At 64.2% G+C, this 920795-nt stretch carries 782 protein-coding genes, 4 tRNA genes, 26 pseudogenes and 4 riboswitches (2 of these 816 cut by a window edge); of the genes and pseudogenes, 442 read left to right on the plus strand and 370 right to left on the minus strand.

Annotated features, from left to right (window positions below; all coding sequences use genetic code 11):
• On the minus strand, positions 1-1285 hold the 5' portion of the coding sequence (locus tag AC5QPF_RS16525) for an L-serine ammonia-lyase (protein WP_494958920.1). Its footprint begins 89 nt before the window's first position; only the first 1285 of its 1374 coding nucleotides appear in the window; its start codon is at positions 1283-1285; the stop codon falls past the left edge of the window.
• Between the two features lie 146 nt (positions 1286-1431).
• Here AC5QPF_RS16525 and AC5QPF_RS16530 point away from each other — a divergent pair, with 146 nt between their 5' ends.
• The 8 genes from AC5QPF_RS16530 (at position 1432) to dmpG (ending at position 8858) form a co-directional block, all read left to right on the plus strand.
• Entirely contained in the window at positions 1432-2349 is a 918-nt protein-coding gene (locus AC5QPF_RS16530) for a LysR substrate-binding domain-containing protein (RefSeq protein ID WP_494958921.1), read from the plus strand.
• Between the two features lie 200 nt (positions 2350-2549).
• Entirely contained in the window at positions 2550-3158 is a 609-nt protein-coding gene (locus AC5QPF_RS16535; protein WP_494958922.1) for a biliverdin-producing heme oxygenase, read from the plus strand.
• A gap of 55 nt (positions 3159-3213) precedes the next feature.
• Positions 3214-3636, plus strand: a complete 423-nt coding sequence (locus AC5QPF_RS16540) for a DUF454 family protein (RefSeq protein ID WP_494958923.1) — start codon at positions 3214-3216, stop codon at positions 3634-3636.
• A gap of 55 nt (positions 3637-3691) precedes the next feature.
• Positions 3692-5050, plus strand: coding sequence for a CoA transferase (locus tag AC5QPF_RS16545; protein ID WP_494958924.1), 1359 nt, complete (start codon positions 3692-3694; stop codon positions 5048-5050).
• 170 nt (positions 5051-5220) lie between these two features.
• Positions 5221-5994, plus strand: coding sequence for a glucose 1-dehydrogenase (locus AC5QPF_RS16550; protein ID WP_494958925.1), 774 nt, complete (start codon positions 5221-5223; stop codon positions 5992-5994).
• Positions 5995-6075: 81 nt separating this feature from the next.
• Positions 6076-6867: a fumarylacetoacetate hydrolase family protein gene (locus AC5QPF_RS16555; RefSeq protein WP_494958926.1), complete on the plus strand. Its 792-nt coding sequence runs from the start codon at positions 6076-6078 to the stop codon at positions 6865-6867.
• A 28-nt stretch (positions 6868-6895) separates the two neighbouring features.
• Positions 6896-7825, plus strand: a complete 930-nt coding sequence (locus AC5QPF_RS16560; RefSeq protein WP_494958927.1) for an acetaldehyde dehydrogenase (acetylating) — start codon at positions 6896-6898, stop codon at positions 7823-7825.
• Positions 7826-7835: 10 nt separating this feature from the next.
• The gene (gene dmpG, locus AC5QPF_RS16565) at positions 7836-8858 is read left to right on the plus strand and encodes a 4-hydroxy-2-oxovalerate aldolase (protein WP_494958928.1); all 1023 of its coding nucleotides are present in this window, start codon (positions 7836-7838) and stop codon (positions 8856-8858) included.
• A 103-nt stretch (positions 8859-8961) separates the two neighbouring features.
• On the opposite strand, the gene AC5QPF_RS16570 is transcribed toward dmpG, so the two are convergent.
• From AC5QPF_RS16570 to pedF, 8 genes are all read right to left on the minus strand, one after another.
• Entirely contained in the window at positions 8962-15888 is a 6927-nt protein-coding gene (locus AC5QPF_RS16570; RefSeq protein WP_494958929.1) for an RHS repeat-associated core domain-containing protein, read from the minus strand.
• A 178-nt stretch (positions 15889-16066) separates the two neighbouring features.
• Positions 16067-16906 carry an SDR family NAD(P)-dependent oxidoreductase gene (locus tag AC5QPF_RS16575; protein WP_494958930.1) on the minus strand — a complete coding sequence of 280 codons (840 nt, stop codon included), beginning with the start codon at positions 16904-16906 and terminating at the stop codon, positions 16067-16069.
• Positions 16907-16916: 10 nt separating this feature from the next.
• Positions 16917-17684: an SDR family oxidoreductase gene (locus tag AC5QPF_RS16580; RefSeq protein ID WP_494958931.1), complete on the minus strand. Its 768-nt coding sequence runs from the start codon at positions 17682-17684 to the stop codon at positions 16917-16919.
• A gap of 112 nt (positions 17685-17796) precedes the next feature.
• Positions 17797-19032, minus strand: a complete 1236-nt coding sequence (locus AC5QPF_RS16585) for a LuxR C-terminal-related transcriptional regulator (protein ID WP_494958932.1) — start codon at positions 19030-19032, stop codon at positions 17797-17799.
• Positions 19033-19179: 147 nt separating this feature from the next.
• Entirely contained in the window at positions 19180-21603 is a 2424-nt protein-coding gene (locus tag AC5QPF_RS16590) for an efflux RND transporter permease subunit (protein WP_494958933.1), read from the minus strand.
• Positions 21604-21784: 181 nt separating this feature from the next.
• Entirely contained in the window at positions 21785-22711 is a 927-nt protein-coding gene (locus AC5QPF_RS16595; protein ID WP_494958934.1) for a quinoprotein relay system zinc metallohydrolase 1, read from the minus strand.
• Between the two features lie 8 nt (positions 22712-22719).
• The gene (locus AC5QPF_RS16600) at positions 22720-23451 is read right to left on the minus strand and encodes a quinoprotein dehydrogenase-associated SoxYZ-like carrier (protein ID WP_494964188.1); all 732 of its coding nucleotides are present in this window, start codon (positions 23449-23451) and stop codon (positions 22720-22722) included.
• Positions 23452-23479: 28 nt separating this feature from the next.
• Positions 23480-23917 (minus strand): cytochrome c-550 PedF, encoded by a 438-nt coding sequence (pedF, locus tag AC5QPF_RS16605; protein ID WP_494958935.1) that lies wholly within the window; start codon positions 23915-23917, stop codon positions 23480-23482.
• 354 nt (positions 23918-24271) lie between these two features.
• On the opposite strand from pedF, the gene exaA reads away from it, so the two are divergent.
• Together exaA and AC5QPF_RS16615 are read left to right on the plus strand one after the other, a co-directional pair.
• Complete coding sequence (gene exaA / locus AC5QPF_RS16610; protein WP_494964189.1) at positions 24272-26059, plus strand: quinoprotein ethanol dehydrogenase; 1788 nt, start codon at positions 24272-24274, stop codon at positions 26057-26059.
• A gap of 178 nt (positions 26060-26237) precedes the next feature.
• The gene (locus tag AC5QPF_RS16615) at positions 26238-26894 is read left to right on the plus strand and encodes a pentapeptide repeat-containing protein (RefSeq protein ID WP_494958936.1); all 657 of its coding nucleotides are present in this window, start codon (positions 26238-26240) and stop codon (positions 26892-26894) included.
• Between the two features lie 186 nt (positions 26895-27080).
• On the opposite strand, the gene AC5QPF_RS16620 is transcribed toward AC5QPF_RS16615, so the two are convergent.
• Complete coding sequence (locus AC5QPF_RS16620; RefSeq protein ID WP_494958937.1) at positions 27081-27698, minus strand: response regulator; 618 nt, start codon at positions 27696-27698, stop codon at positions 27081-27083.
• A 158-nt stretch (positions 27699-27856) separates the two neighbouring features.
• On the opposite strand from AC5QPF_RS16620, the gene AC5QPF_RS16625 reads away from it, so the two are divergent.
• The 12 genes from AC5QPF_RS16625 (at position 27857) to AC5QPF_RS16680 (ending at position 41345) form a co-directional block, all read left to right on the plus strand.
• Complete coding sequence (locus tag AC5QPF_RS16625; protein ID WP_494958938.1) at positions 27857-28399, plus strand: rhodanese-like domain-containing protein; 543 nt, start codon at positions 27857-27859, stop codon at positions 28397-28399.
• A gap of 48 nt (positions 28400-28447) precedes the next feature.
• Positions 28448-29113 (plus strand): response regulator, encoded by a 666-nt coding sequence (locus tag AC5QPF_RS16630; protein ID WP_494958939.1) that lies wholly within the window; start codon positions 28448-28450, stop codon positions 29111-29113.
• Between the two features lie 532 nt (positions 29114-29645).
• The gene (locus AC5QPF_RS16635; RefSeq protein WP_494958940.1) at positions 29646-30713 is read left to right on the plus strand and encodes a 3-deoxy-7-phosphoheptulonate synthase; all 1068 of its coding nucleotides are present in this window, start codon (positions 29646-29648) and stop codon (positions 30711-30713) included.
• A gap of 120 nt (positions 30714-30833) precedes the next feature.
• Complete coding sequence (locus AC5QPF_RS16640; RefSeq protein ID WP_064304619.1) at positions 30834-31115, plus strand: peptidylprolyl isomerase; 282 nt, start codon at positions 30834-30836, stop codon at positions 31113-31115.
• Positions 31116-31190: 75 nt separating this feature from the next.
• The gene (locus AC5QPF_RS16645) at positions 31191-33011 is read left to right on the plus strand and encodes an ABC transporter substrate-binding protein (protein WP_494958941.1); all 1821 of its coding nucleotides are present in this window, start codon (positions 31191-31193) and stop codon (positions 33009-33011) included.
• On the plus strand, positions 33008-34060 hold the full coding sequence (locus AC5QPF_RS16650; protein ID WP_494958942.1) for a microcin C ABC transporter permease YejB: 1053 nt from the start codon (positions 33008-33010) through the stop codon (positions 34058-34060). The genes AC5QPF_RS16645 and AC5QPF_RS16650 overlap by 4 nt, the downstream gene beginning before the upstream one ends.
• Positions 34061-35083 (plus strand): microcin C ABC transporter permease, encoded by a 1023-nt coding sequence (locus AC5QPF_RS16655; RefSeq protein WP_494958943.1) that lies wholly within the window; start codon positions 34061-34063, stop codon positions 35081-35083.
• Positions 35084-35095: 12 nt separating this feature from the next.
• Positions 35096-36487 (plus strand): sigma 54-interacting transcriptional regulator, encoded by a 1392-nt coding sequence (locus tag AC5QPF_RS16660; RefSeq protein ID WP_494958944.1) that lies wholly within the window; start codon positions 35096-35098, stop codon positions 36485-36487.
• A 268-nt stretch (positions 36488-36755) separates the two neighbouring features.
• On the plus strand, positions 36756-38147 hold the full coding sequence (locus AC5QPF_RS16665; RefSeq protein ID WP_494958945.1) for a GntP family permease: 1392 nt from the start codon (positions 36756-36758) through the stop codon (positions 38145-38147).
• Between the two features lie 12 nt (positions 38148-38159).
• Entirely contained in the window at positions 38160-38930 is a 771-nt protein-coding gene (gene hbdH, locus AC5QPF_RS16670; RefSeq protein ID WP_494958946.1) for a 3-hydroxybutyrate dehydrogenase, read from the plus strand.
• 139 nt (positions 38931-39069) lie between these two features.
• Positions 39070-41031: an acetoacetate--CoA ligase gene (locus AC5QPF_RS16675; RefSeq protein WP_494958947.1), complete on the plus strand. Its 1962-nt coding sequence runs from the start codon at positions 39070-39072 to the stop codon at positions 41029-41031.
• A gap of 38 nt (positions 41032-41069) precedes the next feature.
• Positions 41070-41345 carry a peptidylprolyl isomerase gene (locus tag AC5QPF_RS16680; RefSeq protein ID WP_316922615.1) on the plus strand — a complete coding sequence of 92 codons (276 nt, stop codon included), beginning with the start codon at positions 41070-41072 and terminating at the stop codon, positions 41343-41345.
• Here AC5QPF_RS16680 and AC5QPF_RS16685 read toward each other — a convergent pair.
• Positions 41342-41635, minus strand: a complete 294-nt coding sequence (locus AC5QPF_RS16685) for a DUF1652 domain-containing protein (protein ID WP_494958948.1) — start codon at positions 41633-41635, stop codon at positions 41342-41344. The genes AC5QPF_RS16680 and AC5QPF_RS16685 overlap by 4 nt on opposite strands.
• A gap of 146 nt (positions 41636-41781) precedes the next feature.
• Between AC5QPF_RS16685 and AC5QPF_RS16690 the strand changes: the two genes are divergently transcribed.
• From AC5QPF_RS16690 to AC5QPF_RS16700, 3 genes are read left to right on the plus strand one after another with little or no spacing between them, the layout of a single operon-like run.
• Positions 41782-42888 (plus strand): hypothetical protein, encoded by a 1107-nt coding sequence (locus tag AC5QPF_RS16690; RefSeq protein WP_494958949.1) that lies wholly within the window; start codon positions 41782-41784, stop codon positions 42886-42888.
• 3 nt (positions 42889-42891) lie between these two features.
• The gene (locus AC5QPF_RS16695; RefSeq protein ID WP_494958950.1) at positions 42892-43461 is read left to right on the plus strand and encodes a LemA family protein; all 570 of its coding nucleotides are present in this window, start codon (positions 42892-42894) and stop codon (positions 43459-43461) included.
• A gap of 24 nt (positions 43462-43485) precedes the next feature.
• Positions 43486-44268: an ATP-grasp domain-containing protein gene (locus AC5QPF_RS16700; protein WP_494958951.1), complete on the plus strand. Its 783-nt coding sequence runs from the start codon at positions 43486-43488 to the stop codon at positions 44266-44268.
• Here the strand turns inward: AC5QPF_RS16700 and AC5QPF_RS16705 are convergent.
• Positions 44265-44528, minus strand: a pseudogene (locus AC5QPF_RS16705) (LysE family translocator); the annotation flags it as partial. The gene AC5QPF_RS16700 and the pseudogene AC5QPF_RS16705 sit on opposite strands and share 4 nt — an antisense overlap.
• A gap of 235 nt (positions 44529-44763) precedes the next feature.
• On the opposite strand from AC5QPF_RS16705, the gene AC5QPF_RS16710 reads away from it, so the two are divergent.
• Positions 44764-45279 carry a GNAT family N-acetyltransferase gene (locus AC5QPF_RS16710; RefSeq protein ID WP_494958952.1) on the plus strand — a complete coding sequence of 172 codons (516 nt, stop codon included), beginning with the start codon at positions 44764-44766 and terminating at the stop codon, positions 45277-45279.
• 154 nt (positions 45280-45433) lie between these two features.
• Positions 45434-46339: a hypothetical protein gene (locus tag AC5QPF_RS16715; protein WP_494958953.1), complete on the plus strand. Its 906-nt coding sequence runs from the start codon at positions 45434-45436 to the stop codon at positions 46337-46339.
• Between the two features lie 24 nt (positions 46340-46363).
• On the opposite strand, the gene AC5QPF_RS16720 is transcribed toward AC5QPF_RS16715, so the two are convergent.
• Both AC5QPF_RS16720 and AC5QPF_RS16725 read right to left on the minus strand, forming a co-directional pair.
• On the minus strand, positions 46364-46435 hold the full coding sequence (locus AC5QPF_RS16720) for a DUF4113 domain-containing protein (RefSeq protein WP_494964190.1): 72 nt from the start codon (positions 46433-46435) through the stop codon (positions 46364-46366).
• A pseudogene (locus tag AC5QPF_RS16725) lies at positions 46435-46770 on the minus strand (Y-family DNA polymerase); the annotation flags it as partial. The pseudogene AC5QPF_RS16725 and the gene AC5QPF_RS16720, both read right to left, overlap by 1 nt.
• A gap of 2 nt (positions 46771-46772) precedes the next feature.
• Here AC5QPF_RS16725 and AC5QPF_RS16730 point away from each other — a divergent pair.
• Both AC5QPF_RS16730 and AC5QPF_RS16735 read left to right on the plus strand, forming a co-directional pair.
• Positions 46773-47180: pseudogene (locus AC5QPF_RS16730) on the plus strand (SOS response-associated peptidase family protein); the annotation flags it as partial.
• Positions 47181-47268: 88 nt separating this feature from the next.
• Positions 47269-48024: a restriction endonuclease gene (locus tag AC5QPF_RS16735; RefSeq protein ID WP_494958954.1), complete on the plus strand. Its 756-nt coding sequence runs from the start codon at positions 47269-47271 to the stop codon at positions 48022-48024.
• A 64-nt stretch (positions 48025-48088) separates the two neighbouring features.
• Here AC5QPF_RS16735 and AC5QPF_RS16740 read toward each other — a convergent pair whose 3' ends face one another.
• Positions 48089-48604, minus strand: coding sequence for a lysis system spanin subunit (locus AC5QPF_RS16740; protein WP_494958955.1), 516 nt, complete (start codon positions 48602-48604; stop codon positions 48089-48091).
• A pseudogene (locus AC5QPF_RS16745) lies at positions 48601-48693 on the minus strand (glycoside hydrolase family 19 protein); the annotation flags it as partial. The pseudogene AC5QPF_RS16745 and the gene AC5QPF_RS16740, both read right to left, overlap by 4 nt.
• Before the next feature lie 85 nt (positions 48694-48778).
• On the opposite strand from AC5QPF_RS16745, the gene tnpB reads away from it, so the two are divergent.
• The 4 genes and pseudogenes from tnpB to AC5QPF_RS16765 form a co-directional block, all read left to right on the plus strand.
• Complete coding sequence (gene tnpB, locus AC5QPF_RS16750) at positions 48779-49138, plus strand: IS66 family insertion sequence element accessory protein TnpB (RefSeq protein WP_494958956.1); 360 nt, start codon at positions 48779-48781, stop codon at positions 49136-49138.
• A gap of 114 nt (positions 49139-49252) precedes the next feature.
• Positions 49253-50349, plus strand: a pseudogene (gene tnpC, locus AC5QPF_RS16755) (IS66 family transposase); the annotation flags it as partial.
• Positions 50350-50440: 91 nt separating this feature from the next.
• Positions 50441-51297, plus strand: a protein-coding gene (locus AC5QPF_RS16760; protein ID WP_494958957.1) for an IS5 family transposase whose coding sequence is annotated in 2 segments (ribosomal slippage) — positions 50441-50785 and positions 50788-51297 — 855 coding nt in all. Because the reading frame shifts where the segments join, the coding sequence is not laid out codon by codon here.
• Positions 51284-51634, plus strand: a pseudogene (locus AC5QPF_RS16765) (IS66 family transposase); the annotation flags it as partial. The gene AC5QPF_RS16760 and the pseudogene AC5QPF_RS16765, both read left to right, overlap by 14 nt.
• Before the next feature lie 49 nt (positions 51635-51683).
• On the opposite strand, the pseudogene AC5QPF_RS16770 reads toward AC5QPF_RS16765, so the two are convergent.
• Positions 51684-52112 (minus strand): annotated as a pseudogene (locus AC5QPF_RS16770) (IS5 family transposase); the annotation flags it as partial.
• Positions 52113-52260: 148 nt separating this feature from the next.
• Here AC5QPF_RS16770 and AC5QPF_RS16775 point away from each other — a divergent pair.
• A protein-coding gene (locus tag AC5QPF_RS16775; protein WP_494958790.1) for an IS3 family transposase occupies positions 52261-53429 on the plus strand; the annotation gives its coding sequence in 2 pieces (ribosomal slippage) (positions 52261-52522 and positions 52522-53429; 1170 coding nt in all).
• Positions 53430-53452: 23 nt separating this feature from the next.
• On the opposite strand, the gene AC5QPF_RS16780 is transcribed toward AC5QPF_RS16775, so the two are convergent.
• The 4 genes from AC5QPF_RS16780 to AC5QPF_RS16795 all read right to left on the minus strand — a co-directional run bounded on the left by AC5QPF_RS16780 (position 53453) and on the right by AC5QPF_RS16795 (position 58055).
• Positions 53453-54025, minus strand: a complete 573-nt coding sequence (locus AC5QPF_RS16780; RefSeq protein WP_494958958.1) for a hypothetical protein — start codon at positions 54023-54025, stop codon at positions 53453-53455.
• A 142-nt stretch (positions 54026-54167) separates the two neighbouring features.
• Positions 54168-54794 (minus strand): LysE family transporter, encoded by a 627-nt coding sequence (locus AC5QPF_RS16785; protein ID WP_494958959.1) that lies wholly within the window; start codon positions 54792-54794, stop codon positions 54168-54170.
• A gap of 192 nt (positions 54795-54986) precedes the next feature.
• The gene (locus AC5QPF_RS16790; protein WP_494958960.1) at positions 54987-56672 is read right to left on the minus strand and encodes a sulfatase-like hydrolase/transferase; all 1686 of its coding nucleotides are present in this window, start codon (positions 56670-56672) and stop codon (positions 54987-54989) included.
• Positions 56673-56732: 60 nt separating this feature from the next.
• Positions 56733-58055: an alginate export family protein gene (locus AC5QPF_RS16795; protein ID WP_494958961.1), complete on the minus strand. Its 1323-nt coding sequence runs from the start codon at positions 58053-58055 to the stop codon at positions 56733-56735.
• Between the two features lie 198 nt (positions 58056-58253).
• On the opposite strand from AC5QPF_RS16795, the gene AC5QPF_RS16800 reads away from it, so the two are divergent.
• Complete coding sequence (locus tag AC5QPF_RS16800; RefSeq protein ID WP_494958962.1) at positions 58254-59261, plus strand: aldo/keto reductase; 1008 nt, start codon at positions 58254-58256, stop codon at positions 59259-59261.
• Here AC5QPF_RS16800 and nahK read toward each other — a convergent pair.
• The 4 genes from nahK to AC5QPF_RS16820 all read right to left on the minus strand — a co-directional run bounded on the left by nahK (position 59239) and on the right by AC5QPF_RS16820 (position 64964).
• Entirely contained in the window at positions 59239-61878 is a 2640-nt protein-coding gene (nahK, locus tag AC5QPF_RS16805; protein ID WP_494958963.1) for a hybrid sensor histidine kinase/response regulator NahK/ErcS', read from the minus strand. The two genes, AC5QPF_RS16800 and nahK, sit on opposite strands and share 23 nt — an antisense overlap.
• Positions 61808-62971, minus strand: a complete 1164-nt coding sequence (gene nosP, locus AC5QPF_RS16810) for a nitric oxide-sensing protein NosP (protein WP_494958964.1) — start codon at positions 62969-62971, stop codon at positions 61808-61810. Before nosP ends, nahK begins: the two co-directional genes overlap by 71 nt.
• A gap of 788 nt (positions 62972-63759) precedes the next feature.
• Positions 63760-64134, minus strand: a complete 375-nt coding sequence (locus AC5QPF_RS16815) for a DUF1294 domain-containing protein (RefSeq protein ID WP_494958965.1) — start codon at positions 64132-64134, stop codon at positions 63760-63762.
• Entirely contained in the window at positions 64134-64964 is an 831-nt protein-coding gene (locus tag AC5QPF_RS16820; RefSeq protein ID WP_494958966.1) for an undecaprenyl-diphosphate phosphatase, read from the minus strand. The genes AC5QPF_RS16815 and AC5QPF_RS16820 overlap by 1 nt, the downstream gene beginning before the upstream one ends.
• A 277-nt stretch (positions 64965-65241) precedes the next feature.
• Between AC5QPF_RS16820 and AC5QPF_RS16825 the strand changes: the two genes are divergently transcribed.
• A complete protein-coding gene (locus AC5QPF_RS16825; protein ID WP_494958967.1) occupies positions 65242-66876 on the plus strand; it encodes a methyl-accepting chemotaxis protein in 1635 nt (544 codons plus the stop codon).
• A 64-nt stretch (positions 66877-66940) separates the two neighbouring features.
• Here AC5QPF_RS16825 and AC5QPF_RS16830 read toward each other — a convergent pair whose 3' ends face one another.
• The 3 genes from AC5QPF_RS16830 to AC5QPF_RS16840 all read right to left on the minus strand — a co-directional run bounded on the left by AC5QPF_RS16830 (position 66941) and on the right by AC5QPF_RS16840 (position 72023).
• The gene (locus AC5QPF_RS16830) at positions 66941-68701 is read right to left on the minus strand and encodes a DUF2599 domain-containing protein (RefSeq protein WP_494958968.1); all 1761 of its coding nucleotides are present in this window, start codon (positions 68699-68701) and stop codon (positions 66941-66943) included.
• A gap of 250 nt (positions 68702-68951) precedes the next feature.
• Complete coding sequence (locus tag AC5QPF_RS16835; RefSeq protein WP_494958969.1) at positions 68952-70640, minus strand: DUF2599 domain-containing protein; 1689 nt, start codon at positions 70638-70640, stop codon at positions 68952-68954.
• Between the two features lie 90 nt (positions 70641-70730).
• On the minus strand, positions 70731-72023 hold the full coding sequence (locus AC5QPF_RS16840; RefSeq protein WP_494958970.1) for a DUF2599 domain-containing protein: 1293 nt from the start codon (positions 72021-72023) through the stop codon (positions 70731-70733).
• Between the two features lie 218 nt (positions 72024-72241).
• On the opposite strand from AC5QPF_RS16840, the gene pnuC reads away from it, so the two are divergent.
• From pnuC to fapF, 8 genes are all read left to right on the plus strand, one after another.
• Positions 72242-72808 carry a nicotinamide riboside transporter PnuC gene (gene pnuC / locus AC5QPF_RS16845; protein ID WP_494958971.1) on the plus strand — a complete coding sequence of 189 codons (567 nt, stop codon included), beginning with the start codon at positions 72242-72244 and terminating at the stop codon, positions 72806-72808.
• Positions 72805-73356 (plus strand): AAA family ATPase, encoded by a 552-nt coding sequence (locus AC5QPF_RS16850; RefSeq protein WP_494958972.1) that lies wholly within the window; start codon positions 72805-72807, stop codon positions 73354-73356. Before pnuC ends, AC5QPF_RS16850 begins: the two co-directional genes overlap by 4 nt.
• Positions 73357-73687: 331 nt before the next feature.
• Positions 73688-74119 (plus strand): functional amyloid chaperone FapA, encoded by a 432-nt coding sequence (fapA, locus tag AC5QPF_RS16855; RefSeq protein ID WP_494964191.1) that lies wholly within the window; start codon positions 73688-73690, stop codon positions 74117-74119.
• Position 74120: 1 nt separating this feature from the next.
• The gene (fapB, locus tag AC5QPF_RS16860; protein ID WP_494958973.1) at positions 74121-74693 is read left to right on the plus strand and encodes a fibril amyloid subunit FapB; all 573 of its coding nucleotides are present in this window, start codon (positions 74121-74123) and stop codon (positions 74691-74693) included.
• Between the two features lie 53 nt (positions 74694-74746).
• A complete protein-coding gene (gene fapC / locus AC5QPF_RS16865; protein ID WP_494958974.1) occupies positions 74747-75754 on the plus strand; it encodes an amyloid-like fimbrin subunit FapC in 1008 nt (335 codons plus the stop codon).
• Positions 75755-75814: 60 nt separating this feature from the next.
• Complete coding sequence (gene fapD, locus AC5QPF_RS16870) at positions 75815-76504, plus strand: fibril amyloid maturation endopeptidase FapD (protein WP_494958975.1); 690 nt, start codon at positions 75815-75817, stop codon at positions 76502-76504.
• Between the two features lie 40 nt (positions 76505-76544).
• Entirely contained in the window at positions 76545-77285 is a 741-nt protein-coding gene (gene fapE, locus AC5QPF_RS16875) for a fibril amyloid subunit FapE (protein WP_494958976.1), read from the plus strand.
• 49 nt (positions 77286-77334) lie between these two features.
• Positions 77335-78642 carry a fibril amyloid transporter FapF gene (gene fapF / locus AC5QPF_RS16880; protein ID WP_494958977.1) on the plus strand — a complete coding sequence of 436 codons (1308 nt, stop codon included), beginning with the start codon at positions 77335-77337 and terminating at the stop codon, positions 78640-78642.
• 114 nt (positions 78643-78756) lie between these two features.
• On the opposite strand, the gene AC5QPF_RS16885 is transcribed toward fapF, so the two are convergent.
• On the minus strand, positions 78757-80082 hold the full coding sequence (locus tag AC5QPF_RS16885; RefSeq protein WP_494958978.1) for a sigma 54-interacting transcriptional regulator: 1326 nt from the start codon (positions 80080-80082) through the stop codon (positions 78757-78759).
• Between the two features lie 324 nt (positions 80083-80406).
• On the opposite strand from AC5QPF_RS16885, the gene AC5QPF_RS16890 reads away from it, so the two are divergent.
• On the plus strand, positions 80407-80673 hold the full coding sequence (locus AC5QPF_RS16890; protein WP_494958979.1) for a hypothetical protein: 267 nt from the start codon (positions 80407-80409) through the stop codon (positions 80671-80673).
• A 90-nt stretch (positions 80674-80763) separates the two neighbouring features.
• Here the strand turns inward: AC5QPF_RS16890 and AC5QPF_RS16895 are convergent, their stop codons facing one another.
• The 4 genes from AC5QPF_RS16895 to cobW are packed head-to-tail and all read right to left on the minus strand — an operon-like array spanning position 80764 to position 87274.
• Positions 80764-81507 carry a VWA domain-containing protein gene (locus AC5QPF_RS16895; RefSeq protein WP_494958980.1) on the minus strand — a complete coding sequence of 248 codons (744 nt, stop codon included), beginning with the start codon at positions 81505-81507 and terminating at the stop codon, positions 80764-80766.
• On the minus strand, positions 81432-82439 hold the full coding sequence (locus AC5QPF_RS16900) for an AAA family ATPase (RefSeq protein WP_494958981.1): 1008 nt from the start codon (positions 82437-82439) through the stop codon (positions 81432-81434). Before AC5QPF_RS16900 ends, AC5QPF_RS16895 begins: the two co-directional genes overlap by 76 nt.
• A gap of 1 nt (position 82440) precedes the next feature.
• Complete coding sequence (gene cobN, locus AC5QPF_RS16905) at positions 82441-86202, minus strand: cobaltochelatase subunit CobN (RefSeq protein ID WP_494958982.1); 3762 nt, start codon at positions 86200-86202, stop codon at positions 82441-82443.
• Position 86203: 1 nt separating this feature from the next.
• On the minus strand, positions 86204-87274 hold the full coding sequence (gene cobW, locus AC5QPF_RS16910; protein ID WP_494958983.1) for a cobalamin biosynthesis protein CobW: 1071 nt from the start codon (positions 87272-87274) through the stop codon (positions 86204-86206).
• A 97-nt stretch (positions 87275-87371) separates the two neighbouring features.
• Positions 87372-87579, minus strand: a riboswitch (cobalamin riboswitch).
• Between the two features lie 55 nt (positions 87580-87634).
• A riboswitch (cobalamin riboswitch) is annotated at positions 87635-87850 on the plus strand.
• 101 nt (positions 87851-87951) lie between these two features.
• On the opposite strand from cobW, the gene AC5QPF_RS16915 reads away from it, so the two are divergent.
• The 5 genes from AC5QPF_RS16915 to AC5QPF_RS16935 all read left to right on the plus strand — a co-directional run bounded on the left by AC5QPF_RS16915 (position 87952) and on the right by AC5QPF_RS16935 (position 90360).
• On the plus strand, positions 87952-88140 hold the full coding sequence (locus AC5QPF_RS16915; RefSeq protein WP_494958984.1) for a CbtB domain-containing protein: 189 nt from the start codon (positions 87952-87954) through the stop codon (positions 88138-88140).
• An 11-nt stretch (positions 88141-88151) separates the two neighbouring features.
• On the plus strand, positions 88152-88844 hold the full coding sequence (locus tag AC5QPF_RS16920) for a CbtA family protein (protein WP_494958985.1): 693 nt from the start codon (positions 88152-88154) through the stop codon (positions 88842-88844).
• Positions 88844-89269, plus strand: coding sequence for a cobalamin biosynthesis protein (locus tag AC5QPF_RS16925; RefSeq protein ID WP_494958986.1), 426 nt, complete (start codon positions 88844-88846; stop codon positions 89267-89269). Before AC5QPF_RS16920 ends, AC5QPF_RS16925 begins: the two co-directional genes overlap by 1 nt.
• 29 nt (positions 89270-89298) lie before the next feature.
• Complete coding sequence (gene cobM / locus AC5QPF_RS16930) at positions 89299-90045, plus strand: precorrin-4 C(11)-methyltransferase (RefSeq protein WP_494958987.1); 747 nt, start codon at positions 89299-89301, stop codon at positions 90043-90045.
• A 69-nt stretch (positions 90046-90114) separates the two neighbouring features.
• On the plus strand, positions 90115-90360 hold the full coding sequence (locus AC5QPF_RS16935) for a DUF1272 domain-containing protein (RefSeq protein WP_494958988.1): 246 nt from the start codon (positions 90115-90117) through the stop codon (positions 90358-90360).
• A 115-nt stretch (positions 90361-90475) separates the two neighbouring features.
• On the opposite strand, the gene AC5QPF_RS16940 is transcribed toward AC5QPF_RS16935, so the two are convergent.
• Together AC5QPF_RS16940 and hpaR are read right to left on the minus strand one after the other, a co-directional pair.
• Entirely contained in the window at positions 90476-90775 is a 300-nt protein-coding gene (locus AC5QPF_RS16940) for a hypothetical protein (protein ID WP_494958989.1), read from the minus strand.
• 170 nt (positions 90776-90945) lie between these two features.
• Positions 90946-91368, minus strand: coding sequence for a homoprotocatechuate degradation operon regulator HpaR (gene hpaR / locus AC5QPF_RS16945; RefSeq protein WP_458976766.1), 423 nt, complete (start codon positions 91366-91368; stop codon positions 90946-90948).
• A 364-nt stretch (positions 91369-91732) separates the two neighbouring features.
• On the opposite strand from hpaR, the gene AC5QPF_RS16950 reads away from it, so the two are divergent.
• Positions 91733-92545 carry a gamma-glutamyl-gamma-aminobutyrate hydrolase family protein gene (locus AC5QPF_RS16950; RefSeq protein WP_494958990.1) on the plus strand — a complete coding sequence of 271 codons (813 nt, stop codon included), beginning with the start codon at positions 91733-91735 and terminating at the stop codon, positions 92543-92545.
• Between the two features lie 176 nt (positions 92546-92721).
• On the opposite strand, the gene AC5QPF_RS16955 is transcribed toward AC5QPF_RS16950, so the two are convergent.
• Both AC5QPF_RS16955 and thpR read right to left on the minus strand, forming a co-directional pair.
• Positions 92722-93744: a hypothetical protein gene (locus AC5QPF_RS16955; RefSeq protein ID WP_494958991.1), complete on the minus strand. Its 1023-nt coding sequence runs from the start codon at positions 93742-93744 to the stop codon at positions 92722-92724.
• 73 nt (positions 93745-93817) lie between these two features.
• The gene (gene thpR, locus AC5QPF_RS16960; protein WP_494958992.1) at positions 93818-94372 is read right to left on the minus strand and encodes an RNA 2',3'-cyclic phosphodiesterase; all 555 of its coding nucleotides are present in this window, start codon (positions 94370-94372) and stop codon (positions 93818-93820) included.
• Positions 94373-94488: 116 nt separating this feature from the next.
• On the opposite strand from thpR, the gene AC5QPF_RS16965 reads away from it, so the two are divergent.
• Positions 94489-94932: a GNAT family N-acetyltransferase gene (locus AC5QPF_RS16965; protein WP_494958993.1), complete on the plus strand. Its 444-nt coding sequence runs from the start codon at positions 94489-94491 to the stop codon at positions 94930-94932.
• A gap of 368 nt (positions 94933-95300) precedes the next feature.
• Here AC5QPF_RS16965 and AC5QPF_RS16970 read toward each other — a convergent pair whose 3' ends face one another.
• Positions 95301-96164: a methyl-accepting chemotaxis protein gene (locus AC5QPF_RS16970; protein WP_494964192.1), complete on the minus strand. Its 864-nt coding sequence runs from the start codon at positions 96162-96164 to the stop codon at positions 95301-95303.
• Between the two features lie 42 nt (positions 96165-96206).
• Positions 96207-96860 (minus strand): annotated as a pseudogene (locus AC5QPF_RS16975) (hypothetical protein); the annotation flags it as partial.
• A 358-nt stretch (positions 96861-97218) separates the two neighbouring features.
• Here AC5QPF_RS16975 and AC5QPF_RS16980 point away from each other — a divergent pair.
• Positions 97219-97986 (plus strand): hypothetical protein, encoded by a 768-nt coding sequence (locus AC5QPF_RS16980; RefSeq protein ID WP_494958994.1) that lies wholly within the window; start codon positions 97219-97221, stop codon positions 97984-97986.
• A gap of 108 nt (positions 97987-98094) precedes the next feature.
• Here the strand turns inward: AC5QPF_RS16980 and AC5QPF_RS16985 are convergent, their stop codons facing one another.
• On the minus strand, positions 98095-99993 hold the full coding sequence (locus AC5QPF_RS16985; protein WP_494958995.1) for a M14 family zinc carboxypeptidase: 1899 nt from the start codon (positions 99991-99993) through the stop codon (positions 98095-98097).
• Positions 99994-100066: 73 nt separating this feature from the next.
• Between AC5QPF_RS16985 and AC5QPF_RS16990 the strand changes: the two genes are divergently transcribed.
• On the plus strand, positions 100067-100393 hold the full coding sequence (locus AC5QPF_RS16990; RefSeq protein WP_494958996.1) for a cupin domain-containing protein: 327 nt from the start codon (positions 100067-100069) through the stop codon (positions 100391-100393).
• Positions 100394-100487: 94 nt separating this feature from the next.
• On the opposite strand, the gene ureG is transcribed toward AC5QPF_RS16990, so the two are convergent.
• From ureG to AC5QPF_RS17065, 15 genes are all read right to left on the minus strand, one after another.
• Positions 100488-101108: an urease accessory protein UreG gene (ureG, locus tag AC5QPF_RS16995; RefSeq protein WP_042128532.1), complete on the minus strand. Its 621-nt coding sequence runs from the start codon at positions 101106-101108 to the stop codon at positions 100488-100490.
• A 10-nt stretch (positions 101109-101118) separates the two neighbouring features.
• A complete protein-coding gene (locus AC5QPF_RS17000) occupies positions 101119-101793 on the minus strand; it encodes an urease accessory UreF family protein (RefSeq protein WP_494958997.1) in 675 nt (224 codons plus the stop codon).
• A complete protein-coding gene (locus tag AC5QPF_RS17005; RefSeq protein ID WP_494958998.1) occupies positions 101793-102338 on the minus strand; it encodes a HupE/UreJ family protein in 546 nt (181 codons plus the stop codon). Before AC5QPF_RS17005 ends, AC5QPF_RS17000 begins: the two co-directional genes overlap by 1 nt.
• A 20-nt stretch (positions 102339-102358) precedes the next feature.
• Positions 102359-102844 carry an urease accessory protein UreE gene (gene ureE / locus AC5QPF_RS17010; RefSeq protein ID WP_494958999.1) on the minus strand — a complete coding sequence of 162 codons (486 nt, stop codon included), beginning with the start codon at positions 102842-102844 and terminating at the stop codon, positions 102359-102361.
• A 14-nt stretch (positions 102845-102858) separates the two neighbouring features.
• A complete protein-coding gene (gene ureC, locus AC5QPF_RS17015) occupies positions 102859-104562 on the minus strand; it encodes an urease subunit alpha (protein WP_494959000.1) in 1704 nt (567 codons plus the stop codon).
• Positions 104559-104879: an urease subunit beta gene (locus AC5QPF_RS17020; protein WP_494959001.1), complete on the minus strand. Its 321-nt coding sequence runs from the start codon at positions 104877-104879 to the stop codon at positions 104559-104561. Before AC5QPF_RS17020 ends, ureC begins: the two co-directional genes overlap by 4 nt.
• 24 nt (positions 104880-104903) lie before the next feature.
• Positions 104904-105206, minus strand: a complete 303-nt coding sequence (locus tag AC5QPF_RS17025; RefSeq protein WP_494959002.1) for an urease subunit gamma — start codon at positions 105204-105206, stop codon at positions 104904-104906.
• An 11-nt stretch (positions 105207-105217) separates the two neighbouring features.
• Positions 105218-106051: an urease accessory protein UreD gene (locus AC5QPF_RS17030; protein ID WP_494959003.1), complete on the minus strand. Its 834-nt coding sequence runs from the start codon at positions 106049-106051 to the stop codon at positions 105218-105220.
• Positions 106052-106336: 285 nt separating this feature from the next.
• On the minus strand, positions 106337-108127 hold the full coding sequence (locus tag AC5QPF_RS17035) for a dipeptide ABC transporter ATP-binding protein (protein WP_494959004.1): 1791 nt from the start codon (positions 108125-108127) through the stop codon (positions 106337-106339).
• Positions 108124-108942: an ABC transporter permease subunit gene (locus AC5QPF_RS17040; protein ID WP_494959005.1), complete on the minus strand. Its 819-nt coding sequence runs from the start codon at positions 108940-108942 to the stop codon at positions 108124-108126. The genes AC5QPF_RS17035 and AC5QPF_RS17040 overlap by 4 nt, the downstream gene beginning before the upstream one ends.
• Positions 108943-108955: 13 nt before the next feature.
• The gene (locus AC5QPF_RS17045) at positions 108956-110014 is read right to left on the minus strand and encodes an ABC transporter permease subunit (RefSeq protein ID WP_494959006.1); all 1059 of its coding nucleotides are present in this window, start codon (positions 110012-110014) and stop codon (positions 108956-108958) included.
• On the minus strand, positions 110007-111575 hold the full coding sequence (locus tag AC5QPF_RS17050) for an ABC transporter substrate-binding protein (RefSeq protein ID WP_494959007.1): 1569 nt from the start codon (positions 111573-111575) through the stop codon (positions 110007-110009). Before AC5QPF_RS17050 ends, AC5QPF_RS17045 begins: the two co-directional genes overlap by 8 nt.
• A gap of 10 nt (positions 111576-111585) precedes the next feature.
• Positions 111586-112761: an LLM class flavin-dependent oxidoreductase gene (locus AC5QPF_RS17055; protein WP_494959008.1), complete on the minus strand. Its 1176-nt coding sequence runs from the start codon at positions 112759-112761 to the stop codon at positions 111586-111588.
• 12 nt (positions 112762-112773) lie between these two features.
• Positions 112774-113508 (minus strand): class II aldolase/adducin family protein, encoded by a 735-nt coding sequence (locus AC5QPF_RS17060; protein ID WP_494959009.1) that lies wholly within the window; start codon positions 113506-113508, stop codon positions 112774-112776.
• A gap of 1 nt (position 113509) precedes the next feature.
• On the minus strand, positions 113510-114574 hold the full coding sequence (locus tag AC5QPF_RS17065; protein ID WP_494959010.1) for an ABC transporter substrate-binding protein: 1065 nt from the start codon (positions 114572-114574) through the stop codon (positions 113510-113512).
• Between the two features lie 307 nt (positions 114575-114881).
• Here AC5QPF_RS17065 and AC5QPF_RS17070 point away from each other — a divergent pair, with 307 nt between their 5' ends.
• The 5 genes from AC5QPF_RS17070 (at position 114882) to AC5QPF_RS17090 (ending at position 122218) form a co-directional block, all read left to right on the plus strand.
• A complete protein-coding gene (locus tag AC5QPF_RS17070) occupies positions 114882-116099 on the plus strand; it encodes an acyl-CoA dehydrogenase family protein (protein WP_494959011.1) in 1218 nt (405 codons plus the stop codon).
• Positions 116100-116151: 52 nt separating this feature from the next.
• Complete coding sequence (locus tag AC5QPF_RS17075) at positions 116152-117918, plus strand: ABC transporter transmembrane domain-containing protein (RefSeq protein ID WP_494959012.1); 1767 nt, start codon at positions 116152-116154, stop codon at positions 117916-117918.
• Entirely contained in the window at positions 117911-119743 is a 1833-nt protein-coding gene (locus AC5QPF_RS17080; RefSeq protein WP_494959013.1) for an ABC transporter transmembrane domain-containing protein, read from the plus strand. The genes AC5QPF_RS17075 and AC5QPF_RS17080 overlap by 8 nt, the downstream gene beginning before the upstream one ends.
• A gap of 207 nt (positions 119744-119950) precedes the next feature.
• Complete coding sequence (locus AC5QPF_RS17085) at positions 119951-121099, plus strand: LLM class flavin-dependent oxidoreductase (RefSeq protein WP_494959014.1); 1149 nt, start codon at positions 119951-119953, stop codon at positions 121097-121099.
• Between the two features lie 60 nt (positions 121100-121159).
• Positions 121160-122218 (plus strand): ABC transporter substrate-binding protein, encoded by a 1059-nt coding sequence (locus tag AC5QPF_RS17090; RefSeq protein ID WP_494959015.1) that lies wholly within the window; start codon positions 121160-121162, stop codon positions 122216-122218.
• Between the two features lie 148 nt (positions 122219-122366).
• Here the strand turns inward: AC5QPF_RS17090 and AC5QPF_RS17095 are convergent, their stop codons facing one another.
• On the minus strand, positions 122367-125639 hold the full coding sequence (locus AC5QPF_RS17095; protein WP_494959016.1) for a hypothetical protein: 3273 nt from the start codon (positions 125637-125639) through the stop codon (positions 122367-122369).
• Between the two features lie 636 nt (positions 125640-126275).
• On the opposite strand from AC5QPF_RS17095, the gene AC5QPF_RS17100 reads away from it, so the two are divergent.
• On the plus strand, positions 126276-126653 hold the full coding sequence (locus tag AC5QPF_RS17100; protein WP_494959017.1) for a c-type cytochrome: 378 nt from the start codon (positions 126276-126278) through the stop codon (positions 126651-126653).
• A gap of 126 nt (positions 126654-126779) precedes the next feature.
• On the plus strand, positions 126780-127118 hold the full coding sequence (locus AC5QPF_RS17105) for a DUF1232 domain-containing protein (RefSeq protein ID WP_494959018.1): 339 nt from the start codon (positions 126780-126782) through the stop codon (positions 127116-127118).
• Between the two features lie 167 nt (positions 127119-127285).
• Here the strand turns inward: AC5QPF_RS17105 and AC5QPF_RS17110 are convergent, their stop codons facing one another.
• Positions 127286-127390 carry an alpha/beta hydrolase fold domain-containing protein gene (locus AC5QPF_RS17110; protein WP_494964193.1) on the minus strand — a complete coding sequence of 35 codons (105 nt, stop codon included), beginning with the start codon at positions 127388-127390 and terminating at the stop codon, positions 127286-127288.
• A gap of 73 nt (positions 127391-127463) precedes the next feature.
• Here AC5QPF_RS17110 and fliP point away from each other — a divergent pair, with 73 nt between their 5' ends.
• The 4 genes from fliP (at position 127464) to AC5QPF_RS17130 (ending at position 130705) form a co-directional block, all read left to right on the plus strand.
• Positions 127464-128060, plus strand: a complete 597-nt coding sequence (gene fliP, locus AC5QPF_RS17115; protein ID WP_494959019.1) for a flagellar type III secretion system pore protein FliP — start codon at positions 127464-127466, stop codon at positions 128058-128060.
• A 7-nt stretch (positions 128061-128067) separates the two neighbouring features.
• On the plus strand, positions 128068-128790 hold the full coding sequence (locus AC5QPF_RS17120; protein WP_494959020.1) for a sigma-70 family RNA polymerase sigma factor: 723 nt from the start codon (positions 128068-128070) through the stop codon (positions 128788-128790).
• Positions 128791-129153: 363 nt separating this feature from the next.
• Positions 129154-129465: a hypothetical protein gene (locus AC5QPF_RS17125; protein ID WP_494959021.1), complete on the plus strand. Its 312-nt coding sequence runs from the start codon at positions 129154-129156 to the stop codon at positions 129463-129465.
• Between the two features lie 256 nt (positions 129466-129721).
• Positions 129722-130705, plus strand: a complete 984-nt coding sequence (locus AC5QPF_RS17130) for an IS5 family transposase (RefSeq protein WP_494959022.1) — start codon at positions 129722-129724, stop codon at positions 130703-130705.
• Positions 130706-130874: 169 nt separating this feature from the next.
• Here AC5QPF_RS17130 and AC5QPF_RS17135 read toward each other — a convergent pair whose 3' ends face one another.
• Positions 130875-131318 (minus strand): hypothetical protein, encoded by a 444-nt coding sequence (locus AC5QPF_RS17135; RefSeq protein WP_494959023.1) that lies wholly within the window; start codon positions 131316-131318, stop codon positions 130875-130877.
• 330 nt (positions 131319-131648) lie between these two features.
• Between AC5QPF_RS17135 and AC5QPF_RS17140 the strand changes: the two genes are divergently transcribed.
• Positions 131649-132505 (plus strand): IS5 family transposase gene (locus tag AC5QPF_RS17140; RefSeq protein ID WP_494959024.1). Its coding sequence is split into 2 segments (ribosomal slippage): positions 131649-131993 and positions 131996-132505, totalling 855 coding nucleotides; the frame shifts between segments, so codons are not numbered across the junction.
• Positions 132481-132870: pseudogene (locus AC5QPF_RS17145) on the plus strand (integrase core domain-containing protein); the annotation flags it as partial. The gene AC5QPF_RS17140 and the pseudogene AC5QPF_RS17145, both read left to right, overlap by 25 nt.
• 98 nt (positions 132871-132968) lie before the next feature.
• Here the strand turns inward: AC5QPF_RS17145 and AC5QPF_RS17150 are convergent.
• The gene (locus tag AC5QPF_RS17150; RefSeq protein WP_494959025.1) at positions 132969-133400 is read right to left on the minus strand and encodes a hypothetical protein; all 432 of its coding nucleotides are present in this window, start codon (positions 133398-133400) and stop codon (positions 132969-132971) included.
• Between the two features lie 3 nt (positions 133401-133403).
• Positions 133404-133628: a hypothetical protein gene (locus AC5QPF_RS17155; protein ID WP_494959026.1), complete on the minus strand. Its 225-nt coding sequence runs from the start codon at positions 133626-133628 to the stop codon at positions 133404-133406.
• A 121-nt stretch (positions 133629-133749) separates the two neighbouring features.
• Between AC5QPF_RS17155 and AC5QPF_RS17160 the strand changes: the two genes are divergently transcribed.
• Entirely contained in the window at positions 133750-134127 is a 378-nt protein-coding gene (locus AC5QPF_RS17160; protein WP_494964194.1) for a c-type cytochrome, read from the plus strand.
• Here AC5QPF_RS17160 and AC5QPF_RS17165 read toward each other — a convergent pair.
• The 10 genes from AC5QPF_RS17165 to AC5QPF_RS17210 all read right to left on the minus strand — a co-directional run bounded on the left by AC5QPF_RS17165 (position 134094) and on the right by AC5QPF_RS17210 (position 143780).
• Positions 134094-135050 (minus strand): alpha/beta hydrolase fold domain-containing protein, encoded by a 957-nt coding sequence (locus AC5QPF_RS17165; RefSeq protein WP_494959027.1) that lies wholly within the window; start codon positions 135048-135050, stop codon positions 134094-134096. The two genes, AC5QPF_RS17160 and AC5QPF_RS17165, sit on opposite strands and share 34 nt — an antisense overlap.
• Before the next feature lie 174 nt (positions 135051-135224).
• Positions 135225-136505 carry an OprD family outer membrane porin gene (locus AC5QPF_RS17170; protein WP_494959028.1) on the minus strand — a complete coding sequence of 427 codons (1281 nt, stop codon included), beginning with the start codon at positions 136503-136505 and terminating at the stop codon, positions 135225-135227.
• A 30-nt stretch (positions 136506-136535) separates the two neighbouring features.
• A complete protein-coding gene (locus tag AC5QPF_RS17175) occupies positions 136536-137402 on the minus strand; it encodes an aldose epimerase family protein (RefSeq protein WP_494959029.1) in 867 nt (288 codons plus the stop codon).
• A 16-nt stretch (positions 137403-137418) separates the two neighbouring features.
• Positions 137419-138510, minus strand: coding sequence for an enolase C-terminal domain-like protein (locus tag AC5QPF_RS17180; protein WP_494959030.1), 1092 nt, complete (start codon positions 138508-138510; stop codon positions 137419-137421).
• Positions 138507-139316 (minus strand): NAD-dependent epimerase/dehydratase family protein, encoded by an 810-nt coding sequence (locus tag AC5QPF_RS17185; RefSeq protein WP_494959031.1) that lies wholly within the window; start codon positions 139314-139316, stop codon positions 138507-138509. Before AC5QPF_RS17185 ends, AC5QPF_RS17180 begins: the two co-directional genes overlap by 4 nt.
• 103 nt (positions 139317-139419) lie before the next feature.
• A complete protein-coding gene (locus AC5QPF_RS17190; RefSeq protein WP_494959032.1) occupies positions 139420-140709 on the minus strand; it encodes an MFS transporter in 1290 nt (429 codons plus the stop codon).
• A gap of 85 nt (positions 140710-140794) precedes the next feature.
• Positions 140795-141088, minus strand: coding sequence for a Dabb family protein (locus AC5QPF_RS17195; protein ID WP_494959033.1), 294 nt, complete (start codon positions 141086-141088; stop codon positions 140795-140797).
• 15 nt (positions 141089-141103) lie between these two features.
• Positions 141104-142510, minus strand: coding sequence for an aldehyde dehydrogenase family protein (locus AC5QPF_RS17200; RefSeq protein ID WP_494959034.1), 1407 nt, complete (start codon positions 142508-142510; stop codon positions 141104-141106).
• Between the two features lie 10 nt (positions 142511-142520).
• Positions 142521-142967 (minus strand): nuclear transport factor 2 family protein, encoded by a 447-nt coding sequence (locus tag AC5QPF_RS17205; protein WP_494959035.1) that lies wholly within the window; start codon positions 142965-142967, stop codon positions 142521-142523.
• A 3-nt stretch (positions 142968-142970) separates the two neighbouring features.
• Positions 142971-143780, minus strand: coding sequence for an RraA family protein (locus tag AC5QPF_RS17210; RefSeq protein WP_494959036.1), 810 nt, complete (start codon positions 143778-143780; stop codon positions 142971-142973).
• A gap of 174 nt (positions 143781-143954) precedes the next feature.
• Here AC5QPF_RS17210 and AC5QPF_RS17215 point away from each other — a divergent pair, with 174 nt between their 5' ends.
• The 3 genes from AC5QPF_RS17215 to AC5QPF_RS17225 all read left to right on the plus strand — a co-directional run bounded on the left by AC5QPF_RS17215 (position 143955) and on the right by AC5QPF_RS17225 (position 146483).
• A complete protein-coding gene (locus AC5QPF_RS17215) occupies positions 143955-145577 on the plus strand; it encodes an IclR family transcriptional regulator domain-containing protein (RefSeq protein WP_494959037.1) in 1623 nt (540 codons plus the stop codon).
• Between the two features lie 101 nt (positions 145578-145678).
• Positions 145679-145846, plus strand: a complete 168-nt coding sequence (locus tag AC5QPF_RS17220) for a hypothetical protein (protein ID WP_494959038.1) — start codon at positions 145679-145681, stop codon at positions 145844-145846.
• Positions 145847-145853: 7 nt separating this feature from the next.
• Positions 145854-146483 carry a helix-turn-helix domain-containing protein gene (locus AC5QPF_RS17225; RefSeq protein ID WP_494959039.1) on the plus strand — a complete coding sequence of 210 codons (630 nt, stop codon included), beginning with the start codon at positions 145854-145856 and terminating at the stop codon, positions 146481-146483.
• A gap of 12 nt (positions 146484-146495) precedes the next feature.
• Here AC5QPF_RS17225 and AC5QPF_RS17230 read toward each other — a convergent pair whose 3' ends face one another.
• Positions 146496-146987: a hypothetical protein gene (locus tag AC5QPF_RS17230; protein WP_494959040.1), complete on the minus strand. Its 492-nt coding sequence runs from the start codon at positions 146985-146987 to the stop codon at positions 146496-146498.
• A gap of 365 nt (positions 146988-147352) precedes the next feature.
• Between AC5QPF_RS17230 and AC5QPF_RS17235 the strand changes: the two genes are divergently transcribed.
• Positions 147353-148132, plus strand: coding sequence for a helix-turn-helix domain-containing protein (locus AC5QPF_RS17235; RefSeq protein WP_494959041.1), 780 nt, complete (start codon positions 147353-147355; stop codon positions 148130-148132).
• 141 nt (positions 148133-148273) lie between these two features.
• Here the strand turns inward: AC5QPF_RS17235 and AC5QPF_RS17240 are convergent, their stop codons facing one another.
• From AC5QPF_RS17240 to AC5QPF_RS17250, 3 genes are all read right to left on the minus strand, one after another.
• The gene (locus AC5QPF_RS17240) at positions 148274-148729 is read right to left on the minus strand and encodes an REP-associated tyrosine transposase (protein WP_494959042.1); all 456 of its coding nucleotides are present in this window, start codon (positions 148727-148729) and stop codon (positions 148274-148276) included.
• A gap of 83 nt (positions 148730-148812) precedes the next feature.
• Positions 148813-150294, minus strand: coding sequence for an AMP-binding protein (locus AC5QPF_RS17245; RefSeq protein ID WP_494959043.1), 1482 nt, complete (start codon positions 150292-150294; stop codon positions 148813-148815).
• A gap of 2 nt (positions 150295-150296) precedes the next feature.
• On the minus strand, positions 150297-151319 hold the full coding sequence (locus AC5QPF_RS17250) for an alcohol dehydrogenase catalytic domain-containing protein (protein WP_494959044.1): 1023 nt from the start codon (positions 151317-151319) through the stop codon (positions 150297-150299).
• 147 nt (positions 151320-151466) lie between these two features.
• On the opposite strand from AC5QPF_RS17250, the gene AC5QPF_RS17255 reads away from it, so the two are divergent.
• The 5 genes from AC5QPF_RS17255 to AC5QPF_RS17275 all read left to right on the plus strand — a co-directional run bounded on the left by AC5QPF_RS17255 (position 151467) and on the right by AC5QPF_RS17275 (position 158684).
• Positions 151467-152168 (plus strand): enoyl-CoA hydratase-related protein, encoded by a 702-nt coding sequence (locus AC5QPF_RS17255; RefSeq protein ID WP_494959045.1) that lies wholly within the window; start codon positions 151467-151469, stop codon positions 152166-152168.
• Between the two features lie 94 nt (positions 152169-152262).
• Positions 152263-154770, plus strand: coding sequence for a TonB-dependent receptor domain-containing protein (locus AC5QPF_RS17260; RefSeq protein WP_494959046.1), 2508 nt, complete (start codon positions 152263-152265; stop codon positions 154768-154770).
• A 3-nt stretch (positions 154771-154773) separates the two neighbouring features.
• On the plus strand, positions 154774-156114 hold the full coding sequence (locus AC5QPF_RS17265; protein ID WP_494959047.1) for an MFS transporter: 1341 nt from the start codon (positions 154774-154776) through the stop codon (positions 156112-156114).
• Between the two features lie 21 nt (positions 156115-156135).
• A complete protein-coding gene (locus AC5QPF_RS17270; RefSeq protein WP_494959048.1) occupies positions 156136-157320 on the plus strand; it encodes an acyl-CoA dehydrogenase family protein in 1185 nt (394 codons plus the stop codon).
• Positions 157321-157334: 14 nt separating this feature from the next.
• Positions 157335-158684, plus strand: coding sequence for an amidohydrolase (locus tag AC5QPF_RS17275; protein ID WP_494959049.1), 1350 nt, complete (start codon positions 157335-157337; stop codon positions 158682-158684).
• 81 nt (positions 158685-158765) lie between these two features.
• On the opposite strand, the gene AC5QPF_RS17280 is transcribed toward AC5QPF_RS17275, so the two are convergent.
• Positions 158766-159536 (minus strand): MFS transporter, encoded by a 771-nt coding sequence (locus AC5QPF_RS17280; protein WP_494959050.1) that lies wholly within the window; start codon positions 159534-159536, stop codon positions 158766-158768.
• An 11-nt stretch (positions 159537-159547) separates the two neighbouring features.
• On the opposite strand from AC5QPF_RS17280, the gene AC5QPF_RS17285 reads away from it, so the two are divergent.
• Positions 159548-159871 (plus strand): heme-binding protein, encoded by a 324-nt coding sequence (locus tag AC5QPF_RS17285; protein ID WP_494964195.1) that lies wholly within the window; start codon positions 159548-159550, stop codon positions 159869-159871.
• A 33-nt stretch (positions 159872-159904) separates the two neighbouring features.
• Here the strand turns inward: AC5QPF_RS17285 and AC5QPF_RS17290 are convergent, their stop codons facing one another.
• The 3 genes from AC5QPF_RS17290 to AC5QPF_RS17300 all read right to left on the minus strand — a co-directional run bounded on the left by AC5QPF_RS17290 (position 159905) and on the right by AC5QPF_RS17300 (position 164122).
• Complete coding sequence (locus AC5QPF_RS17290) at positions 159905-161074, minus strand: N-acetylmuramoyl-L-alanine amidase (protein ID WP_494959051.1); 1170 nt, start codon at positions 161072-161074, stop codon at positions 159905-159907.
• A gap of 111 nt (positions 161075-161185) precedes the next feature.
• Positions 161186-163231 (minus strand): PAS domain-containing protein, encoded by a 2046-nt coding sequence (locus tag AC5QPF_RS17295; RefSeq protein WP_494959052.1) that lies wholly within the window; start codon positions 163229-163231, stop codon positions 161186-161188.
• Positions 163232-163339: 108 nt separating this feature from the next.
• A complete protein-coding gene (locus tag AC5QPF_RS17300; RefSeq protein ID WP_494959053.1) occupies positions 163340-164122 on the minus strand; it encodes an NAD(P)H-dependent oxidoreductase in 783 nt (260 codons plus the stop codon).
• An 89-nt stretch (positions 164123-164211) separates the two neighbouring features.
• On the opposite strand from AC5QPF_RS17300, the gene AC5QPF_RS17305 reads away from it, so the two are divergent.
• Together AC5QPF_RS17305 and AC5QPF_RS17310 are read left to right on the plus strand one after the other, a co-directional pair.
• Positions 164212-165141, plus strand: coding sequence for a LysR substrate-binding domain-containing protein (locus AC5QPF_RS17305; RefSeq protein ID WP_494959054.1), 930 nt, complete (start codon positions 164212-164214; stop codon positions 165139-165141).
• A gap of 48 nt (positions 165142-165189) precedes the next feature.
• The gene (locus tag AC5QPF_RS17310; RefSeq protein WP_494959055.1) at positions 165190-167457 is read left to right on the plus strand and encodes a tetratricopeptide repeat protein; all 2268 of its coding nucleotides are present in this window, start codon (positions 165190-165192) and stop codon (positions 167455-167457) included.
• Between the two features lie 73 nt (positions 167458-167530).
• Here AC5QPF_RS17310 and AC5QPF_RS17315 read toward each other — a convergent pair whose 3' ends face one another.
• Both AC5QPF_RS17315 and AC5QPF_RS17320 read right to left on the minus strand, forming a co-directional pair.
• Positions 167531-175069: a glycosyl hydrolase family 18 protein gene (locus tag AC5QPF_RS17315; RefSeq protein WP_494959056.1), complete on the minus strand. Its 7539-nt coding sequence runs from the start codon at positions 175067-175069 to the stop codon at positions 167531-167533.
• Between the two features lie 200 nt (positions 175070-175269).
• Positions 175270-175656: a hypothetical protein gene (locus AC5QPF_RS17320; protein WP_494959057.1), complete on the minus strand. Its 387-nt coding sequence runs from the start codon at positions 175654-175656 to the stop codon at positions 175270-175272.
• Positions 175657-176134: 478 nt separating this feature from the next.
• Here AC5QPF_RS17320 and AC5QPF_RS17325 point away from each other — a divergent pair, with 478 nt between their 5' ends.
• The 6 genes from AC5QPF_RS17325 (at position 176135) to AC5QPF_RS17350 (ending at position 181602) form a co-directional block, all read left to right on the plus strand.
• Complete coding sequence (locus AC5QPF_RS17325) at positions 176135-177397, plus strand: serine hydrolase (RefSeq protein ID WP_494959058.1); 1263 nt, start codon at positions 176135-176137, stop codon at positions 177395-177397.
• Positions 177398-177576: 179 nt separating this feature from the next.
• Complete coding sequence (locus tag AC5QPF_RS17330; protein WP_494959059.1) at positions 177577-178179, plus strand: hypothetical protein; 603 nt, start codon at positions 177577-177579, stop codon at positions 178177-178179.
• 55 nt (positions 178180-178234) lie between these two features.
• A complete protein-coding gene (locus AC5QPF_RS17335; protein ID WP_494959060.1) occupies positions 178235-178600 on the plus strand; it encodes an avidin-fold protein in 366 nt (121 codons plus the stop codon).
• Positions 178601-178689: 89 nt separating this feature from the next.
• A protein-coding gene (locus AC5QPF_RS17340) for an IS5 family transposase (RefSeq protein WP_494959061.1) occupies positions 178690-179546 on the plus strand; the annotation gives its coding sequence in 2 pieces (ribosomal slippage) (positions 178690-179034 and positions 179037-179546; 855 coding nt in all).
• Positions 179547-179812: 266 nt separating this feature from the next.
• Positions 179813-180664, plus strand: a complete 852-nt coding sequence (locus tag AC5QPF_RS17345) for a hypothetical protein (protein WP_494959062.1) — start codon at positions 179813-179815, stop codon at positions 180662-180664.
• Positions 180661-181602, plus strand: a complete 942-nt coding sequence (locus AC5QPF_RS17350; RefSeq protein ID WP_494959063.1) for a DUF1848 family protein — start codon at positions 180661-180663, stop codon at positions 181600-181602. The genes AC5QPF_RS17345 and AC5QPF_RS17350 overlap by 4 nt, the downstream gene beginning before the upstream one ends.
• Before the next feature lie 87 nt (positions 181603-181689).
• Here the strand turns inward: AC5QPF_RS17350 and AC5QPF_RS17355 are convergent, their stop codons facing one another.
• The 6 genes from AC5QPF_RS17355 to AC5QPF_RS17380 form a co-directional block, all read right to left on the minus strand.
• Positions 181690-183300: a gamma-glutamyltransferase gene (locus AC5QPF_RS17355; RefSeq protein ID WP_494959064.1), complete on the minus strand. Its 1611-nt coding sequence runs from the start codon at positions 183298-183300 to the stop codon at positions 181690-181692.
• 25 nt (positions 183301-183325) lie between these two features.
• The gene (locus tag AC5QPF_RS17360; RefSeq protein WP_494959065.1) at positions 183326-184414 is read right to left on the minus strand and encodes an extracellular solute-binding protein; all 1089 of its coding nucleotides are present in this window, start codon (positions 184412-184414) and stop codon (positions 183326-183328) included.
• Positions 184415-184433: 19 nt separating this feature from the next.
• Positions 184434-185213, minus strand: coding sequence for an ATP-binding cassette domain-containing protein (locus AC5QPF_RS17365; protein WP_494959066.1), 780 nt, complete (start codon positions 185211-185213; stop codon positions 184434-184436).
• 1 nt (position 185214) lies between these two features.
• Positions 185215-185991: an ABC transporter permease subunit gene (locus AC5QPF_RS17370; RefSeq protein ID WP_494959067.1), complete on the minus strand. Its 777-nt coding sequence runs from the start codon at positions 185989-185991 to the stop codon at positions 185215-185217.
• 12 nt (positions 185992-186003) lie between these two features.
• A complete protein-coding gene (locus AC5QPF_RS17375; RefSeq protein ID WP_494959068.1) occupies positions 186004-186810 on the minus strand; it encodes a transporter substrate-binding domain-containing protein in 807 nt (268 codons plus the stop codon).
• A gap of 71 nt (positions 186811-186881) precedes the next feature.
• Positions 186882-187550, minus strand: coding sequence for an FCD domain-containing protein (locus AC5QPF_RS17380; RefSeq protein WP_494959069.1), 669 nt, complete (start codon positions 187548-187550; stop codon positions 186882-186884).
• 372 nt (positions 187551-187922) lie between these two features.
• Here AC5QPF_RS17380 and AC5QPF_RS17385 point away from each other — a divergent pair, with 372 nt between their 5' ends.
• The 5 genes from AC5QPF_RS17385 to AC5QPF_RS17405 all read left to right on the plus strand — a co-directional run bounded on the left by AC5QPF_RS17385 (position 187923) and on the right by AC5QPF_RS17405 (position 194802).
• Positions 187923-190340 (plus strand): membrane-bound PQQ-dependent dehydrogenase, glucose/quinate/shikimate family, encoded by a 2418-nt coding sequence (locus AC5QPF_RS17385; protein ID WP_494959070.1) that lies wholly within the window; start codon positions 187923-187925, stop codon positions 190338-190340.
• A 56-nt stretch (positions 190341-190396) separates the two neighbouring features.
• Complete coding sequence (locus tag AC5QPF_RS17390; protein ID WP_494959071.1) at positions 190397-191665, plus strand: carbohydrate porin; 1269 nt, start codon at positions 190397-190399, stop codon at positions 191663-191665.
• A 172-nt stretch (positions 191666-191837) separates the two neighbouring features.
• Positions 191838-192764, plus strand: a complete 927-nt coding sequence (locus tag AC5QPF_RS17395; protein ID WP_494959072.1) for a helix-turn-helix domain-containing protein — start codon at positions 191838-191840, stop codon at positions 192762-192764.
• A gap of 110 nt (positions 192765-192874) precedes the next feature.
• Positions 192875-193759: an arginase family protein gene (locus AC5QPF_RS17400; RefSeq protein WP_494959073.1), complete on the plus strand. Its 885-nt coding sequence runs from the start codon at positions 192875-192877 to the stop codon at positions 193757-193759.
• Between the two features lie 71 nt (positions 193760-193830).
• Positions 193831-194802, plus strand: a complete 972-nt coding sequence (locus AC5QPF_RS17405; protein ID WP_494959074.1) for a zinc-binding dehydrogenase — start codon at positions 193831-193833, stop codon at positions 194800-194802.
• Between the two features lie 3 nt (positions 194803-194805).
• Here the strand turns inward: AC5QPF_RS17405 and AC5QPF_RS17410 are convergent, their stop codons facing one another.
• From AC5QPF_RS17410 to AC5QPF_RS17430, 5 genes are all read right to left on the minus strand, one after another.
• The gene (locus AC5QPF_RS17410; RefSeq protein ID WP_494959075.1) at positions 194806-195144 is read right to left on the minus strand and encodes an EthD domain-containing protein; all 339 of its coding nucleotides are present in this window, start codon (positions 195142-195144) and stop codon (positions 194806-194808) included.
• 67 nt (positions 195145-195211) lie between these two features.
• Positions 195212-196078: a transporter gene (locus AC5QPF_RS17415; protein ID WP_494959076.1), complete on the minus strand. Its 867-nt coding sequence runs from the start codon at positions 196076-196078 to the stop codon at positions 195212-195214.
• Positions 196079-196183: 105 nt separating this feature from the next.
• Entirely contained in the window at positions 196184-197530 is a 1347-nt protein-coding gene (locus AC5QPF_RS17420) for an MFS transporter (RefSeq protein WP_494959077.1), read from the minus strand.
• A gap of 109 nt (positions 197531-197639) precedes the next feature.
• Positions 197640-199259, minus strand: coding sequence for a GMC family oxidoreductase N-terminal domain-containing protein (locus tag AC5QPF_RS17425; protein WP_494959078.1), 1620 nt, complete (start codon positions 199257-199259; stop codon positions 197640-197642).
• Between the two features lie 119 nt (positions 199260-199378).
• Positions 199379-200308 carry an AraC-like ligand-binding domain-containing protein gene (locus AC5QPF_RS17430; RefSeq protein WP_494959079.1) on the minus strand — a complete coding sequence of 310 codons (930 nt, stop codon included), beginning with the start codon at positions 200306-200308 and terminating at the stop codon, positions 199379-199381.
• 198 nt (positions 200309-200506) lie between these two features.
• On the opposite strand from AC5QPF_RS17430, the gene AC5QPF_RS17435 reads away from it, so the two are divergent.
• From AC5QPF_RS17435 to AC5QPF_RS17455, 5 genes are read left to right on the plus strand one after another with little or no spacing between them, the layout of a single operon-like run.
• Positions 200507-202171 (plus strand): GMC family oxidoreductase N-terminal domain-containing protein, encoded by a 1665-nt coding sequence (locus AC5QPF_RS17435; RefSeq protein ID WP_494959080.1) that lies wholly within the window; start codon positions 200507-200509, stop codon positions 202169-202171.
• Between the two features lie 3 nt (positions 202172-202174).
• On the plus strand, positions 202175-203221 hold the full coding sequence (locus AC5QPF_RS17440) for an oxidoreductase (protein WP_494959081.1): 1047 nt from the start codon (positions 202175-202177) through the stop codon (positions 203219-203221).
• A gap of 14 nt (positions 203222-203235) precedes the next feature.
• On the plus strand, positions 203236-203670 hold the full coding sequence (locus tag AC5QPF_RS17445; protein ID WP_494959082.1) for a nuclear transport factor 2 family protein: 435 nt from the start codon (positions 203236-203238) through the stop codon (positions 203668-203670).
• A gap of 34 nt (positions 203671-203704) precedes the next feature.
• Positions 203705-204145 carry a nuclear transport factor 2 family protein gene (locus tag AC5QPF_RS17450; RefSeq protein ID WP_494959083.1) on the plus strand — a complete coding sequence of 147 codons (441 nt, stop codon included), beginning with the start codon at positions 203705-203707 and terminating at the stop codon, positions 204143-204145.
• A gap of 9 nt (positions 204146-204154) precedes the next feature.
• Entirely contained in the window at positions 204155-205249 is a 1095-nt protein-coding gene (locus AC5QPF_RS17455; protein ID WP_494959084.1) for an oxidoreductase, read from the plus strand.
• A 160-nt stretch (positions 205250-205409) separates the two neighbouring features.
• Here the strand turns inward: AC5QPF_RS17455 and AC5QPF_RS17460 are convergent, their stop codons facing one another.
• Positions 205410-206588, minus strand: a complete 1179-nt coding sequence (locus tag AC5QPF_RS17460) for an FAD-dependent monooxygenase (protein WP_494959085.1) — start codon at positions 206586-206588, stop codon at positions 205410-205412.
• A gap of 139 nt (positions 206589-206727) precedes the next feature.
• On the opposite strand from AC5QPF_RS17460, the gene AC5QPF_RS17465 reads away from it, so the two are divergent.
• From AC5QPF_RS17465 to AC5QPF_RS17480, 4 genes are all read left to right on the plus strand, one after another.
• Positions 206728-207627, plus strand: coding sequence for a helix-turn-helix domain-containing protein (locus AC5QPF_RS17465; RefSeq protein ID WP_494959086.1), 900 nt, complete (start codon positions 206728-206730; stop codon positions 207625-207627).
• 118 nt (positions 207628-207745) lie between these two features.
• Positions 207746-209749, plus strand: coding sequence for a TonB-dependent receptor domain-containing protein (locus tag AC5QPF_RS17470; RefSeq protein WP_494959087.1), 2004 nt, complete (start codon positions 207746-207748; stop codon positions 209747-209749).
• Between the two features lies 1 nt (position 209750).
• Positions 209751-210929, plus strand: coding sequence for an MFS transporter (locus tag AC5QPF_RS17475; RefSeq protein WP_494959088.1), 1179 nt, complete (start codon positions 209751-209753; stop codon positions 210927-210929).
• 175 nt (positions 210930-211104) lie between these two features.
• The gene (locus AC5QPF_RS17480; protein ID WP_494959089.1) at positions 211105-213216 is read left to right on the plus strand and encodes a TonB-dependent siderophore receptor; all 2112 of its coding nucleotides are present in this window, start codon (positions 211105-211107) and stop codon (positions 213214-213216) included.
• A 287-nt stretch (positions 213217-213503) separates the two neighbouring features.
• Here AC5QPF_RS17480 and AC5QPF_RS17485 read toward each other — a convergent pair whose 3' ends face one another.
• A complete protein-coding gene (locus tag AC5QPF_RS17485; protein WP_494959090.1) occupies positions 213504-214127 on the minus strand; it encodes a LuxR C-terminal-related transcriptional regulator in 624 nt (207 codons plus the stop codon).
• Between the two features lie 169 nt (positions 214128-214296).
• On the opposite strand from AC5QPF_RS17485, the gene AC5QPF_RS17490 reads away from it, so the two are divergent.
• The 11 genes and pseudogenes from AC5QPF_RS17490 (at position 214297) to AC5QPF_RS17540 (ending at position 225319) form a co-directional block, all read left to right on the plus strand.
• Positions 214297-214773, plus strand: a complete 477-nt coding sequence (locus AC5QPF_RS17490) for a dimethylamine monooxygenase subunit DmmA family protein (RefSeq protein ID WP_494959091.1) — start codon at positions 214297-214299, stop codon at positions 214771-214773.
• Positions 214770-215690: a 2Fe-2S iron-sulfur cluster-binding protein gene (locus AC5QPF_RS17495; protein WP_494959092.1), complete on the plus strand. Its 921-nt coding sequence runs from the start codon at positions 214770-214772 to the stop codon at positions 215688-215690. The genes AC5QPF_RS17490 and AC5QPF_RS17495 overlap by 4 nt, the downstream gene beginning before the upstream one ends.
• A gap of 14 nt (positions 215691-215704) precedes the next feature.
• The gene (locus AC5QPF_RS17500) at positions 215705-216721 is read left to right on the plus strand and encodes a heme-dependent oxidative N-demethylase subunit alpha family protein (RefSeq protein ID WP_494959093.1); all 1017 of its coding nucleotides are present in this window, start codon (positions 215705-215707) and stop codon (positions 216719-216721) included.
• 34 nt (positions 216722-216755) lie between these two features.
• On the plus strand, positions 216756-217886 hold the full coding sequence (locus AC5QPF_RS17505; RefSeq protein ID WP_494959094.1) for a glycine cleavage T C-terminal barrel domain-containing protein: 1131 nt from the start codon (positions 216756-216758) through the stop codon (positions 217884-217886).
• 35 nt (positions 217887-217921) lie between these two features.
• Positions 217922-218776 (plus strand): formyltetrahydrofolate deformylase, encoded by an 855-nt coding sequence (gene purU, locus AC5QPF_RS17510; RefSeq protein ID WP_494959095.1) that lies wholly within the window; start codon positions 217922-217924, stop codon positions 218774-218776.
• Positions 218777-218862: 86 nt separating this feature from the next.
• Entirely contained in the window at positions 218863-220233 is a 1371-nt protein-coding gene (locus AC5QPF_RS17515) for a trimethylamine monooxygenase (protein WP_494959096.1), read from the plus strand.
• A 10-nt stretch (positions 220234-220243) separates the two neighbouring features.
• Positions 220244-222586 (plus strand): trimethylamine N-oxide demethylase, encoded by a 2343-nt coding sequence (locus tag AC5QPF_RS17520; protein ID WP_494959097.1) that lies wholly within the window; start codon positions 220244-220246, stop codon positions 222584-222586.
• Between the two features lie 458 nt (positions 222587-223044).
• Positions 223045-223329 (plus strand): annotated as a pseudogene (locus AC5QPF_RS17525) (PAS domain-containing protein); the annotation flags it as partial.
• A 126-nt stretch (positions 223330-223455) separates the two neighbouring features.
• Positions 223456-223623 (plus strand): annotated as a pseudogene (locus AC5QPF_RS17530) (methyl-accepting chemotaxis protein); the annotation flags it as partial.
• Between the two features lie 146 nt (positions 223624-223769).
• Positions 223770-225128: an ammonium transporter gene (locus AC5QPF_RS17535; protein ID WP_494959098.1), complete on the plus strand. Its 1359-nt coding sequence runs from the start codon at positions 223770-223772 to the stop codon at positions 225126-225128.
• An 11-nt stretch (positions 225129-225139) separates the two neighbouring features.
• On the plus strand, positions 225140-225319 hold the full coding sequence (locus AC5QPF_RS17540; RefSeq protein WP_494959099.1) for a hypothetical protein: 180 nt from the start codon (positions 225140-225142) through the stop codon (positions 225317-225319).
• Between the two features lie 162 nt (positions 225320-225481).
• Here AC5QPF_RS17540 and AC5QPF_RS17545 read toward each other — a convergent pair whose 3' ends face one another.
• Positions 225482-225823 (minus strand): SMR family transporter, encoded by a 342-nt coding sequence (locus tag AC5QPF_RS17545; RefSeq protein WP_494959100.1) that lies wholly within the window; start codon positions 225821-225823, stop codon positions 225482-225484.
• Between the two features lie 64 nt (positions 225824-225887).
• Entirely contained in the window at positions 225888-227207 is a 1320-nt protein-coding gene (locus tag AC5QPF_RS17550) for an ammonium transporter (protein WP_494959101.1), read from the minus strand.
• A 447-nt stretch (positions 227208-227654) separates the two neighbouring features.
• Between AC5QPF_RS17550 and AC5QPF_RS17555 the strand changes: the two genes are divergently transcribed.
• Positions 227655-229226 (plus strand): ABC transporter substrate-binding protein, encoded by a 1572-nt coding sequence (locus AC5QPF_RS17555; RefSeq protein ID WP_494959102.1) that lies wholly within the window; start codon positions 227655-227657, stop codon positions 229224-229226.
• 128 nt (positions 229227-229354) lie between these two features.
• Here AC5QPF_RS17555 and AC5QPF_RS17560 read toward each other — a convergent pair whose 3' ends face one another.
• The 7 genes from AC5QPF_RS17560 to AC5QPF_RS17590 form a co-directional block, all read right to left on the minus strand.
• Positions 229355-231598 (minus strand): TonB-dependent receptor domain-containing protein, encoded by a 2244-nt coding sequence (locus AC5QPF_RS17560; protein ID WP_494959103.1) that lies wholly within the window; start codon positions 231596-231598, stop codon positions 229355-229357.
• Between the two features lie 172 nt (positions 231599-231770).
• A complete protein-coding gene (locus AC5QPF_RS17565; RefSeq protein ID WP_494959104.1) occupies positions 231771-232517 on the minus strand; it encodes an outer membrane beta-barrel protein in 747 nt (248 codons plus the stop codon).
• 302 nt (positions 232518-232819) lie between these two features.
• Positions 232820-233986, minus strand: coding sequence for an aromatic amino acid transaminase (locus tag AC5QPF_RS17570; protein WP_494959105.1), 1167 nt, complete (start codon positions 233984-233986; stop codon positions 232820-232822).
• 10 nt (positions 233987-233996) lie between these two features.
• Positions 233997-235643, minus strand: a complete 1647-nt coding sequence (locus AC5QPF_RS17575) for a thiamine pyrophosphate-dependent enzyme (RefSeq protein ID WP_494959106.1) — start codon at positions 235641-235643, stop codon at positions 233997-233999.
• Positions 235644-235662: 19 nt separating this feature from the next.
• Entirely contained in the window at positions 235663-237066 is a 1404-nt protein-coding gene (locus AC5QPF_RS17580) for an amino acid permease (RefSeq protein WP_494959107.1), read from the minus strand.
• Between the two features lie 189 nt (positions 237067-237255).
• Complete coding sequence (locus tag AC5QPF_RS17585) at positions 237256-238185, minus strand: LysR substrate-binding domain-containing protein (RefSeq protein ID WP_494959108.1); 930 nt, start codon at positions 238183-238185, stop codon at positions 237256-237258.
• Between the two features lie 9 nt (positions 238186-238194).
• Entirely contained in the window at positions 238195-238914 is a 720-nt protein-coding gene (locus tag AC5QPF_RS17590) for a phenylalanine--tRNA ligase beta subunit-related protein (RefSeq protein WP_494959109.1), read from the minus strand.
• A 234-nt stretch (positions 238915-239148) separates the two neighbouring features.
• Between AC5QPF_RS17590 and AC5QPF_RS17595 the strand changes: the two genes are divergently transcribed.
• Together AC5QPF_RS17595 and AC5QPF_RS17600 are read left to right on the plus strand one after the other, a co-directional pair.
• Positions 239149-239430, plus strand: a complete 282-nt coding sequence (locus AC5QPF_RS17595) for a phosphopantetheine-binding protein (protein WP_494959110.1) — start codon at positions 239149-239151, stop codon at positions 239428-239430.
• Between the two features lie 13 nt (positions 239431-239443).
• Positions 239444-239668: a phosphopantetheine-binding protein gene (locus tag AC5QPF_RS17600; protein WP_494959111.1), complete on the plus strand. Its 225-nt coding sequence runs from the start codon at positions 239444-239446 to the stop codon at positions 239666-239668.
• Positions 239669-239710: 42 nt separating this feature from the next.
• Here the strand turns inward: AC5QPF_RS17600 and AC5QPF_RS17605 are convergent, their stop codons facing one another.
• Positions 239711-240625, minus strand: a complete 915-nt coding sequence (locus AC5QPF_RS17605) for a site-specific integrase (protein ID WP_500862556.1) — start codon at positions 240623-240625, stop codon at positions 239711-239713.
• Between the two features lie 189 nt (positions 240626-240814).
• On the opposite strand from AC5QPF_RS17605, the gene AC5QPF_RS17610 reads away from it, so the two are divergent.
• Positions 240815-241462 (plus strand): DUF1345 domain-containing protein, encoded by a 648-nt coding sequence (locus AC5QPF_RS17610; protein WP_494959112.1) that lies wholly within the window; start codon positions 240815-240817, stop codon positions 241460-241462.
• 302 nt (positions 241463-241764) lie between these two features.
• Positions 241765-242025, plus strand: a complete 261-nt coding sequence (locus tag AC5QPF_RS17615; RefSeq protein WP_330078133.1) for a DUF1652 domain-containing protein — start codon at positions 241765-241767, stop codon at positions 242023-242025.
• A 3-nt stretch (positions 242026-242028) separates the two neighbouring features.
• On the opposite strand, the gene AC5QPF_RS17620 is transcribed toward AC5QPF_RS17615, so the two are convergent.
• The 9 genes from AC5QPF_RS17620 to AC5QPF_RS17660 form a co-directional block, all read right to left on the minus strand.
• A complete protein-coding gene (locus tag AC5QPF_RS17620) occupies positions 242029-244113 on the minus strand; it encodes an EAL domain-containing protein (RefSeq protein ID WP_494959113.1) in 2085 nt (694 codons plus the stop codon).
• A gap of 332 nt (positions 244114-244445) precedes the next feature.
• Positions 244446-245930, minus strand: a complete 1485-nt coding sequence (locus AC5QPF_RS17625; protein WP_494959114.1) for an efflux transporter outer membrane subunit — start codon at positions 245928-245930, stop codon at positions 244446-244448.
• On the minus strand, positions 245927-249040 hold the full coding sequence (locus AC5QPF_RS17630; RefSeq protein WP_494959115.1) for an efflux RND transporter permease subunit: 3114 nt from the start codon (positions 249038-249040) through the stop codon (positions 245927-245929). Before AC5QPF_RS17630 ends, AC5QPF_RS17625 begins: the two co-directional genes overlap by 4 nt.
• Before the next feature lie 31 nt (positions 249041-249071).
• Entirely contained in the window at positions 249072-252173 is a 3102-nt protein-coding gene (locus AC5QPF_RS17635) for an MdtB/MuxB family multidrug efflux RND transporter permease subunit (RefSeq protein ID WP_494959116.1), read from the minus strand.
• A complete protein-coding gene (locus tag AC5QPF_RS17640; protein WP_494959117.1) occupies positions 252170-253480 on the minus strand; it encodes an MdtA/MuxA family multidrug efflux RND transporter periplasmic adaptor subunit in 1311 nt (436 codons plus the stop codon). Before AC5QPF_RS17640 ends, AC5QPF_RS17635 begins: the two co-directional genes overlap by 4 nt.
• Before the next feature lie 303 nt (positions 253481-253783).
• Complete coding sequence (tpx, locus tag AC5QPF_RS17645; protein ID WP_494959118.1) at positions 253784-254284, minus strand: thiol peroxidase; 501 nt, start codon at positions 254282-254284, stop codon at positions 253784-253786.
• A gap of 196 nt (positions 254285-254480) precedes the next feature.
• The gene (locus AC5QPF_RS17650; protein WP_494959119.1) at positions 254481-255761 is read right to left on the minus strand and encodes a serine/threonine transporter; all 1281 of its coding nucleotides are present in this window, start codon (positions 255759-255761) and stop codon (positions 254481-254483) included.
• A gap of 286 nt (positions 255762-256047) precedes the next feature.
• A complete protein-coding gene (locus AC5QPF_RS17655) occupies positions 256048-257241 on the minus strand; it encodes an aromatic amino acid transaminase (protein WP_494959120.1) in 1194 nt (397 codons plus the stop codon).
• Between the two features lie 156 nt (positions 257242-257397).
• Positions 257398-258408 carry an Ldh family oxidoreductase gene (locus AC5QPF_RS17660; protein ID WP_494959121.1) on the minus strand — a complete coding sequence of 337 codons (1011 nt, stop codon included), beginning with the start codon at positions 258406-258408 and terminating at the stop codon, positions 257398-257400.
• 148 nt (positions 258409-258556) lie between these two features.
• Here AC5QPF_RS17660 and AC5QPF_RS17665 point away from each other — a divergent pair, with 148 nt between their 5' ends.
• The 5 genes from AC5QPF_RS17665 (at position 258557) to AC5QPF_RS17685 (ending at position 263052) form a co-directional block, all read left to right on the plus strand.
• Complete coding sequence (locus AC5QPF_RS17665; protein ID WP_494959122.1) at positions 258557-259420, plus strand: MurR/RpiR family transcriptional regulator; 864 nt, start codon at positions 258557-258559, stop codon at positions 259418-259420.
• 29 nt (positions 259421-259449) lie between these two features.
• On the plus strand, positions 259450-260208 hold the full coding sequence (locus tag AC5QPF_RS17670; protein ID WP_494959123.1) for a transporter substrate-binding domain-containing protein: 759 nt from the start codon (positions 259450-259452) through the stop codon (positions 260206-260208).
• A 149-nt stretch (positions 260209-260357) separates the two neighbouring features.
• On the plus strand, positions 260358-261077 hold the full coding sequence (locus AC5QPF_RS17675; protein ID WP_494959124.1) for an ABC transporter permease subunit: 720 nt from the start codon (positions 260358-260360) through the stop codon (positions 261075-261077).
• The gene (locus AC5QPF_RS17680; protein WP_494959125.1) at positions 261074-261784 is read left to right on the plus strand and encodes an ABC transporter permease subunit; all 711 of its coding nucleotides are present in this window, start codon (positions 261074-261076) and stop codon (positions 261782-261784) included. Before AC5QPF_RS17675 ends, AC5QPF_RS17680 begins: the two co-directional genes overlap by 4 nt.
• Before the next feature lie 26 nt (positions 261785-261810).
• Entirely contained in the window at positions 261811-263052 is a 1242-nt protein-coding gene (locus tag AC5QPF_RS17685; RefSeq protein ID WP_494959126.1) for an FAD-dependent oxidoreductase, read from the plus strand.
• Between the two features lie 49 nt (positions 263053-263101).
• Here the strand turns inward: AC5QPF_RS17685 and AC5QPF_RS17690 are convergent, their stop codons facing one another.
• Together AC5QPF_RS17690 and AC5QPF_RS17695 are read right to left on the minus strand one after the other, a co-directional pair.
• Complete coding sequence (locus tag AC5QPF_RS17690) at positions 263102-263662, minus strand: DUF4174 domain-containing protein (protein WP_494959127.1); 561 nt, start codon at positions 263660-263662, stop codon at positions 263102-263104.
• A gap of 276 nt (positions 263663-263938) precedes the next feature.
• Positions 263939-266299, minus strand: coding sequence for a DNA polymerase II (locus tag AC5QPF_RS17695; protein ID WP_494959128.1), 2361 nt, complete (start codon positions 266297-266299; stop codon positions 263939-263941).
• 265 nt (positions 266300-266564) lie between these two features.
• Between AC5QPF_RS17695 and AC5QPF_RS17700 the strand changes: the two genes are divergently transcribed.
• From AC5QPF_RS17700 to AC5QPF_RS17735, 8 genes are all read left to right on the plus strand, one after another.
• Positions 266565-267206, plus strand: coding sequence for an SEL1-like repeat protein (locus tag AC5QPF_RS17700; RefSeq protein WP_494964197.1), 642 nt, complete (start codon positions 266565-266567; stop codon positions 267204-267206).
• A 125-nt stretch (positions 267207-267331) separates the two neighbouring features.
• Positions 267332-268024, plus strand: a complete 693-nt coding sequence (locus AC5QPF_RS17705) for an AzlC family ABC transporter permease (protein ID WP_494959129.1) — start codon at positions 267332-267334, stop codon at positions 268022-268024.
• The gene (locus AC5QPF_RS17710) at positions 268021-268347 is read left to right on the plus strand and encodes an AzlD domain-containing protein (RefSeq protein ID WP_494964198.1); all 327 of its coding nucleotides are present in this window, start codon (positions 268021-268023) and stop codon (positions 268345-268347) included. The genes AC5QPF_RS17705 and AC5QPF_RS17710 overlap by 4 nt, the downstream gene beginning before the upstream one ends.
• Entirely contained in the window at positions 268344-269198 is an 855-nt protein-coding gene (locus AC5QPF_RS17715) for a helix-turn-helix domain-containing protein (protein WP_494959130.1), read from the plus strand. The genes AC5QPF_RS17710 and AC5QPF_RS17715 overlap by 4 nt, the downstream gene beginning before the upstream one ends.
• Positions 269199-269311: 113 nt before the next feature.
• Entirely contained in the window at positions 269312-270934 is a 1623-nt protein-coding gene (locus AC5QPF_RS17720) for a methyl-accepting chemotaxis protein (RefSeq protein ID WP_494959131.1), read from the plus strand.
• A gap of 111 nt (positions 270935-271045) precedes the next feature.
• The gene (locus AC5QPF_RS17725) at positions 271046-271753 is read left to right on the plus strand and encodes a GNAT family N-acetyltransferase (RefSeq protein ID WP_494959132.1); all 708 of its coding nucleotides are present in this window, start codon (positions 271046-271048) and stop codon (positions 271751-271753) included.
• A 161-nt stretch (positions 271754-271914) separates the two neighbouring features.
• Positions 271915-272526 (plus strand): cell wall hydrolase, encoded by a 612-nt coding sequence (locus AC5QPF_RS17730; RefSeq protein ID WP_494959133.1) that lies wholly within the window; start codon positions 271915-271917, stop codon positions 272524-272526.
• Between the two features lie 198 nt (positions 272527-272724).
• Positions 272725-273576 carry a CAP domain-containing protein gene (locus AC5QPF_RS17735; protein WP_494959134.1) on the plus strand — a complete coding sequence of 284 codons (852 nt, stop codon included), beginning with the start codon at positions 272725-272727 and terminating at the stop codon, positions 273574-273576.
• Positions 273577-273578: 2 nt separating this feature from the next.
• On the opposite strand, the gene AC5QPF_RS17740 is transcribed toward AC5QPF_RS17735, so the two are convergent.
• Positions 273579-274463 (minus strand): hypothetical protein, encoded by an 885-nt coding sequence (locus AC5QPF_RS17740; protein WP_494959135.1) that lies wholly within the window; start codon positions 274461-274463, stop codon positions 273579-273581.
• Between the two features lie 226 nt (positions 274464-274689).
• Between AC5QPF_RS17740 and AC5QPF_RS17745 the strand changes: the two genes are divergently transcribed.
• Together AC5QPF_RS17745 and AC5QPF_RS17750 are read left to right on the plus strand one after the other, a co-directional pair.
• Positions 274690-279006, plus strand: a complete 4317-nt coding sequence (locus AC5QPF_RS17745) for a SpvB/TcaC N-terminal domain-containing protein (RefSeq protein ID WP_494959136.1) — start codon at positions 274690-274692, stop codon at positions 279004-279006.
• Positions 278993-281806, plus strand: coding sequence for an RHS repeat-associated core domain-containing protein (locus AC5QPF_RS17750; protein ID WP_494959137.1), 2814 nt, complete (start codon positions 278993-278995; stop codon positions 281804-281806). The genes AC5QPF_RS17745 and AC5QPF_RS17750 overlap by 14 nt, the downstream gene beginning before the upstream one ends.
• Positions 281807-281856: 50 nt before the next feature.
• Here AC5QPF_RS17750 and AC5QPF_RS17755 read toward each other — a convergent pair whose 3' ends face one another.
• Positions 281857-285927: a Tc toxin subunit A-related protein gene (locus AC5QPF_RS17755; protein WP_494959138.1), complete on the minus strand. Its 4071-nt coding sequence runs from the start codon at positions 285925-285927 to the stop codon at positions 281857-281859.
• Entirely contained in the window at positions 285924-291557 is a 5634-nt protein-coding gene (locus tag AC5QPF_RS17760; protein WP_494959139.1) for a Tc toxin subunit A, read from the minus strand. Before AC5QPF_RS17760 ends, AC5QPF_RS17755 begins: the two co-directional genes overlap by 4 nt.
• Positions 291558-291740: 183 nt before the next feature.
• Here AC5QPF_RS17760 and AC5QPF_RS17765 point away from each other — a divergent pair, with 183 nt between their 5' ends.
• Positions 291741-292277: an isochorismatase family protein gene (locus tag AC5QPF_RS17765; protein WP_494959140.1), complete on the plus strand. Its 537-nt coding sequence runs from the start codon at positions 291741-291743 to the stop codon at positions 292275-292277.
• A gap of 58 nt (positions 292278-292335) precedes the next feature.
• On the opposite strand, the gene AC5QPF_RS17770 is transcribed toward AC5QPF_RS17765, so the two are convergent.
• Entirely contained in the window at positions 292336-293886 is a 1551-nt protein-coding gene (locus tag AC5QPF_RS17770; RefSeq protein ID WP_494959141.1) for a diguanylate cyclase, read from the minus strand.
• Between the two features lie 361 nt (positions 293887-294247).
• Between AC5QPF_RS17770 and AC5QPF_RS17775 the strand changes: the two genes are divergently transcribed.
• Both AC5QPF_RS17775 and lpxO read left to right on the plus strand, forming a co-directional pair.
• Complete coding sequence (locus AC5QPF_RS17775) at positions 294248-294763, plus strand: AidA/PixA family protein (protein WP_494959142.1); 516 nt, start codon at positions 294248-294250, stop codon at positions 294761-294763.
• Positions 294764-294922: 159 nt separating this feature from the next.
• Positions 294923-295822, plus strand: coding sequence for a lipid A hydroxylase LpxO (lpxO, locus tag AC5QPF_RS17780; protein ID WP_494959143.1), 900 nt, complete (start codon positions 294923-294925; stop codon positions 295820-295822).
• Positions 295823-295931: 109 nt separating this feature from the next.
• Here the strand turns inward: lpxO and AC5QPF_RS17785 are convergent, their stop codons facing one another.
• The gene (locus tag AC5QPF_RS17785; protein ID WP_494959144.1) at positions 295932-296486 is read right to left on the minus strand and encodes a cupin domain-containing protein; all 555 of its coding nucleotides are present in this window, start codon (positions 296484-296486) and stop codon (positions 295932-295934) included.
• A gap of 72 nt (positions 296487-296558) precedes the next feature.
• Here AC5QPF_RS17785 and AC5QPF_RS17790 point away from each other — a divergent pair, with 72 nt between their 5' ends.
• The 6 genes from AC5QPF_RS17790 (at position 296559) to AC5QPF_RS17815 (ending at position 303303) form a co-directional block, all read left to right on the plus strand.
• Positions 296559-297956, plus strand: coding sequence for an L-lactate permease (locus AC5QPF_RS17790; protein ID WP_494959145.1), 1398 nt, complete (start codon positions 296559-296561; stop codon positions 297954-297956).
• A gap of 96 nt (positions 297957-298052) precedes the next feature.
• Complete coding sequence (locus AC5QPF_RS17795) at positions 298053-298394, plus strand: carboxymuconolactone decarboxylase family protein (protein ID WP_494959146.1); 342 nt, start codon at positions 298053-298055, stop codon at positions 298392-298394.
• A 184-nt stretch (positions 298395-298578) separates the two neighbouring features.
• Positions 298579-299136, plus strand: coding sequence for a GNAT family N-acetyltransferase (locus tag AC5QPF_RS17800; RefSeq protein ID WP_494959147.1), 558 nt, complete (start codon positions 298579-298581; stop codon positions 299134-299136).
• Positions 299137-299281: 145 nt separating this feature from the next.
• Entirely contained in the window at positions 299282-299740 is a 459-nt protein-coding gene (locus tag AC5QPF_RS17805) for a 2Fe-2S iron-sulfur cluster-binding protein (protein WP_494959148.1), read from the plus strand.
• On the plus strand, positions 299740-301971 hold the full coding sequence (locus tag AC5QPF_RS17810; protein WP_494959149.1) for a molybdopterin cofactor-binding domain-containing protein: 2232 nt from the start codon (positions 299740-299742) through the stop codon (positions 301969-301971). Before AC5QPF_RS17805 ends, AC5QPF_RS17810 begins: the two co-directional genes overlap by 1 nt.
• Before the next feature lie 12 nt (positions 301972-301983).
• Positions 301984-303303 (plus strand): c-type cytochrome, encoded by a 1320-nt coding sequence (locus AC5QPF_RS17815; protein WP_494959150.1) that lies wholly within the window; start codon positions 301984-301986, stop codon positions 303301-303303.
• A 151-nt stretch (positions 303304-303454) separates the two neighbouring features.
• Here the strand turns inward: AC5QPF_RS17815 and AC5QPF_RS17820 are convergent, their stop codons facing one another.
• Positions 303455-305128 carry a fatty acid CoA ligase family protein gene (locus AC5QPF_RS17820; protein WP_494959151.1) on the minus strand — a complete coding sequence of 558 codons (1674 nt, stop codon included), beginning with the start codon at positions 305126-305128 and terminating at the stop codon, positions 303455-303457.
• Positions 305129-305308: 180 nt separating this feature from the next.
• On the opposite strand from AC5QPF_RS17820, the gene AC5QPF_RS17825 reads away from it, so the two are divergent.
• From AC5QPF_RS17825 to AC5QPF_RS17840, 4 genes are read left to right on the plus strand one after another with little or no spacing between them, the layout of a single operon-like run.
• A complete protein-coding gene (locus AC5QPF_RS17825) occupies positions 305309-306472 on the plus strand; it encodes an acyl-CoA dehydrogenase family protein (RefSeq protein WP_494959152.1) in 1164 nt (387 codons plus the stop codon).
• 10 nt (positions 306473-306482) lie between these two features.
• Positions 306483-308087, plus strand: coding sequence for a carboxyl transferase domain-containing protein (locus tag AC5QPF_RS17830; protein WP_494959153.1), 1605 nt, complete (start codon positions 306483-306485; stop codon positions 308085-308087).
• Between the two features lie 4 nt (positions 308088-308091).
• Complete coding sequence (locus tag AC5QPF_RS17835; protein ID WP_494959154.1) at positions 308092-308910, plus strand: gamma-carboxygeranoyl-CoA hydratase; 819 nt, start codon at positions 308092-308094, stop codon at positions 308908-308910.
• Positions 308907-310868 (plus strand): acetyl-CoA carboxylase biotin carboxylase subunit, encoded by a 1962-nt coding sequence (locus AC5QPF_RS17840; RefSeq protein ID WP_494959155.1) that lies wholly within the window; start codon positions 308907-308909, stop codon positions 310866-310868. Before AC5QPF_RS17835 ends, AC5QPF_RS17840 begins: the two co-directional genes overlap by 4 nt.
• A gap of 81 nt (positions 310869-310949) precedes the next feature.
• Here the strand turns inward: AC5QPF_RS17840 and AC5QPF_RS17845 are convergent, their stop codons facing one another.
• Positions 310950-311528, minus strand: a complete 579-nt coding sequence (locus tag AC5QPF_RS17845; RefSeq protein ID WP_494959156.1) for a S24 family peptidase — start codon at positions 311526-311528, stop codon at positions 310950-310952.
• 161 nt (positions 311529-311689) lie between these two features.
• Here AC5QPF_RS17845 and AC5QPF_RS17850 point away from each other — a divergent pair, with 161 nt between their 5' ends.
• The 3 genes from AC5QPF_RS17850 (at position 311690) to AC5QPF_RS17860 (ending at position 314177) form a co-directional block, all read left to right on the plus strand.
• Positions 311690-312022, plus strand: a complete 333-nt coding sequence (locus AC5QPF_RS17850) for a DUF6124 family protein (protein WP_494959157.1) — start codon at positions 311690-311692, stop codon at positions 312020-312022.
• A 453-nt stretch (positions 312023-312475) separates the two neighbouring features.
• Complete coding sequence (locus AC5QPF_RS17855; protein ID WP_494959158.1) at positions 312476-312985, plus strand: DUF4880 domain-containing protein; 510 nt, start codon at positions 312476-312478, stop codon at positions 312983-312985.
• 55 nt (positions 312986-313040) lie between these two features.
• The gene (locus AC5QPF_RS17860) at positions 313041-314177 is read left to right on the plus strand and encodes a M14-type cytosolic carboxypeptidase (protein WP_494959159.1); all 1137 of its coding nucleotides are present in this window, start codon (positions 313041-313043) and stop codon (positions 314175-314177) included.
• A gap of 36 nt (positions 314178-314213) precedes the next feature.
• Here AC5QPF_RS17860 and AC5QPF_RS17865 read toward each other — a convergent pair whose 3' ends face one another.
• The 7 genes from AC5QPF_RS17865 to AC5QPF_RS17895 all read right to left on the minus strand — a co-directional run bounded on the left by AC5QPF_RS17865 (position 314214) and on the right by AC5QPF_RS17895 (position 320579).
• Positions 314214-315185, minus strand: coding sequence for a spore coat protein U domain-containing protein (locus AC5QPF_RS17865; RefSeq protein ID WP_494959160.1), 972 nt, complete (start codon positions 315183-315185; stop codon positions 314214-314216).
• Positions 315182-317485 (minus strand): fimbria/pilus outer membrane usher protein, encoded by a 2304-nt coding sequence (locus AC5QPF_RS17870; RefSeq protein WP_494964199.1) that lies wholly within the window; start codon positions 317483-317485, stop codon positions 315182-315184. The genes AC5QPF_RS17865 and AC5QPF_RS17870 overlap by 4 nt, the downstream gene beginning before the upstream one ends.
• A gap of 110 nt (positions 317486-317595) precedes the next feature.
• Positions 317596-318384, minus strand: coding sequence for a fimbria/pilus periplasmic chaperone (locus AC5QPF_RS17875; RefSeq protein ID WP_494959161.1), 789 nt, complete (start codon positions 318382-318384; stop codon positions 317596-317598).
• Between the two features lie 43 nt (positions 318385-318427).
• Positions 318428-318928: a spore coat protein U domain-containing protein gene (locus tag AC5QPF_RS17880; RefSeq protein WP_494959162.1), complete on the minus strand. Its 501-nt coding sequence runs from the start codon at positions 318926-318928 to the stop codon at positions 318428-318430.
• A gap of 3 nt (positions 318929-318931) precedes the next feature.
• Complete coding sequence (locus AC5QPF_RS17885) at positions 318932-319465, minus strand: spore coat protein U domain-containing protein (protein ID WP_494959163.1); 534 nt, start codon at positions 319463-319465, stop codon at positions 318932-318934.
• Between the two features lie 18 nt (positions 319466-319483).
• Positions 319484-320017, minus strand: coding sequence for a spore coat protein U domain-containing protein (locus AC5QPF_RS17890; protein ID WP_494959164.1), 534 nt, complete (start codon positions 320015-320017; stop codon positions 319484-319486).
• A 34-nt stretch (positions 320018-320051) separates the two neighbouring features.
• Positions 320052-320579 (minus strand): spore coat protein U domain-containing protein, encoded by a 528-nt coding sequence (locus AC5QPF_RS17895; protein ID WP_494959165.1) that lies wholly within the window; start codon positions 320577-320579, stop codon positions 320052-320054.
• Positions 320580-320838: 259 nt separating this feature from the next.
• On the opposite strand from AC5QPF_RS17895, the gene zapE reads away from it, so the two are divergent.
• From zapE to AC5QPF_RS17930, 7 genes are all read left to right on the plus strand, one after another.
• Positions 320839-321933: a cell division protein ZapE gene (gene zapE, locus AC5QPF_RS17900; RefSeq protein ID WP_494959166.1), complete on the plus strand. Its 1095-nt coding sequence runs from the start codon at positions 320839-320841 to the stop codon at positions 321931-321933.
• A gap of 200 nt (positions 321934-322133) precedes the next feature.
• Positions 322134-323468, plus strand: coding sequence for an NtaA/DmoA family FMN-dependent monooxygenase (locus AC5QPF_RS17905; protein WP_494959167.1), 1335 nt, complete (start codon positions 322134-322136; stop codon positions 323466-323468).
• A gap of 42 nt (positions 323469-323510) precedes the next feature.
• Entirely contained in the window at positions 323511-324614 is a 1104-nt protein-coding gene (locus tag AC5QPF_RS17910; protein WP_494959168.1) for an LLM class flavin-dependent oxidoreductase, read from the plus strand.
• A 477-nt stretch (positions 324615-325091) separates the two neighbouring features.
• Positions 325092-326336, plus strand: a complete 1245-nt coding sequence (gene mexE, locus AC5QPF_RS17915; protein WP_494959169.1) for a multidrug efflux RND transporter periplasmic adaptor subunit MexE — start codon at positions 325092-325094, stop codon at positions 326334-326336.
• Between the two features lie 15 nt (positions 326337-326351).
• Positions 326352-329531 (plus strand): multidrug efflux RND transporter permease subunit, encoded by a 3180-nt coding sequence (locus AC5QPF_RS17920; RefSeq protein ID WP_494959170.1) that lies wholly within the window; start codon positions 326352-326354, stop codon positions 329529-329531.
• Positions 329528-330952, plus strand: coding sequence for an efflux transporter outer membrane subunit (locus tag AC5QPF_RS17925; protein ID WP_494959171.1), 1425 nt, complete (start codon positions 329528-329530; stop codon positions 330950-330952). Before AC5QPF_RS17920 ends, AC5QPF_RS17925 begins: the two co-directional genes overlap by 4 nt.
• A gap of 705 nt (positions 330953-331657) precedes the next feature.
• Positions 331658-332440: a hypothetical protein gene (locus tag AC5QPF_RS17930; protein WP_494959172.1), complete on the plus strand. Its 783-nt coding sequence runs from the start codon at positions 331658-331660 to the stop codon at positions 332438-332440.
• 64 nt (positions 332441-332504) lie between these two features.
• Here the strand turns inward: AC5QPF_RS17930 and AC5QPF_RS17935 are convergent, their stop codons facing one another.
• Positions 332505-332951 (minus strand): nuclear transport factor 2 family protein, encoded by a 447-nt coding sequence (locus AC5QPF_RS17935; RefSeq protein WP_494959173.1) that lies wholly within the window; start codon positions 332949-332951, stop codon positions 332505-332507.
• Positions 332952-333078: 127 nt separating this feature from the next.
• Between AC5QPF_RS17935 and AC5QPF_RS17940 the strand changes: the two genes are divergently transcribed.
• The 3 genes from AC5QPF_RS17940 to AC5QPF_RS17950 all read left to right on the plus strand — a co-directional run bounded on the left by AC5QPF_RS17940 (position 333079) and on the right by AC5QPF_RS17950 (position 334217).
• Positions 333079-333216 carry a hypothetical protein gene (locus AC5QPF_RS17940; RefSeq protein ID WP_494959174.1) on the plus strand — a complete coding sequence of 46 codons (138 nt, stop codon included), beginning with the start codon at positions 333079-333081 and terminating at the stop codon, positions 333214-333216.
• Complete coding sequence (locus AC5QPF_RS17945) at positions 333206-333532, plus strand: hypothetical protein (protein ID WP_494959175.1); 327 nt, start codon at positions 333206-333208, stop codon at positions 333530-333532. The genes AC5QPF_RS17940 and AC5QPF_RS17945 overlap by 11 nt, the downstream gene beginning before the upstream one ends.
• A gap of 484 nt (positions 333533-334016) precedes the next feature.
• Positions 334017-334217 carry a hypothetical protein gene (locus tag AC5QPF_RS17950; protein WP_494959176.1) on the plus strand — a complete coding sequence of 67 codons (201 nt, stop codon included), beginning with the start codon at positions 334017-334019 and terminating at the stop codon, positions 334215-334217.
• 85 nt (positions 334218-334302) lie between these two features.
• On the opposite strand, the gene AC5QPF_RS17955 is transcribed toward AC5QPF_RS17950, so the two are convergent.
• The 5 genes from AC5QPF_RS17955 to AC5QPF_RS17975 all read right to left on the minus strand — a co-directional run bounded on the left by AC5QPF_RS17955 (position 334303) and on the right by AC5QPF_RS17975 (position 340330).
• Positions 334303-334896 (minus strand): hypothetical protein, encoded by a 594-nt coding sequence (locus AC5QPF_RS17955; protein ID WP_494959177.1) that lies wholly within the window; start codon positions 334894-334896, stop codon positions 334303-334305.
• A gap of 120 nt (positions 334897-335016) precedes the next feature.
• Positions 335017-336000, minus strand: coding sequence for an IS5 family transposase (locus AC5QPF_RS17960; protein WP_494959178.1), 984 nt, complete (start codon positions 335998-336000; stop codon positions 335017-335019).
• Between the two features lie 169 nt (positions 336001-336169).
• The gene (locus AC5QPF_RS17965; protein WP_494959179.1) at positions 336170-336526 is read right to left on the minus strand and encodes a hypothetical protein; all 357 of its coding nucleotides are present in this window, start codon (positions 336524-336526) and stop codon (positions 336170-336172) included.
• Between the two features lie 178 nt (positions 336527-336704).
• Positions 336705-337265 (minus strand): DUF6990 domain-containing protein, encoded by a 561-nt coding sequence (locus AC5QPF_RS17970; RefSeq protein ID WP_494959180.1) that lies wholly within the window; start codon positions 337263-337265, stop codon positions 336705-336707.
• Positions 337265-340330, minus strand: a complete 3066-nt coding sequence (locus AC5QPF_RS17975; protein WP_494959181.1) for a polymorphic toxin-type HINT domain-containing protein — start codon at positions 340328-340330, stop codon at positions 337265-337267. Before AC5QPF_RS17975 ends, AC5QPF_RS17970 begins: the two co-directional genes overlap by 1 nt.
• Between AC5QPF_RS17975 and AC5QPF_RS17980 the strand changes: the two are divergent.
• Positions 340298-340505: pseudogene (locus tag AC5QPF_RS17980) on the plus strand (PIN domain-containing protein); the annotation flags it as partial. The gene AC5QPF_RS17975 and the pseudogene AC5QPF_RS17980 overlap by 33 nt on opposite strands.
• Here the strand turns inward: AC5QPF_RS17980 and AC5QPF_RS17985 are convergent.
• The gene (locus AC5QPF_RS17985; RefSeq protein WP_494959182.1) at positions 340495-340902 is read right to left on the minus strand and encodes a hypothetical protein; all 408 of its coding nucleotides are present in this window, start codon (positions 340900-340902) and stop codon (positions 340495-340497) included. The pseudogene AC5QPF_RS17980 and the gene AC5QPF_RS17985 overlap by 11 nt on opposite strands.
• A gap of 163 nt (positions 340903-341065) precedes the next feature.
• Between AC5QPF_RS17985 and AC5QPF_RS17990 the strand changes: the two genes are divergently transcribed.
• The 5 genes from AC5QPF_RS17990 (at position 341066) to AC5QPF_RS18010 (ending at position 346815) form a co-directional block, all read left to right on the plus strand.
• Positions 341066-342121 carry a tetratricopeptide repeat protein gene (locus AC5QPF_RS17990; protein ID WP_494959183.1) on the plus strand — a complete coding sequence of 352 codons (1056 nt, stop codon included), beginning with the start codon at positions 341066-341068 and terminating at the stop codon, positions 342119-342121.
• Positions 342122-342240: 119 nt separating this feature from the next.
• Entirely contained in the window at positions 342241-343872 is a 1632-nt protein-coding gene (locus tag AC5QPF_RS17995; RefSeq protein ID WP_494959184.1) for an ATP-binding protein, read from the plus strand.
• Positions 343869-344639: an endonuclease/exonuclease/phosphatase family protein gene (locus AC5QPF_RS18000; RefSeq protein WP_494959185.1), complete on the plus strand. Its 771-nt coding sequence runs from the start codon at positions 343869-343871 to the stop codon at positions 344637-344639. Before AC5QPF_RS17995 ends, AC5QPF_RS18000 begins: the two co-directional genes overlap by 4 nt.
• Positions 344636-345850, plus strand: a complete 1215-nt coding sequence (gene clsB / locus AC5QPF_RS18005; RefSeq protein WP_494959186.1) for a cardiolipin synthase ClsB — start codon at positions 344636-344638, stop codon at positions 345848-345850. The genes AC5QPF_RS18000 and clsB overlap by 4 nt, the downstream gene beginning before the upstream one ends.
• Positions 345847-346815 (plus strand): lysylphosphatidylglycerol synthase domain-containing protein, encoded by a 969-nt coding sequence (locus AC5QPF_RS18010; protein WP_494959187.1) that lies wholly within the window; start codon positions 345847-345849, stop codon positions 346813-346815. The genes clsB and AC5QPF_RS18010 overlap by 4 nt, the downstream gene beginning before the upstream one ends.
• Here AC5QPF_RS18010 and AC5QPF_RS18015 read toward each other — a convergent pair.
• Together AC5QPF_RS18015 and AC5QPF_RS18020 are read right to left on the minus strand one after the other, a co-directional pair.
• Complete coding sequence (locus AC5QPF_RS18015; protein ID WP_494959188.1) at positions 346764-348833, minus strand: ATP-binding protein; 2070 nt, start codon at positions 348831-348833, stop codon at positions 346764-346766. The two genes, AC5QPF_RS18010 and AC5QPF_RS18015, sit on opposite strands and share 52 nt — an antisense overlap.
• Before the next feature lie 21 nt (positions 348834-348854).
• Positions 348855-349322 carry a deaminase gene (locus tag AC5QPF_RS18020; protein WP_494959189.1) on the minus strand — a complete coding sequence of 156 codons (468 nt, stop codon included), beginning with the start codon at positions 349320-349322 and terminating at the stop codon, positions 348855-348857.
• 132 nt (positions 349323-349454) lie between these two features.
• On the opposite strand from AC5QPF_RS18020, the gene AC5QPF_RS18025 reads away from it, so the two are divergent.
• Positions 349455-350162 (plus strand): DJ-1/PfpI family protein, encoded by a 708-nt coding sequence (locus tag AC5QPF_RS18025; RefSeq protein WP_494959190.1) that lies wholly within the window; start codon positions 349455-349457, stop codon positions 350160-350162.
• A 126-nt stretch (positions 350163-350288) separates the two neighbouring features.
• Positions 350289-351089, plus strand: a complete 801-nt coding sequence (locus AC5QPF_RS18030) for a CSS-motif domain-containing protein (protein ID WP_494959191.1) — start codon at positions 350289-350291, stop codon at positions 351087-351089.
• A gap of 53 nt (positions 351090-351142) precedes the next feature.
• On the opposite strand, the gene hppD is transcribed toward AC5QPF_RS18030, so the two are convergent.
• Positions 351143-352219, minus strand: a complete 1077-nt coding sequence (gene hppD / locus AC5QPF_RS18035; RefSeq protein ID WP_494959192.1) for a 4-hydroxyphenylpyruvate dioxygenase — start codon at positions 352217-352219, stop codon at positions 351143-351145.
• Positions 352220-352554: 335 nt separating this feature from the next.
• Between hppD and AC5QPF_RS18040 the strand changes: the two genes are divergently transcribed.
• Together AC5QPF_RS18040 and rarD are read left to right on the plus strand one after the other, a co-directional pair.
• Positions 352555-354135, plus strand: a complete 1581-nt coding sequence (locus AC5QPF_RS18040) for an EAL domain-containing protein (protein WP_494959193.1) — start codon at positions 352555-352557, stop codon at positions 354133-354135.
• 42 nt (positions 354136-354177) lie between these two features.
• Positions 354178-355065 (plus strand): EamA family transporter RarD, encoded by an 888-nt coding sequence (rarD, locus tag AC5QPF_RS18045; RefSeq protein WP_494959194.1) that lies wholly within the window; start codon positions 354178-354180, stop codon positions 355063-355065.
• On the opposite strand, the gene AC5QPF_RS18050 is transcribed toward rarD, so the two are convergent.
• The 11 genes and pseudogenes from AC5QPF_RS18050 to AC5QPF_RS18100 all read right to left on the minus strand — a co-directional run bounded on the left by AC5QPF_RS18050 (position 355028) and on the right by AC5QPF_RS18100 (position 373719).
• Complete coding sequence (locus AC5QPF_RS18050; RefSeq protein ID WP_494959195.1) at positions 355028-356599, minus strand: TerC family protein; 1572 nt, start codon at positions 356597-356599, stop codon at positions 355028-355030. The genes rarD and AC5QPF_RS18050 overlap by 38 nt on opposite strands.
• Before the next feature lie 285 nt (positions 356600-356884).
• On the minus strand, positions 356885-358360 hold the full coding sequence (locus tag AC5QPF_RS18055) for a TolC family protein (RefSeq protein ID WP_494959196.1): 1476 nt from the start codon (positions 358358-358360) through the stop codon (positions 356885-356887).
• A gap of 50 nt (positions 358361-358410) precedes the next feature.
• Positions 358411-367530, minus strand: a complete 9120-nt coding sequence (locus tag AC5QPF_RS18060; protein WP_494959197.1) for a DUF4347 domain-containing protein — start codon at positions 367528-367530, stop codon at positions 358411-358413.
• 90 nt (positions 367531-367620) lie between these two features.
• Positions 367621-368166, minus strand: a complete 546-nt coding sequence (locus AC5QPF_RS18065) for a tail fiber protein (protein ID WP_494959198.1) — start codon at positions 368164-368166, stop codon at positions 367621-367623.
• A 55-nt stretch (positions 368167-368221) separates the two neighbouring features.
• Positions 368222-368545 (minus strand): DUF6916 family protein, encoded by a 324-nt coding sequence (locus tag AC5QPF_RS18070; protein ID WP_494959199.1) that lies wholly within the window; start codon positions 368543-368545, stop codon positions 368222-368224.
• On the minus strand, positions 368542-369039 hold the full coding sequence (locus AC5QPF_RS18075) for a GNAT family N-acetyltransferase (RefSeq protein ID WP_494959200.1): 498 nt from the start codon (positions 369037-369039) through the stop codon (positions 368542-368544). The genes AC5QPF_RS18070 and AC5QPF_RS18075 overlap by 4 nt, the downstream gene beginning before the upstream one ends.
• 118 nt (positions 369040-369157) lie before the next feature.
• Positions 369158-371257 (minus strand): site-2 protease family protein, encoded by a 2100-nt coding sequence (locus AC5QPF_RS18080; RefSeq protein WP_494959201.1) that lies wholly within the window; start codon positions 371255-371257, stop codon positions 369158-369160.
• Positions 371254-372258: pseudogene (locus AC5QPF_RS18085) on the minus strand (efflux RND transporter periplasmic adaptor subunit); the annotation flags it as partial. The pseudogene AC5QPF_RS18085 and the gene AC5QPF_RS18080, both read right to left, overlap by 4 nt.
• An 83-nt stretch (positions 372259-372341) precedes the next feature.
• A pseudogene (locus AC5QPF_RS18090) lies at positions 372342-372573 on the minus strand (HlyD family secretion protein); the annotation flags it as partial.
• Positions 372570-373331 carry an efflux RND transporter periplasmic adaptor subunit gene (locus AC5QPF_RS18095; protein ID WP_494959202.1) on the minus strand — a complete coding sequence of 254 codons (762 nt, stop codon included), beginning with the start codon at positions 373329-373331 and terminating at the stop codon, positions 372570-372572. The pseudogene AC5QPF_RS18090 and the gene AC5QPF_RS18095, both read right to left, overlap by 4 nt.
• Before the next feature lie 79 nt (positions 373332-373410).
• On the minus strand, positions 373411-373719 hold the full coding sequence (locus tag AC5QPF_RS18100) for a YdcA family protein (protein ID WP_494964200.1): 309 nt from the start codon (positions 373717-373719) through the stop codon (positions 373411-373413).
• Between the two features lie 182 nt (positions 373720-373901).
• Between AC5QPF_RS18100 and AC5QPF_RS18105 the strand changes: the two genes are divergently transcribed.
• Both AC5QPF_RS18105 and AC5QPF_RS18110 read left to right on the plus strand, forming a co-directional pair.
• Positions 373902-374618 carry a DUF899 family protein gene (locus AC5QPF_RS18105; RefSeq protein WP_494959203.1) on the plus strand — a complete coding sequence of 239 codons (717 nt, stop codon included), beginning with the start codon at positions 373902-373904 and terminating at the stop codon, positions 374616-374618.
• 88 nt (positions 374619-374706) lie between these two features.
• Positions 374707-375930 carry a glycosyltransferase gene (locus AC5QPF_RS18110; protein ID WP_494959204.1) on the plus strand — a complete coding sequence of 408 codons (1224 nt, stop codon included), beginning with the start codon at positions 374707-374709 and terminating at the stop codon, positions 375928-375930.
• Positions 375931-375954: 24 nt separating this feature from the next.
• On the opposite strand, the gene cobF is transcribed toward AC5QPF_RS18110, so the two are convergent.
• A complete protein-coding gene (cobF, locus tag AC5QPF_RS18115; RefSeq protein WP_494959205.1) occupies positions 375955-376695 on the minus strand; it encodes a precorrin-6A synthase (deacetylating) in 741 nt (246 codons plus the stop codon).
• 50 nt (positions 376696-376745) lie between these two features.
• Positions 376746-378035 carry an OprD family outer membrane porin gene (locus AC5QPF_RS18120; RefSeq protein WP_494959206.1) on the minus strand — a complete coding sequence of 430 codons (1290 nt, stop codon included), beginning with the start codon at positions 378033-378035 and terminating at the stop codon, positions 376746-376748.
• Between the two features lie 357 nt (positions 378036-378392).
• Here AC5QPF_RS18120 and AC5QPF_RS18125 point away from each other — a divergent pair, with 357 nt between their 5' ends.
• Together AC5QPF_RS18125 and gloA are read left to right on the plus strand one after the other, a co-directional pair.
• A complete protein-coding gene (locus AC5QPF_RS18125; RefSeq protein ID WP_494959207.1) occupies positions 378393-378752 on the plus strand; it encodes a histone-like nucleoid-structuring protein, MvaT/MvaU family in 360 nt (119 codons plus the stop codon).
• A 192-nt stretch (positions 378753-378944) separates the two neighbouring features.
• Positions 378945-379466 (plus strand): lactoylglutathione lyase, encoded by a 522-nt coding sequence (gene gloA / locus AC5QPF_RS18130; RefSeq protein ID WP_494959208.1) that lies wholly within the window; start codon positions 378945-378947, stop codon positions 379464-379466.
• Between the two features lie 96 nt (positions 379467-379562).
• Here the strand turns inward: gloA and AC5QPF_RS18135 are convergent, their stop codons facing one another.
• The gene (locus AC5QPF_RS18135) at positions 379563-380963 is read right to left on the minus strand and encodes a cytosine permease (protein ID WP_494959209.1); all 1401 of its coding nucleotides are present in this window, start codon (positions 380961-380963) and stop codon (positions 379563-379565) included.
• A gap of 329 nt (positions 380964-381292) precedes the next feature.
• On the opposite strand from AC5QPF_RS18135, the gene AC5QPF_RS18140 reads away from it, so the two are divergent.
• The 10 genes from AC5QPF_RS18140 to AC5QPF_RS18185 all read left to right on the plus strand — a co-directional run bounded on the left by AC5QPF_RS18140 (position 381293) and on the right by AC5QPF_RS18185 (position 388870).
• Complete coding sequence (locus AC5QPF_RS18140; RefSeq protein ID WP_458976417.1) at positions 381293-381778, plus strand: flavin reductase family protein; 486 nt, start codon at positions 381293-381295, stop codon at positions 381776-381778.
• A 93-nt stretch (positions 381779-381871) separates the two neighbouring features.
• Positions 381872-382915 carry an LLM class flavin-dependent oxidoreductase gene (locus tag AC5QPF_RS18145; RefSeq protein ID WP_494959210.1) on the plus strand — a complete coding sequence of 348 codons (1044 nt, stop codon included), beginning with the start codon at positions 381872-381874 and terminating at the stop codon, positions 382913-382915.
• Between the two features lie 88 nt (positions 382916-383003).
• Entirely contained in the window at positions 383004-383240 is a 237-nt protein-coding gene (locus AC5QPF_RS18150; RefSeq protein ID WP_494959211.1) for a hypothetical protein, read from the plus strand.
• Between the two features lie 191 nt (positions 383241-383431).
• Positions 383432-384022 carry an amino acid synthesis family protein gene (locus AC5QPF_RS18155; RefSeq protein WP_064304107.1) on the plus strand — a complete coding sequence of 197 codons (591 nt, stop codon included), beginning with the start codon at positions 383432-383434 and terminating at the stop codon, positions 384020-384022.
• Positions 384023-384085: 63 nt separating this feature from the next.
• Positions 384086-384919, plus strand: coding sequence for an alpha/beta fold hydrolase (locus tag AC5QPF_RS18160; protein WP_494959212.1), 834 nt, complete (start codon positions 384086-384088; stop codon positions 384917-384919).
• Entirely contained in the window at positions 384916-386397 is a 1482-nt protein-coding gene (locus AC5QPF_RS18165) for an aldehyde dehydrogenase family protein (protein ID WP_494959213.1), read from the plus strand. The genes AC5QPF_RS18160 and AC5QPF_RS18165 overlap by 4 nt, the downstream gene beginning before the upstream one ends.
• Positions 386398-386410: 13 nt before the next feature.
• On the plus strand, positions 386411-386896 hold the full coding sequence (locus tag AC5QPF_RS18170) for a flavin reductase (RefSeq protein ID WP_494959214.1): 486 nt from the start codon (positions 386411-386413) through the stop codon (positions 386894-386896).
• A gap of 178 nt (positions 386897-387074) precedes the next feature.
• Positions 387075-387464 carry a carboxymuconolactone decarboxylase family protein gene (locus AC5QPF_RS18175; RefSeq protein WP_075804592.1) on the plus strand — a complete coding sequence of 130 codons (390 nt, stop codon included), beginning with the start codon at positions 387075-387077 and terminating at the stop codon, positions 387462-387464.
• 87 nt (positions 387465-387551) lie between these two features.
• Positions 387552-388304 carry an FCD domain-containing protein gene (locus AC5QPF_RS18180; protein WP_494959215.1) on the plus strand — a complete coding sequence of 251 codons (753 nt, stop codon included), beginning with the start codon at positions 387552-387554 and terminating at the stop codon, positions 388302-388304.
• A gap of 2 nt (positions 388305-388306) precedes the next feature.
• Positions 388307-388870, plus strand: coding sequence for an NUDIX domain-containing protein (locus AC5QPF_RS18185; RefSeq protein WP_494959216.1), 564 nt, complete (start codon positions 388307-388309; stop codon positions 388868-388870).
• Here the strand turns inward: AC5QPF_RS18185 and AC5QPF_RS18190 are convergent.
• Positions 388860-389741, minus strand: a complete 882-nt coding sequence (locus AC5QPF_RS18190; protein WP_494959217.1) for a LysR substrate-binding domain-containing protein — start codon at positions 389739-389741, stop codon at positions 388860-388862. The genes AC5QPF_RS18185 and AC5QPF_RS18190 overlap by 11 nt on opposite strands.
• Before the next feature lie 160 nt (positions 389742-389901).
• Here AC5QPF_RS18190 and AC5QPF_RS18195 point away from each other — a divergent pair, with 160 nt between their 5' ends.
• Positions 389902-390921 (plus strand): alpha/beta hydrolase fold domain-containing protein, encoded by a 1020-nt coding sequence (locus AC5QPF_RS18195; RefSeq protein ID WP_494959218.1) that lies wholly within the window; start codon positions 389902-389904, stop codon positions 390919-390921.
• A gap of 197 nt (positions 390922-391118) precedes the next feature.
• On the opposite strand, the gene AC5QPF_RS18200 is transcribed toward AC5QPF_RS18195, so the two are convergent.
• Together AC5QPF_RS18200 and AC5QPF_RS18205 are read right to left on the minus strand one after the other, a co-directional pair.
• Entirely contained in the window at positions 391119-392012 is an 894-nt protein-coding gene (locus AC5QPF_RS18200; protein WP_494959219.1) for a universal stress protein, read from the minus strand.
• Positions 392013-392116: 104 nt separating this feature from the next.
• The gene (locus tag AC5QPF_RS18205) at positions 392117-392464 is read right to left on the minus strand and encodes a hypothetical protein (RefSeq protein ID WP_494959220.1); all 348 of its coding nucleotides are present in this window, start codon (positions 392462-392464) and stop codon (positions 392117-392119) included.
• A 303-nt stretch (positions 392465-392767) separates the two neighbouring features.
• On the opposite strand from AC5QPF_RS18205, the gene fdnG reads away from it, so the two are divergent.
• Genes fdnG through fdhE form a run of 4 tightly spaced genes read left to right on the plus strand, consistent with a single transcriptional unit; the run spans position 392768 to position 398244 of the window.
• The gene (gene fdnG / locus AC5QPF_RS18210; RefSeq protein ID WP_494959221.1) at positions 392768-395818 is read left to right on the plus strand and encodes a formate dehydrogenase-N subunit alpha; all 3051 of its coding nucleotides are present in this window, start codon (positions 392768-392770) and stop codon (positions 395816-395818) included.
• A 10-nt stretch (positions 395819-395828) separates the two neighbouring features.
• Positions 395829-396722, plus strand: coding sequence for a formate dehydrogenase subunit beta (fdxH, locus tag AC5QPF_RS18215; protein WP_494959222.1), 894 nt, complete (start codon positions 395829-395831; stop codon positions 396720-396722).
• Positions 396719-397360, plus strand: a complete 642-nt coding sequence (locus tag AC5QPF_RS18220) for a formate dehydrogenase subunit gamma (protein ID WP_494959223.1) — start codon at positions 396719-396721, stop codon at positions 397358-397360. Before fdxH ends, AC5QPF_RS18220 begins: the two co-directional genes overlap by 4 nt.
• Positions 397357-398244: a formate dehydrogenase accessory protein FdhE gene (gene fdhE, locus AC5QPF_RS18225; protein WP_494959224.1), complete on the plus strand. Its 888-nt coding sequence runs from the start codon at positions 397357-397359 to the stop codon at positions 398242-398244. Before AC5QPF_RS18220 ends, fdhE begins: the two co-directional genes overlap by 4 nt.
• Before the next feature lie 236 nt (positions 398245-398480).
• Here fdhE and AC5QPF_RS18230 read toward each other — a convergent pair whose 3' ends face one another.
• Positions 398481-399386: a LysR substrate-binding domain-containing protein gene (locus tag AC5QPF_RS18230; protein ID WP_494959225.1), complete on the minus strand. Its 906-nt coding sequence runs from the start codon at positions 399384-399386 to the stop codon at positions 398481-398483.
• 88 nt (positions 399387-399474) lie between these two features.
• On the opposite strand from AC5QPF_RS18230, the gene AC5QPF_RS18235 reads away from it, so the two are divergent.
• Positions 399475-399996, plus strand: a complete 522-nt coding sequence (locus AC5QPF_RS18235) for an SRPBCC family protein (protein ID WP_196135671.1) — start codon at positions 399475-399477, stop codon at positions 399994-399996.
• A 24-nt stretch (positions 399997-400020) separates the two neighbouring features.
• Here AC5QPF_RS18235 and AC5QPF_RS18240 read toward each other — a convergent pair whose 3' ends face one another.
• Positions 400021-400932 carry a LysR substrate-binding domain-containing protein gene (locus tag AC5QPF_RS18240; RefSeq protein ID WP_494959226.1) on the minus strand — a complete coding sequence of 304 codons (912 nt, stop codon included), beginning with the start codon at positions 400930-400932 and terminating at the stop codon, positions 400021-400023.
• Between the two features lie 208 nt (positions 400933-401140).
• Here AC5QPF_RS18240 and AC5QPF_RS18245 point away from each other — a divergent pair, with 208 nt between their 5' ends.
• Positions 401141-402205 (plus strand): tartrate dehydrogenase, encoded by a 1065-nt coding sequence (locus AC5QPF_RS18245; protein WP_196135673.1) that lies wholly within the window; start codon positions 401141-401143, stop codon positions 402203-402205.
• A 116-nt stretch (positions 402206-402321) separates the two neighbouring features.
• On the opposite strand, the gene AC5QPF_RS18250 is transcribed toward AC5QPF_RS18245, so the two are convergent.
• The 4 genes from AC5QPF_RS18250 to AC5QPF_RS18265 form a co-directional block, all read right to left on the minus strand.
• Positions 402322-403410, minus strand: coding sequence for a PAS domain-containing protein (locus tag AC5QPF_RS18250; RefSeq protein WP_494959227.1), 1089 nt, complete (start codon positions 403408-403410; stop codon positions 402322-402324).
• Positions 403411-403556: 146 nt separating this feature from the next.
• Entirely contained in the window at positions 403557-404516 is a 960-nt protein-coding gene (locus tag AC5QPF_RS18255) for a 2Fe-2S iron-sulfur cluster-binding protein (protein WP_494959228.1), read from the minus strand.
• Between the two features lie 120 nt (positions 404517-404636).
• A complete protein-coding gene (locus tag AC5QPF_RS18260) occupies positions 404637-405755 on the minus strand; it encodes an aromatic ring-hydroxylating oxygenase subunit alpha (protein WP_196135676.1) in 1119 nt (372 codons plus the stop codon).
• A gap of 127 nt (positions 405756-405882) precedes the next feature.
• Entirely contained in the window at positions 405883-407502 is a 1620-nt protein-coding gene (locus tag AC5QPF_RS18265) for a BCCT family transporter (RefSeq protein ID WP_494959229.1), read from the minus strand.
• Between the two features lie 651 nt (positions 407503-408153).
• Here AC5QPF_RS18265 and AC5QPF_RS18270 point away from each other — a divergent pair.
• The 11 genes and pseudogenes from AC5QPF_RS18270 (at position 408154) to AC5QPF_RS18320 (ending at position 416919) form a co-directional block, all read left to right on the plus strand.
• Entirely contained in the window at positions 408154-409143 is a 990-nt protein-coding gene (locus AC5QPF_RS18270) for an aldo/keto reductase (RefSeq protein WP_494959230.1), read from the plus strand.
• Complete coding sequence (locus AC5QPF_RS18275; protein WP_494959231.1) at positions 409140-409748, plus strand: flavodoxin; 609 nt, start codon at positions 409140-409142, stop codon at positions 409746-409748. Before AC5QPF_RS18270 ends, AC5QPF_RS18275 begins: the two co-directional genes overlap by 4 nt.
• A 4-nt stretch (positions 409749-409752) precedes the next feature.
• Positions 409753-409929: pseudogene (locus tag AC5QPF_RS18280) on the plus strand ((R)-mandelonitrile lyase); the annotation flags it as partial.
• A 233-nt stretch (positions 409930-410162) separates the two neighbouring features.
• Positions 410163-410936, plus strand: coding sequence for a carboxymuconolactone decarboxylase family protein (locus tag AC5QPF_RS18285; protein ID WP_494959232.1), 774 nt, complete (start codon positions 410163-410165; stop codon positions 410934-410936).
• 59 nt (positions 410937-410995) lie between these two features.
• Positions 410996-411181 (plus strand): annotated as a pseudogene (locus tag AC5QPF_RS18290) (alpha/beta hydrolase); the annotation flags it as partial.
• A 49-nt stretch (positions 411182-411230) separates the two neighbouring features.
• Positions 411231-412283, plus strand: a complete 1053-nt coding sequence (locus tag AC5QPF_RS18295; protein ID WP_494959233.1) for a CocE/NonD family hydrolase — start codon at positions 411231-411233, stop codon at positions 412281-412283.
• 82 nt (positions 412284-412365) lie between these two features.
• The gene (locus tag AC5QPF_RS18300; protein ID WP_494959234.1) at positions 412366-413259 is read left to right on the plus strand and encodes a LysR substrate-binding domain-containing protein; all 894 of its coding nucleotides are present in this window, start codon (positions 412366-412368) and stop codon (positions 413257-413259) included.
• 155 nt (positions 413260-413414) lie between these two features.
• A complete protein-coding gene (locus tag AC5QPF_RS18305) occupies positions 413415-414014 on the plus strand; it encodes a DsbA family protein (protein ID WP_494959235.1) in 600 nt (199 codons plus the stop codon).
• 2 nt (positions 414015-414016) lie between these two features.
• Complete coding sequence (locus AC5QPF_RS18310) at positions 414017-414721, plus strand: SDR family NAD(P)-dependent oxidoreductase (protein ID WP_494959236.1); 705 nt, start codon at positions 414017-414019, stop codon at positions 414719-414721.
• A gap of 66 nt (positions 414722-414787) precedes the next feature.
• Positions 414788-415351, plus strand: coding sequence for a TetR family transcriptional regulator (locus tag AC5QPF_RS18315; protein ID WP_494959237.1), 564 nt, complete (start codon positions 414788-414790; stop codon positions 415349-415351).
• 44 nt (positions 415352-415395) lie between these two features.
• On the plus strand, positions 415396-416919 hold the full coding sequence (locus AC5QPF_RS18320; RefSeq protein ID WP_494959238.1) for an FAD-dependent monooxygenase: 1524 nt from the start codon (positions 415396-415398) through the stop codon (positions 416917-416919).
• Here AC5QPF_RS18320 and AC5QPF_RS18325 read toward each other — a convergent pair.
• Positions 416886-418088 carry a sugar transporter gene (locus AC5QPF_RS18325; RefSeq protein WP_494959239.1) on the minus strand — a complete coding sequence of 401 codons (1203 nt, stop codon included), beginning with the start codon at positions 418086-418088 and terminating at the stop codon, positions 416886-416888. The two genes, AC5QPF_RS18320 and AC5QPF_RS18325, sit on opposite strands and share 34 nt — an antisense overlap.
• A 375-nt stretch (positions 418089-418463) precedes the next feature.
• On the opposite strand from AC5QPF_RS18325, the gene AC5QPF_RS18330 reads away from it, so the two are divergent.
• From AC5QPF_RS18330 to dsdC, 3 genes are all read left to right on the plus strand, one after another.
• On the plus strand, positions 418464-419156 hold the full coding sequence (locus tag AC5QPF_RS18330; protein ID WP_494959240.1) for an N-acetyltransferase: 693 nt from the start codon (positions 418464-418466) through the stop codon (positions 419154-419156).
• Between the two features lie 186 nt (positions 419157-419342).
• Entirely contained in the window at positions 419343-420680 is a 1338-nt protein-coding gene (dsdA, locus tag AC5QPF_RS18335) for a D-serine ammonia-lyase (RefSeq protein WP_494959241.1), read from the plus strand.
• Positions 420680-421612, plus strand: a complete 933-nt coding sequence (gene dsdC / locus AC5QPF_RS18340) for a DNA-binding transcriptional regulator DsdC (protein WP_494959242.1) — start codon at positions 420680-420682, stop codon at positions 421610-421612. The genes dsdA and dsdC overlap by 1 nt, the downstream gene beginning before the upstream one ends.
• Before the next feature lie 58 nt (positions 421613-421670).
• Here dsdC and AC5QPF_RS18345 read toward each other — a convergent pair whose 3' ends face one another.
• Positions 421671-422708: an NADP(H)-dependent aldo-keto reductase gene (locus AC5QPF_RS18345; protein WP_494959243.1), complete on the minus strand. Its 1038-nt coding sequence runs from the start codon at positions 422706-422708 to the stop codon at positions 421671-421673.
• A gap of 335 nt (positions 422709-423043) precedes the next feature.
• On the opposite strand from AC5QPF_RS18345, the gene AC5QPF_RS18350 reads away from it, so the two are divergent.
• From AC5QPF_RS18350 to AC5QPF_RS18370, 5 genes are all read left to right on the plus strand, one after another.
• Positions 423044-424897 carry a Hint domain-containing protein gene (locus AC5QPF_RS18350; RefSeq protein WP_494959244.1) on the plus strand — a complete coding sequence of 618 codons (1854 nt, stop codon included), beginning with the start codon at positions 423044-423046 and terminating at the stop codon, positions 424895-424897.
• 231 nt (positions 424898-425128) lie between these two features.
• Positions 425129-428341 (plus strand): fibronectin type III domain-containing protein, encoded by a 3213-nt coding sequence (locus tag AC5QPF_RS18355; RefSeq protein ID WP_494959245.1) that lies wholly within the window; start codon positions 425129-425131, stop codon positions 428339-428341.
• Between the two features lie 30 nt (positions 428342-428371).
• Positions 428372-432034: a hemagglutinin protein gene (locus tag AC5QPF_RS18360; RefSeq protein WP_494959246.1), complete on the plus strand. Its 3663-nt coding sequence runs from the start codon at positions 428372-428374 to the stop codon at positions 432032-432034.
• Positions 432035-432056: 22 nt separating this feature from the next.
• Positions 432057-433574 (plus strand): ComEC/Rec2 family competence protein, encoded by a 1518-nt coding sequence (locus tag AC5QPF_RS18365; protein WP_494959247.1) that lies wholly within the window; start codon positions 432057-432059, stop codon positions 433572-433574.
• Positions 433575-445403 carry a hypothetical protein gene (locus tag AC5QPF_RS18370; protein ID WP_494959248.1) on the plus strand — a complete coding sequence of 3943 codons (11829 nt, stop codon included), beginning with the start codon at positions 433575-433577 and terminating at the stop codon, positions 445401-445403.
• A 425-nt stretch (positions 445404-445828) separates the two neighbouring features.
• Here AC5QPF_RS18370 and AC5QPF_RS18375 read toward each other — a convergent pair whose 3' ends face one another.
• Together AC5QPF_RS18375 and AC5QPF_RS18380 are read right to left on the minus strand one after the other, a co-directional pair.
• The gene (locus tag AC5QPF_RS18375; protein WP_494964201.1) at positions 445829-446782 is read right to left on the minus strand and encodes an aliphatic sulfonate ABC transporter substrate-binding protein; all 954 of its coding nucleotides are present in this window, start codon (positions 446780-446782) and stop codon (positions 445829-445831) included.
• 18 nt (positions 446783-446800) lie between these two features.
• Positions 446801-447766 (minus strand): aliphatic sulfonate ABC transporter substrate-binding protein, encoded by a 966-nt coding sequence (locus AC5QPF_RS18380; RefSeq protein WP_494959249.1) that lies wholly within the window; start codon positions 447764-447766, stop codon positions 446801-446803.
• Between the two features lie 299 nt (positions 447767-448065).
• Here AC5QPF_RS18380 and AC5QPF_RS18385 point away from each other — a divergent pair, with 299 nt between their 5' ends.
• The 4 genes from AC5QPF_RS18385 (at position 448066) to AC5QPF_RS18400 (ending at position 453326) form a co-directional block, all read left to right on the plus strand.
• Positions 448066-449256: an acyl-CoA dehydrogenase family protein gene (locus AC5QPF_RS18385; protein ID WP_494959250.1), complete on the plus strand. Its 1191-nt coding sequence runs from the start codon at positions 448066-448068 to the stop codon at positions 449254-449256.
• Positions 449253-450197: an NAD(P)-dependent oxidoreductase gene (locus AC5QPF_RS18390; RefSeq protein WP_494959251.1), complete on the plus strand. Its 945-nt coding sequence runs from the start codon at positions 449253-449255 to the stop codon at positions 450195-450197. The genes AC5QPF_RS18385 and AC5QPF_RS18390 overlap by 4 nt, the downstream gene beginning before the upstream one ends.
• A 29-nt stretch (positions 450198-450226) precedes the next feature.
• A complete protein-coding gene (locus AC5QPF_RS18395) occupies positions 450227-451027 on the plus strand; it encodes a class II aldolase/adducin family protein (protein WP_330076534.1) in 801 nt (266 codons plus the stop codon).
• A 160-nt stretch (positions 451028-451187) separates the two neighbouring features.
• On the plus strand, positions 451188-453326 hold the full coding sequence (locus AC5QPF_RS18400; RefSeq protein WP_494959252.1) for a TonB-dependent receptor domain-containing protein: 2139 nt from the start codon (positions 451188-451190) through the stop codon (positions 453324-453326).
• A gap of 36 nt (positions 453327-453362) precedes the next feature.
• Here AC5QPF_RS18400 and AC5QPF_RS18405 read toward each other — a convergent pair whose 3' ends face one another.
• The 5 genes from AC5QPF_RS18405 to AC5QPF_RS18425 all read right to left on the minus strand — a co-directional run bounded on the left by AC5QPF_RS18405 (position 453363) and on the right by AC5QPF_RS18425 (position 457886).
• A complete protein-coding gene (locus tag AC5QPF_RS18405) occupies positions 453363-453554 on the minus strand; it encodes a co-regulatory protein PtrA N-terminal domain-containing protein (protein WP_494959253.1) in 192 nt (63 codons plus the stop codon).
• 135 nt (positions 453555-453689) lie between these two features.
• Positions 453690-454808: an agmatine deiminase family protein gene (locus AC5QPF_RS18410; protein WP_494959254.1), complete on the minus strand. Its 1119-nt coding sequence runs from the start codon at positions 454806-454808 to the stop codon at positions 453690-453692.
• A 15-nt stretch (positions 454809-454823) separates the two neighbouring features.
• A complete protein-coding gene (locus AC5QPF_RS18415) occupies positions 454824-455918 on the minus strand; it encodes an extracellular solute-binding protein (RefSeq protein ID WP_494959255.1) in 1095 nt (364 codons plus the stop codon).
• A gap of 1 nt (position 455919) precedes the next feature.
• Complete coding sequence (gene aguB, locus AC5QPF_RS18420) at positions 455920-456828, minus strand: N-carbamoylputrescine amidase (protein ID WP_494959256.1); 909 nt, start codon at positions 456826-456828, stop codon at positions 455920-455922.
• Positions 456829-456833: 5 nt separating this feature from the next.
• Entirely contained in the window at positions 456834-457886 is a 1053-nt protein-coding gene (locus AC5QPF_RS18425) for an agmatine deiminase family protein (RefSeq protein ID WP_494959257.1), read from the minus strand.
• 135 nt (positions 457887-458021) lie between these two features.
• On the opposite strand from AC5QPF_RS18425, the gene AC5QPF_RS18430 reads away from it, so the two are divergent.
• Positions 458022-458882: a LysR substrate-binding domain-containing protein gene (locus tag AC5QPF_RS18430; protein WP_494959258.1), complete on the plus strand. Its 861-nt coding sequence runs from the start codon at positions 458022-458024 to the stop codon at positions 458880-458882.
• On the opposite strand, the gene AC5QPF_RS18435 is transcribed toward AC5QPF_RS18430, so the two are convergent.
• The 5 genes from AC5QPF_RS18435 to AC5QPF_RS18455 form a co-directional block, all read right to left on the minus strand.
• Entirely contained in the window at positions 458876-459598 is a 723-nt protein-coding gene (locus AC5QPF_RS18435) for a CPBP family glutamic-type intramembrane protease (protein ID WP_494959259.1), read from the minus strand. The two genes, AC5QPF_RS18430 and AC5QPF_RS18435, sit on opposite strands and share 7 nt — an antisense overlap.
• 170 nt (positions 459599-459768) lie before the next feature.
• Entirely contained in the window at positions 459769-461430 is a 1662-nt protein-coding gene (locus AC5QPF_RS18440; protein ID WP_494959260.1) for an FAD-dependent oxidoreductase, read from the minus strand.
• The gene (locus AC5QPF_RS18445; RefSeq protein WP_494959261.1) at positions 461427-461747 is read right to left on the minus strand and encodes an NIPSNAP family protein; all 321 of its coding nucleotides are present in this window, start codon (positions 461745-461747) and stop codon (positions 461427-461429) included. The genes AC5QPF_RS18440 and AC5QPF_RS18445 overlap by 4 nt, the downstream gene beginning before the upstream one ends.
• 2 nt (positions 461748-461749) lie before the next feature.
• A complete protein-coding gene (locus AC5QPF_RS18450; RefSeq protein ID WP_494959262.1) occupies positions 461750-463459 on the minus strand; it encodes an FAD-dependent oxidoreductase in 1710 nt (569 codons plus the stop codon).
• Between the two features lie 9 nt (positions 463460-463468).
• The gene (locus tag AC5QPF_RS18455) at positions 463469-464278 is read right to left on the minus strand and encodes a shikimate dehydrogenase family protein (RefSeq protein ID WP_494959263.1); all 810 of its coding nucleotides are present in this window, start codon (positions 464276-464278) and stop codon (positions 463469-463471) included.
• A gap of 147 nt (positions 464279-464425) precedes the next feature.
• On the opposite strand from AC5QPF_RS18455, the gene AC5QPF_RS18460 reads away from it, so the two are divergent.
• Positions 464426-465199 (plus strand): IclR family transcriptional regulator domain-containing protein, encoded by a 774-nt coding sequence (locus tag AC5QPF_RS18460; protein ID WP_494959264.1) that lies wholly within the window; start codon positions 464426-464428, stop codon positions 465197-465199.
• Between the two features lie 114 nt (positions 465200-465313).
• Here the strand turns inward: AC5QPF_RS18460 and AC5QPF_RS18465 are convergent, their stop codons facing one another.
• Positions 465314-466231: a LysR substrate-binding domain-containing protein gene (locus AC5QPF_RS18465; RefSeq protein ID WP_494959265.1), complete on the minus strand. Its 918-nt coding sequence runs from the start codon at positions 466229-466231 to the stop codon at positions 465314-465316.
• A gap of 118 nt (positions 466232-466349) precedes the next feature.
• Here AC5QPF_RS18465 and AC5QPF_RS18470 point away from each other — a divergent pair, with 118 nt between their 5' ends.
• The 4 genes from AC5QPF_RS18470 to AC5QPF_RS18485 all read left to right on the plus strand — a co-directional run bounded on the left by AC5QPF_RS18470 (position 466350) and on the right by AC5QPF_RS18485 (position 469733).
• On the plus strand, positions 466350-467243 hold the full coding sequence (locus AC5QPF_RS18470) for a TIM barrel protein (protein WP_494959266.1): 894 nt from the start codon (positions 466350-466352) through the stop codon (positions 467241-467243).
• Positions 467240-468016 carry an SDR family oxidoreductase gene (locus AC5QPF_RS18475; RefSeq protein WP_494959267.1) on the plus strand — a complete coding sequence of 259 codons (777 nt, stop codon included), beginning with the start codon at positions 467240-467242 and terminating at the stop codon, positions 468014-468016. Before AC5QPF_RS18470 ends, AC5QPF_RS18475 begins: the two co-directional genes overlap by 4 nt.
• A 42-nt stretch (positions 468017-468058) precedes the next feature.
• A complete protein-coding gene (locus AC5QPF_RS18480; RefSeq protein WP_494959268.1) occupies positions 468059-469354 on the plus strand; it encodes an MFS transporter in 1296 nt (431 codons plus the stop codon).
• A gap of 124 nt (positions 469355-469478) precedes the next feature.
• The gene (locus AC5QPF_RS18485) at positions 469479-469733 is read left to right on the plus strand and encodes a type B 50S ribosomal protein L31 (protein ID WP_494959269.1); all 255 of its coding nucleotides are present in this window, start codon (positions 469479-469481) and stop codon (positions 469731-469733) included.
• 57 nt (positions 469734-469790) lie between these two features.
• On the opposite strand, the gene AC5QPF_RS18490 is transcribed toward AC5QPF_RS18485, so the two are convergent.
• The 8 genes from AC5QPF_RS18490 to AC5QPF_RS18525 form a co-directional block, all read right to left on the minus strand.
• On the minus strand, positions 469791-471434 hold the full coding sequence (locus tag AC5QPF_RS18490) for an acetolactate synthase large subunit (protein WP_494959270.1): 1644 nt from the start codon (positions 471432-471434) through the stop codon (positions 469791-469793).
• 48 nt (positions 471435-471482) lie between these two features.
• On the minus strand, positions 471483-472208 hold the full coding sequence (locus AC5QPF_RS18495; protein ID WP_494959271.1) for a transporter substrate-binding domain-containing protein: 726 nt from the start codon (positions 472206-472208) through the stop codon (positions 471483-471485).
• A 124-nt stretch (positions 472209-472332) separates the two neighbouring features.
• Complete coding sequence (locus tag AC5QPF_RS18500) at positions 472333-473574, minus strand: OprD family outer membrane porin (RefSeq protein WP_494959272.1); 1242 nt, start codon at positions 473572-473574, stop codon at positions 472333-472335.
• A gap of 110 nt (positions 473575-473684) precedes the next feature.
• Positions 473685-475001 (minus strand): MFS transporter, encoded by a 1317-nt coding sequence (locus AC5QPF_RS18505; protein WP_494959273.1) that lies wholly within the window; start codon positions 474999-475001, stop codon positions 473685-473687.
• Between the two features lie 73 nt (positions 475002-475074).
• The gene (locus tag AC5QPF_RS18510; protein ID WP_494959274.1) at positions 475075-476127 is read right to left on the minus strand and encodes a beta-propeller fold lactonase family protein; all 1053 of its coding nucleotides are present in this window, start codon (positions 476125-476127) and stop codon (positions 475075-475077) included.
• Positions 476128-476247: 120 nt separating this feature from the next.
• On the minus strand, positions 476248-478926 hold the full coding sequence (gene acnA, locus AC5QPF_RS18515) for an aconitate hydratase AcnA (RefSeq protein WP_494959275.1): 2679 nt from the start codon (positions 478924-478926) through the stop codon (positions 476248-476250).
• A 144-nt stretch (positions 478927-479070) separates the two neighbouring features.
• Entirely contained in the window at positions 479071-479955 is an 885-nt protein-coding gene (locus AC5QPF_RS18520) for a LysR substrate-binding domain-containing protein (protein WP_494959276.1), read from the minus strand.
• Between the two features lie 11 nt (positions 479956-479966).
• Entirely contained in the window at positions 479967-480518 is a 552-nt protein-coding gene (locus tag AC5QPF_RS18525) for a TetR family transcriptional regulator (RefSeq protein WP_494959277.1), read from the minus strand.
• 144 nt (positions 480519-480662) lie between these two features.
• On the opposite strand from AC5QPF_RS18525, the gene AC5QPF_RS18530 reads away from it, so the two are divergent.
• The gene (locus tag AC5QPF_RS18530; RefSeq protein ID WP_494959278.1) at positions 480663-481460 is read left to right on the plus strand and encodes a crotonase/enoyl-CoA hydratase family protein; all 798 of its coding nucleotides are present in this window, start codon (positions 480663-480665) and stop codon (positions 481458-481460) included.
• 33 nt (positions 481461-481493) lie between these two features.
• Positions 481494-482345, plus strand: a complete 852-nt coding sequence (locus AC5QPF_RS18535) for an alpha/beta fold hydrolase (RefSeq protein WP_494959279.1) — start codon at positions 481494-481496, stop codon at positions 482343-482345.
• A 7-nt stretch (positions 482346-482352) separates the two neighbouring features.
• On the opposite strand, the gene AC5QPF_RS18540 is transcribed toward AC5QPF_RS18535, so the two are convergent.
• The gene (locus AC5QPF_RS18540) at positions 482353-483057 is read right to left on the minus strand and encodes an FCD domain-containing protein (protein WP_494959280.1); all 705 of its coding nucleotides are present in this window, start codon (positions 483055-483057) and stop codon (positions 482353-482355) included.
• Positions 483058-483338: 281 nt separating this feature from the next.
• On the opposite strand from AC5QPF_RS18540, the gene AC5QPF_RS18545 reads away from it, so the two are divergent.
• The 6 genes from AC5QPF_RS18545 to AC5QPF_RS18570 all read left to right on the plus strand — a co-directional run bounded on the left by AC5QPF_RS18545 (position 483339) and on the right by AC5QPF_RS18570 (position 487011).
• The gene (locus AC5QPF_RS18545) at positions 483339-484118 is read left to right on the plus strand and encodes a transporter substrate-binding domain-containing protein (protein ID WP_494959281.1); all 780 of its coding nucleotides are present in this window, start codon (positions 483339-483341) and stop codon (positions 484116-484118) included.
• 10 nt (positions 484119-484128) lie between these two features.
• On the plus strand, positions 484129-484794 hold the full coding sequence (locus tag AC5QPF_RS18550) for an ABC transporter permease subunit (protein ID WP_494959282.1): 666 nt from the start codon (positions 484129-484131) through the stop codon (positions 484792-484794).
• Positions 484791-485441: an ABC transporter permease subunit gene (locus AC5QPF_RS18555; protein WP_494964202.1), complete on the plus strand. Its 651-nt coding sequence runs from the start codon at positions 484791-484793 to the stop codon at positions 485439-485441. The genes AC5QPF_RS18550 and AC5QPF_RS18555 overlap by 4 nt, the downstream gene beginning before the upstream one ends.
• Positions 485428-486156 carry an ATP-binding cassette domain-containing protein gene (locus AC5QPF_RS18560; RefSeq protein ID WP_494959283.1) on the plus strand — a complete coding sequence of 243 codons (729 nt, stop codon included), beginning with the start codon at positions 485428-485430 and terminating at the stop codon, positions 486154-486156. Before AC5QPF_RS18555 ends, AC5QPF_RS18560 begins: the two co-directional genes overlap by 14 nt.
• Positions 486157-486238: 82 nt before the next feature.
• Positions 486239-486556, plus strand: coding sequence for a type II toxin-antitoxin system PrlF family antitoxin (locus AC5QPF_RS18565; RefSeq protein WP_494959284.1), 318 nt, complete (start codon positions 486239-486241; stop codon positions 486554-486556).
• Positions 486556-487011 carry a type II toxin-antitoxin system YhaV family toxin gene (locus AC5QPF_RS18570; protein WP_494959285.1) on the plus strand — a complete coding sequence of 152 codons (456 nt, stop codon included), beginning with the start codon at positions 486556-486558 and terminating at the stop codon, positions 487009-487011. The genes AC5QPF_RS18565 and AC5QPF_RS18570 overlap by 1 nt, the downstream gene beginning before the upstream one ends.
• Before the next feature lie 98 nt (positions 487012-487109).
• Here the strand turns inward: AC5QPF_RS18570 and map are convergent, their stop codons facing one another.
• Entirely contained in the window at positions 487110-487877 is a 768-nt protein-coding gene (gene map, locus AC5QPF_RS18575) for a type I methionyl aminopeptidase (protein ID WP_494959286.1), read from the minus strand.
• The gene (locus tag AC5QPF_RS18580) at positions 487874-488128 is read right to left on the minus strand and encodes a TA system antitoxin ParD family protein (protein WP_494959287.1); all 255 of its coding nucleotides are present in this window, start codon (positions 488126-488128) and stop codon (positions 487874-487876) included. Before AC5QPF_RS18580 ends, map begins: the two co-directional genes overlap by 4 nt.
• 163 nt (positions 488129-488291) lie before the next feature.
• On the opposite strand from AC5QPF_RS18580, the gene AC5QPF_RS18585 reads away from it, so the two are divergent.
• The 8 genes from AC5QPF_RS18585 (at position 488292) to AC5QPF_RS18620 (ending at position 496675) form a co-directional block, all read left to right on the plus strand.
• Positions 488292-488894 carry a CDP-alcohol phosphatidyltransferase family protein gene (locus AC5QPF_RS18585; RefSeq protein WP_494959288.1) on the plus strand — a complete coding sequence of 201 codons (603 nt, stop codon included), beginning with the start codon at positions 488292-488294 and terminating at the stop codon, positions 488892-488894.
• A 27-nt stretch (positions 488895-488921) separates the two neighbouring features.
• A complete protein-coding gene (locus AC5QPF_RS18590; RefSeq protein WP_494959289.1) occupies positions 488922-490676 on the plus strand; it encodes an alpha/beta fold hydrolase in 1755 nt (584 codons plus the stop codon).
• Positions 490676-491995 (plus strand): phosphatase PAP2/dual specificity phosphatase family protein, encoded by a 1320-nt coding sequence (locus AC5QPF_RS18595; protein ID WP_494959290.1) that lies wholly within the window; start codon positions 490676-490678, stop codon positions 491993-491995. Before AC5QPF_RS18590 ends, AC5QPF_RS18595 begins: the two co-directional genes overlap by 1 nt.
• Positions 491992-492447: a hypothetical protein gene (locus AC5QPF_RS18600; RefSeq protein ID WP_494959291.1), complete on the plus strand. Its 456-nt coding sequence runs from the start codon at positions 491992-491994 to the stop codon at positions 492445-492447. The genes AC5QPF_RS18595 and AC5QPF_RS18600 overlap by 4 nt, the downstream gene beginning before the upstream one ends.
• Positions 492448-492456: 9 nt before the next feature.
• Positions 492457-493080, plus strand: coding sequence for a 1-acyl-sn-glycerol-3-phosphate acyltransferase (locus tag AC5QPF_RS18605; RefSeq protein WP_494959292.1), 624 nt, complete (start codon positions 492457-492459; stop codon positions 493078-493080).
• Position 493081: 1 nt separating this feature from the next.
• Entirely contained in the window at positions 493082-494014 is a 933-nt protein-coding gene (locus tag AC5QPF_RS18610) for a phosphatidate cytidylyltransferase (protein ID WP_494959293.1), read from the plus strand.
• A 217-nt stretch (positions 494015-494231) separates the two neighbouring features.
• On the plus strand, positions 494232-495152 hold the full coding sequence (hpaD, locus tag AC5QPF_RS18615) for a 3,4-dihydroxyphenylacetate 2,3-dioxygenase (protein ID WP_330077220.1): 921 nt from the start codon (positions 494232-494234) through the stop codon (positions 495150-495152).
• Positions 495153-495376: 224 nt separating this feature from the next.
• Positions 495377-496675 (plus strand): FAD-dependent oxidoreductase, encoded by a 1299-nt coding sequence (locus AC5QPF_RS18620; RefSeq protein WP_494959294.1) that lies wholly within the window; start codon positions 495377-495379, stop codon positions 496673-496675.
• 93 nt (positions 496676-496768) lie between these two features.
• Here the strand turns inward: AC5QPF_RS18620 and AC5QPF_RS18625 are convergent, their stop codons facing one another.
• The 5 genes and pseudogenes from AC5QPF_RS18625 to AC5QPF_RS18645 form a co-directional block, all read right to left on the minus strand.
• Positions 496769-497179, minus strand: a complete 411-nt coding sequence (locus AC5QPF_RS18625; RefSeq protein WP_375547409.1) for a methyl-accepting chemotaxis protein — start codon at positions 497177-497179, stop codon at positions 496769-496771.
• A 183-nt stretch (positions 497180-497362) separates the two neighbouring features.
• Positions 497363-498091 (minus strand): annotated as a pseudogene (locus AC5QPF_RS18630) (PAS domain-containing protein); the annotation flags it as partial.
• 54 nt (positions 498092-498145) lie between these two features.
• Entirely contained in the window at positions 498146-500671 is a 2526-nt protein-coding gene (locus AC5QPF_RS18635; RefSeq protein WP_494959295.1) for an EAL domain-containing protein, read from the minus strand.
• 406 nt (positions 500672-501077) lie between these two features.
• Positions 501078-501389, minus strand: a pseudogene (locus AC5QPF_RS18640) (methyl-accepting chemotaxis protein); the annotation flags it as partial.
• Positions 501390-501407: 18 nt separating this feature from the next.
• Positions 501408-502112 (minus strand): annotated as a pseudogene (locus AC5QPF_RS18645) (PAS domain-containing protein); the annotation flags it as partial.
• 160 nt (positions 502113-502272) lie between these two features.
• Here AC5QPF_RS18645 and AC5QPF_RS18650 point away from each other — a divergent pair.
• The 4 genes from AC5QPF_RS18650 to AC5QPF_RS18665 all read left to right on the plus strand — a co-directional run bounded on the left by AC5QPF_RS18650 (position 502273) and on the right by AC5QPF_RS18665 (position 505129).
• Positions 502273-503523 (plus strand): MFS transporter, encoded by a 1251-nt coding sequence (locus AC5QPF_RS18650; protein WP_494959296.1) that lies wholly within the window; start codon positions 502273-502275, stop codon positions 503521-503523.
• Positions 503520-503963, plus strand: coding sequence for a heme-binding protein (locus AC5QPF_RS18655; RefSeq protein WP_494959297.1), 444 nt, complete (start codon positions 503520-503522; stop codon positions 503961-503963). Before AC5QPF_RS18650 ends, AC5QPF_RS18655 begins: the two co-directional genes overlap by 4 nt.
• Complete coding sequence (locus tag AC5QPF_RS18660; RefSeq protein WP_494959298.1) at positions 503960-504616, plus strand: LuxR C-terminal-related transcriptional regulator; 657 nt, start codon at positions 503960-503962, stop codon at positions 504614-504616. The genes AC5QPF_RS18655 and AC5QPF_RS18660 overlap by 4 nt, the downstream gene beginning before the upstream one ends.
• 138 nt (positions 504617-504754) lie before the next feature.
• Entirely contained in the window at positions 504755-505129 is a 375-nt protein-coding gene (locus AC5QPF_RS18665) for a GFA family protein (protein ID WP_494959299.1), read from the plus strand.
• On the opposite strand, the gene AC5QPF_RS18670 is transcribed toward AC5QPF_RS18665, so the two are convergent.
• Together AC5QPF_RS18670 and AC5QPF_RS18675 are read right to left on the minus strand one after the other, a co-directional pair.
• On the minus strand, positions 505130-505984 hold the full coding sequence (locus tag AC5QPF_RS18670) for a phosphate/phosphite/phosphonate ABC transporter substrate-binding protein (protein WP_494959300.1): 855 nt from the start codon (positions 505982-505984) through the stop codon (positions 505130-505132). It lies immediately after the preceding gene.
• Positions 505972-508299 (minus strand): EAL domain-containing protein, encoded by a 2328-nt coding sequence (locus tag AC5QPF_RS18675; protein ID WP_494964203.1) that lies wholly within the window; start codon positions 508297-508299, stop codon positions 505972-505974. The genes AC5QPF_RS18670 and AC5QPF_RS18675 overlap by 13 nt, the downstream gene beginning before the upstream one ends.
• Before the next feature lie 160 nt (positions 508300-508459).
• Here AC5QPF_RS18675 and AC5QPF_RS18680 point away from each other — a divergent pair, with 160 nt between their 5' ends.
• The 4 genes from AC5QPF_RS18680 (at position 508460) to AC5QPF_RS18695 (ending at position 512289) form a co-directional block, all read left to right on the plus strand.
• Positions 508460-509278: a MoaF C-terminal domain-containing protein gene (locus tag AC5QPF_RS18680; protein ID WP_494959301.1), complete on the plus strand. Its 819-nt coding sequence runs from the start codon at positions 508460-508462 to the stop codon at positions 509276-509278.
• Positions 509275-510066 (plus strand): SDR family oxidoreductase, encoded by a 792-nt coding sequence (locus tag AC5QPF_RS18685; protein WP_494959302.1) that lies wholly within the window; start codon positions 509275-509277, stop codon positions 510064-510066. The genes AC5QPF_RS18680 and AC5QPF_RS18685 overlap by 4 nt, the downstream gene beginning before the upstream one ends.
• Complete coding sequence (locus tag AC5QPF_RS18690; RefSeq protein WP_494959303.1) at positions 510063-510842, plus strand: SDR family oxidoreductase; 780 nt, start codon at positions 510063-510065, stop codon at positions 510840-510842. The genes AC5QPF_RS18685 and AC5QPF_RS18690 overlap by 4 nt, the downstream gene beginning before the upstream one ends.
• A gap of 118 nt (positions 510843-510960) precedes the next feature.
• Positions 510961-512289, plus strand: a complete 1329-nt coding sequence (locus tag AC5QPF_RS18695) for an alginate export family protein (protein ID WP_494959304.1) — start codon at positions 510961-510963, stop codon at positions 512287-512289.
• Between the two features lie 58 nt (positions 512290-512347).
• Here AC5QPF_RS18695 and AC5QPF_RS18700 read toward each other — a convergent pair whose 3' ends face one another.
• The 3 genes from AC5QPF_RS18700 to ptrR form a co-directional block, all read right to left on the minus strand.
• Positions 512348-512509 carry a hypothetical protein gene (locus AC5QPF_RS18700; RefSeq protein ID WP_494959305.1) on the minus strand — a complete coding sequence of 54 codons (162 nt, stop codon included), beginning with the start codon at positions 512507-512509 and terminating at the stop codon, positions 512348-512350.
• A gap of 28 nt (positions 512510-512537) precedes the next feature.
• Positions 512538-513260, minus strand: coding sequence for an alpha/beta fold hydrolase (locus tag AC5QPF_RS18705; protein ID WP_494959306.1), 723 nt, complete (start codon positions 513258-513260; stop codon positions 512538-512540).
• Between the two features lie 65 nt (positions 513261-513325).
• Complete coding sequence (gene ptrR / locus AC5QPF_RS18710; RefSeq protein ID WP_494959307.1) at positions 513326-514207, minus strand: putrescine utilization regulator PtrR; 882 nt, start codon at positions 514205-514207, stop codon at positions 513326-513328.
• A 109-nt stretch (positions 514208-514316) separates the two neighbouring features.
• Between ptrR and AC5QPF_RS18715 the strand changes: the two genes are divergently transcribed.
• On the plus strand, positions 514317-515708 hold the full coding sequence (locus AC5QPF_RS18715) for an aldehyde dehydrogenase family protein (RefSeq protein WP_494959308.1): 1392 nt from the start codon (positions 514317-514319) through the stop codon (positions 515706-515708).
• Positions 515709-515849: 141 nt separating this feature from the next.
• Here AC5QPF_RS18715 and AC5QPF_RS18720 read toward each other — a convergent pair whose 3' ends face one another.
• The 3 genes from AC5QPF_RS18720 to AC5QPF_RS18730 form a co-directional block, all read right to left on the minus strand.
• On the minus strand, positions 515850-517280 hold the full coding sequence (locus AC5QPF_RS18720) for an aldehyde dehydrogenase family protein (protein ID WP_494964204.1): 1431 nt from the start codon (positions 517278-517280) through the stop codon (positions 515850-515852).
• 6 nt (positions 517281-517286) lie between these two features.
• Positions 517287-518786 carry a cytosine permease gene (locus tag AC5QPF_RS18725; RefSeq protein WP_494959309.1) on the minus strand — a complete coding sequence of 500 codons (1500 nt, stop codon included), beginning with the start codon at positions 518784-518786 and terminating at the stop codon, positions 517287-517289.
• Positions 518787-518856: 70 nt separating this feature from the next.
• Positions 518857-519273: a nuclear transport factor 2 family protein gene (locus AC5QPF_RS18730; protein ID WP_494959310.1), complete on the minus strand. Its 417-nt coding sequence runs from the start codon at positions 519271-519273 to the stop codon at positions 518857-518859.
• Positions 519274-519483: 210 nt separating this feature from the next.
• On the opposite strand from AC5QPF_RS18730, the gene AC5QPF_RS18735 reads away from it, so the two are divergent.
• Positions 519484-519732, plus strand: a complete 249-nt coding sequence (locus AC5QPF_RS18735) for a type II toxin-antitoxin system Phd/YefM family antitoxin (protein WP_494959311.1) — start codon at positions 519484-519486, stop codon at positions 519730-519732.
• Positions 519733-519822: 90 nt separating this feature from the next.
• On the opposite strand, the gene atzF is transcribed toward AC5QPF_RS18735, so the two are convergent.
• From atzF to AC5QPF_RS18780, 9 genes are all read right to left on the minus strand, one after another.
• Entirely contained in the window at positions 519823-521583 is a 1761-nt protein-coding gene (atzF, locus tag AC5QPF_RS18740) for an allophanate hydrolase (protein WP_494959312.1), read from the minus strand.
• Complete coding sequence (gene uca, locus AC5QPF_RS18745) at positions 521580-525164, minus strand: urea carboxylase (protein WP_494959313.1); 3585 nt, start codon at positions 525162-525164, stop codon at positions 521580-521582. The genes atzF and uca overlap by 4 nt, the downstream gene beginning before the upstream one ends.
• Positions 525165-525323: 159 nt before the next feature.
• Complete coding sequence (locus AC5QPF_RS18750; protein WP_494959314.1) at positions 525324-525953, minus strand: urea amidolyase associated protein UAAP2; 630 nt, start codon at positions 525951-525953, stop codon at positions 525324-525326.
• A gap of 10 nt (positions 525954-525963) precedes the next feature.
• The gene (locus AC5QPF_RS18755; protein WP_494959315.1) at positions 525964-526677 is read right to left on the minus strand and encodes an urea amidolyase associated protein UAAP1; all 714 of its coding nucleotides are present in this window, start codon (positions 526675-526677) and stop codon (positions 525964-525966) included.
• Positions 526674-527456: an ATP-binding cassette domain-containing protein gene (locus AC5QPF_RS18760; protein ID WP_494959316.1), complete on the minus strand. Its 783-nt coding sequence runs from the start codon at positions 527454-527456 to the stop codon at positions 526674-526676. The genes AC5QPF_RS18755 and AC5QPF_RS18760 overlap by 4 nt, the downstream gene beginning before the upstream one ends.
• The gene (locus AC5QPF_RS18765; protein ID WP_494959317.1) at positions 527453-528268 is read right to left on the minus strand and encodes an ABC transporter permease subunit; all 816 of its coding nucleotides are present in this window, start codon (positions 528266-528268) and stop codon (positions 527453-527455) included. The genes AC5QPF_RS18760 and AC5QPF_RS18765 overlap by 4 nt, the downstream gene beginning before the upstream one ends.
• Before the next feature lie 14 nt (positions 528269-528282).
• Positions 528283-529350, minus strand: a complete 1068-nt coding sequence (locus AC5QPF_RS18770; protein ID WP_494959318.1) for a putative urea ABC transporter substrate-binding protein — start codon at positions 529348-529350, stop codon at positions 528283-528285.
• A 66-nt stretch (positions 529351-529416) separates the two neighbouring features.
• Positions 529417-529517, minus strand: a riboswitch (guanidine-I (ykkC/yxkD leader).
• A gap of 157 nt (positions 529518-529674) precedes the next feature.
• A complete protein-coding gene (locus tag AC5QPF_RS18775; RefSeq protein ID WP_494959319.1) occupies positions 529675-530031 on the minus strand; it encodes a type II toxin-antitoxin system RelE/ParE family toxin in 357 nt (118 codons plus the stop codon).
• A complete protein-coding gene (locus AC5QPF_RS18780) occupies positions 530028-530264 on the minus strand; it encodes a type II toxin-antitoxin system ParD family antitoxin (protein WP_494959320.1) in 237 nt (78 codons plus the stop codon). Before AC5QPF_RS18780 ends, AC5QPF_RS18775 begins: the two co-directional genes overlap by 4 nt.
• An 884-nt stretch (positions 530265-531148) precedes the next feature.
• On the opposite strand from AC5QPF_RS18780, the gene AC5QPF_RS18785 reads away from it, so the two are divergent.
• On the plus strand, positions 531149-532027 hold the full coding sequence (locus AC5QPF_RS18785) for an Abi-alpha family protein (protein ID WP_494959321.1): 879 nt from the start codon (positions 531149-531151) through the stop codon (positions 532025-532027).
• Here AC5QPF_RS18785 and AC5QPF_RS18790 read toward each other — a convergent pair.
• Positions 531951-533000: a phage portal protein gene (locus AC5QPF_RS18790; RefSeq protein ID WP_494959322.1), complete on the minus strand. Its 1050-nt coding sequence runs from the start codon at positions 532998-533000 to the stop codon at positions 531951-531953. The two genes, AC5QPF_RS18785 and AC5QPF_RS18790, sit on opposite strands and share 77 nt — an antisense overlap.
• A complete protein-coding gene (locus tag AC5QPF_RS18795; RefSeq protein ID WP_494959323.1) occupies positions 533001-534752 on the minus strand; it encodes a terminase large subunit domain-containing protein in 1752 nt (583 codons plus the stop codon).
• 152 nt (positions 534753-534904) lie between these two features.
• On the opposite strand from AC5QPF_RS18795, the gene AC5QPF_RS18800 reads away from it, so the two are divergent.
• The 24 genes and pseudogenes from AC5QPF_RS18800 to AC5QPF_RS18915 all read left to right on the plus strand — a co-directional run.
• On the plus strand, positions 534905-535756 hold the full coding sequence (locus AC5QPF_RS18800; protein ID WP_494959324.1) for a GPO family capsid scaffolding protein: 852 nt from the start codon (positions 534905-534907) through the stop codon (positions 535754-535756).
• A gap of 39 nt (positions 535757-535795) precedes the next feature.
• A complete protein-coding gene (locus tag AC5QPF_RS18805) occupies positions 535796-536806 on the plus strand; it encodes a phage major capsid protein, P2 family (protein WP_494959325.1) in 1011 nt (336 codons plus the stop codon).
• A gap of 4 nt (positions 536807-536810) precedes the next feature.
• Entirely contained in the window at positions 536811-537512 is a 702-nt protein-coding gene (gene gpM, locus AC5QPF_RS18810) for a phage terminase small subunit (protein ID WP_494959326.1), read from the plus strand.
• Positions 537513-537612: 100 nt separating this feature from the next.
• A complete protein-coding gene (locus AC5QPF_RS18815) occupies positions 537613-538089 on the plus strand; it encodes a head completion/stabilization protein (protein WP_494959327.1) in 477 nt (158 codons plus the stop codon).
• On the plus strand, positions 538089-538301 hold the full coding sequence (locus AC5QPF_RS18820) for a tail protein X (RefSeq protein ID WP_494959328.1): 213 nt from the start codon (positions 538089-538091) through the stop codon (positions 538299-538301). The genes AC5QPF_RS18815 and AC5QPF_RS18820 overlap by 1 nt, the downstream gene beginning before the upstream one ends.
• Before the next feature lie 33 nt (positions 538302-538334).
• Positions 538335-538649 (plus strand): phage holin, lambda family, encoded by a 315-nt coding sequence (locus AC5QPF_RS18825; RefSeq protein WP_494959329.1) that lies wholly within the window; start codon positions 538335-538337, stop codon positions 538647-538649.
• The gene (locus tag AC5QPF_RS18830; RefSeq protein ID WP_494959330.1) at positions 538646-539482 is read left to right on the plus strand and encodes an N-acetylmuramidase domain-containing protein; all 837 of its coding nucleotides are present in this window, start codon (positions 538646-538648) and stop codon (positions 539480-539482) included. The genes AC5QPF_RS18825 and AC5QPF_RS18830 overlap by 4 nt, the downstream gene beginning before the upstream one ends.
• Positions 539479-539847: pseudogene (locus tag AC5QPF_RS18835) on the plus strand (Rz-like lysis system protein LysB); the annotation flags it as partial. The gene AC5QPF_RS18830 and the pseudogene AC5QPF_RS18835, both read left to right, overlap by 4 nt.
• Positions 539771-540040: an Rz1-like lysis system protein LysC gene (gene lysC / locus AC5QPF_RS18840; protein ID WP_494959331.1), complete on the plus strand. Its 270-nt coding sequence runs from the start codon at positions 539771-539773 to the stop codon at positions 540038-540040. The pseudogene AC5QPF_RS18835 and the gene lysC, both read left to right, overlap by 77 nt.
• Positions 540024-540557, plus strand: a complete 534-nt coding sequence (locus AC5QPF_RS18845; RefSeq protein ID WP_494959332.1) for a phage tail protein — start codon at positions 540024-540026, stop codon at positions 540555-540557. Before lysC ends, AC5QPF_RS18845 begins: the two co-directional genes overlap by 17 nt.
• Entirely contained in the window at positions 540550-541005 is a 456-nt protein-coding gene (locus tag AC5QPF_RS18850) for a phage virion morphogenesis protein (protein ID WP_494959333.1), read from the plus strand. The genes AC5QPF_RS18845 and AC5QPF_RS18850 overlap by 8 nt, the downstream gene beginning before the upstream one ends.
• Positions 541006-541066: 61 nt before the next feature.
• Positions 541067-541642 (plus strand): phage baseplate assembly protein V, encoded by a 576-nt coding sequence (locus AC5QPF_RS18855; protein ID WP_494964205.1) that lies wholly within the window; start codon positions 541067-541069, stop codon positions 541640-541642.
• On the plus strand, positions 541639-541983 hold the full coding sequence (locus AC5QPF_RS18860) for a GPW/gp25 family protein (RefSeq protein ID WP_494959334.1): 345 nt from the start codon (positions 541639-541641) through the stop codon (positions 541981-541983). Before AC5QPF_RS18855 ends, AC5QPF_RS18860 begins: the two co-directional genes overlap by 4 nt.
• Positions 541980-542894 carry a baseplate J/gp47 family protein gene (locus tag AC5QPF_RS18865; protein ID WP_494959335.1) on the plus strand — a complete coding sequence of 305 codons (915 nt, stop codon included), beginning with the start codon at positions 541980-541982 and terminating at the stop codon, positions 542892-542894. Before AC5QPF_RS18860 ends, AC5QPF_RS18865 begins: the two co-directional genes overlap by 4 nt.
• Positions 542888-543502, plus strand: a complete 615-nt coding sequence (locus tag AC5QPF_RS18870) for a phage tail protein I (protein WP_494964206.1) — start codon at positions 542888-542890, stop codon at positions 543500-543502. The genes AC5QPF_RS18865 and AC5QPF_RS18870 overlap by 7 nt, the downstream gene beginning before the upstream one ends.
• The gene (locus AC5QPF_RS18875) at positions 543499-545289 is read left to right on the plus strand and encodes a phage tail-collar fiber domain-containing protein (RefSeq protein ID WP_494959336.1); all 1791 of its coding nucleotides are present in this window, start codon (positions 543499-543501) and stop codon (positions 545287-545289) included. The genes AC5QPF_RS18870 and AC5QPF_RS18875 overlap by 4 nt, the downstream gene beginning before the upstream one ends.
• A 9-nt stretch (positions 545290-545298) precedes the next feature.
• Positions 545299-545733 carry a phage tail assembly chaperone gene (locus AC5QPF_RS18880; RefSeq protein ID WP_494959337.1) on the plus strand — a complete coding sequence of 145 codons (435 nt, stop codon included), beginning with the start codon at positions 545299-545301 and terminating at the stop codon, positions 545731-545733.
• Positions 545734-545822: 89 nt separating this feature from the next.
• The gene (locus AC5QPF_RS18885) at positions 545823-546995 is read left to right on the plus strand and encodes a phage tail sheath subtilisin-like domain-containing protein (RefSeq protein ID WP_494959338.1); all 1173 of its coding nucleotides are present in this window, start codon (positions 545823-545825) and stop codon (positions 546993-546995) included.
• A 15-nt stretch (positions 546996-547010) separates the two neighbouring features.
• Positions 547011-547526, plus strand: coding sequence for a phage major tail tube protein (locus AC5QPF_RS18890; protein WP_494959339.1), 516 nt, complete (start codon positions 547011-547013; stop codon positions 547524-547526).
• 12 nt (positions 547527-547538) lie between these two features.
• Positions 547539-547862: a phage tail assembly protein gene (locus AC5QPF_RS18895; RefSeq protein WP_494959340.1), complete on the plus strand. Its 324-nt coding sequence runs from the start codon at positions 547539-547541 to the stop codon at positions 547860-547862.
• A gap of 8 nt (positions 547863-547870) precedes the next feature.
• On the plus strand, positions 547871-547990 hold the full coding sequence (locus AC5QPF_RS18900) for a GpE family phage tail protein (protein WP_494959341.1): 120 nt from the start codon (positions 547871-547873) through the stop codon (positions 547988-547990).
• Positions 547980-550706 (plus strand): phage tail tape measure protein, encoded by a 2727-nt coding sequence (locus AC5QPF_RS18905; protein WP_494959342.1) that lies wholly within the window; start codon positions 547980-547982, stop codon positions 550704-550706. The genes AC5QPF_RS18900 and AC5QPF_RS18905 overlap by 11 nt, the downstream gene beginning before the upstream one ends.
• Before the next feature lie 6 nt (positions 550707-550712).
• Positions 550713-551156 carry a phage tail protein gene (locus AC5QPF_RS18910; RefSeq protein WP_494959343.1) on the plus strand — a complete coding sequence of 148 codons (444 nt, stop codon included), beginning with the start codon at positions 550713-550715 and terminating at the stop codon, positions 551154-551156.
• Positions 551153-552205: pseudogene (locus AC5QPF_RS18915) on the plus strand (phage late control D family protein); the annotation flags it as partial. The gene AC5QPF_RS18910 and the pseudogene AC5QPF_RS18915, both read left to right, overlap by 4 nt.
• 41 nt (positions 552206-552246) lie before the next feature.
• On the opposite strand, the gene AC5QPF_RS18920 reads toward AC5QPF_RS18915, so the two are convergent.
• The 6 genes from AC5QPF_RS18920 to AC5QPF_RS18945 all read right to left on the minus strand — a co-directional run bounded on the left by AC5QPF_RS18920 (position 552247) and on the right by AC5QPF_RS18945 (position 556004).
• Positions 552247-553104 (minus strand): hypothetical protein, encoded by an 858-nt coding sequence (locus AC5QPF_RS18920; RefSeq protein WP_494959344.1) that lies wholly within the window; start codon positions 553102-553104, stop codon positions 552247-552249.
• Between the two features lie 136 nt (positions 553105-553240).
• A complete protein-coding gene (locus AC5QPF_RS18925; protein WP_494959345.1) occupies positions 553241-553621 on the minus strand; it encodes a hypothetical protein in 381 nt (126 codons plus the stop codon).
• Complete coding sequence (locus AC5QPF_RS18930; protein ID WP_494959346.1) at positions 553608-553853, minus strand: hypothetical protein; 246 nt, start codon at positions 553851-553853, stop codon at positions 553608-553610. Before AC5QPF_RS18930 ends, AC5QPF_RS18925 begins: the two co-directional genes overlap by 14 nt.
• Positions 553854-553871: 18 nt before the next feature.
• Positions 553872-554783, minus strand: coding sequence for an LAPAL motif-containing putative phage structural protein (locus AC5QPF_RS18935; RefSeq protein WP_494959347.1), 912 nt, complete (start codon positions 554781-554783; stop codon positions 553872-553874).
• A gap of 389 nt (positions 554784-555172) precedes the next feature.
• Positions 555173-555643 carry a hypothetical protein gene (locus AC5QPF_RS18940; protein WP_494959348.1) on the minus strand — a complete coding sequence of 157 codons (471 nt, stop codon included), beginning with the start codon at positions 555641-555643 and terminating at the stop codon, positions 555173-555175.
• 37 nt (positions 555644-555680) lie between these two features.
• Positions 555681-556004 carry a helix-turn-helix domain-containing protein gene (locus AC5QPF_RS18945; RefSeq protein WP_494959349.1) on the minus strand — a complete coding sequence of 108 codons (324 nt, stop codon included), beginning with the start codon at positions 556002-556004 and terminating at the stop codon, positions 555681-555683.
• Between the two features lie 85 nt (positions 556005-556089).
• On the opposite strand from AC5QPF_RS18945, the gene AC5QPF_RS18950 reads away from it, so the two are divergent.
• The gene (locus AC5QPF_RS18950; RefSeq protein WP_494959350.1) at positions 556090-556302 is read left to right on the plus strand and encodes a DNA-binding protein; all 213 of its coding nucleotides are present in this window, start codon (positions 556090-556092) and stop codon (positions 556300-556302) included.
• Between the two features lie 29 nt (positions 556303-556331).
• On the plus strand, positions 556332-556805 hold the full coding sequence (locus AC5QPF_RS18955) for a YmfL family putative regulatory protein (protein WP_494959351.1): 474 nt from the start codon (positions 556332-556334) through the stop codon (positions 556803-556805).
• Positions 556806-556821: 16 nt separating this feature from the next.
• On the opposite strand, the gene AC5QPF_RS18960 is transcribed toward AC5QPF_RS18955, so the two are convergent.
• Positions 556822-557043 (minus strand): hypothetical protein, encoded by a 222-nt coding sequence (locus AC5QPF_RS18960; protein WP_484578737.1) that lies wholly within the window; start codon positions 557041-557043, stop codon positions 556822-556824.
• On the opposite strand from AC5QPF_RS18960, the gene AC5QPF_RS18965 reads away from it, so the two are divergent.
• From AC5QPF_RS18965 to AC5QPF_RS19010, 10 genes are all read left to right on the plus strand, one after another.
• Positions 557042-557233 (plus strand): hypothetical protein, encoded by a 192-nt coding sequence (locus AC5QPF_RS18965; protein ID WP_494959352.1) that lies wholly within the window; start codon positions 557042-557044, stop codon positions 557231-557233. The genes AC5QPF_RS18960 and AC5QPF_RS18965 overlap by 2 nt on opposite strands.
• A gap of 2 nt (positions 557234-557235) precedes the next feature.
• A complete protein-coding gene (locus AC5QPF_RS18970; RefSeq protein WP_494959353.1) occupies positions 557236-557529 on the plus strand; it encodes an ogr/Delta-like zinc finger family protein in 294 nt (97 codons plus the stop codon).
• Positions 557526-557897 (plus strand): hypothetical protein, encoded by a 372-nt coding sequence (locus AC5QPF_RS18975; protein ID WP_494959354.1) that lies wholly within the window; start codon positions 557526-557528, stop codon positions 557895-557897. The genes AC5QPF_RS18970 and AC5QPF_RS18975 overlap by 4 nt, the downstream gene beginning before the upstream one ends.
• 71 nt (positions 557898-557968) lie before the next feature.
• Positions 557969-558214: a hypothetical protein gene (locus AC5QPF_RS18980; protein WP_494959355.1), complete on the plus strand. Its 246-nt coding sequence runs from the start codon at positions 557969-557971 to the stop codon at positions 558212-558214.
• An 11-nt stretch (positions 558215-558225) separates the two neighbouring features.
• Positions 558226-561024, plus strand: coding sequence for a toprim domain-containing protein (locus AC5QPF_RS18985; RefSeq protein WP_494959356.1), 2799 nt, complete (start codon positions 558226-558228; stop codon positions 561022-561024).
• Between the two features lie 13 nt (positions 561025-561037).
• Positions 561038-561331: a hypothetical protein gene (locus AC5QPF_RS18990; RefSeq protein ID WP_494959357.1), complete on the plus strand. Its 294-nt coding sequence runs from the start codon at positions 561038-561040 to the stop codon at positions 561329-561331.
• Positions 561332-561674: 343 nt separating this feature from the next.
• Positions 561675-562646 carry a hypothetical protein gene (locus tag AC5QPF_RS18995; RefSeq protein WP_494959358.1) on the plus strand — a complete coding sequence of 324 codons (972 nt, stop codon included), beginning with the start codon at positions 561675-561677 and terminating at the stop codon, positions 562644-562646.
• A 57-nt stretch (positions 562647-562703) separates the two neighbouring features.
• Positions 562704-563453, plus strand: coding sequence for an HNH endonuclease (locus tag AC5QPF_RS19000; RefSeq protein ID WP_494959359.1), 750 nt, complete (start codon positions 562704-562706; stop codon positions 563451-563453).
• Positions 563443-563688 (plus strand): hypothetical protein, encoded by a 246-nt coding sequence (locus tag AC5QPF_RS19005; RefSeq protein WP_494959360.1) that lies wholly within the window; start codon positions 563443-563445, stop codon positions 563686-563688. The genes AC5QPF_RS19000 and AC5QPF_RS19005 overlap by 11 nt, the downstream gene beginning before the upstream one ends.
• Before the next feature lie 151 nt (positions 563689-563839).
• Positions 563840-565009, plus strand: a complete 1170-nt coding sequence (locus AC5QPF_RS19010; RefSeq protein ID WP_494959361.1) for an Arm DNA-binding domain-containing protein — start codon at positions 563840-563842, stop codon at positions 565007-565009.
• A 120-nt stretch (positions 565010-565129) separates the two neighbouring features.
• Here the strand turns inward: AC5QPF_RS19010 and AC5QPF_RS19015 are convergent.
• A tRNA-Ser gene (locus tag AC5QPF_RS19015) sits at positions 565130-565217 on the minus strand.
• A gap of 125 nt (positions 565218-565342) precedes the next feature.
• On the opposite strand from AC5QPF_RS19015, the gene AC5QPF_RS19020 reads away from it, so the two are divergent.
• The 3 genes and pseudogenes from AC5QPF_RS19020 to AC5QPF_RS19030 form a co-directional block, all read left to right on the plus strand.
• Positions 565343-566014 carry a Bax inhibitor-1 family protein gene (locus AC5QPF_RS19020; protein ID WP_494959362.1) on the plus strand — a complete coding sequence of 224 codons (672 nt, stop codon included), beginning with the start codon at positions 565343-565345 and terminating at the stop codon, positions 566012-566014.
• Between the two features lie 148 nt (positions 566015-566162).
• A complete protein-coding gene (locus tag AC5QPF_RS19025; RefSeq protein WP_494959363.1) occupies positions 566163-566291 on the plus strand; it encodes a hypothetical protein in 129 nt (42 codons plus the stop codon).
• A gap of 114 nt (positions 566292-566405) precedes the next feature.
• A pseudogene (locus tag AC5QPF_RS19030) lies at positions 566406-566852 on the plus strand (SOS response-associated peptidase family protein); the annotation flags it as partial.
• Here the strand turns inward: AC5QPF_RS19030 and AC5QPF_RS19035 are convergent.
• From AC5QPF_RS19035 to AC5QPF_RS19065, 7 genes are all read right to left on the minus strand, one after another.
• Complete coding sequence (locus tag AC5QPF_RS19035) at positions 566849-567598, minus strand: hypothetical protein (protein ID WP_494959364.1); 750 nt, start codon at positions 567596-567598, stop codon at positions 566849-566851. The pseudogene AC5QPF_RS19030 and the gene AC5QPF_RS19035 overlap by 4 nt on opposite strands.
• Positions 567599-567606: 8 nt before the next feature.
• Positions 567607-568569, minus strand: coding sequence for an MBL fold metallo-hydrolase (locus AC5QPF_RS19040; RefSeq protein WP_494959365.1), 963 nt, complete (start codon positions 568567-568569; stop codon positions 567607-567609).
• 32 nt (positions 568570-568601) lie between these two features.
• Positions 568602-569561: a zinc-binding dehydrogenase gene (locus AC5QPF_RS19045; protein WP_494959366.1), complete on the minus strand. Its 960-nt coding sequence runs from the start codon at positions 569559-569561 to the stop codon at positions 568602-568604.
• Positions 569562-569589: 28 nt separating this feature from the next.
• Positions 569590-570363: an ATP-binding cassette domain-containing protein gene (locus AC5QPF_RS19050; protein WP_494959367.1), complete on the minus strand. Its 774-nt coding sequence runs from the start codon at positions 570361-570363 to the stop codon at positions 569590-569592.
• 169 nt (positions 570364-570532) lie between these two features.
• Complete coding sequence (locus AC5QPF_RS19055; RefSeq protein WP_494959368.1) at positions 570533-571918, minus strand: efflux transporter outer membrane subunit; 1386 nt, start codon at positions 571916-571918, stop codon at positions 570533-570535.
• Between the two features lie 9 nt (positions 571919-571927).
• Entirely contained in the window at positions 571928-575017 is a 3090-nt protein-coding gene (locus AC5QPF_RS19060) for a MexW/MexI family multidrug efflux RND transporter permease subunit (RefSeq protein WP_494959369.1), read from the minus strand.
• Positions 575014-576102: an efflux RND transporter periplasmic adaptor subunit gene (locus tag AC5QPF_RS19065; RefSeq protein WP_494959370.1), complete on the minus strand. Its 1089-nt coding sequence runs from the start codon at positions 576100-576102 to the stop codon at positions 575014-575016. Before AC5QPF_RS19065 ends, AC5QPF_RS19060 begins: the two co-directional genes overlap by 4 nt.
• 133 nt (positions 576103-576235) lie before the next feature.
• Here AC5QPF_RS19065 and soxR point away from each other — a divergent pair, with 133 nt between their 5' ends.
• Complete coding sequence (gene soxR / locus AC5QPF_RS19070) at positions 576236-576661, plus strand: redox-sensitive transcriptional activator SoxR (protein ID WP_494964207.1); 426 nt, start codon at positions 576236-576238, stop codon at positions 576659-576661.
• Between the two features lie 683 nt (positions 576662-577344).
• The gene (gene glsB / locus AC5QPF_RS19075) at positions 577345-578265 is read left to right on the plus strand and encodes a glutaminase B (RefSeq protein ID WP_494959371.1); all 921 of its coding nucleotides are present in this window, start codon (positions 577345-577347) and stop codon (positions 578263-578265) included.
• A gap of 49 nt (positions 578266-578314) precedes the next feature.
• Here the strand turns inward: glsB and AC5QPF_RS19080 are convergent, their stop codons facing one another.
• A complete protein-coding gene (locus AC5QPF_RS19080; protein ID WP_494959372.1) occupies positions 578315-578932 on the minus strand; it encodes a LysE family transporter in 618 nt (205 codons plus the stop codon).
• Positions 578933-579113: 181 nt separating this feature from the next.
• Between AC5QPF_RS19080 and AC5QPF_RS19085 the strand changes: the two genes are divergently transcribed.
• From AC5QPF_RS19085 to AC5QPF_RS19110, 6 genes are read left to right on the plus strand one after another with little or no spacing between them, the layout of a single operon-like run.
• Positions 579114-579536: a nuclear transport factor 2 family protein gene (locus AC5QPF_RS19085; protein ID WP_494959373.1), complete on the plus strand. Its 423-nt coding sequence runs from the start codon at positions 579114-579116 to the stop codon at positions 579534-579536.
• Entirely contained in the window at positions 579533-580285 is a 753-nt protein-coding gene (locus AC5QPF_RS19090) for an SDR family NAD(P)-dependent oxidoreductase (protein ID WP_494959374.1), read from the plus strand. The genes AC5QPF_RS19085 and AC5QPF_RS19090 overlap by 4 nt, the downstream gene beginning before the upstream one ends.
• 6 nt (positions 580286-580291) lie before the next feature.
• Positions 580292-581539 carry an FAD-dependent oxidoreductase gene (locus AC5QPF_RS19095; RefSeq protein ID WP_494959375.1) on the plus strand — a complete coding sequence of 416 codons (1248 nt, stop codon included), beginning with the start codon at positions 580292-580294 and terminating at the stop codon, positions 581537-581539.
• Complete coding sequence (locus AC5QPF_RS19100; protein ID WP_494959376.1) at positions 581536-582351, plus strand: DUF1365 family protein; 816 nt, start codon at positions 581536-581538, stop codon at positions 582349-582351. Before AC5QPF_RS19095 ends, AC5QPF_RS19100 begins: the two co-directional genes overlap by 4 nt.
• Complete coding sequence (locus AC5QPF_RS19105) at positions 582326-583579, plus strand: class I SAM-dependent methyltransferase (RefSeq protein ID WP_494959377.1); 1254 nt, start codon at positions 582326-582328, stop codon at positions 583577-583579. The genes AC5QPF_RS19100 and AC5QPF_RS19105 overlap by 26 nt, the downstream gene beginning before the upstream one ends.
• On the plus strand, positions 583576-584067 hold the full coding sequence (locus AC5QPF_RS19110; protein WP_494959378.1) for a DUF2878 family protein: 492 nt from the start codon (positions 583576-583578) through the stop codon (positions 584065-584067). The genes AC5QPF_RS19105 and AC5QPF_RS19110 overlap by 4 nt, the downstream gene beginning before the upstream one ends.
• Positions 584068-584111: 44 nt before the next feature.
• On the opposite strand, the gene AC5QPF_RS19115 is transcribed toward AC5QPF_RS19110, so the two are convergent.
• From AC5QPF_RS19115 to AC5QPF_RS19125, 3 genes are read right to left on the minus strand one after another with little or no spacing between them, the layout of a single operon-like run.
• A complete protein-coding gene (locus tag AC5QPF_RS19115; RefSeq protein ID WP_494959379.1) occupies positions 584112-585650 on the minus strand; it encodes a cryptochrome/photolyase family protein in 1539 nt (512 codons plus the stop codon).
• Entirely contained in the window at positions 585647-586183 is a 537-nt protein-coding gene (locus AC5QPF_RS19120) for a DUF3833 family protein (protein WP_494959380.1), read from the minus strand. Before AC5QPF_RS19120 ends, AC5QPF_RS19115 begins: the two co-directional genes overlap by 4 nt.
• A gap of 15 nt (positions 586184-586198) precedes the next feature.
• Positions 586199-586717: a chalcone isomerase family protein gene (locus tag AC5QPF_RS19125; protein ID WP_494959381.1), complete on the minus strand. Its 519-nt coding sequence runs from the start codon at positions 586715-586717 to the stop codon at positions 586199-586201.
• Between the two features lie 138 nt (positions 586718-586855).
• Between AC5QPF_RS19125 and AC5QPF_RS19130 the strand changes: the two genes are divergently transcribed.
• From AC5QPF_RS19130 to AC5QPF_RS19145, 4 genes are all read left to right on the plus strand, one after another.
• Positions 586856-587410 carry a lipocalin family protein gene (locus AC5QPF_RS19130; protein WP_494959382.1) on the plus strand — a complete coding sequence of 185 codons (555 nt, stop codon included), beginning with the start codon at positions 586856-586858 and terminating at the stop codon, positions 587408-587410.
• An 81-nt stretch (positions 587411-587491) separates the two neighbouring features.
• Positions 587492-587866, plus strand: coding sequence for a GFA family protein (locus AC5QPF_RS19135; RefSeq protein ID WP_494959383.1), 375 nt, complete (start codon positions 587492-587494; stop codon positions 587864-587866).
• 67 nt (positions 587867-587933) lie between these two features.
• Positions 587934-588629 (plus strand): tRNA (adenine(22)-N(1))-methyltransferase TrmK, encoded by a 696-nt coding sequence (locus AC5QPF_RS19140; RefSeq protein ID WP_494959384.1) that lies wholly within the window; start codon positions 587934-587936, stop codon positions 588627-588629.
• A 329-nt stretch (positions 588630-588958) separates the two neighbouring features.
• Complete coding sequence (locus AC5QPF_RS19145) at positions 588959-589822, plus strand: diguanylate cyclase domain-containing protein (RefSeq protein WP_494959385.1); 864 nt, start codon at positions 588959-588961, stop codon at positions 589820-589822.
• A 54-nt stretch (positions 589823-589876) separates the two neighbouring features.
• Here AC5QPF_RS19145 and AC5QPF_RS19150 read toward each other — a convergent pair whose 3' ends face one another.
• The 3 genes from AC5QPF_RS19150 to AC5QPF_RS19160 all read right to left on the minus strand — a co-directional run bounded on the left by AC5QPF_RS19150 (position 589877) and on the right by AC5QPF_RS19160 (position 592913).
• Positions 589877-590764: a hypothetical protein gene (locus AC5QPF_RS19150; protein ID WP_494959386.1), complete on the minus strand. Its 888-nt coding sequence runs from the start codon at positions 590762-590764 to the stop codon at positions 589877-589879.
• Positions 590761-592038 (minus strand): AAA family ATPase, encoded by a 1278-nt coding sequence (locus AC5QPF_RS19155; RefSeq protein WP_494959387.1) that lies wholly within the window; start codon positions 592036-592038, stop codon positions 590761-590763. The genes AC5QPF_RS19150 and AC5QPF_RS19155 overlap by 4 nt, the downstream gene beginning before the upstream one ends.
• A 92-nt stretch (positions 592039-592130) precedes the next feature.
• Positions 592131-592913, minus strand: coding sequence for an SDR family oxidoreductase (locus AC5QPF_RS19160; protein ID WP_494959388.1), 783 nt, complete (start codon positions 592911-592913; stop codon positions 592131-592133).
• 11 nt (positions 592914-592924) lie between these two features.
• Between AC5QPF_RS19160 and AC5QPF_RS19165 the strand changes: the two genes are divergently transcribed.
• Positions 592925-593815 (plus strand): alpha/beta fold hydrolase, encoded by an 891-nt coding sequence (locus AC5QPF_RS19165; protein WP_494959389.1) that lies wholly within the window; start codon positions 592925-592927, stop codon positions 593813-593815.
• 13 nt (positions 593816-593828) lie between these two features.
• On the opposite strand, the gene lgt is transcribed toward AC5QPF_RS19165, so the two are convergent.
• Entirely contained in the window at positions 593829-594626 is a 798-nt protein-coding gene (gene lgt, locus AC5QPF_RS19170; RefSeq protein WP_494959390.1) for a prolipoprotein diacylglyceryl transferase, read from the minus strand.
• A gap of 267 nt (positions 594627-594893) precedes the next feature.
• Between lgt and AC5QPF_RS19175 the strand changes: the two genes are divergently transcribed.
• A complete protein-coding gene (locus AC5QPF_RS19175; RefSeq protein WP_494959391.1) occupies positions 594894-595034 on the plus strand; it encodes a hypothetical protein in 141 nt (46 codons plus the stop codon).
• Positions 595035-595087: 53 nt separating this feature from the next.
• On the opposite strand, the gene AC5QPF_RS19180 is transcribed toward AC5QPF_RS19175, so the two are convergent.
• Entirely contained in the window at positions 595088-596398 is a 1311-nt protein-coding gene (locus AC5QPF_RS19180) for an SIR2 family protein (RefSeq protein WP_494959392.1), read from the minus strand.
• Positions 596399-596609: 211 nt separating this feature from the next.
• On the opposite strand from AC5QPF_RS19180, the gene AC5QPF_RS19185 reads away from it, so the two are divergent.
• From AC5QPF_RS19185 to AC5QPF_RS19205, 5 genes are all read left to right on the plus strand, one after another.
• Entirely contained in the window at positions 596610-597122 is a 513-nt protein-coding gene (locus tag AC5QPF_RS19185) for a sigma-70 family RNA polymerase sigma factor (protein WP_494959393.1), read from the plus strand.
• Between the two features lie 3 nt (positions 597123-597125).
• Positions 597126-598079, plus strand: a complete 954-nt coding sequence (locus tag AC5QPF_RS19190) for a FecR domain-containing protein (RefSeq protein WP_494959394.1) — start codon at positions 597126-597128, stop codon at positions 598077-598079.
• Between the two features lie 98 nt (positions 598080-598177).
• Positions 598178-598543 carry an STN domain-containing protein gene (locus AC5QPF_RS19195; RefSeq protein WP_494959395.1) on the plus strand — a complete coding sequence of 122 codons (366 nt, stop codon included), beginning with the start codon at positions 598178-598180 and terminating at the stop codon, positions 598541-598543.
• Positions 598479-600233 carry a TonB-dependent siderophore receptor gene (locus AC5QPF_RS19200; RefSeq protein WP_494959396.1) on the plus strand — a complete coding sequence of 585 codons (1755 nt, stop codon included), beginning with the start codon at positions 598479-598481 and terminating at the stop codon, positions 600231-600233. Before AC5QPF_RS19195 ends, AC5QPF_RS19200 begins: the two co-directional genes overlap by 65 nt.
• A 68-nt stretch (positions 600234-600301) precedes the next feature.
• Entirely contained in the window at positions 600302-600463 is a 162-nt protein-coding gene (locus AC5QPF_RS19205; protein WP_494959397.1) for a DUF2986 domain-containing protein, read from the plus strand.
• A gap of 129 nt (positions 600464-600592) precedes the next feature.
• On the opposite strand, the gene AC5QPF_RS19210 is transcribed toward AC5QPF_RS19205, so the two are convergent.
• On the minus strand, positions 600593-601474 hold the full coding sequence (locus AC5QPF_RS19210) for an AraC family transcriptional regulator N-terminal domain-containing protein (protein WP_494959398.1): 882 nt from the start codon (positions 601472-601474) through the stop codon (positions 600593-600595).
• A 174-nt stretch (positions 601475-601648) separates the two neighbouring features.
• Between AC5QPF_RS19210 and AC5QPF_RS19215 the strand changes: the two genes are divergently transcribed.
• Complete coding sequence (locus AC5QPF_RS19215) at positions 601649-602701, plus strand: alcohol dehydrogenase catalytic domain-containing protein (RefSeq protein WP_494959399.1); 1053 nt, start codon at positions 601649-601651, stop codon at positions 602699-602701.
• 48 nt (positions 602702-602749) lie between these two features.
• Here the strand turns inward: AC5QPF_RS19215 and AC5QPF_RS19220 are convergent.
• Positions 602750-603205: pseudogene (locus tag AC5QPF_RS19220) on the minus strand (DJ-1/PfpI family protein); the annotation flags it as partial.
• Between the two features lie 227 nt (positions 603206-603432).
• Here AC5QPF_RS19220 and AC5QPF_RS19225 point away from each other — a divergent pair.
• Positions 603433-604776: an MFS transporter gene (locus AC5QPF_RS19225; protein ID WP_494959400.1), complete on the plus strand. Its 1344-nt coding sequence runs from the start codon at positions 603433-603435 to the stop codon at positions 604774-604776.
• 66 nt (positions 604777-604842) lie between these two features.
• Here AC5QPF_RS19225 and AC5QPF_RS19230 read toward each other — a convergent pair whose 3' ends face one another.
• The 5 genes from AC5QPF_RS19230 to AC5QPF_RS19250 all read right to left on the minus strand — a co-directional run bounded on the left by AC5QPF_RS19230 (position 604843) and on the right by AC5QPF_RS19250 (position 610479).
• Complete coding sequence (locus AC5QPF_RS19230) at positions 604843-607248, minus strand: TonB-dependent siderophore receptor (protein ID WP_494959401.1); 2406 nt, start codon at positions 607246-607248, stop codon at positions 604843-604845.
• Between the two features lie 138 nt (positions 607249-607386).
• Positions 607387-608340, minus strand: a complete 954-nt coding sequence (locus AC5QPF_RS19235) for a FecR domain-containing protein (protein ID WP_494959402.1) — start codon at positions 608338-608340, stop codon at positions 607387-607389.
• Entirely contained in the window at positions 608337-608864 is a 528-nt protein-coding gene (locus tag AC5QPF_RS19240; RefSeq protein ID WP_494959403.1) for a sigma-70 family RNA polymerase sigma factor, read from the minus strand. The genes AC5QPF_RS19235 and AC5QPF_RS19240 overlap by 4 nt, the downstream gene beginning before the upstream one ends.
• A 91-nt stretch (positions 608865-608955) precedes the next feature.
• Positions 608956-609396 carry a hypothetical protein gene (locus AC5QPF_RS19245; protein ID WP_494959404.1) on the minus strand — a complete coding sequence of 147 codons (441 nt, stop codon included), beginning with the start codon at positions 609394-609396 and terminating at the stop codon, positions 608956-608958.
• A gap of 93 nt (positions 609397-609489) precedes the next feature.
• Positions 609490-610479, minus strand: coding sequence for a zinc-binding dehydrogenase (locus tag AC5QPF_RS19250; protein WP_494959405.1), 990 nt, complete (start codon positions 610477-610479; stop codon positions 609490-609492).
• A gap of 105 nt (positions 610480-610584) precedes the next feature.
• Here AC5QPF_RS19250 and AC5QPF_RS19255 point away from each other — a divergent pair, with 105 nt between their 5' ends.
• Positions 610585-611481, plus strand: a complete 897-nt coding sequence (locus AC5QPF_RS19255) for a LysR substrate-binding domain-containing protein (RefSeq protein ID WP_494959406.1) — start codon at positions 610585-610587, stop codon at positions 611479-611481.
• 51 nt (positions 611482-611532) lie between these two features.
• A riboswitch (cobalamin riboswitch) is annotated at positions 611533-611730 on the plus strand.
• A gap of 126 nt (positions 611731-611856) precedes the next feature.
• Positions 611857-612780: a LysR substrate-binding domain-containing protein gene (locus AC5QPF_RS19260; RefSeq protein ID WP_494959407.1), complete on the plus strand. Its 924-nt coding sequence runs from the start codon at positions 611857-611859 to the stop codon at positions 612778-612780.
• 23 nt (positions 612781-612803) lie between these two features.
• On the opposite strand, the pseudogene AC5QPF_RS19265 reads toward AC5QPF_RS19260, so the two are convergent.
• Positions 612804-613220, minus strand: a pseudogene (locus AC5QPF_RS19265) (MAPEG family protein); the annotation flags it as partial.
• Positions 613217-613528, minus strand: coding sequence for a DUF2834 domain-containing protein (locus tag AC5QPF_RS19270; RefSeq protein ID WP_494959408.1), 312 nt, complete (start codon positions 613526-613528; stop codon positions 613217-613219). The pseudogene AC5QPF_RS19265 and the gene AC5QPF_RS19270, both read right to left, overlap by 4 nt.
• Positions 613529-613638: 110 nt before the next feature.
• On the opposite strand from AC5QPF_RS19270, the gene AC5QPF_RS19275 reads away from it, so the two are divergent.
• The 4 genes from AC5QPF_RS19275 (at position 613639) to AC5QPF_RS19290 (ending at position 620389) form a co-directional block, all read left to right on the plus strand.
• A complete protein-coding gene (locus AC5QPF_RS19275) occupies positions 613639-614463 on the plus strand; it encodes an MmyB family transcriptional regulator (protein WP_494959409.1) in 825 nt (274 codons plus the stop codon).
• A 290-nt stretch (positions 614464-614753) separates the two neighbouring features.
• The gene (locus tag AC5QPF_RS19280) at positions 614754-616670 is read left to right on the plus strand and encodes an ATP-binding protein (RefSeq protein ID WP_494959410.1); all 1917 of its coding nucleotides are present in this window, start codon (positions 614754-614756) and stop codon (positions 616668-616670) included.
• 45 nt (positions 616671-616715) lie between these two features.
• Entirely contained in the window at positions 616716-617699 is a 984-nt protein-coding gene (locus AC5QPF_RS19285; RefSeq protein ID WP_494959411.1) for an NAD(P)-dependent oxidoreductase, read from the plus strand.
• Positions 617700-617809: 110 nt separating this feature from the next.
• On the plus strand, positions 617810-620389 hold the full coding sequence (locus AC5QPF_RS19290; RefSeq protein WP_494959412.1) for a PAS domain-containing protein: 2580 nt from the start codon (positions 617810-617812) through the stop codon (positions 620387-620389).
• Between the two features lie 238 nt (positions 620390-620627).
• Here AC5QPF_RS19290 and AC5QPF_RS19295 read toward each other — a convergent pair whose 3' ends face one another.
• The 10 genes from AC5QPF_RS19295 to AC5QPF_RS19340 form a co-directional block, all read right to left on the minus strand.
• A complete protein-coding gene (locus AC5QPF_RS19295; protein WP_494959413.1) occupies positions 620628-622373 on the minus strand; it encodes a sulfate permease in 1746 nt (581 codons plus the stop codon).
• Positions 622374-622451: 78 nt separating this feature from the next.
• Entirely contained in the window at positions 622452-622634 is a 183-nt protein-coding gene (locus AC5QPF_RS19300; RefSeq protein ID WP_494959414.1) for a DUF1289 domain-containing protein, read from the minus strand.
• 3 nt (positions 622635-622637) lie between these two features.
• Positions 622638-622943 (minus strand): hypothetical protein, encoded by a 306-nt coding sequence (locus tag AC5QPF_RS19305; RefSeq protein WP_494959415.1) that lies wholly within the window; start codon positions 622941-622943, stop codon positions 622638-622640.
• Positions 622944-623018: 75 nt separating this feature from the next.
• Positions 623019-623651 carry a glutathione transferase gene (gene yfcF, locus AC5QPF_RS19310; RefSeq protein ID WP_494959416.1) on the minus strand — a complete coding sequence of 211 codons (633 nt, stop codon included), beginning with the start codon at positions 623649-623651 and terminating at the stop codon, positions 623019-623021.
• A gap of 391 nt (positions 623652-624042) precedes the next feature.
• Positions 624043-627027: an autotransporter domain-containing protein gene (locus tag AC5QPF_RS19315; RefSeq protein WP_494959417.1), complete on the minus strand. Its 2985-nt coding sequence runs from the start codon at positions 627025-627027 to the stop codon at positions 624043-624045.
• 148 nt (positions 627028-627175) lie between these two features.
• Positions 627176-628792: a GMC family oxidoreductase N-terminal domain-containing protein gene (locus AC5QPF_RS19320; protein ID WP_494959418.1), complete on the minus strand. Its 1617-nt coding sequence runs from the start codon at positions 628790-628792 to the stop codon at positions 627176-627178.
• Positions 628793-628851: 59 nt separating this feature from the next.
• Positions 628852-630069: an enolase C-terminal domain-like protein gene (locus tag AC5QPF_RS19325; protein WP_494959419.1), complete on the minus strand. Its 1218-nt coding sequence runs from the start codon at positions 630067-630069 to the stop codon at positions 628852-628854.
• Position 630070: 1 nt separating this feature from the next.
• Complete coding sequence (locus AC5QPF_RS19330; RefSeq protein ID WP_494959420.1) at positions 630071-631381, minus strand: MFS transporter; 1311 nt, start codon at positions 631379-631381, stop codon at positions 630071-630073.
• A 108-nt stretch (positions 631382-631489) separates the two neighbouring features.
• Complete coding sequence (aldA, locus tag AC5QPF_RS19335) at positions 631490-632914, minus strand: aldehyde dehydrogenase (protein ID WP_494959421.1); 1425 nt, start codon at positions 632912-632914, stop codon at positions 631490-631492.
• A gap of 139 nt (positions 632915-633053) precedes the next feature.
• Positions 633054-633986: a LysR substrate-binding domain-containing protein gene (locus tag AC5QPF_RS19340; protein ID WP_494959422.1), complete on the minus strand. Its 933-nt coding sequence runs from the start codon at positions 633984-633986 to the stop codon at positions 633054-633056.
• A gap of 194 nt (positions 633987-634180) precedes the next feature.
• Here AC5QPF_RS19340 and AC5QPF_RS19345 point away from each other — a divergent pair, with 194 nt between their 5' ends.
• Together AC5QPF_RS19345 and AC5QPF_RS19350 are read left to right on the plus strand one after the other, a co-directional pair.
• Positions 634181-635359: a hypothetical protein gene (locus tag AC5QPF_RS19345; RefSeq protein WP_494959423.1), complete on the plus strand. Its 1179-nt coding sequence runs from the start codon at positions 634181-634183 to the stop codon at positions 635357-635359.
• A gap of 27 nt (positions 635360-635386) precedes the next feature.
• Complete coding sequence (locus AC5QPF_RS19350) at positions 635387-636259, plus strand: LysR substrate-binding domain-containing protein (protein WP_494959424.1); 873 nt, start codon at positions 635387-635389, stop codon at positions 636257-636259.
• 70 nt (positions 636260-636329) lie between these two features.
• Here the strand turns inward: AC5QPF_RS19350 and AC5QPF_RS19355 are convergent, their stop codons facing one another.
• From AC5QPF_RS19355 to fae, 4 genes are all read right to left on the minus strand, one after another.
• Positions 636330-637685 carry an MFS transporter gene (locus AC5QPF_RS19355; RefSeq protein WP_494959425.1) on the minus strand — a complete coding sequence of 452 codons (1356 nt, stop codon included), beginning with the start codon at positions 637683-637685 and terminating at the stop codon, positions 636330-636332.
• 81 nt (positions 637686-637766) lie between these two features.
• The gene (locus AC5QPF_RS19360; protein ID WP_494959426.1) at positions 637767-639200 is read right to left on the minus strand and encodes a succinate-semialdehyde dehydrogenase; all 1434 of its coding nucleotides are present in this window, start codon (positions 639198-639200) and stop codon (positions 637767-637769) included.
• Positions 639197-640231: an aldo/keto reductase gene (locus tag AC5QPF_RS19365; protein ID WP_494959427.1), complete on the minus strand. Its 1035-nt coding sequence runs from the start codon at positions 640229-640231 to the stop codon at positions 639197-639199. The genes AC5QPF_RS19360 and AC5QPF_RS19365 overlap by 4 nt, the downstream gene beginning before the upstream one ends.
• Before the next feature lie 10 nt (positions 640232-640241).
• Positions 640242-640754, minus strand: a complete 513-nt coding sequence (gene fae / locus AC5QPF_RS19370; protein WP_075805396.1) for a formaldehyde-activating enzyme — start codon at positions 640752-640754, stop codon at positions 640242-640244.
• A gap of 202 nt (positions 640755-640956) precedes the next feature.
• Between fae and AC5QPF_RS19375 the strand changes: the two genes are divergently transcribed.
• From AC5QPF_RS19375 to AC5QPF_RS19385, 3 genes are read left to right on the plus strand one after another with little or no spacing between them, the layout of a single operon-like run.
• A complete protein-coding gene (locus tag AC5QPF_RS19375) occupies positions 640957-641682 on the plus strand; it encodes a 2OG-Fe(II) oxygenase (protein ID WP_494959428.1) in 726 nt (241 codons plus the stop codon).
• Positions 641669-642274: a 2OG-Fe(II) oxygenase gene (locus tag AC5QPF_RS19380; RefSeq protein WP_494959429.1), complete on the plus strand. Its 606-nt coding sequence runs from the start codon at positions 641669-641671 to the stop codon at positions 642272-642274. Before AC5QPF_RS19375 ends, AC5QPF_RS19380 begins: the two co-directional genes overlap by 14 nt.
• 35 nt (positions 642275-642309) lie before the next feature.
• Positions 642310-643194 (plus strand): LysR substrate-binding domain-containing protein, encoded by an 885-nt coding sequence (locus AC5QPF_RS19385; protein WP_494959430.1) that lies wholly within the window; start codon positions 642310-642312, stop codon positions 643192-643194.
• Here the strand turns inward: AC5QPF_RS19385 and AC5QPF_RS19390 are convergent.
• Complete coding sequence (locus AC5QPF_RS19390) at positions 643191-644096, minus strand: MBL fold metallo-hydrolase (RefSeq protein WP_494959431.1); 906 nt, start codon at positions 644094-644096, stop codon at positions 643191-643193. The two genes, AC5QPF_RS19385 and AC5QPF_RS19390, sit on opposite strands and share 4 nt — an antisense overlap.
• 188 nt (positions 644097-644284) lie before the next feature.
• Here AC5QPF_RS19390 and AC5QPF_RS19395 point away from each other — a divergent pair, with 188 nt between their 5' ends.
• Together AC5QPF_RS19395 and AC5QPF_RS19400 are read left to right on the plus strand one after the other, a co-directional pair.
• Complete coding sequence (locus AC5QPF_RS19395; protein WP_494959432.1) at positions 644285-644800, plus strand: P-loop NTPase family protein; 516 nt, start codon at positions 644285-644287, stop codon at positions 644798-644800.
• 150 nt (positions 644801-644950) lie between these two features.
• Entirely contained in the window at positions 644951-646174 is a 1224-nt protein-coding gene (locus AC5QPF_RS19400; RefSeq protein WP_494959433.1) for a DUF1444 domain-containing protein, read from the plus strand.
• A 111-nt stretch (positions 646175-646285) separates the two neighbouring features.
• Here AC5QPF_RS19400 and AC5QPF_RS19405 read toward each other — a convergent pair whose 3' ends face one another.
• The 3 genes from AC5QPF_RS19405 to AC5QPF_RS19415 form a co-directional block, all read right to left on the minus strand.
• On the minus strand, positions 646286-647692 hold the full coding sequence (locus AC5QPF_RS19405) for an amino acid permease (protein ID WP_494959434.1): 1407 nt from the start codon (positions 647690-647692) through the stop codon (positions 646286-646288).
• Between the two features lie 81 nt (positions 647693-647773).
• A complete protein-coding gene (locus AC5QPF_RS19410) occupies positions 647774-648769 on the minus strand; it encodes a gamma-aminobutyric acid-binding protein (protein ID WP_494964208.1) in 996 nt (331 codons plus the stop codon).
• Positions 648770-649235: 466 nt separating this feature from the next.
• Positions 649236-650615 (minus strand): aspartate aminotransferase family protein, encoded by a 1380-nt coding sequence (locus AC5QPF_RS19415; RefSeq protein ID WP_494959435.1) that lies wholly within the window; start codon positions 650613-650615, stop codon positions 649236-649238.
• A 358-nt stretch (positions 650616-650973) separates the two neighbouring features.
• Here AC5QPF_RS19415 and AC5QPF_RS19420 point away from each other — a divergent pair, with 358 nt between their 5' ends.
• Together AC5QPF_RS19420 and AC5QPF_RS19425 are read left to right on the plus strand one after the other, a co-directional pair.
• Positions 650974-651204 carry a hypothetical protein gene (locus AC5QPF_RS19420; RefSeq protein WP_494959436.1) on the plus strand — a complete coding sequence of 77 codons (231 nt, stop codon included), beginning with the start codon at positions 650974-650976 and terminating at the stop codon, positions 651202-651204.
• Between the two features lie 73 nt (positions 651205-651277).
• Positions 651278-652609, plus strand: a complete 1332-nt coding sequence (locus AC5QPF_RS19425; RefSeq protein WP_494964209.1) for an MFS transporter — start codon at positions 651278-651280, stop codon at positions 652607-652609.
• A 6-nt stretch (positions 652610-652615) separates the two neighbouring features.
• Here the strand turns inward: AC5QPF_RS19425 and AC5QPF_RS19430 are convergent, their stop codons facing one another.
• Entirely contained in the window at positions 652616-653290 is a 675-nt protein-coding gene (locus tag AC5QPF_RS19430; RefSeq protein ID WP_494964210.1) for a heavy metal response regulator transcription factor, read from the minus strand.
• Between the two features lie 217 nt (positions 653291-653507).
• Complete coding sequence (locus AC5QPF_RS19435) at positions 653508-654839, minus strand: OprD family outer membrane porin (protein ID WP_494959437.1); 1332 nt, start codon at positions 654837-654839, stop codon at positions 653508-653510.
• Between the two features lie 316 nt (positions 654840-655155).
• On the opposite strand from AC5QPF_RS19435, the gene AC5QPF_RS19440 reads away from it, so the two are divergent.
• The 5 genes from AC5QPF_RS19440 (at position 655156) to AC5QPF_RS19460 (ending at position 662566) form a co-directional block, all read left to right on the plus strand.
• Positions 655156-656403: a TolC family protein gene (locus tag AC5QPF_RS19440; RefSeq protein WP_494959438.1), complete on the plus strand. Its 1248-nt coding sequence runs from the start codon at positions 655156-655158 to the stop codon at positions 656401-656403.
• 29 nt (positions 656404-656432) lie between these two features.
• Positions 656433-657671, plus strand: coding sequence for an efflux RND transporter periplasmic adaptor subunit (locus AC5QPF_RS19445; RefSeq protein WP_494959439.1), 1239 nt, complete (start codon positions 656433-656435; stop codon positions 657669-657671).
• Between the two features lie 24 nt (positions 657672-657695).
• On the plus strand, positions 657696-660848 hold the full coding sequence (locus AC5QPF_RS19450) for a CusA/CzcA family heavy metal efflux RND transporter (RefSeq protein ID WP_494959440.1): 3153 nt from the start codon (positions 657696-657698) through the stop codon (positions 660846-660848).
• A gap of 865 nt (positions 660849-661713) precedes the next feature.
• Positions 661714-662034, plus strand: a complete 321-nt coding sequence (locus AC5QPF_RS19455) for a DUF2790 domain-containing protein (protein WP_494959441.1) — start codon at positions 661714-661716, stop codon at positions 662032-662034.
• Entirely contained in the window at positions 662009-662566 is a 558-nt protein-coding gene (locus AC5QPF_RS19460) for a hypothetical protein (protein ID WP_494959442.1), read from the plus strand. Before AC5QPF_RS19455 ends, AC5QPF_RS19460 begins: the two co-directional genes overlap by 26 nt.
• Here the strand turns inward: AC5QPF_RS19460 and AC5QPF_RS19465 are convergent.
• The 6 genes from AC5QPF_RS19465 to AC5QPF_RS19490 all read right to left on the minus strand — a co-directional run bounded on the left by AC5QPF_RS19465 (position 662552) and on the right by AC5QPF_RS19490 (position 668732).
• Positions 662552-662929 carry a hypothetical protein gene (locus AC5QPF_RS19465; RefSeq protein ID WP_494959443.1) on the minus strand — a complete coding sequence of 126 codons (378 nt, stop codon included), beginning with the start codon at positions 662927-662929 and terminating at the stop codon, positions 662552-662554. The genes AC5QPF_RS19460 and AC5QPF_RS19465 overlap by 15 nt on opposite strands.
• 120 nt (positions 662930-663049) lie before the next feature.
• Positions 663050-663883, minus strand: a complete 834-nt coding sequence (locus AC5QPF_RS19470; RefSeq protein ID WP_494959444.1) for an alpha/beta hydrolase-fold protein — start codon at positions 663881-663883, stop codon at positions 663050-663052.
• Between the two features lie 14 nt (positions 663884-663897).
• The gene (locus AC5QPF_RS19475) at positions 663898-666249 is read right to left on the minus strand and encodes a TonB-dependent siderophore receptor (RefSeq protein WP_494959445.1); all 2352 of its coding nucleotides are present in this window, start codon (positions 666247-666249) and stop codon (positions 663898-663900) included.
• A gap of 75 nt (positions 666250-666324) precedes the next feature.
• Entirely contained in the window at positions 666325-667236 is a 912-nt protein-coding gene (locus AC5QPF_RS19480; RefSeq protein WP_494959446.1) for a DUF4880 domain-containing protein, read from the minus strand.
• Positions 667233-667751: a sigma-70 family RNA polymerase sigma factor gene (locus AC5QPF_RS19485; protein WP_494959447.1), complete on the minus strand. Its 519-nt coding sequence runs from the start codon at positions 667749-667751 to the stop codon at positions 667233-667235. Before AC5QPF_RS19485 ends, AC5QPF_RS19480 begins: the two co-directional genes overlap by 4 nt.
• Before the next feature lie 207 nt (positions 667752-667958).
• Positions 667959-668732, minus strand: a complete 774-nt coding sequence (locus AC5QPF_RS19490; RefSeq protein ID WP_494959448.1) for an IclR family transcriptional regulator domain-containing protein — start codon at positions 668730-668732, stop codon at positions 667959-667961.
• A gap of 318 nt (positions 668733-669050) precedes the next feature.
• On the opposite strand from AC5QPF_RS19490, the gene AC5QPF_RS19495 reads away from it, so the two are divergent.
• The 8 genes from AC5QPF_RS19495 to AC5QPF_RS19530 all read left to right on the plus strand — a co-directional run bounded on the left by AC5QPF_RS19495 (position 669051) and on the right by AC5QPF_RS19530 (position 678834).
• Positions 669051-670421, plus strand: coding sequence for an aminotransferase (locus AC5QPF_RS19495; protein WP_494959449.1), 1371 nt, complete (start codon positions 669051-669053; stop codon positions 670419-670421).
• Positions 670418-671572 (plus strand): polyamine ABC transporter ATP-binding protein, encoded by a 1155-nt coding sequence (locus AC5QPF_RS19500; RefSeq protein ID WP_494959450.1) that lies wholly within the window; start codon positions 670418-670420, stop codon positions 671570-671572. Before AC5QPF_RS19495 ends, AC5QPF_RS19500 begins: the two co-directional genes overlap by 4 nt.
• Positions 671573-671659: 87 nt before the next feature.
• Entirely contained in the window at positions 671660-672709 is a 1050-nt protein-coding gene (locus tag AC5QPF_RS19505) for an extracellular solute-binding protein (protein ID WP_494959451.1), read from the plus strand.
• Positions 672710-672728: 19 nt separating this feature from the next.
• A complete protein-coding gene (locus AC5QPF_RS19510; RefSeq protein WP_494959452.1) occupies positions 672729-673949 on the plus strand; it encodes an ABC transporter permease subunit in 1221 nt (406 codons plus the stop codon).
• Positions 673946-674746, plus strand: coding sequence for an ABC transporter permease subunit (locus AC5QPF_RS19515; RefSeq protein ID WP_494959453.1), 801 nt, complete (start codon positions 673946-673948; stop codon positions 674744-674746). The genes AC5QPF_RS19510 and AC5QPF_RS19515 overlap by 4 nt, the downstream gene beginning before the upstream one ends.
• A gap of 278 nt (positions 674747-675024) precedes the next feature.
• A complete protein-coding gene (locus AC5QPF_RS19520) occupies positions 675025-676353 on the plus strand; it encodes an MFS transporter (RefSeq protein WP_494959454.1) in 1329 nt (442 codons plus the stop codon).
• A 32-nt stretch (positions 676354-676385) separates the two neighbouring features.
• Complete coding sequence (locus AC5QPF_RS19525) at positions 676386-677510, plus strand: class II histone deacetylase (RefSeq protein ID WP_494959455.1); 1125 nt, start codon at positions 676386-676388, stop codon at positions 677508-677510.
• 100 nt (positions 677511-677610) lie between these two features.
• Positions 677611-678834, plus strand: coding sequence for an OprD family outer membrane porin (locus AC5QPF_RS19530; protein WP_494959456.1), 1224 nt, complete (start codon positions 677611-677613; stop codon positions 678832-678834).
• Positions 678835-678930: 96 nt separating this feature from the next.
• Here AC5QPF_RS19530 and AC5QPF_RS19535 read toward each other — a convergent pair whose 3' ends face one another.
• On the minus strand, positions 678931-679881 hold the full coding sequence (locus AC5QPF_RS19535; protein WP_494959457.1) for a helix-turn-helix domain-containing protein: 951 nt from the start codon (positions 679879-679881) through the stop codon (positions 678931-678933).
• A 207-nt stretch (positions 679882-680088) separates the two neighbouring features.
• Between AC5QPF_RS19535 and AC5QPF_RS19540 the strand changes: the two genes are divergently transcribed.
• The gene (locus tag AC5QPF_RS19540) at positions 680089-680811 is read left to right on the plus strand and encodes a pirin family protein (RefSeq protein ID WP_494959458.1); all 723 of its coding nucleotides are present in this window, start codon (positions 680089-680091) and stop codon (positions 680809-680811) included.
• A gap of 30 nt (positions 680812-680841) precedes the next feature.
• Here the strand turns inward: AC5QPF_RS19540 and AC5QPF_RS19545 are convergent, their stop codons facing one another.
• On the minus strand, positions 680842-681135 hold the full coding sequence (locus AC5QPF_RS19545; protein ID WP_494959459.1) for a DUF1330 domain-containing protein: 294 nt from the start codon (positions 681133-681135) through the stop codon (positions 680842-680844).
• Positions 681136-681212: 77 nt separating this feature from the next.
• Here AC5QPF_RS19545 and ribBA point away from each other — a divergent pair, with 77 nt between their 5' ends.
• The 6 genes from ribBA to AC5QPF_RS19575 all read left to right on the plus strand — a co-directional run bounded on the left by ribBA (position 681213) and on the right by AC5QPF_RS19575 (position 698726).
• Complete coding sequence (gene ribBA / locus AC5QPF_RS19550; RefSeq protein ID WP_494959460.1) at positions 681213-682346, plus strand: bifunctional 3,4-dihydroxy-2-butanone-4-phosphate synthase/GTP cyclohydrolase II; 1134 nt, start codon at positions 681213-681215, stop codon at positions 682344-682346.
• A gap of 184 nt (positions 682347-682530) precedes the next feature.
• On the plus strand, positions 682531-694542 hold the full coding sequence (locus AC5QPF_RS19555; protein WP_494959461.1) for an RHS repeat-associated core domain-containing protein: 12012 nt from the start codon (positions 682531-682533) through the stop codon (positions 694540-694542).
• A 260-nt stretch (positions 694543-694802) separates the two neighbouring features.
• Positions 694803-695828 (plus strand): extracellular solute-binding protein, encoded by a 1026-nt coding sequence (locus AC5QPF_RS19560; RefSeq protein WP_494959462.1) that lies wholly within the window; start codon positions 694803-694805, stop codon positions 695826-695828.
• A complete protein-coding gene (locus AC5QPF_RS19565; protein ID WP_494959463.1) occupies positions 695825-696742 on the plus strand; it encodes an ABC transporter permease subunit in 918 nt (305 codons plus the stop codon). Before AC5QPF_RS19560 ends, AC5QPF_RS19565 begins: the two co-directional genes overlap by 4 nt.
• A 6-nt stretch (positions 696743-696748) precedes the next feature.
• Positions 696749-697558, plus strand: a complete 810-nt coding sequence (locus tag AC5QPF_RS19570) for an ABC transporter permease subunit (protein ID WP_494959464.1) — start codon at positions 696749-696751, stop codon at positions 697556-697558.
• Positions 697559-697577: 19 nt separating this feature from the next.
• On the plus strand, positions 697578-698726 hold the full coding sequence (locus tag AC5QPF_RS19575) for an ATP-binding cassette domain-containing protein (RefSeq protein WP_494959465.1): 1149 nt from the start codon (positions 697578-697580) through the stop codon (positions 698724-698726).
• Between the two features lie 164 nt (positions 698727-698890).
• Here the strand turns inward: AC5QPF_RS19575 and ahpF are convergent, their stop codons facing one another.
• The 7 genes from ahpF to AC5QPF_RS19610 all read right to left on the minus strand — a co-directional run bounded on the left by ahpF (position 698891) and on the right by AC5QPF_RS19610 (position 705957).
• Complete coding sequence (gene ahpF / locus AC5QPF_RS19580) at positions 698891-700453, minus strand: alkyl hydroperoxide reductase subunit F (protein WP_494959466.1); 1563 nt, start codon at positions 700451-700453, stop codon at positions 698891-698893.
• Between the two features lie 124 nt (positions 700454-700577).
• Positions 700578-701141 (minus strand): alkyl hydroperoxide reductase subunit C, encoded by a 564-nt coding sequence (gene ahpC, locus AC5QPF_RS19585; RefSeq protein WP_116551789.1) that lies wholly within the window; start codon positions 701139-701141, stop codon positions 700578-700580.
• 201 nt (positions 701142-701342) lie between these two features.
• Positions 701343-702698, minus strand: a complete 1356-nt coding sequence (gene gorA, locus AC5QPF_RS19590) for a glutathione-disulfide reductase (protein WP_494959467.1) — start codon at positions 702696-702698, stop codon at positions 701343-701345.
• Between the two features lie 102 nt (positions 702699-702800).
• The gene (gene galU / locus AC5QPF_RS19595; RefSeq protein ID WP_494959468.1) at positions 702801-703640 is read right to left on the minus strand and encodes a UTP--glucose-1-phosphate uridylyltransferase GalU; all 840 of its coding nucleotides are present in this window, start codon (positions 703638-703640) and stop codon (positions 702801-702803) included.
• A 244-nt stretch (positions 703641-703884) separates the two neighbouring features.
• The gene (locus AC5QPF_RS19600; protein ID WP_494959469.1) at positions 703885-704799 is read right to left on the minus strand and encodes a c-type cytochrome; all 915 of its coding nucleotides are present in this window, start codon (positions 704797-704799) and stop codon (positions 703885-703887) included.
• Positions 704796-705440: a c-type cytochrome gene (locus tag AC5QPF_RS19605; RefSeq protein ID WP_494959470.1), complete on the minus strand. Its 645-nt coding sequence runs from the start codon at positions 705438-705440 to the stop codon at positions 704796-704798. Before AC5QPF_RS19605 ends, AC5QPF_RS19600 begins: the two co-directional genes overlap by 4 nt.
• Positions 705441-705606: 166 nt before the next feature.
• Positions 705607-705957 (minus strand): hypothetical protein, encoded by a 351-nt coding sequence (locus AC5QPF_RS19610; protein ID WP_494959471.1) that lies wholly within the window; start codon positions 705955-705957, stop codon positions 705607-705609.
• 162 nt (positions 705958-706119) lie between these two features.
• On the opposite strand from AC5QPF_RS19610, the gene AC5QPF_RS19615 reads away from it, so the two are divergent.
• The 7 genes from AC5QPF_RS19615 (at position 706120) to csrA (ending at position 710886) form a co-directional block, all read left to right on the plus strand.
• Positions 706120-706422, plus strand: coding sequence for a DUF1883 domain-containing protein (locus AC5QPF_RS19615; RefSeq protein ID WP_494959472.1), 303 nt, complete (start codon positions 706120-706122; stop codon positions 706420-706422).
• 5 nt (positions 706423-706427) lie between these two features.
• Positions 706428-706598, plus strand: coding sequence for a hypothetical protein (locus AC5QPF_RS19620; protein WP_494959473.1), 171 nt, complete (start codon positions 706428-706430; stop codon positions 706596-706598).
• A 31-nt stretch (positions 706599-706629) separates the two neighbouring features.
• A complete protein-coding gene (locus AC5QPF_RS19625) occupies positions 706630-707703 on the plus strand; it encodes a nitronate monooxygenase (protein WP_494959474.1) in 1074 nt (357 codons plus the stop codon).
• A gap of 88 nt (positions 707704-707791) precedes the next feature.
• The gene (modA, locus tag AC5QPF_RS19630) at positions 707792-708544 is read left to right on the plus strand and encodes a molybdate ABC transporter substrate-binding protein (RefSeq protein WP_494964211.1); all 753 of its coding nucleotides are present in this window, start codon (positions 707792-707794) and stop codon (positions 708542-708544) included.
• Positions 708544-709221 (plus strand): molybdate ABC transporter permease subunit, encoded by a 678-nt coding sequence (modB, locus tag AC5QPF_RS19635; protein WP_494959475.1) that lies wholly within the window; start codon positions 708544-708546, stop codon positions 709219-709221. Before modA ends, modB begins: the two co-directional genes overlap by 1 nt.
• Positions 709222-709223: 2 nt before the next feature.
• Positions 709224-710321, plus strand: coding sequence for a molybdenum ABC transporter ATP-binding protein (gene modC / locus AC5QPF_RS19640; RefSeq protein WP_494959476.1), 1098 nt, complete (start codon positions 709224-709226; stop codon positions 710319-710321).
• Between the two features lie 367 nt (positions 710322-710688).
• Positions 710689-710886: a carbon storage regulator CsrA gene (gene csrA / locus AC5QPF_RS19645; protein WP_330074515.1), complete on the plus strand. Its 198-nt coding sequence runs from the start codon at positions 710689-710691 to the stop codon at positions 710884-710886.
• 87 nt (positions 710887-710973) lie between these two features.
• Here the strand turns inward: csrA and AC5QPF_RS19650 are convergent, their stop codons facing one another.
• Genes AC5QPF_RS19650 through AC5QPF_RS19660 form a run of 3 tightly spaced genes read right to left on the minus strand, consistent with a single transcriptional unit; the run spans position 710974 to position 713958 of the window.
• Positions 710974-711342 (minus strand): response regulator, encoded by a 369-nt coding sequence (locus AC5QPF_RS19650; RefSeq protein WP_494959477.1) that lies wholly within the window; start codon positions 711340-711342, stop codon positions 710974-710976.
• 19 nt (positions 711343-711361) lie between these two features.
• Positions 711362-712804, minus strand: a complete 1443-nt coding sequence (locus AC5QPF_RS19655) for an ATPase domain-containing protein (protein WP_494959478.1) — start codon at positions 712802-712804, stop codon at positions 711362-711364.
• Positions 712783-713958, minus strand: a complete 1176-nt coding sequence (locus tag AC5QPF_RS19660) for an ATP-binding protein (protein ID WP_494959479.1) — start codon at positions 713956-713958, stop codon at positions 712783-712785. Before AC5QPF_RS19660 ends, AC5QPF_RS19655 begins: the two co-directional genes overlap by 22 nt.
• Before the next feature lie 275 nt (positions 713959-714233).
• Here AC5QPF_RS19660 and AC5QPF_RS19665 point away from each other — a divergent pair, with 275 nt between their 5' ends.
• The 5 genes from AC5QPF_RS19665 to AC5QPF_RS19685 all read left to right on the plus strand — a co-directional run bounded on the left by AC5QPF_RS19665 (position 714234) and on the right by AC5QPF_RS19685 (position 716119).
• Positions 714234-714431, plus strand: a complete 198-nt coding sequence (locus AC5QPF_RS19665; protein WP_494959480.1) for a hypothetical protein — start codon at positions 714234-714236, stop codon at positions 714429-714431.
• Between the two features lie 9 nt (positions 714432-714440).
• A complete protein-coding gene (locus tag AC5QPF_RS19670) occupies positions 714441-715145 on the plus strand; it encodes a DUF1275 family protein (RefSeq protein WP_494959481.1) in 705 nt (234 codons plus the stop codon).
• Positions 715146-715232: 87 nt separating this feature from the next.
• Positions 715233-715317: transfer RNA gene (locus AC5QPF_RS19675), tRNA-Leu, on the plus strand.
• A 131-nt stretch (positions 715318-715448) separates the two neighbouring features.
• A complete protein-coding gene (locus AC5QPF_RS19680; protein WP_494959482.1) occupies positions 715449-715658 on the plus strand; it encodes a hypothetical protein in 210 nt (69 codons plus the stop codon).
• A 56-nt stretch (positions 715659-715714) separates the two neighbouring features.
• A complete protein-coding gene (locus AC5QPF_RS19685; RefSeq protein ID WP_494959483.1) occupies positions 715715-716119 on the plus strand; it encodes a bacteriocin in 405 nt (134 codons plus the stop codon).
• Between the two features lie 94 nt (positions 716120-716213).
• On the opposite strand, the gene AC5QPF_RS19690 is transcribed toward AC5QPF_RS19685, so the two are convergent.
• Positions 716214-716828: a hypothetical protein gene (locus tag AC5QPF_RS19690; RefSeq protein WP_494959484.1), complete on the minus strand. Its 615-nt coding sequence runs from the start codon at positions 716826-716828 to the stop codon at positions 716214-716216.
• A gap of 46 nt (positions 716829-716874) precedes the next feature.
• On the opposite strand from AC5QPF_RS19690, the gene AC5QPF_RS19695 reads away from it, so the two are divergent.
• Positions 716875-717264, plus strand: a complete 390-nt coding sequence (locus AC5QPF_RS19695; protein ID WP_494959485.1) for a hypothetical protein — start codon at positions 716875-716877, stop codon at positions 717262-717264.
• A gap of 261 nt (positions 717265-717525) precedes the next feature.
• Positions 717526-717732 (plus strand): DUF6434 domain-containing protein, encoded by a 207-nt coding sequence (locus tag AC5QPF_RS19700; RefSeq protein WP_494959486.1) that lies wholly within the window; start codon positions 717526-717528, stop codon positions 717730-717732.
• 676 nt (positions 717733-718408) lie between these two features.
• Here AC5QPF_RS19700 and AC5QPF_RS19705 read toward each other — a convergent pair.
• From AC5QPF_RS19705 to AC5QPF_RS19720, 4 genes are all read right to left on the minus strand, one after another.
• Positions 718409-718696, minus strand: coding sequence for a hypothetical protein (locus AC5QPF_RS19705; RefSeq protein WP_494959487.1), 288 nt, complete (start codon positions 718694-718696; stop codon positions 718409-718411).
• A gap of 293 nt (positions 718697-718989) precedes the next feature.
• Positions 718990-719063: transfer RNA gene (locus AC5QPF_RS19710), tRNA-Cys, on the minus strand.
• Between the two features lie 192 nt (positions 719064-719255).
• Complete coding sequence (locus tag AC5QPF_RS19715; protein WP_494959488.1) at positions 719256-721436, minus strand: methyl-accepting chemotaxis protein; 2181 nt, start codon at positions 721434-721436, stop codon at positions 719256-719258.
• A 195-nt stretch (positions 721437-721631) separates the two neighbouring features.
• Complete coding sequence (locus AC5QPF_RS19720) at positions 721632-722396, minus strand: autoinducer binding domain-containing protein (protein WP_494959489.1); 765 nt, start codon at positions 722394-722396, stop codon at positions 721632-721634.
• 331 nt (positions 722397-722727) lie between these two features.
• Here AC5QPF_RS19720 and AC5QPF_RS19725 point away from each other — a divergent pair, with 331 nt between their 5' ends.
• Entirely contained in the window at positions 722728-724164 is a 1437-nt protein-coding gene (locus AC5QPF_RS19725) for a PucR family transcriptional regulator ligand-binding domain-containing protein (protein WP_494959490.1), read from the plus strand.
• A gap of 81 nt (positions 724165-724245) precedes the next feature.
• On the opposite strand, the gene AC5QPF_RS19730 is transcribed toward AC5QPF_RS19725, so the two are convergent.
• The 4 genes from AC5QPF_RS19730 to AC5QPF_RS19745 are packed head-to-tail and all read right to left on the minus strand — an operon-like array spanning position 724246 to position 728969.
• Positions 724246-725757 carry a CoA-acylating methylmalonate-semialdehyde dehydrogenase gene (locus AC5QPF_RS19730; protein ID WP_494959491.1) on the minus strand — a complete coding sequence of 504 codons (1512 nt, stop codon included), beginning with the start codon at positions 725755-725757 and terminating at the stop codon, positions 724246-724248.
• Between the two features lie 20 nt (positions 725758-725777).
• Entirely contained in the window at positions 725778-726128 is a 351-nt protein-coding gene (locus AC5QPF_RS19735) for a cupin domain-containing protein (protein ID WP_494959492.1), read from the minus strand.
• A 12-nt stretch (positions 726129-726140) separates the two neighbouring features.
• Positions 726141-727523 carry an FAD-dependent oxidoreductase gene (locus AC5QPF_RS19740; protein WP_494959493.1) on the minus strand — a complete coding sequence of 461 codons (1383 nt, stop codon included), beginning with the start codon at positions 727521-727523 and terminating at the stop codon, positions 726141-726143.
• 45 nt (positions 727524-727568) lie between these two features.
• Entirely contained in the window at positions 727569-728969 is a 1401-nt protein-coding gene (locus tag AC5QPF_RS19745; protein WP_494959494.1) for an amino acid permease, read from the minus strand.
• 539 nt (positions 728970-729508) lie between these two features.
• On the opposite strand from AC5QPF_RS19745, the gene AC5QPF_RS19750 reads away from it, so the two are divergent.
• Together AC5QPF_RS19750 and AC5QPF_RS19755 are read left to right on the plus strand one after the other, a co-directional pair.
• Entirely contained in the window at positions 729509-729955 is a 447-nt protein-coding gene (locus AC5QPF_RS19750) for a hypothetical protein (protein WP_494959495.1), read from the plus strand.
• 170 nt (positions 729956-730125) lie between these two features.
• Positions 730126-730830 (plus strand): ATP-binding cassette domain-containing protein, encoded by a 705-nt coding sequence (locus AC5QPF_RS19755; RefSeq protein WP_494959496.1) that lies wholly within the window; start codon positions 730126-730128, stop codon positions 730828-730830.
• A 66-nt stretch (positions 730831-730896) separates the two neighbouring features.
• Here the strand turns inward: AC5QPF_RS19755 and AC5QPF_RS19760 are convergent, their stop codons facing one another.
• From AC5QPF_RS19760 to AC5QPF_RS19785, 6 genes are all read right to left on the minus strand, one after another.
• Entirely contained in the window at positions 730897-733134 is a 2238-nt protein-coding gene (locus tag AC5QPF_RS19760; protein ID WP_494959497.1) for an ATP-binding protein, read from the minus strand.
• Entirely contained in the window at positions 733131-733745 is a 615-nt protein-coding gene (locus AC5QPF_RS19765) for a biliverdin-producing heme oxygenase (RefSeq protein WP_494959498.1), read from the minus strand. Before AC5QPF_RS19765 ends, AC5QPF_RS19760 begins: the two co-directional genes overlap by 4 nt.
• A 913-nt stretch (positions 733746-734658) precedes the next feature.
• The gene (locus tag AC5QPF_RS19770) at positions 734659-743421 is read right to left on the minus strand and encodes a two-partner secretion domain-containing protein (RefSeq protein ID WP_494959499.1); all 8763 of its coding nucleotides are present in this window, start codon (positions 743419-743421) and stop codon (positions 734659-734661) included.
• Between the two features lie 39 nt (positions 743422-743460).
• The gene (locus AC5QPF_RS19775; protein WP_494959500.1) at positions 743461-745056 is read right to left on the minus strand and encodes a ShlB/FhaC/HecB family hemolysin secretion/activation protein; all 1596 of its coding nucleotides are present in this window, start codon (positions 745054-745056) and stop codon (positions 743461-743463) included.
• Between the two features lie 1421 nt (positions 745057-746477).
• Entirely contained in the window at positions 746478-747764 is a 1287-nt protein-coding gene (locus AC5QPF_RS19780; protein WP_494959501.1) for an ATP-binding protein, read from the minus strand.
• Entirely contained in the window at positions 747761-748504 is a 744-nt protein-coding gene (locus AC5QPF_RS19785; protein WP_494959502.1) for a response regulator, read from the minus strand. Before AC5QPF_RS19785 ends, AC5QPF_RS19780 begins: the two co-directional genes overlap by 4 nt.
• Positions 748505-748697: 193 nt before the next feature.
• Here AC5QPF_RS19785 and AC5QPF_RS19790 point away from each other — a divergent pair, with 193 nt between their 5' ends.
• Complete coding sequence (locus AC5QPF_RS19790; protein WP_494964212.1) at positions 748698-749906, plus strand: redoxin family protein; 1209 nt, start codon at positions 748698-748700, stop codon at positions 749904-749906.
• A 29-nt stretch (positions 749907-749935) separates the two neighbouring features.
• A complete protein-coding gene (locus tag AC5QPF_RS19795; protein ID WP_494959503.1) occupies positions 749936-750952 on the plus strand; it encodes an alpha/beta fold hydrolase in 1017 nt (338 codons plus the stop codon).
• Positions 750953-751044: 92 nt separating this feature from the next.
• Here AC5QPF_RS19795 and AC5QPF_RS19800 read toward each other — a convergent pair whose 3' ends face one another.
• Positions 751045-751944, minus strand: coding sequence for a LysR substrate-binding domain-containing protein (locus tag AC5QPF_RS19800; RefSeq protein ID WP_494959504.1), 900 nt, complete (start codon positions 751942-751944; stop codon positions 751045-751047).
• Positions 751926-752069, minus strand: coding sequence for a hypothetical protein (locus AC5QPF_RS19805; RefSeq protein ID WP_494964291.1), 144 nt, complete (start codon positions 752067-752069; stop codon positions 751926-751928). The genes AC5QPF_RS19800 and AC5QPF_RS19805 overlap by 19 nt, the downstream gene beginning before the upstream one ends.
• Between AC5QPF_RS19805 and AC5QPF_RS19810 the strand changes: the two genes are divergently transcribed.
• The 8 genes from AC5QPF_RS19810 to AC5QPF_RS19845 all read left to right on the plus strand — a co-directional run bounded on the left by AC5QPF_RS19810 (position 752063) and on the right by AC5QPF_RS19845 (position 760074).
• The gene (locus tag AC5QPF_RS19810; protein WP_494964213.1) at positions 752063-753136 is read left to right on the plus strand and encodes an AbrB family transcriptional regulator; all 1074 of its coding nucleotides are present in this window, start codon (positions 752063-752065) and stop codon (positions 753134-753136) included. The two genes, AC5QPF_RS19805 and AC5QPF_RS19810, sit on opposite strands and share 7 nt — an antisense overlap.
• Before the next feature lie 68 nt (positions 753137-753204).
• Positions 753205-754101: a LysR family transcriptional regulator gene (locus AC5QPF_RS19815; RefSeq protein WP_494959505.1), complete on the plus strand. Its 897-nt coding sequence runs from the start codon at positions 753205-753207 to the stop codon at positions 754099-754101.
• A 217-nt stretch (positions 754102-754318) separates the two neighbouring features.
• Positions 754319-755245 (plus strand): hydroxymethylglutaryl-CoA lyase, encoded by a 927-nt coding sequence (locus tag AC5QPF_RS19820; protein WP_494959506.1) that lies wholly within the window; start codon positions 754319-754321, stop codon positions 755243-755245.
• Positions 755246-755247: 2 nt separating this feature from the next.
• Complete coding sequence (locus AC5QPF_RS19825; RefSeq protein WP_494959507.1) at positions 755248-756432, plus strand: CoA transferase; 1185 nt, start codon at positions 755248-755250, stop codon at positions 756430-756432.
• Positions 756433-756450: 18 nt separating this feature from the next.
• Positions 756451-756975, plus strand: coding sequence for a gamma carbonic anhydrase family protein (locus AC5QPF_RS19830; protein ID WP_494959508.1), 525 nt, complete (start codon positions 756451-756453; stop codon positions 756973-756975).
• Between the two features lie 62 nt (positions 756976-757037).
• Positions 757038-758360, plus strand: a complete 1323-nt coding sequence (locus AC5QPF_RS19835) for an MFS transporter (protein WP_494959509.1) — start codon at positions 757038-757040, stop codon at positions 758358-758360.
• 23 nt (positions 758361-758383) lie between these two features.
• The gene (locus tag AC5QPF_RS19840) at positions 758384-759673 is read left to right on the plus strand and encodes an OprD family outer membrane porin (RefSeq protein ID WP_494959510.1); all 1290 of its coding nucleotides are present in this window, start codon (positions 758384-758386) and stop codon (positions 759671-759673) included.
• Positions 759674-759762: 89 nt separating this feature from the next.
• Positions 759763-760074 (plus strand): hypothetical protein, encoded by a 312-nt coding sequence (locus tag AC5QPF_RS19845; RefSeq protein WP_494959511.1) that lies wholly within the window; start codon positions 759763-759765, stop codon positions 760072-760074.
• 53 nt (positions 760075-760127) lie between these two features.
• On the opposite strand, the gene glcC is transcribed toward AC5QPF_RS19845, so the two are convergent.
• Positions 760128-760889 (minus strand): transcriptional regulator GlcC, encoded by a 762-nt coding sequence (gene glcC, locus AC5QPF_RS19850; RefSeq protein ID WP_494959512.1) that lies wholly within the window; start codon positions 760887-760889, stop codon positions 760128-760130.
• Positions 760890-761102: 213 nt separating this feature from the next.
• On the opposite strand from glcC, the gene glcD reads away from it, so the two are divergent.
• The 5 genes from glcD to AC5QPF_RS19875 are packed head-to-tail and all read left to right on the plus strand — an operon-like array spanning position 761103 to position 767504.
• Entirely contained in the window at positions 761103-762602 is a 1500-nt protein-coding gene (glcD, locus tag AC5QPF_RS19855; RefSeq protein WP_494959513.1) for a glycolate oxidase subunit GlcD, read from the plus strand.
• Entirely contained in the window at positions 762602-763654 is a 1053-nt protein-coding gene (gene glcE / locus AC5QPF_RS19860) for a glycolate oxidase subunit GlcE (protein WP_494959514.1), read from the plus strand. The genes glcD and glcE overlap by 1 nt, the downstream gene beginning before the upstream one ends.
• 6 nt (positions 763655-763660) lie before the next feature.
• Positions 763661-764899 carry a glycolate oxidase subunit GlcF gene (gene glcF / locus AC5QPF_RS19865; protein WP_494959515.1) on the plus strand — a complete coding sequence of 413 codons (1239 nt, stop codon included), beginning with the start codon at positions 763661-763663 and terminating at the stop codon, positions 764897-764899.
• Positions 764889-765287, plus strand: coding sequence for a heme-binding protein (locus AC5QPF_RS19870; RefSeq protein WP_494959516.1), 399 nt, complete (start codon positions 764889-764891; stop codon positions 765285-765287). The genes glcF and AC5QPF_RS19870 overlap by 11 nt, the downstream gene beginning before the upstream one ends.
• Positions 765288-765314: 27 nt before the next feature.
• Positions 765315-767504 (plus strand): malate synthase G, encoded by a 2190-nt coding sequence (locus AC5QPF_RS19875; RefSeq protein WP_494959517.1) that lies wholly within the window; start codon positions 765315-765317, stop codon positions 767502-767504.
• Between the two features lie 110 nt (positions 767505-767614).
• On the opposite strand, the gene AC5QPF_RS19880 is transcribed toward AC5QPF_RS19875, so the two are convergent.
• The 10 genes from AC5QPF_RS19880 to treS all read right to left on the minus strand — a co-directional run bounded on the left by AC5QPF_RS19880 (position 767615) and on the right by treS (position 778661).
• Positions 767615-768427: an aspartate dehydrogenase gene (locus tag AC5QPF_RS19880; RefSeq protein ID WP_494959518.1), complete on the minus strand. Its 813-nt coding sequence runs from the start codon at positions 768425-768427 to the stop codon at positions 767615-767617.
• Positions 768424-769203, minus strand: a complete 780-nt coding sequence (locus AC5QPF_RS19885) for an alpha/beta fold hydrolase (RefSeq protein ID WP_494959519.1) — start codon at positions 769201-769203, stop codon at positions 768424-768426. The genes AC5QPF_RS19880 and AC5QPF_RS19885 overlap by 4 nt, the downstream gene beginning before the upstream one ends.
• Entirely contained in the window at positions 769204-769725 is a 522-nt protein-coding gene (locus tag AC5QPF_RS19890) for a cupin domain-containing protein (protein WP_494959520.1), read from the minus strand.
• Positions 769726-769799: 74 nt separating this feature from the next.
• Positions 769800-770528, minus strand: a complete 729-nt coding sequence (locus AC5QPF_RS19895) for a dienelactone hydrolase family protein (protein WP_494959521.1) — start codon at positions 770526-770528, stop codon at positions 769800-769802.
• 281 nt (positions 770529-770809) lie between these two features.
• A complete protein-coding gene (locus tag AC5QPF_RS19900) occupies positions 770810-771844 on the minus strand; it encodes a proline racemase family protein (RefSeq protein WP_494959522.1) in 1035 nt (344 codons plus the stop codon).
• 43 nt (positions 771845-771887) lie between these two features.
• Positions 771888-773375: an aldehyde dehydrogenase family protein gene (locus AC5QPF_RS19905; RefSeq protein WP_494959523.1), complete on the minus strand. Its 1488-nt coding sequence runs from the start codon at positions 773373-773375 to the stop codon at positions 771888-771890.
• Between the two features lie 58 nt (positions 773376-773433).
• Positions 773434-773997: an NIPSNAP family protein gene (locus AC5QPF_RS19910; RefSeq protein ID WP_494959524.1), complete on the minus strand. Its 564-nt coding sequence runs from the start codon at positions 773995-773997 to the stop codon at positions 773434-773436.
• 10 nt (positions 773998-774007) lie between these two features.
• Positions 774008-774760, minus strand: a complete 753-nt coding sequence (locus AC5QPF_RS19915; RefSeq protein ID WP_494959525.1) for an SDR family oxidoreductase — start codon at positions 774758-774760, stop codon at positions 774008-774010.
• A 21-nt stretch (positions 774761-774781) separates the two neighbouring features.
• Entirely contained in the window at positions 774782-776440 is a 1659-nt protein-coding gene (locus tag AC5QPF_RS19920; RefSeq protein WP_494959526.1) for a choline dehydrogenase, read from the minus strand.
• 154 nt (positions 776441-776594) lie between these two features.
• A complete protein-coding gene (gene treS, locus AC5QPF_RS19925; protein WP_494959527.1) occupies positions 776595-778661 on the minus strand; it encodes a maltose alpha-D-glucosyltransferase in 2067 nt (688 codons plus the stop codon).
• 173 nt (positions 778662-778834) lie between these two features.
• Here treS and AC5QPF_RS19930 point away from each other — a divergent pair, with 173 nt between their 5' ends.
• The gene (locus AC5QPF_RS19930; protein ID WP_494959528.1) at positions 778835-779866 is read left to right on the plus strand and encodes a substrate-binding domain-containing protein; all 1032 of its coding nucleotides are present in this window, start codon (positions 778835-778837) and stop codon (positions 779864-779866) included.
• On the opposite strand, the gene AC5QPF_RS19935 is transcribed toward AC5QPF_RS19930, so the two are convergent.
• The 7 genes from AC5QPF_RS19935 to AC5QPF_RS19965 all read right to left on the minus strand — a co-directional run bounded on the left by AC5QPF_RS19935 (position 779832) and on the right by AC5QPF_RS19965 (position 785692).
• A complete protein-coding gene (locus AC5QPF_RS19935) occupies positions 779832-781043 on the minus strand; it encodes an MFS transporter (protein ID WP_494959529.1) in 1212 nt (403 codons plus the stop codon). The genes AC5QPF_RS19930 and AC5QPF_RS19935 overlap by 35 nt on opposite strands.
• Before the next feature lie 101 nt (positions 781044-781144).
• A complete protein-coding gene (locus AC5QPF_RS19940) occupies positions 781145-781852 on the minus strand; it encodes an LrgB family protein (RefSeq protein ID WP_494959530.1) in 708 nt (235 codons plus the stop codon).
• Complete coding sequence (locus AC5QPF_RS19945; protein ID WP_494959531.1) at positions 781849-782208, minus strand: CidA/LrgA family protein; 360 nt, start codon at positions 782206-782208, stop codon at positions 781849-781851. The genes AC5QPF_RS19940 and AC5QPF_RS19945 overlap by 4 nt, the downstream gene beginning before the upstream one ends.
• A gap of 5 nt (positions 782209-782213) precedes the next feature.
• Positions 782214-783098 (minus strand): EamA family transporter, encoded by an 885-nt coding sequence (locus tag AC5QPF_RS19950; RefSeq protein WP_494959532.1) that lies wholly within the window; start codon positions 783096-783098, stop codon positions 782214-782216.
• 225 nt (positions 783099-783323) lie between these two features.
• Positions 783324-784505, minus strand: coding sequence for an MFS transporter (locus AC5QPF_RS19955; protein ID WP_494959533.1), 1182 nt, complete (start codon positions 784503-784505; stop codon positions 783324-783326).
• A gap of 434 nt (positions 784506-784939) precedes the next feature.
• Positions 784940-785227 (minus strand): DUF2218 domain-containing protein, encoded by a 288-nt coding sequence (locus AC5QPF_RS19960; RefSeq protein ID WP_494959534.1) that lies wholly within the window; start codon positions 785225-785227, stop codon positions 784940-784942.
• A gap of 162 nt (positions 785228-785389) precedes the next feature.
• On the minus strand, positions 785390-785692 hold the full coding sequence (locus tag AC5QPF_RS19965) for a YciI family protein (RefSeq protein ID WP_494959535.1): 303 nt from the start codon (positions 785690-785692) through the stop codon (positions 785390-785392).
• A gap of 418 nt (positions 785693-786110) precedes the next feature.
• Here AC5QPF_RS19965 and AC5QPF_RS19970 point away from each other — a divergent pair, with 418 nt between their 5' ends.
• The 3 genes from AC5QPF_RS19970 to AC5QPF_RS19980 all read left to right on the plus strand — a co-directional run bounded on the left by AC5QPF_RS19970 (position 786111) and on the right by AC5QPF_RS19980 (position 787355).
• Complete coding sequence (locus AC5QPF_RS19970; RefSeq protein ID WP_494964214.1) at positions 786111-786506, plus strand: ACT domain-containing protein; 396 nt, start codon at positions 786111-786113, stop codon at positions 786504-786506.
• Between the two features lie 148 nt (positions 786507-786654).
• Entirely contained in the window at positions 786655-786951 is a 297-nt protein-coding gene (locus AC5QPF_RS19975) for a type II toxin-antitoxin system MqsR family toxin (protein ID WP_494964215.1), read from the plus strand.
• A gap of 2 nt (positions 786952-786953) precedes the next feature.
• Positions 786954-787355 (plus strand): type II TA system antitoxin MqsA family protein, encoded by a 402-nt coding sequence (locus AC5QPF_RS19980; RefSeq protein ID WP_494959536.1) that lies wholly within the window; start codon positions 786954-786956, stop codon positions 787353-787355.
• Between the two features lie 111 nt (positions 787356-787466).
• Here AC5QPF_RS19980 and AC5QPF_RS19985 read toward each other — a convergent pair whose 3' ends face one another.
• Positions 787467-787895, minus strand: a complete 429-nt coding sequence (locus AC5QPF_RS19985) for an SRPBCC family protein (protein ID WP_494959537.1) — start codon at positions 787893-787895, stop codon at positions 787467-787469.
• 178 nt (positions 787896-788073) lie between these two features.
• Here AC5QPF_RS19985 and AC5QPF_RS19990 point away from each other — a divergent pair, with 178 nt between their 5' ends.
• The 5 genes from AC5QPF_RS19990 (at position 788074) to AC5QPF_RS20010 (ending at position 794000) form a co-directional block, all read left to right on the plus strand.
• Positions 788074-790182 (plus strand): c-type cytochrome, encoded by a 2109-nt coding sequence (locus AC5QPF_RS19990; protein ID WP_494959538.1) that lies wholly within the window; start codon positions 788074-788076, stop codon positions 790180-790182.
• 127 nt (positions 790183-790309) lie between these two features.
• Positions 790310-790675, plus strand: coding sequence for a hypothetical protein (locus tag AC5QPF_RS19995; protein WP_494959539.1), 366 nt, complete (start codon positions 790310-790312; stop codon positions 790673-790675).
• A 132-nt stretch (positions 790676-790807) separates the two neighbouring features.
• Entirely contained in the window at positions 790808-791287 is a 480-nt protein-coding gene (locus AC5QPF_RS20000; RefSeq protein WP_494959540.1) for a hypothetical protein, read from the plus strand.
• A complete protein-coding gene (locus AC5QPF_RS20005; RefSeq protein WP_494959541.1) occupies positions 791284-792915 on the plus strand; it encodes a GMC oxidoreductase in 1632 nt (543 codons plus the stop codon). Before AC5QPF_RS20000 ends, AC5QPF_RS20005 begins: the two co-directional genes overlap by 4 nt.
• 20 nt (positions 792916-792935) lie before the next feature.
• Entirely contained in the window at positions 792936-794000 is a 1065-nt protein-coding gene (locus AC5QPF_RS20010) for a ferritin-like domain-containing protein (RefSeq protein ID WP_494959542.1), read from the plus strand.
• A gap of 30 nt (positions 794001-794030) precedes the next feature.
• On the opposite strand, the gene AC5QPF_RS20015 is transcribed toward AC5QPF_RS20010, so the two are convergent.
• From AC5QPF_RS20015 to AC5QPF_RS20050, 8 genes are all read right to left on the minus strand, one after another.
• Positions 794031-795449, minus strand: a complete 1419-nt coding sequence (locus tag AC5QPF_RS20015; RefSeq protein ID WP_494959543.1) for an aldehyde dehydrogenase family protein — start codon at positions 795447-795449, stop codon at positions 794031-794033.
• Between the two features lie 10 nt (positions 795450-795459).
• Positions 795460-796500 carry a homoserine dehydrogenase gene (locus AC5QPF_RS20020; protein ID WP_494959544.1) on the minus strand — a complete coding sequence of 347 codons (1041 nt, stop codon included), beginning with the start codon at positions 796498-796500 and terminating at the stop codon, positions 795460-795462.
• 232 nt (positions 796501-796732) lie between these two features.
• A complete protein-coding gene (locus AC5QPF_RS20025; protein WP_494959545.1) occupies positions 796733-797170 on the minus strand; it encodes an Lrp/AsnC ligand binding domain-containing protein in 438 nt (145 codons plus the stop codon).
• Entirely contained in the window at positions 797167-798546 is a 1380-nt protein-coding gene (gene thrC, locus AC5QPF_RS20030) for a threonine synthase (RefSeq protein WP_494959546.1), read from the minus strand. Before thrC ends, AC5QPF_RS20025 begins: the two co-directional genes overlap by 4 nt.
• Positions 798547-798565: 19 nt before the next feature.
• Entirely contained in the window at positions 798566-799456 is an 891-nt protein-coding gene (locus AC5QPF_RS20035) for a LysR substrate-binding domain-containing protein (protein WP_494959547.1), read from the minus strand.
• 49 nt (positions 799457-799505) lie between these two features.
• Positions 799506-800927, minus strand: a complete 1422-nt coding sequence (locus tag AC5QPF_RS20040; RefSeq protein WP_494959548.1) for an amino acid permease — start codon at positions 800925-800927, stop codon at positions 799506-799508.
• A gap of 109 nt (positions 800928-801036) precedes the next feature.
• Positions 801037-802272 carry a cystathionine gamma-synthase family protein gene (locus tag AC5QPF_RS20045; protein ID WP_494959549.1) on the minus strand — a complete coding sequence of 412 codons (1236 nt, stop codon included), beginning with the start codon at positions 802270-802272 and terminating at the stop codon, positions 801037-801039.
• A 125-nt stretch (positions 802273-802397) separates the two neighbouring features.
• The gene (locus AC5QPF_RS20050; protein WP_494959550.1) at positions 802398-803099 is read right to left on the minus strand and encodes a GntR family transcriptional regulator; all 702 of its coding nucleotides are present in this window, start codon (positions 803097-803099) and stop codon (positions 802398-802400) included.
• A gap of 100 nt (positions 803100-803199) precedes the next feature.
• On the opposite strand from AC5QPF_RS20050, the gene AC5QPF_RS20055 reads away from it, so the two are divergent.
• Positions 803200-803943, plus strand: a complete 744-nt coding sequence (locus AC5QPF_RS20055) for an FCD domain-containing protein (protein WP_494959551.1) — start codon at positions 803200-803202, stop codon at positions 803941-803943.
• Between the two features lie 6 nt (positions 803944-803949).
• Here the strand turns inward: AC5QPF_RS20055 and AC5QPF_RS20060 are convergent, their stop codons facing one another.
• From AC5QPF_RS20060 to AC5QPF_RS20100, 9 genes are all read right to left on the minus strand, one after another.
• On the minus strand, positions 803950-805719 hold the full coding sequence (locus tag AC5QPF_RS20060; protein WP_494959552.1) for a glycosyl hydrolase family 28 protein: 1770 nt from the start codon (positions 805717-805719) through the stop codon (positions 803950-803952).
• Positions 805720-805867: 148 nt separating this feature from the next.
• Positions 805868-806233: a 5-carboxymethyl-2-hydroxymuconate Delta-isomerase gene (locus AC5QPF_RS20065; protein WP_494959553.1), complete on the minus strand. Its 366-nt coding sequence runs from the start codon at positions 806231-806233 to the stop codon at positions 805868-805870.
• Positions 806234-806245: 12 nt separating this feature from the next.
• A complete protein-coding gene (locus tag AC5QPF_RS20070) occupies positions 806246-807022 on the minus strand; it encodes an ATP-binding cassette domain-containing protein (RefSeq protein WP_494959554.1) in 777 nt (258 codons plus the stop codon).
• Positions 807023-807032: 10 nt separating this feature from the next.
• Complete coding sequence (locus AC5QPF_RS20075) at positions 807033-807872, minus strand: ATP-binding cassette domain-containing protein (RefSeq protein WP_494959555.1); 840 nt, start codon at positions 807870-807872, stop codon at positions 807033-807035.
• A gap of 11 nt (positions 807873-807883) precedes the next feature.
• Positions 807884-808801: an ABC transporter permease subunit gene (locus tag AC5QPF_RS20080; protein ID WP_494959556.1), complete on the minus strand. Its 918-nt coding sequence runs from the start codon at positions 808799-808801 to the stop codon at positions 807884-807886.
• A gap of 60 nt (positions 808802-808861) precedes the next feature.
• The gene (locus AC5QPF_RS20085; RefSeq protein ID WP_494959557.1) at positions 808862-810472 is read right to left on the minus strand and encodes an ABC transporter substrate-binding protein; all 1611 of its coding nucleotides are present in this window, start codon (positions 810470-810472) and stop codon (positions 808862-808864) included.
• 50 nt (positions 810473-810522) lie between these two features.
• The gene (locus AC5QPF_RS20090) at positions 810523-811560 is read right to left on the minus strand and encodes an ABC transporter permease subunit (protein ID WP_494959558.1); all 1038 of its coding nucleotides are present in this window, start codon (positions 811558-811560) and stop codon (positions 810523-810525) included.
• 65 nt (positions 811561-811625) lie between these two features.
• Positions 811626-813236 (minus strand): ABC transporter substrate-binding protein, encoded by a 1611-nt coding sequence (locus AC5QPF_RS20095; RefSeq protein ID WP_494959559.1) that lies wholly within the window; start codon positions 813234-813236, stop codon positions 811626-811628.
• Between the two features lie 70 nt (positions 813237-813306).
• Positions 813307-814461, minus strand: coding sequence for an enolase C-terminal domain-like protein (locus AC5QPF_RS20100; RefSeq protein WP_494959560.1), 1155 nt, complete (start codon positions 814459-814461; stop codon positions 813307-813309).
• A gap of 350 nt (positions 814462-814811) precedes the next feature.
• Between AC5QPF_RS20100 and AC5QPF_RS20105 the strand changes: the two genes are divergently transcribed.
• Positions 814812-815537, plus strand: coding sequence for an oligogalacturonate-specific porin KdgM family protein (locus AC5QPF_RS20105; protein ID WP_458977917.1), 726 nt, complete (start codon positions 814812-814814; stop codon positions 815535-815537).
• 57 nt (positions 815538-815594) lie between these two features.
• Complete coding sequence (locus AC5QPF_RS20110) at positions 815595-816413, plus strand: NAD-dependent epimerase/dehydratase family protein (protein ID WP_494959561.1); 819 nt, start codon at positions 815595-815597, stop codon at positions 816411-816413.
• A 64-nt stretch (positions 816414-816477) separates the two neighbouring features.
• Here the strand turns inward: AC5QPF_RS20110 and AC5QPF_RS20115 are convergent, their stop codons facing one another.
• Positions 816478-817413 (minus strand): AEC family transporter, encoded by a 936-nt coding sequence (locus tag AC5QPF_RS20115; protein ID WP_494959562.1) that lies wholly within the window; start codon positions 817411-817413, stop codon positions 816478-816480.
• Positions 817414-817510: 97 nt separating this feature from the next.
• Here AC5QPF_RS20115 and AC5QPF_RS20120 point away from each other — a divergent pair, with 97 nt between their 5' ends.
• The 11 genes from AC5QPF_RS20120 (at position 817511) to madM (ending at position 827865) form a co-directional block, all read left to right on the plus strand.
• Positions 817511-818401: a LysR substrate-binding domain-containing protein gene (locus AC5QPF_RS20120; protein ID WP_494959563.1), complete on the plus strand. Its 891-nt coding sequence runs from the start codon at positions 817511-817513 to the stop codon at positions 818399-818401.
• 117 nt (positions 818402-818518) lie between these two features.
• Positions 818519-820501: a cytochrome o ubiquinol oxidase subunit I gene (gene cyoB / locus AC5QPF_RS20125; RefSeq protein ID WP_494959564.1), complete on the plus strand. Its 1983-nt coding sequence runs from the start codon at positions 818519-818521 to the stop codon at positions 820499-820501.
• Between the two features lie 94 nt (positions 820502-820595).
• Positions 820596-822257: a malonate decarboxylase subunit alpha gene (gene mdcA / locus AC5QPF_RS20130; RefSeq protein WP_494959565.1), complete on the plus strand. Its 1662-nt coding sequence runs from the start codon at positions 820596-820598 to the stop codon at positions 822255-822257.
• Positions 822257-823111 (plus strand): triphosphoribosyl-dephospho-CoA synthase, encoded by an 855-nt coding sequence (locus tag AC5QPF_RS20135; RefSeq protein ID WP_494959566.1) that lies wholly within the window; start codon positions 822257-822259, stop codon positions 823109-823111. The genes mdcA and AC5QPF_RS20135 overlap by 1 nt, the downstream gene beginning before the upstream one ends.
• Before the next feature lie 2 nt (positions 823112-823113).
• Complete coding sequence (locus AC5QPF_RS20140) at positions 823114-823413, plus strand: malonate decarboxylase subunit delta (RefSeq protein ID WP_494959567.1); 300 nt, start codon at positions 823114-823116, stop codon at positions 823411-823413.
• Positions 823406-824260: a biotin-independent malonate decarboxylase subunit beta gene (locus tag AC5QPF_RS20145; RefSeq protein ID WP_494959568.1), complete on the plus strand. Its 855-nt coding sequence runs from the start codon at positions 823406-823408 to the stop codon at positions 824258-824260. Before AC5QPF_RS20140 ends, AC5QPF_RS20145 begins: the two co-directional genes overlap by 8 nt.
• Positions 824257-825039, plus strand: coding sequence for a biotin-independent malonate decarboxylase subunit gamma (mdcE, locus tag AC5QPF_RS20150; RefSeq protein WP_494959569.1), 783 nt, complete (start codon positions 824257-824259; stop codon positions 825037-825039). The genes AC5QPF_RS20145 and mdcE overlap by 4 nt, the downstream gene beginning before the upstream one ends.
• A gap of 39 nt (positions 825040-825078) precedes the next feature.
• Entirely contained in the window at positions 825079-825696 is a 618-nt protein-coding gene (locus tag AC5QPF_RS20155; protein WP_494959570.1) for a malonate decarboxylase holo-ACP synthase, read from the plus strand.
• On the plus strand, positions 825693-826619 hold the full coding sequence (mdcH, locus tag AC5QPF_RS20160) for a malonate decarboxylase subunit epsilon (RefSeq protein ID WP_494959571.1): 927 nt from the start codon (positions 825693-825695) through the stop codon (positions 826617-826619). Before AC5QPF_RS20155 ends, mdcH begins: the two co-directional genes overlap by 4 nt.
• A gap of 63 nt (positions 826620-826682) precedes the next feature.
• Entirely contained in the window at positions 826683-827102 is a 420-nt protein-coding gene (madL, locus tag AC5QPF_RS20165) for a malonate transporter subunit MadL (RefSeq protein WP_458977947.1), read from the plus strand.
• A gap of 1 nt (position 827103) precedes the next feature.
• Complete coding sequence (madM, locus tag AC5QPF_RS20170) at positions 827104-827865, plus strand: malonate transporter subunit MadM (RefSeq protein WP_494959572.1); 762 nt, start codon at positions 827104-827106, stop codon at positions 827863-827865.
• A 54-nt stretch (positions 827866-827919) separates the two neighbouring features.
• Here madM and AC5QPF_RS20175 read toward each other — a convergent pair whose 3' ends face one another.
• The 3 genes from AC5QPF_RS20175 to AC5QPF_RS20185 form a co-directional block, all read right to left on the minus strand.
• A complete protein-coding gene (locus AC5QPF_RS20175) occupies positions 827920-828837 on the minus strand; it encodes a LysR substrate-binding domain-containing protein (RefSeq protein WP_494959573.1) in 918 nt (305 codons plus the stop codon).
• Positions 828838-828925: 88 nt separating this feature from the next.
• Positions 828926-829216: a muconolactone Delta-isomerase gene (gene catC / locus AC5QPF_RS20180; RefSeq protein WP_494959574.1), complete on the minus strand. Its 291-nt coding sequence runs from the start codon at positions 829214-829216 to the stop codon at positions 828926-828928.
• A 16-nt stretch (positions 829217-829232) separates the two neighbouring features.
• Positions 829233-830354, minus strand: a complete 1122-nt coding sequence (locus tag AC5QPF_RS20185) for a muconate/chloromuconate family cycloisomerase (protein ID WP_494959575.1) — start codon at positions 830352-830354, stop codon at positions 829233-829235.
• Between the two features lie 127 nt (positions 830355-830481).
• Here AC5QPF_RS20185 and AC5QPF_RS20190 point away from each other — a divergent pair, with 127 nt between their 5' ends.
• A complete protein-coding gene (locus AC5QPF_RS20190; protein ID WP_494959576.1) occupies positions 830482-831360 on the plus strand; it encodes a LysR substrate-binding domain-containing protein in 879 nt (292 codons plus the stop codon).
• Positions 831361-831563: 203 nt separating this feature from the next.
• A complete protein-coding gene (locus tag AC5QPF_RS20195) occupies positions 831564-832589 on the plus strand; it encodes an AraC-like ligand-binding domain-containing protein (RefSeq protein ID WP_494959577.1) in 1026 nt (341 codons plus the stop codon).
• Positions 832590-832694: 105 nt separating this feature from the next.
• Here the strand turns inward: AC5QPF_RS20195 and AC5QPF_RS20200 are convergent, their stop codons facing one another.
• Positions 832695-833666, minus strand: coding sequence for an AraC-like ligand-binding domain-containing protein (locus AC5QPF_RS20200; protein ID WP_494959578.1), 972 nt, complete (start codon positions 833664-833666; stop codon positions 832695-832697).
• 208 nt (positions 833667-833874) lie between these two features.
• Here AC5QPF_RS20200 and antA point away from each other — a divergent pair, with 208 nt between their 5' ends.
• The 4 genes from antA to catA are packed head-to-tail and all read left to right on the plus strand — an operon-like array spanning position 833875 to position 837743.
• On the plus strand, positions 833875-835263 hold the full coding sequence (antA, locus tag AC5QPF_RS20205; protein ID WP_494959579.1) for an anthranilate 1,2-dioxygenase large subunit: 1389 nt from the start codon (positions 833875-833877) through the stop codon (positions 835261-835263).
• Positions 835260-835751 (plus strand): anthranilate 1,2-dioxygenase small subunit, encoded by a 492-nt coding sequence (gene antB, locus AC5QPF_RS20210; protein WP_494959580.1) that lies wholly within the window; start codon positions 835260-835262, stop codon positions 835749-835751. Before antA ends, antB begins: the two co-directional genes overlap by 4 nt.
• A gap of 11 nt (positions 835752-835762) precedes the next feature.
• Positions 835763-836797: an anthranilate 1,2-dioxygenase electron transfer component AntC gene (antC, locus tag AC5QPF_RS20215; RefSeq protein ID WP_494959581.1), complete on the plus strand. Its 1035-nt coding sequence runs from the start codon at positions 835763-835765 to the stop codon at positions 836795-836797.
• Between the two features lie 31 nt (positions 836798-836828).
• Positions 836829-837743: a catechol 1,2-dioxygenase gene (catA, locus tag AC5QPF_RS20220; protein ID WP_494959582.1), complete on the plus strand. Its 915-nt coding sequence runs from the start codon at positions 836829-836831 to the stop codon at positions 837741-837743.
• 84 nt (positions 837744-837827) lie between these two features.
• Here the strand turns inward: catA and AC5QPF_RS20225 are convergent, their stop codons facing one another.
• The 6 genes from AC5QPF_RS20225 to AC5QPF_RS20250 form a co-directional block, all read right to left on the minus strand.
• Positions 837828-839249, minus strand: a complete 1422-nt coding sequence (locus tag AC5QPF_RS20225) for a methyl-accepting chemotaxis protein (protein ID WP_494959583.1) — start codon at positions 839247-839249, stop codon at positions 837828-837830.
• 74 nt (positions 839250-839323) lie between these two features.
• Positions 839324-840256: a transporter gene (locus AC5QPF_RS20230; protein WP_494959584.1), complete on the minus strand. Its 933-nt coding sequence runs from the start codon at positions 840254-840256 to the stop codon at positions 839324-839326.
• Between the two features lie 40 nt (positions 840257-840296).
• Positions 840297-840830 (minus strand): flavin reductase, encoded by a 534-nt coding sequence (locus tag AC5QPF_RS20235; protein ID WP_494959585.1) that lies wholly within the window; start codon positions 840828-840830, stop codon positions 840297-840299.
• Between the two features lie 12 nt (positions 840831-840842).
• On the minus strand, positions 840843-842081 hold the full coding sequence (locus AC5QPF_RS20240) for a styrene monooxygenase/indole monooxygenase family protein (RefSeq protein WP_494959586.1): 1239 nt from the start codon (positions 842079-842081) through the stop codon (positions 840843-840845).
• A 43-nt stretch (positions 842082-842124) separates the two neighbouring features.
• On the minus strand, positions 842125-842910 hold the full coding sequence (locus AC5QPF_RS20245; RefSeq protein ID WP_494959587.1) for an SDR family oxidoreductase: 786 nt from the start codon (positions 842908-842910) through the stop codon (positions 842125-842127).
• A 3-nt stretch (positions 842911-842913) separates the two neighbouring features.
• The gene (locus tag AC5QPF_RS20250; RefSeq protein ID WP_494959588.1) at positions 842914-844164 is read right to left on the minus strand and encodes a dienelactone hydrolase family protein; all 1251 of its coding nucleotides are present in this window, start codon (positions 844162-844164) and stop codon (positions 842914-842916) included.
• A gap of 450 nt (positions 844165-844614) precedes the next feature.
• Between AC5QPF_RS20250 and AC5QPF_RS20255 the strand changes: the two genes are divergently transcribed.
• Together AC5QPF_RS20255 and AC5QPF_RS20260 are read left to right on the plus strand one after the other, a co-directional pair.
• The gene (locus AC5QPF_RS20255; RefSeq protein ID WP_494959589.1) at positions 844615-846246 is read left to right on the plus strand and encodes a hypothetical protein; all 1632 of its coding nucleotides are present in this window, start codon (positions 844615-844617) and stop codon (positions 846244-846246) included.
• 16 nt (positions 846247-846262) lie between these two features.
• Positions 846263-848107: a putative Ig domain-containing protein gene (locus AC5QPF_RS20260; protein ID WP_494959590.1), complete on the plus strand. Its 1845-nt coding sequence runs from the start codon at positions 846263-846265 to the stop codon at positions 848105-848107.
• On the opposite strand, the gene AC5QPF_RS20265 is transcribed toward AC5QPF_RS20260, so the two are convergent.
• The 3 genes from AC5QPF_RS20265 to AC5QPF_RS20275 form a co-directional block, all read right to left on the minus strand.
• On the minus strand, positions 848091-848567 hold the full coding sequence (locus tag AC5QPF_RS20265; protein ID WP_494959591.1) for an Ig-like domain-containing protein: 477 nt from the start codon (positions 848565-848567) through the stop codon (positions 848091-848093). The genes AC5QPF_RS20260 and AC5QPF_RS20265 overlap by 17 nt on opposite strands.
• The gene (locus AC5QPF_RS20270) at positions 848564-848923 is read right to left on the minus strand and encodes a hypothetical protein (protein ID WP_494959592.1); all 360 of its coding nucleotides are present in this window, start codon (positions 848921-848923) and stop codon (positions 848564-848566) included. Before AC5QPF_RS20270 ends, AC5QPF_RS20265 begins: the two co-directional genes overlap by 4 nt.
• A 165-nt stretch (positions 848924-849088) precedes the next feature.
• A complete protein-coding gene (locus AC5QPF_RS20275) occupies positions 849089-849967 on the minus strand; it encodes a LysR substrate-binding domain-containing protein (RefSeq protein WP_494959593.1) in 879 nt (292 codons plus the stop codon).
• Between the two features lie 131 nt (positions 849968-850098).
• Between AC5QPF_RS20275 and AC5QPF_RS20280 the strand changes: the two genes are divergently transcribed.
• The 16 genes from AC5QPF_RS20280 (at position 850099) to AC5QPF_RS20355 (ending at position 868388) form a co-directional block, all read left to right on the plus strand.
• Entirely contained in the window at positions 850099-851280 is a 1182-nt protein-coding gene (locus AC5QPF_RS20280; protein WP_494959594.1) for a serine hydrolase, read from the plus strand.
• A gap of 178 nt (positions 851281-851458) precedes the next feature.
• A complete protein-coding gene (locus tag AC5QPF_RS20285; protein WP_494959595.1) occupies positions 851459-852607 on the plus strand; it encodes an acyltransferase family protein in 1149 nt (382 codons plus the stop codon).
• A gap of 26 nt (positions 852608-852633) precedes the next feature.
• A complete protein-coding gene (locus AC5QPF_RS20290; RefSeq protein WP_494959596.1) occupies positions 852634-853800 on the plus strand; it encodes an efflux RND transporter periplasmic adaptor subunit in 1167 nt (388 codons plus the stop codon).
• The gene (locus AC5QPF_RS20295; RefSeq protein ID WP_494964216.1) at positions 853800-856973 is read left to right on the plus strand and encodes a multidrug efflux RND transporter permease subunit; all 3174 of its coding nucleotides are present in this window, start codon (positions 853800-853802) and stop codon (positions 856971-856973) included. Before AC5QPF_RS20290 ends, AC5QPF_RS20295 begins: the two co-directional genes overlap by 1 nt.
• Before the next feature lie 79 nt (positions 856974-857052).
• The gene (locus AC5QPF_RS20300) at positions 857053-858054 is read left to right on the plus strand and encodes a zinc-binding dehydrogenase (protein ID WP_494959597.1); all 1002 of its coding nucleotides are present in this window, start codon (positions 857053-857055) and stop codon (positions 858052-858054) included.
• Complete coding sequence (locus tag AC5QPF_RS20305) at positions 858051-859241, plus strand: MFS transporter (protein ID WP_494959598.1); 1191 nt, start codon at positions 858051-858053, stop codon at positions 859239-859241. The genes AC5QPF_RS20300 and AC5QPF_RS20305 overlap by 4 nt, the downstream gene beginning before the upstream one ends.
• 89 nt (positions 859242-859330) lie before the next feature.
• Complete coding sequence (locus AC5QPF_RS20310; protein WP_494959599.1) at positions 859331-860251, plus strand: LysR substrate-binding domain-containing protein; 921 nt, start codon at positions 859331-859333, stop codon at positions 860249-860251.
• A 317-nt stretch (positions 860252-860568) separates the two neighbouring features.
• Positions 860569-861594 (plus strand): hydroxymethylglutaryl-CoA lyase-like TIM-barrel protein, encoded by a 1026-nt coding sequence (locus AC5QPF_RS20315; protein WP_494959600.1) that lies wholly within the window; start codon positions 860569-860571, stop codon positions 861592-861594.
• On the plus strand, positions 861591-862769 hold the full coding sequence (locus AC5QPF_RS20320; RefSeq protein ID WP_494959601.1) for an isocitrate/isopropylmalate family dehydrogenase: 1179 nt from the start codon (positions 861591-861593) through the stop codon (positions 862767-862769). Before AC5QPF_RS20315 ends, AC5QPF_RS20320 begins: the two co-directional genes overlap by 4 nt.
• Positions 862766-863467: an RraA family protein gene (locus AC5QPF_RS20325; RefSeq protein ID WP_494959602.1), complete on the plus strand. Its 702-nt coding sequence runs from the start codon at positions 862766-862768 to the stop codon at positions 863465-863467. The genes AC5QPF_RS20320 and AC5QPF_RS20325 overlap by 4 nt, the downstream gene beginning before the upstream one ends.
• Before the next feature lie 41 nt (positions 863468-863508).
• Positions 863509-864678 carry an LLM class flavin-dependent oxidoreductase gene (locus tag AC5QPF_RS20330; protein ID WP_494959603.1) on the plus strand — a complete coding sequence of 390 codons (1170 nt, stop codon included), beginning with the start codon at positions 863509-863511 and terminating at the stop codon, positions 864676-864678.
• On the plus strand, positions 864675-865187 hold the full coding sequence (locus tag AC5QPF_RS20335) for a flavin reductase (RefSeq protein ID WP_494959604.1): 513 nt from the start codon (positions 864675-864677) through the stop codon (positions 865185-865187). The genes AC5QPF_RS20330 and AC5QPF_RS20335 overlap by 4 nt, the downstream gene beginning before the upstream one ends.
• 29 nt (positions 865188-865216) lie before the next feature.
• Positions 865217-865582, plus strand: a complete 366-nt coding sequence (locus tag AC5QPF_RS20340; RefSeq protein WP_494959605.1) for an antibiotic biosynthesis monooxygenase — start codon at positions 865217-865219, stop codon at positions 865580-865582.
• A 173-nt stretch (positions 865583-865755) separates the two neighbouring features.
• A complete protein-coding gene (locus AC5QPF_RS20345) occupies positions 865756-866745 on the plus strand; it encodes a nitronate monooxygenase (protein WP_494959606.1) in 990 nt (329 codons plus the stop codon).
• Between the two features lie 33 nt (positions 866746-866778).
• Complete coding sequence (locus AC5QPF_RS20350) at positions 866779-867540, plus strand: alpha/beta hydrolase family protein (protein ID WP_494959607.1); 762 nt, start codon at positions 866779-866781, stop codon at positions 867538-867540.
• Positions 867537-868388: a DUF6282 family protein gene (locus tag AC5QPF_RS20355; protein ID WP_494959608.1), complete on the plus strand. Its 852-nt coding sequence runs from the start codon at positions 867537-867539 to the stop codon at positions 868386-868388. Before AC5QPF_RS20350 ends, AC5QPF_RS20355 begins: the two co-directional genes overlap by 4 nt.
• Before the next feature lie 118 nt (positions 868389-868506).
• Here the strand turns inward: AC5QPF_RS20355 and AC5QPF_RS20360 are convergent, their stop codons facing one another.
• Complete coding sequence (locus AC5QPF_RS20360; RefSeq protein WP_494959609.1) at positions 868507-870372, minus strand: sigma 54-interacting transcriptional regulator; 1866 nt, start codon at positions 870370-870372, stop codon at positions 868507-868509.
• Between the two features lie 364 nt (positions 870373-870736).
• Here AC5QPF_RS20360 and AC5QPF_RS20365 point away from each other — a divergent pair, with 364 nt between their 5' ends.
• From AC5QPF_RS20365 to AC5QPF_RS20385, 5 genes are read left to right on the plus strand one after another with little or no spacing between them, the layout of a single operon-like run.
• A complete protein-coding gene (locus AC5QPF_RS20365) occupies positions 870737-871810 on the plus strand; it encodes an NAD(+)/NADH kinase (RefSeq protein WP_494959610.1) in 1074 nt (357 codons plus the stop codon).
• Positions 871791-872765 carry a thiamine pyrophosphate-dependent enzyme gene (locus tag AC5QPF_RS20370; RefSeq protein WP_494959611.1) on the plus strand — a complete coding sequence of 325 codons (975 nt, stop codon included), beginning with the start codon at positions 871791-871793 and terminating at the stop codon, positions 872763-872765. The genes AC5QPF_RS20365 and AC5QPF_RS20370 overlap by 20 nt, the downstream gene beginning before the upstream one ends.
• A gap of 26 nt (positions 872766-872791) precedes the next feature.
• Positions 872792-873811, plus strand: a complete 1020-nt coding sequence (locus AC5QPF_RS20375) for a pyruvate dehydrogenase complex E1 component subunit beta (protein ID WP_494959612.1) — start codon at positions 872792-872794, stop codon at positions 873809-873811.
• A complete protein-coding gene (locus AC5QPF_RS20380) occupies positions 873808-874914 on the plus strand; it encodes an acetoin dehydrogenase dihydrolipoyllysine-residue acetyltransferase subunit (protein ID WP_494959613.1) in 1107 nt (368 codons plus the stop codon). The genes AC5QPF_RS20375 and AC5QPF_RS20380 overlap by 4 nt, the downstream gene beginning before the upstream one ends.
• A gap of 34 nt (positions 874915-874948) precedes the next feature.
• Positions 874949-876013 (plus strand): zinc-binding dehydrogenase, encoded by a 1065-nt coding sequence (locus AC5QPF_RS20385; protein WP_494964217.1) that lies wholly within the window; start codon positions 874949-874951, stop codon positions 876011-876013.
• A gap of 75 nt (positions 876014-876088) precedes the next feature.
• On the opposite strand, the gene AC5QPF_RS20390 is transcribed toward AC5QPF_RS20385, so the two are convergent.
• Complete coding sequence (locus tag AC5QPF_RS20390) at positions 876089-876862, minus strand: hypothetical protein (RefSeq protein ID WP_494959614.1); 774 nt, start codon at positions 876860-876862, stop codon at positions 876089-876091.
• Between the two features lie 226 nt (positions 876863-877088).
• On the opposite strand from AC5QPF_RS20390, the gene AC5QPF_RS20395 reads away from it, so the two are divergent.
• Genes AC5QPF_RS20395 through AC5QPF_RS20405 form a run of 3 tightly spaced genes read left to right on the plus strand, consistent with a single transcriptional unit; the run spans position 877089 to position 879549 of the window.
• On the plus strand, positions 877089-878258 hold the full coding sequence (locus AC5QPF_RS20395) for a hypothetical protein (RefSeq protein WP_494959615.1): 1170 nt from the start codon (positions 877089-877091) through the stop codon (positions 878256-878258).
• Complete coding sequence (locus AC5QPF_RS20400; RefSeq protein ID WP_494959616.1) at positions 878255-878803, plus strand: adenylyl-sulfate kinase; 549 nt, start codon at positions 878255-878257, stop codon at positions 878801-878803. Before AC5QPF_RS20395 ends, AC5QPF_RS20400 begins: the two co-directional genes overlap by 4 nt.
• On the plus strand, positions 878800-879549 hold the full coding sequence (locus AC5QPF_RS20405; RefSeq protein ID WP_494959617.1) for a methyltransferase domain-containing protein: 750 nt from the start codon (positions 878800-878802) through the stop codon (positions 879547-879549). Before AC5QPF_RS20400 ends, AC5QPF_RS20405 begins: the two co-directional genes overlap by 4 nt.
• Positions 879550-880029: 480 nt before the next feature.
• Here AC5QPF_RS20405 and AC5QPF_RS20410 read toward each other — a convergent pair whose 3' ends face one another.
• The 13 genes from AC5QPF_RS20410 to AC5QPF_RS20470 all read right to left on the minus strand — a co-directional run bounded on the left by AC5QPF_RS20410 (position 880030) and on the right by AC5QPF_RS20470 (position 897408).
• A complete protein-coding gene (locus AC5QPF_RS20410; protein WP_494959618.1) occupies positions 880030-881637 on the minus strand; it encodes an amino acid permease in 1608 nt (535 codons plus the stop codon).
• A 349-nt stretch (positions 881638-881986) separates the two neighbouring features.
• A complete protein-coding gene (locus AC5QPF_RS20415) occupies positions 881987-882484 on the minus strand; it encodes a lecithin retinol acyltransferase family protein (RefSeq protein ID WP_494959619.1) in 498 nt (165 codons plus the stop codon).
• A 226-nt stretch (positions 882485-882710) separates the two neighbouring features.
• Positions 882711-884060 carry an MFS transporter gene (locus tag AC5QPF_RS20420; protein WP_494959620.1) on the minus strand — a complete coding sequence of 450 codons (1350 nt, stop codon included), beginning with the start codon at positions 884058-884060 and terminating at the stop codon, positions 882711-882713.
• A 139-nt stretch (positions 884061-884199) separates the two neighbouring features.
• Positions 884200-885360 carry an extracellular solute-binding protein gene (locus AC5QPF_RS20425; protein ID WP_494959621.1) on the minus strand — a complete coding sequence of 387 codons (1161 nt, stop codon included), beginning with the start codon at positions 885358-885360 and terminating at the stop codon, positions 884200-884202.
• Between the two features lie 294 nt (positions 885361-885654).
• Positions 885655-886623: a lipoyl synthase gene (gene lipA / locus AC5QPF_RS20430; RefSeq protein ID WP_019098938.1), complete on the minus strand. Its 969-nt coding sequence runs from the start codon at positions 886621-886623 to the stop codon at positions 885655-885657.
• A 10-nt stretch (positions 886624-886633) separates the two neighbouring features.
• Positions 886634-887743 (minus strand): glycine cleavage system aminomethyltransferase GcvT, encoded by a 1110-nt coding sequence (gcvT, locus tag AC5QPF_RS20435; RefSeq protein ID WP_494959622.1) that lies wholly within the window; start codon positions 887741-887743, stop codon positions 886634-886636.
• Positions 887744-887760: 17 nt separating this feature from the next.
• Complete coding sequence (glyA, locus tag AC5QPF_RS20440; RefSeq protein WP_494959623.1) at positions 887761-889014, minus strand: serine hydroxymethyltransferase; 1254 nt, start codon at positions 889012-889014, stop codon at positions 887761-887763.
• 66 nt (positions 889015-889080) lie between these two features.
• A complete protein-coding gene (gene gcvP, locus AC5QPF_RS20445; protein WP_494959624.1) occupies positions 889081-891945 on the minus strand; it encodes an aminomethyl-transferring glycine dehydrogenase in 2865 nt (954 codons plus the stop codon).
• A gap of 8 nt (positions 891946-891953) precedes the next feature.
• The gene (gene gcvH / locus AC5QPF_RS20450) at positions 891954-892328 is read right to left on the minus strand and encodes a glycine cleavage system protein GcvH (RefSeq protein WP_494959625.1); all 375 of its coding nucleotides are present in this window, start codon (positions 892326-892328) and stop codon (positions 891954-891956) included.
• 43 nt (positions 892329-892371) lie between these two features.
• A complete protein-coding gene (gene ribB, locus AC5QPF_RS20455; RefSeq protein ID WP_494959626.1) occupies positions 892372-893058 on the minus strand; it encodes a 3,4-dihydroxy-2-butanone-4-phosphate synthase in 687 nt (228 codons plus the stop codon).
• Between the two features lie 38 nt (positions 893059-893096).
• Entirely contained in the window at positions 893097-894035 is a 939-nt protein-coding gene (locus AC5QPF_RS20460) for a D-2-hydroxyacid dehydrogenase (protein ID WP_019098943.1), read from the minus strand.
• A 148-nt stretch (positions 894036-894183) separates the two neighbouring features.
• Complete coding sequence (locus AC5QPF_RS20465) at positions 894184-896217, minus strand: sigma 54-interacting transcriptional regulator (RefSeq protein WP_494959627.1); 2034 nt, start codon at positions 896215-896217, stop codon at positions 894184-894186.
• Between the two features lie 267 nt (positions 896218-896484).
• On the minus strand, positions 896485-897408 hold the full coding sequence (locus AC5QPF_RS20470; protein ID WP_494959628.1) for a LysR substrate-binding domain-containing protein: 924 nt from the start codon (positions 897406-897408) through the stop codon (positions 896485-896487).
• Between the two features lie 123 nt (positions 897409-897531).
• On the opposite strand from AC5QPF_RS20470, the gene AC5QPF_RS20475 reads away from it, so the two are divergent.
• From AC5QPF_RS20475 to AC5QPF_RS20550, 16 genes and pseudogenes are all read left to right on the plus strand, one after another.
• Positions 897532-899031 (plus strand): CoA-acylating methylmalonate-semialdehyde dehydrogenase, encoded by a 1500-nt coding sequence (locus tag AC5QPF_RS20475; RefSeq protein WP_494959629.1) that lies wholly within the window; start codon positions 897532-897534, stop codon positions 899029-899031.
• A gap of 13 nt (positions 899032-899044) precedes the next feature.
• Positions 899045-900472 carry an FAD-dependent oxidoreductase gene (locus AC5QPF_RS20480; protein WP_494959630.1) on the plus strand — a complete coding sequence of 476 codons (1428 nt, stop codon included), beginning with the start codon at positions 899045-899047 and terminating at the stop codon, positions 900470-900472.
• Between the two features lie 30 nt (positions 900473-900502).
• Entirely contained in the window at positions 900503-900853 is a 351-nt protein-coding gene (locus tag AC5QPF_RS20485; RefSeq protein WP_494959631.1) for a Rid family hydrolase, read from the plus strand.
• Between the two features lie 343 nt (positions 900854-901196).
• Positions 901197-902303: an LLM class flavin-dependent oxidoreductase gene (locus AC5QPF_RS20490; protein WP_019098949.1), complete on the plus strand. Its 1107-nt coding sequence runs from the start codon at positions 901197-901199 to the stop codon at positions 902301-902303.
• 182 nt (positions 902304-902485) lie between these two features.
• The gene (locus AC5QPF_RS20495) at positions 902486-903382 is read left to right on the plus strand and encodes an ABC transporter permease subunit (RefSeq protein ID WP_494959632.1); all 897 of its coding nucleotides are present in this window, start codon (positions 902486-902488) and stop codon (positions 903380-903382) included.
• On the plus strand, positions 903376-904242 hold the full coding sequence (locus tag AC5QPF_RS20500; RefSeq protein WP_019098951.1) for an ABC transporter permease: 867 nt from the start codon (positions 903376-903378) through the stop codon (positions 904240-904242). The genes AC5QPF_RS20495 and AC5QPF_RS20500 overlap by 7 nt, the downstream gene beginning before the upstream one ends.
• Positions 904175-905257, plus strand: coding sequence for an ATP-binding cassette domain-containing protein (locus AC5QPF_RS20505; protein ID WP_494959633.1), 1083 nt, complete (start codon positions 904175-904177; stop codon positions 905255-905257). The genes AC5QPF_RS20500 and AC5QPF_RS20505 overlap by 68 nt, the downstream gene beginning before the upstream one ends.
• Before the next feature lie 39 nt (positions 905258-905296).
• Positions 905297-906943, plus strand: coding sequence for a GMC family oxidoreductase N-terminal domain-containing protein (locus AC5QPF_RS20510; RefSeq protein ID WP_494959634.1), 1647 nt, complete (start codon positions 905297-905299; stop codon positions 906941-906943).
• A 61-nt stretch (positions 906944-907004) separates the two neighbouring features.
• A complete protein-coding gene (locus tag AC5QPF_RS20515; RefSeq protein WP_494959635.1) occupies positions 907005-908153 on the plus strand; it encodes an MFS transporter in 1149 nt (382 codons plus the stop codon).
• Between the two features lie 150 nt (positions 908154-908303).
• Complete coding sequence (locus AC5QPF_RS20520; RefSeq protein ID WP_494959636.1) at positions 908304-909740, plus strand: aldehyde dehydrogenase family protein; 1437 nt, start codon at positions 908304-908306, stop codon at positions 909738-909740.
• A 49-nt stretch (positions 909741-909789) separates the two neighbouring features.
• Positions 909790-910284 carry a flavin reductase family protein gene (locus tag AC5QPF_RS20525; RefSeq protein ID WP_019098956.1) on the plus strand — a complete coding sequence of 165 codons (495 nt, stop codon included), beginning with the start codon at positions 909790-909792 and terminating at the stop codon, positions 910282-910284.
• A 19-nt stretch (positions 910285-910303) separates the two neighbouring features.
• The gene (locus AC5QPF_RS20530) at positions 910304-911524 is read left to right on the plus strand and encodes a hypothetical protein (protein ID WP_494959637.1); all 1221 of its coding nucleotides are present in this window, start codon (positions 910304-910306) and stop codon (positions 911522-911524) included.
• Between the two features lie 49 nt (positions 911525-911573).
• A complete protein-coding gene (locus AC5QPF_RS20535) occupies positions 911574-912737 on the plus strand; it encodes an enolase C-terminal domain-like protein (RefSeq protein ID WP_494959638.1) in 1164 nt (387 codons plus the stop codon).
• Between the two features lie 440 nt (positions 912738-913177).
• Positions 913178-914038: pseudogene (locus AC5QPF_RS20540) on the plus strand (cache domain-containing protein); the annotation flags it as partial.
• Between the two features lie 396 nt (positions 914039-914434).
• Positions 914435-914944, plus strand: a pseudogene (locus tag AC5QPF_RS20545) (methyl-accepting chemotaxis protein); the annotation flags it as partial.
• A 244-nt stretch (positions 914945-915188) separates the two neighbouring features.
• Positions 915189-916565, plus strand: coding sequence for an L-serine ammonia-lyase (locus AC5QPF_RS20550; RefSeq protein ID WP_494964218.1), 1377 nt, complete (start codon positions 915189-915191; stop codon positions 916563-916565).
• A 317-nt stretch (positions 916566-916882) separates the two neighbouring features.
• On the opposite strand, the gene AC5QPF_RS20555 is transcribed toward AC5QPF_RS20550, so the two are convergent.
• From AC5QPF_RS20555 to AC5QPF_RS20580, 6 genes are all read right to left on the minus strand, one after another.
• Positions 916883-916958 (minus strand) — tRNA-Gly (locus tag AC5QPF_RS20555).
• 65 nt (positions 916959-917023) lie between these two features.
• Complete coding sequence (gene pgsA, locus AC5QPF_RS20560) at positions 917024-917584, minus strand: CDP-diacylglycerol--glycerol-3-phosphate 3-phosphatidyltransferase (RefSeq protein ID WP_494959639.1); 561 nt, start codon at positions 917582-917584, stop codon at positions 917024-917026.
• Positions 917585-917616: 32 nt separating this feature from the next.
• Entirely contained in the window at positions 917617-919440 is a 1824-nt protein-coding gene (gene uvrC, locus AC5QPF_RS20565) for an excinuclease ABC subunit UvrC (RefSeq protein ID WP_494959640.1), read from the minus strand.
• A 2-nt stretch (positions 919441-919442) separates the two neighbouring features.
• Complete coding sequence (gene gacA / locus AC5QPF_RS20570; protein WP_042125913.1) at positions 919443-920084, minus strand: response regulator transcription factor GacA; 642 nt, start codon at positions 920082-920084, stop codon at positions 919443-919445.
• Positions 920085-920218: 134 nt separating this feature from the next.
• The gene (locus AC5QPF_RS20575) at positions 920219-920572 is read right to left on the minus strand and encodes a helix-turn-helix domain-containing protein (RefSeq protein WP_494959641.1); all 354 of its coding nucleotides are present in this window, start codon (positions 920570-920572) and stop codon (positions 920219-920221) included.
• A 135-nt stretch (positions 920573-920707) separates the two neighbouring features.
• Positions 920708-920795, minus strand: partial view of a GNAT family N-acetyltransferase gene (locus AC5QPF_RS20580; protein ID WP_494959642.1) — the 3' portion only. The gene runs 344 nt beyond the window's last position; the window shows 88 of its 432 coding nt (coding positions 345-432); its start codon lies beyond the right edge, outside the window — the gene reads right to left on this strand; it ends in the stop codon at positions 920708-920710.

A 920795-nucleotide genomic window follows, 5' to 3' on the forward strand; every position in this document is an offset into this window, starting at 1 on the left:
GGATCACCCGGTCCAGGGAAATGAAATGCTCGCCGTCGCCGCGCAAGGCCATCTGCACGGCATTGATCGCCTTCACGGCGGCGATCGCGTTGCGCTCGATGCAGGGCACCTGGACCAGGCCGCCGACCGGGTCGCAGGTCAGGCCGAGGTTGTGTTCCAGGGCGATTTCCGCCGCGTTCTCCAGCTGTGGCGGGGTCGCACCGAGCACATCGGCCAGGCCTGCCGCCGCCATGGCGCAGGCCGAACCCACCTCGCCCTGGCAGCCGACCTCGGCGCCGGAGATCGAGGCGTTCTTCTTGCACAGGATGCCCACCGAGGCGGCGGCAAGCAGGAAGTCGACCACGTCGTCGTCACGGGCTTCGGGGTTGAACTTCATGTAGTAATGCAGCACCGCCGGAATGATGCCGGCGGCGCCATTGGTCGGCGCGGTGACCATGCGCCCGCCGGCGGCGTTTTCCTCGTTGACCGCCAGAGCAAACAGGTTGACCCACTCCATGGCGCTCAGGGTCGAGCCGATCACGTTGGGCTTGCCCAGCTCCTGCAGGCTGCGGTGCAGCTTGGCCGCACGACGCTTGACCTTGAGTCCGCCGGGCAGGATGCCTTCGTTGCTCAGGCCGTTGGCCACGCATTCGCGCATCACCGCCCAGAGTTGCAGCAGGCCGCTGCGTACCTCGGACTCCTCGCGCCAGGCCAGCTCGTTGGCCATCATCAACTGGCTGACCCGCAGGTTGTGGCGCTTGCACAGGGCCAGCAGTTCCTCGGCGCTGGAGAACTCGTAGGGCAGTTGCACCTGCGCGACCGCAGCCCCGCCACCGATTTCCGCCGCCTCGACGATAAAGCCGCCACCCACCGAGTAGTAGGTCTGCTGCAACAGCAGACCATCGGTGCCGTTGGCTTCCAGGGTCATGGCGTTGGGGTGGTACGGCAGACTTTCGTCGAGCAGCAGCAGGTCGCGCTTGCAGTCGAAGGCAATCGTCTGGCTGCCGCCCAGGACCAGCACGCCGGTGTTCTCCAGTTGCTCGATCCGCGGGCCGATGCAGTGCGGATCGATACGGTCCGGCCACTCGCCCATCAGGCCCAGCAGGCAGGCGCGATCGGTGGCATGGCCGACGCCGGTGGCCGACAGCGAACCGTACAGGCGTACCTCGACACGGCTCACCGCATCCAGCAGATCCTGCCGACGCAAAGCCTCGACGAAGGTCGCGGCGGCGCGCATCGGACCGACGGTATGGGAACTGGACGGGCCGATGCCAATCTTGAACAGGTCGAAAACACTGATAGCCATGCTAATGCCTCGGTAACCGGCGGACGCAGGCCATTCCGGTGCACGGTGAAAAAATTGAGAATTGACGCTAGGTTGAGAGATACTGCCGCAGGATTTTTCCTACGACCAACGAAACGTTCTAAGCAAGGCTTTAGCAGGACTAAACGATGAGGCGACCCATGAACGGCCAGATGTATGTCTGGTTGCACGTGTTTTCCTGTGCGGCGCGACACCTGTCGTTCACCCGCTGCGCCGAGGAACTGCACATCACCCCGGGGGCGGTGAGCCAGCAGATCCGCCAACTGGAGGAACGCCTGGGCTTTCGCCTGTTCCTGCGCCGTGCCCGGGGCGTGGAACTGAGTGCCGAAGGCCAGCGCCTGGCCCTGACCGTGCACGAGGCCTACGGCAGCATCGATGCCGAACTGCGGCGCCTGGATGCCGGGGAGATTCGCGGCACCTTGCGCCTGCGCTCGATCCCGTCGTTCCTCGCCAAATGGCTGACGCCACGCTTGCCACGCCTGCAGCAGCGTTATCCGGACATCCAGTTGCGCCTGGTGGCCGAGGACAGCAACCAGGCCCTGCACGAAGGGGATTTCGACCTGGCCATCGACCTCAACGACGGCAGCTACCCCGGCATGCATTCGACGCCGCTGCTGGACGAGGAAATCTTCCCGGTCTGCTCCCCCGCCCTGCTCCGCGGCCGCCCGCCGCTGCACGGGCCGAGCGACCTGGTGCATTACCCGCTGCTGCATGACATCACGGCGTGGCGTGGCAGTTCCGAATACGCGGAATGGGAGTTCTACCTCAAGGCGATTGGCGCCGAAGGACTGGATGTGCGGCGCGGGCACACCTTCAACCGCAACCACCTGACCATCGAGGCGGCGATCGCCGGGATCGGCGTGGCCATTGCCCGGCGCACCCTGCTCAACGACGAGCTGGAGCGCGGGACGCTGATCGTGCCGTTCGGGGCACCGGTGTCGAATCACAAGCGCTATGTGTTGCTGTACAGCGCCGGGACCCTGGCGCACCCGAGTGCGCGGGCAGTGCATGACTGGTTGGTGGAAGAGGCCCAGGCCTTCGGGTGAAAGTTCCGGCCTCATCGCAGGCTTCGCCAGCTCCCACAGGGTTAGCGGTGCATGCGGTCCTTGTGCGAGCGGGCGTTGCCCGCGATGAGGCCGGAACAGGCGAAAAATGTTTATCTGATACCCATGTGAGGTTTTTTTACTGTCGCCCGTCATCTTGCTCGTCTAGTTACAAGGCCCGTCCCAAACGCAAGGAATTCCCAATGACAGCCAACACCGAACGCGCCAGCCTGCGCTCGCAGCGCCTGAATCAGATCACCCACGCGCCGCACAGCGAGCTGGACGCGCTGGTCAAGTCCCACGCGCCTTTCGAAACCCGTGAGAACTTCGCCCGCTTCGTCGTCGCCCAGTACCTGTTCCAGAACGAACTCAAGGCGCTGTACACCGATCCGCGCCTGATCGCCATCGTCCCCGACCTGGCCGAACGCTGCCGCGCCGAACAGGCCCGCCTGGACCTGGCCGACCTCGACACCGAAGTCCCCGCCGACTTCCCGGGTGCCCTGCAGAACCCGAGCCTGGGCGAGGCCTTGGCCTGGCTCTTCGTCTCCGAAGGCTCCAAGCTCGGCGCCGCCTTCCTGATCAAGCGCGCCGTGGCCCTGGACCTGAACGAGAACTTCGGCGCCCGCCACCTGGGCGAACCGGCCGGCGGCCGTGCCGAAGGCTGGAAGCAGTTCACCCGCATCCTCGATGGCCTGGAACTCTCTGCCGAAGAAGAAGCCGCCGCCGACAAAGGTGCAGTCGCTGCCTTCGAGCGCTTCACCGCGCTGCTCAAGCACGCCTACGCCACTGCGCCTAAAGCCGAACTGGCCTGATCGCGCTCCGGCCGTCATGATGACGGCCGGACTTCCCCGTGCAGTCGACTTGCCCATGACCCGACCCTCTTCCTCGAAGCTTTCCCGCGTGCTCTACGGCCTGCTGGCCTACGTGAGCCTGGGCATCGGCCTGGTGGCGATCGTCGTGCCCGGCCTGCCCACCACCGAATTCATCCTGCTCGCCGCCTGGGCCGCGACCCGCAGCTCGCCGCGCCTCAGTGCCTGGCTGGAGAACCACCGGCTGTTCGGCCCGATCCTGCACAACTGGCGCAACGGCAAGGTGATCCAGCGCCGGGCCAAGGTCAGCGCCACGGTCAGCATGCTGCTCTGCGCAACGCTCATGCTGGTTTTCCTCGAACACCGCTGGCCGGTGTGGCTGGCCATCGGCGGCATGACCCTGGGCAACCTGTGGATCTGGTCACGCCCCGAATCCGTCGCGCAAGCCGCCGCGAGACGTATCGACCCCTCCGGGATTTGACCTTCGCGCGCTGACTGGCTTCACTTGTTTCCTTCGATATCCCCGGAGGACAACGATGCTGAAACTGCTCGGCGCCATCGCCCATGACCTCGACCTCCCACCACCTGCCGACGGCGCGGTGCGCTTTGCAACGCCGGGCAGCCTGCCGTCCGCTTTCGACGTCACGGCACTTGCCGCGACCAGCATCGCGGCCGCCGGCCTCGCCGTCGCCGCACTGGTCGAGCAACAGGCCGGCGAATGCCACCGCGTGCTGGTGGACCGCCGCCTGGCCGCGCTCTGGTTCGCCTCCAGCCTGCGGCCCCAGGGTTGGCAACCGCCACCACCGTGGGACCCGATCGCCGGCGACTATCAGACCCGCGACGGCTGGATCCGCCTGCACACCAATGCTGCGCATCACCGCGCTGTTGCCGAGCAGGTCCTTGGCCCCGCCGCCGACCGCGACAGCATGGCCCGCCGGGTGCTGTCCTGGACGGCCGGAGAACTGGAGCAGGCCATCGTCGAGAACGGCGGCTGCGCGGCGCAGATGCGCAGTTGGCAACAATGGTCGGAGCACCCGCAGGGACTGGCAGTGAATGCCGAACCCTTGATCCGTCGCCAGGTCTTCGACGCCGAGGGTTCGCGGATCTGGCCCGGGCATGCGGAGCGGCCGCTGGCGGGCGTGCGGGTGCTGGACCTGACCCGGATTCTCGCCGGGCCGATCGCCACTCGCCTGCTGGCCGGTTTCGGCGCCGAGGTCCTGCGCATCGACCCACCGGGCTGGGAAGAACCGGCGCTGGTGGCGGAAGTCACCCTCGGCAAGCGCTGCGCCCGTCTGGACCTGCGCGATGCCGACGACCGCAAGGTCTTCGAACGCTTGCTCGCCCAGGCCGACATTCTGGTGCATGGCTACCGTGCCGATGCCCTGGAGCGCCTGGGCTATGGTGATGCCCAGCGCCGGGTGCTGAACCCGGCGCTGGTGGATGTCAGCCTGAATGCCTATGGCTGGACCGGGCCGTGGCGCCTGCGCCGGGGTTTCGACAGCCTGGTGCAGATGAGCAGCGGTATCGCTCATGCCGGCATGCGCTGGCAACAGGCCAGCCGCCCGGTCCCCTTGCCAGTGCAGGCGCTGGACCATGCGACCGGCTACCTGATGGCGGCCGCAGCGATCCGCGGGCTGGCCGAACGCCTGGCCACGGGCTGCGGGAGCCTGGCCAGGCTGTCCCTGGCGCGCACGGCGAAGTGGCTGGAGGAACAGGGCACGGTGGCAGAAGACCTGCCCCTGGCCGCAGAAACCCGGGCCGACCTGGGGTTGTGGCGCGAACATACACCGTGGGGACCGGCGCAGCGGCTGAAGCCGCCGATGCAGGTGACGGGCGCGGTGCTTCACTGGGAGCGCGGGGCTTGTGAGTTGGGCTCGGCTGAAGCCTGTTGGTGATCATCCTCCTGCCGCGCTGACGCTGTAAACGCGTAGCGAATAACAGAGGGGATCAACGACAGCGGGCATTTCAGCCATCTCCGCTAGTCCGTTGAGACGATGCCCCGCCCCCGTCCCGCCCGCCATAGTCCGTTCCATACCTCCTGGCAACCGGAACAAGGACACCCCGCATGAGCATCCTCGAACGCTTCCACCTCGACGGCAGCGTCGCCCTGGTTACCGGCAGCGGCCGTGGCATCGGTCGCGCCATCGCCCTCGCCTACGCCGAGGCCGGCGCCGACGTGGTCTGCTCGGCCCGTTCACTGGCCGAGGTCGAGGCCGTCGCCGAGGAAGTCCGCGCCCGTGGTCGCCGCGCCCTGGCCATCGCCTGTGACGTCACCGACAGCCAGCAACGCCAGGCCCTGGTGGAACAGACCCGCGAACACATGGGCCGTCTCACTCACCTGGTCAACAACGTCGGCGGCGGCGGCCCCAACGATCCGCTGAGCATGACCCCGGAGCAGTTCGACGAGATCCTGCGCTTCAACGTCTCCACCGCTTACGCCTTCTGCCAGCTCTGCGTGCCACTGATGCGCGAGGCCGGCGGTGGCAACATCGTCAATGTCAGCTCGGTGGCAGCCCGCTACTCGCAGCGCCACTTCAGCGCCTACGGCAGCGCCAAGGCCGCCCTCAGCCACCTGACCCGCCTGCTGGCCCAGGATTTCGCCCCGCAGATCCGGGTCAACGCCGTCGCCCCCGGGCCGACCCTGACCGACGCTCTGGCCGGGGTCATGCCTGCCGCCATGCGCCAGAGCATGGAAGCCAACACCCCGCTGAAATGCCTGGGCACCCCGGAAGACATCGCCGCCGCCGCACTGTACCTGGCCAGCCCGGCCTCGGCCTGGGTCACCGGCAAGATCATCGACGTCGACGGCGGTGCCGACTCCACCGTGTGGGTCGGCTGACACCTGCTTCTCACTTTGGCCGGCACCTGGCGAAACCCGTTGGCACCGGCCTTTTTTATTCCCAGCAAGAGCCCGCACCCCATGGATGCCACCCTGATCGATGCCCTCGGCGCCGAGCTGTTCCACGCCCTGCGCAGCCGCAAGACCCTCGCCCCGCTTAGCGAGCGCTATCCGCAGATCACCCTCGACGATGCCTACCGCATCTCCCTGCGCTTCCTGCAACGCCGCGAAACCCTGGGCGAGCGTGTGGTGGGCAAGAAAATCGGCGTCACCAGCCGCGCCGTGCAGGACATGCTCAATGTCCATCAACCTGACTTCGGCTTCCTCACCGACGCCATGCAGGTGGCCGACGCCAGTGAAGTCAGCCTGGCGCGCTTCAACCTGATCCAGCCCCGCGCCGAAGGCGAGATCGCCTTTATCCTTGGGGAAGACCTGCACGGCCCGGGCATCACCGCCAGCGACGTGCTGGCCGCCACCGAAGCCGTGGCGCCCTGCTTCGAAATCGTCGATTCACGCATCGATGCCTGGAAGATCCGCATCCAGGACACCGTGGCCGACAACGCCTCTTGCGGCGTCTTCGCCCTCGGCGCGCAGCGCATCGACCCGCGCGAGCTGGACCTGGCCCGAGTCGAGATGCACCTGCTGAAGAACGGCCAGCCCGCCGGCAGCGGCCTCGGCTCCGCCGTCCAGGGCCATCCCTGCACCGCCGTGGCCTGGCTGGCCAACACCCTCGGCGAGCTGGGCATTCCCTTCCGTCGCGGCGAAATCATCCTTTCCGGCGCCCTCGCCCCCCTGGTACCGGTGGGCCCGGGCGACCGCATCAGCCTTTCCATGAGCGGACTGGGCCAGTCCAGCCTGCGTTTCGTGCCCTGAGCACACCACCTTTACGGAGTCATCGAGCATGAACAAGAAGATCCGCTGTGCGCTGATCGGGCCCGGCAACATCGGCACCGACCTGCTCTACAAGCTCAAGCGCAGCGAGGTGTTGGAGCCGGTGTGGATGGTCGGTATCGACGCCACCTCCGAAGGCCTGGCCCGGGCCCGCGAGCTGGGCCTGAAGACCACCGCCGACGGCGTCGACGGCCTGCTGCCCCATGTGCTGGAAGACGGCATCCAGATCGCCTTCGACGCCACCTCCGCCTACGTCCACGCCGAGAACAGCCGCAAGCTCAACGAGCTGGGTGTGCTGATGATCGACCTGACTCCGGCGGCCATCGGCCCCTACTGCGTCCCGCCGGTGAACCTGGCGGCCAACCTCGGTCTGGGCGCGATGAACGTCAACATGGTCACCTGCGGCGGCCAGGCCACCATTCCGCTGGTGGCCGCCGTGGCCAGCGTGCAGGCGGTGGACTACGCCGAGATCATCGCCACCGCCGCGTCCAGATCCGTCGGCCCCGGCACCCGCAAGAACATCGACGAGTTCACCCGCACCACCGCCAGCGCCATCGAACAGGTCGGCGGCGCCAGGAAAGGCAAGGCGATCATCGTCATCAACCCCGCCGAACCGCCGCTGATCATGCGCGACACCGTGCACTGCCTGACCGCCGACGAACCGGACCAGGACGCCATCAGCCGCGCCCTCGAGGCGATGATCGCCGAGGTGCAGCGCTACGTGCCCGGCTACAAGCTTGTCAACGGCCCGGTGTTCGACGGCAACCGGGTATCGATCTTCATGGAGGTGGAAGGCCTTGGCGACTACCTGCCCAAGTACGCCGGCAACCTCGACATCATGACCGCTGCTGCCGCGCGCACCGCCGAAATGTACGCCGAGGCCATCCTCAAGGGCGAACTGCAGCCGCGCCCGGTCACCGCACAACCCGCCCACGTTTAAGGAGCCCACCATGGACCTTCGCGGCAAACGCATCACCGTGCATGACATGTGCCTGCGCGACGGCATGCACCCCAAGCGCCACCAGATCACCCTGCAACAGATGAAGGACATCGCCTGCGGCCTCGACGCCGCCGGCGTGCCGCTGATCGAGGTCACCCATGGCGATGGTCTCGGTGGCAGTTCGGTGAACTACGGCTTCCCTGCGCACACGGACGAGGAATACCTGTCGGCGGTGATTCCGCTGATGCAGCGGGCGAAAGTCTCGGCCTTGCTGCTGCCCGGCATCGGCACCGTCGACCACCTGAAAATGGCCCATGAACTGGGCGTTTCCACGATCCGCGTGGCCACCCACTGCACCGAAGCCGATGTCAGCGAACAGCACATCAGCCACGCCCGGACGTTGGGCCTGGATACGGTCGGTTTCCTGATGATGGCCCACCTGAACAGCCCGGACGGCCTGGCGAAACAAGGCAAGCTGATGGAAAGCTACGGCGCCAACTGCATTTACCTGACCGACTCCGCCGGCTACCTGCTACCGGAAGACGTCGCGACCCGGGTCGCCGCCCTGCGCGCGGTGCTGAAGCCGGAGACCGAGATTGGTTTCCATGGTCATCACAACCTGTCCATGGGCGTGGCCAACTCCATCGCCGCTATCGCCGCCGGGGCCACGCGTATCGATGCCGCCTGCGCCGGCCTGGGCGCCGGTGCCGGTAACACACCGATGGAGGTGCTGGTAGCGGTGTGCGAGCGCATGGGCATCGAAACGGGGGTCAACCTGTTCCAGATCCAGGACGTGGCCGAGGACCGCGTGGTGCCGATCATGGACTTCCCCATCCGCAGCGACCGCGATGCCCTGACCATGGGCTTTGCCGGGGTCTATGGGTCGTTCCTGCTGTTTGCCAAGCGGGCGGAGAAGAAATACGGCGTGTCGGCGCGGGAGATTCTCGTGGAGATGGGCCGGCGCGGGATGGTCGGGGGTCAGGAGGACATGATCGAGGATACAGCGATGACGCTGGCGCGAGGGCGAGGCTGATTCTGGGGCTGCTCTGCAGCCCTTCGCGAACAGGGTTGGCCCGTACCTTGTGGGAGCGAGCTTGCTCGCGAAGGGCCGCAAAGCGGCCCTATTCACACTGTAACTACGGGAACAACTTCTCCCGCCCCGGGAACGGCCCGCCGACGATGGACACGATACTGGTCGCGCTGGGTGAGGGTGGCAGGAACTTCGAAACCAAGGTGTTCGGCCCGGAGTTCATGTCCAGCATGAAGCCCAGGAAGTCGAACGAATCGTCGACCTGGCGGATGATCCCGGTGTACAGGTTCTTCGTCGAGCTGCTGAGCCGTGCGCCCAGGCTCACGCCGGAAGCACCCGCCACGCGGGCACCGCCGACGAGCGACGGTTCGGGCAGGAAGTACTTGGCGTTGAACGCCTTGAAAGTACCTGCCACCTTGGCCTCTTCCGCGCCGCGAATCAGGCCGTTCAGCCACTGGGTCCTACCTAGTTTGTCCAGACGCAGTTCCGCCGGGGTCTTGATCCAGTTCACCGGGGTCGGATGGGATGGCCCGCCACGCACCTTGAAGATATTGCGTGGAAAACCCTTCCAGCCGTGAACCATCGTCGCAATGCCCGCCGCCGCCCCCGCGATGGCGAAAGCCTGTCCCCAGGTTTCCAGAGTTCTGGCCAGCTCCGGATCGCTTTCGGCGAGGATGATCGAGGCCACGTCAAACGAGAAGGATATGACCGCCAGCGCCGTAGTGGCCACCACCAGCAACGTCGACATCCCTGCCGTGAACGGCGCGAGCACGATACCCAGGGCTCCGGCGACGATACGGAAAGCGGTGGTCTCGATCGCTGGCGCGTATTGCCAGCGTTCGTACTCGGCGACGATCTGGTGGCCGCTGGGGTCTTGCTTGTTGACCGGGTCGCCGTCACAGAACATATAAGAAGCGGCCCCCCCAACCCCGAACGGGCTCAAGCTGTCAGGCGTCAGAAAACGCCCCCAGGCGGGATCGTAGGCACGGTAGCCATTCCCCAGATAGTAAAGTCCCGTGCGGCTCAGTGGCTCCCCCTTGAAGCCCAGCCACGTGGTCGATTTATCCCCGCTGCTCCGCTTCCCATAAGGTGTATAACGGAACAACGTAATGCTCTTCGACTTGAGGTCGATACTGGCGAATACCGTGCCGGACGCATCGCGCAGTTCGAACGAGCGCGTTATCTTGCTGTCATCGCCATCCATGAGCGCATCCTGCATCAGGCAAGCGCGACTGTCGTTGCGCAGCACGAGCGTGCGCTTCGAGTAACCGTCGCTCTTGCCGCTGTCGCTTTGCACTAGCGCATAGACACAGTCGCCACGGTAATGGTAGGTGTCGGTCTTGGTGCCGATCGTGCCACCGCGCACGCGGCCCTCGGTATCGTAGCTGAACGTGTACTTGGTTTTGTCGCCATCAGTGGAATAGGTATTGATCTGACCATTGGCGTGATAGCTCACCCTGCGGTCAAACGCTGCGGTCAAGCGACCTGCAGCATCATAGGTAGGCGTGCTTACTGAAGATGAGGTGTCGTCGAATTCATCGTCATCAAGATCACCAATCCTTCTGATGACTCCCTCCTTCTTGAAGAGGTAATAGAACCGATGCCCCAATCCTTTGGTTATGTTGCCTACACTGTCATAAAAGAACACATCATCCCCCGAGCCTTGCCATTGCTCCAGCCGCAGTGAGCTGTTGTATTTAAAAAGGTCAAAATGCGCCTGGCGATCCGCCTGCTTGCAGTAAACCGCATTCAATCGCCCATCCTTCAACAGGTCGCGATTGAGGGCAAGTTTGTCCACTCCTTCACATGAAAAGGTTCGATCCGTTTCCTGTCCCAGCTCATCGTAGAGGTAACTCACCTTCATGGTCATGCCTGCTTTTACCGCCTTGGTGCTCTCACTGACGAGCAAGCCATTGTCACCATAAACGAACGTAGACTCACAGTGTTCGTTGCTTGAGCGGACCACGCGATTGAAGAAGTCATATTCATAGGTGGTTATCACTCCAGTCAGGTCGGTGAACGACAAGACACGGCCTCCCGTGCTGAACACGAGTTTCGACGTCTGGTCGACGTTACTCTGCTTGAACGTTTGGGTTTGGGTTCTAGATACCTGGTCCAGAGAACTTGAATAACCCTCTACAACCTCTGGTTTCATGGGGGCCGTCTTCAGCGATGAGATCATGGAGCCGCCGACATAGCTGAACTCGGTTTCCCCATCTCTAAGCGACTGGCTGGTGACCCGACCGAGCTCGTCGACGTCCTGTGCACCCAGAGGAATCAAAAAAGGATCAGGGAGGCTCGCACCTGGCACCTCGACATAGCTAATTTCGGATACGGGCGCAAGGGTGGAAGTAGCGTACGAGTTGGTCAAAATCACACCGTCCCTAGCGGTCGTGAGCAGCCGACCTGCACAATCGTATTCGTAGGCAGACGCAGCCCCAAGCGTCGGCTTGGCCTTACTCAACTGCCCGTACTTGTCATGCTCGAACGTGATCTTGTCGTGTTCGGCCTCCTTCTTGTCCTTGTCGACCTTGAGGTAGCGCACCGAATTCATCAGCCCGTCGGCGCTCATGCTGCGCTCGATCTTGCAGCTTGTGCCACCACTGGTGGCATAGTGCTCGGTGAGGGTGTTGGTCGCCGGATTGAAAGCCCGGTCGATGCTGAAAGTGCCCTGAGTAAAGCACTCGCCCTTGACGGCTGGCACCACCGTTTGGGTGATCGTCTTGATTACCTTGCCATCGGCGCCCTTGAGCATGTTGTCAATAGTGACCTTGCCGCTGGTGGCGTCGTAGGTCCAGTTGATCTGACGCTCCGAGATCTTCTTGTTGTCCACGCCATAGTCAGTCTCGACGCTGGTGATGGTGCGGCCACAGGAGTCGTAGACCCAGCGCCAGGTTTCCAGGAAGTCGTCGGCCCCCTGCGGTTTCACCCACATTTTCACCCTGCGCCCCAACACGTCTTTCTCCAGGCGACTAGTGGTATCACCTTCGACCTGCTCGTACTGCCGGCCCAGGTTGCGCACCAGGGTCACCGTGGTTTTGCGCAGAGTGGCCTTGCCCTTGGTCGTCGTCTCGCTGGTCAGGTTGCCTTGACCATCGTAGGTGTAGACGGTCTTGACGCCCTGGCTGTCGACGCTTGCATACAAGCGCCCGGTATGGCGCGAGCGGGTCTGGCTGGAAACGACGTCCGTCATACCCTTGCCTGACACCGTGATTTTGATCACCACCCGGGTGGTGTCGGCGGCATCCTCCGAATAGTCCATCTTGGTGATTCGTCTTGAGGCCTCCACTGCCTTGCCATCCTTGTCCAGCAGCACCCTGTCGATGGACTTCATCGTGCCGTAGCCCGCCTTGGTTTTGTCGGTGTGGTAGTCGTAGGTTTCCACCGACATCGAAGCGCTTTTCCAGTCGCCGAGTTTGTAGCCTTTGGTGTTGACTTCACTCTGTGCCTTCAGGCTCTTTTCCAGTGAATCGAGAGTACTCTTCAACGTCTGCTTGTTATCTGCGTCGGCATAGCCCATCTCTTCCTTCAGATTGTCGATGAGTGGCTGTGCGGCGGCCGTCGCGACCTTGAGTTGCTGCGCGGTAACGTTGACTTCCGTGTAGTTCGGCTGCAGTACGGTGAGCTTTTTCACCATCATGATCCGGCCGTTGACCGACTCGTAGCCGAAGTAGGTCAGGCTGTGCGCCACTTCCTTGTCGCCAACCTTGCGGGTCACCAGTTCGGACTCCACGTCACTAGAGAAAGGCTTGCTACTGCCGCAGTGAACGATATCCACAGGCAAGGAAAAGGCATCCTTGGCGTAGTTGTTCTGCGCCGGTCTCATAAAGACCTTGGCTTTGAGGTAGGTCCCCCAGGTCAAGCCGGCACGTCCTCCGATCAGGCATGCCCATCCAGTAGGCAAAGCGTAGTCAGCCGGCTTCAATAGGTAACCAAAGAGACTGGTGTTATGGACCCTCTCTTCACTCTTGATGACTCCATACTGCTGATAGTTGTTGTAATAGGTGAAACGGGTAATCCGATCGTTCTCTCCACGGATCAAAGGATTGCCGAGGGCGTCGACCGTCAGGGTTTGCTCATCGACCTGTACATCGCCTTCACAAACCTTGGTCGAGGTCACCACGCACTGGTTGGTCTTATCGAGGGTAACGACTTGCTTGCGGTTGACGGGCAGCGTCGTGCCGCCATACTTTTCTTCGCTGCTTTGTTCACTGGAGAAGCTGTGGGTACGGGTGAAGACGGTTTTCGGAATTGCAGCCTTGAAGTAGCCGGTGAGAACGGTGCCCGTTTCGGAGTAGGTGTATTCATGCACCAGATCGTCCATACCGCTGCCAGGGCAGATATCGTGATGTTTGACTTTGCCGTCATCATCGTACTCAAGCGTTTCCTTGTAAACAGCCGTATCGGTCTTGGTGGTCTTGTCCACAGTGAAGGAATATTGCTGCTCCATCTCCACACTTATGAGTCGTTCAGAGCTATCAGTGGTAATTCGATAAATCACCTTACCATCTCCCTCCGGACCGCTGACCTCGATATTGACCTTCAATTTGCTTGGTTGAGTAATTTTCCAGGAAACCTTCTCAGCCGCATTATTTGGATACACAACAATACTATCGAGCACATAGCAAATCCAGCTATCTATGTTAGTTACTTTAGCCTCCAGCAACGCCTCACTACTTCTTGTTATTTTCAGCTCACGCGAGGAGCTATCTATAATGGGGTCGAGCTGAAGTCCGTTCGTAGTAGGGGTAATCTTAAGCTCACTCCCTGATGCAATAGAATACCGACTTAGTGGCAAATATGCCTCCCCATTAACGGACCCTAAATTTACGAACTCATCGACACTTCCATCCTTATAAGTTACCGTGAACCCTACATACTGAAACTCACCGATAGCAACAATAGTTTTTGCCGATACAGTAAAATCCCCTCCATTAACAGGGTCACTCATTGCTGAGTCCACCGTGACTCTGCGGCCATCACGTAAGCGTAAAATGAATTTTCCTTTCCGGGTGGACTTATCTAGAGTTATAGGAAGATATCGGGGAGTTCCACCAAAGCTGAGGAAAACACCACTGTCGAAGGACAGACTGACTTTCAATGGCTCTCTGAAACTGTCATCCGCATAAAAATCCGCCACTGGAATCCGCAACACCGGAATCCCCGTCTGCGCATCCACTGATATCAACCGCTTCGACTCGGCGTATTGCTCAAACAACTGCCTGTCTTCACTGGTCATCCCCGCCTCTTCCACATGGAGACCTATCTCCCCCTCTTCCTCGATAGGCTCCTCAACCGGCACAAAGCCCGACAAAATCTCCGCCTCAACCTCAAACCCCGCCCCCACCGGCGTCCAGAAGCAGTTCCCGTCCTTGCTACCCGACGCCTCGATCACGAACGTCTTCGCATTGGCCTCCCCCGCCCGCAGGAACGTGCACTGCCCATTCACCTGCTCGCACAGATCCTGCATCCATGCCTTCAGCCCCAGGCGCTCCGCCTTGGGCCAGAACACCAGGCTTTCCAGAATCCGCCCGGTCTTGCTGCCTTTGACCCGGATCACCATCTGCTGATCGGCCACGAAGTCCTTCGCACCCAGCGCCGGCCCCTTGACCCAGTTGTCCGGGCTCATGAGCGTGGTAAACGCCCGCTTGCCAGGCGGGCAAGGCCACAGCACCTTGCACGGTTCGCTGCCGACCAGCTTCTGCGCCTCGTCCTTCTTGTCCCCGGCAACGAGCGTCTGGACGGAACTGCTGGACGACACCACCGCCATGGCCACCTGCAGTTCGAGGGAGGGCCACACGGGCAACCAGAACACACTGCCCTTGGCCGCCTCCCTGGCCACGCAGGACTGGCTCGCCTCGTCCTCGACCCACGCCTTGACGTAGCGACTCTGCGCGTTGATATGCAATGCCAGGTCGTGGTGCCATTGGCCGGCCTTGAGCCGGTTGGGGACGGGAGTGAAGGTCAGGGTCTCGCACTCCCGGCCCTGGTCGCGGGTGCTGATGGTGACCTTCACCCGGTCCTTGGCCTTGAGGTCCAGGCTGGGGATCAGGTCGGTCTCTTCCAGCACTTCCTCGCTGGCGTCGTCCAGCACGAAAGCCTTGCCGCGCTCGTCGGCGACGAGGTCACGCTGCACCCTGATGCAGCCGGCGTCCTTCACGTTCGGCAACCTGCCGGCGAGGCACAGTTCGCCCGCATTCACCCCGGCCTGCTGGTACTGCGACACGGCGTTGATCCGCTGGGCCAGCTCCCCCGGCCACTTCGCCTGGCCCAGGAGCGCGCCGGCCACCAGGGGTGGGCTTGCGACCAGGCGGTCGGCGTTGTAGTCGAAGACGAACAGGGGCTGCTTGGCGCCCTCGCCTTCAGCACGTTCGTCCTCGTCCTGGTTTTCGTCGTTCACGCTGACGGCTTCGGGGAACCAGGACACCTTGAAGTCGCCGTTGTACGGCAGCCAGATCCAGTTCTCCGTCGCGCCGGCCTCGGGCCGGATGCTTTCGCCGTTGGCACGGCCGGCGCGCACGAAACGGCTGACGGCGTTGATCCGCTCCGCCAGGTCTTTCGGCCAGTAGTGCATGCCGAACCAGTCGAGGTCGTAGGTGAAGGTCTCCAGCAGAAGGCCATTGGCGGAGCGCACGTTCAGCCGCATGCGCGTGCCGATGGGCTGACTGTGCGTCGCGTGCAGCGGTATGCAGCGCTCGCTGCTCCAGTTCCAGACACCGGGCACGGTGCTGGTCACCAGCAGATCCCGGGAGGACAGGTTCCAGTAGTGGTTGCGGTAACCACTGCTGAGTATCTCCCAATCACCACTGGCGTTTTCCACGCCGGCATGGACCAGGGCCGAGTGCGCGTTGAGGTACTGGCAGAAGTCCTGCACCCAGACGTAACGTGCACGCCGGTCGACACTGGCACGGAAGCTGATCTGCTCCAGCAGGGTGCCCAGCGCCTTGTCGAACACGTTCAGGGTGACCACTTCGCCGACGGCGAGGTCACGCCCCGACCAGACTTCACCGAGGTCTTTCCAGTTGCGTTTCATGCGCGCACGCCTCCGGCCCGGCACCGGAGGCCACGCCATGCGGGCATCGCCAATCGATGCACAGACACAATGATGGGAAACAGCGGATACGCAGATAACGCTAGTGAGCCGCGCCAGCCTTCACAACTGATAAAAATGTCAGGTGGCTGGATATACAGCGCGCTGGCGCGGGCTCGTTTCAGGCCTGTGGCGGGGTGCTCCAGAGGGACATTTCGCGGGCGAACGGCTGGGCAGCAATGGTGCGTTTCTGATACGCCGGCGCCCGCGGGTCGGTGGCCAGCCAGAGCATCACCGCCGCCGGTACTTCGGGCGGCGCGCTGCCGGCGCGCAGGGCGATGACGCCCTGGTCGCCGATAGTGGCTTTCAAGGCGTCGGTGGTCACCACGCCAGGGTTGAGGGTGTAGGCCTGGATGCCCTGCTCACCCAGCTCCGTGGCGACGATCCCGGACAAACGCGACACCGCCGCCTTGCCCGCACCGTAGGCGTAGCCCCAGCCGCCCTTCTCCGCCGCCACCGGCGGGTCGCTCTCACCGGCGCCGGAGGTGACATTGATCACCACGCCGCCGCCCTGCTCCAGCATCGCCTCGGTCACCGCACGGGTGAGCAGGAATGGGGTGAGGATATAGCCATGGAACATGCGCTCCAGGGTTTCGGGCGTCAGCTTCAGGAAACCGGCGTTGAGGTCGCTGCCCTGGTAGATGGCGTTGTTGACCAGCACATCGATACGGCCGAATTCGGCCAGTACCGCCTTGCAGGCCGCCAGGACCGAGCTGCTGTCGAGCAGGTCCATGGGTACCACCAGGGCCTTGCGGCCCAGTGCGCGGATGGCCGCGGCGGTGGCGTTGAGGCTGCCGGCCAGCGGGGCGCCATCGGCATCGCGCAACGAATGGGGATGCACTTGGCCCTCGTCAACCGTACGCGCACTGATCGCCACATCGAAACCGGCACGGGCGAAGGCCAGTGCGGCCTCGCGACCGATGCCGCGGCTGGCGCCGGTGATGAATGCAACCTTGTTCATGCCGGGCTCCTCAGATCTGGCCAGGGCGGACCATGGCGTCCATGCCGCCATCGATGTACATCACGCTGCCGTGGATGAACCCGGCCTGTTCCGACTGCAGGAAAGCGATCAGCGTGGCGATTTCCTCGGGATGGCCGTTGCGTCCCAGCGGCGCGACGAAATCACGGACGGCCTGGCCGAAACGCGGGTCGTTGCGCGAGGCGTCGTGCAGCGGCGTTTCCACGGCACCAGGGGCAACCACGTTGAGGCGGATGCCCTTGGGGCCCCAGGCCGAGGCCAGGCGGCGGGCGTGGTGGGTGATGGCGTATTTCGAGCACGCGTAGGCGACCTGGGGTTCGGCCAGGCTGTCGGCAAGATCGCGGGCGCGACCTTCGTCATTGGCCAGCATGGCCTGGGTCATGGCTTCGCTTTCCGCGCCGGGGCGGATCGCGGCGACCGAGCCGATCACCAGGGCCGCGGGATTGCAGCCCTTGCTCAGGGCATCTTCGAAGCCGGCGAGCAGGTGGCTGACGCCGAAGTGGTTGATGGCGACGATCAGGCCACAGGACGGCGCAGTAACGCCGACGCCTGCGCAGCAGACCAGGCCGTCGAGGACGCCATCGCTGAGCTGGAGGGCTTGGGTAACGGCGGCTTCGCGGCCTTGCGGGGTGGAGAGGTCGGCGTTGACCTCAGCGTTGGCACGATCGATGCCGATGATGCGCTGGCCGGCGGCGCGCAGGGCGCTGGCGACAGCGGCGCCGATGCCGGAAGCGGAGCCGGTGATGACGGTGGTGGGCATTTTCTTGTATTCCGTGATGGATTCGGGGACCGCCTTGCCCGCGAGGGGCTGCGCAGCAGCCCCATCATCGAAGGCTCAATGGATCAAAACATCGTCCAGCCAGACTAAGAATCTATGCTCGCCTGGCGATCGGCACCGCCAACTGCGGCGGCGGCACCTTGACCTTTCCCGGTGCTTTCAAGGGCATCTTCGGCTTGCCCAGGGCCACCACGCTGTTCAGCAGGATGCGCACCAGTTCGGTCTGCCGGCGCACCCCGGTCTTGGAGAAGATCGAACGCAGGTGCGCCCGCGCCGTGTTGCGACGGATATTCAGCTCTTCCGCCGCCTCTTCCAGCGACAGCCCATTGGCCAGCTCCATGGCCAATGCGGTCTCGGCCTTGGTCAGGTTGAACAGTTGCTTGGTCACCAGCTCACTGGCCAGCGACTTGCTCGCGGCATCGCGGATATACACCAGCGCCGCCGGCTTGCCCTTCTCTTCCGCCCAGTCCAGCGACGGGATCGGCTCCACCACCAGGCCGAGGTTGACCTGCCCCGATGGCCGGGTCACCGACATGGCCTCGGCGCTCTTCGGCGCATCCGGGGAGAACGCGGCGCGGATGAGCCGTTGCAACTCGCGGTTGTCGCTCGGGTAGGTGGCTTCCAGGCGCCCGCCCACCAGTTTCAGACCGTCGGCCTGCGCCAGCAAGTCCTGGGCCACCGGGTTGACCCGCAGCACGCTGCCGCTTTCGTCGAGGATCAGGGTCGCCACCGAGAGCCTGCTGATGGCCTGGGAATACAGCTCGCTGAGGGATTCGCTGCGGTCCAGCAGGTTGTGCATCTGCATGCCGCGCCGCAGGTGCGGAAGGAACATCGCGCACAGCGCCCGGTCATGCCGGCTGAACGCCGGGGCGCGCTTGGGCCGGGTGATACGCAGGCGCAGCTTGCCGCCGTCGGGTGTGGAGATGTCGGCGCCCATCACGTGGTACACGTCCTGCGGGCCGCAGAACATCTTGAAGTAGGCCGAATGCTCCCACTGCTCCGCGCTGAGCACGTCGTCGACAGTGAACACATAGTCCTGGGGCAGATTGGTGAAGGGGGTCTGGGTCTGCGGATAGGTCATGTAGCTGACTTCGCCAGCGCCCTCGATATCGCCGACGATGATCATCAGGCCCATGTCCGGCTGGTCCGGCACGCGCAGGATCAGGGTCACGTAGTTAGCGCCGTAAAGGTCGCGGAAGCTGGTGAGGGCCTTGGCCATGTGCCGTGGATCGATGGCGCCGTCGTAGACCTCGCTGACCAGGCGATCGTAGTGGGCCAGGTCGAGACCCAGCGCCTCCAGCCCTTCCTGGGTGAGTACAGGATTCTCCACAGTCTTCTCCTCGCTCGGGTAAGGCCGTGGCCTCCCCTTGTTGTTTTTATGAGTTCGGCTGCTGCACGTGTTGCAAGGCGCGGCTCCGGGGGAGCCGCGCCACAGTCTCGCTGTCTCGCGGAGCGCCCACAATAGGGCGCTCCCTGATTATTCGACGATGGGCGCGGCCGGCTGTCGCTTCGGCCGGAACTCGCCCCGCAGTACTTCGATGGAATGGGCCTCGCGCGCCACCAGCGGCCGACCACGGTTGAACCACGCGGCCAACGCCGGCAGCAGGAAGATCGCGCCGAGCACGTTGACCAGGAACATGAACGACAACAGCACGCCCATGTCGGCCTGGAACTTCAGCGGCGCGAAGGCCCAGGTGCAGACGCCGATGGACATGGTCAGTGCGGTGAACACCGCCGCCGTGCCCCGTTGGCACATCGCCTGGTAGAAGGCCTCGCGCAGGTCGGCGCCGGCGGCCATCTCGTGCTGGATGCGCTCGTAGAGGTAGATGCCGTAGTCCACGCCAACCCCGACGCCCAGCGCCATCACCGGCAGGGTCGCGACCTTGAGGCCGATGCCGAGCAGGGCCATCAGCGCATTGCACAGGATCGCCACGATGGCCAGCGGCACCAGGATGCACAGCACGGCGCGCATGGACAGGAAGGTCAGCCAGCAGAACAGCGCGACCGAGCCGAACAGTGCGGCGAGCATGATCACCTCGGCACGCTTCACTGCTTCGTTGGAAGCCGCCATGACCCCGACGTTGCCGCCGGCGAGGAGGAACTCGACGTGGGGCGTGGAGACTTCGGCAATGATCCGCTTGGCCTCGTTGATCGCATGGCTGATGGTCGCGCCTTCATGGTCGGCCAGGAACACCAGGATCTGCATCTGCTGGCAGCCGTCAGTGACCAGGCCGTCGTCCGGCATGTAGGCGCGGGCGCCCTGGCTCAGGCCGCGGGACGAGCCGGGAATCGCCGCCCAGCGCGGATTGCCCTCGTTGTTGCCGGCGATCACCCGCTTGCCCATGCCGGCCACGCTCTGCACCGACTGCACGCCCTGCACGGCGCGCATGCGGAAATCGAAGCCTTCCACGGCGCGCATGACTTCCGGGTTCAGGCAGCCCTCTTCCACACCGTGGGCCTGGACGAACACCGCCAGCACATCGAGACCGATGGAATAGCTGCCGATGATCCGTGCATTGTCCTGGTTGTAACGCGAGTCGGCGCGCAGCTCGGGGGCTCCGGCGCCGATATCGCCCACCGCCAGGTCGCGGGCCTTCCAGGCGCCGGCAGCCAGCAGCAACAGACTCAAGCCGAACACCGCCAGGGCCGGCCTGGGTTCGGCCAGCGCCGACAGGCGCCACCACAGGGCGTGGCGGCTGTTGGCGTCGGCCTGTTCCTTGCGCAGCAGGCCCTTTTCCAGCGGCAGCCAGGAAATGATGATGGGCAGCATCAGTTTGTTGGTGACGATCATCAGCATCACCCCGATGCAGGCGGTCACCCCCAGTTCGTGGACGATGGGGATGTCGATGAGCATGATCACGGCGAAGCCCAGGGCGTTCATCAGCAGGGCCAGGGAGCCGGGAATGAAGATCTTGCAGAACGCCGTGCGTGCCGCCTGCAGCGAGGTGGCGCCGGCCACCACGTCCTGTTTCCAGGCGTTGGTCATCTGCACCGCGTGGGATACGCCAATGGAGAAGATCAGGAACGGTACCAGGATCGACATCGGGTCGATGCCCAGGCCCAGCAGCGGCAGCAGGCCAAGCAGCCACACCACCGGCAGCAGCGCCACCAGCAGCGCGACCACGGTCAGGCGCAGCGAGCGCGAGTACAGCCACAGCAGCAGGCCGGTGATGACGAAGGCGATGGCGAAGAAGCCGATCACCGTGGTCAGGCCTTCCACCACGTCGCCGACCAGCTTGGCGAAGCCGACGATATTGACCTCGATCTTGTCGCTGGAATACTTCTGCCGCACCTCTTCCAGGCGCTGGGCAATCTGCGTGTAGTCCACCGGTTTGCCGGTGCGTGGGTCGAGGTCCTGCAGGTCGGCACGAACCATGGCGGATTTCAGGTCGTTGGCGATAAGGCGGCCGACCTGGCCGGACGCGGCGGCGTTGCTGCGCACCTGGGCCAGGTCCTCGGGGGTGCCGCTGAAGCGTGGCGGCACTACCACGTCGCCGAAGAAGCCTTCCTCGGTGATCTCGATGTAGCGCACGTTGGCGGTAAACAGCGAGGTCACGCTGGGACGGCTGACCCCGGAGATGAAGAAGACGTCATCGGTGACCTTGCGCAGGGTGTCGAGGAATTCCGGGTTGTAGATATCGCCCTCGCCCTTCCAGTGCACGCTGACCAGGAAGCGGTTGGCGCCGGTGAAGTACTGGCTGAACTTGAGGAAGTTGACCATCCAGGCATGGCGCACCGGGATCTGCTTGTTGAAGCCGGGGTCCAGTTGCGTGTTGAGGGCGCTGTAGCCTAGCCCCAGGCTGAGCAGCACGAACAGCGCCAGCAACCCCTTGCGCCAGGCCATCAGCCAGTCCGCGACGACCTCGACGCTGTGCGTCACCCATTGTTTGACCTGATTCATCCACCCGTCTCTCGTTGGCCTTTGACCGGATAGTCGGGCGGGAGGGGGTTGGGGGCATCGTCCAAACGGGTTAGGTGAACCTTAGGGCCCTATCGCGGGCAACGCCCGCTCCCACCGGGTTTTGTGTCGCCTCGAACATTGTGGGAGCGGGCGTTGTCCGCGATGAGGCGCTCGAGCCGGGCTACTGTTCAACCCGCGCCATCGCCGCCTGCTCATAGCGCGGATACAGGTGGGTGACACTGCGGATCAACTCATACTGGCTCAGCCTCACCGCCGCGAACCGCTCAGGAATCGGCGTGGCGATCACCTCGTTCATGTCCAGCCCGTTGGCCGCACTGTCACGCAGCAGGTCGTCCAGCCAGCCCAGGTAATCGACCATCTGGTCGAACGGCCCGCGGTCGGTGCTCACCGGCCCGTGCCCCGGCACCAGCACCTTCCAGGGTAAACCCTGCAACTGCTGCAGATCATCCACCCACTGCGCCAGCCCGGGACTGTGCGGCGTGGTCAACGCCCGCTGGTAGAACAGCAGGTCCCCGGCGAACAGCACGCCGGTCTTCTCGTCCAGCACCGCCAGGTCCGCACCGCTATGCCCGCTGAAGGCCAGCAGACGCAGCGGATGGCTTCCAAAAGTCTTCACCCCTGGCTCCAGTACCTGCTCCGGCAGCCGCACCTCGGTGCCGCGCATCCAGTCGCCAACCATGCGGTACATGTTCTCCGCCAGGGCATCGCCCTCCTTCGCCAGTTGCTCCCGGGTCCCCGCCAGGGCACCGATCGGCACACCGGCGAAGGCCTGGTTGCCCAAGGCGTGATCCGGGTGATGGTGGGTGATCAGCACCTGAACCACCGGCTTGTCGGTGACCTTGCCGATCGCTTCGCGCAGGGCCTGGCCGTAGCGCAGCGAAGGGCCGCTGTCGATCACCACGACCCCGGCCTCGCTGACGATGAACCCGGTATTGACGATATTGCCGCCATTGTCCCGGGAGAAATTCTCGGTGCTGCCCTCCAGCACCCAGGTGTCCGCCGCCACCTGGCGCGGCTGCAGATGGTAATCCAGCGCCGCCAGGCTCGGCAGGCTGACAAGGCTCAACAGGCACAGCAAAGCACGCATCCGGGACCTCATTCGATGGCGGCGTCGAAGGCATTGCCGTTGTTGTCGCGCAGGCTCAAGCGTACGGGACCGGGGCGGCGCAGGTCGAACGACAGGCTGGGGTTCTCGCTCACGGCCGGGAACAGTTCGAGGGTCGCCAGGGACTGGCCTGCGGCGTCGAACAGTTCGGCGTGCTCGATGAAGAATTCCGGGATCCCGGCCATCAGGCCGTTGTCCATGGGGTGCGACACCGACAGGCGCAAGCGGCTGTAGTCCTCGCGCGGGTAGCGCCCGCCCAGCACCTGGCCGAGGCGCTCTTCCCAACCGGGCTGGCTGCGCACCACGCTGGGTGCGGTACAGCCACCGCCAGCGGCATCGATCAGCGTCGAGCCGACATGCCAGATTCCATCCTCGGTCTGCACGGCGGCACGCAGCGCGGTGGCCTGCTCGATGCGGATGCGCACCGCCAGCCATGGCAGCACCTGCGGCCCCGGGGCGAAGTCGACGATCCTGGGGATCGGGTTGAGCTCGGCCCAGACCAGCATGCGCCTGACGGTTCCCGGCAGTTCGCGGGCATCCACCTGCAGCGGCACTTGCCGGGCGTCCTCGGCGAACGGCGGCGCGATGACCTTGACCCGCTGGTCGAAGCGGTACTGTTCATCGCCAATCCATTGTTTACGGTAGAACTCCCACATCACCGAGGGCACCGGGTCGGGGCCCGGATCCAGGGCGTATGCCGGGGCGCCCAGATACAGCGCCATCAGCAACAACGGCACCCGGCCCATGACATCACTCCTCGACGCGGACGCTGTCCAGGTAGGTACGGATGGCCCAGAGCGCTTCCTGGCTCAGGTAGTCGGCCATTTTCGGCATGTATACGCGGCCGTCGCGCACCGAACCGTGGCGCACCCGCTCGACGAACCATTCGTCACCGCTGGCGCCTTCGTCGAGCATCCGCAGGTCCGGGGCGATGCCGCCGGACTTGGCTTCCAGGCCGTGGCAGGCGGCGCAGTTCATGTTGTAGGCCGAGGCGCCGATACTCAGAGCTTCGTCGTGGTCCTTGCCGGTGCGATAGGGGTTTTCGGTCCGCCATTCCTCACCCAGCTTCTCCAGGTTGCCGGTGTTCACCGCACTCGGCGTCACGTTGCCGTGGGCCAGGACCGCTCCGGTGCTGATCAGGCCGGCCATGAACACGGCGCCCAGCAAGGCGTTCTTTACTGTTGTCATTGTTTTGCCCTCGACTACTTCAGGTTGCACGATTTGCACGCGAAAACCTCTCTGGCGAAAGGTTCTGGCGGCCATCTTAGGAAGCACCCGGGAACGCCCCCATGCTGCTTTGGTGGTCGCGTCCTAGTCCGTTGGTAGTAGGGCTTGTGGGGCAGTGCCAAATCATGCCCGACCTGGGAAGTTTTCCCGGCAAGGGCGGGATTTTTTCCGTATCTCGGGAGGGGCTGGCGTTCCAGTCTATGCAGGCCAAAACCTCCATTGGGAAACACCAACATGACAATAAGATCGTTACCCGCCGCTCTCTCCCCTTTGTCCCTGGCCGTGCAGGCCGTGCTGCTGGTCGGTACCCTGGCAATGGCCCCTGCCCATGCCAAGCCGGTGACCTGGGAAGACATCGCCGACGACCACAAGACCACCAACAACGTACTGCAGTACGGCATGGGCACCAACGCCCAGCGCTGGAGCACGCTGACCGCGGTCAACGACAAGAACGTGTTCAAGCTGACCCCGGCCTGGTCGTACTCCTTCGGCGACGAGAAGCAGCGTGGACAGGAGTCGCAAGCGATCGTCAGCGACGGCGTGGTCTACGTCACCGGTTCCTACTCGCGGGTGTTCGCCCTCGACGCCAAGACCGGCAAGCGCCTGTGGACCTACAACCACCGCCTGCCGGACAACATTCGCCCTTGCTGTGACGTGGTCAACCGCGGCGCGGCGATCTTCGGCGACAAGATCTACTTCGGCACCCTCGACGCCCAGGTCGTCGCCCTGAACAAGGACACCGGCAAGGTCGTCTGGAAGAAGAAGTTCGGCGACCACTCCGCCGGCTACACCATGACCGGCGCCCCGACCCTGATCAAGGACGGCAAGACCGGCAAGGTCCTGCTGATCCACGGCAGCTCCGGTGACGAATTCGGCGTGGTCGGCCAGTTGTATGCCCGCGACCCGGAAACCGGTGAAGAAGTCTGGATGCGTCCGTTCGTGGAAGGCCACATGGGCCGCCTGAACGGCAAGGACAGCACCCCGACCGGCGATGTGAAAGCACCGTCCTGGCCGAACGATCCGACCACCGAGACCGGCAAGGTCGAAGCCTGGAGCCACGGCGGCGGTGCCCCTTGGCAGAGTGCGAGCTTCGACGCCGAGACCAACACCATCATCGTCGGCGCCGGTAACCCGGGCCCGTGGAACACCTGGGCACGAACTTCGAAGGACGGCAACCCGCACGACTACGACAGCCTCTACACCTCCGGCCAGGTCGGCGTCGACCCGAGCACCGGCGAGGTCAAGTGGTTCTACCAGCACACGCCGAACGATGCCTGGGACTTCTCCGGCAACAACGAGCTGGTGCTGTTCGACTACAAGGACAAGGACGGCAAGCAGTACAAGGCCACCGCCCACGCCGACCGCAATGGCTTCTTCTATGTGGTCGACCGTACCAACGGCAAGCTGAAGAACGCCTTCCCGTTCGCCGACAACATCACCTGGGCCAGCCATATCGACCTGAAGACCGGTCGTCCGGTGGAAAACGAAGGCCAGCGTCCGCCAAAGCCCGAGCCAGGCCAGACCAAGGGCAAGCCAGTGGAAGTCTCGCCACCGTTCCTCGGCGGCAAGAACTGGAACCCGATGGCCTACAGCCAGGACACCGGCCTGTTCTACGTGCCGTCGAACCAGTGGAAAGAGGAATACTGGACCGAGGAAGTCAACTACAAGAAAGGCTCGGCCTACCTGGGCATGGGCTTCCGCATCAAGCGCATGTATGAGGACCACGTTGGTTCCTTGCGCGCCATGGACCCGACCACCGGCAAGATGGTCTGGGAACACAAGGAGCGCCTGCCGCTCTGGGCTGGTGTACTGGCGACCAAGGGCAACCTGGTGTTCACCGGGACCGGTGATGGCTACTTCAAGGCCTTCAACGCCAAGACCGGCGAAGAGTTGTGGAAATTCCAGACGGGCAGCGGCATCGTCTCCCCGCCCATCACCTGGGAACAGGACGGCGAGCAGTACATCGGCGTGACCGTCGGCTACGGCGGCGCGGTACCGCTGTGGGGCGGCGACATGGCCGAGCTGACCAAGCCAGTGGCACAGGGTGGTTCGTTCTGGGTGTTCAAGATCCCGAGCTGGGATACCAAGACCGCGCAGCGCTGATCCGAGTCAGGCAAGGGGGTGCTGAGCCCCCTTGCCTCTTCTGCAACGCGGTCCTTGTGGGAGCTGGCTTGCCAGCGATGAGGCCCTGCCTGACACCCTTGTGTCGGACCTGATGGCCCGATCGCTGGCAAGCCAGTTCCCACAGGGATAGCGGCGTCCATGAATGAAGGAGCTATCCATGAAATACCTCCCGCTACTCCTCACCCTCGCCATCACCCCCGCCTTTGCCGTCATTGCCGACGATGGCGCCGACGACCAGCCGCTGATCGTCAACGGCTGCGTGATCCAGCCGGAAAGCCAGTGCCCGGGCGCCAACCTCGAAGGCGCGGACCTGAACAACCAGGACATGCACAAGATGAACCTGGCCGGTGCCAACCTGAAGAACGCCGACCTGCGCCATGCCAACCTCGACATGGCCAATCTGGAGAAAGCCCGGTTGCAGGGCGCCAACCTCAACCGCGCCAGTCTGCAGCAGACCAACCTGCGCATCGCCGACCTCACCGGCGCCAGCCTGATCGCCACCCAGGCCTGGGGCATGTTCGCCCAGGGGGCGAAATTCAATGATGCCAACCTCAGCGGCGCCTACCTGGAATTCGCTCGCCTGTCCGGAGCCAAGCTGCACAACAGCAACCTGCAGGCTGCCGACCTGGAGATGACCTGGCTCAGTCGCGCCGACCTGCTAGGGGCCAACCTGGCGGACGCCAACCTGCAGGAAGCCAAGTTCGGTGAAAGCAACCTGGAAAAGGCTGACCTGCGCGGGACCCGCAAGCATTACGCGAATTTCCAGGATGCCAATATGGAGGGGTGCAAGGGGTGTCCCAAGACCTGGGACTGACCACGCCAGCCATGCGGGCTGCGCTGTCGCGCAGAGAATAAGGGTCGAATGCTCTACGCGAACCTTGTGGGAGCGGGTTTACCCGCGATTGCGGTAGTGAACTCACCATTGCAATCGCGGGTAAACCCGCTCCCACAAGGTCCCTGCTAAATCAATGAGTTATGTGTTGTTCTATGAGAGTTCGCGTCATGCGGCGATGCGCAGCAATCCGGTCTCGATCGCCAGATGCACCAGCTCCGCATGGGAGCTCACCTGCAACTTGCTCTTCAACACCGTGAGATAGTTGGACACGGTCTTCCCGCTCAAACACAGATGCTCGGCAATCATCCGCATCGACGTGCCCTTGGCCAGCATCAGGAAGATCTCGGTCTCGCGCTGGGTCAACCCGGTCAATCGCGCGTGCTGCGGCTGAGTCGCCAGTTGCGTGGCCAGGGCCTGCTCGATATAGGCATGCCCGGCCAACACCCGACGCACGGCTTCCAACAACGTCGCCGAGGCTACGGCCTTGGACAGGAAACCACAGGCCCCGGCATCCAGCGCCTGGCGCACCAGACCCAGCTCGGTATGTTCGCTGAAGAACAGCACGCGCAATTGCGGCAGACGCTGGCGTAACCTGCGGGTGGTCTCCAGGCCGCTGATCCCGGGCAGATCGAAGTCCATCAACACCAGCCCCGGCACCTGCTCCTGCACCCGCAACAAGGCTTCCTCGCCGGATGCGGCTTCACGCACGGGCAGCTCGGCGCTGAGGACCGCAGCCAGGCCGAGGCGCATCATGGGGTGGTCGTCGACCAGCAGGATATCCATCGGCGTCATTCCTTGTTGTTATCGCCATGCCCCATGCTAGAGCGCTCGTCGGCCCCATCGCCTACTACTTTGGTAGCGCTTTTGCTGTCGATGGTCGCATTCACAAAGCCGTGCGACTGACCTGTAATGACGGCATAACAAAAATGAGACTGCCGATCATGCTGCCTCGCGTCCTGCCTACCCTCCTCGGCCTGGCTCTGTCCGGCCTGCTCGCCAACGCTGTCCTGGCCGATACCCCACTGTTCTCCGCCGACGGCTACCGCACCGGCCTGTACCGCAGCCCGACTCCGGCCAGCGCCGACGTCGCGCAGACCGTCGACACCGCCCAGGTGCAAGCGCTGTCCAAGGAAAATGCCCTGCTGATCGACGTGTACAAGCGTCCCTGGCTCAACGGCCAGTTCATCGAAAGCGAAGCCCACGCCAACCTGCCCGACAGCCACTGGCTTCCCAACACCGGCGATGGCCAACTGGACGCCCAGTGGGCCAACTACTTCAGCCGCCACCTCGACCGTCTCAGCGCCGGCGACCGCGCCCGGCCCATCATCTTCTACTGCCGCTCCGACTGCTGGCTGAGCTGGAACGCCGTGCGCCGCGCCACCGCGCTGGGCTACTCGCGCCTGTACTGGTACCGTGATGGCCTGGATGCCTGGGAGGCCGCCGGCCTGCCGGTGGTCGCCGCCACGCCCGAGGTGTTTCCCTGACCAACGCTGTTCCTGCGGTCTTCGCCAAAAACAATAAGGTGCAAAGCCATGTACAAGATTCTGATCGCCGACGACCATCCGCTGTTTCGCGAAGCCATCCATAACGTCATCAGCGACGGCTTCCCCGGTAGCGAAGTGATGGAAACCGCTGACCTGGACAGCGCCCTGGCGCTGACCGGCGAACACGACGATCTCGACCTGATCCTGCTCGACCTGAACATGCCCGGCATGCACGGCCTGGGCGGCCTGATCAACCTGCGCAACGAGGCGCCGACCATCCCGGTGGTGATCGTCTCCGCCGAACAGGACAAGCAGATCGTCCTGCAAGCCATCACCTACGGCGCGGTGGGCTTCATCACCAAGTCCTCGCCGCGCTCGCAGATGACCGAGGCCATCGAGCAGATCCTCAACGGCAACGTCTACCTGCCGCCGGACATCATCCGCACCCAGAAGAGCGGCACCCGCCGCAGCCAGAACGAACCCCAGGGCTTCGCCCCGGAACTGCTGCAGGCCCTGACCCGCAAGCAGTTGCTGGTGCTGGAACGCATGACCAAGGGCGAGTCCAACAAGCAGATCGCCTACAACCTGGACATCGCCGAGACCACGGTCAAGGCCCACGTCTCGGCGATACTGCGCAAGCTCAACGTGCACAACCGCGTGCAGGCGATCCTCAGTGCCGGGGATATCGACTTCACCGCGTACCTGCGTCGTTAGGAATAATTAATCGTTTCGATCGAAATTAATCGTTGAAACACGTAGTTACGCTGAAGTAAGCTCGAACGCATTCAACAGGAGCACGCCATGCACCACGCCACCCACATCCACGCACAACGCACTGCTCGCCTCGCGCGTGCTGAAGCGTCCGTGGCTGTTCGCGGCGCAAGCGCTCCGTATTACTTCGGGTATTGGTTTAGCCACAGGCGCCGCTGATACCCACACCGGCGCCCACTAACAGGGCCGCCGCGCACGAGAACTCTCGAACCCCCGGACGGCCCAGCCCTCCGGGGGTTTTGTTTTTGGGTCCGTTTACACCGACATCACTGAGGAATCGAACATGAACTACGCCACTTCCTACCGTTACCAAAGCTCTGCCTGGCGATTTAGCCACTGCCGTTCGGGCCAGCCTGCCGCCTCCGACCGGACCACAACAGGTGGCGAACATGCACTCACACGAATCTGTCGAACACAGCGATAGGGCCGAAGACGCGGGACAGAACACCCGCCTTCCGCCCAAGGAATCCCGAACATGCAAGCGAACACCCAGGCACTGCCACTGAACACCCCTGCCGCAGCCAACACCGCCGTCAGCCTGCGTCTGCCCAGCCCCGTGCAACTCAAGCAGCAGTTGCCCCTTTCCCCGGCCCTCGCGGCCCAGGTCACGCAACACCGCCAGGCGGTGAAGAACATTCTCGACGGTCATGACCCGCGCCTGCTGGTGGTGGTCGGCCCCTGCTCCCTGCACGATCCCCGTTCCGCCCTGGAATACGCCGAGCGCCTTGCCGAGCTGTCCCGACAGGTGGACGACCAGCTGTTGCTGGTGATGCGCGCCTACGTGGAAAAACCCCGTACCACGGTCGGCTGGAAAGGCCTGGCCTACGACCCGCACCTGGACGGCAGCGACGACATGCACGGCGGCCTGCGCCTGTCCCGGCAACTGATGCTGGACATGCTGCGCCTCGGCCTGCCGGTGGCCACTGAACTGCTGCAGCCGATGGCGGCTGGCTACTTCGACGACGTGCTGAGCTGGGCGGCGATCGGTGCACGCACCACCGAGTCGCAGATCCACCGCGAGATGGTCAGCGGCCTGGGCCTGCCGGTGGGCTTCAAGAACGGCACCGATGGCGGCGTCGGCATCGCTTGTGATGCGATCCGCAGTGCGGCCCATCCGCATCGGCATTTCGGTATCGATGCCCAAGGGCATCCGGCGATCGTCGAGACTCTGGGCAATCCGGATACGCACCTGGTATTGCGTGGCGGCCACAAGGGCCCGAACTACGACGCGGTGAGCGTCGAGCAGGCGCGCCAAGGGCTGGCCAAGGGTGGGATCGCGGCGCGGATCATGGTGGATTGCAGCCATGCCAACAGTGGCAAGGATCCGCTGAAGCAGCCGGCGGTGTTCGCCGAGGTGATGGAACAGCGCCTGGCAGGTGACCGGTCGCTGGTGGGGGTGATGATCGAGAGTCATCTGTTCGATGGGTGCCAGGCGCTGGGCAAGGGGGCACTGAAATACGGCGTGTCGATTACCGATGGCTGCCTGGGCTGGGAGGGGACCGAAGCCATGTTGCGCAAGGCGGCAGGCCAGTTGCGCGGCTGAATGAGCGCCTCGGACCCGCTCCGACAAGGTCCGTGTCGCTCGCATGTCCTACAAGGTTTCAGGAGAAATCACCCACCAATTGCGGTAGGCTCTGGCTTTTCATCTATCAGGAGTTTCCCCATGGCCCGAGCCACTGCCCGCCACATCCTCGTCAGCAGCGAAGACAAGTGCAACGAACTGAAAGCACAGATCGAAGCCGGCGCGGACTTCGCCGAAGTCGCCAAAGCCAACTCCACCTGCCCGTCCAGCCGCCAGGGCGGTGACCTGGGTTCGTTCGGTCCGGGCCAGATGGTCAAGGAATTCGACACCGTGGTGTTCAGCGCACCGATCAACGTCGTGCAGGGTCCGGTGAAGACCCAGTTCGGGTATCACCTGCTGGAAGTGACCAGCCGTCAGGACTGATCGGTCTTGATTCGTTCCATCGCCAGGGGCTGCGTTGCAGCCCTTCGCGAGCAAGCTCGCTCCCACAAGGGAACAGTGTTGCTCCTTGCCTCGTTTTTCTGCCATTCGATCCAAGCCGCACCGACCCACGCCCTCACCGTCTACGGTGAAGCGCCGCGTTACCCCGCCGGCTTCCAGCATTTCCAGTACACCAACCCTGACGCCCCAAAGGGCGGCAGCCTGCGCCGCTCGGCCATCGAGATCGGCCAGTTCGACCATATCCTTCCTTATATCGACAAGGGCATCGGCGTCAGCGAGATCGACGGCTGGCTGTATTCGCCCCTGGCCGTGCGCTCGCTGGACGAGCCGTACACCGTCTATGGCCTGGTAGCCCGACGCATGGAACGGGCCGACGATGGCCTGTGGCTGCGCTTCTATCTCGACCCCAAGGCACGCTTCGCCGACGGCCAGCCGATCCGCGCCGAGGACGTGCGCTTCACCTACGACCTGCTGCTGCGCGACGGCAATCTGAAATACCGCACCCAGTTCGCCGATGTCGCCGGCGTGGTGGTGGAGTCGCCGACCCAGGTGCGCTTCGACTTCAAGACCAACCAGAACCGCACCCTGGCCCTCGACCTGGCCTCCCTGCCCGTGCTGCCGGAACACTGGTGGAAAGGTCGCGACTTCGCCAACGGCGGCGGTTTCGAGGCGCCGCTGGGCAGCGGGCCGTACAAGGTCGGCCGAATCGACAACGGCCGCAGCATCACCTTCGAGCGCGACCGCGACTGGTGGGGCAAGGACCTGCCGGTCAACCGCGGCCGCTACAACTTCGACCAGATGCGCATCGAGTACTTCGGCGATACCGACGTGGCCCGCCAGGTCCTGCGTGGCGGCGGCTACGACTACAACCGCGAGTTCTCCGCCACCGGCTACACCATCGGCTACGCCGGCCCGGCCCTGGAGGACGGCCGCCTGCAACGCGCACACCTGGCGAAAGAAGCGCCGCAGAACGCCCAGGGCTATGTGTTCAACCTGCAGCGCCCGGTGTTCCAGGACCGCCGCGTGCGCCAGGCCATCGCCCTGCTCTGGGACTTCGAGTGGAGCAACCGGCGGATGATGCGCGACATGTACATCCGCCAGCAGAGCTACTTCGCCAACAGTCCGCTGGCCGCCCGTGAGCTGCCCGACGCCGAGGAACTGAAACTGCTGGAGCCGCTGCGCGGGCAGATCCCCGACGAGGTCTTCAGCCAAGTGTTCCACGCGCCAGTAACCGACGGCTCCGGGATCATCCGCGACAAGCAACTGCAAGCCCTGGCCCTGTTGCAGGACGCCGGCTGGCGCCCGGACGGCGATCGCCTGGTCAATGCCCAGGGCGAGCCGCTGAGCTTCACCTTCCTCAACGGCCAGAACGGCATGGAGCGCCTGCTGCTGCCATGGAAGCGCACCCTGGCGCAGATCGGCATCGACATGCAGATCCGCCGGGTCGATTCGGCGCAGTACGTCAACCGCCTGATGGCCCGGGACTACGACATGATCGTCACCGGCTACCCGGTCACCACCTCGCCTGGGCTGGAGCTGTACAGCTACTTCGGCTCGGCGTCGGCCAACGATCCGGGCTCGAACAACTTCATGGCCCTGAAGAACCCGGCCGTGGACAGCCTGATCGACGGGCTGGTGCGGGCCAGCACCCAGGCCGACATGCAGCGCCATGCTCACGCCCTCGACCGGGTGCTGCAATGGAACTACTACTGGATTCCCAACTATTACCCGCCAGGCACGTCCAGCGTGTGGTGGAACCGCTTCGGCCTGCCCAAGGTCCCGGCCGCCAATGATCCGGCGCTGGACACCTGGTGGGAAGTCAGCCCCACCGCCCTGACCAACGAACAGATGGCAGAACGTACGAAGGGCAAGCCATGACCGCCTATATCCTGCGGCGCCTGCTGCTGATCATCCCGACCCTGCTGGTGATCCTGCTGGTCAACTTCGTCATCGTCCAGGCGGCCCCGGGCGGCCCGGTGGAACAGGCCATGGCGCGGCTGCAAGGCATTGGCGGCGGCGCGCCGGGCGCAGGCTCGGTACAGTTGGACTCGCGGGCCAGCCGCGGCCTCGACCCGGCCCTGCTGGAAACCATCAAGAAACAGTACGGCTTCGACAAGTCGGCACCGGAACGCCTGTGGCTGATGCTCGGCAACTACGCCCGCCTGGATTTCGGCGACAGCTTCTTCCGCGGCGCCAAGGTCACCGACCTGATCCTAGACAAGATGCCGGTAACTCTGTCCCTGGGCTTCTGGGCCACCCTGATCACCTACCTGGTGTCGATCCCCCTCGGCATCCGCAAGGCGGTGCGCCACGGCAGCGTGTTCGATGCCTGGAGCAGCAGCCTGATCGTCATCGGTTATGCCCTGCCCTCGTTCCTCTTTGCCCTGTTGTTGATCGTGCTGTTCGCCGGCGGCACCTCGCTGAACTGGTTCCCGGTGCGCGGGCTGGTCTCGGAGAACTTTGCCGAGCTGAGCCTGATCGGCAAGGTCGCCGACTACTTCTGGCACCTGGTGCTGCCGGTGGGCGCGCTGGTAATCGGCGGCTTCGCCACCCTGACCCTGCTGACCAAGAACGCCTTCCTCAACGAGATCACCCGCCAGTACGTAATCACCGCCAAGGCCAAGGGCCTTACCGAGCGCCGTGTGCTCTACGGCCATGTGTTCCGCAACGCCATCCTGCTCGTGGTGGCCGGCCTGCCCCAGGCGCTGATCACGGTATTCTTCGCCGGCTCCCTGATGATCGAGGTGATCTTCTCTCTCGATGGCCTCGGGCGCATGAGCTACGACGCCGCGGTCAGCCGCGACTACCCGGTGGTGTTCGGCTCGCTGTTCATCTTCACCCTGTTCGGCCTGCTGATCCGCCTGGTCGGGGACATCTGCTACACCTTCGTCGATCCGCGCATCGACTTTGCCGCGAGGGCGCACTAGATGCTGCGTCTTTCGCCGGTCAGCCAGCGCCGCTGGCAACGTTTTCGCAGTAACCGCCGGGGCTGGTTCTCGCTGTGGGCCTTTGCCGCGCTGCTGACCCTGAGCCTGGGGGCCGAGCTGATCGCCAACGACAAGCCGCTGCTGCTGGGCTACCAGGGCAGCCTGTATTTCCCGGCGTTCAAGCGCTACACCGAGCAGGAGTTCGGCGGCCAGTTGCCGTTCCAGCCGGACTACCGCAGCCAGTACGTGCGCGAACTGATCGAGGGCAAGGGCGGCTGGATGCTGTTCCCGCCGGTGCCGTTCAGTGCCGATACGCCCAACTACGATTTGCAGGTGCCGGCGCCGAGCCCGCCCACCGCGAGCAACTGGCTGGGCACCGACGACCAGGCCCGCGACGTGCTGGCGCGGGTGCTGTACGGCACCCGGGTGTCGATCCTGTTCGCCCTGGCGCTGACCGTCATCAGCACGGTGATCGGCGTCGCCGCCGGCGCCCTGCAGGGCTACCACGGCGGCTGGGTCGACCTGCTCGGCCAGCGTCTGCTGGAGGTTTGGTCGGGGTTGCCGGTGCTGTACCTGCTGATCATCCTCAGCGGTTTCGTCGAACCGAATTTCTGGTGGCTGCTGGGGATCATGGCGCTGTTTTCCTGGCTGGCCCTGGTGGACGTGGTGCGCGCCGAGTTCCTGCGTGGGCGCAACCTGGAATACGTGCAGGCGGCGCGGGCCCTGGGCCTGCCGGACCGCCTGGTGATCCTGCGGCATATCCTGCCCAACGCCATGAACGCCACCCTCACCTACCTGCCGTTCATCCTCACCGGGGCGATCTCGACCCTCACCGCCCTGGACTTTCTTGGCTTCGGCATGCCTGCCGGCAGCGCCTCCCTGGGCGAGTTGGTCAACCAGGGCAAGCAGAACCTGCAAGCCCCATGGCTGGGCTTCACCGCCTTCTTCGCCTTGGCGCTGATCCTCACCCTGCTGGTATTCATCGGCGATGCCCTGCGCGAAGCCTTCGACCCCCGCGCCTGACAAGGACGCCCCATGCACGACAGCGACAACCTCAAGGACTACCAGCGGGTCCGGCGCCTGGCGATCAAGTCGCTGTTCGAGATCATCGAGCAGTCCAGCGAAGGCACGGTGATCGTCGACCGCGATGCACGCATCGTCTGGATGAACGAGCGCTATGCCCGACGCTTCGGTCTGAGCGATGCCAGCGCCGCCATCGGCCAGCCCTGCGAGCAGGTGATCCCCGGCAGCCTGATGCGTGACGTGGTCACCCAGGGCCGCCCGGCCCTGCTGGACATGCTCGACACGCCGAAGGAGCCGCTGGTGGTGATGCGCCTGCCGATCCATGACGCCGGTGGCGAGGTGATCGGCGCCATCGGCTTCGCCCTGTTCGACGAACTGCGCAGCCTGTCGCCACTGCTCAAGCGCTACTCCAGCATGCAGCAGGAACTGGCTTCGACCCGTTCGCTGCTGAGGGCGCGGCAGGCCAAGTACAGCTTTAACCAGTTCATCGGCACCAGCGCGGCCAGCCTGGAAGTGAAACGCCGGGCCCGGCGCGGAGCGAGCAGCGACTCGCCGGTGCTGCTGCTCGGCGAGACCGGCACCGGCAAGGAACTCCTGGCCCACGCCATCCACGCCGCCTCGCCGCGGGCGCACAAGGCCTTCGTCAGCGTCAACAGCGCGGCGATTCCCGAGACCTTGCTGGAAGCCGAGTTCTTCGGCACCGCCCCGGGCGCCTTTACCGGCGCCGAGCGCAAGGGCCGCGCCGGCAAGCTGCAACTGGCCGAAGGCGGCACGCTGTTCCTCGACGAGATCGGCGACATGCCGCTGCCGTTGCAGAGCAAGCTGCTGCGGGTGTTGCAAGAGAAGGAGTACGAGCCGGTAGGCTCGAACCAGATGCTGCACAGCGATGTGCGGGTGATTGCCGCCACCTCGCGGGACTTGCAGGCGGCCATGGCACGGGGCGAGTTTCGGGCCGACCTGTATTACCGTCTGAACGTGCTGCCCATCGAGGTCCCTGCGTTGCGCGAGCGGATCGAGGATTTGCCGGCGTTGACCGAGGCGATCCTCGAAGACCTGGGCAGTCGGCATGAGCTGGAGGATGAGGCCCTGGCCCTGCTCGGGCGGCATGCCTGGCCGGGGAATATCCGTGAGTTGAGGAATGTGCTGGAGCGGGCGACCCTGCTGGCGGACCGAGCGTTGCTGGGGGGGGCGGAGATCGAGTCGGCGTTGGGGAAACTGATGCCGCGAGGGGTGGAGGAGCCGGTGCAGGGGTATCGCGAAGCATGCGAGGCGTTCGAGCGGGAGTTGCTGCAGAAGGCACTGGCGCGGTGTGCCGGAAATGTGCCGGAGGCCGCGAAGCAGCTGGGGTTGGGGCGCTCGACCCTGTACAAGAAGCTGGTGGCTTTGGGCATCCAGTCTCAATAAGGAGAATTCAATCTCATTTCAGAGACCAGGGGCGGACCCTGTGGGGTTCACCCACGATTGCGATGGTGAATTCAATGCCGTCATCGCGGGTAAACCCGCTCCCACAGGGTTCGCGGCGCATCTCGATGTCTCCGCTCAGAGACAAGATCGATCAGCCGAATCAAAGAGTGACCAGTTTTCCCAGGTAAATCAGCCACTTAACCAATTGGCACAGTCCCTGCTATCTCCTTGCCACCAACAAAAACAAGATCCACCAAGGAGACACCCGATGAGCGTAATCATCGCCCTCGCAGCCCTGGCGCTGCTGATGCTGGCGGCCTATCGCGGCTACAGCGTCATTCTCTTCGCCCCCATTGCCGCACTCGGCGCAGTCCTGCTCACCGAGCCGTCCGCCGTGGCACCTGCCTTCACCGGGGTGTTCATGGAAAAGATGGTCGGTTTCATCAAGCTCTACTTCCCGGTGTTCCTGCTCGGCGCGGTGTTCGGCAAGCTGATCGAGCTGTCCGGTTTCTCCCGCTCCATCGTCGCCGCCGCCATCCGCCTGCTCGGCACGCGCCAGGCCATGCTGGTGATCGTGCTGGTCTGCGCCCTGCTCACCTACGGCGGCGTGTCGCTGTTCGTCGTGGTGTTCGCGGTCTATCCGTTCGCCGCCGAGATGTTCCGCCAGAGCAACATCCCCAAGCGCCTGATCCCGGCGACCATCGCCCTTGGCGCGTTTTCCTTCACCATGGACGCCCTGCCCGGCACCCCGCAGATCCAGAACATCATCCCCAGTACCTTCTTCAACACCACCGCCTGGGCGGCGCCGTGGCTGGGCCTGATCGGCACCCTGTTCGTGTTCTGCACCGGCATGCTCTACCTGCAACGCCAGCGCAACAAGGCCCTGCGCGCCGGCGAAGGCTACGGCACCGAGCTGCGCAACGAACCGGAAACCGCCGATGACCTGGAACTGCCCAACCCGTTGCTGGCCCTGTCGCCGCTGCTGCTGGTGGGCATCATGAACCTGCTGTTCACCCACTGGATTCCCGAGTGGTACGGCAAGAGCCACAGCCTGCAACTGCCGGGCATGGCCGCGCCGGTCCAGACCGATATCGCCAAGCTCACCGCCATCTGGGCCGTGGAAGCGGCGTTGCTGCTGGGCATCCTGTTGGTGCTGGTCGCCGGGTTCAAGGCGATCAAGAGCCGCCTCGCCGAGGGCACCAAGAGCGCGGTCGGCGGCGCCCTCCTGGCGGCGATGAACACTGCCTCGGAATACGGCTTCGGCGCGGTGATCGCCTCGCTGCCGGGCTTCCTGGTACTGGCTGATGCACTGCGGGCGATTCCCAATCCGCTGGTCAACGAAGCCATTACCGTCACGCTGCTGGCCGGTATCACCGGCTCGGCCTCCGGTGGCATGAGCATCGCTCTGGCGGCGATGTCCGACAGCTTCATCGCCGCCGCCCACGCCGCCAATATCCCGCTTGAAGTGCTGCACCGCGTCGCCGCCATGGCCAGCGGCGGCATGGACACCCTGCCCCACAACGGCGCGGTGATCACCTTGCTGGCGGTCACCGGGCTGACCCATCGCGAGGCCTACAAGGACATTTTCGGCATTACCCTGATCAAGACCCTGGCGGTGTTCGTCGTGATCGCCACCTTCTACGCCACCGGCATCGTTTGAGGACCTGACTGCATGAAACTTTCCGGAAAAACCGCACTGGTCACCGGCTCCACCAGCGGCATCGGCCTGGGCATCGCCCGGGTCCTGGCCGAGGCCGGCGCCGACATCCTGCTCAATGGTTTTGGCGACCCGGCCATGGCGCTGGCCGAGGTCGGCCAGTTCGGCACCAAGGTCCGGCATCATCCTGCCGATCTGGGCGATGTCGCCCAACTGGAAGCGCTGTTTGCCTTTGCCCAGCGGGAGTTCGGTGGGGTAGATATCCTCGTCAACAACGCCGGGATCCAGCATGTGGCGCCAGTGGACGAGTTCCCGGTGGAGCGCTGGGACGCGATCATCGCGGTGAATCTGTCTGCGGTGTTCCACTGCACGCGCCTGGCCCTGCCGGGGATGCGCGAGCGTGGATGGGGGCGGATCATCAACGTCGCCTCGGTGCATGGCCAGGTGGGCTCGGTGGGCAAGGCGGCGTATGTGGCGGCCAAGCATGGAGTGATCGGGCTGACCAAGGTGGTCGGCCTGGAGACCGCCACGACCGCGATTACCTGCAACGCCATCTGCCCGGGCTGGGTGCTGACGCCACTGGTGCAGAAGCAGATCGACGATCGGGCGGCCAGTGGGGTCGATCCACGGCAGGCGCAGCATGACCTGCTGGCGGAGAAGCAGCCGTCGCTGGCGTTCGTCACGCCGGAACATCTGGGGGAATTGACGCTGTTCCTGTGCAGTGAGGCGGGTAGCCAGGTGCGGGGCGCAGCGTGGAATGTCGATGGTGGCTGGCTGGCCCAATAAGCCCTGGCACCACGACCCTTGTGGGAGCGGGTTCACCCGCTCCCACAGGGTCCGCGCATGATCAATCGATTCTATGGTTCGCCCTCGGAAACGATGGGGCTAGACTCAAGGCATTGACAGACCACCAGGAAAACTCGGCATGAACCCAGTGCTCTGGCGCCCGGACGCGGCGCGTATTCAGGCCAGCCGGATGGATCGCTTCCGGCGCGCAATCAATCAACGCCACGGCCTCGCCCTGGCCGACTACGCCGACCTGCACCGCTGGAGCATCGACCAGCGCCCGGCCTTCTGGCAGGCCCTGGTCGAAGAATTCGCCGTGCACTGGCAACAACCACCCCACAGCGTGCTCGAAGAAGGCCCCCACATGCCTGACGCGCGCTGGTTCCCCGGCGCCACCCTGAACTTCGCCGAACACCTGCTGCGCCGCCGCGACAACGCCACCGCACTGGTCTCCATCCGCGAAGACGGCCAGCGCACCACCCTCACCTTCGCCGAACTGGCCGCTCAGGTCGCCGGCCTGCAACAGGCATTCAAGGCCGCCGGCATCGGCGCCGGCGATCGCGTCGCCGCCTGCATGCCCAACACCTGGCACACCGTGGTCGCCATGCTCGCCGCCACCAGCCTCGGGGCCATCTGGTCCAGTTCCTCGCCAGAATTCGGCACCCAGGGCATCGTCGAGCGCTTCGGCCAGATCGAACCGAAACTGCTGCTGGTCTGCGCCGGCTACCAGTACGCGGGCAAGTCGCTGTCCCAGGTGAACAAGCTCAACGAAGTGCTGGCCGCCCTGCCCGGCCTGGAGCAGTTGCTGGTAGTGCCCTACACCCAGCCGGACATCCGCCTGGACGCCTTCCATACCCCCGCACGGGCCAGCCTGTGGGACGACTTCTTCAGCCCGGACGGCGATCCCGGGTTCGTCGCCCTGCCCTTCGATCATCCGCTGTACATCCTCTATTCCAGCGGCACCACCGGCGTGCCCAAGTGCATCGTCCACCGTGCCGGCGGCGTGCTGCTGCAACACCTCAAGGAACACGGCCTGCACAACGACCTCGGTGAGCAGGACTGTCTGTTCTACTACACCACCTGCGGCTGGATGATGTGGAACTGGCTGGTCAGCGGCCTGGCCCTGGGCGCGACTCTGGTGTTGTACGACGGCTCGCCGTTCCACCCCGGTCCCGAGCGCCTGCTGGACCTGATCGATGCCGAGGGCATCAGCGTGTTCGGCACCAGTGCCAAGTACCTCGCGTCCCTGGAGCAGGCTGGCCTGCAGCCGCGTACCAGCCATCGCCTGGAGCGCCTGCGCCTGCTGCTGTCCACCGGTTCGCCGTTGTCCCCCCACAGCTACGACTACGTCTACCGCGAGGTAAAGCCCGATATCTGCCTGACTTCGATGTCCGGCGGTACCGATATCGTCTCCTGCTTCGTGCTAGGCAACCCGACTCTGCCGGTGCGCCGCGGCGAAATCCCGTGCAAGGGCCTGGGCATGGCTGTCGAGGTGTGGAATGAACAGGGCCAGGCGGTGCGGGAGGAAAAAGGCGAGCTGGTCTGCACCCGGCATTTCCCGGCGATGCCCCTGGGCTTCTGGCATGACCCGGACGGCGAGCGCTTCAAGGCCGCCTATTTCAACCAGTTCCCCGGCGTCTGGTGCCAGGGCGACTACGCCGAGGAATTCCGCGACGGCGGCCTGGCCATCCATGGTCGTTCGGATGCCGTGCTCAATCCCGGCGGCGTACGCATCGGCACGGCGGAGATCTACCGGCAGGTGGAGAAGGTCGAGCAGGTGCTGGACAGCGTCGCCATCGGCCAACAGTGGCGGCACGACGTGCGCGTGGTGCTGTTCGTCCGCCTGGCCGACGGCGTACAACTGGATGACGCCCTGCAAGCACGGATCCGCCAGGTCATCCGCGCCAACACCAGCGCCCGCCATGTACCGGCGGTGATCGTGCAGGTGGCGGACATCCCGCGGACCATCAGCGGCAAGATCGTCGAGCTGGCGGTGCGCAACGTGGTGCACGGGCTGCCGGTGAAAAACACCGACGCCCTGGCCAACCCGCAAGCACTGGAGCATTTTCGTGACCGCATCGAGCTGCGCGATCAGGCATAATCGCCGGCTTTTACTTGCAACCCCGAGGCACCCGCATCATGAAAGCACAGGCCCGTCACATCCTGGTCAAGACCGCCGAAGAGGCCGAGCAGCTCAAGCAACGCATCGCCAAGGGCGAGGCTTTCGACGTGCTGGCGAAGAAGCACTCGATCTGCCCGTCGGGCAAGCGCGGTGGCGACCTGGGCGAGATCCGCCCGGGGCAGATGGTGGGGGCGATCGACCAGGTGATCTTCAAGAAACCGCTGCGCACGGTGCATGGGCCGATCAAGAGCAAGTTCGGCTATCACCTGGTGCAGACGTTCTATCGGGACTAGCTGGCATCGCGCAAAGGCACGACTACCTGCTTGTCCAGCAGGTCGCAGCGCATGCGGCTCACCAGGCTGGCAATTGCCCGGCTGCTGTCCAGTTGCTCGGGGCGGATGCCGGTGACCTGCAGGTCGAAATGCTGAGAACCGCGGTTGAACAGCTGCACGGTCAAGGAATGATCGGCCGCCTGGGTGCAGCGGCAACGGACGGGCAAGAAACTCTTCTCGATGATATCGCGCAGTTCCAGCGTAGATAGCATTTCCATGTCTCCCGGGCAGTTGAGGGGCCGCAGCTCCATGCTTGCAGCGCGTTCTCAATCCTAGGCCAGCGGATTGGATCCGGTCAGATTATTTCCCGATAAGGCGCGGGGTTTACTGCGGTGATGGTTTATCATCCGCCGCAGATTGGCCTTTGGCCATGTTTCAGGGAACGAAGAGAGCCGTCATGGGTAACGCGACACACAATGCGCGACTGAAGGCATTGATCCAGAGCGTCGAGGGCGCCATCAGTCCTGAAAGCAACAAGGACGAACTGCTGGCTGCGGTGCAGCAGGTCCGCGACTTCAAGGAAGCGCTGCAGTTCGACAACTCCACGCCCAAGACCCTCGGCCTGGGCAGCCTCGCTGTCATCGTCGCGGCCATTGCCTTCGGCCAGTGGGCGCCGCTCGAGGCCAAGGCCTGGCTCACCCGGTTGTTCGGCATGCAGTACGGGGAATCGCTGAGCCTGGTCGGCGCGGTCGCGCTGGTGGTGATGATCGCCAGCTTCATCTTCATGCGCGTGCGCTCGAACCGCTTGCACAAGGTCTCCGAGGACATCGCCCGCTACTCGTCATGGGACACCATCGGTCTCTACAGCATCGATACGCCACGAGAGGTCCTGCTGCAGCGTCTGCTCCAGGACTTCGGCGACTACAATCGCGGCAACTACAGCCGCGAAATCACCTCTGCCGCAAACGCCGTGTATCCAGGCGCAGTCCATGAGCTGCCCTACGCCTATTACCAGTTGCACTACGTCAACAAGCGCATCGTCACCACCACCGAATCCGACGGCAAGGGCGGCACCCGCACCGTGACCAAGACCGTCTACGACCATTACGACCGCTACAGCCTGGTGATCGACTTCCCGTGGGTAGAGGGTGTCACCGCGCAGACCACGGGCGGCAGCGCACTGAACTTCGAGCACCGTCACGACACCGCGTCCAGCGAGTTCAACAAGGCCTTCACCCTGAGCGGCGGCACGCGCATGGCCTGCGCGAAGTTCGCCAAGCCGGTCACCGTCCTGCACCTGCTGGCCATGCACAAGCACTTTCGCGGCATGAACCTGGAGTTTTCCTGGCACGGCCAGTTGTGCATGAGCTTCGAAGACAGCAACACCCTCGACTTCGACATGCGGTGCGACCTGTCCACCCCGGACGAATTCCACGCCTGGATCGATGAGGGCGTGCGCCTGCCCCACCTGGAAAATGCCCTGGCCATGGTCCACACCCTGGCCGAGCAGCACGACGACAACTTCAACCTGCCGAACACGGCTGCCCATCAAAAGGAATATTGAGTCATGAGTTCGACCCTGGTCACCCTGCTGGTCATCGCCGCGGTTGTCGCGATCGTGGTGATTTCCCTCTACAACTCCATCATCGGCGGCGCCAACCGCGCCCAGCGCGCCTGGTCCGACGTACTCACCTACGAACGGCAGAAGACCCGCGTGCTTGACGCCCTGCAGCAACAGGTGGGCAGCTACAAGGAATACGAGCAGAAGATCCTCACCGACATCACCCGCTTGCGCAGCGCCATTCATGGCCTGCCGGACCAGGCCAACGGCCAGTCGCTGGTCGGCTCGCAGCAGGCCACCCGGGAACTGCTCAACGACCTGCGCGTGGTCTTCGAGGCCTACCCGGACCTGAAGGCCGCCGAGGTGGTCAACAACCTGATGCGCGAAATCGCCGAGCAGCAGGAGAACGTCGGCGCGGCGGTGGTGATCTTCAACGGCGAGGTGGAGCGGTTCAACAATACGATCCAGATGTTCCCGGGGTCGCTGGTGAACGGGATGCTGAACAAGAAGAGCGCGATCGTGCCGTTTTCCGATTCGGAGGCTTCGCGGAGTTTCGAGTACAAACCCAATTTCTGATTGTCGTCATGGAGCGAAGACAGCATGCGCCTTCTGTACCCGAGTGATCCGTTCGATAAAAGGCGTCCTGACGAGCAGTACGCCGAAGAACATGACGCGATGGTGGCAGCCGGATTGTTGGCGTCGTTGTTTTCCTTCGAAGATTTCGAAGCCGGCACTTTCCGTCCCTCCCCAGCCCTGGAATCGGGCGAACCGGTGCTCTATCGGGGCTGGATGCTTACTCTCGATGCCTATGCCCAGCTGGTCGAGCAGTTGCTGGAAAAAGGTGGCGTGATGATCACCAGCCCCACGCAGTACCGCCATTGCCATTACCTGCCGGAGTGGTACCCGACGCTGGCCGTCCATACCAGCGAAACCCGCGTCCTTGCGAGCGATGCCGACTTCGTCCAGGCGCTGCAAGGGCTAGACTGGCCGGGCTATTTCATCAAGGACTATGTGAAATCCTTGAATACCGGCAGCGGTAGCCTGGTAGACACCACGGAACAGATCGCCCCGCTGGTCGATCGGATGCGCCAGTATCGCGGCCAGGTCGAGGGCGGGATCTGCGTCAGGTGCCGGGAGGAGTATCTGGAGGAAACCGAGCGGCGCTATTTCGTATTGCACGGAACGGCACATGGCGTCGAGGGTGAGGTACCGGAGCTGGTGAACGACTGCGCCCGCGTGATCGACAGTCCGTTCTTTTCCGTGGATGTCGTACTCAGGTCGGATGGCGTGTTGCGGCTGGTCGAGCTGGGAGACGGACAGGTATCGGATCGCAAGGAGTGGTCGGCGGAGCGCTTCGCGTGGTTGTTGAGCAGCGCGAATTAGCGCCTGGCGGCGAGCAGACCTAACCCGGCGCAACTCAGTAGCGCGGCACTGACCCGGTTGAACAGGCGCCGCGGCCCCGGCTGGTTGAACCATCGCTGCAGATACGCCCCCAGCCAGGCATAGATGGCGATGGCAAACCACTCCAGCAGCAGGAACATCACGCCCAGCCACAGGAACTGTTCGCTCACGGGCACCTCGCTGTTCATCACCACGAACTGCGGCAGGAAGGCGGTGAAGATCAGGATCGCCTTGGGATTGCCCAGTGATGATCAATATAAATCACCTACCGCAGCTACGCCACAGGCGGCCCAGCGCGTGCGCTAACTGGATTTGAATCCTTTCAAGCTACCAGATAGCCTTAGCAAAGCGGGCCAACCCGACCAGCAGTCAATTCAGGAATTCGGGCACGTGTCACGATGCGACGTGAGCTATCACCTAGTACCTATTGTGCACCTGGCCTAGTAACCATTAAACACAGACCCAAGGAATCAACATATGGATATGGCAGATCCGCATATTGGAATGGTTTCATTCCAGGAAGCCCTTCTCAATAACGCACTCCAAATAGGCCCTGTTAAAGGCCATAACGACCTCTATAGCCATATCGACCAGCCGGAGCCGGGCACTGTTCGCCTTACCTATGCAAGACTAAGCAAAGACATGAAAGAGGTACAGTCTTTTGTTTGTTGCATTATAAATGGATCTGTGAACGGTTACCCCTGCGTGGCTGTTGGATACGCAGTTCCTGAAGCTTTACGCAACAAAGGGTACGCCAAGAGAATATTAGAAGATGTGGTCCATGACCAGGTATACCAAGCTGGACTAAATGGCTTCAAAGAGCTGTACATCGAAGCGGTCATCGACATCGCAAACATCCCATCACAAAAAGTCGCCGAATCGATTCTATTCGGCTCACAAGACCATATAAATGATAAAGCGTCGGGGCGCCCCGCAGTACGTTATACCGCTCATTTCGACACTAAAACCGGTGACCGAATTACGATCGGGTAGAAAAACTCTACGCGCCTAGGCGACGTCTCTCGTCGCTCAGGCCGTCCATTTTCACCTTTCAGTGGTGCGGCAACAAACTCTAATCCATTGAAATTATTTTTATACTTGGGACTCACAACGCAACGTTTATCTGGGCTCTTGCAGAGGATTGACTATGAGAGATATTTGGGAGCCAGTTTCTGGAGTTTTTTTGAAGTCTCAGCCCCTGCTACCAATACCCAACTGGTCAATTGAACTCTGGCCTCTTTTCACAACTATTATCGGCGCCCTAGCTGGTGCCTGGCTGGGTGCTTGGGCTGCACAAAAAATCGCCAAAAATGAAAAAAATCGCGATGAGACCGCTAAAGAGTTTAGAAGCATCAACTCCGCAATGATTATGTCCTACAATATCGCCAACACTTCCATGGTCTTAAAGAAGCAACATCTACGAGACCTCAAAAAAAGTTATGACGACGACATCGAAAAGTACGAGACACTAAAAAAACTTCCTCCCCCACGCCGCTTGGATATATCCCCAAGGTTAATGACTCTAGGAACAATAACCACACCAATCTCTACTTTACAGCAAGTTATTCTAGAAAAAATATCTTCTAACAGCTCCGCCACCAATACAGTTTCGGCCCTAGAAACCGCCATCAACAACTTTAACGGCAGCATCAATCGACACAATGGACTCATAACACAATTTCAAAAGGCAGAATATCCTCAGGGCTATACTTTCGAGCACTTATACTTGGGCATACCAGCAAACGGAAATGTTAACAATATGTATGGCGACACACTACAAGCCTTGTACACATACAATGACGACATTATATTTTTCGCTTTAAAGCTACACGACGACCTTCGCAAGCTTGGATTAAAAGTGCTCCCTACCTACAGGAAAATCACCAAACAGTACGATAGCGATATTCCCGACATCGACCTTACAGAGCCAATTTTGCAAAAACTGATCCCACATCTGGAAGATTATGAGCCGTGGCTTTCCGGCTTTAAAATAAAGCAAACGTCCACGCCTAAATCTAGGTGGTGGTCTAGGCGTCGATGCAGAGATACTTGAGGAATACCTCTTATCGCGTGCTTATCACCAAGAGAATCCCCTCCACAACTGATCGATTCGGGTCGTGTACGACTGGCTCATCATTTCTCGACGCATACCCCAACCAGGATGCTCGTGCACTGCAACACCCGGGCACGAACGTCATGGCCGAACTGGGTGCGGTCGTCCGGGATCCCGGTGAGATCCGCGAAGCATTCGTCGATCGAGTAGACCTCGGACGCTGGCACAATCGACTCGATCAAGGTCATCACCCGCTCGCTCATGTCGCCGTACAGCGCGTAGTTCGACGAGAAGGCGACGATGCCGTGCCGCCTCAACTTCTCCTTGGCCTGGAAGTAAGGCTCACCCATCTTGACGAAGGGCTTTGCGTCATACGATCGAGCAATGACACAGCCGTAATTGTTGCTCAGCACCACGATAGCGGTCTTCGCCGCCGACAGGCCGAGCCTTGGCGCCGGCGAACGGATGGTTCGAGTGGATACGCGACCCGGCCGATGCAAAGCGCAAGCAGCCCTACTACATCTCTGCTGGCGATGATCAGCCGCTTTTCTTTGCAGCGCTTGCAGAAGTCCACCCAGGACTGGAGGTCGACGAGCGCGATGGGTTTGTGATCATCACCGCCGCCACCGACGAAGGGCTCGCCGACATCCATGACCGTAAGCCATTGGTGTTGACACCCAGGGATGCTCTGGAGTGGCTCAACTCAGGTACCTCCGCCGAGCGGGCAGGCGAACTCATTCGTGAAGGATGTCGCCCATCTGATGGCTTCAAGTGGTACCCCGTCTCCAAACAGGTGGGAAATGTCCGAAACCAGAATAAATCATTGATTGATGCTATTTGAATAGACATCAGCTGAAAAAAACCATTATGTTTAGACTCAAGCCAAAACCAGTGACTGCAACCATTTTTTAAACACGCGAGCGAAGAGCATGTGGAAATTCGGCGGAAACATAAGTTATACATGCAACGAATGCAACGAACCGGATGAAGTAACAATCAACGAAGATACCTTCTTCATTGATTGCATCGGAGGCTCCGAGCGTGGAATGGGAGACGAGTACATCCACGAAGTATCCACCGACATTTTGTGCAAAAATTGCGATAACGAGATCCACATTGAATTTGAAATCTCAGAGTACCCTGTCGAATTCTTTAACTTCGCAATCAACAACAGCACTGGCGCTGAAACGCATGACGAACCCACGATGATATATCTAGACGAGATTTATCACGCGGACGATATAGCACCAATACAGGATGCGGCAAGGGAATTAATAGCCAGAATAAAAAATTACCCGCAACATATAAGAAATATCACGCCACGCGAATTTGAAGAAGTAATAGCAGCCATATTTAAAAAACGGGGATTTACCGTCGAGCTTACACAGCGCACTCGCGATGGAGGGAAGGACATCATAGCAATCTCCCAAGACAAACTTGGAATTAAAACCAAATACTTCATAGAGTGCAAGCATTACAGCGAGAACAACAAAGTCGGCGTAGACGTCGTAAGAGCCCTCCACGGGGTCAAAAACCAAAAGGAAGGTCCAAATAAAACCATTATCGCCACGACATCGTCATTTACAAGCGATGCAGAAAAATTTGTCAGCGAGACAATATCCAGCAGTTGGGACATGGAGCTCGCTGACTACAACAGAGTTATGGAATGGATAAATGATTTTTAGCCTAAAATAGCTTTATAATTTTTCGTCATTAAAGTCAAAAGAACCTATCACCCGGCTTAGATATTTAGTTGGTGATCTGGTCCACGTAGACCTGGCAAGCCTTGAGCGCGATCAGTCCTCGATCACCATCGTCGGTGATTCCGATAATTCGTTGAGCATGCGCTGGGTCAAGTCGGGCTCGACTGGCTCCATGAACCACGCCGCCGGCGCCGGTGGTGGTTGACACCCCACCGCAACCGGCCGAGGTGGAAGCGTCGAGGAGGACTGACAGCCGCAGATCAGAAGTAGCAAGGCGGTCGCGAAGGCGAACCTGGGCTTGTTGGGCATCGGTAAGTTCCTGGTGATGGATCATGTCAGGGGCCTGCAGGCGGGCCTCCAAAGCAGTGCGCCTGGCCTGCTCTGCATTGTTCCAGTCGATAACGGCGAGCCCCGCCGCCAGGCGCTCTTGCTGGAACAGGCCAGCTTGCACCGCGAGCTGTCGCTGATACCCGTTCGCCCGCCACTTCCAGGCAGCACCGCCGCCCAGGCCGAGCCCGACCAGCAACGCGACAGCGAGCAGACGCCAGTCCAGCAGGCTCACTGAAGCACCGCCAGCGCCCGTTCGTAGAGCTTCTGCCGATCCTCCAGACCATTGGTCCCGCCGTTGATCTTCTTGGTGATCTGGAGGAACGTAACCGCTCCATAAACCCCACATTCAAAGCCCCTGCCTGAACCCGGATGCTGTGCTCCCGATTTCTTTCTGGAGCCTGCCGCCATGATGCGACCCGACGCCAAAGTCGAAAAAGTCTACCTCTACCCCAAGCCCGTCGACTTTCGAAAATCCATCGATGGCTTGGCCGCCCTGGTCGAACTCGATATCAAGGTGGCGGTATTCGACCCGGTGCTTTTCGTCTTCCTCAACAAGCCGCATAACCGAGTGAAAATCCTGTACTGGGAGCGCAACGGCTTCTGTCTTTGGCTTAAGCGCCTGGACTCGGAGCGATTTAAAACATCGCCCGACCCCACCGACCTGGCCATCGTCCTGACCGTGCAGGAACTCAACTGGCTGCTCGACGGTTTCGACCTTTGGCGCAATCGTCCGCATCAGGTTTTGACGCCTCGATACGTCGCCTGATTCGGTATAATCCGCGGCATGATTTCCATGCCCGAAAACCTCCCCGACGACCCTGTTTTGCTCAAGCAACTGCTTGAGCAGATGATCAACTAGCGCGCGTCCGACAAAGGCAAGATCGTTCATCTCGAAGAGGAAGTTGCGCTGTTGCGCCAGCGCCTGTTCGGACGCAAGTCCGAGCAGACAAACGACTCGGCGACGTCACAGCTGCCGCTGTTCAACGAAGTGGAAAGTCTGGTCGAACCCGTCGATGAGTCCTCGGACGAAGACGCCGTTGCACCCACCAAGCGCCGCGGAAAACGCAAACCGCTGCCAGCTGATTTGCCGCGCATCGAGTTGTCCACGATCTACCCGAACATGAACTGACCTGTGCATGTGGTTGCCGCCGACACGCGATTGGCGAAGAGGTCAGCGAGCAGCTCGAAATCGTCCCGATGCAGATCCGCGTCATCAAGCATATTCGCAAGGTATATGGCTGCCGCGATTGCGAGTCGGCGCCGGTAACAGCAGACAAGCCAGCCCAGTTGATCAAAAAAAGCATGGCCAGCCCCAGTGTGCTGGCCATGCTGCTGACCACGAAGTATGTGGACGGCTTGCCACTTCATCGTTTCGAGAAAGTTCTGGGCCGTCATGGCATCGATATCCCGCGCCAAACCTTGGCACGCTGGGTGATTCAGTGCGCAGAGCACTTGCAGCCACTGTCGAATTTGATGCGCGAAAACCTGTTGGGTAGTCGCATCATTCACTGCGATGAAACCCAGGTGCAGGTGTTGAAAGAGCCAGGTCGAGAACCGAGCAGCCAATCTTGGATGTGGGTACAAACCGGTGGACCGCCTGATCGGCCAGTGATCCTTTTCGATTATGCCACCAGCCGAGCGCAGGAGGTGCTGACGCGCCTGCTGGAAGGTTATCGCGGCTACGTCATGACCGACGATTACTCCGGCTATAACGAATTGGCCGCGCAGGAGGGTGTCGAGCGTTTGGGCTGCTGGGCGCATGCACGACGTAAGTTCGTTGACGCACAGAAAGTACAACCCAAAGGCAAGGTCGGCCGGGCAGATATCGCGCTGAACTTGATCAACAAGCTCTATCGCATCGAGCGTGATCTGAAGGACAAGAGCGATGATGACCGCAAACTGGGCCGCCTGGAGCAAAGCCTGCCAGTGTTGACTCAGTTGAAGATCTGGATGGAGAAGACACAGCCCCAAGTCACTAGGCTCTGTATGAAAACCTTTGAAATTCCGCCAACGCCCCAGCCCGCCTGAGTTTCCGTAGAGTTCTGCCTTTTCAGCGCGGAGCTCTGCCATGCCCAAACAGCGATACGAAATCTCCGACGCCGACTGGGAGCTGGTCGCAGACCTCTTCAATACGCCCCGCCGCACGGGGCGCCCGCGTACCGATGACCGATTGATGCTTAACGGCGTGTTCTGGGTGCTTTGCTCCGGCGCAACCTGGCGAGACATGCCTGAGCGATATGGCCCCTGGTCCACGGTTTACCAGCGATTTCGGGATTGGCGAAATCAGGGCACGTTCAACAAGATGCTCAAGCGAATGCACGTCAGACTCAATGCACAAGGGCTGATCGATCTGGATACCTGGTGCATTGACTCAACGGCAGTCAAAGCGACCCGGGCCTCATCTGGAGCAGGCCAAAAAGGGGGGCGGAAGAACCAGCGGACCACGCGCTTGGGCGAAGTCGCGCAGGGTTAACAACGAAAATTCACATGGTCTGCGACGCCCGAGGTGTGCCTTTGCACTTCACTCTATCTGGTGGACAAGCCAGCGACATCTCCCATGCCCAACCGCTACTTGATGGTGTCCAGGTGTCTACCGGCTGGGGAAGACCTCGCAAGCGGTGCCGCAAACTCGTAGCTGACAAGGGTTACGACGCTGAATCGCTCAGGAAGTATTGCGATCGCTATCGCATGCAGCCTGTCATCCCTTACCGAATCATGAAGCGCAAGCCGAAGCCCGGTCTACCGCGGTTATTCGATAAGCCAAAGTACCGAGAGCGCAACGTCATCGAGCGCCTATTTGGCTGGTTGAAAGAGCACCGCCGACTGGCCACGCGCTACTGCAAGCTCGCAACAAGTTATGCGGCCATGGTCACATTGGCCTGCTGCCGGCGGTGTTTACGACATCTCTTTTCGTACAGTGCCTAGCCAGAACGCGTTGGGTAAAACCATCGGCTACCTGGCCAACAACTGGAGCAAGCTGGAACGCTACGTCGAGCATGGCTACTTGCCGATCGACAATAACGCTGCAGAACGTGCAATCCGCCCGTTTGTGATCGGTAGAAAGAATTGGTTGTTCAGCAGCACGCCCAAAGGCGCAACGGCCAGTGCTCACCTCTACAGCTTGGTCGAGACGACCAAAGCCAACGGCAAAGAGCCTTATACGTGGCTGCGCCACGCACTGGAACGCCTGCCCCAAGCGTCCTCAGTGGAAGACTTCGAGGCGCTCCTGCCATGGAACTGCACGCCGCGATCGCATAGCTGATCGCACTGCGATCTTTGGTCTGGTGTGGTTTATGGAGCGCTTACGCTTATACACCTCGGGCGTCGCAAACCATATGAATTTTCGTAGTTAACCCTGCCCGACTTCTCCCAAGTGCGTGGTCCTCTTCCGCCCCCCTTTTTTGCCTGCTCCAGATAAGGCCCGGGTCGTTTTGACTGCTGTTGAGTCAATGCACCAGTATCCAGATCGATCAGCCCTTGTACGTTGAGTCTGACGTGCATCCGCTTGAGCATCTTGTTGAACGTGCCCTGATTTCGCCAGTCTCGAAATCGCCGATATACCGTGGACCATATCGCTCAGACATGTCTCGCCAGGTTGTGCGGAAGCAAAGCACCCAGAACACGCCGTAAAGCATCAATCGGTCATCGGCACGCGGGCGTCCCGTGCGACGCGGCGTGTTGAAAAGGTCCGCGACCAGCTCCCAGTCGGCGTCGGAAATTTCGTATCGCTGTTTGGGCATGGCGAAGTCCTGCGCTGAAAGGCTCAGAACTCTACGGAAACCAGGCGGGCTGGGGCGTTAGCGGAATTTTAAAGGTTTTCGTGCTGTAGTGGTCTAATTGTTCCGGACACTCACTTAGGCGAGAATGCTCGCCCCAGAGAGGTGTTCGATGAACAGACAACGACGTACTTTCACCCCCGAGTTCAAGCGCGAAGCTGCCTGCCTTGTGCTCGACCAAGGCTACGGTCATGCCGAGGCCGCGAGGTCGCTTGATATAGGGGAGTCGGCGCTGCGTCGCTGGGTCAACCAGCTTCAGGCCGAGCGAAACGGTGTGACCCCGTCCAGCAAAGCGATGACGCCGGAGCAGCAGGAAATCCAGGCGCTCAAGGCCCGCATCAACCGCCTGGAGCTTGAGAAGAAAATCTTAAAGGAGGCCACTGCGCTCTTGATGGCCGAGGAACACGGGCGCAGACGTTGAAGTCGATTCGGCAGTTGGCAAAGCACTACCCTGTTCAACTGTTGTGCTCAGTGTTCGAAATACCTCGATCCTGTTATTACGCGCACTTGGCCCGACGCCGCCGTATCGATGTTCGTCGTATGGGCCTGCGCAGCCGTATCAACGAGCTGTTCAGCCAGAGCCGCAGCTCTGCGGGCAGCCGCAGTATCGTCGCCATGCTCCGGGATGAGGGTGTTGAAGTGGGACGTTTCAAGGTACGAAGCCTGATGAAGGAACAGGGTTTGATCAGCAAGCAGCCCGGTTCTCATGCGTACAAGCGGGCCACGGTTGAGCGTCTCGATATTCCCAATGTTCTTGATCGGCAGTTTACGGTGGCAGCGCCAAACAAGGTCTGGTGCGGCGACATCACCTACATCTGGGCGCAGGGTCGATGGCATTACCTGGCGGTGGTCCTGGACTTGTATAGCCGCCGGGTGGTGGGCTGGGCGATGTCTGCCAAGCCGGATGCCGAGTTGGTCATCAAGGCGCTGGACAAGGCGTACGAGATGCGTGGCAGGCCCCAAGGCGTGCTATTTCATAGTGACCAAGGCAGCCAATATGCCAGCCGTAGTTTCCGCCAGCGGCTGTGGCGCTATCGGATAACTCAAAGCATGAGCCGACGTGGAAACTGCTACGACAACGCGCCCATGGAGCGACTGTTTCGCAGCTTGAAGACGGAATGGGTACCGACGGTGGGTTACATGACGGTAGCGCTGGCCGAGCAGGATATCGGGCGCTACCTCATGCAGCGGTACAACTGGACAAGGCCGCATCAGCACAACGGCTTCGTACCGCCGGCTGTGGCAGAAGAAAAACTCAATTCTGTGTCCGGGAATTGTTGACCACTACATGCTGAGCCTAATAGCTACAGCTTAGAAAGAAGTGCCGTAGGGCATGTCCAGCTTTCAGATTTCTCATCAGAGCCCAGTGAAACCACCTTCAAACAACCTTCGACAGGGGGATTTTTCCCTTGGCTGGTTTCCAGATAGGTTACCGGTATTGGTCCAGTGTCAATTTGGCCCTGGCAGTCATTAGCCGCTTCAACATAAGCAGTCAAGGCTTCCTCCGGGGTTTCAGTTGGTATGCTGCCTGCCACCACAGACCAATATTCTTGAGCCTTGTAGCCTGCCGCCCGACAGTGAGAAAGCGGTGAGAACATATCGCCCAACGTGTCGCCTTCAGATCGCAGAGCCAGCATCTTTTTATGCTGCGCGGACAGTTCTTGTCCGACAGGAAGGGATTTCATCTCCCTAATCTCGCCGACGTACACGGTTGTTTTCAGCAAATATTCGATTGCATTTGCTCGATTTGCTGAGTACAGCTCTATGTCCTTTTTGTTATCACCCGTTATTTTATAACCAGGGTCGTTACAACCCGACAAGCTTGACGCAGCGATCAAAGCCAGTGCGATTACTATTGTCCGTTTAGTTTTTCTCATATTCCCTACTTTCGTCTTTCGGATCGTCCAAAAAGTGTCCCAGCTCCGAGCTGAGCGACGCCATCCTACAAGATGTACTGAAAAATGGGGTTCGATTTATTTCAACATCACTACTCTATGACTTGCGCTGATTTTTATCGCTTCACGCACGCCGTGCCGCCAGCAACCCCAACCCGGCACAACCCAACAGCCCCGCACTCACCCGATTGAACAACCGCCGCGGCCCCGGCTGGTTGAACCAGCGTTGCAGGTAAGCGCCGAGCCACGCATAGATGGCGATGGCGAACCACTCCAGCAACAGGAACATCACCCCCAGCCAGAGGAACTGTTCACTCACGGGCACCTCGCTGTTCATCACCACGAACTGCGGCAGGAAGGCGGTGAAGATCAGGATCGCCTTGGGATTTCCAGCCGCGACAAAGAACTCCTGCCGCGCCAGCCGCAGCACCCCGCCCTTGCGCTCGACCACCACCCCACCCTGCCCGACCGGCGCCCGCCACAGTTGCCAGGCGATATAGAACAGGTAGAACGCCCCCAGCACCTTGATCGCCAGGAACAGGTATTCACTGGTGTGCAGCACCACGGCCAGGCCGAGGGCGGCAAGGACGATCATGCCGGCGAAGGCGAACAAGCGGCCGATGCCGGCGACGCAGGCGGTGCGCAGGCCGTAGCGGCTGGCGTTGTTCAGCGACAGCAGGTTGTTCGGCCCGGGGGCCATGTTGAGGGCGAAGCAGGCGGGAATGAACAGTGCGAGGGTGGAGAGGTCCATGGCGGGCTCCTTGGGTGGGGAGCCAGCTTCGGGGGTGTTGTAGGGTGGCGTCAAGCGGTGCTGCGCTGTCGCGCAGAGAACACAAGTCGAGAGCTTGACGCGAGCCCTGTGCGGGTTCACCCGCGATAGCGATGGTGGATTCACTACCGTCATCGCGGGTAAACCTGCTCCCACAAGGCACACGTCGTACGCTTAGTAACCGCTCACCTGATCTGGCAAGATCACGCCATTGGCCTTGGCATAGTCATCCCAGACCTTCTTCAACTCCGCCACTTTCTGCGGTTCCCGGGCACTCAGGTCATGCCGCTCGGCCATGTCGTGCCCCAGGTTGAACAGCTGCCATTCGCCATTGCCCCACGGCTTGGGCATATGCACCAGCTTCCAGTCGCCCTTGCGCACGAAACGCTTGCCGAACAGCTCGCCGCCCGTGGTGCGCTCCGCCGCCTTCGCCCCCTTGAGCAATGGCAGGATCGAGGTACCAGTCATCGGCACCACCTCGCGCCCCTTGTACTCCTCGCCCGGATGCTTGACCCCGGCCAGTTCCAGCAGGGTCGGCGCAAAATCCTTGACGCTGACCAACTGGTCCAGCTGCTTGCCCTGGGCATCCACCCCCGGCACGCGAATGATCCCTGCCGTCCGGGTCCCGCCTTCGGTGGGGAAGCCCTTGAACAGGCTCAGGGTCGGCGCCGCCACCCGCGACCAGTTCGGCCCCAGGAAGGTGTAGGAACCCGGCTTGCCCATGTGCTCGTAGCTGAAGTCGTTGGTCTCGTCGATCACCTTGCGGATCTTCGGGAACAGGTCCGCCGGCCAGGTCTCGTCGAGATCGTGGCCTTCGGCACCGTTGTCGGAGATGAAGATGACGATGGTGTTGTCGTACAGCCCGTTCTTGCGCAGGTAATCGAAGACCCGGCCGGTGTTGACGTCCATCTGGTCGACCATGGCCGCGTAGATTTCCATGGCCCGCGCTTCACGCTGGCGCTCTTCCGGGGTCAGGCTGTCCCACGGTTTGCCCTTCGGCGAACGGGCTGCCGCCTCGGCATCGGCCGGGATGATGCCCAGCGCCTTCTGTTTTGCCAGGCGGGCATCGAGCAGCTTGTCGAAGCCGGCGTCGTAGCGCCCGCGGTATTTCTCGATCGCCGCGTCCGGCGCCTGCAGCGGCCAGTGTGGCGCGGTGAAGGCAAGCATGCCGAAGAACGGCCGGCCGCTGTCCTTGTCGGCGGCGATGTAGCGAATCATCCGGTCGGCGTAGTACTGCGAGGAATAGGCAAAGTCCGTCGGCAGCTTGTCCAGGCGCTTGCCGTCCTCGGCATAGGGCGCCTTGGCGTCCGGGGTCGGCGCGTAGGCCGGCTTCATGTCCGGATAATGACTGGCGCCACCGCTGAGCAGGCTGAAGGAATGCTCGAAACCGCGCTGGTCCGGGCCGGTCTGGGCGGTGCTGCCCAGGTGCCATTTGCCCGCCAGGTAGGTGTCGTAGCCGGCATCGCGCAGCAGCGAGGCGACGGTCACCGCGCGGTCGTTGAGGTAGCCCTCGTAGCCCTTCTTGCCTTCCTGGTTGGGTGCGGTTTCCTCGGCCATGTTGCCCAGGCCGACCTGATGCGGATCGGCACCGGTGAGCAATGCTGCGCGGGTTGGCGAACAGGCTGGCATGGCCTGGAAGTTGGTCAGTTGCACGCCGGAGGCAGCCAGGGCGTCGAGGTTCGGCGTGTCGATCTCGCTGCCGAAGCTGCCGAGGTCGCCGTAGCCCATGTCGTCGGCCACCACCACCAGGATGTTCGGTTTGGCCGGATCGACGGAAGCCGCCTGGACCGGAGTCAGGCCCAGGGCGGTCGCCAGGCCGATGGCGCTGGCCAGGGTCGCCGGCAGGAAGGGAATACGCATCAGGTATGTCCTTGTTGTCATTGGAATAAGTCTGGGAAGCCGCAGGCGCGGCAAAAGTCATCAGAAGGCGAAGGAAACCACCAGCTGGCTATACAGGTTCAGGTCGTCGCTGCCCTGCTGCGAACCGCCCTGCTCCGCGCTTTTCTCCGGCTTGTACAGGCCGACCAGCGGGCTGATGGTGAACTGACCGACGGTCCAGTCCACGTATAGGTCCAGCTCTTTCGCCGCCAGGTCGCCCTGGCGGTGGTCGAGGCTAGAGAAGTCGAAGTACAGCAGGCCCATAGCCACGTCCGGGTGCGGGGTCAGGCCGAGGCTGGCCATATGGATGGCCGCGTTGCGCTGGAAGGGCCCGGCATAGTTGGCCGCCACCTCGCCCTGGAACCAGGTGCCATAGCCGCGGCTGAAGCCGCTGAACAACGGATCATAGTCCTCGGAATAGCGGCTGTAGCGATAGCCGATGCGGGGTTGCCAGGCGACATCGGAGAAGGTCCAGCCGGCCTCGGCATACCAGGCATGCTCGTCGCCCAGGCGCTTGCTCTCGTGGGCGTATTCGAAGGACAGGAACAGGTCCTTGACCCCGGCATTGCCCTGGGCCCGCAGGCTGGTGATGTGCAGGCCGTCGCGCTGGGCGCTGAACGGGTTGGCCAGTTTCTCGTCGACGCCCAGGCCCTTGACGTAGGTAAGGCCGACGGTGCCTTCCGGGGCGACATGCTCCAGCACGCCGACGCCCAGTTCAGGCTTGGCCTTGAGTTCGTTATCGGATTTCACCCAGATCAGGTCGCCGCGCCAGCCCTGCTGGCCGCCGAGCTTGAGCCAGGCGGTCTGGTCGAAGGCGTTGCGCGCGGTGAGATAGTAGGCGCCGCCACGGTCGACGCTGCCGTCGGCGATGTTGTTGCCGACGCTGAGGCCGTCGCCGTTGATGATGAAGCCATCGCCGACCTTGACCTTCTGACTGCCGGCGGAGATGTCCACGCCGTCCTTGCCCAGGGCCGGGAACAGGTCGCCGGAGCGCCAGCCGGCGTAGGCACGGTCTACCGCAGTGCGACGCTCGCTGCCATCGGTGTAGCCGGCGGCATCGCCATCGCCCCAGGTGCCGTTGCTGACCAGGTTGAATTCGCCGTAGACCGAACTGTTGCCGACAGCGGGAAAGGCCGTGCTGCCGCTCAGGCCATAGCGCAGGAAGGCTTCCTGCCACGCCACCGAACCCGGCGCGATGGGCCCGCCCTGGTTGTAGCTTTCATCGCTGTGGAAGAAGCCCAGGGCGCCCTGTACGTTCAGCTTCAGCGTGGTGTCCGCGGTGGAGTACAGCTCGTAGGCCGACGCGCCGGAAGAAACGGCGCCGAGGGCCGCGGCCAGTAATGAGCCATGGCGAAACCTTTTCACATCATTCCCCTTTGTTCTTATGGTTTGGGTCGGACGAATCCTTTTGGATCGTCGAGGGGAATTAACTCATCCGGTTGGACAGGTTTCTTGTCCCTGGCTGCCGGGGGATTTGGCGGAGGGTGCCAGGGTGCAACTTGCAAGCAAGCCTTTCATCGCTGTACAAAAGTCCCCTCACCTACCGCGAAGGGACTTCCGCTCATGATCTACCGTCCTCTGGGCCGCAGTGGCCTGCAAGTGTCCGCCCTGACCCTGGGCAGCATGATGTTCGGCGAGCAGACCAGCAGCGATGATTCGCTGCGCATCATCGACAAGGCCTGGGACCAGGGCATCAACTTCATCGACACGGCGGACGTGTACAACGCCGGGCGCTCGGAAGAGCTGGTCGGCGAAGGCATCGCCCGCAACCGGCACGACTGGGTCCTCGCGACCAAGGTCGGCTACGGCCCGGTGGACGGCGTGCCGAACCGCAGCGGCCTGTCGCGCAAGCACATCTTCAACGCCGTCGAGGCCAGCCTGACCCGCCTCGGCACTGACTACATCGATATCTACTACCTGCACCGCGAAGACCATGCCACGCCGCTGGACATCACCGTCACGGCCATCGGCGAGCTGCTGCGCCAGGGCAAGATCCGCCATTGGGGCGTGTCCAACTTCCGCGGCTGGCGCATCGCCGAGATCTGCAACCTGGCCGAACGCCTCGGCGTGCCCAAGCCGGTGGTCAGCCAGCCGCTGTACAACATCGTCAACCGTCAGGTGGAAACCGAACAACTGACTGCCGCCGCGTATCACGGTCTCGGCGTGGTGCCGTTCAGCCCGCTGGCCCGGGGCGTGCTCAGCGGCAAGTACGCGCCCAACGCCGAACCGGAAGCCGGCAGCCGTGCAGCACGCCAGGACAAGCGCATCCTCGAAGTGGAATGGCGCGCCGAATCCCTGGCCATCGCCCAGAAGATCCACGCCTACACCGAGGCCAAGGGGGTCGGCATGGTGGAGTTCGCCATCGCCTGGGTGCTGAACAACCAGGCGGTCAGCTCGGCCATCGTCGGCCCGCGCACCGAGGCGCAGTGGGATACCTACGGCGGCGCGCTGGAAGTGAAGATCAGCGCCGAGGACGAGGCCTTCATCGACTCGCTGGTGACCCCGGGCCACGCCTCGACCCACGGCTTCAACGATGTCGCGCACTTCGTCAGTGGACGTTCGCCACGCTGACTTCAGTGCCGAGCAGGTGGCTGATGGCAGCCTTGAGCTTCATCGGCCGCACCGGCTTGTGCATCAGGGTGTGGCCCAGTTCACGTACCTGCTGTTTCAACTCATTGCTGTAGTTGGCGGTGATCATCAAGGCCGGCAGCGGTAAAACCCGCCGTGCGTTGATTGCCGCTACCGCCTCCAGGCCATTGCGGTCGTGGTCCAGGTGGTAATCGACAATCAACAGCCCCGGCTCGTCCGCCGCCAGTTGCCCGGCCAGATCCTCTTCGTTCAATGCGGTACTGACGTGGCAGCCCCATTGCTCCAGCAAGGTGCGCATCCCCGCACAAATTGCCGCGTCGTTGTCCAGCACCCAGATCCGCGCGCCTTCCAACCGTTCCAGCAAAGGCAACGGCTCTGGCAGTGCCGCCTGTGGCCGGGGCGCCTGGTGGCTCAGCGGCACCTCGATGGCGAATACCGAGCCCTTGCCCGGAGTCGAGCGCAACTGGATGCGGTGGCCGAGGATCCCGGCGATCTTCTCGACGATGGCCAGGCCCAGGCCCAGCCCGCGGTCCTGGTCGGGACGCTGGGAGTCGCCGCGCTTGAACTCCTGGAAAATTTCCTCGCGCTTGTCGGCGGCAATGCCAATGCCGGTGTCCCAGACCTCGATCCACACCCTCCCCCCGCGCCGCCGGCAGCCCAACAGCAGGCGGCCTTGTGGCGTGTAGCGGATGGCATTGCTCAGCAGGTTGCGCAGGATCCGCGCCAGCAACTGGATGTCACTGCGCACCCGCAGGCTGCTGGGCACATAGTGCAGGCGCAGGCCTTCGCTGGCCGCGGTGGCGGCGTATTCGGCGGCGAGGTTGTCCAGCAGGTCGCTGACGGCAAAGGGGGCGACATCGGCCTTGATCACCCCGGCATCCAGCTTGGAAATATCGACCAGGGTACCCAGCAGGCTTTCCACATCGTCGAGGGCATTGCTGACATTGCGCACCAGCGCCGGGCTGCCGCTCTGCTCCTGCAGCGCGCTGGTGAACAGCCGCGCGGCGTTCAGCGGTTGCAAAAGGTCATGACTGACCGCAGCGAGGAACTTGGTCTTCGACAGGTTGGCCTGTTCCGCCTCCAGTTTGGCATCGCGCAGGCGCGATTCGGCCCGGCGCCGCTCGTCGATCTCGCGCAGCAACTGCTGGTTGAGCTGGGTCAGCTCGGTGGTGCGCTCGCGCACCCGCAATTCCAGGTGCTGGTAGGCCTGGTGCAGCGCCTCGGCGGTGCGGCGGCGCTCGGTGATGTCGCGGATCAGCACGAAGATGCCCACCACCTCGCCGTTGGGCAGGCGATTGGGCACGTAAGAGCGCAGCATGTAGCGCTCCTGTCCGTGGGCATTGGTCTCGGCGAACTCGAAGGTCACGTTCTCCCCGGCCAGGGCCTGGGCGATATAGGTTTCCAGACGCCGGTAATGCTCGGCGCTGTGCACGTCGCGCAGGCGCTGGCCGAGCATCGCCCCGTGGGGCCAGCAGTACCACTGCTCGTAGACCTTGTTGGTGAATTCGTAGACCAGGTCGGCATTCAGGTAGGCGATCAGCGCCGGCACCTGGTCGGTGATCAGGCGAATCCAGCGCTCACTTTCACTGAGGGCCTCGGCGTGCTGGTAGCGCTCGGTGATGTCGGTGAAGGTGTTGACGAAGCCGCCGGTGGGCAGCGGATGGGTACGGATCTCCAGCATGCGCCCGTCGTACAGGCGCTGTTCCAGTTCCTGCAGGGGACGGCCATTGCCGTCACGGCTGGCGGGGGTCAGCAAGGCCAGTTCACTGTCACCGATGACATCGGCGAACTGCCGGTGTGCGGCAATCGGCGCCAGGCCGCTGAGTTCGAGGAAGCGCCGGTTCCACAGCTCCAATACGCCATCGGCGTTGACCATGGCCACGCCCTGGGACAGGTTGTCGACGGCCCGCTGCAACAAATGGGATTTCTGCGCCACCGCCTGCTCGCGGCGCTGGGTTTCACTGTGCTTGACCTCGGTGATGTCGGTCAGCAACACCACGCGCCCGCCACCCTGGGTCGGGCGTTCGCTGACCTGCAACCAGCGCCCGTCGCGCAAGCGGTAGAGCAGGTTTTCCTCGCTGGTATTGCGCGGCTCCTCGGTGAACAGCCCGGTGCGCAACATCAGTCGGCGCACTTCCGACAGGTGCATGCCGCTGATGATGCGGATGCGGCTGTTGGCCCACAGCGCCTTGAAGCGCTGGTTGAACAAGACGATGCGCAGGTCCGGGTCGAACAGGACGAAGGCGTCGGAAATGCTCTCGATGGCATCCACCAGGTACTGGTGAGCGGTTTCCGCACGCTGACGGGCGTCGCTGAGCAAGTGGTTGCTGGCCTTGAGCTCGGCCATGGCCTGGTTCAGCGCGTCGGTACGCTCGCGCACCTGCTCGGCCAGGGTCACCGAATGCTGGAAGGCCGCGTAGGAGTCATCGGGGCGTGCCGCGCCGGACTCCAGGCGTTCGATCAGCGCCGCGTTGATCCGGCTCAGTTTGTGGTTTTCATGGCGCAGGCGCTCGATCAGCGCCTGGGCTTCAGTCGAATCGGCGGGCACGGGAGCGGCCGATGGCAACGCCGGTGAAGGTCTGGTTGATGTGCATGCCATTGAACTGTTCTCCGTAGGAGTTGAAACCCACCACCGCGTGCTGACGCAGGATCGCCTCGACCTGGCCCTTCTGCGGCCGGTCCTCCAGTTCCAGGCGACGCAGGAAGCAGTCGCAGCCGATGGTCAGGACCAGTTGGCCGAGGCGTTGGCAAAGGCCGTCGAACAGCGCTTCGAGGTTCGGCACCAGCGGCCCCGGGTGCATGGCGGTGAGGACGATGCCGTTCTCCACCGCGCAGTAGAAGCTCAGGCTGAGGTCGTCGTGGACCTGCTGGATCGCCCGCACGTAGTAGCGCTCGTTGATGCGCACCGCCAGCGGGTGGGCGGCGAAGGTGCGCTGGTCGATCTCGGCCACCGGCACGCCGATCAGGTGGGCGTACTCCAGGGCGGCGGGCTCGGCGTTGAGTTCGTAGACCCGGCGCAGGGTGCGGTCGGCGCGGGTCACCACCAGTTTTTCCTGGCGTGGCTGGATGTGGTGGGTGGTGAACACCTCGAAATCCAGCCAGGTATTGACCAGCAGCACCACCGCGGCGCTGCTGTGGAAGGCGCCGTCGTAGTAGACGTGGGTGTGGTGCAGGTAGTTGTCATCGCCAGCCGATCCGCCGAAATGCGGGATGTCGCCCAAGGCAGCGTTGAGCGCAGCAAGGAGCATTTCTTCGCGGCTGGACAGGCCGTCGAGCAGGGTCAGGGCGAAGCTGTGGCCCTTGATCGGCGCCAGGGTATTGCCACGACAGTCGTTGATCAGGCGTTCGACGCAGCGCTGGGCGTCGATCAGGCTGAAATCGTGGATCGGCGCGATCAGTTCGCCGGCGATGGAAAATTGCCGGTGGTCGAAGCCCAAGGCGGTGATGCAGCCGCGGCCGTAGCCTTCCGGGGTGATTTCCCCGGCGCTGGTGCAGCCGGCCAGGCGGATGCCGCCGAAGCTTTGTTGCAGGGCCTCGGCCAGGGCCGGCAGGTCGTATTCGGCGGAACAGAAGAACAGCACGAAGCCCAGGTGCGGGTGCATCAGTTGCCGGGCGAGGTCCTGGGCGGCCTCCTCGGCGATGATGGCTCGGGATACGGCACTGCGGACGCCTTCGGCGTTGGACTGCGGCATTGCAGCCTCCAGCGTGTGATGGGGATGGATGGCGGCAGTTTAGGGGGCGTCGGGAGGGGGCCGAATGCTACTTGGGTAGTGGGTGGGGGTGGTATTGGTTGTAGATGGAGACTCTGTGGTGAAGCTGATGGCCTCATCGTTGCATGGCTATCTACACATCTCTAATGCCTTTGCCTCGGTAGCCAGTCGATAGCTTCATTTGCAAACGCGACGAGTTCCTGAGGACTGTACTGCTCCTGTGTGTCTGCCATGGCTAACAGGATGTATGGCCCCGACAGCAGCGCTGAAGCAGTCACCGGTTGGGAGCGTTTCATCTGGCGGCCAGACAGCCGGACCAGGGATGTCTTGGTTTGCTCGGCAAACTCACCCTCGGCACGCATCAATCGCCAAGCCACTGCACAGGCCTGGCTTGCGACAAGCAGTCGCTTGAACACGGCCAGCTTTCGAACTGTTGTCCGCCTTCCTTGAGCAGTTTGAAGTAGGACTCGATTCGCCACCGCCAGTAGTACCAAAGCGCAATCTGCTCAGCGCTTGATTAGTCTCTGTACGAAATGCATCCGAGCTCGCCCATGCTGCGTTGAAAACGGGCTCGGAATGCTCATTTACTCCAGTAAACTCCGCTTCCTCACCCGTTTTCGCCTTGCCTGGCCTTCGCTCGAATACATTTCGTACAGAGCCTGGTCGAGCATCGAGCCCGGTCATTTCGAATCCATACGGTTCTTTTATAGACCAAGAGGGGAGTTGTGTAGATACCTATGCAGCGATGAGGCCCCCAAGAGCAACACAAATCAGAAGATATGCCGCCATTGCCCCAGGAACAGCCAGTCCACCCACACCACCTGGTGTACCAGCACGATCAGCCAGAACACCAGTTGGTAGGACAGCTTGCGTGTCTTGTGCCGCCACACCTGCTGCGCCACCAGCGCACCCGGCCAGCCACCGAGCAACTCGGTGGCATGTAGCAGCTTCTCCGGCGTACGCCGCCCCTGTCCCAAGGCCTGGTGCTTGTCGTGCCAGTACAACCCGGCACACACCAGGCTCAGCACGCCATAGGCCAGCGCAGGCAGCCAGAACTGCCCGACAAAGCCCACCTTCAGCGCCCCGCCCAACGGCAGCAGGCACAGCGCCAGGAACGCCAGCAGCTTGAGACGCGGATACCTCATCAGCCTTGGGCCACCGACCAGTCGACCCAGCCGAACAGCCAGGTGGCGATGATCAGCAGGCCAAAGCCGATGCGGTACCAGGCGAACACGGCATAGCTGTGACTGGCGATGAACTTGAGCAGGCCACGTACGGCAATCATGGCGAAGATGAACGAGACCACGAAGCCGATGGCGAAGACCATGAAGTCGTCCGGCTGGAACAGGTGCCGGTACTTGTAGCCCGAGTACACGGCGGCCCCGACCATGGTCGGCATGGCCAGGAAGAACGAGAACTCGGTGGCGGCCTTGCGCGACAGGCCGAACAACAGGCCACCGATGATGGTCGAGCCAGAGCGCGAAGTCCCCGGAATCATGGCCAGGCACTGGGCGCAACCGATCTTCAGGGCATCGGTCCAGCGCATCTCGTCCACTTCCTCGACGCGGATCACGTGCTGGCGACGTTCGGCCCAGAGCATGATCACCCCGCCCACCACCAGGGCAACGGCCACGGTGATCGGGTTGAACAGGTATTCATGGATCAGGTCGGCGAAGGCCACCCCCAGCACAACGGCCGGGAAGAAGGCGATCATCAGGTTGACGGTAAAACGCTGTGCCTGGCGCTGGCGTGGCAGCCCTACCACCACGTCGATGATCTTGCGGCGGAATTCCCACACCACCGCCAGGATCGCACCGAGCTGGATGATGATGTTGAAGGCCATGGCCCGCTCACCGCCGAAATTGATCAGGTCGGCCACGACGATCTGGTGACCGGTACTGGAAATCGGCAAAAACTCTGTCAGACCCTCGACGATGCCGAGAATCACTGCCTGCATGGCGGTCCAAAAATCCATCATTCCCCCGTGAAGCGATGCTCGCGGCATGCTCCGTTGTCGTTTTGATTACGTGGTTCAAAGCCCAGGCACACTGCGCGTGGCGATCGCAAAAAAGCCGGCGTGCCCTTCAGGTTGGCGCAAGAAGGCCGAAATCCTATCAGAGCCGTTGGCCAAACGCTGCCGTGGAGATGTAATGGAACCGCCGAATCAACCACTTAGGCTTTGGTCGAGTAGGTTGGCGCAGCAAAGCGTGCTTGGATGCTCGTGACAATAACAAGAACTCGAGGCCACCTTCATGAAGACTTTACGAAGTATGTCCATCAGCCGGCGCCTGTGGCTCATCCTGGTCCTGGCCGTGGCGATGCTGCTGACCCTCGGGTTGCTCATGCTCAACCAGATCCACGGCGACCTGTACAAGGCCAAGGCCCAGAAGACCCGCCACGTGGTGGAAACCGCCGCCGGCGTGCTGGCCTATTACCAAGGGCTCGAAGCCAGTGGCAGCCTGACCCGCGAAGCCGCGCAACAGCAGGCCATCGCTGCCGTTCGCGGACTGCGCTACGCCAGCAACGATTACTTCTGGATCAACGACCTGGGGCCGAAGATGGTCATGCACCCGGCCAATCCCAAGCTCGAAGGCCAGGACCTCAGCGCCATCCGCGATCCTGACGGTTTTGCCCTGTTCAATGAAATGGTCACGCTGGCCAAGGCCAAGGGCGCGGGCCACATCGACTACCGCTGGCCCAAGCCGGGCGCCAGCGAACCCGTGGCGAAAACCTCCTATATCCAGCTGTTCCAGCCTTGGGGCTGGATCATCGGCTCAGGCGTGTACATCGACGACATGCAGGTCGAGTTCTACCGGCAACTGCGCGACGCCTCGCTGCTCGGTGCCGGCATCGCGGTAATCCTTGCCCTGCTGGTGATCATGATCGGGCGCAGCATCGTCCTGCCACTGCGCGAAGCCGAGGATGCCATGGCCACCATCGCCAGCGGCGAAGCCGACCTGACCCGGCGCCTGGACACTCACGGCAACGACGAGATCACCCGCCTCGGCCAGCATTTCAACCGCTTCACCGGGCAATTGCAGCAGGTGGTCCTGCGCCTGCGCGATGCTGCCCATGAACTGCATGGCTCCGCCGGTTCCGTCGGTAGCAGTGCCGAGCAGGCGCAACAGCGTAGCGAACAGCAGTCGCAACAGATGGAACAGGTGGCCACAGCGATCAACGAGGTGACCTACGCCGTGCAGGACGTGGCCAAGAACGCCGAACACGCCTCCAGCGAGATGAGCCAGGCCCAGGACTGCGCCCTGCAGGGCCAGCAGAGCATCCATGGCAGCCTGCGCAAGATCGACGAGCTGTCCTCGACCATCGATGAAGCGGTCGCGGTGATCCAGGCCCTGGCCAGCCAGAGCACGCGGATCGGCAGCGTGCTGGAGGTGATCCGGGCGATCGCCGAGCAGACCAACCTCCTTGCCCTCAACGCCGCCATCGAGGCGGCCCGGGCCGGGGAACAGGGCCGCGGCTTCGCCGTGGTCGCCGACGAGGTGCGGCTGCTGGCCCAGCGTACCCAGCAGTCCACGGCCGAAATCCAGGCGATGATCGAACACCTGCAGGGCCAGTCGGAGGCCGCGGTCAAGGCCATCGACGCCAGCAGCCAGGCCTCGCGGGAGACTGTCGAGCAGGCCAGCGAAGCCGGGGCCAGCCTGGATGCCATCAGCCAGGCACTGCACAACCTGACCACCCTCAACGCCTCGATCGCCAGCGCCACCTCGCAGCAGGCCGATGCAGTGGAAGCGATCAACCGCAATGTGGTGGAAACCGCCGACCTGTCGCGGCAGACCGCCGCCGCGGCGCAGCAGTCGAGCAGTTCCGGGCAGGCGCTCGGTCGCTTGAGTGCATCGCTGGAGCAGGTGCTGGGGCAATTCCGGGTGTAAAAAACACTGCCGATATCCGTGGGATATCGGCAGTTCCAGGTGCAGCGCAGGTAAACGGACTACCTCAACGGAAGTTGCACTGGGCTCTCTCGGCGTCCTGCTGGCTGACACCGTTCGGGCGGATCGACTCGATGTTCCACTCAGGCTTGTCGCGGTACAGCTTCATCAGGCAGATGGTCTGGCGCCGCATCGAGTCGTCTTTCACGCCCCAGTACTCGGCACCGCGCGGGTCCGCGGCCAGCGCCTTCTGCTTGATCTCGGCCATCATCTTCTCGGTCTGTTCAGGACCGATCTTGCGACCGCAATCGGTCGGGACCACCTCAAGCGACATGATGCTCTTGTCGCCATATTCAGCGAACTTGCGTGGCACCCAGCGGACCGAACTGACGTACTCCGAGCATTGTGCCGAGCCGTTCGGGCCCCAGCCGCCGGACATCTTCTCGTCGGTCAGGGCCGTGTTGCACTTGTCCTGGAGCGATTGCTCATGGGACACGTACTTGCGGATCGGCTCAAGGTTGAATTGCTCCTTGTACTTGACGGCGATCTTGTTGCCCTTGCCATCGTCGTCCACCAGGGTCAGGTGACAGACGTACTGGCGTCGCAGCGTATCAGTGCGATCGCCCCATTTGCCCACACCACCCGGCAACGACTTGGCCTTGGCTTCCAGTTCGGCGAAGGCGGCAGCGGTCTGGTCCGGGCCAATTTCGCGACCGCAGGCCGTCGGGGTTGCCGACAGCGAGTCGACATGACGCTTCAGGTAGTCGTCCCAGCGGTTGATCCAGGTAACGTTTTCAAAGTAGCGCGAGCACTGTTTCGGATCTGACCCGGTGCCCCAGCCGCCAGCGATCAGTTGCGTGGCGGCGGTGCCGGCAGCAGGTTCTGTGACCGGCGCCGGAGTGGGTGCTGTATCGCAGGAGAATTTCGCTACGTCGTTCTTGTTGGCCGGGTAAGTGACCTTGATGACGGGCACATCGATGCCGGTTTCTGCCGCGTACTCGGCCCGGTTTTTCTCCGCGTCTACGCGATTGGATTCATCAGAATAGTAGAACGCCAGGATGGGTGGGATCTTGCCCTCGCTGGGGTTGGTAAAGCGCACCTCGGTGTAGGAGTTGAAGGCCGTGTCCTGGTTGGGAACGTCCTGCATCGCCCGCCGCGCCTCAAGGAAGCCCTTGAAGGCCGCGGTGCTCTTGGCGGCGTCCATGGTGCGCATGTCGAAGGTACAGCTTTTGCCGCCGATCAGTTCGGTTTGCGTGTACATGTGGGGCAGGAAGTAGCGATCGACCCAGTTCGCACCGGTTATGCCCGCGTCTGCACAGTTGGTTTCCACCTCGGGCGTCTTGCGGTTATCGCCACAGCCCTGGTCATTGCGCTCGTCGGCCCATATGTCGACCGGGGCGGCGCAGGCCACGTAGGAGACGGGCTGCCCTGGCGGTACCAGGTCGACCGGCATCACGAAGAAGCCGTTGCCGTATTTGCGCCAATCGTCCTTGAAGACGACGGGATCCTTGTAAGGGATGTCCTTGCGCAGGTAGGTCGCCGAGGAGTTGCCGGAAATCTCCGACTTGGGCGCCGTGTGGTACACACGTTCGGAACCTTCCGGCAACCCCTTGCGCTCCGGTCGTTCGGTGCCACGGGCAATCAACCCGGAGCAGTTGGAGGCGGGTAACGCCTGGCCATCGGCCCCCGTACACTCGTCCACGGTGTTGTTGTACAAGGATTCGACCACCTGCAAGGTGTCCTCGCAGGTCGCCGCGTTCGCCTGCATCGCCTGGGTCAACAACGGTAGTGCCAACAGCAGCGCCAGCTTATCGATGGGCTTGTTCATCATCTGTCTCCCGCAATCGTCGAGATAGTTCGCAATTCGACGTGACAACGACTGGTCAGCCACAACGCGATGCCGCAAAAACAATCTGCCGTGAAAGTCGAACCGCTGAAACTGGCAAAAATGTCAGGTGGTGCCGAATCCCGACTGAAAGCAGCCGGGTTCATCCGCAACCGAGGCCGGTGACACGGGCGCAACACGCCCACCCAGCCCGTGGCTGTGGTGGGTGTGTCGAAACAGCGAGTGGGCGATCTCAGGAGAACGGCGGATTGCACATCGATGGCAGGCGCATCGAGGCCTCGTGATCGACGTAGCGCCGTCTCGGCTCCAGGTTCCACACCTGTTTTTCCCGAGCCTGGACCAGGTGACAGGTCATTTGCCGGCGCATCGATCCATAGTTCTTGGCGTACTGGCCCCATTGCCAGTCCTGGCTGAACTTGCCGTACAACTCTGCATACATGGCGTCACTCTGATCCGGTCCGATCTTGCGCCCGCATTCGGTCGGGGTGATCGACAACGACCACACCGCCCCCACGCCGGATTCCTGGCGCTGTATCCACCGGGCACTGGCGATGTACTGGCTACAGTTCCCCGCAGCCGCCTGCGCCGCAGTGGCCGCCGCCGCAGCCTGGGCCGCCTGGGCCCCGGCCACCAGTGCGACCTGAGCCGCCTGCACGGCCTGGGAGGCCTGGCCGGACTGGCCTGCGGCTTGCGCCGCCTGGGCAGCCTGCGCAGCACTCTGGGCCGCGGTCTGGGCCATCTGCGCGGCCTGGGCGGCTTGCACCGCTTGTGCAGCCTGAGACGCCAGGTCGTAGCCGGAGCCCGAGGGCGCCGGCTGACCGTTGTACTGGGCCGCCTGGGTTGCCTGGACCATCTGCGCAACCTGGGCCGAAGCCTGCGCGGCCTGGGCGGCCTGGGCGGCGGCCTGGGCGGCTTGCGTGGCCTGTGTGGTGGCCTGCGCCGCCGTGGGGATCGGGGTGGTGGTGGTGCTGAAACCAGTGCTCGATGTCTTGCCGGCGGAACAGAAGCCCGGTGTGGAACCGCTCACCGGCGGCGGCATCTGGGTCGGCTCGCAGGCAAAGCTGGCGACATCGCCCGGATAGCGGGGAAAGGTCATGTTGATGACCGGGCGATACAGCCCGGTCTTCATGTAGTAGTCGCGCTGGTTGGCCAGGGCCTCGGCCTTGCCCAGCGCGTTGTAACTGAAAAAGGCCAGCACCGGCGTGATTCCTGGTGCGGGATCGGACAGGCGCACTTCGTTCTGCATCATGAATTCCCGGTTGCCGACCAGACGCCGCGCATCCATGAACGTCTTGAACGCCGTGGCACGCCCCGCCTTGCCCCGAGTCCTGGCCAGGTCGAACCCGCACTGGCGCTGGTAGGTCACGCCGGTACTCGCACCGTTGGGGTTCAGGTTGGCATTGAACTGCGTGAGCCACGCCGCGCCTGTGGTGACCCCGGAATCCTGGCAGAACCGCTCGACTTGCGGCGTCAGGGTGTTGTCGCCACAGCCACGATCGGCCCGCGTGTCGGTCCAGCCATCGCCAACGAACGCGCATTGCAAATGCACCGGGGTCTGGTTGGCGCACAGGTGCGCCTTGGGCGTGACGAAAAAACCATTGTTGTAGCCCAGCGGCGGATCATCGAAGTTGATGTCCTTGCGTATGTAGGATGCTGCGAAGCTGCCCTGCTTTTTTGCGTTGGGGCTGAGTTCCCAGACGTTATAGCTCTGGCCCTGGGCCGGATTGGCGCGGCGCGTGCCGCGCAGGAGCACACCGGCACAATCGGCAGCCAGCTCGCCGTCGGGGCAGACATCCACGGTCTTGTTGTACAACTGCTGGACCAATTGCAGGGTCGCTTCGCAGGTCTCCGCGCTGGCCATCGACCATGGCAGCAGGGGCGCGAGCATGAGGATCAGGATTCGTTCGGTCGGCGCACGCATCGCAGGCGTCTCCTGGATGTAGGATTCGAGGCCGAGGGCGCTGCGGCAACGACCGAGCGCACCTCGATCCTCGAAGGGGCTCAACCCCGGTTACCAAGGGTTGTTGCACTTCTGTTTGAGGGACTCCTCATGGCTCACGTCGGAGCGCTCGGGTTCAAGGTTGAACTCGGCCTTGTTGCGCACCACGTTCTTGCCGTCTACCAGGGTGAGATGGCAAACCAGCTGGCGCCGCATGGACTTGCTGTTGCCCCAGTGCTTCTCGCCATCGGGCTGTGCCTTGGCCTTGCGTTCCAGCTCCGCGTACATCTTGTCGGTCTGGTCTTCGCCAATCTGCCGGCCGCAGTCGGTTGGCACTACTTGCGCGGTCATCATGTCCCTTTTGAAGCCGGGATCGTAGCGCTTGATCCAGGTCACCGACTTGATGTATTGGCTGCACTGCCTGGAACCACCCGGACCGTAGCCGCCGGCCGAGACAGCGTTGTCGGACGCGGCATTACAGGCGAATGTCGCCTTGCCCCCCGGACGAGCCGGGAAACTGATCTCGATCACCGGGCGATGCTTGCCGGTATCGCTGAGGTATTCGGCCTGGTTCTTCAGGGCGTCGTTACAGCTGTCCGGTTTGTGCTTCGCGTTGCAGAAGAACGCCAGCACCGGTTGTACCTCGGGTTTCTTGGGATGGTAGAAACGGAACTCCGTCTGGGTCTGGAACGCCGTATCGCTGCCTTCGATGGAGCGCCGGGCAGTGACGAAATCCTTGAAAGCCTGGGTGCGGCCGTCACCCCGCATGTTGAACATGCACTGCGACTCGTTGCGCAGGCGGCCCTGTGTCGCGCTATTGGTCGGGAAGGGATCGAACTGGGTGGCTTTCCAGTTGCTGCCGTTGACACCCTCTTCCTGACAGGACCTCTCGGTCTTCTTGGTGTTGCTGTCGTCGCCACAGCCGCGGTCCGAGCGGAAGTCGGTCCAGGCGTCCAGCGCGGCCATGCAGGCAATGTGGGATTTGGGCTCGCCCGCCGGCGTGAGGTCGACCGGATACAGGATGTAGCCATCCTTGGTGCGCACGCCGGGAGATGCGTAGTTGATATCTTCACGCATGTACGACGCAGCAGTTGTTCCCAGCTTCTGCGCCGTCGGGCTCGGTTCCCATACGCGGAAGTCACCGGCTTTTCCCGGAGGGTCGTTGCGCTCAGGGCGAGTGGTGCCGCGCAGCCAGATACCCGAGCAATCGGAGCCCGGATCGCCTCCTGCACATTCCATGGTCGTGTTGTGGTAGAGCTGCCGGACCACCGCCAGGGTAGCAGCGCAATCTTCGGCCTGCGCCAACGCCACCGGCATCATCAAGGGCAACAGCAATAAAGGAACGAACGTATGTCGCCGTGTCATCGTCGTGTCTCCTGAGGCTGTGGGAGGTGCACCCAGCGGTGCTTCGACGCAACAACGGCTTGCCAGTCACTGCTCAACGTCGCTCCGACAATCTGCCACTGCGTGGCAGAAGGCGAAACTGACAAAAATATCAGGTCGGGCCGATACGCCTGCTGCCAGCGAATGTGCCAACGGGTACAATCTCGCCCCCTTCTCATCCCGGTAACAAAGGAACGTCGATGTCCGGCCTCGAATGGCTCGCCGTGCTTCTCAGCGCCCTCTCCGTCTGGCTCACCGTCAAGCAGAACCTCTGGTGCTGGCCGGTCGGCCTGGTCGGCGTGGTGCTGCTCGGCTGGCTGTTCCGTGACACCCACCTGTATTCGCAGATGGCCCTGCAAGGCGTCTACGCCGTGCTGCAGGTCTATGGCTGGTGGCAATGGACGCGCCCGGACGATACGCGCGAGGCGCGCCGGGTCAGCCTGCTGGCCCCGGCCCAGGTCAGCGCCGCGCTGCTGGCTGGCCTGCTGATCAGCGTCGCCCTGGGTGCGGCGATGAGCACCTGGACCGACGGCGAACAGCCCTGGCTGGATGCGGCGATCACCGGCTTCAGCCTTGTAGCGCAGTGGTGGATGGCGCAGAAGCGCGTGCAATGCTGGATCCTGTGGATCGTCATCGACGTGGTCTGCGTCGGCCTGTTCCTCTGGCAGGGCCTGTACCTGACCGCTGGCCTGTACGCCCTGTTCACTCTGCTGGCGATCCAGGGCCTGCGCGAATGGCGGCGTGACCCGGCACTGGTCGACGCATGAAAGTCCTGGTACTGGCAGGCCCGGAATCGAGCGGCAAGAGCTGGCTAAGCGCGGAGATCCAGGCGCACTTCGGCGGCGAGTTGGTAGGCGAATATGTGCGCGACTTCATCGACGAACAGCAGCGCGACACCTGCTACGCCGATATCCCGACCATCGCCCGCGGCCAACTGGCCCGTGAAGACGCCGCACGCCTGCGCCGTCCGCCGCTGCTGATCCTCGACACTCACCTGCTGAGCAACATCCTCTGGAGCCGGACCCTGTTCGACGATTGCCCGGACTGGCTGGAACCAGCGCTGCTGGCGCGACGCTACGACCTGCACCTGCTGCTCAGTCCGCAAGGTGTGCCCTGGATCGGTGACGGCCAGCGCTGCCAGCCGGATCTGGCGCAGCGCCAGGTGTTCTTCGACGCCAGCCATGACTGGTTGCAGCGCCATGGCCAGCCCGTGCAGATCATCAGCGGCGACTGGGTAGCCCGCCGTGCCGCGGTGCTGGCGGCGGTACAGCGGTTGCTGGATGGCAAACCGGCGGATTGCGCCACAGAGTGTTAATCGGCTGAAACACTCCGAACCGCCTGAGCCCCCGATACAGAGCCTCCCTCACGCTACCCGCCGCGACTGTTACACCGCTGAAACAACAGGCGCGCCATCCCTGCTGGCAGGCTTTGCGCCGCTGTTTCCGGCCTTCCTCACGCCGGGCTGTATCAGCCCGTTTACAGTCAACGCGACGAATTTCCGTCACATTCGCGCAAGCCTTTGAATTCACGCAATAAATAAAAAGCGGCACAGCTTCTGCTCTCTCTCTCGCAACGCTGAACAGGCCCAGCGATCAGAAGAAGGAAGCGCCGCCGTGCTGACTCACAACAAACGCCTGCTTCACCTCATGCTCGCCGGATGCGCCCTTGGCGCCTCCTTCCTCGCCGTCCAGGCCCAGGCTGCGGGCAATGGCGTGATTGTCCTGGACCGCGATGTCAGGACCCGCCCAGCCATCCGTGCCGATCGTCCTGACCCCGATCCGACCACTGTCAACACCAACGCCTCGGCACGCATCGATGCCCAGACCAGCAACGAACTGAGCGACGGCGACTTCGCCCGCATCGCCAGCGGTGCCACCATCGTCAACCGGGTAATGGCGCCAGACGCCAACGGTGTGCGCGGGATGAACAACGTACCGGGCACCCTCCCCGGGATGAACAACCTCGGTGGATCGAGCGGTGCCGGTGCAGGTGCAGGTGCCGGCATCTCCAATCGGGTCGGATCGGCCATCAGCAACGGCCTGGCCCCCCTGCAGATGCTGACCGGGGGCGCGAAATAAGATGAAAACCAGCCTGCTCTGCCTCGCCCTGTTCTGCAGTAACGCCGCCCTCGCCGCCTCACCGGTCCAGGACAACGCCAATATTGACAGCAGCGTCGCCGGCTACAAGGGCAACGTGTCGATCAACCAGGCTGCCGGCGACCAGCAACAACAGGCCAACGTGCGAGCCATCGCCATCGGCCACGATGCCCAGGCGACCACCAGCATCCAGCAGAGCATCGATACCGCGTCCAGCAGGGCCCGGGACTCCAGCGCCAGCATCTCTGGCAACGCATTCAGCAACGGCAGCGGGGTACTGGGCATCAACCAGTCCGCCGGGGCCGGCACGCAGCAAGGCAACGCGGTGCGCATCACCATCAGCGCGGTACCGCAAAGCATCGATGACAGCGTCCTGTTCCAGCAGAACGTGGCGCTGTCCAACAGCTCCGATCCAACGAACCACGCTCCCGGCAGTCGCCAGGTCAACACGAGTGACCAGGCATTCACCGGCAGCCGCGGCGTGGTCCAGTTGAATCAGAGTGCCGGGGTGGGCAACCGAATGGCCAACACCCTGAGCATACGGGTCGCTGACTGACCCGAAACGGCAACACAACACTTAACCTAAAAAAGATAATGCGGAGAAACACCATGAAACCAACAATGGCACTCAAGCCTCTGGTATTCGCACTCGCAGCGGTCATGGCAGTTGCTGCACACGCGGGCGGTCGCGACGACAACCATGGCGGTCATAACGGCGGCCACAACGGTGGTCAAAACAACACCGATTCGCTCCTTCTCCAACTGCTGGTCACCGCCGGCTCCGCCGCCACGGTGATGGACATGCAGTCCAACAGCGGCAACGTGGTGAAAAACGAAGGTACCCGTAACACCGCCAAGATGGACAGCTCGGCCAATGGCTCGCAGGGCAACCTGGGCGCCAACACCGCGGCCGGTGACGGTAACCAACAAGACAACGTGGCCTCCATCGCTACCGCCGATGAAAACTTCATCTTCGGCACCGCAGTGGCCGCAGCGTCCTCGACCCAGAGCAACGTGAACAATACCGTTCACAACTACTCGACCCAAAACAACGCAACCCTCAACAACTCCGGCAATGGCAGCTCGGGCAACATCGGCATCAACGTCACCGCCGGCGACTTCAACCAACAGAAAAACAACCTCGCCATCGCCGTGTCCGGCGGTCGCGTTGCTGGCGCCAACTCCGCGGCCAACCAAGGGGTTACTGGCCTGAAAGTCACCAACAGCGCCGATGCTACCTATGACACCAAAACCCTGTACTCCGGTTTCGCTGCCTGGGGCTCTTACGAGGGTGATGGCACTGGCTACGTGGAAAGCAAATCCAACAGTGGCGGTCATGGCGGCTATGGCAACGATGATCGTGGCGGTCACGGCCAAACCCAGAAAGATCCTCTGAAGTTCCACGAGGAAGGCGACTTCGCGCTGTACGGCATCGCCTCGTATCAAGTACTGGTGAAAACCGGTTGGGTGAACCCAGTGGTCAACAACGCTTCGCTGACCAACTCGCTGAACGGCGTTTCGGGCAACATCGGCGCCAACGTGTCGGCCGGCAACGGCAACCAGCAAAACAACTCGCTGTCCATCGCTTCGGGCTGCCGTGCCTGCAGCGGTATGTAACAGCCTCGATCGGGGCCCTTCGGGGCCCCTTTCCTTTGAATTCACAGGAGGGGGAAGAAGATGCGCGCGATCCTGCTCTCGCTGCTGGTGGTCGTCGGCGCACAGACCGGCGAAGCCGCCGCCGCACAGATGGCGGTCGCCGCCCTGCCGGGCGGCACGGTGATCTACAAGCCGGTCCAGAGCATCCGCGAACGCCGCTTCGCCAACCTGGTGCAACAGAAGACCGACTTCAGCTGCGGCGCCGCCGCCCTCGGCACCATCCTCAAGCAAGCCTACTGGCTGGACGTTGACGAGTCGCACATCATCGAAGGCATGCTCGCCAACGCCGACGAACAGACCGTCCGGGTCCAGGGCTTCTCCATGCTCGACATGAAACGCTACGTGGAAAGCCTGGGCATGCGTGCCCGTGGCTACAAGATTCCCCCGGAGAGCCTGTCCAGCGTGAGCATCCCGGTCGTGGTGCTGATGGACATCCGTGGCTACAAGCACTTCGTCGTGCTGCAACGCACGGACAAGGACTGGGTCTACATCGGCGACCCGGTGCTGGGTAACAAACGCTACAAGTTCGACGATTTCGTCAAAGGCTGGAACGGCATCATCTTTGCCGTCATCGGCCCCGGCTACGACAAGGGCAATGCCCTGCTCGCACCGCCGGAACCGCTGACCGCCAAGCACCAGCTCAACAGTTTCAAACCCATCGACGATGCCCAGTTGATGGAGTTCGGTTTCATCCAGAGCGACTTCTTCTAATTTCAAGAAAACGTGAGCAGGAAGCTCCAGGGAGCATGCGATGAAGACTTCAAGCTGGGTGGTAGCGCTCTGCGTCGCTGCCAGCCTTCCCGCCCACGCACAGTTCAAACCGATCGAAGTCCAGGACCAGGAACTGGCGCAGCTACGCGGACGCTACGTGATGCCGGGACGCATCATCAGCTTCGGCGTGGTCATGAGCAGTACCTGGCTGAACGCCAATGGCGACCGGATCGGTGCAACCGCCTCTTTGCAAGTGCAACAATCGACCTTCAAGCCGCAGTTCTATGTCACCACCACGACCCAGAGCGGTACAGGCACTTCCAACCTGCAAGGCTCCGGCATCGTGACCGGAGGCGCGGGCCTCGGCAGCGGCCAGGGCGTGACCCAGGTCACCCGCGCCGCCGGCGATAACAACAGTTCCTACAACAATGTGCAGATCAACGTGTCAGAGGCCGACCAAGCGCCACAAATGACTGCACCACAAGGCCAGGCCCTGGCCAGCGGCAGCGTGATAAACGCCAGCAACGGTGCTGGATCGATCAGCATCGCTTCCACCGCCACCGGCATCCAGATGGGCATCCAGGCCGCAGGTGGCCAGGGTGCCAGCCTGCAACGCCTGGCCGATGGTGGCGTGTTGCAAAACACCACCCTCCTCGGCGGCAACAACGCCGTCAACAACCTCACCCAACTCAATGTCGTACTGCGCAACAACATGCCGACCGCAGGTGCCCTGAATTGCAGCCTGGATCAATTAAAAGGACTTCGCGTTTCTGGATATTGATCTACGCTCTGTTGCAACTTATTGCGCAGTTGGAAGGGACGGCTAACCTATGCATCGCTCGTTGTCATTCAATGCAGTTGTTTGTCTGAGCACTTTAGTACCTTCGTCGCTGCTCTACGCGGCGCAGGATCCCCAGGTAGAGGCTCTGAAACAGGAGTTGCAGGCCCTCAAGCAACGTTACGATCAGCAACAGCAAGCGCTGATGGTGCTGGAGCAGCGGGTTCGCCAGGTCGAAGAACAGCCTGCCGCCGCACAGCCCAAGCGTCTTGTCAGATCGCCAGCCAGCAAACCCACCCAGCCCCAGGGCAGCGGTCAGGCCGTGGCAGCGGCGGGCAGCGGCAGTTCCTACGGCCAGTCGCTGCAGGACGATTCGCAACCCGCGCAAAGCGTCTCCAACCTCTACGACGAGGCCAGCGGCTTCTTCGGTGGCGGCAAGTTCAGTTTCGAGACCGGCATCACCTATGCCCGCTACGATACCAAGCAGTTGCTGCTCAATGGTTTCCTCGCGCTGGACTCGATCTTCCTCGGCGACATCAACCTCGACCGTATCCGTTCCGATACCTGGACCCTGGACCTCACCGGTCGCTACAACCTGAACAACCGTTGGCAGTTCGATATCAACGTGCCTGTGGTCTATCGCGAGTCGAAATTCCAGTCCGGCGGAGCCAGCGGCACACCGAATCAACCCGGCGGTTCGGCCAGTGCATTGTCGGAAGAAAGCGTGACCCGCGACCCGGCCATCGGCGACGTCAACGCCGGGATTGCCTACAAGTTCATGGACGAATCGGAATACGCCCCGGACGCGGTGGTCAGCCTGCGAGTCAAGGCACCGACCGGCAAGGACCCCTATGGCATCAAGTTCCGCACCTCGCCCACCAACAGCAGCCTGAGCTACCCGGAAGCCCTGCCCACCGGCAACGGTGTCTGGTCGATCACCCCAGGCATCTCGCTGGTCAAGACTTTCGATCCGGCGGTGCTGTTCGGCAGTCTGTCCTACACCTACAACCTGGAAGAATCGTTCAGCGACATCAGCACTACGCCGAACCAGAAGGTCGGAGGCAAGGTCAAGCTGGGTGACAGCTGGCAGATCGGCGCGGGTGTCGCCTTCGCCCTTAACGAGAAGATGAGTATGTCGTTCTCGGTATCCGACCTGATCCAGCGGCGCTCGAAGATCAAGCAGGACGGCGATTCTTCCTACACCTCGGTGATCAACAGCGATGCCAACGCGGCCTACTTCAACGTTGGCATGACGTTGGCGGCCACCCCCAACTTCACCATCGTGCCGAACCTGTCCATCGGTCTGACCGACGATGCGCCGGACTTCACCTTCAGCCTGAAATTCCCGTACTACTTCTGAGGCAAGGCAAGCCAAGGGGACCGTTCAAGGTCCCCTTTTCTTTTCGACCTGAAGCGCACACCGTACCGGTGGGAGCCGGCTTGCCAGCGATGAGGCCTCTGAGAGCAAAAGAGATCAGCGAATCTGGTGTTTGTGCAGCAACCGGTAGAACGTCGGCCGCGACACCCCCAGCACCTTCGCCGCGATACTCAGGTTGTCGCTGTGCCGGTTGAGCACATCGCACAGCGCCTGACGCTCGGCCTGATGCTTGTAGTCTTCCAGGGTGCCCATGGGCGCCACCACGTTGTGCTGTTCATGCAGCCCCAGATCCTGCGGCTCGATCTGCCGCCCTTCTGCCAGCACCAGGCCGCGACGCACCCGGTTGGCCAGCTCGCGCACATTGCCCGGCCAGTCATGCCGACCCATGGCGCTCAGCGCACCTTCGCTGAAGGTCCGCGGCCGACGCCCGGTTTCCTGGCTGTAGAAGCGGGAAAAATGACTGGCAAGCATCGACAGGTCACCATGCCGGTCACGTAGCGGCGCCGTCACCACCTGCAGCACGTTCAAGCGGTAATAGAGGTCCTCGCGAAAACGCCCGGTCAGAATGGCGCTTTCCAGATCGACGTGGGTCGCTGCCAGCACCCGCACGTCCACGGCGATCGGCTGGCTGCCGCCGACCCGCTCGATATGCTTTTCCTGGAGGAAACGCAGGAGATTGGCTTGCAATTCCAAAGGAAGATCGCCGATCTCGTCGAGAAACAGCGTGCCACCATTGGCTGCCTCGATCCGCCCTACCTTGCGCTGGTGCGCGCCGGTGAACGCCCCTTTCTCGTGGCCGAACAATTCCGACTGGATCAGGTGTTCGGGGATCGCCCCGCAGTTGATTGCCACGAACGGCTTGTCGTGACGCAACGACTGACGATGCAGGGTCCGCGCCACCAGTTCCTTGCCGGTGCCGCTCTCGCCACGGATCAACACCGGCGACTCGGTGGGCGCCAGCTTGCTCAGCAGTTTGCGCAGCTCGCGGATCGGCCGGCTGTCGCCGAGCAACTCGTGCTCCGGTTCCTCGGCCTGGGCCGCGCCCTTGCCACGCAGGCGCGCCATGCCGAAGGCACGGCCGAGAATCACCTCCACCCGCGACACATCGAATGGCAAGGTATGGAAATCGAAAAACCACTCGCAGACAAAGTCACCAACTTTCTGTGCCCGCAGTTCCTCGGGGCTCAGTACAGCGATCCATTCTGCACCGCTGCGACTGATGAGGTCCTTGACGGCCTCCGGCCGTTGCAGGTGCGCTGCCTGCAGCCGCAACAGGCCGACATCGCACGGATGCTCCAGGGCGCCCGCCAGGGTACAGCTGTGCACGTCCCAGCCGACGCTGCGCAAACCGGGGAGGAGACGGTGGCAGTCGTCGCAAGGATCGACGACCAGCAAGCGGCGTTGCGGAGCGGGCTCGTGCATGATCTTTCCTTGACGTCAATTATTGGAAAATCGAGTGGAAACAGCATGTTGGCAGACCTGACTGTAACGGTAGCAACGAACGCCAGTAGCCCCACTACCGTCTGTCCGCCGAAAAATTCAATTACATTTACTTCATGGAATTTTCCTTCCAATTCAACGTCACAAGCGCCAGGAAAAAAATCAATGTCCGACCGGTGAATAAAAAATTTCCCGAACGGTGTGACTTCCCCGGTTACTTCGGACATCAGTACAAATAACCTGCCGCCGTGCATGACGCACCGGCAACTTACATTCGCTGTCTGGGACCATAGAGAGACCGAACCCATGAACGCTCCGCTGCGTGTCAACGAAGCCCTGCTGATTGCCGACCACGCCTTCGAACCTTTCCAGTGCGTTGCCTGGGATGCCCCGAACGGCTCCGGTGAACTAAGCCTGGCGGTGATCGACCGGACCAGCACCCGCATTGGCAGCAAGCAAGTATCGAGCAGCACTTACTCCGACCCGGCGCAATGGGCACATCTGATCGAAGAAGTCCGCGCCGAACTGCGCCAGAAGGGTTATGACCTGCAACCCTGGAGCATGCCGAAGTAACTTTCGCAGCCCGTACTTGAATGTAAAGTGCACCCGAGGGTGCACTTTTCAGTTAGTCGCAAAGTTGTACCTTATTGTCGCTGCGACACTTCACCGCACACTTTCCCCGTGCAGTTCATCGATATGCCGATAGTCGGATTGCAACTCATCGGCAAGCTGGCGAGCCCGCCCCAGACGAATCGGCGCACGTTCCATATCGATCAGTAATGTGTCGCAGGGCAATGCCTGCACCCTCTTCTCCGTGCGCAGCCGCCCGTCAGTCAGCACCAGGCAACGCTGGCGTTCGCCAGGAAACTGCCGCTGGCGGCGCAGCAACCATTGACGCCCCTCCTCCAGCGCCGCCAGCAATGGCGTACCCCCGCCCGCCCCCAGACTGGCCAGCCATGGCTGCAAGGCCGCCGAAGCCTTGAGGCCGTGACGCTGCCAGCGTGGCGCATTGCCGCTGGCGGTCAGCAGTGCCAGACGCGCACGCGCGCGGTAGGCCTGGTCGAAGAAGGTCGCCAGTACGCCCTTGGCCCGGCTCAGGGCCTGATGCCGGCGGGTCGAGGCCGAGGCATCGACGATCACCAGCCACAGTTCAGGAGACTCGGCACTGCGCTGTTGCCAGCGCAGATCGCCAGGCTGGCGTGGACGTCCCTTGCCCAAGGTCGTCGGCCAGTCCAGCCGGCCTTGGCCGGCCGCGCGCCCACGACCGCGCCGGCCCTCGGCGAGCCGACCAGCCTTGGGCCTGGCATCCGCGCTGGCGCGGGCACGGATGCTCAGGGCTTTTTTGCCCAGGTCGGCACCTCGCGCCGTGCCCCCACCGCCACGGGTTGGGCCGGCATCTGGCCCCACTCCCCGCCTTGCGCCTGTTGGGGCTCGGCCCGGCCACCGCCTTGCGCAGGCGTTGCCGGCGGCTGCGCACTGGAATCATCACGCACCTGACGGCGATGACGCAGGGCAAACTCCGCAACCACCTCGATATCCGTCTCCTCGATGGCTGCCGCACCACGCCAGGCGGCATGAGCCCTGGCGCCGCGCCACCAGACCAGATCGGCGCGCAACCCGTCGACGCCGGCTTGGAAGCAACGCGCGGTGATCACCTCAAGGGAACGATCATCCAGCTCTATCGCTGCCAGGCGCTGCCGTGCGTCCTGGCAGCGTTGACGCAATTCGGCCTGAGCCGGCGCCCATTCGGCGCAGAACGCCACGGGATCGCTATCGAAAGCCAATCGCCGGCGCAGGATCTGCCCGCGCGCTTGAGGAAGCGGCTGGCCATGCAAGACGACATTGAAGCCAAAGCGGTCCAGCAACTGCGGACGCAACTCGCCTTCTTCCGGGTTCATCGTGCCGATCAGCACGAAACGCGCGCTGTGCCGGTGGGAGAGGCCATCACGTTCGATCCGGTTGGTGCCGCTGGCCGCGACGTCCAGTAGCAGGTCCACCAGATGATCGGGCAACAGATTGACTTCATCGACGTACAGCACGCCGCCATCGGCCTTGGCCAGCACGCCAGGGGAAAACTGCACGCGGCCCTCCCCCAGCGCGGCCTCCAGGTCGAGGGTGCCCACCAGGCGCTCCTCGGTGGCGCCGAGCGGCAGGGTCACGAACGGGCCTTCGCCGAGCAGGTCGGCCAGGCCGCGGGCCAGGGTGCTCTTGGCCATGCCCCGCGGGCCCTCGATGAGCACGCCGCCGATCTTCGGGTCGATGGCGGTCAGGCACAGCGCCAGCTTCAGTTCGTCGGCACCGACCACGGCGGCCAGGGGAAAATGCACGGGTTCAGTCATGTCAGGTCTCTTCCTCGCCATCCAGCAACTGCTCCTCCAGCGCCTGACGGTAATCGCCGGGCTCCTGCCAGAGGCCGCGCTGCTGGGCCTCGATCAGACGCTCGGTGATGTCTCGCAACGCCTCGGGATTGTGCTGGCGGATGAATTCGCGGGTCGCGGCGTCGAGCACGTAGGCATCGGCCAGCGACTGGTAGTGATGGTCGTCGATCAGGTGGGTGGTGGCATCGAAGGCGAACAGGTTGTCCACCGTCGCCGCCAGCTCGAAGGCGCCCTTGTAGCCGTGGCGCTTGATCCCGTCGATCCACTTGGGATTGAGCGCGCGGGCGCGAATCACCCGGTTCAGCTCTTCCTTCAGGGTGCGGATACGCGGGCGTTCCGGCTGGCTGTGATCGCCGTGATAGCTGGCCACCGTGCGCGAACCGAGACTTTCCACGGCGGCGAGCATACCGCCCTGGAACTGGTAGTAGTCGTTGGAATCGAGCAGGTCGTGCTCGTGATTGTCCTGGTTCTGCAGGACCGCCTGGACCTGGCTCAGCCGTTTGGCGAAATGGCCGCGGGCCTCGGTGCCGTCGTCGGCGCCGCCATAGGCATAGCCGCCGTGGTTCAGGTAGACCTCGGCCAGGTCTTCGCGGCTGTGCCACAAGCGCCCGTCGATAGCGTTCTGCACTCCAGCGCCGTAGGCCCCCGGCTTGGCACCGAACACCCGCCAGCCAGCCTGGCGCCGCGCCTGCTCTTCGTCGAGGCCGCTGGCCAGCAGTTCGACGCGCTCGCTGCGTACCCGTGCTGCCAGCGGGTTGAGGTCGTCCGGCTCGTCCAGCGCTGCCACCGCCTGCACGGCGGCATCGAACAGCTTGATCAGGTTGCCGAAGGCATCGCGGAAGAACCCGGAGACGCGCAGGGTCACGTCGACCCGCGGCCGGTCCAGCAGGCTCAAGGGCAGGATCTCGAAGTCATCGACCCGGTGGCTGCCAGCCGCCCATACCGGGCGCACGCCCATCAGGGCCATGGCTTGGGCGATATCGTCGCCGCCGGTGCGCATGGTCGCCGTACCCCACACCGACAGGCCAAGCTGGCGCAGATGGTCACCGTGATCCTGCAGGTGGCGTTCAAGGATCAGGCTGGCCGAGGCGAAGCCCAGGCGCCAGGCCGTGGCCGTAGGCAGGTTACGCACGTCGACGGTGTAGAAGTTGCGTCCGGTGGGTAGCACGTCCAGCCGTCCGCGACTCGGCGCACCGCTGGGGCCGGCCGGGACGAAACGGCCCTCCAGTGCGGCCAGCACGCCGTCCATCTCGGCAGCGCCGCAACTGTCCAGTTGTGGCGCGACCTGCTCGCGCAGCGCGTCAAGCACGGCACGGACGTCCTGCCATTGCTCGTCATGCGGCAAGTCCAGCGTACCGCCCAGGGCTTGTTCGATCAGTTGCGTCGAAAGGATTTCCAGGCGCTCGCGGGTATCGCCAGCCGTCCGCCATGGACTGTCATCCAGCACCGCCAGCATCGACGGCCGCGGTCCCTGCCAGGCCTCGCCCAGCCCGCAGTCCAGCGGATCGAAGCCCAGCGCCAGGGCTCGGGCCAGGGCGCGGGGCAAGCTGGCGTTGGCACCACGACCATCGCCACGGGCAACCCGCAGCAAGGCGGCCAGGGTATCGACACGCAGGCGCCCGGTTGGCGACTCGCCGAACACATGCAGGCCATCGCGGATCTGCGATTCCTTGAGGTCGCACAGGTAAGTATCCAGCCGCGGCAGCCAGACATTGGCGTCATCCAGCACGCCATCCAGTTGCAGTTCGCGGTCGATATGGTTGTCGCGCACCAGTTGCAGGATTTCCTTCTGCAGCTCCACGGCGCGGCGTGGATCCAGCAGTTGCGCTTCGTAGTACTCGTCGGCCAGGCGCTCCAGGTTGCGCAGCGGGCCGTAGGTCTCGGCGCGGGTCAGCGGCGGCATCAGGTGATCGATGATCACCGCCTGGGTACGGCGCTTGGCCTGAGCACCCTCGCCCGGGTCGTTGACGATAAACGGGTAGATGTTCGGCAACGGGCCGATCAGCGCGTCCGGCCAGCACTGTGCGGACAGGCCGACGCCCTTGCCCGGCAGCCATTCCAGGTTACCGTGCTTGCCGACATGGATCAGCGCGTCGGCGGCGAAGCCATGGCGCAGCCAGAAATAGAAGGCCAGGTAGCCGTGGGGTGGGACCAGGTCGGGATCGTGGTACACCGCGCTCTGGTCGAGCTGGTAACCCCGCGCCGGCTGGATGCCGACGAAGGTCAGCCCCAGGCGCAGGCCGGCAACCATCATCCGCCCGCTGCGGAACATCGGATCCTGCTGCGGCGCGCCCCAGCGCTCGCGCACCGCCTGCTGGTTGGCTTCGGGAAGCAAGGCAAAGGCCGCCAGGTAGTCATCCAGGGCCATGCTCTGGGCACAAGGACGCAGGTCGAGGCTGTCGAGGTCGTTGCTGACACCGCCGAGCAGGTCGTGGATCAGTTGCGTGCCGCTGTCCGGCAGCTCGGCCACCGGGTAGCCCTGCTCGCGCAGGGCGCGGAGGATATTCAGCGCCGCCGCCGGCGTGTCCAGGCCGACGCCATTGCCGATGCGACCATCACGGGTCGGGTAGTTGGCCAGCACCAGGGCCACGCGCTTCTGCCCGCTGGGCAGGCGTGCCAGTTCGCACCAGCGCCGCGCCAGTTCGGCGACGAAGTCCATACGCTCCGGCTGGGGCCGGTAGCAGACCACGTCAGACTGGCTGCGCTCGCTGCGCCAGGCCAGGTCCTTGAAGCTGATCGGTCGGGTGATGATGCGCCCGTCCAGTTCCGGCAGGGCGATATGCATGGCCAGGTCGCGGGCGCCGAGGCCCTGCTCGCTGGCCTGCCAGCCGGGTTCGTTGTCTTGGGCGCAGATCGCCTGCAATACCGGGATATCGCGGCGGAACGGGCGCAGGTGGGGTTGCTCGGGGCTGGACTGGGCGAAGCCGGTGGTATTGATGATCAGCGCGGCGCCGGTTTCATCCAGCCAGTCCTCGACCTGGGCCAGGCAGCCGGCCTCCTTGAGGCTGGCCACGGCGATCGGCAGCGGATTCAGGCCGGCACCTTCGAGGCGTTCGCAGAACACATCGATAAAGCCGGTGTTCGCCGCCTGCAGGTGCGAGCGGTAGAACAGCACCGACACCACGGGCTGGCCAGGTTGCCAGTCGGCGCGCCAGTGGGCCAGTTCGGCCTCGGCATGGCGCGGGTGATACAGGCTGGTACGAGACAGTTGCTTCGGCTCGTCCCAGGGGTAATCGCGCCCCAGCCAGAGACTGGCGAGGCAGTTGAACAGGTTCAGCGCGTTGGCCTTGCCGCCCTGGCGCAGGAAATGCCAGAGGCGCTCGGCCGGCGCGCCGGTGATGCTGCCCAGGCTGCTCAGTTCCGGGTCCGGGCGATCGTCGCCCGGGACCAGGATCAGTTGTACGCCACGGGCAGCCAATTCCACCAGTTGCTCGACGCCATAGCGCCAATAGCCGATGCCGCCGTGCAGCGACACCAGGATCACCTTGGCATGGCGCAGCACTTCATCGACATACAGGTCCACCGATGCGTGGTTCTGCACCTGCATGGGGTTGGCCAGGCGCAGGCTGGGGTAATCGTCCGGCAGATCCCTGGCGGTTTCCGCCAGCAGCGCCAGGTGCGAGTCACCGCTGCAGAGGATCACCAGTTCGGCGGGGGTCTGGCCGAGGTCGGCGATGCTGTCGTCCGGCACGAAGCCGCCGGGCTGGGTCCGCAGCAGGTGCATATCAGGCGCTCAGGGCGGCGCGCAGGCGGGCTTCGAGGGCCGCGGCGTCGAGGTCCTGGCCGATGAGCACCAGGCGGGTGATGCGCGGCTCGTCGCTGCGCCAGGCACGGTCGAAATGCTTGTCGAAACGGGTGCCCACGCCCTGGATCAGCAGGCGCATCGGCTTGCCGGGGATGGCCGCGAAGCCCTTGACCCGCAGGATGCCGGTCTCGGTGACCAGTTGGGTCAGCGCATCCAGCAGCAGGCTTTCGTCGGCCTCCGGCAGGTCGAGGGAGATGGAATCGAAGGCGTCGTGGTCGTGATCGTCGTGGTCATCGTCGCCGTCGTGGTGGGAATCATGGTGGGTGCGACGGCCATCGATATGCGCCTCGGACTCGGCGCCCAGGCCCAGCAACACTTCCAGCGGCAGCACGCCCTTGCTGGCTTCGACCACCTTGACCGCTGGCGGCAGCTCTTCCTCGACCTCGGCGCGCACGGCAGCCAAGGCTTCAGGGGCGATCTGGTCGCACTTGTTAAGGATCACCAGGTCGGCGCTGGCCAACTGGTCGGCGAACAGTTCGTGCAGCGGCGATTCGTGGTCCAGGTTCGGGTCCAGCTTGCGCTGGGCATCGACCTGCTCGGGGAAGGCGGCAAAGGTGCCGGCGGCCACGGCCGGGCTGTCGACAACGGTAATCACCGCGTCGACGGTGCAGGCGTTGCGGATTTCCGGCCACTGGAAAGCTTGCACCAAGGGCTTGGGCAGGGCCAGGCCGCTGGTTTCGATCAGGATCTGGTCGAGGTCGCCGCGGCGCGCCACCAGCTCGCGCATCACCGGGAAGAACTCTTCCTGCACGGTGCAGCACAGGCAGCCGTTGGCCAGCTCGTAGACGCGGCCGTTGGCCTCTTCCTCGGTGCAGCCGATGCTGCACTGCTTGAGGATTTCGCCGTCGATGCCCAGCTCGCCGAATTCGTTGACGATCACAGCGATGCGGCGGCCGTTGGCGTTGTCCAGCATATGGCGCAGCAACGTGGTCTTGCCCGAGCCGAGGAAGCCGGTAACGATCGTGACGGGGAGTTTGGCCAGTGTTTTCATGTCGGATGCCCTTGGCAGCGGATTGGCGGGCATCGGAGACGGGAGCCGGATGCCAGGCAGCCGGGCGCGTTCGCCACCGGATCACCCCGCCCGGTTGAAGTGGAAACTGTTCGAGGCAGGTCTCCTGGCTTGTGCTGTGCCCCGGGGCAGCATCGACGCCTTCCCGCCGTTTTCGGCAGTGGCTGTGGTCGATGGTTCAGCACTTACAGTTGCGGGGGCAGCCGCGGAATGACTGTGATCAGCGCACCGCGTTCCCGTCTTAGCTCCGGCCACGACGCCGGAGAACCTCGAACCGGCAAGGCTACGCAGTGCCCGGAGGTCGGTCAACCGCTGTATTGACGGATGTCAATGCGCGTGATTTCCTAGCGCGATCGTTTGGGTGCCTTTTTTATTACAAGGTGAAACGGGAAACCGGTGCGCAATGACCGTTCAAGGTCATGCCAGTCCGGTGCTGCCCCCGCAACGGTAAGCGAGGAAAGCGTCAGATCCACTGTGCCCGCAGTCCGGCATGGGAAGGAGACGCCACGGCTCAATGCCCTCGCAAGCCCGGAGACCGGCCCGACGCAGAATTGACCAAACCCGCGGTGGGCGGGCGACGTTGCACCTCCCGGACGCTCCGTGCCCGGAGGTTCTTCGCGCTTGCCTGTCGCCGAGACGACACTCACGAGGAAAGCGCCATGTCCGTTACCAGCACCGCCAGCCACGCCAGCAGCACCTCCACCACCCTCAGCCAGCGCATCGTCGCTGCCGTCGGCGCGTCCGTGCTGGGCCTGTGCCTGGTCTACTTCGCCGGTTTCTCGCATATCGAAGCGGTGCACAACGCCGCCCACGACACCCGTCACAGCGCCGCCTTCCCTTGCCACTGAGGCCTGACCGCATGTTCACTCGCATCGCACGCACCGCGGGCTTCACCGGCCTGCTGGCCGCCCTGCTGCTGACCCTGCTGCAAAGCTTCTGGGTGTCGCCGCTGATCCTCCAGGCGGAAACCTACGAGAACTCGGCACCGGCTGCGGCCCATGAACACGAGCACGCCGATGGCGCTGCAGCGGGTCATGAGCACAGCGAAGAAGCCTGGTCACCGGAAGATGGCTGGCAGCGCGTGCTGTCCACCACAGGTGGCAATCTGGTGGTCGCGGTGGGCTTCGCCCTGCTGCTGGCTGCCATGTACACCCTGCGCGCCCCGGGCAGCATCGGTGCTGGCGCACTGTGGGGCCTGGGCGGTTTCGCCGTGTTCTGCCTGGCACCAAACCTCGGCTTGCCGCCGGAACTGCCGGGCACCGCCGCCGCCGACCTGGCCCAACGCCAGTTGTGGTGGATCGGTACCGCTGCCGCAACCGCGGTAGGCCTGGCACTGATCGCCTTCGCCGGCAACTGGGTGTTGAAGGCCGCCGGCCTGGCGCTGCTGGTGATCCCCCACGTGATCGGCGCGCCGCAACCGGAAGTTCATGAAAGCCTGGCCCCGGAAGCGCTGGAGTCGCAATTCATCGTCGCCTCGCTGCTGACCAACGCCGGTTTCTGGCTGGCCCTGGGCCTGATCAGCGCCTGGCTGTACCGGCGCAAGGCGGCCTGATGCCCGTCCCACCCGGCGTTGCCCCGCTGTACGCCGGGCTGGGCTGCCGTCGCGGCACGCCGGCGAGTGACCTGGCCGGCGTGCTGCGCCAGGTCCTGCAACACCACGACCTGCCCTTCTGCGCCCTGGCCGGACTCGCCAGCATCGACCTCAAGCGCGACGAACCCGGCCTGCTGCAACTGGCCGAAGACCTCGCCTTGCCCCTGCATTTCTACAGTGCCGTCCAGCTTGCTCCGTTCACCCCGCGCCTGAGCCATCGCTCGGCCACGGCCTTTCGCCATACGGGTTGCTACGGCGTCGCGGAAAGCTGCGCCCTGGCCCTGGCCGAACAACTGGGCGGTGCCACGGCACAACTGCGTGTCGAACGCCTCGTGCAGGATGACATGACCCTGGCATTGGCCTGGGTCCCCGTTTCTGGCGGATAATCCGCCGCCTTCCGTTCAGAGACCCCAGCATGACCGTCTATTTCATCGGCGCCGGCCCCGGCGATCCGGAGCTGATCACCGTCAAGGGCCAGCGCCTGATTCGCCAGTGTCCGGTGATCATCTACGCCGGTTCCCTGGTGCCCACCGCAGTTCTCGACGGACACACGGCCGAGACCGTGATCAATAGTGCCGAACTGCATCTGGAGCAGATCATCGAGAGGATTCGCATCGCGCACGAGAAAGGCCAGGACGTTGCCCGGGTGCACAGTGGCGACCCGAGCCTGTATGGCGCCATCGGCGAGCAGATCCGCCACCTGCGTGAGCTGAACATTCCCTACGAGATTATCCCCGGTGTCACCGCCACAGCAGCCAGCGCGGCCCTGCTGGGCTGCGAGCTGACCCTGCCGGATATCGCCCAGAGCGTGATCCTCACCCGCTTCGCCGATTCTTCGCCGATGCCCGAGGGCGAAGCCCTGGCCAGCCTGGCAGCCCACAAGACCACGATGGCGATCCACCTTGGCGTGCGTCATCTGGCGCGGATCGTCGAGGAACTGCGCCCGCATTACGGCGGCGATTGCCCGATCGCCGTGGTCCATCGCGCCACCTGGCCGGACCAGGACTGGGTGCTCGGCACCCTGGACGATATCGTCGCGCTGACCGGGGCCAAGGGGTTCCGGCGCACGGCGCTGATCCTCGTGGGAAGGGTGCTGGCCAGCGACAGCTTCAGCGAGTCGGCGCTGTACCGCGCGGGGCATGCGCACCTCTATCGGCCTTGAGGTGTATTGCATTGCCATCAGGGCGGCTGCACATTACCGCGACGACCACCTTTGGAAAGGAACGCCCCGATGCTGGAACTTCGCCCTTGCTGTGAATGTTGTGCCACGCCACTGCCCGGCGACAGCCGCGAGGCGATGATCTGCTCGTTCGAATGCACCTATTGCCGTAGCTGTGCCGAAGACACGCTCAAGGGCAAGTGCCCGAACTGCGGGGGTGAATTACAACCGCGGCCGGCACGGGTCGGGGAAAAACTGGCGAAGAATCCGGCGACTACGGTGCGGACAGTGAAGGCGCAGGGCTGTCCCGCTCATTGAGGAGGGGGGGCTGATGGCCTATCGCGGGCAACGCCCGCTCCCACAGGGTCCAGATGCGACGCGGACCTTGTGGGAGCGGGCGTTGCCCGCGATAAGGCCAGAACAGACGACCTCGCTAATGCGGCTGCATCTTGCTCTTGACGAACCCCACCACCCAGGTCAGCACCGCGCCACCGGCACCACCGCCGATCACGCTACTGATGATGGCAGGAAGATCCAGGCTGCCTTCGGCCCCCGCCTGGCTCAGGGACTGATCGCCGGTCACCGCGGCAAGCACCTGCCCCAGCACCACGCCACCAACCCCGCCGAGCACGGAGTTGAGCACCGGGCCCATGCCCTGCTTGCTCAGGGTCCCCGCCGCATTGCCGCCTACCGCACCACTGATGATCTGAACAGCCAAGCCAATGAAGTCCATCGCAATTGCCCTCTGTAGCGCCTGAAATGACGACTCGCGTGCGGGCTACTGCGGATACGGCACTACCACCGGGCATAGAGACGTCGTGGTCCGACCAACGACGGCAGACTGTTGCGGATACCCGACAGTATATGTAGGACTTTTCAGTTGCGCGAATGACGTGCCACGGATCAGGGCTTTACGTTCTTGAGTTCGTTCAGCAATCCCAGCAGTGACTGCAGCTTTTCGTCGCCGAACTGTTCGAGGATGCGCTGGTAGTTGCGCTCCATGTCCTCGCTCATATCGATGAAGCACTGTTGGCCCTGCTCGGTGAGGCCGACGAAAACCCGGCGCTGGTCCTGGGTGGATTTCTTGCGTCGCACCAGGCCGTCACGCTCCAGGCGGCTGAGCACGCCGGTCATGCTCGGCTTGAGGATGCAGGCCTGCTCGGCCAGTTGATGGCTTTCCAGCTCGCCCTGCTGGCGCAGGATGCGGATCACCCGCCACTGCTGCTCGGTGAGCCCGTGTTCGTTGAGGGAGGGACGGAAGAAGGCCATGGCAGCCTCGCGGGCCTGCAACAGAGTGAGGGTCAGGGAAGGTCTTGGAATGGGCATGATCAGGCTGTTATCGACGGAGATTCCGCAGCTTAAGAGGCGGACCGGCGGGCCGCAAGTTTCGACAGCGGCACGCTGGATCACTCGTCAAAAATATTGAACTGGTCTGTGAGGTAAACCTGACATTTCTGCTTGCCTGATCAGGTAGTTAAACGATAAATCCAAGGCTTTACGTTAAAAAATACGCACACAAAAACCGGATTCCGCTTGATATATTTAACGGCTCTGGCAAGCTATGGGGCAGGTTTCGACCGGGAATCGACGTTCGCGTGCACCCGGCAGTGCTCGAAACCTCAGGCAGCATCAGGTCCGCACCGGTGCGCCTGCACAACAATGACAGGCTGCGCCTGTCCCAAGGTGACATATGCCCAACAGCAACATTGGCAATAAGAATCAGAAATCCCGCAAACCCGTGGTCCTGATGACCATGGGCACTCAAGAGCGCAAGGGTCACGACTACCAGGTAATGACCCACAAGTACATCGTCCCGCTGGTGGAACATGCCGACTGCGTCCCGGTCCTGGTTCCGACCTGCTGCGGCGTCGAAGACCTCGAGCAATACCTGGACATGGCCGACGGCGTGTACCTCACCGGTGCCGGCAGCAACATCGACCCTGCCCTCTACGGCCAGGAAAACGAGACTCCGGGCAAGGCCCAGGACCGCGACCGCGACCTGTTCGACCTGCCCCTGGTGCAACTGGCGATCGCCCGTGGCCTGCCGATCTTCGGCATCTGCCGTGGCATGCAGGAAATCAACGTGGCACTGGGTGGTGACATCTACCAGAAGGTCTACGCCGAGCCAGGTTTCAACGACCACCGGGAAAACCCGGACGATCCGGTGGACGTGCAATATGCCCCGTCCCATAGCGTGCGCCTCAAGCCTGGCAGTTGGCTGCAGGAACTGCTGGAAAGCGACGAAATCCGCGTCAACTCGCTGCACGGTCAGGGCCTGAAGACCCTGGGCGAAGGCGTCGAGCCGCTGGCTCACGCCGAGGACGGCCTGGTCGAGGCCATCCACGCACCGAGCCTTTCGCCCTTCCTGTTCGCAGTGCAATGGCACCCGGAATGGCAGGCCGCGAAGAACCCGGATTCGGTGCGCATGTTCGAAGCGTTCGGTGAAGCATGCCGTGCTCAGGTAAGCAAGAAGCAACAAAGCAAGACTCAAAGCATCGCTTGAAGAAAGCATCGTAAACTACTGATTTAAAACGACTAATGGCCGTATCGAAATTTTCTTCGATACGGCCTTTTTCATGCTTCGAATCCAATAAAAAACATCATGAAACTGAATTAACCTATTGTTTTAAATATATTTTTAATAAATCTAGAATTCACTTTAACTCCCCATCCTCCTTTCTACGGCAACGCATCCATCCGCGGCGTCATCTGCGCCGGGACCGACAGATTTCCCTCGACCTGCCCCGACAACGACCAGACCCCGGCCATGACCCCCGTGGCATGATTCTCCATCAGGTTTTGCCACTCCTCGTTCAGCGCCACGTTAAGGATCACCCGCAGTTGCTCGACCATTTCCGGCCGGTCGCTCTCATGCATCATCGCGCCGATCCCCGCCGAGGCTACGGATATCGCCATCCCGGCCGCTTTGCCCACCGCCGCCGCCACGGCGCTCAGGGCACCACGGGGAGCCAGTGTCGCTTCCAGGCGGGAGCTGGCCTTGCTCGCCACCGATGACAGGCCCTTGTCGGACGCCGAGGCGTTCACCGCAGCGCCTTTGCGAATCTGCTCGTCCAGAGCCCGCCAGGCCGGCAACTTGATGAACGGCTGTGCCGCCAACAGTTGCTGCAGGCTGGCATCACGCGCCGCGGGAGGACCGAGGGCGATGGCAGGAATGCGATTCAGGTGCAGGGCGAACTGGTCGGGCGCTGGTCGATAACGCTGCTGGATACCCGCCACCTCCCGACCCAGCAACTGCACGTACAGTTCGGTGGCGCGTTCGCGGATCAGATCAGGGTTGATCTGCTCGGCGACCGGCTCCAGCACCCGCTCGCGATAAGCCTCCTGCAGGTACAGCGCCAGGCGGTTATCACTATCGGGGTGATCGCGGTCCTTGCTCATCTTGTACCAGGCGACTTTGAGGGTCAGCCATTGCTGGGTCCAGTAGCCGGTGAACCAGGGAATGAAATTCGACTCGGTATGCTTCTGCACTTCCTCGCGCCATACCTGCATCGAGCGCCGAGCGTAATCCCCGGCCGAGCCAGCGGCACCGCGGGAAGCCATGACGATCTCGCGATCCACTTGCTGCCAGGCAGCGGGCGACAGCACCACCGGCGGCGTTTCTGGCACGCGCTGGCGTGAACCGCAGCCCGCGAGGACCAGCAGCGCCAACAGCAACGCGAGACTCAAGGGATGCCGGTTCAAGACCTTACCCCGCCACGCACGAGGACCTGTTTGGAGTATAGGAACGGTGCCGCACCGGTGACCTGACTTTTGATCAGCCGACCTGAGTCAACAGCGGCCACTGCGCCAGGGCTTGATAGCGCCCCTTGTACGACTCGTACAGGACAAACTCCCGCGCGCTCCAGCGAAACTCGGGCGCCGACATCGCCTCAGGCACTTCGTTGTGGAAATCGCGCATCAGGGTCAGATGCGGACGAAACTCCCGGGGATCGACCATGAAGCCCAGCGGAGCCATTGCCTCCTGCAATTGGTACACCCAACGCAGCAAGGCCGCAGGGGGGTGCTCCGCCGTGAGGACCAGGGCCTGGCTGCGACGCCAGACTTCCAAACGATCGAGTACCAGCGGCGTCAGACGTTCCAACGGCGGCACCCGCGCGGCCGCTTCGAGAATCGAAGGCAACTGACTCACCCCTGCAGTACCGAGAAACATCAGTGTCAAATGAAAGTTCTCCGCCGCTACCGGCCGGCCGCTGCGCAGGCGCAGGTCGGCGCGCCAGCGCGAGAGCGCCTTGCCTTGCGCCGGAGCACAGGGCAAGGCGAAGAACAGGCGCTTGAAGGGTTCGTTGGGGCCTGGTTCGTTGCTGTTCATGGACACTCCCCTGTGCGGTGATTCGCCAGCGTGCATGTCCTTGTGACCTGAAACAAGACGTGACGATCCCTGACGGGTATCCTGCGTCGCGCAATCGTTTGCAGAATGGAGTCCGCATGAACCTTGAATTGCGCATCGCCACCGCGGCGGATGTCGAAACCCTGTTCGACATCCGCACCAGCGTTACCCAGAACCACCTGTCCCGCGAGCAGATGGCCGGTCTGGGCATCACCCCCGAGGCGTTGTCCTCGATTCTTGAGCAGGAACCCTGTGCCTGGATCGCCCACCGCAACGGCGAGGCCGCCGGCTTCGCCATGGTCGATGGCGAGATCGGCGAGGTGTTCGCCCTGTTCATCCGACCGGGTTTCGAGAGCTTGGGAATTGGCCGGGCCTTGATGGCGCGGGCCGAGGAATATCTGTTCGAGCGCCATGCGCTGATCTGGCTGGTCACCGACGGCAACCCGGGGATCCGGGCCAATGGCTTCTACCAGCGACTGGGCTGGCAACGAGTCGGTCGGGTAGATGCGCGGGATGTGCGCTACGAGAAGCACCGCGGATAGGCAACTGGCCTTATCGCGGGCAACGCCCGCTCCCACAATGACCGCAGCGACGTCGAACCCTGTGGGAGCGGGCGTTGCCCGCGATGAGGCCCTCAGCAAAAACCCGGCACTTGAGTCAAACCGGCGAAATCGTCCCCAATGCCCCGATCACGATCGCCAACGCCAGAAACCCGAAAAGAAAAATCGCCATCTTGCCCATTACTGCCTCCGCTTGATCACCGCGGCGACCACCTCGGGGTGATCAGCCGGTCAGACGACCCGGACCAGGAGCGCCCGCTCCGTCCTGGGGCCGTCTGCATGGGGCTTATTGTCCTCAAGCGACTGTTTGCATAACAGATTCAGAAAGCACGGAAAAATACGGATCAGATTCAGAACCTGAAGTGCCCGACCATCCCGTGCAACTGCTGGCTAAGATGGCTCAGTTCGGTACTGGCCGCGGAAATCTCCGCACTGGCGGTGGCCGACTCCTCGGCAGTCTCGCGCACTCGGGTGACGCTCTGGTTGATTTCCTCGGTCACCGCCGCCTGCTCTTCCGCAGCCGTGGCGATCAGCTCGCTCATCTGCTGGATGTTCGAGACCTGCCGTGTGATGTGCTCCAGGGCCATGCCAGTGTCGCGCACACCACTGACCGAAGCGTTGGTCTGGGCCAGATTGGTCTGCATCATCCCGCTGCTTTCGTTGGCGATCTGCTGCAGCGTAATGATCAGTTGCTCGATCTCGCTGGACGACGCCTGGGTACGCTGCGCCAGATTGCGCACCTCATCGGCGACCACGGCAAAGCCACGCCCCGCCTCGCCGGCCCGAGCGGCCTCGATGGCGGCGTTGAGCGCCAGCAGATTGGTCTGTTCAGCCACTGCCTTGATCACGTCGAGGATGGCGCCGATACGTCCACATTCCTGTTGCAGACGGCCGAGGGATTCGGCGGAAATGCCGACACCGCTGGCCATCGTCTCGATCTGCCGGATCGCCTGCTGCGACAGGGCCAGCACGCTGGTCACTTCATGGTCGGCGCCCTTGGCCGCGCTGGCGGCTTGCTCGGAGTTGCGCGCCACTTCCTGCACGGTGGCGGCAATCTCGTTCATCGCCGTGGCGACCATGTCGGTTTCGTTACGCTGGCTGTCGATACCTTCGCGGGTGGTGCTGGTGATCGACGCCAGTTGCGAGGCCGAGGCCGCCAGTTGCTGCGAGCCGCTGCCGATCTGCGAGATCACTTCGCGCAGGCTGGCGTTCATGCTGTCCAGCGCGCGCAACAGCACGCCCAGTTCGTCATCCCGGACAGAGTGGGTGTCACTGGTCAGGTCGCCGCCGGCAATGCGCTGCGCGGTCTTCACCGCCTCGCGCAGCGGGTAGACGATCTGCCGGCTGATCAGCAAGGCGACGATGATGCCGCAGACAATCGCCACCAGGGTGATGACCGCCAGCAACAGATGGGTGTTGCTCACCTGAGCGGACGCACGGGCTTCCTCGGCGTAGTACAGCGCGTTAGCGCCATCCTGGAGTTGCGAAAGCAACTGGTTGGCGGCGGTCAGCTCGGCCACCGAACGGGCCTTGTCGCGGGCCTCGCCGTAGACCTGCAAGTCCGCCTGGAGCTTCTGTGCGGCGCCTAGGTCCTGCGCCGGCCAGCGCCCCTCGCGGGCATCGCGCACCAGTTGGTCGAAGCCTTGCTTGAGCTTGTCGTGATGTTCCTGGTGCTCGGCCTGATGTTGGGCATCATTGCTCAGGGCCAGGTTGTAGTTGGCCTCGCGGGCGAAGACGATCTCGTCGAACAGGCCGCTGATGAAACTGATGCGCGACAAAGAGGCACTGCTGTTCTGCAGCCCGAAGCCACCCAGCAGCGACAACAGCAGGGCAAAGGCCAGCAGCAGGCCAAAGCCAAGGCCCAGTTTGCGGGTAACGCTGAGGTTCTTCAGCGTGAATGCCTGTGACATAACGTTCTCCAACCTGTGAATTCACCCGAACATCTGGAAGTTCCTTGTAGGCGCAAGCAAGCTCGCTCCCACAGTCATTTGGGAGCCAGGAGTGTTCCGAAGGGAATTCACGCGCTGGGCATCCATGCGGTTCCCCCAAGGGCGGGAAACCTCTTTTGCCCGGGCTTCCGGTGCCCGGCATTACCCTACTTATAGTAAGGGAATGGTAACATTCGCAAACGATTGATCTCAATATGACACCATTGTCTGTTCACGACTACGCAGACCTCCCCATCAGTGCCCTGCGTGCTACGCTGCCCCCCCGCCGGAACGCCTGCGTTGTCTGCGGCCACAAGGATTGAAGACCCAGGGAAAGGACATGAGCGAAGCCCGAAAAAACCTTATCGATCAGGGCAGTATCGAAACCCGCAACCTCGCCGAATGCCTCGCGGTGGACCAGCGCGCACTGGTCGCAAGCCTGGCCTCCACCATCGACCCGGCCCTCGCCGAGGCTCTTCGCGACGCTGCAGAAGCCAGCCATTCGCAAGGTATCTCGAAAAAAGTTGCAACAATTGGCCTGGCACTCGGCCAATGGCTGGAAACCGCCGGCGAGCGACAACGTGACCAGCAGCCACTGCTGTTCGCCCACCCCTCAGACACCGTGCGCGGCTGGGCCGCCTTCGCCAATGCCTGGGCGCTGCGCAACGCCAGCGCGCAACAGGCACTGGCGAGTCAACTGCGCTTTGCCGTCGACCCGCATTTCGGCGTCCGCGAGTGGGCCTGGCTGGCGCTGCGCCCGCAACTGGCGAGCGACCTGGAGGGCAGCCTCGCCCTGCTCTCTCATCACACCGGACACGCCGATCCCCTGGTGCGCCGTTTCTGCGTCGAGGTTCTGCGTCCACGTGGCGTCTGGTGCGAACACATCGCCCGTCTCAAGAAAGAGCCGGAGATCGCCGAGGCCTTGTTGATCCCCCTGCTGGCCGAAGCCGACAAGTACCCGCAGGACTCGGTAGCCAACTGGCTCAACGACGCAAGCAAGACCCGGCCCGACTGGGTACTGGAATTGTTCGAGCGCTACCCGCCGGAGTGCAAGGCCTCGATGCGGATCTTCAACCGGGCGACACGCAGCTTGCCGGCTACGGCCTGACCCGCACACTCAAATGGCAGCCTGCGCCAGCAACCAGTCCTGCACCACTGCAAGGGTCGTCGGCGTGTCCAGGCGCTCCACCAAGACAAATGGGGCCCCTTGCGCCCGTCAGTACACCGTTCCAACCGGGTAGACGAAAGCATTCACGTCATAGAACGGCGTGCGCTGATAAAACCAGTTCAGCCGCGCCGTCGGATCGCCCGCAAATGCCTTGTCGTTCCTCAGTTTCTGTTCAAACTCGGCCTTCAGCGCCGCATCCTGCTCCAGCATCCTCCTCGCCATTGGCTCCATCACATACTCCTCCGGCTCCTCCGCCGCGATCAGGGTCGAGTTGAAGAAGCCCCAGGACCAGAACGAATCCGGGCTTTCCGGGTGCAGCAGGTTCACCGCCAGCACGCCCAGCGGCTGGTCGACATCGATCAGCACCGAGCCTGCCGGGAAGGTCTGCAGGCGCTGGAACGGCTTGCCGGTACCGCTAACCAGCAGGTGCCCTTCATAGCCGGGAATCTGGTTGACCGCAGCGCGATCCGGCTCGAAGCCGCCGGCCACTTTCACGTCGTCCATGCGGTACAGGGTCACCGCCACTGCAGTGGGTTTGTCCAGGGTGCGCATGGCGATGCCATGGGCCTTGAGCCGGGCGATCACATCGCGCCACTGCGCGGGGACGATGTATTGCTTCGGCCGCTTGACCACCAGGTCCGGCTCGGTGTTGCCGGTGACAGGGACGTCGAGGGTCTTCGGCTGGTTGCTCCAGACGATGGTCTTCGCACCGGTGATCGGCGAGTCCTCATAGCGGTATTCACCCACCGTGAAAGGCACGGTTTGCGCCTTGCCGGGCTTCCAGGTCAGGATCACGTCCTTCTGCGCGGCGAGACGCTTGCGGTCCTGTTCGATGGCGGCGCGCAGCGAATCGGCCTGCTGGCCGATCACCTCGAACATCGCCTTGAGCATCACATAGTTGCCCAGCACCTGGGTGCGGTATGGGTGCAACGCATGCTGCTCGATCAGGATCGAAGGCACGTTGCGGATATCACCGTACTGATTGGAGAAACGCGCCAGATCCGTGCGGTACGGGTAGTAGCCCTGGGTCGGGTCCTGGTTGTCGTTGAAGCTGATGCATTCGTGGACCACATGGCCCTGGTCCTGCAGCGCCTTGTACACCGGGCCGCGCATCGTGCTGTCCATCCAGGCGCTGCTGGCCGGCGACCAGCCGTTGCCGTTGTGACAGTACGAGCTGTCGTAGGGGTACATGGCGCCGTCGGTGGAATGGGTGTCGGCGAAGAAGCTCAGCTCGTAGGTGTTGAACACCCAGGCGACGTTGCGGATTTCTGCACTGTCGAGCTTGGTGAAGTCGCGGTTGAGGTTGTAGTTGAGACCGTTGACCCGCCAGCCGGTGATGTCCGGGCCGTTCTGGTTGATCCGCCCGTAGGCGCTGCGGCGCACGTCGCCGTCAATGTTGACCGTGGGAATGAACAGGATGTTGACCCGCTCCAGCAATGCGGCCAGGGGCTTGTCGCCGGTGGTCATGTCACGCAGCAGCATGAACATGGCGTCCTTGCCGTTGGATTCGCCAGGGTGGATCTCGGCCTCGACAAAGATCGTCGGCTTGCCGGTCTTCTTCAGGCCGGAGGGGGACTTGTCGCTGGACAGGGACACCACGGCAAGGACCATGGGGTAGCCCTCTGCGCTCTTTTCCGGCAACTCGCTCAAGGCCACCTTGCCGCCCGACGCCGCGGCCAGCTTGCGCAGCCAGGCGCGGCTTTCCTCGTAGGTGCTGGTCTGCTTGAAGTCGCTGGATTCGGCGACCGTCACCAATGGATTGTCGGGCTTGGCGATATAGCGGGTGCTGGTGAGCTGCTGTTCGAACATCGCTGGGAGGATGCGCTGCTTGGCCGCCTCGGGGTAACCGCTGTCGTTGATATAGGCCGGCGCCGAGGGCAGCGCGGCCAGGGCGGACTGGCTGGTGCCGAGCAGCAGCGCGGTGAAAAGCAGGTGCGGATGCTTCATGGGGAGTTCCTTCTCACACGGGAAATGGCAACCTTAGAGCACATTGCCAATCGATACGAGGGACGTTTCAGCCATGTTGAGCAACCTGTTTAGCGGAGTGAGCGAATCGTCCGTGGACGAGCGCTTCGATGATCTGCTGGCCCGACCCGGGGTGCGCATCGAGCGGATCGTGTCCAATGGGCAGAGCAGTGCGCCGGACTTCTGGTACGACCAGGATGAGGGGGAATGGGTGATGGTGCTGAGCGGCTCGGCGTCGGTACGCCTGGAGCATGAGGTGGAGGCGCGGGTGTTGGGGCCGGGGGATTTCCTGGATATTCCGGCGCACTGTCGGCATCGGGTGGAATGGACGGATGCCGGGCAACCAACCGTGTGGCTGGCTGTGTTCTATGCAATGGACTGAGGGCCCCATCGTGGGCAACGCCCGCTCCCACAAGGTCCGCGTGCGCCGCGACACCGGTGGGAGCGGGCGTTGCCCACGATGAGGCCAGCGGGCTTTACACCGCCCGCAACATTCCCCGATCCACGATGAAGTCGATCAAGGTCTGCAACCCATGCCCGGTCTTCAGGTTGGTGAACGCCCAGGGCCGCTCCGGCCGCATGCGCCTGGTATCACTCTCCATCACCTCCAGCGAAGCCCCGACATAAGGCGCCAGGTCGATCTTGTTGATCACCAGGAAGTCCGACTTGGTGATCCCCGGCCCGCCCTTGCGCGGGATCTTCTCGCCCTCGGCGACATCAATCACGTATACGGTCAGGTCGGCCAGCTCCGGGCTGAAGGTGGCACTGAGGTTGTCACCACCACTCTCGACGAAGATCACCTCCAGATTGCCGAACTTGCGCGCCAGCTCTTCCACTGCCGCCAGGTTCATCGAGGCGTCCTCGCGGATCGCGGTATGCGGGCAGCCACCCGTCTCCACACCGACGATGCGCTCCGGTGCCAGGGCCCCGGCCTCGGTGAGGATGCGCTGGTCTTCCTTGGTGTAGATATCGTTGGTCACCACGGCGATTTCATAGTGGTCGCGCATGGCCTTGCACAGCGCTTCCAGCAGCGCGGTCTTGCCGGACCCGACCGGGCCACCGACGCCGACACGCAGGGGTTGCTTGTAGCTTTGCATAACGAATTCCTCAGGATCGGAACAATCGGGTGTATTGGGTTTCGTGGCGCGACGAGGCGATCGCCAGCAATGGCAGGCCGCCGCCCAGTTCTTCATCGGGCACTGCCAGTGCACGCTCCAGCACTGCCGGCAAGGCTTCGGACAGATCACGCAGCAGGCTCTGCGCCGCCTGCTGGCCGAATGGCACCAGCTTGACCCCGGCCATCACTGCGCCTTCCAGCCAACTGAAGCCATGACCCAAGGCGAGATCGCGCAAGGGAATACCCCAGTGCACCGCCAGCCAGGCCATGCCGCCCAGTTGGCTCAGTTCCAGACTGGCTCGCCACTGCGCCGCCTGGCCCAGTTGCCAGCCATCCAGCAGGCGGGCCAGGGCCGCGCCGCGCTGGCGTTCTTCAGTGCGCAGCTCGGCGGTCTCGCGGTTGGCCAGCAGGAAGCGCGTCCAATGGGCGAAGGCCTCGGCATCGTCGCGCTCGCAGGCGTGGTACAGACGCGCCAGCAGCGGCCAGTCGAGATAGCCGAGGGTGTCGTCGACCTGCTGCAGTTGCCAGGCCCGAAAGCCCTCGGCGCCCTGCACCCAGCCCGCCTCCACCGCCCACTCCAGCCCCTGCGAGTAGGTGAAACCACCCACCGGCAGGCCGGGACTGGACAGTTGCAACAGGCGCAACAGCTTCAGCGCGCTGTCCATCAGCCCGCCATCAGCATCGCCGCGCCAGCCAGCAGGCCGCCGCCGAAGGCCTGTTGCAGGCGGGTGTGGCGACGCAGCAGGCAGCCGACGCCGAAGCCGGCGACCAGCAGCAGGCCGCTGACGGTGACGAAACCGGCGCTGAACATCCAGAACGCGCCCGGGCTGGACTCAACGCCATGGGCCCAGCCATGGAACAGGGCGAACACCGGCATCACCAGCGACAGCAGCAACTGGCGACGCGGCAGGAGCATGGCGGCGCCGGCCACCAGCAACGAGCCGAGGATCATCTCTTCCATACCGATCACACCACCGAACAGATGACCCAGCACCGCGCCGCTGAACATGGCGAACAGGGTCAGCGCCGGCAGCACCAGGCGACTGCGGGTCAGCGCCGCGAGAATGCCGGTGCCGAGCAGCATCAACAGGTGGTCGAGGCCGGTCAGCGGGTGCAGCAGGCCGTCCTGCAGCGGATTGGTGTCATGGCCCGGGTGGGCCAAGGCCGGAACGGCGACCAGTAGCAGGGTCAGGGCGAGCAGTTTCTTCATGGGTTTCTCCTTGTTGGAATTCACAACGCGGCCTGGGCCGGCAGGCGGACGAACAGGTGATCGCTATGGGCATGGCTGTGCGGCGCACTCTGGTAGGCGCCCGCCTCCGGTTCGAACGGTGCCTGCTCGACCACGACGTCAAGGCCGAAGCCACGGACCATGTCGTCCAGCACATGGTCATGCTGGTAGCGCAGGAAACCGGCCTCGACCTGCAGCGGCACATGACGGTTGCCCAGGTGATAGGCGGCGCGGGCCAGAGCCAGAGGATCGGCGCAGTACACGCTGGAGACTTCCTCGTCGGCGGCGATCACCCGCACCACCTCCCCGCCCGTCTCGTCCGCCAGCAACTCGCCACCGCGGATCAATTGGCCGCGTTCCAGCAGCAGCCCGGCATCACGGCCGTCGTCGAGGGTGATGCGCACCCGGCTCTTGATCCGGGTGTCCAGGCTCAGCGTGGCGCTGGCGGTCGCAACGCCCTCTTCCACCCTGCGGGTCAACAGAATCATCAGGTTCTCCTTGCTCAGAACAGAAAGTAACGCTGGGCCATCGGTAGCACCGTGGCCGGCTCGCACACCAGCAACTCGCCGTCGGCGCGCACCTGGTAGGTCTGCGAATCCACCTCGATATTCGGCATCAGGCCGTTATGCACCATGTCGCCCTTGCGCACCGTGCGGCAGCCATGGGCCAGTCCGATCAGGCTGCGCAGGCCGAGTTGCTGGTGCACGCCACGGTCCAGGGCCTCGCGGGAGAGGAAAGTCATCCGTGTGGCATGCCGCGCCGCGCCAAGGGCACCGAACATCGGCCGATAGTGCACCGGCTGCGGGGTCGGGATCGAGCCATTGATATCGCCCATCGGCGCCGTGGCGATCATCCCGCCCTTGATCACCAGGGCCGGCTTGACCCCGAAGAACGCCGGCGACCAGAGCACGATATCGGCCAGCTTGCCGGCCTCCAGCGAGCCCACCTCATGGGCGATGCCGTGGGTCAGCGCCGGGTTGATGGTGTACTTGGCGATGTAGCGCTTGACCCGGGCGTTGTCGCTGTACGACGAATCCCCGGCCAGCGGCCCGCGGCGCAGCTTCATCTGGTGCGCCACCTGCCAGGTGCGCAGTACCACCTCGCCGACCCGGCCCATGGCCTGGGAGTCCGACGAGGTCATGGAGAAGGCACCGAGGTCGTGAAGGATGTCCTCGGCGGCGATGGTCTCGCGGCGGATGCGCGACTCGGCGAAAGCCACGTCCTCGGCGATGCTGGTGTCCAGGTGGTGACAGACCATCAGCATGTCGAGGTGCTCGTCCACGGTGTTGACCGTGTACGGCAGGGTCGGGTTGGTCGAGGACGGCAGCACATTGGCGAAGCTGGCCGCGCGGATGATGTCCGGCGCGTGCCCGCCGCCCGCGCCTTCGGTATGGAAGGTGTGGATGGTGCGGTCGCCGATGGCCGCCAGGGTGTCCTCGATGCAGCCGGATTCGTTGAGGGTGTCAGTGTGAATCGCCACCTGCACGTCCATTTCCTCGGCCACGCCCAGGCAGCAGTCGATGGCCGCCGGGGTCGAGCCCCAGTCCTCGTGCAGCTTGAGGCCCACGGCACCGGCGGCGATCTGCTCGCGCAGGGCTTCGGGACGGGAAGCGTTACCCTTGCCCAGCAGGCCGATGTTGATCGGCAGTTCATCCGCCGCCTGGAGCATGCGCGCCAGGTACCAGGGCCCGGAGGTGCAGGTGGTGGCGTTGGTGCCGGTAGCCGGCCCGGTACCGCCGCCGATGAAGGTGGTGATGCCCGAGGTCAGCGCTTCTTCCACCTGCTGCGGGCAGATGAAGTGGATATGGGAGTCGATGCCGCCGGCAGTGACGATCTTGCCTTCGGCGGCGATCACCTCGGTGCCCGGCCCCACCGGCAGGGTCACGCCAGGTTGCACATCAGGGTTGCCGGCCTTGCCGATGCCGAAGATGCGCCCGTCCTTGACCCCGATATCGGCCTTGACGATGCCCCAGTGGTCGATGACCAAGGCGTTGGTCAGCACCAGGTCCATGGCTTCGGCGGCGAGCATCTGGCCCTGGCCCATGCCGTCGCGGATCACCTTGCCGCCGCCGAACTTGACCTCTTCGCCATAGAGGGTGAAGTCCTTCTCCACCTCGACCCACAGCTCGGTGTCGGCCAGGCGCACGCGGTCGCCGACGGTGGGGCCGAACATGTCGGCGTAGGCCCTGCGGGAAATGCGGCTCATGCGTCGGCCTCCAGCTTGCCCATGACCTTGCCCTGGAAGCCGTAGACCTCGCGCTTGCCCACGTAGGGCACCAGGGTCACGCTGCGCGCCTGCCCCGGTTCGAAGCGCACCGCGGTGCCGGCCGGGATGTCCAGGCGATAGCCGCGAGTGGCCTCGCGCTCGAACACCAGAGTGTCGTTGACTTCGAAGAAGTGATAGTGCGAGCCGACCTGCACCGGCCGGTCACCATGGTTGGCCACGCTGACACTGATCGTCGCGCGGCCGGCATTGAGTTCGATATCGCCGCTGTCGGCGACCTGGATTTCTCCGGGAATCATCCTGCTCTCCTCTTTAATGCCGACTCAGACGATCGGGTCATGGACGGTGACCAGCTTGGTCCCGTCGGGGAACGTCGCTTCGACCTGGACGTCGTGGATCATCTCCGCCACGCCCTCCATCACCTGGTCGCGGCCCAGCACCTCGCGGCCCAGGTTCATCAGTTCGGCGACAGTGCGGCCGTCACGCGCGCCCTCCATCACCGCCGCGCTGATCAGTGCCACCGCTTCCGGGTAGTTGAGCTTGAGGCCACGGCCCAGGCGGCGCTCGGCGAGCAACGCAGCGGTGAACAACAGCAGTTTGTCTTTCTCTCTCGGGGTCAGCTCCATGGTCGCTCTCTTCAGGTGGCCCAGATCCGTGGCGGGCATGGCGCAAGGCCGACAATGGCCGGACGCAGTGCCTGCCACAGGCGCAGCAAGGTGGATTGAAGGCGTTGGTTGTCGTGGTCCAGCAGGCGGACAACCAGCAATTGGCCAAGCAGGGTCGCGCCAGCGGGGACGGCGAGATGCTCGATAAGGGTGCGCGCCTGCTCCAGCAACTCAGGGGTGGCCGGGGCGGCGCAGAAAGTGGCTTGCAGCGGGTAGCCGGCGAGCTTGTGCAGGCTGTCGCCGTCGATGCGCAGGCGTTCGTGCAGGCCGGGATCGTCCGGCAGGTCGATCTGCAGAAGGCTGTCCAGCGCGCCGTGGCTGAAGGTTTCGTTCATCACCGGCCGGCCCAGGCAGAGGATTTCCCAAGCCAGCAGGCGGGCGCCGGGGGCCAGGCTGAAGCGGTTCTCAAGGCGGGCCCGGGCACCGGGAAAGCAGATGTTGCCGTGGGGTAGCCACTCCAGGGTGGCGCCTTCGGCCAGATGAAAATGCTGCTTGAGCACCGAAACGGGGCCGGCGCTGCGGTAGAACTTGGTGGCACCGGGCATGGTCAGCAGCGCGTGGCTGCCGGGTTCCAGGTGCACGTCGAGGGTCAGCCGGTCACCGCCGACCACGCCGCCTGGGGGGTGCAGCACATAGACGTGGCATGGGGCGCCCTCCGGGTAGAAGGGTCGCTGCACCAAAAGAGGTCCGAAATGACGCCGCGCACCAATACAGGTCCTCCCGTTGCGCTGGACAAAGCGCAATTTCAGCTCGGCGCTCCAGCCGGCGGTGTCATCCGCCGGTGCGAGCAGTTCGGGTAGGGACATTGTGACGCTTCCGATAAACGCCGCGTTTACTGGGAAAATTCTGTAATCCCGAGACTACGCGGCTGATTAAGACTGTCTGCGCAAGCCTTGTAGTTGGCGGGTTTGCGCGGACCTGATCGATCGATCAGTAATCGATGGAAGCTGTAAAAGCATATTGCGGGCCAGAATGGCGCATGCAGGGGATTTCTTGCGGGGGTGTGCACTGGGATGGGGATGGCGCGCTCTGGGAATTGCTTTGCCCGCCAGGGCCTCATCGCTGGCAAGCCAGCGATGAGGCCCTGAAGCTCACCGCTGGAACTTCGCCTGTGCCACCAACCCCTTCACATACTCCGTCTCCGGCCGATCCAGCACCTCGGCACTGCCGCCCTCCTCGACGATCCTGCCCTCCTTGACCACGAGCACCCGATCGGCAATCGCCCTGACCACCCCCAGGTCATGAGTGACGAACACCAGCGTCATGCCCTCCTCCTGCAACTCGCGCAACAAAGCCAGGATCGCCGCCTGCACCGATACATCCAGCGCCGAGGTCACCTCGTCACAGATCAGCACCTCGGGCTCGCACACCAGCGCCCGGGCGATTGCCACCCGCTGGCGCTCGCCGCCGGACAACTGGTGCGGGTACTTGCCCGCCGTCTCCACCGGCAACGCCACCCGCGTCAACGCCGCCTCGATCCGCGCCCGGCATTCAGCCCCCTTGAGGCCGAAAAAATGCTCCAGCGGCGCCTGCAGGCACTGGTACACCGATTGCCGCGGATTCAACGCGCGATAGGGATTCTGGAAGATGTACTGGATCCGGTGCCGGGTCGCCGCGTCACGCTTGCGCGCCACCAGGCTCAGCGGCTGGCCGTCGAAACGCAACTGGCCGATCCCGCCATCCCCCAGACCGGCCAGGGTCCGCGCCAGGCTGGTCTTGCCCGAGCCCGACTCGCCCACCACCGCCAGGCACTCGCCACGGTGCACCTGCAGCGACAGGTCGAAGAGCACCTGCCGGTCGTAGCTCAGGTTCAGCTCGCGCAGCTCCAGCAACGGCTCCCGCGCTTCCGACAACACCCGCACCGGCACCGCCTCTTCCGCAGGCAACACGGTCAGTTGCGGATGCCGGCAAGCCACCTCCTGCGTGCCGTCCAGTAGCTGCAATGGCGGCTCGATCACCGAGCACGCCGCACTGCGCCGCGAGCAACGCGGGGCGAAGGCGCAGCCGACAGGCCGCTGCCCCGGCGCGGGCGCATGCCCGGCAATTGCTCGCAGCACCCGCTGGCGCCCCACCTCCGGAATCGCCGCCAGCAAGCCCAGGGTGTAGGGATGTCCCGGCCGCTCGAACAACCGCTCGCGGCTCGCCACTTCTACGATGCGCCCGGCGTACATCACCATCACCCGGTCCACCAGGTCCTTGATCACCCCCAGGTCATGGGACACGTACACCGCCGCCACACCCTGCTCCTTGCACAGCCGGCGCACGGTTTGCAGGATGTGCGCGCGGGTGCCGACATCGAGGGCGGTGGTCGGCTCGTCGAGGACGATCAGCTTCGGCCGCAGGACAAAGGCCAGGGCCAGCATCACCCGTTGCTGCTGCCCGCCAGAGAGTTGATGGGCGAAACGCCGGAGAAACTCGTCATCCCCGGGCAGGCCGACTTCCACCAGGGTCTGCTGCAGGCGCAGTTCCCGCGCCTGGCGATCCAGCCCCGGTTCATGGGCCTGCAAGGTTTCCAGCAACAGCTTGCCGATGCGGATCGCCGGATTCAGCGCCAGCGCCGGGTCCTGGGCGACATAGCCGATCAGCCCGCCACGGGCACGGCGCAGGGCCTCGCCCTGCAGAGCCAGCAGATCGGTCCCGGCCACCCGCACCTGCCCGCCGCTGATCCGCGCACCGCGTCGCGCATGGGCGAGCAACGCCGTAGCCAGGGTGGTCTTGCCCGAGCCGGACTCGCCCACCAGGCCGAGGATCTCCCCCGGCGCCAGGCTGAAGTCGATGTGCTCGATGACATCGGCACCGTTGTCCAATTCGACCCGCAGCCGTTCCACCTGCAACGCCGCGATACCCGATTCCACGGGCGTGGAAAGAACGAATGCATTCATGTGCGCGCTCCCGCGCTGTACCGGGCGATGCCTTCGGCCAGCAGGTTGGTGCCATAGGCGAACACCGCGATCAGCAGCGCCGGGGCCAGCACGGCCCAGGGCTGGATCAGCAGGCCGGCCTGGTTTTCATTGATCATCAGGCCCCAGTCGGCGGCGGGCGGGGCCACGCCGTAGCCGAGAAAACTCAGGCCAGAGAGCATGCCGATACCCCAGGTGAGCATGTTGCCGAAGTGCACCAGCAGCGGCGTCAGCACATTGGGCAGGATCTCCCGCAGCAGGATTCGCGTGCGGGAAAAGCCCATCATCTGAGCCGCCTCGACGAACTCCTGGCTGGCCACCGATACCGCGCTACCACGGGCCAGGCGGATCACCCCAGGGGTGAAGGCGATGGCCACGGTGAGCACGATCAGCCATGGCTGGCGGCCGAGCATGGACACGATCAATAGCACCAGGATCAAGTCCGGAAAGGCCAGCCATACATCCGCCAGCCAGGTGATGGCCTGGTCCAGGCGCTGCCGCGACAGCCCCGCCAGCATGCCCAGCACGCTACCCACCAGCAGGGCCAGGCCGGCGGCGGCCACCGACATCCACAAGATCGACAGCCCGCCGGCCAGCAGCCGCGACAACACATCGTGGCCGAGGAAGTCATGCCCCAGCGGCGCACCGGCCTCAGGCGGGCCATACACGCCGCCGAGCATGTCGGTCGGCGCATGGGGCGCCAGCCACGGGCCGAGCAGCGCCAGCAGCACCACCGCCAGGGTCACCAGGGCACCCCGGCGAATCGAAGGCTCACGCCAGAATCGTGCATCGAACATGAATCACTCCTTGTCAGGGGGCCTTGGCCGCGGGACGCCGCCACCAGCTCTGGATGCCGCGACGGCTGCGCTGGATCAGTCCGGCGCGCCGCGCGGTACGCAATTTCGGGGTCAGCAGTACGGTCAGCAGGTCGGCCAGCAGGTTGATCGCCACCACGCCGAGGGTGATGACCAGCACCGCGCCCTGGATCAGTGGCAGGTCGCGCATCTGGATCGCGCTGTTGAGCAAGGTGCCGATGCCGGGATAGCTGAACACCACCTCTGCCAGCAGCGCGCCACCGATCAGCACCCGCAGGGTCAGGGCCACACCCTGGATCGCCGGCACCAGCGCGTTGGGCAAGGTGTGGCACCAGACCAGGCGGCGCTCCGACAGCCCGCGCAGGCGCGCGGCGCCGACATAGTCCGAATCCAGCGTCTCGATCATCGACGCCCGCACCAGCCGCGCCAGGTACGGCAGCGCCGACAGGCTCAGGGCCAGGACCGGCAGCGCCAGGTAGTCGAGCTGGCGCCACAGCGGGCGGTCCGGGTCGATCAGCGACACGGCCGGCAGCAGGTCGAAATGCGGCATGGAGAACAGCAGCACCAGGCCGATGGCGACCAGGTAACCCGGAGTGGCCTTGAGCACGATCAGGGTCGCCAGGCCCCAGCGGTCCAGACGCGAGTCACGGCGCAGGGCCAGGCCGACACCGATCACCAGGGCCAGCGGCACCACCAGCAGCAAGACCCCGAGCAGCAATGCCAGGGTATTGCCGAAGCGGATGAACAGCAGTTCCGCCACCGGCTGCGCGGAATCCAGCGAGATACCGAGGTCGCCACGGAGGATCTGCGCCAGCCAGCCGAGGTACTGGATCAGGATCGGCCGGTCCAGGCCAAGCTGCTGGCGCAGGGTGAGGATGCTCTCCAGCGGCGCCTCGGGACCGAGGATCACCCGTGCCGGATCCGAGGGCAGCGCCTGAGTGGCGATGAACACCACCAGGCTGATGACCCAGGCTGTGAGCAGGCCGTAGCCGAGGCGGCCGAGGAACCACGGCAGCCAGGCCGGCAAACGAGGCGTTGCGATACGTTCAGGCATGGTTCAACCACAGGCTGTCGAAGCGCCAGGAGGCGAAGGTGGTCTGTTCGCCGTGCAGGCCGCCGACCTTGTTCGAGGCGGCGTCGAGCACGTCGGTGAAGCCCCAGATCAGCAGGCCGCCGCGCTGGTGCTGGATGGTCTGGGCCTCGTGGACCAGCGCGCGACGCTTGTCCAGGTCGGGCTGGCCGAGGGCCTGGGTGAACAGTTGCGAGAAACGCTCGTCACGGAAGTTGCTGCGGTTGTAGATGGCCAGCGGCGCGTCGTTGTGCAGGCCGGTGGCGAGGAAACCGCGGGCCGGGGTCGAGCACGGCGACATCAGCCACTGCTCCTTCTGCGGGCCGTTGAATACCGAGCCATCCACCGGCGTCACCTTGATTTCCACACCGGCCTTCTTCGCCTGCTGGGCGAACACCAGCGCAGCGTTGACCTCGTTGGCGGTGGTGGTCAGTTCCAGGCGCAGGTCGGTGGCACCCGCCTGGCGCAGCAGCGAACGGGCCTGGTCCAGGTCGTAGGGGCGCTGTTCGATGGCGTGGTTGTAGGTCGGGTCCTGGGGCGAATAGAGGTCGTTGGCGATGCGGCCGAAACCGTTGAGTCCACGACCTACCAGCTCCTGCCGGTCGGCCAGCAGGCGGAAGGCCTGGCGCACCCGTTCGTCCTGGAACGGCGCCTTGGCGGTGTTGAGGTTGAAGCCGCTGAACGACGTGGTCGGCGAGGCTACCAGTTGCAGGCGCGGGTCAGCCTTGACCAGTGCGCTGTGCTCGGCCTGCACCGCGCTGGCCAGGTCGATCTGCCCGGCGCGCAGGGCCGCGAGGCGCGAGACCTGGTCCTTGAATTCGATGATTTCAAGCTCGTCGGCATAGGGCTGGTTGGGCTTGAAGTAGTTCTCGAAGCGGGTGAACAACGCCCGCTGCCCCGGCACGAAGCGCTTGAGGCGGTACGGCCCCGCGCCCACCGGATTGTTCGGATCGTAGTCGGTGGGCACGATACCGCCGAAGGCGATCAGGGTTTCATCCAGCGGGAAGAAGCTGCGGCCTTCCTTGAAGCGGATCTCGATGGTCCTGTCGTCGAGCTTGCGCAGGGCCTGGCGATCGATGGCGCCGACCAGCCCGGCATAGGGCGAGGCCAGCTTCGGATCGGTCAGGCGCAGGATCGAGAACAGCATGTCGTCCGAGGTGATGGTCTTGCCGTGGTGGAACTCCAGGCCTGGCCGGATGCGGATGGTCCAGGCGCTGGCGTCGGCGTTGGGCTCGGCGAACTCGGCCAGGCCCAGGCGCGTACTGACGTCGTCGTTCCATTCCCAGAATTTGCTGTACAGCGCCCAGCCGCGAATGATCCCGCCGCCGGACGGCTTGTGCGCGTCGAGGTTGCCGGCCTGGTCGCCATCGATGATGCCGACCCGCAGGCGCCCGCCGCGCACCGGGGTACCGGGAACGGCGCTGGACACCACGGCGGCGGGATCGCCGCCACCGCAGCCGCTGAGCAGGCTGGAACCGAGGATCAGGCCGCCACCGACGGCGAGGCTGTTGCCGAGAAACACCCGGCGGGAAAATTCGTTGGGCATGGGTCTTTCCTTAGGCCGGTTCGGCCGTCGTGCGGGCCTTGAGGCGCGGAACCTCGAAGCCGTGGTCCAGGTCGAGCAAGGGGAACAGCAGGTCGGCGACCCGGTGTGCTTCATCGATCAGCGGGAAGCCGGAGAGGATGAAGGCGCTGGTGCCCTGGGCCTCGTACTCGCGAATGCGCCCGGCCACCTGCTCGGCGCTGCCCACCAGGTAGGTGCCGGCGGCCGGCCCCAGCAGGTTGAAGCCGAACAGGCTCGGGCCGGTCCATACGTTCGGGTAGATTTCCAGGTCGCGGGCCTTGGGCAAGCGGCCTTCGCGGATCGCCTGGACATTGGCCTGGATGCGCGGGTCGTCGCTGTGGAAGCTGTCCAGGGTCTGCCCCGGCGGCAACTGCCGTTCGATGGCGGCGCGGGCGGTGGCCAGCGAGGTGTTGTCCAGCAGTTTCTGGGCGTGGGCCCAGGCTTCTTCCTCGGTTTCGCGGACGATGATCTGCAGGCGCGTGCCGTAGGTCAGCTCACGACCGATCTTCGCCGCCTCGGCGGCCACCTTGCGGAACTTGGCACCAAGCTTGGGGGGCGTGTCGGCGAAGCTCAGGTAGACATCGAGCAACTGCACCGAGTGGGCAACGCCCGGATCGGAAGTGCCAGCGCCCCACAGCGGCACCGACAGGCGCTTCGGCGGATGCCAGCCACCCAGCGGATGGCGTGCGGCAGCGGCCGGACGCGGCGCCAGCTTGACGAACCGGCCATCGTAGCCCTCGGTGCTGCCGGCGTAGATGGACTGGAACGCACGCCAGTATTCGAGGCTGAACTGGTAACGCTCGTCGTGCGGGTAATGCACGCCCAGGGTCGCCAGGCCGGCATCGCTGCCATTGACCACGTTGAACAGCAGGCGGCCGTTGGAGAACTCGTCGAAGGTCAGCGCCCACTTGGCCAGCACCGCCGGCGAGACCTCGCCCGGGTGCTGCGCCACCAGGAAGCGCAGGCGCTCGGTGGCGTCGATCAGGGACGCGGCCACGGTCAGGCTTTCGTTGGGGCTGGTGCCCAGCAGGGAGCCGTAGTAGCCGAGGCGATCGGCGCTCACGGCAAGCTGCTTGAGGTGGTTGAAGTCGGTCAGCCAGCGGCCCTGTTCTTCCCACGGATAGGGACCATCGGGACTGGTGAGGTACCAGAGAATCTTCACTGCCATGATCGGATGTCCTTATGCGCGAGGGCTGTCGTTGGCTGGCACCAGGCCGAGTTCGCGGGCCTGGTCGAGCAGCTTGCTCATGGTCCATTGCTGGGTCAGCACGCCCGGGCCATAAGGGCGCGAACCACCGAGGGATTCGGCCAGCAGTTGCAGTTGCGCGCCCTCCTCCAGCAGCAGGATGAACTCGGCCGTGTGGCGCAGGCCCTGGGTGCCCCACACGGTGGCGCCGCCGTTGGCTTCGAGGATGGCCGGGGTGAAGGGGTTTTCCGCCAGGCTGTCGAGGATGAAGTCCACCTCGTCCTGGCGGCGGTCGATGTACACCGGCAACTCGCGGGCCAGCTGGAAGCGCTGCACCGGCACGTAGTGGAACGGCAGGGTGCGCTGGGTCTGGGCCCAGGCGCCGAGGTACGGGCTGTGCACATGGGACACGGTGGTGATCTGCGGCTGCTGCTGGAACAGCCGGGTGTAGCGGTTGAGGCCGCCCTTGCCCTGGCCCAGCAGCAGGTTGCCGGCGAAGTCGGTGACGCTGGCCTTCAGCGGTTTGTGATGGTTCCACGGGCCCGGGTAGTTCACCGACACCAGCAGGTCGCGGCCCGGCACGCGCTCGATGAAGCCGACGGTGCCGTTGGCGGTGATGGTGTTGGTCTCGCGGTAGACGCGGAAGGCCTCGCCGGCTTCATGGGTGACGGCCTCGACGAAGTCCTTCAGTTCGGCGTCGATCAGGTTTTCGGTGGTCAGTACGGTCATCTCAGAGGTCCTTGTCCTGGGTGCGTTGGGCGAGCAGTTCGCGGGCGGCTTGCAGCGGGCGATGATCGACCCACTCGGCGAGGTCGAAATCGGCTTCGAGGAAGCCATGCAGGTTGAGGAAGGTCTTCTGGATATCGAGGAAGGCCAGGCGCTGCTCGGAGAGGTCCGGAGCCAGGGTGGTGTGGAAGTCGCCGCGGTAGGCTTCGTCCACGCCCTGGGCACCGGCACGGGTCTCGTCCTGGAGGATGCGCAGCACGCCTTCGCGGTTGTCACGGGCCCACTCGGCGGCACGCAAGGTCTGGGCGAGGAAGCGCACCACCAGGTCGAAATGCTCGTCGAGCAGGCTCTGGTGGACGGTGATCGGCCGTGGCGTGCCGTTGTTGATGCGGTAGCGCGGGTCTTCGATCTGGTCCAGGTCGATGCCCACTTCCAGGCCCAGGCGGCGCGCGGCGTCGGCGGCGGAAGCGCCCTTGACGTAGACCGCGTCGACTTCTCCACGGACCAGATAGTCGAGGCCCGACCACAGGCGTTGCAGGCCTTCGTTGGGGTTCGGCGCCTGTTCCTGGTCGTGCAGCGGCACTTGCACCAGGGTCACGTCGTCGAAGCCCAGGCCTGCCAGGCTCAACGCGCCCTTGTAGCCGTGCAGGCTCATGGCCCGGGCGATGCTGCCGGGACGGTTCGGCCCCCAGGCCGGCAGGGCCAGGCGCTTGCCCTTGAGGTCGGCGGCGCTACGGATGCCGGAGCCGGGACGCACGAGGATGGTCTGCCATTCCTCGATCCAGGTCAGGCCGATCAGGCGGCTTGGCGAACCGGCAGCGCGGGCGGCCAGGGCCGGGACGTTGCCGCCCTCGCGAAACAGTCCGGGCAACTGGTGATCGTAGTGGTGATGGCCGAGCTGCCGGGCTTCCTGCAGGGTCAGCACCGGCAGGCCATCGGCGGCGAACTCTTCGCCAAGCCAGCCAAGGGTGTAGGCGATGCCGGACGCGGTGGGAACCGGGCAGCGGGTGAACCAGAGTTGCTCCAGGGGCGCCGCGCTGGGCAGCGGCAAGGTAGCAGCGAGTGACATGGGTGGACTCCATCAGGGGATCGAAGGGGCCAGGTGGCCTTTGCCAGGGCTATTGCAGCGCCCGTGCCAAGTCGTCAAACCACTGATTTCATTGAGTTTTATACCTATCACCGGATGCAGACTGCTGATCTGCCAGCACCCGCCCAGCGTCATTGCTGCTGCCTGAGCAACAACCGGCCGCGGACTGCTGCTGGAGCAGCAACCAGCCTCTTGAAAATCGCTGAAAGCCACGTATCTCAAGGCCTCCAGGCCACTGGCACAGAACCTGCTCCGAGCCGCGCACCTGTTCATTCAAGGAAGCGTTATCGTGACTACCCTGCCCCGCCGCCTGGAAAGCGAAGCCCAGGCCATTACCGTCGCCCATGAAGTGGCCGGCGAGATCGCCGCCCTCGCCGCCGATCCGCAAAACAACCGCACCCTGCCCCGGCGCCAGGCCGAACTGCTGTCCAGCAGCGGCCTGACCGCCATCGGCGTGCCCCGCGCCGATGGCGGCCTCGGCGCCTCGGTGGAAACCATCGTCGAGACGGTACGGATCATTTCCCGTGCCGATGGCGGCGTCGGCCAGTTGCTGCAGATCCACAACGTGATGCTGCGCGGCGTGCTCAACGGTTATCCGGACGAGGTGCGCCAGCGTCTGGTCGGCGACCTGCTGGCCGGCAAGCGCCTGGGCAATGCCCTGGCGGAAGTGGGCGGCAAGAACAAGTTCGCCCTCAAGACCCGGGTCGAGCGCCGCGAGGACGGCGTGCTGGTGCTCAACGGCAGCAAGTTCTACTCCACCGGCTCCTACCTGGCCGAGTGGATTTCCCTGACCGCCGCCAGCGACGACGGCGGCGCCGGCGTGCTGCTGCACCGTGACACCCCGGGCCTGACCCTGGTGGACGACTGGGACGCCTTCGGCCAGCACAACTCGGTGAGCGGCACCGTGCGCTTCGACAATATCGAACTGGACGAGCGCTACGTCCTGCGCCGCCAGGGCCCGATGAAGCGCACCGGGCTGACCTTCCCGCAGATCCTCCATGCCGCCATCGACACCGGCATCGCCGCCGGCGCCCTGCAGGCCGGTATCGACTACCTCAACCAGCATGCGCGGCCGTGGGTGGAGAGCGAGGTGGAACGGGCCAGCGACGAGCCGCATATCATCCGCCAGATCGGCGAATACGCCGTGGCCCTGCGCGCCGCCGAGTCACTGCTGCGCGATGCCGCGCGGACCTTCGACGCCCACGAGCGCGACCCGGAGAACAAGACGCTGCAGGACGAACTGATCCTCGCGGTGGCCACCGCCCGCGCCCACTCCGACGGCGCCTCGCTGAAGATTTCCAGTGACATCTTCTCCCTGCTCGGCGCCAGCGCGTCCCTGAGCAAGTGGAACCTCGATCGTTTCTGGCGCAACGCCCGGGTCCACACCACTCACGACCCGATCCGCTGGCGCCTGCACCATGTCGGCAACTACTACCTCAACGGCGTCGATCCGGGCGAGTACACCGCGATCCTCACCGCCAAACAGAAGGCCGGTGCCAGCCGCTGAATCCATCGCGCGGGTCCACCCGCGCGTTTCTACGTCCCGTTTCGAGTCCTTCATGAACCATCGACATCCGCTGCTGCGCAGCCTGGCGATCTACCGCGAAATGCCCTGGCGTTTCGCCCTGGTCGCCGGGCTGTTCGTGCTTATCAACCTGGGGCTGGTCTGGCAGCAATGGCTGATCGGCCATGCCCTCAACGACGTTACTGCCGGGGTCGCGGTGCGCCGCCTCGACGACGGCGCGCTGGACGGCCAGGTGGCCTGGCACTGGTTCTGGGCCATCCTCGCCGTTGCGCTTGGCCGCGCTGTGCTGCAGTACTTCGCCGGCCTGGGCTCGCTGATCCTCGGCCAGGAGCTGCTGACCCGGCTGCGCGAGCGCATCCTCGAACAGGTGCTACGCCTGCACCTGGGCTACCACTGGCAGCACGGCATGGGCGAGATCGTCACTCGCACCACCCGCGATGCCGACAAGGTCCGCGATGCCCTGGTGAGCTTCTGGCGCCAGTTGGTGGAAACCCCGCTGGTGGTGCTGGCCACCGTCGGCCTGCTTGGCTGGTATCACCCGCTGCTGGCCCTCGGTCCGCTGTTGCTGACCTTGCTGGGCCTGTACATCTTCGTGCTGCAGACCGAACGCCTGGTGGAGCTGGACCGGGCGGTGGGCGCCGCCTATGACCGGGTCAACCAGGACCTGGCCGAAGGTATCGGCGCGGTGCGGGTGATCAAGTCGTTCGGCTTGCAACAGCAACGCATCGACGGCTTCGCCGCGCAGGTCGGCGAGTTTACCGGGCTCGCGCGCCAGGCCCTGAAATGGGCCAGTTCGCGCATCCCGCTGCCGCAGGCGGTGGTGGCCCTGGGGCATGTGTGGATCCTGGTGATCGGCGCGCAACTGGTGGCTGCCGGGCGCATCGGCATCGGTGAGCTGGTGACCTCGCTGCTGATCGCCACCACCTTGGTGTTTCGTATCGAGGGCATTGGCCGGGTGATGCAGACCTTCGCCGATGCCCGCGCCTCGGCCGGAAGGATCTGGCAACTGCTGGATGCGCCGTCGCAGATCGAGAGCGGCCCGCGGCACCTGCCGGCGGGTTCGTTGGGCCTGAAGCTGGATGAAGTCAGCGTCACCGCGCCCGGCAGCGAGCGCGACATCCTGCGCCAATGCTCGCTGAGCCTGGCACCCGGTGAGGTCGTCGCCCTGGTCGGCGCCACCGGCACCGGCAAGAGCCTGCTGGCCAGCCTGCTGCCGCGCCTGACCGACGCCGACAGCGGCCAGGTGCTGGTGGGCAATGCCCGGGGCGGCTGGCAGGACGTGCGCGGCGTCGACCTCGCCGAACTGCGCCGCCGCGTGCACGTGCTGCCCCAGGAGAGCTTCCTGTTCGCCGACACCCTGGCCGCCAACCTGCGCCTCGCCGCGCCCCAGGCCAGCGACGCCGAACTGCTCGACGCCCTGCACCGGGCCAGTGCCGACGACATCCTCGAACGCCTGCCCCACGGCCTCGACAGCCCGCTGGGGGATCGCGGCGTCACCCTCTCCGGCGGCCAGCGCCAACGCCTGTGCCTGGCCCGCGCCCTGCTCGCCGCGCCCGACCTGCTGTGCCTGGACGACGCCACCAGCGCCCTCGACGCCATCAGCGAGCGCCACGTGCTGGACAACCTGCGTCGCCCCGGTGGCCCGACCCTGCTGCTGATCGCCAGCAAGGCCTCCACCGTCGAGCGCGCCGACCGCGTGCTGCTGCTGGACCAGGGTCGCATCGTCGACAGCGGCCCCCATGAGCAACTGCGCCGGCGCAACCCGGCCTACCGTGACCTGCTGGGGATCGAGCATGAGTAAGAACGCCGGCAACACTGCCATGAGCGATATCGAGATCGAGGAGCGGCTGGCAAAGAAGGCCCTGGACCGCAGCATGCTGCGCCGCCTGCTGCCGCTGTTGAAGCCGGTGCGCCGCCAGGTCGCCTGGGTCATCGGCCTGGAGCTGGTGCTGGTGTTCACCGTGTTCCTGCGTCCGTGGTTCGTCCGCGAGCTACTGGACCGCGGCCTGCTCCACGACGGCAACGCCTGGCTGCTCGACCTGCCGCTGGTGCTGTGGCTCGGTGCCGGGCTGGCCGCCAGCTGGCTCGGGCGCTTCCTGCTGGCCGGGGTGTCGCAATACCTCGCCGGCAGTGCGGCCATCGAGGTGCTGAACCAGTTGCGGGTGCGGGTGTTCGCCCATGTCCAGGCGCTGAGCATCGGCTACTTCGACCGTACCCGCGCCGGGCGCATCCTGTCCCGCGCCGACCGCGACGTCGACGCCCTCGAACCGCTGCTGATCCAGGGCCCTCCGGAACTGCTCGGCGCCCTGCTGCGCTGCAGCCTGGCGGCGCTGATGCTGTGGCTGATCGAACCGCTGTTCTTCGCCGCGCTGATCGGCAGCGTGCCGTTGCTGTTCCTCGCCACCTGGGCATTCAAGCGCGTGGCCCAGCGCAACTGGGCCAAGGTCGCGGAGCAGCGCAGCCGCTTCACCGCGCACCTTGTCGAGAGCGTCAGCGGTGTGCGCCTGTTGCAGCAGAGCGGGCGCCAGGACGACAACCAGCGGCGCTACCGGCAACTGCTCGACGAGTTCAACGACGCGCTGATCACCGGCAGCCTGCGCTCCGGCTGGTTCGCGCCGTTCACCGCCCTGCTCGCCGCCGCGGGCATGGCGGTGCTGGTACTGGTGGGCGGCTACTCGCTGGCCCAGGGCACGGTCACCGTCGGGCAGATCGGCGAGAGCCTGTTCTACGTGATGCTGTTCCTCGGGCCGCTGCAGGAACTGACCGACCTGTTCGAGCGCTACGCCACCGGCTCGGCCTCGGCGCAGCGGATCTTCCTGCTGCTGGACACCGCACCGGAAATCCTCGACCCACCCCGCCCGCTGCCGCTGCCCCGGGTGCAGGGCGAGGTGCATTTCGACCGGGTGCGCTTCGCCTACCAGCGCGATGCCGAGCGGCCAGTGATCGACGGCCTCGACCTGCGCATCCGCGCCGGCGAGGTGCTGGCCATCGTCGGGCCGTCCGGACATGGCAAGAGCACGCTGGTGCAGTTGCTGACCCGCTTCTACGAGGTGAACGACGGCGCCGTGAAGCTGGATGGCGTGGATATCCGCCAGCTCAGCCAGCAGCAGTTGCGCCGGCATGTGGGCGTGGTGCTGCAGGACAACGTGCTGTTCGCCGGCAGCATCCTCGACAACCTGCGCCTCGCCGCGCCGGGGGCGGACGATGCCAGCCTGATCGCTGCGGCGCGGGAGCTGGGGGCGGATGAGGTGCTGGAGCGTTTGCCGCACCAGTACGCGACCCAGGTGGGGACGCTGGGCAGTCACCTCAGTCATGGACAGCGGCAACTGGTGTGCCTGGTGAGGGCGTATCTGGCCAATCCGGCGGTACTGGTGCTGGACGAGGCGACGTCGGCGGTGGACGTGCATACCGAGCGGCGCATCCAGCGGGCGCTAAGGCGGCTGTGCGAGGGGCGGACGGCGATCATCATCGCCCATCGGCTGGCGACGATCCGGGATGCGGATCGGATCGTGGTGATTCGCCAGGGGCGGGTGCAGGAGCAAGGGAGTCATGCGCAGTTGCTGGCGGCGGATGGCGCCTACTCGGCGCTGTACCGCAGCTATGAAGCGCTGGCCGTGCATGACTGAACGGCAACAGTGGTTGCTTGCGGGGTGCTGCCCAGGCAGCAGCCTGGGGTGATTTCACTGGCCTCATCGCGGGCAACGCCCGCTCCCACAGAGACCGGTGGCCACCGCGAACCTTGTGGGAGCGGGCGTTGCCCGCGATGAGGCCCTCACTGACACACCGTGGCATGCCGGTTGCAAAACTGCTTTCACACTCACAGAGGACCACCCATGAGCACCGAATTCTTCTGGCGCCTGCCCCTGGGCACCGACGGCCCGCAGCTCACCACCGACAAGCACAACCGCGGCAGCTTCGCCGCGCGCCACGGCCATATCGCTCCGGGCCTGCTGGCCGATGGCAGCCCGGACGGCTTCACCTACATCGACTACATCGCCCAGGTGGCCAAGGCCGCCGAGCTGGCCGGCTTCGAAGGCGCCCTGCTGCCCACCGGCCCCGAGCCGTGGATAGTCGCAGCGGCCCTGGCCCGGGAAACCAGGCGCCTGCGTTTCCTTATCGCCTTCCAGGCCACCTGGACCCTGCCCGCCTACGCCGCGCAACAGGCCGCGATCCTCCAGCACCTGAGCCATGGCCGCCTGGACTGGAACATCATCACCGGCGGCAACCCCGCCAGCCAGCGTGCCCAGGGCGACTTCCTCGACCACGACCAGCGCTACCAGCGCACCGGCGAGTTCCTCGACATCATCGATGGCCTGTGGAACAACGAGCGCTTCAGCTACGAAGGCGACATCTACCGCCTGGAGAACGGCGCCCTGCCACCAGGCCTGGGCAACGAACGCAAGCCGGGCGTGTACTTTTCCGGCTTCTCCGACCCCGCCCTGGACGTCGCCGCCCGCCACGCCGATGTCTACCTGAACTGGGCCGAGCCGGTGGACAAGCTCAAGCCGCATATCGACCGGGTCCGCGAACTGGCCGACAAGCAAGGCCGCAGCGTGCGTTTCGGCCTGCGCGTCGACCTCTTCGCCCGCGAGACCGAGGAAGCCGCCTGGGCCGACCTGCGCCGCCAGTTCGAGCGCCTGGAGGGCAAGCCCAGCGCGGTTTCCAGCGCCTTCACCCGCGCCAGCGACTCGGTCGGCGCAGCGCGGCAGACCGCCTACCACCAGAACATCCAGGGCTTCGACGACCTGATCCTCGGCCCCAACCTCTGGGCCGGTTTCGCCAAGGCCAAGCCCGGCCCCACCGTAGGCCTGGTGGGCAGCCACCAGAACATCGCCGAGCGCCTGGCCGAGTACCGCGACGCCGGTTTCTCCACCTTCATCCTCGCCGGCAACCCGCACCTGGAAGAAGCCCTGCGCATCGGCCAGGAAGTCCTGCCGCTGCTGCGCGAGCGCCCTGCCCCGGCGCTGAAGGCCAGCGCCTGACATGGACCGTTCCTCCCACTGGCCGGACAACCGGCCATCCTTCAAGGACCCGATCACCCCATGAGCACACCCCTCGACACCCTCTGGTACACCCACAGCCCGGTGCCCACCGGCCTCGGCATCGCCGTGCAGAGCGGGCGCCTGGCCGAAGCCTTCGCGCCGCTGGGCACCTCGATCCAGTCGCTGCGCGAATCCAGCGAACGGGAAGTCCGCGAGGCTCACTACGACCACCACCTGCCCAATTCGGTCCGTCATGGCGGCAATATCCCGGCGATCTGGGCCTATTCAGCCGGGGTGCAGACCCGTGTGCTGGGCTTGAGCTGGGCAGATGAAGTGCAGTTGATCCTGACCACCGCCGAAAGCGGCGTGAAAACCGTCCGCGATTTGAAGAACCGCCGTTTCGGCCTGCCGAAATGGGCCAACGTGCAAATCGACTTCACCCGAGCCCAGGCTCTGCGCGGGCTGGAAAATGCGCTGCGGCTGGAAGGCCTGGCCGTGTCCGATGTCGAGCTGGTGGACTACCCCTACGGTGGCACCCACAGCGACGAGCAGATCACCCAGGTGCATGGCTCCGGGGTGTACCTCGGCGGCACGCGCATCAGTCGGCGCAACAACGAGTTGATTGGTCTGTTGCGTGGCGATATCGACGCCATCTTCCTCAAGGGCGCCACGGCGCTGCAACTGGCCTATGAGCTGGGGCTGCACGTGGTGATCGACACCGGCTCGCACCCGGATCCGTTGGTACGCGCCAACAACGGCACGCCGCGGACCCTGACCGTGGACACCCACCTGCTGGAACATCACTTCGGCGCCTGCAAGCGCATCGTCGATGTGTTGCTGCGGACGGAGCAATGGGCCTGGGCCAATCCGGACGAGACCCGGCGGTATCTGGCGCGGGAGTTGAATACCAGTGAGTACTGGGTGGCGGCGGCCTATGGCGAGGATGCCCATCGGCGACTGCGGACAACGCTGGACAGCCGGTCGATCGGGGCGTTGCAGGATTTCACTGATTTTCTGTATCGCTGGCAGTTCATACCGCGGCATTTCGATGTGCGGGAATGGATTGATTTCAGGGTGCTGGAGGGGGTGATCGGGTCGACTTCGCGGGTAGCGACCTGAGGCAGGATTTGCTGCTGGTAGTACCGGCCTCATCGCGGGCAACGTCCGCTCCCACAGGGTTCAATGTCGGCACCGACCTTGTGAGAGCGGGCGTTGCTCGCGATGAGGTCCCGTAACCCTGTTCAAGGGCTACGGGCTGTAACGGCCGTTATGCCTCGTTCCTCTTCAGCGGCTCGGCCTTGGGTTGCAGCGAGCCGGCAAAGCCGAGGGTGATCGACTGCACCTGGCTCCAGTCGATCCAGTCGTTGAGATCCGAGTTGAAGTCCAGTACCCAGTACGCGAAGGGACTGACGCCGTTGTAGTCGGCGCCGCTGGCAAAGGATCCCGTGAACTGGGCCGCTCCGGTGCTGACGTTGTACTGGTATTCGGTCGTCACCGGTGCATGGCTGAAGCTCATCCAGGTGTCGGCAGTCACGTTGTAGCGGCTGTCCGGACCGAGCTGGCCGATACCGATATTGACCGTCGAACCGGCATTGGCGGCGGTCAGCCCATCCAGGTTCACGCTGACGGAGGTGAGGGTCGTCGATCCACCGCCATTGAACAGCAGCTCATTGGCACTGCTCGGCACGCTGAATACAAGCCGTTTCGACACCGCCAGCTGGCTGCTCGCCGCCGAGCCGGCAGCAAGGGGTATCGAATAGGTCACGTCGGTGAACGTGGTGAACGAACTGGCCTGCTTGTTGATCACACTCCCCAGCAGCGTGCGAAGCGCGGTCTGTTTCGCGCTCAGGGTGGCAATGTCGATCGCGTCGATCTGCAGCGCCGAGGGCGCAACCGTCTGGTATTGCAGGGCCTGGTTCATTTCCCACATCACGTCGACGATGCCGTTGGCGGCATAGTTGTAGCTGTTGGCCAGGAACTGCACATATTCCGGCTCGACCGGCACGACCGACGCGGCAGTCATCGCCTGCACGTATTCGAGGTAGTTTTCGAGCTCGGCCTTCTCGGCATTCAGTTTAAGGATGGTCGTGACCTGGATGGTCAGCGTGGTGCGAGCGATGTTGCGATGCTGGCCGAGAACGACCAGCACCTGCATGTCGGCCAGCAGTTGGGCGGTGAAGCTGTAGCCACTGAAGGTCTGGTTTACCAGGGTGTCGAAGGCGTCGCCGTCAATCGCGATGGCACCTGCCGAAGCATTGTCGCCGAGGTCGTTCTCCAGGGCTGCCCAGGCCGCCTGCAAGGAAGCGACGTTCGCCTCCGCCGTCTGCAGGTTGGCAATGGCATCCTTGTTGGCGTCGAAGATGTCCTGCAAGCCTTTGCCGATGCTGGTCGCAGCCCCGACGATGTCTTCCTCGGCCTTGGCGACACCGGAAACCACGGAATAGATGCCCTTGAGGACCTCGAAGAGGTCGGAGAGCGAGCATCCCGAACCGATGCTTTCCAGATAGGCCTGAGCGTCTGCGTCGATCTCGTTGGTGATCTTGCTGACCTGGGCATCGATCTGGCTGCTCATCTGCTCGATCGACGCGCTGAGCGTGGTGACACTGCCTTGCAGGCTGGCGACCTGGCTGTCGATCGCGCTCACCTGCGCGTTGACGGTAGCGCTGGAGTTGTTGACTGCGTTGATCTGTGCCTGGTTGTCCTTCTGAGCCGTCAGCGCGTTTGCGTACTGGGTCGACAGGATATCGCCGTACTGCAACAGGTCGTTGATCTCGTCGTCCCAGGCGGTGGCACTCATGGCAGGCGTCCAGGTCAGCGGTGTTCCGTAGTAGCTCAAGCCGGCGACCAGCCGGGACAAGGCTGTCGTTGCCGCGTCGTTGATACCCTGGAGAGTGGCCAGGGCTTGCGGCGAACGGTTGCCGGGATTTCCCGTCAGGTACGGCGCGGTCACGGCGTCGAGCCACTGATAGAGCGGAATCACCGCGTTGTAATTGGCCAGGGTCTGCACGTCATCGCCCGGTACGTCGGCCGAAATGAAGGCCAGTTTCGCGCCCTGCTCCTCCAGCAGCAGCTGGCCGACCGAGAGTTGCCCGGCAAACGCGCTGTAATCCAAGGGAGGGGGCGTCTCCTGGTACGAATAGGCGCTGCCATTGAGCGTGATCGCTCCGGCCTTTCCGTTCTGGCCTGGCGTCCCGGCCGAGCCAGGCACCCCGTTGCCGTTGCTGCCATCGCCACCGTTGCCCGGCAAGGCCGTCAGTTCACCGAAGCCGGCAGCGGCGATGGCCAGCAGGAAGCTCGTCGGCAGGCTGCCCGCGTAGACATTGATCACGCCACCATCACCGCCATTGCCACTGCTGCCGCCGTCGCCACCGTTCTCCCCCGGTGCGCCCAGACCACCGTCCTGGCCGCGCCCACCTACTCCACCGTTGGCCATGGTCAGCAAGGTTCCGCCGACTGCGCGTGCGGCAGAGTAGGCAGCGGAAAACGCATTGCCCAGGACTGGCAGGAGGTTCTGGAATGCCGGGGCGATGATGTTCGTCAGCCTGGTGCCTATCGGGCCCGTGAAAAACGGGCCAAGGGAAAACGGCCTGCCACCGTAGAGCCTTTCACAGCGCAGGACCAGATTGACGTCCTGAATGCTCGGGCCGGTCAGGCTGCTCAGACTGAGGGTAATGCCGTCACTGCCAAGGGTGAACTTGAGCGAGATGCCAAGCACGAAGGTGCAAGCGATGGTTGCGTCCACCGCGTTGCCGTCCAGCGTGACGACCATGTCTTGTGAAGCCAGTTGGACCGGACCGAACTCCAGGTCGATGGTAATGCTATTGTCGGAGGGGTCGATCGAGCGGGTGATGCTGCTGCAATTCTGCACCCCGGACAGGGTGTTCCCAGTGAATTCGATCCCCAGCGCGAAATAGAGGTCGTAGGTTTTGCCCCAGAAGGTGAAGGAGAAGTCATAGGTGGGGAAGACATAACTCAAGTCTTCGATCGGAATATTTTCGAACTTCGCGAGGAGCGTGCTTTCTGCCCAGATGCCCGCGAACAACGACTCCACGAGCTGCCCGGTATTGGACAGGCGGGCAAGATCGGACTGGGAAGCGGGTGCTGGGGTCAATGCACTGAATTGCTGCGCGGCCAGCGTCAGCGTGCCAGCATTGCAACCGTTCCCGCCATTGGCGCCATTCTGCGACGGGTTGGGCGCGCCATCGAAGATGGTGTAGTTGTTGATCATGGGGTTGGCGACCCAGGTGTCGGCAGCCGATACGTTGATGATGACACCGGGGTTGACGATGATCTCGCGGGCGAAGATGGAGATGTCCTGGCCGATATTGACCAGGTCGCTGTGCACGGTGACCGTATCGGCAAAGATCGTGATCGCAACGGCACCGGCAGGGGCATCGCCATTTGCCGCAGACGTGTACGGCCAGTTGACATTGCCGCTGGTTCCGGACGGATCGAGATGAACATCGAAGCCGACAACGACGATGTTGTTGGCAGTAGCTTGCACGCTGATGGGCAGATCGACGTTGATGGTCGCGCTCATGAAAAGCCTCCGTGGCTTGTAAAGAAGAGGACTGCGTTGGCGCTCAGCAAGAACCGTTCCCCAACGGCAACCGAGCGAGCCACACTCTCATCTTTCAGTGACAGGAAAATTGATCGGCAGCAACTAACGAAGGCGCTTCATCGAGTCTTCATTCATCAGGGAAAACGCTAGAATCCCCACCTTTTCGCCGCCCGCTATACCCCAATTCCACCTCCAGTCGCCACACCTGCCCGGCACCAGAACGAACCCGCCCCACCAGCGGAAACACTGCGGCAGACCGGTGCAGGATCGCCTTGCCTTCGGCATTCTTCCCCCCACCCGCACGTCATACGCTGGCTGGCGCGTGCACAGCAACGACAGCAGCTCGGCCCCCTCATCCTGAGCACGCAGTTTGGCCTCGATATCCTCGGTCACGAAGCGGCGGAAGTCCCGGCCCTGCCCCGCCATTCGAGCATGTGGGCCTGGTCGAAGCCGGAGAGTTCGACAGGTGTTCTTTTGTCGTGGTCAGCAGCTCGCGTTGCATGGACAACCCTTGTATTGCGCGAAAAACTGCGATTATCGATCAGGCATCCCTTGAAGCAGAAGCCCTGTTCCGCTACAACGCGCACCCGACGTATCGAACAAGGACGTAAAACAATGAAAACAGCACTCGTCGCCGTGCTTGGCATCCTCTCACTGGCCCAGGCAACTCCCGCCCCGGCAGACAACCTCAACGGCAAGAACATCTACCAGCAACGCTGCGCCATGTGCCACGGGCCGGATATCAAGGGCACAGGACCGCTGGCCAACAAGAGCAAGCCGCCGACTCCCGACCTGACTACCACCGCGTTCAAGAAGCGGCTGCAAGACTACCCGGGCGTCATCGTGTCGTCGGTGATCCTTCGCCCCAACGGCAACCTGATCCCGAAAACGCTGCGTGAGAACGGGGTGAAAGTGCCGCCGTTCGAGTGGAAGGTTCAGGACTTTCGCGATTTGAATGACTACATGGTCGGGGTGATCGGGAAAAACCGGTGACATGGCCAACACCTGCTGGAGGACTTCAGTCCCAGCCGGAATACCTTGAACTGATGGGTAGCCACGAGCCATCATTCATCCAACGCTCGAATGAATAGCCCACAACAAGACAAAAGGAAGTGACCCATGTCCGACGGCGCCTATGAGAAAGACTATTCCGACGATTCTTTCTGGGAAAAGGTCAAGAAATACGCCAAGTCCGCCGGCGAAGCCGCGCTGGAGCCGGCCCTGAAGATGTATTACGCCGCCACCGACAACGATACCCCTACCTGGGCCAAGACCACGATATACAGCGCCTTGGGTTACTTCATCTCGCCCATCGACGTGATTCCGGACATCACCCCGTTGGTGGGCTACAGCGACGATATCGGCGTGCTTTGCGCTGCGCTGGCGGCGACGGCCAGCCATATCAAGAACGAACATGTGGTCAAGGCGAAGGAAACGCTGAAGCAGTGGTTCTCCTGAGTTGATGCGAGGTGAGCGGGACGAGATCAGGAGCAGCTTGCCATCGTCCTCGCTGCCAAAAGGTCCCACAGCCGCTCGACGCTTTCTACACCGAACGCCCGTAATCCCGAGTACACCAAGCCTGCGACCACCTGAACCTGTGCCTCGATACCCGCACCGCGTAACGCCTACCCATAAGCCACTCCGTGATCGCGCAGCGGGTCGATTTCAGCAACGGCGATAAAGGCAGGCGCCAGTCCGCTGAAGTCCTGCGAAAAAGGGGACAGATTTATTTTTTACTTGGGACAGCAGAGAGAAATAAATCTGTCCCCGTTTCCACTGGGCTCGCCGGTCAGCGTGTTCTCTATGCTCACGCTGCTGTCGCTGCTGCCCTTCGGCATGATCGCCCTGACCACCTTCACCCGGAACATCGTGGTGCTGTCCCTGGTGCGCCATGCCCTGGGCCTGCAAACCACCCCGCCGAACATCGTGCTGATCGTCCTGGCCCTGTTCCTCACCCTGTTCGTCATGGCGCCGACGCTGGAGAGCACCTACCAGGCCGGGGTCAAGCCGTTCCTCGAACAGCAGGCGACCCTCGAACAGGCGGCGCAGCGAGGCTGGGTGCCGGTGCGTGACTTCATGGTCCGGCAGACCCACGAATCCGACCTGCGCCTGATCCACGAACTGGCCAAGGCGCCGCTGCCGGCCACGGTGGACGACCTCACCCCGGTGCACCTGGTGCCAGCGTTCATGCTCAGCGAACTGAAGATCGCCTTCCAGATCGGCTTCATGATCTTCCTGCCGTTCCTGATCATCGACCTGATCGTCTCGTCGATCCTCATGTCCCTGGGCATGATCATGGTGCCGCCGATCACCCTCTCGCTGCCGCTGAAGATCATGTTGTTCCTGCTGATCGATGGCTGGGGGCTGATCACCCAGACCCTCGTGCGCAGCGTGGCCTGAGCCGGACATGGAAGACCTGCTGCTGCACGGTGCAGCTGTCAGCGACGAAGAACGCCAGCTCTGGCAACAGTGGCTGGCCCTGCGCGACGCCGACACCCGCACGCGCCTGTTCTTCCACCACAGTGCCTGGTCGCGCACCGTGGCCGGCTACTACTACAACCGCTACCCGCACCCCCTGGCGGAATGGCACGACTACCTCAGCCTGACCTCCCAGGGCCTGTTGCAAGCCATCGACGGCTTCGACCCGCTGCGCCAGGTGCGCTTTCGCACCTATGCCGAACCGTTTCTCAAGGGTGCGGTGCTGCAGGGACTTTCCGCCTACATCAAGGATCAGCGCCCGATTGCCCGCGAGCGCCTGGAAGGTATTGGCAGTGAACAGCAGTTCCGGGCCACCGACAGCGACTTCGAACTGGTGGTCAACAGCGCCGTCGACCTCGCCTTCGGCTACTTCCTCGAACTGGGCGTGATCGATGAAACCCCGCCGGACAACAACCCACTCAATGCATATGTGCAACAGGACAAGGACCACAGCCTGGACCTGCTGGTACAGCGCCTGCCGGAGCGGGAGCGGCAGATCATCGTCGGGCATTACTACCAGCAGATGAGCTTCACGGAACTGGCGGGGCTGCTCGGGGTGGGCAAGGCGCGGGTGTCGCAACTGCATGGGCAGGCGTTGCGGCGGATTCGCGGGCTGTATGAGGAAGTGGGGGGAATGGAGTGGGAGTGGTGAGGTTTCTGGTGAGGGTGGGATAGAAAGCGCACGGCTGGTGCTGTATTGGCCTACAAAACTGCTACTACTTCCGACTTTCATGTAGGCAATTTCCCAAGCATACTTTTCCGCCCTTTCGATCGTTGCGCTCCTGAAAATGGTTGCCTAGCCTTCTCCAGTCGTTGTCCAGCAACGACCGGCTTTGACAGGCCTGAAGACCGTTGTTCGAGGAGACGCCAGTCGTTATGGCGGCTGTGCGTGTGGGCGTCTTCGGGCGCGCCAGGTCGTTCTCCTCATGGTCCCTGGTCTGTCAACCCACGCACAGTTGCCACCCTCCTGGTTTGACAGCCGGTTCGTGGCAGCACCTGTTGACCAGAGGAGCACATGATGAAGAAGCTTGTCCCGGATCCACCCCCACCCGTTCAACGCCGCACAACCACGCTGACCCATTTCGGCTCGTGCAATGGCGCGCATTCGCCGCTGTTCGCTGTACATGCGGATGCCGATGTCGAAGATGCGCTGATGCACCTGCATGCGGCGATCACTTCAGCGTTCGAGAGTAATGCCCAGCTTTGCGAGACGCTCTCGCGGCCACTGGCGGATAACGCCTGGGCGACCTGGCAATCGTTGGAGATTTGTCAGGCGCTGGTGGAGGCGTTACGAGGAGGGCCGCGCTGTCCACAGGGTTTAGGGTAAGAAGATGAAGGGTCAAAGGCCGCTTTGGCGGCCTTTGTCTTTTTTGGGGTGACCGATTGGATCGGTTTTTTCTTTTTTGCGACCTTTCAAAGGGTTAATGAGCAAGTAAGTGCCATTCAAGTCTGTCACCTTCACCGCTTTTCCCATTCAAGTACGCCACCTCTCCCTAAGGATTCTCCGATCAAGTCAGCACAGGCCATCTGACCTGTGCTGAAATAGCCTTCCGTCCAACTGCCCTCTACAAGCCCTCCATCCCATGAGTCAGATGAGCTTTTCCGATTTCGAGTACGCCGGTAAGCGCAAGCAAACCCGTCGCGAGCGTTTCCTGGCCGAGATGGAGCAGGTGGTTCCGTGGAGTGGGTTAGTGGCGTTGATCGAGCCTCACTACCCAAAGGCTGGCGGTGGCCGCAAGCCGTATCCACTGGAAACCATGCTGCGCATTCACCTGCTGCAGAACTGGTTCTCGCTGAGCGACCCAGCCATGGAAGAGGCGCTGTACGAGATTACTTCGATGCGCCAGTTTGCTCGTCTGACACTCAGCGCTCCGATCCCCGAAGACACGACGATCATGAATTTCCGGCACCTGCTGGAGAAGCATCAGTTGGCGGCGGGAATTTTGGAAACCATCAACAATTACCTGCGAGACAAGGGCCTGTCGTTGCGCCAGGGTACCATCGTCGACGCCACCATCATCCACGCACCCAGTTCGACCAAGAACAAGGAAAGCAAACGCGATCCTGAAATGCATCAGACGAAGAACGGTAATCAGTATTTCTTCGGCATGAAGGCGCATATCGGTGCCGATGCTGAGTCGGGTCTGGTGCACCACGTCCACGGCACAGCGGCAAATGTGGCTGATGTCACGGAGGTCGCTCACCTGTTGCATGGCGAAGAAAATGTTATCTGTGCCGACGCGGGTTATCCCGGCGTGGAGAAGCGGTCGGAGCATGAAGGAAAGCCGGTGATCTGGCAGATTGCGGCTCGTCGTAGCAGCTACAAGCACCTGAGCAAACGCAGCGTGCTCTACAAAGCCAGACGCAAGATCGAGAAGGTCAAAGCGCAGGCACGAGCGAAGGTCGAACATCCATTCCGTGTGATCAAGCGCCAATTCGGCTATGTGAAAAACCGCTTCCGTGGCTTGGCCAAGAACACGGCGCAACTGACCACGCTGTTTGCTCTGTCGAATCTGTGGATGGTGCGCCGGCAATTATTGCCTGCTGCGGGAGAGGTGCGCCCTTGAAGGCAGAAAACCAAGGCTGTGCCTTGGTTATCCAATAATCAGCGGCTGAAAATCGGGCTTTTCGGCATGCCCAAGTCGTCCATTTCCGGCAGATGGGCAACTTGTTGGGAGAATCCCTATGGGCGTCCCCTTTTCCGCTGCTTTTCTCTGAATCTGTCTCATGTTCCGCTTAAACACATGAAACCACACGATTATCTAAATAATACAACCCATCGAGGACCCCTGATATCTCTGCCAGACCAAGCAGTGGCTCTGAGGTAAACTTTAAAGGCAATGCCTCGCTCACAGACTTTGCCTTTCCTGAATACCCGTTCCATGACGGCTTACGTATCCCCGACCAAAAAGAAACGGCTGAGCCATCTTCAAGTAAAACTACCGGCTTCAGAAACTTCACTTCGGGAAAGCCACTCCAGTACAAATAACCAATGTACTGCTCCCCATTCACACCCTCAAACTTAGTTCTAACAATCAGCTGAAAATCAGCGCAACCATCAGCGTCATCAAGAGGGCGCACTGTTGCTTCGTCCTTCACGGATTCATCCATCGGAAAATACCACACCCCCCAACAATAAATATCATTCACCGTCAAATCGTAAATTTGTTTATCCAGCATATCCGCAGACCTATTTAATTAAATATTCGACTTAATCAAACAATTCAGGACGCCCCATTTCATGATAAGCATCTCTCAGACCACTGCTTATTTCTTCGCGAGTATACATCACCTTCTTACCATCGTACATAGGTGGAAGATAACTATCTATAATCTTATGCATCGAATTAGGATTAACTCTCCCAGTATGCGAAAACTGAGTTATCAACGTTGCCGGATGATTAAGCATCTGAGACCTAGGCTCTGTATGAAATCCTTTGAAATTCCGCCAACGCCCCAGCCCGCATGAGTTTCCGTAGAGTTCTGGCCTTTTCAGCGCGGAACTCTGCCATGCCCAAACAGCGATACGAAATTTCCGACGCCGACTGGGAGCTGGTCGCGGACCTCTTCAACACGCCGCGTCGCACAGGACGCCCGCGTGCCAATGACCGATTGATGCTTAACGGTGTTTTCTGGGTGCTTTGCTCTGGTGCAACCTGGCGAGACATGCCTGAGCGATATGGTCCCTGGTCCACGGTTTATCAGCGATTTCGAGACTGGCGAAATCAAGGCACGTTCAACAAGATGCTCAAGCGGATGCACGTCAAACTCAACGCACAAGGACTGATCGATCTGGATACCTGGTGCATTGACTCAACGGCAGTCAAAGCGACCCGGGCCTCATCTGGAGCAGGCCAAAAAGGGGGGCGGAAGAACCAGCGGACCACGCGCTTGGGCGAAGTCGGGCAGGGTTAACGACGAAAATTCATATGGTCTGCGACGCTCGAGGTGTGCCTCTGCACTTCACTCTGTCTGGTGGACAAGCCAGTGACATCTCCCATGCTCAACCGCTACTTGATGGTGTCCAGGTGTCTACCGGCTGGGGCAGACCTCGCAAGCGTTGCCGCAAACTCGTAGCTGACAAGGGTTACGACGCTGAATCGCTCAGGAAGTACTGCGATCGCTATCGCATGCAGCCTGTCATTCCTTACCGAGTCATGAAGCGCAAGCCCAAGCCCGGGCTACCGCGGCTATTCGACAAGCCCAAGTACCGAGAGCGCAACGTCATCGAACGTCTATTTGGCTGGCTGAAAGAGCACCGGCGGCTGGCCACACGTTACTGCAAGCTCGCAACAAGTTATGCGGCCATGGTCACATTGGCCTGCTGCCGGCGGTGTTTACGACATCTCTTTTCGTACAGTGCCTAGAACAAGCCCTTCACGCCCGTCGGCCTGAGCCTCATCGACTGGTTCACCACAGCGACAGAGGCTCGCAATATCTGTCGATTCGTTACAGCGAACGGCTGGGAGAAGCGGGTATTGAGCCGTCAGTTGGCAATACCGGTGACAGCTACGACAACGCAATGGCAGAGACCATCAATGGCCTTTACAAGACCGAGCTGATTCACAAACGAGGGCCATGGAAAAGTGTTGAAAGCTTGGAATGGGAAACGCTGAAATGGGTGGCTTGGTTCAACCATCAGCACCTGCTGGAGCCGATTGGAAATAGGCCGCCGGCTGAGTTTGAGGCACTATACGAACAGAGTCAGACAACAAGCCCAATTGCAGCCTGACTCAAATAAAACAGCCTCCGCGATACCCGGGGCGGTTCACTACCGCCCAATTGAAAAAACTCTAATGGGCTTCCTGCTCCCTCCTTAGCTATTATTACTTACTTCCACTTAAAATCCTTCATATCTGCAGAGAATCCATCCCAATCGCCAGAGCTGAACGCGTGTATTGCCTTTTGGGAGTTACCATCATCATGAAACCCCGTTACTGCCAAACCTAACTTTAACGAAACCACAAACCCAAAAACCTCCTTCAAGTCATCATCCTCTATTGAAAGCCAGTCCAAAAAACCATTCAACCACTCAACATCAAACCCATTTATTTTCACAGCGCAGCCAGGAAGAATTGTGCACTCTCGAAAAACTTTCGAGCTAGAATCAAACCTTAATATGAAGCCATCAAAATGAATTTCGGCTTCCCCTTCTAAATTCAGGGACGTATCACAAGGTAGCCCAAACGAAGAAACCACAACATCTTGCTTGCTACCGAATAAAAAATTATTTACGCCGCGATAGGATTCAATATTTATCATTTTTTACGCCTTGACTTTGGAGGAAACCTGGCGCGTGCACTGCAGCGACAACAGCTCGGACCCCGCATCCTGGGCACACAGCTTGACCTCGATATCCTCCGCCACAAACTGACGGAAATCCCGACCATTGCCCAGCCACTCAAGCATATGGACCTGCTCGTCGGCCTGGTCGAAGCCGGAGAGTTCGACAGGTGTTCCTTTTACCGTGGTCACTAACTCGCGCTGCATGGAAATCCCTTGGATGCGTAATCGACTGCACAAAGCGGCGATTATCGAGCAGGCATCCCTTGAAGCAGAAGCACTGTTTCGGTACAACGCGCCCCGACGCAGCGAACAAGGACGTAAAACAATGAAAACCACACTCGTCGCCATGCTTGGCGTTCTGTCACTGGCCCAGGCAATGCCCTCTCCGGCAGAGAATCTCAACGGCAAGAATATCTACCAGCAGCGCTGCGCCATGTGTCATGGGCCAGACATCAAAGGCACGGGACCGCTGGCCAACAAGAGCAAGCCCCCGACACCCGATCTGACTACCACCGCTTTCAAGAAGCGCCTGAGCGACTACCCGGGCGTCATCGTGTCGTCGGTGATCCTTCGCCCCAACGGCAACCTGATCCCGAAAACGCTGCGTGAGAACGGGGTGAAAGTGCCGCCGTTCGAGTGGAAGGTTCAGGACTTTCGTGATCTGAATGACTACATGACCGGAGTAATCGGCAAAAGTCGTTGATCGGTTGTGTAGCGCACGGCCATTTCTCCGAGCCTGTCCCACAGCCGCTCGACCCTGTCCACGCCAAACGCGCGCAGGCCCGAGTGGACCAGCCCTTCCACCACCTCCACCTCGGCGTCGACACCATCACGCTGTAGTGCCTGTCCGTAGGCCACGCCGTGATCACGCAGCGGATCGACGCCGGCCACGGCGATGAAGGCTGGCGCCAGACCGCTGAAATCCTGCGCCTCCAGCGGCATGGCGCATGGGTCCAGGCGGTCGCTCGCCTGCGGAACGAACCCCGCCAGGGAACGCCGTAGCCCCGATACCGTCATCAACGGTGCCTCGGCATGCTCGTGCATCGACGGCAGGTGTTCACGCGCGGTCAGTACGGGGTAGATCAGCAACTGGCCCAATGGCTGCGCCTGTCCGTCCCGGCGCAAGGCCATGCACAGACCGGCAGCCAGCGTCCCGCCGGCACTGTCGCCCCCAACGATCAAGCGCTCACGACTCAATGCCGGGTCGATCCGCCCCAGGCGCAAGCCCTGCCATGCCGCCAGGCAATCCTCCAGCGGCGCCGGGTAGCTGTATTCCGGGGCGAGTCGGTAGGCCACCGCAACGATCGCCATCGGCACCCGTCGCGCCAGGGCGTAGGCGAACCAATCGTGGGTGTCGAGGTCGCCCTGGTTCCAGCCGCCGCCATGGAGGTAGAGCAAGGTAGGCCAGCCGCCTTCGGGGGCTTGGCCTGCGGGTTTGTAGCGGCGCAGGCGCAGGTCGTCGAGGACGATGTCGTCGATGGTCCAGCCTGGTGGGGGCTCGGGGGTGCAGGCGCGGCAGGCCTGGAGGAAGGCTTCGCGGCGGGCGGTGATGCTGTCGTCGGTGGGGGTGAAGCGTTGGCAGGCGTCGATATAGGCCTGGATTTCGGGGTCGAGGTTGTAGCTCATGACAAAACCCTCATTAGCGCGCTCGCTTTCATGGAACAACACATGAATCACTGATTTGGCAGGGACCTGTGGGAGCGGGTTTACCCGCGATTACAAAGGTGAATTCACCGACGCCATCGCGGGTGAACCCGCTCCCACAGGGTCCGCGTCGTGCTTTGGAACAGCCTCCCGGCCTCAGAACAACGGCAAGGTATACGCCAGGATCACCCGGTTCTCATCCCGCCGCCCGGTGGCATCGCCCTGCAACTGCACATTGCGCCAGCGCAGCGCAAGGTTCTTCAGCGGCCCGCTCTGCACCACGTAGGTGATGTCGATATTGCGCTCCCACTCACTGCCATCCTCGCCAGCGACCTTGAAGTTGTCGCCTTTGACATAGCGAGCGAACGCACTCAGCCCCGGCACGCCCAACGGCGCGAAATCCAGGTCGTAGCGTGCCTGCCAGGAGCGCTCCTGCGCCCGGTCGAAGCGCAGCACCTGCACGGCGTTGGCCGCCGCCGGCAGGTCGGTGTCGTGAATGAACGGCAACGCACTGTCGCCCGCGTTGTACTGGTAACCCAGGCGGAACGTCTGCGGCCCCAGGTTGGCACTGACCATCCCGGAGGTCATGCGGCTGTCCAGCTTGCCGGCCTTCTCCGCGCCAGACTCACCGGTGTCCAGATAATTGAGGGTACCGGACAGGTTCCAGTCACCCAGCTTCCGCGTATGGGTCACGGTCGCGAGGTTCTGCTGGTAGACATCCTCCAGCCGCCCGCCCCACAGCCCCGCCGACCATTGCGGCGTAATGCGCCAGGTACCGCCGAGGTAATTGAAGCGATCACTGAACACGCTGTAGTAGTTGCCCACCTGGATATCCCGCGCCCCGGCGAACTCACGCTGGTTGACCTGGCGCATCTGGCCGACGCTGAGGTCGAGGTTGTCGATCTCCTTCACATCGAGCATTGCGCCCTCGAAGAACTGCGGCAGCAGCCGCGCATCGCCCGAGCTGACCAGCGGGATCTTCGGGAACAGCCCGCCCACCTTCAGCTCGCTTTTCGAATAGCGCAGCTTCAACGCAGCGGTAGCCTCGGAGAACTCGTCCACCGAACGCGGATCGGCATTGCGCGGCCCGCCAGCACGGTTGTACGCCCCCGGCAGCAGCGCGGTGCCGCTACGCGATGGCGAGGAATCCAGCTTCAGCCCCAGGCCGGCGTAGAAGTCCACGCCAACCCCGATGGTGCCCTCGGTATAGCCGGACTCACCCTTGAGAATGAAGCCCTGCGCCCACTCCTCCAGCTTCGACTGTGCGGGCTTGGTGGAGTCGCGCAGGTCGTGGTTGTAGTAGAAGTTGCGCAGGGTGACATTGGCCTTGGCGTCATCGAAAAACGCCGCATGAGCGCCCAGCGGCGCCAGGCCCAGCAGCAGTGCGACAGGTTTTGCCGAGCGAGCGAAGCCCGCCCCGTACGAGGATGATTTCATTGTTTTTGTTCTCTTGTTATGGAGGGTGGATCAGCGTTGCCAGGTGAAGCTCAAGGTGGCCTCCAGGCTTTGCCCGGGGGCCAGTTCATGGGTGCCGCTTTCGGCCCAGTCCACACGTTGGCCGTTGAAGGCGTCGGCGACATGGGACACCGGTTCCAGGCACAGGTAGGCCGAACCCGGCGGGGCAAAGGCGACGAAGTGATTGAGCAGCGGTGAGGCCCGCAGCGAGAGCCGGCCCTCGGGATAGCTCAGGTGCAGTTCGCCGTCCCAGCGCGACTGGTAATGGGCTACCGGCGCGGCGTTGTCGGCCACCAGATGCACCGTCTTCACGGCATCTTCGTAGTCGCCGGTCACAAGGTATTCCTCGTCGATGGCCCACTCACGACCCACCCGATACTCGGCACGCATCCCAGGATGCCGCTGGAAATACGGATGCAGGCCAAGTCCCGCAGGCATCGGCGTGTCGCCAAGGTTGGTCACGCGCAAGGTGATTTCCAACCGATCGCCGTCCAGGGCGAACGCCTGCTCGGCACGAAACGCCCAGGGCCAGTGCTCACCGTCATAATCGCAACGGATCAGCGCCTGCCCGGCATCGGCACTCACCACTTCCCACGGACGGGTATGGGTCACGCCATGCAAGGTGTGTGGCCGCGCTGCCGGGTGCGCCGGCAAGCGATGCTCGACGCCGTTGAAGACCAACCGCGCATCCCGCAGACGATTGGAATACGGCATCAGCGGATAGGCCCCGGCCCGCGGCCAGTCGAGCGGATCGAACGCATCACCGGTGATCGGCAACAACAGATCCAGCCCGCCAGCCCGCAGCGCGGCGATACGCCCGCCCCATTGCGGTAACAGGTGCAGTTGCCAGGTCGAATTGCCCAGTTCAATGGATTTCATGACACCTCCGCCCCCTTCAGCTACGCCGGAAGCGCTCGATCACCTGCAGGTCGATATCCAGGCCAAGACCCGGCCCTTGCGGCACCTGCAGCAGGTTGCCACTGCGCAGCGCCTCCACCGGATACAGCCAGTCCGCCGGCTCGACGAACAGGTACTCCACCTGCGGCACCGTCGGCTGTACCGCCGCCAGGTGCAGGGTGGCGATCAGGCCGGGGCCGAAGTACGGGCAGTGCGGCAGCACCACGGCGTCATGCTGGCGCGCCAGCTCGGCGATGCGCAGGCATTCGGAGATGCCGCCGACCTTGGTCACGCTGGGCTGGATCGAGTCTACCGCCTTGCTGACCAACGCCTGCTCGAACTGCATCGCGGTGCACCAGTTCTCCCCCGCCGACAGCGGCACGCCCTGCCCGCGCAGGCTGGCCAGGGTGGCGAAGTCTTCGGGCGGGAAGATCGGTTCTTCCAGCCAGGCCAGCTTCAGGTCGCGCAGGGCCGGCAGCCACTCGCGGGTGTCGCTGACCTTCCAGCCGCAGTTGACGTCGGTGGCCAGCGGCACGTCGTCGCCAATGGCCCGGCGGCAGGCGGCGATCTCGGCGACCGTCACCTCATGCAGCTTGATATCGCTGAAGCCCATGGCCAATGCCTTCTCGCAGATGGCCGGGGCCACCTCGTCGTCGGCATAGCGCACCAGGCTGGCATAGGCCGGCACCTGCTCGCGGGTCGCCTCGCCCAGCAGGCGGTGCAGCGGCAGGTTGCGGCGGCGCGCGGCCAGGTCCCAGAGGGCGATGTCCACGCCGGAGATGGCGAACAGGGTCACGCCATAGCGGCCGAACAGGTGCAGGCGCAGCTGCAGTTCCTGGTTGAAGGCGGCGATGTCGGTGATTTCCCGGTTCAGCAGCAGTGGCGCGATCAGGCGGTCGACCAGGGCCTTGGTGGCGTCGGCGACGAAGTAGCCGAAAGCCTCGCCCCAGCCGACATTGCCCTGCTCGTCTTCCAGGCGGATCAGCACGTTTTCCAGGGTGTGCCAGGTGGTCGGGGTGATGCCCAGGCCCTTGCCGCCGTCGTGGAAGGGGATTTCCACGACCTGGGTGTCGATACGGACGATCTTCATACGCGCTCCAGCACACTGGCCAAGGGAACGCCGGCGTAGGCACCGCCGACATGGTCACGGCCCGAGCCTTCGGCGGCCATGGCTTCGTAAGGCAGGTAATCCGCGGCGAGGTGGTCGCCTGCGTTGTCCTGCGGCGCATAGCCCAGTTCGCGGGCACGGCGGTTGTGGAACAGCGGATCGGGGCTTTCCGAGACGCCATAGACGATCTCGTTGCGCACCGCCGGGTGCTCCAGGCCGATCAGCAGCAACTGGGCCAGGTCGCGGGCGCTGGTCCACATCCGCAGGCGCCGGGCATCGGAGACCTTGGGATCGGCGTTACCGATACGGACGATGAAGGTCGCCAGCTCGCCCCGCAGGGAGAAGGTGGCGCAGGCAGCCTCGCCGAACACCTTGCTCATCGCGTAGTAGCTGTCCGGGGCCACGGGCATGTCGTCGAAGAACTCGGCGTGGTCGCTGCGGTACTGGCCCAGCACATGGTGGCTGCTGGCGAAGACGAAGCGCTTGACGCCAAAACGCTGCGCGGCTTCCAGCAGGTACAGGGTGGCGTGGTAGTTGGCTTCGACAGTGGCCTGGAACTGGATGTTGGTGCCATGGGCACAGGCCAGGTGAAGGATGCCATCGACGCCCTCCACCGCCTGGCGCACGCAGTCCGGGTCGGTGAGGTCGCCGACCAGCGCGCTTTCGCCGTCGACCAGCCCTTGCACGGGCTTGCGGTCGAGCAGGCGCAGGTCGAAGCGCTGGCGCAGGAAGGGCCGCAGTGCGGTCCCGACGATACCGGCGGCGCCGGTGACAAGAAGCGTAGGCATGACGAATTCCTGAAAAGCTTGGGGTTTGGCCAGCCCTGGTTGGGGCTGGCCTGGCACGGCGGACCGCGCCACGGTTACCGGCCCGCAGGCCGGTGGTCGAGTATCAGGCCGCGGCAACCGCCGCGCCCTGCTTCGCCGGCTTCTGGCCGACAAAGAACGCCACGATCAGCGCACCCAGCACACCCAGCCCGCCGGCCAGGGCAAAGCCGCTGCCGTAGGTGCCGGTGGCCTGGATGATGAAGCCGGTGACGGTCGGCGCGACGATCCCGGACAGGTTGGCCAGGCCGTGCATGAAGCCGCCGGCGGTGCCCACCTGGTGATCCGGCACCGCATCCTGGATCAGTGACCAGTAGGCCGGCGCGGTCAGCATCAGGAAGCCGATGGCGACGGTCATCACCGCCACGGTACTGGTGACCGACTCCACTCGCCCGGTCATTGCGATGCACACCGCCGCCACCAGCAGGCAGCTGACCAGCACCACCTTGCGCGAGAACATCTGCTTGCCAGTACGCTTGAACACCCAGTCGATCAGCAGGCCGCCGCAGATGAAACCGACGGTACCCACCAGCCACGGCAGCGCGGTGACGATGCTCATGGACTTGAGGTCGATGCCCTTGGCGTCGATCAGGTAGCTGGGGAACCAGGTCATGAAGAAATACAGGATGTAGTTGTAACAGAACAGCGAGACACCGGTGACCAGCACCGAACGTTGCAGGATGATCTGCAGCACCGGCGTGCGTGGCGCCTGCTCGGCGGTCATCACCGGGGCTTCACGGCCTTCGTTGATCTCGGCCAGTTCTTCGGCACTCACCTTCGAGTGCTCCTGCGGCGTCGAGGTGGCCAGGCGGTACCAGGCGATGGCCCAGAGCACGCCAACCACGGCGATCACCACAAAGGCCACGCGCCAGCCCAGCCACAGGGCGAGGAAGCCGACGATGGGGCCGGCCAGGGCGCCGCCCAGTGGGCCGCCGGCCTGGTTGATGCCGATGGCGCGGGCGCGTTCCTTGATCGGGAACCAGCTGTTGACGGTCTTGTTGGCGGTAGTCGACACCGGGCCTTCACCCACGCCGAACAGCGCACGGACAATCAGCAGCGACCAGAAGTTGAAGGCCAGCGCGGTGGAACCGCAGAGCACCGACCAGAAGCTCATGGACCAGGTCAGCACCTTCTTCGGCCCGAAGCGGTCGGCCAGGTAGCCGCCGACGAAGCAGAACAGCGCGTAGCCGAAGAAGAAGCTGCTGAAGATCATGCCCTTCTCGGCAGGGGTCAGGTGGTACTCCTGGGTAATGAACGGCATGGCGATGGACAGCGCAGCCCGGTCGACATAGTTGATGATCATGGCGATGAACAGCATCGTCAGGATCGTCCAGCGGTAATTCTTTTTCTTGTTCATGTACGTCTCCGTCCGGCGCCAGTGGCAGACCGGATCTTGTTGTTATAGCGCCGAACCCCAGGCAGGGTTCGGCTGCCTGTCGGGTCTAGACGCTGTAATCCACTGCCACCCACTCGAAGTACTGCTTGAGGTCCTCGACCAGGGCCTGGTGCGCGGGATGGGGCAGGTAACGCTCGACCGCAGCCGCATCGTCGAAGCCCGAGTCGAGGATGTAGTCCCAGCAGATGGGGCGATCCAGCTCGTTGGCGGCGACGGTCCAGTCACGGATGAAATCGATCTCCTGATCGAGGCCACGCATGCGCGCGACCAGGCGTTGCTCCAGTTCCGGCTGCCGCTCGACATCAGCCAGGCGGCGGAACATCACGACATGACGCATCATCGCGGCGCCCTCCCCTCAGCCCAGGACCCAGGCCGGCGCATCCTGCAGCGCAACGGGGCGCAGGAAGCGCTCCAGCGCGGCATAGCCGACCGAGGTGGTGTGCGGGGTGGTCGACGACGGCCAGGGACCGCCATGCTGCTGGGCATGGCACACGGCGACACCGGTGGGCACGCCGGCGAACAGCACGCGGCCGGAGATCTTTTCCGCCGCGCGGACCAGTTGGCGATTCTCGTCGCTGGCGGCTTGCGCGCCCCACAAGGTGGTGGTCAGGCTGCCGCCCACCGCTTCCAGCACTTCGATGACCTGTTCGACCGAGGCGGCACGTACCACCAGCGCGGCCGGGCCGAACATCTCTTCACGCAGGTGCGGGTTGGCGATGAACTCGCTCGCCCCGGTGACGAACAGCCGCGGAGCGGGACCCGCGCCATCGGCGGCCGGTTCGAAGACCTTCGCCGCATGGCTGGCGACGGTGGCAGCGGCCGCCTCGAAGCCCTGGCGCATGCCCGGCGTGAGCATACGGTGCGTGGCGAGCGGCGCAATGGCCTCGGCCAGCTGGGCGACGAAGCGCTCGCTGTGGGGCGAGTCCAGCAGCACGATCAGGCCGGGGCTGGTGCAGAACTGGCCGCAACCCAGGGTGATCGAGCCGGCCAGGGTCTTCGCCAGGCCTTCGCTGTCATTCTCCAGCGCGGCAGGCAACGCCACCAGCGGATTGATCGAACCCAGCTCACCGTAGAACGGCACCGGACGCGGGCGGTCATTGGCCGCCTGCCACAGGGCCTTGCCGCCCTGGTAGGAACCGGTGAAGGCTACCGCGGCGATATCCGGGTGCTGGACCAGATAGGTGCCACCGACGCGGGACGCTGCTTCGACCAGGGTCAGCACACCTTCCGGCAGGCCCTGCTGACGGACCACGCCAGCGACCAGCTCGAATACCGCGCGGGACAGTTCCGGGTGACCGGAATGGGGCTTCACCACCACCGGGCAGCCAGCGGCCAGGGCCGAGGCGGTATCGCCGCCCAGCACCGAGAAGGCGAACGGGAAGTTGCTGGCAGAGAACATCGCCACCGGGCCAAGAGCACGTTGCACCCGCACCAGTGCCGGACGCCCGGCAGGTGGCGCGCCGGCCACGGCTTCGCTGACGACCTGGCGGTACGGCACGCCGGCCTGCACTTCGCTGGCGAAACCGCGCAGCTGGAAGGCGGTGCGAGCCACTTCGCCATTGAGGCGGGCTTCACCCAGGCCGCTTTCGCGGTCGGCGATAGCCACCAGTTCCGCCTGCTGGCCTTCCAGCGCATCGGCCAGGCCATTCAGCAAGGCGGCACGTACAGCGGCTGGGGATTGCGCCCAGAAATCGGCGGCAGCGGCAGCCTTGGCGACGACCTGGTCGATGGCCGCCAGGGACGGATCTTTTTGCTCGGTCATTAGGGATTCCTTAGCGGGCTTTGGGTTCGAGGTGGTAGCCGCGGCCGGTGTAGTCGAAGTCCACCAACTCGTTGATCGCCACGTCCTTGTCCGCCGGCGAGGCGTAGTAGGCGCGGATCTCGCGGATCAGGCCGGTCTCTTCGTCGAACACGTACCACTCGTCACCGCGCAGGGCGGTGCCCAGCTTGCTTTTCCAGTGGGTCCACTCGATCACCGCTTCATTGCTGTCGTGGCTGACCAGGATCTTCTCGATGGTCCACTGCGAACCCAGGTTCTCCACGCACCACACCCACTTGCGGGCGATGGTGTCGGCGGTGCGCCACGGCACTTCCGGCAGGCCGGCGGGGAAGTAATGCACGGCGTCGGGGGTGAAGCAGGACACCAGCTTGTCGTAGTCGCCCTCGTTGCAGGCGTCGAAGTAGCGGCGGATCAGTTGCGCGTGCTTGTGCTCGGCCATGGATCAGCCCTCTTTCTTGTCGATGATCGACGGGATGGCCGGACGGCCGTTGGCGACCCAGGCGTGGTAGTCGGAGACCGACGCCGGGCTTGGCGGGTATACGCCCCACAGCGCTTCGCCTGCGGCAATGCGCATGGCCAGGTAGTTCTCGATGTCGTCCTGTACGGTGCACACCTCGGCCAGTTCCTCGGCCAGGTGGGCCGGGACCACGGTCAGGCCATCGGCGTCGCCGACGATGATGTCGCCGGGGTACACGGCGACACCGGCGCAGCCGATCGGCACCTGCAGGTCGGCGACGTGGTGGTAGGAAATACGGGTGGTGGCGGTGATCTCGCGGGCATAGGCCGGCAGGTTCATCGCGGCGATCTCGCTGCCGTCGCGCAGGGCACCGTCGGTGACGATGGCCTTGGCGCCACGGGCCAGCAGGCGGGTCACCAGGATATTGCCGGCGGAGGCCGCGGCGGGATCGTTGCGGCTGTCGATCACCAGCACGTCGCCAGCCTGCACCTGCTCCACGCCGATCCATTGCAGGTTGTCGTCGTTGGGCTTGGTGGTCATGGTCTGGTAGGTGTCGATGTCTTCACGGGCGGGGATGAAGCGCATGGTGAAGGCACGGCCGGCGAACGGCTTGGTGTCGCGGGTCATGGCACGCAGGCCCACCAGCGCCGGCTGGCGGAAGCCGCGCTTGAACAGCTGGGTGGTCAACGAACCGCTGCTGCACGCGGCCAGTTTGGCCAGGGTGGCGTCACTGACTTCGACGCGCTTGCCCGAGGCGCTTTCGTGGGCATCGGCGTAGGTGTGGATGACGGACATTCTTGTAGGTTCTCCAGGCGGGGTTCATCCGATGGGTGGCGGGCGCTGATTCCCAACATATGGAACAAATGTCCCTTGCCACCCCCGTTGACCTCGATTCTATGGGGGAAAAACCCGCCAGGAAGGGGCAGAATCGATGCCCTGGCCATACCGTTCCAACTGATGGGAAAAACCATGAAAACAGGTGAAGGCACCGCCGCCCTCGAAAAAGCCCTCGATGTCCTCCAGGCCGTGGGCGCCGAACCCCGTGGCATCAGCCAGGCGCAACTGGCCGAACAGGTACCACTGCCGCGCACCACCCTGTACCGCATCCTCGCCACCCTGGTAGAGCGCGGGATGATCCGCCGCGACCCGACGCGCAAGGTCTATCGCCTGGGCTTCAACTACCTGGAGATGGTGCGCAACGCTTACCTGGAGCCGGACCTTGTGGCCGCTGCCAGCGCCGAGCTGCGGGCCTTGCGCGATCTCACCGGGGAAACCTCGTACCTGGCCGTGCTGGACGGCAACCAGGTGCTGTCGCTGGAGCGCTGCGACGGCGCCCACACCCTGCGTTCGGCGGCCAGCCTCGGCCAGGGCAAGCCGGTGTATTGCACGGGCCAGGGCAAGGCGATCCTGTCGGCGCTGTCGGCGGTGGCGCGGGATGAAATCCTCAAGGGCCTGGTGCTGGAACCGCTGACCCCGCTGACCATCACCGACCGCCGTCGCCTGCTGGCCGAGCTGCAGATCACCCGCACCCGCGGCTACGCCCTGGATGACGAGGAAATCCGCCTGGGCGTGCGCTGCGTGGCGGCGCCGATCATCGACAAGCAGGGCCTGGTGCGCGGCGCGCTCAGCGTGGCCGGGCCAGCTTATCGCCTGACACTGGAGCGCCTGACCCTGCTGGGACCGGAACTGGCCGACGCAGCGCGGCGGGTGGGCGAGCAATTGCGTCCGGAAGCGGCACAGCGGCCATCCGGGGCGTTGCAGGTGTTGCCGGCGCCCTGGTCGTTTCACGGGGCCTTTCCGCGTTGGCATGCGGCGAGCGGCACGCTGTACTGGGCGGACACGCTGGCGCCGGCGATCCACGCCTGGGACGGCAAGACCAGTCGCCTGCTGACCCGCCTGGACCTGCCGGTGCGGGCCATGGAACTGCACCGCGACGGTCTGCTGGTGGCCCAGGCTGGCGGGTGGTCGCTGGTGGACTGGGAGGGTCGCGAGCATCCGATGCAGGATGTGCTCGGCAGTCGCCTGCTGGCGCTGGCCGGTCATCCTTCGGGCAGCCTGTGGGCCTGTGCGCGGACGGCCGGTGGCTGCCTGATCGGCGAGATGAGCAGCGAGGGCGAGTTGCGCCATGGCTGGGCGCTGAGCGAGCAGATCAGCGGCTTTCGCTGGGATGCCAGTGGCAGCGCGGTATATGCGATCGCGCCGGAGACCGGGGATATCCTGCGTTTGCAGCCGGGGAGCACGGTGGTGCGGCGGTTGGCGTCCTTGCCACGGGGCGGTGGCAGCCTCAGCGGGCTGGCGCTGGATGCGCAAGGTGGCGTCTGGACCACCCAGCGAGATGGCTGGAGTCTGGCGCGCTTCGATGCCGAGGGGAATCTGGAGCGGATGATCGGACTGCCGGTGCCCTGCCCCACGGACCTGTGTTTTGGCGGGCCGGACTTGCGGACCTTGTTCATTACCAGCGCCAGGCAGGAGCTGAAGCTGGAGGTGCTGGGCAGCGCGCCGGATTCCGGGTGTGTGTTGCAGGTGGAGAGCGAGGTGGCTGGTCAGGTGGCAGGGGGTTCCGTGAGCTCCTACCGGATGCACGACCTTTAAATTCCACAAAGGCATTAATAAATGAAAATTAATTATTTCTGGTTCTATAGGTAAGTCCGTAGTCTCAGCCCATGCCCAAGGCCTCAGACAAGGAACATCCCATGAGCCAAGCCGCCGCTACCGTCATCGACTTCACCCTCCACCGCAAACGCAAGCAGGCCCAGCAACAAGGCCGCCTGCTCTGGGCGATGTACGCGCAACAGGCCGGCTTCGCCACGCAACCCGCGAGTGTCGCCGCCACCGCGGCAAAAGCCCCGCGCCACGCGTGAGGCCATCATGAACCTGCCCACCGGTTTCCTCGTCACCTCCGACGAGCCGCCGCTAAGCCTGCCGCAAGCCGGTCTCGAAGACGACGGCATCGGCCAGCGCGTCGCCAGCAACCTGCAACGCCTGCGCGGCAAACGCCAGTTGTCCCTGGACGCCCTGGCCCGGGCCAGCGGCGTCAGCCGGGCGATGCTGGCGCAGATCGAATCGGGGCGCAGCGTGCCGTCGATCCGCGTGCTGTGCAAGATCGCCCGCGGCCTGAAGGTCTCGGTGGCAGCCTTTCTCGATGACGATGGCTGCGCCGGCGTGACCGTCCTGCCCGCCCGCCAGAGCAAACGCCTGGTCAGTGGCAGCGGCAGCTTCGTCAGCCGTGCGCTGTATCCGGTGGATGCACCGCAGCGAGCGGAGTTCTATGAGTTGCGGGTCAGCCCGCTGGGGGAGGAGCACTCCGCAGGACATGGGCCCGGGGTGCGGGAAAACCTGGTGGTGGCCCAGGGCGCGCTGGAGATCAGCGTGAACGAGGAGAGATTCTTGCTGGCGACCGGCGATTCGATCGTGTTCTACGCCGACCAGCCCCACTGCTACCGGAACCCGGTGGACAGCGAGGCGGTGGCGTACCTGGTGGTCACCCACCCGGAATGAAGCCGCGCTGAATCAGCAGGTGCAGCACATCATCGGCATGCCGTTGCAGCTCATCATCATCGGCATGCTGCAGTCGTTCATCATCTTCATCATCAGCATGCAGCAGTTGTTCATCATCTCCATGCTCATGCCCGCCATCGGCATCATCTTGCAGGTCATGCAATCGGCCATCAGGGTGCATTCCATCATGCACTTCATCATCGGCATCATCATGCCGTTCATGGGCATGGCCATCATCGGCATGCTCATGGTGTTCATGCCCATCATCATCAGGTTGCCGCACTGCATCATCATCGGCATGCCGCAGTTCATCATCATCTGCATCATCTGCGCGCTGTTGCGGAACATGGACATGTCCATGCCTGCAGCCGGTTTCATGGTGCAGAGCATGCCGCCCTCGACCATTTCGCAGGTCATGGTGGCCATCATCATCGGCATGCCGGCCATTGGCATCATCGGCATGGCGGCGGTCATGTTCATCGGCATCTGCATTGCGTTCATCATGGTGAAATCCTTGTTCGAAGTGACGAGGGGGATGAGTTCGATGGGGGCGATTCTAGGGCCGGGCCGGATGGCGGCAAGATGGCGGAACAGCAGCGGGCGGGACTGTCGTGGCAGCCTATGGACGCAGATGACAAGCCTTCCGGCTGCAATGACGACGAAAGCGAAGCAATCACGATCATCAGTGACGACCTGACGTCGAAAACGACAGCATGGATATCGCTGAAAAGCCCAAGCTCATAACCTGGATGCATATTCGATCTAAGCGACCGGAAAATAATCGCCGACAGCGGCTCTTCACCCGGTGATGGATCGCGGCTAACCTTGGCGACCGACCGTTACTCCCTGTTCTGGAACTCCCTGTCACGATGGACATCCCTTCCCCGCAACCCGCGACCAACGGCAAGGACACCGCCGGCGGCCGCGTCCAGGTCATCGACCGCTCGATCGTCCTGCTGCGCACCCTGGCCACCCTCAAGCATGGCGCCAGCGCCCTCGACCTGGCGCGACACACCGGTATCGAGCGCTCCACCATCCACCGCCTGCTCAAGACCCTGACCCATTGGGGGCTGATCGAGTCACGCGGGGCGATCTACCACATCGGGCCGGAGAGCCTGATCTACTCCGCCGCCTACCTGAACCGCCTGAACCTGCGCCGCATCGCCCTGCCCTATGCCATCGAGCTGCAACGGGTGATCGGCGAGCGGCCGGCGATCGTCTCGCTGTCGGTGCCGGTGGGCGACCAGGTGGTACTGATCGAGCGCATGTGGACGCCGAGCACGCCGCTCAATGTCATCGTCGACCTGGCCGACCAGTTCCCCATCGAAGGCAGCCCTAGCGGGCGTGCGGTGCTGGCGACCTACAGTGCGGCGATGGCGTTGGCGGTGCTCGGTGAAGAGCGTTATGCCAAGGCGCTGCCGGCGCTGGAGCTGATCCGCAGCGAGCGGGATTTTGCCTTTGGGCATGGGGAGTTCAAACCGGGGTTGTCGTCGGTGGCGTTTCCGATCCGGGTCGAGAGTGGCCAGGCCCTGGGCGCGTTGGTGGTGGCGGGATTGGGGATGGAGGAAGAAACCCATCCCGGCTCGTCGCTGGCGGCGCATGTGCGGCGGGCTTGTGAGGGGATTGCGGGGCAGTTGGGCAACCCCTGAGCTCGAGGTTGCCTTGACTGACGCCATCGCGGGCAATGCCCGCTCCCACAAGGATCGCCGCCAGCCACAAGATCCGGGCCCGACGCTAAACCTGTGGGAGCGGGCGTTGCCCGCGATGAGGCCCTCAGCTACGCCGCCATCTCAAAGCCACACCGCATCCCAATGCGGATAATCCCCAACCCGTGATACCAGCCCGGCCCTCAAGGGGTTGGCAACGATGTACCGAGCCACAGCCACCACATCGTCATCCCGGCGCAACGCCCGGTCATGAAACCCTGCCTGCCACAAGGGCCCGCTTCGACCCTGGCGCTTGTTGACCAGGCAAGTGCTCCGACATTTCACCCGCCGCATCAACGTCGCCAGTGATACCACCTTCAATTCGACCAGCCAGTGCACATGATCCGGCATCACCACCCAAGCCAGGGACCTGGCCAGCCCACGATCTTCGGCATACCGCAACTGCTCGACCATCAACCTGGCCAAGGAAAAATCCGCGAATACCGGGACGCGTCCCGCCACGGTGCTGGTCAACAAATACAACTGGTCAGGTATCGAAACCCGCCCCCGGCGCAGCCGGTGGGAAGCTGGACAGTCCATGTCATGCTCCTTGCGAATGAACCCTCAAGGTAGAAAGCCCAACCCGCCTGTGCCGCATGGGATTGAAACCGGACATTTCCCGGCTACAGCCCCAACCCCTCCAACAACCGCCCCCGCTGCACCTTCCCATAATGCGAGCGCGGCAGTTCCTCGACGAAGAACACCCGCCGCGGCACCTTGTAGCGCGACAACTGCCCGCGACAATGCTCGATCAGCGCCTCGGCCGAGGGCATCCGCCCGGCTTCGACGACCACCGCCGCGCACACCTGCTCGCCCCATTCCACATCGCTGACGCCGAACACATGGGCCTCGCGCACCGCAGGATGGGCCAGCAGGCTCTGCTCTACCTCCCCCGGTTGCACCGACTTGCCGCCGCTGCGGATGATGTCCTTGCACCGGCCCAGTACTTCCAGGCGGCCATCCGGACGGATCCGGCCAAGATCGCCGCTGCGCAGCCAGCCGTCCTCCAGCACCTCGGCGCTGCGTTCGGGCTGCTGCCAGTAGCCGCTCATCAACTGCGGCCCGCCTAACAAGATCTCACCCACGCCGTCGGTGCCCGCCCGGTCGATGCGCACCGCCGCCGAGAACAGCGGCCGCCCTACCACCCCTTCGCCACTCTCCCCACCCTCCCGCAGCAACGCCATCTGCCCAGCAGCGAGGTAGCAGCTCCACGGTGCCTCGGTCATGCCGTAGAGCACGGCAATACGCCCGGCGAAAAGACTGAAGGAGCCATCCAGCACATCGCCAGTCAGGGCCGCCGCACCAATATCGAGGGTCTTGAACGACGGCAAGGACGCTGCCTGGGCACCCGTCTCGCGCAACAGACGCAACAGCTGGGTCGGCACCAGCGAGCTGAAGGCCACCCGATGCTCCACCAGTTGCCCGATGAACGTCTTGCTGTCGAAGCGCCCGCCCAGCACCACCTGGCCACCGGCAAGCAGATGGGCCAGCACCGCCACCGCCGCGATGGGCCATAGTGGCCGCACATTGAGCAGCACGTCCCCCGGTACCGCGCCACGGGCCATGGCGATGTTCTGCAACACCGCGCAGAGGCTGGCGTGGCGATGCATCACCGCCTTGGGTACACCGGTGGTGCCGCCGGTGTAGTTCAACGAGGCCAGGGATCGCGGGGACTGTGCCGCGCGGGGCAGCAGGTCGGCGGAGAACTCGGGGACGAAGGACTCGAGCGCACGACAGACAATACCGGCCTCGCGCAGCACCTGCGCCATGTCCGTGTAGGCCGTCGAATACAACAGCAACACCGCGCCGGCATCGCGCAACTGCGCCAGCAGTTCCTCCCGCGACAGGCTCGAATCCAGCGGCACCCGCACCCGCCCGTTGGCCATGCAACCGTAGTCGGCGATCAGGTAGTCGATACTGGCATCGGCCAGCAAGGCCACACGCTCGCCCGGAGCGACCGCGAGGTCTTCGAGCACCTGCCCGAACGCGCTGAGCGCCCGGTCCAGCTGGGCAAAACTCAGGCGTCGCTGCCGCGCAGGTTCGAACAGCGCCGGCGCATCCGGCCACTTACAGGCCGCCTGGCCCAGCAGGGTACTGATATCCATGCTCACCACCCGCTCAGGACGATACGCCCGCTGACCTGCCGCGACTCCAGCAACACATGGGCCTCGGCCGCCTGCGGGAACGGCAGCACCCGGTCGATCAAGGGCCTGACCTGTCCACCGTGGATCAGCGCCAGCGCCGTGCGCAATTGCTCCAGCGTCGCGCTGCCCGAGCCTTGCAGCTTCAGGCGCCGGCCAATCAGCAGCCCCGGATTCACCGGCACCGCGCCCGGCTCGACATTGCCCAGCACCACCACCCGGCCGCCCAGGGTCATGCTGCGCAGAGAGTCTTCAAGGGTGTGCCCAAGGTTCTCCATCGCCACGTCGACGCCACGCTTGCCGGTAAGCTTCCACACCTCGGCGCTGTATCCACCGGCAGCCACCACCACCTCATGGGCGCCCAGTTCATGCAGGAAATCCCGCTTCGACGCACTGCCGGTGACAGCAATCACTCGCGCCCCCAGCGCCCGTGCCAACTGGATCTGGTGCGCCCCCAGCCCGCCGCTGGCGCCATTGACCAGCACCGTCTCCCCCGGCTGCAAGCCGGCTTCGCCATACAGCGCGCGCACGCTGGTGGCGATCGGGCAGGACGCCAGCGCCGCCAGGGCGTAGTCCAATCCTTCAGGCAACTCGACGGCGGAAATCGCCGGAATCCGCAGGTACTCGGCGTAGGCCCCCTCGGTATCCACCGACGGCAGCCCCAGCGCCCGGCACAGGTCCTGGCGCCCGCGCAGGCAGTCACGGCACTGGCCGCAGAAGCGCCGCTGGTAGACCACCACCCGCGCCCCGACCTTCAACTGCAACACGCCAGCGCCGACCTCGACCACTTCCCCGGCCACCTCATGCCCCAGCACCACACCGGTATGGGCCCCCGGCAACTGCCCGGCACGGTGCAGCAGATCGTGATGGCAAACCCCGGCCGCATGCACGCGCACCAGCACTTCACCCGGCCCGGCCTGCGGCGTGGGCACCTCTTCCAGCTGCAATTGCTCCGGTCCGCCGAAGGCCTTCAGTACTATCGCTTTCATTTTTTATAACCATTTATGAGGAACACAAAACATGTTCGTATAACAAACATGTTGTCTGCATTATGAACATACATTAAGTTTTCCCCACTTCGACGCCACGCCGCAAGAGGCAAAGCGTCTTTCTTTCACACGCAGCGAAAACCAGTCATGACCGTCGACTATCAATCCCTTGGCGAGGGCGTGGTGCAGATCACCCTGAACCGCCCCGAGCGCCTGAATGCCCTGGATGGCCAGGCCAAGCGCGAGCTGGCCGAAGCCTGGGCCCGTGCTGCCGAGGACCGGCAAGCCCGTGCCATCGTCCTGCGCGGCGCCGGTGACAAGGCCTTCTGCGCCGGCTCCGACCTCAAGGAGATCCAGGCCACCGGCGAAGCCGTGACCAGCGCCCTGCTCGCCCGTGCCTTGCCGGATGTCGGCCTGGACCTGGACAAGCCGGTGGTCGCCGCCTTGCACGGCCACACCCTGGGCCTGGGCATCAGCCTGGCGATCCACTGCGATTTCCGCATCGCCCGTCCGGATACCCGCTTCAGCTTTCCAGAAGTGCGCCACGGCATGCTCTCCGGCTTCAGCGCAATCACCCTGCCCAGCCTGATCGGCGAAGCGGCGGCGCTGGACATCATGCTCAGCGCCCGCAGCTTCGATGCCGAAGAGGCCCTGGCCCTGGGGCTGATCAACCGCATCGCGCAGGACCCGCACGCCGCCGCCATCGAACTGGCGGCGCAACTGGCCGGCTACTCGGCCAAGGCCATGGCCTGGAGCAAGACCCTGCTGCTGGCCACGCGCAAGCAGCGTCTCAAGGAGCACATGGCGCTGGTCGACCAGGCCCGACAGGACGTCATGCTGTACCGATAACCAGAACGACAAGCCCAACACCCAGCCTCGCCAGTACTGTCAGGAACACCCACCACCAGGAATGGATAGCGGCCCCCGATTCCGGAGCCTCACCATGTCTCGCCCCACGATTTTCCAGCCCAGGCTCAACCTGCTCACCGCAGGCATCCTCGGGCTCTGCGTTACCCCGCTGGTCAGCGCCGCCGACACCAGCAGCACCGACACCGCCCTGCAGACCGTGGTGGTCACCGGCGCCCGCGACAGCGGCCGCACCGTGGCCAAGAGCCTGGCGCCGATCGACGTCATCAGCGGTGAAGACCTGGCGCGCTCGGGCAAGCAGAACCTGCGCGACGCCCTCGCCGCCAGCGTGCCGTCCTACACCAATGCCGCCGGCTTTACCGGCGGCACCGGGCTGTCGGTGAAGTCCGCAACCCTGCGTGGTCTGGGCGGCAACCATGTATTGGTGCTGGTCAACGGCAAGCGCCGGCACAACACCTCGCTGATCTTCGTGCAGACCGCCGCCACGTCCAGTGGCCAGTCGCCGGCCGACCTCGACCTGATCCCGGTCAGCGCCGTGGACCATATCGAGGTCCTGCGTGACGGCGCGGCGGCGCAGTACGGCTCCGACGCCATCGCCGGGGTGATCAACATCATCCTCAAGAACAACAGCTCCGGCGGCAGCGCCAGCGCGCTGTACGGCCAGTACGAGAACCGCATCGGCGGCAAAGGCAACTTCGGTGCCCGTGGCCAGGGCCAGATCAACCAGGGCTTCGAACTGCCCAACGACGGCTTCTTCAGCCTCAGCGCCGATATCGGCATCCAGGAAAGCTCCAACGTCGCGGGCGCGGTGCCCGATCGCACACGCATCTACTTCCCGGTCAATGGCGCCGCCGACCCGCGTGAAACCAGCGAGAGCCGCTACCGCCAGCAACTTGGCCAACCCCGCTCGCAGACCTACAACTTCGGCTACAACGCCGAACTGCCGCTGAACGAGCAGGTCAGCCTGTATTCCTTCTCTACCCTCAGCCATCGCAACTCCACCAGTTGGGGCACTTACCGCACCGCCAACTCGCCGCAAAACATCGTTTCGGTGTACCCGGACGGTTTCTCGCCGCGCTTCGTGGTCGAGGAAGACGACTTCCAGGCCGTGGTCGGCCTGCGCAACGAAGATGTGCTGGGCTGGAAGCTGGACCTGAGCAGCAGCTACGGGCGCAACGACGCCAACACCCGCAACGAGAAATCGCTGAACCCATCCCTCGGCCCGGACAGCCCGCGCGACATGGACGGCGGCCATCTGATCGCCAGTCAGTGGACCAACAACCTCGACCTGACCAGGGCCTTCGACACCGGCCTGTTCGCCAAGCCGCTGAACGTTTCCACCGGCCTGGAATTCCGTCGTGACGGTTTCGAGATCGAGGCCGGCGAGTACGCCTCCTATGCCGACGGCGGTTATGTTTTCCCGACCGGCCATCCCCTTGCCGGCCAGCGCCCTAACCCTGGCGCACCGGGCCTGGTGGGCTTCACCCCGACAGACGCGCACAACTATTCGCGGACCAATACCGCCGGCTACATCGACCTCAGCCAGAGCCTCACCGAGCAGTGGGACGTCAGCCTGGCCGGGCGCTTCGAGCACTACAGCGACTTCGGCGACACCGGCAGCGGCAAGTTCTCCACCCGCTATGCCTTCACCCCGCAGTTCGCCGTGCGCGGCACCATCAGCAACGGCTTCCGCGCGCCGTCGCTGCAGCAGCAGTACTACTCGTCGTCGCTCACCGCCTGGCGCACCAGCCCGCTGACCGGCGTGCTGGAGCAGGCCACCACCCGCTACGTGACCGTGGACGATGCCGCCGGCCGCGCCCTGGGCGCCAAGGACCTGAAGCCGGAAAAATCCATGAATTACAGCCTCGGTTTCGTCGCCACGCCGACCGAGAACCTGGACATCACCGTCGACCTGTACCAGATCGACATCAAGGACCGCATCCTGCAGACCAGCAACCTGCAAGGCACTGCCGTATCGAACGTTCTCGCCGCCAACGGCCTGGACCCGAACCAGATCGTCTCCTACTTCGGCAACCTGGCCGACACCCGCACCCGCGGTATCGACCTGGTTGCCGACTATCGCTACGACCTCGGCGCATACGGCAAGACCAAGTGGACCCTGCTGAGCAACCAGAGCCTGCAGACCATCGAGAAGATCAAGGAACCCGACGCCCTCGCCGGCACCGGCGTCAGCGCCGTCGGCCGCGATCGCCAGGGCAACCTGACCACGGCCTATCCGAAGAATGTCACCTCGCTCACCGCCGCCTGGCAACTGGGCGACTTCGACCTGACCCTGAAAGGCACGCGCTACTCCAAGGTCACCGGACGCAACCAGATCGCCGCCAGCCGCGACGAGGAAATCCGCCCGGCGTTCATCACCGACCTGAGCCTGGGCTACTGGCTCAGCGATGCGGTGAAAGTGACCGTCGGCGGCGAAAACATCTTCGACCGCCGGCCGCAGCAGCTCAACGCCGAAGCCAAGCGCTACTACTTCTTCCCCACCGATAACCCGACCTACAGCTGGTACTCGCCGTACGGCCTGGAAGGCGCGTACTTCTTCGGCAAGGTCGAGGTGAGCTGGTAAGCCATGACAACGACCCTGTCCTCCACTGCCTCCACCGCGCCTGCGGTGGACGCCGACGCCTTCGACCCGCGCCTGTACCGCAAGCTGGCCTGGCGGATCATGCCGTTCCTGTTCCTGTGCTTCGTGCTGAACTGGCTGGACCGGGTCAACATCAGCTTCGCCCACCTGCAGTTCAAGGCCGACCTGAACATCAGCGATGCCACCTTCGGCATCATCGTCGGCGTGTTCTCCATCGGCTACCTGCTGTTCGAGATCCCCAGCAACCTGCTGCTGGAGAAGTTCGGCGCGAAGAAGACCATGACCCGCATCATGATCCTCTGGGGCCTGGTGACCATCGCCACCGCGTTCGCCCAGACGCCCGCGCAGTTCTACGTGCTGCGGGTGCTGCTGGGCGCCGCCGAGGCCGGTTTCTTCCCCGGGGTGATCCTGTACCTGACCTACTGGTTCCCGGCCCGCTACCGGGCGCGGATCACCTCGCGCTTCATCATGGCCATTGCGGTCTGCGGCATCGTCGGCGGGCCCTTGTCGACCTGGATCATGGGCCACTTCGCCGGTCTTGGCGGCTTCAGCGGCTGGCAATGGCTATTCGTGGTCACCGGGATTCCGCCGGTGCTGGCCGGGCTGTTCGCCTGGTACTGGCTGGATGACAAGCCGGTCAACGCGCGCTGGCTGACGGACGGGGAAAAGCGAGCGATCGACACGGCCCTGGCCGAGGAACGCCGCAAGCGCAAGCCCGGCGGGCACCAGCGCTTCATCGAGGCGCTGGGCGACCGCAAGGTGTGGTTCATCACCCTGGCCTACTGCCTGACCATCATGTGCACCGGCAACGTCACCAATATCTGGGCGCCGTCGATCATTCGCGACGCCGGGGTGAGCAACCTCGGCCAGCTCGGCCTCCTCTCGGCCCTGCCCTATGTGGTCGGGGTCGGGGTGATGCTGTGGGCCTGCCGTCATTCCGACCTGCACCAGGAGCGCCGTTGGCATTTCGCCCTGGGCGGGCTGACGGCGGCGCTGGCCATGATCCTGCTGCCGAAGCTGATCGCCGGGCCCTGGTCGGCCATCGCCCTGCTGACCCTGATGACCAGCGGCTACCTGGTGGCCACCGCGGTGTTCTGGACCATTCCCACCTACTACCTGTCCGACCGCGCCCGGGCCGCCGGCCTGGCGCTGGTCAACTGCTGCGGACAGATCAGCAGCCTGCTGACGCCGATCATGATCGGCAGCATCAAGACCAACACGGGCGATATCAGCCTGGCCCTGTACATCGTCGCCGGCCTCGTCGCCAGCGGCACCCTGATCCTTCTGCTCGGCGTTCCGCGCCAGGCCTTGCGCGATGAACCCTGATCCCTTTTTCGAGACATGCCCATGACCGATTACCTGGCACTGGCCAATGAACTGGCCACCCACATCCAACCCGGCGCCGCCGAACGCGATGCCCGGCGCATCCTGCCCCATGAGCAACTGGACCTGATCCGCGAATCCGGCCTGGGCGCCGCCCGGGTGCCCGTCGAACTGGGCGGCGGCGACGTCAGCCAGCTCGACGTGGCACGGATCTTCATCACCTTGGCCAAGGCCGACCCCAGCGTGGCCCAGGCGTTGTTTCCCCACTTCGCCACGGTGGAACACCTGCGCCTGATCGCCAACGAAGAACAGCAGCGCCGCTATCTTGGCGCCTTTGCCGAACGCCAGCTCTCCTCCGGCGCGATTGCCGAGCGCAGCGGCAAGTTCCGTGGCGAGATCCATACCCGCCTGGAACGCGACGGCGACCGCCTGGTGCTCAACGGCAGCAAGTTCTACAGCACCGGCTGCCTGTTCGCCGACCTGCTGAAGATCCAGGCGGTGGACGAGGCCGGCAACGCGGTGTACGTCATGCTCCCCGCCGCTACCCCCGGCATCACCCTGCTGGACGACTGGGACGGCATGGGCCAGCGGGTCACGGCCAGCGGCACCACCTTGCTGGAGAACGTGCCGGTGCTGCCCGAGCAGGTAATTCCCCTCGCCCAGTGGTACCAGCGACGCAACTACATCGGTGCCAGCGCGCAGTTGATCCACTGCGCTATCGACATCGGCATCGGCCTGGCGGCGCTGGACGACGCAGTGCAGTGGTCGCGCACCGGGGCCCGGCCGGTACGGGAAAGCGGCGTCGACCAGGCGCGCAACGATCCGTACATCCTGCATACCGTGGGCGACCTGTCGGCGGCGATCCATGGGGCCGAGGCGCTGGTGGAAAAGGCCGCGCTGAGCGTCGACCTGGCCGCACGCACGCAATTGCAGGGCAGCCTCGACGGTGAAGCGCTGGACGCCTTGCTCGCCCGCACCTCCATTGTCGTGGCCGAGGCCAAGATCGCCTCGACCCGGGCCGCCCTGCATGTCTGCGAGCGCCTGTACGAAGTCGGCGGCGCAGCCACCACCCAGTCGCGCTACAACTTCGACCGCCACTGGCGCAACGCCCGCACCCACACCACCCACGATGCCGTGGCCTACAAGTACAAGGCCATCGGCGACTACCTGGTGAACGGCAACTATCCGCCGATCGCCTTCACCTATTGAGCCTGGAGATTCCTATGTGGCCATCGCGCGGGCTGGGTGCCGCCCTGCTGCTGTTGTCCGGCATGGTTCATGCCGATGAATGGGGCGAGCTGGATGCACGGATCGCCAGGGCATTGCCCGGAGTGATCGAGTTGCGCCACGCCATCCACCAGCACCCAGAGCTGGGCAACCGCGAGCAGCAGACCGCCGCGCGCATCGCCCAGCGCCTGCGCGAGCTGGGGCTGGAGGTGCAGACCGGCATCGCCCATACCGGAGTGGTCGGTATTCTGCGCGGCGGCAAGCCCGGGCCGGTGGTGGCGATCCGCGCCGAACTGGACGCCCTGCCGCTCACCGAGCAAACCGGTCTGCCCTATGCCTCGACGGTGCGCGCACGGGACGAAGGCGGCGACTTCCGTACCCGCGGCAAGGACGTCGGGGTCATGCATGCCTGCGGTCACGACGCCCATATGGCCATGGCCCTGGGCGTCGCCGAGGTGCTGGCGGCGCGGCGTGCCGAGCTGCCGGGCACGCTCAAGCTGATCTTTCAGCCCGCCGAGGAAGGTCCGCCCCTGGGCGAGGCTGGCGGCGCGAAGCTGATGATCGAGCAAGGCGTGCTGGAGAATCCGGCGCCAGCGGTGATCTTCGGCCTGCATGTCACAGCCGGGACGTCCGGTACCTTCACCCTCAGCCGTACCCGCACCACGGCGGCGGCCGATACCTTCGTCGCCCGGATCAAGGGCCGGCAGACCCACGCCGCGTTTCCCTGGACCGGCATCGACCCGGTGCCGGTGGCGGCGCAGACGATCCTGGCCTGGCAGACCATTCCCAGTCGCCAGTCCAACCTGAGCGTGCTGCCGGCGCCGGTGATTTCCGTGGGGCGTATCGAGGCCGGCGACCGGCACAACATCATCCCCGCCGAGGTGCGCCTGGAAGGCTCGATCAGGACGGTCAGCGACGAGCAGCGCGAGGATGTGCTGCAACGCATGCGTCGGACTGCGGAGAAGATCGCCGAGGCCTCGGGTGCCAGTGCCGAGATGGAGTACCTGCCGGGCAACTACCGGGCCGGGCATAACGACACGGCGCTGGTGGACAGCCTGCTGCCGGTGCTGGAGCAGGTGTCGACCACGCCGGTGAAAATCGACGCCGGCACCTATGGGGCGGACGACTTCGCCGAGTATGCGCGGCAGATTCCCGGGGTGTTCATGCGTATGGGCGTGACCCCGCCGGCGCTGGCCGACAAGCCGCTATGGCCGACCCATTCGCCGGGGTTCCAGGTGGATGACCAGGCCCTGGCGGTGGGGATTCGGGCGCTAAGCCGGATGACCTTGAGCTACATGCACGGTAATCAGACACTCTCCGCCGCCAACACCCGCTCCGGCAGATGACCCCGCGGGAGCGCCTTGGCGATGCGTTTCTGTCAGCCTGGCCTGGTATCGTCCAGCGAAGGCCATGGAAATCAGCGGAAATCAACCCCGGCGAGCCACGGCCGTCACACTCAGCAGGACAACGACCAGCAGTCCCCCACTCAGCAGCAAGGCGGTGCTCAACGACCAAAGGTGTGCCACGAAGCCGATGACCGCCGGCCCCATGAGGATGCCCAGGTAGCCGATGGCATTCACCGTGGACAAGGCCAGCGCCACCGGCATCGCCCCCTGTCGGCCGGCCGCCGAACAGTAGACCGGGACCAGGTTGGCAATGCCGGCCCCCACCAGGATGAAGCCCGCAAGCGTCGCCAGGGTGCTGTCGACCAGCACCGACAGCAGCATGCCGCCCATGGCCAGCACACTTCCGCCCCTCAACACCCGGCGCTCGCCAAGACGTGGCACCAGCCAGTCACCGGACAGCCTGCCGATAGCCATCGTCACCGAGAACAACGCGTAGCCGAGGCCGGCCTGACTGATGTCCACGCCACGCACGGTGGTCATGAACACCGCGCTCCAGTCGAGCATCGCGCCTTCGACGAGAAAGGCAATCAGGCACAGCACTCCTAGCAGCAAGACGAAGCGGCTTGGCCGGGTGAACATCGGCGAGCCCGCGCCCTCGCCATAGCGCAGCATCCAGCGGCCCAGGGTCGACAACAGCAACAGCGCAACGACGGCCAGTACCGCGACGGCGGCAAACGGTGACAGGCCAACACCGAGCAAGCCCGACACCAGCAAGGCACTGACGATGTTGCCGACGCAGAACAGGCCGTGGAACCCCGACATCAAGGTACGTCGCAGACCCCGCTCGACCATCGAGCCGCCCGCTGTTCCAGGCCGCCCGGCCAGGGACCAGCGCCGACAACCATGAGTGGGTGCGACGCAAGCACAACACCGTGCGGCGCTTCCTGTGCAGCTCGTACCGGGTCGCCCATCAGTTCAGGCCGGAGGGCAGTCGCGATGACGTCCCCACGGCAGACTACGCCTGTGTCGGCGGAAGCTTCCCGCTCATCGTGCGCGGCGCTGGGGTGATCGGCAGCGTGACGGTTTCCGGGTTGCCGGATCGGCAGGACCATCAGGTCATCGTCGATGGCCTGTGTACCGTCCTGGAGCAGTGTGCCGCGACGCTTTCCCTTCCCCCCGAGCCTTGAGCAGGCGCGGAAGTTCGGTGCCAACCTGCAACTTCACGCTTGGCTTTCTTCTGTCAGCGCCATAAGCAGACTGCCCGCAGGTGGCTGCTGCCGGAAGTATCCGTCGATACCGGCGAAGATTGCCTCGGCGACCTTGCGCTGGTGACGCGCGTCATGCAGGCGCCGACAGTCTCCCGCGTTGGAGATGAAGCCGGTTTCCACCAGGATCGACGGCACGGCGGCGGACTTGAGTACCGCGAACCCGGCCTGCTCCACTCTGGATTGATGCAGGCCGGACACCCCGCCCAGTTGCGAAAGCACCTGGTGCCCAAGATTCAGGCTGGTGGAGATGGTCGCATTCATCGACATATCGAGCAGGACCCCGGCCACCATAGGATCGTCCCGTCGCAGCTTGACTGAAAGTCCGCCGCCTACCGCGTCGGCACCGTTTTCCCGCTCCGCCATCCAGCGCGCCATCGAGGAACTGGCGCCGCCCTGGGACAGTGCGAACACCGATGCGCCCGAGGCAGTCAACCGGGGGGCCGCATCGGCGTGCACGGAGATAAACAGATCGGCGTTCAGGCGCTGGGCCAGTTCGGCGCGTTTGCGCAAGGGGATGAAGATATCGCCGGAGCGGGTCAGCCGGGCCTTGTAGCCCTTCTGCGCATCGATGTGTTTGGCCAGCAGTGCGGCGATCTGCAGGGCCACGAGCTTTTCCTGCTCGCCCTTGGCACCCACGGCGCCCGGATCCTTGCCGCCATGGCCGGCGTCGATCACCACCAGCAGGTCGCGGCCGCTTTTTACCGAAGGACGCTGGGCGATCTTGCCCGCAGCGCCCAGCAGCACCAGTTCCAACCGGCGATCCTTGGCGCCCATGGGGCGGAGTTCGCCACGCACATCGGCCTGGCGCAGATCCAGGACCAGACGCAGGTCACCCGCTGGCGTCGTGCCGCTGCGGATCGCCTGCACCGGCGTGCCGTCCAGGGCCAGGTTGCCCAGCGGGGCTTCGAGCACCGCCTGGTGCAGATCCAGCACCAAGCGTGGCGGGGAGTCCAGGGAAAAGCTGTTGGCAACCACCGGTCCGTTGACCTCAAGGACCAGGCGGGTCGCCTCGCCCGCCCTGACCACACTTATTCGCCGCACCACTTGAGACGCCTGGGCCACCAGCGGAATCGGCAATGCCAGGCCGGCGAGGAGAAATTTCAACAAGCTACGTCTGTCCATACCTTCGTACACCTTGGTTCCAAGGAACATGACCGTCAGTTGCGGATTCGTCGCCTTGAGAGGATGCAAAAAGATACATTATAACGTCTAGAATGTATTGAAAATGAAGCGTCAGCCCCTGCTGGTTTTCTTCAACAACCCATCCACTGTGCCGAGCAGGGCATCCAGGGCAAACGGCTTGGTCAAGACCATTCCGGGCGGGTCCAGCGGGGAATGGTCGAGAACCTCCGGATGCGCGTAGCCGGTCATGAACAACACCGGCAGATGCGGACGCGCCGCACGACTCTCCAGGACCATGCGATGGCCATCCATCCCGCCGGGCAAGCCAATGTCGGTCACCAGGGCGTCGATCGGGATGTCCGAGCGCAGCAGGCGCAGGCCGGCCTTGCTGTCGGCCGCCTCGATGACCGCATAACCATGGCTCGCCAGGGTTTCGCTGACGAAGGCGCGCACCGATGCCTCGTCTTCCACCACCAGGATCGTGGCGCCGGGGTTGCCGGTCGGCGTCAGGGGGCTGCTCGCGACCTCTCCGAGCGCTGGTATCGGCAGGTCCCGCAGCGGCAGGAGCAGGAACACCCGCGAGCCCTCGTCCACGCTGGACTCTATCCTGACCTGCCCACCTGACTGCCTGGCAAAGCCATAGATCATCGACAGCCCGAGCCCGGAACCGGCGCCCACGGGCTTGGTGGTGAAGAACGGCTCAAAGGCCCTGGCCAGCACCTCCGGACTCATCCCGGTACCATCGTCTTCGACGCACACCGTCAGGTACTCCCCTGGCGCAAGGTCCTGGCCCCCCGACAGTTGCTGCTCAAAGGTGCGAATACGCAGATGGCCACCTCCCCTCAACGCATCCCTGGCGTTGATGCACAGGTTCAGCAACGCATTTTCCACCTGCGCGGGGTCCACCAGGCAGGTGGAGCGGTTCGCCTCCAGGGCCACCGCAACCTCGATGGTCGGTCCCACGGTGCGCTGGATCAGCTCTTCCATGCCGCTGACCAGGGCGTTGATATCGGTCGGCACCGGCAACAGCGTCTGTTGCCGGGAAAACGCCAGCAACCGATGGGTCAGAGCGGCGGCCCGTTGTGCAGCGCCGTGGGCCACCGCCACGTAGCGCTCCAGGTCGGCCGTGCGGCCCTGGCTCAGGCGCAGCTTGATCAGGTCCAGGCTGCCGGTGATACCGGCCAGCAGATTGTTGAAGTCATGGGCGATGCCTCCGGTCAGTTGCCCCACCGCTTCCATCTTCTGGGCCTGGCGCAGGGCCGCGTGGGCTGCCTCGCTTTCGGCGACGGCTTCACCGATGCGCGCCTCCAGTGTCCGGTTGAGGTCTAGCAGGGCCTGCTCGGCGGCCTTCTTGGCAGTGACATCGATGGACGAGCCGATCAACCCGATGACGTTGCCCGCGTCGTCCAGCAGCGGCGCCTTGACCGACAGCCAGAAGGTCGCTGTGCCGTCGGACATGTCGACCCGCTCCTCGATCTGCTCGGCCTTGCCGCCGTGCATGATGCGCCGGTCGGTGGCCATGACCTGACGTGCCTGATCCTTGTCCTCCAGGAACTCAAGGTCGGTCTTGCCGAGGTAGAACGAAGGCGGCTTGCCGATGAGCTGGGTGGTTCCGTGGTTGGCCACCAGCATGCGACCGTCGAGGTCCTTGGCATAGACCACGCCGGGAACCGCTTCGGCGAAGGTGCGCAGCAAGGCGGAAATACGGTCCCGCTCCGCCTCTGCGGCACGGCGCGATTCGATATCCACCAATACGCCGGGGAAACGCACCGCCTTTCCTTCGGCATTCAACTCGGCATGGCCGCTGGCTTCGACCCAGCGATAGCAGCCGTCGGCCTGGCGTACCCGGTATTCGCAGCGAAACGCCCCACCCGTCACCAAGGTCCGCTGGATATCGGCAGCAACCCGTTCGAGATCTTCCGGGTGAATCGAGGTGAAGGCTTCCTCGATGGGGATGCCGGTCTGGCAGCGCTCCAGCGGCAGGCCGAACGCCCTGGAAAAACGCTGGTCGGCGGTGACGCTGTTGTTGGGGATATCCCAGACCCAGGTGCCGCTGATGGCCCCGGAATCCAGCGCCAGTTGCAAGCGCTCCAGGACTCCGTCGGGATCGGATGGCCTGGCGTGATCGCTGGCGGGCGCAGGGGGCTCTGGGTTCATGGCGGACCTCGGGGGACGGACTGGGGTGGTGAGGAAAACGATACCCGACGAAACGGATGCAGAAAGAGACTGCTGCCACCTTGAGAAATTCCGTCCCCTTTGACCACCTCAATCCCGTTGCAAGTGCATCGCCAGACCCTCCTCTCCCGGCGCCAGATCAGGTCGCAGGGTCAGTTGCGGGATCACGTAGTCACCGCCGTTCTGCCGCCGATACGGGATCGGCACATCGCTCCACAAGCCATCCAGGCGCTGCTCCAGTTCTGTGCAGGCGGCCGCGAAAGCCGCCTCGTCGATACGCCCGGTGCGATGCAGCACGAACGGCGGCAGCACCTCGAACCCCGGGTAGAACAGGATGCCGTGCTGGATCGGGAACAGGATCGCGTCCATCGGACCGTTGATGCCCCGGGGTTCGTAGTGCGAGGCCCAGCCACCGGTGGTGACCATCAGCATCGCGCGTTTGCCACTCATGTTGCCCTCACCATAGCGGTCGCCCCAGTGCTGGTCGGAGTGTTCGCCAACACCGTAGGCGAAGCCATAAGCGTAGACCCGCTCGACCCAGCCCTTGAGGATCGCCGGCAGGCCGAACCACCACAGCGGGAACTGCAGGATCACGGCGTCGGCCCAACGCAGCTTGTCCTGCTCCAGGGCGATGTCGGCACTCTGGGTGCCATCGGCGTAAGCCTGGCGCGAATCCTCGGAAACGCGGAAGCGCACATCCGGCTGGCCCTGCATGTTGTCAGCGGGTGTGACCAGCGGATTGAAGCCCATCGCATACAGGTCCGAGACCTGCACGGCATGGCCCTGGCGCTGCAGGTGGGCGACCGCATGGTCCTTGAGCGAGCCATTGAGGGAACGGGGTTCGGGATGGGCGTAGACGATCAACACATTCATGGTGGTGCTCCGTGGTTCGGGATATGCCACGCATGATGGGCGTCGCCTAGGTATAGTTGAAATGAATATCAAATATCCCAGGTATTGCCATGCATGATTCCTTGCGGCGTCTCGACCTCAATCTGCTGGTCACCCTCGACGCCCTGCTCACCGAGCTCAACGTGACTCGCGCGGCACAGCGCCTGCACCTGGCGCAGCCGACGGTCAGCGTGCAACTGGCGCGGCTGCGCGACCTGCTGGACGACCCGCTACTGCTTCCCGGCCCGCGGGGCATGCGGCCCACGGCACGGGCCGAAGCGTTACGGGCACCCTTGCGTCAGGCGCTCGCAGCCTTGCACTTGGCGATCGCTCCAGCCCAGGCCTTTGACCCGGCGGTTGCCAGCCAGACCTGGCGCGTGGCGGCCACCGATTACGGGGCCTCGACCATTCTCCTGCCGGCGCTGGCCAGGATTCGCGCTGCGGCGCCGGCAACGCGGCTGGCGGTGCTCGAGCTGCAACCCTCGGCACTGGTGCGCCAGGCCGAGCTGGGCGAGATCGACATGGCCTTCCACATTGCCGAGCAAGCACCGGCAGAACTGCGCCAGCGTTCATTGTTCGTCGAGCGTTATGTGCTGGTGGGTCGGGTGGATCATCCCGGTCTGCGGCGCAAGCCTACGCTGAAGCAGTTCTGTGCCCTGGAGCAGGTGATCGTCTCGCCGGATGGCGGCGGTTTCCACGGGCCGACCGATACCGCCCTGGCAGAACGCGGGTTGAGCCGGCAGGTGGTGCTGTCGGTGCCGCATTTCATGCTGCTCGCCTCGGTGCTGGCCCACTCCGACCTGGTGGCGATGGTGCCGGAGCGGCTGCTGGTTGGGGATACGCGGCTGAAGGTGGTGGAGGCGCCGCTGGCAGTGCGGGCGTTCGAGATGCTGATGCTATGGCCGGAGCGGGTGCATCGGGATCCGGGGCATCGGTGGTTGCGGGCGGTGATTGGTGAGGGCGCAGTGAATCCGTATCATCACGGTCCCCGCGGCGGATGAAACCGGACCGCCGCAGCGCCCTACAAAAAGAAAGACACAGACAGTCCGATGCCGAAATCCCGTGATGCCGTACCCGCCCTGCACCGCCGAAGCCTTGTCCGTCAAGTGTTGGCAAGCTTGGTGTTGCTGGTCAACCTGGGCACCTGCCTCGCTATCGACCAGGCCCCGCTCCCTCCCGCTGCCCAATGGGTGGATGAAGCCCCATGCCAGGCCTGCCACCGCCAGCAGGTCGAACACTGGCAAGGCTCGCACCACCAACTGGCAATGCAGGACGCGAACGAGACCAGCGTGCTCGGCGACTTCAACGACGCCCGCTTCAGCAGCGACCGCGAGACCACCCGTTTCTTCCGCCGTGACGGCGGTTTCTGGGTCAATACCCCCGGCATCGACGGCCAGGCCCGCGACTTCCCGGTGCGCTACGCCTTCGGCATCGAGCCGTTGCAGCAGTACCTGATCGACACCGGCGACGGCCATCTGCAAGCCCTCGGCGTAGCCTGGGATACCCAGGAAAAACGCTGGTTCCACCTGTACCCCGGCCAGGGCGTGGACTTCAAGAACCCGCTGCACTGGAGCAAGCCGCCGCAGAACGCCAACTTCATGTGCGTCGAGTGCCATACCACGGGTTTCAAGCGCAATTTCAGCGCCGCCGACAACCGCTTCGATAGCCGTTGGCAAAGCCTCGGCGTCGGTTGCCAGGCCTGCCATGGCCCGGCCTCGGGGCATCTGGCCTGGACCGCCGGGAAAACCCGGCAGGACCACGCGGGTTTCCAGCAGAGCCTGCGCGGCGGCGACAATCTCAAGGAAGTCGAGACCTGCGCCCGCTGCCACGCCCGCCGCGCCCCCTTGGACGATGGCTTCGAGCATACCCGACGCCTGCTGGACGACTTCCTGCCCAGCCGCCTGACCCGCGAACTCTATGAACTGGATGGCAAGATCAAGGACGAGGTCTTCGAATACGGCGCCTTCAGCCAGAGCAAAATGTTCGCCAAGGGCGTGCGCTGCAGCAATTGCCATGAACCGCACAGCACCACGCTGCGGGCCGAAGGCAACGGTGTCTGTCTGCAATGCCATAATCCCGCAGGCAAGACCAGCGTCGCCGGGGTCGACGGCAACGGTCTCAAGGCCCGCGACTACCAGTCGCCGGAACACCACAAGCATGTGGTCGGCCAGCCCGGGTCGCACTGCGTCGACTGCCATATGCCGGGCAAGTTCTACATGGTCAACGACTGGCGGCATGACCACGGTTTCACTATTCCGGCACCAGCCCAGGCGCTACAACTGGGGACGCGGGACGCCTGCCTGAGCTGCCATGCGGCCACCCCGGGACAGAAGGTCGCCGAACAGTTCCGCCTCTGGTACGGCGAGCACGACAGCCCGACCCAGCAATATGCGCGAAGCCTGGACGCGCTGCGTAGCGGCAAGCCCGGCGCGGCCGAAGGGCTGTTCGAGCAACTGCGCCACAGTGACCTGCCTGCCGTGCGTCGCGCCACCCTGCTCGCCGAATTACCCAACTACCCAAGCCGTCGCGCCCTCGATCTGACTACCGGCGAATTGCGCAACAGCGCACCGGAAGTGCGGATCGCCGCGATCGAAGCCCTGTCCGCCCTGCTCCCTGCCGGACAGCGGATACAGCCTCTGACACCGCTGCTCGACGACCCGGTACGCGGCGTACGCATCAGCGCCGCCTATGCCCTGTTGCCGGCCCGTGGTGGCGGGCTTGGTGCAGCGTTCGACAAGGCACTCGACGAATACGAGCAGGTCCAGTCCAGCCAGCTCGACCGCGCCGAAGCCAACGTCAACCTGGCCATGCTGTACCGCGCCACCGCACGCCCGGACAAGGTTGAGCCGGCACTGCGGATCGCCCTGCAGCGGGACGGCGACTTCATCCCGGCGCGGGTGGCACTGGTGCAGTGGCTCGACGCGCAGGGTCGTGCGGATGAAGCCCGGGCTGTGCTGGAGGATGGTTTGCGGGCGCATCCCGATTCCGGCTTGCTGTACCACACCAAGGGCCTGGCGCTGGTCCGCGCCGGGCAACCGGAGGCCGCGCTGCAGGCACTGCGGGAAGCCGTAAGACTGGAGCCGGACAACATCGGTTTTGGCTATGTGCTGGCGGTGGCGCTGCATGGCCAGCAGCAACCGGGCGCAGCGCTGGAGCAGTTGGCGCAAAGCCTGGAACAGCACCCGTACGCCCGTGATGTGCGCCTGGCACTGGTGCAGTATCTGCGCCAGGCCGGCGAGAGGGACAAGGCCGCAACGCTGATCGAGGCGCTGCGGGCGATCAATCCGGAGGATCCGTTGTTGCAGCCGCAGCCGTAAGGCCACGGCCCGAAGCATGACGCGGAGCGTGGGAACGGGCTCACCCGCTCCCACGCTCCGCGTCGCCGGTCGATCAGGCTGACAGGGCCTCAGCCTGCTTGACCCATAGCCCTTCCAGCCACACATCCCCAGCCTCTTGCGAAGCACTGAAGCCCAGGCTCGCCAGTTGCTCCTTCCCGGTCGCCCCGGCCAGTTCAAGCTGCACGATCCCGCCAGCATCAAGATCAACCGGCCGCACCGTCGCGTTCCCTGCCCCGTCAGTCCAGGTCAGGTCGAAGCGACCACTGCCCGCCAGGGTCAGCCGGCAACCCTGGCGCAACACGATACTGGCAGTCATCTCGACACTGAAGCCGTCATGCAGGCACTCGGCGGTCAGATGCAACAAGCCCTCCTCCTCGCCGCCCCCCTTGGCCCGCAGCAATGCTGTCAGGTCGTCGCCGGCCAGTTCGCTACGCAAGTCCCGGGCCTGTTGATCCAACAGGTCCAGTTGCGCCAGCAGCGAGTCGCGCAGGCTGGGCAGTTCTTCGTCGTGGGACGGGTTGGCAGCCAGTGACGACAGGATGACCGCAACCCGCTCATCAGCCTGCTGCGCCAACTGGCCGGTATAGCCGGCAAGCAGCGCGAACGGCGGTGAGGCCTGGTCATTGCCCAGCGCCGTCAGGCCAGCCTGGGCCGAGAGATAAGCTGCCACCCCGTGACTGTTCCAGCACAGCCCCAGCACCTGCTCGATCTGCTGCGCACTGGCCCCTGCCAGGCCAAGAAATAGCGCCAACTGCGAAACCGCGCTATCCAACGCTTTCAGTTCGGCCGCGCAATCCAGCGGGATACGCCGGTTGTAAGCGGCGATCCACTGCTGCTGGACCTGCCGGCAGTCCTCGCTGAGGCTCACGAACAGGCCGTTGTCGCGTTGCAACGAGGTTACAGACAGCACCCGCTCGTCCTGCACGCTCATCGACACGAGAGGCACCTCGTCACCGCCGTAGCGCATGACCAGCATACGCGTCGTGTCCCCCCCCGACAGGCGCAGCTCACAGACATTCAAGGCATGGCCCAAGGCCAGCGCACGGCAGAGTTTCTGCAGACGCCAGTTGCCCGCAGGCGCATCGAACCAAGCCTGCAAGGTAGCGATGTCCTGGTCGCGACGTTGCGGCTGATCGGTCTCCAGCGTGTCCAGCGCGAGCTCGGTCAAGGCCAGGCGCGGGAAACGGTCGAACATCAGTGGCAGCAAGGCCACCGTATCGGTGAGTTGCAGAGACGGCAGGCGCAGGGTCTGGCCGAACTCACGCACCGTCACCTCGCGGCTGGCGTGCAGCAAGGCCAGCGCAGCGTCGAGGTAGTGGTCGATCAGGCAGGAGAAGAACGCCTTGTCCTGTTGCAAACCAACCAGGAACTGCCGCGCGCTGGCCACCGGTGTGTCCACCAGTTCCGCCACCGACACCAGCACGCTCAGCGGATTGTCCAGCCAGCCCGCGTACAAGCCCTGCAGATAGAGGAAACGACGAGTCAGAGGGAAGGCCACTGCCGTCGAGTTCCACACCTTGCTGGAGCGGTCCTGGTGGTCGGTGTCCTGGGCGGCGTAGTAGAAGGCGAAGCACTCGGCGAAATGGTCGGTAGCCATGACCCGGGCCGCGTTCATCACTTCACCGTTGTCGAAGCTGGAGAAACACAGGTCGGCCAGCGGCCGGGTGACACCGCCGGCCAGCAGCTTGTTGCGGATACCGCTTTCCAGGCGGTCACGCATGTCCCGCAGGCGCGCTGGGTCGTCCTGCAGGGCCACCAGTGTCGGGGCCTTGACACGCTCTCGCTCAGCGTTGGCGATAGTGACGTCGATCTCATCCAGATCGGCCAACAACTGCGTGCTCATCAACGCATTCAGACCTTGCAGGTCGGCCTTGAAGCCGAGGTTGGCCAGGTCCATGCGGTTGACCAGGTCGTCGTGGCTCCAGACGATGCTGGCCAGCACCTGCTGGGTGGACTCGCGGATTTCCCGGCGTGTCATGCGCATACCACTGGCCAGCGCCGCGTCGAGATGCTCGAGTTGGCGGTTCAGGGACGCGGCCATGTCTTCCAACTGACGCTGCATGCCATCGAAGCGCGCATCGACCTGATGGCTGAACACAGTCATCTGCCACGACATGCTCTGCAACTGGTCCATGACTTGGTCGAAACGCTGGTTCATCACCTCGTACACCTGGGTGATCTGTTCGGAAATGGCCTTGGCCGCTTCCAGATACGGGTCCGGCTGCGGATTGAACAGACCGACCAGCGTCATGGTCAGGTTCACCACCGATGTGATCACACCAAATACGCCCATCGCGCCGCCCGTGGACAGGGCGCTGGAGATCGACTTGACGGTATCGACGACCACAATGGCGATATTGACGCTCAGCTCGACGTAGTCCAGCACCTTGTTGACGGTCTCGTTGTCGCCGAACAGCTTGCTGTTCAGCAGGCGCGTGAACTTGCTCAGTGCCTGTACGCCCTGGAGTACTTCACGGGTGTTGTCCAGGGCGCCATTGAGCTTCTTCAGCGAGGCCTTGCGCTTGGCCAGGGCTTGCATGCGCGGGTCGGCGTTGACGTCGGCGGTACGCTGTTCCTGCATGCGCTTGACGTCCTTGCGGCGTCGATCGATAGCCTTGTCGTTTGCGTCAATGCTATCGGTCGTTTCTTTCGTCCATTGCGCTACATAACTCCGCTTCTGCGCCTCAGACAGGTTCGGATCAGGTACCGCCCCCTGGTTCTTCGCCACGTACTCGTACCTGGCCTGGTCCGAACGGAGCTCGTCAAACGCTTCCATCTCACCCTTCATGATGGTGAGCTGGCGGCTGTTGCCGTCGATCTCGAGCTTCGCGTAACGGATCCTGTCGTTCAGCGGATGTCCGGACTCGATCTTGGCCCGGGTCGCCTCCATGTACTCGGCGAAGGAGTCCTTGCCGGCCTTGGACTTGTCCGCCATCGCCGCGCTGCTGGCCCTGATCTTGGCGATGTAGCTGCGCTTGTCGTCCAGACTCGGCGCCTTCGCGCCCGGTGTGGTCTGTTGTGCGGCTCGGGTACTGGCCGTTTGCACTGGCATTTGCCTGGCCTCACCACCGCTGCCTGTTTCGGCAGGCTGTCCGGAGAGGTCGGTAAACACGCGGCTCGCGGGCGGATCGAAGGCCCAGTTGACCCACGCCAGCGGCTGCCCCAGAGGGTCCCGCCGTGGTGCCCAAGGGGCGTCTGCGTAGCGCGCCAGGAAGTTGGCCGCCTGCGTCTGCGTCATGACCGGACGCACGGTAGCCACCAACAATTGCCGTATGGCTCGATGGGCGCTGTCGGCAGCTTCGTCGGGAATATCGGTGTCCGCCTGCCGGGACGTTCCGGCCGTACAAGCGCTGACCAGGTCCGCCAGCGCCGGGCTCCACAGCCTCAATTGCGCAGCCATCGGGGCAACGGCGCGAGGGTAGATGGTCAGGAAGTCGGTGGTGGCGGCGGGCAGGTCTGCATGGACCAGATCGGCTTTGAGGAGCAGCAGGTCGTCAGGCTGCGGTGCCGCCAGCTCGGCGAACTGCTCCAACAGTTGCTTGCGCTGCAGTGCCAGCAAGGGCTGTTGCAGCGCCTGGTCGAGGATCCCTTGCAGCACCTCGACCCCCTTCTCGAACACGGCCTGGCCATAGTGTCCTTCTCCATCCAGGTCCGACCTGACGCGTCGGCTGGCGATACGCACTGCATCCAGCGCGGCGGGGTCTGTCTCGCCCAGTGAGCCGAAGGCCTGGCACAGGCTGGCGTCGTCAACGAAGCTGCGCCCTTGCAGGGGCTCCATCGCCACCAGTGCTCGCGGACATTCCTGGCGCAGCTCGGCCAGGCAGTCATCGTCGATTTCGAAGTGCGACAGCAGGTTCTGCAACTGCCTGGCCAGATCCGGCACCAACAGGTACACCCCTATCGCCATGCGCCCGGTCAGCATCGGGTAACCCAGCAGCAGGTCGTGCCAGTCACCCGGCAGTTGCGTCAGATCGAAGCCCGGCTTGAGTCGGGCGATACGGTTTTCCGCCGGCAACGCGGCGATCAACGAAGCCGGCAGCAGCTCGGCGAACAGCTCGGCATCGAACAATTGTCCGTGACTGACGGCGTGCTCGCTCTGCCACAGCGGCGCACCAGCGCTCAGTAGCATTGCCGTGGCCTCGGGCCGCTTGGCGCGCATGGCCTCGGCCAGCACGGTCTTGTCGCTGCCGGGTTGCCACAGGTCGACCGGTGCACCGCTGGCGAGCATCTGTTCCAGACTGGCCACATGGGTGCCCTTGGCCAGCCAGTGCAGCGCCGTCAGACCGTCCTTGTCGGTGACCTCCCAGGGCGTGGAGCGCGCCGCCTGCACCCGCGGCCAGCCTGGGAACTCCAAGCGTTGCAGGCGCTGTCCCTGGGCCACCAGCAGGCTGCCGTCGTTGAGCAGTCCCAGGGCTGTGGCTTGTGGCAGGGGCAACTGCTGGATCACCTCATAGCTGTGGGTGGCCGGGTTGGCCTGCCACAGCATCAGCCGCTCGCGATCGAGAGAGGCAAAGCCGCCGCTGGGCAGGACCTTCATGTCCAGCCACTCGCGGGAACCACCGCTCCAGGACAGAGCTGTCGCTTCCAGCCGCTGCAACTGCCCGTCCTCGCGCAGCACCTGCCAGAGTTGCAGCAAGCCGCTTTGCAGCCAGGCCAGCAGGCGCCCGTCCGGCAACAGCTGGAGCTGGCGCGGTAGCGCAAGGGGCGCAGCCAGCTTCAAGGGACGCAAGGTGGCGCTGCCCTCCTGCCAAAGGAACGCCTCGCCATCGTTGCTGACCAGCAGCAACTGGCCGCCGGCCAGCGGTGCCAGCGCGAGCAGTTGCGCGGGATGCTCGATCCGCCGGATCTGCTCGAAGCCGGCGGCGTCGAAACGCCAGACCAGCAGACGCTGGCCCTGCAGCGCCGCCACCCGGTTCGGGCCGGCACCGACCACGGACTGGATGCCGCTGGCCAGCTCCGCCTCCACCTGGCACTGGCCCTCCTGCTGATGCACGACCAGCAGACTCTCGTCGCCACGGCGCACCAGCAGGCGGCCGTCGCTCAACGCCAGCGCCATGCAGCGCCCTCCTGGTGCCTCGGCGAAGGCCAGGGTGCGCTGAGTGACGAAACCCTCGTCCTGCACGGCCAGCAGGTTCAGGCCGGTGGCACCGATGGCCGCGATGCTGCCGCCCGGCAGGGTGGCCAGGGCCAGGATCCGCTGACCACCCAGGTCCTTCGCCTGGTTGACGGGTGACGCCGCGTACTCCACCACCTGGCTGGCGAGGACCGGCGCCAGCAACGGCTCGTCCGCGCGCGCGGCAACCAGCCACGGGGCCTGCTCGTCCTCGCGCAACTGCGCGACGGCCGGATGGCACTGGCGCAGTTCGTCAGATATTGCAGCAATCAACGAATCCTTGTGCGTCGCTGGCAAGTCACCGGACAGGTCCCAGATCATCACACCGCCCAGGTTGCCCTCCAGCATGCGACGGACCTTCTCGCGCAGCGAGCGCGGATCGTCGTAGGTCAGCGATACACCACTGAGGCTACTGTAGGCATAGGGCGCGCGAGCGATCGGGTCCAAGCCGCTGGCGAACTTCATGCCGGGCCAGCCGATAGCGGGCTTGTCGCCCTCGGCGGGGCGGTAGCCGCCCGCCTCGCGTATCGCGACGATCTCGTGATACAGCGGCTCGCCCTGCTCGGCCCGGCCCACGATGGGGCAGCGCAAGCCCTGGTTGATGTCATCGATACCGTGGACGTTCACCGCACGGCCATAACCGGCCAGGCCCAGGGTCAGCTGGCGCCGGGTCAGGCAGTTGCGCGCCACCAGGTCCAGGAATATCCGCAGCGTCTCGTTGACGCAGAAGGTCTTTTCGATCCTTGCCTCGACCTCATGCCCCGCTGCCGAATCCGGCGTGTCCAGCGGCGCGTTGAACCAGGACACCTTGTTCGTGTCCCACCCGCCGTGGTAGTCGTAGCTCATCACATTGACGTGATCGACCAGTTCGCCAAGCTTGCGCCACTGGTCCTCGTTCAGCTGGCTGATGTTGCCCGATCCACCGGGCGCGGCGACAGCCAGTTGCTTGTCACCGAGGGCTTTGCGCAGGTCCGTCAGCAGGTCGATGTAGCCATTGGCATCCTCGACCTTCGGGTATTCCCAGTCCACTTCGAAGCCGTCGAAACCCAAGGTAGCGATCGCGGTGGCAGCCGATCGCGCCAAGCGTTCGCGCTGCGCGCAATCACGCGAGATCTGCCGGAAGCGGTTGGCGAACGGGGCAATGTCGCGCTTGGCATCGAAGGCCTTGCCCAGCAGCGACATCAGCTCCATGTCGGTATCCAGCGTGTCCGGACTGCTGGTGTTCACGGAGAGGTCGATGATCCGGCCCTGCAAGGACGCACCATGGTTGCGCAACCAGGTAAAGAGGCCGCGAACGGGGTCGTCCTTGTCGAGTACACCGTGCGGGTCGCGTCCGAGATAGCGGTAGATGTAGGGCTGTGGCTCTTGCTCTAGCAGCAACGTCTTGATCGTGCCGTAGCCGGGTGAGCCGGCGGGCGGGTTGTAATGGACCTCCCACTTGTACTCCTGCAGCAACTGCACGATCTTGAAACTGCCCTCCCAGAGCGATGGCACGGTGGGGAACCGGGTGGCGGTATCGAACAGCACCGGCGGGCTCTTCGGCCAGCCGCCAACGATCAGCGACACCTGCAGGCTGGGGTTGAGCTGCTTGAGGAACTGCAGCGCGGCCATCTGGAAGTTGTCCGACCATTCATCGCTGCTGCACAGACTGCCGTCGTCCTGCACGCTCATCATGCCGTAGGAGATGCAGTTGACATGGTCGACGGGGATGTCGCTGACAAAATAGTCGCGCTGGTACATGAAGTAGTTGGCGTAGTAGCCGACAAAGCGCCGGGTCAGGTCTGCCGAGCGGGCCTTGCCCGCCGTGCTGCGGTCCAGCACCTTCATCTCGCCGTTGCCCTTGTTCAGGATCAGTTGTTCCAGGTCGAGTTCGCGCAGGGGCGGCGGGTAGTTCCTGGCCATGGCCAGGCTAAGGCCCTTCAAGCCGGTGGTGTCGAGGTCCGCTTGCACGAAGACCCTGGGCAGGCACTGCACGCCGGCGATCGGCGAGCTCAGGGGCAACCCGAAGAAGGAGTTGGCATAGGACAGTTCGACCTGCTCGTAGGGGCCGATCTCCAGCACGTCGTCGTAGAACCAGGTGAGCAGGTAATGGTCGTCATTGTCATCGCGCTTGCTGCGCCCTTGGCTCAGGCGGCCCCAGGCGCAGAAATAGTCGTTGTAGAGCGTGTAGACGTCCGACGGATTCTCCCAGGCAGCGGCACAGGAAGTGGAGCCGCCCTTGATCCGGCCGCGGAGGAATTCGACCTTGTTGTCGTTGCTGACGTCCTTGGGGAGGATCGAAGCCTTGTCGTCCAGGAACCACTGGCGCGTGTCCTCGGTCAGGTTGCGCGGCGTGCCCATGCCGACGAAAACGTTGGTCCGTACCTGCAGCTGCTTGAGCTTGAACGGCGACTTGCTGTTGTTATAGAGATACAGGTTGTCGACACCTCTGTTCTTTTCGAACAGGAATTGCAATCCATCGCTGTTTTTTTCTTGCATGTCGTGCTCCTGCGGCCACGCTTGGGGGTCATTAAGGTCCAGGCAGGACAGTAGCAAAATGATTGCGCGCACACAAAATGTTAGCGCGCAAGGTATTGATGAGGATCATTGTCATCCGTCCAGCGGATGACTACCGTCAGGAAATACGGAGGTAGACCAGGCCGTGCAATAGTTGTAGGCCCAAGGATTTCAGCGGGTTGTCACTGCGTTAAATACGCCTGACGCGCGGCCGCCTTGATTTCTCCGTAGACCTTCTTCGATAGCAGCCGCTTGGCCTGGCGCACGAAGGCAGCCTGCAAGGAAAGGCGCATGTCGATCTCCTGCTGATGCCGGGCATCCTTCAGGCGGCGCTGCTCGCTGACCCGCTCGACCCGCAGCCCGGCGAGTTCCTTGCGACGCGCGATCATCGCGAAATGGATCCGGTGCATCCAGTCGGGATCCACCCGCTCGCGCTGCACATGGGCGTGATATCGCGCGGCCTTGATCTGTTGGCGCATGGAGGTGATCTCGGCCACCAGCACGGCTTCGCGTTCGAGCAGTTCACTCAAGGTGCGTGGACGGGTTTGTTCATCGATGGGGTTCATCACGGGCAACGCTCCCTGTTGGCTTTATTGCATTCCGACTGGTCGTTGCCCTGGGCATCCTTGCCCCGGAACGGGCGATCAGCCAATTCATGGGGGATCGCGAATGGCATGACCATTGCGCGCCGGGAGTTTATATAGCAGGTGATGGGACAATGTGCATGCCAATGAGCGCCTGCCTTTCACTGACCTTGGAGCTGGCTTCGAGTGTTGCATTGGCTCGCGGCCAAATCTAATCCGAATGGCTGTATTTCAGGATGATGCCAGGCCGTACCATGCCCAACCTGTAGGAGCTGGCTTGCCTGCGAAGGACCGCGCTAGCGGTCCCAGATGCCAGTGAGGTCCGGGACCGCTGTGCGGTCCTTCGCGGGCAAGCCTCGCACCTACGACAGCCATGCAAAGTCAGTTGAATGGGAGTTGGGTCATGAAACAGAACCGGATACACCGTGTCGTTACCGTTTCCCTCGTCTGCACCGGATTGACCATGTCCGCCAGCGCCTTCAGCAACCAGACATACCCCAACGCACAAGACAGCGACCCGGCGAAGATGGCCTGGATGGTCGGCTCACCCCCGCCACCCGACCGCCAGATCCGCTTCGACGACGGCAGCTACTTCCGCTTCCCGCAGATGCGCTGGAGCGTCGCCAACTTCCGCCAGCTGATGCCCACCATCAACGTTTCCCGCGGCCTGGGCGCCCCGTCACCGCTGGAGTCCGCGACGGATGCCGGGATCGACAAGGTCAGTTTCACGCCACTCGGTGGCACCACGCCGATGACCTGGCAAGACGCGCTGCAGGCCAACTACACCGACGGCATCGTCGTGTTGCACAAGGGCCGGGTGGTGTACGAGCGCTACTTCGGCGTGCTCACGCCGCAGGGCCAGCATGCCGGTATGTCGATCACCAAGACCTTCACCGGCACCCTCGCCGCCGCCCTGGTGGCCGAAGGAAAACTGGACCCCGAGCGCAGGGTGGTCGAGTACGTACCTGAGCTGGGCAAATCGGCCTTCGGCAGCGCCACGGTGCGGCAGTTGATGGACATGACCACCGGCATCCGCTTCAGCGAGAACTACGCCGATCCCAAGGCCGAGGTCTGGGCCCACGCCGCTGCCGGCAATCCGTTGCCCAAGCCCAAGGACTACACCGGCCCGCGTTCCTACTACGAATTCCTGCAGACTGTGCAGGCCGAAGGCGTTCACGGCGAAGCCTTCCATTACCGCACCGCCAACGCCGACGCCCTTGGCTGGGTGATTGCGCGGGCCAGCGGCAAGAATGTCGCGCAACTGCTCAGCGAACGGATCTGGAGCAAGCTCGGCGCCGAGCAGGACGCCTACATGACCGTGGATTCCACCGGCACGCCGTTCGCCGGCGGCGGTTTGAATGCCGGCCTGCGCGACCTGGCCCGCTTCGGCGAGATGATCCGCGACGACGGTCGCTACAACGGCCAGCAGGTTTTGCCCAAGGCGGCCATCGACGATATCCGCCGGGGCGGCAGCCGGGAGGCGTTCGTCAATGCGGGGTATCCGCTGCTGAAGGGCTGGAGCTATCGGGATATGTGGTGGCACAGCCATAACGAGCACGGGGCGTTCATGGCGCGGGGGGTGTTCGGGCAGTCGTTGTATATCGATCCGAAGGCGGAAATGGTGATTGCGCGGTTTGCCAGTCATCCGGTGGCGGCGAATGCGGCGAACGATGTCACGTCGTTGCCGGCCTACGCGGCGGTGGCGGAGTACCTGATGACGCGTTGAAACAGGCTAGACACGAAATCCAAAAGGCTGCGTCGGGCTATTGATGGAGGGCTGCGTCCCAACGCTTGATACCTGGCGCCCCCGTCTGGCAAATCGCCAAAGCGCTGCCAACCTCTCTTGCGCCTGACCAATGGCAATATGACAGCAAGCAGGCGATCCACTCGCGAGGGAGGCGGGAAATGAACGAGCAGGAAGCGACAGACCTCTTCAACAATCGCGTACTACCAGCATTCACGCGGGAATATCCCAACATCGACGTCCCGTATTTCTTTGTCGACAACAGCGCAGACATCGACGGTACTGGCGGCGTCGGTATCGTCGGCCTGACCCAGGGTGCCTGCCAGCAATCCGACTACTTCGTCAGGTTCGCCATCGCCCACGAGACGGCCCACGGCGTCGTCTACCGGGAGCACGAGAAACAGGGCACCCACTGCCCGCAAGCCGAAGGCATCTCGCGCAAGAAACATGAAGCCTGGGCTGACCTCATCGCGACCAAGGTGCTGATCGACTGGCTTCCTGAACTGTGGGCATCGGTGCATGCCAACATCGACCTGATGCCGAACATCCTCGGGCCAGCGGTGGAGACCCACCCTTCGGGAGCAACCCGGGTCAGGTTGATGAAGGAGTTCGTCACAGCCTACAGCCAGGCGGGAATCCCGGCCTCTCCCGGCTTCTTCAGCATGCTGTTCTGCTGTTTCGGCAAGAGACCGGTGGGCACAGCGCAGGCGAAGCGAGACGCCTTCGAAGCCGCCTTCAGGAAAATCGAGACGGCAAACCTATGACGCACTGCGTAGCGTAGTATCGGCGGCCCAGTCCGGGCCACCAAGGAATGTCCCCATGAACGTTGACGCCACCCCGCTCCACCAGCGCCTGCACAACCGCCGCTTCGCCGTCGCCGCCAATGCCAGCGGCCTCTCCGGCACGGGCACAGTGTTCCATTACCTGGTCGATGGGGACGGGATTTCCAGCGCCTACCAGGGCGGGCGGATCCGCATCGGCAACCAGGTGGGCCGGGTAACGGGGCCGGATACGATCGAGCTGCTGTTCCAGTGCCTGACCATGGAAGGCGAAATGCTTGCCGGTTGGTCGCGTGGCACGGTGGGGAGCGATGAAGCCGGGCGTACGACGTTGAGCTTTGTCTGGGGCTGGTTGTCGGGCGCCACGGGCGGTGGCGAGTCGAGTTATGTGGAGATCGAAGCCTAGGCTCTGTATGAAAACCTTTGAAATTCCGCCAACGCCCCAGTCCGCCTGAGTTTCCGTAGAGTTCTGCCTTTTCAGCGCGGAGCTCTGCCATGCCCAAACAGCGATACGAAATCTCCGACGCCGACTGGGAGCTGGTCGCAGACCTCTTCAATACGCCCCGCCGCACGGGGCGCCCGCGTACCGATGACCGATTGATGCTTAACGGCGTGTTCTGGGTGCTTTGCTCCGGCGCAACCTGGCGAGACATGCCTGAGCGATATGGCCCCTGGTCCACGGTTTACCAGCGATTTCGGGATTGGCGAAATCAGGGCACGTTCAACAAGATGCTCAAGCGAATGCACGTCAGACTCAATGCACAAGGGCTGATCGATCTGGATACCTGGTGCATTGACTCAACGGCAGTCAAAGCGACCCGGGCCTCATCTGGAGCAGGCCAAAAAGGGGGGCGGAAGAACCAGCGGACTACCCGCTTGGGCGAAGTCGCGCAGGGTTAACAACGAAAATTCACATGGTCTGCGACGCCCGAGGTGTGCCTTTGCACTTCACTCTATCTGGTGGACAAGCCAGCGACATCTCCCATGCCCAACCGCTACTTGATGGTGTCCAGGTGTCTACCGGCTGGGGCAGACCTCGCAAGCGGTGCCGCAAACTCGTAGCTGACAAGGGTTACGACGCTGAATCGCTCAGGAAGTATTGCGATCGCTATCGCATGCAGCCTGTCATCCCTTACCGAATCATGAAGCGCAAGCCGAAGCCCGGTCTACCGCGGTTATTCGATAAGCCAAAGTACCGAGAGCGCAACGTCATCGAGCGCCTATTTGGCTGGTTGAAAGAGCACCGCCGACTGGCCACGCGTTACTGCAAGCTCGCAACAAGTTATGCGGCCATGGTCACATTGGCCTGCTGCCGGCGGTGTTTACGACATCTCTTTTCGTACAGTGCCTAGGAGTCGATGGACCGTAAAATGGCACCTCACTGTGCTAAGAGCCAGCCTAAAAACAAACATTACAGAATTGAGTAACAAAGACTGGAGCTTTCTCATATAGGCAATTAGGAGAATATCCCTAATCCACCTGCATGTGAGACACGGGAACACAACCAAGGCTTAAACCTATCGATAATCGTTAGCAAATACAAAGATTTACGATAGTGGCTTTCTGTCATCTATTGATGTATTTTGCATTCTCCGTATACACAAGGAGAAGTGAAATCATGAACTATGATGGGAATTTTGTAGTCAGCCTACTTGACAGCTTCCACGTCTCATTTGAAGAAAACAGAAGCACATGGTGTGAAATTTCAGGGACAAGCCCTGAAGGACACAACTACAAAAGATGGTCTTACCAGAAACTTTACACTCTTAGATACTTCCCGGCTTACTATCTTGAGTACTGCGTACTGGCCGAAGAACTAAATGACCGCCTAAAAAACCATCAACAGAAAATTACTGTTGCGTCTTTTGGCTGCGGCATCTGCGCAGATTATTTTGCACTTCAAGACAACTTAGAAGGCATAGCCTTTGACTATGTAGGTTACGACATCTTTAAATGGACGCAGAAAAAACTAATCCCTCGAACCACGGGATCTAACTTCTCCTTCAATCACTTCACGACAGACAGCTTCAAGAATGGAGACTTAGATGATATCGATGTATTCTTCTTCCCCAAATCAATTGGGGACATTCAAGCCGGTGGCGGCCTAGAACACCTCGCAAACGTAATTTCTTCCACAACCAAGAAACGGATATTCTTTTTAAATTCTTACGTCTCCAATGGGAGCGAGACAAAGTCAGAAAACGCAGGGTACTTTCAATTAGTTCATGACAAACTAACCAGCGCCGGATTTAAAACTAGCGATGATGTAGGCGGCTCACGCTGGCTTGGTGATGAGTTCGGTGACGGTCTGAAAAAAGTTTGTTCAGACTTCAATTACCCTGAAGAGTATTTCATTAGCTGTTCTCAACAGGGGAAATTTCCGAGATGCTCTAGTTGTGGTGTTGTAAAGCGCCCCGTCATGACCAACCGATTCATGGATTTTAATCTTTTGGAGTACTCTCGGCCATGATTATCAGCGCGAGCCGTCGCACTGACATACCGGCATTTTATTCTGACTGGTTTAGAAACCGTATTGAGCAAGGTTTTTTATTGACTCGCAACCCCTTTAACTACCATCAAATCTCCCAGATTTCTTTAGAACCGCAAGATGTAGAAGCTATAGTTTTCTGGACAAGAAACCCCAAAAACTTCACAGAGACGCTTGATGCGTTAGATAAAAAAGGGTTTCGCTATTATTTTCAATATACAATAACGGGGTATCCACGCTCAATCGAGCGATCAGTACCCAGACCTATTGATGCCATCAAAACGTTTATTGACTTGAGTGAGCGGATTGGTTTTGGCAGGGTAATATGGCGATATGATCCTATTCTATTGTCAAACCTTGTAGATATCGATGAGCACATGCGCCTTTTCAGCAAAATCGCCGGAATGCTGGCTGGCCGTACAGATTGCGTGGTAATCAGCTTTGCTGACTTCTACAAGAAGACAAGCATAAATCTTGCGAAAGTCCCTAATTTGATTTGCTCCGACTTGTTAGAGCAGCAAAACCAGCTGTTCACTCTGGCAGACTTCATGTGTAAAACGGCACAAAATTATGGCATGCAGATTCAAAGCTGCGCCGAAGACATAGATCTAACTACGATTGGCATTCCCCATGGGAAGTGCATCGACGACCAGCGTCTAAAGACTCTATTTAACATCAACGCAAAAGCAGCAAAGGACTCCGGGCAGCGCCCTGCGTGCGGGTGCATTAAAAGTGTGGACATCGGCATTTATAACACTTGCCTACATGGGTGCTCTTATTGCTATGCCACGTTCGATCACGAAAAAACCATAACTCAACGCCAACGACATGACCCGCAAAGCCCATTCTTGATAGGTGGTACAGAGGGAGTTCCGGAAGAACTACTATCCAAAAAACCTTCTCAGACAAGTCTTTTTTGAGGTTCTACTTCAAACTTAGGTGCGTAGTATGCATATCGGATTACCTGAAAAAAAGAGCAGATCTAAGCGGTCTGCTCTCTGTCTACCTCACCACCCCCCAACACAAGAATCCGCCCTCGGCTCCACCCCCCCACACAAAACCCCACTCCCCCCATCCCGCAAAATAATCTGCCCCCGCCCATACTCCGTAAGATCACTAACCACAACCACCTCATGCCCCCGCCTTACCAACGCATTCACCAAATCCCGCGAAGCCCCCTGCTCCACCCCCACCTTCATCCCCCCAAGCCACTGCCACCGTGGCGCATCCAGGGCCGCCTGCGGGTTCAACCCGAAATCCACCATATTCATCACCATCTGCACATGCCCCTGCGGCTGCATATACCCCCCCATCACCCCAAACGGCCCCAGCGCTTCCCCGTCCTTGGTCAGGAACCCGGGAATGATTGTGTGAAAGGTCTTCTTCCCTGGCACCAGGCAATTCACATGCGCCGAATCCAGGCTGAATTCCTGCCCCCGATTCTGCAAAGCGATCCCACTGTTGGGCAGCACCGTCCCCGACCCGAACCCGTGATAGTTGCTCTGGATAAACGAAACCATGTTCCCCTCCCCATCCGCCGTGGCCAGGTACACCGTGCCACTTGCATGAGGATCCCCGGGCTTCGGCGCCTGCGCCTGCTCGCCGATCTGCGCTCGCCGCCGCCGCGCATAGTCATCGCTGAGCAGCGCCTCCACCGCCACCCGCATATGCGCCGGATCGGTGATGTAGTGCAGCCCATCGCTATACGCCAGCTTCATCGCCTCCAGTTGCCGGTGCCAGGTCTGCTGGCTATCCCGATGATCGAACTGGAACCCTTCGAGGATCTTCAGCGCCATCAACGCCACCAGACCCTGCCCGCTCGGCGGGATTTGCCAGACATCCACCCCGCGATAGTTGATATGGATCGGATCCACCCATTGCGCGCGGTAGTCCTGCAAATCACTGGCCCGCAGGTAACCGCCAGTAGCACGCGAGTGGGCATCGAGCCGTTCAGCGATCGCCCCGCGATAGAAACTCTCACACCGGGTCGCTGCCAATTCCTCAAGGGTCTCGGCCTGCGTAGGATTGCGGAACATCTCCCCAGGCTGCGGCACCCGCCCATCAATCAGGAAGGTCTCGAACCACGCTTCCAGCACCCCATCCCGATGCGGCGAAAACTCGTTGAACGCCACCTGCCACTGATGCGCAACCACCGGCGACACCGGAAACCCTTCCCGCGCCAGCCGAATCGCCGGCTGCAGCAACTCGGCGAACGGCAACTTGCCAAACCGCGCGGACAACTCGGCCCAGGCCGACGGGCACCCCGGCACCGTCACCGGCGTCCAGCCGTACAACGGCATCTCCCCATGCCCAGCCGCCTTGACCGCTTCGATACTCAAGGCCGCTGGCGCTTGTCCATTGCCAGCGAGGCCGTGCAGCTTGTTCTGGGTCCAGACCAGGGCAAAGGCGTCACCACCAATGCCACAACCGGTCGGCTCCACCACCGTCGCCGCCGCGGCCGTGGCGATGGCGGCGTCGATGGCGTTGCCCCCCTTCTGCATGATCTCGATTCCCGCCTGGGCCGACAGCGGCTGCGAGGTGGCGACCATGCCGCGCCGGGCATAGACCACCTGGCGCTGGGAAGGATAGGGATATTCGTGAGCGGAAAATTTCAACATGACTGGCTCTCTTCTACTCAGGGATTCATTGGCCCGACTTGACCCGGTTCCATTCCCGGGTCATCAGGCGCTGGATGTTTTCCGGCAGGTCGGCGGAGACGAAGGTGTGGGCGATGACGTCATCACCGGGGTAGATGCCCGGGTTGCCGCTGACCTTGGGGTCCATCAGCGCCGTGGCGTCCTTGTTGGCGTTGGCGTAGCCGACGTAGTCGCTGACCGGGGCGATCACGTCGGGGCGCAGCAGGTAGTCGATCAGGGCATGGGCGTTGCCGACATTGCCGGCGTCCTTGGGGATGGCGAGCATGTCGAACCAGAGGTTCACGCCTTCCTTGGGCATCAGGTAGCGGATGTCGATGGCCTTGCCGCTTTCTCGCGCGCGGGTCTGGGCCTGCATGACGTCGCCGGAGTAGCCGATGGCGACGCAGATATCGCCGTTGGCGAGGTCGGCGGTGTACTTCGAGGAGTTGAAGTAGGTCACCGAGGGGCGCAGTTGCATCAGCCGTTTCGAGGCTTGCTTGTAGTCCTCGGGGCGGGTGCTGTTGGGGTCCAGGCCGAGGTAGAGCATGACCTGGGGAATGATCTTCACCGGCGCGTCGAGGAAGGCGACGCCGCAGCCCTTGAGCTTTTCCAGGTTGCCGGGCTCGAAGACCATGGCCCAGGAATCCAGCACCGCGTCCTTGCCGAGCACGGCGCGGACCTTGGCTTCGTTGTAGCCGACGCCCACGGTGCCCCACATGTAGGGCACGGCGTAGCGGTTGCCGGGGTCGGCGGCTTCCAGGCGTTGCATCAGCCGTGGGTCGAGGTGGTTCCAGTGTGGCAGCAGTTCGCGTTGCAGCGGCTGGTAAGCGCCGGCGCGGATCTGCTTGGAAAGGAACTGGCTGGACGGCACCACCACGTCGTAGCCGGAATGCCCGGAGAGCAGCTTGGCTTCGAGCATTTCGTTGGTGTCGAAGACGTCGTAGCGGACCTTGATGGCGCTGTCCTTCTCGAACTGCGCCAGGGTGTCCGGGCCGATGTAGTCGGACCAGTTGTACACCTTCACTTCCCCGGCGGCCTGCACCGCGGGCATGACAATGGCGCAGCACAGCGCCGTGAACAGACTCGTTGAACGCATGACGGATTCCTTCGAAGGATCAAAGCACGCGGCTGAGAAACGCCCGGGTACGCGGATGGCTGGGGTGGTTGAAGATCTGTTCCGGCGGGCCCTGCTCGATCAGCTCGCCCTGGTCGAGGACGACGACGCGGTCGGCGACCTCCTTGGCGAAGCCCATTTCGTGGGTGACCACGACCATGGTCATGCCCTCCTCGGCCAGCTCCTTCATCACCTGCAGCACCTCGCCGACGATCTCCGGGTCGAGGGCGCTGGTGGGTTCGTCGAAGAGCATGGCCTGGGGCTTCATCGCCAGGGCGCGGGCGATGGCCACGCGCTGTTGCTGGCCGCCAGAGAGCATCGACGGGTAGTGGTCGCCCTTGTCCGCCAGGCCGACCCGCGCCAGCAGGCGCCGGGCCTGCTCCAGCGCTTCGGCGCGGGAGACGCCTAGGACCTGGGTCGGCGCTTCGATGATGTTTTCCAGGGCGGTCATGTGCGGGAACAGGTTGAAGCGCTGGAAGACCATGCCGATGTCGCGGCGCTGGCGGGCGATATTGCGTTCGGAGTCGCGCACCAGGCTGCCGTCGGCACGCTCGCGGTAGCCCATGGCGTGGCCGTTGACGCGGATGCGCCCGCCCTGGATGTCTTCCAGCAGGTTGATGCAGCGGATGAAGGTGGTCTTGCCCGAGCCGGAAGCGCCGATCAGCACCACCACTTCGCCACGGCGCACCTGCAGCGATACGCCCTTGAGTATCTGCAAGGCGCCGAAGGACTTGTGGATGCCCAGTGCCTCGATGACCAGTTCTTCGCTTTTCTGTGCCATCTCAGCGTCCTCTCAGCAGTTTCAGGGTGCCACGGCCGAACATGCGGCTGGCCGCCGGTGGTGGCGCGGAAGGCCGGTCGGACTGGCCGAAGCGGTTTTCCAGCCAGCGCTGGAAGAAGCCCCACAGGGTGGTGAGCAGCAGGAAGTAGATGGCGACCACCAGGTACAGCTCGAACACGCGGAAGGTCGCCGAGGTGACCATCTGGGTGCTGAGCAGCAGCTCCTGCACGCCGATCACGCTGACCAGGGTGGTGTTCTTCAGCATCACGTTGAACTCGTTGCCGATCGGCGGAACGATCACGCGGAAGGCCTGGGGCAGCACAATGCGCCGCATCAGCTTGCCGAAGGTCATGCCCAGGGAACGCCCGGCCTCGTACTGGCCCTTGTCCACCGCGCCGATGCCGGCACGGATGATCTCGGACATGTAGGCGCCTTCATTGAGGCCCAGGGCAATGATCGCCGCCTGGATATTGCCCGGCACCACCAGGCCGAACAGCTGGATGTCCTCGAAACGGAAGATCCCGCCCGCCGCCAGGGCGGTGTAGAGAAAGACGATCTGCACCAGCAGCGGTGTGCCGCGCATCAGCCATACGTAGAAGCGCACCGGCCATTGCAGCAGCGGATTGGTCGACAGCCGCAGCAGCGCCGCCGCCAGCCCCAGCACGCAGCCCAAGGCCATGGCCAGCACGCTGATCAGGCAGGTCAGCCACAGTCCGGTGAGGTACACGCCGCTGGGTTGCAGCAGGTATTGCCAGAACACGTCCCAGTTGAAGTTCATCGGTCATATCCCTCAATCCAGGGTGTCGCTGCTGACGTGCCAGGTACTCAACAGCCGGGCGTAGCTGCCGTCGGCGCGCATGGCGTCGATGATCTGCTGCACGGCGGCGGTCAGTTGCGGGTCGTCCTTGCGCATGCCCAGGCCAGTGAGGATGCGGCTGAAGGCCGGCACGCCTTCCTCGAACAGGTCCGGGGCCATGGCGGCGTAGTAGCCGGCGGTTTCCACGGTGGTGCCGTAGGCGTCCACCTGGTTGATGCGCAGGGCCTGGAAGGCGTCGGTGTCGGTGTTGTAGACCACCACCTTCATCGGTGGCTTGCCGGCCTTGGCCAGGGATTCGTTGTGGGCGTCGAGCAGGGTCTTGATGGTGGAGCCGTTGAGCACCGCCACCCTGTGTCCGGAGAGGTCGTCGAGGGTCTTGAGGGACTTGGGATTGCCCTTGGGCACCACCACCGCCTGGCTGGAATACATGTAGTTGACGATATCGATGACCTGGCGCCGCTCGGGCTTGTCGAACAGTTGGTCGACGATCATGTCGCACTGCCCGGCCAGCAGCGCCGGGACCAGGCCGGAGAACGGGATCACCCGCCATTGCACCTGTTTGTTGTCCAGGCGCCTGGCGATTTCCAGGCCGAGGTCGACGGTCAGGCCGCGGGGCTTCTGGGCTTCGTCGAAGGAAACCAGGGGCGGCGAGTCCATCCCCGAGCAGTAGGTGAGTTTCTCGGCTGTCTTCAGGCGATCCGGCACCGTGGGCGCGGCGGCGGCCCATTGGGTGCAGCAGGCGAGGGAAACAGCGACCAGCAAGGCGCGACGTAAATGCATGACCAGACACTCCACTTCGTTAGGTAACGGCAGGATTCAAAGTCAACACTTGGGCGGGTTCGGACCCGCCTCTATTTTTCCGATTGCAGAAACTGGATCAGCGCAGGAACGGTCCCCTCGATATGCTCGCGCACCACGGCTTCGGCCTGCGCCGCATCACCGGAGCGGATCGCATCGAGGATCACCGCATGTTCCTCACGGGCGCTGAGGGGTTTGTCACCGTGCTGCAACCACAGGCGCATCGGCGCCTCGACCAGCGAGTACAGCGCGGAAATCTGTTTCATCAGCCGCGGCCGGCCGCTGAGGCTGCACAGGTATTCGTGGAAGGCGCGGTGGCGGCGGACCCACTGCGCCGACTCGTCGCGGTAGTCGTCCATCTCGTCGAGCATGCGTTCCAGTGCGGCCAGCTGACGCTCGCCAATGCGCGGCACGGCCACCCGCACCGCCAGCCCTTCGAGCGCACTGCGCATCTCGAACACTTCATGCAGTTCCTCGATATCCAGGCCACTGACCACCGCACCGCGGTTGGGCCGCAGCGTCACCAGCCCTTGGGCATCGAGACGGCGGAACGCCTCGCGTACCGGCATGCGGCTCATGCCGATCTCGCTGGCGATGTCCTCGGCGATCAGGCGGTCACCCTTGCGGTAGCGGCCGCAGCAGATGGCTTCGAGAAGAAAGTTGTAGGCCTCTTCCTCGGCGGTCTGCGGCTGGCGTTCGACGTAAACGGGGGCGAATTGCATGAAGAATCACCTTTTGTATTTTTGTATCCAATTATCCATGGATACGAAAAAGCAGGATGTGTGCCAGTTCATTCGAATGACAGGCAAGCGATTGATACGGATGGAAAAGGCCAGAAAAGCCGGTGCAGGACGCACAGGCGGCGCACAACCCGGTGCTACCGAATCGCCCACTACGCGCCCTGAAAGCGTGCATCGCGGTATCCCGGTAACAGCCCCCGTTCACAAGGAGCTCGCGGCATTCACGAGCTACGCTCAATCCAGAAAATCCCGACAATCCCCGTCGGCTTTTTCACATTCGACCTTTGAACTATCTGGTTAATTAGCTAGCTAAGCGTATAATCGCTTCCGCATTCACACAGCGAGATACCTGGCATGACCCCTCAACCTCAGGCCTCTGGCCTAAGCAAATTCATCCTGATCGGGCTGGGCGTGATCGTCGCCCTGCTCGGCCTGCTCCTGGCCGCAGGCGGCATCCGCCTGACCACCCTGGGCGGCAGTTGGTACTTCCTGATCGGCGGCGCCGCCATGGCCATCGCCGGCATCCTGATCGCCCTGCGCAAGCCGGCCGGTGCCTGGCTGTACGCGGCCTTCCTGGTCGGCACCGCCGTCTGGGCCCTGGCCGACACCGACCGCAGCTTCTGGCCGATGTTCTCGCGCCTGTTCATGTTCAGCGTGATCGGTGTGGTGGTGGCCCTGGTCTACCCGACGCTCAAGCGCGCCGCAGGCGCCAGCGCCGGTCGCGGTGCCTACGGCATCGCCGGGGTGCTGGCGATCGCCGTGGTCGTGGCGGTGGTCAACATGTTCCTCCCCCACCCGAGCGTGCCGGCCACCGGCAAGGGCCCTGGCCTGACCAAGGTCGATCCGGCCAACGCGCAGAAGGACTGGGCCCACTACGGCAACACCGAGGGCGGCAGCCGCTTCGCCGCGCTGGACCAGATCAACCGCGACACCGTAGGCAAGCTGCAAGTGGCCTGGACCTACCACACCGGTGACGTCGCCCTCAGCGACGGCAACGGCGCGGAAGACCAGCTGACCCCGCTGCAGATCGGCAACAAGGTGTTCATCTGCACCCCGCACAACAACCTGATCGCCCTCGACGCCGACAGCGGCAAGCAGCTTTGGAAGAACGAGATCAACGCCCAGTCCAAGGTCTGGCAGCGTTGCCGTGGCATGGCCTATTTCGACGCCACCCAGCCGGTGGTGCAGCCAAGCCAGCCGAACAGCTCGGCGGTGATCGCCGCCGTCGTACCGGCCGGCGCCAACTGCCAGCGTCGCCTGCTGACCAACACCATCGACGCTCGCCTGATCGCGGTAGACGCCGATACCGGCGAGTTCTGCCAGGGCTTCGGCAACAACGGCCAGGTCGACCTGAAAGCCGGCCTCGGTGACGTACCGGATTCCTACTACCAGCTGTCCTCGGCTCCGCTGATGGCCGGCACCACCGTGGTGGTCGGCGGGCGTGTCGCCGACAACGTACAGACCGACATGCCCGGCGGCGTGATCCGCGGCTTCGACGTCATCACCGGCGCCATGCGCTGGGCCTTCGATCCGGGCAACCCGCAAGACAAGCAGTTGCCGGCCGACGGCAGCACCTACGTGCGCAGCACGCCCAACAGTTGGGCGCCGATGTCCTACGACGCGGCGATGAACACCGTGTTCCTGCCGATGGGCAGCTCGTCCACCGACATCTACGGTGCCGAGCGCACCGCGCTGAACCACAAGTACGGCGCCTCGGTGCTGGCCGTCGACGCCAGCACCGGCGCCGAGAAGTGGGTCTACCAGACCGTGCACAACGACCTCTGGGACTTCGACCTGCCGATGCAGCCAAGCCTGATCGATTTCACCAAGGACGACGGCAACACCGTGCCCGCCCTGGTGATCGGTACCAAGGCCGGGCAGATCTTCGTGCTCGACCGCGCCACCGGCCAGCCGCTGACCAAGGTCGAGGAAGTCCCGGTCAAGGCCGCGGGTATCCCCAACGAGCAGTACTCGCCAACCCAGCCCAAATCCGTGGGCATGCCGCAGATCGGCGCACAGACCCTGACCGAGTCGGACATGTGGGGCGCCACCCCGTATGACCAACTGCTGTGCCGCATCGACTTCAAGAAGATGCGCTACGACGGCCTGTACACCGCGCCGGGCACCGACCTGTCGCTGAGCTTCCCGGGCTCCCTGGGCGGCATGAACTGGGGCAGCCTGTCCACCGATCCGGTGCATGGCTTCATCTTCGTCAACGACATGCGCCTGGGCCTGTGGATCCAGATGATCCCGTCGGCGAACAAGGGCCAGGCCGCCGGTGGTGGCGAGGCGCTGAACACCGGCATGGGCGCGGTACCGCTGAAAGGCACGCCGTATGCGGTGAACAAGAACCGCTTCCTGTCGGTGGCCGGCATTCCGTGCCAGGCGCCGCCGTACGGCACCCTGACCGCCATCGATATGAAAACCCGCCAGGTCGCCTGGCAGGTGCCGGTGGGTACCGTGGAAGACACCGGTCCCCTGGGCATCCGCATGCACCTGCCACTGCCGATCGGCCTGCCGACCCTCGGTGGCACCCTGTCGACCCAGGGTGGCCTGGTGTTCATCGCCGGTACCCAGGACTTCTACCTGCGCGCCTTCGACAGTGGCAACGGCAAGGAAATCTGGAAAGCCCGCCTGCCAGTCGGCAGCCAGGGCGGCCCGATGACCTACGTGTCGCCGAAGACCGGCAAGCAGTACGTGGTCATCACCGCCGGTGGTGCCCGCCAGTCCACCGATCGCGGTGACTACGTGATCGCCTACGCCCTGCCTTGATCCCCTCCAGCGCCCGCCTTCGCGGCGGGCGCTCGCTTTATCCCGGAAATACCGACATGCCTGTTTACCCGCGTTACCTTCCCCTGGCGCTGCTGGGCGCTTGCCTGACACCTGCCCTCGCCTGCGCCGCCTCCTTCGACGACTCGACCCTGACCGGTGACTGGGGCGGCCTGCGCCACCAGCTCGATGCCGACGGCATCCGCTTCACCGGCGACTACAGCGGCGAGACCGTGTACAACGCCGACGGCGGCCTCAAGCGCTCGGCGCGTTACTCGCAGAACCTCAAGCTTGGCGTGCGTTTCGACCTGGAGAAACTGCTGCAGAGCGAGAATGCCGGCGTGGTCCAGCTGACCGTCAACGACCGTCGTGGCAACGACGGCTCCGGCGACCTGGTGGGCAACCGCCTGCCGTTGCAGGAAAACTACGGCGGCCTGTACACCCGCCTTACCGAACTCAGCTACGAGCGCACGCTGTTCACCCCCGCGCTGGACGTCAAGCTCGGCTACATGGCCATGGGCAACGATCTGGGCGGCCTCGACAGCGGCATCCTGTGCAACTTCATGAACGCCGGTTTCTGCGGGCATCCGCTGAACATGTCCGGCGGCAGCGGCTGGACCAACTACCCCAATGCGCGGCTTGGCGTGCGGCTGAAGTACAGCTTCGACCCGGCCTGGCAGCTGCGCGTGGCGGCCTTTGCCGTGGACCCGGAAAGCAACGGCAACTCCAGTCGCGCCTGGCATGTCACGCCCAAGCACAAGACCGGGACCGTGGTGCCGGTGGAGTTGATCTACAAGAAGCTCGACGGGCTACCGGGCGAGTACAAGGTCGGCTGGTACTACGACAGCTCCGACGCCAAGCGCATCGGCAGCGACGACGAGGTCGCCGGCCGTGGCGGTCACTACCTGCTGCTGGACCAGGCCGTGTGGCAGGCCGGCGACCTGCCGGGGCAGCAACTGCATGTGTTCGGCCAGGCCTCGGCGGCCAGTTCGGCGGCGTCGCCGTTCAGCAAGTGGTACAGCGTTGGGGTGGTGCTCAAGCAGCCGTTCGCCAGCCGTCCGGCTGATACCGTGGCGCTTGGTTTCGGCCGCGCCGTGCCCAACCCGCGCAGCCGCGAGGTCCAGGAAAACGCCGCGCTGGCCAATGGCGAGGAGTTCCCGAGCCTGGGCAATGCCGAGCGCCTGGTGGAGCTGAGCTATGGCTACCAGGCCACGCCGTGGCTGGTGCTGCGGCCGGATGTGCAGTACATCATGGAGCCGGGGGCGTTCTCCGGGACTGATATCGACAATGCGCTGGTGGTGGGGTTGCAGGTGAAGGCTACGCTGTAACCTGCTTTGCCGTTGATGGCACAACACATCACTCATTGATTTAGCAGGGACGGTGTGGGGATTCACCGGGACGCCGGACCGCCGCGATTGGGAGCGAAGCGGCCACAAGTACCCCAACCCCACCCGTACCTGATATCGTGCCCACCGAGCCCTCTCTCTCGCGTATCCCGCCATGACCCTCCTCTTCCCCACCCCTGATCTCGGCGCCAGGGAACGCTTCGACTACTGGCAGGACGTCATTGCCGCCCAATTCGTCCCCTCCATCAACCGGCAACTGAGCGACGACTGTTTCGACGGTTCGCTGACCTCGGTGACCAAAGGCGGCGTGACCTTCTCGCGGATCCGCTCGCTGCCCGTCGAGTACGCCCGCCAGCGGCGCGATGACGCCATCGACTCGTTCTTCGTCTCCCTGAGTTTCTGCAGCGAAGCCCATGTGCAGCAGGGCGACCGGCTGTCCAGGCAAGGGCCGGGGGATATCGTCCTGTACGACAGTGCCCGCCCCTTCACCGCATCCTTTCCCAAGGGCGACGACCAGATCGTGCTGGGCGTACCACGGGCGTTGATGCTGCAGCACATCCCCGATGTCGAGCGGTACCTCAACCGCACCCTGGAAAGCCACACGCCCCTGGCCGGCCTCGCCCGCACACTGGTGGAGACCTGCAACAGCCAGGAAACCTCGCCGGCCATCAGCGAACGACTCAACGGCGCATTGCTCGACGTCCTCTCGGGCGCCTACGAGGCCGCGTTCGGCACCCAAGGGTCGGCGACCGAACGACGCCATGAACAGCAGGTAGAACGGGTCAAGCACTTCCTCCTGGCCAACCTGGCCCGCACCGACCTGAGCGTGGACAGCATCGCCGCAGCGAACCACCTGTCGTCGCGTAGCCTGAGCCGGATCTTCGCGGCAGAGGATTCCACCGTCATGCGCTGGCTCTGGCAACAGCGCCTGGCAGCGAGCCACGCCGGGCTGGTCAGCGGGCGTTTCCAGCAGGTCAGCGTGGCGGCGCTGAGCTGCGGCTTCAGCAACCTCTCGCACTTCAGCAAAGCCTTCAAACAGGCCTACGGCATCACCCCGCAACAGCTGCTGAACGGCGCCTGAGCGCCAACTGGCGACGCCAGCACAACCATTGGCCGGCACGACAAAGCGGCCACCCGCCCCATCGCGCAGCATGAACGCCCAGCTTTCAACCGCTACCCGATGGTGACCTGATGAGCACTCCCCAGGACAAGACCCTGCGCCTGCTGTTTCCCCAATGGCAAGGCGGCAACAACCCGCCCTACTTCTTCGGCGCGCAATTGCTCGCCTGGCTGGCGCCCGCCGCCGACGGCCCGGTCGAGCACGTGCCGGTGATCGAGCCCGACCAGCAGCCATTGCCCCTGGAAGACGGCATCGTCGGCCGCTCGGCGCTGCTACGGCAGTTACACGATGCCCGCCGACTGATCGACCGGCACCAGCCCGACCGCCTGGTGGTGCTCGGTGGCGACTGCCTGGTGGACCTGGCGCCCTTCGCCTACCTGAACGAGCGCTATGACGGTGATCTCGCCGTGCTCTGGGTGGACGCCCACCCGGATGTGATGACCCCCGCCGACTTCCGTCACGCCCACGCCATGGTCCTCGGCAACCTGCTGGGCGAAGGCGACGGCGCGTTCACCGAGGCGGTGCAGCGGCCGCTGAAGCCTGCCAACGTCATGTACGCCGGATTGCAGCAGACCCTGCCGGTGGAAACCGCGACCTTGCAACGCCTGGGCCTGCGCAGTGCCGGCCCGGCGGACCTGGCCCACAGCAGCGAGCCGGTGCTGCAATGGCTGCGCGAGACCGGCGCCCGGTACCTGGCAATCCACCTCGACCTCGATGTACTGGACCCGACCCTGTTCCGCTCCCTGCTCTTCGCCGAGCCGAACATCGCAACTGACACCTATGACGGCGTGGCCCAGGGAAAGATGACCATGGAACAGGTCATCCGCCTGCTCGCCGATGTCGCCGCCGCCGTCGATGTGGTGGGTATCGGTATCGCCGAGCACCTGCCATGGGATGCGCTGGCGATGAAGAACATGCTGGCGCGCTTGCCATTGCTGGGTAATCCGCAGCGCTGAATCCGCACAGACCTCCCTCCTCAAGGCGCTCCCAGGAGCGCCTTGCCGTTTCTCCCCCTCAGGAAACCACGATGAAAGCACTCGTAGCGACTCGCTTCGGCGCTCCCGCCGAAATGACTCTCGAAGACCGTCCCATGCCAACCCTCAAGTCCGGCCATAGCCTGGTGAAAATCCATGCCGCCACGGTCAACCCACTGTCCAGCCTGGTGCGCTCGGGCATCGTTGCGGCTGCCATGGCCCCCGTGGTGCTGAGCAACGACGGTGCCGGCGTTATAGAGGACAGCGCCCGCTTCCCGCGCGGCACGCCGGTGGCGATCTACGGCGGCGCACAGTTGGGCATCCGCGAGGATGGCCTGCAGCAGCAATGGGCTGTGATCGAGGACAAGCGCCTCTTCGAACTGCCGGACAACATCGACCTCGACGAAGGCGCGGCCCTGCCCATCAACTACGTCACGGCCTACCAGGCACTGACCCGCGCCGGCCAGGTGAAGCCGGGCCAGCGGGTGCTGGTGTCGGGCGCCTCCGGTGCGCTTGGTCATGCGCTGGTGCAGACCGCCCGGGCTCTTGGAGCGGTACCCGTCGGCATTGTTTCCAGCACGCGGAAGGTGCCATATGCCCTGCGCTCCGGCGCGGCCAGGGTGATCGACCTGTCCAGCGAATCGTTGAAGGAAGGAGTCCTGGCGGCCACCGATGGCCAAGGTGCCGACCTGGCCTTCGACCCGGTCGGCGGTGAGTTGCTGGGTCAATTGGTGCGCGCGCTGCGGCCCCGTGGCGCCCTGGTCTCGATCGGCTTCGTCGGCGGCATGTCCGCAAGCATCGACGTAGCCGACCTGGTGATCGAGGAAAAGCGCATCCTCGGCTACGACGCCTGGCTGGAAACCGACGAGGACGTAGCGGCGGCCTTCACCGCGATCCACGGCTTCGTCGCCAAGGGCCTGCTGCGGCCGCTGATCGACAGCCGCTACGCCCTTGAAGACCACGCGGCGGCCTATGCGCGCCTGGCATCGCGGGAAGCCACGGGCAGCATCCTGCTCAAGCCCTGAGCCTCAGCCCGGGTACACCGTCCGGGGCGTCACGGCCAGGGTGATCATGCTGTCGAAATCGATGAAGCGCTCGCTGTCGGCCGCCACCGCGGCCAGCCGCGTGGTGTGCGCGGCATCCTCCTCGCTGAGGTAGGTGTAGATCGACAGCGCGTCATACACCGTGGGGCCGGCATTGCAGGCGATACCGCCGATCTGCGCCACGGCGCTGGCCGGGCATTGCACATAGCTGACCAGGCCACGGGCCTCACGGATCATGACTTCGCGATGGGCTTCGTAGAGGGTATCGAAGGCCTCGCGATCGAGGCCGGGCTTGCGGCGAAAGAGAAATGCGATGGTAAACATCCCGACCCGCTCCTTTGCGGTGGTTCAAAGAGAAATGCCCCCGCCAGGCGGGGGCACGTTGTGTTGCTCAGAACGCGTGAACGAAGCGCACCCGGGCACCGCGGGTCTCGAAGGCGTTGTCGACCTTGATGTCCTGGATGTACTCGACCTGCACGTTGTCCTGCCGGGTCAGTTGCTTGGCCAGGCCGAAGGCCACGGTCTGCACCTTCGAGCGGTCGTCCTGGTCGACGCCGCCCAACTCCGTCTCGCCGCCGCTGGCCCAGGTGTACTTGGCCGAGGCCCATAGCGTCGGGGTCAGGTTGTAGGCATAGATGGCCTGGGCACTCCAGACCTTGTCCTTCTTCTGGGTCTGTCCGAGGTAGTCGTCGTTGCGCCCGAAGAAGTCCACGGCGGCGATCAGGTCCACCGTGGTGTTCTCGCCAAAGCCCTTGGTCATGCCGAACTCGGCGGTGTAGCTCCAGCGATTGCTGCCCAGGCTGGTGCCCGGACGCTCGTCGTTGTAGTTGCCGGTGGGCACGGTGACGTAGGGGGTGAAGGCGATCCAGGTCTTGCTGGCCGGGTCGTTCACGAACCAGAACGAACTGAGCAGGATCATGTCGCCCATGCTGCTGCGCCGGTCATCCAGCGCGCCGGGCAGGTTCACGTTGAGCTGGCCCATGGGCAGGATGATCTGCGGGTCGATGATCATCCCGCCGACTTCCATGAAGTGCACGTAGCGAGCAATCAGCAGGTCGGAAGAAAAGTCCGCGCCGATGTCCTTGCCATTCGCCACGTAGGTGTTGGCCTGTTTGTGGGTGTAGTAGCCCACGGCAAGGTCCACGCCTGCCGGGGCGGCGATGTAGTCCCGGGCCATGGCGTCGCCAGCGGCCTGTGCAGGGATGGAAAGGGACAACAGGAGAGCGACGCCGGAAACCTTGAGGAGTGTGTTGTTCATTGGGCACTTTTATTGTTTTTGTGGGACAGGCCGTCGCCGTGGCTGGCACCAGGGTGCCAACCCGTTCGACGACAGGTTGATGAAGCCGAGGAAATGCGCGGGCCGTCAGCTCTCGACGACGAAACTGCGAGGAGCATTGGCGCGGCGTTTGCGGCGGTGGTCGTAGAGCCAGGCACCGGCAAAGAACACCACGACGATCAGCGGCAGGAACGACGCGCTGTGGAAGATCGATCCGGCCGCGTCGACCATGACCTGGTCATGTGCAGGCGAGCCCTCCTTGAGCGCCTCGAACGCGGCGCTGCCGCCGGCACTGGCGATCTTCGCCTGGTCGAACAAGGTGCCGAACGCCGGCATCAGCACGTAGGTGGAGAGCATGCCGGCGGACGCGGTGATGCCGATCGCCAGCGAGCCGCCCTGGGGAAAGCGCTCCGAGGTGCTGGCCAGCATGGTCGGCCACAGCACGCTGGTGCCCATGCCGAACAGCAGCGCGGCGAACAGCCCCGTGCCCGGGCTCGTCGCCTGGCTCAACAGGGACAGGCCGGCAAACGCGAAGGCGCAACCGAAGAACAGGATCCCGCTGGAGCCGATATGCCGATACATCACCCCGGTGAACAGGCGCACGACGATCTGCACCGTGTAAATGAACGCCACCAGCCAGAAGCCCTGGATGCCGACGATCCGGGTCAGGGTCAGGTCGATCCAGCTACTGGGCACCAGCTCCGTGGCGGAGGTGAGGAACATGGCGCAGAGGAACAGGTAGAACGCCGGCCGGGTCAGGGTATGGCGGAACATGCCGGTGAACGACACACCCTGGGCCACCCGTTCGCTGGGCGGGTACTTGACCCGGGAAATCAGCACGAGGGCGAGCAGTGCCGGGATGGCCACCAGCGCCAGCTGGACTTTCCAGCCCAGGGCGAAGGTCTCCACCATCACACACGCCGGCGCCGCGACCAGCATCCCCAGGGCGAAGGCGGCATGGAACAGGTTGAGCTTGAGCACCTTGCGGGTGGGATAGAGGGTCACCACCAGCGGATTCAAGGCCGCTTCGAGTGAGCCCCAGGCCAGTCCCTGGAGCAGCGAACCGCCCCAGAGCAACTGCCAGGCCCAGGCCGACTCCGGAGAGGCCGACACCAGCGTGGCGGTGCCGGCCAGATACAGCAGCACACTGAGCACATGGGTACGGCGCAGGCCGATGGCATCCACCAGCGGCGCCATGCAGAAGTTGGCGATGGCGAAGCCGAGGAACAGCACCCCGAGCACCTCGCCGATCATGGCGCCGGAGGTCAGCGGGTTGGTGGCGTCGAAGAAATCATGCTTGATCGGGCTGGCGGCATTGAGCCGCAACAGCACCTCGAAGCCCATGCAGAACTGGGTGATGAAGGCGGCGATAAAGATCCGCGTGACGGGAATGCCTTGCAGATGGCCGGGAAGCCCCGGTGGGTTGTTGTGCATGATGCAGTGCTCCTTCAGCGGATCGGGCCGCTGAATGCAGGATGTTGTTCTTGTTGGTCTGGGTCGAAGCGTGGGGCAAGGCGTGATCGTGGGTGATGGGTGTCCTCGGTCAGTGGATGGGTTGGCGAATGAATGCCGCCGCCCGCTCGGCGATCATCACCGTGGGCGCCGTGGTGTTGCCGCGCACGATGACCGGCATCACCGAGGCATCGGCGACGCGCAGGCCCTGGATGCCGCGGACCCTGAGCTGAGGATCGACCACCGCATCGGCGCCGCTGCCCATGGCGCAGGTGCCGACGGGGTGGAAGGCGTTCTGCGCATGGGCCCGGACATAGGCCTCCAGCGCGGTGTCATCGTCGTCCACCGCCCTGCCCGGCATCAGCTCGCCATCGACGAACCGTGCCAGTGCCGGTGCGCGCAGGAAGCGCCGGGCGACCCGCACCCCGTTCATCAGGTTGCGCACATCGCGCGGGTCGCTGAGGAAATTCGCATCGATCAGCGGTGGGTCCTGCGGGTTGCTGCTGCGCAGGCGAATGCGACCACGTGAGTGGCTGGTGAGGCAGCACGGCGCCACGGAGTAGCCATGCGCGGGCTCACCAGCGGCCAGCTTGCCCCAGGCGGTGGAGGCCATGGCCAGGGTATGGATCTGGATTTCCGGGCGGCCATCGCCATCCAGGTCCATGAAGCCGCCGGCCTCGACCAGGCAGGAACTGAGGATGCCAGTGCGGAACAGGCTCCATTCCAGGCCGTGGCGCAGGGCGTTGAGGCCCTTGTCCTGGCCCAGCAGGCTGATGGGTTCCTTGAGCTTGCCGTCCACCGGCGCCACCAGGTGATCCTGGAAGTTCTCGCCGACGCCGGGCAGGTCCACCAGTGGTTCGATCCCCTGCTCACGCAGGTGCTCCGCCGGCCCGATGCCGGAGAGCATGAGCAGCTTGGGCGTGACCAGGGTGCCGGCGCAGAGGATCACCTCGCGACGGGCGCGGATAACCTGTTCCTCGCCATTACGGCTGACGACGACCCCGGCCGCGCGCAGGTCTTCGATCAGCACGCGGGAGACCGCGGTGCCGGTCTGCACGGTCAGGTTGGGTCTCGCTTGCGCTGCCTTGAGGTACGTCCGCGCAGAACTGCCGCGCTCGCCGCGCTGACTGGTGATCTGGTAGTAGCCGAAGCCGTGCTGGCGCTCGCCGTTGAAGTCGTCGTTGTAGGTGAATGGCTGGCCGTCATCGTCCAGGGTCTGCTGCGCGGCCTTGACGAAGGCCTCGCTGAGCGGATCGCGATGGGGGTTGTCGGATACCACCAGCGGGCCGTCGTTGCCATGCAGCTCGCCGGCGAAGCGACGATTGCCCTCGGCCTTGCGGAAGAACGGCAGCACCTCGTCGAACGACCAGCCCTCGCAGCCGGCCGCCGCCCAGCCGTCGTAGTCCTCGCGCTGGCCGCGGATATACAGCATGGCGTTGATCGAATGCCCGCCACCAAGGGTGCGGGCCTGCATGATCTGGATCGGACGCCCGGCCACATGCCGGGACGGTTCGGCATGGTAGGTACGGGTGCGCTCGGTGCCCATCATCCTGAAGTAGCCGCCGTTCATGCGGATGAACAGGTTCTGGTCGTCAGGTCCTTCCTCGATGAGCAGCACCTGGTTGCGCGGATCTTCGCTGAGGCGGGCGGCCACTACGCAGCCACCTGCCCCGCCACCCACGACTATGTAGTCGTAAGCCTGGGTATTCATGTCATCACCGTATCGCTGTTGTCGTTATTGGAAGCGGTCGATGACATGCTAGGTTTTGCGGCGGGGCCCTGGCTTGGATGGCTGCGCCAGGGTTTGGACTGCTTGCGCCAGGGTTTCGCCTACTGGCGCAACAACTGGTTGGGCGTCACCCCATAGGTCTTCTTGAACGTCCTGCTGAAATGCGACAGGTCATTGAAGCCACAGCTCAACGCCGCCTCGCTCACCTGCCTGACGCTCTTCCCGGTCAGCGCCTGGTAGCTGGCCTCCAGTCGCTGCTGCCAGAGCCAGCGATTGGCACTGACCCCTTCGGCAGCGAAAAGCCGGTTAAGGGTACGCAGCGACACGTTGTGCTTGCTGGCAACCTCCGCAAGCTGCAGCTCCGGATCTTCCAGATGCGCATGCATATAGCGCTTGATCTGTTCCAGCGGCGACTTGCGCGCAACACTGGCGCTCACCCCCGCCCCGCTCTCGAAGGCAAAGCACATCAGATCGAGCATGCCATTGGGCAGCCGCACCTCATCGCTGCCCTCCTTCTCCAGGCTCCAGGCCAGCGACTCGCGCATCAGGCTGCCGAGCATCGCGCCGAACGGCGAAGCGGCCTTCAATGACAGCGCCAGCGCCTGCTCGCGACAACTGATGCGGCTGAGCACACTGGCCCGTGGAATCTTCACTGCGATGGTCCGTGAACCGTCCGGATAAGCGATGGAAGACGGCGCAGTAGCCGTGTACAGCGCCACATCGCCCGGCAGCAATACCGCCTGGCGGTCATGCTGCTGCAAACGGCCGACACCACTGACCTGCAGGACCAGCTGGAAGTGCTCTTCATGGTGCGACTTGAGCTGCGAAATCTCCCGCCGGTACTCCATCGCCGGCGAAACCACATCGATCAGATCCAGCTCCCCCAGGTGCCCGCCTTTCATCTCGCCGTGAAAGGCATCACCGGCCTGCTGCCGGCAATCCACCGCGAGGAAGGTCTCGCAGATGGCTTCGGTCCAGTAGGCAAGACGCTGGCGCTGGTCGATGGCGGCGGTATTGAAGGCATTGAACATGGCAGGCGACCTCGCGATCAGTGTGCATTCTTATTTTGTTAACAAATTAACTTTCACCTTTTCGATCCGTCAACGACCCGCCGGCTTCCATCCGTCGACTGGCGCGCCCGGTCCAAAGATTGGCACCCGCAACCAAGCGTGGTGCCCCGTGCATTCGTAGCCTTGAAGCCAGCACAAAAACAACAAGGCGTTCTCGATATGCACATTTCCAATGGTCGTGCCGACCTGGACGGATTCGACTACATCGTGGTCGGTGGCGGCGCCGCCGGTTGCGTGGTCGCCGCCCGGCTCAGCGAAGACCCGGCCAACCAGGTCCTGCTGCTGGAGGCCGGACCCCATGCCCGACATCCGCTGATCAAGATGGCCGGCGGCTTCTTCAAGATCCACGGTACCGCACGCACCTTCCTCTTCAAAAGCGAGGCGACGCCCGGCGCCAACGGCCGGCAGATGCCCCTGCTGCAAGGCCGCACCCTCGGCGGCGGTACCGCCATCAACGCCATGTGCTACAGCCGTGGCCAGAAGGAGGACTACGACGCCTGGGCCGCCGCAGGCTGTGATGGCTGGAGCTACGACGAGGTGCTGCCGTTCTTCAAGCGCGCGGAGCACAACAGCCGGCTCGCCGGTAAATACCACGGCACCGACGGGCCCTTGCGGGTCTCCGACGGCGTGCACCGCCATGTCCTCAGCGATGCCTTTATCGTCGCTGCCCAGCAGGCCAGCGGCGCGCCGGGGCTGCCTGCGGTGTTCAACCACGACTTCAACGGCGACAAGCAGGCCGGCGTGGGCTTCTACCAGACCATGAGCTACCGCGGCGAACGCAGCAGCAGCTACGTTGCCTACATCGAAAAGGCCGAGAAGCGCGCCAACCTCACGGTGTGGACCGATGCGGCGGTGCACAAGGTGCTGCTCGACGGCACCCGGGCCACGGGCGTGCGTCTGCGCCACGACGGACAGGTGCGGGACATCAAGGCCAGGCGCGAAGTGATCGTCTCGGCGGGCGCCTTCATGTCGCCCAAGCTGCTGATGCTCTCCGGCATCGGCCCCGCCGCACACCTGCGCGAGCATGGCATCGAGCCGGTCGTCGACCTGCCGGGGGTCGGGGAAAACTACCAGGACCACGTGCTGGTGCCGGTGGACGCCGACCTCAAGCAGCCCATCAGCCTGATGGGCCAGGACCGCGGCTGGCGTGCAGTCTCCAACGGCCTGCAGTGGATGCTGTTTCGCAGCGGCGTGCTGACCTCGAACATCGTCGAGTGCGGCGCCTTCTTCGATACCGACGGCGATGGCCGCTCGGAAATCCAGCTCAACGCCCTGGCGGCATCGTCCTGTGGCTGGGGTGATCCGATCCCGCAGGTCCACCGTTTCTCCCTCGCGCCGCTGTGCAACACCTGCCACTCGCGGGGCCAGGTGCGCCTGCGCAGCGCCGATCCCGAGGACATGCCGCGGGTGCAGGGCAACTACCTGGGCGCCCGCGAGGACGTCGACAACCTGGTCAAGGGCATCCGCCTGGCCCGCAAGATCCTCGCGGCGCCGGCCCTGGCGACGCTGCTCAAGGGCGAGTCCCTGCCCGGACCGCAGGTCGGCGACAGCGATGCCGAGCTGGAAGCCTATGTCCGCGCCAGGGCTGGCACCGCACTGCATCCCACCGGTACCTGCGCGATGGGCAACGGCCCGGAGGCCGTGGTCGACAGCCAACTGCGCGTGCATGGCATCGAGGGCCTGCGGGTGGCGGACGCCTCGATCATGCCGAGCATCGTGCGCGGCAACACTGCGGCGCCGACGATCATGATCGCCGAGCGTGCCGCCGATTTCATTCGCCAGCATGGCGCCGGCGCGACACAACGGGCTTCGGCCCGGAGGTAGAACATGAGCAGGATTTTCCAACCCCTGACCCTGCGCGGGGTCACCTTGAAAAACCGCATCGTCATGGCGCCGATGCTGATGTACAGCGGCCAGGACGACGGCAAGGTCAACGACCTGCACCTGGCCCACTACGCGGCCCGGGCCCTGGGCGGGGTCGGCCTGATCACCACGGAAGTGGTGGCGGTACTCCCGCAAGGGCGCATCAGCCATACCGACCTGGGGCTGTGGGACGACGGCCAGATCGCCGGGCTGGCGCGCCTGGCCGAGATGATCCACGCCTGCGGGGCCAAGGGCACCCTGCAACTGGCCCATGCCGGGCGCAAGTCGATGGTGGACGGCGCCATCGTCGCCCCATCGGCAATCCCGCACAGCGAGCAGCAACGTCCCCCCCACGCCCTGAGCGTCACACAGATCGAAGCCATCGTGCAGGCCTTCGTCGACGCCGCGCAGCGCGCCATCGACACCGGCTTCGACTGCCTGGAAATCCACGCGGCGCACGGCTACCTGATCCACGAATTCCTTTCGCCGCTCAGTAACCGACGCGAAGACCAGTACGGCGGCAGCGAAGAAAACCGCAACCGCCTGCTGCTGGAGATCGTCGCCGGCGTGCGCCAGGCCTGGCCGCAGGACCGCCCGCTGATCGTGCGCCTGTCCGCCGAAGACAAGGCCGGCCCGGGCGGCAATCACCTGCAGGTCACCGAACGCCTGGCATCTCGCCTCAAGGCGCTGGGCGTCGACCTGCTGAGCATTTCTGCCGGAGGCCTGACGCCCATCTTCGACGGAGAGATCGTGCCGGGCTACCAGGTGCCCTACGCCGCCCGGATCCGCGAGCAGGTGGACATCCCGGTGGGCTGCAATGGCTCGATCACCTCCAGCGAGCTGGTGGAATCCATCCTCTTCTCTGGTGCCGCCGACCTCGTCTACATCGGCCGTGAACTGCTGCGCAATCCGTTCTGGCTGCTGGAGGTCGCCCGCCATGCCGGCGTCGAGCCGCCCCTGGCCATCCCCACCTATGCCCGGGCCACCGGGCCCTATGTTCGCGGACACTGACAGCGGAGCCTCCCATGTTCAACGACCAGCAACGCCAGGCCGCCCAGCGCGAGATCCTGCAACGCCTCCACCAGTACTGCTGGGGCTACGACAGCAACGACATGACCCTGCTCGGCAGCGTCTTCAGCGAGCAGGCCAGCAGCGGCGGCATCGTCGGCGGCAGCGACCTGGCCTGGGGTCCGTGGCAGGGTCGCGGCGCCATCGTCGAGGCCCTGGCGGACATCCGCGCCTCCCAGCCGGATCGCCGCCGCCACGTGATCGACGCCTGCGTCTTCGATCAGCTCGAAGCGGACCGTGTCAGCGCCCGGGTCTACGTCAACATCTTCTCCTATGCCAACGGCCTGCCGCCGCACCTGGTGACCGTCGGCGAGTACCGCCTGGACGCCCGCCATGGCCGCGATGGCTGGCTGATCGAGCGCCTCGACGAAGTGCTGGACAGCGCCTTCTGAGCCGTACCCTCCTGCGAACCAAGGAATCCACACGATGAGCGACACACGCGAACACTTCGACTGGAGCCAGGCGCAAGCCGTGCTCGACACCCTGCACCGTTACGGCTGGGGCTACGACAGTTTCGACATGGAACTGATGGGCTCGGCTTTCTCCGAGGACGCCACCAGCGGTGGCGTGGTCAGTGGCTCCAGCAGCGGCTGGGGACCGTGGACCGGTCGCGCAGCGATCGTCGCCGGGCTCAAGGCCGTCCATGAAAGCCAGCCCGATCGGCGCCGCCATGTAATCAGTACGCCGATGTTCCTGCGCCTGGACAGCGAACAGGCGGAACTGAAGGCCTTGCTGACCTGCTACTCGATCCTGCCGGGGCAGCAACCGGTGCTGGCCACTACCGGCGAATACCTGGCCCGGCTGTCGCGCAACGACGGCACCTGGACCATCGACCGCCTGGATGCCGTCCTCGACGGCGAGTTCTGAGAGAAGACCATGACCGCACTGCTTGAAACCTATCGCCTGGGCGACCTGGAACTGCCCAACCGCCTGGTGATGTCGCCGCTGACCCGGGCCCGTGCCGGCGTCAACGGCGTACCCACCGAATTGATGGCCGAATACTACGCGCAACGGGCGTCCGCCGGCCTGCTGGTGTCAGAGGCCACCAACGTCAGCCCGATGTCCTGCCCGTTCGAACGTGCCCCCGGCCTCTATACCGGCGCCCAGGTCGAAGGCTGGAAAACCGTCACGAATCGGGTTCACGATGCCGGCGGGCGGATCTTTGCCCAACTCTGGCACGGCGGTCGTATCGGTGCCATCGGGACGCTGGGCTGGGCACAGCCGCTGTCGCCTTCCGGCGTCAACGACGATGTCGACCACCTGCATGTCTGGGCCCTGCTCGACAACCAGAACTACGTACGCATCAGCGCCACGCCGTCCCGGGCCATGACCCTGGAAGAGATCCGGGCGACCATCGGCGAATACCGCGAGGCCGCGCGCAACGCGGTTGCGGCGGGGTTCGACGGTGTGGAGGTCCATGCTGCCAACGGCTACCTGCCGCACCAGTTCCTCTCGGCACGGGTCAACCAGCGCGACGATGCCTACGGTGGCTCCATCGCCAACCGCGCGCGCTTTCTCGAAGAGATCGTCGATGCCATCGCCGAGGTGATGCCCCTTGGCCGCGTGGGGGTGCGCCTTTCGCCGTTCACCACCTACAACAGCACCCAGGACGACTTTACCGCCGACACCTATGCCTGGGTCGGGCGTCTGTTGCAGGACAAGGGCGTGGGCTACCTCCATATCGCCGACGTCAACGGCTGGTACGGGGCGCCGGACCTGGAGCGGATCCTGGAGATCCTGCAAGGCAATTTCCACGGCGCGCTGATCGCCAACGGCGGGCTGGATATTCCGCGGGCCAAGGCGCTGGTGGATGAAGGACGGGTGCCGCTGGTGGGGTTTGGTCGTTACTTCATGGCCAACCCTGACCTGGTGGAGCGGGTCCGCGACAACGCCCCGCTCAATGAACTGGCGGAGCGTGGTCACTATGCGGGGGGTGAAGAGGGTTACACCGACTATCCGCGGTATCGCTGAGTCACGACGCGGACCTTGTGGGAACTGGCGTTGCCAGCGATGAGGCCGGCACTGACGATGAGGTTTTCCGGGCGAACGCCATCGCGGGCAATGCCGGCTGCGCCGCCGATCGCGGATGAATCCGCTTCTGCACAAGGCCCCCTGCAAGGGGCCATCAGCCCTACCCCAGATCCCCGCGCACCGCCTCGCTCAACGCCCCTCGATCCACCCGGGTAAAGGTCCGCCGCAGCATCCACCCGGTCAGCCAGTCCGGCGTCCAGCGCATGAACAGGTTGCGCAGGTGCCAGCTACGCCGTGTCAGCGGCACGTACCACCCCGCCATCCTCGGTGCCAGCGCCTGCAGCACCTCGATATCCGGCCGCAGCCGCGCTTCATAGCGCTGCAACGCCGCCACGTCGCAACTGCGCGCCAGCTCCTCGGCCAGCAGCCAGGCCCCGGTCAACGCCATGCTCGCCCCGCGCCCCGACGCCAGGGTCAGGCAGTGCGCCGCATCCCCCAGCAACACCAGCCTCCCCTGGTGCCAGCCCGGCAAATGCACCTGCATCAGGTGATCCAGGTAGAACCCCTCCGGCTGCGCCGCCAGGGCCTGCTGGATATCGCCATGGGCGTGGGCGAACACCTCGCGCAACCGCGCCGCCCGCGCCGCCCGCGGCACCCGCAGCCCTTCGCGGTCCTGCCAGACGAACAACGCCGCCAGCAGGTCCTCGCGCATGCCATACAGCTCGACGGTGTAGCCCGGCTCGGAAAACGACACGTGCCGCTCTCCGCCCTGCGCCTGTGCACCTTCCAGGGTGAAGGCCGCCGCGCTGTAGCCCAGGGATCGCAAGCACGCCTCGTCACTGGCGATGTAGCGCTGGCGCAAGCTGGAGAAACAGCCATCCGCCGCCACCACGAAGGCGAAACGCTCGGTCGTGCCATCGTCGAACCGCACCTCGACACCCTGCCCATCCTGCTCCAACGCCTCGACCTGGGTGCCGAAACGAATCGGCACCTCGCCGTTCAACGCCCGATGCAAGGCATTGACCAGATCGTCCCGGCACACCGGCAACAGGTTGGTAGAGCGCAGATGCTTGCGGTGGTCGATCAGCAACACGTCGCGCCCCTGGCTGTCGCGAAACTGCGTGCGCCCCAGTTCCACGCCCTTGGCCATCAAGCCTTCGAGAATCCCCATGCGCCCGGCGACCTCATGGCCGCTCCCCCCCAGGCTGAGCACGAAGCCATCGCAGCGCAGGTCCGGCGCGCGCTCCACCAGCACCGGCGAAAAGCCGCGCCGCTTGAGCCACCAGGCCGCAGCGAGGCCGGCGATACCGGCGCCTTGAATCAGAATCTTCGCAGTCACTCTGTGTCCCCTCATCAACGGTGCCGCCAGCTTGCCGGGACAGGCTCGCCACTGCGCGCGCGATCAGGAGGGGACGCGCGCGATCGGTCGCTAATGATAAGTGTTATCATCCGTCATCGTTCACCCTGCGGACCTCGCCATGTCGATCAATCATTACGTCGCCGACCAGCCGCTCTCCCCCACCTTCGCCAACCTCGCCGACGAGGAACTGGATATCCGCGTGCTCGACCTGCTGCCCAGCGTCGACTGCCGGATCCAGGCCGACAGCGCGCCCTCGCTGTCCATCGCCTATTACGCCGAAGGCGGCGGCTGGCGGCAGTTCGCCGATACCCCGTTCATGCTGCTGAGCCCCGACACCTGCTGCCTCTACCACGGCACCGTGGCGATCCACGGCGAAGGCCTGCTGGCGGCCAACACCCGGGTGCGCGGGGTCAATATCAGCTTCGCTCCACAGGTGCTCAGCCGCATCGGCCTGGACCAGCAACTGCTCGATCAGGCCGGCCTGTGGGAACGGCGCATCTCCACCGACGGCCAGGCGCGCCTGGTGCAGTTTCCGGCGCCTTCGGTACTGCGCAAGGTCGGCCTGGCCATGCTCGATTGCCCATTGCAGGGCGTGGCGCGGGAAATCTTCCTGCGGGGCAAGGCCTTCGAAATGCTCGGCGAGATGGTCGGCTACCTGCAAAGCGGCGCCGCCCAGGCCAACGTTGGCGCGCGCGATCGGGCACGGATCGAGGAGGCCTGCACCCTGCTCAAGGCCCGTCCTGCCGAACCCTGGACCCTGGAAACACTGGCCGATGCGGTCGGCCTCAATGTGCGCAAGCTCAAGCAGGGCTTCCGCCAGGTGTACGGCAAGGGCGCGTATGCCCTGCTCCAGGACGTGCGCATGGAACTGGCCGCCGAGCGCCTGCAACGGGGCGAACGGGTGGTGGATGCAGCGCTGGAAGTGGGTTACTCCAACGCCAGCCACTTCGCCAAGGTGTTCCGCCGCCATCACGGCGTCGCCCCCAGCGATTACCGCAATCGAGGTGAAAACGCCTAGATGATAATCACTATCAACAAATGACCCGATCGCGCGCACTGCAACCCTGATCGCGCGCGCAGGCCGGACGGCGGAACGCGAGCATCTGGCCATCATCCTTCACCTGGTTGTTTCTTCCATGCAGCGTTCCCTTCTCAGCCTCGCGGTGCTGTTCGCCATCAGTCCCTGGGCCCTGGCCGATTCCGTCCTGACCCTGCCCGAACTGCAGGTCACCGCCAACAAGCGCGAACAAACCCAGAACCAGACCGACCTGGCCCTGTCCGTCGCCACCCCGGCAGACCTCGAACAGGCCAACGTCTATCGCAGCGGCGAACTGGAGCGGGTGTTCCCCGAACTGCTGGCGCGCAACACCGGCGCCGAGCTGTTCCCCAGCCTGAGCCTGCGCGGCATCTCGTCCTCGGACGCCTACAACGCGCCGGTGGGGATCTATGTCGATGGCGTGCCGCAGTACCTCGGCACCTTCAACCAGCAGTTGCTCGACATCGAGCAGATCGAGCTGCTCAAGGGCCCGCAAGGCACGCTGTACGGCCGCAACGCCCATGCCGGCGCGCTGAACATCACCACCCGCCAGCCCGATGAAAGCGCCACGGCAACCCTGCAAAGCCGCTTCAGCAACCTGCACCGGCAGGTGGCGGCCAGCGGCTCGGCACCGCTGGTGAGCGAGCGCCTGTATGTCCAGGGCGCCGTCTACCACGACGACACCGATGGCGAGCTGACCCGCAGCGAACACCATGGCGACAGCGACAACGGCGGCGCCCGCGCCGGCCTGCTGTTCAAGGCCACCGAGGACCTCAGCCTGCGCCTGGCCTATGCCCGCGACAAACTTCGCTCCTATGACGAGCAGTACCTGGCCGATGCCACCTACGGCCAGCGCCGGGCCAGCGTGCCGCTGATGGAATCGGTCTACGTACGCCGCGTCGAGAGCAGCAGCGCCACGATCGACTGGAGCCTCAACGACAGCTGGCGCCTGACCTCCATCAGCGCCTTGCAGAACTACCGTCACGAACGCCTGTTCGGCGACCTCGGCTTCCTCTGGCCGGAAACCCAGCGCACCCTCAGCCAGGAACTGCGCCTGGCCACCCAGGGCGCGGACCGGCCCTGGGACCTGGTCGGCGGCCTGTACTGGCAGAACGGCAAGAGCCACTCGCGCCGCGTGCCCGACAGCGCCGCGCCGCTTTCCGGCCTCTATGGCCAGGCCGACAGCCATATCGAGAGCACCGAGAAGGCCGTGTTCGGCGAATTCACCTGGCACCTGGCGCCGCGCTGGGACCTGACCCTCGGCGCCCGCCACAGCCAGGAAAAGGCCGAGACCCGCTACACCCAGCAGAACGCCATGTTCACCCCGGGCTTCGACTTCAGCGGCGACGACACCTTCACCAGCACCACGCCGAAGATCGCCCTGGGCTTCCAGGCCAACCCCGACACCCGCCTGTACGCTTCGGTCAGCAAGGGCTTCAAGGCCGGCGGCTACAACCGCATCGGCGCCATCACCCCGGACGCGGTGGCCTATTCGCCGGAGAAGTCGCTGAACATGGAAGTCGGGATCAAGGCCAGCCTGCTGGACAAACGGGTGTGGCTCAACGGTGCGCTGTACCGTATCGATATCGACGACGTGCAGCAGTTCATCGGCGATGCCGGCACCGGCAACCAGTCCCTGGCCAATATCGGCAAGGCCCGCAGCGAGGGTGCGGAACTGTCGCTGGACTGGCAGGCCACCGAGGCCACCCGGGTGCGCGTGGCCGGCACGCTGAACCGCAACCGTATGCTCGACTCCGTGCGCCAGGGCAATCACCTGACCTACACGCCCTCGCGCACCCTGCGGGTGTCGGCCGAGCACAGCCTGTTCTTCGACGGGCTGCTGGGCGAGATCCGTCCGGCGGTGGGCCTGAGCTATGTCGGCAAGCACTATTTCGACGTCGACAACCAGGTCGCGCAGAGCGGCTACAGCCTGCTGGATGCGCGCTTGGCCTGGCTGCCGCAACCGGACCTGGAACTGGCGCTGTACGGCAACAACCTGGGCGACAAGCTGTATCGCACCTATGCCTACCAGTCCGCCGGCCAGCAGTTTTCCCAGCCGGGCGCCGGGCGCGAGCTGGGCCTGAGCGTCAAGGCTTCGTTCTGAGATGGGCCGCTACCTGCCGTACTGGGCGTACTACCTGCACCAGGGCATGCTCACCGCCCTGATGCTGCAAGGCGTGACCGGTTACTTCCGCCACCAGGGCCTGGACCTGGCCAGCCTCAGCCTGCTGTCGCTGACCTTCCTGCCCTGGATCGGCAAATGTTTCTGGGCGCCGTGGTGCGAGCGGCATTGCCTGGCCCTGCGCGGCAATCGCTACCTGGGCAGCCTGGTTGCGCTGCAACTGGGCATGGCCCTGGTCCTGCTGGGCATCGCCCTGCTGCGGCCGGACCAGGCGGTGACGCCGATCCTCCTGGCGTTGATGCTGCTGGCGGTGCTTTCGGCCAGCCATGACGTCTATGCCGACGCGATCACCATCACCACCACCGACGTGCGCGAACGACCACTGGCCAATGCGGCGCAGGTCGGCGGCAGCTACCTGGGGGTGGTGTTCGGCAGCCTGGCCTTCCTGTCCCTCGCCGAGCGCTGGGGCTGGCGGGCCGGGTTCCTGGGCATGGCGCTGGTATCCCTGACGCTGCTGTTGCCGCTGGCGCGCTTGCCGGCGAGCCGCGAACAGGTCGCGCAAGCAGCGCCACGACTGGACCGCGACACCCTGCGCGTGCTGTGGCCGGCGCTGTGCCTGGCGGCGATCTACTACCTGGCCATGCGCGGCCTGATGGCGGTGCAGACGGTCCTGTTGCTCGACAAAGGGCTGGCGTTCGGCCGGCTGGGTCTGGTGATCACCCTCTACGGCACGGTCGCCAGCGGCCTGGGCATTCTCCTCGGCAGCGGGATGGCACGGCGCCTCGGTGCGGCGCGCTGCCTGCTGCCGTGCATGCTGGTGCACGCCACCCTGGCGCTGGTGGCCGCCTGTGGCGCGGGGCTTTTCGACCTGAGCGCATGGCTGGGACTGTTCGCGCTGGTCAATGTCGCCGCGGCAATCGGCTTCGTCACCTTGTACAACCTGCTGATGGGCCAGGTACGGGCGCACCAGCCGGCGTCGGACTACGCGCTGTTCCAGTCGGTGGACGCGGCCGTGGCGATGCTGGGATCGATGGCGGCGCTGCAGGTGGCGCACGTCGCCGGATACGCGCCGTTGCTGGCCGGCCTGGCAGTGATCGCCTGGATAAGCCTGTGGCCAGCACGGCGATTGTGCGCGCGGTTGCAGCGGGAGGGGGCAGCCTGACTGCCCTCGCCTCACTTCTCGGATCCTCCTATTTCACTGATTTTCCTGACAAAACAGCCAACTTTTCTGGCATGCCATAAGACCAAAAAGCATTTGCAAATGCGAATCGCACGCAGATATGATCCGCGCGAATTTTCCGTTGTCCTACAACCTCCCCGCCAAGGTCCTATCGCCGATGCGTCGCACGATCGTCTCGCTGTGCCTGCTCCATGCCGTCCCCTCTCTGGCCTGGGCAGCCGAACCTGCCACCAGCCTCCAGCTCGAAGCCGTGAACATCAACGCCGACGCCGCCGACTACGAACGCGCCGATGGCCCGGTACAGGGCTACAAGGCCAACCGCTCGGCCAGCGCAACCCGCACCGATACCGCGCTGCATGAAACCCCGCAGTCGGTCAGCGTGGTGCCGAAGGATGTGCTGCAGGACACCGGTGCGACCCGCCTGCAGGATGCCCTGGACTACGCCGGTGGCGTTGGCCGGGCCAACAACTTCGGCGGCCAGGGCCTGACCACCGTCACCGTGCGCGGCTTCACCACTGGCGAGTACTACCGCAACGGCTTCCCGATGAACCGTGGCTACCCCAACGCCCCGGATGCCGCCAGCATCGAGCGCATCGAAGTGCTGCGTGGCCCGGCCAGCAGCCTGTACGGCCGTGGCGATCCCGGCGGCACCTTCAACGCAGTGACCAAGCAGCCCCTGAGCGAATCGAAGGTCACCCTGGGCAGCCAGATCGATGACCAGGGCATGCACCGCGGCACCCTCGACGCCAGCGGCCCGCTGAACCAGGACGGCAGCCTGGCCTATCGCCTCAACGTGCTTGGCGAAGGCGGCGACAGCTTCCGCGACGACGTCGAGAGCGAGCGCTATGAAGTGGCGCCAGTGCTGAGCTGGCAGGTCAACGACACCACCAAACTGGTGTTCGAAGGCGACTTCCTGCGCAACAACCACCCGCTGGACCGCGGCCTGACCCGCTACGCTACCCAGCGCGGCAGCGCTTCCCGCGACACCAACGTGTGGGAGAAAGGCACCGACAACAAGCTGCACAACGACAACGACATGGTCCAGTTGCGCTTCGAGCACCTGCTCAACGACAACTGGACCCTGGCCGGTGGTTTCCAGTACCTCGACGGCTCGCTGGACGGCAATGCCGTGGAAGCCAACGGCGCCCCTGTCGATGGCCGCACCCTGCAGCGCAACTTCAACTGGCGCCGCCTGGAATGGACCGACCGCGACTTCCAGCTCAACCTCACCGGCCACTTCGACACCGGCGCCTTCGCCCATACCCTGCTGACCGGCGTGGAGTACGAGGACTACGACTACAACTCGATCATCCTGCGCTCCTCGGCGGCCTACGCCGTCGATATCTACAACCCGATCCTCGGCCAACCACGCCCGGCGCTGACCCGCGTCACTACCCACGATAAGGAAAACCTCAAGACCTGGGCGTACTTCCTGCAGGACCAAGTGGCCCTGACCGAGCGCCTGAAGGCCCTGGCCGGTGTGCGTCTGGAACGCTTCGAGCACCACTACGACAACTACCTGCCCGGCGCCAAGGGCTGGGAAGCCGCGGACAACGCGGTGACCCCGCGCTTCGGTCTGATCTATGACCTGACCGACACGGTGGCAATCTATGCCAACACCGCCCGCTCGTTCAAACCCAACACCGGTGCCAGCCGCCAGGGTGACGGCTTCAAGCCGGAGAAAGGCAAGTCGTACGAACTGGGGGTGAAGTGGGAAGCGCTGGAGCGCCAACTGAGCGTCGACGCGGCCATCTATCACATCGAAAAGGAAAACGTGCTGACCCGCGACCCGGTGGATGCCAACTACAGCATCGCCGCCGGCCAGGTCCGCAGCCGTGGCCTGGACATCAACGTGGCCGGCAACCTCACCCCGGAATGGCGGGTGATCGGCGGCTACGCCTATGTCGATGCCGAAGTGACCAAGGACAACCGCCTGCCCACCGGCACGCGCCTGGCCAACATCCCGCGCAACAGCTTCAGCCTGCTCAACACCTACGAGTTCCAGGACGGCTTCGCCAAGGGACTGGGGCTGGGTGTCGGGGTCAAGTACGTGGACGACCGCAACGGCCAGACCGAGGCGGTGACCTACACCATGGAGCGCTACAGCGTGGTCGACCTGCTGAGCTTCTACAAGGTCAACGAGCACGTGCGGCTGAACCTGGATGTGAAGAACGTCTTCAACAAGGGCTATGACGAAAGCGCGTTCAATACCTACGCCTATCCGGGCTCACCGCGCACGGTGCAGGCGGGAGTGGCCTATACCTTCTGATTCATGATCGACGCGGACCCGGGCCTTGTGGGAGTCCCCCCAGCCCGGCGGGCTGCGCTGTCGCGCCTAGAACTAGCTCGCAAGTGCGCCGCAGTCGGCGTAGGAGCGGATTCATCCGCGATCGGCGGCGCAGCCGTCGTAAAACCTGAGTCCCGAGTTATCCTGACACACCCGGGATACCGGTTTTATGGCCGCTTCGCGGCCAATCGCGGATGAATCCGCTCCCACGCCGTCCCCGTTAAATCAATGAGTTATGTGTTGTTCCATGAGAGAGCCCTGACTCCCCCTCACACCAACCGCTCGAATATCGCTCCCTCGATCCCCAGCACCTCCCCCGCTCCGGAATAGACCCCCACCCCGGTCTCCCAGACATCCTTGACCTGTCCCTCGGCGCAGCGGATCCGGTAGCGGAGCTGATACGGCTCATGCTTGAGCAGCGCACACTGCACGCAATACCAGATGTACTCGGCGTACTCATCGAGGATCAGCGAACCGAAGCTGCGGGCAGGATCGCGGGTGAGGTATTCCGGCGGGTAGCCCGTCAACGGCAGGCAGCCGGCACTGACGTATTCCATGGACCAGCTACGGTCGTTACGCCCGCGATAGATCAGCCCGGGCAACTCGTTCAACAGGCCCAGGGCGAACGGAATCGGTGCAGACGCGGTGCCTTGCGCACACTCAGCGGGCAGCAATGCACTGCCGCGCGGCACCCGGGTCGCCAGTTCCAGCCGTGAGCCAAGGCGATACTTGCGCAGCAGATTGCGCACGTAGATCTTCACGGTGCCATCGCTGATCCCCAGCTCACGGGCGATCTGCTTGTTGCTCAGGCCCGCGCCGATCAGCGCCAGGGTCTGACCCTCGCGCTCGGTCAACGCGTCCCGGACGGGCACCGACAGCATGGCATTGTCCATCCCTCTCCTCCTGCAACCCTGGGGAATTACCTTCCAGGGCAGCAACTTCCATGCCCTTCGACGCCAACTACTCCTTTTGGCATACCCCCTCTAGCGGATTGAGCAGAATTTCTTCAGGGGAAATTATTTCCCTCACGAAGAAACACGAAACCCGCCGCCGAGGTGCCCCATGAGCCACAGCGCCACCCTCCACCCCTTCAGCGTTCCGCGCTACGCGCCACAGGGTGAACCCGCCGACCTGCTGGTCACCCAGTACCGGGACGCAGGCCCTGCCGAACAACTGGCACTGGACGACTTTGCCGACATCCAGGCCCTGCACCGTGCCGTGCTCGCCCGCCTGGAACTGGCCCGCTGCGGCCTGCGCCTCGAACTGCGCGGCGACGAAGCCTTCATCTGGCCCCTGCAGGCCCTTGCCCGGGCCGCCGGGCTGGACGCCGAGGAAATCGTCCTCAGCCACGTGCCGGGCCAACGCCAGGTGTTCTGCGTGCACTGCGCCCGTTGCCAGCCGGCCAGCAACGCGCCAGCCATGACCTGCGCCCACTGCGGCGTGCAACTGGAAGTCCGCCGGCATTTCTCGCAGCGCCTCGGCGCCTACCTCGGCGTATGCGCCGATGCCGACCAGCCGTATGGGGAGGTGCGGCCATGATCGAGGTCCGCGTCGCCGCCATCCGTGAACTCACCCCGGTGATCCGCGAGTATTGCCTGCAGGCCGTGACCGGCGAGCTGCCCGCGTTCTCCGCCGGCAGCCATGTCCAGGTGCACCTGCCCAATGGCTTGCGCAACGCCTATTCGCTGCTCGGCGATCCGGCCGACACCCGCCACTACCGCATCGCCGTGCGCCATCAGGACAACTCCCGCGGCGGCTCGCGCTTTCTCCATCAGCAGCTGCACAGCGGCGACACCCTGCGCATCGGTGCGCCGGCCAACCTGTTCCCGCTGTACAGCAAGGCCCGCCAGCACTTGCTGGTGGCCGCCGGGATCGGCATCACGCCGTTCCTCGCCCATGCCCGCGAGCTGCTGCGCCGTGGCGAAGACTTCGAACTGCACTACGCCTACCGCCGTGGCAGCAGCGATGCCTACCTGGACGAACTGGGCGCCCTGCTCGGCCCGCGCCTGCACGAATACCCCAGCGGCAGCCGGCGCTTCGACGCCCGTGCCCTGCTCAAGGACCGCCCGCTCGGCACCCACGTCTACAGCTGCGGCCCGCAATCGCTGCTGCTGGCCGTGGCGGAACAGGCCGCCGCCCAGGGCTGGAGCCCGCGCCGTCTGCACAGCGAGGCCTTCGCCGCGGCCGAACCCGGCCAGCCGTTCAGCGTCGAGTTGCAGCGCAGCGGCCGCCAGCTCCAGGTCGGCGCCGGGCAAAGCCTGCTGGAAGCCCTGGAAGCCGCCGGGGTGGAGATTCCCAACCTGTGCCGCGGCGGCGTCTGCGGCCAGTGCCAGACCCCATACCTCAAGGGCGACGTCGAGCACCGCGACCACGTCCTCGACGCCACCGAACGCGCCAGCCAGCTGATGCCCTGCGTATCCCGCGGCTGCGGCAGCCCGATCCTGCTGGACCTCTGACCCGGAGCCCGACCATGACCCTGACCTTCAAGCCACTGGAAACCTACCGGGACGACTTCAGCTTCCGCAACAGCGCCGAAGCCATCGCCCGCTTCCCCTTCCCGTTTCCCGAAGACCACTACATGTACTCGGTGAACCTCGAACCGGCGGTGTCCCGCGACCCCGGCTCGGTGTTCGAGCACACCTTCGACATCGACGAGCACTACGTCGCCGAGATGGCCGAACGTGCCCGGGTGCTGGAACTGGACCCGCAACGCTGCCTGGTGATGCCGCACATGGCCCAGGCCGCCTGGGACACCCTGGCGGTGCTGATGGAGCACCTGTCCCGCGACTATCCGCAGCACTTTCGGCTGGACCGCGAGGACGACGCCTGGCACTGGCGCAACCTGGCCCTGGGCATCGACCAGCGCTTCACCTTCGGCGACCCGGCCAGCCTGCCGTGCGAACCGCTGGAGTACATCACCCGGCAGATGCAGGGCGACTTCGCCCTGCTCGACCAACGTGACGACGACCTGTTCATGGACGCCGGAATGGTCACCTGCCCGGCCGACTGGTCGCTGCGCTTCGACGCCGGCATGAGCTTTCGCCAATGGCATTCGCCAGTGCCCCTGGCCCCGCAGGCGGGGATCTTCGAGCGCGCGCTGAAATACCTGCTGAACATTCAGGTCGGCCAGCCGGTGCGCCGGCTCAACTGGACCCTGACCATCAACCCGCGCCTGGACACCTCGCCGGAGACCTTCCACGAATGGGGCAACGACCGCGGCAAGGTCACCCCGGACAACGTCGGCCGCCTGGTGCACCTGCGCGTCGAGCTGCAACTGATGCTGCGCCTGCCGCGCTCCAACGCCCTGTTGTTCGGCATCCGCACCTACCTCATCAGCCTCGACGAACTGGTCACCGATCCGGCCTGGGCGTGCCGCCTGCACCGGGTGATCCGCGACCTGCCCGAGCCCATCGCCGACTACAAGGGCATGACCCGCTACCGCCAGACCCTGGTGGACTGGCTGCGCGCCTTCGACGCCGACGCCTGACCCCCTGACCACTCACCACAAGAGGACCTTTCCCATGGCCAACTCATGGCGCATCAGTGCGCTCCGCGATCGCCACCTGGCGCTCGGCTCGCAGCTCGAAGACTGGAACGGAATGGGCACCGCCTGGACCTACGCCAGCGACCTTGCCGACCATCACGAAGCCATCCGCACCCGCGCCGGACTGATGGACGTCTCCGGACTGAAGAAAGTGCACTACGTCGGCCCCCACGCCGAAAGCCTGCTGCAATACGCAACCACCCGCGATATCGGCAAGCTCTACCCCGGCAAGTCGGTGTACGCCTGCCTGCTCGACGAGGACGGCACCTTCGCCGACGACTGCATCGTCTACCGCACCGGCCCCAACGCCTTCATGGTGGTGCACGGCGCCGGCAGCGGCCACGAGATGCTGATCCGCTCGGCCCAGGGCCGTCAGGTCGCGGTGCTGTTCGACGACGACCTCCACGACCTGTCCCTGCAAGGTCCGAGAGCCGTGGACTTCCTCGCCGAGCACGTTCCCGGCATTCGTGACCTGCCTTATTTCCACCACCTGCAGACGCGCCTGTTCGAGCGCCCGGTGATGATCTCCCGCACCGGCTACACCGGCGAGCGCGGCTACGAGATCTTCTGCAAGGCCGCCGACGCACCCTTCATCTGGGACAGCATCCTGGCCCAGGGCGGCGACCACGGCATCATCCCCTGCGCCTTCACCGCCCTGGACTGGCTGCGGGTCGAGAGCTACCTGCTGTTCTATCCCTACGACAATTCGCAGATGTACCCCTTCGCCGACCAGAAGGCCGGCGACACCCTGTGGGAGCTCGGCCTGGACTTCACCGTCTCGCCCGGCAAGCAGGACTTCCGTGGCGCCGGCGAGCACTACCGGCGCCAGGGCCAGGAGCGTTTCAAGATCCACGGCGTGCTGCTCGACGGCCACGTCGCAGCGCAGAACGGCGACACCCTGTGGCACGACGGCCGCCAGGTCGGGGTGATCACCTGCGCCATGTACTCGCGCCTGACCGAGCGCTCCATGGCCATCGCACGGGTCGAGCCGCACATCGCCCGCCAGGGGCTGCCCCTGGAAGTGCGCGGCAGCCTGGTTGCCAGGGCCATCGCCCACGACCTGCCGTTCGACGACCCCGAGAAGAAGAAGCGCACCGCCAAAGGCTGAGCGCCCCCGACCTTGCCTGCACAGAGAACCACAGCATGAACCACTACATTCTCAAGATCGGCTGCCCGGCCACGTCCGGCATCGTGGCCGCAGTGACCACCTACCTGGCCGGGCGCCAGTGCTACATCAGCGAACTGGCGCAGTTCGACGACGAACCGGCCGGCCGCTTCTTCATGCGCGCGGTGTTCCGCTTCAACGACGGCGTCAAGCCCGACCTCGACGCTCTGCGCCAGGGCTTCGTCGATGTCGCGGTGCCCTTCGCCATGGACTGGACCCTGGTGGAAGGGAGCCGGCCGATGCCGGTGCTGCTGATGGTCAGCAAGTACGACCACTGCCTTGCCGACCTGCTCTACCGCCACCAGAAAGGCGAGCTGGACATGCGCATCACCGCCATCGTCTCCAACCACCTCGACCTGCGGCCGATGGCCGAGCGCGAGGGCATCCGCTTCGTCTACCTGCCGGTGAGCAAGGACAGCAAGGCCCAGCAGGAAGCCGCACTGCTGCAACTGGTGGAAGAGACCGGCACCGAGCTGGTGGTGCTCGCCCGCTACATGCAGATCCTCTCCGACGACCTGTGCCGCCAGCTGTCCGGGCGGGCGATCAACATCCATCACTCGTTCCTGCCGGGCTTCAAGGGCGCCAAACCCTATCACCAGGCCTGGGCCCGCGGCGTGAAGCTGATCGGCGCCACCGCCCACTACGTGACCTCGGACCTCGACGAGGGACCGATCATCGAGCAGGAGGTACAGCGGGTCGATCACACCTGGCTACCCGACGACCTGGTGCGCATCGGCCGCGACACCGAGACCGTGGCCCTGTCCCGGGCGGTGAAGCTGCACCTGGAGCACCGGGTGTTCCTCAATGGCGAGCGCACGGTGATCTTCCGCTAGCGGCCCGCCCCGTCTTTCCAAAGCACAACACGGACCCGCTCCCGCAAGGCCCGCGTTGCCAACCGTTCCACTGCGGAGTACCCACCATGAAACAACGCGTTGCCATCATCGGTGCCGGCCCCTGCGGCCTGGCCCAGTTGCGTGCCTTCCAGTCGGCCCGAGCCAAGGGCGCCGAGATTCCCGAACTGGTCTGCTTCGAGAAGCAGGCCGACTGGGGCGGCATGTGGAACTACACCTGGCGCACGGGCCTGGACCAGCATGGCGAGCCCGTCCACGGCAGCATGTACCGCTACCTGTGGTCCAACGGACCGAAGGAGTGCCTTGAGTTCGCCGACTACAGCTTCGACGAGCATTTCGGCCGGCCCATGGGTTCCTACCCACCCCGGGAAGTGCTCTGGGACTACATCAAGGGCCGCGTGGAAAAAGCCGGGGTGCGCCCCTGGATCCGCTTCCGCACGGCAGTGCGCGACGTGCGCTTCGATGCCGACAGCCAGACCTTCGAGGTCACCGCGCACAACTACGCCGAAGACCGCACCTACAGCGAGACCTTCGACTACGTGGTGGTCGCCAGCGGCCACTTCTCCACTCCCAACGTCCCCAGTTTCCCTGGCTTCGAGCGCTTCGCCGGGCGCATCCTGCACGCCCACGACTTCCGCGACGCCCTGGAATTCAAGGACAAGGACGTGCTGATCGTCGGCGGCAGCTACTCTGCCGAAGACATCGGTTCGCAATGCTTCAAGTACGGCGCACGAACCATCACCAGTTGCTACCGCAGCGCGCCGATGGGCTACCAGTGGCCGCGCAACTGGGAAGAAAAGCCGTTGCTCAGCCATGTCCAGGGCAGCACCGCGTTCTTCGTCGACGGCAGCAGCCGGCATGTCGACGCGGTGATCCTGTGCACCGGCTACAAGCACCACTTCCCCTTCCTCGCCGAGCCCCTGCGCCTGAAGACCGACAACCGGCTGTGGCCGCTGGAGCTGTACAAGGGCGTGTTCTGGGAAGCCAACCCGAAGCTGGTCTACCTCGGCATGCAGGACCAGTGGTACAGCTTCAACATGTTCGACGCCCAGGCCTGGTATGCCCGCGACGTGATCCTCGGGCGCATCGCCCTGCCCCCGGAAGACCTGCGCCGCGCCGAAGACCAGGCCTGGCGCGAGGAAGAGCTGACCCTCGACAGCGCCCAGCAGATGTTCGAGTTCCAGGGCGAATACATCCGCCAGCTGATCGCCGCCACCGACTACCCCAGCTTCGACATCGCCGAGGTCAACCGCACCTTCCTGCAATGGAAGCAGGACAAGTACGAAAGCATCATGGGCTACCGCGACAAATGCCACCGCTCGCTGATTACCGGCACCCTGGCCACGCCCCACCACACGCCCTGGCTGCAAGCGCTGGACGACTCCCTGGCGGCCTACCTGGCCGACGCGCCTGCCGCTACCCCGCTGACCGCGTCCTGAGGAATCCGGCATGCAAGCACCCGTGATATCCCGTCCGCTGGAGCCGGCGCTGTTCGCCCGTCATCCCCTCGTCGAGCGCCACCGCGTCGCTCCCGGTGGGCTGACGGTGGTGAGCCTGGAGCCGGACGACCGCCTGGAAGTGATCGACGTCGAGGGCGACCAGGGCGCCGAGTTGCTGGCATTCGCCGGCAACCGCGCCGCGCTCGGCGCCCTCGGCCTGCGCCCCAGTGCCGGCGCCGCCTGCATCGGCCACCTGCTGCGCGACGGCAGTCGCGAGGCGGCCCATGTCAGCGCCGGCCTGGCCCGGCGCGGCATCGATTGCCGTCACCTGCCGGACGCCGCACGGCTATGGCCGGCCGCGACCCCCGCCGGCCATAGCCGCGTATTCCACTGCAGCAAGGCGCTGCTGGTACTGGTGGCCGCCCCCGGCGGACCGACGCCGGTGGACAGCCAGGTGCGGGCCAGCGAGCTGCGCCTGCTGGTGCGCAGGGCCAGGCCCCGCGCCCGGCTGGCGCCGCCACTGCCTGCGCCACTGGGCGAACTGGTGGACGAGTTCACCCTCAACCCCGGCACCGCCCGCGACTACCTCGTGGGTGCCGGCCAGTACATCCAGGTGCTCGACGTCGCCGGGCGGCAGTGTTCGGACTTCATCGCCTTCGACCGGCGCGGCCTCGACAGCGGCGCGCAGATCGACCTCGACCCGACGGTGACCCGGACCCTCAACGGCAACGCCTGGCCGGTGCCGGGCCTGTTCAGCCGCTACTACGACCGCAACCTGCAACCCATGCTCGAAGTGGTACGCGACACCGTCGGCCGCCACGACACCTTCGCCCTCGCCTGCACCGCGCGCTACTACGAGGTCCAGGGCTACTTCGGCCACGACAACTGCAGCGACAACCTCAGCCGCGCCCTCGCCCGCCACGGCGTGACGGCCCGGGCCGGCTGGCCGGCGATCAACTTCTTCTTCAACACCGCGGTGGATGCCCACCAGCAGCTGACCGTCGACGAACCCTGGTCGCGCCCCGGCGACTACGTGCTGCTGCGGGCCCTGACCGACCTGGTCTGCGCCAGCAGTTCGTGCCCGGACGATATCGACCCGGCCAACGGCTGGCAGCCCACCGATATCCATATCCGCGTCTATTCCGCACAGGAGCGTTTCAGTATCGCCATGGCCACGCGCAAATCCCCCGATGCAGAGCCGGTACTGACCCGGGAAAGCGGGTTCCATCCCGGTACCAGCGCCCTCACCCGGCAGTTCACCGAATACCGCGGCTTCCGCACGCCGCTGTCCTACGACGGCTACGGCACCCTGGCCGAGTACCATGGCTGCCGCGAGCGGGTTGCGGTCATGGACCTGTCGGCGCTGCGCAAGTTCGAGGTACTGGGGCCGGACGCCGAGGCGTTGCTCGATTACTGCCTGACCCGCGACGTACGCAAGCTCGCGGTGGGCCAGGTGGTCTACGGCGCCCTGTGCTACGAGCACGGTGGCATGCTCGACGACGGCACCCTGCTGCGCCTGGGCAGCGATGCCTTCCGCTGGATCGGCGGCGAGGACCACGCTGGCGACTGGCTGCGCGAGCAGGCGGCGCGGCTGGGCATGAAGGTCTGGATCAAGAGCGCCTCGGAGCAGATCCACAATATTGCCGTGCAGGGCCCCCTGGCCCGGGACCTGCTCAAGCAGATGATCTGGACCCCCGGTACCCAGCCGGCGCTGGCGGACCTGGGCTGGTTCCGCTTCCTCACCGGGCGCCTCGACGACTACAACGGCGTGCCGCTGATGGTCTCGCGTACCGGCTACACCGGCGAGCTGGGCTACGAGATCTGGTGCCATCCGCGCGACGCCATGGCGATCTGGACCCGTCTCTGGCAACTGGGCGACCCGCTGGGCCTGGTGCCGGTGGGCCTGCAGGCCCTGGACATGCTGCGCATCGAAGCCGGGTTGATCTTTGCCGGCTACGAGTTCAGCGACCAGACCGACCCGTTCGAAGCCGGCATCGGTTTCTGCGTGCCATTGAAGAGCAAGCAGGCCGACTTCATCGGCCGGGCTGCCCTGGCACGGCGCAGCGCCGAGCCGCAACAGCGCCTGGTGGGCCTGGAACTGGAGGGCAACGAGGCGGCCGCCCATGGCGATTGCGTGCGCATCGGCCGCGCCCAGGTCGGGGTGATCACCAGCGCCACCCGCTCGCCGGTACTGGGCAAGAACATCGCCCTGTGCCGCCTCGACATCGCGCACTGCGCGGCGGGGACGCGGGTCGAGGTGGGCCGGCTGGATGGCCAGCAGAAGCGCATCGTCGCCACCGTCAGCGCCTCGACCGTGGCCTACGACCCGGAGAAGAGCCGGGTGCGCGGCTGAACTGGAGGAAAAATTGCAAGGCAATGGCAAGGGACTGCCCCTCCAGCACGGAGAATCGACCGATGTGGTTCAGCAACGCTTCCAGCGACCTGGCCGAGGCCCTCAGCCAATGGCTCGAACAACTCTCCCGCGATGGCGCTGCCACGGCCCTCGCACCGCCCCTGCAACGCCAGCCACGCCTGCTCGGCACGCTGCAGCACCTGCAACGCGACTGGGGCGAACTGCAGCGCATCCGCCAGCAGGCCGAACGCCAGCCGCCACCGCCATGCACCGTCGAAGAGCTGGATGCGCTGCAACGGCGCCTGGTCGAGGCAGAGGCAGAGGTGGCACGCCTGACCCAGGCCCGTGACAGCGTCGCGCAGCAACTGGCGGCCCTGGAATCAGAACGCGCGCGCTGGGACGAGGAGCGCCAGGTCTGGGAGCTGACCAAGCGCACCCTCACCGAGGGCTGCTGGGCGATGAACGTGGTCGACGGCGACCCGGACCATGGGCAGAACGTGATTCGCTGGTCCGAGCAGTTCCGCGCGCTGATCGGCTATGGCCGCGACGAATTTCCCGATGGCTGGGACAGCTACTTCGCGGTGGTCAACGCCGACGACCTGAAACAGGTCATGAAGGCCTTCAACGCCGCCATGGCCGACCGCGAGGGCGATGGCCTGTATGCCGTGGAATACCGCATGCGCCACAAGACCCGTGGCGAAGTCTGGTTCCGCGAGCGCGGCCGCTGTCTGCGCGACGACAAGGGGCGGCTGACCTGGGTGACCGGGGCGGTGCGCGAGATCAGCGACGAAAAGACCGCTGCGACCCTGCATGACCGCGAGCAGGCCAGCATCCAGGCCACCTACGGGCAGATCGCCCAGGTCGCCGGGGTGATCCGCGGCATCGCCGAGCAGACCAACCTGCTGGCACTGAACGCGGCGATCGAGGCGGCCCGGGCTGGCGAAGGCGGCCGCGGCTTCGCGGTGGTGGCCGACGAAGTGCGCAACCTGGCGCGGCGTACCCAGGAATCCGTGCAGCAGATCCAGACCATGCTGAAGTAGGCGCTGACTTGCCTGCGAAGGACCGCGGCGCAGCCCCCCGCAAGGTTCGCAAGACACACAACAACAAAAGCCTCAACGGCTAGCGGTCCACTTCCTTCTGCCCACCACAACATTCCACAGCAATGTGCATCGAGGATCGAGTGATGGAAGAACAGAAAGCCCCCACCGTCGAGGAACTCAAAGCCCTCATCGACATGACCAACACCCTCAACATGGAGATCTTCTACTGGTGGTGCATCGCCCTGATGATCCTGATCCATGCCGGCTTTCTCTCGTATGAGATCGGCGCTTCGCGGCTGAAGAACGCCCTCGCCGCCGGGGTCAAGAACATCCTCGCCTTCGGCTTCATCGTGCCGACCTTCTTCCTGTTCGGCTGGGCCATCTACAACGCCTTCCCCGACGGCCTGGTACCGCGCATGGACGCGCTTTCCGCGGCCATGCCATGGAGCCAGGCCATGGGCCCGAACATCAAGGACAACGCCACCGGGATCTTCTGGGCAGCCTTCGCCCTGTTCGCCGCCACCACCGGATCGATCCTGTCCGGGGCGATCATCGAGCGGGCGCGCATGAGTGCCTTCATCATCATGACCGTCCTGCTCGGCTCGGTACTGTGGCTGTTCGGCGCCGCCTGGGGCTGGCACCCGCAAGGCTGGCTGACCGTGCAGTGGGGCTACCATGACGTTGGCGCGGCAGGCGTGGTGCACATGATCGCCGGCTTCTTCGCCCTCGCCGTGGTGATCAACCTCGGCGCGCGCATCGGCCGCTTCAACCCGGACGGCAGCGCCAACGCCATCGTCGGCCACAGCATGCCGATGAGCGTGGTCGGCCTGATGCTGATCATCGTCGGCTTCTTCGGCTTCCTCGGCGGCTGCATCATCTACAGCTCGGGTGCGCAGTGGATCAACATCTACGGCCAGCCCACCACCCTCTCCGCCTTCGCCTTCAACACCCTGATGGGCTTCGCTGGCGGGCTGATCGGCGCCTACCTGACCACCCGCGAGCCGTACTGGATGATGTCCGGCGGCCTGGTCGGGATCATCTCCGTCGCCCCTGGGCTGGACCTCTACCACCCCGGCCTGGCCTACCTGATCGGCATGGGCGTGGCCGCAGTGGCGCCACTGGTCAACAACCTGCTGCTGAAACTGCGTCTGGACGACGCCGTCGGTGCCTTCGCCGTACATGGCTTCGGTGGCTTCGCCGGGCTGGTGATCAGCGGCGTGTTCCTCGCGGGTTACCCGAACATGAACGGCATGGCCGAGATCAGCTTCTTCGGTCAACTGGGCGGTGCGCTGGTGATGGCGGCCCTGGGCTTCATCCCCGGCTACCTGGTCTCCTGGGCACTGAAGAAGGCCGGCGTGCTGCGCGTCCCGGCACATGCCGAGGAACGCGGCCTGGACCTGACCGAGGTACCGGCCCAAGCCTATCCGGAGTGGAGCGGCCTCTACGGCGAGCCGGTCAAGCCGCAGACCCGTTTGATCACCGAAAGCAAAGCCACCGTCTGAGGAGTCACAGCATGAGCATCAGCACCTACGAAGGCGCCAGCGCCGTCTTCACCTTCGCCGACAAGCCCGCCGTGCTCGGGGTGATCGTCCTGGTCGTGATCGCCGCGACCCTGTATGCCCTGGTCACCACCTTCGTGCATGAAAAGCACAGCTATGCGATGCCGGACGAGGAGTTGCCGAAGCTGAAGTAAAGCTGACAGGCAACGCGGTCACTGCGGGAGCTGGCTTGCCAGCTCCCACAAGGTTTGGCAGAGGACTCCGGCCCATAGTTGCACGCCTTCGCCGCTGCGCCCACAACTGGCATTTTTATCAAGAGGTCTGCGGTTGCTTTCACTGCCCTCAGAAACACCACATCAAGCCACCTGCCCTTCCCCCACCAGCTTCAACCCCACGATCCCGCCAACGATCATCAACAGGCACAGCCCCTTCAACACCCCCAGCGACTCCCCGAGAAACAGGCTCCCATACACCACCGTCCCCAGCGTCCCGATCCCCACCCACACCGCATAGGCCAGGCCCAGCGGCAGTTCCCTGACCGAAAGGCTCAGCAGGTAGATGCTCAGGGCCAGGAACACCCCGCAATACAGGCTCGGCCACAACCGCGTGAAGCCATCGGTGCGGGGAATGATCGAGGCATACAGCACCTCGCAGGCCCCTGCGGCAACCAGGTACGTCCATCCATTCAACCAGCCCATGGGCTTCTCCCTTCTCCAATGCAAACGCCGACGCAAGGCGTCGGCGCTGGACAATCACGATGATTCAGCTGGAATACTTGTAACCCACCTCGCCATGGGCCGAGAGGTCGAGGCCGTCGACCTCGCTCTCTTCATCCACCCGCAACCCACCGCACAACGCCGCCGCCACCTTGAAGGCGACCCAGCTGCTGACGGCCGAGAACAGGATGCTGAACAGGATCGCCCCGCCGTTGACCGCCAGTTGCTCCATCAACCCGCGACCTTCGGCGAAGCCCTGGCCGCCGATCGCCGTCAGGGCGAACACCGGGGTCAGCAGACCGCCGAGAATCCCGGCCACACCGTGCACGCCAAAGACATCGAAGGCGTCGTCCAGGCCGATCATCGGCTTGAGCTTGTCCACCGACCAGACACACACAGGACCGGCGATGAAGCCCAGCAGGATCGCCCCCATGGGCCCGACGAAACCGCAGGCCGGGGTGATCGCCACCAGCCCGGCGATAGCCCCGGAGATCGCCCCGAACAGGCTCGGCCGGCCACGGTACTGCCACTCGACAATCAACCAGCCCAGGGCACCTGCACAACTGGCGAGCATGGTGTTGACCATCACCAGCATGGCGAAGCCGCTGGCCGCCAGGGCGCAGCCGCCGCAGAAGCCGAGCCAGCCGACCCAGAGCATGCAGCCGCCGGTGTAGGTCATGGTCATGTTGTGCGGGGCCAGGGCCTGGGTACCGAAACCACGACGGCGTCCCAGCATCCAGGCGCCCACCAGAGCGGCGATGCCGACATTGAGGTGCACCACGTTGCCGCCGGCGAAGTCCTGCACGCCGAGGTTGAACACCCAACCGCCACCCCAGCCCATATGGGCCATCGGCAGGTAATTGAGGGTCAGCCAGAACGCCATGAACACCATCACCGCCGAGAACTTCATGCGCTCGGCAAAGGCACCGACGATGATTGCCGGGGTGATCGCCGCGAACAGCAGCATGAACAGGAAATACAGGTATTCGGGGATGGTGCCGGTGATCGAGTCCTTGTCCACGCCGCGCAGGAACAGCTTGTCCAGGCCACCGATGAACGACTGCAGCGAGCCGCCGTCGGTGAAGGTCAGGCTGTAGCCGTACAGGGCGAACAGCACCGCCGCCAGCGACGCAGTGCAGAACACTTGCATGAGGATCGACAGCACGTTCTTGCTCCGCGCCATGCCGCCATAGAACAGCGCCAGGCCCGGCAACATCATCAACAGCACCACCAGCGAACACAGGGCGACGAACGCCGTGTCGCCGCTGTCGATGGCCGGGGTGGCGTCCTCGGCGAATGCCGACGCCGCGCCCAGCATCAGGGAAAGGCCCAAGGTACCGCGGACCACAGGTGAAAACCGGATCATTGCCCACTGCCTCCAATCGATGGGAATGCCGGTTTCCACGCAAGCGGGAATCACCGGCACAGGGTGCCCAGCGGAGCCTCGCTCCGGAGCGGTGTGATTGCCTGGGCTGCAACGCAAGAGGTCTGCCAAGTCGCGAGATTGCGCAAAAAATTCCGCAATCGATTGAAAACAAATGGGTTTTATTCAGCTACCGAATCTGGAGCAATCGCCCCCGGAAATTCCTGAAAGGAAATTATTTTTCTTTTGGTGCAATTAATTTACGCCTCTCACCAGTTTGGTGCTGCTGGTAATCGGACGTGGCATTGCTGATGAGCTGCTGCCCCAGCAGCACCCGATTGCGCACCTGCTCGCCGGTTTTCCCGCTAACCCCAGCAAAACCGGGCCCCTGCCGCGGATGGCGTGAAACCTGCTCTGACCCGCAGCAACGCATCCCTCAGAGGCTCCCGCATGATCGAACGCCCTCCCTTCACCCGCCGTCGCTTCCTCGGCAACAGCCTCGCCCTCGGGGGCCTGGCCCTGGGCGGCAGCCTGCTCGCCGGTTGCGGCGATGACTCCGCGCCCTTGAGCAACGACGTCTCCCCCCGCTACGGCGGGCGCCTGCGCCTGGGCATTCTCGACGGCAACCAGGCCGGCAACCTCGACGCCCACAAGCCGGTGGGCAGCGGCATCGTTCGCGGCTTCGCCCTGTACAGCAAGCTCTGGGAATGGGACGAGAACATGCTGCCGCGCCTGGCCCTGGCCGAAGAGGCCGAGGTCAGCCCGGACGGCAAGGTGTGGACCCTGCGCCTGCACAAGGACCTGGAATTCCACCACGGCAAGACCATCGATGCCGACGACCTGGCGTTCTCCATCCGCCGCCTCACCGACCCGCAACTGGCCTCGCCCTACGCCGCGCTGCTGCACTGGATCGATCGCGACAACCTGGAAAAACTGGACAACCGCACCCTGCGCGTACGCTTCAAGGACGGCGCGGGCTTCGTGCCGCTACCGGAAACCTGGGTGAATTTCGGCGGCATCGTGCCGGTGGACTATCACCCGGTAACCAATCCCGTGGGGGCCGGCCCCTACCGGTTCAAGAGCTTCAGCGCCGGCCAGCGCTCGCTGTTCACCCGGTTCGAGAACTACTACAAGTCTGGCCGCCCCTACGCCGACGAACTGGAGATCATCGGCTTCAAGGACCAGACTTCGCGCCTCGCCGCGCTCAAGGCCGGCCAGCTGGACATGGCCAACGCCCTGGCCGCCGAGCACCTGCGCCTGATCGAGAACGACCCGCGCCTGCAGGTGCTGACCTCGGTCACCGGCAACTGGCTGAGCCTGGACATGAACACGCAGAAGGCGCCGTTCGACGACCTGCGGGTACGCCAGGCGTTTCGCCTGCTGGCCGATCGCGAGGAACTGGTGGCGCGGGTGCTCAATGGCCAGGGGCGGCCGGCCAACGACCTGTATGCGCCGAATGACCCGACCTTCGACCACACCATCCCGCCACGGCGCCAGGATCTGGAAAAGGCGAAATCATTGCTGCGCGAGGCCGGCCAGGAAAACCTCAAGCTGGAACTGGTTGCCGAACAGGAAGGCGTGGCGCTGTCCTCGGCCCTGGTGTTCGCCGAGCAGGCCCGCCGCGCGGGCGTGGACATCACCGTGCGCCAGGTGGATGGGGCGACCTTCAATGGCCCGCAGCACACCGAATGGACCTTCAGCACCGGCGGCAGCATCGGCGCGCCGTTCCTGACCTGTGCACTGCATGCCGATGCACCGGTGTCGGTGGCGAACAAGACCCACTTCGACGATCCGCGTTTTTCCGAACTGTTCCTGCAGGCGCTGGCCGAGCCGGACGTGGAAAAGCGCAAGCCGCTGGTGCACGAGGCGCAGCGCATCCAGTACGAACGTGGCGGGATGCTGGTGTGGGGGTATGCCAACCTGGTGGATGGATTCGCCCGCAGGGTGGGCGGTGCGGTGGCGGAGAAGACGCTGTTTCCGACCTGGCGGTTCGATCAGCTGTGGCTGCGGGATAAAGCCTGAGAGAAGTGTCGTGGCTGCTGGCCTCATCGCGGGCAACGCCCGCTCCCACAATGTCTGCAGCGCTGCTGAACCCTGTGGAAGCGGACGTTGCCCGCGATGAAGCCGGCAAGCCCGCAGCAGGTCACAGATCAGAAATGGGTTGTCAGGGACAACCCATAGGTCCGCCGATCCCCCCGTGCATCCCAGGCCACATCGAACGGCAACGGCACGCTGTCGGTCTTGTAGCGCTTGTCGGTGAGGTTGTTCACATAGGCACTGACATCCAGGTCCTGGCGCCCGCCAAAGTGGTAGGTCAGGCTGGCATTGCCCAGGGTGTAGCCGCCTTGAGACACGCTGTGGTCCTCCTGCGCGGTGGGCAGGAAGAAGATCCGGCTCTGGTAGCGCCAGCTGTTGTCCAGGGTCACGGCATCACCCCCTTCCAGCGGAATGCGGTAGCTAGCTCCCACCGACAGCGTTCGCGATGGTGAGCGGGCAATGCGATTGCCCGAATAATCCGGCCCGCCTGGCGACGAGAAGTCCTTCAGCTCCGTATGCAGCAAGCCCAGCGAGCCCCGCAGTTGCAAGTTCTGCAGCGGCAGCGCCTGGACCTCGAACTCCGCGCCGCGAATCACCCCGGCACCGCTGTTGGTCAGCAGCGAAATCACTTGGCCGTTGCTCACCGAAACATTGTTCACCTGGATATCGGCGTAGTCGTAGTAGAAGACATTGGCATTGGCTACCAGGCGCTCGTCGAACCACTCGCTCTTGATCCCCAGTTCATAGGCATCGACGTTCTCCGGCGCCACCACCGAGGTCTCCGCCTGCACCGTCGCCCCGCCATTGAAGCCGCCGGAACGGAAGCCCTTGGCATAGCGGAAATACACTCGCGCGTTGTCGTTGAGCTGGTACTCGGGGGTGAAGTCATAGGTCAGCTTGTTCCAGGTGCGTTTCTCGTCCTGGGTGGCGACGGTGGCCAGGGCGCCGGTGTAGTTCTTCCACCAACCCTCGACACTGCCAAAGGACACGTCTGCGGCATCCGTGGCGGCGACCCGGTGCAGGTCGATGTCCTTGGTCTCGCGGGTCCAGCGCAGGCCCAGAGTCAGGCTCAGGTCGTCGGTAGCCTGCCAGGTGGTGCTGCCGAACAGCGCGTAGCTGGTAGTGGTCTGTTCGAGGTCGGTACGGCCATAGCTGGCAACGCCGAACGGCGCGTTGTAGGCCGTGGGGAGGATGGCGCTGCTGTTGGCGCTGTCGAGATTCTCATGGAACAGGTGGGTGCCGACGATCCAGCTGATCGGCTGGTTCTTCGCTGAAGACAGGCGCAGTTCCTGGGACACCTGGCGCCAGTGGTCGTCGCCATAGGAACGGCCGAACTCGTAGATGCCCATGTTCGGGCCCTGGGCCTTTTCCTGGATATCGTCAAAGGCGGTGATCGAGTCCAGGGTCAGCTCACCCAGGGCCCAGCTCAGGTTGAGCTGCACGCCGTTGTGCTGGATGCGGTCCTCGGCCTTGCCGGTGAACGCCGCTTCATCGTCGTCCAGCACCGGTGCCGGGCCAAACAGCGTGGTCCCGCCGGGCCCGGCGCCCCAGGCGCGGGTGGCGATGCCCTGCCCCTTGTAGTCGCGGGAACGCAGCTGCAGGGTGGCGTCGAGGTCGTCGCTCAGGCGGGCGAGCAATTGCGCGCGTACCGATTGGTCATGGACATCGCCGGCGGTGTGGCCATCGACGATGTTCTTCAACTGGCCGTCCTTGCTCTGGTCGACGAAGGCCACCCGCGCGGCCAGGCGGTCGTCCACCAGGGTACCGCCATAGGCGCCCTCGTACTGACGGGCGTTGTAGTTGCCGGCATCGACCTTGAAATAGCCGTTGCCGTCCTCGAAGCGCGGCTTGCGCGAGACGAAGTTGATCGCCCCGCCGGTGGTGTTCTTGCCCCACAGGGTGCCTTGCGGGCCACGCAGGATTTCCACCCGGTCCAGGTCATAGAGCGGACCGCCGGTGGCGATGTGTGGGCTGATGTAGGTGTCGTCGAAGTAGATGCCTACCGGATAGACCGTGGTCGACGCCATGTCTCCCGAGCCCATGCCGCGGATGTACCAACGCGGGCGCTGGTTGCCGGCGAACTCCGGGGCGATGGCGTTGGGCACGTCCTGCAGGGCCTTGCCGGCGGTGAAGCCGCCGCCCGTGTCGAGGATGGATTTGCCGGACACGGCGGAGACGGCAGCGGCGACGTCCTGCAGCGATTCCTCGCGCTTTTGCGCGGTGACGGTCACGGTGGGCAAGGCGTCTGGCTTTTTCTCCGGGGTGTCGTCAGGTTCGGCGGCCAGCAAGGGCTGGGTGGGCAGCAAGGCGGCAGTGATCAGAAGCGCCAGGCGATGGCGGCGAAACGGGAGGGTCATGGGCAGCTCTCTCTTTACGGATGAGAGCAGCATGGCAATGCCCGTGCCAGGGGCTGGAGGCCTTGTATATCAAGGGCTCCAGCTTTTCCTGAAATTTGATTGCTGCTTAAGGCGCAGTGCTTCAGCAGTCAGCTGCTGCACCTGGCACAACCCAATCCAGAGGGTGGATTGCTTAGAACGCCAGACCCACCTTCACCCCGAACTCGTCACGCTTGAGCTTGGTGTTGTCCGCCACTGCCGAGTCCTGGTCCAGCTTGTACTCGGTACGGGTGTAATAGGCGCCCACCTGGATCGGCATGCCGCCCTGCTGGTTCATCAACAGGCTGACTTCGGCGTACGGATTCGTGCGGTCCTTGAGGTCGACGGTGTCGCTGCCGAAATCGTCTACCTTCAGGCGCGCACGGCCATCGATGGTATGGCGGGCACCGACTTCGACGCGCAGGGTCGAGGCATCGAATTGGTGGTTGTAGCCCAGCGCCGCCTTGGCGAACGGCGACTTGACCGTGAGCTTGGTGTCCAGGTCGTTGATCTGCGGCTCGTAGCGCGACCAGCTGTAGCCGCCACCGACGATCACGTCGACGAAGTTGCGCGCATCCAGCGCGGCACGCCAGCCGAGGTCCAGGTCGGCCTGGGCTTCCTTGAGCTTGTTGTCGTTCTTCTTGCCGTACTTGGCCTCGGCACCGGCCTGGTAGATGAAGCCGGACTCGGCGGTGAGCTTGTTGCCGAAGGTGGCGAACACACCGCCCTGGCCCATGTGATGGTCGTCCGACTCGCTGCCGCCCTCGAACTTGAACTTGTCGTAGCTGCCGCTCAGGCCCAGGGTGAACAGCGGGTCGGTGCTCGGTGCAGCGACGGCTGCCAGCGGTGCGCCCAACAGGGCCAGAATGCAGGTTGGCGCGAGCAGGTTACGGGTGCGCATTGGGTGGTGCCTCCATGACGGTAATGTATTAACGAATGCGTCACTTCGAGGCGGGGTGAGTCGGGAAAGTTCTATAAATGTGAAGAAAATGTGAATTATTTCTCGTTGGCGAGGGCTCTGGGTCAGGGATTTGCGGTGGATATACCGGCCTCATCGCCGGCAACGCCGGCACCCACAAGGTCTTCGGCCAATCGCCGGATCAAGGCCCGCCGCGAACCCTGTGGGAGCCGGCGTTGCCGGCGATGAGGCCGGCGGGGTTGCAAAAAAAAGCGCCCCGAAGGGCGCCAGAGGCAAATGTCCTCTCAGTGGTCCGAAAGCGCCCTGGCCACCTGGTCCAGGTTGGATTCGTTAAGCCCGGCGACGCACATCCGCCCGCTGCGGATCAGGTACACGCCATGCCGCTCGCGAATACGATCGACCGCCGCCGCGCTCAGGCCGGTGTAGCTGAACATGCCCTTCTGCCGCAGCAGGTAGTCCAGTTCCAGCGGCTTCACTCGCTGGTACAGCGCCCGGCGCATCGCCAGCATGCGCTCGCGCATGGCATCCAGTTCCTCACGCCAAAGCGCATTCAGTTCGGGATGGGCGAAGATCGTCGCCACCAGCTCCGCACCATGGCGCGGCGGGTTGGAATAGTTGGTCCGCACTGTCCCCTTCAACTGCCCCGCCACCCGCCCGGCAATCTCGACGCTGTCACAGACCACCGACAACGAGCCGACCCGCTCGCCATACAGCGAGAACACCTTGGAAAACGAATTGCTCACCAACCCGGTGATCCCGGCCCGCGCCAGTGCGCGAATGGCATAGGCATCTTCATCCAGGCCCTCCCCAAGCCCCAGGTAGGCGGCATCGAGGAACGGGATCAGCGAGCGCTCACGGCACACCGCGTACAACGCATCCCACTGTTCCGGCGCCAGGTCCACCCCGGTAGGGTTGTGGCAGCAGGCATGCAGCAACACGATGCTGTTAGCCGGCAGCGTGGCGAACACCTGCAGCATCCGCTGGAAATCCACCTCCCGGCCGCTGGCGTCCAGGTAGGGGTAGCGATTCACCACGAAGCCCGCGCCCTGGAAGATCGCCAGGTGGTTGTCCCAGGTCGGATCGCTGACCCACACCTGCGAATCCGGATACCAGCGCTTGAGGAAATCCGCACCGACGCGCAACGCCCCGGAGCCACCGACGCTTTGCAGGGTAACGATGCGCGGGTTGTCACTGTCGGCGAACAGGTAGCGCTGCACCGCCTCGCGGAAGCCACCATGGCCGTCCATGGGCAGGTACAGGTTGGCCGTCTCCACCCGCGTATCCAGCAACTGGCGCGCCTGGCGCACCGAGGACAGCACCGGTACCTGGCCGTCGCCGTCGTAGTAGAAACCGATGCTCAGGTTGACCTTGTCCGCCCGTGGATCGCGCTGGTAGTCGTCCATCAGCGAAAGGATCGGGTCACCGGGATAGGTCTCGACATGTTCGAACATCTTGGTCTCCTCAGTGGGCAAAGGTCGGGTGAAGGAACTGCCACGGGCTGGCATCGCTGCCCCGCGGCACGCTGACCTCGATCAGTACCGGACGGTCCGCAGCGAAGGCCTGTTCCAGCACCGGCCGCAGTTGCGCCGGCGAGGCCACGCGCAAGGCCTGCACGCCGAAGGATTCGGCGAAGCGAACGAAGTCCGGGTTCACCAGTTCCGAACCGAGCAGGCGACCGCCGAAGCTTTCGTGCTGGTCGCGGTAGACGTTGCCGAACGCATTGTTGTTGAACACGATGGTCACCAGGTTCAGTCCATACTGCACCGCCGTGGCCAGCTCCTGGGCGGCGAACATGAAGCCGCCGTCGCCGCAGACCGACACCACCGCCTTCTTCGGATGCGCCGCCTTGACCCCGAGCGCCGTGGGGAAGCCGAAGCCGAGGGTGCCCTGGTGCCCCGAGGTGACCAGGGTGCGGGGCCGATACACCGGGAAACCGAAGATCGAGGTGAAGCCCACCTGGGAGATTTCCTCGACGAAGAAACCGTCCCGAGGCAACACGTCGCGGATCACCCGCAGGTAATCCAGTTGCGGCTGCACGCACTGGATGGCCTGCTCCGCCGCGGCCTTGGCCTCGGAGATTTCCGCGTCGCGACGGCGTGGCGGGCCGACACGCAGCACCGCCTCGGCCAAAGCGCTGGCACCCTCGGCGGCGTCCGCCAGCAGGTTGACCTCGGCGGGCATGCGCCGCACCTCGGCGGGATCGATATCGATGCGGATCAGCTTCAGTCCCGCAGGACGGTGGCGCCAGCGAATATCCAGCAGTTCGAAGCGCGAGCCGATCACCACCGCCACATCGGTCTGCGGCCACAGGCGCGCACCGGCGGCCACGGTGAAGCCCAGCGGATGATCGTCGGCGACCACGCCGCGGCCGCCCCGGAAACTCACCACCGGCGCCCCCAGTACCTCCGCCAGTTGGCCGACCTCGGCGCTGGCTTCCAGGGCACCGGAGCCGACGAAGATCATTGGCGCCTTGGCCGCGCTCAACAGCTTCGCCGCTCGTTCAACGGCGTCGGTATCCACAGGTGGCTTCGCCTGCAGGGTCAGCGGTGCCTGCAGACGCACGGCAGCGCTGCGGGTGAAGAAGTCCCACGACGCCTGCAGCGACACCACCCCCGGGCGCCCGGACTGCATGGCCTGGAACGCCTGGGCCACCTGCCAGGGCGCATCCGCCGGCTGCTCGACATGGGCGGCGTGCTTGCCGATGCCCTGGAGGATTTCCAGCTGCCGTGGCAGCTCGTGCAACTGGCCGCGACCGCGATCCTTGAAACCGCTCATGACATCGCCGGTCAGCGCCAGCACCGGCGCATTGCAACCGTGAGCGGTGAGCATCGCGGCGCTGGCATTGAGGATGCCGGGGCCGGGCACCACGCTGAACACGCCGGGGCGGCCAGTGGAACGGGCGTAGCCGAAGGCCATGTAGGCGCTGGTCTGCTCGTGGCGGGCGCCGAGGGTGCGGATGCTGTCGGCACTGCGCGCCAGGGCATCGGTCAGGCCGTAGATCTGCGCACCGGGCAAGGCAAACACGGTATCGACACCATGCAGCTTGAGACTTTCGACCAGGGCTTCGCCGCCCGTGAGCTGTTGAACAGCAGGGAGTTGGTTTTTCATCGTTATGACCTGTTGCGGATTATTCGAAGTGCAGTGCGCCGGACTTGCTCGCGTGATATTTGCGGTAAGTGCCATAGATCAACATCAACCAGAGCGGAATCAGCCAGACGGAAAGTTGCATGGAAGGAATAAAGGCCATGATCGCCATGATTCCGCCAATAAAGGCAATGCACAGATAGTTACTCAGGGGAAACAGCGGAGACTGGTAAGTTGTACTTTCCCCTTTCGCCTGCTTGGCCCGACGAAACTTCAGGTGGGTATAACTGGTGAGCATCCAGTTCATGATGGTGGTGGCAACCACCAGGGCCATCAGCAACTCCAGGGTGCCGTTGGGCGAAACCCAGTTCAGCAGCACCGCCAGCGCAGTCACCGCCGCCGTGACGAACAGCGCATTCACCGGAATCCCGTTGCGGTTGAGCTTGAGCAGGCGTTGCGGCGCATGGCCCTGCCCGGCCATGGCGTGCAACTGGCGCACGGTGCAGTAGACCACGCCGTTGTACACCGACAGCGCCGCAGTCAGCACCACCAGGTTGAGCACGTGGGCGGCGGCGCCGATGCCCAGCAGGTCGAGGATCTTCACGAACGGGCTGGCGCTGTACGGATCGCCACCAGCCGACAGCGAGGCCACCAGGTCGTCCCACGGGGTCAGGGCCAGCAGCACCGCCAGGGCGCCGATATAGAACAGGCCGATACGGTGCAGGACCTTGTTGATCGCGCTGGGAATGGTGCGCTGCGGATCCCGGGCCTCGCCGGCGGTGAAACCAATGAACTCCAGGCCACCGAAGGCGAACATGATCAGCGGCATGGCCAGCAACAGACCACCGATGCCGTTGGGCACGAAGCCGCCTTGGCTCCACAGGTTGCTCACCGTGGCCCCCGCCGGCGGCGTCGGGCCGAACAGCAGCCAGGCGCCGAGGCCGATCATCATCAGCACCGCGGTCACCTTGATCACCGCGAACCAGAACTCGGCCTCGCCGTAGATCTTCACCGCCAGCAGGTTGAGGCCGTTGACCAGCACGAAGAAGAACGCGGCGCAGGCCCAGGTGGGCACTTCCGGCCACCAGAACTGTACGTACTTGCCCACTGCGGTGAGCTCGGCCATGCCCACCAGGATATAGCCGGCGGTGTAGTTCCAGCCCGCCAGGTAGCCGAGGAAGCCCGAGCAGTATTTGTTGGAGAAGTGGCTGAGGGAGCCGGATACCGGCTCGTCCACCAGCATCTCGCCGAGCTGGCGCATGATCAGGAAGGCGATCAGGCCGGCGAAGGCGTAGCCCAGCAGCAGCGAGGGCCCGGCCAGTTTCATCACCCCGGCGCTGCCGAGGAACAGGCCGGTGCCGATGGCACCGCCGAGACCGATCATCTGGATATGGCGATTGGACAGACCCCGCGCCAGGGCGGGGTCGGAAGTTGTGGCTCTGCTCATCGTCTTGTTGTCCGTATTGTTTTTCGGGCGCGACCGAAACCGCAGCCCGACGATAGTTGGCAGGTTGAATAACAGGTGTTTATTGGCTGCGAAGTTGTCTTGGTACTTCGTCGAAGTTCAAGTTAACAGCAACTAGCGCGATGAGCAGCCGGCAAGACTGAATGGCAACTATGCGGGGAATGGATAGTTTCAGGCGCCGGGACTGAGGAACTGCGAACCGCGGCAATGTTCATAGATAAACTTGCGAAACCACTGCTGCTCCGCAGAGCCATGAGTACGGCTGTGCCAGACCACCCAGTAGCGGAACGGGTGCTGGACGAACGCCAGCGGTCGATAGCAGACCCCGCCCTGCTCGGCCCACTTGCGGGCAATGTGCTCCGGCAGCATCAGCAGCATGTCGCTGCTGCGCAGCACCGCCAGCGCCGCCGAGTAGTACGGCACGGTCAGTTTCAGGTCGCGGTGCAGGTTGTGCTTGCGCAGCCAGGCGTCGACGAAACTGTCCTTGTCGCCGCCGGTGCTGATCTTCAGGTGCGGCCAGGCGAGGAACTGCTCGACGCCCAAGGTCTCCATCGCCGCCAGCGGATGATCCTGACGCATGCAGCACACCGCCATGTCCTCGCCGATCACCCGGCCGTGAAACTCCGCCGGGGTGTCCTCGATCATGCTGGTGGCCAGGTCGATCTTGCCGCTGGCCAGCCAGTCGAAGCGGTTGGCCTCCCAGGGGCGGAAGTCGATGCTGACCCGTGGCGCCACCTCGGCCAGGTCGCGCAACAGTTCGGGGAGGATGTACTGGGCGACATGATCGGAGCCGGCCAGGGCGAAACGCCGCTCGCAAGTGGCCGGGGAAAACTGCGACGGCGTGCCCAGTTCTTCAAGCTGGCCGAGCACGGCCTTGATCGGCTCCAGCAACTCCAGGCCACGCTCGCTGAGGATGTACTGGCGGCCCTGGCGCACCAGCAACGGATCGCCGAAAGCCTCGCGGAACTGCGCCAGATGCCGGCTCAGTGCCGACTGGCTGGTGCCCAGGCGCGTTGCCGCGTGGCTGAGGTTGCGCACGTCCAGCAGGGTCAGCAGCACCCGCAACTGGCCGATGCTCAGGTTGTTGAAGGCCGGGCCCATGGCGGGTACTCAGGCGAGATCGAGGGTCAGGGTCGGCTGCCCGGCGTGCAGCACGCCATGACCCAGGCACTCGCCGCCACAGAAGCGCGCCACCAGCTCCACCAGGTCGGCCATGGCCGCCTGCACATCGGCGGCGCTGGTGGGCGGCAGGCCGTCGATATCGAAGAACACGCAATCGGTATCGGCCAGGGTGCGGGTATCGGCGGCCTGACGCCAGGTCCAGCGCCGGGTCAGGACCCGCGAGCCGGCGGCGAGGACGATCTCGCCGCTGGCGATGCTTTCCGGCTCCACGCCTTGCTCGATCAGGAAGCGGTCGTCGTCACGGGCCTTGCGCAACTCGATTGCCCGCGACTGCAGACCGATAGGATGTACGCCTGCAGGCAGCAGGTAACGCAGGGACAACAGGTTGCCGATATCCACCAGCGGATTGATATCCGGCAGGCTGTCGGGCTTGAGCACACGGCGGCTCAGGGCCTCGATGGCGCTGCGGTGCTCCGACGGCTTGGCGCCGAAACGCCGATAGGCGTCACGCCAGGCGGCGATCTGCGGGAAGTCGGCGGGGTTGCCGGTGATGCGCTGGCGCACGCTGTGTTCACCGGCGCGCAACTGCGCGGTGAGTTCGGCGTCGGGACGGCGGTTGTCGAGGTTGCGGAACACCACCACGCCGCGGCGGTAATCGGGGTGGTCGTGGAAAATCTCGGGGCTGACCGAATAGGTGAAGGTGCTCACAGGCGCTCCTTGTGCGAGGCGGGAATCAGGCAGCTTGGCCAAGCCGGGTGGCGCGACTATAGCACCCGTCCCGGCGTCGCGAGGTCACCGCTTCGTGCATGGCAGCTATGCGCGAAACGGATACTCGGCTGGCTGAGGTACCTGATATTTCTGTCAGTTTCACGCGAGCGGCGGCTCTGTTGAAATAGCCCTGTCACCCAGTAGTGGTCACGGTCCTGCCGGAGTACCGCCGCCATGAGCGCACAGGAAGATACCGAAACCCTCGTCTACTCCATCGTCGCCCACAAGAAACACCTCGCGCGGGTCAACCGCGACCAGCACTTTCGCGATGACCTTGGCATCAGCTCAATGGATGCACTGGAGATCCTGATCCTGGTTGAAGACCAGTTCCATATCGAGATCCCCGACGAGGACAGCGAGCGCCTGGAGACAGTGGGGGATTTAATCGATGACGTCAGTACGCGGCTGAGGCGGGCTGTCGGAGGCGATGGGTGTTTTGATGGAACTCATGGATAACGGAGAAGCGAAGATGAGCGTTGAAACAATTGTACTTTTGATCGAAGACTACATGAATTGCGGAAAACCAATCGGCCCCAAGAGCAAACTGGAGGAATTGGATGTGGACTCGCTCAACCTGGCGGAGATCACCGGAATGTTGAAGGAACATTTTGGTATTCACCTGGAACATGGCGATATCACGGCGGCGTCAAGTATTGCCGATATCGCGGCGCTGGTGAAAAAACGCCAGGGCTGATATGCAGTGAAGGACTTCGGAGCAACAGCGTCCGGAGAATCATCAATAGTCATACCGATCCACCGCCCGCCGCCGCTCGTTGTCATCGCGCATGTCGTAGTTGGCCGTCGTCTGGATATTGCTGTGGTGCGCCAGCTTCTGCGCGATCGACAGGTCATGCTCCTCGATCACCCGGGTGATGAACGAGCGGCGGAAATCGTGGGGCATGATCTTCACCCCGACCTGCTGGCCGCGCTGGCGGGCGATGTAGTAGATGGCGTGCTTGGTGATGCGTTCGCGGGTGATATGACTGCCGCGGCGGATACGGTTGAACAGGAAGCTGTCGTCCGCCTGCCCCGCCGGCAGCTGCTCGCGACGGAATTTCAGCCAGGCTTCGAGCTTCTCGAAGGCCCATACCGGCGCGTACTTGATCAGTTGCTTGTTGCCCTTGCCCAGCACCTGCAGGCTGCGCTCGGCGAAGTCGACATCGGCCAGGTCGATATCCACCGACTCGGACTTGCGCATGCCGGTGCCATACAACAGGGCGATCACCGCTGCATCGCGCAGGCCCTGGGGTCGCGGGTCGGCGGCGCAGGCGTCCATCAGCTCGCGAATCAGCGTGCGCTTGAGATTGCGCCCTACCGGCAGGCGACTGCCCTGCACGCCTTTGACCTCGCGGATGCGCAACAGGCGCTCTTGGTCGATCAGGCCCAGGCGCCAGGCTTCGTTCATCACTCCGCGAATGGCGTTGACGTATAGCGAGGTGCTGTTCGGCGCGTAGCCATCCGTGCGCAACGCCGCCACCAGGTCGGTGACATGAGTGGGGTCGAGTTGGTGCCAGGGCACCTCGACGATATCGATGTCGTCGAAACCGAGGCGGTCGGCGGCGTCCTGGAGGACGTACTTCATGGTCAACTGGCTGGAAGGTGCCAGTCGGGCGAGGTATTGCAGCAGCGGGTTGGGCAGTGACTCGGGCAAACCTTGGGGTTCCTCGACAGCAGGGGTAACCGGAGCGGCGCAGGATGACCGAGGCAGGAAACGGGGGCAAGTGCTTTCAGACCGCTGTCAGCAGGTCCGGCCCGCGATTAGGCCATCAACAGCGACGCGGAACACCCAGACCCGCCACAGCGTCTACAGTTGCCAGGTCAACAAGCGCAACGAGGTCCCATGGCATTCCACCAACTTCCCCGCACCCACCCCCGCCTGAGCCTCGCCGCCTTGCTCGGCATCGTCGGCGGCCTGCTGATCCCGGCCGGCGACAAGGTCCAGCATATCCTCGCCGGCTGGAACATCGCGGTCTGGCTGTACCTGGCGCTGGTCCTGCGACTAACCTGCAAGGGTGGTGCCGACAAGGTGCGGCACGTCGCGGAGGAAGAAGACGAAAACGCCGTGCTGGTGCTGTTCGTGGTCAGCATCGCAGCGATCGCCAGCCTCGCCGCAGTGACCCTGCAACTGGTGGGCAGCAAGGACCTGCAAGGCCAGGCGCTGCTCCTGCACTACGCCTGGACCGGCCTGACCGTGGCCGGCTCATGGCTGCTGATCGGTACCATCTTCAGCCTGCACTACGCCCGCCTGTTCTACACCAGCGATGGCCAGGAACCGCCACTGCGCTTCGCCGACGGCGAGCGCCATCCCGACTTCTGGGACTTCCACTACTTTTCCTTCACCATCAGCGTCGCCGTGCAGACCTCCGACGTCGGCATCGGCGGCCGCACCATGCGCCGGGTCGTGCTGTTCCATTCCTTGATCGGCTTCCTGTTCAACACGGCAATCCTCGGATTCACCGTGAATATCGCCGCCGGTCTGCTGAGCTGATCACCTGCACGCGGATGAAAGGCATTTGCAATCACGCCGTTGGTCGGAAACCTTGGATCCCAAAACGTCCTGCGACCGTCGGTATTCCGTCGTTTCGCCTTGCCCCTGCGGGCAAAACCAGCGGAGAAAACGTTTGCGCAAAATCGCGGTCATGATGGGAATGTGACAACCGTCATGGAACGGTAAAAAGCAGCGGGGATTATTCCTTTTCCTACAAAGTAATACTGCTATGGTTAGCCTCTGGCCGGAAAAGGCCTACAGATTCATTCGGGGTCATCGTCGCGTTGTACAAGGAGGCCTGCATGAACAAACTCACCTTCCCGGGCGCCTGCCAGATGATGCGCTGGCATTTCCATCCGCTGGGCTTCGAAGCGAGCATGGATGCACCGCGCAGCATGGTCGCCCGTCTGTTCGACCGGGCCACCGGCGAAACCCTGCTGGCGATTGCCGGCATCCCCTGCTCCACCGTCATGGCCGCCCACGATGTGGAGCGGATCATCGAGGCGGTGGAAGACGAGCTGGAAGCCTTCCGGCCGTCCTGTGCCCTGCAGCGCTCGGCCTGATAATCAAACCCGAGCCTGAGCCGCCTTTACCCGCTCGATATCCTTGAGAAACCGCTCGGCCGGCACCGGCTGGCCGAGCAGATAGCCCTGCAGCGAATCGCATCCCAGTCGGGTCAGGAAATCCTGCTGGCGATCGGTTTCCACGCCTTCGGCAACGATGCGCAGGCCCAGTGCCTGGCCCAGTGCGACGATCGCTGAGACGATCGCTGCGTCGTCGCTGTCCTGCTCCAGATCGCGCACGAAGCCGCGGTCGATCTTCAGCTCGTTGGCCGGGAGGCGCTTGAGGTACATCAGGCTGGAATAGCCCGTGCCAAAGTCGTCGATCGACAGGTCCACGCCCATGTCCGAAAGCCGTTGCAGCACGCACAGGCTGGCGTCGGCATCGCGCATGGCGGTGGTTTCGGTGATTTCCAGGGTCAGGCTGTTGGGCGAAAGGTTGTTGCGCTGCAACGCTGCGGCAACGCTATCCACCAACCCGGCATGGCAGAACTGGATGGCCGAGAGGTTCACCGCGATGCGCCAGTCGCTGTAGCCCTGGTCGACCCACTCGCGCATCTGCCGGCAGGCCTCCTCCAGCACCCATTCGCCGATGGGAATGATCAGCCCGGTCTTCTCCGCGAGGACAATGAAGCGATCCGGCAGGAGCAAGCCCATGCTCGGGTGATCCCAGCGCAACAAGGCTTCTGCACCGATCGGATGACGGCCGATGGCGTCGTACTTTGGCTGGTAGAACAGACGGAACTGCTTTTCTTCCACCGCAGTGCGCAGGTCCTGCAGCAGTTGCAGTTGCAGGCGCGCGTTGCTGTTCATCGACACGTCGAAGAAGCTGTAGGCGTTCTTGCCGCTGCTCTTGGCGTGGTACATGGCAGCGTCGGCGTTGCGCAGCAGCTCGTGCTGATCGGTGCCATTGCCGGGATAAAGGACGATGCCGATGCTCGCCGAGATCTGCAGGTTCTGCTCGGCGACGCGGAAGGCACGGGACACCAGGTTGACCTGTTTGGCGGCGACGTTGACCGCGTCGTCCGGGTCTTCCAGTTCCACCAGCAGGACGAACTCGTCGCCGCCGATGCGCGCCAGGGTGTCCTGGCTGTGCAGGTGGCCGCGCAGGCGCACCGCCACTTCCTTGAGCAACTGGTCGCCGGTGTGGTGGCCAAAGGCGTCGTTGACCGGCTTGAAGCCGTCCAGGTCGATGAACATCAGCGCGAACTGGCCGCCATGCTCGGCCACCTTGTTCATCGCCTGGTCGATGCGGTCAGCCAGCAGGGTACGGTTGGGCAGCCCGGTCAGGGTGTCGTGCAGGGCCAGTTGAGTCAATTCCTGGTTGGCCAGGGTCAGCGAGCGCGCCAGCTCCGCAGTGCGGGCTTCCAGGCGGGCGTCGAGGACCGACGTCAGCAGCGCCACCGCAAGCACCGCCAGGGTGGTGATCAGCACCAGGTAGTCGAGGCCGTCACCGTTGAAACCGCCTTCGAAGGCACCGCAGTAGCTGCCTTCGGGGAAGTTCGCCGCAGCCATGCCGGTGTAGTGCATACCGACGATGGCGATCCCCATGATCACCGCCGCACCACCGCGCACCTGGCGCACGTAGGGGGTGTTGCGGCGCAGGCGGAAGGCGATCCACAGCGCCGCCATGGAGGCACCGACGGCGATCAGCAGGGACAGGCCGAACAGCAGCGGGTCGTACTGGATGCCCGGCTGCATGCGCATCGCCGCCATGCCGGTGTAGTGCATGCAGGCGATGCCCGCGCCCATGATGCCGGCGCCGAGCAGAAGCATGCGCAACGGCAGGCTGCGCTGGCTGACCAGCCACAAGGCAAAGCCCGAGGACAGCACGGCAATGATCAGCGACAGCAGGGTCAAGGTGACGTCGTAGCCCAACTGGATTGGCAGGCTGAAGGCGAGCATGCCGATGAAGTGCATCGACCACACGCCCATGCCCATGGCCATCGCGCCACCGGCCATCCACAGGTACACCGAACGGCCCTTGGCCGTGGCCAGGCGGCCGGTGAGATCGAGGGCGGTATAGGACGCAAGGATCGCCACGCACAGGGAGATCACGACCAGGGAGGGGGAATAACTGCCGATCAGCATGAAGGGATCCACGGATGGTACGGCGACGGCAATGTGCCAGCGCAAAATCCGATGATTGTACTCAAGCTTTCAGGAAACGCACGGAGTTTCCGTGGTGGGCGGATGAACTGATGGTCGGGGATGGGCTGCCCGGTACCTTGTGGCAGCGAGCGTGCTCGCGAACGGGCGCGAAGCGGCCGTAAACCTGAGTCCCGAATGCATCTGGCACACCGTGCAGACAGGATTTGGGGCCGCTATGCGGCCCTTCGCGACGGTTCGGCGCTCCGACAAGCTCGCTGCCACAGGAATTCAGCGGTGCCAGCAAGAACCGTGGATGAGGCCCGAAAGCCTTGTTACTCCTCGGCCGACACCATATTCCCGTCCCAGCCGCCACCCAGCGCTGCGATCAGTTGCACACTGGCCACCAGCCGCCCCTGCAGCAGGGTCAGCACGCTGCGCTCGTTGCTCAGCGCCGTGGTCTGCACGTTGACCACGTCCAGGTAGCCAATCAACCCGGCCTTGTACTGGTTCTCGGTCAGGCGCAGCGATTCCCGCGCCGACTCCAGCGCCTCCTGGCGCACCTGGGACTCGTCGGCATACACCTTGAGCTGCACCAGGTAGTTCTCCACCTCGCGGAAACCATCCAGCACCGTCTGCCGGTACTGCGCCACGGTCTGGTCGTACACCGCCTCGGTGCGGTCAACCTCGGCCGAGCGCTTGCCGGCATCGAACAGGGTCATGGCCAGGCTCGGCCCCACCGACCAGAAGCGGTTCGGCAGGCTGATCCAGTTGCTGAAGCTGCTACTGCTGTAGCCGCCGCTCATGCTCAGGCTCAGATCGGGGAAGTACGCGGCACGGGCCACGCCGATATTGGCATTGGCCGCCATCACCTTGCGCTCCGCCGAAGCGATGTCGGGACGGCGCTCCAGCAACTGCGACGGCAAGGACAACGGGATCTGCGGCAACGCCGGAATGTCGTCGCTGGCCGCCAGGGAGAACTCCGCCGGCAGCTTGCCCAGCAGCACGGCAATGGCGTTCTCGTACTGGGCGCGCTGCCAGACCAGATCCACCAGGTCCGCCTCGGTGCTCTTGAGCTGGGTCTGCGCCTGGGCCACCGCGTCCTTGCCGGAAACCCCGGCCTGGTACTGGTTCCGGGTCATCTTCAGCGAGCGCTGGTAGGCCGCCAGGGTCTTCTCCAGCAAGCGCTTCTGCTCGTCGATCACCCGCAGTTGCAAGTAGTTCTGCACCAGCTCCGATTGCTGGCTCAGGCGGATCGAGGCCATGTCGGCAAAGCTCGCCTCGGCGCTGGCTTCGTTGGCATTCAGGCCTTCGCGCAGCTTGCCCCAGAGGTCGATTTCCCAGCTCACCCCGAGCTGGGTGCTGTAGGTGTCGCGGATACCGCTGCTGTTGTTGCTCAGGCTGGAACTGCTGCTGCCGGTGCCCTGGCTCGAACGGTTCTTGCTCGCGCTAAGGTCCAGACTGGGGAACAGTGACGCCCGCGAACTACGCACCAAGGCTTGCGCTTGACGGTACTGGGCCTCGTATTGGCGTACGGTCTGGTTACCGGCATTGAGCTGTTCGACCAGCGAATTCAAGCGGGCATCGCCATACAGCTCCCACCAGGCACCACGGGCCAGAGCGTCGGACGGGGTGGCCTGGGTCCAGCCCTCGGCGTGCTTGAACGGCACCTCGGCGTGCATGTCGGGCCGCTGGTAATCCGGGCTCAAGGTACAGGCGCTGAGCATGGCCGTGCACAGGCTGGCGGCCAGCAGGCGCGAACCACGCGCCCCCAGCAGGCGCATCAGCGACGGATCGGAAAGAAGCAGACGTTGGCTCATAGCGGGGTTTCCAGGGCAGCATCGGTACGCACGCCGCGCCAGCGGTTGAAGCGATGGCGCAGGCGGTCGAGATAGAGGTAGACCACCGGGGTGGTGTAGAGCGTGAGCACCTGGCTGAAGACCAGGCCACCAATGATGGTCAAGCCCAGCGGCCGGCGCATTTCCGAGCCTTCGGCGCTGCTCAGCAGTAACGGCAAGGCGCCGAGGATGGCCGCCAGGGTGGTCATCAGGATTGGCCGCAGGCGCAGCAGGCAGGCGCGGCGAATCGACTCTTCCGGGTCCAGGCCTTCATGGCGCTCCAGTTGCAAGGCCAGATCGATCATCAGAATGGCGTTCTTCTTCACCACGCCGATCAGCAGGAACAGGCCCAGCAGCGAGATCAGGCTGAACTCGCCGCCGGTGGCGTACAGGGTCAGCAAGGCCCCTACCCCGGCCGACGGCAGCGTCGACAGGATGGTCAGCGGGTGGATGTAGCTTTCATAGAGGATGCCCAGCACCAGGTACACCAGGACCAGGGCGCCGAGGATCATCAGCGGCTGCCCTTGCTGGGTCTTGACGAAGGCGTTGGCGGTGCCGCCGAGCTTGGCGATCACTTCTTCCGGCAGACCGACCGCGGCCACTGCCTTCTCCACCGCCGCCAGGGCCTGGTCCGGGCTATGGCCCTCGGCGATATCGAAGGAGATATCGTCGGCAGCGAACTGGCCTTCGTGACTGACCCGGTCGTCGGCCAGGGTGTTCTCGTAGTGGGCGATGGTCGCCAGCGGCACCCGCGCGCCATCGGCGGTGATCACCTGCACCTGCTCCAGAGTGCTCGGGTCCTGGGCGTATTTCGGGTTGATCTCCATCACCACCTGGTACTGGTTGAGGCTGTCGTAGATGGTCGAGATCTGCCGCTGGCTGTAGGCGTTGTTGAGCACCGCGGTGATCATGCTCATGTCGATGCCCAGACGCTTGGCCTGGTCGCGATCGACCACCAGGGTCACCTGCTGGGTGCCGCCGCCGTCGCGGGCGTCGATGGCGGTCAGCTCCGGCAGCGCGCGCAAGGCTGCGACCACCTTCGGGTACCAGGTGCGCAAGGCGTTGAGGTCGCCGCTCTGCAGGGTATAGAGATACTGCGAGGTAGTCTGGTCGCGGCCACCGCCGCCCAGTTGCAAGTCCTGGTCGGCCTGGAGGAACAGGCGCCCACCCGGGACCAGCGGCATGTTCTTGCGCAGGCGCTCGATCACCGCCTGGGCGTCGAGCTTGCGCTCCTTGATCGGCTTCAGGCGCACCAGGACCATGGCGTTGTTGGTGCCGCTGTTGCCGCCGATGAAACCGGCCACGCTCTGCACCGCCGGGTCGGCGAGCAAGGCTCGACGGTAGATCTCCATCTTCGGTTGCATGACGGTGAACGACAGACCGTCGTCGCCGCGCACGAAGCCCATCAACTGGCCGGTGTCCTGCTGCGGCATCAGGGTCTTGGGCACTACCACGTACAGGGCGATGTTGACGCCGACGGCGACGAACAGGCTGAGCAGGGTCAGGCGCCGATGACGCAGAGCCCAGCCGAGGCTGCGGTCGTAGCCGGCGACCATGCGCTGATGGACCTTGTCGCTCCAGCGTTGCAGGCGGGTCTGTCCGGCGTCTGCGGAATGGGGCTTGAGCCAGCGCGAGCAGAGCATCGGGGTCAGGGTCAGGGACACCAGCAGGGAGACGATGATCGCCGCCGCCAGGGTGATGGAGAACTCGCGGAACAGCGCGTTGACGATACCGCCCATGAACAGGATGGAAACGAACACCGCCACCAGCGAGACGTTCATCGACAACAGGGTGAAACCCACTTCCTTGGCCCCGAGGTAGGCCGCACGCATTGGCGGCTGGCCGTCTTCGATATGCCGGGAGATGTTCTCCAGGACCACGATGGCGTCGTCCACCACCAGGCCGGTGGCGAGGATCAGTGCCATCAGCGACAGGTTGTTGAGGGAGAAGCCGCACAGGTACATCACGGCGAAGGTCCCCACCAGCGACACCGGAACCGCCAGGGTCGGGATCAGCGAAGCGCGCAGGTTGCCGAGGAACAGGTAGACCACCAGCACCACCAGCACCACGGCGATCAGCAGGGTGTGCTCGGCCTCCTTGAGGGTCGCCTTGATCACCGGCGAACGGTCCATGGCGATATTCAGCGTGACGCTGGACGGTAGCAAGGATTGCAGGGCCGGCAGCTCGGCCTTGATCTGCTCGACGGTCTCGATGATGTTGGCCCCGGTCTGCCGGTTGATCACCAGCAGCACCGCCTCCTGGTCGTTGAAGAAGCCACTGTTGTAGCGGTTCTCCACGCCGTCGGTGACCTTGGCCACATCGCTCAGACGCAGCACCGAGCCGTCCTGGTAGCGGATCACCAGCGGTTCGTAGTCCTTGGCCTTTTCCAGCTGGTCGTTGGCCCGCACCTGCCAGTTGCGCGCGTCATCCTCGACGAAGCCCATGGGCCGGCGCTGGTTGGCCGCGGCCACGCTGGCACGCACGTCGTCCAGGGCCAGGCCGTACTGGGCAAGCATCTTCGGTTGCAGCTCGATGCGCACCGCCGGCAGCGAACTGCCGCCGATCTGCACCTCACCGACACCATTCACCTGGGACAGGCTCTGGGACAGGATGGTCGAGGCCAGGTCATAGAGCTGCCCCTTCTGCAACACCTCGGAGGTCAGCGACAGGACCATGATCGGCGCCTGCGACGGGTTGATCTTCTTGTAGGTCGGCATGCTCTTCATGCCGCTGGGCAGCAGGTTGCGCGCAGCGTTGATGGCCGCCTGCACTTCCCGCGCGGCGCCGTCGATGTCGCGATCGAGGTCAAAGCCGAGGATCACCCGCGTCGAGCCCTGGCTGGAGCTGCTGGTCAGCGTGGTGACACCGGCGATGGTACCCAGCTTGCGCTCCAAGGGCGTTGCCACCGTGGCCGCCATCACCTCGGGGCTGGCCCCGGGCAGGCTGGCCGAGACCACGATTACCGGGAAGTCCATCTTCGGCAGCGGCGCCACCGGCAACAGGCCGAAGCTCACCCCTCCAAGCAGCATGATCGCCAGGCTCAGGAGCATGGTCGCCACCGGGCGACGGATAAAGGGAGCGGAAAGGTTCACGACGCACTCCCCGTCAGCAGGCGGACGTCGCTCATGCGTGCTCTCCGGCGGCATCCGGCGGCGCCTTCTTGAAGCGCTGCGCGAGCCGGTCGAAGTACAGATAGATCACCGGCGTGGTGAACAGCGTCAGCACCTGGCTGACCAGCAACCCGCCAACCATCACCAGGCCCAGCGGCTGGCGCAGCTCGGCGCCGGAGCCACTGGCGAGCATCAGCGGCACGGCGCCAAACAGCGCGGCCAGGGTGGTCATCAGGATCGGCCGGAAACGCAGGAGCGCGGCCTGGTAGATCGCGGTCTGCGGGTCCAGGCCCTGGTGCCGCTCGGCCTCCAGGGCAAAGTCGATCATCATGATCGCGTTCTTCTTGACGATGCCGATCAGCAGGATGATGCCGATGATGGCGATCATGCCCAGGTCGTTGCCGCTGAGGATCAGCGCGAGCAAGGCGCCCACCGCCGCCGACGGCAGGGTCGAAAGGATGGTCACCGGGTGGATGTAGCTCTCATAGAGCACGCCCAGCACGATATACATGGTCACCACCGCGGCGAGGATCAGCAGCAGCGTACTGGACAGCGAGGCCTGGAAGGCTTCGGCCGCGCCCTGGAAGCGGGTCTGCACGCCGATCGGCATGCCGATGTCCTTCTGCACCTGCTCGATCAGTTGCACGCCCTCGCCCAGGGACACGCCCTCGGCCAGGTTGAACGACATCATCACCGCCGGGAACTGGCCGATATGGGCAATGGCCAGTTGTGCCTGGCGCTCCTCGACCTTGGCCAGGGCCGACAGGCGTACCTGGCTGCCGGCGGTGGTCTTGACGTAGATGCCATCCAGCGCCTTGGGCCCGAGGGTCGACGCGGCTTCCGCCTGCAGCACCACGCGGTACTGGCTGGCCTGGGTATAGATGGTGGAGATCTGCCGCTGGCCGAAGGCGTCGTACAGGGCGTTGGTGATTTCCGTGACTGTCACGCCAAGGCGGCTGGCGGCGTCGCGGTCGATCACCAGGTAGACCTGCAGGCCCTTGTCCTGCAGGTCGCTGGCGACGTCGGTGAGCTGCGGGTACTGGTGCAGGGTCTGCACCAGCTTGTCGCTCCAGGTGGCGAGCATCTCGGCATCCGGCGACGACAGGCTGAACTGGTACTGGGTGCGGCTGACGCGGTCCTCGATGCTCAGGTCCTGTACCGGCTGCATGAACAGGCGGATGCCGCTGAGGCGGTCAACCTTCGGTTGCAGACGGGCGATCACCTGGGCGGCGGTCAGGTCACGCTCGCCATGGGGCTTGAGGTTGATCAGCAGGCGGCCGCTGTTGAGCGTGGCGTTGTCGCCGTCGACGCCGATGTAAGAGGACAGGCTCTCCACCGCCGGGTCTTCGAGGATCAGCGCCGCCAGTTCCTGCTGGCGCTGGCTCATGGCGGTAAAGGAAATCGACTGGGGCGCCTCGGAAATGCCCTGGATCACCCCGGTGTCCTGCACCGGGAAGAAGCCCTTGGGCACGGCGATATACAGCAGCACGGTCAGGCCGAGGGTGGCCACCGCCACCAGCAGGGTCAGCGGCTGGTGACGCAGCACCCATTGCAGGCTGCGGCCATAGTGTTCGATCAGCCAGTCGATCCAGGCGCCGCTGGCACGGTAGAAGCGACCCTGCTCTTCCGGTTTCGGCTCACGCTTGAGCAAACGCGCGCACATCATCGGCGTGAGGGTCAGGGAGACCACCAGGGAAATCAGGATCGCCACCGCCAGGGTGATGGCGAATTCGCGGAACAACCGCCCTACCACGTCGGCCATGAACAGCAGCGGAATCAGCACGGCGATCAGCGAGAAGGTCAGCGAGACCAGGGTGAAGCCGATCTGCCGCGCGCCCTTGAGCGCTGCCTGGAATGGCGTCTCGCCCTCCTCGATATGACGGGCGATGTTCTCCAGCATGACGATGGCGTCGTCCACCACGAAGCCGGTGGCGATGGTCAGCGCCATGAGAGTCAGGTTGTTGATGGAGAAGCCGGCCAGGTACATGACGCCGAAGGTGCCGATCAGCGACAGCGGCACGGCGATGGACGGGATCAAGGTGGCGCTGATCCGACGCAGGAACAGGAAGGTGACCATGACCACGAGAGCGATGGCGAACAGCAGCTCGTGCTGCACGTCGCGCACCGAAGCGCGGATGGTCTGGGTGCGGTCGGTGAGCACCACCACGTCGAGGCCGGCTGGCAGGTTGTCGGTGATCTCCGGGAGCATGCTCTTGATCCGGTCGACCACCTCGATGACGTTGGCCCCCGGCTGGCGCTGGATATTCAGCAGCACCGCCTGGTTCTGGTTGGCCCAGGCCGCCAGGCGCTCGTTCTCGGCACCGTCGACGATCTCGGCGACATCCTTCAGGCGCAGCGGCGCGCCATTGTTGTAGGCGAGGATAAGATTGGCGTATTCCTCGGGGGAACGCAGCTGGTCGTTGGCGTCGAGCATCGACACCCGCGTCGGGCCGTCGAAGTTACCCTTGGGCTGGTTGACATTGGACGCACCGATCAGGGTACGCACGTCGGCCAGATTGAGACCGTTGGCCGCCAGTGCCTCGGGATTGACCTTGATCCGCACGGCCTGGCGCTGGCCGCCGGCGATACTGACCATGCCCACGCCGCTGATCTGGGCGATCTTCTGCGCCATGCGCGTATCGACCAGGTCGTTGAGCTTGGGCAGCGGCATGGTCTTCGAAGAAATCGCCAGGGTCAGCACCGGGGTGTCCGCCGGGTTGACCTTGTTGTACACCGGCGGCGCCGGCAGGTCGCTGGGCAGCAGGTTGCTGGCGGCGTTGATCGCCGCCTGCACCTGTTGCTCGGCAACGTCCATGTTCATTTCCAGGCTGAAGCGCAGGGTCAGCACCGAGGCGCCGCCGGAGCTGGTGGAAGCCATCTGCTCAAGGCCCGGCATCTGCCCGAACTGGCGTTCCAGCGGCGCGGTCACGGCGCTGGTCATCACCTGCGGGCTGGCGCCGGGGTACAGGGTCATGACCCGGATGGTCGGGTAGTCGACCTGCGGCAGGGCCGCCACCGGCAGCAGCTTGTAAGCGATCAGGCCGGCCAGGACGATGGCCAGCATGGTCAGGGTGGTGGTGACCGGGCGGAGAATGAACAGGCGCGAGAGGTTCATGCGCCAGCCTTGCGTTCAGCGGCCGGGGCTTCGGAGACGGCGGGTTTGTCCTGACCCTGCAAATGCTGGCCGGGGGTGGCCGGGACCTTGGCCGGATCGTCCACCACCTCGACCGTGGTGCCATCGCGCAGGCGGTCGGTGCCTTCCAGCACCACGCGCTCGCCCTTGGCCAGGCCTTCCTTGATCACGGTGTTGTCACCATCACTGGCGCCAACCTTGAGGGTGCGGATATGCACCTTGTTCTCGGCGTCAACCACATAGACGAAGGTGCCGTTGGTGCCGAACTGGATCGCTGCCGCCGGGGCAAGGACCACATTTTTCTGCGTGTCAGCGAGCAGGCGAACGTTGACGAACTGGTTGGGGAACAGGGCTTCGTCCTTGTTCTCGAAGCGCGCCTTGAACTTCAGGGTGCCGGTGGTGGTGTCGATCTGGTTATCGATGCTGCCCAGCACGCCGCTGGCCTGCTGGCGGGTGTCGCCGCGATCCCAGGCTTCCACCGGCAGCGGCGTGCCGCTGCGGTAGCGGGCGAGCACGGTGTCGAGGTCGCTTTCCGGCAGGGTGAAAGCCACGGTGATCGGCTGGGTCTGGGTGATTACCACCAGCGCGGTGGTGTCGTTGGCCGCCACCAGGTTGCCGAGGTCGAGCTGGCGCAGGCCTAGGCGGCCGCTGATCGGCGCGCGGATCCTGGTGAAGTCAAGATTGAGCTTCGCGTCGCCCACCGCCGCCTGGTTGGTCTTGATCGTGCCTTCGTACTGGGCCACCAGCGCCGCCTGGGTGTCGAGGGTCTGTTTGGCGATGCTGTCCTCGGCATACAGGCCTTTATAGCGGGCCAGGTCGATCTGCGCGTTCTTCAGTTGCGCGAGGTTCTGCGCCAGGGTGCCTTCGGCCTGCTGAAGGGCGATCTGGTAGCTGCGCGGGTCGATCTCGGCGAGCAGGTCGCCGGCCTTGACCTGCTGGCCTTCCTTGAAGTGGATCTTGACCAGTTCCCCCGCCACCCGGCTACGCACATTGACCGTGTTGGTCGCGGTCACGGTACCGAGAGCCTTGTAGTACAGCGGGAAGTCACCCACCGTCGCCGCCGCCACGCGTACAGGCACACTGGCGGTGGATGTACCGAAGCCCGGACGCCCCGTCCCGCTCATCGCACCACGGCGGCCACCGCCATTGTGCGGCTTGGCGTCGCCCTGGGCGGCCGGGGTGGTGTGGGTCGAAGCGCTGGGCCACAGCCACCAGCACAGGCCGGCGATAACCAGCAAAATCAACAGGCTGAAGAGCCAGCGGCGGGACGAACGGGAGGAAGATTGCATCGGGTTCTCGGCCATGAGTACGCAGGAAACTTTGAAGGAGGCTGAACGATAAGTTGTTGAGAAGAATTAGCAAAGCGCCTTTACCGGCTATTTACTGATCGCTGACGTTTGCAAGCGCCTGAACTTTAATGGAAAGACATGGCAGTTGGGGCCGCTTTGCGGCCCTTCGCGAGCAAGCTCGCTCCTACAAAGGTCCTGCGCAATCCTGTAGGGCTGCGAAGCAGCCCCAAAAGGCTGAATGAAAAACGGCCTGGACTAAGCCAGGCCGTTTCAAGGTGTTGCAATCGCCGTGGGCGATTCGCCTTACTTCAGTACTGCCAGGGCAGCGTCGTAGTTCGGCTCTTCGGCAATTTCACCAACCAGTTCGCTGTGCAGGACCTTGTCGTTCTCGTCCAGCACCACGACCGCGCGGGCGGCCAGATTCTTCAGCGGACCGTCGGCGATGGCAACGCCATAGTTCTGCAGGAACTCGCCGCCACGCAGGGTCGACAGGTTCTTCACGTTGGTCAGGCCTTCTGCGCCGCAGAAGCGGGCCTGGGCGAACGGCAGGTCGGCGGAGATGCACAGCACCACGGTGTTGGCGATGTCATTGGCCTGGGCGTTGAACTTGCGCACGGAGGTGGCGCAGGTCGGAGTGTCGACGCTCGGGAAGATGTTCAGCACCTTGCGCTTGCCGGCGAAGTCTTTCAGCGACACGTCAGCCAGGCCTTCGCCGACCAGGGAGAACGCTGGAGCCTGGGCGCCGGCCTTTGGCAGTTCGCCGTTGACCTGAACCGGATTGCCTTTGAGAGTCACTTGAGCCATGAGCGGAGTCCTTATGCGGGGATTGAAAGGACCCAGAGTTAAGCACGAAAGTGCGCAGGCACCTACGGGGGAATGCAAATTGTTGAATTGCCAGACAATTATTGTGGACAATCCGCAACTTTAAAGCCGAACAATTTGCTGGCGACTGTCGCGGACCCTGTGGGAGCGGGTTCACCCGCTCCCACAGGGTTTCGCGTCAAGGCAGCAAGGAGTAGACCACCGACGAAAGCGCCACCAGGCCTACCACCGTGACGAACACGTTCGACAGCTTGCCACTGTACTTGCGCATCGCCGGCACACGGCGGATCGCGTACATCGGCATCAGGAACAGGATCGCCGCGATCACTGGCCCGCCCAGGGCTTCGATCATGCCGAGGATGCTCGGGTTGAGGGTGGCGACGATCCAGCACACCACCAGCATCAGCGCTGCGGTCACCCGGTCCAGGGTCTTGGCCTCAGGACGCTTGCCGGTCTTGAGGATGATGCCTTTCAAGCCCTCGCTGGCACCGATGTAGTGGCCGAGGAACGACTTGGCGATGGCGACGAAGGCGATCAGCGGCGCGGCGAAGGCGATGGTCGGGTTGCTGAAGTGGTTGGCCAGGTAGGACAGGATCGACAGGTTCTGCGCCTTGGCCTCGGCCAGTTGCGCAGGCGACAGGGTCAACACGCAACTGAAGACGAAGAACATCACCATAGCCACCATCAGCAGGTGCGCGCGGGCGAGGATCTGGCCGCTGCGCTGGTCGGCGTTGTCACCGTAGCGGCGCTTCTGGTCGACGGCGAAGGCCGAGATGATCGGCGAATGGTTGAAGGAGAACACCATCACCGGGATCGCCAGCCACAGGGTATGCAGGAAGGCGCCGCCGCCAGGCAGGTCGCCGGCGGTGGCGAGGATGCCGCCGTTCCAGTGCGGAACCAGGAACACCGCAAGGAAGGCCAGGGCGACGATGAACGGATAGACCAGCAGGCTCATGGCCTTGACGGTGGCCTGCTCGCCGCAGCGGACCACGCCCAGCAGGCCGAGGATCAATACGAAGGACAGCAGCGCGCGAGGCGGCGGCTGGATGTGCAACTGGTGCTCCATGAAGCTGCCGACGGTGTTGGTCAGGGCTACCGAGTAGATCAGCAGGATCGGGAAGATCGCAAGGAAGTACAGGACAGTGATCATCGCCCCGGCGCTGAGGCCGAAATGCTCTTCGACCACGTCGGTGATATCGCCATCGCCACGCCCGGAAAGAACGAAGCGGGTCAGGCCACGGTGCGCGTAGTAGGTCATCGGGAAGGCCAGCAACGCCAGGATCAGCAGCGGCCAGAAACCGCCGAGGCCGGCGTTGATCGGCAGGAACAGGGTCCCGGCGCCGATAGCGGTGCCGAACAGGCCGAGCATCCAGGTGGTGTCATGACGGTCCCAACGCGAAAGGCTCGCGGCAGGGGCGGATTCGAAGCGTTGTTCAACGCTCGGGGACTGCTCGTTCATTCCGGGTGCAACTCCACTCGCAAGACTGCAACAGCACCGGAAGTGGCTGAATAGACGCTTCAACGCACCCCGGCTATCAAAGAGGGGCGCGATTGTGCGCTGAAAGGTTGCACTTGCAAAGCCCTGTCCGAGGAATGGTTGCACCTTTGCGGTGCACCTTCAGGGTCTGAATGGAGACTTCAAAATCTGACGCGGGCCCTGTGGGAGCGGGTTCACCCGCGATTGCAACAGTGAGTCCACTGCCGTAATCGCGGGTGAACCCGCTCCCACAGGTATCGCGCTGGCCTTACTGGACGGCGGCGAACGCCTCGGCCACCTGCTGCAGGTTGTCCGGACGCAGGCCCGACATGCACACCCGACCGCTGTCGATCAGGTACACGCCAAACTCGTCACGCAGGCGACGCACCTGGGCGACACTGAACCCGGTGTAGCTGAACATGCCACGCTGGCTGAGGAAGAACGAGAAGTCCTGGCCCGGCAGCAGCACCGCCAGTGCATCCACCAGCCCCTGGCGCATGTCCAGGATACGCAGACGCATCTGCTCCACTTCCTCGGCCCACTGGGCATTCAGGCCGGCATCATTGAGCACGGTGGCCACCAGTTGCGCGCCGAACGCGGGCGGGCTGGAGTAGTTGCGGCGCACAGTGGCCTTGAGCTGGCCGAGCACGCTGGCCTGGGTCTCGGCGTCGTCGCAGACCACCGACAGGCCCCCGACCCGCTCGCCGTACAGCGAGAAGATCTTCGAGAACGAGTTGCTGACCAGGCACGGCACGCCGGCACGGGCCGCTTCGCGGATGGCGAAGGCGTCGTCCACCAGGCCGCCGCCGAAGCCTTGGTAGGCGATATCGAGGAACGGAATCAGGTTGCGTGCCTTGACCACCTCGATCACCTGCTCCCATTGGGCGTGAGTCAGGTCGACGCCGGTCGGGTTGTGGCAGCACGGGTGCAGCAGGACGATGCTGTTGGCCGCCAGGACATTCAGGCTGGCGAGCATGCCGTCGAAGTCGACGCCGCGGGTGGCCGGGTCGAAGTACGGGTAGGTGTGCACCTTGAAGCCCGCGCCTTCGAAGATTGCGCGGTGGTTGTCCCAGGTCGGATTGCTGACCCAGACCTCGGATTCAGGGAAGTAGCGCTTGAGGAAGTCGGCACCGACCTTCAGCGCGCCGGAACCACCGACGGTCTGCACGGTGGCGACGCGGCCGCCGGTCACTGCCGGGTGATCGGCGCCGAACAGCAGGTTCTGGATCGCCTGGCGGTAGCCGGCCAGGCCTTCCATCGGCAGGTACAGCGAGGCTTCGTGAGGCTTGTCGGCCAGGCGCTTTTCCGCCTCGCCCACGGCGGCCAACTGCGGTACCACGCCGGCGGCGTCGTAATACAGGCCGATGCTCAGGTTGACCTTGTTGGTACGCGGATCGGTCTTGAACGTCTCCATCAGGGACAGGATCGGGTCACCAGCATAGGCATCGACATGTTTGAACACAGCGCACAACTCCTTGGGAGAGGATCAATCGAACAAAGTGTGTCGAGGATACCCGGAGTGAAGCGCAAGGAACATGCCCCACGCGCAACCGATGTATGCGCGGGTGCACGAACTCTGACTTGCTCGCTCCCACAGGTTATCTGTCCTTCCTCCGTGTCAGGCCAGGGATTGCAACTGTTCCCACTCTTGCGCCGTCACGCTCACACCCTCCGCGTCCGACTTCGCCCGCTCCCTGAACCGCCGCTCCCCCGGCATTCGCGTCACCCCCACCGCCTCCATCTGCCGCACCAGTTCGCGGCTGCGCTCGGCAAAGCGCTCGCCCTGGGCCAGATGCGGGTCGATGACGATCAGCAATTGCCCGGTCCACGGCGTCTTCGCTCCCGGATGCTTCGACCAGTCGAACTCGAAGGAGAAATTGCCGCCGGTCAGCGCCGCCGCCAGCAGCTCTACCATCATCGACAGTGCCGAGCCCTTGTGCCCGCCAAACGGCAACAGCGCGCCGCCGTCGAGGATCGCTGCCGGATCGCAGGTCGGCTTGCCCTCACGGTCGACGCCCATGCCTTCTGGCAGCAACTGCCCCTTGCGCGCAGCGATCTGCACGTCGCCATGGGCAATCGCACTGGTGGCCATGTCGAAGACGATCGGCGCTGCGCCCGCGCACGGCGCGGCAAAGGCGATGGGGTTGGTGCCGAACAACGGCCTCTGCGCGCCCTCGGGCACCACGCAGGTCATGCTGTTGACCACGCTCAGGGCCACCAGCCCTTCATCGGCGAACGGCTCGACATCCGGCCACAACGCCGCAAAGTGATGCGAATTGTGGATCGCCAGCACCGCGATCCCGGCACTTCGCGCCTTGCTGACCAGCAGTCCGCGCGCCGCCGCCAGGGCCGGCTGGGCGAAACCGCCAGCGGCATCGACGCTGATATAGCCACTGGCCACATCGCGCACCACAGGATCGGCCCGGCCATTCACCCAGCCGCTAGCCAGGGTCGAGACATATCCCGGAATACGAAATACCCCATGGCTGTGGGCGCCATCACGCTGGGCGCTGGCGCAGTTGTGGGCCAGCACGGCGGCCACCGCCTCGCTGCAGCCATGGCGGAAGAAAATACGCTGCAGCAGGTTCGCCAGTTCGGCGAACGGAATCTGTCTGGCAGGTGCGGACATCTGGAGCTCCCTTGATTGGAATTGAAATGGGAACAGCGACAGCAATGAACGTGACTTTCCCTTTATGACAGCAAACTGTCAAATATTGACTTGATGACAGAAAACATTCATTTTCTGCTTCAAGCACCATTGCCAACGAGACCCGCCCGTGAGCCAACCGATCAAGCAACGCCTGGAAAACAGCCTGCACGACGCCTCGGCCTCAGGTCGCAAGATCGCCAGCCATATGCTCGCCCATCTCACCGACCTGCCCTTCGAGACCTCCGCAAGCCTGGCGCAGAAGATCGGCGTCAGCGAGTCCAGCGTCGGTCGTTTCTGCAGGTCCCTCGGCTACGAGCACCTGAAGGCGCTTAAGCAGGACCTCAAGGACGACCTCGGTGACGGTCCGTGGCTGGTGGGCGATCGGCTGCAAGAATTCCGCCAACAGCCCGGCGACGACGGCGAAGGCCGCAGCCTGGAACTGGAGATCGCCGCACTGGTGCGAGTTCACGAATACCGCCGTACCGCCGAATGGGATCGCGTGGCCCAGCGCCTGGCCGAGCGCCCGCGGGTGTTCGTCGCCGGATTCCAGACCGAACGCGGCATCGCCTTGGGCATGACCCACCTGCTGCAATACCTGCGCGACGGCGTGCAGACCGTGGACGGCAGCGCCGGACACTTCGGCGAGGTGCTGCTGGGCGACCCCGAGCGCTGCGCGCTGGTGGTCTTCGAAGCGCGCCGCTACTCGCGCCACGCCCTGCTCCTGTGTCGCAAGGCACGGGAAGCGGGCATCCCGGTAACACTGGTTACCGATACCTTCTGTGACTGGGCCGATGCCAATGCCGACGAGGTGTTCCGTATCCCCACCCAGTTCAACCTGTTCTGGGAGTCCACCGCGACGATGCTGTCGTGGGTACACCTGATGGTCAACGAGGTCTGCAAGAAACTCGGACCTGATGTTGAAAAACGCTTGGACGCAACTGCCGCTCTACACAACGAGTTCGTTGGCTACACGTCAACGGCAAAACAATAGACAGAGAGTGCATTTCACAGAGGTGTCAGATGAAACCAGTCATTCGTTTCGCGGGGGCTTGCGCGTTGCTGCTGGCCGGCATCACGGCGGCCCAGGCCGAAACCCTGAAGATCGCCACCGAGGGAGCCTACCCGCCGTTCAACTACGTGGACTCGGACAACGCCCTGCACGGCTTCGACGTGGATATCGCCAAGGCCCTGTGCGCGCAGATGAAGGTCGAATGCACGGTGGTGGCCCAGGACTGGGAAGGCATCATCCCGGCACTGATCGCGCGCAAGTACGACGCGGTGGTGGCGTCGATGATCGATACCGAGGAACGGCGCAAAAAGATCGCTTTCACCAACCATTACTACCGCACCCCGCTGTCGGTGGCGGTACCCAAGGACAGCGAGATCACTGACGCGCAGACCACCTTCAAGGGCTACACGGTGGGCGCACAATCGTCCTCGACCCAGGCCATCTATGCCGAGGACGTGTACGGCAAGGCCGGCGCCGACGTGAAGCTCTACCCGACCCTCGACGAAGCCAACGCCGACCTCGCTGCCGGGCGACTGGACGGGGTGATCGCCGACAAGTTCCCGTTGCTGGAATGGCTGAAGAAGAGCGGCAACGAGTGTTGCAAGGCGCTGGGTGATGTCGAGGGCACGAGGGCGGATGCGGCGATCGCGGTGCGCAAGGACGACGAGGCGCTGCGCGAGCGCTTGAACAAGGCGCTGGATGCCATCGTGGCGGACGGGACTTACCAGAAGATCGCCGGCAAGTACTTCGACTTCGACATCTATAACTGATCGCGGCGTCGCCTTCACAGGCCTCATCGCAGGCAACGCCCGATCCCACAAGAACGGTGTGCATCGCGAATCCTGTGGGAGCGGGCGTTGCCCGCGATGAGGCCTGTGAAGGCACCAGAACAACAACAGCCAGCCCGGAGACTCCAGGCATGCTCGACCACCTCTCCCTGCTCTCCTTCGCCAGCGGCGGCTGGGGCCAGGCGCTGCTCGCCGGGGCCCTGGTGACCCTGGCGCTGGCCCTGGCCTGCCTGCCCATCGGCCTGCCCCTGGGCCTGGTCGTGGCCCTCGCTGCACGCTCGAACAAACGCCTGCCACGGGCCTGGTCCACGCTGTTCTCCACGGTGTTCCGCGGCCTGCCCGAACTGCTCACCCTGCTGATCATCTACTACGGCTGCCAGATCGCCGCGCAGAAGATCCTCGCGGCCCTCGGTTACCCGGGCGAAGTCCTGATCAACACTTTCCTCGCCGCCATGGTCGCCTTCAGCCTGGTGTTCGCCGCCTTCTCCAGCGAAATCTGGCTGGCCGCCTTCAAGACTGTGCCCAAGGGCCAGTACGAAGCCTGCGCCGCCCTCGGCCTGCGCCCGCGCACGGCCTTCGCCACGGTGATCTTCCCGCAATTGCTGCGCATCGCCCTGCCCGGCCTGTCCAACAACTGGCTGTCACTGCTCAAGGACACCTCGCTGGTCTCGACCATCTCTCTGGTCGACCTGATGCGCCAGACCAACCTGGCGGTCAGCGTGACCAAGGAGCCGATGCTGTTCTACGGCGTCGCCTGTCTCTGCTACCTGCTGTTCTCGGCGCTCTCGGGACGGGTGTTCCAGGCCATCGAGCGGCACTACAGCCGTCACCTGCGGAGCGCGCGGACATGACCTTCGACGACCTGATCGGCCTGGTGTTGAACCCCGAACTGCTGGAGCGCTATGGCCCACGCTTCCTCGACGGCCTGCTGGTCACGGCGAAGCTGGTGGCGATCTCCTTCACCCTTGGCGCCGTGCTCGGTCTGCTCCTGGCCCTGGCGCGGATGTCTCGCAGCCGCATCCTGCAGCGCCTGAGCGCCAGCTACATCTATTTCTTCCGCGGCTCGCCGCTGCTGGCGCAACTGTTCCTGCTGTATTACGGCCTCGGCTCGCTCAAGGCCTTCTGGCAGGACGTCGGCCTGTGGTGGTTCTTCCGCGACGCTTGGTACTGCACCCTGCTCGCCTTCACCCTGAACACTGCGGCCTACCAGGCGGAGATCTTCCGAGGCAGCCTGCTGGCAGTGGCACCGGGTCAATACGAGGCGGCCGATGCCCTGGGCCTGAAACGCTCGACCACCTTCTTCAAGGTGATCCTGCCGCAGTCGCTGGTGGTGGCCATCGGTCCGCTGGGCAACGAACTGATCCTGATGATCAAGGCCAGCGCCATCGCCTCGCTGGTAACCATCTACGATCTGATGGGGGTGACCAAGCTGGCCTTCTCCCGCAGCTTCGACTTCCAGATCTATCTCTGGGCCGCCGTGCTTTACCTGCTGATCGTGGAAAGCGTGCGCCGTGCCCTGAAACGCATCGAGGCCCGCCTGGGCCGCCACCTGCGCTGAACCCTTGCCGTAGAGGAACCATTTACATGCATTGCGACACCCTCATTCTCGGCGCCGGCATCGTCGGCGTCAGCAGCGCGCTGCACCTGCAGGCGCGCGGCCGCAAGGTCATCCTGATCGATCGCGACGAGCCCGGCAGCGGCACCAGCCACGGCAATGCCGGGCTGATCGAGCGCTCCAGCGTGATCCCCTACGCTTTCCCCCGCGAACTGAAGAAGCTCGCCCGCTACAGCCTCAACCGCCAGTCCGACGTGCGTTTCAGTTGGCGCTACCTGCCCAGGATCGCGCCCTGGCTGCTGAGCTACTGGAGCAACTCCGCGCCGGTGCCGCTGGCCGAGGCGACCAGCGCCATGCTGCCGCTGGTGCAGCGCTGCGTGGAAGAGCATGACGTACTGGTCGAGGCCGCCGGTGCCCAGGCGCTGATCAAGTCCAATGGCTGGATCGAGGTGTACCGCGACGATGTGGCCTTCGCCGCAGCCAAGGCCGACGCCGACGCCGTGCGCCGCTACGGGCTGGCCTTCGACATCCTCGACCGCCAGCAACTGCACGCCCGCGAAGGCGACCTCGGGCAGAGCGTGGTCGGCGGCATCCACTGGCTCGATCCGAAGACCGTGAGCAACCCCGGCGCCTTGGTGCGTGCCTACGCGGCCCTGTTCGTCCAGCGCGGCGGACAGTTCATCCATGGTGACGCGCGCAGCCTGCGCCAGATCGCCGGTGAGTGGCAGGTGGACAGTCGTCGCGGCCCCATCACTGCCAAGGAAGCGGTGATCGCCCTCGGTCCGCAGGCTGCGGAGCTGTTCAAGCCGCTGGGCTACCGCATTGCGCTGGAGATCAAGCGCGGCTACCACATGCACTTCCAGGCCCGTCCCGGGACGCAGTTGCAGCATTCGCTGTGCGACGTCCAGGCCGGCTTCGTGCTGGCGCCGATGGACCAGGGCATCCGCCTGACCACCGGCATCGAGTTCGCCGCCAGCGGCGACCCGGCCAACGAGATCCAGTTGCAACGCTGCGAAGCCGTGGCGCGCACGCTGTTCCCCCTCGGTGAACGCATCGACAAGGCGCCCTGGCTGGGCCGCCGGCCGTGCCTGCCGGACATGCGGCCGGTGATCGGGCCGGCCAGTCGGCATCCGGGGCTGTGGTTCAACTTCGGGCACGCCCACCATGGCCTGACCCTGGGGCCGGTGAGCGGGCGGCTGTTGGCGGAGATGATGACGGGCGAGGCCACCTTTACCGATCCTGCCCCCTACAGCGCCGAGCGCTTTCGCTGAAACAATGAAGAAGGGCCGACGCTGTTGAGGCGTCGGCCCTATTCATTTTTCAGTCATCCAATGGCTTGGGTGGCGGCAGCGGCTTCGCCGGCTTGGCCGGTTTTGCTGCTTCGCCCGGCTTGCCAGCCTTGCCCGGCTTGGCCTCGGCCACTGGCGCGGGCTCCGGAGCCGGGGTGGTGATCGCCTTCTCTTCGGGGGGCAACTGGTCTACCGCAGCAAAGATCTGCGCCATGTCCAGCTTGCCATCGTTGGCGATCGGGTGCTGGCTGCCATCCTTGCCCACCAGGGTCACCTGGGTACCGTTCTGCGCGCCGCGGCTGACCTGGCGGATCAGGGCCATGGTGGTCTGCTGTTCGAGCGCCTTGTCCTCGCGTTTGCCGACCATGCCGGCGATGCTGTAGAGCACCAGGTTGCGCTCCTTGAACCCCGCCTGGTTCGCCGGATCCTTGAGCGCCTCGTTGATCCCGCGCAACACCGGGTCGGCGGTGGTAGGCGCAATGATCACCAGCGGACGGGCCCTGCCCAGCTCCGGATCCAGGGGTTTGTCATCGGCGAACAACGGACCAGCGATGGCCAGCAGGACGGCAAGGGTCAGGGACCGGGCGAGCATGTGTTTCTCCTTTTTCAATCCTCGTAACAATGACTACAGACCTCCGGGAAAGATCCGAAGGGCAGAGCCTAAACGACTGCAAGTGCCTGATGCCCGAGAACAAAGGTAACTTTCGGTGTCAGGCCAAGGAAAATTCCTACTGTTAAACAGGAGGATAGCTGATGGTTCAGAGGGTGCCGGGTTTGATCCGGCCTCATCGCGGGCAACGCCCGCTCCCACAAGGACTGCGTGCACCGCAAAACCTGTGGGAGCGGGCGTTGCCCGCGATGAGGCCCTCTAGAACAACCCCATCTGCCGATCCACCAACCCGCCGAAGTCATCCCCCACGAACGGCAGGATCGCATCCGCCACCGGCCGCAACTGCTTGTCCAGGTAATGCTGGTAATCGATGGGATTGCGCCGGTTCTCCAGCGGCTCCGGCCCGCCGGTGGTAATCACGTAGCTGATCCAGCCACCGCGGTGATACTGCCGCGGCCGTCCCAGGCTGTCGTTGTACTCATCGGCCAGGCGCGCCGCGCGGACATGCGGAGGAACGTTACGCTGATACTCGTCCAGCGGCCGGCGCAGGCGCTTGCGGTACACCAGCAGCTCGTCCAGAGCCCCCGCCAGGGTGCGCTGCACGTAGTCACGAACGAACTCGCGATAAGGCTCGCGCTGGAAGATCCGCTGGTACAGCGCTTGCTGGAACTCCCGGGCCAGCGGCGACCAGTCGGTACGCACGCTTTCCAGGCCCTTGTAGACCATCTCCTCGCTGCCATCGGCGCGCCGCACCAGGCCGGCGTAGCGTTTCTTGCTGCCCTCCTCGGCGCCGCGGATGGTCGGCATCAGGAAACGCCGGTAGTGGGTCTCGTACTGCAGTTCCAGGGCACTTTCCAGTCCGTACTCCTCGCGCAGGTGCTCGCGCCACCACTGATTGACCCCGGCCACCAGCTCACGGCCGATGCGGTCGGCCTCATCCGTCTCATGGGCGCTTTTGAGCCAGACGAAGGTGGAATCGGTGTCGCCGTAGATCACCGTATAACCCCGGGCCTCGATCAACCGACGGGTGCGCTGCATGATCTCGTGCCCGCGCAGGGTGATGGACGAAGCCAGACGCGGATCGAAGAAACGGCAGCCGCTGGAGCCGAGCACGCCGTAGAAGGCGTTCATGATGATCTTCAGCGCCTGGGACAACGGCGCGTTGCCGTCGCGCTTGGCCGCCTCGCGGTTCTGCCAGACCCGCTCGACGATGGCCGGCAGGCAGTGCCGGGTCCGCGAGAACCGCGCCTCGCGAAAGCCCGGTACCGAGTGCACGTCGTCCGGCTCGCGCAGGCCTTCGACCAGGCCTACCGGGTCGATCAGGAAGGAACGGATGATCGACGGGTACAGGCTCTTGTAGTCCAGCACCAGCACCGACTCGTACAGCCCCGGCCGAGAATCCATGACGAAGCCGCCAGGACTGGCCTCGCCTTCACGGCCACCAAGGTTCGGTGCGACGAAGCCCAGGCGGTGCATCGCCGGAATATATAAATGACAGAAAGCCGCCACCGACCCGCCGCTGCGGTCCGCCGGCAAGCCGGTGACCGTGGCCCGTTCCAGAAGGAAGTCCATCAGCCGGGTCTGGGCGAAGATCCGTGTCACCAGCTCGCAGTCCTTGAGGTTGTAGCGGGCCAGCGCCGGGCGGTCCTCGGCGAACATGCGGTTGATCTCGTCCATGCGTTGGTACGGCGTGTCGATCGCCTTGCCCTCGCCGAGCAGAGTCTGGGCCACGTACTCCAGGCTGAAGGAAGGAAAACTCCAGGTTGCCGAGCGCAGCGCCTCGATACCGTCGATGATCAGGCGCCCGGCGGCAGCGGCGAAGAAATGCGTGCGGCTGCCATGCTCGCGCCATTCCATGGGCTGGGTGTCGCGCCCCAGCAGCAGCGGTACATTCAGACGCTGGCTGTGTTCGTGGAGGACGCGCAGGTCGAACTGCACCAGATTCCAGCCGATGATCGCATCCGGGTCGTGCTCGGCCAGCCAGGCGTTGAGGCGCTGCAGCAACTCGGCGCGGCTGGCGCACCACGCCAGGTCGAAGTCGATGCCAGTGCTGTCGCCGTTGGCCGGGCCGAGCATGAACACCTGACGCTGGCCGCAGCCTTCCAGGGCGATGGAATACAGCTCGCCGCGCTCGCTGGTCTCGATATCCAGCGAGACCAGCTTCAGCCGCGGGCGATAGTCGTTGGCCGGTTTCAGCTGGGCTTCGACGCACACCCCGTCCGCGTCCGTCTGCCCGTCAAAAGCCACCGGCGCGGTGATGAAGCGCTCCATCAGGTAGCGTTCCGGCGGACGGATATCGGCCTCCAGCACCTCGATGCCGGCGCCGCGCAGGCGCTTGTCCAGCTGGATCAGCTGTCGCTGCTGTCGGCAATACAGGCCGAATACCGGCTCATGCTGAAAATCCTGCAGCGCCAGAGGACGCAGCTCGACATAACGCTCGCCACGCAGCAGGTCGCGGACCCGCGCCTCGAAGCGCGCCGGAATGAAGGCCACCGAGGTCTGGGCCGGCAGGCGCACCCGACGCGGGCCGGCATCGCTGGCCAGCCAGAACTCCACCTCGGTGCCCTGGGGCGTATCCCGCCAGTGACGGGTCAGGACGAAGCCCTGCTGTAGCTGCACCGCGCGTTCCTCGTCGTGGCCGGCAAAAGGGTACGGATTCTACCCGAGCGCCCCGGCCGGCGCGCGGCTTTAGGCGCGACGGGTTTCGGCGCGGCGGGCATCCGGCTAGAATGCGTCCCCATGGAGATCCTTCACTCACTATGGACAGTGCCCGAGACCATGAATTGCGCTTCAGCCCTATCCCGTCCACCCGCCGACGGGCACAAGGATCTACACCGTGCGTTCTGATCGTTCCCTGCTCTGCCTGTTGTGGTTGCTGCCACTGATGGCGACAGCCGCCGACCCCGTGGTCATCGATCCCCATGCCGACCTTCTCTACCGCCAGGCCCTGCCCCTGCTGGAAAAGGCCGAGGCCCAGGGCAACGCCCTGCCCGTCAACGCGGCCCCCAACGACCAGGATCTGATCCGCAAGGTCCAGGCCCTCGACCAGACCCTGCAACCGGCGGTGGCCCTGCTGCAACGCGCGGCGCTGCTGCACCACCCGGTGGCCGAATACCGCCTGGCCCTGCACTACATCACCGACCTGCCGACCGACCAGATCGCCGTCGAGGCCTGTCCGCTGCTGCACTCCAGCCTGGCCCAGGGATTCGCCCCGGCGGCGCTTGAGGTGGGCAACTGGTGCCCGGACCTGCGCGACAATGCCGAGTACCGCCAGGCCCTGGAACAGGTGTCGACGCGCAACTCCCTGTATGCCAGCTACTACCCGCAACCGGCGGTACGCCTGCTTTGCCTGCGCGAACGCCCACAAGGCCTGGCCTTGCAGTGGGGCCGCCAGCGCGACTTCCAGGCCGAAGTCTATCGTCTGCTGGCCGGGCTGGATCCGGTGCAGCGCAGCACGTACCTGAAGAAGGCGGTGGAGATCAACGACTGCCAGGTGGTGCAGCGGCAGGTGGTCAGCCACCCGTAAAGATTCGCAGGGCTTGTGAGCCGGCTTGCCTGCTCCTGCGCATGCACTCATAGAGCAAGATTGTTCAAGGCACTCTTCCAACGCTCTGGCATGCTGGGTAACCGTCCCTCACCACGCTGTCACCCATGTCCGCATCACTCTCCCGAACTGCTTATCTCCAGGGCTCCATCGCCTGCATCCCGCTGTCCCTGGCCGTCGCGCCCTGGGGCTTGCTGGCCGGTTCGATGGCCATCGAAGCCAACCTCACACCCCTCGAAGGCCAGGGCCTGTCGGCGATCGTCTTCGCCGGCGCCGCGCAACTGGTAGCCATCGGCATGCTCAAAGGCGGCGCCAACCTGTTCTCGATCCTGCTCACCACCCTGCTGCTGACCTCCCAGCACCTGCTCTACGGCCTGTCGATGCGCCCCGTGCTGTCTGAACTGCCGGCCCGCTGGCGCCTGACCCTGGGCTTTCTGATGACCGACGAATTCTTCGCTCTGGTCAGCCAGTACGATCGCAGCCAGTTCAACCGTTGGTACGCCTTCGGCGTCGGCTTTACCTTCTACCTGGCGTGGAACCTGTTCACCCTGGCCGGCATCGTCCTCGGCCAGAATATCCCGCACCTGGACAAACTGGGCCTGGATTTCTCCATCGCCGCCACCTTCGTCGCCCTGATCGCACCCACCGTGCGCAACCTGCCGACCGTGGTCTGCGTGGCCGTGGCACTGTTCTGCTCGGTGCTGTTCAGCTACTGGAAATGGGAAACCGCGCTGGTTGCCGCCGGCCTGCTGGGCATGGGCGCCGGCTTCATCTGCCAGAAACTCTGGGGGGCCCGCTGATGGTCTTCGTGCTGATCTTCGCCATGGGCCTGCTGGTCTTCCTCAACCGCTACGCCTTCCTCGAGCCGCGCCTGCCGCTGCGCCTGAGCTCCAATGCCCGGCAGTTCCTCGGCTTCGCCGTGCCGGGCATGCTCACCGCGATCTGCGGGCCGATCGTGTTCCTCCCCGAGCACCAGTTGAACCTGAGCCCGGCCAACCCCTACCTGCTGGGTTCGCTGTTGGCCGTGGTGCTGGTACTCTGGACGCGCAATGTCCTGCTCAGCATGCTGCTGAGCATGGGCTTCTTCTTCGCCTATCGCTGGTGGCTGAACGGTTCGCCATGACACACGCTCCCCGGGAACAGACCCACTTCTGGCAGGCGCCGGCGCTGGACAACCTCGAACTGCTCCAGGCCCGCTACTTCCAGCAGCGCTTCGCGCCCCATGTGCACGAGGGCTACTCCATCGTCGCCATCGAGACCGGCGCGCAGTGTTTCTGGCACCGCGGTGCCGATCACCTGGCGCCGGTGGGCAGCGTGGTGCTGATCAACCCGGAAGAACTGCACACCGGCTCGCGCGCTCATGAAAGCGGCTGGAGCTACCGCGGCTGCTACCCGGACGTGGCGCACATGACCGACGTGCTCGACGAACTGGAACTCAACCCCGGTGGTACCCCGGGCTTCGCCAGCAGCGTGCTGCAGGACCCGGTGGTGTTCCGCGCCCTGCTCGGCCTGCACCACAGTGCGCAACAGGGAGCCAGCGCCCTGGAACAGCAATCGGCCTGGCGCGAGGCGGCCTTGCTGCTGATGCAGCGCCATGCACGGATCCGCGACCCACGCGAGCCGGGCAACGAACCCCAGGCCGTGGCCCGCGCCCGCGAACTGCTGGATGCGCGCCTGGACTGCCCGCCGTCTCTGGAAGAGCTGGCCGCGGCGGTGCACCTGTCGCCGTTCTACTTCGCCCGGGTGTTCCGCCAGGCCACCGGCCTGCCGCCTCATGCCTGGCTCAAACAACGCCGGCTGGCCCGGGCGCGGACCCTGCTGCGCCACGGCTACCTGCCGTTCAACGTGGCGGTGGACCTCGGCTTCGCCGACCAGAGCCACCTCAATCGCCAGTTCAAACAGGCCTTCGGCGTCACCCCTGGCGAGTACCGCCGCGCCTGCGCTGAAACCTCCACGGCAATCTCCGTTCGATAATCGAACACAACCCCATTTCCAACCCTCAAGCGGTCACAGTCCGCCTCCGATAGCAGTGCCAACCCGCCCGATCCGAAAAGTGGCGGGACTGACAATCGAGGAGTTCTGCCCGCATGCTTGCCGACCTGAAAATCCGCACCGGAATGTTCTGGGTGCTGTGCCTGTTCAGCCTGACCCTGCTGTTCTCCACCGTCAGCGCCTGGCGCAGCGCCGTGGGCAGCGACCAACAGATCGGCGAACTGGACCGCACCGCGCACCAGTCCGACCGGCTGAACAACGCCCTGCTGATGGCCATCCGCTCCAGCGCCAACGTGTCCTCGGGGTTCATCGAACAGCAAGGCGGTCACCTGGACAGCGCCAAGGGCCGCCTGACCCGCTCGGAAGAACTGATCGAGGCCAGCCGCGTCCTGGTCGACGAATTCGTTGCCGCAGCGGACCCGGCGATCAAGACCACGGCCCAGGACCTGCAACGCACATTCCAGGGTTATGCCGTGGCCATTGCCAGCCAGCGCCAGGCGACCCGGGACAACTCGCTGGATCACTACTTCGTGGCCAACGTGGATGCAGGCAATGCCATGGCGCGCCTGCAGGCACTGCGCCAGGACCTGGTCAAGATTCTCAGCGAGCGTGGCCAGCAGATCATGGCCGAGTCGTCGCGACGCCTGAACACTGCGCAATGGCTCAGCCTGGCCCTGCTCGTCACGACCTTGCTGCTGGCAGCACTGTGCTGGGGGTTCATTCAGCAACGCGTACTACGCCCGTTGCGTGAGGCCGGGAGGCATTTCCAGCGAATCGCCGGGGGCGACCTGAGCGAGCCGGTGCAGGTACCAGGAGGTAACGAGATCGGCCAGCTGTTCGCCGAACTGCAGCGCATGCAGCACAGCCAGCGCGACACCTTGGGCCAGATCAACGCCTGTGCCGGGCACCTGGCCGAGGCTGCCGGGCTGCTCAACAACGTGACCGAACAGAGCGCGGACAGCCTGCGCCGCCAGGACGAAGAACTGGAACAGGCAGCCACCGCCGTCACCGAGATGACCACCGCCGTGGAAGAAGTGGCGCGCAACGCAGTCTCCACCTCACAGGCCGCCGGTGAATCCAATCGTCTGGCCGAGCAGAGCCGGCGCCAGGTCAGCGACACTCTCGACGGCACCCAGGCCATGGCCGGCGAGGTCCAGGCCGGCAGCGAGCGCCTGCAACTGCTGGCGGGTGAAATCCGCGATATCGGCAAGGTGCTGGAAGTGATCCGCACCGTGTCGGAGCAGACCAACCTGCTAGCGCTCAACGCTGCCATCGAAGCAGCCCGTGCCGGCGAGGCCGGGCGTGGTTTCGCCGTGGTTGCCGACGAGGTGCGTACCCTGGCCTACCGCACCCAGCAATCGACCCAGGACATCGAGCAGATGATCGGCAGTGTGCAGCACGGCACCGAGGCGGCAGTCAGTTCCATGCACGCCAGTGCCGAACGGGCGCGGGCGGCACTGGACAGCACCCAGGCCTCGGAGCAGGTGCTGCAAGGCATCTATGCCGCCATCGGGCAGATCAACGAACGCAACCTGGTGATCGCCAGCGCCGCCGAGGAACAGGCCCAGGTGGCGCGGGAGGTGGATCGCAACCTGCTGAATATCCGTGCGCTTTCGGCAGGATCGGCGCAGGGGGCGGAGCAGACGCGGGCGCAGAGCCGGGCGTTGTCGGGATTGGCGGCGGAGTTGACGGAGCTGGTGGGGCGCTTCCGCGTCTGAGCGCGGAGCCGTACGAGGAGCTGGCTTGCCTGCTCCTAAGGCGCCCGCCGGCATGGACAATCCTCCTTAAAACCCGGAAGCTTTCCGCTTTTCCCCCGAGCCCCACCGCGAATGCCCGTCGTCACCCAGCACCACACCGCCCCCGAAGAACCCCTGCACAGCCAGCTCATGCAACTGGTGGTCGACAACTTCAGCGACCTCAGCGCCACCGCCCTGCCGCCGAGCAATCCGCTGTACAACCTCTACCAGTACGGCCTTGGCTTCGAAGTGCACCTGTACCTCCAGGCACTGGGCGGCACGCGCTTGCCGGTGGGCCTGGTGCTGGCCTGCGAGGACGAGGATCCGCAGCGCCTGGCCGGGTTCGCCTTGTACCTGCCGATCGAGGACGAACCCCAGTCCTGCGCACTGGCCTATATGGCGGTGCGCCAGGAACTGCGCCGACGCGGCATCGGCCGGGCCTTGCTCGACGACATTCACCAGCGCCATCCACGAATCGAACTGGCCTGCGGCCGGAACCGCGTGCCCTGCTTCGAAACGCTGGGCCTCAAGGTGGTCGGTGCCCGTGGCCCGCAGGTGCTGATGGCCACCGATGCCCCTGCCGGTGAGGCCGAACTGGCCGTACTGGACGTGGCGCCGATCTTCCGCACCGTGGAGATCCAGCAGATCCACAGCTACCTGCTCAAGCAGCATGGGCGCAAGGCGATGGTCGAAGCAGAGAAGAAACGCGACCGCCACCTGGATGAACTGACCCGGCATGCAGCGGCATTTGCCCGGGAGCGGGTCGGGGAGTGGCGGGTGCGGGGTGTGCATACCGTGTAGGAGCAGGCAAGCCACGCTCAATGCCCATGCCGGTATTTCTTAGCTTCAAGCGAAACGCTACCGTCCAGCGGCAACCCCGGAATTATTGAACTTCCCCCCTGGTCAATCGATCAGGTAGCCCGGCAATCCGTGCCGGGCCTCTTCGCCGGATGGGTCCGACCATGGCCAGCCTGTGGCAAGCGCTCTGCCTGAGCATCACCCTCGTATTCGTGCCCCACACCTATGCCACCGACAACCCGGTTGCCGCCAAGGCCGAGGACAAGGCCGCCGCCCTGGAACACGCGGTCGCCACTCAGAGCGCCCCGCCCCCCGCCGAAAAACTCACCCCCACCGAAGCCAAGGCCGTCGACCCCGAGGGCGCCGCCGCTCTCGACGACACCCTGACCTGCCTGTCCCGCACCATCTACTGGGAAGCCAAAGGCGCCAGCGCCGAGGACATGCAGGCGGTGGCCAACGTGGTGCTCAACCGCCTCGGCCACGACGGCTTCCCCGACACCGTCTGCGCCGTGGTCAAGCAAGGTTCGGAACGCAAGGCCTGCCAGTTCTCCTGGTGGTGCGATGGCCGCGCCGACCAGATCAAGGAGGACGAGCCCTACCTCGCCGCCAAGGAGATCGCGCGCAAGACCCTCAACCGCCAGCTCCCCGACAACACTCGCGGCGCGCTCTACTTCCACGATCGCCAGGTCACTCCCGCCTGGTCGAAAACCTTCGTGAAAACCGCGCAGACCCACAAATTTGTCTTCTACAAACCGCAAAATGGCGCCGCACGCTGACACGTCGACGGGAACCCTGACGGCGTAATGCCAGACAAAGACGACAGGCGCGGGCCAATCTGGCTACCATGCACGCTGTAATCACCCCCAATCCACCGGGGACACCGGCCGGGCCATGAGCGCGGACCCGCCGGTTTCATCGCAAGACCACGCCAGGCCATTCATTCGCCCCGTGGTGCCAGATCCAGGGAGAGTCAAATGCGCGTCCGTTCCTCCATGCTGTCGCTTGCCCTCATCTGCCTGGGCTCGCTGCTCGCCAGCCAGGCCCAGGCCAGCGAAGAAACCCAGCTGATCGACTCGATCAACGCCTACCGCAACCAGTCCCAGGCCTGCGCCAACCAGGCCTCGCTGGAACTGCCACCGCTGGCCAGCGACCCGCGCCTGGTGCTGTCGGCCACCAGCATGGGCGACCTGCAGCAGCAACTGGCCCGGGTCGCCTACCCCATGGTCAATGTCCAGGCCATCAGCCTGTCCGGCCCGCGGGATGCCGCAGCGGCCATGCAGGCGATTCGCGAGAGCTTCTGCCAGGTGGTCCTCGATCCGCAGTTCGTCGATATCGGTGTCAGTCGTGAAGGCCGCGAATGGCGCATCGTCGTGGCCCGCCCTCTGCTCAGCGCGCGCCTCGGTGACTGGCAAAACGAAGGCCGCAACCTGCTCGAAGCGATCAACGCCGCCCGTGCCCAGCCACGCCAGTGCGGCACCCAGTCAATGAACGCCACCACTCCGTTGAGCTGGAACGACACCCTCGCTGGCGCCGCCCAGAGCCACAGCCGGGCCATGGCCAACCAGAATTTCTTCGACCATGTCGACCGCGAAGGCCGCACCCCTGGCGACCGCGCCGAACTGTCCGGCTACAGCGGCACGCGCATCGCCGAGAACATCGCCGCCGGCCTCGACAGCCCGCGCAAGGTGATCGATGGCTGGCTGGCCAGTCCCGGCCACTGCGTCAACCTGATGAACCCGCAACTGCGTGAACTGGGCGCGGCCTATGCGACGGACCCGAAGAGCGACGCTGGCATCTACTGGACCGCGTTGTTCGGTACGCCGTGACTTCAGTCCGGCGTGCCCACTGCTGGAAAGGGGAAGTCGATATCGCCGATGAGCATGCGGTCGAGGCTTGACGGGAAGCTCAGGCGCACCTGCAGGCTATCGGGGCTTGTAGCCGGTAACCAGCCGCTGCTGACCGGCACCACGTCCGCTACATGACCCCGCAGGAACGGCACCCTGACCCCATCGACGAGCTGCAGATAACCGCGCCATGGGCCAAGGTCGCTGAACGCCTGGGCATCGCGGCGGAACAGTTCGACCTCGACCCTGACCCGCTCCTGCACCTGCGAATAGCCCACCAACCGGGCCTGGACGAACTCGTAGACCCTCAGGTTGACACTGGCATGAATGCCCCGCAGCCCCACCACCAAGGCATGGCTTTGCCCTGCCTGCGCCGTCCGGGTGTCGGCGCTGACGCGGATGTCACCATTGCCATCGCTAGGCCCCTCGCAGCGGTACACCACGCCGCCGACTCTGCTCTCACGCGGCACCAGCGGCAGGCCGACAACAGCGCCATGGCCATCACGTACCGTCAATGTGAAGCGATACACGCCGCCGCGGTCGGCGCACCAGCCATTACCCTCCTGGATCAGCCCGTCGACGGCCTCGGCGCGGACGCAGACCTGCGGCTCGCCGAAGATCCGTAGGGGCGGCCAGGCAAGCCAAGGCCCCGACCGCGGATGAGGGTGCCGTTCGCAGGCATCGTCGTCGGTGGTCCACAGGGCCTCGTTGCAGCCTGCCTCGGCGCCGCGCTGGTGCCGCTGGAAGCCGCGTCGGAGAAAGTCGCGCAACGCGTCGAAACTGACGTGCAAGATCGCGTCCGGGGTTGCCGGGGACAGGGCGTCGCACGCCCAGGGAAGAGTAGAAATCGCTGCCTTGCGCCGGACCATGAAAGGTTCTCCGTCCTGTGAAGCGACGCCTGCGCACCGCCGGTTGCGCTGAAACTAACCACCACTGCCGGTTCCCGCTACTGACAAATTTATCAGGTCCCCCCGCTCACGCCGCTCGCATCGGGCAAGCGCCACTGCCGACGCGGGTACCTGATATTTTTGTCAGTTAACGAAAAACCCTGCACAAGGCACTCTTGCTTCATGAACCGTGTCATGGAGCACAGACATGCAGGATCAGAGCGCGGGAGTCGCACTCCCCGAACTACCCAAGGGCGGCGGCGCCATCCAGAGCATTGGCGGTGGCGGCTGGGGGGCCATCGGGACGTCGGGGGCAGCGTCCCTTGAAATTCCCCTGCCGGTCTCCCCCGGGCGCGGCTATGCCCCGCCGCTGTCGCTGAACTACCGCAGCACGGTAAGCAACGGCCTGTTCGGCATGGGCTGGAGCCTGTCCGTGGGCTGTGTCGCCCGGCGTACCAGCAAGGGCGTGCCGCGCTATGACGACGACGATGTGATCCTCGGCCCAGACGGTACGGTCTGGCTGGCCGAGCGCGATACCGCAGGCGCACCACAGTTCACCTGGGTCGACGACTACCGCGGTCTGGCCCTGGACCGGCGCTACCAGGTGATCCGTCATTTCCCGCGGGTCGAGGGCGCCTTCGAGCGCATCGAACACTGGCGCGCCGATGGCGACGATCCCGGTTTCTGGCTGGTTCACGGCAGTGACGGCAGCTTGCATGTCTATGGACGCAACCCGTCCTCGCGCAGCACCGACCCGGACGATTCGCGGCGGGTCGGCGAATGGCTGCTGGAAGAGAGCATGAACGCCCATGGCGAGCACATCCTCTACCAGTACAAGGGCGAGGATCTGGTCGGCCTCGATCCTGACGAGCCTCGCGACTTCCGCGCCCAGTGCTACCTGAACCGGGTCTGCTACGGCAATGTCACCGCCCATCCCTGGCTATACCTCTGGCAGCCGGAGCAGGTCGACGCGCTGCAATGGCACTTCGAGCTGTTGTTCGACTTCGGCGAACGCAACAACAGCCTGGAGGAACGTCCGACCTACGCCGAAGTCCAGCCCTGGCCGGTGCGCAGCGACCCGCACAGCACCTTCGCCTACGGTTTCGAGCTGGGCAACCTGCGCCTGTGCCAGCAGGTACTGATGTTCCATCGCTTTGCTGAAGACCTGGGCGAGGCGCCAGTGCTGGTGCGCCGGCTGTTGCTGGAGTATCAGGCCAGCGAACTGTCCTACAACTTGCTGGTTGGCGCACACAGCCAGGGCTGGGCCGCCGATGGCCGGCTCAGCAGCCTGCCGCCGCTGAACTTCGCCTATGCGCCGTTCTATAGCGAAGCACCTTGCCAGTTCAGTGAGTTTCCCGCCTTTCCCGGCCTCGACGACGGCGTTCAATATCAACTGGTCGACCTCTACGGCGAAGGTCTGCCAGGCGTACTGCACCGCCACGACAAGGCCTGGTACTACCGCGAACCGCTGCGCGACTCCACCTCTGGCCGTGACGAAACACCCAACGACAAGGTCGGCTATGGCGACTGGAGCCTGCTGCCGCGCATCCCCCTGGCCGACAGCAGCCGCCCGGTGAGCCAGTCGCTGCAGGACCTGACCGGCGACGGGCGGCTGGACTGGTGCATCCGCGCCCCGGGGCTCAACGGTTTCTTCACCCTCGACAGCAACCGTGAATGGTCAAGCTTCGTGCCCTTTGCCGCCGTCGCCACCGAGGCGCTGCACCCACTGGCGCAACTGGCCGACCTCAGCGGCGCCGGCCTGCTTGACCTGGCCCTGATCGGTCCACGCAGCGTGCGCCTGTATGCCAACCGGCGCACCCTGGGCCATGCCGCCCCGGTGGACGTGGCGCACCCCAGCGACAACCTGCCGGTGATCGGTGACGGCCGCGCCGAACTGGTGGCCTTCAGCGATATCCTCGGCAGCGGCCAGCAACACCTGGTGCGCATCCGGCATGACGAAGTGCGCTGCTGGCCGAACCTGGGCCACGGACGCTTCGGCAAAGGCTATCGCTTCTCCACCCTGCCCTTCACCCATGAGCAGTTCGATGCCTCCCGGGTGCGCCTGGCCGATCTCGACGGCTCCGGCGCAGCCGACCTGCTGTACCTGGAGAGCGACGGCGTGCGGGTGTTCATGAACCGCTGCGGTTTCGGCCTGCAAGCGCCGGTGTTGCACCCCTGGCCGCCAGGGGTGCGCTACGACCGCCTGTGCCAGGTCAGCGCCGCCGACCTGCAAGGACTGGGCTGCGCCAGCCTGGTGCTGACCGTGCCACACATGGCCCCGCGCCACTGGCGCCTCGACTTCACCCCGCACAAGCCCTACCTGCTCAACCGCAGCGACAACAACATGGGTAGCGTCGGCACCGTGGAGTACCGCAGCTCCGGCCAGGAATGGCTGGACGAGAAACAGGAGCTGCGCGAGGCCGGCAAGGTCGCGGTCAGCCACCTGCCGCTGACCCTGCACCTGGTATCCCGGCAGACCCAGCTCGACGAGATCACCGGCAACCGCCTGGTCCAGGTGCTGCGCTACCGTCGCGGCCACTATGACCGCCAGGAACGCGAGCTGCGCGGCTTCGGCCTGCTGTTGCAGACCGACAGCGAAAGCGCCCGCGGCGATGAAGACGCGCATTTCACCGCGCCACTGCTGAGCAAGACCTGGTTCCACACCGGCCAGTACCCGGCACCGCCGCGGGACGATTTCTTCCATGATCCGGAAGCCGCCGAACCCGGCCCCGACCTGCTGGCGCTGTTCGACGGCGAGACCGACCAGATCGTCGACAGCCCGGACGAGCCGCGTCTGCGAGCCATGGCCCATGCCCTGAGCGGCGCACCGATCCGCAGCGAACGCTACGGTCTCGACGACAGCCCGCAGCAGGGTGTGCCCTTTGCCGTGGAACAGCATCGCTACCTGTTGCGCGAACTGGCCCCGGCCGACGTCCACCAGCCCTACGCGAGGATGCTGCCGCTGACACTGGAGCACATGGCCCTGAACTACGAGCGCCAGGCCGACGACCCGCGGTGCGATCACAGCCTCAACCTTGCCCATGACCGCTACGGCCAGCTGACCCATGGGGTAGTGGTGCACTGCGCACGGCGCCGGCAGGTCAGCGACCCGCCACCGTTCGACAGCGAACACGAACAGACCTGGTGGCGCGATGCCCATGACGAAGCGCAGTACAACCACTACCTCGACGAAACCCGCGCCCAGGTCATCCACCTCGACGATGCCCAGGGCTGGCGCCTCGGCCTGCCCTGGCGCCAGCGCAGTAACGCGCTGATGCTGGCGCGTGCCGAACTGCCGGTGCGGCAGATCAGCTACGAGCACCTGAGCGGCCCGGAAACGCCCCTGCACGCACAGGCCGAGCGCGCCCTGACCGGCCAGACCGTGCAACGCTACCAGGCGCCTGGCAATGCCTCACGCAAGGATCTGGAGGATGGCCAGGCCACCTTCGAGGCCCTGCCCGGCTACCTGGAGAGCGCCGAACTCAACGAGCAGGCACTGCAAGCCTATGATCGGGTCATGAGCCGCGACGAACTGCACGAGAAGCTGCTCGAACTGAACTACGAACCCATGGCCGCGTTTTTGCCGGAACAACCGGAACTGGAACTGTGGGCGATTCGCCAGGGCTTCACCCTCTACGGCCCGGCCAGCTATTTCTATCGACCCCTGAGCGTGCAGCAAACCCGCAGCCACGGTCCGACCCGGATCGCCTACGACCGTTATCGCTGCCAGCTCACCCACGTCGTCCTGCCGGACGGCTGCAAGACCCTGGCCGAATACGATTACCACTGCCAACTCCCGCGGCGTATCACCGACCCCAACGACAACGTTCAGGAAGCCCTCTATGACGGCCTGGGCCGCCTGCTGGCAAGCAGCTTCCATGGTACCGAGAACGACGAGCCGGCAGGCTTCGCGCCACTGAGCGAGTACCAGCGCGATAGCGAGGACCTGGCCAGCGCCATCGCCGCCCCTTTTGCTGCCGTGCAGAACGCCGCCAGCGCCTGCTACTACGACGCCTTCAGCTGGATGCAGCCCGTGGAGAGCCGCCAGCCGGTGCACAGCGCAGTGTTCCTGGCCGACCGTTACCCCGGCGATCCCGACCTGCAGATCCGCATCGCCCTGAGCAGCAGCGACGGCTTTGGTCGCGCCCTGCAAAGCAAGCAGAGGGTCGAGCCGGGGCTGGCCTATGCGGTCGACGAGAACGGCGAACTGCGCCTGGAAGACGGCAAGCCGGTGCAGGTGGAAACGGACGAACGCTGGCGCGTCAGCGAGCGCGTCGAATACAACAACAAGGGCCTGCCGGTACGGGTCTACCGGCCCTACTTCGCCGAGCGCTGGCGCTACATCAACGATGCTTCGTTGCGCCTGTTCGGCTACAACGACCAGCAGTTCTACGACCCGCTCGGGCGCGAAGTACGGGTGATCACCGCCAAAGGCTACCTGCGCCGCCAGCGCTACCTGGCGTGGTACAGCATCAGCGAGGACGAGAACGACACCTGGGAGGAAGTCGAAAGTGGCCGAGGCTAGCGCGCTGCACCGGCACACCCCGGTGCTCGCGGCGCATGACGCCCGCGGCCTGCCACTGCGCCAGGTCGCCTATTGCCGGAGCACGGCACAGCAGATGGCGGTGCGGCGGATCACTCTGACACGGCAGGATGTCACCGCCCAGGCGCGCCGGCAGTGGGATCCGCGCTTGTTCGAGGGACTGGAGCAGGACGGCGCCGTGCAGCCCAGCCAGCGCTCCCTGACCTCGCTGTCCGGCAGGCCGCTGCTCGGTGAAAGCACCGACGCCGGCTGGCAACTGATGGTGCCGGGCGACGCCGGCCAGACGGCGGAAAGCTGGGACACCCGAGGCAGTCACTGGCACACCCTGTTCGACGAGCGCCTGCGGCCAACACAGGTCAGGGAAAGCGCCGAGGACCAGCCGACGCGGATCGGCATCCGCTTCACCTACGCCACCGAGGCCGGCTCGAATTGTCGCGGTCGCCTGGTCCGCCAGGACGACGACGCCGGCAGCCGCCTGGTCAGCGGCTACAGCCTGGGCGGATTGGAGCGCGGCGAGATCCGTCACTTCCTTGCCTCCCTCGACCTGCCGGACTGGCCGCAGGCGCTGGCAGAGCGTGATGCCTTGCTCGAACCCGGCGAAGGAGCGCCGACCCGCTTCAGCTACGACCCGCTGGGGCAACGGCTGGAACAAACCGACGTCCTCGGCAATCGCCAGGTCTTTCGCTTCAACCTGGCGGGCGAACAGGCCGGATCAAGGCTGGTCACTGAAGAGGGCGAGGAGTACCCACTGCTGACCGACGCCCGCTACAACGCCTTCGGCCAGATCGAATCCCAGACCGCTGGCAACGGCGTGGTCAGCCGCTGCGAATACGAGCACTCCACCGGGCGGCTGTCGCGTCTAGTCGCTAGCCGTCCCGGACGCTCCGTGCTGCAGGACCTGGTGTACGACTACGACCCGGTGGGCAACGTGCTGAAGATCGAGGACCGCAGCCAGCCGGTCAGCCATTTCGCCAACCAGCGGGTCGAGCCCGTCAGCACCTTCGTGTACGACTCGCTGTATCAACTGATCGAAGCCACCGGCCGTGAAGCCGCCGGCGCCGTGCTCGGTCCCGGCCTGCCGGAGCTTGCTCCGGATCCCGGCGATACCAGCCGCCTGCTCAACTACCGGCAGCACTACGACTACGACGCCAGCGGCAATCTGCTGGAGTTGCGGCATATCGGCCAGCAGTCCTATACCCGGGAAATGGCCGTGGCCACAGACAGCAACCGTGCCGTGCCCGCCCCCGGCGACCCGCTCAAGGCCTTCGACAGCAACGGCAACCTGCTGCAACTCGGCGCTGGCCAGCCCTTGCAGTGGAATGCGCGCAATCAGTTGCACGGTACCCGCCAGGTGAGCCGGAACAATGGCGAGGACGACGAGGAACACTACCGCTACGGCGGCGATGGCTTGCGCCTGCGCAAGGTGACCCGGCGCCTGGTTGCCGGTCGCATGCAGGCCTGCCAGACCCGCTACCTCCCTGGCCTGGAACTGCACGCCCGGGCTGGCGAATCGTTCGTCGTGATCGCCACTCAGGCCGGACGCTGCGCGGTGCGCTGCCTGCACTGGCAGGAAGGCCAGCCCGACGGGATCGCCAGCCCGCAACTGCGCTTTAGCCTCGACGATCATCTGGGCAGCAGCGGCCTCGAGGTGGACGGCGAGGCCCGGATTATCAGTCACGAGGGCTATTACCCCTTTGGTGGCACGGCCTGGTGGGCGGCCCGGTCGGCTATCGAGGCGGGTTACAAGATTCGCCGATACTCAAGCAAGGAGCGCGACAGCAGCGGACTCTACGACTATGGCCTGCGCTACTACGCGCCCTGGCTGATGCGCTGGATCAATCCGGATCCGGCAGGAGACGTGGACGGGCTCAACCGCTATCGGTTCGTGCGCAACAATCCGGCGACGCGGGTCGATCCGGTGGGCCTGAATGCCGAAGACACCCTTTACACCATCAAACCGTTCAGCCGATACGCAATGGCACCCGGCTCTGAGAACTTCCTCGCCCTGCCAGGCTCGCCCGGACTCCAGCTGAACGTCAGTGGACAGGTTGCTGAATTCGCCTATGACACGCTCTGGAGCGTCAGGAGCCATCTGAATCGAGGAGCGTCCAACCAGATCGGCGACGTCCTGAGGAGCAAGTACACCTCATTCATCTATGGCAACCAGATGCGTGCTCAGTTGGGCCCGACGCCGACCACACAGGACCGCGCCGAGCATGCGTTGGCGATCCAGAGCGGACTTTGCGATGAATTCGTGGCGGTAGCCTTGCTCCTGATGGGGTCCTCGGCTCGCAGGCCTGACACTCCCATTTTCTGGGCAATGAAACCAGGACACACCTTTGCCCTGATCAACGATCCGAGACAGACCGATGCGCTGGTGATTGACCCGTGGCCCATCTTCCCTGCCATCCATCATCTCTCGCAAAGCCTGGATGCTCCCACGCAGTGGACGGATTTCACCCCGCGCATGCCGACGGAGCCCAGCTACAAGCTCAGTCGCATAACGGTGAACGCACTCTGGGAGATACATTATGCGGGCCCGGTGGATCTCTCCCCCGAACTGCGTGCAGAGCAGCTCTTGCAGTCAATCACGGGCGGATTCATGTTTTCGCAGTTGTCCGCGATGAAGGACCCGCAAAGCGTCACCTACATGGCAAATGGCGTCGAGCTCAATGCGGCGAGCATTCCCCAGCCGTTCTGGGGTCCAACGTTGGAGTCCTATGACTATGACCAGAGGAACAACCTCCCCGCAGGCGCGCGCCATCGGCTACGGCGGTTGTAGGAGCACACTCGCTCACAGGTGTGAGCTACGCCGCGCCGCGTGCTCCGCCGTCAATCCCCCAGCAAGGTCTCCACGTGGGCAGCGAAGTCCGCCCCCCCGGACAGCGCGGTGTAGCGCACCTGCACGATGATGTCCGTCAGTCCTTGCAACAACTGCTGCTGACGCGGCGACTGGTGCCGGGGGAAGCGCAGTTGCCAGTTGGACAAAGCCCCCGTGCCCTCGAACGGCAGGTAGCGCTCGTCGTTGAAGTCCAGCTGGAACACCCCGTGGTCGTCGAGCCCGCGCGACAGGCAGATGCTCTGGCTCGCCCGCGGGTTGTAGAGGATGTTGCGGGTGTCGGCCTCGGGCTTCTGGTACAGCGCGTTCATCGCCCGGATATCGGCCGCGAGCACGGTGCGGCTGGACACCTGGGTCAATTCCGCCTGCACGTCCTGGTAAGGCCCCACCAGCGCCGGCAACGACACCGAGACGCTGACCAGCTGGCGCAGGTAGTGCCCCGGGTAATCGGCGTCGAACAACCATGGCGTCAGTTCGAAGTTGACCTTGCCCTCGGCCAGCAGGGCTTGCACCGCGGCCTCCCAGTCCATGTCACCGCCCTGGCGGCTGTCGAACAGCTGTTTCAGCGACACCGTGCGCACCAGCTCCTGGCGCCGCTCGAAGCGCTTCAACCAGGCCGACTCCATGCGCAGCAGTTGCAGGCGCAGGGCGTCACCGGCCGTCAGGCCGTAGTAGTTGTCGAACCAGACGTTGGGCTGGACGAAGCGGGTCTGGTAGTCGCCCATCTCGTATTGCCAGCACGCCTCACCATTCAGGAACAGGCCGACCACCGCGTCATAGGCCTGGAAGTAGAAGGTCGACAACTGGCTGAGCAGCCATTGGTAGAGGTCGGCGTTGGTACTGCGGGTCTTGAGGAAGCGGTAATAGTCCTGGGATTGCTGCTCGGCCTTGCCGGCCTGAGCCACTTGCACCTTGACCATCTCGATTGCCGCGCGCTGGGCGACGATCTGCTCGTCGATGGCAAGCAGTTCGGCAGCCGCCTGGTCCCGTTGCAGCAGCCATTCCTCCTGGCGGCGGCGATACTGCTCGGTGAGGGCCAGCCGATCGCCAGCGAGGCGGTCCATGCTGGCCATCAAATGGGTAACCCGGGCGGTGGCTTCCAGGGCATCGCCCAAACGATTGTGCCCGCCACCGAACGCCGTCACGATGATCGAGCCCAGTTGCAACGCCCCTGCGGCGGACTCTATGGCATGCGCGGCAGTGCTGGTCAGCGACGACTGCTGGTAAAGCTCCATGGACGTTCTCTCGGCGGGCGAGAGGTTTTCCCCGGCAAGCCGCTCGTAATGCCCCCGCCGCTGATCGATCACCCGACGACTCGCCTCCAGCGCCGACAGTCCGGCATCGGCCTGCTCCAGGGCGACCGCCTGCAACTGGATGGCGAACTGCGACAGCTCCAGGACATGGGCCTGTTGCAGTTCTTCCTGCAGGGCACGGTCCTTCAACTCGCGGTACATCCGCACCTGCTCGCCGAAACGGCTGAGGGTTTCCACCGCACCCTGCAGGCGCGGCAACAGCGCCCGGAAACGGAACGGCGGGATCGGTGCCAGGCTGCCGACACTGCGCTGCACCAGGCCGCTGCCGCTGTTCTGTGCCCGCAGCAGCTCCTTGGGATCCACCGGGGGCGCGTACAGCGGCAGCAGCAACGGCTTGCCGTCGAGGGTCAGGTTGTTGCGCAGGTTGCTGACCCGGCTATGCAGCGTGTCCCAGAGGTCGAGCAACTGGCTGTTCACCGGCAGGCGGAAGCGCGGCGAGTCCAGCAGCTCCAGCCAGGGCGTGCCGCTGCACACCTGCTGCAGCGGCAGATTGGCCGGCAACTGCGCCTCGATCCCGGCGAACAACGTGCTGTCCGGAGTGGCGGCCTCTTCCAGGCTCACCGGCTCCCAGCGTCCGATCATGCGGTTGTCCGGCTTGGGCCCCAGCAGGCTGAGGGCGCGCACGTACATGAGCTGGGCTTCGGCCAGCGCATCCCGGGTCAGGCGCCGGTACAGCAGGTCGCCGTAAGCCAGCAGGTTGCGCACGTAGAACATGAAGATCGCCTTGCGGTAGTGCACCGGCCTGGAATAGCAGATGGCGTCCGGATCGGCGATACCCTCGATCTCGTATTCGCCCCTGCCCGGCTCTTCCAGCGGGCGCACCGACCAGTAGAACGGGCTGGGTGGCGAGGTCGGTTTGATCCGCGCCTGGGGGTTGAAGAGTCGATGCAGCCAGCGTTCGGCAGCCAGGTAGTCGAACTCGTGGTGCAGGCGCCAGGCCACGGCATGCGGGATATGGAAGAACAGTTCCCAGAAATAGCGTCCGTTGGCGCCATGGAAGTCCATCAGCGGCTTGACCGTGGTACCGGGCAGCGGCGCTTCCTCGATGTGTTGGGTGTCCCAACTGATCAGCGCATCCACCGAGACCATGGCCCGGGCCACCAGCTCGCGGGCGAACAGGGTGTTCAGGCGCACGTAGCGCAGGCCTTGCAGGCCGAGGGGTTCGAGGTCCAGGTACTGACCACCGGCGTGATCGACCAGCACGGGAGGCTTGGGCAAGGACGACGATGTGGTGAGCTCATACTGATTGAAAGAGGCAAATTCAGGCAGTCCCAAGGCAACCACGAAGGGCTCATCGCTAACATCCTGGACGATCAACTCGGTATTCATTGCGCCATTCATCGGCAAGCGCTTCTTCCACGTCCAGACGGGAGCGTCGGAGGGGTCGAGATAGCCACGCATCTCCAGTTCCGAGACGTAGGCACTCTGATAACCCAAGGGCAGCCATGAATGTCCCTTGATATACAGGCAGGCTCCCTTCTCTCCGAATCCCGCCTCATAACTCAGCCTCAGCGTGTTGTTGTAAGGCCCGGATTCGGCATGCTCGCCAGCGACATTGATGCGCAGCTTCACGGTCAGGGGTTTATCGGTCGCCATCGGGTGTTGCAGGGCACGTGGAAGCGAGAGGAAGTACCAGATCCCCTTCAGGATTCGGTCGATCAGGTCGGCCCCGTCGCCTTGTTCCGGCACCGGCCTTTGGGCCAGTAGCTTGAAACGGTCATTCAGCAACAAACCTTCGACTACCGTGGCAGCACCACTGGAGAAACCGATGATGATTTTCTTGTCTTCCGGATCGGCGTGATTGACGAACGCCACGAAGCGCACTTCTCCTGGTTCTTCCTCTATCGACAGGTCATAGCGCATCGGCACCGACCAGCTACCCTCGAGCGAGCGATACGCCAGGTTCACGGTGTAATGCGCCACGTCTTCGTACAACCCAGGTACCTCGGCACGTGCCGCTGGCAGTGGCTTCTGCTCTCGGTTGTATTCGACCCAGGCCACGTACAGCCGCCCCTCGATCAGCAGCGGCCGGATCTGCAAGACCTCATGGCCCTTGGGAATCTCCACCGGCATCCATTCGCTCCAGGCCGTGGGGCTGAGGTAATCGTCGCCTTCGGCCCGTGTTTCCTGTGCCTCACCGAAGCGCACCGTCGCCTTGCGCCAGTACCAGGCATGGGGCTCGACGTTCTGCCTGCCGATCAGGTAGTAGTCGGCATTGCGAAAGTCCAGGCCATCGACATAGCCGCTGACCACCCGCAGGTTGCTGATCCGCTCGAACGTGTCCAGGTAATGTTGCAAGGCCCGCTGCACCGAGTCCTCGGAAATCCGGCTCTGATCGGTGTCGTTGATAAACGTACGGAAGGCCTGGGTCTGCTTCAGGCGCAGGCCCGGTTCCAGGTAGTTCTCCGGGTAGTCGCGCAGCATCTGGTTGCCGGCCCACACCGCGTATTCGCTCTTGGCCACGCGCCATTCATCCTGCTCGCGGCCGTCGAACATGCCCAGGTAGCCCGGTTCCATGCCGTTGAAGATGGCGTGGATGTACTGCTGCAGGCTGGCCATGGCCATGGCGATGCGGCTGGTTTCGACCTGGGCGCTGACCTGGTTGTCGATCAGGAGGAATTCATAGAGGTCCTGCTCGGTCACCAGGCCGCGACCGGCCGGCACGGGATGCTGCGGGACGATCTGGCCGAGGTAGTAGGCGACCAGGGCGTCGCGGTGGTCTTCGGCGAGTTCGGCAAAGAGCGTGTTCATGAGGCGTCTCCGGCGGGCAGGTCATCGGTGATCGGGAACTCGGTCTCGCCGAGCAGGTGACGGTGAGTGCCGGTGGGGGACGTCAAGACGATCCGCAGAGTGCCCGGTAGCGGGGTCTGCAACCAGGTTGACTGGAGAGTGATGCCCTGCGGATGGGAGTCCTTGGAAAACGTGTTGAGCGCGCCGCCCACCGCCTGGAAATAGCCGCGCCAGGCGATGTCGGAGAAACTGCGCCCACTGCGGCGGCTACAGGTCACCTGGGCCTTTACCTTCTTGTCGACGTTCAACTGCAATGTCACATCCATGACGACCAGTTCACGAACGGTCAGAATCAGCGCTCGACTCAGATGACCAAGATCGATCGCTAGCGACAGCTCTTCGCCAGACGCGACCTTGCGGGTATCCGCCTCTATCGTGACCTTGCCATCGGCGTCGGTAGGACCACTGGTGCTCCACCCTCCCCCTTTCTCCTGGTAGTCCTCAGGCAGCAGCGGTATGCCCGCGATCGGCCCCTGCCCGTCACGCAAGGTCACGGTAAAGCGTTGCACGTTGCTCGTCCCCTGATCGACAACAAAGCTGCGTACATTGCTCGCCCCCGGATCGACCATAAGACCGGTGCCATGCTCGATCAGATCCGGGTCGGCGGTCACGCTCACCCCCAGGACGCCATCGGTGATGAACGATTTCACCTCATAGACGTGCGAGCCGGCGAACTGCACCCGCTTGCCCATGTCGCCTAAAGCCCCGAAGGTAAATCTGGAGCCCATTACACCCTCTTCGGGGTTGTAGAAAGCTGGCGCGTGTATCCACATGGCGCCTGCGCCATAGGTCAGAAACTCAGTGTCAAACGGACCCACGGTGCCCTCCAGGCTGATTCGCAGGAGCCGCCCACCTTCGCGCAGGTTCAAAGGCGCCTCGCCATTGCGCCGACGCAGACGCCCGCTCAGGGTCACGTACTCGCCGAGCTGCCCCATTCCACGGAAGGCATGCAGTTCGCTCTTGGCCAGATCGAGCAACTCGCGCAAGCGCAGCCGCAGCTCCAGGCTGACCCCCAGGTTGGACATCACCTGCACGACGATCTCGTTGTTGTACGGATCACTGTTGGGCAGGAACGCCGCCTTGGTGCAATCGATACGCAGGGTGACCTTGCCGTCCACGTCGCTGCTGACCGTCTCGCCCAAAGCCGGCACGAAGGTCACACCAAGACTGGCCGGGTCCGCACCCGCGCCAAGGGTGAAGGTCAGGCGGCATTCGTCGTCCCCGGAGCCGTCGCTGCGCAAGGCCTTGATCACCAGGTTCGAGGCCAGGCCGGGCTCGACGGCGAATTTCCCCTCGGCAGGAATGATCGGCACCATGCCGGGACTGTCCGGCCCCTTCTCCGGCAGCAGTTCGGTGTGCGGCGTGACCACCTTCACCTTGAAGTCGAAATGATCGTCGTCGCGGATGGAACGCACGGTGACAACCTGGTCGCCCAGTTGCCCCAGGCTGAAATGCCGCTGATAGGTCGCCGAACCGTCGGCACTGGTGTAGGTGGTCGCGAGCAACTTGTCGCCTTCCCACCAGGTCAGCGGATACCCCGCCGCCGCAGGTTCCAGGCGCACGCGGAACACCGCCGGCCGTGCCTGGTGAATGACGAAGTACTGTTCGGCCGGCTCCATTTCCACCAGCGCAGGCAGTTCGTGGACCGTGGTCCGTTGCGTCGACAACGGCTGCAGGTCCTTGTTGTCGTACCGGGCATTGATGGTCAGGGTGACCGCGCCTGGCTCATCGGCGAGGTAGGTGATGACCGCGATGCCGTCGGCGTCGCTGATGCTCTTGGCCGGGTCCTCGACAAAGCCACCGAAGTCCGCCGACCAGAGCACGGTGACGTTGCGTTGCGGGCTGCCATCGAGATTGACCACCCGGCAGGTGGCGGTGGCTGCCTGCCCCGCCGCCAGCGGTCCATTGAACCGTACGTACTGGAAGTATTGCTGCTCGAGGAAAGTGACCGGTTCGAAGACATGCTGCTCACCATTGACCGGCACATCGGCCACCACCACCGCCTGCCCGGAAGAACGGCTGCGCAGCCGCGCGACGGCAAAGCCGTCGGCATCGGTGCGGGTTTGCGGACGTTCGAAGGTGCCCAGGTCGGTACTCCATTGCAGCACCCGGTCACGCCCCGGGTTGCCGAAGGTATCGATCAACTGCAGACGGTATTCGACCCTCTGCAGGTTGCCGGCCAGTGCTTCCGGCGGCGCGAATACCGGGTCCCTGATGGTCAGCGAGGTGTCATCGCAGTCGATCAGCACCAGCGGGGCGAAGATCTGCCGGTCGAGACCGAAACGGGCGATCACCTGGGCGCTACCCATCTCGTCGCCCGCCCGCAGGTCGACCCAGACCTGGCCATTGACGTCGGTGCTGTCCGACGACGGTGAGTCCAGCCCGGACAGGCTGGTTTCCCAGCGCACTTCGATATCTGCCATGGGCTCGCCAAGGAAGTTCTTGACCGTCAGCAGGCAACGGGCTCGCGCTTCGGTCCTGGCCACCAGACGCTGGGTATCCACCACGATCCACGAGGTTTCGCTCTGCCCCAGTTCGCCCGGGCTGGGCACGACCTGCCCCTCGAGCTGGGCGGTCAGGCTGCTCAAGGCACCTTCGGCGGCGGAGCGATAGTCCTCGCGAGAACTGTTGTTGCGCAGGTGACTCAGCTCGATGGCGGCGCTGGTACCCAGTTGCAAGGCCTGGCAGGCCTGACGCAGGCGAATCAGGTGATCCAGCTGGCGTACCGTGACGATCAGCCCATTGGGGCTGATTTCCTGGCCGGTCTCGAGGATGTCGCGAATGCTGAAGCCGGTGAACCCGGCGATCTTGCCGGCGGCATCCTCACGGATCAGTTGCAGGTTGTTGTCGCTCAGGTCCGGCGGCAGGTTGTTGACCAGCTTGAGGTAGTCCAGCACCGCCTGCTCGTCCTGGTCGGCGAACTCCAGCAAATGGCGGTACTGCACCAGTACATGCAACTGGGCGAAGGTGATGTCGGCGGTGATATCCACCGCCGCAGAGCCGCCTTCGAACCAATCGCGATGCCGGCACCAGGTACGCAGGGCCAGCGGACTGAGTCCCAACTGGGTAACGATGCCCGCACGCAGGGTCAGCCGCGCCAGCAGCGCGAGCACTTCGTCACCCACGGGAATTGGCATTGGCTGGTCACCGCCTTCAAACAGCTCCAGCACCTTCCTGAGCAACTGGTCGCTGCTGCCACCGGCCCAGGCCAGCAGTTCCTGGCTCAGTTCGGCGCTGCCACCGAGCAGGTTGGCCAGCGACTCCCAGACCAGGCTGCGCTGCGCCGAGCGGGCGTCCATCACCAACTGGAAGACCCGCACCAGCACATGCGGGCCGTCCGCCAGTTCGAGGTAGTCGACAACGGTTTCCAGGCGGGCGTGCAAGGCCGCTTCATAGGTTTCGTTGTCCGGGTATTGGGCCAGCTCATGGATCAGGCCCTCCTCCGACACGAACAGCTCCAGCTGTTTCAACCAGTCGATGGGCACAGGCAGGTCGACCCCGGAAACCATCGGCACGCCAGCATCGCGAAAGCTCGCCTCGCTGAGAATCGCCGGCGGCATGCCACTGGCAATCTGCCGGAGCAGGTCCAGTTCGCGGTCACTGGCCGTTGCCACTGGCGCCAGCGGCATCAGGTGCTGATACAACCAGCCGACGTCGAGCTCGTTGGCGCGCAGCCACTGCACCGTGTCGGCCAGGGATTGGACCACGCTGAGGGTGTCGCCGAGGTCGCTGTGCTGATAGACCGCCAGAGTCGGTCTGACCAGCCGCGACACGTACTGGTGCCCGCGCTCGCCGATCAGTTGCAGCAGGGCCAATGCCTCGATGCTGCTCAGGCCGAGCAACGCAGGCAACCGCGTCAGACGGTAGAACGCCGACACCACGGCGTGAGACCAATAAAGGCGTGTCCGGTCCTCGTCGTCGAGGCTGTGCGAGTCGTCGGCCTGGACGATATAGCGGGCCAGGTACAGGTAGGTCTCGTAATTGATGCCCAAGGCGCTGCACAGGTGGTGGATCTTGCGGTACTGCGCCTCGCTGCCGGGGATGATGTCGAAGGGACTGTCATCCAGCAGCAGCACCTCGCTGAACAGGGTCGGGTCGTTGAATACCCGGTCGAACTGGGTCCGCTCGCTGCCGCGGGCATACAAGGACAGCCCCCTGAGCAGCGCGGCGAAGTCCTCGGCACTGACGTTGAAATCACGCTGCAAGCGCCGGAACAACCCCAACGCACGCAGGGTATTTTCGGTGATTTCGCGGCCACGCCCCGCTTCGCCATGCTCGGCCTGCACGGCTGCGTCCACCAGCAGGTCGGTGTCGCCGAACGGCAGCCCCAGCCAACGCGCCAGGCGGACCATTCGCTGCATACGGTCGAAGTGATCGTTGCTCCAGTCGCTCAGGTGGTGCTCGCCGTCCACGCTGCTGACACCCATGGCCGGCTCCATGGCAGCGTTGATGTATACCGAACCGAAGCGCACCGGGGTCGCGGCCGCCAGACCCGGCACGTTGGGCGATGCCACCGGGGCATGACGTTCGATCGACAGCAGCGATTCCACGCCGTCCTGGTCCAGTCCGGTCCGCAGACAGAACGCACTCAGCGGCAACAAGGCGTCGGCGGACGCTACACCGTAGTGACGCGGGTAGAACGCGCTCTGCAGATCGTGCAGCGACTCGCGCAACAGGCTGCGCGGGTTGATACGGGTCTGCACCGAACGGCTGCCGACCCGGCGCGCGCCACGCGGGAAATAGGCAGCTTCCAGCAGCAAGGCGCGCTGCTCCGGGCCCATGGCCATGTCCATCTGCAAGGCTTCGTCGGAGCGCAGCGAATGCAGGCCGCCGCGACAGAAGTACGGGAAGTCCGGATCGAGCTGGCGAATCAGGTCGCCCAGGCCGTAGTCCTTGCGCCGCAAGATGGCGTTGATCTGCGACATATAGCGCTCGAACGGCAAGCCGAAGGGATAGCGCGCCGCCAGCAATGCATCGTCTACCGAGCGCTGTTTCTCGTTATGGTCATCCAGATGCTTGCGCGCCGCGCCTTCGAGGATTTCGTTGACGATACCGACGGTCGGCTCGACCCGTTCCAGACTCTGGTTGTCCAGCACCAGGCTGGCCAGGTCGGGACGCCGCGTGGCAAGGAAGATCGGCGCGCCCTCCTCGGTATCGGCCTGCGGCTCGATCACCGTGGTCACCCATTGGAACAGCGCGGTCAGGTAGGCTGCCGGCGAGGTGGTGGCCTCGATCGCGCCGGGAGTGCAGTTGTCGCTCCAGCTCGGGCTGAATTGACTGTCGAAGGTGGGCCCCTCCACCAGCGCGCGCATCCCGGTTTGCCAAGGCTGGCCGCTGCTGCCCGGACCGATCAGGCGCTGCTCGCGATAATGCCGGGCCGCGAGTACCGCCAGGGCGCTGGCGCGCTGGTGCAGGCGGCGCGCTTCATCGCCATCGAGGCCGGGGGTCCGTTGCATCAACCTGTCAACGCTGCCGCGGGCGATCGCGAAGGCCGAGTCCAGGCCGGCCTGCAGCAACTGCTCCACCTGACCAGGGCGGGTGGCTACACGTGCCAGGGAATCGATCACGGGTGTGGTCTTGCGCCGCGCCATGGGCAGGTCTCCCTCGAAGACGGCGACGTCGGGCCGCCGGTTCGATGAAGCTAACCAGCCGTGGATTTTCGCGCTACTGACAGAAATATCAGGTACCCCGGCCAGCCCGCACCGCCACGGGCTTCAAAGCACGACGCCAGCACGCTACCCTGCCGGTCTCATTCACCTCACCGAGGAGCGGTCATGGCAAGCGCCCTGCTGGTCATCGATGTACAGGCGTCGCTTTGCGTCGGCGAGTTCGCCGCATTCGACATCGAACGGGTCCTGGCGACCATCAACGGCAGCATCGACCGGGCACGTGCTGCCGGCCTGCCGGTGCTGTTCGTGCAACATGAGCAGGACAGCGACCCGTTGTTCCGTTTCGGCAGTCCGGGCTGGCAACTGGCTGCCGGCCTGAATGCCGGGCCCGAGGACGAGCGGGTGCGCAAGACCACCCCGGATGCCTTCAACGGCACACCACTGCACGCGCTGCTGCAGGCCCGCGACATCCAGCGCCTGCTGGTCTGCGGTCTGCAAAGCGAGTTCTGCGTGGATACCAGCGTGAGGCGCGCCCTGAGCCTGGGCTACACGGTGGAACTGCTGGCCGATGCCCATTCCACCCTGGATAACGGCGTGCTGACGGCGGCGCAGATCAGCGCGCATCACAACGAGACCTTCGCCAACATGACCAGCTTCGGGCCGCGGATACATGTGCGGATGGCGGATGAGGTGGTGTTCTAGCGAATACACGACGCGGACCCTGTGGGAGCGGGTCCGCGTCGAGTCAATCAAGCATGTGTCATTGCACCACCACCCGATTGCGCCCCGCCTGCTTCGCCGCATACATCAGCTCATCGGCCCGCTTCAGCACCTGGGCTGAATCACCACCACCCGGTCCATGGGCGACCCCCAGCGACACGGTGACGTGCCCCACCGGCTCGATCCGCGTCGCTTCTACCCGAACACGCAGGCGTTCGGCCATCTCCCCGGCTGCGGCGAGCGACGTCTGCGGCAACACCAACAGGAACTCTTCACCACCAAGGCGAAACGCCAGGTCGCCTTCGCGCGAACACTCGCGCAACACACCCGCCAGTCGTGCCAGCACTTCATCGCCGACATCGTGGCCATGGGTGTCGTTGATCGACTTGAAATGGTCGATATCCAGGGCGATGACGGCAAACGCCTGGTCCCGCCCGCCCATTACCTCAAACGCCTCGTCCAGCGCCCGGCGATTGAACAGGCCGGTCAGCGGGTCGGTCTGCGCCTGCAGGTTGAGCCGCCCCATGCGCTCCTGCATCGCACTGATCCCCCTTAACAGTGCGCGCTTGATGTGATCGGCCTCGAAGTACCAGGCACGCACGCTGCGGATGCGCTCCGGCGAGCTGGTGGGGTTCATGGCGTTGGCATTGTCCGCCAGCTGGCGCAGCGGCCGGGTGATCAGCAGGGTCATCCACCAGATGCCCACCAGCCCGAGCAGGCCTACCGGCGCGGTGCCCCAGAGCATCTTCCACATCAGGCTGTCCAGCGGCGCCACGGTATCGCGATAGGGCTTCTGCGAGACCACGCCCCAGTGGGTCAGGGGAATGCTGGCGTAGCCGGCGAGCATTTCCACACCCTGGGAATTGGTCACCGGCATGGCGCCACTCTCCCCGGCCAGCAGGTCATCCACCGCCAGGTTGGCCCCGACCACGCTGCCGACCCGGTCGAACTGCGGGTGATAGAGCAGTCGCCGGTTATTGTCGACCACGTAGCTCAGCGTGCCGTCGCGGTAGAAATGGTTGCTGATCAGCGTGTGCAGGATGCCCTTTTCGCGCAGGTACACGGCACCGCCGACAAAGCCCAGGTAACGTTGCTGGTCGTCGAACACCGGGTGGGAAACGAACACCACCAGGTTGCCGGTACTGGAGGTATAAGCGTCGCTGATCAGCGGCACCCGGCTGTTCAGTGCATGTTCGGCACCGCTGGAGGTCAGCGCCTGACCGTCGTGCAGCAGCGACGGTGGCCAGGCGGCGAGGACATGCCCCGTGGCGTCGACCACGGTAATGGCATTGAAACCCTGGTCCTGCTCCTGAATGCGCCGCGCCTCGGCATGGAGCAGGCGCGGGTTGTCGAACTCATGGCGCATCTGCCCGGCGCTGAAGGCCAGTTGCTGCTGCGCCGAGAGCAGGAAGGCTTCGATGCTCGACGCGACCTTTGCCGCATAGGCGTGGTTGGCTTCCAGGGCATTGTCCACCAGCACCTGATGTTGCACCTGGCGCGCCGCGTAGAAACTGTTGGCCAGGGTCACCCCGGCAGTGACCAGGGCAAACAGCAGGATGATCTTGCGCAGGTCGATGTGCTTGAAGGTCATTGGGCCCTTTCCCAATCCGGAAGTCCTCAGAACGATAGAACAATTGTTGTCGGCGTTTTCCGCGAGACGGGCTACGACAGCGGAAATTGCAAGGAGTTGCCGTCAGGTGCTGTAAGTCATTACCCATCGTACTGAGAGGAAAGTCGCCCGCACCTGATGACGACTTCAGCGCAAGGTCAGACAATTCAACAAGATGAGCACGGTTTCAGGCGCCGCTGTCATTGTCCTGTCAGCCGCCGCGACATTGAAATCAGATAGCCATCAACCATCCTAGATTCCGCGACCGCACCCAAGGACCGGGAGCCAGGATGCGCCTTCGGGGCGTGGTCGCCTTGCCAACCCATGATCCAAGGAGAGTTTCATGTCCGGAACGACCAACACCATCGACGTGTTGCTGCTTGTCGACGCCGACAACCTCATCAGCACCCGAGACGTCGAAGGCTCGGTGTCCCTGGTGGTGCAGCACAGCCTGGTGGACCCGAACGCGACGAACAACGAGCAGGATGGTGGCAGCGAGTTGTGGTTCGACGTCAAGCGCGGTGACATCGTGCGCTGGCGTGCCACCAGCCTGTCGCGCAACTTCGACACCACCGCGCTGATCAGTGACATCGTCCTCGGCGACAACAGCAGCGGCCACTACGGCGGGGTGCTCTCGACACCAAACTACCTGACCTTCACCGACGTACCGGTGGCCTATCTGCAGGGCACCAATCCGCTGAAGGTCGGCTCCACCGCCACCACCGTCACGCTGTGGCAAGCCACCGCAGAGTCGCCGGGCAAACTCTTCTACAAGATCCAGTTCTACCTGCTCGACCAGGAAACCAATATCGTCGGCGGCCCTTACATCTGGGACCCGTACATCACCATCAACAACTGATCCTGCTGAAACGGCTCACCTCACGGCACACGCCGGCGGTGAGCCGTTGGACCAAGGTCGTCCCCCCTTGCTGCAACATTTTGTTCAAACGTGCGGGCCAATTGATTATGCTGGCGGGCTCATGCCATGGCGCATCGCCACATCGACAAGTACCCGCCCATGAAAGTATTCATCGTCCTGCTGTTCGTCGCCTCCATCGCCTACGTGCATTTCCGTGGCCGCGTGCGGCACAAGATCACCCGCCAGCTAGGGGACCACTCCAGCTTCCTGGCCCCGGTCAACGCCTTCCTTTATCTGTTCTCCAAATTGCCGGCCAAGCCGTACCTGCCGACCGAGGCCTTCCCGGAACTCAAGCCGTTGCAGGACAACTGGCAGGAAATCCGCGAGGAAGCCCTGCAACTGCTGCATGTTGGCGAGATCAAGAGTTCGCAGAACTACGACGACGTCGGCTTCAATTCGTTCTTCAAGAGTGGCTGGAAGCGCTTCTACCTGAAATGGTACGGCGAGAGCCACCCATCGGCGATGAAGCTGTGCCCGCGCACCACCGAACTGCTGCAGAGCATCGGCACGGTCAAGGCGGCGATGTTCGCCACCCTGCCGCCGGGGTCGAAACTGGTGCGTCACCGCGACCCTTACGCCGGTTCGTACCGCTACCACCTGGGCCTGGACACGCCGAACGACGAGGCGTGCTTCATCTGCGTGGATGGCGAGAACTATCACTGGCGCGATGGCGAAGCGGTAATGTTCGACGAGACCTACATCCACTACGCGGCCAACCAGACCGAGCACAACCGGGTGATCCTGTTCTGCGACGTCGAGCGACCGTTGAAGTACCGCTGGGCGACAGCGTTCAACCGCTGGTTCAGTACCAACGTGATGGCCGCTGCGGCAGCGCCGAACGATGCTGGGGACAAGACCGGCGGGATCAACCGGCTGTTCACCCGCATCTACAAGATCCGCGAGCGCGGCAAAGCGCTGAAGAAGCGCAATCGCGCGCGCTACTACGCCGAGAAATGGGCGGTGGTGGCGTTGATTGCGTTGGTGTTCATCTATATCTGATTTTCCCGGTGTTGCTGATGGCCTCATCGCGGGCAACGCCCGCTCCCACAGGGTTCGGTGTCGCCGCGAGCATTGTGGGAGCGGGCGTTGCCCGCGATAGGGTCACCGCTTATTTGAAGATGGTCAGCAAGATCCGCACATCCTCCTCCCCCACATTGCGGAACCAGTGCTCGCAATCCCCCTTCACCGTCGCCGTATCCCCTTCATTCAGCACCACCACCTGATCCCCGGCATGCACCTCCAGTGTCCCGCTGATGATGTGGAAGATCTCCCGCGACCCGCTCTTGTGCGGTGAAAACCTCGCCGATGAGGCCCCCGGCGGCACGGTATAGGACAACAACTCCAGATCCGGCCCCGGCCGCGCCAGGGCCAGCCTGACGATTCCGGTCTCCTCGTCGACGAAGCGCAGATTCTCCCCCGCCCGGGTCACTTCGGTGGGTGCCTGCTCGATCAGCTCCGACAATTCGCAACCCAACCCACGGGCAATCGCCAGGGCATTGCGCAGGCTCGGACTCAACATCCCCCGCTCAAGGCGCGACAACGCCGCCGCCGACACACCGCTGCTTTCCGCCAACTGATCCAGGGTCACCCCTAGTTGCAGACGCCGCTGGCGCACCGCGACGCCGAACAGGTCCTGTTCCGTTTGCTCGTCTTTGTCTTTCATTCTGTCCCTTGCATCTTGTTATTTGCTTATCCGCAAATATAATTGCGAAAAAGCAAACGTCGAGTCTGTGAAATGAATGCCTTCCTTGCAGCGTCCCCGGTGTTTTCCGCGATCCTGGCCCTGGGCCTGGGTATCCGTTCCTTGCACGCCGCATTACTCGGGGTACTGGCTGCCGTGATGGCGGCCATTATTGCCTTTCCGCTGGGTTCAGCGGAAATCGGTGTGGCGCTGATCAAATGGCTACCACTGGTGCTGGAGGTGGTGCTGATCGTCGGCGGTGGCCTGCTGATGTCGGAAGTCCTGCGCCACGCCGGTGCCCAGGCGGCCCTGGCCAACTGGATCAAGGGACGTACCGGTACGGGTGTCGCCGCCGTACTGCTCGTGGTACATGGCATCACACCTTTCGCCGAATCGGTGACCGGCTTCGGCATCGGCGTCACCATCGGCATTCCGTTACTGGTGTTCATGGGGCTGGCACCGCGTCACGCCGCACTGATCGGCCTGCTTGGCCTGTGCGCCGTCCCTTGGGGTTCGATGGGGCCTGGCACCATGATTGCCGCCAGCCTGGCCGGGTTGCGTTTCGATGAGCTGGGGGTAGCTTCGGCGGTGCTTAGCCTGCTGCCTTTCGCCATCAATGGCGGGGTTGCGGCCTGGTTGGTCAGTACACCTGAGGAACGCCCACGAGCACTCCTGCTCGCACTCGGCTCCGCGTTACTGCTGAGCACTGCCGTGGCTCTGTCGAACCTGGCATTTGGCACGGCACCAGCGGGCGCCTTGGGCAGTGTGGCGATCATCTGCCTGCACCTGCTGCGCGGGACCGGGCGCGGCGAGTCGCTGCTGCCGATCGGGCGTCGCGCATTGAAAGCCTACGGTGTGTTGCTGGGCGGCGTATTGCTGGCTGGCAGCGTGATGCGCTTCGGCGGACTGTCCGAAACCTGGCATTACCTCGCCTCGCCCGCGCTGTGGCTGTTCGTGGCCGCGCTGTGGTTCTGCGCCGGACGTCCACCGGCCGAGCCGATGGCACGAGCCTGGAAATCCTGGTTGCAGGTGGCGCCGGTAACCGCGCTGTTCATCGTCATGGGCATCGTGATGGCGGTCAGCGGTACCGCGGCCTTCCTCGCGCGACTCCTCGCGGAAATGGGCAGCGGCTACCTGGCGATCGCTCCGTTCGTGGGCGCCCTGGGCGGCTTCGTCACCGGTTCAAGCAGTGGCTCCAACGCCATGTTTGCCGCGACCCAGGCCGAAATCGCCCGCACCCTGGGCACCAACCTGCTGCTGTTCATGGCTACCCACAACGTTGCTGCGGCGATTTCCATCCTCGCCTCGCCGGGCAAGATCGAGATGGCCTTGCAACTGGCGGGCGACACGGGTCCGCAGCGGCGCTGGGTACAGCGTTTGGCCATCATCGTGGTAGTGTGCAGCGCCAGCTTGATGGCGCTGGTCAATGTGCTGGCGGGCCAATGGTTCTAAAGCACTAGCGGCTCAGGTCCAACGACCATTGGCGAGGTGCCGGCCAAGCGACTAGCTTCACTGTTCGATTTATCGCAAACCAACAAGGTGAACACGATGAGCATGATGGACTGGGATGGTTACCGTAAGCAGCTGATGGCCGGGATCGGCGACCTCAAGCACCTCTCTCCCGACACCGTCGCCGGCTACGCGACCGCCAGCGGCGCGGGAGCCAAGACCAATCATCTGGACGCCAAGACCCGCGAGCTGATTTCCCTGGCGGTGGCGGTCACCACCCGTTGCGACGGTTGCATTGCCGTGCACTCGAAGGAAGCGGTGAAGCATGGCGCGACCCGCGAGGAAATCGCCGAGGCGCTGGGCGTGGCGGTGGCGATGAATGCCGGGGCGGCGCTGGTGTACTCGGCCCGGGCGCTGGATGCGGTGGGCAAGGCCGAGTAAGAAGTCAGGACCACCTCGGACCCTGTGGGAGCGGGTTCACCCGCGATAGCGGTAGTGAATTCACCGGCGCAATCGCGGGTGAACCCGCTCCCACAGGGCTTACCGGTGTTCTTTAGAGCCGGTGGTGCCAGCACCTGGCCAATCTCCTAGAATGCACCTCTCCCCTTCTTCACCAAGGCTCCCCATGCTGCAGATCCGCCCGATGACCGCCGCCGATTTCGACCGTTTCTGGCCCACCTTCCAGGCCATCATCGCGGCCCGGGAAACCTACGCCTACGACCCGGCCATGTCCCTGGAACAGGCACGCCATCTGTGGCTCGACATCCCGGTGCACACGATGGTCGCCGAGGCTAACGGCGAACTGCTCGGCGCCTACTACCTCAAGGCCAACGCCGCCGGCCCCGGCAGCCATGTCGGCAACTGCGGCTACATGGTCGGCGAAGCCGCCCGCGGTCGTGGTATCGCCCGTACCATGTGCGAACACTCCCAGCAACTGGCCCGCGCCTCGGGCTTCCTGGCCCTGCAGTTCAACTCGGTAGTAGCCACCAACGAAATCGCCGTGGCCCTGTGGCACAAGCTCGGCTTCGAAACCGTCGGCCGCCTGCCCAAGGCCTACCGCCATGGCCGCCTCGGCCTGGTCGACTGCCTGGTGATGTACAAGTGGCTGGGCGAGCCGGAGCAGCCCAGGCTGATCGGCCGCAAGAACATCGAAGCCGTGGTTTCCCGTCGTCGCGGGCGCTGAGCCGCCCGTTCCAGACCATCGGGCACATCAGCCCGGTCATCCGTCCCCCTTGTGCTAGCGTTTCCTGACGGGCCGCGCGCCATGTCGCGCGACAACCATTCAAGAAACGCCCGACCACAACCGACCGATGACCTTGGTGAGCCCCATGGACCTGCGAATCAATCAACAGACCTACGCGGTCGACGCCGACCCGGACACGCCCCTGCTCTGGGTGATCCGCGACGACCTCGGCATGACCGGAACCAAATACGGCTGCGGCCTGGCCCAGTGCGGCGCCTGTTCGGTGCTGGTGGAGGGCAATGTCATACGCTCCTGCGTCACGCCGGTATCAGCCGTGGCCGGGCGCGAGATCACCACCATCGAGGCGGTCGAGGCTGATGCCGTGGGCAAGCGCGTGGTCGAGGCGTGGGTCAAGCATCAGGTCGCCCAGTGCGGCTACTGCCAATCCGGCCAGGTGATGGCGGCCACCGCCCTGCTCAAGCACAACGCCCATCCGAACGACAGCGAGATCGAGGCTGCCATGGTCAACCTGTGCCGCTGCGGTACCTACAACGCGATCCGCGCCGCCGTGCACGAGGTCGCCACTACCGAGGGGGCTGCGTGATGAACCAGGACAGCCTGCCCCTAGGGGCCCCCGTCAACCTCTCCCGCCGAGGCTTCCTGCTGGCCAGTGCCGGCGCCGCCGTCGGCGCGCTGGTGCTCGGCTGCGGCATTGCGCTGGGTATCAGCAGGGTCGAAGCCGCCAGCACCGCTGCTGCTGGCTCGATCCAGGTCCCGGCGATGCTGGAAATTCGCCCGGATGGCAGCGTGCGCCTGCTCTGCTCGTTCATGGAAGGCGGCCAGGGCGTGTTCACCGCCATGGCGCAGATCGTCGGGGAGGAGCTGGATGTCGATCCCGCAACCTTCCTCGTCGAAGCCGCCCCGCCCGGCCCGCCCTTCGTGGTGATGGACAATGGCATGCGCATCACCGGCGGCAGCATGTCGGTACGCACCAGCTACCCGACCATGCGCAAGCTCGGCGCCCTGGCCCGGGCCATGCTGCTGCAGGCGGCCAGCGAGCAACTGAAGGTACCGGTGAGCGAACTGGGCACCGAACCTGGTCGAGTGATCCATGCCTCGTCGGGTCGCTCTATCGGCTACGGCGAGCTGGCCCGGCGCGCCCTGGACCTGCCGGTACCGGATGCCGACAGCATCACGCTGCGCGATCCGGGCCAGTTCCGCTGGATCGGCAAGCCGGTCAAGCGTGTCGATGCCTACGACAAGTCCACCGGCAAGGCCGTCTACAGCATCGACATCAAGGTCGACGGCATGCTCCACGCCGCCGTGCAGCACGCGCCGCGCCTGGGCATGACGGTGGGCAGCGTGCGCAATGAGGAGCAGGTCAAGGCCATGAAGGGCGTGCACTCGGTGCACCGCTTGCCCGGCGCGATGGCGGTGGTCGCCGAGCGCTGGTGGCATGCAAAACGCGCGGCGGAAGCCTTGCAGGTCGACTGGCAGGAACCCGCAGCCGACACCAAGGTGCGCCCGATGCCGGCGGACTTCTCCAGCGACGGCTTCCGCGAGCGCCTGGCCAACGAGCCGGGCCCGGGTCGCGATGCGGAAAAAGAAGGCGATTTCGCCAGTGCCTGGAGCAGCGCGACGACCAAGGTCGAAGCCACCTACCACAACCAGTTCCTCAACCACGCCCAGCTCGAACCGCCCTCGGCCACCGCCCGCTTCAATCCGGACGGCAGCCTGGACGTCTGGTTGCCGAACCAGGCACCGGACATGTTCCGCGCCGATATCGCCCGGCGCACCGGCCTGGACGTGGAAAAGATCACCCTGCATTCGCCGCTGCTCGGCGGCTTCTTTGGCCGTCACTTCCTCTACGACAGCGCCAACCCCTACCCGCAAGCCGTCGAGCTGGCCAAGGCCACCGGGCGCCCGATCAAACTGATCTGGAGCCGCGAGGAGGAATTCCTGCGCGACGCCATGCGTCCCATGGCCGTGGTCAAGTTCCGCGCCGCCCTCGACCAGGACGGCCTGCCCATCGCACTGGAAGCGGTCAGCGCCACCGAAGGCCCGACCGAGGCGATTGCCGGCAAGCAGGGTGACAAGCTCGACCCGACGGCGACCGAGGGCCTGGCCGGCAAGTCCTACGCCATCGCCAACCGGCGCGTCGCGCAGATTTACGTCAAGGGCCCGGCGATGCTGGGCTATTGGCGTTCGGTGGGCAATTCGATGAACGACTTCTTCTACGAAGCCTTCCTCGACGAACTGGCCGACCAGGGCAAGCACGATCCCTTCGAGCTGCGCCTGAAACTGCTGCGCGACAACCCGCGCCTGACCACTCTGTTGCAGGCGGTGGGCGAGCTGTCCGGCGGCTGGAAGCGCGGGCCCTTCGTCGCTGAAGACGGCAGCCGGCGCGCCCGCGGCGTAGCCATGGCTTCGCCGTTCGGTTCGGAGGCGGCGGTGATCGCCGAGGTTTCCATCGAGCACGGCCAGGTGCGTGTGCACGATATCTGGCAGGCCATCGACCCCGGCAGCATCGTCAATCCGGCGATCATCGAGGCACAGGTCAATGGCGCAGTGTCCCTCGGACTGTCCCAGGCCCTGCTGGAGGAAGCGGTGTATATCGACGGCAAGCCGCGGGCGCGCAACTACGACCTCTACCCGATCCTGCCGGCGTCACGCATGGCCCGGGTGCATGTGAAGATCGTCGAGAGCGGCGCCAAGATGGGCGGCATCGGCGAACCGCCGCTACCGGCCACCGCGCCGGCGGTGGCCAATGCCGTGGCCCACCTGACCGGCCAGCGTATCCGCAGCATGCCCCTGTCGCGCTACAGCTTCAGCTAAGGAAGGTCTCCGATGACTGCAAGACGACTGGGCACGCTGGCCGTGCTCTGCCTGCTGTTCGCCGCCGTCCTGGCCTGGTACGTAACCCGCACGCCAGCCTCGCCGTTCGCCCAGGACTCGATCGAAACCGATGCGCAACTGGTGCAACGCGGCGAATATGTCGCCCGCCTCGCCGACTGCGTGGCCTGCCACAGCCTGCCGGACGGCCCGCCGTTCGCCGGCGGGTTGAAGATGGACACACCGCTGGGCGGGATCTTCGCCACCAATATCACCCCGGATCGCGAGCATGGCATCGGCAACTACAGCCTCGCCGACTTTGACCGTGCCGTGCGCCATGGCGTACGCGCGGATGGTGCCCGGCTGTATCCGGCCATGCCCTACCCGTCCTATGCCAAGCTCAGCGACGACGATATCCGGGCGTTGTATGCCTTCTTCAGCAAGGGCGTGAAGCCCTCGGCGCAAGCGAACGTGCCGGGAGAGATTCCGTGGCCGTTGAACATGCGCTGGCCGATCGCGCTGTGGAATGGGCTGTTCACCGAGCCGGGCGTGCATGCCGACAAACCCGGCCAGGATCCGCTGTGGAACCGGGGTGCCTACATCGTCGAAGGGCCGGGACACTGTGGCAGTTGCCACACGCCACGCGGGCTGGCATTCAACGAGAAGGCCCTGGACGGCAGCAAGCCCGCCTACCTGGCCGGCGCGCTACTGGATGGCTGGTACGCGCCGAGCCTGCGCGCCGATCCGAATACCGGGCTGGGACGCTGGAGCGAGGGCGAGATCGCCCAGTTCCTGAAGACCGGGCGTAACGTGCATGCGGTGGTATTCGGCTCGATGACCGAGGCGTTCAACAACTCCACGCAGTTCATGAGCGACGACGACCTGGCGGCGATTGCCCGTTACCTGAAATCGTTGCCGGGGGATCCGCAGCGAGACGGGCCGCCGTGGCAGTACCAGGACGCCAAGGCCGATGCGCCCGGGGCACATACCTATGCAGTGCGCTGTGCGTCCTGCCATGGGGTTGACGGCCGCGGGCAGCGCGAGTGGATGCCACCGCTGGCGGGGGCGTCGTCGTCCATGGCGCGGGAGAATGCCTCCAGCATCAATATCACCCTCAATGGTTCGCAGCGGGTGGTTGCCGCCGGAGTGCCCGATGCGTACCGGATGCCGGCATTTCGCGAACAGTTGACCGACCGGGAGATTGCCGAGGTATTGAGTTTCGTGCGGACCGCGTGGGGTAATCGCGGGGGTGCGGTGGCAGTCGAAGCGGTGAAGGAATTGCGCGAGAAGACGGATCCGGCAAATCCGAGTCCGATTGTGCTGCGCATGCGCTGAGCAGAGAAATCGAGGGCGCTGCTGAGCATCTCAAGCTCCCACAAGGTCACTGCACTTCTTGAGTCATGCGCAGTGCCTGTGGGATTTGCCTGGTACAACGCGGTCCTTGTGCGAACCGAGGCCCACAAGGTTTTGCAGCGCTTGATGACAATCAGCCGTGCTTCAGTTCCTCGATACTGATCTCGCGCATCCTGAACTTCTGGATCTTCCCGGTCACCGTCATCGGGAATTCCTCGACGAAGCGGAAATGACGCGGGGTCTTGAAGTGGGCGATTCGGTTCTTGCACCACGCTTGCAGCTCCTGCGCAGTCGCACTGTGCCCCGGGTGAAACTTGATCCAGGCGACGATCTCCTCGCCATAGCGATCGCAGGGAATGCCGATCACCTGCACGTCGGCCACCGCCGGGTGGGTGAAGAAGAATTCCTCCAGTTCCCGCGGATAAATGTTTTCGCCACCGCGGATGATCATGTCCTTGTTGCGCCCGGCGATGCACACGTAGCCCTGCTCGTCCATGCTCGCCAGGTCGCCGGTGTGCATCCAGCCCGCCTGGTCGATGGCCTCGGCTGTCGCCGCCGGGTTGCCCCAGTAGCCGAGCATCACGCTGTAGCCACGGGTGCACAACTCGCCGATCTGCCCGCGCGGAACCACCCGGCCGTGCTCGTCGATGATCTTGCTTTCCAGTTGCGGCTGGGTGCGTCCGACGCTGGTCACGCGCAGTTCCAGTTCGTCGTCGGCGCTGGTCTGCATCGACACCGGGCTGGTCTCGGTCATGCCGTAGGCGATCTGCACTTCGCTCATGTGCAGTTCATTGATGACCCGGCGCATCACCTCGATCGGGCAGGTGGCGCCAGCCATGATCCCGGTGCGCAGGCTGGACAGGTCGTAGTCGGCGCGCTGCGGCTGGTCGAGCACGGCGATGAACATGGTCGGCACGCCATACAGCGCGGTGGCGCGCTCCTCGACTACTGCCTGCAGGGTCAGCGCCGGGTCGAAGGCATCGTTGGGGTAGATCATGGTGCTGCCGTGGGTCATGCAACCCAGGTTGCCCATCACCATACCGAAACAGTGATACAGCGGCACCGGGATCACCAGGCGGTCGCGCTCGGTCAGGCCGAGGCTTTCGCCGACCATGTAGCCGTTGTTGAGGATGTTGTAGTGACTGAGGGTGGCACCCTTGGGGAAGCCGGTGGTGCCAGAGGTGTACTGGATGTTCACTGCCTGGTCGAACTGCAGGCTGTGCTGGCGGGCGTCGAACTCCGCCACGCTGACCCTCTGTGCATGCTCCGCCAGGCCATCCCAGGGGAGGAAGCCGGTCGGCGGCTCGGCGGCCAGGCTGATGACCCCGCGCAGGTCCGGCAGACGCTCGCAGTTGAACTGCCCCGGGGCCTGATGGGCGAGCTCCGGCAACAACTCGCCGATCATGCCGTGGTAGTCCGAACTCTTGAACGCCCCGGCGCAGACCAGCCACTGGCAACCAGATTGTTTCAGGGCATATTCCAGTTCGCTGGTGCGGTAGGCCGGGTTGATGTTGACCAGGATGATCCCCGCCTTGGCGCTGGCGAACTGGGCAATGCACCACTGCGCGCAGTTGGGTGCCCAGATGCCGAGGCGGTCGCCGGTCTTCAGGCCCAGGGCCATGAAGGCGCGGGCATGCAGGTCGACGGCCGCGGCCAGTTCGGCCCAGGTGTAGCGCAGCTGCTGATGGCGGACCACCAGCGCCTCGCGCTCGGCGAAACGCGCCACCGTGCGGTCGAATGCCTGACCGATGGTCATGGCCAGCAAGGGCTTGTCTTGGCGGCCCTGGGTGTAGCTCGGTTGATTCATGGCGATCCCTGTTTGTGTTTGTTCTTGGGAGCTGATCGGGGCGGACTTACTCTGGCTTAAATTTACGTTAACGTAAAGGTCATGGTGATGATTGACAGTGCAGAAACTCAGGTTTACGTTAACGTAAAGGTTATATCCAAGCCCCCACCCCTCCAAGAACTGACAATAGAAGGTGCCCGCATGCTGTATCCCTCCCTGAACTTCGCCCTGGGCGAAACCATCGACATGCTCCGCGACCAGGTGCAGACCTTCGTCGCCGCCGAGCTGGCACCGCGCGCCGCCCAGATCGACCACGACAACCTGTTCCCCGCCGACATGTGGCGCAAGTTCGGCGACATGGGCCTGCTCGGCGTGACCGTCAGCGAGGAATACGGTGGCGCCGGCCTGGGCTACCTGGCCCATGTGGTAGCGATGGAGGAAATCAGCCGCGGCTCGGCTTCAGTGGCCCTGTCCTACGGCGCCCACTCCAACCTCTGCGTCAACCAGATCAACCGCAACGGCACCCACGAACAGAAACTCAAGTACCTGCCCAAGCTGATCAGCGGCGAGCACATCGGCGCCCTGGCCATGAGCGAACCGAATGCCGGCTCCGACGTGGTGTCGATGAAGCTGCGTGCCGAACAGCGCGGCGACCATTTCGTGCTCAACGGCAGCAAGACCTGGATCACCAACGGCCCTGACGCCAACACCTACGTGATCTACGCCAAGACCGATCTGGAAAAGGGCCCCCACGGCATCACCGCATTCATCGTCGAGCGTGACTGGAAAGGCTTCAGCCGCAGCAACAAGTTCGACAAGCTGGGCATGCGCGGCTCCAACACCTGCGAGCTGTTCTTCGACAACGTCGAGGTGCCGCAAGAGAACATCCTCGGCAAGCTCAACGGTGGCGTGAAGGTGCTGATGAGCGGCCTGGACTACGAGCGCGTGGTCCTCGCCGGCGGCCCGACCGGCATCATGCAATCGTGCATGGACCTGGTGGTGCCTTATATCCACGACCGCAAGCAGTTCGGCCAGAGCATCGGCGAGTTCCAGTTGATCCAGGGCAAGATCGCCGACATGTACACCCAGCTCAACGCCAGCCGCGCCTACCTGTACGCCGTGGCACAGGCCTGCGACCGTGCTGAAACCACGCGCAAGGATGCGGCCGGGGTGATTCTCTACACCGCCGAACGCGCCACCCAGATGGCCCTGGAAGCGATCCAGATCCTTGGCGGCAACGGCTACATCAACGAATTCCCGGCCGGCCGCCTGCTGCGCGACGCCAAGCTCTACGAGATCGGCGCCGGCACCAGCGAGATCCGCCGCATGCTGATCGGTCGCGAGCTGTTCAACGAAACGCGCTAAGGGGCCCGAGATGATCCTGAAATCCCAGTTGAACACCCGCGCCCCGGACTTCGCGCAGAACAGCGCGGCCATGCTGGAGCAGGTCAATGCCCTGCGCACCCTGCTCGCCCGGGTGCACCAGGGCGGCGGGCCGAAGGCCCAGGAACGCCACACCTCGCGCGGCAAGCTGCTGCCCCGCGAGCGCATCGACCGCCTGCTCGATCCGGGCTCGCCTTTCCTGGAGATCGGCCAGCTGGCCGCCCATGAGGTCTACGGCGAGGACGTACCTGCCGCCGGCGTGATCGCCGGCATCGGCCGGGTGGAAGGCGTCGAGTGCATGATCGTGGCCAACGACGCCACGGTGAAAGGCGGCTCCTACTACCCGCTGACGGTGAAGAAGCACCTGCGCGCCCAGGCCATCGCCCAGCAGAACCGCCTGCCCTGCCTGTACCTGGTGGACTCCGGCGGCGCCAACCTGCCGCGCCAGGACGAGGTGTTCCCGGACCGCGAGCACTTCGGGCGGATCTTCTTCAACCAGGCCAACATGAGTGCCCAAGGCATCCCGCAGATCGCCGTGGTCATGGGCTCGTGCACCGCTGGCGGGGCCTATGTGCCGGCGATGTCCGACGAAACCATCATGGTCCGCCAGCAGGCCACCATCTTCCTCGCCGGACCGCCGCTGGTGAAGGCCGCCACCGGCGAGGTGGTCAGCGCCGAGGAGCTCGGTGGCGCCGACGTGCACTGCAAGACCAGCGGTGTCGCCGACCACTATGCCGACAACGACGAACACGCCCTGGCCATCGCCCGCCGCTGCGTGGCCAACCTCAATTGGCACAAGCAGGGCGAATTGCAGGTGCGCACGCCGATCGCCCCGTTGTACAGCGCCGACGAGCTGTACGGCGTGGTCCCGACCGACGCCAAGCAGCCCTTCGACGTGCGCGAGATCATCGCCCGCCTGGTGGACGGCTCGGTCTTCGATGAGTTCAAGGCCTTGTTCGGCACCACCCTGGTGTGCGGCTTCGCCCACCTGCACGGCTACCCCATCGCCATCCTTGCCAACAACGGCATCCTCTTCGCCGAGGCCGCGCAGAAAGGCGCGCACTTCATCGAACTGGCCTGCCAGCGCGGCATCCCGCTGCTGTTCCTGCAGAACATCACCGGCTTCATGGTCGGGCAGAAATACGAAGCCGGCGGCATCGCCAAGCACGGTGCCAAGCTGGTCACCGCAGTCGCCTGCGCCAAGGTGCCGAAGTTCACGGTGATCATCGGTGGCAGCTTCGGTGCCGGCAACTACGGCATGTGCGGCCGCGCCTACGACCCACGCTTCCTGTGGATGTGGCCGAACGCACGGATCGGCGTGATGGGTGCCGAGCAGGCCGCCGGCGTGCTGGCCCAGGTCAAGCGCGAACAGAGCGAGCGCAGCGGCCAGCCGTTCAGCGCCGAGGACGAGGCAAAGCTGAAACAGCCGATCCTCGACCAATACGAACACCAGGGTCATCCCTACTACTCCAGTGCCCGCCTGTGGGACGACGGCGTCATCGACCCGGCGCAGACCCGCGACGTCCTCGGGCTGGCCCTGTCCGCCGCCCTCAACGCGCCGATCGAAGCGACCCGCTTCGGCATTTTCCGGATGTGATCGAATGACCGACTTCAGCACCCTCGAACTGATCAAGGATCCCCGCGGCTTTGCCACCCTGTGGCTGAGCCGCGCGGACAAGAACAACGCGTTCAATGCCCTGATGATTCGCGAGCTGGTCGTTGCCATCGACCGGCTGGCCAGCGACCCGGCCCTGCGCTTCGTCATCCTGCGTGGCCGTGGCCGGCACTTCAGTGCCGGTGCCGACCTGGCCTGGATGCAGCAGAGCGCGGCGCTGGACTTCCAGAGCAACCTCGACGACGCTCGCGAACTGGCGGAACTGATGTACAACCTGGCGCGCCTGAAGGTGCCGACCCTGGCCGTGGTCCAGGGCGCGGCCTTCGGTGGCGCCCTCGGCCTGATCGCCTGTTGCGACATGGCCATCGGTGCCGACGATGCGCAGCTGTGCCTGTCGGAGGTGCGCATCGGCCTGGCCCCGGCGGTGATCAGCCCGTTCGTGGTGCAAGCGATGGGCGAACGCGCCGCGCGACGCTATGCCCTGACCGCCGAGCGCTTCAGCGGCAGCCGTGCCCGTGAACTGGGCCTGCTCGCCGAAAGCTACCCGGTAGCGGAACTGGAAGAGCGCCTCGAAGACTGGATCGCCACCCTGCTGCAGAACAGCCCCCAGGCCATGCGCGCCAGCAAGGAACTGCTGCGCGAGGTCGGTCCCGGTGAGCTGACCCCTGCCCTGCGCCGCTACTGCGAGAATGCCATCGCCCGCATCCGCGTCAGTCCGGAAGGCCAGGAGGGGCTGCGCGCCTTCCTGGAAAAACGCCAACCGGCCTGGCAGGCCGAACCATCCGCCAAGGAGCCCCGCCCATGAGCCGTCCCGAGCTGACCACCCTGCTGGTCGCCAACCGCGGCGAGATCGCCTGCCGGGTGATGCGCACCGCCAAGTCCCTTGGACTGACGACAGTCGCCGTGCACAGCGCGGTGGACCGTGAAGCGCGGCACAGCCGCGAAGCCGATATCCGCGTCGACCTCGGCGGTGCCAAGCCGGCGCAGAGCTATCTGGTCATCGACAAACTGATCGCCGCGGCCAGGGCCAGTGGCGCCCAGGCCATCCACCCCGGCTACGGTTTCCTCTCCGAAAACGCCGGCTTTGCCCGCGCCATCGAAGAAGCCGGGTTGATCTTCCTCGGCCCACCGGCCAGCGCCATCGAGGCCATGGGCAGCAAGTCGGCCGCCAAGGCCCTGATGGAGACCGCCGGGGTGCCACTGGTGCCCGGCTATCACGGCGAAGCCCAGGATCTGGAAACCTTCCGCGCCGCCGCCGAAAAGATCGGCTATCCGGTGCTGCTCAAGGCCACCGCCGGTGGCGGTGGCAAGGGCATGAAGGTAGTGGAGCAGGAAAGCCAGCTGGCCGAGGCCCTGGCCTCCGCCCAGCGTGAGGCGCAATCCTCCTTCGGCGACTCGCGGATGCTGGTGGAAAAATACGTGCTCAAGCCGCGCCACGTGGAGATCCAGGTGTTCGCCGACCAGCACGGCAACTGCCTCTACCTCAACGAGCGCGATTGCTCGATCCAGCGCCGGCACCAGAAGGTCGTGGAAGAAGCGCCAGCGCCGGGTCTCAGCGTCGAACTGCGCAAGGCCATGGGTGAAGCGGCGGTGCGCGCGGCACAGGCCATCGGCTATGTCGGCGCGGGTACTGTGGAATTCCTCCTGGATGCCCGTGGCGAATTCTTCTTCATGGAGATGAACACCCGCCTGCAGGTGGAGCATCCGGTCACCGAGGCCATCACCGGCCTCGACCTGGTGGCCTGGCAGATTCGCGTCGCCCGCGGCGAAGCGCTGCCGATCACCCAGGAGCAGGTGCCGTTGAACGGCCATGCCATCGAGGTGCGGCTGTATGCGGAAGATCCGGCCAATGACTTCCTGCCGGCCACCGGCAGGCTGGCGCTGTACCGCGAAAGCGCGCCCGGTGCCGGGCGGCGGGTCGACAGCGGGGTCGCCGAGGGCGACCAGGTATCGCCCTTCTACGACCCGATGCTGGGCAAGCTGATCGCCTGGGGCGAAGACCGCGAACAGGCGCGCCTGCGCCTGCTGGCGATGCTCGACGAATTCGCCATCGGCGGGGTGAAGACCAACATCACTTTCCTGCGGCGCATCCTCGCCCACCCGGCCTTCGCGGCGGCGGAGCTGGATACCGGTTTCATCCCGCGCTACCACGACGACCTGCTGCCCGCCCCGGCCGCCCTGCCCGCCGGTTTCTGGCAGGCGGCGGCGGAAGCCTGGGTACAAGGTCTGCCGGCGACGGTGCGTCAGGACGACGTGCATTCGCCGTGGGTCTCGCGCCAGGGATTCCGGGCGGGTGTGCCGGCACATGTGAGCCTGCACCTGAGCTGCAATGGCGAGCAGCAGGCCCTCAGTCTGGACCAGGTCGCAGCGTCGACCTTCCTCCTCGACGGCGAGCAACTGCAGGTGGATGACAGCGGCCTGCGGCGTCAGCACCTGGCGATCCGTCGGGGCGACACCCTGTACCTGCGCTGGGATGGCGAACTGCACGCGGTCACCGCCTACGACCCGATCGCCGAGGCGGAAGCCGGGCACGGCCATCAGGGCGGGCTGACCGCACCCATGAACGGCAGCATCGTGCGGGTGCTGGTGGAGCCGGGGCAGGTGGTCGAGGCCGGTACTCAACTGGTGGTGCTGGAAGCGATGAAGATGGAACACAGCATCCGCGCCCCCCATGCCGGGACGGTGGCGGCGCTGTATTGCCAGGAGGGTGAAATGGTCAGCGAAGGAAGCGTGCTGGTGGCGCTGGAGGACGCTGCGGGCTGAATGCCCCCACTGACTGCGATCCGGCAGTGCTTCCATAAATGAAAACGGCGCCCAAGGGCGCCGTTCTTCGTTGCAAGGAGATCAGAACCGGATGCCGGCCTGAATGGCCACACCCAGCAATTCACAGTCATCACCGCACAAAGTGATCGGATAAGTCGGATTGAGCGGCTTGAGGAAGCGCTGGCCGCCCTCCACCACCAACTGGCGCAACACACCCAAGGTATTGCCCTGCACCCGGGCGATCACCAGGCGCCCGACCTGCGGCTCGACCCCGGTATCGACCAGCACCAGCATCCCAGCGCAAATGCTCAGGCCGGTCGGCGCGGTCATCGCGTCCCCCTCGACCCGTAACCAGAACGCCGTACCGAGGGCCTTGTAATCGGTGATCTGGTCAGCACCCGGTGTATTGGCATCGACCCTGGCCAGGCACTCCCAGTCTGACAACGGGTAGCGGAAGGTGGTCGGCAGGCCGTAATTGGCCGGTTCCTCCGCCGTGTTCAGCGTGGGGCGCATTTCCATCGGCAGCTCCAGGGCCACCAGCACCTCGTTCATGCGCTTCAGGGACAGCTCGCGCTCGCCACGCAGCCACAGACCGACACATCCCTGGGTCACGCCCACGCGCTCGGCCAGCTTCTCTTGGGTGAGCTTGAGCTCACTCATCCGTTTCTTGGTTAGTGCGATCCAGTTTTCCATCGCAGGCACGATACGGACTACCCAAAGACGCTCAATACACAAATTGTAGTATTTAAAATCCTGAAAAGAATACGACGGGTATTATATTTCCCTGGCACTTTTTCCAGACCTTCAAGGAAGACCGATTCATGACTAACTCATCGTTTTGCCAACTGGACAGCGACGCTGCCCGTCGCGCCATGGACTACTACTTCAACCCCGCTCCAGAGCGCTCGCCGGCGGGCGAAGACATGCAACTGGTGGTGGCGCGCCATGACCTCACCGCAGAAACCGCCGCGGCACAGGCCGATTGGCTGCTGCGCTGCGCATCATCCAGCGCCTGGGAGGCAGCCCAACGCATGCGCGACAAAGGCCAGGACCAGATGCTGATGGTCATGCACCTGCTCAACCTCGGCCGCGCGATGCTCGATCACAGCCAGCAGCTCGCCGCCAAACGCGATCAGGAACCGGTTCAGGAGTAGTGTCGAGGGGGGGAATAAAACAATCGAAAAAGCCCGGAACAGCTGGGCTTCAGGCATGGGGCAGAGAATTTTCCGCAGGATTACAGAAAATTCATTTGACTTGAAAATGAGAACGATTATTATTGATCGCAACTGGTCGCGAGACTGGTTGGATAACCTGGAGCCCTTAGGTCGGACTCTCAGATTATCTCCTCATCAGGCTAATCACGGTTTTTGACCCGGCTTTTTGCCGGGTCTTTTTTTTGGCTCTTCAGGCTAATGAAGGCGGTGTGTTACTTAATGTGGCAATGATATCAAAGGACTATCGCCGCTGTAACCCTTGTAACGGGGCTTTGCTGAAATTTGCTGAAATCAGCACTTGAGAACCAATCTCGTTAAGATTAAGCTCTCAACCGCGTCAAGGAAGATGCCCCCTACCCGCCTCCTCCGTTTCCTCAGCAAGGAGCTTGAACCATGACCCGCCTGCTGCTGCCTCTGGATCACCACGCCGATTGCACCGACGCCGCCGAGGCGGACCTGCTGCAACGCCTGAAAAAGCTTCCACGCCGGGTCCAGCAGGTGTTCTTGCTGAACCGCCTCGACCAACTCTCCTATGCCGCCATCGCCGAGCGCCTTGATCTGCGCGACAGCAATGTCGAGCACCATATGAACCAGGTCCTGCAATGCACCTTGTCCGTGCCGGAGGCGATCGCCCGTGTCGCCGGCCAGTGGTACGTGCGCTTGCAGAGCCCGCAGGTTACTGCCAGCGAACGCATCGACTTCCGTCGCTGGCTCGATGCAGCGCCAGAACACCTGGCCGCCTTCCATGCCACCGAACTGCGCTGGCGCAGCCTGCTCGCCCCCGCCCGCCAACTGGGTGAGAACAACTGGTACCGGCAGGGCCGCGCCGCCTTCTCCCTGGGTGGCTGCACCGTGGCCATGGGCCTGGGCCTGGCCGCATTGCTGGCATTGGGTTTCTGGTAAGCCGCCAGGTTGTGTAGAGTGACCGGCTACAACAACTCTACACAGGAACCTGGCAATGACCGCACTGAGCATCGACTGCGATTTCGACTCCGGCAATATCCTGGTTCGGGACGCCAGCCATCCCGCACAGATCCGCCTGGCGATCCGTAACGACACCTGCAGCGCGCATTTCCAGTGGTTCCACTTCAAGGCCAGCGGCCTGACCCCGGGACAGACCCACAACTTCATCCTCGAAAACGCCGGTGAGTCTTCCTACAACAAGGCCTGGGACGGCTACCACGCCGTCGCTTCGTACGATCAGCAGAACTGGTTCCGCGTGCCCTCCCGCTTCGATGGCAAGGCCCTGCACTTCAGCCTCGAAGCCCGTGAGCCGCAGGCCTGGTTCGCCTACTTCGAACCTTACTCCCGCGCCCGTCACAACCAGTTGATCGAACGTGCCCGTCAGTTGCCCGGCGTCAGTCTGCTGGCCACCGGGCGCAGTGTCGAAGGCCGCGACATCCCGCTGCTGCGGGTCGGTGATGGCGCCCAAGGCAAGCGCAAGGTGTGGATCATCGCCCAGCAGCATCCAGGCGAGCACATGGCCGAATGGTTCATGGAAGGCGTGATCGACCGCGTCGAGCAGAACGACGCCGTCTTGCAAGGCCTGCTGGCGACCGCCGACCTGTACCTGATTCCCAACATGAATCCCGATGGTGCCGTGCGCGGCCATCTGCGCACCAACGCCCGCGGCCATGACCTCAACCGTGCCTGGCAGAGCGCCAGCGCCGACCAGACCCCGGAAGTGCTGTTCGCCCAGCAGCAGATGAAGCTGCATGGCGTCGACCTGTTCCTCGATATCCATGGCGACGAGGAAATCCCCCATGTATTCACGGCCGCCTGCGAGGGAAACCCCGGCTATACGCCGCGCATCGCCCAGCTGGAAGAACGTTTCCGCAAGACCCTGTGCAGCCTGACCCGCGATTTCCAGGACGTGCATGGCTACCCGCGCAGCGCGCCGGGCGAGGCCAACATGACCCTGGCCTGCAATGCGGTGGGCCAGGCTCATGACTGCCTGTCGCTGACCCTGGAGATGCCGTTCAAGGATCATGACGACGCACCGGATGCGCTCACTGGATGGTCGGGCAAGCGCTCGAAGGCGCTGGCTTCGTCGGTGCTGGATGCGATCGGGCAGATGGTCGGGGAACTGCGCTGATTCTTGTGTTGCCCACGATGAGGCCGGCACTGCCCCTCAGAACGCCACGTCCAGGATCACACTGTCCTGATAAGCCCCAGCCGGCGGCGTGGCCTGGTCGGTGTAGACCTTGGCGTTGTAGTTGAACACCTGGCTCCCCGTCCCCGTGCCATTGCCCGGATTGATATCCGCATCGCTGCTGGCCCGCCGGGCGGTAGTCAGGGAACCCCAGCGCACCGCGCCAGCACTCTTGAAGATGTCGTAGGCGAGGTAATTGGTACTCGTCGTCGACTTCATGCGCCGCCGCCCCCCGGACACATACAAGCCATCATTGAGCCCCACGGTATAGGCACTGCCCTTGGTGCACGACAGGCTGACGCTCTGGCTCACCGTGGAAAAACCGCTGACCACCGGCGCCGTGCCAAAGTTGATGGTCGGCGTAGTGATCTGGCAATCGGCGGTCACGGTCAGGCTCACGGTCATGCTGGTGGTTCCACTGCTGGTCTGCCGGCCAAGGCACAGCCCGCCGACGCCGATTCCCCAGCAATAGTCCCAGTTCCAGAAGACGGTGAAGGTTTCCGTGTAGGTCCCGGCGGCGACATTGCTCCCGGTCAGGGTCCGGACGTAGAGCGGCACCGTGGACGGCACAGTGTTGCCAAGAATGCCCAGCGCTTCGAGGATGCCGTACCGGGCGAAATCGAAAGGCTGCCCGCGGGTAATGGGATAGGACGTGGTGTTGTCGCCATAGATCGTGTAGTTGATCACGTCCCCGGTGGGCCCCACCATGCCCGTGGTGCCGCCCACTGACGTCAGCGTCAGCTTGAAGAAATCATCCGAGCGCAGCAGGGTCAGCAGCGAGCCGCTGCAACGCAGCCCGGCATTGGTGGTAGAGCTGGATTGCACCGTGGTGTTGACCAGGGTCGAGGCGACGCTGCCAAAGGCGATGTTGGTCGGCTGTACCACTGAACATTGCGCCCGCGCCTGCGCTGCCAGCAGGCAGAGCAGCAGCACCGCCAGCCAGCGCTTCATTTGCACACCAGCGGGCCGATCAGCGGCACATCGTCCTGCGCGCCGTCGAGGCTGAACTGCGCCTGGCAGCTACCACCGCTCGCCAATTGCACGAGCAAGGTGTTCTGCTCCGTCAGGTTCTCCAGATAGACCAACCCGTCCCAACCCACCACCGCCAGCGTGCCGCTCTGCTGATGGGTGACCTGGCTGCCCAGCGGCAGGTCTTGATGATTGGCGTCCACCAGCTCGACGCTGGCCGCCAGCACCCGATCCAGCGGGAAGTTCAACAGATAGCCCGCGCCACGGCGTACCGCCACGCGCTGCTCGACGTTGCCGGCGCGAATGTTGGCCGGCAGCTCCAGCGGATCGATCTCGTACTTGCCGCGGTAGTAGGCACTGCTCCACGGCACCAGCAACTGACCCTTGCCGTTGGTACGGCCCACGGGCTGGTTTTCGTAACGCACCGGCACGTCGGCGAAGCCATTGGTACTGACCACGACGAAGGCATCGTCGATGCGGTTGGCGGCGAACAGGCCGTTGTCCATCCACACTACCGAGCCACTGGCATCGGCCCAGCGGGTCATGGCATCGCTGGTGCCATAGGCGCCGGCCTGCAGTTGCACCGACTGCAGGCGCCAGGTCAGGTCAGCCTGGCGGTAGGCCTGCTGGTCGCCACCGGCATAGCCGAGGTTGAAGCCGACCCCGCCCTGGCTCGGCACGGCGTGGCTGTAGTTGACCCGCTGCAGGCTTTCGCCGTTCTGGTTGCGTTCGGCGCTGAGACTGATGGTGCCGTGCAAGTCGAAGGGAATCACCAGTTGCGCCTGGGTCGCCCACTGCCCGCCGCCGCTGACTTCGCGGTTGGCCGAGAGGTACAGGCTGGTACTGCCCCACAATGAGCGGCTCCAGCTCAGATTGACCAGGCGCGTGCGCGAATTGTCGGCGGCGCGCACGTCGAAATAGCCGGCACCGAGGCTGCCGTAGCGGTTAATGTTGAGGCTGACCGTGACCTGCTCGCTGCGCTGGCTGAGACGGGTGTAAGGGCTGTCCAGCAAGGTCGCGTCGGCATAGTCGCCACGACGTTCCAGGCGCTGGTAGCTGAAGCCGATACGCTGGCTGTTGTACTGATAGCCGAAGCTCAGTTGCTGGCCGCTGCGGCTTTCGAAAGTGCTATGGCTCACAGCGGCATTGATCACGCCCAGATTGCCCACCAGCAGGTTCCCGCCGATGCCCCCGAGGGTCAGGGACTCGCCGGCCTCTGCATGGCTCTCCAGGGTGAAGTTGTCGCTGACGCCATAGCGCAGGCTGCCCGTGGTCAGGGTCGATCCATAGGAAAAATCACTGATCCCGTAATTGCGGCGCAACTTGCCGGCCGCCACCGAGAAATCCATCAGGCCCTTCTGCAACAGGGTGCTGGTGACATAGAACGGCAAGGTGGTGGAGACCTGGCGACCCAGGGCATCGGTGGTCACCACCACCGCCTCCCCGGCGCCGTTGATGTACGGCACGTTGGTCAGGGTGTAGGGCCCGGGCTGCAACTGGGCGCTGGTGCTCTTGTAGCCGTTGATGAACAGATCCAGCGACGATGGTACCGCCGCCTCGCCGGCGAAGGCCGGCAGCGGATAGGTGACCAGGTCCGGCCGCACCGAGAAGTCCCGCGACAGTTGCACGCCGCCCATGCGCACCGAACTGCTCCAGGGCAGCGAGCCGCTGACCACGTCGCCACCTTCGAAAGTCAGCAGGCGTTCTTCGTCGGTGTAACGGAAGGTGGTGTCGTAGCGCAGGAAACCGCGCTGGCTTGAATCGAAGCTTTGCCCGCTGATCTGCTCGCGCCACTGCCCGGTGGTAGAGAAGGTGCCCCAACCATCGAACACGCGAAACTCGTTCCAGGCCGACAGGCTGGTGCCACTGTCATCGGTGTCGTTCAGGTACAGGTCATAGTTGAGCAACGCGCCGAAGCTGCTGCGAGCCTCGCTCGGCGGGTACAGCGAGCGGCTGCCGATACGCTGGTTCGGCAGCCAGTTCAGCGGCACCTGCAGCAGCAGGCGCTGGGCCTGGCTGTCGTAGTCACTGTGCAGGCCGGCGATACTGTCCAGCGCCACTTGCTCGGGCACCGGCACGGGAAACTCGATCCCTGCCGCACGCAGGTCACTGGCGGCCACGTACAGGTGGCCGGAGCGTTGCTGCACGGGCACCACGCTACCGCTGCTCATCTGGTTGACCACCAGTTCCAGATACAACTGCGCATCGCTGACTGCCTCCTGACCGCTGGGCGGCGGCGGTAGTTCGCCAGCCAGCAACGGCGTCACCGCGAATACCGTCATGCCACTCGCCAGCGCCAGACGTCGGGTACTGGCCAGAAATCCCTTCACGCACTGTTCCCACCCTTGACGAGGCTGCTCCAGCCCCTGGTCCCTGGATCTATCCGCTCACTTCACTGTCCCTGGCCGATGGTCTGGGCGGACTCGCCGCCATTCACCCGGCCCTGCAGCACGGTCGCCGCTGACGCCTGCAAGGGCGCCGGCCAGCGCATGCTGGCCCCGGGCAACACGTAACCGAGCAAGCCTTCCACCACCGGACGGTTCTGCCCACCCTGCTGCATGACGACATCAGTCAATCGCGCATGCACCGGGCTCGTGTTGCGAATCTCGACGAACGGCCGGCCCTGCACCGAGACCTGGCGCCAGCTCAGCTGTGGCTTGCCAACGCCCTTGGCATCGCGCTGCCCCTCAGGGTCCGGCTTGCCCCACAGGCCGTCGCCGTAGACGAACAGCGGCACCGAGTAGCGCATCTGGAAACGGATCGCCGCCTGCGGCTTCTCGGTACCGGTGTTCGCCGGCAAAGGTGGCGGAATCTCATCGATGATGATGCGGTAAGCCTGCTCCTGGCCCACCGGTGACTTGCCGGTGCGGGTCAGGCGCACCAACTGCTTCTGCCCGGGCTCGATCTTGGCCAGCGGCGGACTGCCAATGATGTCGCGCTGGTTCTGGTACTGGTCGTCGAATTCGCCCTGGCGCCAGGCGAAAATGCGGATCTGCAGGTTGGCCACCTCGCTGCCACGGTTTTCCAGCCACAGCGCGCCGGCCTTTTGCTCGGCCTCGATCACCGGATCGATCGGCCAGATCAATACCGAGGTCGCTGCCTGCGCCATTCCCCCCCACAGCGCCAGGAGCAGCGCCGACAGCATCCTCCCCGCGCCCAGACGCCGAGCGTCCCTTCCCATGCCAACCCTCCTTCGTTTTCTTGTCAGCCCGGCGCGTTCTCGCTTACCAGGTCAGTGTCACTTGCAGCACATCGGTATAGGTGCCCGCCGGTAGCACCCCGGTCAGTTGGGCACGGGCGTAGATCGGCAACTGGATGGCCGTCGGGTCGCTGTAGCTGACCGCCACCGTCTGGTTGATGCCCAGCGCCTGGCTGAACGCGGCATCGCGAAACAGCTGATAGACCTGCAGGTTGCTGCCGGTACTGCGCTTTAGGTTGCGGCTGCCGTTGTTGTTCTGCCCGCCGTCGACGGCCATGTTCAGAGTCACCCCCGGCGTGCACTGCAGGGTCACCGTGGTACCGCTGAGCGCTGTGGTGGCAACGGCCGTGGACAGCGCCGAAAAACTGCCAAAATTCAGGTTGCCGTAGTTGGTCACCCCGCCCACCACCAGGCAGCCCGCCTGGATCGTCGCGTTAACCAAAAAGGTGCTGGTCGTGGCGGCATCCAGCGGCACTGGTGCAACCGCCGCGACCAGCGCCAGCCCCAGCGCCAGACGCCCGTGCATGGCTCAGAAACTCAGCTCGACCGCCACGGTGTCGGTGTAGGTGCCCGGCGGCAATCCGGCCTTGCCCACCGCCTTGCCGTAGAGGTTCACGGTCTGCGCCACACCGGTACTGGTGGGCAGGGTGATGGTTCCGTTGATCGGCAGTAGCGTGCCGAACCCGGAGTCAGTATAGAAATCGTAGGGAACGTAGCTCCCGGAGCCATTGGCGAGGGCCCGGGTACCCCCGGTGGACTGGCCGTCATTGGCCCCCACGCCGACCTTGATCACCGGAATCGCACCGTTCGAGCAGAGGATGCTCATGGCACCGCCACCGCCAGCAAGCACCTGAGCCCCTGCCTGGGTGAACAGAGCGGTCTGGGTACCGAAGTTGAGGGCACCGAAGTTGACCCCGGTGGTGGCCGTGGAGCCGTTCACCTGACAACTGGAAATCAGTACCAGCGAGGCATTGATGTTCCCGGTGACCGTGGCCGCCTGGGCCTGAGATGCGAGGGCCAAGGCGACGCCGGCGAAGAGGAAACGGGAAAGTGTGGGTTTCATGATTCACTCCTTTGACTGTCACCAGTCCAGCGTCACCGTCAGGGTGTCGCGATAAACGCCCGCGGGCAGGGCTTTGGGGTTGGCTACGACAACGCCGTAGATGGGAATCGGAATCTGTGCCGCGCTGCTCACCGAAAAGTTGAGTTGCTGGCCAATGCCGTAATTCGTGCGCCCGGCGGGATCGGTGGACAACTGGTAAGGAATGAGTACGCCGCCATTGCTCAGGCGGCGGGTGGTGCCTTCAGGATTGGCGCCACCATTGATGGTCACGGTAAAGGCACGCACCTGCGGATTGCAGCTGACCTGCAGGTTGCCGGTGCCGGCGGTATCGTCGAGGGCGGCGCGGATCGGGTTGGTCCACATCGGCCCCTGGGCGCCGAAGTCGAGTACGCCACCGCCTGCGGCCGGCGCTTGCGGCGACGACTCACTGCTGATCTGGCAGGCGGAGGTAATCACCAGGCGCGCCTGGATATGCCCGCTCATTGCGCCGTCGACGCTGGTGCTGAGCAGGAGCGGCCCCAGGCTCAGCAGAAGAATGCGTGATGTCTGCATGCTGCTCACTCCCTAAGCAGTGCCACCTCGACCGTCACCAGGTGACAGTCACCTTCAACATGTCCGAATAGCGCCCCGTCCTTGGAAGCTCGGTTTGTGTGTCGATACGCGCATACAAGGGAAGTTCCACCGAGCCGCTGTCCGGTACCCGGCCATGCTGGGCGATGTTCACCGACAGCGGCACCCGCCAGGCGGGATCCTGGAACAGGCGGTAAGGGATGGGCCTGGCGCGGGGATCGGCGGAGACCAGGTAGCGCACGTCACCGGTGCCTCCATGCAGGCCGCCATCGACCTGGATCTGGTAGGCCGTGTCCGGATTGCATTCCAGGCGCGGTGGTCGTTGCACCAGCAACTGGCTGCTCAACGGCCCGGTGGCGTCGTCCAGCCGCGGGCTGTGGCCGAAATCCAGCACGCCCAAGGCCTGAGCACCGGCGTCACGGGTATCGTGGATCAACAGGCAGCCGCGCTGCACGTCGATACGTACTTCGACGAGAAAATCCGTGGCTGCGGCGCCCTGGGCAGTCCACAGCCCGACCAGCGCCAGCAGTGATCGTCCCTTCACCTTCCCTCCCTTTCCTTGCAGGAGTGATCTGGAATTGAGGTTAGCAGCCGAAGAAAATGCTGCCAGCCGATCAAGAAATGTACAGGTGTTGTACAGGAAATATCCGACGAGCTTGGGTAATCTGGCTGGTGGCGTTATTCACTATCTGGTTAATATTGCCGCCCTACCCGATGCTACGCGGTCGGTGTGCGGATTCATCCGCGATTGGGCGCGACCGCGTCGTACCCAAGATCGTCGTCCTGCCTTCGAGGAACTTGATTTGCCCGCCTGGATCCGCTCGCCCCTGCGTGCCCTGCGTCAACGCCTGAATACCAGCGCTCCAGCGGAGGCTGCCATCGACGGCGCCATCCAGCGATTCTTCGCCGACCAGGCCCAGCAACAGGGCTACACCCTGAGCGACGGCCAGCAGCAGGTCATCAGCGCAATGGCGCAACAGGCGGCGCGCCTGCCTTTCGGTCAGGCCCGCAGCCTGTACCTGCATGGCCAGGTCGGCCGGGGCAAGAGCTGGCTGCTGGACGGTTTCTACAAGGCCCTCGGCGACCAGCCCAAACGCCGCCTGCATTTCCACGATTTCTTCGCCCGCCTGCACCAGGGCATGTTCGAACACCGCCGCGAAGATGACGCCCTGGGCGTGACCCTCGACCACCTGCTCGGTGACTGCCGGGTGCTGTGCTTCGATGAGTTCCATGTCCACGACATCGGCGATGCCATGCTGCTCACCCGGTTGTACAAGGCGCTGTTCGCCCGCGACATCTTCCTTCTGGTGACGTCCAACTACCCACCCCGTGGCTTGCTGCCCAATCCGCTCTATCACCAGCGTTTCGAGCCGGTGATCCGGCTGATCGAGGAACGCATGCTGGTGCTGGAAGTGGGCGGCGACCAGGACTATCGCGCCCTCCCCGACGCCGGCCGTCTGCAGCGCTTCACCCAGGGCCACTACGTCTGGCCGGGGACGCCCGGGCAGTTGCGCCAGTTGGGCTTCGCCGAGCCTGCACCCGAAGTGGTGCTGGAAGTAAACCAACGCCAGTTGCGCGCGCGGGTACGCGATGAATGCAGTGTGGTCTTCGATTTCGCCAGCATCTGCGAGCAGGCGACGGCAGTCATCGATTACCTGGAACTGATCCGGCGTTTCGAGCACTGGACCATCGAAGGACTGCCGGACCTGGAGGACTGCACCATCGCCGCGCAACAGCGCTTCATCAACCTGGTGGACGTGCTGTATGACCGCGACAAGCCATTGCTGCTGACCGGCGAGCGGCCCTTGGCGCAAAGCCTCGGCGGCAGCGTGGCGGACCTGGCCCGAACCCGTAGCCGGCTGGGACAGTTGCAGCAGATCGGCCCAGAGCCCGATTAAATTCACTTTCCTGATATTAGAAATAATATTTGATGCTTTATTTACATAATTAGCATAGAAGAAAAAGGTCCTTCACAGATACCCCACTCCCGCATAAGGTCTGCTCCAAGACCGACCCCTTTCCCGGCGGAGGCCCGTTATCGAGCGATGCAGCCGGGGTTCTCCGTGCTTCGTCGCCTTCCTTTTTGCAGGAGCGAAGCATGAGCAAGCGACAGATCAAACTCGGCGCAATGATCCACGGTGTCGGCCACGGCTGGGGCGAATGGCGCCATCCACAGGCCCTGGCCGATGCCAGCGTCAATTTCGGCTACTACAAGCAGCAGGCGCAACTGGCAGAAGCCGGCAAGTTCGACTTCGCCTTCATCGCCGACAGCCTGCATATCCACGCCAAATCCAGCCCCCATTACCTCAACCGCTTCGAGCCGCTGACCATCCTGTCCGCCCTGGCCGCAGTCACCGAGCATATCGGCCTGGTGGCAACCATCACCGTCAGCTACACCGAACCCTTCCAGGTTGCCCGCCAACTGGCCTCGCTGGACCATATCAGCGGCGGCCGCGCCGGCTGGAACGTGGTCACCTCGTGGCTTTCCGGCACCGCCGACAACTTCGGCAAGGCCGAACACCCGCCCCATGCCGAGCGCTACCGCATCGCCAAGGAACACGTGCAGGTGGTACAGGGCCTTTGGGACTCCTGGGAAGACGACGCCTTCACCCGCGACAAGCAGAGCGGCGAATTCTTCGATCCGGACAAGCTCCACGCCCTGAATCACCAGGGCGAGTTCTTCAAGGTCAAAGGTCCACTGAACATCGCCCGCTCGCGCCAGGGCCAGCCGCTGATCTTCCAGGCTGGCACCTCCGAGGATGGGCGCAACTTCGCCGCGCGCCAGGCCGATGCGATCTTCGTCAGTCCCGAAGGCTTCAGCGATGCCCGCGCCTATTACCTGGACCTCAAGCAACGAGCGAAAGGCTTCGGCCGCAATCCGGACGAACTGTTCATCCTGCCGGGCATCCGCCCCATCGTCGGCGTCGATGCCGAGGACGCCGAGCGTCGCTACCAGCAGGCGGTGGACCTGGTGAGCATCGAAGACGCGATCGTTGCCCTGGGCCGGCCATTCAACGACTACGACTTCAGCGGGCACGACCTCGACGCGCCCTTCCCCGACCTCGGCGACCTCGGCAGCCAGAGCCACAAGGGCTCGTCCGACCAGCTCAAGCGCATCGCCCGCGAGGAAGGCCTGACCCTGCGCCAGGTGGCGCTGCGTTTCTCCGCGCCGAAGCGCGACTTCGTCGGCACTGCCGAAGACGTGGCCAACGCCGTGCAGGACTGGTTCGAACACGAGGCGGCAGACGGCTTCATCATCAACTCGCTGCTACCGGACGGCCTGCAGCGCTTCACCGAACTGGTGGTGCCGGTGCTGCAGCAACGCGGCCTGCTGCGCCGTGAATACGAAGGCCAGACCCTGCGCGACAACTTCGGTCTGGCCGTGCCGGACAACCGCTACACCTTGCGTCGCACCCAAGAAGCGGTCGCCTGAACCGCACTGAACCCACCTATCGACGGACAAGGAATTTACCCCATGAGTCTTGAGTTCATCGGCCTGATCGGGCCCCAGGAAGCCAGTGAATCCCAGGCCCCGCGTGGCCCGGCGGTCGACCTGGAATTTATCCGCGCCTTCGCCCAGGCCCAGGAATACGGCGGCTTCGACAAGGCCCTGCTGGCCGTCAATACCAGCGCCGCCGACTCGCTGATCATCGCCAGCCACGTCGCCGCCTACACCGAGAAGCTCGGCCTGCTGGTGGCCCACCGCCCGGGCTTCCAGGCGCCGACCTTCGCCGCCCGCCAGTTCGCCACCCTCGACCACCTGAGCCGCGGGCGCGCCTCGATCAACGTGATTACCGGCGGCGACAGCGGCGACCTGCAGCGTGACGGCGACTTCCTCGACAAGGACGCCCGCTATGCCCGCACCAGCGAGTACCTCGACGTGGTCAAGCAGACCTGGACTGCGACCACACCATTCAACCATGAAGGCCCGCACTACCGGGTCGAGGACAACCTGACCCTGATCAAGCCGCTGCACAAGCCCCATGTACCGATCTACTTCTCCGGGGCATCCGATGCCGCGGTGGAAGTCGCGGCCAAGCATGCCGATGTCTACATGATGTGGGGCGAGCCGCTGGAGCAGGTACGCGAGCGCATCGCCAAGGTGCGCCGCGCAGCGGCGAAATACGGGCGGGAGAAGCACATTCGCTTCAGCCTGTCGCTGCGACCGATCCTCGGGGCTACCGAGGACGAAGCCTGGGCGCGGGCCGAGCGCATCCTGGCGGACGCCAAGGTGCTGCACGAACAGCGCGCAGGCAAACGTCGCGAGCTGAACGTAGGCAAGAACAACATCGGCTCGGCGCGGCTGGTGGAACTGGCCAGCCAGAAGGTGGTGCACGACACCCGCCTGTGGACGGCGATCGCGGCGCTGACCGGCGCGGCGGGCAACTCGACCTCACTGGTGGGCACGCCGGACCAGGTAGCGGAGGCGGCGCTGGAGTATTACAACCTCGGCGTGACCACCTTCCTGTTCCGTGGTTTCGACCAGTTGCGCGATGCGGTGGAGTACGGGCAGGAGCTGTTGCCAAGGATCAGGGCGCTGGTAGCGCAGCAGGCGCAAGGGAAACGGGCCAACGGCTGAGGCCCCAATCGCTGGTTTGCCAGCGCTGAGGCCCTGAAGAACAGCACAAGATCCCGACGAAAAAAAACCGCCAGTGACCTCACTGGCGGTTCAAACGTAGCGCAGATATGAAGATATTGCCGTCGCACCCAGAGGGACCTACCAAAGGGGCAGCATCAGTATCCCAATCCCGCCCGCGCACTGCTTGCTCCTCCCTGCCAGCCCCTTGCACCTCGATGCCAGATGCAAAGCCCAGAGCCACCACGGCCCCTGTGGGAGCGGGTTCACCCGCGATTGCGATGGTGAATTCATTAAAGCCATCGCGGGTGAACCCGCTCCCACAAGGTCCGTGGTGGACCTGCTTCAACTATCAACGCCACACGATAGAACCCGACTTCCATCATTCCCCGTGATAGTCACCTTCGCTTCGTTCGATTCGTCGCCGTCCCTGGCAAAACGCAGAATCCGCCCACTATCAATACATTGGCGGAGTTTTCCATGGAGCAGTCACTCAAACCCTTGCGCTATCCCCTCGCCGCTTTAGCCCTTCTGGTAATGAGTGCCTGCGGTCGCACCCCGGAAGCGGTCCAGGCGCCAATGGCGCCGAAAGTCAGCGTGGCCAAGGTGCTGGAACAACCGATCAACGAGTGGGACGAGTTCACCGGCCGCCTCGAAGCCCCGGAAACCGTCGAAGTCCGTCCTCGCGTCTCCGGGCAGATCGACCAGGTGGCCTTCACCGAAGGCGCCCAGGTGCAGAAAGGCGACCTGCTGTTCCAGATCGACCCACGCCCGTTCCAGGCCGAAGTCCGCCGCCTCGAAGCCCAACTGCAACAAGCCCGCGCCACCGCCATCCGCTCGGAAAACGAAGCCCAGCGCGGTGAACGCCTGCGCAACAGCAACGCCATCTCCGCCGAGCTTGCCGAGTCGCGCACCAGCGCCGCCGCCGAAGCCCGCGCCGGTGTCGCGGCGATCCAGGCGCAACTGGACCTGGCCAAGCTGAACCTGAGCTTTACCCGCGTCACCGCACCGATCAGCGGCCGGGTCAGCCGTGCCGAATTCACCGCCGGCAACATCGTCACCGCCGACGTCACCCCGCTCACCAGCGTGGTCTCCACCGACCGCGTCTACGCCTACTTCGATGCCGACGAGCGCGTCTACCTCAAGTACACCCAGCTGGCCCGCGAAGGCCAGCGCGGCCAGAGCACCCCGGTGTACCTGGGCCTGTCCAACGAAACCGGCAACCCGCACCTGGGCCAGATGAACTTCGTCGACAACCAGGTCAACCCCAAGACCGGCACCATCCGCGGTCGCGCCGTGTTCGACAACCGCGACGGCCAGTTCACCCCGGGCCTCTACGCCCGCCTGAAGCTGGTGGGCAGCGCCACCTACGATGCCGTGCTGATCAACGACGAAGCCGTCGGTACCGACCTTGGCAAGAAGTTCGTGCTGGTCATGGACAAGGACAACAACGCCGCCTACCGCCCGGTGGAACTCGGTCCGAAACTCGAAGGCCTGCGCATCGTGCGTTCCGGCCTGAGCAAGGAAGACCGCATCGTGGTCAAGGGCCTGCAGCGTGTCCGTCCCGGCTCACCGGTCACCCCTGAAGAAACGCCGATGGCCAGCGAGTCCACCCTCGCCGCCCTCGCCCAACAGCGCCAGGCCCTGGAAGCCGCCAACCGTCAACCTGCCGATACCGGCAAGGCCACGGTCAAGCTCGCCAGCGCCGCGACCCCACGCGGTTAAGGGACAACGACTCCAATGAATTTCTCCAAGTTCTTCATCACCCGGCCGATCTTCGCCGCCGTGCTGTCGCTGCTGATCCTGATCGCCGGTGCGATCTCGCTGTTCCAGTTGCCGATCAGCGAATACCCGGAAGTGGTCCCGCCCACCGTAGTGGTACGTGCCAACTTCCCCGGCGCCAACCCCAAGGTGATCGGCGAAACCGTCGCCGCGCCCCTTGAACAGGCCATCACCGGTGTCGAGAACATGCTCTACATGTCCTCGCAGTCCACCGCCGACGGCAAGCTGACCCTGACCATCACCTTCGCCCTGGGCACCAACCTGGACAACGCCCAGGTCCAGGTGCAGAACCGGGTGACACGGACCCAGCCCAAGCTGCCGGAAGAAGTGACGCGCATCGGCATCACCGTCGACAAGGCCTCGCCCGACCTGACCATGGTCGTGCACCTGACTTCGCCGGATAACCGCTACGACATGCTCTACCTGTCCAACTACGCCATCCTCAACATCAAGGACGAGCTGGCGCGCCTGGGCGGCGTGGGTGATGTGCAACTGTTCGGCATGGGCGACTACTCGCTGCGGGTCTGGCTCGACCCGAACAAGACCGCCTCGCGCAACCTCACCGCCAGCGACGTAGTCACGGCGATCCGCGAACAGAACCGCCAGGTCGCCGCCGGCCAGCTCGGTGCGCCACCCGCGCCGAACGCCACCAGCTTCCAGCTCTCGGTCAACACCCAGGGCCGTCTGGTCAGCGAGGAAGAGTTCGAGAACATCATCATCCGCTCGGGTGCCGACGGCGAGATTACCCGCCTGAAGGACATCGCCCGGGTCGAGCTGGGCTCCAGCCAGTACGCCCTGCGTTCACTGCTGAACAACCAGCCGGCCGTGGCCATCCCGATCTTCCAGCGCCCGGGTTCCAACGCCATCGAGATCTCCGACGAAGTGCGGGCGAAGATGGCCGAGCTGAAGAAGAGCTTCCCCGAAGGCATGGACTACAGCATCGTCTACGACCCGACCGTGTTCGTCCGCGGCTCCATCGAGGCGGTGGTGCACACCCTGTTCGAAGCGCTGATCCTCGTGGTGCTGGTGGTGATCCTGTTCCTGCAGACCTGGCGCGCCTCGATCATCCCGCTGGTGGCCGTGCCGGTGTCGCTGATCGGTACCTTCGCCGTGATGCACCTGTTCGGTTTCTCGCTCAACGCCCTGTCGCTGTTCGGCCTGGTACTGGCCATCGGTATCGTGGTGGACGATGCCATCGTCGTGGTGGAAAACGTCGAGCGGAACATCGAGCTGGGCCTGCAGCCGCTGGAAGCAACGAAGAAAGCCATGGGCGAAGTGACCGGCCCGATTATCGCCACCGCCCTGGTGCTCTGCGCGGTGTTCGTCCCGGCGGCCTTCATCTCCGGGCTTACCGGGCAGTTCTACAAGCAGTTCGCCCTGACCATCGCCATCTCCACGGTGATCTCGGCCTTCAACTCGCTGACCCTGTCGCCGGCCCTGGCCGCCGTGCTGCTCAAAGGTCACCACGAGCCGAAGGACCGCTTCTCGCTGCTGCTGGAGCGTCTTTTGGGCGGCTGGTTGTTCCGTCCGTTCAACCGCTTCTTCGAGCGTGCCAGCCATAGCTATGTCGGCACCGTCGGCCGGGTCATCCGTCGCAGTGGCGTAGCGCTGTTCGTCTACGCCGGCCTGATGGGCCTGACCTGGCTGGGCTTCTCGTCCACGCCGACCGGCTTCGTCCCGGCGCAGGACAAGCAGTACCTGGTGGCCTTCGCCCAGTTGCCGGACGCGGCGAGCCTGGACCGCACCGAAGCAGTGATCAAGAAGATGAGCGAGATCGCCCTGAAACAGCCGGGCGTGGCCGACTCGGTGGCCTTCCCGGGCCTGTCGATCAATGGCTTCACCAACAGCCCGAACAGCGGCATCGTCTTCACCCCGCTCAAGCCGTTCGACGAGCGCAAGGACCCGAGCCAGTCGGCCGGTGCCATCGCCGCCGCGCTGAACGCGCAGTTCGCCGATATCCAGGACGCCTACATCGCGATCTTCCCGCCGCCGCCGGTACAGGGGCTGGGCACCATTGGCGGTTTCCGCCTGCAGATCGAGGACCGCGGCAACCTGGGTTATGAAGCGCTGTACAAGGAAGTGCAGAACGTCATCGCCAAGAGCCACAACGTGCCGGAACTGGCCGGCCTGTTCACCAGCTACCAGGTGAACGTGCCCCAGGTCGATGCCGCCATCGACCGCGAGAAAGCCAAGACCCACGGCGTGGCCATCAACGACATCTTCGACACCCTGCAGATCTACCTGGGTTCGCTGTACGCCAACGACTTCAACCGCTTTGGCCGCACCTACCAGGTCAACGTCCAGGCCGAACAGCAGTTCCGCCTCGACGCCGAGCAGATCGGCCAGCTGAAGGTGCGCAACAACCAGGGCGAGATGATCCCGTTGGCGACCTTCATCAAGGTCAGCGACACCTCGGGCCCGGACCGCGTGATGCACTACAACGGCTTCATCACCGCCGAGATCAACGGTGCCGCAGCCCCCGGCTACAGCTCCGGCCAGGCGGAAAAAGCCATGGAGAAACTGCTGAAGGAGGAACTGCCCAACGGCATGACCTTCGAGTGGACCGAGCTGACCTACCAGCAGATCCTCGCCGGCAATACCGCGTTGTTCGTCTTCCCGCTCTGCGTGCTGCTGGCCTTCCTGGTGCTGGCTGCTCAGTACGAAAGCTGGAGCCTGCCACTGGCGGTGATCCTGATCGTGCCGATGACCCTGCTGTCGGCGATTACCGGGGTGATCCTGTCCGGTAGCGACAACAACATCTTCACCCAGATCGGCTTGATCGTACTGGTGGGGCTGGCGTGCAAGAACGCGATTCTTATCGTCGAGTTCGCCAAGGACAAGCAGGCCGAGGGTCTCGACCCGCTGGCCGCGGTACTGGAAGCCTGCCGCCTGCGTCTGCGGCCGATCCTGATGACCTCGTTCGCCTTCATCATGGGTGTGGTACCGCTGGTGTTCTCTTCCGGTGCCGGTGCCGAGATGCGCCATGCCATGGGTGTGGCGGTGTTCTCCGGGATGATCGGCGTGACGATCTTCGGCCTGCTGCTGACCCCGGTGTTCTTTGTCCTGATCCGTCGTTACGTCGAACGCAGCCAGGCGCGCAAGGCCGCGCGGCTGCCGGCGCTGGAGAACCATGCATGAACGCTGCAACCCTGAACAAACTGTGGCTGCCGAGCCTGCTGGTACTGGCCCTGAGCGCCTGCGCCATGGGCCCGGACTACAAGACCCCGGACACCGCTGCCGCGCACCTGGCCGCCGTCGACGGCCAGGCCGGCCTGGACCGCAGTCGCTTCGAAAGCGCCTGGTGGCACCAGTTCGAAGACCCGGTGCTGGACCAGTTGGTGACCCAGTCGCTGAACGGCAACCGTGACCTGCGCGTCGCCTTCGCCCGCCTCAAGTCAGCGCGGGCGATCCGCGACGACGTCGACAACGACGCCCTGCCGACCGTGACCAGCCGTGCCAGCAGCAACCTCGGCAAGGGCCAGATTCCGGGCCAGACCGAGGACCGGGTCAACAGCGAGCGCTACGACCTGGGCCTGGATATGGCCTGGGAGCTCGACCTGTTCGGCCGCATCCAGCGCCAACTGGAAGCCAGTGAAGCCCAGGAAGCCGCGGCCCAGGCCGACCTGCAACAACTGCAGGTCAGCCTGATCGCCGAACTGGTGGATGCCTACGGGCAACTGCGCGGGGCGCAGCTGCGCGAGAAGATCGCCATGGCCAACCTCAAGACCCAGCAGGATTCCCGGGGCATCACCGAGACCCTGCGCGATGCCGGGGTCGGCAACGAACTGGACGTGGTGCGTGCCGACGCACGGCTGGCGGCAGTCGAAGCCAGCGTGCCGCAGTTGCAGGCGGAGCAGGTCCGGGCGCGCAATCGCATAGCCACCCTGCTCGGCCAGCGGCCGGATGCGCTCACGGTCGACCTGTCGCCGGCGCAGTTGCCGGCGATCGCCAAGGCCTTGCCGGTGGGCGATCCGGGTGAGCTGCTGCAGCGCCGTCCTGATATCCGTCGGGCTGAACGGCAACTGGCGGCAGCGACCGCCAATGTCGGTGTGGCGACGGCGGACCTGTTCCCGCGGGTCAGCCTCAGTGGCTTCCTCGGTTTCACTGCCGGGCGCGGCTCGCAGATCGGCTCGTCGGCCGCCTCGGCCTGGGCCCTGGGTCCGAGCATCACCTGGGCGGCGTTCGACCTGGGCAGCGTGCGTGCCCGCTTGCGCGGGGCCAATGCCGAGGCTGAGGGCGCGCTGGCGACCTATGAGCAGCAGGTATTGCTGGCATTGGAAGAATCGGAAAACGCCTTCAGCGACTACGGCAAGCGCCAGCAGCGGTTGCTGTCGCTGTTGAAGCAGAGCGAGGCGAGCCGCAAGGCGGCGGACCTGGCGTCGATTCGCTATCGCGAAGGTACGGTGGATTACCTGGTGCTGCTGGATGCCGAGCGAGAAAAGCTCGCCGCAGAAGATGCCCAGGCCCAAGGCGAGGTAGAGCTGTATCGCGGGATTGTCGCGATCTACAAGGCGCTGGGTGGTGGCTGGCAGGCCGAGGCGGTGGCTTCGGTGAAGTGAATTTGTAAGGCTCCTTTGGTTGGTTCAAACCGACCTTTTTGCCCCGCAGGTTTCGACCTGGCGGGGCTTTTTTTGGGTTCTTCACGGGGTACCGGGAAGCTTTGGGGTGAGTGTCGGTGTCGGTGTCGGTGTCGGTGTCGGTGTCGGTGTCGGTGTCGGTGTCGGTGTCGGTGTCGGTGTCGGTGTCGGTGTCGCGAGATTATCCATGGCGAGCGGTGACGCCACCGGCCCCTTCCGCCTTTACGGCGGGTCCATTTTGTTGCGGCAAAATGGACGAAAACCGCTCGCTCCCACAGCCGGCCCTACGCTGCGCTTCGGGTCCCCTCCTTCCGGTGCCTTGCGGGGGCCCGCGGCCTACGACTTGCTCCGCAAGTCTTCACCTCGCGCTTCGGCTTCGCCGAAGGGTGCTACGCACCTGCCCCCGCAAGACACCTCCACTCGGCCGGCTGAGGTCGCAATTGGCGGCGCCTGAAAGTATGCGCACGAAGAGCAAGAGCAAGAGCCAAGAGCAACCGATGCCGATGCCGATGCCGATGTTGTCAAAGCATTCTTCCATCACTCGCCTGAAGTAGAAAAACAGCCAAATCTGTCTGTTTTTTACGCAGTGTTCAACTGTCAGATTTGTCAGGTTTCAAACGTCGCGGCTACGCATAGACTGCAAATCCCTCCTCCCGTCGTGATTGATGAATCACCGGAGTCAACAGCATGAACGCGACCTCCATTTCTCGTGCGGAACAGATCAAGAATGGCGACTTTTCCAACGGCGGCCAGGACTGGCAGCACTTCGGAGATGTCAATTTCGACAACGAGCGCTGCAACCTTGGTCCGGGCGCCGTCATTACGCAGAACCTCCCAGCCGTGGCGGCGGGACGCTATCGTCTCTCGTGCCGCGCTGCCGTCATGACCGATGGTGGCTCGCCCAACGCACAACTGCGCGTGAGTTTCGACAACGTCGACTGGATCCGGGAAATCACCAGCACCGTTCCGGACACCTATGAAGGTTTCTACGAGGTCCCTGCCGGCGTTACCGGCATGACGGTTTACCTCGAGGCCAACACCGACTCGGTGTGGTTCGACGACATCTCGCTGGATATCGCGCCCGAGAACGACGAGTTGATCCAGAACGGCGACTTCGCCGAAGGCAATGCACACTGGGACATGACCGGCGCGGTGTTCGACAGCCAGACCTGCGCGCTGCGCATGGACGATGTCTCGCAAACCGTTGCCGTGCCGACCCTCGGCTACTACCAGCTCAAGGCCCGCGCCAAGGTCGGCGCCGGCTCCATGGGCCGCCTGCAGGTCAAGTTGCTGCCGAACGGTGCGACCCAATACGTGCCGGTCAGCGCCAACGAGTGGACCGACTACGCGATCGACATCAGCGCGGTTCAGGGAGAAAGCGCCTTCAAGGTATCGCTGATCCGCATCACCGGAGACGATGTGGCGTTCGACGACGTCTCGCTGCGCCTGACCGCCGGCTTGAACCGCTGACAGGCAAATCGCAACGCCAAAAAGGGGATAACGCAAAGGAGAGCGGTCCCCTTTATGTGAGCCCTCAGCAGGGCACCGCAGCGCGCAGGTGAAACCTCATCTCCCCCACCGCCTCCTGCTGGGTATAGTCCCTGTACGAAAACCGCCAGACCCCGCCCACCCGTTCGAACTCATCGTGATACCGCCCCGCCGTGATCGCCTGCAACGGCAGCCCCTCGGTCGCCTGGAACACGATGTAGTACGAGCGTACCGTGGCACGACCTCCCACCTCGTCGATCTCGATGATCGGATTGCTGGTGACATGCCGGGTCCGCGGCGTACCGCAGGGGTAGAGAATCACCAACTCGCGTAACAGGTGCAGCATGCCGGCTGAATCGATCAGCGGGGCGTCCTTCCCTACTTTGATGCGGGCATGCCTGAACAGCCCGGCGGCCCCCTCGAAGTCGCCACGGTCAAGACACTCGGCATACCGGTACAGCAGGTTGCAGATAGCTACGGCGCTGTCGCTCATACGGACCTCACACAAGGGTTTTGCGCACAGTATCCGCAGACCTCAGGCAAGCCACATCGTCCATTTGGCAGAGCCGGGCAGCCTGGGATAGCCTTGCCCGTCATCGCCCTGGAAAAAGGACTCGACGATGGACAAGTACGAACGGGAAGAAACCAGCCACTTCATCATCTACGTCCTGCGCAACAAGCCGCAGGCGATGGGTGTCCAGTCGGATCGCCGGACCCTCACTCATCCATCAGGGAGCTGTTTCCGTCATGACCACTGACACTCACGATATCAACGACCTCGCATTGCGCCATATCGCCGTAAAGCTCGCACTCATCCATATCGAGCGGCTCTCCAAGGAACAGTCGGCACTGGCAAGGGATGAGTTCCGACTCACGCTCGAGCCGCTGATGAGAAAAGGCTTCAGCGGCAAGGTTCGCATCGGCAGCACGGTTGCCTTGGTCCCGCAAGCCTTCGAGGTGATCTTCCATGACGATGCACCGGAGGTGCTGTGGTTGATCCACAGGCATGAAAACGAGTCGATCCCGGTTTCGCGACAGAAAGTCCTGGAGCGGTACGCGCAGGTATTTCCCTGATTGCCAGCGTTTTTTGTCTGCATTGTGAAATGGCGGTTGTGCGTGGGAGACCTCAGGGTCTGCCGGGTTCCTTTTGCCTCGGTCCGCGAACCCGCGTACAACTGCCTCCCCTTCGTTTGCCCTTGGGTGATGCATAGCGCTACAAAACTTCCTGCACTTCCGACTTTTATGTAGGCAATTTCCCAAGCATACTTTTTCGCCTTTTCTATCGTTGCGCCCTTGGAAATCGGTGCCTACGCTTCGCCGGTCGTTGCGAAATCAGCGACCGGGTTTAGCAGCCTGCTCCAATTCCAAGGTGCATCAAGCGCCCTGTACGCGCGCAGCCAATCATTTCGCATTGGCTGTCCTGTCATGGCGGTTGTGCGCGGGGCGCCCTCGGGCGCGCCGGGTTCCTTGGTCCCTGGTCTGCTAACCCACGCACAACTGCCACCCTTTCGTTTAGCAGCGATGCTTGGCAGTCCCACTGATCCAAGGAGTTGCACTGATGAAGAAAATTGTTCCTGATCCACCTACTTACACTCTCCGCCGTACCACTGCCCACGCTCATTTCGGCACTTGCCGGGGTTCACACCCGCCGCTGTTCACCGTGTGCGAACACGCTGATATCGAAGATGCGCTGGTTCATCTCTCGGCAGCGCTCGACCCAAAAGGGGACCGACCAAAAAGGGGACAGATTTATTTTTGACGCACCATCCTGAAAATAAATCTGCCCCCTTTTTTGCCCCCTTTCCTCCTTTCCTCCGCTTTTCCCCATTAGAAATACCTTAGAGCTACAAAAACCTGATTTTCCAATGGTCACCACCTTGAATCCAATATCTCTGTGCATCAGGAATCAAAAAGGAAAAATCTGAGCAACTCGAATACCAATCCGAGTACACAAGATCCTCATGAGACCTACCAAAGTCCATGTGCATGTAAATCTTCCTGTCAAAGTTAGCATAAAACATTGGCAACCTTGAAGCAAGATTACCAACAAGAAGAATATCTTGCTCCGACAACCCCTCTCCACTCAAATAATATTTCTCAGCTCTCGCCAACAACCCTTTGAAATCGCCCTCGCCGTAAGTGAAGATCCTCTCAATGCCTTTGAAATCAAGCGCTCCCTCTCCAACATACTCGATATATTTCAAAAAATTTTCAGCGGTCAACTTAAGAATCCCGCCCCTGAACGACTTGCAGGAAGCATCATACTGCTCCCTGGTGATGCGGCCTTTCTCCAGATAACCACGGTAGTCCGGCTCCGCGTCTAACGAAAAATTATACTTATAGTCCAGAACCCAATAACAGCACTCCTTGTGAACAAAGAAGCAAATCCCTTTCTCTCCTTCCCATAATTCTTCAAGCGTTACCTCAACGTTTTTCACTTAGGGAAACTCCGAACAAGTTGCTCATCAGCCGGAAATGGGCGGCTTGGGCACGCCGAAAAGCCCGATTTTCAGCCGCTGATTATTGGATAACCAAGGCAACGCCTTGATTATCTGCCCTCATGGGCGCACCTCTCCCGCAGCAGGCAATAATTGCCGGCGTACCATCCACAGATTCGACAGGGCAAACAGCGTGGTCAGTTGTGCCGTGTTTTTGGCCAAGCCACGGAAGCGGGTTTTCACATAGCCAAATTGGCGCTTGATCACACGGAATGGATGTTCGACCTTCGCTCGTGCCTGCGCTTTGACCTTCTCGATCTTGCGCCTGACTTTGTAGAGCACGCTGCGTTTGCTCAAGCGCTTGTAGGTGCTGCGACGGGCCGCAATCTGCCAGATCACCGGCCGCCCTTCATGCTCCGGCCGTTTCTCCACGCCGGTATAACCTGCATCGGCACAGATAACATTCTCATCGCCATGCAACAGGTGAGCGACCTCCGTTACATCAGCCACATTCGCCGCTGTGCCGTGGACGTGGTGCACCAGGCCCGACTCAGCATCGGCACCGATATGCGCCTTCATGCCGAAGAAAAACTGATTACCTTTCTTCGTCTGATGCATTTCAGGATCGCGTTTGCCTTCCTTGTTCTTGGTCGAACTGGGTGCGTGGATGATGGTGGCGTCGACGATAGTGCCCTGGCGCAACGACAGGCCCTTGTCTCGCAGGTAATTGTTGATGGTTTCCAAAATTCCCGCCGCCAACTGATGCTTCTCCAGCAGGTGCCGGAAATTCATGATCGTCGTGTCTTCGGGGATCGGAGCGCTGAGTGTCAGACGAGCAAACTGGCGCATCGAAGTAATCTCGTACAGCGCCTCTTCCATGGCTGGGTCGCTCAGCGAGAACCAGTTCTGCAGCAGGTGAATGCGCAGCATGGTTTCCAGTGGATACAGCTTGCGGCCACCGCCAGCCTTTGGGTAGTGAGGCTCGATCAACGCCACTAACCCACTCCACGGAACCACCTGCTCCATCTCGGCCAGGAAACGCTCGCGACGGGTTTGCTTGCGCTTACCGGCGTACTCGAAATCGGAAAAGCTCATCTGACTCATGGGATGGAGGGCTTGTAGAGGGCAGTTGGACGGAAGGCTATTTCAGCACAGGTCAGATGGCCTGTGCTGACTTGATCGGAGAATCCCTAACACGTCATCCATTTCAAACATGAACTCCTGGAATTTCTCAACATCAAGTGCAAAATCAACACCACTCATTACAAAGCTCCTATTTCATAAGAGATCCAATTCGGTATTGAATACCTGCATCTTTCAATGCATTCAGCAGAGGCTGCGATGCTCCCTGCTCAAGAACCCACTCTACCTTATATCCCTGCCCAACCAAATAGGCATCTTTCTTGATAGCCATTTCATTCGAACTATTACCCAACTTTGAGCCCACTGTCGCCAAAGACTCTCTCCCTATTTTAAGTTGCACAAGCAACTTTTCATCAGCCACGAACGCGTCCACCTGCCGGCGACCATAAGGAGTTTTAATTACAACATTCTCCCCACCCAATGCCAGCCTATATTCTGCCTCTCTCTGAAGCGGCCCGTTTGAGTTCTGCATACTCACATCATTCATCCGAAAGTTCGTAGCGCTTAGCCATCACAGGATTCCTTTCCATAGATGGCTGAAAACCTTACAAAAATCTCAGCGTTCGCGGCACTGAAGTTCGGTTTCTCTCAATTTCAGACAGAACCTAAGCAGCCAAGTACGTTTTATTCAGTTATGGCCCTTTATCCTCGCTACCGCCATGCACTTATGCATGAGTGCTTTTCTCTTGAGCCAAGGAAAATGCTCGTTCAATCATATCGAAAGTAATATAAGGCACAAATCCAAGCCTCTCTCCCTGCTCAAAACTTTTCTTGTACCCTGCTAAACGTTCAGCATCACCAGATACGGCCAGTGCGGCTAGGTGTCGGATAGGCATTTGGCCCTTAGCATCGGTGGGCAGACCTCTATAAGCCTTCAATCCGGCATCAACGTCTTGGGAACGAGCCCAAGATCTGGCCTGTTCAGATAGCCTGATCACATCTTCGCTGGAAAAACTCGCCAATTTCTCCGGAGCATCTCTACTAACTAAAATTGGAGTATTGCCCCGCTCCTGACCGCGAATATAAGAAACAGCATCTGAGAAGGCCTTTGTCGATAAAGAAGGCATAAGCGACACTCTAAAATGGTCCGAACGCCTCCCCACAGATGGAATAACTTGAACTTGAACATCTCCAACTTCGGAAACACAGAAGTAATCACCTACCTCATCCTTGCCGCACACCCAACCATTTTCTCTCAGAATAGAAACAACTTCTTTTTCTTCCATCACTTAGCACCCGGAAAATTCATGACTTCAATAGGAATACCGTTAGGGTACCCCTGCTCTTTCAAAGGCACCCCTGGTTCAAGGCCAAACTCCGCAGCCACTTTCCCTCTCGGAATTGAATTCCCATCTCTGATCTGAGGGAAAATTTCGGACTGACGAATACTCAGGTCTGCCCCACCAGTCTTAATTTCAATAATCCTCAGGGTTCCGTCGGGCGCCTCAGCCACAATGTCCGGCCTGCAACGACCAGTGCCACACGAGCTACCAAATGATATCTCCTTTTTGCTGACTCTGAACCCTTGGGACAACAGCTGATCCTTAATGTCATCCACCATGTTCATGTGATGCTCATAATGATCTCTGATAGTGATTTTAGGGGGCTCGCTCCCCTTGGCAGCATCACAAGGTCCTTCATTGTGCACCCACGTCTTCAGTTCCCCAACATAGAACGTATGCCCAATATTCACCGTCAGGTTGTACGTCTGCCCCACCGGCTTGAACAACTCCACCCCGGCCACTCGGCTAGACGTATTTTCCGTAGCACCATCCGCCAGCGACTGGAGCAGGTCACCCGTCTTGAGCTCGATCATCGGCACAAAGTCACGCCGAGCCGGCACATAGAACGGGTGACTTGGCGTAACGAACAAGATCTCCTGTTTCACGTCGCCGCTTGTACGAGTGCTTTCCAGGGTCAGCTTGTAGATCGGTTGATCGTTTCGCTGGAAGGTCTTTACTACCGTTGAGGCAAACGGCTCGCCCCCATGCTCAGGCTTGGTCCAGACGATATCGCCGATCTTGAGCGTTTCGATCGCCCTGTCGCCAGCCGGAGTGGCCACCATGGTGCCCGCCGCGAAGCAGCAAGGCCCCTTATCCTTCTTGGGTTCTTCGGGATGGTTCTGTGGGTTCGTCTCAGGTTTTTTATCCGGCAGGTCAGTCCCTTTCGAATTCTGGGCAACCTGCTCCGAAGAAGCTTTTGGAACATCGGTAGAAGGGCTTCCACCTACTACCTTCGTCTCACCAGACGGTAAACCTGTCTCAGGCCCTTTTGCCCCTGCCCCCTTCCCGTCAGTGACAACATCCAGGCTTTTCGTCGTCCTGGTTTCCAGCGCAGCAACACGCACACCCAGCTCTTCACTGTCCTTGGCAACCATTTTACCCAAGGCTTTGCTCGATACCTCAACCCCCGTCTTTGCCAGACTCAGCCCCGCTTTGGCTGCCCCTCCTACAGCGGTCAAGACGCCTCCGACCGTGTATATCAACGCACCCAGATCACGCCCCAACTGGACGGCATGATCATCTCCGCCGACCTCAAGTGCCAGCTTCATCCGGTCAATACTGCCCAACAGGCTCGCCGTTACTTCCTCGCCAAGTTGAGCGCGTACCTCCGAACTACTGACTACCGAGGCAATCCCCTGCAATCCGGTGAGCGGATCAGAAAGGAACTCTGCCAGGCCTCGGATATCTTGCAGACCACTCTCTGCGATGCCCAGGCCAATACCGCCAGCCGTCAGGGCATCCTGTTTTACCGAGGTACCCGACCACTTGGCGATCACCTTCAGATGATCTAGCGGGTTCTGGGCTTCTTCCAACTCCTTTTGGTACTGCACATGCTGCTGCGTCGACAGCCAGTTGTTATCGATGTTCGCCGTAGCCGCATTGTTTGCGGTCGCTGCACCGTTCGGATCACTCACGGCTGCAATGCCCGTGACCAGGCTGGTGATGAGGTTGCGTTTGGCTTCTCGCTCTACAGCGGTTTCGTTTGCATCAGCCTCTGCAAACAGACCTGCCAGCACGCTGGAGGCAGCACCGCCCAAGGCTCCGCTCGAGCAGCCCTGATTGCTGGCCGCTGCGCCGGCGCAGCCGACAATGGCATGCAGCGCCGCGTGTTCCGGGCTACCTTCCTTCAGACCCTTCTTCACCAGCTCGCCGATGTACGCCGAACCTTGTTGCTGGACGTAGTTGACCACCATGTTCTGGGCAAACTGCCCGCCACTTCCGGCCACGTTGCCGCTGACGCCTGCGACGAGGGCCGTTGCAATTTGCCGGTAAGTACCGCCCGCCCCCCAGTTTTCATCGAGATCCCTGATCTCCTGCTTCAGCGCCTGATAATTGCTGTGGTGCTTGAGTTGATCGGCCTCGGACATTCCAGGCGCGTTCATCAGCGCCCTTTCTTTCTCGGCTTGCTCCTTTTTCTGATCGATTTCTTGCGCCCGGCTCGCGATGTACTGCGAAACGTTCTGCACAAACTTGCCGACAATCTCGAAGTTCACGCTGATTTCCTGCGCGTCGAAAATCGGCTTGAGTTTGTTGCTGCCGTCGCGATCACTGGAGACATCGGTATTGATGCCCGCCACCGTCTGCTCAACCGTCTGACCGGTCAGCTCCATCTGCCCGGCTGCATTGGTAATAGTGACGGCGGCGCCACTGATTCCACTGGCGGTGGTGCTGCTGGAGCTGTCTCCGGCATAGAGCACGACCGGTGTGTTGACACTCAGCCCGCCCTTGCTCGGCGCGGTGGGTCCGTTGGCGTTGGCCGTTGCGTTGGCATTGCCTTTGCCATCCACGCCTATTTCACCGCCGTAACCACCACTCAGGTTGATACTGCTGGCGTCGTATTCCGCCTTGTTCTTGATAGAGGATGTGGTAAGCGTCCCGGTTTCGAGGGTGTTTTTGCCATCCGCCACCGCTTTGTCGGTACTGGCAATGATGGCGCCCTTGAGGTCCGTGTTACCCGCCACTTCGACCTGGAATCCACCATTGCCCGCCTTGATGCCCGACTGTTCGTTGACACTGGCGTAGTCGCTTTGCATATGCTGCGCGGCGACACCGCCACTGACACTGCTCATGCCGACACAGAACGGTGGAACACAGATGTTGACGCCGACGCTGGCGCTCATTTGCCTGGAGGTGTAGGTGCTGGTGTCCTGAAGGCTTTCGATGTTCAGGTCGCCGCCCACCTTGACCTTGACCTGCTCGGCGGAAACGACACCGCCCTTAATTCGGGCTGCATCGTGGGTGGATGGAAAGACTCGATGCTCGATTACGACGCAGAAGCTGCCGCTCATACCGGTCTGCTTCGGGCTGAACTGGCACGGCTCGGCCCCCCCCATTGGCCCGTACGACCAGATGATTGCCGGGCATGCCCGCGCCAACGGGCTGATTGTCGTCACCAACAACCGTCGCGAGTTCGAGCGCATACCCGGCCTCAGAATCGAGGATTGGGTATCTCCTATGAAATAGCCTCTGAGTGACGTTGGTCGATCAACACCGCTACCCCCGCCAACACGATCGCCAGCGTATACGCCACCAGTCCCAGGTTGAGCCCGAAGATCATCTTCTCCGACCCATCCGTGAGCACCATCGACCCGCCGTAGCCATCCCGCAGCCAATAGGCCATGAGGAAGCCGCCAGTGACGAAGGTGGTCAGCAGGCTGGCAAGCCGCAGGTCGTTCCGCCCCCACACCAGCCAGACACTGAAGGCGCCCAGCGCGGTGTTGGTAAACAACTGCCAGGTCTCATGAAGCCGGGCATGGGGCGCCCAGGCCTGGTTGAACACATGGGTATCGTTGATCTCAAGAATCGGTACCACCACGGCGTAGAAGATGATCCCCACCGTTACCAGCAATCGCGCAAGCATCCGTAACCTCCCTGTTCGTGGTGTGCCGCCCCTGCACGTTAGCGCAGGGGCGATGACTGTCCAGAGCCATCCCCCGCAACGGCCAATATCCCCCACGGATTGACTCAACCCTCCCCCTGACCCAAGCTTGACCCCTTTTCCGCACGTCCTGCCCGGATCACGCATGCCCAAACCGCGTATCTACCTGTTCGTCGGCCTCGTCCTGCTGCTGTTGCTCGGACTGGGCACCTATTTGTCCCGCGACAACAGCCCGCCGCCCAACCCGGCCCTCAAACACGCCTATGGCAAAGCCTTGTCCCAGGCCCACAACGGCCTGCCGGGCGCTGCGCGGGTGCTCTACCAGCAACTGGGTCGCGACGACCTGTCGGCAATCCGCCGCGCCAGCCTGTACGCCGAACTGCCCAACTACCCGTCGCCCCTGGCCCTGAAACTGGCGAGCAAGGATCTGCAGCACGACGATCCGCTGGTACGCCGCGCCGCCCTCGGTGCCATCGCTGCCATGGTCCCCGCCAGCCAGCGCAGCCTGCTGCTGGGGCCGATGCTGGACGACGAGGACGACAGCGTGCGCTTCGCCGCGGTAGATGCGCTGGTGGGCCTGACTCCGGATGAAATCGGCCTGTATTTCGGCCCCCTGCAGACGGTTCTCGACCAATACCAACTGGCCCTGCAGGCGCGTGGCGACACGGTGGCGGACCAGGTGCACCTGGCCCGGTTGTACATGCAGGAACGAGACTTCCCCGCTGCCACCAGCACCCTCGACCGTGCCCTCGCCCTGGAACCGGAAAACCTCGATGCCCTCGCTGCCCGGGTGCGCCTGCTCGACAGCCAGGGCCAGACCGACGGCTCACGCGAAGTCCTGGCCCAGGCCCTGCAACGGCATCCGGACTCGGCCTTCCTGCAGTTCGAACTGGGCCAGTGGCTGCTGCGCCACAAGCAGGAGGAATATGCCCTGCTCGCCTTCTCCCGGGCGGTGGAACTGGAGCCGGACAACGGCGACTACCGCTACACCCTGGCTATCAGCCTGCACCGCCTCGACCAGCAGGACGTGGCACAGAAGCAGCTGGAAACCCTGCTCTCGCGCCAACCCGCGAACCGCAAGGCGCGAGTGCTGCTGATCGAGTATTGGAAGGAGAGCGGGCAGTTGCAGAACGTGCAGATCCTGCTCGCCCAACTGGAGCAGCAAAACCCTGATGATCCACTGGTCCAGCAAGGACTCTGAAGCGGTTCCTGCCACCTGGAAAACCCGGTTGAACCCCGCCTTTGACGGCGTGGTCCAGAGAGAGTGCACCCCGCCTGGGCCATTGCCCGCGAACGTTGCACTGTCAAAGGAGATCGACCGTGAACCATTCGTCAGTCAATAGCGAGCGCGCACTGATCCTGGCCCCTGCGCCGATCAGTGGCGCGACCCTGAGCCTGCTGGACCAGGCCGGGGTCAGCGCCTTCGCCACCCAGAGTCTGGCGGAACTGGCCGACGCGCTGGACCACGGTGCCGGCCTGGCTATCATCGCCCACACCTGCCTTGGCGGCTTCGAGGATTCTCTGCTGAAGAACTACCTCGGCAGCCAACCCCCCTGGTCAGACTTGCCGGTGGTGATCCTCGGTGATGGCGAGCAATCCATCAGCAGCAGCCCGGACCTGTGCCTGGCCTTGGGTAATCTGTTCATCCTGCCCTGCCCCTTTCCAGAACAAGACCTGCTCCACCTGGCCCATTCCTCCCTGCGCGCCCGCCGCCGCCAGTACTACAGCTGCCAGCAAGGCCTGGAACTGGCCAGCCTGCAACAGCAGACCGAAGAACGGGTGCGTCACCTGCGCGAAGACGAACAACGCCTGCGTCATGACGAAAAGATGGAAGCCATCGGTCAACTCGCCGGCGGCGTCGCGCACGACTTCAACAACCTGCTCACCGGTATCGGCGGCAGCCTGGAACTGATCCGCCATCGCGCCGGCCAGCAACGCTACGAGGAAATCCCGCGCCTGGTGGACATGGGCCTCAACGCGGTGCAGCGCGCCGCCAGCATCACCCATCGGCTGCTGGCCTTCTCCAGCCGCCAGTCGCTGGACGACCGCCCCGTACAACTGGCGGCCCTGCTGGAGCGCAAGCGTCTCGGCGACCTGCTCGGTCCCGGCATCCGCCTTCAGATGCGCATCGACGAGCAGTTGTGGCCGGCCAGGGCTGATGCCCGGCAATTGCAGGAAGCCCTCGACAACCTGCTGGTGAACGCCCGTGACGCCTTGCCCGACGGCGGTGAGGTACGCATCGAGGCGAGCAACCGACACCTCCCCCGGCCCCTGCCCGAGGCCCATCCGCTGAGCGGCACCGACTTCGTGTGCATCATCATCCGCGACAATGGCTGCGGCATGGCGCAGAACATCGTCGACCGCGCCTTCGACCCCTTCTTCACTACCAAGCCTCTCGGCCAGGGCACAGGTCTGGGCCTGTCGATGGTGTATGGCTTCAGCCGCCAGTCCCATGGCCATGTCAGCCTGCACAGCCGGGTCGGCCAGGGCACCGAGGTGGAACTGCTGCTGCCCCGGCATCCGCCAGAGGACCCGCGCAGCCCGGTGGCCGCCGGCAGCCCGGCGCGGGATACCCATGCCAGCAGCATCCTCATCGTCGAATCCAACAGTACGGTGCGCCAGTTGGTACGGGACAACCTCATGGAACAGGGTTACCCGTGCCAGGATGTCGCCGATGCCAATACGGCCCTGGCGTTGCTGCGCTCTGAGCGCCCCTACGACCTGCTGATCTGTAACGTCGGCCTGCCGGGCATGAGCGGCCGCCAGGTGGCGGAGATCGCGCGCAAGCGGCGCAGCGGCCTGCGGGTTCTGTTCATCACCGGCTACGCCGAACAGGCATCCGCGCAACTGGGCCGCCTCGACCCCGGCATGCAGGTGCTGAACAAGCCGTTCAGCTTCGAGCAGTTGAAGGAGCGCGTAGCGGGCATGCTGGCTGGCGAGGGCCCGGCATGAGCCAGATCGAGTTGAGCGAAGTGGCAATCGTCACGTCACTGCGGGTTCTGACGGTCAACGTACACAAGGGCTTCAGCCCGTTGAACCGGCGCTACGTGCTGCCGGAACTGCGTGAGGCCGTGCGCAGCCATCACGCCGACCTGGTGTTTCTCCAGGAGGTGCTGGGCAGCCATAGCCGCCACGCCGAACGCTATCCCGGCTGGTCGCCACTGCCGCAGTACGAGTTCCTCGCCGACAGCCTGTGGCCGGTGTTCGCCTATGGACGCAACGCGGTGTATCCGGAGGGCGAGCACGGCAATGCACTGTTGTCGAAGTTTCCCATCCTCGAGCACCGCAACCTCGATGTCAGCGTCCATGGCAGCGAACAGCGCGGCTTGCTGCATGCGGTGCTGGCGCTGCCCGGTGACCGCCAGGTGCACACCGTGTGCGTGCACCTGGGCCTGGACGAACGCCAGCGCCGCCAGCAACTGACTCTGCTCTGCCACCTGCTCGACGAGCTGCCGGCCGACGCGCCGGTGGTGATCGCGGGCGACTTCAACGACTGGCGCCAGCGCGCCGACGCCCTCCTCGCCAGCCGCGGCCTGTTCGAGGTGTTCAGCCAGACCCATGGCGCACCGGCACGCAGTTTCCCGGCGCGCTGGCCGCTGCTACGCCTGGACCGTATCTACCTGCGTAACGCCCGGGCCCGCGAGCCCCGGGTGATGGCGCGCAAACCCTGGTCGCATCTGTCCGATCACCTGCCACTCTGTGTCGAGGTCCTGCTATGAACACCGAATGGCGCGCGGAAAACGAAGTGCAACTGCTGATCAACGGCGAGGGCTACTACCCGCCGGCGTTCGAGGCCATCCGCCAGGCCCGGGAAGAAGTGCTGCTGGAAACCTTCATCATCTATGAGGACAAGGTCGGCCTGGCGCTGCAGAAGGCCCTGATCGAGGCGGCCCGACGCGGTGTGCGCGTGCAGGTCTTGGTGGACGGTTACGGCACTGCCGAGCTCAGTCACGAGTACCTGCAGGCCCTGTTCGAGGCCGGCGTGCAGTTGCAGGCTTTCGACCCCAGCCCGATGCGCATGGGCATGCGTACCAACCTGTTCCGTCGCCTGCACCGCAAGATCCTGGTGATCGATGGTGTCATCGGTTTCATTGGCGGGATCAACTATTCTGCCGACCACCTTGGCGACTTCGGTCCGCAGGCCAAACAGGACTACGCCGTGCAAGTGCGGGGGCCGATCGTCGACGACCTGCGCCGGGCCACCCTGACGCTGCTCGACAGCCATGCCCGGGTCGCCCCGCGCAGCCGCGCCTGGTGGCGCCGCGCGCCGGTGCTCGAGCCTGACAGCGAGCAGGCGGCGATGCGCCTGTTCATCCGCGACAACAACGACCATCCCACGGATATCGAGCAGCAGTACCTGCGAGCGATCGTCAGCGCTCACGAACGCATCATCATCGCCAATGCCTATTTCTTCCCCGGTTACCGCCTGCTGCGTGCCCTGCGCAATGCCGCGCGGCGCGGCGTCGAGGTGACCCTGATCCTGCAGGGCATGCCAGACATGCCGTGGGTGCGCCTGTGCTCACGGCTGCTCTACAACTACCTGCTGCGTGACGGCGTGAACATTCATGAGTACTGCGAACGGCCCCTGCACGGCAAGGTGGCGCTGGTAGACCGCGAATGGACCACCGTGGGCTCCAGCAATCTCGACCCATTGAGCCTGTCGCTGAACCTGGAGGCGAACCTGGTGATCCGCGACGCGGCCTTCAACCAGCGCCTCCACGAACACCTGGAAGAGTTGTGCCGCAAACGCTGCAAGCGGGTGACCCTGCAACGCATCCTGCGCGGCTACTGGTGGCGGGCGCCGCTGATCTTCCTGACCTTTCACTTCACCCGCTATTTCCCCCGCCTGTTTGGCACCCTGCCGGCACACAAGCCGCGCCTGAAACCTTTGTATCGTGGCGAGGAAGTGGTACCGGAGCGCCCGTCATGAACCGCCCGCTATGGAAGCGTGTACGCCAGGCGCTGACCATCCTGTTCTTCATCCTGGTTCCGACACTGCTGTTCATGCTGTTGCGCAACCAGGACTGGGGCGAGGTCTGGCATGCCCTGCACGCCTATCGACCGAGCCTGCTGCTCACCGCGCTGACGCTGGCGGCCTGCAGCTTCGCCCTGTTCAGTAGCTACGACCTGCTCGGTCGGCGCTATACCGGGCATCACCTGCCGGCCAAACGGGTCCTGCCGCTGGCATTCGTCTGCTATGCGTTCAACCTCAACCTGAGCGCCTGGGTCGGCGGGGTCGCGCTGCGTTATCGCCTATATTCACGGCTGGGACTGGAGACGGCGACCATCACACGGATTCTCGGCCTCGGCTTGGTGACCAACTGGCTGGGTTACCTGCTGGTGGCCGGCAGCCTGTTCGCCCTGGGCTTTCCAAAGCTGCCGTCGGGACTGGAGATCGGCACAACGGGATTGCGGCTGATCGGCGGCGGCATGCTCGCCGCGGCTATCGCCTACCTGTTGGCCTGCTGCTTCGCCAGCCGCCGCCAATGGCAGGTGCGCGGCCAGGTCATCACCCTGCCAGACTGGCGCCTGGCGACCTTGCAGGCGCTGATGGGCGCTGGAAACTGGTGCCTGATGGGCCTGGTGGTGTTCACCCTGCTGCCGGACAAAGTGGGCTATCCGACGATACTGGCGATCTTGCTGGTGAGCAGCATCGCCGGGGTCATCACCCATATCCCGGCGGGGCTCGGCGTGCTGGAAAGCGTCTTCATCACCCTGCTGCAAGGCCAATACAGCCAAGGCACGCTGCTGGCGGCGCTGATTGGCTACCGTGCAGTGTACTTTCTCCTGCCGTTGCTGGTTGCCTGCGTGGTCTACCTGCTGCTGGAACGCGTGGCCGCTGGTCAGCGCGGACGTGCGTCCCGCTCGGCAGCCTGCGGCAAACCCCGTGGTTGAAGCATCGCGGTGACCTTGTGCACCAGTACATCGAGGCCGAACGGCTTGATGATGATTTCCTCGTCCGGTTCGAGGGCGCCGCTGGCGCTGATCGACTCCTCGGTAAAACCGGTAATGAACAGGATGCGTTGTTCCGGGGCACGGCTGCGCAGGGTCCTGGCCACCTCGACGCCGCTGATGCCGCCGGGCAGGCCGATATCGGATATCACCAGGTCGATGGGACCTGCGCTGTCGTACAACGCCACGCCGCTAGGCGCATCGATCGCCTCCAGGACTTCCAGGCCCAGATCCTGAAGAGCCTCGCGCATCAGCATGCGCAGCACCGGTTCGTCGTCGATCAACAACACCCGCTCATTGCGCAGCTCTACCGGCGCCGTGACAAGCGCCTCGGGTGGCTGCGGCTGAGGTAACGCCGGACCAATGAAACGCGGCAACAGGATCTCGACGCAGGTGCCCCGGCCCTCCTCGGACACCAGGCGAACGCTACCGCGGGACTGACGCACGAAGCCATAGACCATGGACAGACCCAGGCCGCTGCCTTCCTGCGGGGCCTTGGTGGTGAAGAACGGATCGAAGGCGCGTTCGATCACCGACCGCGACATGCCCTCGCCATTGTCTTCGACCCGCAGGCAGCAGTAATCACCAGGCGGCAGGTCGATGCCAGGCAACTCGCTGTAGTGGCGCTCGTTGCAGGTGCTGATCTTCAGGCGTCCGCGGCGGTTCATGGCGTCACGGGCATTGGCGCAGAGGCTGATCAGGGCGCTTTCCATCTGGCTGATGTCCACCTCGACCAGCCAGGGCTGCGGATCGATCTGCAGTTGCAGGTCGATGTCCGGCCCGATGGCCTGGTGGATCAGCGGCTCGATACCCGTCAGCAGTTCGTTCAGGTCGGCCGGGCGCGGCGACAACGGTTGCCGACGGGCAAAGGCAAGCATGCGCTGGGTCAGGTCGGCGGCGCGCCCGGTGGCCTGGCGCGCCGCCAGCAGGTATTTGTCGAGCTGCTCGATGCGCCCTTGCGCCAGACGGCGCTCGAGCATTTCCAGGCTGGCGCCGATTTCCGCGAGGAGGTTGTTGAAGTCGTGAGCGATGCCGCCGGTCAACTGACCCACGGCATCCATCTTGTGGCCATGGCGCAAGAGTTCTTCAGCCTGACGCAGGGCCTCCGTGCGCTCGTGGTCCTGGGTGATGTCATGGCCCAACAGGGTGACGAAATCAGTGCCGGGCATGGCGCTCAGGGTGAAGCGCCGGTAATGCCCGTCGACATGGCGCAAGCGCCCCTCACCCGTCGCCAGGCTACCGTCGAGAATACGCCGGACCTCGACGCCATCGTCCGGGTGCAGCACCCCGAGCAGCGACTGGCCGCGGAGGTCGTCGTGCCAACCGAGCAACTGCCGGCTGGCCGGGTTGAAGGTGCGCAGTTTGAGATCATCCTGAACCACCACCATCAGGTCGCTGGACTGCTCCCACAGGTGATGGTGGTCGGCCGTGCGTTCCTGCACCTGGCGTTCGAACGAGCAGGCCAGCTCACGCCATTGCCGCTCGGATTCAACGTTGCTGGTGGTTTCCAGCACGGTCGCGAGGAAACCGGCGACCTTGCCGCTTTCGTCGCGCACAGGGCTGAAGGAGAAAGTGAAATAGACCTGTTCGAGCATGCCGTTGCGGCTGGTCACCAGCGGGAAGTTTTCGAGAAATACCGCCTCACCGTCCATGACCCGGAACACCAGCGCGCCCAGTTCAGCCCAGACATCGCTCCACACGTCGTGGAACGGCCGCCCCAACGGTGCCGGCTTGGTACCGAGGATCGGCACGAAGGCATCGTTGTACAGCATCAGCATGTCGCTGCCCCAGACCAGGCAGCCCGGGAAACGCGAGGCCAGCACCAGGTCCACCGCGATGCGCAGGGAATTGGGCCAGCGGTGCAAAGGCCCGAGCGACGTCTTGCCCCAATCGTGCTGGCGGACCGCTTCGCTCATCCCGCCCAGTTGGACTGGCCGGGGTGGAACATGAATGATGTGCATCGCGCGCTTCCTTGACTGCCGTCAGCAGTCGGACTCCTGTCCTATGTCTTCGTTCCAGAGGGCGGGTCGCTCGCGGATAAATCGGCTCATCAAATCGATGCACTGCGCATCCTGCAACACCGTGACGCGCACTCCGCGTTCACGCAACAGGGCTTCCTCGCCCATGAATGTCTGGTTTTCTCCGACCACCACCTCCCGGATGCCATACAGCAGGATCGCCCCACTGCACATGGCACAAGGCGACAGGGTGGTGTACAGGGTGGCTTCGGCATAGACCCGGGCGTCCTGACGACCGGCACGCTCGAAGGCGTCCATCTCGCCGTGCAGGACCACGCTGCCCTGCTGCACCCGACGGTTGTGGCCACGGCCGATGATGCGCCCGTCATGCACGATCACCGAGCCGATGGGAATGCCCCCTTCTTCCAGGCCCTGGCGGGCCTCGTCGATGGCGGCCTGCATGAACTGCGACTGCTGCGTTGCATCGACCATGTCGATCTCCTTGAAGACAGGAATCATTACAGAACGCTAGCACATAGCCATAGGCCGTGCGGCCTTTTCCCGTGGGTCTATGCTGTACAGGTTGAAAAACCCTCCGTGCACCTCTTCCAGAGGATCACCGCAATGAGCAAGCAAGTTCTCGTGGTGCTGACCAACACGGCCAAATACCCGCCCCTCAAACGCGCCACGGGGCTGTGGCTGGGGGAAGCGGTGCATTTTGCCGACGTACTGCAGCAGGCCGGTTATCGCGTCGACTACCTCAGCCCCGCCGGCGGCTACGTGCCCATCGACCCGCACAGCCTGAGCATGGCGCAGGACATCGACTGGCAGTGGTACAACGACAAGGCCTTCATGAATCGCCTCGGCACCACCCTGGCCCCGGGCCAGGTCCGCGCCCGAGACTACCAGGCGATCTACTACGCGGGTGGGCATGGGGTGCTCTGGGATTTCCCGGACAACCATGACCTGCAGGATATCGCCAGGCAGATCTGGGAAAACGGCGGCGTGGTGGCTTCGGTTTGTCACGGCGCGGTCGGCCTTCTGAACATCAAGCTCAGTGACAACTCGCTACTGCTTCGCGACCGCGAAGTGACCGGGTTTTCCAATATCGAGGAACAGCTGGCAGAACTGGACAAGGTCGTTCCCTTCCTGACCGAAACCGAGCTGGCCGCCCGTGGCGGTCTGTATCGCAAGGCCGAGGACCCGTGGGAAGCCTTCGCCCTGGCTGACCAGAAAGAAGGTCGTCTGGTCACCGGGCAGAATCCGGCCTCTGGCGCGGCGGTGGGCCGCCTGGTGGTGGCAGCGCTGAATGGCCGTGGGCCGGCGGCATGACGAAACGAAGAATCCGACACACCATGTCAGCCGCTCGTACAGGAAGCGGGTATTGCCCTCACTTATGCTGACCGGCTTCGGTCCGGCCTTCTTCGGCCGGGCCCTGCCTCCCCTCATAGGTGAAACATGCCCCCTCGTACTTCTCATTCCGGCCACGCAGTGCTCACCCTGTTGACCTTCTTGCTGATCGGCGTGGCACCCGTCGCCTTCGGCCTGCTGGTGATGACCTGGCAGGTGAACAAGCAGCTCGACGAATCCTCCATGGTGGCACTGCGCGAAGCCCGCCAGGGCGTCGACGATGTGATCGATGCGCTGCACCGTGCCAGCAACAAGGTGCTCAACCTCGCCGAATACGACTGTGACAAGGCCCTGCCCGCGCTGTACAGCGAGGTGGTGGCCAATCCAGAGCTGCGCTCCCTGACACTGGTGCGCGAGAATCGCGCCTATTGCAGCACGCTGCGCGGCGAATCCGACCTGCTGGTGATGCCCGGTGACTACTTCAACCACCGCCTGCGCCTGGAACCGGGCAATGACAACACCCCGGACTCGGCCATTCTCTATTACCGTCTGCAGGAGTATCCCTATGGCGTGCTGGCGGTCGCGGACGGCAAGATCCTGCAGCGGGTTCTGCAAGGCACCCGCACCCCGGACAATGTGCGCCTGCAGTTCGGGCCGACACTGATCGGCGCCAGTGGCGAGGTGCAGGACAGCGCGGTGCTGCTCGATGCCCACACCTACCTGAGTCAGGTCTCGCCCGTGTATGGCTATACCCTGCATGTCACCTATCCTCCGGGATACGCCGCTGCGCAACTGTTCGACAACAGCCTGGTGATCGCCCCATCGCTGCTGCTGGTGGGCATCATGACCGCGGCCGGCAGCTATTGGGCGATGTACCGGCGGCGGCGAGCCATCGGACGACCGGTCTGAAACGAAAAAAGCCAGCATTCGCTGGCTTTTTTCGTGCTGGGTGCAGCAACCGATCACTCGGTGGCCAATACGCCCCGGCGGACCTGGTCACGCTCGATCGACTCGAACAGGGCCTTGAAGTTGCCCTCGCCGAAGCCATCGTCGCCCTTGCGCTGGATGAACTCGAAGAACACCGGGCCCATCAGGGTTTCCGAGAAGATCTGCAGCAGCAGGCGCTTGTCGTCCGGGTTGGACGAGCCGTCCAGGAGGATGCCGCGGGACTGCAACTCGGCGGTCGGCTCGCCGTGGTTCGGCAGGCGACCTTCGAGCATCTCGTAGTAGGTTTCCGGCGGTGCGGTCATGAAACGCATGCCCATGTTTTTCAGCGCGTCCCAGCTCTTGAGCAGGTCGTCGGTGAGGAAGGCTACGTGCTGGATGCCCTCGCCGTTGAACTGCATCAGGAACTCTTCGATCTGTCCGGCGCCCTTGGACGATTCCTCGTTCAGCGGGATGCGGATCATGCCGTCCGGAGCGGTCATGGCCTTGGAGGTCAGGCCGGTGTACTCGCCCTTGATGTCGAAGTAGCGAATCTCGCGGAAGTTGAACAGCTTCTCGTAGAAGCCGGCCCAGTAGGCCATACGCCCGCGATAGACGTTGTGGGTCAGGTGGTCGATGATCTTCAGGCCGGCACCGGCGGGGTTGCGGTCGACGCCTTCGATCCAGTTGAAGTCGATGTCATAGATCGAGCTGCCTTCCTCGAAACGGTCGATCAGGTATAGCGGCGCACCGCCGATGCCCTTGATCGCCGGCAGGCGCAGCTCCATCGGACCGGTCTCGATTTCCACCGGCTGCGCGCCCAGTTCCAAGGCACGGGCATAAGCTTCGTGGGCGTTGCGTACGCGGAAGGCCATGCCACAGACGGACGGGCCGTGCTCGGCGGCGAAGTAGGAGGCGACGCTTTTCGGCTCGTTGTTCAGGATCAGGTTGATCCCGCCCTGGCGATACAGGTGGACGTCCTTGGAACGGTGGGTCGCGACCTTGGTGAAACCCATGATCTGGAAGATCGGTTCCAGGGTACCGGGGGTTGGCGAAGCGAACTCGATGAATTCAAAGCCCATCAGGCCCATCGGGTTGTCGAAGAGATCTGCCATGTTCGTATTCCTCATCATCAAAACGGTGCAATAACGGTCGGTTACCAGGCGGTCGATGCGAGTGAACGAGGGGGTGCGCAGGAAATGCCCCGGGTACTGCGGGCAAGATAGTCACCAAGAATCAGTTTGAATCCATGACACTTCATAGAGGACCCATTTCTGGCGGGCTTGATTCCCCACGGGTTGGGAAACCTTATTGTTGTATGCGTAACGCGATTCTACAGAGCGTAAATCGATTTGTCGCCTGTCACATCAATTTGTAGGAGTGTGATTGTCCTGCATTGCCGGACGCCCAGCCGCTATGCTGTGCGGAAACGCTTCCGGACGGACCCGCCATGCCCCTGCACAAAACCCGAAACCGCCGCCGCGCCCTGCGTCGCCTGCTGCCCTGGCTGGTGGGTGCCCTGCCGGTTCTGGGCGGCCTGGCGATCATGCACTGGCAGGCCCAGCGCGAACTCGATGCCCGCGCCCTCAACAGCGCCCGACAGACCGTCGCGCACCTCGATCAGGTGCTGGACAATATCGCCGGCGCCGCCAAGGCCCTCCTCCCCCTGGCCGACAAACCCTGCGCCGAGGTCACCCTGGCCCTGCGCGAGCAGGTGACCCGCCGTCCCTTCGTGCGCTCCACCAACCTGACCCACGGCAACCACCTGTACTGTAGTTCGTTGTTCGGCGATTTCAGCGAAGCGGTCGATCCCGCCGATTACACCGACGGCAGCCTGTGGCTGATGGACGGCAACTCGGTCACCCCCGGCCATCCGCTGCTGGTCTACCGTGCCAGCGACGGCGACAAGGGTGCCATCGCCACCGTCGACGGCACCCACCTGGTCAGTGCCCTGCGCCTGATCGCCCCGGACATCGACCTGCGCCTGCAAGTCGGACCGCATTGGCTCGACCCGCAAGGCAAGGTCAACGATGCGCCGGTGCCCGGCTATGCCGTCGCCAATCAGGTACTGCCGTCGAGCCACTACGCCTTCTCCGTGCACGCCGGCTTCGCCGCCGGCCAGGTCTGGCGTCTGATGCGCGGCGAATATCCGGCATTTTTCGGCCTCCTGCTGTTCCTCGGTGCCGCCGCCGGCGCCGCCTGCTACTGGCAACTGCGCCGCGCCTCGTCGCCACGCACCGAGCTACAGCGGGCACTGGACGCTGACGAGTTCGTGCCCTATTTCCAGCCGGTGGTGCGCCATGGCGACTACCGCTGGTCCGGGGCCGAGGTGCTGATGCGTTGGCATCATCCCCGGGAAGGCCTGGTGCGCCCCGACCTGTTCATTCCGTTCGCCGAGCACAGCGGGCAGATCGTGCCGATGACCCGGCGCCTGATGGAAAAGCTGGCGAGCGACCTGGCCCCCTACGCCGAGATGTTCGAGGATGGCTTCCACCTGGGCGTCAACATCACCGCCGCACACTGCCAGGACCTGAGCCTGTGCGACGACTGCCAGGCCCTGCTCGCCGCCTTCCCGCCGGGACGCCTCAAGCTGACCCTGGAACTCACCGAGCGCACCCCGATCGTCCCCAGCGCCACTACCGACACCCTGTTCGAACGCCTGCACGGGATGGGCGTGCTGCTGGCCATCGACGATTTTGGCACCGGCCAGTCGAGTCTGAGCTACCTGCGCCAGTTCAAGGTGGACTACCTGAAGATCGACCAGAGCTTCGTCGCCATGATCGGCGTCGATGCCCTGTCGCTGCACATCCTCGACAGCATTATCGAACTGTCGGCCAAGCTCGGCCTGGGCATGGTCGCGGAAGGGGTGGAGACCGAGGAGCAACGCGACTACCTGGCCCGCTTCGGTGTCGACTACCAGCAAGGCTACCTGTTCGGCCGTCCCATGCCCCTGAGCGACTTCGTCAAGGCCCTGGCCGAACAACCGAGGGCCGTCGAGGTTGCCCAACCGACGGTGCCCCTGAGATCATGAGCGGGCAAACCTTCCCCCGCTTTACTGTTGTTCGAGGCCCCCTTGTCCAGAGGCATTGCTTTATCGGTGATGGCATCCTGCCTTTTCGCCGTGATGTACTACTACACCTCCCTCCTCGCCCCACTCAATGGCGAGGAAATCTTCGGCTGGCGCATGCTCCTGACCTTGCCGTGCGCCACGCTGTTCATGATCGTCACCCGAGACTGGTCCCTGGTGACCGGCCTGCTGCAGCGGGTGCGGCAAACGCCTGCGCTGTTCCTCGGCCTGTGCGCGACATCTGCCTTGGTGGGCGTGCAGTTGTGGCTGTTTCTCTGGGCACCGCTGCAAGGACGCAGCCTGGAAGTGTCGCTGGGCTATTTCCTGCTCCCGCTGACCATGGTCCTGACCGGTCGTCTGGTCTACGGCGAACGCCTGTCACGCCTGCAGAAGGTCGCGGTTGCCCTGGCTGCCACCGGTGTCGGCCACGAGTTGTACCAGCACGGCAGCTTCGCCTGGGAGGTGCTGGTGGTAGCGGGTGGCTATCCGGTGTATTTCGTCTTGCGCAAACGCCTGCGCACCGACCACCTGGGCGGCCTGTGGACCGACATGCTGCTGATGTCACCGGCAGCCCTGTATTTCGTGGTCAGCGGACCGCTCAACGCCAATGACCTGGCCACCCATCCACAGCTCTACGGGCTGATTCCGCTGCTGGGGGCGATCAGTGCATTGGCGTTGATCAGTTACCTGCTGGCGAGCCGGCTACTGGCGTTCAGCTTGTTCGGGCTGCTCAGTTATGTGGAGCCGGTACTGCTGGTGATGGTGGCACTGGTCCTGGGCGAAAGCATCGCCCGGGACCAGTGGCTGACCTACCTGCCGATCTGGCTGGCGGTCCTGGTACTGGTCATCGAAGGCATCACGCACTTGCTGCGTCAGCGTCGACCGGCTGTCTGAGCCGGACTTGCCGCACGCGGCGCTCCTCAACCGCGACCACGGTCATCGACCAGCCTTCCCAACTGAGCTGGTCGCCGACCATCGGCAGGCGGTCCAGCAAGCTCATCACCAGCCCGGCGAGGGTCTGGTAATCGTCGGTAGGCTTGGCGGCAAAGCCCGTCTGCGCCTGGATCTGGCGCAGGTTCAGGGCACCGCTGACCAGGTAGCCATCCTGCTCGACGACGATACCAGGGCCTTCCACTTCGCTGGCGTCAGGCAGCTCGCCGGCGATCGATTCGAGGATGTCGGTCATGGTCAGCACACCGGTGAAGTCACCGAACTCGTTGACCACGAAGGCAATGTGCGTCGACTCGGCACGCATCTGCTCCAGGGCGTTGAGAATGCTGAAGCTCTCCAGCAGGTTCAACGGCGCCCGCATCAGTTGCTCCAGGTCCGGTTCGGCGCCGGCCAGCAGCTCCTTGAGCAATTCCTTCTTGTGCACATAGCCCAGCGGTTCCTCGATACGGCCATCGCGGATCAGCGGCAGGCGTGAATACGAGGAGTTGACCAGCGCCTCGCGGATCGCCTCCGGTGACTGCGCCAGGTCGATGGCATCGATTTCGGCACGCACCGTCATCACCGTCCTGATCGGCCGTTCGGCCAGGTTCAGCACACCGCTGATCATCACCCGCTCGCGGCGGTCGAACAGCACTTGCTCGCTGCCCTCGCCCACCAGATCGGCGATTTCCTCGCCCACCTCGTCGGCTTCCACCCGGCGCCCGCCCAACAGGCGCAGCACGGCGTGGGCGGTGCGCTCGCGCAGCGGCCGGTGTTGCTGCAGGCTGCGCTTGCGGCGGTGGCGGGCCAGTTGGTTGAAGACCTCGATCAGCAGCGAGAAACCGATCGCCGCGTACAGGTAGCCCTTCGGAATATGGAAGCCCAGGCCCTCGGCGGTGAGGCTGAATCCGATCATCATCAGGAAGCCCAGGCACAGCATGATCACCGTCGGGTGGGCGTTGACGAAGCGGGTCAGCGGCTTGCTGGCGACGATCATGATGCCGATGGAGAAGATCACCGCGATCATCATGATCGACAACTCTTCCACCATGCCCACGGCGGTGATTACCGCGTCGAGGGAGAACACCGCGTCGAGCACGACGATCTGCATGACGATGGGCCAGAACGCCGAATGGCGCACCGGGCCTCCGGCCTGCACCGCATGGCCTTCGAGGCGCTCGTGCAGTTCCATGGTGGCCTTGAACAGCAGGAACACACCACCGAACAGCATGATCAGGTCGCGTCCCGAGAACGACTTGCCGAACACCTCGAACAGCGGCGCGGTGAGGGTCACCATCCACGAGATCGAGGCCAGCAGGCCCAGGCGCATGATCAACGCCAGCGACAGGCCGATCACCCGCGCGCGGTCACGCTGGTGGGGCGGCAGCTTGTCGGCAAGGATGGCGATGAAGACGAGGTTGTCGATGCCCAGGACCAGTTCCAGGACAATCAGCGTGGCCAGTCCCAGCCACGCGGTGGGATCGGCTAGCCATTCCATGGATGGGCACTCATGCAGGAAACGTCACGGGGACGGGAAAGGAAGACAGGCCATGAAGGCCTGGTACTGGGGGGCTCCGAGGAGAAGGAAGTCATATCAACCTGAGATCAAAAAGGGACGTTGATCCTACAGTTGTAGCGACGTTTTACTACACAGGGAAAGTATTTCAATGTGTAAGACCACGCTTCTTCATGATCAGTGATGGCCTCATCGCTGGCAAGCCAGCTCCCACAGGGTTGTGGGAGCTGGCTTGCCAGCGATGAGGCCATCAGCTACGAAGCAGAATCAACGATTCCAGTTGTCCTCGCTGGCCTGCAAGGCATTGGCAATGGTCTGCACCTTGTCGTCCGCCAGTTGTTGCGGCAGCGGATCGGCACCGGTGCTGACGAACACCTGGGAGTAGGCATTGCGCATTTCGGCGTAGGACAGGTCGCGCTTGAGCTGGGTTTGCAGGTTGTTCAGCTCGCCCTGGATCAGCTCCAGCTCACCGATGTTGTTGGTCTTGAAGCGATTGCGCAGCTGATCGGCGATCTGGCCGTCGAGGCTGGCCATTTCTTCGCTGGTCTTGAACTGGCGGCTGGCTTCCTCGAAGTTGGCCCGGGCCACGTACAGCTGGGCCATGACCGCCACGGACATCGCCTGGCGACGTGCATCGGCAACGCTTTCTCCGGCCTTGGCGACCTTGATCGCGGTCGGCGCGGAGATCACGTTGAACAGGTTCCAGGTGACCTTCAGGCCGTAGTCAGCCCAGCTCTGGTTGGTCAGGAAGGAGTTGCTGTCGTAGTGACCGCCGGCGGAGAACTCCAGGCCCGGGAGCATGCGCAGCATGGCCTTGCGGGTTTCGGTAGCGCTGATGCGCGACTGGTAGTCCTGCTCGCGCAGTTCCGGGCGGCTGGCCAGGGCCTGCTGCTCCAGCTTGGCGAAGTCGACGTGCAACTCCGGCACCGCGTAGTTGTTGTCCAGCGCCAGGGTATACGGCTTGTCCATCGGCTGGTTGATCAGCGCGGCCAGTTCGGTCTTGGCCAGGGTCAGCGCACGGCGCTGTTCTTCCAACTGGCGGGTGGCTTCGATCAGGGCGCGCTGGTAGCTAAGGGCCTGGACCGGGTTGCCGATGCGCTGGGCGCTCATGAGCTGGCTGTTGATGCGGGCCTGGTTGATGCGCCCCATCAGGGTGTCGATCTGGCTCAGCAGACGCTCCGCCGCCACCGCACGCCAGTAGGCCGAACGCACGTCCTGGGTGATGGTGTGGATGACCTTGCGCTTGCGCTCCTGGAGGATGTAGCGCTGGTCGGACTGCTGCTTGGCGCCCAGGTAGCTGACACCGAAGTCCAGCACGTTCCAGACCATGGTCAGGTCGGCCACTTCGCGATCACGGTCCTGGGAGGTCGAAGGTTCGAGGGACTGGGTACCGGTACGGATGCTTTGGCTGCTGGAGGCGCTGACGTTATTGCGACCGGCATAGCCTGCGGAAAGCGCCATGCGCGGCAGCATGTCGAACTGGGCCAGGTCCAGCTGGCGCTGGCCCAAGGCCTCTTCCATCACCTTCAGGCGGGCTTCGAGGTTATATTTGACCGCGCGAGCCATGGCCTGGTGCAAGGTCAGGGGCCCGGTGAGAGGTTCCTGGTCCTTGTAGATCTGCGCCATGTCGGCACGGGCACGCTCCTCGCTGGCACTGCGCTCGATCGGGTCGGTCTTGACGGCACAGCCGCCGATGGCCAATGCCAACAGACTGGCGGCAAACAGTTTGTGTTTTTTATTCATCCTTGGGCCGCCCCCTGGTACGGCTCGATTCTCGAAAGTTGTGCTGTTTTTCATGCCCGTTGTCCGATCTCTGCCGGTTTTGCCAGGGCCTTGGCCAACTCGCGCACATGGCGCTGGTCGGCTTCGTTGATTTGTTGGAGTTGCTGGCCAAAGGTCGGTACACCGAACACCCCACGCAGCCCCTGGTTGAGGTCGCTCTGTTTCCACTGGCTGCCACTGAACACGTTCATCTCGGTGACGCCCGGTACCTCGCGACCAAAGATGGTGGCGAAGGTGCTGCCGCCGAAGATCCCACCGTTGCCGCCGCCGAAGCCGAGGAAGCCCTGGCCGTCACCGCCACCCAGGCCGGTGTCGCTGCTGCCGAAGACCTGGGCGATGAAGCTCGGCGCACTGCCGGCCTGGCCGAGGAAGATGGTACCCAGCGGCTTCAGGTCGCCGCCCACGGTACGCACTTCGAACAGCGAGCCCGGGGCCAGCGGCGAGATGCTTTGGTTAATGACGGGCCCCGGCACCTGCGGCTGGATCACCGAAGATTGCGGAGCATTCGAGGTATCCGGTGGGTTGATGCGGTATTCCAGATCGCCGACGTCCTGGGTTCGCTGGGTCTGGGCAACACTGGCCAGGGACTGCACCATCAGGTTGCCGGCGCCATCCCGGATGCCGCTGCCCAGCGCGTTGAGTCTCAGGGACAAGGTGCCCTGCCCGCGCAGGTCGCCGACCACGATGCGGTAGGTCTGCGCATCGATACGCTGCACCGACTGCACCACGCCGCTGGCGCTGGAAGTGCCCAACACGCTGAAGTCAGTGGCATCGACACCACTGACCGCTTCGTCGAAGGTCAGGGTGAAACTCAGGCTGCGGTCGGTCGGCAGGACCGGGCCGTCCACCACGATGCTGCTTGGCTGCGGTGCGCGGGCATCGACGAGGATGCCATTGGTGCCGCCGACGTTGTTCAGGCTGGTCTGCGCATCGTTGCCATTGGCATCACGGATCGAACCGCCATTGAGGTCGATGGTCGAGCCGACGCTGAAGGTGGTGTTACCGGACATGCCGCTGACGACATTGAGACGGAAGGTCAGCGCGGTACCGGCCGTGTTGCTGGACAGGTAGTCGGCATAGAACACACGACCGTTGTCCAGGGTGATGGCCAGGCGCGGGTTACCGTTGCCGCTATCCACCAGCACCGCTTCGTCGGTGTTGACGGTGAAGTCCAGGGTGCTGCCGGCGGTATAGGTGCCGCTGGCCGGCACGGTCACGCTGGTCACCGTCGGCGCGATGCGGTCGATGGTGTAGGCGTCGCCTTCCAGGCCGCCGGTGATCGGGTTGCCCGCCGCATCGGCGATACCCGTGTTGCTGGCGTTCAGGTCCAGGCGCACGTTACCGGCGCCGGACAGGTTGTCCACCAGCACCTGGTAGGTGCGTCCGTCGATACGGGTCACCGAGGCGATGCGACCACTGGCGCTACCGGTGAAGGCCAGGACGAAGTCGGCGCTGTCCACGCCGGTCACCGACTCATCGAAGGTCACGGTGTAGCGCAGGCTGGTGGCGTTGGTCGGGGTGACGTCGACACGGACGATATCGCGGATCTGCGGCGCCGCGGTGTCCACCACCACGCCGCTGGCAGTGCCCGGGGCGTTGAGCTGCAGGTTCATGTTGTTGCCGGCGGCGTCGCGCACGGTCGCACCGTTCAGGTCGATGCTGCCCGGCAGGCCGATCCCGGCGGCGTTGTTGCCGGCCTCGATGGTGTACTGGAACACCAGCGCCGAAGTGCCGCTGCCCGAGACGTAGGTGGCGTAGCGGGTCAGGCCACCGATGTTCAGGGCCAGGCGCGGCGTACCGTTGACGTTGACCACCTCGCTGGCATTGACCGTGAAGGTCAGCACGTCGCCCGCGTTATAGGCACCGTTTGCCGGCAGGGTGAGCTGGGAAACCACCGGAGCCACGGCGTCGACATTGATACCCGAGGTATCGCCGACGTTGTTCAGGGCCAGGTTGGCATCGTTGCCGATCGCATCGCGCAGGGTCGCGCCGTTGAGCTGGATGGCGCTGCCCAGCTGAATACCGTCGCTATCCAGTTGCCCGGTGACCACGGTCAGGCGGAACACCAGGGCGTTGCCACCAGCGCCGGACAGGTAAGTGGCGTAGGCCTTCTCGCCATTGGCCAGGGTCACTTCGAGGCGCGGCGAACCAGCACTGGTATCCAGTTGCACCGATTCGTCGAGATGCACGGTGAAGTCGAGGTTCTGCCCGGCCACATAGGTGCCGTTGTTCGGCACATCGACACCGGTCACGCTCGGCGCGACGCGGTCGATGTTGTAGCTCGAACCGGTCAGGCCGCCGCTCAGGGCGTTGCCGGCGGCATCGGCAATGCCGGTGCCGCTGGCATTGAGGTTGAGCTGCACGGTGCCGACGCCAGTCAGGTTGTTGACCAGCACGGTGTAGGTGCGGCCATCGACGCGGGTGACGCTGGCAATGCTGCCACCGGCCGAGCCGCCGAGGGCCAGGGCGAAGTCATTGACGTCGACCCCGCTCACGTCCTCGCTGAAGGTCACGGTGAAGCTGGCCGAGCTGCTGTTGGTCGGGCTGGCGCCGACACGCACGATATTGCTCGCGGTCGGGGCACTGGTGTCGACCAGCACACCCGGCAGGTTGCCGTTGCCCAGGGTCGGATCGATATCGTTGCCGGCCAGGTCGGTCAGCTGTTCGCCACGCAGGTCCAGGCTGCTGACGGCAATGCCGTTGGCATCGTTGTCGCCGGCCTGTACCACGTACTGGAACACCAGGGTGTCGCTGCCACTGCCGGACAGGTAGGTGGCGTAGCGAGTGACGCCACCGACATCCAGCGCCAGGCGCGGCGCCAGGCTGCCGATCTGCACGGCCTCGCTGGCATTGACGGTGAAGGTCAGCACGTCGCCGGCCTTGTAGCTGCCGTCAACCGGTGGAGTCACGCTGACCACGCTTGGCGCGATGCCGTCGACATTGACGCCCGTCGTGCTGGCCACGCTGTTCAGGGTGGTCACGGTAGCGTTGCCGGCCAGGTCGGTGATCGCCCCGCCGTTGGTATCGATGCTGCTGCCCAGGGTGATGCCGTTGCTGTCCAGCTGGCCACTGGCGACCACCATGCGGAACACCAGGGCGCTACTGCCGCTGCCGGAAACGTACTCGGCATACACGGTGCCGCCGGTGTCCAGGGTCACGGCGATGCGTGGCACGCCGGTGGTGGTGTCGACCGTCATCGCTTCGCTGAAGTTGACGGTGAAGTCCAGGCCCTGGCCGGTGATGTAGGTGCCATCGACCGGAGCGGAGACACTGCCCACCACCGGCACTACGCCGTCGACCACGATATTGCTGCGCCCGCCGAGCGAGTCGGAACCGCCCACGGTCGGCAGGGTCAGGACCGCCAGGTCGCTGGTGTTGTTGCTGATCACCGCGCCGTTCAACTGCAGCGCCGCCGTGCTCTGGAAGTCCAGGTCGGCGCTGATATCGCCGGCCTGCACGGTGTACTTGAACACCAGGGTGTTGGTACCGGTGCCGCTGACATACACCGCGTTGCGGTCCACCAGGCCGGTTTCCAGCAGCAAGGTCGGGCTGCCACTGCTCAGGTCGACGTTGACCACCTGGTCCCAGGTCATGCTGATCAGCACTTCGTCGCCGATCTTCACGGTGCGGTCCAGGCCTTGGGCCGAGACGTTGGTGACCTTCGGGTTCACCGGAATGACGTTGATCGAGATGGTGTCGACGTCGGATTTGGCACCACCGGTACCGGAGTTGCCGTTGTCGTTGGTCTCGATGGTGATGCTGGCCGCGCCGAGGTAGTTGGTCGTCGGCCTGAAGGTCAGGCTCTGCAACGCCGCGTTGAGATTGGTGCGGTTGCCCTCGAAGATCATGACGATATTGTTCAGGCCGGTGCCGCTGACCATATTGATGCCGCTGAGGTTGCCCAGGGTGAGCGTGCCGTTGACGGCAGTCAGAGTCACGGTAATCAGGCCGTTGCCAGCGTCCACGTCGCTGATCGAGATGGCGTTGCCGTTGCCGGTGTTGAACGCCAGCGGGATGTTCTGCGACGCCGTCTGCGAACCCGGCACGTTGTTGACCGGTGCATCGTTAACCGCCGTTACGTTGAGGGTCACGGTCTTGGTGTCGGTCTGCTCGCCACCGCTGCCGCTGAATCCGCCGTCGCTGATGCTCACCGTCAGGGTCACGCTGGCGGTGGCGTCCTGGGCGGTCTTGAAGGTCAGGCCGTTGGCGGCGATGAAGAAGTTGATATCAGCCATGCTGCCGGTCAGGGTCAACAGGCCGGTACCGGAGCCGCCGACGGTAACGCCCATGCCAGTAGTCGCGCTCAGGGTGCCGCTTGGCACCGAGAAGGTCGCGGTCACACTGTTGATGCCAGCATCGACGTCGGTGAAGCTGATACCGGTGATCACGCTGGACACGTCTTCGGTCACGGTGATGGACGGCGGCACGGTGGCCACCGGCGCATCGTTCACCGCCTGGACCTGCAGGGTCATGGTAGTGGTGGCATCGGACACGCTGGTGGTGTTGACGTTGATGGTCAGGGTCACATCACCGCTTGCGTTGGCCGCCGAGGTGTAGACCAGACGGTTGTTGGCGATGAACTGGTTGATGTTGGCCAGGGTGCCGCTCAGGGTCAGCGCCGTCGCGGTGCCGCCCACGGTCACGCCGCCGGCACCCGTGGCGCTAAGGGTGCCAGTGCCGACCGAGAAGGTCACGATGCCCAGGGTCGAGTCGACGTCGCTGAAGCTGATCGAACCGAGCGCCGTCGGGACGTCCTCGTCGATCGACTGCGAGACCGGAGCGCTGATGGTCGGCGAATCGTTGACCGCGACGATGGTGACGTCGCGAGTGACCGCGATGGAGGCCAGGCCGCCACCATCGGTGACCTGGAACTGTATGGTACGGCTCGTGGTGTTCGGGGTGTCCGAGGAGTTGCCGTAGGTCACGGCGCGCATTGCGGCCTGGAACTCCGCGGCGGTCGCCAGATTGCCGGCAGACGTCAAGGTCAGGATGCCGGTGCCGGCACTCCAGGTGCCGACGATATTGCCCATGCTCAGGCCGTCGTTGACGAAGGCCAGGCTGTCCTGGGAGCTGTAGTAGGTCAGCAGGCGCACGGTGGCGCTGAGCGGGTTCGGGCCGTCCGGGTCGGACACGGTCACCCCGGAATCCACCACGATGCGGTCGGACGGGGCGTTGTTGGCTTCGGTCCAGACAGCCGCAGTGCCGGTCAGCGTCACTACCGGACGATCGTTGACTGCAGTGACTACCACGGTGGCCGTGTCGGTCTGGGTGGAATAGGCCGAGGAACCACCGGAGGTGGTGGTATCGGTCTTGGTGCCCTGCAAGCCGAAGGTGGCGTTGGTCTGGTCCCAGGCCTTGTAGGTGATGGTCGCGGTTTCACCGTGGATGCCGTCCGGCACGAAACGCACCATGTTCTGCGCGGTGAGGATCAGCGCGGTCGTGACGGAAACGCTACCGATGTCGCTCCAGGTGCTGCCGGCGTTGGTGCTGTACTGCCATTTGCCGTAGGTCGAAGTCAGGCCGGTGATCGCCATGCCCTTCAGTGCGCCGGTGTCAACGTCGGTCGCGCCGCCCAGCAGGTCACTGACCAGGGTGCCGGCGCTAGTGGTGGAGGTGTCGGTGAGTCCGGGCAGGGTCGGAGCCACGCCGGTCATCACCGGCGCATCGTTCACCGAAGTGACCACCTGGTTGACGGTGCCGGTGCCAATGGAGAACGCGGTGGTGCCGCCGTTGCTGGTGGTGTCGGCCAGGCCGCGGATGCCGTTGAAGGAGGCGGTGCCGGTGGTCTGGTCCCAGCCACGGAAGCTCAGGGTGGCGGTCTCGCCGTTAGCACCATCCGGGACGTAGCGGATATAGGTGGTCGAGGCGAGCAACAGCGAGCTGGTACTGGAAACGGCACCGAAGTCGGTCCAGTTGCTGTTGTCGGTGGAGTACTGCCAGGTGCCGCTGCCGGTCTTGGCGATGATCGCGACACCGCGCAGGGCGCCGACATCGGGGTCGATCATGGTGTGGTTGGCCAGTACGGTCGAGATCCGTACGCCAGTGGCCGTGGTGTCTTCGTTGATGGTCGCGAAGTTGTAGGGCCCGCCGGCGAGGACCGGCGCATCGTTGATGCCGACCACGGTCACGGTGCTGAAAATACCCACGGCGGCGGTAGGCTGGCCACCATCGGTGGTCCCGCCATTGTCGCTCACCGTGCTCAGGGTCACGACCCGGTTGACCGTGGTCGGGCTCTCGCTGTCGTTGCGGTAGGACATGCTGTTGAGCACGGTCTGCGCCGTCGCCGTGGACAGGCCAGCAGCTTTGTCCAGGGTAACGGTGGCCGTGCCGGCGACCACCGACACACTGACGCTGATGCCATTGTTCGAGGTCGTCACCGAAGTGCCCTGGACAAGGGTCACGTCGGTGCCGTCGATGACCAGCTTCTCCGCCGCGCCGTTGGCGATGCCACTGACAGTGAAGATCATCTGCTTCACCAACTGCCCGGCCTCGACGGTATTGATGGTCGCGCCGCTGAACAACTGCACCGCCGAGGTGTTCTCGGTGTAGGTCGGGTTGGTCGCGGTGATGTTGACCACCGGCGCATCGTTGACCGGACGGATCTCGATGCCGATCGTGGAAACGCTGCTGGTACCGCCGGTACCATCATCCATGCTCACCGACACGGTCCGCGGCGTGGCCGAAGGTTCGGTGGAGTTGGAGTTGCGGTAGGCCAGGTTCTGTACCAGGGCCGAGACGGTGGTCGGGTTGGCATTGCCGTTGAAAGTGATCACCAAGGGGTTGCCGTTGCTGCCGCCGGTGAAAGTGCCGATCTCCAGGCTGTTGAACATGATCGAGGCGCCGGACACGGTAATCAGGTTGGCCCCGGCCCCCTGGTCGCGGATGAACAACACGTCTTCACCGCTGGCCAGGCCCGTGGTGATCTGCACGGTCATCTTGCCGCCGCTGAAGTTGGCCGAGTCGGCATCGGTAACGGTGGCGTTGCTGCCGTTATCGAGCAGCACATAGGTGGCGTCTTCGACGTAGGTGACGGCGTCTCCATTGAGGTTGCCGATCACCGGCGAGGCGATGGTGGAGGTGACGAAGTTCAGCGTGGTGTTGTTCTGGATACCACGGTAGATCACGCCGTCGGCGTCGACGAAGGTCTTGGTGTCGATGCGAATGGCGTAGGCCACGCCCTGGGCCAGGTCGGCGGGCGGGTCGATGGTCCAGGTGGTGCCAGAGCCGGTCACGGCGCTGCTGTTGACACTGATGGTCTGAACGACCTGGTTATCCGAGGTGCGCACGATGTAAATGTTGCCGGCGCCCTTGCTCACGCTTTCGCTGAAGGTCAGCACGATGTTGGCCGTGGGCGAAACGTTGTTGCTGTTGTCGGCAGGCGTGGCGCTGACCAGCTTGGGTGGCGCGCCGCTCATCAGGTAGGTACTGCCCACGCCAGTGGCCACCGCACCGAACACGTCGTAGTCGCCGTCGCCATCGAAGTCGCCAAGGCGATAGTTCTGCCGGGAATAGTTGAGCATGGTCAGGCCGGCGAACGGCGAATCGCTCTGGGCCAGCTCGACGAAAGTGCCGTTGTCGTTGCGGAAATACCGCCATGCCGTGCCATCGGCGCCGTTCTGGAAGAACATGTCGGCATCGCCATCGCCATCGAAATCGCCCAGCAGCAGCTTCTGCGAGTTGGGCAGCGCCGGCAGGTTGGTCAACGAGGCGGTCTGGTCGCTGAAGGTCCCGCCATCGTTACGGTAGAACTTGCCGGTGGAGGCGTTCAGGCCTGCGTAGATGTCGAGGTCGCCGTCACCGTCGAAGTCCACCACCCGGTAGCCGAACACGTTGTTCTCGAGGAGGGAGAGGCCGGCGAACGGCGACGCGCTCTGGTCCATCTCGGTGAAACTGCCGCTGCCATTGTTCAGCGCGTACTTCCAGGCCGAGCCGGTGCTGCCGACCTGGAACAGGATGTCGGTGGCGCCATCGCCGTTGAAGTCACCCACGATCAGTCGCTGGCCGTTGGTGCTACCGGTAAATCCGGTCAGTCCCTGGGACAAGGCCGTGAACGTGCCGTCGTTGTTGTTGCGGTAAAAGGTGTGGGTAGCGCTGGACGGCGCAGCGTAGAGCACGTCGTCGTCGCCATCGCCATCGAAGTCGCCAACGTAATACAGGTTGCCGGAGGTGGCATTGTCGGCCAACGTCAAGCCGGCGAAAGGCGATGAGCCCTGGGCATAGATAGTGAAAGTGCCGTTGACGTTGCCAGCGGCGAAGCGCCAAAGATTGTCGCTGGACTGGTACAGGATGTCGTCGCGACCGTCATTGTTGAAATCGCCGACCACCAGGCGGTTGATATAGGTCAGCGATCCCGGCGACGGCGAGCTCGCATCGGTGCCGCCGGTGAAGGCCGCGACCATCAGGCCCTGGTAGCCGCTCAGTTGCGCCCCGAGGGATGCGGTCTCGATACTGCCGCTGGTGCGTTCCAGGACCCAGTTGCCGCCCTGGGCAGTGCCGCCGGTGTCGTCGCTGGACGCAGCCACGTCGGCGCCGGTGATGCTGGCCAGTTCATCGATGAAAGACTGGCCCTTGTCGCCCTCGCCTACGCGGCAACCGTAAAGCATCAGGTCGCCGTCGGCCTTGAGTGCAGCGCCGATGCTTTCCAGGGCGGCGCGGTGCTCGGCAAGATTGGCCTCGCTCAGCCAGACGGTACCGGCCTGCACGGTACCGTCGGCACCGTGGGACAGCAGTTGAATGGCGTCCAGGCCTTCGCGGCCCTTCAGGTAGTCAGCCATCTGCTGCAAGCCGTCCTTGGACGGGTCCAGCACCACGACTTCGGCATTGGCCGAGAGCCCGGAAAGCAGGTCCTGGACATTGTTCAACTGACCATCGACGAACACCACTTCATGGCGTTGCTGGGTCGTAGCCTGGGACGTGTCGGCCGTGGCTGGCGCCTGGCTGGCCTGGTCCTGGGTGGAGGTGCTGTCCTTGGCCGGCTCGGCAGTGGCCTGAGCGGCTTCCTGGGCGACCACGCCCACGGACGCATCGAACATGATTCGTGGCTCGAGTGCCATCAGCATCGGCGCGGCGCCGGGATCGGCGGGGGCCGTTTGCGGAGCCGGTTTACGCGAGAATCGTTCGATGAATTTCATGCTGCACCTCCTGGTGGCACCGCCCTGACCGCTTCGGTCAGGACGGCGAAAAAAGTAGCGGTGTCACCAGGACACCGCCGGTTGCTGCTGTTAGTTGCGGGTCGGGTATTCGCCGACCAGTGCGATGATGAAGCTCACCGCGACGAACGGGTTGCGAATGCCCACTGGCAAGGAGCCACCGCTAGCGGCCGACATTTGCGGCGCCAGATTGACGCCAGCGCCCTTGCTGGTGCTATAGATGTTCACCGCAGCGCTACCGGAATCGGCAGCGACGCCGATGAAGCTGTTGGCGAGCGGCGCATCGGAGCTGGCCGCCTCGGTGGAGACAGCGAGCGACACGGCATGGGCGTGCACCGGCATCTGCGTGCTGAGCAGGGTGACCGATTCGGTGCCAGCCATTTCGCCCAAAATGATGGTGGACAGGCCAGCACCCGTACCCCAATGAACCGGCGAGCGGCCCTGGAAGTTGGGCAAGCCGAAGGTGGACACGCCATTGCCACCGTAGGTGGTGCCGACCAGCGCGAACAGCGCGGCGTTCTGCTGAATCCCCACGATCTGGCCGTTGCACATGGAGTAACCACGCGGCGCAAAGTTACTGGCGAACATCTTGATTTCGCCGATAAATGGATCGCTCATCGAACACTTCCTTAGTTGAGTTGCGTTTGTTGAAAACTCTGAAGCCCTGCCGTCATCAACCGGCTATCTCACGGTGAATCACGGCTTCAAGGAGATGGCGACCATCGGCGCCCGGCATTACCGGCGTCATCAGCAACAACCATTTCTGGCCTTCCGGGCCGAACAGGCGATAGACCTCCGACGGCAGGGAAACCCCTTCGGGCAACGCCAGCAACAGCGAATAGCACTCGAAGCGCCCGTTCATCGCCACTTCGCCGAATGTCCCCGCCAGACTGACGCGGATCCCCTGCTCTGGGGCGATCTGAAGGACGAAGCCGTGCGCATCGGCCTGCTCAAGCTCTGCCCGACTTGGCATTGCCTGGTATTCATCGTGACTCATGAGGCTTTCCTGGAAGCGTCCCGGGGCTGGCGATGCATGCGCACGTAAACCCCGGACTCGTTGATGGCTTGGAAACCGAGGCGACCGTAAAGGCGCTGGGCCGGGTTGTAGGTTTCAACGAACAGTTCGACGAGCAGGCCCTGTCGATCCGCGCGCTGCAGCAGGGATTCGATCAGTGCGGTGCCGATGCCCTGGCCTTGATACTCGGGCAACAGGGCGATATCGATGAGCTTGGCGACGCTCGGTCCCCAGAACTGATACAGCCGACCGATCGCCCTTCCCTCATGCTCGATGATGAGGAACTCGGCGTCGCTGTAGTGAGTCTGGTAATACGCGTGTTGGGCCTGGAACTGCTGACTGAGGAAGCTGGCGACCTGCTCGGCGGGCCAACCGCTATGGGACATTTCGACCGCGCGCGAGGTGGCATAGAGCTTCTCGATGAAAGCCATATCATCTGGACGCAAGGCACGGAGTGTCGCAGCGTACTTCGACATCAAAGCAAACTTCCCTGTAATCGATACTTTGCGGGCTAATTATTTAAGTGACGAGCGTCACACTTAGTATTGTGGCTAATTGACAGCAGATTACCCCAACTGTCTTACAATCGCACTACTAAAATCCACTTTCTCGCACACCAATTGCAGCCATACGTCGCCATGCAGCGGACAACAGCGATTCGCCCTCTCCGTCAAGCACGACGAGGCCTCGCAGGGGATGACCGATGGCCTCCGACGCCCCGTTTTCGAGCACGAATTGCGCGCCATACTGTGCTTGCAAGGGCTGCGCTCTTTTCTCTTCGTCACGCCTTATTGCAATAGGTCCCTTGTGATCGGAAACAAGGGCTTCCTGGTCGATATAGGAAACGCCATTGGCATCAACTTCCTTAAGACTTACCGGTAATGAATCACGCAAGACATCGTCGGCAACAAAGTGTCCTTCCGTTCCCGGCTTCACTCGCCACAAGTCCGCCTCGGCGAGATAGCCGCGCAACCGCACGCCCTCCTGCGCCACCTGCGCCACTGGCAACTCGGCGCTGATCCAGCGGCCCGGCGTCAGGTTGTCGGCGAGGTCACGCACAATGCCGGCATGGGGCGCACGCAGGTTGAGACGCTCGCGCTGGGCGGACAACCCACGGTACTCGGCCACGGCCTCGGCCAGGCGCTGTTCGAGGATGCCGCTGTCGGCGGCGGTGGTGCTGCGGCTCGACTGGCGGCGCAACTGCAATTGCAGGATCTCGATCTCGCGGCGGGTGATGCTCATGCGCGACTCCAGATCCGGGGATTCCAGCTCCACCAGCACCTGGTTCTCGGCAACCTGCTGGCCATCCTTCACCAGCACCTGGCGGATGCGTGCCGCCGTTGGCGCGTGCAGGGCACTGACCCGCGACGCTTCGAGCATCGCCGGCACCTCCACGCCGCTGCGCCACGGCACCAGCAACAGCGCCAGCACGGCCAGCAGGCCACCACCGAGGAACAGCACCTTGCGCGGATGCGCCTTTTCGCGGTGCTCCCACCAGTGTCCCATTTCCTTGTAGATCGGCAGGAAGATGAACCACACCAGCTCGACGAGCATGAGGAAGATGCCAAGCACCTTGAAGAACATGTGGTAGACCGCCAGGGCGATACCAAAGAACAACGCCGCACGCCAGATCCACGAAGCGTAGCTCCAGCACAGCAGGCGGCGGCGCAACGCTGGCGACCAGCGCTCGGGCATCGGCTCGCCGTAACCGAAGAGTTTTTCCCGCAGGTGCCAGCGCCCGAGGGCGAAACCGCGCCCTTGCAGGTTGTCGACCCCCCACAGGTCGCTGAGCAGGAAATAGCCATCGAAACGCATCAATGGGTTGACGTTGATCGCCAAGGTGGTGATCCAGGTGGCGCTGGCCAGCATGAACGCCGCGGTGCGCCCCGCCCCGTCCGGCAGCAATGACCAGGCGAGCAAGGCGACGCAGGCCAGGATCAGTTCCGCCAGGACCCCACCGGCGCCGATCAGCAAGCGCGTGCGCCGGTCCTGCACGCGCCAGGCGTCGCTGACATCGGTGTAGAGCATCGGCAACAGGACCATGAACGCCACGCCCATGCTCGGCACCCGACAGCCTGCGCGCTTGGCCATATAGGCATGGCCGAATTCATGGCACAGCTTGGCGAAGCCCAGGGCGATGGCGAACGCCGCCGCACCGCCAAGGCTGAGCAATTGCGGGAAGGTGGCGAGGAAACGCTCCCAGTCGCGCATCACCAGGAACGCTCCGAGCAACAGCACCAGTGGCAGGCCGATGCGCAAGAGGTTGGGACCGAAGCGTTCGAGCCAGGGCCAGGTGCGATTGAGGAAGGCATCCGGGCGCCACAGCGGAATACGGAAGAACAGGTATTTATGCAGGATCTGCGTCCAGATGCCCTGACGCCGGCTGGCCGCCTTGGCCGCGTAGCTGGCGCTCTGCTCGGGGTCGCCACCGCTGATCAGGTCATGCCCACGGAGAAACTTGATCAGCTCTTCCAGCGCTTGCGGCGTGACCGGCGCGCCAGGCTCGGCGTTGGCGGCCTTGAGCACCTGCAAGGCATCGCCCAGGCCCCAGTGGCGCAGCAGACGCATGGCCGGCGCGCCGAGCTTGAAATACTTGCCGCGCAGCGGATCGGCCAGAGTCCATTGTGGCGAGCCGTCCAGCCCCGGTGTGGCCACCGAGAGCTGCAGATCCGGGCGCAGCGCCGGGAGGATCACAGACCCACCGCCTGACGCAGGGCCGCCAGCGGCCGGCGCAGCAGGTACAGGGCCAGCGGCGCGCGCTCGCCGAACAGCTTGGCAGTACCGCGCAGGCCGATGCGCGGCGGCACGTCGGCAAAGGCGGCGTCGAGGCGGTAAGCCAACTGGCCGGCAGCGGTACTCTGCGCCTGGTAGGCCGCGCGCTCCAGCGTGGCGCTGTGGCGATGCAGCGGGTCGCTGTCGAGGAACAACGCCACCTCGGCGCCGTTTTCCAGGCCGATAGCATCGGCCACCGGCAGTTCGATACGCAACTCGGCCTGGGCCGGGTCGGCGATTTCCATCAAGCGCTCGCCGGTGCGCATCGGCTTGCCGAGGTAGCGCTGGGCGTCGGCGAACACAGCGATGCCATCGCGCTCGGCACGTACTTCGCTGCGCGCCAGGAGATCGCGGGCATAGTCACGTTCGGCACGTTTCTGCTCGACCCGCGCCGCCAGCAGGTCCAGGCGAGCGCTGGAATCGGCATCGGAGAAGGCGCGCTGGGTATTGGCCTTGAATTCCGCCTCGGCCACACCCAAGGTACGTTCGGCGACATCGGCCTGGGCCTTGAGGCTGGTGGCATCGAAACGCACCAGCACCTGCCCGGCCTGCACCGGCTGGTTGGGCTTGACCAGGAATTCGGCGACCACGCCGTCCAGCGGCGCAGCGACCACCTGGCCGTTGCGTGGCACCACTTCCGCCGGAGCCAGCACCGATTGCCGCACGGGCACCAGTAGCACCAGCAGCAGGGCCGCAGCCAGCGCCCAGCGCGTTTTCGCCGGCCAGCGCAGGCGCCACGGTTTGCCCGGTTGCAGGGCGAGCCAGGCGTGGCTGTAGCAATCGCCCAATTGTGCGAGCAGGACCTGCTCGGCGTCATTCCAAGGATTGTCGCGAGCCAGCCAGAGGCCACCGAAGACTTCCCCCTGGCGGTCCTTCAAAGGCAACCAGAAGACATGGGGCGCCGACAACGCCTGCCAGTCATCTCGACTGGCCTGGTCGACGGTTTCCGGCGCTACCACGCCCGGCAAGGCCAAGCGCTCACCCGCAGCGAGACGCGCGGCCATGCGCTCGGTGAACACCACAAACGGCGCATTGGGCTCGACCACGCTGATGCCGCTCAGGGCACGCACTTTGCCGGTAATCAGCAACGCACCGTGGCGATAGCCAAACAGTGGCTGACTGTCGTTGACCATGCTGAACGCCAGTACCTCGGTGGACGCCGCGCTACGCGCCTGGCGCTCCAGCTTGAGGTAATGCGCCAGCAGTTGTTCGAGGGCGCCGGGAACGGGAGCGTTCATTGCGGCTCCGCGAAGTGCGCAGTGCCGCTCATCCCGGCCAGCAGGCCTTGGGTACTGGCCGGTACGCTGGCGATCAGCAGCAGGGTCTGGCTACCTTCGTCGATGCGCGCGCCAAGGCGCTTGACCACCGCGCTGATCGGTGTGCCGGTTTCATCGGGAACGAAGCTGAAGGTCTGCTCGGGCTTGAGCTTGCCGAGCCAGCGTGACGGCACCAGCAGATGGATTTCCAGAGAGCGGTTGTCGACGATCTCCAGCAGCGGCGCACCGGCGGATACGCTTTCATGGGCCTGGACCCGGCGAGCGACCACCTGGCCATCGAATGGCGCCTTGACCTGGCAGCGCTGTACCTGAACCTGATAGACCTGGGATTCGGCCTGGGCCTGGGCCTGGCGGGCTTCGGCCAGGGACACTTCGAAGCGCCCCACCGAGTTGAGCGCTGCCAGTTGCTGCTTGTTGTGCAGTTCTTCACGGGCGGCACGTACGGCGGCGGCCGAAGCATTGGCCTGAGCCTGGTAGGCACTGCAATCGAAGCGCACCAACACATCACCCTTGCTAAACGACTGGCCTTCGGCATACGGCATTTCAACCACCCGGCCAGGCACTTCACTGGCCAGCACGGCCTGGTAGCGCGCGCGAAGGACTCCGCGCACCTCGCTGGCGGTAGAGGTAGCGCCAGCGAGCAAGGGATCGCTCTCGGTCGCGGCCTGGGCCACACCACTGATCAAGGCCAACGCCGCCCACAACACTACCTGCTTCATCTCGCTACATCCCTGTAAAGGTCTGGATTGTTTCAAATTGAATATCGGCCGGATTGCCGAGAACGTGAATCACCGTTTGTCAGTGCCGGCGATAGCTCTTCTGTCCATTTGGGGTCAGGCAGTAGACGCCACCACGGGGGCCAGTGCAGTAGGTGCCGGAACCGCAGGCACACTCACTGCTGGCACCTTGCAATGACTGCGCCAGCGGACGAGGATTGCGATTACCAAAATAGGCACTACAGCTTTTCTTCGAGGCACTGATGGAGCCGTCGTTGCACAGGAAGGCATCGCCATCGCAGCCGGCAATCCCGCCCTTGCGCCCGGAACACGGCGTATTTGCGGCCAACGCGGCATTCGCGACAAGGGAAAGGACCAGGCTCATGCCCATCAGAAGAGAGAACTGCGTCACAAAAATGACCCCAAAAAAGGTGGCCGGATGCTATCAGTGTTTTTCATAGGCAGGAAGCGGTCCGCTCGTCGGTTTCATGAAGATTGTGTGACGCGTGTGTCGAACGGTGACACCTCCAAACGACCAGAGGAACAGACAATCCCAGCCACGGAGTCACTCGAATGAACAACAATCGCAAGCATCCGGTGGTTACCCACAGGGAATGGCTTGGCGCCCGCCGCCAGCTGCTCCTGCACGAGAAGGCTTTCACCCATCAGCGCGACGAACTCAGCGCCGCCCGTCGCGCCCTGCCCTGGGTCAAGGTGGAGCAGGACTATCGCTTCGAGGGCGCCGGCGAGCTGGGCCTGGCCGAGCTGTTCGACGGGCGCAGCCAGTTGCTGATCTACCACTTCATGTTTGCCGACGGCTGGCAGGAAGGCTGCCCGGGGTGCTCGTTCCTCGCAGATCACTTCGATGGCGCCAACCTGCACCTGGCGCATCATGACGTGTCCTTGGTGGCGGTGTCGCGGGCGCCGTATACGCAGTTCCAGGCATTTCGCCAGCGCATGGGCTGGAAGTTTCCCTGGGTGTCGTCCCATGGCAGCAGCTTCAACCGCGATTTCGGGGTGACACCGGGGGGAGAAGGCGCCGAGTACAACTACGAGCCGTACTCAGGCAGCGAGACCGAGCTGCCGGGGCTCAGCGTGTTCTACCGCGACGACAACGGCGACATCTTCCACACCTACTCCAGCTATGCCCGGGGTCTGGATATTCTCGTCGGCACCTACAACTTCCTCGACCTGATGCCCAAGGGCCGGAACGAAGAAGGGACGATGGATTGGGTGCGGCATCATGATCGGTATGAGGGTGTGGAGGGGAAAAAGCACTGCTGCCATTGACCGTGGGCTCAAGGAGCTGGCTTGCCTGCTCCTGCAGGGGGATGGGGATCTGTTTTAATACGCCCTTTTGCCCCAAGGCCCCTCGCCCATGTCCGCATCCCCCCTGCACATCCTGGTCATCGGCCAAACCTGGCCCGCAGCGGCCGCCCCGGCAGCCGGCGGCCATCTGCTGCAGATCCTCGAATCCTTTCTCGCCCGCCACTGGCGCATGACGTTCAGCAGCCCCGCGCCTCCCGGTGAACAGCGTGCCAACCTGCCCGCACTCGGTATCACAGAGCATGCCATCGACGACAGCAACTTCGACCACTTCATCAGCGAACTGGCCCCGGACGTGGTGCTGTTCGATCGTTTCCTGATGGAGGAACAGTTCGCCAGCCGCATCGAGCAGCACTGCCCGCAGGCCTTGCGCATGCTGGAAACCTCCCGCCTGCAGAGCCTGCACGAAGCCCGCCATGCCCTGCTGCGCCGGCGCCTGGTCACAGGCCTCGACCCCAACGATTTCCGCGAACTGTTCAGCACTTCCGGCTCCGACCTGTACCGGCAGATGGCACCCTCCGGGCTGGCCCAGCGCGAGCTGGCGGCGATCTTCCGCAGCGACCTGAGCCTGGTGACGTCCGACGTGGAGATGGACCTGCTGATCAATGGCTTCGGCGTGCCACAGGAGTTGCTGCACTGGTGTCCGCTGATGCTGGAGATGCCCCAGGCGCCGACGAAGATCTTTGCCGAACGCGAGCACTTCGTCTGCATCGGCGACTTCCGCCACGGCCCGGATGCGGACGCGCTGCTGTGGCTTAAGCACAACATCTGGCCAATGATCCGCCGCCGCCTGCCTGAGGCGCAGTTGCACCTTCACGCTACCCACGCATCACCGAAATTCGCCGCGCTACATGATCCCGACGGTGGCTTCCTGATCTTCGACCACGACGAGGCCGCGCTGGGCAATGCCCGGGTCTGCCTGGCGCCGCTGCGCTTCGGCGCCGGGCTCAAGGACGCCCTGGCCGATGCCCTGCTGGCCGGCACGCCAAGTGTGACCACGCCGATAGGCTCCGAGGGAATGCATGGCGCCCTGCCCTGGCCCGGCCTGGTCTCCATGACCGCCGAGGGCCTGGCCCAGGCGGCCGCCAGCCTGTACAGCGATGAGGCGCGCTGGAGCCAGGCCCAGCGTGAGGCCCGTCAGTTGCTCGGTACACGTTATGACGGGCGCCGGCACGGCATTGCGCTGGCGGAGCGCATTGGTCAGACCCTGATGGCGCTGGACGACCAGCGTTTGTACAACTTCACCGGGGCGATGCTGCGCCAGCGCAGCCACTGAATTTGGGCCGCTTTGCGGCCCCGGTTACGGACGCCGCCGCAGCAGATAGGTATCCATGATCCAGCCCTTGCTCGCCCGCGCCTGTTCGCGGGTGGCGAGGATCCTCTCCTTCACCTCCAGCAGCGGCCCGCTGATGAGGATCTCGTCCGCCGTGCTCAGATAGGCACCCCAATAGATATGCAGCTCGGGATCGTCCAGCTCGGCGAAGGCACACTTGCCGTCAAGCATCACCACCACGTTGTCGATCTGCTCCACCTCGGCCAGGCGCCGCCCGGGAAGGATCTGCAGCGGTTCGCCAATGCGGTTGAGCGGCACCCGGTGGCGCGCGGCCAGGGCCTGCACGCTGCTTATGCCGGGAATCACTTCGAGACTGAAGGACTGGCCTTCGACCAGTTCAAGGATGCGCAGGGTGCTGTCGTACAACCCCGGTTCGCCCCAGAGCAGGAAAGCGCCGCATTCGCCGTCCTGCAACGCGTCAGCGATCAGTTGCCCGTACAGCGCCGCGCGCTGCTGGTGCCAGTCGCGCACCGCACCGACGTAGTCGGCGGCCTGGCCGTCGCGCTGGGGATCGTCCACCTGGACCAGGCGGTAGGGACGCTGCACCAGTTGCTCAAGCAACTCCTTGCGCAGGCGCAGCATGTCGTCGTTGCTCTGGTGCTTGTCGAGAACGAAAAAGACATCGGCGCGGTTCAGCGCGTCGACGGCTTCGAGGGTGATCTGGCGCGGATTGCCCGGGCCGATGCCGATCAACAGCAGGTGTTTCATCTGGGGACTCCCGAATTACATCCGCGCATTGTCGGCGTAGCGGCCCCCTATTACCAGACCGAGAAGTTGTAGCTGACGATCACCCGGGTCTCGTCCATGTCGCGGGCGAACCTCTCGTAGTTGCTGCGATAGGTGGAATTGCGCAGGCGCAGGCTGAGGTCCTTGAAGGTGCCGCCCTGCACCTGGTACTTCAGTTCGCTATCGCGCTCCCACTCCTTGCCCTCGGCGAGGCTGCCGGGCACCTGGATATGGTCGCCGTTGATATAGCGGGTGAAGAAGCTCAGGCCATTCACGCCCAGGGCCTTGAAGTCGTAGTCGTAGCGCACCTGCCAAGAGCGCTCCTGCGCGGCGGCGAAGTCGTTGACCTGGGCATAGTTGACCAGATACGGGTTGCTGCCATCCAGGTACGGCATGGCGCTGTCGCCAAACATGCGCTGCCAGCCGGCACTGACCTTGTGCCCGCCCAGGCTGTAGCCGAGCATGCCGCTGAAGGCGCGGTGGTCGATCTCGCCGGCACGGGCACGGCCGATATCGTCGCTCTTGATCAGGCGCAGGTCGGCGGACAGGCTGCCGACGGCCAGCGGCTGGCTGGCAACCAGGCCGAGGAAGTGCTGACGATAGATGTTTTCCAGCTTCGCCACCTGGTACTGGGCGCTAAACCGCTCGTTGAAGCGGTAGTCGACCCCGGCCATATCGAAGTGATCGGCAGTAGTGTCGCAGGCATAGCGCTTGTTCTTGCAGTGCACGCGGATGTCCTGGGCATCGGTGGAATCGCGGGCGGTGTATTTGTCCAGGCGGGTCAGGTTGAAGCGCAGGTCGCGCACTTCCTCGGACGTCAGCGAGGCGCCATGGAACATTGTCGGCAGCAGGCGACCGTCGTTGTACTTGAGCAGCGGCATGTCCGGCAGCATCGCGCCGTACTTCAAAACCGTACGCGAATAACGCACCTTACCGGTCAAACCCAACTTCGCGTATTGATCCACGGAGTGGCGGGGGTCGTGCCCGCTGGCAGGCAACAGCCCGCTGTTACTGTCGGCCGGACTCGAGTCGAGTTTCAATCCATACATGCCCAGTGCATCGACACCGAATCCCAATGCGCCATCGGTATAGCCGGACTGAATATTCAGAATGAATCCCTGCGCCGTTTCTTCACGTTTCGACGCGCCTGGCGCGGAACTGCTATGGCCGTCGCGGAAATCACGATTGAAGTAAACAGTGCGGGCTTCGAGGCGCGCACTGCTGTCCTCGATAAAACCGCCGGCCTGTGCCGAAACAGCGACGAAAAGCCCCGCCAGGCCACATACAGAGCGCCCGGAAGAGCAGGAAAGAGGGACACGCATGAGCAAAACAAATCCGAAATAAGAGGCGAACGTGCAGCCCCGTTTCTCATGGGCAGGGGCAATGATCGCCGTGCACTTGCGCACGGCGCCCGGAAATTATCCGCAAGCGCTCTGCCCCGGCCCATTGGACCATGGTCGCAGGTCCCATGAAAACGAAGGTGTTAATACCGTCAGGGCGAGAACATAAACAAGTTTGAAAGTTCCGGCGGACGCACACTAAAAGTTTACTGTTAGTCCCATGAGCAGTTGGCTACACTGTTGAGCATGCTGTTATTACAGCCCCCTGTGGTCGTTGTGTTACTCGCGCCAATCGTCTTGCGCAACCTGTGCGCCCACCGCCGATAAAGGAGTGATTCCGTGTCCAGACTTGCAGAGTTTCGTGCCGCCGAAAAAGCCCTTCAGGAACAGATGGCACAACTGGAGGCAATGAAGAAGGATGCCGGCCTTAAACGTGAAATCGAATTCGAACAGAAACTTGTCACCCTCATGAAAACCTATGACAAGGGCCTGCGCGACATCATCGCCATCCTTGATCCGGCCTCGGTCGGCAAGTCCGTGACCCGCACGCCGAAACAACGGCGGGCGCGGGTAGTGAAGGTCTATGAAAACCCGCACACCGGCGAGCTGATCGAAACCAAGGGCGGCAACCACCGTGGCCTGAAAGCGTGGAAAGAGCAGTACGGCGGACCAACGGTCGACAGCTGGCTGCGTAAATGAAAATCTCTTCACGAATTTTTCACAACCGCTGGATCAGGATGAAGACTGCTAACGGACTAGCGCCCCATACGCCCGCTTCGGCGGGCTTCTAATTCAGACGCCCCGCGAACCTTGTTCGCGGGGCGTCGTCGTTTGCGCAATGGTTTCAGTTCCGTATGATGGCTGCCTGATTTGACCTGATGCGGAGTGCTCATGAGCCTGCAAGAACTGCAAACCTTCCCCGGCGTCACCGCGCAACCCGATGCCGCCACCGCCAACTTCGTCTTCAACCACACCATGCTGCGGGTCAAGGACATCACCAAGTCCCTGGACTTCTACACCCGCGTGCTGGGCTTCAGCCTGGTGGAGAAGCGTGATTTCCCGGAAGCCGAGTTCAGCCTGTACTTCCTCGCCCTGGTCGACAAGGCGCAGATCCCGACCGATGCGGCCAAGCGTACCGAGTGGATGAAGTCGATCCCGGGCATTCTCGAACTGACCCATAACCACGGCACCGAGAACGATCCCGCGTTCGCCTACCACAATGGCAATACCGATCCGCGTGGCTTCGGCCATATCTGCATCTCGGTACCGGATATCCGTGCCGCCTGCGAGCGTTTCGAAGCACTGGGCGTGACGTTCCAGAAGCGCCTGAGCGATGGCAGGATGAAACACCTGGCATTCGTCAAGGACCCGGACGAATACTGGGTCGAGATCATCCAGCCGACCGAGTTCTGATAAACGAAAAATGCCGCGATCATCGCGGCATTTTCGTATGTGTTCTCAAGAACGACTCAGCCCCTGTGGGAGCGGTTGCGCGTCAACCTTCAAGCATCATTGTGTCCGCCAGGCCGCCACCAACGCCTCACTCCTCCCCCGCGTCGCCAGGCAGTAATACAGCGGCAATGTCACCACCAACCCAACCAACCACGACAGGTCCGCCCCCTCCACCAGGTTGGCATAGGGCCCGACATACAACGACGTGTTGGCAAACGGCAACTGCACCAGGATCCCGCAGGCATAGGCAATGATCGCGTGCGGATTGAAGCGCCCGTAGATCCCGCCATCGGCGGCGAAGATCGAGGCGATGTCGTAGTGGCCGCGCTTGATCAGGTAGAAGTCGATCAGGTTGATCGACGCCCAAGGTACCAGCACCAGCAGCAGCGCCAGGATCAGGCCGATGAAGTGGCCGATGAAGTCCGAGGTCGCGCTCAGCGCGGTCAGGCAGCAGCCCAGCAGGATCACGCCGGCCAGGATCACGCGCACCTTGATGCTTGGCGTCCAGGTGCTGGCGAAGGTCTGGATCGAGGTGACGATGGACAGCACCGCACCGTACAGGTTGAGGGCGTTGTGGCTGATGATGTTGAGCAGGAACAGCACCATCAGGATCGGCCCCAGCCAGCCGGTAGCCTGTTTCACCGCGTCCATCGCCTCGGTGCCTTCCGGCACGCACAACACGGCGATGGCACCGAAGCTGAAGCACAGGATGGTGCCCAGGGTCGCACCGAAATAGGTGGCCCAGAATGGCTTGGCGATTCCCACTTCACGGGGCAGGTAGCGCGAGTAGTCCGAGGTGTACGGCGAGAAGCTGATCTGCCAGATCACCCCCAGCGATACCGTGGCGATCCAGCCGGACAGGTTGAAGCCACCGCGGCTGAAGAAGTCCGCCGGCAGGTCCTGGGCGAACATCATGATGAAGCCGGCCAGCAGCGCCGAGCCCATCACCCAGGTACCGATGCGGTTCAGGGTATGGATGAAGCGATAACCGATGACGCCAATGGCCGTGGCACTCAGGGCACCAAGGATGATCGCCGCCGGCATCGGCACGCTCGGGGCGATGCCATGGATCGACTTGCCCGCCAGGACGATGTTGGAAATGAAGAAGCCGACATAGATGAGCGCGGTGAAGAACACGATCAGCAGCGCGCCATAGCGGCCGAACTGACCCCGACTCTGCACCATCTGCGGAATGCCGAGTTGCGGCCCCTGGGCCGAAGCCAGGGCGATGACCACGCCGCCGAGCAGGTGCCCGAGGACGATGGCCAACAGGCCCCATACCAGATTGAGGTGGAAGACCTGGACCACCATGGCCCCGGTCACGATTGGCAGTGGCGCGATATTGGTGCTGAACCACAGCGTGAAGAGATCCCGCGCCTTCCCATGGCGCTCTGCTGGCGGTACGTAATCGACCGTATGGTTCTCGATCAACTGGTGTTGCGAAGACGGCTGGGACATGGGCAAAAAGCTCGAAAGGGTTCTGTTTTTATCTTTGTAGGAAACCGCTTGCAGGACGCAGCAAGCGACGTCGAAGCTGAAGACCATATTATGGTATTCCAAACTTTTGACAACACTGATTCGCTGATTTGCCGACCAACTGATCTGCTTTTTCCCGTCCCTTTTCCCGCGCTATATAGCCGCAAGACCCCGTATTCATTGGACATTGACCTGAATCAACGCGTTCGTCAGGGCCGGAAAATTCCCCTTGCAAATTAGGTATTACGGTATACCATCAGACACATCAACGATAAAAACGCGGACCACCGCTGCTTCCCGAGGACCACGCCATGATCGACGCAACCGTCTACAAGAACGTTCTGGGCTCCTTCCCGTCCGGCGTTACTGTCATCACCACCCTGGACGACGACGGCCAGATCGTCGGTCTGACCGCCAGCGCCTTCAGCTCCCTGTCGATGGAGCCGCCGCTGGTGCTGTTCTGCCCCAACTACAGCTCCGACTCCTACCCTGTCCTGATCAAGAACAAGCGCTTCGCCATCCATCTGCTCTCCGGCCAGCAACAGGCCGAGGCCTATGCCTTCGCGAAAAAGGGCAAGGACAAGGCCCAGGGCATCGAGTGGACCCTGAGTGCGCTGGGCAATCCGCTGCTGGCCAACGCCACGGCGATCATCGAGTGCGAGCTGTGGCGCGAATATGAAGGTGGTGACCACGCGATCATGGTCGGCGCGGTTAAGAACCTTATCGTCCCGGCCGAGGCCCCGAGCCCGCTGGTCTACTGCCGCGGCAAGATGGCCAGCCTGCCGGCCTTCGCCTGAGCCCCTATTCTTGAGACAGGCACAGCCTGTCCGTCCAGTCAGCTGTCGCCCGATCCGACGGGCGACCGAAAACAAGAGCCGAGGAAACGCCCCATGAAATTTTCGTTGTTCGTGCACATGGAACGCTGGGATGAACAGGTCAGCCACCGACAGCTGTTCGAGGACCTGACCGAGCTGACCCTGATGGCCGAGAAAGGCGGCTTCAGCACCGTGTGGATCGGCGAGCACCACGCCATGGAATACACCATCTCGCCAAGCCCGATGCCGCTGCTGGCCTACCTCGCCGCGCGCACCGAAACCATCCACCTCGGCGCCGGCACCATCATCGCGCCGTTCTGGCACCCGATCCGCGTCGCCGGCGAATGCGCCCTGCTCGACGTGATCAGCAACGGCCGGATGGAAGTGGGCCTGGCCCGCGGCGCCTACCAGTTCGAGTTCGATCGCATGGCCAACGGCATGCCGGCCTCCGAAGGCGGCGCCGCGCTGCGCGAGATGGTCCCGGCGGTGCGCGCCCTGTGGCAGGGCGACTACGCCCACGACGGCGCGATCTGGAAATTCCCCACTTCCACCTCGGTGCCAAAGCCGGTACAAAAGCCGATGCCGCCGATGTGGATCGCCGCTCGCGACCCGGACTCGCATAACTTTGCGGTCGCCAACGGCTGCAACGTCATGGTCACCCCACTGATGAAGGGCGACGAGGAGGTGGTCGACCTGAAGAACAAGTTCGAGACTGCCCTGGCCAACAACCCGGGCGTGCCGCGTCCACAACTGATGGTGCTGCGCCATACCCACGTGCACGCCGAGAACGATCCGGAAGGCTGGAAGATCGGCGCCCAGGCGATCAACCGCTTCTACCGCACTTTCGACGCCTGGTTCGGCAACAAGCAGACCCCGGAAAACGGTTTCCTGCCACCGAGCCCGGAAGCGAAGTTCGCCGAGCGTCCGGAGTTCGAACTGGAAAGCCTGCACAAGACCGCCATGATCGGCACGCCGAAAGATGTCATCGAGCGCATCCGCTACTACCAGGAACTGGGCGTCGACGAGTTCAGTTTCTGGTGCGACAACAGCCTGCCGCACGAAGAGAAACGCAAGTCGCTGGAGCTGTTCATCAACGAAGTGGTGCCGGCCTTCCGCTAAGGGCGCGTTCGTCGGGCCGGGGAACCCCGGTCCGACGCTGTGGTATATCGATAGGAGACTTCCGATTTTCCGCAGCGAGGTCAGGACGATGAAAACCCTTAGTTGTGAACACCACGGCTACATCATCACCGCCAGCGTCGAAGCCCATCCCGGCATTCCCACCCCTTATGCTGGCGGCTGTCTTATCACCGATCCCCAGGGCCATACCGGCACGCGCAGGCCGTTGCCGCTGAGCATGGCCTGGATGTCCGACCTGGAAAATGCCCAGCATGCGTCGTTGGCCCATGGTCGATGGCTGGTGGATCAACAGCTCGCCAAGCACTGATATCTCCTTTGCCCTTCAGGGCCTCATCGCTGGCAAGCCAGCGATGAGGCCCTCAAGCCCTGCCCCCCCCCCTCCTCCTGGCAACCACTTATCCCCTCCCCCACAGAAATTTCTCGATACCTATTGCACATCAAATATTATGGTATACCATCAGACAACAACACCCTGAATACCATCTGCAGGAGCCGCGCATGAGTTTCGAAATCCGCAAGATCGTCACCTATTCCGAAGAGACCCGCATCGAAGGCGGCAAGGCCACCGACAAGCCGGTGACCATGGTCGGCCTGGCCGTGGTGATCAAGAACCCATGGGCCGGTCGTGGTTTCGTCGAAGACCTGAAGCCGGAAATCCGTGCCAACTGCTCCGACCTCGGTGCCCTGATGGTCGAGCGCCTCACCGCTGCCATCGGCGGCGCAGACAAGATCGAGGCCTACGGTAAAGCGGCAGTGGTCGGTGCCGACGGCGAGATCGAGCACGCTTCGGCGGTGATCCACACCCTGCGTTTCGGCAACCACTACCGTGAAGCGGTCCAGGCCAAGAGCTACCTGAGCTTCACCAACAAACGCGGCGGCCCGGGCACCTCGATCCAGATCCCGATGATGCAGAAGGACGACGAAGGCCTGCGCTCGCACTACATCACCCTGGAAATGCAGATCGAAGACGCGCCGCGTGCCGACGAGATCGTCGTGGTCCTCGGCGCCTCCGACGGCGGTCGCCTGCACCCGCGCATCGGCAACCGCTACATCGACCTGGAAGAGCTGGCAGCGGAAAAAAACCAATAACAACAATTCCACCGGGCCGGGGCGTGGGTCGCACCACGCCCGACTCTGAAGGAGCGCCCCACCATGATTCAGCCTGTCGCTGAACGTACACCCGCCGGCACCAGCTATATCGCCACCGGCCAGGGCCACCCCGTCGTACTGATCCACGGCGTCGGCCTCAACAAGGAAATGTGGGGCGGACAATTCGTCGGCCTCGCCAGCGATTACCAGGTCATCGCCTACGACATGCTCGGCCACGGCCAGAGCCCGCGTCCCGAGGCCGGTACCGACCTGCAAGGCTACGCCGCGCAACTGGTTGAACTGCTCGACCACCTGAAGATCCCGCAAGCGACGGTGATCGGCTTCTCCATGGGCGGCCTGGTCGCCCGCGCTTTCGCCCTGCACCATCCTCAGCGCCTGTCCGCGCTGGTGGTGCTCAACAGCGTGTTCAACCGCAGCCCCGAGCAGAGCGCCGGCGTCATCGCCCGTGCCGCCCAGGCCGCAGAACACGGCCCCGACGCCAATGCCGAAGCGGCCCTGGCGCGCTGGTTCAGCCGCGAATACCAGGCGGCCAACCCGGCCCAGGTCGCGGCCATCCGCCAGACCCTGGCCGGCAACGACCCGCAGGGCTACCTGACCACCTACGAACTGTTCGCCACCCAGGACATGTACCGCGCCGACGACCTCGGCAGCATCCAGGTACCGACCCTGATCGCCACCGGCGAGCACGACCTCGGCTCGACCCCGACCATGACCCGCGAGCTCGCCGCGCGGATTCCCGGCGCGCAGAGCGTGGTCCTCGCCGAACAGCGGCATATGATGCCGGTGGAGTCGCCGCGCCTGGTCAACCAGATGCTGCTGGACTTCCTCGGGCACGCCCGAACCCTCTCCGACTCAGCCAAGGGGATCGTTGCATGACGCTCACTCGCTTCCAGATGTGCATCGACGGCCAATGGCTCGATGCCCACAACGGCAAGACCTTCGACAGCCTCGACCCGGCCACCGCGCAGGTCTGGGCGCAATTGCCCGACGCTGACGAAACCGACGTCGAAATCGCCGTCCAGGCCGCCCAGAAAGCCTTCGACAGCAAGGAATGGCGCGGCCTCACGGCCACCGCCCGGGGCAAGCTGCTGCGTCGCCTCGGCGACCTCATCGCCGAGAACAAGGAGCGCCTGGCCCAACTGGAAAGCCGCGACAACGGCAAGCTGATCCGCGAAACCCGCGGCCAGGTCGGCTACCTGCCGGAGTTCTTCCACTACACCGCGGGCCTGGCCGACAAGCTCGAAGGCGGTACCCTGCCCCTCGACAAGCCGGACCTGTTCGCCTACACCGTGCATGAGCCGATCGGCGTGGTGGCCGCGATCATTCCCTGGAACAGCCCGCTGTACCTGACCGCGATCAAGCTGGCCCCGGCCTTGGCCGCCGGCAACACCATCGTTATCAAGCCGTCCGAGCACGCTTCGGCGACTATCCTCGAACTGGCGCGCCTGGCCCTCGAAGCCGGCTTCCCGGCGGGCGTGGTCAACGTCGTCACCGGCTACGGCCCGAGCACCGGCGCAGCCCTGACCCGTCATCCACTGGTGCGCAAGATCGCCTTCACCGGCGGCGCCGCCACCGCCCGCCACGTGGTGCGCAGCAGCGCGGAGAACTTCGCCAAACTGTCCCTGGAACTGGGTGGCAAGTCGCCGAATATCATCTTCGCCGACGCCGATCTGGACAGCGCGATCAATGGCGCCGTGGCCGGCATCTATGCCGCCTCCGGGCAAAGCTGCGTAGCCGGCTCGCGCCTGCTGGTGCAGGACGAGATCTTCGACGAGTTCGTCGAACGCCTGATCGAACGCGCCAAGCGCATCCGCATCGGCAACCCGCAGGACGAGACCAGCGAGATGGGCCCGATGGCCACCGCCCAGCAACTGGCCGTGGTCGAAGGCCTGGTGGCCGCGGCCAATGCCGAAGGTGCACGCCTGCGCATGGGCGGCAAGCGCGCCGCGGTCGAGGGTGACGGCTGGTTCTACGAGCCGACCCTGTTCGAGTGCGACAGCAACTCGATGAAGATCATGCAGGAAGAAGTGTTCGGCCCGGTCGCCGCGGTAATCCGCTTCAAGACCGAGGAAGAAGCCTTGACCATCGCCAACGACTCGCAGTTCGGCCTTGCCGCCGGCATCTGGACCCGCGATCTGGGCCGTGCCCACCGACTGGCCCGTGACGTGCGCTCGGGGATCATCTGGGTCAACACCTACCGCGCGGTGTCGGCCATGGCGCCGATCGGCGGCTTCAAGAACAGTGGTTATGGCCGCGAAAGCGGTATCGACTCGGTGCTGGCCTACACGGAACTGAAAACGGTGTGGATCAACCTCTCCACCGCCCCCATGCCCGACCCCTTCGTGATGCGTTGACAGGTGAACTGACATGATCGAACCCGGCATCTACAAAGACGTGATGGGCTCCTTCCCGTCCGGCGTGACCATCGTCACCACGCTGGATGCCGAGGGCGGCATCGTCGGTATCACTGCCAGCGCCTTCAGCGCGCTGTCGATCGAACCGGCGCTGGTGCTGTTCTGCCCCAACTACGCCTCCGACACCTACCCGATCCTGCGCGACAGCAAGCGCTTCGCCATCCACTTGCTGGCCGCCGGCCAGACCGCCGAGGCCTATGCCTTCGCCGGGAAAGGCAAGGAAAAGGCCAAGGGTATCGACTGGCATATGAGCGAACTGGGCAACCCGGTGCTGGCCAATGCCACGGCGGTGATCGAGTGCGAGCTGTGGCGTGAATACGACGGCGGCGACCACGCGATCATCGTCGGCGAGGTGAAGAACCTGATTCTTCCCGAGCAGCCGGTGACGCCGATGATCTACCACAAGGGAAAACTGGGGGCTCTGCCGCCCCTGGGTTGACCTCCGGGGCCCTATCGCGGGTAAACCCGCTCCCACAAGTTACGCGGTCACTGTGGGAGCGGGTTTACCCGCGATGAGGCCCTGAAGGCCAGCAACAAAGTTTCAGGGGCGCCGCCTGCAATCGCTCACCTTCGGTTGCGGCGCCCCGTTTTCATACCCGATGCAGGAACCCACCGGCATGAGCAACGAAAAGTACGAGAAAGGCCTCGCCATCCGCACCCAGGTGCTCGGCGAAGACTACGTCAACCGTTCCATCCAGAACGCCGACGACTTCACCAAACCGCTGCAGGAACTGGTCACCGAATACTGCTGGGGCCACGTCTGGGGCCGAGACGGTTTGTCGCTCAAAGAACGCAGCATGATAAACTTGGCAATGATTTCCGCGTTGAACCGGCCACACGAACTCAAGCTGCACATCCGCGGCGCCTTGCGCAACGGACTGAGTCGTGAACAAATACGCGAGATCCTCCTCCAGGTCGGTATCTATTGCGGTGTTCCCGCGGCCGTGGACAGCTTCCGTCTGGCCCGCGAAGCCTTCGCCGAAGCCGACTCGGAGTCAACCAGTTAAATACTGGCTGTTCGAAACCACCGCAGGGAGCACCCGGTATCGCGTGCTCCGATGTCGCTGGCAACAGCCAATTTCAGAGCGCAGACGATGAAACGCCAGCCACTCGACGACAGCTTCAAGGTCAACCGCAATCCCGTTACCCTGCGCGAAATCGTGCTCGACAAGCTGCGCAGCGCGATCATGAACTTCCATCTGCTGCCGGGCGATCGCCTGGTCGAACGCGACCTTTGCGACCGCCTCGGCGTCAGCCGCACCTCCGTCCGCGAAGCCCTGCGCCACCTGGAGTCCGAAGGCCTGGTGGAATTCGCCGACGCCAAGGGCCCGCGCGTGGCCATCATCACCCTCGAAGACGCCCGCGACATCTACGAGCTGCGCTGCGTGCTCGAAGGCCTGATCGTCCAGCTGTTCACCCTCAATGCCAAGGCCAAGGACATCCGCGCCCTGGAAAAGGCCCTGGAAGAAAACCGCAACGCCCTCACCGATGGCGAGCTGCAACAGGTGCTGGATTCGGTGCAAGGCTTCTACGACGTGCTCCTGGAAGGCTCCGGCAACCATATCGCTGCCACCCAGTTGCGCCAGTTGCAGGCGCGCATCAGCTACCTGCGCGCCACCTCGGTGTCCCAGGAAAACCGCCGCGGCGCCAGCAACCGGGAAATGGAAAAGATCGTCGAGGCGATCAAGAGCGGCGACCCGCTGGCCGCGCACCAGGCCTCGGTGGACCACGTCCGCGCTGCGGCCAAAGTGGCCCTGGACTACCTGCGCTCCAAGCAGGAGGACGCCGGCAAGATCCGTGAAATCGCGACCCCCATCGCCATCAAAGAACCCCGCATAGGCCGCTGATCATGCCCGCCGCCCCGCGTTTCTGCCCGCAATGCTCCGCCGCGCTGCACCAGGGACGGCCGGACGGCGACACCCACGACCGCCTGATGTGCGGCGGTTGTGGCTATATCCATTACGTCAATCCGAAGATCATCGCCGGCTGCATCATCGAGCGCGACGGCAAGTACCTGCTGTGCCAGCGCGCCATCCCGCCGCGGCCTGGCACCTGGACCCTGCCGGCGGGCTTCATGGAGGCTGGGGAAACCACCGAACAAGCAGCCCTGCGCGAAGTCTGGGAAGAAACCGGGGTGCGCGCCGATATCGTCTCGCCTTACTCGATCTTCAGCGTGCCGAAGATCAGCGAGGTGTACATCATCTTCCGCGCCGTGGCCGTGGAAATCACCGGCCAGTATGGCCCGGAGACCATGGACTGCCGCTTCTTCGCCCCCGATGAAGTGCCCTGGGACGCCATCTACTACCCGGCGATCCGGCAGATCCTCGAACGCTACATCGAGGAACGCCAGGCCGGGGTCTATGGCATCTACATGGGCAACGACGACAGCGGCAAGGTGCACTTCATGCGCTGAGGCGCTCGCGCATGAACTCGATCAGCGCCTGCACCGGCCTTGCGCTCTGCCGGTGTTGCGGATACACCGCCGAGAGCTGCAACGGCTCGGTGACGAAGTCCTGCAGGACCGGCACCAACTGCCCCGACGCCAGTGCTTCGCCGACGATGAAGGTCGGCAGGTAGGTAATCCCCATCCCTTTGATCGCCGCATCGCGCAGCAACTCGCCGTTGTTGGCGCGCATGCGTCCGCACACGGTCACTACCCGCAGCTTGCCCTGTTCGAGGAAGCGCCATTGCACCTGCCGGCCATGACCATAAGGCAGGCAATCGTGATCGGTGAGTTCGTCCGGACGTGATGGCGTGCCCTTGCGCGCCAGGTAGTCGGGGCTCGCGCAATAGACCCGGTCGATGGCGGCCAGCCGCCGGGCGATCAGGGTCGAGTCCTCCAGCACGCCAATGCGCAGCGCCAGGTCGTAACCCTCGCCGAGCAGATCCACCGAGCGGTCGCTCAGGTCCACTTCGACACTGACCTGCGGATAACGCTCAAGGAACTCCGGCAACAGGCAGCCCAGGTGCGCCACGGCGAACGACAGTGGCGCGCTGACCCGCACCGTGCCGCGGGGCTCGCTGGTTTGCCCGGCGATGCCCTGCTCCACCTGCTCGACCTCGTTGAGCAGGCGCAGGGAGGATTCGTAGTAGCTCTGGCCCAGGGGCGTGGGGTCGAGGCGGCGCGTCGAGCGGTTGAGCAGGCGCACCCCCAGACGCTCTTCGAGGGCCATCAGCCGGCGGCTGACGAACTGCTTGGACAGGCCCAGCTTGTCGGCGGCAGCGGTGAAGCTGCCGGACTCCATGACCTGGGAAAAGATACGCATGTCTTCGAACGGGTTCATTGTCACTCTCTAGTAGACAGTTAAACGCTTTATAACGGCTTTTTCACTTTTCCGCATCCCAATAATCTAGCCACACCTTACAGCGCAGCCCAAACGAAACGCCGCGCTGAAGATCACAACCTTGCTGCCCACACTCATTGCGAAGAAAAGGAATCTGCACATGAACATCCTCAACAAAACCCTCGGCGCCACCCTCCTCGCCCTCTCCGTCGGCAACGCCTTCGCGGCCGGCAGCCCGGGAGTCGAACACACCACCCAGGCGTTTCTGGAAGCGCTGGGCAAAGGCGGCGGCAAACCGCTGGAACAGCTTTCGCCCAAAGACGCCCGTGCGGTGCTCACCGGTGCCCAGGCCTCGGTTCAGGTTGACCTGTCCGGCATTGAAGTGAGCGAGAAGATCATCAGCGTTGGCCAGGACAAGGTCACCCTGAAGATCGTGCGGCCGGCCAAGGTCGCCGGTGAGCTGCCGGTGTTCATGTTCTTCCACGGTGGCGGCTGGGTGCTCGGCGACTTCCCGACCCACCAGCGCCTGATCCGCGACCTGGTGGTCGGCTCTGGTGCGGTCGCAGTCTACGTCGACTACACGCCATCCCCGGAAGCCCACTACCCGACCGCGATCAACCAGGCCTATGCCGCCACCCAATGGGTCGCCGAGCATGGCAAGGAGATCGGTGTCGACAGCAAGCGCCTGGCGGTGGCCGGCAACAGCGTCGGCGGCAACATGGCGGCAGTAGTCGCGCTGATGGCCAAGGAAAAGAAAACCCCGGCCCTGCGCTTCCAGTTATTGCTCTGGCCGGTGACCGACGCCAGCTTCGAGACCGCTTCGTACAAGCAGTTCGCCGAAGGGCACTTCCTCACCACCGGGATGATGAAATGGTTCTGGGACAGCTACACCACCGACCAGAGCCAGCGTGCCCAGATCCACGCCTCGCCGCTGCGTGCCAGCGCCGAACAGCTCCAGGGCCTGCCACCGGCACTGGTGCAGACCGCCGAATTCGACGTGCTGCGTGACGAAGGCGAAGCCTATGCCCGTCACCTCGACGCGGCGGGCGTGACCGTGACTGCAGTGCGCTACAACGGCATGATCCACGACTACGGCCTGCTCAACCCGCTGGCCAAGGTACCGGCAGTGCAGGCGGCAATGCGCCAGGCGGCTGTGGAGCTGAAAGCACATCTGCAATGATGTCCACGGGGCTGCCATGCAGCCCTTCTCGAAGGCTCGGCGCTCCGACAAGCTCGCCCCCCACAGGAGCCACGCAGGTTCTCGGTCAGCCTTGGGTATGCCTCACCCTCTCCCTGGCACACCGCAGAGACCAAGGCTGACTGCCGAGCCTGTGTGTGAGGGGGGGGCCAGCCTCCAGCCGCTTTGTCAGATCCGGATCACTGCCCCCGCACCGCCAGCACATTGCACGGCAGATGCTGCAGCACATGCTCCGTCGTACTCCCCAGCAACCCCATCGCCCCCTTGCGCTGGCTGCTACCCATCACGATCACATCCGCCCGGTGGTGCGCCGCATACTCGGCAATCGCATGACTGGCCGGCCCGGTGACGAAATGCCGATGCGCCTCCGGCACCCCGTGACTCTCCGCCAGATGCTCGAACGCCAGTTGCGCCGACCGCCGCACCTCACTGTTGAACCCGGGCATGGTCACCGCTCCCGCGCCAAAATCAGCGACCCGAGTCTGCGCCACATCCCAGGCATGCAACACATGAACATCGGCATCGCACTGCAGCGCCATGGCATTCGCTTCACGAATCACCCGCTCGTTGATTCGCGTGTGCTGGCTGTCCGGGTGCAGAGTGTCCACTGCGGCGATGATCACCCGCGGCAGCGGGCAGCGCACGTCGCTGACCAGGTGCAGCGGCACCGCGCAATCGCGCAGCAACTGCCAGTCCGGCGGGGTCAGGAATACCCGGCGCAAGGCCGACTCGTGATGGACGTCCTTGATCACCAGATCCGGCTCCATCTCCTCGACATGCTCGAGCATGTCCTTCATCACCTGGCGGCTGACCTGCACCTCGCAGCTCACTTCCAGGCCGTCATGGCGCAGTTGCGCGGCTTCGTCGCGCAGCCAGGTCCAGGCCTCCTCTTCCATCGATTGACGCCGGGCCGTGCCCGAGGCCATGCGCCCGAGCAGGTCGCCTTCCTCGATGAACACAGCAAGGTGCAGGGCGGCATCGGTGGCCCTGGCGATCGCCACGGCCCGCTCCAGTGCCGGGGTATGGTGCAGGCTGGGCGAGGCGATCATGAAAAGTCGTTGATATTGGCGCATCGGACACCTCCAACGCCCCTCCCTGGGAGATCAACGCGCCCGGCCTTGGGGCGGCAGCGCCAGCGCCTGATGCGCCGGCGGCGTCTTCAAGTATAAGCCGACGTTTACAGACAGGTAGCCAAGGCAGCCATACGGCGTTGGGCCAGCGGGCCCTTGGTCTTGGCGTAGTACTTGACCACGGTGCCCTCGCCGCCGGCGGCGATATCAGCAAAGAACTCGGCACCCCGGGTGGAAACCACGATCAGCTCCTTCTCCCGCTCCAGGTAACCACTGGCATCCACGCCAAACACCGCCTCGTCCTGCCAGCTGAACTGCACGCACTCGGCGACCTTCAGTGCTTCTTTGGTCGAATTGAAAATCCTGTCCGGTTGGCCAGATCGCGCTTCGTTGATCACCGACGAGGCACAGCCCGCCAGCAGCATCGCGGCGATTAACGCCAGTCCTGTACGCATGTTCCACCTCGTCGAGCGCAAAAAAGGAGGCGACTGTAGCACCGCCGGGCCCGTCGCCGAAAACCCTGTTTTTTGTGCGCCAATAGAGGGCATCGATCACCCCATCAAGAAGGTCGATTAGTCACACAAAAAACAGGGGCATACACTGCGCGCGAATACGCCTGCAGGCCGCCGCCAGAGCGGGCCACCGCGTATTCCCTGCATGCTTTGGCCTGAAGACCACTGACCGATCCTGACGCTTTTACCGGCGGGCGCCCCCGTGCGCGCCGCTCGCACAGGCTCGGCCGCAACAAGGAGATGATCATGGGACTGGGTAGACGACAGTTCTTCAAACTGTGCACCGTGGGCGCCGCCACCGCGACCTGTGCCACCCTGGGCTTCGCCCCGGGCATGGCCCAGGCGACCCAGTCGCGCCAGTACAAGCTGCTGCGGGCCAAAGAGACCCGCAACAACTGCACCTACTGCTCGGTGGGCTGCGGCCTGCTGATGTACAGCCTCGGCGACGGCGCGAAGAACGCCAAGGCACGGATCTTCCATATCGAAGGCGACCCGGACCATCCGGTCAGCCGCGGTTCGCTGTGCCCGAAAGGCGCCGGCCTGGTCGACTACATCCACAGCGAACAGCGCCTGCTCTTCCCCGAATACCGCGCGCCGGGCTCGGACAAATGGCAGCGGGTCAGCTGGGACTACGCCATCGAACGCATCGCCCGCCTGATGAAGGACGACCGCGACGCCAACTTCATCGAGAAGAACGCCAAGGGCACTACGGTCAACCGCTGGCTCAGCACCGGCATGCTCTGCTCTTCCGCAGCCAGCAGCGAAACCGGCTCGCTGGACCAGCGCTTCACCCGCGCCCTGGGCATCCTCGGCACCGACAGCCAGGCCCGGGTCTGCCACGCCCCCACCGTCTCGGCCCTGGCGCCGACCTTCGGCCGCGGCGCGATGACCAACAACTGGGTCGACATCAAGAACGCCAACGTGGTCCTGATCATGGGCGGCAACCCCGCCGAGGCGCACCCGGTGGGCTTCAAGTGGGTGATCGAGGCGAAGATCCGCAACGGCGCGAAAGTCATCGTGGTCGACCCGCGCTTCAACCGCAGCGCCGCCGTGGCGGACATCTACGCACCGATCCGCGCCGGCTCCGACGTGACCTTCCTGATGGGCATGGTCAACTGGCTGATTGCGAACGACAAGATCCAGCACGAGTACGTGCGCGCCTACACCAACGCCAGCCTGATCGTGCGCGAGGACTACCACTTCGACGAAGGCCTGTTCAGCGGCTACGACGCCAGCAAGCGCAGCTACGACCGCAGTTCGTGGAACTACGAGCTGGACGAGAACGGCCACGCCAAACGCGATATGAGCCTGAGCCACCCGCGCTGCGTGTGGAACCTGCTCAAGGCCCACGTCTCGCGCTACACCCCGGAGATGGTCAGCAACGTCTGCGGCACCTCGCAGGAAGACTTCCTGCAGATCTGCGCGATCCTCGGCGAGACCAGCGCCCCGGACAAGACCGCCACCTTCCTCTACGCCCTCGGCTGGACCCACCACACCAACGGCGCGCAGATGATCCGCGGCTCGGGGATGATCCAGCTGCTGCTGGGCAACATCGGCATGGCCGGCGGCGGCGTCAACGCCCTGCGCGGCCACTCCAACATCCAGGGCTACACCGACCTCGGCCTGCTCTCCTTGCGCCTGCCGGGCTACATGAACCTGCCCTCCGACGCCCAGGTCGACCTGGCCACCTACCTCAAGCAGACCACCCCCGCCGCGCTGCTGCCGGAGCAGGTCAACTACTACAAGAACACGCCGAAATTCTTCGTCAGCCTGATGAAGAGCTTCTGGGGCGACAAAGCCACCAAGGATAACGACTGGGGCTTCGACTGGCTGCCGAAGTGGGATGACAGCTACGACGTCATCAACTTCACCAACCGCATGTACGAAGGCAAGGTCAACGGCTACATCGCCCAGGGCTTCAACCCGGTGGCCGCCTTCCCGGACAAGAACAAGGCCCAGCAAGCCCTGGCCAGGCTCAAGTTCCTGGTGATCATCGACCCGCTGGCCACCGAGACTTCCAGCTTCTGGAAGAACCACGGCGAGCAGCACGACGTCGACACCGCGGCGATCCAGACCGAAGTCTTCCGCCTGCCCTCCTCCTGCTTCGCCGAGGAAGACGGCTCCATCGTCAACTCCTCGCGCTGGCTGCAATGGCACTGGGCCGGCGCCGCGCCGCCCGGCGAGGCCTGGCACGACGGCAAGATCCTCGGCCACCTGTTCATGAAGCTGCGCGAGCTCTACGAGAAGGAAGGCGGCGCCAACCCCGCGCCGATCCTCAACATGGCCTGGGACTACGCCGACCCGCTGGACCCCAAGCCCGAGGAAGTGGCCAAGGAATCCAACGGCCGCGCCCTCGCCGACCTGCACGACGACCAGGGCAACCTGATCCTGCGCAAGGGCCAGTTGCTCAACGACTTCGGCCAGCTGCGCGATGACGGCAGCACCGTGTGCTTCAACTGGATATTCGCCGGCTCCTGGACCGAGCAAGGCAACCAGATGGCCCGCCGCGACAACAGCGACGTCGGCCTGGGCAACACCCCGGGCTGGGCCTGGGCCTGGCCGCAGAACCGCCGCGTCCTCTACAACCGCGCCTCCGCCGACCCGGCCGGCAAACCCTGGGACCCGAAACGCCAGCTGATCGCCTGGGACGGCGCGCGCTGGAGCGGCGTCGACGTCCCCGACTTCGCCCCGACCATCGCCCCCGGCACGGCCACCTGCCCGTTCATCATGCTGCCGGAAGGCGTCGGCCGCCTGTTCTCCGGCGGCGCGATGAACGACGGCCCCTTCCCCGAGCACTACGAACCCACCGAAAGCCCGCTGGCCAGCAACCCGCTGCACCCGGCCGTGACCTACAGCCCCACTGCCCGGATCTACGAGCATGACCGCTCGCGGATGGGCAAGCGCGACGAGTTCCCCTACGTCGCCACCACCTACTCCATCACCGAGCTGTTCCGCCACTGGACCAAGCACTCGCGGCTCAACGCGATCATCCAGCCGGAACAGTTCATCGAGATCGGCGAAAAGCTCGCCGCGGACAAGGGCATCGTTCACGGCGACAGCGTCAAGGTCAGCACCAAGCGCGGCTATATCAAGGCCAAGGCCGTGGTGACCAAGCGCATCCAGCGCCTGACCATCGACGGCCAGCAGGTCGACACCATCGGCATCCCCTGCCACTGGGGCTACGAAGGCAGCACGCGCAAGGGCTTCCTGGCCAACACCCTGACCCCAGGGGTCGGCGACTCCAATACCCACACGCCGGAATACAAGGCGTTTCTCGTCAACGTGGAAAAGGTCTGAGGGCGCAGCTATGTCATACCAGTCCCAGGACATCATCAAACGCTCCGCCACCAGCAGCCTGACCCCGCCGCCCCAGGCGCGCAGTCACCAGGCCGAAGTGGCCAAGCTGATCGACGTGAGCATCTGCATCGGGTGCAAGGCCTGCCAGGTCGCGTGCAACGAATGGAACGACTTGCGCGACGAGGTCGGCCACAACGTCGGTGTCTACGACAACCCCGCCGACCTCTCGGCGGAAACCTGGACGCTGATGCGCTTCGACGAAGTGGAAAACGAAAGCGGCCGCCTCGAATGGCTGATCCGCAAGGACGGCTGCATGCACTGCGCCGACCCGGGCTGCCTCAAGGCCTGCCCGCAGCCGGGAGCGATCATCCAGTACGCCAATGGCATCGTCGATTTCCAGTCCGAGCACTGCATCGGCTGCGGCTACTGCATCGCCGGTTGCCCGTTCGACGTGCCGCGGATCAGCCAGAAAGACAACAAAGCGTACAAATGTACTCTTTGCGTGGATCGGGTATCGGTCGGCCAGGAACCGGCCTGCGTGAAGACCTGCCCCACCGGCGCGATCAACTTCGGCGGCAAGGCCGATATGCAGCAGGTGGCGGCCGAGCGCGTGCGCGAACTGCACGGCCGCGGCTTCGCCGGTGCCGGCCTGTATGACCCGCAGGGCGTGGGCGGCACCCATGTGATGTACGTGCTGCAGCATGCCGACAAGCCGCACCTCTACCACAAGCTGCCCACCGACCCGCGCATCAGCAGTGCGGTGCAGGGCTGGAAAGGCTGGCTCAAGCCGGCGGCGGCGGTGGCCTTCTTCGCCACCCTGGCGGGCACGGTGTTCCACTACGTCGGCGTCGGGCCGAATGAAGTGGACGAGGATGAGAAACACGACGAGGAGACCCACGCATGAACAAGGACAAGATGATCCTGCGCACGCGCTTCATCGAGCGGGCGAGCCACTGGCTGATGGTGATCTGTTTCTTCACGGTGGCGCTGTCCGGGCTGTCGTGGTTCTTCCCGGCGCTGAACGGGCTTAACGCCGTGTTCGGTACGCCGCAGATGGCGCGGATTCTTCACCCGTTCTTTGGCGTGGTGGTGTTCCTGTTGCTGGTGTTCCTGTTCATCCGCTTCGTGCGCTACAACCTGCCCGAGCCCGAAGATCGGTTGTGGTTCAGGAACGTGCCCCAGGTGCTCGCCGGCAAGCATGAGCCGGCGCTGCAGATCGGCAAGTACAACCCCGGGCAGAAGCTGCTGTTCTGGGGAATCATGGGGCTGATCAGCTTGCTGCTGGTGAGTGGCGTGGTGATCTGGCGGCCCTGGTTTGCGCCGTTGTTTTCCATTCCGGTGATTCGCATCGGGTTGCTGGTGCATGCGCTGGCCGGGATCGGGCTGATCCTGCTGGTGATCGGGCATGCGTACCTGGCGTTCTGGGTCAAAGGCTCGATTCGCGGGATGGTCACCGGGTATGTGTCCCATCGCTGGGCGAAGACGCACCATGACCGGTGGTATCGGCAGATCAGCGCCAAGCAGGGCGGGAAAGGGAAATGAACAGTATCCGGATGACGCCGCTGGAGGGTGGGCAGGCTGCTGTTGGGGAGATTGTTCCGGTGTTGTTGCCGTTTCGTGGGGGGGATTACCTGAGGCGGGCGGCGCGGTTGCGGGTGCTGGCGGTGGGGCATCCGATGGCGGGGTATCTGGATTTTGTGGCTGGGTTGGTGGAGAGCCAGCAGTACCTGTTGGAGCGGATGCCGTTGCCGCCTGCTTTATTGGCGGGTTTGCCGGCACTGCTCGATGGTGAAGGCGCGCCGCTGGATTGTCAGCGGCATGTGCGGCATCCGCATTGGCGCGCGTTATTGCGGGGGCTTGGGGAGACTATCGAGCATGCGGTGCTGGAGGATCTGCTGGCTGAGGAAGACTGGCGGCTGGAGGCATATGCCGACTCGCTGTTGCGGGGGGATTATCACCAGGTGAACAGTGGGGAGGCGCTGTTTGTGTGGGCGGCGTTGTCGTTGTACTTCCGGCAGTTGGCGGCGCATCTGCCGGCGGCGGGCAAGGCGCATGGCGAGGGGCGGCAGCATTGTCCGGTGTGTGCGGGGGTGCCAGTGGCCAGCAGTATCCAGACCGGGGCGCAGGCGGGGTTGCGGTATCTGCACTGTGGGTTGTGCGAGAGTCGCTGGCATATGGTGCGGGTGAAGTGCAGTAACTGTGAGGGGACGGGGGCGCTGGATTACTGGTCGCTGGATTCGGAGCGGGCGGTGGTGAAGGCGGAGAGTTGTGGGGAGTGTGAGAGTTATTTGAAGGTGTTTTATCCGGAGCATGATCGGGAGCTGGAGGTGCTGGCGGATGATCTGGCGACGTTGGGGTTGGATGCGGAGGTGGAGCGGGAGGGGTTTGGGCGGAGTGGTGTGAGTCCGTTTTTGTTTCCGGGGTAGGCGGTGTGGCGATTGATGTGTTCATGGTTAACTGAGGGGTCTGCGTCTGCCTTGGGTCGAAAGCAGCCGACCGTGATTGACCGCTTTCGACCCAAAGCGGACGGTCGTGAAAGACGCCTTGTCGTCACAGCACTCCTTTCGGTAAATGCCCGGAAACTTATGAAAGTTCGATTTCCGCGTCGTCAACTGGGTTGCGGGATGTCGTACAAAGTCTTAGCCCCTGATCGACTGGGCCGCTATGCGTGTTTGGAGGCCTCAATCAGCATGGAGCGAATCCAACGATAGCCAGGATCACGATGCGTTCTCTCATGCCAGGCCAGCAGTTTGCCAAAACCTGGGATCTCAACCGGCGGCTCGACAGTAGCGACACCAAGGTTACGCGTGACAAGCCGTCGAGGGACTACAGCTATCAGGTCGCTGACCATCAGGATTTCAGGCAGCACCATGAAGCTCGTAACCGACACGGTTACGCGCCGGGACCTTCCGATCTTGCGCAACGCTTCATCGGTGACCCCTTGGAACCCTCCGCCTGATGGGGATACCAGGACATGGTCCAACGCGCAAAAGCGCTCCAGCGAAATAGGGTTAACTGCAGCGTCTGGGTGATCAGCGCGCATGACACAGACATAGCTCTCATCAAAAAGCGGTGTGGTGTGCAAATCAGGTGCAGCTATGTCACCGGTCATAAGTGCCAGATCGACATCGCCGCGCTCCAACTGCGCAGGAAGCTTTTGATCATCGATAGGCAGGACTGACACCCGTATGTTCGGGGCTTGCTGACGAAGCGCACCGAGAAAAGGAACTACGACAGCCCGTAATGCGTAGTCGGTCGACGCTATTTTGATGGTCAACTTCGCAGTTAGCGGATTAAATGCCTGGGGTTGCAGCATCCCCTCGACGTCCGCGAGCAACTGCTTGATCGGCGATGCCAATTGCTCTGCACGGGGCGTTGGAATGATGCCGCGTTGGGACCGGACGAAAAGAGGGTCATCGAAGCTTTCCCGCAGCCGATTTAGCATGCCGGTCACAGCGGGCTGAGTCAGTGCCAGGCGATCAGCCGCGCGGGTAACGCTGCGCTCATCGAGCAAAGCATCCAGGGTCCTGAGGAGATTAAGGTCTAGCTTTCTGATATCAGCCGACATGATGCATGGGATAATTTTTTGCGATTGGAGTTATTTCAAGCTAGCACCCATCCTGAAGCGAATCCATTCCATCAGGTGCTAACTCCCTATGAACGAGATCATCTGGCCAGAAGGCTATCTGCCCGGCCTCACCGAAAACTTCGCTTCGAATGAGATGATTGTCGCCAGTCTCTCAGCTGCAGACATCTGGCCACTGCTGAGCCAGCCGGCCGCATGGCCCACCTACTACAGCAATTCGGCAAATGTCATCTTTCATGGACATGCCGAACCGGACCTTCAAGACGGCGTGCGCTTCTATTTTGAGACGTTTGGCTTCCCGGTCGAAGCGCAGTGCAACGAATACGTTCCCCCCACTGGAAACACGCCAGGCCGAATTGCCTGGCACGGTTGGGCCGGTGAAGGTGAAACACGCCTGGACGTGCACCATGCATGGCTCATCGAAGATCTATCGCACGGCCGAGTGCGCATCCTCACTCAAGAAACCCAGAGGGGTAAGCCTGCTGAAGAACTGGCCAGCGCCAAACCCAATCCAATGATCAACGGCCACCAAGACTGGCTGGAAGGTTTAGTGAAAGCGGCGCGCCAGGCCAAGCAGGCATTCGGGCACTGATTCACGTTGCATCGAGGCCGTTGACTAGCGCTTGCCAGGGTCAGCAACCGCCAGATGGGACGCGAGAAATTCGACGCAGGTGCGGACTTTTGCCGAACGGCTGAGGCGATTTGGGTAGACGGCCCAGACGTTCGCTTCTTGCTCCCATTGCGGCAACACCTGCACCAGGGCACCCGAAGCCAGCTGAGGCCCTACATCCCACAGTGATCGAAGGAGTATTCCGCGCCCGTCGACACACCACTCGACCGCCACTTCGCCGTGGTTGGTCGAGAGTGGACCCGTGACCTTCACGCTTGCGGTGTTTGCGCCGTTCCTCAATCGCCATACACCGAAGGGGTGATCTCGCTCCTTGATGACCAGACAGTCGTGACGAGCGAGTTCGTCCAGCGATTTTGGCGTCCCTTTGCGGTCGAGGTAAGACGGCGCGGCGCAGAGGATACGCCTGTTTGATGCGAGCTTTTTGGCAATCAGGTGTGGTGCAATGTCATCGCCTATGCGCACATCGAGATCGAAACCTTCAGATGCAATGTCGACGATACGGTCAAACATTTCGAAGCGCACGCTAAGGCCCGGATGGGCTGCAGTCATTTGGGAAATCAGTGGCGCGACTACCTTGTGGCCGAAGCCGAAGCTGCTGCAGATCCGCAACAGACCACGGGGCTCTCCTTGAACAGTTGATACCTCCTGGATCAACTGGTCGAGATCGTCCAATACACGCAATGCCCAGTGAAAGACCCGCTCTCCTTCCTCGGTGATCGACACCCGGCGTGTACTTCGATGCAGCAGCTTGGTGCCGAGCGAATCCTCCAAAATCCGAATGCGCTTGCTGACATAGCCAGCTGACACACCAAACTCTTCTGCCACTGCGTTGAAACTGGTTTTCCGGGCTACTGCAACGAAGACGCGAAGGTCCTCGTTCAAAGGCAGATTGTTCATGAACTGTAAATACTCATTCCTCAGAGGCTCAATTGATCTCTTACAGGAAACTTTTAAGCTGAGTCAAACAGTGTCGTAGGCATCTCATCGGGGTCATTAACACCCTGCACACCAGCCTGTCGTGCCCCAGCATTCAAGGAGCGCCGGCCGGCGTCTGAGCTGTCTCGTCCAATCCAGCAAGTTACTACAGCTTGGGAGTACCAGAAGCATGAGCAAAACCCTGAAGATCGCGGCTATCGCTGGTGATGGGATCGGTAGAGAGGTAATGCCAGAGGGGCTCAGGGTGCTGGAAGCCGCGGCCCAACGTTTCGACTTCGGCCTGGAGTACCACATCTTCGAATGGGCGAGCTGCGACTACTACATCGAGCACGGCAAGATGATGCCCGATGACTGGAAGGAGCAGCTCTCGGGTATGGACGCAATCTTCTTCGGCGCGGTCGGCTGGCCCGACACTGTGCCAGACCACATTTCTCTGTGGGGGTCGCTGCTCAAGTTTCGACGTGAGTTCGATCAGTACATCAACCTTCGGCCGGTACGACTCTTCGACGGTGTGCCCTGCCCTCTGGCTAATCGCAAGCCAGGTGACATCGACTACTACGTGGTCCGCGAAAACACCGAAGGGGAATACACTTCTCTGGGTGGGATCATGTACGAGAACACGGAGCGAGAGATCGTCATACAGGAATCGGTCTATTCGCGCCAAGGCGCCAATCGCCTTCTGAAGTACGCGTTCGACCTGGCGCAAAGCCGTCCACGTAAGCATGTAACGCTGGCAACCAAAAGCAACGGCGTCGCGATCAGCATGCCCTGGTGGGATGCACGCGCCGATGACGTTGCCAAGGGCTATCCCGAGGTCACTTTGGACAAGCAGCACATCGACATCCTGGCCGCACGCTTTGTGTTGCAGCCTGGTCGTTTCGACGTGGTTGCCGCAACCAACTTGTTTGGTGACATCCTGTCCGATCTGGGGCCTGCTACAACCGGCACTATTGGTATTGCCCCCTCCGCCAACCTCAATCCTGAGCGCAACTTCCCCAGCCTGTTCGAGCCGGTGCACGGCTCCGCGCCGGACATCTACGGGCAAAACATTGCAAACCCCATCGCCATGATCTGGTCGGGCGCACTGATGCTGGATTTCCTGGGGCAGCGAGAGGCGCACGATGCCATTCTTCAGGCTATTGAGCATGTGCTGAAGACGGGCCCTCGAACTCGAGATCTTGGCGGAACCGCATCGACCACGGAAATCGGTGAGGCGATCGCCTGTCTTGTTTGAGCAAGTGAAAAGCCGCGCAACACAGGGCAGCTCTTCTTCAAATGTGAGTGCCGAGGTTGCGCCGTTATCGGCGCAGCCCCATGCGCGCGGCTACTCCCCAGAAGTGGGCAGTACCTTCAAGAGATCGAGCTACCCACCAGCTTCGCTTCCAGGTCCTTGATCCGTCCCTGCATCTCTTGCAGCTCGACTTTGGCCTCGTTGATATCCTCGAAAACGCTGATGAGGTATTCCGGCGAGCCGTCGAGCGTCCTCTGAATGGAGGTCCTAACCCTTACCCACCTGTAACTGCCATCGCTGCAGAGAATGCGTTTATCGACAACGTAACGGTTGATCGAGCCCGCCAACAGCTGATTGAGCATGCTCAGGTTGCGCGCCAAATCATCGGGGTGGGTGATCTCTTGAAAGCTCAAGGCACCCAGCTCTTGCGGGGTGTAACCTAGTAGCTCACATAGGCTGTCGTTGACACGCTGCCACCGTCCATCCAGCTGGATGAATGCGAGAGCGCCTCCTGTCAGTTCGAAGATCGAGCGGAACCGCTCCTCACTATTTCGCAGCTCTTCCTCCACCAGCTTTCTGGCGGTGTTATCCATGCTTATGCCGACGACTTTGATTGGTCGGCCCGCAGAGTCGTGCACAACCGTCGAGCGGGACGAGATCCACCGCACGCTCATATCCGGCTGGTACATCCGGTAGTCATAGTCGCAGTTCTCCCCGGAAGCGATGATCCGGTCGTACATCGCCTGCATCGCCGCAACGTCCTGCTCGGGGAGGTGGCGCCAAAAGTCTTCGTTTGAGCTGATGGTCCAGCCGTAGACATCCTGCACGTTTGACGAATAGGTAACCTCGTCGCTGATCAGGTTCCACTCCCAGGTAACGATACGCGCCGCTTCCTGGGCAAGCTTCATTCGCGCTTCGCTTTCCATGATCTCAGCAGCGTAGCGCCGGCGTAGATCTGTCATTGGCAACTCAACGGGCTCGGCATTCTGAACGCTGTTCAGCGCTTCCTGGCCGTAGCGGAGCCAGATCCAATTAACGCGAAGAAAGTCGGCAAGTTTTCGCAGATTGTCGTAGTCAATCTCGCCGCCTTTGGTCCATTTATGGACGGCGGTGCGGGAAATGCCGAGTGCGGTACCGACCGCCTGAAGGGTCAGCTTATTGTGCTCAAGCAACTCCTTGAGACGGAAGGCGAAGCTGTTTTCCTGCATGAGGTAACGGTCCGAGAAGGGCTTGGCTGCCAGTATACACATCTGTTAACCCATGGGTTACAGACTGAGGTAGGCAAGCTCTTAGCTAGGACCTGAAGCGCAGCGGCGCTGCCCATTCAGGCGTCGCCGCACGCTGGGGCGGGAGCTTAGAGATCAATGACCAATCGGGAACCACGTGCCCGGGAGACGCAAATCATCATGGTTTTCTGGGATGCTTTCTCTTCGTCCGAGAGGTATTGATCGAAGTGCTCAGCTTCGCCTTCGAGGATGCGTGTTTCGCACGTACCGCAAACACCCTCACGGCACAGGCATTCGACCTGAGCGGCTTTGACGTTTTCGATCGCCTGAATAATGGACATGCCTTCTTCAACCTGCAGCTCTCGCCCGGACTTTCCGAGCACAAGCGTAAATGCACCGCCCGCAGCCGGAGTGGCAGCGAACTGCTCGAAGTGTACCCGAGCATCTGCAATGCCTGCGGCCTTGGCTCCCTCAATAACTGCGTCGATCAGAGGCTTAGGGCCACACACATATACGTGGGCATCTTCGGCCAGGCCTGCGAACAGAGCGACTAGGTCCAGACGACGTCCCTGGCTATCGACGTACAGGCTGACGCTTTGCGCATGCGGGCCGTCCACCAGTTGACCTTGGAATGCGCCGTGGTCGGGGCTACGAAACGCATAATGAAGCTCGTACGGAGTGCTTCCCCCTTCCAGTTCGTGAAGCTGTGACATGAAAGGTGTAATCCCGATACCACCGGCGATCATCACGTGCTTGCCCGCGGAAGAGTCGAGACCGAACAGGTTGTTCGGTCTCGAGATTGTCAGCTGGGTACCGACCTCAACCTTTTCATGCATGAAGGCGGAACCACCCTTGGATTGCTCCTCCAACCGCACCCCGATCTGGTAGTGGGAAAGATCTCGGGGATCGCTCATTAAGGAGTAAGCATTGCTGAGGCCTTCCGCCATCTTCACGATCACGTGGCTACCACCAGTGAAGGCCGGCATTGGCTGGCCATCGGCTCGCGCAAGCGTGAAACGCTTGATCTGCGGAGTCGCTTGTTCAACCTCAATCACTTGCACACTGAACATCTCGTAAGAACTGGCCATCTTGCACCTCAACTCCGCACAGGGCGACGGCCTCGCCACCCTGGCATTACTTCTTCGGATCGTAGGTCCGGATTGAACGATAGGTATGGACTGCCCCGCCCTTACGGCGGGGGCACTTTATTAGTCCAGGTGAGCAACCGCGATGAGGTTGTGGAAGTGAGCGATGCCGTGTTCGCTGATACCGGAACGCTCTTTGTCGACCATGATGCGGCCTTGGCCACGGTAGCCTCGCGACTTGAGGCCCTTCTGCACGCTTTCAACCAGTCGCAGGTCTTCTGGACGGAAGACTTCGCGGTACCAGTCGATCAGCACCTGCTGCTCTGGCGTGATTTCCTTGTTGAGGAAGTAAATGTCGTAGTGCTGCAGAGTGGTCTCTGCATCGACAGGGAACTCATAGATGACAGTCATGAAGTTCGCTCCTGGCGGCACGTTGAACATCGTGCACGGCCAGGCCCAATAGCCGGCGAAAGAAGGGTCCTTCACCGACTCGTCTACCTTGAACGATTGTTCGGAGGATTTGGCGACGCCGTACTGCAGAGTCCAGTTGCCATGGAGCGTATGACCGTACTGACCAACGTCTACCGAGTCGGCAAAGCTTGGGTGCGCCGGGCCGCAGTGGTAGCACTCCAGATAGTTATCAACAATCGACTTCCAGTTTGCCGGCGTGTTGCTCACGAAGCGGGCAGCCAACTGCAGGTCGTCGATAACTGTACAAGCATCGCGCATGCTCTTTTGCAGGCCTGGCAACTGGTCTTCCACAGACCCTGCATCATTGTCCATGTTGATCCAGATGAAGCCTGCATACTCCTCGACGCGCAGTTGGACGAGGCTGTAATCGCCTTTGTCGAAGGCTTCGACCTGATCGCAGTTGCGAACGTGAGTCAGGTCACCATCCAGCTTGAAGGTCCAGGCGTGGTACGGACATGCGATCACGTTCTTGGCTTTTCCGCTGCCTTGAAGCAACTGATGCCCACGATGCGGACACACGTTGTAGAAGGCGCGCAGCACGCTGTCGCGCCCGCGAAGCACGATGATGCTTTCACCAATCACCTCGCGAGTGATGTAGTCATTGTTCTCTGCCACCTCACTTCGATGGCCGACACAGATCCAGCTATGAGCAAAGATCTGCTCCTTCTCGTGCTCGAACACTTCCTGGTTGGTGTAGAACGTGGCCGGGATGGTGAAGGCCTTTTCATGATTGCTGCAAAAATCAGCCGGCAGGCGTTGGAATTTGGTCATCTCTTTCTCCAGGCTGCGCAGTGCGCGTTTTGTAAGTCTTGGTTAACTGGCACCTGCCAGTTAACACGTCGGGCAAAAAAAACCTGCAGCGGCATTAACCGAGGGGTAGGCAATACCGCGCAGGAAATCATTGAGCCAACTCGGCTTGCGCTACGAGGGGCTTGGCTACCTGGCTTTCGGTTACTGGTTGCTCTTCTCGCGCCATGGCAGCCGCTTCTTCTTCAATACGGTGGGCAGGTACAGAGCCATAATCGGCCAGCATCCACTTGAAGAAGCCATAGACCTTGATAAGTAGGATCACGGTGAACGGAATCGCGGTCAGCACTACTGCTGTCTTCATGGTCGACAGCGATGCTTTGGCGAACAGCATCGCCAGTGGGACCAGTGTCAGGGTTACGCACCAGAACAGGCGGTGAGTAGGCGACGGATCTTCACCTTCTTGCAGATTACGAGTACTGGTCGCCGCTACGGCATAAGCGGCAGCGTCCATGTGAGATGCACAGAAGACCGCCATGATGAACAGATATACAGCCAGGAATGCCTTGCCCCAAGGCAGACTCATGAGCACGGCTTCAACCGCACTTTCACCACCGTGTTCCGTCAGAATCTTCGGCACGTCGATCGCGCCAGTGATGAACTGGTGCATGCTGTAGCTTTCCAGAGCGCCGAAGAAGAACCAGCAACCGACGCTGCCACCCAGGATCAGAGCGAGAACAACTTCTTTGATCTGGCGGCCGCGGGACACGCGGGTTACGAACATCGCCACACCCGGTGCGTATGAAACCCACCAGAGCCAGTAGAACACGGTCCAATTACGCGTAAATTCACCTTCACCGGCAGGGTCGGTGAACAGGCTCATGTGCACGTAGTTCTGGATCATCAGGCCAATGCCGTTGGCCGTATTGTTGATAGTGAATTGGGTAGGGCCGACCAGCAGCACCACGGCGGCAAAGACGAGCGCGCCGTAGCAGACGATCTTGCTGAGCTTCTGCAACCCTCCGTCAATGCCGATGTACGAGCTCAGCGAGAACAGGATCGCGATTACGCCAATCAGCATGACCTGGACGGTGAAGGTATCAGGCGTACCAACTAAGCCCGACAAGCCACGGGTCAGCGTCGAAGCGGTAAGGGCCAGCGATACCGTTAATGCGCCCATCATGGTGAGCAGGAAGATCAGGTCCACGATACGGCCGACAGGCCCGGTAGCCTTGAGCCCAGTAACGGCCTCAACAATCGAGGCGAGGTTCAGGCCACTCTTCTTACGGACATGGAAGTGGTAAGCCATGGCCAGCGACGCCAAGGCGTAGATAGACCAGGCGCTGATCCCCCAATGGAAGAACGAATAGCCGACGCTGTACTCGAGTGCTTCACGCGTTTGCGGGGCAATGTTCAAACCAGGGGTCTGGTAGTAGTAGGCCCACTCCATGACGCCCCAGTACAGGGTCGAAGAACCCATGCCCGCGCAGATGAACATGAATACCCAGGTGGTGGTCGCGTACTCGGGCTTACCGGATCCGAGGCGGATGTTCCCGTACTTGCTGAACGCGATGAATAGCACCGCAATGGTGCTGCCGAAGATGATCATCTGCACGGCAGTGCCGAACGAACGTGTGGACCATTCAAAGAGTTGGTTGGCAGCTACGCCGGCTTGCTCAGGGAAGACGGCTAGGCCGAGTACGGTCAGCAGGACGGCGATCAGGCTCATGGTGATGAGGAACACATCAACCTTTTTGTTGAGGTAGGACATCAGGTGACTCCCAGGACGTTTTTGTTTTTTTGTCACATCCAAACGCAGGCTCGGGATGACGACGTACTCTTGCGCGTCGTAACCAGTGGTTAACTGCAATCCCGTGGTTAACAGTCTGCGATCAATTTTTGGGTTTCGCAAGAACCTTTCGTCCTTGGTATACCGCTGCAAGGGAAGGCAGAAGCCAGAGATGAGAGAACTTGAAAGGATAAAGCAGGAATTTTGCAGGCAAATTCGACGAACAGGAAATAAGCCAGAAATTCTGGTCAAGCTGTTCAGTGGCAAAAAACGGTAAGCGCGTCGTCCAGCACCCGGTCGCATCGTTCCTTGGGTGCAGCTGGTCTTTGTAGGCGTTTAGCACTCAATGGCAGCAATGGGTCGAAAGCGGCCAGTGGAGACCGGCTGTTTCCGACCCATTGCAGCCCTTCGGCGGTCGGCAAGGATCGGCCAGAAACGGCCGCTCGATTTCTTCCTATCAAACGCGAACGTAAGGTTTGTTTCTTAGCTCTTGCTCAGGGCACGGATAAAGTCCTACCGCCCACCTTATGTGATTGATGAACAGACCTCATGAACCCTTGCCAACTTACCCGTCTAGTCCCCACTCGATAGCTCGCTTACTGTTCTCCCAACACCAGATATCGGGAGATCCAGATGCACAAGCGCGTACTCGGCAACAGTTCACTCGAAGTGTCCGCCCTGGGCTTGGGTTGCATGGGCTTGAGCCATGGCTACGGCCCGGCGACTGACACACAACAGGCCATTGCGCTGATCCGATCGGCGTTTGACCGGGGCGTCACGTTCTTCGACACCGCCGAGGTTTACGGCCCCTACCTGAACGAACAGGTGGTGGGCGAAGCCCTGGCACCGGTGCGCGATCAAGTGGTCATCGCCACCAAGTTCGGCTTCACCTTCGGCGACGACAATAAGCAGCAGATTCTCAACAGCCGCCCCGAGCACATCCGGGTCGCGGTCGAGGGCTCTTTGCGTCGGCTGAGGACCGATTACATCGATCTGCTTTACCAGCACCGTGTCGATCCGGACGTGCCGATCGAGGACGTCGCCGGCGTGGTGAAGGACTTGATCGGCGAAGGCAAGGTCAAGCACTTCGGCCTGTCGGAGGCCGGTGCGCAGACCATTCGCCGTGCACACGCGGTGCAGCCGGTCGCAGCGCTGCAAAGCGAATACTCATTGTGGTGGCGCGAGCCTGAGCGGGAAATCCTGCCGACGCTTTGGGAACTGGGCATCGGCCTGGTGCCATTCAGCCCACTGGGCAAAGGCTTTCTCACCGGCACGGTGTCAGCGCAAACCACTTACGGCAGCGACGATTTCCGCAGCATCGTCCCGCGTTTCAGCCAGGCGGCCCTGCAAGCCAATCAGGACCTGGTGGTGTTGATCCGTCAGATCGCCGCGCAGAAACAGGCCACACCCGCGCAGATCGCCCTGGCATGGCTGCTCGCGCAGGCACCGTGGATCGTGCCGATTCCGGGGACGACCAAACTGCCTCGCCTGGAAGAAAACCTCGGCGGCGCGGATATCACGCTCGACGCCGCCGAACTCAAGGTGATCGATGCCGCACTGGCGCAGATCCGCATTGAAGGCGAGCGCTATCCCGAGGCCCTCAAGGCGCGAGTCGGCAGATGAACGACGATCATGATCCGCTGCGCCGCACGGTGATCGCCGCGCTGGCCAGCGCCCCGCTGCTGTCGCTCGCCGACACGCGAGGCGCCAGTGAAATACCGCGCTCAGGCTCGCGGATTCTGGTCGCGTACTTCTCGCGCTCGGGCAATACCCGCGTCGTTGCAGGGCTGATCCAGCGTGGCCTGGGTGCCGATCTCTTCGAGATTCGCCCGGCCCACGCCTACCCCGAGGACTATCTGCAAACCGTGGCGCAGGCGCGCCAGGAACGTGACAGCGGCTTCGAACCCGAGCTGCAAGACAAGGTTCACGCCCTCGAAGACTACGACACGATCTATCTCGGCTTTCCGATCTGGGGTGAAACCGCCCCGCCCATCGTGCGCGCCTTTCTCAGCGCCCACGACCTGACCGGCAAGACCCTCATCCCCTTCAATACCCACGGCGGATATGGCTTGGGCAACAGCCGCAGCGTGCTGGTCGGGCACGCACCGAAGGCCAGGGTTCTGGAAGGCTTCGTGATGGAGAGCGAGCAGGAGCGCAAGACCATGGAACGCGTGAACGGCTGGCTGAGCGATCACCCCCTCACGCCACTCACATCTGACCGGAGTTGACCCGATGAACCGATTGATCGCGCCACTCGTGGCTTTGTCATTCATGGCGGCAGAATCCCAGGCCGCCAGCGAAATCCGCGTGACGCCGAACGGCTCGCAGCCCTCGGTCAAGGGCGCGGCGCAAAACTTTACCGGCACGGTGCGGGTTGATGGCCTGTTCAAGGGCGAGCCGCCGGCGCGCGGTCAATGAAGTTACGGAATATGTCGAAGCTGGTGGTCCGGCACCTTGGTCGCAAACCGTCATACGCCGCCCAGGCCCCGCATCAGCGGGGTCGCTCCCGAATTGCAGCGGTTCTGGTCATGTCGATTCATGAATTCTGCTCAGAGGTCCATGCGCAATTCCGGGGTTAATCGACACAACCATCCTCCGTACGATCCAGCGACACCGCAGTGACCCGCATGGAGCCTTTCACGATGACCACTGACGCACGCAACAGCACTGCCCTCCCCGCACTCATGGCGCTTTGTCTGGGCCTCGGGGCGATGTTCAGCGTTACCACTCAAGCAGCCGAGGCATCGCAGACCATGACCACCACGCCCGCCAGCGCAGCCACCTTGTCGCGCCAGCAACAAACGATTCCCCTGATCGCCGCGTTCATGGCGACCAGCGACATGCCCAACCTCAACACCGCGCTCAATCAAGGGCTCGATGCCGGCCTGACCATCAGCGAAACCCGGGAAATCCTGGTGCAGCTGTACGCCTACGTGGGCTTCCCGCGCAGCCTCAACGCCTTGAACGAGCTGATGACGGTGGTGCAGGCACGCAAACAGCGCGGTATCGAAGACGCGCCAGGTCGTGAGCCGAGCCGGACGATTCCGGTCGGGGATGAGCTGCTGGCCGCCGGCACCGCGAATCAAACCAGGATCTCCGGCGCCCCGGTCAAAGGCCCGGTGTTCGAGTTCGCTCCGGTGATCAACCGGTTCCTGCAAACCCACCTGTTCGGCGATATCTTCGAGCGCGACAACCTCGACTGGCAGAGCCGCGAACTGGCGACCGTCGGGGCGCTGGCGGCAACGCCAGGAGTCGAGCCGCAATTGCGCTCGCACATGGCGGCGAGCCTGCGCGTCGGTCTGAGCACAGCACAGTTGCACGAGGTCGCGGAACTGCTGAAAAAACATGGCGATGCACAGACGGCTGAACGCGCCAACAACGCGTTGACCCAAGCCCTCGCGGCTTCGGGGCAATGACATGAAATCTGCAAAGTACCTGCTGGGCATCACGCTGTTGAGCCTGTTGGCGGCCTGCGCGAGCCACCTTGAAAATGGCCCGGCTCTGGCGTGACGCAGTCAATCGCCACGGCGGTGATGTGCGACTGATCCACCTGCCGGAGATCGGCATTCACGGCAATACCCACTTCCCCATGTCGGATCTGAACAACGTGCAGATCGCTGACCTGGTGGCGCAATTCCTCAAGGAAAACCAGCTGGACTGACCCAGACACTTTTGCAACTGCCGCCCTTTTGATTGCTCAGGAGCTTCACGTGAAAAACACTCTCAAAGCCACGTTCATGTCGGCATTGGTCGGCCTTTCGGCGGGCGAAGCCTTGGCCGCCGATTACAAGAAGAACCCGTTCACCCTCGCCTACGACGGCGCGATCAGCAAGAACGAACCGGGCAAGGTCAACATCCATCCGGTCAGCTACAAGCTCAACGGCCTGGATATCGCCGCCAACGTATACACCCCGGCCAACTATGACGCGAAGAAGACCTACCCGACCGTGGTCGTTGCACATCCCAATGGCGGTGTGAAAGAACAGGTCGCCGGCCTGTATGCCCAACGCCTGGCCGAACAGGGCTACATCACCATCACGGCCGATGCGGCGTATCAGGGGGGCAGCGGTGGTCAGCCTCGCAGCATCGATAAACCGGCGTATCGCATCGAAGACATTCACGGCATGGCCGACTTCATCAGCCAGTTTGCCGGCGTCGATGACAAGCGCCTGGGCCTGCTCGGCATCTGTGGTGGCGGTGGTTATGCGTTGGCGGCAGCGCAAACCGACAAACGCTTCAAATCGCTGGCAACGGTGAGCATGTTCAACTCAGGAAGGGTACGTCGCAACGGCTACAACGACTCGCAAATGGACAGCATTCAGCAACGCCTGCAACAGGCGTCAGCCGCTCGGGCGCAAGAAGCGGCCGGCGGCGCGGTGCTGTATTCGGGCGATGCCAACCTCACCGACGAGCAGATTGCCAAACTGCCCTTCGAGCTGTATCGCCAAGGCTATGAGTACTACTGGAAGACCCACGCGCACCCGAACTCGACCTTCAAGTACACCACCAGCAGCCTGGTCGACTTGATGCGTTTCGACGCCACTGACCATATCGAGCTGATCAACCAACCGTTGCTGATGATCGCCGGCAGCAAAGCCGACAGCCTGTACATGACGCAGGACGCCTTCCCCAAAGCCACCGGCACCACCGACAAGGAAGTGTTTATCCTCGACGGCGCGACGCACATCGAAACCTATTGGGTGCCGCGTTATGTCGATGCCGCAATTGGCAAGCTGGCCGCGTTTTACGGCCGCACCTTGTAGTCGACTCTCCTGGGTGTCGCGCATCCGTGTGCAACCTGCTTTCATGGATTAATCCCGCGCCCATCATGAGAGGTTCTCATCAATGTCCCGCGCCAATCTCAACGACCTGCAAGCCTTCGTGGTCATCACCCGCGAAGGCAGCTTCACCCGCGCGGCCGCCCAGCTTGGCGTCTCGCAGTCGGCGCTGAGCCACACCATGCGTGCCCTGGAAAGCCGACTGGGCGTGCGCCTGCTGACGCGTACCACACGCAGCGTTTCGCCTACCGAGGCGGGTCAGCGGCTGTATCAGTCGATGGCGCCGCGGTTCGATGAGATCGAGCTCGAACTGGCCGCAGTCAGCGAGTTTCGTGACACTCCGGCAGGCAATGTGCGGATTCAGGCATCCGAACATGCCGCCAACAATATCCTGTGGCCCAAGCTGTTGAAGGTGCTTCCCGACTATCCGGACATCAAGGTCGAAATCACCGTCGACTACGCCCTCTCCGACATCGTCGCGCAACGCTATGACGCCGGTGTACGCCTGGGAGACCAGGTGGCCAAGGACATGATCGCCGTTCCTATAGGACCACCCTTGCGCATCGCGGTCGTGGGCTCACCCGAGTATTTCAGACAGCGGCCGGTGCCGAAGGAGCCCGGTGATCTGGCCGGGCAAAATTGCATCAATCTGCGCCTTCCCACCCATGGCAACCTGATGCAATGGGATTTTGAAAAGGATGGTCACGAACTGAAGGCCCGTGTCGAAGGGCAATGGACGTTCAACAGCAGCCTGCCGATCCTGCGCGCGGCCGTAGCGGGATGTGGCCTGGGTTTCCTGCCGGAAGACATGGTGGAGAACGCGCTGGCCGACGGCAGCCTTGTGCGGGTGTTGGAAGATTGGTGCCAACCCTTTGCCGGCTACCATCTCTACTACCCCAATCGCCGTGAACATTCATCGGCGTTTGGCGTTGTGGTTGACGCGTTACGCTACAGGCGCTGAGTCGTCGACCGTCAAGACGATCGCGGGTGAACCCGCACACAAGGATACGCATTGGCCGGAAGTTCGGTGGCTCGACCATGAGGATGATGATTGACATCCAATTTGGATGACGAATAACATCCACCCCATCGCCCACCCACACAGGACCGCGATCCATGCACCTCCAATCCGTCTTCGACTACCTCAGCCCCTACGCCTACCTCGCCAACACCCGCCTCCCCGGCCTGGACCACCCCGTCGACTACCTGCCCATCGACATCCTCGCGGTGATGAAGCAAGTCGGTAACCAGCCCTCCCCAGCCTGTCCGCCCAAGCTCAAGTACTCCGGCATCGACGCCACCCGCTGGGCCGCGCTGTACCAGGTGCCGTTCGCCCCCAATAGCGCGCTGTTCCAGGCAATTCGCGCAGGCCATCTCGACAGCGCCCTGCTGATCCGCGCCGCCATCGCCGCGCAGCAAACCGGCGTCTTCGAAACCTTCCACCCCGCCCTGTTCGCCGCCGTCTGGGCCAGCACCACCGATCTCACCAACAGCGAAGCCCGCCAAGACTTCCTGCAAACCCTGAACATCGACACCGACCTCTGGCACCTCGCCGATACCCCGGCCATCCACGCCCAACTGGCCGCCAACAACGCCCAGGCCGTCGAAAAGGGCGTGTTCGGCGTCCCCACCTTCTTCTGCAACGACGAAATGTTCTTCGGCAACGACCGCCTCGACTTCGTCCGTGCCGCCCTCACCCAAGCAAAAGGAGTTTGACCATGACCACCAAGAAACTGGCCATCGTGACCGGCGTAGGCCCCGGCACCGGCGCTTCCATCGTTCGCCGCCTGGTCGCCGACGGCTACCGCGTGGCGATGCTCGCGCGCAACGCCGAGCGCCTGGCAGAACTGGCCAGCGAGCTGCCGGACACCCACGCCTTCCCGGTGGACGTCACCAACAGCGAACGCCTGGAACAGACCCTCGACGATATCCAGGCCCAACTCGGCCACGCCGACGTCCTGGTGCACAACGCCGTCGGCGCCACCTTCGGCAACTTCCAGGAAATCGACCCGCAGGCCCTGGAAACCAACTTCCACACCAATGTCATGGCCCTGCTCCACCTGGCCCGCAAGCTCTCGCCGGCCATGGTCGACAAGGGCCAGGGCGCGATCATCGTCACCGGCAATACCTCGGCCCTGCGCGGCAAGGGTCATTTCGCCGGCTTCGCGCCGACCAAGGCGGCGCAGCGCATCCTCAGCGAATCCATCGCCCGCGATCTGGGACCGAAAGGCGTGCACGTGGCCTACCTGGTGATCGACGCAGTGATCGACATGGAATGGACGCGCAAGCTGCACCCGACCAAGCCGGACGAGTTCTTCATCCAGCCAGTGGACATCGCCGCCGAGGTCGCGCACCTGATCCAGCAACCGCGCAGCGCCTGGACCTTCCTCACCGAAGTACGCCCCTACGGCGAGACCTGGTGAGCTGAACCGCGTCCGGGGGCCGGGTGCTATCATCCGCCCCCGGACCACGCCACGAGGACAGCAACCATGGGCCATTCCCAAGCCAGCAAGCAGAACACCCACGAGCGCATCGTCAATCTGGCGGCGGAGCGCTTCTGCGAGCTGGGCCTCGACGGCCTGAGCATTGCCAACCTGATGAAGGAAGCCGGCCTGACCCACGGCGGCTTCTACAAGCATTTCGACTCCCGCGACCAACTGGTGGCCGAGGCGCTGGACGCGGCGTTCAAGCGTTCGGAAAACCCGGAGAAACTGGCCCGACACAGCTTCCAGGCCATGGTCGGCGACTACCTCAGCCCCGAGCACCGCGACGGCGTCGGCACCGGCTGCGCGGTGGGTGCGCTGGTCAGCGATATCGGCCGGGTCGAGGGCGAGGCCCGCGAGCTGTACACGCGCAAGCTGCGCGGCAACTTCAAGGGCATCGCCGCGCTGCTCGGCGGTAGCGAGGGCGAGAAGCGCAAGGAGGCCATCGTTGCCTTCAGCGCCATGGTCGGTGCCCTCGGCCTGGCGCGGGCCACCGGCGATGACGCGCTGTCCCGGGAAATCCTCGCCACCGTGCAGCAGTTCCTGCTGGACAGCTTCGGCGAAGACTGACGCCCGCCTCTACACTCTCCTGACAAGCAGCGGGAGAGCGTGGCATGAATGACACCGAAGTCCTGATCATCGGCGCCGGCCCCACCGGCCTGGTCCTCGCACTGTGGTTGAGCAAGCTGGGCGTGCGCCTGCGCATCGTCGACAAGGCCGCGGGACCCGGCACCACCTCCCGGGCGTTGGCGGTGCAGGCCCGGACGCTGGAGCTGTATCGCCAGCTGGACCTCGCCGACACCCTGGTCGAACGCGGCCACCAGGTGCCGGCGGCCAATCTCTGGGTCAGGGGCCAGCCAGCGGCCAAGCTGAACCTGCAGAACATCGGCGCCGGCCTGACGCCCTATCCCTTCCTGGAAATCTTCCCGCAGGACGAGCACGAGAAGCTGCTGATCGAGCGGCTGCAGGGCCTTGGTGTGCAGGTGGAATGGAACACCGAACTGCTCGAACTCCATCAGGACTCCCAGCAAACCCACGCCTACCTGCGCCGGGCCGATGGCAGCGAGGAAAACTGCGCCAGCGCCTATCTGGCCGGCTGCGACGGCGCCCGCTCGGCAGTGCGCAAGGCGCTGGAGATCGGCTTTCCCGGCGGTACCTATCAGCAGGTTTTCTATGTCGCCGATGTGCAGGCCTCGGGCCCGGCGCTGGATGGCGAGCTGCACGTGGACCTCGACGAAGCGGACTTCCTCGCCGTCTTCCCGCTGGCTGGTACGGGCCGCGCGCGGTTGATCGGCACGGTGCGCGACGAGCGCGCGGAACACCCGGAGAACCTGCGCTTCGAGGATGTCAGCAGCCGCGCCATCGAGCACATGAAGGTGCAGGTGGAGCAGGTCAACTGGTTCTCCACCTACCGGGTGCATCACCGCGTGGCCGAGCATTTCCGCCGCCATCGCGCCTTCCTGCTCGGCGACGCCGCCCATGTCCACAGCCCGGCCGGTGGCCAGGGCATGAACACCGGCATCGGCGATGCGATCAATCTGGCCTGGAAACTCGCCAGCGTGCTGCATGGCAAGGCTACCGATGAATTGCTGGTCAGCTACGAGATCGAGCGCAAGGCCTTTGCCGAGCGGCTGGTGGCGACCACCGACCAGGTCTTCAATTTCGTCAGCGCCAATGGCCGTATCGCCAACCTGCTGCGCACAAGACTGGCGCCGGTGCTGCTGTCACGGCTGGTGGCGCTGGGTTCGGTGCGTTCGTTCATGTTCCGCACGATTTCGCAGATCGGCCTCAACTACCGGCTGATGCCGTTGAGCTTCGGCACGGCGGGCCACGTCCACGGCGGCGACCGCCTGCCCTGGGCCCATGATGAAGCGGGGGACAATTTCGCCGAGCTGGCCAACCCCTGCTGGCAGGTGCATGTGTACGGCCTGGCCGGCAAGGACCTCACCGGCTGGTGCGCCGCGCGCAAGATCCCGCTGCAGGAGTTTCCCTGGAGCCCGGCCCATGAAGCTGCAGGGCTGGCGCGCAACGCCTTCTACCTGATCCGCCCGGACGGCTACGTGGCGCTGGCCGAGCCCTCTTCCTCCACGGCGGCGCTGGAGCGTTACTTCACCGAACGCTCGCTGGTGCCCTGCTGAGCCCCGAAGAAACGCCAGGTCGCATACAGGCACAGCAGCAGGCCGGCCACCGCCAGCAAACCGCCGACGCCACCGATGTACGCCAGGCCCACCTGGCTGACCACGATGCTGCCCAGCAGCGCGCCGCCGCCGATGCCGACGTTGTACAGCCCGGAGAACATGGCCATGGCCACGTCGGTGGCGTCGGAGGCCAGTTGCAGCACCTTGGACTGCAGGGCCAGGCTGAAGCACATGATCGCCATGCCCCACAGCGCGCTCAGCGCGCAGAGCAGCCACGGCACGCCGGCCAACGGCAGGAGCAGGGTCAGGCTGACCGCCAGGGCGGCGATGGCGCCGATCAGGAAGCCGCGAGGGAAACGCTCGCTGAAGTGGCTGAACAGGAAGGATCCGAAGATCCCCGCCCCGCCGAACACCAGCAGCAGGATGGTGGTCATTTCGCTGCTCATCGCCGCCACTTCCCGGGCGAACGGCTCGATATAGCTGTAGCCGGTAAACTGCGCGGTGATCACCAGCACCACCAGGGCGTACACCGACATCAGCGCCGGACGCTTGAGCAGGATCGGCAGGCTGCGCAGCGAGCCGGAATTCTGGCTGGGCAGCAGCGGCAGCGAGCGCAGCAGCCAGAGCAGGGTCGCCACCGAGACCACGGCGATACCGAGGAAGGTGGTGCGCCAGCCCAGCGCCTCACCCACCACCCGCCCCAGCGGAATGCCCAACACCATCGCCAGCGTAGTGCCAGTCGCCAACAGGCCGAGGGCCTTGGCCTGCTTGCCCGGCGGCGCCACGCGCACCGCAAGCGAGGCGGTGATCGACCAGAACACCGCATGCGCCAGGGCGATGCCCACCCGGCTGACCAGCAACATGCCGAAACTGCTGGCCACGCTCGACAGCACATGGCTGGCGCTGAACAGCACAAAGAGGAAGCCCAGCAGGCGACGGCGCTCGATATTGCGGGTCAGCAGCATCATCGGCAGCGAGGTCAGCGACACCACCCAGGCATACACCGTGAGCATCAGGCCGACCTGGGAACTGGGCATGTCAAAGCTGCGCCCGATATCGCTGAGCAGCGCCACCGGGACGAACTCGGTGGTGTTGAAGATGAAGGCGCCCAGCGCCAGGGCAAAAACACTGAGCCAGCTTCCATTGCGGGGTTCGACGGGGCTATTCATGCGGCGGACAAGGCTCCTGGAAACGGACAAATCGCGGACGTGACAAAGGCATCCATGAACCTTGGGTTCGGATGTGCCATGCGGTTGTTGTAGGAATGGGTGCGGCCGAGTCTACGTGAGCCGATCCCGCGTCGCAAACGCTTGCCACCCGCATTCTGGTCACCACGGGAAATCAGGCGCCAGAAATTCGCCAAAATTTCGACTTTCCTTTCCGATCATCTGCATCTCGGCGGATAACCGCGTGATAGAGCGGTGTTTTTGCCTATAAAACATCTTGAAACAACTAATGCGATGGCTTTTTGACGGAGTGGCAAATTGCTGCGCTATACATGAAAAAAAGTTCATTTTCTTGACACCCAGCACCCCGGAGGCCTTATGCAAGCACTGACCACTACCCTCGCCCGCATTCGCCGCAAGGGACTGCGCCGCACCTTCGCCACCCTGTGGCAGCGCCATGTGTTCTTCCATTGGGAGTTGCTGTGGATGGAGCGCGACCTGACCGCGCCGGTAGGCCCGCACAGCCTCAAGGAGCATCCGCCGGTGCGCCTGGTGACCATCACCGAAGCCAACGCCATCGCCTTCACCCGGCATTTTGGTGATCGTGTCGAGACCATGCGCGAACTGGCCCGCGAGGGGCATGTCGGGCATATGTACCTGGACGAGGCCGGTGATGCAGTGGCGTTCATCTGGGCCAGTACCCGGGATTATCACGACCGGCATTACTACGGCTGCACCTTCCCGGTGGCGGCTGGGGATTTCTTCGAGTTCGGCGGGGAGATGATCCCGGCCTACTTCGGCAGCCGGTTGTCGGTGGATGCCCAGGTCAACCTGTGGAAGACCATGACCGACTATGGCTGCACCCGGGTGGTGGATGTGGTGGAGACGCATAACGTCCCGGCGCTGAAGCTGCACCTGCGCATGGGTTATCACGAGCAGGGGCGCGTGGTGCATGTGTATGGGTTGTTCGGGCGCTGGAAGCTGTTTCGCGAGAGTCGCTATGAAGGGTCGCGGTTGTTGCCGCTGTGCCAGCCGAGGATGGCTCAGGTGGCAAAGGTCGAAATGGCTTGATGGATGAGATGAGATCATCTGTGGCAGGTGGATGATCGCTTGCCAAGGGCTTCAAGGTTGGCTTTGATGGCCTCACCGCAGGCTTCGCCAGCTCCCACAAGGTCCGCGGTGCATGCGGTCCCTGTGGGAGCTGGCGAAGCCTGCGATGAGGCCCTTGAATCCAGTACATTCCCTCCGGAGCCCCCAATGATCGCGGGAAAAACCATCCAGACCTGGTGCAACGCCCACCCCCTCATCGCCGACCTGGTCGCCCTGAACGAAACCACCTGGTTCAACCCCAACACCGCCCCGGTCGCCGAAGCCCTGCACGACGTCCCCCTGACCCGCGTCGACATGGATGACGCCAGCGCACGCCTGCAGCGCTTCGCCGCCTTCATCCAGTCGGCCTTCCCGCAGACCCGCGACAGCGGCGGCATCATCGAATCCCCGCTACATCCCCTGCCCGCCCTGCAAGCCCGGCTCGGCGTCGGCCCCGGCCAACTGTGGCTGAAAGCGGACAACGCCCTGCCCATCTCCGGCTCGATCAAGGCCCGCGGTGGCATCTACGAGGTCCTCGCCCACGCCGAGCGCCTGGCCCTGGAAGCCGGCCTGCTGCAACCCGGCGACAACTACGCCAAACTCGACAGCGACACCGCCCGCACCTTCTTCAGCCAGTACCGCATCGCCGTCGGCTCCACCGGCAATCTTGGCCTGTCCATCGGCATCATCAGCGCGCGCCTGGGCTTCCAGGCCACCGTGCATATGTCCGCCGACGCCCGCCAGTGGAAGAAGGACAAGCTGCGTGCCCACGGCGTGACCGTGGTCGAGTACCCCACCGACTACAGCGTCGCCGTCGCCGAGGGCCGACGCCAGGCCGAGGGCGATCCGTACTGCCACTTCGTCGATGACGAGAATTCCCGCCAGTTGTTCCTCGGCTACGCCGTCGCCGCCCTGCGCCTGCAAGGCCAGTTGCAACAGGCGGGCATCCAGGTGGACGCCGAGCACCCGTTGTTCGTCTACCTGCCCTGCGGCGTCGGCGGTGGTCCCGGCGGCGTGGCATTCGGCCTCAAGCAAGTGTTCGGCGACGCCGTGCACTGCCTCTTCGCCGAACCGACCCACTCGCCGTGCATGCTGCTCGGCGTGTACACCGGCCTGCACGAAGAAGTGTCGGTCTACGACTTCGGCATCGACAACGCCACCGCCGCCGACGGCCTCGCCGTGGGTCGGCCTTCGGGCTTCGTCGGGCGGACCATGCAGCGCCTGATCGATGGCTACTACACCGTCAGCGACGACAACCTCTATCGCCTGCTCGCCCGGATGGAAGCCAGCGAAGGCCTGCGCCTGGAGCCCTCGGCCCTGGCCGGCGTGCCGGGCATGCAGCGGGTGCTGGAAGAAACCCAGGGCTATCGCCAGCGACTCGGCCTCAGCGAACAGCATATGGCCAATGCCACCCACCTGGTCTGGGCCACTGGCGGCAGCATGGTGCCGACCGAGGAAATGGACGCCTACCTGGCTACCGGCCGCGCGCTGCTGGACGCACACTGATGCTCAATCTCCCACCGCTGCTGGCTTCGCGCCTGGGCAGCAGCCAGTTCGCCAACCTTCACACTTTCCTGGTCGCGGCGCGGCACCTGAGCTTCGCCCTCGCCGCCGAGGAACTGTGCCTGACGCCCAGCGCGGTCAGCCACCGCATCGCGCGGCTGGAACAGGCGCTGTCGCTGCGCCTGTTCGAACGCCTGACGCGGCGCATCCGCCTGACCGCTGAGGGCGAACGGATCTACGGGATCCTGCGCGACACCGTCGCGGCCCTCGACGATGCCCTGCGACCGCAAGGGGCTGGTGTCGCCGGCGCGGTGGTGCTGTATGCCCACCCGTCCATCGCCAGCGACTGGCTGGTGCCGCGGCTGGCGGATTTCCACCAGCGCTACCCGGAGATCGCCCTGGACCTGCGGGTGGGCAACGAGCGCCTGGATTTTCGCAGTAGCAGCATCGACCTGGCGCTGGTGTACGCCCGTGACGAGTACCCGGGGCTGGTCAATGAGCGGCTGATGGATGAAGCGGTGACGCCGGTGTGCAGTCCAGGCTATGCCGAGCAATTCGCGCTGTTCGAGGATCCGCACAACCTTCGCCATTGCACGCTGCTGCATGATGCCCTGGCCTGGGAGCATGCGGCGTTCGATGCGGAGTGGAGGGAATGGGCGCGAACGCATGGATTGGAGAACGAGTTGCCCACGCGCCGAATGACCTTCGATCGCTCGGACCTGTGTGCCAAAGCAGCGCTGGATGATGTCGGCGTGGCGATGGGGCGGCGACGCCTGGTGGCGCGCTACTTGAAGGCGGGGGCGCTGTTGGCGCCGTTTGGGGATTTCAGTGAAGCCGCAGATTGTGCCTATTGGCTGGTCTACCCGCCGGGGCGGGCTTTGTCAGTACAGGCCAGCGCCTTGCAGGAATGGCTGCGGGTGCAGAGTCGCCCTTGAGGGCCCCATCGCCGGCGTTGCCGGCGATGGGCCGCAAGGCGGCCCCGGGGTTACCGGATCAAGGCGCAGGATTCGGCTGCTGCACATGGATCGCCTCGATCCCCTGCAGCAGTTCCTCGGTCAGCTTCACCTCGACGCTACCCAGGTTGCTCTGCAACTGCTCAAGGGTGGTGGCACCAATGATGTTGCTGGTCAGGAACGGCCGGCTGGTGACATAGGCCAGCGCCAGTTGCGCGGGATCGACACCGTGCTCTTGCGCCAAGGCGACATAGGCTGCGGTCGCCCGCTCCACCTGCGGGTTGTTGTAGCGCTGGAAACGGTCGAACAGCGCCAGCCGCGACTTCGCCGGGCGAGCTCCATCGAGGTACTTGCCCGACAGCACGCCAAAGGCCAGCGGCGAATACGCCAGCAAGCCCACGTTCTCGCGAATGGAAATCTCCGCCAGGCCTACCTCGTAGCTGCGGTTCAGCAGGCTGTAGGGGTTCTGGATCGACACCGCGCGCGGCCAGCCGCGAGTCTCGGCCAGGTGCAGGAAGCGCGACACGCCCCACGGGGTTTCGTTGGACAGGCCGATATGACGGATCTTGCCGGCCTTGACCAGGTCGTCCAGCACTTGGAGGGTGTCCTCGATGGCAATGGCTTCATCGGCGGCGTCATGCACGTAACCCAACTGGCCGAAGAAATTGGTCTGGCGGTCCGGCCAGTGCAACTGGTACAGGTCGAGGTAATCGGTCTGCAGGCGCTTGAGGCTGTCCTCCAGCGCCGCGGTGATATTGGCCCGGTCCAGCCGCGCATTGCCGCCACGGATATGGTCGATGCGGTGCGGGCCGGCCACCTTGCTCGCCAGTACCCAGTCCTGGCGGCCTCCATGGCGGGCGAAGTAGTTGCCGATGATGCGCTCGGTCTCGCCATAGGTCTTCGCGATCGGCGGCACCGGGTACATCTCGGCGGTGTCGATGAAGTTGACCCCGGCCTCACGGGCCACCTGGATCTGTTCGAAGGCCTCGGACTCGCTGTTCTGCTCACCCCAGGTCATGGTGCCGAGGGCGATGGCGCTGACGGCGATGCCGCTGTTGCCCAGTTGACGCTTTTCCATGAATCACTCCTTGGTCGAAACGGCTGCTGTCCGGCGCGGATATTGGCCCGGACAGGCTGCACATCATAACTGCGTTGGCCACCCGCCTGCTTGTCCTGGTTCGCCACCTTCGGCGGGGAAAGGAGGTAACCTGACCACTCAGTCACGAATTCCCGCTCCATCCAGCATCCACAAGGCTTTGCTAAGTACGCAAAGCTATTTTCCGGACGAAAAACAGCGAATTATTCATTTGCGGATTCATAACGCCACTACTAAGGTTCGAGCACCCGGCGCTCACAAGGAAGTGGCACCACAGTGTCAGTGACGCGCTTGACACCACCTCAGGGAAGACACCCATGGCGACTCAAGATTTCGTTCGAGCGGTGCGTCACGCTGTTCTCACTCTGGCCGTGCTCGCCCCCTTCGCGAGCCCTCCGGTCCAGGCCGTTCCCAAGGCGCTCAGCGTCGAGTACCAGGCCGACCTCAAGGCCCTGGACGCCGAAGTCCCGCCCGGCGTGCCCTACCGTCTCGACCTGGCCAACCCGCTGCACTACCGCTACGTCACCGAAACCTTCAAGCGCGCCGGGAAAACCCCGGACAACTCGCCGCAACTGTTCCGTACCCTGGAAATCGGCCGTGATACCGGTCTCGAAGCCCTCAAGAAGTCCGGCAAGCAAGCGTCCCGGGCGATAGCAGCCAGCAGCGAGACCAGCGACGGCATCGAGAACCTCAACTTCATCGCCACCTTCTCACAGGACAACGGCGTCGCCTCGGCCCAACTCAAGGCCAGCGCCCAGCCGGGCTACCAGGCCAAGGCGCAGGCCCAGGCCAACAGCCAGCCCGGCTACCAGGCCACGGGGATTTCCTCGGTCAACGGCGGCACCACCACCACCTCCATCGTCATGGAGCTGTATGAAGTGGAGACCGGCAAGGTCTACGCCACCCAGTCCCAGACCCAGTACGGCCAGGGCACCGATTTCCGCGTGCAGGTCGCCGGCCTGGTGCCCAGCGCCGACGGCAACCCGACCACCCAGGCCAAGGGCCTGTTCTACTACTACCCGGCCAACGCCAGCCCGATCGACCCGCCGGTGGTCTACGTGCAGACCTTCCAGGACACCCTGAACCCGACCAGCGCCTGCCTCAACCAGCCCAACTACTGCGTGCGCAGCAACGGCAACTGTACCGGCAGCTACGAAACCAGCTGCACCAACACCAAGGCCAACACCACCGCGATCAAGCTGTGCTGGTATCGCGGCAGCCAGCAGGAGTGCGATTACTGGAACTCCACCGCGCACCCGACCAACTTCGTCTTCCCGCTGTCGGGCTCGGCGACCTTCCCCAACACCGTGGTCTCGCCACCGGCCGGGGTCACCTCGATCTACCTGCAGAACCCCGGCGGCGGTGGCTGCAAAGTGTACTTCCAGCAGGGCACCGTGCTCGAACAGCAATACTGGACGGCCAACGGCAGCACCATCTCGTGGAACTACCCGGCCTCGGCCTTCCCCAACACGGGTAACTGCATCAACTATTACGACGGCACCACCGCCTACCTGTGGGTCACCGCCTATGTCGCGCTGAACGGCAGCCAGGGCCAGGAGCCGCCGTTCGGCACCCTGAACTTCACCAGCGACCGTACCTACCTCGGCACCCCCGGGGTGAACATCATCCCGCCGCTGTACATCATGCAGGGCTGCCTGGCCGAAGGTACCGAGATCACCCTCGCCGACGGCAGCCGCCGCGCGGTCGAAGCCTTCACCGGCAAGGGCGGCGAATCGGTGAAGAGCGCCGACGGCAAGGCCAGTGAAGTGCACGGCACCACTGCGGGCACCGAGCCGCATCCGATGATCCGGATCAAGACCGACGGCGGGCAGAACGTGCTGGTTACCCGCACCCACCCGATGATCCTCGCCAACGGCCTGCCGGTGCAGGCGCGCTACCTGCAGGTCGGCGACGTGCTCTCGACCCTCGACGGCAGCGCTGCCATCACCTCTCTGGAGCAGGAAGACTACAAGGGCAAGGTGCACAACCTGCTGGTCCAGCCCTACCCCACCGCCGGAACCTACTACGCCGGCGGCCTGCTCACCGGCGACGCCAACATGCAACAGGCGCTGGCCTCGGTCAGCAACCGCCAGCCCAAGCGCAGCGACGCGGAGATCCGCTCCAGCCTGCCGAAGGAATGGCTGCGCGACTTCGACAACGACCACAAGTAAGGCCAAGGGTGCGGGTAGCGGATTACACGAACCTTGTGGGAGCAAGCTTGCTCGCGAATGGCTGCGAAGCAGCCACCGGACCTGAGCCCGCGGTGTGCCCGACAAAACCGGGACTCAGGTTCTACGACGGCTGCGCCGCCGTTCGCGACGGTTCGGCGCTCCCACCAGGTCCCGGGCCCGCCCTGAGTTGCCCTTCTCTCTTCTTCCTGCCCTTTCTCCCCGGAGGCTCCCATGGCCGTCCAAGCACAAGCGCAAGGCAACAACAACGACCCGAGCATCACTTCCGCCATCTATGACGGCAGCAGCGTGCGCGCCACCTGGACCCCGTCGGCGGATACCGGGGTCACCGGCTACGTCATCCAGCTGTTCTGGCTGGGCGGCGGCGACCCAGTGCTGGCGTACCAGAGCCAGGTCTTCGAGGGCCGCATCACCACGGTAGGCAACCTGCCACTGACCCAGCCGCTGAACACCGACGTCGCCTACCAGGTGGTGGTCCAGGCGCAGTGGGGCAGCACCGCAGGGCAGTTCAGCCCGCCGGTGGTCCTGCCCACCGCACGCCCGACCCTGATCAGCGCGTGCTACGACGGCAAGGCCCTGCAGGTGCAATGGCAGCCGTCCTGGCAAGCTGCCGGCGGCTACCAGATAGTGGTCCTGTCGAAGAGTATCGGCACCCTCTACACCATCGCTGTCAGCGGTGCGCAGACCACCTCGGCAATAGTCGCCAATGCCGACCTCGGCGGCGGTCTGGGCGACAACGCCGAGTGGGTGGTGAGCGTCGCTGCGGTGGGCGAGAACAGCGCCAGCGCACGCTCCGACCAGGCGCAGTTCCCGGTCGCCTCGATGGTCCGCCCGGTGCTGGCCAAGACCAACCTGTACCGCAACGGCGACCAGATCGTCGCGCGCTGGACCGGCTCCGGCGCCAGCGAGATCGTCGGCTACACCCTCAGCGCCAGCGCCGTCGCCAGCGGCACCCGCTACAGCATCGATGTGGCCGGCGGCAACGCCAGCAGCGCCACCCTGCCGCTGCCGGCGGCGCTCGCCACCAGCGAGAACTACCAGCTCTCGGTGACCGCCTGGACCGCCAGTGGCGCCGGCCTGGTCAGCCCACTGGTGCCGATCGTCTCGACCCGTCCGCTGCTGGTCGCGGCCGACTACAACGGCAGCAGCCTGACCCTCGGCTGGACGATCCCGTACAACCCGGCGGTGACCGGCTACACCGTCCAGGCCCTGTCCCTGAGCAGCGGCCAGAGCCTGTCGGCGACGGTCAGCGATCCTGCCGCCAGCAGCGGCAGCATCACCTTGAGTACACCGCTGGACACCGCGCAGAGCTGGGTCGCCCAGGTGATCGCCAATGCCGGCGACGGCGTCGGTGCCGAAGGCGAACTGCTGCCACTGGTCACCGGCAGCGCCACCTTCAGCAGCCTGGTGGTGGGTGCCGACAGCATCGATATCAGCTGGCAGCCACCGGCATCGCTGGTCGCCGCAGACAGCACCACGGTCAGCCTGCTGCTGGACGGTACTGTCGCCCGCAGCATCAGCGTCAATGGCAACAGCGCGCGCCTGAGCCTGCCGGTCAGTACCGGCAGCACCAGCCCGGCCCTCAGCGTCAGCCTGGTCCCGGCCCGGGGCGTGGCGCGCAACAGCAGCACCGCAGCCCTCGCCGCACCCACGGCGATCCCGCAGATCAGCGGCTGGGATACCGACGCGGTCAGTGCCAGCGGCACCCTGGGCTGGGCCGCGCTGGCCGGCGCCCCCGGCTACCGCCTGGGCCTGCCCGGCGGCCAGCACCTGGACCTGACCACCACCAGCACCACCCTCACCCCCGCGCAACTGGGCGGTGCCGGCGTTCCGGCGCTGGTCACCCTGCGCAGCGCCGGGGTGGTCAATGGCTGTACCCTGATCGGCCCGGCCTCGGCGCCCTTCCCCCTGGCCAGCAGCCAGGTGCCCGGCCTCGTGGTCAGCTACGACGGCGCCACCCTCAGCGCGCGCTGGAGCGCCGTAGCCGAGGGTCAGAGCTATCGCATCTCGGTGCTCAAAAGCGTCGCCGGCAGCACCAGCGTCGACCAGGCCTTCACCTCCAGCGCCGGCGTGCTCGCGCAGAGCTGGGCCTACACCCCGAGCAATGCCGACGCCACCCTGAGCGTGGTGGTGCAGGCCAACCAGCCAGTCAACGGGGTCGCCAACATCGGCCCGTCCAGCCTCGCCCAGGCGCTGTACGCCAGTGCCTTCATCCCTTCGGCGCAGGCCGCGTCCACCAGCTTCCCGCACCTGATCCCGGCCCAGGCCCTGGCCACCGCCCTGAGTGGCAACGCGCCGACCCAGGCGCTGACCCTGTACCTGCCGCAGATCAGCAAGACCGGCAGCCTCAGCGGCCTGCCCATCAGCCAGGGCCCGTTCACCCTGGCCGCCGCCACGGGCAGCAACTGGAGCTACAGCCTGAGCATCGCCTCCAGCGGCGCCGACTCGCCCTGGGCCTTCGATAGCCAACCGCTGCGCCCGGCCCTGCAGGCCGCCTACGTGGCTTTCCTCCAGGCCCTGGAAACCGCCGGTGCCGCAGCCTGGGGAATCATCGCCGTGCAAGACGCCCTGGCCCGGGTGATGCCACAGACATTCGAGGAATCGCTGTACTATGCCTTCGGCCTGACCTTCCCCTCCTCGACCAACACCCTCAGCTCGGTGGACCTGCGCCCGGGAATGGTCCTGCGGGTCGCCGCCAGCCCATACCAGGCCATCTCGCAGTCCTCGTCGCTACCCTGGAGCAACGGCTACGTGGCTGCGGCGACGGTGGACTACGAGGTCGGCCAGTTCGTCGACAGCTCGGGCAACATCAGCACCGGCTGGGATGCGTTCTTCGGCCAACTGGTGAGCGGTGGCGCGCTGTCGGTCAGCCCGCCCCAGTACCACGCGACCACCGACCAGATGGCCGGCGTTGCCGATGCCGCCGACCTGTATTTCCCGGCCTTCATCACCCCGTTCTACCGCCTGTTCGTACCGTCCAGCCTGGCCAGCCCGAGCAATCCGGCACCGACTGACACGCCAAGCAACTTCACCCTGGCTGCGGCCGCCAGCTTCACCACCCTGAGCGGTGCCAGCCCCAATCCCGGCGGCACCGTGCCGGTGGCCTTCTTCCGAGGCCGCGCGGTACCCCGGGCCTGCCTGCGGGTGACCCTCGACGGCACGCCGCTGGTGGTCCCGGTGGGCACCACCGTGGCCAACCTGCTGGCCCAGGCCGGACGCATGCCAATGGCCGCCTCGCTGCCGGTGCAGGGCGTGCGCGTAATGCGCGGCCTCGGCGCGGCGGTGCTCGAGCCAACGGCGGCGCCAGGCACCACGGCCTGGCCGCTGCGCCTGGACTGGAGCGGGCTGGGCAGCTATGCACCGGGCTGGACGCCGCTGTCGCTGCCGCTGCTGCCAGGTGACAGCGTCAGCACCCGCCAACCCTGATCCTTCACCGTCTCGCTACGGGGAGTCGCCATGAGCGTACCGGTGTTCGAACAAGTCACAGCGGGCCTGTACCGCCTTTCCACCCTCGCCGAGAGCGGCCTGGAAGCGTACTGGGCCGGCTACCTGGCCAGCCCCGGCAGCGACCTCGGTGCCAGTGCCAGCCTGGCCCAGACCTGGGCCGACCAGGGCGGCGCCTATCTGTTCCTGGCCAGCGCCCCGGCCGATCCGGCGGCCTTCGTCGCCGACCTGCGCGCGCTGTGGTCGCGCCTGTCGCCCAAGGGCTGGCTGCGCCTGCTGTGGCTGTCCAACCCGGCGGCCCCGGCCAGCCTCTGGCAGATCCAGGGCATCGATGCCCTACCCGCCAGCAGCGGCGATCCGGCCGGACCCTGGCGGGTGGTACGCGAGGCACGCTTCAGCCTCGGCCAGTACGCCGTGGTGGTGGGCGGCGCGGCCACCTTCAGCGCCGGCAGCGACCGCCTGCTGTTCGACGCCGCACAACTGGCCTTCGCCGCCCCGGGCGGAACCTACGCTGCGGCACTCAGCCCCTGTCCGCTGCCGCTGGCCGGCACGCAACTGGGCTGCCTGACCTTCGCCATCGTCGCTGGCAACGGCGGCAACGGCGAGGAGGACGACATGCAGCGCCTCGGCGTGATGCTGCGCTACAGCGAGGCCAACGCCGACAGCCCGGTGGGCGAGGTCGATATCATCGACATGCCGCTGTTCCGCCAACTGGACACCACGCCGTTCAACCTGGCGCTGGCCTTCGATCCGCTCAACCCGGAGCTGCCGCAACGCAGCGCGCTCGCGTTCGATACCACGACGGGCGTGCCGACCCTGGAGTTCGCCCAACGCAGCAACACCGGACATGTCACCCAGGCCACGCCGCGCGCCGCCAGCGGCAACCTGCCCGGCGGACGCCTGAGCTTCGGCCGCACGCCCTTGTACGACGCCCTCGACCCGGCCAGCGCCAGCCTGGTCTGGCACCTGGCCCCGGACGGCCTGTTCGACCTCGCTACACCGCAGGAGTCGCAGGGCAGCGATGGCACCAGCCGGATGATCCTCGGCGTGGCCGGGACCGAGACGGTGGTCATGCCCCAGGGCAGCAGCTCGCTGCTGTTGTTCCAGGCCAATGGCGCGGCCTACCTGCCGCCCGCCGTCGAAGGGGAAAACCAACGCACCCTGACCGATCTCGGCACAACCGCCTGGGCCACCGTGCTCTCCGATGGCGGCAGCGGGCGCAGCTACGAAGCGCAACCGCCACGTTCACCCCTGTTCAACGCGGCCAGGGTGCCAGTGGCGGGTTTCCTCGCCTACCTGAACATGAACGCCGCCACCCTGCCGACCCTCCAGGCCAGCCAGCAGGACGCTCCGGTGGCCTGGCCGATGGGCGTGTACGGGCGTATCCCCAGCACCGCCATCGACATCGCCGCGAATATCGAGGACGCCGCCCTCGCCCCGACCCGCCGCCAACTGATCGGCCTGCCGCCGCTGGACGCGCAGCGCAGCCCACCGACCGGACGCCTGCGTCTTGGCGCCCAGGCCAATGTCGCAGCGGGCGACCTACCGCCGCTGGGGGTCACGCCGAGCGGCCTGATCGCCGTGCTCAACCCGGCCCAGACGGCCTGGGCCGGGGTGCTGTTCGCCAACATGCCGCAGTCGGATACCCGGCAACTGATCCTCACCGAGGTCAAGCCACCGTTCCAGGCGGCGCTGCAGTCCAACCAGCTGTTCATGGTGGTGGCCGACGTCGACACCTTCATGGACGACGGCAGCTCGGTGGCCTACCAGCTGACCGCCGACAATGCCATGTCGCGCCTGCTCGCTGCCGGGGTCCCGGCCACCCAGTCCCAGGCCATCAACCGCGCGCTGGCGGCGCTTAACCCGCCTTATCCGGAGTTCCCCAACGAAGCCGCGTTCGATACCGCGGTGGCGTCCAGCGCCGGCGACTACCTGGCCCAGGCGCAGTCGGCGGCGGGCCTGCTGCGCGCCGATATCGAGGGCTGGACCTTCCAGCTGTCGCCGCGCTCCTGGCGCCGCGACGCCCTGACCCCGACCCTGATGCTGTTCAAGTTCTGCGGCCGGTCCATCACCGAACTCGCGGCGGACACCAGTGCCTGGTCGTGGCCGGAGGTGGCGGCAGGCCCGGACGGCAGCCTGGCCCCGACCCGCCTGGCCCTCGACGCGGTGATCGCCAAGGCGCGCCTGGCCGCGCTGGACCCGGACATCGACGCCGCCGACCCGCTGGTGCTGTTTTACCACGAGGTGCTGGACAACCCGCGCTGGAACGGCGTGCTGTTCCTCAACGCACCGATCGACTTCCAGGACATGCCCTCGGCACTGCGTTTCATGGCCGCCGGGGTCGACCGCTCGCGCTTCTACGCCCACCATGTGGGCTTCTCTGTAACCCCCTACACGCCCCACGACGGCATCATCGACCTGGGCCAGACCGCCGCCTTCGGCCTGATCGACTACAACGACCCGGACGACCTGGTCGCCTCCACCACCATCCCCTTCGGCTACAAGACCCTGTCCATGCGCGTGCGCTTCGACAACGCCCGGGTGGTGGACTTCTCCGCCGAGGCCGAGCTGATGGTCAACCGCCTGTTCGCCTCGTGGCTGGCCAAGGTCGACCGCTCCCGCGGCAACAACCTGATCCTGTCCGGCAGCTACCAGCGCATCGGCGGCCAGCCGAGCTATTCCTTCAGCCTGCTGGGTGACAACGTCTACCAGAGCAACGGCGCGGCCCTGGCCTCCATCGATATCCGCGACTGCCGCATGGAAACCGCCGCCGCCCCGGTGGACGGCCTGCTCACCGCCAACTTCGTGCTGTCGGGGCGCCTGGCCTTCGTCGAGTTGCCGGAGTTCGACCTGTTCGGCTACGGCCCCGGCGAGGTGGTCAACGGCTACCTGAGCTTCCAGGGCCTGGTAGTGGCCATGTCGTTTCCCATGCAGAGCCCGGAACAGCAGCGCTTCACCTCCGGCGAGGCCGGGGTCAGCTTCGATACCGGTCCCGGCGCGTCCCTGGCACGGCCGGCGTCGCTGGTGGAGAACTTTCCACTGCGCCTCGACGGCCTGGTCGCCGCCCCCGACCTCGCCCCCGCCGGCCAGCCACCGCAAGGCGCGACCCCGGAAAGCCTCGGCTTCACCTCGATCGGCGCGCCGCTGGACCAGCAGCCCCTGGCGGCGCCCTGGTTCGGCCTGAGCCTGGCCCTGGACATGGGCACCCTCGGCGCCCTCAGCGGCGCCATCGGCCTGAAGATCACCCTGCTCGCCGCCTGGGGCCCGGAGCCGGTGGCCGGCGATCCGCCGGTCTATCTCGGGATCAAGCTGGGCATGTCCAATGCCCTCAACGGCAGCCTGCCGTTGCAGGGCGTGCTCAAGCTGGGCTTTCGCAACTTCCTCTTCGAGACCTGGCGCGACAGCGACAACCGCCTCAACTACCTGCTGCGCATGCGCCGCTTCGCCCTCTCGGTGCTGGCCTGGAGCTTTCCGCCAGGCAACGCCGACCTGATGCTGTTCGGCGCCCCGGGCAGCCCGAAGACCTCGCTGGGCTGGTACGCCGCCTACCTCAAGGACGACGACAAGAAGAAGCAGGCGCTGCTCGCCGGCCCGGCGCCGCGCCAGGTGGCCAGGCGCACGCCGGACCACAAGCGCCTCGCACGTTCCGGCCGGCGCACGCCGCCGGTCATCTGAACAGGACTCAAGGACGATCCCGATGAGCAGTCATTTCCGCCTCTATTCCCTGGACGTCGGGCAAGGCATGTCGACGCTGTTCGCCGTGTACGACGCCGCCGGCAACATCACCGCACTGGCCCTGTTTGACCTGGGCTCATTGGGCAAACGCGACGTCGCCGGTCCGTCCACCCTCGAGTTCCTGAAGAAGATGGCGCTGCTGCGGCAGCCGCCGAACGGGCGGATCGATGCGGTGTTCATCTCCCACAAGGATGGCGACCACATCAACCTGTTCTTCGGCAGCGAGAGCGGCAAGGACCCGCTGGAGGGCCTGCTGCGCCTGCTCCCGGACATGACCATCGGCGTCTGCCGCTATGGCGGCCGCTACAGCTGGTACGCCGACACCGCCACGGTCGACAAGAAAGCGCAGAACCTGCTCACCTTGATCAAGGAGAGGACCGCCGACCCCGACAATGACGTGAAGGGTTTCCCGGTGGGTGCGAGCAGCGTCCTGGTAAAGGGCGGCGTGGGGCCGCTGTGGGGCGGTGACGACTACGTGGTGTTTCTGGTAGCCGCCAACGCCCCCTACAACGGCGAGGCCATAGGCACACCGGAAGACAAGATCTCCGACAAGCCCAACGGCGACCAGGCCAACTCCAAAAGCCTGGTGCTGGTGGTGGGGGTGCAAGCCGGTGGGATCATGTACAAGGCCATCATCGGCGGCGATGCAACCTTTCCCACCTTCCAGTACATCAACTACCTCGTCGAAGGCACGGGAAAGGACGTCTACATGACGCTGCTGCCACACCATGGCAGCCGCAAGACCACCTTCGGCCTGCCGTCGAAAAGCAAGCCGATCAGCGACGAAGCCCGTGGCGTGGTGGAGACCTACGCCCGGCTGATGTCCGGCAAGACCGTGGTCGCCAGCGCCGATACCGGCAGCAACTACGGGCACCCGTCGATGGAAACCAGCCAGTTGTTCCTCCAGTACGCCGACACCAGCAAGACCTGGTGGACCGATCCATTGGTCGGCAATGACCGGCACTTCACCACGGCCTACATCGACTACGCGCTGAAGCCCGGCACCTATAACGACACCGGTATGAAAACCGTGCTGACGACCCAGAACCTCTACTCGACGCGCTACTACGACGGTAGGGTGCTGTCGTCGCCCATGATCGCCTACTCCCCGTTCGTCGCGTTCGACACCCTGCCCTACAACAGCAATTTCGCCTTCGCGCCGGGCATGAACTGGATCTACACCCTGCTGCCCCAGGCCATGGGCTTCCTTATCGATTTTCGCGGCGTATCCAGCAACCGCCTGCCCAAGGACCAGTCGCTGGAAGTGCTCACCCCCGACCAGTTGCTGGAGTCGTTCAGCTTCGTGCATCGCGAAGGGCTGCCAGCGGTCGAGCCGCCAGTGCAGGCCGTCGCGCCACTGCCCTCTCCCCGTGTGCAGCCACAGCCGGCCATCCCCGGTAAAGCCCGCGCGCCCGCCCAGCCCCAGCGGCTGGCGCCGCGGCTCGGTACCCCGGGAGCATCGCGCGGAGGTCGCCGCTAAATGTCTCTGTCCTCGACCTACGCGATTCTCAAGGCCGCCATCACCCCGGCGCAAACCATCGATCTCTGGACGGTATCGACCAACCCCGGGCTGCCGGGGCTGCGCGGCGTGCTGGAACTGTTCGGCGTATCCGCCAGCTACGTGGTCAGCGCCGCCACCATCAGCCAGGGGCTGGACCGCGTGACGCTCAACGGCAACAGCCGCTACGGCCAGCCCGGCGATCCGCAAGGCATGCGTTTCGCCACCTGGCTCACCTTGCTGTACACCGAGCAGGACGACGCGGAAGGCATCTTCCAGGTTTCCATGGCGCTGACCGAACCGAACTGGACCTTCGAACGCTTCTTCAACCCGGCCTGCCTGCCGGACAGCGAACGGGTGCAGGAAGAAGACAGCGCGGTGCTGTGGGGCCCCTCCTTCCTGCTGGCACTGGGGCTGAACGCTCCGGTCTTTCGTGCCGACAGCCGGGCCGATGCCAGCCTGACCCTGTCGGGCGCCCTGCCCGACTCGCCCGTATTCGACAACTTCGCCCACCTGCTGGCACCCTGGCCGCTGGCATTGAGTGGCAGCCTGACGATGCCCCCCAGCTGGACCGGGATACCGGTCATGACCCTGCATGCCGTGACCGCGAGTGCGAGCAACATTCCCATCGCCGCCAATGGCGGCACGCTGGGCGGGCCGGGCGGCCTGAGCCTGGGCCAACTGGGCCTGGAGCTGCTGGTGCGCGACGACCTCGATGAAACGGTCTGGGATCGCACCAGCTTCTCGGTCGCCAACCTGACCGGGACCGTCACCCTCGGCAGCGGAGCCGATACCCTGGTGGCCACGCTCACCACCCAGGTCCTCACCTCGGGTCCGCAGTGGCACATGACCGCTACCTTCGACCCGCAGCATGCCTCGGTAGTGCGGGGCATGGCCCAGTTGACGACGATCTTCGGCCTGCCGGCGCTGCCGCTGCCAGACAACTTCCCGTTGCTGGAAACCTTCAGGTTCCGCTCGGTCGAGCTGTATTTCACCGCGCCGTCGAAAAGCGCGCTGCCAATCCTGAATTTCCTCGTGGTATCCATCGGTTCGGATCAGCAGTGGACCCCACCGGTACCTTTCGTCACCCTGCACAATGTCGGCACCCGCTGGACCTGGGGCTGGAGCAAGGACAGCTCGGGCAAGAGCGTCAGCAGCGTGTCCGGCGCGGTCAGCGGCTCGCTGCGCTTCGGCGGCGAAGACCCGCAGGAGAAAGTCGACGTCGACATTGCCGTGTCGCTGCCCGACCTGTTCATCCAGGGCAACATGCGCGCAGGCGACTACATTCCGATCGGCCAGGCCTTCACCTACTACTTCGGCGCTCCCGGCCCCAGCGCCGGAGGCCTGAGCAGTGCGGTGATATCGGCACTGGGGTTCTTCGCCGATCCCCTGGGGCAGACCTACAACGCCAACACCACCGTGGTGTTCGTCGATCCTTCCACCGGGCTGCCAGCCCTGGACCAGGGCTGGAGCGTGGACCTGATCGTGATCGACCTGGTCCTGAACCAGGTCGACTTCTGGATCGCCGTGCAGAATGGCCAGGTCGGCGGCGGCCTGTCGGGCGTCTTCTCGTTCTATCCGGACGCCGCCGCGGACGACTACGAAAGCCCGCGCCTGATGCTCGCCGCCAGCTACCCGATACAGGACCCCGCGACGCCCCGCGGCTGGGTATTCGAAGGCCATCTCTACCAGGGCACCAGCATCAACCTCACCGACCTGGTCGCGCAGTTCCTCGGCCTGGGCAAGGCGCCAGCCGCGGTGCCGGTGCTGATGGTCGACCGCCTCGACGTCAGCTTCGCCACCGGCGACAAGTCCTACGAGCTGGGCGGCACCATTTCCATGCGCTGGACCCCGACCCTGTTCGGCACCGAACTGAAAGTGTCCGCCGCCGCCAGCATCGATATCGCCCGCGCCGGCAATACCCCGGCGGACAAACCGGCGTCCGGGCGCCTGAGCGGAGAATTCTCGATCAACCGCATCGGCGTCGAGGTGGGCATGGACGTCGGCGTCGACGAGCCGACCTACCTGCTCAAGGTGTTCATCGACAGCATCTGGGTCCAGGCCATCACCGCCTGGCGCGGCGACAAGGACAGCACCAGCAACCCGCGCCACCAGGTGGTCTCGGTGCAGCTGGGCGGCACCACCCTGGGCGACATGCTCGAATACCTGGTCAACCTCGCAGCACCGACTCTCGGCTTCAGCCTCGACGCGCCGTGGGACGTGCTCAAGCGCATCGAGCTGTCGAGCTTCATGTTCACCCTCGACCCGACCAACAACCTCGTCGAGTTCGTGTACAAGGCCAAGGTCGACCTCGGCTTCGGCAGCCTCTCGGCGATCGGCGTGCGCTACACCCGCGCCGGGGCCGGCAAGGTCGAGCTGATCCTCGAAGGCAGCCTGCTGGGCAAGTCCTACACCGGCGACGACGCCCTGGCCTGGGACGTGGTCAACGACCCGCCACCGGCGGTACCGGGCACCGGTTCAGCGTTGGTGGAACTACGCTACCTCGGCATCGGCCAGCGCATCCGCCTGCAGAACCCGGTGGACACCGTGGCCGGCAACCTGGCCCTGCTCAAGCAGTTCATGCAGCCGGTGGAGAACCCCAACAACCTGCCGGGCACCACCGGGACCATCGCCTTCTCCGCGGACAGCCAGTGGCTGATCGGCCTGGATATCGGCCTGATGGCCAATACCGTGGACCTCGGTTTCCTGTTCAACGACCCGATCCTCTATGGCCTGTCGGTGGGACTCAATGGCGAGAAGGCCGGCAGCCTCGCCGGGCTGCGCTTCGAGATCCTGTACAAGAAGATTTCCGACGACGTCGGCATGTTCCGCGTCGAACTGCGCCTGCCCGATGCCTTCCGCACGTTCCAGCTCGGCGTCGCGTCGCTGACCCTCGGCACGGTGGTGATCGAGGTCTATACCAACGGCAATTTCAAGGTCGACCTGGGTTTCCCCTACAACCAGGACTTCAGTCGCTCGTTCTCGGTGCAGGCCTATGTCTTCATCGGCCGCGGCGGCATCTACTTCGGCCTGCTCGACGGCGTCACCTCCAGCCAGGTGCCGCGCATCAGCAACGGCACCTTCTCGCCGGTGCTGGAGCTGGGCATCGGCCTGGCCGTGGGCGTGGGCCGGGAGATCCGCGCCGGCATCCTTGGCGGCGGCGCCTATGTCGAGGTGCAGGTGATCTTCCAGGGCGTGCTCGGCTGGTTCAACCCGTCCAGCGCCGGGCTGCCTTCGGCCCAGTACTTCCGCGCCCAGGGCATCGCCGCTCTGCACGGCAAGGTGTACGGCTACGTCGATTTCAAGGTGATCAAGGTCTCGGTGAGCCTGGAGGCCTATGCCCAGGTCAGCGCGCTGTTCGAGTGCTACCGGCCGACCCAGTTCACCCTCAAGGTCTCGGTGCGCGCCGAGGCCAAGGTGAAGATCCTGTTCATCAAGATCTCCTTCAGTTTCCACGTGTCGCTGGAGCTGGCCTTCACCCTCGGCTCGGTGCAGCAGACGCCGTGGATCGTCGCCCCCGGTGGCGATCCCAAGGGTTTCCAGAGCGCGCGCCTGCTCGCCGCGCCGGGCCGCGCCGGCACCCTGGCCCTGGGCTCCGGGCCGCGGGCACGACGCAATGCCGCACAGCGGGTGCAGGTGCTCAGCACCCAGCACCTGCACCGGGTGCTGCAGCGCAAGCGCGCGAGCAACGCCCTCGCGCTGGTCGATGACAGCGACTGGAACTGGGACCCGAGCCGCAGCCAGTGGCCTGACGGCCAGCCGCGTCAGGCCCTGCTGCACCTGCTGCCGAGCATTTCCATCGGCGCCTTGCCGGTGTCCTGGAACGGCCCGGCGCAGGCCGACGCCAACCCGAACTACCGGGTCGCGTTCATTCTCTGCGCCAACTCCGGGGTCGATCCGCAGGCCCGTACCGCCCGCGCCGAAGCGCGGCGCTCGGCGCAGCACCACGCCCTGGCGGCCGATGCCGAGGACACCGCCAGCCTGACCCCCGACCTGTGGGTGCGCACCGTGCTGCTCTATGCGCTGTACGCCATCCCCGACGGCCCGCAGGCCGACAGCGATCCGCTCACCGCCGGCCAACTGGCCCTGCTCGCCGCCGCCCTCGACGATCCGCAAAGCGCCGACGCGGCCTTCGCCTGGGCCAACCTCGACACCCTGTTCGCCACCAACCTGCACCTGCTGCTGGGTGCCGATCCAGGTGACGCCAGCGAAGTCGGAGGCATGGTCGCGCCGCTGCCGCCGGGCCTGACCCGCAGCGGCACGCCGGGCGGCACCCTGGACTTCAGCACGGTGAACAAGGTCGGCCCCTGGTACGAGTGGCAACTGGCGCAGTACATGGGCCAGTACCTGCCGGTGGGCGGCGCCAGCGGCCCGAGGCCGGAACACGACGACCCGGCGACCTACGAGTCGTTCCCCACCTTCATCTTCCGCGACTACTGCCTGATGCTGGCCAAGGCTGCGGTGCAGGAAGCCCAGGACCTGCTGGCCAGCACCACGCTGAGCGTGGCCGACGCCGGCAGCGGCCAGGGCCAGTCCTTGGCGCAACTGGCCGGCGAGTTCGCCAGCGCCACCATCGACTACCCGGTCCGCGCCGGCGACACCGTGGAAAGCGTGGCCCAGGCCCTCGGTGCCAGCAGCGCCGAGCTGCTGTTCCTCAATCCGCAGTTGGAGAGCCAGCTGGCCAGCGCGCCGGTGGGCAGCCGCCTGCCGGTGAAGCTCGGTATCGCCCCGGAAGTCATCGCCGAAGACAACGCCGGCCTGGCCTTCGCGGTAAGCAGCGTGGAACTGGGCACCCTGGCCCACCAAGTGGCAAGCGGCGAAACCCTCGACGCCATCGCCAGCCTGTTCAACCTTGCCAGCGCCAGCGCGCTGTTCGAGGCCGATGGCAGCGGCCTCGGCGAGTCCAGCGAACTGCTCGACCCGACGGCGCCCTTCGATATGCCGGCGCGCACCTGGAACAACGGTCCGTCCAGCCTGCTGCTGGCCGCCGCCAGCGCCTACGTGCGCTACCGCCGTCCGCAACTGATCCCGGCGAACTGGTATGCCCAGGCAGTGTTCGACGGCAACGCCGCGCTGATCTCGCAACTGACCCGCGACGACCTCGACGTCAACAGCCAGGAGCTGCCTCCGGGCCAGACCCTGAACGTGCCGCAAGGCTTCAACACGGTGACGCCGACCGAAGCCTATGTCACCCAGCCCGGCGACACCCTCGAGCATATCGCCGCGACCCTGGCCCTGGTCCAGGTCTACCCCGTGGACGCGCCACCACAGGCCGCGGACTGGCAGGCCTTCCTCGCCGGAGTCAGCAGCGCGGGCACGACCAGCTACACCCTGCCGGCGACAACCGGCCTGTTCGCCGCGCCGGGGCAAAGCCTCGACGCCCTGGCCCGGCGCCTGCTGCTGGATGTCAGCTGGAGTGCCGGCAGCGATCCGGCCGTGGGCACCTGGACCTACACCTGGAGAGCCATCCTCGCCTGGGCCGGCCCGGCCAGCTTCCTCGCCCCGCTGGCGGTGGTGCCGGTGCCGAACGCCGTCGCCAAGGCCGCCGAGGGCGAAAGCCTGAGCTTCACCGCTCTGGCCAACACCTATGGCCTGAGCATTGGCGACGCCGCCGCGCGCCTGGAAAACCTCGCCGGGCTGTACGCCATCGGCAGCGAACTGACGGTCACCCAGGTGCCGGTGACCACGGTCGAGCGCCTGCTCGCCGATCTCCTCGGTGGCGAGGCCCTGCCACGCATCGTCAACCAGGGGTCGCGCTCGCTGATGGCCGGCCTGCGCGCGCCGCAACCGGTGAGCGAGGACGGTCACACCGTCGCCGACCCGCTACAGGCCGCGCCGCTCTACGACCTGACCGGCCAGCAGTTCGACCTGGCGGTGGACAGTGCGCCGGACAAGGGCGACGAGCTCGCCCTGGAGATGACCCTGACCGCCCAGAGCAACTGGATCAGCCTGGTGGACAGCGAAGTCGCCAGCGCCAACGCCACGCCCGACAGCCGCTTCCTCGCCCGCGCCGCCGCGCCCGCCGGCATGGCCGTGCCGACCGCAGTGGTGGACAGCCTCGACTACCGCTACAGCAACGCGCAGATCATCGCCATGGGCCCGGCCACCAGCCTCAGCCTGGCGGTGGTCAAGGCCCCGACGGCCATGGCCCTGGCCGGACGCTCGCCGAAAGCCTACGGCCTGACCCAGCGCATCGAACTGCAGACCCCGGTAGCCCTGCCGATTCCCGGCATGAACACGCCACCGGTGGGCGCCCAGCCAACCCTCTGGCCACTGCCGGCAGACCTGCGGGCCAAGGCCCTGGCCGGTTCGACGGTGGCCTACGACCTGCTCACCACCCAGGAAGGCGCCAGTGCCGGCCGCGATGCGGTGGCGGTAAACGACGCCACCTGGGGCTGCCGCATCCCCATCGCGATCAAGCAGATCGACGACGCCCTGACCCTGTTCGCCCTGCAAGGCGTGGACGAGGCCGAGCGCCCGACCCTGCTGGCCTTGCGCGCCTGGCTGGCGGCCGGCCAGGGCGAGGGCACGGTGGTCAAGGTACTGGCCCTGCCCGCGCCGAATGCCGGCAACGCCGCCGGGGTCAGCGTGCTCGACGGCACCCCGGAACAGACCTGGCTGATCCAGGCCAACCTGTCCACCGAAAGCGTACCGCGCTCGCCGGATGTCAGCCTGGGCCGGGTACGCAGCCTGGCCCGCGACGGCGACCCGCTGCCGGCGGCTTCGCTGGATAACCTGGAGCGCTTCGTCACCCTGCTCTGGGAAGGCAGCGTGGTCGGTGGCACCGGTTACACCCTCGGCCTGGAAAAGGGCCTGCCGGCCAGCACGCTGGATACCAACGGCGTCGCCACCATCGACCTGCTGGTGATCGCCGGCAGCCAGCAGGCTGCGGCCGCGCAAGGGCGCACGCTGTTGCCGTTCAACACCTGCGCGCTGGTGGCGCCGGGGCTGGACGCGACCATCGGTACCCTCTACGCCGAGGACCACAACGAAGACGACACGATTCTCCAGGCCCTGGTGCCGGCGGGCAGCGTCGGCTTCAACCTGACACTGGAAGCGCCGCCGGAAGACGCCGCCAGTACAGCCGAACTGCAGGCGCGGCGCCTGTTCAGCCTGCTCGGTGCGCAGATCCCGGCTAGCAGCACTTCGCCGTTCACCATGGCCCCCTCGGGCATGCCGGCACCGCCGACGCCGGTGGAAGACAACGCACCACCGGCCTGGAAGCGCGAGCGCCTGCTGCGTCGCGGCCTGCTGCGGGACAAGCGCGAGGCAGAGGACGCCGATCCGTACTGGCTGTACGAGCAGGTACTGCCGCTGTACCGCTTCGCCACGCCGTCGGCGCTGCCCCGGGTGCCCGGACTGCCGACCCCGGACGACGATCCCTACCGCGGTTTCGGCTGGGCCCAGAGCCTGCCGGCAGCGCAGGTAGTGCTGAACTTCCAGGACATCCTCGGCAACCAGACCGGCGCCAACCCCGCCGGCCAGGGCCAGGTCAGCCTGCCCAGCGGCTATACCGACCCGTTGCTGGGGGTCGGCGACTGGCCGGCGCTGGTCAGCGCCTACGCAGTCAGCGCCAACGCCGGCCAGGTCACCCTGGGCATCAGCCTCGAAGCGCGCCCGGCCACGGTCATGCCGTCGCCGAGCCAGCCCGGCGATGCCGCCGCCGAAACCGCCCGGCGCCAGGCCGAAGCCTATGCCAAGGCCTATTACCAGCTTGGCCAGCCGCTGAGCGCGGCGGTGGAAACCAGCCTCGACACCAGCGCGCCCCATCCCGTCGCGCAGCAACCGCTGTGGCGCTTCGCCGCCGCCGCGCAAGCCTTCAGCGCCAGTGCCGGGCGCCTGGGTGCCGCCCGTGCTCCGGCCGGTGCGACCCTGGCATCGCTTTCCCGCCGGTACAGCCTGCGCTACGCGGAAATGGCTCTGGCCAACGCGCAAACGCCGATACAGGCGCTGTTCGGCGTAGGCGCCCGGCTGAAAGTGCCGGCCTACGCGATCTTCGCCGAGAACGACACGGCCACCCTGATCGCCGCCACACGCCGCCCGGCGGGCTGGCCCAGCGTCAGCGCCCAGGCCCTGCTCGCCGCCGAACAGAACGGCGACCTGCCGCTGCGCAGCGGCGCGGTGCTCAAGGTCGCCCCGGCGCTGACCCTGTCCACCGGCGACGGCGGCGCCAGCCTCGGCGAACTGGCCAACCGCCTCGGCACCCTGCCGGGGCTGCTGGCCGGCGACAACGCCAGCCTGGGCATCCTCACCCTGGGCATCACCTTCTCGGTGGCGGTATCGGAGGCCGAGCTGGTGTCGGTCACGGTTAACGAGGACATGCGCTCGCTGGACCAGGTCTGCGCCGCCTTTGCCGGCCTCGGGGTGAATATCAGCGTCAGCGACCTCGGCCAGAGCCATGCCGCCCTGCCGGCGATCTTCCAGGCCAATGAACTGATCGCCAGCAACGCCTGGGTCGCCGCCAGCGACGATAGCCTGGCGCACAACGGCAGCGGCCTCGACCAGGCCGCCCTGGCCGCGCTCAACACTGATACCGCCAACCTGTTCGAGATGGGCGCCCTGCTCTGGCTCGGCGAGTTCAACGACGGTGCCGAGATCAGCGCCGACGGCGCGCAAACCCTGCACCAGTTCGCCGATGCCCATGCCTGCCCGGCGGAACTGCTGCTTGGGCACAACCCCAACCTTGCCGTGCCCGGCGACGGCGCCTTCGCCCTGCCGGGCCGGGTGGCCTGGCCTGACAGCGGCGACCTGCTGCGGGTGCCCTACAGCCTGCAGGCCGGCGACACCCTCGACGCCATCGCCCCGCGCTTCGACTGGGCGGGTGCCGAGGCCAGCCTGGCCCTGGCCACGGCCAACCTGGAGATGCCGGAGGTGGTCGCCGGCGGCGTTACCCTGAACATCCGCGTGGGCGGCCAGTCCTACAGCATCACGACTGCAACGGCGGGCCAGAGCCTGGCCGCGACCCTGGCCCAGGTCCGGCAGCAGGTTGCGGCGGCGACCCTGGCCGACCTGCTGGCCAGTATCGGCAACGACAGCCAGGCCCTGAACCCCGGCGCCCTGCTGATCTGCGGCCCGGCGATCCTGGTGGCGGCCACCGCGCCGGCAGCCATCGCCGGCCTGTTCGGCGTCAGCGCCGGGGCCTTCGCCCTGGCCAACGTCGGCACGCCGAACCTGATCGCCCGTGATCTCACCCTCAGCGCACCGCAGGGCGAAACCACCATCGAGACCCGCCCCGATGACTGCCTGAACAGCCTGATCGTGCGCTTTGCCGAGGCCGGCGTGCAGGTCAGCGCGCAGCAGATCGTGGAAACCCCGGCCAACGCCGGGCTGCCCCTGTTCGCCGCCAACGCCCAGGCCCTGCTGCCGCCAGCCGGGACACGGATCGAGGTGAGCATCGGCGCCGAGGGCCCGTACCCGGGCCCGGCCTTCCCACTCAACGTGACCCTGACCCTGGAGCGGCCGGCTGCGCTGATCAACCCGGACTTCGCCGCCGACAACGACGGCGGCGTGACCCGCAGCAGCAGCCTGATCCCGGCACCGCAGGTGCCGGTGGCCGAGGACCAGGGCGGCGGCCTGGCGTTCAATGCCTTTATCGCCGCCATGCGTGTCGCCCTGCCCAACCTGCGCATCGCCACCGGCCGTGCCCTGGAAGACAGCCGCGACCTGTGGGCGGTGGACTTCGGCGCGGCGGGCATCAGTGCCCTGACCATCGCCGGCACCACCACGGTGCCCGGTGCTGCCGGGCCGCAACCACGCTTCTTCGCCCTGACCCCGCTGTACAAGAGCCTGGTCAGCCGCCAGGGCGTCGACCTGCATGCCTTGCTGCCAGATGGCACGCTGGCCTCCGCGAGCGTCCAGCACGACTTCCAGGGCATCGACGTGGAACCCTGGGCCGGGCGCTTCCTCTCGGACGTGGACCGCATCCTCGGTGCTACAAACGTTGCCGCGCTGTATCGCACCCCGGACACCCGCCAAACCCTCAACGACCTGGTGGCGGTCAAGCGCCAGCTGGCCGGGGCGATTCCCGAGGGCCTGGCGCCGGTGCTGGAAATCAGCGATGCCGACGCAGTCGCCGGCCAGGCCGCAGCGGCCACCACCCTGGAGCAGCAACTGGGGGTCAGCCTGTCACGGGCCTGGAGTGCCTCGACCCTGGTGCAACTGAATCGGCAGGTCATTTCGGCCTGGCAAAGCCCGGACAGCACCTTGCTGCCGGCGGACATGTATGGCGGCATCAGCGTCACCAGTAGCAGCGAGGAACGCTCGTGGAGCATGAGTGCGGGCAAGTGCTGGCTCACCGACTTCTCGCCGTTCATCACCCTTCTGCTCACCGAGTCCGACCCGGCCAGCCACCGCGCGGTGACCGCCGAGATGGCCTTCGGCATCACTGACCTTGAGCGCAATATCACCAGCGCCGGCCTGCCGGACGGCTATGCCGCCTCGCAATGGCTGAGCTTCGTGCCGCCGCTGGGTGGCGACAACCTGCCGACGGCGCTGCACTGCGACCTTGGCGAGGTGTCGGTGCCGATCCCGCTGCGCGACTTCCCTGCCTTGCCGGTGATCGTCGAGCAGCGCGCCAGCCCCAGCGCGCTCGACGCCGAGCTGCGCCAGGCCCTGCGCAGCCGCCGCGCCCTGAGCACCCAGCGCCTGGACAGCACGGTGACCCTGGCCAACATGGCGCTGTGGGATCACCGCTTCACCTACTCCCATGAACATGCCGAGCAGGACGATGTCAGCCTGACCCTGAGCTACAACCTGCGGCCAGACCAGCAACTGCGCCTGGCCGCCGGCGAGGATGACCTGTTCATGCAATTGGCGCGCTATATCGCGGTGGCCGACGGGCTCTGGGAAATCCTCGGCGAGTTGCCGGAAGCCGGAGAGCTGGACACCCGGCAGGCCAACGCCGCCAACACCCTGTACGACCTGGCCAGCGCGGTGGCCGATAGCTGGAACGTGCGCAGCGTCGACAGCGCGCCGAACGCACGGCTGTCGTCCCCGGCCACCGACCAGTTTACCTTCCAGGCGCGAGTCACCGACCGCGATGGTCCGGCGGGCAGTCGCGAAGTCGCCAGTCTCAGCCTCACTGCCGCGACTGCCGGAGTCGGCCCCGACGGCCAGTGGCCGCAGGTCTGGGCGCTGACCGCGGAAGGCCTGAGCGTGGCCCTGACCCGGGAAAGCGTATCGGCCAGCGAGTCGCGCTACGGGGTACCGGAGCTGGCCCATGTGCCGGCGTCGTGGCCCACTTTCAGCCTGGTCATGAGCAACCTCAATGTGGCGAGCTGGCAGAACGCGACGGGCTCGATCCTGGTCCAGCGCAACCAGAAACTGCTCGGTGCCGACGGCCCGGCGACCAACCCGGCGTTCGTCTTCCAGACCGATCGGGTCGAAGCCGCCAGCGTGGCGACGCCGCTCAACAGCTGGGATGAACGGGTGGCGCTGGGCAGCACGCCGACCACGGTCAGCGCGGCATTGCAGGCGGCGTTCGATACCTTGTTCGGCGCGCAGGCGCGCGATGGTGGCCTGAACATCACGGCCGGGGTCGCCTATGCCTACGAACTGGCCACCGACCCGCAGGACCCGAGCCATGGGCTGGTCGGGGAAACGCCGGTGTACCTGTATCCCAACCAGGTCCTCGACGGCAGTACGGCGGGGAACCTGCAGAGTGCCGTCGATACCTGGCGGGGGCAGGCCAATCCGCAGCGCGAGGGAGGTGAGTGGGTGTTCTCGCTGACCTTGTATTCGTCGCTGGAGGAAGATCGACGGCCGTTGCTGGTGATCGGGAATATGTATCTGGGGCTGGGGTTGGAGGTGTGATGGCTTACGAGCCCCGTAGGCGTTCACCCAGCCCTAGTCTCTGTACGAAATGCATGCGAGCTCGCCCATGCTGCGTTGAAAACGGGCTCGGAATGCTCATTTACTCCAGTAAACTCCGCTTCCTCGCCCGTTTTCGCCTTGCCTGGCCTTCGCTCGAATACATTTCGTACAGAGCCTGACGGGCTGCGCTGTCGCGCAGAAAACCAACAGCAGCAAGCGCACCGCGGTCAGTGTGAGCGGATTTATCCGCTATCGGCGGCGCAGCCGTCGTAAAACCTGAGTCCCAAGTTTTCCTGACACACTCGGGATAAAGGTTTTATGGCCGCTTCGCGCCCAATCGCGGATGAATCCGCTCCCCCACTGTCCTGCCTGAATCAATGAGTCATGTGCTGCTCTATGAGAGCTGACTTGCCGTGGCTATCGTTTCAGCGCACGGCTGGCTCGAACACCTCCACCGCGCCCGCATCGATCTTGCGCGGCAGCAGCCCCTGGGCAAAGAACACATCTGCAATCTGCTGCTGCTCAGCGAGGTTGTCACGTCCCACCGGCTGCACGTCATAACTGCGGCGGCCGTTGGCCTGCTCCACCGTCGCCACATCGAGGTTGCCCCACAGCGGCCCGAGCACCTTCGCCGCATCGCCCGGATGCGCCTTGATCCACTTGCCCGCCCCGCTCAGCGCGGTGAAAAGGGTGTTCAGCACCTCCGGGTGGGCCTTGGCGTAGTCGCTGGACGCCAGGTAATAGCGCTGGTAGTTGGACAGGCCCTGGCCATCGCTCAACACTTTCGCATGCTGCTGGCGCTGGGCACTGGCCACGAACGGGTCCCAGGTCACCCAGGCATCCACCTTGCGGTTCTCGAAGGCGGCGCGGCCATCCGCCGGAATCAGGTAGGCCGGCTGGATGTCGCTGAAGTTCAATCCGGCCTTGGCCAGTGCCTGGATCAGCAGGTAGTGGCTGCCGGCGGCCTTGGTCACTGCGACCTTCTTGCCCTTGAGGTCGGCGAGGTTCTTCAGCGGCGAGTCGGCCGGCACCAGGATGGCCTGCGCCAGAGGCGAGGGCGTCTCGCGGGCAAAGTAGGTCAGCTTCGCCCCGGCCGCCTGGGCGAACACCGGCACGGTATCGGCGACATCGGCGGACACATCGACATTGCCCAGGTTCAGGGCTTCGAGCAGCGGCAGGCCACTGGCGAACTCATGCCAGGTGACGTCGATGCCCTTGGCCTTAAGGTCTTTCTCCAGGTTGCCCTGGGCCTTGAGCAGGGTCAGCAGGGTCGAGGATTTCTGGTAGCCGATGCGCAGGGTTTCGGCGCTGGCGGTACCGACCAGACTGGCGCCGATCAGCACGGCGACGGCGAGTTTTTGCAAATGCTTGAAAGACATCATGGAAATCGCTCCGGGTCAGGGGGTCTTGGTCAGTTGCGCGGCATCCGGGAGGACGAAACCGCTGGCGAAGGTCGGTGCCACGTCGAGGCGCCCGGCGATCAGGCCGTGGGCCTGGTAGAAATCAGCGGTCTCCTGCTGCTCGGCTATGGTTTGCGCATCCACTGCCTGCCAGCGCAGTTGCCGGCGCTCGAACTGCAGGCGTGCCGCTTCCACCGGGAAGCCGATGATCTGCGCCAGGGTCTTCGAGTAACTGTCGAGGTTGCGGTTGGCCCAGTCCTGGGCCTTGGCCAGGCGGCTCAGGTAATCCTGCAACGCCGCGCGCCGGGCCGGATCGGCCAGGGCCTTGTCGGTGGCAGCAAGGAAACCGTTGCCGCTGGACAACCCGCGGCCATTGACCAGCACCCGCCCCTGCCCACTCAGCTCGGCCAGCGCGGTGTAGGGCTCCCAGGTGGCCCAGGCATCCACCGACCCATTGGCCAGGGCGACCTTGGCATCCACCGGGCCGAGGAAGCGGAATTCCACGTCCTTCTCGCTGAGGCCGGCACTGACCAGAGCCTTGAGCGCCACATAGTGGCCGATGGAGCCGCGCCCGGTGGCGATACGCTTGCCCTTCAGGTCCGCCACATTCTTCAGCGACGACGACGGCTGCACCAGCACGGCGGTGCCGTAGGCGTCGGACTTGTCCACGGCAATGGCCTTGACCTGCGCCCCCGAGGCCAGGGCGAACAGCAGCGGCGCATCGCCGATGATCCCGGCATCGATGGCACCGGCATTCAACGCCTCGGCCAGTGGTGCGGCGGCGGGAAACTCGGCCCAGCGGATGTCATAAGGCAGGTCGCGCAGGGCATCGGCCGCTTCCAGCTGGGCGCGCATATTGCCTTTCTGGTCGCCGAGGCGCAGTTCGACACGCTCGGCAGCAAAGGCCGGGCTCGCCAGCAACAGGGCGGCACCGAGGGCCAGGATTCGGGTGAAGGGGATCATTCGCGACGCTCCTCAAGGCTGGAGGCCAGCCTGTTGTCAGGTTCCGGGGTCCATCCGCGGCGTGGCGAATGTGGGATGGACTGTAACGACTCGTCAATAATCAGTGAAATGCATTTTGGTCATAACCTAATATGCGAACAATTTTTCATTCCAGCCATTAGCTTAGAACCACAAAGAATTTTACAGCGCCGATTACCACGCATACGGTCATAAGCCCCGCCGGCAAGGATTCGCTAGCCAGGGCGGGCGAACGGCGTCCGCCAGCGGGCGTCCCCAGCGTCTTATGCGATGAGTGCCCGATGAGCCAGTCTTCCGCCGCTGTCCCCCTGCACCGGCCGCCCGTGCCGGACAGCCCCTCTGCCGATCTGGATTCGGTTCTTGCCGGGATCACCCGTGAGCTGGCGGCCAGCGCTGCCAGCTTCGACCGCAGCGGGGCCTTTCCCGCCGCCAACTTCGAACTGCTGCAGCGCCACGGCCTGCAGGCCCTGACCGTACCGAAAGCCCTGGGTGGCGGCGGCGCCGACCTGCCCACCGCACGCAAGGTGATCAGCGCGGTCGCCAAGGGCGAGCCGTCCACGGCGCTGATCCTGGTGATGCAATACCTGCAGCATTTCCGCCTGCAGGACGACCAGCGCTGGCCGGCGCACCTGCGCGAACGCCTGGCCCGCGAGGCCGTGGAGCACGGCGCGCTGATCAACGCCTTCCGCGTCGAACCGGAACTCGGCACCCCGGCCCGTGGCGGCCTGCCTGCTACCCTCGCGCGGCGTACTGCCGAGGGCTGGCGCCTGTCCGGAACCAAGCTCTACTCCACCGGCAGCCATGGCCTGGAGTGGTACCTGGTGTGGGGCCGCAGCGACGATGCCGACCCACTGGTGGGCGGCTTCCTGGTGCACAAGGACAGCCCGGGCATCCGCATCGTCGATGAATGGGACCACCTGGGGATGCGCGCCACCTGCAGCCACCGGGTCGAGTTCGACAACGTCCTGCTGCCGCTGGACCATGCCGTGGCGGTCAGCCCGGCCAGCGCACCGCGTCCGGAACTGGATGGCGAAAGCCTGGTGTGGATGGCGGTGCTGCTGTCGAGCATCTACGACGCCGTGGCCCAGGCCGCCCGCGACTGGCTGGTGAGCTTCCTGCGCGAACGGGTGCCGTCCAACCTCGGCCAGCCGCTGGCCAGCCTGCCGCGTTTCCAGGAGCGGGTCGGGCGCATCGACACCCTGCTCTTCGCCAACCGCAACCTGCTGGACTCCGCCGCCGTCGGCCTGGTGCCGGCGAGCAACGCCGGGCAGCTCAAGCAGCTTGTCACGCAGAACGCCATCCACGCCGTCGAGCTGGCCATCGAGGCCACCGGCAATCCCGGCCTGTCGCGGCACAACCCGCTGGAGCGGCATTACCGCGACGTGCTCTGCAGCCGCATCCATACCCCGCAGGACGACGTGGTGTTCCACGGCACCGGTCGTGCCGCCCTCGATACAGGAGTCGCCCAATGAGCAGCATCAGCGTGATCGCCAGCCAGCTCGATCCCGAGGTCAACGAACTGCTGCGCCAGCGCCTCGGCGGGCACCGAGTGATCGACCTTTCCCCTGACCAGTTCAATGCCGAGCGCGCCGACGTGCTGATCGTGCGTCCGGTCAACGTACGCGGGCGCCGGGTCGACGAGGCGCCGCGCGGCTGGCCATGGTCGCTGCGCTGGGTGCAACTGGTGTCGTCGGGCATCGATTTCTATCCGGACTGGCTGTTTCAGGGGCCGCCGGTCACCAGCGGCAAGGGCAGCAATGCCGAGCAGGTCGCCGAGTTCGCCCTGGCGGCGATCTTCTGCGCGGCCAAGCGCCTGCCGGAGATCTTCGTCAAGGACGACGACTGGAGCTTCAGCACCCTGCAACCGGTGCGCGGCAAGACCCTCGGCATCCTCGGCCTGGGCAGCATCGGCAAGAGCCTGGCGGCCAAGGCCACGGCGCTGGGCCTGCGGGTGATCGCCCTCGGTCGTCCCGGCCAGCCACTGGAGGCCGGGGTGCCGGTGCAAGCCGTGGCGGATATCCATCAGCTGTTCGCCGAGTCCGATCACCTGGTGCTGGCCGCGCCCCTCACCGCACAAACCCGTGGCCTGATCGGCCGCGAAGTGCTGGCCAGCGCCAAGCCGGGCCTGCACCTGATCAACATCGCCCGTGGCGGCCTGCTCGACCAGCAGGCGCTGCTGGAGGCCCTCGACGCCGGCCTGATCGGCCGCGCCACCCTGGATGTCACCGAACCGGAGCCGCTGCCCGCCGGGCATCCGCTGTACAGCGACCCGCGGGTGTTCATCTCGCCGCACACCTGCGCCCTTTCCACCGAGGGGTTGCGCGGCTTCGCCGAGGACTTTCTCGACAACTTCCAGCGCTATCGCCAGGAGCAGCCACTGCGCAACCTGGTGGACCACCAGCGCGGCTACTGACTTTTCACCGAATACCGAGGAGTACCGCAATGACTGCCGTATCCGTTCTGTCCGTGACCTCCGATCTTTCCAGCGTGCGCCAGCGGGTCAGCGCCGAAGAGTGGGAGGTGCGGGTCAAGCTCGCCGCCGCCTACCGCCTGGCAGCGCTGTTCCGTTGGACCGACCATATCTACACGCACTTCTCGGCGCGAGTGCCAGGGCCGGAGGAGCATTTCCTGATCAATGCCTTCGGTTTGCTGTTCGATGAAATCACCGCGTCCAACCTGGTCAAGGTGGATGTCGACGGGACCATCATCGACGACCCGCTGGGACTGGGCATCAACCAGGCCGGCTACGTGATCCACAGCGCCATCCACCGCGCCCGTCCCGATCTCAAGGCGGTGCTGCACACCCATACCCGCGATGGCGCGGCGGTGTCGGCGCAGCGCGACGGGCTGCTGCCGTTGTCGCAGCATGCGCTGGCCTACTACAGCCGGGTGGCGTACCACACCTATGAAGGGGTGGCGCTGGACCTGGATGAACAGCAGCGGCTGGTGGCGCATCTGGGCGACAGCAATATCCTGATCCTGCGCAACCATGGGCTGCTGACCGGGGGCAGCAGTGTCGAGCATGCCTTCCGAGAGCTGCACGGGCTGGAACGCGCCTGCAATATCCAGATCGCGGCGCAGGCCGGGGGCAATGCCGACCTGCTGTTCGCACCGGAGGCGGCGATCGAGAAGGTCAAGCAGCAGACGGCGGCGTTCATCTCGGGTGACAGCCCGGGCATCCAGCGGCATTGGGATGCGTTGATCCGGCAACTGGACCGTGAAGGAGATGATTACAAGCATTGATTCGCCGCAGGCCCCTGTGGGAGCGGGTTCACCCGCGATGACGTCGGTGAATTCACCACCGCAATCGCGGGTGAACCCGCTCCCACAGGTCCGCGTCATCCCCAAGATTACCGACCCCGGCAAAGGGAGGAACCCAATACCTGAAAGCAGGAAGCCCACCATGCCCAAACCCGCCTTGCGCCACACCGTTCCCCTGTTGCTGCTGCCCCTGACCGCCCTCGCCGCCGAACCCGCCAAGGAAGAGCGTCTGCCCAGCGTCACCGTCACCGCAGAACACCGCCAGGAAGACCTGCAAAAGGCCCCTCTAGCCATCAGCGCCTTCGACGAGAACACCCTGCGCGACCAGCAGATCAACAACATCCGCGACCTCTCCGGCCGGGTGCCCAACCTCACCCTCGGTCGCCAGTCGATCTCCTACAGCGCGCAGACCTACGGCATCCGCGGGATCGGGGAGACCGACCCGATCCAGGAGGCCGCCGTCGCCGTGTATGCCGACGACCTGTACATCCCGCGGGCCATTTCCTCGATGCTCGACTTCAACGACGTCGAGCGCGTCGAAGTCCTGCGCGGCCCGCAAGGCACCCTGTACGGGCGCAACAGCGCCGCCGGGGCGATCCGCGTGATCACCCGCGACCCGGACCAGAAGACCCGCGCCTTCGTCGAACTCGGCGCCGGCAACTACGACGCCCGCAGCGGCCGCCTGCTGGTCAGCGGGCCGCTGGTGGACGACACCCTGTTCGGCAGTTTCTCAGCCTTGCGCCTGAGCCGCGATGGCACGGTGTACAACCGCACCCGGCACAAGGACGTCAACAACGTCGATATCCAGTCCTATCGCGGCAAGCTGCGCCTGGCACCGGTAGATTCGCCCTGGGACACGCAACTGACCCTGGCCGGCACCTTCGACCGCGGCGACACCACCAGCTACAGCCCCTTCGATCCGGCCAACGGCCATTTCGACAAGTTCAAGACCTACAGCAGCCTCGACCCGAAGAACCGCCTCGACCAAGGCAGCGCCGTGCTGCGCTCGATCTACCACTTCGACGACCAGCTCAGCTTCAAGTCGGTCACCGCCTGGTCGACGTTCGACCAGCCGGTGGACTACGACAACTCCGGCGAAGCCAATGTCGGCAACGCCGCACCGACGCAGAACAACCTGATCCATTACAAGCAGCGCTACGCCACCCAGGAGTTCCAGCTCAACGGCGACTACGAGCGCTTCAACTTCACCCTCGGCGCCTATTTGTACAAGGAGCGCTTCCGTGCCGAGCGCGACAGCCTCACCTATTCGGTGGCGGCGGACCGGGTCAACGCCAGCGGCCAGTACAGCACCACCGATACCGAGAGCTATGCACTGTATGGCCAGGGCACCTACAAGCTGACCTCGCGCCTGTCCCTCACCGCCGGCCTGCGCTACACCGCCGAGCACAAGAACTTCGACTACCAGAACTTCCGCATCACCACGGCGCGGGACATCACCGGCCTCAACTTCAGCGCCGAAACCAGCGAAAGCTGGGCCTCGTTCAGTCCCAAGCTGGGCCTGGAATATGCCTGGAGCGACACACTGACCCAGTACGGCTACGTGGCCAAGGGCTTCAAGGCCGGCGGCTTCGACAACCGCGCCCCGACCCGGCTCGCGGCCTTGCAGGGCTTCGATCCGGAAAACGTGATCACCTATGAAACCGGGCTCAAGGGCGACTACCTGGACGGACGCCTGCGCAGCAACATCGCGGTGTTCTACAACGACTACAAGGACCTGCAGACCAACGCCTGGGACCCGGCGATCAGCGCCAACCTGCGCACCAACGTCGGCAGTGCCCATAGCTACGGGGTGGAACTGGAGAACACCGCGCTGTTGAGTCGCGACCTGACCCTGAGCGCCAACCTCGGCTACCTCGAAGCGCAATACGACGACTTCAAGAACGCGGCCGGACCGGGAGTGGATGCCGATGGCAACCGCATGGTGTTCGCCCCGCGCTGGAACCTGGCGCTGGGCCTGAACTGGACGGTACCGGTGGATGTGCCGGGGGCACTGGTGGCGGGGACCGACTGGCAGTTCCAGACCAGGTCCTATGCCAATGCGGTGAACGGGGATATCTACGAGGTGCCGCAGCAGAGCTTCTGGAACGCCAACACCAGCTACAGCAGCGGCGACGGACACTGGACCACGACCCTGGCGGTGAAGAACCTGCTGAATCGGGCGTATCCGCAAAGCATCGCGTACTCGGCGGCGAGCAGTACGGCGTATTACTCGGTGAACGATCCACGGACCATTACCTTGAGCGTGCGTTACGAGCTGTAAATGAAGCGGGGCCTGCAATGCAGGCCCCTTCGGGAATCAGGAGTCGCGCTTGTCGGTGCCCTGCTGCGGCTCGGCTTTCTTGTCGGCTACCGCCTGTTGCGGTGCCTCTTTTTGTGCCTGCTGGAATTGTGCGTGCCATTCGGTGACGCGGTCGCTGCCGCCTTCGGCGTGGGCCAGGACTGGCAGGGCGAAGAGGACGGACAGGGTTGCTGCTTTGAGAACGGACATTTGGAAAAACCTTTGCGTGGATAACGATAATCAGTTGCCCGCACATTGTCCGAAGCCTCGATTAACCGGGAGTTAAGTCCTGGATCTTCATCGATCTTGCGGGCCCTATCGCTGGCAAGGGCACTGCAAGTCCTTCTAGACCCACGGCATCTGATGCGTCACACAGTGAATCCCGCCCCCACCCGCCGCGATCGCATCGATATCCAGCGCAACAATCTCTCGCCCCGGATACAGCGTCTCCAACAACTCCTGCGCCTTGCGATCCGCCGCCGCATCCCCGAACTGCGGCATGATCACCGCCCCATTGATCACGAAGTAATTGATATACCCCGCGGCAAAATCCGGGTTGTCCCGATTGAACCGGCTCTTGCGCGGTTTCAGCGGCGGCGACAGCACATGCACCTTCAACCTGCGCCCATCAGCATCGGTAGCGTTCTGCAAAATCTCCAGATGCTTGCGCGTCACCGCATGGTCATAGGAATCCGGATCGGTATCCAGGTTCGCCACCACCACCCCGGGACTGACGAAGCGCGCATAGAAATCCACATGGGCATCGGTGATGTCCTTGCCGCGGATCCCCGGCAACCAGATGATCTTGCGAAGCCCCAGGCAGGCCTTCAGCTCTTCCTCCACCTCGGCCCGGGTCCAGCCCGGATTGCGGTTGGCATTGACCCAGCAGCTCTCGGTCATGATTCCGGTGCCATGCCCGTCCACCTCGATGCCACCGCCCTCGCCCACCAGCTCGCTGCGCAGGTAGCGCGCCCCGGTGTCGCGGGACATCAGTGCAGCGACACGGGCATCCTTGCTGTGCCGCTGCTTGCCGCCCCAGCCGTTGAAGTTGAAGTCCAGCGCGGTCAGGCCGCCGTCCTCGGTGGTGAGGAAGTTGGCGCCGATATCGCGCATCCAGATATCGTCCAGCTCGGTTTCCAGGTAGCGCACGTTGGCCGTGCCGCACAGCTCTTGCGCCAGCTCGCGCTCGTCACTGCGACAGAGCACGGTCACCGGCTGGAACCGCGCGATGGCCCGGGCAATGCGGCCCTGGGCTTCCTGCACGTCGCCAGTGAAGTCCTCCCAGATCGCCTCCTGGGCGCCAAAGGCGATCCAGGCGTGGCGCTGGCGTTCACCTTCGTCGGGCATGAACCAGTCCTCTTCGCCGGCGGCGAAGGCATGCAAGGGATTCAGCCCGGCACTGGCGATCAAGCCCAGGCTACTGGCGATGGAAAGCTGCCGGATGAACTGGCGGCGGGTCGGCATGATGGTTTCACTCTTTCAACTGGCGGTCTTGAATTTGGTCCATGCACGCATCCGCGCGCGCATGGCCGATTGCGGGATGTCCTTGCCCGGAATCAGGCGCTGAAAGGCGCTTTCATCAGGGTAGATATCCGGGTTGTCACGCATGCTCGGATCGACCTGCGGTCGCGCTTTGGCGCTGGACGTCGGGTAGCCGGTGAAGTTGCTGATGGCGGCCATGTTGTCCGGGCGCATGACAAAATTGATGAAGGCGTAGGCGTACTCGGGGTGCTTGGCATCCACGGGGATCGCCATGTTGTCCATCCACACCGTGGTGCCCTCGCGGGGAATGCGGTACTGGAACTTCACCGGCTTACCGGCGGAGTCTGCGGCGCGCTGGGCCTGGGTCATGTCGCCGCTGTAGCCGAGGGACAGGCACAGGTTGCCATTGACCAGGTCGGTGACCGGCTGCGACTGGAACTTGCGGATATACGGGCGCACTTTCATCAGCAGTTCGCTGGCCGCAGCCAGGTCTTCGGGCTTGGCGCTGCGCGGTTCACGACCCAGGTAATTGAGTACCACTGCCAGCACCTCGTCAGGCGAGTCGATCACCGAGATCCCGCAGTCGGCGAACCTGGCCGCCAGTTCCGGCTTGAACAGCAGGTCGAGGCTGTTGACCGGTGCATCCGGTACTCGCTTGCGGATCTGCTCGTCGTTGTAGGTCAGGCCGATGGTGCCCCAGGTGTAAGGCACCGTGGCCGCCGCCGAATGCGGGTAGTGTTCGCGCAACTGGCGCAGGCCCGGCTCGATGTCCGCCAGACTGCTGAGCTTCGCCGGGTCGAGCTTCTGCAGGCTGCCGGCGCGCATCAGCCGCTCGGCCACGGTGTCGCCGGGGAAGATCAGGTCGTAGCCGCTGCCGGAGGTCATCAGCTTGGCCTCCAGCACCTCGCTGCCGTCCATCACGTCGTAGATCACCTTGATCCCGGTTTGCGCGGTGAAACGCGCCAGCGTGTCCTCGGCGAAATAGTCGGACCAGTTGTACAGGCGCAGGGTCTTGTCCTGGTCGTCGGCGTGACTTGCGCCCTGGCTCAGGCACAACGCCAGGGCCAGGACCGTCAGGGAACGTCGTTTCATCTCACACCTCCCGCGCCGGACGCCAGATACTGGTGGAACCGCCGTCGAGGCTCAGCAGCGCGCCATACATTTCCGGCCGGCGGTCGCGGAAGATGCCCCAGGTCAGGCGCTCGGCGCGCATCGCCGCAAGATCAAGGGTGCGCATCAGCACGCCGGGGGTCTGGCGGTCGGCTTCGGCGAGCAGCTTGCCCTTGTGGTCGCTGATGAACGACGAGCCGTAGAAGTCCATGTGCAGCTCGGGATCGCCGGTCGCCACTTCGCGACCGATACGGTTGGCGGCCACCACCGGTAGCAGGTTGGCCGCGGCGTGGCCGCGCATGGTCATTTGCCAGTGGTCGCGGGAGTCGAAGTCGCTGGCGCCCGGCTCGGAACCGATCGCTGTGGGGAACAGCAGCACCTCAGCGCCCATCAGCGCCAGGCAGCGCGCGGTTTCCGGGAACCACTGGTCCCAGCAAATACCGATACCGAGGCGGCCGAGGGCGGTGTCCCAGACCCGGAAGCCGGTATCGCCGGGGCTGAAGTATTCCTTCTCCTGGTAGCCGATGGCGTTGGGGATGTGCGTCTTGCGGTAGACGCCGAGCAGGCGGCCATCGGCATCGGCGACGCTCAGGGAGTTGAAATACGCATTGCCGGCCTTCTCGTACCAGCTCAGCGGCAGCACCACGCCCAGCTCACGGGCCAGCGCGGCGAAGCGCTGGAGCACGCGGCTGTGTGCGTATTCCTCGGCCAGGGCGAGATGCTTGTGGTCCTGTTCGATGCAGAAATACGGGGTGGCGAACAGCTCCTGCAACAGGATTACCTGGGCACCCTGGGCGGCGGCATCGCGCACCAGTTGCTCGGCGCGGTCGAGGTTGTCATCGAGGTTCCAGGTGCAGCGCATCTGGGTGGTGGCGACGGTCAGGAAGGTCATGGCGATTACTCCTGTACCGGCCAGGCCGGCTGTTGCTGGGTGATGCAGTGCACGCCACCGCCGCCATGAGCCAGGTGGTTGATCTGCACCGGGACCACTTCTCGGCCAGGGAAGGCTGCGGCCAGCACGCGGGCGGCTTCTTCGTCCGCCTCGATACCGTAGGCCGGCATGATGATCGCGCCGTTGGCGATGTAGAAGTTGGTGTACGAGGCGCAGAACACCTCGGCTTCCGGGTCCACCGCGGCGCTGGCTTCGTACAGCTCGATCAGTTCGAAGGCGCGGCCGTGGGCATCGCGGGCCAGCTCCAGGGCGCGGCGGTTCTCGCGCACCACTTCAGCGTAGACCGAGTCCTGGTCGCGGGTCGCATCTACCAGCAGCACGCCGGGACGGGCGAAGGCGCAGACGCCATCGACATGGCCGTCGGTCATGTCGCCGGTGACGTACTGCGGATCGCCAGGCAGCCAGATGGTCTTGGTCACGCCGAGCAGGCGAGCGAAGATCTCTTGCGCCTCGGCCTTGTCCAGCCCCGGGTTGCGGTTGGGGTTGAGCAGCACCGATTCGGTGGTGATCAGGGTGCCTTCGCCATCGACGTGAATCGCCCCGCCTTCGTTGGCCAGCCAGGAGCCGAAGCAGTCCGCGCCAAGGCGATTGAGCACGCGTCGGGCCAGACCCTCGTCGAGACCATGGGCCGACTTGCCGCCCCAGGCATTGAAGCGCCAACTGACCCCGGCCAGGCCATGTTGCGGGTGGCAGATGAAGCTCGGACCGGAGTCGCGGCACCAGCTGTCGTCCACCGGCAACTCGATCAGTTCGACATTGGCCCCGCACAGCTCGGCAGCGGCGGACCGGGCGCCCGGGTGGACCACCAGTTTCACAGGCTCGAAGCGGGCGATGGCGTTGACCACCCGGGCAAAGTCGGCCTGCACGTCCTCCAGGCGCACCGTCCAGGTGCTTTCCCAGAGCGCGCGGTTATGCGGCCAGACCATCCAGGTCGCCGCGTGCGGCGCCCACTCCGCGGGCATCATCCAACCCCTGCTCCGATCACCGTTGCACTGCATGTTCGATCCACCTTCAGTTAAGTAATTTTTATGCCTGAAATCCGCAACTGCGGAATGGATGTCATGCTATGACTCGGATTCAAGCGCGACAAACGATGGATTTAGCCGACAACTGATTAGCGAGCCTTATCGATCATGCTGAAACACTGGCCCCCGCTCAACGCCCTGCGCGGCTTCGAAGCCGCCGCCCGCCTGGGCAGCTTCCACAAGGCCGCCGAGGAACTGCACCTGACCCAATCGGCGATCAGCCAACAGATCCGCAGCCTGGAAACCTTTCTCGAACAGCCGCTGTTCCATCGCAGCGGGCGCAGCGTCAGCCTCACCGATGCCGGGCACGACCTGCACGCCACCACCCAGGCCATGCTGCAGCAGCTATCGGTGGGCATCCGCCGCCTGGACCAGTACCGCAAGCCGAACCAGCTGGTGGTCAACACCACCCCGGCGTTCGCCCGCCACTGGCTGCTGCCGCGTCTGGGTGATTTCCATCGCCAGCACCCGGAGGTGGACCTGTGGCTGTTCACCACCTACGAGGTGCCGGACATGGCCACCCAGACCGTCGACCTGAGCCTGCGTGATGATCTCGAACCCCAGGCGGAGTGCAGTTACCAGGTGCTGTTCGAGGACCGGCTTTACCCCGCCTGCCATCCCGATGTGCTGGCGTTGCCGGTCGCGCAGCGCACCACCCTGCATGGCGAGCGGGAGATGGACTGGAGTCGCTGGTCAGTGCTGGGTGGGGAGGATGTCGGGCAGCGGACCCACGGTCTGAATTTCTCCGATCCGGGGTTGCTGCTGGATGCGGCGTGCGAGGGGCATGGGGTGGCCATGGTCAGCCAGTTGCTGGCGGCGCGGGGGCGGGACAAGGGCCTGCTGACGCCGTTGAGCGAGCGACGGGTGGCGGGACCGCAATGGGGGTGCCTGGTGCATCAGGACAGCGAGAAAAGTCCGTTGACGCGCTCGTTCATGGGCTGGGTGCGCGAAGCGCTGGCGGTTCAGTAGGGAACGGCGAGCAGCACGATCGCCGTGCCATGGGTGGCGATGGCCGGGATCACGCCGTAGCGCAGGCGGATCAGGGCACAGGCAAGGCCTTCGATCAGGGTGAAGGCCAGCACCGGCCAGCTGGCCTGGGTGACGGTGGTGGCGAGGAAGATGTGGCAGGCGGCGAAGGCCAGGGCGCTGTTCAAGGCAGCGCGCAGCGGTGTGGCGTGTTGTTCCAGGTAGCCTTGCAGGAGGCCGCGGAACAGGACTTCTTCCAGGGCGTTGCCGCCGTAGGCGAGCAGGATCAGGCCGCCCAGCCAGAGATTGAAACCGCCGAATTCGCTGCCCTGGTACAGCCGCAGCGGGATGCCGATAGCGCAGCCGGCGAGCAGGCCGAGGGCCAGGCCCGTGGGCAGGTGGCCCTTGCGCCAGGCGATCAGCGACCAGAGGGCCGGAGCCAGGCGCCGTAACAGGGCGATGAGCATCAGGGACATCAGCCCCAGCGCGGCGAGCACCAGCGGGTTGTCGATGAAGCCGATACGCACCTGGCCGTCCAGGGACCACAGGCCGGTGGGGGTCATGGCGTCGCGGACCAGGATGAAGGCCAGCAGCAGGATGAGGATGCGCAGGCCGGTGCGGCTGTTCGGCGTCAGCCAGAACCACAGGGCGCAGAGGGTCAGGCCGGGGGTGATGTGGAGCAGGTAGGTGGCGAGGTGGGTGAGTCCGTCCTGGAGCATTGCGCGGGGTCCTCGGGCGACAGGTTGGCCAGTATACATTTGCGCCGCACCTGACGGCCTCATCGCGGGCAACGCCCGCTCCCACGAGTATCACGTCGACCCCGGATCTCATGACCGACAGAGGTCCTTGTGGGAGCGGGCGTTGCCCGCGATGAAGGCACCACGGTCTTTCATTTCCCCGCCAGAGCCAGCCCCGCCAGATACCCGAAAGTCATCCCCGGTCCCAGGGTAATCCCGCCACTGGGGTAGTACCCACCCATGATGCTGTTCATGTCATTGCCCACCGCATGCAACCCGGCAATCACCTGCCCTTGCCGATCCAGCACCCGCGCCGCCGCATCGGTCTTCAACCCGGCAAAAGTGCCCAGGCTCCCGGCCACCAGCCGCACCGCATACAACCTCCCCTGCAATGCCCGCAACGACGGATTCGGCCCATTCGCAGGATCCCCCAGCGCCCGGTTGTACGCCGACTGCCCACGCCCGAACTCCGGATCATGCCCGACCCGCGCATGCTGGTTGAAACGCTCGATGGTCGCGGCCAACTGCTGCGGATCGAGCCCGCAGCGCTGCGCCAGTTCCCGCGCATCCCGCCCCTCCACCAGGTACCCGCAACGCCGGTAATGCCGGATCGAAAACGGCCACGGCTTGGCCCAGCCAATCCCGAAGCGCCGCTGCGCCTGGCGATCGCAGATCATCCATGCGCAAGGTTCCTGCCCCTCAGGCGTGCGAGCGAACAGATCATTCATGAAGTCATGGTAACAATCCGCCTCGTTGGTGAACCGCCGTCCTTCACCATCCACCGCGATAAACCCGGGCTTTCCCCGGTCGACCAGATGGGGAAACCGCCCCGGCGGGCCATTGCGTCTGGGCACCAGCGAGACCGGCGCCCAGGCGGCGGCGTGAGCGAGGTCCTCGGCCAGCAAGCCGCCCACCGCCTCCCCCAGCCGCAAGCCATCGCCACTGTTGTCCAGCGGCGCCGCACAGTGGTGCCGGTGACCAAGCCGCTGGGCCAGACGCTGCGGATCATGGGCAAATCCACCACAGGCCAGGACCACACCACGTCGGGCGATAACCCGTTGCTCACCTGCCAGCACCGCCCCGCTCACCCGTTCGCCCTCGTGCAGCAGGCGCACGGCAGGACTTTCGGTCAGCAACTGCACCCCTAGATCCAGCGCACTGCGCAACAGCCGGGCCACCAGGGCATTGCCATTGACCAGGTGCATGCCGCGCCCATGGCGAAGCAGATCCCAGCCATGTCGCAACAGGCGTCGAGCCACATGCCAGGCCGCCTTTGGCGAACGCCGGGCATTGAAGAACGCGGCCATGTCCGCTCCACCGGCGATCCCCATGCCGAACAGGCTGACGATATCCAGCGGTGGCCGCAGCCGCTCGATCCACTCGCCCAGCTGGTGGCCGTCGAACGGCTGGGCGCACAGCGATCGTCCGCCCTTCGCAGAGCCTTCGCCATCGCGCATGTCCGGCATCGTCGTGCCGGAGTAGAAGCGTACGGCAGTGTTGCCCTGGAAGAACTCGACCATCTCCGGCCCACGTTGCAGATACGTCCTTTGTGCCTCGCTCAACTGCTCTCCATGGACCTGGCCCAATAGATAGCGCTCCGGCGCGTCCTGCACCTCGACCGCCCCTTCGGCCACCGCCAGCGGATTGCGCGGCACCCACAGCCAACCACCGGACCAGGCGCTGGTGCCGCCAAGCCAGTGGCTCTTCTCGACGACAATGACCTTGAGCCCGTGACTGGCCGCAGTCACCGCCGCCGCCAGCCCCGAGGCGCCCGAGCCGATCACCAGCACGTCGCACTCCATCACCTGGCTCATTTGAGCGGCGAGAAACCGGTGGGCCGCATCAGCCGCGACTCCAGCTTGAGCACAGCCCCCAGCTCCTTGTTCTTGCGTCCGAACTCGGCCCAGCGCGGATCGGCGGCCATGCTCGCGCGACGGGCAGCGCGGTCGTCGAGGCTTTCATAAGCCCAGATATGCACCACCTGGTTGGCCTCGCCGAACTCGGTGGTGAAGAAGCCCACCAACTGGCCCAGATGCTCGGTCTGCACCGCCAGGGCATCGCTCTGGTACAGCGCCAGCCAGTCGGCCATGCGGGTCGGGCTCAGGGTGTAGGTGCGCAGTTCGTAGTACATGGTCATTTCTCCAGGATCATCGAGGGTGTGTGTGCCAGCCGCTCGGCGGCATGGCAGGCGGCGAGCCAGCCGAAGGTCAGGCCCGGGCCGAGGGTGATGCCGGGGCCGGGATAGGTGCCGGCCATCAACGAGTTCATGTCGTTGCCGGCGGCGTAAAGGCCAGGGATCGGCACGCCGCTGGCGTCCAGCACCCGTGCCTGGGCGTCGGTGGCCAGGCCACGTGCCGAGCCGAGATCGCCGCTGTGCAGGCGGATCGCGTACCACGGCGCCTTGAGCAGCGGCGCGTTGCACGGGTCGGGCTGGTGTTCGGGGTCACCCATGTAGCGGTTATAGCTGTTGCCGCCCTTGCCGAAGGCGCGGTCCACGCCCTCGCGGGCATCGCGGTTGTAGCTTTCCAGGGTGCGCCGCAGGCCCCGGGGATCGACACCGATCTGCGCTGCCAGTTGCTCGGCGCTGGCGGCACGGAACAGGTAGCCGGCCTCGATCAGCGCGTCGTTGTTGACCGGTTTGGGCCGAGCCAGACCGAGGCCGTATTTGTTCAGGGCCTCGGCATCGCAGACCAGCCAGCACGGTGTGCTGCCGGTGGCGTACATGCGCTGGACGAAATGGTGGTAGGAGTCGGATTCGTTGACGAAACGCTCGCCGGCCCGGTTGACCGCGATCACGCCGGGCTTGGCGCGATCGGTGACCAGATGGGGGAAGCGCTCGCGCTGGCCGTTCTTGTGCAGCACCTCGGAAACCGGTGCCCAGAAGAAGTTGGCGGCCAGTCCTTCCCCCAGCACCGCACCCGCCGCCTGGCCCAGGCGCAAGCCATCACCGGTGTTGGTGTGCGGCGACATGCTCAGGTGCGCGCTGCCGGTGTCCGGGCGTTGTGCCGCCGCTTCCGGCGCGGCGGCGAAACCACCGGTAGCGCAGATCACACCACCACGGGAGCGCACCCGCAGCAGGCGACCACCACGCGCGATGGTCGCCCCCACCACCGCCCCCTGCTCGATGATCAGCGCTTCGGTACGGCTGTCCAGCCATAACGTCAAACCATGAGCGAAGGCCGTGGTGGCGAGCCGGGCGACCAGTGCATTGCCCGTAGTCAGGCGGGTGCCACGCGGATGGCTGATGCGGTCGATGGCATAGCGGCCCATCAGTTTCAGGCAATGCAACAGCGACCGTGGCGAACGGCGGAAGCTGAGGAAATGCTGGATATCCACGCGGTTGACCATCATCCCACCGAAGAGCAGCATGCCCGCCGGCGGCATCTTCAGGTCCTTGAAGTGCGCGCCGAGACGACGGCCGTCGTACTCCAGCATCTCCAGGGCACGGCCGCGGTCGGTGGCGCCCTCCTGGTCCGGGTAGTAATCCGGGGACAGCGGGCGCAGGGCGTACTTCAGTTCGGTATGGCTTTCCAGCCAGCGCAGTGCCTGCTGGCCTTGCTCGATATAGGCGTCCACCAGTTCAGCGTTGTAGCCGGGACCGATGGTCTTGTGCAGGTAGCGGCGCATGGCCTCGGGGCTGTCCTCGATGCCGGCGGCGCGGGCCTGGTCGGTGCCATGGACCCACACCGCACCGCCGGAAATCGCCGAGGTGCCGCCGAACTGCGCGGCCTTTTCCACCAGCAGTACTTTCAGTCCCTTGCGGGTAGCCGTCGCTGCTGCGGCAAAGCCCGCAGCACCACTGCCGAGAACGATCAGGTCGAAGACCTCTTCAGGCGCGCTCATCACCCGCCCTCACAACTGCAAGGGCGTGACGCCCATGAAGTGGCCGAGGTTGCCGAGCTGGGCGAAGGCCATCTGCGGGCCGGTCTGGATCGCGCAGCCGCGTTCGCGGGCGGCGGCGAGCAAGGGCGTGATTTCCGGCGAGGTGACCACGTCAGCGACCAGCGTGGCGGCGTCCAGACTGTCCAGTTGCGCAGCGTCCAGCGGCAACTCGCCGGTGCCGCCCATGCCTGCCGGGGTAGCATTCACCAGCAGGTCGAAGCCTTGCAGCGAGTCGTAGCCGATAACGATGCGCACCCCGGCGAACGCCTTGCCCAGCAGCTCGGCCAATGCCTCGCAGCGCGTCGCGCTGGCATCGCTGAGCACCAGCGAGGCGACCCCGGCCTGGCACAGCGACCAGGCGATCGCACTGCCAACACCGCCCGCACCGATCACCAGCGCACGCTTGCCCTCGGCGCGCAAGCCATTGAGGCAGGCAGCGTTGAGAAAGCCCTCGCCATCGACGTTGTCGCCCAGCAGGCGGCCATCGGCCTGGCGGCGGATCACGTTCACCGAACCCAGGGCGGCAGCACGCTCGCTGACTTCGTCCAGACGCCCGGCCAGCACCTGCTTGTACGGCACGGTGACCACCACGCCGCGCAGGTTCTGCCAGCCGCGCAGAGTGTCGATGAAGGCGTCGAGGGCGTCCTCGCGGATATCGATGGGCAGCATCGCCAGGTCGTGGCGGTTGGCCTGGAACCAGCGATTGAAGTTTTCCGGGGATTTGACCTGGGTGATGGGCGACCCGACGATCGCCACCAGTTCGGTGGATCCGTGCAGCATGCGAGACCTCCAAGAGGGCCGTTGTTGTTGTGCGCCAAGGGTGCGGTCTGGCGCCCTGGCGGCCAACGCTGGAGATCGAGGTTTTAGTTGTTATTCGCAACATGACTGCGATAATCGCAGTCTTTGTCGAAATCAGTGGAGCGTCCCATGGCTCAGCCCGAGATTCACCCGCGCGACCTTATCGTCGGTCTGCAGAAGGGCCTGGCGCTCATGCAACTGTTCAGCGTCGACCGACCGAAGCTCAGCGTGCCCGAGGCGGCGCGCCTGTCCGGGCTGACGCCGAGCGCGGCTCGGCGCTTTCTCCTGACGTTGGTGCACGAAGCCTTTCTGCAGACCGATGGCCGCCAGTACTGGCTGACGCCCAAGGCCCTGCGCATCGGCCAGGCCTATGTGGACTCGGCGCAGTTGCCGCGGATGCTGCGACCGGTGGTGGAACAGGTGGCGCGGACCACCCAGGAACATGTCTCGGTGGGTACGCGGGATGGCGACGAGATCGTGCATATCGTCCGCAGCCGGTACAGCCATGTGGCCTCGCTGTCGATCCGGCCGGGGTCGCGGGTACCGATGTATTGCACCGCCAGCGGGCGGTTGTGGCTGGCATCGCTGGACGAGGCGGAACTGGCGGCGTACTTCGCCCGGGTCGACCTGCGCGGCTTGACGCCCCATACCTGCGTGGAGGAAGGGCCGTTGCGCGAGGAATTGCAGCGGATCGCGCGGCAGGGGTATGCCGAGGTGGACCAGGAATTCGAGGTGGGAATGCGGGTGCTGGGGGTGCCGTTGCTGGACCGGCATGGCGTGTTGCGCTCGACGTTGGCGGTGACCAGCCATGCGTCGCGGATCAGCCTGGAGGAGATGCGGCGGCGGTTCCTGATGCCGCTTTATGAAGCGCAGGCGTTGTTGCGGCCGGTGATGGAGGCCTGAGGGCCTTGTGGTGTCTGATCCGGCCTCATCGCGGGCAACGCCCGCTCCCACAGGGTTTTGTGTGCACCGCAGTCCTTGTGGGAGCGGGCGTTGCCCGCGATGGGGCCCTGAAAATTACCCCTGAAGCGGGCGGTTGCACCACTCCCGCAACAACCCCGCGAACACCTGCGCCGCCTCCGACAACGGCCGGTCCGTCGGCGTGGTCAGCCCGATCGGCGCCCGCAGCAAGGTACTGCTGAACGGCAGCGCCTTGACGATCCCCAGGCGCAGATCCAGGTCCACCACCCCACGCTGGACGAACCACACCCCGTCGTAGTCCTGCACATACACCCGCGAGAAGGTCTCGCTCAGCGACTCCTGGATCGCGAACCCCTCCCCTGCGCCGCTGGACAGCAGGAAGTTGTCGACACTGATACGCACCAGCGTCCCCTGCGGCGAAACCAGCAGCACATACGGCCGCAAATCCTCCAGCACCAGCCGTTCGCGGGCCGCCAGCGGATGGTCGCGGCGTACCACCAGCAGCAGGTCTTCCTCGTACAGCGCCTCGAACACCACGCCGAGCATGTCGCGACCAATCAGGCGACCAACGATCAGGTCCAGCTCATGGGTACGCAGCTTGCCAACAAGAAAGTCGTACACCCCGGCCAGCACCTGTACCTGAATCTGCGGATAGCGCTGGCGCATCTGCGCGATCACCGGCGCCAGCATGTAGCCCGCCGCCGTCGGCAAGGCGCCAACCCGCAACACCTGGGGCGCCTGGGGACGCACCTGGCCCTCGTCCAGGGCCATGCGGAAACTGGCCATGGCCTGCGCCGCATGCTTGTGAAAAGCCTCGCCGGCCGCGGTCAACTGCACGCCCTTGCGCCCGCGTACCAGCAACTGCGAGCCCAGTTCCTGCTCCAGTTCCTTGATGCTCTTGGACACCGCCGACAGGGTGATATGCAGCAAACGCGAGGCCGTGGCCAGGCTGCCGGAGCTGACCACGGCGAGGAAAACGCGGAAGTGACGCAGGTTGATGGTGGAGAGATTCACCGGCAGGTCCCTTGAGTTAATCAACCTGCAAGTTAACCAATGCACGATTTTATATCAATTTAATCAACCTCTAACTTCATCTAGCATCCTTTCCATCGCTTCCACGGACACCATTGCCATGACTCAAGCCCGCCCCCGCCTGGGCGTTTCCAGTGCCTCGCTGCCCAGCCTCGCCCCCGAAGCGCTGGTGGACGAGCTTGCCCGCCTGGGTTACCAGGGCGTCGAATGGCGCGTCGCCGCCATCGACGGCCTGGACGCCAGCCGCGCCTGGGATGCGCGCAGCAACAACCGCTGCACCCTGCCACCGTGCGAACAGGCCATCACCCGTATCCAGCAGCGCTGCCAGGCCAACGGCTTGCAGATCTTCGGCCTCAGCCCGTACCTGACAGTGGGCGACCTCGACCCGGCCCTGCGCCTGATCGACCTCGCTGCCCTGGCCGGCAATGCCCGCCTGCGCCTGTGGGCACCGGCCTACGACCGCGAAGGCTATGCCGCCACCAGCAGCCGCATGCGCCACTTTCTCGACCAGTTGCTACCCCGCGCCGAAGCCGCCGGCGTGCGCCTGGCCCTGGAAGTGCACCAGCGCACCATCTGCTCCAGCCCATCCCTGGCCATGCGCATCGCCGAGCATTACCCGGCGCAACACCTGGGCATCATCTACGACCTCGGCAACCTGGCCATCGAAGGCCGCGAGGACGTGGGCCTGTCCCTCGACCTGATGGGCGAGCACCTGGCCCATGTGCAGGTGAAGAATGTGGCCTGGGTGGCCCAGGCCGATCACCAGTGCTGGCGCTGGGAATGGTGCCCGCCAGACCAGGGCGTGCTGCCCCTGCGCGAAATGCTGCAGACCCTGGCCGAACGCGGCTTCGTCGACTGGCTGTCGGTGGAGGACTTCGACAGCACCTGGCCCGATGCCCACAAGCTGCTGCGCAACCGCGAGCTGATGCAGCGCTATCTCGACCTGGACGCCCCGGTCGCCCCTGTTTCCACCCCCGAGGTATTCTGCCCATGAACCTGCCCCACACCCCGCGCCGCGTCGCCCTGGTCACCGGCGCCGCCGGCGAGCTGGGCCGCGCCATCTGCCAGCGCCTGTGCCAGGACGGCCTGCATGTCATCGCCGCAGACATCGATCTGGACGCCGCCCAGACCCTGGTCGACAACCTGCCGCTGGCCGAAGAACAACGCGCCCTCGCCGTTCACGCCGACCTGGGCGATGCCGCGTCGATCGCTGCCCTGGTGGCGCTGGGCGGCAGCACCTTCGGTCGCCTCGATGTAGTGGTGAACAACGCCGCGGTCAATCATCGCGGCTCGATCTACGATTTCGATCCGGTGAAATGGGACCACATGATGGCCGTCAACCTGCGCGGTCCCGCCCTGCTCTGCCAGCAGGTCGCGCCGTACTGGAAAGCCCGGGGCAGCGGCCGGGTGATCAATATCGTCTCGCGCTGCTGGGTCGCCGGCGGACCGCCCGCCTACGTCGCCTGCAAGGCCGGGCTGGTGGGGCTGACCCGCTCCATGGCCCGGGAATTGGCGCCGCACAATGTCACCGTCAATGCCATCGCCCCGGGCCTGCTGCCTTCGGCCTTCACCCTCGACGGACGCGATGCCGAGAGCTTCGAACACATGGCCGCCGGCTCCATCGCCAATACACCGCTCAAACGCCTGGCGACCCCGGAAGACATCGCCGGGACCACGGCCTTCCTGGCCTCGCCGGATGCCGCCTTCATCACTGCCGAAGTCGTCCATGTCTGCGGCGGCAGCCAGTTGGCGCCCTTCGGCAACTGAACACGCCTTACCCGACCATCACAACTACAAGAAAGGTTGCATATGAACACTCCCCATCCCGATAACCGGCGCATGGCGCGCCGGGCTGCGTTCGGCAGCTTCCTCGGCAGCGTCGTCGAGTACTACGACTTCTTCATCTACGGATCGGCTGCGGCGCTGGTGTTCAGTACGCTGTTCTTCCCCTCCAGCGACCACATGGCCGGCACCCTGGCGGCGCTGGCCACCTTTGGCGTCGGCTATATCGCCCGGCCCATCGGTGCGCTGGTCTGCGGCCATCTCGGCGACCGTATCGGGCGCAAGCAGGTGCTGATGATGACCCTGCTGCTGATGGGCCTGGCCACCTTCACCATCGGCCTGCTGCCCACCTACGCCAGCATCGGCGCCTGGGCCCCGGCGCTGCTGGTGTTCTGCCGCCTGCTGCAAGGATTTTCCGCCGGTGGCGAACAGGTCGGCGCCAGCCTGCTGACCATGGAACACGCCCCCGGCAAGAGCAAGACGTTCTATACCAGTTGGCTGATCAACGGCGCCTCCATGGGCTCGATCCTCGCCACCTCGGTGTTTATCCCTCTGTCCATGCTCAGCCAGGAACAGTTGCTGGCCTGGGGCTGGCGGATTCCCTTCCTGCTCAGCGCGGTGATGGTGGTGATTACCTGGCTGATCCGCCGTGGCGTCGAAGAAAGCCCGGAGTTCAAGGACAGCAAGCCGACGCCGCAACGCCTGCCGGTGGCCGAGCTGTTCAGCAAGGAGCACCGCGCGTTTTTCACGGTGTTCAGTTGTGCACTGATCTGCGCGGTGTCGTCGCTGGTGATGATCTTCGGCCTGTCCTGGGCCACCAATAACCAGCAGGTGGACCGGCCGTCGATGCTCAGCGCCATCGCCGCCAGCCAGGTCGTCGCGCTGATCTGCCAGCCGCTGTTCGGCCTGCTGGCCGACCGCATCGGCCGCAAGCGCATCTTCGCCATCGGTTCTCTGGCCTGCTGCGCCGGGGTGTTTCTGTTCCTCTGGTCGATCAGCACCGCCAATCTCGGCCTGATCCTGTTCAGCACCGTGTTGCTCAAGGGTGTGCTGTACAGCGCGCCGAACGCCTTGTGGCCCTCGTTCTACGCCGAGATGTTCAGCATTCGCGTGCGCTACACCGGGGTCGGCCTGGCCACCCAGTTGAGCTTCATCATCTCCGGTTTCTCGCCGAGCCTGTGCTATGCGCTGATGAGCGATGGCAACGACTGGGTGCCGGTGGCGTGCTTTATCGGCGGGCTGTCGTTGCTTGCGGCGATCGCGGCCTTGCTGTCGCGGCCGGCAGGGGTCGAGGAACCGGTATTGCAGGCGCGACACGTTTGATTCCCTCTTGGCCCTGCTGCAGTTCAATCCGGCCTGACGGCACAACCCAGCTCCTACGGGTTGAAATGAGATTCGATATCAACTAGAGTTTTGTTACTTTATATCGTATCAACTGGAGACCCCGATGAAACCCGGCATCCACCCCGCCTACCGCCCCGTCCTGTTCCACGACACCAGCGCCAACGCCTTCTGGCTGATCGGCTCCACCGTCGACACCGACAAGACCTACGTCCACAGCGACGGCAACACCTACCCCTACGTCACCCTCGACGTGTCCAGCGCCTCCCACCCGGTCTACACCGGCCAGGAGCGCAAGGCCAAGAGCGAAGGCCGTGTGGCCGGCTTCAACAAACGCTTCGCCGGTTTCGCCACCAAATGAAAAACGCCGCTTTCCGGTCTCCCGGAAAGCGGCGTTTCTCTTCAAGCTCGACGCAGCTTAAACGGCCAGGGCACGCTCACGCAGTTCGATATTGAGGATGCGATCGTTCTCGCTGTAGTCCACCGGCACGTCGATCACGTGTACGCCCGGGGTCTTGATGCAGTGCTCCAGCAGCGGCAGCAGGCCTTCGGCACTTTCCACGCGGTGGCCGTTGGCACCATAGGCTTCGGCGTATTTGACGAAGTCCGGGTTGCCGTAGTCCAGGCCGAAATCAGTGAAGCCCATGTTCGCCTGCTTCCAGCGGATCATGCCGTAGCCATCGTCACGCAGGATCACCACGGTGACATGCATGTTCAGACGGACTGCGGTTTCCAGCTCCTGGCTGTTCATCATGAAGCCGCCATCGCCGCACACGGCAATCACCGGACGGTCCGGGTACACCAGGTGCGAAGCCATGGCCGACGGCAGGCCAGCGCCCATGGTCGCCAAGGCGTTGTCCAGCAGTACGGTGTTGGGCTTGTGCGCCTTGTAGTTGCGCGCGAACCAGATCTTGTAGATACCGTTGTCCAGGGCAACGATGCCCTCGGATGGCAGGGCACGGCGGATATCGGCGACCAGGCGTTGCGGGTACACCGGGAAGCGGTTGTCGTCCTTGCCCTCGGCGATCTGCGCTTCGTTGGCCTCGCGAATGGCCATCAGGCGGGTGAAGTCCCAGTGCGACACGTCGCCCAGGCCTTCGCCGATCTGCCACACGGCGTTGGCGATGTCGCCGATCACTTCGATCTGCGGGAAGTACACGGCATCGACTTCGGCAGAGCGGAAGTTGATGTGGATGACCTCGGTGCCGCCACGGACCATGAAGAACGGCGGCTTCTCGATCACGTCGTGACCGATGTTGATGATCAGGTCGGCAGCCTCGACCGCACGGTGGACGAAGTCACCGGAGGACAGCGCGGCGTTGCCGAGGAAGCGCGGGTTGCGCTCGTCGACCACGCCCTTGCCCAGCTGGGTGGTGACGAACGGGATGCCGGTCTTCTCGATCAGTTGTTCGAGGACCTTGGCGGTCATCTTGCGGTTGGCGCCAGCGCCGATCACCAGGATCGGGCTGCGGGCGGTGCGCAGCTTGTCGATGGCGGCGTCGATCGCCACGTGCTCGGCCAACGGACGACGGTGCAGGCTTGGCGGGATCGGCAGGACATCGGTCTGCTCGGCAGCGATGTCTTCCGGCAGCTCCAGGTGCACGGCGCCCGGCTTCTCTTCCTCGGCGAGACGGAAGGCCTCACGCATGCGCGACGGGATGTTGTCGGCGGAAGCGAACTGGTGGGTGTACTTGGTGATGGGGTCCATCATTGCGCACACGTCGATGATCTGGAAGCGACCCTGCTTGGACTTCTTGATCGGCTTCTGGCCGGTGATCATCAGCATCGGCATGCCGCCGAGGTAGGCGTAGGCGCCGGCGGTGACCAGGTTGGTCGCGCCCGGGCCGAGGGTCGACAGGCTGACGCCGGTCTTGCCGGTGAGGCGGCCATAGGTGGCGGCCATGAAGCCGGCGGACTGTTCGTGGCGGGTCAGTACCAGCTTGATCTTCGACTTGCGCAGGGATTCCAGCAGGTCGAGGTTTTCCTCGCCGGGAATGCCGAACACATACTCGACACCTTCGTTTTCCAGGCATTGCACAACGACATCGGCGGCCTTGGCCATCTTGCTTGCTACCTCAAATGGGATTGCACGGGTTTGAGTGTCGACCGCTCAGCGCTTGGCACTGACATCGGTCTGCCCGGTCGCCAGCAAAGCGGCCCGGACGAAGTCTTGACGCAAGCAACGTTCGATAAAGTCACTTACAAAGACGGCGGCATTGTTACATCTTTTTGGCACTGCCATGGCTTGACGTATTGAAGTAAATGCACCTTCCAGCACCCGATAGCGACAATCGGCCGCAGCGATCTTCTCCAGCGGCTGGCGCACGCCGGCCGCGGCGTCGAGGTTTTCGGCGATGAACAGGTCCACGGCGCCCGCCGAGGTGCCGGCACGCTCCAGCGTGGCGTGCTGCAGGGTGCGGCTGAGGAACAGGTCATAGGCGGCGCCCTCGCCCACGGCCAGGCGCAGGCCGGGCTGGTCGAGCTGTTCCACCTGCTGGAACGGGGCGTCCTGGCGCACCAGGTAGGTGCCTTCGATCAGCACGTAGGGGGCGCTGAAGTGGATCTGTGCTTCGCGCACCGGTTCGATGGCGAGGAAGGCGACGGTCCAGGCGTTGTCTTCAAGGGCGGCGAAGACCTTGCCGGCGGCGTCGTAGGTGCGCATTTCCAGGGGGACGCCCAATTCTTCCGCCAGGGCCTTGGCCAAGGCCACGGAGACGCCCTGGGGCTCGCCGTCGGCGCCACGCTGGGCGAGGACCGGGTTGCCGAGATTGATGGCGACGCGCAGGACGCCGTCGGGGGCGAGGTCCTGGAGGATGGCGGGGGTTACCAGGGTCATGTTGGGCTCCAGCAATGTGGGTGATCTCTCGGGCCTCATCGCGGGCAACGCCCGCTCCCACAATGTCCGCGGCGACACAGATCCCTGTGGGAGCGGGCATTGCCCGCGATAGGGCCCTGAAGGCTTACCAGATCGGCAAGGTATAGGAAACGATCAGGCGATTCTCGTCGGCACCCCGGGCAAAGCTCGACCGATAGGCCGCATTGCGCCACTTGATTCCGACATTCTTCAGCACCCCGTCCTGGAACACATACCCCACATCGGTATTGCGCTCCCATTCCCGGCCGGTGCTGGCCGAGGTGGCCGCGTCGGCGTGGTCGCCCTTGACGTAGCGGCTCATGAAGGTCAGGCCCGGCACGCCCACGGCGCTGAAATCATAGTCATAACGCACCTGCCAGGAGCGCTCCCCCGGCTCGGCGAAGTCGTTGATCTGGATGTAGTTGGCCAGGTACGGGTCGGTGCCGTTGACGAACGGCATCGAGGTGTCACCGGTCATCTTCTGCAAGCCGACGCCGAAAGCATGCCCGCCCAGGCTGTAGGTGAACATCCCGCTCAGCGCACCGCTGTCGATCCGTCCACCACGGGCCGCGCCGCTGTCGTCGCTGAGCATGTAGCGCAGGTCGCTCTTCAGCTTGCCGGGGCCGACGGCCAGGGTGTGCGTCAGGCCGAGGAAGTGCTGGCTGTAGATCTCTTCCAGCTCGGCATACTGGTAGCTGAGCACCATCTGCTTGCCAAGGGCGTAGTCGGCACCGCCGATCAGCAGCGCATCGCCATCGGCGGCGGCGCGGAAGCGGCGGTTCTTGTTGTTCAGGGTCAGGCCGATGGCGTCTGTGGAGTCGCGGTCGGTCATGCGCTCGAAGCGGGCGCCGGTGAGGGTCAGGCCGGTGATGTCCTTGACCGTCAGCAGACCGCCGTCGAAGGTCTGCGGGAGGATCCGCCCGGTGTTGGCCTGCAGGGTCGGCAGCTTGGGGATCAGGGTGCCGTATTTCAGCTCACTGTCACCGACTCGCACCCTGGCGGTGAGGCCGACCCGGCCGAACTCGTCGGCGGCGCGACCGTCGCCATGGGTCGGCAGCAGGCCGCTGCCGGTGCGGTCCGGGCTGGAGTCCAGCTTGAGGCCCAGCATGCCCATGGCGTCCAGGCCGAAACCGACGGTTCCGGCGGTGTAGCCGGAGCGCAAGTCGAGGATGAAGCCCTGGGCCCATTCCTCGCGCTTGTTCTGCCCGGCGCCGTCGCGGAAATCGCGGTTGAAGTAGTAGTTCGAGGTCTGCAGGCTGGCCTTGCTGTCCTCGATGAAGCCAGCGGCGCTGGCCAGGCAGGGGGTCAGGGTGACGAGGGTGGTGATGATCTTCTTGTTGTTGTGCATCGGGGTGGTCCGTTTTTTATAGGTATGGGGGCGCCATGGCCCTCAGGATCGGGGGCCAGGCAGGAAGACTCGATTGAATGGTTTGGGGCCTGCTTTGCGGTCCCCTGCGATCAATGGGCCGAAACGGCAGCCGGCTGACCCGGTTCGTTGTTGCTCACCCGCATCAGTGCCGTCATCAGGAACGCCACCGCCAGCAACCCGCTGAGGAACAGCAACCCGGTCGCCGCGCTCTGGCTGTTGCCCTTGACCACGCCGATCATCGACGGCCCGACAAAGCCACCCAGGTTGCCGATGGAGTTGATCACGGCGATGGACACCGCCGCCGTGGTGCGGTCGAGGAACAGGGTCGGCAGCGCCCAGAACGGCGACTTGAAGCTGTACAACCCGGACAGCGCGATGCAGATCATCGCCATCGACAGCACCGGGCTGCCCAGCATCCCCGCCCCCACCAGGCCCAATGCGGCCACCAGCAGCGGCACCGCCGAGTGCAGCTTGCGCTCGTTGCGCCGGTCGGAACTGCGCGACCAGATCACCATGGCCACGGTGGCGACGATGTAGGGCAGCATGGCGATCAGGCCGATCTCGGTGTGGCTCAGGCTGCTGGAGAAGCCCTTGATGATCTGCGGCATCCAGTAGCCGACACCAAGGCTGCCGCATTGGTAGACAAAGTAGATAAATGCCAGGTACAGCACCTTGGGGTTGGTCATGGTCTTGAACACGCCCAGGCTCTTGACGTTCTTGCGGCCCTGGCGATCGCGCTCCAGTTCGGCGAGCAGCCATTCCTTCTCTTCCGGCTTCAGCCACCTGGCCTGCTCCGGCTTGTCGGTGAGGAAGAAGTAGCAGGCGATGCCCAGCAGCACGGCGGGAATGCCTTCGAGGAACAGCATCCAGCGCCAGCCGCTCCAGTCGAACCACTTGACGTTGTCCATGATCCAGGTGGAAAGCGGCGCGCCGATGATGTAGCTGACCGGGATCGCCGCGGTGAATAGCGCCACGGTGGTCGCCAGCTCTTTGGAACGGAACCAGTAGGTCAGGTAGACGATGATCCCCGGGAAGAACCCGGCCTCGGCCACGCCCAGCAGGAAGCGCAGCACATAGAGCTGGTTGGCGGTCTGGGCGAAGGCGGTGCCGGCGGCAATCAGCCCCCAGGTCACCAGGATCCGGGCGATCCACACCCGCGCGCCGTACTTGTTGAGCATCACGTTGCTCGGCACTTCGAAGAGGAAGTAGCCGATGAAGAAGATCCCGGAGATAAAGCCGAAGGCCTCGCTGCTCAGGGCCAGTTCCTTGTTCATCTCCAGCGCGGCGTAGCCGATGTTGGCGCGGTCCAGGTAGGACACGATGTAGAGCAGGAAAACGAAGGGAATGATCCGCCAGGTGATCTTGCGGACTATCGCGTGTTCATCGAGCGTATTGTTCTTGTTCATGGCGACCTCGTAGGCAGCAAGCTTGCGCCTGTGCCGTGGATTTTTATAGTGACCGGGCCGAGACCCGGGTGTATCAGGCGGAAAAGACCATGCACACCGGACTGCCGGTGCCCACGGAGAAACCGGTATCGCTCAGGCCGCCGGAGGCAGGGTCCACGGCCAGGGCGACGATGGAATCGCTGTCCTCGTTGAGGACGAAAAGGAAACGCTGGTTGGGCGTCAGGGCGAAGAAGCGCGGGGTACGCCCGCCGCTCGGGGCGAACTGCACCGGACTGAGCAGGCCGGTCCCGGTGTCGATGGCGAACACCGCGATGCTGTCGCTGCCACGGTTGGAGGCGTAGAGGAAACGCCCGTCGGCGCTGACCTCCAGTTGCGCCGCGCGGCTGTTGCCGGTGTAGACCGACGGCAGCGAGGGCAGGACACGCAGTGGTTCCAGCGCGCCACTCGCCGCATCGAAGCGATAGCTGGTGACGCTGGAATCCAGTTCGTTGAGGGCGAAGACCAGCGGCGCTCGCGGATGCACGGCTACCTGCCGGGGACCTGCGCCTTCGCGGCTGGGCACGAAGGCTTGCTCGGTCGGGACCAGGCGGCCGTTATCGAAGCGGAACACGAAGATCCGGTCCAGGCCCTTGTCCGGCACCAGGACGAACTGGCCGCTGGCGTTGAACAGGTTGTAGTGCGGTTTGGCGAATGGCTGCTCGACCCGGTGCGGACCGGTCGGGCCATGCAGGGCCACCAGTTGTACCAGCGCACTCAGGGCGCCGTTGCTGTCGACTTCGAGCACCGCCAGGGTGCCGCTGATGTGGTTGGACACCACCAGGAAGCGCTCGCTGGGGTCGAGGGCCAGGTGCACCGGGTTCTTGCCCTCGCAGCTCTGGCGGTTGAGGAAGCTCAGGCGGCCAGTGCCCTGGTCGACGCAAAAGGCACTGACTTCGCTACGATCGCCGTGCACCGCATAGAGGCGGTCGCCGCGGCGGTTGAGGACGAGGAACGACGGGTTGACCAGGTCCTCGACCAGTTGCACCAGGCTCAGGCGGCCGTGGTCCTGGTCGACGGCGAAGACGCTGATGCCATCGCCGCGGGCGTTGCGTTCACGGGTGGTGCGGGAGCCGACGTAGGCGTACATGGGGTGTCTCCGAAATCGTTGTTGTTCTTCAGGGCCTCATCGCGGGCAACGCCCGCTCCCACAAAGGCCGCGGTGCATACAGGTCCTGTGGGAGCGGGCGTTGCCCGCGACAGGGGCGACTCAGGACTTGGTCCTGGCCACCACCTTGCGGATCACATAGGGCAAAACCCCGCCATTGCGCAGGTAGCGGATCTCCTGCAAGGAATCGATCCTCACCCCCAGTCCGACCTCCTGGCGTTCCCCAGAAGCCCGGCGAATCACGAGGGTCACCGGGTTGTCGCCGACCTGCAGGTCATCCAGCCCGAGGAAATCCACTTGCTCGCTACCGTCCAGCCGCAGGTCATCCACGCCCTGCCCCTCGCGGAACTGCAACGGAATCACCCCCATGCCGATCAGGTTGCTGCGGTGAATCCGCTCGATGCTGCGCGCCACCACCGCCCTGACCCCGAGCAGCGCCTGGGCCTTGGCCGCCCAGTCGCGACTGGAACCGGCGCCATAGTTGATCCCGGCGAACACCACCAGCGGCGTGCCTGCGGCGGCGTAGCTTTTCGCCGCCTCGTACAGCGGCAGGCACTGCTGCCGGTCAGCGGTCCAGGCCCAGGCGCCCTGCCCCGGCTGCTCGTCGCCCAGCAGGCGGTTCTTCACCGACTTGTTGGTGAAGGCGCCGCGCAACATGACCTCGTGGTTGCTGCGCCGGGTCGAATACTGGTTGAGGTCCTGCGGGTCTTCGCCGCGCTCCAGCAGCCACTGCCCGGCCAGGCTCGACGCGGGAATGGCCCCGGCCGGCGAGATATGGTCAGTAGTGACGTTATCGCCCAGCACCATCAGCGCCCGCGCACCAGCAATGGCCAGGCTGGCCTTGGCTTCGGCCTGGATATCAGCGAGGTATTGCGGCCGACGCAGGTAGGTCGATTGCGGGCTCCAGGGGAACTGCACGCTGCCCTCGGCGGACAGCGCCTGCCAGTGATGGGTGCCGTCCCAGACGGTGGCCAGGCGCTGCTGGAAGAACTCCGGGCGCACCACCTCGGCCACCTGCGCGGCGACCACCTCGTCGTCCGGCATAAGGTCGTGCAGGTACACCGCCTTGCCACTGGCGTCCACGCCCAGCGGGTCGCGGGTCAGATCGATATCGATGCGCCCGGCGATGGCATAGGCCACGCACAGCGCTGGCGAGGCCAGGTAGCCGGCCGGCACCTTCGGATTGACCCGGCCTTCGAAGTTACGGTTGCCGGACAGCACCACCACGCCCTTGAGGCCCTGGTCGGCGAAGTCCTCGACATGCGCTTCGAGCTTGCCGGAGTTGCCGATGCAGGTCATGCAGCCAAAGCCGGCGAGGTCGAAGCCCAGGGCGGCGAAATCCTCCAACAGCCCGGCCTCGGCCAGGTAGTCGGCGACTACCCGCGAGCCGGGAGACAGCGACGTCTTCACCCAAGGCTTGCGTTGCAGGCCCAGTTGGCGGGCGCGGCGGGCCAGCAGGCCGGCCTGGATCATCAGCGACGGGTTGGCGGTGTTGGTGCAGCTGGTGATCGCCGACATCACCACCGCGCCATGGCCGATGGCCTCGCCGAACGACGGCTCGAAGAAGGTCGGCCCAGCAGGGCCGGCGATCAGTCCCTCGCCGCCCAGCACTTCGTCGCGGAACGAGGCGCTGGCAGCAGACAGCGGCTGGCGCTGGTGCGGCTGGTGCGGGCCGGCGACGCTGGGTTCGAGGCTGGCCAGGTCCAGTTCGATCAGTTCGTCGAACTGCGGCTCAGGCAGGTGGTTACGGCGCCATAGGGGCTGGGCCGTCATATAGGCACTGACCTGGCGGCGCAGTTCGGCGGGACGACCGCTGAGTTCCAGGTAGCTCAGGGTTTCATCGTCGAACGGGAAGAACACCACGGTGGCGCCGTACTCCGGCGCCATGTTTGACACTGTCCCCCGCGCTGCCCAGCCCAGGGTCGACAGACCGGGCCCGGTGAACTCGACGAACTTGCCGACCACCGAACGCCGGCGCAGGATCTGGGCCACATGCAGGGCCAGGTCGGTGGCGGTGACGCCCGGGCGCAAGGCATTGCTCAGGCGGATGCCGATGACCTCGGGGAAGCTGATCGGCACCGGCTCGCCAACCATCGCCGCCTGCCCTTCAAGGCCGCCGACGCCCCAGCCGAGCACGCCGATGGCGTTGATCATCGGGGTGTGGCTGTCCGTGGCGACCATGTCGTCCGGGTGCAACAGGCGCTGACCGTCGCTGGTGCGGCTTTCCCAGACCACCCTGGCCAGGGCTTCCATGTTCATCTGATGAATGATCCCGGTACCCGGCGGGATCACGCCGAAGTTGTCCAGGCTCTTCTGCGCCCACTTGATGAAGCGGTAGCGCTCGCTGTTGCGGCGAAAATCGATGTCCAGGTTGGCCTCGACCGCGTCGGCCTCGGCATAGCGCTCGACGATCACCGAGTGGTCGATGGTCAGCACCGCCGGGATCAGCGGGTTCATCGCCTGCGGATCGCCGCCCAGCTCGGCGACCACGTCGCGCATGCCGGCGAAGTCGGCCAGGGCCGGCAGGCAGGTGGTGTCATGGAACATCAGGCGGTTGGGCTGGAACGGCACCTCGCAGGCCGGGCCCTCGCCGATGGCCCGCAGCAGCACCGATGGCAGCGCCTGCGGCGAGCAGCGCGCGACGTTCTCCAGGAGGATGCGGATCGAGTACGGCAGGCGTGCCAGAGCCTCGGCGCCCAGCAGCTTGTGCAGGTCGACGTAGGCAAAGGTCTGCTGGTCGATCACCAGGGAGGAAAGAAGGTCGCGGGCTGTCTCGGTCATCTCGTCGCTCGGCTTTTCTAGTTGTTGGCGGGACCGGGCAGAGGCCGGGCACCGTCGATGGGGCCGATACTAGGAGCTGGGCGCAGGGATGAAAATTGATCAATCGCCACGGGAGCGTTCTCCAAACGAGAACGCTGGAGAGGGTCAGGCGCTGGTGAGGTGGTCGATGAAAGTCCGCAGGGTTGGCGAGGCCGCATCGTATTTGCGGAACGCCAGCAGCAGGGACCGCTTGGCCCACGGCTCGGCCAGGCTTACCGCCTTCAGGCCATGGCTGCGCTGGTACTGGTTGACCACGCTGCGCGGCAGCACCGCCACGCCGAGGCCATTGGAGACCAGGCGGCACATGCAGTCGAAACTGCTGATACGGATACGCAAGCGCAAGGGTACGCCGAGCGCCTCCGCCTCGCGGGTGAGCAGGTTGTACACCGAGCTTTCCAGGTGCGGGCCGACGAATTCGTGGTCCAGGGCATCGCGAAACGGTATCGACCTGCGCTGCGCCAGGGCATGCCCGGCGGGCACCACCAACACCAGTTCATCGTCACGGTAAGGCAGGGTCTCCAGGCCCTGGGCGGCCGTCTGTGCGGCGATGATGCCAAGGTCGGCACGACCATCGGCCACCGCCCGCACCACCGCCGAACCGACCCGTTCCTCGATGTCGAAGCGGATCTGCGGATAGCGCTCGGCAAATGCCGCCACGTCCTGGGGCAGGAACTGCGACAGCGCCGAAGTGATGGCGTGGATGCGCACATGCCCTTTCACGCCGCTGGCGTAGTCGGCCAGCTCGGTGTCGAGTTGGGCCAGGGTCTGCTTGAGCTGACGAGCGTAGAACAGCAGGGACTGTCCCGCCGGGGTCAGCTCGACGCCACGGGCGTTGCGGATCAGCAACGGCGAGCCAATCTGCGCTTCCAGCTCGCTGATCCGCTTGCTGATCGCCGACACCGCCAGGTGCTTGATCCGCGCCGCGCGGGTGAGGTTGCGCTCCTGGGCGACGGTGATGAACAGGTCGAGGCTGGTGAGGTCGTAGCGCATCGATGGGCTCCTCAAGCGGCCAGCAGTTTCAGGGCCCGGCGGGTCACCCGCTCGATATAGGCCGGATCGCCATGGATACGCGCCAGGAGGATCGCCCCCTCGTAGTCGGCCACCAGTTGCTGGCCCAGCTCTTCAGCTTCCTCCAGCGTCGCGAACAGCCGCGTGCAGGCCGCCGCCCAGTCGGCGAAGAAAGACCGGATCGGCGCCATCAGTTCCGGCTTGCCGTAGCTGGCGTCCACCGCCACCACGCCCATCAGGCAGCCGATGGCATCGTCCTGGAACAGGCGCAGGGCCTTGCGCCCCATCTTCGCCAGGCGCTCGGCCGGCTCCAGACGCTCGTCCGCGGCGATGCTGAACAGATGCCGGGCAAGGCCCTGGTGGGTCCAGTCCAGGACATCGCGCAGCAGCGATTCCTTGTTCGGATAGTGGTGATAGAACGACGCCTTGGTCAGGCCGCAGGCGCTCGCCAGGGTGTCCATGGTGGTGCCGTGGTAACCCAGGCGCTTGAAGGTGATGGCGCACTGGTTGAGCAAATCGTCGCGGGAAATCTTCGGCGGGCGCATGGCTGAACCGGTCTCTCGATCAAGGCCGGTGATTCTAGGGTATAAGCGTGCCCCGCTCAATTTGACGGTTACCAACCGTTTGTTTAGTTTCAATGCGCAAACCAAACAAACGGTAAGTAACTCATCACTGCAGGAGAGCAAGGAATGACACAAGCCAACAGTGGCGCAGGACGGGTCACCCGCGAACAACGTGGCCAGTTACTGCTGATCGGCCTGGACCGGGCCGGCAAGCGCAATGCCTTCGACAGCGCACTGCTCGCAGACCTGTCGCTGGCCCTCGGCGAGTACGAAGGCAATGACCAACTGCGTTGCGCAGTGCTGTTCGCCCACGGTGCGCATTTCACGGCGGGCCTGGACCTGATGGAACTGGCGCCGAAACTGGCCGGAGGAAGCTTCGCCTACCCGGCCGCCGGCATCGACCCATGGGGCGTCAGCGGCAAGCGCCGGACCAAGCCGGTGGTGGTCGCGGTCAACGGCACCTGCTGGACTGCCGGCATCGAGTTGATGCTCAACGCCGATATCGTCGTCGCCGAAAGCGATGCGCGCTTCGCTCACCTGGAGGTGCTGCGCGGCATCGCCCCTCTGGGCGGCTCCAGCGTGCGCTTCCCCCGCGCGGCAGGCTGGAACGCGGCGATGCGCTACCTGCTTACCGGCGACGAGTTCGATGCAACCCAGGCATTGCACATGCGTCTGGTGACCGAGGTGGTCGAGCCGGGACAGGGGCTGGAGCGGGCCATCGCGCTCGCCGACAAGGTTGCCCGTGCCGCGCCGCTGGGCGTGCAGGCGACCCTGGAGTCGGCCTTCGCCGCGCAAGACCAGGGCGATAGTGCGGCCCTGGCGTTGCTCGACGAACAGATGCTCAGGCTGATCCGCAGCCAGGATGCGCGGGAGGGGGTAATGGCGATGATGCAGAAGCGCGAGGCAGTGTTCAACGGGCGCTGAACGCCCCAGACAAGACTCGAACATCCACTACGAATGGAATGGAAAACAGTGCAGATCCCCCTGACCACCTGCGACGGCTATCCCCTCGTTGCCACCCGCTACGACGCCTGCGGCACGCCGCGCGGCAATCTGCTGGTGGCTGGCGCCACCGGCGTCCAGCAGCGCTTCTACCGGCGCTTCGCCGAGCATGCCGCACGCCAGGGCCTGAACGTGCTGACCCTCGACTATCGCGGTGTCGGCCAGTCGCGCCCGGCCTCACTGAAGGGCTTCGAGATGTCCTACCTGGACTGGGCCCGCCAGGACCTCGCCGCCGCCGTCGACCTGCTGGCCACGGACCACCTGCCTCTGTACTGGGTCGGTCACTCCTTCGGTGGCCACGCCATCGGCCTGCTTCCCGAGCCCTCGGCCATCACCGCCTGCTACAGCTTCGGCAGCGGTGCCGGCTGGGCCGGCTGGATGCCGCCGGGCGAAGCGCTCAAGGTACGCCTGCTATGGAGCTGCGTCCTGCCAGCGATCGTCGCCGCCAAGGGCTACATGGCCTGGAGCGTGCTGGGGATGGGCGACGACCTGCCGCTGGGGGTGTATCGCGACTGGAAGCGTTGGTGCCGCTACCCGCACTACTACTTCGATGACCCGGACATGCAGCACCTGCATGAGGCCTACGCCAGGGTGCGCATGCCCTGCGTCTTCGCCACGGCGCTGGACGATCCCTGGGCCCCGCCCCGTTCGCGGGATGCCTTCGTCAAGGCCTACCGCAATGCCCCGCTGATCCTGCGTGACCTGCGTCCGGCGACAGGACGCGGGCTGGGGCACATGGGCTATTTCCGCGAAGGCGCCGAGCCGCTGTGGGACGACGCGCTGGGCTGGCTGCTGGGCCAGGGCTAGCGACGGTTCACCCGGCGAACACGATCCCCGAGCGCGCCGCCGCATTGCGGATATGTTCCTGCATGGCCTTCTGCGCCGCCGCGGGCGAATGCCGGCCCAGGGCGCGGAGGATCTTGCGGTGTTCCTGCCAGGTTTCCATCGCCCGCTCGGGGCGAATGAACGGCAGTTTCTGGCTTTCGATGAAGATCGCCTCGCTGGCCGTCACCACGTGCAGCATCGCCCGGTTGCCAGCGGCTTCGAGCAGGCGCCGGTGGAAGGCGAAGTCCAGCCGCGCCGCCGCCTCGAAGTTGCCCGCGCGCAACTCCACCCGCATGGCCTCGACATTCGCCGCAAGATCGTCGAGATCGTCGGCGGTCAGCGCACTGGCGGCCTGGCCGGCGGCGAAGCCTTCCAGCACGTAGCGCAACTGGAAAGTATCCGCCGCACCGATCTGCGCGGCGAACGGCCAGCTGAACCACGACGACTCCCCTGCTGCCTCTACCTTGGCGGACTGGACGAACACGCCCTTGCCCGGCTGCACGGTGATCACCCCCAGCGCACTGAGCGAGGACAACGCCTCGCGCAACGAAGCGCGGCTGACACCGAGGCGCTCGGCCAGGTCGCGCTGCGATGGCAAGGCATCGCCCGCCTGGTAGCCGCCCTCGCGGATCAGTCGCTGGATGGCCTGCTGGGCCTGTTCGGGGACGGCACTTCGGGTAGGGGCGTCGAGCATGTGTTCAGACCGGTCGGAACGAAGGATTCGCTGTTTTACGTCCTTTTCCGTACCTCGCGCAAGTGCGGCCCCAAACTGGCGCAAGCCCCGCAAACACTGCCTTTTTTCGGCGCAGACGCGGCAATCGTGACGGATATGAGCACGCCAACTGTTCAGACCAGTAATACCGCTCAAACACGGGGATAGCCCTCGTTTTTCAGGATATTTCCGCTTGTGGCACGCCCGCTGCAATGGCCCTTGGCATCCGCTTCAGCCCATCGATCCGCCATGAGGTCACCACCATGCGTAAACTGCGTACCCTTCTGCTGGCCGCCCTCCTCTGCGGCAGCACCCTCACCGCCCAGGCCGACGTGCTCGGCGACATCAGCCAGCGTGGCGTGCTCAAGGTCGCCGTACCCCAGGACTTCCCGCCCTTCGGTTCGGTCGGCCCGGACCTCAAGCCCCGCGGCCTGGACATCGACACCGCGCAACTGCTCGCCGACAAGCTCGGCGTCAAGCTGGCCCTGACTCCGGTCAACAGCACCAACCGCATCCCCTTCCTCACCACCGGCAAGGTCGACCTGGTCATCTCCAGCCTCGGCAAGAACCCCGAGCGCGAGCAGGTGGTGGACTTCTCCCTGCCCTACGCACCGTTCTACCTGGCGGTATTCGGCCCCGAGGCCAGCCCGGTCGACAATGTCCAGGCCCTGGCCGGCAAGACCATCAGCGTCACCCGTGGCGCCATCGAGGACATGGCCTTGACCGCCGTGGCGCCCGAGGGCACCACGATCAAGCGCTTCGAGGACAACAACTCGACCATCGCCGCCTACCTGTCCGGCCAGGTCGACCTGATCGCCAGCGGCAGCGTGGTCATGGCAGCGATTGCCGAGAAGAACCCGAAGAAAGTCCCGGTACTCAAGGTCAAGCTCAAGGATTCGCCGGTCTACGTCGGCATGGCCAAGGAACAGCCGGCGCTGCGCGAGAAGGTCAACGCCATCCTCGCCGAGGCCCGCAACGACGGCAGCCTCAACCGCAACGCCGAGAAATGGCTGAAGCAGCCGCTGCCCGCCGATTTCCAGTGAGCTCGCGCGCATGGCCTATCAATTCGATTTCGCCGCAGTCCTGAGCCAGAGTGACCTGCTGCTCAAGGGCGCGCTGTTCACCCTGGAACTGACCCTGATCGGCACCCTGGTCGGGGTGGCCGTGGGCATCCTCGGCGCGGTGGCCCGTGCCTGGCAGTTGCGGCCGTTCAACTGGTTCTTCGCGACCTACGTGGAGCTGATCCGCAACACGCCGTTCATCGTCCAGCTGTTCTTCATCTTCTTCGGCCTGCCGGCCCTGGGCCTGCGCATGAGCGAATGGCAGGCGGCGGTACTGGCCATGGTGATCAACCTCGGCGCCTACTCCACCGAGATCATCCGCGCCGGCATCCAGGCCATCCCCCGGGGGCAGCTGGAGGCCGCCGCGGCGCTGGCGCTGAGTCGCGCCGAGACCTTCCGCCACGTGATCCTGCGCCCGGCACTGGCGCGGGTGTGGCCGGCGCTGTCGAGCCAGATCGTGATCGTCATGCTCGGCTCGGCGGTGTGTTCGCAGATCGCCACCGAGGAGCTGTCATTCGCCGCCAACTTCATCCAGTCGCGCAACTTCCGTGCCTTCGAGACCTACCTGCTGACCACCCTGGTCTACCTGGCGATGGCAATCACTGTGCGCCAGCTCCTGAACCTGCTGGGTCGCCACCTGATCCTGAGGAGAGGCTGATGGACTTCACCTTGTGGGACATCGTCCGCAACCTGCTCACCGGCCTGCAATGGACGCTGCTGCTGTCATTGGTGGCCTTTGTCTGCGGCGGTCTTGGCGGGTTGCTGGTACTGATTGCGCGGATTTCCGAAAACGCCACCCTGCGCGGCCTGGCCCGCTGCTTCATCGAGCTGTTCCAGGGCACGCCACTGCTGATGCAGCTGTTCATGGTGTTCTTCGGCATCGCCCTGTTCGGCATCGACGTCTCGGCCTGGATGGCCGCCGCACTGGCCCTGACCCTCTTCACCAGCGCCTTTCTCGCCGAGATCTGGCGCGGCTGCGTGGAGTCGATCCCGCGCGGCCAGTGGGAGGCCGGGTCGAGCCTGGCACTGAACCGCTACGAGCAACTGCGCCACGTGATCCTGCCCCAGGCCCTGCGCATCGCCGTGGCGCCGACCGTGGGCTTCTCGGTGCAGGTGGTCAAGGGCACCGCGGTGACCTCGATCATCGGCTTCACCGAGCTGACCAAGACCGGCGGAATGCTGGCCAACGCCACCTTCGAACCCTTCCTGATCTACGGCCTGGTCGCCCTGGGCTACTTCATTCTGTGTTTTCCACTGTCGCTGGGTGCCCGTTACCTGGAGAGGAGGCTGCATGCCGCTGGTTAGAGTGTCCGCGTTGCACAAGTACTACGGAAACAACCATGTCCTGAAGGGCGTCGACCTGAGCATCGAGCAAGGCGAGGTGGTGGCGATCATCGGCCGCAGCGGCTCGGGCAAGAGCACCTTGCTGCGCACCCTCAACGGCCTGGAGTCGATCAATGATGGGGTCATCGAGGTGGACGGCGAATACCTCGACGCCGCCCGCGCCGACCTGCGCTCGCTACGGCAGAAGGTCGGGATGATCTTCCAGCAGTTCAACCTGTTCCCGCACCTGAGCATCGGCGAGAACGTCATGCTCGCCCCGCAACTGGTGAAGAAGACGCCCAAGGCCGAGGCCCGCGAGCTGGCGCAGCGGATGTTGGCGCGGGTCGGCCTTGGCGAGCGTTTCGACGCCTGGCCCGACCAGCTCTCCGGTGGCCAGCAGCAACGGGTGGCCATCGCTCGCGCCCTGGCGATGTCGCCGAAGGTGCTGCTGTGCGACGAGATCACCTCGGCGCTGGACCCCGAGCTGGTCAACGAGGTACTGGCGGTGGTCCGCGAGCTGGCCCGGGAAGGCATGACCCTGGTGATGGTCACCCACGAGATGCGCTTCGCCCGCGAGGTCGGCGACAAGCTGGTGTTCATGCATCAGGGCAAGGTGCATGAGATGGGCGATCCGAAGGTGCTGTTCGATGCACCGCAGACGCCGGAGCTGGCGAATTTCATTGGTAGCGTGGCCTAGGCTGAGACCAGACTGCCTGGGGAGTTGCCATGGTAAGGAACTTTCCTTACCATAATCACAATCACTTCGGGAATCCCCTCTCATGCCAAGCCTCCACGAAATTGCCACCCTGACGTCCAAGGGCCAGGTCACCGTCCCGAAATCCGTGCGCCAACTGCTCGGCCTGGACACCGGCGGCAAGATCGCATTCGACGTACGCGCTGGCGAGGTGGTGGTCAGCCGCGCAGACGCAGTCCACGAAGATCCTGCCATCGGTGCATTCCTCAGCCTGCTGGAAGCCGATATTCGCGCCGGCCGCAACCTCCAGACGCTACCGCAAGAGCTCGCTGAAACCCTGCTGGCGAACGCTGGCCACGACATCGAGCTCGACGAGGACATCGAAGGCGAGGTCTCTCTCTGATGCAGCGACATGGCTGGACACTGCTATTCCATCAGGGCGTGGTCGCGCAACTGGGCAAACTGCAAGCGGCCGCAGCCCGGGCCGAGCAGAATGACTCGCAAGGCGATGAAAGCAATGCCAACGTGAAGCTGCTGCGAGCTCTGAGTCAGCTGATTCTGGAGGTCATTCCCACCGACCCGGCACGGGACGAATATCGACAGGGCAATACGCTGGGCACGGCCTATCGTCATTGGCGACGGGCCAAGATCGGCAGGCGCTTTCGGCTGTTCTTCCGCTATGACTCAAGATCCAGGGTGATCGTTTTCGCGTGGGTCAACGATGAACAGACATTGAGATCGGCGGGCAGCCGGTCCGATCCCTACGCCGTGTTCGAGAAGATGCTGGGCCAGGGCAATCCGCCAGATGACTGGAACGCATTGATCGCAACGGCCCAGGGAGACTGGAAGGAAAAATAACCAAAATAGGCCGAGCTGGCTCGTAGAGACTAACCTGCAAGACAACAGCCACCTCAATAATCATCAGAGGTCATCTCTGGTGGGCCCCTAAACAGGCTTCAACGATCCTCCGGCCAGGTCGTCAGCACCTCGAACCCGTCCTCGGTCACCACCACCATGTGCTCCCACTGCGCCGACAGCGAGCTGTCGCGGGTCACCACGGTCCAGCGGTCGGCCAGGGTCTGGGTCTGGCGCTTGCCGGCGTTGAGCATGGGTTCGATGGTGAAGATCATCCCCGGTTTGAGCTTCATGCCGTAGCCGGGCTGGCCGAAATGCAGGATCTGGGGCTCGTCGTGGTAGATGCGGCCGATGCCATGGCCGCAGTACTCGCGCACCACGCTGAAGCCGGCGCCCTCGCCCACCGCCTGGATGGAGTGGCCGATATCACCCAGGGTCGCGCCCGGCTTCACTGCGCGGATGCCTGCCCACATGGCCTCGAAGGTCACGTCCACCAGGCGCTGCGCCTCGGCGCTGACCTGGCCGACGCAGTACATGCGGCTGGTGTCGCCGAACCAGCCGTCCTTGATCACCGCCGTATCGATATTGACGATATCGCCGTCCTTGAGCACCCGTCCCGAGGGTATGCCGTGGCACACCACTTCGTTGACCGACACGCAAAGGGTCTTGGGAAAGCCGTGGTAGCCGACATTGGCCGGCGTGGCTTTCTGCACATTGACGATGTAGTCGTGGCAGAGGCGGTCCAGCTCATCGGTGCTGACGCCAGGTTGCACGTGAGGAGCGATCATCGCCAGCACGTCGGCGGCAAGTTCGGCGGCAACGCGGGCCTGGGCGATCTGTTCTTTGGAGTGAAGGGTCACGCCTTTCAATGCTGGGCCTCCATGGCAAGGTTGATCGGCGTGCCTTCGAGTGCGCAGACGCGCTTGAGGTCGAGGCCGCCCTGTTGCTCGGCCTGGATCAGCAGGCGGCAGATTTCATTGTGGTTCAGGTCGGGGTGCAGCTCGGCGAGCATGCCGATGCGCATCCAGTGTTCGGCCTGGGCGTTGATCGAGCGGCTCAGCGCATTGCTGGCGACGCGAAGGCTCTCATGCATCGATTCCGAGATCTTTACGATACCCATAGAAAGTTCCTATACGAAACGCAGACGATTCGTATATTAGCCGAAAACTTGCACTGGGTAACATTTCCCGCTTGATCCGCTGTACGGCGACTCACTGGAAAAGCACAGTTTCACGCTTACGCTTTGTCAAAGCCGACGCGAAAACATCAGGGAAGTCAGACACGTGCCATCGATCTACCAGCTCAAACCGTGTTTCCAGGCGCTGTTGCGGCCCGGCGTCACCCGCCTGTACGAGCGCGGCGTCACCGCCAATCAGGTGACCCTGGTCGCCGCCCTCGTCTCCGTCGTGCTCGGCCTGCTCCTGGCCTGGGGCGCCAGCCATGCCTGGCTGTTCGCCCTGCTGCCGTTGTGGATGCTGCTGCGCATGGCACTGAATGCCGTCGACGGCATGCTCGCCCGCGAGTTCGGCCAGCAATCGCGCCTGGGCGCCTACCTCAACGAACTCTGCGATGTGACCGCCGACACCGCGCTGTATCTGCCCTTCGCGCTCTTGCCTGACGTCTCGCCGCTGCTGGTGGTGCTGGTGGCAGTTGCCGCGCTGGTCAGCGAGTACGCCGGGGTCATGGGCCCGCTGGCGGGTGCCTCGCGACGCTACGACGGGCCCATGGGCAAGAGCGACCGCGCCTTCGTCTTCGGTGCACTCGGCCTTGGAGTCGCCTTCGCCTTGCCCGCCGCCTGGATCAATGGCGCCTTGCTGGTCGTCCTCCTGCTTTGCCTCTATACCCTCTACAACCGGGTGCGCCGCGGTCTGGCCGAAACCCGCTGACTGTCCCGCCGGATAAGGAATCGTCCCATGCGCCAGGCGCACTCCCTGCATTTCACCACCCATGACGGCGTAGAGCTGTTCTACCGCCACTGGCCCGCGCAACGCGAACCGGGCCAGGAAAAACGTGCGGTGGTGCTATTCCACCGCGGCCACGAGCACGGCGGGCGCATGGCCCACCTGGTGGACGAGCTGAACCTGCCCGACCACGATTTCTTTGCCTGGGACGCCCGCGGCCACGGCCAGTCCCCCGGCACCCGCGGCGACAGCCCGGGCTTCGCCCACAGCGTGCGCGACGTACAGACGTTCATCGACCATATCGGCGAACAGCACGGCATTCCCGAGCAGGAGATCGCCGTGGTGGCGCAGAGCGTCGGCGCGGTGCTGGTGGCGACTTGGGCCCACGACTACGCGCCCAAGGTGCGCTGCCTGGTACTCGCCTCCCCGGCGTTCGACATCAAGCTCTACGTGCCTTTCGCCCGCCCCGGCCTGAAGCTGCTGCGGGCCTGGCGCGGCAATTTCTTCGTCAACAGCTACGTCAAGCCGCAACTGCTCACCCACGATGCGGAACGGGTGCTGTCCTACCGCAGCGACCCGCTGATCACCCGACCAATCTCAGTGAACATGCTGCTCGGTCTGTACGACGCCGCTGACCGCGTGGTGGCCGATGCCCAGGCCATCCAGATCCCCACCCAGGTGCTGATCTCCGGGTCCGACTTCGTGGTCAGGCGCAAGCCCCAGGAGCAGTTCTTCGAGCGCCTTGGCACCCTGCACAAGGAAAAGCACGTGCTGCCCGGCTTCTTCCACGACACACTCGGCGAACGGGACCGCGGCCATGCCCTGGCGCGGATCCGCCGCTTCATCGGCGAATGCTTCGCCCGGGCGCCGGAGCGCCCGTCCCTGCTCGACGCCGACCGCCACGGCGCCAGTTGCGCCGAGGCCGAGACCCTGGCCGCGCCCCTGCCCAAATACTCGCCGGCCAACCTCTACTGGCAGGCCACCCGCGCCTCGCTGCGCCTGGGCCGGCAGTTCTCCGAAGGGATCAGGCTGGGCTTCGACACCGGTTTCGATTCCGGCAGCACCCTGGACTATATCTACCGCAACCAGGCCACCGGCAAGGGTGGCTTCGGCAAGGCGGTGGACCGCAACTACCTGAATGCCATCGGCTGGCGCGGCATCCGCCAGCGCAAGCTGCACGCCGAGGAACTGCTGCGCCTGGCCATCGAACGCCTGCGCGGGCAAGGCCGGCCAGTGCATATCGTCGATATCGCCGCCGGCCATGGCCGCTACATCCTCGAAGCCTTGCAGGGCCTGGAGCAACGTCCCGACTCGATCCTGCTGCGCGACTACAGCGAGCTGAACGTCGACCAGGGCAGTGCCCTGATCGCGGAAAAGGGCCTGGCCGACATCGCCCGCTTCGTCCGTGGCGATGCCTTCGACCGCGTCTCTCTCGCCGCCCTCGACCCGCGCCCAACCCTGGCGGTGGTCTCCGGTCTGTATGAACTGTTCCCCGACAACGACCTGGTCCGCGCGTCCCTGGGTGGCCTGGCCGATGCCGTGGAGGATGGCGGCTACCTGGTCTACACCAGCCAGCCATGGCACCCGCAGCTGGAGATGATCGCCCGCGCCTTGACCAGCCACCGTGGCGGCCAGGCCTGGGTCATGCGCCGCCGTAGCCAGGCGGAAATGGATCAACTGGTGGAGGCCGCCGGCTTCCGCAAGCTGGAACAGCGCATCGACGAATGGGGCATCTTCAGCGTCAGCCTCGCCCAGCGGGTGCGCTGATGCATACCCCACGGGAAGCCGGGCTGATCCGCCGGGGCGTGCTCTGGCTGCTCCTGCTCGGCCCGCTGTTCTTCCTGAGCTATGGCCTGAGCAACAACTTCACCGCCCGCCGCAACGATATCGGCAGCCTGGTGTTCGCCTGGGAAAGCGCCATTCCCCTGTGGCCCTGGAGCATCGTGCCGTACTGGTCGATCGACCTGCTCTACGGCCTGTCCTTCCTCTTGCCGCGCACCCGCCGGGAAATGGACCTGCATGCCCTGCGCCTGCTCAGCGCGCAACTGATCTGCGTAGCCTGCTTCCTGCTCTGGCCACTGCGTTTCACCTTCGAACGGCCTGAACTGAGCGGCGTGTTCGGCTGGTTGTTCGATGTGCTGATGGGCTTCGACAAGCCCTACAACCAGGCGCCCTCGCTGCATATCGCACTGCTGGTGATCGTCTGGGCGATGTTCGCCCGGCATACCCCAGGGCGCGGGCTGCGCCTGCTGATGCACGGCTGGATGGCGCTGATCGGCCTGTCGATCCTGACCACCTGGCAGCATCACTTCATCGACCTGCCCACCGGCGCCCTGGCCGGTTTCCTGTGCCTGTGGCTGTGGCCGCGGGAAGGGCTTTCGCCGTTGCGCCTGGCGCGTCCACCGGCTTCGGCGCGACGCTACCACCTCGCCGCACGCTATGCCGCCGGCGCCGGAATCCTTGCCGCAGTCGCCTTCACCCTGCAAGGCGTCTGGCTCTGGCTACTGTGGCCTGGGGTGGCGCTGCTGCTGGTGGCCCTGAACTACGGGCTGTTCGGTGCCGACGGCTTCCAGAAGCGCGCTGATGGCAGCCAGTCCTGCGCCGTGCGCTGGCTCTTGGCACCCTACCTCGCCGCGGCCTGGGTCAACTCTCGGCTGTGGACCCTCCGACACCCCCAGGCCGATGAAGTCTGCGATGGTGTCTTTCTCGGGCGCCTGCCAGCACGCGGCGAGGCAACCCAATTCGCCAGCATCATCGACCTGTGCGCGGAGCTACCGGTGCATCCCGCCCCCGGCCAGCATTACCGGAGCCTGCCGTGCCTGGACCTGGTAGTGGCGGATAGCGAACGCTGCCGTGAAGCAGCCAGCGCCATCCAAGCCCTGCGCGAGCACGGTCCGCTGCTGGTCTGCTGCGCCCTCGGCTACTCGCGCAGCGCCAGCGTGGTGGCGGCCTGGCTGGTGCTGAGCGGACGCTGCGCCAACGTCGATGCCGCCGAAGCCCTGATCCGCCGCGCCCGCCCCGGCGTGGTGCTGTATCCGGCCCACCGCCGCCTGCTGGAACAACTGCCCCCGGGACCCTGTCCATGAGCGAAGAACCGCAACTGGCCCTGACCGCGCGCCTGCTGCGACGTGGCCGGCAGATCGAGCGCCTGTCCGACGGCATCAGCCTGGTCGCCCTGGTGATGGGCATGACGCCACTGTTCGTCGCCGCCCGCCATCCCGTGCTGACCGGCGTACTCTGCGCGCTGCTGCTGATCCTTGGCCTGGCCCAGAAGTACCACGCCATGAGGGTGGCGCTGGACGCCGAGCTGATCGGCGCCCTGGCTGCCGATGCCGGGCGCCTCAGCAGTCGCACCCGCGCCCTCGACCAGTCGCTCTACGAACTGGGCCTGACCCCCCCTGGCCGCGAGCGCGACTGGCTCTCGCGCTGCCGCGGCGCCCTGCGTCTGCTACGCGGGCAGGCTATCTGCCTCGCCCTTCAGGTCGCCCTCGCCCTGTTCGGGCTGCTGCTTCTACCCTGGTTTCCACTGGCTGCATAAGGACCCATCATGCTCGCCACCTTCACTGCCTTCCTCATCACCTCCTTCGCCCGCCTGGTCACCGGCGCCCGCGCCCTGTGGCTGGGCTGCAGCCCGCTGCCGATCCAGCGCCTGTACTACGCCAACCACAGCAGCCACGGCGACTTCGTGCTGATCTGGGCTTCGCTGCCAGATACGTTGCGCCGGCGCACCCGCCCGGTGGCCGGGGCCGATTACTGGCTCAAGCCAGGCATCCGCAGCTTCCTGATCCAGAAGGTATTCAACGGCGTGCTGCTGGACCGCCAGCGCAGCGAGCCGCAGGCAGACCCACTGCAACCGGTGAAGGAGGCCTTGGCCGCCGGCGATTCGCTGATCTTCTTCCCCGAAGGCACCCGCAACCTCGGTGACGAGCCGCTGCTGCCGTTCAAGAGCGGCCTGTTCCACCTCGCCGCCTCGCGTCCGCAGATCGAGGTGGTGCCGGTATGGATCGCCAACCTCAACCGGGTCATGCCCAAGGGCCGCACCCTGCCCCTGCCACTGCTGTGCACCCTGAGCTTCGGCGAGCCGCTGCACCTGCAGGCCGACGAGAGCAAGCAGTCCTTCATCGACCGTGCGACCCAGGCCCTGCTGGCCTTGGCCCCGAAGGAGTCCTGAGATGGAACAGAGCACCTGGCCACTGTTCGCCGGCATCGGCGCCCTGCTGCTGCTCGCCAGCCTCGTCGGACGCGTGCTGAAATGGCGTACAGGCGAAGGCCCCCACGCGGTAATCGACAACCTCAACGCACGCATCGATGCCTGGTGGGTGATGGTCCTGGTCATCGGCCTGGCCTTCATCTTCGGCAAGACCGGGGTGATCGTGTTGTTCTATCTGGTGTCGTTCTACGCACTGCGCGAGTTCATCACCCTCACCCCGACCCGGCGCGGCGATTACCCGGCACTGGTCCTGGCGTTCTACGTGGCGCTGCCGGTGCAGTACCTGCTGATCGGTTTCGACTGGTACGGGCTGTTCAGCATCTTCATCCCGGTGTATCTGTTCCTGCTTCTGCCGATCCTCGCCAGTTTCGGCGGTGACACCACTCGCTTCCTCGAACGGGCGTCGAAGGTGCAATGGGGGCTGATGATCGCGGTGTACTGCCTGTCCTCAGTGCCAGCACTGATGACCCTCGACATCCCCGGCTACGAGGGGCGCAACCTGCTGCTGATCGCCTGGCTGATTCTCGTGGTGCAGATCAGCGACGTGCTGCAGTACGTCTGCGGCAAGCTGTTCGGCAAGCGCAAGGTGGCGCCGTCGCTGTCGCCGTCCAAGACCCTCGAAGGCCTGGTGGGCGGCGTGGCCCTGGCCACCCTGGTCGGTGCGGCACTGTACTGGATCACCCCGTTCAGCCCGTGGCAGGCGGCACTGATGGCGCTGGTGGTGAACGTGATGGGCTTCTTCGGCGGCCTGGTGATGTCGGCGATCAAGCGCGACCGCGGGGTGAAGGACTGGGGCCACATGATCGAAGGCCATGGCGGCATGCTCGATCGCATGGACTCAGTGTGCTTCGCGGCGCCGATCTTCTTTCACTTCGTCCGCTACTGGTGGGCGTGAGCCGGCAGCCCGTGGCAAGCTGAATCAAGTGGGTGGCAGAGGAAGGCAAGCAGCGCTCTCGGCAAGCGTGTCCAATGGGCAGCCAGCATTTCCCGGGTCGGGAGGTGCCAGGCCTGACCCACAAGAGCCGACAATGGCCGGTATCGCCTGCGTGCCAACACCCCCATAATCGCCGCGCCCCGACCGTCGAGGGCGTCCGCCACCAGGAGTTACCGTCATGGGCAAACTTGCTCTGGCTGCCAAGATCACCCACGTTCCCTCCATGTACCTGTCCGAACTGCCCGGCCCGCGCCAGGGCTATCGCCAGGCCGCGATCGACGGCCACAAGGAAATTTCCCGGCGCTGTCGCGAGCTGGGCGTCGACACCCTGGTGGTGTTCGACACCCACTGGCTGGTCAACGCCAACTACCACATCAACTGCAACCCGCACTTCAAGGGCACCTACACCAGCAACGAGCTGCCGCATTTCATCGCCAACATGGACTACGAAGTGCCGGGCAACGCCGAGCTGGGCAAGCTGATGGCCGCCGAAGCCAACCGCTACGGGGTCGAGACCATGGCCCACGACGCCACCAGCCTCGGCCCTGAGTACGGCACCCTGGTGCCAATGCGCTACATGAACGAAGACCAGCATTTCAAGGTGGTCTCGGTTTCTGCACTGTGCACCTCGCACTTCCTCAACGACAGCGCGCGCCTGGGCTGGGCCCTGCGCAAGGCGGTGGAAGACCACTACGACGGCACCGTGGCCTTCCTCGCCAGCGGCTCGCTGTCCCACCGTTTCGCCCAGAATGGCCAGGCCCCGCAGTTCGCCGACAAGGTCTGGAGCCCGTTCCTGGAAACCCTGGACCACCGCGTGGTGCAGATGTGGGAGAACGGCGAGTGGGACGATTTCTGCACCATGCTCCCGGAGTACGCGGTGAAGGGGCATGGCGAAGGCTTCATGCATGACACCGCGATGCTGCTGGGCGCGCTGGGCTGGTCGAAGTACGACGGCAAGGCCGAGGTGGTGACGCCGTACTTCGGTTCGTCGGCGACGGGGCAGATCAATGCGATCTTCCCGGTGACGCCGCAGGATGGATCGGCGATTCCCGAGGCGCAGGCCTCGGCGGGGCAATTGGCGGCGGTCGGCCGGCTGTAAGCTCATTCTCCCGGCCAGCCCACCTTCTCGCGGCTGGCCACCCGCTCCCACAGGGTCGGTGTAAACCGCTCCTTCTTCCCCCCTCCCCCCTGGCAGCCCCGATCAAATCCGACAGCAGGCTGAGTCAAGAACCTACCGCTCGTTAGGCATTTAATGCAAAGTGTAACAAATGCTCCCGGTCGCCCTTGTCGCCTCAGCCAACTCCAATTATTCAGGCCGCCACCATGATCAACGTCGAAACGCCCACCTACTACTCCGCAACCAAGAAGTACAACCTCGCCTTCCCCACCCTGGAAAACGATATCGAAGCCGATGTCGTGGTGATCGGCGGCGGCTTCTCGGGGATCAACACCGCCCTGGAACTGGCCGAAAAAGGCATCACCAACATCGTGGTGCTGGAAGCGCGTTACCTGGGCTTCGGCGGCACCGGGCGCAATGGCGGGCAGATCATGGCCGGTATCGGCCACGACCTGGAGAAGATCAAGAGCAGCGTCGGCGAACAGGGCCTGCAGCAGATCTTCGAAATCGCCGAAATGGGCGCCGGGATCATCAAGGAGCGCATCGCCAAGTACGCCATCGACGCCGATTTCTGCCATGGCTACGGCTACATGGGCTTCAACGCCCGCCAGGACAAGACCTTGCGCACCTGGGAAAAGGAATTCAAGAAGGTCAACACCAAGGACGAAATCCGCTTCCTCGGCGGCTCCGAGGTCAAGCAGATCATCGGCTCCGACGCCTACAGCAGCGCCCTGCTGCACATGGGCGGCGGCCACGTGCATTCACTGAACCTGCTGCTCGGCGAAGCCCAGGCGCTGGTTGGCCACGGCGCGCGCATCTTCGAGCACAGCGCCGCCCTGGAGGTGAGCTATGGCGACACCATCACCGTGCGCACCGGCCGTGGCTCGGTGAAGGCCCGCAAGCTGCTGTGGGCCTGCGACAGCTTCCTCAACAAGCTGGAACCGGAGCTGCACAGCCGCACCATCAACACCTTCGCCTTCCAGTTGATGACCGAACCGCTGTCCGACGAACTGATCCAGCGTATCAGCCCGATCCGCGGCGCCTACAGCGATATCCGCCCGGTCATCGACTATTACCGCGTGACCAACGAGAACCGCCTGCTGTTCGGCGCCGCCACGCCCTTCGTCGAGCACATTCCCAACGACCTCAAGGCGTGGAACCGGGCGCTGATGCTGAAGATCTTCCCCTACCTGAAGGACGTGAAGATCGACCTGGCCTGGGGCGGCCCGATGGCCACCAGTGCCAACCTGTTCCCGCAGATCGGCACCCTGAGCGGGCGACGCAATGCGTTCTACGTGCAGGGCTACTCGGGCTTCGGGGTGACCCCGAGCCATATCATCTGCAAGATCCTCGCCGAGGGCATGGCCGAAGGCTCCAGCCGCTACGACCTGATCAGCTCGGTGAAGCACGCGAAGATCATCGGCAAGGACAACTTCCGCCCGGCGATCCTCACGGCGGCCAAGACCCTGCACCAGCTTTCGGGCTTCTTCAACGGCCGCCGCTGAAGAGTTGCCATACCGCTATCCGGGACCACTGCGAGGTCCTTCGCAGTGGTTGGTCACACGACAAGCCAGCTACAGGGTCGTGGCAAGGCAGGCTTAGCTTGAAAGCTGATTGGTGAACTGCCCCACCGCATTCACCACCTTCTTCGCCCCGTCCTGGATCTCCACGATCACGCTGCCCGCCTGCGCCGACAGCTCAAGCCCCTGCTCGGCATGCTGCTTGCCCTGCTCGATGATGCGCACGGCTTCTTCGGCGAGCTTCTGGTTCTGGGTCACCACGTCGACGATTTCCTCGGTGGCCTTGGTGGTGCGCGACGCCAGCAGGCGCACCTCGTCGGCGACCACGGCAAAACCCCGTCCCTGCTCGCCGGCCCGCGCCGCCTCGATCGCCGCATTGAGCGCCAGCAGGTTGGTCTGGTCAGCGATACCGCCGATGCTCTTGACGATGCTGCCCACCAGCTGCGACTGCTTGTCCAGCGCCGCAATCCCCTCTACCGCCGCCGCCATCTGCACCGCCAGGCCCTGGATCACGTCCACGGTTTCCTGGATGACCACGCTGCCACGGCGAGCGCTGTCATCGGTGTGCTGCGAAGTGGTGAAGGCGATCTCGGCCGCGTGGGACACGGCGATCTCACGGTTGACCTGGTCGGTGATCACCGTGGCGAACTTGACGATCTTGTACAGCCGCCCATGGGCGTCGGAGATCGGGTTGTAGGTGGCCTCCAGCCAGACCACGCGGCCATGGCTGTCGATGCGTTTGAAGCGATCGGCGATGAATTCGCCACGGCGCAGCTTGTCCCAGAAGCGCTCGTACTGCGCCGAAGTGTGCTCCGCTGTCTCGCAGAACATTCGGTGATGCTTGCCCTTCAGGTCCGCGAGGCTGTAGCCCATGGCCTGGAGGAAGCGCTCGTTGGCATTGAGCACATTGCCTTGCAGGTCGAACTCGACCACTGCGGTGGAGCGCTGCAGGGCTTCGATCAGGTTTTCCCGCTCACGCGAGGTTTCGATGGTGCGGGTCAGGTCGTTGGCGTACAGCGACACATAGGTGACCTGGCCATGCTTGTCGCGGATCGGCTGCACGATGGCCCGCAACCAGGCCTCCTGGCCGTTGCCGCGCTTGAGCTGCAAGGCCCCGGCCCAGTGCTCGCCGCTCTGGATCGCGCGCTTCATCAGTTTGAAGTGGTTGGTGTCCTGGGCATACTCCGGCACCATGCCGAAGAGCAGCTTGCGCTCGACGGCCCCTGCGCAGTACTGCATTTCTGCGAGGAAGTTGCCGTTGGCCGAGGTGATCTCGCCCTGGGACGTCAGCTTCAGCACCAGCATTTCGTCATCCAGGCTCTGCTTTACCTGCTCGAGCGATGACAGCCGGTCCTCTGCCTCTTCAAGCGCCTTCTTGAGCCGCCGGTATGCGGGGAACATGGGGGAATCCTCCAGGAATAGGAAAAGCGACAGGCAGCGTGCCCGAATAATGGGTCAATACTTCATCATCCAGGCTTCCAGCTCCTGCGGCGCCAACGGCTTGGACAGGAGATAGCCCTGGGCCACGTGATAGCCCTGGTCCTTCAGAATGCGGAACTGGCCTTGCTCCTCGACACCTTCGGCCACCACCTTGAGGCGCAGACTGTCGCCAATGCGCATCACGGCATCGCTCAAGGCGCGGCTGGTTTCGTCCGCTTCCAGGTCAAGAATGAAACTGCGGTCCAGCTTCAATTCCTGTATCGGCAACTTGCGCAGATAACTCAAGCTGGAATAACCGGTGCCGAAGTCGTCCATGGCCAGCTTGATGCCCTGGGAATTGAGATCGTGCAGAACCTTGATGGTGCCAGGGTTGGTGTCCAGCAGCAGGTTTTCGGTCAGTTCGATGGTCAGGTCGCGGGCCTCGAGGCCGTGCTGGTCGAGCACGTCGCTGATCATCCCGGCCAGGTCGAGGTTGTGGAAATTGCTCGGCGACAGGTTCACCGACACCGACGGGATGCTCAGGCCCTTGCGCCGCCAGTCCGCCAGTTGCCGACAGGCCTCGCGTACCGCCCAGTGGCCCAGTTCGGTGATCAGTCCGCACTCTTCGGCCAGGGGAATGAAGCGCGCCGGCGAGACCACGCCGAAGTCCGGGTGGGTCCAGCGCGCCAGTGCTTCGACGCCATAGACCTGGCCATCGTCGATGTTCACCTGGGGCTGGTAGTGCAGTTGCAGCTTGCCCTGTTCGATGGCCTCGCGCAGAGCGCTTTCCAGGGCCTGGCGCTCCTGGGCCAGTTCGTTCAGTTCGTGGCTGAAGAAGCTGAAGCGGCCGCGCCCAGAGTGCTTGGCCTGGTACATGGCCATGTCGGCGCGGTGGATCAGCGTGCTCATGTCGTGGCCGTCCCGCGGGTAGAGGCTGACGCCGATGCTGGCCGACGGCGAGAAGCATGAGCCGGCGATCTGGCACGGCTGGGAAATCGCCTGGCGGATCTCCTCGATGGCATCGTTGACCCGCTGGCTGTCACAGTCCGGCAAGACCACGACAAACTCGTCACCCGACAGGCGCCCGACGATATCGGCGTTGTCGCTGAGGCGCTGGGCGATCAGCTTGAGCAGTTCGTCACCCGCCGGATGACCAAGGGAATCGTTGATCTGCTTGAAGCGGTCGAGATCGATGAACAGCACCGCCAGCGCAGACCGGGTGCGCCGCGCCTCGATCAGCGCATGATCGGCCTTGGCGTGCAGCAGGCTGCGATTGGGCAGGCGCGTCAGGCTGTCGTAGAAAGCCAGTTGACGGATGCTCTCGCGGTTGACCTCGCGCTCCATGGCCAGTGCGCACAAGGGGGTGATGACTTCGACGATCTGCTGCTGCAAGGTCGATGGCGTGCGGTGCTCGTCGTAGTAGAAGGACAGCACCCCGATGGGCAGGCCCTTGGAATCCTTGATCGGGATAGCCCAGACGCTGCGGATGCCCAGCTCCAGGCCCTCTTCGCGAATGCTGGTCCAGTGTGGATCGCTGCCGATGTCGCTGGCGTAGACCATCTCGCCGCGGCACGCCGCCACGCTGGACGCCCCGACGCAATCGCGAATCTGCCGCCCTTCGAGCATCTCGCCATAGCGCTCGGAAAACCCCGGCGCCGCCAGCGGGTGCAACGTACCGTCCGTGCCGATCTGGATCACCGCCGCGCGCAGTTCCGGAGACATGCGCTCGATTTCCTTGCACAGCAGGTCCATCACCGACTCCAGCGGCATTTCCCGGACCATGGCGTCGAGGATGCAGTGTTGCAGAACCTGGTGGATCTTCGAGGCAGTGATGTCGGTGAGCACCGTCACCGTCTGCGCCAGCTCGCCATTGGCGCCGAATACCGGGTTGATCGCCACGTTGCACCAGATCCGCTCACCGCCCTTGACCTGCAGCAGCTCTTCGAGGCGGAACGAGCGTCCGCCGTTCAGACCGCGGCGCAGCTCGGCCATGCGCGCCAGCGGCAGATGCGGCACCAGCAGCTCGGCCGGCAGGCAAAGCTCGATCTCGTCGAGGCGGTAGCCGAACAGGTTCTCGAAACCCTTGTTGACATAGACCACCTTGCCGGCACCGTCGGTGATGAAGATGGCGTTGTCGGTCTGGTCGGCGACCAGCGCCAGCAGCTTGGCGCGCTTGCGCTCGCGACGCTGTTCGGTGACATCCTTGAGGAAGGCGGTGTAGAGGATCTGCCCGTCGGTTTCCACCCGCGATATCGACATCGAGCCCCAGCGCTGGGTCCCGTCCTTTTTGTGGATCGGCACATCGCGGGTAGTGCCGACGATCTTGTTGACGCCGGTGCGTCGATTCGAATCGACATAACCGTCATGCCGGCCACGAATGCTTTCCGGCACCAGCATGCTGACATTCCGGCCCAGCACTTCCTCACGATCGAAGCCCCACAACTTTTCCGCGGCGGCATTGAACAGCACCACGTGATTACGGCTGTCGATGACAACCACACTATCGATGGCTTGTTCCAGGGTTTGAACAAAAAGATCAGACAGGTTCTGGGTAATGGGCATCAACTCGATCCGGAAAAAGCGCAGGTTGACAGTGGCGAACGCAAGCCACGCCGCTGCAATGGGTGATTGCGGCAGAGGCTTGGTTTCAGTGCTCGGGAGGCGCCCGGTGAGCGCGGACGCTAGCTTACGCTCAATAATGGCGCGTCGCCATTATTCACGGGTGATTCTTTCGCTATTCATTCAAGTAATTGAAAAAAAGGAGAAATTATTGGAATTCAGGGAAAAGCATGACGTATATCAATAAATAGACTTTTGCCTGTGCTAGGAAAATGCAGATAGTTATTTTTTAAAAATTACATAGCGCACTAATAATAAATGAACCTGTATTAAGCGCCCTTGAAAACGACGCGGACCCTGTGGGCTGGCTTGCCAGTCCACAGGGCCCGTGTCGCCCGCTCGATTACTGCTCCTGCAACATCGACTGGATCTGCTGCGTCGCCTGCCGGGTACTGTCGGCCAGCTTCTTCACCTCCTCGGCCACCACCGAGAACCCGCGCCCCACCTCCCCGGCCCGCGCCGCCTCGATGGCGGCATTCAGCGCCAGCAGGTTGGTCTGCTCGGCGATGCTCTTGATCACCCCCACCACCGTGGCGATCTGCGCGTAGGTGGTCTGGTTCTGCGAGAGCATCTGCTCGTGACTGGCCTGGGCACTGCGTTCATCGCTGATATCGCGCACGGCGCCAATCACCCGGGTCAGTACGCCACGTTCGTCACGCACCGCACAACCGCGCTCACGGCACCAGATATAGCCACGAGTCTTGTGGCGCATGCGGTACTCGAAGACGTATTCGCCACTGGCCCCGGGCTTGAGGATCTCGCGGTCGAAGATCGCCATGATCTGCGGCAGGTCGTCGGGGTGGGTGATGCTGACCTGGGCGTCCCAGCCATCCGGCAGCTCGCTGGAGCCGTAACCCATCACCGCGCGGAACTGGTTGGAAATGCGCATGTGGCTGTCGGGGTGCTGCAGGTCGCCGTTGACCACCTTGATGTCCCAGGTCCCCTCGGTAATGGTTGATTCCAGCTGGGCCCAGATCGCCGCCTGCTGACGGTGGCCTTCCAGTTGCTGCTGCAACTCACCGAGCATCGACTGCAGATCCTCGCAGCGCCGCAGCAGGCTACTGGCTTCTGTCCGGGCCGCCTCGCCCTGGTGTCGTGCCTGCTCGATCTGCACGCTGAGGTCGCCCGCATGGGCCTGGGCTTCGTCGAGCCGGCGCCGGTCGGCCTGGCGATCCACCGCCAGGCCGCGCAAGGCGGCGAGCAACGCCGGGTGGCGCTGCAGGTGCGGCGTCTCGACGTCGTCCCACAGCTGACCCTGACTGATCCGCGTCAACAGCGGCTCGAGTTCCTGCACCCAATGATCTTTCCTGAAAAACATCAGCGCACACCGTTCGGCAGTGAAAAACAACGAGTTGAACGGAAAAGCGCCGGCTACGTCTTGCATCCGGGTGCCGGCCACTTGACCGTCGCTGCCAGCGCCTGGCACGCAGATCCATGTCGGCGACAGGCAAAGGCAAGACGTTCCCTGTGCAAGCCGGTAGAGTCAGGCACGGGGTTCGCTGGCGGCGGCCTCGCTCCTTTTCCGGCACATGGCGTTCCCGATCGTGAAAGCTGCACAACCGAACCGCTGGCCCCCGGTCCTGCGGGCCCTGCACCACCGCAATTTCCGGCTGTATTTCATCGGCCATGCGATTTCCACCCTGGGCACCTGGGTGCAGACCGTGGCCCTGTCCTGGCTGGTCTATCGCCTGACCGGCTCCGCCGCACTGCTCGGCCTCACTACCTGCGCCACGCTCCTGCCGCAACTGCTGGTGGGGCCGATCGCCGGAGCCTGGATCGACCGCCACGACAAGCGCCGCCTGCTGATCAAGGTGGAAAGCCTGCTTGGCGTACAGGCCCTGGTGCTGGCCGTGCTGACCTGGCTGGAGCTGATCAATCCGACCCTGATCGTCTTGCTCGCCGCTACCCTCGGCATCCTCAACGCAGTGGACACGCCGCTGCGCCAGTCGCTGCTCAGCCGCCTGGTGGATGACCGCGAGGACCTGGCCAACGCCCTCGCCCTCAACGCCATGTTGTTCACCTGCTCGCGCTTCATCGGCCCGCCACTGGCCGGCTTGCTCCTGGCGGTGACAGGCGAGGCGCTGTGCTTCGCCCTCAATGCGCTGTCCTATGGCGGCCTGATCCTCGGCCTGATGGCGGTGCGCCTGGCGCCTGGGGAAAAGGCCAGTGGCAACATGCGCCACCTGTTCCGCGAGGGCCTCGATCACGTCTGGCATTCGCCGTCGCTGCGCGGGCTGATCCTCGGCGTGCTGGTGGTCAACCTCACCGCCTCGACCTACGCCGTGCTGCTACCGGTGTTCGCCCATGACATCTTCGCCGGCGACGCGCGCACCCTCGGCTGGCTGTGGGGCGCGGCCGGGCTGGGCTCGCTGCTGTCCACAGTGCTGCTGGCCGGCCAACAAGGTGCCGACAGGCTGCGTGGCCTGATCCTGTTTTCCGCCAGCGCCAGCGCCCTTGGCCTGCTGCTGTTCGCCGGCAGCCGCAGCCTGCCGCTGTCGCTGCTGGCCATGCTGATCCTCGGCTTTGGCGTCACCATCAACAACGTAGGCACCAACATCCTCCTGCAAAGCCAGGCGCCGGAAGCGCTGCGCGGGCGAGTGGTGTCGATCTACACCTCGACCCGCTTCGGCTTCGACGCCATTGGCGGCCTGCTCGCCGGGCTTCTGGCGGCCCGTCTTGGCGGCCCCTGGGCCATGTCCGTTGCCGCTGCCCTGCTCGCCGCCTACTGCCTGTGGCAGGTGGCGCTGCGGGTACGCGGCATCCCTGAAACTGCCGTGGAGGAATCCGCCCGATGACTGCCCTGCTGCGTCAGCAACCGACCATCACCCTGCGCCTGGCCATGCAGGCCCTCGGCGCCGCTGTCGATTTCGCCGAACAGGCTGGCCTGCGGGTCAGCCTGGCGATCCTCGATGCCAGCGGCCAGATGATCCACAGCGCACACATGGACGGCGCGCCACGGCCGTCCCAGGCCATCGCCTTGAACAAGGCCCTGACCGCCGCCGGTTTCGGCGTGTCGACCTCGGTCTGGGAAGAGCGCTTGCAGAAAGCCTCGGCAGCCGTGCGTGACGGTTTGCCCCTGCAGCCGAGCCTTGCCTTGTTCGGCGGTGGCGAGCCGTTCCTGCATGACGGCCAGGTGATCGGCGCCATCGGCGTGTCCGGCGCCTCGGAAGCGATGGACGCCGAATGCGCCCGCGCCGCCGTGGCCAGGGTCGGCGCACTGCTGGGCGCGCCATGAACAGCGCGCAAGAGCTGGGAAGCTACTGCCTGCACGCCTTCAGCCAGCAGGTGCCAGCGAGCCTGGCGGCGTTTTACCGGATCGACGAGCAGTTGCAGGCCTGCGATTTCCAGTTGCTGGGCATGCAGGCGCCCATGCACCACCGCTACCTGGAGCATTACCGCCACCTCGACCCGCTCAAGCCGGACAACTGCAAGGCCATCGGCTTGCCGGTGGTGTCGCTGCGCCAGGGCCTGGCGCACCACGATGCGGCCCATGGGCGGGAGTACCTGGGATTTCTCGATCAGCACCGGGTAGTGGATGTGGTGGAGATCATGGCCTGGGTGGACGGGCGCCTGGCGGCGGGGGTTTCGCTGCTGCGCGAAGGCTCGCTGGGTGCGTTCAGTGCGGCGGAGCTGGAACGGTTGCTGCCGTTGCACGGGTTGATGCAGATGGCGGCGCGGCAATTGCCGGCGCCCGCAGCGGACCGGCTGGCCGGGTTGACACCGCGGGAGCGGGAGATTGCCCTCTTGCTGCAAGGCGGAGCCTGCAACAAGACCCTGGCGCGAGAATTGGGACTGGGGTTGCCAACGGTGAAGACCCACCTGATCAATCTGTTCAGGAAGGTGGGGGTGAGGAACCGGACGGAGTTGGTGGGGGCCTTGTTTCTGTAGCGTCGCTACTGGCCTCATCGCGGGCAACGCCCGCTCCCACAAGGACCGCGTGCGCCGCGAAACCTGTGGGAGCGGGCGTTGTCCGCGATGAGGCCCTGTGGTCTAAGCTACGCCCAACCAGACACCACGGACGACAAGATGAACCCACTCCCCTACCCAGGCGGCTGCCTCTGCGGCTGGATCCGCTTCACCGCCCACGGCCCCGCCGGCAACCCGCACACCTGCTCCTGTCGCTACTGCCAGCAACACACCGGCGCCCTCACTGCGCTCTGGATCGAATTCCCCCGGGACAAGGTGGAATGGACCGGCGAAGGCGGCGAGCCTGCCCTGTACCGCTCCTCGGACTATTCCTGCCGCGCCTTCTGCCCACGCTGCGGCAGTTCCCTCGGCGCCCTCGACGACGAGCCGACCATCGCCCTGCTGGCAGGTACCCTGGACGACCCGCACCGCGACGAACTCAAGCCCGTGTCCCACGCCTTCACAGACGGCCAGCCCGTCTGGTCGCGAAGCTGATCAACGGCCCTCCATCATCTGCACCAGCGGTGCATATTCGGCTTTGCTCACCGGGGCGATGGCGCTGGCATCCTGGGACGCCAGGAACTGCGCCAGCCCCTCCTGGTTCTCCAGCATCGCAGCGCGGATTTTCTCCTTGTACCCAGCGCACAGGTTGCCGCGGAACACATAGGGGTCGTAGTAGATCCGCTCCGAGCGCCACAACACGTTGAAGGTGTCCCGCTCGATCGTACCGCTGTTCAGGTAGGCATCGGCCCGCACGCTGGCGACGAAGGCCGCGTCCACCCGTCCTTCAAGCAGGGCGTCCAGCGACTTGTCATGGGAGCCGCTGTAAGCCACCGAGCCGAAGAACCGCGCCAGCGGCTGCCCGACCCGGGCGGCGAATTCTACATTGGGCACCACGCTGCCCGAGGTACTGGCCGGATCGCTCAGAGCCACGCGCTTGCCCCGCAGCGATTCCAGGTCCTGCGCCACCCCGCGTCGCGCCAGGAGCAAGGCCTGGTAGTGATGGCCCGCCGGGGTGAAGTAGCCTTTCTTGATCGCCAGCACGGCGAACGGCTCGATGCTCGGATCACGCTGCTGTGCCAGGACATAGGCCGCCGGCCCCAGCCAGGCGATATCCACACCGCCAGAAACCACGGCATCCACCACGCTCTCATAGGACGATGCCGGGACGATCGACACCGGAACGCCCAAGGCCTTGTGCAGGCGCTCCAGCAACGGCTGGTAGTCCTGCATCAGCACCTCCATGCTTTTTTTCGGAATCACCGCGATACGCAACGCCGGTTGCCGGCATTCGGCAATCGCCGGCAAGCCGACCAGCATCAGGCAGAACAGGCAGATCAGTGCTCGCATGCAGTTTCCGTCGCGTCGATGAAGGGAGGGTATTCCTCGAGCTGGGCCACGGTCAGCGGACGGCTGAAGTGGTAGCCCTGGGCGAAGTCGCAACCGGCCAGGCGCAGGTAGACCACCTGCTCGCGGGTTTCCACGCCCTCGGCCACTACCTCCAGACCCAGGCGCTTGGCGAGGATGATGGTGGACACCACGATGGGGCTGTCGTCGTGGCTGTTGGAGAGCTGGGCGATCAGGGTGCGGTCGATCTTCAGGCGGTTGATCGGCAGCGCCTGCAGATGGGAAAACCCGGAATAGCCCTGACCGAAATCGTCAAGGCTGATGCTCAAGCCAGCATCGCGCAGGGCCTGCAGGTGCTTGATACCCTGGCCTTCATCATCGAGCACCGTGGTCTCGGTGATTTCCAGTTCCAGGTAGGGGGGTTCAACGCCATGCTGGCGCAACTCCTCCAGCAAGCGGGTGCTGAAGTCCGGCTGGCGCAACTGCAGGGGCGAAACGTTGATCGCCAGCCCTGACTGAATCCCCCGCGCCTGCCAGCCCACCAACGCCTCGCAGGCCAGGCGCAGCACTTCCCAACCCAGAGCGACGATGAAGCCGCTGCGCTCGGCGAGGGAGATGAAGCGATCCGGGTACAGCAGGCCGAACTGCGGATGCTGCCAGCGCACCAAGGCCTCGTAGCCCTCCACGCGCATGGAGTCGAAACGCACCTTGGGCTGGAAGTGCAGGACGAACTGACGCTCCTTCAGCGCCAAACCGAACGCCTGCTCCAGGGCAAACTCGCCGACGTCGACGACGTTCAGCGACGGGTCGAAGAACCGGTACTGGCCACGCCCAGCCTGCTTGGCCGAGTACATGGCGGCGTCGGCATGGCGGATCAGCTCGTCCACCGACACGCCGTCCCGCGGACAGATGCTCACACCGATACTGGGACTGCTGTTCAGCTCGTGCTTGTCCAACGAGTAGATCGCCGACAGCTTGTTCAGCAACATACGGACCCACAGGTCGATCTGTTCTTCAGTACGGGCCCCGGCCAGCAGCACCACGAATTCGTCGCCACCAAAACGCGCAGCCTCGTCCCCCGGCTCCAGGGCGCGGCTTATGCGCCCGGCCACCGCCTGTAGCAACAGGTCGCCGACCTTGTGGCCGAGGGAGTCATTGATGGACTTGAAGCGATCCATGTCGATGAACAGGATCGCCATCAAGCGCCGCTTGCTGCGCTGCTCGGCGAGCACCCGGGCCGCGGTTTCCATGAACTGGCGGCGGTTGTGCAGGCCGCTGAGGTGGTCGGTGGCCGCCGCGTGGCTGCTGCGCCGGTGCTCTTCTTCCAGGCGCTGGATCAGTTGCTGGTTGATCCGCTGCGCCTGCTCCAGGGCGCCAAAGGCTTCCTCACGCTTGCCCAGCACGCGCCAGCCCCAGAACACGCCGCCGAGGATCAGCAGGGTCAGGCTCAGGTTGACCCACAGTTGGCGCTCGTAGAGCAACCGCGACGGTGCCAGGATCTCGTCCTCGCGCTGGCTCACGACAATGCTGAAGCCGCGCGGTGATACCTTGCGGTACAGGCTCTGGTAACGGCCATCGCCGCTGAACTGGCTGATCCGCCCCGAGGCCTCGAGGTTGTCCGGCAGGCTCGGCATCAACGCCTCCCCCGCCACCACCACGCCGCTGTTGCCAATGCGCAGGCGCTCGTGCCCGGTGTTGTCGAGCAGGCGCATCAGGCCGCTGGTGCCCAGGTCGATATGCTGGAACAGCACCGCCAGATAGCCGATGTCCAGTTGCACCAGGAGAATGCTTTCCGGCTGGCCGCGGGACGGTTCGGTCAGGGGCAGGAGGAACGGCAGGCGCCAGTTGATCTCGGCGGTTTCCCGGGCCGAGGCGTCCAGCGGCGGCAGGAAGGGTTTGAAACCGTAGCGGCCGATATGCTCGCGCAGGGCCGAAAGCCAGGCCTCGGGCAGTTGCTGCGGTTCGTCGCTGTGGCTGGCGGACAGCAGGTCGCCATCGAAGCGGTACAGGCTCATGCGCTTGAGCACCGGGTCCTCGGCGAGCATGCGCACCAGGCTCCAGCGGCCGGGCCCGCTGTCGCGCATGTCCGCCTGGGCGGCGCGGCCAATGGTCTGCGCGCGGTCAACCAGCTGGCTGAGGTTCTCCGCGGCCATGGTGGCCAGATTGAGGTGCTCCGAAGCCTTGGCCGCCAGGGCTTCCTGCTCCGAAGTGGCACGCTGCTGGAAATACGAGACCCAGACGAAGAGCAGGATCGCCACCGCCGAGGACAGCAGGAGAAACTGCAGAACGTTGAAGGAAGACAAGGACCGGCGGATCACCACGATTCATTCCTGCCGCTGAGTGATGGCACATTACTACCAGTTCATGACAGACAGATGACTGGTATGCCAACCCCGCCTCAACCATCCGGTTGATACCGCCCTGCCGCGCCTCGCGGCACCATCGTGGCTCCCAACAACAAGTACCGGAGCCACTTCCATGACCACCCAATCCGACTGGATCACCGTAGGCGCCCTCGCCGAGGGCTTTGCCCCACAGGCCTTCATCCTGCCGCAACTGGCCGAGCTGGCCGGTCAGCAACTGACGCTGAACTTCGCCAACGGCTGGGTCATCGAGCACCGCTTCGACGCCGAGCAACTGCACTGGCACGCCGCCGACGGCCACTCCAGCGGTAGCGCACCGTACCGTGCCACCTCGGTGCGCCCGGGCATCTATCTGGTGGACTTCCTGAAGACCGAGCACGGCCAGACCTGGTCCATCTCCCTGGTACTGGACACCCTGAGCCAGTCCTTCACCGCGGTGATCGGCAACATGCCGTCCGAGCAGGAGACCCAGCAAGGCATCTACCAACGCGCCTTGTCCGGCAAGAACCTGACCAGCGTCGAAGCGCAGTTCTTCCACGGCAGCCTCGACAAGCCCTGGCAAGACGGCGCCTGCCCCCACGCCCCGACCGCCGAGCTGGTGGGCATCCGCAACCGCTATCGCTACAGCCCGACCGAGGAATACGAGCACATCTACCTCAACGAGAACTACTACACCTGGCAGTGCCTGAAGGGCGTCGAGCAAGGCCTGTGCGACACCGACCGCTGCCACTACTACAAGATCGCCGACGAGCTGTACCTGTTCGTCTGGCGCGAGAAGATCATCCCGACCCTGGGTCTGGTGATGATCGACCTGCGCGAGCACCGCAGCGACGGCAAGATCTTCGGCTATGCCGAGGGCAGCTTCGATGCCTTCAGCAACTTCCCGGTGTCCTCGTACTGCAACCTGATCAACCAGACGGTCCACGAAGCATGAAGCGCACCGTGCTGATCACCGGTGCCGGCAGCGGCATCGGCGCGGCCTGCGCCAAGCGCCTGGCCGCCTTGGGTGACAACCTGGTGCTGGTCGGCCGGCGGCGCGAAGCGCTGGAGCAGGTGGCGGTCGGCACCGATGCCCTGGTGCTGGCCGGTGATGCGGCCGACAGCGCCACCTGGACCGGTTTCGTCGAGCAGATCCGCGCCCGCTTCGGCGGACTCGATGCACTGGTCTGCTGCGCCGGCGGCCATGGCCTGGGCAACGCCCTGGACACCAGCGACGACGCTTGGGAAGCCGCCATGCGCGGCAACCTGCACAGCGCCTTTCACAGCGCCCGGGCCTGCCTGCCACTGCTGGTGGAGCGACGCGGCGGCATCGTCCTGCTCGGTTCCATCGCCTCCCTGGCGGCGGGCCCCGAGGTGTGCGGCTACACCACGGCCAAGCATGCGCTGGTTGGCCTGAACCGCTCGCTGGCCCGGGATTTCGGGCCGCAGGGGGTACGGGTCAACTGCGTGTGTCCGGGCTGGGTGCGCACGCCGATGGCTGATGAGGAAATGCAGCCGCTAATGCAGCACTACGGCGAAGACCTCGACGCCGCCTACCGCCGGGTCACTGCCGACGTGCCACTGCGCCGCCCCGCTACGGCGGACGAGATTGCTGCGCTGTGTCAGTTCCTGATCAGCGCCGAAGCGTCGATCGTCACGGGTGCGGTGATCGCCGCCGATGGTGGCTCGACCATCGTCGACGTGCCGACCCTGGCCTATACCCACCTGGAGAATCAGCCATGAATGCACGCTTCGATTTCAGCGGCCAGCAGGTGCTGGTCACTGGTGGCGCCCAGGGCATCGGCCAGGCCATCGTCGAGGGCTTCGCCCGCGCCGGGGCCCAGGTACTGATCGCCGACCTCAACCTGGAGGGCGCGCGAGCCCTGGCAGAAAGGCTCAATGACGAAGGCCATCAGGTGACTGCCAGCGGCATCGACCTCGCCGACCGCGAGGCCGTCGCCGCGCTGCTGGCCGGGCTGCCGCGCCTTGACGTGCTGGTGCACAACGCCGCGTACTTCCCGCTGACGCCCTTCGAACAGATCGACGAGCCGCTGCTGCGACGTACCCTGGACGTCAACCTGTCGGCGCTGTTCTGGCTGACCCAGGGCGCGCTGCCGCTGTTCCGGCGCCAGGGTGGCGGCAACGTACTGGTCACCTCTTCGGTCACCGGACCACGGGTCGCCTACCCCGGACTCAGCCACTACGCCGCGTCCAAGGCCGGAGTCAACGGCTTCATCCGCAGCGCCGCCCTGGAGTTGGCAGGCCATGGCGTACGGGTCAACGGCGTCGAGCCGGGGATGATCCGCACCCCGGCCATGGACAACCTCGGCGACGCCAACCTCAACGCACGGATCGCCGGCAGCGTGCCCTTGGGCCGTCTCGGCGAGCCGCAGGACATCGCCGCCGCCATGCTCTTCCTGGCCTCGGACAACGCTGCCTACATCACCGGCCAGACCCTGATCGTCGACGGCGGCGCCACCCTGCCGGAAACCCTCGCCACCCTGGAGCGTAACGGCTGACTACTGGCCATTGCGATCAAGAACGCTGGCAGCCACGAACAAGACTTGCTCCGGCTGCCAGCGCCCTAATAAGCCCTCGCTACAGCACAACTGCCAACAAGAAAATGGGGGAACACCAATGGACAAGCAACATCGCCTGTTACCGCTGGCCCGGGCCGTCGGCCTGAGCCTGGTCACACTGGCAGCGGCCCAGCCGGCGCTGGCCTACGAGCTGTACGCGGACGACGACACCCACCTCAACGCCGACATGCTCGCCGTGTGGGGCATGTTCAACAGCCGCAAGAACTACGACGGCACCACGGGAGGCTCCACCTGGCGCGAAGGCTTCATCAAGTATGGCGTCAGCGGCGACCAGGGCCTGGGCGGCGCCGGCACCTTGTACGGCACCTTCAACCTGGTCAGTTCGGCAACCTGGGGTGACGGCGACGCCGCCGGCAATACCGACGGTTCCGAACGCACCACCAAGATCGAGGACGCCTTCCTCGGCTGGCGCTCGGGCGATCTGTTCCCGGCCCTGGGCAAGGATGGCGTGGACTTCTCCGCGGGGCGCCAGGTGGTCAAGATCGGCAGCGGCTTCCTGATCAACGACGACGGTCCCAACCTCGGCAAGGGCCCGGCGGACGGCGCGCTGAACCGCGGTGGCGCCTACTACCTGGCGGCCCGTCACGCCTTCGACCGTACCGCAGTGCTCAAGCTCGGTGGCCAGGATGGCCTGCACGGCAGCGTGCTGTGGCTGAAATCCGACAACCGCGCCCAGGCCGAAACCGAACTGGCCGCCGGGACCCTGGACTACACCACCGAGGCCGGCACCCTGGGCCTGACCTGGGTGCACGGCCTCGACGTCACCGACCAGTGGGCCAGCGACTTCCAGAAAGAGCGCGAGAACATGGACGTCTACAGCCTGCGTGGCGAAGGTAATGCCGGCATCGAGAACGCCAGTTTCGCCTTCGAATACGCCTGGCAGGACAAGGACGCCGGGCCGGAAAAAGCCTGGTACGCCGAAGCCGGCTACACCTTTGCCGATGTCGCCTGGTCGCCCAAGGTCACCTACCGCTACACCCGCTATTCGCAGGGTTGGGATTCGCTGTTCACCGGCCTGAGCACGGGCTATGGCACCTGGTTCCAGGGTGAGGTGGCGGCCAACTACTCCGGGCCGTTCAACAGCAATACCGGGATCCACCACGTGGGCCTGAAGGCCACGCCGCTGGAGAACCTGACGGTAGGCGCGCTGTACTTCGACTTCAACACCCTGCGTACCCGCGACACCCTGAACCTGGATGCGCGGGAGCTGGACTTCTACGTGGAATGGGCGGTGAACGAGCACCTGATCATCAGCCCGCTGGTGGGGCTGTATCAGCCGAAGAAGGATGAGAGCAACGACGGCAATCAGGTCGGTGGCAATGGCACCAACGTGTACAGCCAGTTGACGGTGGCTGTGCCGTTCTGACGGTAAACCTTGAGCTCGACCCGGTCCCTGTGGAGCGGGTTCAGCTACAACAGCAGGATCAGCAGTCCCACCAGAACCGCCCCGGCCCCGCTACCTGCTGCAACCAGCCGCCGAGCAACAGCGTGGCGAACAGCGCTTCGTACAGCCCCAAGGCCATGCCGATGCCGATCACCACCCGGGCCGACGACGAAGATCCCAGAAAAGCAGCAGGCGCTTTCAAGGGCATTTCCGAAACAGGCAGCGGAAAATCAGGCGTCAAAGGCACCGTCGAGCCAGCGGCCAAGCAGTTCGCTGGTGCGCTCGGGGTGCTCCAGCGGCGGCAGATGACCGCATTCGTCGATCACTTCCAGGTGCGCGCCGGCGATCCCGGCCTGCATCAGGCGGGCTTCGGCCAGCGGCGTGATCTCGTCCTGCTCGCCGAACAGGATCAGGGTCGGTACGCGGATGCTGTCCAGCACGGGCTGGTAGTCGGCGCGGCCGATGATCGCCTGCTGCTGGCGGATAAAACCTTCGCGACCGATGGCGTCGGCCATCGCCATGACCACCTCGGGTACCGTGGTGTCGAGGCTGCGGGCGTGCATCAGGCGTGGCAGCAGTTGCGGGGTGACGCCCTTGAACTTGCCCAGCCCGGCCAGTTCCAGCAGGCCACGGCGGACCCGGGCGCGGGCCGGATCGTCGGGACGGGCCATGGTGTCGAGCAAGGCCAGACGCTCGACCCGCTCGGGGGCGCGGCGCAGGATCTCGAAGGCCACGTAGCCGCCCATGGACAGCGCAGCCAGGGCAAAACGTGGCGGAGCCTGGTCCAGTACCCGTTCGGCCATGGCGACGATGGCCGTGTCCTGGCTGAGGTCGGGAATCAGGACCTGGCGCCCGGGTTCGAAGGTGGCTTGCTGGTGGGCCCACAGGCGATGGTCGTTGAGCAGGCCGGGCAGCATCACCAAGGGAAGGTCGTCACGGGACAAGCGGAGCACTCCTGAAAAGCGGGGAAGCGGGATTCTATGCCTGAAGGCAAATTATTGCTGTGTCCTTGCCGGCCTCATGCCTCGACCTCCAATACCTCCCCCCGCTCCCTGAGCAATTCAACAAAGGTGCTCAGGCAGCGCGACATCATCCCCCGCCGCCACACCAGCCAGGTGCGCAGGTAGCGGAATTTCTCCGACAACGGCCAGACGCTGACCGTGCTGCAGCCCGGCATGCTGTCGAGCATGCTGCGCGGCATCAGCGCCAGCCCGGCCCCCGCACTGACACAGGCGAGCATGCCGTGGTAGGACTCCATCTCGAGGATCTTGCCCGGCACCGCGCCGTCCTGGGAGAACCACTTCTCGAAGTGATGACGGTATGAGCAGTTGGCGCGGAAGGCGTAGATGGTCGAGCCGTTGACCTCGACCGCACGGCTGATCGGCCCATGGTTCAGCGGCGCGATCAGCACCATTTCCTCGGTGAACACCGGCACCCCTTCCAGCGCCGGGTGCAGCACCGGCCCGTCGACGAAGGCCGCGCTCAGGCGCCCGGCCAGCACGCCATCGATCATCGCCCCGGACGGGCCAGTACTGAGGTCCAGCTCGACCTTGGCGTAACTCTGGTTGTACGCCGCCAGCAACGCGGGAATACGCACCGCCGCAGTACTTTCCAGCGAGCCGAGGGCGAACGGCCCCTGGGGTTCGTCGCCGGAAACGGTCTGCCGCGCCTCGGCCACCAGGTCGAGGATGCGCCGTGCGTAGTCGAGGAAATTCCACCCGGCCGGAGACAGACGCAGGCGGCTTTTCTCGCGGATGAACAGGTCGGCGCCCAGTTCTTCTTCCAGTTGTCGGATTCTGGTGGTCAGGTTCGAGGGCACCCGGTGAATATGCTGGGCCGCCGCACTGATGCTGCCCTGCTCTGCCACGGCCTTGAACATCTCCAGCTGGACCAGATCCATATCATCATTCTCTCTGCGTGAAAGTTTCGCTCAGTATTATTCAGTTTCAGGGAAACATACAACGCAGTAGGCTCCGGTCCGTACTCCTTACAAGAATCAGGACGCCGAGATGACCGTGATCAGCCACCAGACCCATGCCCTGTCGATCAATCCCGCCACCGGCGAGCAGATCGGCGCCTATCCCTACGAAAGCGCCGCCGTGCTCGACGCCGCCCTGACCCGTGCCGCCGCCGGCTACGCGGTGTGGCGCCGCACGCCGCTGGCCGGCCGCGTGGCCAAGCTGGGTGATCTGGCCGTCGCCCTGCGCGACAACGTCGAGGCCATGGCCCTGATGATCACCGACGAGATGGGCAAGCCGGTTGCCCAGGCCCGTGGCGAAATCGAGAAATGCGCCCAGCTGTGCGAGTGGTACGCCGAGAATGGCCCGGCCATGCTGGCCCCGGAAGCCGCGCCGGTACCGGTGGGCAAGGCGCGCATCGAATACCGTCCGCTGGGCCCGCTGCTGGCGGTGATGCCGTGGAATTTCCCGATCTGGCAGGTACTGCGTGGCGCCGTACCGGCGCTGCTGGCCGGCAACACCTACGTGCTCAAACACGCGCCAAACGTGATGGGCAGCGCCTACCTGCTGCTGGACGCCTTCAAGCGCGCCGGTTTCCCCGAGGGCGTGTTCGAGGTGATCAACGTCACCCCTGATGGCGTGTCCAAGGCCATCGCCGACCCGCGCATCGCCGCCGTGACCCTGACCGGCAGCGTCCGTGCTGGCATGGCCATCGGTGCCCAGGCGGGTGCCGCGCTGAAGAAATGCGTGCTGGAGCTGGGCGGTTCCGACCCGTTCATCGTGCTCAACGACGCCAACCTCGACGAAGCGGTGAAGGCTGCCGTGATCGGTCGCTACCAGAACACCGGCCAGGTCTGCGCCGCGGCCAAGCGCCTGATCGTCGAGGAAGGCATCGTCGAAGCCTTCACCGAGAAGTTCGTCGCCCTGACCCGCGAGTTGGTGATCGGTGATCCGCGCAACACCGACACCTATATCGGCCCGATGGCCCGCTTCGACCTGCGCGACGAGCTGGACGGCCAGGTCCAGGCGACCCTGGCCGAAGGCGCGACCTTGCTGCTGGGTGGCGGCAAGGCGGACGGTGAAGGCAACTACTACCAGCCGACGGTGCTGGCGAACGTTACCGACCAGATGACCTCGTTCAAGGAAGAGCTGTTCGGCCCGGTGGCCTCGATCATCACCGCCCGCGATGCACGGCATGCGCTTGAACTGGCCAACGACAGCGAGTTCGGCCTGGCGTCGACCATCTACACCGCCAATGTGGAATTGGCCGAGCAACTGGTGGAAGAAATGGATACCGGTGGCATCTTCATCAACGGCTACTGCGCCAGCGATCCGCGGGTGACCTTCGGTGGCGTGAAGAAGAGCGGTTTCGGGCGCGAGCTGTCGCACTTCGGCGTGCGTGAGTTCTGCAATGCACAGACGGTGTGGCTGGATCGCAACTGATCGCCTGAGCAATACAAAACCCTGCGAGAGCTGACTTGCCAGCGATGAGGCCCGATCTGACACCCTCTTTGTCAGTACCGGCCAATCGCTGGCAAGCCAGCTCCCACAGGGTCGGAGTTGCAACCACTATTCAGGTACGGCTCACCCCAGACAACGGGTCACATGCTTCACCGACTGATACGCCGACAACCCCCAGGGTCCCAGCTCGCGGCCGATGCCGCTGCCCTTGGTACCGCCCCATGACGTCTCGACGAACACCGCCTGGATCGAGTTGATCCACACATGCCCCACTTCCAGGGCATCGGCGACTCGCTCGGCTCGCTCCAGATCCTTGCTGACCACGGTGGCAACCAGGCCGAAACGGCTGTCGTTGGCCAAGGCGATCGCCTCTTCCTCGGTACGGAAACGCTGGCTGCACAGCACCGGCCCGAAGATCTCCTCGACCCACAGACGGCTGTCCACCGGCACATCGGCGTACAGCGTCGGGCTGACGAACCAGCCGGAGCGGTCCAGCGGCTGGCCGCCGGTCAGACACTTCAGGCCTTCTTCCTTGGCGATGGCGAAATACGCCGCCACCTTGAGCCACTGGCCCTGGCTGGTCATCGGGCCCATGTCCACTTCTTCACTCAACGGGTTGCCGACCCGCAGCTTCTCCAGTGCTACCGCCAGACGCTCCAGCAAGGCATCGGCGATACCTTCCTGGATCAGCAGGCGCGAGGTGGCCGAGCACATCTGCCCGGCGTTCCAGCAGATACCAGCGACAATCCACTCCACCGCCTGGTCCAGGTCGCAGTCGTCGAACACCACGATGGCCGACTTGCCGCCCAGCTCCAGGGTCACCGGCCGGCACTGCGCCGAAGCGCTGCGCATCACCTGGCTGCCCACGTTGTTGCTGCCAGTGAAGGACAGCTTGTCCAGGCCGTTGTGGTTGCTCAGGGCAATACCGGTCTCGGCCTTGCCTACCACGATGTTCAGTACGCCCGCCGGCAGGCCGAGGGTCTCGGCGATCCGGCCATAGGCCTGCTCCACCAGCGGAGTGATCTCCGACGGCTTGAGCACCACGGTGCAGCCGGCGGCGAGGGCCGGGGCGAGTTTCCAGGCGCTGGTCACCAGCGGGAAGTTCCACGGCACGATCAGGCCGACCACGCCCACCGGCTCCAGGCGGGTACGGGCGCTGAAGCCTGGCGCGGCCAGGGCCACGTTGAAGTCCTTGCCGGACTGCTGCTCGACCAGGTCGGCGTAGTAGCCGAAGGTGGCGACGGCGTCGTCCAGGTCGATTTCCGCTTCATGGCGCGGCTTGCCGTTGTTGCGCATCTGCAGGGCGATCAGTTCCTCGCGGCGCAGGCCCAGTTGCTCGGCAAAGCCGCGCAGGTAGCCGGCGCGGGTTGCCACGTCGAGGGTTTTCCACGCTGGCAGGGCCTTGCCTGCGGCGGCGACCGCCTGATCGACCTGGGCAGCGCTGGCGGCCAGCAGTTCGGCGAAGGGCTCGCCCAGGGACGGGTCGAACACCTTGATGCAATCGGCGGTGGCGCCATCCACCCAGCGGCCATCGATGTAATGAGTCATGTACAGCTCCAGTCAGGCCGTTTCGGCAGTCGTCAGCGACGCGCACGCCGCCGGTTTGCGAATAACCCAGCGCGGGCCCTTGGGGCCATACACCGCGGCGGGTTCGGGGAAAAGATTGATCAGGGCCAGGTACAACACGGCGGCCAGGCCCAGGGTGATCGGCAGGCTGATGTCGATGCCGCCGGCCAGTTCGCCGAGGCTGCCGACGAACTGCCCCGGCAGGTTGACGAAGCACAGGCCGGTGATCGCGCTGGGGATCCAGGCGCCCATGCCGCGCCAGTTCCAGCCATGGTTGAACCAGTAGCGGCCACCGCGCTCGCCACGGGTGAACACCTGCAGGTCGTCGGCGTGGTAGAAACCGCGGCGGGTGATCAGGCCGAGGATCATGATCACCATCCACGGGCTGGTGCAGGTGATGATCAGCACGGCGAAGGTGGACACGCTCTGCACCAGGTTGAAGGCGAAGCGGCCGATGAAGATAAAGGCGATGGCGAGCACGCCGATCAGCAGGGTCGCGGCGGCGCGGCTGAGCAGGCGCGGGAACACGCTGGACATGTCCAGGCCGGTGCCGTACAGCGCCGTGGTGCCGGTGGACATGCCGCCGATCACCGCGATCAGGCATACCGGCAGGAAGAACCAGGTCGGCGAGATGGCCAGCAGGCCGCCGACATAGTTGTTGGCCTCGATGTACTGCGGCGCGTTGCTCGCCACCAGGGTCGCGGTGCACAGGCCGAACAGGAACGGAATCAGGGTGCCGACCTGCGAGGCGATCACCGCCAGCATGATCCGCGACTTCGGCGTCTCCCGCGGGATGTAGCGCGACCAGTCGCCGAGGAAGGCACCGAACGACACCGGGTTGCTCATGGCCAGCAGCGCCGAACCGATGAACGCCGCCCAGAAGCCCGGCTGGCCGAGGTTGACGCTACCGGCGAAGCTGGCATCGAACGGCCCGGCGAAGGCGAAGATGCCCAGCAGGAACAGCAGGCTCGACGCCCACACCGCGATCTTGTTGACCCAGAGCATGAAGCGGAAGCCGAAGATGCACACGATCAGCACCAGCACCGCGAACAGGCCGTAGGTCAGGCCCAGGGTCAGGTCGGTTTCCGGCAGTCCGGCCAGGCGCTTGGCCCCGCCGACCAGGGCATCGCCGGAGCTCCACACCGACAGCGAGAAGAACGCCACGGCGGTGAGCAGCGACAGGAACGAACCAACGATCCGCCCGTGCACGCCGAAATGGGCGCCGGACGACACCGCGTTGTTAGTGCCGTTGAGCGCGCCGAACAGGCCCATGGGCGAGAGGATCAGCGCACCGACGCCGACGCCCAGCAGGATCGCCCAGACCCCGGCCTGGAACGACAGGCCAAACAGCACGGGGAAGCTGCCGAGCACGGCGGTGGCGAAGGTATTGGCGCCACCGAAGATCAGGCGGAACAGGTCCAGGGGGGTGGCGTCGCGTTGGTTGTCGGGGATCTGTTCGACCCCGTTGGTTTCGATTCCGGAGGAATGGCTCATGGTGGTGCTCCAGCGCCTGTCTGATTGTTGTTGAGTGCGTTGGCAGTGGCGGCAAGGCCGCCGGAAAGGATCAGCTTTCGCTCAGGGCCGACAGGTGCTCGTGGCAGGCCAGCCAGTGATCGCCGTGCAGGCGGAAGACGATGGTTTCCCGCTCCTCCAGGTGCAGTTCTTCGCCGCCGACCCGCAGGTGGGTGGCGACGTCGTGCAGGAAGATCGCCACGTCGCCCTGCAGGCTGACCTGGGCATTGCTCGACCGGCAGCCGAGCACGGCAAAGCCTTCGGCCTGCCATTGCGCCCAGAGTTGCTCGTAGGCAAGGCGCGACATCAGCGGTTGCGGGACGGTGTGGAAGAGGAAGGTGGCGTCTTCGCTGAAGCAGGCGAAGTAGCGGGTGGTGTCGTTGCTGGCGAAGGCATCGACCAGGGCAGCGGCGGCGCGCAGGACCTGGGATTCACGCGAAGGGATCGGGTTCACGAGTGGGGCACTCACGGTTTTTGTAGTTGTCTGCGGGGAATTCTGGCGGCGGGATGCGGGGGGAAGAATCGCTGGGGGCAAATAATCAGTTCAGGAATTTCTGAACCATCGGGTGCCGTTGGTCTCTGGAAGGCGAGAGGAAGACCTTATTCAGAGCGAATTTTTGCTAGCCTCACACCCCATTGGTGCGACATTGAGCCCTGCTATTCCCAGAGGACCCAACTCATGAGAGTTGAAACCATCAGTTATTTGAAGAAGCACGCGGCGGACCTGCCGCTCGACGAGCCATTGGTCGTCACGCAGAACGGCGTACCGGCCTACGTCGTTGAATCCTACGCCGAGCGCAAGCGTCGGGACGAGGCCATAGCACTGGTGAAGCTTCTGGCAATGGGATCACGGGAGTATGCGCAGGGCGAACACTGCTCGGCCGAAGAGTTGAAAGACCGCCTGAAGAAAAGGTTCAGCCCCGCGTAGGAGCAGGCTTGTCGTGTGACGAACCACTGCGAAGGACCGCGTAGCGGTCCTTCGCAGTGGTTCGTCACACGACAAGCCTGCTCCTACCAGTCAGTGCGACGCCAACCAAGCCCTCCACCCGCCCCACTCACTGATATCCCGCGCCCCTTCCAGCCCATAGCCCTCGCAGATGAACCCGGTCTCCCAGCGCCCATCACCCAGCTCCACCTTACCCAGCCCCAACGGTGCCGGGATCTCGCTGAGGAAGGCACCCAGGGCTGCACTGGGCACTTGCCACACTTCCACGGCAATGGCCACGCCACCGCTGCCGACCCGGACCATCCCCGGTCGCTGCACCGGCCCGCCCGCCAGGGCGTACAGGCGATAGCTCGGCGAGCTGGAAGTCGCTTCCAGCAACCTCGCTCCCCGCTGCTTCAACTGCCAGTTGAGCGCCAGCCCGTCCAGGTGGGCACCGCACACCACCAGGCGAACCTGGTCATGACGCGCCTCGCGGGCCGGCACCGTCTCGCCCTGGAACGCCGCCGCCAGACTGAGCAGGTACTGGTCAGTGAACGCCCGGCCAAACAGGGTGACACCCCACGGCAGCCCATTGACCATGCACCCGGCGGGCACGGCAACCGCCGCATAGTCCAGCAGGTTCATGAAGTTGGTGTAGTAACCCAGCTCGGCATTGCGCAGCACCGGTTCCTCGGCCAGTTCGGCCAGGGTCACCGGACGGCCGATGGTGGGCGTCAATACGCACTCCAAGCCAGCCAGTTGCCGGTCGCACTCCGCCTTCAACTGCTGCAGGCGATACTGCGCACGGAAGGTATCCACGCCGCTGACTTCCGGCGCCTTGGCCAGCACCGCATGGATCACCGGCAACACCGCCTCGGGCTGCCGCCGCGCCAGCTCGCCGACTACGCTATAGCGCTCGACCACCCAGGGCCCGTCGTACAGCAGGCGCGCGGCTTCGAGGAACGGCGACAGGTCGATCTCTACCGCCTCGCCCCCCAGCGCCCGCAGGCGCTCGACCGCTGCGTCGAACAGCACCGGGCCTTCCTCACAGCCAAAGAATTCCAGGTCCGTCGGCCTCGGCACCCCGAAACGGAAGCTGCCGACCCGGCCGAAGGCACTGCCCAGGTTCCAGCCGGCATTGGCCCGGCTGTATTCGTCCCGCGGGTCCTGCACCGCCAGCAGTTGCAGCAACTGGCTGGCCTCCCCCGCCGTGGCGGTGAAGGTGGTCACGCAGTCCAGGGTGCGGCACGCCGGCACCACGCCGGCCGTGGACACCAGACCCTTGCTGGCCTTGAGCCCGACCAGCCCGTTGAGCGCCGCCGGCACCCGGCCCGAGCCGGCGGTATCGGTGCCCAGGGCGAAGCTGGCCACACCCAGGGCCACCGCCAGCGGCGAGCCGGCGCTGGAGCCGCCAGACGGGTAGTCGTCAAGCACGCTGTTGATGCAGGCGCCATAAGACGAGCGCGTGCCGTTGAGGCCGGTGGCGAACTGGTCGAGGTTGGTCTTGCCCAGCGGTACCGCGCCCAGCCGGATCAACTGCTCGACCACCGTCGCCGAGCGCTCGGGCGTATAGGCGAATGCCGGACACGCCGCCGTGGTGGGAATGCCCGCGAGGTCGATATTGTCCTTGATCGCGAACGGCACGCCGTACAGCGGCAGGCTGTCCGGCGACACGCCCTCCAGTGCCGCCAGGTAAGGCTCCAGTTCCTCCACGCTGAGCAGGTGGATGAACAGCTTGTAACGCGGATTCAGTTGCTCCGCCCGTTCGCGCAACGCCAGGATCAGCTCCCGTGGCGATTGATCGCCGGCAACGTAGCTCGTACGCAGCGCGTCCAGTTGCAGATTCACCTTCATGCCTCACCTCCTTCCAGCACCACCACCCGTTGCCCCGCGCGCACCGCCGAACCCGGCTCGACCCGCACCTCCCGCACCACACCCGCGCAGGGCGCCAGCAGCGGGATCTCCATCTTCATCGACTCCAGCACCACCAGCGCGTCCCCAGCCTCGACACGCTGGCCAACGCTGACCTGGACCTGCCAGAGATTGCCGGCGATGGCGCTTTCCACGCCGATCTGCCCGGCCGGCAACGGCGCGTCCTCGGTGGCCTCGGCCACGGCTTCGGTGGACTCGAAATGAGCCTGGCCCGTCTCGATCCAGCGTTGCCGCTCGGCCGCGAAGGCAGCCTGCTGGCGCGTGCGGAAGGCCTGGATACCGTCGGCCTCTTCGGCAAGAAATGCCTGGTAGTCCGCCAGCCGCAACTGACTGGGCTCGATCGTCAGTTCAAAGCGACCCAGCGGGAAATCACGACGGATGCGCTCCAGCTCCCCGGCACTGACCGGGTAGAAGCGGATCTGGTCGAAGAAACGCAACAACCACGGCTTGCCATCGAACGCTGCGACCTCGCGGTAGCGGTTCCACATCTGCAGGGTGCGGCCGACGAACTGATAGCCGCCGGGCCCTTCCATGCCATACACGCACATATAGGCGCCACCGATGCCAACGGAGTTTTCCGCCGTCCAGGTGCGCGCCGGGTTGTACTTGGTGGTGACCAGACGGTGGCGCGGGTCCAGCGGCGTGGCCACCGGGGCGCCGAGGTAGACATCGCCCAGGCCCATCACCAGGTAGCTGGCGTCGAACACGGTGCGCTGTACTTCGTCGAGGTCCGGCAGGTCGTTGATGCGGCGGATGAACTCCAGGTTGCTCGGGCACCAGGGCGCATCCTTGCGCACGGTGGTCATGTACTTCTCGATGGCCAGTTGGCAGGCCGGGTCATCCCAGGACAGCGGCAGGTGGACAATGCGCGACGGCACCTGCAGGTCGTCGCTGCTGCACACTTGCTGCCACTCGCCAGCAACGGTCTCCAGCAGGTGGCCCAGGGGCAGGCGCTCCGGCTGGTAATGGACCTGCAGCGAGCGGATCCCCGGAGTCAGGTCGATCACCCCGGGCAGCGCTCGCGCCTCCAGCGCCTGCATCAGGGCATGGCCGCGGAAACGCAGGACCAGGTCCAGTTCGGCGGCGCCGATCTCCAGCAGCACATGGGTATCACCTGCCAGCCGGGCGACCAGACGTCGGTCATCCGTGCCGATGTCCAGCACCACCGGCGACCGCAGTTCGGCCTCGGCCCGTACCGGCACCGGCTCGTCCAGCAACGCCGCGCAAGCCCGTTGCCGGGCCGTTTCCAGCGAAACTGGCAGGAAGCGCACCTTGTCCCCGGCCTTGAGTTGGCCCAGTTGCCAGAGGTCGGCCTCGATCACCGTCACCGGGCAGACGAAGCCGCCCAGGCTCGGGCCGTCGGGGCCGAGGATCACCGGCATGTCGCCGGTGAAGTCCACCGCCCCGATGGCATAGGGGTTGTCGTGGATGTTCGACGGGTGCAGCCCCGCCTCGCCGCCATCGGCGCGGACCCACTCGGGTTTCGGGCCGATCAGGCGTACGCCGGTGCGGCTGGAGTTGAAGTGCACCTCCCAGTCGGTGGCGAAGAAGGTACGCATGTAGTCCTCGGTGAAATATTCCGGCGCACCGTGGGGCCCGTAGATCACCCGGATCAGGCGTGTCGCGGCCAGGGCCGGCTGCTCAGGCAGCACGTCACCGGCCTGCCCGTCGGTCAGCGGCGCCAGGTGCAGCACATCCCCCGCCCGCAGCGCGCGACCACCATGCCCGCCGAACTGGCCGAGCATGAAGGTGCTCTGGCTGCCCAGGTATTCCGGCACCTGGATGCCGCCGCGCACGCACAGGTAGGCCCGGGCGCCCGCGCCGGCGATACTGCCCAGGGCGACAAGGCTGCCAGCCTTGACCCGTACGCTGGTGTTCATGGCGATGGCCTCGCCGTCCAGGCTCACCGGCAGCGTCGCGCCGGTCACGGCGATCACTGCGTCGGTGTTGAAGCGCAGGGTCGGCCCGTTCATGGTCACTTCCAGCCCCGCAGCCCCTTGCCGGTTGCCCAGCAGCAAGTTGCCCAGGCGCAAGGCGCGACTGTCCATCGGACCGGACGGCGGCACGCCCACCGCCCAGTAGCCGAGACGGCCGGGGTAGTCCTGGACGCTGGTCTGGGTGCCGCCGGCGAGTACTTCGAAGGTCTCGGCACGATAGGCCAGGCCCTCCAGGCACCGGGTCCAGGGCTGGCCGCTGGCGAAGGGGGTAGCGTCGAGAATCTGCCGCAGGTAGTCGCGGTTGGTCTCCACGCCGTAGACCTGGCTGTCGCCCAGGGCACGGTGCAGGCCCTGGCGCGCCTGCTCGCGGTCGTCGGCCCGGACGATCACCTTGGCGATCATCGGGTCGAAGTACGGCGGGATCTCGCAGCCAGCACTGACCCAGGTATCAATGCGCAGCGCCTGGCCATCGGCCTCGGGGAAGTGCACGGCAGTGAGCAGGCCGGGGCTGGGCTGGAAGTCCTTGCCCGGATCTTCCGCATAGAGCCGCGCCTGCACCGCATGCCCGGAGGGCTGCAGGCCGGCGGCCAGATCGCTGAGCGGCGGCAGGTCGCCGGCCGCCAGCTCGATCATCCAGCGCACCAGGTCCACGCCCCACACCTGCTCGGTAACGCCGTGCTCGACCTGCAGACGGGTATTCACTTCGAGGAAATAGAAGCGCCCGGCGTCGCTGTCATAGACGAACTCCACGGTGCCGGCGCTGCGATAGGACACGGCCCGGGCCAGGCGGATCGCCGCTTCGCAGAGCGCCTCGGCCATGCCCTCGGGCAGGTTCGGCGCCGGGGTTTCCTCCAGCACCTTCTGGTTGCGCCGCTGCACCGAGCAATCGCGCACGCCCAAGGCCAGGACCTCGCCCGCGCCATCGCCGAACACCTGCACCTCAAGGTGACGGGCGCGCTCGATGTACTTCTCGATGAACACGCCGGCATCGCTGAAGTTGTTCTGCCCGAGGCGCTTCACGGCCTCGAAGGCGTCTTCCAGTTCCGCCGCCGAGCGGCACACGCGCATGCCGATACCGCCACCGCCTGCGGTGCTTTTCAGCATCACCGGATAGCCGACGGCGGTAGCGGCGCCCAGGGCGTCGTCGAGGCTGTCCAGCAGGTCGGTGCCTTCCAGCAGCGGCAGGCCCTGTTGCCGCGCCAGATCACGGGCGGTGTGCTTGAGGCCGAACAGGCGCAGTTGCTCCGGCGTCGGCCCGACGAACACCAGCCCGGCGGCTTCGCAGGCTTCGGCGAAGGCGGCGTTCTCGGACAGGAAGCCGTAGCCCGGATGGATGGCCTGGGCGCCGCTGTCGCGGGCCGCGGCGAGGATCTTGTCGACCGCCAGGTAGGTGCCGGCGGCGGCGCCCTCCCCCAGGCTGATGGCCTGGTCGGCTTCGACGATATGGCGACTGGCGAGGTCGGCCTCGGAATACACCGCGACACCCTCGACCTTCAGCGCGCGCAGGGTGCGCAGGATGCGGCAGGCAATGGCGCCACGGTTGGCGATCAGCAGTTTCTCGAACATGACAACATCCCCGAAGGGGTTGCGGGCCGTCCCGCAGTTGTAAGGAGGTCCTGGGGTCGTCCCCGGACGGCAATCAGGCGTGCTTGTCGGTTTTCAGTTGCCCGAAACGGGCCTGGCAGGCGTTGAACAGGCATTGGCGGACGGAGCGCCACAGGGTCTTCAGTTCCATACCAGCAGTTCCGCAGGGGTGGGGTTGTAGCCATTGCAGGGGTTGTTCAGTTGCGGGCAGTTGGAGATCAGCACGATCACGTCCATATGTGCCTTCAACTGCACGTACTTGCCGGCTGCAGAAATGCCGTCCTCGAAGGTCAGCCCGCCTTCCGGGGTCACCGGGACGTTCATGAAGAAGTTGATGTTGGGGCTGATGTCGCGCTTGCCCAGGCGACCGTCGTGGCAGCAGGCCCGCAGGTAGTTGTCGCGGCAGCTGTGCATGTGGCGCTTGTCCAGGGCGTAGCGCACCGTGTTGCTTTCCTGGGCGCAGGCGCCGCCGAGGGTGTCGTGGCGGCCGCAGTTGTCCTCGACGATGGTCAGCATCGGCCGGCCGAGGTTGGAATACAGCACGCTGCCGACGCCCAGGTAGACATTGCCCTGGCGTCGCAGGGTGCGTTGCACGTCATAGCGCTCGCGGGGGTTGCCGGCACTATAGAACAGCGTATCGATGGCCTGGTTGCCTTGCAGGTCGAGGATGCGCAGGGTCTGCCCGGCCTTGACCTCGGTGAGCCAGGGCTCGCCGGCAGGAATGGTGGCGCGGTACACCGCGTTGTCTGCTTGCAGATGGGAGGTGGTCATCGCTGGGTCCTCAGGCGAACAGCCGCTGGGTGTTGAGGAAGCCGCGCTCGTTTTCCGGGCGCGAGGTACGGCAGGCCTCGGCGACGCTGGCATCGGCCTCGGCGAAGGTCAGTTGCAGCGGCTTCGGTGCGTAGCCAGGGGCAGGGTCCATCGGGTGCTGCAGCGCCGTGACGATGAACAGGGTGTCCATCGGCGCGTACAGGTCGATGCTGTCGCCTGCCCGGGAATTGCCCTCGACAAAGCGCAGCGCGCCGTCGGCGGCGACATCGACACGGCTGAACAGGTTGAGCGGCATGCTCAGGTCGGACAGCCCCAGGCCCCACTTGCCCATCTCCACCAGCAGGTTGTCGTGGCCGTTGCGATGGAAGCCGTTGCGCAGCTCCTGGTAGCGGCCGATGCCGTATTTTTCCGCGACTTCGGCGGCGTCGAGCACGCCGCCAATGCTGTCGCTCCAGCCACAGCTGTCATGGGTGATGGCGGCCAGCACCCGGCCCATGTCCGAGTACAGGCAGTGGCCGGCGGTGAGCTTGGCGGTGTGCTGGCACTTGAGGCTGTCCGGCAGGTTGAGGCGCTCGCTCTTTTCATGGGCGTTGAACAGCATCAGGCTGACGTTGGCGCCGCCTTCCACGTCGGTGAAGCGCACCAGTTGCCCGCGCTTGAGGACGAAGGACAGGTGGCCGCCGCCGGGCAGCAGTTCCTCGGCGAAAGGATGGGTGTGGGTCATGGTCGACCTCCGGAGTGCGATTGAAGAAGCGCGGGCGCAGGCGCCCGGGCCGTGAGTCGTTTGCCGTTGAGCGGCAGGTCGTAGGTGACGCGGGAGCCGAACGCGGTGGGCGCGTGGGGGTCGTGGCGAACCTTGTCGAAGACCAGCAGGCGGGTGCCGAGGCTGAAGCCCTCGCTGAGGTCGTGGGTGACCATGAACACGGTCACCCCGGTTTCCCGCCACAGTTCCAGGAGCAAGGCGTGCATGTCCTTGCGGATACCCGGGTCGAGGGCACCGAAGGGCTCGTCGAGCAGCAGCACCCTGGGCTTCATGATCAGCGCCTGGGCGATGGCCAGGCGCTGCTGCATGCCGCCGGAGAGCTGACTGGGGTACTTGTTGACGGCATGGGCCAGGCCGACCTTGGCCAGCAGCGCCGCAGCCTGCTCGCGAGCCTCGCGCTTGTCGCGGCCGAACAGGCGCCCCAACAACGGCGCACGGGGCAGTTCCAGGCCCAAGGCGACGTTGTCCAGCACGCTCAGGTGCGGGAACACCGAATAGCGCTGGAACACCACGCCCCGGTCCGCATCGGGCTCGCCGGACAGCGGCTCGCCGCCCAGCAGGATCTGCCCGCGGCTCGGCCGCTCCTGGCCCAGCAGCAGGCGCAGGAAAGTCGACTTGCCGCAGCCCGAGGCGCCGACCATGGTGCAGAACTCGCCTTCGGCGATGCTCAGGTCGAGGCCTTCGAGCACCACGTGCCCGTCGTATTCCTGCCAGACATTCGTGACTTCGATAAAGCTCATGCCCGTGCCCCCTCGTACCAGGGGAAGACGCGTCGAGCCAGGGTCTTCAGCAGCCAGTCGGTGAGCCAGGCGAGCAACGTGATCCACACCACGTAGGGCAGGATCACGTCCATCGCCAGGTAGCGGCGCACCAGGAAGATCCGGTAGCCGAGGCCATCTTCCGAGGCGATGGCCTCCGCCGCGATCAGGAACAGCCACGCCGAGCCCAGCACCAGGCGCAGGGCGATCAGCAGGCGCGGCAGCAACTGCGGCAGGATCACCCGCAGGATCAGGGTCCAGGTACTGGCGCCGAGGGTCTGCGCCTTGATCAGCAGCTCGGCGGGGATTTCCCGGGCGCGCTGCTCAAGGTCACGGGCCAGCACCGGGGTGATGCCGATGACGATCAGCATCACCTTGGACAGTTCACCCAGGCCGAAGACGATGAACAGGATCGGCAGGATCGCCAGCGGCGGGATCATCGACAGCACCACCAGCAGCGGCGACAGCGGCGCCCCGAGCAACGGCACGGTGCCGGCGGCGATGCCCAGGCACAGGCCCAGACCAGCACTGATCGCCAGCCCGGCGCCGAGGCGCTGCAGGCTGGAGGCGGTGTCCTGCCACAGCAGGTAGTTGCCGCTGCGCTTGTCCTCCACCAAGGCCATGCGCTGCACCGCCGCGCCCATCTGCGCGGCACCGGGCAGGAGCTTGTCGTTGGGGTTGTCGGCCAGCCGCTGTGCCGAGCCGAGGAAGTAGGCACAAAGCACCAGGGCGAACGGCAGGATCATCAGCAACAGCCGCGAAGGCCGGTCGGGATGACGGTTGATCAGGCGCATGGTGTATCCCTCGCTCACAGCGAACCGTCGACGGCCATCTGCAGGTAGGTCGGATCGAAACGCAGCTTGAGGTTGGCGCGGTCGCCGACGATCACCTGGTTGGCGAAGCTCATGCCCACCGCCTGACTGTCCTTGGCGCCCTCACCCAGCAGGCCGTGGTCGAAGGAAAAGGCGGCGACCTTGTCCATGGTCTTCGGCAGCTCGGCGCTGTTGACGAAGGTCAGCGCGGCTTGCGGCGTGTCGAACAGGTAGGTGGTGGAAAGCTGGCCCTCGAAGCCGTCGAGATCGGTGCCCGAGGCCTTGGCCATGTGTTCAACAGCGGCCTGACGCTGCGGCGAACTGCCGGCCAGCAGCGCCATCACTTCGTACCAGGCGCCGGTCAAGGCTTTGCCCAGAGCCGGGTTGTCCTTGAGGGTCTGGGTGTTGACCACCATCAGGTCGAGGATCTCGCCGGGGATGCGGCTGGAGTCGAACACCTGGGTCACGCCCGGCTTGTTCTTCACCTCTTCCAGCATCGGGTTCCAGGTGGTCACCGCCTGCACGTCGGCGGTGTCGAAGGCCGCGGCGATATCGGCATCGGAGGTGTTGACCACCTTCAGGTCCTTCTCCCGCAGGCCGGCGGAATCCAGGGCGCGGGCCAGCAGGTAATGAGACACCGAGAGCTCGACCAGGTTGACGTTCATGCCCTTCAGGTCCTTGACCGTCTTGCCGTTGCCCTTGAGCACCACGCCATCATTGCCGTTGGAAAAGTCGCCGACGATCAGCGCCGTACTGTCGACGCCGCCGGCGGCCGGGATGGTCAGGGCGTCCATGTTGGTCATGGCGCAGCCGTCGAACTGGCCGGCGGTGTACTGGTTGATCGACTCGACGTAGTCGTTGACCTGGGTGAGCTTGATATGGATGCCGTACTTGCTCGCCCATTTATCGACGATGCCCTCGGCTGCGGCGTATTCCCACGGCATCCAGCCGGCGTAGATGGTCCAGCAGACATCGAAATCGGTCTTGGCCGCGGCTTTCGAAGGGGGGCTGGCCAGCAGGACCAGGCCTGCGGCGAAGAAGGCGGAAAGCAGGGACTTTCGCATGGAGTGACTCCAGTAGACGGTGGGCGGACCAGGAGCAGCACGACGCTCATTGCTAGTGAGCGGTCTGTCTCCCGGGCTTTTATCCCGCCGTGTAACCTCGACTGGAGGTCGTCGGCTCTCGGTCCAGACGCCCGCGGATGCGGACCGGAACCCTAGCCGACCATTTTTGGGTTGTGGTGCAATTCAGCTTGCGCTGCTCCCGCACGGGGGAGGTAATGCTAGAGGTGTGCCAAGTTGTGACGGAGGAGGAAACGCCCCGTTTTCCGGGGCGTTCAGGTGGGGAGTGAGGAGGCTTTGGGGGACGCGGTGCGCGGTCATGGAGCATTACGCACCGCGACAGGGCGCGACTCCAGTATCCCGACAACTAATGGGATGCGCTTCTGGAATGTCCCTCATGGCATGCAGGACGCGCCAGACGTCGATATGGTCATCACGTTCGACGTAGAACACCAGGTAGGGGTAGCGCTTCAACGGCCAGCAGGGCAGTCCTGGCAAGTCCAGTTCATGGGCATACCGGAACATGCCCGAGGTGGGATGGCGGCTGATATGGGAATAGGTACTTTCCAGGGCATCGACAAACCCGAGTGCAGCCTGCTCGGCCTGCTCATCAAGGTAATAGCCGACGGCGTCCTCGACATCCTGGTTGGCAAGACTCCGGGGGATGACGGGTTTGGACTTCATTCCCGAGCCTTGCGCACCTTGGCACGAAGGGACTCGAAATAGTCACTCGTTACAGGAGCAGTTGGCGCCGACTGGGCTCCGGCCAACAGCAAACCACGCAGATGCTGGCGATCCTGGTCCTTGCGAATCAGTTCCCGCACATACTCGCTGCTGGTGCTGTAGCCGCGCTGGCTGACCTGATCGTCGACGAAAGACTTGAGGGCGTCCGGCAGAGAGATGTTCATGGTGCTCATGGTTTTGCCCGAAATTGACAAAATTTGGCAAAGGATACACCCCTGAGGTTACATGGCGAGCACTGGGCTGAGGCTCAATACTGCCGTTCAGCCCTGCGTCATCACAAGCACCTTCAGCCGCCCCCAAAAACGCAAAAAGCCCTGAATAATCAGGGCTTTTTTCGAAAATTAGTGGCGGAAGCGTAGAGATTCGAACTCAACGAAATGGCGCCGGCCGGGCTGGAGGCCTTGATTTCCGTGGGGGGCACAGGGAATTTGCGAGCGTTTTTGTTCCCAGAGTGTTCCCAGGGTGGACGTGCGTGTCACCCTCATATGTGCCTCCCGAGGGTGGATTTCCCGTTTGATGTTGACCCACGGGAAAAGGGTTAGGTCGGTTAGCTTTTTCTGAACTCGCCTGCATCCCCCGTAGAAACTGACGATGCTGGTTTTCTCCAAGGTTATTTTTTGGTTAAGAATTGGTAATTTCCTAACCTTAAGTAAAGGTCATTTTCATAAAAATAAATCCTTTAAAATCAGCAACTTAAAAATTAATAACCTTTTACCTAACCTAATCTAACCCTGCAAAGTTAGGCGTTTGGCCCAACAAAATCGGGCCTTCCCCCCTCCTAAACCATCTCGCAGAAAAAACTTACCTTTTTCCCGAGCCCCCTCTCAGAATCCGACGCAGCCACATCCCTGGTGCGCCCCCGAAACAACGCCTGCGCAGGGATTCGCAGGGTTGCTGACGCCCGTATTCCCCAAGGCGGCCCGCAGCCTGTGTGGTCAGCACAGGGGCGCAGGGGCGCGGAAATCCCCACACGTTTAGCCCGCAGGCGTGGCGGGGGGACGATTGCGCGCGCCACGGCTAGAATGCCTGCGCTGACCACAACGAAGGAGCGGTACGCATGTCCGAGGACAAAAGCAGCTTTGAGATTCAAGATGCGGCAACGGCTAGCACGGCACTTGGCGAACTGGTTCGCGCCGCGGGTGACAGCAAGGAGGCAAAAGAGGCTGGTACGGAAATCGGAAAGTCTGCGGTGACACTGGCGAAGGCGCTGAATAATTGCCTCATGCCTTTGGCTGCCATGAACTATGCATTCGACAGAGCCAGAACGTATTTCCAAACAAAATTTCAAGATGATTTATCTGAAGCGACGGTTCGAATTCCAGCTGACAAATTCGTCGAGCCTAAGCTCTCACTAGCCGGCCCTGCTCTGCAAGGGATAGCGTTCACTCACGAAGAGCCACCACTCAAGAAAATGTATCTAGAGCTCATCGCTAGCGCGATGGACAAGCGGCATGCAGACGATGCACACCCGGCGTTCGTGGAGATCATTCGCCAACTCACTGCCTTGGAAGCCGGCGAGCTGAAAAAGATTTTTCAGGCCGATGTCCAGCCGATCATTCAGCTTCGGGAGAGATACGAGGGAGGCGGGGCTCGTATTCTCTTTACCCATTTGCTGAACTGGAAGGATGATGAAGGCAAACCACTCAAGGATCCGAGGGTTCCTTCGATGGTTGTGAACTGGATCAGACTCGGCCTGGTGGAGGTTGCCTATGATCGTCGGATTGCTGCTGAAAAAGCCTACGAATGGGTGGAGAGCTGCCCAGAACTCCTGGAGCTTCGGGAAGGTAACACCAAGGACGGCATTTCTGTACAACCCGAACAGGGTGTAATGAGCGTTACTCCATTCGGAAAGCAATTTGCTATCGCGACTGGCCTTGTTGAACCTGTAGCTCATAGGCCTGAAACCGAATCACCTCCTCCCCCAGCCACTCGTTGATCTGCCGCAGCCTAGCCTGTTCGGGTTCCAGTTCGTTGGTAGCCCAAACCAACGCAGCTTCTCGCACGGACCCGAACCCGCCTGCGTTCTGCGGCACTACCCCCATCAACTGAGGCGGGATCCTGAGCATGGCCAACTGGTCATCGCGGCTGATGTTCTTGATCGCGCCGAAGTCGTCCTTCGCCGCGACCTCGCTGATCGGGATGAGCTGGATCCCGTCCTTCTTGCCGTTCGGCGCGTACATGAACAGGTTGCGGAAGTTGCCCGGGCCTTTGCTGTTCTTCATCGCCTTGCGAAGGTCGTCGACGAAATCCTCGTTCTGGGCGGCGTCCGTCATGTACAGGATGAAGCCAGCATGGCTCCCGTTCTGGTAGTACTTGCGACGGAACAACGTGGCCGACTCATTGAGCAGCGCGGCCTGTAGGGCCGGCAGCCACTCCGGCAACCCGTAGACTTCCTGATTGATGTCCGCCACCCGCAGGTGACAGATGCTGCCCGGGCGAAACTCATGCTCATCCCGCCAGCCGCGCACCTGATAGTAGGACTCCAGGTCAGCGCCGCGGCGCATGTACTTCGCCAGACAAGGCTTGAGGCCCAGGGCCTGCCGGAGCATGTTGTCGCGCTTCTCTAGGTACAGATTGCCGGACCAGCCGAGATCCATGACGATCTGCTCGAAGGCGTCGCGACTGAGCAGCCGGTGAGGAATGAACGTCCTGGCCAGGGCGTTGCGCTTGAAAATCAGACCGGACTGTAGGTAGACGCTGGCCTTTGACGACCTGGCCAAGCCATCCAGCGAAACCGGTGGCTCGTACCACCGCCCGTTGCTGAAGCACTCCAGGTAATCCAGGATCTCACGCCCGTCCAGGACCGGCACCGGATCCCCGAAGGTAAAGGCCTCCGCCCGGCTGGCCGAGTTGGTAAGCTCCTGCCCATTGCTCGCCGGCACTGCGCCGGCCTGCTCGATCGTGCCCATTCAATAGATCTCCATGATGCCGGTGTTGACCACGGTCTGGCCCTCCAGCGGCTCGTTGTGCAATGCGTGAAATAGTGCCCAGGCCAGGTCGGCGTGGCCGGTTTCTTCGTTTCGGCCGGCGGTGTAAGTGAACTGTCGACCGCTTGGGGTAATGGTCTTGCGGATCGCCATCAGCGACTGCGCGACATCCGTCCAGCCGGCGTCGAACTCCAGGCGACCCTTGCTGATGACATCCCACGCCTTCATCACCAGGCGGGTCTTGACCTCGGGGCTGTATGAGAACGTGCGCAGCGCCGGGAAGAACTGGCGCACCAGGTGGGCAACGCCGCTGCCCATGCCCGTGGTATCGATGCCGATGTATGTCACGTTGTAGCGCCGGGTGACCTGCCGGATCGTCTCGGCCTGGGCGTTGAAGTCCATCCCACGGAACTGGTGCCGCTCCAGAAGGAAGAACTTGCCACCCGGTACCAGCGGCGGGGCCAGCACCACCAATGCCGCCGAGTCGCCGGTTTCCGCTGGGTCATAGCCGACCCAAACGGGACGCTCGCCAAATGGCCGAGCCGCAAAGGGGCTGTACCCCTCCCAGTCCCAGCTTTCGACCATGCAGGGTTGCAACATCGAGAGGGGGAAGATGCTCGCACCGTCGTCGACGAACTGGCACATCATCAGGTTCTGGAACGAGGCCGCGTCGTACTCGATCTTCAGTTCTTCAACGTCGAAGAGGTCGCACCCTCTGGATTCGGCGTCCATGAGCGTGACGATCTGGCGCCAGATCCTGTCCTCGCACAAGCGCCCCTGCTGTAGGGCGTCGTGGCTCACATCCAGATGAATATGCTGGGCCGTAGGCTTGCCCTTGTTTAGCCGCTCGCCAGTCCACCAGGTGTAGGCCTGGTGAGCCATGCTGCTTGGTGTCGAAAAGTAGGTCCTACGGTAGCGCTTCTGCGAGGCCATGCCCGAGGCGACCTTGTTGATCTCCTTGAACCCATACACCCAGAAAAACTCGTCGAAGTAGAAGTTGCCGGTCCGGCCCTGGGCGGTACGGAAGTTCGTGCCCAGGAAGTGCAGCTCAGCATTGTTCCAGAGCACGATCGGGTCGCCGGTCAGCTTGATGCCAAGTACCTCGTTCATGAACGACTGCATGTAGGTCTTGAACTGGTGGGCCTGCGCCTTGCTGGCTGACAAGAAAAGCTGGTTACGGCCGGTGGTGATAGCGTCGATCAGGGCCTCACGGGCGAAGTAGTAGGTCGCACCGATCTGCCGGCTCTTGAGGATCATCCGCGTTCGCTGGTTGCTGGCGCGGTACCAGTCCATCTGGTAGTCGTAGCAGCCATCGCGGAAGGCCTCGACGAGCAGCTCGATCTGCTCCTCGCTCAGCTCGTTCCGGACTGCCTGCTTTTTCGGTCCTTCGTTCCGCTTGCAAATCTTCGGGTTGAGGTCGGTGTCGGTCCCGCCGCCCTGGTACCGCTGGATCCGCGCCTGGCGCTCCAACTGGCGGTGTAGCAGGTCAATCTCCTTGAAGTCGCCGCCGGTCTTGCCCTCCTTGAGGATCAACTGCACCAGGCGCGCCTCCAGTGCGCCGCCGATTCGCTCGACGTTATCAGCCCGATCCCACTCGTCGCGGGTCTTCCAGCTGTGGACGGTTTTCTCTTTCTCGCCCAGGTAATCGGCGATATCGGTGATACGCCAGCCGGTCCAGTAAAGGAATTTGGCTTGGCGGCGGGAGTCGGTGGTGGGCTGGGCGAGAGTATTCATGGCGCCGATGCTGCCGCTCACGCGCGCGTTGCCCCACTGGCGCCCCCTGTAGCGTGGCGTCCTACAACTCCACCGCGTTGCCCTCTAAAGCCCCGCTGCCGACCATGAGCCCCATCGCAAGGCACAACGCCACCGCATTGAGGACAGCCCGCATGGCCGCAAGCACCGCCCCGACCAAGAAACTCCGCTCCAAGTTCTTCCGCGTAGCCCTGGAAGGTTCGACTACTGACGGCCGCGTCATCGAGCGTGACTGGATCACGCAGATCGTGGACTCCTACGACCGTAACCTGTTCGGTGCGCGTATCAACTGCGAGCACATCAAAAGCCTGCTGCCGGATTCGCCTTTCGGCGCCTACGGAGACGTGATCGCGGTCAAGGCCGAGGACTTCACGATTGGCGGCAAGACCAAGCTCGCGCTGCTTGCCCAGATCGAGCCCAACGAGGCCCTGATCGAGCTGAACAAGAAGAAACAGAAGATCTACTCGTCGATCGAGGTCGACCCGGAGTTTGCCGACACCGGCGGTGCCTACCTGAGAGGCCTGGCCATCACCGACAACCCGGCCAGCCTTGGCACCGAAGCGTTGGAGTTCAGCGCCAAGCACGGGACCTTCGCCAACCGGAAAAGCAGTGAGAACACCCTGTTCACTGCTGCCGAGGAGGTCGTACTGGAATTCGAAGAGGTTGCTGACAGCGCCGGCATGTTCGCTGGACTACGCGAAAGAGTTAGCGGCCTCCTCAACAAGAGCAAGGAGAAGGAAGGCAAGGATGCCGCCAGCTTCAACGCCCTGGGCGAGCTGATCGAGCAGATCGCTACCCACGGTGCTGAACAGGCTGAAGCGTTCGCCGCCGAGCGAAAAGCCCGCGAGGACCTGCAGGCCAAGCACGACAAGCTGTCCACCGACTTCAACGAGCTGGTCGAGCGCCTGGGCAAAACCGCAGACCACACCCAACAACAGCGCCCGCCCATGGCTGGCGGTGACGGCAAGGTCGTCGCCGAATTCTGATCCCCAGCCTCAACCACGCACCCAGTTCGGAGAAACACCATGCAGAAAGCCACCCGGATCGCCTTCAACGGCTACCTGGCCCAGCAAGCCAAGATCAACGACGTCGCCTCGGCGACCGAGACGTTCACCGTCGCGCCGACCCCCGTACAAAAGCTCGAAAAGGCTATTCAGGAGTCCAGCGGGTTCCTGAAGAAGATCAACATCATTCCGGTGGACGAGGCCGAGGGCGAAGCCATCCTGCTCGGCGCTAACGGTCCAACGGCTAGCCGCACTGCGACCGGCCCGGGCAAACGCCGGCAGCCGCGTGATGTGAGCGCCATGAGCAAGGACACCTACGCCTGCAAGAAAACCAACTTCGACACCGCGCTCTCCTACCAGAAGCTCGACACCTGGGCGAAGTTCCCCGAGTTCCAGACCATCCTGTCCGGCTCGATCGCCGAGCGCCAAGGTCTCGATCGGATCATGATCGGCTTCAACGGTACCAACGCGGCCGCTGATACCGACCTTGCCGCCAATCCCATGCTCGAGGACGTGAACATCGGGTGGCTGCAAAAAATGCGCGACAAAGCGCCGGATCGTGTGATCGACGAAGGCGCAGCCGGTGGTAACGTCAAGCTGGGCGCTACTGGCGACTACAAGACCCTCGACGCTCTGGTGTTCGATGCCATCCAATTGCTCGACCCGTGGCATCGCAAACGCCCCGACCTGGTCGTAATCGTGGACCCGGCATTGCTGCACGCAAAGCAACTGAAAGCCCTGGAGAATGGTGCAGCATCAAACCAGGAAGCCAACGCGGCGGATGAGATCATCACCAAGACCCGCGTCGGCGGTCTCCCGATCGAGAACGACGCACCATTCTTCATCGAAGGCGGCGTCTGGGTTGGCCCACTGAAGGTCCTGTCCATCTACTACCAAGCCGACAAGCGTCGCCGCCACATCCGCGACGAACCCGACGCAGACCAGGTCGCCGACTACCAGTCCTCCAACGAAGCCTACGTCATCGAAGACTTCGGCGCCTGCGCCCTGGTCGAGAACATCGAGAAGGTGTGAAGCCATGAACCTGACTCTCGCCCAGCGTACCCAGCTGCGTAAGCGCGCTGCCCAGGAATCGGCGCGCACCGCCCCTGCGGCCCTGATGGATGGGCTCACCCAGTACGAACTGATGCTTGCCAAGCTCCAGCAGGACGGGCTGCGTTTAAAACAGGTGCAGTCCCTGCAGCACAAAGCCCTGGTGAAAGCCGAACTGATTGGCGAGTACAAACCCTACGTCGAGGGCGTGCTCGCGCAGGGCCGTGGCGCCCAGGATGACGTGCTCATGACCGTCATGGTCTGGCGCCTGGATGCCGGTGCCTACTCCGACGCCCTGGATATCGCCAAGTACGCGCTGGAACACGGCCTCAAAATGACCGACAAATTCACCCGCACCACGGGCTGCGCCGTCGCAGAGGTCGTCGCGGACGCGGCTCTTAAGGAGTTCAAGGCAGGCGAATCGTTCCCGATTGAAGTGCTTGCCCGCACAGCGGCACTCACCGACAACCAGGACATGCCGGACGAGGTTCGGGCGAAGCTGAAGCTGGCCCTGGGCAAGGCGAAACTCCGTGGCCTGGACCCCAGCAATCCTGGGCAGCCTGGCCAGATTCAGGAAGGTATCGACTTCCTGAAAAGCGCTATTGGTCTGAACAGCCACTGCGGTGGCAAGAAGGATCTGGAGGCCGCCGAGCGCCTCCTCAAGAAAATCGTCGGCACCGCCGGCTAACCGAGCGTCCCACGCACCCGGCGGCTCGGGACGGACCAGTGGCCATCAGGCCTATCTGTGAAGTCCCGACCACCGCCGATTTATTTCAGAGCACGCGACCATGAGCGGATTCATTGCCGGCGGACTGCCGGCCAGCGCCCCTGCACCTGGTGCGCACATCAATACCGATGCGTTCTGGCCGTCGATCGACCTCGACAAGCTGCGTGAGTCGCTACGGATCGACTCCAGCGTCACTCCGGCACGGCTTGAGACCGCCGTCATCGCTGCGGCGATCAGCGTCAACGACGAGCTGGACGAATGGCGCCTTGCGAGGCTCGCTGAGGGCGTGGCGGCCTTGGCCGACTTCCCGAGCATGCCCGTCAAGCACACCACCAAACATCTCTATCTGTACGGCCGTGCTGTCGAAGCCGCGACCGGCGCAGAAGTCTGCGAGCGGTACCGCGGCTACGACACCACCGCCAGCGGCAGCAAGAAAGCCGACGACACCGCCCCAACGATCGAGGACTACCGCCGAGACCAGCGCTGGGCGATCCGCGACTTCCTGGGCAAGTCCCGCACCACCATTGAGCTGCTGTGATGCCCGCCCAACTGCGGACCATCCAGAACGACACCGTCGACGCCCTGTGCTGGCGGCACTACGGCCGCACCGCCGGCGTCGTCGAGGCCGTACTCCAGGCCAACCCCAGGCTGGCCGACCACGGGCCAGTGCTGCCATCCGGCCTGCTCGTCACGCTCCCTGACCTACAAACCCCAGCCCCGGCACGGGCAATGGTTCAACTATGGGACTGACCGCCCGTGCCCGCCCCACAAGGAAGAACGCAAATGCCTGACCGTCCCGAAACCTGGGCCTTCCTGGCCGCATGGTTCGAACACAACTGGCCCGGGCTGTATGCCGGCCTGCTCGCTGCCCTCATTGCGGCCCTTCGGGTGGTTTACGGCGGCGGGAAGCTCCGTCAGTTGGTCATCGAAGCCCCGCTGTGCGGTTTCGTCGCCCTCTCGGCGAGCCACGGGCTGTCGCTGATCGGAATCCCGCTCACTGCTGCACCGTTCTTCGGCGGGCTGATCGGCCTGCTCGGCATCGAGTTTGTGCGAGCCGCCGCCAAGAAAACCTTCACCCGCAAGGAGAGCACGCTATGACCCTTCGACACGGTGACCGCTCCCAGGCCGTCCGCGACCTGCAATGGAGACTCAATGCCCAGGGCGCCAAGCTCGTCGACGACGGCTACTTCGGTGACGAAACCGAAAAGGCTGTCGCCGCTTACCAGCGCCGCGTCGGCCTGGTTGACGACGGCGTCGCGGGTCCCAAGACGATGGCCAGCCTGACCGGTGCCAACTGCCAACTGCTGCTGAAGGGCGCGGATCTGGCCAAAGCAGCCCAGCGCCTCGGCGTGCCCATCGCAGCGGTCTACGCTCTGAACGAAGTCGAGTCCAAGGGCCGTGGCTTCTTGGACAACGGCAAGCCGGTAATCCTCTTCGAACGGCACATCATGTACCGGCAGATGCAAGTCGCCCGTACCTCCGATGCCGACCAACAGCAGTTGAAAGAGCGCGCCAACCGGTTTGCCGAAGAATTCCCCGCCGTGGTCAACCCCAAGCCCGGTGGCTACTCCGGCGGTACCGCCGAGCACCAGCGCCTGTCCAGTGCCCGTTGGATCGACGACACGGCAGCACTGGAGTCCGCATCGTGGGGGGCCTTCCAGATCATGGGGTTCTGGTGGCAGCGCCTCGGCTACGCAAGCGTGCAGGACTTTGTTGCAGCAATGTCCCGCAGCGAAGCGGACCACCTGGAGGCGTTCGTCCGCTTCATCGAAACCGAGCCGGCGCTGCACAAGGCACTCAAGGCCCTAAAGTGGGCGACCGTGGCCAGCCTCTACAACGGTCCGGACTACAAGCGAAACCTATACGACGTGAAGCTGCAGCGTGCTTTCGAGCGCTATCAGGACTGCGGCTGCGGGCAGGTAGCAGCATGATCGACATCCGCACCGGCGCCCTGGCCGGCGCGCTGATCATCGCCGCCGGCGCCGGACTCTGGTCGTTCGCGCAGCACCAGCTCCTCAACGCCGCAGAAGAGACCAAGCTGCTCCTCGAGGAGCAGGTGGAAATCGCCCAGGGCGAAGCCCGCCAAAACCTGGCCACCGCCACCGAACTGAAACAGACCCTGAACCGCGAGCGCGAAACCCAGTCCCAGCAGCTCCAGCTCCTCGGCGAGCTGCGCCTGGGCCTGGCTGATCGCCGCCGCCAGATCGAGGACTTGAAGCGTGAAAACGAAGACCTTCGCCAGTGGGCCGACCAGCCTCTGCCTGACACTGCTCGCCGGCTGCGGGACCGTCCAGCCCTCACCGGTGCCGACGCTTATCGTGACTGGCTGTCCGGCAGTCGTGCCGTGCGTCCTGCCAGCGACGGCGCCGGCCAACAACGGAACCCTGCTCAATGACCAGGACCTGGTCGAACAGGCCTGGGCCGAATGCGCTGCCCAGGTCGACCGCGTCTACCAGCATCAGGTGAAAGCCCATGAACAAGCCCGATAGCCTGCGCACCCACTTGCTCGAAGTCGTGCCCGGGCTCGCACACAACCCCGATCGACTGATGGTCTTCATCGACAAGGGTAAGGTCCGCTGCACCGCGGCGCAGACCCTGTCCTTCGAGTACGAGTACAGCCTGCAGCTGATCCTGACCGATTTCGCTGGCCACCCTGACACTGTGATGATCCCCATCCTCGGTTGGATCCGGATGAACCAGCCCGAGCTGCTGGCCAACCTGGAGAAGTCCAAGGAGGGGCTCCAGTTCGAGGTCGACATCCTGGACAACAGCAAGGTCGACATGGGCATTACCCTGCCGCTCACCGAGCGTGTGCTCGTCAAACTCAATGCCCAGGGCAAATACGACGTCAGCCACCTGGCCGACCGCAGCTACGAGATCTACGAGCCCCACGGCCCGATCGAGATATACGCCAACGGCGAACACCAGGGGACATACCAGCCGCCGGCCCCACCTGACGGCATGGCCCTGGCCAGTCCACACCCGAAGCGCCCAACCCATGGCTGACCTCGAATCGCTCGACGGCTGGATGAGCCCGCTGCTGCAACGGATCGCTCCTGCAGAGCGGGCCAAGCTCAGCCGCTCGATCGCCACGCAACTGCGCCGCTCACAGCAGAAGCGCATCGACGCCCAGCGCAACCCGGATGGGTCGCCCTACGCCCCGCGCAAGCCCGGGAAGCTCCGCGACAAGCGGGATCGCATCAAGCGCAAGGCCAAGATGTTCAAAAAGCTGCGGACCGCCACCTACATGAAGGCCCGAGGTGACAAGAGCCTGGCCACCGTCGGGTTCGCCGGCCGCATCGCCCGGATTGCCAGAGTTCACCAGGAAGGCCGGCGCGACCGCGTCGAGCCTCGGGGCCCGACAGCGCTGTACGAGCGCCGCGAGATACTCGGCCTTACCGACGCCGACCACGACATGATCCGCGCCGCGCTGATCGATCACCTGTCCCTGTAACATCCACTCCTACAAGCCCCCCGTGCTGCGCGCACGCGAGCATGGCGCCACCATCGGCGCCATGAACGATATCGCCACCCTCTCCCGACTGCTCGAAAACATGGTCCGCTTCGGAACGATTGCCGCAGTGCAGCATGTCCCGCCCCGCGTATCCGTGAAGACGGGCGACCTGGTCACGACCATGCTGCCCTGGCTAACACTGCGCGCCGGCGACGACGTCGAGTGGGATCCGCCGACCGTAGGCGAACAGATCCTGCTGATCTCGCCCAGCGGCCAGCTCGCCAACGCGGTCGTGCTCACCGGCATCTATAGCGACGCGATCCCGGCCAACGGCGACCGCGCCGGCCTGCACCGCCGTACCTACCGGGACGGCGCCGTGATCGAGTACGACAGCATCGCTCATCATCTCAACGTCACCCTTCCGTCCGGCGGAACCACGAACCTGGTCAGCACCGGCGGCATCACGATCGAAGGCCCGATCACCCACAAAGGCGACTACATCCAGACCGGAAACCAGAACGTCACCGGCAAAATCACAGTCACCCAGGACGTGGTCGCCGCCGGCATCAGCCTTGTGAAGCACCCGCACGCCGGCGTGAAGCAAGGCACCGACCAGAGCGGAGCGCCCGTGCAATGAACCGGACCACAGGTGGCGCGCTCACCGAGCTGGAGCACATCAAGCAGTCGGTGGAAGACATCCTGACGACCCGCATCGGCACCCGGCTTGCCCGGCGCGACTACGGCAGCCTGCTGCCCGAGATGGTCGACCAGCCGCAGAACGCAACCACCACCATCCGCCTGATCGCCGCCATCGCCATGGCCCTGATGAACTGGGAGCCCCGAATCAGCCTGTCACGTGTGCAGTTCTACCTCTCTGACCTGTCCGGCCGGGCCGAGCTGGAGATCGACGGGATCCTGGTGGACAGCAACGAGCCATTCAACATCAGCAGTACCCTGCAACTGGGGGCCAGCGCATGAACACCTTCACCCCGATCGATTTCAGCCTCTTGCCAGCACCGGCTGTAGTCGAGCAGATCGACTACGAGGCGATCCTGCAGGAGCGCAAGACCTACATGATCAGCTTGTGGCCGGCTGACGAGCAGGCCGCGATCGCCGGGCGGCTTGAGCTGGAGTCCGAGCCGTTGACCAAGCTGCTGCAGGAGAATGCCTACCGCGAGACCGTCTGGCGCCAGCGTTGCAACGAGGCGGCACTGGCGACGATGCTCAGCACCGCCAAGGGCGCGGACCTTGACCAGCTCGCGGCGAACTACAACGTGAAGCGCCTGGTGATCCGCGCCGCCGCGCCGAAGGCGATCCCGCCAATCCCTGAAGAGCTGGAGAGCGACGACAGCCTGCGCGAGCGTGCGCAGATGGCGTTCGAAGGGTTGAGCGTGGCGGGTCCACGCAATGCCTACATCTTTCACGCCCGGGGCGCCGATGGCCAGGTTGCCGACGCCTCGGCCGAAAGCCCGTCTCCGGCGGTTGCAGTGGTGACCGTCCAGGCAATGGCGGGAGACGGCGCGGCACGCCAGGCGCTGCTGAACACCGTGTTCGCCTACCTCAACGACGAGGACCGCCGGCCGTTGGCCGATCGACTGACCGTCCAGGGCGCTGAAATCGTGCGCTACCAAGTCAAGGCCAAACTCTTTCTCAGCACACCAGGTCCCGAGTCCGAGCCGATCATCGCGGCTGCCCGCGCGAAGCTGAACACATATGTCCACCAGCGGCGCCGGCTGGGGCTTCAGGTATCGCAGTCGGCAGTCCACGCCGCACTCCATGTCGAAGGCGTCCGCAAGGTCGAGCTGGAGAACTGGCAGGACATCAACGCAACACCGGCCCAGGCGCCGTATTGCTACGAGGTTCTCCTCACCGCCGAGACCGCATCGTGACGTCCCTGCTACCCGGCAACGCCACGAAGTTGGAGCGCCTGGCCGCCGAAGCGCTGGCCGAGATCCAGCGGGTCCACATCCCGCTGCGTGACCTTGTGAACCCCGACAAGTGCCCACTACTCCTGCTGCCGTACCTGGCCTGGGCATTTTCGGTCGATCGCTGGGACAGCAACTGGCCCGAGGCCGCCAAGCGTCGTGCGATTCGGTCAGCGTTCCTGATCCACACCCGCAAAGGCACTATCGGCGCCCTGCGCCGGGTCGTCGAGCCCTTGGGCTACCTGATCGAAGTCGTTGAATGGTTCAACACCGTCCCGCTCGGCGTGCCTGGGACCTTCGCGCTCAAGATCGGCGTCCTGGACACCGGCATCACCGACGAAATGTACGACGAGCTGACCTGGCTCATCGACGATGCCAAGCCCCTCACCCGCCACCTCACCGGCCTGGCCATCACCCTATCCACCACCGGCTACCTGCGCCTCGCTGCAGCGCTGACCGATGGCGAAGAAATTGACGTGTACCCGCCAGTCGCGCGGGACATCGTCGTCAACGGCACGTTCGGCCATGCCGGCCGGGCTCACACCATCGAAACCCTGGACGTTTACCCATGACTGACCAGAACAGCCAGTTCTTCGCGATCCTGACCGCGATCGGCGAGGCCAAGCAGGCCAATGCTGATGCCCTGGGCATTCCGTGGACCTTTGCCCAGATGGGCGTCGGCGACGCCAACGGCGCCGATCCGGTCCCGGATCGCCTGCAAACCCGACTTATAAACGAACGCCGACGTGCGCCACTGAACCAGGTGAAAGTCGACCCCACCAACGCAAGCATCATCATCGCCGAGCAAGTGATCCCACCAGATGTCGGTGGCTGGTGGATCCGTGAGATCGGCCTCTACGATGCGGCCGGCGATCTTGTCGCTGTCGCCAACTGCGCCCCAAGCTTCAAGCCCTTGTTGAGCCAGGGCACCGGCAAGACCCAAGTGGTCCGGATCAATCTCATCGTGACCAGTAGCGCGAACGTCCAGCTCAAGGTTGACCCGGCGGTTGTGCTCGCGACCCGGGACTATGTCGACTCGTCGATCTTGAGCGTTCTGCCCGCGAACAAGCCGGCGGGCACATACACGAAAGTCCAGTTCAACGAGCGAGGCATTTTCGTCGCCGGCTCTAACCCGACGACGCTTGCCGGTCATGGCATTGTCGACGCGCTACAAGTCGGAGTCGTAAGCACTCAGCGCCCGGTCCTTGCAGCAGCAACGGCAGGCGACACGCTCGAAGATGCAGCCCTGATCATTCGAGAGGCAAAGGGCGGGATTACTGTCCAGCACAACGAGACGTACGCGCCGTCCGTGGCGTTTTACTGGTATGGAAAGGCCGCCGGGAAACTCATGATGACGTCGGTGGGCGATCTGACGTGGCGCGGACAAAAGGTGATCACCACGCTTGAGCAAGACCTGATGACGCTTGAAATTCAGAAAAAGGCGCCGTTGGATAGCCCCGATCTGAAAGGCACCCCCGCTGCACCGACCGCGCCGCCGGGGAGCAGAAACAAGCAGATCGCGAATACCGAGTTCGTCCGCGCTGAGTTCGATGCGCTCATCGCTGCGGCGCCCGGTGCGCTCGACACGCTGGCCGAGCTTGCTGCCGCGCTCGGCAATGACCCGAATTTCGCAACAACGATTACGAGTGAGCTGGCGAAGAAAGCGCCCAAGGCGACAACCCTGGCGGGCTACGGCATCGTCGATGCCTTAAAAGTCGGTTCGGTGAGCCGGCAGCAACCGTTCTTAGCCGCACCTACGGCCGGAGAGACCTTGTCTGATACTGCATTGCTGCTCCGCGAAGCACAGGAGGTAGCGGCGACGAAAGACACGGATGCCTATGCGCCTTCCCTCGGTTTTCATTGGAGCGGGCGGACTGCCGGCCGGCTGATCATGGACGCCCTGGGCGTTCTGAAATGGCGCGGCAAGCCTCTGCTAACCGGCAAATATGCAACGTTCGACGAGTTGAACGAGGGCGCGAGCGACGAGTCGGTGGTATCTCCGTTCAAGCTGCGCTGGGGCTTTTCCTTCCTTGTCGGCGGCACTGGCTACATTCAGTTCCCGCCTTGGTTGGGGGGCTTCATGATGCAGTGGGGGATCGCTTCAGGAGTACCCAAGGCGGGTACCGCAGTGGGCGCGGCGGGCCCCACGCGCGACGTTATCTTGCCAGTGGCGTTCACGGCCGACGTGTTCCGTGTGTTCGCAACAATGAACTTTACAACCATGGCGGCCACGGCCGCCGGCGCGGCCAGTTCGGCAGGGACGCCGGGGGCGATGGCGATATCGAAGTCGGTCATCCGGATACAGAACAACTACAGCGGTTCAGACGGCGAAATTTCGTGGTTTGCGATTGGGCGATGAGGTACTGACATGACTTTGCTTTTCAGTTTCGCGGAGCGCGGTTTCTTTGACTCGGAGATTCACCGTGTCATTCCTGCTGACGCGGTCGAAGTGACACCCGAGAAACGGGTTGAGATTCTTGAGGGGGTTGCCCGGGGTCAGCGTGTTGAGCGCGTTGATGGTGAGTTTGTATTGATGGACCCGTTGGCCGACCCGGCGGCGCTGGAGGCCCTTGAGCGACAGGCTGAGCGAGATTGGCGCGACGCCGAGTTTGCCCGTGTGCAGTGGATCAGGGATCGGCATCGCGACGAACAAGAGCAGCGACTGGCTACAACACTGAGCTACATCCAGTACGCTGAGCTGCTCGGCTATCTGCAACTGCTGCGCGACTGGCCGCAGTCAGTCGACTTCCCCGACAGCGCCAGGCGTCCCATTGCGCCGGCCTGGATCCAGGTCGGACTGTAGACACCACATCTACAAGCCCACGCGCTCGCCGCATACTCGCACGCGCGGCAGCCTGTGCAGTGTCATCCCCACTGCACAGGCACCCAACCATGGCCGGCGAATATCACCACGGCGTGCGCGTCCTCGAGATCAACGAGGGCACCCGCCCGATCCGCACCGTTTCCACTGCCGTCGTCGGCCTGGTCTGCACTGCAGACGACGCTGACGCCACGGCTTTCCCTCTCAATACCCCCGTTCTGCTGACCAACGTGCAGGCCGCGATCGGCAAGGCTGGTACAACCGGCACGCTGGCCGCGAGCCTGCAGGCGATCGCAGACCAGACCAAACCCGTGACCGTGGTCGTGCGCGTCGCCACCGGCGCCGACGATGCCGAGACCACAAGCAACCTGATCGGCACCACCACCGCCGAGGGCAAGTACACCGGAATGAAGGCCCTGCTGGCCTCGAAGACCAGGCTCAAGGTGACACCGCGCATCCTGGGCGTGCCCGGCCTGGACAGTCTGCCGGTGGCCACCGCACTGGTCGCGATCGCCCAGCAGCTGCGCGCTTTCGCGTATGTCCGCGCTGACAAGTGCAAGACGAAAGAAGAGGCGGTGGCCTACCGCGAGAACTTCGGTGCCCGGGAAGTGATGGTCATCTGGCCGGACTTCGAAGCCTGGAGCACCACCACCGACAGCACCGTCACCGCCCCGGCCGTGGCCGTCGCCCTGGGCCTGCGCGCAAAGCTCGATCAGGAGGTTGGCTGGCACAAGACCCTGTCCAACATCCCGGTCAACGGCGTAACCGGCATCAGCGCAGACGTGTTCTGGGACTTGCAGAACCCCGCCACCGATGCCGGCTATCTCAACGAGAACGAAGTCACCACCCTCATCAACCAGGGCGGCTTCCGCTTCTGGGGCAGCCGCACCTGCACCGATGACCCTCTGTTTGCGTTCGAGAACTACACCCGCACCGCGCACGTCCTGGCCGACACCATGGCCGAGGCGCACATGTGGGCGATGGACAAGCCAATGCACGCGTCGCTCATCCGCGACATCCTGGAAGGCATCAACGCCAAGTTCCGCGAGCTGACCGCCGATGGCTATCTGATCGGGGGCAGCGCCTGGTACGACGAGACCGCTAACGACGAGACCACGCTCAAGGCCGGCAAGCTGTACATCGACTACGACTACACCCCCGTCCCGCCACTGGAGGACCTCACCCTGCGCCAGCGCATCACCAATCGCTACCTCGCAGACTTCGCTACCCGCATCAACGCATAACCGGAGAACGCGCACATGGCCATGCCCCGCAAACTCAAGAACCTCAACCTGTTCAACGACGCGAACAGCTACCTCGGCGTCTCCAAGTCCGTCACCCCGCCAGTGCTCGCTCGCAAGATGGAGGCATACCGCGGTGGCGGCATGAACGGGCCGGTGAAAGCCGACCTGGGCTTCTCCGACGACGGCCTGCAACTGGAGTGGACACTCGGGGGGCTCGATCTGGTTGCCCTGCGTCAGTTCGGCGCCATCAGCGCCTCCGGCGTGATGCTGCGCTTCGGGGGCTCGTTCCAGCAGGACGACACCGGCGACTACACCGACGTCGAGATCGTCGTTCGCGGCCGTCACGAAACGATCGACATGGGCGAAGCCACCCCTGGCGAAGACACCGAGCACAAGATCACCACGACATGCAGCTACTACAAGCTGACAGTGAACGGCAACACGATCATCGAGATCGACCTCCTCAACTTCATCGAAATCATCGATGGCGTCGACATGCTCGCCAAGCAGCGTCGCGCCCTTGGCATCTAATCCGGAGCACCCATGAAAGACACCGAAGCCCAACCGATCACCCAGGACGACAACACCGTGCTCCTGGACACCCCAGTCAAGCGCGGCAACACCGAGATCGACGAGGTCACCCTGCGCAAACCCACCTCCGGCGAACTGCGCGGCCTGAACCTGTCCGATCTGCTCCAACTCGACGTCGGCAGCCTGATCAAGCTTGTCCCTCGCATCACATCGCCTTCGCTGAACGAGTACGAGGCCAGCAAGCTGGACCCGGCCGACCTGGTCGCCATCGGTACCAAGGTCGTCGGTTTTTTGCTGCAGAAGCGGACGAAGACGGACGCATCGCTCGCTGCGTAGAAGACGCCATGGCCGATGTGGCCGTGGTTTTCCACTGGGCGCCGGCCGATATGGACCGGTTCCCGCTGAAAGAACTGATGGACTGGCGCGAGCGCGCTCGCGCCCGGAGTAGCAGCAATGGCCAATGACCTGCGCCTGAGGGTCGTGCTCGATGCGATCAACCGCGCCACCGGCCCACTGCGGCAGATCAACCAGGGCAGTACGGAAACTGCCCAGGCCCTCAAGACCGCGCGCGAACGGCTGAAGGAGCTGAACGGCCAGCAGCGCGACGTCACCGGCTGGCGGCAGCAGCACGCCCAGGCGCGCGAAACCGCCAAGGCCTTGGAGGAAGCCAGGGCGAAGGTCCGGCAGATGGGCCAGCAGATGTCGGCCACATCCAACCCCACCAAGCAGATGAACGCGGAGTTTCAGGCCGCGATCCGGGCCACCAACGACCTCAAGCGCAAGCACCAGGAAGAGCAGGACGCACTTCGGGGCTTGCAGCGCCGGCTCAGCGAGGCCGGCATCAACACCCGCCAGCTCAACCAGCACGCTGGCAACCTTCGCCAGGAGCTGGCCCGCACGAACCAGACCATCGCCCAGCAAGAGGAGCGGCTCAAGCGCCTGGCCGCGACTCAGCGCAAGGCCGCCGAAGCAAAGGCCAAGCTGGAGAAAGCCCAGGCCCGATCCAGCAACATGGCCACCACCGGCGCTGCTGGCGTGGCCACCGCTGCCGGCATGGCCATGACCGGCGCCAGTCTTGTCGCACCGCAGGTCGAGGTCGCGCATCAGGGCTCGATGATCGCAGCCCAGAACGGCGAATCCGGGGACCGTGCGGAGCAGTACAACGCGCTGATCCGCGGCATGCGCACCGATGGCGTGAGCACCGATATCGGCGAGATCTCCACAGCGATCGGCGCGGCCAAGAGTACGCTGTCGGCGCTCGGCCCCGTGGCCGACAAGGAGCTGGACTCCGCCGCCCGCAAGGCCCTGGACTTGTCGAAGGTCATGGGCATCGACGTCGCCGAGGCCATGCAGACCGTCGGCATCATGATGCAGAACGGCTTGGCAAAGGACAGCACCGAGGCCTTCGACCTGCTGACCGCCGGGCTGCAGAAGATCCCACAGCAGATGCGCGGCGAGATCCCCGAGATCCTGCACGAATACTCGACCCACTTCAGGGGCATGGGCTTCAGCGGCGCCGAGGCGATGAACCTGCTGGTTGAGCAGTCGAAACAGGGCAAGTTCGCCCTGGACAAGACCGGCGACGCGATCAAGGAATTCTCCATCCGCGGCTCCGACCTGTCGAAGGCGAGCCGGGAGGCCTACGCCTCGATCGGCCTGGACGCAGAGAAAATGTCGTCGGCCATCGCGAAGGGTGGGCCCGGTGCGCGTGAGGCAATCCTCAAGACAGCCACGGCGCTCCAGAAAATCAAGGATCCGGCCGAGCGTGCCAACGCGGCGATCGCGCTGTTCGGCACCCCGGTGGAGGACCTGTCGATCGACCAGATCCCGGCGTTCCTGGAGAAGCTCAACGGTGGCACCAAAGCCCTGGGCGAGTTCGGCGGCGCTGCCGGCAAGATGGGCAGCGCACTGCGGGACAACCTGTCGGGCGACCTGGACAAGCTGACCGGCGTCTGGGCCGGGTTGATCGGTTCCCTGATGGATGGGGAGAACGGCGCTCTGCGTGACCTGGTGCAGCAGGTGACCGCCGTGCTGGGTTCAGTACGTGGATGGATCGCAGCCAACCCGGCGCTGGCCTCGCAGATTGCCAAGGGCGCTGCGGCCGTCGCGGTCCTGGTCGGCGTTATGGGCGCGCTGACCGTTGCGCTGGCCAGCGTTCTCGGCCCGTTTGCGATGGCCCGGTACGGTATGGCGATGTTCGGTGTGAAGACCGCCGGCATGGCGCCCGTCCTGGGCAAGCTGGCCGGCGTGATGAAAGGCGGGCTGCTGACTGCAATCAGGGTCGTCAGCATCGCCCTATGGGGCCTTACCACAAATCCGGTGGCGCTGGCCATCGCCGCAGTGGTCGTCGCTCTCGCCGGCGCTGCATACCTGATCTACAAGAACTGGGACACTGTGAAGGCCTACTTCTCTTCGGCCTGGGCCGAGATCAAAGCAGGCTTCAGCGGTGGTATCGGCGGAATTCTCACCATCCTGGCCAACTTCAGCCCGGTTGGCCTGATCTACCAGGCCTTCGCCGGCGTGCTGAACTACCTCGGCCTCGATCTGCCTACACGCTTCACCGAGTTCGGCAACATGATCGTCAACGGCCTAGTCAACGGCCTGACGGCTGGACTGGGCCAGGTGAAGGACGCAGTTGCCGCCCTGGGCGACGGGGCGATAGGGTGGTTCAAGGAAAAGCTGGGCATCCACAGCCCATCGCGCGTGTTCGCCGAGCTGGGCGGATTCACCACCGAGGGCCTGGCCCAGGGCCTCGATGCCGGCGCCAAGTTGCCGCTGGACGCGATGAACCGCATCAGCGAGCAGCTGACGGCCACCGGCATCGATATCAAGCCGCCGGTACCGACCCTCGCCCAGGACTCGCCGGTCCGTGCTGCCGCCGATCTGGTCACCACGCAGCGGCAAAGCGATCGCCCCGGCTTGGGCAAACAACTGGGCGCTGCAGCAACGGCTGCCAGCCTCGCAGTGACTGCTGCACCGGCGGTCGCGATCGACGCCCGTCCGCCCATCGCGTCGGCGCCGCCGGCGAGCTACGACAGCCACGACACCTACACCATCAACATCCACCCAACCCCGGGCATGGACCCGCAGGCGATCGCCCGCGCCGTCTGCGCCGAGCTGGACCGCCGCGATCGCGAGAAGTCCGCCCGCCAGCGCAGCCGTCTTTCCGATTCGGAGTAACCCGTCATGATGCTCGCCCTGGGCATGTTCGTTTTCAGCCTCAACACGCTCGCGTACCAGGAGCTGCAACGCCAGACCAACTGGCGCCACGCTTCGAGCAACCGCGTCAACGCGCAGCCGGCGATCCAATTCACCGGCCGCGGAGACGAGACGATCACGCTACCGGGGATCCTGATGCCGGAGCTCGCCGGCCAGGTCATCTGTCTTGACGAGTTGCGAGCGATGGGTAACACAGGCAAGAGCTGGTCGCTCCTGGATGGCACGGGCCGGCTGTACGGCGTGTTCGTGATCGAGAGTCTCAGCGAGACCCAGACCCTTTTCTTCGAAGACGGAACGACGCGCCGGATCGAATTCAATTTGGCCCTCAAGCGCGTCGACGACGGCCGGGCGGACCTTGTCGGCGCCAGGGACCGAAGCAACTCGGACATACTCAGGACGCTCATCCGATGACCAGTGAACAAGACCAGAACGCGGCCTATCTGCGGGATGTGCGTGAAAACCTCCGCCGCGACACCGACCATCCGGTACCAGGCTTTCGCCTGACGGTCGACGGCAAGGACATCGCGAGAATGGTCGCTCCGCGGCTGATCAGCCTGCAGCTCACCGACAACCGCGGGATCGAAGCCGACCAGCTCAGCCTCACCTTGAGCGACCACGACGGGCTGCTGGCCATCCCGCCCAAGGGCGCTACGATCCGGCTCTGGCTGGGCTGGAGCGACACCGGGCTGGTCGACAAGGGCACGTACACCGTGGACGAGACGGAGCACAGTGGCGCGCCGGACGTGCTCAGCATCCGCGCCCGCTCCGCAGATCTGCGCGGCGGTCTCAAGACCAAGCGCGAGCGCAGCTGGAGCGAAACGACCCTGGGCCGGGTCCTGAGCGATGTCGCCGCCGGCAACGGGCTGAAGACCAGCATTTCGGCTGCGTTGCAGGACCAGGCGATCAAGCACCTGGACCAGGCAAACGAGTCGGACGCGAACCTGATCACGCGCCTGGGCAAGACCTACGATGCGGTGATCAGCGTGAAGTCGGGCTGCCTGGTCTGCCTGCCTGCCGGCGGTGGCAAGACCGCCACCGGACGAGCACTGCCCCACATCACGCTCACCCGCCAGGACGGCGATGGCCATCGCTTCCTGCAAGCGGACAGGGACAGCTTCACGGGGGCGAAGGCCTACTACTACGACGTGGGCAGCACCAAGAAACAGGAGGCGATCGCCGGCGGAGGGGAGAAGTTGAAGGATCTGCGACACACGTACAGCGACCGGGAGTCAGCGCTGCGGGCGGCCCGATCGGAGTTGAACCGGCTGGAGCGTGGGAGTGCGACGCTCAGCTACAACTTGGCCAAGGGCCGGCCTGAGCTGATCCCCGAACTGACGTACACGTTGCGGGGGATCAAGGCGGAAATCGAAGCGATCACATGGTACGGAGGAAATGTAGTGCACAGTCTGACGGCGGATGCGGGATATACCATGAGCTTGGAACTGGAGAGCAAACGGCCCTAGGTGCATGCCGAAGGCAATGACGCAAGCGTAACTGCAAGCTAACCTTCCTTTTCCAAGGCAACAATCCCCTTGATAAAATACTCCATATGGGCGTCAGACAGAGGATCTTGCGGTAGGTCTAATAATTTATCTAACCTCACGCTGATTTGATGGAAGTACCAACCAGCACAAATCAGGTACTTATTAAACTTGGTGGCACTAACTAAAACACTAGCCCCTTTCGCCAACTTTAGCTTCGGGCAGTGCTTGATGATCCGAGAGTCTGCACGTCCACTTTTATGAATAAGCACATTACGAATCTGATTTAGCTCAAGCAAAGCTTCCGAAACCTCTGTCGGAACCTTACCTCCAAGCCCTACAACAGAGAGCAATCCCTCAAACTTACCAGAACCAATTTTTGGTGTCCCCTCGATGACCTGCTTAAGCGTCTCAGCCAAGAATTCCCGTTGTTCAGTAGGTGTAAACGAAATGAATTCAACTAACGGACCTTTTAGCTTTAGCAGGGTTTTTTGATCACAGAAACGAGCCGGATTGGACATGCACTCAACGACTACCTCATCTACAAGCGCCTCTAGTAGAGCCCAGAGATTAATCGCACAAATACCATATAAGAAAGCTCCGCCAACCTCTTTCTGACGGTTGGCAAATTTAACTATCTTCGCCTCGCGCCGTTTTTTAAGCTGCCACTTTTCCTCACTAACGGGACCGCCTTCTCGAAAACCACCTTGTAGTCTTCTTATCCAGTCTTCAGTGTTATCAACTTTCGCCGCTTGCATTAACGCATCATAGCAAATATCAGATAAAAGGCTGAGATCCTCGAGATCTCCCTTTTTTGAATGAAAAATAGCATCGAACCGTTTCCTTATATCGATGCTGCTGGAGTCTTGAGAAGCCAAAGTCCACCTACCTAGTTTAGTTGAGAATGTAATTCATTAATTTTTTTGGCTACCCTGCCTCAATGATCTCGAATGAAAGCGCACTCGGCTCGATGAAAAGCTAGAGCGCCACAATGAAGACCTAAGAGTTCTTAATCTAATCTTCCAGAACCAACCCACCGCTTGTATAGCTTTGATTGGCGGTAAGTAACTTTAGCGTGGTTTCATGATATTTCTTGCGAACATCATCCTTAAGCTCTTCTGAGGCATGAGCATCTTCCAGAACCTGCTTCTGATTTTTCAGGTCTCTTTTAAGTCTTGCCTTGTACTGTGTTAGCTCGCCCGGCTCATCAAAAGTTGCAATCCATTTGGCCGAAAAGTACGCAATCACTGGAACAATCAAGTTCGCAATAACCACGCAGAACTGCGCATGATCAGCAGGTATGAATTTCAAGCACGCGGCCGTTGCAAGAGTTCCCAATCCCGCTGTAATTGTTGCTTGCCAACCTTGAGGTGATTTGCTTTTATCCTCTGACATCAAGCGCCTCCCTGCATGCTTTCAGCTGATCGACCACATAGCCAGTGGTTTTTATTTTCTCAACTCGAACCACTGCACCGCTGTGCTTGTATGTCACAGTGATCTCTGCATCTCTAACGTATCGATTGAGGACGTACTTAGTCAGAATCCTTGATACCTTAAAAATCACAGGAGCCATTATTATCAATGACAGATAAAAGAGCGCCTCAATAAACGCAGCATTCACTTCCATGAGAACACCTCAGACAAGTCAAACAAGCCTGCGACCCTTATCAGCGAAGTGCCTAGTCACCTCAAGGATCGTATAGTTATAGGTTGATCTAGTCTGCCTGTAGATAGCTTTAGTCTCAATAACTATCTCAAATAAATCTTCCTTGGAGAAACTTTGCTTACTCTGATTAACTTTATCCATGAAAATTTCGTCCGCCAGAGTTACAGCGTGCTCCGTGCCATCAGCTAGCTTCACGCGCCAACCATTATTTGATTCGAAATTCACCTGAACAAAATATGCAGTTGTCTTGTCAGTGGTTACTTTTTCCTGCTCCAATGACTTGCTTGGCAGAGGCGAGTAGTCATTAGCTTCTTCTTCGTCGATTTCAACAACGGGATTATCCTTCTCATCTAGGACTTTAAATATAGCCCCTTCGCGCCCAGCAATTGGAGCCTGTACAACACTATGGACTGCGCTACGAACCTTCCTGTCAACGGCGAGTTGTGCCACAAATTTGTTGCACTCAATAACCTCACCATCAACTTCTATTTTCGCCACATCAGATTCGCCTTCTATCACAATATTTGCAATGCGGCGATTTTTCAGCTTTTTCACAACTTCAAGAAGCGCGCCGCCCGCGATAGCAGAGCTTGCAGCAGTGAGCCCAAGATATTTCAAGACTGCCAAAGCCTGCGGAGTGCTAGCGAGTAGAATATAATCAATTATCACCGAGCCCTCTTTAGCAGGCGCAGTAACTTTTAGCTTGACTTCAGCACCTTTGTTCATGAGCGCATTGGCCTCAGCCACCATGTCGTACACACCCTGTATGGAACGACTGAGGATTTGCGCATCTATCTCATGATTGTGGTAGTCACCAGACTCAGCATCATAAGAGATAGAAAATTTTTCCTTGACCGCCTCGACCATAAATTCCTCGTAAGTCTCGATCACTTGCAGCTTTTATAAAGCTCCAGCCCAAAGACTGGAGCCGATGATTTTATTACTTGCACTGAAGGCTACAGCCTTCCCGAATACTTAGATAATCCTTGTGCTTCTGGAAACTCAACTAGGTGCAGATTAAAGCAGTTCGCGTTTATCTTTTTCCTCATAGGCTTTAAGAATCAAAAGAACCCCATTCCGTTGTTCTTCGCTCCGCCTGCAGAAAAGCCAAATCACATAAGCTAGTTCCTTGAGCCTAATAAATATTCTTCCTAACATCGGTCACTCCATTTTCCGAGCGCTCGACGCCTACATGGCTGCCGGACTAAACACTCGGGGGAGTCACCTATTTTCTGCACAGAAGAAACTGTTACCAGAGCAAAAATGCATAAACTACAAAACTACAGGTTTCTCACAAAATTTCTTACGAAGTCCGCACGTAATTCTTTCGTGTCGAAACGCTGAATGAACTCTTCGTGCCAAGTATTCAAGTCGCCGTTCATAGCAGCAAAGTCGAGACCGTAATATTTCTGGATGTCGGCCCGAGAGATATCCAGTACCTGGACAATACCGTCATTGGGGATTTTCAGCGTTAACCGCTTCAGGCTGGGGACGTCACGGAACAGGCGGGCGGATTCGATGGCGAAGACTTTGTTGGTCTTGTCAGCCGATACGAAGTAGTCCGGCATGCGCTCTGGGATCTTGAAAGAGATCTTTCCGTTCGCCCCTGACTCGCTCACCGACTCGATGATCGAAGGGGAAAAGATCCGCTCGGCCTTGTCCTGGAATTCAGATGCCCAGGCACCGCCCGCAGCCATGATAAGCACGGCCGAGGCGATGAGTTTTCCTACAAATTTTCCGATGAAATGCATGGTGTTACTCCCTGTAATGGCGGCCGAATTACCGCTGTTATCCTTTGAATGTGGCCAGCGCCTCGCTGACGCTGTTCAACGTAGCCTTTCCCTCTTCAGCCATCTGCCTGAAACGGGTGACCAACAAAATCTCGTCTGCCTGGAACGAGTCGGCTGGCACAGCTTCCCGTCGGCCAGTGATGACGTACAACACGTCAACCCCTTTATCAGCTACCGCCGCAAGGTAGGCAGCATCGGGGGAGCGCTCACCTTTTTCGTAATTGAATTGCGATGTCTTTGCCACGCCGCCGATGGCAGCCAGATCAGCCTGGTTGAGCCCCAAGCGGACGCGCTCCTCTCTCAGCCTTTCGCCGATATTCAACAAAACGGAACTCCAATACTTGACGATTCAACAATCGTTGAATAATCTGACCCTGCAATCACGCGAAGTCACACGAATTTGAACTATGCACGGCACCTACGCACCCGAGCAAGCCTGCCTTGCCGCCAAGCAGCGCCTGGAACTACAAGGAAAAACCGTTCGCAGCTTTGCGCATGAGCATGGCCTGCATCCTTCAACGGTCTATGCCGTTCTCAACGGTCAGAAGAAGTGCCTCCGCGGCGAGGCTCACCGCGCGGCAGTGCTGCTCGGCATCAAGCAAACCGAAGCGGCAAGCTAAGCCGACTGGCTCAAGGAGGAAACCAGAACATGAAACGTCCCGTTCTAGAGACCCTGCGTCAGGTTGTGAGCGCCGTCGTATGCGCCTATCCAGGTGGCCGCGAGTGCGCCGCTCCCCGGCTGGGCTACGAGCTGAAGCAGTTCGACAACCGCGTCTACGAAAATGCCGGTAGCCGGCCACTGGCCTACGACCAGATCCACCTGCTGGAAAGCGACGCCGGCACAAGCTACCTGCCTGAGTTCATCGCCAAGATGTACGGCGGCATGTTCGTGCCGCTGGTGAAGCCCGAGGACCTGGACAACGTCGAGCTGTACCGCCGATCGGTAAAGACCGACGCAAAGCGCGGAATGGTCGACCAGATCATCGCCAAATCCCTTGAGGATGGGGTGATCGAGGAGGCCGAGGCCCAGATCATCATGGAAGCGCACACCCGTTATATGGCAGCACGCTCCGCGGAAGTGATAGCGACGATTCAGCTCCACACCAGAGCTGACCGGGGATGAACGGTGTCAGCAGGCCTCAGCCCTTGCCCAGCCGGGATTTGATCTCCCTGAGCCCCGTCGCTACGTCGTCGACGGCGTATCTGATGTCCTCAGAACGCACAACGACTCCAGGAACAGTTCCGGTGGCGGTTGTGTGCGTCGTTTCACGGACACCCTCCATGACCTTTATCAGCGTCTCGTACCGCTCAGCCAAGCGTCGAGCCATCCTTTCAACTTCAGCTTTTGAGTGAATAGCCATGAATGATCTCCTTGAAAACAAACGTGAGGTTTTGCTCGAAATGCTGGCGAAAGCCCAGCAGCGCCTGGACACCCTAAAGGAAACAGTCACCACGGCCAACGACAGCATGGCCGGGTCGGATATCCGCATGGGAATCGACGATGTCATCACGCCATTGAACGTCGCTTTCGAAGTGGCCGAGCTGATCTGAGCATGAGCACTTACAAACTCGTCTGCCCGCACTGCAACAGCAAGATGCGCATCCGCACCAGTGAGGGGCGCCACATCTTCCTGCGTACCGCGTACTTGCAGTGCGTGAACGAGGCCTGCGGCTGGGCCGTTCGTGCCTTGTTCGAAATGACCCATGAAATGAGCCCCAGCGGCATGCCGAACCCCACGGTCAAGCTGCCGGTGGCGCCGATCGCGATGAAGCGCCAAGCGATGAAGAGCGCCGACGATCAACCGGATCTGCTTGATCAACTCGATATGGAGGTCGCAACCGCATGAACGTAGCACTCACCGAAAACCCTGCCACTGACTACCGCGCCGCAATGCAGCAGGCCGCTGTTGCGTTCCTGTTCCGCCATCGCGGCGAACACCTGACCGGTGACCACCAGGTGCTGGAGAACTGCAAGCGCTACCTGGCCCAATCGCTGGAAGTCCAGCCTCACCTGGTGCAGCGCATCGCAGAGCTGGCCGTGAGCGAGTTCGAAGGCATGACCTGCAAGCGTCTGGCGCTGATCGGCGTGCATCCAGCCAGCGGCGCGTTCCGGCCGGCGCTGTGGATCCTGGACACACAGACCCAGCAGCGCTACCGGGTGCCTGCACGCTTCCTGCCAGCGCGCCTGATGCCTCCTCGCAACACCTCGAAGTAACCCGAACACACCCCTTCCCGATGCCCCGATCCGCGTGGGTAAGGGGAAACTGCATTCAACTGGTGGCAGATATGAGCGACATCACCATTCAAATCACGCTGAACGAGCAACAGGCACAACAGTACCTGCAGTGGCTCGACAGCCAATACACCCTTGCCATGTCCGAGGTCTGGTACTCGGACCGCTATCGCAACGTCCCGGTCGGGGAGCGCGGTAAGCAGGTGCTGGCGGACCTGCCTCACCTGCGCGGTATCTGCCGCACGCAGAAAGCGCTGGCCCTCCAGTTGCCTTCGGCTGCTACGGAGCGTTCGCAGTGATCCGTCAGCCAATGGACCAGGCGATCCGCGCAGACGTCCTGCAACGGCTGGAGAACGAGTACGGCCTGCAGCACATGAGCGGCACCAACTACATGCGCAAGGGGACCTGCCCCCAGTGCAACCAACGCCGCCTTTACTCGCGACACGATGAACCCTGGTTCATCAAGTGCGGCCGCGAGCAGAGCTGTCGCTACCTGGCCCCGACCAAGGAGCTGTTCCCGGATCTGTTCGATGACTGGAGCAAGCGCGCCCCGGCCACTGAGAAAGAGCCCGCAGCCAGCGCGATCGCCTACCTGACCTTCGCCCGAGGCTTCCGGATGGACCTCATCAAGGGCTGGTACACACAGGACTCCTACCATGATCGGGACCTGGGCATCGGCAGCGCGACTGTACGCTTCCCCCTGGAGCATGGTGGGTACTGGGAGCGCCTGATCGACCAACCACACCGGTTCGGCAAGAAGAAGGCGCGCTTCCAGCCCGGGCAAAGCTACAAGGGATATTGGTGGTGCCCGCCTTGCGTGGATCTGCTGGCCGTCGACGAGCTCTGGATCGTGGAGGGCATCTTCGACGCCATCGCCTTGCTGCACAACGGCATTGCCGCTGTGGCTGCCCTGTCCTCAAACGCATACCCGGAAGAGTCGCTCAAGGCCCTGATCGGCGCTCGTAACGGTCAGACACCCCGCCTGGTATGGGCGCTCGACAACGAGCCGGGCGCGCACCACTACACCAGGATCTGGGTCAAGCAAGCCCGCGACCTGGGATTCACCTGTACTGCAGCACAGATCCCGCAGCCGGACTCCCGCAAGGTCGACTGGAACGACCTGCATCAGCGGTGGGCGTTCATCGATGACGAGGGTGAGCGCGCTACCCGCCTGAAGCGAGACCTGGACGACGCCGAGCACTACGGCGCCCTGTTGATCGCCGAGAGCGCGGCCGACAAAGCGCTGCTCATGTACCAGTGGCGGGAGCGCGAGGAGTTCCACTTCGGATTCGACTCCCGCCTGTACTGGTGGAAGCTGGATATCTCCAAATTCAACAGCGCCATGCAGGCGCTCGACTCCAGCGAAACGCAGGAAGACCAGCAGCTCAACGACCGGGCCAGGCGCGAGAAAGCCTTGCGGATGTCTGGCTGCGTGGTCGAGATCGCGAACTGCTACCCCAAGGCCCTGTACTACCAGCGAAACGAGATCACGGACGAGTCCTGGTACTTCTTCCGCGTCGATTTCCCGCATGACGGCCCACCCGTGAAGAACACCTTCACCGGGAGCCAGGTGGCCACCTCCAGCGAATTCAAAAAAAGACTTCTCGGCATGGGTGCCGGAGCCGTGTTCACCGGCAGTGGACAGCAATTGGACAAGATCATGAAAGACCAGCTTTTCGGTATCAAAACCGTCCAGACCATCGACTACATCGGTTACAGCCGGGAATACGGCTGCTACGTGTTCAACGAGCTGGCGGTGCGGGATGGCCAGGTGGTGACCATCAACGAGGAGGAGTTCTTCGAGATGGGCAAGCTCAAGCTCAAGAGCTTGCAGAAGGGGGTGAGGATGGCCCTGCAGAAGGACGACAAGCGCTACAACGAGGAGTGGCTGGATCTGCTGTGGACCTGCTTTAAGGAGCAGGGAATCGTAGCGCTGACCTTCTGGTTCGGCTCACTGTTCGCGGAGCAGATCCGTTTCCGGTACCAGTCGTATCCGTTCTTGGAAGCAACGGGCGAGGCCGGCGCCGGCAAGACGACCCTGCTCACGCTGCTGTGGAAGCTGTTCGGTCGCGAAGGCTATGAGGGGTTCGACCCGGCCAAGTCGACAAAGGCCGGCCGCAGCCGCTTGATGGGCCAGGTGTCGGGGATGCCAGTGGTGCTTCTGGAGTCCGATCGGAGCGGTGACGACAAGAGCCACGCCAAGACCTTCGAGTGGGACGAACTGAAGGACTACTTCGGCGGCGGCACGCTGGCGACCAAAGGTGTGAAGACATCCGGCAACGAGACCTACGAGCCTCCTTTCCGTGGAACGATCGCCATCAGCCAGAACGCACCGGTTGTTGCCTCAGAAGCGATCATGACCAGGATCGTGAAGCTGCACTTCGTCCGCCCCCAGGTGACGGTTGAAAGCCGCGCGGCCGCGGACCGCATGAACGGTCTGGACGGGGCATTGCTGAGCAACTTCTTGATCAGGGCGGTGCGCAAAGAAGCGGAAGTCCTGGATCTGTTCGCCCAGCGGCTTCCTGGCTACGAGGCGAAATTGCGTGCACTGCACTCCCATTGTTTCGCCTGTGAAACGCAGCTTGTCGATGGCGACAGCGGATGCCGGCACTGCGGCAACAAGCTCAGCGGCTACATCCGTGTCGAGCGGATCATCTACAACCACGCGCAAATGCTGGCTCTGCTGGACTGCTTGCGCCTGGTGATCGGCCTGGAAGAACACCAGGTGAGCCACACCCGCATCCAGATCGTGAAGATGGCCCTGGAGCGCCAGGCCTCGATCAGCTCCGACCACCCGGTGGTGGCCGAATTCTGGGAAGTCTACGACTACCTGCAGGGACTGGACGCCGACGGCCCTGTGGTCAACCACAGCAAAAAAGACCACCTCATCGCCATCAACCTCAACGACTTCGTGAAATGCGCCGCCGATCACCGCCAGAAGCTGGCCGACGTGAACGAGCTGCGCGATCGCCTGAAGGATTCCCGCTCGCGGAAGCTGATCGAGGTGAACAAGGCCACCGACAGCGCCGTGCGGGCGTACCAGGCGAAGAGCGGCCATTTCACCATCACCAAGCAACCCATCGTGAAGTGCTGGGTTTTCCAGGCTTGAGGCAGGAGGCGATATGCATATCCAAGTGTTGATCGGCAACGCGGACACCAGCGGTCGTAGCCAGTTGCAGCAGGTACAGGATCGCCTGGTCGAGGCTGGCCAGAACTTTCCGGTGATTCAGGCTGGGGCCTACGCGGAGGATGGGCTGCTGGCGATTCTGGAGGTCCGGGTGAATGCCGGACAGAGGGAGATCCTGATCGACGACTGCACCAGGGCGCAGATCCTTCATGTGATCGCCTGGCAGACCTGCCTGGAAGACAACCCACGATTCGCAGAGCTGACGGTTCATCTGGCCCGTCGAGCCTAAGAAGAAAGCGGCGCCAAGGAGTTGCACCTCCTTGGCACCAGCTAAACCCAAGGAGAAGTGACATGCGCCTAAAACCCACTCACCCCCTCAAGCCCAGCGCCAGGCTGAAGCCCGGTGGCCGGAAGGCTATCACAACCGCTTTCCGTACCGGAGACAAGGTCCAGCAGTTGGTACGAGCTAAGCGGACCCGCTGTAAGAAGCGCCATCACAGGGTTGCCACCGTCCTGTACTCGTTCGGCCAATGCGTGATCGTGCGCTACAAAAACCGTCCCAAGGAGCTGTACCCAGCATGGGTACTGGCACTTGCGCCCTGTCGCCCCCTCTCCAGGCGAGGTGCCCAAGCATGAGCGACATGCATTACTTGCAAGCGCGCCATCGCTGGCCACTGCTGGGCATGGTCGCCCTTCTGGCAGGCGTAACAGCCATGTCGGTGGCCTTGGCCATCGGTGCTTTGATCGAGAACACCTTGCTGGCCGTCCTGTTCGCGTCGGCCGCGGTAGTCCTGGACCTGTTCAAGTACATCGCGTGGCCGTTGGCGCTCGGCCTCCTCGCGGCCCGCCGAACCGTCTGCGCGTTATTGATGATGGCCTCTGCGTTGTCGCTGGGCGGGGTTTCTGGCTGGGCGACATACGACCGGCTGATGACTTCGATAGTCACCAGCCAGACCGAGCATTCAGCACGCCAGCAGCAACGACAGCACGACCTGGTGGAGCAACGTGATTCAGACGCCACCCGTATCGCACAGCTCGACATCGATGCCGGCGCTGTTCGCCAGCAGGCCGACGCCCTGCGCGAACGGGGCATGGTGAGCCGCGCCCTGGAGCTGGAGACGGCTGCATTGGCGCGCATCGATAGCGAACGCAAGGACGCACAGGCCCGCCGGGACATTGCCTCGCAGGAGCTGACCAATCTGCTTGCCCGACCGGCCAAAGCAGCCGGTGTTCCCGTGGGTATGGCAACGCTGCTCTGCATCGGCTTCGCCGCTGCATTGGAGGTGGTGCCGGCGCTGATCCTATCTGCGCTACGAGCAGGTCCCGCACTGGGAACAGCGCTGGTAGCTGCAAGCGCGAAACAGGAACAGCCCGAGGAACGCCCTCAGGAACACGCAGAAACCGAGCCGGGAACCGCAGGAGAAACAGGTCTTCCGCCGCAACTACAGCAGCTCCTCGCTGCGACAGAGCGGGGTACCAAAGTGGCCGTCAGGCAGGTAGCGAAGGAACTACGGATAGGCAGCAGCAAGGCCACCAGATTGTTGCAGCAGGCCGCAGAGATGGGCGCGTTGCACAAGACCGCCAGCGGATATGTCGCGGCATAAAGAAGGACCGGGAGGACGGCAACCCTTCGAGGCCAGACCACCCCATGGAGAAAACACATGCCATCTAAAGCCGCACAAGCTTCACCAACGATCAAGCTGAACCATATTGCGCAACAGGCATTGGCGAGAGCACGCCGTATGCTCATATCCATACGCCCTCAGAAAAGCAACCGTCTGGCTTGGTCTCAGGAAGACGAAGAACAGCTGGTGAAGCTGTATCCAGATACGCCAATGGCCGACCTTACAAAAGCGCTTGGCCGACCTGACCACGCAATCTACAGGAAGGCTGCCCAGCTCAAGCTCAGGCGAAGTGATGCATACATGGCCAGCGAGCATGCTTGTCGACTGCGTAAAGAAGACAACCCGGGGCAGGAGTACAGGTTTAAAAAGGGGCACACGCCTTGGAACCATGGCATGAAGGGCCTGCCATCCAATGGCCGGGCTGCCTCGACCCAATTTAAGCCGGGATCAAAACCGGGCAACTGGTTGCCGATCGGCAGCGTTCGGACAAGCCAAGATGGGTATCAACAACGGAAAGTCTCTGATACCGGATACCCCCCGCGCGATTGGATTGGCATCCACATTTTGGTTTGGGAGGAGTTAAACGGGCCTATCCCTCCAGGTCATTGTGTCTGCTTTATCGATGGCAACAAATGCAACCTCGACCCTACGAACCTGGAACTTCTAACAAGGGCGGAGCGTATGAGGCGAAACACAATTCACCGCTATCCAGCAGAACTCAAGAGCACCATTCGCCAGCTCAGTCAGCTAAAGCGTGCCATCAAGGAAGCATCCCATGAAGAATAAAATGACCGATCTGCGCAACCATCTGTTCGCCACACTCGAAGCGCTTCAAGACCAGGACAACCCGATGGATATCGATCGTGCCAAGGCGATCGCAGAGGTTGGCAAAGTATTGGTCGACTCCGCCAAGGTCGAAGTCATGTTCATCAATGCAACGGATGGGGATTCCAAGGGCACAGGCTTCATCGAATCAGAGCGAGAATCCCTTCCGCACCGGGTTGAAAGGCTTCCACGGTAGTGATCCAAGAAGCGAACCATGACGCACACCCGGCATTAGCCAGCAAGGAACGCGTAGTAGTGCGCCCGGCATCTTCTAGATGACCAAGCAGGTAATTACCTTTTCACGGCCCATACACTGGGCCGTTTCTTCGTTCGTGAGTACATAATCAATGGCAGATGGAGTCGAAGTACGCGGCAACCACGTCCGTGTGTATTTCCGTTACCAGGGCGAGCTATGCCGGGAATCCATCCCCGGCGACGCGTCGCCCGCCAACGTGGCCAACGCAGAGCGCATGGTCGGGATCATCAATTACGAGATCGAGGCCGGGACGTTCAGCTATGCCCGGCACTTCCCCGACTCGCCACGGGTCAAGACCAACACCCTGGGCCACTACATCGACCTGTGGCTGGAGATCAAACAGAACCAGATGGCGGCCAGCGGCTTCGCCATGTATCGCAGCCGCACCGAAAAGCACATCCGGCCGCGCTGGGGAACCATGCAGGCGGACCGCATCGATCACCTGGACATCCAACACTGGGTGCAATCGGTGTTGATGCCTGTCCTGCACAACAAGACGGTCCGCGAGATCGTCAGTCATCTGCGGCAGATCTTCCGCCTGCACCGAACTCGGAACCGACTCGCATTCGACCCAACCGACGGGATCACGATCTCGCTACCGGATGCGGAGGACCCGGATCCGTTCACCCGGGAAGAGATCGACGCCATCCTCGGCCAGCCGACCGATCGGCAACAGGAAATCCATTTGACGGAGTACATGATCTGGTCGGGGCCACGGATCAGCGAGGCGATCGCGCTGGCCTGGGAGGACGTCGACCTGGTCGCCGGCACCGTGGAGATCCGCCGAGGGAGGGTAGCGGGGCAGTACAAGGTGACCAAAACACGGCGATCGACGCGGAAGGTCAAGCTGCTGGCACCGGCGTTGCGTGCGCTGAAAGCCCAGGCGAGGTTTACCAGGGACTTGCCGGCGGAAGTGATCCAGGTCGTAGAGCGTGACAACCGGACGATCCGTGAACAGCGGGTGCGATTCGTCTTCCACAACACAGCCACGTCGGAGCCGTACCGTTCTTCGGACGTGCTGCGCCACGGCTGGTGGATCAACCACCTCGCCAGCGCCGGCGTTCGTCAGCGCGGGCCGAATACCTGCCGGCACACGTTCGCCAGTCAGATGCTGACCAGTGGGATCGCCACACCGGAGTGGATCGCGGATCAGATGGGGCACACATCCACGGCGATGATCTTCAAGCACTACGCAAAGTGGATCAGCGAGGACGGGCCGGATGTGGTGGGGTTGTTAAACCAGGCGCTCAGGTTGAGCTGAGGGAATAAAAAAGGGGCCGTAAAGGCCCCTTCTTTTTGCCTGCCATTCCCAGAGTGTTCCCAAAACGTTCCCTTTTGAGGGGAAGCCTAAGGTGAACGCCAATGAAATCAGGCACTTATGTGGCGGAAGCGTAGAGATTCGAACTCTAGGATAGTTGCCCATCGACGGTTTTCAAGACCGTTGCCTTAAACCACTCGGCCACGCTTCCACTATGTCATGCGGGCGCCATCATACCGAAATGAAACAAGCTGTCAAACTCTCTAAGTGGCTGCTTTCCAAGCCTCTGTTATGATCTTTGCAACTCAACGTTTCAAACCCCACAGGAGTGTCGCCATGCGCGAACAGGATTATGCCGTCCACCACGGCCTCCAGGCCGATCAGCAGGAAGTCAGCAAGGTCCTGCGCAACACCTATGGCCTGCTGGCCCTGACCCTGGTCTTCAGTGCCGTCATGGCCTACGTCGCACAACAGATGCGCGTCGGCTACCCCAACATCTTCGTCGTACTGATCGGTTTCTACGGTCTGTTCTTCCTCACCGCCAAGCTGCGTGACTCGGCCTGGGGCCTGGTTTCCACCTTCGCCCTGACCGGCTTCATGGGCTTCCTGCTCGGCCCGATCCTCAACCGCTACCTGGGCATGGCCGGTGGCGCCGAAGTGGTCAGCTCGGCCTTCGCCATGACCGCCCTGGTGTTCGGCGGCCTGTCGGCCTACGTGCTGATCACCCGCAAGGACATGAGCTTCCTCAGCGGCTTCATCACCGCCGGCTTCTTCGTCCTGCTGGGCGCCGTGGTCGCGAGCTTCTTCTTCCAGATCAGCGGCCTGCAACTGGCGATCAGCGCCGGCTTCGTGCTGTTCTCGTCGGTCTGCATCCTCTTCCAGACCAGCCAGATCATCCACGGCGGCGAGCGCAACTACATCATGGCTACCATCAGCCTGTATGTATCGATCTACAACCTGTTCGTCAGCCTGCTGCAACTGTTCGGCATCATGGGTTCGGACGACTGATTCACCCGCTGCAACGAAAAGCCCGCTTCGGCGGGCTTTTTTTCGCCTCCATGAAGACAGACGAGTGGCGTCGGGCCGGCCTGAACCTCCTTTCTGGCCGGAGTCCAACGTAAGCAGGCAACCGCTTTGCCTGCCTGGAGACATTCGAATGAAACGTAAAGCCGCGTGGGTCGTGATTCTGTCTGGCGTCTTGCTGCTCAGTGGTTGCTGGCCGTATTGGCATGATGGCTGGCATCACCGTCACTACTACGATGGAGGTCACTACCACCGCTACTGATACCAGGACGCCCACCCAACGACCCGCATGACGCTCCTCGCCAGTCCTTCACGGGAGGAGTGTCATGTGCCCCGCCAACGAACGACATTCTCATGTGCGGATGCTTTCCCAGTACCGCGGTATCCACGACTTCGTCGCCACCCTGGCCATGCCCGGGTAGAGAAGGTCGCCAACGGTGCGTTTTTCCGTGCCATTTGGCCATACCGAGCAATCACTCCGGTGGACGGCTGGTACGAATGGGTGGACGAAGGTGGTGCGAAGAAGCAGCCGTCCTATCTGCGCCGTCGCGACGGCCAGCCAGCACTGTGCGTGAGCATCGGTCAGTTCGCCGGGCGCGAGGACGATGGCGTGGTCATCCTCACCGCCGATTCCCTTGGCGGCCTGCTGGATGTACATGATCGTCGTCCCGTAGTGTTCTGTGCCGAACACGCCAGAACCTGGCTGGCGCCCACTACCCGTCCGGAACAGGCCGAACAGATGGTGCTGAACCTCGCCGAGGGTGCGGATGCTTTCGAGTGGTACCGGGTCGGCCTTGCCCCGGACCTGAATGCGCCAATCTAGTCCCAGGGCCCCAACGTTCCAGCCAGCCGGGCATTGATCAGGGCAACCAGTCGATCACTGGCGCTACCCACCAGGAACCCGTCCTGCATTCCCCACTGAACCAGCACAGACTGGAACAGCACGACCAGTTCCGGTCGCGCACCAGTACCTGCATTGAACCAGGCCAGCGCCGGCCCGCCGCTCATGCCTTTGGGATTGAGATCATCGAAGGTGAACGATCCATCGGTGGTCTCCCAGCGTTGTGCGTCGAAGGCATAGATCCTCGGGTCGAGGATCTCTGAATGAAGCGTGACCCCTCGCGTCTCCAACCATGTGGAAATCGGCAAGGCCGGGACTTTCATTCCCGGCAGGAAATGAATGGGGTAACCAATGACCACTACCCCCTGGGCACTGTGGGCGAAATCGCCGAGATGACATGCGATATCAATCCTGCGCACACCTGCGATTTCCTCCGCCAGTGCGTCATCCACCGGGAAAAAACCGATGTCGTCGTCCTGGCTGCAATAGAACGTCCGCTCTTCAAAGCTGAAAGGCTTGTCGCTGAGGATCAGCCCACAATGGGCTTTTCCGATATTCAGCACGGTATGCGCAGCGGTGACCAGGTAATCCCTGCCTTCGAAACATGCGAAGAAACCTGTGCCCACTACCCGATGATCCTCGGACGAGAGGTCCTTGATCGGCACGAGTGCCTTGCCGTATTCACTTCCGATACGGTCGATGGCCGCGCGCAGTCCAACATCCAGCATGCTTGTCCTCACCCTCTGAATTGAAGAAGCGTACCCGCTGCCGGGTACTTGACATACTCGTCGTACGCTTTGAGCAAATGGTCCAGCTCCATCGTTCGCTCCGGAAAATGAAACCGCGGTGGCGCCTCGACACAGGCATCCAGCACCCGCCGGAATACCTGGGCATGCGGATGCCGCCGCCCATTGGCGGGTACCACGTAGTCGCGGCAGGAGAACCGCGCCAACAAGCCAGCATCTGTATTGGCCTCGCTGCCATGGTGCGACAGCTTCACGACTTCATAAACCTGCTTCGTCCCGCCGTACAACTGGTCCAGGGATGCCGAAACCGTGGATGGCCACGCATCGCCGAGAAAAAGCCAGGCCCGCTGCTGGAAGCGAACCTCGAAGGCCAGGCTCAAGGCATTGGAGGACGATGAGTCTTCGCTGAAGCGGTCCTCCTCTTGCCTCAATTCGTCGTAGGGACGGAATGGCTGGTCCGGCGAGATCTGCTGTGGCCTGCGCCAGTCGGTGACCTTGCCATACCGTTCGACGAGCTCGGGTGTCGGCGACAGGAAAACCAGTTCGACCTGATCGTCGAAGCACGACAAGCGCTGGCCTGCCGTCACTACCTGATGATGGCTCGGACGCTTGTGCTCGCCGATCAAGTACCCCTGGCGCGGCGAGCACTGCTGTGCATTGCCCTCTGCCAGGAAGGTCCGCACCAGTCCAGGCGCGTTGAAAATCAGTTGGTCGATCCGCAGCCGGCTGTCATCGCCGAACAGGTGCATGAAGCCACCGATATGGTCATCGTCGTGGTGGGTGATGATCGCGATATCGATCACACCGTCCGGCAGCAAGTGCTCGAGATGACCGATAAGCCGTTGCGCTTTTTCATACGGACGACTCGGCCCGGCATCCACCAATATGTTGAACGCCCCACCGTCGAACTGCAGCAAGGTGCAATCACCGATCCCGGCCGGCAGGAAGGACATCAATACCGTGCCAGGCGCATTTTCCCCGCCGCTCAAATGACGAACACCACGCGCTCAGCGCTGTTCGCACTCCAGGTTGCCTCGACCTCCGCCAGCGGCACCGCCCTGGCATACACGCTGAACCCGGCGCTGCCGATGGCCTTGAGCAACTGCCCCACTACCTGTGCCAACCCCGCATTGGACAGACTGCCCAGGCCGCTCCCGCTCATCTCCAGCCCGGAACCGCGCAACACCCCAGGATTCATCGCAATGCTCGCCCCCGCAATCGAGCCGATATTGACGAAACGCACCCGCGGCGCTGCCTCGCCATTGCCTGGCCCGCCCAGCGCATCGAGGATGCACGCGGCCGGCTGGCCCCACAGGTAATCGAGGACAACGTCGATACCCCGTCCTTTGATTTCCTCACGGAAGGCGGCAGTCAACTGCTCCACCGGCTGGTCCAGACAGATGAAGTCATCCGCACCCAAGGCCCGCAATTCGGCTTCCACTGCGGCATTGCGCGCTGTCGCGACCACATGGGAAGCGCCGAGATGTTTCGCCACCTGGATCGCCAGCCGCCCGGAAGCTCCCGCCGCGCCATTGACCAGCACCCGCTCGCCAGTCTTGAACCCGGCCCGCTCCTGCAGCGCAGCCCAAGAGGACATCCCCGGATTGGCGATCGCCGCAGCCGTCAGGTCATCGACTTCAACCGGCACCGGCACGCAGTTGCGCGCATCCACAGCCACGATCTCTGCCATGGCCCCGATCGGTGCACGGGGAAAGCAGAAGTACACGCGGGTGCCGTCTTCCAGCAGGCCGATGCCATCGGCGCCGGGCACCAGCGGCAGTTGCTTGCCGCTGCTGTAGTGCTTGCCACTGGCCTGGGCGCGCACCAGCTGGCTCAGGGCCGCAGCACGCACCCGCACCAGTACTTCGCCAGGGCCTGCGGTCGGGGCGTCGATGTCGCCGTAGTGCGGCGGCTGGTCGAAGGCGTGGACGATTGCAGCTTTCATCGATAAGTACTCCAGAAATTCGCGGGAATCAGCCGTGCCAGCAACGGTACCAACCGTCCTGCTCGGTCAGGCGCAGATCAGTCTGATACAGCGCGGACAGACGCTCGCTGGTCAGCACCTCGGCCTTGGGGCCATCGGCGACGATGCGGCCCTTGTCGAGCAGGACAACCCGCTCGATCTCGGGAATGATCTCGTCGATATGGTGGGTGGTGATGATCATCGCGTGCTCGGCGCCGCAGAAGCGGCGCATCAGCTTGAGCATGCCCAGGCTGGCACCCATGTCGAGGCCGTTGGCCGGTTCGTCGAGGATCAGCGCGCCAGGCTTGTGAACCAGGGCCCGGGCCAGCAGCAGGCGGCGGCGCTGGCCGGTGGAAAGGCGCTGGAACATGGTCTGGGCGTGGTCGGACATTTCCACCACGGCCAGCAGCTCGCGGGCCTGCTCCAGTTGCTCGGCGCTCGGTTGCAGGTGGCCATGGGCACCAATGGAGCCGAAGAAACCGGAAACCACCACGTCCAGGGCCTGGGTGTAGGGGGTGTAGTCGTCCTGCAGGTCCTGGGAGACGAAACCGATGCGGCTGCGCAAGGCCCAGAGGTTGACGGTATCGCTGCCGAACAGGCGCAGGTGGCTGCCCTCGCGCTCCACCGGGTACAACTCGCGGGTGATCAGCTTGAGCAGGGTACTCTTGCCGGCGCCGTTGGGGCCGAGGATGGCGACCTTCTCGCCTTCACCGATATGCAGGGAGAAGCCGTCCAGCACACGGGTCTGCTGCTGGAAGGCGGTGACGTTGTGGATATCGATCATGGAGGGGCTCGTGGCGGCTAGGACTGGGGGGAGTTTGCCATTTGTTACAAATGGTGGAAATGAAGGGTTTGCATTGCTGCTGATGGCCCCATCGCGGGCAACGCCCGCTCCCACAGGTTCCATGTACACCGCCGAACACTGTCGGAGCGGGGAGGCCCTCAAGCCCCACTCAGATATCCCGCCAGGCCAACGCCTTGTACAGCGCCACCGCATTGCGATAAGACGCCGTCTCCGCCCGCGCGATCTCCTGGCGCATCTGCAGCAATTCCCGCTGGCTCTCCAGCACCGCCTGGTAACTCCCACCCCCGGCGTCATACCGCCGGCTGGCAATATCGAACGCCTTCTCGCCATGCCGCGCGGAGCGCACCAGAGTCTGTAGATGGCGCTGATGCTCAGTCAACTGCACCACGGCGCCCTCCACTTCCTCGATCGCCAGCAACACCACCTGCTCGAAGTGCGCGCCTGCGCCCGCCGATCGTGCCTGCGCCGCACGCAAGCGGGCGCGCACGCTGCCCAGGTCCAGTGCCGGCCAGCTCAGCCCGGGCGTCAGCTCAAAGGCTCGCGACGCACTGCCGAGGTCACCGTCGCGCAAGGCGAAGAACCCGACGAAGCCACCCAGATTGAAACGTGGATACAGGTCCGCTGTCGCCGCCCCGATATCCTCGACCCGCGCGGCCAGCAGCCGCTCGGCCTGCAACACATCCGGACGATTGCGGATCAGGCGCTCGACATCCCCCAACGGCAGTTGTCGCGCCAACGGCATCGGCGGCACGCTGCCCAGCTCCACCGCCATGCCGCCCGGGCGCTCGCCACAGAGCACGTCCAGGCGATACAGGCTGCGCTGCAACTGGCTCTGCAACGACGGAATCGACGCCTCGGCACGCAGCAGATTGCCCTGGGCACTTTCGCGATCTTCCGGCAAGCCGCTGCCGGCCGCCAGTTGCGCCTCGACCATACGCACGGTTTCCCCCCAACTGCGCACTTCGTCCTGGGCCAGGGCCAGTTGATGCCTTTGCCCTTGGGCATCGAAATACGCCTGTGCCACCTCGGCGGCGATGCTCAGGCGCACCTGCTCCAGATCCGCCTGGGACGCCTCGACACGCGCCTGCGCCGCGCGGCTCAGGTGATCGAGACGACCGAACAGGTCCAGCTCCCATTGCAGGTCCAGCCCCGCCCGCCATGACTCGGACAGGCTGCGTGCCGATGGCGCTCCGCTGACTGCCTGCTGTTCGAGGCTGCGCTGATAGCGCGCCTCGCTGGTTACCACGGGAAAGCGCTTGAGGTCCTGTTCGTCGAACCCGGCACGGGCCAGCAACAGGTTGGCGTGGGCCTTGCGCACGTCGTAGTTGTGGGCCAAGGCATCGGCAATCAAGCGTGCCAGTTGCGGGTCCTCGAAGAAGGTCCACCAGGCCGCCGCTCGTGTATCCCCCGAAGCAAACGCCCCGGCCTGCGGACTGACCAGCGCAATCGACGCCACATCGGGCTTCTGGTACTCGGGCCCGACACTGCAAGCCGCCAGAACGAAAAACGACCCCAACAGAATGAAAGACTTCATGACCACTCCTCAGGTCGCACTGATGCCAAGGCTGCGTTCGGCATCGGCCAACTGCTGCTGGCGCGCGCCGTGCACGCGGTGATCCCGGGCCAGCCAGGAATAGAGCGTGGGCAGGACGAACAGAGTGAACAGCGTCCCCACCAGCATGCCGCAGACGATCACCACCCCCAGGCCGAAGCGGCTGTTGGCACCGGCGCCGCTGGCGAACAGCAACGGGACCACGCCGAAGGTCATCGCCGCAGTGGTCATCAATACCGGTCGCAGACGCACCTGCGCGGCACGCACGATCGCCTCGGCACGGCCGAGGTTGTCGCGCACCTGGATCTCGTTGGCGAACTCCACCATAAGGATGCCGTGCTTGCTGATCAGGCCGATCAAGGTCACCAGGCCGATCTGCGTGTAGATGTTCAGGGTCGCCCAGCCCAGCGCCAGCGGCAGCAGCGCGCCGCAGATGGACAGCGGCACGGTGACGAGGATGATCAGCGGGTCCACCAGGCTCTCGTACTGGGCCGCCAGTACCAGGTAGATCACCACCAGCGCGGCAAGGAAGGCCCACACCAGCGCCAGGCCCTCCTGTACGTACTGGCGTGATTCCGACTGCCAGTCATGACTGAAGCCCGGCGGCAGCTCGCTGACCAGTTGCTCCAGGAACGCCACTGCCTGCCCCTGGGACACCCCCGGCGCGGGAATCGCCTGCAAGGTGCTGGCGTTCTGCTGGTCGAACTGCAGCAGACGGTTCGGTGCCACGCTCATGTCCAGGCGCACTACGGTGGACAGCGGCACCAGGCCGCCGTGGTCAGCGCGTACGTACTGGCGAGCCAGGGCCTGCGGGGTCAGGCGCTGGTCCTGGATGCTCTGCGGGATCACGTCATAGGAGCGGCCGAACAGAGCAAAACGGTTGATGTACTGCTCGCCCACCAGCACCGCCAGGGAGTCACCGATATCCTGCATGGCGATGCCGAGGCTGGCGGCCTTGGCCCGATCGATGCTGACCTTGACCACCGGGTTGTTGTAGTCGAGGTCGCTGTCCACCACCACGAACAGGCCGCTCTCGCGGGCGCGCTGCTTGAGGGTTTCCATGGTCTGGTACAGCACCGGGTAGTCCTGGGCGCTGCGCAGCACCATCTGCACCGGCAGACCGCCGCTGGAGCCAGGCAGCGAGGCGACCTGGAAGGCGAAGATGCTGCTGCCCTCGACCTCGCCCACCGCCTGCTGCAGGTCGGCCTGCACCTGCGCTGCCGAACGCTGGCGCGCGTCCCAGGCGCTGAGGTTGATGCCGCCGAAGCTCGACGCCGGGCCGTCGGTGCCGTTGATGATCCAGGTGTCGGTGGTTTCCGGGATCGACTTCATCACCCGGTCCAGCTTGGCCGCGAAGCGCTCGACATAGTCCAGGTTGGCGTACTGCGGCGACTTGATCGCGGTGAGTACCGCCGCCTGGTCCTCCGGCGGCGCCAGTTCGCGCTGCGCCTGCAGGTACAGCCAGGGCAGGCTCAGGCACACCATCAGGGCCACGCCACCACTGACCCAGCGTCGCGCCAGCGACTGCCCCAGCAGCCGGCCATAGCTCGCCGCCAGGCCGCCGAAGACCTTTTCCGCCAGCTTCGCCATGGGCCCTTCCTGTTGCCCCGGCTTGAGCAGCAGCGAGCTCATCACCGGCGACAGGGTCAGGGCGACGATACCGGACACGATCACCGCCCCCGCCAATGTCAGGGCGAACTCGCGGAACAGGGTGCCGGTGAGTCCCCCGATCAGGCCGATCGGCGCGTAGACGGCGGCCAGGGTCAGGGTCATGGCCACCACCGGACCGGCGATTTCCCGGGCTCCGGCCAAAGCAGCGGTGATCGGTGTCTGGCCTTCCTCGATATGCCGGTGGACGTTCTCCACCACGACAATGGCATCGTCCACCACCAGGCCGATGGCCAGGACCATCGCCAGTAGGGTCAGCAGGTTGAGGCTGAAGCCGAACATCAGCATCAGCGCCGCCGCGCCGAGCATCGACAGCGGGATCGCCAGCACCGGGATCGCCACGCTGCGCAGCGAGCCCAGGCACAGCCAGATCACCGCCACCACGATCAGCATGGCTTCCAGCAGTGTATGCATGACTTCGTTGATCGAGGCGTCGATGAAGCGTGCGGTCTCATAGGCCAGGGCCACCTTCACTCCCGGCGGCAGGGTCTGCTGGATCTGCGGCAGCAGCTTGCGGATGCCGTCGACGATCACCAGCGGATTGCCCGATGGTGTGGGAAACAAGCCCAGGTGCACGGCCGGCTTGCCGTCCATGCTGGCGCTAGTCTGGGTCATGGCGGCGCTAAGCTCGACCGTGCCGACGTCGCGCAGGCGGACCAGGTCGCGGCCATCGTTGCGCACGATCAGGTCGCGGAAAGCCTCGACGCTGGTCAGGTCGGTGTCGACGCGGATATCGGCGAGCACGTACTGGCCGCGCACCTGGCCCGGGGTCGCCTGGTAGTTGTTGGCGCGCACCGCCTGGGCCACGTCGGCGGCGGTGACACCGCGCCCGGCCATGCGCTCGCTGTCCAGCCACAGGCGCATCGCCAGGTTCTGCCCGCCGAAGGTCTGCACCTTGACCACCCCGTCGATCCCGGAGAACTGCGGCTCGACCACCCGCGACAGGTAGTCGCTGAGTTCGGGAATCGGCAGGGTCTCGCTGGAGAAGCCGACGTAGGCAACAGCAGTGGAGTCCCCCGCCGACAATTCCACCACCGGGTCGTAGGCCTTTTCCGGCAAGCGATAGCGCACCTGGTTGACCTTGGCCATGGCCTGGGTGAGGGCCTGGGTCGAGTCACGGTTGAGTACCATGCGCAGGGTGATGGTGCTGCGGCCCTGGATCGACGACGAGGACAGGTAGTCGATGCCCTCCACCGAGGCCACCGCCTGAGTGATCGGCTGGGTGACGAAGCCCTGCATCAGTTCGGCGGAAGCGCCGGGGTACTCGGTCGTGATGGTGATGGTCGAGCTTTCCAGCAACGGGTATTGGCGGATCGGCAACTTGCCCAGCGCGAACAGGCCCATCAGCACGATCAGCGCGCTGACCACCAGCGCCAGCACCGGACGACGGACGAACAGGTCGGTGAACTTCACGACTGGCCTCCGTCTTTCAGGCTGTCCGCGGCCACCTGTTCGACGGGCATACCATCACTGAGCTTGAGCTGGCCGGACACCACCACCTGGTCGCCCTCGCGCAGGCCGGAGGTGATCTCCACCCGGCCTTGCCAGCGCTCGCCAGTGGTCACGCCGACGCGGCTGACACTGAGACCGCCCTTGCCGTCGCGGTTGGCGACGAACACGGTCTGGCCGTAGGCGGTGTAGGTGATCGCGGTTTCCGGCAGTGACAGTACCCGCGGCGGCTCCAGTGCATCGAGCCGCACACTGGCGTACATGCCGGGCTGCAACTGGCCGTCCGGGTTGCCCAAGGTGGCCTGCACCTGGACCAGGCGTGAGGGGCTGATCAGCGGGTCGATGGCGCTGACACGGGCGTCGAACACTCTTTGTGCCAGGGCATCCACGGTCAATTGCAGCGGTTGCCCGCCACGCAGCTCGGCGACCGCCTGCTCGTTGAGGGAGAAATTCACCCGCAGGCTGGACGGGTCGACCAGGCTGGCAATGGCGTCGCCAGCATTCAGGTACTGGCCTTGGTGCACATGGCGGATGCCGAGCTTGCCGGCAAACGGCGCGACAATGGCCTTCTGCGCGATCCGCGCTTCCACTTGCTGCAGCTCGCCGCGGGCCATGTCCATGGCGGCGGTGGCGTTGTCCAGTTGCTCCTGGGTGGTGACGTTCGAGGCGCGCAGCTTGCGCGTGCGTTCCAGCAGTGACTCGGCGTTGCGCAACTGGGCGCGCAGGCGAACACGGTCGGCTTGCTCAGGCGCATCGTTGAGCTGCACCAGCAACTGCCCGGCCTTGACCGCCTGCCCCGATTCGAAGGCGATGCGCACCACGCGCCCGGCGCTTTCCGCCGCCAGTTGCACCTGGTTGAGCGCCTCCAGCTCGCCCACGGCGAACTGCTGGCGCGGCGCCGGAATCGACGTAACCGGCGCCAGCGCCACCTTGGTCGCCGGCCAGGCCGCAGTGGCCTGGGCCGGAGGCGTGCGCTGCGCCAGAACGCCAACTACGGCCAGCGCACCCAGCGCCGCCGCCCCTCCTCCCCACAGCATTTTCCTGCTCATGCCCCGATCCTCGATGGTGAACCTCCTGCTGGCTCAAAGCGCTTGCAGGAAACGACGGGGCAGGACTATAAAACCTCAACTTTACTTGAGGTCAACACAGGTGCCAGAGAAAAAGAAGGCCGACGGCGTGCGCATGCTCAGTGTCGGCGAGGTGGCGAAACGAGCCGGGGTGGCGGTCTCGACCCTGCATTTCTACGAGTCGAAGGGACTGATCGAAAGTACGCGCAATGCCGGTAACCAGCGGCGGTACCCGGCGCTAGTGCTGCGAACCATCGCGATCATCAAGGTGGCGCAGCGCACCGGGATACCGCTGGAGGAAATCAAGAATGCGTTCGGGCGCTATCCGCCGAACAGCAAGCTGACGGCGGCGCAGTGGGGGGAGATGTCGACGGCCTGGCGGGAGGATCTGAATGTACGGATCCGCGCGCTGGAGGCGCTGCGCGACAGCCTGGATAACTGCATTGGCTGCGGGTGTCTGTCGCTGGAGGACTGTCCGCTGCGCAACCCGGAGGACCGGCTGGGGCTGGAAGGGCCGGGGCCACGGGTGCTGGTGTCGTAGGATCTTTGGGCTGGTGCTGGGTATCGTGTGTTGATCCATTTGCGATGGCGACGCTGAGTCACCTTTTCGCCCCCCCCCGGCGACCCACTTTTGAAAAGCGCAAAAGTGGGCAAAACGCTTTCGCTCCTGCATCCGGCCCTTCGCTTCGCTACGGGTTCCCTCCTGATGTCGCAGGTAGATCAAGATCAAAAGCACAATTCGCTGCGCTCTTGCCTGGCGAGGGTGCTCTCAGGAGGGTGGTGGCTGCACTCTGGTTTTTGCTCTTGTCTTTGCTTTTGCTTTGCTTTTGATCTGGCTCTTGATCTGCCCGCGACATCAGGAGGCTGAGTGGAGCGCTGATGGAGGGGGTGGAGGGCCATGGATGGCCCGGAAAGCGCCATAGGGCAGGAGCCCGTATGGCGCGGCCCCCGGAGTCAGTGCGGAAGGAAGGAACCCGGAGCGAAGCGGAGGGCCGGATGCAGGAGCAAGAGCGTTTTGCCCCCTTTTGCGCTTTTCAAAAGGGGGTCGCCGGGGGGCGAAAAGGTGACTCAGCGTCGCCATCGCAAATGGATCAACACACGATACCCAGCACCAAACCCACTCGCCTTTAATCCTCCTGATAAAAAAGAAGACACAAGCTGGCATCCGTGCCTTGCAGCGAGGGCCGGGCGTCTGTCTGGAGATCGCGTTAACGAGTAGCAACCATGCAAGACATGCTGCAAGCCATCCTCGACCAGGTCCGCCCCCTGCTCAGCCAGGGCCAGGTCGCTCAATACATCCCGGCCCTGGCCCAGGTCGATCCGCACCAGCTGGGCATCGCCGTGCACAGCCTCGACGGCCAGTTGCACTACGCCGGCGACGCCCACACGCCGTTCTCGATCCAGAGCATTTCCAAGGTGTTCAGCCTGGTCCAGGCCATCAGCCACAGCGGCGAGGACATCTGGTCGCGACTGGGCTACGAGCCGTCCGGCCAGGCCTTCAACTCGCTGGTGCAACTGGAAGTGGAAAAGGGCCGCCCGCGCAACCCGTTCATCAACGCCGGGGCCCTGGTGATCTGCGATATCAACCAGTCGCGCTACGCCACTCCGGCCCTGTCGATGCGCGACTTCGTCCGTCACCTGTCCGGCAACCCGCGCATCGTCAGCGATGCGGTGGTGGCCGAGTCGGAATACCAGCACCGTGCGCGCAACGCAGCCATGGCCTATCTGATGCAGGCCTTCGGCAATTTCCACAATGACGTGGATGCGGTGCTGCGCAGCTATTTCCATCACTGCGCACTGTCGATGAACTGCATCGATGTCGCCCGCGGTTTTGCCTTCCTTGCCAACAGCGGGTACTGCCCGCAGTTCGGCGAGCAGATCCTGACGCCGCGCCAGGCGCAGCAGGTGAATGCGATCATGGCCACCAGCGGTCTGTACGACGAGGCCGGCAACTTCGCCTACCGGGTCGGGCTTCCGGGCAAGAGTGGCGTGGGCGGCGGGATCGTCGCGGTGGTGCCGGGGCGTTACAGCATTTGCGTGTGGTCGCCGGCGTTGAATGCCTCGGGTAATTCGCTGGCGGGGATGCGGGCGCTGGAACTGCTTAGCGAGCGGATTACCGGGTCGGTGTTCTCAGCGGTACCTTAAATCAACGCGGCCCCGCTCCCACAGGGTCCGCGTTGTGCTTTGGAAAGGCTCAGCGCATCGCCGCCAGCTTGATGCCGAAGCCTACCAGGCAGGCGCCGGCCAAGCGCTCGAACAGGTTGGATATACGCGGATTGGCACGCATGCGTTCGGCGAGTCGATGGGTGAGCACTACAGCAATCAATCCGTAGAGGAAGGTCACCACCGCCACCGTGGCCGCCAGGAAGCCGAACGTCACCAGCCCCTGGTGCTTCACCGGATCCACGAACAGCGGGAAGAACGCCATGTAGAACATGATCGCCTTGGGGTTGAGCAAGGTGATCATCATGGTTTGGCGCAGGTAATGGCCGTTGTCCATGCGGCTCTTGCGCGGCGCCCCGCCCGGCTTGCTCAGCAGCATGCGCACGCCGAGGTAGGCGAGGTACGCCGCCCCCGCCCACTGGACCACATGGAAGGCCGCCGGGTACGCCGCCAGCAATGTGGCCACCCCGGCCACCGCCAGCCACAGCAGCACCTGGTCGCCAAGGATTACTCCGCAGGTGGCCGCCAGCCCGGCCTTGATCCCGCCCTTGCCGGTCGCGGTGATCAGGGCGAAGTTGCCGGGGCCGGGAATGGCCAGGACGATAATGAAGGCAATGACAAAGGCGCCATAGTCGGTCACGCCAAGCATGGGCAGTGCTCCTGAGCGGTGTGGGAAACTTCTTTGAGTCGCCTAGACTAACCGCTGCCTTCACGCCTGAATATCCTGATAAATCTGTACAGACCTATTTGACTTGTACAACTTTCCGCCTAGCATTGGGTCATACCTGTACAAGATCACTCACTTGTACAAGATTACCCCGGAGCCGCGGATGTCCATCTACCTGGAACGTTTTGCCGAACGCTTTGCCTCGCTGGATGCCGGCAGCCTCGGCGAGCTGGAAAAGTTGTACAGCGCGGATGTCGTGTTCCGCGACCCGCTGCATGAAGTCCACGGCCTGCCCGCCCTGCGCGACTATTTCGCCCAGCTCTACGCCAATGTCCGCGAGCTGCGCTACGAGTTCCACGACGCCGCCGAAACCCGTCCCGGGCAAGGCTACCTGCGCTGGACCCTGCACTTTCGCCACCCGCGCCTGGCCGGCGGGCAACTGATCAGCCTCGACGGCTGCAGCCACCTGCAGTGGGGCGAGCATGTCCATCTGCACCAGGACTACTTCGATGCCGGCGCCCTGCTCTACGAACATGTGCCCGTGCTGGGTGGCGTGATCAGCTGGCTCAAGGGGCGCCTGGCATGAGCCGCTGCTGGGTGACAGGTGCCAGCAGCGGGCTCGGCGCGGCGCTGGCGCAGCAACTGCTGGAACAGGGCCATCAGGTCGCGCTCGGCGGACGCAATGCCGAGGCCCTCGAGCCGCTGGTCGTGCGCTATCCCGGTCAGGTACTGCTGACCGTCGGCGATGTCGCCGAGGCCGGACAGGTCCATTTCATGGTGCAGGTCATCGAACAGCAATGGGGCGGCCTCGACCTGGCGATCCTCAATGCCGGCACCTGCGAATACCTGGAACCGGGGCACTTCGACGCGGCCCTGGTCGAGCGGGTGATGCGCACCAATCTGCTGGGCCTCAGCCATTGCCTGGAGGCGATCCTGCCCCTGCTGCGCCAGGGCCGCCAGCCGCACCTGGTGGTCACCGGCAGCTCGGTGGACTGGCTCGCCCTGCCCCGCGCCGCGGCCTATGGTGCGTCAAAAGCGGCGGTGCGCTACCTGGTGGAATCGCTGCGCATCGACCTGATCAGCGAAGGCATCGACGTCACCCTGGTCAGCCCCGGTTTCGTCGACACCCCACTGACCCGGCGCAACGACTTCCCCATGCCGCAACGCTGGAGCGCCGAGCGCGCCGCGCGATACATCGCCAGGCGCCTGCCCAGGCGGCCCCTGGAGATCAGCTTCCCCTTCCCCTTCATACCGATCCTGCGCCTGCTCGGCGCCTTGCCCGGGCGCTGGCGCCTGAAGCTGGGCCAGCATCTGGCCCGGGGCGAAACGGACTGACTGCCCATGCGTATCGCCATCATCGGCAGCGGCATCGCCGGCCTGACCTGTGCCCACCTGCTTTCGCGCCGTCACGAGGTGACAGTGTTCGAGGCCGCCAACTGGATCGGCGGCCACACCCATACCGTCGATGTGCACTGGCAAGGCCGCGACTACGCTGTGGACACCGGCTTCATCGTGTTCAACGACTGGACCTACCCGAACTTCATCCGCCTGCTCGATCGCCTCGGCGTCGCCTCGCGCCCGACCGAGATGAGTTTCTCCGTACACGACCCGGCCAGCGGCCTGGAGTACAACGGACACAACCTCGACAGCCTCTTCGCCCAGCGCCGCAACCTGCTATCGCCAGGATTCTGGGGCATGCTGCGGGATATCCTGCGCTTCAACCGCCGGGCCATCGCCGACCTCGATGGCGGGCGGATCGCGGCCACCACGACCCTGGGCGACTACCTGCACACCCACGGCTACGGCCAGCGCTTCATCGACCACTACGTGGTGCCCATGGGTTCAGCGATCTGGTCGATGTCGCGGGCCGACATGCTGGGTTTCCCACTGCAGTTCTTCGTGCGTTTCTGTCGTAACCACGGCCTGCTCTCGGTCAACCAGCGGCCGCAATGGCGGGTGATCGAGGGTGGCTCGCGCAGCTATGTCGAACCGCTGTGCCGCAGCTTCGTCGGGCGTATTCGCCTGGAGTGCCCGGTGTCGCGGATCACCCGGGACGACAACGGGGTCACGGTGCTCAGTGCCGACGGTGAGGAACGCTTCGACAAGGTGGTGTTCGCCTGTCACAGCGACCAGGCCCTGGCGCTGCTCGACGCGCCCTCGGCCAACGAACAGGAAATCCTCGGTGCGATCCGCTACGCCAGCAACGACGTGGTCCTGCACACCGACACCCGCCTGCTGCCACAGCGGCGCAAGGCCTGGGCCAGCTGGAACTACCGGCTTGGTGACGAGCAACAGATCCCCGCCGCGCTGACCTACGACATGAATATCCTGCAAGGCATCGACGCACCGGTGACCTTCTGCGTCAGCCTCAACCAGACCGACCTGATCGCCCCCGAAAAGATCATCGCTCGCTTCGACTACGCCCACCCGCAATACAGCCTCGCCGCTGTCGCCGCCCAGGCTCGCCATGCCGAGCTGCTGGGCCCGCGCCACAGCTATTTCTGCGGCGCCTACTGGGCCAACGGGTTCCACGAAGATGGCGTGCTGAGTGCGCTGCGGGTGGCCGAGCAATTCGGAGAACAGTTATGAACAGCACCCTGTGCCATGGTTGGGTCAGCCATCGGCGCCTGGGCCCGCGGGTCCACGCATTCCGCTACCGGATCGGCATGTTTCATGTCGACCTCGACGAGCAAGCGCGCCTGCTCGCATTGTCGCCATGGCTCGGGGCATCGCGCTGGGCACCGTTGGGCTGGCGCGAGCGGGACTATCTGCCGGCCCTGACCCGCAGCGGCATGTCGCTCGCCGACGCCGCACGCCAACTGGTCTTCCAGGCCTGCGGCCGGCGTGTCACGGGCAGCGTGCGACTGCTGACCCAGCCACGCTGCTGGGGCCTGTCGTTCAACCCGGTGAGTTTCTATTTCTGCCATGACGACGACGGCCAGTTGGCGGCGATCCTGCTGGAGGTACGCAACACACCCTGGCGCGAGCGCTTCCACTACGTGCTGCCAGTGGAAGCCGGCAAGGCCCACGACTTCGCCGTGGCCAAGGCCTTCCACGTCTCGCCGTTCATGCCACCGGACATGGACTATCACTTGAGCTTCCGACTCGACGGCCCGCGTATCCGCATCCACATGGAGAACTGGCGCCAGGGCGAAAAGGCCTTCGAAGCCGACCTGGCCCTGCAACGCGAGCCCCTCGACCGCACGGCCGTTCACCGCTACCTCCTGAGTTTTCCGTGGATGAGCCTGCGCACTGTCGCCGCCATCTACTGGCAGGCCCTGCGCCTGCTGCTAAAACGCACGCCGATCCACGATCACCACCCAAGCCAGGGCGATCTGCGCCTTGGCCAACCCCATTCTGCCGAGGAGCCCGAGCATGTCCCAGCCCACCCTGAGCGTTAGCAAGTCGACGGGGCTGCTGCCCGCCCTCGGCGGCCTGGCTCGCCGCGCGGTCACCGCGCAACTGCGACGCCTGCGTCACGGCCATCTGCGTCTGATCCAGGGGCCGCGTGAATGGAGCTTTGGCGACCCGGCCAGCGCCCTGCAGGCGGAAGTGGAAATCCTCCACGAGGAAGCCTGGAACCTGGTCGCGACCAATGGTTCGATCGGTTCCGGCGAGGCGTATATCCACGGCTACTGGCGCAGTCCCGACGTGGCGGCCGTGACTCGCCTGTTCGTCGCCAACCTCGATGTGCTCGACGCCATGGAGGGCGGCCTGGCACGCCTCGGGCGCCCGGCGCTGCGCCTGCTGCACTGGCTCAACCGCAATGACCGCAATGGTTCGCGGCGCAATATCCTCGCCCACTACGACCTCGGCAACGCGCTGTTCGAGCGCCTGCTCGACCCCACCATGATGTACTCGGCGGCGCGCTTCACCCATGCCGAGGAGAGCCTGGAACAGGCGCAGTTGAACAAGCTGGAAGACATCTGCCGCAAGCTCGAACTGCAGCCCGACGAGCACTTGCTGGAGATCGGCACGGGCTGGGGCAGCCTGGCGATCCATGCGGCGAGCCGCTTCGGCTGCCGGGTGACCACCACTACGCTGTCCGAAGCGCAGTACGCCCATACCTTGCAACGGGTGCTCGCACTAGGCCTTGAAAGCCGCATTACCGTGTTGCGCGAGGACTACCGCGACCTGCGCGGACGCTTCGACAAGCTGGTGTCGATCGAGATGATCGAGGCGGTGGGGCATCGCTACCTGCCCGCCTATTTCCGCCAGTGTGCCGCCCTGCTGAAGGACGACGGCCTGATGCTGCTGCAGGCGATCACCATCCGTGACCAGCGCTATTCCCAGGCGCGGCGTTCGGTGGACTTCATCCAGCGCTACATCTTCCCCGGCGGCGCCCTGCCCTCGCTGAGCGTGCTGCTCGACACCGCCAGTCGGCAGACGGCGTTGAACCTGGTGCACATGGAGGACTTCGGCCAGGACTATGCGCGCACCTTGCGGCACTGGCGGGACAACCTGCGCCAGTCGCGGGTGGTGCTGGGCGAGTTGGGGTATGACGAGAGTTTCCAGCGGTTGTGGGAGTTCTACCTGTGCTATTGCCAGGGCGGGTTCGAAGAGCGGGCCATCGGCGTGGCGCAACTGGTCTGGGCCGGACCGCAGGCCCGGCGGGCAACGCTGGGGTGAGACGGACCTGGCTGGTCGGCAATGCGCTGTGGTTGCAGGCGGGCTGGTGGAGCTGCGTGCTGGGGGCGCGGTATCCGGGGTTGCTGGTTGCCGTGCTGGGCGGGTTGCTGGTGCATCTGTGGCTTTGCCGGCAGGCGGTGACCGAGGCCTGGGTCCTGCTGCGGGTCGGATTGGCCGGATGCGCACTGGATGCGGTGTTGGGGGTGCTCGGCGTTTTCGACTTCAGCGCATGGCCGCTGCCAGCTTGGCTGGCGTTGCTGTGGCTGGTGCTGGCCAGCGGGATGCGGCATAGCCTGGCGTGGCTGGGGCGGTCGGTGTGGCTGGCGGGAGTTTGCGGATTGATTGGCGGGCCCTTGGCGTATCTGGCCGGGGCGCGGCTGACGGGGGTCGGGTTGCCGTTGGGCACGCTGCCCACGGCGCTAGTGCTCGCAGTGATCTGGGCAGTGTGGTTCCCGCTCTGCCTGCGCCTGGCCATAAAAGCCGACTGAGGCCACAGGGGGCTTGCATTCAGCCCGAGGCGTTCGGTTGTTGCTCACAACCTGTCCCCGGCATCCAGCCGCGCCAGCAGCACCTCTCCACGCTGCCACAACGCCTCACGCCGCGCCGCCTTCATCCGGTCAAGATTGCCGTAGAGCAACGCCATCCGCTGGTTCCCGGCAAACACCTCGCGATGCCGCATCAGGAAATGCCAGTACAGCACGTTGAACGGACACCCATCCTCCTCAACCGCATGATCCACCCGGTACACGCAGTTCGCACAATGGTCGGACATCCGCTGGATGTACTTGCCACTGGCGCAATACGGCTTGGACCCCAGGTACCCACCGTCCGCATGCATCACCATCCCCAGGGTATTGGGCAGCTCCACCCAGTCATAGGCATCCATGTACACCGCCAGGTACCAGCCGCAGATCTGCGGCGGCGCGATCCCGGCCAGCAGGGCGAAATTGCCGGTGACCATCAGCCGCTGGATATGGTGCGCATACCCCAGTTCCAGGGTCTGGCCGATCACCTGGGCCATGCAGCGCATATCGGTCTGGCCATCCCAGTAGAACTCCGGCAATGGTCGCCGGTTACCGAGAAAATTCAGCTGCGCGTACTCCGGCATACGCAACCAGTAGATACCACGCACATACTCGCGCCAGCCGATCAGTTGGCGGATAAAACCCTCTGCCGCATTCAACGGTACTTCTTTCAGCCGCCACGCCCGCTCGACGTCTTCGCACAATTGCCGCACATCCAGCAAACCGATGTTCAGCGCCGCGCTGATCCGCGCATGGAACAGGTACGGCTCGCCCTCGGCCATGGCGTCCTGGTAATCACCGAACGCTGTCAGTCCATGATCGAGAAAATGCCGCCACAAGGCCTCGGCATCCGCATGGGTCACCGGATAGTCGAAGCCCTCCACATTGCCGTAGTGGTCCTTGAAGCGCTCCCGCACCAGATCGATGACCTCGCGGGTGATCGCATCCGGCTTGAAGCTTGCGGTGAAAGGCCCGCGTACCTTGCGCGGCAGCGGCTTGCGGTTGTCGTGGTCGTAGTTCCAGGCACCGCCCGCCGGGCCGCCGTCCGGTTCCAGCAGCAGGCGGTTGCGCTTGCGCATGCCGTGGTAGAAGTTCTCCATGCGCAGGTGGGTGCGGCCCTCGGCCCAGCGGGCGAAGGCCTCGCGGGAACAGAGGAAACGCCGGTCGCGATGCCACACCAGGGGCAGGTCGCACTCGCGCATGCTTTGCTCCAGGCGCCACTCGCCGCATTCGGTGACATGCACTGCCTCGGCCTTCAGCTTCCTGTGCCAGCGCCGCAGCTCACCGACGATGCTGCCGCTGTTGCCCCGCGCATCCAGCTTCACATACTCGACCCGCCAGCCCCGCTCCCGCAGGGCCTCGGCGAAATGGCGCATGGCGCTGAGCACCAGGATGATCTTGCGCGGATGGTGCGGCACATAGCGGGTCTCGTCCTTGACCTCGGCCATCAGCAGCACGTCGCGGGCCGGGTCGAGGGCGTTCAGCAGGTCGAGATCGAAGGACAGCTGGTCCCCCAGCAACAGGCCCAGGCGCGGAGGCTGATTCACCGGCCGCCCTCCGGCAGGCGCCGGAAGAACAGGGTGATCTGGCCTACCTCCACCCCCAGCTTGCTCATGCGGGTGCGGTTGATGAGGGTGTCTTCGTCCATCAGGTACATCCAGTCGTCCATGTCCATCACCCAGTTGCGCCCGTCCACCGGCAGGTCGAGGCGATAGCGCCAGTGCAGGGCATTGCCGGCGACCTGGCCGGTGGCATCGCCGACCACATCGCCGGCCCGCCCGATCCAGCGGCCTTCGCCTTGCGGGGTGAGGGTCCAGGTGCGTTGCTGGGTGGTGCCGTCGTTGTAGACGAAATGCTCGTCGAGGATCAGCCGCTCGCCATCGCGGCGGCTATTGACGGTCACATGGAAGCGCTTGACCACCTCCCCGGAGCGTTTCTGGAACATGCCCCAGGCCTCGACCGGACGCGAGAAGTACGCCGCCAGGTCGAAGCGCGGCTGCTGGCCGGCGTAGGTGTCCACCTCGACATTGCCGCAACTGCCCAGCAGCAGGCAGCTCAACAGAACCAGGATTGCACGCATGTCGATTCTCCTCGCTCAGAGCCCGACCAGACGCTGACGCAGTTGTGAGTCACGGGCCCGAGGATCGAGCCAGATAGCAAAGAAGGCCCGGGCAAAGGCGGGGTCGTCGACCTGGCGACGCAACTGGCCGTCGACGTAGAAGCGACAGCCCTGCCCCGGCAGGTACAAGCCAGTGATGCGCATGCCCGGGCGCACATCGACGAAGGCTTGCTGCATCACCTGCGACCAGCGCGCCAAGGTGGCTTCGTCCAGCCCGAGGCCGCCAAGCCGGCGCATCTCATCAACGCTGGCGTCGACCAGGGTGTCGCGGGACAAGTTGCGGCGGTAGGTCAGCTCCAGGGCGAAGGGTCGGCTCCAGTCCAGTGGCGCCACCGGGCTCCAGGTCCGCGCGTTGTACACGCGCAGGCCGAACCAGGTGAATTCGCCCTGACCCACGACATGCGCTTCGGGCAGGTCATCGCGCCATTGGGCACGGGCTGAAAGGCTCAAGGCCAGCAACAAGCACAGCATCAGCCATCGTTTCGTACCTGCCATGTGTTCATCCCGTTGTCGCGACAAGTTGTACAAGTATATTTTCTTTGTACAATTTTTCCTCGCAAAAGTTTGCACAACTTTCCCGGCGGTCATGCCTCAAAGATCAGGAGAGCGTTGATTACACCCCTGGAGGTCGATATGGCGATCCGTAATCCCCTGCTGCTGTCCTGCCTGGTGCTGGCCCTGGTCGCCTGCTCCAGCACCGATCGCTCTACGGCGCCGCCGCAGACCATGCAGGTCGATCTGAAGCGCTACCAGGGCACCTGGTATGAGCAGGCACGGCTACCGATGTTCTTCCAGCGAAATTGCGTGGAATCCGAGGCGAATTATGATGTGCGCGACGACGGCAACATCGACGTGACCAACCGCTGCAAGGAAAAGAACGGGGAATGGAACGAAGCCCACGGCATCGCCGAGCCCCAGGTGCCGGGGCGCACCGACAAGCTGTGGGTGCGCTTCGACAACTGGTTCAGCCGTCTCGCGCCGGGGCTGACCAAGGGTGAGTACTGGGTGCTGTACCACGATGCGCAGTACAAGGTGGCGCTGGTCGGGCACCCGGAGCGCAAGTACCTGTGGCTGCTGTCGCGGGAGCGAGAGATCGATAGCGCTGGACGCGAAGCCCTGCTGAAGATTGCTCACGAGCGTGGGTATGACACGCGTGACCTGGTCTGGCGCGGCACGCCGCAGCCCTGAGGGTCCGCGGCGCCCAGACACTCGACGTCCGCGGGGGCACTGGTTACGCTGGCCGCTTTTCGGCATGAGGCACGCAAGGTTATGGCGATCTACCGGGGCAGTTGCCTGTGCGGAACTGTGCGCTACGAGGTGCACGGCGAACCGAAGGCAGTCAGCCATTGCCACTGCGGGCAGTGCCGCAAGAGCCATGGGGCGGTGTTTGCTACCTACGGCAGCGTGCCCCGCACGGCGCTGCGGATAGTCGAGGGCGACGCGCAGTTGAAGGGATTCGCGTCTTCGGCGACGGTGCTCCGGCAGTTTTGCGCCAAGTGCGGGTCGAATCTGTTCTGGTCGCGCTCTGCGGGAGAGTTTTGCGACTGGGTGTCGATCGCGCTGGCGACGCTGGACACGTCCTTCGTGCCGAGCAAGGCCCGACAGGTGCATGAGGAATCTCGCCTGTCCTGGCCGGGGATTTGAAATCCTGCTGTTTGCCCGCCAGAATCGCGGCCCGATCTGCCGACTGTTGCCCTCACGAGGTTTCCCGTTGAACGAACACACCCTCTCCCGCCGCCTGGAGCGCGTGGCCGCCCATGTGCCGGCCGGCGCGCGCCTGGCCGATATCGGCTCGGACCACGCCTACCTGCCGGTGGCGTTGATGCGGCGCGGGGTGATTGCCTCGGCCGTGGCTGGCGAGGTGGCGCTGACGCCCTACAACGCGGCGTTGCGCAGCGTGCGCGAGAACGGGCTGGAAGGTTCGATCGTGGTACGGCATGCCAGCGGCTTGCGGGCGATCGAGGCGCACGACGGGATTACCGCGATCACACTGTGCGGCATGGGTGGGGAAACGATTCGCGACATTCTCCAGGCGGACAGTGATCGCCTCAGCGGCCGCGAACTGTTGGTGCTGCAGCCCAACGGCGGCGGTCAGCCAATGCGGCGCTGGTTGATGGAGAACAGGTATCGGATCGTGGCGGAAGAGGTGTTGCGGGAAAATCGGTTCGATTATGAAATTGTCGTGGCCGAGCGTAGCGGACCGGTGAGGTATACCGAGGTAGAGCTCTACTTCGGGCCGTTGCTGATGCACGACCGGAGTCCGGCCTTCATGGACAAGTGGGATCGCTTGGCGCGCTTGAAACGCAAAACGCTGGAAGGGCTCAAGCGAGCCAGCAACGAAGCAGCGCAAGAGAAAGTCAGCGAGTTGACGCGGCAGATTAACTGGATCGCCCAGTTGCAACGCTGATCGAGAATCATCTGGCGGGTTAGAAAGGGCCGCATGTGCGGCCCTCGATCCGAGCTGACCGACGGATGCCTGCGCAATCAGTTGTATCACCGCTGTAACAAGGAATTCACCCAGCCAACCGGCCAACTGCCAGCTATATTTCTCAAAGTCCAATAACCCCTGTTTTTATCCCCTTTTTCTACCTGCGTTTTTCTGCTTATGTACGCTCGATGTGGCGCAGCAAACATGCTCCCCTGCTGCCCAAGCCGACAGGAAGTCTGCCAGATGGCTCGCCGTTGCCTGATGGGTCCCGGCCAGGCCGAAGCTTTACCAACCGGACTACCTGACTTATGCCCGTTGACCTGCAAGCGCTCTACCCCAAGCTGATCCACCTGATGCTGGATACGGTGTTCGTGGTCGACCGGGACGACCTGATCGTTTTCGTCAGTGATGCCTGCCAGGCCCTGCTGGGCTACCGTGCCGACGAACTGGTCGGCACCTCCATCACCCAGTACATGCACCCCGAAGACCTCGCCGCCACCCGTGCGTCCATCGTCCGGGTGATGAACGGCCAGCCCCACTTCGACTTCCGCAATCGCTACGTGCGCAAGGATGGCGGCGTGGTCTACATCCTCTGGGCGGCGTTCTGGTCCGACGAAGTGGGCGCACGCATCGGCGTCGCGCGCAATGTCACCGCCCTGGCCAAGGCCGAGGAAGAACTGCGTTTCCTCGCCCACCACGACCCGCTCACCAAGCTCACCAACCGCTCGCTGTTCACCGACCGCCTGCACACCGCCCTGCACACCGCGCACCGTCACCATGGCCAGTTCGCCCTGCTGTTCCTCGACGTCAACGACTTCAAGGGCATCAACGACGAGCACGGGCATACCATGGGTGACCGCGTGCTGTGCGTGATCGCCCGGCGCCTGGAAGGCTGCGTGCGCGAAACCGATACCGTGGCGCGAATGGGTGGGGACGAGTTCATCGTGTTGCTGACGGAGATCCAGTCGGAGAACGCGGTGTCGGAGAAGGTGGCGCAGATCCTGGCGGTTATGGCCGAGCCGCTGGGCGCTGAGTTCGGGGGGGTGAGGATGCCGTCATGCAGTATCGGGGTGGCGTGCTATCCGGGGGATGGGGAGGATGCGGACACGTTGTTGAGTCATGCGGATGGGGATATGTACCGGATCAAGCGGCGGCGGTCGGAGGTGGGTTGAAGTCAATCCAGCGCGCCGCCCCCATGTTGCGCAAATACTGCGCAGACCTCCGACTTACCACTCGGGATGCGGTGTTCCGGTATCACTGAGCATATAGACGCGACATTCCTCGAAAATCCGTTGAGCCAGCCCTGCATCGGTGGTCCACAACCGCTTGTATGCCCTCAAACAACCTGCATGCGGAAGATTGGGCTGTGACATCCTCTTGATCAACGCCAGATCGGAGTCGCTAGCGGTGCCCTGTTGCCGAGCAACAAGCGCAGGCCCGAACAGGGCGATCATTCGTGCACGCTCCCTGTGCAGTTGTTCGCGATCGTTGAGCCCGAAAAAATCGATGATGATCTGCCCACGTACTTTCCCCAGCCCTGTGGGCTGGGCAGGCACAGCGACGGTGGCGATGAACGTTACAAGCTCTTCCGGGTCTTCCGCGTTGGCGCCAAGCGGATAACAGAGAAAGGGCTGCTCGCTTCCCAGGTTGGCAACGGAGTCAGGCACCCGACCACGCGCCGCGCCCACCGGAAAATAGTTGTGCTTGAACGTGGTGTTGCACACCTTGCACGAAGCCGCATAGTTCAAAGGATCGTATGCCAGCCAGTAGTACCCGCTCTCGCTGGCTTCACCGGTGGCGACCGTGTAGTTCAAGCGTGGATGACGCTGCGGATCCGGCCAGCTCAATACCGAGGACTTGGGTCGAAAATGCTCAAGGTCGAATTCGATCGTGCCGTACTCGGGGTTTTCGAACTGCCGCTCGCAGAACATGCACTTATTGAGCTGCAGCTTCATGAAGACTGGCTTGACCTTGCTCCATATCGAGGTCTTTTCCTTGAACCGGCCCAAGGCAACCAGCTTCGCTTCACGCCTGCGGGCATTGACAGCCCAGCCGGGCTCCAAGGCCATGATTTCCTGATTTAGCACCCCTGGTGGGATCGAATACTTGATCATTCCTTGTGAGCCCTGACTGCCTTGGTTTCTTTCTTGCCGGGCAGCGGTGCCGCCTGTGTCAGTCGTTCGAGAAAATCCAGAGCTGCCATCGCGTCGCCATCAGCAGCCTTGCGCAGCAGAACCTCGCTTTCACGCTGGAAAGACGCAGGTCGTGTGGTCTGCAGGCCGAAATAGGACGACAAAAGCAACTGCTCCATGCTCCTGCCATAAATGTTTTCCTGAAGCTGCTGCACCGTCGCCGTGCCGTCTTCCGCGCTGTCGGTAATGAACACGTTCTCTCGCTTGACCGTGCTGGCTACCAACGGGCTATGCGAGGTGAAGACGAACTGCAATTTGGGAAATGCAACAGCCAGAGAAGGCACGACACTGCGCTGCCATTCCGGATGCAGGTGCAGATCGATTTCATCGACCAGGACCATGCCCGGAACGTCATCGATGCGTTTTTCTTCAGGCGTGACATCGCAGAGATGACCCAGCAGATCGCTGACCCAACCGATGAAAGCCTTGTAGCCATCGGACAGTGAAGTCAATGGCGTGCTGATGCCGTCGAACTGAAACAGGTACTGGTCATCGTCCTCGTCACGCTCGCCACTGAAACGGACGTTGTCTGGCAAGACACTATTGAGCAACTGGATAACCTGGTCGAAGCGTTCCGGATTGCGTGACTGCAGGCGGGGCAACCAAATCTGCAACGGGCGCAGTGTCATCTGATCCTCGAACAGCCCGGCAATGCGCAGATAACGCAGGCCGCGACTACGCCGCGCGCTGCTGGCGGAGTAATCACCCGTCTCGACCCTGCGTGTCGCGCCATAGCCGACGACAAAGAACGCGGGGGAGTAATCATCTTCAAGCAATTTGGAAATTGGCGAGTCCGGTGTACTTTCCAGGTGCAAGCGATCCTGGCTGCTGCGCGGACCACGTGGTTCCAACCGGGCCAACAGCTCCAGCTTCTTTCGGGTGGTGGCAGGAAAGTACTCATCAGCGGTGGTGACGGCCTCGATCTTGATGAGGCTTTCCTTGACCGGGGCCTCGTCAGGCGGCCCGCGACGCACCAGGCGGTAAGGCACAAAACCCGACTCAAGCAGCGCGGGTGCCAACGCGGCGATGGCCAATGCGCGCAGGATCGACGACTTGCCACCACCGTTGTCGCCAAGGATCAGGTTGACGTTCTTGATGTCCGACACACCTTTGCCCGAACGCCCTGGATACTGCAGGCGCAGGACTGCCTTGCCGTAGCATTTGAAGTCGTAGATATGCAGGGATTTGGCGTACAAGTGCGGACCTCGCGAACATCGGTATGGGCTTGGCGGAATCGATCCGGGGGATGATAGCAGTGCACGGGGATTGTCGCTGTTTCAGCAAATCCTCAACGACCTGGGCTAACCGCCGCTCCTGCAAGCAACCCGCCATCAATATTCAACTCTGCCCCGGTCATGTAGGCAGCCTCGTCCGACGCCAGCAACAGCGCGACCGCCGCCACCTCCTCCACCGTGCCGAAGCGCTTGAGCGGGGTATCTGCCACAAGCGCCGCAGCCCGGGCATCACGATCAGGCCCGTCACCCAGCATGGCCTCCCACATGGGCGTCAGGATGGCGCCCGGATGAATCGAGTTGCAGCGGATCTGCCAGCCCTGTTGCGCGCAGTACAAGGCCACGCTCTTCGTGTGGTTGCGGATGGCAGCCTTGGACGAGGCATAGGCCGCTGCGCCCGGAATGCCGACCAGCCCGGAGCGGGAGGAAATGTTGATGATCGAACCACTGCCCCTGGCTTTCATCGCGGCGATGGCATAGCGGCAGCCGAGGAAGGTGCCGTCCAGGTTGACCCGATGCACGGCGCGCCAGTCTTCGAGGCTGGCGTGCTCGGGGTCGTGGGCAACCACGCCGGTTTCGAAACCGGTGATGCCGGCGTTGTTCACCAGCACGTCGATAGCCGGGACCAGGTCGGACAGTTGGGCCCAGTCGGCTTCCTGGCTGACATCCAGGCGAATGAACCGCGCACCGAACTCCAGGGCCGTGGCGGTCCCGCCGGCTTCGTCGATATCGGTCACGATGACATCGGCGCCCTCCTCGCGAAAACGGCTGGCGATGGCGCGGCCGATGCCGCGGGCGGCGCCGGTGATGAGGCAGGTCTTGCCTTGGAGTCTGGGCATGGGAATCGTCCTTGGCTGCTCTGGATTCAGGTTCGGACCGCATGATCGGATCATGGTTGCCTGAGCACAACCAGCATTTGCATGAGTGCAATGGCCAACATCGCTGTGCAACCGGCAAGATCAGCGCTTCTCCCCATCTCCAGGGACTGCCCATGCGCCAACCATCACCCGTGGTGTTCATCAACGGCCTTATCGGCTCCCTTGACTATCCGGCCCTTCACGCCCTCCTGACCCCTCGCCCGGTGCTGGTACCGGCCCTGCCCGGTTACGGGGGGCTGAATGGTGTGTCGCCTGACACGATCGATATCCCGGCCCAGATCAGCTATCTGCATGGATTTATCGGAGAGCACGCACCAGGCGAGCCGGTTCACCTGGTTGGCCATTCGGTCGGCGGTGTGATCGCCCTGCTCTACGCCTGCCGCTATCCGGATTCGGTCGCCAGCGTCATCAGCGTCGAGGGCAATTTCTCGTTGAAGGATGCCTTCTGGTCGTCGAACGTTGCGCGCATGACCACGACGGAAGTGGAGACCTTGATGGCCGGCTTTCGCGCAGACCCCGCAGGCTGGCTGACGCGAGCGGGTATCACACCGACCCCGCAGCAGTTGGAAACTGCGGCAGCCTGGTTGAATTACCAGCCTGCAAGCACGTTGCAGGCCATGGCCCGTTCAGTGGTGGCGGTCACCGGAGAGAGCAGTTACGCCGAAGCGCTTCAGGCACTGCTTGCCCGAACGCCGGTGCACCTGCTGGCAGGCGAACATTCTCGCGAAGGCTGGGATGTGCCCGAGTGGGCCTTGGAGCAAGCCGCCAGTTTGACGGTGATGCCTGGAACAGGTCATCTGATGATGCTGGAACAGCCAGAGCAGTTCGCACTGGCTATCCGGCAGATAATCGATGGTCATTGAAAATGAGATGCGGTCAAGGGCAGGCCCGTGCCCTGCCCCGGCTCGCCAGCACCATCAGCACCACACCCAACACGATCGCCGGCACGCTCAACAGCTGCCCTACATCCAGCGGCAACGACGCCTCGTAGCTCGCCTGCTGCATCTTGGTGAACTCCAGCAGGAACCGCACGACGAATACCGACACCAGGAACAGGCCACTGAGGAAACCGGCATTCAACCGGCTGCCACGCTTCAGGTAGAGCAGGAACAGCCCCGCAAACAACGCCAGGTACGCCGCCGCTTCATAGAGCTGGGTCGGATGCCGGGGCAGCAGGTCGATCCGCGTGAAGACGATCGCCCAGGGCAGGTCGGTGGGAATCCCGGCGATCTCGGAATTGAAGAAGTTGCCAATCCGCACCAGCGCGCCGCCCAGCAGCGCGACGATGGCGATGCGGTCGAGCAGCCAGAGATAGCCGAAATCCCGATGCCGCCGGCAGAACAGGTAGACGCCCAGGCCCAGGCCGATCGCCCCGCCATGGCTGGCCAGCCCGCCTTTCCAGATGGCGAGGATTTCCAACGGGTGGCTGAAGTAGAAACCGGGGTCGTAGAACACGACGTGGGCGAGCCTGGCGCCGATCAGGGTGCCCAGGCCGACGTACATCAGCAGCGCATCGAGTGGTGCGACAGGTTTGCCTTCGCGTTTGAAGATGAACGTCATCAGGCTCATGCCGAGGCCGAACGCCGCGGCGAAGAGGACGCCGTACCAGTGGATAGCGAAGCCGCCGATCTGTAGCAGGACAGGGTCGACGCTCCATGTGAAGTGTTGCTGCATCGAAGGGTTCTCCGGGGTGAATCAGGAGGGATGGCGCGCCCATTGTCACAACTTGTCGATTAAAGGGCCATTAACCGCATGTCTGGCATGAAATTCTCATGAAGGAATGAAGTCCACCAAAATAGGTAGTCAACTACCCACTTTCCCCACCCAACAACAACGTCAGGGGGTCCCATGAGCTGTCTGATCTGCGCAGGAAGCGCCGAATCCATCGAATGTTCCCCTGGGTGGGAAGAGCGCCGCTGCCCGCGATGCGGGTGTTACCGGATGTCTCAATCCCTGGTGTTGTTGATGATGGATGAAGGCCAGATCTTCGATTCGGTGAAAATGCGCGAGTGGCTGCAGGTACGCCGCGGCGTGGTGCCGGTGCCGTCGATCGAGTTCAACCAGGCGATCATGGTGCGGTAGCAGCAAGACTGCGTCAGGCGCGGCGCGCGCCCTGGCACCGTGCCCCCTCCCGATCAGTTCAGCGAGTCGACGATCAACTGGGCATCGCTGCCGACCTTGCGGGTGGTGATGTATTCACGGATCAGCAAGCGGTTCGCCGCACTGATGGACGCCCAGTTGCTCTGCCACAGCTTGTAGGCCTGCCAGGAGTATCCCATGCGCTTTTCCTTGCTCATGGTCGCCATCGAACGTCCCACCGCGTTCAGGTACACATCCCTGATCGAGGTATTGCCGACTTCGAACAACGCGCCGAGGTGGATCAACCAGTTGGCAAGGTGGTCGTACTGTTCCCAGGCACCGGGCACAAGCGTAAACGTGCGTTTGCGTTCGAGAAAATCACCGATCACTGCCACCACCTTCGGGTTCTTCAGGCTGAACCCCTTGGCCGAGAGCGAGGCGATGACCTGGAAGAACGAGTCCTCCAGTTTGATGAAGGCCTCGACGAAGCGGTAACCCTTGTTAATGACATTCTCGATCGACTCCAGCGACGCCTCCACGACCGTTTCCACACGACCGATCTGCCAGTTGAGCTTGGCAAAGAACTGGCCGACCTCCAGGCCGTCGATGACCCGGATGCCGAAGCTATGGAAGTAGAAATCCTTGATGACCTGATCGACTGGCTTGCGCGACACGAAGAACAGGTTGGAACCGATCACATGATTGTTGGCGAAGGTCTTGTAGTCATTGATGATGCGTTTGAGGTTGGTGTCCGCCAGCGAGTAACCGAGGATGACCACGGTGTTCTCATGCAGAATCGTGCTCAATTTCCTGGAGAAGTAGGAATCGCTGTTCATGAAGCGGAAGTAGTCGTCGGAGGTGACCACCAGATTCTCCGGCGAGTCCACCGAGCCGTGCACGTGATACACCTTTACCGCCGCCGACGAGCGTGGAATGGGCATGCCGGGCGCGATGCTCTGCACCCTGCCCGGCCCTGCCAGTTGCTCCGACAGCTTGTCGTAGTTGGTCGTGATGACCCGAAATGAATGGTTGGCGTAGAACTTCCTGACCTCCGCCACATCCCCCTTGACCTCGAGCGACTGGATGATCTGCGTGATGCGGTCGTTGATGTTCACGTCGACACGGGTCAACCGCAAGGCGATCACCTGTGCCGCCTCCTCCAGGCTCAGCGGTGGCGTGCCCATTTTGGGAAACAGCGACGCTTGCAGGTCACTCCCGTGCGGCAAGCAATCACAGATCTGTTCCAGCAGGTTCTGCCAGCCCGGCGCGTCACCCTCCGAAACGGCTTTGGAGAATCCCGTCCCCGTGAACAGACACAACCGCTGCGTAGCAGCTGCATAAGCGATTTCGAACAAGCTGCTGCTCACATCCAACTCCTGTAACGTTCCCGACCTGACAAGGGTGATGCCATCGATAGCACGAGGCCATCACGAGCAGCAGAGCATGCCAGCCCCCGTCAAGAACGTGCAACCGGGGCCTGCCTGTCACGCAACATCAAATTTGCGAACGATTCTCAATCGTCATATTCTTCGCCCTTTCCCCCGCTTCCTGCGGGCTTATGGACACGTGAGGTTCGCCTTGGCCGACGATCTCGATCGCCTGTTTCGTCTCTACCACCGCGACTTGCAGAACATTGCCTACCGCCGCTTAGGCGATCGCGAATTGGCGGCAGATCTCACCCAGGACACCTTCGTACGCTATGCCGGCCTAGGCCAGCAGCAGCGCACCGAGAACATCCTCAATCCACGCTTCTTCCTGATGCGGGTGCTCGGCAACCTGATCATCGACCTGGCTCGCGGGCGCAAGCGCCAGGGCACCCACAGCGCGCTGGAGGACGTGCAAGACGAACTGCTGGATACCCGGCCCGGCCCCGAGCGCCTCCACGAGTTGCGCCAGCAACTGCAACGCCTGCACCTGGCCCTCGGCGAACTGCCGGAGAACTGCCGTGACGCGCTGCTGCTCAACCGCCTCGACGGGCTCAGCCACCAGGCCATCGCCGAGCGCGTGGACGTTTCGCCGAGCATGGTCAGCAAGTACATCATGCGTGCCCTGCGCCACTGCGCCCGACGCCTCGATCTGGTGAAGGACTGAGCCATGACGAGCGTTCCCGCAGAAGACCTCGACCAGCCCCTCCCCGGCCTGATCGACGAAGCCTTGCAATGGCTGGTGGACCTGCACAGCGGCAGCGCCGGCGAGGATGACTGGGAGCAGTACCAGCAGTGGTGCGAACGCTCCGCCGAACACCAGTGCGCCGCCTTGGCCGCCGAGCGCCTGTGGGAACGCCTGGGCAGCGCCCTGCAACGCCCGGTGCCGCGTCGGCGTGCAGGTCCGCTGCTCGGGCTGGTACTGGCGATCGGGCTGGCGGGCGGCGGTGCCTGGCAGGCCCGCGAGGACGGCTGGCTGGCCGACCAGCGCACCGGTTCCGGCGAGCGCCGGGAGCTGCGCCTGGACGATGGCTCGCAGTTGGTCCTGGCTCCGCAGACACGGGTCGACATCCACCTGGAAGGCGACCGCCGCACGATCCGGCTGTACGCCGGCGAGCTGTTCGTCCAGGTCGCTCCGGATCCGTCGCGGCCTTTCGAGGTGCAGGCGGCGAGCGGTACGTTGCGCGCCCTGGGCACCGCCTTCGACGTACGTCGCGATGGCCCGCGGGTGCGCCTTGTGGTGACCGAGCACAGTGTCCGCGTCACTCGCAAGGACGCAGACAATCCGGCAGTGGTCCGCGAAGGACAGACCCTCGACTTCGACGCCGACGGCATTTCACCGCCCCGCGAGGTCGACAGCGCCAGCCTAACCGCCTGGCGCCGCGACCGCCTGATCTTCGATCGCCAGCCCCTGGGCGAGGTGTTAGACGAACTGTCGCGCTACCACCGCGGCCTGCTCTGGGTCCGCGACCCGGCGCTGCGCCAGTTGCCGGTCACCGGCCTGTTCGACACCCGCGACCTCGATGCGCAACTGGCCTTGTTGCAACAGTCGCTGCCGATCCGCATCCGCAAGCTGCCCTGGCTGACGGTGGTGGAGCGGGACGAACAGCGCGGCGGAAAATAATCCGAAAATATTTCACTCGCCGCTGTCAGGTTTTCGAAGGCCAGCGTCTTTCCCGTTTGAGAGTGATTTTTAATCAGCTGATTTCAGCGGGGAGAACCATGCAGCATTCCTTCAAGCGCGCCGCGCTCGGCCTGGCGATGAGCGCCGCCTGTGGCCTGGCGTTCACCATGAGCACCCAGGTCCTGGCGGCCCAGGTCAGCCACAGCGCAACCCAGGCGTTCACCATCGCGGCCGGCCCGGTCGGCACGGCCCTGACCCGCTTCAGCGACCAGAGTGGCCTGCGCCTGATCGTCAACAGCGAGCTGCTGGCCGGCCGCCGCAGCCCTGGCCTGAACGGCCACTACACCGTGGTCGAGGGCGTGCAGCGCCTGCTCGCTGGGCAGCTACATCACCGAGAACATGGCGATCTACGACCGCATGGAAGTCATCCGCGGTGCCGCCGCCCTGCTGCAAGGCGCCAATAACCCTGGCGGCGCGATCAACATGGTGCGCAAGCGCCCGCAGGCAGAGCCCAGCGTGACCCTGACCACCAAGGCCGGCAGTTGGGACCGCTACGGCCAGCAGATCGACGCCGGCAATGCGCTGAACGAATCCGGTACCCTTCGCGGCCGCGTGGTGGTCGACTACCAGAAGGGCAACTCCTTCACCGACTCGCTGTGGAACTGGGAGCAGACCGTCTACGGCGCGCTGGACTTCGACCTCGACGACGACACCACCCTGGGCGTCGGCGTGAGCAACAAGAAGACCCACTACCAGCCCTACATGATCGGCCTGCCGCGCAACAGCGACGGCAGTCGCCTGGACGTCGGCCGCTCGACCTATGTCGGGGCCAGCTGGAACCGCGCCAGCAGCGACCAGACCAGTGTCTACCTCGACCTCGAACACCGCTTCAACGAGGCCTGGCGGATCAAAGCCTCGGCCCTGGGCATGCGCGAGTCCAACGAGGCGGTGTACCAGTTCATCACCGGAGCCATCGGTACCGGCAGGGCGCCGATCTACGCCGACTACGGCACCGACTTCAGCAACCACAACCTCGGCCTGGACCTGTACCTGGACGGCCAGTTCGAGGGCCTGGGCTTCAAGCAGAGCCTGGTGCTGGGTGCCAACTACGCCAGGTACACCACCGACGACGGCTACGCCCGCGCCTTCACCCCGGGCGTGGACATCACCAACGTCAACCACGATCGCCCCTACCAGACCTACGACAGCATCGCCGACAGCGCCAACCTCACCGAAAGCCAGTACGAAGTACGCCAGAAAGGCATCTATGGCAGCTACCGGATCAACCTGCTGGATCCGCTGACCCTGGTGCTCGGCAGCCGGGTGAGCTGGTACCAGATGAGCTACGACGCGGACAACTACTTCCAGCGCGAAAACGATGGCGAGCCGGTGCGTACGTCGACGCAGAGCACCGGCAAGGTCACGCCCTTCGTCGGCCTGGTGTATGCGCTGACCGAGCAGTGGTCGGCCTATGCCAGCTACGCCGACGTGTTCATCCCGCAGAGCGAGCGTGGCTTCAACCAGGCGCCGCTCAAGCCCATCACCGGGAGCAACTACGAAATCGGTCTCAAGGGCGAACTGCTCGACGGCCGCGTCAACACCTCGCTGGCGGTGTTCCGCTACCTGCACGAGAACCGCGCGGTGTCGGACCTGGCCAGAGGCTTCGCCTGCGATGGCTGGTATTGCTCGGTAGCCAGCGGCAAGGTGCGCAGCCAGGGCATCGAACTGGAGCTGAACGGCGAAGTGCTGCCGGGCCTGCAACTGTCCAGCGGCTACACCTACAACACCACGCGTTTCATGGACGACCCGGAACTCAAGGGCAAGGTGTTCAGCACCTTCACGCCCAGGCACATGCTACGGGTCTGGGCCAACTACCAGTTGCCGGGCGAGCTGCAGCGGGTCAGCGTCGGCGGCGGCGTCAACAGCCAGAGCAGCACCCTGGGCTTCGACCGCGCCTATGAAACCAGCGGCTTCTCGATCTGGAGCGCGCGGGTGGCCTACAAGGTCAGCGATGAAGTCAGCGTCGCGGCCAACCTCAACAACCTGTTCGACAAGGACTACGTAATCCCGTCGTATGGCACGCTGACTGGCAACAACTACTTCGGCGATCCGCGCAACGTGATGTTCACGCTGACCTGGAAGCCTGCCCTCTGAGGCCATGGACACGACGCCGGTGCCTGCGTAAGGTGGCCGGCGTCGTTCAACCCATCGAGCCCCGTACCATGAACCGCCGCAAGAAGATCAACCAGTTGCTCAAGGCCCACGCCAAGAAGGCCAGCGCCAAGCTGGCGCCCAAGAGCAAGCCCAGGTACATCAGCAAGGCCGATAGGGCGAAGCTGGAGGCGGAAGCACAGGCGATCGGCACGGAGCCGGAAAACCTTTAGCAACTGATAGCCTCATCGCGGGCAACGCCCGCTCCCACAAGGACTGCTGCCAGCCACTGGACAGGGGCTCGCCGCGCCTCCTGTGGGAGCGGGCGTTGCCCGCGATGACGTCAGGGCCGGCCACCACCACTACCGCGACAACACCACCACCTCCTCCCCCGGACTGCGCGCAAACTGCCGTTTGTATTCGCGACTGAACTGCGAACTGCTCTGGTACCCCACCCGGTGCGCCACCTGCGCTACACCCAGTCCCTCACCAATCAGCATCTGCTGCGCCTTCAACAACCTGAGCCGCTTCAGGTACTGGATCGGCGACAGCAACGTAGTGCGCTTGAAATGCTCGTGGAAGGCCGAGGCACTCATGTTCGCCTGCCCCGCCAACTGCTCGATGCTCAGCGGCTGGTCGTAGTGGTCGCGCAGGTACGCCAGCGAAGCACCGATCCGGGCGAAGGCGCCCTGCTGCTCCACCAAGGCCCGCAACGCCCCCGCCTGCGGTCCCTTCAGCGCGGCGTAATACACCTCGCGCATCCGCGCCGCCCCCATCACCCGGGCTTCCTCGTCATCCTGCAGGCACTGCAGCAGACGCACCACGGCCTCGCGCATGGCCTCGTCCAGCGGCGCGGAACTCATGGACTCCGGGGTCTGCGCCCGCAGCATGCCCGCTGGCAGCGGGACCATATCCTGGGTCATTTCACTCAGCACCAGCGGATCCAGGCCTATGGCAATGCCATACAGCGGCTTCGCCTCACTGGCAAAGGTCTCGCACATGAAGGGTACCGACAGCGCCTGCAACAGGTACTGCCCGGCGCCGTAGTCCAGGGTGCGCTCGCCAAGCCGCGCCAGCTTGCTGCCCTGCGCGAGGACCATGATGCTCGGTTCGTAGATCTGCGGACTGCTCGCCACGTAGTGCGACCAGGACAGCACCTCAACGCCCGGCAGCCGTGTACCGACGAACCCGGGACGAGTCGCCAGGGGCCGGATCAGGTGGCAGAGGGTTTCGAGGTCGGACATGGTGCGGATCGCTGCTGGACAGGGCGGCGCATGATCCCAGATTTCAAGGCCGACGCAGTAGCCCGAAGGGCACGGGCGGAGGAATAGGCATGACAAACGGAGGAATGCCCATCGGCATCCCGCCGCCTCGCCCGTAAAGTGCGCCGCCTTCGCACACCGTAGTGAGACACCCCGATGTACAAAGCCATTGGCTACGCCGCCCAGTCGGCCACCTCTCCCCTCGCCCCGATGCAGTTCGACCGCCGTGCCCCGCGCGCCGATGACGTGGTCATCGACATCCTCTACTGCGGCGTCTGCCACTCGGACATCCACCAGGCCCGCAACGAATGGGGCATCGCCGTATTCCCGTTGATGCCGGGCCACGAGATCATCGGCCGGGTCAGCGCGGTCGGCAGCAACGCCGGCAAATACCAGCCGGGCGACCTGGTCGGCGTCGGCTGCATGGTCGATTCGTGCCGCAGTTGCGAGGCTTGCCGCGCCAACCTGGAACAGTACTGCCTGGAAGGCCCGACCATGACCTACACCACCCCGGACCGCATCGATGGCAGCTACACCATGGGCGGCTACTCGGACCGCATCGTGGTCAGCGAGGACTTCGTCATGCGCATTCCCGACGGCATGGACCTGCCCAGCGCCGCCCCGATCCTCTGCGCCGGCATCACCACCTACTCGCCGCTGCGCCACCACGGTGTCGGCCCGGGGCACAAGGTCGGCATCCTCGGCATGGGTGGCCTGGGCCACATGGGCATCAAGCTGGCCAAGGCGCTGGGTGTCGAAGTCACGCTGTTCACCCGCTCGGCGAGCAAGGCCGCCGAAGCCCGGGCGCAAGGCGCGGACCATGTGATCGTCTCCACCGATCCGCAACAGATGGCCGCCGCCGCCGACCGCTTCGACTTCCTGCTGGACACCATCCCGGTGCAGCACGACCTCAACCCCTACCTGCGTACCCTGAAGTTCAACGGCGTGCATATCCTCGTCGGGCTGATCGAACCCATCGACCCGCCGCTGGACGCGACCCAACTGGTGCTCAAGCGCCGGGTGGTGGCCGGCTCGCTGATCGGCGGCATCGCCGAGACTCAGGAGGTCCTGGATTTCTGCGCCCAGCACGACATCCGCTGCGATATCGAGATGCTCGATATCCGCAACATCAACCAGGCGTACGAGCGGATGATCGCGGGGGATGTGAAGTACCGTTTCGTGATCGACATGGCGACCCTGCAGCGCTAGACGCTTGCAGATGTGGCGTGGTGGCGGCGCGGGCGAGCCTGGTAGTGTTCAGGCCCTGGGCGATTGCCCGTGCTCCGCTGCCAGCATCGACCTGAATTGAGCGACGCGCTCTGTGGGTATCCCTGCGCTTTCGAACACCGCGCAGGCAAAGCTGACCGGCGCCGTGCCCGGGGCCGTGATGATGCGGTCCGCCATCACGGCTGCCGGACTCTCGCGATAAAGCGCCTGCCCGACATAGCCCGGGGCGTTTTCCTGCAGGAAATCGGCGCTGTTCGAGGTGTGCGCAACCCTGTCGAGGACACTGGCCCTGGCCAGCGCCAGAGTGCCGCCGCAGATGCCGGCGAGGGTCGAACCGGCGGAACGGCTGGCCTGGAGGAAGTCGCGCAGGTCCGGCGCATCGTCGCGCTCCCAGGCCATGCCGCCAATCACCACGACAACCTCCGGCGCCCACTCCAGGCACTCCTGCAGGCTACTGTCGACCATGACCGCCAGTCCGCCCTGTGCGATCGTTGCCAAGTGGGAGCGAGCTTGCTCGCGAAGGGCCGCAGAGCGGCCCCCAGCAGATGGCGACCGCGCTCAATACGACCCCCACCATCCTGAACGAGACATGCACCTTGCCGACCGGCAGGCGTGCATTCCATCGTGCGCGAAACCTACAAGACAGCAGCACTCACAGCCCTTCGTCCACTGCCCATCCTTTGTCAGAAGAACAATCCAGGAGCGCACCGGAAATGAACGAAACGATCAGCGTGTCGCCCGCGACTCTGCGCAAGGTGACCGCAGCGGCGGCCGTGGGCAACTTCGTCGAATGGTTCGACTTCGCCGTCTACGGTTTTCTCGCCACCATCATCGCCAAACAGTTCTTTGCCAGCGACGACCCCAACGCGGCCCTGCTTCAGACGTTCGCCGTGTTCGCCGTGGCCTTCGCCCTGCGTCCGCTGGGCGGGATCGTGTTCGGGGCGATGGGGGACAGGCTGGGACGCAAGCGCGTACTGTCGATCACCGTGTTGATGATGGCCGGCGCCACCACCGTGATCGGCCTGTTGCCGACCTACGCCAGCATCGGCCTGCTGGCTCCGGTGCTGCTGACCCTGACGCGCTGCGTCCAGGGCTTTTCTGCCGGCGGCGAGTACGCCGGGGCCTGCGCCTACGTGATGGAGCATGCGCCGAATCATCGCCGGGGCTGGTACGGCAGCTTCCTGCCGGTGTCGACCTTCTCGGCCTTCGCCAGCGCCGCCGTCATTGCCTACCTGCTCGACGCCAGCCTGTCGCCCGAAGCCATGGCCCAGTGGGGTTGGCGCGTGCCGTTCCTGGTGGCCGCGCCACTCGGTGTGATCGGCCTGTACCTGCGCTGGCGGATGGAAGAGACGCCGGCCTTCCGCCAGGCCATGGCCGAACAGAAGGAAAGCGAGCATTCGCCGTTGCGTGAAACCCTGGCCCAGCAGAAAGGCGTGATGCTGCGCCTGGGCGCGTTCATCTCGCTGACGGCGCTGTCGTTCTACATGTTCACCACCTACTTCGCGACCTACCTGCAGGTGGTCGGCCACCTGAGCCGGGCACAGGCGCTGATGGTCTCGACCATCGCCCTGCTGTTCGCCGCCGGTGCCTGCCCGGCGGCCGGGGCGTTCACCGACCGCTTCGGCCGCCGGCGGACCATCGGCGTGACCTGCCTGTGGGTGATCCTCATGGTGTTCCCGGCGTACTGGCTGGCCAGTTCCGGCAGCGTGCCGGCGGCGGTGTGCGGGGTGATCCTGCTGGCGGTGGGCGCGGTGATGTCCGGGGTGGTCACCGCCGCCTTGCTCTCGGAGGTGTTCCCGACCCGAACCCGCTATACCGCCTCGGCGATGACCTACAACGTCGCCTACACCCTGTTCGGCGGCACCGCGCCACTGATGGCGACCTGGTTGATCGGACTCAGCGGCAGCAGCCTGGCGCCGGCGTTCTACCTGGTGGTGATCGCGCTGGTGGCATTGGTGGGAGGACTGGCATTGCCGGAGACGTCGCGGATTTCGTTGCATGACGAACCGGGCGGCGCCAGCGCCGACCTGCTGCGGGGTACCGGCGATACGGCCTGAGCGACGCCTGAGAGCGCCCCAAGGTCATGACAAGGCTGCTCGGCACCCGGGACAGCCTTGTCCGCGTCACCAGTCGTAAGTCAGGTTGGCAGTAACGGTCCGCCCCTGACCGTAAGTGCACTCCCACACGCCAGAACAGCGGCTGACATAACGCTTGTCGCCGATGTTCTCCACATTGGCCTGTAGCCGTACGCCCCGGATCGCCAGCGGCGACCGCTCCAGGTCATAGGAAACCATGCCGTCGTAGACGCTGTAGGACGGCACATCGAACGCGCGATACGACGTGCTGGTCCCCGGGCTGCTGCGCACGTAGCGGACACCCGCACCGAAACCGAGACCGCGCAGCATGCTGTCGTCCGGCAACTGGTAGTCCAGCCAGGTGGAGGCAGTCAGCGGCGAGATGCCGATCGGGTGCCGGCCTTCCATCCCGTCGTTGTCCTTGGTGTATTCAGCGTCGACGCGGGAGACCGAGGCAATCAGGTTGAGATTGCTGGCCAGTGCGAACTTGCCCTCAAGCTCGACACCGGTAGAACGCAACTCGCCGGACTGGGTGCTGAACCCAGGATTGGCCAGGTCGCTGGTCAAGACGTTCTTGCGATCGACCTGATACACCGACAGTTGCACGAAACTGTCCGAACCGGGTGGCTGGTACTTGATGCCGACCTCGTATTGCTTCCCGGTCGATGCGTCGAAGGTATTGCCGGAAACATCGGTCCCTGTGTTGGGCTGGAACGACTCGGAATAGCTGAAGTAAGGCGTCACGCCGCTGTCGAACAGATACCCGAAGCCCAGCCGGCCTGAGAATTTCTTGTCCTTGATACTGTTGTCGACCTTGTACAGCGGCTGGTTGTTCTCGGTGACCGCCCAGTCGTAGCGGCCGCCCAGGGTAAGGAACCAGCGCTCCCAGCGCATCTGGTCCTGCAGGTAGACACCGGTTTGGCGGATGGTGTTATCCCAGGTATTGACGCTGGCCAGGCTGAAATCGATGGGTGCGCCATAGACCGGGTTGTACAGGTCGATTCCCGGCGGAGCGTATTGGTAGCGACCCAGGAACTCGGAGTTGAAGTGATAGTAATCGACGCCCAGCAGGACGGTATGGTCCAGGTCGCCGGTCTTGAACACAGCCTGGGCGGTATTGTCGATGCCGTAGACCTTGTTGGTCTGTGACCAGTCGATGGCATAGCGGCCGATGGCGCTCTGGTCGTTCAGCCCCGTGGTCGGACTGGTAATGAACTCGTAGCCGTGCAGCACCGATACGAAGCGATCGTCGACATAGGCGTAGCGGGCATTCTGCCTGAGCGTCCAGACATCGTTCAGTTCGTGGGCGATCTCGTAGCCAACGGCGAACTGGTCGCGGTCGTAGGAGGCGTAGTTCGGCTCGCCGATGAAACGGCTGCGCGAGACATCGCCGTTGGGATTGGCCAGCACCGTGCCCCAAACCGGCAGCCCCTGTGGTTCCGGGGTGTCGTTGTCTTTCTGGAAGTGCCCGTACAGCCTCAGCGTAGTGCGATCATCGATGTTCCAGGTCAGGCTGGGGGCAATGGTCATGCGCTTCTGGTCGGCGTAGTCGACTTCGGAATCGACGTCGTTGACCACCCCGGCAAGGCGATACAGGAACGCCCCCTGCTCGTCGAGCGGCCCCCCCAGGTCGAACGCGCCGTACTTGCGGTCGTGGCTCCCACTGCCAACGGTGACTGAGTGCAAGGCTTCACTGGTCGGGCGCTTGGAGACCAGGTTGACGATTCCACCAGGCTGGTTCTGTCCATACAGGACCGAGGCCGGGCCCTTGAGGACCTCCACACGCTCCAGCAGATAGGGATCGATCTGCAGGGCGCCGCCGGTGCTACCCCCACCATAGGGCAGGTGCAGGCCGTCAAGGTACACAGGCGTGGCATTGAAGCCGCGGGAGGTGGGTTCGTCGAACGCCTTCACCCGCGCAGTGAAGCCATCGACCTGGATACCGGGGGTGTAGCGCAGGGCGTCGCTGACCGACATCGAGCCACGAGCCTTGATTTCGTCCTGAGTCACGATGTTGATGGTCTGCGGCGTCTCCAGAACCGAGGTGTCGGTCTTGGTCGCCGTCGCGGTACGCCTGGCGACGTAACCCTGGACTGGACCATAGGCGGACTCGCCCCGGGCATTGATGGTGCTCGGTGCCAACTCCGTGACCCCGTCGCCTTGGGGGAGCGGCGCCAGGCTGTAACGGCCATCGCCTTCCTGGGCGGCGCGCAGGCCGCTGCCGCTGAGCAACAGCAGCAAGGCCTCGTCGACCCCATAATGCCCCGCCAGCCCGGCGGACTGCCGGCCACGGGTCAGGTTGGTGTCGAAGGACAGCACGATGCCCGACTCCGCGGCGAAGCGGGTCAACACCTCGCCAAGGTCGCCGCGCGCCAGCCGGTAGTCCTGTTCCTGTGCCGCGACAGCGGTCCCCGCGCCACCTGCCAGGCACGCCAGCAAAACATACCCGCGCATCCGCGCAGCGCCTGCAGACCGCTTGTCAAAACCCCACGTCATACTCATCGCTCTCTTCAGGATTGGCCAGCCATCGCTGGGTTCACCTGTGAGTCGGATGAGCGATCGCGATGTGTTCAGCGCGGCTGAAAAATATTCTCAGGCTGCGCTGACCGTGACCCAGTAGCGGGTGACGCGCTCGACCCGTACCGGCAGCGAGGTTGCCAAGGCGCGGAGGATCTGCTCGCTGTCGTCGAGGCGGAAGGTGCCGCTGATGCGCAACCCGGCCACTGCAGGTGCGCAGCGCAGCACACCGGGGCGATAGCGGGACAGCTCGTCGAGGAACAGGTCCAGGCGCTGGTCGTTGGCAATCATCAGGCCCTGGGTCCAGGCCCCCGCGCCGGTGGGCAACCGGTCCAGTGAAGCCAGCCCGTCGCTGTCGAACTCGCAGCGCTGGCCCTGACCCACGATCCGGCTTTCGCCACCAGGCAGGCTCACCCGCACCTGCTGGCTGAAGACGTCGAGCCGGGTCCGGTTGTCGAGCAGGCGCACGGCGAAGCGGCCCGGCCCGGCGTCGATGCGGCCATGGGCCGTGTCCACGCGACAGGCCTGCTGCTCGGGCACGTTGACCATCACCTCGCCCGCTTCCAGACGCAGGCAAGGCAGGGGGGCGGTTTCATCGAGATTGAGTGCCGACGCCGTGTCGAGGGTGAGCCGGATACCGTTGCCCAGGGTGATCGAGCGTCGCTCGCCGACGCCACTGCGATAGTCCGCCAGCCATGGCGAATGCCGCGTCTCGCGGTAGCCTCCCCAACCCAGCAGCGCACCGCCGAACAGCAGGCCGCAACCGCGGATCACGCCGCGGCGGGAGGCCTTGCGGCTTGCCCCGGCACGCGACAGTACCTGGTGTGCCGGAGTCCCCGGGGCACCCGCCACCTGCGCCTGCAAGCGTTCGGCCTGCTGCCAGGCCCAGGCATTGTGCGGCGCCGCGTCGAGCCAGCCTTGCCAGGCGCGGTAGTCCTCGGGCCGGGCATCGCCGCCGTTGAGCTGGCTGTACCAGTGCGCGGCCTGGCGGATGGCGGCCAGTTGATCGACCGTCAGCGTCGCCCTCACTGGCCATGGCTCAGGTTGTAGAGCATGCAATGCTCGGCCGCCCTGGCGACGTAACGGCGCACGGTCATCTCGGAGATGTCGAGTTCGACAGCGATGGCCCTGTACGACATGCCGTCCAGCTGCGACAGCAGGAACGCCCGGCGCACCTGCTCGCCGAGGGCGGCGAGCATGGCATCGAGCTCGTAGAGGGTTTCCAGCAGCACCAGGCGCTGCTCGGGCGACAGCTCCAAGGCTTCCGGCTGCTCGGCCAGGGTCTGCTGCCAGGCCCGCTCCAGGCGCAGGCGGCGCATATGGTCGATCATCATCCGCCGGGCGATGGTCGCCAGGTATCCCTTGGGCTCGCGCACCGCTTCGAGCTTGGCCGCAGCGTCGGCGGCGGTCATGACCCGGATGAATACGTCCTGCACCAGGTCGGCGGCCAGGTGTTGGCAGTTGACCCGCGGCCGCAGCCAGCCGTGCAGCCATTTGCTCTGGGACACGTACAGGCGACTGACCTGGGCGTGGAGGGAATCGGGGGATGGCATGCCGGACCGCCTTGTCGCGCAAATGGGAATTGTTCGCAATTTTATGCAAAACATTTCAGATCTGCCAAGGGCGAGATTGCTTCCACTCAGCTCATTCCGGAATACCGGTCACCTTGTGCAACGCACGCATCGCACAGGGTGGCCGCGCACCTTCCGGCTCAATCTGCTCGCACTGCTTCAACAGCGGATGGACATCGGCGAACTTCAGGCTGGCCAGTTGCGCAGCGTGCTGCTGCGACACGAAGCAATGCTCGAAGCGGTAGGCGGCATATACCTCGGGACGCAGGGGCGGGAAATCGTAGACCTCATCGACGATCGCCTTGAATACCTCAGGCATCTGCACGTCGGACACCGGCGGCGCGTAGGTGAGCAGATCACGCTTGGTCACCCCCGCTTCCCGGGCCCCAAGGGCTTGCTTGGCCAGGCTGATGGAGGCTTGCATGCCCTGGGGAAGCGGACAGTCGGAAGCGGCGAATATCGGTGCCGATGCCAGCGTGCCCAGCAGGGCGAGTACTGCAACCATCCTTGTCATTAAGGTTCCTTCCTGGTCTTTGGAGAATGCGGCCTTCGACTGGAAAGGCCAGCCGAGGTTCCCTGGTCGAGGGCCGCTACCTTGCCATCGGGGTTATACGGTGACCACCACCTTGCCGATCTGCTGGTTGGCCTCCAGGAATCGATGGGCATCACGGATATGGTCGAGGGTGAAGGTCCTGGCGATGATCGGTCGCAATGCGCCAGACGCCAGCCCATCCAGAATGAAGCTGCGGGCACGCCCGAGCGCTTCGTGGTCGGCGACGATTTCCGAATAGAGATAACCCTTGAGTGTCAGGCTCCTGCCCAGCACGGTGAACAACGGGAACGGCGTCGGCTCGGGACTCAATGCGCCGTATTCGAGCAGGATCCCGCCCCGGGCCATGCTCTGCGTCAGCGCCTCGAAGGCCGGACCGCCCACCGGATCGAACACGACCCGGGCGCCCTTTCCGTCCGTCAGCGCCATCACCCGCTCGACGATATCCTCCTCATCGCTGACGATCACATGAGCCGCACCGGCCTCCAGCAGTGCCTGGGCCTTGGCCCGGGTACGGGTGATCGCCACCGGCACGGCCCCCACCATCCGCGCGATCTGGAACGCGGCCAGACCGACACTGCTGGAAGCTGCGGTGACCAGCACGACATCCCCCCGTTGCAGCTTCGCCTGTTCTATCAAGGCGCCCCAGGCGGTGACGTACTGCATCCACGACGCCGCCGCCTCTTCGTATGGCTGGTTGTCCGGGCTCTTCACCACAAGGTGCGCCGGGACATTGACCACTTCGCCATAAGTGCCCCAGCGGGCGATATCCAGCGGCGGAATCAGCGCCACGGCATCGCCAACCTGCACGCCGCTGACCGCGCTGCCGATGGCGTTGACCAACCCCGCCGCCTCGTAGCCCAGGCGACTGGGGAACTGCGCCTCCTGCAGATAGGCGTGGTTGCGGAACATCACCTCGGCGCGATTCAGGCCGATGGCCTTGACCGCGATCTGTACCTCGTCCGCCGCAGGTGCCGGAACGTCCAGCTCTTCCAGCTGAAGAACGTCGGCGTCGCCGTATGCGTGGATCCTGACAATGCGTGCCATGGGAAACCCTCTTTCTCTCGATAGGACTGAAGCCGCAAATCTAGGCGTTGGCGGCCAGGCGATAAAGGCCTAGTCTGGCGGCAGACTGGAAACAGAGAGTTTGTAATGGATCGCCTCACGCAGATGGCTACCTTCGTCAAGGCCGTGGAACTGGGCTCGTTCAGCGCCGCTGCGGACGACCTCAACCTGTCGCCGCAACTGGTGGGCAAGCAGGTCAAGATGCTCGAACAGCACCTGGGCGTCTCCCTCCTGCATCGCACCACCCGCCGCCAGAGCCTGACCGACTTCGGTCGCGCCTTCTATCAACGGGCGAAGATGATCCTCGCCGACATGCAGGCCGCCGAAAGCCTCGCCGCCGTGACCCGCGGTACACCCAGCGGGCGGCTGCGCATCAACGCGCCGGTGACCTATGGCGTACGCACCCTGGCGCCGCGGCTGCTGGAGTACATGGTCAGGTATCCCCAGGTGGCGGTGGACCTGACCCTGTCCAATGACCTGGTGGATCTGGTCGAGGATGGCTATGACGTGGTGCTGCGCATCGGCGAGCTGGCCAGCAGCGGCTTGAAGGCCGTGCCGCTGGCGCCCTATCAGTGCGTGCTGTGTGCCGCACCGGCCTATCTGGCACGGCGACCGCCGATCATCAGTCCGTGGGACCTGCGCCAGCACGAATGCCTGGCCTTTGCTTTTTCCAACGGTCGTTCCGACTGGACCTTCGACGGACCGGAGGGACGTATCGACGTGCCGATTACAAGCAAACTGACGATCAATCAAGGCGACCCGCTGCTGGCCGCGGCAGTGGCAGGGCTCGGAGTGGTACTGCAACCGCAGGAACTGGTGGGCGATGCGCTGCGCGACGGCACCCTGGTGGCGCTGCTGCCACAGTACCGGGTGCCCGCCTCGCCGATGAACATGCTGTATGCGCCGGATCGGCGGATGACACCGAAACTGCGCAGCTTCCTCGACTTCATGCGCGAGGCGCTGGGACCACGGGGAACGCCATGATGCCTGCCGAGACAGCCCTGCAGGGCAACCTTTCCCTCCCCGCCCCGATGCTCTACCATCCTGGCCGCCGGTTTCCACCTCGGAATCAATAGGGAATCCGTCGCTCGCCCGCACGCGAGCCAAACGGAACTGCCCCCGCAACTGTAGGTGCCGAGCCCGCTCCTGAAACGCCACTGGACACGATCCGGGAAGGCTGGAGCCGGGCCATGACGCATCAGTCAGGAGACCTGCCGGCAAACATTCACCAACCGGCGGGGTGTCCGGGATGGCCATCCTTTGCCCTGTCCAGGGTGCTTGCTCCGTGCCTGCGCGGGGCTTGGCGATGCCTGTCCGTGTGTCTCTCCCGCACTGTTCGACGGGGGTCGACTGCAGCTCATGATCGATTTGAGACACCTGCGCACGCTTCATGCCCTGCGCGAAACCAACAGCCTGCCCGAGGCCGCCGAGCGCCTGCACCTGACCCAGTCGGCGCTGTCGCACCAGTTCCGCGAGCTGGAACATCGCCTCGGCCTGCCCGTGTTCGAGCGCAAGTCCAGGCCGGTGCGCTTCACCACCGCCGGCCTCAAGCTGCTGCAACTGGCCGACCAGGTGCTACCGCTGATCCGCAGCACGGAGCGCAACCTGGGCAAGCTGCTGGGCGGCAGCGCCGACCGCCTGCACATCGCCATCGAATGCCACAGTTGCTATCAGTGGCTGATGCCGTCCCTGGACGAATTTCGCAGCGCCTGGCCCGAGGTGGAACTGGACCTCGCCTCGGGATTGTCGTTCGCGCCGCTGCCGGCCCTGGAGCGCGGTGACCTCGATCTGGTGGTGACCTCGGACCCGGTGACCCTGCCCGGCATCACCTACGTGCCGCTGTTCGGCTACGAAGCCATGCTGGCCGTCGACAAGCATCATGCCTTGCGCAAGAAACCGTACCTGGTGCCAGCCGACCTCGCCGGCCAGACCCTGATCACCTACCCCATCGAGCGCGACCGCCTGGACATCTTCACCCGCTTCCTCGACCCGGCCGACGTCGAGCCGGCCCAGGTCCGCACCGCGGAAATGACCGTGATGATGATGCAACTGGTGGCCAGCGGCCGTGGGGTCTGCTGCCTGCCGAACTGGGCGCTGCACGAGTACACCTCGCGCGGTTATGTGATCGCCAGGCACCTGGGCCAGGACGGCTTGCAGGCCACACTGTTCGCAGCGGTGCGTAGCGACACGCTGGAGGTGCCATACATGAGTGATTTCCTGCTCACGGCCAAGGACATTTCCTTTGCCACGCTTGAGGGGGTGAATGCGGCGCCTGCTGGCTGACGATTACCGCTCAAGGTCTCCAGCACAGTAACCGTGACCATCGTGCAAAGCCCCAGCAAGCAAGCCGTTGCGACGCTGTAGAACAGCGTCCGCCACGGCTGCCAGCGAGCAAGGTAGGCCAGCGTGTGGAGGATCCGGGCCAGGGTGAACAGGACAAATAGCGACGTGCACAAGGCAGCCGACGTATCGAGGGCGATCGCCAACCCGCCAAGGGCAAAGAACACCGGAATGTTCTCCAGGTCATTGGCCCAGACCCGCGAAGCCCGTACGACCTCCGGGTGCTCGGTCGCCCGGGCCGGTCGCTGGAACACCGCGGCATCCTCCGGGTTCACGAAGGCCTTGAGGCGCAGGCCGAAGTAGCCCTGGTAACAGGACACAGCGAGCATCTTGGCGAACAGAACAACCACGCACAGGGCATAGACCGACAGGCTGCTACTCACGTCCGCTGCTCTCCCGCGAGCCCACGAACCGCCAGGTACAACAGCGGTCCCACTGAAACAAACACCGCCGTCAGCAGCAGATAGGGAAGCAATGCGCGGGTGGATCCGCCGCGCAGGCGATTGTCCCGGACCATCCAGAAGGCAGCCAGGCCGGCCATCAGGTACAGGTCGATGACCAGTTGGGCGGTGTCGGGGCTGGAGATCAGCTCCAGGCCGAAGGCCAGCAGCGACTGCTCGGCGGTCGAGATCGTCCAGGCGGTGTAGAGGATCAGTGGAACCAGTAATACCAATGCGATGAAGCGAACCATGTGCGTGCCTCCGGGTAGTGTGTCCCGGCAACGGTAGTGATAGGGTGACTCGCCTCTCAATGACCTGGGAGGTCATGGACACTGCGCACAAGGACGGACAAAGTCGACTCATGAACCCGCCAGCCTTCCATCACGCCCATCCCGCCTCGACACTCCCGGCAGGCCAGCACCTGCGCCTCCTGCGTCGGCAGGCCGGCCTCAGCCAACTCGACCTGGCGCTGATGACCGGCGTTTCCCAGCGTCATCTCAGTTGCGTGGAGACCGGTCGCGCCAAGCCCGGTCCCGGCACCCTGCATGCCCTGCTCTCGGCCCTCGGTGCCCCGCTGGAGCACGGCAACGAAATCTTCCTCGCTGCCGGCTATGCGCCGCGCTATGCGACCTCCCCGCTGGACGCGCCGGCCCTGGAAATGGTGCACAGCGCTATCGGGCATATCCTCCAGGCCAACAATCCGGCGCCGGCAATCGTCATCGACCGCAACTGGGATATCACCGCCAGCAATGCCAGCGTGGGAGTGCTGCTGGGCATGGTCGGGCTGCCGGCGAGCGAGGGGGCGAATCTCAACCTGCTGGAAACCCTGATGCATCCGGACGGGCTGGGCAGTCATATCGTCAATGCCCGGGAAGTGCGGGCGGCGGCGTGGCAGCGGGCCTCGCGCGAGGCGGCGGGCAGTACAGTGCTGGCGGAGCTGCTCCGCGAATTGCCGGCCCCGGAAGATCCGAGCCCACATGCGGACACCTCGCCAGTGCTGCTGACGCGGGTAAACACCTCGGATGGCGAACTGCGCTTCCTGTCCACCTTCACCACCTTCGGCATGCCCCTGGACATCACCGTGGAGTCGTTGCGGATCGAGCACCTGGTGCCGGCCGATGCGCTGACGTGGGAGAGGATGAGGCAGGCGTTTGCGCAGTGGTCGGCGCTTTCCGGCGCCTTATGAGAAGGGCCGGGTGCCGGCGCTGTCATGGCACCCGCAGGATAGCGACCCGGATCCTGGCGACCGATCCGGGCAGTGCGTCGCGTAACAGCACGAACGCCTGCGACTACCTTAGCCAGGCACTGGCCGTCAGCCGGGCGATGGAAGCCAACACCCTGCCTGAAACCCAGGCCAGGGGTGCCCACAAGCGTGTAGCGCGACCAGCGCAACTGCCCCGTATTCATCACCTCGAAGCGAAACGGCTATGCTGCATGACGGAACATGGCATATCGCTACCCCCTCAAGTGACCAGAATGACCAACCACCCTGAACCCGGTAGTGCAGTGCCCAGCCTGCCCGCCAATGATGGTGTCGACCCGCACGGGTCCGATATCGACCTGTTGCACCGCATCAGCGTCGCGTTGATCGGCGAGCAGGACCTGCAATTCCTCTATGCCAAGGTGGTCGACGCCGCCATCGCCATCACCGCCTCGCAGTTCGGCACCATGCAGTTGCTCTGCCCGCCTGGCCACCCCTCCGGACATGGCGGCGAACTGCAACTGCTCTGTTCGCGAGGCTTCACCGCAGACACCGTGGCGTTCTGGCAATGGGTCCCGCCGACAGCCCTGAGCAGTTGCACCCAGGCGCTGAAGCGCGGCCAGCGGGCGATCATCGCCGACTACGAGCAATGGCCGCCGATCGCCGGCAGCCCCGACCTGCAAGCGTTTCGCGACGCAGGCATCCGCGCCGCGCAGACCACCCCCCTGGTGGCCCGCAATGGCACCCTGCTGGGGATGATCTCAACTCATTGGCGTGCACCGCACCAGCCATCCGAGCGCGACCTGCGCCTGCTCGATATCCTGGCCCGCCAGGCCGCCGACCTGCTGGAGCGCACCGCAGCCGAGGAAGCCCTGCGCACCCGCGAACAGGAACTGCGCCAGACCTGCACGAGTCTGCGCGAGATCGAGGAGCGCCAGGCGCACACTGCCGCACAGTTGCGTGCACTCAACGAAACCCTGGAGCAGCGCGTGGCCGAGCGCAGCGCAGAGCTGATGAAGGCCCAGGACACCCTGCGCCAAGCGCAGAAAATGGAAGCGGTGGGCCAGCTCACCGGTGGCCTGGCCCATGACTTCAATAACCTGCTGGGAGGGATTTCCGGTTCCCTCGACATGGTGTCCCGGCGCCTGGCCCAGGGGCGCCTGGACGAGATCGATAAATTCGTCGCAAGCGCCCAGGACGCGAGCAGCCGCGCGGCAGCGCTGACCCACCGCCTGCTGGCCTTCTCACGCCGGCAGACCCTGGACCCGCACCCCACCGACGTCAATGGCCTGGTGCTTGGCATGAGCGAGCTGATCCAGCGTGCCGCCGGCCCAGCGATCGACCTGGAGACCCACGACGCCGCCGAGCTATGGCCGGCGCTGGTGGACAAGAGCCAGCTGGAGAACGCCCTGCTCAACCTGTGCATCAACGCCCGCGACGCCATGCCGGACGGTGGTCGCATCGTCATCCGCAGCCACAACCGGAGCATCGCCGCACACGACGCGCGGTCACTGGAACTGCTGGCCGGCGACTATCTGTGCCTGACCGTGGAGGACAGCGGTTGCGGCATGCCGCCAGAGGTCATCACCCACGCCTTCGAGCCTTTTTTCACCACCAAGCCGACGGGCAAAGGCACCGGCCTGGGGCTGTCGATGGTCTACGGCTTCGCCCAGCAGTCGGGCGGCCAGGTGCGCATCGACTCGGTGCCCGGACAGGGCACGCGGGTCACGCTCCTGCTGCCGCGCTACCATGGCCCGCTGACGCCATCGGCGCCAGCCAGCCCCGCCCCCGACACAGCACCGGGCCAGACAGCGCAAGCCTGCATCCTGCTGGTGGAGGACGAGCCGACCTTGCGCATGGTCCTGGCCAGTGTGCTGGCCGAATCCGGCTACCGGGTGATCGAGGCAGAAGACGGTAGCAGCGCGCTCGGCCAACTGCGCGCCGGGCATCCGGTCGACCTGCTGGTGACTGATGTCGGCCTGCCCGGCGGCCTCAATGGCCGACAACTGGCCGAGGCCGGCCTGCATGTGCGTCCCGGGTTGATCACCCTGTTCATCACCGGCTACGCGGAAAACGCCGTGATTGGCGACGGGCAACTGGGCCCCAACATGCATGTACTGACCAAGCCCTTCGCCATCGGCGCGCTCACCGACCGGGTCGAGGCGCTATTGGCGCAGCGGCCGGCCTCATGACGCCCTAGCCGATGATTCTTCCTTTCTCCACCCGGACCTGAGCCCATGCGCATAGTCATTCCCGACGACTACCAGAACGTGATCCGCAGCCTCGACTGTTTCGCTCGTCTTGCCGGTCATGAGGTCACGGTGCTGCATGACGTCCAGCCCGCCTCGCTGGAGCAGTTGGCCGAGCGCTTCGCCGACGCCGAGGCGCTGGTGCTGACCCGCGAACGCACGCGGATCGACGCGGCCCTGCTCGACCGCCTGCCAAAGCTCAGGCTCATCAGCCAGACCGGCAAGGTCTCCAGCCACCTCGATCTCGACGCCTGTACCGCCCGTGGCATCGTCGTCACCGAGGGTCGTGGCTCGCCGGTCGCCCCGGCCGAGCTGGCCTGGGCCTTGATCCTCAATGCCCGCCGCCAGCTGGTGCCGGCCATCGACGCGTTCCGCCAGGGCCGCTGGCAGGTCAACCTGGGCCAGGCCGTCGCAGGACAGACGTTGGGCATCTGGGGCTACGGCAAGATCGGCCAGCGCCTGGCGCGCTACGCTCAGGCCTTCGACATGCCGGTACTGGTCTGGGGCAGCGAGGCCAGCCGCGCCCGCGCCGTTGCCGACAGGCATCGCGCCGCCGTGTCGCGCGAGGCCTTCTTCGCCGAAGCGGATATCCTCAGCCTCAACCTGCGCCTGTCCGACAGCACACGCCACGCCGTCACCTTCGACGACCTGTCACGGATGAAGCCAGATGCCCTGCTGGTCAACGTCAGCCGCGCCGAGCTGATCGCCCCGGGCGCCCTGCTGCGTGCCCTCGACGCCGGACGACCGGGGTTCGCCGCAGTGGACGTGCACGAACAGGAACCGCTGCTCGACCCCGCCGACCCGCTGCTCTGTCACCCACGGGCGCTGTGCACCCCGCACCTGGGCTACGTCGAAAAGAACGGCTACGAGCTATATTTCGGCGATGCGTTCGACAACCTGTTGGCGTTTTTCGCCGGCTCGCCGCAAAACGTGGCCAACCCGCAGGCCCTGTCAACGCACCGACAGGAGTGAAGGGGTTGCTGCCAGCGCTGAACCAATGGCCCGCCCTGCCCTCCCATTGAGAGACTGGCACATTGACTCCAGTTTTCCCGCAAGACAGTGCTCACCAAGGTATGGCGACAATGGCAAACAGCAAGTGGCCCCAGGCCCAGGGACGGATGGCCGACCTGATTCGCGAGCATGACTGGGCGGCGACCGCGCTCGGCCCCATCGAACAGTGGCCGCAAAGCCGCAAGGCCGCCATCGAGCTGATGCTCTCGTCCGGCCACGCCATGCAGACTGCCTGGGGGGCCGAGCAGATCGTGCTGTACAACGATGCCTACGCGCCGATGCTCGGCAATCGCCACCCGCAGGCGCTGGGCCTGTCCTTTCGCCAGGCCTGGCCGGATGTCTGGGACGATATCGAGCCGCTGGTGAAGCAGGTCTATGCCGGCGAGACGGTGCGCTTCGAGGACCTGCCCCTGGTCATGACCCGCCGCGGCTTCCCGGAAGATACCTGGTGGAATTTCTCCTATTCGCCGTTGCGCGACGAGTCTGGCGCGGTCGCCGGGCTGCTCAACGTCACCGTGGAAGTCACCGGACGGATCCGCGCCGAGCGCGCCGAACGCGAGCGCGACGACGCCCACGCCCGCCTCCAGCACAATGAAGCGCGCCTGCAGGCCCTGGTCGCCGCCAGTTCGGACGTGGTCTACAGCATGAGCCCGGACTGGAAGGAAATGCGCCAGCTCACCGGGCGCGGCTTCGTCGCCGATAGCCATGTGCCGAGCATCCGCTGGATCGACGACTACCTGCTGGCAGAGGACCGCGAGTGGGTGCTGGCGGCCATCGACAAGGCCATCGCCGCACGTACGGTGTTCGAGCTGGAGCATCGCGTGCGCCGCGCCGACGGCAGCCTCGGCTGGACCTTTTCCCGGGCGGTGCCGGTGTTCGGCGCCGATGGCCGGATCAGTGAATGGTTCGGCATGGCTGCGGACATCACCGAGCAGCGCGAAAGCGCCCGACGCCAGGCCTTCCTGCTGGAGCTGTCCGACACCCTGCGCCCGCTGGACGATCCCCGCACGCTGAAAAAGGCCGCGGCCCACCTGCTCGGCGAGTACCTCGGGGTCAACCGGGTGCTCTACGCCGAGGTGGACGATGCCCGGGTAAGCATCCCCGGCGACTACGAGAACGACGTGGTGCCGCTGACCCCGGGCTGGTACGAAACCTCCGTGTACGGCGACTGGATGATGGACACCTATCGCCGCGGCGAGGTGCTGAATTTCAGCGACGCGCAGAACGACCCGCGTTGCAGCGCCGCCGAACGCACCGCACTGGCGGAGCTACAGGTGGTCGCCGCGCTGGGCGTCGGCCTGATGAAGGGCGGGACCCTGAGGTCGATCCTGGTCATGCAGAGCGCCGTTGCGCGGCTATGGACGGCGGAAGAAACCACGCTGCTCAACGATGTCGCCGAACGCACCTGGGTGGCCATAGAGCGCGCCCGTGCCGGCCAGGAGCTGGAAGCCCGGGTGGCTGAGCGCACCGCTGAGCTGCAGGAGGCCCTGGACCGTCTGAACAGCGAGATCGCCGAGCGCCAGCTGGCCGAGGAACGCCTGCGCCAGAGCGAAAAGCTCAAAGCTGTCGGCCAGTTGACCGGCGGCATCGCCCACGACTTCAACAATATGCTCCAGGGCCTGATGAGCGCCCTTGGCCTGGTCCGCACCCGCGTGAACCAGGGCCGGGGCACGGACGCCATCGACTATCTCGACGCAGCGCTGAAGGCCGCCAACCGCGCCGGCGCCCTGACCCAGCGCCTGCTGGCCTTCTCCCGCCTGCAGAACCTGGCGCCGCGGCCGGTGAGCATGGACCAGATCGCCCGCGGCATGGAGGACATGATCCGCAGCACGGTGGGCCCGGCGGTTCAGGTCGAGCTGAAGTTGGCGGAGGGCCGCTGGCAGGTCCGGTGCGACCCGGGCCAGATGGAAAGCGCCCTGCTCAACCTGTGCATCAACGCCCGCGATGCCATGCCCGACGGCGGCTGGCTGACCATCAGTACCGAGGAGCGCCTGCTGCAACGCGACGAGCTGGCGGATTTCGACGACCTGCGACCAGGCCGCTACGCCGTCGTCGCGGTGAGCGACACCGGCACCGGCATGCCCCCGGAGATTCTTGCCCGCGCCTTCGAACCCTTCTTCACCACCAAGCCGTCAGGCCAGGGCACGGGCCTGGGGCTCAGCCAGATCTACGGTTTCATGCGCCAGTCGGGCGGGCTGGTACAGATCGATACCCAGATCGGCAAAGGCACGACCGTGCGTCTCTGCCTGCCGCTGTACGAGGCCGCTGACACGCCAGCCCAGGCCCCTGCCAGCAACGGCAAGACGCTGCTGCTGGTGGAGGATGAACACGAGATACGCGGCTTGCTCGCCGACCAGTTGCGCGACCTGGGCTATCGGGTGCTGGAAGCGGATACCGCAGCGGCGGCGCAGCGTATTTTCAATACCGGCGCCCATGTCGACCTGATGGTGACCGACTTCGGGCTGCGCGGCGGGGTCAACGGACGGCAACTGGCCGATGCGGTGCGCGAGAAGGCCCCTGGGTTGCCGGTGATCTTCATCACCGGCTTCGCCGGGGCCGAGCCGTTGCAGGGCGAGGATGTGCTGCGCAAGCCGTTCGAGACGGCGGCGCTGGCAAGCCTGATCGAGGTGCGGCTGGGGGCGTCCTGCTGAGTCAATCGCGGGCAACGGCCGCTCCCACAAGGTCCGCAGTGAGCCCAGGTCTGATGCTCGACGCAGACCTGTGGGAGCGGGTTCACCCGCGATAGCGTCGGTGAATCCACCATCGTAATCGCGGCGGTCCGGCGATCCGGTAAACCCGCACAAGGTAACCTGCCAGCCATAAGATCCAGGCCCGACGCAGAACCTGTGGGAGCGGGCGTTGTTGGCGATGAGGCCGGACCAGTCTGACTCAGGGCGTCCAGTCCACCTGATGCTCTTCCAGATACACATCCACCGCCGCCCCCACCGTCGGCTGGAACACCTCCCGGCCGATCCGCGCCAGCACCTCCAGGCGCTCCAGCTTGTCCTTTACCGGATCCTTCACTTCGGCAAAACGCAGCTCGATCCCGTCGGCGCGCAAAATCTGCTCCAGCTCGATCAGCATGTCCGCCGAAGTCACGTCCACGCTGGTCACCGGCTCCGCCGCGATGACGACGCGCCTTACCTTGTCCGGCGCCTCCCGCACCGCACGCAGCACGCATTTCTGGAACAGGTCGGCATTGGCGAAGAACAGCGGCGCGTCCCAACGGAACAACACCAGCCCGGGCACGCGCCGGGCATGGGGATAGCGGCTGATATCGTGATAGCCGCGAATGCCCTCGACCCGGCCAAGGATCGCCGAGTGCGGGCGCCAGCCATCCCAGAGGAATTCGATCACCGCGACCACCACCGCCAGACCGATCCCCGGCACCGCCCCGAGCACCACCACGCCGACAAAACAGGTGATCGACAGCCAGAACTCCCATTGCTGGATGCGGTAGATGCGCTTCAGATCCTTGAACTCGAACAGGCCGATGGCGGCGGCGATCACCACCGCGGCCAGTGCACTGGTGGGCAGGTGCCTGAGCAGGTCCGGACCGAACAGCAACAACAGGGCCACGCCGATCGCGCCAAACACCCCGGCCAGCTGGCTGCGGGCGCCGGCCGCTTCGGCCACCGGCGTGCGCGACGAACTGCTGCTCACCGGAATGCCCTGGAACAGCCCGGTGGTGAGGTTGGCCATGCCCAGGCCGATCATCTCCTGGTTGGCGTCCACCGGGGTGCGGGTCTTCGCCGCGTAGGTGCGCGACAGCACGCTGGTGTCGGCGAAGGACACCAAGGCCACGGCGAAGCCGCCGATCAGCACGGCCTGCAGGTCGCCCGCGTCGATCAGCGGGAGGGCGAAACCCGGTAATCCCTGGGGCAACGACCCGGTCACCTTCACTCCGTGCTCGGCTTCCAGCTTGAAGAACCAGGCGGCCAGCGTGGCAACGACCACCGCGATAAGGATGCCTGGCACCCGCTCGAAGCGCTTGAGCAGGAGGATGATCGCCAGGCTGCCGGCACCGACGGCAAGAGCATAGACGTTGGTCTTGCCGTCGATCAGCGCGCTGAACAGGTGCCAGGTGTCCTGCACGGGGCCGTCGCTTTCGACGGAAATGCCGAACAGCTTGGGCGTCTGGCTGATCAGCACGGTCAGGGCGATGCCGTTCATGTAGCCGTAGCGGATCGGCTTGGACAGCAGCTCGGTAATGAAGCCCAGGCGCAGCAGCCCAGCCCCCAGGCAGACCAGGCCGGAAACCAGGGCCATGGCGCTGGCAAGGACGATGGCGCGCTGCGGATCGCCGCCGGAGAGCGGCAACACCACAGCGAGAATGATCGCCACCAAGGCCGAGTCGGGACCCAGCACAAGGATGCGGCTCGGACCGAACAGGGCGTAGGCCAGCAGCGGCACGATGGTCGCGTACAGCCCGTAGATCCCAGGCACCCCTGAGGCCTCGGCGTAGGCGATGCCGACCGGGACCAACATGGCGGTGAGCACCAGGCCGGCGAGCAGGTCCCTGGGCAGCCAGGCCGGCGCATAGCCCTTGAGCAGTTGCAGGCCCGGTAACCAGCGACGCCAGCTCGCGGCGTTGGCGGTACGTGGGATTGGGGTGACGGGTGACGGTCGATCCATGAACGGTTCCTTGCACGCGGCTGATCCGGGCAACGTTAGCCCACCCTGCGCCCGCCGTGCCGAACCCGGATCAAATGATCAGCGCTTCTTCTTGTTGATCGCCTTCATCCGCGTGGCTGCGCGCTGTACCGTGGCCATCTTTTCCGGCCGCTTCATGCCGCGCCACTTGCGGATCTCCTCACGACTGCGGCCGCAGCTCACGCACAGCTCGCCGTTGAGCTGGCACAGCGAGACGCAGGGGTTTTCGATGTCCTTGGCCATGCTTCAGGCCTGGTGCTGCTGGATGAGGCGGACATGGGACGGCACGTGGACCAGGTTCACCCCGGCGTCGATCAAGGCGATTTCACTGAGTTCGTGGATGCGTGCCAGCGCCGGCCCGCTGGCGGCGCGGTCGCGCTGCCCGGCAGTGGCGAAGGCCCAGGAGATCATCAGGCTGTCCGGGTAGTGGCGATAGTCGATGTGATGGTCGAGCCAGACGAAGCCGTCGAGTTCGCCCTTGGCAATTTCGCAGGCCTGGGTCAGGTATTTGATCAGGCGCCGCTCGGTGCTGGCGCTGTTGCTCAGGTGCATGAAGGTCTCCGCGTCGCCCCGGCAACAGCGCCGGGGGGACGGAGGGTACGCGCTGCGAGGCGATCCGGCCAGAACTCAGAGCGGCGGGCGCTGGAGGCTGACCCATTCCTGCACCCGTGGATGCTGCCACTGGCGCTCAGCATAGGCCTTGAGCCGCGCCGGCACCGGATCGCCATTGAGGATCAAGCGGTTGAGCATCAGCGCCAGCTCGACATCGGCGACGGACCATTGCCCGGCCAGGTGTTCGGTGCCCTCCGGCAGCAGGGCTTCGGCTGCGGCAACCAGCTTGCGAGCCGCGGCCTGGCCGGCAGCGGACAGCGGGCCGGCCTTGACCCCGTAGAACACCACCATGGTCGTGCGCTCCTCGCGGATCGGCACCAGGTCGCTGCGTAACCAGGCCTGGACCTGGCGCACCCGGGCACGTTCCTGCGGGTCGCGCGGGTACACCGGATGGCCGGGATAGAGGTCTTCCAGGTACTCGGTAATGGCGGAGGACTCGGACAGGGCGAAGCCGTTGTGCAACAAGGTCGGCACCCGTTGGGTCAGGGACAGGCGGGTGTAGTCGTCGGCCTGGTTGGAGCCGGCGTCGAGATCGACCGGTACGGTTTCGAAATCGAGGCCCTTTTCGCGAAGGGCGATGTACACCGACATGGCGTAGGGGCTGACATGGCGGGCGTCGACGTAGAGGCGGAACTGCGGGTGGCTCATGAACGCTATCTCCTTTGGCGAAGTACCCACGCTATGAGGTTTGCCGGAGGAAATACAATTCAAGGTTTTTATGGGGGTATTCCACACCGGAATAGACGCTGAATCGAAGAGCATCGCTGGCTTGCCAGCGATGAGCATGGGTATCTACACATCTTCCCTGGAAGTGTGCTTTGGCTTTGGCTTTTGATCTTGATCTGCCCCGGCCTTCAGGAGGCTGAGCGGAGCGTATGCGGAAGGAAGGAACCCGGAGCGAAGCGTAGGGCCGGATGTCGGGCCGAATCGTGTCGTTCATACGTTCTGTGCATGAAAAAGCAAAAGCAGCAATTCACCAGCAGAGATGTGTAGATACCCATGCAGCGATGAGGCCCGCAAGACAGGCCTCGATTTCACATCAGAACTTGAGCTGCCACTGCCCCATGACCGCATGGTTGCGGCTGTTGCTGCCCAGCTCTGCGCTGTAGCCCAGGCCCACCGACTGAGTCGCACTCAGCCCCAGCTCCAGCCCGGCCTCGACCACCAGGCTGTCGCGGTCCAGCGCGCTGCCTTCGACGCTGAAGGCATCGCCACCGGCGATGAACGCCTGGCGGGTCCTGGTATCGACATTGCCGTAGACATGCCGCCAGCCCAGGCTCGCCCGTGGCGTCAGGCTCATGCCGTTGTCCAGTTGCCCCAGGTGCGCGATGCGCACGCCGAAGGTGCTGGTGACGTTGTCCTGGGTATCGCTGTCCACCGCCAGCGCGGCATCGCCGCCCTTCTCGCGATAGCTGTCACGGTGATAACGCTGGTAGCCGAGGTTGGCGAACGGTTCGGCGCTGAAGCGGCCACTGCCCATGGCATAGCCCAGTTCGGCGAAGGCCTGCTGGCTGTCGGCATCGTAGTCGCCTTTCAGACGCTCGCTGAAGCCGCTGAAGGCCACGTCGCGCTTGCTGTCGCCGTCATGCGCGCTGTAGGCCGCGCCCAGGCGCAGGGCCAGCGCACCGCTCTGCCGCGTCGCATAGACACCGGCGTGCCAGCTGTTGACCTTGCCGTCCAGCGCGGTGGCATCCAGGCGGGTGCGCGAGTAGCCACCCAGCACACCCAGGCGCCAGTCGCTGCCAACCGCCCAGTCCAGGCCCATCACCGCGCCGCCGGTGCGCTGCTCCAGCGCGCTGCCGCCATGGCTGCCGTCGACCTTGCCGTAGCTGCCCAGGGCCTGGACCCAGAGCCGACCCTTGGCGTTCGGGTCGTTGAGGTTGCGCACGCCTTGCGGCAGCCCGGTGGCGGCCAGGACCGGGGTGTCTTCTTCGTTCAGCCCCACCAGCAGGCCGGCGTTGCTGCCCATCGACTGCATGGCACCGAGCATGGTGCTGCTGACCTGGGCGCTGCCGCTCATGGTCGCCGCCGCCAGGTTGGCGGTGTTGCTGCCGGAGAGCTGCTCGATGGCGCTGCTGGCCGAGCCGGTGGAGGTGTTCAACAGGGCGTTGTACAGCTTGCTGTCGTTGCCGAGACTGCCCAGCGCACGGGCCGCTGCGCCGCCGTTACCGGTCTGGCTGTATTGCTCGAAGGCCACGTCGTTGCGGGTATAGGTCAGGCCGACCGAGGTGGCGTTGTAGCTCAGGGTCGGGTTCAGGAAGGCGTAGTCGCTGGTGACCTTGCCGAAGGTGCCGTCCACCGCACCGGCGGTGAGCACGGTGTACTGGCTTTTCCACGGGTACTCGCCCGCCGAAGGCTGCACGTTGAGCGTGGCGCCATTGAGATGGGCGGTACCGCTGACGCTGATCGGCGCGCTGCTGCCGTCGGCGTTGACGCCGTACATCAGGCTGGCGCCGCTGCCGAAGCTCAGGTCGCCGTTGACCTTGGCCACGCCCAGGCCGGTATTGGTCAGCAGGCTGCCGTTGACGGTCAGGCCGCCCACCGAACCGCCACCCGCATAGACTGCACCGGTATCCACCACCATGGCGCCGAGGATGCTGCCCTGGTTGATCAGGGTGGCGCCACTCAAGACGCTGCCGCCCTGGCTGAAATCATTGGTACTGCTGAGCGTCCAGGCGCCACCGCTGACCACCAGCTTCTCGAAGTTGGCACTGTTGCCGAAGCTGCCGGTGCCGTTCAGGGTCAGGGTGTCGATGCCCTCGCCTGCGTCCACCAGGCCCTCGAACACGCCGCCGGTGAGCACCGTCAGGTTGTCGTTGCCGGCACCCATGCTCAAGGCCAGGCCGTTGCCACCGCTGATGGTGCCGCCGTTGATCACGGTGTCGGCGAAGTCGCCGATCAGTTTGATGCCGAAACCGCTTTCGCCGGCGATGCGTCCGTAGTTGGTGAGGCTGGTGGCGCCCACGCCCGAGCCTTCGGCGCCATCGTCGACGAGGATGCCGTTGTCGACGCTGCGGATCACCCCGGTCGCGGTGTTGACCACGGTACCGCCGCCCATGGCGATGCCTTCGCTGCCGTTGGGCCGGCCGCCGCTGTCGACGCCCTTGGCGCCGAGGCCCTGGATGATGCCTTCGTTGTAGATATGGCCGATGAAGTCGATATCGACGCCGTCGCCGTCACCATTGATCTTGCCGTCGGCGATAGCGCCGGTGATCACCCCGCCGGCGTAGTTGAACACCGTGCCTGAGCCGTCGGAGCCGAAGCCCGAACCGTTGCGCCCGGTGACTTCGCCGTAGTTGTACAGGGTGGCGTCGGTCTTCAGGTCGATGCCGTGGCGGTCGGCGCTGATACTGCCGTAGTTGTACACGGTGACGCCGGTGGAAGTGCCGACCTTGATGCCGTCGAACTTCTGGTCCAGGCCGTTCTTGTCCTGCGGCGCAGTGTCGGTGTAGATGCGCCCGTAGTTGGTGACCACGGCATTGGAGCCGGTCTTGATCGCGTCGTTACCCACCGCATGGATCACACCGGTGGCCTCATTGACCAGGGTGGTGGTGAACTTCGGGTTGTTCAGGGTTTCCAGGTCGATGGCCTGGCCGTCACCGGTGGACTCGATGGTCCCGGCGTTGTCGATCTTCAGGGTGCCGCCGGCGGTGGGGTTGGTCTGGAAGCGCAGGCCGTCGTTGACGCCCTGGATCAGCGCACCGGCCTGGTTGTTGATCACGTAGGCACTGACGTCCTCGCCCTCGTCCTTGGTATCGATGCCGCGGGCCGTGGTGGAGCGGATGATCCCGGCGTTGGTCACGGTCATCGTGGTGCCGCTGGTGTGCTTGGGCAGGATCACCCCGTCGTCCTTGCTGGAGACGATGCTGCCCTTGGCGGACACGTTGAGGTTGTCGCCCTTCTTCAGCTCCAGCGTGTCGGTGGTGGTACTGGTGATCGAGTAGTCCTTGGCGAACACACCCGGGGCGAAAGAAGCACTGGCGAGGGCGACGCAGAGGGCAAGGCGGTGCGGCGTGAAGAGCATGGTTCGGCGGCCGTTGTCGTTATTGAAGGCCGCCGAGTATGGCTAGGCGATATTACGGTTTTGTTGGGAGTTGCAAGCTTGAAGCTGCAAGCCGCAAGAAAAAGCGGAGCGCGGGAACCGCTTCTACTTATGGCTTGCAGGTTGAAACTTACAACTGCTCCTCAAGAATCAGGTCCGCCCCCTTCTCCGCCACCATCAGCACCGCCGCATGGGTATTGCCCGAGGTGACATTGGGGAAGATCGACGCATCGACGATCCGCAGGCCCTGCAGGCCATGCACCTTGAGGCGCTTGTCCACCACCGACGTCTGCTCGTCCGCACCCATGGCACAGCTGCCACAGAGGTGATAGATCGACCCGCAGTTCTCGCGAAAGTACGCGAGCATCTGCTCGTCACTCTCCACCGCCGGCCCCGGCAGCACCTCATCGACGGTGATGCCCTTGAGCGCCGGGGCCTGCATGATCTTGCGCATCAGCCGGCTGCCCTGGATCACCTCGTCGATGTCCTTCTCGGTGCTCAGGTAGTTCGGGTCGATCAGCGCCGCATCACGCGGGTTGGCCGAGGCGATCTCCACATGCCCGCGACTGGTCGGCCGGCACGGGTTGAAGCACAGCAGGAAGCCGGAATACGGCTCGGGCTTGAGGCTGGCCTTGTTGTTCTTGGGGATCTGGTACGACAGCGGATTGAAGTACAGCTGCAGGTTGGGGTTCTGCTCGTCGTCGTTGCCACGGAAGAAACCGCCCGCCTGGTTGACGCTCATGGCCAGCGCGCCCTTGCGCGTGAACAGGTACTGGATGCCCAGCTTGAGCTGGCCAAGCAGCGAGCTGAGTTCGTCGTTCAGGGTCGGCACATTGGCCTTGTAGTAGTAGCTGACGCACAGGTGGTCCTGCAGGTTGCGCCCCACCGCCGGCAGTTGTCTGACCTGGGCAATGCCGTGGCGCTCCAGCAGCTCGCGGTCGCCGACACCGGACAGTTGGAGGATCTTCGGCGTGTCCACCGCGCCGGCACAGAGGATCACTTCCTTGCGCGCGGCGAAGCTGCGGTTGACCCCGTTCTGGCTGACCAGCACGCCAACGGCGCGCTGCCCCGCCGCATCGAACAGCACGCGGTCCACCAGGGCATGGTGCTCGACCTTAAGGTTCGGCCGAGTCAGCGCCGGGTGCAGGTGTGCAAAGCTGCTGGAGCAGCGCTGGCCATTGCGGGTGTTGACGTCATAGATGCCGGCACCTTCGAAACGCGGGCCGTTGAAGTCGTCGCTGCGCGGGTAGCCCAGCTCTTCACAGCCCTTGAGGAAGACGTCGCAGATCGGGTGGGTCTGGCCCTTCATCGGGGTGATGCTGATCGGGCCGCTGTCGCCGTGATACTCGCTGTCGCCCAGCGGGTGGTTCTCCAGCTTGCGGAAGTACGGCAGCACGTCCTTGAAGCCCCAGCCGTCGTTGCCGTTGGCCGCCCAGTCGTCGAAGTCATGGGCCTGGCCGCGCACGTAGATCATCGCGTTGATCGAGCCGGAACCACCCTGCACCTTGCCCCGCGGCGCATACAGCGCGCGCTGGCCCAGCGCTTTCTGCGGCTGGCTGTAGTACATCCAGTTGTAGGTCGGGTTGTAGTACATCTTGGCGAAGCCGACCGGAATCTTGAACCAGAACGAGTCGTCCTTGCCCCCCGCCTCCAGCAGCAGCACCGAGTATTGGCCCGAAGCCGACAGGCGATTGGCGAGGACGCAACCGGCCGCACCGGCGCCGGCGATGATGTAGTCGTAAGTCATGCACATTTACCGCGTAAGTCGGGAAAAACGCCGCCCGTTCTGCCGGGCGGGTAATCGGGTCAGCCTTTGGCCGGTGAGGTGTCGCGTACGTCCACCGGATCGACCGCCATCTGCAGGTGCAGGCGCTGGCCGGTATACGGGGTGTGCTTGCGCACCACGTCCATGTCCAGTTCCACGCCCAGGCCCGGCTCGCTGGACGGGATGATGTAGCCGTCTTCCCATTGCAGCGGCTTCTTCAGCACCTCGGCGTGGAAGCCGCCCCAGGTCTCGATGCTTTCCTGGATCAGGAAGTTCGGCGTGCAGGCCGCCAGCTGGAAGCTCGCCGCCGCGCCGATCGGGCCGTTGTAGAGGTGCGGGGCGATCTGCGCGTAGTAGACCTCGGCCAGGCTGGCGATCTTCTTCGCCTCCAGCAGGCCGCCGCAGCGCGCCACGTTCATCTGCAGGATCGACGCCCCGCCAGCCTGCAGCAGCTTGAAGAACTCGTACTTGGTGGTCAGCCGCTCGCCGGTGGCGATGGGGATGCTGGTCTTGGCGGCGACCTGGGCCATGGCGTCTTCCTGGCCCGGCGGGATCGGCTCCTCGAACCATAGCGGGTCGTATTTCTCCAGACGCTTGGCCAGGCGGATCGCCGAGGACGGCACCATCTGCCCGTGGGTGCCGAACAGCAGATCGCACTTGTTGCCCACCGCCTCGCGGATCTTGCGGCAGAAGGTCTCGCAGCGGTCCAGCACTTCAAGGGACAGCTGGTGCCCGGAGTAGGCGGTGTACGGGCCGGCCGGGTCGAACTTCAGCGCGGTGAAGCCCTTCTCCATGTTCTGCACCGCGCACTCGGCGGCCAGGTCCGGGTCGTCGTAGTCGTACTCGCCTTTACTGTTCACCGGGTACAGGTAGGTGTAGGAGCGCAGACGTTCATGCACCTTGCCGCCGAGCAGCTCGTACACCGGCTTGTTCGCCGCCTTGCCGATGATGTCCCAGCAGGCCATTTCCAGGCCGCTGACCACGCCCATCATGGTCAGGTCGGGACGCTGGGTGAAACCGCTGGAATAGGCCTGGCGGAAGAAACGTTCGACATGGTGCGGATCCTGATCGAGCAGGTGGCGCTCGAACACGTCCTCGATGATCGGCTGCATGGCCTTGGGGCCGAAGGTGGCGGCGTAGATCTCGCCGACGCCTTCGATGCCACAGGCGGTGCGCAGCTTGACGAACAGCCAGTACATGCCGCCGATGTGGGGTGGCGGGACGGCGACGATATGGGTTTCGAGAGCGACGATTTTCATCTCAGGCACCAGTGTTCAGAAGACGTTGTTTGCGGGTGACGCGGCCGCGCAGGACCACGGCGGCGAGCGTGCCGACCAGGCCCACGGCGCCGATGTAGCCGAAGTACAGCTTGTAGCCGAGGGCGCCCGGGTAGTGTTCGGTGAGGTAGCCGTTGATCAGCGGGATGAAGGTGTCCGGCAGGTAGCCCACCACCGAGACGATGCCGATGGCAAGGCCCGTGATCCGCAGCGGGATGGCGCAGGTATCCAGGATCGCCCAGTACAGGCCGCGGATGGCGTAGGTCATCAGGCCGATGAAGATCACCGTGGCGATCAGCAGGCCGAGGCTGTTCAGGCCCGGGAACACGATCAGGCCGAACACGCCGAGGGTGGCCAGGAGCATGGCAACGATCAGCACCGAGACATTGCTGAACTTGTCGCCCAACCAGCCGCCGCCGATGCCGCCGATGGGGCGCATCCACAGCTTGATGGTGGTGATGGTGCCGGCCATGACCGCGGTCATGCCGCTGCCCTGCAGGTAGTCGGAGAAGCTGTAGGTGGCCCAGAAGATGTGGTAGCCGCAGAACACGATGGCGGTGACCAGCCACAGTTCCGGGATCTTCACCAGGGTGGCGAGGTCGCTGAGCAGGTTGAACTTGCCCTGCTCCACCGGCTGGGTGGCGTCCATCGACTTGGGGTCTTTGAGCAGCACCAGCACACAGCCGATGGCGATACAGGTGAAGGAGTACAGGTAGACCACGTGCCTGAAGCCTTCGGCCACCGACTCGCCGCGGGTTTCAGTGGCCATGGCGAACAGCGCCAGGGCCACGGTGGCGAGCAGCGCCTCGACCAGGCCGCGACCGCCGTCGAGGATGCCGAAGAAGCGGCCCTGCTCGGAATGGTGGGCGATCATCTTGACCCGCTTGAGCACCGAGGCCCAGAAGGTCAGGCCAGTGGTCAGGCCCCAGCAACCGAAGATGACCAGCAGGCCGGTCATGCCCGGCGCGGTGGAGTACCACAGGCCGAGGGCGCCGGTGGCCACCAGCGAGAAGAAGATCAAAAAGCGCGGGGCGATGCGGTCGGCCAGCCAGCCGCTGGGCAGGTAGCTGAGCAGGAAGAGGGTACCGAGCATGGAATACAGGTAGCCCAGCTCGCTGTGGTTGATCTGGAACACCTCCAGCATGGTGGTCTGGTAGACCTGGCGCAGATAGAGGATGGGGTAGATCGCGCCGGCGGCGAGCACCAGCAGCATCAGTTGGAAATAGCGACTTCCCTTGTCGCTGGCGTCCTCGGCGAGGACGGCAGAATGCGGTGCGGCAGCATGCTTGGACATAAATGGACTCTCTGTTGTTCTTATTAGGGAGCGGCAAGCTGCAAGTCATGAGCCTCAAGCAAGAGCGCGACGCGGACTGCTTGAGACTTGTAGCTTGCCGCTTGCAGCTCAGTACTTCATGACCACCAGTCGGGTCTGGGTGAATTCGAGCATCCCGTGCTTGCCGTCGTCGCCGCCCAGGCCCGAGCGTTTCCAGCCGGCGTGGAAGCCCTGATAGGGGTCGGCCGGGGTGCGATTGACGTACAGCTCACCGGCCTCGATGGCGGCAGCGACCTTCATGGTGGTGCGGTAGTTCTCGGTGTAGAGCACCGAGGACAGGCCAAACTGGTGGTCGTTGGCCATTTCCAGGGCCTGGTCGATGTGGTGGTAGCTGAGCAGTGCCAGCACCGGGCCGAAGGTTTCCTCCTGAACGATCTCCATGTCCTGGCGGCAGTGGCTGAGCAGGGTCGGCGGGTAGAAATGCCCGGCCCCCTGCGGAATGAAGCCACCGGTTTCCAGCACCGCGCCGGCGGCCACGGCCCGTTCGACCATGGCGTGGATATTGCGCCGGGCCGCGGCATTGACCAGCGGGCCCATGCGGCTCGGGTCCTGGGCGCGGTCGCCGAAGCGCACCGCGGCGAATTTCGCCTTGAGCAGCTCCAGCAGGCGGTCATGCACGCTTTCGTGGACGTAGACCCGCTCCACCGCCGTGCACAGCTGGCCGCAGTGGGTGGTCTTGGAACCGACGATGGCGCTGGCAGCCTGTTCCAGGTCGGCGTCGGGCTCGACGATCACCGGGGTCTTGCCGCCCAGTTCAAGCGACGGCTTGGCGATGTTTTCCTTGCAGTAGTCGAGGACGATGCGCCCGGCGTTGACGCTGCCGGTCAGGGTGATCAGGCCCACGGCCTTGTGGGTGCACAGGCTGGCGGCGGTGGCGTGGTCCATGGTCAGGATGTTCAGCACCCCCGCCGGCAGGCCGGCTTGCTCCGCGGCCCGGGCGATCTCGAAGGCCGACAGCGGCGTGTTGTTGCTCGGACGCACCACCACGGTGTTGCCGGTGATCAGCGCCGGGGCGATCTTGCGCAGCAGGGTGTAGACCGGATAGTTGAAGGGGATCAGGCAGGCCACCACGCCGATCGCCTCGCGGTGCAGGAACAGGCGTTCGTCGGGGGTATCGCTGGGGATGATTTCGCCTTCGACGCGGCGCGCCCATTCGGCGTGGTAGCGGGTGATCTGCGCCGCGTAACGGGCTTCGTTGCTGGCGTCTTCCAGGCTCTTGCCGGATTCGGCGGCCAGGGCTTCACCGATTGGCACGGCGCGGGCTTCGAGGGCCTCGGCGAAGGCGCGCAGGTGCTCGCCACGCTCGATGCTGGTCAGCTTGCCCCAGGTCTTCTGCGCCTTGGCGGCGGCATCCACGGCGGCGATGGCCTCCTGCGCGGTAGCGGCCGAGACCTGGCCGACCAGGCCTTCGGTGGCCGGGTCGTACACGGCGATCTGCGCCGTGCCGGCTGGCTCGATGAAGTGGCCATCAACAAAATTTCGCTCGATTCGCATCGCAATCCGCCCATCGTTGTCGCGTTGTTATTGACGGGCAGTGTTGGGATTTGGCGGGGGTTGGACAAACGATGAATTTCGGGGAGGAACATTCGAAAAAGGCATGTTAGTGGTAGCGATGAGGCCCTGAAGAGCACCATCAAACTGCCGGAGTAGAGGGCTCCAGCTGCCGCTGTGCCAGCCAGATCTCCTCCTGCAGCCACTGGTGGAACAACTGCAACTGCGGCGCATCGCGCTGCTCCGGCCGGGTCACCAGCCAGTACGACTGGTGCCCGTCCACATGCACGTTGAGCACCTGGGTCAACTGCCCGCTGGCCAGCTCCGGCGCCACCATATGCCAGTCAGCGATGGTGATCCCCAACCCGTCCACCGCCGCCCGGATGGCCAGGTCCAGCAGGTCGAACTCGTAGCCGCCCTGGGTATCCACGCCACTGATCCGCGCAGCATCCAGCCAGTGTTTCCAGGTCAGGTAGCGCTGGTCCTCGCGGGCCAGCACATGCAGCAGGGTCATGCGATTGAGGTCGATGCCCTCTGCCTCCTGCTCACGGGCATACAACGAAGGCGCGCACACGGCGATATGCCGCTCCTGGATCAGCAGCGAACTGTCCAGCCCGTCCCACTCGCCATTGCCGAACCGGATCGCGCAGTCGAGCGTCGCGGTCTCGGCCAGGCTGTCCTGCAGTTGCGTGGTGATGCTCAGTTCAAGCTCCGGATGAGCCTCGCGCAGGCGCCCAAGACGCGGCATCAGCCAGCGCCGGGTGAAGGTCGGCGGCGCGTTGAGGTGCAGGCGATTGGAGTGGGTCTTCTGCTGGATGCTGCGCACGGTCATCTCGATCTTGTCGAAGGATTGGTGCAAGGCACGCAGCAGCACGCGCCCGGCATTGGTCAGTTCGAGGTGGTGATGACGCCGCTGCAGCAGGTTCTCGCCCAGTTGCTCCTCCAGCTGGCGCACCTGGCGGCTGACCGCGCTCTGGGTGACGTTGAGCAGTTCGGCGGCACGGGTGAAGCTGCCGGTGCTGCCGGCCACCTCGAAGGCCTTGAGGGCGTTGAGACCTGGCATTCTGCGTTTCATGGAAGGCGCTCGATGGAGGGAAAACCGTGTGAAGTATCCCACGCAATGTAAGACACACCCCACAAGCTCATCGGAATTTTCTGCAGGTAACTTGCGTTTAATGCAGGTTCTGCCCGCCATTTAATCGTTTGTGGCCCATCGCCCCACTGGCAACACTGCGCGCGTCTCACATAACAACAACGAGAGCCACGCCCATGCACTTTTCCGCGTCACTGCGCCTGCAGTCCGTCTGTCTTGCCACCCTGTCCGCCCTCGCCGTCCCGGCCTTCGCCGTGCAGGTCACCGACAATCTCGACCTTGGCGGCGCCGTCCGTGCCCGCTGGGACTACGACCCGGACCGCGACATCCAGAAGTTCAACTTCGACACCGCCTTCCTCACCGCCAAGTACAACTCCGACACCTGGATCGGCGCCGCCAAGTACCGCTTCTACGGTCGTGCGTACCCTTACAAGTACACCAACAACGTCGGCGACATCGCCTTCGCCGAAACCGCCTGGATCGGCTACAGGTTCAACCCCGACCAGCAGATCCAGGTCGGCCTCAACCAGATTCCCTTCGGCCTGCAGCCGTACTTCGGCAGCACCTTCTTCGAAACCCTGGGCAACGTCATCGGCCTGGAAGACGTCGAGCAGGTCGGCGCCAAGTACATCCAGCAGGCCGGCGCCTGGAACCTGCAGGCCGGCTACTACCTGCGCCCGGCCTGGCAGGGCAAGGGCACCAGCAACGGGCGCACCTACTCCACCGTGGTCTCCAGCGCCGACAGCTACGTCGCCGACGGCAGCGACAACCGCGAGCGCAACACCGCGGTACTGCGGGTGGCGCGGTCGGTGGACCTGGGTGCCTGGAAATCCGAAGTCGGCGTGTCCGGCATGACCTCGACCCTGAAGAACAACGACACCCACGACGACGGCCGGCGCAATGCCGTGGCCGTGCACTACCTGGGCAAGAACGGTCCGTGGGGCGTGCAGTTGATGGCGGCGCGACAACAGATGTCGCCGCGCAACGAAGGCACCGACGAACTGGTCACCTTCGGCGGCTACGACGGCACCTTCAACGTCGCCAGCCGCGGCAACTTCTATGTCGCCGACCTCAGCTACGACGTCGACGGCAAGTACCTGTTCGACCAGCTCAGCGGCATCAAGCTGTACGCCAACTACAGCGCCTTCGACAAGTCCGCGTCGGGCTTCGACACCTCCGAGCGGCTGATCCTCGGCTCGTCGTTCTCCCTGAGCAAACTGTGGATCGCCACCGAGTGGCTGTTCGGGAAGAACGACCCGTACATCGGCGGCAGCAACTACACCCAGAGCCTCGGTGCAGGTGGTAGCGACCAGTGGGAAAACCAGGTATACGTCAACATCGGTTATTACTTCTAAGTCCTTCCTTTTTCGGGGGCCTCGTCCATGCGTCAGTTGCCCCCGCTCACCATGCTGCGCGTCTTCGAAGAGGTCGCGCGGCATCGCAGTTTCAGCCAGGCCGCCCTTGACCTCAACGTGACCCAGGGCGCGGTCAGCCGTCAGATCAAGCAACTCGAGGATCACCTTGGCGTGGCACTGTTCGTGCGCACGCCCAAGGGCCTGACCCTGACCGAGGCCGGCGTGACCCTGTCGCCGCAACTGGCAGCCGCCTTCGACCAGATCGACCGCGCCTTGCAACTGGTACGCGTGCCCAACCTGCGCCAGCGCCTGCGCATCCTCGCCCCGCCCACCTGGGGCACGCGCTGGCTGTCCTCGCATCTGCGGGATTTCTGCCGGCATTACCCGGACATCAGCCTGAGCATCAGCAACCACGCCAGCCACGAGCACCTGGCCGAGATCGACTGCCGCATCCGCTTCGGCCTGGGCCCGGCGGAGCACTGGCACAGCGAGTTGCTGGTGATGGAGCGGCATGTGGCGGTGGCCAGTCCGGAGCTGTTCGTCGAGGGTATGGCGCCGGATCTGGGGGCGTATCCGTTGCTGCACATCCTGCATGATGGCAAGCGCCTGCCGGTGTGGGAAAACTGGCTGGGGGCCACGGGGCGAAACGATGTGGACGTGGCCAGCGGGCTGGAGTTCAGCACTCTGGACCAGGTGATCCATACCGCATTGGCAGGTGGCGGGCTGGCGGTGATCGACCGGCAGATGATCGAGCAGGAACTGCGTGAAGGCCGCCTGTTGCCGATCGCCCCGGTGGAGGTGCTGGGGCCTTATGGCTACTGGCTGGATGTGGCGGGGGAAAAGCAGGGGTTGTCGAAAGTGAGGCTGTTTACCGAGTGGTTGCAGGGGATCACCGTGTAGCCTGTACCGGCTCATCGCTGGCAAGCCAGCGATGAGGCCCGGAAGATCGATGAAGATCCTCCGGACAGGATCAGGCAGCCGAAGCCACCACCCCTTTCTCCCCACCCTCGGCACTCGGCACCGTACACGCCTGGCTCAAGGTCAACGCCTTGGTCTCGGGCGCCCAGGCCCAGGAAATCAGTGCACCGAAGGCCAGGATCCCGGCCAGGATGCCCATGGTCGGACTCAAGCCGATCCCCGCCACGCTCAACGGCAGCAGGAAGGTACTCACCGCCGAACCCAGCCGGCTCACTGCCGTCGCCAGGCCGATGCCACTGGCGCGCACCGGCGTCGGGAAGCTCTCAGCCGGGAATACCCCGACCAGGTTGCTCACCGCCGACAGCACCAGAGTGAACAAGCCGAACACCAGCACCATCAGCCACGCCGCGCTACCCGGCAGCACCGCCAGCAGGAACAGCGCCGCCGCCAGGATCACGAACGAACCGATCAGGAACCCGCGCCGCGAGAACTTCACCGTGCACCAGATCCCCACCAGGGCGCCGATGATCAACAGCATGTTCAGCATCAGCTCGGTGCCAAAGCCCTCGGCCAGGCCCATCTTGGCCAGGATGGTGGGCAGGAACGTATAGATGGCGAAGTACGGCATGACGATGCAGACGAAGAACAGGCAGTTGAACGCCGTGCGCTTGCGGTACTCGCGGCTGAACAACGCCTTGTAGCCGGAATGCCGCTCCACGGTCGGCTCCTCGTCCAGCACCACGTGGGCACCGAGGTGCTTGCGCACAATGGCGCGGGCTTCCTCGATGCGCCCCTGGTTGACCAGCCAGCGCGGCGACTCCGGAGTGCCGATGCGCGCCAGCAGGATCAGCCCGGCAGGAATCGCCGAGGACGCCAGCATGTAGCGCCAGGCATCGTCACCGAGGCTGAGCATGGCGGTACCGACGAAGGTCGCGGCCACGTAGCCGAAGGTCCAGATCACGCTGAACGAGCCCAGCAGCACACCACGGTGCTTGCGCGGGGCGAACTCAGCGAGCATGGCGTGGCCGACGCTGAAATCCCCGCCGAGCCCGATGCCGATCAGGATGCGGCAGAACAGCAGCGCCGCCGCGCTTTCCACGTAGAACTGCATGACTGAAGCGAGCGTGATCAGGACGAAGCTGATCAGGAAGATTTTCTGCCGCCCGAGGTGATCGGAAATCCAGCCAAAGAACAGGCTGCCGAGAAACAGGCCGATCAGCGCCGAGGCACCGATCAGGCCCTGCCAGAAGGCATCCAGTTGCATCTGCGGACTCAGCAAGGTGAAGGCAATGCCGATCAGGCCAAGGATATAGCCGTCGGTGAAGTGCGCGCCGAAGGTCAGCCCGGCGATTTTCAGGTGAAAGCGGCCGATCGGCAGATCGTCGATCTTGACGGGGGTAACGGACATGTTCGTCTCCGGTTTTTGTTCTTGAAGTAGAGATGAAGCCGAAAAGCCGCCGGCCCTGTGGCCGGCGGTGGTGCCTGGGGTTCAGAGTCCGCCCATCAGCAGGTATTTGATCTCCAGGTATTCGTCCAGGCCGTACTTCGAGCCTTCACGGCCCAGGCCCGATTCCTTGATGCCGCCGAAGGGTGCCAGCTCGGTGGAAATCACCCCTTCGTTGATGCCGACCATGCCCGCTTCCAGCCCTTCGGCCATGCGCCAGACGCGGCCGATGTCACGGCTGTAGAAGTACGCCGAGAGGCCGTACGGCGTGTCGTTGGCGGCCTGCAGCACCTCGGCCTCGTCCTTGAAGCGGAAGCAGGCGGCCACCGGGCCGAAGGTCTCGTCGCTGGCGATCAGCATGTCGCGGCGGGCTTCGGCGAGCACGGTCGGCTCGAAGAAGGTCCCGCCCAGGGCGTGGCGACGACCGCCGCAGACCAGGCGCGCGCCCTTCTCCAGGGCATCGCCGACATGGGCCTCGACCTTGGCCAGGGCGGCGGGGTTGATCAGCGGGCCCTGCTCGGTCTCACCTTCCAGCGCCGCGCCGACGCGCATGGCCTTGACCGCTTCCGCCAGCTTGCCGACGAAGGCGTCGTACACGCCGTCCTGGATGAAGAAGCGGTTGACGCACACGCAGGTCTGCCCGGTATTGCGGAACTTCGAGGCCATGGCGCCCCTCACCGCAGCATCCAGGTCGGCGTCGTCGAAGACGATGAAGGGCGCGTTGCCGCCCAGCTCCAGGGACACCTTCTTCAGCGTATCGGCAGCCTGGCGCATCAGCAGCTTGCCGGTGCGGGTCGAACCGGTGAAGGACAGCTTGCGCACCACGCTGGAGGCCTGCAGCGCGCCGCCAATGGCCACGGCATCGCCGGAGACGATATTGAACACGCCGGCGGGAATGCCCGCCTGCTCGGCCAGCACCGCCAGGGCGAAGGCCGACAGCGGGGTTTCCTCCGAGGGCTTGAGGACCAGGGTGCAGCCCGCCGCCAGCGCCGGGCCGACCTTGCGCGTGACCATGGCCAGGGGGAAGTTCCACGGCGTGATCGCGGCGACCACGCCGATGGCTTCCTTGACCACGACAATACGTGCATCGGCCTTGTGGCTGGGGATCACGTCGCCGTAGGCGCGCTTGGCTTCCTCGGCGAACCATTCGAGGAAGCTGGCGGCGTACACCACTTCGCCCATGGCTTCGGCCAGGGGCTTGCCCTGTTCGCGGCACATCAGCGTGGCCAGTTCGCGCTGGTTGCCCAGCATCAGCTCGGCCCAGCGGCGCAGGCGCTGGCTGCGCTCCTTGGCGGTCAGTCCGCGCCAGGCCGGCAAGGCGCGCTCGGCGGCAGCGATGGCGAGGTTGGTTTCCTCGGCGCCGGCCTTCTGGACCTGGGTGATCAGCTCGCCACTGGCCGGGTCGGTTACCGCGTAGGTGGCGCCGCCACTGGACCATTGGCCGTCGATGTAGTTGCCGTTGCGCAGCAATTCGCTCATGCCACCGCCTCGCTCAGCAGGAAACGCTCGATACCCGGACGCGCGGTGCGCAGGATGCGCTTGCCAGCGGTGTAGTCGTTGATCACGTCGCACGGCGTGTAGTTGCGTTCCAGCTCATGCAGTTCCTCGTCATCCAGGCGGGTGTCCAGGGCGGCCAGGGCGCTGTCGAACTGCGCGGTGGTATCGGCACCCACCAGCATGCAATCGACGCCGCCGTGCTGCAGGACCCAGGCCTGGGCCACCTGGGCGTTGGAAACGCCACGGGCACGGGCCACACGCTGTACCGAGCGGGCGATTTCGAAAGAGGCCTCGTCGGCGTACATCTGCTGGGTGAAGAAGTCGGTCTGGTTGCGCGTCGACTGCACGTCGCCAGTCAGCAGGCCGCGGGCCAGCGGGCTGAACACCGAGACACCAAGGCCCTGGTCGCGGCAGAACGGGATCATCTCGCGTTCTTCCTCGCGGTAGGCGGCGTTCAGTTGCAGCTGCATGTTGATCGGCTTGACCCAGTTATTGCGCTCGCAGCACAGGAGGATCTTCGCCAGTTGCCCGGTGAGCATGGTGGACACGCCGATATAGCGGGCCTTGCCGGCTTTGACGATGTCGTTGAGCGCGCCCATGGTCTCTTCCACCGGCGTGTTTACGTCGAAGTAATGCAGCATGTACAGGTCGACGTAGTCCATGCCCAGGCGGGTCAGCGAAGCGTCGATGCTGTCGAAGATGTGCTTGCGCGAATGGCCGCTGGCGTTGATGCCGCTGCGGGTGCCATAGCCGACCTTGGTGGTGATCACCAGGTCTTCGCGGCGGGCCAGGCGCTTGACGATACGCCCCACCACTTCCTCGCCGACGCCGGCGGAATAGAAGTCGGCCAGGTCGATGAAGTTGACCCCGTTGGCCAGGGCATGGGCAACGATCGGCTCGCTCTGCTTCTCGTTGAAGATCCAGGGTTTCCAGTCTGGGGTGCCCATGTTCATGGTGCCCAGGCACAGGCGCGAGACTTCCAGGCCGGAGTTGCCCAAACGAATGTATTGCATGACGGCGCCCTCAGGCTTTCGGGGTGTAGAACGGGTTGCTGATCTGGCCGACCACATCGGCCAGTTGCGCGCGTTCCGGCTTGCCGGTCAGGGCGGCGCGGATGGCGGTGCGGCAGGCGTTGTAGTTGTTCAGGTAGACGGCGTCGAGGTCGTCGCAGGCGGGGTTGACCCAGTTGGCGGTGACGATGGCCCATTCGTCCTCGGCTTCGGCCGGCAGGGTGCCGTCGAGCAGGGCCTCGGTGACGGCCTTGGCGATCCCTGCCTGGGACGCGCCCCAGGTGGCGTTGCCGTGCAGCTCGCCGTCGATGGCGGCCTTGTTCACGTACAGGGTCATCGGCTTGACCGGGATGTTCGGCTGGGCGATCACCATGAACGGGCAATGACCCTGGCTTGGCGAGGCGAGGCTGTTGGCGAAGGCCTGGCCGGCAGGGCCGTTGCGCGGGCCGATGAGGATGTTGATATGCGCCGCGTTGACGCCCGGGCCTTCGAAGCCTTCACCGATGTACAGGTCAAGTTCTTTCATCTGCAAACACTCTTTGTTGTTGGTGGGTGTGTTTGCCGGTTTTGTATCACCGCGCCGGGGCCAGGCTGGAACCACATAAAGTCATGGGGGTATGAGGGAAAGTCATGGCCTGGCGCGCGTGCGTGGATCAGAGCAAGGAACGGAGTTCCCTCGCTAGCCAGGGCACCTATCCTGCCCCCACCACCGGACCAGGGCCCGAACCATGCAGACCAGCCTCCAGCTTGCCTTCCCCGCCACATCCCCCGAGCCAGACTGGCCCTCCCTGTACCAGTCCCTGAACCACTCCGGCTACGCCCGCCTGCCCGCCCTGCTCGATGCCGACCAATGCCGTGAGCTGGCCAGCCTGTACCCCCACGAGACCCTGTTCCGCTCACGCATCGTCATGGCCCGCCACGGTTTCGGCCGCGGTGAATACCAGTACTTCCGCTACCCGCTGCCGGACGTGGTGGAAGACCTCCGGCAATCCTTCTACCCCCACCTGGCCACCCTCGCCAACGACTGGCACGCCAGGCTCGGCAACCCGACCCGCTTCCCCGAAACCCTCGCCACCTTCCTCGCCCACTGCCACGCCGCCGGCCAGTGCCGGCCCACGCCCCTGCTCCTGCAATACCAGCCCGGCGACTACAACTGCCTGCACCAGGACCTCTACGGCGACCTGCACTTCCCCGTGCAGATGGCGATCCTGCTGTCCCGCCCGGGCATCGATTTCGAGGGCGGAGAGTTCTGCCTGACCGAGTACTGCGCGCGGGAGCATCGCGCCGAAGTGGTGCCGCTGGAGCAAGGCGATGCGGTCCTGTTCGCCGTGGCCGAACGCCCCCTGCCCGGCCGGCGCGGCGGCTCGCGCAAGGTGCTGATGCGCCATGGTGTCAGCCGCGTGCTGGCCGGCCATCGCCACACCCTGGGAGTGATCTTCCATGACGCCCGCTGACCTGCTCGAACGCCTCGACGAGGACGGTTTCCTCATCCTGCCGGGCTACCTGGAGCAGGGTCGGTTCGGCTCGACCGGCCTGCTGCACACCCTGCAAGCCACCTTCTATCCGGCACTGGCCGAGATCGCCAACCACTGGCGCGCGCGGTTCGACCTGCCCGGCCGCTACCCGGAGCAATTGCTGCAGTTCCAGGCGCAATGTCGCGATGCCGGTCAGCACAGCGATCCCTCCTGCTTCACCCGCCTGAACCCGCAGGACTACCTTCCCCTGCGCCACCGTGGCGCAGACGCGCTGGCGTTCCCCTTGCAGATGGTCGCGCTGCTGTCCGCGCCCGGCGAAGATTTCAGCGGCGGCGAACTGGTGCTCACCGAACAGCGACCGCGCATGCAATCCCGCCCCGTGGTGGTACCCCTGCGCCGTGGCGATATCGCTATCCTTCCCAGCCAGCGTCGCCCGGTTGCGGGTGGCAATGGCTACTACCCGGCCACCACCCGGCAGGCCGTGAGTCGCGTGCGCAGCGGTCAGCGGCTCGGTCTGGAACTTTACTTTCACCTGAGCGGCGCATCGCCCGGCGCCCCGCAACCGGCTTAGAATGGGCGCCTTTGCGGTCGTGCCCAGGAGTCGCCATGGCCTTGCCACCTCTCAACAGCTTCCGCGTCTTCGAGGCCGTCGCTCGCCTGGGCAACCTCGCGGCTGCGGCCATCGAACTGCACGTGACCACCGGCGCAGTCAGCCAGCAGATCAAGACCCTGCAGGGCACCCTCGGCGTGGAGCTGTTCGAGAAACGCGGTCGCCAACTGGTGCTGACCGATGCAGGACGCGGCTTGCACCAGCGCATCGCCCCGGCGCTGGGGGCCATCAGCGATGCCGTGCAATCCTTCCAGCACAGCGCTCGACAGTCGCCCCCCGTCATCGAGCTGACCCTGTCACTGCCACCCGCCGACGGCATCACCTGGCTGGCCACGCCGCTGTTCCGCTTCATGGAGGAAAACCGCGGGATCAAGCTCAGGGTGATCACTGCCGGCGAGTTCCCACAGGTGGACTGGCGCCAGGCCGATGTCGCTGTGGTCTACGGCACGCCGCCCTGGTCGGGATTCTGGTGGCGCCTGCTGCACGGCATCCGCCTGACGCCGGTGTGCAGCCCGCAGTACCTGCGTGGCGAGCGGGCGATCCGCAGCGTCGCCGAGCTTTCCCGGCACCGCCTGCTGCACGAGGACGACGGCGCGCAATGGCGCCTGTGGCTGACCGAGGCCGGCGCTGCACTGGGCGGCACGGCGGATGTCTATTTCGAGGACTTCGCCCTGGTCCTGCAGGCCGCGCGCGACGGCTTCGGCGTGGCCCTGAGCGATGAAACGGTGTCGGCCCGCGACCTCGACGAAGGCCGGCTGGTGCAGCCGTTTCGATTGTCAACACCGGCCATCCACAACTACTACTGCATCTGCGCCGAAAGCCAGCGCGAACGCCCGGAAGTACAGGCGCTCATCGACTGGCTGTTGTCTACCGCCAACTAAGGGTTGTAGCCATAGGCGCGGCCATCGGTGAACTCAATATCGGTGAGGATGCTGATGTCCTTCTCCACCTTGTAAAGATTCGCCTGCTTGATCAGCTCGGGGTCGGAGAACTTCTCCCCCTTCGCCCGCCCGGCCTGGATCGCCAGCATCTGCTCACGGATCTTGCCCACCTCGGCGTAGGTCATGGCCGGCACACGGCTGGCGTTCTCGTCGGCGTGGGCACCGTAGATCGCTGTCTGCGGGTTGATCAGCTTCAAGGTGGCATCCAGCGAGGCGATGTAGTCCTTGAGGTTGCCGGCCAGCAACCAGGACGGATACAGGTGATCACCGGAGAGCAGCACGTTGTGAGTTTCGTCGTAGAGAACAACTTCGTCCTTCGTATGCCCGGGGGTGTTCAACAAACGTACCTGCAATCCGCTCAGGTCGATCAGTTCGCCCGGTTTCACCAGCCTGTCGACCTTGAAGGGCTTGACCGTCATATGGTCGAAGTTGCCCAGGTAGACCGGTTCGGGCACGTGGTAAAGACCGTCGTCACGCTTGAACGTACGGGTGAAGGGAATATCCACCAGATACACGCTGGAAAAGTTCTGCAAGCCGCCAAGGTGGTCGAAGTGCAAATGCGACGGCAACACCGAAAGAGGCTTGTCGGTCAGCGTGGCGGCAACTTTCGTGATGTCTTCCTTCTGGTTGGCACCGGCATCGAACATCAGTGCCCGTTCATTACCCAGCAACAGGTAGGAGTAGTTCTTCTGGTAATAGTCCGGCTCGCCAATCGCATAGAGCCAATCGCTGAGCTTGTGCACCACGAAGCTGCCTTCGCGCTTGCCCGCCTCCTCTGCGCCAGCACCCGCCATCATTGCCATACCGACCGCCAGGGCCACCGCCTTGATCACTGTTCGCATCGACTTCACGCCTCATTGTTCTTGTTGAAAGTCCGGCCGCCCGAGCAGCGGCCGGCGCGGGTCATATAAGCGGCGTATGTGTTTGAAGAACAATGGATATTTTTTCAACGACGATGGTTTAGCGCTTCTTAACCATCGGCCGCTGCACTACACTCCGGCCCCCTTTTTCCTGTGCAACGGACTGCCCCATGCAACGCATCGTGATACTTGGCAACGCCGGAAGCGGCAAATCGACCCTGGCCCGCCAGCTAGGCCAGCGCCTGGGACTGCCGGTGGTGCACCTGGACCGCCTGTTCTGGGAGCCGGGATGGATCGAGGCGCCGACCGCGGTGTTTCGCCAGCGGGTCAGCGAGGCCATCGCCGGTGATGCCTGGGTCTGCGAGGGCAACTATTCGCGGAAAACCTTCGACCTGCGCCTGCCCCGCGCCGACCTGGTGATCTGGCTCGACACCCCGCGCCTCACCTGCCTGCGCCGGGTGATGCTGCGCAGCCTGTTGAATCGCCCGCGCGCCGACATGCCGGACGGCTGCCGCGAACAGCTGGACAAGGCCTTCCTCGACTTCCTCAAGTACGTGTGGACCTACGACGCGCAGTACCGCCCCACCATCGAGCAGGCGCGCCTGGCCATCGCCCCCCAGATGCCGGTGGTACGCCTGCGCAATGCCGCTGAAATTGCAATGTTCCTGGCCACCCCTGGCCTGTGACCCAGCGCTCATTTCAGGCAAATGACTGCAATGCATCCGTCATGATCGTCGGCGTTAAATGAATTTCCCGCCCTGATCAGGGTCTTTGATGGGCTGGCGCCACAGGGGCGCGGCGCATGGACCATTCGCACTCATGGAGGAGCCCACCACATGCTCGGCGCCCTGCTCGACAAAGTCTTCAACCGCCCGCTGGACGAGAACGGCTTCGCCCGCAAGATGATCGAAGCCGCGCGCAACGCGGGGTATCGCGAGCCGCTGGAGTACCTGGCGGACGAGTTCCGCATCCGCCATGGCGATGGCGCCTACTTCAACCTGCACAACGCCTTCCGCGACTACCAGAATGCCGAAAAGCCGCATCGTGCCGCCGTGCTGGACGGCTACGTGGCGACCTTGCTCCGGTCGCGGGACAAGGCCTCGCGCAGCTTCGAGGACGCCCGGCCGCTGCTGCGCCCGGTCATCCGCAACCTGGCCATGCTCGAAGAGGTGCGCCTGCACCATGCGCGCAGCGAGGGGCGCGATGCGGCCTACGATGTCGTGCATCGGGCCCTGGGCAAGGACTGCGTGGTGCTGCTGGCGCTCGACCACCCCGAAGCCACCTCGACCCTGACCAAGGGACCCGAGGAGCACTGGGGCGTGAGCATGGACGAGGCCCTGGCCATCGCCCGCGACAACCTGCGCGCGGACACCCCGGACAACTTCGAGGAGATCGTCCCGGGCCTGTACATCGGACGCTGGAACGATGGCTACGACATCAGTCGCGCGCTGCTGCCGGATGTGCTGCAACGGGCGCCGGTCAAGGGTCAGCCGGTGTTCATGATTCCCACCAACGATGTCCTGCTGGTGGCCGGTGATCGCGACGACGCGGCACTGCGGCAGATGGTCGACCTGTGCTTCAAGGCACAGGAAAGCGGGCGGATGGTGTCCGGGCAGATCTTCACCGTGGAGGAACAGCGCATCGTACCGTTCGAATCCTCGGACGAGGTCCTGTTGGCGCGCCTGGCGACGCTGCAGCATTTGATGCTGCAAGGCGCGTATCACACGCAGAAGGAACTGCTGGACAAGATCCATCAGGAGCGCGCTGAAGACCTGTTCGTCGCCACCTACCTGCTCTACGAACTGGCCGACAGCGACGGCCGGACGTTCTCGATGTGCAGCTGGACCCAGACCGTCGACAGCCTGCTGCCGAAGACAGACCGGGTGGCACTGGTCGAGCTCGGAGCAGACGGCGTCAGCAATACCCGCCTGGTGGAGTGGGCGCAGATCGAGTCCCACGCAGCGGACTTGCTGGAAGCGGTCGACGCCTATCCGCCACGCTACCGGACCCTGGGTTTCCCCAGTGCGGAGCAGTTGGGGCGAATGGTTTCGCTGGGGTGAACTGCCCAGTCCAGGTTGCATTCACTGGCCTCATCGCCGACAAGCCGCTCCCACAGGGTTCCGTGTCGGCTGGGAACTCTATGGGGGCTGGTGTTGCCAGCGATTGGTTCTTCAGGACACCGCAGAAACCTCATCCACTCCCAACGGCTCCGGCCTGAACAACGGCTTCTTCATCACCCGCTTGACCCACAGCACCGCGATCAGCGAAATGATCCCCAGTACCACGCCCGCGGTGCCGAAGATCTTTCCGGTCATTTCAGGCGCCGGCGAAGCATGCCAGATGGCGAACAGCATCCCGGCGATGCCGACGATCTGCGGCAGCGGATAGAACGGCGTGCGGAACGGTCGCTTGGCATTCGGATAGCGCCGGCGCAGGGCGATCACATCGATGTGCACGATGATGTAGGCCAGCAGCCAGGCCAACGCCGCCGCCAGCAATAGCAGGCTCACCGCTTCCGGGTTCTGCCCGAGGATCAGGATCGGCAGGCCGGTGATCGCGGCGATGAACAGCACCGCCACCCACGGCGTGCGGGTGCGCTTGCTCAAGCGACGGAACTGCGGGAACGCCTGGCCGTTCTCGGCCATGCCATAGAGCATCCGTGGCAAGGCGGCCAGGGACGAGTTGACGGTACTCGCGGTGGCGGTCACCGAGGCGGCCACCAACAGCACCTTTCCGCTCTCGCCGAACAACATGGTGGCGTAGAGGAAATGCGGCAGCGGATCGCTGGCCAGAAGGTCACGGGGAATCAGCAGCAAGGCGCCCAGGCAGTAGAGGATGATCACGCCGAAGATGATGGTCAGGCCGAGCATCATCGAGCGCGGGATGTTGCGCTCCGGACGCTTGGTTTCTTCCACCAGCGGACAGACGAACTCGGCACCGACGAACCCCCAGATGGCCATCGCCGCCAGGGCCAGCGCACCGGTGCCCAGCGGGTTCCAGCCTTGGTCCAGGGACGTCTGCAGACTGCCTTCGGCATGCCCGAGGGCACCGATGCCCAGGGCCAGGAGCATGGCCACCATCACCACCGCCAGGACGGTCTGCAGCTTGGCGAACACGTCGATGCCCAGCAGGTTGAGGCCGGTGAACAGCGCCAGCATGCCGCCGGCCACGGCCATCGGCGGCAGCACGCCGGGGTAGACCTTGCCAATGATCAAGTCGAGCAACAGCAGCTCGGCGGACAGGGCGAACATGGCCACCACCATGTAGCCGGAAAACGTGGCGAGGATCGCCGGGAAATGGCCGATGGCGACTTCCGTGTAGCTGCTCAGGCTGCCAGCACGCGGCACCATCAGCGCCAGTTCGGAGAACGACATGGCATAGGTCAGCGCCAGGAGATAGGCGATGCCCAAGGGAATGATGAAGCCCAGCCCGGCCATGCCCGCGCCTTGCAGCATCATGACCATGACGCCCTGGGACACCACCAGGCCAATGGCCACCGACAACAGGGCCCCGAGACCCAGAACCCGGCGCAGCCCGCCGGAATGCACCGGCGTCGCCGCCGTTACTGAAGCGTTCATTGCAGCATCCTTCTTATCGTTGTTGTGTGCAGCGTTATCGCCCGGCGCCGCACGCACGACGCCGGGCGGATGAATCAGGAATCAGCGGGCGGCCCAGGCGTTGAAGCGCTCTTCCAGCTCTTCGCCGTGGTCGACCCAGAAGCTGGAGTCCACCAGCAGGCCCTGTTCGAGGTTGGCCGGCGCGGTGGGCAACTGGGCCTGGATATCGGCCGGCAGGGTGCCGAGGGTCTGCTTGTTGACCGGGCCGTAGGGGATGTTCGAGGAGAAGGCCTTCTGCGTGTCTGCCTGGCTGGCGAAGACGATGAAGCGTTCGGCCAGGGCCTTGTTTGGCGAGCCCTTGACGATGGCCCAGTGGTCCGGGTCGTAGAGCCCGCCGTTCCAGACGATGCCGAGGTGGGTGCCCTCTTTCTGGGCCACGGCGATACGACCGTTGTAGGCGGCGGACATCACCACGTCGTTGGCTGCCAGCCATTGCGGTGGCTGGGCACCGGCTTCCCACCACTGGATCGAGGACTTGATCTGGTCGAGCTTGGCGAAGGCGCGGCTGACGCCCGCAGGCGTGGCGAGCACCTTGTACAGGTCGGCCTTGCTCACGCCGTCGGCAAGCAGCGCGGCTTCGAGGGTGTACTTGGCGCCCTTGCGCAGGCCGCGCTTGCCGGGGTACTTGGTGGTATCCCAGAAGTCCGCCCAGGAGGCTGGCGGCGTACCGACCTTGGCCGGGTTGTAGGCCATGACCATGGACCAGACATAGCTGGCCACGCCGCACTCGCTGACGGTGTTGGCGATGTAGTGGTCGGCGTTGCCCAGCAGTGCCGGGTCGAGGCGTTCGAACAGGCCTTCCTCGCAACCGCGCAGCAGCTCGGGGCTTTCCACTTCGACCACGTCCCAGGAGACCTGGCCGACGCTGACCATGGCCTTCACCTTGGACAGCTCGCCGTTGTAGTCCCCGGCCACCACCTTGCCCGCCCCGCTCTGCTCGAACGGTTTGAAATAGGCCTGGTCCTGGGCTGCCTTGGTCGCGCCACCGAAGGAGATGACGGTGAGCTTGTCCGCCGCCGCCATCGTATTGCCCGCCATCAACGCGGATACCACTGCCAGTGCACACGCATGCATTTTCAAAGACATCGACATTTCCTCACTGCTTCTGGAAGTAAATGCCGGGATATCGCGCACGCGCGAGCGGACGCGAGTATGAAACCCCGACACAGTTGGAACGGACAGGCTTGAAAGGGCAGCTAAAGGCAGGTGCGGTTTATTGTTCTGTGCCCGCGTATTGGATGGGTCGCGGGGTCCGGCACCGGCCTGGTATCGATCGCTCGGGGGCGTCGTTCGTTGTTCGTATGGCTTCGATTCTGCGGTGTTTCGTGGAGCAGGAAAAATATGAAATATGTTTTGTGAAGGTATGAAAAAGCTTTGTAATGTCAGTCGGGTTTTGGCCTGGTAGCACCGGCCTCATCGCGGGCAACGCCCGCTCCCACAGGGTCCTGCGGCGTACGCGAAACTTGTGGGAGCGGACGTTGCCCGCGATGAGGCCCTCAAGGACTCAGAGAATCCCGATCTCCCGCGCCGTGCGGTCCACCGCCCGCCGGGTCTTCTCCACCAGTTCATCCAGGTCGCCACGGCTGGCCACCAGCGCCGGGGCCATGATCATCCGGCCCAGGGTCGAGCGAATGATCACGCCTTCCTCGAAACCTAGGGTGCGGCAGCGCCAGGCGATGTCGTTTTCATTGGCGAAGCGCTTGCGCGTGGCCTTGTCCTCGGCGAACTGCAAGGCCGCTACCAGCCCGGCGCCCTGGATGTCGCCCACCAGCGGATGGTCCTGGAAGTGCTCGCGCAGCAGTTGCTGCAGATAAGGGCCGGTGTCGCCCTTGACCTTCTCGACGATCTGCTCGTCACGCAGCGCCTTGAGGTTGGCGATGGCCACCGCCGCCGCCACTGGGTGACCGCCGTAGGTCAGGCCATGGGCGAACACCCCCCCCTCTTCCACCAGGGTCTCGGCAATCCGCTTCGACAACACCAGGCCCCCCATGGGCACGTAGCCGGAGGTCAGCCCCTTGGCGATGCTCAGGGTGTCCGGCTCGAAGCCGAAGTACTGGTGGGCGAACCATTCGCCGGTACGTCCGAAGCCGCCGATCACCTCGTCGGCGCACAGCAGCACCTCGTACTTGCGACAGATGCGCTGGATCTCGGCCCAGTAGCTGGCCGGCGGGAAGATCATGCCGCCGGCGCCCTGGAACGGCTCGGCGACGAAAGCGGCAACGTTCCCGGCGCCGAGTTCGAGGATTTTCGTCTCCAGCTCACGAGCAGCTTGCAGGCCGAAGGCATCTTCCGACATCTCGCCGCCGTGGGCGTAGAAGTACGGCTCGCCGATATGGGCAAAGTCCGGGAGCATGCCGCCCATCTCGTGCATGAAGCCCATGCCACCCAGCGCGGTGCTGCCCAGGGTCGAACCGTGGTAGCCGTTCCAGCGGCCGATCATGATGCGTTTCTGCGGCTTGCCTGCGACCTGCCAGTAGCGGCGTACGGTGCGGATCAGCAGCTCGTTGGCCTCCGAGCCGGAGTTGGTGTAGATGGCGTGGCTGTAGTGTTTGGGCAGCAGGCTGAAGAGCAGCTCGGACAGTTCGATCACCCGTGGGTGAGTGGTCTGGAAGAACAGGTTGTAATACGGCAGCTCTTCCAGCTGGCGGGTGGCGGCGGCGGCCAGGTCGGCGCGGCCGTAGCCCAGCGCGGTGCACCACAGGCCGGACATGCCGTCCAGGTAGCGCTTGCCCTCGGTGTCCCACAGGTTCAGGCCCTGGCCCTTCTCGATGACCAGTGCGCCCTTCTCGTTCAGTACCTTCTGGTCGAGGAAGGCATGAATATGGTGAGCAGCGTCGAGCTTCTGGTAGGCCTGGGTGGTCTTGTTGTTATTCATCGCGGTCATCGAGGATCTCCGGGCTGGCGGGATGGCGACCTACCGATTGGTAGGCTTGCTGCCACGCATTGTGCGCCAGCCGGCGGGACGGCGGAAACCAGTAAAAATATACTCGGGTGATAGGGGAAAGCTTTGCAGTGCCCCCCTTTTGAAAATGGTTCTTCGCGAAGAATCAATAAAATGCACGTTACGCATAAATAAAAATTTATTTATGCGTAACGTTATTAACAAAGCACCAACCGATATTTCACAAATCCCCCCTGCGCGCTTTACCGTGCTCGCCATCTTTCCCGTGTCGAAGCGTGCGTCATGTCCGAAACCACTACCCTGTTGAATCACCGCTACGGTCCCGACCACACCCCCTCCGTTGTCGACAACCCGATCATCGATCACCTACACCTATCAGGTGGACGAGCAACGGGAACCCGGGCTGATCGCCGAATACGCCGCCCTGGCCGCCAGCTTCAGCCGCGGCCAAGGCCAGAACAGCCTGGACTGGCGCGACCAGGTGATCGCCCGTCTCAAGGACGACGGTGCCCTGCACGGCCGCGAACGCATCGCCAGCACGCTCAACGGCCAGCTACTGGCCCTGCGCTAAGGCGGACAAACTGAACAGCCTCACCCATCCCGGGCAACTGCACGCACCACCGGTGTTCCAGCGCAAGGTACCGATGATCATCGGCTGCGCGCTGTTCATGGAGCTGCTCGACTCCACCGCCGTGCTCACCGCCCTGCCGCAACTGGCGGCAGACTTCGGCGAGCCCGGACTGCGCATGAACCTGGTGGTGACGATCTACCTGCTGGCCGTGGCGATGTTCATTCCCTTGAGTGGCTGGCTGGCCGAACGCCTGGGGCCACGCCGGGTGTTCATCGCCGCCATCGGCCTGTTCACCCTCGCCTCGCTGGCCTGCGCACTGTCCGCGCACCTGTGGCAACTGGTGCTGGCACGCTTCGGCCAGGGCATGGCGGGGGCGCTGATGGTACCGGTGGGACAGGTGATCCTGCTGCGCTGGTCAAGCAAGGACGACCTGCTCAAGGCCATGGCCTACCTGACCATGCCGGCACTGCTCGGCCCGGTGTTCGGGCCGCCGCTGGGCGGCCTGCTGGTGACCTGGCTGTCGTGGCACTGGATCTTCCTGCTCAACCTGCCCATCGGCCTGCTGGGAATTGCCATGGTGCTGCGCCATGTCCCGGACTATCCCGGACAACGCGGCCGGCCCTTGGACCTGCACGGCTTTCTCCTTGGCAGCCCGGCACTGGCCTGCCTGGTCCTGGCGTTCGAGAGCCTTGGGCACGGCTCGCTGAGCTGGCAGTGGTCGTGTCTGCTGCTGGGGGCCGGCGTGCTGTTCGCCTTGCTTTACCTGCGGCACGCGCGACGTACCAGCGCGCCGCTGCTGGACCTTTCGCTGTTGCGCATCCGCGGTTTTGCCGTGGTGCTCTGCGGCGGCACGCTGTTTCGCCTGGGCAGTGCCGCGCTGCCGTTCCTGCTGGTGCTGCTGTTCCAGCTCGGCTACGGCATGAGCGCGCTGCAGGCAGGCTTGCTGACGTTCGCCAGCGGTGCGGGGGCCTTGCTGATCAAATTCATCTCCGTACCCCTGGCACGACGCTTCGGCTGCCGCGACCTGCTGGTCTGGAACAGCCTGCTGGGCGCCTTCTCCATCGCCGTGTGCGCGCTGTTCAGCGCCGACACCGCACCACTGGTGGTGATGACGCTACTGTTCATCGGCGGGCTGTCACGCTCGCTGCAGATGACTGCCGTAGGGGCGCTGACCTATGCCGACATTCCCGCCGAGCACTCAGCCAACGCCGCGACCCTGTCGGCCACCAGCGTGCAGCTCAGCCTGAGCCTGGCGGTGTGCCTGGCGGCGATGATCCTCGGCCTGGTCCAGGGCCTGCGCGGACACACGCAGCCCGAGGCCGGGGACATCCAGCTGACCTTGTTGCTGGTGAGCTCGATGTGTCTGGCGGCCGGTCTGGTGTTCAGACGCCTGGCGCGGGACTGAATGCCCTCACCGTTCCTCAAGGACATAGCCCACCCCGCGCAAGGTATGGATCAGGCGATTGTCGAAGGGATCGTCGATCTTGGCTCGCAGGCGCCGCACCGAGACTTCCACGACATTGGTGTCGCAGTCGAAATTCATGTCCCAGACCTGAGAAATGATCTGCGTCCGGCTCAAGACCACGCCGCTGTTGCGCATCAGGTAATGCAGCAGGGCGAACTCCTTGGTGGTCAGGTCGATGCGCCGGCCCGCGCGAAACGCCCGGTGACGGCCCTGGTCCAGTTCCAGATCGGCGACGCGGATGAGCTCCACCGCCTGGGCCTGGTCGCTGCGGCGCAGCAAGGCCCGGACCCTGGCCAGAAGCTCGGGAAACTGGAACGGCTTGCTCAGGTAGTCATCCGCCCCGCCCTCCAGTCCGCGCACCTTGTCGGCCAGGCGGCTGCGGGCAGTGAGCAGCATGATCCGCGCCAGGCAGTGGTCGCGGCGCAAGGCATCGAGTACCTGCCAGCCATCCAGTTGCGGCAGGTTCACGTCGAGGATGATCAGGTCGTAATCCTGCTGTCGGGCAGTGAACAAACCTTCCGCGCCGTTATGGATGCAATCGACGACGAAACCACTTTCAGACAGGCCCTGGCGAATATAGTCGGCAGTCTTTATTTCATCCTCGATGACCAGGATGCGCATATTCAACTATCTCTCTGGAACTTTTCAATAACCGCCGAATAATAGTCGAACAGCATCATCAATAGTCACAAATGACAGTTTTGTAATAGCCGCGCCATGATGACGACATATAAAAACGCCGAATAAAAAAGCGCCCGATAGCGGGCGCAAAGTGATCCACCTTCAACCAAAGGAGTTGTGGAGCCAAAGGTGAATAGGGGGCCTGTCGAAATGCCGCTTACAGTACCGACAGCGGGTATTCAACGATCAGGCGAAACTCGTCCAGGTCCGACTCGAAAGCCGTCGCGCGGGTATTGGCCTGGCGGATCCGGAACGACAGGTCCTTGGCCGCGCCGGTCTGCACCACGTACTTGACCTCGATATCACGCTCCCAGCGTTTCTGGTCGGTGAGCGGGTCGCCATTGGCGTCACGGCGCATGTACACGGCGTTGGCATTGGAATAGTCGGCGTCGGTGCCCTTGCCGTAGCGGGTCATGAACGACAGGCCGGGGATCCCGTAGCTGGCCATGTTCAGGTCGTAGCGCAGCATCCACGAGCGCTCCTTCGGCGAGTTGAAGTCGCTGTACTGGATGGAGTTGTCGAGGAAGATCGAGTCGGACTGGCGCAGGTAGTCGAAGTCGTCGTCGCCGTTGTTGCGCTGGTGAGTCAGGGCCAGGGTATGGGCGCCGAAACGCACGCCGAGCTTGCCGCTCCAGATGGTGTTGTCGAACTTGCCGAGCAGTTGCTTGCCTTCGTCAACAGCGCGGTAGGCGTTGAAGCCGGTAATCAGGTCGAGGTCGTCGGCCAGCGGGTAGGTGAAGCTGGCGCCGGCGTAGTACTGGTTCCAGGCGTCCTTCAGACGACTGCCGTAGAGGCTGACACTGAGGTGATCGGTGACCGCGTAGTCGCCGCCGCCATAGGCGACCCAGGGCGAATCCACCGCGCCGCCATAGAAGGTGACGAAGCCGTCACGCATGTTGCTGGACACCGGCTGGCTCATCGAGTGCAGGCGTCCGGCCTGCAGGGTCAAGCCTTCGAAGCTGGTGTTCTCCGCCGTCACACCGCGGAAGCTTTCCGGTAGCAGGCGCGAGTCCCCCGCCGCCACCACCGGCGTGGCCGGGAACACGTCGCCGACCCGCACTACGGTGTCAAGGAAGCGCACTTTTGCGGCGCCACCGAGCTTGGTGTATTCATCGCGGGCCTCGCCATCGCGGTTCACCGGCAGCACGTCGAAGGAACTGCGGCCGCCATTGCGACCGCCACCGGTATCGAGTTTCAGGCCGATCATGGCGAAGGCGTCGACGCCAAAACCGACGGTGCCTTGGGTGAAGCCCGAGGAGAACTTGCCGATGATGCCGTGGGCCCAGGCTTCGGAATAGCCGTTGTCACCGACCTTGCCGTAGGTCGGTGCGGGACCGTCGCGATTGTCACGGTTGAAATAGAAGTTGCGGTTCAGCACGGTCAGGTTGCTGCCCTCGATGAAACCTTCGGCCTTTTCTTCGGCATTGGCGGCGTAACTTGCGGACAACGCGCAAAGTGCCACCAGATAACGTGGAAACGTATGACTCATGCAATGCTCCTTCGGGGTACGGCAGTTTTTATTATGAAGTGCCCGGCAAGCGATATAGGAAGATTGTTCTGGCTGCGGGGCGCCTGATGAAAGCGCCGCAGCGATAGTTGCAAAACGTGGATAACGACAGGGTGATGGAATAATTACAATTTCGTCAGGCTGTTGTTATCTGCAACTTTCGGGGGATTACAGAATTGTAATTTTGCCGCCACCGCACTGATAGCTGCCTCTAATTAGAGTGCCACGACTCTTTCCATCAGGGCCTGGCGGCACGTTCGGCGTTCTCGTCAGGCCTGGCGCCCATGAGGATCCGTCCGTGCCCCGACTCCCCGCCCTTCCCTCATTTCCGCGAAGCATCGCCGCGCTCTGCGTGGTGCTGGCATCGCCGCTGACCCTGGCCGACAGCCTCAGCCTGCCCCAGGCCATCGCCACGGCCATGGAGCGCAACCCGGACATGGCCGCCGCCCGCCAGGAAATCGGTATCGCCGACGGTGTCCGGCGCCAGGCCGGGCTGATCCCCAACCCGGAGCTGTCCTGGGAGGTCGAGGACACCCGACGCGACACCAGCACCACCACGGTGACCCTCAGTCAGCCGCTGGAACTGGGCGGCAAGCGCGGCGCGCGGATCGAGGTGGCCCAGGTGGGGCAAAACCTGGCGCAGATGACCCTGGAACAGCAGGTCAACAGCCTGCGCGCCGATGTGGTCCAGGCGTTCTATAGCGCCCTGCGCGCGCAGACCGGCGTGGAACTGGCCCGGCAGTCGCTCGACCTCACCGAGCGTGGCCTGCAGGTGGTCGAAGGCCGCGTGCGGGCAGGTACCTCGTCACCGGTGGAGGCCACACGGGCCCAGGTGCAACTGGCCGAAGCGCGCCTGCAACTGAGCCGGGCGCAGAGCGAAAAGAGCAACGCCTACCGGCAGTTGGCCCAGGTCACCGGCAGCACCGTCGATACCGTCGACCGACTCGACGCACCCTCGCTGTCCCCCGGCCTGCCGCCTGCCGACGACCTGCTGCTGAGCCGCCTGGAACAGACCGCGGAGCTGCGCCAGGCCATGGCCCGCATCGACCAGAACGATGCCGCACTGGGTTCGGAAAAGGCCCAGCGCATTCCCAATCTCACCGTCAGCGTCGGCAGTCAGTACGACCGCCTCGAACGCGAACGGGTCAATGTGGTCGGCCTGTCCCTGCCCCTGCCGCTGTTCGATCGCAACCAGGGCAATGTCCTCTCTGCCGCACGCCGCGCCGATCAGGCCCGCGATCTGCGCAACGCCACGGAACTGCGCCTGCGCAGTGAAACCCGCACCGCGCTCAACCAGTGGAGCACGGCCATGCAGGAGGTGTCGTCCTACGACAGCACCATCCTGCCCGCCGCCCGGCAAGCCGTGGACACCGCGACCCGCGGTTTCGAGCGCGGCAAGTTCGGATTCATCGAAGTACTCGACGCCCAGCGCACGCTGATCGCCGCCCGCGAGCAATACCTCGCCTCGCTGGCCACTGCCAGCGACGCACGGGCCCGCGTGGAGCGGGTCTTCGGCGACCTCGACGCCCTCACTGTCACCCCTTGAACCCGACCGACCGTCGCTCTGGAGCAACAATGGACAACACACGCAAGATCGCCCTCGCGGTAGCCGCGCTGGCGGCCCTCGGCTTTGCCGGTGCGGCCTGGAATGGCAGCGATGCCGGCCATGGCGCTGACGATGGCCATGGCCATGAAAAGACCGCGAGCACCCCGGCCAAGGATGAACATGGCGACGAAGGCCATGGCGAAGAAGGCCACGCTGATGAAGAAGGCGGCCACGATGAAGAGGGCAAGCTGACACTGAACGAGCAGCAGATCAGCAGCGCCGGCATCGAGTTGCAGGCCGCCGCCCCACGCGAACTGGGCAGCGTGGTCAGCTTCCCTGGCGAAATCCGCTTCGACGAAGACCGCACCGCCCATGTCGTGCCACGGGTTCCGGGAGTGGTCGAAAGCGTCCACGCCAACCTCGGCGAAACGGTGAAAAAGGGCCAGTTGCTGGCGGTGATCGCCAGTCAGCAGATCTCTGACCTGCGCAGCGAGCAGCAGGCCGCCCAGCGCCGGGTCGAACTGGCGCGGGTGACCTTCGAGCGGGAAAAACAACTGTGGCAGGAAAAGATCTCCGCCGAGCAGGATTACCTGGTGGCCCGCCAGGCGCTGCAGGAGGCAGAGATCGGCCTGGGCAACGCCCGGCAGAAGGTCGCTGCCCTCGGCGCCTCGGTCACGGCGGCCGGCGGCAACCGCTACGAACTGCGCGCACCGTTCGACGCGGTAGTGGTGGAAAAGCACCTGGCCCTTGGCGAGGTGGTCAGCGAAGCCAGCAACGCCTTCACCCTCTCCGACCTGTCGCGGGTCTGGGCCACCTTCGCCGTGCCGCCGCGGGACCTGGACAAGGTCGCCAGCGGGCGCCCGGTGCGGGTTTCCTCACCCGACCTGAACAGTGAAGTGGACGGCACCATCGGCTACGTCGGCAGCCTGCTGGGCGAGCAGAACCGCGCGGCCACCGTCCGCGTCACCCTGACCAACCCCGACGGCGCGTGGCGCCCGGGCCTGTTCGTCAGCGTCGCGGTCACCACCCGCACCGCCCCGGCTGCGGTCACCGTGCCCTTCGAGGCAGTGCAGACCGTGGAAGAGCGGCCCTCGGTATTCGTGCGCAGCGCCGACGGCTTCGACACCCGCCCGGTGACCCTGGGCCGGCGCGACGGCGACCATGTGGAGATCCTCGACGGCCTCGCTGTGGGCGACCAGGTCGCCACCCGCGGTAGCTTCACCCTCAAGTCCGAGCTGGGCAAGGCCTCCGCCGAGCACAGCCATTGATGCGTTTGCACAGGATGACTTCGCATGTTTGAACGTCTGATTCGCTTCGCCATCGAACAGCGCATCGTGGTGATGATCGCCGTGCTGCTGATGGCCGGCATCGGCATCTACAGCTACCAGAAGCTGCCGATCGACGCGGTGCCGGACATCACCAACGTCCAGGTACAGATCAACGCCGCCGCCCCCGGTTACTCGCCGCTGGAAACCGAGCAGCGCATCACCTTCCCGGTGGAAACCGCCATGGCCGGCCTGCCCGGCCTGCAGCAGACCCGCTCGCTGTCGCGCTCGGGGCTGTCCCAGGTCACGGTGATCTTCGCCGATGGCACCGACATCTTCTTCGCCCGCCAACAGGTCAACGAGCGCCTGCAGGTGGCCAAGGAACAACTGCCCGAAGGGGTCGAGGCGGTGATGGGACCGGTGTCCACCGGGCTCGGCGAGATTTTCCTCTGGACCGTCGAGACCGAGGACGGTGCGCGCAAGCCCGACGGCACGCCGTACACGCCCACCGACCTGCGCGAGATCCAGGACTGGATCATCAAGCCGCAACTGCGCAACGTGCCGGGGGTGGCCGAGATCAACACCATCGGCGGGCATGCCAAGCAGTACCAGATCGCCCCCGATCCCAAGCGCCTGGCCGCTTACAAGCTGACCCTCAACGACCTGGTCGCCGCGCTGCAGAGCAACAACGCCAACGTCGGCGCCGGCTTCATCGAACGCAGCGGCGAGCAGTTGCTGATCCGGGCGCCGGGCCAGGTCGGCAGCGTCGAGGACATCGCCAACATCGTCATCTCGAGCGTCGACGGCACGCCGATCCGGGTGAGCAATGTCGCCGAGGTCGGTATCGGCCAGGAACTGCGCTCCGGCGCGGCCACCGAGAATGGCCGGGAAGTGGTGCTGGGCACCGTGTTCATGCTGATCGGCGAAAACAGCCGCAGCGTTTCGCAAGCGGTGGCGGCCAAGCTGGAAGAGATCAACCGCACCCTGCCCGAAGGCGTGGTCGCGGTCACCGTGTACGACCGTACTCACCTGGTGGAAAAGGCCATCGCCACAGTGAAGAAGAATCTGGTCGAGGGCGCGATCCTGGTGATCGCCATCCTCTTCCTGTTCCTCGGCAATATCCGCGCCGCGCTGATCACCGCCATGGTCATCCCGCTGTCGATGCTGTTTACCTTCACCGGTATGTTCAACAACAAGGTCAGCGCCAACCTGATGAGCCTCGGGGCCCTGGACTTCGGCATCATCGTCGACGGCGCGGTGGTGATCGTCGAGAACGCCATCCGCCGCCTGGCCCATGCCCAGCACAAGCACGGGCGCATGCTGACCCGCGTCGAACGCTTCCAGGAAGTCTTCGCCGCCGCCCGCGAAGCACGTCGACCGCTGATCTTCGGCCAGTTGATCATCATGGTGGTGTACCTGCCGATCTTCGCCCTCACCGGGGTCGAGGGAAAGATGTTCCACCCCATGGCCTTCACCGTGGTCATCGCCCTGCTCGGCGCCATGCTGCTGTCGGTGACCTTCGTCCCGGCGGCCATCGCCATGTTCGTCACCGGCAAGGTCAAGGAAGAGGAAGGCGTGGTCATGCGCAGGGCGCGCCTGGGCTATGCCCCGGTGCTGCGCTGGGTGCTGGAGAACCGTAACGTGGCGTTCGCCGCCGCCGTGACTGCCGTGGTATTGAGCGGTGCGCTGGCCAGTCGCATGGGCAGCGAGTTCATCCCCAGCCTCAGCGAAGGCGACCTGGCCCTGCAGGCCCTGCGCGTGCCTGGCACCAGCCTGAGCCAGTCGGTGGACATGCAGCAACGCCTGGAGAAAGCGGTGATGGCGCAGGTACCGGAAGTGCAACGGGTGTTCGCCCGCACCGGCACCGCGGAAATCGCTGCCGACCCTATGCCACCGAACATCTCCGATGCCTACGTGATGCTCAAGCCCAAGGAACAGTGGAGCGACCCCGGCAAGTCCCGCGAAGCGATCATCGCCGCGGTGCAGCAGGCTGCGGCCAGCGTGCCGGGGAGCAACTACGAGCTGTCGCAGCCGATCCAGTTGCGCTTCAACGAGCTGATTTCCGGGGTGCGCAGCGATGTTGCGGTCAAGGTGTTCGGCGATGACATGGACACCCTCAACCGCACTGCCGCGAAGATCGCCACGGCACTGCAAGGCGTGCAGGGTGCCTCGGAAGTGAAGGTGGAACAGACCACCGGGCTGCCGGTGCTGACCATCAATATCGACCGGGAGAAAGCCGCACGCTACGGCCTGAACATCGGCGAAGTGCAAGACGCCGTGGCCATCGCCGTGGGCGGACGCCAGGCCGGCATCCTGTACGAGGGCGATCGTCGCTTCGACATGGTGGTGCGCCTGTCCGAAACCCTGCGTACCGACGTGGCCGGCCTCTCCGAGCTGCTGATCCCGGTGCCTGCCAATGCCGCGCTGGGTGCCGAGCGCATCGGCTTCATCCCGCTGTCCCAGGTGGCCAGCCTCGACCTGCAACTGGGCCCGAACCAGATCAGCCGCGAGAACGGCAAGCGCCTGGTGGTGGTCAGCGCCAACGTGCGCGGTCGCGATCTTGGCTCGTTCGTGGAGGAAGCCAGCACCACGCTGGAGCGCGACGTGCAAGTGCCGGCGGGCTACTGGACCACCTGGGGCGGCCAGTTCGAGCAGTTGCAATCGGCGGCCAAACGCCTGCAAGTGGTGGTGCCGGTGGCGCTGCTGCTGGTGATGACGCTGTTGTTCCTGATGTTCAACAACCTCAAGGACGGCCTGCTGGTGTTTACCGGAATTCCCTTCGCCCTGACCGGTGGCGTGCTGGCCTTGTGGCTGCGGGACATTCCGCTGTCGATCTCGGCCGGAGTGGGCTTTATCGCCCTGTCGGGGGTGGCGGTGCTCAACGGGTTGGTGATGATTTCCTTCATCCGCAACCTGCGTGAGGAAGGTGCCAGTTTGTCCAGCGCGGTGACCGAGGGTGCGCTCACCCGCCTGCGCCCAGTGCTGATGACGGCGCTGGTGGCGTCCCTGGGCTTCATTCCCATGGCGCTGGCGACTGGCACCGGGGCCGAGGTGCAGCGGCCATTGGCGACGGTGGTGATCGGCGGGATTCTCTCGTCCACGGCGCTGACCTTGCTGGTTCTGCCGGCGTTGTACCAGTGGGCGCATCGCAAGGATGAAGAGGTGTCGGAACCGGTCTGACCGGCGACGACGGAGAAACGAAACCCGCGCTGCAAGGCGCGGGTTTTCTTTGATTCCTTACGGAATGTCGGGGTTACAGGCGGGATCATCGGCATCGGCATCGGCATCGGCATCGGCATCGGCATCGGCATCGGCATCGGCATCGCGAGCTTATCCAGTGCGGGCGGTGACGCCACCGGCCCCTTCCGCCTTTACGGCGGGTCCATTTTGTTGCGGCAAAATGGACGAAAACCGCTCGCTCCCACAGCCGGCCCTACGCTTCGCTTCGGGTCCCCTCCTTCCGGCGCCTTGCGCGGGCCCGCGGCCTACGACTTGCTCCGCAAGTCTTCACCTCGCGCTTCGGCTTCGCCGAAGGGTGCTACGCACCTGCCCCCGCAAGACACCTCCACTCGGCCGGCTGAGGTCGCAATTTGCGGCGCCTGAACCTTCGCGCACGAAGAGCAAAAGCAAAAGCAAGAGTGCGGCGTCTTGTTGTGTTGGGTTACCGATGCCGATGTTGTTTTCGAAGATGGGTCGTCGTGTCGCCGCCCGTAACTCGCGACGTCAGGCGCCGGAGGGAGGGGACCCGGAGCGCAGCGCAGGGCCGGATGCAGGAGCAAGCGGTTTTCGTCCATTTTTGCCAAGACAAAATGGACCCGCCGTAGAGGCGGAAGGGGCCGGTGGCGTCACCGCCCGTAATGGATAAGCTCGCGATACCGATACCGATACTGCCACTAAACCCCAGGCTTCCCGGAACTCCGTGAAGAACCTTTTCCTTTGCTTGCACCACTGCGTGTGGCTTGCAGAATTGTAAGTCTGCCGTCACGCCTGCGTTGGGCGGCACTGGTTAAGGTGGCCTTCAAACCCATTGAAGGAAAGCCACTTCATGAAGAAGTCACTCGCTGCTACCGCCCTCGCCCTCTTCTCCAGTCTGACGCTGGCCAACACCCCGGATCTTCGCGAAAAGAAGTTGTTCGAGGAACACCAGAGCGCTGTGGCCGCCTATGCCGAGCGCAACGGCAAGCCAATGCCCGAGATCGAGGACTTTCGCTATGGGATGAAGATCGATGTGGCCCGGTATGTCCGCCAGTCCAGGGACCCTCGCAATTGCGAGATCTACCCACGTCTCATGACCTACGAGGACTCGGCCGGCACCTTGCGTACCGTGCGCTATCGGGTGCATGCGCAGTGCACCAACAACAACTGAGCGGCACGAAAACCGGGGCCGCTTTGCAGCCCCGGTTTTTTCTTGGTTGCAGCAGTTGAACCCGCGAAACGACGGCCTTGCCGCTGTCACCTGGCGCGTTGGCAAGGACAAGGCGCTCGGCGCCCGGGAAGTGTTCTACCGCTTCGACAGCATCAAGGTTGAAGACAGACAAAATCAAACGTCCATCAAATCAGCATCCACAAAAAAGCCAGGCACTCGCCTGGCTTCACAAACATCAAAACCATTAACCATCGGTTTTATCAGTGGACTTTTCCTTCTCCGCCACTTGCTCTTTCCGCTGATTGGACTGGTCATTCCACAAACGGTCCTGTTCGGCCTGGAAATTTGCCTGGAACTGCTGGATGCGTTCCATGCCATCCGCCGCCTGGGCCGTACCGACAACACTGGAAAGCACAACCGCAACTGCCATGACTCGCACGATATTCATCTGTCACCTCGACTGTCTCAGGGCCAGGGAAAGTTGGCCCTTGTTGAGTCTCAGTTTAAGAAGCCGTGGCTAACGCCAAGGTGAGGCGCAAATGACAATATCGACATCTTCACAACGCCTCACTGTCCGGGAAGCGCAGGTGGAACCAGGTGAAGTCATCGCCGGTGGCCTCGACCACCGCCGATCCGCAATGCTGACGTGCAGGTTGTCGTGGCCTAGCACCGGGTCAACCAGGTGATGAGTTCCAGCATCGATGCCGGCTGCGCTGTCGATCGCGGCAAGGTTATGAGCCAGGCCGGCCATTTTCACGTCGAGGTCTTCACGGGCACTGTTTTCCAGGGCCTGTCCCAGCATCCGGTAGCCCAGGCAAGCGAACAGAAACAGGAGCATCGCGCTCAGCAGCCCCACCTTGAGTCCCAGCTTCGCCGCCAGGCTGACTGACTTCATACACGCTCTCCGACAATGACCCGCGACACCGCGGGCGCGGATCCTAGCGTGCGGCGACGGCCGGCCCGGGACTCCTGCAAACGTGTAATCCGGCCGTCATGTGGCTGCCAGACGCAGGCGTCAGTAGCGCCGCGTACTCATCAGCTCGTCCAGTACCCGGTTCGGCACGCGGAACGGGATCGCCGCATGGTCCTCCCCCGCCTCGATCTGGAAGTCGCTGCGCAGTCCGTACTGCGACAGGTTCTCCAGACGCAGTTGCAGCGAACGCACGTCCTGGATCTCCTGGGGCATCTCCCGGTCGCCTGCGATCAGGCTCAGGCTACGGTGGATCAGGTCCAGCTTCCCGGCATGGGCTTTGGCCGTGAAGGCCTTTTCGTGGGCCAGCAGGTAGCGGTCCTGCCACCACAGGCTCGGACTGATCGCCACGTAGTGCTGGAACAGTTGCGGCCGGGTGAACAGGGTGTAGATGCCAAACATTCCGCCGAACGAATGCCCGACCAGGCTGCGCTGGTCCTGGTCGACCTTGAAGCGCTGGTTGACCCTGGGCATCAGGCGTTTTTCGATGAAGTCGAGGAACACGTCCTGCCCGCCCTGGGGCGGGTCGTTGCGCTCGGCCGGGGCCGGCGGCGACAGGTCGTAGGCGCGGCGGACGAAGTCCAGCGGCGTGTCGCTCGGATAGCCAATGCCCACCAGGATCGCCCCGCGCAGGCGGTCCTGGGCACGCTTGGCGGCATGGAACGCCGGGAAATAGGCGTTGCCGTCCAGCAGGTAGATCACCGGGTAGCCGCCGGTCCAGGGCACATCGCCCTCCGGCAGGCTGACCATGATCCGGTATTCACGACCTTCGTCGCTCTTCATCGTCCATTGCTCGGTGCCGTCCAGGGTCACCGGATCGGCCTGGGCCGCCGTGCTGAACAGCAGGATGCCGAGGGCTTTCATCAGGTTACGCAGCATGCTTCGCCCTCCCCTTACCAGCGATAGCTGAGACTGGTGACCACGCTGCGCGCTTCGCCGCGGTAGCAGTAGCCGTCCTGGCAATTGATGAAGCGCTTGTCGAACAGGTTGCGGGCGTTGAGTGCCAGGCGCACGCCGTCCAGGCCACCGCCGAAGTCGTAGTGCACACCGGCATCGACCAGGGTGTAGCCCTCGTTCTTCACTTCGTTGGCCGGGTCGCCGTAGGTGCTGCCGGTGTAGCGCGCGCCGCCGGACACACCGACGCCGAACGGCAGCTTGTAGTCCAGCCACAGTGCAGCCAGGTGGCGCGGCACGTTCTTCGGTTGCTTGCCCTGGTCGCCATTGTTGCCCTTGGTCACTTCGGCATCGTTGAAGGCGTAGCTGGCGGTCAGACGCAGGTTGTCACTGACGTCCGACACTGCTTCCAGCTCGAGCCCGCGGGACACCTGCTCGCCGGTCTGCACGTTGTTCAGCGGATTGACCAGGTCGCGGGTCTGCACGTTGCTCTGGGTCAGGTGGTACAGCGAGCCGGTCAGCAAGGTGCGGCTGCCCGGTGGCTGGTATTTCAAGCCGACCTCGAACTGCTCGCCCTCGGTGGGCTTGTACGGCTGGCCGCTGGTGTTCACGCCGCTGACCGGGAGGAACGAGGTGGCGTAGCTGGCATAGGGCGCCAGGCCGTTGTCGAACAGGTAAAGCACACCCAGCTGGCCAGTGGTGGCGGAATCGCGGGTGGTGCTGTTGATGTCGGTGAGATTGTCGTCACGCCGCACATGCACCCAGTCGCGACGCAGGCCGGCGGACAGGCGCCAGTTGTCCAGCTCGATCTGGTCCTGGACGTAGGCCCCCATGCGGTGCTCCAGGCCGTCCTGATCGGCCAGGGCCGCGGTCGGCTTGACCACCGGCTGGTGGTAGTCCGGTGCCCAGCGGTCGATGCTCGGCGCCGCACCCCAGGCGTACAGCAGCGAGGTGTCGAGCCAGGCGTAGTCGACGCCGCTGACTACGGTGTGGTGCAGGTTGCCGGTGGAGAAGCGGCTGACCAGGCGGGTGTCGGTGGACAGCGAGCTCATGTCCTCGTACAGGCCGACGGCGTAGCGCTCGAGAATATGCCCGTCGACCAGCCCGGTGGGTTGCAGATACTGGTTGGTGGTGCTGACCTGCCCGTAACGCAGGTTCTGCTGGACGCTGAAGGTCTCGTTGAAGCGGTGCTCGAACTCGTAGCCGAAGGTCCATTGCCGCTGGTGCAGCTTGTCGTAGTACTCGTCGCCCTGCCAGAAGTCGGTCAGGTGGTCGCCTTCCTGGAGCATCATCGGCGACGCTGCGGTCTGCCGCTCCTGGTACTGGGCCAGCAGGGTCAGGCTGGTGTCCGGGTCGATCTGCCAGCTCAGCGACGGCGCCAACAGGCGCGACTGGTTGTCCATCTGGTCGACCGAATAGCCGGAGTCGCGGTACAGGCCGACGGTGCGCAGCAGCACGTCGCCGGCCTCGTCCAGCTTGCCGCCGACATCGAACTGGCCCTGCTCGTGGCCATAGCTGCCGGCCTGCACCTGCATTTCGTTCTTAGCCAGCAGGCTCGGGCGCTTGCTGACCCGGTTGACCATGCCGCCAGGGCTGATCTGACCGTACAGCACCGAGGCCGGGCCCTTCAGCACCTCGATGCGCTCCAGGGCGTAGGCCTCGGTGGAATACAGCGACAGCCAGCCGCTGCCGGGCTGGCGCAGGCCGTCTAGGAAGTCGGCGGCGATGGTGGTCTCGAAGCCGCGCACCTGGATGTTGTCGAAGCGCGGGTCCAGGCCCGAGCTGCCGACCCGCACCCCGGCGCTGTAGGCCACGGCATCCTCGACCTTGTTGACCTTGCGGTCGTTGATCTGCTCGGCGGTGACCACGCTGACGCTCTGTGCGGTTTCCAGCAGCGGCTTGTCGCTCTTGGTGGCGCTGCTGGCATTGCTGGCGAAATAGCCGTCCACCGGGGCGAAGGCGCTCTGCAGCGCGGTGCTGTCGATGCTGGTGGGTTCCAGTTGCAGGCCGGCGCCACTGTCGCGCAGGACGACGAAACCAGAGTCGGTCTTGTGCGCCATCAGGCCGCTGCCCTTGAGCAGTTTCGCCAGGCCGTCTTCCAGCGAGCCGCCGGCATTCAGGCCATTGGTGTTCAGGCCGCGGACGTCGTCAGGGGCAAAGGACAGGGTGATCCCGGAACGCTCGGCGAAACTGCTCAGGGCCTGGGCCAGGGAACCCGCCGACACCGCCGGGGCGACCTGTGCCGGCGTGTCGGCGAACGCCGGCAAGGCGCCGAGGGCCAGCGCCAGGCACACGGCGCGGGTCAGGGAACGGGGCTGGAAGGGAAACGGCTGGGGTCTGGCAGCGTGCATGACAACGTCCAATGAGGGAGAGATATCCCCTAACCGGACGAGTCCCTGAAGTCCGACAAAAAATTTTCCCGGTGTCTATGCCGGGACCAGGCGCACCCACCAGCGCGTGCGTTCGACCACCCTGACCGGCAGCAGGTGGGTGAGGTTATCCAGCAGCGAGGCCGGCTCGTCGAGGCGGAATACGCCGGACAGGCGCAGGTCGGCGATACGCTGGTCGCAGCCCAGCCAGCCGTGGCGATAGCGTCCGGCCTCGGCGAGGAATTCGCCCAGGCGGATATCGTTGACCACCAGCAGGCCTCGGCTCCAGGCGAACGGATCGAGGGGACTCCTGCCCAGCAGGGTCATGCCCACTGCCGACACGCCCAGGCCCTCGCCCGCCTGCAAGCGGCGCTGGCCGACCGGCGAAGTGACCAGCACCTCGCCGCGGTCGACACGGATCTCGCTGACGCCGTCGCGCTCGCGCAGCGACACCCGTGCATCGAGGCCGCTGCATTCGGCGTAGCGACAGCGCGCGTGCCAGCGCGGGCCGTCCACCAGCACTTCGCCTGCACGCAGCAGCAGTTCGCCGCCCTGCACGTCCACGGCGCTGTCGCCGTTGAGCAGCACCTGGGTGCCGTTGCCCAGGCTGACGGTGCGGCGCTCGCCGAGGGCGGTGACATAACCGGCGTGCCAGGCCGACGGCACGCTCACGGCGGTCAAGGCGCCGCCGCCGACAATCAGGCCGAGCATCTTCAGGGTACGGCGGCGGCTCAGGTCGGCGGATGCGCGCTTGAGCAGCGGGATGGCCTGTTCGGCGTTGGGCAACTGGCTGGCCTGGAACATCCCGGCCATCTGCTGCAGGCGTTGCCAGGCCAGTTGATGGCGGGGATCGCGGCGCAGCCAGTCATGAAAGGGTTCTTGCAACTGCGGATTGCCGCGCAGGCGCATCTGCCACTCGATGGCGCTGCGCACGATGCTTTCCGGGACGCGCTCGCGGGTCGCGCTCATGCCGGGTCCTCGAAGCACAGGCGGTAGCAGTGCAGCAGCGCGTTGGCCACGTGGCGTTCCACGGTGCGGCTGGACACCCCCAGTTGCGCGGCCACCTGAGCGTGGGTCAGGCCGCCCAGCTGGTACAGCAGGAAGGCTTCGCGTACCGCAGGCTTGAGGCCTTCGAGCATCTGCGCGATGCGTTCCAGGCATTGCAGGGCTTCGTGACGGATTTCCGGTGAGGGGTGACTGGCTTCCGGGAGGTGCGCCAGAGCTTCGAGGTAGGCCCGCTCCAGGGCGTCGCGGCGCCAGTGATCGATCACCAGGCCGCGGGCGATACGGGCAAGCAAGGCCCGCGGGGCGCTGGCGGTGACCGGCTGGTTGCGCACCAGCAGGCGCACGAAGGTGTCCTGGGCCAGGTCGGCGGCCTGCTGCGAACAGCCCACCGAGCGCCGCAGCCAGCCGTTCAGCCAGCCGTGATGGGTGCCGTAGAGCACGTCGAAAGGAACGATGGAATCCGCTGGTTGTAGCGACATGACACTCCCCGGAGCCGGAAAAGGCGGGTTACGGGGCGGCACATTAATAGCGAATCATTCTTATTTCAATATGCGACTGACCAGACGTTACTCTCAGGACGGGCGCGGACCCTGTGGGAGCGGGTTTACCCGCGATTGCGTCGGCAAATTCACTACCGTCATCGCGGGTAAACCCGCCAACACAAGGTTCTACGCTCGGCTTCGAGATCAGGGACCATCCCGGTACCCCAGGTTCCACGACGCCCGCAACGCCGCCTTCTTCAGCGCATGCACCTGCGCCGGGTCCACCTCGCGGGCAATGTTCTGCACCGTCGCCACCAGCGCCACCGCACCAATGAATTCGGCATTGATGCCCAAAATCGGTGCAGCAATCGCCGAAATGCCCAGTGTTTCTTCCTCGATCGCAGCGGCCCAGCCTTGCTCGCGCACCGCGCTGACCTGCTGCCTGAGCACCTGTCGATCGGTCACGCTGTTCACCGTCACCGCCGGCAATTCCCCCAGCTGGTCGACACCCAACTGCCGGGCAAAGGCCAGCGCCACCTTGCCCTGGGCATTGCAGTGCAGCTGCAATTCAGTGCCGGTGCGCACGCCGATTTCCAGGGCCGACTTGCCCAGCAGTGTATCCACCACCACCAGCCGCTTGCCCTGCAGCACCGAGAGCACCACCGAAAGGCCCAGCTCGTCCCGCAAGTCACGCAGGGCATCTGCCGAAGCACTGAGCAGGTCGATACCCCCCGCCGCCGCATGGCCCAGCACATAGGCCTGTACACCCAGGCGATAGCGCGAGGTCTGCGGGTTCTGGCTCAGGTAGCCGCGCTCCACCAGGGTCTTCAGATGGCGAAACACCGAGCCCTTGGTGGTGCCCAGTTGTACTGCCAGCTCGCTGACGCCGATTTCTTCCGACGCCCCCGCCACCCGCTCCAGAACATCCAGCGCCAGTTGAACCGAGCGCACACCGCCCGTTGCTGTTTCACCGCTCATGTCGACGATCCTTCAATTTTTGGCACCGCGTTCGCATAGGCGAAACGCAACGATGACGCGACTATCACCCATCTTTGTGAAATCTGGCAACCCCCGGTACGAGGCCAGGTGGACGAGCGATAACCAAGCAAATGGCGCAAGCCCATGATTTACCTGGCTTTGCTTGGGGAAGCTATTGAATAGACGGTCACCTTGTTCGCTCAGCGAAAAATAATTCTTCCAGTAGAAACACAAAGCATTTGACGACATCCCGAATTGATCGTAAAAATGAAACCACGTACCGCATACGCATACAAAAATCGCAATGAGGATCAAGTCATGACAGCTCGTGGTTCGGCGCTGGCCCAACGGGATATCGCGCACCATCTCCACCCCCAGACCAACCTGCGCCTGCACGAAGAGGTCGGCCCGCTGCTGATGGAACGTGGCGAGGGCATCTATGTGTTCGACGAACAGGGCCAGCGCTACATCGAGGGCATGTCCGGCCTGTGGTGCGCGACGCTGGGCTTCAGCCAGCCGCGCCTGGCCGAGGCGGCCTACACCCAGTTGCTCAAGCTGCCGTACCAGCAGACCTTCGCCCACCGCAGCCACGGCCCGGCGGCCGACCTGGCGGCGATGCTGGTCGAGCACGCCCCCGCCGGCCTGACCAAGGCGGTGTTCCAGAGCTCCGGCTCGGAAGCAGTGGACACCGCGATCAAGTTCGTCCGCTACTACCACACCGCCATCGGCAAGCCCGGCAAGACCCGCCTGATCGCCCGCCAACGCAGCTACCACGGCACCACCCTGGCCGCCGCCAGCCTCACCGGCCTGCCCAACATGCATAAAGGCTGGGGCGAGCCGCTGGCCGACGTGATCCATGTGCGCTGCCCGCACCTCTATCGCCAGGGCCTGCCGGGCGAGAGCGAGGAAGCCTTCGCCACGCGCCTGGCCGAGGAGCTCGAGCAGGCGATTCTCGACGCCGGCCCGCAGACCATCGGCGCCTTCTTCGCCGAACCGGTGATGGGCACCGGCGGGGTGATCCTGCCGCCGGCCGGGTACTTCGCCAAGGTCCAGGCGGTGCTGCGCAAGTACGAGATCCTGATGATCGCTGACGAGGTCATCTGCGGTTTCGGCCGGACCGGTCACTACTGGGGCTGCGAGGCCATGGGCATCGAGCCGGACATGCTGACCTGCGCCAAGGGCCTGTCCGCCGCCTTCCAGCCGATTTCCGCGCTGCTGCTCAGCGATCGCATCTACCAGGTCATCGCCGACCAGAGCCAGGCCCTCGGCGGCCTCGGCCACGGCTACACCTACGGCGGGCACCCGGTGGCGGCTGCCGTGGCCCTGGAAACCCTGAAGATCTACGACGAACTGGATATCGTCGGGCAGGTCCGCGAGGTCGCGCCGGCGTTCCAGGCCGGGATCCGCGCATTGGCCGACCACCCGCTGGTGGGCGAGGCCCGCGGCATCGGCCTGATGGCGGCGCTGGAATTCGTCGCCGACAAGGACAGCCGCACGCCCTTCCCCGCCGAGCTGAAGATCGCCCAGCAGGTCAGCAACGCCCTGCAGCGCAACGGCATCCTCCTGCGCGCCCTCGGCGACACCCTGGTGATGGCGCCGCCGCTGATCGTCGATGCCGAGCAGATCCAGACTATCCTCAAGGCGCTGACCCAGGCCCTGGACGATGTGCTGGCAGGTATCCGGCCATGATCGCCCGTGACCTTCGCCCCCAACCCAAGGCTGCCATGACCGAAGCGCCCGATAGTCCCGACCCGCTCGCCGATGCCCCGGTCCTGGTGCGTTTCGACCAGGTCTGCAAGACCTACGACGAACGCTCCTGGGTGGTCGACAACCTGCACCTGGACATCCGCCAGGGCGAGTTCCTGTCCCTGCTCGGCCCCAGCGGCTCGGGCAAGACCACCACGCTGATGATGCTGGCCGGCTTCGATGCCCCCGACCGCGGCCAGATCCTCATGGACGGCGCCGACATCAGCCGCCTGCCAGCATACAAGCGCGACATGGGCGTGGTGTTCCAGAGCTACGCGCTGTTCCCGCACATGAGCGTGGCGCAGAACGTCGCCTTCCCCCTCAACCTGCGCAAGGTGCCGGCTGCCGAGAGCCGCGAGCGGGTGCGCGAGGCCCTGGCCCTGGCGCGCCTGGAAGGCTTCGAGGACCGCCAGCCGGGCCAGCTCTCCGGCGGCCAGCAACAGCGCGTGGCGCTGGCCCGCGCCCTGGTCTACCGGCCGCGCATCCTGCTGATGGACGAACCCCTCGGCGCCCTGGACAAGGCCCTGCGCGAGCACATGCAGCTGGAGCTGAAGGCGATCCACAAGCAGCTGGGCATCACCTTCGTCTACGTCACCCACGACCAGGACGAAGCCATGACCATGTCCGACCGGGTCGCGGTGTTCAACGACGGTCGCATCGCCCAGATCGCCCCGCCGCAGACCCTGTACAACCGCCCGGCAACGCGCTTCGTCGCCAACTTCCTCGGCGAGACCAACCTGCTGGAAGGCACGCTGATCGGCCGCACCGGCGACTTCGCCACGATCCGCCTGCAGGAGGACGGTTCGCTGCACCAGGCACGCTGCGCGGACACCAGCCTGGCAGTCGGCGACAGCGCGGCACTGGCGATCCGCCCGGAAAACCTGCGCCTGGCCACGCCGGACGACGCGGCGATCGCTGCGCGGGTGGTCGACAGCATCTTCCACGGCGCCCATTGCTGCCTGCGCTTGCGCATGGCCGGCGGCAGCGAGCTGTCGATGACCTACAACCCCGGCAGCCTCGGCCGTCCGGCGCCGCTCCCCGGCGAGGCCGTCGCCCTCGGCGTGCCGGCGGAACTGGCGATGATCCTGCGCTGAACCACCACAAGAACAAGCACCACCCGATTCGATGAACCGCTCTACCACTGCCGTCCAAAACCAATTTCAAAGGCTGGGAGTCACATCATGTCCACATCAGTTTCCTTGCACCGCTTCACCCTGACCCTGTGCGGTCTCGCCCTGCTCGCCGGCACCGCCCAGGCCCGCGACCTGACCGTGGCCTCCTGGGGCGGCGCCTACCAGGACGTGCAACGCAAGATCTTCTTCGAACCCTACGCCCAGGCCAGCGGCAACAAGGTGGTCGAGGACAGCTGGGAAGGCGGCATCGGCCTGCTGCGCACCCGTGCCGAAGGCCAGGATGGCGGCTGGGACCTGGTCCAGGTGGAAGCCGAGGACCTGCAGCTGGGTTGTGGCGAAGGCCTGTTCATGCAGCTCGACTTCAAGCGCATCGGCGGCAAGGACAGCTACATCCCCAGCGCCGTGAGCGAATGCGGCGTGGGCAACGCGGTCTACAACTTCGTCATCGGCTACGACACCAGCAAGGCCTCCCGCGCCCCCACCGGCTGGGCCGACTTCTTCGATACCAAGACCTTCCCCGGCAAGCGCGCCCTGCGCCAGGGACCCAAGGGCAACCTGGAAATCGCCCTGATGGCCGACGGCGTGGCGCCGGCCGACGTGTACAAGACCCTCAACCTGCCGGGCGGCGTCGACCGCGCGTTCAAGAAGCTCGACAGCATCAAATCGCAGTTGCTGTTCTGGAAGGCCGGCGGCCAGCCGATGCAACTGCTCGCCTCGGGCGAAGTGGCCATGACCACCTCCTATAACGGCCGGGTGACCAACGCCATCCGCCAGGACCACAAGCCCTTCGGCCTGGTCTGGAACCAGTCGCTGCAGACCATGGACAGCTGGGTGATCCTGGCCAACTCGCCGAACGAGGACAAGGCCTACGGCCTGCTCAAGGTGATGGGTGAAGGCGAGCACCAGAAGCTCTGGCCGGCCCTGCAACCCACCGGTATCACCTCGGTGAAAGGCATCGCCGACACCGACCCCGCAGCCCTCGCCGACTCGCCGAGCGCACCGCAGAACGCCGCCAACGTGCTGGTGCTCGATGACAAGTTCTGGGTCGATCGCATCGACGAACTGAATGCCAAATGGACCGCCTGGTCGGCCAAGTGATCGCAGTCGAGGAATCGAGATGAGCGCTGTAGCCCTCACCCCATCATCCACGCCGGTGGTCGCGCGCAAGGACCGCGCCGCCCTCTGGCGCGCCTATGCCCTGCTGGCTCCGCTGGTGCTGTTCCTGTTGCTGACCTTCGTCGGCCCGATCGGCACGCTGCTGTGGCGCGCCGTGGCCGACAACGAGCTGCCCCAGGCCCTGCCCGCCACGGCGCAGGCGTTGCGCGCCTGGGATGGCGTGTCCGCGCCGGACGAAAGCCTGTTCAAGCCACTGGTGCAGGACCTGCGCCAGGCCAGCCCGCGCGACCTCGCCGGCCTGGCCCGGCGCCTGGCCTACGAGACGCCGGCCCTGCGCAGCCTGCTGACCACGGCCAAGCGCGAGGTCGGCACGCTCGACGGCAGCTCCGCCAGCCTGGCCGCACTGGACCCGCGCTGGCTGGACAACGCCACCTGGCAGACCTTCAAGCGCGCCGCCGGCCCCGTGGGCAGCTATCACCTGCTATCGGCAGTGGACATCAAGCACGACTACAAGGACGGCATCGTCGCCAAGGACGAAGCGGGGCTGTACCGCTCTATCCTGGCGCGGACCTTCAGCATCGCCGCGATCACCACCCTGGTCTGCGTGCTGCTGGCCTTCCCGCTGTGCGTGTTCCTCGACCGGCGCACGCCGCGTACGCGCAATGCCCTGCTACTGCTGATCCTGCTGCCGTTCTGGACCTCGATCCTGGTGCGCACCACCGCCTGGATGGTGCTGTTGCAGGACGAGGGCATGGTCAACGCCCTGCTGCTGGCCACGGGGCTGACCGACAGCCCGGTGCACCTGCTCTACAACCGCTTCGGGGTGATCCTGGCGCTGGTCCACGTGATGCTGCCGTTCATGGTCTTCCCGCTGCTGGCGGCCATGGCCGGGTGCAACCGCCTGCTGGTGCAGGCCGCCTACTCCATGGGCGCGCGGCCGTTGCGGGTGTTCTTCCAGGTGTACCTGCCGCAGGTGCTGCCGGGGCTCGCCGCCGGTGCGCTGATGGTGTTCATCGTCACCCTCGGCTTCTACATCACCCCGGCGCTGCTGGGCGGGCCGGCGGACCAGATGATCAGCTTCTATATCGCCCAGTTCACCACCGGCACCCTCAACTGGGGCCTGGCCTCGGCCCTCGGCCTGGTGCTGCTGGTGGCCACCACCCTGCTCTACCTGATCCAGGCGCACCTGGCCCACCGTGGCGCGGAAGGAGTCAAACGATGATCCGCAATCCCAACAGCGGCCGCGTCGCCTGGCTCGGCAACCTGGGCCTGTCCCTGAGCGGCTGGCTGGTCCTGGCCTTCCTGCTGCTGCCGATCCTGGTGGTGCTGCCGCTGTCATTCAGTGACAGCCGCTATATGTCCTTGCCCTTGGGCAGCTTCACCCTGCGCTGGTACGAGGACTTCTTCGCCTCGCCGCAATGGCTGGGGGCCTTGTTCAACAGCTTCGCCATCGCGGTGGCCAGCACCGTGCTTGCCGTGGTGCTGGGTGGCCTGGCGGCGCTGGGCCTGCGGCATCCGGCGATGCCCGGCAAGCGGGTGATCGAGGTGCTGCTGATCGCGCCGATGATCGTGCCGGCGGTGATCGTCGGGGTGGGCATGTACTTCGTGTTCTCCAATGCCGGGCTGACCCGCAGCTACACCGGGCTGATCCTGGCCCACACGACGCTGGCGGTGCCCTTCGTCATCGTCAACGTCGGTTCGGCGCTGGGCGGGTTGAACCAGCGCCTGCTGTGGGCGGCGGCGAGCATGGGCGCGACACCGTGGATGACCTTGCGCAAGGTGACCTTGCCGCTGATTTCGCCGGGGCTGATTTCCGGCGGACTGTTCGCCTTCGCCACCTCGCTGGACGAAGTGGTGGTGACGCTGTTCCTCGCCGGCCCCGACCAGCGCACCTTGCCGCGGGAGATGTTCACCACCGCGCGGGAAGCGTTGAGCCCGGTGCTGTTGTCAGCGGCCACCATCATGGTGCTGTTCGCCACCTTGCTGCTCCTGCTGTCGCGGTCGTTCACCAAGCGCTGAGCGTCACGCCCAATCGCCGGCAAGCCAGATCCCACAGGGACCGCGCTGCTCTGGAGAACAGCGCTCCATATCACTCCCACAGGTCCTCCACTGCTTTGGACAGCAGTGGAGAAGCTGTGAGAGCTGGCTTGCCGGCGATGAGGCGAGCACGGCCACATCGACCCATCCGCCCCCACCAAATTCCCTCTTGAAGCGCCTTGACAGCCTTCGCCAAGCCTCTCTACCATCGCCACACAACGAAATGCTGTTTCTATAAAAAGAACAACCAGAGAAAAGCAATGAACCTCATTTCCCGCAATACCTTCGCCTCCGATCAGGACTGCGCGCTGTACAACCGCATTGCCTGGCGCATCCTTCCCTTCCTCTTCGTGCTCTATGTCGTGGCCTTCCTCGACCGGGTCAACGTCGGCTTCGCCAAGCTGCAGATGGCCGCCGACATCGGCCTCAGCGACATGGCCTTCGGCTTCGGCGCCGGGGTGTTCTTCCTCGGCTACTGCCTGTTCGAGATCCCCAGCAACATGATGCTGCAGAAGGTCGGCGCGCGGCTGTGGATCACCCGGATCATGGTGGTCTGGGGCCTGATCTCGACCTCGATGATGTTCGTCAGCAGCCCCACCTCGTTCTACATCCTGCGCTTTCTCCTGGGTGTCGCCGAAGCCGGCTTCTACCCCGGCGTGGTGCTCTACCTGACCTACTGGCTGCCGGCCTACGCCCAGTCCCAGGGGCTGGCCTGCCTGAGCCTCGGCGTGGGCATCGCCGGCGTGCTCGGCGGGCCGCTGTCGGGCTGGATCATGCAGACCTTCGCCGGCCTGTACGGGCTGGCCGGCTGGCAGTGGCTGTTCCTGCTCGAAGGCCTGCCGGCGGTGATCCTCGGCATCGTGGTGTTCTTCTATCTCGACGACCGTCCGGGCAAGGCGCGCTGGCTGACGCCGGCGCAGAACGCCAAGGTAGTGGCCGACCTCGACCGCCAGCGCCAGGGCTTCGAACAGGCCGGCGCCACCCACACCTTCGCCAGCGCCTTCCGCCACCGCGGCCTGTGGTGCCTGGTATTCGTCAACTTCGCCCTGCTCTGCGGCACCTACGGCGTGTCGTTCTGGCTGCCGCAGATCATCCGCAGCCTGGGCGAGCAGTCGCTGTTGCAGACCGGGTTGATCTCGGCCATTCCCTTCGCCGTGGCCTCGGTGTGCATGCTGATCGTCGGCAAGCACTCGGACCGCACCCGCGAACGACGCTGGCACGCCTCGCTGTCGATCCTCGCGGCCTGTCTCGGCCTGGTGCTCAGTGCGGCCCTGCACGCCCATCCGTTCCTCTGCCTGTTCAGCCTGTGCATCGCCATGGCCGGCTGCCTGTCGGCATTCAACGTGCTCTGGGCGATTCCCGGCACCCTGCTGACCGGAACCGCCACCGCCGCCGGCATCGCCCTGATGACCACCGTGGGCAACCTGGGCGGGTATGCCAGTCCGTTCATGATGGGGTGGATCAAGGAGGCCAGCGGGCATCTGGAATATGGGCTGTATGTGCTGGCAGCGCTGACCTTTGCGGCCGCGCTGGTGATGTCGCGGGTGAATCCACAAGGGCAGCCTGCCGTGCGTGGACTACCGACCTGACACCCAGCTCTATCGTTCCCAGGAGAGAGAACATGACTGCAACCCGCTTCTTCCATGACGAACACTGCTTCTGGCACAGCGGCGGCCTGTTCGCCCTGACCCTGCCCGTCGGCGGCTGGGTCGAGCCGCCGTCCGGCTCGGCCCACGCCGAATCGCCAGAGTCCAAGCGCCGCCTGAAAAACCTGGTGGAGGTCTCCGGCCTCGGTCGCGCCCTCAGCCACCAGGGCGGCGAACCTGTGTCCCTGCAACAGATGCTCAAGGTGCACAGCGCCGGCTACCTCGAACGCTTCCGCCAGCTCTGCGAAAACGGCGGCGGCCTGCTCGACCCCGGCGCCCCGGTGGGTCCGGACACCTGGCAGGTAGCGCGGGTTTCCGCCGGCCTGGTGTGCAACGCCGTGGACCAGGTGCTGCGCGGCGACTGCGACAACGCCTACGTGCTCAGCCGCCCGCCGGGACACCACGCACTGCCGGACCAGGCCATGGGCTTCTGCTACCTGAACAACATCGCCATCGCCCTGGAAAACGCCCGCGAACACCGAGGCCCCCTGCGCGTGGCGGTGCTCGACTGGGATGTGCACCACTGCAACGGCACCCAGGCGATCTACTACGAACGCGCCGACACCCTGACGCTGTCGATCCACCAGCAACGCGCCTATCCCCGCGGCTACACCGGCGAGACCGACGTCGGCAGCGGCGCCGGACGCGGCCACAACCTGAACATCGCCCTGCCGCCGGGCAGCGGCCACGATGCCTACCTGCACGCCATGCACAGCGCCATCCTGCCGGCGCTGGAGCGCTTCGAGCCGGAGCTGATCGTCGTCGCCTGCGGCTTCGACGGCAACGGCGTCGATCCCCTGGGCCGCATGCTCCTGCACAGCGACAGCTTCCGCGAAATGACCCGCCTGGTCCGCGAGGCGGCCGAGCGCCTGTGCCAGGGCAAGCTGGTGCTGGTGCATGAAGGCGGCTACGCCGAAGCCTACGTGCCGTTCTGTGGCCTGGCGACGATCGAGGCGCTGAGCGGCGTACGCACGCCGGTGGTCGACCCGCTGCTGGACATGCTCGTCGCCCAGCAGCCGGATGCCGACACCCTGGCCTTCCAGCGCGGCGTCATCGATCGCGGCATGCGCCTGTGGCGCGAGGCCGTCGACGGTTCCTGATCCGTCCCACCCGACTTTCTTTCACAACCCCTGCGGTCAACGTCCGGTCCCTCCACGGCACCGGGCGCGAACCCGCGCACCTGCCTGGAAACCTAAAACAATGAACGGCAAAACCCTCCTGGCCCTGGCCATCCCCTGCGCCCTTCCCTTCAACGCTCTGGCCGACGGCGGCGGCTTCGTCGAGGACGCGCATTTCTCGATCAAGGCACGCAACTTCTACATGAACCGCAATTTCCTCGATGACCGCACGGCGCAGAACTATTCCGAGGAATGGGCGCAAGGCTTCATCGGCGTCTTCGAATCCGGTTTCACCCAAGGGACGGTGGGCTTCGGCGTGGATGCCATCGGCCTGCTCGGCATCAAGCTGGACACCGGCGGCGGCCGCAAGGGCGGTGGCACACTGCTACTGGAGGAGGACAGCGACGGGGCCAAGGACAGTTACTCCAAAGGCGGCGTGGCGGTGAAGGCACGCTTTTCCAATACCGTGCTGAAGGTCGGCGAACAGCTGGTGAACCTGCCGGTGCTGGCCATCAGCGACAACCGCCTGCTGCCGGAAACCACTCAGGGCTGGCTGCTGACCAGCAAGGAAGTCGAAGGCCTGACCCTGCACGCCGGCCACTTCACCGCACTGCGCAGCCGTGACCAGAGCGAGCATGACAGCGGCCACCTGACATCCCTGGACCTGGTGGGTGGCAACTACCAGATCAACCGTGACCTCAGCGCGCGGGTCTATCACTCGGATGTCGACGACTACTGGCGCAAGACCTACGCCGGCGCCACCGCGCAATGGCAACTGGCGCCGAACTGGCTGACGAAGTTCGACTTCAACGGCTACGACACCCGCAGCCAGGGCCGTGCCCTGGGCGGCAAACTGGACAACCGCATCTGGAGCCTCTCGGCCACGCTGAGCACCGGGGCGCACAGCGTGATGATCGCCCACCAGCGGGTCAGCGGTGAGGGCAACTACACCTATGGCGTGGACGGCAACAGCACAGTTTTCCTGGCCAACTCGGTGCAGTATTCGGACTTCAACTACGAGAACGAGCGGTCATGGCAGGCGCGGTATGACTACGACTTCGCCGGGATGGGTGTACCGGGGTTGAGCTTCATGACCCGCTACCTGCGCGGCACCGATTTCCATACTGCCCGGACTGACGATGGCAAGGCCTGGGAGCGGGATATCGAGTTGAAGTACGTGGTGCAGTCAGGGCAAGCCAAGGACCTGTCGGTGCGGGTGCGCCAGGCGAGCTTCCGTAGTGCGGACCGGGGCTTGAACTTCAATGAGGTACGGGTGATTACCGAGTATCCGTTCAATCTGTTCTGACGCCATCGCGGGCAACGCCCGCTCCCACAAGATCCGCGTACGCCGCAGTCCCTGTGGGAGCGGGCGTTGCCCGCGATGAGGCCGGAACAGACAACCTCAGCTGAACTGCTCGCGATACTCCCCCGGCGTCAGCCCCAGCCGCTCACTGAACACCTGGCGCATATAGCGCACACTGCCGAACCCGCTGCGATAGGCCACGGTCTTCAGCGGCAGGTCGCCACTTTCCAACAGTTCCCGCGCCCGGTCGATCCGGGCGTTCTGCAGGAAGGCCATGGGTGTCATGTTCACCTCGCGGTTGAACATCCGGGAAAAGTGCCGTGGGCTCATGGCCGCCAGCGCCGCCATGCGCTTGATCCCGATGGGTTCATCAAGGTGCTCCAGGACATGCTGCTGCACCCGGCTGATCGGCGTCTCCTCCTTGGGCAGCGCCCCCGCCAGCGGGCTGAAACGCGCCTGCCCGCCCTGGCGCTTCATCACCACCAGGAGCACCTTGGCCACATCCTGGGCGACCTTCTTGCCGTGATCCTCCGCCACCACCCCGAGCGCCAGGTCGATGCCCGCGGTCACCCCGCCGGAGGTGATCAACTGGCGATCACGCACATAGATCTGGTCGGTCTCCACCTGCGTGCGGGGAAAGGCCCGGGCCATGCGCTCGGTGTAGTGCCAGTGGGTGGTGACGCGGAAGCCGTCGAGCAGGCCGGCGTGCCCGAGGATGAAGGAGCCGGTGCAGATCGAACCGTAATGCCGGGCGCGCCGGGCGACATCCTGCAGCCACAGGCTCAGCGGCGGACAGATTTCGTTGTAGGCACCGGGACCGCCGGGCACCAGCAGCAGGTCCCAGCCACCATCGTCGGCGGCAATCGGCCGGTCCGGCTGCACCGTCACGCCGTTGGACGCCCGAACCGCTCCAGGCAATGCGCCCAGGGTAGTCAGCTGATAGTGGTCCTCGGGTTTCAGGTAGCGGTTGGCGATGGAGAACACTTCCAGCGGTCCCGCCATGTCCAGCAGGAGAAAGTCCGGGAACAGCACCATGGCCACGTTTTTCATCGAAGGGGGTCACCGCAGGTCAAGGGTACAGGTGCGACGCATTATGACCGCCCCACCGAGCTATCGGAATGCTCCTGCGAATTGTCCACACAGACAGGACAGTGATTCCATTCCCATCTACTTATTGCGCCAACCGGTAAACAGTAATCTACACCCATCGCATCGACGGCTGCGCTTGAGCAGCCCGATCAGACAAGGAGATTCACCATGCTTACCCTGCGCAAAGCGTCCGACCGCGGCCTGGCCAACCATGGCTGGCTGAAGTCCTACCACACCTTTTCCTTCGCTCATTACCGCAACCCGGCCGAGCAGGGCTTTTCCGACCTGCTGGTGATCAACGACGACCGCGTCAGCGAGGGCAAAGGGTTCGGTCAACACCCGCACCGTGACATGGAGATCTTCTCCTACGTCCTGGAAGGCGCGCTGGAACACAAGGACACCCTGGGCACCGGTTCGGTGATCCGTCCCGGCGACGTACAACTGATGAGTGCAGGCAGCGGCGTGGCCCACAGCGAGTTCAACCACTCCCATGACGAGCCGGTGCACTTCCTGCAAATCTGGATCGTCCCGGCGGAGCACGGCGCCGAGCCGCGCTACCAACAGGCGCACTTCGGCACCGAGGAGAAGCGCGGCCGGCTCAAGCTGATCATCTCGCCGGACGGTGCCGACGGTTCTCTGCATATCCGCCAGGATGCGCGGGTCTTCGCCGGTCTGTTCGACGGTGACGAAAGCGCGGTGCTGAAACTGCCGGCAGATCGTAACGCCTATGTCCATGTGGCCCGCGGCAGCGTGGTGCTCAACGGCCTGCAACTGCATGAAGGCGACGGCGTACGTCTGCGTCAGGAGCAGATCGTCGAACTGCGCAACGGCGACGACGCCGAAGTGCTGGTGTTCGACCTGCGCCCTCACGAACTGCCGGGCATGGCATGACCCCCTGCGAACCCTGGACCGTTCATCGGTTCAGGGTTCGTATCCTTCCACGATGATCACTTGCGCCTTCGCCGCGCCCTGCCGATAGCCGCAGGCTTCCTGATACTGCGCCGAGCGATAGCAGGCCACGGCCTGTTCATACGACCCGAACTCGATGACCACGCTGCGCTGCGGCGTCGCGCGACCTTCCATCGCCTCGCTGCGCCCGCCGCGGGCCAGCAGCTTGCCGCCGAACGCGGCGAACGCTGCCGGGGCGCGCTGGGTGTACTGCTGGTACTGCTCGGGATCGGTCACATCGACATGGGCAATCCAGTACGCCTTCATCGCTTTCTGCTCCTCTACTGGGGAAATTCGTATTATGGTATACCATAATTTTCAACGAACCACAGTGAGCGCGCAGCATGGCTTTCAACAGCATCGAAGAGATTCTCGAAGACTACCGCCAGGGCAAGATGGTCCTGCTGGTGGATGACGAAGACCGGGAAAACGAAGGTGACCTGCTGATCGCCGCCGAGCGTTGCGACGCCGCCGCCATCAGCTTCATGGCCCGCGAGGCGCGCGGCCTGATCTGCCTGACCCTGACCGACGAACACTGCCAGCGCCTGGGTCTGGAGCAGATGGTGCCGGCCAATGGCAGCGCCTTCAGCACCGCCTTCACCGTGTCGATCGAGGCGGCGCGCGGGGTCACCACCGGCATTTCCGCCGCCGACCGCGCCTGCACCGTCGCCGCTGCGGTCGCGGCCAATGCCACGGCGGACGACCTGGTCCAGCCGGGCCATATCTTTCCCCTGCGCGCCCGCGAAGGCGGCGTGCTGACCCGCGCCGGGCACACCGAGGCCGGTTGCGACCTGGCGCGCCTGGCCGGTTTCAGCCCGGCGTCGGTGATCGTCGAAGTGCTGAACGACGACGGCACCATGGCTCGCCGTCCCGACCTTGAGATCTTCGCCGCGCGCCACGGCATCAAGATCGGCACCATCGCCGACCTGATCCACTACCGTCTGAGCACCGAGCAGACCGTCAAGCGCATCGGCGAGCGCGAGCTGCCGACCGTGCACGGGACCTTCCGTCTGGTGACCTATGAAGACCGCATCGAGGGCGGCGTGCACATGGCCATGGTCATGGGCGATATCCGTCGCGAGCAGCCAACGCTGGTGCGGGTGCATGTGATCGATCCGCTGCGCGACCTGGTGGGTGCAGAGTACGCCGGGCCGGCCAACTGGACCTTGTGGGCGGCATTGCAGAAGGTCGCGGCCGAGGGTACCGGGGTGGTGGTCATCCTCGCCAACCATGAATCATCGCAAGCCCTGCTGGAGCGGGTACCACACCTGACCCAGCCGCCACGGCCCTATCAACGTGGGAGCACCAAGACCTATTCCGAGGTCGGGACCGGGGCGCAGATCCTGCAGGACCTGGGCGTGGGCAAGCTGTGCCATCTGGGTCCGCCGCTGAAGTATGCCGGGTTGACCGGCTATGACCTGGAGGTCGTGAAGAGCATTCCTTTTGAAGAAGGGATGGTGGGCAGCCCCCAACCTTGAGGGCTCTATCGACATTGCGGTGGGGCCCTGCCAGACCAGACGCTGGATAACCAGCCACCTGACATTTCTGTCAGTTGTTCCGCTCATCCCCGCTCACTACAGTACAGCGCATCTCTCCCTTTCGCGTCGGTTCGACGATGCTTTGCGCAGCCGTCCTCCGATGCTCATCCGAGGAGCTTGCGCAATGGCGAACAAATGGACGGAGTTGGGTGACGTCTGGTCTGGGCGCGATCTGGCCGAGGGTGAGCGGGTTACGGTCAATGTCTTCGACAAGGCGACGCAGACCGTCCTCGAGCAAACCACCTTCGTGTGCAAGGCCGGCCGCCTGGGTCAGTACGTCTGGGTGATGGACCTGTGCGAGCAGGTCAATGCCAAGCTCAAGCTGATCCGTGCCGGCGCTCAAGTGGGCGACAAGCTGGAAATCCAGAACAGCGGCTATCTCAACAAGTTCTGGAGCATCACCGACCGCGATGTGCAGGTCATCACCACGACTGCACGCGCCAGCAACTGGACCACCGCCAAACGGGTCAACATCGACCTCACCGAGGACGTCAAGGTCGGCTCCACCCTCCAGCTCAAGGTGCACAACTCGAAGGGCCAGTTGCTGGAAACCGTCAGCTTCAAATCGAGGCCTGGTCGCAGCACCCTCGGCCTGTGCGCCAAGGACTTCGCCACCGAGATCAACAAGACCAGCCTCTATGTACGGGCCGGTCACAGCTCCGAACACCTGATCGAGCCTGAGTGGCATGAAGCGGCGAACTGGATCTGGATTCCCTTCAATGCCGATTTCACCGTGACCTGGTCGATCGACTCGACAGGCGCCTGGACGGAGCTGGGTGAAGTCTGGTCGGGCCGCGCCCTGGCCGAGGACGAGCGAGTCACGGTCAGCGTGTTCGACAAGGCTACGCAGGCCGTACTGGAGCAGACCACCTTCGTGCCCAAGGCCGGTCGCCTGGACCAGTACACCTGGGTGATGGACCTGTGCGAGCAGATCAATGCCCAACTGAAGCTGATTCGCGCCCAGGATGCAGACAATGGCGAGTGGTTGATCCGCAATAGCGGTTACCTCAACAAATACTGGGGGATCACCGACCGTGACGTACAGGTCATCACCACGACCGCACGCGATAACAACTGGCCTTCGGAAAAACGGGTGAATCTCGATATCGGCGAAGACATCGTGGTCGGTGCGACCCTGCACCTCAAGGTCCAGGACTCGAAGGGGAAACTGCTCGAGACCGTCAGCTTCAAAGTGGCTCACGGACGCAGCACCCCAGGTCTCTGTGGCCAGGACTTCGCGAAGCAGATCAACAACACGAGCCTCTATGTGCGCGCCGGCGCCAAGGCCGGCAGGGAGCCCTCCGCGAAAGCCCTGGCGAACTGGATCTGGATTCCGTTCAACGCCGGCTTCACAGTGAACTGGTCGATCGACCTGTCCTCCCTGAAGGAGCTGGACGACGTCTGGTCCGGCCGCGATCTGGCCGAGGGCGAGCGGGTCACGGTCAACGTTTTCGACAAGGCCACGCAGACCGTACTGGAGCAGACGACCTTCATGCCCAAGGCCGGCCGGCTGGACCAGTACACCTGGGTGATGGACCTGTGCGAACAGGTCAACTCCCAGTTGGAACTGATTCGTGCGGGCGTCAAGGTGGGTGGCAAGCTGGAGATCCAGAACAGCGGCTATCTCAACAAGTTCTGGGGCATCACCGACCGCGATGTGCAGGTCATCACCACGACTGCACGCGCCAGCAACTGGACCACCGCCAAACGGGTCAACATCAACCTCACCGAGGACGTCAAAGTCGGCTCCACCCTCCAGCTCAAGGTGCACAACTCGAAGGGCGTGTTGCTGGAAACCGTCAGCTTCGAATCAAGGCCTGGTCGCAGCACCCTCGGCCTGTGCGCCAAGGACTTCGCCACCGAGATCAACAAGACCAGCCTCTATGTACGGGCCGGTCACAGCTCCGAACACCTGATCGAGCCTGAGTGGCATGAAGCGGCGAACTGGATCTGGATTCCCTTCAATGCCGATTTCACCGTGACCTGGTCGATCGACTCGACAGGCGCCTGGACGGAGCTGGGTGAAGTCTGGTCGGGCCGCGCCCTGGCCGAGGACGAGCGAGTCACGGTCAGCGTGTTCGACAAGGCTACGCAGGCCGTACTGGAGCAGACCACCTTCGTGCCCAAGGCCGGTCGCCTGGACCAGTACACCTGGGTGATGGACCTGTGCGAGCAGATCAATGCCCAACTGAAGCTGATTCGCGCCCAGGATGCAGACAATGGCGAGTGGTTGATCCGCAATAGCGGTTACCTCAACAAATACTGGGGAATCACCGACCGTGACGTGCAGGTCATCACCACGACCGCACGCGATAACAACTGGCCTTCGGAAAAACGGGTGAATCTCGATATCGGCGAAGACATCGTGGCCGGTGCGACCCTGCACCTCAAGGTCCAGGACTCGAAGGGGAAACTGCTCGAGACCGTCAGCTTCAAAGTGGCTCACGGACGCAGCACCCCAGGTCTCTGTGGCCAGGACTTCGCGAAGCAGATCAACAACACGAGCCTCTATGTGCGCGCCGGCGCCAAGGCCGGCAGGGAGCCCTCCGCGAAAGCCCTGGCGAACTGGATCTGGATTCCGTTCAACGCCGGCTTCACAGTGAACTGGTCGATCGACCTGTCCTCCCTGAAGGAACGGGGTGAAGTCTGGTCCGGCCGTGATCTGGCCGAGGGCGAGCAGGTCACGGTCAACGTCTTCGACCAGACGACCCAGACCGTGCTGGAGCAGCTCACCTTCGTGCCCAAGGCCGGTCGGCTCGACCAGTACACTTGGGTGATGGACCTGTGCGAACAGGTCAATGCCCAACTGACGCTGGTACGGGCCGGGGTCAAGGTGGGTAGCAAGCTGGAGATCCAGGCCACCGGCTATCGCAACAAATTCTGGAGCATCACCGACCGTGACGTGCAGGTCATCACCACGGCCGCACGCATCAACAACTGGCCAGCCGACAATGGCTTGAACATCGACCTCGCCGAGGAGGTCGTGGCCGGTGCCACCCTGCACCTCAAGGTTCAAAACGCGAAGGGAGCCGTGTTGGAGACCGTCAGCTTCAACGTGGCGCCCGGCCGCGGCACCCCCGGCCTCTGCGGCCAGGACTTCGCGAACCGGATCAACAGCATGAGTCACTATGTGCGGGCGGGCGTCAGGAACGGCAGCCACATCCAGCCCTCTGCAAAGCCCCTGGCGAACTGGATCTGGTCTCCCTTCAACGCCGATTTCACCGTGAGCTGGTCGATCGACCTGTCCTCCCTGAAAGCGCTGGATGAAGTCTGGTCCGGCCGTGACCTGAACGAGGGTGAACGGGTCACGATCAACGTCTTCGACCGGGCTACGCAGACCGTGCTGGAACAGATCACCTTCGTACCCCAGGCCGGTCGCCTGGACCAGTACACCTGGGTGATGGACCTGTGCGAGCAGGTCAATGCCCAATTGAAGCTGATTCGTGCTGGCATCAAGGCGGGCAGCAAACTGGAAATCAAGAACAGCGGCCATCTCAACAAATTCTGGAGCATCACCGACGCTGACGTGCAGGTCATCACCACGACGGCACGTGCCAACAACTGGACCACTGACAAACGGGTCAACATCGATCTCACCGAGAAGGTCATGCTCGGTGCCACCCTCCAGCTCAAGGTGCACAACGCGAAGGGCGTGTTGCTGGAAACCGTCAGCTTCAAGCCCACGGAGGGGCGTAACACTCCCGGGTTCTGTGGCAAGGACTTCGCGCTCGAGATCAACAAGACCAGCCTCTATGTGCGCGCGGGTCACAACAACGGACATGAGATCAAGGCCTATGCGGAGCATCTGGCCAACTGGATCTGGATTCCGTTCAACGCCGATTTCACTGTGAGCTGGTCGATCGACCTGTCCTCCGTGAAGGCGCTGGACGAGGTCTGGTCGGGCCGCGACCTGGTCGCAGGCGAGCGGATCACGGTCAACGTGTTCGAAAGGTCATCGGGGACCGTGCTGGAGGCGTTCACCTTCGTGCCCAAGGAAGGTCGCCTGGACCAGTACACCTGGGTAATGGACCTGTGCGAGCAGGTCAATGCCAAGCTGGAGCTGGTTCGTGCGGGGGTCAAGGTGGGCAACGGACTGGAGATCTGGGCCAGCGGCTATCGCAACAAATTCTGGAGCATCACCGACCGTGACGTGCAGGTCATCACCACGACCGCACGCACCAACAACTGGCCTGTAGCGAAGCGGGTGAACCTCGACCTTGCCGAAGATATCGTGGCCGGCGCCACCCTGCACCTCAAGGTCCATGACGCGAAAGGCCTGTTACTGGAGACCGTCAGCTTCAAAGTGGCTCAGGGACGCAACGCCGCAGGGCCCTGCGGTCAGGACTTCGCCAGCGAGATCAACAGGAAAAGCCACTTCGTGCGAGCGGGCGTCAAGAGCGGCAGCAACATCCAGCCCTCTGCGCTAGCCCAGGCAAACGGCATCTGGATTCCGTTCAACGCCGATTTCACAGTGGGCTGGTCGGTCGACCTGTCCGCCTTCAGGTTGCTGGACGAAGTCTGGTCAGGCCGCGATCTCGCCGAGGGCGAGCAGGTCACGGTCAACGTCTTCGACCAGGCGACCCAGACCGTGCTGGAGCAGACCACCTTCGTGCCCAAGGCCGGTCGGCTGGACCAGTACACCTGGGTGATGGACCTGTGCGAACAGGTCAATGCTCAACTGACGCTGGTGCGTGCCGGGGTCAGGGTGGATAGCAGACTGGAGATCCAGGCCACAGGCTATCGCAACAAATTCTGGAGCATCACCGATCGTAACGTGCAGGTCATCACCACGGTCGCACGGATCAACAACTGGCCTGTCGAGAAACGGGTGAATCTCGACCTCAATAGAGAGGTCATGGCCGGTTCCACCTTGCACCTCAAGGTCTACAACGCGAAGGGAACACTGCTGGAGAGCCTCCACCTCAGCGTGGCTGAGGGACGTACCAGCCCAGGAGCGTGTGGCCAGGACTTCGCCACCCACATCAACAGGACGAGTCACTTCGTGCGCGCCGGCGTCAGGCAGGGCAGCACTATCCAGCCCTCCGCGAAAGCCCTGGATAACTGGATCTGGATCCCCTTCAACGCCGATTTCAGGGTGAGCTGGTCGATCGACGTGACCGACGTGACCGACGTGACCGATCACGAATACGGCTGGTCGATCGACCTGGCGAGCACCTGGACCGAACTGGGCGACGTCCTCACGGGCCGCGATCTGACCGAGGGTGAACGAGTCACCGTCAATGTCTTCGACAAGGCTACGGACACCGTACTGGAGCAGACCACCTTCGTGCCCACGGCCGGCCACCTCAGCCAATATGTCTGGGTGGCCGGCCTGTGCCGACATGTCAACGACAACCTCAAGCTGATCCGCGCCGGCACCCACGATGCCGCCGGTAACTGGGACATCATGCTCGGCGACCGCATGAACAAATACTGGACCTGGTCCCTGAGCGAGATCGAGGTCGTTACCACGGTGGCGCATGTCGACAACTGGAATAATGTCTACCGCTCGAAGATCGACATCACCCAGATGGTCTCCAAGGATGATGTACTGCGGGTGGAGGTGCGCAACAAGTTTTACCGTCTGATCGAGACCATCATCTTCACCCCGAACGCGCTGCAGACGGATCCCGGAGAATGCGGCCATGATTTCGCTGCCCATATCAACAACACCAGCCAGTTTCTCCGGGCGGGCGTGCAGAGCCCTGACAACCCCAGCCTGATACAGCCCGACCGGACGCCGGGCTCGAACTCCATCTGGCTTCCTGCCAATGCCAATTACAGTGTGTCTTGGACCAGCGACAAGGTGAAGGAGGCCTGCAAGATCAGCGCTGACCGCGATGCGCAGGAAGGCGAGCGCATCACCTTCTTCGCCTTCGACAATTCCGCCAACCTGTTGCTTGATCACATCGTCCTGACCGCCCGGGCCAGTACCAACACGCTAGCCAAGGACAAATGGCCGGGCGCCCTGGCCAGGCTGATCAACGCTTCGTCTGTCCATGCCTCGGCCACGGCGACCGCGATCAGCCAGAAATACGCCAATCTACGCCTGTTCACCACCGCCCTGCACCTGGACAACTGGGTCGAGGACAGCAAGATCACAGCCACCCAGGTGCTCACGGCCGCGGACCGCATCGTGGTCAAGGTGGCGACCCTGACCGGGAGCAACTTCTGCGAAGCGCTGACCTTCACTCCCGATCCAGCCAGGCTGGCCGCGGCCCAATGGGCCAAGGACCTGGCGACCTATATCAACGATAAGAGCCTGTACCTCAAGGCCGGCGTCAAGGACACCACGAAAAAGACCATCGTCCCGGCCGAGCACACCAGCAACAACGTGCTCTGGCTGCCCAAGAGTTCGAACCTGACGGTGACTTACGAGAAAACCCGGCTGAGGGAACTGGCGCCTATCTCCCTGCAGCACGATCTGACGGTGAACGAGAAGAGCTACGTCTACGTGATGGACGACGCCAGCGACACCATCCTGCGCCAGATCACCTTCAAGCCGCTTGCCGGGCGCACCAGCCGCTATTCGGAGGCGCGGGATTTTGCCGCGGCGATCGACAAGGCGACGGAACTGGTGGTTGCCGGGCAGAAGGTGGGCGATGCCGTCCCTAAACCAACGTGGAGCAGCTATCTGAACAAGATCTGGGGTTGTGCAAGCAACGTGCGGGCGTTCCACACCCTGCCAAGCCTGGGCAACTGGGATCAGGGGAGTGTCATCGGCGACCACGACCTGGTCGAGAACGAGCAGGTGGTGATGAACGTCAAGGGCCAGAAGACCGGGCGGATCCTCGAGACACTGTCGTTCACACCCAAGGCGAACCGGTTGAGCCTGGCGCTGTGGCCGAAGGACTTCGCCGAAGAGATCAACAAGACCAGCAAGTTCATCCGCGCCGGTCGGGAAAACACCGAGAAGGACTTGATCGAGCCATTTCAGGAGGAGAACAAGAACCTCCTATGGACGCCCAAGGGCTCGATGCTGGAAATAGAGACGCAGACATTCGTGCCCATCAGCAAGCCGCAGCCGGGGATGAGCAGCGAGACCCAGCAGTTGTTCGAGCAGTGCATGGAGTCACGCAAGCATGTCACCGTCGACGCCAGGACCGGCAAAGGGGTGTTGCGCATCCCCCTGGCGGAGTTGTTTGCCGATGACAGCCTGAAGAATCCCCTGGCGATCAGTCTTTCATACGAAAAATCCAATGGCATACATGTCCAGGTAGGCAATTTCCTGAACCGGGTGAAGCTGGTCTCTGACAACGGCGGGACTGCGGCGTTGATCACCTTGAGGGATGGACGGGTTGTCAGCGTCAGCCATGGAACCATTGCGATGAATGGCGGGGATTTCACCATCCGGCCATTTACCGAAGAGATAATTCACGAATTCGGAGGGCCTCAGACCATCAGGGCGGGCTATAGGGTCAGCTACAAGGACGGTAGCCGCGACACCTTCAGGTTCGTCATCCAGACCACAAATGAATATCAAGTGAACTGGACCCAGTACATGCTTCCGTCCGGCCTGTGCCTTGACTTGAAATACAACTTCTTCGGGCTGGAGCAGGTCAGCAAAGGCGAGCAGGTGCTGCTGAAGGTGGATTGGCATTCATTCGAGGAGCTCGCGCAATCCGGGATGTGGAGACTGCCCAAGACCATCGTCATATTTCCGGATAGCACGACGGAAAAAAGAACCTTCACCTTCGTCAAGGCCAGTTGCAACGGACAGCAGACCAGCCTGAACGGAGACGGTTTCGCCACCTCGGGCAAGATCAACTACCTGATCAAGCGAGACGCTGCCGGCAACCTGACCAGTTTCGAGGCCGAGCATCAGCACCCCTTCGAGAAGGAGACCGACAAGGCAATGCATCGCGAAACCCTGGAGTACGACCGTGACAACAGGATCACTCGCCATACGGTGGCTCCGGGAGCCGGCATGGACGATCTGGTGCATGACTATGCCTATTCCGGCACTACGACCACCCTGGTCGGTTATTACAAGAACGCAACACCGCGCGCCACGTTGCTGCGCCATCACCACTTCCACAACGAACAGAGTTGCGTAGAGCGCTACGGCAGCGACGCCGTGCCACTCTGCAAGCAACGTCTCCATAGCCTGGATACCCGGAACAAGTGGTTAGTGTCACAACACCGCACCTGGGAAGGCGACGTGCTGGTCGATCAGCAGACCCTGGCACTGGACGGCATTGGCAACCCGGTACGACGCAACAACAACGATGAAATCACCCAGTGGACCTACTACAACAACTACCAGCAGTTCAGGATCACGGAAACCGAGACACATGTAGAGGACTGGAGCTTCTTCGCCTGTCTGTTCAAGGTCATCGACTATGCCAATCCTCTTGGAGCAATCTTTGCCGTGGGTAGCTACAGCGGGATGACTTGGGGGACGCGCCTGGATACCACGGTCGAAATGCTGCCGGCCGTCAACGACTATGCGAAGAAGGCCTTCGACCTGCCGGTGGATATCGTCCACTGTGGCAGCGACCGACCATTTTCCGGCGACGTGGAATCGGAACTGGTCAGCCGCAAGATCGGCGACCAGGAAGTGCCGCAGCGCCTGACCTTCTTCGGCTATGGCAACTTCGACGGGCACATCCGGGCCAAACAGAAGCTGACCATTCTCCAGCCAGACTGCAGTTTGGTGGATGTGACCACGGAGCAATTGGCCGTGGCGACCAAGGCTGCGGCCCCCTTGGTCAAGAGCCTGAAAGCACAGATCAGTGCGGCGAGCGCCGAGGAAAAATCCGGTTACGAGGAGGTGCTGAAGGACCTGAACAAGAGCGTCGAGGAGCAGAGCAAGGCCAACAGCCAGGGCTTCAGGTTGAATAGCAAGAAGTCGACCGGCATGACCCTGGAAACCTACGATTACCACATCGACAAGACCAAGCCTGGCTACGGCATGGTCGCTTGCTGCAAGAAAAGTTTCGTCAATGACCAGGGGGCCAGCGACACCCCGAGTACTACCATCAGCTATGCGTATAGCCTGGATCCGTCAGATAGCGACAAGCTCGTCATCGAGACCACCGTCACCGACAACGAGAAGGTGATCACCTCCAGTCAGACCCGCTCGAGGTTGACCGGGCGCCTGTTGGAAAGCACCGACAGCGAAGGCTACAAGACCGTCCGAAGCTACGATCCCCTGGGCAACCTGCTCAGCGAAACCGTCAGCCTGGACACCGTGGAGGTGCGCAAGACCACCTGCACCCTGACACGCAATCTGGTCTGGCAGTACGACATGAAAGAGCGCATGGCCATTACCCGGCACAAGCACGATGCCATCGGGCGCAGGATTTCCCAGGCGGCCAAGCAGTATGGGTGCACCGAGTTCGTGGAAACCCATCGCTGGGACTACGACAAGCTTGGCCGCATCGCCAGCCTGGTGGAAACCGACTACAACGCGCGCAATAAAAAGCTCACCGTTCGCGAAACCCAGTGGAGCCATGACGCCAGTGGCACCATCACCACGACCTGCCTGCTCAAGGACAGCGCGGACAAGGAATTGAACAAGGTGATCCGCAAACGCACCCCTGGTGCCAGGGGCGAGTGCCTTAGCCAGGGTAATTTCAGCATCGATCGGCAGTTCGATGCCGGCAAGAAACTGATCACAGAGCAGTATTCGCTGACCGGTGGCGAAGGCTGCAAGATAGAGCGAAGCATGTCTCCCGAAGGGCTGATGACGTCGGTGCGCTATATCAGGGTCGAGTCCGACAACAAGGAAACCGAGCAGGACACACTCGACTTGACCTACGACAAATACGCCCAGTTGACCCAGGCTGCGCCCAGGATCGGAGCGGCCTCCAGTTATACCTATGATGCTTCCGGGCGCCTGCTGACCAGCACGCGTGATGGTGTGGTGCTGCGCAACTCATATAGCCAGGGCAACCTGTCGACCGCTGCCAACAGTGCCTCGGTCAAGAGTGGCTCCGCCACTAAAATCAAACTCGGCTCCCAGACGGTGGACTTCCTCGGCCGGGTCACCGAACAGTGTGTCGGAGACAACACGGTTTCATTCAGCTACAGCGGTGCGTCGACCAAGGGCACACGCACGACACCCGGTACCGCACCGACGCCACTGAATGGTTACGTTACCGACCTCTACCAGATACACCTCAAGGAAACCCAGAACCTGTACATGCAAAACGCGAGTTCAACGCTGGAGTTCAGCCTTGGCGGGCGGGTGATCGGCTTTACCGACCTGACCAAAGCGGTCACCACCTACCAGTACGATTTCTTTGATCACCTTGTCGGGTCGGAGAGTGAACACTGCGTATGCAACTTGACCTATGCCGACAATGGCCTGCTCAGCAGTGAAACCGTCAAGGCGGTGAAATCCGACAATCTCGAGATGAAGGTGGAGTACACCTACGACGGGCTCGGGCAGGAGATCAAACGCACCTTCACCTGCACAGGGGTGGAGATCAGCGTGGAGCGCACCCTGCGCGGGGATGGACGCCTGAGCAGGAGCGTTATCAAGGAGAAAGGGACGGAGAAGTCCGCCGACAGTTACGAATACGACGACTGCCTGCGCCTGAAGAAATGGGTGGAATCCCCGAACCGGACGGATACCTATAGCTATGATCTGCTCGGCAATACGGCCAGCCATGCCAACTCGTCCAGCGGCAACTCCGACCTGTTCTACCACGTCGATCTCAAGCCCGGCATGGTGAGCAAGGTGTTCATTCAGAAAACCACCAACAAGGATCCGGACACTGCAACGGGTACGGCAAAAACCTACGACGCCAAGGGCAGCCTGACCATCGACGGAGTCCGGCGCCTGAGTTACCACGACAACGGCCAGGTCAATACGTATTCGATCGATGCCGACAAGACCAAATACACCTTCAGCTATGACAGCGAAGGCCGGGTGCGCGGCGGCAGTAACGGCACCCAGACCGATTACTATCACTACCGCGGCGATTGCGTTTATGCCCTGGTCCAATATGACTTCGCCCCGGGTGCGGCCTTCACCGAGCGCTCGCTGGTGCTGCGCAATGAAAGCCGCGCCTGCCTGTTGCAGGACACCAGGACCGACAAAAAGGACAGCCGTTCATTCGAACTGCGCGACGCCAACGGCACGGTCTTCGCCAGCATCGACCTGGCCACCAAGGCCATCACCTACTTCCGCTACGAGCCTTATGGCAAGCGGCATTCAGGGGCCAAGGCGGAGAACTGGCTGGGCTTCAAGGGGGAGCCACTGAACCGTGTGGGCCTGTATCACCTGGGCAATGGCTATCGCCTCTACGACCCGGCCTGGGGCCGCTTTCTGTCCCGGGACAGCAAGAGCCCGTTCGGTGTGGGCGGGGCGGCAGGATACGTGTTCGGCAACGCCGATCCGGTCAACCACGCGGACCCCAGCGGGCGCGAGGTCGTCGCCCAGTACTCGCGCTGGCTCGGCACGGGGATTATCCAGAGCACCGCGTTCCGCATCGTGGTCGGTGCGGTGGGTGTGCTGCTGGCGCCATTCACTGCGGGGACATCGATGCTCCTGGCGGTCGCCACAACGGTGCTGGCGGTGCTTTCCTTCTCCTTCGACGTGGCCTCGATCATCCTCTCGGAAAGCGATCCGGAACTATCCCGGACCCTCGAAGGCTGGGGGCAGGCCTTCGGTATCGCCAGCGCCGCAGCCGGGATCGGCATGGGCGTGAATGGTCTCAGGAGCTTGCCACGCAACTGGTTCCGCGTTCGTGGCGGGCCGTCGATACGGTTCCCGGTGAAATGGCCCAAGCTCCCCAACGAGCTGCGCATCGCCCAGGAAGCCCGCAGCAGGGCGTTGATCCAGTTGATCCAGCAGGCGGACGAAGCCAAGGCGGCAGGGAGATTCAATGCCTTCAAGGCGGCCTCCCTGAACCATGACGCTGCCATGACTGTCGGTGACGTGGTACGGGGCACAGGCTCAAGCAGCAGTTTCCTGCAGGAAGCGGCTGGCAACGGGCGGAGCCTGTTCAAAGGCACCATCCGCCAGTTCGATGATTCGCTGTTCGATCTGCTCGGTTACACGCTGGACGCCAACTCGGGGCCCAATGTGCTGATCCAGAAGTTCATGCCGGCGACCGACAGCGAAACCGAACGCAAGTCGCTGGTCGCCCTGCCGATGCCAGGCCGGGAAACGCTATTCCCCTGACCGGGCATGGAACGACAGGCCTCATCGCTACATTCGCTCCCCCCAAACCAGAAAACGGATCGCCGAGTGATGGCCGGTCGCTCCGTTTCTCTTGCCAAAATCTTGGAATACCATAATATGATATCCCGTAGACCTTAAAACTGCAGGCCGGCACCTACAATCACAAACGGCCATCCACACTTTGTAAAAGCTGCTCCCCGAACATGATTGGCGGGCGACAGAAGCCCGCCTCGAATAACAAAAGCAACGAGGGCGTAACCATGCTGTTGAGCAAACGTGTAACCGCAGTGCTGTCCGCCAGCCTGCTGACCCTGGCCTGTCAGGCCTCCCAGGCCGCCGACAGCCTGAACTTCGTCAGCTGGGGCGGTACGACCCAGGACGCCCAGAAACAGGCCTGGGCCGATACCTTCACCAAGAGCAGCGACATCAAGGTCGTCCAGGACGGCCCGACCGACTATGGCAAGCTCAAGGCCATGGTCGAGAGCGGCAACGTGCAGTGGGACGTGGTCGATGTCGAAGCCGACTTCGCCCTGCGTGCCGCCAGCGAAGGCCTGCTCGAACCTCTCGACTTCAACACCATCAAGCGCGACCGCATCGATCCGCGCTTCGTCTCCGACCACGGTGTCGGTTCGTTCTTCTTCTCCTTCGTCCTCGGTTTCAACGAAGGCAAACTAGGCGGCAACAAGCCCCAGGACTGGAGCGCGCTGTTCGACACCAAGACCTACCCCGGCAAACGCGCCCTGTACAAATGGCCAAGCCCCGGCGTGCTGGAACTGGCCCTGCTGGCCGACGGCGTGCCTGCCGACAAGCTCTACCCGCTGGACCTGGACCGCGCCTTCAAGAAACTCGACACCATCAAGAAAGACATCGTCTGGTGGGGCGGCGGCGCCCAGTCACAGCAACTGCTGGCGTCCGGTGAAGCGACCCTCGGCCAGTTCTGGAACGGCCGTGTCTACGCCCTGCAACAGGACGGTGCCCCGGTGGGCGTGAGCTGGAAGCAGAACCTGGTCATGGCCGACTTCCTCGTGGTACCGAAAGGCGCGAAGAACAAGGACGCGGCCATGAAGTTCCTGGCAAATGCCAGCAGCGCCAAGGGCCAGGCCGACTTTGCCAACCTCACCGCCTACGCGCCGGTCAACCTGGACAGCATCAGCCAGCTCAAGCCGGACCTCGCACCGAACCTGCCGACCGCCTACGCTCAGGAACAGGTCACCCTGGACTTCGCCTACTGGGCGAAGAACGGTCCAGCCATCGCGACCCGCTGGAATGAGTGGCTGGTGAAATGAAAGTCGCCATCAACGCCTTGCAAAACGCGACCGGTGCCCCTGGCACCGGCGCCAAGGGAGCGGCCATGCCGTCCACGCCCCCGTTGCGCCAGCGCTGGCGCGGCAGCCGCAACCTGCTGCCGGCCCTGCTGTTCCTCGGCCTGTTCTTCTTCGCGCCGCTGATCGGCCTGCTTTTGCGCGGCGTGCTGGAACCGGTGCCGGGCCTGGGCAACTACGAACAGTTGTTCGCCAACTCGGCCTACGCCCGGGTGCTGTTCAACACCTTCTCGGTGGCCGGCCTGGTCACCCTGATCAGCGTGCTGCTCGGCTTCCCGCTGGCCTGGGCGATCACCCTGGTGCCACGCGGCTGGGGCCGCTGGCTGTTGAACATCGTTCTGCTGTCGATGTGGACCAGCCTGCTCGCCCGTACCTACTCCTGGCTGGTGTTGCTGCAGGCCTCGGGGGTGATCAACAAGGCGTTGATGGCCATGGGCATCATCGATGTGCCGCTGGAGATGGTGCACAACCTCACCGGCGTGGTGATCGGCATGAGCTACATCATGATCCCGTTCATCGTGCTTCCGCTGCAGGCGACCATGCAGGCCATCGACCCGATGGTCCTGCAGGCCGGCTCGATCTGTGGCGCCAGCCCGTGGACCAACTTCTTCAAGGTGTTCCTGCCGCTGTGCCGCTCCGGGCTGTTCTCCGGGGCATTGATGGTCTTCGTCATGTCCCTGGGCTACTACGTGACCCCGGCCCTGCTCGGCGGCGCGCAGAACATGATGCTGCCGGAGTTCATCGTCCAGCAGGTGCAGTCGTTCCTCAACTGGGGCCTGGCCAGCGCCGCAGCAGCGTTGCTGATCGTGATCACCCTGGTGCTGTTCTACTTCTATCTGAAGCTGCAACCGGAATCCCCGGTTGGCAACGCGAGGTAAGCGACCATGCTCCTGACTCCCAATGCCATGAGCCGGCGCATGCGTTTCGGGCTCTACACCACGACCGGGCTGATCGCGCTGTTCCTGCTGCTGCCGATCGTGTTCATCGTCCTGCTGTCGTTCGGTTCGTCGCAGTGGCTGGTGTTCCCGCCGCCGGGCTGGACCCTGAAGTGGTACACGCAGTTCTTCTCCAACGCCGAATGGATGGACGCGGCCCTGGCCAGCCTCAAGGTCGCCGTGCTGACCACGATCTGCGCCGTAGCCCTGGGCCTGCCCACCGCCTTTGCCCTGGTGCGCGGGCGTTTCCCCGGCCGCGAGATGCTCTATGGCCTGTTCACCCTGCCGATGATCGTGCCGCTGGTGATCATCGCCGTGGCGGTGTACGCGCTGTTCCTCAAGCTGGGCTGGACCGGCACGCTGTTTTCCTTCGTGGTCAGCCACGTGATCGTCGCCCTGCCCTTCACCATCATCTCGATCATCAACTCGCTGAAGCTGTTCGACCAGTCGATCGAGGATGCTGCGGTGATCTGCGGTGCTTCGCGCCTGCAAGCGGTGTTCAAGGTGACCTTCCCGGCGATCCGCCCGGGGATGATCGCCGGCGCCCTGTTCGCCTTCCTCGTCTCCTGGGACGAAGTGGTGCTGAGCGTGATGATGGCCAGCCCCAACCTGCAGACCCTCCCCGTGAAAATGTGGACCACCCTGCGCCAGGACCTGACGCCCGTCATCGCCGTCGCCTCGACGCTGCTGATCGGCCTGTCGGTGCTGGTCATGGTGGTCGCCGCCGCACTGCGCCGGCGCAATGAAGTCAGCGCCTGAGCGCCTGGAGAGAATAAAAATGAGTGCAGTGATCAAAGATGTCGCCCAGGCCAAGACCCTCGTCAGCCTGCGTAACCTGAACAAGCACTACGGCGACTTCGCCGCAGTGGACAACATCGACCTGGAGATCCAGGACGGCGAATTCCTCACCTTCCTCGGCTCCAGCGGCTCGGGCAAGAGCACCACCCTGTCCATGCTCGCCGGTTTCGAGACGCCGAGCAGCGGCGAGATCCTGGTCAACGGCCAGTCGCTGGTCAACGTGCCGCCGCACAAGCGCGATATCGGCATGGTGTTCCAGCGTTACTCGCTGTTCCCGCACCTGTCGGTGCGCGACAACATCGCCTTCCCCCTGGCCATCCGCAAGCGCAGCGCCGCCGAGCGCGACAAGCAAGTGGACGCCATGCTCAAGCTGGTGCAACTGGAGAAGTTCGCCCACCGCCGCCCGGCGCAACTGTCCGGTGGCCAGCAACAGCGCGTGGCCATCGCCCGAGCGCTGGTCTATGAGCCACGCATCCTGCTGATGGACGAACCCCTCGGCGCGCTGGACAAGAAACTGCGTGAAGACCTGCAGGACGAACTGCGCCAGTTGCATCGCCGGCTGGGCATCACCATCGTCTACGTGACCCACGACCAGGAAGAAGCCATGCGTCTGTCGCAGCGCATCGCGATTTTCAGCCACGGCAAGATCGTCGGTCTGGGCACCGGGTATGACCTGTACCAGAACCCGCCGAATGCCTTTGTAGCTTCGTTCCTTGGCAACTCCAATTTCCTGCGGGTGCAGGCCCAGGGCAATGGCGTCGCCAGTTTCGAGGGGCAAGCGGTGGCGATGCGCCTGACACCGGGCCTGGCCAAGGGGCAGGACGCATTGCTGATGGTGCGTCCAGAGAAGGCCCTGGCCTTGAGCCGCGAGCAAGCGGCACAGGAGCCGTTGCCAGCAGGCTGGAACGAGGTCACCGCGAAAGTGGGTGAGGTGCTGTTCCTGGGTGAGAGCCAGACTTGCAGCGTAATCACCGTTGGCGGAACGGAAATGACCGTGAAGGCCTTGTCGGCGGCGGGCATGTCGATGAAGCCCGGGGATGAGGTGAAGGTGCGCTGGGCGGTGGCGGATGCTTGCGTCTATACCGAATGGCAGGAGAGTGACCTGAGCAAGGCGGCCGGGGCGCATTAAGCCTGGGCTGAATGAAAAATCCCGGCCAATTGGCCGGGATTTTTGTTGTCTGGGCGGACGTCATCGCGGGCAACGCCCGCTCCCACAAGGATCTCTGCCAGTCACAAGATCCAGGCTCGCCGCAAATCCCCTGTGGGAGCGGGCGTTGCCCGCGATGAGGCCAGTCAGGCTGGCGCGGAGGTACGGATCAGGTGATCGAAGGCCGCCAGCGAAGCCTTGGCCCCCTCGCCCACCGCAATCACGATCTGCTTGTACGGCACCGTGGTCACGTCACCGGCCGCGAATACACCCGGCAGGTTGGTCTGGCCCTTGGCATCGACGACGATCTCGCCCCGCGGCGACAGCTCGACGGTACCCTTCAGCCAGTCGGTATTGGGCAGCAGACCGATCTGCACGAAGATCCCTTCCAGCGCCAGTTCATGCTCGGCATCGCTGGTGCGGTCCCTGTAGCGCAGGCCGTTGACCTTCTGCCCGTCACCCAGCACCTCAGTGGTCAGTGCGCTGGTGATGACCTTGACGTTCGGCAGGCTGTGCAGCTTGCGCTGTAGCACGGCGTCGGCACGCAACTGGCTGTCGAACTCGATCAGGGTCACCTGGGCGACGATACCGGCCAGGTCGATGGCCGCTTCCACGCCGGAGTTACCGCCGCCGATCACCGCCACGCGCTTGCCCTTGAACAGCGGGCCGTCACAGTGCGGGCAGTAGGCCACGCCGCGGGAGCGGTATTGCTGCTCGCCCGGAACGTTCATCTCCCTCCAGCGCGCACCGGTGGCAAGAATCACGGTCTTGGCCTTCAACGTCGCGCCGCTGGCCATGCGCACTTCGTGCAGACCACCGGCAGCGGCCGGCACCAGGGCTTCGGCGCGTTGCAGGTTCATGATGTCGACGTCGTACTGCTTGACGTGTTCTTCCAGCGCCGTGGCCAGCTTCGGGCCTTCGGTTTCCTGCACCGAGATGAAGTTCTCGATGGCCATGGTGTCCAGCACCTGGCCGCCGAAACGCTCGGCCGCGACACCGGTACGGATGCCCTTGCGCGCCGCGTAGATGGCCGCCGCGGCACCGGCCGGGCCACCACCGATCACCAGCACATCGAAGGCGTCCTTGGCGTTGAGCTTCTCGGCCTGGCGGTCAGTTGCGCCGGTATCCAGCTTGGCAACGATCTCTTCCAGACCCATGCGGCCCTGGCCGAACACTTCACCATTGAGGTACACGCTCGGCACTGCCATGACCTGGCGCGACTCGACTTCGGCCTGGAACAGCGCGCCGTCGATGGCGACATGACGCACGTTGGGGTTGAGCACCGCCATCAGGTTCAGCGCCTGGACCACGTCCGGGCAGTTCTGGCAGGACAGCGAGAAGTAGGTTTCGAAATTGAATTCGCCTTCCAGCCCGGCAATCTGTTCGATCAGCTCGGTGCTGGCCTTGGACGGGTGACCGCCGACCTGCAGCAGCGCCAGGACCAGGGAGGTGAATTCATGACCCATGGGGATGCCGGCGAAGCGCAGGCTGATCTGGCCATTCGGGCGATTGAGCGAGAACGACGGGACGCGGGCGTCAGTGCCGTCCTCACGTAGGGTAATCAGGTTCGACAGGCTGGCGATTTCGCGCAGCAGGTCGTGGAGTTCGCGGGACTTCGCGCCGTCATCAAGGGAGGCGACGATCTCGATCGGCTGAGTGACCCGCTCCAGGTAGGCTTTCAACTGAGTTTTAAGCGTGGCGTCCAACATACGGGCGATTCCTTTTCAAACAATGGAAAAAACAACGCCCGGGCGAATTCGCCCGGGCGTTTTTGCGGGGCGGGGGTACGACTAGCTAGTGCGGCTCTCCACCGCCCTCAGCGACATGACCGGCTTAGATCTTGCCGACCAGGTCCAGCGAAGGGGCCAGGGTGGCCTCGCCTTCTTTCCACTTGGCCGGGCAGACTTCGCCTGGGTGAGCGGCAACGTACTGGGCAGCCTTGACCTTGCGCAGCAGCTCGCTGGCGTCACGACCGACACCACCGTCGTTCAGCTCGACGATCTTGATCTGGCCTTCAGGGTTGATCACGAAGGTGCCACGATCGGCCAGGCCGGCTTCTTCGATCAGCACGTCGAAGTTGCGCGAGATGACGTGGGTCGGATCGCCGATCAGCGGGTACTGGATCTTGCCGATGGTGTCCGAGGTGTCGTGCCAGGCTTTGTGGGTGAAGTGGGTGTCGGTGGACACGCCGTAGATTTCCACGCCCAGCTTCTGGAACTCGGCGTAGTTGTCGGCCAGGTCTCCCAGCTCGGTCGGGCAGACAAAGGTGAAGTCGGCTGGGTAGAAGAACACAACGGACCATTTGCCTTTCAGATCGGCTTCGGAGACCTGAACGAAGTTGCCGTTGTGGTAAGCGGTTGCGTTGAACGGTTTGACCTGGCTGTTGATGATAGGCATCGGTGACTCTCCTTCAGGGGTTGTGAAAACTTGATGGAGAGATCCTAGCCAATAGAGTGGGTTAATGCTCATTGGCAAAAACCATGCGGGTGATTGGTTTTGGCTATAAGGCGGAGAAGTTAATAGAAGAATTCAAGACTAGCGCAGATCCCTGTGGGAGCTGGCTTGCCAGCTCCCACAGGGTTTTGTGTTGGCCTCGGGTCAGCGGGTCACGGTGCGCATGGTGACGAACTCTTCCGCCGCCGTCGGATGCACACCAATGGTCTCGTCGAACTGCTGCTTGGTCGCCCCGGCCTTCAGGGCGATGCCCAAGCCCTGGATGATCTCGCCGGCATCCGGCCCGACCATGTGGCAGCCCAGCACGCGGTCCGTCTCGGCATCCACCACCAGCTTCATCAGGGTCTTTTCCTGGACCTCGGTGAGGGTCAGCTTCATCGGGCGGAAGCGGCTTTCGAAGATCTTCAGCGAATGCCCGGCTTCCAGCGCCTGCTCTTCGGTCAGGCCGACAGTACCGATCGGTGGCTGGCTGAACACTGCGGTAGGAATATTGCGGTAATCCACCGCACGGTATTCCTCCGGCTTGAACAGACGCCGCGCTACCGCCATGCCTTCGGCCAGGGCCACCGGGGTCAGTTGCACGCGGCCGATCACATCGCCGATGGCGAGGATCGACGATTCATCGGTCTGGAATTCGTCGTTGACCTGAATGAAGCCGCGCTTGTCAAGTTGCACCTCGGTGTTCTCCAGGCCCAGGTTGTCCAGCATCGGCCGGCGCCCGGTGGCGTAAAACACGCAGTCGGTGACCAGCTCGCGGCCGTCCTTGAGGGTGGCCTTGAGGCTGCCATCGGCCTGCTGGTCGATGCGCGCGATATCGCTGTTGAACTGCAGGTCGAGGCCGCGCTTCTCAAGCTCTTCCTTCAGGTGCGTGCGCACCGAACCATCGAAGCCACGCAGGAACAGGTCGCCACGGTAAAGCAAGGTGGTATCGGCGCCCAGGCCCTGGAAGATCCCGGCGAACTCGACCGCGATGTAGCCACCACCCACCACCAGCACGCGCTTGGGCAGGGTCTTGAGGAAGAACGCTTCGTTGGAGCTGATCGCCAGCTCGCGCCCCGGAATGTCAGGCACCTGAGGCCAGCCGCCGGTAGCGATGAGAATATGCTTGGCCGAGTAACGCTTGCCCTCGACTTCCACCTCATGGGGTGCGGTGATCTTCGCGTGGCCTTCCAGCAGGGTCACGCCGCTGTTGACCAGGAGGTTGCGGTAAATGCCATTGAGGCGCTGGATCTCGCGGTTCTTGTTGGCGATCAACTGGCTCCAGTCGAACTGCGCGTCTTCCAGCGACCAGCCGAAGCCCGAAGCCTGCTCGAACTCGTCGGCGAAATGGGCGCCGTACACCAGAAGCTTCTTCGGCACGCAACCGACGTTGACGCAGGTCCCGCCCAGATAACGACTCTCCGCTACCGCCACCTTGGCCCCGAAGCCTGCGGCGAATCGCGAGGCACGCACACCGCCGGAACCGGCGCCAATCACAAACAGGTCAAAATCGTAGGCCATATCAATCTCCTCGGCAGGCCGCCAGCATAGCGCCAGTGATGCCCAATAAACAAAAAAGCCACCCGGAGGTGGCTTCTTTCGTACAAGGCGAAGCTACTGGACTCAGTAAGCCTTGCCCGTCTTGTAGAAGTTCTCGAAGCAGAAGTTGGTCGCCTCGATGTAGCCTTCGGCGCCACCGCAGTCGAAACGCTTGCCCTTGAACTTGTAGGCCATGACGCAGCCGTTCTGCGCCTGCTTCATCAGCGCGTCGGTGATCTGGATCTCGCCACCTTTGCCTGGCTCGGTCTGCTCGATCAGGTCGAAGATGTCCGGCGTCAGGATGTAGCGACCGATGATCGCCAGGTTGGACGGCGCGTCTTCCGGCTTCGGCTTCTCGACCATGCTGTGCACGCGATAGATGTCGTCGCGGATCATGTCGCCGGCGATCACGCCGTACTTGTTGGTTTCCTGCGGATCGACTTCCTGGATGGCGACGATCGAGCAGCGGAACTGCTTGTACAGCTTGACCATCTGGGTCAGCACGCCGTCGTCGTCCAGGTTGACGCACAGGTCGTCGGCCAGGACCACGGCGAATGGCTCGTCACCGATCAGCGGGCGGCCGGTGAGGATGGCGTGGCCCAGACCTTTCATTTCGGTCTGACGGGTGTAGGAGAAGGAGCACTCGTCCAGCAGACGGCGGATACCGACCAGGTATTTTTCCTTGTCGGTGCCCTTGATCTGGTTTTCCAGCTCGTAGCTGATGTCGAAGTGGTCTTCCAGCGCACGCTTGCCGCGGCCGGTGACGATGGAGATCTCGGTCAGGCCGGCCTCCAGGGCTTCTTCGACGCCGTACTGGATCAGTGGCTTGTTGACCACCGGCAGCATTTCCTTGGGCATGGCTTTGGTTGCTGGCAGGAAGCGGGTGCCGTAACCGGCTGCCGGGAACAAGCATTTCTTGATCATAAAAGTCCTTAACGAAGGGCTGTGCGTACGAATTTCGGCGCAGTCTAATCAGGCGGCGTGCACCTTACAATGCCCCGCCTGGCCACAACCGATGCCATCATAGAGAAATCCAGCGGGCGTTAGTTCCCGGCCATTGAAAATATTGGCTTTAAGCCATTCGTCAGACGCCACAAAGGTGGCGTTCCCATGACAGGAAACGACACCTTTGCCATCATCCTGGCGATGGCTTCTCAGACCGCCACCCTCACTTGCCGGTGCCCTGCCCGATCAGCACGCCATCGACGGTCTGGCCGTACAGGTTGACACCATCGTTGGCGTGAAACTTGACCCGGGTCTTCTCCACCGAGCCTTCGACCAGCCGCGGGTCCTGCGGCCGCTCGTGCTTGTTGACGAAGGCGGCCACGTCCCAGGCCTGCTGGTCGGTCAAACTGCCGGGCTTACCCAAGGGCATGTTGTACTTGATGAACGACGCCGCAGTATTGATCCGGTGCATGCCCGCGCCCCAATTGTAGGAGTCCTTGCCCCACAGTGGCGGCATCACGTAGTCGTCGCCGACCTTCTGGCCCTGGCCGTTGTCGCCGTGGCAGATGGCACACTGCGTCTTGTACACCTGCTCGCCGCGGGCGATGTCGTAGCCGCCTGCCGGTTGCGCGACATCGGGATAGCCTCGCCCTGCCGGCTCGACGCCGACCTGGGCCTTGCTCGCCAGCCAATAGGAATATACCGACAGCGCGGTGATCTCCGGGCTGTCAGCCGCAGGCGCCTTGCCGTTCATGCTGAACTGGAAGCAGCCCTGGATGCGCTCGGCGAAGGTGTTCACCTTGTCGTTCTTCTTGCGGTAGGCCGGGTACATCGGGTACGCGCCCCACAGCGGCGCCGAGTGGGCCAGGCGGCCCTGGTCCAGGTGGCAGTTGCTGCACTTCATGCCGTTGCCGACGTAACCCGGAGCCATGCGCTTGGTGTCGACGAACAGCGCGTAGCCGTCGCGGACCATCTTGCCGAATGCATTGTCCGGCAATTCGTCCTGGGCCGGCGGGACGAAGAAAGGCGTCTGGCTGGCCGGTGGCACCTTCAGTTGCGACTGGTCTTCCATGGCGACCTGCGCGGCATGAGCCGAACCCAACGCGAAAGCCAATGCGGAAAAAACGAATGCTTTCATGGCTTTACCTCCTGGCCGGCGGCGAAATAGTCGGCGATGGCTTTCACCTCGGCGTCGGTCATGGCCTTGGCCACGCCCACCATCAATTGGTTGGGGTCGTTGTGCCGGCTGCCGTCGCGCCAAGCGTTGAGCTGTGCGGCCAGATAGGCGGCAGGCTGGTGCGCCAGCGGCGGGAAGTGTTCGCCAACCCCGGCACCGCCTGGGCCGTGGCATTGCACGCAACCGGGAATCTGCCGACTCCAGTCTCCATACAGAGCCAGTTGCTGGACGGCGCTGCCGGCCATCTGTTGGCGGCGGTTGTCCGGCGCTGCGGGGGCCGGCATGGTAGCCAGGCTGCTGGTCACCGCGCTGATTTCCTCATCGCTCAAGGCCTTGGCCAGCGGCTCCATGATCGGGTTCTTGCGCGTGCCGTCGCGGAAATCGCGCAATTGCTTGCTCAGGTAGCCGACGGGCAAGCCGGCAAGGCGGGGAAAACCGGCAGCAGCCATACCCAGGCCATCCGGGCCATGGCAGCCCTGGCAGGCCATGGCGGCGGGATTGGTACCGCCCTGGGTGAAGACTTTCTGGCCGGGGTCGGCCTGGGCCGCCGGAATGGAAAACAACAACAGGCTGCTGATCAGGACTCGATCAAGTGGACGCATCACGGCGCTCCTTCTTATGGTTATATGCTTAGACTTAAAAAATATAAGCCTATGGATAGTAGGACTATCCACTCGCCACTACAACGGCGAGATGCACCAAGAAAGAGCACCCAGAGGCGTGAATCGATTAACCCGAAGGGTTTTGTGTTGTCTATGTGGGCTGCGGTCAGCCAGAAATACAGTGCGTCGCCGCCTTGTTCACATCGGAGAAGCGCAAAGGGAAGTTGTTCAGACGTTCATGCAGCTTGATGCTGCTGCCACTACCCCGCTCATTGATATCCATCACCGCAGCCGGCGCGTCGGCCAGCTTCTGCGGCACGATGACACGGATCGAATTCTTCTCGCGGGTCACCTGCAGCGGATCCCGACTGTCCTTCAGACGCTCCTGGAAACACGTCAGGTATTGCTCCGGCGACTTGCCGGACATCACCGCCAGGGTCTCAGGGCTCTGCTCCAGCTCGGCCACACTGGCACAACCGGTCAGCGTCAACGCCAAGGCAGATACAAACCATTTCATCGAGTCCCTCTCCCAACTTCAAAAAACTGTAAGACCGCTATTAGGCCAATTTGCTCCGCAGAATGTCAGATTTATCATGAGGAATGTGACGAGTCCTACATTCATCCACCCTCCTTCTGTTATCGTGCCGGTTTGCCGAAACATCCCTTGCGGAGCCGTGACATGAAATTCGTACACCAGCGCGAACACCTCAACGAAGACGATATCGTCGTCATCGAGTGTTCCCAGCGCTGCAATATCCGTCTGATGAACGATGCCAACTTCCGCAGTTTCAAGAATGGCGGCCGGCACACTTATCACGGCGGCGCTTTCGACAAGTTCCCGGCGAAGATCACGGTGCCGAGCACCGGTTTCTGGAACATCACCCTGGATACCGTGACCACGCGACCGATCTCGGTGACCCGCAAGCCGGCCTTCACCCACAAGATCAAGATCATCCGTCGTTCGACGTCGCAACTGAGATAAGCCCCATGACCACCACCATCAAATACGTGATCAAGTACAAGCTCGACGGCGAACGCCGCTGGGACTTCGCGCACCTGCCGGACAACTCGCAGGAGCAGGCACTGGATGCGCTGCGCAAGATCCACGGCGACGACGCCGAGAAGATCACCGACATCCAGGTCAGCAAGGCGCTCTGAGGCCCGCGACCGCAGCAAGGAGAACGCAGCAATGAGTCAGTGGCCGGATTCGCGCATCCTCGACCTGTTCGCCATCGAACTGCCGGTCCTCCAGGCGCCCATGGCCGGCGCTACCGGATCGGCCATGGCCATTGCCGTGAGCAATGCAGGCGGTCTCGGTTCCCTGCCCTGCGCCATGCTCAGCGCCGAGCAGATCCGCCAGGAACTGGAAGCCTTCCGCCAGGCCAGCCGCGGCCCGCTCAACGTCAACTTCTTCTGCCACACCCCGCCCGCCAGCGACCCGGCACGCATCGAGCGCTGGAAACAGGCACTCAAGCCTTATTACGAGGAAGTCGGCGCCGATTTCGACGCGCCGACGCCGGTGTCCAGCCGCGCGCCGTTCGATGACGCGGCCTGCGCGCTGGTCGAGGAGTACCAACCAGAAGTGGTCAGTTTCCACTTCGGCCTGCCCGAGCCGCGCCTGCTGGCACGGGTCAAGGCCACGGGCGCCAAGGTGATCTCCAGCGCCACCACGGTGGCCGAGGCGCTGTGGCTGGAGCAGCAAGGCTGCGACGCGATCATCGCCATGGGCTACGAGGCCGGCGGCCATCGCGGCATGTTCCTCAGCGAGGACCTGAACAGCCAGGTCGGCACCTTTGCCCTGGTCCCGCAGATCGCCGACGCGGTGCGCGTGCCGGTGATCGCCGCCGGCGGCATCGGCGACGCCCGAGGTATCGCCGCGGCCCTCACCCTCGGCGCAGCGGCCGTGCAACTGGGCACCGCCTACCTGTTCTGCCCGGAAAGCAAGGTGTCCGCGGCGCACCGCCAGGCCCTGCGCACCGCGCCGGAAAGCGACACGGCGCTGACCAACCTCTTCACCGGACGCCCGGCCCGCGGCATCATCACCCGGATCATGCGCGAACTGGGCCCGGTCAGCGCGCTGGCCCCGGCCTTCCCCCTCGCCGGTGGCGCACTGATGCCGATCCGCGCGATCAGCGAGCCCCAGGGCAGCAGCGACTTCAGCAACCTCTGGTCCGGCCAGGCCCTGCGCCTCGGCATCGAGCTGCCGGCGGCCGAATTGACACGCAAACTTGGCCAGGAAGCCCTTGCCCTGGTTCGTCGCTGAAACAAAGCTTCCCGTTTGCGAGACAATCGCTATATATTCAAATATATAGCGATTGGCCTTCACTCACCCACGGAGCTGTTTCATGCGTATGTCTGCACCTCGTATTGCCCTGACTGGCCTGTTCACCTTGATGGCGCTCAACAGCGCGTGGGCCGATGACGTCCAGGTCGCCGTCGCGGCCAACTTCACCGCACCGATCCAGGCAATCGCCAAGGACTTCGAAAAAGACACCGGCCACAAGCTGGTCGCCGCCTTCGGCGCTACAGGCCAGTTCTACGCGCAGATCAAGAACGGCGCGCCGTTCGAGGTCTTCCTTGCCGCCGACGATACCACCCCGGCCAAGCTGGAAAGCGAAGGCGCCACCGTCAAGGGCTCGCGTTTCACCTATGCGGTGGGCACCCTGGCCCTGTGGTCGGCCAAGCCCGGTTATGTCGACGCCAAGGGCGAAGTACTGAAGAAGAACGAATTCCAGCACCTGTCCATCGCCAACCCGAAAGCCGCGCCCTACGGCCTGGCCGCCACCCAGGTACTGGACAAGCTGAAACTGACCGAAGCCACCAAGGCCAAGATCGTCGAAGGCCAGAACATCACCCAGGCCTTCCAGTTCGTCTCCACCGGCAACGCCGAACTGGGCTTCGTCGCCCTGTCGCAGATCTACCAGGACGGCAAGGTCACCAACGGTTCGGCGTGGATCGTTCCGGCCGAGCTGCATGACCCGATCCGCCAGGACGCGGTGATCCTGGAGAAAGGCAAGGACAACCCGGCCGCCAAGGCCCTGGTCAACTACCTGAAAGGGCCCAAGGCCGCTGCAGTCATCAAGTCCTACGGCTACGAACTCTGATGCCGCTCGACGCCAGCGATTTCGGCGCAATCTGGCTGACCCTCAAGCTGGCGTCGCTGACCACCCTGATCTTGTTACTGGTAGGTACGCCGATCGCCTGGTGGTTGGCGCGCACCCGCTCCTGGTTGCGCGGGCCGGTGGGCGCGGTGGTAGCCCTGCCCCTGGTGTTGCCGCCGACGGTGATCGGTTTCTACCTGCTGCTGGCCCTCGGACCCCACGGTTTCATCGGCCAGACCACCCAGGTCCTGGGCCTGGGTACAGTGGTGTTCAGCTTTACCGGGCTGGTGATCGGCTCGGTGGTGTATTCCATGCCGTTCGTGGTGCAGCCGTTGCAGAACGCCTTCACCGCGATCGGCGAACGCCCGCTGGAGGTGGCCGCAACCTTGCGCGCCAGCCCGTGGGACACCTTCTTCAGCGTGGTCCTGCCCCTGGCCAGGCCCGGCTTCATCACCGCCAGCATCCTCGGCTTCGCCCATACCGTAGGTGAGTTCGGCGTGGTCCTGATGATCGGCGGCAACATCCCCGACAAGACCCGCGTGGTCTCGGTACAGATCTTCGACCACGTCGAGGCCATGGAGTACGCCCAGGCCCACTGGCTGGCCGGCGCGATGCTGGTGTTCTCGTTCGTGGTACTGCTGGCGCTGTACGGCAGCCGCGGCAAATCGGCCTGGAGTTGAACATGACCTCGTCCATCCGCGCCCGGGTGAACATCGCCCGCGACGACTTCACCCTGGACGTCGACCTGAACTTGCCCGGTCGTGGTGTCAGCGCCCTGTTCGGCGCCTCCGGTTCGGGCAAGACCACCTGCCTGCGCTGCCTGGCCGGCCTGGAGCGGGCCGGCGACGCCTATATCGAAGTCGAGGGCAAGGTCTGGCAGGACTCGGCCAACGGCATCTTCGTACCACCGCACCAGCGCCCGATCGGCTACGTGTTCCAGGAAGCCAGCCTGTTCAGCCACCTCTCGGTGCGCGGCAACCTGGAGTTCGGCTGGCGCCGCATCGATCCCGCCACGCGCCGCATCAGCCTGCAGCAAGCCTGCGAGTTGCTGGGCATCGATCACCTGCTGGCGCGCAAGGCCGACACCCTCTCCGGCGGCGAGCGCCAGCGCGTCGGCATCGCCCGCGCTCTGCTCACCAGCCCGCGCCTGCTGCTGATGGACGAGCCGCTGGCAGCCCTCGATGCCCCGCGCAAGCGAGAAATCCTGCCGTACCTGGAACGCCTGCACGGCGAACTGCAGATCCCGCTGATCTACGTCAGCCATGCCCAAGAGGAAGTCGCCCGCCTCGCCGACCACCTGGTGTTGCTGGAACAGGGCAAGGTCCTCGCCAGCGGCCCGCTCAACCAGACCCTCGCCCGCCTCGATCTGCCCCTGGCTCAGGACGAAGACGCCGGGGTGATCATCGAAGGCCGCAGCGGTGCCTACGATGCCACTTACCAGTTGCTCGACCTGCACCTGCCGGACAGCGACCTGCGCTTGCGCATTCCCCATGCGCCACTGCCTGCCGGGTCCAGCCTGCGAGTCAAGATCCAGGCCCGTGACATCAGCCTGAGCCTCGCCGAGGACAACCGATCGAGCATCATCAACCGTTTGCCCGTCACCCTGCGCGCCTTGAGCGAGCAGGGTAATCCGGCGCAAGTGCTGGTCAGCCTGGACGCCGCTGGACACCCGTTGCTGGCCCGGGTCACCCGCTACTCCAGCGACCAGCTCGGCCTGCACGTGGGACAGCGTCTCTGGGCGCAGATCAAAGGTGTGGCACTGCTGGGCCACGCCGCCTGACCTCGCACTTTCGCGCCTCGGCAAGGGCGCCAAGTTACCTTGCCAAGCATGAATGAAACTCATTTAAATCAATGAGTTAAACCCACATAAAATGAAAGTTATTTCATGAAAGTTTCTCTTTTTATAAGAGAAATTTCCCATATGCCTTCAAGCCCCCTATGCTTGCGGGGTGGAGCATTTCGCGAGGCGAATGTTCCGACTATCCGAACAACTCCCAACCGAAAAAGACATCAGCAAATATTTTGCTCGGGGAATTAATTTTCAACGAATGCGTCTTTAATGAAGGGAAAGAGGGAAGCGCTCCCCGGCGCCCCCATCCTCCGTGGGTTCAGCCCATGAGGCATTTCAAGTTACCAAGGAGAAGTACATGCTGATACTCACCCGCAAGGTTGGCGAAAGCATCGTTATCGACGATGACATCAAGGTCACCATTCTAGGCGTCAAAGGGATGCAAGTGAGGATCGGTATCGACGCACCGAAGAACGTCCAGGTGCATCGTGAAGAGATCTACAAACGCATTCAGGCTGGCAGCCCGGCACCGGAGAAAGGAGAAGGCAATCTGTAAGTTGTCCGCATGACTCGAGTCGCACGGATGCGCCTGGTCCAGTGCCATCGTGGACCGCCTACCTCCTGTTGATCGCTCTACCGGGGCTCACCCCCCGGGCGACGGCATCAATTGCCGGACCATGGCGATCAGGGTTTCGGGATCGAAAGGCTTATCCAGAACCCCATCGAACAGCCCGGGATTTTCCCGGCCGATACTGCCTTGCGCGCCACTCATGAGAATGATCGGCAGCGTCTTGAATTGCGGGTCGTCGCGCAGCGTGCGGGCCAGTTCCTCGCCATTCATCGCCGGCATCATGTAGTCGGTGATCAGCAGCTCGACCCGTGTCTTGTTCAGCACTTCCAGGGCCTTCTCGCCGTTGCCGGCCTTTTCTACCTGATACCCCGCATCCTCCAGGGCGAACGCCAGGATATCGGAGATCACGTACTCGTCGTCGACTACCAGGACCGTGCTCATATCGTCAGACCGCAGCCCCTCAGGACCGCTCCAGCGGCTGCGCCGTGCCCGAAAGCACTGCGGCGGCCTCGTTGAATGCCTTGTGCAGCTCCATCCCACCTTCGCCGAAGACCACCTCCAGCAATGCCGGGTCATAGCGACTGTCGCGCACCTTGAGTATCGACAGCACGCGCTTGAGCTGCGAGTTGAGTTCGACGAAACGCATCAGCAGCAGGTTGTCGACGATGCTCGACAGCTCCGGTGCCGGGGCGATGATTTCCGAGCCGAACAGGTCGCGCATTTCCCAGGTTGCCAGCACGGTCACGTCGTGGGCCCGCAGCTCACCCATCAGGGCGCGGAAGAATTCGTTCAGGCGCTCCGGGCGGGTAGCCAGGCGTGCAAAGGCGCCAAGGTTGTCGATGACCACCCGCTTGATACCCAACGCAACGACCTGCCGTACCAGGCGTGCACCGACATCGTCGAGCAAGCCTTCGGTGGTCGGTTGCCAGAGGATGTGCAGCGCCCCGTCCCGTTCCAGCGCCGAGACATCCAGACCGAGACTGGCCGCTTTCATGCGCAGGCGGGTGGCGGACTCATAGAAACCGAAGTACAGAGCCGGCGCCGCAGGCGTGGCGGCGCAGAGGAAACTCAGGCCCAGGGAGGTCTTGCCGCTGCCGGAAGGGCCCATGACCAGGGTCACCGAACCCTGCGCCAGACCGCCGGCGAGCAGGGTGTCCAGGCAGTGCACACCGCTGCTCACCTGCGCCCAGGTTTCGCTGCCGGGGCCGGACGGATGGCTGTAGAGCGATTCAAGCCGCGGATACACCAGCAGGCCGTCGGCGGTGATCTCGCACTCATGCAGCCCGGACAACGCCGCGCTGCCACGGGTCTTGCGCAGCTGGATACGGCGCACCGCGCGGGCGCCGTGCAGGTCCTCGCCGAGCTCGATTACACCATCGACCATGGTGTGCTCGGGGCAGTCTTCTTCCAGGTGGATGCTGGTCAACAGAAGCAAGGTGCAACTGGCGAACGCAGCATGGGCCTGCAGCTCGGAGATGAACTTCTTGGTGTCGAGCACGGTTTCCGCCCGCGAGCGGGCATTGAGCAGGCCGTCGATGATCAACAGCGACGCACGGTGCCGGGCAATCTCGCTGCGCAGCAGCCGCACCACCGCCTCCAGACCTTCCTGCTCCAGGGTGTCGAAGGCACTGAGGAACTGGATCTGGTCGCCGATTTTCGCCGGGTCGAAGAACGACAAGGTCGACAGGTACTGGAACAGGCGCTCATGGGATTCGCTGAGCAGGGTTGCCACCAGCACCCGGCCACCCCGCGCAACATGATTGAACGCCAGTTGATTGGCCAACACGGTCTTGCCGGAGCCAGGACGACCCTGGACGATATAGGCGGCGCCTGCGATCAATCCGCCCTTGAGCAGATCGTCGAGGCCCTGGATGCCGGTCTCTAGACGCTGGAGCTGTTCCACGATGCACTGCCCTCCCCGTTACTGACGACTGCCGGCAGGCACAGGGTCATGCAGGTACCTTCCCCCGGCACGCTATCGACCCAGATACCGCCATTGCTCTGCTTGGCAAAACCATACACCTGACTCAGCCCCAGCCCCGTGCCCTTGCCGAATCCCTTGGTGGTGAAGAACGGTTCGAAGATCCGTTGCAGCACGTCTTCTTCGATACCCTTGCCAGTATCCGTGACGCTGATCAGGGCGAAGGCCCCGACCAGGTCGTCACGCCCCCCAAGGAGCATCTGGTTGCGTGCGTGGATGCGAATCTCGCCGCCCTCTTCCATCGCATCGCGGGCGTTCAGCACCAGGTTGAGCAGGACCATCTGCAACTGCCCTGCGTCCACTTCGACCGGTGCCAGGCCTTCATCGCACAGCACATGCAACTCGATATCCTTGGGCAGCGCCTGGTGCAACAATGCCCGAATCGACTCGACCACCTCCGCCAGGTCTACCCGTACCACGTTCTGTTCCTTGCGCCGGGCAAAGCTGAGCAACTGCTGAGTCATCTGGCTGCCGCGCTGGCCGGCGTCGATCACGTGTTCCAGCAAGCGCCGGGTGCGTTGCGGATCCGGGCTTTTGATCGCCAGCTTGGCCGAGTTGAGGATGATGGTCAGCAGATTGTTGAAATCGTGGGCCATGCCGCCAGTCAACTGGCCAAGGGCTTCGAGCTTCTGCGACTGGAACAGTTGCGCGCGCATGGCATCGAGTTGCAAGGCCGCATCGCGGCGATCGGTGATGTCACGGGTAATCTTGGCCAGACCGATGACCTTGCCTTCCGGCGAACGCACCACATCCAGCGCCACCAAAGCCCAGAAGCGGGTACCGTCCTTGCGCACGCGCCACCCTTCATCCTGGGCGCGGTCGTCGCTGATAGCCTTGCCCAGCAGATAGGCCGGACGCCCATCAAGACAGTCCTGCTCAGTGAAGAACAACGAGAAATGTCGACCGATGACCTCATCGGCACGGTATCCTTTGATGCGCTCGGCACCGGCGTTCCAGGAAACGATATGGCCGCTGAGGTCCATCATGTAGATGGCGTAGTCCACCACGGTCTGCACGAGTTGCTCGTACAGGCTGGAGTTCATGCCATGCAGGTCCTGGGGTTCGGAAGGATCCATTTCGGGGTCCGCTGACTGTTATTGGAGTGTAGCTACAGCATACGCTGAGGATGACACCGAGTGAGGCGTATTCCTGCACTGAAGTTCAATCTCCTGCCAGATACATCGCGATGCAGACCATATATTTGCCCCATAACCATTGCGCTGGATCAAGGTATAGCGCGATTGTAGCGGGCGCGCCTGCGGGAACAGCGGCGAGTTGCTATAGTCTGCGCGCCCGGCGGTTACGACAGACACGCGGTTGAGGAAAAGGGACCTTGGTCATCGACACACGCATGAAACGCATCCACGACGATCTCGAACACACCGCCGACGGCATGGAACAGCTGGCCCATGGTCTGGCCGGCCATGCCCTGTACCTGCGCAACTCGGTGCATGCCGAGGATGCCGTCGAAGTGAGCGAACGGGTCACCGGGCTCAAGGCTTCGATCAGCGACCTGCGTGCGGTCGCCAACAGCATCGAGCGCGACTGAGCTGCCGGTATGCTGCCCGAACATCCCGGCGCGATCCGCAGGCCGCAAGCACTGCACTTGTACCGTCAACGTGGCCGGGTCGGGCTGTTCTTCGTCGGCGGCCTTTCGATACTGGCCGGCATGACCGATGCCATCGGTTTTCTCGCCAGCGGCGATTTCGTCTCCTTCATGAGCGGCAACACCACGCGCCTGGCGGTGGCGGTCAGCGAGGGCAAGTTCTCGCTGATACTGCGCCTGGCCCTTCTGGTGGTCACCTTCGTCATCGGCAACGCCCTTGGCGTGATGATCGCCCGCTCCAGTCGCAAACGTGCCTGGCCACTGCTGGCTCTCACCGCCCTGCTGCTGATGGCCGCCGCGTTCTGCGGCGACTACCTCGAACTGCTGGCCCTGCTCGCGGCCATCCTGGCCATGGGCATGCTCAATGCGGCGGTCGAGGAAGTGAATGGTCTGCCCATCGGCCTCACCTACGTCACCGGCGCCCTTTCGCGCTTTGGGCGGGGCCTGGGGCGCTGGTTGATGGGCGAACGCCGCAGTGGCTGGCGCATGCAACTGGTGCCCTGGGGCGGCATGTTGTTTGGCGCGGTGCTCGGGGGCTGGCTGGAATACCGCCTGGGGTTTGCCGCGCTGATCTTCAGCAGCATTCTAGCTGCCCTGCTTGGCCTGGCGTCGTTGCTGATCCCGCGGCGCTGGGTGCAGCGCTACATGGCACGCTGAGCCGTTGCCCTGACCATTGACGGGAATATAACGATGAGTTATAAAGCCCGCTTGCTTAGAGAAGCTTCCTGAATCTCGAGGCAAGCTGCGAGTGTGGTGGAATTGGTATACACAGCAGACTTAAAATCTGTCGGCGCAAGCCTTGCGGGTTCGAGTCCCGCCACTCGCACCAATCTCCGAAAAGCGCCCATCGAGGCGCTTTTTTCATGTCCGCCAATGACTTGGCGGTGCCTTTGCAACAAATCGCAAAAATCACGGTCATAGCAGCGCCCTCGATCTACCGCCCTGCGGCGGTTAAAGGAAATGACCGTGCTGACCCGCCTGACCCAGTGTTCCCTGCTTGCCGCGATCCTGCTCTCGGCCGGCTGCGCTCATCACCACCGTCACCACGACCGTGACGACGACGGCTGGCGCGATCGCGACCAGCGCCGCTGGCACGATGACGGCCGCCGTCGCTACGACGATCGCTACGACTACCGTCGCGATGATCGCCGCTACCGCGACGATGATTGATTACACCCTGCCTGCCCCTGCCCAACTGACTGCTCCCCTGCCCTGAGGTTTCTCCCATGCGTCTTTCGCTGCCTACCCTCGCTCTAGGTTTTCTGATGTCCCAAGCCGCCATCGCCGGTGACGGTACCACCGCCATTGGTGGCGGTCTCGGTGGCGTGCTGGGTAATGTGGTCGGCCAGCAGATTGGAGGCAGCGCCGGCGCGACAATTGGTGCCGGCCTGGGCGGTGCGGCCGGCAGTGCGGTGGCAGCGAAGAAGGGTAACCGCACCGAAGCCGCGATCGGTGGCGGCATTGGCTCAGCGGGCGGCTCTTTTCTGGGCGGCAAGATGGGCGGCTCGACCGGCTCGATGATCGGCGCCGGCCTCGGCGGTGCAGCCGGTGGTGCGGTGGGTAACCACCTGGCGGATGACAACCGCGACTCCGGGAAACACAAGCACAAGCGCCGTCATCGGCATCGCTGAGAGACACGGCGCTACTGATTTGTGGGAAGTGGCGCCGCCCTCAGCTCGAAACGCTCCTTCAGCCAAGCGCTCTCATGCAGGAAGCGGGATCGGATCAGGCTACGGGCAAGCCCGCCAAGCGCGCCAGCGTCGGGTAGTCCAACCCACCGGTTACCGTCCTCAGGTAGGCATCGATGGCCTGGTCATCCTCGACCATCGCCAGCATCTGCCGATGCCTGGCATGGGCCAGTTTCGACTCGGCCGAGGTCTGCGGCTGCAAGGCCATCTGGACCAGGGTTTCCTTGGCATGCTCGGGAATTTCCCGGTAATACCGGTACTCCGTCGTGCCCTTGAGCAGCACCCGGTCGAGCACGATGAAACTGCCTGTCGGCAGGATGTCCGGATTCTCGGTACGGCTCAACGCCATGTCGATCTTGCGTCCACGGAACTCCACCCAGCCATGGGACGCAACACCGCCCCACGAGCCCTCACCGACCCAGCCGATGACCGCATCGACGTCGATGTTGCGTTCTTGCTTCAGGTAACGCTTTAGGAAAAACGACAGGTGATAGCAACCACCCCACATGCCACCTTCCATGACGATTTTCTGGTGAATACGCGTGGCGATATCGACAATGCAACGCTCTTCAGCGGACAGAGCCAGTAGCCATTCTCGATCCAGACTTTCTAATTTTCCCGCCAACAGTTTGCGCTGCCGTGCTTGGCCCATGGCTTTGCGTCCTGCAAAGTTGATTAGTACGCAAACGTTAACCGCGATGATCAACCCCCACAATGCGTCAAATGTGAAACACCGCAGATTTCATCAAAACGACGGCGGGCTTAAATTTAACTTCATCAACGCCAAAAAAAATTTCATTAACGATTCAAAATGGCCGTTTGACGCGAGCGCCTATTCGAACGCATGCCCACCACCCGATACAGCACTTGATGCGCTTGATGGGCCGCAGGCAAATCAGCTTGCCGGAGGCTTTCGTGCCCTCAGCAGCGCGAACGCGATATTGGGCAACATCATGATGCCAAGCATGCCCCAGAACCCGACCTTGCCCGCTTCATGCAGGGCAGCGCCCAAGACGATGAACGCCAACAGGGCGACGAAGCGCAACGACACGAACTTTTCCAAGCCTCTCACCCTGGTTCTCCGTTAATTTACCGTCCAAAGAAAAACCCCGCAGATCCTGATCTACGGGGTATGAAAAGTGGAGGCTGTTGCCAGATTCGGATCGATGTACAGCCCAGTCAACATTGACTTTGATATCAACCACTTATCACGAATCAGCCTTCGTAGGCGGCGGAATCATGCCCCTTGGAGCCCTTTGGAATCAAGCACCAGCCACCCGCGCCCATCAGTGATTTGTGCCGCAGCCACTGCTACGCTGCGGATGAATTCACTCTACAGGGACATGGAGATGAGCTTCGACTGGCACGCCGGACCAATCACCCGCGCCACCCCACTCGACCAGAATTACCGCAACACATATCAGGTTAGGCAGTTCCTGGTGCGCGAATGCGGCGAAGATTTCAGGTTTGATCGTGCCTTCATGGCGTGGATCAAGAGTGGCGCAGCAACCAGCATGGGCGAGGTCGCGGATGAATGGCTGCGACGGCGCAGGTGAGCGATGGGTTGTTCGAGCAACCGAGCAACCACTGTGACATTCAGAGCCCGCTGAGTATGTTTGATCTTAACGCCCGAATTTCAAATCCTGAACTTGAAATAATGCGCCGTTAGGGGGTATCCGTGTGCACCTTGAAAAGTAAGGACGCTCATCAAATGGGTAATCAAAAAACTCATGACCATTGCGCTTGCCGCAATAACTCTTTCTGGCTGCGTGACAGCTCCGAACTGGAAAAATCGAGGTCCGACGACGCTTGTCACTGAAAAAGGAATGATCACTTGTTACACAGATGCAAATATCATTGATGACACAGGGGATGGAAGGCACCCTTTGCGCCACTCCTGAATCTGGCTTCTTTGGTGGAGGAGAGTCAGAAATCTCCTGCGGCCGGTGGTGAGAGCATCGAAAGCGCGAGAGAAACCCGGCCCCTGCTCAAGGCCTTCACCAACTTGATCCGTGCACTTACCACAGCCAGGCCGAATCGTTCGCTGGACAACCACCCCTCACCCATTACCGGCGATACACCGGATGGGCCGAGGGTATGTCGATCAGTTTCGAAGCCCACCTGCCGGGCAAACGCATCGAGCCAGGCCAAGACAGCGTCAGCCTTACCGTAAGGAACCTGCCGATGCAGTTGCGTCAACCAGCTCAAGCGACAATCAGCAAAACGGAGCCTCTATTTAGAGCGCTCGTACTCGAAGCCGTCCCCAGTCTTCTTGATCTTGGTGCCCGGCTCGGTGGCACGGTGGACCACATAGCACACGCCCGCTACGGCAGCGATACCCAATGCAACCTTGGGGTTCTTGCCGATGAAAGTGAGCACTTTTCCTGCGAGCTTCACGGTATCCGCACTATTCAGCACAGCAGGAACAGCGGCAGCGGCTAATGCAATCTTGCCGGCATTTCTAGCTATCAAACCCTCATCAACTGCATTGCCCGTTGCGTGATCGTATGTCCTGCTCATGACCGTCTCCTCTGCCTGGAAACCGTAAGTGTAGGGAAAGTTTAGAGAGATAGACAGGCTGCGCTTATCAAACTGCCAGCATCTCGCATCCGACCGCAGAGGGCGGCGCATGCATGCAGAACGTCTTAGCACCAGCTTCCATTACAAGACCACTCCCCCCGCCGTTCTCGAAGCGAGCCCGACACGAGAAGCTCGAGGAATCAGACGAAGCAAGGCATGATGCGGAAACGATTGGCGAATTCCGTCCAAATAAAAAGCCCCCGCAGACGATAATCTGCGGGGGCTTTCGAATATGGAGGCCGAGGTCGGAATCGAACCGGCGTAGACGGATTTGCAATCCGGAGCATAACCACTTTGCTACTCGGCCTCTGATGAGCTTCGGAAATCTTCGATTTACCTAACTCTTTGAAAACGTTGAGGTTTTTATTTCTCGTCGCTTTCGATGGACGCCATTATGCGTGCATTCACCCATGCTGGCAACCCCCTGATTTAAAAAAAGTTTCTGCCCGGGGACAGGTACCGTTCGCACGGCGCCGCCGCCCTGCCCCGCGGGTTGTGCTCAGGCGGCTTCGCGCTGCGCACCGACGCGAGTGACTTCGAACAGGCCCACCAGTTTCTGCAGTTTGTTGGCGTTGAGCCGCACGGTTTCCGCGCTGGCATGGAGAACGTTGACGGTCTGGTGCATTTCCAGCGAGGACTGGTCCACTTCCTTGATGGTTCGACCGTAGTCCAGGCTGCGCTGGTTGAGCTGCTGGATGATGTCAAACATGTTTTCCACGGCCTGATGCAGTTGCACGTTTTCCGACGACGCCTGCTCGGCGAGGCCCAGGCTCTGGTCGACATTGTTCACCCCGTCCTCCATGAAGCCTACGGCTTCACGCGTTTCGCCCTGCAGGCTCTCCACGGTAAGGCGGATTTCTTCGGCTGCGCTGGAAGTTCGCGCGGCCAGACTACGGACTTCATCGGCGACCACGGCGAAACCACGCCCATGCTCCCCCGCCCGCGCCGCTTCGATGGCGGCGTTGAGCGCCAGCAGGTTGGTCTGGTTGGTGATGTCGCTGATCAGGTGGCTGATCTTGCCGATCTCCGCCATGCGGCTGTCCAGCCGCTGCACACTGGAGGCGGAACGCTCGACCACGTCTCGGATCGACTGGGTACCCTGCTGCACGGTGAGGAACTGCTCGCGGGCACGCTCGACCACTTCATCCATGGCCTGCTTCATCTGCTCCGCACCGGCCGAGGCCTGCTGGATCTCGCCCAGTTGCTCTTCAACGATGACCATCATGCGGTGCACCGCCTCCGCGACTTCCATGGAGGTACTGCTGGCCTTGCGGCTGCGGCCGATCATCATCTGGTTGGTAGTGCCAACACTGTGGCTGGCTTTGACCACCTGCCCCACCACCGAGTCCAGATGGTCGATGAAGCTGTTGATCCAGCGCCCCATATCGCCGGTTTCGTCATTGGCCATGCGCGAGGTATCCAGGCGCTGGCGCAGATTGCCCTCGCCCTCGGCGATGGTGCGAATGACGCCAGTCAGTTCATTGAGGCGCGCAGCCAGCCGTTTGGGGCCAAGCGTACTGAAGACCAGCGCGGCCAGCAGCAGGCTGCCTGCCTCGCACAGGTCGATCAGGTGCTGGGACAGGCCGCTGTAGTGCTGCACCGCATAATTGCTGGCGAACAGAGCGAGCATGGTGGCCAAATACGGTTTCATCAGTCCGTAGCTGAGGGAACGGCGACGATAGACCTCTTCCAGGTCGGCCTCGCACATCATGCCCCAGCGGTCTGGCGAGCCGGGTAACTGGAAGGTCACGCCCTTGCCCACCACCGGGATATGGCGGTAATCGGAATAGCCCGGGTAGGTGACGAACAGGTTCGAGCCGTTGCGGATGGTTTCCCGTACGCCGGGGTGCAGTTGCTGGGTGGCCGGGTCGGTGAAGCGCAGCTCCAGCTCGGTATGACGCTGCACCTGCACGGTTTTCCAGGGCGTGTGCACGCCGCTCTTGAGGTTCTCGCCATGGCTGAAGGTGCCGTCCTCGAAGCGCGAGCGCGACAGCGCCACGCCGGGCTGCAGGTTACGGTCGAAGCGCGACTGGACCATGAACAGGTAGTTGTCCCCGGACTCGGCGAAGATATGCCCGGCCTCGCGCTGGATCAGATCACCCAGCACATCGTTGGGCACCCGGCCGCACAGGCAGCCAAGCACCTTGCCCGCCACCTTCAGCGGTTGATAGAACATCAGCGTCACTTCGTCATGGAAACGCGACGAGGACGGGCCGATGGTCAGGGTCAGCGGGTCGCGGTACGGGCCATGGAGAAACGGCGCCTTCAGCCCTTCGGCGAGCGCCGCCGGATCGAGGGTGCGCGGCGCCTGTCCGCCCCAGGTCGACGCCAGCAGCTTGCCGGTACCATCGATGACGAACAATTCGGAAAAGTCCTCGGCCTGTTGCAGTTTTTCCTGCAACGCCTGGCCGTCGATGGTGCTGAGGTCTTCCACGCCCTGGGCCAGTTCGGCGAGGTGCTCCCACTGTTCCTGGGCCCAGTTGGTGAGCAACTTGACCCGTGTCTCGGCAATGGCTTCGAAGGTTTGCTCGATGACCGGATAGGCCGCGCGATTGACCCGGCAGGCCCAACCCATGGCGAATTTTCCGGTCTTGCCGAACCAGGGCAGCCAACGCCGTTCTTCACCCGACAACTGCATGGAGTTGCTTGATAGCGACATAGATCTCTCCAATGGCGACATTCCAATGCATTCGGAGAGGCAACTAACAGGCCAAGAGCAAAGCTAGCTAACGAATTGACCAGTAAAACTGGCTTTCTGCCACTGTCACGGAAATAAATGCGGGGCCATCCCGTTTATCAGGCGGGATATCGCCCCAATCAGGGGCGAGATCGTCACCAGATTCCTCAAAATGGTGCAAAAACAACAGGTTAATCCTTATCCCGAAGCCAGGGCCCAATCGCTCAGGCGTCGGGTGTATTCGCTGGGTTCATCGCTCACTCGGTCTTTCCGATCGAAAAACAAACCCAGTTGCGCCGCTCGGGCGATCGCTGCGACCTTGTTCTGCACGCCGAGCTTGACGATGGTGTTGCGCGCATGGAAGTTCACCGTCGACTCGGACAGATGAAGGATGTCGGCCACTTCCTCGGCGGTCTTGCCGATGGCCGACCAGCGCAGCACTTCGATCTCGCGGCAGGTCAGGTGCAGGTCGTCGACCTTGCGCTGGAGCTCGTCCACCTGGTTCATGTGGATCAGGTTGCACAACAGCAGGACCTGCCCTGCCTTCTCGTACCATTCCTCATTGGAGATCGGCCCGTCCCGACGGGCCACGTCCAGCATGCTGAACACCCCTTCCGAATGCGAGCCCTGCGACCAGCCGTGACACAGGCCGAACGTCTGGGCGTCTTGCCAGATACCGGGCGCGGCGTGGAAACAGCTTTCATCCCAGAAGATCGGCAGAATCGAACGGCGACAATGCTCGATGCGCGGGTCGGTTTCGCTGTAGCGGCACGCCTTGTAGCGCTGGCTCCAGCCGTCGGGCCAGGTATTCCAGAGCTCCGGCCGCGGGTCGAAACTGGTCCAGCAGGAGAATCCGAAGAAATCAAACCCCAGTTGCACGACCAGATCGTGCAAGGCAGTGAAGCGCAGGTCGGGAGAGACTTCTCGTGCCAAAACATTCAAAACGTCGGCACTGAACGGCATGATGCACCTCTTTTACCAAGCGCTGGTTTCCCTCCCAGATGCGCTGTTGGGTGATGAATAGTCCGTGGTAGCAGGATGAGGCTAGTGGCAGGGAAATCACCCGACAACAGGCTTTTAGGGTTATATCGAAAGAATGCTTTTCCGGGCTGGGCGGCTCTAAAACGGGAATTTCAGGCAGTTTGACCACCCACTGCCAGCGATCGATCAAGGGAACTTTCCTGGCGGCGTGCGATATCGGTATTGATAGAATTTCCCACGCACCTGCACAAAAAATTCCGCCATCCCGCGCAACCCAGTAGCATGTCAGGCCTGTGCAAAAGCGGATTTTTCCATGCTCACGGTCGCCGACCTGATCGCCATCGAACTGTTGAAATTGCGGGCCGTCGCCGGGGCCGGCGGCACCCACCGACCGATCACCTGGGCCCATGCCGTCGACCTGCCGGACCCCTGGCGCTGGATCTCGCCGGGCGACCTGGTGATGACCACCGGCCTCGGCCTGCCGCACCAGGACGAAGACCAGGCCGCGTGGCTCGAACGCCTGGTGCAGGGCAATGCCAGCGCCCTGGTGGTCGCTCCGCGCAGCGACGCCCCTGCCCTCACTCCGGCATTGCTGGAGGCCGCCGACCGCCTGCTGTTCCCCGTCCTGCTGGCCAGCTTCGAGCTGGAGTTCGTCAAGCTGTCGCACTACGTCATCGAGAGTGTCCTGCAAGCCCAGCGCGAGCGCTTCAACGCCAGCGAGCGCCTGTTCCAGACCTACGCCGAAGCCCTGCGCAAGGCACCGGACATGACCGGGCGCCTGACCATCCTGGCCACGACCCTGGACCTGAACCTGGCCCTGGAGGATGCGATCGACGCCACCCTCATCGTCGAAACCCGCCCGCAGGACCGCGCCGCACTGCAAGAAGCCGAGCGCATCCCATTGGGCGGACGCACCCGTACCAACCTGCTGCTGGCCCGCGGCAGCCGGCGCAGCGCCGATGACTCGATCCTGATCCGCTCTCTGGTCGGCTTGCTCGGCGTCGAACTGGAGCGCCTGATGATCCAGCGCGACCAGCAGCGCGAGGAAGGCGCGGCCCTGCTGCGCAGCCTGCTGGACAGCGAGACCGAGTTCAGTCTCGCCCGGCCGATCCTCGAACGTCGTGGCCTCGCAGGTTCGCTGGTCTGCCTGGCGATCCGTCCTGCGGTCCAGGGGGCCTGGTCCGCCGATGAAGTCCATCAAGCCCCGGCCTTGCACGCTGCAACTCCGCTGCTGCTGGGCGAGAACGGGCTGCTCCTGGCGATCAGCCGCAATGACAGCGCGGTATTCGAAGCACTGCGCGGCAACCTCGGCAGCGACACCGTCATCGGCGTCAGCGGCCCGATCGCCGCGGCCACCGGCTTTCGCGAAAGCGTGCGCCAGGCCCGCCTTGCGCTGACCCAGGCCATCGACCTGGAGACGTCGCTGCTGCGTTATGGGGAGGCGGAGACCGGCTTGATCATGGCGCCCAAGTCCCTGGCCGAAGCCCGCGCCCTGGTCGGTCGTTACCTCGGTCCGCTGATCGAGCATGACCGCACCCAGAGCGCCGCGCTGTTACGTACGCTGATGACGTTCCTGGAAAACGATGGCAACTGGAAGGCTACGGCGTTCGACCTGGAGATCCATCGGCAGACCCTGGTCTATCGCCTGAAGCTGGTGGAACAACTGACCGGCATCAAGCCCACCACGACCCAGGGCATTGCGCGTTTCTGGATTGCGTTGCAGGCGGGCAAGAACACCGAGTTGTTCTGACGGGCCGCGAACGCCCGGTGCTGGTTGCAAAAAAACGACCCCGCTGCGTGGGCGGGGTCGTCTGTCTTCACTCAGCCCGGATCAATTACTGGTCGGCATCGCGAACTCCGCCCCCTTGGCAATCGCCTGCGGCCAGCGCTGCATGATGCTCTTCTGCTTGGTGTAGAAACGCACGCCTTCCTCACCGTAAGCATGCATGTCCCCGAACAGGCTCTTCTTCCAGCCACCGAAACCATGCCAGGCCATCGGCACCGGGATCGGCACGTTGATGCCGACCATCCCCACCTGGATACGCCGGCCGAACTCGCGGGCGACATGGCCATCGCGGGTGTACAGGCTCACGCCGTTGCCAAACTCATGGGCGTTGATCAGTTCCACCGCCTCGGCGAAATCCGTGACCCGCAGGCATGCCAGCACCGGGCCGAAGATCTCTTCCTTGTAGATGCGCATGTCCGGAGTGACCTCGTCGAACAACGTGCCACCCAGCCAGAAACCGTCGCCACAGCCTTCACCCGCGGTCTGGCCATTGAACCCACGGCCGTCCACCAGCAATTTCGCGCCCTCCTTCACCCCTTGCTCGATGTAGCCGGTGATCCGCTCCAGCGCCGCACGGGTCACGATCGGTCCCATCTCGGCCTGCAGGTTGGTGCCGTTGAGCACCTTCAGTTCCCGGGTACGCTGGATCAGCTTGGGCATGACCTTCTCGGCCGTTTCGTCGCCAACGAACACTGCCACGCTGATCGCCATGCAGCGCTCGCCGGCAGAGCCGTAGGCCGCGCCGATCAGGGCATCCACCACCTGGTCGATATCGGCATCAGGCATCACCACCAGGTGGTTCTTCGCCCCGCCCAGGGCCTGCACGCGCTTGCCGTGGCGGGCGCCGGTCTCATAGATATGGTTGGCGATCGGCGTCGAGCCGACGAAGGAAACCGCCTCCACGTCCGGGTGCACCAGCAAGGCATTGACCGCTTCCTTGTCGCCCTGCACCACGTTGAACACGCCGTCCGGCAACCCGGCCTGCTTCAGCAGCTCGGCGATGAACAGGCTCGGGCTCGGGTCGATGGGGCTCGGCTTGAGCACGAAGGTGTTGCCCGTGGCCAGGGCCACCGGGAACATCCACATCGGCACCATCACCGGGAAGTTGAACGGGGTGATGCCGGCGACCACGCCCAGTGGCTGGCGCAAGGTCCAGTTGTCGATATTGGTGCTGACCTGATCGGTGAAGTCGGTCTTCAGTAGCTGCGGCGCGCCGCAGGCGAACTCGACGATCTCGATGCCGCGGGTCACTTCACCCTGGGCATCGGTGAAGACCTTGCCGTGCTCGGCGGTGATCAGCCGGGCCAGGTCGTCGCGGTGCTCGCTGAGCAGCGCCAGGAAGCGGTTGAGGATACGCGAGCGGCGCAGCGGCGGCAGGTTGCTCCAGGCCGGGAACGCGGCCTTGGCGCTGGCCACCGCAGCGTCGACGTCGGCATGGCTGGCCAGTTGCACCTGGGCGCTGAGCTGGCCGGTGGCCGGGTTGTAGACGGGCAGTTGCTGGCCGCTGGTGGCCTCGGCGCGGGCGCCGGAAATCCAATTGGTGATGTGCTGTGTCATGTCGGTTTTTTTCCCGTGGATCAGTAGATGGCGTAGACCTTGCGGACGGTTTCCAGGACATCCCAGCGCCCGGTCCAGCCCGGCGGCAGGATGATCAGGTCGCCACCGCCGACCTCGACCACTTCGCCGGACGCGTCATCGGTGAGCAACGCGCGACCGGAGAGGATGAAGGTGAACTCGGTGTCCGGCCGGTCGATCACCGGCCAGCCGCCCGGCTGGCACTCCCACACGCCGAGGTTGCCGGTGGCGGTGGGTGCCAGGGTCTGGATGGCGATCTGCGGATCGCCCTGGTCGGCGCCGGCACGCTGGCCGGCGGGGTTCAGCGCCAGCGACGCGAGGCTGGCGGACTTGAGAATGGTGAAGCTGGTCATGAAGGACTCCCTTTAATGTGCGCCGGTGAGCTTTTCCAGCAACATCGCGGTGCGGGATGGACGATGGGTGAAGCGCTCTTCGATATCGCTCAGCGAGGCCGCAGCCAGTCCGCTGTTGATACCCAGCCAGCGCAGCGGCTCGCGCTCCCAGGACGGCGAGCGGTGATTGACGAAGGGCAGCGTGTTGATGTCCTCGTCGCGTTCGAGGATCAGGTTGCGCAGGATCCGTCCCGCCAGGTTGCTGGTGGCGACGCCGTCGCCGACGTAGTTGCCGGCCCAGGCGATGCGGCTCTTGCGATCGATACTCACGGTGGGGCACCAGTCGCGGGACACGCCCAGTGCACCGCCCCAGCGGTGGGTGATTCGGGCACTGGCGAGATCGGGGAAGAACTCCAGCAGCGTCTCGTGGATCCGCGCATGGATGCTGTCCACCAGGTCGGCCTGCTCGGACATCCGCGAGCCCCAGTTATAGGGGGCACCGCGGCCGCCGAAGACCAGGCGGCCCTCGGTGGTGACCTGGCCGTACACCCGCAGGTGACGCATGTCGTTGAAGGCCAGACGCTGGTCGAGGTTGAGCCTGGCGAGCAGGTCACGGGGCAGTGGTTCGGTAGCCAGCACCAGCGAATACAGCGGAATGACGAAGCGCGAATGACCCGGCTGCTGCGAGGTGAAGGCCTCGGTGGCGCGCACGGTGATCCCGGCCTTGACCTCGCCGTGTTCGGTACGCACCCGGCCGGGCTCGATCTGCGTCACCGCAGAGCGCTCGTGGATCTTCGCGCCCATGGCTTCCACCAGTTGCGCCAGGCCGCGCACCAGCTTGCCGGGATGGATCAGCGCGCAATGCTCGGTATACAAGCCACCGAGCACGCCCTGGGCACCGACACGGACACGGGCCTCGGCGGCGTCCAGGGTGCGCCACTGCTGCGGCAGGCCAAACCGAGCCGACGCCTCGACCGCCGCCCTCGCCCGCGCCAGTTGCGGCGCGCTGCGGGCCAGGGACAGGAAGCCCTGCTTGGCGTAGTCCGCCTCGACGCCCTCCAGGGCCAGGACCCGACCGATCTCGTCGACGGTGTGGTTCATCGCTTCCTGCAGGTGCAGCGCGGCACCATGGGAATACAGCTGTGCTACCCGTGGCAGGGAGATCGGGAAGATCGCCGAGGCCCAGCCGCCGTTGCGCCCCGAGGCACCGAAGCCGACCTCGCGTTTTTCCAGGAGCACCACGCGCAGCGAGGGGTCGCTTTTCAGCAGGTAGTATGCGGTCCACAAACCGGTGTAGCCGGCGCCGACGATCACCACGTCGGCCTCGACGCTGCCTTGCAGCGCCGGGCGTGACGGGGTCGGCTCGAACCACAGCGGGCGGTTGGGGAGTTGGGTCAAATCAAGGAGTGCTGACATGCTGTTGGCTTCCCGCAGGCATGGAGTTGCATCGAAATACGACTATCAGGCGCTTTCCGTCAGTCGCGTGGCGGTCTCGCCTTCCTGCCGGCGAGCCGGGGACAGGCGCAGGACCAGGTAAGAGGCGCCGATCGCGACGATGGCGATCAGGCACTGCAGCAGGCTGATCTGCATGCTCGGGTCGAAGGCCATGCTCACCAGCACGGTGATGATCGACGCGGTCACCAGCAGCGGCAGCCAGGGGTGGCCCCACATGGCGAACTTCAGGTTGCCTTCGGCGACCCAGCGACGGCGCAGTTTCAGTTGCGACAGGCAGATCATCAGGTAGACGAAGAGGAACACCGTGCCCGAGGAATTGATCAGGAACTGGAACACCGTGTCCGGCCACAGCGCCGCGATCACCACACAGCCGTAGCCGACGATCGTCGAAGCGATCACCCCGCGTACCGGCACGCCCTTCTTGCTTACCCCGGCGATCCAGCGCGGCGCTTCGCCGTTGGAGGCCAGGACGAAGAGCAGGCGCGACGAGGTGTAGAGGCCGGCGTTGAGCACCGAGAGCACTGCTACCAGGATGACGATGGTGAGCATGTCGCCGGCGCCGGGAATGCCGATGCGGTCCAGGGTGGTGACGAAAGGCGACTTGCCAGGCACCAGATCGGTCCAGGGCTGGGCGACGACGATGAAGAAGGTGGCGAGGACGAAGAACACCAGGATGCGCACCATCACCGTGTTCACGGCCTTGCGGATGTTGCGCGACGGGTCTTCCGATTCCGCTGCGGCCAGGGTCGCGACCTCGACGCCGGTCATGGAGAAGATCACCACCACCACGCCGGTGAACAGCGAGCCGATGCCATGGGGCAGGAATCCGCCGTGGGCGGTGAGGTTGGAGAAGCTCGCCTTGGAATCCGGCCAGAGGCCGAACACGTAGAGCCCGGCGACCACCAGGAACACCACGATGGCTGCGACCTTGACCCCGGCGAACCAGTACTCGGCCTCGCCGAAGGAATGCACCGAGAGCAGGTTGAGCAGGGTCATGGCAACCATCAGGCCGAGGGCGATGACCCACACCGGGATCTCCGGTAGCCAGGCATTGATGATCTGCCCGCCGACCACGGCTTCGAAGCCGACCACGATGACCCAGAAGTACCAGTACAGCCAGCCGGTCATGTAGCCGGCGGGACGGCCGAAGGCCATGCGGGCGTAATCGACGAACGAGCCCTTGGCGGGATGGGCGGCGGCCATTTCGCCGAGCATGCGCATCACCAGGGCGACGATCAGGCCGGTGATGGCATAGGTGATGAACGCGCCCGGACCGGTGGACGCGATGACGGCGCTGGAACCGACGAACAACCCGGCGCCGATGACGCCGCCGAGGGCCAGCATACTGATGTGTCTTGTCTTGAGCGCACGCTTGAGGCGCGGATCATGCTCCGTTTGGATAGGCATTTCGTGTCTCCGATTGTTATTAGTGATTAACACTGCCCGGGGCCAAGCGTAGGGGGGCTTGCGGGTGGGAGACAGTGTCGGAATCACCATGCGGAGACGCTTGACTGTACAAATGTATGAAGAGGGAGCGTGGGTGTGGTGGTGGATTTGCAGACCTCATCGCTGCATGGGCATCGACGCCTCTCAGGTAGAAGCGCAGAGGCCCGATAGGAGCGTATGACCTCGGAGAATCGATGACCGTTCGTCGCAGAACTTTAAAGATATCCACAGGCACAAAATACTACATCTCCTGAAATCAGACCGACATCCCACCTTAATTACGGAAAGGGCCTACATAATTCTACATCGAGAAATATATAAACCTCTTAAAACCACAAATCCAGAAACATCACACACCAGCTTAGAAAACAGCTGCAGGAATTATCCTGCACATAACAACCCCCAATAAACCATGAAGACTCCCAAGCCAGAACACCAAGTTGACACCATGCGCAAGAGGAACTAAAAACATTCAACCCCGCACGAACCCCCAAAACTTCATGAAAAGCAGCACCATGAACAATGACGCATATCAAATAATGCCAACACCCAAAGACAAATTGAATATCGATGGTGCCTTTCCCATGAAAACCTCATCAACCACAAGAATCGCCAGGCTGACTGGCATTTTCTTAAAAGAACAACTCCGAGAGCCAATTTCCTTGCTTTGGACACTAATCTCGCCCAGCGCACTATTCTACTTGATCACCTACAACAACATGGCCTTCAGCACGCAAGAGGCTGACCATATAAAATCAACCGCTGGGTTCTATGCCTATATCTCCGCCACGGTGGCGTTTTTTGGTGTCACCTTCTACATCATCGGCCGAAGGGAAAGCGGGTTCATCAGGTCATTCATCTACTCAACCGAAGCCAAATCCATTTTCCTGGCATCGCACCTCATTTGTTACTTTGTTGCCGCATCACTCTATTCAGTTTCTATCTGATTACCAAGCCAGGGTTCGGCGAATACAGCCTTCGAGAATTCGCCGAAATCCTCTACCGCTTCCTGACTTGCTTCATCATCTTCTGCACTCCCGCTCTCTTGCTCGCCAATCGCAAACTTCGCTTGTCTCGTCAAAACACTGAAAATCAATCCGGTATGGAGCAGATATTGATGGTCGCGATAAAGGCAGAAGCGCTGTCGCTGAAATTCGACGACAAGACCTTGTTCGACAAGGCAGACATCCTGATCAAAAGAAATGAGATAACCGGGATCATCGGGAAAAATGGCGCGGGCAAGACTACGTTTTTCGACTTGATCTGTGGCGTGCGAAATCCTGACCAAGGCACATTGCAAAATCTCGCGAAAAGCCACGCCTACTTGTCACAGACACTGGGAACGCCAGCAACCTTGTCGATGAGGGAAATCTACGAAATGACCGCGTCGCTGTCCTGCGAACGGATGCCCTCGCTTGCCATGACCCTGGAAAATTTCCACGCCTGGGATACCAGGCTGGCAGCAAAATTCAGCGATACCTTGAAGAAACGCCCCAGCCATTGCAGCTACGGGGAAATACGGTTTTTCTTCACCTTGTCGCTCATCTCGTTTTCAAAGGAACTGCTGATCCTCGATGAACCCACCGCCGGGGTTGACCCCGAGTCACGCCACTACATCTGGTCGTTCATCAAGAAAGCCAAGGAGGCCGGCACCACAATTGTCGTGTCGTCCCATAACATCCAGGAGATTTGCGAACATTGCGACAGCTTTCACCTGATTCACAACCACAGGTTTTCCAGGTTCGCCAACGCACAGGCCTTCATGAGCAGGTTTGGCGGGAACACACTGGATGATGCTTTCATCGCCAGTATCCATAGCTGAAGCTGATTTCAAGACGGGCTGCGGTTGATTCGACAAGTGCACTCGAATCAACCGCCCGGACAATGCCTAAACGCCCACCGGCATCGTAAACCTGAACTCCGTCCCCTTCCCCACCTCGCTCCTGGCCTCGATCCGCCCGCCATGGGCCTCGACGATGCCCTGGGTGATATACAGCCCCAGCCCGGTGCCAGTCGGGTTGCCGTCCTTGATCGTCCAGTAGCGCTCGAATACATGGGGCAACTGGTCCGCCGGGATGCCTTCGCCGTTATCACGCACGGTAAACACGATCTCGTTGCCATCCAGCACCGCATGGACCCCCACCGCACCCAGCCGTCGGGTGAACTTGATGGCGTTGCCCACCAGATTCGACAGCACCTGGAACAGCCGCTCCGGGTCGGCGTTGATCTTCAGGTCGGGCTCGGCCTCGAAGGCGATGCTGATGTCCTTGTTCAACGCCAGCGGCGCCAGCAACGCCTGGGTCTCTTCGAAGATCTGGCTGACGTCGAGCAGCTTCGGCGAGATGGTGTAGCGCCCGGCGTCGATCTTCGAGGTGTCCAGCAGGTCGTCGAGCAGCGTGCTCATCCGCCCCGCCGCCTGCTGCATGGTGTCGATGGCCGTGGCGATGCGGCGCGAGGTGTGCGGGCCGTCGGAGCTGAAGGATTTCTGCATCATGCCGCAGAGCATGGAGATCACCGTCATCGGGTTGCGCAGGTCGTGGGAGACCACCGCCACCAGTTCGTCGCGAGCCCGCACCGCCTGCTGCTCGCGGCGGACCTGGCGGGCCAGGTCGTTTTCCAGAGCGGAACGGCGCAGGTCATTGGCCGCGAACAGATCGCCCGGGCTCCATTTGCGCGAAATCCCGGCCATCTCCACCTTCCAGATCTCGAACGAGGTTCGTGGTCGCAGACGCAGGCCGGTTTCAGAGTTCTCCAGGTCCAGCGGTTTCTTCGGGTCACCGCTCCAGTTGATGCTTTCCTTCACTTCCGGACGGAACCACAGCACGCCATTGTCCACCGGTTTGGGCAGGCTCATGGCAAGCACGCCGCTGGCGACATTCTGATACGCAACGGCCGGCGGATAGACGGCGGACAGGTTATGGCTGGAGAACACCGGCTCGCCCCCCTGTTGCAGCCATTTGTGCAGGGCGCGGATCTCTTCGGGCGGCGGGCAGTTGCCGTAACGGTGCAGTTGCTTGCCTTCGATGATCGCGATGCCGCCGGCACCCGCCAATGCCATCAAGACCTGCGGCTGCCCGGCAAGACCGTCGAAGACGTTCTGCGGCGAGTCGTTCATCGCCTGCGTGAGCAACGCCAGCGCCTCGAGCTTTTCCTCGCGCTGGCGACTGACTTCCAGCGCTTCCATAGCGCTGATCTGCAACGACAGAACCTGGCCAATGGCCTGGCAGGCCATCCGCAGTTCATGGGGCACATGCAGCGGCCGGCGATTGCCGCAGCTGATCAAGCCCCATAGCTCGCCATCCTTGAGCAGCGAGATGCTCATGGACGACAGTACGCCCATGTTCTTCATGTACTGGCAGTGGATCGGCGACACGCTGCGCAAGGTGGCGAAGCTCATGTCCAGCGGCGCCTGCGTGTCCGGGCGCAGGCGCGGCACCAGCGGCACGGCCTGGTAGTCGGCATCGGGGATGATGCGCAGCCAGTTGCTGCGGTAGAGGTCACGGGCCTGCTGGGGGATATCGGACGCCGGGAAGAACAGGCCATTGAACAGCTCCATGGCCGGCGCGGACGCTTCCGCGATCACCTGGCCGTGACCCTCATCCTCGAAACGGTAGATCAGCACCCGGTCGTAGCCAGTCATGGCCTGGATCTCGTGCACGCTGATCTCATACAGCGCCTGCAGCGACTTCGCCGCCTGCAGCCGGCGAAGCATGCGCCCGAGGTTGGTCAGGTTGCCGGCAATACTGTCCGTGCCGAAATGTCGGGCGTGCACTTCCAGCTCGAGGATCAACACGCCGTCATGACGATGCACCAGGCCGTCGAAGGTCAGGTGATTGAGCTGCACCTGCAGCGGCGACTCGTTGGCCAGCACCGCTTGTTGCAGTGTCTGGCGCAGGGCGGCGACCGGCTCCGCGCCGAGCAGGCTGTCCAGCCCCTGGCCGATCAGCGCTTGCGGCTCGTGGCCCAGCAAGGCCTCGACATTGGCACTGACCTGGATGATCTCCAGGGCGGGCTCGCTCAGGGTGACCAGCACGCCATGAGGCTGGATCGCCCCCGGGAAACGGATGGGTTCATTGGCACAATTGGCCAGCAGTTGTTCGAAGGCCTCCTGCTCTTCTGGGGTCATAGCAGTACCTCCCGGCTTTCCAGCCAGCGTTCGAAACAGCGGAATGTCTGCTGCGCCGCCGCGACCACGACGGCGCACTCGGCGGCGTCAAGCGGACGGCTGCACAGGTGGACAAGAAAGGCGCGCCAGCGGCGCCCGGTATCGACGCCATAGACGTCGAGAAAGGCCGCGCCATTACTGGCATCCAGGCCCAGGCGCCCATGGATTTCCCGGCGCAGTACCTGACCACCGAGGGTCGCGCCCTCGACGACATAGAGCACGCCGAGGCAGGCGGCAGTCGAGTCGAGCCGTGGCAGCTCGGAGCAGACCGGCAGATCGGCCAGCGCTGCTGCCGACAAGCCAAGGGCCTGCAAGTCGCCACGCAAGGTGGCGGTCTTGTACAGGGGTTGCAGATCGAAATCGGCGGACAGCCCGGCGACCTTCTGCATCGCGGCCTCCAAGGGTGCATAGAAACCGTGGTAAGCCTGCATCAGCAGGAGGAAAGCCGGAACATCCAGGGTATCGGAGAAGAAAGGCAGGCGTTTTTCCAGTGCGATGTGCAATTCGCCGGTGCTTGCACGCAGGGCTTGCAGGACCGGCGCAGAAGCGACGTCAGAGGACGTTGGTTGCATAAGGGAACTGGACTCTGTGGAATGGCCTCTTGACGGCCAATTGCTGAAAGTTGATCGAAAGATCAACACACAAAATGGACTATTTCCTACAACCGCGCAACGCGGGATTTAGCGTGCGCGCAAAAGGAATGTCCGCTTTAGATTGAGGTTTTGCCTTCTCTTCGCGCCCACAAGGTAGGCATCACCACAGTCAGCACAGCTAGAAAATGGTTCTTCACGGAATATCGGAAACTTGGGGTTCGGTGTCGGTGTCGCGAGATTATCCATGGCGGGCGGTGACGCCACCGGCCCCTTCCGCCTTTACGGCGGGTCCATTTTGTTGCGGCAAAATGGACGAAAACCGCTCGCTCCCACAGCCGGCCCTACGCTGCGCTTCGGGTCCCCTCCTTCCGGTGCCTTGCCCGGGCCCGCGGCCTACGACTTGCTTCGCAAGTCTTCACCTCGCGCTTCGGCTTCGCCGAAGGGTGCTGCGCACCTGCCCCCGCAAGACACCTCCACTCGGCCGGCTGAAGTCGCAATTTGCGGCGCCTGAACCTTCGCGCACGAAGAACAAAAGCAAGAGCAAGAGCGCGGCGTCTTGTTGTGTTGGGTTACCGATGCCGATGTTGTTTTCGAAGATGGGTCGTCGTGTCGCCACCCGTAACTCGCGACGTCAGGCGCCGGAGGGAGGGGACCCGGAGCGCAGCGCAGGGCCGGATGCAGGAGCAAGCGGTTTTCGCCTATTTTGCCGCAACAAAATGGACCCGCCGTAGAGGCGGAAGGGGCCGGTGGCGTCGCCGCCTACAATGGATAAGCTCACGACACCGATACCGATAGCAACTGCCACTCCCTGCAACCCCGAAATTCCGTGAAGGACACAAAAAAAGGCCGCCGGGCATAACCCGGCGGCCTTTCTACTTGCCAGCGTTGAAACTTACTTGTTGTAAGTCATCACGCCATCTTCACCCTCGATGAAGCCGTTGTACGGGCTGACCTGCTTGGTAGTGAGCAGGCCGACATCGAATACCTGCTGCGGACCGCTTTGCTGGATCACAGCCGGCTGCAGAAGGGCTTCCATGAAGCGACGGCTTTCAGCCAAGCTGCCACCGATTACGCGGTTGCCCAGATCGACCGTCGACGAGTCGTTGACGTCGCCCATCAGTTCCTTGACCAGCGCCTCGCTGCCGTTGCCGGCGTTCAGCGACACCTGCCAGGCACGGACGTTGGCCACGCCCGGCATGTTGTCCAGGACCTGCGGCGCAACGAAGACCACCTTGCCGCCACCCGGGGCGTTGGAGGTCTGGATCGACGCCACCTTGATGGTGTTGCCGCCCACGTAGCTGACAGTACCGGTGTCGGTGCTGGTGGTGGTGTTGGCCGCCATGGTGACGTTGCCGCTACCGTTGATGCTGACGTTACCGCGACCACTGGTGGTGATGTTGGCGTTCTGGTTGACGTTGACACCGTTCAGGGCAATGTTGCCGCCGCCCGCGTTGGTCACTGCGCCGTTGACGTTGAGATCGCCGGCGCTGGCCAGGGTGATGTCACCCTGCGCAGTAGTCAGCGAGGTCAGGTTCAGCGCCGAGGTCGAAGTGCTCGCCAGGTTGGCGCCGCCGTTGCCGGCCGAGGCCGCCAGGGTCTGCACGTTGACTTCCACCGCATTGCCAGCCTGGCCGACGCCATTGCTGGCAACCAGGTTGGCGCTCTGCGAGTTGACGTTGTTGGCACCGTTGTTGTTGGCATCGCGGATGGCACCGGCGGCAGCGTTGAGGCTGACGTTGTGACCCGCCGCGTTGACCACGTCCAGACCGATGTTGCCGGTCTGGCTGGTGACCGAGACGTCGCCATTGGCGCTGTTCACCGTCAGACGGTTGAGGCCGTCGGCTTCGTTGAGGGTGACGTTGCCGGCGGCAGCCTGGGCGTTGACGCTGTTGGCCTGGGTCTGCACGGTCATGCCATTGCTGGCGGTCAGGTTCACGGCATCACCTTTGACGCGGGTGTTGCCGTTGCCGTCATCGACCAAGGCACCGTTCTCGGTGGTCAGGGCGACAGTACCGGTACCACTGACCGAGCCCAAGGTGGCGTTACCGTCGGCGACGGTCACGGCGATGTTGCCGTTGCCGGTGCTGACGTTTTCCAGGGTCACGGCCTGGCTCTGCGCCAGGTTGACGTCGCCGCCGGTGGTGCTGGCGTTGACGGTATTGCCGTGAAGTTGCAGGGCGCCATCGCTGCCATTGCCCAGCCCGGTGGCTGCGTTCAGGTCGATGCGGTCGCCGGTGATACCGGTGATCTGCGCCACACGGGCCAGCAGGCGGCTCAGGATGCTCGGCTGCTGAGTGACGATCGCACCACCGGTGGAGGTCAGCGCGACATTGCCGTTGTTGGCGGTGACGCTACGCACGGCGATATCGCCGCCCGCGGTGACGCTGACATTACCGTCGCTGGCGGTCAGCCGGCTCAGGGTGATGCCATCATCTTCGGCCAGGACGATATTGCCGCTGTCGTTGCTGACCGTGGCGCTGTCCACGGCGGTGTGCAGGTTGACGCCGGTCTGTGCGGACACATTCAGGCTGCCACCCTTGACCAGGCCGCCGTTGGCGGTGATCACCTTGCCGGTGGAGTCGAGGGAGATGCTGTCGCCCTGCAACTGGTTGATGGTGATGTCGCCCGCGCTCACCGCCACCAGGCCATTGGCCGCGGCGACGTTGTCGAGGGTGACTGCGTCGGCTTCGTCGATCACGATCGAACCGTTGGTGGCCGAGGCCGACAGGGTATCGACCGCAGTACGCAGCGCGTCGTTGGTGCCGATGTTGCCACCGGCGGTCGCGGTCAGTTGCTTGGCCGTGACGTTGCGCGCAGCGTTGCCCTGGACCTGGATGTCACCGGTAGTGGCATTCAGGATGGCGTTGCCGTTGCCGGTGCCGACCTGGGTGATGAGCAGGTTGTTGCCCGCGCTGTAGCTCACGTCGCCCTGGCCGATGATATCGGCCTGGCTGCCGACATCCATGGTCAGGTCGCCGCCGGCCTTGGCGGTGATATTGCCAGCACCGCTCTGCACCAGCGCGTGCTGGTTCAGGTTGCCGCCCGCACCGAGAACGATGTTGCCGGTGCCGGTGGTCACCTGCTGCAGGTCGGCATTGCCGCCCGCGCTGTAGTCGACATTGCCGGCGCCCAGCACCGAGCTGTCGGCCAGGGTGGTCAGGTTGCCATCAGCGTGCGCGGTCAGGTTGCCCGCCGCGGTCTGCACCTGGGCGTTCTGTACCAGGTTGCCCGTGGCCTTGAGGTCGATGTTGCCGCCGTTGGTGGTCACCTGCTGCAGGCTGACGTTGCCGCCGGCGCTGTAGTCGATATTGCCGGTGCCATTGACGGTGGTCGCTGCCAGGGTGGTCAGGTCGCCGCCGGCCTTGGCGACGATGTCGCCCTGGGCAGTGCGCACAACGTCGTTCTGCACCAGATTGCCGCCCGCACTCAGGCTGATGTCGCCGCCTTCGGTGCTCACCTGCTGCAGGCTGACGTTACCGTAGCCCAGGTAGGTGATGTCGCCTTGGGTGACCACGGTGGCATTGGCCAGCGCAGTGATGTTGCCCATGGCGCCGATACGGATGTCACCGGCGTTGGTCTGCACCAGCCCCTGCTGGGTCAGGTTGCCGAAGGCGGTCAGTTGCACGTCGCCATTGCCGCCGACGATGACGGTGTCCTCGGCCACCAGGTTGCCACCGGCATGGGCGGTGATGTCGCCAGCACCGGTCGCCACGCTGTTGTGCAGGGTCAGGTCGCCGTCTTGCGCCTTCAGCTCGATGCTGCCGGTGTCGGTGCTGATCTGCCTCAGGCTGGCGTTGCCACCGGCGCTGTAGGCGACGTTGCCGTTGCCACGGGAGTTGGCCTGGGTGCCTTGGGCCATGTCGATGTCGCCATCGGCCTTGACCACGATGTCGCCGTTGTCGGTGACGATGTCGACGTTCTGCTGGACGTTGCCGCCTGCGGAGAGGCGCGCTGCACCGTCGCCGTAGTTGTGGACGCCTTCGTTGATGACCAGGTTGCCAGCGGTGCTGACTTCGATGTCGCCGTCGGCGTTGTCCAGACCAGTGATCGCGTTGTTGCCCAGGTTCGGCGTGACGCCACCGATGACCAGGTCGCCGTCCAGGTCGTTGACCTTGATGCTGCCCTGGTCGGTATAGGCTTCCAGGTTGGCGACCTTGACGTCGATGGCCTTGGCGTTGCCGATACCGTTGGCGGCGTACAGCGACAGCTTGGCGGCGTCGATGTTGCTGGTGCCGTCGGTCTTGCCGTTGGTGATCTGGTTGCCGGCCACCAGGGACACGGTGTCGCTGCCGCTGGTGTCAGTGCTGATGCTGCCGACGTTCAGCGAGCCACCGGTGGTGACGGTGACGTTGCCGTGATCGGTTTCCAGGGTGCCCACGTTCAGGTCGTCGACTTCGGCCAGGTTGACCTCGCCAGCGGCGGTGACGTTGACGGTGTTGACCAGGGTGTCCAGGTGACGGTTGGCATTGCTGCCGGTGGCACCGACGCTGCCCGCCGCATGGATGTTCAGGGTATCGGCGACGATCAGGGTGTTGTTGTCCTGGTCATCGTCGATCGCCCCGTCGGCGTCGAGGCTGACCGTGCCGGTGCCGGCGTCGATGCTGCCGACGACCGTTGCACCACCGGCCTTGAGGTCGATGTTGCCGCTGGCGGTCTTCAGGTTGCGCGCGGTCACCGCATTGGCTTCACGCACGGTGATGTTGCCGGCGTTGGTCACCTCGGCGTTCAAGGTGTCGACTTCGGTATCAAGGTCGATGGCGCCGGCGGCCTTGGCCACCAGGGTGCCGCCCTGGACGTTGCGGTCGACGGTGTTGCCGTCGATGATCGCGCCGTTGGTGGAGGTCAGGCTCACGGTGTGGGTGTGAGTGCTGTCTTTCACCAGTTGGTCGATCTTCAGCGAACCGTCGGTGGTGACGCTGATGTCACCGGCGCCGGTGATACCTTTCACCGCACCTTGGGTGCCGATGGTCAGCAGTGCGCCGCCATTGGCGTTGACGATGGCCACGCCACCGTTGCCCGCGTCGGCTGCGACGCGATCGGTCTGGGTATTGACCGCCGTCAGGGCACCGATGCCGTTGCCGGCAACCATCTTCAGGTCCGGGGTCACCAGCACGCCGCCCTGGCCGAGGATGGCCTGGCCGGCTTTCAGGCTGATGGAGGTGTCGCTGTTGACCGTGCCGACGACGCCGACGTTGCCGGTGGCTTCGGCGACGATCTTCTGTCCGCTGGCGACGGTGATGTCACCCAGGCCCAGGCTGCCGGTGGAATTCAGGTACAGGCTGGAGTCGATGACCCCACCATTGTTGATGTCCAGGCGGTTGGCGGTGATGCCCAGCGGCTTGTCGGCCGAGCTGTCGATCTGCTGGTTCAGGTTGTAGGCGGCCACAGCCTGCTTGCGCACCTGCAGGGCGGCGTCGCGGGCGGTGTTGGCCTTGAACACGGCCAGGTCGGCGGTGGCTTTCGAGGTCGCGGTGGTGTCGCGGATCTGGGTGGTGGTCGCCAGGTTGGTCGCCGCGGTGTAGACCGCTGCGTTGGCCACGTCCAGGGTGTTGTTCAGCTCGACCAGCAGGTCTTGCTGTGGCGCCAGGCTGTAACGCTCGTAGCTGTCCAGGGCCAGAGAGGCGGCGGACATTACCAGGTCGACCACGGCGAAGGCTGCGTCGGCACCGGCGTCACCGGAGAACGGCACGGCCTGGGCGGCACCGGCAATCACGGCGGCGGCGTTGCGCACCACGGTGGCAGCGTTCAACGCGGTGTTCAACGCGTCGGCGGTGGCCGACATGCCATCCACTTTGGACTGCTGGGCGTTGGCGGCTGCTTCGGACAGGCGCTGGGTCAGTTCGGCCAGGCTGTTCTGCAAGGTCGCCGAGGTCACCAGGGCCTCGTAGTCCTTCAGCTGCTGGATAAGGATGTTCAGTTGCAGCAGCTTGGCCGCGGCTTCCGCGTCACGTGCCGAGTATTCAGCGATGGCGGTGTCACGGGTCAGCTCGGCGGTGTACTTGCTCGGAGTGCTGGCGGTCAGGCTGACGTTGTTGCCACGGATGTTCTGCGCGGTGCCGTTGCCGTCGAGGATCACGCCGCCGGCCGAAGCCACGGTGACGTTGCCGGTAGCGCCGGCATCGAGCATGCCGATGGTGATGTTCGACTGCGCCTGCAGGGTGATATTGCCGCCATCGGTCTTCAGGTTGCCGGCGATGATCACGCCGTCATAGCCCGGCACTTCAGCGCTGGACTTGGAGGTCGCGATCAGGGTGATGCTGCCGCCACCTGGCAGGTAGATGGTGTCGTTCTGGTTGAGGAAGACGATGTTGCCCGAGGTCGCCTTCAGCACCAGCGAGCCGCCATCCATGGTGATGGTGCCGCCGTTGTTGTCGAGAATGGTGATAGCGGTGGCGACGATGTTGATCGCGCTGGTGCCTTTGCCAGTCAGCGAGCTGGCGTCGACGGCCACGGCGCCGGCGTTGGTCGCGGTCACGCCACCGCTGCCGCCTGCGGCGGAGAGGAAGCTGACGTCCAGGGCGAGGTCGCCCTGCTGGCCGATGCCGTTCGGCGCGCTGATGTCCAGCGAACGGGCGACGACGTTGGCCTTGGTCTTGTCGGTGCGGCCGTCTTCGATGCTGCCACCGGCGGCGATCTTGACGTTGTTGCCGCCTGCGTCGACGTTACCCAGCTTGATGCTGCCGTCGGCCTGGATCTGGATATCGCTGCCGGTGCCGCCGCTGGTGACCTGCTTCAGGGAAATCAGGTTGCCGCTGGCCTGGCGGGCGTAGATGCCGCCGTTGGCCGCGTCGATCACCAGTTCGTCGACCTGGATCTCGATGGCATCGCTGCTGGTACCGAAGGATTTCACCGCCGCAGTCAGGCCGCTGGTGACGAAGTTGGCCGCAGTACCGTTGCCGTCAGTGACGTTGCCGGAGACCTTGAAGTCGATGGTACCGCTGGCCTGCAGTTGGCCGACCACGGTGTCGCCGGAGTTCTGGAAGGCGATCTTGCCGTTGCTGGCGAGGACGTCCAGCAGGCTGATGGCACCGATGTTGGAGAAGTTCACATCGCCGTTGCTGGCGGTGAGGTTCACCGCGCCTGCGGCGATCTTGCTCGACAGGGCCTTGGTGGCGGTGCCGATGGAGGCGGCGGTGACGTTCAGCGAGCCTGCGGAGATAACCGTGCCCGGTGCGCTGGCGGCCGCAGTCACGGCGCCACCTGCGGTCAGGTTGACCGCAGTCTTGGCATTGACCGAGTTGACCTCCAGGTTGCCACTCTGGTTGACGGTGACAGCACCGTTAGTCGAAGTAGCGGTCGCAGTCAGGGCCAGGTCGGCCGAGGTGTTGGCGACGTTGGCAATACCGTTGCGGCTGGTCAGGGTCAGGTCGCTGGTCTGGGTCTGCAACGCGGTGCCGACGGCACCGATGCTGCCAGAGGCGTCGAGGGTCAGGTCCTTGGCCACGACACTACCGCTGCCTTGGGTGATGTCACCGGCGGCGGTCAGGGAAACGCTCTTGTCGCTGCCCGCGTCGATGCCGTTCAGCTTGAGGCCGGCGGCGGTGTTGCTGAAGGACACGTCCATGGCCTGCAGGCGGGTCAGCGCCAAGCCATTGGTGTTGCGGCTGTAGGTCAGCACGCCGCCGCTGAAGGCGACGCTGGTGTCACCGTTCGGGGTGGTCACCGAGAGTTTTTGCAGCGCCTTGTCGTTGGTCGCGTAGACACCGGCCTGGGCCGCGGTGGTGGTGGCGGTCAGGGTGTCGACGCTGGTACCGAGTTTCTTCGCCGAGGTGGCGATGCCCGACTTGGCGGTGGCGGTCAGGTCCTTGGCGGTGACGTTGGTGGTCGAGCCACTGGCGGAGATGATGCTGCCGTTGCCGGCGTTCAGGGTTACTCCGGCGCCGGCGGCGGTGATGCTGCCGACGGTGATGTTGCCCTGGGTAGCGTTGAGCACGACGTTGTTGTCGGTGCCAGCGGCCGTCAGGGTGCCGATGGTCAGGCCGTTGCTTTCACTCAGGTACACGCCACCGTTGCCGGCGGCGGCGTTGACGGTATTGCTCTGAGTGCTCAGGGACTGCGCGGCGTCGCCGATCTCGCCACCGGCAGACAGGTTGACGGTGCGACCGACCAGCGAGGTGCCGGCCTGGGCGGCGAGGATGCTGCCGGTGTCGGAGGTCACGGTCAGGCCGTTGGTGGCCGACACGGTGCCGGTGAGGATCACGCCCTCGGTGGCCTGGACCTTGACGTTCTTGGTGCCGACGCTGCTGTTGCTCAGGGTGATCGAGCCGCTGTTGTCGATGGCTGCCGAGCTGGAGGTCTGGCCGTTGACGGTGATCTGCTCGCGAGCGACGACGTCACCGAGGATCAGCGCGCCGTCGTTCTTGACGTTGATGCCGCCGTTCTGGGTCGAAGCGGAGAGTACGCCGACCTTGGTGTTGACCGCATCGCTGTCGGTGCCAACGGCGCTGTCGGCGACCAGCTTGGCCGAGTAGCCGGTGACGTTGGTCTTGCTGGTGTCGGCGGAGGTGATGCTGCCGTTCTGCGCGGTGATCACCACGCTGCCGCCGGCGGCCGGGGTACCGGCCTTGACTTCGCCCAGGGCGACACCGCCGTTGACGTCGGTGACCAGCACGTTGCCGCTTTGCGAGGTGGCGTTGAGCACGTCGGCGTCGACCGTGACCGCGCCCTCTTCCGAGCCGATCGAGGCACCCTCGTCGTTGACGGTCAGGTTGAGGGTAGTGGCACGGGTGGAGCTGTTGGCGCCGGTGCTGATGGTCTTGCCGGCGATCAGGCTGGCGGTGGTGGCCGCTGCGGTGCCCACGCCCTTGACTGTGCCGTTCTGGACGATATCGCCCGCTTCGATGGTCAGGTCGGTGGCTTCGATGATGCCGGTGTTGTTGACCACCGAGCTCATCAGGCCGCTGGCCGAGTTGCCCTGCAGAACCACCGTCTGCGCGGTGACGGTACCGGAGTTCTTGACGCCTTCCAGGTCGCTGCCGGTGGCGGCGGCCAGGGTGTCGCCGGTGACGCTGAAGTTGATCAGGTTGCTGCCTTGCAGGTTGACCGTGAAGCGGTCACCGGCAGCCATGGTCACGCGACCGACGTTGGCGATCACGAAACCGGAGTTGTCGACTTTCGGCGCGACCAGGTAGACGAAACCACCGGCGCCGCTGGTGATGGTGCCCTGGTTGGCGATGCTCGCCAGGTCCTTGCCGGCCACCTGGCTGAACTCCAGCTGGCCGCCGTTGAGGAAGCTGGAATCGCTGACGTCGAAGGTAGTGGCCAGCAGGCCGGCCACGTCGACCTGCGAGCCGGCGCCGAAGACGATGCCGTTGGGGTTGATCAGGAAGATGTTGCCGTTGGCCTGCAGGGCGCCCTGGATGTTCGAGACCTGGCTGCCGAGCACCCGGTTCAGGGTGATCGAGTCGTTACCGGCCTGCTGGGCGAAGCGCACCAGCTCACCGGCGTCGATGCTGAAGTCGGTCCAGTTGATGATGCCTTTGGACAGTGCCTGGGTGATCACCAGTTCGTTGTTGTTCATCGAACCGATGGTGATGCCGCCACTGACGACGGTACCGCCGGTCGGGGCTGCCAGCGCGACCGAACTGGTGGCGCCGATGACGGAAACCGAGACCGCCTTGATGAATGTCTGCGTGCCTTTCTTCTTGCGGGACATGAGTACTTACCTGTGCAAAATGGGGGTGGTTTCCGTGACTCAGAAGTGGTAGCGAGCCTGGGCGTAGACGTAGGAGTTGTCCTCGGTCTTGGTCCCGATCGGTACGCCGAAGTCAACGCGCAGGTCGACGCTGTCGAGCGGCCGCGCGAGCAGGCCGATGGCGGCACCGGAGAGGTCCTGGTGGTCGTCCTGGCCGACCAGCGGATCCTTCAGCCACACCTGGCCGTGGTCCAGGCGCGCGGTGGCCTGGTAGCGGTCGTTGTCCTTGAAGATCGAGTAACGGCCTTCGATGCTGGCGGTGAAGCCGTGGTCGCCCGACCAGGTCGACGGCGCGTGACCGGCCACCGAGTTGAAACCACCCACGCCCCACTGCTCGCTCGACACCAGCGAATCCAGCGAGTACTGGCCGGCAATGCGCGGAATCACCAGGAAACGCGGGGTGATCTGTTGCAGGCGAGCCACATCGAAGGTGAATTTGGTGAATTTGTTGTCCGCCTTGGCGGCGGCGCGGCTGGACATGGTCGACTCATCGTCCATGCCGCCCAGGGCTTCGCCGAGGCCGTAATGCAGGCCGGCAGTGGCCAGAGTGCGGCCGTACAGGTCGGCGTTGTCCAGGGTCAGGCCGAAGCGCAGTTTGCGGATCTTGTCTTCGGCGGTACGCACGCCGAGGATGCTCTGGTCCAGGTCCTGGGATTCCAGCCAGGCTTCGGCGGTGACAATGCTGCGCGCGGAACGCACGAAGTCCTGGGAAACGCCCAGGCCCCAGCTTTGGTTGTCACCCTCGATTTCCAGCACGCGGTAGCTGTTGCCGACGTCGACGTTACCCTTCGAGAAGTACGCCCGGGCCTTGGTACCGCTGTTGTTGAGCGGCAGGCTGTAGTCGACGTAGCCGTACCACAGGTCGCCAGCACCGAGGGAGGTCAGGGCGAGAACGTTTGCCTCGTCGCCATGACCGGTCAGGTTGGCGAACTTCAGGCTCGGCATCACGCGGGTTTCGCCGGTGTCCTTGCTCCCGTAGTTGTTTACTTCCAGCGCACCCTGGATACGCGGCTCCTCGGTGACATCGACCACCAGGTCGGTGGAACCGGTCTTCGCGCCCGGTTGCAGGGTCGAGGTGACCTCGATGCCGGACAGGCGGTTGAGGTGGGTCAGCGCGCGCTCGACCTGCTCCAGGGTGAACGGCTTGCCTTCGACCACACCGCCGGCGACCAGGGCGTCATGCACCTGCTCCGAAGAGAAACGCTTGGCGCCGGTGACCTGTACGTTACCCAGCCAGCCTTCCAGAACGACCAGCTTCAGAGCCGGTTCGTTGGCGAAGTCCTGGGCCGGCACCACGACCTTGACCAGGCGATAGTTGGCGGACTGGTAGTAAGCCTCGATCTTGGCGGCCAGGGCCTTCATTTCGACGAGAGTCATCGGACGGCCGATATCTTCGGCGATCTGTGCGCTGAGCTGCTCGCTGCTGAAGGTGCGGTTACCGCTGAACTCGACGGCTTTGACCAACACACGGCTCTGTGCGGCCTGGGCCGGAGCAGTTGGGGCGGCGGTTTCGGCGGCCATGGCCGCGTTGGCTGCCATCACGGCAAAACCGAGGGCACACAGCAGCGCCCTCGCAGGTTTGGGGGAATTGGACATGGGAACCTTGCTGTCAGTGTTGGGCGAGGAAGTTGTGTGAGGACGGTAAGTCGAGGGTCGAATTACATCCGGCATTTTCTGGTTCTCTAGCGATTAAGCGCACTCGAGCACGGCCCCTGTGGGAGACCGAACAATCCTTGGTAAACCGTTGGCAGTGTTTTGGGCAAAAGGGTGCCCAGGCCGAAAAACAGTCAGCCAATTAATTTTTTTGTTGGGCACACACAAGCGGCCTCAATGAAGCTTGCACGCAAAGTTTTCTTTCACTCCCCCCGCAGGTCCGTCGCAGCAAGTGACCAATAGCATGGTCTGGGGCAAGCGAGCGCATTAATAGCGCCGTTATGAATAACGGTCAATGGCAAGTTGAATTAATTTATTGACGCGATTTATTTGACGCGACGAAAGGCTTGCGCTTTCTAAGTGCACAAATAATTAAAGCCAGGTTGTCTATTCGCGCGCGGGATGTCCGAACAGTCATCCCAGGCGGTAGGCATGACTGCCTGAAACCCTTGTCGTACGGGGCCTCAGGTCAAGAAAATGAAATATTTCGACATTCCCTGTGTGCTTGCCGAGGTGATGGCGATTTTATTGAGCACGATTATCTTGCGCACAATGCAAGTAACCAGTAGAGCACGCCTAGTTACACAAAGTTCACGACAGGAATTTTAGCATGGCGGAAAAGGATGCGACCAAAACACCAAATACCACAGCCACACAAATACAGATCAACCAAAAAAAATAATCAAAAAAACAACTTGACCAAAAAATAAAAAACCGAGAGCAACCACAATTAAAGTGCAAAAACAAACCAGTGAAAGAGAAAAACCCAAAAGAAACATGATGCACATCCGAACAGCGTGAAGACATACCGCTACTTTCGAAAACGAGGCAGCTCACGCGCTCAGCGATTTCAGCACAAGAGAAGACGAAAGTTGCCGGCTATAACTTCCCTTGAGCGGCAAGCCAATCATCTACGGGAAGAGCACTCAACATCGAATTTTCCGGCCGCGACCAATGCCCACAGCGCTTCGGTCGAGGTCGCCCTGTAGGCGAAGCGGCTTGGGCGTGATGACAGGATCGTCGGGCAATCGGACGCCAATGATGGCGCAATAATCTCACCTTTTATAGCGAAGCATATGACATCCAAATGCTCGCTTATAACTAACAAACCACCTCGGTTGGATAGGTTCGTATTGAACATTTCCAAATGTGACCAAGTGATGCAGTTCACATTCCTCTCCTGGAAATGGCATACCAGAATCTCGCATGAGCCGGATCGGACATTTCAGCGTGATGGCAAAAGCATTGCACTGTTCGACTGTCATCGAACATCCGAAAGAAAGAACTACATCAGCGCCTCTGGAACTCTTTATCAATTACGCTGTCGTGGGAAGTTGGCGTGCTTCATATTCTTTGGGGTCCAACTAGGGCAGTGAGACCTCGGCACACAGGCCGCCGCCTTCACGGTTGCTCAACTGCAACGCCCCGCCAAGGCTTACCGCCAGTTGCGCAGCAATCGCCAGCCCCAGCCCGGTCCCCCCGGTATGCCGGTTGCGCGAGCCCTCCAGCCGGTAGAACGGTTTCAGCACCTCGTCCAGCGCCTCTTCGGGAATCCCCGGGCCTCGATCCAGAACCTGGATCGACACCCCCCCAGCAGTCCCCTCCTCCACCCGCAGCGACGCCGCGCCACCGAACGTCAGCGCGTTGTCCACCAGGTTGGTGAGCAAGCGCCGCAACGCCTGCGGCCGGCTCAGCAGCAACAGGTTGCCGGGCGCTTCCAGCTCCACCGGTTTGCCAATGTCGCGGTAATCGAACACCAGGCTTTCAAGAAAGGCCGTGAGCTGGATGCGGCTCGCCGCCTCGGTCGACGGCTCGGTACTGCGGGCATAGGCCACGCCTTCCTTGACCAGATGCTGGATCTCGTCCAGATCGCCCCACAGTTTGTCCTTCTCGGCACCGTCATCCATGAACTCGACCCGCAGCTTCATGCGCGTGATCGGTGTCTGCAGGTCGTGAGAAATGGCGGCGAGCAACTGCACGCGCTCCTTCACATAGGCGGCGATGCGCTCCTGCATGGCGTTGAAGGCCATGGCGGCACGGGCGACCTCGGTCGGCCCATGCTCCTCCAGTGGCTGTGCCGGACGGCTCAGGTCAAGGGTGTCCACGGCCGTGGCCAGGTGCGTCAGCGGGCGCAGGGCAATGCGCACCGCCAGCCAGGTACAGGCCAGCAACAGCGCCAGTTGCCCCAGCAGCACCAGCGGCAGCCAGGGTGACAACGGCATGATCGACGGGCGCACATCGAGGGTCAGCGGCTGGCCATCGGCAAAGCGCAGGTGCGCCTGGTAATGCGGGCGGATATCCGGGATATCACGGAAGCTCAGCGCGTAGCGCGCCCCCAGGGTCGCCTTGATCGACTTCACCGACGCCGGTTCGTCGTCCATCGCCGTGCCCGCCTTGCCCTCGTCCAGGCGATAGCTGTAGTTGGGCCGCTGCAGACGTTGCAGCCAGGCCGGTCGCTCCGCCGCCGGCAGGCGTTCGAGAATGGCCACCGAGGTGTCGATGTCCTGCTCGAAATTGCTCAGCATCAGGGTTTTCGCGCTGCTGTAGCGCTCCAGAGTCTGCATGGCGAAGGTCAGCCCGTGGGCGAGTACCAGGCTGGCAAAGAAGATCAGCGACAGCCTTGAGGCCAGGCTGCGCGGCCAGCGGCTCATGCTGCGCCCTCGATCAGGCGCACCGGGAAGCTGAACACATAGCCTTCGTTGCGCACCGTCTTGATATAGGCGGGCTGGCGCGCGTCATCCAGCAGGCGCTGGCGCAGGCGACTGACCATCAGGTCGATGGAGCGGTCGAACAGGTCGGCCTCGCGACCCTGGGTCAGGTTGAGCAACTGGTCGCGGCTGAGTACCCGCTGCGGATGGTCGAGGAACACCCGCAGCATGCGGTATTCGGCGCCGCTCAGGGCGACCACGGTGTCGTGCTCGTCGAGCAGGTGGCGCGCCGTGGTGTCCAGACGCCAGGTACCGAAGCCCAGCAGCCGCGCCTGCTCGCTGACCAACAGGTTCGGCGGCAGCATCCGCGTGCGGCGCAGCACCGCGTTGATCCGCGCCAGCAGCTCACGGGCCGAGAACGGCTTGACCAGGTAATCGTCGGCGCCCATTTCCAGGCCGACGATGCGGTCGGTCTCGTCGTCCCGCGCGGTGAGCATCAGCACTGGGGTAGCGCGGTGCTTGCCGGCGCGCAGCTCTCGACACAGCACCAACCCATCGTCACCGGGCAGCATGATGTCGAGAATGATCAGATCGACCTGCCCGGCTTCAAGAAAGGCCCGCATCTGCCGGCCATCGGCGGCCAGGGTGGTGCGCAGGCCGTTCTTCTTCAGGTAGTTGCCCACCAGTTCGCGGATTTCCCGGTCGTCGTCGACGATCAGCACATGATCAGCATTGGCGTCCATCAGGGGTGGCCTTGGGCTTGGAGGAGATGGGTGGAGTCTATCGGGACGGTCATCCGCTGACAGCCCGCTTTGTAGGGTTATGTATCAGGCCCCTGTGCGGATACCTCAAGCGACAGTAAAGACCCCGATCGACACACAGGGGATACCTCCCCGGCGCGAAATGGCCCCACCTTTCCTCGCCATGGAGAACGCCATGCTGATCATCGCCTTCCTGGGCGGCCTGTTGACCGTCCTCAGCCCCTGCATCCTGCCCATCGTGCCCTTCGTCTTCGCCCGCGCCGGGCAAAGCCGCGCCTCCTTGCTGCTGACCCTCGGCGGCCTGGTGCTGACCTTCGCCGCCGTGTCGAGCCTGGCGGTGGTCGGCAGCGCTTGGGTGGCCAAGGCCAACACCGGCGGGCGCTACCTGGCCCTGGCGGTGATGACGCTGTTCGCCCTGTCGCTGCTGGCACCACGCCTCGGCAGTTGGCTGGCCCGGCCCTTCGTCGCCCTGGGCAACCGAGTCGCCCCCGGCGCCACCGGGTCCGGGCCGCTGGCCGCCGTGCTGATCGGGATCGCCACCGGCCTGCTCTGGGCGCCTTGCGCAGGCCCCATCCTCGGCCTGATCCTCAGCGGTGCCCTGCTCGCAGGGCCGAATGCGCAGACCAGCCTGCTGCTGCTCGCCTACGGCCTGGGCAGCGCGGTGTCCCTGGGCCTGCTGATCTTCGCCGGCAAAGGCCTGGGCAAGCGCCTGCGCCTGTCGCTGCCGGCGGTCGAATGGCTGCGCCGCGGGACTGGCGCGGTGGTCCTGCTGGCGGCGGTGGGCATCGCCTCCGGTGGTACCCGCGAACTCCTGGCGGGCACCTCGTCGCAGCTCTCCAATCGCCTGGAACAGCAGGTGCTGAAGTCGGTCTCCGCGGTCATCGACCGCCTGGTCGCCAAGGCCCAGGCCGCCACCGCGCCGGACCTCGCGCCCAAGGGCCAGATGCCCTCGCTGGCCGGTGCGGTGCAGTGGCTGAACTCGCCGGAACCGAGCCCCGAAGCCCTGCGCGGCAAAGTGGTGCTGGTGGATTTCTGGACCTTCGACTGCATCAACTGCCAGCACACCCTGCCCTACGTCAAGCAATGGGCCGAGCGCTATGCCAAGGACGGCCTGGTGGTGATCGGCGTGCACACCCCGGAATACCCCTTCGAACGGGTGCCGGCCAACGTGCGCAAGCAGGTCGAACGCCTGGGCATCACCTACCCGGTGGCGATCGACAACAACTATGCGATCTGGCGCCGTTTCAACAACCAGTACTGGCCTGCCCACTACCTGATCGATGCCAACGGCCAGGTGCGCTACAGCCACTTCGGTGAAGGCGCCTACGCCACCCAGGAACAGGTCATCCAGGCACTGCTGGCCGAAGCCAGGGCCGCTCAATGATTTCCCCCGTCCCGTCAAGGAGCAAGACCATGCGCAACCTCACTGCCGTCATCGCCGCCAGCGTTCTGCAACTGGGCCTGCTGGCCTCTACCCAGGCCGCTGAAAGCAGCGCACCGCAGATCACCCCGATCATCGCCGGCAGCCACACCTCGCTCGGCCCGCTCAAACACGTCAAGGCCGGCCTGCTCGACGTGGCCTACGCCGAGGCCGGCCCGGCCGATGGCACGGTGGTGATCCTGCTGCACGGCTGGCCCTACGACATCCACAGCTATGCCGATGTCGCCCCGGCCCTGGCCGAGCAGGGTTATCGGGTGCTGATGCCCTATGCCCGCGGCTACGGCGAGACCCGTTTCCTCTCGCCGAAGACCCTGCGCAATGGCCAGCCGGCGGCGCTGGCCCAGGACCTCATCGACTTCATGGATGCACTGAACATCAAGCAGGCGGTGCTCGGCGGCTATGACTGGGGCGCACGCACCGCGGATATCGTCGCGGCGCTGTGGCCGGAGCGGGTCAAGGCGCTGGTGGCGGTGAGCGGGTATTTGATCGGCAGCCAGCAACTCGGCAAGCAGCCGCTGCCGCCGGCGGCGGAACAACAATGGTGGTACCAGTTCTACTTCGCTACCGAGCGTGGGCGCCAGGGCTATGCGCAGAACACCCATGACTTCGCCCGGCTGATCTGGAAAACCGCCTCGCCGCAGTGGCGCTTCGACGACGCCACCTATGAACGCAGCGCGGCAGCTCTGGACAACCCGGATCATGTGGCGGTGTCGGTGTACAACTACCGCTGGCGGCTGGGGCTGGAGAAGGGTGAACGCAGTTATGACGGGATCGAGAAGAAGCTGGCGGCATTCCCGTCGATCGGAGTGCCGAGCATTGCCCTGGAAGGCGACGCCAACGGCGCGCCACATCCGCCGGCCGAGGCGTATGCCAAGCGTTATATCGGCAAATACGAATACCGCCTGATCGAAGGGGGCGTGGGGCACAACCTGCCGCAGGAAGCACCGCAGGCGTTCGTCCAGGCGATCCTGGATGTAGATCGGTTCTGATGGGAACCTTCAGGATCCTCATTGCTGCCAAGCCACCACAGGGCCCCTGCCAGCCTTGAGCATGCAGCAGTTGACTGCCAGCCCGTAAAGCATCAGTCGTTGAAGAACCGCTGCCCGTCGCCACGCAACAGATCCACCATCGCCTTGGCAGCGGGCGGCAGGTAGCCCTCGGCCCTGACCAGCACTGCCACCGTGCGGCTCATGGTGGTTTCGGCCAGGGCCACCTCGCGCAGGCGGGACATGCCCTGGCCGTGCTCGAGGGTCTCCCGGGCGACAAAGCTCAGCAGGCGGGTACGCTCGATCAGCCGCGGCAACAGCGAGATGGAATTGGTCTCGATCTGCACCACCGGCGCCGGCAACTGGCGGGACAGGAAGGCGTTGTCGATCCAGCGCCGCGCGGTCACCGTCGGCGGCGCCAGTACCCAGCGATAGGCGCACAGGTCCTTGAGCTGCACGGCCTGCTGGAACACCGGATGGTCCTCGCTGGCCACCACTACTGCTTCGTCTTGCACGACCGGGTAGCTGACGAAACGCGGATCATCGACGATCAGCGGGCAGATGGTCGCGTCGAGCCGGCCTGCTGTGAGGGACTCCTTGAGCACGTCGTCCTGGGCGATGGACAGGCTCAGGGTCAGCTCCGGCGCGCGCTCAAGCAACGCCCCCACCAACTGCGGCAACAGGTGATCGGCCATGCTCGCCGCGCAGCCCAGGCGGATGTTGCCGATCAACCCGCTGGCAAAGTCGCGGACCTCGCGCTCGGTCTCGCTGATGCTCAGCCGCAGTTGCTTGCCCCGGGCCAACAACAACTCGCCGACATCGGTGAGCTTGATACGCCGGCCATCACGCTGGAACAAGCGCGTTCCCAGTGACTCCTCCAGGCGCTGAATGCTTTTGCTCAACGCCGGCTGGCTGCGATTGAGCTTTTCCGCCGCACGACCCAGATGGCCGATTTCAGCGATGGTTTCGAAGTAAGTCAGGTCACGCAGGTCCATGATTCATGAATTTCAGTTATGGATTCATCGAAAGTAGAAAATAGACCTGATGAATCGCGGCGTCGATAATTTCCTCGCTGCTGGCTTTCGCGGCGTCGCAGCACCGCTTGATCGGGAGATTTCATCGTTGCCCTCCTCCACTCCGTGGTTCCGTTCCCCCCTCTTCCAATGGCCTGCCCTGATCCTCTGCGCGGGCACCTTCGGCCAACTCCTCCATGCCCTCGCCGTCCCCGCCGGCCTGTTTCTCGGACCGATGCTGGTGGCCATCGCCTTCGGCGCCAGTGGCGCAAGCATCCGCCTGCATCGCCATGTCTTCCGCTTCGGCCAGGGCTGCGTCGGTCTGCTGGTGGCCCATTCGATCACCTGGTCGGTGCTCAGCGCCCTGGCCGAATCCTGGCAACTGATGCTGTTCGCCACCCTGCTGACGGTGGTGCTCAGCGCGCTGGTCGGCCTCGGTACCGTGCGCTACGGCGGTATTCCCGGTAGTACCGCAGCCTGGGGCACCGCCCCCGGCGCAGCCTCGGCCATGGTGGCCATGTCCGAGGAGAACGGCGCTGACGCCCGGGTGGTGGCCACCATGCAGTACGTGCGGGTGGTATGCGTGGTGATGATCGGCTCGCTGGTCAGCCACCTGCTGGGCGCCAACGCAGGCGGCGAGATCGCCGTCGGTGCGGCGGCCGGAGCGAACACGCCACAACTGGCCAACCTGGCGCTCGGGCTCGGCGTGGTTCTGGTCGGGGTCGTCGGTGGCTCGCGGATACCGGCCGGCGCCCTGCTGCTGCCGCTGTTGCTGGGCGGCTGCCTGCAACTGGCCGGAGTGCTGCAGATCAGCATGCCCGGCTGGCTGCTGAGCGCTGCCTACGGCGCCATCGGCTGCTACATCGGCCTGCGCTTCGACCGCGACACCTTGGCCTACGTGTGGAAACGCCTGCCGACCATGATCGCCGGTGCGGTGGTGCTGATCATCCTCTGCGCCGCCTGCGCCTGGCCGCTGGCGCACCTGAGCGGCAGCGACTTCCTGTCCATGTACCTGGCCACCAGCCCCGGCGGGCTGGATGCCATGGCGATCATCGCAGTGGAAACCGACTCGGATGTCGGCCTGGTCCTGGCCATGCAGACCCTGCGCCTGTTCGGCGTGATCCTCACCGGTGCGTTTTGCGCACGGCAGATCATCCGCCTGACCCAGCGCTGAGCGGTTTGCCGCAGCGCGAGTGCCTTGCGTATGCTGCGCCGGCACTCATTTGCACAAGGCCCGCCGCGATGTGGCATATCGATCCTGTTTCCCTGCGCCTGTTCATCGCCGTCTGCGAGGAAGGCACCATCGCCCGTGCCGCCGAGCGCGAGTTCATCGCACCCTCGGCGGTGAGCAAGCGCATCGCCGATATCGAAGCTGCCCTCGGCGTGCCGATGCTGCGCCGCAGCAAGCGCGGGGTGACGCCGACACCGGCGGGCCAGGCGTTGTTACGCCATGCCCGCCAGCTGATGCGCAGCATGGAGCGGCTGCAAGGCGAGATCAGCGAGTATGCCGAGGGGGCGCGGGGGCATGTGAAGGTCCACGCCAACATTTCCTCGATCATGGAGTTCCTGCCCGAGTCGCTGTCGTCGTTCATGATGGCCAACGAACATATCCGCGTGGATGTAGAAGAGCGCTTCAGCTTCGACGTGGTCCGCGGCGTGCTCGAAGGCCAGGCCGACCTCGGCATCTGCCGCCGGACCGTGGCCAACGGGGAGCTGGAGTTCATTCCCTACCGCCGCGATCACCTGGCCCTGGTGGTCAATGCCCGGCATCCCCTGGCCGAACGCAGCAGCATCACCCTGGGGGAAACCCTGGACTACGAGCATATCGGCCATTCGGCATTCGCCACCCTCAACAGCTTCATGCTCAATACCGCCCAGGAGCTGGGCCGTGAGTTGCGCATCCGCGCTCATGTATCGTCGTTCGATGCGGCCTATCGGCTGGTACAGGCGGGGCTGGCGCAGACCATCCTGCCGCGGGAGGCGGTGGCGCGGTATGCGGACATGTTCGGGCTCAAGGTGATTCCGTTGACCGATACCTGGGCACGGGGCGAGTTCGTCATTTGCGTGCGCGACCAGGATGGGCTGTCGCCGTCGGCGCGGCGGTTGCTGAATCATCTGTTGGCGGAAATGCCGGCTTGATGGCGCGGCCAATGGCCTCATCGCGGGCAACGCCCGCTCCCACAGGGATCGAGTCGCCGCGGACCTTGTGGGAGCGGGCGTTGCCCGCGATGAGGCCGGACCTGCCAAAACCGATCCATCGCGGTTGACGATGGATACCCCCGCCAAAGACGTCTTTTCCCCCGCCCCCTCGCTGCCTACCTTAGTCACACCACCGCAATACCCCGCGAGAGAGCCCATGACAACAACAATAATCATCAACGAAGTCGGCATGCGCGACGGTCTGCAAAGCCTGCAGAGCATCATGCCGACCGACGCCAAGAAGCGCTGGATCGACCAGGCCTACGCCGCCGGCGTGCGCCATATGGAGGTCGCGTCCTTCGTACCCGCCCGCCTGCTGCCGCAGATGGCCGACGCCGCCGAGGTGGTCGCCCACGCCCTCACCTACCCCGACCTGCAGGTCAGCGTCCTCGCCCCCAACCTGCGCGGCGCGGAAAACGCCCTGGCCAGCGGCGCCCAACGCATCGTCGCGCCGATCTCGGTCAGCGCCGCCCATAGCCAGGCCAACGTGCGCCGCTCGCCGGAAGAAATGGTCGAGGAATTCGCCCGCATGTGCGACCTGCGCAGCAGCAGCGGCCGCCATGAGGTGATCATGGTCGCCGGCATGTCCACCGCCTTCGGCTGCACCCGCCAGGGCGACGTGCCCCTGGCCGACCTCTGCGCCCTGATCCGTCGTGTGCTGGAAACCGGTTGCGAGCAGATCTCCCTCGGCGACACCACCGGCTACGCCACGCCCGGCCAGGTCGGCGAGACCCTCGACGCGGTCCGCGAGATCGCCGGGGCGAAACTGCACGCCGCGCACTTCCACGACACCCGCGGCCTGGCCCTGGTCAACAGCCTGGTCGCCGTGCAACACGGCATCCGCGAGCTGGATGCATCCCTCGCCGGCCTCGGCGGCTGCCCCTTCGCCCCCGGCGCCTCCGGCAACACCGTGACCGAAGACCTGGTGTTCATGCTGCAAAGCATGGGCTACACCACCGGCATCGACCTGCCGCGCCTGATCGCCTCGCGCGAACTGTTGGCCAGCGCCCTGCCCGGCGAGCCGCTGTACGGCCATATCGCCCGCGCCGGCCTGCCGAAAAACTTCAGCGCAGCGGGAGAATGAACATGCAACAGTTGCCACTCGACGGCGTGCGCGTCGTGGAAATGTCCCATATGGTCATGGGCCCGACCTGCGGCATGATCCTCGCCGACCTCGGCGCCGAAGTGATCAAGGTCGAACCGCTCAAGGGCGACGGCACCCGCCGCCTGCTCGGCGCCGGTGCCGGCTTCTTCCGCACCTTCAACCGCAACAAGCAGAGCCTGGCGGTGGACGTCGAGACCGCCGAGGGCCGCGACGCCGTGCTCAAGCTGCTGGACGGCGCCGACGTGTTCATCGAGAACTTCAAGCCCGGGCGCATGGACGCCCTCGGCTTCGGCTACGCGGCGCTCAAGCAGCGCAATCCGCGCTTGATCTACGCCACCCACAAGGGCTTCCTCGCCGGCCCCTACGACAAACGCCTGGCCCTCGACGAAGTGGTGCAGATGATGGCCGGCCTGGCCTATATGACCGGCCCGGTGGGTCGTCCGCTGCGTGCCGGCAGTTCGGTCAACGACATCATGGGCGGCATGTTCGGCGCCATCGCCGTGCTCGCCGCACTCTACGAACGCCAGCGCAGCGGCCAGGGCCGTGAAGTGCAGAGCGCGCTGTACGAGAACTGCGTGCTGCTGGCCGCCCAGCACATGCAGCAGTACGTGGTTACCGGCGAGGCGGCGGCGCCGATGCCCAACCGCATCAGCGCCTGGGCCATCTACGACGTGTTCGCCTTCGCCGGCGGCGAGCAGATGTTCGTCGCCGCCACCGGCGACGGCCAGTGGCGCACCCTGTGCACCCTGCTCGGCCAGGAGGATCTGATGAACGATCCGACCCTGGCCAGCAACAACGACCGGGTCCTGCAACGCCCGCGCCTGCTGGCGCACCTGGCGGAAATCTTCGCCACCCTCGACGCCGGCGAACTGGCGCCGCGCCTGGAAGCCAACGGCATTCCCTTCGCGCCGATCCGCCGCCCGGAAGAGCTGTTCGACGACGAGCACCTGATCCACAGCGGCGGCCTGGCCCGCCTCGAACTGGAGGACGGCAGCCATACCGAGATGCCGCTGCTGCCCTTCTCCCTCGACGGCGAGCGCCTGGCGCCACGCCGGCCCATCGCGCGCATCGGCGAGGACACCCTGGCGGTGATGCGTGGCCTCGGCTACGACGACGCCGAGATCGCCCGCCTGCGCGAGGCCGGCGTGCTGCGCACCGATCAATAAGAACAAGAGAACACGAACATGGCGATCTACGAATACGACGGCCAGCGGCCGGAACTGCACGACGATGTCTACGTGGCCGAGGATGCCACGGTGATCGGCAAGGTGGCCCTGGGCCAGGGCGCCAGCGTCTGGCCCCAGGCGGTGCTGCGCGGCGACAACGAACTGATCGAGATCGGCGCCGGCAGCAATGTCCAGGAAGGCGCGGTGCTGCACACCGACCCCGGCCACCCGCTACGGGTAGGCAACGACGTGACCATCGGCCACCAGGTGATGCTGCACGGTTGCCAGATCGGCGACGGCAGCCTGATCGGCATCCAGTCGGTGATCCTCAATGGCGCAGTGATCGGCCGCAACTGCCTGGTCGGCGCCGGCTCGCTGGTCCCGGAAGGCAAGGTATACCCGGACAACTCGCTGATCCTCGGGGTGCCGGCCAAGGTGGTGCGTGATTTGGACGCAGCCACCATTCAAGCCTTCCAACGCAATGCCGGCGACTACGTGGAGCGTGCCCGCAACCACAAACGCACCCTGATCCGCATCGCCTGACCCAAGACATGCCGCCCTCGAAGGCGGCCACTCTCCGCACAATTACAACAATGGAGAACACCATGACCACGTCCTCGACGGCGCTGGACATCGACCACGCCCCTGCTGCCCGCATCAACGAACTGCTGCTGTACCGCCGTGTCGCCTGGCGCATCATGCCGCTGGCGATCATCTGCTTCCTGTTTTCCTATTTCGACCGCATCAACATCAGCTTCGCCAAGACCCAGATGCAAGCCGAGCTGGGCCTGAGCGACGCCGCCTACGGCCTGGCCGCGAGCATGTTCTTCATCGGCTACGTGCTGTTCGAAGTGCCCAGCAGCTGGGGCCTGAAGAAGTACGGCGCGCCGGCGTGGATCTGCCGGATCATGGTGTCCTGGGGCCTGGCCACCGCCGCCCTGGTGTTCGCCTACACCCAGTACACCCTGTACTTCCTGCGCTTTCTGATCGGCGTGATGGAAGCCGGCTTCGGCCCGGCGATCCTGTTCTACCTGGCCTGCTGGTTCCCCAAGCGTTACCTGGCGCGGATCAACGGCCTGTGGTTCCTCGCCGTGCCCCTGGCTGGCGCGGTGGGCTCCCCGGCCGCCGGGCTGATCCTTGGCCGGATGGACGGGCTGCTGGGCCTGGCCGGCTGGCACTGGCTGTTCCTGCTCTCCGGGTTGCCCTGCGTGCTGCTTGGCATCGCGGTGCTATGGAAGCTGGACAAGGACATCGACTCGGCACGCTGGCTCAGCAACGAAGAAAAGCAGCAGCTCAAGGACAACCTGCAGGCCGACCGCAAAAGTGGCGACAGCAATCACGGCGCGCTGTGGCGGGTGCTGCTGACCCGGGAAGTGGCGGTGTTCGCGCTGATCTACTTCGTGATCAAGAGCGCCAGCTACGGCCTGAATTTCTGGATGCCCAACCTGATCCAGATGTCCGGCGTGCACGACCTGCTCACCGTCGGCCTGCTCAGTGCCTCGCCCTATGTGGTGGCCTGCATCGGCATGCTGGTCGTCACCCGGCGCTCCGACCGCACCGGTGACCGCAAGAGCTACCTGCTCTGGTGCATGGTCGCCTCGGCTTTGGGCTATATCCTCGCCTGCAGCTTCTCGGGCAATCCGCTGGCGCTGATGCTGGCCCTGGTGCTCGCCACCGCCGGCACCTTCATTGCCATCCCGGTGTTCTGGACCATTCCCCAGTCGACCTTCTCCGGACTCGGCATCGCCACCGGTACCGCGGCGATCAACTCCCTGGGGCAACTGAGCGGCATCGTCTCCCCGGCCATGGTCGGCTTCGTCAACGACCTCACTGGCGTCAGCTACATGGGCATGCTTTCCATCGTCCCGCTGATCCTTGCCAGCGTGCTGCTGATCGCGTTGTTCGTGAAGAATCCGGCGAAAGCCTGAGCCCGACCCCACAGGTAAAAACAATGACAAGAACTACCTATCGCCTGGCTCGCGCCATGGGCGCCGGGCTCGGCTGCGCCGTGTTCGCGGCCAGTGCCTCGGCCGACTTCATCGACGATGGCAAGGGCAAGCTGGAACTGCGCAACTTCTACTTCAGCCGGGATTTTCGCGATGGTTTTCCCAGCCAGTCGAAACGCGAAGAATGGGCCCAGGGCTTCATCCTCAACTGGCAGTCGGGCTTTACCCCGGGGCCGGTGGGCTTGGGCCTGGATGCCGTGGGCATGCTCGGGGTGAAGCTGGATTCGAGCCCGGACCGTTCCGGCACCGGCCTGCTGCCGCGCAACGCCGACAACCGCGCCGAGGACGACTACGCCAAGGCCCTGCTCACCGCCAAGCTGCGCATCGGCAAGACCGAGCTGCGCTATGGCGGGCTCAACCCGGTGCTGCCACTGCTGGCCTCGAACAACAGCCGGCTGCTGCCGCAGTACTTCGAGGGCGGGCAACTGACCTCCCGCGACCTGGGGAACTTCACCGTCCATTTCGGCCGGGTCGACAAGGTCAAGCAGCGCGACTCGGCGGACTCCGAGGACCTGGGCACCATGGCCCAGGTCGGCAGCTGGTCCACCGCCGTGCACAGCGACAGCTACCGTTATGGCGGCGTCGACTGGCAGCCGTTCGCCGACCTGACCCTCAGCGCCCATGCCAGCGACCTGGAGGACTTCTACCGACGTACCTACCTCGGGATGAAGTACGCCGTGCCGCTGGGGCCGGGCAAGGCCTTCAGCGAGATCCGTCACTTCACCGCGCGCGAGTCCGGCGCGGCGCGGATCGGCGAGGTGGACAACCGGGTGATCAGCAGCAACTTCGGCTACCAGCTGGGTGGACATCGGGTCAGCGGGGGTTACCAGAAGGTTTCCGGCGACACGGCCTATGCCTACCTCGGCGGCACCGACACCTACCTGTTCAGCGAGCAGCAGGCCTACACCTTCTCCCTGCAGGACGAGCGGGCCTGGCATGCGCGGTACGACTATGAATTCGCAGCGCTGGGGATTCCGGGGCTGACCTTTACCTTGCGCTATGTGAAGGGCGACCAGGTGGATGTCGCCCGTGTTTCCACGCGCAAGGCCGCGCTGTTGCGGGCGGCGGGCGAGGACGGGCATGAGTGGGAACGGACTACGGACCTGGCTTATGTGGTGCAGAGTGGACCGCTGAAGAACCTCGGGCTGCGTTGGCGCAATGCCACGGCGCGGTCGAGTCTGCAGGATGGGGTGGATGAAAATCGGATCATCGTCAGTTACGAAATAGGCTTCTGAAGGGGAACATTTCCCGAGGCAGGCAGCCTCGCAGGCGACTAGCCTGATCGCCAGCTTCAGGAAGGCGACCGGACGAGAGGTAAAAGACTATGAGAACCGCTGATCAACCGCTGGTCGATGCAGAAGGTGAGGTCAGGGAACTGACCAGCGCTGATTTCAAGCGTGCGCGCAAGGCATCCGAGGCACTCCCTCTCGGCTTGCAGGTAAAGCTCGGAATCCGCGATGCCGAATCGAACCCGGTCAAGGAAACCGCTCACGCGAAACGCCGTGCATTGGGCGAATCGAGCAAAGGTTTCGAGAAAGTAGCGGCAAAGGTTGCCAGGGATTTCGAGGAAGAAGTGAAAAACGCAACTGACGCGCTGGCCTTCAGCGCTTGTAAAACGCCGTCGCGGGCCCACTGACAGGTGGCACATTGAACCAAAGGCGACCATCGGTCGCCTTTTTTGCAGCCCAGCTACCCCCACCCCTCCAACCGCATCGTCGCCCGCACCAGCCGCTGCTCCTCCTGCTCGATCTCCCGCAGATTGTCGCGAATGCTGTGGATATGCTCCCGCGCCGCACGCTGCGCCTGCTCCGGCAACTGCTCCATCACCGCGTGATACAGCTTGCTGTGCTGCCGGTCGATCTGGCGTTTCTGCGCCGGACGGCAATACAGGTTGTTCACCGAGGCGAACACCGTGCTCAACATCAGCTCATTGAGCCCCTGCAACGTATGCACCAGCACCGGGTTGTGCGAGGCCTCGCTGATCGCCCGGTGAAACGCGTGATCCAGCCGCGCCTGCTCACGGGCATCCTGGGCCTGCGGGTCCTCATGGAAAGCCACCATCTCGTCGAAACGGCGCTTGATCAGCAACCGATCCACATCGGTGGCACGCAACGCCGCCAGCCGCGCCGACTCACCCTCCAGCAGCGCACGCACTTCCAGCAGGTCGAACAGGGTCCGCGGCTGCGAGCTGAACAGGTGCATCAGCGGCGTGGCGTCCTCGGCCCGGTTCAGGTCGGCGACATAGGAGCCTCGCCCATGCTCGGTCTCGACGATGCCCCGCCCGCGCAGCACCCGCAGCCCTTCGCGCAAGGCCGAGCGCGAACAACCGAGCTTTTCCACCAGCCGCCGCTCCGACGGCAGCGCCTGCCCGACCTTGAGCACGCCATCGACGATCAGTTTCTCGATCCGCGCGGCCACCTGGTCGGCAATCTGGGTCTTGGCTTCGCCCATCGGAACACTCCTTTCAACTGGTAGGACCAGTTGGAAATTCGATGCTGACTTGTGCCCCGAGTGTATCGGCGAAATCCACCGTATAGCCACCTTCACCGATGAATCCCGGCAAAAACTGGTAGGACCAGTTATCCCGCCTATCGACGCCACACCACCCCGCGCGCAGTCTGGGCAGCGTTCAGCCCAACAACAAGAAACGGACGTCCGAGCCCGATGAACATCCTCTACGACGAGCGCGTCGATGGCGCGCTGCCTGCGGTCGACAAGGCCAAGGTGCTGGCGCAACTGCGCCAGGCCCTGCCCGACCTGGAAATCCTCCATCGCGCCGAAGACCTGCGCCCCTACGAGTGCGACGGCCTCTCCGCCTACCGCGTGATGCCGCTGCTGGTGGTCCTGCCGGAGCGCATCGAACAGGTGCAGACCCTGCTCAGGCTGTGCCATGCCAACCAGGTCCCGGTGGTCGCCCGCGGTGCCGGCACCGGCCTGTCCGGCGGCGCCCTGCCCCTGGAAAAAGGCATCCTGCTGGTGATGGCGCGCTTCAACCAGATCATCGAGATCAACCCCCAGGGCCGCTTCGCCCGGGTCCAGCCCGGCGTGCGCAACCTGGCGATCTCTCAGGCGGCGGCGCCCCACGGCCTGTACTACGCCCCCGATCCCTCGTCGCAGATCGCCTGCTCCATCGGCGGCAATGTCGCCGAGAACGCCGGTGGCGTGCACTGCCTGAAATACGGCCTGACCGTGCACAACCTGCTGCGGGTGGACATCCTCACCGTCGAGGGCGAGCACCTGACCCTCGGCAGCGATGCCCTGGACGCGCCGGGCTTCGACCTGCTGGCCCTGTTCACCGGCTCCGAAGGCATGCTCGGTATCGTCACCGAGGTCACCGTCAAGCTGCTGCCCAAGCCGCAGGTGGCGCGGGTGCTGCTGGCCAGCTTCGACTCGGTGGAAGCCGCCGGGCGCGCAGTGGCCGATATCATCGGCGCCGGCATCATTCCCGGCGGCCTGGAGATGATGGACAACCTGTCGATCCGCGCCGCCGAAGACTTCATCCACGCCGGCTACCCGGTGGACGCCGCCGCCATGCTCCTCTGCGAGCTGGACGGCGTCGAGGCCGATGTGCGCGAGGACTGCGAGCGGGTCGAGGCCGTGCTGAAGCAGGCCGGCGCCACCGAGGTGCGCCTGGCCCGCGACGAGGCCGAGCGCGTGCGTTTCTGGGCCGGACGCAAGAATGCCTTCCCGGCGGTCGGGCGGATTTCCCCGGACTACTACTGCATGGACGGCACCATCCCCCGGCGCGAACTGCCGGCGGTGCTGCGTGGCATCGAGGAGCTGTCGCGGGAATTCGGCCTGCGGGTGGCCAACGTGTTCCATGCCGGCGACGGCAACATGCACCCGCTGATCCTCTTCGATGCCAACCAGCCGGGCGAGCTGGAGCGCGCCGAAGCCCTGGGCGCGCGAATCCTCGAACTGTGTGTGGCGGTGGGCGGCAGCATCACCGGCGAGCACGGCGTCGGCCGGGAGAAGATCAACCAGATGTGCGCCCAGTTCAGCAGCGAGGAAATCACCCTGTTCCACGCGGTGAAGCACGCCTTCGATCCCGCCGGCCTGCTCAATCCGGGCAAGAACATTCCCACCCTGCACCGCTGCGCCGAGTTCGGCTCGATGCATGTCCACCAGGGAAAACTGCCCTTCCCGGAACTGGAGCGCTTCTGATGAACAGCGATCACGATCACAGCGCCGCCCTGCTGGAGCAGGTCAACCAGGCCATCAATGAGAACATCCCGCTGCGCATCCAGGGCGGCAACAGCAAGGCCATGCTGGGTCGCCCGGTGGCCGGCGAAGTGCTGGACACCCGCGCCCACCGTGGCATCGTCAGCTACGACCCCACCGAGCTGGTGCTCACCGCCCGGGCCGGCACGCCGCTGGCGGAAATCGAGGCAGCCCTCGATGCCCGGGGCCAGCGGCTGCCCTTCGAACCACCACACTTCGGTGACGGCGCTACCCTCGGCGGCGCCATCGCCAGCGGCCTGTCCGGTCCGCGGCGTCCATGGTCCGGCTCGGCCCGCGACCATGTGCTCGGCACCCGGGTCATCACCGGCCACGGCCAGTTGCTGCGCTTTGGCGGCGAGGTGATGAAGAACGTCGCCGGCTACGACCTGTCGCGCCTGCTGGCCGGCAGCTTCGGCTGCCTGGGGCTGCTTGTGGAAGTCTCGCTGAAGGTGCTGCCGAAACCGCGTACCTGCGTCAGCCTGAGGCTGGACATGGACGCCGCTACCGCGCTCTGCGAACTGGCGGAATGGGGCCAGCAACCACTGCCCATCAGCGCCGCCTGTCATGACGGCGATGCCCTGCACCTGCGCCTGGAAGGCGGCGAAGGCTCGGTGAAGTCCGCCTGCCAGCGGCTCGGCGGCGAACCTGTCGACAGCAGCTACTGGACCCGGCTGCGCGAACTGCACCTGCCGTTCTTCGCCAGCGACCAGCCGCTATGGCGCCTGTCCGTACCCAACGACACGCCGCCGCTGGAGATTCCCGGCCAGCAGTTGCTGGACTGGGCCGGGGCGCAACGCTGGTTGCTGTCCGACGCCCCAGCCGAAGACATCCGCCAAGCCGTGAGCGCCGTCGGCGGCCATGCCACCTGCTACGGCCAGCACGACATGCCGTTCCAACCCTTGCCGCCCCTGCTGCTGCGCTACCACCAGAGTCTGAAGAAACAGCTCGATCCCCAGCGCATCTTCAACCCTGGCCGACTCTACGCGGAGGTCTGAGACGTCATGCAAACCCATCTGAGCGAACAGGCCCGCAGCCTGCCCCGCGCCGAGGAAGCCGAGCGCATCCTGCGCTCCTGCGTGCACTGCGGCTTCTGCACCGCCACCTGCCCTACCTACCAGTTGCTGGGCGACGAGCTGGACGGCCCGCGCGGGCGCATCTACCTGATCAAGCAAGTGCTCGAAGGCCAGGACGTAACGGCCAGTACCCGCGAGCACCTGGACCGCTGCCTGTCCTGCCGCAACTGCGAAACCACCTGCCCGTCCGGGGTGGAGTACCACAACCTGCTGGATATCGGGCGGGCGGTGGTCGAGGAACAGGTGCCCCGCGGGCTGGGCGAACGCCTGCTGCGGGAAAGCCTGCGCGCCGTGGTCTCGCGCCCGGCGCTGTTCAAGGCCCTGAGCCGCACGGGCCAGGTCTTCCGCCCGCTGCTGCCACAGATGCTCAAGGCCAAGCTGCCGCGCCATGCACCGCAGGCCAAGGCGCGTCCGGCCAGTCGCCATGCGCGCAAGGTGCTGATGCTCGAAGGCTGCGTGCAGCCGTCGCTGTCACCCAATACCAATGCGGCCGCGGCACGGGTGCTCGATCGCCTGGGGATCTCCGTGGTCGCGGCGCGGGAAGCCGGTTGCTGCGGTGCCGTGGACTATCACCTGAATGCCCAGGAACAAGGCCTGGAACGGGCCCGGCGCAATATCGACGCCTGGTGGCCGGCGATCGAGGCCGGTGCCGAGGCCATCGTGCAGACCGCCAGCGGCTGCGGCGCCTTCGTCCGCGACTACGGCCATCTGCTGGAGAACGATCCAGACTATGCGGTGAAGGCGGCACGGGTCAGCGCCCTGAGCCGGGACCTTTCCCAGGTGCTGGACGCCGAACCCTTGGAGTCCCTCGGAATTCACGCCGAACGCCGCCTGGCCTTCCATTGCCCGTGCACCCTGCAACATGCGCTGAAGCTCGGCGGCGCCGTGGAAGCCATCCTCGGCCGCCTCGGCTTCAGCCTCACCAATGTGCCTGACGGCCACCTCTGCTGCGGCTCGGCCGGCACCTACTCGCTGACCCAGCCCGAGCTGTCACGGCGCCTGCGGGACAACCGCCTCAACGCGCTGGAGAGCGGCAACCCGGAAATCATCGTCACCGCCAATATCGGCTGCCAGACCCACCTCGACGGCGCCGGGCGCACGCCCGTGCGGCACTGGATCGAGCTGGTCGAAGAAGCCCTTGCCCAGGAGCAACCCCATGCAACGTAAAGCCGTACTGGAACACAGCGATGTCACCCGCCTGCTCGCCGCCGCCCGCGAGGAAGCACTGCGCAACGGCTGGAACATCAGCGTGGCGATCGTCGACGACGGCGGCCACCCGCTGGCCCTGGAACGCCTCGACGGCTGCGCGCCGATCAGCGCCTACATCGCCACCGAGAAAGCCCGCTCCGCCGCCCTTGGCCGGCGCGAGACCAAGGGCTACGAGGACATGGTCAACGGCGGGCGCACGGCCTTCGTCAGTGCGCCATTGCTGACCTCGCTGGAAGGCGGCGTACCGGTGCTGGTGGATGGCCAGGTAGTCGGTGCGGTGGGCGTGTCCGGGGTGAAGTCGGAACAGGATGCACAGGTGGCCGCGGTCGGCGCGGCAGCCCTTTGAATGAACAGTCTTGAAGGAGAATCCAAGTTGACCCAGCGTACCCAGTGCCACCACTTGCAGGTGGCAGAAAACCTCAAGCGCTTCATCGAGGATGAAGCATTGCCCGGCACCGGGGTGTCGGCCGACGCCTTCTGGCAGGGCCTGGACAGCCTGGTGCATGACCTGGCGCCGGAGAACCGTGCCCTGCTGGCCGAGCGGGACCGCCTGCAAGGCCAGCTGGATGAGTGGCACCGCAAGCATCCGGGGCCGGTCACCGACCTGCCCGCCTACACCGCCTTCCTCGAAGACATCGGCTACCTGCTGCCCCAGCCCGCCGAGGTGCGGGTCGGCACTGCCAATGTCGACCACGAGATCACCACCCAGGCCGGGCCGCAGCTGGTGGTGCCGGTGATGAACGCCCGCTATGCGCTGAACGCCGCCAATGCGCGTTGGGGTTCGTTGTACGACGCGCTGTATGGCACCGATGTCATCGGCGAGGACGATGGCGCGCAGAAAACCGCCGGCTACAACCCGGTGCGTGGCGTCCGGGTCGTGGCCTGGGCCCGAGCGTTCCTCGACGATAGCTTCCCCCTCGAAGGCGCCTCCCACACCGAGGCCCGGTCTTATCGGGTGGTGGACGGCACAGTCCAGGTGGCGCTGGCCAACGGCTCCGTCACAGGGTTGGCCAACGCCGGTCAGTTTGCCGGTCACCAGGGCGATGCCCAGGCCCCCACCGCGATCCTCCTGAAAAACCACGCCCTGCATGTCGAGATCCAGGTCGACCGCACCAGCCCGATCGGCGCCAGCGACCCGGCCGGGGTCAAGGACCTGCTGGTGGAATCGGCGATCACCACCATCATGGACTGCGAGGACTCGGTGGCGGCGGTGGATGCCGACGACAAGGTGCTGGTCTACCGCAACTGGCTGGGGCTGATGAAGGGCGGCCTGAGCGAGCAGGTCAGCAAGGGCGGCAAGGCGTTTTCCCGCACCCTGAATCCGGATCGCCGCTACGTCGGGCGGGACGGCGGCGAGCTGGTCCTGCCGGGTCGCTCGCTGCTGTTCGTGCGCAATGTCGGCCACCTGATGAGCAATCCCGCGATCCTCGACCAGGACGGCCGCGAGATTCCCGAAGGCATCCTCGATGCCGTGGTCACCAGCCTGGCCGCGATGCATGACCTGCAGCGCCAGGGCAACTCCCGCGCCGGCAGCGTCTATATCGTCAAGCCGAAGATGCATGGCCCGCGGGAAGTGGCGTTCGCCAACACGCTCTTCGGCCGCGTGGAAGACCTGCTCGGCCTGCCGCGGCACACGCTGAAGATGGGCATCATGGACGAGGAGCGGCGCACCAGCGTCAACCTCAAGGCCTGCATCGCCGAGGCGGCGCAGCGAGTGGTGTTCATCAACACCGGCTTCCTCGACCGCACCGGCGACGAGATGCACAGCGCCATGGAGGCCGGAGCCATGCTGCGCAAGGGCGATATGAAGGGCTGCGCGTGGATCCAGGCCTACGAGCGCAACAACATGCTGGTGGGCCTGGCCTGTGGCCTGCGTGGGCGGGCGCAGATCGGCAAGGGCATGTGGGCCATGCCGGACCTGATGGCGGCGATGCTGGAGCAGAAGATCGCCCATCCCAAGGCCGGGGCCAACACCGCGTGGGTACCCTCGCCAACGGCCGCGACCCTGCATGCCCTGCACTATCACCAGGTGGATGTGCAGGCGGTCCAGGCGGGGCTGGAGGCCATCGACTTGGAACAGGAGCGGCCGGCGCTGCTGCGGGATCTGCTGAGCGTGCCGGTGAGTGCATCGCGGGGCTGGAGCGACAGCGAGATCCAGGCCGAGCTGGACAACAACTGCCAGGGCATCCTCGGCTATGTGGTGCGCTGGGTGGAGCAAGGGGTGGGCTGTTCCAAGGTGCCGGATATCCATGATGTCGGCCTGATGGAAGACCGCGCGACCCTGCGCATTTCGGCGCAGCATGTGGCCAACTGGCTGCACCATGGCGTGGTGGAGACGGCGCGGGTGCGCGAGACGCTGGAGCGCATGGCGGCGGTGGTGGACCAGCAGAATGCCGCGGACCCGGCGTACCGGCCGATGGCGCCGGGGTTCGGGGAGTCCCATGCGTTCCGGGCGGCCTGTGACCTGGTATTCAAGGGGCGCGAGCAGCCGAGCGGGTATACCGAGCCATTGCTGCATGGGTGGCGGTTGCGGTTCAAGGAGGAGATTGGCGGGATCGGCTGATTGCTGTACTGCCCTTGGCGGCGTCATCGCTGACCAACCAGCGATGACGCCCTCAAAACCAACAAAAAACCGGAGCTTCCCGGCTCCGGTCACACTCATCTCCCCCCCTCTCAGAACACCGTGGTCAGCACCTGCTTGCTCACCGCCTCTTCGATGCTCAAGGCTGCCAGCCAGGAGGTCTTCACGTTGTCCGGCAGCGGGTTGTTGGCCAGCCAGATGCCCAGTTCGCCGAACGCCCCCTTGACCTTGACCTCGTGGATGTTCTTCGCCACCGTCGGGTCCGCCACCAGCTCGACCCGGGTTGCCTCGAAGCCGACGCCGGACAGCGCCACCGCCGCCGTGACGTTGGCATTCTTGGGAAACTTCAGCGAAGCCTCTGCCGCCGTGCCGCGGAAGATGGTGGTCGGTACCGTGATCCCGGCCAGGTCGAACTCCGTCTCCGCCGGCGTTCCCGCCCAGGCCTGCGGCGGCTTGCGCCCGGTATAGAGCACCTCGTCCAGTCCTGCGGCACGGGCCGAGCGCATGGCATCCAGGCCACCGATGGCCCCCGAGACCAGGATCAGCCGCGCACCACCCGCTTCTGCTGCCGTCTCCAGGTCCTTGGCCAGCGCCTTGTCCGCCAGGGCGCCGATGGAGGCGATGACCACGTCCACGCCCGCCTGCAGCAAGGGCGGCACCACCTGCACCACCGCGCCGTGGCCGGCGCACTCGATCACCAGGTCGGGTTTCCAGTCCAGCAGGCCCTGGACATCGCTGAACAGCGCGATCCCGTGCTCGCTGGCAAAACCGGTCGAGGCGGCGGACGGATCGATGGCTGCATAGGCCGCCTGCGGCAGGTGCTCGCGTTGCAGGGCGCCGAGGACGCGCTTGCCGATCGCGCCGAGGCCGATCAGGCCGACGCGCTTGATGTGCTTGGTGCTCATGCTTGTGACTCCCAGAAGGTACGCAGCAGGGATGTGTAGGCGCAGGTGCGGGTGACCGGGGCGAAATGGCCGCCGCTCAGCTCGACCAGGCGGGCACCGGGGATCAGCCCGGCCAACTCCTGCGAATGGTGGAACGGGATGACGAAGTCGTCTTCGGCGCCGATGACGCAGGCCGGCAGTTCGAGCCGCGACAATTCCTCGCGGCGGCTGTAGTTCTGCAGCATGTCCATGCGCGCCTGGGTCATCCCGACATCGACGGTGGACGGCGCGGCATAGTCCAGCGCCTGGTCGACGGCGAAATGCTCGCCATACCAGGACGAGGGATAGGCCACCAGACGGGTCATGGCGTTGTAGGCGGTACCGCCCAGTTGGCCGAGGACGAACTGGCGATAGGCGAAGAAATCGCGGAAGCGCTTGTCCGGCCGGGCCCAGCCACTGCTGAGGACGATGCTGCACACCCGCCCGGGGTGATCCAGGGCCATGGACTGGGTCACCAGCGAGCCGGTGGAATGCCCGACCAGATGCGCACGCTCGACACCATGGGCATCGAGCACCGCGAGCAAAGCCTCGACGATGCCGGGAATGGTCGGCGCACCAACGATTTCGCTCTGGCCGACACCCGGGTGATCGAAGGTCAATACACGGTAGTCACCGGCCAGTTGCTCGACGACGGGCTCCCAGAACGCACCGAGACCGCCCAGGCCGGAAACCAGCACGACCGCATCGCCCGTGCCGCGCGCCTGCGAGTAGATAGTCTTGCCCATGGTGTCGATCACTCAGCTCTTGGTGTAGGCGAACACGCCGCTGGCTTCGATCTGCTCGATGTTGGCCGGTCGCTCGAACGGCTCCGGCGCAGGCTCGCCATGGGTGCGCGGGCGACCGACATCGCGGAAGAAGTCTTCCAGCCCGCTCGGGTTCATGAACCACACCCAGTGCAGGTCGACATCACCGGTGTTGGTGAAGGTGTGCGAGTTGTGCTCGCCGAGGAACAGGGTCACCCCCGGTTCCAGCTTGTATTCCTTGCCATCGACGATGGCGCTGCCGGTACCGGAGATGAAATGCAGCACTTCCTCGTTGGTGGAATGGGCGTGCTCGCGCACCCGGCCACCCGGCGGCATCATCTGCGTGCCTACGGAGAAGTTGCGGTTCATCTTGAACAGGTTCGGCGACACCGCCACCGAGACATAACCGTTGGCCGGCTTGGGCTGCCAATAGCTGGCCTCGGTCTCGCGGGTGACGTAGACCAGGGTGCCTTTCCGGGGCGCGTTCTCGTGTTCGTTCACTGCCGGGTTACTCATGATTGTTCCTCTTGTTCAAACCAATGCAGGGTGGGTACGACAGGTTTAGTAATCGTTTACATCCCCAGGCATGCCTAAAGTGGCTCATGCAGGCCGCGCGGCCCATCGCCAAGCAGGCAGTCACCGAGGAACCACAGGGTCGAGGCCTTGGCACTCAAGGCTGCGGCCATGGACCAGGCCGGACGCCGGGAACAGGCAAAGCCATGACCGACGCCCTGGTGAATTTCGAGGGACACCTCGCCGCTACGGGCCATCAAGGGCTGCAGCAGGCGGACCTCGGCCAGGTCGATCAACTGGTCGTCGCTGGCGAAGTGGAACAGGTACGGGCAGGCCAGGCGCTCGATGCGCTGCACGGTCTCGGCGATGCCGCCGGGGTAGTAGCTGACCCCGGCGCTGAGGCGCGGATGCTCGCCCAGCTCATAGGCCAGCTTGCCGCCCATGCAGTAGCCGACCACGCCGAGGCGGCCGTTCACCTGGGACAGGTCGCCGAGGACATCCAGCGCAACAGCCAGATCCGTCCGGGCCTGGGCGATATCCAGTGCCTGGTAGTACCCACGGGCCTGAGCCGTGCCGGCCGGGTCATAGGCCAGGTCGACGCGGCGCTGCTGGCGCCAGAACACATCCGGGGCCAGGACCACGAAGCCCTCGGCGGCGAACTGTTCGGCCAGGTCGCGGATGTGGCCGTTGACGCCCCAGATTTCCTGCAGCAGCAACAGGCCGGGGCCCGAACCGCCTTGCGGCAAGGCCAGGTAACCGGAGAACCCCTCCAGCCCTGCTCCCTGAATGTCGATCCATTGGCCCATGGTGACTCCTGAAAAAAATCCGCCCGTGTGGCCAGGCGGAGAGGAAGGAAAGCGTTAAAAATGCCCGCCGCGGGGCGGGCCAGGGTGAATTGCCTAACGAAGCCAGGTCGCTGGCAGGCATTGCGAGTGGGTGACCAAACCCGGCAAGGGCCTGCCAAGGCCCGGGCAAAATCAATGTAATCGATTACATTACATTGCGTCAATCGATCCTTTTACGACGGTGATTCGTGGTTGATGCCCATTGGGGCTCGCGAAGGGCTGCAAAGCAGCCCTCGACCCGCCTACGGATTCTTGCGCCAGGTATCGCTCAACGTATACCCCGTCGGGAACGGATCATCCGGATCGAGCACGTACTGATGGAACCCGGTAAGAAACGCCTGCCCGGTGATGGTCGGGCGAATTCCCGGCTGGCCGCCCACGGTCAGGGTCTCGGCGATCTCGCCGATGAACTCGGTGCCGAGGATCGACTCATGCACCAGCTTCTCGCCGACCTTGACCTGCCCCCGTGCATGCATCACTGCCAGCCGCGCGCTGGTGCCGGTGCCGCAGGGCGAACGGTCCATGCGCCCCGGCGACACCACCACGCCGTTGCGCGAGCGCTTGCCCAGCGGATCGTCGCGCACCGGGCCGGCGAACAGGGTCTGGTTGATGGTGTGGATCTCCGGCTGCTCGGGATGCACCGCCGGCAACTGCTCGGCGGCGGCGGCCTTGATCTGCTCGCCGACCTCGACCAGGTCGGCGGCCTCGTCAGGCAGGATGCCGAAGCCCAGGGCCTGGGCATCGGCCAGCACGTAGATCATGCCGCCATAGGCCACGTCCACCTTGAGGCTGCCAAGCCCCGGGACCTCGATGAACTGGTCCAGGCCGAAGACGAAGCACGGCACGTTGGCGAACTTCACCCCCGTGACCTTGCCGTCACGGCACTGCGCCTCGACCCGTACCAGTCCGCCCGGTGCCTCCAGGGTCAGGCGGGTGACCGGCTCGACCATCGGAATCATCCCGGTTTCCAGGAGCACGGTGACCGTGCAGATGGTGTTGCTGCCGGACATCGGCGGGTAGAACTCGGACTCCATGATGACAAAACCGGCATCCGCCTCCGGGTGGTTCGACGGCAGCACCAGGTTGACGCACTGGGTCACGCTGCCGCGAGGCTCCTGGAGGATCAGCTTGCGCAGGTCATCGCCGAGGGTTTCCAGGTACTTCATCTTGTCGAACATGGTCTGTCCGGGAACGTCGAGCACGCCGCCGGTGATCACGTCGTTGCGCTCGCCGGCGACATGGGCGCCGACCACATTGACCATTCGCTTGAATTTCATAGGGCGTTCTTCTTGTTGGATTCGGGTTTCAGCAAGGCTGCGCTCAACCCAGGGTATTTGGCAGTACCGGAGTCCGCGCTCCCAGCTTGATGAAGGTCGACTTGGTCTCCATGAACTCACGCAAGCCGTCCACCCCGTTCTCGCGGCCGTAGCCACTCTGCTTGAACCCGCCGAACGGCAACTGCGGCGAGGTTTCCAGGTAGGTGTTGACGAACACGGTACCGCTTTGCAGCTTCTGCGACACCCGGATCGCCTTGTCCACATCCTTGGTCCACAGGCCGTTGCCCAGACCGTAGTCGGTGTCGTTGGCCAGCGCCACGGCTTCCTCGACCGTCTTGAAGGTGGTCACGGTGAGCACCGGGCCAAAGATTTCCTCGCGGAAGATACGGTGCTCAGGCTTCACCCCGGTGAACAGGGTCGGGCCGACGAAGTAGCCGTTCTCCAGGCCGTTGCCGGTCAGACGCTCGCCACCCAGGACCAGGCGCGCGCCCTCCTGCTTGCCGATCTCGATGTAGTTCAGCACGCTTTCCAGGTGCTGCGCATGGATCAACGCGCCGATCTGCGTCTCGGCCTGCAACGGCAGCCCCACCACCACGCGGCGGGCACGTTCCACCAGTTTCTCGACGAAATCATCGGCCACCGATTCCTCGATCAGCAGACGGGTGCCCGCCACGCACTCTTCGCCCTGGTTGAGGATCACGCCGAACAGCACGCCGTCCAGCGCAGCGTCCAGGTCGGCATCGGCGAATACCACGTTGGCGGCCTTGCCACCCAGTTCCAGCGCGACGCGGGTCAGGTCCGCAGCGGCAGTAGCGGCGATCTGCTTGCCGACCCGGGTAGAGCCGGTGAACGAGACCATCGCCACATCAGGGTGGCGGGTCAGGCGCTCGCCGACCTCGGCACCGGTCCCGGTGACCACGTTGATCAGCCCCGCCGGGAAACCGGCTTCGGTGGCCAGGCGGGCGATCTCAAGGGCAGTGCCGGAGGTCAGCTCGGAAGGCTTGATCACCACCGGGCAACCGGCCGCCAGCGCGTAGGGCAGCTTCTGGAACAGGCAGACCAGCGGAAAGTTCCACGGCACGATCAGGCCGACCACGCCGCGGGCTTCGTGGGTGACCAGGCCGAGTTTGTCCTCGCCCAGGTGGCTGTAGGCCTCACCCTGGATGTTCCAGGCCAGGGACGCCGCGTAGCGGGTCAGCTCGGCGGACCAGAGCACCTCGCCGCGGGCATAGGTGATCGGCTTGCCGACTTCTTCCGCCTCGATCAGCGCCAGACGCTCGGCGTCACGCTCGATCAGGTCGGCCAGCTTGCCCAGCAGCTTGGCCCGCTCGGAACCAGGCACCGACGACCACGCCGCCGAATCGTGCAGGCTCTTGGCCGCCGCCACGGCGACATCGACGTCGGCAGCGGTGCCGGCGGCGAAGCTCGCCAGCAGCGCGCCATGGGCTGGCGAGTGCCGCTCGACCCGTTGACCGGCGATCGGCGCCCGGACCGCGCCATTGATCCAGTGCTCGTACTGACGAACGCTCATATGTGCTACCTCATTATTCGATGTATACGTTTACATTGCCGACCGGCAAAAATACCGGTCAGGCGGGAATGGCCAACGGCTGCAGGCGGCGGGTCTCGATCTCTACCGCGGCGCTCAGGGCCAGCAGCGGTGCCTCGTCGGTCGAGGTCATCACCACCACCTGGTTGGGATCAGCGAACTCCGTGGCCCACAGGCCGCACAAGCGCTCGCGGGCCACGCCTTCGACCGCGGCGATCTGCTGGATCACCCCGGCGGCTTTGCCGGTTGGACAACGATAGCTGTGCAGGTAGCGCACGGCGTCGAGTCCGCCCGCGCCCTCCTCCAGCTTCGGCACCAGCACCTGGAGAAACTGCTGGCTGACATGCCGGCCGGCCTGGGGCAGGAAGCCTTCACGCCAGTCGTCGACCTTGAGCAGTTCGCCGCGCAGATGGGCGCGGGCGTCCAGCGACTCATAGCGCCACAGATGACGGAAATTCACGCTGTCGCCGATGCGCTCGTACCACAGTCCGCGCAGCTCGCCGAAATCGTTGCCGCGAATCGGCAGACAGCGTCCCGTGAACAACGCCCAGTACTGCTCCCAGGCATCGAGGGTAAAACGGTAGTGCCGCAGCTCGTCGATCATGCTCGGCTCCTCACCAGGCGGTATAGCCGCCGTCGACGGTGAACATGCCACCGGTGGCGAAGCTGGAATCGCCGGAGGCGAGGAACAGGATCATGTTGGCGATATCGATCGGCTCGCCCATCTTGTTCAGCGGCGAACGGGCTTCCAGGCCTTTCTTGAACGCCACCGGATCCGCGACCGTCTCGAATATCTTGTCGTAGTAACTGGAAGCGATCACCCCAGGCGCCACGCTGTTCACCCGCACGCCTTCGAGGGCATGGTCCAGGGCCATGGCGCGGGTCAGCGCGGCCACGCCGCCCTTGGCCGCGACATAGGCAGCGCGGTCCTTGATGCCGACCACGGAGATGGTCGAGGCCAGGTTGACCACCGACCCGCCACCGCGCCGGACGATCTCCGGGATGGCGTACTTGGAGCACAGGAACACCCCTTTCAAATTCACGTCGACCACCTGGTCCCAGGTGTCTTCGTCCAGGGTCACCACGGTGCCGAGGGTGCCGAAGCCGGCGTTGTTGACCAGGATGTCGAGGCCGCCGAAGCGGGCGACCGTGGCCTCGACCATGGCGCGGACCTGAGCGGCGTCGGCGACGTCCACCTGCACGGCGATGGCCGCCTCGCCCAGTTCGTCGGCGACCTTGCTGGCCAGTTCGATATTGCGGTCGGCGATCACCACCCTGGCGCCTTCCTGGACGAACAGCCGGGCGGTGGCCTCGCCGATGCCGGCGCCAGCGCCGGTGATCAGGGCTACTTGGTTCTTCAGTTTCATTGCGGTTTTCCTTTCAGTGAGTCAGGCGGGCACGTAGTACTGGGCCTTGGCCCCGGGCAGTGCATGCTTGCCGCGAATGTCGTCGGCGATCTTCTCGGCCATCATGATGATCGGCGCGTTGAGGTTGCCGCTGACGATCTCCGGCATGATCGAGGCGTCCACCACCCGCAGGTTGTCGAGGCCGTGCACGCGAGCGCTGGCGTCCACCACGCTGGTGGCCGGGTCGACGCCCATGCGGCAGGTGCACGACGGGTGGTAGTTGGTCCCGGCCAGCTGGCGCAGGGTGGCGAGGATGTCGGCGTCGGACTGCACGGCGGCTCCGGGAGTGACTTCCTCGCCGCGATAGGGATCCCAGGCGGCCTGGGACACCACGTTGCGGATCGCCCGCACGGCGGCAATGGCGTCTTCCTGGTCTTGCTGGGTAGAGAGGAAGTTGAAGCAGAATTTCGGTGCGGCCAGCGGGTCCTTAGAGCCCAGCCAGACCCGTCCGGTGCTGGTCGGACGCATGAGGCTGAAGAAGTACTGGAAGCCGTTCTCCAGCTTGACGCTGCCGTGCTGGAACTCGCCGAGCATGGGGATGAACTCGAACTGCACGTTGGGCACCTTGAGTTCCGGGCGGGTGCGGATGAAGGCACCGACCTCGAAGAAGTTGGTCGCACCCAGGCCCTTGCGGAACAGGGTCCACAGCGCACCGAGCTTGAGCTTGCCGAGCGGCGTCAGTTGCTTGGCGATGGACACGTTCTGCGTGGCGCGGTACTGCACCGGCGCGGCGATATGGTCCTTGAGGCCCTGGCCCACCGCGGGCAGGTCGGCGATGCAGGGAATGCCGAACTGCGCCAGGTGCTCAGCGTCACCGATACCGGACAGCATCAGCAGGTGCGGCGAGTGGATGGCACCGGCGCAGAGGATGACCTCGGTCTTGATGTCCACCACTTCCGGGCTGCCATTGCGCACGAAGTGCACTTTCGCCGCACGCTTGTCCTTGAACTCGATGCGGGTGACCTGGGCGCGGTCGCAGACATGCAGGTTGTCGCGACCGCGATTCGGGTGGATATAGGCCTGGGAGGTGCTCCAGCGGATACCCTTGTGCACGTTGCGCTGGGTGATGTGCACGCCTTCCTGACGGTAGCCGTTGTGGTCCTTCACATGGGGATAGCCGGCCTGCACCCCGGCGGCGAGGAAGGCCTTGTACAGCGGGTTGTTCGCCGCGCAGGTCTGGATGTGCATGGGGCCGCTGTCGCCGCGATAGTCATCGCCGCCCTGGTCGAAGGTCTCCGCCTTGCGGAAGTACGGCAGGCAGTCCTTGTAGCTCCAGCCCTTGAGGCCCATGGCTTCCCAGTTGTCGTAGTCCCACGGGTTGCCACGTACCCAGTTCATGCCGTTGATCGACGACGAGCCACCCAGCACCCGGCCGCGCGCCTCGTAGATGGTACGGCCACCCAACTCCGCCTCGGGCTCGGAATGCAGGTACCAGTTGAACTTGTCGTCCATGAGCGGAAAGCCCAGGGCGGCGGGCATCTGGATGTAGATGCTCTTGTCGGAAGGTCCCGCCTCAAGCATCAGCACGCTGCGCTGCGGGTCCTCGGAAAGTCGGCCCGCCAGCACGCTCCCGGCCGAGCCGGATCCGATCACGACGTAGTCGTAAGCTTTGTGGGTAGTACGGCCGTTTATGTCACGCATGTCGCTCACCTGAATCGTCAAGAAGTGGTGCGTTGCTGTAATCGTTTACAAGCGCAGGCAAAGCATACATAACCGTCCATGGGTCCGCTAGTGCCGCGTGGCGCTTTTGATCGGTATAAATCTGATTGGGGCCGCTTTGCGGCCCTCCAAGAGCTCAGACATGCCCGGTGCTGCTGACGATGCGCAGCGACAGGGCCTCGAAGGGATCGAGGTTGATCAGCAGACGCCCGTCCTCGTGCAGGTCGCCTTCCAGTGTCTCGCTGAGCATGTCCACCACCGGGCCGGGACTGAAGCCCTCCAGGATGATTTCCTCGGCAACCGGCTCGCGGCTGAAGTTGAGCGCCGTCAGTTGCGTACCCTTCCCCGCCGGCAGTTCGTGGACCATCACCAGCAATCCCGGGTTCTGCACCTCGGGCACCAGCACCTGGCGACTTGAAGCGATACCGTAGGCCTGACGCACGGCCAGGACTTTTTTCACCTGGCTGGCGAAGGAGCCGGGTTGCTGCAACTGGTGGGTCAGGCTGCCGTACAGCGAGCGCGCACGCGGCATGCCGCGCAGTGACCGACTGGCCTCTGGCGCCAGGTCCACCAGATCGTAGCCGCCGCGATGGATCCAGCGCGTATCACCGTCGAGCATGCGCTCGGCCACCTCCTCGGCCGCCAGCGGCAGCGCGCCCACCAGGTCCCACCCGGACAGCGCGACCACTCCCGGCTGCATCGCGTTGTAGATCACCAGCAAGAGGTGGATCTTCTGGATCAGGGCCAGCTCTTCGGCGCTGATCTGCGCCAGGTCGCGGATGCCCAGGGCTGCAGTGATGATGCTCACGGTGGTGCAGGACACGCCGTTGGTGACGAAACGCAGGTTGTACGGCGCATGCTCACCGGACAGGCGCTCGTACATTTCCTCGCGGATATGCTCGCGCAGGATGCTGCCGGGGAAGGTCTGGCCCTTGTAGAGGAACATGTCGTTGGCGTGCAGGGTCCAGAAATGCACCAGTTCGAGGGTCAGCTCGTCATGGTTTTGCAGGGCATGGATCAGCGACGCCGGGTCGATGCCGAAGCGCTGCATCTCGCCCAGCATCAGGCGCAGGAAGCTGGTATCGCCGGTGAGCAGCGCGTGCTGGTAGGCCGGGCGGGTGACGAAGTCATAGGACAGGTCGGCGCCGCCCCTGGACATCTGCGCAATATCGTCGAGGGTCAGGTTCAACTCCTGGAAGCTGAAGGCCCCGGCCTTGCGGATCATGCTACCGAGCAGCTGGTTGCCGGTCAGGGAAAGCGGGTGACTTTCCGACCAGGCGGTGTCGTTGGCACGTATCTCCACGCCGAGGAAGCCATTGGCGTCCAGGCGCAGGCCACGGGCGCCGAGGCAGTCGATGGCATGCAGGGCGTCGCCGATGATCAGTTGCTGGGCGGCGAAGGTCGGATCGAGCCAGTTCAGCGACGGCTGGCCCTCCTTGAAATAGTGCAGGTAGACCCAGCGCCGGGTCTTGCCGTCCACGCCGGTGATGGGCGCGGTGGCGCTCCAGTCGGTCTCCTTGACTCCGGGCTCGAAGAAGATCACCCGCTGCAACTGGCCGACGATGTAGTGGCGCAGCTTGAGCTCGTCGCACTGCGCCGGGCTCAGGTTGACCGCATCACGACCGTCCGTCACCTCCGGCAACAGGCCCCAGTCTTCCTCGCGGATCTCGACCATGTGGTAGATGCCGGGATAGTCCTCGTGGGCCAGTTCCGCCAGGCGGAAGTCGGCGCCCTTGCCGGTGTGGGAGGGAATCGAGTCGTCGATGGTCACCGCGTTGTGCGCCGCGGCCATGCGGCTCAGGTGGACCAGTTGCTGCTCGCTGCCGTAGAGCGGGTCGATATCGAGGCTGATGCGGTCGAAGTTGCCATCGATGCTCGGGGTGAAGGCTTCGCCGCGGATGCCGCCGGAGCGCTTGATCGGGCCGGTATGGATGCCCTGTATGCCCAGCTCCGAGAGCCCTTTCCACAAGGCTTCGGCACCGAGGGCGTCGAGTACCGAGGCATCCTCGGGGGCGATGATCGAATCCGGGTACACCGTCAGCCAGGCCGAGGCGATCTCGATGGCCCTTCGCGGCCGCGCCTCGGCATAGGGGTTCTGCCACAGGCGCGACTGGCCGGCATAGCTCTTGGCCCGGTCACGAGCCGCCTTGAGCATCGAGTGGTCCACCAGCCATTGCACGTACCGCGGATCTGGAGCCGTCATCATCACCTCCCTTCGACGTCTGGTCGTTGCTGACTCTGACGCTGCGCGGACGCAAACGTTCTACCGATGAGCATGACGGGAAAGCCTCGGAAAAGCCGGCGGTAATCGTTATCATGCGCCATCCGCGCCGGGAGCCTTCCGCCCCACGCAGGGATCACCGGAGAGGGAAAAGCGTGTCCAGCACTACGAAAACAGCAGGTCGGGTCAAGGTCACCGATGTCGCCAAGGCGGCCGGCGTCTCGGTGGCGACGGTGTCGCGCAGCTTCAACCTGCCAACCCACGTGCGCGACGATGTGCGCGAGAAGGTCCTGGCCATCGCCGCCAGGCTGGGCTACAGCCCCAACCCCGCAGCCAAGGCCCTGCGGCTGCAGAAGACCAACCTGATCGGGGCGATCATCCCCACCCTCGACCACGCCATCTACGCGACCATGGTCAAGAGCTTCCAGGACAAGCTGGCCGAGTACGGCTACGTGGTCTACGTGCTCAGTTGCGGCTTCGACGCCGGCTCGATCTTCGACAAGGTCAAGCTCCTGGTGGAGCGCGGCGTGGAGGGCTTGCTGATCGTCGGCGAAGTGGCCGACCCGGCGCTGAAGAAGTACCTGCAAGAGTCGCGCATGCCAGTGATCTGCACCTACTCCTACCTCAAGGACGACGACTTCCCCTTCATCGGCTTCGACAACTACCAGGCCACCCGCCAGTTGGTGGAATACCTGCTGGGCCTGGGCCACCGCCAGTTCGCCATGCTGACCGGGCCGATGCAGGGCAACGACCGCCAGCAGGCGCGCTACCGCGCCTATGTCGACACCCTCGGCGAATTCCGCGAGAAGTGCAGCGGGGTCAAGTACGAAAGCGAGGGTGGCTACACCATCGAGTTCGGCGAACGCACGATGCGGCGCATCCGCCTGGAACACCCCGAGGTCACCGCCGTGATCTGCAACAGCGACGTGATCGCCTTCGGCGTGCTCTCCGCCTGCAAGAAACTCCAGCTCGACGTGCCCCGGGAGATCTCGGTGGTGGGCTACGACAACCTGGAGTTCGCCGAATACCTCGAACCACCGCTGACTACCCTGGCCATCCCCGCCGGCGAGATGGGCGTGCGCAGCGCCGAAGCGCTGATCGCCAATCTCAAGCATGGCAACGAGATTCGCCCGGTACTGCTGGGCACTCAGCTCATGGTGCGGCAGTCGAGCCAGTCACCGGGTTGAACAGGCCGCCCGGCGCCAGCCGCTGACCACGGACTTTGCGCCAGTGGCTGGCCATCAGCACGGCGAAGGCCGCCAGGGGCACCAGCAGTGCCAGCTTCAAGCCGAAGGTCCCGGACAGCAGGCCGATTACCGGAGGCGCCAGGAGAAAGCCGGTGTAGCCCAGGGTGCCGTTCATTGCCAGGCCCAGCCCCGGCGCGCCGGGAAACGCCCGGCTGGCCTGGCTGTAGAGCAGCGGGGTCATGTTCGACAGCCCGAGGCCGATCAGCACGAAGCCGAGTATCGCGGTCCCCGGCAACGGCACCAGCAGGATCAGCACCACCCCCAGGGCCCCGACGGCCGCAGACAGGGTCAGCACCCGGTCCGGTCCGCAGCGCCGGATCAGGACATCGCCAGCCAGGCGCCCGAGGGCCATGGCGAAGCTGAAGGCGCCGAAGGCGAAAGCAGCGAGGGTCGCCGGGGCCTGACTGACCTCGGTGAGGTAGAGGGAACTCCAGTCGATCACCGTGCGCTCGATGAACAGGGCGAGGAAGGTCAGGCCGGCGATGCACAGCAGGGCACGATTGGGCCAGGCGAAGCTCCTCGCCGGCCGGCCTGGAACCCCTGGCACGCATGGCCTCAGGTCACCCAGCCAGGGCGCCGCGATCAAGGTCACCAGCGCGGTGAAGCCCGCCGAAAGCAGCAGGCATTGCACCAGGCCCAGGTGGCTGGACAACAGCGTCGCCACCGCCGACGCCCCTGCCAGGCCGCCGATGCTGAACAGCGCGTGGAACGACGACATCAGCGGCCGGCCCTTGTGCGCTTCCACCAGTGACCCGTGGGTATTCATCGCCACGTCGAGGATGCTGTTGGCAAGGCCCAGGGCGAAGATCGCCCCGGCCAGGGTCCAGGCCGAGGTGGCCAGGCCGCACAACGGCAGTACCGCCGCCACCAGCGAGCCGCCGAGCAGCACTGCGCGGCGGCTGCCGATGCGGGTCACCAGGGCCCCCGCCAGGCACATCATCAACATGGTGCCGGCGGCGAAGGCGCTGAGGGCCATGCCCAACTCCGCGTCGGTCAGTTGCAGGGCCTGTTTCATCCCCGGGATATTGGTCGCCCAGATGGCCAGAACCGCGCCATTGCTGAAGAAGACCGCCGATGTCGCCACGCGTGCGCGGCTTGATTGTTGTTGTTGTGACACATCTACCTCTCTTACTACCTACGACTGCAAGCGAAACCGTGGTGCGCATCGGAGCAGCAGGAAGCGTTCCAGGGGTGATACCGCTGGTCTTGCGGTGAATTTCAGATCGTCATCCACCCCAGAATCACCGGCAACAGCACCGCCGTCCCCACGCCCATCAGACTCATCGCCAGGGCGGCATAAGCCCCCTGTTCCTGCCCTTCTTCCAGTGCCCGCGAAGTCCCCACCGCATGCGCGGTCAGCCCCAGCGCCATGCCCACCGCCGCCGGATGCGTTACCCGCGCGAGCCTCAACAGCGGCGGCCCGAGAACGGCCCCAAGGATACCGGTGAGCAGAACGAATACCGCCGCCAGCGCAGGGATCCCACCCGCCTGCCCGGCCACCAGCATGGCAATCGGCGAAGTGACGGATTTCGGCGCCAGGGTCATCAGCAATGGCTGGTCGAGTCCGACCAGACGCCCCAACCACAAGGTCGACGCCGTGGCCATGACCCCGCCACACAGCACGGTCAGCAGGATCGGCCCGAGCAGGCGGCGGATGCGCGCCAGGTTCTGGTACAGCGGCACTGCCAGGGCCACGGTGGCCGGCCCGAGCAGCAGGTTGAGGATGCCGACGCCCGCCAGATAGTCCTGGTACGAGATTCCGGCGAACACCAGCACGCTGATGATCAGCGCGGCGCTGACCAGCACCGGCTGCAGGAATACCAGGCCGCTGCGCCGGGCGATCCACAGCGCCAACTGGAACGTCAGCAGGGTCAGGGCCAGGTGGAACAACGGGTGCCCCAGCACCGGACGCAACACCTCGCTCATGGCTCACCCCGCTGACGACGGCGCACCAGCACCTGCATCAACCAGCCACTGAGCACCAGCGCAGGCAGCAGCGACAGGCACAGCACCAGCAGCAATACCCCGCCAATCGGGCGGATCACCGCGAACCAGGCCATCACCCCCACCGCCGCCGGCACCAGCAGCAGCGGCATGCAGCGCAGCAGCCAGCCGGCGGCCTGCTCGATGGACTCGCTCAACTCGCCGCGCAGGCAGAGCCAGGCCAGCAACAGCACCAGGCCGACGATAGGCCCCGGCACTGCCGTCAGCCACGTCGAACCGACCAGCGAACCGAGCAACTGGAAGATCACCAGTTCCGTCAAACCCTTGAGCACCTGCACCGCACTTACCTCCGACCGGTCAACAGCGATCCGGGCCGGGCCAGGGTGGGCAGCACCACCAACAGACCACTGGACAGGATCAGGACAATGCCCCACCAGGCCAACAGGCCCGGCAGGCTGGAATAGAGGACGAAGCCCAGCAGCGCGGCAAAGGGAATCTGCACGTAGGTGAAAGGCGCCAGGCGGGCCGGCGTGGCCCGGGCATAGGCGGCGGCGAACAGCCAGTGCGCCAGGGTACCGGCCAGGGCCATGCCCGCCAGCCCCAGCCATTGCGCTGCCGAGGGCTGCGTCCAGAACCACGGCAGCAGCACGCTGCACAACAGCAGCGCGAACACGCCCAGCCACAAGGTCGCGCTGTGCGCACTGTCGGCGCCGGCAGCCTGGCGCGTGGCGAGTTGGTAACAACTGAGGAAGAACGCCGCCGCACAGGGCAACAGCGCCGCCCAGGTAAACAGCCCGCTCGCCGGATTGACCACCAGCGCCACCCCGACCAGGCCGAGCAGCACCGCCAGCCATTGCCCGGCGTGCACGCGCTCGCCGAACACCAGGCGGCTGAGCAGCAGGACGAACAGCGGCGCGAGGAAATTCAGCGCCGTCGCCTCCGCCAGCGGCACATGACGCAGGCCGGCAATGAAACAGATGCTCAATGCCACAAGAAACAGCGCCCGCAGGAAGTGCAGGTCCGGCCGCCGGCAAGCCCAGGCCCGCCCGTCACGACGCAGCAGCGCCGCGCCGCCCATCAACACGGCCTGTCCCAGGTAGCGCGCCCAGATCACCACCACGACGGGCAGACCCTGGACCATGTGCCGGGCGATGGCGTCATGCGCGCAAAGGCCGGCCACGGCACAAACGATCAAGGCAGCCGCGCCCCTGAAAGCATTCGGATTCATGACGCTCCCGACAATCGCGGGGCCCCGCCGTCCACGCCACGAACAGGCGCAGGACCACGGAGCCGGAAGAAAAAAACCCACGGCAGGACGTGGGCAAAGGTGCCGATAAAGGCCGCTTGCCGGAGCGTTCATGGCACTGTCCGACAAGCAATGTAAACGATTACATTCGATGAGCGCAGATTACCGTTCGAGCGGGACGAACGCAAGCGCCAGGCAACAAAGTCTTCAACCTGCCACCGCCTTGGGTGCGGTGCGCAGCTCCAGCTGGCCTTTCCACGCCACCAGGCTGACCACCAGCATCGCCACCAGTGGCAGCAGCATGCTGTAGTGCAGGCCGATATGGTCGGAGGTGGCGCCGATGATCGGCGGGCAGACCAGGAAGCCCAGGTAACCGATTGTGCCGTTCAGCGCCAGGCCCAGGCTCGGTGCCTGCGGGCAGGCCTGGGCTGCCTTGCTGTAGAGGATCGGGGTCATGTTCGACAGGCCCAGGCCGACCAGCATGAAACCGGCGATCGCGGTCAGTGGCGCCGGCGCCAGCACCGCCAGGGCAAAGCCGGCGACACCGAGCAGCCCGGAACAGACCAGTACGCAATCCCGACCATGACGCAGGATCAGCGGGTTGCCAGCCAGGCGCCCGACTGCCATGGCAAAGCTGAAGCCGCCGAAGGCAAAGGCCGCGATGCCGGTGCTGGTGCTGGCCACGTCGGTCAGGTACTTGGCACTCCAGTTGATCATCGAGTTCTCGGTGAACAGCGACATGATGGTCAGCATGGCCACGATCAGCAGGGTCAGGCTCGGACGGATCGTCACCTTGTTCTTCTGCGCCTCGGTGACCTGGGCCGGCCGCAAGTGACGCAGTGGCCCGGCACAGGCGAGCGTGGTCAGCAGCATCAGCACGGCAGCGAAACCCAGGTTGAACAGCGCACTCAGTTCATAGGCATCGAATAGCGACACCACCCCTGCCCCAGCCATGCCGCCGAAACTGAAGGCCGCATGGAACCACGACATCAGCGGCCGGCCCTCCTGTTCCTCGATGATCGAGGCATGGGTGTTCATGGAGATGTCGATCACGCTGTTGCAGATGCCGAAGAACAGCAGGATGGCGAAGAACACCTCGTAGGACGGTGACATCACCAGCAGCGGCAACGAGATGGACAGCAGGATGCCGCCCAGCACGATGGCCGCCCGACTGCCCAGTTTGTTGGCGACGCTGCCGGCGAGGAAGATCATCAGCATGGTCCCGGCGGCGAACATGCTCAGGGCGGCGCCGAGCTGGCCGTCGGTAAGGCTCAGGGCCTTGCTGATGGCCGGGATGTTGGTGGCCCAGATCCCCAGCACCAGGCCGTTGACGAAGAAGATCAGGGTGGTGGCGTAACGTGAGGACTTCAGATCGGTGGTGAGGCCCATGGGCAAACTCTCTGTGGCGGAACGTTCTTGTAATCGGGCGGTGCTGCACGCGGCCCGGTGGCTTCAACGATGTTGGCCGACAAGACCAAGTAATCGTTTACAAACGTTTTCAGCCCAATGATCACTGAGTATGGTCGACTGCACGCTCGCAAGATGGAATGCCGACGAAAGCGCCTCAGCCGGTAACGCTCGGTTTCAATTGGAATGAAGCAGGATGTAAACGTTTACAAAGCAGTGTTCATGCCAGTTCGTCCAACCCTCCCGTCCGAGACCGGCAATAACCTTCTGCTCCGCGGCCGCCGGGGGTTGCATGAGGGTGCGAGCGCGACAGGACTGACACGCCAGCCCTGTATGCTTTGGTAACACTGGAAACAGGATCCGCCCGCAAATGGGCCAATTTCACCCAGTGCTGCACCGGCTTCGTGCAACGCTGCTCAATCGCGACGCTGCCAGGCGAAGCTCAACGTCTCCCCCGCCGCAGCATTGCGCTGCAGATGATCGACGATCACCACTTCCAGCTCGTCCATCTCGTCCGCCGGCCCCCAGGCCTCGACCCACAGGCCCTCGTCCACGACCTTGAGCAGACAACCGCTGCCGCCGAAGTCGATGCGGCTCTGCCCGTCCTGCTGCTCGACCTGGAACTTGTGAGCCCAGTGCCGGGACAGGCGGTTGATCAGGCGCTGGGGTTGTTCGGTGGGGGTGGTGGCCTGGCTGTACAGCATGGGGATGCTCCTCGAAAAAGTGAATACATTAACGATATGCACGATCCGCCCGCAACGCAATGACCGGATCCCCCCAGGTCACCCCATGCGGGTATGGGTTGCCTTCCCCGCTGGGCCTGGCATCGGTCGCATTCAACGAGCCGTGTGCGGTCTTGTGGGGCTCTAGTCGCGTGGCAGTTCGCAGACCGTTACGCTGCCTCCCGCCTCGTACACCGGGTTACCGGAAAGAAACGCCCTGGCCTCTTCAAGGCTGCTTGCACGGACCCGAATAAAGCCACTGAGGTCGCTGTCCTCGGGCTGATCCGGCCGACCTTTGCGCAAGCGCAGCCCGGCACCGATCGAACTGCCGCCCTCGAACTGCCCGGTGCCCTGCAGCCAGGCCAGGTATTCGCTCCAGCGTTCGAGGTCTGCGGCCGCCTGCGGATTGTGCGCATCGCGGTGCATCAGCAGCATGTAGTCGTTCATTGATTTCCTCCTGAAATGCCTGATCAAGGCCGCTATCATGCCGGAGCCGATCGAGGAGTGGTCAAGGTCGTGTCAGGTTTGTCGTTCGCCATCCTCCTCAGGAACAGCGTGGTCTCTGTGGGAGCAGCTGTCGGCTGGTGGTGCTGGGTATCGTGTGTTGATCCATTTTTGATGGCGACCCTTAGTCACCTTGGCAAATGGATCAACACACGATACCCAGCACCAACCCGGTGGATGTAGGCAAGTACTTCAGCCACAAACCGAGGCCGGATTTCGCTGGCAAAGTGAAGGACAAGAAACCGGTGGATGCACGGTATTGAGGTATCAGCACTGCTGATCGTGCATCAGCAACTTTGATTCCCCAGGACGCAATTCGCCAGCACACTGGATGCCCCTGTTCACCATGAGCGATCTTCCAATGGCTGGCGAAACCTCCCTCACCGCACTGCTACGCGGCATGAAACCCCTGCTGAACGACGGCGAATACGTGTTCTGCCAGGTACCCGACGCAACCTTGCTCAAGGACGAGGAGGTGCTCGGCAGCTTCCGCGAACAGGAAGGACTGACCGCAATCCTGGAGCGTGGCCGAGCCGATGCGCTAGGCCTGGAGTACGGCTACGTCGCGGCGTGGATCACCCTGACCGTGCATTCCGCGCTGGAGGCCGTCGGCTTGACCGCGGCGTTCGCGGCGGCGCTGGGGAATGCGGGGATCAGTTGCAATGTGGTGGCGGCGTATTATCACGATCACATTTTTGTCGGCGTGCAGGATGCGGCCAAGGCTATGGAGGTTCTACACCAGCTTTCGCAAGGTTGAAGCATCTCGAAATCCATTCTCCGTCCCCACGCACATCTCCCTTTTGCACAATCCCCCGGCTGTTGAACACGGCCGGGAGCAAGCGCTTCAGCGACCCCAGCCATTAACCAAGTTGCTAAATTTAACCTGGTAGGTTAGCGTGACGTCTATGGAAAAGAGGACTCCACATTGCAAGCTGTCGGTGATCAAGGACCTGATCAAAGCCGGGAAAATACGCTCAACCTTGACAGCCCTGAAGGGTGGAGCCGCGTTAGGGCTCGACTTCGACGGGATCGTCGAAGTCATCATGGCGCTGACCGCCAAGGACTTCCACAAGAGCATGAGTGCTCATGCCGATCACAGGGTCTGGCAAGACGTGTATCGAACCGGCACGACAGTCGGAGAGGTCTATCTGAAACTCACGGTCGTCGATGACGTCCTCATCGTGTCCTTCAAGGAGTTGTGAACATGAAATGCCCATCGTGCGGAGCAGCAGAACTGGTAAACGACACCCGCGACCTGCCTTACACCTACAAGAACGCGTCGACCACTCTGGCGGCAGTCACCGGCGAGTTCTGCCCGGCCTGCGGCGAATCGGTCCTCGATGCGGATGAGTCCGCTCGTGTGAGCGCGGCGATGCTGGAGTTCAACAAGCAGGTGAATGCTTCGATCGTGGACCCGAGCTTCATCGCCAACGTTCGCAAGAAACTCGCGCTCGACCAGCGTGAAGCTGCCGAGATCTTCGGTGGGGGGGTCAATGCCTTTTCACGCTACGAGAATGGCAAGACCAAACCGCCCTTGGCGTTGGTGAAACTGTTGAGAGTGCTGGATCGTCATCCCGAACTGCTTAGCGAAGTCCGGGCATCCTGATCCGCCCGGATTTCGCCCTGCGTTGTACAAGCTGGCTTGCCAGCGATGAGCATGGGTATCTACACAACTGCGGATGGCTCCCGGAATCATTGCGGGAGCGCACTGCCCCGACTACCCGGCAAACTGCTGCCGCAAGTAACCGAGCCCGCCTTCGTAGATGCCCTGTACAACCTCCACCGCCTGCCCATCGGAAACGCCCGCCGCCTCGAACCACCCACTCCACACCACCCGGCAACCACCCTCGCCCAGATCCTCGACCCGCACCTCGGACTCATACCCGCTCACCGGCAGCGGTGATTCAAGAATGCAGTAACGATAACTGCGCTCGCTGTCCGACCAGGCCAGCAGCCGCTCCTTGATGTTCCCGCCCCCGTCCAGCGCCAGCAGACGTTCCGCTCCCACCTCATTGTTGCGGCCCGCGACCAGCTCACTGCCGGTCACAGCCGGATGCCAGACGTGCAGGCCATTGAAGTTGCCAACGATCCGCCATACCGCCTCCGCGCTCGCCTGCAACGTCACCTCACCCTGTGTCGAATTCATGCTCCCACCCCTGTCGTCATTGTTCGGGACCCCGAGTCTTCCAGCCCGCGCCCAAAGACGCATCTGTACTTTGGAAGCAATTCATTGATGAAGATCACTACGCGCGCAAATCAAATAACCAAAAGTAAGGACTCAATAACTAAAAAACATAACGACCTTCAAACGGACCTGATCGTTCATGAACACAACCGTGCAAATCCTCGCTGCCGCCGCGCTGGCCAGCGTCCTGTCCCAGGTGTGGGCCAGCGACAACGCCAGCCCCCCACAGATCATCGACGACCTTCCCGCCGACTACGCCGCCGACCTCGACAACCTCACCCGCTCCCAGGTGGAACGTGGCCGCTACGTTGCCCGCCTCGGCGATTGCGTGGCCTGCCACACCGGCGCCGACCGCAGCAAGCCCATGGCCGGCGGCCTGGCCCTGGAGACGCCGTTCGGCGTGCTCTACTCCACCAACATCACCCCGGACCGGGAAACCGGCATCGGCAACTACAACTTCGAACAGTTCGACCGGGCCATGCGCAAGGGCGTGACGGCCAACGGCGACAACCTCTATCCGGCCATGCCCTACCCGTCCTACGCACGCATCAGCGCCGAGGACATGCAGGCGCTGTATGCCTACCTGATGCAAGGGGTCAATCCGGTGCGCCAGGAAAACCGCGCGCTGGAGATGGGCTTCCCGTTCAACCAGCGCTGGGGCCTGACCCTGTGGAACTGGATGTTCCTTGATGATCAGATGTTCACCGCCAACCCGGCCCAGAGCACGGAATGGAACCGCGGCGCCTATATCGTCCAGGGCCTCGGCCACTGCGGCGCCTGCCATACGCCACGGGGCATCGGCTTCCAGGAAAAGACCCTGTCCGAGGCCGGAAAGCGGGGCGAATACTTCCTCGCCGGCGAGACAGTGGAAGGCTGGCGCGCGTTGAGCCTGCGCAACCTGTGGACCCCGGAGCAGACCGCCGAGATGCTCAAGACCGGGCGCAACAGCCACGGCACGGTGTCCGGCAACATGGTCGACGTGGTCCAGCACAGCACCCAGTACATGGAGGACGCCGACCTGCGTGCAGTGGGCGTGTACCTGAAGTCGCTGCCGTCATCCGAGCATGACAAGCCGATGCAGGTCGCCCAGGGCCCCGTGCCGATGATCACGCCGCGCTCTACCACGCCGACCAACCTGTTGGCCTCCCGTGGCGGGCTCGGTTACCAGCAGTTCTGCGCCGACTGCCACCGCGCCGACGGCGCCGGGGTCAAGGGCGTGTTCCCGCCGCTGGCCGGCAACCCGGTGCTGATGTCGGAAGATCCCTCGACCCTGGTGCATATCACCCTGACCGGCTGGCGCTCGGCGCAGACGGCGGACAGCGCACGGGCGCTGACCATGCCGTCGTTCGCCCGCCTCAGCGACCAGGAGATCGCCGAGATCCTCAACTTCACCCGCGACAGCTGGGGACGCCAGGCTGCCAAGCCTATCCCGGCGTCCACGGTGGCCGAGATGCGCAAGCGCCTCGACGTGAAGAACCTCGACCACCGCCCCTTCGAAACCCCGCGCCTGGCCGACCTGCTCAAGGAGCCCAATGCGGACCAGCTCATCCTGGGAGCCCGGCTGAACACCAACACCCACGAAATGCTCCCGGCCAACGTCGGCAACGCCCTCAACTGCGCCAGTTGCCATCTCAACGCGGGCACCGTGGCGGACGGCTCGCCCTATATCGGCGTGTCGGCGTTCTTCCCCAGCTATGCGCCGCGGGCTGGCCGGGTGATTACCCTGGAGGACCGTATCAACGGCTGCTTCCTGCGTTCGATGAATGGCAAGCCGCTGGGGCTGGAATCGGTGGAGATGAAGGCGATGGTGGCCTATTTCGACTGGATGAAGCGCGAGACCAGGCCGCAGGACAAGGTCGAAGGCCGAGGCGTGGGCAAGATCGACCCGAGCATCGTACCCAACCTGGAAAACGGCGAGAAGCTCTACGCCGTGCAGTGCGCGCTGTGCCACGGTAATGACGGCGAAGGCATACGCAATGCGGCTGGCAAGTGGGTCTACCCACCGCTGTGGGGTGACGATTCCTTCAACATCGGCGCCGGCATGGCCCGCACCTACACGGCAGCGGCATTCGTGAAGAAGAACATGCCAATCGCCTTCCACGAGGGCTTCCCCCTCGGCCAGGGTGGCCTGACCGACCAGGAGGCGGTGGATGTGGCGGAGTACTTCAGCCACAAGCCGAGGCCGGACTTTGCAGGGAAGGTCAAGGACTGGCCGAAGGACAAGAAGCCAGTGGATGCACGGTATTGATGCTTGTGGTCGCCTGGGCCATTCAAGGCCCAGGCTGCACACTTGAACAGCATCAAATTGCCACTACACTCTTTAAGCCCGCACACTTAGCAGGGGCAAAACGCATCATGAATTCAAGGAATGAACCATGGCCATCAACTCAACCCTCATCTGTAACTTCACCCTCTCAAGCCCCCTGGACCTGAATGTTTCCTTCGTCAGCAATGACGGCGGCGCCAGCTACGGCGGACAAATCACGATTTTCACACCCGTCACCGCCGGGCCGGTCACCACCGGTCTCTGGGATAACGACGGCAATGTGTTCTTCACCCTGTACCTGACCGAAAACCCCGAGGTCAATTGCGTGGTCAACTCCGGCTCCCGTCCAGGGTCCTGGGACCCGTACATCACCATCGCCCGCGAATCCGGCCTGACCTGCCAGATCAGCGAGCCGCAGCAAGTCAGCGAAAACGAATACAACTACACGCTGACCGTGACCCAAACCGAAGCCTGATCGACTGCTGCCACCGCACCCGGGCGGGCCCGCCGACGCGAGAAACGACCTCTCTCCGATCGTCCGACCGGCCGTGGAACCTTCCGCGGTCGGCGCCACGGTGCACGGCATCTTCCATGGAGGAAGTCTCGCATGTACCAGCAACCCATCAACCACCCGGCCAATCTCGGCGCCGAGCCCCTGGCCCGGGAGGTCTACGAGGCCATGTACGGTCTCTTCGAGCACATCTGCCGTTTCTGGGGAAACCTGGATGATCCGCAGCAGTACCGGTCGCGGCTGTTCGTGTTCATGGACAACCGGATCAGGCTGCACCCCGAGTACCGCAGCATCTATACCCACGCCCGGCTGACCCTGGAAGAACTGGTCGAGTCCCTGGGCGAGGAGCAGGCCTACCGGACCCTGTTCACCGACCCGGCTGCCAACCAGGCACCGCCGCAGACACCCCTGGCACTGACCCGGCAGAAGGTCTCCAACGAGTTCATCGCCTTCCAGGTCTCGCAAGGCGGCTTCAAGAGATTCACCGGCGCCATCAACTACCCCGGCTACATCGCCGGTGCCTTCATCCCGGGAGAGCCCGCGCCCTACCGCACTGGCGAGGAGAACGCAGCATGAACACGGACGTGTTGATCATCGGTTCCGGCGTGGCTGCGGCGGCCATCGCCAGCCGCCTGCTGGAAGCCGACCCGCAGCGCTCGATCCTGATCCTCGAAGCCGGCACCCGGGTGAAAATGCAGGACCAGGCGCTGTGGGACGACTTCATGGTCTCGGGCGGCTCGTACGCGAAGCTGCCCTATGCCAAGTACAACGACCTGGACTACCCCCAGCACGACGTTCCAGGTGAAAACCTGAACATCGGCAGCACCGTGGTGCCGCTGGCCGGTGCCCGGGTCATGACCTACGGTGGCTCGACCATCCACTGGGGCGGCTGGAGCTTCCGCCTCAAGGCCGAAGACTTCAAGCTGCGCAGTAACACCGGCGAAGGCGCCGACTGGCCGATCGACTATGGCGACCTAGAGCCCTTCTACAACCAGGCGGAGTGCTATATCGGCGTCTCGGGTGACTCCGACAACCAGGACCCGCCTCGCTCGGCCCCCTACCCCTTCCCGGCCTTCCCCTACACCCTGGAGGACCAGCCTGTCGTCACGGCGATGGACGCGCTGGGGATGAGCACCGCCCACGTGCCGATCGCCCGCCATGGCATCACCGACACCACTTCCCGCCATGCTCCGTGCAAGACCACAGGTACCTGCAAGTACTGCCCGTTCGGCGCCCGTTATGCGGCACCCAACTTCCTCAATGACATGACCGCGTGGGGCAACTTCCCCAACCTGCGGATCATGGACAATTGCGTGGTCGAGGAAATCAACATGGCCTCCCGTCAGCGCGCCGAAGGCGTGACCTGCCGCAACAAGCTGAGCGGCGAGTTCCTGACCATCGAGGCCAGCACGGTGATCGTCGCCGGTGGCGCGATCGAGTCGCCCAAGCTGCTGCTGCGTTCGTGCTCCGAACATTGGCCCGAAGGGATCGGCAACGACCACGATCTGGTCGGGCGCTATTTCGTTACCCACCCGTACTTCGTCTTCACCGGCAAGCTCCAGGGCAACCCCGAACGGCTACAACCCGAAATGGACTTCCCGACCCTGTGCAGTCGTTACTTCGACAGCCCGCAAGAGCAGGCCAAGGGCAAGTTCGTCCTGATCAACCCGCCCAGCTCATTCGCCACGCTGGTCAACGACAAGCCGTTGAGCGTGGCGCAGATGATGCAGAACGGCATGACGCCCGAGGCCATCGAGGCCGCCGTGAAAGGTCCGGCCCAAGTGCAGATCCACGGCATGGTGGAGATCCCCAGCGAACGCAAGAACCGGGTGTTGAACCTCGATATCCGCAACCATATCGGCCTGCGCGAAACCATCGTCGACTACTCACAATCCGACGACTTCAACACACGCATGCAGGAAATCAGCGGCCATGTCGGCAAGATCTTCGAGGCCATGGGTGCCACCCCGCCCGGCCCGCCGAGCGTTTCCTGGCGCGCCGACCACGCGGCCTGTACCTGTCGCATGGCGGAAGACGAGGAGCACGGCGTGGTCGACAAGGACCTCAAGGTCTTCGGTGTCGACAACCTGTATGTCTGCTCCAACGCCGCCTTCCCCAACACCGGGGCAATCAATCCGACCCTGACGCTCACGGCACTGGCACTGCGCCTGGGCGAGCGCCTGGCCACGCAGGTGCAACCATGACAACCGGAGGGCAAGCCATCATGAGTACCCTGGAACAGGAAAAAAACGAGCTGGGCCGCTGGTTGCAGACCGCCATGACCCTGGAACTCTCCACCATCCCCCTCTACATGACCGCGTTGATCAGCATCAAGCCCGGCAAGAACCGGGTGCCTGCCAACATCCTGCGCAGTGTGATGATGGAAGAGATGCTGCACCTCTCGCTCGCCGGCAACCTGCTCAGCGCGATCGGCGGCAGAGCCTGCTTCAGCGCTGAAAACGTTCCGTCGTTCCCCTTGACCCTGACGTTCAACGGCAAGCAGTTCAAGGAACGGGAGTTCGCCGCCAACCTCGGCCCTTTCAATCCCGACAACCTCCAGATCTTCACCCAGATCGAACTGCCGGAAGGCTGGAACGAGGGCTTCGCACTCATGGCCGTCGAGCGGCTCGACGTCCCGGGCTATACCATCGGCGAGTTCTACGAGACGATTGCCAGCAAGCTCGAAGACCTGTGCAACGACTACGGCGAAGCCGCAGTCTTCACCGGCGACGTCAAGCACCAGTTGGGCCTGGACTACTACTGGAGCGGCGGCGGCAGCCCCATCGTCATCGCCGGCCTGGAATCGGCGCGGCGTGCTATCCAGGTCATCGTCACCCAAGGTGAAGGGACCCGCCATGGAGTGGACGATGACGACCAGCACTATTTCGACCAGCCGGAAGAAGTGGCGCACTTCTTCCGTTTCCGGGAAATCCAGTTCAAGCGGCATTACCAGCCTGGCGACAAACCCCACGGGGAACCCAGCGGCTTGCCGTTCGAGGTGGACTACGCCGAGGTCTATCCGATCGTGAGCAACCCCCGATCAACGGACTACGCCCTCGACCCGGTGATGTCGGCCCTCAATGACCAGTTCAACCGCCTGTACTCACTGATGCTCTACCAGATCGCCGAAGCCCTGAACGGCGCGCCTGGGGCGATGTACACGGCCATCCTGAACAGCATGCACGAGATGACCGCCACGGCCCTGAAAATGGTGGCGACACCTGTCGCCAACGACCCGCAGCAGCGGCATGGCGCGCCGTCCTTCGAATGGGTGCAGCCTATGACCTGACGGCACTGTGCTGCGCTGAGAGATCTGCCCTCACTGACCCGGCTCGTTCAGGCACACCACCTTGGGCTGGGTCATTTCCTCATAGGCGAAGCGCACCCCTTCCCGTCCCAGGCTGCCGTACTTGAAGCCACCGAAAGGCATGGCATCGAAGCGGTAGTCGGACGAGTCATTGATCATCACCCCACCCGCCTCCAGGCGCCGCGCCAGTTTCAGGGCGGTGCCCAGGTCGCGGGTGAACAGGCCGGCGTGCAGGCTGTATTCCGGGGCGTTGGCCAGGGTGATTGCGTCCTCCAGGTCGTCGAACGGCTCCAGGATCACCACCGGGGCGAACACTTCCTGCTGCCACAGCTGGCTGCCATGGCTGACGTCCTCCAGTACGGTGGGTGCGTACAGCGAGCCTTGTCGGCGATGGCCGCAGAGCAAGGTCGCGCCTTCATCCAGCGCCTCCTGAACCCGTTGTTCGGTACGCCGTGCGGCCTGTTCCGTGACCATGGGCCCGACATCCGTCTCACGCCGCGCCGGGTCCCCCGCCAGCAAGGCCTGGGTCGCCGCGACGAAGTGCTCGCGGAACTCCCTGTAGATCTCCCGTTGCACCAGGATGCGCTGGGTACCGATGCAATTCTGCCCCGCCGCCCAGAACGCCCCCGAAACACAGGACTCCACGGTAGGCAGCAGGTCGCAGTCGGCCAGCACCAGCACGGGGGCATTGCCGCCCAGGTCCATGGCCAGCTTCTTCAGGCCGGCTGTGCGGGCGATGGCCTCGCCGGTGGCGAATCCGCCGGTGAAGGAAATCATCCGTGCGTCACGCAGTTCCACCAGCGCCTGGCCCAGTTCGATGCCGCCAGTGGCGGTGGTCACTACGTTTTCCGGTAGTCCCGCGTCCCGCAGGCAATCCACCAGTTTCAACGCCGACAGCGGCGCCAGCTCCGAGGGTTTGAGGATCACCGCGTTGCCACCGGCGATGGCCGGGCCCAGCTTGTGCGCGACCAGGTTCAGCGGGTCATTGTACGGCGTGATCGCCACGATCAGGCCCAGCGGCTCACGGCTGAACCAGCCCTGCCGGCTTTCCGAGCCCTCGTAGGCATCGAAGGGCACCACCTCGCCGGCATTGCGCCGGGCTTCCTCGGCAGACAGTTTCAGCGTGTTGACGCAGCGCTTCACCTCCTTTTCCGCCTGGCGCAGAGTCTTGCCCGCCTCGGCGACGATCAGCCCGGCGAACGCCTCGGCCTCGGCTTCCACGCGCCGCGCGGCGTCTTCGAGAATCCGCGCGCGACGATGGCGCGGCATCGCCGCACTCTCGATCACGCCGGCGCGGGCACGCTGTGCCAGCGCGGGCATATCCGCCGCGCCCTGGCACGGCACGCGGCCGACCAGGCGGCCGTCGAACGGGTTGAATACCTCGATATGGGTCGGCGTGGAGGTCTGCAAGGTCATCAGGGACAGGGTCATGACGGTCTCCTCAGCGTTTGCCGGCGTTGTGCAGGGCGATGATGTCGGACAGCAGGGCGAACGCGGTTTCCACACGGCCGGCACCCGGTCCCGAGACAGTGACGGCGCCGAGCAGCTCGGTGTTGAACGAGACCGCGTTGATCGCCCCGCAAATTCCGGCGAGAGGGTGTGCCAGCGGCAGCAGGCGCGCTTCCACGCTGGCCTCGACCGAGCCATCGGCAGCCTTGCGTGCGGCGCCGATCAGTTTCCAGCACTGGCCGGTGGCCTCGGCCTTGGCGATATCCGCAGCGCTGATGCTGCTGATGCCCGAGCAGGTCACGTCGCTCACCTTCAGCCTCGCGTCCAGCAGTTCATTGGCCAGGATCACCACCTTGAGACGCACGTCGTGCCCTTCCACGTCGGCGGTCGGGTCGGCTTCGGCGTAACCCAGTTGCTGCGCTTCGGCGACAGCATCGGCGAAGGACAGGCCTTGCTTCATGCGGGTCAGCACGTAGTTGGAGGTGCCGTTGAGGATGCCCTCGAAGCCCTGGATGCCAGAGCCGGCCAACGCCTGGCGAGCCAGGCGGATCACCGGGGTGCCGCTCATCACCGCGCCCTCGTACTCGAAGGCCACGCCGCGCTGGCGGGCCAGGGCCTTGAGTTCGGCGCCGTGCAGGGCAATCGGGCCCTTGTTGGTAGTGACCACATGGATGCCGCTTTCCAGGGCCCAGCGGCAGAAGGTGGCGGCCGGCTCGCCGTCCACCGGGTTGGTAAAGGTGGCTTCGGCGATGATGTCGGCGCCGGACTGCTTGATCACGGTTTCGTTGAAGGCCTCGGCGGTGCCGCCGGCGATCCTGGCCAGGGCGCCCTTCTCGGCGGGCAGAGCCACCAGTTCGGCGGCGTCGAGGCCGGCGCGGTTGACCACCGAGCCAAGGAACAGGTCGGTAACGCCGACGATGGTCAGGCCGAAGCCCAGGGTTGCGCGCCACTGCGCATTGCGCTCGGCGATCAGTTGCGCCAGTCCACGGTTCACGCCGCCAAAGCCCACCAGGGCGATCTTGTAGTCGGTCACGAAGGCATTCCTCTTTGCTGTTGTTCGATGGGCTCAGCGTAAGAGGCGGGGGTGGGCAGTTGAATACGGCAGAATGCTGTATTTGTTGGGCACAATGCCCAGGACTTGAGATCGCCACCGTACCTGTGGGAGCGGGTTCACCCGCGATTGCGATGGTGAATTCACTGCCGCCATCGCGGCGGTCCGGCGATCCGGTAAACCCGCTCCCACAAGTCCGCGCTGAACCAATGATCTAGAACACCGCCGACAACACGAACGACGTCAGGGTATTCTCCACCCCCGGCATCCCCGCGATCTCCTTCCACACCCCATGCACCCGCTCCGGCGTCGCAGCATCGACCCGCAGCATCAGGTCGAACTCGCCACTGAGCACCTCGCACTGCACCACCTCGGGAATCCCTCGCAAGGTCGCCAGCACATCGTCCCCGCGCATGCGGTCATGGCGGTAGACAAAGATCACCGCGCTGATCAGCGACGACGGCCGCCGCGAATCACCCAGCCGCACCGTGTAGCCCTGGATCGCCCCATCGCGCTCCAGACGCTCGATACGCTGGCGCACCGCATTGCGCGACAGGTTGACCTTGGCCCCCAGCTCGGCGTGGGCGATCCGCGCATTGGCCGTCAGCTCGGCGAGGATGCGCTCGTCCAGCGGATCGAGAATGCGCTTCATGGCGACACCGCGCGCAGCGCCCGGCACAAGCCGTCGAGATCGTCCCGGGCCAGTGCGGGCATGTCGTCGGGCACGGCAGGTGACGCGGTGCAGTCGGCCTCCCAGACACCCAGCTCAAGCAGGACACCCGCGGACTTTTCCGGGGCGATCTGCCCCAGGGTCACCATCGGCGCCCCCAGGCTGCGCCGATGCAGGCGCCCGGCCAGGGCGCCAACCGCCGTGTGTGGATCGACCACCAAGCCAGTCTCGGCTTTCAGCCGTACCACCTCGCGGCGCACATCGGCTTCGTCCACCGCATAGGAGTCGAACAGCACCCGCGCCTGCAGCCACTGCGCATTGCCGATGCTCAGTTCGCCGCTGGCCTCGAACTGCGCCATCAGCGCCTTCACGCACTCGCCATCGCGGCCGTACAGTTCCCAGATAAAGCGCTCCAGATTGGAATACAGCGAGAAGTCCATGGCCGGCGACAGGGTGCGCTGGCTGGCATGGGGCGCATAGCGGTTGCGATGGAGAAAGCGGTGCAAGGCATCGTTGCTGTTGGTGGAGACGATCACCTGGTTGATCGGCAGCCCCATCTTCTGCGCGACGAAGCCGGCATAGATTTCGGCGAAGCTCGCCGCCGGCACGCTGAAGCCCACCGGCCTCGTGCCGCCGCCCAACTGCAGGGCCGCGTGGAAGTAGAAAACGATCTGCGCCAGCACGCCGACCCAGTTGCTGGAGTTGAAACACACCGGGATCACCCCTTCCAGCGGCCAGGCACGGAACAGCCGGGCGACCAGGGTCTGGCAGTCGTCGAAACTGCCATCCAGGGGGAACAGTTGCACACGCTGCGGGTCCGCGGCCTGCAATGCGGCCAGGCGATCCGCCGGCACGCCGTCGCGAGGATAGAGCACCGCCAGACGCACGTTCGGGCAATCGGCGAAGGCCTCGATCGCCGCCACGCCGGTATCGCCGTTAGTGGCACCAACCACCAACGCCTCGCCGCCGGACTCGCCCAGGAAATGCTGCACCAGCCTTGCCTGCAATTGCGCGGCGAAATCCTTCGAGGTGCGGGTCGGGCCGTGGAACAGTTGCAGGATCCACTCGTTATGGCCGATCTGCTGCAGCGGCGTGATGGCGCGGTGGCCGAAGTCCTTGTAGCTGTCGCTGAGCAGCCGGCGCAGGGTCTGCTCGTCGAGGGCATCGCCGACGAAGGGCGAGACGACGCGCCAGACCAGTTCGTCGAACGGCAGCCACGACCAGCTGGCGATGGCTTCCGGGCTGATCGACGGCAGGGATGCGGGCACATGCAGCCCGCCGTCACTGGCCGGGCCGGACAGCACGACATCGCGAAAATCCACCGGGCCCGCGCCGTTGCGGGTGCTCAGGTAATGCATGGGGAAACTCCAGAACGGATTACACCGGCCGGTGCGCCTGGGCCACCAGCCAGTCGGAAAACAGCGCGGCATCGGGCGGCAAGGGCCGCCCCTGCTCGCGCACCAGGTAGAACGATTCGCTGGCCTCGATGCGCTGGCTGAACGGCGCCACCAGTTGCCCGCTGGCCAGCAGGTCCTCGACCACCGAGGAACGGGCCAGGGCCACGCCCTGCCCCAGCTCGGCCATGCGCAGGGTCGAGATCAGGGTGTCGAACTGCAGGCCGCGGGAGTAATCGACATCGTCTGCGCCGACCCGCTCCAGCCAATAGCCCCAGCCTTCCTCGTAGCCGAGCACGTGCAACAACGGGTGATGGCGCAGGTCGCGGGGTTCGCGCAGCGGCGAGCGGGCCAGCAGCGCCGGGGCGCACACCGGCAGCAGCACGTCCCAGGTCAGGCGCCAGGCGTGCAGGCCGCTCCATTCGCCATTGCCCCAGCGCACTTCCAGGTCGTCCTCGCCGTCCGGCTCCTTGACCCACAGGTTGCTGATGTAGCGAATGTCGATCTGCGGATATTCGCGACAGAACTCCGCCAGGCGCGGCGCCAGCCAGTACTGCAGGAACGACAGGCTGCCGCGCACCTTCACCGGCCGGCGCTTGTGCTGGCCGAAGATCTCGTTGGTGCCCACCGCCAGGCGGCTGATGGCGTCCTGTACCACCGGCAGGTACGACTGGCCTTCCTCGGTCAGCGCCAGCCCCCGGGGCAGGCGCTTGAACAGGGCCACGCCGAGGTGGCTTTCCAGCTGGCGGATCTGCTGGCTGACCGCACCCTGGGTCAGGTGCAGTTCGTCCGCCGCATGGGTAAAGCTCAAGGCACGTGCCGACACCTCGAACGAGCGCAGCCAGTTCAGCGGTGGCAGGGATTTCTGTTTCATCGACACGACCTCGGGCACAGGGGAATCCATCCATCATGGACCGGAACCCTCAGGCCGCGCCAACCCCGGGTGCCATGGCCGCCAGGCGCTGGGCGCGCTGCTTGCGGGTGACCCAGTAGACGAAGTAGCACCAGGCAATGAACGGCAGGCCGAAGTACAGGGCCACGCGCTGCTCGGGGTCGAAGGCGATGCCGACGCAGGCCAGCACGCAGCAGGCGATCGCCCCTAGTGGCACCCAGGGGTAGCCGCGCACGCGGAAGTGCAGGTCCTCGACCCGTCCGCCATTGGCCACGTAGTGGCGGCGGAAGGCGATCTGGCTGGCGGCGATGCTCATCCACACCACCACTACCGCCAGCCCGGAAATCGACACCAGGGCCAGGTACACCGTGTCCGGCGCCAGCACGCTACTGAGCAGGGACGCGGCGGCGCCGGCCATGCTGAGGATGATGGCGTTGACCGGCGTGCCGCGCTTGGACAGGCGGCCGAAGCATTGCGGCATGTGCCCCTGGTCGCTCAGGGTCCAGAGCATCCGCGACGCCGCGTACAAGCCGGAGTTGGCCGCCGAGAGCAGCGCGGTGAGGATCACGAAGTTCATGATGTCGGCCGAGTACGGGATGCCGATCAGGTCGAAGGCCATGACGAACGGGCTTTCCACCAGGCCGGCCTGCTCCCGGGGCAACAGGGTGGCGAGGACGAAGATGGTGCCGACGAAGAACAGCGCCAGGCGGATCACCGTGGTGCGGATGGCCTTGGGCACGCTTTCCTGCGGGTCTTTCGCCTCGCCGGCGGCGATGCCGATCAGCTCGGTGCCGGAGAAGGCGAAGGACACCGCCAGCAAGGTCATGGCGATCGGTAGCAGGCCGGTGGGGAACAGGCCTTCACGGGTGAAGTTGGACAAGCCGATGCCCTGCACGTGCTTGACGTCGAACAGCCCGCAGATGGCCCCGCCGCCGATGACGATGAAGGCGATCACGGTCAGCACCTTGATCAGCGACAGCCAGAACTCGGTTTCGGCGAACAGCCGCACCGACACCACGTTGCTGGTGAACACGGTGACAGCGAACAGCGCACTCCAGATCCACACCGGCGTATCGGGGAACCAGCGCACCATGAGGATGCCCGCCGCGGTGAATTCCGAGCCGATGGCCACCGCCCAGGTCAGCCAGTACAGCCAGGCCACGGTGTAGCCGGTGCCGGGACCGAGATAGCGGGTGGCGTAGCTGCTGAAGGAGCCGGTTTCCGGCATCTGCACCGCCAGTTCGCCGAGGCAGACCATCACCAGGTAGACCATCACCGCGCCGACCATGTAGGCGATCACCGCGCCCAGCGGCCCGGCCTGGTTGACCGTGTAGCCGGAAGTGAGGAACAGGCCGGTGCCGATCACGCCGCCGAGGGCGAGCATGACGATGTGCCGGGTGTGCATTTCTTTCTTGTAGCCCGCCGGGGTATCCGGCGCGTTCTGGATGGACATGTGTGGATTCTCATGAAGGGATTGGCAACGGGCAGTGGAAAGCGATGTGCCAAGGATTGTTCTTGTTGTGGTTTTCATGACGGGGCGGCCCGGCATCCGGGCCCCCTTTTCAGGCGGAGACTTCGAGGTGCTGTCCGTGCACCTTGTCTGTTGCTGCATCCGCCAGCGCTGCGAAGGCCTGTCGCAGGTCATCGAGCAGGTCGGCGGTGTCCTCGATACCCACGGAGATCCGCACCAGGCCTTCGGAAATGCCCAGGGCCTGGCGTTCTTCCAGGGTGTTTTCCACATGGCTGGTGGTCCGTGCCGGCCCGTAGATGGTTTCCACCGCGCCAAGGTTGCCGGCACGGTGGGCGTAGCGCAGCAGCGGCAGCAGCCTGACCACGGTGTCCATGCCGCCGCGCAGGACGAAGCTGACGATGGCGCCGAAGCCGCGCATCTGCGAGCGGGCGATGATGTGGCCGGGATGCTCCGGCAGGCCGGGGTAGTTGACCGATTCCACCAGCGGCTCGCCGCGCAGGTACTCGGCGATGGCCTGGGCGCTGGCCTGCTGCTGGTGCAGGCGCAGGGCCAGGGTCTTGATCCCGCGGATGATCAGGTAGGCGGAAAACGGATCGAGGGAAGCGCCGTTGATTTCCCGGTAGTGACGTACCTGGGCCATCAGCGACTCCGCGCCGCAGACCACCCCGCCGAGCACATCGCCGTGGCCGGAGAGGAACTTGGTGGCGCTGTGCACCACCACGTCGACGCCCAGCGCCAGCGGGTTCTGGTTCAGCGGCGTGGCGAAGGTGTTGTCGGCCACCACCAGCGCGCCGACCCGCTTGGCCGCAGCCACCAGGCGGCGGATATCGAGGATCTTGAGGGTCGGGTTGCTCGGGGTCTCCAGGTAGACCACATCGCAGCCACGGGCGATTTCCCGCTCGACGGCCTCGCAGTCGAGGGTGTCGCACAGGGTCACCTCGACGCCCTGGCGCGGCAGGAACTCTTCGAAGATCTTGTTGGTGCCGCCGTAGCTGTCGCGGGTCGAGACCACGCGCTTGCCCTGGCAGAGGAAGGTGTGCAGGACACCGCTGATGGCCGCCATGCCGGTGCTGAAGGCCACCGCCGACTCGGCCTGCTCCAGCTCCCGCAGCTTGTCTTCCAGCACCGCAACGGTGGGGTTGCTCATGCGGCTGTAGATGAAGCCCGGTTCCTTGCCCAGGGCCACGTCGTACCAGCCGTCGATATCGCGGTAGCCGTAAGCGGCGCTGGCGACGATGGGGGTCTGGGTGGCGTTGTAGGGGTGCTCCACCTGTTCGCCGCCCCATACCACGCGGGTGCCGATCCCGGCCTGTTTCTCGTTGTTCATTGTGTTGTCTCGCATCGTGTTTCGACGGGTCTGCGAGGACTATAGGGAGGGCGGGAGCCCTTGAAAAACGATGGAATCCGGGCCTGAGGGGCAGCTTTTTTAATGGCTGGGGGCGTCGACGCCCCTCAGGCGTCTCGCGCCCCGACGGCGCTGCGCGCGTGCTGCAGCAAGTTGACCAGGTGCAGGCGCATCGCCGCCCGTGCGCCATCGGCGTCCTTGCGGGTGATCGAGGCGAGGATCTGCTCCCGTTCGTGCTGCCAGCGCCCCCGCTGCGCCTCACTGAGTCGCGGCAGTGCACGCTGGGCATCCCCCATCAAGGTGGTACCGAGGTGGCTCATGGCATCGATGAAAAAGCTGTTGCCGGTGCACTGGGCGATCAGCAGGTGGAAGGCGAAGTCCTGGCTGACCGAGGCTTCGGGCGCCGGAGCGTCCGCCAGCGCGGCGCCCATGGCCGCCAATTGCGCCGGGGTGGCGCGCTGCGCTGCAATCGCTGCGGCCTCGACTTCCAGGCTCAGGCGCAATTCGATAAGGGCCACGGCGTCGCAGGCCGTGCCTTTTTCCGGGGTGCTGTCCTGATCATTACCCGGGCGGACCGTATCGACCACGAAGGTGCCGATGCCACGCCGGGTTTCCACCAGGCCTTCGGCCTGCAAGCGTGACAGCGCCTCGCGGACCGTGGTGCGACTGACACCCTGCGCCTCGGTCAGCACCTGTTCAGTGGGCAGTTTGCTGCCCGCCGGCCATTCGCCGGAGACGATTTTCTGCGACAGTTCAAGCACCAGTCGCTGGGCCAGGCTTGGGCGTCGATCGGGGGAAGCGCGCTGCATGCAAGGTGACCTTTGGAACGCAAAAGATGATGGCAGTATACCGGCAGCCTCAAGGCAAAACGCACTATAATGCCGGCCAATTCGAACAAAGAGCGTACCCATGTCGGACCTCACCACCCTCGCCTCCAACAAGCCCCGTCGCCTCGCCGAAGCCCTGGTCGAACGCTTCGCCCAGCGCATGCGTGCAGGTGAATTGCAACGCGGCGAAAAACTGCCAACCGAAGCCAGCATCATGGCCGCCGAAGGGGTCAGTCGCGCGGTGGTGCGCGAGGCGCTGTCGCGGATGCAGGCAGCCGGGCTGGTGGAGACCCGTCACGGCGTCGGTACCTTCGTCCTCGACATGCCGGCGCCGGAAGGGTTCAACGTCGGCCCGCCGACCATCAGCCTGCTCAGCGATGTCCTCGACCTGCTGGAGTTTCGCCTGAGCCTGGAGGTGCAGGCCGCCGGCATGGCCGCCGAACGCGCGACGCCACAGGCGCTGGAAGAGCTGGAGCAGGCCTTGAAGGCCCTGATGCAGGGGCCGGAAAAGTCCGGCAGCACCACCAATGCCGACTTCCAGTTCCACCTCAAGATCGCCAAGGCGTCCGGCAACGGCTACCTGATCGACATCATGAAGAACCTCGGCACCAAGATGATCCCCCGCACCCGGATGAACTCCGCCTACACCGGGCAGAGCAACCGCAGCACCTACCTGGCGGGGATCAACGTCGAGCACCAGCAGATCTTCGATGCCATCGCCAGCCGCCAGGTGGATGCGGCGCGGGCGGCGATGTTCCTGCACCTGAACAACAGCCGCATGCGCCTGCGCGAAGCCCAGAAGGTCCAGGCGTTCTACGGCGAGTGAAACGGCTCAGGGCGCCGGGTCCACGTCACTGAAGGCCAGGCCCTGGCTGTTGCGCACCTGCCAGGGATTGGCACCCGCTTCACTGAAGCGCACCCCGTCGAACCGCGAGTCGCGCAGGCCGTCGACCTTGGCCTTGGCCTCGCCACTGAAGCGCACGCGCTCGAACACCAGCCCCTGGTGCCAGGCGTTGTGCTGGCTGTCACCCTTGACCTCGATGGCCGCCATCCCGGCATTTTCCACGCTCACGTCGCTGACGCGGATATCGCGGAACTGCCCGGCGATGGTCGAGCGCTCGTAGTCGAGCTTGGCGTTCGGGTCGTTGTAGTCGAGGGTGAAGATGAACGCCTGCTTGACCGTGTTGCGGATCGCCGAGTCGCGGAAGACCACGTTGCGCGCGCCACCGCCCATGAAGTTGGTGCTCTTCATGCGCAGGCCGGCATCGGTGCCATCGGAGACGTTGTCCTCGGCGAGGATGTTCTCGATCCAGGCGCCGGTATGGCTGCCGGCGACCACCATGCCATGGCCCTTGCGGAAGTAGTTGTTGAAGATCCAGGCGCCGTCCTGGGGCTTCTGCTTCACCGCCCCGGCACCGGTGCCGGCGGCGAAGTTGACGCAGTCATCGCCGGTGTCGAAGAAGTTGTTGAAGACCATGGCGTTGCGGCTGTTGGCGAACTCGATGCCATCACCGTTGTTGGCATCAAAGGTCTTGTGCGTGGTGTTGGCCAGCACCACGTTCTCCGTCTCCAGGTTCATGATCCCGTGGTAGGCCGGGTTGAGCACGGTGAAACCGCCGTAGAAGACGTTCTTCACATCGCGCAGGGTGATCAGCGACGAGCGCATCTGCCCGTAGGCGTCCTTGACGTTCATGCCTTCGGCCACCGCCCGTTCCACCTGGGCCTTGGCCAGCACACCGTCGTGCATGTAGCGGGTGTTGTCGCTGGGCAGGTAGACCGGCAGCGGCTGGCCGCGCTCGTCGAGCACGTCGGCGTTGCGCTTCCAGCCGTTGCCGTCGATGGTGCCCTGGCCGACGATGCGGATGTTCTCGAAGGCCTGATGGGCACGTGGATCGCGGGGCAAGGCGTTGATCAGCGAGGCCGGGCGCACGGTGGTCGAGTACGGGTACTGGATGTAGCCGTCGCGCGGATAATCCTCGGCGCGCTCGGAGCCGAGCAGAGTCGCGCCCTTGGCGATCTCCAGGGTCATGTTGCTCTTCAGGTACAGCGCGCCGCTCTTGTAGGTGCCGGCGGGCAAGAGCACCTTGCAGCCGGGGGTGCAGGCATCGATGGCGCGCTGGATCGCGGCGGTGTCGAGGGTGCTGCCGTCGCCCTTGGCGCCGTAGCGCTTCACGTCGAACAACGCTGGCACGGCGGTGGTGCGCTGCACGATCAGCGGGCTGTCGGCCGACTCCTTGCCATCGCGGTCAACCGAGCGCACGGTGAAGCGGTACTCGGTATCCGGCTCCAGGCCCTTGGCCGTGAAGCTGTGCAGGGCGATGCGGTGATGGAAGTTGCGCGTGTCTTGCTCGTAGAAGCGGTCGATATAGGGCTTGGCCGGCGAGACCTGATCGTGGTTGGCATTGCTGCCACCGAGCAGTTTGCCGTTGGCGTAGACGTGGTAGTCGACGATGGCGGCGTGGTCGGCGGGCTTTTCCCAGACCAGGATGATCTGCCGGTCATCGTAGGCCAGGGTCGGGACCTGGGGTTTGGACGGGGCTTCGAGGGCCCAGAGCGGCAGGCTGAAGGTCAGGGCCAGGGTGGTGGCGAGGGGGCGCATCATCGTTATCTTCCTTGTTTTTATGGGCGGTACGCGGATCCTGTGGGAGCGGGTTTACCCGCGATGACGTCGGTGAATTCACTACCGTAATCGCGGGTAAACCCGCTCCCACAGGTCCCAGCTAAATCAATGAGTCATGTGGGATTGGTGTTCAGCTCGCGACAGGTGTGGGGTCAAGGCTCTTTCGATTGACGAACACCTCCCTAGCCATCTCCCGCACATCCATGGATAGCGCTTCGACTTCCGGCAGCAAGTCCGCCAATACCGCCATCGTCGCGGTACCCAGGCCCCGGCGCTGCTCGACGCTGCGCCCGGACAGCAGGTTGAGCGTGACATGGACGAAATTGTCCTCCCCGGCCCCGCAGCGGTAGTGCTCGAACGTACCCAGGCGCACCTTGATATCGCCCGGCTTGAAGAAACCGCTGGCATCGATGGCGTCATGCACCGCCGCCAGCAACACCCGTTCCCCTACCCGGCTGGCCAGCGCCGCCGGACATTCGATCAGACAATGAGGCATCTGCGACTCCTTTCAAACGACTGCCGCACGCGACGGCTCGGCACTGAAATCACGGCTGGCCTGGACCAGCATGCGGGTGTACTCGTGGGTCGCCAGGTCCTGGCCCAGGCCCTGGCAGTCCAGGCGCTCGACGATGCGCCCGTGCTGCATCACCGCGACCTTGTCGCACAGGTGGCTGACCACGCCGAGGTCGTGAGTGACCATCAGGTAGGTGAGCTTCTCGCGCTGGCGCAGGTCCGACAGCAGGTTGAGGATCTCCGCCTGCACCGACACGTCCAGGGCCGAGGTCGGTTCGTCGAGCAGCAGCACCCGCGGTTCCAGGATCAGCGCACGGGCAATGGCCACGCGCTGGCGCTGACCACCGGACAACTGGTGCGGGTAGCGATAGCGGAAACTGTCGTTGAGACCGACCTTGAGCAGGATGTCGTTGATCCGGTCGTCGCGGTTGTCCAGGCCATGGATGATCAGCGGCTCGCGCAACGCGGTGTCGATGGTGTGCCGGGGATGCAGCGAACCGTAGGGGTCCTGGAAGACCATCTGCACCTTGCGAAAGTGCTCCTTGGGGATCGTGTGCTGCAACGGCACGCCGGCGATGCTCAGCGCCCCGCTCCAGTGCCGGTATTGCCCGGCCAGGCAGCGCAGCACGGTGGTCTTGCCGGAACCCGACTCCCCCACCAGGCCGAACGACTCGCCATCCTCGACACTCAGGTTGACGTCATGCAGCACCTGGTTGAGCGCCGGGCCGACGCCGAAGCTCAGGTTCAACGATTGGGCTTGGATCATGGACATGGTCGGTTCCTCAGCAGGTGAGCCAGAGCGGGTCGCGTTGCAGCACCGGCAAGCGCGGACGGCGGTTGTCCATGCTCGGCAGAGCCGCCAGCAGGCCACGGGTATAGGGGTGTTCGGCGTGGTGCAGGTCGCAGGCGGCGAGGGACTCGACCACCCTTCCGGCGTACATCACCAGCACCCGGTCGCAGTAGTTGCGCACCAGGTTGAGGTCGTGGCTGACGAAGATCAGCCCCATCTGCTGCTCCACCACCAGCTCTTCGAGGACATTGAGCACCTGCTGGCGCACCGAGACGTCGAGGGCCGAGGTGGGCTCGTCGGCGATGATCACTTCCGGGCTGGTGATCACCATCATGGCGATCATGATGCGCTGGCCCATGCCGCCGCTGACCTCGTGCGGGTACAGGTCGTAGACCCGCTTCGGGTCGCGGATATGCACCTTCTCCAGCATCAGCAAGACCCGCTCCCGCGCCTCCTGGCGGCTGGCCTTGTGATGGGCCAGGTAGGCCTCGGCGATCTGGTCGCCGACCCTGACCACCGGATTGAGCGAGTACTTGGGGTCCTGCATGATCATCGAGATGCGCTGGCCGCGAATCTTCTGCATGGCCTTTTCGCTGGCGCCGAGCAGGTCGACATCGCCGAAGCGCAGGGTCTTCGCGGTGATCCGCGCGCTGGCCGGGTGCAGCTTGAGCAGGCTGCGCCCGACCGTGGACTTGCCCGAACCCGACTCGCCGACGATGGCGAGCTTTTCCCGGCCCAGGGTGAAGGACACGTCACGCACCGCGTGCATTTCTTTCTTGCCGTTGACGAAGCGCACATTGAGCGAATCGACAGTGAGTTTTGGCGTCGACATACAGCCTCCAGTTATTCGCTACGCGGATCGAGAATGTCCCGCAGGCCGTCGCCCAGCAGGTTGAACGCCAGGCTCACGAGCATGATCGCCGCCCCCGGCACTGCTACCAGCCACCAGCATTCGAGCATGTAGCGCCGGCCAGTGGAGATCATCGCCCCCCACTCCGGCAGCGGTGCCTGGGCGCCGAGGCCGAGGAAGCCCAAGGCGGCGGCAGTGAGGATGATCCCGGCCATGTTCATGGTCAGGCGAATGATCACCGACGACAGGCACATGGGCACGATATGGCGCAGGATGATGCGGCTCGACGAGGCACCCTGCAGCTCCACCGCCACGACGAAGTCGGCCTTGCGCAGCGACAGGGTTTCCGCCCGCGCCAGGCGCGCTATCGGCGGCCAGGAGGTGAGTGCGATGGCCACCACCGCATGCTCCAGGCCTGGGCCGAGGGCAGCGATGAAGGCCAGGGCCAGGACCAGGCTCGGGAAGGAGATGAAGATGTCGGTGATGCGCATGAACACCGTGTCGACGATGCCGCCGAAATAGCCGGAGACGGTGCCGATGAACAGCCCGATGGGGCCGACGATGATGCTCACCAGGGCGATGATGTAGAGGGTGATGCGCGAGCCATGGACCAGCCGGCTGAAGATGTCCCGGCCGTACTCGTCGGTGCCGAACCAGTGCGCGGCGCTGGGCGCCTGCAAGGCGTTGGCGAGGTTCTGCAGCACCGGGTCGTGGGTGGCGATCCAGGGCGCGAAGGTGGCTACCACCACCAGCAGCAAGGCCACCACCAGGCCCGCCAGGGTCATGGGGTTGCGCAGCAGGTGGCGCAGCACCCGCAGGCTGCTCTTGTACAAGGCGTCGAGGCTGGACGCCGGGGTGGTGTCGGCTGGCCGCTTGGCGGCGGTTTCGCTGGAAGACATGTTGGCAATCATCGGCATGTTCTCGGTGTGGACTCATGGCCGTGCCAGCGCCCGCAGGCGCTGGCACGGTACTCAGCGTTGCTTGTAGACGCCCAGGTAGCGGGTCGCCTCGGCGTCGTCGCCGACGAAGCCCTTGACGTCCACCGCGCTGACCGCGGTGTCGGTCATCTGCGAGATCATCATGATCGGGCCGACCTGCTGGTCGTACAGGTTCTGTGCTTCGTGGTACATGGCCAGGCGCTTGCCGGCATCGCGCTCGACGCCGACGCGGTCGATCAGGTCGTTGAGCTGGCGACTGAAGAACGACGCGCGCCAGCCCTGGAAGTTGGGCAGGCCGGCGGCGTCGCTGTTGTCCGGGTTGTAGACGAAGGTGCGCAGGCTGAAGTACGGGTGCGGATAACGCTCGGCGCCGCGGGCCACGATCATCTCGAAGTTGCGCGCACGCATGGCGCCGTACACCTGGTTGCCGGTGCCGGTGACGATGGTGGCCTTGATCCCGCCTTCGGCGAGGGTCGCCTGCATGCGCGCGGCGATATCGATGAACGGCGGCTCGGACAGGGTGCGGATGGTGGTGGCGAAGCCTTGCGGATAGCCGGCTTCGGCCAGCAGGGCCTTGGCCTTGGCCACGTCCATGCGGTAGCCCGGATCCGGCAGCCGGGCTTCCAGGCCGAGCTGCATCGGTTGCTGGTTGAGCGTGCCGTAGTGCGGCATGACCTGCTCGTCCAGGCCCTTGTAGTCGATCAGGTTGCGTACCGCCTCGCGCACCTTCTTGTTGGCGAACTCCGGCTGCTTCATGCTCATCGCCACGTAGTACATGGTGCCGCGCTGCAGGGCCTGGACCTGGAGCTTGTCGGAGCTCTCGATGGCCTTGATGTCCGGCGCGGCCATGCCGTAGGCCAGGTCGAGGTCGCCGCGTTCGAGCATCAGGCGCAGCGATTGCGATTCGGTCATGTGCCGCAGCAGCACCCGCTTCACTTTCGCAGGGCCCGCCCAATAGCCGTCGAAGCGGGTCATCACCAGGGCGTCGTTGGCGCTCCACTTGCTCAGGGTGAACGGCCCGCTGCCGGCCTCGTTGGTCACCAGCCAGGCGCCGCCGAGGTCGCCATTCTTCTCGTGCTTGAGCGCTTCGACGCGATCGACCACCACCGCGCTCGGGGAAATCGCCAGGGAGTCGATCACCAGCAGCGGATCGGTGGCCTGCGGCAGCTCGACCACCAGGGTGTGGGCGTCGCTGGCGCGGATCAGGCCCTGGATGTTGTCGACGCTGTAGCCGTAGGCCTTCCAGGTGGTGGCGAGGCCGAAGTTGAGTTTCATCACCCGGTACAGCGACCAGGCCACGTCTTCGGCGGTCAGGGGGTTGCCGGAGTGGAACTTGACATCATCGCGCAGGTGGAAGGTGATGCGCTTGCCGTCCTCGCTGATCTCCCAGCGTTCGGCCAGTTGCGGCAGGTGCTTTTCCGGGTTGCCGTTGTCGCGCTTGATCAGCGTGTCGTAGAGGTTGGCATTGATCCCGGAGGCGTCCAGGCCTGGGGCATTGGCCGGGTCGATGGAGAACAGGTTGACCAGGCTCATGCCGACGATCAACTGGTCGGCAGGCGTCTTCGCCTGCACGGCGGCCATCGGGCCGAGGGCCAGGATCGCGCCCAGCAGGGTCAGGCGCAGGGTCGGGAATACAGTCTTCATGGGGCATCCTTCTTTTTATAGTTGTCGATGTGTTCGCGCAGGCTGTGGGCTCAGCGGGTCCTTGGGTCGAACACCTTGTAGAGCGCATCGCTGATCAGGTTGAGGGCGACGAAGATCAGGCCGATCACCAGCACGCAGCCCATCACCGCGTTCATGTCGCCGAGCATCAGGCTGCTGGTCAGGTACTGGCCGAAACCGGGCCAGGCGAACACCGTCTCGATCAGCACCGCACCTTCCAGCAGCGAGCCGTAGGCCAGGGCCACCACGGTGAGCAGTTGCACGAGGATGTTGCGGAAGGCATGGCCCCAGACCACCTGACGCCGCGACAGGCCCTTGACCCGGGCGGTGATGATGTACTCCTGGGACAGCTGTTCGAGCATGAAGCTGCGGGTCATGCGGCTGATATAGGCCACCGAGTTGAGGCCGAGGATCAGCGACGGCAGGACGATATGCTTCAACGCGCTGCTGAAGGCTTCCCAGTCGCGGGCCAGGGCGGTGTCCACCAGCAGCAGGCCGGTGACTTCCTCGACCATGCCGTCGTAGGCCAGGTCGATGCGCCCTGCCCCGCCGGCCCAGCCGAGCCAGGCGTAGAACACCAGCAGGCCCATCATGCCGACCCAGAAGATCGGCGTGGAGTAACCGAACAGGGTGATGACGCGCGCCACATGGTCGCCCAGGCGCCCTTGATTGCTGGCGGCGACCACGCCCAGCGGCAGGCCGATGAACACGCCGAAGAAAATCGCCAGAGTGGCCAGTTCGAGGGTGGCCGGGAACACCCGCTTGATGTCTTCCAGCACCGGGTGCCCGGTGAGCAGCGCATTGCCGAAGTCACCGTGCAGCAGGTCGTTGAGGTACAGGCCGAACTGGGTCCAGATCGGCTTGTCCAGGCCCATGGCCTGGTACACCTGGTCGTAGGTGGAGCTGTCGGCATCCGGTCCGACCACGGCAAGCACCGGGTCCAGCGGCATCACCCGACCGATGAAGAAGGTCAGCGCCAGCAGACCGAGCAGGGTCACCAGGACCGTGCCGGCCCGGCGGACAGTACCGGACGCGCGGGCGCCCAGTACCGAGGCAGTCGAAAGAAACATAACGGGCTCCTGAAATGGCGGTCGTGGGTCGACGCGGCGTGCGGGGCGCGTTCGCCCCGCGGCGCTCAACGCGACTTGTAGACGTCCTTGTAGCGGGTAGTGGCGGCGCTATGGCCCTGGTAGTTCTCGACGTCGTGGTACAGCACCACGGTGTCGGTCATCTGCGAGACCGGCAGGATCGCCCCCACCTGCTCGTCCAGGGTGGTCTGGATCTGCTGGTAGTCGGCCAGCTGTTTCGCCTTGTCCGGCTCGACTTCGGCGCGCTCGATCAGGCTGTTCAGCTCGGGGCTGTAGAACGAGGTACGCCAGCCCTGGAAGTTGCTCAACTTGGCCTCGTCGCGGTTGTCCGGGTTGTACACCAGGGTGCGCAGGCTGGAGTGGGGATGACGCTCGGCACCGCCGCCGCCGCGGCCGACCAGGATGTCGAAGCTGCGCTCGCGCATGGCGCCATAGATCTGGTTGCCGGTGCCGGTGACGATGGTCGCCTGGATCCCCGCCTGGGCCAGGGTCGCCTGCAGGCTGGAAGCGATGTTGATGAACGGCGGCTCGGTGAGCACGCGGATGGTGGTCTTGAAGCCGTTGGGGTAGCCGGCCTCGGCCAGCAGCTTCTTCGCCTCGGCGACGTTCAGGGTGTAGCCCGGATCGTCCAGGCGCGCCGCCAGGCCCAGGGGCAGCGGACGCTGGTTGAGCTGGCCGTAGTGCGGCATGACGGTCTGGTTGATGCCCTGGTAGTCGATCAGCGAACGCACCGCCTTGCGCACCCGGGCATCGTCGTAAGGCTTGTTCTTCACGCTCAGCGCCACGTAGTAGAGGGTGCCGCGCTGCACGGTCTGGGTGCGGACCTGGTCCGAGCTTTCCAGCGCCTCGATATCCGGCGCCGACATGCCCTTGGCCAGGTCCAGGTCGCCGCGCTCCACCATCAGGCGCAGGGATTGCGACTCGGTCATGTTGCGCATGACGATGCGCTTGAGCTTGGCCGGGCCACCCCAGTAGCCGTCGAAGCGGTTCATCAGGATCACGTCGTTGGCACGCCAGTCCTTGAGGATGAACGGGCCGCTGCCGGCGGCGTGGGTGGTCAGCCAGGCGCCGCCCATGTCGTCGCCCTTCTGGTGCTGCTGCACCACCTTGCGGTCGAGGATGAAGGCGCTGGGCGAGGTGGCCAGGGTGTTGAGCACCAGCAGCGGGTCGGTGGGCCGCGGCAGCTCGATGACGAAGGTGTGTTCATCGACCGCACGCATGTGCTGGGCGACATTGCCGGCGCTGAAGCCGTAGGCCTTCCAGGTCGAGGCCAGGGCCAGGTTGAGCTTGAGCACCCGCTGCAGCGACCAGGCCACGTCCTCGGCGCTCAGCGGATTGCCGGACTGGAACTTGACGTCCTTGCGCAGGATGAAGGTGAGGGTCTTGCGGTCGTCGCTGACCTGCCAGCTTTCGGCCAGGGCCGGAAGCAACTGGTCTGGCTGTCTTGCATCCTGCACCAGCAGCATGTCGTAGAGGTTGGCATTGACCTCGGAGACATCCAGCCCGGTGGCAGCGGCCGGGTCGAGGGACAGCAGGTTGATCATGCTCATGCCGACGATCAACTGGTCGGCCGGGGTCTTGGCGTAAGCCAGGGGCGTGGCGCTCAGGGCCAGCAGCGCCGTCAACGCCCCCGCGCGAAGTTTCGGGAGAACGCTCATGTGAGATTGCCTTTCTTGTAGTTATTGGACTCTCGGGCGACACGCGCGCACGCGTGCCGCCGGCCACGCATCAGTAGCTGTGCTGGGTATTGGTCTCGACGTAGTTGAAATCGATGTCCTCGCCCAGGCCCGGCAGGTCCGAGAGGTGCACGAAACCCTCTTCGTCCATCGGGTCGACCAGGCGCTTGAGGTAAGCCGGTACTTCGTCATAGTTCAGGAACGGGTGCAACAGGCCGCGCTCGTACCAGGTGCAGTTCTTGATCGCACCGACCACCGCCAGGTTGGCCGCGCCGTTGCCGTGGATCTCGCAGTCCATGCCAAAAGCCTCGGCCATGTGCGCCACCTTCAGGCACGGAGCGATGCCGCCGACCCCGGCGACGCCAGCACGAAGGATGTCGCAGACGTCGTTCTTGACCCAGCTGGCCCGGCTCAGGTGCTTGCCGCCGAGGCTTTCCGGGCCGAGGATCGGGATGTCCAGCTGCCCCGCCAGCCAGGCGTAGGATTCGGCGGAGTCTTCCATCATCGGTTCTTCGAACCAGGCGAAGTCGAGCTTCTCCAGGGCGCGGCCAATGGTCAGGGCATCGGTGCGGCTGTACCAGTGATAGCCGTCGATCATCAGGGCGATGTCCGGGCCGACCGCCTCGCGCACCGCAGCGCAGGCCTTGATGTCCATGGCCACGCTCGGCGCGAAGGACACCGGCGGCATCCAGGTGTGCAGCTTGATCGCCTTGTAGCCGCGCTTGACCAGGGTCTCGGCGAAGCGGCCATATTCCTCGGGGGTGGACAGGCCGCCCGGCAGCTCGTCGCCGCACATGGTCGAGCCGTAGGCCGGCACCTTGTCGCGGTAGCCGCCGATCAGCTTGTGCACCGGCACGTTCAGCTTGCGCCCGGCCCAGTCCCACAGGGCCTGTTCTACCAGCGCCAGGGCGCGGTCGGTCAGCTGGCTGGCGCTGCCGCGCTGCCAGTGGGCGAGGTCGTGCCAGATCTTCTCGCGATCGAAGGCATTGGCCCCCACCAGCACCTTGCGCACGAAACCATCCAGCACATAGGGACGAATCAGCTCCGGCGCGCCCAGGGCATAGCCCTCGTTGCCGCATTCGGTCTTGATCCGCAGGAGGGCCATGCTGGCCTGGGTCACGTCGCCCGGGTGGGCATGCCCGGCACTGTCGACGGCACGGCGGGTGGGGTAGGAAAAGATCTGCACGTTTACAGCGGTGATGATCATGGACGTCTGGGCCTTTTTATTAGGGTTGGCGGCGAAGGAGTCACGCTCTGGACGAGATCCTACGTCATCATACAACTTTTGAAAAGCACCCCTTCGAAATCTTTCAAAACCTCGTGCAACACCTCGAAAACCCACCTTTAAAACCCCTTTAACCTCCTTTAGAACAAGTGAAACACCCGAAATAGAGCCATCAAATCTTGTCGTCAGACAACATTCAAAGAAATCGTAGACAACCCCATAGTTGTCCGATAACTTATTTTTCAAATTCGCCTCGGAGCCACCCACCACCACACCGTTCCCGACACCCGCGCCTCATCACGACCTCAACAACAAAAACAAAAGAAGATCGCATGAACACCACACTTCGCAGCCTTATCGCCGTCGCTACCCTCGGCCTGTCCCTGCACGCCCACGCAGACTCGGCCAGCATCAACTACCGTCACGGTTTCACCGAAGACGACAGCATCCATTCGGACCGGATCAAGATGAACTACCGGATGGACAGCGGCCTCGGCTTCGCTGCCGAGATCAAGTACAAGACCGCGGGCGACCGCGAGGACGTCGCGTACGACAACATGGTCAACAACGGCCATGAATTCACCGTGGACTACAACTACAAGCTGAGTCCCAGGTCGACCCTGACGCCGGCGTTCCAGATGGACAGCTCCAAGGACGCCACCACCTACAAGTTCGGTCTGAAGTACACCTACAAGATCTCCGACACCTGGTACGTCGCCACCCGCGTGCGCCAGGATGCCCGCAGCCTGGATCGCGACCTGATCGACCGCAGCAAGGACGACCGGGCCAAGGACAACCAGAACACCACCCGCCTGGAAGGCTGGCTCGGCTATACCCCCAAGGGCCCTTGGGCCTTCGAGTACCAGTACATCCACTTCGACACCGACTACATCCGCTACGACAACAAGAAGAGCGACTACGAGCAGAACCTGATCATCAAGTACAAGCTCAACAAACAGTGGGCGCCGTTCATGGAGGTGGGTGACATCAAGGTCAACTCCACCACCGACGACCGCCAGGCGCGCTGGCGCCTGGGGATCCAGTACAACTTCATGTGATGTCCCGCCCCGGGCCCTGGCCCGGGGCTTTTCCAATGCCCAGCAACAAGGCCCGCCATGTCCACAGACCAGAAAAAACCCTTCAACCGCCTCCTGCTCACCGGTGCCGCCGGCGGCCTCGGCCAGATCCTGCGCGAGGCCCTGCAGGCTCACGCCGCGATCGTCCGCGTGTCCGACATCGGCACCATGGCCCCCGCCGCGGGCGAGCATGAGGAAGTGATCAACTGCGACCTCGCCGACAAGGCCGGGGTACTGGCGCTCGCCGACCATGTCGATGCCATCGTGCACCTGGGCGGCATCTCCACCGAGCGCTCCTTCGAGGAGATTCTCGACGCGAATATCCGCGGCACCTTCCATATCTACGAAGCGGCGCGCAAACAGGGGATCAGGCGGGTCATCTTCGCCAGTTCCAACCATGTCACCGGTTTCTACCCGCAGGACGAGACGGTGGATGCCCATTCGCCACGGCGCCCGGACTGTTACTACGGGCTGTCCAAGTCCTATGGCGAGGACCTCGCGACCTTCTATTTCCACCGCTACGGCATCGAGACCGTGAGCCTGCGCATCGGCTCCTCGTTCCCCGAGCCGCGCAACGTGCGCATGCTCTCCACCTGGCTCAGCTATGCCGACCTGGCGCACCTGGTGGAGCGTGCATTGCTCGCCGAGGACGTGGGGCACACAGTGGTCTATGGCGTTTCGGCGAACCGCGACCTGTGGTGGGACAACCGCCATGCCGCCCACCTGGGCTTTGTTCCGAAGGACAACTCGGAGCGTTTTCGCGCGCGTCTGGAACAGTTGCCGAAAGCTGCGGCAGGCGAGCCTGGTGCCGGGCTCCAGGGCGGGGCCTTCACGGCGGCGGGGCCGTTCGGCGACTGAGCGCCCGACGCGAGTTATCGGATCGGAGCAGGCTTGCCTGCTCCTACGGTCGCGTACACCCCCCTCAGGCAGAAAAGTGGAAGCAGTAAAGCAACCCGCCCAAGGTCAACAACGACCCCATCGTCGACAGCAGTATCGCCTTCGAAACCACCCCCGCCTCCCGCTTGTAATATTCCGCCAGCATGAACGGCCCGGTCCCGGTGGGCAGCGCCGCCAGCAGCACGGCCGAGGTCGCCCACATCGACGGCAAGGCCAGGACCTTGAACGCCAGCACCCAGGTCAGCAGCGGCTGGCCCACCAGCTTCATCGCCACCAGCGGCCAGGCGCTGCTTTTCTCCTGCGGTGCCGGCTGCGCCAGGAACAGCCCCAGCGAGACCAGGGCGCACGGCGTGGTGGCCGCCGCGAGCATGTCGAGGAAATGCATCACCGGCAGGGCAATGCCCAGCCCGGTACTGGCCCACAGCCCACCGGCGACCGGCGCGATCACCAGCGGATTCTTCGCCAGCGCCCGCAGCACCTTCGCCGCCGCCCGCCCCACATGCTTCTCCGTCTGCAACCCGACCTCGATGCACACCACCGCAATGGCGAACAGCACGCAGACCACGATCAGCGTGGCGATCAGCGCCGGCTGCAAGCCGGCATCACCGAACAGCAGCGCACACAGGGGAATGCCGATATAGCCGGTGTTGGCATACCCCGAACTGAGCCCGTCGATGCTGGCCGTGGCCAGGCTGTGGCCACTGCCCAGGCGCCATAGCAAGGTCACCAGGAACATCGCCAAGGTGCCGCCGCCAAACGCCAGGACGAACCCCGGCTGCCAGATCTCGGCCCAGGTCGCGGTTGCCGTGACCTTGAACAGCAGCGCCGGCAGGCACAGCCAGACCACCATCAGGTTGATTTCCGAGGCCGCCCTAGGCCCCAGCTTGCCGCTCTTGCGGCACAGATAACCCACCAGGATCAGGGCAAAGATAGGGACAACGACAACAAGAACGGTGTGCATGACGCTTCCAGTCAGGAGATACCGGCGCCAGTGTAGGAATCTGTTTCGATACGGTCCAATGACTTAGAATGCCGCGATCCATAGCCTGGAGGCATCGATGCTCGAACTCAGACAACTGCGCTATTTCCTCGCCCTGGCCGAGCACCTGCACTTCGGCAAGGCCGCTGCCAGCCTGCATCTGGCGCAACCCTCGCTGAGCCGGCAGATCTGCGCGCTGGAAGAGGCCATGGGTTGCGAACTGGTACAGCGCAGCTCGCGCTCGGTCAGCCTCACTGCCGCCGGGCGGGAACTGCAGCGCAATGGCGCCCAGGTCATGGCGGCCTTCGACTCGGCGATCCGCGCCAGCCAGGCGGTGGCCCGCGGGGAACGGGGCGAGTTGCGCATCGCCTTTACCTCGATGGTGGCCTGGACCGGTTTTCCGAAACTGATCAAAGGCTTTTCCGAGGCCTATCCCGACATCGACCTGTCCCTGCACGAACTGATGCCCGTCGAGCTGGAACACTCGGTAGCGCAAGGCCACAACGATGTCTGCCTGTCGTTTCGCCAGGCCGGCCACGCGGCCCTGCGCTACCGGCCATTGCACACGGAAAGACTGTGCATCGCCCTCCCCGCCGATCATGCCCTGGCTGACCGCCGTGACCTGAGCCTGGGCGACCTGCGCGACGAACCCTTCATCCTCACCCCGCGCAACACGGCGCCAGCGCTGTACGACAGCATCATGGGCCAGTGCCAGGCCGCAGGCTTCGATCCACAGGTGCGGATGTACACCCAGTTGCAGGGCACCATCGTCAACCTGGTGGCCGAGGGCCTGGGGGTTTCCGTCGTGCCGTCAGCGATGAGCCGCAGCAATCTGCAAGGCATCCGCTTCCACGCCCTGGCCGACTCGCCGGAGATCGAGTTCGGTATCAGCTGGCACCCGGACAATGGCAATCCATGCCTTGAATCGTTCCTGCAACTGATGCACGAATCCACCAGCAAGATTCGCTGAGAGCTCGACACGGTCCTGAGGCAACCACTCGTCGCCATTTCCCGATCTTCCCGCAACTCCCCGCCCCCTGAGCCGTTTCTAAGCCTGGATATCCGCCCGCCGCAAAGGACGTGACCTGTGTTCGGAAAGCTGAGCTGGGAAGCCATCCCGCTGCACGACCCCATCATCATGACCACCCTGGCCGTGGTCGGTCTCATCGGCCTGGGCATCCTGGCGGCGATCACCTGGCAACGCCGATGGACCTGGCTGTGGACCGAGTGGCTGACCTCCGTGGACCACAAGCGCATCGGCGTGATGTACATCGTCGCCGCTCTGGTCATGCTCCTGCGCGGTTTCGCCGATGCCCTGCTGATGCGCACCCAGCAGGCCATGGCCTCCGGCGGCTCTGCCGGCTACCTGCCGCCGGACCACTACGACCAGATCTTCACCGCCCACGGCACCATCATGATCTTCTTCATGGCCATGCCCCTGCTGATCGGCCTGATGAACATCGTCGTGCCCCTGCAGATCGGCGCCCGCGACCTGGCCTTTCCCTTTCTCAACGCGGTGAGCTTCTGGCTGTTCGTCGCCGGGGCGCTGCTGGTGAACATCTCCCTGGGCGTCGGCGAGTTCGCCCGCACCGGCTGGGTCGCCTACCCGCCGCTGTCGGGCATCGACTACAGCCCCGGGGTGGGCGTGGATTACTGGATCTGGTCACTGCAGATCGCCGGGCTCGGCACGCTGCTGACCGGGGTGAACCTCTTCGTCACCATCATCAGGATGCGCACCACCGGCATGACCCTGTTCCGCATGCCGGTGTTCACCTGGACGGCGCTGTGCACCATGGTGCTGATCCTCGCGGCGTTCCCCATCCTCACCGCCACCCTGCTGCTGCTCAGCCTCGACCGCTACCTGGGCATGCATATCTTCACCGCCGAGCTGGGCGGCAACCCGATGATGTACATCAACCTGATCTGGGCCTGGGGTCACCCGGAGGTGTACATCCTCATCCTGCCGGCGTTCGGCGTGTTCTCCGAGGTGGTGTCGACCTTCGCCGGCAAGCGCCTGTTCGGCTACCACTCACTGGTCTGGGCGAGCATCGTCATCACCGTGCTGTCGTTCGTGGTCTGGGCCCACCACTTCTTCACCATGGGCGCCGGAGCCAGCGTCAACGCCTTCTTCGGCATCATGACCATGGTCATCGCCGTGCCCACGGGGGTGAAGATCTTCACCTGGCTGTTCACCATGTTCCGCGGCCAGGTGCGTTTCGAGACGCCGATGCTGTGGACCCTGGGCTTCATCGTCACCTTCAGCATCGGCGGCATGAGCGGCGTGCTGCTGGCGGTGCCGGGTGCTGATTTCCTGCTGCACAACAGCCTGTTCCTGGTGGCGCATTTCCATAACGTGATCATCGGCGGCGCGGTGTTCGGCTATCTCTGCGGCCTGAGCTACTGGTTCTCCAAGGCCTCCGGCTTCAAGCTCCACGAGCGCTCGGGGCGGGCGGCGTTCTGGTGCTGGCTGGTGGGCTTCTACTTCGCCTTCATGCCCTCCTACGTCCTCGGTTTCATGGGCATGACCCGGCGCCTGAATGCGGTCGATGTGCCGGAATGGCGACCCTTGCTGATGCTTGAGATGCTCGGCGTGGGCATCATTCTCTGTGGCGTCTGCTGCCAGGTCGCACAGCTGATTTTGAGCTTCCGCCAGCGCCACCAGAACCGCGACCACACCGGCGACCCGTGGAATGGCCGGACCCTGGAATGGACGACCGCCTCGCCGCCGCCGGTCTACAACTTCGCGGTACGGCCGGTGGTGGAAGGCATCGATGCGTACTGGGGCATGAAGGAGCGCGGGATCGAGACCCAGGCCACAGCGGACTACCAACCGATCCACCTGCCGCGCAACACCAGCCTGGGCATGCTGATCGGGTTGTGCAGCCTGCTGCTGGGCTTCGCCATGGTCTGGCATATCTGGTGGCTGGCAGCGGCGAGCCTGCTGGCGACCGTGGCGACGCTGGTGCTGCGCAGCCGTGACGAACAGACCGGCTACTGGCTACCGGTCGAGGTCATCGAACGAACGGAGCGCGGAATTGAACGCGAGCAGGCCGGCAACACCAATCGTTAACCTAAGAGTAACTATCCACCACCCACCTTGATTGATACCCCACCACCCCCACCCTTAACTTGACCCCACGCAAGCGGACACGTGGAGTCACACAATGACAACAAGACCCTCCCCCCCACCGCAATGGTCGCGTCGGCGCAGCGAGAAGCAGCGTCGCCTCGACCTGGTCCGTCCCCTGGCGGACGGCGCGGTGCTACCCGGCGAGCGCATCGTCGAAGCCCTCGAACGGCTGATCGCCCCTGGCGATCGGGTAGTCCTCGAAGGCAACAACCAGAAGCAGGCGGACTTCCTCTCCCGCTCCCTGGCCAAGGTCGATCCCGGCAAGTTGCACGATCTGCACATGATCATGCCCAGCGTCAGCCGCGCCGAGCACCTCGACCTGTTCGAGCAGGGCATCGCCCGCACGCTCGACTTTTCCTTCGCCGGCCCGCAAAGCCTGCGCATCGGCCAGTTGCTCGAAGACGGCAAGCTGGAAGTCGGCGCCATCCATACCTACATCGAGCTGTACTCGCGCCTGCTGGTAGACCTGATCCCCAACGTGGCGCTGGTGGCCGGCTTCATGGCCGACCGCGAGGGCAACATCTACACCGGCCCGAGCACCGAGGACACCCCCGCCCTGGTCGAGCCCACCGCGTTCAGCGACGGCATCGTCATCGTCCAGGTCAACCAGCTGGTGGACGACGTGCGCGACCTGCCCCGGGTCGATATCCCGGCGTCCTGGGTCGACTTCGTGGTGGTGGCCGACAAGCCTTTCTACATCGAACCCCTGTTCACCCGCGACCCGCGCCATATCAAGCCGGTGCATGTGCTGATGGCGATGATGGCGATCCGCGGGATCTACGAGAAACACAACGTCCAGTCCCTCAACCATGGCATCGGTTTCAACACCGCCGCCATCGAGCTGATCCTGCCGACCTACGGCGAATCCCTCGGCCTGAAGGGCAAGATCTGCCGCAACTGGACCCTCAATCCGCACCCTACCCTGATCCCGGCGATCGAATCGGGCTGGGTGGACAGCGTGCACTGCTTCGGCACCGAGCTGGGCATGGAGGACTACATCGCCCAGCGCCCGGATGTGTTCTTCACCGGCCGCGACGGCTCGATGCGCTCCAACCGGATGATGTGCCAGCTGGCCGGGCAGTACGCCGTCGACCTGTTCATCGGCGCCACCCTGCAGGTGGACGGCGACGGCCACTCCTCCACCGTGACCCGCGGGCGCCTGGCCGGTTTCGGTGGCGCGCCGAACATGGGCCACGACCCCCGTGGCCGCCGCCACGTGACCCCGGCCTGGCTCGACATGACCGAGCCGGTGACCCTGCTGGAACGCGGCCGCAAGCTGGTGGTGCAGATGGTCGAGACCTTCCAGGAAGGCGGCAAGCCCACCTTCGTCGAGACTCTGGATGCAGTGGGCGTAGCGAAGCAGACCGGCATGCCGCTGGCGCCGGTGATGATCTACGGCGACGACGTCACCCACCTGCTCACCGAAGAAGGCATCGCCTACCTGTACAAGGCGCGCACCCTGGAGGAACGCCAGGCGATGATCGCCGCCGTCGCCGGGGTTACCGCCATCGGCCTGCGTCATGATCCGAGGGAAACCCGGCGCATGCGCCAGGAGGGCCTGATCGCCCTGCCGGAAGACCTCGGCATCCAGCGCACCCAGGCCAGCCGCGAGTTGCTGGCGGCGAAAAGCATCGCCGAACTGGTGGAGTGGTCCGGCGGCCTTTACAACCCGCCTGCACGGTTCAGGAGCTGGTGATGAGCGCATCGACACTGACTGACGTCCCCCTGCCCCTGGCTCAACTGCTCGCCGACCTGGCGGTGGATGCCCTGATCGACGAAGCCGACCTGTCGCCCAAACCGGCGCTGGTGGACCGTCGCGGCAGCGGCGCGCACCGCGACCTGCACCTGGGCCTGATGCACGCTTCGGCCCTGGCGCTGTGGCCATGCTTCAAGGAAATGGCCGAGGCCGCCCTGGCCATCGGCGAGGTCGGCCAGCCGCTGCGCGAAGCCCTCGGCCGGATCGGTCGCGAAGGCGAACGGGCCATGCTCGCCACCACCGGCGGGGTCAATACCCACCGCGGCGCCATCTGGGCTCTGGGCCTGCTGGTAGCGGCACGCGCCCTCGGCGAACCAGGCGAGACGGCCGGTGCCATCGCTGCGCGAGCCGGGCGGATCGCCCTGATCGACGACCGCTTTGCGCCCAGGCAGCAAGACAGCCATGGCCTGCAAGTGCAACGTCGTTACGGCGTGCGCGGTGCGCGGGAAGAAGCCCAGGCGGGTTTCCCCAGCGTGCTCGAGCATGGCCTGCCGCAACTTGCCCGCAGCCGCCACGCCGGCAGCGGCGAACAGAACGCACGCCTCGACGCCCTGCTGGCGATCATGACCACGCTACAAGACACCTGTGTGCTCTGGCGCGCAGGCAGCGCAGGGCTGCAAGCCATGCAGCAAGGCGCCCGCGCCGTGCTAGACGCCGGTGGCAGCGCCAGCCTGGCCGGGCGCCGTCGCCTGCGCGAACTGGACAGCCAGCTGCTCGCCCTCAACGCCTCGCCGGGAGGGGCCGCCGACCTGCTGGCCGCCTGCCTGTTGCTCGATACCTTCGGGAGTCTCTGACCATGGAAACCCTGTCTTTTACCTACCCCGCCGGCCAGCCTGCCAGCGGTCGCGCCCTGGTGGGCTGCGTCGGTTCCGGTGACCTTGAAGTGCTGCTGGAGCCGGGTACCGACGGCGTGCTGGCGATCACCGTGGTGACCTCGGTCAACGGCAGCGCGCCGCGCTGGGAACAACTGTTCGCGCGCCTGTTCACCGGGCAGACGCTGCCGGCGATGAACATCGATATCCACGACTTCGGCGCCACCCCGGGCGTGGTGCGCCTGCGCCTGGAACAAGGCTTCGAGGAGATTGCCCATGACTGACATCACCCATCTGCTGGCCAGCCGCAGCTTCGTCGAGCTGGGCGCGCGCCAACGGGCCCAGGCCCTGCTCGATCCCGGCAGCTTCCGCGAGCTGCTCGGTCCCTTCGACCGGGTCATGTCGCCATGGCTGCCGGGCCAGGGCATCGTGCCCCAGGCCGATGACGGCGTGGTCGTTGCCAAGGGCACCCTCGACGGTAGGCCGCTGCTGGTGGCGGCCATCGAAGGCGCCTTCCAGGGCGGCAGCATGGGCGAGGTCGGCGGCGCCAAGATCGCCGGTGCCCTGGAGCTGGCCGTCGAAGACAACCGCAACGGCATCCCCACCGCCGCCGTGCTTCTGCTGGAAACCGGCGGCGTGCGCCTGCAGGAGGCCAACCTGGGCCTCGCGGCCATCGCCGAGATCCAGGCGGCCATCGTCGAGCTGCGCCAGTTCCAGCCGGTGATCGGCCTGATCGCAGGTTCCGTCGGCTGCTTCGGCGGCATGTCCATCGCCGCCGGGCTGTGCAGCCGGGTGCTGGTGACCCGCGAAGCGCGCCTGGGGCTCAACGGCCCGCAGGTGATCGAACAGGAAGCCGGCATCGACGAATACGATTCCCGCGACCGGCCCTTCATCTGGAGCCTGAGCGGCGGAGAACAACGCTTCGCCTGCGGACTGGCGGACAGCTACATGGCAGACGCCGTCGACGACGTGCGCCAGGCCCTGGTCGCCGCGCTGGCCGCCGGTGAACCGGCCCTGCCACGCAGCCGACGCCATGCCGACTTCCTCGCCCTGCTCGGCAAGCTGGGCAGCGACTGCGAACAACTGGATGCCGCCCGGGCGCGTGCCATTTACCAGGGAGAACTGCAATGAGCCGAGGACTTGAGTGGATCCGCGCATTGGCCGGGGGTCACGAAGCAGCGGGCTATCCCGCCTCGATCAAGGTGATCGATGGCGAACTGGGCAACCGTCCGGCACGCTTCGTCGCCGTGGTGCCCGATGCGGGCAACCCGTTCCCCCGCGCCCGCAACGGCGAGGTCGGCCTGCTGGAAGGCTGGGGCCTGGCCAAGGCCATCGATGACACCATCGAGGCGGATGCCGGTGGCACGCCGCGGGTCCTGGTGGCGGTGGTCGATGTACCGAGCCAGGCCTATGGTCGCCGCGAAGAGGCGCTGGGGATTCACCAGGCCCTGGCCGGAGCGGTGGATGCCTACGCCCGCGCCCGCCTCGCCGGCCACCCGCTGATCGCGCTGCTGGTGGGCAAGGCCATGTCCGGCGCCTTTCTCGCCCATGGCTACCAGGCCCAGCGCCTGATCGCCCTGGACGACGACGGAGTGATGGTCCACGCCATGGGCAAGGCCGCCGCCGCACGCATCACCCTGCGCAGCGTCGAGGAACTGGAAGCACTGGCCGCCACCGTGCCGCCGATGGCCTATGACATCGCCAGCTATGCCTCGTTGGGGCTGCTCTGGGAACGGGTCAAGGTCGACGACATCGAACGGCCTGCAGCGACGGATATCGCCAAGGTGACCGACGCCCTGGCCCGCGCCGCAGACGATATCGGCAGCAATACCGACCTGCGCGGACGCCTCGGCGCGCCGAACCGGGCGCTGTCGTCGAAGGTGCGGGCGCTGTTGCGGGCCCAGTGGTGATTCGCTGACCAGGCTTTTTATCGAGAGGGGGAGTGACGGATGAACACGACCTTTGCCGCACACGACCTGCTCTGGGGCATGCTTCCGGAGCACCTGCCCGACGATGCCCCGGACTGGGCTCGACGGGTGCTGGCTGCCGGGCTGCCCGTGGTGGTCCGGCGCGCCAGCGGCCCGGCCGGGCAGGTGCCGGTCGGCCTGCGCGGCGACGGGCGGGCCAGGCGTCTGGCGGCCTGGATGCCGCGGGAGGCGGTGCGCTGCCGGCGCCGCCCCGAGGACCTGCGCCTGGACGCGGTGGCGGATCTGCCGGCGCTGGCCGCCTTGCAGCGGCTCACCCCGCTACTGGACAGCACCGGCCTGGCTTGGGGTCCCACCGGGGGCGTCGCCTACCAGCTGGCCACCGGCCTGGCGATGCTGCACGAAGCCAGCGATCTCGACCTGGTGGTGCGCACACCGGCGCCGTTGAGTCGTTTGCAGGCCCGTGCGCTGAGCCACGCCCTGCAACCCTCCCCCTGCCGGATCGACGTGCAACTGGAAACCCCCAACGGCGCCATCGCCCTGGCCGAATGGGCCAGCGGCGCCGCACGGGTGCTGCTCAAGCATCGAGAAGGCGCGCGCCTGGTCACCGACCCGTGGCACCTTGTGGAGCAGCCGGCATGAGCAGCCTGTTCGCCTTCCCCGGCCAGGGCGCGCAACGCCCCGGCATGCTGCAGGGCCTGCGCGACGTCCCCCTGGGCCGCGCCTGCCTGGAAGAGGCCAGCGATGTCCTCGGCGAAGCGGTCGCGCAACTCGACAGCCCGGCCGCACTGGCCTCGACCCGCGCCGTCCAGCTCTGCCTGCTGGTGGCCGGCGTGGCAGCGGCCCGGGGCCTGCTGCAACGCAATCCGGCGCCGCAGTTCGTCGCCGGCCTGTCCATTGGCGCCTACCCGGCGGCGGTGATCGCCGGGGCCCTGGACTACGCCGATGCAGTGCGCCTGGTGGCCCTGCGCGGCGAACTGATGCAGCGTGCCTACCCGACGGGCCATGGCATGACGGCCTTGATCGGCCTGGACCAGACCAGCGTCGAAGCACTGATCGCCAGCGCCGCGGAGCCGGTGTTCCTGGCCAATATCAATGCCGAACAGCAGTTCGTGATCGCCGGCAGCGACAGCGCCATGGCCGCCCTGGCCGCTCGTGCCCTGGCCGCTGGTGCCCGCGTCGCCAAGCGTCTGGCGATGAGCGTGCCGTCTCATTGCGCGCTGCTGGCGCAACCCGCCACTGAGCTGGCGCAAGCCTTCGCCGGCGTGCCCCTGCGTCGCCCGGCCATGACCGTCCTGAGCAGCAGCAGCGCCCGCGTGCTGCACGACGCCGAGGCCCTTGGCGACGATCTGGCGTACAACATGTGTCGCCGCGTCGACTGGGCCGGCACCCTGCGCAACGCCTACGAACGCGGCGCACGCCTGCTGATCGAACTGCCACCCGGCGCCGTGCTGAGCGGCCTGGCCCGGCCTGTGTTCAACCCCGGAACGGTGGTCGCCTGCCAGGATGCCCGGCCGGATACCCTGGATGCGCTGCTGCGCAGGGAGGTGGAGACGACCCGCTGACCGCCGTGCCATTCGAAGACCAACAACAACAAGCAACTTCGACTCATCGTGAGGACAACAACAATGATCATCTACGGCGTGGCCCTGCTGGCCATCTGCACCCTTGCCGGCGTCATCCTCGGCGACTTCCTCGGCGTCCTCCTGGGCGTCAAATCCAACGTGGGCGGTGTCGGCATCGCCATGATCCTGCTGATCTTCGCCCGCCTGTACATGCAGCGTAATGGCGGCATGTCCAAGGAGTGCGAGCTGGGCGTCGGTTTCTGGGGCGCCATGTACATCCCCATCGTGGTCGCCATGGCGGCGCAGCAGAATGTGGTCACCGCCCTGCACGGCGGCCCGGTAGCGCTGATCGCGGCGGTCGGCGCGGTATTGCTGTGCGGCGCGACCATCGCGCTGATCAGCCGTACCCACCGCGGGGAACCGCTGGAAAAGGAAGTCAATGAGGCCGACGTGGCCGCAATCGCACCGGCAGGAGGCCGCTGATATGGAAATCATCCTCAAGGCACTGGAACACAATGGCCTGGTCACCGCCTTCGCCGTGGTCGGCGCGGTGATGTGGATCTCGGTGGTGCTGTCGAAACGGCTCACCTTCGGCCGCGTCCACGGCTCGGCCATCGCCATCGTCATCGGCCTGGTGCTGGCCTGGATCGGTGGCAACATCACCGGTGGGCAGAAAGGCCTGGCCGACCTCACGCTGTTCTCCGGCATCGGCCTGATGGGTGGCGCCATGCTGCGGGACTTCGCCATCGTCGCCACGGCGTTCGAGGTGCAGGCCACCGAGGCGCGCCGGGCCGGGATGATCGGCGCGGTGGCACTGCTGCTGGGCACCGTCCTGCCCTTCATCGTCGGTGCGGCCGTGGCCTGGAGCTTCGGCTATCGCGATGCGGTGAGCATGACCACCATCGGCGCCGGAGCGGTGACCTACATCGTCGGCCCGGTGACCGGCGCGGCGCTGGGTGCCAGCTCCGATGTGATGGCGCTGTCCATTGCCACCGGCCTGATCAAGGCGATCCTGGTGATGGTCTTCACGCCGGTCTCGGCACGCCTGCTGGCGCTGGACAACCCGCGTTCGGCGATGGTGTTCGGCGGGCTGGCCGGTACCGTCAGCGGCGTGACTGCAGGGCTGGCAGCCACTGATCGGCGACTGGTGCCTTACGGCGCCCTGACCGCTACGTTCCATACCGGACTGGGCTGCCTGATGGGGCCGTCGATCCTGTACTTCTGCGTGCGCGGCCTGGTTGGCTGACGCTGCCGTTCGCGGTTACCCGACGCCCCGGTCATGCACCGGGGCGTCGTCGTTTCAGGCTTCGCGCTGGCGACTGTACATCCGACACTCGGCAACCAGCGCAAGCAGATTGGGGTCCCGCTCGCGGGTCTTCAGGAATACCACGCCGATATGCTGCTGCAGCCGATAACGCGACTGCAGCGGAATCAACCTGACGCGGTTTTCATAGACCGCCGAAATACGCCCCGGCAGCAACGCATAACCGACCCCCGAACTGACCATGCTCAAGAGGGTGAAGATATCGTTGACCTGCATCGCCACGTTGGGCTTGAACCCCGCCTGCTCAAACACCCGCACACCATCGCGGTGGGTGGCGAAGCCCTGGGTCAGGGTGATGAAGGTCGAGCCGGCGAGATCGGCGAGGTCGACTTCCGCTTCCAGGGCGAAGGGCGAGTCGGTGGGCACGGCGAGGAAGATATCGTCGGAGAACAGCGGCAACTGCTCGCAGGCCGGATCGCTGGTGCTTTCGTCCAGCGACACCAGGATCGCGTCCAGCTCGAAATTCTTCAGGCGGTACAGCAGGTCGACGTTGGAGCCCAGGGTAAGGTCGATGTTCAGCTCGCTGCGGCGCAGCTTGAGGCCCATGACCAGTTGCGGCACGGTCTTCACCGTCAGCGAATACAGGGCACCGAGCTTGAAACGCTCGGAAGAGAAACCCGCCGCCTCGCGGGTCAGGCGCACCATCTCGCTGGTGTCCTGGATCAGCTTGCGGGCCTTGTCCTCCAGCACGTAGGCACTTTCCAGCGGAGTCAGCTTGCGCCCCTCATGCTTGAACAAGGGGCAGCGCAAGGCGTTTTCCAGCGAGTGGATGGCGCGATGGACACTGACGCTGCTGGTCTCCAGCTGGGCGGCGGCACGGGCGAGGTTTCCGCTGTGCATGAAGGCGAGGAAGATTTCCAGCTTCTTCAGGGTCAGCTCTTCGTCGATCTGCATCTGCGGCTCCGGCTGCGACGGGGTACGACAGCCCCGAACGGTCGCCCCGGAGCATATAGGAATGACCCGGGCCGGAGCTATCCGCGCCTCAGCGATCCCCTTCATGAATCGACGAAGGATGCCGGCAAAGGCCGTCGATCTCGATGTCCATGTAGGGGAACAGCGGCAATTGCATCAGGGTGTCGTGCAGGGCCTCGACGCTGGGCAGGTCGAACACGCTGTAGTTGGCGTAGTGCCCGGCAATGCGCCACAGGTGGCGCCAACTGCCCTCGCGCTGCAGGCGCTGGGCCAGTTCCTTCTCGTCGGCCTTCAATTGCGCGGCCTTGGCCGGGTCCATGTCGACCGGCAGCTTCACGGTCATCTTCACGTGGAACAGCATCTCGTTTCTCCTTCGTTCAGCGGCGGGCGAAGCGCGCAAGCTGCGCTTCGTCCAGGGTCAGGCCCAGGCCGGGAGTGGCCGGGACGTGCAGGTGGAAGTCGCGGTACACCGGGGCTTGGTGAACGATTTCCTCGGTCAGCAGCAGCGGCCCGAACAGCTCGGTGCCCCAGGTCAGCTGGCGCAGGGTGAGGAAGGCATGGGCCGAGGCCAGGGTGCCCACCGCGCCTTCGAGCATGGTCCCGCCATACAAGGCGATGCCCGCCGCCTCGGCGATCTGCGCGGTGCGCAGCACGGCACGGGGGCCGCCGTTCTTGGCGATCTTCAGGGCGAAGATGCTCGCTGCGCCGTCGGCGGCGAGGCTGAAGGCGTCCTCCACGCTTTCGATGGATTCGTCGGCCATGATCGGTGCGGGACTGCGCTGGTTAAGGCGTACCTGGCCACTGCGGTTGACCCGCGAGATCGGCTGCTCGATCAGGTCGATGCCGTTGTCGCCCAGCACCTGGCAGGCGCGGATGGCCTGGGATTCGTCCCAGTACTGATTGACGTCGACCCGCACGCTGGCCTGGTCGCCCAGTTCGCGCTTGATCGCCACCACGTGCTTGAGGTCCTGCTCCACCGGGTTGGCGCCAATCTTCAGCTTGAACACCCGATGCCGGCGGATTTCCAGCATGTGCCAGGCTTCGGCGATGTCCCGGGCGGTGTCGCCGCTGGCCAGGGTCCAGGCCACTTCCAGGCTGTCGCGCACACGCCCGCCCAGCAGTTCGCTGACCGGCAGGCCCAGGCGCTTGCCCTGGGCATCCAGCAGCGCGCTCTCGATGCCGGACTTGGCGAAGGTGTTGCCCTTGGCCAGCTTGTCCAGCTTGAGCATGGCGGCGTTGATGTTGTCTGCCGCCAGACCGACCAGGGCCGGAGCCAGGTGCGCATCGATATTGGCCTTGATCCCTTCAGGGCTCTCGTAGCCGTAGGCCAGGCCGCCGATGGTGGTCGCCTCGCCAATGCCTTCCACGCCATCGCTGCAGCGCAGGCGAATGATCACCAGGGTCTGCTGCTGCATGGTGTGCATCGCCAGCTTGTGCGGGCGGATGGTGGGCAGGTCGACGATGATCGCCTGCACCTGTTCGATCACTGCATTGCTCATTTGCCTGGAGACCTCATGGTGGCGACGCCCTGCGTGGCCACATGGATTGAACGGTGGGTAAAGGATTGCCTGTTGGCGCCACTCGATCCAATATCGATTACCTCTGCCACCATACCCAGGAAGTCTGATGGAGCTTCGTCACCTGCGTTACTTCAAGGCGCTCGCCGAGACCCTGAACTTCACCCGCGCTGCCGAGCGCCTGCACATGGCCCAGCCGCCGCTGAGCCGGCAGATCAGCCAGCTGGAAGAAGAATTGGGCACCTTGCTGGTGGAACGCGGTCGTCCCCTGCGCCTGACCGAGGCCGGGCGCTTCTTCTATGAACAGACCGGCACCCTGCTCCAGCAACTGGAACAGATCGGCGCCGCGACCCGGCGCATCGGCCAGGGCCAGCGCCACTGGCTGGGGATCGGCTTCGCCCCCTCGACGTTGTACGGGCTGCTGCCGGAACTGACCCGGTCGCTGCGCAGCGACCCCGACCTGCAACTGGACCTGGTCGAGATGACCACGGTGCAGCAGGTCGATGCGCTCAAGACCGGGCGTATCGATATCGGCTTCGGGCGCATTCGCATCGACGATCCCGCCATCGAGCAGCAGGTGCTGTACGAGGACCCTCTGGTGGCAGTGCTGCCCCGTGGCCATGCCCTGTGCGGGACCACGCCGACGCTGGCGCAACTGGCCCGCGAGCCCTTCGTGCTCTACCCCGCCACGCCGCGGCCCAGCTATGCCGACCATATCCTCGCCCTGTTCGCCCACCATGGCCTGAGCGTGCAGATCGGACAGTGGAGCAACGAACTGCAGACCGCGCTGGGGCTGGTGGCCGCGGGCCTGGGGGTGACACTGGCGCCGGCCTCGGTCCGCCAGCAGCATCGGGCAGACCTGGAATACACCGGCGTGCAGGACCGCGATGCCGTGAGCCCGATCATCCTGAGCCGGCGCAAGGACGAGGCGGCGCCGGTGCTGCAGCGTTGCCTGGAGCTGATCGAGCAGTTGCTGGCCGCACGCTGAGTACTCCCGCAAGACCTCTCGCGACGACCCACATACAGATTGGTCTGTTCCTTGCTGAGAAACAGGCAAGCCGACGGTGATCGGCACCAAGGATCACACTGCCGCCCAGGCATTATCCGGACACTGCAGCGACCATCCGGTTACTGCAAGGCACCGGGTCCGAAAGCGTGCAGCCGTGGTTGCCTGTGTAACGAGAGGTGACAATGATCTCCAACGAAGCAAGCCTTGCGAGCGGTGAGTGCTTCAGTGAATTGCAGCTGTTCACTGAAGAGAACCAGTTGTTCCTGCACTACGACCTGGACAGCGTGCGCACCAGTGTCGGACGCATCTTCAAGCCTCACGAGCTGTCTGCGGTGCGGACCCGCGAGACGGTCGGCGCCTGCATGCACCATGTCACCCGCGGCGGCCTGGCCCTGAGCCGCCTGGAGTACGCCACGGAGGTGGATATCGACCCCGGGCGCCTGGAAGACTTCTACCTGATCCAGATCCCCATCCAGGGTGGCGCGCTGATCCATTGCGAGGGGATGGAATTCGAGTCGTCGCCACAGGTCGCCTCGCTGCTCTCGCCGACCCTGCCGGCGCGGATGCGCTGGCAAGGACATTCGCCGCAGCTGACCCTGCGCATCGAACAGGCAGACATGGCCTACCACTGCCGCCAGCACATTCCCCAGGCCAGCCAGCGCCTGCCGCAATTCGACCCGCGCCTGGACTTCTCCCGGCCGGGGGCGGCGTATTTCCTGCAACTGCTCAATACCCTGGCCAGCGCCCTCGGCAGCCCCGAGCATCCGCTGCACCAGCCGCTGGTGCTCAAGCAGTTCGAATCGGCGCTGCTCAATTCCCTGCTCTACGGCCAGGCCCACAGCGCCCTGGACAACCTGGAGCGTGCGGCGGAAAAGAACATCTCGCCCTATTTCATCAAGCGCACCGAGGCCTATATCCGCGAGCACCTGCATGAGCCGCTGAGCGTCGAGTCGCTGGCCGAGCAGGCCGGGGTCAGCGTACGCACCCTGTTCGCCGGGTTCCGCAGCTTCCGCAACACCAGCCCGATGGCCTATATGCGCGAACTGCGCCTGGAGCAGGTGCACGAAGAACTGACCCGCAACGAGCAGGCGTCGGTGACGGATGTGGCGTTCAAATGGGGCTTCGCCCACCTGGGGCGGTTCGCCCAGGAGTACAAGCGGCGGTATGGGGAACTGCCTTCGGCTACGCGGCGGTTTCGGGTGTCATAAATCGTAAAGCTGGACGCGGACCCTGTGGGAGCTGGCTTGCCAGCGATTACGATGGTGGGCTCACTACCGCTATCGCTGGCAAGCCAGCTCCCACAGGGTCCGCGCTCACCGCAAACGCGCGAGTGTGCCCGACGGCGACTCGCCAAACGCCTTGCGGTAATCACTGGCAAACCGCCCCAGGTGCCCGAACCCCCACTCCAGCGCCACGCTGGAGACACTCGCCGCCGCCCCTGCGCTCAACAACGCACTGCGTACCGCCGTCAGCCGGTAATGCTTGAGATAGGCCATCGGCGTCAGTCCATGGTGACGACGAAAAGCCTCATACAGCTTCTCCCGGGAAACACCGGCCACCTGCTCCAGGTCGTTCAGCCGCAGCGCCTCCCGCGCATGCTCCTGGAGAAACTGCCGGGCCCGCACCAGGTACTGCGGGACCCGTTCCTGCCCGCCTTGCTCCAGCTCATCGGAGTGATTGTTCGGCTGCGCCAGCAACAGCGCGCGGATCAGCAGGCACTCCATGTCCCGCGCCAGCCGCGGCTGCGCATACAGCGCACCCAGCTGCGGCCAGTTATCAAGCAGATGGCGAACACTCAACCACCAGGCCGCCACCTGCTCGCAGCCGATGTCCATTTGCGCGCGAAAGCGGATCGGTTCACGCAAGGGCCGCTGCAGCATGTCCTCGGCCACCTCTTCCAGGGCCCGGCGGCTCACCACCACCTGGAGCTTTTCGCAGTCGCCGCCCAGTTCCAGCGAGTGCGCTTCCAGCGGTGACACCACCAGCCCGCAGGCTGCGTCGGAACGCACCTGGGCGCGACCGCTGCGCAAGCGCTGCCGCCCGCGAAGCGGCAGGCTGATGCTGTAGGCATCGAGGGAGCGGATATCGATGTTCACCGCGGTGCCATAGGCGATGCGCCCCAGCACCGTGCCCAGTGCCGGCAGGCGCGTGCCCAGGTGACTGAAGCTCAGTTGCTCGGGATGCCGCGAACGCAGTTGGTGGGGTCCGCAGATATCACTCATCCACTGCTGCGCCTGGATCAGTTCGGCGCAATGGTTATGCAGGGTAGCGGCGGCACGGTGCATGGGCATCTCCTGGCGATGGTGAGCATGCACGATTCTCCGCGCGCGCGAGCCCTCGCCACTATCCGTTTTCTGCAGCTATTTGCCCGTCTTCCATCCGCCCGCTGCAAGGGCGCAAGAAATGGCTGGTCAATGCCCACAAAGCGGCTAGAGCGACCTCGCCGCCGGCGCTTCAATCCGGCACAGAACGCCAACAACGAGGACACGCCCGATGAGCGCCCGCAACCTGAGCCAATGGCAAGACTACGTCCGGGGCTGCCTGGACTTTCGCCCCGTCGAAGGGGTCTATCGCGTCGCCCGCGACATCTTCACCGAGCCCGAGCTGTTCGACCTGGAGATGGAGCTGATCTTCGAGAAGCAGTGGATCTACGCCTGCCATGAGAGCGAAATCAGCCAGCCCAACGACTTCCTCACCCTGCGCGCCGGGCGCCAGCCGATGATCATCACCCGCGACGGCAACGGCGAACTGCACGCCCTGATCAACGCCTGCCAGCACCGCGGCGCGACCCTGACCCGCCAGGGCTCCGGCAACCAGTCGACCTTCACCTGCCCGTTCCATGCCTGGTGCTACAAGAGCGACGGCCGCCTGGTCAAGGTCAAGGCACCGGGGGAATACCCCGAAGGCTTCGACAAGGCCACCCGCGGCCTGCGCAAGGCGCGGATCCAGAGCTACAAGGGCTTCGTCTTCATCAGCCTGGACACCCAGGCCAGCGACTCGCTGGAAGATTTCCTGGGCGATGCGCGGATCTTCTTCGACATGATGGTCGCCCAGTCCCCCACCGGCGAACTCGAGGTGCTGCCGGGCAAGTCCACCTACACCTACGACGGCAACTGGAAGCTGCAGAACGAGAACGGCCTGGACGGTTATCACGTCAGCACCGTGCACTACAACTACGTGTCCACGGTGCAGCACCGCCAGCAGGTCAATGCCGAGAAAGGCCAGGGCGACAGCACCCTGGACTACAGCAAGCTGGGAGCCGGCGACGCCGAGACCGACGACGGCTGGTTCAGCTTCCACAACGGCCACAGCGTGCTGTTCAGCGACATGCCCAACCCGGCCGTGCGCCCCGGCTACGCCAGCGTCATGCCCCGGCTGGTCAGCGAATACGGGCAGGTCCGCGCCGAGTGGATGATGCACCGCCTGCGCAACCTGAACATCTACCCGAGTCTGTTCTTCATGGACCAGATCAGCTCGCAGTTGCGCATCGTGCGTCCGGTGGCCTGGAACAAGACCGAAGTCACCAGCCAGTGCATCGGGGTCAAAGGCGAGTCCGCCGCTGACCGGCGCAATCGCATTCGCCAGTTCGAGGATTTCTTCAATGTCTCGGGCATGGGCACGCCGGACGATCTGGTGGAGTTCCGCGAACAGCAACGCGGTTTCCAGGCGCGCCTGGAGCGCTGGAGCGACATCTCCCGTGGCCATCACCGCTGGACCGAGGGCGCCACGCCCAACAGCGAGGCACTGGGCATCCAGCCGGTACTGACCGGCCGCGAGTTCACCCACGAAGGCCTCTACGTCAACCAGCACGGCACCTGGCAGCGCCTGCTGCTCGAAGGCCTGGCCCACCGCGCCCTGCAACCGAAGGAGATCCAGGCATGAACCTTTCCCTGCACTACGCCATCGAGCAGTTCCTGCTGCGCAAGGCCGAGCTGTGCGACGCCCAGGACTGGGACGCCTACCTGGAGCTGTTCGACCCCGACAGCCTGTTCCACCTGCCGCAGTGGGAAAGCGAGCACCGCTATGTCGAAGACCCCGACCAAGGCCTGTCCTACATCTACTACCAGGACCGTTCCGGCCTGGAAGACCGGGTGTTCCGCCTGCGCACCGGCAAGTCGGCGGCGTCCACGCCGCACCCGCGCACCCTGCACCAGATCGGCAACCTGCGGGTGCGCGAACTGGACGACGGGCAGCTCGAGGCCAAGGTGGCCTGGCACACCCTGTACGCCCGCCAGGGTCGCCAGGGCAGCTTCTTCGGCCATTGCACCTATCACCTGCGCCAGCACGGCGAGGACTTCCGCATCCGCCGCAAGCACGTGCTGCTGCTCAACGACACCATCGACTCCGTGCTGGACTTCTATCACCTCTGAGGGCTGCCGCCATGTCCCATAACGTTGCCCTCAGCTTTGCCGACGGCAAGACCTTCTTCATCGCCGTCAAGCCCGGCGAGCTGCTGCTCGACGCCGCCCTGCGCCAGGGCATCAGCCTGCCGCTGGATTGCCGTGAAGGCGTCTGCGGCACCTGTCAGGGCCGCTGCGAGTCCGGGCGCTACGAGCAGGAGTACGTCGACGACGAAGCCCTCAGCGCCCGCGATCTGGCCGAACGCAGGATGCTCGCCTGCCAGACCCGCGTGCAGTCCGACGCCACCTTCTACTTCGACCATGACTCCAGCCGCTGCCATGCCGGCGAGCCTCTGCTGCTGCAAAGCACCGTGGTGCGGGTGGAACAGGTGTCGGCGAGCACTGCCATCCTTCATCTGGACGCCAGCGCCCAGGCCGACACCTTGCAGTTCCTGCCAGGCCAGTACGCCCGCCTGCAGGTGCCGGGCACCGACCAATGGCGCGCCTACTCCTTCGCCAACCGGCCGGCGGCCGGCAACCAGTTGCAGTTCCTGATCCGCCTGCTGCCGGACGGGGTCATGAGCAACTTCCTGCGCGAGCACTGCGCGCCGGGCATGACCATGCAACTGGAGGCGCCGCTGGGCAGCTTCTACCTGCGCCAGGTCGAGCGGCCGCTGGTGATGGTGGCCGGCGGCACCGGGCTCTCGGCCTTCCTCGGCATGCTCGACGAGATCGCCGAGCGCGGCGACTGCGCCTGGCCGATCCAGCTGTTCTACGGGGTCAACCAGGAAGCCGACCTGTGCGAGACCCAGCGCCTGGAAGGCCTGCGCCAGCGTATTCCGGGCTTCGAATTCACCCCGGTGGTGAGCCAGCCAGGGGCGGACTGGAAAGGCCGTCGCGGCTACATCCACGAGCACTTCGATGCCACGCGCCTGGCCGCCACGCCGTTCGACATGTACCTGTGCGGCCCGCCGCCGATGGTCGAGGCGGTGAAGGGCTGGGTGGCCGAGCAGGCCCCCGCCGGCGTGCAGATCTACGCGGAAAAATTCCTGCAAAGCGCAACGACCCGAGCTTGACCGAACCATCACAACAAGAGAGGCAAACATCATGACCGTAGCCATTTCCCAGACCGCCGACGTGCAAGCCTTCTTCGAAGAAGCCGCCGGCTACCGCAACGACAACGGCAATCCACGGATGAAACGCATCGTCCTGCGGGTGCTGCAGGACGCCGCACGGTTGATCGAGGACCTGCAGATCAGCGATGACGAATTCTGGACTGCCGTGGACTACCTCAACCGCCTCGGCGGGAAGAACGAAGCCGGGTTGCTGGTGGCCGGGCTGGGCCTGGAGCACTTCCTCGACCTGCTCGCCGATGCCCGGGATGCGCAAGTCGGCAAGGTCGGCGGCACGCCGCGGACCATCGAAGGACCGCTGTATGTCGCCGGTGCGCCGATTGCCCAGGGCGAAGTGCGCATGGACGACGGCAGCGAGGACGGCCAGGCCACAGTGATGTACCTCGACGGTCGGGTGCTGGACCTGAACGGCGCGCCGGTCGCCGGTGCCATCGTCGACCTCTGGCATGCCAACACCCAAGGCAACTACTCGTACTTCGACCAGAGCCAGTCCGACTACAACCTGCGCCGGCGCATCGTCACCGATGCCGAGGGCCGTTATCGCGCGCGCAGCATCGTCCCCAGCGGCTACGGCTGCAACCCGCAGGGACCGACCCAGGAATGCCTGGACCAACTGGGCCGTCACGGCCAGCGGCCGGCGCATATCCACTTCTTCATCTCGGCCCCGGGCTACCGGCACCTGACGACCCAGATCAACCTGTCCGGCGACCAGTACCTGTGGGATGACTTCGCCTACGCCACCCGGGACGGGCTGGTGGGCGACGTGGCCTTCAGCGAGGACGGGCGCAGCGCACGAATGACCTTTGATTTCGCCCTGCAAGGGGCGGCCAGTGCCGATGACCAGGAACGCAGCCAGCGGCCTCGGGCGTTGCAGGGGCAAGGGGCCTGAGAATCTCGTGCCAGCAGGCTTGGTCTGACTGTGCAGGAGCTGGCTCGTCACACGACAAGCCAGCTCCGGTTCTGCGCAAGGCTCTCAACGATCAAAATACCGCGCCAGACTCAAAAGCCCCTCCGACTGCCGCATCAACTCCCCGCCAACCCCCTCCGCCACCCTCGCCTGCTGCGCGCTGCGCCCGATGGCATCGACATTTCCCTGCAGTTGCTCATCCAGCAATTGCACTACCTGTTCCTGCTCATGCATCGCAACAGCGATCTGCTGGCCAAGCCTGTCCACGCCTTGCAGCCGCTCGGCCACCGAGGTCAGCGCCGCATCGACACCCTGCACCTGCTGGGCACTGGCCTGCGCCAGCTGCTCGCAACGCTGCGCGACTTCGCGGTTGCGTCCGTTGGCCTGCTCCAGGCGGTCCAGAAGAGGACGGATGCGCGCCGTGGCCTCCTGGGTCCGGGACGCCAGCTGCCGCACCTCATCGGCCACCACGCTGAATCCACGCCCCGCCTCACCGGCCCGGGCCGCTTCGATGGCGGCATTCAGCGCCAGCAGGTTGGTCTGGCTGGCAATGGCATCGATCAGGCTGGTGAAGCCGGCGATGGCCTCCACTTCCTCGGCCACTTCCCGGGCAGCACGGGCACTGGAGCCGATCGCCTGTTCCAGCGAGCCCAGCGCCTCCCGAGCCTGCCGCGCATGCTGCTGCCCATTGCGGGCCAGGCCGCTGGCGTCGCCGGTAGACTGGCTGGCCACCTGAACATTGCCCGTCACTTCCTGGATGGTTGCGGCCAGTTCGTGCAGGGCCGTGGCCACCTGCTGGTTAGCCTCGCGCTGACGATCCAGCTGCAACGCCTCCTCGCGGATCATCCCGGCCATGTCCCGGGCCTGCCCGCCCAGCCCTTCTCCTGCGCTGCTGATCCGCAGCAGGGCAGCCTGCAAGCGTCGCTCTTCGCTGCGCAGGCTCCAGGCCACCCGTACCAGTCCCGTCTCGCCGCCCAGGAAACCGGCCAGCCAGGGATCGCCGCAAACCTTGCCGTGTCCGTCCAGCAAAGCCGCAATCCGTCGACGCAGCAGCACCTGGGGCAGCAGGCCCGAAATACCCGCCCGCAACCAGCGCCACCAGGACGCCCCGCCGGGCGCACCGTGCCGGACGATACGCCGATATCCACGACGCACCTGCTCGATGCGCCCTGGCTCCAGGGCAATGAACACCGCGCCATAGCCGCTGATCCCTGCAGATCCGTGCACCGGCTTGATATAAAGCTCCAGCCACAACTCGCCGCCATCACCCCGTCGGTGGCACAACGGTCCCAGCCACGGCCGGCCGCTGGCCAGGGTCTGCTGCAGGTGTTCGGCCAGGCGACGTGGCACCGTGGCGTGCAGCAGGTCGTCAAGCGGCCGCTGATGCAGGGCCGCAGCATCGAGCCCGTGGGCCCGACAGAAGTCGTCGGTGAAATACACCAGCCGCCCCTGCAGGTCGGTGCGGCAGATCAGTGCTTCGAAATCCATGGCAAACCCTCAAAAAAAAAGCCTGCCGCTAACGGCAGGCCAAACGCTGATGCAGGCTGACGATCAAGGCCCGATCAGAAGTGGTGGATGTACCGCACCTGCAACCGCGAACCGTCAGGACGGTTTTCCACGTCCTGCTCGAAATAGGCGTTGAACACCAGGTGGTCGTCCTTGGAGAAGCTGTACATTGCCCCTGGCCCGATGGCCCAGACCTTCTCCCGGCGTCCGGACACTTCGTGACCGTCCACCCGGGTGTCGCTGATCTGCTTGAGCCAGTAGCCGTTGATGCCCAGGCGCAGTTGCGGGGTGAGCGCATACTCGGTGGCGAAGTTGGCGTGCAGGGCCTGGCCGGCCTGGATGTCGCCGGCATCGCCAAAGCCGTAGCCGGGGTCGTGGTTCTTGAAGTTGTACAGGTAGTGGGCGCGCACCGACGCGGTCCAGTCCGGAGTGAACCAGTAGGTCGCCGCCCAGTAGGGGTTGAACGACACGGCATTGTTGCCGGGGTTGATGTCCTTCTTGTCGCTGTACTCGCCGGTGGGCAGGTTGACCTGCAGCTCGATGCGGTGCACGAAGCGCGGGCCGTCCTTGCCCATGATCGGGTCGAACTGGATGAACGGGCCGATCAACCAGTCGCCTACCCCGCCCTGGTCCTTCAGCGCCGCATTGTTCAGGCCGTCGTCGACCTTCATCCTGGTGACGATGGGCAACACGGTGTTGAGACCGAGGCTGGCGTTGCCCAGGCGCAGGTCCGAGAGGTAGCTGACCTGGGTCACCGCGACCTGGTAATCCAGGCGGGTCTTCGGCAGACCGAGCTTGTCGCCGTTGCCGTCCACCAGGCGGTTGGCGCTGTAGTTCTGGAAATACTGCTGCAGGTACCAGCCCGGTCCCGCCGGCAAGCCGCCGTCGAGGAAGCTGGTGAGCCCGAGGTTGACCACCGGAAGGTCGTAGGCCTGGGCGCTGCCGGCGGCAAGCGCGAGAACGCAGGCCAGATGACACGGATTTTTCATGCAAGGCTCCTCATTGCTTTTGTTGTAGAGGGCAGGAGACTCAACGGCCGAGTTCAGGGTGCGCGACCGCAACCCGGTACTGCCCGGCGTGGAAGACCAGCGGTTCTCCGCCGCTGTGTCGGTAGTGCTCGATTTCTCCGAGGAAGATCAGGTGATCGCCACCCTCGTACTGGGTCAGGTTGCGGCACACCAGGGTGGCGATGGCACCGTCCAGCAGCGGTACCCCCGCAGTGGCCTCGACATGCTCGATGCCGGCGAACTTGTCCGCCGCCGGCCGCGCGAAGTGTCCGGACAGGCCGTGCTGGTCACTGCCCAGCACGTTGATGGCGAAGTGGCTGGCGGCGAGGAAATCACTCACGCTCGGCGCCGTGCGCGCCAGACTCCAGAGCACCAATGGCGGGTCAAGGGACACCGAGGAAAACGAGTTGGCGGTCATGCCGACCTTGCGCCCATCGGCGCCGCGGGTGGTGATCACCGTGACCCCGGTGGCGAACTGCCCGAGCAGGTTGCGCAAGGCGCGGGGCTCGCTGCCGTCGGCGGCGACCAGGTCGAGGGGCAACTGCAATGCGTTCATGGTCATCACTCCTCAGGCCGCAGCGCGCGACAGCTTGGCAACGAAGGCCTGGCAGGCCTGGGCATCGAACCACCAGGGGGCGAAGCGCCGCGGGTCGTCGAAGTTGTTGGCGATGACCGAGGCCAGCGCCTGGGATTGCCCGGCGGCACCGAGCAGTTGCAGCAGGTGCTCGGGAGGCGGCAGCAGCATGCTGTTGGTCCAGCCCACCACGTGTTGCGCGTAGTCCCAGTAACGCTCGAAGGTCTGCTCCATCCACTGCTCGGTGAAGGGTTGCTCGCCCTGGGCGAGGATGGCGTCGAGGTAGACCTTGCTGCACTTGGCGGCGTTGTTGGAGCCCTGGCCGGTGATCGGGTCGTTGACCACCAGGGCGTCGGCCATGCCGAATACCGGCAGTCCGGACGGCAGCTCCAGCACGGGCTTGCGCACCATCGGGGTGAAGCGCCCGGCGAGGACGCCACCGGCATCGGAGAGCTCGACATTACGGCAGCGCTCGGCTTCCCACGGTACGTAGCGACGGACGATTTCCAGGCTGCGTTGCAGGTGCTGCTCAGGGGTCTGCACGTCCTGCCAGCAGTCCATCGGGCCGCCGGGCACGCCTTCGAACACCATGATTTCGCAGGGCCCGCTCAGGGTCAGGGCGGGGAACACGAAGTACTCGCCGACACCCGGGATCAGGTTGAAGGCCACCCGCGAGTAGGGTGACATCGGCGTCATGCCCTTCACGTAGGTCAAGGCCAGGGCACGCTGCGGCGCGTCGAAACGGGTGCGCTCAGGGTCACGGGGGAAACGGTTGACGATCTCACCCTTGCCTGCGGCCAGCAGCACCAGGTCGTGGCTGGCGGCCAGACGCTCCAGTTCCGGGATGCCGACGTCCTCGATGGTCAGCTCGCCGCCACGCCGGACGAATTCGTCCATCCACGCCGGCATTTTCAGGCGCTGGTCCACGGCCTGGGCGTAGCGTTCCAGGCGCGCGCTCCAGTCGATCAGTTTGCGTCCGGGCTGCTGCGGGTCCGGCACGCTCAGGCCAATGCCCTCGACCGCCGGGCACTGCTCTTCCCAGAAGTTCAGGCCCAGGTCCCGTTCGGTCTGCAAGGCAGTGTTGAACATGCACTGGCTGGACATGACCTTGCCGGTGCGGATCTGCTCGGCGCTGCGGTTGGTGCTGATGCTGACCTGGTAGCCGTGGGCGAGCAGGCCCAGGCCCAGTTGCAGGCCGGCTTGGCCGGCCCCGACGATGGCGATGCGACGCATGGAGTGTCTCCTGTTGTTCGAATGTCTTGAGAGAAAAAGCGGCCTATTCGGCCAGGCGTGGAATGGCCGGCAGGTTGCGTTCCGGACCCATCACCGAGTAGCCGCCATCCACCGCATAGTCCGCGCCGGTGACGAAGCTGGCCGCCGGCGAGCAGAGGAAGGCCACCACCTGGGCCACTTCGGCTGGATCACCCAGGCGTCCGAGCAGGTGATAGTCGGCGGCCACCCGGTCGGCCTTGGCGCGGTCGCCGCCACTGACCTCGGCGATCACCCGCGACCAGGTCCAGCCCGGTGATACCGAATTGACCCGGATGCCGTCGGCGGCCAGGTCCATGGCCATGCAGCGGGTGAGCTGGGCCATGGCGGCCTTGGACACCGGATAGAGCCAACGCCCGGTCTGGGCGCAGCCGGCGGAAATCGAGGTGAAATTGACCACCGCCCCGCCGCTGGCCTTGAGGTCGGCGTGCACCGCACGCACCAGTTGCACCGCCGAGACCAGGTTGATGTCGAGGGCGCGCAGCCATTCGCTGCGGCCGGAAGCGATGCCCTGGTCGAGGTAACTGCAGGCGAGGTTGATCACAATGTCGATCCGTCCCCAGCGCTGGCGGACCTGGCCCAACGCATCACTGACGGCGGCATCGTCTGTCAGGTCCACAGGCACGAAGAGACCGGCGTCGGCAAAGCCCGTCGCCACCTCGGCGCCCCTGGGGTCGATATCCAGCAGCGCCACCCGCGCACCGGCGGCGACCAGCGCTGCGGCGACCGCCGCGCCGATCAGGGTCGCGCCGCCACTGATCAGCGCCACTTTATCCAGCAGGTTCATGGACATGGCTCAACCCTCGATCGGTAGGTCAGCGCTGGTGACCCAGCCGGGCATCAGCGTGTTGGAGGGCAGGCTTTCATCGAGCAGCTTGTGTGCGGTGACCGCGCCGGCCACCGGCAAGCCGACGGGATCGAGCAGGCCGATCTGCACCAGCACGCTGGCCTGGTCCCAGTAGATATGCTCGTGGTAGAGCTTCGGTCCGCGGAACTTGACCACGCCGAGCATGGGGATCTCGACGAAGCGCCCGGTGGGCGCCACGCCCGGCAGCAGCCAGTCGATCTCGCGGTCGTGGGTGAAGCTCATGATGAACTCGTCGACGATCTGCGACGCGCCGACGGTGCGCGAGATCGGTGTCAGGCTCATGTCCTTCGGGTTGCCATGGACGAAGTGGTAGCGGTAGAAGCGCGCCAGTTCGCGGTAGCCGACGCCACCGGTCATGGTAGGGATATGGTTGACGTAGGGCTGGGGCACCATGGTCGCCATGGTGGCAGGCACGTCACGGGTATCGAACTCGTGGCGGATATGCTCTTCCCACAGCGCCGACAGGTTGTAGTCCGGGCCGATGGTGCGACGCAGCGCGGCGATGCTGCGCTCGTGGGCGAGCAGTGCCGAGGGCTTGTGGTAGTGATCGCCGGCGGGACGGGCGAAGGCGTGGTCGACGTTGGGGTAGACGTAGGCTTCGGTGCCCGGCCTCTGCTGCAGGGCGGCGATGATCGACTCGCGAGCATCGGCCTGGCAGAAGTGATCCAGCTCGGCGAAGTGCAGGACCAGGCGACCGGACAGCCCCTCCAGCTCATGCAGCGCCTGTTCGATGCCCACCCCGTAGTAACCGACGGCGCAGGCCACTTCCGGCAAGCGGCAGGCCGCGAGGTAGGCAAGCTTGCCACCCAGGCAATAGCCCACTACACCGAGGCCGTCGGCGCTGCAGGCGTCCAGCCCGCGCAGATGACGCAGGCTGGCGGCGATGTCACGGATCCCGTGAGTTTCGTCGAAAGCCTGGTACAGCGCGAAGGCGCGCTGGAAATCGGCTTCGTTGTAACCCAGGTCGACCCCGGTTTCCTGGCGCCAGTACAGGTCCGGCACCAGCACCGTGTAGCCTTCCTCGGCGAGCCGGTCGGCCACCTCGCGCATGGCCGCATTGACCCCGAAGATCTCCTGGCAGAGCACCACGCCCGGGCCACGGCCATCGATGGACGTGGCCAGATAGGCCTGGAACTGTTCGCCGGACTCCGCACGGACGTAGACGTAATGCCCTTTCATGTCGATCTCTCCAGTCGTTGACGTTGGAGACATCTTCGGGCGATTGGCGGAATGGGGCTGTCCGTTGGGTGCGTGAAAAGTCCGTTGGGTGCGAAAAGTTTGGTTCTTTGGGGAGTGCACGTCTTTTCAGCCTGACGGGAGTCCGCATCAAGGCTTCCCAAGTGCTCGCCTCGGGCCTTGCAGCGCCCTTCAGATCGAGCGCCGCCCGCGCGGCGCATCGCTGGCAAGCCAGCTTGTATCTTTAGTCCGGGATTAAAGCCGTGTGGTGCTGGTGCTGGATATCGTGTGTTGATCCATGTGCCCGGACGACCCTGTAGTCGCTATCCGGACCACGGCAATCCGCGCCCGTGATCTTTCCTGCGGGAGATGCATCAAGCAGACAAATGAGCTTCCATGCTGCCCCTGCTCGATGACATCATTGAGCCACACCCCTGCTGACAGGAGATTTCCGTGTCCGTCGCCCTGATGGAAATCTATGACCACTTTCGCAACACCGACACGGCAAGCATCGATGATGACCATTTCTCTCCGGTCGTCACCTTTGCCAACCGGGTACTGGGGGAGCATGTGCTGCTCCAGAAGTTGCGGGTCACCAAATCCGAGTTGGAAGCTTATGACGACGACGACCTGCAGGATAAAACGAACAAGAAGTTCAGGTCGGATCAGCCCCACAGCCTCGACGAGGAAGAGGAAGAAAAGACCGGCACGCCGCTGCTCTTACGCTGGGGGGCACGCAGCTCCAACCAGCAAACCGTGCTCAGTGGCGATGGCTCCTTCGAGCTGGAGCTGACCGAGGTGGTCGTCGAAGGCTCGATCACCCTGGAAAACCAGGAACTGCACGCACGGGTCGAGTTCAGCGAGAACATCTTCGGCATCGTGGTGACCCTGGTCATCACCGGCACTTCGGCGGAGAACTTCTTCCAGCAATGGGCGGGCGAATTCTACCAACCGCAGTTGGAACATATCGCGGTCAGCGAAGCTGTCCTGGTCGCATGCTCGCACAGCAAGCTGCTCAACCACGAACGCATCGTCTTTCCCTTGGAAAAGGGCCTCAGCATCATCCTCAGGGCGAAAACCGGCGACAATATCTGGAAGATCATCGACGGCGTGGACAAGCTGTACCTCTACGGACGCCTGCTGGACGATCAGTTCAACGACGTGCCGCTGAACCTGAAGAGCTATCCGTTCTTCCGCATCCTGCTTGGCCAGAACGTGCGCCTGACCGGCAGCTTTTTCCACATCAGCGTGAAGACACCGGACAACCTGTCCGACGCGCCGATGGAGGATGACGAGGCGTCGAGCGAGTTCCAGGAGGAGCCGGTGCCGTTCGCCCAGCTCAATCTCGCCGGGACCCTCTGGGAGGGTGCGAACTCCGTGTCCTTCTGGAGCGACGTGCCCGCCGACCATGAGGTACTCGCCTTTCGCATGGCGGGATCCGGCGTCCAGTACCCCTGGCAGCTCGACCAGTTGAAACCCTTGCTCGGCAGCAACGCGGCCGTGATGGACGCCTTTGCCCAAGGGATCGACGGCACGGGCTGGAAGTACCGCGTCATCGACATGCAGTACTTCTACGATCTGTCCATGCAGACGCTCTACAGCCTGTCGCTCCAGCTGACCCTGCTCAACCGGGGCGCGGCCATCCTGCCGGCCGGGATAAGAGTCGAACTGCAACAACTGGCGCTGCACTGTAACGTGGGCACACCGGACACCACCCCGGCCGTATCGCTCTGGGCCGAGGGAACAGGCAGCATCGGCGGCGTGTCGCTGCCACTGGATATCGTCTGGGGCAGCGCGATCAGCATGAGCACGGGCAATGACGGACCGCCACCGGAAAGCCTGTTCACTGCCCTGGGTATCGAGGTGCCGCTGCTGGACCAGGAGATGAGCGGGATTGCCAGCTACCGTCTCGATTTCCTGCCCCCCGACGGCGAGCCGCAACTGTCACTGCTACCCAGCTACAAGGCCCCCGAAATGGAAGTGGAGCTGGAGCAGGACGACCAGGAGAGCGACGCCGCCATCGTCCTGGACCGACATGGCGTGGTCAGTTGGCCGACGCCCCCTTTCCCCGCAGATGGCCCATGACAAGGAAGCCAGACCCGTGCCAGACATCAGAGTCATCAGCTGGAACATCAAGGACTTCGCCAACACGCGCTACACCAACAACTGCAACATCATCCAGCGACAGCTCTACGACAACACGACGCAACTGTGCGATCTGTTCGTCATCATCGAACCCAAGATCGGCACCAACAAGGGCACGCTGGGCAAGGTGGTGCAGAGCGGTTCCGGTTTCAAGGCAATGCTCGCCCTGTTCGACTGGCTGTATCTGAAGGACAACAACTGGAAGATGGTGCCGCCACTGATGTCCAGCGGCGACACCCGGGCCGACTGCGTCGCGGTGTACTACGACTCCAGCAAGCTGAAACTGGACGGCCCGGACCTGGACAGGGAATGTGCCGCGCCGCGCCCGGTGGCACCGCCCTGGCAAAACGCACATCCCGGCCAGGTCAGGCACCTCGAGCGCAAGGGCGGCCTCATGGATTTCCAGGGACGCAGGCCTTACCTGGTCAAGTTCCACGATGCCACGGCAGCGCCGCAGACCACCCTTCAGGCCATCACGCTGACGATCCAGCCAGCGGTGCCGGCCGCCGTGGTCGCGGCGTCGTCGCTGACCATCAGTACCGGCGCCACGTTGCCAGTCGCCACCCTGAACGAGCCCTACAGCCTGCCTCTCGCCTGCGAGGGCGCCAGCGGCACGCTGAGCTGGACGCTGAAGGGCGGTTCAACCCTGCCCGCGGGCCTGAACCTGGACGGGACCAGCGGCGTCCTCGACGGTACGCCCACGACGGCTGGCGCGTTCACGGTGGATGTGGAAGCGAAGGACGGCAGTGGCAGCACCTCGAAGAGCCTGGACCTCAAGGTCGGCACGATCGCGATCACCTCACCCCCGGCCCTGCCCCACGCCTCGCAGAACAGCTACTACCTGTTCACGCCACAGGTCGAATGCGTGCATGGCACCATGACCTGGAGCCTGGCCTCGGGCACCTTGCCGCCGGGGCTGGTGCTGGACACCACGAACGGCACCATCAGTGGCGAAGTCGGCAGCACGGCGACCACGCAAAACTTCCAGCTCAGCGTCGATGACGGCAATACCCAGCCGCATACCCTGAATTGCACCCTGACCGTGACCGACGCATTGACCATCACCACCACCGAAGTGCCGCAGGGCAAGGAAAACCAGGCTTACAGCGTGCAACTGAAAGCCGTCGGCGGTTATCTCCCCACCGCCTGGCATACCGCCAGCACACTGCCCTCCGGCATGACCTTGTCCCGCTCAGGCCTTCTCTCCGGTACACCGACGGACCATGGCACCTTTGCCCTGACACTCGAGGCGACCTGCCACCAAGGCTTCTTCCTGGTGGCGATCCATGCACCGCCACAGACGTTCAGCGATAACGAAAAGTACAAGAAGAACGCGCACATCCTGATGGTCAAGACGCTGACCAGGCTGCGTGAAACCACCAGCGAGCGCATGCATACCCGGGTCCTGCTGGTGGGTGACTACAACGTCTGCGACCAGGTTTGCTGCAGCGCCACCGACGACCACGAGGCCTTCACCAGCCTGGCCACGACCTATAACCGCCATACGCCACCGGCACCGCGCAGCAGTCTCGCCGTGTTCGACGGCGGCAAGGCGAGCAACGCATTGAAGGCGAGCTGGACACGCAACGCCTTCGACCATGTATTCAGCAAAGGATTCGCCGCCACCGATATCAACAACCTGAATGTTGTGAACCTGGTCACCGAGCATGCGCACTACAAGGCCAAGGCCCTGGCCGTGAACACCATCACCCAGGTCGAATGGAACGCCATCTTCCGTGAAGTGCTGTGGCGTACAGGCGTCAGTGATCATTTGCCGGTGAAGTTCACTCTGACCATATGAGCGATTCGCGCTCCCAGTGCAGCTCGAAGTAGTGTTCATCCTGCATCGTGTCGCCGTCCGGTGCAGGTTGCTCGCGGCCTGGCGTCCTTGGAATCACGCTGATGGCGAAGCCGGGCTGTACATTGTCGTCCGGCAAGGCATCGAACCTGAGCATGAAGGTTTCGGGATCGGCGCTGATCCCGTCGAACCTCACGTAGCCCTGGTCATCGGTCCTGCGGGTCAGGCCATTGCCTTCGGGAATCCTCAACGTGCAATCGGACTGGGCAACGGGCTGCCCGTCGTCGTCCATCATCGTCAGTTCGAGCCATACCTGGCCTTGCTGGCAGGGCAATACCGGGCTGAGCTTCCGTCGCCCGTCCCGCGTGGTTTTCGCCGAGCGGTTCATCGCCCGCAGCGAACTCGTGGCGCGCCCGGGTGGCACCTCATCGACCACTCCCGGCTCACTCGCCCAGGCACTCATGCCTTGTTCCTCAATCGCTGCTCGGCGCCGCTGGTAAGCAGGTCGAGCCGGGAGTCCAGCGTCAACCGCCGGTCCTGGAGGACGCGCCGCGCCCACTCACCGTCGGGTTGCCGATGGAAATCATCGCCAAGCGCCAGTTGCAGATTGAAGAAACGCATGAAGTGTTCTTCGCTACCAAGACCCCAGGTACGAGCTTCGTCCATACTCGCCAAGACCCGATCCTGCACCTGCTCGACGGGTGTCCTGGCCAGGCACTGAGGCCAATGAAGGATGGCGGCCTGGGCGATGCGCAAGGCCATCGTCCGCTGCACCGGCTCGACCAGGGCCGCCATTTGCGCGTCACTAATCAACAACATTGCCCCGCCCTCTCTGATGGATGGCGAAGTATGTGGAGTGGCAAAGCACATCGCAATCATCGCGCACAATTCCCCGCAGACGCTTTCTGCGTGGCTTCGCCACCCTGTGGGGGGCCGGCAGGCTCGCCCCACAAGAACCGCGCCGCTCCTGAGAAAAGCGGAAGCTCACATATGCAACGAAATGAAATCCACAAAACACCGCAGCTTCGGCGCAATGAACCGGCTCGGCGGCCATAGCACGCTGAAGTGAATGGTGCGGGTCACCTCCTCCGTCAGCACCGCCTGCAACTCACCGGCCTCCAGCGCCGCCTTGACCGCGAATTCCGGCAGGCAGGCAATACCGCGCCCGGCCAGGGCGGCGTTCAGGAGCATGTCGATGTTGTTGCAGACCATCGCCACCCGCAGATTCTGCGGACCATTGCCCGGCTGATCCGGCAGCGGCCAGCGTTCGAGCTTGCCGGTGGACGGCACCCGGTACAGCAGGCAGTCATGCTCGCCAAGGGCATTGGCGCTTTCCGGCACCCCATGGGTCTGAAAGTAATCCGGCGCCCCCACCAGCAGGAAACGGAAAGCCCCCAGCCGCCGCGCCACCAGCCGCGAGTCGTTCAGCGCCCCGGTCCGGACCACCGCATCGAAGCCCTCCTCCACCACATCCACCAGTCGGTCACTGAAATCCAGCTCCAGATGAATATCCGGGTAACGCTTGGCGAAACCGGACAACAGGCTGAAGAGAAACTGCCCGGCCAGCGGCAAGCTGACCCGCAGCTTGCCGCGCGGCTCGCTGCTACTGCTCGACAGCTCCAGTTCCGCCGCTTCCAGCTCGTCCAGCACGCGCTGGCAACGCCCGAGAAACAGCGTGCCTTCCGCGGTCAGGTTGATGCTGCGGGTGCTTCGGTGAAACAGCCGCACGCCCAGGCGCTGCTCCAGCCGCGCGATGCTCTTGCCGATCGCTGATGACGACACGCCCAGTTGCCGACCTGCCGCCACGAAGCTGCGAGTTTCCGCCACCTGCACGAAAACCGAAATTCCACTGAGGTTGTCCACACTCGTTCCCTGAGTTCAATGTCCGAAATTGCGGACCAAAACGTCCGAAGTGTCCGGAATTCTAGCCTCTGTTTCCCCTGCCGTCTGTTCCCTAGCATGGCCGTCGTCAACTACAGCAGGGAGTCGCGAGCATGACCATCAAAGAAACCATCCAGCTATCCGGCGCCATCGCCACCGACCCGATCCAGGCACGCATCGACGCGGCCCTGGACAGCGCCCTCAAGGACCAGCGCCTGGTCGGCGCCGTGGTCCTGGTGGCCCGCCGCGGTGAAATCATCTATCGCAAGGCCGCCGGCCTGGCTGACCGCGAGGCGGGCAAGGCGATGCACACCGACGCGCTGTTCCGCCTGTCCTCAGTGACCAAACCCATCACCTCGGCCGCCGCCCTGGCCCTGGTCGCCCAAGGCCGCATCGGCCTGGACGACCCCATCGCCCGCTGGCTGCCGGAATTCCAGCCAACCCTGGCGGACGGCAGCCGCGCCACCATCACCGTGCGCCAGTTGCTCAGCCATACCGCGGGCCTGGGCTACGGCTTCCTCGAAGCCCAGGGCGGCGGCGCCTATGCCCGCGCCGGGGTGTGCGACGGCCTGGAGAACGCACCGCTGACCCTGGACGAGAACATCCGTCGCCTGGCCAGCGCGCCGCTGCTGTATCGCCCGGGCAGCGACTGGGGCTACTCGATCGCCACCGACGTGCTGGGCGCATTGATCGCCCGGGTCTACGAAGCGCCGCTGGCCGAAGCGATCGAACAGCTGGTGAGCAAGCCGCTCGGGCTGTCCGATACGCGCTTCCATGTGGTCGACCCAAGCCGCCTGACCGCCGCCTACCTCAATGCCGAGCCGGCGCCACGGCGCATGCAGGGTGTCGAGGTGATCGAAGTGTTCGAGAACACCGCCGGCATCCGCATGGACGCGGACCGCGCCCTTGACGCCAGTGCCTACCCGTCCGGTGGCTCGGGAATGGTCGGTACCGCCGAGGAATTCCTGGTGCTGCTGGAAACCTTGCGTCAGGGCGGCGGTAGCCTGATGCCGGCGAGCCTGGTCAAGGAGCTGGGCAGCGTGCAGACCGGCGACCTGGAACTGGCCAACTGGCCCGGACGCGGTTTCGGCCTGGGCTTCACCGTGCTCACCGATCCGAAGGCGGCGCAGACGCCCGAGTCCGTCGGCACCTGGCGCCTGGGCGGAGCGTTCGGCCACTCGTGGTTCGTCGATCCGGCGCAGCAGCTGTCGGTGGTGGCGTTCACCAATACGGCGTTCGAAGGGATGTTCGGGCAGTTCACGGTTGATCTGACCAATGCGGTCTATGGCGTGTGACTGCCGCCCAGACAACATAGGACAAGAGCTTGACGCGGACCCGCTCCCACAGGGTCCGCGTCAAGTGTCCGCCCCCGGAACGAATGCAGTTTGAGTTGTTAACCACAGCCTCCCCCTGGAATCGATCAGGCACGCCACCCCGACCGTGCCGCGCATCTTTATTGATAGGTATCGACTCATGACGCATTCAAACCTGTACCACCCGCATCATCACGCGCGCCTCGATTCCCTTACCGGGTTTCGTTTCATCGCCGCGGCCCTGGTGTTCTTCTTCCACGCGTCACTGACCAGGATCATCGGCTTCAACCCCTTCGCCGACCCGGAGATCATCGCCGTGTTCCAGCGCCTGTTCAGTGTCGGCGGCTGGCTCGGGGTGTCGTTCTTCTTCGTCCTCAGCGGTTTCGTCATCACCTGGTCGGCACGCCGCAACGACACGCTGGTCGCGTTCTGGCGTCGCCGCCTGGTGAAGATCTACCCCAACCACCTGGTGACCTTCGTCCTGGCGATGATTCTGTTCGCAGTGCCGCTGACCGCCGTCAGCGCCTGGCTGCCCAACCTGCTGCTGGTGCATGCCTGGATCCCGGACATGTCGGTGTTCCTCAGCGTCAACGGGCCGTCCTGGTCGCTGTGCTGCGAACTGGTGTTCTACCTCGCCTTCCCCTTCCTCCTGCGCGCGCTGTGGAAAGTCCCGGAGGATCGCCTGTGGCTGAGCGCCGCCCTGACCGTGTGTGCCCTGGCCGCCACGCAATGGCTGATCGCCGAGTTCGTCAGCGCCACGCCACAGATCGCCGAGTACCCGATCTCGCTGCAGCAATGGTGGCTGGCCTACTACTTCCCGCCGCTGCGTCTGTTCGAATTCGTCCTCGGCATGCAGATGGCGCGGATCCTCATGGCCGGACGCTGGCCGGCGATTCCGTTCGCCCCGGTCCTGGCCCTGGCAGCGCTGGCCTACTTCCTCGCCGGCGAAGTGCCCTTCATCTATAGCCTGTCGCTGACCACTGTGATCCCCATCGCCCTGCTGATCACCAGCCTGGCCGCCGCCGATGTCAGCCGCCAGCGCTCGTGGTTCCGTCACCCGCTGATGGTCTGGCTGGGGGAGATCTCCTTCGGCTTCTACATGATCCACCTGCTGATCATGACCGCTATCACCACGCTGCTGGACGGCCAGCGCTTCGCCGCCGGACCGGCCTCGCTGATCCTCGCGGCCACTTTCGCCCTGTCGATCCTCGGCGGCTGGCTGCTGTTCGCCTTCGTCGAGCAACCCGCCATGCGCCGCTGGGGCAAGGCCAACCCGGCCACGCGGCCCCTGGGCGTGCCCCAGGCCTGACATTCCCACAGGAAAGGATGCTTGCCATGTCATCGTTGATTCGCAGATTGACCGGGGTGCCCGCCTGGGCACTGGCCGGTATGGCCCTGGTGCTGGTGGCCGGGATTGTCGTGGGTACCCGCACGCCGGTGGCCCAGGCCAACAACGCCCCCGCGCCCTTGCCGCAAGTCCAGGTGATGAACGCGGTGACCCGCGATGTCGTCGACTGGCAGAGCTACACCGGCCGCCTGGTGGCCACCGACACCGTGGTGATCAAGCCGCTGGTGGCCGGGACCCTGGTGGCCGTGCACTTCAAGGACGGCGCGCTGTTGCGCAAGGGCGACCTGATGTTCGAGATCGACCCGCGCCCCTACGCCGCGGCCCTGCAACAGGCGCAGGCGGCGTTGGCAGCAGCGCGCTCGGTGGACCAGTTCGCGCAGAAGGAGCTGCAACGCTACGAGCACCTGATCAACAGCAACGCCATCGCCAAGACCGACCTGGACAAGCGTGTGCAGAGCGCCAACGAAGCCCGGGCCAGGGTCGACGAGGCCCAGGCCCGGGTCGAGCTGGCCCGTCTCGATCTGGAGCACACGCGCATCGTCGCCCCGTTCGACGGCCGTGCCTCCCGGGTCGAGGTGACCCCGGGCAATATCGTCGACGTCGGCGAGCGCTCCACCGCCCTGACCAACCTGGTGTCGATCTCGCCGATCTACGCCGACTTCGATGTCGACGAGCACACCTTCCTGCGTTATCTGGGCGTGCGCCCGGTCGGCGAGGCGGTGCCAGTCAGGCTCGGTCTGGCCCATGAGGACGGCTATCCGCGCCAGGGCCAACTGAGTTCCCTGGACAACCGCCTCGACACCCGCTCGGCGACCATCCGGGTCCGGGCCAGCTTCGACAACAGCAACGGCGAGCTGCGCCCCGGGCTGTTTGCCAGGGTGCTGCTGCCGGGCAGCGCCAGCCGCCCGGCCACCCTGGTCGAGGACAGCGCCATCGGCACCGATCAGGACAAGAAGTACGTGCTGGTGGTCAATCCCGAGGGCCGCGTCGAGTACCGCCAGGTCAAGCCCGGCATCCGCCAGGGTGCGCTGCGAGTGATCGACCAGGGCATCGCCGCCGATGAGCAGGTGGTGGTCAGTTCCCTGCACCTGGCCACGCCAGGCACCCAGGTCCAGCCGGTGCAGGTCCCTTCCCGACCACAGGCGCAGCAATGATGAATATTTCCGGATTCTTCATCGACCGTCCGATCTTCTCTGGCGTACTCAGCGCCCTGGTCCTGCTGGCCGGCCTGCTGGCGCTGACGCGCCTGCCCGTGTCCGAGTACCCCGACGTGGTGCCGCCGCTGATCGTGGTCAGCGCCCAGTACCCGGGCGCCAACCCCAAGGTAGTGGCGGAAAGCGTCGCGGCGCCCCTGGAAGAACGCATCAACGGCGTCGAAGGCATGCTGTACATGCAGTCCCAGGCCAACAGCGATGGCAGCCTGGCGATCAACGTCACCTTCGCCCTCGGCACCGACCCCGACAAGGCCCAGCAACTGGTGCAAAACCGCGTCTCCGAAGCACTGCCGCGCCTGCCAGCGGACGTCCTCAGCCTGGGCGTGACCACCAGCAAGTCGTCCTCGACCCAGACCCTGGCGATCCATCTGGTCTCGCCGGACAACAGCTACGACGCCAACTACCTGCGCAACTACGGCATCCTCACTATCAAGAGCCAGCTCGAACGTATCCCCGGGGTCGCCGAGGTGCGTATCTGGGGCGGTGGCGACTATGCCATGCGCATCTGGATCGACCCCGACCGCGTGGCCCAGCGCGGGCTGTCCGCCGGCGAGGTGGTGCAGGCTATCCGCGAGCAGAACATCCAGGTCGCGGCCGGTGTCATCGGCGCCGCGCCGATGCAGGCCGGGGTGCCGCTGCAGCTTTCGGTGAACGCCCAGGGACGACTGAAGACCGAAGAGGAATTCGGCCAGATCGTGGTCAAGAGCGTGCCCGAGGGCGGCGTCACCTACCTGCGCGACGTCGCCCGTATCGAGCTGGCGGCGTCCACCTATGCCCTGCGCTCGCTGGTGGATGGCCAGCCCGCAGTGGGCTTCGGCGTGTTCCAGATGGCCGGCGGCAATGCCCTCGACATCTCCGCCCGGGCCCGACAGATCATGGCTGAGGCCAAGGCCGACATGCCGGCGGGGGTCGACTACAAGATCGTCTTCGACCCGACCCAGTTCGTCCGCTCCAGCATCAATGCGGTGATCAGCACTCTGTTCGAAGCCATCGTCCTGGTGGTGCTGGTGGTCATCCTGTTCCTGCAGACCTGGCGGGCCTCGGTGATTCCATTGTTGGCGGTGCCGATTTCCATCGTCGGCACCCTGGCTTTGCTGCTCGCCTTCGGTTTCTCCATCAATGCGCTGTCGCTGTTCGGCCTGGTCCTGGCCATCGGCATCGTGGTGGACGACGCCATCGTGGTGGTGGAGAACGTCGAGCGCAACATCGCCCAGGGCCTGTCGCCGCGCCAGGCCACGCACAAGGCCATGGCGGAGGTCAGCAAGCCGATCATCGCCATCACCCTGACCCTGGTCTGCGTGTTCATTCCGCTGGCGTTCATGCCCGGCCTGTCCGGTGGTTTCTACCGCCAGTTCGCCCTGACCATCGCCATTTCCACGGTGATCTCGGCGTTCAACTCGCTGACCCTGTCGCCAGCGCTGTGCGCCCTGTTGCTCAAACCCCACGGTGCGCCGAAGGATGCGCTGGAACGCGGCACCGAGCGCCTGCTGGGGCGCCTCTTCAATCGTTTCAACGCGCGCTTCAGGGCCGCCGAAAGCCGCTACGGCTGCGGCGTGCAGGGCGTGCTGCAGCACAAGGGCCGGACCCTGGCGCTGTTCGCCGTGCTGCTGGGCGCCTGCGCCTGGCTCGGCCATAGCCTGCCGACCGGGTTCGTCCCGGCCCAGGACAAGGAATTCCTGGTCGGCTTCGCCCAGTTGCCCGCCGGTGCCTCGCTGGACCGCACCGAGCAGGTGATACAGCGCATGAACGACATCGCCCTGAAACATCCGGGCGTGGCCCATACCCTGGAATTCCCCGGGATGTCGGTCAACGGCCTGATGAACTCGTCCAGCACCGGAATCATCTTCGTGATCCTCAAGCCCTTCGCCGAACGCCCGGGCGAGGCGCTGGGGGCCAACCGCATCGCTGCTGAACTGAATGCCCGGTTCAGCAGCATCGCCGAGTCCTTCACCGCCGTGTTCCCACCGCCACCGGTGCTGGGCCTGGGCACCCTCGGCGGCTTCAAGCTGCAGATCGAGGACCGTGCCAGCCTCGGCTACGTCGCCCTGGACAGCGCCCTCAAGGCGTTCATGGCCGAAGCCGCCAAGGCCCCGGAACTCGGGCCGCTGTTCTCCAGCTACCAGATCAACGTGCCGCAACTGGACGTCGATCTCGACCGGGTCAAGGCCAAGCAGCTCGGCGTGCCGGTGACGGAGGTGTTCGAAACCCTGCAGATCTACCTGGGCTCGCTGTACGTCAACGACTTCAACCTGTTCGGCCGGGTCTACCAGGTCCGCGCCCAGGCCGATGCGCCGTTCCGTGCCAATGCGGAAGACATCACCCGCCTGAAGGTGCGCAATGCCTGGGGCGACATGGTGCCCCTGTCGACCTTGCTGAGCGTGGGCCACAGCTACGGACCGGAAATGGTGGTGCGCTACAACGCCTTCACCGCGGCGGACGTCAACGGCGCGCCGGCACCGGGCTACTCGTCGGGCCAGGCGGAGGCCGCCATCGAGCGGATCGCCCGGCAGACCCTGCCCGCCGGCATCCGCCTGGAATGGACCGACCTCACCTACCAGCAGCGCCTGGCCGGCGACAGCACCGCCTGGGTCCTGGCGGTCAGCACGCTGCTGGTGTTCCTGGTCCTGGCCGCGCTGTATGAAAGCCTTTTGCTGCCGCTGGCGGTGATCCTGATCGTGCCCATGGGCGTGCTCTCGGCCCTGGCCGGGGTATGGCTGACCGGCGGCGACAACAACATCTTCACCCAGATCGGACTGATGGTGCTGGTGGGCCTGGCCTCGAAGAACGCCATCCTCATCGTCGAGTTCGCCCGTGATCTGGAGCGCCAGGGCCATGACGTCGCGAGCGCGGCCTGGCAGGCCAGCAAATTGCGACTGCGGCCGATCCTCATGACCTCGATCGCCTTCGTCATGGGCGTGGTGCCCTTGGTGCTGTCAACCGGTGCCGGCGCGGAAATGCGCCATGCCATGGGGGTAGCGGTGTTCTTCGGCATGCTCGGCGTGACCGCCTTCGGCCTGCTCTTCACCCCGCTGTTCTATGTGCTGGTACGGCGTCTGGCCGGCCGCCCGGGACAACGAAACCCACTCGCCATTGCGGACACTCCTGTCCGTTAACAGCGGAACTACAGCGCGTTTTTCTCCCGTAAACGCGCCCCTAGACTGCAAACGTTGCCAATCATTACAGGAAAATGCCATGACACGTGTCGTTCGTTTCCATGAGTACGGCGGTCCGGAAGTCCTGCGGATCGAGGAACTGCCGGTGGCCCAGCCCGGCCCCGACGAGGTCCGCATCCGCGTCCGGGCCATCGGCCTGAACCGCGCCGAATCGATGTTCCGCCGCGGCCAGTATCTCGAGCCAGCGGAGTTTCCGAGCCGGCTCGGCTATGAGGCGGCAGGCCATGTCGAAGCCGTGGGCAACGCCGTGCGCGACTTCCAGGTGGGCGATGCGGTGAGCCTGGTCCCGCCGGCAAGCATCGCTCGCTGGGGCACTTATGCCGAACAGGCGGTGGTGCCGGCGGCGATGCTGGTGCGCCATCCCGACAACCTTGACCTGCAACAGGCCGCCGGGGTGTGGATGCAGTACCTCACCGCCTGGGGCGCCTTGCTTCCCGTGGCCAAGCTGGCCGCCGGCGACCACGTGCTGATCACCGCCGCCTCCAGCAGCGTCGGCCTGGCCGCCATCCAGATCGCCAATCGGATCGGCGCGATCCCCATCGCCGTGACCCGTGGCGAAGACAAGGTGAGCAAGCTGCTGGCGGCCGGTGCGGCGCAAGTGATCGTCAGCGACAAGGAAGACCTGGTCGCCCGCGTCGCGCAGATCACCGATTGCGAAGGCGTGCGGGTGGTCTTCGACCCGATTGGCGGCCCCGGTATCGTGCAACTGGCCGAGGCCACCCGGCGCGGCGGCATCATCATCGAATACGGTGCGCTGAGCAGCGAGCCGTCGCCCTTCCCGCTGTTCACCGTGCTGGGCAAAAGCCTCACTTTGCGCGGCTACCTGCTGCACGAAGTAGTCAACGATGCCGAGCTGTTCGCCACGGGCAAGGCCTTCGTCAGCCGTGGCCTGGAGGATGGCAGCCTGACGCCGGTGATCGCCCGCACCTTCGCCTTCGAGGACATCGTCGACGCCCACCGCTTCCTGGAAGCCGGCGAGCAGTTCGGCAAGATCATCGTCACCCTGGAGGATCGACCGTGAAACTGTTCAATCCCCTGTTCTTCATCGCCCTGGGCCTGTTCGGGGTCTACACCATCGAGTTCGGCGTGGTCGGCATCCTGCCAGTGATCATCGAACGCTACAGTGTCAGCGCTGCCGAGGCCGGCTGGCTGGTGGGCCTGTTCGCCCTGATCATCGCGGTGTTCGGACCGTTCATGGTGCTGCTGTTCTCACGCTACAACCGCAAGCGCATCCTCACCCTGTCGCTGTTCATCTTCGCTGCGGCCAGCGCCCTGTCGGCCTATGCGCCCAACTACGGGACCCTGGCGATCCTGCGGGTCATCCCGGCGTTCTTCCACCCGGTGTACTTCTCCCTGGCCTTCGTCGCCGTGGTGTCGTTGTATCCCAGGGAACAAGCCACCCAGGCCACGGCCAAGGCGTTCGTCGGCACCAGCATGGGCATGGTCCTCGGCGTGCCGATCACCACCTGGATCGCCGCGCGCTTCTCCTATGAAGCGGCCTTCCTGTTCTGCACCGCGGTCAACGTGATCGCCGGCCTGGGCATCATCGCCCGCCTGCCCGACACCTTCGCCGGGCAGAAAGCGCCCTACGGCAAGCAACTGGCGATCCTGCGCAAGCCGACCCTGTGGCTGAACATCCTCGCCTCGACGCTGATCTTCGGCGCGATGTTCTCGGTGTATGCCTACAGTGCCGAATACCTGTCCCGCGAGGCCGGCATGAGCGGCGAGGTGATCAGCGTGATGCTGATCCTCTTCGGCATCGGCGGCGTGGCCGGCAACCTGCTTGCGGGCCGGCTGCTGGCCAAAAGCAAGGTCGCCACCACCCTGCTGCACCCGATCCTGCTCGGCGCGGCCTACCTGCTCCTGCACTTCTTTGCCAGCCCGGCCATCCTGCCGATGATCGTCATCGTCGTGCTGTGGGGTGCCACCCACACCAGCGGCCTGATCGTCACTCAGGTCTGGCTGACCTCGGAGGCCCCCGAGGCCCCCGAGTTCGTTACCGGCCTGTACATCTCGTTCATCAACCTGGGGGTGACCCTCGGCGCGACAACCGGCGGCTGGTTCCTGACCCGCATGGGCATGCAGGGGACAATCGTCAGCGGCCTGCTGTTCTGCGCCCTGGCGGCGGCGACCATCCTTGCCAAGGTGTGGCTGTATGGAGCGCGGCAGACGCCTCCCGAGCCAGAAACCCAGGCGGTTTTGCACTAGAGTCATTTCCTGGAGACCGTGGCATGCCACGGTCTTCTTCCATTCAACGGAGTTTCTATCGATCAGCCCTACCCGGACGGAGTCAAGTCATGGATGTCAGCAGCACATCGTTCAGCACCGCGCAGCCCATCGAGTTTCCGGTGGACAGCACCCAGTTCGACTGGGAAAACCTTCGCTACTTCATCGCCTTCGCCAGGATCCGTTCCCTGGCCGCCGCCGCCCGCACCCTGAACGTCGAGCACGCCACCGTTTCCCGGCGCATCGCCGCCCTGGAGACCGCCCTGAAGATTCGCCTGGTGGACCGTCGCAGCCATCGCTACGAACTGACCGAGAATGGCGAGCGCATCGCCCAGCTGGGCAACCGCATGCAGGAAACCGCCTGCGCCCTCAGCCGCACCGTCTGCGCAATCCGCACCGAGCGGGTGGCGGACATCACCCTCAGCGCCCCGCCGCACCTGACCACCCATTTCATTGCGCCCCACCTCGGCCGGCTCCGCGAGCGCTGCCCGGACGTCAACGTGCGCATCCTTTCCAATCCGCGCATGGCCTCCCTGGCCCGGCGCGAGGCGGACATCGCCATCAGCGTCGGCCGGCCCACCGAGACCGACCTGGTGGTGCGCAAGATCGGCACCCTGGACTTCGGCTTCTTCGCCGCCCCCGGCTACCTGCAGGACCGCCATGAAGACGCCTACGAGTTCATCGCCCATGACGATGACCAGGAGCCCTCGCCGCAACGCATCTGGCTGGAGCATGCCGCAGGCCAACGGCCCGTGGTGCTGCGGGTGAAATCCTTCGACGTGCAGGCCGAGGCGGCCCGGGCCAGCGCCGGCATCGCCCTGCTCCCGGTGTTCATGGCCGGAGCGCAGAACGCCTTGCAACGGGTGCCGATCGAAGCGCAGCCGCTGCAGGCGGAACTGTGGCTGGTGGTCCATCGCGACATGCGCAGTGCCCCAGGCATACGCGGCATGATGGACTTCATCATCGACTGTTTTGCCCAGCAACATCGTTGAGCCTTTTCCCTTGCAACGGTGAATTTTTTAACAGCCGCTGTTAAAAACACCTTGTTTACAAGCCGAAACCATTTGTCCACTATCGAACGGGTCAGGCATACATAACTGTCTATACGCCGTGACTGCTTGAATCCTCGCTTCCGCCACACTTCAAATAATAATAATCATGCGGCCATGAACTTATAACGAAACCTCACGCAGGGGACCGTTATGGTTATATGGCCGCACACGACATTGCTTCTCCTGGTCACTCTGTTTATCCGAAGTAAAAGCGGCACTCTTGCGTGCCTTCGAAACATGATAAAGGGACTGTATTCATGAACCAGATAAAGATTATCGATGTCACGCTGCGCGACGGCGGCTATCGCAACAACTTCAACTTCACCGTCGATTACGCCCAGTCGGCCATTTCGCAAATGATCGATGCCGGTATCCGGTATTGTGAAATCGGCTACCGCAACGGGCCGTTCGCGCCCAAGGACGAACATGGCCTGACCAGCGCCGTCGATGCCCGCTACCTCGACGCCCTGCACGCCGCCGCCAAGGGCCAGATCGACCTCTGCGTCATGGTCCATCCGCACAATGTCGACGCCAGCGACTTCGAGCTGCTGCGCGAGAACGGCGTGTCGATGATCCGCGTGTGCCTGCGCCGCGACCGCCTGGAGGACGGCCTGGCCACCTTGCGCCTGGCCAAGGCCTACGGCTTCCAGGTCAGCGCCAACATCACCCACGTCACCACCCTCGGGCCCGGGGAAATCTCCGACATGAGCCTGCGAGCGGAGAACGCCGGCGCCGACCTGCTGGTGTTCGCCGACTCCAACGGCAACATGATCCCGGCGGATGTCGACCGCCTGATCACCCGGGTCTCCAGCCGGGTCCTGATTCCGCTGGGCTTCCACGCCCACAACAACCTGTCCCTGGCCCTGTCCAACTCCATCGCTGCCATGGATGCCGGCGCCGAGTACATCGACGCATCCATCTGCGGCATGGGCAAAGGCGCCGGCAACCTGCACCTGGGCGTGTTCGTCGCTTACCTGCACCGTGCCGGCATCCGCAACGACTACGACCTGGCCAACGCCCTGCACCTGTCCCAGCGCACCGCCGACAGCGTGCCGGCCAGCAGCCTGCCGCTGGCCCTGACCGACATCATGATGGGCACCTACAACATGCCCTTCGATGTGCAGAAACGCCTGGAAGAAGTGATCCGCCTGCATAACCCGACTTCAACGTTCCATGCCTTGCAGATCCTCCATGAACAGGATCGCGGTCGTGCGCAAAGAAGTCTCAGGCCACGAACTTTGGCAACGCCGCCTGTCATTGCCAGCGGAGGTATCGGCCAATGAGTTCGCGTCAGAAAGTCTGTGTACTGCCCGGCGATGGTATTGGTATCGAAGTGACCGAGGCGGTACTTCCGTTATTCGATACGCTGAATCTGCCAATCGACCTGAGTTTTGCCGATATCGGCTGGAGTTGCTGGCAGAAAGAAGGCAACTGCATTCCGGAAAACACCTGGAAGTTGATAAGTGCCAGCAATGCGACATTACTCGGTGCCATTACCAGCAAGCCACTTCGCGAAGCCGAGGCGGAACTTTCTCCGGCACTTCGTGGCACCGGACGGGTATATGTCTCGCCGGTGATCCAGTTGCGCCAGAAACTGGGTTTGTACGCCAATGTACGGCCGGTGACGGATGTACTTGGCGATGACCGCTATCGCTTCTCGGTGATCCGCGAGAACACTGAAGGCCTGTATGCCGGGCTGGATTTCGCCAGTATCCCGCCAGGCTTCGAGGCGGTGCTGGCGGAGCGCGAGCGCAACGGCGCGCCCTGGATCCGCGAAGGTGCGGACGACGCGACCATGAGCGTGCGTTTGCAGACCCGCGCCGGGCTCACCCGGCTGTTCCGCTTCGCCTTCGAGCATGCCCGCGAGCAAGGCTTCGACCGCGTCACCCTGGCGGACAAACCCAACGTGCTGCGCTACAGCGGCGCGTTCGCCCGGGACATCCTGGAAAGCGTCGCGGCGGATTACCCGGATATCCAGAGCAACATCGACAACGTCGATGCCGTGGCCCTGTGGATGGTCCGTCGTCCCGAGCGCTTCGGGGTGATCGTCGCCGAGAATATGTTCGGCGACATCCTCTCCGACCTCGGCGCCGGAGTGATGGGCGGCCTCGGCCTGGCCCCCAGCGCCAACATCGGCGCGCAAGGCGCGTACTTCGAGCCGGTGCATGGCAGCGCGCCGGCCTATGCCGGGCAGAACCGCGCCAACCCGAGCGCGATGTTCCTCACCGTCGCTCTGCTGCTCGACCACCTGGGCCACGGCCTGGCGGCCCGGGCCATCCGCAACGCGGTTTCCGAGGTGGCACGCAGCGACCAGCGCACCTACGACCTCGGCGGCAACGCCAGCACCCGGGAAGTGGCCGCCGCCATCCTCCGGCACAGCCTCGACTGGGCCGAACGCCTCGACGGTGTCAGTACACACCGAGCCCCACACGCCGTGAAGCAAGGAGCCCACGCATGAGCGCGACCACCCTTACCCGCGAGAACGATGCCCTGCTCGCCGCCCTCGAAGCCCTGGACACCGCCAGCCTGTCCGACGCCCTCGACAGCCTCGGGCTGGCCGGCGGCCTCGCCGGCCTCAACCAGCAGGTGCCGGGCACCCGCTGCGTCGGCTTCGCCTACACCGTGCTCTACGAGCCGGTGCAGGAGCGCGGCGGCTTTCGCAATGCGGCCAACTACATCGACGCGGTGCCGTCCAACGCGGTGATCGTCTCCAGCAACCCCGGGCGCACCGACTGCACCACCTGGGGCGACATCCTCACCCATGTCGCGGTCAACCGCGGCATCCGCGGCACCCTGATCGATGGCGCAGCGCGGGATATCGACACGGTGCAGCGCCTCAACTACCCGCTGTTCAGCCGCGTGCGCTTCATGCAGTCGGCGAAGAACCGCGTCCAGCTCAAGGCTACCCAGGTGCCCGTAGAGATTTCCGGGGTGACGGTGCATCCCGGCGACCTGGTGGTCTGCGACAGCAGCGGCTGCCTGGTGATCCCGGCGGCCCGCGCCGAAGAGGTGATCCGCCGCGCCCGCGCGGTGGAGCAGACCGAACGCGACATCATCCAGAGCGTGAACGAGGGCTACTCGCTGGAACAGGCCCGCGCCCTGCACCGCTATGACCAGCCCTGGCTCTCGGCCCGGGAAAAGCAGGCCAACGCCTGAATTGCGCTTCGCCCCCCTTACCTGATGAGAGAACCCACGCCATGACCCATGCCCACGTGAACATCCGCAAGCCCAACCCGGTGCGCGACAGCAAGAACAAGATCAAGCTCGGCGTCTTCGGTTTCAACATCGAAGGCGGCTGCACCCTGACCAGCGCCCCGGAACGCCACCGCGCCGCCGACTGGCAGAACACCCTGGCGATCGCCACCCTCGCCGACCGCGCCGGCCTGGAACTGTTGCTGCCGGTAGGTCGCTGGCGCGGCTGGGAAGGCGCCAGCAACCCCATGGGCGTCTCCTACGAGACCTACACCTGGGCCGCCGGCCTGGCCTCGGTCACCGAGCAGATCGCCCTGTTCACCACCTCGCACCTGTCTACCGTGCACCCGCTGTTCGCCGCCAAGCAGGCCGCGACCATCGACCATATCAGCGGCGGGCGTTTCGGCCTGAACATGATCTGCGGCTGGTTCGGCCAGGAAATGGGCATGTTCAACGGTCACCAGCGTGACCACGACAAACGTTACGACCATGCCGACGAGTGGATCGAGATCGCCAGGACCGCCTGGGAAGCCAACGGCTATTTCGACTACGAGGGCGAGTTCTTCAACGTCAAGCAGGGTTACGCCGAGCCCAAGCCGATCAACCGGCCGTTTCTGATGAATGCCGGCGGCTCGCCTCGCGGCCGGCAGTTCTGCGCCAAGCACTGCGACGCCGCGTTCCTGATCCTCAAGCACGAGGACGACGACGCCACCATCCGCGCGCAGATCCAGGCCTATCGCGACCTGGCCCGGGAGGAACACGGCAAGGAACTGCAGATCTGGGTCTACGCCTACGTCGTCCACGAGGACACCCTGGAGCAGGCCCACGCGCAGCTGGACTACTACGTCACCCAGCACGGCGACGACACCGCGCTGGACAACGTGACCCGCGAGATCGGCGTGCAGAGCGGCATGTTCAAGGACGAGGAAGACGCCGAGCGCTTCCGTTTCCACTTCAAGGCCGGCTTCGCCGGGGTGCCGCTGGTGGGCACCGCGCCGATGCTCGTCGAGCAGATGCAGCGCTGGTCCGACCTGGGCGTGGACGGCATCAACCTGACCTGGCTGGACTACCACACCGGCCTGCAACGCTTCGTCAAGGAAGTGCTGCCGCTGATGGAGCAGGCCGGCCAGCGCGCGCCGCACAAACCAGGGCGGGCATTGGAGGCGGTGGCATGAGCGCCGCGCTCCGGGCCCCCGAGGCCGAACTGGCGGACGGCTTCAAGAACGCCATGCGCCGGCTCACCTCCAGCGTGGCGATCATCGCCAGCCGCGACGGCGACGACCCGGTGGGCATGGTCGCCACGGCGGTGGTGTCGGTGAGCACGTCGCCGCCGGCCCTGCTGATCTGCGTCAACCGCTCGGCCAGCCTGCACAGCCCGCTGACCCTATCCGGGCGCTTCAGCGTCAACCTGCTGAGCGCCAGCCACAGCGAGCTGATCCCGGTGTTCGCCGGCCAGGTCAAGGGCGCGGAACGCTTCGCCCATGGCCAATGGGAAGACCTGCACGGCCTGCCCTGCCTGGCGGATGCCCAGTCGAGCCTGGTCTGCACCCTGGACAAGCGCGTCGACTACGGCTCCCACGACGTGATCATCGGCCGTGTCGATGCTGTGCGCTTTGCCGAACCCATCAACCCCTTGCTTTGGGAAAACGGCAGCCCGGCGATTTCCGCCCGCCTGACCCAATGAATCCCATCACCCACACAGGAAAGTGACCCATGACCCAGATCGAACAGTTCCAGGCCCCGCAAGCGGGCGAAGACCAGGCCATCTTCCTGGTGAATGTCGTGCACGTGAACCCCGGCCAGCAGGACGCCGCCCTCGCCGTGCTGCGCGACACCGTGCAGTACGTGGCGCGCACCTACCCGGCGTTTCAGTGGAGCCGGCTGTACAAGAGCCTCGACGGCAAGACGGTGATCAACCAGGCGCAGTGGAGCAGCAAGGAGGAATTCGACTCGCTGTTCCATGACGAGGACTTCCTGTCGCGCTACACGGGGTTGAAGGAGACCGGCACCTGGGAGTTTCACCTGTACCAGGTCAGTGACTACATCCCGCAGGCGCTGACGGCGGCTGTGGTCGAATAAATCCGACAACACATGACTCATTGATTCAGCGCGGACCTGTGGGAGCGGGTTAACCCGCGATCGCGATGGTGGATTCACTACCGTCATCGCGGCGGTCCGGCGATCCGGTTAACCCGCTCCCACAGGGTCCGCGTCGAGCATTCGACCTGCCGCACCCGAAAAGGAGTTTCGATATGGCTGACCTCAACACCCGCCTCACCCAGAGCCTCAACATCCACACCCCCATCGTCCTCGCGCCCATGGGCGGCGCCTCCGGTGCCAGGCTGGCCACCGCCGTGTCCAGGGCCGGCGGCCTCGGCCTGGTCGGCGCCAGCTACGGCGACGAACAGTGGATGCGCACCGAACTGGAACCCATGCGCGACCTCAAGCAGACCTGGGGCGTCGGCCTGGTGATGTTCACCGTGGCGCGTAACCTGGCACTGCTGGACCTGGCCCTGGACTACGGCCCCGATGTGGTCGCCCTGTCCTTCGGCAACCCCGCCGACTTCATCCCCACCATCCATCGCGGCGGCGCCAAGGCCATCGTGCAGATCCATGAACTGGACCAGGCCCGCGCCGCCCTCGACGCCGGGGCCGACGCGCTGATCGTGCAGGGTGCCGAGGCCGGCGGGCACAGCCTGCGCCGTGGCCTGCTGCCGTTATTGCCGGCGGTCAAGGACCTGGTCGGCGACAAGGTCCCGCTGATCGCCGCCGGCGGTATCGCCGACGGCCGTGGCGTCGGCGCCGCGCTGGTGCTCGGCGCAGACGGCGTGATGCTGGGCACCCGCTTCCTCGCTTCCGACGAGGCCCTGCCATCGGCCGCCTTCAAGCAGCGCCTGATCCAGTCCGCCACCGCAGACACCGTGCGCACGCGGATCTTCGACCAGGTGCGGGGCATCGAGTGGCCCGAGCAGTACAGCGGCCGGGCCATCGCCAACCGCTTCTCGCAGACCTGGCTGGGCCGGGACGACGCCCTGCGCGAAGCCCCGGACTCGGTGCGCCAGGACTACGCCAGGGCGGTCCTTGCCGACGACCTGGAACAGCGGGTGATCTGGGCCGGCGAAGTGCTGGACCTGGTGGGCGATATCAAGCCGGCGCGGCAGATCGTCGAAGACCTGCTCAAGGAAACCACCCACATCCTGCGCAACAGCCAGCGCCTGCTGGCGTTCGACAAGATCGCCTGAACGGCGGAGGCAAGGGACATGCAAGGATCAAAGGTGACACGTCGCCAATGGGGCGACGGCAAGCGGCTGGCGGTGGTGATGTCGCCGGTCATGCCGCTGTGGGATGAAGGCCAGTTCTTCCAGCCGCTGATCGAGCCGCTGACCCGTGCGGGCTACCGGGTGATCGTGTTCGACACCCTGTCGTTGCCGGGCGACGACGCTGAATCGCTGGAGACCTTCTCCCGACGCTGGCAGCAGGAGCTGCTGACGCTGGGCCGCATCGACCTGCTGGCCGGCTCGGCCCTGGGCGGCGCGGTGGTGCAGAGCCTGCTCGGCCTGCCCATTGGCGCCAGCGTCGACAAGGTGCTGCTGATCTCCTCCCCAGCCCTGGCGGACGGCATCCTCGATGGCCGCCTGGGCCGGATGGCCGACCTGGCCCTGCTCGGCGATGTCGAGCAGGCCCTGCAACTGCTCGACCAGTGGGTGCAGCCGGCCACGCGAATCCACCCCGCCGGGCCCATCGCCATCGACCCGGCCAGCGCGGCGCTGCAGGCCCAACGCCTGCACCGGGGCTTCCGCCTGCTCAATCGCCTCGATCTGAGACGGGCCTGCGAGGACTTCGCCGGCCCGCTGCTGACGGTATATGGCGAACAGTCGCAACTGGTGCGCGGGATCAACGTGCATGTCAATGAGCAGGCCCGCCAGCATCGCCTGTCCGTCCCCGACGGTGGCATGCGCCCCTTGCTCGACGCGCCGGGCCTGGTCCTGCGCACGGTCCGCGAGCGGTTGGGGATCGACCTGGAGGTGGCCGCATGATCGACGCCGATTTCATCGACGTGCACTACCATGCCGGTCCCGACGCCTTCGTGCGCCGGCATGGGGTCATGGAAGCAGGTCGGCGCTACGCCGCGCTGAATGGCTGGGTGGTGCTGAAGAACCACCTCGGCTGCACCGCCGCCCAGGCCTGGGAGGCGCGCCAGGAAGGGTTGCCGGTGTCCGGTTCGGTGGTGCTCAACGAGATTGCCGGCGGCATCGACTACCGGGTGGTGCAGCGCTCGCTCTGTCACCATGGCGACAGCGAGGCCCGGCTGATCGTGCACCTGCCAACCGTCACCGGCCGCGCGCACAAATCGCGACTCAAGCGCAACAGTGCCCACTGGATCCTCGACGAGCACCCGATCCGGCCGCTGACCGTCAGCGATGGCGGGCAGTTGAATGCACAGACGCTGGATGTGCTGCGCATGGCGCGGGACTATCCGGTCGTGATTTCCAGCGGGCATGCCGATGGCCATGAGGTGCGTCTGTTGATCGAGGCAGCGGTGCGCCTGGACGTGCCTAGGCTGATGCTCAACCAGCCGGCCAATCCGCTGACCGGGCTGGATGCCGGTGCCCTGCTGGAGCTGAGCCAGGCGCCGATGGTCTACACCGAGCAGACGGCGCTGACCTATCTGCTGGGTTATCAGCCATGGGAGGACTTCGCCCGGGTCCTGCGTGAGGTACCGAGGGCGCTGTACAGCTCCGACCTGGGGCAGACCTCGCAGCCGGATGTGGAGCAGTGGCAGGTGGATAGCCTGTTGTGGTTCGAGCGGATGGGACTGGGAAGCGAGCGGGCGGTGACGGTGAGCCGGAGTCATGCCAGGGAGATGTTGCGGGTGGAAGCCTAGCTCTTGCCTCAAAGCCAACCGCTATCCCTGTGGCAGCGGGTTTACCCGCGATTGCCATGGTGGATTCACTGCCGTAATCGCGGGTAAACCCGCACACAGGGTTCAGCGGTGTCGCTACCTATACCTTCCCCTTCACCCGCGGCATCACGATGTCATGCTGCTTCACCCGCCGATACAGGGTCGCCCGGGAAATCCCCATGGCCTGCGCCGCCGGCCCCGGCTGCCAGCGATGGCGCACCAGGGCATCGATCAGCGCCTGGCGCTCGGGGCTGGACGGGACATCTTCCACCACGGCAGGGGCAGCGCCACGCAACTCGGCCGGCAGGTCTTCCAGACGAATGCTCTCCCCCGGACAGATGGCGCAGGCATAGCGCAACACATGCCGCAACTGCCGCACATTGCCCGGCCAGCGGTAGCCCAGCAGACGCTCCAGGGCCGCCCCACCCAATCCGGCCCGCACACCGCAGCGTGCGGCTTCTTCATCGAGGATGCGGTTGATCAATGCCAGCTTGTCACTGCGCTCGCGCAACGGCGGCAGCTCGAACCGCGCGCCACTGAGACGGAAATACAGATCCTCGCGGAACGCCCCTTCGGCCACCAGCGCCGCCAGGTCGCGGTGGCTGGCACAGACCACCTGGATATCCACGGTCTGCCGCTGCGCCGCCCCCAGCGGCGCCACCTCGCCCTCGGCCAGCACCCGCAGCAGGCGCGTCTGCAGGGCCAGGGGCATGTCGCCGATCTCGTCGAGGAACAGGGTGCCGCCATCGGCCTGCTGCAACAGCCCCCGCGCGCCCTTGCGCTCGGCGCCGGTGAAGGCGCCCGCGACATAGCCGAACAGTTCGCTCTCGATCAGGCTCTCGGGGATCGCCGCGCAGTTCAGGGCAACGAAGGGCTTGTCGCGCCGGGCGCTGGACTCGTGCAACTGACGGGCGAAGACCTCCTTGCCCGAGCCGGTCTCGCCATGGATCAGCACCGGCAGGTTGCGGTCCTTGACCCGCACTGCCAGGCGCAGGCTTTCGGCGATCCGCGGGTCGAGCTGGCCGACCTCGCGATCCGGCACCGCCACGCTCAAGGAACGCCGCGGGGTGCTCAGGCGCACATGCAGGTCGTGTTCGGCGACATGCCGCGGATGCTCGTCGGCGGCGGCGCGCAGCAGGTCCGGGTCGAAGACCTCGCCGATATGCCGGGGCAGTTGCCCGTAGCGCTCCAGCAGATAGTGGCGGGCCGCCGGGTTGAGCGCCTGTACCTGGCCATCGGCATCCCAGGCGAAGAGAAAATCCGGGCGGCTGTCGACATAGCCCGGCGCTGCATGGGCACGCAGGACGTACTGGCCACGAGTGCTGTGCATGAAGAAGGCGTTCTCGATGTCGCGGGCGCTCTGCACCGTCATCTGGCGGATCAGGTGCTGGCTGCGGCGGTCGTCCGGGGATTCCACTGCAGACACGTCGAGCACGCCGAGCAACTCGCCCCAGGGGTCGAACACCGGCGCGGCCGAGCAGGTCAGGCCGATGAAGGCGGCGCGGAAATGGTCGCGCTTGTGCACCGTCACCGGCACGCCATTGGTCAGCACCGCGGCCACGCCACAGGTGCCCTCCTCGCCCTCCGACCAGCAGGTGCCGAGGTACAGCCCGGCGCGCCGGCAGTCGGCGCGGATCGCCGATTCCACGCGATAGTCGATGGTATTGCCCTGGGCATCGGTGAGCAGCACGCAGTAGTCGGCGTCGCGCACCCGGCCATGCAGGCGCGAGACCTCGTCGCCGGCGATGCGCAGGAAGCTCTCGGCCCGCTCGCGGTATTCGTTGAGCAGGGTCTGGCTGAGGATCCGCGGCCCCTGCAGCGAGCCGGGGTCGAGGTGGTGCTGCTCCATGGAACGGCGCCAGGAGTCGAGGATCAGGTTCGGCACCGGCGCCTCAGGCAGACGACCGGCATGACGCAACACGCGGCTGACACAGTCCACGTGGGCTTTCGACGAGGCAGGCAGCATGGGGCCTCCGCGGCTCGTTTCGTTGTTCTTGTGGGGCTCATTTAAGACCCGGCTCGCCGTATGGACAAGCGCGGCGGATGGCCGGTGGGTGAGTGAGACGCTGCGTCTCGGCGTCTCGTCTGGTGTACAGAACCTGTTGATTCAGCGCGGACCCTGTGGGAGCGGATTCACCGGAACGCCGGCCCCCGCGATCGGCGGCGCCCATTGAGATGGTGCATCTCATCCACATGGCCTCACCAGATGGCATCCAACAGCTCTATGACGCTGGTTTCCGGGCAAATCAAAAACCTTGGCACCACCCTTGCTCCACCCCTCCCACCACCGGGCCCCGTCCCGCACCCACAACAACAACCAGAGGTGCGTCATGCTCACTCCCGCCCTGCGCGTCGGCATCATCGCCAACCCGGCCTCGGGCCGCGACCTGCGGCGCCTGACCGCCAATGCCGGACTGACCTCCAGCACCGACAAGGCCGCCGTGGTCCAGCGCCTGCTCGGGGCCTTCGGCGCCACCGGCATCGACGAGGTGCTGATGCCGCCGGACATGACCGGCATCGCCGCCGCCGTGCTCAAGGCCAGCAGCGGCCGCCACGCCCGCGACAGCCGCTGGCCACGCCTGGAATTCCTCGACATGCCCCTGCGCCAGAGCGTCGAGGACACCCGCCTGGCCGCGCGGATCCTCGCCGAGCGCGGCGTGGACCTGATCGCCGTGCTCGGCGGCGACGGCACGCACAAGGCAGTGGCCGCCGAAGTCGGCGACATCCCGCTGCTGTGCCTGTCCACCGGCACCAACAACGCCTTCCCGGAACTGCGCGAAGCCACCGGCGCCGGCCTGGCCGGCGGACTCTATGCCAGCGGGCAGATTCCCGCCGATATCGCCCTGCGCCGTAACAAGCGCCTGCGGGTACGCCTGCCCTCCCGGAGCATCGACGAGATCGCCCTGGTGGAAGTCGCAGTCTCGCCACTGACCTTCACCGGCGCCCGCGCCATCAGCCGCGCCGAGGACCTGGCGGAAATCTATGCCGCTTTCGCTGAACCCCATGCCATCGGCCTGTCGTCGCTGTGCGGGCTGTGGAACCCGGTATCGCGACGCAGTCCGCGCGGCAGTTGGTTGCGCCTGTCCAGCGACGCCGATGAAGCCCTGCTGGCGCCCCTGGCCCCGGGCCTGCTGCAAGCCTGCGGCATCGTCGCCAGCGGCAGCCTCGAACCCGGCGTGCCCCGCCGCCCGCTGCTCGCCGCCGGCACCCTGGCCCTGGACGGCGAACGGGAAATCGAGTTCGCCGCCAGCGACACCCCGAGCATCACCCTCGAACTGGACGGCCCGCTGAGCATCGACGTCGAGGCCGCGTTGGCCTACGCCGCTCGTCATCGCCTGCTGGCCATCGCCGGAAACACCGTGAACCACCCAGGAGAACAAGAAAATGTCCACGCTATCGACTGAGCAACTGCTGCATGCCTGGCGCGTGATGCGCACCATCCGCGCCTTCGAGGAACGCCTGCACGTGGAGTTCGCCACCGGCGAGATCCCCGGCTTCGTCCACCTGTATGCCGGCGAGGAAGCCTCCGCCGCCGGGGTCATGGCCCACCTCGACGACGAGGACTGCATCGCCTCCACCCACCGCGGCCACGGCCATTGCATCGCCAAGGGCGTCGATGTGCACGGGATGATGGCCGAGATCTACGGCAAGAAGACCGGGGTCTGCCAGGGCAAGGGCGGCTCCATGCACATCGCCGACCTGTCCAAGGGCATGCTCGGCGCCAACGGCATCGTCGGTGCCGGCGCGCCGCTGGCTGCGGGCGCGGCGCTGGCGGCCAAGCTCAAGGGCAGCAAGGCGGTGGCAGTGGCCTTCTTCGGCGACGGCGGCTCCAACGAAGGCGCGGTGTTCGAGGCGATGAACCTGGCCTCGGTCTGGAACCTGCCGTGCATCTTCGTCGCCGAGAACAACGGCTACGCCGAGGCCACGGCGTCGAACTGGTCGGTGGCTTGCGATCATATCGCCGACCGCGCCGCCGGCTTCGGCATGCCCGGGGTGACGGTGGACGGCTTCGATTTCTTCGCCGTGCACGAAGCCGCCGGCGCCGCCATCGAGCGCGCCCGCGCCGGCGAAGGGCCATCGCTGATCGAGGTCAAGCTGACGCGCTACTACGGCCACTTCGAGGGCGACGCCCAGACCTACCGCCATCCCGACGAGGTCAAGCATTACCGCGACACCCGCGACTGCCTGATGCAGTTCCGCGAACGCACGGTGCGCGCCGGCCTGCTCCAGGCGGCCGCGCTGGATGCCATCGATGCCGAGGTGCAAGCCAGCATCGAGGACGCCGTGCGCCGCGCCAAGTCCGATCCCAAGCCGAGTCCGGCCGACCTGCTCAGCGACGTCTACGTCGCCTACCCCTGAACCCATAACAAGAAAGGACCGTCATCATGGCTAGAAAGATCAGTTACCAGCAGGCCATCAACGAAGCCCTGGCCCAGGAAATGCGCCGCGACCCGACCGTGTTCATCATGGGCGAGGACAATGCCGGCGGCGCCGGCGCACCCGGCGAGGACGACGCCTGGGGCGGCGTACTCGGGGTCACCAAGGGCCTGTATCACCAGTTCCCCGGTCGCGTGCTGGATACCCCGCTGTCGGAGATCGGCTATGTCGGTGCCGCGGTCGGTGCCGCCACCCGCGGCCTGCGCCCGGTGTGCGAGCTGATGTTCGTCGACTTCGCCGGCTGCTGCCTGGACCAGATCCTCAACCAGGCCGCCAAGTTCCGCTACATGTTCGGCGGCAAGGCCGTCACCCCGCTGGTGATCCGCACCATGGTCGGCGCCGGCCTGCGCGCCGCCGCCCAGCACTCGCAGATGCTGACCGCGCTGTGGACCCATATCCCCGGGCTCAAGGTGGTCTGCCCGTCCTCGCCGTACGATGCCAAGGGCCTGCTGATCCAGGCGATCCGCGACAACGACCCGGTGATCTTCTGCGAGCACAAGCTGCTCTACTCGATGCAGGGCGAGGTGCCGGAAGAGCTCTACACCGTGCCCTTCGGCGAAGCCAACTTCCTGCGTGACGGCGACGACGTGACCCTGGTGACCTACGGGCGCATGGTCCACCTGGCCATGGACGCCGCCGCCAGCCTGGCGCGCCAGGGCGTGTCCTGCGAGGTGCTGGACCTGCGCACCACCAGCCCGATGGACGCCGACAGCATCCTCGAAAGCGTGGAAAAGACCGGCCACCTGGTGGTGATCGACGAAGCCAACCCGCGCTGCTCGCTAGCCACCGATATCTCGGCGCTGGTCGCCGAACAGGCCTTCCACGCGCTCAAGGGCCCGATCCGCCAGATCACCGCGCCGCACACGCCGGTACCCTTCTCCGATGCCCTGGAGGACCTGTACATCCCCAGCGCGGCCAGGATCGAGGCGACGGTGCTGGAACTGCTGCACGGGAGGAAGGTGGCATGAGCCGGATCCATACCCTGACCATGCCCAAGTGGGGCCTGTCGATGACCGAAGGGCGTGTCGATACCTGGCTCAAGCAGGACGGCGAGCTGATCGAGAAAGGCGACGCGGTGCTGGATGTCGAGACCGACAAGATCAGCAGCAGCGTCGAGGCCCCCTTCTCCGGGGTGCTGCGGCGCCAGGTGGCGCGGGCGGACGAGACGCTGCCGGTCGGCGCGCTGCTCGGCGTGGTGGTCGAAGGCGAGGCCAGCGATGAGGAAATCGACGCCGTGGTGGAGCGCTTCCAGGCCGAGTTCGTCGCCGAGGGTGGTGCCGAGGCTGACAGCGGGCCGGTGCCGCAGAAGATCGAACTGGACGGCCGCGTCCTGCGCTATTTCGAGCGGGGCGAAGGCGGCGTGCCGCTGGTGCTGATCCACGGCTTCGGTGGCGATCTGAATAACTGGCTGTTCAACCACGAGGCGCTGGCGGCCGGGCGTCGGGTCATCGCCCTGGACCTGCCGGGGCACGGCGAGTCGGGCAAGGTCCTGCAACGCGGAGACCTCGACGAACTGAGTAGCACGGTGCTCGCCCTGCTCGATCACCTGGACGTCGCCCAGGCGCACCTGGCCGGACACTCCATGGGTGGCGCCGTGGCGCTCAATACGGCGCGCCTGGCACCGCGGCGGGTGCGTTCACTGAGCCTGCTGGCCAGTGCCGGCCTGGGCACGGAGATCAATGGCGATTACCTGCAAGGCTTTGTCGAAGCCGGCAACCGCAACGCCCTCAAGCCGCAACTGGTGCAGCTGTTCTCCGACCCGGCGCTGGTCAACCGGCAAATGCTTGAGGACATGCTCAAGTACAAGCGCCTGGAAGGGGTCGACACGGCCCTGCACCAGTTGGCCGGGACGCTGTTCACCAACGGTCGCCAGCAAGTCGACCTGCGCCCGGTCGTGGGCGAGCACCCGACCCTGGTGATCTGGGGCGAGGCCGACGCGATCATTCCTGCCGCCCACGCCGAGGGCTTGCCCGCCGAGGTCCACGTGCTGCCGAAACAGGCGCACATGCTCCAGCTGGAAGACGCCGAGGCGGTCAACGCCCTGCTGCTCGCCTTCCTTGCCCGCCACTGACCAGGAGAACACCATGACCATCACTTCCAACAGCATGCGCGCGGCGGTCTGGCACGGGCGCAACGATATCCGCGTGGAAAGCGTACCGCTGCCGGGCGATCCGCCGCCCGGCTGGGTGCAGATCCGCGTGCACTGGTGCGGCATCTGCGGCTCGGACCTGCACGAGTTCGTCGCCGGGCCGGTGTTCATCCCGGTGGAGGCGCCGCATCCGCTCACCGGGATCAAGGGCCAGTGCATCCTCGGTCACGAGTTTTGCGGCGAGATCGTCAAGCTCGGTGCCGGGGTCGAGGGCTTCGGCGTCGGCGAAGTCGTCGCCGCCGACGCCTGCCAGCACTGCGGCACCTGCTATTACTGCCGCACCGGTCTGTACAACATCTGCGAAAACCTGGCCTTCACTGGGCTGATGAACAACGGCGCCTTCGCCGAATGGGTCAATGTCCCGGCGAACCTGCTGTACAAGCTGCCGGCGGATTTTCCGGCGGAAGCCGGGGCGCTGATCGAGCCGCTGGCGGTGGGCATGCATGCGGTGAAGAAAGCCGGCAACCTGTTGGGGCGCAACGTGGTGGTGGTCGGTGCGGGCACCATCGGCCTGTGCACCATCATGTGCGCCAAGGCTGCCGGGGCGGCGCAGGTGATCGCCCTGGAGATGTCTTCCGCGCGCAAGGCCAAGGCCCGAGAGGTGGGCGCCAGTCATGTGCTGGACCCGAACGAATGCGATGTACTGGAAGAAATCCGCACCCTGACCAACGGCCTTGGCGCCGATGTCAGCTTCGAGTGCATCGGCAACAAACACACCGCCAAGCTGGCCATCGATGCTATCCGCAAGGCCGGCTCCTGCGTGCTGGTGGGGATTTTCGAAGAACCAAGCTCGTTCAACTTCTTCGAGGTGGTGGCGACCGAGAAGCAGGTGATCGGCTCGCTGGCCTACAACGGCGAGTTCGCCGACGTGATCGCCTTCATCGCCGACGGTCGCCTGGACATCACGCCACTGGTGACCGGACGGATCGGGCTGGAGCAGATCGTCGAGCGGGGTTTCGAAGAGCTGGTGAACAACAAGGAGCACAATGTGAAGATCATCGTTTCACCGAGTCTCTGCTGAGGCTGGCGTTGGACTGGCCGGTTCGGGGGTGTTGCTCACGGCCTCATGGCGTGCACCACCACCTGCCACCAGGATTTACCGGGGCTGGCGCGAACGCAGCAGCGTCGCCAGCCCGACCGTCAACACCACCGCCAGCGCAATGGCAAGGAAGAAGGTCAACGCGATCCCCAGATGCTCCAGCAAATGCCCGATGACCAGATAGAACGCAATCACCCCCACCCCGCCGATGGCATTGCCGCGAATCATCCCGGCCATGGAATACCGCCCGCCCTGGACATGGGAAAACACCACCAGCGGCCAGGCGATCACCGGGATCGGCGCGAGCATGCCGCTCACCGCCGGCCCGAGCCACTGGGCGGTCCCGGTGGTGAGCATGAGCAAGCTGGTGGCGGCAACCATACGCAGGGGGATTTCCCACCAGCGCGCCTTGATCGGCGCCAGTTGCGCCGGCCGCGCTTCGCGTCCGCTAGCCCACACCAGCAACGTCACCAGGCACAGGGCGACCGTGATGGCCAGCGGCAAGCCACCCCAGTGGGTGAGGACGTACGCCGCAACCCCGTAGCATCCCAGCGACACCAGCGCGGTCGCAAAGATGCCGACCCGACGACTGGTGAACAGATAACACGCATAGCTCGCCTGTACCGCCGCCAGACCACCGAGCGCCCCCGGCACGGCATTCACGGCAAAGCCGCTGCCCTGCTCAAGGCACAGAAACACCATGACCAGCGCCGAAGTGATCGGCATGCCCGAGAGCAACCCGCCCAGCAGCCCGCCCCAACGTCGCGAGGCGAGTGAGACGGCCCACATCAACAGTGGCGTGACGATGAGCTTGAGGTAGAAAAGAGTCATGACAGGCAGGATTCCGGTTGTGCTCTGAAAGCGCAGGACGCGATTGCGCAAACGGCGATACTACACAATCGACAAACTGCAGATTTTCCCTTTTCCCGCGCACACTTGCCACGCATACAACAGGCGCCGCAGAGTGATGGCAGATTGGCCGGACCGCGTGATAGCATCGCCCGATTACCTGTGATTGAAATAATACCTTGACGCCCAGGAAGGCTGCCGACGCGCAATGCTTGCCATGAAGAATATTTATCTGATCAACAATGTATTGAATGGCGGGAAAACGTATCTTGAATACCTCCTGCCCGCCCTGAACGCACTTCGACACAACTATAACTGCGTTGTCCTTAATACAAAGATCAGCGGCCTGAGCCAACAGGAAGCCGAGCAGGCACTGGACTACCCGGTCGAACAAATCGAACTGGAGTATATTGCGCAGCTCAAGTCGCAGGTCGTCATCTCGAATGACGCGTTTATTGGAAGAGCACTGGACGAGTCGAACTTTGCCGTGTTCATCTCCCATGGCAACGTCGGCATGCCCATCGCAGACAGGCATTACGCCTCCAGCCTGATGTCGCTTTTCGACGCCATCGTTTCTCCTTCCCGATCGTTCTTCTGCCTGTTGCACAAAGGCATGCAGCTTTATCGACAGGATAGAAACAGCGGTCTGTCTTTTTCCCTCAAGACGATCCGCTCGGACCTGCGCAAGACCACGGCAATTTCCACGCTACCCGTGAAGATCCCCGAGGTCTTGAGTGCGCCACCCGCCTTCGAGCGCAGCCCCGAAAAATATGTCGTAGGCATCCTGCCAACCCAGAAAGGCATCTGCCCAAGCGGCGCCTCGCTCTTCGAGAACATGGTCGATGTCATCAACGCGGTGAAGACCCAGGTGCCTCATGCCAGCATTCTCCTGCGCCCCTACATGACCGACTTCGAACATCCCTACATCGCGGAGATGTGCGAAAAGCTCAGCGAGTATCCGTGGATTACCATCGACACCACCAAGGGCCGCAGCGACGACTTCTACCGCAAGTGCGACACGGTCATTACCGATGCTTCGAGCGGCGGCGTTTCATTCATGCTCAATACCTGCCGGCTGCCTATCTATTACGTACCGTCCTGTACTGAAAGCCATCCCATCGTCCATGCCTGGCTCGGACAGATGGGCAATTCACTGCCTATCGCCAGGAATGGCGACGAACTCAGGGAACTGCTGCACGGGTTCGAGTTGTTGCCACCCGACCAACATTTCGCGATTTACCAGGCATTCTACGAATCGGAATTCGGTGGTTTCCATCACCCCGAGGAAGTCTTCCGGGACCTGGTTGAAAAACAGCACGACTCCGCGTTTCGCTACTTTGCGATGAACGCTGCCGGAGAGGTCGAGACGTGCAGATGAATGCCGGTTTTACCGGACAGGTGGTCTGGATCACAGGATTGTCGGGGGCGGGTAAATCGACCCTGGCCCGGGAGTTCACGGCCAGGCTGCGTCACCAGGGCCACTCGGTGGTCATGCTCGACGGCGACGAATTGCGCGATGTGTTCGGTACGACGGCCAACGGCCCGCAAAGTTACGAAAGGACCGGGCGCCTGGCCCTGGCCATGCAGTACGCGCAGTTGTGCCGGGTCATTGCCGCCCAGGGCCATATCGTGGTGATCGCAACGATTTCGCTGTTCCGCGAGATCCATGCCTGGAACCGCGCTCATCTGCCGGGCTACTTCGAGGTCTACCTGAAGGTCCCGGTCGAAGAGTTGCGCCGCCGCGACCCCAAGGGCATCTACCGGCGCTTCGATGCGGGCGAGCTGAGCAACGTCGCCGGGCTCGACGTACCGATAGACGAACCGCGCATGGCAGAGTGGGTGGCGGAGTTCGATCCACTGCACACGGCAAAAACCTTGACCGACGACTTGCTGCACCGATTCATAAAAGGGAAATCAGTATGAAAACCGAATGGGATTACACCGTCCTGGCTGACGCTTACCTGAAGCGTCCCGACTACGCCGATGCAGCGATCGATGCCATGCTGTCCATTGCTGGCGCTGAAAAAGGCGACCGCTTCTGCGACGTCGGCGCAGGTGTCGCCCACCTGACCCTGATGCTGGCCGCCCGCGGCATGGACGTCATGGCCGTGGAGCCCAACGACGCCATGCGCGCAAACGGCATCAAGCGCACCCTCGAACTGGGCAACGTCGCCTGGCACGAAGGCACGGGCGAAGCCACCGGCCAAGCCGACCAGGCGTTCGACATGGTCACCTTCGGCAGCTCCTTCAACGTCTGCGATCGCCAGCAGGCCCTGAAGGAAACGGCGCGCATCCTCAAGCCGCGTGGCTGGTTCGCCTGCATGTGGAACCACCGCCATCTCGATGACCCGATCCAGGCGCGGATCGAAGCCATCATCAAGGAGCGCGTGCAGGGCTACGCCTATGGCACCCGTCGTGAAGACCAGAGCGCAGCCATCGATGCCTCCGGCCTGTTCGGTGCGGTCGTCCACCTCGACGCCCGCGTCATCCACCAGCAATCTATCGAGGAGTGCCTTGAAGCCTGGCGCTCCCACGCGACCCTGCAACGTCAGGCCGGAGCCGCATTCCCCGAGGTGATCAGCGCCATCGAGGACTACCTGCAGAGCCTGGGTACGGCGTCGATCCAGATTCCGTATTCGACCAATATCTGGATGGCCCAGCTGAAGTAATGCCAGTACCCGGCCTTTGCCTGAAAAGGCAGAGGCCTGGGAACAGCCTCTTGCGCGAACGACAGAAACGAAAAAAGGCCCAGAGGGCCTTTTTTCGTTTCACTACAGATACATTTCAGCAATCTGTAGCGCCATGTCTGGAGCGGGAAACGAGACTCACATCCGCCTTCCGAATCGTTGAAATTAAAGACTTTTCAGCTATTCCTGATACAGGAATAGCCTTAATTCTGGACTCAATTTCTGAAGTAAGCAAGGCACATGCCCCACACTGACTGATAGAAATGGCATGCCAGCATTTGGAAATGCGCTGAAATTTCGGGTCAGGATGCCAAGCAAGCAACGACCGGCGCTACGATTAGTGTTGATACATACTGTACAGGCTATGCCCCTCAGCACATTACAAAGGTAATGTGCATACACATTTACCCGACGGGACCAGCGTCCTGCCAGCCAGGGTGGCAGGACTGATGGTTAAGGTTCTTAAACGCTAGATGTCCACCCCCCTTTTTTTCGATCTTGTGAATTCCTTCGAAGAGTCGAGTCATCTAGACCAAGGTCACTCAAATAGCCCTTTTTTGCTTGCGAAGCCCCCCGCATTGCACTTGCAATAGCCACAGCATCGCCCTCCGGGGCAGTTGAATTGCGGTGCGGTTTTGCAATGTACAAATAAAGCAAGCCTGTTATCACCACTGCAGAAAGCCCTACAAGGGCAATCCAGCGGTCTATAAAGCCCAGGCTTTGGTTACTGGAAGGCATTGAAAGCACTACACAAGCAAAGATGCCGTACGCCAAGGCACCGAGGTTGATGATCCAACCCCATCGCCCGAGTGAAAACGCACCTGCCGGTCTCCAACCTTTCATCCGTGCGCGAAGTGCCGCCACCACAACCATTTGGAAAGCAACATAGCCAGCAAGCATCTGCCCTCCCGCTACACGATAGAGCGAGTCAGGAACCAAATACACGAATACCAGCAGTAGCGCGGAAAGCGCATTGACACCCAGCAGGGCGCAAACAGGGACATGTCCTCTACTGGATAGTCTGGCGAAGAGGTGGGCACCAGGAAACATGTTATCGCGCGCAAAGGAGTACACCAAACGACTTGAAGAAGCCTGCTGTCCCATCACGCACGCCAGGAACGAGGTAAGTGCAATGACCAGGAAGATCTTGGTACCTATGAAGCCGATGGAGTCGTTAAGGATAGCGGGAATAGGATCGGCCACTTTGCCGTTGACGATGTCCAGCAAGTTGGGCGCAGCCAGTACGTATCCGGCAAACGACAGCAGTGCGGAGCCACAACCGACCACGACAGTGAGGATCATTGCCCGTGGAATCTGACGTCCCGGGTTGGGCACCTCCTCCGCCACTTCGCCGCACGCTTCGAAGCCGTAGACCATGAGAATGCCCACTAGCGCAGCACCGATGAACGCCTTGGAATAGTCGCCCTCCAGCGCCGTGCCCATCGTGTCGAAGAACACCGAGAAATCGTTGTGGCGCTCGAACACCAACAGATAGAGACCGACGGCGATCACGCCGATCAGTTCTGCCGCCAGACCCGCGCCAGCAATGCGTGAAAGCGTCCGGGTGCCCGTCATGTTCAATAACATTCCCACCAGCAGCATCGCGCCTGCAATCAGCGCACTGAGCCCGGGCGTCACCGGTACTCCCGCACTCTCCCTGGTTCCCGTAAACAGGTTGGCCACGAAACTCGAACCGAACATCGCCGTGGTGGCAATGGCAACGATCACGCACGCCAGGTAGATCCAGGAAAGCAGCCAGGCATACTGCCCATTCCACAGCCGCCGCGCCCACTGGTACAAACCACCCGCGATGGGGTACTGCGCGACGATCTCTCCGAACACCAGCGCCACCAGAAGTTGGCCTGCACCCACGATAAGAATCCAGAACATCGACGGCGGACCCGCAGTCGCCAGGCCCTGCGCAAGCATTGCCACGACACTGACCAGCGGGGAGAGATAAAGGAAGCCAAGCGCCAGGTTGGACCACAGCGACATGGAGCGATCGAACTTCTGATCGTAACCCAGCGACTTGAGCTGCTGCGCGTCAGAGTTGTCAGTTGCGTTTCGCACGGTTGCACTCCTTGGAATTGTTTCTATCTGGAGTGACTCTTGATGTCGCCGTGGAGCCGGTGTGGAGTCAAGCGCACACCGGAACCCGTTCGCGGCCTGATGCCACGAAATCCCTCGACAACATTGCCTCGGTCCATCAACGTCACCGAAGCTGAAAAGCCTTTACGTGCAGAGAACTCATCTCATGAGCAAGTTTCCGGCTGTTTCTTGAATAGCTTCGCGACACCTGTAATCAGCAAAACCGGTGCCACTCATGCAGACAGCCAGTAACTCGCTGTCAAGTATGGACTCGATAGGGAAAAAACTTGCGGATGACAGGCACTTTCTCAGTTCTGCTACATCGAGCTGATCAGCCTTGAGACTGTATTTCCGCTCCGCGCGTGGTCCACAGCCAATTAAAAAGCTGCGGACCGACATGCGCGATCAGGTTCATTGCAAAGACAGGATCCCTCCAGAAACGCCGGACCTGATCACTCCTCGGCTTGCCATGCAGGCACCAATGGCAGAAATGTTCGCAGTTGTTCGTCAGCAAACGGTAGCGGCACTCGCCGAGCCGGCTATGCGCTCTGGTCAGGACTTCTGCCGGGGAATACTCCGAACCGGCCTGTTTCAGGCTCCAGACGTCACCCTTCCCGGCAAAACGGAGCAACGAGACCTCCTCGATAGGGCCATATCCAAGGCCATCACAAAGGCCAGCGTAATGAATCACCCTCCCCCGGCCGGTATAGATTCCGTGGTGAAGATAACCTGCTCGCCTTGCCACCAGGTGAGCCCCGAGCGGCCATGGCGGATGCTCACATCCGAGCATGATCTGCGCTGCACTGAGCCCTGCCTCGAAGCGTTGCATACCTGACCTCCCGCCCTCTAGCCCATGTGAAAACCGGATGAGCCTGCGGAGTGTTCCTAGCATGCTTCGCGCCACCCAGGCACCGCGAGAGGATCAATGAGAACGGAACTGCACAACGCTTGAATGCAAAAAATCCGGCAACAGGATCTCTGCTGCCGGATTCATCACTTCACTGGCTTCGTGGCAGGGCCGTTCAATGCGCTGCCAGCGTCTTGGCCTTTGCAGTTTATTTGGCGTAGCTGTACTTCGAACCTGCATCCACCTTCTTCGTCCGGCGCGTCCTGCGCACTTTCACGAAGTAGTCGACGATGAAATAGAGCGCCAACGCCAGGGGCAGTATGGAGAACAGTTCGAACGAGCGCGTGGCCGCATAGGCATTGGCTTCCAACCACGCCGGCGACTCTGCCGCCAGGGCCTGGAAGGCCTCGCTGCCACCTGCTGCGGCCACTTTGAAGCCGTCATACAGTTCACCCATCCACGGCACCACGACATAGCCGGAGGCCATGCCCGCCGCACACATCAAGCCGATACCCAGGGAACCGGTATTCGGATAGCGCTCGGAAGCGATGGCCAGCATGTTTGGCCACAACAACGCGGCCCCTACCCCCAAGAGTGCAGTGGCAGCCATGGTCACGAACGGGTGGGTGGCCATGGCCAGCCCCAACACGGAGACGAAGATCGCCAGGCAGGCAAACAACAGGATGGTCACCGCATGCACGTGCTTGAGGGCAAACTCGGCCAGGCCACGGGCAAACAGATAGGCAATGGCCACGTAGATCAGCAGCCAGGTGCCCTTGATCCCCGAGATCTGGCCAACCACGATGTCCAGCCAGTTCTGCGGTACGGTCTCGCAGGCCAGGGCGAAGAACATGATGCCGATGAGCACGAAAATGCCTGGCTTCACGAACAACTCCTTGCACATGCCCATGAAGCTCACGCCGTTACTTACTCGCTCGGTAGGCGGAAACTCCACGAAGAACAACATGATCAAGGCAAAGCACGCTGGCAGCAGAGACAGGGCGAACAGATAGCGCCAGTCGAAGCTGGTCGACTCCAGGGCCACCGCCAACAGGCCGGCAAGCATCCAACCCAGTGGCCAGCTGGTATGCAGGCGGTTCAGCTTGCCCGCCTTGTCATCCGGGTACAGGGACGGCACCACCGGGTTGACCACCGACTCGATACAGCCCCAGCCGATGCCATGCAACAAGGCCCCCAGCCACAGGGTGTCATAGGCCTGCTCGCTGCCTGGCTCGGCCATGATCATGATGATCAATCCGGCATTGAAGATGACCAGACCTGCAAATAGAACCCGCTTGATCTTCAGGGCATCGATGAATGGCGGCAGCACCGTGTTGCAGATGGTGAAGCCGAGATAGGTAATGCCGAGGATCCCGCCAATCAACGCCGCCGAGGTCAGCGGCGAGGTGCTGTCGAAGAAAACGGCCTTGAGCGTCCCGGCGGATGAAAGCTTCAGCATCATCGCGAAGCCAGCAGCGAACAGCGCAACCCAGCACACCAGGAAAGCTCGGGAAATGTTTTTCGGTGAATGCACCGGATCGTACGTCTTGTCGGTCATTATTGTTCTCACTGGCACGCACTACAGATGCAGAGTGACATCATCCACCACCAAGCGGCTTCGTACACTCTGACGGATAAACCGTCGCCGATCGGCGACGGAGCGGAACTGCCGGGACTTCTGCTCCCCGGCAGGGAAATCAGAAGCCGGCGCGGAACGATGCCCAGGCCTGCAACCAGTCGTCATAGGTGGCATACAGTTCCGACTCGCGGGGCGGCTGCCCCTTGAGCGGCGACTGCTGCAGCACTTCGTCGATGCGGTCGTAATCGAACAGCGAGCGGGTACTGGCATCCATGTACTGCACGGCCTTGCGATTGACCACGGCGGAACTGGCCGCCTTGCTCATCTCGGCCTGCACCTGCGGATCCAGAGCCTGGTTGATGAAGGCCAGCGCCGACTCGGTGTTGACCGAAGTCACCGGGATGAACCAGGCGTCCGCCCAGACCGCCCCACCCTCCTTGGGAAACACGTATTCGGTCTTCACGCCCTGCTTGGCGGTTTGCAGGGTTGCCGCCGTCCAGGTGCAGAAGCAGGCGGAAATCTCCTTGGCGACGAACAGCGAGGCGACGTCACCGTTGCTGGAGGCAAAGGTGCGGCACTGTTCACGGTAAGGAATCATCTGATCCCAGATGTCCGCCAGTTCCTCGCGCGAGACATTCGGGAATTTGTCGCCGTGCCCGGTCACCTTGGCCGCCAGCGGCCATACGGTCAGGGGGTTGTCGAGGAAGGTCAGGCGGCCCTTGAATTCGGGGCGCAGCAAGTCCTTGAAGCTGGTGACCGGCTCCTTCACTTCCTGCGGATTGAGGACGATGGTGTCCACGCCCCAGGTCCACGGGATACCGAAGCGCTGGCCATCCCAGAACCACATGTCGCCGTCGTAGAAGCGGGTGATGATGTCGGTTGGATTGTAGTTGGGCAGTTGCGTGGCATCGATCGGCTTGAGCAGCCCGAGGCCCTTGTACAGCTCGTTATAGCCGTTGGAATACTCCGACAGGTCCAACCGTACTCCACCGCCCATGAGCTTGGCGGTGACGTCGTCCTGGCTGCCCATGATGCTGGCGTTGACCCGCAGGTTGTTCTGCTTGATCCACTGCGCCGCTTCGTTCTGCAGCGTGTAGCCTTCCCAGGTCATGATGTCCAGTTGGCCACCAACTGCGGCGCGGGCCTCGGGAATCCAGCGTCCGAGCGTTGCACCGGCGGCGGCGGCTGCAGCACCCAGCATCAGCGTGCGCCGGCTCAGATGGGGATTGAAGGGGGATACTCCTGAAAGACGGGTCGGATCTCTGTGATCTGCTGACATTGGCGCATTCCTATCCTGAAGAATTGTTGTTGGCAGGACTGAAGCTGTTCGTCACGCTTTGGCGTCTGCGCGCCTCTGTTGGGCCGGTCTGATCGCCGTAAACCAAGGGAGCAAGACGGGTGCCAAGTTTTCGATAATCTGTAAGACACTGAATTAAATGAGTTTTTATTCGCGCCTACGGCGCCACATCCGGGCTTTCTCAGGAATGCGAGCCAGGGTTTTCATTGCTGAGAAAGCCCCATGAAAAACCCGCCGGTGACTGCCACGGGCGGGTTTTGGTGACGCGCTGTCGAGTCAGGCCAGGCGGGCCTGCTCATCGGCATGGTAGGACGAACGCACCAACGGTCCCGCCGCGACATTGTCGAAGCCCATCTCCAGACCGATCTGCGCGAAACGGGCGAACTGGTCAGGATGAACATAGCGCTGGACGGGCAGATGGTTGCGGCTGGGTTGCAGGTACTGGCCCAGGGTGAGCATATCGACCTGATGTTCGCGCATCCGCGCCATCACCTCGATCACCTCGTCGTCGGTTTCACCCAGCCCCAGCATCAGGCCGGATTTGGTCGGCACCCCGGGCACGCGCCCCTTGAAACCGGCGAGCAGGTCCAGTGACCATTCGAAGTCCGATCCCGGGCGCACCGCACGGTAGAGTCGCGGTACGGTTTCCAGGTTGTGGTTGAACACGTCGGGGGGTGTTTCGGCAGTCACTGCCAGGGCGATATCCATTCGCCCGCGATAGTCCGGCACCAGGGTTTCGATACGGACTTGCGGGCAACGACTGCGGATTTCCCGCAGGCAGGCGGCGAAGTGTGCCGAGCCGCCATCGCGCAAGTCATCCCGGTCCACCGAGGTGATCACCACGTACTTGAGACGAAGCTCGGCAATGGCGATCGCCAGGTTGCGCGGCTCGTCCACGTCCAGCGGCTTGGGCCGTCCATGGCCGACATCGCAGAACGGGCAACGCCGGGTGCAGATGTCGCCCATGATCATGAAGGTCGCCGTACCGCCGCTGAAACACTCACCCAGGTTCGGGCAGGCAGCCTCTTCGCAGACACTGTGCAGCCGGTGCTTCCTGAGCAGTGACTTGATCCGGGAAACCTCCGGCGAAGCCGCGATTTCCACGCGGATCCATTCCGGTTTGCGCGGAATGTCCTCGGTCGGCAGGATCTTGACCGGAATGCGCGCCACCTTGTCGGCGCCGCGCAGCTTGACTCCGGTCATCACCGGCCTTGGTGCCTGTGTTGCAAGGTCAGGTCGGGTCATCGTCGCCTCGTCAGCCACGGTAGTAGCGCTGTGGCACGAACGGAGTCTTGCACACGCGCATCGGAATGGCCTTGCCCCGAACCTGGGCGTACACCACTGTATCCAGCGCCGCGTAGGGCGCCGCCACGAAGCCCATCGCCAGGGGGCCCTCGAAGCTTGGGCCAAAGCCACCACTGGTCACCTTGCCGATCAACTCGCCATCCTCCCTGAACAGCTCGACCCCCTCCCGTACCGGAATACGCTCCAGCGGCACCAGGCCCACACGTTTGCGGTAAACGCCTTCGCGCTGCTGGGCGAACACCTGCTGGTACCCCGGGAAACCTCCTGCGCGCACGCCACCCTCACGCCGCGCCTTGGAGATGGCCCAGCCCAGGCTGGCTTCGATCGGGGTAACAGTGCTGTCCATATCGTGCCCATACAGGCACAGACCGGCCTCCAGACGCAGCGAGTCGCGCGCGCCCAGGCCAATCGGGGCGACTTCCGGCTGGTCCAGCAGCAGCCTCGCCAGGGTGTCGGCATGCTCGACAGGCACGGAAATTTCGTACCCATCTTCACCCGTATAACCCGAGCGACTGACATGGCAGGCGATCCCGCGAATCTCCACGGCGGCGAACTGCATGAAGGTCATCTGCGCCACGCTCGGCGCCAGGCGCGCCAGCACCTGCGCGGCCAGCGGCCCCTGCAGGGCGAGCAGCGCATGGCTGTCGAACTGCGAGATGACTTCGCACTGGTCCTGCAACTGCTGCAGGTGCGCCAGGTCCTGCTCCTTGCAACCGGCATTGACCACCAGGAATAGGTGATCCCCGGCATTGGCCACCATCAGGTCATCGAGGATGCCGCCCTGCTCGTTGGTAAACAGCGCGTAACGCTGCATGCCCACCGGCAGATCGACGATATCCACCGGCACCAGGGTCTCCAGCGCCCTCGCGGCGCCCTCCCCGACCAGGCGGATCTGGCCCATGTGGCTCACATCGAACAGACCTGCCCCGGCCCGGGTATGCAGGTGTTCCTTGAGCACACCCAGCGGGTATTGCACCGGCATCTGGTAGCCGGCAAAGGGCACCATTTTCGCACCCAGGGACAGGTGCAGGTCATGCAAGGGGGTTTGCTTGAGTGTCATGGCATCAGTCCTCGGCGTCACAGTCCGTAGACAGGGAAGGCGGAGCACAGGCGTGCTACCTGTTGCGCTACATGGGCCTCGACATCGGCGTCGCCGAGGTGATCGAGGATGTCGCAGATCCAGCCGGCCAGATCCTGGCTTTCACTGACGCCGAGGCCTCGGGTGGTGATCGCCGGTGTCCCGATGCGGATACCCGAGGTTACGAAAGGCGACTGCGGATCGTTGGGGACGGCGTTCTTGTTCACTGTGATGCGTGCCCGACCAAGCGCTGCATCCGCGTCCTTGCCGGTAATTCCCTGGCGGATCAGGCTGACCAGGAACAGGTGGTTGCGAGTGCCATCTGAGATGACTTCATAACCCCGCGCCTTGAACATTTCCGCCATGGCCACGGCGTTGTCCAGTACTTGCTGCTGGTAGACCTTGAAGTCCGGGGCCAGCGCCTCCTTGAAACACACCGCCTTCGCAGCAATCACATGCATCAGCGGTCCCCCCTGTGCTCCGGGGAACACTGCCGAGGCCAGCTTTTTCTCGATATCGGGGTTGCTGCGAGCCAGGATCAGGCCGCCGCGCGGGCCGCGCAGGGTCTTGTGGGTAGTGGTAGTGACCACGTCCGCCAGGCCGACCGGGTTGGGATAGAGCCCGGCAGCGACCAGGCCGGCGACGTGGGCCATATCGACGAACAGGTAGGCCCCCACCCGGTCGGCGATGTCGCGAAAGCGTTGGAAGTCCAGGACCTGGGAATAGGCGGAGAACCCCGCGACGATCATCTTTGGACGATGCTCGAGCGCCAGGCGCTCGACTTCGTCGTAGTCGATCAGCCCCTTGGCATCGATGCCGTACTGGACCGCGTTGTACAGCTTGCCGGAAGAACTGACCTTGGCCCCGTGGGTCAAGTGACCGCCATGGGCCAGGCTCATGCCCAGGATGGTATCGCCCGCGCTGAGCAGCGCCAGGTACACCGCCGCGTTGGCCGAGGAGCCGGAGTGCGGTTGCACATTGGCGTAGTCGGCGCCGAACAGTGCACAGGCGCGGTCGATGGCCAGTTGCTCGACCACATCGACGTGCTCGCAACCACCGTAGTAGCGCTTCGCCGGATAGCCCTCGGCGTACTTGTTGGTCAGCGCCGTGCCTTGAGCGGCCATCACCTGGGGGCTGGTGTAGTTTTCCGACGCGATCAGCTCGATGTGATCTTCCTGGCGCCGGGTTTCGCTGTCGATCGCGGCGGCCAGGACGGGGTCGAAGTCGTTGAGGGTCAGACTTTTGTGGAACATGGGATTTTTCCTGGATGTGGGGGAACCCGGCGCGGGCAGGACCGGCGCCGGTGTTCCGAAGCTGATTCAGACGTCCTGGTAGCTTTCGATCGAAGGGCAGGCGCAAGTCAGGTTGCGGTCGCCGTAGACATTGTCGACACGACCGACGGGGGGCCAGTACTTGTCATTCGAATGCCCGGCCGGGAAAACCGCCTGCTCACGGTCATAACCATGATTCCATTCACCGGCCAGCTCATGAGCCGTGTGCGGTGCATTGCGCAGCGGGTTGTCATCACGGTGCAGCAAGCCACTTTCGACCGCATGGATTTCCTTGCGAATAGCGATCATCGCCTCGCAGAAACGATCGAGCTCCTCCAGCGATTCGCTTTCGGTCGGTTCGACCATCAACGTGCCGGCCACCGGGAAGGACATGGTCGGGGCATGGAAGCCGAAGTCGATCAGGCGCTTGGCAACGTCCTCGACGCTGATTCCGCTGCTCTCCTTGAGCGGGCGCAGATCAAGAATGCACTCGTGGGCGACCAGGCCGTTTTCACCGGTGTAGAGCACCGGGTAATGCTCCTCCAGGCGCCGGGCGATGTAGTTGGCATTGAGTATCGCCACCCTCGAGGCCTCGCGCAGCCCCACACCACCCATCATGCGGATGTACATCCAGGTGATTGGCAGGATGCTCGCGCTACCGAAAGGCGCAGCGCACACGGCGCCCTCCTTCTGCTGCAAATGAGCATGTCCCGGCAGGAACGGCGCCAGGTGCGACTTCACACCGATAGGGCCAACTCCCGGACCGCCACCGCCGTGGGGAATGCAGAACGTCTTGTGCAGGTTCAGGTGCGAGACATCGCCGCCGAACTGCCCTGGTGCGCACAGGCCGACCATGGCGTTCATGTTCGCCCCGTCGATATATACCTGACCGCCCGCAGCATGGACGATGTCGCAGATCTCGCCGATACGGCTCTCGAACACACCGTGGGTCGAGGGATAGGTGATCATCAGCGCCGCCAGCCTGTCGCTGTGCTGCAAGGCCTTGGCCTGCAGATCGTCGACATCGACGTTGCCGCGGCTGTCACAGGCGACCACTACCACGCGCATGCCGGCCATCTGCGCAGTAGCCGGGTTGGTGCCATGGGCGGACGAGGGAATCAGGCAGACGTCCCGCCCGCCCTCGCCACGCGACTGGTGATAGGCACGAATGGCCAGCAACCCGGCATACTCGCCCTGCGAGCCAGCGTTGGGCTGCAGCGACACGGCGTCATAACCGGTGGCCTGGCAGAGCATGGTTTCCAGCTCGTCCAGCATTGCCTTGTAGCCCTCGGCCTGATCGGCCGGTGCGAAGGGATGCAGGCTGCCGAACTCAGGCCAGGTCACCGGGATCATCTCGCTGACGGCGTTGAGCTTCATGGTGCAGGAGCCTAGCGGGATCATGCTGCGGTCCAGGGCCAGGTCCTTGTCGGCCAGGCGGCGCAGGTAACGCATCAGCTCGGTTTCGCTGTGATAGCGGTTGAACACGGCGTGGGCCAGAATCGCCGAGCGGCGGTGCAACTGCTCGGGCAAGCGCCCGCCGGCCAGATCGGCCATGTCATCGAAGGCCGGGACAGTGTTTGCCTCACCGGCAAACAACGCCCACAACCGCAGCACCGAAGCTGGCGTGCAGGTCTCGTCCATCGAGATGCCAACGCGCTGATCGTCGATGAAGCGCAGGTTGATGCCAGCCTTGGCGGCACGTTGGTGCAGCTCGCTGGCAGGCAGCGTCGCCATCACGCTGAGGGTGTCGAAGAAATGGTATTGCTCGACAGTCTGCCCCAGGTGTTCGAGGCCTTTGGCCAGGATGGCGGTCAGCCGGTGGGTGCGCCGTGCGATGTCCTTCAAGCCCTGCGGGCCGTGATAGACGGCATACATGCTGGCGATGTTGGCCAGCAGCACCTGGGCCGTGCAGATGTTGCTGGTAGCCTTCTCGCGACGGATATGCTGCTCGCGGGTCTGCATGGCCAGGCGCAAGGCCGGTGCCCCGTGACGATCCACCGAGATACCGACGAGGCGGCCGGGCATGTCGCGCTTGAAGCTGTCACGGGTCGCGAAGAACGCTGCATGAGGGCCGCCGTAGCCCAGCGGCACGCCGAAGCGCTGGGCGCTGCCGATCACCACGTCGGCGCCAAACTCGCCGGGTGGGGTCAGCAGGGTCAGGGCCAGCAGATCGGCTGCCACCGCGAGCAACCCGCCAGCCGCCCGCACATGGCCCGCCAGCTCGGCATGATCATGAACCGCGCCGGTGCTGGCCGGATATTGCAGCAAGACACCGAAGTAGGCACCAAGGTCTTCCGGAGCCAATTCGAACTCATCCCCCACTACCACTTCGATAGCCAGCGGCGCGGCGCGGGTTCGCAGTACATCGATGGTCTGCGGATGACAGTGGGAAGAGACGAAGAATGCCGGCGCCTTGTTTCGCGCCAGGCGTTTGCAGAAAGTCATGGCTTCGGCGCAGGCGGTCGCCTCGTCCAGCAGCGAAGCGTTGGCGATGTCCATCCCGGTCAGGTCGCTGACCAGGGTCTGGAAGTTCAGCAACGCTTCCAGGCGGCCTTGGGAAATCTCCGGCTGGTAGGGCGTGTAGGCGGTGTACCACGCCGGGTTTTCCAGGAGATTGCGCAGGATCGGCGCTGGCGTGAAACAGGGATGGTAGCCCTGGCCGATGTGCTGGCTGAACAGCTTGTTCTTGCTGGCGATCTGCTTCAAATCGGCCAGGGCCTCGGCTTCGCCCTGCCCCACGGTCAACGGCAGCACGCTGGTGCCGCTGATGGTGTCCGGCACGACGCTGGCGATCAACTGGTCCAGGCTGTCGTATCCCACCACCTGGAGCATGACCTGGATCGCCCGCTCGTCCGGCCCGATATGACGCCCCACGAACTCATGGCGGGTGTCGAGTTGTACTGTATTGCTCATGAGTACTGTCACTCCTGCTGGCGCAGATAATCCTGGTAACCCGTTTCATCCATCAGGCTGGCCAGGCCACTGGCGTCGGTCGGCAGGAAACGGAAGAACCAGCCCTGGTCAACGGGAGAGGCGTTGACCAGCTCCGGCTCCTGGGCCACGGCCTCGTTGACGGCAACCACCTGGCCGGTAAGCGGCATGGTGATGTTGCTGGCGGCCTTGACCGATTCCAGCACCACCACTTCCTGGCCGGCCTCGTAGGTTTCAAGGTCCGGCAACTGGACGAAAACCACGTCGCCTAGGGCCGATTGCGCATAGTCGGTGATGCCGACGGTCAGCTCGCCGTTGTCTTCCAGGCGCAGCCATTCGTGATCGGGAGTGAAACGCACGCTCATGGGGTCTTTCCTTTTGGAGTTGTTGTTGGTCAGGTACTTGGCTTCAAACACTCAGCGCAACGCGCAGAGCAGGGACTTCGGCCTGTTCGATCCGGGTGCCCATCTCCATGTCCAGACGGCAGGCCACCAGATCGGCGATGGTCAGGATCGGCAGGTTGTACCGGGCTGCGTAGGCATCGATGGCCGCGCCGCGCATCATCGTGCCGTCGGGGTTCATCAGTTCGCAGAGCACGGCGGCCGGGCGCATGCCGGCCAGCACGGCGATCTCCACACTGCCTTCGGTATGCCCGCGACGCTCGAGCACCCCGCCACGCCTGGCCCGTAGCGGAAACATGTGACCGGGGCTGACGATGCGCCGGTGCAGGGCCGTCGAAGACAGCGCCGCCTGCACGGTAGTGAGGCGATCCTGGGCCGACACGCCGGTGGTGATGTTGTCCGCCGCCTCGATGCTTACGGTGAAACCGGTGGTGTACCGCGACTCGTTGTGCGGGACCATGGGTTTGAGCCGCAGCATGTCGACCGTGGCCTCGTCCAGGCAAAGGCAGACGATGCCACTGCCGTCGCGGATCATCATGGCCATACTCTGCACAGTCATGTTCTGCGCCGCGACCACCAGGTCGGCCTCGTTCTCGCGATCGTCGTCGTCGAGCAGGATCACGGGCTGACCGCGTCGATACGCGTTGACGGCGGCCTTGACGTTACGGTGGCGAGAAAGAATCGGGCTCATCATTGTCGTTATCTCCGAAGGTTGCATCGGGCGCTCGGGTCTCAATAGCCGCGCTCGAATCCGACCTGCCCGTCGAGGGGCTGGCCGGACTGGTACTTGCGCAGGTTGCGCAAAAAGAAATCGATCATCGCCACGGGATCGGTAGGCCCGGCGATATGGGGGGTGAGTACCAGGTTGGGCGTCACCCAGAACTGGTGCGAGGGCGGCAAGGGCTCCTTGCGGAATACATCAAGCACCGCGCCGGCCAGTTGCCCCTGTTCCAGCGCATGCACCAGCGCCTGATCGACTACCGCATTGCCGCGGCCAATATTGATGAACAGAGCGTTGGCCGGCAGTGCGCCAAAGAAGGCGCTGTCGAAGAGGTCATGGGTCCGCGGGGTATCGGGCAGGACGTTGATGACATAGTCCGCCTGCGCCGCCAGGGGTATCAGGTCATCAAGACTGCCCACGAGCTCGACGTTGGCGGTCGTGCGCGGACTGCGCTGGATACCTGATACGCGCATGCCAAGGGCGCTCAACCCCGAGGCGATATGTGCACCGATGCTGCCGAGGCCGGCTATCAGCACGCGCTTGCCGGAAAGCCGCTGCGAACTCGCCGGTCGCCAACTGAAGCGACTCTGGGCGAATGGATAGTCCGCCGCCTTCCAGGCATGAGCCAGCATGTGATGCAGGACGTATTCGAGCATCGATGCACCGAATACCTCGCCAGCACGGGTGAGCTGGTAACCGCGCGGCACCCGGGGATCGAGCATCGGGGTCACTCCGGCCCAGGTCAGCTGCACCCAGCGCGGCCGCAGGCCCCGCCCCAGCAGTTCGATGACATGTTCCGGAGAGCCCAGCCAGACATCGCACTCGACATGCGCGTCGATATCGTCTCGCGTGCGCAGCGGCAGACCTGCATGCCCCTGGCGAATCAGGGCCAGCAGCTCGGCGCTGTCAGGATCAGTCAGCAAAACCGTGGGCAGCGATGCGGTGGACATTGCGCTCTACTCCGAAGGTGAACTCGAAGTCACTGGAGCAAGCGCCGTGCCATCAAAAAATATCTAATTAAAACAATGAGTTAAAACAAAAAAGCCTGCTGTCTTTCAGGATTGAGACAGCAGGCTCATTTTTGCAACGGTAGATTCTCTACAGGCGGATACCGTAACGCTTGACCTTGCGGTAGAGCGTGGCCTTGCTCATGCCCAGCGCCTTGCAGGCCGACTCGACATTGCCGGCGCTGGCGGCCAGGGCCTGACTGATCGCCTTGCTTTCCACATGGCTCAGCGTGGTACGGGCGTTCACGCCGGTGACATGCACCACCAGATCGGCAGCGTCATCCAGCGCTTCGGCATCGACCGGAGCCACGCCATGCGCAGGTGCCACCGGCTGCGCTGCCGCGGGCGCCAGGCGCTCGGCAAACGGGCGGATACGGTTCTCGAACGGCAGCACGATATCGCTGGCACGCACTTCCCCGCTCTCGGCGAACAGGGTGGCACGGTGCAGCACATGGCGCAGTTCCCGAACGTTGCCCGGCCATGGGTATTCCAGTAGCTTTTTCCAGGCAGACGGCTTGAGCACCGGCACCGGATCGTCCCCGCATACACCCTGCAGCACCGTCTCGATCAGTTGCGCCTTGTCTTCCCGCTCACGCAGCGGTGGCAGATCGATGATCATCCCTGACAAACGGAAGAACAGATCTTCGCGGAACTCGCCAGCCGCAACTTTTTCATGCAAGCGCTGATTGGTCGCCGCGATGATCTGCACGTCCACCCGCACTGCCTTGCCGCCACCCAGTGGTGACACCTCGCCACTTTCCAGCACACGCAGAAGACGGGTTTGCAGGGCGAGCGGCATATCACCGATCTCATCGAGGAACAGCGTGCCCCCGTCAGCCTCCATGAACCGGCCCTGGCTGCCCTCCTTGTTGGCCCCGGTGAAGGCGCCCTTGCTGTAGCCGAACAACTCGCTATCGATGAGCGATTCGGGGACCGAGGCGCAGTTGAACGCAACGAAGGGGGCCGCGCTGCGCTCGCCTTCCTGATGGATGGCCTTGGCCAGGGTGTCCTTGCCGGCACCGGTCTCGCCCAACAGCAACAGAGGCAGGTTCTTGTTCATCACCTTGCGGATCAGGCGCACGTTGTCCTGCATGCGCGAGTCCTGTCCGGCGCAGCGCGCCAGGGAACCGGCAACTTCCCGCGTTGCCCGCGGACGTGCCTTCATCACCCGCTCGACTTCGGCAGTGCGCGCGGATTGCGCAGGGCTTGCAACCATGAGGAAATCCAGATGCTGCGCGCAGTGGAGCAGTTGCGCGGTAGCCACGCTGCGGAAGATTTCCAGGGAAATGGCCGACTGGGGGCAATCGATCACCTCCCACAAGCGGCGCTTGCCCAACTGATTCGGCTCCAGGCCCAGCAGCCGACGAGCGCCGTGGGTAGCGCCGAGGATCAGCCCGCCAGCGTCAATGGCAATCCATGCCGCCGGACCGGAGGTGCCACAGACCTGGAGGATGAAGCAGTCCTCGAAATGCATGCGGAACAGGCGCTGCTCCAGCTTGTTCGAACTCTGGGTCGCCAGCTTGTAGGCGATGTGGTGGGCGTTGACATCGACGTTGGGGTTGCAGGTGGTCAGGTTCAGCACCCCCTGCAACTGGCCATCGGGGTTGTAGAACGGCGCTGCGACGCAGGCCTGCTCCGAGAGATCGTAATAGAAGTGATCGTCGCGGAAGACCGCGACCGGGCGCTGCTCGGCGATACAGGTACCGATACCATTGGTACCACCTACCTCCTCGCGCCAGATCGAGCCGATACGATCGCTCTCGCAGTAATAGGCCTGCGACGGCTTGATGCTCTCGGCAATGATCACGCCATCGGCATTGGCCAGGCTCGCGTGGTAACCCACGTCGCTGAGCACGCTCATCAGACCGTTGAGCGTGTTCACCGCATGCTCGAAAGCCTGCTCACCGAAAGCCTGCTGCAAGCGGCGGACTTCACTGGCCTCGACCACCGGAACCATCAGTTGCTGGTCGGGGCTAAGCCCCACGTCCAGGCAACGCCGCCAGGATTGACTGCAATGCTCTCGATGGATGACGGACAGGCCGCCAGATGGCTCGTGATCGAGTTCATGCGAATTACCGTCAGCGCCGGAACGAATCCTGGCCAGGTGTTGCTGCACGCTCATCATTTTTATTGTACCTGCTGAACATCCAGGGATTACCGGTCCGGGTTACCGGCCAGCTTTTCAGGAAGGTCATGCAAGAATGAAACCAGTGATGCTACCTGGTTCATTCAGCAGCCTACCGTCCCGGAACGCCTGCAGAGCGCCCGGGCATCGCGACTACCCTCCCTGGTACAACGCCAATCACACTGAAGATGCCATCAGTGCAGGAGCATGACTAGAAGTATCGACCATTTTTTCCGGGCCTGCGCACAGCCCGTCGCGCACTGCAGATCAAAGGGCAAAGCCGCTGAACAGCTTCTCCCTCAGGTAGTTGACCAGAACGTTGACAGCCCGTGGAACATGGGCGGAATAGGGCCGCACCAGATAGATCTCGGCGGCGAATGCACCAGTCAGTTCCCAGTCTTGCAGAACCCGCACCAGACGCCCATCGGCCAGCGCGCCGTGCGCACTGAAGTCGGGCAGCAAGGCAATCCCCAGGTGGTCCAGTGCCGCATCGCGCAGCGCCTCGCTGTTGTTGGTGGCGAAGCTACCGGTGATGGGAACGGTCAGTCGTTCAGTGCCTCGTTCCAGGGTCCAGACCGGGCTCTCGTGACCCCGCGGGTAGTACAGGCAGCTATGCCGTCCCAGATCATCGGGCGTCTGCGGTTCGCCTGCACGATCCAGGTAAGTCCGGGTCGCCACCAGCACCGAAGCGGTCTTGCACAGCTTCCAGGCCACATGGGTTTCAGGGATCCGGAAGCTGTGGCGCACGGCCAGGTCGTAGCCGTCGGCAGCGATGGTGCTCAATGAGTCCGAGACATCCAGGTGTATTCGCACCTGTGGATACAGGGCAAGGAATCCCGACAAATGCGGTACCAGATGCTGACGGGCGAAGGCCACGGGGGCGGTCAGTCGTACCAGCCCCTGCACGGTCGCGGCTGAGTCGCGTACCGACGAAAAGCTGCGGGCGATATGTGCGTAGGCACTGCGGACCTCGCGGGTCAGCGACTTGCCCGCTTCGGTCAGGCGCACGCTGCGAGTGGTGCGCGTAACCAATTGGGTGCCGGTGGCCTTTTCCAGGTCCGACAGGTGTTGGCTGACCACCGATTTGCTGACCCCCAGACGCGCTGCTGCTGCGGTGTAGCTGCCCTGCTCTTCCAATATGGAGAGCCAGTGAATGTGCGCCCACAGCTTCTCGATCTCGTTGGTTTCCATGACTTCTGATTGTTCTCGGATACGGACAATGAGTTCTTGACTATGGTCTCGTTCAGGACAAAACCCAAGGTTATCGTGAGCTCGTCGCTGGCCACCCGTCCAGCCCCGCATGGAATGTCCACGATGCCCAGCCTGATCAAGCACTACATCAACCACACCCACGTTTCCCGGGACGACCGCCATCAGGCGGTGTTCAACCCCGCCACCGGCGAACAATCAGGCGAGGTCTCGCTGGCCCGTCGTGCCACAGTCGACGAGGCCGTGGCCGCCGCCAAGGCTGCGTTCGAACGCTGGAGCGAAACCCCGCCGATCCGTCGCGCACGGATACTTCAGCGCTACCTGCAATTGCTCCAGGAGCGCAAGGACGACCTGGCGCGCATCATCACTGCCGAACACGGCAAGGTCTTCACCGACGCCCAAGGTGAGGTGGAGCGCGGCATCGACATCCTCGAATTCGCCTGCGGCATTCCGCACTTGCTCAAGGGTGAATTCACCGATCAGGTTTCCCGCGGCATGGACAACTGGACGATGCGCCAACCCTTGGGCGTGGTTGCCGGTATCACCCCCTTCAACTTCCCGGTCATGGTCCCGATGTGGATGTACCCCATCGCTTTGGCGGCCGGTAACACTTTCGTTCTCAAGCCCAGCCCGACTGACCCGAGCGCCTCGCTGTTCATGGCCGACCTTCTGCAGGAAGCCGGCCTGCCCGCTGGCGTATTCAACGTCGTGCAGGGTGACAAGGAAGCCGTGGATGCGCTGATCGAGCACCCTGACGTGAAAGCGGTGAGTTTCGTGGGTTCTACGCCGATCGCCCAGTACATCTACGAGACCGGTGCCCGTCACGGCAAGCGTGTGCAGGGTCTGGGTGGTGCGAAGAACCACCTGGTGGTGATGCCGGACGCCGACATCGACAAGACTATCGACGCACTGATCGGCGCAGCCTACGGAAGTGCCGGGGAACGCTGCATGGCGATCTCGGTCGCTGTGCTGGTCGGGGATATCGCGGACAAGGTGGTCGAAGCACTGGCCGCCCGAGCCCGGGATCTGCGCATTACTGACGGTCGCGACCTCAAGGCAGAAATGGGCCCGATCGTCAGCCGTGCGGCGCTGGAACGCATCACCAGCTACATCGACCAGGGCGTGGAATCGGGCGCGAAACTGGTCGTCGACGGTCGCGGGTTCCGCCCTGCCGAAGCCGGCCTGGAAAACGGTTACTGGCTCGGTGCCACGCTCTTCGATCATGTCACCCCGGACATGAGCATCTACCGAGAGGAAATCTTCGGCCCGGTCCTGGCTTGCGTACGGGTGGCGGACTTCGCCGAGGCGGTGCGATTGATCAACGACCATGAATTCGGCAACGGCGTCAGTTGCTTCACCCGCGACGGCAACATCGCCCGCGAATTCGCCCGACGGATCGAGGTGGGCATGGTGGGAATCAACGTGCCATTGCCGGTCCCGATGGCCTGGCACGGCTTCGGTGGATGGAAGAAGAGCCTGTTCGGTGACATGCACGCCTACGGCACTGAAGGCGTGCGCTTCTACACCAAGCAGAAATCGATCATGCAGCGCTGGCCGGAAAGCATCGAAAAAGGTGCGGAATTCGCCATGCCGGTCGCCCGTTAAGGAGGCTGACGAGATGGAATTGCAAGCGGCAGTATCCGGCACGGACCGGGCGAACTGGTCCTGGTGGCGGGAGGACATCGAGCGCGACCACGGCCCTGCCCGGCCAGCTTTGAAAGGCCAGGTGGCACTGGACGTGGCTATCGTCGGCGGTGGCTTCGCCGGCCTGTGGAGCGCGATTATCCTCAAGTCCCGCGCCCCTCACCTCAAGGTAGGGCTGCTGGAGGCTTCCCGGGTCGGCGACGGTGCAAGCAGCCGCAATGGGGGCATTGTTCATGGCTACTGGCAGTCCCTGCCTGCCAACATCCGCGCATTCGGCACCGACACGGCGCTGGAACTGGCGCGACTGGGCAGCGAGGCACAGCAGGCGTTCAAGGCCTTCGTCACTGCGCCCGGTCGCGATGTGTGGTGGAAGGAAGAAGGCAACCTGCGGGTAGCGACCTGCCGGGCGCAGGAAGCAGCCCTGCGCAAGTTCCTCGACGGCTGCGCCGGGCTTGGTGTGGAGAACTATGTCCAGCCCCTGTCCGCTCCACAGGTGCGTGAACTGGTGGGAAGTCCGGTGTTCGGCTCGGGCATCTACTTTCCCGAGGCCGGCAACGTGCATCCCGGGCGCCTGGTACTTGCCCTCAAGGCAGCGGCGCTCGAGGCCGGCGTGACCCTTTACGAAAACTCGCCGGTTTCCCGTATCGAGGAAGGCAAGCCGCATCGCGTGAAGGTGGACGGTGGTATCGCGATCGCACGGCATGTCGTGCTGGCGACCAACGTGGGGCTGGCCGGGGTGTCGGGTATCGGCAGCCGGATGAGCCTGTTCTCCAGCTACGCCACCATGTCCAACCGCAATGAAGATGCCCTGCAGCAACTGGGCTGGAGCAAGGCGATGGGCATGAACGACGCGCGGATGTTCCTCCACTACTTCCGCCAGACCCGCGACGGCCGCGTGCTGATGGGCTCGGGGTCAGGGCCGATCGGCTGGGGCAACGACGCCGGCGCGCCGCGGTTGCGCCATGACCCGGCCAGCCTGGAACGCCCGCGGGCGGGCCTGCAACGCTTGCTGCCTGGCGTGGCACGGGCCGGCTTTGCGCAGAGCTGGGGCTGGCCTATCGACGTTTCGGCGGATCGGGTGCCGTTCTTCAAGACCCACCAACCGGGCATCCATTACGCCGCTGGATTCTCGGGACATGGCGTCCAGGCCGGATGGATCGCCGGGCAATGCCTGTCGTCGCTGGTACTGGAGCAGAAGGACAAATGGTTCCTCTCGCCGTTCTGCCAGCGCCAGGTCCCGCGCCTGCCACCCGAACCTTTCAAGTACCTGGGCGCCTGCGCCATCCGCCGGGCCATTCTCGCCTGCGAGGAAGCCGAGCAGATGGAGCGCCGCGCCTCCTGCACCGCGCAATCCGTTGCCGCACTGCCCGCCTTGCTGGGCCTGCGCATTGGCGTGCGCTAACGAACCACCAACCCTACCCGAGGAAAAAACATGATTCAGCGCTTCGAACCCAACGGCAAACGCCTCAGCCATGTGCTGGTACATGACGGCATCGCCTACGTCACCGGGCAGACACCGGTTGATCGCAGCCAGGACATTACCGGGCAGACGCAACAGATCCTCGCGCGGATCGACGAACTGCTGGCGATCGCCGGGACCGACAAGTCCAGGATTCTTTTCGCCCAGGTATGGCTCAAACACGTGGTAAAGGATTTCGCCGCGATGAATGAAGTCTGGGAACAGTGGATTCCGGAAAGCGCCTTGCCAGCCCGAGCTACGGTTGAGGCCAACCTTGCAGCGGAGAGCATCCTGGTGGAGATCGCCTTGCAGGCAGCGGTCTGATCTGAGGTCAGGTTCCATCACGCGGGACGCGCCCGCTCTCGCAAGCTTGCCCAATCAACGGGAAGGCTGCAGGAGCGGGCACGTCCCGCGGTGCTTTTGCGCTACCCAAAAGCATTTTCTCATTATCGAGAAGCCAACTCCGGGCCTTGTCTCAGCAATGCGCCAAGCGCAGAAAAATCAGCGAAAAATAAAAATAAAACCTTGAAAATCAAAGACATATAAATACAAAAAACTCTTGGCACCCTTGTTGCAAAAACCCAGTACGGACGGCTTCCAGCGACCACGCATCGCCGGGTTGCCCTGACGTCTACACCACCAATAACAAGCGAAGCCAGGAGATACTATGGAACTCGGTCTGTTCATGATGCCGTTGCACGACCCACGGCGTAACTACACCGAAATGCTGCAACAGGACCGCGAAGCCGCGATCCTCGCCGACCAACTTGGCTTCAGCGAAGTCTGGGTCGGTGAACACTACAGTTGCAGTTCCGAGCCAGTGGCCAACCCGCTGCAATTCTTCGCCACCCTGCTCGACGCCACCAAGAACATCAAGTTCGCCACCGGCGTACTCAACCTGCCCCAGCACCATCCGGCCACAGTCGCTGGCGATGTCGCCCAGTTCGACCACCTGAGCGGCGGCCGCCTGATCATGGGTGTTGGTCCTGGCGGCCTGGTGTCGGATATGGAACTGTTCGGCACCCAGGACCTCAACCGCGCCGAGATGACCACCGAGTCGGTCGACATCATCCACAAGATCTGGGCCTCCGATCCGCCCTACAACATCCAGGGCAAGTACTGGAACGTGAAGCTGGAGAAGAACATCATCCCGTCGCTGGGCTTCGGACCGATGCTCAAGCCCTTCCAGCAGCCACATCCACCGCTGGCCATCTCGGTGATGAGCCCGTCGTCGAGCAGCGCACGCCAGGCCGGTGAACGCGGCTGGGGTATCGTCAGTGCCAACTTCATCCCTGAAGTCCACGTCAAGTCGCACTGGGAGCAGTTCGTCATCGGCTGCGAGAAAGCCGGCCGTCGTCCAGACCCGAACCTGTGGCGCATCGCCCGTTCGATCCTGGTCACCGACACCGATCAGGAGGCCGCCGACTACCTCGCCCGCCCGGACAGCTCCTATGGCTGGTACTACGACTACATCGTCGAAGACATGGCAGCGTTCAACATGAAGCGCATCCTCAAGCCTTCCGCCGAGATCCCGGACAGCGAAGTCACCCGTGAAAACTGCCTGGACTGGATGGTCATGTCCGGTTCGCCGAAAACCGTGCTGGACAAACTGGTGGCCTTCGTCGACTACGTCGGCGTGCCGTTCGGTACCCTGCTGACCACCCAGAAGGACTGGGAAAACCCTGCCCTGCACCAGAAGTCGCTGCGTCTGCTCAGTGAATCGGTGATGCCGAAGCTGCGCGACTATTGCGCCACCCTCAAGCACGTAGCCTGAGCAAGGCCGGGCCATTGAGCCCGGCCAAGGCGACCGGAGCAGTCGCCCGATCGGTTTCACCTTGAACTGCCGAAGAAGCACGGGGCTCCCCTTCACCGGGGAGCCCCCATTACAACAATGAGGTTTCGATCAATTCGCCCACACGGGCGAGGCTGCTGTGGCCTTGCGGCCGAGGAGTTGCCATGGGTCTGAACATTACCCAACGCCAGACCGTACTCAGTTCGGTGCTCGCAGCACCGTCCATGATGTTCATGCTGGTGTTCTTCGTCTTTCCTTGCTTGTTGCTGTTGCTGTACAGCTTCTGGACGGCCCGGTCCTTTGTGATCGACCCGACCTTCAACCTCGACAACTATGCACGAACGCTTACCGCTGCCGGCTTCTGGCGCACCGGCCTCACCGGGCTGAACAACGGCCTGTGGACGGCCATCGTTTCGGTAGTTCTGAGCTTTCCCGCTGCCTACTACATCGTCTATCGAGCACGCGGCAACGCGGCGTTCTACCTGATCCTGCTGTCCTGGTTTTCCAGCTACCTGGTACGGGTCTATGCCTGGCGGACCATTCTTGGCACCAATGGGCTGATCAACAGCACGCTGATGCAATGGGGCCTGATCCAGCAACCGCTGGAGTTCCTCCTGTTCAGCCCCTTCGCCTCGATCATCACCCTGGTCCACATCATGTTTCCTTTCGCCCTGCTGTTGCTGGTCTCGGCGCTGCGCGATGTGAAGCAGGACTACCTCGACGCGGCCCGCGACCTGGGCGCAACGCGGACCCAGGTGTTGCTCAGGGTGATCATCCCGATGGCCTATAAAGGCATCGTCTCGGCCTTCATGTTCACCTTCATTCTCGCTGCCGGGGACTACATCACCCCGCAATTGCTCGGCGGGCGCGACGGTGTCACCAACGGCCTGCTGATCGCCAACCAGTTCCGCAGCGCCGGCAACTGGCCGCTGGGCGCGGCGATGGCATTCATCACCCTGGTCCTGTTCATCGGTATCTACATCACCTTCACCCAACTGCTGCGCGCACTGCGCCTGGCGCCGGGGCTGCGCTTCCACGAACAGGAGCAGAAATCATGCTGAGGCTCTATCTCTGGCTCTACCTGCTGTTCCTCTATGCGCCGATCGTGGTCATCGGGATGTTCAGTTTCCACAGTTCGGCCTCCCTGGTGTTCCCGTTCGAAGGCTGGAGCCTGCGCTGGTACGAGCAGATCTTCGCCAGTCAGACTTTCCGCAGTTCGCTGTACAACAGCCTGCTGGTGGCAAGCCTGGCCTCGCTGGCGACCACCCTGCTCGGGGCCAGCGTGGCACTGGCGCTGATCCGCATGAAGGGCAAGGTGCGCGAAGCAGTGGCAACGCTATGCTCGGCGCCCATCGCCCTGCCCGGCCTGTTCCTCGGTATCGCATTGCTCAGCGCCTTCGCCCAGATGGGCCTGAACCGCTCCCTGCTGACCGTGACCATCGCCCATACGCTGTATGCCCTGCCGTTCTTCGTCGCCACCTTGCGCTCGCGCATCGACTACTTCGATCCCTCCCTCGAAGAAGCCGCCCGCGACCTCGGCGCCAGCCCGCTGCAAGCGTTCCGCATGGTGACCCTGCCGATCCTTCGACCCAGCCTGATCGGCGCGGCCATCCTGGTGTTCGCCCTGTCGTTCGATGAACTGATCATCACCGTGTTCGTCAGCGGCAACGAGACCACGCTGCCGATGATGGTCTGGTCAATGATGCGACGCACGGTCGACCCGACCATCAACGCAGCGTCCATGGTCGCCTTCGCCCTGTCGCTGATCGTGATCCTCGCCGCCGGCGCCGCCTTCTGGCTGCAGCGCCGTGCAAAAACTTCCTACCGTACCTCGCCCACTGGAGTCGATGCCCATGAACCGTCCGATCGTGCAACTGCAGAACGTGCACAAGTCGTTCGGCCCCTTCAAGGCCTTGAATGACATCAACCTCGATATCCGCCAGGGCGAGATCCTCACCCTCCTCGGCCCCAGCGGCTGCGGCAAGACGACCCTGATGCGGATCATCGCCGGCTTCGAGGCACCGACCAGCGGCAGCCTGCTGATCGCGGGCAACGATGCGGTGGCCTTGCCACCGGAGAAGCGCAGCGTGAACATGGTGTTCCAGCGCTACGCGCTGTTCCCGCACCTGGATGTGTTCGACAACGTCGCCTTCGGCTTGCGCCTGCAGGGCGTGTCCAAGGCGAAGATCAAGGAGCAGGTGAATGCCATGCTGCACCTGGTGCAACTGGACAGCTTCGCCAACCGCTGGATCAACGAGCTCAGCGGCGGCCAGTGCCAGCGCGTGGCCCTGGCCCGCGCCTTGGTCAACCGGCCCGACGTGCTGCTGCTCGACGAGCCGCTGGCGGCGCTGGACCTGAAGATCCGCCACCACATGCTCAAGGAACTCAAGCGCATCCACGAGGAGACCGGCACGACCTTCGTGTACGTCACCCATGACCAGGACGAAGCGATGATCCTTTCCGACCGGGTAGTGCTGATGAACAAGGGCGAGATCGAACAGCTCGGCTCGCCCCAGGATCTCTATGCTGCGCCGGAATCGCTGTTTTGCGCGCGTTTCTTCGGCGACACCAACATCGTCCAGGGCCACGTCGGCGGGGTCAGCGATGGCCTGGCCGACATTTCCACCGCCTTTTTCAGCGCCCGCGGTGCAGTGCGTCGGGCCAGTGCCGGAGCCAGCGTATCGGTGTCGATCCGCCCTGAAGCCATCCGCCTCGATGCCGCTGCTCCGGGCACCGCCGCCCCCGGCCACAACGCCCTGACGGGGGATATCGAAGACGTGATGTTCATCGGCAATCGTGTGGTCTACCAGGTCAGGCACGGCGAAAGCCTGTTCACCTGCCAGCAAGCGCGCCCGGTCACCGGGATCGAGCATGCGCCCGGCAGCCGGGTCCGCCTGTCGTGGCCCGACGAGGCTGTGGTCGTACTGACCCACTGACCGCCCCCCTATTACAGCAATAAGAAAGGAGTACCCAAGTTGGTTGATTACATCGTGGTAGGCGGAGGCCCGGCTGCCTGTGCAGCGGCCTCCCGGCTTACGGAAGATTCGAACGTTTCGGTCACCTTGCTCGAACAGGGCTCGCGGGACTGGAACCCCTATATCCACATGCCCGTGACCTACTTCAAGACGGCCAAGGGCAACCTGCTGACCCGTTACAAGCTCGAACCACAGCGCGAACAGAACGGCATCACCCCGGAAATGGTCCAGGGGCGCGTGCTCGGCGGTGGCAGCTCGGTCAACGCCATGGTCTACATGCGCGGCTGCCCCGAGGACTACGACAACTGGGAGGCCATGGGCTGCACTGGCTGGTCGTACAAGGAAGTGCTGCCGTACTTCAAGCGTAGTGAAGACAACGAGCGCTTCGCCGGCGAAGCCCACGGCCAGGGCGGGCCACTGGGTGTGTCGGACCAGCGGGCCACCCATTACCTCACCAAGAGCTGGGTCAAGGCCGCGCAGCAACTGGGGATCCCCTTCACCGCGGACTTCAACTCCGGCAAGCAGGAAGGCGTCGGTTTCTACCAGGTGAAGATGCGCAACGGCCTGCGCTGCAGCGCTGCGGTGGCGTACCTCAACCCGGCACGCAAGCGCCCCAACCTGAAGATTCGTACGGGCTGCCAGGTCCTGCGGGTGTTGGTCGAGAACGGTCGCGCCTATGGCGTGGAGTACCGCCAGGGCGGCCAGGTCAAGGTGCTGCGCGCCGAGAAGGAAGTCATCGTCAGTGCCGGTGCGGTTGGCTCGCCGACCCTGCTGCTGCGCTCCGGGATCGGCCCGGCCGAGCACCTGCGCTCGGTTGGCGTGCCGGTGGTCCACGACCTGCCGGGCGTCGGGGAAAACTTCCAGGACCATGTGGACATGTTCCTGATCTACGAACTGACCGGCCCGCATAGCTACGACAAGTACAAGAAGCTGCACTGGCAGGCCTGGGCCGGTCTCCAGTACCTGCTGTTCCGCAACGGCCCCATCACCTCGAACATCTGTGAAGGCGGTCTGGTCTGGTACGGCGACAAGAATGATCCATTGCCGAACCTGCAGTTCCACTTCCTGCCCGGCGCCGGTGTCGAGGAAGGAGCGGAAACCACTCCGAGCGGCAACGGCTGTACGGTCAACGTCTATCAGACCCGCCCGCGTTCGCGCGGTACGGTACGCTTGCGCGACGGCAACCCGGACACCCCGCCCCGGGTGGACCCGAACTACCTGTCCGATCCGTACGATGTCGAGCAGCTTGCCGAAGCGGTGCGCCTGGGCATGGAGATCATGGAGCAACCCGCCCTCAAGCCGTATGTTGCGCACGTGCACCGCCCACGCCATCCGCTGGCGACGCACGAGGAACGTGTGCGCTTCGTCCGCGAAACAGCCCAGGGCGCTCTGCACCCTTCAGGCGCCTGCAAGATGGGCACCGACGCCATGGCGGTGGTCGATCCGGAGTTCCGCGTGCATGGCCTGCAAGGCCTGCGGGTGTGCGATACGTCGGCAATGCCGGCGCTTGTTTCGGGCAATACCAGCGCCCCGTCGATGATGCTTGGCGAGCGCCTGGCCGACTTCATCAAGGGCCGTCGTTCGCTGCTCCCGCAATCACGGCAAGACGCGATCCAGGTAGCCGAGCCAGCCAAGGCTCACGTTTGAGCCTGCTTCTTCACTGACGAAGGCCACCCTCGGGTGGCCTTTTTTCTTCAAGGAATTCTCCATGCAATCGATGTTCGGAACTCCCGCCTACCAACGCGCTACGCGCCTGACGTTCTTCGCCGTCGGTTTCACCATGGCGGCCTGGGCACCGCTGGTGGCCTATGCCAAACAACGCATGCTGCTCGACGACGGCCTGTTCGGCAGTCTGTTGCTGTGCCTCGGCCTTGGCTCGCTGTTGAGCATGCCCTTCGCCGGCCGGATCGCCCAGCGCATTGGCCTGAGGCGTCTCATGCAACTCTCCGGGGCTTGTTTCTGTGCCTCTCTGATTGCCCTGGCGGTGATTTTCTCTGCCTGGCAGTTCGCGGTGGCGCTGTTCATCTTCGGCGCATGCCTGGGGCTCGGCGATATCTGCGTCAACCTGCAAGGCGCCATGGTCGAGAAAGCCGCGGCCAAACCGCTGATGTCGGGCTTTCATGGGCTGTTCAGCGCCGGAACCTTCGCCGGAGCGGCAGGCGTCACCCTGCTGTTGAACCAGGGCGCCACGCCCCTGTGGGCAGCGCTCACGGCGGCGCTGATAGCGTTGGCAATCCTGTTATTGGCGCGCGGTCACCAGATTCGCGAACTCGAAGCCCTGGACAACGCAGCATTCCTCTGGCCCAGAGGCGTGGTACTGCTGATGGCTGCACTGGCGTTCATTTGCCTGCTGATCGAAGGCGCCATGCTCGACTGGAGCGCGCTTTACCTCAAAGGGGTTCACAGCGTGCCACTGGAGTCGGCGGGCATTGCCTACAGCGTGTTCACCCTGGCAATGACCTGCGCACGCCTGGTCGGGGACCGGCTGGCGCGCTGGCTCGGCGACAGTGTGCTGCTGATCGGTGGCAGCGCCTTTGCCCTGCTCGGCTTTGTGCTCGCCCAGACCTCATCGCTCACTGGCGCTCTCATCGGCTTCGCGCTTGCCGGACTGGGCATGGCCAACGCCGTCCCGATCCTGTTCCGCGCCGCGCTAACCCAGAATCGTATGCCCGCTGCAGCCAGCCTGAGTACGGTGGCGACCATCGGCTACCTGGGGATCCTGCTCGGGCCCGGCTTCATCGGCCACCTGTCCGAACTGACCTCATTGCACACTGCATTCTGGTGCCTTACCGCAACCCTGCTGGTGCTGTGCCTGTTTGCCCGACCGGCAGTGACACGCGGCCTGACAACCGGGTGAGAACGTCTTCTCACTATTGAGAAACTGCCGAGAAGCAACTTCAAGCCATTGATTTTAATGAATAAAAAAAATGGCATAGCGATTGCTCTGTCCTGATCAGACAAGAAATCCCGCGATTCCCGGGGATGCACCGAACGGTCAGGAGATGCCATGAGTTATCCAGAAGTCAAACTGCTCATCAACGGTCAATGGCGTAACGGCGGTGATGCCGTGCGGGGCGAAGTCAGCAATCCCGCCACCGGCGAGATCATCGGCAGCTTCGCTCATGCCAGCCGCGCCGACCTTGACGAGGCGCTGCTGGCTGCACAGGCCGGCTTCAAGGCCTGGCAAGGCATCTCGGTTTTCGAGCGCAGCAAGATCATGCGCAAGGCGGCCGGTCTGATGCGCGAGCGAAGCGAAGCCATCGCCACTCTGATCACCGTCGAGGAAGGCAAGCCGCTGGCTGAGGCCCGAATGGAAGTCAATGGCGCCGCCGACCTGGTCGACTGGTTCGCCGAGGAAGCCCGGCGCACCTATGGCCGGCTGATCCCGTCTCGCGCCAGCAACGTAACCCAGCAAGCGATCCGCGTTGCCGTGGGCCCGGCCATTGGTTTCACCCCCTGGAACTTCCCCGTCAGCCAGATCCTGCGCAAGATCGCCCCGGCACTGGCCGCTGGCTGCTCGATGCTGATCAAAGGCCCCGAGGAAACCCCAGCAGCACCCGCCGCGATGTTCGCCTGCTTCGTCGACGCCGGCGTGCCCGCAGGCACGCTGCAGTTGGTGTATGGCGTGCCAGCAGAGATCTCCGATCATTGCATCCCCAGCCCGATCATCCGCAAGGTGTCCTTCACTGGCTCGGTGCCGGTAGGCAAACACCTCGCCGCGCTCGCCGGCCAGCATATGAAGCCAGCCACCATGGAGCTGGGCGGGCATGCACCGGTGATCATCTGCAACGACGCCGACCTTGAAGCCGCCTGCGCTGCGCTGATCGCCTTCAAGTTCCGCAATGCCGGCCAGGTGTGCATTTCCCCGACCCGTTTCCTGGTCCAGGACGGCGTTCATGACCGTTTCGTCGAAATGTTCCGGGATGCAGCGGCCCAACTGAAGGTCGGTGACGGCCTTGATCCGTCGACCCAGGTCGGTCCGTTGATCAACGAACGCCGCCTGCAGGCCGTGGAACGCCTGGTGGACGATGCCGTGACCAAGGGCGCGCGCCTGGAAACCGGTGGCGTTCGCCTGGACCGCCCGGGCCACTTCTATGCGCCGACGGTGCTGAGCAACGTCAGCCACGACATGGACATCATGAACGAAGAGCCTTTTGGCCCGGTGGCACTGTTCATCCGTTTCCGTCATCTCGACGAAGCCATCGAGGAAGCCAACCGCCTGCCCTTCGGCCTCGCCTCGTACGCCTGGACCCGGCGCCAGGCCGATATCCACGCCCTGACCCAGGGCGTGGAGGCCGGCATGCTCACCATCAACCATCTGGGCCTGGCCCTGCCAGAGACCCCGTACGGCGGCATCAAGGATTCCGGACATGGGTCCGAGGGTGGCAGCGAAGCCCTGGACGGCTACCTGCACACCCATTTCGTTTCCTGCCTGCACGCCTGACCCCCCAGGCCGGCTGCCGTCGCAGCCGGCTTTTATCGAGGACACCGCCATGATCGAACAACAATTCAAAGAAGCCATGGGCCGGTTCGCCGGCGCCGTCACCGCCATCACCACCTTCGCCAACGAACAACCGGCCGGCCTGATCGCCACCGCCGTGTGCAGCCTGTCGTGCGAACCGCCTTCGGTGATCGTGTGCGTGAACAAGACGGCTTCGGCCCACGACCTGATCCTCAACAACGGCTATTTCGGCGTCAGCCTGCTGGCGCCGGCCCATGCCCACGTAGTCAGCCGCTTCAACAGTGCCAAGGGTGCCGAGCGCTTCGACCTCGACGACTGGGTCCTGGACAACGGCAAGGCGCCGGTGCTGAACAACGCCCCTGTTGGCCTGGTGTGCCGCATCGGCAACTGCTTCGACGGCTTTTCCCACACCATTTTCGTCGGTCTGATCGAGTCGATCGCGCTGTGCGAGGCGGACCTCAACGAGTGCCTGCTCTGGAAAGGCCGTGGCCTGCACCAGGCGGTCGAGTATGTGGCCAATCGTTGAACGCCCCGGAGCACTGAGCATGACCTTGATGGCCACCCCGCTGCCCGGGCTGATGCAGGATCTGCTGTCGACCGTAAAGATCGGCTGGCGCGCCGAACGCGGCCGGCTCAACCTCGGCCCGTCCGACAGCCTGGCCCAGCGCGAGCTGGTCAGCGATGTTCGCTGCATGCCTGGACAACGGGTCTACCGCCTGGGGCGTGAAGAAGTGGCTCGCGACCTGCGAGCCCTGGCCCGGCGCCTGTTCGAAGCACCGTTCGCCAGCTTCGCAGCCAGCAGCGCGATCCAGGCCAACCAGGCGGTATTGCGGACGCTGCTGCAACCGGGAGACCGGGTGCTGTGCCTGCCCGATGCCGAACTGGAAACCACGCTGGACACGCTCTACGTGTCGGCCACCACGCCCCGCCTGGTGCGCCAGCGCGCAGTGCGTCTTGCCAATGGACTGGTGGACTACCCAGCCCTGATCGATCAGGTGCTGGCCGACCCGCCACGTTGCATTGTCGCCGGATATTCAAGCTACACCCGTCATCACGACTACCGGGCGTTGCGCGCACTGGCCGACCGGGTCGGCGCGATCCTGGTAATCGATATTTCGAGGGTCGCCGGCCTGATCGCCGCCGGCTTGCATCCCAGTCCATTGGCCTGGGCAGACGTGCTGACCGGCGCTACTCACAAATCCCTGCAAGGGCCGCGCGGCGGCTTCTTCATGACCCGGGACGAGGCGCTGTTCCGGCGATTCCAGACAGTCTTCGAGCAGCGTTTCGGTACCGTCATGCCGCAACGGGTGCAACTGGGGTTGCTGCGCTGCCTGCAACAGGCGAGATCGCCGCTGCAGATCGCCCAGCAACAGTTGGCACTGGATAACGCCCGTGCCATGGCCGAGGTCTTCAACAACCAGAAGCTGCACGTGCTATCCGGCGGAACCGACATCCAGGCCGTGGTGCTGGACTCCGCTGCCCTCGGGTTGACCGGCCGCCAGGCCAACGTAGCGCTGGGCCGCCTGGGCATCAGCCTGGAACGACGCTCCGACCTCGAAACCACAAGCCTGATGCTCTGCACCCTGCCGGTCAGCGCACGCGGCATGGGTCCCCAGGCGTGCGCCCACCTGGCCAGCGCCATCGGCAGCACATTGCAACAACGCCACGACCTGAAAACCGTAACCCTGGCCATCGCCAGCGTGGACCGGCTGTGCGCCGACCATCCGCCCTTGCTCAGTGCCATGGATCACCTGCTTCTCCAATAACCCCCCTTGCAAGCCCGGCCTTGCAGAGCACAACAACACTGGAGCTCACATGAAAGTCATCGCAGCAAAAGTCTTCCTGGTGGAAAGCGGCTACGTCAAACCGATCATCGTCGAACTGACCACCGACCAGGGCATCACCGGTATCGGTGAAGCAGCCATCGCCTACGGCCTGGGTGCCACCGCCGCCGCCGGCATGATCAAGGACCTGTGCGAGCGCGTCATCATCGGTGCCGACCCGTTCCGCATCGAAGAGCTGTACTCGAAGATGTACGACAATTCCTTCTGGGCCAAGGGCGGCGGCGCCATCGTCTTTGCCGGGATCAGTGCCATCGAGACCGCCCTGTGGGACATCAAGGGCAAAGCAACCAACCTGCCGATCTACGAATTCTTCGGCGGCAAGGTCTTCGATGAAGTACCGGTCTACGCCAACGGCTGGAACTATCACTGCTTCGACGCCGCGTCCTGGGCACAGGCTGCCGAGCGGCCGATGAAGGACGGTTACAAAGCACTCAAGTGCTATCCGCTGGCCACCCAGGATGAAAAAGGCCGCCTGCAGCATGTGCAGCGTCGGGCACATGATCGTGATTTCACCGAGCTGGCCTATCAGCGGGTCAAGCAACTGGTGGAAGTCACCGGTGACGCAGCCGAGGTGTACATCGACCTCAGCGGCGGCATGACCACTGCCGAAACCATCCGCCTGTGCAAGCGCTACGAGGATCTGGGCATCACCTGGATCGAGGAGCCGTGCGATGCCTTCGACGTCGGCGCCATGGAAAAGATCGCCAACGCCACCCAAGCCTCGATGGCGGCCGGCGAGCGACTGTACACCCGCCAGGGCTTCCGCCGCCTGATCGAGAAGCAGATCGTCGATATCGTCCAGCCAGATGTCGGCAACACCGGTGGCCTGGGCGAAACGAAGAAGATCGCGGCCATGGCCGAGGCCTACAACATGCGCGTCGCCCCGCATAACTGCGCAAGCTCGCTGTGCACTGCGGCGACCATGCAGGTGGCTGTGACGCTGCCAAACTTCATGACCATGGAGATCTACCCGTACTTCAGCGATTCACCGAAGTACGTGCAGGTTGTGCAGGGCGCTCCGGAAGAGCGAATCGCCGATGGCAAGCTTGGCATCACCGCCGAGCCCGGGCTGGGCGTCACCCTGGATCAAGCGGCCATCGCGCCTTACCTCTGGGCTGAATGCAAAGCTCAGTGATTTCCCACCATTGATGAAGAAGGCCGCGATTGCGGCCTTTTTCATGCTCGCCAGTCGTCACATTGATGAGAGCCCGACGGGCTCGATGGAACACGCTCATGGAAGTTTTCAGCAGTCTTTCGATCAGAGCACGGATCTGTCTGTTGGCCGGCCTGTGCATCACCGCGACCGTTGCCGCCCTGATTGGTAGCGCCTTGTATCTTTCCAACCGCTCGGTACTCATGGTCAAACAAGCCAGCGCCGACATGCTCCAGCAGGATGCGCAAACGTACCTGAGCGAGGTCGGGCGCGCCCAGGCCAGGCAAACGGAGGCGTTCTTTCTACAGGCAGCGGAGTTCGGCCAGACCTTGAGTCGGCAGCTCATGCTCGAGCGCGACAACAAACGAGCCATGCAAACCAGCGAGAGCGACATCCGCATCGCTATCGGTAATGCCCTGGCCATGCAGGTGAAGCAAAACCCCCTGCCCTTCGGCGTGGGCGTAGCGCTGCAACCGGCCGACCAGGATCAGTCCTTCATCAACAGGGGCGCCGAGGGCAACGAGCGTGGTCGCTTCGCGGTGTACCGCTCGACTCATATACCCAGCTACACCATCCCTGAAAAGGAAATCGTCGACGACGGTACGACAGCGACCTACTGGTACACCTGCGCCATGCAGCGTTCGGCCGTCTGCCTCACCAACCCCTATACCTATACCGACGCTTCGGGTGTCAGCACCCTCATGGCCACGGTCGCAGTCCCACTGCGCATCACCGGGCAGGCCGAAGGCGTAATGAGCGTCGATATCAGCCTCGCCAGCCTGCAAAGCCGCGTCACGACGGCTTCCGATCAACTGTATGGCGGACATGGCAGGGTGCTGCTGGCGAGCCCGGATGGCCAGGTGGCCGCCGACAGTCTTTCCCGTGAGCACCTGGGCAAGCCCCTGACGACCGTGGAAGCGGACTTCGGCACATTGCTGAAAGCTGCACCGGGCCCTGGAGGGGCCAAGGTCCTCCAGCTCGGCGACGACATGCTCGCCGTCACACCCTTCCAGGCGCCCGATGGCACTTGGTGGACGTCGCTTGTCGCCGTCCCCATGAGCCATCTCCTTGCACCGTCCCGGGAATTGGGAGCGCAGCTGGACAGCGTTTCCACACATAGCATGCAGATCCAGTTACTGGTTGGCAGCGGCGTAGCGCTGGCTGCCCTGCTGTTGATCGCCTGGCTGGGTCATGCGATCAGCCAGCCGATCACGCGGGTGGCGGTTGCACTCGGTGATATCGCCGACGGCGACGGCGACCTCACACACAGGCTGAGGCATCACCAAAACGATGAAATCGGACGGCTGGTCGGTGCGTTCAACCGCTTCCTCGACAAGTTGCAACCGGTTATCGCCGCTGTCACCCGCTCGGTGAATGACACCCGGGCTACCGCTGACCAGGCGGCCTCGGTAGCGGCCACGGGGTTGTCCGGCATGCAACAGCAGTTCAGGGAGATCGACCTGGTCGCGACGGCCTCTCAGGAAATGACCGCTACCTCCCACGAAGTGGCCCGAAGCGCCGCCCAGGCCGCCAACGCCGTGGCGGATGTGGATACAGCGGCACAGGAAGGGTTGCGCGCCATCAGCCATACCAACGACGTGATTGTCCAACTTGCCGGACACATCGACCAGGCGCAGCAGGATGTCTCGGGGCTGGCGACCAGCAGTGACGAGATTGGCGGCGTACTGGAGGTCATTCGCTCGATCGCCGAGCAGACCAACCTGCTGGCCCTCAACGCAGCGATCGAGGCTGCAAGAGCTGGAGAGTCCGGCCGTGGGTTTGCCGTGGTAGCCGACGAGGTTCGCAACCTGGCGCGACGCACCCAGGACTCGGTCAGCGAGATCCGCGGCGTGATCGAACAACTGCAAGCCGGTACGCATGTGGTGGTCAAGGCCATGCAACGCAGTCACGCCCAGGCCACCAGCAGTGTGGAAGAGGTGCGGCGGGCGAGCAAAGTGCTGGATGAGATCAATGGCGCGGTGGCCGTCATCAACGACATGAACCTGCAAATCGCCAGCGCGGCTGAGGAGCAGAGTGCAGTGTCCGAGGAGGTCAGCAAGACGGTCATCGCGATCAGGGACGTGACCAAGGAGTTGGCGACGCAGTCGGAGCATGCCGCCGCCATTGGCACCAGCCTCAATGAATTGGCCAATGTACAGCAGCGGCTGATGTCCAGCTTCCGGACGTGACCGTGACAGCGACGGGTCGGTCATGCGCTTCTCAGGACTGAGCCGGCATCATTGCATGGATGAGAAAGGGCCGCTCAAACGCCATGCGCCTGGCCTGGTGGCCCCTGTCAAAGCCAGGTTCTACAAGGCTTCGCGAAAAATGACGCGCGCCGAGGCCCACTTGGCGCGCGGATTGAATGGCCAGTGGACATCCCGGTTCTGCAACAGGGCCGTCCCCCTGGAAAACGCCTGCATAGGATTTGACATGACAATAAGCGTATTTGACCTGTTCAAGGTCGGCATCGGCCCTTCAAGCTCGCACACCGTGGGGCCGATGCGCGCAGCAGCGACGTTCGCCCGGCAACTGGGCGAACAGGGGCTGCTGCCACTGACTCGCAGGGTCGAGGTACGCCTGTACGGTTCCCTGTCTGCCACCGGGGTCGGTCATGCAACCGACAGGGCCTGCCTGCTTGGGCTGATGGGACAGTGGCCTGACAAAATAGCGCCCGAGACCATCGAATCGCGGATTGAAACCCTGCTTCAGGAGCGGTGCCTGATGCTGAACGGCAGCCACCCTGTCGAGTTCGATTACCACCGCGATATGTTGCTGCTCGATGAGGAACTGCCCTTCCACCCCAACGCCATGCGCCTGGACGCGCTTGGCGAAGCGGGTGTCATCCAGTCCAGGACTTATTACTCGATTGGCGGCGGCTTCATCGTGGAAGACAGAGAAGTCGATGCGCCAGCCTCTGGCCCATCGAACACACCACTGCCCTACGAGTTCTCGAGCGCCGATGAACTGTTGCGGCTCTGCAAGGCGTCCGGCTTGTCCGTCAGTCAATTGATGCTGGAAAACGAACGCGCCTGGCGCCCTGAAGCAGCCATCCGCACCGGCCTCCTGGATATCTGGACAGCGATGCGCGAATGTGTCGACAACGGCCTGCGAAACGAGGGAATTCTGCCTGGCGGCCTCAATGTGCGGCGTCGGGCGGCGAAGTTGCATCGCAGCCTGCTCGACGCAGCGAAGCCCAACGTGATCTGCTCGACGTTGAGCGCCATGGAATGGGTCAATCTCTTCGCCTTGGCCGTCAATGAAGAGAACGCCGCTGGCGGGCGAATGGTGACGGCACCCACCAATGGGGCTGCCGGCATCATCCCGGCGGTGCTTCATTACTATATGAAGTTCACACCAGACGCCAGCGAGGATGATGTTGTCGATTTTCTGCTGGCGGCTGCGGCTGTTGGCATTCTGTGCAAGAAAAACGCCTCTATTTCGGGAGCTGAGGTCGGTTGCCAGGGGGAAGTCGGATCAGCATGCGCCATGGCAGCGGCGGGTCTGGCGCAGATCGTCGGAGCCTCTCCCGCCCAGCTTGAAAACGCAGCCGAAATCGCCCTGGAGCACAACCTCGGCCTCACCTGTGATCCGGTGGGAGGGCTCGTCCAGGTTCCCTGCATCGAACGTAATGCCATCGCCGCCGTCAAGGCCATCAATGCCGTGCAGATGGCCCTGCGCGGCGACGGTGAACACCTCATCTCGCTGGACCAGGCAATCAAGACAATGCGAGATACCGGAGCGGACATGCACTCCAACTACAAGGAAACCTCCAAAGGTGGACTTGCAGTCGCATTCGTTGAGTGCTGAAGGTTTATAGCGTTTGTTCGGAGTAAGGTAGGTAGGCAAGGTGAAAAAACCATCACCGATGGCACCTGCGGCCATCATGCGCCAAGAAGCAACCCAGGTCTTGATCTACCAGTACATTGCAACGCGGGCCGGTACATCGCCAGGAACCATCAGGCACGTGCCCGCCCCCAGGGGGCTCGGATTCCTTGTACCCAATTGTGAACCTGAAAATCGCGGATACTGCCGGCTCCGACAGTTTCCCGCACAACGAAAAAAGGCCCCGAAGGGCCTTTTTTCTTTCGATCCAGAGACTTTTCAGCACTCTGGATCGCCATATTTGGAGCGGGAAACGAGACTCGAACTCGCGACCCCGACCTTGGCAAGGTCGTGCTCTACCAACTGAGCTATTCCCGCGTCGTCTTGATGGTGGCCATTGTATAGAGTTGAAATAATTCGTCAACCCCTTGATTCAAAAAACTTTATTTCTTTTCCGAACCTTCCCGCAGGTGCGGCCAGGCGGCCCGCAGGTACTGCACCATCGACCACAGGGTCAGGCCCGCGGCGACCATCAGCAACGCATAACCCAGCACTACCCAAGTGCTCAGGGTCGCCGGGTTGGCCAGCAGGATCACCAGCGCCAGCATCTGCGCGGCGGTCTTCCACTTGCCCAGGTTCGACACCGCGACATGCGCCCTCGCCCCCAGCTCGGCCATCCACTCGCGCAGCGCCGAGACGACGATCTCACGACCGATGATCACCGCCGCCGGCAAGGTCAACCACAGGTTGGCATGGACCTGCACCAACAGGACCAGGGCCACCGCGACCATCAGCTTGTCCGCCACCGGGTCGAGGAAGGCGCCGAACGGCGTACTCTGCTGCAGGCGCCGGGCCAGGTAGCCGTCGAGCCAGTCAGTGGCGGCGGCGATGGCGAAGACGCTGCTGGCGGCTACGTAGCTCCAGTGATACGGCACGTAGAACAGCAGAATGAAGATCGGGATGAGCAGTACGCGAAGAACGGTAAGCAGGTTCGGGATATTCATCGGGACAACTGGCTGCGAGGTGAGCGGGCATTCTACTCGCTATGCAAGCTGTCATAAATCGACTCGGCGAGCTTTTTGCTGATTCCCGGCGCCTTGGCGATTTCTTCCGCGCTGGCGCGGGACAATTCCTGCAAGCCGCCGAAATGCTTCAGCAGGTCACGACGGCGTTTCGGCCCGACCCCGGCGACATCCTCCAGGCTCGAGGTGCGCCGCGCCTTGCCACGCCGGGCACGGTGGCCGGTGATGGCGAAGCGGTGGGCCTCGTCGCGGATCTGCTGGATCAGGTGCAAGGCCGGGGAATCGCCTTTCAGGGTGAACTCGTTGTGCACGTCGTTCAGGTACAGGGTCTCGAAACCGGCCTTGCGGGTCACGCCCTTGGCTACGCCGAGCAGGGTCAGGTCGGGCACCTGCAGGGCCTGCATCACTTCCCGGGCCATGTTCAACTGGCCCTTGCCGCCGTCCACCAGCAACACGTCGGGGAGCTTGCCCTCACCGTCCTTGATCCTGCCGTAACGGCGGGTCAGGGCCTGCTGCATGGCGGCATAGTCGTCGCCGGCGGTGACGCCTTCGATATTGAAACGGCGATAGTCGGATTTCAGCGGGCCTTCCGGGCCGAACACTACGCAGGAGGCCACGGTAGCCTCGCCGCTGGAGTGGCTGATGTCGTAGCACTCCAGCCGCTGCGGCACTTCCGCCAGGCCGAGCACTTCGGCCAGGGCCTCGAAGCGCTGGGCCATGTGCTGGCGGTTGGCGAGGCGCGCCATCAGCGCCTGCTCGGCGTTGGTCACCGCCAGCTGCTGCCAGCGGGCACGGGTACCGCGGACCCGGTGGCTGATGCTCAGCTCACGGCCACGCAGGGTCTCCACCGCGTCACGCAGGGCATCGAAGTCCTCGTGCACGACGTTGACGATCAGCTCCGCCGGCAGCTCGCGCTCGGCATTCCCCAGGTAATACTGGGCGAGGAAGGCCGACATGACTTCGGCCACCTCCTCCTCGATGCCCACCTGGGGGAAGAAGTTCTTGCTGCCCAGCACCCGACCGCCGCGCACGCTGATCAGGTGCACACAGGCACCGCCCGGGTTGACGAAGGCCGCTACCACGTCAACGTCGCCGCTGCCGCCTTCCATGCTCTGCTGATCCTGGACCAGGCGCAGCAAGGCGATCTGGTCGCGCAGCTCGGCCGCCTTCTCGAATTCCAGGGCCATGGCGGCCTTTTCCATGTCGGCATTCAGTTCGTTGGTCAACTGGTGACTGCGGCCTTCGAGGAACATCACCGAGTGGCGCACGTCCCCGGCATACTCGGCCGGCTCGACAAAACCAACGCAGGGCGCCTTGCAGCGCTTGATCTGATATTGCAGGCAGGGCCGGGTGCGGTTGGCGTAATAGCTGTCCTCGCACTGGCGTACATGGAAGGTCTTCTGCAGCAGGCTCAGGCTTTCGCGGATCGCTCCGGCGCTGGGGTACGGGCCGAAATACTTGCCCTTCTGTTTCTTGGCGCCACGGTGAATACCCAGCCGCGGGAATTCACCGTCGGACAAAAACACATAGGGGTAGGATTTGTCGTCACGCAGCAGGATGTTGTAAGGCGGGCGCCACTCCTTGATCAGCGTCTGCTCGAGCAGCAGCGCCTCGGTCTCGCTGGAGACGATGGTGGTCTCGACCTGGGCGATATGCCCCACCAGTGCGGCGGTCTTCGGCGCCAGGCCGGTCTTGCGGAAGTAGCTGGCCAGGCGCTTCTTGAGGTTCTTGGCCTTGCCGACGTACAGCAGGCGACCGCCTGCATCGAACATCCGGTAGACACCCGGACGGCCGCTGCAGGTCGCGAGGAAAGCACTTGGATCGAACACGGGGGTCATGATCAGAGGTTGGCGTCAACCATACCGTGGCGGACGGCCAGCAAGGTGAGTTCCACATCGCTGGTGACCGAGAGTTTCTCGAAGATGCGGTAACGGTACGTGTTCACGGTTTTCGGCGACAAGCACAGCTTGTCGGAAATGATCTGTACCTTCTGGCAACCGACGATCATCAGGGCGATCTGGATTTCCCGTTCCGACAGGCTGTCGAACGGCGAGGCATTCTTCGGCTCGAAGGATTTCAGTGCCAACTGCTGGGCGATCTGCGGGCTGATGTAGCGCTGCCCGGCGAAGACCAGACGGATGGCCTGGACCATTTCGTCGAGGCCCGCGCCCTTGGTCAAATAGCCCGCCGCACCGGCCTGCAACAGGCGGGTGGGGAATGGATCCTCTTCGCAGACGGTAACCGCCACCACCTTGATATCGGGGTGACTGCGCAGCAGCTTGCGGGTGGCTTCCAGGCCGCCGATGCCAGGCATCTTCACGTCCATCAGGACCACGTCCGGCTTCAGCTCGCGAGTAACCTTGAGTGCCGCCTCACCGGAATCGGCTTCGCCAACCACCTGCAGACCGTCGATGTCGGCCAGCATGCGGGTGATACCGGTACGTACCAGATCGTGATCGTCGACCACCAGAACCCTAATCAAGCAGACACCTCGCCTTACGGTCTGAATTGGATCCGGCCACCTTATCAAAAAATTGCGTGGTGGACCTAACAGAATGCGTCATGAATATGACGTCAGATTTCATTTTTTCGACATTCCTGTTTCGCTTTATCAGATCAAGCCAACGCCACTTTGCCTACAGCCATAGTGGAATTAACCGCCAAGCTTTCCAGAAGATGTCTTACGGCCTGCTGATCGGCCGGTTGCAGCCGCCGATAGCAGTCGAGCAGATGGTTTTCACCGGGACGCAGGTCGTCCAGCATCGCCGGGGTCGGCACCCCGCTCAGTACATACAGCGCATCGACGCCGCTGGCCGCCACCGCAGCGAGGTAATCGGCACGCGGCGTACGCTCGCCGCTTTCATACTTGCCCTGGGCATTGGGTTCCACCCCGCCAATGTCGCCGAATGCCCGCTGAGTGAGGCCGAGGCGTTCGCGTTCTTCCCTGAGACGTAGTCCGATACCCTTCATTTGAATACAGATCCCTTTGCAAAATACCCATTGGAGGGTAGGAAAACCCGGCACATCCGCTGCGCCGTCAACAGCTCAGCACTATGCCTGCGTTGCGAATTAGTGCACAAGACGCCCTACGCCTTTCGAAGGGGGTCAACGGACCGTTCGCTGCATGCGGATGAAGCATTCTTCCTCGCCGACTTCGTCGAATCCTTCACGTCGATACAGCTGGCGCGCCGGG

The sequence above is a fragment of the Pseudomonas sp. Con_6 genome (genome assembly GCF_059379395.1).

Bases quoted from the DNA above. Each gene is read 5' to 3' on its own strand.
- AC5QPF_RS17730 (WP_494959133.1), top strand. From the start codon at position 271,915: ATGGCCAGCCTGTGGCAAGCGCTCTGCCTGAGCATCACCCTCGTATTC.
- AC5QPF_RS17865 (WP_494959160.1), bottom strand. From the start codon at position 315,185: ATGAAGCGCTGGCTGGCGGTGCTGCTGCTCTGCCTGCTGGCAGCGCAG.
- AC5QPF_RS18550 (WP_494959282.1), top strand. From the start codon at position 484,129: ATGGCCTATCAATTCGATTTCGCCGCAGTCCTGAGCCAGAGTGACCTG.
- AC5QPF_RS19985 (WP_494959537.1), bottom strand. From the start codon at position 787,895: ATGAATTCGACACAGGGTGAGGTGACGTTGCAGGCGAGCGCGGAGGCG.
- AC5QPF_RS19100 (WP_494959376.1), top strand. From the start codon at position 581,536: ATGAACAGCACCCTGTGCCATGGTTGGGTCAGCCATCGGCGCCTGGGC.
- AC5QPF_RS17205 (WP_494959035.1), bottom strand. From the start codon at position 142,967: ATGGCCGAGCACAAGCACGCGCAACTGATCCGCCGCTACTTCGACGCC.
- AC5QPF_RS16650 (WP_494958942.1), top strand. From the start codon at position 33,008: ATGACCGCCTATATCCTGCGGCGCCTGCTGCTGATCATCCCGACCCTG.
- AC5QPF_RS19765 (WP_494959498.1), bottom strand. From the start codon at position 733,745: ATGCAACCAACGTCCTCTGACGTCGCTTCTGCGCCGGTCCTGCAAGCC.
- AC5QPF_RS16940 (WP_494958989.1), bottom strand. From the start codon at position 90,775: ATGGACTTCATTGGCTTGGCTGTTCAGATCATCAGTGGTGCGGTAGGC.
- AC5QPF_RS17495 (WP_494959092.1), top strand. From the start codon at position 214,770: ATGATCGAGGTCCGCGTCGCCGCCATCCGTGAACTCACCCCGGTGATC.
- AC5QPF_RS19455 (WP_494959441.1), top strand. From the start codon at position 661,714: ATGAAGAAGTCACTCGCTGCTACCGCCCTCGCCCTCTTCTCCAGTCTG.
- AC5QPF_RS18850 (WP_494959333.1), top strand. From the start codon at position 540,550: ATGGCTGACCTCGAATCGCTCGACGGCTGGATGAGCCCGCTGCTGCAA.
- AC5QPF_RS17220 (WP_494959038.1), top strand. From the start codon at position 145,679: ATGAGCCAAGCCGCCGCTACCGTCATCGACTTCACCCTCCACCGCAAA.
- AC5QPF_RS17715 (WP_494959130.1), top strand. From the start codon at position 268,344: ATGACACACGCTCCCCGGGAACAGACCCACTTCTGGCAGGCGCCGGCG.
- AC5QPF_RS19970 (WP_494964214.1), top strand. From the start codon at position 786,111: ATGGCTGGCGAAACCTCCCTCACCGCACTGCTACGCGGCATGAAACCC.
- AC5QPF_RS20550 (WP_494964218.1), top strand. From the start codon at position 915,189: ATGACAATAAGCGTATTTGACCTGTTCAAGGTCGGCATCGGCCCTTCA.
- AC5QPF_RS16800 (WP_494958962.1), top strand. From the start codon at position 58,254: ATGATCTACCGTCCTCTGGGCCGCAGTGGCCTGCAAGTGTCCGCCCTG.
- AC5QPF_RS16915 (WP_494958984.1), top strand. From the start codon at position 87,952: ATGTCCGTTACCAGCACCGCCAGCCACGCCAGCAGCACCTCCACCACC.
- AC5QPF_RS17210 (WP_494959036.1), bottom strand. From the start codon at position 143,780: ATGTCCGTCATCCACACCTACGCCGATGCCCACGAAAGCGCCTCGGGC.
- AC5QPF_RS18530 (WP_494959278.1), top strand. From the start codon at position 480,663: ATGACACAAGCCAACAGTGGCGCAGGACGGGTCACCCGCGAACAACGT.
- AC5QPF_RS19500 (WP_494959450.1), top strand. From the start codon at position 670,418: ATGATCGCCCGTGACCTTCGCCCCCAACCCAAGGCTGCCATGACCGAA.
- AC5QPF_RS20185 (WP_494959575.1), bottom strand. From the start codon at position 830,354: ATGAGCAATGCAGTGATCGAACAGGTGCAGGCGATCATCGTCGACCTG.
- AC5QPF_RS17515 (WP_494959096.1), top strand. From the start codon at position 218,863: ATGAAACAACGCGTTGCCATCATCGGTGCCGGCCCCTGCGGCCTGGCC.
- ribB (WP_494959626.1), bottom strand. From the start codon at position 893,058: ATGATGAGCCCGATTCTTTCTCGCCACCGTAACGTCAAGGCCGCCGTC.
- madM (WP_494959572.1), top strand. From the start codon at position 827,104: ATGGAAATCATCCTCAAGGCACTGGAACACAATGGCCTGGTCACCGCC.
- AC5QPF_RS20195 (WP_494959577.1), top strand. From the start codon at position 831,564: ATGATCTCCAACGAAGCAAGCCTTGCGAGCGGTGAGTGCTTCAGTGAA.
- AC5QPF_RS19400 (WP_494959433.1), top strand. From the start codon at position 644,951: ATGCTCGGCGCCCTGCTCGACAAAGTCTTCAACCGCCCGCTGGACGAG.
- AC5QPF_RS19325 (WP_494959419.1), bottom strand. From the start codon at position 630,069: ATGAAAATCGTCGCTCTCGAAACCCATATCGTCGCCGTCCCGCCACCC.
- AC5QPF_RS18255 (WP_494959228.1), bottom strand. From the start codon at position 404,516: ATGGCCAGTTCTTACGAGATGTTCAGTGTGCAAGTGATTGAGGTTGAA.
- AC5QPF_RS19010 (WP_494959361.1), top strand. From the start codon at position 563,840: ATGGCAGATGGAGTCGAAGTACGCGGCAACCACGTCCGTGTGTATTTC.
- AC5QPF_RS17600 (WP_494959111.1), top strand. From the start codon at position 239,444: ATGAGCGTTGAAACAATTGTACTTTTGATCGAAGACTACATGAATTGC.
- ribBA (WP_494959460.1), top strand. From the start codon at position 681,213: ATGGCTTTCAACAGCATCGAAGAGATTCTCGAAGACTACCGCCAGGGC.
- AC5QPF_RS20085 (WP_494959557.1), bottom strand. From the start codon at position 810,472: ATGAAGACTGTATTCCCGACCCTGCGCCTGACCCTGCTGGGCGCGATC.
- AC5QPF_RS19130 (WP_494959382.1), top strand. From the start codon at position 586,856: ATGGCGATCCGTAATCCCCTGCTGCTGTCCTGCCTGGTGCTGGCCCTG.
- atzF (WP_494959312.1), bottom strand. From the start codon at position 521,583: ATGAAGGTGAATCTGCAACTGGACGCGCTGCGTACGAGCTACGTTGCC.
- AC5QPF_RS20040 (WP_494959548.1), bottom strand. From the start codon at position 800,927: ATGTCCATCCAGAACGCGCCGGATACCCCGGCGGGCTACAAGAAAGAA.
- AC5QPF_RS17540 (WP_494959099.1), top strand. From the start codon at position 225,140: ATGAGCATCAGCACCTACGAAGGCGCCAGCGCCGTCTTCACCTTCGCC.
- AC5QPF_RS18355 (WP_494959245.1), top strand. From the start codon at position 425,129: ATGGCCGTCCAAGCACAAGCGCAAGGCAACAACAACGACCCGAGCATC.
- AC5QPF_RS18015 (WP_494959188.1), bottom strand. From the start codon at position 348,833: ATGCACATCATTCATGTTCCACCCCGGCCAGTCCAACTGGGCGGGATG.
- glcD (WP_494959513.1), top strand. From the start codon at position 761,103: ATGAACATCCTCTACGACGAGCGCGTCGATGGCGCGCTGCCTGCGGTC.
- AC5QPF_RS19560 (WP_494959462.1), top strand. From the start codon at position 694,803: ATGCTGTTGAGCAAACGTGTAACCGCAGTGCTGTCCGCCAGCCTGCTG.
- catC (WP_494959574.1), bottom strand. From the start codon at position 829,216: ATGCTGTTCCACGTGAAGATGACCGTGAAGCTGCCGGTCGACATGGAC.
- modB (WP_494959475.1), top strand. From the start codon at position 708,544: ATGCCGCTCGACGCCAGCGATTTCGGCGCAATCTGGCTGACCCTCAAG.
- AC5QPF_RS20240 (WP_494959586.1), bottom strand. From the start codon at position 842,081: ATGCGTCGCATCGCCATCGTCGGGGCCGGCCAAGCCGGCCTGCAACTG.
- AC5QPF_RS19175 (WP_494959391.1), top strand. From the start codon at position 594,894: ATGTCTCAATCCCTGGTGTTGTTGATGATGGATGAAGGCCAGATCTTC.
- AC5QPF_RS20060 (WP_494959552.1), bottom strand. From the start codon at position 805,719: ATGATGCGCCCCCTCGCCACCACCCTGGCCCTGACCTTCAGCCTGCCG.
- AC5QPF_RS17195 (WP_494959033.1), bottom strand. From the start codon at position 141,088: ATGATGCGTCATGTCGTGATGTTCCGCCGCCTGGCTGATGTCGAGCGG.
- AC5QPF_RS20090 (WP_494959558.1), bottom strand. From the start codon at position 811,560: ATGTTTCTTTCGACTGCCTCGGTACTGGGCGCCCGCGCGTCCGGTACT.
- AC5QPF_RS17275 (WP_494959049.1), top strand. From the start codon at position 157,335: ATGTGGCCATCGCGCGGGCTGGGTGCCGCCCTGCTGCTGTTGTCCGGC.
- AC5QPF_RS17420 (WP_494959077.1), bottom strand. From the start codon at position 197,530: ATGCACAACAACCCACCGGGGCTTCCCGGCCATCTGCAAGGCATTCCC.
- AC5QPF_RS20290 (WP_494959596.1), top strand. From the start codon at position 852,634: ATGTCATCGTTGATTCGCAGATTGACCGGGGTGCCCGCCTGGGCACTG.
- AC5QPF_RS18235 (WP_196135671.1), top strand. From the start codon at position 399,475: ATGAACGAGATCATCTGGCCAGAAGGCTATCTGCCCGGCCTCACCGAA.
- AC5QPF_RS19260 (WP_494959407.1), top strand. From the start codon at position 611,857: ATGATCGATTTGAGACACCTGCGCACGCTTCATGCCCTGCGCGAAACC.
- ureE (WP_494958999.1), bottom strand. From the start codon at position 102,844: ATGATTCTGTTGACCCGCAGGGTGGAAGAGGGCGTTGCGACCGCCAGC.
- AC5QPF_RS19835 (WP_494959509.1), top strand. From the start codon at position 757,038: ATGACCACGTCCTCGACGGCGCTGGACATCGACCACGCCCCTGCTGCC.
- AC5QPF_RS17045 (WP_494959006.1), bottom strand. From the start codon at position 110,014: ATGCCTGAACGTATCGCAACGCCTCGTTTGCCGGCCTGGCTGCCGTGG.
- AC5QPF_RS19020 (WP_494959362.1), top strand. From the start codon at position 565,343: ATGCGCGAACAGGATTATGCCGTCCACCACGGCCTCCAGGCCGATCAG.
- AC5QPF_RS19815 (WP_494959505.1), top strand. From the start codon at position 753,205: ATGTGGCATATCGATCCTGTTTCCCTGCGCCTGTTCATCGCCGTCTGC.
- AC5QPF_RS17565 (WP_494959104.1), bottom strand. From the start codon at position 232,517: ATGCGCACCCGTAACCTGCTCGCGCCAACCTGCATTCTGGCCCTGTTG.
- AC5QPF_RS17035 (WP_494959004.1), bottom strand. From the start codon at position 108,127: ATGAATGCATTCGTTCTTTCCACGCCCGTGGAATCGGGTATCGCGGCG.
- AC5QPF_RS18065 (WP_494959198.1), bottom strand. From the start codon at position 368,166: ATGAGCGATCCATTTATCGGCGAAATCAAGATGTTCGCCAGTAACTTT.
- AC5QPF_RS18635 (WP_494959295.1), bottom strand. From the start codon at position 500,671: ATGCCCATTACCCAGAACCTGTCTGATCTTTTTGTTCAAACCCTGGAA.
- AC5QPF_RS17395 (WP_494959072.1), top strand. From the start codon at position 191,838: ATGACCCTCCTCTTCCCCACCCCTGATCTCGGCGCCAGGGAACGCTTC.
- AC5QPF_RS19470 (WP_494959444.1), bottom strand. From the start codon at position 663,883: ATGCTGCGTAACCTGATGAAAGCCCTCGGCATCCTGCTGTTCAGCACG.
- AC5QPF_RS18030 (WP_494959191.1), top strand. From the start codon at position 350,289: ATGCCCCCTCGTACTTCTCATTCCGGCCACGCAGTGCTCACCCTGTTG.
- AC5QPF_RS18445 (WP_494959261.1), bottom strand. From the start codon at position 461,747: ATGTACTACGAACTGCGCACCTACACCCTGAGCCCGACCCGCATGGCC.
- AC5QPF_RS18755 (WP_494959315.1), bottom strand. From the start codon at position 526,677: ATGACCCACACCCATCCTTTCGCCGAGGAACTGCTGCCCGGCGGCGGC.
- AC5QPF_RS17305 (WP_494959054.1), top strand. From the start codon at position 164,212: ATGCATGATTCCTTGCGGCGTCTCGACCTCAATCTGCTGGTCACCCTC.
- AC5QPF_RS18540 (WP_494959280.1), bottom strand. From the start codon at position 483,057: ATGCTCGACGCCCCTACCCGAAGTGCCGTCCCCGAACAGGCCCAGCAG.
- AC5QPF_RS19460 (WP_494959442.1), top strand. From the start codon at position 662,009: ATGCGCAGTGCACCAACAACAACTGAGCGGCACGAAAACCGGGGCCGC.
- AC5QPF_RS18010 (WP_494959187.1), top strand. From the start codon at position 345,847: ATGAACCGCCCGCTATGGAAGCGTGTACGCCAGGCGCTGACCATCCTG.
- AC5QPF_RS19245 (WP_494959404.1), bottom strand. From the start codon at position 609,396: ATGACAAGGATGGTTGCAGTACTCGCCCTGCTGGGCACGCTGGCATCG.
- AC5QPF_RS19770 (WP_494959499.1), bottom strand. From the start codon at position 743,421: ATGTCCCGCAAGAAGAAAGGCACGCAGACATTCATCAAGGCGGTCTCG.
- AC5QPF_RS17005 (WP_494958998.1), bottom strand. From the start codon at position 102,338: ATGAAGAAACTGCTCGCCCTGACCCTGCTACTGGTCGCCGTTCCGGCC.
- AC5QPF_RS18680 (WP_494959301.1), top strand. From the start codon at position 508,460: ATGACCACCCAATCCGACTGGATCACCGTAGGCGCCCTCGCCGAGGGC.
- AC5QPF_RS19205 (WP_494959397.1), top strand. From the start codon at position 600,302: ATGAACCGCCGCAAGAAGATCAACCAGTTGCTCAAGGCCCACGCCAAG.
- AC5QPF_RS20365 (WP_494959610.1), top strand. From the start codon at position 870,737: ATGCTCACTCCCGCCCTGCGCGTCGGCATCATCGCCAACCCGGCCTCG.
- AC5QPF_RS19975 (WP_494964215.1), top strand. From the start codon at position 786,655: ATGGAAAAGAGGACTCCACATTGCAAGCTGTCGGTGATCAAGGACCTG.
- AC5QPF_RS17840 (WP_494959155.1), top strand. From the start codon at position 308,907: ATGAGCCGTCCCGAGCTGACCACCCTGCTGGTCGCCAACCGCGGCGAG.
- AC5QPF_RS17850 (WP_494959157.1), top strand. From the start codon at position 311,690: ATGACTAACTCATCGTTTTGCCAACTGGACAGCGACGCTGCCCGTCGC.
- AC5QPF_RS16830 (WP_494958968.1), bottom strand. From the start codon at position 68,701: ATGAACAAGCCCATCGATAAGCTGGCGCTGCTGTTGGCACTACCGTTG.
- AC5QPF_RS17410 (WP_494959075.1), bottom strand. From the start codon at position 195,144: ATGTTTACCATCGCATTTCTCTTTCGCCGCAAGCCCGGCCTCGATCGC.
- AC5QPF_RS19800 (WP_494959504.1), bottom strand. From the start codon at position 751,944: ATGGACCTGCGTGACCTGACTTACTTCGAAACCATCGCTGAAATCGGC.
- modA (WP_494964211.1), top strand. From the start codon at position 707,792: ATGTCTGCACCTCGTATTGCCCTGACTGGCCTGTTCACCTTGATGGCG.
- AC5QPF_RS17835 (WP_494959154.1), top strand. From the start codon at position 308,092: ATGACCGACTTCAGCACCCTCGAACTGATCAAGGATCCCCGCGGCTTT.
- AC5QPF_RS19250 (WP_494959405.1), bottom strand. From the start codon at position 610,479: ATGGCACGCATTGTCAGGATCCACGCATACGGCGACGCCGACGTTCTT.
- AC5QPF_RS18830 (WP_494959330.1), top strand. From the start codon at position 538,646: ATGACCCTTCGACACGGTGACCGCTCCCAGGCCGTCCGCGACCTGCAA.
- AC5QPF_RS17830 (WP_494959153.1), top strand. From the start codon at position 306,483: ATGATCCTGAAATCCCAGTTGAACACCCGCGCCCCGGACTTCGCGCAG.
- AC5QPF_RS17520 (WP_494959097.1), top strand. From the start codon at position 220,244: ATGCAAGCACCCGTGATATCCCGTCCGCTGGAGCCGGCGCTGTTCGCC.
- AC5QPF_RS19740 (WP_494959493.1), bottom strand. From the start codon at position 727,523: ATGTCAGCACTCCTTGATTTGACCCAACTCCCCAACCGCCCGCTGTGG.
- AC5QPF_RS17680 (WP_494959125.1), top strand. From the start codon at position 261,074: ATGACCTTCGACGACCTGATCGGCCTGGTGTTGAACCCCGAACTGCTG.
- AC5QPF_RS17150 (WP_494959025.1), bottom strand. From the start codon at position 133,400: ATGATAAATATTGAATCCTATCGCGGCGTAAATAATTTTTTATTCGGT.
- AC5QPF_RS18715 (WP_494959308.1), top strand. From the start codon at position 514,317: ATGACCGTGATCAGCCACCAGACCCATGCCCTGTCGATCAATCCCGCC.
- AC5QPF_RS17925 (WP_494959171.1), top strand. From the start codon at position 329,528: ATGAACGCTGCAACCCTGAACAAACTGTGGCTGCCGAGCCTGCTGGTA.
- AC5QPF_RS18380 (WP_494959249.1), bottom strand. From the start codon at position 447,766: ATGATCCCCTTCACCCGAATCCTGGCCCTCGGTGCCGCCCTGTTGCTG.
- AC5QPF_RS18820 (WP_494959328.1), top strand. From the start codon at position 538,089: ATGCCCGCCCAACTGCGGACCATCCAGAACGACACCGTCGACGCCCTG.
- AC5QPF_RS20075 (WP_494959555.1), bottom strand. From the start codon at position 807,872: ATGTCGACGCCAAAACTCACTGTCGATTCGCTCAATGTGCGCTTCGTC.
- AC5QPF_RS20370 (WP_494959611.1), top strand. From the start codon at position 871,791: ATGTCCACGCTATCGACTGAGCAACTGCTGCATGCCTGGCGCGTGATG.
- AC5QPF_RS20485 (WP_494959631.1), top strand. From the start codon at position 900,503: ATGATTCAGCGCTTCGAACCCAACGGCAAACGCCTCAGCCATGTGCTG.
- AC5QPF_RS19355 (WP_494959425.1), bottom strand. From the start codon at position 637,685: ATGTCCGTTACCCCCGTCAAGATCGACGATCTGCCGATCGGCCGCTTT.
- AC5QPF_RS19350 (WP_494959424.1), top strand. From the start codon at position 635,387: ATGCGTCAGTTGCCCCCGCTCACCATGCTGCGCGTCTTCGAAGAGGTC.
- AC5QPF_RS17735 (WP_494959134.1), top strand. From the start codon at position 272,725: ATGCGCGTCCGTTCCTCCATGCTGTCGCTTGCCCTCATCTGCCTGGGC.
- AC5QPF_RS17545 (WP_494959100.1), bottom strand. From the start codon at position 225,823: ATGGGCTGGTTGAATGGATGGACGTACCTGGTTGCCGCAGGGGCCTGC.
- AC5QPF_RS20285 (WP_494959595.1), top strand. From the start codon at position 851,459: ATGACGCATTCAAACCTGTACCACCCGCATCATCACGCGCGCCTCGAT.
- AC5QPF_RS19485 (WP_494959447.1), bottom strand. From the start codon at position 667,751: ATGTCGCTACAACCAGCGGATTCCATCGTTCCTTTCGACGTGCTCTAC.
- glcF (WP_494959515.1), top strand. From the start codon at position 763,661: ATGCAAACCCATCTGAGCGAACAGGCCCGCAGCCTGCCCCGCGCCGAG.
- AC5QPF_RS17100 (WP_494959017.1), top strand. From the start codon at position 126,276: ATGAAAACAGCACTCGTCGCCGTGCTTGGCATCCTCTCACTGGCCCAG.
- AC5QPF_RS16630 (WP_494958939.1), top strand. From the start codon at position 28,448: ATGTACAAGATTCTGATCGCCGACGACCATCCGCTGTTTCGCGAAGCC.
- AC5QPF_RS18475 (WP_494959267.1), top strand. From the start codon at position 467,240: ATGAACCTGCCCCACACCCCGCGCCGCGTCGCCCTGGTCACCGGCGCC.
- AC5QPF_RS19210 (WP_494959398.1), bottom strand. From the start codon at position 601,474: ATGTCCGACCTCGAAACCCTCTGCCACCTGATCCGGCCCCTGGCGACT.
- cobW (WP_494958983.1), bottom strand. From the start codon at position 87,274: ATGAAAACACTGGCCAAACTCCCCGTCACGATCGTTACCGGCTTCCTC.
- AC5QPF_RS19995 (WP_494959539.1), top strand. From the start codon at position 790,310: ATGGCCATCAACTCAACCCTCATCTGTAACTTCACCCTCTCAAGCCCC.
- AC5QPF_RS16655 (WP_494958943.1), top strand. From the start codon at position 34,061: ATGCTGCGTCTTTCGCCGGTCAGCCAGCGCCGCTGGCAACGTTTTCGC.
- AC5QPF_RS17800 (WP_494959147.1), top strand. From the start codon at position 298,579: ATGCTGCAGATCCGCCCGATGACCGCCGCCGATTTCGACCGTTTCTGG.
- AC5QPF_RS20360 (WP_494959609.1), bottom strand. From the start codon at position 870,372: ATGCTGCCTGCCTCGTCGAAAGCCCACGTGGACTGTGTCAGCCGCGTG.
- AC5QPF_RS17450 (WP_494959083.1), top strand. From the start codon at position 203,705: ATGAGCGACACACGCGAACACTTCGACTGGAGCCAGGCGCAAGCCGTG.
- AC5QPF_RS19255 (WP_494959406.1), top strand. From the start codon at position 610,585: ATGGATCGCCTCACGCAGATGGCTACCTTCGTCAAGGCCGTGGAACTG.
- AC5QPF_RS18175 (WP_075804592.1), top strand. From the start codon at position 387,075: ATGAGCAACGAAAAGTACGAGAAAGGCCTCGCCATCCGCACCCAGGTG.
- AC5QPF_RS18050 (WP_494959195.1), bottom strand. From the start codon at position 356,599: ATGGAATGGCTAGCCGATCCCACCGCGTGGCTGGGACTGGCCACGCTG.
- AC5QPF_RS18655 (WP_494959297.1), top strand. From the start codon at position 503,520: ATGACTGCCCTGCTGCGTCAGCAACCGACCATCACCCTGCGCCTGGCC.
- AC5QPF_RS20250 (WP_494959588.1), bottom strand. From the start codon at position 844,164: ATGAAAGGGCATTACGTCTACGTCCGTGCGGAGTCCGGCGAACAGTTC.
- fapF (WP_494958977.1), top strand. From the start codon at position 77,335: ATGCATCGCTCGTTGTCATTCAATGCAGTTGTTTGTCTGAGCACTTTA.
- AC5QPF_RS18525 (WP_494959277.1), bottom strand. From the start codon at position 480,518: ATGCGCCCGCCGAAGATTTCCCGCGACGATTTGCTCAACCAGTGCGCC.
- lpxO (WP_494959143.1), top strand. From the start codon at position 294,923: ATGAAAGTATTCATCGTCCTGCTGTTCGTCGCCTCCATCGCCTACGTG.
- AC5QPF_RS19475 (WP_494959445.1), bottom strand. From the start codon at position 666,249: ATGCACGCTGCCAGACCCCAGCCGTTTCCCTTCCAGCCCCGTTCCCTG.
- AC5QPF_RS18960 (WP_484578737.1), bottom strand. From the start codon at position 557,043: ATGGCTATTCACTCAAAAGCTGAAGTTGAAAGGATGGCTCGACGCTTG.
- AC5QPF_RS17550 (WP_494959101.1), bottom strand. From the start codon at position 227,207: ATGATCCGGTTTTCACCTGTGGTCCGCGGTACCTTGGGCCTTTCCCTG.
- AC5QPF_RS16665 (WP_494958945.1), top strand. From the start codon at position 36,756: ATGAGCGTAATCATCGCCCTCGCAGCCCTGGCGCTGCTGATGCTGGCG.
- AC5QPF_RS16530 (WP_494958921.1), top strand. From the start codon at position 1,432: ATGAGGCGACCCATGAACGGCCAGATGTATGTCTGGTTGCACGTGTTT.
- AC5QPF_RS18190 (WP_494959217.1), bottom strand. From the start codon at position 389,741: ATGAACCCGTTCGAAGACATGCGTATCTTTTCCCAGGTCATGGAGTCC.
- AC5QPF_RS19700 (WP_494959486.1), top strand. From the start codon at position 717,526: ATGAGCTTCGACTGGCACGCCGGACCAATCACCCGCGCCACCCCACTC.
- AC5QPF_RS17120 (WP_494959020.1), top strand. From the start codon at position 128,068: ATGGAAGACCTGCTGCTGCACGGTGCAGCTGTCAGCGACGAAGAACGC.
- AC5QPF_RS16815 (WP_494958965.1), bottom strand. From the start codon at position 64,134: ATGAGGTATCCGCGTCTCAAGCTGCTGGCGTTCCTGGCGCTGTGCCTG.
- AC5QPF_RS17185 (WP_494959031.1), bottom strand. From the start codon at position 139,316: ATGCCTACGCTTCTTGTCACCGGCGCCGCCGGTATCGTCGGGACCGCA.
- antA (WP_494959579.1), top strand. From the start codon at position 833,875: ATGAGCGCCCGCAACCTGAGCCAATGGCAAGACTACGTCCGGGGCTGC.
- gloA (WP_494959208.1), top strand. From the start codon at position 378,945: ATGAGCCTGCAAGAACTGCAAACCTTCCCCGGCGTCACCGCGCAACCC.
- AC5QPF_RS19905 (WP_494959523.1), bottom strand. From the start codon at position 773,375: ATGAGCGTTCGTCAGTACGAGCACTGGATCAATGGCGCGGTCCGGGCG.
- AC5QPF_RS18260 (WP_196135676.1), bottom strand. From the start codon at position 405,755: ATGACCAAATTCCAACGCCTGCCGGCTGATTTTTGCAGCAATCATGAA.
- AC5QPF_RS17795 (WP_494959146.1), top strand. From the start codon at position 298,053: ATGAGCATGATGGACTGGGATGGTTACCGTAAGCAGCTGATGGCCGGG.
- AC5QPF_RS17740 (WP_494959135.1), bottom strand. From the start codon at position 274,463: ATGGTCCGGCGCAAGGCAGCGATTTCTACTCTTCCCTGGGCGTGCGAC.
- AC5QPF_RS20070 (WP_494959554.1), bottom strand. From the start codon at position 807,022: ATGTCCATGATCCAAGCCCAATCGTTGAACCTGAGCTTCGGCGTCGGC.
- AC5QPF_RS17870 (WP_494964199.1), bottom strand. From the start codon at position 317,485: ATGACGGTATTCGCGGTGACGCCGTTGCTGGCTGGCGAACTACCGCCG.
- AC5QPF_RS17230 (WP_494959040.1), bottom strand. From the start codon at position 146,987: ATGATGAACGCAATGCAGATGCCGATGAACATGACCGCCGCCATGCCG.
- AC5QPF_RS18795 (WP_494959323.1), bottom strand. From the start codon at position 534,752: ATGAATACTCTCGCCCAGCCCACCACCGACTCCCGCCGCCAAGCCAAA.
- AC5QPF_RS17585 (WP_494959108.1), bottom strand. From the start codon at position 238,185: ATGGGCCCGGCCTTCAACAACCTGAGCATCGGCCAGTTGCGGGTGCTG.
- AC5QPF_RS18460 (WP_494959264.1), top strand. From the start codon at position 464,426: ATGGCTCAGCCCGAGATTCACCCGCGCGACCTTATCGTCGGTCTGCAG.
- AC5QPF_RS18205 (WP_494959220.1), bottom strand. From the start codon at position 392,464: ATGCGTACAGGACTGGCGTTAATCGCCGCGATGCTGCTGGCGGGCTGT.
- mdcA (WP_494959565.1), top strand. From the start codon at position 820,596: ATGACAACAAGACCCTCCCCCCCACCGCAATGGTCGCGTCGGCGCAGC.
- AC5QPF_RS17425 (WP_494959078.1), bottom strand. From the start codon at position 199,259: ATGAATACCCAGGCTTACGACTACATAGTCGTGGGTGGCGGGGCAGGT.
- AC5QPF_RS19840 (WP_494959510.1), top strand. From the start codon at position 758,384: ATGACAAGAACTACCTATCGCCTGGCTCGCGCCATGGGCGCCGGGCTC.
- AC5QPF_RS17855 (WP_494959158.1), top strand. From the start codon at position 312,476: ATGACCCGCCTGCTGCTGCCTCTGGATCACCACGCCGATTGCACCGAC.
- AC5QPF_RS19825 (WP_494959507.1), top strand. From the start codon at position 755,248: ATGCAACAGTTGCCACTCGACGGCGTGCGCGTCGTGGAAATGTCCCAT.
- AC5QPF_RS20310 (WP_494959599.1), top strand. From the start codon at position 859,331: ATGGATGTCAGCAGCACATCGTTCAGCACCGCGCAGCCCATCGAGTTT.
- AC5QPF_RS17335 (WP_494959060.1), top strand. From the start codon at position 178,235: ATGAACGTTGACGCCACCCCGCTCCACCAGCGCCTGCACAACCGCCGC.
- AC5QPF_RS16550 (WP_494958925.1), top strand. From the start codon at position 5,221: ATGAGCATCCTCGAACGCTTCCACCTCGACGGCAGCGTCGCCCTGGTT.
- AC5QPF_RS17370 (WP_494959067.1), bottom strand. From the start codon at position 185,991: ATGAACTTCAACTGGGACGTGTTCTGGCAATACCTGCTGCAACCCAGC.
- AC5QPF_RS17050 (WP_494959007.1), bottom strand. From the start codon at position 111,575: ATGCCCAACGAATTTTCCCGCCGGGTGTTTCTCGGCAACAGCCTCGCC.
- AC5QPF_RS20120 (WP_494959563.1), top strand. From the start codon at position 817,511: ATGCTCGAACTCAGACAACTGCGCTATTTCCTCGCCCTGGCCGAGCAC.
- pgsA (WP_494959639.1), bottom strand. From the start codon at position 917,584: ATGAATATCCCGAACCTGCTTACCGTTCTTCGCGTACTGCTCATCCCG.
- AC5QPF_RS18620 (WP_494959294.1), top strand. From the start codon at position 495,377: ATGATCAACGTCGAAACGCCCACCTACTACTCCGCAACCAAGAAGTAC.
- AC5QPF_RS17180 (WP_494959030.1), bottom strand. From the start codon at position 138,510: ATGAAGATCGTCCGTATCGACACCCAGGTCGTGGAAATCCCCTTCCAC.
- AC5QPF_RS19520 (WP_494959454.1), top strand. From the start codon at position 675,025: ATGAACCTCATTTCCCGCAATACCTTCGCCTCCGATCAGGACTGCGCG.
- AC5QPF_RS17860 (WP_494959159.1), top strand. From the start codon at position 313,041: ATGACCGCACTGAGCATCGACTGCGATTTCGACTCCGGCAATATCCTG.
- AC5QPF_RS18770 (WP_494959318.1), bottom strand. From the start codon at position 529,350: ATGCGAAAGTCCCTGCTTTCCGCCTTCTTCGCCGCAGGCCTGGTCCTG.
- AC5QPF_RS18975 (WP_494959354.1), top strand. From the start codon at position 557,526: ATGAACGTAGCACTCACCGAAAACCCTGCCACTGACTACCGCGCCGCA.
- ahpC (WP_116551789.1), bottom strand. From the start codon at position 701,141: ATGCCTATCATCAACAGCCAGGTCAAACCGTTCAACGCAACCGCTTAC.
- AC5QPF_RS20065 (WP_494959553.1), bottom strand. From the start codon at position 806,233: ATGCCTCATTGTCTGATCGAATGTCCGGCGGCGCTGGCCAGCCGGGTA.
- AC5QPF_RS18180 (WP_494959215.1), top strand. From the start codon at position 387,552: ATGAAACGCCAGCCACTCGACGACAGCTTCAAGGTCAACCGCAATCCC.
- AC5QPF_RS17400 (WP_494959073.1), top strand. From the start codon at position 192,875: ATGAGCACTCCCCAGGACAAGACCCTGCGCCTGCTGTTTCCCCAATGG.
- AC5QPF_RS17470 (WP_494959087.1), top strand. From the start codon at position 207,746: ATGCAGCGTTCCCTTCTCAGCCTCGCGGTGCTGTTCGCCATCAGTCCC.
- AC5QPF_RS17415 (WP_494959076.1), bottom strand. From the start codon at position 196,078: ATGAACAACACACTCCTCAAGGTTTCCGGCGTCGCTCTCCTGTTGTCC.
- AC5QPF_RS20025 (WP_494959545.1), bottom strand. From the start codon at position 797,170: ATGAAGCGCATTCTCGATCCGCTGGACGAGCGCATCCTCGCCGAGCTG.
- galU (WP_494959468.1), bottom strand. From the start codon at position 703,640: ATGATCAAGAAATGCTTGTTCCCGGCAGCCGGTTACGGCACCCGCTTC.
- AC5QPF_RS19415 (WP_494959435.1), bottom strand. From the start codon at position 650,615: ATGACCGCGATGAATAACAACAAGACCACCCAGGCCTACCAGAAGCTC.
- AC5QPF_RS17690 (WP_494959127.1), bottom strand. From the start codon at position 263,662: ATGCTCGCCCGGTCCCTGACCCTTGCCGTCCTGCTGGCCATCGCTGGT.
- AC5QPF_RS18855 (WP_494964205.1), top strand. From the start codon at position 541,067: ATGAACGATATCGCCACCCTCTCCCGACTGCTCGAAAACATGGTCCGC.
- AC5QPF_RS16980 (WP_494958994.1), top strand. From the start codon at position 97,219: ATGAGCGAAGCCCGAAAAAACCTTATCGATCAGGGCAGTATCGAAACC.
- AC5QPF_RS17455 (WP_494959084.1), top strand. From the start codon at position 204,155: ATGACCGCACTGCTTGAAACCTATCGCCTGGGCGACCTGGAACTGCCC.
- aguB (WP_494959256.1), bottom strand. From the start codon at position 456,828: ATGACCTTCCTGACCGTCGCCACCACCCAGATGCGCTGCACCTGGAAC.
- AC5QPF_RS20425 (WP_494959621.1), bottom strand. From the start codon at position 885,360: ATGTCAGCAGATCACAGAGATCCGACCCGTCTTTCAGGAGTATCCCCC.
- AC5QPF_RS17095 (WP_494959016.1), bottom strand. From the start codon at position 125,639: ATGAGCGCGACCATCAACGTCGATCTGCCCATCAGCGTGCAAGCTACT.
- AC5QPF_RS16700 (WP_494958951.1), top strand. From the start codon at position 43,486: ATGCGCCTTCTGTACCCGAGTGATCCGTTCGATAAAAGGCGTCCTGAC.
- AC5QPF_RS16625 (WP_494958938.1), top strand. From the start codon at position 27,857: ATGCTGCCTCGCGTCCTGCCTACCCTCCTCGGCCTGGCTCTGTCCGGC.
- AC5QPF_RS20190 (WP_494959576.1), top strand. From the start codon at position 830,482: ATGGAGCTTCGTCACCTGCGTTACTTCAAGGCGCTCGCCGAGACCCTG.
- AC5QPF_RS19870 (WP_494959516.1), top strand. From the start codon at position 764,889: ATGCAACGTAAAGCCGTACTGGAACACAGCGATGTCACCCGCCTGCTC.
- AC5QPF_RS18490 (WP_494959270.1), bottom strand. From the start codon at position 471,434: ATGGCCAAGGCCGCCGATGTCGTTGTGCAATGCCTGGAAAACGAAGGT.
- AC5QPF_RS17790 (WP_494959145.1), top strand. From the start codon at position 296,559: ATGAATGCCTTCCTTGCAGCGTCCCCGGTGTTTTCCGCGATCCTGGCC.
- AC5QPF_RS19940 (WP_494959530.1), bottom strand. From the start codon at position 781,852: ATGAGCGAGGTGTTGCGTCCGGTGCTGGGGCACCCGTTGTTCCACCTG.
- AC5QPF_RS16600 (WP_494964188.1), bottom strand. From the start codon at position 23,451: ATGGCGCTGTATCTGGGCGCCCCGGCATACGCCCTGGATCCGGGCCCC.
- AC5QPF_RS18545 (WP_494959281.1), top strand. From the start codon at position 483,339: ATGCGTAAACTGCGTACCCTTCTGCTGGCCGCCCTCCTCTGCGGCAGC.
- AC5QPF_RS18470 (WP_494959266.1), top strand. From the start codon at position 466,350: ATGACTCAAGCCCGCCCCCGCCTGGGCGTTTCCAGTGCCTCGCTGCCC.
- hbdH (WP_494958946.1), top strand. From the start codon at position 38,160: ATGAAACTTTCCGGAAAAACCGCACTGGTCACCGGCTCCACCAGCGGC.
- AC5QPF_RS19290 (WP_494959412.1), top strand. From the start codon at position 617,810: ATGGCAAACAGCAAGTGGCCCCAGGCCCAGGGACGGATGGCCGACCTG.
- AC5QPF_RS16890 (WP_494958979.1), top strand. From the start codon at position 80,407: ATGAACGCTCCGCTGCGTGTCAACGAAGCCCTGCTGATTGCCGACCAC.
- AC5QPF_RS18410 (WP_494959254.1), bottom strand. From the start codon at position 454,808: ATGCCGACCCGCCGCCAGTTCATCCGGCAGCTTTCCATCGCCAGTAGC.
- aldA (WP_494959421.1), bottom strand. From the start codon at position 632,914: ATGCGAATCGAGCGAAATTTTGTTGATGGCCACTTCATCGAGCCAGCC.
- AC5QPF_RS18060 (WP_494959197.1), bottom strand. From the start codon at position 367,530: ATGAAATTCATCGAACGATTCTCGCGTAAACCGGCTCCGCAAACGGCC.
- AC5QPF_RS19610 (WP_494959471.1), bottom strand. From the start codon at position 705,957: ATGAAATGGTTTGTATCTGCCTTGGCGTTGACGCTGACCGGTTGTGCC.
- AC5QPF_RS19330 (WP_494959420.1), bottom strand. From the start codon at position 631,381: ATGTCCAAGCATGCTGCCGCACCGCATTCTGCCGTCCTCGCCGAGGAC.
- AC5QPF_RS17910 (WP_494959168.1), top strand. From the start codon at position 323,511: ATGAGTCTTGAGTTCATCGGCCTGATCGGGCCCCAGGAAGCCAGTGAA.
- AC5QPF_RS19955 (WP_494959533.1), bottom strand. From the start codon at position 784,505: ATGGGCCTCACCACCGATCTGAAGTCCTCACGTTACGCCACCACCCTG.
- AC5QPF_RS16545 (WP_494958924.1), top strand. From the start codon at position 3,692: ATGCTGAAACTGCTCGGCGCCATCGCCCATGACCTCGACCTCCCACCA.
- clsB (WP_494959186.1), top strand. From the start codon at position 344,636: ATGAACACCGAATGGCGCGCGGAAAACGAAGTGCAACTGCTGATCAAC.
- AC5QPF_RS19660 (WP_494959479.1), bottom strand. From the start codon at position 713,958: ATGGATCCTTCCGAACCCCAGGACCTGCATGGCATGAACTCCAGCCTG.
- AC5QPF_RS17365 (WP_494959066.1), bottom strand. From the start codon at position 185,213: ATGGCACAGAAAAGCGAAGAACTGGTCATCGAGGCACTGGGCATCCAC.
- AC5QPF_RS17640 (WP_494959117.1), bottom strand. From the start codon at position 253,480: ATGCAATCTTCCTCCCGTTCGTCCCGCCGCTGGCTCTTCAGCCTGTTG.
- AC5QPF_RS17245 (WP_494959043.1), bottom strand. From the start codon at position 150,294: ATGGATATCAGTACCCTGCTGGGCCAGGCGGCCTGTAAGTGGCCGGAT.
- AC5QPF_RS18505 (WP_494959273.1), bottom strand. From the start codon at position 475,001: ATGAACAAGAACAATACGCTCGATGAACACGCGATAGTCCGCAAGATC.
- AC5QPF_RS17500 (WP_494959093.1), top strand. From the start codon at position 215,705: ATGACCCTGACCTTCAAGCCACTGGAAACCTACCGGGACGACTTCAGC.
- AC5QPF_RS17940 (WP_494959174.1), top strand. From the start codon at position 333,079: ATGGACAAGTACGAACGGGAAGAAACCAGCCACTTCATCATCTACGTC.
- AC5QPF_RS18955 (WP_494959351.1), top strand. From the start codon at position 556,332: ATGAAACGTCCCGTTCTAGAGACCCTGCGTCAGGTTGTGAGCGCCGTC.
- ahpF (WP_494959466.1), bottom strand. From the start codon at position 700,453: ATGTTGGACGCCACGCTTAAAACTCAGTTGAAAGCCTACCTGGAGCGG.
- AC5QPF_RS18405 (WP_494959253.1), bottom strand. From the start codon at position 453,554: ATGTCCGTTCTCAAAGCAGCAACCCTGTCCGTCCTCTTCGCCCTGCCA.
- AC5QPF_RS19000 (WP_494959359.1), top strand. From the start codon at position 562,704: ATGCCATCTAAAGCCGCACAAGCTTCACCAACGATCAAGCTGAACCAT.
- AC5QPF_RS17985 (WP_494959182.1), bottom strand. From the start codon at position 340,902: ATGCTTGCGCGATTGCTGGTAACGGTGGGGATCATCTTCTACGCCGTG.
- AC5QPF_RS17155 (WP_494959026.1), bottom strand. From the start codon at position 133,628: ATGCAGCGCGAGTTAGTGACCACGGTAAAAGGAACACCTGTCGAACTC.
- ureG (WP_042128532.1), bottom strand. From the start codon at position 101,108: ATGCAAAGCTACAAGCAACCCCTGCGTGTCGGCGTCGGTGGCCCGGTC.
- AC5QPF_RS20145 (WP_494959568.1), top strand. From the start codon at position 823,406: ATGACTGACATCACCCATCTGCTGGCCAGCCGCAGCTTCGTCGAGCTG.
- AC5QPF_RS19690 (WP_494959484.1), bottom strand. From the start codon at position 716,828: ATGGGCCAAGCACGGCAGCGCAAACTGTTGGCGGGAAAATTAGAAAGT.
- AC5QPF_RS18270 (WP_494959230.1), top strand. From the start codon at position 408,154: ATGCACAAGCGCGTACTCGGCAACAGTTCACTCGAAGTGTCCGCCCTG.
- AC5QPF_RS19785 (WP_494959502.1), bottom strand. From the start codon at position 748,504: ATGGACGCCAATGCTGATCATGTGCTGATCGTCGACGACGACCGGGAA.
- fapA (WP_494964191.1), top strand. From the start codon at position 73,688: ATGCTCGCCGGATGCGCCCTTGGCGCCTCCTTCCTCGCCGTCCAGGCC.
- AC5QPF_RS17610 (WP_494959112.1), top strand. From the start codon at position 240,815: ATGGCATTCCACCAACTTCCCCGCACCCACCCCCGCCTGAGCCTCGCC.
- AC5QPF_RS19780 (WP_494959501.1), bottom strand. From the start codon at position 747,764: ATGAGCCGCTGGCCGCGCAGCCTGGCCTCAAGGCTGTCGCTGATCTTC.
- AC5QPF_RS19525 (WP_494959455.1), top strand. From the start codon at position 676,386: ATGACTGCAACCCGCTTCTTCCATGACGAACACTGCTTCTGGCACAGC.
- AC5QPF_RS20345 (WP_494959606.1), top strand. From the start codon at position 865,756: ATGGCTGACCTCAACACCCGCCTCACCCAGAGCCTCAACATCCACACC.
- AC5QPF_RS17845 (WP_494959156.1), bottom strand. From the start codon at position 311,528: ATGAGTGAGCTCAAGCTCACCCAAGAGAAGCTGGCCGAGCGCGTGGGC.
- AC5QPF_RS17160 (WP_494964194.1), top strand. From the start codon at position 133,750: ATGAAAACCACACTCGTCGCCATGCTTGGCGTTCTGTCACTGGCCCAG.
- AC5QPF_RS17020 (WP_494959001.1), bottom strand. From the start codon at position 104,879: ATGATTCCCGGAGAAATCCAGGTCGCCGACAGCGGCGATATCGAACTC.
- AC5QPF_RS17920 (WP_494959170.1), top strand. From the start codon at position 326,352: ATGAATTTCTCCAAGTTCTTCATCACCCGGCCGATCTTCGCCGCCGTG.
- AC5QPF_RS16935 (WP_494958988.1), top strand. From the start codon at position 90,115: ATGCTGGAACTTCGCCCTTGCTGTGAATGTTGTGCCACGCCACTGCCC.
- AC5QPF_RS17380 (WP_494959069.1), bottom strand. From the start codon at position 187,550: ATGCAATTCGCCCCCGTTTACGTCGAACGCCAGCCGCAGACCGCCGAG.
- AC5QPF_RS17390 (WP_494959071.1), top strand. From the start codon at position 190,397: ATGCCTGTTTACCCGCGTTACCTTCCCCTGGCGCTGCTGGGCGCTTGC.
- AC5QPF_RS18185 (WP_494959216.1), top strand. From the start codon at position 388,307: ATGCCCGCCGCCCCGCGTTTCTGCCCGCAATGCTCCGCCGCGCTGCAC.
- AC5QPF_RS19790 (WP_494964212.1), top strand. From the start codon at position 748,698: ATGCTGATCATCGCCTTCCTGGGCGGCCTGTTGACCGTCCTCAGCCCC.
- AC5QPF_RS18605 (WP_494959292.1), top strand. From the start codon at position 492,457: ATGCTCGCCACCTTCACTGCCTTCCTCATCACCTCCTTCGCCCGCCTG.
- AC5QPF_RS19830 (WP_494959508.1), top strand. From the start codon at position 756,451: ATGGCGATCTACGAATACGACGGCCAGCGGCCGGAACTGCACGACGAT.
- AC5QPF_RS19795 (WP_494959503.1), top strand. From the start codon at position 749,936: ATGCGCAACCTCACTGCCGTCATCGCCGCCAGCGTTCTGCAACTGGGC.
- AC5QPF_RS18390 (WP_494959251.1), top strand. From the start codon at position 449,253: ATGAGCAGCATCAGCGTGATCGCCAGCCAGCTCGATCCCGAGGTCAAC.
- AC5QPF_RS20105 (WP_458977917.1), top strand. From the start codon at position 814,812: ATGAACACCACACTTCGCAGCCTTATCGCCGTCGCTACCCTCGGCCTG.
- AC5QPF_RS19915 (WP_494959525.1), bottom strand. From the start codon at position 774,760: ATGAAACTGAAGAACCAAGTAGCCCTGATCACCGGCGCTGGCGCCGGC.
- AC5QPF_RS20110 (WP_494959561.1), top strand. From the start codon at position 815,595: ATGTCCACAGACCAGAAAAAACCCTTCAACCGCCTCCTGCTCACCGGT.
- AC5QPF_RS18925 (WP_494959345.1), bottom strand. From the start codon at position 553,621: ATGTCAGAGGATAAAAGCAAATCACCTCAAGGTTGGCAAGCAACAATT.
- AC5QPF_RS18365 (WP_494959247.1), top strand. From the start codon at position 432,057: ATGAGCAGTCATTTCCGCCTCTATTCCCTGGACGTCGGGCAAGGCATG.
- AC5QPF_RS16710 (WP_494958952.1), top strand. From the start codon at position 44,764: ATGGATATGGCAGATCCGCATATTGGAATGGTTTCATTCCAGGAAGCC.
- AC5QPF_RS19965 (WP_494959535.1), bottom strand. From the start codon at position 785,692: ATGAACGACTACATGCTGCTGATGCACCGCGATGCGCACAATCCGCAG.
- yfcF (WP_494959416.1), bottom strand. From the start codon at position 623,651: ATGAGCCACCCGCAGTTCCGCCTCTACGTCGACGCCCGCCATGTCAGC.
- AC5QPF_RS17000 (WP_494958997.1), bottom strand. From the start codon at position 101,793: ATGGACAGCGCGCTGAAGCTGTTGCGCCTGTTGCAACTGTCCAGTCCC.
- AC5QPF_RS19715 (WP_494959488.1), bottom strand. From the start codon at position 721,436: ATGTCGCCATTGGAGAGATCTATGTCGCTATCAAGCAACTCCATGCAG.
- AC5QPF_RS19125 (WP_494959381.1), bottom strand. From the start codon at position 586,717: ATGGCAGGTACGAAACGATGGCTGATGCTGTGCTTGTTGCTGGCCTTG.
- treS (WP_494959527.1), bottom strand. From the start codon at position 778,661: ATGACGGCTCCAGATCCGCGGTACGTGCAATGGCTGGTGGACCACTCG.
- AC5QPF_RS17255 (WP_494959045.1), top strand. From the start codon at position 151,467: ATGACCGTCGACTATCAATCCCTTGGCGAGGGCGTGGTGCAGATCACC.
- AC5QPF_RS18780 (WP_494959320.1), bottom strand. From the start codon at position 530,264: ATGAGCACCATGAACATCTCTCTGCCGGACGCCCTCAAGTCTTTCGTC.
- AC5QPF_RS17650 (WP_494959119.1), bottom strand. From the start codon at position 255,761: ATGAACGAGCAGTCCCCGAGCGTTGAACAACGCTTCGAATCCGCCCCT.
- AC5QPF_RS17055 (WP_494959008.1), bottom strand. From the start codon at position 112,761: ATGGCAGTGAAGATTCTCTGGTACCTCACCAGTCCCGATGGTCCCTAT.
- AC5QPF_RS17430 (WP_494959079.1), bottom strand. From the start codon at position 200,308: ATGTTCAATGCCTTCAATACCGCCGCCATCGACCAGCGCCAGCGTCTT.
- AC5QPF_RS18105 (WP_494959203.1), top strand. From the start codon at position 373,902: ATGAACAACAATCGCAAGCATCCGGTGGTTACCCACAGGGAATGGCTT.
- AC5QPF_RS18595 (WP_494959290.1), top strand. From the start codon at position 490,676: ATGCATACCCCACGGGAAGCCGGGCTGATCCGCCGGGGCGTGCTCTGG.
- AC5QPF_RS20380 (WP_494959613.1), top strand. From the start codon at position 873,808: ATGAGCCGGATCCATACCCTGACCATGCCCAAGTGGGGCCTGTCGATG.
- AC5QPF_RS18665 (WP_494959299.1), top strand. From the start codon at position 504,755: ATGAACCCACTCCCCTACCCAGGCGGCTGCCTCTGCGGCTGGATCCGC.
- AC5QPF_RS19600 (WP_494959469.1), bottom strand. From the start codon at position 704,799: ATGAAAGCATTCGTTTTTTCCGCATTGGCTTTCGCGTTGGGTTCGGCT.
- fapC (WP_494958974.1), top strand. From the start codon at position 74,747: ATGAAACCAACAATGGCACTCAAGCCTCTGGTATTCGCACTCGCAGCG.
- AC5QPF_RS19425 (WP_494964209.1), top strand. From the start codon at position 651,278: ATGATCATCGGCTGCGCGCTGTTCATGGAGCTGCTCGACTCCACCGCC.
- AC5QPF_RS18385 (WP_494959250.1), top strand. From the start codon at position 448,066: ATGAGCCAGTCTTCCGCCGCTGTCCCCCTGCACCGGCCGCCCGTGCCG.
- AC5QPF_RS19805 (WP_494964291.1), bottom strand. From the start codon at position 752,069: ATGAAATCTCCCGATCAAGCGGTGCTGCGACGCCGCGAAAGCCAGCAG.
- antC (WP_494959581.1), top strand. From the start codon at position 835,763: ATGTCCCATAACGTTGCCCTCAGCTTTGCCGACGGCAAGACCTTCTTC.
- AC5QPF_RS17125 (WP_494959021.1), top strand. From the start codon at position 129,154: ATGATGAAGAAGCTTGTCCCGGATCCACCCCCACCCGTTCAACGCCGC.
- AC5QPF_RS18760 (WP_494959316.1), bottom strand. From the start codon at position 527,456: ATGAGCTTTATCGAAGTCACGAATGTCTGGCAGGAATACGACGGGCAC.
- AC5QPF_RS19695 (WP_494959485.1), top strand. From the start codon at position 716,875: ATGATCAACCCCCACAATGCGTCAAATGTGAAACACCGCAGATTTCAT.
- AC5QPF_RS17190 (WP_494959032.1), bottom strand. From the start codon at position 140,709: ATGAACAAGAAAAAGAATTACCGCTGGACGATCCTGACGATGCTGTTC.
- AC5QPF_RS17360 (WP_494959065.1), bottom strand. From the start codon at position 184,414: ATGCGTTCAACGAGTCTGTTCACGGCGCTGTGCTGCGCCATTGTCATG.
- AC5QPF_RS17300 (WP_494959053.1), bottom strand. From the start codon at position 164,122: ATGAATGTGTTGATCGTCTACGCCCATCCCGAACCCCGTTCCCTCAAT.
- AC5QPF_RS18170 (WP_494959214.1), top strand. From the start codon at position 386,411: ATGATCGAACCCGGCATCTACAAAGACGTGATGGGCTCCTTCCCGTCC.
- AC5QPF_RS18135 (WP_494959209.1), bottom strand. From the start codon at position 380,963: ATGTCCCAGCCGTCTTCGCAACACCAGTTGATCGAGAACCATACGGTC.
- AC5QPF_RS17480 (WP_494959089.1), top strand. From the start codon at position 211,105: ATGCGTCGCACGATCGTCTCGCTGTGCCTGCTCCATGCCGTCCCCTCT.
- AC5QPF_RS16780 (WP_494958958.1), bottom strand. From the start codon at position 54,025: ATGAGAAAAACTAAACGGACAATAGTAATCGCACTGGCTTTGATCGCT.
- AC5QPF_RS19055 (WP_494959368.1), bottom strand. From the start codon at position 571,918: ATGAAGTCTTTCATTCTGTTGGGGTCGTTTTTCGTTCTGGCGGCTTGC.
- AC5QPF_RS18300 (WP_494959234.1), top strand. From the start codon at position 412,366: ATGTCCCGCGCCAATCTCAACGACCTGCAAGCCTTCGTGGTCATCACC.
- AC5QPF_RS16675 (WP_494958947.1), top strand. From the start codon at position 39,070: ATGAACCCAGTGCTCTGGCGCCCGGACGCGGCGCGTATTCAGGCCAGC.
- AC5QPF_RS20135 (WP_494959566.1), top strand. From the start codon at position 822,257: ATGAGCGCATCGACACTGACTGACGTCCCCCTGCCCCTGGCTCAACTG.
- AC5QPF_RS17295 (WP_494959052.1), bottom strand. From the start codon at position 163,231: ATGAACCCAGAGCCCCCTGCGCCCGCCAGCGATCACGCCAGGCCATCC.
- AC5QPF_RS18860 (WP_494959334.1), top strand. From the start codon at position 541,639: ATGAACCGGACCACAGGTGGCGCGCTCACCGAGCTGGAGCACATCAAG.
- AC5QPF_RS18320 (WP_494959238.1), top strand. From the start codon at position 415,396: ATGAATGACACCGAAGTCCTGATCATCGGCGCCGGCCCCACCGGCCTG.
- gorA (WP_494959467.1), bottom strand. From the start codon at position 702,698: ATGGCCTACGATTTTGACCTGTTTGTGATTGGCGCCGGTTCCGGCGGT.
- AC5QPF_RS16640 (WP_064304619.1), top strand. From the start codon at position 30,834: ATGGCCCGAGCCACTGCCCGCCACATCCTCGTCAGCAGCGAAGACAAG.
- mdcH (WP_494959571.1), top strand. From the start codon at position 825,693: ATGAGCAGCCTGTTCGCCTTCCCCGGCCAGGGCGCGCAACGCCCCGGC.
- AC5QPF_RS17815 (WP_494959150.1), top strand. From the start codon at position 301,984: ATGACTGCAAGACGACTGGGCACGCTGGCCGTGCTCTGCCTGCTGTTC.
- AC5QPF_RS18275 (WP_494959231.1), top strand. From the start codon at position 409,140: ATGAACGACGATCATGATCCGCTGCGCCGCACGGTGATCGCCGCGCTG.
- AC5QPF_RS20525 (WP_019098956.1), top strand. From the start codon at position 909,790: ATGATCGAACAACAATTCAAAGAAGCCATGGGCCGGTTCGCCGGCGCC.
- AC5QPF_RS17105 (WP_494959018.1), top strand. From the start codon at position 126,780: ATGTCCGACGGCGCCTATGAGAAAGACTATTCCGACGATTCTTTCTGG.
- AC5QPF_RS17560 (WP_494959103.1), bottom strand. From the start codon at position 231,598: ATGACCCTCCCGTTTCGCCGCCATCGCCTGGCGCTTCTGATCACTGCC.
- AC5QPF_RS20100 (WP_494959560.1), bottom strand. From the start codon at position 814,461: ATGATCATCACCGCTGTAAACGTGCAGATCTTTTCCTACCCCACCCGC.
- AC5QPF_RS17465 (WP_494959086.1), top strand. From the start codon at position 206,728: ATGTCGATCAATCATTACGTCGCCGACCAGCCGCTCTCCCCCACCTTC.
- AC5QPF_RS19960 (WP_494959534.1), bottom strand. From the start codon at position 785,227: ATGCTGTACAGCCAGGCCACCACCCCCACCGAACAACCCCAGCGCCTG.
- AC5QPF_RS19150 (WP_494959386.1), bottom strand. From the start codon at position 590,764: ATGATCAAGTATTCGATCCCACCAGGGGTGCTAAATCAGGAAATCATG.
- AC5QPF_RS17635 (WP_494959116.1), bottom strand. From the start codon at position 252,173: ATGAACCTCTCGCGCCTGTTCATTCTCCGCCCGGTCACCACCACCCTG.
- AC5QPF_RS19295 (WP_494959413.1), bottom strand. From the start codon at position 622,373: ATGGATCGACCGTCACCCGTCACCCCAATCCCACGTACCGCCAACGCC.
- AC5QPF_RS17905 (WP_494959167.1), top strand. From the start codon at position 322,134: ATGAGCAAGCGACAGATCAAACTCGGCGCAATGATCCACGGTGTCGGC.
- AC5QPF_RS16695 (WP_494958950.1), top strand. From the start codon at position 42,892: ATGAGTTCGACCCTGGTCACCCTGCTGGTCATCGCCGCGGTTGTCGCG.
- mdcE (WP_494959569.1), top strand. From the start codon at position 824,257: ATGAGCCGAGGACTTGAGTGGATCCGCGCATTGGCCGGGGGTCACGAA.
- AC5QPF_RS19375 (WP_494959428.1), top strand. From the start codon at position 640,957: ATGCAGACCAGCCTCCAGCTTGCCTTCCCCGCCACATCCCCCGAGCCA.
- AC5QPF_RS17785 (WP_494959144.1), bottom strand. From the start codon at position 296,486: ATGAAAGACAAAGACGAGCAAACGGAACAGGACCTGTTCGGCGTCGCG.
- AC5QPF_RS20415 (WP_494959619.1), bottom strand. From the start codon at position 882,484: ATGCAACGCTTCGAGGCAGGGCTCAGTGCAGCGCAGATCATGCTCGGA.
- AC5QPF_RS17200 (WP_494959034.1), bottom strand. From the start codon at position 142,510: ATGACCGAGCAAAAAGATCCGTCCCTGGCGGCCATCGACCAGGTCGTC.
- AC5QPF_RS17065 (WP_494959010.1), bottom strand. From the start codon at position 114,574: ATGTCACTCGCTGCTACCTTGCCGCTGCCCAGCGCGGCGCCCCTGGAG.
- AC5QPF_RS17165 (WP_494959027.1), bottom strand. From the start codon at position 135,050: ATGAGCTACAACCTCGACCCCGAAATCCAGGCCTATATCGACGCCTGC.
- AC5QPF_RS18020 (WP_494959189.1), bottom strand. From the start codon at position 349,322: ATGGTCGATGCAACGCAGCAGTCGCAGTTCATGCAGGCCGCCATCGAC.
- AC5QPF_RS19555 (WP_494959461.1), top strand. From the start codon at position 682,531: ATGGCGAACAAATGGACGGAGTTGGGTGACGTCTGGTCTGGGCGCGAT.
- AC5QPF_RS16635 (WP_494958940.1), top strand. From the start codon at position 29,646: ATGCAAGCGAACACCCAGGCACTGCCACTGAACACCCCTGCCGCAGCC.
- AC5QPF_RS18415 (WP_494959255.1), bottom strand. From the start codon at position 455,918: ATGAAACGACGTTCCCTGACGGTCCTGGCCCTGGCGTTGTGCCTGAGC.
- AC5QPF_RS18145 (WP_494959210.1), top strand. From the start codon at position 381,872: ATGAAATTTTCGTTGTTCGTGCACATGGAACGCTGGGATGAACAGGTC.
- AC5QPF_RS16790 (WP_494958960.1), bottom strand. From the start codon at position 56,672: ATGCGTATTCCCTTCCTGCCGGCGACCCTGGCCAGCGCCATCGGCCTG.
- AC5QPF_RS18250 (WP_494959227.1), bottom strand. From the start codon at position 403,410: ATGCAGGAAAACAGCTTCGCCTTCCGTCTCAAGGAGTTGCTTGAGCAC.
- AC5QPF_RS17820 (WP_494959151.1), bottom strand. From the start codon at position 305,128: ATGAATCAACCGAGCTACACCCAGGGCCGCCAAGACAAGCCCTTGCTG.
- AC5QPF_RS20395 (WP_494959615.1), top strand. From the start codon at position 877,089: ATGCTTGCCATGAAGAATATTTATCTGATCAACAATGTATTGAATGGC.
- AC5QPF_RS16950 (WP_494958990.1), top strand. From the start codon at position 91,733: ATGCCCAACAGCAACATTGGCAATAAGAATCAGAAATCCCGCAAACCC.
- AC5QPF_RS19745 (WP_494959494.1), bottom strand. From the start codon at position 728,969: ATGCCTATCCAAACGGAGCATGATCCGCGCCTCAAGCGTGCGCTCAAG.
- AC5QPF_RS17755 (WP_494959138.1), bottom strand. From the start codon at position 285,927: ATGAACACGCTCTTTGCCGAACTCGCCGAAGACCACCGCGACGCCCTG.
- AC5QPF_RS17075 (WP_494959012.1), top strand. From the start codon at position 116,152: ATGAACCATCGACATCCGCTGCTGCGCAGCCTGGCGATCTACCGCGAA.
- AC5QPF_RS18845 (WP_494959332.1), top strand. From the start codon at position 540,024: ATGAACAAGCCCGATAGCCTGCGCACCCACTTGCTCGAAGTCGTGCCC.
- AC5QPF_RS20535 (WP_494959638.1), top strand. From the start codon at position 911,574: ATGAAAGTCATCGCAGCAAAAGTCTTCCTGGTGGAAAGCGGCTACGTC.
- AC5QPF_RS18695 (WP_494959304.1), top strand. From the start codon at position 510,961: ATGGACAAGCAACATCGCCTGTTACCGCTGGCCCGGGCCGTCGGCCTG.
- AC5QPF_RS19225 (WP_494959400.1), top strand. From the start codon at position 603,433: ATGAACGAAACGATCAGCGTGTCGCCCGCGACTCTGCGCAAGGTGACC.
- AC5QPF_RS17725 (WP_494959132.1), top strand. From the start codon at position 271,046: ATGCCCGTCGTCACCCAGCACCACACCGCCCCCGAAGAACCCCTGCAC.
- AC5QPF_RS19105 (WP_494959377.1), top strand. From the start codon at position 582,326: ATGTCCCAGCCCACCCTGAGCGTTAGCAAGTCGACGGGGCTGCTGCCC.
- AC5QPF_RS17330 (WP_494959059.1), top strand. From the start codon at position 177,577: ATGAACGAGCAGGAAGCGACAGACCTCTTCAACAATCGCGTACTACCA.
- AC5QPF_RS17890 (WP_494959164.1), bottom strand. From the start codon at position 320,017: ATGCAGACATCACGCATTCTTCTGCTGAGCCTGGGGCCGCTCCTGCTC.
- AC5QPF_RS20175 (WP_494959573.1), bottom strand. From the start codon at position 828,837: ATGCAGATCGACGAAGAGCTGACCCTGAAGAAGCTGGAAATCTTCCTC.
- lipA (WP_019098938.1), bottom strand. From the start codon at position 886,623: ATGACCCGACCTGACCTTGCAACACAGGCACCAAGGCCGGTGATGACC.
- AC5QPF_RS19620 (WP_494959473.1), top strand. From the start codon at position 706,428: ATGACCACCACCATCAAATACGTGATCAAGTACAAGCTCGACGGCGAA.
- AC5QPF_RS19340 (WP_494959422.1), bottom strand. From the start codon at position 633,986: ATGAAACGCAGAATGCCAGGTCTCAACGCCCTCAAGGCCTTCGAGGTG.
- AC5QPF_RS18735 (WP_494959311.1), top strand. From the start codon at position 519,484: ATGAGAGTTGAAACCATCAGTTATTTGAAGAAGCACGCGGCGGACCTG.
- AC5QPF_RS17990 (WP_494959183.1), top strand. From the start codon at position 341,066: ATGCCCAAACCGCGTATCTACCTGTTCGTCGGCCTCGTCCTGCTGCTG.
- AC5QPF_RS18590 (WP_494959289.1), top strand. From the start codon at position 488,922: ATGCGCCAGGCGCACTCCCTGCATTTCACCACCCATGACGGCGTAGAG.
- AC5QPF_RS17270 (WP_494959048.1), top strand. From the start codon at position 156,136: ATGACCGATTACCTGGCACTGGCCAATGAACTGGCCACCCACATCCAA.
- AC5QPF_RS18265 (WP_494959229.1), bottom strand. From the start codon at position 407,502: ATGTCCTACCTCAACAAAAAGGTTGATGTGTTCCTCATCACCATGAGC.
- AC5QPF_RS17280 (WP_494959050.1), bottom strand. From the start codon at position 159,536: ATGGTCGAGCGGGGTCTGCGACGTACCTTGATGTCGGGGTTCCACGGC.
- AC5QPF_RS17385 (WP_494959070.1), top strand. From the start codon at position 187,923: ATGACCCCTCAACCTCAGGCCTCTGGCCTAAGCAAATTCATCCTGATC.
- AC5QPF_RS18670 (WP_494959300.1), bottom strand. From the start codon at position 505,984: ATGCGAGCACTGATCTGCCTGTTCTGCCTGATGCTGGTCGGCTTGCCG.
- AC5QPF_RS19495 (WP_494959449.1), top strand. From the start codon at position 669,051: ATGACAGCTCGTGGTTCGGCGCTGGCCCAACGGGATATCGCGCACCAT.
- AC5QPF_RS20270 (WP_494959592.1), bottom strand. From the start codon at position 848,923: ATGTTGTTGATTAGTGACGCGCAAATGGCGGCCCTGGTCGAGCCGGTG.
- AC5QPF_RS16990 (WP_494958996.1), top strand. From the start codon at position 100,067: ATGTTGAGCAACCTGTTTAGCGGAGTGAGCGAATCGTCCGTGGACGAG.
- AC5QPF_RS19005 (WP_494959360.1), top strand. From the start codon at position 563,443: ATGAAGAATAAAATGACCGATCTGCGCAACCATCTGTTCGCCACACTC.
- AC5QPF_RS16835 (WP_494958969.1), bottom strand. From the start codon at position 70,640: ATGCGTGCGCCGACCGAACGAATCCTGATCCTCATGCTCGCGCCCCTG.
- glcE (WP_494959514.1), top strand. From the start codon at position 762,602: ATGAACAGCGATCACGATCACAGCGCCGCCCTGCTGGAGCAGGTCAAC.
- AC5QPF_RS20295 (WP_494964216.1), top strand. From the start codon at position 853,800: ATGAATATTTCCGGATTCTTCATCGACCGTCCGATCTTCTCTGGCGTA.
- AC5QPF_RS18930 (WP_494959346.1), bottom strand. From the start codon at position 553,853: ATGGAAGTGAATGCTGCGTTTATTGAGGCGCTCTTTTATCTGTCATTG.
- AC5QPF_RS19680 (WP_494959482.1), top strand. From the start codon at position 715,449: ATGACCGTGCTGACCCGCCTGACCCAGTGTTCCCTGCTTGCCGCGATC.
- AC5QPF_RS20480 (WP_494959630.1), top strand. From the start codon at position 899,045: ATGGAATTGCAAGCGGCAGTATCCGGCACGGACCGGGCGAACTGGTCC.
- AC5QPF_RS19990 (WP_494959538.1), top strand. From the start codon at position 788,074: ATGAACACAACCGTGCAAATCCTCGCTGCCGCCGCGCTGGCCAGCGTC.
- AC5QPF_RS17670 (WP_494959123.1), top strand. From the start codon at position 259,450: ATGAAACCAGTCATTCGTTTCGCGGGGGCTTGCGCGTTGCTGCTGGCC.
- AC5QPF_RS17615 (WP_330078133.1), top strand. From the start codon at position 241,765: ATGAACAAACTCACCTTCCCGGGCGCCTGCCAGATGATGCGCTGGCAT.
- AC5QPF_RS18140 (WP_458976417.1), top strand. From the start codon at position 381,293: ATGATCGACGCAACCGTCTACAAGAACGTTCTGGGCTCCTTCCCGTCC.
- AC5QPF_RS19820 (WP_494959506.1), top strand. From the start codon at position 754,319: ATGACAACAACAATAATCATCAACGAAGTCGGCATGCGCGACGGTCTG.
- AC5QPF_RS16580 (WP_494958931.1), bottom strand. From the start codon at position 17,684: ATGCCCACCACCGTCATCACCGGCTCCGCTTCCGGCATCGGCGCCGCT.
- AC5QPF_RS18520 (WP_494959276.1), bottom strand. From the start codon at position 479,955: ATGCGCTACGACCTCACCAGCCTCGACCTGTTCATCACCGTCGCCCAG.
- AC5QPF_RS17215 (WP_494959037.1), top strand. From the start codon at position 143,955: ATGAAAACAGGTGAAGGCACCGCCGCCCTCGAAAAAGCCCTCGATGTC.
- AC5QPF_RS18150 (WP_494959211.1), top strand. From the start codon at position 383,004: ATGAAAACCCTTAGTTGTGAACACCACGGCTACATCATCACCGCCAGC.
- AC5QPF_RS19280 (WP_494959410.1), top strand. From the start codon at position 614,754: ATGACCAACCACCCTGAACCCGGTAGTGCAGTGCCCAGCCTGCCCGCC.
- AC5QPF_RS19570 (WP_494959464.1), top strand. From the start codon at position 696,749: ATGCTCCTGACTCCCAATGCCATGAGCCGGCGCATGCGTTTCGGGCTC.
- AC5QPF_RS18485 (WP_494959269.1), top strand. From the start codon at position 469,479: ATGAAACCCGGCATCCACCCCGCCTACCGCCCCGTCCTGTTCCACGAC.
- AC5QPF_RS17505 (WP_494959094.1), top strand. From the start codon at position 216,756: ATGGCCAACTCATGGCGCATCAGTGCGCTCCGCGATCGCCACCTGGCG.
- pedF (WP_494958935.1), bottom strand. From the start codon at position 23,917: ATGACAACAGTAAAGAACGCCTTGCTGGGCGCCGTGTTCATGGCCGGC.
- AC5QPF_RS20325 (WP_494959602.1), top strand. From the start codon at position 862,766: ATGAGCGCGACCACCCTTACCCGCGAGAACGATGCCCTGCTCGCCGCC.
- AC5QPF_RS18805 (WP_494959325.1), top strand. From the start codon at position 535,796: ATGCAGAAAGCCACCCGGATCGCCTTCAACGGCTACCTGGCCCAGCAA.
- AC5QPF_RS19720 (WP_494959489.1), bottom strand. From the start codon at position 722,396: ATGCCGTTCAGTGCCGACGTTTTGAATGTTTTGGCACGAGAAGTCTCT.
- AC5QPF_RS18950 (WP_494959350.1), top strand. From the start codon at position 556,090: ATGCACGGCACCTACGCACCCGAGCAAGCCTGCCTTGCCGCCAAGCAG.
- AC5QPF_RS19040 (WP_494959365.1), bottom strand. From the start codon at position 568,569: ATGTCCTTCCTGCCGGCCGGGATCGGTGATTGCACCTTGCTGCAGTTC.
- AC5QPF_RS16920 (WP_494958985.1), top strand. From the start codon at position 88,152: ATGTTCACTCGCATCGCACGCACCGCGGGCTTCACCGGCCTGCTGGCC.
- AC5QPF_RS20050 (WP_494959550.1), bottom strand. From the start codon at position 803,099: ATGCAGCGCGCTTCCCCCGATCGACGCCCAAGCCTGGCCCAGCGACTG.
- lgt (WP_494959390.1), bottom strand. From the start codon at position 594,626: ATGCAGCAACACTTCACATGGAGCGTCGACCCTGTCCTGCTACAGATC.
- AC5QPF_RS19625 (WP_494959474.1), top strand. From the start codon at position 706,630: ATGAGTCAGTGGCCGGATTCGCGCATCCTCGACCTGTTCGCCATCGAA.
- AC5QPF_RS18450 (WP_494959262.1), bottom strand. From the start codon at position 463,459: ATGAGCGCGCCTGAAGAGGTCTTCGACCTGATCGTTCTCGGCAGTGGT.
- AC5QPF_RS19025 (WP_494959363.1), top strand. From the start codon at position 566,163: ATGAAACGTAAAGCCGCGTGGGTCGTGATTCTGTCTGGCGTCTTGCTG.
- fapE (WP_494958976.1), top strand. From the start codon at position 76,545: ATGAAGACTTCAAGCTGGGTGGTAGCGCTCTGCGTCGCTGCCAGCCTT.
- AC5QPF_RS17085 (WP_494959014.1), top strand. From the start codon at position 119,951: ATGAGCACCGAATTCTTCTGGCGCCTGCCCCTGGGCACCGACGGCCCG.
- AC5QPF_RS18980 (WP_494959355.1), top strand. From the start codon at position 557,969: ATGAGCGACATCACCATTCAAATCACGCTGAACGAGCAACAGGCACAA.
- AC5QPF_RS19705 (WP_494959487.1), bottom strand. From the start codon at position 718,696: ATGAGCAGGACATACGATCACGCAACGGGCAATGCAGTTGATGAGGGT.
- AC5QPF_RS16590 (WP_494958933.1), bottom strand. From the start codon at position 21,603: ATGAATCAGGTCAAACAATGGGTGACGCACAGCGTCGAGGTCGTCGCG.
- AC5QPF_RS17135 (WP_494959023.1), bottom strand. From the start codon at position 131,318: ATGCTGGATAAACAAATTTACGATTTGACGGTGAATGATATTTATTGT.
- AC5QPF_RS19515 (WP_494959453.1), top strand. From the start codon at position 673,946: ATGATCCGCAATCCCAACAGCGGCCGCGTCGCCTGGCTCGGCAACCTG.
- AC5QPF_RS18240 (WP_494959226.1), bottom strand. From the start codon at position 400,932: ATGAACAATCTGCCTTTGAACGAGGACCTTCGCGTCTTCGTTGCAGTA.
- AC5QPF_RS16900 (WP_494958981.1), bottom strand. From the start codon at position 82,439: ATGACTGAACCCGTGCATTTTCCCCTGGCCGCCGTGGTCGGTGCCGAC.
- AC5QPF_RS19670 (WP_494959481.1), top strand. From the start codon at position 714,441: ATGCTGCCCGAACATCCCGGCGCGATCCGCAGGCCGCAAGCACTGCAC.
- AC5QPF_RS18910 (WP_494959343.1), top strand. From the start codon at position 550,713: ATGATGCTCGCCCTGGGCATGTTCGTTTTCAGCCTCAACACGCTCGCG.
- AC5QPF_RS17935 (WP_494959173.1), bottom strand. From the start codon at position 332,951: ATGAGCGACAGCGCCGTAGCTATCTGCAACCTGCTGTACCGGTATGCC.
- AC5QPF_RS18000 (WP_494959185.1), top strand. From the start codon at position 343,869: ATGAGCCAGATCGAGTTGAGCGAAGTGGCAATCGTCACGTCACTGCGG.
- hpaR (WP_458976766.1), bottom strand. From the start codon at position 91,368: ATGCCCATTCCAAGACCTTCCCTGACCCTCACTCTGTTGCAGGCCCGC.
- AC5QPF_RS17975 (WP_494959181.1), bottom strand. From the start codon at position 340,330: ATGAGCGGCAGCTTCTGCGTCGTAATCGAGCATCGAGTCTTTCCATCC.
- AC5QPF_RS19465 (WP_494959443.1), bottom strand. From the start codon at position 662,929: ATGAAGTCAGTCAGCCTGGCGGCGAAGCTGGGACTCAAGGTGGGGCTG.
- AC5QPF_RS20055 (WP_494959551.1), top strand. From the start codon at position 803,200: ATGTCGGACCTCACCACCCTCGCCTCCAACAAGCCCCGTCGCCTCGCC.
- AC5QPF_RS17570 (WP_494959105.1), bottom strand. From the start codon at position 233,986: ATGTTCGAACATGTCGAGACCTATCCCGGTGACCCGATCCTTTCGCTG.
- AC5QPF_RS19215 (WP_494959399.1), top strand. From the start codon at position 601,649: ATGTACAAAGCCATTGGCTACGCCGCCCAGTCGGCCACCTCTCCCCTC.
- AC5QPF_RS18865 (WP_494959335.1), top strand. From the start codon at position 541,980: ATGAACACCTTCACCCCGATCGATTTCAGCCTCTTGCCAGCACCGGCT.
- AC5QPF_RS19435 (WP_494959437.1), bottom strand. From the start codon at position 654,839: ATGAGTCATACGTTTCCACGTTATCTGGTGGCACTTTGCGCGTTGTCC.
- AC5QPF_RS19360 (WP_494959426.1), bottom strand. From the start codon at position 639,200: ATGAGCGAATTGCTGCGCAACGGCAACTACATCGACGGCCAATGGTCC.
- AC5QPF_RS19190 (WP_494959394.1), top strand. From the start codon at position 597,126: ATGACGAGCGTTCCCGCAGAAGACCTCGACCAGCCCCTCCCCGGCCTG.
- AC5QPF_RS19910 (WP_494959524.1), bottom strand. From the start codon at position 773,997: ATGATCGACGAGCTGCGGCACTACCGTTTTACCCTCGATGCCTGGGAG.
- AC5QPF_RS17440 (WP_494959081.1), top strand. From the start codon at position 202,175: ATGAGCAGGATTTTCCAACCCCTGACCCTGCGCGGGGTCACCTTGAAA.
- AC5QPF_RS17310 (WP_494959055.1), top strand. From the start codon at position 165,190: ATGCCGAAATCCCGTGATGCCGTACCCGCCCTGCACCGCCGAAGCCTT.
- AC5QPF_RS19605 (WP_494959470.1), bottom strand. From the start codon at position 705,440: ATGCGTCCACTTGATCGAGTCCTGATCAGCAGCCTGTTGTTGTTTTCC.
- AC5QPF_RS19730 (WP_494959491.1), bottom strand. From the start codon at position 725,757: ATGACACAGCACATCACCAATTGGATTTCCGGCGCCCGCGCCGAGGCC.
- AC5QPF_RS19775 (WP_494959500.1), bottom strand. From the start codon at position 745,056: ATGTCCAATTCCCCCAAACCTGCGAGGGCGCTGCTGTGTGCCCTCGGT.
- AC5QPF_RS16785 (WP_494958959.1), bottom strand. From the start codon at position 54,794: ATGGACCTCTCCACCCTCGCACTGTTCATTCCCGCCTGCTTCGCCCTC.
- AC5QPF_RS18985 (WP_494959356.1), top strand. From the start codon at position 558,226: ATGGACCAGGCGATCCGCGCAGACGTCCTGCAACGGCTGGAGAACGAG.
- AC5QPF_RS17660 (WP_494959121.1), bottom strand. From the start codon at position 258,408: ATGTCCGCACCTGCCAGACAGATTCCGTTCGCCGAACTGGCGAACCTG.
- AC5QPF_RS18690 (WP_494959303.1), top strand. From the start codon at position 510,063: ATGAATGCACGCTTCGATTTCAGCGGCCAGCAGGTGCTGGTCACTGGT.
- antB (WP_494959580.1), top strand. From the start codon at position 835,260: ATGAACCTTTCCCTGCACTACGCCATCGAGCAGTTCCTGCTGCGCAAG.
- AC5QPF_RS20235 (WP_494959585.1), bottom strand. From the start codon at position 840,830: ATGAACGCATTGCAGTTGCCCCTCGACCTGGTCGCCGCCGACGGCAGC.
- AC5QPF_RS17535 (WP_494959098.1), top strand. From the start codon at position 223,770: ATGGAAGAACAGAAAGCCCCCACCGTCGAGGAACTCAAAGCCCTCATC.
- AC5QPF_RS19755 (WP_494959496.1), top strand. From the start codon at position 730,126: ATGGTCGCGATAAAGGCAGAAGCGCTGTCGCTGAAATTCGACGACAAG.
- AC5QPF_RS19615 (WP_494959472.1), top strand. From the start codon at position 706,120: ATGAAATTCGTACACCAGCGCGAACACCTCAACGAAGACGATATCGTC.
- AC5QPF_RS17745 (WP_494959136.1), top strand. From the start codon at position 274,690: ATGCAGGATCAGAGCGCGGGAGTCGCACTCCCCGAACTACCCAAGGGC.
- AC5QPF_RS17970 (WP_494959180.1), bottom strand. From the start codon at position 337,265: ATGGAAGAAAAAGAAGTTGTTTCTATTCTGAGAGAAAATGGTTGGGTG.
- AC5QPF_RS17090 (WP_494959015.1), top strand. From the start codon at position 121,160: ATGAGCACACCCCTCGACACCCTCTGGTACACCCACAGCCCGGTGCCC.
- AC5QPF_RS20385 (WP_494964217.1), top strand. From the start codon at position 874,949: ATGCGCGCGGCGGTCTGGCACGGGCGCAACGATATCCGCGTGGAAAGC.
- uvrC (WP_494959640.1), bottom strand. From the start codon at position 919,440: ATGACCCCCGTGTTCGATCCAAGTGCTTTCCTCGCGACCTGCAGCGGC.
- AC5QPF_RS19510 (WP_494959452.1), top strand. From the start codon at position 672,729: ATGAGCGCTGTAGCCCTCACCCCATCATCCACGCCGGTGGTCGCGCGC.
- AC5QPF_RS20115 (WP_494959562.1), bottom strand. From the start codon at position 817,413: ATGCACACCGTTCTTGTTGTCGTTGTCCCTATCTTTGCCCTGATCCTG.
- AC5QPF_RS20080 (WP_494959556.1), bottom strand. From the start codon at position 808,801: ATGATTGCCAACATGTCTTCCAGCGAAACCGCCGCCAAGCGGCCAGCC.
- AC5QPF_RS19300 (WP_494959414.1), bottom strand. From the start codon at position 622,634: ATGGCCAAGGACATCGAAAACCCCTGCGTCTCGCTGTGCCAGCTCAAC.
- AC5QPF_RS18890 (WP_494959339.1), top strand. From the start codon at position 547,011: ATGGCCATGCCCCGCAAACTCAAGAACCTCAACCTGTTCAACGACGCG.
- AC5QPF_RS19410 (WP_494964208.1), bottom strand. From the start codon at position 648,769: ATGGCGGGCAATACGATGGCGGCGGCGGACAAGCTCACCGTCATCTCC.
- exaA (WP_494964189.1), top strand. From the start codon at position 24,272: ATGGCCCCTGCCCATGCCAAGCCGGTGACCTGGGAAGACATCGCCGAC.
- thpR (WP_494958992.1), bottom strand. From the start codon at position 94,372: ATGAACAGCAACGAACCAGGCCCCAACGAACCCTTCAAGCGCCTGTTC.
- AC5QPF_RS17810 (WP_494959149.1), top strand. From the start codon at position 299,740: ATGAACCAGGACAGCCTGCCCCTAGGGGCCCCCGTCAACCTCTCCCGC.
- AC5QPF_RS19080 (WP_494959372.1), bottom strand. From the start codon at position 578,932: ATGCTTGGCGTGACCGACTATGGCGCCTTTGTCATTGCCTTCATTATC.
- AC5QPF_RS18075 (WP_494959200.1), bottom strand. From the start codon at position 369,039: ATGTCGAAGTACGCTGCGACACTCCGTGCCTTGCGTCCAGATGATATG.
- AC5QPF_RS19365 (WP_494959427.1), bottom strand. From the start codon at position 640,231: ATGCAATACATTCGTTTGGGCAACTCCGGCCTGGAAGTCTCGCGCCTG.
- AC5QPF_RS18305 (WP_494959235.1), top strand. From the start codon at position 413,415: ATGCACCTCCAATCCGTCTTCGACTACCTCAGCCCCTACGCCTACCTC.
- AC5QPF_RS17875 (WP_494959161.1), bottom strand. From the start codon at position 318,384: ATGGGAAGGGACGCTCGGCGTCTGGGCGCGGGGAGGATGCTGTCGGCG.
- AC5QPF_RS19405 (WP_494959434.1), bottom strand. From the start codon at position 647,692: ATGAACGCTTCAGTAACGGCGGCGACGCCGGTGCATTCCGGCGGGCTG.
- AC5QPF_RS19725 (WP_494959490.1), top strand. From the start codon at position 722,728: ATGCTCACGGTCGCCGACCTGATCGCCATCGAACTGTTGAAATTGCGG.
- AC5QPF_RS18600 (WP_494959291.1), top strand. From the start codon at position 491,992: ATGAGCGAAGAACCGCAACTGGCCCTGACCGCGCGCCTGCTGCGACGT.
- AC5QPF_RS20495 (WP_494959632.1), top strand. From the start codon at position 902,486: ATGGGTCTGAACATTACCCAACGCCAGACCGTACTCAGTTCGGTGCTC.
- AC5QPF_RS19275 (WP_494959409.1), top strand. From the start codon at position 613,639: ATGAACCCGCCAGCCTTCCATCACGCCCATCCCGCCTCGACACTCCCG.
- AC5QPF_RS18905 (WP_494959342.1), top strand. From the start codon at position 547,980: ATGGCCAATGACCTGCGCCTGAGGGTCGTGCTCGATGCGATCAACCGC.
- AC5QPF_RS17770 (WP_494959141.1), bottom strand. From the start codon at position 293,886: ATGACCTTCAAGCACATCGACCTGCGCAAGATCATCCTGCTGTTTGCC.
- uca (WP_494959313.1), bottom strand. From the start codon at position 525,164: ATGTTCGAGAAACTGCTGATCGCCAACCGTGGCGCCATTGCCTGCCGC.
- AC5QPF_RS17575 (WP_494959106.1), bottom strand. From the start codon at position 235,643: ATGAAAAACCAACTCCCTGCTGTTCAACAGCTCACGGGCGGCGAAGCC.
- AC5QPF_RS19650 (WP_494959477.1), bottom strand. From the start codon at position 711,342: ATGAGCACGGTCCTGGTAGTCGACGACGAGTACGTGATCTCCGATATC.
- AC5QPF_RS20490 (WP_019098949.1), top strand. From the start codon at position 901,197: ATGGAACTCGGTCTGTTCATGATGCCGTTGCACGACCCACGGCGTAAC.
- soxR (WP_494964207.1), top strand. From the start codon at position 576,236: ATGCTCAGTGTCGGCGAGGTGGCGAAACGAGCCGGGGTGGCGGTCTCG.
- AC5QPF_RS18495 (WP_494959271.1), bottom strand. From the start codon at position 472,208: ATGACCCTGGTAACCCCCGCCATCCTCCAGGACCTCGCCCCCGACGGC.
- AC5QPF_RS18195 (WP_494959218.1), top strand. From the start codon at position 389,902: ATGAACATCCTCAACAAAACCCTCGGCGCCACCCTCCTCGCCCTCTCC.
- AC5QPF_RS20035 (WP_494959547.1), bottom strand. From the start codon at position 799,456: ATGAAACAGAAATCCCTGCCACCGCTGAACTGGCTGCGCTCGTTCGAG.
- AC5QPF_RS18440 (WP_494959260.1), bottom strand. From the start codon at position 461,430: ATGAGCCAGGTGATGGAGTGCGACGTGCTGGTGATCGGCTCGGGCGCC.
- AC5QPF_RS17945 (WP_494959175.1), top strand. From the start codon at position 333,206: ATGACCACTGACACTCACGATATCAACGACCTCGCATTGCGCCATATC.
- AC5QPF_RS19535 (WP_494959457.1), bottom strand. From the start codon at position 679,881: ATGAAAAACGTGGCCATGGTGCTGTTCCCGGACTTTCTCCTGCTGGAC.
- AC5QPF_RS17235 (WP_494959041.1), top strand. From the start codon at position 147,353: ATGGACATCCCTTCCCCGCAACCCGCGACCAACGGCAAGGACACCGCC.
- AC5QPF_RS20400 (WP_494959616.1), top strand. From the start codon at position 878,255: ATGAATGCCGGTTTTACCGGACAGGTGGTCTGGATCACAGGATTGTCG.
- AC5QPF_RS19160 (WP_494959388.1), bottom strand. From the start codon at position 592,913: ATGCCCAGACTCCAAGGCAAGACCTGCCTCATCACCGGCGCCGCCCGC.
- AC5QPF_RS18400 (WP_494959252.1), top strand. From the start codon at position 451,188: ATGCCCAAACCCGCCTTGCGCCACACCGTTCCCCTGTTGCTGCTGCCC.
- AC5QPF_RS18785 (WP_494959321.1), top strand. From the start codon at position 531,149: ATGTCCGAGGACAAAAGCAGCTTTGAGATTCAAGATGCGGCAACGGCT.
- ptrR (WP_494959307.1), bottom strand. From the start codon at position 514,207: ATGGATCTGGTCCAGCTGGAGATGTTCAAGGCCGTGGCAGAGCAGGGC.
- AC5QPF_RS18055 (WP_494959196.1), bottom strand. From the start codon at position 358,360: ATGAATAAAAAACACAAACTGTTTGCCGCCAGTCTGTTGGCATTGGCC.
- AC5QPF_RS20140 (WP_494959567.1), top strand. From the start codon at position 823,114: ATGGAAACCCTGTCTTTTACCTACCCCGCCGGCCAGCCTGCCAGCGGT.
- AC5QPF_RS19890 (WP_494959520.1), bottom strand. From the start codon at position 769,725: ATGAGTAACCCGGCAGTGAACGAACACGAGAACGCGCCCCGGAAAGGC.
- AC5QPF_RS18100 (WP_494964200.1), bottom strand. From the start codon at position 373,719: ATGGGCATGAGCCTGGTCCTTTCCCTTGTCGCGAATGCCGCGTTGGCC.
- AC5QPF_RS18940 (WP_494959348.1), bottom strand. From the start codon at position 555,643: ATGCATTTCATCGGAAAATTTGTAGGAAAACTCATCGCCTCGGCCGTG.
- AC5QPF_RS19565 (WP_494959463.1), top strand. From the start codon at position 695,825: ATGAAAGTCGCCATCAACGCCTTGCAAAACGCGACCGGTGCCCCTGGC.
- AC5QPF_RS19895 (WP_494959521.1), bottom strand. From the start codon at position 770,528: ATGGGCCAATGGATCGACATTCAGGGAGCAGGGCTGGAGGGGTTCTCC.
- AC5QPF_RS19345 (WP_494959423.1), top strand. From the start codon at position 634,181: ATGCACTTTTCCGCGTCACTGCGCCTGCAGTCCGTCTGTCTTGCCACC.
- AC5QPF_RS17760 (WP_494959139.1), bottom strand. From the start codon at position 291,557: ATGGCGCGGCGCAAGACCACACCCGTGATCGATTCCCTGGCACGTGTA.
- AC5QPF_RS19530 (WP_494959456.1), top strand. From the start codon at position 677,611: ATGAACGGCAAAACCCTCCTGGCCCTGGCCATCCCCTGCGCCCTTCCC.
- AC5QPF_RS17290 (WP_494959051.1), bottom strand. From the start codon at position 161,074: ATGGACAGACGTAGCTTGTTGAAATTTCTCCTCGCCGGCCTGGCATTG.
- AC5QPF_RS18875 (WP_494959336.1), top strand. From the start codon at position 543,499: ATGACTGACCAGAACAGCCAGTTCTTCGCGATCCTGACCGCGATCGGC.
- AC5QPF_RS20315 (WP_494959600.1), top strand. From the start codon at position 860,569: ATGAACCAGATAAAGATTATCGATGTCACGCTGCGCGACGGCGGCTAT.
- glsB (WP_494959371.1), top strand. From the start codon at position 577,345: ATGCAAGACATGCTGCAAGCCATCCTCGACCAGGTCCGCCCCCTGCTC.
- AC5QPF_RS17720 (WP_494959131.1), top strand. From the start codon at position 269,312: ATGCTTGCCGACCTGAAAATCCGCACCGGAATGTTCTGGGTGCTGTGC.
- AC5QPF_RS19095 (WP_494959375.1), top strand. From the start codon at position 580,292: ATGCGTATCGCCATCATCGGCAGCGGCATCGCCGGCCTGACCTGTGCC.
- AC5QPF_RS16965 (WP_494958993.1), top strand. From the start codon at position 94,489: ATGAACCTTGAATTGCGCATCGCCACCGCGGCGGATGTCGAAACCCTG.
- AC5QPF_RS20015 (WP_494959543.1), bottom strand. From the start codon at position 795,449: ATGACCCTGTCCCTGATGACCTTGCAGACCTCCACGCCGACCCATATC.
- AC5QPF_RS19195 (WP_494959395.1), top strand. From the start codon at position 598,178: ATGCAGCATTCCTTCAAGCGCGCCGCGCTCGGCCTGGCGATGAGCGCC.
- AC5QPF_RS19285 (WP_494959411.1), top strand. From the start codon at position 616,716: ATGCGCATAGTCATTCCCGACGACTACCAGAACGTGATCCGCAGCCTC.
- hpaD (WP_330077220.1), top strand. From the start codon at position 494,232: ATGGGCAAACTTGCTCTGGCTGCCAAGATCACCCACGTTCCCTCCATG.
- AC5QPF_RS17965 (WP_494959179.1), bottom strand. From the start codon at position 336,526: ATGAATGATGTGAGTATGCAGAACTCAAACGGGCCGCTTCAGAGAGAG.
- AC5QPF_RS18500 (WP_494959272.1), bottom strand. From the start codon at position 473,574: ATGCACAACAACAAGAAGATCATCACCACCCTCGTCACCCTGACCCCC.
- AC5QPF_RS19480 (WP_494959446.1), bottom strand. From the start codon at position 667,236: ATGAGCGCGACCCGCGAGCGCGTCCCGGAAAGCATCGTGCGCAGCGCC.
- dsdA (WP_494959241.1), top strand. From the start codon at position 419,343: ATGATCGCGGGAAAAACCATCCAGACCTGGTGCAACGCCCACCCCCTC.
- AC5QPF_RS18370 (WP_494959248.1), top strand. From the start codon at position 433,575: ATGTCTCTGTCCTCGACCTACGCGATTCTCAAGGCCGCCATCACCCCG.
- AC5QPF_RS17960 (WP_494959178.1), bottom strand. From the start codon at position 336,000: ATGAGTCAGATGAGCTTTTCCGATTTCGAGTACGCCGGTAAGCGCAAG.
- AC5QPF_RS19050 (WP_494959367.1), bottom strand. From the start codon at position 570,363: ATGATCGATATCCACAACGTCACCGCCTTCCAGCAGCAGACCCGTGTG.
- AC5QPF_RS19920 (WP_494959526.1), bottom strand. From the start codon at position 776,440: ATGCGTGACATAAACGGCCGTACTACCCACAAAGCTTACGACTACGTC.
- AC5QPF_RS16685 (WP_494958948.1), bottom strand. From the start codon at position 41,635: ATGGAGCTGCGGCCCCTCAACTGCCCGGGAGACATGGAAATGCTATCT.
- acnA (WP_494959275.1), bottom strand. From the start codon at position 478,926: ATGACCGAGACAGCCCGCGACCTTCTTTCCTCCCTGGTGATCGACCAG.
- AC5QPF_RS20155 (WP_494959570.1), top strand. From the start codon at position 825,079: ATGAACACGACCTTTGCCGCACACGACCTGCTCTGGGGCATGCTTCCG.
- AC5QPF_RS18120 (WP_494959206.1), bottom strand. From the start codon at position 378,035: ATGCGTGTCCCTCTTTCCTGCTCTTCCGGGCGCTCTGTATGTGGCCTG.
- AC5QPF_RS19735 (WP_494959492.1), bottom strand. From the start codon at position 726,128: ATGACCAGCTTCACCATTCTCAAGTCCGCCAGCCTCGCGTCGCTGGCG.
- AC5QPF_RS20465 (WP_494959627.1), bottom strand. From the start codon at position 896,217: ATGATGAGCGTGCAGCAACACCTGGCCAGGATTCGTTCCGGCGCTGAC.
- AC5QPF_RS19380 (WP_494959429.1), top strand. From the start codon at position 641,669: ATGACGCCCGCTGACCTGCTCGAACGCCTCGACGAGGACGGTTTCCTC.
- AC5QPF_RS19445 (WP_494959439.1), top strand. From the start codon at position 656,433: ATGGACAACACACGCAAGATCGCCCTCGCGGTAGCCGCGCTGGCGGCC.
- AC5QPF_RS19490 (WP_494959448.1), bottom strand. From the start codon at position 668,732: ATGAGCGGTGAAACAGCAACGGGCGGTGTGCGCTCGGTTCAACTGGCG.
- AC5QPF_RS18885 (WP_494959338.1), top strand. From the start codon at position 545,823: ATGGCCGGCGAATATCACCACGGCGTGCGCGTCCTCGAGATCAACGAG.
- mexE (WP_494959169.1), top strand. From the start codon at position 325,092: ATGGAGCAGTCACTCAAACCCTTGCGCTATCCCCTCGCCGCTTTAGCC.
- AC5QPF_RS18815 (WP_494959327.1), top strand. From the start codon at position 537,613: ATGAGCGGATTCATTGCCGGCGGACTGCCGGCCAGCGCCCCTGCACCT.
- AC5QPF_RS16850 (WP_494958972.1), top strand. From the start codon at position 72,805: ATGAAAGTCCTGGTACTGGCAGGCCCGGAATCGAGCGGCAAGAGCTGG.
- AC5QPF_RS19505 (WP_494959451.1), top strand. From the start codon at position 671,660: ATGTCCACATCAGTTTCCTTGCACCGCTTCACCCTGACCCTGTGCGGT.
- purU (WP_494959095.1), top strand. From the start codon at position 217,922: ATGAACCACTACATTCTCAAGATCGGCTGCCCGGCCACGTCCGGCATC.
- AC5QPF_RS18430 (WP_494959258.1), top strand. From the start codon at position 458,022: ATGCTGAAACACTGGCCCCCGCTCAACGCCCTGCGCGGCTTCGAAGCC.
- AC5QPF_RS18200 (WP_494959219.1), bottom strand. From the start codon at position 392,012: ATGCGCCAATATCAACGACTTTTCATGATCGCCTCGCCCAGCCTGCAC.
- AC5QPF_RS18725 (WP_494959309.1), bottom strand. From the start codon at position 518,786: ATGAGCCATTCCTCCGGAATCGAAACCAACGGGGTCGAACAGATCCCC.
- AC5QPF_RS18330 (WP_494959240.1), top strand. From the start codon at position 418,464: ATGCAAGCACTGACCACTACCCTCGCCCGCATTCGCCGCAAGGGACTG.
- AC5QPF_RS18765 (WP_494959317.1), bottom strand. From the start codon at position 528,268: ATGCGCCTGATCAACCGTCATCCCGACCGGCCTTCGCGGCTGTTGCTG.
- catA (WP_494959582.1), top strand. From the start codon at position 836,829: ATGACCGTAGCCATTTCCCAGACCGCCGACGTGCAAGCCTTCTTCGAA.
- AC5QPF_RS19845 (WP_494959511.1), top strand. From the start codon at position 759,763: ATGAGAACCGCTGATCAACCGCTGGTCGATGCAGAAGGTGAGGTCAGG.
- modC (WP_494959476.1), top strand. From the start codon at position 709,224: ATGACCTCGTCCATCCGCGCCCGGGTGAACATCGCCCGCGACGACTTC.
- AC5QPF_RS19450 (WP_494959440.1), top strand. From the start codon at position 657,696: ATGTTTGAACGTCTGATTCGCTTCGCCATCGAACAGCGCATCGTGGTG.
- AC5QPF_RS16985 (WP_494958995.1), bottom strand. From the start codon at position 99,993: ATGAAGCATCCGCACCTGCTTTTCACCGCGCTGCTGCTCGGCACCAGC.
- AC5QPF_RS18570 (WP_494959285.1), top strand. From the start codon at position 486,556: ATGCAGCGACATGGCTGGACACTGCTATTCCATCAGGGCGTGGTCGCG.
- AC5QPF_RS18425 (WP_494959257.1), bottom strand. From the start codon at position 457,886: ATGCAGTGCAACGGTGATCGGAGCAGGGGTTGGATGATGCCCGCGGAG.
- AC5QPF_RS18155 (WP_064304107.1), top strand. From the start codon at position 383,432: ATGAGTTTCGAAATCCGCAAGATCGTCACCTATTCCGAAGAGACCCGC.
- AC5QPF_RS18285 (WP_494959232.1), top strand. From the start codon at position 410,163: ATGACCACTGACGCACGCAACAGCACTGCCCTCCCCGCACTCATGGCG.
- cobN (WP_494958982.1), bottom strand. From the start codon at position 86,202: ATGCACCTGCTGCGGACCCAGCCCGGCGGCTTCGTGCCGGACGACAGC.
- AC5QPF_RS18435 (WP_494959259.1), bottom strand. From the start codon at position 459,598: ATGCTCCAGGACGGACTCACCCACCTCGCCACCTACCTGCTCCACATC.
- AC5QPF_RS17705 (WP_494959129.1), top strand. From the start codon at position 267,332: ATGTCCGCATCACTCTCCCGAACTGCTTATCTCCAGGGCTCCATCGCC.
- AC5QPF_RS19145 (WP_494959385.1), top strand. From the start codon at position 588,959: ATGCCCGTTGACCTGCAAGCGCTCTACCCCAAGCTGATCCACCTGATG.
- AC5QPF_RS19545 (WP_494959459.1), bottom strand. From the start codon at position 681,135: ATGAAGGCGTACTGGATTGCCCATGTCGATGTGACCGATCCCGAGCAG.
- AC5QPF_RS17475 (WP_494959088.1), top strand. From the start codon at position 209,751: ATGGGCCGCTACCTGCCGTACTGGGCGTACTACCTGCACCAGGGCATG.
- AC5QPF_RS17625 (WP_494959114.1), bottom strand. From the start codon at position 245,930: ATGAGCCAACGTCTGCTTCTTTCCGATCCGTCGCTGATGCGCCTGCTG.
- glyA (WP_494959623.1), bottom strand. From the start codon at position 889,014: ATGTTCCACAAAAGTCTGACCCTCAACGACTTCGACCCCGTCCTGGCC.
- AC5QPF_RS16595 (WP_494958934.1), bottom strand. From the start codon at position 22,711: ATGCGTGCTTTGCTGTGCCTGTTGAGCCTTGTCAGCCTGCCGAGCCTG.
- AC5QPF_RS18580 (WP_494959287.1), bottom strand. From the start codon at position 488,128: ATGGGTATCGTAAAGATCTCGGAATCGATGCATGAGAGCCTTCGCGTC.
- AC5QPF_RS19430 (WP_494964210.1), bottom strand. From the start codon at position 653,290: ATGCGCATCCTGGTCATCGAGGATGAAATAAAGACTGCCGACTATATT.
- AC5QPF_RS17950 (WP_494959176.1), top strand. From the start codon at position 334,017: ATGAAGAAAATTGTTCCTGATCCACCTACTTACACTCTCCGCCGTACC.
- AC5QPF_RS20460 (WP_019098943.1), bottom strand. From the start codon at position 894,035: ATGTCCACCGCATCGCTGCCCACGGTTTTGCTGACTGATCCTGACAGC.
- thrC (WP_494959546.1), bottom strand. From the start codon at position 798,546: ATGCATTACCTGAGCACCCGCAACGGCGCGGGCCCGGTGGATTTTCGC.
- AC5QPF_RS18990 (WP_494959357.1), top strand. From the start codon at position 561,038: ATGCATATCCAAGTGTTGATCGGCAACGCGGACACCAGCGGTCGTAGC.
- AC5QPF_RS18070 (WP_494959199.1), bottom strand. From the start codon at position 368,545: ATGAGTCACGATGAATACCAGGCAATGCCAAGTCGGGCAGAGCTTGAG.
- AC5QPF_RS18350 (WP_494959244.1), top strand. From the start codon at position 423,044: ATGGCGACTCAAGATTTCGTTCGAGCGGTGCGTCACGCTGTTCTCACT.
- AC5QPF_RS17260 (WP_494959046.1), top strand. From the start codon at position 152,263: ATGTCTCGCCCCACGATTTTCCAGCCCAGGCTCAACCTGCTCACCGCA.
- AC5QPF_RS17685 (WP_494959126.1), top strand. From the start codon at position 261,811: ATGCATTGCGACACCCTCATTCTCGGCGCCGGCATCGTCGGCGTCAGC.
- AC5QPF_RS20530 (WP_494959637.1), top strand. From the start codon at position 910,304: ATGACCTTGATGGCCACCCCGCTGCCCGGGCTGATGCAGGATCTGCTG.
- AC5QPF_RS18750 (WP_494959314.1), bottom strand. From the start codon at position 525,953: ATGACCACCTCCCATCTGCAAGCAGACAACGCGGTGTACCGCGCCACC.
- AC5QPF_RS18245 (WP_196135673.1), top strand. From the start codon at position 401,141: ATGAGCAAAACCCTGAAGATCGCGGCTATCGCTGGTGATGGGATCGGT.
- AC5QPF_RS18040 (WP_494959193.1), top strand. From the start codon at position 352,555: ATGCCCCTGCACAAAACCCGAAACCGCCGCCGCGCCCTGCGTCGCCTG.
- AC5QPF_RS19315 (WP_494959417.1), bottom strand. From the start codon at position 627,027: ATGCTCTTCACGCCGCACCGCCTTGCCCTCTGCGTCGCCCTCGCCAGT.
- AC5QPF_RS20000 (WP_494959540.1), top strand. From the start codon at position 790,808: ATGTACCAGCAACCCATCAACCACCCGGCCAATCTCGGCGCCGAGCCC.
- AC5QPF_RS17805 (WP_494959148.1), top strand. From the start codon at position 299,282: ATGGACCTGCGAATCAATCAACAGACCTACGCGGTCGACGCCGACCCG.
- AC5QPF_RS19980 (WP_494959536.1), top strand. From the start codon at position 786,954: ATGAAATGCCCATCGTGCGGAGCAGCAGAACTGGTAAACGACACCCGC.
- AC5QPF_RS17030 (WP_494959003.1), bottom strand. From the start codon at position 106,051: ATGTCCCTACCCGAACTGCTCGCACCGGCGGATGACACCGCCGGCTGG.
- AC5QPF_RS20500 (WP_019098951.1), top strand. From the start codon at position 903,376: ATGCTGAGGCTCTATCTCTGGCTCTACCTGCTGTTCCTCTATGCGCCG.
- AC5QPF_RS18110 (WP_494959204.1), top strand. From the start codon at position 374,707: ATGTCCGCATCCCCCCTGCACATCCTGGTCATCGGCCAAACCTGGCCC.
- AC5QPF_RS16715 (WP_494958953.1), top strand. From the start codon at position 45,434: ATGAGAGATATTTGGGAGCCAGTTTCTGGAGTTTTTTTGAAGTCTCAG.
- AC5QPF_RS16825 (WP_494958967.1), top strand. From the start codon at position 65,242: ATGAAGACTTTACGAAGTATGTCCATCAGCCGGCGCCTGTGGCTCATC.
- AC5QPF_RS16925 (WP_494958986.1), top strand. From the start codon at position 88,844: ATGCCCGTCCCACCCGGCGTTGCCCCGCTGTACGCCGGGCTGGGCTGC.
- AC5QPF_RS18790 (WP_494959322.1), bottom strand. From the start codon at position 533,000: ATGGGCACGATCGAGCAGGCCGGCGCAGTGCCGGCGAGCAATGGGCAG.
- AC5QPF_RS19135 (WP_494959383.1), top strand. From the start codon at position 587,492: ATGGCGATCTACCGGGGCAGTTGCCTGTGCGGAACTGTGCGCTACGAG.
- AC5QPF_RS19750 (WP_494959495.1), top strand. From the start codon at position 729,509: ATGAAAAGCAGCACCATGAACAATGACGCATATCAAATAATGCCAACA.
- AC5QPF_RS19085 (WP_494959373.1), top strand. From the start codon at position 579,114: ATGTCCATCTACCTGGAACGTTTTGCCGAACGCTTTGCCTCGCTGGAT.
- AC5QPF_RS17265 (WP_494959047.1), top strand. From the start codon at position 154,774: ATGACAACGACCCTGTCCTCCACTGCCTCCACCGCGCCTGCGGTGGAC.
- AC5QPF_RS18565 (WP_494959284.1), top strand. From the start codon at position 486,239: ATGCCAAGCCTCCACGAAATTGCCACCCTGACGTCCAAGGGCCAGGTC.
- fdnG (WP_494959221.1), top strand. From the start codon at position 392,768: ATGGGACTGGGTAGACGACAGTTCTTCAAACTGTGCACCGTGGGCGCC.
- AC5QPF_RS20005 (WP_494959541.1), top strand. From the start codon at position 791,284: ATGAACACGGACGTGTTGATCATCGGTTCCGGCGTGGCTGCGGCGGCC.
- AC5QPF_RS16570 (WP_494958929.1), bottom strand. From the start codon at position 15,888: ATGAAACGCAACTGGAAAGACCTCGGTGAAGTCTGGTCGGGGCGTGAC.
- AC5QPF_RS18685 (WP_494959302.1), top strand. From the start codon at position 509,275: ATGAAGCGCACCGTGCTGATCACCGGTGCCGGCAGCGGCATCGGCGCG.
- AC5QPF_RS18315 (WP_494959237.1), top strand. From the start codon at position 414,788: ATGGGCCATTCCCAAGCCAGCAAGCAGAACACCCACGAGCGCATCGTC.
- AC5QPF_RS17675 (WP_494959124.1), top strand. From the start codon at position 260,358: ATGCTCGACCACCTCTCCCTGCTCTCCTTCGCCAGCGGCGGCTGGGGC.
- AC5QPF_RS16660 (WP_494958944.1), top strand. From the start codon at position 35,096: ATGCACGACAGCGACAACCTCAAGGACTACCAGCGGGTCCGGCGCCTG.
- AC5QPF_RS18345 (WP_494959243.1), bottom strand. From the start codon at position 422,708: ATGGAAAAGCGTCAACTGGGCAACAGCGGCATCGCCGTCAGCGCCATC.
- hppD (WP_494959192.1), bottom strand. From the start codon at position 352,219: ATGGCAGATCTCTTCGACAACCCGATGGGCCTGATGGGCTTTGAATTC.
- AC5QPF_RS20520 (WP_494959636.1), top strand. From the start codon at position 908,304: ATGAGTTATCCAGAAGTCAAACTGCTCATCAACGGTCAATGGCGTAAC.
- AC5QPF_RS16970 (WP_494964192.1), bottom strand. From the start codon at position 96,164: ATGAACGCCAGCCTGCGCGAAGTGATCTCGCAGATCGGCAGCGGCTCG.
- AC5QPF_RS18510 (WP_494959274.1), bottom strand. From the start codon at position 476,127: ATGTACGCCTACGTCGGCTCCCGCACCACCCGTGAACGCAACGCCCGC.
- tpx (WP_494959118.1), bottom strand. From the start codon at position 254,284: ATGGCTCAAGTGACTCTCAAAGGCAATCCGGTTCAGGTCAACGGCGAA.
- AC5QPF_RS19320 (WP_494959418.1), bottom strand. From the start codon at position 628,792: ATGACTTACGACTACATCATCGCCGGCGCCGGTGCGGCCGGTTGCGTC.
- fae (WP_075805396.1), bottom strand. From the start codon at position 640,754: ATGAAAGAACTTGACCTGTACATCGGTGAAGGCTTCGAAGGCCCGGGC.
- AC5QPF_RS20280 (WP_494959594.1), top strand. From the start codon at position 850,099: ATGACCATCAAAGAAACCATCCAGCTATCCGGCGCCATCGCCACCGAC.
- cobM (WP_494958987.1), top strand. From the start codon at position 89,299: ATGACCGTCTATTTCATCGGCGCCGGCCCCGGCGATCCGGAGCTGATC.
- glcC (WP_494959512.1), bottom strand. From the start codon at position 760,889: ATGGGCGAAGCCAAGACCCAGATTGCCGACCAGGTGGCCGCGCGGATC.
- gpM (WP_494959326.1), top strand. From the start codon at position 536,811: ATGAACCTGACTCTCGCCCAGCGTACCCAGCTGCGTAAGCGCGCTGCC.
- AC5QPF_RS16535 (WP_494958922.1), top strand. From the start codon at position 2,550: ATGACAGCCAACACCGAACGCGCCAGCCTGCGCTCGCAGCGCCTGAAT.
- AC5QPF_RS20470 (WP_494959628.1), bottom strand. From the start codon at position 897,408: ATGGAAACCAACGAGATCGAGAAGCTGTGGGCGCACATTCACTGGCTC.
- AC5QPF_RS17060 (WP_494959009.1), bottom strand. From the start codon at position 113,508: ATGACCGTACTGACCACCGAAAACCTGATCGACGCCGAACTGAAGGAC.
- gcvH (WP_494959625.1), bottom strand. From the start codon at position 892,328: ATGAGCGTGCGTTTCACTCCCGATCACGAATGGCTGCGCCTGGAAGAC.
- AC5QPF_RS17350 (WP_494959063.1), top strand. From the start codon at position 180,661: ATGATTATCAGCGCGAGCCGTCGCACTGACATACCGGCATTTTATTCT.
- AC5QPF_RS16820 (WP_494958966.1), bottom strand. From the start codon at position 64,964: ATGGATTTTTGGACCGCCATGCAGGCAGTGATTCTCGGCATCGTCGAG.
- ureC (WP_494959000.1), bottom strand. From the start codon at position 104,562: ATGAGCCGCATTTCCCGCAGGGCCTACGCCGACATGTTCGGCCCCACC.
- AC5QPF_RS17930 (WP_494959172.1), top strand. From the start codon at position 331,658: ATGAACGCGACCTCCATTTCTCGTGCGGAACAGATCAAGAATGGCGAC.
- AC5QPF_RS20200 (WP_494959578.1), bottom strand. From the start codon at position 833,666: ATGCACCGTGCCGCCGCTACCCTGCATAACCATTGCGCCGAACTGATC.
- AC5QPF_RS19240 (WP_494959403.1), bottom strand. From the start codon at position 608,864: ATGCCATCCCCCGATTCCCTCCACGCCCAGGTCAGTCGCCTGTACGTG.
- AC5QPF_RS17175 (WP_494959029.1), bottom strand. From the start codon at position 137,402: ATGAAATCCATTGAACTGGGCAATTCGACCTGGCAACTGCACCTGTTA.
- AC5QPF_RS18965 (WP_494959352.1), top strand. From the start codon at position 557,042: ATGAATGATCTCCTTGAAAACAAACGTGAGGTTTTGCTCGAAATGCTG.
- AC5QPF_RS20095 (WP_494959559.1), bottom strand. From the start codon at position 813,236: ATGAGCGTTCTCCCGAAACTTCGCGCGGGGGCGTTGACGGCGCTGCTG.
- AC5QPF_RS17765 (WP_494959140.1), top strand. From the start codon at position 291,741: ATGGCAAGCGCCCTGCTGGTCATCGATGTACAGGCGTCGCTTTGCGTC.
- gcvT (WP_494959622.1), bottom strand. From the start codon at position 887,743: ATGACACTCAAGCAAACCCCCTTGCATGACCTGCACCTGTCCCTGGGT.
- AC5QPF_RS20045 (WP_494959549.1), bottom strand. From the start codon at position 802,272: ATGAACAACGAGAAACAGGCCGGGATCGGCACCCGCGTGGTATGGGGC.
- AC5QPF_RS19035 (WP_494959364.1), bottom strand. From the start codon at position 567,598: ATGCTGGATGTTGGACTGCGCGCGGCCATCGACCGTATCGGAAGTGAA.
- AC5QPF_RS19880 (WP_494959518.1), bottom strand. From the start codon at position 768,427: ATGAGCACCAAGCACATCAAGCGCGTCGGCCTGATCGGCCTCGGCGCG.
- dmpG (WP_494958928.1), top strand. From the start codon at position 7,836: ATGGACCTTCGCGGCAAACGCATCACCGTGCATGACATGTGCCTGCGC.
- gcvP (WP_494959624.1), bottom strand. From the start codon at position 891,945: ATGAGCAATACAGTACAACTCGACACCCGCCATGAGTTCGTGGGGCGT.
- AC5QPF_RS20340 (WP_494959605.1), top strand. From the start codon at position 865,217: ATGACCCAGATCGAACAGTTCCAGGCCCCGCAAGCGGGCGAAGACCAG.
- AC5QPF_RS20390 (WP_494959614.1), bottom strand. From the start codon at position 876,862: ATGACTCTTTTCTACCTCAAGCTCATCGTCACGCCACTGTTGATGTGG.
- AC5QPF_RS17405 (WP_494959074.1), top strand. From the start codon at position 193,831: ATGAAAGCACTCGTAGCGACTCGCTTCGGCGCTCCCGCCGAAATGACT.
- AC5QPF_RS18455 (WP_494959263.1), bottom strand. From the start codon at position 464,278: ATGCTGCACGGATCCACCGAACTGGTGGCGATCGTCGGGTCGCCCATC.
- AC5QPF_RS18895 (WP_494959340.1), top strand. From the start codon at position 547,539: ATGAAAGACACCGAAGCCCAACCGATCACCCAGGACGACAACACCGTG.
- AC5QPF_RS16555 (WP_494958926.1), top strand. From the start codon at position 6,076: ATGGATGCCACCCTGATCGATGCCCTCGGCGCCGAGCTGTTCCACGCC.
- AC5QPF_RS18535 (WP_494959279.1), top strand. From the start codon at position 481,494: ATGGAATGGAAAACAGTGCAGATCCCCCTGACCACCTGCGACGGCTAT.
- AC5QPF_RS20575 (WP_494959641.1), bottom strand. From the start codon at position 920,572: ATGAAGGGTATCGGACTACGTCTCAGGGAAGAACGCGAACGCCTCGGC.
- AC5QPF_RS17595 (WP_494959110.1), top strand. From the start codon at position 239,149: ATGAGCGCACAGGAAGATACCGAAACCCTCGTCTACTCCATCGTCGCC.
- AC5QPF_RS18970 (WP_494959353.1), top strand. From the start codon at position 557,236: ATGAGCACTTACAAACTCGTCTGCCCGCACTGCAACAGCAAGATGCGC.
- AC5QPF_RS17130 (WP_494959022.1), top strand. From the start codon at position 129,722: ATGAGTCAGATGAGCTTTTCCGATTTCGAGTACGCCGGTAAGCGCAAG.
- AC5QPF_RS19270 (WP_494959408.1), bottom strand. From the start codon at position 613,528: ATGGTTCGCTTCATCGCATTGGTATTACTGGTTCCACTGATCCTCTAC.
- AC5QPF_RS17225 (WP_494959039.1), top strand. From the start codon at position 145,854: ATGAACCTGCCCACCGGTTTCCTCGTCACCTCCGACGAGCCGCCGCTA.
- AC5QPF_RS19665 (WP_494959480.1), top strand. From the start codon at position 714,234: ATGAAACGCATCCACGACGATCTCGAACACACCGCCGACGGCATGGAA.
- AC5QPF_RS19540 (WP_494959458.1), top strand. From the start codon at position 680,089: ATGCTTACCCTGCGCAAAGCGTCCGACCGCGGCCTGGCCAACCATGGC.
- AC5QPF_RS17775 (WP_494959142.1), top strand. From the start codon at position 294,248: ATGTCCGGAACGACCAACACCATCGACGTGTTGCTGCTTGTCGACGCC.
- AC5QPF_RS19390 (WP_494959431.1), bottom strand. From the start codon at position 644,096: ATGCGAACAGTGATCAAGGCGGTGGCCCTGGCGGTCGGTATGGCAATG.
- AC5QPF_RS16560 (WP_494958927.1), top strand. From the start codon at position 6,896: ATGAACAAGAAGATCCGCTGTGCGCTGATCGGGCCCGGCAACATCGGC.
- AC5QPF_RS20505 (WP_494959633.1), top strand. From the start codon at position 904,175: ATGAACCGTCCGATCGTGCAACTGCAGAACGTGCACAAGTCGTTCGGC.
- AC5QPF_RS18660 (WP_494959298.1), top strand. From the start codon at position 503,960: ATGAACAGCGCGCAAGAGCTGGGAAGCTACTGCCTGCACGCCTTCAGC.
- AC5QPF_RS16620 (WP_494958937.1), bottom strand. From the start codon at position 27,698: ATGGATATCCTGCTGGTCGACGACCACCCCATGATGCGCCTCGGCCTG.
- AC5QPF_RS20010 (WP_494959542.1), top strand. From the start codon at position 792,936: ATGAGTACCCTGGAACAGGAAAAAAACGAGCTGGGCCGCTGGTTGCAG.
- AC5QPF_RS18360 (WP_494959246.1), top strand. From the start codon at position 428,372: ATGAGCGTACCGGTGTTCGAACAAGTCACAGCGGGCCTGTACCGCCTT.
- AC5QPF_RS20225 (WP_494959583.1), bottom strand. From the start codon at position 839,249: ATGGATTTCGAAGCACTGATCTGCCGCACCGACCTGCAGGGGCGGCTG.
- AC5QPF_RS19065 (WP_494959370.1), bottom strand. From the start codon at position 576,102: ATGAGCAGGAAAATGCTGTGGGGAGGAGGGGCGGCGGCGCTGGGTGCG.
- AC5QPF_RS17885 (WP_494959163.1), bottom strand. From the start codon at position 319,465: ATGAAACCCACACTTTCCCGTTTCCTCTTCGCCGGCGTCGCCTTGGCC.
- cobF (WP_494959205.1), bottom strand. From the start codon at position 376,695: ATGAAACACCTGCTGTTGATCGGCATCGGCCCGGGCAATCCGCGCCAG.
- AC5QPF_RS18160 (WP_494959212.1), top strand. From the start codon at position 384,086: ATGATTCAGCCTGTCGCTGAACGTACACCCGCCGGCACCAGCTATATC.
- AC5QPF_RS16540 (WP_494958923.1), top strand. From the start codon at position 3,214: ATGACCCGACCCTCTTCCTCGAAGCTTTCCCGCGTGCTCTACGGCCTG.
- AC5QPF_RS18880 (WP_494959337.1), top strand. From the start codon at position 545,299: ATGACTTTGCTTTTCAGTTTCGCGGAGCGCGGTTTCTTTGACTCGGAG.
- fliP (WP_494959019.1), top strand. From the start codon at position 127,464: ATGCTCACGCTGCTGTCGCTGCTGCCCTTCGGCATGATCGCCCTGACC.
- AC5QPF_RS19120 (WP_494959380.1), bottom strand. From the start codon at position 586,183: ATGCGTGCAATCCTGGTTCTGTTGAGCTGCCTGCTGCTGGGCAGTTGC.
- AC5QPF_RS18625 (WP_375547409.1), bottom strand. From the start codon at position 497,179: ATGGCGGCGGCGGTAGAGGGGATTGCGGCGCTGGACAAGCAGTCGCAG.
- AC5QPF_RS18230 (WP_494959225.1), bottom strand. From the start codon at position 399,386: ATGTCGGCTGATATCAGAAAGCTAGACCTTAATCTCCTCAGGACCCTG.
- AC5QPF_RS20245 (WP_494959587.1), bottom strand. From the start codon at position 842,910: ATGTCCATGAACCTGCTGGATAAAGTGGCGCTGATCAGTGGCGGCGCG.
- AC5QPF_RS18995 (WP_494959358.1), top strand. From the start codon at position 561,675: ATGAGCGACATGCATTACTTGCAAGCGCGCCATCGCTGGCCACTGCTG.
- AC5QPF_RS19200 (WP_494959396.1), top strand. From the start codon at position 598,479: ATGGCGATCTACGACCGCATGGAAGTCATCCGCGGTGCCGCCGCCCTG.
- csrA (WP_330074515.1), top strand. From the start codon at position 710,689: ATGCTGATACTCACCCGCAAGGTTGGCGAAAGCATCGTTATCGACGAT.
- AC5QPF_RS20475 (WP_494959629.1), top strand. From the start codon at position 897,532: ATGCCCAGCCTGATCAAGCACTACATCAACCACACCCACGTTTCCCGG.
- AC5QPF_RS18025 (WP_494959190.1), top strand. From the start codon at position 349,455: ATGAGCAAGCAAGTTCTCGTGGTGCTGACCAACACGGCCAAATACCCG.
- AC5QPF_RS17345 (WP_494959062.1), top strand. From the start codon at position 179,813: ATGAACTATGATGGGAATTTTGTAGTCAGCCTACTTGACAGCTTCCAC.
- AC5QPF_RS19950 (WP_494959532.1), bottom strand. From the start codon at position 783,098: ATGAATCCGAATGCTTTCAGGGGCGCGGCTGCCTTGATCGTTTGTGCC.
- AC5QPF_RS16680 (WP_316922615.1), top strand. From the start codon at position 41,070: ATGAAAGCACAGGCCCGTCACATCCTGGTCAAGACCGCCGAAGAGGCC.
- AC5QPF_RS17445 (WP_494959082.1), top strand. From the start codon at position 203,236: ATGTTCAACGACCAGCAACGCCAGGCCGCCCAGCGCGAGATCCTGCAA.
- AC5QPF_RS20320 (WP_494959601.1), top strand. From the start codon at position 861,591: ATGAGTTCGCGTCAGAAAGTCTGTGTACTGCCCGGCGATGGTATTGGT.
- AC5QPF_RS17080 (WP_494959013.1), top strand. From the start codon at position 117,911: ATGAGTAAGAACGCCGGCAACACTGCCATGAGCGATATCGAGATCGAG.
- AC5QPF_RS19385 (WP_494959430.1), top strand. From the start codon at position 642,310: ATGGCCTTGCCACCTCTCAACAGCTTCCGCGTCTTCGAGGCCGTCGCT.
- AC5QPF_RS17880 (WP_494959162.1), bottom strand. From the start codon at position 318,928: ATGCACGGGCGTCTGGCGCTGGGGCTGGCGCTGGTCGCGGCGGTTGCA.
- AC5QPF_RS20265 (WP_494959591.1), bottom strand. From the start codon at position 848,567: ATGAGTGCCTGGGCGAGTGAGCCGGGAGTGGTCGATGAGGTGCCACCC.
- AC5QPF_RS18165 (WP_494959213.1), top strand. From the start codon at position 384,916: ATGACGCTCACTCGCTTCCAGATGTGCATCGACGGCCAATGGCTCGAT.
- fdxH (WP_494959222.1), top strand. From the start codon at position 395,829: ATGTCATACCAGTCCCAGGACATCATCAAACGCTCCGCCACCAGCAGC.
- AC5QPF_RS19045 (WP_494959366.1), bottom strand. From the start codon at position 569,561: ATGAAAGCTGCAATCGTCCACGCCTTCGACCAGCCGCCGCACTACGGC.
- AC5QPF_RS20375 (WP_494959612.1), top strand. From the start codon at position 872,792: ATGGCTAGAAAGATCAGTTACCAGCAGGCCATCAACGAAGCCCTGGCC.
- AC5QPF_RS18825 (WP_494959329.1), top strand. From the start codon at position 538,335: ATGCCTGACCGTCCCGAAACCTGGGCCTTCCTGGCCGCATGGTTCGAA.
- AC5QPF_RS17250 (WP_494959044.1), bottom strand. From the start codon at position 151,319: ATGAAAGCGATAGTACTGAAGGCCTTCGGCGGACCGGAGCAATTGCAG.
- AC5QPF_RS19760 (WP_494959497.1), bottom strand. From the start codon at position 733,134: ATGACCCCAGAAGAGCAGGAGGCCTTCGAACAACTGCTGGCCAATTGT.
- AC5QPF_RS20230 (WP_494959584.1), bottom strand. From the start codon at position 840,256: ATGAAAAATCCGTGTCATCTGGCCTGCGTTCTCGCGCTTGCCGCCGGC.
- AC5QPF_RS18610 (WP_494959293.1), top strand. From the start codon at position 493,082: ATGGAACAGAGCACCTGGCCACTGTTCGCCGGCATCGGCGCCCTGCTG.
- AC5QPF_RS17435 (WP_494959080.1), top strand. From the start codon at position 200,507: ATGCACATTTCCAATGGTCGTGCCGACCTGGACGGATTCGACTACATC.
- pnuC (WP_494958971.1), top strand. From the start codon at position 72,242: ATGTCCGGCCTCGAATGGCTCGCCGTGCTTCTCAGCGCCCTCTCCGTC.
- AC5QPF_RS17490 (WP_494959091.1), top strand. From the start codon at position 214,297: ATGAGCCACAGCGCCACCCTCCACCCCTTCAGCGTTCCGCGCTACGCG.
- AC5QPF_RS17040 (WP_494959005.1), bottom strand. From the start codon at position 108,942: ATGTTCGATGCACGATTCTGGCGTGAGCCTTCGATTCGCCGGGGTGCC.
- madL (WP_458977947.1), top strand. From the start codon at position 826,683: ATGATCATCTACGGCGTGGCCCTGCTGGCCATCTGCACCCTTGCCGGC.
- tnpB (WP_494958956.1), top strand. From the start codon at position 48,779: ATGATGCGACCCGACGCCAAAGTCGAAAAAGTCTACCTCTACCCCAAG.
- fapD (WP_494958975.1), top strand. From the start codon at position 75,815: ATGCGCGCGATCCTGCTCTCGCTGCTGGTGGTCGTCGGCGCACAGACC.
- AC5QPF_RS17355 (WP_494959064.1), bottom strand. From the start codon at position 183,300: ATGTTGAAATTTTCCGCTCACGAATATCCCTATCCTTCCCAGCGCCAG.
- AC5QPF_RS18325 (WP_494959239.1), bottom strand. From the start codon at position 418,088: ATGAATAGCCCCGTCGAACCCCGCAATGGAAGCTGGCTCAGTGTTTTT.
- AC5QPF_RS16615 (WP_494958936.1), top strand. From the start codon at position 26,238: ATGAAATACCTCCCGCTACTCCTCACCCTCGCCATCACCCCCGCCTTT.
- AC5QPF_RS19575 (WP_494959465.1), top strand. From the start codon at position 697,578: ATGAGTGCAGTGATCAAAGATGTCGCCCAGGCCAAGACCCTCGTCAGC.
- AC5QPF_RS18560 (WP_494959283.1), top strand. From the start codon at position 485,428: ATGCCGCTGGTTAGAGTGTCCGCGTTGCACAAGTACTACGGAAACAAC.
- AC5QPF_RS20330 (WP_494959603.1), top strand. From the start codon at position 863,509: ATGACCCATGCCCACGTGAACATCCGCAAGCCCAACCCGGTGCGCGAC.
- nahK (WP_494958963.1), bottom strand. From the start codon at position 61,878: ATGGCATGCACATCAACCAGACCTTCACCGGCGTTGCCATCGGCCGCT.
- AC5QPF_RS20405 (WP_494959617.1), top strand. From the start codon at position 878,800: ATGAAAACCGAATGGGATTACACCGTCCTGGCTGACGCTTACCTGAAG.
- fapB (WP_494958973.1), top strand. From the start codon at position 74,121: ATGAAAACCAGCCTGCTCTGCCTCGCCCTGTTCTGCAGTAACGCCGCC.
- AC5QPF_RS18375 (WP_494964201.1), bottom strand. From the start codon at position 446,782: ATGTCTTTCAAGCATTTGCAAAAACTCGCCGTCGCCGTGCTGATCGGC.
- AC5QPF_RS17580 (WP_494959107.1), bottom strand. From the start codon at position 237,066: ATGAGCAGAGCCACAACTTCCGACCCCGCCCTGGCGCGGGGTCTGTCC.
- AC5QPF_RS17375 (WP_494959068.1), bottom strand. From the start codon at position 186,810: ATGCATTTACGTCGCGCCTTGCTGGTCGCTGTTTCCCTCGCCTGCTGC.
- AC5QPF_RS20355 (WP_494959608.1), top strand. From the start codon at position 867,537: ATGATCGACGCCGATTTCATCGACGTGCACTACCATGCCGGTCCCGAC.
- AC5QPF_RS19305 (WP_494959415.1), bottom strand. From the start codon at position 622,943: ATGCACCTGAGCAACAGCGCCAGCACCGAGCGGCGCCTGATCAAATAC.
- AC5QPF_RS20420 (WP_494959620.1), bottom strand. From the start codon at position 884,060: ATGACCGACAAGACGTACGATCCGGTGCATTCACCGAAAAACATTTCC.
- dsdC (WP_494959242.1), top strand. From the start codon at position 420,680: ATGCTCAATCTCCCACCGCTGCTGGCTTCGCGCCTGGGCAGCAGCCAG.
- AC5QPF_RS16735 (WP_494958954.1), top strand. From the start codon at position 47,269: ATGTGGAAATTCGGCGGAAACATAAGTTATACATGCAACGAATGCAAC.
- AC5QPF_RS20515 (WP_494959635.1), top strand. From the start codon at position 907,005: ATGCAATCGATGTTCGGAACTCCCGCCTACCAACGCGCTACGCGCCTG.
- AC5QPF_RS20335 (WP_494959604.1), top strand. From the start codon at position 864,675: ATGAGCGCCGCGCTCCGGGCCCCCGAGGCCGAACTGGCGGACGGCTTC.
- AC5QPF_RS17325 (WP_494959058.1), top strand. From the start codon at position 176,135: ATGTCCGCCAGCGCCTTCAGCAACCAGACATACCCCAACGCACAAGAC.
- AC5QPF_RS17240 (WP_494959042.1), bottom strand. From the start codon at position 148,729: ATGGACTGTCCAGCTTCCCACCGGCTGCGCCGGGGGCGGGTTTCGATA.
- AC5QPF_RS16840 (WP_494958970.1), bottom strand. From the start codon at position 72,023: ATGACACGGCGACATACGTTCGTTCCTTTATTGCTGTTGCCCTTGATG.
- AC5QPF_RS18900 (WP_494959341.1), top strand. From the start codon at position 547,871: ATGGCCGATGTGGCCGTGGTTTTCCACTGGGCGCCGGCCGATATGGAC.
- AC5QPF_RS17170 (WP_494959028.1), bottom strand. From the start codon at position 136,505: ATGAAATCATCCTCGTACGGGGCGGGCTTCGCTCGCTCGGCAAAACCT.
- AC5QPF_RS16885 (WP_494958978.1), bottom strand. From the start codon at position 80,082: ATGCACGAGCCCGCTCCGCAACGCCGCTTGCTGGTCGTCGATCCTTGC.
- AC5QPF_RS18775 (WP_494959319.1), bottom strand. From the start codon at position 530,031: ATGAAGTCCAAACCCGTCATCCCCCGGAGTCTTGCCAACCAGGATGTC.
- AC5QPF_RS16575 (WP_494958930.1), bottom strand. From the start codon at position 16,906: ATGAACAAGGTTGCATTCATCACCGGCGCCAGCCGCGGCATCGGTCGC.
- AC5QPF_RS19395 (WP_494959432.1), top strand. From the start codon at position 644,285: ATGCAACGCATCGTGATACTTGGCAACGCCGGAAGCGGCAAATCGACC.
- AC5QPF_RS18480 (WP_494959268.1), top strand. From the start codon at position 468,059: ATGAACACTCCCCATCCCGATAACCGGCGCATGGCGCGCCGGGCTGCG.
- AC5QPF_RS18395 (WP_330076534.1), top strand. From the start codon at position 450,227: ATGACTGCCGTATCCGTTCTGTCCGTGACCTCCGATCTTTCCAGCGTG.
- fdhE (WP_494959224.1), top strand. From the start codon at position 397,357: ATGAACAGTATCCGGATGACGCCGCTGGAGGGTGGGCAGGCTGCTGTT.
- AC5QPF_RS20300 (WP_494959597.1), top strand. From the start codon at position 857,053: ATGACACGTGTCGTTCGTTTCCATGAGTACGGCGGTCCGGAAGTCCTG.
- AC5QPF_RS18095 (WP_494959202.1), bottom strand. From the start codon at position 373,331: ATGAAGCAGGTAGTGTTGTGGGCGGCGTTGGCCTTGATCAGTGGTGTG.
- AC5QPF_RS18800 (WP_494959324.1), top strand. From the start codon at position 534,905: ATGGCCGCAAGCACCGCCCCGACCAAGAAACTCCGCTCCAAGTTCTTC.
- AC5QPF_RS18220 (WP_494959223.1), top strand. From the start codon at position 396,719: ATGAACAAGGACAAGATGATCCTGCGCACGCGCTTCATCGAGCGGGCG.
- AC5QPF_RS17700 (WP_494964197.1), top strand. From the start codon at position 266,565: ATGGCGACAGCCGCCGACCCCGTGGTCATCGATCCCCATGCCGACCTT.
- AC5QPF_RS19900 (WP_494959522.1), bottom strand. From the start codon at position 771,844: ATGAAATTCAAGCGAATGGTCAATGTGGTCGGCGCCCATGTCGCCGGC.
- AC5QPF_RS18310 (WP_494959236.1), top strand. From the start codon at position 414,017: ATGACCACCAAGAAACTGGCCATCGTGACCGGCGTAGGCCCCGGCACC.
- AC5QPF_RS17485 (WP_494959090.1), bottom strand. From the start codon at position 214,127: ATGGACAATGCCATGCTGTCGGTGCCCGTCCGGGACGCGTTGACCGAG.
- AC5QPF_RS19685 (WP_494959483.1), top strand. From the start codon at position 715,715: ATGCGTCTTTCGCTGCCTACCCTCGCTCTAGGTTTTCTGATGTCCCAA.
- AC5QPF_RS16690 (WP_494958949.1), top strand. From the start codon at position 41,782: ATGGGTAACGCGACACACAATGCGCGACTGAAGGCATTGATCCAGAGC.
- AC5QPF_RS19230 (WP_494959401.1), bottom strand. From the start codon at position 607,248: ATGCGCGGGTATGTTTTGCTGGCGTGCCTGGCAGGTGGCGCGGGGACC.
- nosP (WP_494958964.1), bottom strand. From the start codon at position 62,971: ATGCCGCAGTCCAACGCCGAAGGCGTCCGCAGTGCCGTATCCCGAGCC.
- AC5QPF_RS17620 (WP_494959113.1), bottom strand. From the start codon at position 244,113: ATGCTGATCGGCAGTTATTCCCCCTCCCTGGTCGTGATCTCCCTGTGC.
- AC5QPF_RS17825 (WP_494959152.1), top strand. From the start codon at position 305,309: ATGCTGTATCCCTCCCTGAACTTCGCCCTGGGCGAAACCATCGACATG.
- AC5QPF_RS19090 (WP_494959374.1), top strand. From the start codon at position 579,533: ATGAGCCGCTGCTGGGTGACAGGTGCCAGCAGCGGGCTCGGCGCGGCG.
- AC5QPF_RS17555 (WP_494959102.1), top strand. From the start codon at position 227,655: ATGATCGAACGCCCTCCCTTCACCCGCCGTCGCTTCCTCGGCAACAGC.
- AC5QPF_RS17315 (WP_494959056.1), bottom strand. From the start codon at position 175,069: ATGCAAGAAAAAAACAGCGATGGATTGCAATTCCTGTTCGAAAAGAAC.
- AC5QPF_RS17025 (WP_494959002.1), bottom strand. From the start codon at position 105,206: ATGGAGCTGACCCCGAGAGAGAAAGACAAACTGCTGTTGTTCACCGCT.